Consider the following 892,346-nt stretch of genomic DNA (forward strand, 5'->3'; position numbering starts at 1 on the left):
GGCCACCACCCCTCCGACGACCCGAGGCCCTCCTCGACGCGCGGCCCCTCTCGACGCGCGGCCCCTCTCGACGCGCGGCCCTTCTCAACGGGCGGCCCTTCTCAACGGGCGGCCCTTCTCAACGGGCGGCCCTTCTCAACGGGCGGCCCTTCTCAACGCAGGCCGCCACCGACGCAGGGCCGCCACCGACGCACGGCCGCCTCCTGACCGATGGCCGCCCCCGGCTGACGGCTGTTCCAAGCTGTGCTGTCGTCGGCCCGCCGGGAGGATGACCGATCAGCGGTCGGCCATCGCCGGGATGGTGGTGCCCGAGGTTCAGCGGGACGGTGCTGCCCGCAGGGCCGCGATGTGCTCGTGTACCGCGGCGGTCACCCGGCCCTCGTCACCGGTGGCGAGCAGATCGAGGAGGGCGCCACGCAGCACCGCCAGCGACAAGGTGGGCAGCTCCCGCAACCAATCCTCGACGGTCGACCGGGCGAACCCGCCCCACGGCCCGTCCGGTTCCACGAGCGACCGGGCGTAGGCTTCCGTCCACAACCGGAGCAACGGCCGATGTTCCGGGGCAGCGAGCCATACCCAGATCCGCTCCACCGAGTCAGCGATCTCCCCGTCCGCGCCCGCGTTCCCAGGTATGGCCGTGTTCCCGGGTACGGCGTTCCCGGGCATGGCCGCGTTCCTAGGTATGGCCGTGTTCCCGGGCACGGCGTTCCCGGGCACGGCGTTCCCGGGCACGGCCGTGTTCCCAGGCACCGTGTTCCCGGGTACGGCGGTGTTCCCGGGTACAGGGGTATTCCCGGGCAAGGCCCCGTTCCCAGGAACGGCCGTGTTCCCAGGCACGGCGTTCCCGGGTATGGCGGTGTTCCCGGGATCGAGAGAGGTGCTGGCCAGCAGGGTCATCTCTTCTGCTCGTGCTCTGGCCAGCAACGCCCTGATCAGCCCGTCCTTGCTGCCGAACAGGAAGAGCAGCACCCTCGGACTGGAACCGATCGCGGCGGCCAGGGGTCGCAGCGAGAGGTCGGCCAGGCCGTTGGCCAGCACATAGCGATAGGCGGCCTCAAGGAGCTCGTCCTGCCGGGATGACATGCGCGTAGTCTATCCTCCACTGAAACGACTGTTTCAGTTAGTGCGGGGAGTAGCTATGCGCAGGGCGGATCAAGCGGGGGACCTCGGCTGGATCGTGATGGCTCACGGGGAGGAATACCGGCGCGAGTTCGGGTGGGACTCGTCGTTCGAGGCGCTGGTGGCGCAGATCGTCGGGGACTTCGGAACGTCGCATGATCCGGGCCGGGAGGCGGCCTGGATCGCCGAGGCGGACGGGGGGCGGGCCGGCAGTGTCATGCTCGTCGCCACCGAGGACCCGGCCGTGGCGAAGCTGCGCGTCCTGCTCGTCACCGAGGCGGCCCGGGGCTGGGGACTGGGCAGCCGGCTGGTCCGGGAGTGCCTGGAGTTCGCGCGGTCGGCCGGCTACCGGAAGGTGACGCTGTGGACGGTCGACGAATGCGTCTCGGCACGGCGGATCTACGAGGCGGCCGGCTTCACTCTGGAGTCCGAGGAACCGCACAAGGGATTCGGCCATCCGGTGACCGGTCAGACCTGGAGCCTCGCTCTATAAACATCGGGTCACTGTCAGGCGACCTTTCCGATACACGGTGTTGACATTGAAAGGGGGTTCACGTCTACTTCTGACACGTCTCAATGCGGAAAAGAGAGCGAGTTGATGACGTCATCTCTGCAGCCGGTGGGAACGGCGGGGGAGACCGCCGGGCCGCTCAACCCGCACGACGTCGACCGGGCCTCGTTCCGGGAGCCCGCGCCGGGCTCACGCGGCTATCACGACGGTGAGGTCGACGCGTTCCTTAAGGACGTGGCCGACGAGATGCGGCGCCTCATGGCCGAGAACCAGGCGCTGAGCGAGCAGCTCGAGCAGGACGACCTGCGCGGGCATCTGCGCAGACTGGAGGCGCGGCGGGATCGTGCCGAGGCCCGGGCGCGGCAGTTGCAGGCCGAGCTGGAGGAGGCGCGTGCCCTCGCGGCGCCGTCCCGCCCGGTCAGCCCGCAGGTGATCGAGCTGGCCGAGCGTACCGCCGACGAGTTCCTGACCGAGGCCCGCCAGCGGTCCGGCGAGATGCTCCGCAAGGCGACCACCGAGGCGGCCCTGCTGGTCAGTGATGCCGAGCTGCGCGCCTCGACGATCGTGGCCGACGCCCGGCACCGGCACGCCGAGCTGATCGCGGGCCTGCCGGCCAAGCGGGCCGCGGCGCTGGAGCGGATCGACGCGCTGCGCGACGAGGCGATGCGCCGCCGCGACGAGGTGGCCGGCGAGATGACGCAGCGGCTGCAGGATCTGATCGGCAGTTGAGAAGGCCGGCGGTCGCCGGTGTCGCCTTCACGATCTTCGTGCTGATCATCGTGACCACACCGGACAAGTGGTGCTCGGAGGAAACGTGTGACGCCGAGCCGCTCACCTCGATCGGGGTGAGCCTGCTCTTCGCGGTGCCGGTGATGACGTACCTCCATCGCTGGTCGGCGGTGGTAGCGGCGGCGCTGGCCGCGGTGGTGTGGCCGATCGCCGACCGCGTCGACCACGTGGGAATGGGCTGGCGGATGGCGCTGCCGCTCGCGCTGGTCGCGGCGACCGTGTGGGCAGCCCGCCGCAAAAGCTCGGCCCACCTGAAAGACCCGGCCGGCCAGGAAAACTCGGCCCACCTGACAAAATCGGCCAGACTCAAAAGGCCGGCCGGGGCGCTGCTGCTGATCGCGGGACTCGCCGGCACGGCGTGGACGCTCCACCGGCAGGCCGAGGTCACCGCCCAGGAGGCCGCCGCCCGATCGGTCCCGGCCGTGGTGCGCGTGCATCAGGAGGACACGGTGATCGGGGTGGACCTGGCCGATGGCGACTCGTACTACATGGAGGTCCTGGCGGCGGGCGACTACCCGGTCGGCAGCCGCGTCGAGGTCCTGGTCGACGACGACGGGCTGCGGCAGCTGGCGAGCGAGCCCTACGACATCACGATCCTGCTGGTCCCCACGGTGACGGCGGGCGGCGTGGGCGCCGCCCTGCTGGCGAGGGCGGCAGGCCGGCGAGGACACCGGCAGGGTGTCAGGGGCGACAACGGCAACTGCCCCTGACACCCGCGCTTCGGCGCGGGCATGTGTTGCGCGGTCGCCGTCCCGGGCGTGGCCGTCACCCAGCGAACATCGCGTCGACGAGCGCCGGTGACACCTCGGCGAGCGAGGCGGGCTGCCAGCGCGGCCGGCGGTCCTTGTCGATGATCTGCGCGCGGACGCCCTCGACCAGGTCGGGCAGCCGCAGCATGGCGGCGCTGAGCCGGAGTTCCTGGTCGAGCGCCGCGCGGAGATCGGGCAGGCGGGCGGCGGTCCGCAGTGAGCGCAGCGTGACGACCAGCGAGGTCGGCGACTTGGTGCCGATCTCCTTGGCGGCGGCCTGCGCGGCGGGCGAGGGGTGGTGCGCGAGCCGTTCGACGATCGCCGCCACGTCGTCGCCGGCGTAGCACTCGTCGATCCACGCGCGGTCGAGCTCGGCGGCGGGCGGTTCGGCCCAGGTGAGCGACCCACCCTCGGCGAGCGCCTCGATCAGCTCCGGCAGCCGGTCCGAGGGGAGGTAGTGGTCGGCCAGCCCCGCCGCGATCCCGTCCGCCGCGCCGATCGCCGTACCGGTCAGCGCCAGATGTGTGCCCAGCTCGCCCGGCGCCCGGCTGAGCAGCCACGATCCGCCCACGTCCGGATGGAACCCGATGCCCACCTCCGGCATGGCGAGCCGCGACCGCTCGGTCACCACCCGGATCGAGGCGTGCGCGGAGAGCCCGATGCCGCCGCCCATCACGAGGCCGTCCATCCAGGTCAAGAGCGGTTTTGGGTACGAGGAGATGGTGGCGTTGAGGCGATACTCCTCCTCCCAGAACCGCACCGAGTCGGAGCGGCCGGCCACCGCGTCGGCGTGGATGGCCCGGATGTCGCCGCCGGCGCAGAACCCGCGCGGCCCTGCGCCGGTGAGCAGCACCGTGCCGACGCCGTCGTCCGACCGCCACTGCTCGAGAGCGGCCGCGATGATCGTGACCATCTCGGCGGTGAGGGCGTTCAGGGCGGCCGGCCGGTTCAGCGTGAGGTGACCGAGCCGGCCCCGCCGCTCGACGAGCACCGTGGGTTCATTCATCCTGCGATCTTGCCTTTCCCGGTCCGATCTTGTGAAGCGAGGACCCGGGCGGGTACATAAGATGTGTACGACCGTACACATGGGGGAGAGCGTGAAAGACGTCGCTACACCGACCTCGCCGGCGGCGGTGCGTGCCGCCACGACCGCGACCTACGCCGCCTTCATCGGCTCGGGCCTCGCGTTCGCCAGCTGGGCCTCACGGATTCCGCAGGTCAGGGACCAGCTCGGCCTCGATCCGGCCGCGCTCGGGCTGGTGCTGCTCGCCATCGCCGCGGGCTCGTTGCTGGCCCTGCCGCTGTCCGGCCCGGTGGTCACCAGGATCGGCTCCTCGCGGACCGTCATGGCGATGGCCGGCCTGCTCGGCGTGGGTCTCACCGTAGCCGCGCTCGGCTCCCTGGCCGGCGTCGTACCGGTGGTGATCGGCCTGTTCCTGCTCGGCTTCGCGAACGGCGCCTGGGATGTCGCCATGAACGTCCAGGGCACCGTCGTCGAGCAGCACCTCGGCAAGTCGATCATGTCCCGGTTCCACGCCGGCTTCAGCCTCGGCACGGTGGGGGGCGCCCTCATCGGCGCCGGCATGGTCGCCCTGCACGTCTCCGTCGCTGTCCACCTCGTCGTGGTGGCCGTGATCGTGGTGGCCCTGGTGGTGTGGCAGGCGGCCCGCTTCGTCGCCGACGACGACTCGTCGTCCTCGGACGCGGACGCCCCCAAGGTCAGCGCCTTGACCGCCTGGAAGGAGCCGCGCACCCTGCTGATCGGCCTCTTCGTGCTGGCCTTCGCGTTCGCCGAGGGCGTCGGAAACGACTGGATCAGCGTGGCCGCGATCGACGGCCACCACGTGTCGGCGGCGCTCGGAACCCTGGCGTTCGCGGCGTTCCTGACCGCCATGACGATCGGCCGCTGGTTCGGTCCCGGCCTGCTCGACCGCTACGGCCGTACGCCGGTCATCCGGGTGCTCACCGTGATCGGCATCGCGGGCGTGGTGCTGTTCGTCTTCGGCCCGTCGCCGGCCTGGGCCTTCGTGGGAACGCTGCTCTGGGGCCTGGGCTCCTCGCTCGGCTTCCCGGTCGGCATGAGCGCCGGCGGCGACGATCCCCGCCGGGCCGCCGCGCGGGTCAGCGTGATCGCCTCGATCGGTTACTGCGCGTTCCTGGCGGGGCCGCCCACCATCGGCTTCCTCGGCGACGAGGCCGGCGTGCTGAAGGCGCTCGTCGTGATCGCCGTGCTCTTCGGCATGGCCGCGCTGATCGCCGGAAGCGTGCGGCCGCTCCGGGAGGTCTCCTAGAACATGATCTCGACGCCGGCCGTCTTGCAGGCCGCCGTCAGGTCGTTCCCGAGCTTCGCGAAGTCCGAGTCCGCGGCGGTGCCGATCGGGTCCGCCGCCGCGGCCGCCGCGCCCAGCTCGTCGGCGATCGCCGCGGCCGCCGCGACCACCGCACTGTCCGGCGCGGACGCCACCGCCTCGGTCACCGTCCTGGTGAACGCGGTGAACGTCCGCTTCGCGTCGGCGGCCTTCACCCCGCCGCCGTCCTGCTGAGCCTCGGTGATGCCGGTCCGCAGATCCTTGGCCGCCGTGTTCAATTCCCTGCACAGCGCCTTGTCCTCGGCGATGGTCCCGGCTGCCCCTCCGGCGGCGTCCGGTCCGGCGTCCGACGCGGCGCTGGAGGCGGGCGCGGCGCCGGCGGCGGGCGCGGCGGTGGAGGCGGGCGCGGCGCTGGAGGCGGGCGCGGGGGACGACGGCTCCTCACCGCAGGCGGCGAGGGCGGCGGCACAGACGCAGAGCACGACGGCGGGCACGAACCGGAAACGCATCACGGCCACGGAGGGTAGCCGACGTTCCTGAGCGCCCGGTGGGCAGCCGTTCGCCCGCACCCGGCGGGTTCGTCGGCGCCAGCAGTCGTTCGCCCGCGGCCGTCGCCACTGCCACCGCCAGCAGTCGTTCGCTGGCAGCCAGCGCGGCGCCGCCCGCCAGCAGTCGTTCGCCCGCAGGCTGTCGCCGCCGCCACCGCCAGCAGTCGTTCGCTGGCAGCCCGCGCCGCGCCGCCCGACGGCGGCCGTTCGCCGGTGCGGCGGCGCCCGGTGGGCAGCCGTTCGCCGGCGCCGCCCGGCTCAGCCACCGGCCTAGCTTCCTAGGACGCCATAGAGGCTGTGGCGGGCGGGGGCGACACCTCGTCATCGCCTGATGCGGGCATGGCGCAAGTTGTCGCGAGCCTACTAGGTTGACGACATGTATCGACCAATTCTCATCGACAGTGTCGGCGTGCGGCGGCGGCTGGGTGTCTCGCGGCAGCGGGCCTACCAGATCGTGGCGCACCGGTCGTTTCCCGCTCCCTACCAGGTCCTGGTGCTGGGCAGGGTCTGGGACGCGGCCGAGGTGGAGGCGTGGATCAGAGTCCATCGCCCGCATCTGGTGGAGGGTCAGTCCACGCAGATGCAGAACGGGTGACCGGCCGGGTCGAGGAAGACCCGGAACGTCGTGCCCGGCTGGTGCGGGTGCTTCGTCGCGCCCAGGGTGAGCACCGCCGCCTCGCCCTCGTCGAGGTCGTCGACCATGACGTCGAGGTGCATCTGCTGCGGGACGGCCTGGTCCGGCCACTCCGGAGGGCGGTATCCGTCCACTTTCTGGAACGAGAGGCACTGGCCGTGATTCGCCCGGACGTCGGCCCAGTGGTCGGAGGCGTCGACCTTCCAGTCGAGCATCGCGCCGTAGAAGCGGGCGACGGCGCCCGGGTCGGCGCAGTCGATCACGATGCTGGGGAAGCGGGCGACGGCCATGGGCCACATGCTACGAGTGGGGCGGTCCGGCGTACAGAATGGTGGGTGATGCTTTGGTGACATTAGGTGCTTCGGGCTCTGTGCTTTTCGTGCCCGAGGCCCTAACCTGCTCCCTACTGGCGAGTAACAAAAGCGGGAGTCAATGATGATCATCGGTGTACCGCGTGACCCGCATCCGGGAGAGCGGAGGGTTGCGGCCACCCCCGCGACGGTGGCCCAGCTGGTGAAACTCGGATACGGCGTGGTGGTGCAGTCCGGGGCCGGGGAGGGGTCGTCGTTCTCCGACGACGCCTACGCCGGGGCCGGGGCGACCATCGGGGACCCGCTCGCCGCGGACGTCGTGTTCGCGATCAATCCGCCGCCCGCCGAGCAGCTCGACCGGCTCGCGCCCGGCACCACGGTGATCGGGATGCTGAACCCGCGCCTCGATCCCGCGCTGGTCGAGGACCTCGCGCGGCGGCCGATCACGGCGCTTTCGATGGACGCGGTGCCCCGGATCTCGCGCGCCCAGTCGCTCGACGTGCTGTCGTCGATGGCGAACATCGCCGGCTATCGCGCGGTCGTCGAGGCGGCGCACGCCTTCGGGCGCTTCTTCACCGGGCAGGTCACCGCGGCCGGCAAGGTCGCGCCCGCGAAGGTGCTGGTAGCGGGTGCGGGGGTGGCCGGGCTTGCTGCCATCGGCGCGGCCGGGAGTCTGGGAGCGATCGTACGGGCGACCGATCCGAGGCCCGAGGTCGCCGATCAGGTCCGGTCGCTCGGTGGTGAGTACCTCGCGGTGGAGGCCCCCGACGTCGAGGTGTCGTCGACCGGCTACGCCAAGGAGATGTCCGACGACTACAACGAGCGCGCCGCGCGCCTCTACGCGGCCCAGGCCGGCGACGTCGACATCGTCATCACGACGGCGCTGATCCCCGGGAAGCCGGCGCCGCGACTGATCACCGCGCCGATGGTGGCGACCATGAAGCCGGGCAGCGTCATCGTGGACATGGCCGCGGCGAACGGCGGCAACGTGGAGGGCACGGTCCCCGGCGAGGTGGTGGTGACCGCGAACGGCGTGACCATCATCGGGTACACCGATCTGCCGGGCCGGCTGCCGGCGCAGGCCTCCCAGCTGTACGGCACCAACCTGGTGAACCTCATGAAGCTGATGACGCCGGAGAAGGACGGGCAGCTCGTGCTCGACTTCGACGACGTGGTGCAGCGATCGATGACGGTGGTGCGGGACGGTGAGCTGACCTGGCCGCCACCGCCGGTGTCGGTGTCGGCGGTGACCCCGTCCAGCACGGCGGCTCCGGTCGTACCCGAGAAAGCCGTACCCGAGAAGGCAGTGACCAGAAAACGCAGCCCGCTCCCTCTGATCGGCGCCGGCGCAGCCGCGCTCTTCCTCCTCACCGCCCTCGCTCCGGCGGCGCTGCGCGGGCATCTCACGGTGTTCGCCCTGGCCATCGTGATCGGCTACTACGTGATCGGGCACGTGCACCACGCGCTGCACACGCCGCTCATGTCGGTCACCAACGCGATCTCCGGGATCATCGTGGTCGGCGCGCTGCTTCAGATCGGTCACGGGGACGCCGTCATCACGGCGCTCGCCTTCGTCGCGACGCTGCTGGCAAGCATCAACATCTTCGGTGGCTTCGCGGTGACCCGCCGGATGCTCGCCATGTTCTCGAGGAGCTGACCGATGACAGTGGAAACCGCAGCCCAGGCCGCCTACATCGTCGCGGCCCTGCTCTTCATCCTGGCCCTGGCCGGGCTCTCCAAGCACGAGACGGCGAAGTCCGGGAACACGTTCGGCATCGCCGGCATGGCGGTGGCGCTGATCGCGACCGTGGCGCTGGCGATCACGAGCGACATCAGCGGCATCGGTCTGGTCCTGCTGCTCGTGGCGACGGTGATCGGAGCGGCGCTGGGGCTCTATCGCGCGCGAAGAGTGGAGATGACCGGCATGCCGGAGCTGATCGCCTTGCTGCACAGCTTCGTCGGTCTCGCCGCGGTCCTGGTCGGCTGGAACGGCTATCTGCACGTGGAGGCGCACGCCGGCGGCGTGGAGGCGCATGTCCTGAAAAATCAGGACATGCTCGGCATCCACTCCGCCGAGGTCGTCATCGGCGTCTTCATCGGCGCGGTCACCTTCACCGGCTCGGTCGTGGCGTTCCTCAAGCTCTCCGCCCGGATCAGATCGAGTCCGCTGATGCTGCCCGGCAAGAACGTCCTCAACGTCGGCGCGCTGGTGGCGTTCGCCGTGCTCACCGCCTGGTTCGTGATCACCCCGTCGCTGCCGCTGCTGATCGTCGTGACGGTCCTGGCGCTGCTGCTCGGCTGGCACCTGGTCGCGTCGATCGGCGGCGGTGACATGCCGGTCGTCGTGTCGATGCTGAACAGCTACTCCGGATGGGCGGCCGCAGCGGCCGGCTTCCTGCTGGAGAACGACCTGCTCATCGTCACCGGCGCGCTCGTCGGATCGTCCGGCGCCTACCTGTCGTACATCATGTGCAGGGCGATGAACCGCTCGTTCCTCTCGGTGATCGCCGGCGGGTTCGGCATCGAGGCGGGCCCGGCCGCCGACAAGGACTACGGCGAGCACCGCGAGATCAACGCGGAGGGCGTGGCCGAGCTGCTGACCGGCGCCGACTCGGTGATCATCACGCCCGGCTACGGGATGGCGGTGGCCCAGGCCCAGCACGGGGTGGCGGAGCTGACCCGGGTGCTGCGGGAGCGGGGCGTCACTGTGCGCTTCGGCATCCACCCGGTCGCGGGCCGGCTGCCCGGGCACATGAACGTGCTGCTCGCCGAGGCGCGGGTGCCGTACGACATCGTGCTGGAGATGGACGAGATCAACGACGACTTCGCGGGCACGTCGGTCGTGCTCGTGATCGGCGCGAACGACACGGTCAACCCGGCCGCGACCGACGACCCGGCCAGCCCGATCGCCGGTATGCCGGTGCTCACCGTCTGGGAGGCCGACCAGGTCGTCGTGTTCAAGCGGTCGATGGCGTCGGGCTACGCGGGCGTGCAGAACCCGCTGTTCTTCCGGGAGAACTGCGCCATGCTCTTCGGCGACGCGAAGGAGCGGGTGGACGACATCCTGCGCGCGGTCACGGCGGCGGTGCCGGCGCGCTGAGAGGCGCTCGCAGCAGTTCGCGGAGGCGGGGGAGCAGGGTGTCGCCGACCCGCTCGGTCTCCCGCCGGTACGGGGTGTCGGACAGGACGAAGTGGCTGATGCCCAGGTCGGCGTATCTGCGCAGGGCCGCGGCCACGTCGGCGGCCGAGCCGACCAGCCAGGTCGTGCCGGCGCCGCCGCCGCCGTACCGGCCGGGGGCCGTGTAGAGGCAGCTGTCCAGGACGTCGCCGCGGCCGGCCAGGTCGAGCAGGCGCTGCTGACCGGCCGCCGGGCCGCGGGGCTGGTCGAGGGCGCGGTCGCGCCGGTCCCCGGAGGCGGCCATGACCGCGATCCGGGCCTCGGCGTCGCGCCAGGCCTCCTCGGTGGTCTTCCGGACCACCGTGGTGATCCGCAGGCCGAACTCGAGCTCGGGCAGGTCCCGGTCCAGGTCCTTGGTGAGCCGGCGGAGCCGGTCGACGCGCTCGGCGATGCCGTCGAGCGGCTCACCCCAGAAGAGCTGGACGTCGGCCTCGGCGGCGGCGACCCGTTCGGCGGCGGGGGAGGCGCCGCCGAAGTAGAGCCGGGGGCCGGTCCCGGTGACCCGGGGCACGACCGTCGAGTCCGCGACCCGGTAGTGGTCGCCCTCGACGGTGACGTTCTCCTCGGTCCAGAGCCGGCGCACCAGTCTCATGAACTCGGCCGTCCGGCCGTACCTCTGGGCTTGATCCTGTTCGATGTCGCCGTAGGCGGCGAGACGGTCCTGCCCGCTGACGATGTTGACGAGCAGGCGCCCGCCGCTGAGGTGGTCGAGGGTGGCGGCGGCGCTCGCGAAGTGGGCGGGCTGCCAGTAGCCGGGCCGGATCGCGGCGAGTGGCTTGAAGGTGGTGGTGCGCGCCGCGATCGCGGTGGCGACCGTGAAGGTGTCCGGGCGGCCCCAGCCGGTGCCGATCAGCGCGCCCTCCCAGCCGTGCCGCTCGGCGGTGAGCGCCAGGCCGGTCGCGTGGTCGAGGGTGCCGTAGCCCTCGACGGCGTCGTCACCGCGGTGACCGGGGTCGACGGTGTTCGGGATGTACCAGAGGAACGTGGTCATGCCGCCCCCGGGTGTCCGGGGCGGGGGAGGCCGTAGTGCTCGCGCAGCGTCGTCCCCTCGTAGGAGGTGCGGAACAGCCCGCGCTCCTGGAGGATCGGCACGACCTTCGCGGCGAACGCCTCGACGCCGGACGGCAGCACCGCCGGCATGATGTTGAAGCCGTCCGCGGCGCCGTTCTCGAAATACTCCTGGATGGTGTCGGCGATCTGCACCGGCGTGCCGGCGAAGGTGCGGTGCCCGCGGCCGCCGCCCAGCTTGCCGATCAGCTGCCGGACCGTGAGGTTCTCCCGGCGGGCCCAGTCCACGATCAGCGTGCGGCGGCTCTTCGCGCCCTCGATCGCCTCCTCCGGCGGCAGGTCCTCGGGCAGCGGCTTGTCGAGGTCGAGCGACTCGGCCGGGACCCGCAGCAGGTGGGCGAGGGTGACGACCGCGTACTCCGGGGCGATCAGCCGCTCCAGCTCGGCGTCGAGCTCCCGCGCTTCGGCCTCGGTGTCGCCGATGACCGGCACGATGCCGGGCAGCACGACGACGTGGTCCGGGTCGCGGCCGGCCGCGGCGGCCCGGCGTTTGATGTCGGCGTAGAAGGCCTGGCTCTCGGCCAGGGTGGGCTGCGCCGTGAAGATCGCCTCGGCGTGCCGTGCGGCGAACTCCTTGCCGTCCTCGGAGGAGCCGGCCTGCACGAGCAGGGGCCAGGCCTGCGGGGAGCGGGGGACGTTGAGCGGGCCGTCGACGCGGAAGAACCGGCCTCTGTGGTTGATCTTCCGCACCCGGTCGCTGCGCGCGTGAACCCCCGCCTCCTTGTCGGCGATCACCGCGTCGTCGGCCCAGCTGTCCCAGAGCTTCTTGGACACGTCCAGGAACTCGCCGGCCCGCTCGTAGCGGTCCACGTGCAGCGGCTGGTCGTCCAGGCCGAAGTTGCGGGCCGCGTCGGCGCCGGCCGTCGTGACGATGTTCCAGCCGGCCCGGCCGCCGGACAGGTGGTCGAGGGAGGCGAACCGGCGGGCCAGGTTGTACGGCTCGTTGTAGGACGTCGACGCCGTGGCGATCAGGCCGATCCGGCTGGTGCTGCCGATCAGCGCGGCCAGCAGCAGCGTCGGCTCCAGCTTGCCGGACGGCCGGCGTCCCGGGTCGGACCAGAGCACCGGGCTGTCGGCCAGGAAGACCGAGTCGAACTTGGCGTCCTCGGCGACCCGGGCCAGGTGCTGGTGCGCCGCGAGGGAGAGGTTCGCGTACGGGTCGGACCCGGGCAGCCGCCAGGACGCCTCGTGGTGGCCCGTGTCGTGCAGGAACAGGTTCAGATGCAGCTGCCGGCTCATGCGGCGACCTCCTTCTCCACACCCAGCTCGTCCAGCAGGAGCGTGCGCAGCTCCCCGAAGGCCGGATTCGACCGGGTCCGATCCGTCAATTCCACGCGTACGTCGGTGCGCACCACCCCGGCGTCGAGCAGGATGACCCGGTCGGCCAGCACGATCGCCTCGTCGACGTCGTGGGTGACCAGCAGCACGGCGGGCCGGTGCGCCTCGCAGAGCCGGCGCAGCAGGACGTGCATCCGGATCCGGGTGAGCGCGTCGAGGGCGCCGAACGGCTCGTCGGCCAGCAGCAGCTGCGGCTCGCGGACCAGCGACCGGGCCAGCGCGGCCCGCTGCTGCTCGCCGCCGGAGAGCTGGTACGGCCAGGCCGTCTCCCTGCCGGCCAGGCCCACCTCGGCGAGCGCCTGCCGGCCGCGGTCGCCGGCGTCGCCGCCGCGCAGCCCGAACGTCACGTTGTCGAGGACCCGCTTCCAGGGCAGCAGCCGGGAGTCCTGGAAGACCACCGAGACGCTCTCCGGCACCACGATCCGCCCGCTGCCGGCGACGTCGCGGTCCAGGCCGGCGAGGGCCCGCAGCAGGGTGCTCTTGCCGGTGCCGGAGCGGCCGATCAGGGCCACGAACTCGCCGGCCGCGATGTCCAGGTCGAGGCCGTTGAGCACCCCGCCGTTGGAGCTGAAACTCCGGTGCAGGTCCCGGACCTGGACCGCGGTCCGGGTCAGTCCTCCAGCGTGCGGCGCCATGCCAGCACCTTCCTTCCGGTGAGCCGGACCGCGCTGTCCGCGCAGTATCCGAAGACGCCGTAGATGACCAGGCCGACCACGATGACGTCGGTCTGCCCGTACTGCTCGGCGAGCGTGATCATGTGGCCGACGCCGGCGGTCGCGTTGTACTGCTCCACGACCACGAGGCCGAGCAGCGAGGACGTGACCGCGAACCGCATGCCGAGCAGGAAGCCGGGCAGCGCGCCGGGCAGGACGACGTGCCGGACGAACTCGCCGCGGCCGATCCCGATCGTCTCGGCCAGCTCGGCGTACTTGCCGTCGATGCTGCGCAGGCCGTTGTGCGTGTGCACGTAGATCGGCACGAGGCTGATCAGCGCGATGGTCAGCACCTTCATCTCCTCGCCGATGCCGAACCAGGCGATGAAGAGCGGGATCAGCGCGAGCGTCGGGATCGAGCGCTTGATCTGGATCGGGCCGTCGATCAGCGACTCGCCGATCCGGGACAGGCCGGAGACCACCGCGAGCGCCGCGCCGGTGACGACGCCGAGGGTGAGGCCGGCTACCGACCGCTGCAGCGAGGCGAGGATGTTGCCGGGCAGGTCGTTGTCGGTCCACTGCTCGCGGGCCGCCGCCGCGACGTCCCACGGCGCGGAGAGGATCGCCGGCTTGAGCAGGCCGGTGGCCGAGCCGAGCGACCAGAGGGCCAGGACCAGCACCGGGCCGATCCAGAACGCGCCGGGGATGCGCTTCCCCGGTCCGAGGCGGCGCCGGACGACGCGGGAGTCCGCGGTGGCCCGCCGGCGCGGCGGCGCCGCGACGACCGCGGTCATGCGGCATCACCGGTGACCACCTGGGCGCCGGCCGCCTCGGCCTGCACCTTCTCGAAGCGCCGGTCGACGAGCGTTGTCGCGTCCAGCCTGTCGTGGCCCTGCTCGGTGGCGAGCAGGTCGGCGGTCTCCTGGAGCCGCTTGATCGCGTTGTCCCAGGTCGCCGGGATGCCCCGGCGGCCGCTGATGCGGACGACCTCGCGGGCGTCGGCCTCGTTGAGGCCCTGCACGTCCTGGTAGTACGCCTTCGCGTACTCGTCGGGGTGCTCGTTCTGCCAGAGCACCGCCTTCGTGCGGGCCGCGACGTAGACCTTGAGCGCGGCGGCCTTCTCCGCGTCCTCGACCGACGTGGTGAGGCAGTAGACCGTGGAGGCGTCGTCGCGGATCCCGGTCCCGAAGGCGGTGCCGCCCGGGTACTTGGCCTGGTAGAGCTTCACCTGGTACGCCGAGATCGGCGCCACGTCGACGGCCCCGCTGCCGAGCGCGGTGATGTACGAGTCGCCGGTGCTGGTCAGCTCGACCAGCGTGACGTCCTTCTGGGTGAGGCCGGCCTCCTTGAGCACCCGCAGCACGAGCGCGCCCTGCGCCTGCCCGGCGCTGTAGGCGATCTTCTTGCCGCGCAGGTCGGCCAGGCCGGCGGCGCTCGTGCCGGGGGCGACGCCGAGCTGGTAGATCGGGAACTCCAGCGGGTCGACGGTGACGCTCTGGAAGATGATCTTCGTGGCGGTGCCGGTCCACGCCGCGAACAGCGACGGGATGTCGGCGACCGCGCTGCAGTCCAGCTTGTCGGCTCGGAAGGCCTGGATGCTCTGCGGGCCGCCGCTGATGTTGGCCCACTCGACCTCGACGCCGGCGTCGGCGAGCTCGGCGTCGAGTCCGGACTTCTGCAGCGCGGCCTGGCCGGCCGGGTCGCCGAGGCGGAGCACGGTCCCGCCCGGAACGCTGTCCGGGAGCGCGGCGGTGAGCTCCAGGTTCGCGCCGGCCTCGTCCTCGGCGCAGGCGCTCGTGGTGAGCAGGGCGGCGGCGACCAGCACGGCGGTCGCGGTCCTTCGAACGGAGTTCTTCATGGCGTCCTTCTCAGAGAGCGTGGTAGCTGCCGTCGTGGTAGAGCAGGGGAGCGTGACCCTCGGCGATCCCGGCGTCCTCGACCCGCCCGATGATCAGGTGGGATCCGCCGGCCGGGTGCCGGTGCTCGATCGAGATCCGCAGCCAGGCCGCGGCGTCCTCCAGCACGGGCTCGCCGGTGGGCAGCCGGCGCCAGCGCGTCGGTGCGCCGAACCGGTCGATGCCGCTGGTGGCGAACGTGCGCGCCAGCTCGGTGTGCCCGGCGCCGAGCAGGTGCACGACGGCCGTGCCGGCGTCCCGCACGTGCGGCCAGGCCGACGAGGTGCCGGTCAGGCTGAACGCCACCAGCGGCGGCTCGGCGGAGAGCGAGGTGAGCGACGTGACGGTGACGCCGGCGGCGCCGCGGCCCGCGTCGGCGGTCACGACGGCCACCCCGGCGGGGTGGCGCCGGAACACCTGGCGGAACAGCGTGGCGTCGACCGGGATGGAGCGAGCGGTAGTGGTGGTCATCGATGGTCCTCCTCACGCGGCAGGAGCGTGCGGCAGGAGGGCATGGGGTATCAGCAGGTCAGCGTCCCTGCCGCCGTCCTGAATTCATACTATCCCGCTAGGATTAGAAGGCAAGCATGCACCGGGGTGAATTAAGTCGCGGCTGCTCGGAGCGGTGCGGTGTAGACGGCGTCGAGCGCGACGGCGCCACCCGCCGTGGCGAGCACGTGATGCGGGAAACTGGCGGCGCGGACCGTCACGGCCGCGTCCGGGCCCATCTCGGCGCGCATCGTCGCGAGGCAGTGCGGCAGCCGGTTCGCGCCGCCCTCCGAGACGATCAGGACCTCCGGGTCGAACAGGTCGTGCAGCAGCGCGGCGGCCCGCCCGACGAGCCGGGCCCGTTCCTCCAGCAGCGCCAGCGCGCCGGCACTGCCGGCCCGCACCGCCTCGACGACGCCGTGGATGTCCGGCCGCTCGATCAGCCCGTCCCGCAGTGCGCGGCGCACCAGCACCCGCTCCGAGACGGCGGCCTGCAGGCACCCGGTCCGCCCGCACGAGCACCGCTCGTCGCAGCCCTCGACCGGCAGGTGCGCGACCGCCCCGGCCGCCGACCGCGGTCCCTGGTGGACGACCCCGCCCGTGGAGAACGCCACGTCCACGACGTTGCCGACGAACAGCAGCACCGCGCTGCGCCGGGCCCGCTCGGCGGCGCCGCCGAACAGCTGCTCGGCGCGCAGCAGCCCGCGCGCGTTGCTGTCCACGAGGACCGGAAGCCCGGTCGCCTCGGCCAGCACGTCGCCGACCGGCACGTCCGCCCAGTGCAGGGCCGGGTGCCGGACCACCGTACGGTGAACGGAATCCACCCACCCGCCGGTCGCGAGACCCAGCCCGAGAATCCGCCGCCTCGCGCCGTGCTCCCGCCGCATCGCGGCGATCCGGCCGGCCAGCGCCGGCAGCACGCTCTCCGGGTCGGTGCCGTCGTGCGGGTCCTGGCGCTGCGCGATGATCCGGCCGCGCAGGTCGAGCAGCGCCACGGTGGTGCGCGGCACCGCGATGTGCACGCCGAGCACGGCCACCCGCTCCGGCTCGATCGCGAGCGGCACGTGCGGCCGGCCGATCCCCGGCGGACCGGCCGCCTCCGGCGCCTCCCTGATCAGCCCGCGTTCCAGCAGCGACGCGGTCAGCCCGGTCACCGACGCCGCGGACAGCCGGGTCGCCCGGGCCACCGAGCTGCGCGCGATCGGCCCGTGGTCGAGGATCGCCCGCAGCACCGCCCCGGCCGACCCGGCGGACCGCTGCTGCTGCTGCGGAGGCGGCGGCAGGTCCCCGCGCCGGGTGGTGCGCCGCTCCCCGGCCCGCGCGTCGATCACTGCTCTTCGGCCACGCGTCGATCACTGCTCTTCGGCCACGCGTCGATCACTGCTCTTCGGCCACGCGTCGATCATCGGCCGAGGCTAACCCGGCAGCGGCGCCTCAGCCGCCCTCTGTGACCAGTCGTTTGACGGTCGGTAACACCGCCGGCATCCGCCAGCCGGCGGCCAGCCGGGAGGGCTGCAGATTCGTGCCGCCGCCGAAGAACTCGCAGAACTTCATGATGAGCGGATCCCAGCGCCGCGGATCGACGTGGTGCCCGGCACCAGCAGATCCTCCTCGACGTGCGCGCGCAGCACCTGCACGTGGAACGAGGTGCACGAGCCGATCGGGTGCGCGGCCGTGACCCGGCACTCGAGCTGGATCGGGCACTGCGCCACCCGGTCCGGCGCGACCAGGTCGGACGGCTGCGCGGTGAGCCCGGCCGCGGCGAACTTGCCGGCCACGTGCACGTAGCCCTGCGCCGCCTTCCGCTCCGGCACCGGCGACCGCGCCGTGGTCATCCGGGTACGACGTGCATGCCGTCCACCCTGCCGACCCGCCGCGCGCAAAAGCTGGCGGGATTCGGACCTGACGTCCAGCGCCGGATAAGGACGTTCACAGCTCTCCTTCATCGGTGCTTGAGGATCGCGGCCGGAAATCGCTCGCCGGAGTGAATGCGTCCGGAGGGGGTGTCCGGCATCGGTGCTCCATCGGCGAGCCGTCGGCGGCGGCCGCGGAGACCGCCGCGGCCGCGGTCGGCGGCGCGGTTCTTCAGGCGCCTCGGCGATTCCAAGATCGCTAACTTGATCGGTGTCGTCGGGGTCGGCGTCGCGGTCCTCGCCTGGTGCGGGGACGTCCAGGAACGGGAGTCGTCGGCGGCCGGGAAGCCGGTCCCGGCCGGTCCCATGCCGGCCGGGCCGTCGTCCGCCGGCTCGCCTTTTGCCGGCTCGCCTTCCGCCGGCTCGCCTTTTGCCGGCTCGCCTTCCGCCGGGCCGGCCTCCGCCGGGCGCTCGTCCGCCGGACCGTCGCCTGTCGTCTCGGCGCACGTCAAGGAGAGCGAGGGTGCCGGCAACGAGACCGAAGAGAAGGAGGAGGGCGGCGAAGGGAATGCGGCCGGAAGACCGGCGCCGCGCCCCTCGGTGGAATCGGAGAATGGATCGGGCGGAGAATGCAAGTGGGTGGCGGAATGGCAGACGGTGGGCGTCTACGAGAGTCCGGCCACGACCTCCGAGAAACTGTTCACCCTGCACGCCGATGACGATTTCCCCGGTGATTGTTCCGTCGTCGCGGGAGCCGGGGGCGAGGAGTTCGTCGAGATGCGAACGCCGGAGGCCGCGGACGGTTCGGCGTGGGTTCGGCGGCAGGCGGTGCTGCTCCGGTGAGCGCGACGACCGGCCGCGTGCGCTTGACCGGCGCGCGTCAGGGGTAGTGAAAGCGTCATGGGCGCGGCGGACGACGGGGCATACATCGGCTGGCTGCGTGAGCGATCGATGCTCGCCCATGCGGAGCGGATCGCCGGGCGGTTCTCCGGCGTCGGGGGAGTGTGGCAGACGCCGTACGCGAATCCGGATCCCGCGTCGGCGGCGGCCGCGTCGCCGGTGTGGTTCACCGCGTATCCGGTTTCGATGATCACCAAGCCGGGCGCGTCGTTCCTGGGAACGCTGGGCGACGAGGAGCTGTGGCGGGCGTTCCGGGACGTCGGGATCACGGCGGTGCACACCGGGCCGCTCAAGCGCGCCGGCGGGATCTTCGGGCGGGAGGCGACGCCCAGTGTGGACGGGTACTTCGACCGGATCAGCACCGAGATCGACGAGGTGTTCGGCAGCGACGCCGAGTTCCGGCGGATGTGCGAGGTGGCGGCCGCGCACGGCGGGATCGTGATCGACGACATCGTGCCGGGGCACACCGGCAAGGGGCCGGACTTCCGGCTCGCCGAGATGAAGGTCGGCGACTACCCGGGGATCTACCACATGGTGGAGATCGCGCCGGAGGACTGGCGTCTGCTGCCGGAGGTGCCGGAGGGCCGGGACTCGGTGAACCTCGGGCCGGAGGCGGAGTCGCTGCTCGAGCAGGCCGGCTACATCGTCGGGCGGCTTCAGCGGGTGATCTTCCAGGAGCCGGGCGTCAAGGACACGAACTGGAGCGCGACCGCCCCGGTGACCGGTGCCGATCAGGTGGTCCGGCGCTGGGTCTACCTGCACTACTTCAAGGACGGCCAGCCCTCGATCAACTGGCTGGATCCGACCTTCGCGGGCATGCGACTGGTCATCGGCGACGCACTGCATTCCTTGGGTACGTTGGGAGCGGGCGCCCTCCGGCTGGACGCCAACGGGTTTCTCGGGGTGGAGAAGAGCGCGACGCCCGGCGCACCCGCCTGGTCCGAGGGGCATCCGCTGTCGAACGCGGTGAACCAGCTGGTCGCCGGCATGGTGCGCAAGGTCGGCGGGTTCACTTTCCAGGAGCTGAACCTGTCCATCGACGACATGCGGGCGACGTCGGACCAGGGGGCGGATCTGTCGTACGACTTCGTCGGCCGGCCCGGCTACGCCCATGCGCTCGCCACCGGCGACACGTCGTTCCTGCGGCTGATGCTGCGGGCGGCGCTGGACCGGGGCCTGCAGCCGATGCGCCTCGTCCACGCGCTGCAGAACCACGACGAGATGACGTACGAACTGGTGCACCTGGCCCGGCACGGGACCGACCTCTTCGAGTTCCGCGGCGAGCAGGTGACCGGTTCTGATCTGGCCGCCACGGTCCGCGGGGAGCTGATCGAGCGGCTGACCGGGCCGGCCGCGCCCTACAACGCGACGTTCACGACGAACGGGATCGCGTCGACGCTGGCCACGATCGCGGCGGCCGCGTTAGGCATATCCGACATTTCCGAAATATCGGATAAGTCGATTGCGGAGATCAAACGCGCGCATCTCCTGCTCGCCATGTTCAACGCCTGGCAGCCCGGCGTCTTCGCGCTCTCCGGCTGGGACCTGTGCGGCATGCTGACCCTGCCCCGCTCGCAGACCCCGCCCGGCGCCGACACCCGGTGGCTGCACCGGGCCGCCTACGACCTGATGGACTACCGCCCGGACGCCACCGGGTCGCCGTCGCGGATCCCGCGGGGCCGCAGCCTGTACGGCTCGGTGCCGCGGCAGCTCGCCGACCCGGGCTCGTTCGTCGCCGGCCTGCGCGACATCCTGCGGGTCCGCGCCGAGTCCGGGATCGCCACGGCCCTGCAGCTGGACGTCCCGGACGTCACCGATCCGGCCCTGTTCGCCATGGTGCACCGGCTCGGCGACGGGCGGCGGCAGATGACGGTGCTCAACTTCGCCGGCCGCCCGGTCACCGGTCGTCCCGTCTCGTCAGAGGTGCTTCTCGACGACGACCTCAGCCTCGGCCCCCACGAGGGCCGATTCCTGATCATCGGCGGGTGACGCGGGGGGAGCCGCCGGCTCGCCGGCGGGCACGGCGCACGCACCCCCGGAACAGGCGGGGGCGTCGTCCGTGATCAGCTGGATGAACTTCATGCCCGCTCACCCGCCACCTTGGTCAGCACTCCCGCGAACGTGGCCGGGTCCTGAGCGCCGGAGACCGCGTACTTGTTCTCGAAGACGAAGAACGGGACGCCGTTGATTCCGTACTCGGCAGCGGTCTTGATGTCGAACTCGACCTCGTCGGCGAACTCGCCGCTCTCCAGCGAGCGGACCACGTCGGCGCGGTCGAAGCCCAGCTCCGCCGCGAGGTCGGCCAGCTCCTCGACCCGGCCCACGTTGACGCCGTCGGTGAAGTACGCCGCGAGCAGCCGGTCCTTCACCTCGGTCTGCCGGCCCTTCGCCTTGGCGTAGTGCAGCAGCTCGTGCGCCTTGCGGGTCCGCGTCGGCTTCACCTTGTCGTACGCGAAGTCGAGGCCGACCGTCGCCGCGAGCGAGGTGGTCTGGTGCTCCATCTGCCGGATCTGCGCGGGGCCGGCGCCGAGCTTCGCGCCCAGGTAGTCGGCGTGGTTGCCCTGGTAGTCCTCCGGGGTGTCGGGGGAGAGCTCGAAGGAGTGGTACTCCACCTCCACCGGCACGCCGGACGCGAGGACCGCGGCCTCGAACTTGCGCTTGCCGATGTAGCAGAACGGGCAGGCGATGTCGGACCAGACATCAACCTTGATCGGGGTGCTCATGGTTCCCAGTTATACCCGCTTGAACCTTCAACTTGCCAGGTAGCTGCTCACGCAGGTGCCACGGCGAGCCGTACGCGGTCAGCAGGTCCAGGAACGGCTTCGGCGGGAACGCCTCCGGTCCCAGGACCCCGGCGCCCCGCCATACCCCGGTAGCCAGCAGCTCGAGGGCCACCACCGGGTTGATCGCGGTCTGCCAGACGACGGCCTGGCAGCCGTACTCGGCCATGGTCTGCTGGTTGTCGGCGACGTGGTAGAGGTAAACCTCCCGGTCCCGGCCGTCCTTGCGGCCGCGTACCCAGGTACCGGCGCACGTCTTGCCCGTCATCCGGGCGCCCAGCGTGGCCGGGTCGGGCAGGCTCGCGGCGACCACGTCACGCGGGCTCACCGAGACCGGTCCCTGCGGGCCCGGGACGATCACCCCGTCGGTCCGGTCCAGGCCGATCTGGTGCAGCACCTGGAGGGTACGGATGAAGTCCTCGCCGAGCCCGTACTTGAAGGTGACCCGGCGCGCGCCGACCCAGCGCGGGATCAGCAGCACCTCCTCGTGCTCCACGTTCACGCACTGCACCGGCCCGATGCCGGCCGGGAAGTCGAAGACCTCCGGCTCGCTGAACGGCGCCGTGGTGAACCAGCCCCGCTCGGACTCCCAGATCAGCGGCGGGTTCAGGCACTCCTCGATGGTGGTCCAGATGTTGAAGCTCGGCGCGAACCCGAGGCCGTCGACGGTGAGGTTCGAGCCGTCCCGGATGCCGATCTCGTCGATCTCGTCGAAGAGCTCGTCGGCGGCGTAGCGGGCGAAGACGTCGGAGAGGCCGGGCTCGACGCCCATCCCGACCAGGGCGAGATTCCCCTTCTTCTCCCACGTCCCGGCCTCGGCGAACTGCTCGTCGCCGAGCATGACGCCGACCTGCTCGTAGGGGTGTTCGGGGTGCGGCTTCGACAGCGACATCGCCATGTCGAGATAGCCGATCCCGGTGTTCTGGGCGGCCCGGAAGATCGGCATGACGAAGCGGGGGTCGGTGGCGTTGACCACGAAGTCCGACTTTTCCGCTCTTATCAGGTTTTCGAGGGACTCGGTGTCTGATGCGTCGATCTGGGCCGCGCGGAACCGGGGATCGCCGGCGGCGGCCGTCTGCGCGCGCGCCAGGTCGTAGTCGGCGATCACCATCTCGTCGAAGAACGAGCGCCGGGCGGCGATCCGGGTGATGGCCGTGCCGACGCCGCCGGCGCCCACCAGCAGGACTCGCATCTCACTTCCTTCCGTTGCGGGGTGACCTCATCAAACGTTGTTGTCATCACTATGGTCAACGGTGTTGGCATAAGCTGGTGGCATGCCGAAGCCCGTCGTTCCCGAGCAGAGCCGCCGCCGTCGCCGCCCCACCCGCAGCGGCACGGTCCTCTCCGAGCAGCTGATCGTCGAGACCGCCCTGCGGATGCTGCGTGAGCACGGCAGCACCGGTCTCACGGCCCGCCGTCTCGGCCTGGCGCTGGACTGCGATCCGAGCACCCTCTACCGCTACTTCCGGGGCATGGACGAGCTCACCCTCGCCATCGGCGACACCCTCATGGGTCAGGCTCTGCGCGGATGGTCACCCTCCGGCGATTGGAGGGCAGACCTTCGTACGATCGGAGTCCGCATCCACCGGGCCTACGTCGCCCACCCGCAGGCGGCGGTCCTGACCACGAGCCGGGTGACCGGCCGCGCCAACGAGCTGGCCGCCGACGAGGCGGTCCTCGGAGTCCTCCGCACCGCGGGTTTCGGGGTCCGCGAGGCGGTGACCGTCTACCACGCCTTCATCGACCAGACCTTGGCCTTCGCAGCCCTCGACGCGGCGTCCCTGGCGTTGCCGAACGCCGCCCTCCATTCGGACGAGGAGATGTGGCACTCGACCTATCGCCGCCTGCCCGCCGCAACGCACCCCCATCTGGCCGAGGCCGCCCCCCTGCTGGCGACGGAGATGGTGACAAGCGCTTATCCGGCGGCATTGGAGCTGTTGCTGGAGGGAGTCGCGGCCCGCCTCTAGAGGACGTGTCGTCCCGGTCGGCGCCATTCCGGGGCACGGCCCCGCAGCGGTGTTCCTGGGCGCGTCTGGTCCTGGGCACGCCCGGTCCTGGGCACGCCCGGTCCTGGGCGCGCCCGGTCCTGGGCACCCCCGTTCCTGGGCGCGGCTGTTCCTGGGTCCGGCGTTCGCGGTGGTGTTCCCAGGCACGGCCGTTCCTGGGCGCGGTTGTTCCTGGGTGCGGTTGTTCCTGGGTGCGGTTGTTCCTAGGCACGGTTCTTCCTGGGTGCGGCATTCGGTCCGGCTGTCCTAGGAACGGTTCCGGCGCGTTCCTAGGACCGGTCGGTGGCCTTGAACAGGCGGTCTAGCTGGGTGTCGAGCGCCGCCAGGGCCTGCTCATCCGTGTACTGGCCGCCCAGCAGATACATTCCCAGCCCCTCCATGAGCGCGAGCAGGCCGGCCGCCGCGGTCTCGTCGTTCCCGGGGAGCAGGCTTCCCAGGAACGAGACCATCTGTGCGGTCTCCTCGCGCAGCTGCGGTGCCGTGGTGGGACGTACCGCCTTGTAGGCCAGGAACGCGAGCGCGACCCGGCCGTCGGCACGGGAGTCGTCGCCGAGGGGCAGGAGCGTACCCAGGAACGTCCGGAGCAGCTGCCGGGGATCGGGATCCGGGCCCAGGGCGGCGATCGCGGCCGTCACCCGGGCCTCGTTGCGGTCCTTCACCACGTCCATCGCGAACGTCATCATCTCGTCCTTGGTGCGGAAGTAGTGCTGCACCATGCCCGCCGACACCCCGGCCTCGGCAGCCACATGCCGCAGGCTCACCGCTTCGAGCCCCTGCTCCGCGGCGACCCGCATCAACGCGTCGGCGATCTGGGTACGACGCTCCCGGTGGTCGACCTTCTTCGGCATGTCAGCGATCGTGTCACGAGGCCGGCCGGACCGTTCCCCGGGAGCCGTCGACGGTGATCATCTGACCGTTGTGGAACAGGGTCGTCGCACCTCGCACGCTGATCACGGCGGGCAGGCCGTACTCCCGCGCCACGGTGGGCCCGTGCGCCATCACCGCCCCGGTCTCGGACACCAGCCCGCCGGCCGTGAGGAACAGCGGCGTCCATGCCGGATCCGTCGTGGCGACGACCAGGATGTCCCCGGGCTCCACCCGCGCGGTGGCCGGATCATGCACGATCCGCGCCGGCCCGGTCACCCGCCCGGGCGACGCCCCGATCCCGTCACCCGCCCCGTCCGCCCCGGCCCCGGCCTTGTCACCCACGCCGTCTGCACCGGCCTTGCGACCCGCGCCGTCTGCACCGGCCTTGCGACCCGCGCCGTCTGCACCGGCCCTGCGACCCGCGCCATCCGCCATCAGCAGCGTCTCCACATCGGTGCCGTCCGACAGCACCGCCACCGGGACATGCCGCCGCCGCGATTCACTCTCGTGAATGCCTCGGCGTGCACGGACCGATTCCCGCAGATCACCGCCGTTCCGCAGCGCCGATTCCACCTCTTCGAGGGTCAGGAACATGACGTCATCCCGAGCCGCCAGCGCACCCCTTTCCACGAGATCAGAGCCGATCAAAAGCAATTGATTCCGTACGGCGGAAAGCTTGTGCAGACCGGCGAACTTGCCGAATTCCCGGAGCCCGCCCAACACCCGGGCCCGCCGCAGCAGGAAGATCGCGAGAGCGCCCCGGACCGGCCGCCGCCACCGCACCCGCCGCGCGAGACCCTCGAGAGCCGCCTCCCCGGCCGCCGCGGCCCGCGCGAACCGCACGTCGGGCGCCTGATCGTCATCGGTCACCAGCAGGTAGCCGGCGAGTGCCGCGAAGACCCCGGCCGGATCCTCGGACCAGCGCGGCAACCCGAGATCCGCCTCGGCGTGTCCGCGATGACCATATATGGCGAGAAATCCGTCCAATCCGATGTCCGGCAGCTCGCCGTTCCGATAGCGCTCCGCCAGAATCGCCGGCGCCGTGGACGACAGCAACGCCCGGTGCTCCTCCGGCACGGCCCGGGCGATCCGCCACAACTCCAGGTCCATCTCGATCGTGACGTTGTCCGGCAGCCCGCCGAGCACGGTCTGGATCTCGGCCGTCGTGGCGATCCCGCGCAGCAGCTCACCCGGCACCGCGGAGGCGAGCAGGCCGGCCACAATCGGCCACGTCAGATCGTCGGCGCTGTCCGTGGAGTCGTTCCCCCGTACGAAATCAAGCCTCTCCAAGCCGGACCCCAACCCCGCCGGCGCCGCCGCACCCAGCCGCAACCGCTCGGCGGCGTCGAGCACACGCTGCCGCGCAGCGGCAGGCCGGGCGAGCGCACGAAGGATTCCGCCCACCGCCCGCAAGGTCGACTGTGATCGGTCAACGCGAAGTGCCGGAGTGCCCGGATCCGGCGCGAACCGCGGGTCGGCGAGCACGTGTTCCATGACGGCCTGCGCGCGCGGCCCGAAGTCGACGGCCATGAGCTTGACCAGCCGCTTGCGCGTGGACGGATGCCGGGCCAGGTCGGAGAGGTCGCCGTAGAGCCGCCCACCGATGTCCACGATGTCCGCCTGCACTCCCAGCGACGCCATCATGGCCGAGATCAGGCGCTTCAGGCTGGACATCCCCATCGGCGTGACGGGCCGCAGCATCCCCTGCACGTGACCGAATTCGACATAGATCCGCGGCAGCGGCCCATCACCGCTCGGCGGGGCCGGGAAGAGCGTGGTGATCGGCCGTGACTGCAGAACCCAGAGCTGCTGATCCGCGTCGACCACCCATTCGACGTCCTGCGGCGCCCCGAACAGATCCTGGACCCGCGAGCCGAGATCGTGCAGAGCCGTCCCCACCTCTGGGCTGTATCGGTCAACCTCCACGGTGCCGTCGACCACCCCAGAACCCGGCCCGGCGGCGGCTTCGACAAGCATCCGCGTGCGGCACCCACTGATCGGATCGGCGGTGAACAGCACCCCGGCGTTCTCGGCCACCACCATCCGCTGAACGATGACCGCCATCTCGGGCTCGCCCAGCCCGTGCTGCTCGCGGTAGGCGACCGCGCGCCCACCCCGCACCGACGCCCAGCACTGCTCGACGGCGGCCACCACACCGTCGATATCGGTCACACCCAGAACGGTGTCGTGCTGTCCCGCAAAGCTGGCGCCGCTCGAATCCTCCAACGTGGCACTGGACCGCACGGCGACGGTCCCCATTCCCGCCAGAAGCGCCGAGATCTCCACGCGGGGGACGACCTTTTCGCGATAGGCGGCAGTGGTGACCACGAACCCGTCCGGAACCCGCTCCCCATGCCGGACCAGTTCCCCCAGGGCGGCAGCCTTTCCACCGACGACGTCAACGGACGAGGCCCGAGAAAGAGGAACGACCAGCATGAGTGCCTCCCGCATCCCAATACAACTGCATTGCAACCAAGATAGCGCGCTTCTCAATACAACTGCAACGCAAAACCGGCTCGGGTGGCCGGCTGTCGCTTACGGCTCCGAGAGAGCGCTCCCAGCAGCCATAACGTGCAGCCGGCTCGACCTGGCTGTACGCCGTTGCTCTGTGGAAGCGCTCTCCGCAGCCATAGCGTGCAGCCGGCTCGGCGGCCCCGCAAAAAGGCGCACACGGACGCCGAGCCGGCGAAACGCCCACGGACGCCGACCCGGCGAAACGCACCCCGGAAGCCGACCCCGCGAGCGCACCCAGGAAAGACTCACCCAGCGAACGTGGCCCCTCGAACCCGGCCCGGCACATGCCCGCGCCCGGCCCGGTGCAGGCAACAGGCGAAAGCGGCGCTACGGCCTGGGGCCGCAGCTCCTCGCCTGGTGCCCGTGCCCTCAGAGATGAGCCCCGCACCGGCGCGCCGCCAGAAGGGCCAGCGTCCGGGTGACCCGGATCAGCTCCGGGATGTCGACCTGTTCCCGCGGCGCGTGCGCGAAACTCACGTCTCCCGGGCCGTAGTGCAGCGTCGGAATCCCGCCGACACCGGCATAAAGGCGCAGGTCACTGCCGTAGGGAGCCGCACCCAGAGCCGCCACCCGCCCCTCCGTCTCGCCGATCGCCGTCACCACCTCCGAGATCAGCGGATGGGTGGGATCGATGCGGCCGCTGGCGAACTGACCGCCCGGCCAGGAGACCGCGACGGGATTGTCGCGCAACCACGGATCACGGCGGCACGCTGCGGCGATCGCGAGCTCCAGGGCGGCCCGGGCCTCGGCCGGCGACTCGCCCAGCCGCACGCCGAGGCGGCCCTCGGCCACCAGCAGGTCGGGGACGCTGCTCGACCAGTCGCCGGCCCGGACGGTGCCGATCGAGATCGCGTAGGGGAGGGGGTTGCCGCCGAAGACCGGGTCGGGGCCGGAGTTGCGTTCGCGCTCCAGCTCGGACAGTGCAGCGTGCAGGGGGAGGAACGCCTCGATGGCGCTGTGGCCGGCCAGCCGGGTGCTGCCGTGCGCGGCGCGGCCCGGGACGCGGAGTTCGAAGGTGAGCGCGCCGGCGTTGGCGACTACGACGTTTCCGCTGGTCGGCTCCGTGATGACGGCCGCGTCGGCGCGGTGGCCGCGAAGCATCGTGGCGAAGGCGCCGAGCCCGCCGTCCTCCTCGCTGACGACCGTGTGCAGGGCGAACGCGCGTTCCAGCCGCACGCCGGAGGCGACCAGCGCGCGGGCCACCGCCAGGTTCGCGGCGACGCCGGCCTTCATGTCGCAGGCGCCCCGGCCGTGCACCGTGTCCGCCGTGATAGCGCCGCTCCACGGGTTCCGGTCGTGCCACTTGTCGAGGTCGCCGGTCGGCACCACGTCGACGTGACCTTGGAGGGCGAGCGCCGGGACGCCCTCGGGTCCGATGACGCCCACCACGCCGTACCCTTCGGCCCGGGCCGCCTCGGTGCCGGGGTGATCCGGGTGCGCGGCGAGCCCGGCGAGATCCAGCTTCCAGGTGTCGACGTCGAAGCCGAGCCGCGTGAGGCGTTCGCCGTGCCAGTGCTGGAGATCGGATTCGGCGTCGGTCCCGGTCACGCTCGGCACGCGGATCAGCGCCACGAGGTCGTCGACCAGGACCTGCTCGTCGAGGGCCGCGAGCACGCGGGATTCGGCGGTGTTCACAAGTGGTCAACGTAGTCGGGGGAGCGGGCCGGCGGAATCCGTACAGAATCGGTTCTCTGCGGTCGGGCGGCGGGGCGGCGGCCGCGGCCAGGCTGGAACGCGAAGGGAGGCCCGCTGTGATCGCTGCGCTGAATCGGATCACCGACCTGGTCGAGGAGGGCGAGTTCGATCTCGCTCGAGTCGCCCGGGAGGCGGGGACGACGGAGTACCACCTGCGGCGGATGTTCTCGTCGCTGGCCGGGATGCCGTTGTCCGAATATGTTCGGCGGCGCCGGATGACCGTGGCCGCCGGTGACGTGATCCGCGGTTCGGATGATCTCCTCACGATTGCGGTGCGTCATGGGTACGGGTCGAGCGAGGCGTTCGGACGAGCATTCCGCGCGGTGCACGGCGCCGGGCCGGCTGACGTGCGACGTGACGGCGGGCCCCTTCGTTCACAACCGCAGCTCAGGTTCCGCCTGACCGTCGAAGGGAGCACACCTATGGAGTCCCGCGTCGTTTCCCGCCCCTCGTTCCGGCTCGCCGGGCACGCCGTCCGGGTTCCGCTCATCTACGAAGGGGTGAATCCTCATATCCAGCGTCATATCCAGTCACTACCGGTGTCGGAGCACCAGCGGCTCAAGGAGTTGAGCGACACCGAGCCGGCCGGGATCCTCGCCGTCAGTGACGGGCTCGAGCAGGAGTCGCCGGAGGGGAGCGAGCTGACCTACCTCCACGGCGTGGCCGTTTCCGACAACGCCTCCGTCCCGGACGACCTCGACGTCATCGCGGTGCCGGCCGGGCAGTGGGCGATCTTCCGCAGCAGCGGGGACTATCCGGCGGCGCTGCAGTCGATGTGGGCGGCGACCGCTACCGACTGGTTCCCCTCCAACCCGTGGCGGATGCGACCCGGGCCGTCGATCGTGTCCGTTCTCGATCGGTCCGACGACTTCCGCACGGCGACCTGCGAGCTGTGGTTGCCGGTCGAGCCCGCCTGATCATGACCGGCTGCAGCCCATCGCGCGTGAAAACGCAGCAATGGGCTGCGGCCGGGACGGGCCGGGGCGGGGTCAGACCGAAGCCGTCAGGTGCAGAGCGGAGATCGTCACGAGGCCCGCTCCGAAGAGGGTCACCCCGGCGGCGGCCAGCACCGGTGTGATGCGGGTGGCCCGATGGAGCAGTGCATGGGAACGGGCGCTGCCGGTGACCAGGGAACTGCCGGCCACCGCGAGGACCCCCACGCCGAAGAGCACGCCCGCCATGCCGATGCCGAAGGTCAGTACCAGGAACACGGCGAACGCCGCCCGTCCCAGGAACAGCCCGGTCGCCAGGACCAGGAACGCCGCCGGGGACGGGGTCAGCCCGCCGGATATCCCCAGGAGCAGCAGACCCGGCCGGCTGGTGCGCGAGTGGGAATGCGAGTGTGAGTGGGAATGCGAGTGCAGGTGGCGGCGCAGCATCCAGACCCCCGTACCCAGGATCAGAACACCGGCGGCGACCTGCAGCCACGTCGTCAGCGTCTCCATGCGGACGACCGAGGACAGCGAGAGGAACGTCCACGCCACCCCGATGACCAGCACCGAGAAGGTGTGCATGACCGCCACCGAACCGCCCAGCCAGGCCGCGTCCCGGATGCGGCCCCGGGATCCGGCGAGATAGGCGGCCGCCAGCGTCTTCCCGTGTCCGGGAGTGACCGCGTGCCAGGCGCCGGCCAGGAACGCGAAGACGAAGGCCAGGGGAGTGACGCCGGGAGCCTGGACCAGGTCCTGCATGCGTTCGGCGAAGGAGTTCATGCCCGCACCCGCCGCACGACGAGGAAGCCGGCACCGACGGCGGCCAGAAGAAGGGCGAGCAGCGCGACCGTCCCACCCCGGCCGGGGGGATCACCGTCCAGCGTCCAGGAGTGGGCGACATGCTCCTCGTCGTAGACGTTCCGCTGCCCGCCGGGCCCGGTGGCCAGCGTGCGGTAAGCCGGATTCAGATCGGTGAGCATCCGTACCGACACCGTGGCCGTGGTGATCGGTCCCGGGCAGGTGAAGGAGACGGTCGCACCCTTGAGGGCCAGCGCCGCCACCGGTTTCACGGCGCCGGCGCAGGGCGTCGACGACCCGGACACGGTGATCCGCTCGAGCAGGTAGGAGCTGAACCGGGCTGACCCGCCGACCACCCCGGCATCGGTGTACCGGGCGGCGCTGCCCTCCGGGAGCAGCCCGAGCGCGATCCCGAGAACGGTCAGATCGTCCGGCCCGCCGACCCGCCACCGGACGTCGACGACGTCGGGCCGCCCGGGATCACGGGAGATCGCCACGGTCTGCGGATCACCGAACGGGTGCGCGGCGGCGGGAGCGGGCGCCAGCAGCACGACAAGAGGAACGAGGGCAGCCAGAACACGGCTGTGGAGCGTGAACACGGCCGACAGTCAAAACCCCGAAGATGATCAACAAGCGGCGATCCGCTTAACGGTTACCAACTGTGACGAACCTCCTTTGCCCTGCATGGTGGCGATCTTGCTGGTTAGCCTGGTGCGGGTGAGTGACCGCCGACCATTCCGCAGTGCAGGTGTCCTGCTCGTGTGCGGCCTGCTGGCCGCCCTGGTCGTCGCCGCCGCGTCGCTTCCGGCCGCGGCGATCGCCGGCCTGGCCGCGAAGGCCGGGGCCGAGGAGTGGGAGCAGATGCCCGCCGAGCTGACCGCGCAGACCTCACCGCAGGTCTCCCGGGTCTACGCCTCGGACGGCAAGACGCAGATCGCCGTGATGTACGACGAGTTCCGTAGCGACGTACCCTTGTCGAAGGTCTCGCAGAACATGCAGGACGCCATCGTCGCTGCCGAGGACCACAAGTTCTATGAGCACAACGGCGTCGACCTCAAGGGTGTCGCCCGCGCGTTCGTCAACAACAACCAGGGCGGCGGCCGGCAGGGCGCCTCGACCCTGACCATGCAATACGTGCGCATGGCCCTCGCCTATTCGGCGACCGACCCGCAGGAGGTCGTGGCCGCCACCCGGGACACGGCCGAGCGCAAGCTGACCGAGATGAAGTACGCGATCCAGGTCGAGAAGGAGCTGACGAAGCAGCAGATCCTGGAGCGTTACCTGAACATGGCGCCGTTCGGCAACGGCGCCTACGGCATCAACGCCGCGGCCCAGGTCTACTTCGGCAAGAAGCCGGCCGATCTCACGGTGGCCGAGGCGGCGCTGCTGGCCGGCATGGTGAAGGCGCCGACCGCGTTCGACCCGACGACCGAGACCGGCTATCCGCAGGCCCTGGCCCGCCGCGACTACATCATCGGCAACATGCAGCAGCTCGGGCAGATCACCGCCGACGAGGCCGCGACGGCGAAGAAGGTGAAGCTGGGCCGCACCACGAAGCGCCCGAGCAGCGGTTGCGTCAACGTGGCGAAGAACCAGTGGGGGTTCTTCTGCGACTACTTCTACCGGTGGTGGCTGGCCCAGGCCGATTTCGGGCAGACATCGTACGATCGGGAGCGCCTGCTCAAGAGCGGTGGCTACCGGATCGTCACCACCCTCGACGTGGACGCCCAGGCCGACGCCCGCAAGGAGATCACCGCCCGGACGTCGGACTCGAACCGGAACGCGCTGATGCTGGCGGCCGTCGAGCCGGGCACCGGAGCGGTCCGCGCCCTGGCCGCCAACCGCAAGTACCGGATCGACAACGGCACCAACCCGCTGTCCTCGAACCCGGCGCTGGCGAAGCAGGGGGTCCGGGCCACCTACCCGAACACCACCAACCCGATCATCACGGGCAGCGCTGACCTGGCCGGCTACCAGGCCGGCTCGGTGTTCAAGATGTTCACGATGGTGGCCGCCCTCGAGGCGGGCATGGGCCTGGACACCAGCATCAACTCCCCGGCCAAGTACAAGTCGCAGTACCGGGACAACTCCTCGTCGTCGTGCGGCGGGTACTGGTGCCCGAGCAACGCCTCGGCGAGCGAGGCCGGCACCTTCAACATGTGGACCGCGTTCGGCAAGTCGGTGAACACCTACTTCGTGCCGCTGCAGGAGCGGGCCGGCGCCGCGAACGTGGTCGACGTGGCGGAGCGGTTCGGCATCACGTTCCGCGACCCGGACGACGCATACCTGGCGAAGAACTCGGCGAACGACTGGGGCGCCTTCACCCTCGGCACCTCGGCCTCGACACCGCTGGACATCGCGAACGCGTACGCCACCCTCGCGGCCGACGGCAGGTACTGCGCGCCGACCCCGATCGCCTCGATCACCACCGGGGACGGGACCGCCGTCGACACCGGACAGCCGGACTGCAAGCAGGCCACCACCGCGGCGGTCGCCCGCAAGGCCCTCGACGCGGCCCGCTGCCCGGTCGGCGACCGGGCCCAGCTCGGCACCTGCGCCGGTTCGACGGCGCCGCAGGTCCGCAGCGTGGTCGGCCACCCGGTGTTCGGCAAGACCGGCACCACCGACCGGGACAAGACCGCCGCGCTCGTGGCCGGAACCCGCTCGCTGGTGGTCGCCGGCTACCTGGCGAATCCGGACTGGGCCAACCACACCGACCGCATGTCGCACGACATCGTCAACCCGGCCGTCTACCAGACGCTCGCCGACTACATGGAGGGCAAACCGGTCGAGGAGTTTCCCACGCCGTAAGGGAGTACGTTTGGCCCTCGTGGGCCAATCCCCGATCTCGGTGCGGACCGGCGACCTCGACGAGGCGCGGGAGATCTGTGGCGAGCACATGTACCCCCGCTCGATGCGCCTGCTCGAGCGGGGAGCTCGGCTCGACGCCCGGTACGCGTTCCTCAAGCTGCCCACCATGACCGTCGGCGACGTGCGCTACGGCACCCCGGTCGCCATCTCCGTCGGCGAGCTGGACAGCTACCACGTCAACGTCGCGGCGTCCGGCCGCTTCTTCGCCGGTCAGGACGGCCGCCCGCTGGAGGGCGGCCCCCGCTGGGCCGCCGTCTACCGCCCGGTCGGCCTCACCGAGCTGCACTACACCAGCGCCGACTCCCGCCTCTTCGCCCTGAAGATCGATCGCGGGGCGCTGGAGACGCACCTGCGCGAGACCCACGACGTCGAGGTCCGCGGCCCGATCCGCTTCGCCGGCCGGCTCGACGTGAGCCGCCCGCCCGGCCGCAGCTGCGCCGCCCTGATCCGCCTGCTCGGCGAGGAGGCCGGCAATCCGGACAGCATCTTCCACCGCCCGATGGTCGCGGCGCCGCTCGAGGAGGCGCTGATGACCGCCCTCCTGCTCGCGGTCGACCACCAATACCAGGATCAACTTCAAGAGCCTTCTTCGGTACGGGACCCGTCGCGTGGCTTCCGGGCGGCCATCGATGCCGTCCACGACGGTCCACGACGCCCGCACACCGTCGCCACGCTGGCCGAGCTCGCCGGTGTCAGCCCGAGCCGGCTGCGCGCCACCTTCCTGAACCGGCTCGGGATGACCCCGATGGCGTACGTCCGCCAGACCCGCCTGATCGGCGCCCACTCCGAACTCCGCGACGCCGACCCGGCCTGCTCCTCGGTGAACGCCATCGCCCGCCGCTGGGGCTTCCCGCGACGCGACCTGTTCGACGCGCACTACCGGGCCCGCTTCCACGTCGACCCGGCGGCCACCCTGAACGGCGGAACCGGGAAGGCGAACGACCTCCCCGGTCCCGCTGCGTGACGGCCTCTCGCCAGTCAGCGGCGACGAAACGTCCAAGATCGCGCAGCCGAGAGGGTGAGCCGTCCAAGATCGCGCAGCCGAGAGGGTGAGCCGTCCAAGATCCGCGCGAGGGGGCAGCGAGCCGTCCAAGATCCGCGCATATGGGCAGCGAGCCGTCCAAGATCGCGGCGCAGCGGTGGCAGCTGAATGAGCCCGCGCGGCGCCCAACTGCGGATCTTGGACGCCGGCCCACCGATTGCGGTGGTGGGGCGTCCAAGATCCGCAAATGGGTGGTGGGGCGTCCAAGATCTCTGGCGCACGTCCTACCCGGCCGCAGTCATACCGCTCACCTGTCCCGCAATCCCTCACCATGAGATTCATGGGCGACGACGTGGCGCGCGCCCTCGGCGACGCCGGATCACCGGGTTCACCCTCACGCCCGACATCCGCCGTCCCGCCATGTGGCGGGCAGATTCCGCCGCGTGGCGCTCGATCCTCCGGCGCCGGGAGATCATCCTGGTGACACCGATCACACCGCTGTGATCTCCCGGAAACGAGGAGGCCGCCCATGACCGTCGTGCCGTTCGACCCCGAGCTCGGCGCCGCCCTGAGCACCATCGGCGAGCAGCTGCCGCCGGCGCTCACCCCCGAGATGATCCCGATCATGCGGGAGGGTGTGGCGCTCGCCCCGGTCACCGACGACGACCTGCGGCGCGGCGGCCGGTTCACGGTCGAGGAGCGTACGGTTCCGGGGCTCGACGGCGACCCGGACATCACGCTCCTGATCTGCCGGCCGGTGGACGGCCGGGCGACGGGCTGCGTCTACCACACCCACGGCGGCGGGATGGTCCTCGGCGACCGCCGGACCGGCGTACCCGAAATGCTCGACTGGGCCGAACGGTTCAGCCTGGTCGTGGTGTCGGTGGAGTACCGCCTCGCCCCGGAGACGCCGCACCCCGGACCGGTGAACGACTGCTATGCCGGCCTGCTCTGGACCGCCGGGCACGCCGAGGAGCTGGGCTTCGACCCGGACCGGCTGATCGTCGCGGGTGGCAGCGCCGGGGGCGGGCTCGCGGCCGCGCTGGCGTTGATGGCGCGGGACCGGAAGGGGCCGGCCCTGCTCGGCCAGATGCTGATCTACCCGATGCTCGACGACCGCAACGACACCCCGTCCGCCGTGCAGATGGCCGGGCTCGGCGTCTGGGACCGGACCGCGAACAGCACCGGCTGGGGCGCGCTCCTCGGCGACGCGGCCGGTGGGCCGGACGTCTCGCCGTACGCCGCGCCGGCCCGCGCCGAGGACCTGTCGAACCTGCCGCCCGCCTTCATCGACGTGGGCAGCGCCGAGACCTTCCGGGACGAGGACGTCGCCTACGCCTCCCGCATCTGGCAGGCGGGCGGCCGCGCCGAGCTCCACGTCTGGCCGGGCGCGTTCCACGGTTTCGACTCGATGGTGCCGAGCGCCGCGCTCTCCCAGGACGCGCGCGAGGCGCGGGTGCGCTGGCTGAACCGCCTGTTCAACCAATAGCGTGGACACATGAAGGACCTGGCCGTCCGGCTCGCCGCCCTCGACGCGGACGCCAGCGCCGCGGTGCGGGTGATCGCCTATTTCGACGGTCTCGTCGAAGCGGGCGCCGGCTTGCAGAGCATCGTCCGGGGCGCGGCCGTCCTGGCGGGCTGCCCGGCCCGCCTCGACGACCCGGCGAGGCGAGTGCACATCCGTGTACTCCCCGACGGCGTGGCGTCGCCGTCGCTGTCGCCGCCCTCGACCCTGGCCGGGCCGTCGCTGTCGGCCTCAGGCCTGGCCGAGCCGTCGCCGGCGCTTTCCGGCGTGGCCGAGCCGTCGCCGGCGCTTTCCGGCGACGAGCGCTGGCCGTCGGTGCGGGCCGGGTCGGCGACGCTGAGCCTGGAGCGTCCCGGCCCGCCCGGCCCGGTCGACCAGATGGTGCTGGAACGTGCCGCCGGCGCCGCCCGGACCGTTCTCGATCGCACCCGGGGCCGCGCTTCCGCCACCGACGAGATCGCCCTGATCGAGCTCCTCATCGACGCCGACGCCCCACCCGACGCACGACAGCGAGCCGCGCGCCACCTCGCCCTCCCGGCTGACGCGCCGGCTCACGTCGTGGTCCTTCTCTCCGGCCGCGTACGGGTGACAGCCGCCGTGGCTGCCCCCCACCCACCGCACCAAGGCCCCACCCGCCCCGAAGCCGGCTCCTCCCGCTCCCAGTCCTCCCGCCTCCAGTCCTCCCGCCTCCAGTCCTCCCGCGCCGAGTCGTCCCGCGCCGAGCCGCCCGGGAATGATCGGGCCGGGATCGGGCCGGCCGTGCCCATCCTCGACCTGCCGGCCTCCTATCGCGCCGCCCGCACCGCCCTCCGGTTCACCGCGGCCGGAACCGACGACGACCCCGGCGACCCGGTGATCCGCTACGAGGACCTCGGCGCCCTCGCGGCCCTGGCCACGATCCCCGACCCCGGCGCGGTACCGGACGTCCGAGTCCTCGAGCACGCCGCCGCTACCGCTCCCTGGCTGCTGTCCACCCTGCACGCGGTCTCCACCACGATCAGCCTGCGCGCCGCGGCCGCCCGCCTCCGGTTGCACCACTCCACCCTCCAGGACCGGGTAGCCCACGCCGAACACCTGCTGGGCTGGAGCGTCCGCGAACCACACGGCCTGCTCCGGACACAGCTCGCACTCGCCCTCAGCCGCCTGCACCGCACGCCGCTCGACGGAGCCACGCATCCCGCCTGACCGTTACCGATCACTCAATCTCGTCGCACGAGGTCGTCCGCAGCCGGCTCGTCGCACGCACTCGGTTGTGGCCGGCCCACCGCACGGAGTGGGTCGTGGCTGGCTTCGCCGCAAGCGCTCGGTTGTGGCCGGCCCATCGCATGCGGTCGGTCGTGGCCGGCTTATCGCGCGCACTCGGCCGCAGGCGGATCATCGCAGGCAGTCGGTCGCGGCGGGGATCGTCGACTCGCGGATCACCAGGCGGCAGGGGTGGCGCTGCACGCCGCGGGAGGGATGGCCGGCGATCGCCGCGAAGAGGTGGCGTACCGCGGTGGCGCCCAGCCCTTCCAGGTCGAGGTCGACAGTGGTGAGCGGCGGGCGGCAGTCGGCGGCGAACTCGGTCCAGTTGTCGAAACCGACGAGCGCCACGTCGTCGGGTACCCGGCGGCCCAGTTCGTGCAGCGTCTGGGCGACGCCCGCGGCGATCTGGTCGTTGCCGCAGAACACCGCGTCCGTACCGGGGCGGGCGGCCAGCAGTTCGTGGGCGGCCTGCCGGCCCCAGCGCTGCGACCATTCGCCGAACCGGGGAGTGCCGCCGGCCGGCCGCAGACCGTAGTCGGCCAGGACCGCGACCATCCCAGCGGCGCGCGAGCGGGCGGCGCGGTAGGACGCCGGACCGGTGATGTGCGCGATCCGTCGGCGTCCGAGAGTGATCAGGTGTTCGGCGGCCAGGCGGGCGCCGCCCTCGTCGTCGGCGAGTACCGAGACGTCGTCCGGGTGGTCGGACTCGCCGTAGGCGTACACGACCGGCACCGGCAAATCGCGGGGAAGGGCCGGCCGCACGTCGTTGTCGTCGCCGAGCACGATGAAGCCTTCGACGTGCCGGGCCAGTGCCGCGAGATAGTGCCGCTGCCGCCGGGCGTCGCCACGGGCATCGCAGAGCAGCACCGAGATCCGCTCATCGGCGCCGAGGTAGAAGTCCGCAGCCGTTCCCAGGTCCGGGCCGGGAGCGGTGCCGGGGTGGGACCTAGGAACGGCGCCTAGGTGGGGGCCGGGAGCGGTGCCTGGGTTGGACCTAGGAACGGGGCCTGGGTGGGAGCTGGGAACGGGGTCTGGGTGGGAGCCGGGAATGGCGGCTGAGTCGATGGCTGTCTCGGCTCCCAGGAGGAGTGGCATGGCGAAGCGGGCGCCGCGTTCGTCGGTCAGGAGGCCGATGGACTTCACCCGGCCTTGTGGGAGGAAGGACAGCTCGCCCGCGGCGCGCAGTACCCGTTCGCGGGTGGCGGCCGCTACCTGATCTCGGGCGTTGAGGGCCTTGGATGCCGTGGCTACCGAAACGCCTGCGAGGCGTGCCACATCGGTGAGGGTGACCGCCTGCGAACGCCTGCGTCCCATAGCCGCTCCCAGCAGCTCGACCGTTTACGGGAATCTATTCGTAACATGATGAACACCTTGCCGAAAACCTTTTCGTAGGGCAGCCTCACCGGCAGGCGAAAGCACCACCGGGGCAAAGGTACGGAGCCCGCCTGACGATCTCGCACGCTCGGAAACGGGTGGCGAAATCCCGCCCAAGACATCGACAAATGTCGATCTAGGAGGTTTCGTGAGACTCAGGATCCTGATCGCCGCGCTGCTGGCGATCATCATGACCCCGACCGCCGCGGCGCAGGCGAGCCAGGCGGCCCCGGCCGCTGTGGCCGCCGCCGTCACGGCCGCCAACGCTGCCGAGGCCGACGCAAGCGCTGCCGAGGTCGATGCGAAGGGTGCCGCGGGCGCCGGAGCCGACGCCGCGGGTGTCAGGGCCGCCGCCCCGGCCACCTGGAGTCCGCCGTCGCATCTGGTGACTCCGCTCAATCAGGTCTGGCAGCACCAGGAGCAGACGTACGGCAACCTCTACGGATTCCGCAACTACGGCTGGGACCAGGTCATGGCCAACCGCGGCTACATCAACTACTGCGTCCGCTGGGACTCCTCGTCGACGGTGACGGCGGCCCAGCGGGACCAGATCCACGCGGCCCTGGCCCGGCAGCACAAGAAGTGGATGGACGAGCTCGTCGGGCACAACGCCTGGCCCTACGGCGACGTGCCGGTCCGGGTCGTCGGCTGGGCCGTGCGCAACCGCTCGCAGTTGCAGTGGAGCGACACCTCGGTGGCGATCTACGTGAACGACATCCGGGAGAACGCGCCGCAGTGCTCGGTGCCGTGCGGCCGCTTCTTCAACCAGAACGGCCAGTACCCGAACTGCCCCGGCGGCTACGCCCGGCACTACGACCAGTCGCTGTGGCTCACCGACGGCTTCGGCGGCGGGGCCGGCGGCGACTGGGGGCAGCGGGTCGGCAAGGAGTACTTCATGAACAACATCAATGCCGCGAACATGCACATCCTGCTGCACGAGATCGGTCACACCTGGGGTCTCGACGACTTCTACGACTGGACCCCGAGCGGGGTGGGCGGCTTCCTCATGAAGGCCGGCAGCGCCACCTCGATCACCGAGTTCGACGCCTGGATGTTCCGCGACTGGTGGCGCCACCTGAAGAGCCGTTACGGCTATTAGTGCTGCTCCGGGCGCCGGCCCAGGTCGGCGCCCGGTCCGAAAGGTGCGAATGATGCTCTCTCGTCGGACCCTTTTGAAGACCAGTGCCTCACTTCCCGCGGCGGGCCTGCCGATCGCGGCGCGTCCCGACAACGGCGTTTCCGCGTACGGATTCCCGTTGTCAGCGGTGCGCCTCGGTAGCGGCCCGTTCGCCGACAACGCCGGGCGCACCCAGTCCTACCTGCGCTTCCTCGACCCGGACCGGCTGCTGCACATGTTCCGGGTGACGGCCGGGCTGCCGTCGCCGGCGACGCCGTGCGGCGGCTGGGAGTCGCCGTCGACGGAGCTGCGCGGGCATTCGATCGGTCACGTGCTGACGGCGCTTTCCCAGGCGTACGCGAGCACGGGCGATCCCTCGTACAAATCAAAATCGGACCATCTCGTGGCGCAACTCGCTCTCTGCCAGCGCCCGAACGGGTTTCTCAGCGCCTATCCGGAGAGCTTCATCGACCGGGTCGAGACCGGTCAGCAGGTGTGGGCGCCCTACTACACCCTCCACAAGATCGTGGCGGGGCTGCTCGACGCCCACGTGCTGACCGGTAATGCCCAGGCGCTCACGGTGCTGGCCCGCAAGGCCGCCTGGGTGCGGGCCCGCAACGGCCGGCTCACCTACGCGCAGCGGCAGGCGATGCTGCGGGTCGAGTTCGGCGGGATCGGGGAGACGCTGTTCAACCTGTACCAGCTGACCGAGGACCCGGCGCACCTGACCACGGCGCAGTATTTCGATCACGCGCAGGTCCTCGATCCGCTGGCGAACGGCGTCGACGCCCTCGCCGGATTCCACGCGAACACGCAGATCCCGAAGGCGCTCGCCGCGATCCGCGGCTTCCACGCGACCGGCACGACGCGGTACCGGGACATCGCCCGGAACTTCTGGGACTTCGTCGTCGGGCGGCACACGTACGCCATCGGCGGCAACTCCAACGGCGAGTATTTCCAGCAGCCGAACCGGATCGCGAGCGAGCTCTCCGACACCACCTGCGAGTGCTGCAACACCTACAACATGCTCAAACTGACCCGGCAGCTGTTCTTCACCGAGCCGGCCCGCGCCGCCGAACTCATGGACTTCTACGAGAAGGGGCTCTACAACCACCTGCTCGGCGCGCAGAACCCGGCGTCGGCGCACGGCCACCACTGCTACTACGTGCCGCTGCGGGCCGGCGGGATCAAGACCTACAGCAACGACTACGACAACTTCACCTGCTGCCACGGCACCGGGATGGAGACGAACACCAAGTTCGGCGACAGCATCTTCTTCCACGACGGCGCGACCACGCTCTGGCTGAATCTGTTCATCGCGTCGACGCTGACGTGGCGGGGATTCACGATCCGGCAGGATACGACATTTCCGGAAATGTCGACTTCGCGCCTCACGATCACCGCCGGCTCGGGCGCGATCGATCTTCGCATCCGTATTCCATCATGGACCAGCGGCGCGCAGGTGCGGGTCAACGGCGTGCTCACCGGCTCGCCCGCAACGGGATCTTATTTCGCAATAAATCGGACTTGGGTCCCCGGCGACACGATCGACATCAGCCTGCCCATGGCCCTGACCGTCGAACCCACGCCCGACAGCCCGGCAACCGGAGCGGTCAGACACGGCCCGATCGTCCTCGCCGGCCAGTTCGGCACCACCAACCTGACCACGCTGCCGACGCTGAACCCGGCGACCCTCACCGCAGCGGCAGCCCCACTGGAGTACACGGCCGGATCCGTGCTGCTCAGACCCTTCTTCAAGACCCACGGCCAGCGCTACTCCGTCTACTGGAACGTCGTGAGCACCGCCCCGCGCGAGGCCCACTACCCGTTCGAGGAGACCTCCGGCAGCGCGGTCGTCGACGCCACCGGCAACGGCTGGAACGGGGTTCTGGCGGGCGCGGCCTCCCGGGTGGCCGGGCGGACCGGGCGCGGCGTCCAGCTGGGCGGTGGCAACGGGCACATCTCGCTGCCTTCCGGCATTCTGAGCGGCGCTTCCGCTTTCACCATCACCGCATGGGTACGGGTGGACGCGCCCGCCACCTGGGCGAGGGTCTTCGACTTCGGCACGGGGACCGGCGCGTACCTCTTCCTCACCCCGCGGAGCAGCGCCGGCGCCGCCCGATTCGCGATCACCACCGGCGGATCCGGCGCCGAGCAGCGGATCGACGCGCCGGCCGCGCTCGCCACCGGGGTGTGGACCCACGTGGCCGTCACCTGCGCCGGCAACCTCGGGGTGCTGTACGTGAACGGCGTCGAGGCGGGCCGCAACGGCGCGATGACGGCGCGGCCGGCCACCACCCAGAACTGGATCGGCCGGTCGCAGTACGCCGGAGATCCCTACCTGTCCGCGGCCGTGGACGGTTTCCGGATCTACAGCCGGGCGCTGTCCGCGGCCGAGGTGTCCCAGTTGAATTCCACCGGTTCATAGGGAGCACGATGTCAGTCGAGAAGTGGCTGGCCGCCGGAATCGGGGTGATCACGGCGATCGCCGTGTCAGCCGTGCCGGTCGCCGCCGCCAACCCCATCATCACCAGCATCTACACCGCCGACCCGGCGCCGCTCGTGGTCGGGAACACCATGTACGTCTACGCGGGACGCGACGAGGCGCCCGCCGGCAGCAGCAACTTCCAGATGCGCGAGTGGCACGTGCTCTCCTCCACCGACGCGAACACCTGGACCCATCACGGCGCGCGGGCGAACATCGGCACGTTCCCCTGGGCCGGCGCCGACGCCTGGGCCAGCGAGGTCGAGCCGCGCAACGGCCGCTATTACTGGTACACCTCGGTCAACGGCAACGGTCCCGGCTGGATGAACATCGGCGTGGCGGTCGGCGACTCGCCGCTCGGCCCGTTCACCGACGCCAAGGGCGGGCCGCTGATCAGCGACAGCACGCCGAACTCGTCGGCCCTCAACATCGACCCGACCGTGTTCGTGGACGACGACGGCCAGGCCTACATGTACTGGGGCGGGTACTGGGCGCCGCGCGCGGTCAAGCTCGCCGCCAACATGGTCGACACGGTCGGCCCGGTCGTGACGCCGCAGGGACTCACCGACTTCTGGGAGGCCCCGTGGATGTTCAAGCGCAACGGCCTCTACTACCTCATGTACGCCGCGAACGACACGAACGGCTGCGTCACCTCCTCGAGCTACGCCTGCCAGCGGTACGCCACGGCGACGAACCCGCTCGGGCCGTGGACGCAGCGCGGCATCGTGCTCGGCCAGGTGTCGTCGACGACGAACCACGCCGGCATCGTCGAGCTGAACGGTCAGTCGTACCTCGTCTACCACACGGCCGACGCGCCCGGAGGCGGCAACTTCCGCAGGTCGGTCGCGGTCGACAAGCTGTACTTCAACGCCGATGGGACGATCCAGCGGGTCATCCCGACGACCGGCGGCGGTTCCGGTGGCAGCGGCACCAACGTCGCGCCGAACGCGACGGCGTCGACCTCCCACGTCTCGTCGTGGGAGAGCCTCGCCGCGATCAACAACGGCGGCACGCCGGCGAACTCGCAGGACCGCTCGAACCTCGCGTACGGCAACTGGCCGCAGCAGGGGACACAGTGGATCGAGTACCGGTGGCCGGCAGCGCAGAGCCTCAACAGGTCGTCGGTGTACTGGTTCGACGACGACCAGGGCATCGACCTGCCGGCGTCCTGCCAGCTGCAGTACTGGAACGGCAGCGCCTACGTGAACATCGGGAGCTGCGGCGTCGCCGGCAACACCGAGAACGTCATGACGTTCAATGCCGTGTCCACCACCCGGCTGCGTCTGTCGATCACGTCCCGGACCGGCTACTCCACCGGTGTCCTCGAGTGGAAGGCGTTCCGGTCATGAGGCGTCATGTCGCGCTCGCCGCCGTCCTCGTGGCCGCGGGCCTCACCGTTCCGGCGTCGCCCGCCCTCGCGGCGCAGACGATCGGCTATCCCACCTTCACGAACGCCGGCTCGATCCCGGCGCCACCGGTCGGCTACTCGACCGGTGACACGATGAAGGCGATCTACGACGCCGAGTCGTCCGGCACCGACTTCTGGATGGACCGGCTGCTGGCCCGCACCGGCAACGACCCGGCCGGGACCTGGCTGATGACCCGCGGGCGGGCCGCGTTCATGTACACGCACAACCCCGCGGTGATCGGTTTCGGCGGCAACGCCGCCTACTGGGACAACATCAGCAGCCAGAACGCGTACGCCGTGACGGCCTCGACCGGCGCCTTCACCGAGCAGGTGGCGCAGCGCCGGCAGACGCCGAGCCACTGGAGGAGCGTGCACACGAGCGGCTCGATCCGGCTCGACGTCACGAAGTTCATCACGAACAACAACGTGCTGGTCACCAACATCGCGGTGGTCAACACGGGCGGCTCGGCGGCGACCCTCACGCTGAACGCCACCTCGCCGTACGCCACCACCGTGAGCGGCAGCGAGCTGACCGGCACCCGGGCCGTGAAGAACAACGTGACCACCCTCTACCCGCGGTTCTCCGGCGACGGGTTCACCGCCGCGAACGGCGCGCTCAGCCGATCGGTGTCGGTCGCGGCCGGGGCGACGGTCAGCGTGAAGGTGCAGCTCGGCATGGTCGCCACCGAGATTCCGCAGTCGCGGACCGAGTACGACGCCTACCGCACCCGGACGCCGGCCGACGCGTTCGCGACGCACGTGCGGGAGTACAACAGGTGGTGGGCCGAGAACGTGCCCTACATCGACGTGCCGGACGCCGCCATCAAGAAGAACATCTACTACCGCTGGTGGCTCATGCGGTTCAACCACCTCGACGCCGACATCCCGGGGCAGGACTTCCAGTTCCCGCAGTCGATCGAGGGTGTGACCGGCTACAACAACGCCATCGCGCTCACCCAGCCGATGCACATCGACGACCTGAAGTACCTGCGCAACGCGGAATACTCCTACGGGCCCTACTTCGCGGTCGGCCAGTATTCGGCGAACGGCCGGTTCATGGACAACCCGGGCGATCCGGAGAACTGGTCGAACTCGTACACGCAGTACATCGCCGAGGCGGCCTGGCGGGCCTACCAGATCCACGGTGGACAGCCGGCCATGCTCACCAACTTCGCCCGGTACGCCGAGGGCGACGCGAAGGGGCAGCTCGCCACGTACGACACCAACAACAACGGCGTGATCGAGTACGACTGGGGCGCGATGACCGGCAACGACGCCGACGCCGTCTCCTTCCACTGGCGCACCGGCAATCTGGATCGTGCCGAGACCGCGTACGTGTGGACCGCCGCCAACGCCGCGCGGGACGCCTACTCGCTGGCCGGCAACACCGCGAAGGCGGCCGAGATGCAGACGCTCGCCGACCGGATCCGCACCGGCGTGATCAATACACTGTGGAACCCGTCGCGGCAGCTCCTCGAGCACAAGCACGTGTCGACGAACACGCACGTGCCGTGGAAGGAGATCAACAACTACTACCCGTACGCGGTCGGGCTGATGCCGAACACGGCGCAGTACCGCGAGGCGCTCCGGCTGTTCGCCGAGCCGGCCCAGTACCCGATCTTCCCGTTCTACACGGCCAATCAGGTCGACAAGGCGGCGGCCGCGGCGGCCGGGAACCCGGGCAGCAACAACTTCTCGACGATCAACTCGACCGTGCAGTTCCGGCTCTACTCGTCGGCGCTGCGCAACTACCCGAACTCGTGGATGACGAACGAGGACTACAAGAAGCTGCTCTACTGGAACGCCTGGGCGCAGTACGTCGGCGGCAACACGAACTGGCCGGACGCCAACGAGTTCTGGGCCGACTGGAACGGCAGCGCCATCAACTACCGGTCGTGGATCCACCACAACATCCTCGGCAGCAGCAACTGGACGATCATCGAGGACGTCGCCGGGTTCCGGCCGCGCAACGACACCCAGATCGAGCTGTCCCCGATCGCCATCGGGTGGTCCCACTTCGCGGTCAACAACCTGCGGTTCCGCAACGCGAACCTGTCGATCGTCTGGGACGACCCGGCCGACGGCGTGACCCGGTACGCCGGGGTGCCGCAGGGCTACTCCATCTATCTGAACGGCACCCGGGTGGTGACGCTGAACCAGCTCGTGCCGTTCACCTACAACCCGGCGACCGGGGCGGTCACGACGACCGGGACCGTCGGCTTCAGCAGCGCCTTCGCCGGCCTGCAGGCGCCGCAGAACGTGGTGCAGAACAGCGCCCGGATGACCGACATCCTGGCCAAGGCCGGCGTCTCCTCGTCGGCGAACCTGGCGGCGGGCGCCACCGCGTCGGCGTCGTACACCACCTCGGGCACCACCGTGGCCGGGGCGATCGACGGGCTGCCGACCAACGCGCCGCTCTGGGGCTCGTACGGCAGCACCAACGCCACCGACTGGTACGAGGTGAACTTCGGGACGGCGCGGACCGTGGACGAGGCGGCGATCTACTTCCGCAACGACCGGGCCGGCAACCGGTACCGGCCGCCGTCCGCCTACACGGTCCAGTATTGGAACGGCTCGGCCTGGGTGGCGGCGGCCTCGCAGGTGAGGTCGCCGGCCGCGCCGCAGGCCAACTACAACAGGGTGACCTTCACCGCGGTCAGCACGACCCGCCTGCGGGTCGTCTTCGCCCAGCCCACCGGTACGGCGAAGACGGGGCTGACCGAACTGAAGCTCTACGGCAGCGGGGTGGTCGTCCCGCCCTCGGCGAACCGGGCGCTGTCGGCCACCCCGAGCGCCTCGTACACCTCGGCGTGGGAGAGCGTCGCCGCGATCAACGACGGCATCGACCCGCCGTCCTCGAACGACACGGTCAACCCGCGCTGGGGGACCTGGCCCAACACCGGTCAGCAGTGGGCCGAGCTGACCTGGTCCTCGGCGGTGCCGCTCACGTCGGCGCAGGTCTACTTCTTCGACGACGGCCAGGGCATCGATCTGCCGGCGTCGTGGAAACTCCAATACTGGACCGGCAGCGCCTACGCCGACGTGCCGTCACCCTCGGCCTATCCGGTGGCGGCGAACCAGTACAACGCCGTCACCTTCGGCGAGATCAGCACGACGCGCCTGCGGGTCGCGCTGACCAGCGGAACCGCCTCGGTCGGACTGCTGGAGGTGAAGGCCTTCAGCTGACGACGAGGGCGGCGATGCGGGCGGCGTCGCCCCAGGAGAGGGTCACCCCGGCGCCGCCGTGGCCGTAACAGGCGAAGACCGGACCGGGGTGGCCCGGCACCCGCTCCACCCGGACGGTGGAGCGGGCCGGGCGCAGGCCCGCCGCCCGGGAGAGGACGGGCTGGCCCTCGAGAGCGGGGACCAGGGCGCGGACCCGGCGGAGGATGGCCGCCTCGATCCGCGGGTCGGGGACCTCGTTCCAGTCGCCGACCTCGCCGGTGCCGCCGCAGACCACGTCGTCGCGGCGGGGGACCACGTAGGTGAGGCCGTCCGGGTTGTCCTCGTCGGTGAGCCAGTCGGTGAGGCCCGGATTGGCGAGCCGGACCACCTGGCCGCGGATCGGGTAGACCTCGTCGTCGCCGAGCAGCGCGGCCGAGCCGATCCCGGCCGCCACGACCACGGCGTCGGTGTCCGGGAGCACGTCGCCGAGGGACGTGACGCGGTGGGTCCGGATCGGCGTGCCCTGCGCCAGCACCGCGTCCCGCAGCCACGACAGATACACGCCCGTCTCGATCAGCGGGACCGTGCAGCGCACCCCCTCCGGCGTGATCTCGTGATCGGGGACGGCGCGGGTCCAGGACAGGTCGGCGTCCGGGCGGCGGACGTGCACCATCCCGGTCCGCATGTGGACGCCGGTGGCCGGGTCCGCGGCCAGCTCCCGGAAGCGCCGGTACGCCACGGCGGACGAGTCGACCACCGCGGCGGACCGCTGCACGTCGTGCGGGAACCAGATGGCCGCGGCCACGGCCGACACGCTCGCGGTGGCCGGCCGGTCCGCGAGCACCCGCACCCGATGGCCGGAACCGGCCAGCTCGTGGGCGACACTCAACCCGACCACGCCGGCTCCGATGACAGTCACGCTGCTCACGCGGCAAGACTAGCCAGCGGCGCGGCGCCGGCCCTCGTACGCCTCGGCCAGGATCAGGTAGCAGGCGGCCGTCCAGGTGTACGCCCGGTCGCGGAGCCCCCGGCCGGTGACCGCGTCGAAGTTCTCGGCGAAGCCGGAGCGTTCGCAGAGGGCGCGGAACCGCTCGCTGACCTCGTCGGCGAGGGCGGTCTCGCCGGCCCGCCGCAGGCCGTCCTCGACGAGGACCGTGGACGGCGCCCAGATCGGCCCCCGCCAGTACCCGTCGGCGGCGTAGTCCGGCGAGTCGACCGGCTCGGTGGCGAGACCGTTCCCGGTGAGATGCCGGCGCAGCCCGGCGACGAGGCGGTCGCGCACCTCCGCGGGCAGGGCCTCGCCGAGCGCGATCGGCATGAGCGCCAGCAGGCTCCCGCTCGGGAAGGTCGCGCCGTCGCCGGGCCGGCGGGCGACGAACCGCTCGCCGTCCCAGAGCCGGTCGAGCAGGTCCTTCTCCACCTCGGCGGCGACCTCGTCCCAGGAGTGGTCGAGCCCGAGCTCGGTCTCCAGGGCGGACAGCTCGCGCAGGTGCAGGGTGAGCAGCGCGGCCAGGTCGGCGGTCTGCAGCACCCGGCCCGGGTCGAAGGTGGTGGCGTTGTCCCAGCCGCTGTCGTTGCCGTGCTGGTAGTACGGCAGCGGGTCGCCCGGCGGCCGGCGGTGGTCCAGCCAGAACCGGGCCCACCGGCTCATCAGGTCGTACGCCTCGATCAGGCGGGCCGGGTCGAGCGGCTCCCCGAGCCGGCGGCGCAGCAGGCCGAACGCCCAGCCGTGGATCGGCGGCTTCACGAAGTTGTAGAGCACCTCGGAGTGGGTGATCGAGTCGGGGAGGGCGCCGGCCGGGTCCTGGTGGTCGAACGGCAGCAGGAACTGGTCGAGCGCGAGCCCCGGCTCGCCGGCGGCCAGCGCGATCGCGTTGAAGCAGTGGTCCCAGCTCCACACCTTGTCCATCCAGTGCTTCGACATGAGCACGGCGGGCCGGGTCACGAAGCCGCCGGCCGCGACGGTCGCCGACCAGAGGACGTACGCGGCGAGCCCGGCGGCCGGGGTGGCCGCGGTGCGCCACGGGGCGATCGCGTCGGCGAAGGCGTCGAAGGCGGCCTGCGCCGCGGTGACCACGTCGTTGAAGGCGTGCTCCGGGCGGCCGAACGGCGGGCGGGCGGTCTCGTACTCCTCGATCGCGATCTCCCAGGGGACGCCGGCCGGGAACTCGGCGAATCGGTCGCCGGCGCCGAGCATCTCGACGCCCTCGACGGCGAGGGGCGACCCGTGCAGCACGGTGAGGCGGTAGCGGCGGCCGGTCTCGTAGGAGGTGAAGACGAGGGCGCCGGAGGCCGGATCGCGGTAGAGGTAGGTGCCGCTGAACGGGGTGAGGGTGGTGGCCGCCGCGGCGATGCGCATGCCGAGGCCGCCGTCGCTGCGCAGCCGGATCGTGTCGGGGGTCTGGTAGACGAGCTCGATGGCCCCGGCCGGCGACCGCCAGGCCAGCTTCGCCGGGGTCGCGACGACGGTCAGGTCCGGGGCGGCGGAGGCGGCGAAGCGCAGGATCGGGTGCATGCCGGTCTGGTGGGAGACCAGGTGCAGGTCGTCGGCGTAGGTGTTCTCGGCGATCACCGGCGAGATGCCGAACCAGGAGCCGCGGTGGCTGAACGGGATGTCGCGGATGTCGAAAACGGTCACGATGCGGCTCCTGAACTTGAGGTCCGGCCGGCGCCCTCTGCGGAGAGGACGCCGGCCTTCAGTAGAACTCAGCGAGCGGGCCCGCTGAACGGAACGACCGAGATCCTGTCGATCAGCGGGGCGTACCGCGAGCGCAGCAGCACGTCCGGCCAGTCGTCGGAGGCGTACGACGTGCCGTCGAAGTTCGGCAGCTCGGCCGAGCTGAAGGTGAGCGTGTTGGCGCCCCGCTTCAGCTGAACAGGAACGGTCAGTTCCCAGAAGTTGTTGTCGTGGAAGCTGTGCGGTAAGAGCACCCGCTTCGCCGTGCCGCCGTTCACGCTGAGGTCGGCGTGCCGGGCGAGCGGGTCCGGGTTGTAGTGGGTGGCGACCGCCTGCTCCGGGTTGGCGTAGCGGATCCGGAGCGCGTAGGTGCCCGGTCTGTCCGCGCGGACCGTGGCCGTCATGGTGCTGGCGTTGCCGGGCGCGCCGCCCACCCCGGTGACCGCCGCACCGCCGCTCGCCAGGGACTTCGCGACGACCGACGCGGTGCCGGCGAGGGTGGCCGTCTCCGCCTCGACCGTGGTGACCGGCAGGTTCCCGCTGTTCGTGCGGACGTCCAGCCGGTCGATCGCCGTACCCTTGGTCAGGCCCTTGATCTTGATCTTGTTGACGCCGCCGGAGAGCGAGACCGCGACGGTGCGGCGGGATCCGGCGTCGATGCCGTTGACCTCGATGGCGGCGGCGCCGCGGAGCACCGCGAGATCGAGCACGGCGGACGCGTCGGCGGGGGAGTAGACCCAGAACGTCGCGGTGCCGCCCCGCCCGAGCTCGGCCGCGCCGACCTTGTCGTATACGGCGCGAGCCTGATCAAGGTCGGACAGCTCCGCCTCGTAGATCGAGGCTTTGGCGGACGGGTTCGCCAGCGCCAGCGTGATCCGGTCGACGATCGCGTCGCCCCTGGTGGCGCGGACGCCGTCGAGGCTGCGGGCCGCGAGCGAGATCGTGTGCCGGCCCTTCGTGAGCTTCACCGTGGTGCCGGTGTGGTCCCAGACCACCCACTTGTAGCCGAGCGGCAGGTGGATCTCCTGCTCGGCGGCGCCGTCGACGCGCAGGAACACGTTCGTCGGCCCCTGCTCCTTCACCAGGTCGTAGGTGTTCAGCGAGTTCGCGAAGACGCTGAGGTCGTAGGTCCCGTCGGCCGGCACGTCGACGGTGAAGTCGAGCACGCCGTCACTGCCGGTGCGCAGGCCACCGACGTTGTAGCCGCCCGAGGTGTAGAACTTCGAGACGTCGGACGGCGATCCCTCGGGCCCGTTCCTGCTGTACCCGCTGCCGGTATAGGTCGCGTCCTCGGCCTCGAAACTGCCCTGCCAGGTGGTGGGCGAGGCCGCGGTCCGGTCACTCTTCGCTGTCGGGGCCAGGATGATTTCGTACGCCGAAGCCTCCGTGAGCCGGTCGAAGGGGATGGCCACCTCGTTCCCGGCCACGGCGATCTCGCGCTCGCCGATCAGGCGCGGCTGCGCGGAGTCGCCGACCTGCCCGGTCCACGGGATCTCCCGGATCCAGGCGCGCACGGTCTTCCCGAAGGAGCGCGGGACGCCGGTGAAGCGGACGTACCCGGCGCCGCCCGACCCGCCGATGATCGCGCGGGCCTGCTTCTTGCCCCTGTCGAGCGTGGCGACGCCCTGCAGCGTGTAGTTCTGCCCGGGGAACGGCGGGGTGACCTTCACGGTGTCGCCGGTCATCCGGCCGTAGGCGTTGTAGAGCCACCACTGCCCGTTGCCCCGGTTCGCCTGCACCGCCGAGTCGGAGAGGTTGCCGTCGATGTTCCAGTACGCGATGTCGGCGTCGACCTTCGACTCCTCGATCGCCGAGATCCACTGGATCATCTGGCCGGGCACGCTCGTGTGGTAGTTGAAGGCGTACTCGTTGATGTTGATGGGCAACTGCCTCCCGGGCAGCACCTCCTTCTCCCACGCGCGGTACTTCGCGACGCTCTCGCGGACCGCCTCGGGGTGGCTCAGCTCGTGCCAGGTGATCACGTCGGGCACCGTTCCGGCGTCGCGGGCGTGCTCCAGGAATCCCTTGACCTGGTCGAACAGGATGCTGGTGTTCGGGCCGGCGATCCGCGCGTCCGGCATCCGGCCCTTGATCAGCGCGTGGACGTCGTCCCAGGCCCGGAAGTAGTCGTCCGGGTCACTGAGCCAGCTCACCCGGTTGTAGCTCCACTCGCCGGTGCCGAACATGTTGCCCTCGGGCTCGTTGAACGGCACGAAGACGATGTTGTCGCGGTACCGCGCCTCCAGGCGGAGCACCTGATCGACCTGCTTGGCGATCTTCTCCTTGAAGAGGCTCAGCTTCTCCTCGGGCGTGCTGCCCGGCCACTGGTACGGGAACCCGCGGTGGATGTCGGTCATGTAGATGTAGACGTCGCCGCCGGTGCTGTCGGCCAGCGGCTTGACCACCTCGAGGGCGTCGGCGCCGGGATGCTGCGGCCCGTCCTGCGCCTTCGTCGAGACGGTCCGCAGGTTCATCCCCTCGATCAGGTTGTCGGTGGGGACGCCGTCGCCGTACAGGCCGTAGAGCGTGCCGGCCGCGCCGCCGTGGAACGCGCCGGTCGTGGTGCCCAGGTCGATCGTGATCTCGCCTTCGCGGATCACCGTGACCGTCGCGGTGACCGCGGTGCCGGCCGCCGTGCCGCTCACCGTGAAGGTGCCGCGCTGGGCGTACCGGGCCGGGTCGATCGCCGCCCAGGTGATCGGGACGTCCCGGTCGTAGCCGTCGGTGAACGTGCCGCGGACGGACGCCGGCAGGCCGGGCGCCTTCCCGATGACGGTGCGCGCCGCGAAGGTGGTCCGGGCGATGCCGGTCACCGACGGCGGGGCCGCGCCGTACTCCTCGGCCACCTGGGAGGCGGTCAGCGCCGTGCCGTAGACCCGGAACGCGTCGATCGCGCCGTCGAAGAGCGGGTCCTGATAGAACGAGCGCCCGAGGTACCCGGCCGTCGTGGTGCTCGCGTCGAGCAGCTGCGCCGGGGTGATCGTGGACGGGGTGGAGGCGACGGCCGTTCCATCCAGATAAGTAGTGATATATCCGTTTCCGAGGGTGACTGTCAGCGTCTTCCAGGCGTTCGCGGGCAGCGCCGCCGAGCCGATGACCTGTGCTTCCGCGCCACCGCCGTTCGTGGTCACCGCCGTGCGCAGCCGGCCGTCGCCGTTGGAGGGCGTGCTGAACAGATAGCGGCTCGTGTCCTTGCCGAGCGCATAGATCCACTGCCAGGGCGCCGTGGTGCCGTCCCACTTGACGCGGGTCGCGACGGTCAGCGCGGTCCGGCCGTCGAGCACGGCCTTCGGGATGGTGACGTACGCGCCGTTCGAGGTGGGCGCGCCACCCGGCAGCTGGAGGGCGTGGCCGCCGTCCGCGCCGGCGACGAGCGCCGCGGTGGCGCCGTTCACGAGCGTGCCGTCGAGGCCGTTGCCCGAGCTGTCGGTGACCGTCCCGGTGCTGACGTCATCGGCGTCGAACTCGTAGGCCACGACGGGCGCGGGGAGATCGGCTGCGGCCGCGGGGAGGCCGGCCGCGGGGAGGCCGGCCGCGGGGAGGCCGGCCGCGGGGAGGCCGGTCACGGGAAGGCCAGCCGCGGGGAGGCCGGTCGCGGGAAGGCCAGCCGCGGGGAGGCCGGTCGCGGGGAGGCCGGCCGCGGCCGCGGGGGAGGGCGCGATGAGGGCGGGAATGGTGGCGACGAGCAGGCCGGCGAGGGCGGCGGGCAGGGGTTTCCAGGGAGTCATGGACGCCTCTCCAACGCATGTGAGCGTTAACAAAAGATGGCGGGATCCAGGCGCGACGAAGGTCTGCCTGGAGGACGTGCGCGAGAAGGTCCGCACGGTTTCCGGTAGGTTACGAACTCCACCTACGCCCGTCAATGACTGGCAAGGAAAACGTTTGCCTGGCGTCAGACCGCCGTGGAGGCGCGCGGCACGAGGCGGCAGGGCCGGGCGCGCTGGCCGTGCACCGGCTCGCCGTTGATCGCCGACAGCAGCAGCTCGGCGGCCGACCTGCCGATGCCCTCGAGGTCCATGTCCACGCTGGTCAGGGCCGGGCGGCAGCCGTCGACCATGACGTCCCAGTTGTCGAAGCCGACCACGGCCACGTCCTGCGGAACCGTCCTCCCGGCCGCCTGCAACGCCTCCACGAGACCGCGCGCGATCTGGTCGCTGCCGCAGAAGACGGCGTCCACCTCGGCGCCGGTGGAGAGCAGGATCCCGGCCGCCTGGCGTCCCCAGGCCTCGTTCCACTCGCCGTAGAGCGTCGGCGCGGCCGGCCGCAACCCCTCGGCCGCCAGCGACTCGGCGGCGGCCCGGGCCCGGACGGTCGCCGAGTGGTGGTGCTCCGGGCCGGTCACGTGGGCGATGCGCCGCCGGCCGACGGCGAGCAGGTGCTGGATCGCGCGGCGGGCGCCGTCGGCCTCGTCCGGGACGACCGAGCAGTCCCGCGGGTCGGCCGAGCTGATGAACGCGTAGACGACCGGGACCGGCAGGCCGACGCCGATCGGCGCGCGGGCCTGGGTGCGCCGGCCGGTCACTATGATCCCGTCCACCTTGCGGCTGAGCAGCGTACGAAGGTAGTACTGCTCGCGGATCGGGTCGTCCCGGGCGTCGCACAGGAAGACCGACATCTGCCCGGCGCCGAGGGCGTCCTCGGCGCCGATGAGCAGCGGGATGCTGAACCGCCCGATGCTGTCGGTGGTGATCATCCCGACCGTGTAGGTGCGGCCGGTCTGCAGGCTCCGCGCGGCCGCGTTGGCGACGAATCCGAGCTGCTCGGCGGCCTGCTGTACGCGCAGGCGGGTCTCCGGTCGCAGTGCGCCCCGGCCGTTCAGCGCCTTCGACGCCGTCCCGGTCGAGACCCCCGCGAGCGCTGCCACCTGGCTGATGGTGACCGCGCGTTCGATGTTGCTCAGTGTCCCTCCCCAGTTTCCTGAACGGACCTGGAAGTTTCCTTCCGGACCGCTTAACGCGACCGTAACCCGCTCTTGACATGCGAGCAAGGCCCTCCCTAGCGTCTAGGCAATCGATTTCCTTTCGACTCTCTCCCGGCCGACGTCCCCGAAACCGACGCCGGGAACCACGGAAAACCTCCTCCACCGTTCAAGGGGCTTTTCATATGCGCAAACAACTCTCCGCCGTCCTCATCGCCACCTGCCTGCTCGCCGGCTGCTCCTCCGGGACGGACGGCGCCGACGCCGGCGACGGCGCCGCCCCCACCGGCGACTACACCGTCTGGGACCCGTACCCCCAGTTCGACGACGCATCGGACTGGGTGAAGCTGCTGACCAAGTGCGGCACCGACGCCGGCGTGACGGTGAAGCGCACCGGATACGACACCACCGACCTGACGAACAAGGCGCTGCTCGCCGCCCAGCAGGGCAACTCGCCGGACGTGCTGATCGTCGACAACCCGGTCGTCTCCACACTCGCCGACGCCGGCGTGCTGACCACCGCCGACGAGCTGAAGGTCGACACGAGCGCCGTCGAGCCGAACCTCCTGGCGGCCGGCCAGATCGGCGGCAAGACGTTCGGCATCCCGATCGGCGCGAACACGCTGGCGCTCTACTACAACTCCGAGATCCTGGAGAAGGCCGGTGTCGACCCGGCGTCGATCAAGGACTGGGCCGGCCTCACCGCCGCGCTCGAGAAGGTCAAGGCGAGCGGCAAGAAGGGCATCACCTTCTCGGCGATCGGGACCGAGGAGGGCAGCTTCCAGTTCCTGCCCTGGTTCTGGGGCTCCGGGGCGAACCTGACCCAGCTCGACTCGCCGCAGGGCGTCGCCGCGCTGACGCTGTGGACCGACTGGCTCAAGAACGGCCTCGCGCCGAACTCGGTGCTCAACAACACCCAGACCACCAGCTGGCAGGAGTTCGCGGCCGGCGACTTCGCGTTCAGCGAGAACGGCACGTGGCAGCTCGCCAACGCGAAGAAGACCGGCTTCGAGTACGGGATCATCCCGATCCCGTCGCAGGCCGGCGGCACCGCCCCGGCGCCGACCGGCGGCGAGTTCGTCACCGCGCCGGTGCAGGACGACACCGCCCGCTACCAGGTCACTGAGAAGCTGATCGGCTGCCTGACCAGCGCCGACAACGCGTACACGACGGACACCACGCTGTCGTACATCGCGGCCACCGAGGCGGTCCAGCAGAAGCAGGTCGCCGAGAACCCGGAGCTGACCGTCTGGGTCGAGGCGGTGGAGGCCGCGAAGGGCCGGACCAGCGACGACCTCGGCACCAAGTACCCGAAGATCTCGCAGCCGATGTGGACCGCGTTCCAGGCGGCGCTCAGCGGCTCGGCCACCCCGCAGGACGCGCTGACCACCGCGCAGCAGACCGCGGCGGCCGCGACCAAGTGAGCGACCTGATGACCCGGGCTCCCGCGGCCGCTCCCCGGGCGGCCGCGGGGACTCCCCGGAGGAGAAGGCCGGGGAACTGGGCGGCCTGGGCGTTCCTCGCCCCGGTCGTGATCTACCTGGTCGCGTTCTACGCCTACCCGCTCTACCGCAACCTGGACCTGAGCCTGCGCGACTACACGGTGCGCAGCTTCGTCCGCGGCGACGCCCCGTTCAGCGGCCTGGACAACTACCGGGAGGTCTTCGCCGACCCGGCGTTCGGGCCGGCGTTCCTGCACACGCTGGTGTTCACGTTCGTGTCGATCGCCTTCCAGTTCGCCATCGGGCTGGCGCTGGCGGTGTTCTTCGCCCAGAACTTCCGGTTGAGTGCGACGTTGCGAGCGCTCTTCCTCGTACCCTGGCTGCTGCCTTTGATCGTCAGTGCCTCGACGTGGTCCTGGATGCTGAACAGTGACTCCGGCATCGTGAACCACGCCCTCCGTCTCGCCGGCATCGACGCGGTGAACTGGCTGACCTCGCCGGACTGGGCGTTGACCAGCGTGATCATCGCGAACATCTGGATCGGCATCCCGTTCAACCTGGTGGTGCTCTACAGCGGGCTGCAGGCCATCCCGCAGGACGTCTACGAGGCCGCCGCCATCGACGGGGCGACGAGCCGGCAGCGGTTCTGGCGGGTCACGTTCCCGCTGCTCCGGCCGGTCTCGGCGATCACCCTGCTGCTCGGGCTGGTCTACACGCTGAAGGTCTTCGACATCATCTGGATCATGACGAAGGGCGGGCCGGCCGACGCGTCGACCACGTTCGCGACCTGGTCTTACCGGCTCAGCTTCGGCAACCTGCTGCCCGAGTTCGGCCCGGGCGCCGCGGTCGGCAACCTGCTGATCGTGATGGCGCTGATCTTCGGCCTGCTCTACATCCGGATCCAGCAGAAGCAGGCCCGGTCATGAGGAACCGCATCAAGACGGGCGTCGCGCTCGTCCTCACCGCGATCATGCTCTTCCCGATCTACTGGATGATCAATGTGTCCTTCACGAGGGACACCGACATGCGCGCCGACCCGCCGCACCTGTTCCCCTGGAACGGGACCCTGGAGGGCTACCGCGCCGTGCTGGACCAGCAGATGCCGTACCTCGGCACCAGCCTGGTCGTCGGCCTCGGCACGGTCGTGCTCACCCTGCTCATCGCGGCGCCGGCCGGATTCGCCCTGGCCAAGCTGCGGCCCCGGGGCGGCGGCGCGCTCAACTTCGTGCTGCTGATCGCCCAGATGATCCCCGGCATCATCATGGCGATGGGCTTCTACGCCATCTACCTGCGGGCCGGCGTGCTCAACACGGTCCCGGGCCTGATCCTCGCCGACTCGACCATCGCGGTCCCGTTCGGCGTCCTGATCTTCACGGCGTTCATGTCCGGCATCCCGGACGAGCTGATCAACGCGGCGCTCATCGACGGCGCGTCGAAGTGGCGCACGTTCGTCTCGGTGATCCTGCCGGTCAGCCGCAACGCCGTGGTGACGGTCAGCCTCTTCGCCTTCCTCTGGGCGTGGTCCGACTTCGTCTTCGCGACGACGCTCGACGGCGGCGGCGACCACCAGCCCATCACTCTCGGCATCTACCACTACATCGGCAACAACAACCAGCAGTGGAACGCGATCATGGCAACCGCCGTGGTGGCCTCCATCCCCGCGACGCTGCTGCTGATCCTGGCCCAGCGTTACGTGGCCGCCGGCGTCACCGCCGGCGCGGTGAAGGACTGAGGAAACACATGAGCTTCGAGGTGAAGAGTCCGGTCGTGCCCACCGCGGGGGCGATCGGGAGACTGCGGCCGCTGCCGGTGACGATCACACCCGGCGGCCTGTTCGGCGAGTGGCAGCGCCGCAACGCCGAGGCCACCCTGCCGCACTGCGTCGAGCAGCTGGACGCGTACGGCAACCTCGCGAACCTGCGCCGCGTCACCGGCGACGCCGGCGGGGAGTTCCGGGGGTTCTGGTTCGCCGACACCGACGTGCACAAGACCCTCGAGGCGGCGTTCTGGTCGGGCACCGCGCAGCCGTTCGCCGAGGAGACGGCGGCGCTGCTGGAGAAGGCCCAGGACCCGGACGGCTACCTGGACTCCTACTACCAGGATCCGGCGAACCGCCCGCAACAGTGGAACGAGCTGCACTTCAGCCACGAGATGTACACGGCCGGCCACCTCATCCAGGCGGCGGTCGCCGCGGCGCGGTCCGCGCCGGAGTCCGTCGCGGCCCAGCAGGTCGTGTCGGTCGCGCGCCGGTTCGCCGACCTCCTGGTGCAACGGTACGGCGCATCGACCGAGGTGGACGGCCATCCCGAGGTGGAGACCGCGCTCGCCGAGCTCTACCGGGTCACCGGCCACCGCCCGTACCTGGACCTGGCGAAGCGGTTCGTCGAGAACCGCGGCCACGGCGTGCTGGGGGAGGGGCGGTTCGGTCCGCGCTACTACCAGGACCACGAGCCGCTGCGGGAGCGCACCGAGGTGGCCGGCCACGTGGTCCGGGAGGTGTACCTGCTGGCCGGCGCCGTGGACGTGGCCGTCGAGACCGGTGACCGGGAGCTGCTCGACACCGTGCTCCGGCTGTGGGACTCGGCGCTGTCGTCCCGCACCTACATCACCGGGGGCCAGGGCTCGCGGCACCGCGACGAGGCCTACGGCGATCCGTACGAGCTGCCGCCGGACCGCGCCTACGCCGAGTCGTGCGCCGCGATCGGCAACTTCCAGCTCGCGTGGCGGCTGCTGCTCGCCACCGGCGAGGCCCGGTTCGCCGACGAGATGGAGCGGGTGCTGCACAACGGCATCGCCGGGAGCACCGCCGCGGACGGCACGTCGTTCTTCTACTCCAACCCGCTCCAGCTGCGCACCGGCCACGACGGCTCGCACGAGGACGCGCCCTCCCAGCGGCTCACCTGGTATTCCTGCGCCTGCTGCCCGCCCAACCTGGCCCGTCTCATGGCTTCGCTGCACGCCTACGTCGCCACCAGCGATTCTTCGGGCATCCAGATCCATCTGTACGGGTCGAGCACCGTGGCGGCCGGGTCCCGGTCGATGACCGTCGACACCCGGTATCCGTGGGACGAGCAGGTCACCGTCACTGTCGAGTCCTCGGACGACGCGCCGTGGACGCTCGCGCTGCGGGTGCCGGCCTGGTGCTCCGACGTGCGGCTCACGATCAACGGCGCCCCGGCGCCGGCCCGGCAGCAGGTCCGCGACGGCTATCTGCGGCTGCACCGGGTCTGGCAGCCCGGCGACCGGGTTCAGCTCACCCTCGGGATGCCGGCCCGGCTGGTGACCGCCCACCCGCGGGTCGACGCGGTCCGCGGCGCCGCCGCCCTGGTCCGCGGCCCGGTCGTCTACTGCCTGGAGCAGGCCGACATGCCACAGGGGACCGTGCTCGAGGACGTCGAGCTGGACGCCTCCTCGCCGCTCGCGGTCGCGTTCCACCACACCGGCATCGCCCCGGTGACCCTGCGGGTGCCCGTACGCATCCGGTCCGCAGAGCAACCACCCCTCTACCGCGACCTGACCACCGCGCCGCACGGGCCGGCAGGCCCCGCGGCGACCGTCACCGCCATCCCCTACTTCCTGTGGGCCAACCGGCAGCCCGGCGCCATGCGCGTCTGGATCCCGCTGGCCCGGCAGGAGGACTGACCGTCCCCACTCACCCCCACCGAGGTGAACCGTGCTCCGCAGAAAAGCCGCTTCACTGTCCCTGCTGCTGGTCGCCGCCGGGCTGGTCGTCCCCAGCCCGGCCCTCGCGGCCGGCAACACCCTCACCGTCAACGCCGGCACCGTGGTCCGCCCCGTCACCCACGTCGCCGCCGGAGGCCTCTACGCCGCCGACACCGGCAGCAAGCCGCCGCTCGAGCGGATGTACCCGCTGCGGCTCAACCACCTCACCCAGCCGCCGCCCGGCGTCCAGCAGCTCGGCAACGGCGCGACCACGCCGTGCTGCGACGGGCTCCAGGTGGCCGGCAAGGTCACCAGTGCCGGCGCCCAGCAGTTCCTGCGCCTGCCGGACATCTATCCGAACTTCCCCTACCGGTGGGTCAGCTGGGCGGACTGGGAGTCGAAGGTCCGCACGATGATCAACGCCCGGGTCGCCGCGACCGGGACCACCAACATCGACGGGTACGAGCTGTGGAACGAGCCGGACTGGACCTGGGACACCGCCCGGGCCGGCTCGTTCCTGGACGGCTGGACCCGCACCCACCGGCTGATCCGCTCGCTCGACGCGGTGACCCCGATCGTCGGGCCGTCGCACGCCGTCTACAACCACCAGTGGATGGTCGACTTCCTCACCAACGCGCGGAACACCGGCACGCTGCCGGATGTGATCGTCTGGCACGAGCTGGACAACGACAGCTATCTCAACGTCCAGGCGCACGTGGCCGACTACCGGGCCGTCGAGCAGTCCCTCGGGATCTCGCCGCGTCCGATCTCGATCAACGAGTACGCGTCGCCGTCGCAGGTCGACATCCCGAGCGTGGCGGTGCACTACATGGCCGTCTTCGAGCGGCACGGCATCCGGTCGGCGGAGCGGGCCTACTGGTACGAGGCGGGCACGCTCAACGGTCTGCTGCACGACAACCAGCCGACGTCGTCATACTGGACGTACAAGTGGTATGGCGACATGTCCGGAAACATCGTGCAAACGGTGCCGGGGTCCTGGCTGGAAGGCGTGGCCTCCTACGACCGGACGCGAAACTTCGTGAATGTCGTCTTCGGTGGTGACAGCGGGAACAACACCGTCCGGGTCACCGGGCTCGGGGCGCTGGGGTCGCAGGTGCGGGCCACCGTGGTGCGCAGCGGGACCACCGGGCGCTTCACCAACCAGGCCGCCCCGATCGCGGTGTCCTCGTCGGTCCTGTCCGTTTCCGGCGGCAGCGTCAGCGTGCCGGTGACGAACATGCACGCCTGGGACTCCTACCAGCTGCTCATCACGCCGGCCTCCGGGGCGGCGACCTGGCAGCAGCGCTACGAGGCGGAGAACGCCACGGTGGTGAACGCCAACCGGTTCAGCGCGTCGTCCGCGTCCAACTCCGGCTATGTCGGGCAGATCGACGGATCGGCCAACTCCCGGAACCAGTCCTTCGTGGACTTCCTGGTGAACGTGCCGAGCGCCCGCGCCTACACCATGACGATCGGCTACGCGAACGGCACCGGCGCCACGGCCACCCAGGGTCTCGCCTACAACGGCGGCGCCTGGCAGACGATCTCCTATCCGGCGACCGCCGCGTGGGGCGTCTTCGGCTCGACGGTGTCCACGTCCGTCACCCTGCGAGCCGGCTGGAACACCATCCGCCTCGCGAAGGGGTCACCGAATTTCGCTGGTGGAGCCGGGTACGCCGAACTCGACTACATCAACCTCTCCTGACCCCCTCCTCCTCGCGATCTTGTTGAGTTGCGCGGGACCGTTGCTGCGCAACTCAACAAGATCGGGGAGGGGTTACGCCTTGCAGCCGTGCTTCTTCTTGTACGCCTTCACCGCGGCGGCCGGGCTCTTGTTACCGCCCTTCCGCCAGGACGTCAGGTACTTCGCGGGCCAGACCACGCCCCGGCGCACCTTCCAGTCCCCGGCCTTCTTGCACGGCGGCGAGATGCCGTAGTGCACGTGGCAGACGCCGCTCGCGTTGCCGGTCTTGCCGACCTTGCCGAGCGACTGGCCGGCCTTGACCTTGACGCCCTTCTTGATGCCCTTGGTGACGCTGCTCAGGTGCGAGCCGTAGTAGCGGACGCCGTCGTCACCCTGGATGGACACGAACTTGCCGCCGTTGTAGGGGCCGTCCTTCATGCCCTTCCTATACTTGTCGACCCGGCTCACCTCGAGCACGACGCCGCTGGTGGTGGCCACGAACGGCTTGCCGCAGGCGGCGAAGATGTCGGTGGCCGGGTACCCGGAGTGGGTCTTGTGGAACGACACGTTCTTCGCCTTGACCGGGAAGACGTGCTTGACGGTCTTGGCAGCCGAGACAGTGGCCTTGGCGGGAGCCGCCATCGCTTCACCGGCGCCGCCGGTGAGCACGACGGCGACGACCGCCACCCCGATGAGGCACTTCTTCAATCGCATCGCGTCACCCTAGTGCCAAACCTTCAGCCTTCCCACAGGGGACAGGCGTTGACATTGGTGTAGCGGCCCTCTAGGCGGGTACCAACCTCACCACGATCGACTACTGGAGGGAGCAGGGTGATGACGACATCCCCACCCACACGGACTCCAACCAGCACGCGGCAACCGCTGGCCGAAGCGGTCGTCGCGCTCGCCGAGACGCCGGACGACATGCCGGACCTCGATGTCCGGCTGCAGGGGATAGCCGAACTGGCGGCCGCCCGGATCGGCGGGGTCGACTACGCCGCGATCTGCGCGCGGCCCGACGACGGCTCGTGCACCGTGGCCGTCGGCGGGGAACTGGTCAGCGACCTCGGCGAGGAGGACGGCTCGGCGAAGACGATCTCCTGGCCGCACTTCCGGGAGGAGGCCGCCGGGATGGGCCTGCGGGTGGTGTCGGCGCCGCTCACGACCGGCAGCGGCGCCGCCGTGGCGACGCTGGACCTGTACGGCAGCGACCCCGCCGCCATGGAGTCGCTGGCCGGCGGGATCGCCGCCGCGTACGACCCGGAGCTGCCCCTCGCCGAGGACCTGGACGCCGGCGGCGAGGAGCTGGTGAACGGCCTCGCCGAGGCGCAGTGCGTGCGGGAGACGATCCAGCTCGCCCTCACCCTGATGGAGGAGGACGGCGACGCCTACGCGCGGCTCCGGCTGGCCGCCGCCGAGCAGGGCGTTTCCCTGCTGACGGCGGCGACCCGGCTCATCGCGCGCTGAGGCGTCAGACGGCGGCGGCCTCGGGGATCAGCTCGGTCTCGTCCGGTTCGCCCGGGGCCGCCGGAAGCGTGAACCACACCGACGCGCCCGGCGTGGCGTCGAGGTCGAGCCAGATCCGGCCGCCGTGGTACTCGATGATCTTCTTGACGATGGCGAGCCCGATGCCGGTTCCCTCGTAGGCATCGCGCGGGTGCAGCCGCTGGAAGATGACGAACACCTTGTCGGCGTACTCGGCCTCGATCCCGATGCCGTTGTCCCGCACGTTGATCTTCCACTGGTCGTCGTCCCGGACCGCGGAGACGTGCACCTCGGGCGGCACGTCCGGGCGGCGGAACTTGAGCGAGTTGCCGATCAGGTTGACGAAGACGGCGGTGAGGATCGGCTCCTCGCCGTTGACCGCCGGCAGCTCGTCCCAGGTGATCCGGGCGTCGTCGCCGGTGCGCGCGGCCAGCTGCGAGGTCGCCTCGGTCATCACCCGGTTCAGGTCGACGCCGCGGAAACCAGTGGTGAGCCGGCCGATCCGGGAGAACGCGAGCAGGTCGTTGATGAGCCGCTGCATGCGCTGCGCGCCGTCGGTGGCGAAGGCGATGTACTGGTCGGCGCGGGCGTCCAGCTGACCGGCGTACCGGCGTTGCAGCAGCTGGCAGAAGCTGGCGACCTTGCGCAGCGGCTCCTGCAGGTCGTGCGAGGCGACGTAGGCGAACTGCTCGAGATCCCGGTTCGAGCGGGTGAGCTCGGCGGCCTTGAGCTCGAGCTCCTCCTTGGCGGCCTCGACCTGCCGGCGGGCCTCGCGCACCTGGCTCAGCTCGGCCGCGATCTGCCGCCGCATGCCGTCCACGTCGGTGGCGAGCCCGCGCAGCTCCGGGGAACCGCCGCTCTCGATCCGCCGGTCGTAGTCGCCCGCCGCGACCTGGCGCACCTGGCCGGCGAGGGTGGTCACCGGCCGGCTGACGAGCCGGTCGAGGAGCAGCAGCATCGCCGCGCCCACCACGATCACCATGCCCGCGGCAGTGATCTCCAGGACGATCAAGATCTTCCCGGTACGACGGGCAGCGGCCGCGGCCTCGTTGCGCAGGGCGAGGATGTCCGCCCGCAGCTCGTCGACCCCGGCCCGCAGGTCGTCGAAGCGTGCCGTGCTCGCCGCCTCGTCGAGCTGCTGCGACGTGTCCCCGGACCGCACGCCGGCGATGACCCGCTCGGCGACGTCGGCCTGCCAGCGTGCGGCCAGCTCGCGGACCAGGCCCAGGTCCTCGGCGATCGCCGCGTGGCCGTCCTCGGCGTTCAGCGACTCGATCTGCGCGAGCAGCTCCCGCTCGGCCTGGCGGCCCCGCTCGTACGGCTGGAGGCTCTGCGCCGAGCCGCTCAGCGCGAAGCCGCGGATCGACGTCTCCTGGTCCAGGTAGGCGGCGTTCAGCTCCTCACCGGCGACCCGCATCGGGCCGGTCTTCTCCAGGATGACGTCGAGGTTCCGGTTGCTGTCCGCGGTGATGACCACGGCGACGAGACCGAGGCCGGCCATCAGGATCCCGGCTATGACGAACAGCGCCACGACCCGGCGCCGCAGTGTCCAGGAGCGCAGGGAGAACCAGCTCATCGACCCTTCCTTGTCATGAGGAGCATCGCCACGTCGTCGGCGAGCGGACCGCCGTTGGCCCGCTCGGCCCGGTTCACCAGCCACTCCGGCACGGCCTCCACCGGCACGTCCGCGGACGCGCGCAGCAGGTCGGCGAGCCCGGCCTGGCCGAGCCTGCCGCCGTCCGGGGTGTGGCCCTCGATCAGCCCGTCGGTGTAGATCAGCAGCGACCAGTCGCCGTCCGGCAGCGCGGTCTCGTACACCGGCGCCGGGCGCGGGCGCACCCCGAGCACGATCCCGGCCGGCGCCGCGATCGGCGCGGCGTCGCCGCCGGTCAGCAGCATCGGCGCGGGATGCCCGGCGAGCCGGACGGTGGCCCGGTTCGCGGCGAGGTCGACGGTCGTCATCGCGATCGTGGTGAACACCTCGCGGGCCCGGCGCTCACTGACCAGCACCTGCTCGACGGCGGGCAGCACGTTGCCGGCCGGCACCCCGGCCAGGATCAGCGCCCGCCAGGCGACCCGGAGCTCGGCGCCGAGCGCGGCCTCGTCCGGGCCGTGCCCGCAGACGTCGCCGACGATCGCCTGGAGCGTGTGCGGGCCGGTCTGCACCACGTCGAAGAAGTCCCCGCCGAGCAGGCCGGAGCCGCGGCCCGAGCGGTAGAAGGTGTGCACCGCGGCCGCGTCGGTGCTCATCAGCGGCTGGGGGAGCAGGCCGCGTTCGAGCCGGGCCGACTCGGCCTGCTGGAGCTCGGCGTCGTGCAGCCGGCGGGCGTTCTCGTCGGCCCGGCGGCGCTCGACCGCGTAGCGCAGCGACCGGGCCAGCAGTACCCCGTCGACCTGGCCCTTGATCAGGTAGTCCTGGGCGCCCTCGGCCACCGCGACGACGCCGAGGTGCTCGTCGGAGCGGCCGGTCAGCACGCAGACGGCGGCGTCGCCCGCGACGGCGAGCAGCTTGCGCAGGCCCTCGATGCCCTCGGCGTCGGGCAGGCCGAGGTCGAGCAGGACGCAGTCGATGCCGGCGAGCAGGGTCTGCGCCTCGGCGAAGGTGCCGGCCACGGTGAGGTCAAACGTGCCGGGGCTGTCCGCGAGCAGCTCGCCGACCAGGAAGGCGTCACCGGTGTCGTCCTCCACGAGCAGGACGCGGAGACGTTCCGGCCCGGCCACGGACAGCGTCGTCACGTCTGTCCCTCGTGGACGCGCGCACTGTCGATGTGGTGGATGGCCGGGCCCTTTCCTCGTGGAGCAGCGCATGAAGTATGACCGTTCGGCAGCGCGAAACAATTGGCGGGTGGCAAATGTTTTCGCGCGCCCTTACCCGTTTCGGCGAATATCGAATCAGCCGAGCGCCATGTGGACGCGGATGCTGGTCCCGGCCGGGTGGGCGTGCATCCGGACGAGATCGCAGAGCTGGTTCGCGAGCAGCAGGCCGCGGCCGCCCTCGGTGGTCACCGGCGGCGGGATCCGGCCGGCGAGCGGGTCGGTCAGCTGCCCGGTGTCGTCGATCTGGCACACCACCACGCCGTCTTCACACCAGAGGGCGACCGTGCCGCCGGCCGGGGTGTGCAGGATGGTGTTCTCGGCCAGCTCGTTCACGGCGACGACCAGGTCGTCGAGCGCGTCCGGGTGCAGGCCCGCCGCGCGGCCGTGGCCGGTGACGAAGCGCCGGATCAGGCCGAGCTCGCCTACCACGCTGAACGGGAGCGTCACCGCGGCGGGCGGGACCGGCGGCAGCGGGCGGTTGAAGAAGGCGGCCGCCGTGAACGGGTCGGCGTACCACGGGCTCGGCCGGCGGCCGCCCGAGGTGATCATCACGGGGTGGGTCAGCCAGGCGTCGCGCAGCCGGTCCTGGTCGAGGCCGGTCGCGTCGTACGGGCAGAGCACCGTGGCGTCCCGGCCCGCGAAGATCGCGTTCATGAGGGCTTCGTGCAGCCCGCACGCCGGGTACTCGACGGCGGTCCGCCCGGGCCAGATCGGCTCGCCGACGACGGCGATCCGGTGGCCGCGGTGCGCGTCGGCGAACCTGAGCAGCAGCTCCGGGATGATCCGCCCCGGATTGCGGCCGGCCACCGCCAGGTCGGCGAAGGTGACCGCGTCGCCGCAGTCGCGCAGGGCCTCGCGCAGCAGCACCAGGTTGGCGCCGGGGACGGCCACCAGCGCCGGGTTCCCCGCCTCGACCTCCTCCTCGACGAACGCGGCCGTGACCTTCACGTACTCGTCGGGGTCGTGGTAGAGCAGGCCCGGATGCTCGAACTCGGCGTCGGCCGCCTCGGCATGCTCGGTGGTGGGCGCCTCGGCCGTCATGGGCGCGCCTCCTCGAACGCCGCCGCCGCGTCCTGGCTCGCCGCTTCGATGGTGAAGGCCGGAACCGAGCCGGCGCCCTGGAAGGCCAGCACCCGGCGCAGCACCCGGGAGCAGCCGGTCAGCCGCACCCGGCGGCCGGACACGAGCGCGGGGTGCAGCAGCGTCCGGGCCGCGGAGGCGTCGGCGTAGCGCAGGCCGGACACGTCGACGGTCAGCGGCCGCCCGTCGTCCGGGGTGTCCTCGGCGAGCGAGCGCATCACCGCGCGCAGCGCCGCACGGTTGACGAGGTCGGCCTCGCCCTCGAGCCGGAGACCGGGCGGATCCACCGTACGGATCATCCGCAGTTGCGGCGCGAGGTCCTCCCCGGACCCGGCGCCCGTCGAACCGGGGTGGGCGCCCGCCACCTCGCGCAGGAACGCCGGGGTGAACAGCCCCCGGTCGTAGAAGCAGGCCGCCGTGATGAAACCGTCCGCGAACACCCGGTTGACCTGGCCCTCGTACCAGCTCAGGCGGTCGGCGCCGGGCAGCGGCCGGGACGCCCACGACATGTCCCCGCCGACCCGCAGGCCGTGGTAGCCGTCGGCCTCGGCGGCGGCCGACTCCACCCGCCACGCCTCGATCGTCGCCTCCGGCTCGAAGCGGCCGGACGCCAGGTACGACCGGTGCGGCGCCACGATCTTCAACCGGCCGGCGGCGCTCGCCGCCGCGGAGTCGACGCCGTGCGCCACGAGCTCCCGCTCGAGCAGGTCGGAATGGTCACCGTAGAAGACGACGCGCTGCCGCTGCCGCAGACCGGCCCGGATGTAGCCGGCGACGCCGCGGGCCTGCTGGGCGTCGTCGTCGACGACCACACAGACGTGGTCGCCCGGCTGCAGTCGTTCGAAGATCCTGGTGCTCGTCATACCTACTCCGCCGCCATCGGATCAGTACGAGAGATTCGTCCGAAACTGGTGCCAGCATAGCCTCACCCGTCCCGGCGACACCGATGGCGACTCCGGCGATCCGGATGGGAGATCGGCACGAGCCCGACCGGTTCAACCGGGCATTACGGGGAACGCGGCTGCCATGCCGGATAGACCGCACAGCCCCGCGGGGACGGACTGGCCGCCCGACCCGATGCTGGCCGTGACCGTCCAGCGCGGGCGGGTGCAGCAGGGACTCATCGACGCGGAGATGAGGGCCAGCCGCCGCGCGATCCTGAGCGCGTTCCGGCTCCGGCTGCGCAGCGACGCCGACACGCTCGGCGCCGACGACTTCCTCGCGCTCGCCGACGAGACGATCGTGCACGCCGCGGTCATGGTGGCGGCGCAGAGCGTCGCCGGCGCCGACGCCTGCCAGCTGCGGGTCCGCGACCCGGTGAGCGACGCGATGCGGCTGGTCCGGCACCGGGGCCTGCCGCCGTCGCTGCTCGACCACCCGCCCGGCGAGCCCGCCGTGATCGACGACATCGGCGACGCCGCGTTCGCCGGCCTGGCGATCCGCGGGCCGATGCTGGACGCCGGTTTCCGCGCGATGCACTGCCACCCGCTGCACGACGGGGAGGGCCGGGTCCTCGGCCTGCTGACGCTCTACTACCGCGGACCCGGCCGCCGCCACAGCGAGGCGCGGCTGGTCGCCGGCGTGGGCAAGGCGCTGGCCCACGTCGCGGACATGCGGGCGCACGCGCCGATGAGCGTCGAGTCGGTCGCGGACCGGACCACGGTGACCGTCCGGGACGCGCTGGACGCCGGGACGGCCGCCCTCTTCACCGGTCTGGTCCGGCGGACGCTGGCCGGGCTCGGCCCGCCGCACACCGTCGTGGTCGACCTGCGCGGGCTGGAGGTGCTGGCCGCGGCGGGCGTCCGCGCCGTCTTCGCGGTGCACGAGCAGTGCCAGGTGCGGGGCATCGAGTGCTATCTGATCGCGGGACCGTGCGTGCGGGCGGTGCTGGCACGGCTCGCCGTCCCCTCCACGCTCAGGGTCGTCGAAGAAGGATCACACCCTGCGCAGGCGACTCCGGCGTACCGAAGATGGTCTAATGCCGGCGCCATTGCAGCATGGCCGCGGTAGCGTCGTCGCGCAGCTCGCCCTCCTCATAGGAGACGATGGCCTGGACCAGCCGCCGCATGATCTCCGGGGCCGGGATGCCGCGGCCGAGGTCGCGCAGCAGGAAGTCGCCGAGGCGCTCCACGCCGAAGAGGGTTCCGGCGGCGTCGCGGGCCTCGGTGATGCCGTCGGTGTAGAGGACCAGCGCGTCACCCGGCCGGAGCTGCTCCTCGATCACCCGGGGCGGGCGGGGGAGCATGTGGCCGAGGCCGAGGGGGAGCCCGTTCGGGGTCGGTAGCGGCGGCAGGGCGCGCCCGTCGCGGAGGAAGAGCTCGGCGGGATGGCCGGCGCTGATCCGGCGGTACGTCCCGGTCGCCATGTCGAGCTCGGCCAGCAGCGCCGTGACGAACGCGCCCGGATACTGCGAGCGGATCCACTTGTCGATCGAGCGGCAGGTGTCGAGCAGTGAGAGGCCGGAGCGGCGCGCGTTGCGGTAGGTGTTCAGCGTCAGCGTGGTCAGCGCGCTGGCGCTCATCCCGTGGCCGACCGTGTCGAAGAGCGCGACGTGCAGGGTGTCGCCGTTCGCGGCGTAGTCGAAGGCGTCGCCGCCCACCTCGTAGCAGGGTTCGAGGACCGCCGTGACCATGGTGCCGTCGACCGCGAAGGTGAGCGGCGGCAGCTGGTTCCAGACGATCTCGGCGGCCAGCTGCATCGGCATGCGGCGGCGGGTGTGCTCGACGGCGTCGCCGTAGAAGCGGCGGCTCGCGATGAGCTCGGCCACGAGGGCCGCGATGATCTCCAAATCGTGCAGATCCGGATTTTTCGTCTGAAATTGGAGAACACCGAGGCGCTCGGCGCCGTGCAGCAGCGGCAGCCACACGCACCCGTCGGCCCACCGCGGCTGCGCCGTCGTGAACGCGAGGCCCGCCTCGGTGCCCTCCAGGTCGATCGACGCGCCGGTCGACCCGCGCAGCGGATGCAGGGCCAGCTGACCGTAGTCGACCAGCAGCACGGTCACCGACGCCGCGTCGAGCAGGGGCGCGGCAGTGGCCAGCACCTGCGGCAGGTCCTCGGCCCGGCCGCGGTGCCGCAGATCCATGAGCCGGCGAACGGCTTCCATCGACGCGGACATCACCCGTCACTTCCCCAATCCGCCGGTTCCTCATGCCTCCTGCGTAACCTGGCACGGTGCAATCGACCGACGCCCGTGCGCTCGCGACCGGACTGATGGCCCGGCACGGGCTGACAGGCTGGACGTTCGCCTTCGACGACGCCAAGACCCGGGCCGGGGTGTGCCATCACGGCCGCCGGGTGATCGGGCTGTCCCGCCCGCTCACCGCCTTGTACAGCGTCGAGCAGGTCACCGACACCGTGCTGCACGAGATCGCGCACGCGCTGGCCGGTCCGGCGCACGGCCACGACCGGGTGTGGCGCCGGATCGCCGTGCGGATCGGCTGCTCGGGGATGCGGTGCGTGCCGGCGGAGGCACCACGGATCGACGGCCGGTGGGTGGGGGTGTGCCCGGCCGGGCACCGGACCACGGCGCATCGCCGGCCCACCCGGGTGCGGTCCTGCCTCGACTGCTCGCCCCGGTTCGACGCGGCCGCCGTGTTCGACTGGACGCACGACGGGGCGCCCGCGCCGATGCATCCGTCGTACCTGGCCGAGCTGGGCCGGCTCTCCTCGTCCGCGGTCACGCTCCCGGTCGGCGCGCGGGTCCGGCTCACCGGCGGCGGGCGCTACCACGGCCTGGTCGGGACCATCGTGAAGCGGGGGCGCACGCGCTACGAGGTGAGGACCGCAGCGGGCCTGCTGCGGGCGCCGTTCAGCATGGTGGAGGACGTCCCGGCGTGATCCCGGTCCTCCCGCGCTACCTGGCCGCCGCGATCGGCGCCCGCCTCGCCGACGAGGGCGCCCGCGTCTCGATCGTGCTGCTCGCCCTGGACCAGACCGGCAGCGCCACGGTGGGCGGCCTGCTCGTCGCGGCGCTGATGGTCCCGCACGTGGCCGCCGCCCCGCTGGCCGGCGCCGCCGCCGACCGGGCCCGCCGCCGCAAGCCGCTCTACCTGGCCGCCTTCGTCGCCTACGCGCTGGCCCTGACCGGCGCCGCGGTGCTGGTCGGCCCGGCCACCTGGGCGGCCGCGGCGCTGCTGCTGGTCGGCGGCTGCCTCGCGCCGCTGCTCTTCGGCGGCCTGAGCAGCCTCATCCGCGAGCTCGTCCCGGAGAACACCGGCCGCGCGTTCGGCTTCGACGCCACCACCTACTCGGTCGCGGGCATCGCCGGTCCGGCGCTCGCCGCGCTGGTCGCGGGCTTCGCCGGCGCGGCCTGGTCGATGGTCACCCTGGGCGGTTTCGCCCTGCTGGGTGCCGCGGCCTTCCTCACCCTTCCGCTGGGGTCCAGCCCTTCATCGGTACGAGGGACACGTGCCGTGCGGCCGCTGTCCGCGTTCGTGGTGATGGCCCGCCGGCCACGGCTAGGGGCCGTCACCGCCGCCACCGGCATCAGCCAGTTCGGGTTCGGGGCGCTGCCGCTCGCCGCCGCCGCGATCGCGACGGCCCGGCACGACCCGCCGCTGACCGGCCTCATCATGGCGGTCACGGCGGTCGGCGGGCTGATCGGCTCGCTGCTCACCACCCGCATCCCGGTGGTGCACCGGCACCCCGAGCGCACCCTGCTCCTGTGTACGGCGGCGATGGCCGTCCCGTTCCTGCCGCCGGCGTTCCTGCCCGGCACGTGGCCGGTGATCGCGCTGGCCGGCCTGCTGATGGGCCCGGTCACGGTGGCGCTCTTCTCGGTCCGCGACCGCGAGTCCCCGTCCTCGATGCGCACGCAGGTGTTCACGCTCGGCGCCGGCATCAAGGTGACCTCGGCGGCGGCCGGCGCGGCGGCCGGCGGCCTGCTCTCGCACGCGGGCTCGGGGCTGCTGCTCGCCGTGATCGCCGCCGTCCAGGTGGTGGCGGCCACGGCCGGGTTGCTGATCCTCCGCCGTGGGTACGCTGACCGGCGTGGATCAAGAAGAGCGGATCGCCCTGTTCCTGGACTACGAGAACCTGGCCATCGGGGCACGTGAGCACCTCGGTGGCATGGTCTTCGACCTGCGCCCGGTCGCGGACGCGCTCGCCGAGCGCGGCCGTGTCGTGGTGCGGCGGGCGTACGCCGACTGGTCCTACTTCGACGAGGACCGCCGGATGCTCACCCGCTCGCACGTCGAGCTGATCGACATCCCGCAGCGGATGGGCGCCTCCCGGAAGAACGCGGCCGACATCAAGATGACCGTCGACGCGCTGGAGCTGGCGTTCGAGCGGGAGTACATCTCCACGTTCGTGCTCTGCACCGGGGACAGCGACTTCACCCCGCTCGTCGACAAGCTGCGCGCCCTCAACAAGCGGGTGATCGGGGTGGGCGTGGAGCGCAGCACCTCGGCGCTGCTGCCGCCGGCCTGCGACGAATTCCTCTTCTACGACCACCTCGACGGGGTGGAGATCCCGCCGTCCCGTCCCCGCCGGGCCAAGGCGGCGGCGCCCGTCTCGCCCGCGCCGGCCACCTCTTCTCCTTCTTCCGAGGAAGCGCCCTCCGACTCCGAGAGTTTGGCCGCTCTCGTCGCGCAGACCGTCTCCGGCCTGCAGCGCAGCGGCAGCGGCGCGGTGACCGCCTCCACCCTGAAGCGGACGCTGCTGCGCAAGGACCCGACGTTCAACGAGGCCGACCACGGCTTCCGCGCCTTCGGCGAGCTGCTGCGCCACCTGGCCGGCGCCGGCGTCATCGAGCTGGCCGGCAAGGGCGACCCGGAGGTCTCGCTGCCCGAGCACGGCGACCGGGAGGCGGCGTTCGGCCTGCTCCGCGCCGTCGTGACCGAGCTGGCCGGGTCCGGCCCGGTGGCCCTGTCCGGCCTGAAGAACAAGGTCCGCAAGATGGCGCCCGACTTCAGCGAGAAGAAGCTGGGATACCGGAGCTTCCTCCAGTTCGCCAGGGCGGCGGCCACGGCCGGCATGATCGGGCTGGAGTGGAACCCGGACGCCGACGACTATCTGCTGACCCCACCTGCGGAGGGTTAGTACCCTCCAGGCGGTGGAGATTCTGGACATGATCGCCGATGAACGCCGCCGCCTCGCCGACCTGGTCGACTCCCTGACCGAGCAGCAGCTCGCCACCCGCAGCCTGTGCGACGCGTGGACCGCCAAGGAGGTGGTCGGTCACCTGGTCGCGGTCGTCGCGGCCTCCAACCTGACGGCGTTCCGCCTGCTGGTGACCAGCGGCTTCAGCATCCACCGGGCCAACGCCCGGCTGGCCGCGCTGACCGCCCGGCGCCCGGCCGCCGACCTCGCCGACCTGCTGCGCCGGCACGCCACCGACCCGTTCCGGCCGCCGGTCGTCGGATATCCCGGCGCCCTGACCGACCTGCAGGTCCACAGCCAGGACATCCGCCGGCCGCTCGGACTCCCGCACGCCCTCGACCCGGACCGCCTGCGAATCTCCCTCGACTTCCTGACCGGCGGCCGGGCGGTCGGCTTCACGCCGAAGGCGCGCCCGGCCGGCCTGCGCTTCGAGGCGTCCGACCTGGACTGGGCCTGGGGCGAGGGTCCGGTCGTCCGCGGCACGGGGGAGGCGGTGATGCTCGCCCTGGCCGGCCGGCCCGCGGTCCTGCCGGATCTCGTGGGCGACGGTGTGCCTCTTCTCGCCAAGAGGCCTTGATCCGCGGCCTCCCGGCTTCCTGCCTTGCCCGGCCCCTTCGGCCTCCTGTCTTACCCGGCCCTCGGCCTCAGCGGCGACCCGCGGACAGCGCCACCAGGAACTGGCCGCCGCCCGCGTCGACGCTCGTGGTCACCGGCAGGCCGGGCACCAGGCGGGAGAACCGGTCGGCCAGCCAGTCGGCCGCCTCCTGCGCGTCCCGCCTGCTCGGGCATCGGGCGACCAGCTCCCGGCCACCCTTGCGCTCGAGCCGCTCCGCCACGGTGATCAGCGGGGCCGGCTCGATCACGTTCAGCCGGTCCGGCCAGGCGATGACGACCTTGACGGCCCCCTTGCGGCTGTTGCAGGCCCGGTGCGCGAGCCGCTCGGCGACCTTGGCCTTCCGGTCCGCCGTCCGGCTGTCGACGCTGGGCCCGCGCGGGTCGTTCACCGACATGTCGGCGTCCACCGGCTCGTCGCACACCCAGCAGCGCCATCCGTCCCGCTCGGCCACGTCCTCAAGAGTCACTCCCACCCGAGAAACCTATCGCGTGACCGTTTACGACCCCTTCCGGGTGACCCGCTGAACCGGCTGCGGCCCCGGCAGGTGTACGGAGGCAGAGGAACCAGCCGAGAGGAACCCGCCATGGACGTCCGTTTTCGCCCAGCCCTCGCCTTCCGCACCTCTGTCGCCGCGATGGTCGCCGGCGGCATCGTCGGAGCATCCGTTGCGGCGCCGGCCCAGGCCGCCCCGAACCCGCACTGCGACGACACCCGCGCGGTGTCCCGGGACGTCGCGGCCGAGCCCGACATGGTCGAGTCCACCCGGACGGGGGTGTCCCGGTGGGATCGGGCCGACGCCGAGTTCGAGGGGGAGTTCGCCGACTTCGGCGTCGACGACTACGAGGCCGACGTGGTGCTGCGCTACTCGCCGTCCCGGCAGTGCGCCTATGCCCTGATCACGCTCGACGACGACTGGCGCAGCGGCTACATCACCAAGATCTACGGCCCGTCGGCGTGGATGGACACCTCGCAGGACGGCGGGGCGACCATCAGCCTCGGCACCGTGAACGAGCGGGTCGTGCCGGTCGGCTACTCCAGTACGTACACAAGCGCTTTCTCCATGACCGACATCGCGATCCGCGCCTGCGGGCGGGGCGTGCACACGCACACCTCGTTCGGCGCGAAGTCCAGCCTGAAGGGCCGCGTCGGCCCCTCCATCGGCACCGAGATCCACAACAACGACGTCGTCTGCACGGAGTGGGTGACGCTGTAGAGATCGCGTGAAGGTCCTGTGCAGGCCGTCGCGCCCTCCTGGGGCCCTGGCGCGACCCGGCCCGCAACATCTGGGTGATCGAGTGGGGCATGATCTGCTGCGTCGCGATCATCCCGCTACTGATCGTCCACCGCCTGATCCGCCGGTTGCCGGCGCCGCGGGTCTGATGGTCTTCTCCCGCGGCCGCCTCATCAGGGCGTCCCCTGCCGCACGGCTTGATCAATCCATCCGGTGATGTTGTCGGTCCGCGCGGCCCGCTCGACCCCGGTGTGCGGGCACGACGGCCCGTTGCTGACCACGGCCACCAGCGCCGGACCCCGATGTCCTTGCAGGAAGAAAGGACCACCCGAATCGTACGGGCAGGGCGTCGTATTCTCCTGCGGCGCGTGACCGCTCATCCCGGTGACCGATTCCGTCACCGAGACGACGACCATCTGGCCGGTCCGCAGCCTCTGCTCCGGGACGGGGTTGACGCTGGTCACCGACCCGTACCCGGTGAACCTCACGATGGCGCCCTCCTGCGGGGCGGTCCGGCTCAGCCTGATCGGGCGGACGTCGGTGACCGGTTCCGCCAGCTTCGCGAGCGCCACGTCGGCGGTGGGGGACTGGCGCACCGCGACGACCTCGGTCTCCATGCCACGATCACTTCCGAGATCCGTACGCCCTGCCGTGGCCGTGGTGACGTCCGCGACCGGCCGCTCCACCCGTTGCCCGCCGGCGTCCCGGAAGCAGTGCCCGGCCGTGATCACCCACTGGCGCGCGATCAACGCCCCGGAGCAGGCGCTGTCCCGCTTGCCGCCGTCCGCCCTGGGAATGCCCGTCATGGTCAGCTTCACCGAGAAGCCGAACTTCCCGTTCCGGACCGGGTCACCGTTGGCGATCGCGTGAGCGGGCACCGCGCCACTCACCGTGAGAGCGACGACCGCCATGGGTACGAGGGTTGCGCGTCTCATGGTGAAGGACTTGCACGTTATCCGTCCACATTAAACATCCGGCAGCCGGACCGTGGTGGTGACCCGGACCAGCGCGGGAAACGGCGGCGTGGACCCGAACCCGAATTTCACCGGCGGATCGATGTCGGTCAGCCCGCCGAGATCCTCTCCGCCCAGACTCGCACTCGCCGCCACGATCCGATGAAGGTCCTGGGCCGCATACCACTCCCGCCGGCCGTTCCCGGCGCTGCCATAGGTACGAACCCCGCGCAGCAGCCGTGCCGGGGTATCAATCAACCGCACCCAGGCAAGCCGCCGAGCCACAACCGTAGGCACCGCCCGCAGCAGAATCCCGAGCCCGCCCCGCCCGCCGATCCCGAACCGCAACTCCAGAGGCCCGGCATCCACACTCCACCGAGCCCCATCCCGCCGAACCTCCACGGGAACCGTCTCCACCCGGTCGAACGAATACGTGTCAGCGACGAACCACCCCAGTTCTTCACTGGGCGCAAGCAGCACCCGCCGCCCATCCGCATGCTCGACCATGACGTCACTGACCGCCCCGAACGGCGAGACGGGCCAGTGCCCCACGACGATCCGGGTCCCGCTGCCGGTCCCCAGCCCAGCAATCCACCCGTCGAAGCGCATATCCACGCCCCACCAATACCCGCCCAACGATCACCCCCACCCACCCACCCGCCCGAAGTCCCGTGCCGAGGAACGAGCGACGCGTGCCCGGGAACGGTGCGTGCCCAGGAAGCTCAGTGCCCAGGAAGCTCGGTGCCCAGGAATGACGTGTGCCCAGGAAGGAGGCGCGGCGGTGCCTCGGAGGAGAGCCCTGCGGTACCCAGGAACGGAGACCGGCGGTGCCCAGGAACGGGAGGCGCCGTGCCTAGGAACGGAGACCGGCGGTGCCCAGGAACGGGAGGTGCCGTGCCTAGGAACGGGGCTTGCCTAGGGACGGTGGGTGCCTGGGTGTGGGCGTTCCTGGGCAGGAGTGAGTTGCGGGTTCGTGGGGTGTTCATGGGACGGGCGCGCGCCTTGGTTCGGCGCGCGCCCGGGGAACTGGCTACTGGGCTCGGCGGGGGAGTTTCCAGTTGGGGCGGGGGAAGTGGCAGGTGTAGCCGTTCGGGATTCGCTCCAGGTAGTCCTGGTGCTCGGGCTCGGCCTCCCAGAAGGGGCCTGCGGCCGTCACCTCGGTGACCACCTTGCCCGGCCAGAGTCCGGAGGCCTCGACGTCGGCGATGGTGTCCTCGGCCACGCGCTTCTGCTCGTCGGACTCGAAGAAGATCGCCGAACGGTAGCTGTCGCCGATGTCGTTGCCCTGGCGGTTCAGCGTCGTCGGGTCGTGGATCTGGAAGAAGAACTCCAGCAGGTCACGGTACGAGGTGACCGCCGGGTCGAAGATGATCTCGATGGCCTCGGCGTGGCCGGCGTGGTTGCGGTACGTCGCGTTCTCCACGTGACCGCCGGTGTAGCCGACCCGCGTGGTGACCACCCCGGGACGCTTGCGGATCAGGTCCTGCATGCCCCAGAAGCAGCCGCCGGCGAGGATCGCCTTCTCCGTGCTCATGTGCGCACCTCATTCGTTCGTCGTGGGCTCCATCGTCCCGCACCGACGGAACGCTTTCACCCGCCTGAGAATGCCCGCCACCCCCACCCGTCCCACTGTCACCTCGATCACCACCGCACGACGCGGCAACAAGCAGGCGACAGCGGCCGGACCGAGTCACCGTTGATCAGGAAGGTCAGGGTTGCGGCGACCCGGATCTCCACGTGTGTCCAGGCGCCGATCGGGAGGGCCACCGCCGCGTCGACGAAGTCCTCGGCCTCCATGTCGCCGGCAGGGGGAGGGCCGACACGGCGCCGGCGGCCAGGACGGGACGACGTCTCATCGGTAGCTCCGAAGGGTGACCGGGCCGAGCAGGCCGTACTGCTGGCGGGCGGCGATGCCGAAGACGGCGGGGCTGGTCGTGCGCAGGCGGTTGAGCAGGGTGGTGGCGACCTCGACCTCGATCGTGTTGGCGCCGCGCTTCAACGTGATGTCGGCGACCGGCCGGAGAACGTCGATCGGCGGCGCGAGGCGGCCGTTCACCCGGACCCGGCAGGTATCGACCACCTTGCCGAGGTCGAGCAGGGCCTTCGTGGCGGCCGGCACGGTGACCGTGGTTCGGTAGCGGCCGATGCCGGAGACGTCGGCGAGTGACGGGATCGACGACCAGGGGGCCAGTGCGGTGAGCGTGACGTTCTGCTTCGTGACGCCGGTGGGCTGCCAGTCCTCGACCTCGAGTTCCCAGTTGTCGAGTTGAGTGGAAATTTCGGTAAATGTCCGGAAAGTTGTCGGGATCCGCCGCCGGGAGAACGTCAGCAACATCGACTGACCCGGCTGCAAGGAGACCCGCACACGCACCCGAACACCGTCGCGCACGAAAGGAATGCCCTCGACGACGCCCGTCCATGCATTGACCACCACGGGCACCGACGACCGCGACGAGGTCGTGAGCCACACGTCGTGGTCGATGGCCGTGATGGTCCGGTTCTCCGCGTGCCGCGCGTTCGCCAGGTAGTAGTGGTCGGTGTCGCCGTCCACCCGCCGCACGGTCATGAGCGTCGACCGCTGGTATTCGACGTCCCGCTGCACGCCCAGCTCCTCGAGGGCGGCCGGGATGCCGGTCTGGTCGGCGACGTTCCGTACCATCGGCAGCGCGAGCAGCGCCGTCAGGATCGGCTGGAGCGCCGGAGGGTGCACGTCCGCCCAGTTGCCGATCACGACGGTCGGCAGCCCCTTACGTGCCAGCCCGAGAATCTGCTGCCCCGCCCGTACCGAAAGGGTGTGGTCCTTGCCCCTGAAGGCGTCGCCGTCGAGGATGAGCGCCTTGTAGCGCGGCGGACCGAGGCGCCCGTCGCGGAGCTTCGCGGCCGGGAGAGCCAGCGACGCCTCGTCGACGAAACCGTGCGTCCAGCCGATCGGGATGCCGTCGTTCGTGGCCCACGGCGCGCCGATGCCGGTGGCCGTCCAGCCCTTCTGCCGGAAGAACGCGAGGTCCGCCCGGGCAGTGCCTTTTTGAAGAGCCTCTTGGGTACGGGCGAACCAGCCGGCGATGTCCCGGGCGTGCCGCCAGGTCGGCTGGCGCGGACCCCAGGCCTCGGCATACCCGATCCCGTTGCCGTTGTAGGGCGAGAACGCGGCGAACCCGGGCCACGCGGCGCCCGGCGCGTCCTTGTACGCGAACCCGTGCAGCACCGCCTGGTTGACGCCGCCCGCGAACACGCTGCCCATGGTCTGCAGCACCTTGTTCCAGGTGGTCGAGTAGGCGCCGTTCGCGTAGGCCGCCGCCTCGCAGGACAGCACCTTCTTCCCGGCCATGTCCCGGGCCGACGCGAGCACCCGGTAGTCGTCCAGGTTCTTGAAGCCGAGCGACTCGCTCTCCGCCACGTCGAGCAGGGTGGCGCTGCGGATCGCGTCGGTGGCGAGGCCGTACGGCTGGGCGCGCAGCTTCAGGCCCAGCGAGTGGGCGAAGTCGCGCAGCGGGATCAGGTGGTTCTCGTGGTAGAGGTCGGACAGCACCTGGTTGAGAGCATCCCGGGCGTGGTTCGTGTCGTCACCGGCGTACGAATAAAGGTATTTGCCCTTGGGGTTGAGCAGGATCGGCAGCAGCGGGAGCAGATCGGTCCCGGTGCGCTTCGCGAACTCGGCATCAAGGCCCGGTGTCCAGATCGTCCAGTCGCTCTCCAGCTCGAGCGAGTCCTCGAAGAGGTCGCCGCCGGCGTCGCGCAGCAGCCTGCGGATCGGCTTCGTGAGGATCAGCTCGTTCCACGCGTCGACGACGGCCCGGGTGCCGGCCTTGCTGAAGTGGTCGACGACGTAGGAGTCCGGCTCGGTGTGCGGGCCGCCCTCCGGTTCCTGTCCGGAACCCCGGATCGTGTACGTGAAGAGCAGCCAGTTCCCGTCGCCCGGCGTGACGGTCTCCCCGGGGCTCACCGTGCGCACCGAGGCCGGGTCGAGGGTGGTGCCGTTCGTGATCCGGGCGATCTGCGCTTTCCACTGGCCCGGCTCGCTGGGCACGGTGACGCTGCCGGTGAACGGCGTGACCGTGTGCGCCAGCTCCTTCGCCGCGGCCGGGTCGTCCGGGGTGATGCCGGGGACCGCGGCGGGCCAGCTCGGGCCCACCGCCAGGTCGATGGTGATGCCCCTTTTACGGGCCTGGCGCAGGGCCGTCTCGACGGCGTCCCGCCAGGGCTTCGTGCCCCAGCCGTGGCCGGCCGCGTCGAGGTCGGCGCGGACGCTGTGGTGCACGTCCTGGATCTCCAGGCCGGCGAACCCGGCGTCGGCGACCTGATCCACCTCCCGCGCGATCTCCGCCGGGTCGACCAGGCCGTGCGGCCACCACCAGCGGAACTTAGCGCCGGTCTCCGGCAGCGGCTCGACGCCGTGCGCGAAAGCGGGTGCGGACGGCCAGGGCAGCGCGGCTGCCGCGCCGGCGGCCAGGACGGTACGACGCTTCATCGGGTTCTCTCCATCGGGTTCTCTCCAGGGTGGCGGTGATGGCGGCTCGGGTGCGAAGGGTTACCGGTTTGGTGAGCGTGTTGGCGCCGGGCTTGAGCGCGTGGGTCACGTCGACGGGGCGCGGGTGCCGCAGGGCGGCCGGGAGTTCGACGCTGTTGACGGTGATCGTGGCGAGGTTGTGCACCTCGCCGAGGTCGAGGACGCGCTCGTGCCCGCTCGCTCGCCTTCGCCCGCGCCCTTCCCCGCGATCTTGTTGATTGGTGCAGCGCCGGTGCTGTGGGATTTCACAAGATCGGCGGGAGTGAGGGCGGGGGCGGGGGCGGGGGGCGCTCGCCTTCGCCCGCGCCTTTCCCCGCGATCTTGTTGATTGGTGCGGCACCGGTGCTGCGGGATTTCACAAGATCGGCGGGAGTGAGGGCGGGATCGGCTGCAGCGAGGACGGTGCGGGGCACGGCGGCTCCTGTCGCAAATCGTTTCAATGCGCGTTGCTGTCATCGAGCCCCTTGACGAATCGAAGCGCTTCGTCTAGGGCCGATAAACTGCGGTAATCGGACACGTTGCGATTGTGAAACGTTATAACACGGCCGTGACGCCACGGTAATATCTGCCATTGACGCCGTCAATACTTTCGATGCCCGCCGCTGGCGGCCCCGCCTCGCGCGCCGACCTCGACGCCTGTCCCGGCAGCTAGGGTGGGGTCGTGCGTGAAACTGCCGGGGAACTCGCCGAACTCCAGAAACTGCTCGACGCCTCGCTGGCCGGATCCACCGCCCACCTGCGGTCGATCGTCACCGAGCACACCACGGTCAAAGCCGCCGACCTGACCCGCATCCTGACCGGGATGTGCACCCTGGCCCTCTCCACGGTGACCGCCAAGGGCGAACCCCGGATCAGCGCCGTCGACGGTCATTTCCTGCACGGGAAGTGGTATTTCGGCACGGCCCGGAACGCGGCCAAGGCCCGGCACCTCGCCGCCCGCCCGGCAGCGAGCGTCGCCCATCTACGCGGCGAGGATCTCGGCGTGTTCACCCACGGAACCGCCGAGATCGTCACCGACCCGCCCGCCGGCGACTGGCCGGAACTGCTCGAATACCTGAAGGGGTTCTACGGCGGCGACGCGTTCGACTGGGAGAACGAGGTCGTCTACTACCGCCTGCGGCCGCACTGGATGACGGTCTACGCCCCCGACCTGGCCAAGCTGATCTGACCCAGCTCCTGCGTGCACCGGGTGAGCGCGACATAGAGCCCGTTCCACCCGCGCGGCTCGGCGGCGATGCCCTCGGGGTCGATCACCACTGTCGCATCCCACTCCAGGCCCTTGGCCTGGGTGGCGGTCAGCACCGGCACGCCCGGCAGCGCACCCACCAACCCGGTGACGAGGGCAGCCGGCGCCACCACGCCGACGGTCCCGCCGGCCCAGCGCTGCCGCAGCGCGGCGACGGCCCCGGTAGCGCTCTCGATCAGCTCATCGGGACGAACCGTGACCCGCCACGGCTCGATCCCGGACGAACGCACCGCGCGCGGCGGAGCATTGACACTCCCCGCCTTCTCCAGAATCGGCCCGGTCAGCTCCATGACCTCCCGCGGCGTGCGATAGCAGATGGTCAACTCGGCGGCGGTCCACCGCTCGCCGAGCGCCGCCCCGACCGCTTCGGCCCACGTGGTGTGCCGGTGCGAAGCCTCAGCCTGGTCGATGTCCCCGACCGCCGTGATCGAGCGCGTAGGGCACCGCCGCAGGACCATCTGCCACTGCATCTCCGAGAGCTCCTGCGCCTCGTCGACGACGACATGCCCATACACCCATCCGCGCTGCCGCCGAGCCCGCTCAGCGAGTGCCCCGGACGCCGCGTCGGCGCTGCCACCGGTCCCCGCCTCGCCCTCCGGCGGCCCGAGCAGGTCGGTGATCGCGTCGAGAAGAGGAATGTCGCCCGGCGCCCAATCTCCACCTGCGATGTCGTTCGCAGAGCTTGACGCGTCGGCGACCACGAGAGCGATCTCCTCGGCGGACAGTTCCGGGGCATGGCGGCGTAGCAGATCCGGGTCGGTCAGGAAGGTTCGCAGCATCGAGGCGGGGTCGCGGTCCGGCCACCACGACGCGACGAACCGGGCGATGGCCGCGTCCCCGGCGATCCGCTCGCGCAGCTCGTCGATCTCCTCCTCGGACAGCAGCCCATCCACCTCCGAGCCGCTCTCCGAGGCGCCCCCTGCTGGTCCGGCGGCGCGGTCGAAGCGGGCGAGGATGTCCTCGTACCCGTGCTCCATCTCCTCCAACAGCGCTTCGCGCTGTTCCGCCACCGCGTCGGCGAGGTTGTGGTGCAGGTGGTCGGCGAAGGTTGCGCGGGCTTGATGGTACGAACGACCCGATACGGCCGACGCCAGTGCCGAGGAAACGGTGTTCCCAGGAATGACGTAGAAGTCGCCGTCCCACCGCAGCCGTAGGTCGCGTGGTCCTGGGTACAGCTCCCGCACGTACCCATGAATGGCTTTCTGCCAGAGCGCCCTTCCCTTGATCTCGGAGAGTTCCCGGGACTCGTCGCGGCCGGCGCTGATCCCAGGAAGCAGGGTGTCGCAGGTGGCCGCGACGACGGCGGTCTCGCCGAGTGCGGGCAGCACCTGACCGATGTAGTCGAGGAATCGCGGGGAGGGGCCGAGCACGAGTACGGCCTGTTCCGCCATGTGGCGATGGGTGAAGAGCAGATATGCGACGCGGTGCAGCGCCACGACCGTTTTGCCGGTGCCAGGGCCGCCTTGGACGATCAGCGGACCGGTCGCCTCGGCGCGGATGATGTCGTCCTGTTCGCGCTGAAGTGTGGCGACGGCCGTGGTCATGCGGCCGGTGCGCCGTTCGTCGAGGGCGGCGAGAAGCGCGCCTTCGCCGACGAGGTCGCTGTCATGATCCCCGTGAAATGGTTCGTCATCGACGCCGGTGACTGCCGTACCCGCGGTGCGAATGTGCCGCCGCCGTTTCTGGCCCTGCGGATCCACCGGTGTGGCGGTGTAGAACGGCCGGGCCGCGGGCGCACGCCAATCCACGAGTAGCGGGTCGGCGTCCGGGTCCTCGTCGCGCAGCCCGACCCGTCCGACGTGCAATGTCGTGCCGTCGTCCCCGTCGAGGCGGCCGAAGACCAGGCCGTCCCGGGCGCGCAGCAGTTCCTCGTGCTGACGGCGCAGCATCCGCAGGCGGGAATGGTCGACCGCGTCCTCGGCAGGCTCGGCGAGTTCGGCCCGGAGTTGCGCGGCGATGCGGTCGCGGCGGGCTACGGCCAGATCGAGGAACGCCTGTTCCTCGTCGACGGCGGATCGTTTCCTCGACATGGCGGAAACTGTAGGGCCGTCATTTCGAAAGCGCCCGTATTTGTAGCTTTCCTCTCGTTGGCTTGTCATCAAGACGCGCTTCGTATCTGCGAATTCCGGCTCGGAACTTGACAATTAAGAAAATGTACGTCCTCATGCCAGTACGCGGGCGGCGAGTCGATTTGCCCGTTCCGAGGTTCAGCGCGTGCCTGGGTACGGCTGTGTTCCTGGGTATGGCCGCGTTCCTAGGTCTGGCTGCATGCCTGGGTATGGCTGTGTGCCTGGGTATGGCTGTGTGCCTGGGTATGGCTGTGTGCCTGGGTACGGCTTTGTTCCTAGGTGTCTGTCTCTGTTCCTAGGTTCGAGCTGTTCCTAGGTTCGGGCGCGTTCCTGGGTTCAGGCGCCCTCCTGGGTTGGAGTGGATTCCTTGGTTGGCTGGTCCTAGGTTCGGCGGGGATGGTGTTCCTGGGTTGGGCGGGCTTCAGGAACGGTGGGTGGAGCTGGCAGGATGCATCCGTGCGCGCCGTGATCGTCGACTCTGCCCGGACTCAACCGCGGATCGGGGAGGTGCCGGAACCTACGGCGCCGCCGGGCGGTGTCGTCGTGGAGGTCAAGGCGACCGGGTTGTGCCGCAGCGACTGGCACGGGTGGGCGGGGCACGACGACGACATCGTGTTTCCGCACGTACCGGGGCATGAACTCGCCGGCGTCGTCTCCGAAGTGGGCGCGGGCGTCGAGCGGTGGATGGCCGGCGACCGGGTGACGGTTCCGTTCGTGTGCGGGTGCGGCCGCTGCGAGTGGTGCCGGACCGGGCAGGCGCAGGTGTGTCCTGCCCAGGAACAGCCGGGGTTCACGCATTGGGGATCGTTCGCCGGGTACGTCGGCCTGCACGCCGCGGACACCAACCTCATCGCCATTCCGCCCCGGGTCGGGTTCGAGGCGGCGGCCGCGCTCGGATGCCGGTTCGCCACTGCCTATCGGGCTCTCGCCGGCCGGGCCCGCCTCACCGCCGGTGAATGGGTGACAGTGGTCGGCGCCGGCGGCGTGGGACTGAGCGCCGTGATGATCGCCCGTGCCCTGGGTGCCCGCGTGATCGCCGTGGACCGCAACCCGGAAGCGCTCGCCGTGGCCGCCGCCCTCGGCGCCGAGCACACGCTCCTCGCGGCGACGCCCACGCCGGGGAAGAGCACAGACCCGATTCCTGGGAACGGCGCAGACTCCGTGCCTGGGAAGAGCAGGGGCGCGATTCCTGGGAACGGCGCAGACTCCGTGCCTGGGAAGAGGGAGGGCGCGGTTCCTAGGAATGGTGCAGGCTCAGCCTTGGAAACAATCGAGGACATTTCGGGGGCGGTTCGTGAGCTGACCGGTGGGGGTTCGCACGTCTCCGTCGACGCCGTGGGGAGTGAGCTGACCTGCTCCGATGCGATCCTCAGTCTTCGTCGGCGGGGGAGGCATGTGCAGGTCGGCCTGCTGCCTCCGATCGGCGGGCATCCGCGCGTACCCATGGCCCGGGTCATCGGGTGGGAACTCGACGTGCTCGGTAGTCACGGCATGGCGGCCGCCGACTATCCGGCCATGCTGGCGCTCATCGAGGACGGTTCCCTGCAACCGCAGAAACTGATCGAGCGGACCGTCGGGCTCGCCGAGGCGGCCACACTGCTGGCCGATTTCGATCAGGCCATGGTGGCGGGCATGACGATGATCGACCCGTCGCGCTGATGGATATGCGGCGCGATCCGTGGGCGTTCTTCGATCATGACCTCGAGTCGGATCCGACGGTCTATGTGCCCTACCGGGTACGGCTGGAGATGCGGGCGGGCGGCGTCATCCAGGGGCCGGCCGTGACGGTGCGGATCTCCGAGCACAACGCGCGCATCGACTTCGGTCCGGAGCCGTACCGCAGCGTCTCCCTCACCGACGTGGCCGCCGGGCGGGTCGATCTTCGGCCGGTCCCGGCGGCCCTCGATGAGCTGCGGGTACGGCATCCGTGGGCCTACCGGATCTGGCGCCCCGACGAGGCGATCGCGGTCTACCAGTGGACCCGGGACGGGATGCCGGCCGAGGAGATCGCCGAACGGCTGCAGCGGCCCGCCGAGCACGTCGTCGTCAAGTTCGAACGGGTCGAGGCGCTGCTCCGGGCCGCCCGCACGATCGCGCCCCGCCTCGACGCGCCGGCGTTCGGGCCGCCGGTCGTCCACGAGTTCGCGAGCTACCGGCACGAGGACGAACCCCCGCCCTGGTACGCCGCGTCCACACGTGACGACCCGACCGTCTACCTGCCGTGCACGCTTCACATTGTCCGATACGGATCACAGATCGACGTGACTCCGCCGCGCGGCTGCGAGCTGTCCGAAAGTGGCTGGACGTTCGCCACCGACCGTCTCCGCGAGCACGTCCGGCTCACCGATCTCGTCGCCGGCCATGTCGACGTCCATCCCACCCCGGATGACCTGGCCGAGCTGCGCGAGATCCACCACGAGGCCTACCGCCCCTGGCGCCCCGCCGACGCCAAAGAGGTCCTGCGCTGGGGCCGCGACGAGGAGATCGGCGGCAGAAAGAGCGGCAGAAAAAGCGGCAAAGAAGGCGGCAAGAAAGACGAGGGCAAGAAAAGCGAGGGCAAGAGAAGCGAGGGCAAGAAAGGCCGCGCCAGGAAGGACCGCCTGGCCGCCCACCTCTCCCGCCCAGCCGCCCACCTCACGATCAAACAGCGCCTCCTCGAAGCCACCGCCGCCGAGATCACCCCACCTCCGCGCACCGAGCCCGCCCCCTACCTCCGCGCCCGGCACCGAGCCGAGGGCCCGCACCTCGTCCAGGTCACCGAGCTCTCCCCGCCCCGCACCGTGGCCGAGCGTCACGGCATCACCCCCGAGAAGGCCACGAGCTGGTATTTCGCGGCGCACCTGACCGAGGAGCAGATCACCGCCCTCCGCGACGACCCCGAGGTCGACCACATCGAGGAGCCGCAGATCTTCCACGGGGCAGGATGACCGCTCAGCGGGGGTCTTTCCAGGTGGTCACGTCGCGCTTCGAGCGCTTCATTCGTACGAGGAAAAAAGCGTGACCGGCGCGGGAAGCGCGCCCACCGGCGGGGTCGGAAGGCGGTGCGGCCGCACGCGGCATAGGTTGAAGCGGTGACTCTCGTGCGCCTGCGGACCCTGCTCGTCTCGCTGCTCGTGCCGATCGCGGTGCTGGCCGGACCCGGTGTGGCCCGGGCCGACGCGCCGATGCGGCTCGAGGTGCAGGTCCAGGACATGGCCGGGGTGATCGACAATCGGGCGCCGATCGACGACGCGCTCGCCGAGATGCAGCGGGAGACCGGGATCCAGCTGTTCGTGGTGTTCGTCGAGTCGTTCGACGGGGTGCCGGCGCAGCAGTGGACCGACGAGACGGCGCGGCTCAGCGACCTGGGGGATCGGGACGCGCTGCTGGCGGTGGCGACCGTGGACCGGGCGTACGCGTACTCGTTCCCCGACGACGCCCGGCTCACCGACGCCGAACTCGCCGAGGTGGCCCGCGACGACATCGAACCGGCGCTGGCGAAGTCGGACTGGTCCGGGGCGGTGATCGCGGCGGCCGCCGGATATCAGGACGCCGTCGCCGGTGGAGGAGGACTCGGGTGGGCGCTCCTCGTCATCGCGGTGATCGTGGTGGGCGCCCTGATCTGGGTGGTGCTGCGCCGCCGTCGCCGCCGTGCTCCGGCTCCCGCTCCCGCGGCCGGCCCCTCGCTGGAGGAGCTGTCCGCCCAGGCCAACGCCCTCCTCATCGAACTCGACGACGACCTGCGGGCCAGTGAGCGCGAAGGCGAACTTGCCACCGCTCAGTACGGCGCCGCCGTCACCGCCCGGTTCCAGGAGGCGCTCGCGTCGGCGCGCCGGGACGTGGCCGAGGCGTTCCGGCTGCGGATGACGCTCGAGGAGGTTCCGGCGCCCGACGACGCGGCCCGCCGGCGGACCCTCGCCCGGATCGTGGAGTTGTGCCGCGGGGCCGACGCGCGCCTCGACGCCGAGTCGGAGGCGTTCGACGAGCTGCGGGATCTGGAGGGCCGGGCCGCGGAGGTGGCGTCCGCTCTCGACGGTCAGCGCGCGGCGGTGGAGGCCGGGCTGGATGCCGCGTCGGCGACGCTCGCCGAGGTGGTGGGGCGGTACAGCGGGGAGCCGGTGAGCGCGGTCGCCGGGAATGTGGCGCAGGCGCGGGAGAGGCTGGTGTTCGCGGGGGAGGCGCTGGGGCGGGCGAGGGAGGCCCTGGATGGTCCGGTGGCCGGCTCTCCCGAGGCCGGTTCTCCCGGCGCTGCCGGCGTTGTGAGCGGGCGGGCTGCCGCGGCTCTCGCCGTACGGGCGGCTGAGCAGGCCATCGATCAGGCTTCGCAGCTCGTCGCGGCCATCGCGAAGGTCGCCTCGGATCTGCCGGCCGCGGTCACGGCCGCCGAGGCGCTGATCGCGGAGATCGAGGCGGAGATCGTGGCCGGCCGGGATGCACTGGCGGGCGCGGCGGCGGGGCGGGCCGCGCTGGGCGACGGGGCCGGGACAAAAGCGACCGGCACGAACGGGGCCGGGACGAACGGGGCCGGGCCGAATGGGGCCGCTGGCGGGGGCTCCCTGGAAGCGGCGGTGGCCGGCGGTGAACAGGCCGTCGCCCGGGCGCACGCCGATCTGGCGGCGGCCAAGCCGGATCCGGTCGCTGTGGTGGCTCGTCTCCAGGCCGCCGACGCGGCGCTCGACGCGGCCCTCGCGGTCGCCCGCGACCAGGCCGAACGGGACGCGCGCGCCCGGGCCGTCCTGGCTCAGACACTTCCGCTGGCGCGGGCCGAGATCGGTGCGGCGAACGACTTCGTGACCACCCGGCGCGGCGCGGTCGGGCCGGACGCACGGGTACGCCTCTCCGAAGCCCTGCGCCACCTCGCCCTCGCCGAACAGCTGTCGGTCACCGACCCGAATACAGCGGTGCGGGAGGTGGCCGAGGCCCGCCGGCTCGCCGCGGCGGCCGGGCACGCGGCCCAGGCCGACGTGAACCGCTGGAGCTCGGGCGGCGTCGACACCGGCTCGTTCGCGGGCGCGGTGCTCGGCGGCATCCTGTCCGAGGCGATGCGCTCCGGCGGCCGTGCCGGTGGCGGCTGGGGACACGGCGGCTTCGGGGGAGGCGGTTTCGGAGGCGGCGGCTTCGGCGGAAGCGGATCACGAGCCCGTCGCACCGGCGGCGGTGGCGGCGGTGGCGGCCGGCGAGGTGGCGGCGGCCGCTTCTAAGCCGTGCTTCGTAGTGTCGTCCCGGGAATGGGTCGTGATCGGCCGCGCGGATGGACCATGCGGATCATCATCGACGGGATCCGGTGGTTACGAAGCCACCCTCACCGTCGCAGCCGTCAACCAGTGGCTCCGCGTCCTACGAAACGCGGCCTGAACCCGCCGCATCACGGCCGCGGTCCGCCGCCCCTCAACCCCGCGCCCCGAGGTGACGGCGGTGCTCCCCGCCCTGCGTGTTGAGTTCAGGCCTGATTCGCACCGCAACTCACCACGCGATGGCCGGGCTGCGGTTGTGTGTTGAGTTGGGGTCCGGTTCGCACCGCAACTCAACACGCGATGGCTGGGCTGCGGTTGTGTGTTGAGTTGGGGTCCGGTTCGCACCACAACTCAACACGCGCGTGAGGGGCAAGAGCGCCCGGGTCCAATCCGCGGAAACGGCCTCCACGGCAACAGCACGTCCGTAATGTGCCGCTTCAGCCACGCGTTCCGACGCCTTCAGACTGGAGCCCGCCATGCCCCGCATCGGCATCATCCTCGGCAGCACCCGCCCCAACCGCAACGGCGAACAGGTCGCGAAGTGGGTTCTCGACCACGCCGAGCAGCGCAGTGACGCCGAGTTCGAGCTGGTCGACCTGCGCGACTTCCCGCTGCCGCACCTCGACGAGCCGATCCCGCCGTCGATGGGGCAGTACCAGCACGAGCACACCAAGAGGTGGGCCGCCAAGGTGGCCTCGTTCGACGGCTACGTCATGGTCACCCCGGAGTACAACCACAGCACCTCGGGCGTGCTGAAGAACGCCATCGACTACCTCTTCGCCGAGTGGAACAACAAGGCGGTCGGGTTCGTCTCCTACGGCTCGGTCGGCGGCGCCCGCGCGGTCGAGCATCTGCGGCTCATCGCCGGGGAGCTGAAGATGGCCGACGTACGCCAGCAGGTGACGCTCGCGCTCAGCACCGAGTTCGAGAACTACAGCGTCTTCAAGCCGGGCGACTACCAGCTGCCGCAGCTCACCACGCTGCTCGACGAGGTGGTGTCCTGGAGCAGGGCGCTGGCGACCGTGCGCTAGAAGCGGCCCTGACCGGCGGACAGGGCCGGGCGTCCGGTCATCTGCAGCACCGCGGCCAGACCGTGAACCGGCCCTTCGGTCCGGGGCAGGATCAGCGTACGAACACCGAGCGGCACCCCACCCACGTCGTCCCGCGGGCTGTCGCCGACCATCAGCGTCTCCACGGCCGGCACGCCGAGCAGCTCCAGCGCCCGCGCGTAGATCGCCGGGTCCGGCTTCACCAGGCCCGCCTCGTACGACAGCACCACCCCGTCGATCAGCTCACCGACGCCGATCCGGTCGAGGTGCGGGCGGATGTCGAGCCCGATGTTCGACAGCACCACGGTCCGCACACCCCGGGCCCTCAACTCGCGCAGCACCGGAACCGTGTCCGCGAACGGCGCCCACTGATCGGGCATCACGGCGTACAGCGCGGCGATCAGTTCCGGTCCGGCGCCCGGGTGCAGCGCGACGGTCCGCGCGAAGACGTCCCGATGCCGGTCGTGGCTCAGATCGCGCTCGCTGCGCGGGTCGATCGTGTGGGCGTGGTGCCAGATGTGGTCCAGATGTTCCCGGAGTCCGGCCCGGTGAGCGCTGTCGAGCTGCGTGGTCCCGCCGAGGCTGCGCAGAGCCGCGTCGATCCATCCCTCCGCGTCACCCCCTGCCACGAGCGTGCCGTGGAAGTCGAAGATGACCCCGTTGATCGGTGCGGGCGCCGTATCGATGAGCATGTCCGGACCCTAACCGCCGTACTCAAGTCCGTTTCACATCACGCGGCGGAAGAACGCCTTCAGATCTCCGACCAGCAGCTCCGGCACCTCCAGTGCGGGGAAGTGGCCGCCGCGCCCGTGCTCGGCCCAATACCTGATGTCCGGGAATCGTCGCGCCGCCTGCCGCCGCGACGTCCTCGGGACCTCGTTGGAGAAGATCGAGGCCCCCATGGGTACGGGGACCGGTCCCGTGGCAGCGCCATCCGCCATCCACGTGGCGACCTGGGCGATGCTCTCCGCGTAGAGCCGGGCCGACGACGCGGCCGTGCCGGTCAGCCAGTAGAGGGTCACCTGATCCAGCACCTGATCCCGGGTCAGGTCGCCCCAGGTGAGCAGCTTCTCGGCCATCCACGCGCACAGCCCGGCGGGGGAGTCGAGCAGCGCGTACCCGATCGTCTGCGGCGCGGTGCGGTGCACTTCGGAGTAGGCCGACGAGTCCCGCCCGCGCCGCCGCATCTGGTCGAGGGCCGCCTGCTCGTCAGCGGTCAGCACGTCGTCCGCGGCGGGGCCGGCCAGCGGTGGCACGAGGTGGATGCCGGCGACCCGGTCCGGGTGGCGCTGGGCGAGCACGGTGGAGATGCTCGTGCCCCAGTCGCTCCCGGCCGCGCCGTATCGTCCGTACCCGAGCCGGCTCATGAGATCGGCCCAGGCATCCGCGATCCGCTCGACGCCCCACCCGGTCTCGGCCGGTTTCGCGCTGAAGCCATAGCCGGGCAGCGAGGGGATCACCACGTCGAACTCGTCGAGCAGCGGCTCCACCAGCCCGATCAGCTCCAGCACCGACCCGGGCCAGCCGTGCGTGAGCACCAGGGGCAGGGCTCCCTCCTTCGCCGACCTCGCGTGCACGACGTGCAGCTCGGTGCCGCCGGCCGTCACCAGGAACTGCGGCCACGCGTTGAGCCGCTCCTCGGCGGCGCGCCAGTCGTAGCCGGAGGCCCACCAGCGGCACAGGTCTCGTACCGAAGAAAGGGGTATGCCCTGATCCCAATCCGCCGCGGGGGAGGGCTCGGGCCATCGGGTGCGCGCCAGCCGCTCCCGCAGGTCGGCCAGATCGGACTCGGGAACCCGGACCCGGAACGGCCGCGGATCGCGGTGATGGGAACCGGTCACCGGGGCAGGATAGTGCAGGAAGCTCCGGCGCAAGGGCGCAGAACACACCCGGCTCCCGGCGCGGACGGACTAGCGTCCTCCGTGTGGATCAACATGACGTCCCGCCCGGTGGATACGTGCAACTGCTGACCCCGGACGGCGAGCGGGTGGACAGCGTGACCACGGCCGAGGGCGTCACCTACACCGCCGACTTCACCGACGAGGAGTACCGCGGCCTCTACCGCGACCTCGTGACGGTCCGGAGGCTCGACACCGAGGGGCTGGCGCTGCAACGGCAGGGCGAGCTCGGCCTGTGGGCGAGCCTGCTCGGGCAGGAGGCCGCGCAGGTCGGCTCGGGGCGGGCGCTGCGGCCGCAGGACATGGCGTTCCCGACCTACCGGGAGCACGGCGTCCTCTACTGCCGGGGTATCGACCCGATCATGCCGTTCGGCCTGTTCCGCGGCGTCGACCAGGGCGGCTGGGACCCGGACGCGCACAAGTTCCACCTCTACACCCTGGTCATCGGCTCGCAGACGCTGCACGCCACCGGCTACTCGATGGGCGTGACCATGGACGGCCGCACCGGCAGCGCCGACGGCGAGGCCGTGATCGCCTATCTCGGCGACGGCGCCACCAGCCAGGGCGAGGTCAACGAGTCCTTCGTGTGGTCCGGCGTCTTCAACGCGCCGATCGTGTTCTTCTGCCAGAACAACCAGTACGCCATCTCGCTCCCGCTGGAACGCCAGGCCCGGGCGCCGCTCTACCAGCGCGCCGGCGGCTACGGCTTCCCCGGCATCCGGGTGGACGGCAACGACGTGCTCGCCAGCTACGCCGTCACCCGCGCGGCCCTCGACAACGCCCGCACCGGCCAGGGCCCCACGCTGATCGAGGCCTACACCTATCGGATGGGCGCGCACACGAGCTCCGACGACCCGACGCGGTACCGGATCGCCAGCGAGGTCGAGTCGTGGAAGGCGAAGGACCCGATCAGCCGGGTCAAGCAGTTCCTGCTGAAGCAGCAGATCGCCGACGACGGCTTCTTCGGCGAGGTGGACGAGGACGCGCGCAGGCTGGCGCTGGATCTGCGCGAGCGGGTCCTCGCCATGCCCGACCCGAAACCCGTCGAGATGTTCGACCACATCTACCCGGAGGGCTCGCACCTGGTGGACGCCCAGCGAGCGCGGTTCGCGGAGTACCACGCCTCATTCGAGTGATCCGAGGAAGCGCTCCATCGCGGCGCCGACCTCGGCCAGGACGTCGGTGTAGGCGCTCACCGGCCCCGGCACGCGCAGCGAATGGTCGGCCCCGGGGATCTCCAGCAGCCGCTTGCCGGTGGCGTTCGCCTGCTCCGGCTTCCACGCGAAGTCCTCGGTCCCGCCGACGAGCAGTTGCGGCGCGGGGTTGGCGGTGATCGCCGCGACCACCGCGGGCTCGTACAGCAGTGGCGTCAGCCAGATCGCCGGCAACCGCTGCTCGGCGGCGAGGGCGGCGGCGTAGCTGCCCAGCGACTTGGCGATCAGGACCGGCCGGGCGGAGGGGGCATCGGCCCGGGCGGTGTGCAGGGCCGCGGTCACGTGGGCGCGCACGAACGGCTCGGGGCCGATCTCGAGCAGGGCCGGGGGAACGGTCCAGCCGATGCGCTCGATGCGATGACCGCGGGCGGTCAGGACGAAGTCGGCGATGTCGAAGAGCGGCGCCTCGGTGTCGTAGGCGCGGCCGGGCACCAGGATTCCGGTCAGCATCGACATACGGTAATCTCGACGCCGCCATGCAGCCCTGCGGCCCGAGGAGGTGAGACCGATCAACACGATGACAGGTCGGGCCTCCCTCCCTCGCATGGTCTAGGGAGCGCTCGCGGGAAGCATCCGCGAAAGGCGTGTGAGCGCATGCGTTTCATCTCCGAGACGTCGTCCCACGGCGTCCGTGAACAGGAATTCCGGCACGACGAGATCCCCGGCGTGCTCTGGACGCCGCTCGAGGCGGCGGAGAGCCGGCCGTTGATCCTTCTCGGGCACGGCGGCGGTCAGCACAAGAGGGCGCCCGGCATGTCGGCCCGGGCCCACCGGTTCGTCACGGAGCTGGGCTGCGCCGTGGTGGCGGTCGACGTGCCCGGTCACGGCGACCGGCCGGTCGATCCGGAGCTCGACCGGATCGCCACGGAGAATCAGGCTCGGGTCGAGGCGGGCGAGGACATGGCCCCGCTCATCGCGGGCTTTCAGGCCCTGGTGGCGCGCCGGACCGTGCCGGAATGGCGGGCGGTCGTCGATCAAGTGCAATCGATTCCGTACGTCGGAACCGGCCCGGTCGGCTACTGGGGCGTATCGCTCGGCTGTGGACTGGGTGTGCCTTTCGTGGCCGCCGAGCCGCGGGTCCGCGCCGCGGTGCTCGGCCTCGGCGGCGCGCTCGCGTCGGCCGGGGTCGCGGCCCGGATCACGGTGCCGGTGCGGTTCCTGCTCCAGTGGGACGACGAGCGGGTGCCCCGCGAGCAGGGCCTGGCGCTGTTCGACGCGTTCGGGTCGGCGGAGAAGACGATGGCCGCGAACCCGGGCCGGCACGGCGAGCTGCCGCGGCACGAGCTGGACGGCGACGTTCAGTTCTTCAGGCGCCACGCGATCGCGGCTGCGACGGCGGCCATGCCCGCGGCGTTCGGGTGAAGGGAGCTGTAGGCGCCGGCCGCCGTGGGGGTGAACGGGTGGATCCACGGCTCGGCTGACCCGAGCGCGTGCCCGCGGCTGATCGCCGAGACGGCGACGAGCTCGGCGCCGGAGCGGGCCGCGGCCGTGACGTAGGCGCTCTCCAGCGCGGACTGGATGTCCCGGAAGAGGGGGTCGCCGAACGGCTCCGGCGCCGGGTCGTCGCCGAGCACCGTGAGGTAGTCGACGAGCAGGATCCGCGCCCGCGGCGCCCGGGCGCGGACCCTGGTCACGATCGCGGCGAGGCCGGCCGCGGTCCGCTCCACGTCGGCGGCGGACGGCACGGGCGGGCCGTCCGGGAGGTCGGCGGCGAGCATCGTGGCGGCCGGGCCGCCGGGCCGGACCCGGTTCCACCCGGCGAACATCATCGCGGTCATGTAGCGCAGGTCGTTGCCGCCCGCCGTCACGGTGACCAGCCCGGCGTCCGGCGGCACGCCGTCCAGCTGCGGCGCGAACCGGGCCCCCGCCATCGTGACCTGCGGCTGGTCGAGGATGGTCGCGGTGGTGGCGCCCGAGACGCTCAGGTCGGTGAGGTCGGCGCCGAGCGCGCGGGCCAGCACGTGCGGGTAGTTGTTCGCCGACCGCATGGCGGCCGCGTCCACGATCGGGTCGATCCCGGGACCGGACGCGAACGAGCTGCCCAGCGCGGCGTACGAAAGCGGTGTTCCCACCCGGCGATCATGCCATCCGAAACGTTGAACTATTCGGTTCAGTGTCATATGGTGAACCACATGGTTCAGCAAGCGGTCCTGGATCGGGTCTTCGCGGCCCTGTCCGATCCCACCCGGCGCGGCATCCTGGTCCGCCTCGGCCAGAGCCCGGCCACGGTCGGGGAGCTCGCCGAACCCACCGGGATGACGCTGACCGGCATGAAGAAACACGTCCAGGTCCTCGAGGACGCCGGCCTCGTGGTCACCGAGAAGGTCGGCCGCTCCCGGCAGTGCCGGCTCAGCGCCGCGCCGCTCGACGAGGCGATGGCCTGGATCGGCTTCTACCAGCGGCTCTGGGCCCGTCGCCTGGACGGCCTCGACGCCTACTTCACCCTGAACCCCGACCCGAAGGGACCAGCGACATGAGCCTCGAGATGCGGATGGAGCGGCGGCTGCCGGCCACCCCCGAGCAGGTCTTCGACGCCTACACCGACGCCGAGAAGCAGAAGGTCTGGTTCAGCATCCTCGACGAGGAGCCGGGCATCGTCGAGATCGAGGTCGACCTGCGGGTCGGCGGCAAGCAGACCGCGGTGTGGGGGCCGAGCCCCGACGCGCTGTTCCGGGAGACGCAGACGTTCCTCGAGATCGACCGCCCGCACCGGCTGGTCACCGAGTCGACGGGCGTCTCCCCGGACGGCATGACCATGACGACCCGGATCGAGATCTCGTTCGAGGCGGCCGGCGACGGCACGCTCATGACCGTGGTGCAGAGCGGTTTCCCGGCGCCGGAGATCCGCGACTTCTTCGTGGCCGAGGTGTGGGCCGGCGCGCTCGCCCGGATCGAGGCCTTCGTGCTGCGCGAGCACGCCGATGCCTGACCTGCTCAGGGCCGCGAGCCCGGCGTTGCGTTCGCTTTCCCGTACGAAAGTGGTGGTCTTCGCCGTCGTCCTCGCCGTGGTGGTCAACGTGATCGTCCATGCCTGCGGCAGGCTGGCCGGCGGCAGCTTCGCCTTCACCACGCCGGACGGCCCGGCCGAGGTCGGCGCCGTGACGGTCGCCGGATTCAGCGCGGTGCCGCTCGCCGCCGGGCTCGTCCTCGTCGCACTGCTGGCCCGGCGGTTCCCCTGGGCGGCCCGGGCCGGCGCGATCGTCGGCTCGGTGCTGGCGATCGGGACCATCGCGACGATGACGCTGCCGGCCGACCTCGACACGGTCAGCACGATCACCCTGGCGCTGTGCCACCTCACGCTGGTCCCGATCGTCGTCGGCGCCTGCGCGCTGCTGCGGTCACACCAGCCCGGCCGCTGACGTCGCCGCCCAGGCCAGGTGCGGCTGGTCGATGTCGGAGTGGGCGCCCGCGAAGAACGACCAGCCGTGCGAGATCACGTCGTCGCCGTCGAGCCGGTAGAACGTACCCGGCTGGAATTTGTACTGGCTGCCCTCCGGGCCCAGCGGCACCGTCTGGGCGGCGGCCTGCTGGAAGCCGTCGGTGCCCATGCCGCCCCAGCGGAAGTTCGGGTTCACCAGCGACTGGGCGTCCAGCCAGGCCAGCCGGCTGGCGTTCGGGTACCACCAGCCGATCGCCCGGTCGTTGCGGGAGAACGTCGCCAGCAGCGGGCCGTCCACCCGGTCGGCCTCGCCGGCCAGCGCGCCCCGGCCGGCGCTGACCGGCGCGTTCGCCGCGAACGCGAAGTGGCTGAACGCGCCCTGGATGAGCAGCAGCGACTTCACCGGGCTGGCGTGCCCGCGCAGCGCCGGCGGCAGGCCGGCCAGCGTGTACGCCACCAGCCGGGCGCCGAAACTGTGCCCGATCAGATGCACGCGCGGCGCACCCGGCCGTCCGGCGAGGCGGCCCAGCAGCGGTCCGAGCCCGCGCCGGCCGACCACGGCGGCCCGGTTCTTCATCTCGTAGTAGGCGGCGACCCGCAGCAGCTCCTTCGCCCCCTTCCAGAGCACGCCGAACGGGGTGAGGCCGGCCCGCGCGTCCGGCGACGGCAGCGGGGCCAGCATCGACATGGTGTCCAGCACGGTCCGCGGCGACGAGGTGAGCACCATCCCCTCGCCGCGGTCCTCCTCGATGTCGTTGTCCGTGCCGATCAGGCCGCGGGTCAGCTCGATGAAGGTGAGCAGCTGCTGCGGGTCCGGCGGGCGCTGGTCCAGCAGGCCGCCGAGCATGGCGAGCTCGGCCTGATGGTTCGGGAAGGCCGGCGCGAGCGCCGCCGCGATCTCCGCGCCGCTGGACCGCGGGGCCTGCGCGGGCGGCGGGCCGGGCGGGGCCAGGGGAGTGCTCCGCGCGGCGCCGGGCACGGTCGGCAGGGGCCCGCTCGCGGCCGGGCCGGTCGGCAGTGGCCCGCCCGCGGCCGGGCCGGTCGGCAGTGGCCCGCTCGCGGCCGGGTCGTCCTCCGGGAACAGCAGCGACGGCCAGATCACCCCGGCGAAGCCGATGGCGTGGCCCGCCGTCATCCGGGCGAGCTGATCGAACATGAAGTCGTAGTGCCGCCGGGCGCCGGCCGGCGACGAGTTCCAGCCGTGGCTGAAGACGAAGAGCTCATCGGCCGCGAGCTCGCTCTCCAGCCCGCCGTCGTCGACGAGGTTGCCGTCCTTGTCGAAGGTGATCTCCCAGTACGGCAGTCCGCGAATGTTCTCTCTCATGACGAGTCCTTAGAAGCGGTCGCGTCCCAGCGGCACCGCCGACCCTCCCACCGCCCGGTCCGCGCCGCAGTCGTGTCACGGACAGGTCCGGCGGTACGCGGACCCCGGAAGGTACTTCGCCCATTCGGCCACGGTGAGCGGGTCGCCGCCGCCGGAGCACAGGGCGTCGGCCATCCGCGTCTCGTCGGTGTCCCAGAACGTGACCCGGCCGGAGGTGCCGGTGGCGGCGAGGGTCGCGCCGTCCGGGAGGTACGCGATCGCGTACGTCTTGCCGCCCGGATTCGCCGCGTGCAGCGTTCCGGTGACCAGCGGCGCGGCAGGCGTGCCGACGTTCCAGGTCCAGACCGAGCCGTCGCCGCCGGAGGCGGCCAGCTCGCGGCCGTCCGGCCGGAAGGCCAGGCTGTAGACGTAGTGGGTGGGACCGGTGATCGGCCTGCCGAGCTGCCGGGCCGCCCGGGGGTCGGTGAGGTCCCAGAGCCGGATGGTGTCGTCGGCGCCACCCGCGGCCACCGTCCGGGAGTCCGGCGAGAACGCCACCGACCAGGCGTAGTTGTCGAACCCGCCCAGCGACGGCAGCGCGACCGGCGCTCGCGGATCGCTGATGTCCCACAGGTGCACGAACCGGTCGACGCTGGCGGCGGCCAGCAGGCGCCCGTCCGGGCTGAACGCCACGTTCGCCGTCAGGCCGCCGGTGTCCAGGTCGGGCAGGGTACGCGGCGACGACGGATCGGAGACGTCCCAGAGGTGCACCCGTTCGTCGTCGGCCGCCGCGGCGACCAGCCGGCCGTCCGGGCTGAACTGCAGCGCCTCGACCAGCTTCGCCGAGCCGGACAGGGTGGTCCGGCCGTTGAGCAGGACCACGCCCTCGCGGTTGCCGGTGACCACGAGCCCGCCGTCCGGAGAGATCGCCGCGCTGCCGGCGGACGGGCCGAAGGCGACCGGGTTGGCTGCGGACGGCAGGCGGCGCGGCGTGCCCGCGTGCATGCCCCAGAGCTGCACGTGACCGTCCGCGCCGGAGGAGGAGACGGCGATCCGGGTGCCGGACCGGTCGACTCCCAGGGCGAAGAGCGGCCCGGCGCCGGTATCGATCAGCCGGCGCCGGGCCGGCGAGCTGCGGACTACCCCGTCGGCGGCTGCCATGTGCAGCACACCGCCGTCGGGCGAGTAGCCGACCGAGGTGATCTGGGCGGCGCTGGCGACGCTGTCCAGCCGTGCGCCGGTGTGCACGTCGAAGACCGCCATCGTGTTGTTCGAGCCGCCGACTGCCACCAGGTCGCCGCCGGGCGCGTACGCCGCCGCGTGCACCCAGGAGGTGAATCCGGTCTCCAGCCTGCGGCGGATCTCGTGTCGCGTGGTGTCGAGTATCGCGGCGGTGCCGTCCTTGGCGCCTGCCAGCAGCGCGTCGCCCGACGGCGGCCAGGCGAGCGCGGTGACCGTGGTGGTGCCCAGCGGGATCTCGGCCGGAGCGTCGCCGAGTCGTGCGGCGGGCCAGAGCTGGACCGTCCCGGCGGTGCCCGCCGCCGCCAGGCCGCCACCGTCCGGCCGATAGGCGACGGCCTGGACGGCACCCTGCCCTCCGGAGATCGTCACCTCGGCGGGAGCCCGCCAGCCGGTGCCGGGCGTGATCTGCCAGGCACGCAGCGACGGCTCACCGCCGCCGGCTACCAGGCGGGTGCCGCCCGGGTCGAACGCCAGCGATAGAACCGCCTCGCCGAAGGTGCCCGGAGCCGCACCGAGACCGAGGGGACGGGCCGGGTCGCGTACATCGTGGAGGTGCACCCGGCCGCCCTCCCCACCGACCGCCAGGGTGTCCCCGTCCGGGGTGAAGGCCAGCGCGAACACGACCTTGCCGGGTTCGGCGGCCGGTATGACGCCGAGGCGCTCGCCGGGCCGGCCGCCCGCGTACCGGAAGAGGTTCACGCTGCCGTCCCCGGCGCTGCTGACCGCCATCACCGTGCCACCCGGATCGATGCGCAGCACGGTCGGCCCGGATGTCCCGATCAGCCGGTGCACCACGCCGGCGGCGGTCGCGTCGAGCAGCGCCGAGCGGGCGTCGAGGGTCGGTGATATCCGGTACGCCGCGAGCGCCAGCTGCCCGGCCAGCGCCGGGTCGACGGCACGCGTGCGGTCGGACTCGATCGCCACCTGGCGGGACAGCGCTTCGTCGCGGGCACGGTCGGCGGCCTTGCGCTGGTCGGCGGCGATGCTGCCGGCCCGGAACGCATAGCCGGCGAGACCGACCGCGACGACCACGACCGCCATCAGCGCGGCGACCAGCCGCCGGAGGACACGTACCCGCCGCCGCGCGGCCAGCCGCCCGGCCTCCTCGGCGTCCACGCTGCGGTCGAGGAAGTCCCGTTCGGCGGCGTTCATCGCGGCCCGATGATCGGGGTCCCGGGCCCATTCGCCGACCTGGATCAACAGGTTGCCCCGGAGCAGGCCCTGCGGGTCGGAACCACCGGCCCGCCAGTCCTCGGCGGCCCTGGTCAAGCGTCGGTGCACCAGCAGGCCGGCGTGGTCCGCGACGATCCATTCGGCGAGGCGGGGCCACGCGGTGAGCAGCGCGTCGTGGCTGATCTCCACGTGCTGCTCGTGCGCGGTGATCAGCCGCTGGGCGACGAACCGCTCGAGCACCGGCCGCATCTGTTCCCGTCCGGCCGGGAGCTCGTCCAGGGTGATCCGGCGCTTCGTGGTGATCACATCGTCGTCGACGGTGACCAGGCGCAGGAAGAGGCGGCGTGCCAGTTCCTTCCCGGCGGGATCCAGATCGGCGTACGCCTGTTCGGCGCTCTGCTGGACAGCGCCGCGGAGGCCGCCCGCCTCGCGGTAGTGCGGGAGGGTGAGCCGGCCCCGCACCCGCCGTCTCCACGCGGCGAGCAGGGCGTGCGACAGCAGCGGAAGCACATGCTGCTGGCCGGTCCGGGCGACGGGCAGATGGCCCGGCAGAACGTCGGCGAGCACCACCTCGACCAGTGCCTCGTCCACGCGGACGTCGCAGGCCTCGGCGGGCCCGACGATGGCGGCACGCACCTGTTCCCCGGCGAGCGGCGGCACCACCATCTGCCGCTCCTGCAGTGCCGGGAGGAGACGAGGATCAGCCGCGGCCGCGGCGAAGAAGTCGGCACGCAGACCCGCCACGATCAGCGTGCGGGGGCCGAGCCCGGTCAGCGCGGCGACGAAGCCGGAGGCCTGCCCGGCGGCGAGGGTGTAGAGCTCTTCGAACTGGTCCACGATGAGCAGGCGCGGCTCGGTGGCGCCCTCCAGAGTCCGGTTCAGGGCGGTGAGCGGGTCCGGACCCGGCACCATGATCGCCACGGACCACGGCTCACCGTCCCACGCGCAGTCCAGGACGGCCGGCTGCACCCCGGCTCGCAGCAACGACGACTTGCCCGATCCCGAGGCGCCGATCAGGAACAGCAGACGCTCGTCCGGGCCGTTTCCGCGCAGGTCCGCGAGCCGGTCCAGGATCTCGTCGACGAAGTCCTCGCGCCCGAAGAACAGCCCCGCGTCCTCGGCCTCGAACGGCTCCAGTCCGCGATACGGGGAGGTGGCCGGGCCGCGCCGCCCCTGCCGCCCGTCGGTCCGTTCCCGTACCCGGTCGAGCGCCTCCTCCCAGGCCGGGACGTTCTCACCGGGTACGCCGCAGGCGGCGAGCAGCGTGCGGAACTGGTCGCGCTGGGCCGGGCCCGGGAGATGGGTTCCCTTGACCCAGCCGCCGGCCGTCGCGGACGACAGCCCGCACCGGCGGGCGAGTTCCCGGACGGTGAGACCGGCCCGGAGCCGCAGGCCAGTCAGCGCGTGGCCCCACTCCTCGCGGGTCTCGACCCGTCGCAGGTCGTCGTCGGCGCGCTCGAGAATCCCTCTGCCCCCCTGCGTCGCTCACCAGGTGTTCCGACTCTAGGGACGACGGAGTCACGGGGGCATCGTGCCAACGGGTGACCGTCCATCCCGGACGACCGGCCGGATGGCGCCGTCATCATGACGCCGGTGCGGCCGCCGGGGAACCGGTCGCGGCCATGTCCGGACAACCTCGGACACGCGCCGCCGGCGACGGCCGTCCGGAGTTCGTCCGGGAGTGGCGCCGGAAGCGGCGGAACCCCGATGCCGGCACCTACCGTCGAGCGCCGGACATTCCCGCGTCTCCCGGAAGGTCGCCGATGCATGAACTGGCGGTCGCTGCCCTCGCGGCCATCACGCCCTATCTGCCGATGCTCTATCTCCCGCTTCCCGGTGAGGCGGGCGGGCTGCCGGCCACCTCACCGGAGGAGGAGGCGGCCGGCGCGCTCGCTCAGCTGATCGAGTCGGCGTTCGCCCGGATCGGTGAGCAGGCGCTCTGGAACTCGTTCGTCAACGACCCCTCAGACGCTTCCGCGGCGGAGCCGGTGCTCGCCGCGGCCCTACGTGGTGACGAGGCCCTCGCGGCCCGGATGGAAGGAGCGGTACGCCAAGTGGAGGACAACTCGCGCAGCCGGCAGGACTGGCGCAACATTCGCGCGGGTGGCGACGTCACCGGCCGGGACAAGATCACGAGGAACCACGCCGACCACCGGAAGAGCTACGGCGGCCTGATCGCGGTGATCGCGGTGGTGGTCGTGGCGGTCGTCGCGTTGCTGGCGGGTGGCCGGGCGATCCTCGACGCGGTGACCGACCGCCTCACCCTCGGCAAGGACTCCACCTGCGCCGAGTTCCTCCGGGCTCCGCAGGAGCAGCAGCTCACCGCCATGCGCGAGGTCGGCCTCGAGATCGGTGCGCGGGGGATCGGCAGCCCGCTCGCCCTTCCCGCGATCAGCTACGAGTGCAGCGGTCATCCGGACGAGACCCTGGGCGAGGCCGTCGGCAAGTACAAGAACTCGTTCTGACGCCTGAGTCGTTCAACACAAAGTTACAGAAGGAGCTTATGTAGATTGCGTGGGCGGGCGGATAGTGAAGGTGTTCGAGATCCACCCCGGGAGGTCATCCATGCCTACCAGAACCCCCACCGACACCACCGCCCACCGGCTCAAGGGCCTGCTCGAGACGCTGCTCCAAACGCCCCTGCCGGTCCGCCTCCGGGCCTGGGACGACTCCGAGGCGGGCCCGGCCGGCGCGCCGGTCGTGGTGGTCCGGCACCGCCGGGCGCTGCGCCGGCTCGTCTGGCAGCCCAACCAGCTCGGCCTGGCCCGCGCGTATGTCGCCGGCGAGATGGACGTCGAAGGCGATCTCTACGACGTCCTCGCCCGGCTCGCCCCGCTGCTCTGGCGCGCGCCCGGCGTGAAGGACGTTCCGTTACGCTCCGTGATGGGCGAGGCGGTACGGCTCGGCATCGTCGGCAGCAATCCGAAGCCGCCCGCCGAGGAGATGACGGTCTCCGGCGCCCGGCACAGCAGGAGCCGGGACCGGCAGGCGATCAGCCACCACTACGACGTCGGCAACGACTTCTACCGGCTCGTCCTCGGCGAGAGCATGGTCTACTCGTGCGCCTACTGGACGTCCGACGACCCCGGCTACGGCCTCGCCGACGCGCAGCGCGACAAGCTCGACCTGATCTGCCGCAAGCTCGGCCTCCGGCCCGGTGAGCACCTGCTCGACGTCGGGTGCGGCTGGGGCGGCCTGGCGATCCACGCGGCCCGCGAGTACGGCGTCCACGTCGTCGGCATCACGCTCTCCACCGAGCAGGCCGAGTTCGCCCGCAAGCGGGTGGCCGCCGCCGGGTTGAGCCACCAGGTGGAGATCCGGGTCCAGGACTACCGCGACCTCGACGACGGCCCGTTCGACGCGATCGCCAGCGTCGGGATGGCCGAGCACGTCGGCGCCGGGCCGTACCGGGACTACGCGAGCATCCTGTACGGCCGGCTCAAGCCGGGCGGCCGCCTGCTCAACCACCAGATCTCCGCCCTGCACCCGGCGACCGGCCCGGGCGACCACAAGCAGCGCAGCTTCATCGACGCCTACGTCTTCCCGGACGGCGAGCTCGCCCCGGCCGGCACCACGGTGACGCTGCTCGAGGAGGCCGGCTTCGAGGTCCGCGACGTGCACGCGCTGCGCGAGCACTACGCCCGCACCCTGCGCGCCTGGGTCGCGAACCTGGAGTCCGAGTGGTCCGCTGCCGTGAACGTGACGACCCCGGGCCGGGCCCGCGTCTGGCGGCTCTACATGGCCGCGTCGGCGCTCGCCTTCGAACGGTCGCACATCGGCGTCAACCAGATCCTCGCCGTCCGGACCCACCGCGACGGCGCGAGCGGCATGCCCGCGACCAGGTCCGGTTACCTCGCCTGACGCCGGAGAAGCCCGCCCGTTCCTGGTACGAGGGGCGAGCGGGCTTCCCCTCGTACCCATGAAATGAAGAGGTGTGGGCCGGGCCACCCCGCGGAAAGCGCAGGTCGGCTTCGGGGATGCCGACGGTCGGACCATGGCAACCCGCACGATATGGCTGTTCCTCGGCATCGCCGCGGCGGCGGTGGCGGGGTCGGTGGTCACCTACGACACCACCCTGGGCAATGTGCTCTACGTCGTCACCTACCTGGCGCTGTGCGTGCTCGCGTGGGTGGCCGTCGCCCGCACGCCGCGCGGCGAACGGTGGCCGTGGATCCTGGTGGCGACGGCGCAGATGCTGTGGCTGACCGGGGACGGCATCGAGCTCGGGTACTACTACTGGAGCGCCGACGGGGTGCCGCCGGTCGGCCTGGCCGACGGGTTCTGGCTGGCCGGCTACCCGCTGCTCGCGGTGGCGCTGACGATGATGGCCCGCCGCCGCGCGCCCGGCCGGATGCGCAGCGCCGTGCTCGACGGGCTCACGCTCGCGGTCGCCGCCGGCCTGGCGAGCTGGCAGTTCCTGATCCTTCCGAACCTCGGGTACGGGCTGAGCCTCGCCGAGACGATCGTGCCGCCGCTCTACCCGATCGCCGACGTGGTGCTGCTCGCCGCGGTGCTGTTCATCGCGCTCTCGCCCGGCGACCGCGGCGCGCCGACCCGGCTGCTGCTCGGCGCCGTCGTGCTCTACCTCGCGATCGACGTGAGCTACAACGTGCTGCCGTACCTGCTCGACTACACCGTGGTCGCGAAGATCGGCCCGCTGATCATGTTCGGCAACGCGCTGATGATCGCGGCCTGCCTGCACCCGCAGCGCGCCGAGCTGACCCGGGCCGGAGAGCAGGTGAACGTGCTGCACCCGGCGCGGGTGCTCTTCCTCGGCCTGGCGTTCCTGTCCGCCCCGACGCTGACCCTGCTGGAGGACGGCGTCCAGCGCAACGCCGTGGTGGCGCTCGCCGCCGTCGCGCTGAGCACCGGTTTCGTGCTGACCCGGTTCACGTTCGCGGTGCGCGAGCAGGAGAAGGCCCAGGCGCAGCTCGCCTTCCAGGCCCGGCACGACCCGCTCACCGGCCTCGCCAACCGGGCCGTGCTCACCGGCGAGCTGGAGAAGCGCGACGGGCCGGTCGCCGTGCTCTACCTCGACCTCGACGGGTTCAAACAGGTCAACGACACGTTCGGGCACCAGGCCGGCGACCTCGTGCTGTCGGTCGTGGCGCAGCGGCTGGGCGGCGCGGTCCGCGCCACCGACCTGGTGGTGCGCCTCGGCGGCGACGAGTTCGTGCTGTTCTGCCCGGATCTGCCGGAGGCGGAGGCGGTCCGGCTCGCCGAGCGGGTGCTCGCCGACGTGGCCCAGCCGATCCGGTACCAGGGCTCGCTGCTCGACATCGGCGCGAGCATCGGCATCGCGGCCTACGGCCCCGACCTGCCGGTCGGCGACGGCGACCTGCTGCGCAGCGCCGACATGGCGATGTACGAGGCGAAGAAGCAGGGCCGTGGCCGCTGGGTGATGGCCGGCCGTCTACCGTGACCACGGTGGAACGAGACCTGATCGCCGCCCGTGACCTCGCCGCCTCCCTGGCGGTCCGCGCCGGCCGGCTCCAGATCGAGCGGCGCGACACCCTGACGGTGGGCGCCCCGAAGGCGCACGCCAACGACGTCGTCTCGGACGTCGACATCGACAGCGAGCGGCTGATCGTGGACGGCGTCCTCGAGGCCTGGCCCGACGACGCGATCCAGGCCGAGGAGGGTCACGGCCGGGACGGCTCGAGCGGCTGGTCCTGGGTGATCGACCCGCTCGACGGCACCCGGAACTACATCAGCCGGACCGGGCCGTGGTCGGTGTGCATCGCCCTCTACCGCGGCGACGAACCGGTGGTCGCGGTCGTGCACGATCCGGCCGCCGGGGAGACGTTCAGCGCCGCGGCCGGCGGGGGAGCGTTCCTGAACGGCACGCGGATCACCGTCTCCGGCGGCACCGAGCTGGGCCGGGCGCTCGTCGGGGTCAGCTTCCAGCCGAACCCGCGGACCAAGGAGCGGACCGCCCGGATCGTGCGGGAGCTGCTGCCGGTCGTCGGCGACATCCGGCGGGTGCCGGCCGCGCTCAACCTGGTCTACCAGGCCGCCGGCCGGCTGGACGGCGGCGTCGCGGTCGACACGAAGCTGTGGGACATCGCGGCCGGCGCGCTGATCGCGCGGGAGGCCGGGGTGGTGCTCGGCGGCCGCGGCGAGGAGTTCTCGACGGAACTCACGATCGGGGCGGCCGCCGACCTGCTGCCCGAGCTCGCCGGGGTCGTGCGCGGGGCGCTCACGGCTTGACGGCGATCCTCCCGGGGCCGTGCGCTCACGGCTTGACGGCGATCCTCCCGGGGCCCAGCGGCGACAGCAGCAGGCGGGCCCCGGTCTCCTTCAGGAACTCGTCGACGGCCTGCCGGGCGCCCTGGAAGGTCCCGTAGTCGTCGATGATGAGGACGCCGCCAGGGGACAGCCGATCGTACAGATGAAGCAGCTCATGACGGGTGGACTCGTACCAGTCGGTGTCCAGCCGCAGGATCGCGATCCGCTCGGGCGCCTCGGCCGGCAGCGTCTCCTCGACCGGCCCCCGCACGAAGTGGATCCTCTCCGGCGGGTACGGGATGTCCGCGAACCCCTGCTTCACGTCGTCGAGGCTCGCGATCGCCCAGATCCGGGCCGTCTTCGGCTGGGCGCTCATCAGCTCGGCGACCGGCTTGCCGCCGTAGGTGAGGTCCTTCTCGGTCGGCTCGGTCATCCCCTCGAACGTGTCGAAGAGGTAGAGGTCCCGGTCGGTCACGCCGATCGTGAGCAGCGTGCGGGTGACGACGTGCATGCTGCCGCCGCGCCAGACGCCGCACTCGACGACGGCGCCCGGGATCTCGTGGTCGACGATGTAGCGGGTGGCGAGGTAGAGGGCGTAGCGCTTCTCCTTGCGCGTCATCGAGTAGGGGTGGGCGGCGCGCAGGATCGGGACCGCCAGCTCGTCGTAGTCGGCGGGGTAGGTTTCGATTTTTGCGACAGGCTTTATAGAAGGCTTCTTCTTCTTGGCCTTGACGATCTTGTAGCCCGTCGTCGCCGCCAGCATCCTGTTGATCTGCGTCTTCATCATCTCACCGTGGCTGCCTCGGGTTGGTCGGCCGTGCTGGTGACGAAGGGGGCGAAGACCTTCCGGACCACGCGCTCGGCGGCCCCGCCGTCGTCGAGGTGGCAGAACCGCTGCCGGAAGGCGGCCCGCGCCTTGGCCGCCGGCGGATCGCCGTAGGACCCGGTCCGGAACACGTCGAGCAGGTCCGGGTAGCTCGCCGCGACCGCCCCGGGTGGCTCCTCGAACAGGTCGAAGTACGTCCCGCGGACCGTCTTGTAGGCCTCCCAGTCCGGCGCGAAGATCACGATCGGCCGGTCCAGCACGGCGTAGTCGAACATCAGCGACGAGTAGTCCGTGATCAGCACGTCGGCGGCCAGGTAGAGGTCCTCGACGACCGGGTAGGCGGACACGTCCCGTACCTGTCCCGCGCCCTCCTCGCCGTGCGCGGCCTTCACGTAGAAGTAGTGCGCCCGCACCAGGACGACGTGGTTCGGCCCGAGGTGGCGGGCGAAGTCCTCGACGTCGAGCAGCATCCTGCTCTCGGTGTTCCACTCCCGGTGCGTCGGCGCGTAGAGCACCACCGTCGCGCCGGCCGAGATGCCGAGCCGTTCCCGCACCGCCGCCGCGTCCTCGGCGGTGGCGAGCGCCAGCCGGTCGTTGCGCGGATATCCGGTCTCGATGGTCTCGTGCTTGCAGGGGTAGGCGCTGGCCCAGCGCTCGGTCGTGAACGCGTTCGCCGCGACGCTGAAGTCCCACCGGTCGGCCCTGCGCATCTGCGCCGGGAAGTCCGGGTCCTTCACCCCGCCCGGGAACCGCACCTGGTCGAGGCCCATCACCTTGAGCGGCGTGCCGTGGTGCGTCATCAGGTGCACCGAGCCGGGCCGCTTCGTCGCCCAGTCCGGCCAGTTCACGTTGTTGACCAGGTACTTCGCGCGGGCCATCGCCCGGTGGTAGGCACGGGTACCGCTCACGACGTAGTCGACGCCCGGCGGCAGGCTCGCCACCCGGTCCGGCTTCACCGCCCAGACGCCGCGCAGCCGCGGGGCGAGCTCGCCGGCCTTCTCGTAGACCGCGGCCGGGTTACAGGCGTACCCGCGGTGCCAGTACGCCGAGTAGAGGACCAGGGTCTCGTCCACCGGGAGGCGCAGCTGCAGCCGGTAGTACGCCCGGAGGAGCAGGGCGCGACCCTCCCGCAGCTGCTGGCGGGCGCGGCGCACCTTCCGCCGGGCCAGCGTCCGCCAGCGGTTCACCGAGCGCAGCATCTCGAAGGTGCGGTAGCGGCCGCTGCCGGCGAGCCGGTGCTTGAGCCCCTCGATCTTCGGCGGCGCCGGATAGCCGCCCTCCGGAAGGAACCGCTGGTAGATCTCGCTGGTCTGGTCGAAGAAGCGGCGTCGGGCGCTGCCGTCGACGCGATTGCGGTTGCCGAGCACCTTGAGAAGATGCCAGACCATCTGCTGGAACAGCACCGGGCGGACCACGGAGGCCTCCGGGCTCAGGATTTCGACCATTTCATGGGTACGGGTCCAAGCCGGGAAGATGGCGAAGTGGCCGTCACCGAGTGTCCGGGTGGCGGCGCCCACCCGGCGCTGGCGGTAGTGCACGCAGACCCGGTCCAGCACGCTGATCCGCTCCGCCGCCGCGAGGGCGCCGTAGGTGTAGGGCAGGTCCTCGTACCACCCCGGGTCGAACCGGAACTCCAGCTTGTCCAGCAGCTCCCGCCGCACGATCTTGTTCCACGCCACGTGCAGCACCCCGATGATCGGGGTCCAGCCGTGCAGGGTGAACACCTCGGGCGCGGCCCGGTAGACCTTCCCTGCCGTGCTGGTCCGCATCCGGCCGGTCCACGTCTCGCGCACCCAGTCGACGAGCAGCACGTCCGGCTCGGTGCGGCGCAGCCGGTCGGCGACCGCCGCGAGGGCCCCGTCGGCGATCCAGTCGTCGCCGTCGAGGAACCAGACGTACTCCCCGGTGGCGTGCTCGAGACCGATGTTGCGCGCCGGCCCCTGCCCGACGTTGGTCTCCAGCGTGACGACGTGCAGGCGCGGGTCGCGGGCGGCGTACTCCGCGAGGATGGCCGCGCTGGCGTCGGGCGAACAGTCGTCGACGGCGACCACCTGCACATCGGTGAACGACTGATCGAGCAGGGAGTCGAGACAACGGCGCAGATAACCCTGAACCCCGTGAACCGGGACCACGACGCTGACGAAGGCCATGTGTTTCCACTCTCGAACTCGGCGGACGGAGGCGAGCCGGGAAGCTATCAAGAAAACTGTGAATATTCATCACTTACTTGTCGCGTGTTCGCCTGAGCGCAAGATCAGGCGGTCGGCCGTTGACGGCGAGTCCGCCGTGCCGACCTGGCGTGGGCGGTAGCGGTTCGTCTCCGGGCGACGGACGATGGACGCATGACCGATGCCCCGAAGCCCGAGCACGGGTATGCGAACGCCGGCGATTTCCCGCCGGAAGTCGTTGACCCTCCACGCGGATCGACGCCGAGAACATCACTCGTGCCCGGCGCCTCGAAGAGTCCGGTGTCGGCAACGCTTTCGCGCGAGCCCGAGTCGAGCGATGACCGACATGGGGGTGAACCGCCGCGTCCGTTGGTTACCTCAGTGGGCTAGGGGAGGCTGCGTCGGCGGCCACAGCCCGTCCAGCGCGGCCCGCTGATCGACCGTGAGGCGGATCTCCGCGGCGGCGGCGTTCTCCTCGAGATGCTCGACGCTGCCCGTCCCCGGAATCGGGATCATCACGGGGGAGCGGGCCAGCAGCCAGGCCAGCGCCACCTGCGTAGGCGTGGCGCCCACCTCCGACGCCACCTTCCCGATCACCGCCGCCTCGCCGGACGCGCCCGCCGCGATCGGCCGCCACGGCAGGAACGCGATGCCGTCCCGCTCGCACACCTCCAGGACCGCCTCATGGGTACGGTCGAGGATGTTGTAGCGGTTCTGCACGCTAGCCACCTCGACCATGGTCCGCGCCTCCGCCAGCTCCGCCACGGACACCTCGGACAGCCCGATTCGGCCGATCTTGCCCTCGAGCTGGAGATCGCGCAGCGTTCCGAGCTGGTCGGCCGGCGGCGTGTCCGGGTCGATGCGGTGCAGTTGCAGCAGTTCGAGACGCGGCAGTCGTAGGCGTAGCAGTGCCTGGTCCACCTGCGAGCGTAGGACCGATGGACGCCCGTCGAGTCTCCACTCGCCCCCGGGCCCGGTGCGCGCGACGCCGACCTTCGTAGTGACGACCAGATCCGCGGGATAGGGGTGCAGCGTCTCGGCGATGAGCTGCTCGTTGTCGCCCCCGCCGTACAGAAAAGCGGTGTCGATCAGGGTGATGCCCAGCTCGGCCGCCCGCCGCAGCACCCGAGCCGACGAGGGCGAAGCGGCGGTCAGATGCATGGCGCCGAACCCGAGACGCCGAACCGAAAGATCCCCGCCGATCAAAAACCTCACCGGCCGACCTTAAGCCGGCCGAGAAGGCAGGATCTACCCCGGAAGCGCCGACCCCGGGAATCGGGCGAGCGTGTACCCAGGCACAGCGGTACCCGGGCACCGAGCGAGCGTGTACCCAGGCACAGCGGTGCCCGGGCACCGAGCGAGCGTGTACCCAGGCACAGCGGTACCCGGGCACCGAGCGAGCGTGTACCCAGGCACAGCGGTACCCGGGCACCGAGCGAGCGTGTACCCCGGCACGGAGGAGGGCTGTACCCCGGCACGGAGGAGGGCTGTACCCCGGCACGGAGGAGGGCTGTACCCCGGCACGGGCGAGGCGTTTACCCAGGCAGCGACAGAGTATCTACCCCGGCAGCGACGAAGTGTCTACCCCGGCAGCGACTACTGAAAGGTGGCAACAGTGATCGAGATCGGCGGCCATACCCCGGAAGCCGACGCCAGCGCTTGGATCGCGCCCGGAGCCGTGGTGGCGGGCCGGGTCAGGATCGGGCGCGACGTCGGTGTCTGGTACCACGCGGTGCTTCGCGCGGACATGGACACCATCACGGTCGGGGACGGCACGAACCTGCAGGACGGCGTGGTCGTGCACGCCGATCCCGGGTTCCCGGCCGCGATCGGTAGCGGCGTCAGCGTCGGTCACCGCGCGGTGCTGCACGGCTGCACGATCGAGGACGACGTGCTGATCGGCATGGGCGCCATCGTCATGAACGGCGCGCACATCGGCGCCGGCTCGATCGTCGCGGCCGGTGCGCTGGTCCCGGAAGGTACACAGGTCCCGCCGGGTTCGCTGGTCCTCGGTATGCCGGCCAAGGTCCGCCGTCCGGTCACCGACCCCGAACGTGACTCGATCACCGTGAACGCCCAGGCCTACGTGGAACTGCTCAAGCTCCACCGTGAAGCGTGCCCGCCCCGTTAGAGGTGTTGCGCGCCGCCGTCAATTGCGCCACTCGATCTCCGGCGAGGGCGAGGGCGAGGGCGAGGGCGAGGGCGAAGGCGAAGGCGAAGGCGAAGGCCAAGGGGAGGGCGCGGGCGCGGGCGAGCGGGAGGGCGCGAGCGCGGGGGAGGGCGAGTGGGAGGGCGAGGGCGGTCGCTCCCTCCACACGTCGAACGTGACCACCGCATCGATGCCTGACGGGTCGGCGGCGTCCAGGCGGACGTGGGCGCCGTCGGCCTCGGCCAGCTTGCGGACGAGCGCTAGGCCCAGGCCGCTGCCGCCCTTCGGCGCGCCCGGTGCTCGCCAGAACGGCTCGAGGGCTCGCTCGCGCTGATCGGCGGGCAGGCCCTGACCGGAATCGATCACGTGGAGTTCTGCACGGCCATCGACCGTCGACGTTTCGAGGCGGATCACGGTCCCGGGTGGTGCGGCCCGGAGGGCGTTGGAGATCAGGTTGTCGAGGATCTGCTCGATGGAGCCGGCGGCGGCCGGTACCGGGACCGGGCCGGTGGCGGTGGCCTCGACGCGGACGTTCTTCTCCCTGGCCAGGGGCTCCCAGACGGCGGCGCGCTCGGCGGCCTCGGCGGCCAGGTCGACCGCCGAGGGCTCCTCCTCGCGGCGCTCGATCAGCGTGAGGTCGAGGAGCGTGTTGACGAGTTTGTCCAGCCGTTCCGTCTCGGCGAGCGCCGCGTCGAGGTTGGCGGCGCCGGCCGGGGCGACGTCCGGTTCCAGGTTCTCGAGGCGCAGGCGGAGCGCGGCCAGCGGGGATTTGAGCTGGTGTGAGGCGTGTTCGACGAACGTGCCGCGGGCCTCGAGCACGCTGTGCAGCCGGGCCGCCGTGCGGTTGAACGTGTCGGCGAGCCGGCGCAGCTCGGGCGGTCCGGCCGGCTGGGCCACGGCCGGGCCCGAGTCGTCGGCGAGGCGGCGGGTGGCGTGCTCCAGGACTCTGACCGGTTTTGATATCCAGCGGGCGAGGGCGTAGGCGACCGCCACGCTGAGCGCGAGGACGGCGACGGAGGCGGCGGCGAGCAGGGCCCAGAACTGGTGGACCTGGTCGATGACCGGGTCCGCCGGGACGCTGACGCGGATGGAGCCGTCGTCGGGCCGGCCCGGATTGATCGGCACGTACGCGGTCATGACGTCGCCGTCGATCGCCAGCGATCGCGCCGGCCCGGCCGCGAAGGACACCGTCCCCCGCCACCGCCGCGCCGCCGACGCCGCGATCTCGTCGGCGCCCTCCTGGTCGTCCTCGTCCAGCTCCGCGTCGATATAGGCGGCGACCACCTCCGCCTCCCGTTCCAATTGCCGCAGCGCCTGTTGTTGCTCGCTGCGTTGATACAGATATCCGAGCGGAATGGCGAGCGCCGCCAGCACCATCAGCACGAGCGCCGAATGGGTGAGCACCAATCGGCGTGTCATGGCAGCGGCACGAGCCGGAATCCGACGCCGCGGCGCGTTTCGATCCAGGCCGGATCGCCCAGTTTCCGGCGCAGCGCCGCGATGTGGAAGTCGAGCGTCCGGCCACGGCCCTCGGCGGTCGCCCACACCTGTTCGAGCAGTCTCTGGCGCAGCACCACCGCGCCGGGCCGGGCCGCCAGCATGTCGAGCAGGTCGTACTCCTTCGGCGCGAGCGGCACCGGCACGCCGCCGACGCTGACCTCGCGGGTGGTCCGGTCGATCGCGAGACGGCCGGCGGTGCGGATGTCGGGCTGGGCGGATTCGGGCTGGGCGGATCCGGGCTGGGCGGATCCGGTCAGGCGGGCCACCGCGTCGGCACGGGAGCGGCGGTCCACGGCGCGGATGCGGGCCACCAGTTCGCGCAGGCTGAACGGCTTCGCGAGGTAGTCGTCGGCCCCGCCCTCCAGGCCTCGGACCAGGTCGGCCTCGCCGCGGCGCGCGGTGAGCATGATGATCGGCACGTTGCGGGTGCGATTGAGCTCCCAGCACACGTCGACCCCGTCGATGTCGGGCAGCCCGAGATCGAGCAGGACCAGGTCGACCGGGGGCGCGGCGAGCGCGCCGGCGCCGGTGGTCACGTGCCGCGCGACGATGCCGAAGCGCGCGAGCCCCTCGACCAGCGGCACCGCGATCGAGTCGTCGTCCTCGACCAGGAGCACCTGCATGCCGTGATCATACCTTCTGGGAATTGCCTGGAGGAATTGCCAGGGCCAGGAAAGGAACAGGCGAGCGGAACGCCAGGGAATTCATTTATCCGGCGACGTGGTCTACAGTCCCGGAATTGTGGGTGGATATGGTTGGCAGATCGTTCTCGTCGTTGTTCTCGTCCTGCTGAACGCGGCTTTCTCGGGAAGCGAGATGGCGCTCATCTCGTTGCGGGAGAGCCAGTTGCAGCGCCTGGAGAAGCAGTCCCGGACCGGGCGGACGCTCGCCAGGCTGGCGCGGGATCCGAACCGGTTCCTGGCCACCATCCAGATCGGCATCACCCTGGCCGGGTTCCTGGCCTCGGCCGCCGCGGCCGTGTCCCTGGCCCAGCCGCTGATCGAGCCGCTGAGTTTCCTCGGCTCGGCTGCCGACACCGTGGCGATCGTGCTCGTCACCATCGTCCTGACCTTCTTCACCCTGGTGGTCGGCGAGCTGGCGCCGAAGCGGATCGCCATGCAGCGCGCCGAGGGCTGGGCCATGCTCGTGGCCCGGCCGCTGGACGTGCTCGCCACGCTGTCCCGGCCGGTGATCTGGCTGCTCGGCAAGACCACCGACATGGTCGTCCGGCTCACCGGCGGCGACCCGGACGCGGGCCGGGAGGAGGTCAGCGCCGAGGAGATCAAGGACATGGTCGCCCAGCAGCAGGACTTCACGGCCGAGCAGCGCACCATCATCTCCGGCGCCTTCGAGATCGCCGACCGGATCCTGCGGGAGATCCTGGTCCCGCGCCGTGACGTCCTCGTGCTGCCGGCCGGCATGCCGGTGGCCGACGCCCTCTCCCTGCTGATCGCATCCGGTCACTCGCGGGCGCCGGTGACCGGCCCGCAGGGACTCGACGACGTGCAGGGCGTCGTGCACCTGCGCGACCTCGTGGACGGCGGCGGAACGGTCGCCGACCACATGTTCAAGGCCCTGTTCCTGCCGGAGACGGCGAAGGTCTCCGACGCGATGCGCCAGATGCGGGCCCAGCGCCAGCAGTTCGCGCTGATCGTCGACGAGCGCGGGTCGATCGACGGCATCGTCACGATGGAGGACCTGGTCGAGGAGGTCGTCGGCGAGATCTACGACGAGACCGACCGGGACGTGCAGTCGGTGGTCCGCGAGGACGACGGCGCGATGCTGGTGCCCGGCACCTTCCCGATCCACGACCTGCCGGACATCGGCGTGGAGCTGTCCGAGGAGGACGAGGGCGACTACACGACGGTGGCCGGCCTGGTCCTCGCCCGGCTCGGGCACATCCCGACCACGACGGGCGAGACCGTGACGATCGACGGGCACAGCGCGGAGATCGTCGAGATCGCCGGCCGGGCCATCACGCGGTTGCGGCTCCGGGCCGGGTGACATCCGTTTCGGTACGGCGGGCCGCGGGCACCTCCTGATGTGAAGGAGGTGAGCGCAGTGACAACTCACCCGCATCAAGCGGATTCCACTGCCGACCTGGTCAACCAGGCCGCCGGGCAGATCTCGAAACTGGTCCGCGACGAACTGACGCTGGCCAAGCTGGAACTGGCGGAGAAGGGCAAGCGCGCCGGGATCGGTGGCGGGCTGTTCGGCGGAGCCGCTGCGCTGGGGCTGTACGGGCTCGGGCTGCTGCTGACCCTCGCCGTGGTGGCGCTCGACCTGGTCTGGCCGCTGTGGCTGGCGGTCCTCGTCGTCATGGTGGTGGTGTTCGCCGCCGCCGGTGTGACCGCGCTGCTCGGCAGGAAGCAGCTCAGGACGGCCGCGCCGCCGGTGCCACGCACCGCGATGGAGAACGTCGAGGCCGACGTGCAGACCGTGAAGACCGCAGCGCATCGAGGACGGCAGGCATGAGCACTCCAGTTGACCAGCAGCAGCTTCGTACCGAGATCGCGCAGACCCGCGCCGACCTGGGCGGCACGGTCGAGGCCCTCGCCGCCAAGACCGACGTGAAGGCGCGCGCCCGCCAGGCGATCGACGAGACCAAGACCGACGTGAAGGCGCGCGCCCGCCGGACGATCGACGACACCAGGACCCGGGCGCGGCTCACGGCGGCCGCGACCAAGGACCGGCTCGCCTACGCCGCTTCGGTGGCGAAGGACAAGAGCAAAGAGCCTCGGGTACGTCGTACTGCCGTGCCTGTCGCGATCGCGGCAGCGTCGGCCGTCGCCGCCGCGATCGTGGTGGCCCGGCGGCGCTGAGTCCGCCGCAGGCGTCACCCCCGATCCGGGGACGCGGAAACCCGAACGATCCTCACAGTGGCGCTCCGGTGATCAAGGTCACCGGGGCGCCACGGTGCTTTCCCCGTACGGAATCAATCAGGTGGTTTGAAAGGTCCGGAATGGTGGGCAAGAGGGAGCCACGGTTGGCCGGACCCCGGAGGAGAACACCCATGACCGTCGTCGTCGAGAACGCCACGTCCACCGACTCGCTGGCGAGCACCGACACGGCCAGCGAACTGATCAACGCGATGGCCGCCCTTCCCGCCGGCCACCCGTCCCGTGCGGAACTGCGTGATCGGGCCATCGAGGCCTGGCTGCCGCTGGCGCGGCACCTCGCCAACCGGTACGCGAACCGCGGCGAGCCCCGCGACGACCTCTACCAGGTCGCCGTCGTCGGACTGATCAAGGCGACCGACCGGTTCGAGGCCGACCGCGGCGTCGACTTCGCCGGATTCGCGATCCCCACGATCGTCGGCGAGCTGAAGCGCCACTTCCGTGACCGCACCTGGTCGGTCCGGGTGCCCCGCCGGCTCCAGGAGCTGCGCCTCGCGATCACCTCGGCGAACAACGCGCTCAGCCACACGCTGGGCCGCTCCCCGACGGTGGCCGACATCGCCGCGCACCTGAACATCACCGAGGACGAGGTGCTCGAAGGCCTCGAGGGCGCCCGCGCCTACACCTCGACCAGCCTGTCGACGCCGGTCGCGGACAGCGGCACCGAACTCGGTGACACGCTGGGCGGACTCGACTCCGAGTTCGAGATCGCCGAACTGCGCGTGGCCCTCGGGCCGGCGCTGGCCCGCCTCGACGAGCGCGAGCAGAAGATCGTGAGCCTGCGGTTCTACGGCAACCTGACCCAGACGCAGATCGCCGAGCAGGTCGGGATCTCGCAGATGCACGTGTCGCGGCTGCTCACGCGGGCGCTGGCGAAGCTGCGGCGGGAGCTGGACTCGGTCGCCTGACCTCTTCCCCGGATTCTTCCGTTTTTCCCCGGCCACGACCGTCATCGGTCGTGGCCGGAATTGTTTATCTCTCGCCCATGATCGGGTAGATCGAACCCCCGTGCCCTCTTTAGCTTCGGTTTCGTCCTCGGCCCGCCGCCGTCTCCGGGAAGGTGTGCCGCCCGCTCTCGTCGCCGCGAGCGCCGCCACCGTCGCCTGGCTGATCGCCGCCGACGTGATCGGCCACCCCGACCCGGTGTTCGCGCCGTCGGTGGCGCTGATCGTGCTCGGCGAGTCCCGCGGCCGGCAGCTGCGGCAGACCACCGAACTCGTCCTCGGCGTGGCGGCCGGGGTGCTGATCGCCGAGCTGACCGTGTTCGCGCTCGGGCCCGGGGTGATCGCGCTGTTCACCGTCCTGCTGTTCACGATCGGCCCGATGATCGCGGCCGGGGCCAGCAACACCCTCGTGGTGCAGGCCGGGCTCTCCGCGCTCTACCTGGTCGTCGTGGCGGCGCCGCAGGGCCAGCTCGTGCCGTTCCGCTTCGCCGACGCGCTGATCGGCGGGGCCGTCGCGATCGCGGCGAGCCAGCTCACCGCGGCCCGGCGGCCCCTCGCGCCGCTCGTCGCCACGGCACGGCGGACGTACGCCGAGCTCGCCGGCCTGCTCACCGATCTGAACGAGGCGCTGTCGGCGTGTGACGAGGACGCCGCCCACGCGGTGCTCGACCGGGCGCACCAGCTCAGCGACGGCGTGGACCGGCTGCGCTCCCCGCTGCTCGCGGCCGCGGAGACCTATCGGCTGCGGGTCCGCAAGGGACGGCGCCTCCGGCAGCTGCGCAATGTGGAGCAGACCACGCACCAGCTCGACCACGTGGCCGGCAACGTCTGGATGCTCGCCCGCAACGTGGTGACGGTGACCCGGCTGCACACCGAGACCCCGCCCGACCTGGGGCGCGCCATCGAGGCCCTGTCCCGCGCCGTCCGCGAGGCGGGCGAATCCCTGGCCGTCGACCTGACCGGCGGCGGCGACCCGGACCACCACGCCGGCCGCGCCGACGCGGACGCCCTCGAAGCGGTGCGGATCGCCGGCAAGCTCCTGGAGGACGACCCCTCACCCACGCTCACCATCGTGATCGGCCAGATCCGGACCACGGCGGTGGACCTGCTCCGCGGCGTGGGCCCCGACGACGACGCCGTCCTGAGCCGCGTCGACGAGGCGTTCGGATGGAGCCCCGACCGGGTGTCCTGAGACGTCGGTGGCCTCTCAGGGCGCCGGGGCCAGCACCCAGACGACTCCTCGTCGCCGGTGAGCCCGCGGGCCTGCCGGGCGGCGCGGAGCCGCCCGCCAATCGCGCTGCCCGCGGCCGGTGGCTGGGCTACGCGTCGTACCTGGCCCGCCATCAGTCCTCCAGCTGCATCGCGACCGCCCGCACCGGCGCCCCGTCCGCATTCTCCAAGGCGATCGGCAGCAGGGACACCAGGGGGTCCGGGAAGTCGATCCGTTCGAGGTCGCGGAAGTTCTCGCCGATGACGCCGCCGGCCGCCGCGATGAGGTGGTGCACCGGATAGCCGATCGGGGACGGCGTCTCGTCGATGTTGATGGCGTCGATGCAGAACGTGCGGACGCCGAGGCCGAGCATGCGGCGGCAGGCGTCGGCGTCGAGGTACGGGTGGTCGAAATACTCATCGGTCCCGTAGAAGGCGGACCAGCCGGTGCAGATCAACACGATGGGATGCCAGGCGGCGGGAGCGAGCAGGTCCCACGTGATCGGGGTCCGGGGCGCGAGTCCGCGGAAGTCGAGGACCGCCGCCGGCCCGGTGAACAGCCCGAGGTCGAGCTCGTGGAGCATCGGGCCGGACGGGTCGAAGTGGTAGGGCGCGTCCACGTGGGTCCCGGTCTGCGAGCCCATGTCCACGTGCAACAGGTTGAACCCGTCCGCCTCGACGGTCGCGTGCACCGAGAGCCGCGGGACCGGATCCCCCGGGTAGACCTGCGTGGTCGTGCCGACGGGCACGGACAGGTCGACGATCCGGCGTACGCGCATGGATTTTTCCTCTCGAACGACGACCGTTGCTGCGGGCGATGCCGACTACATCGTCGCCCTGATCGACATCTCGCCGGCCTACGATCACGCCGAGATCGCCGGAGAGAAGACCGATGACCCTTCTCGGGTACGAGGGGAAGGGTGGGCGCTCGGTCCACGGAGGGGATGCGAGGTGTACGAACGGAGGATCGCCGACCGGTTGACGCTGGTCACGACCGTCGACCGGTGGTTCCATCTGGACGAGCCGACGTTCGTCGACGCGGGGCAGACGTACTGGGTCGACCGGGCGACCAGCGAGCTGTGCGTCGATGGCGACGGCCGGGTCTCCCGCCACGCCGGCGCGGTCTGCCGTTGACGGTCGGCGCGGGCGGCCGAGTGGGGGTCAGCGCAGGCGGTCGAGGCCGGGGCCGTTCAGGTCGGCGAGGGCGGCTGTGCGGCCGGTGACCGCCATGGCGAGGGCCTCGGCCGGGCCGGAGATCCGCGCGTCATCGCCGGAGATTCGCGCCTCCTCGCCGGCCCCCCGGGCTCGGCCGGTCGACCGGCCGGCCGCGAGGGTTCCCGGGGCGGAGGTCCAGGTCAGGTCCGTTGCGGTCAGGGTCAGGCCGGTGAGGCGTCCCGGTGGCACCAGGGCCGGGGCGACCCGCGGCGACACCAGGTAGTCGAGCAGGACCCGCCAGTGGTCGAGCGGGACGTCGGCGTCCAGGCCCAGCGGGCGGGCCATGTCGCGCAGGTGCAGGCAGGTCTCGGCGAACGGGCCCATCGGCCCGACGCGGGGCGGGTCGACCCGGTCGGCGGCGTGCCGGCGCAGCAGGCCGATCAGCTCGGCGCGCGGCGTGCGGGCGAGGCGGCGGGTGAAGTGGTCGACAGTGCGGCCGGTGTCGCCCCGGAACCGGAGGGATGCGAGGAAGAAGCGTCCGAAACCGATCAGCATCGGCTGGACCATGTGGGCCGCCATGTGCCGGACCGTCCATCCGTGGCAGAGCGTCGCCGCGGCCCACTGGTCGTCGTCGAGGCCGTCCAGGAAGTCCGCGATCATCAGCCGGTTCGCGGTCGTCATCTCATAGATCATCCGCCCATCGCCTGCTCTCGCACATCGCGGTTCAGGGCTTCCAGGACCCGGCGGGCCGCCGCGATCTCCCCGGCCGTGCAGCCGGCGGCCAGGATGCCGAGCCGGGTGAGTTCGTCGGCCCGGATGCGGTCGAAGAGCGCGCTGCCGGCAGCGGTCAGCGCGATCAGGGCCGAGCGGCGGTGGGCCGGGTTATCCCGGGATTCGACGAGACCGAGAGCGATCAGGTCGTTGACGTGCCGCTGAACCCCCTGGCGCGGTAGGTCGAGTCGCTCGCCGATCGCCGGCACGGCCGCCGGCCCGCCCTCGGCCAGGACTTCGAGAACGGCGCGCATCCCGACCGTGAGGCCGGCCGGCCGCAGCGTCGACTCCACGACACGGGCGGAGTTCAGGACCAGCGGTCTCGCCAGTCGGAGTACCTCGTACAGATGGCGCCCTCGATCCGAAGACATGACAACAATGTTGTCATATCGGTGAGGGTGGGCGCCAGGCTGATAGCGTCGGTGACCATGAAGATCGCGGTGGTCGGGGGAGGGGTCGTCGGCCTGTCGACGACCGTGGAGCTGATCCGTCTCGGACACGACGTGACGTGTTTAGAAGCCGGCGAGCCGATGGGGGAACGCTCGGCCGGCGACACCCGGATCTTCCGGCTGGCGCACGCGTACCCCGACATGGTCGAGCTGGCCGGACGCGCGCGGAGGCTGTTCCCCGAGGGCTGCGTCGACGGTGCCGGAACGGTCGTGAGCGGCGACGGCGTGGAATCGTGGGCCTCCGCGATGGCCGCCGCCGGCGCCACTCACGAGATCGTCGCGGCGGGCTCGCGGTCGCTGCGACTGCCCGCCACCGACATCGCCGGACCGATTCTGGTCGACCCGGCGGGTGGCGTGATCCGGGTGGACAGGCTCCGTACACATCTGATCGGAATCGCCCATCGCCATCTTCGCCGCGCCCGCGTCGATCTGCTCGAGAGGGCCGGGGATCGGGTACGGATCTGGAGCCCCGACGGTCCCGAGGAGTTCGACACGGCGCTGATCTGCGCGGGCGCCGAGACCTCGGGCCTGGCCGCCGGTGTGGGGATCATGACGCCGCCGGCGCTGGAACACCACGTGCGGTTCAGCTTCCCGATCCGGCCGGAGGCGCCGCGGCCGCTGCGGTGCTGGATCACGCTGGGCGGGTTCGGCACCTATCAGCACTCGTCGGCGGCCGGCACCTGGGCGGTCGGCGCCGACGTCGACCCGGTGCTGGTGAGCTGGGCCGGCGGCCGGGAGGCGGCCGAGCAGGCGTCGCGGGACGCGGTCACCGCGTACGTCGCCCGTGAGCTCCCGTTCGTCGAGCCGCGGGTGGTCGGCCAGCTGTACTGCACGCACAACCCGGACCTGAGCGACGGCCTGCAGTTCGTCCGGAGCGGTCCGATCCTGACCATCTACGGCGAGAACTTCATGAAGTTCGCCCCGCTCCTCGGCGCGATGCTCGCCGAGGCGCTGATCGACGGCTCGACCCCGCCCGACGCGGGCCCCGGCGCGCGCTGAGATGCCGGTGGTCGTACCCATCGCCCTGGTGGTCGGCGTCTTCATCGGCGCCGTCGGCGTGGGCGGGGTGGGGCTGCCGCCGGCCCTGACCTGGTTCGCCGGGCTCGATCCGCACACGGCGTCCGGGACCGCCAGCCTGAGCTTCCTGTTCACCGGCCTGGCCGGGACACTCATGTACGCCCGCCACCGCGCCATGCCGTGGCGCCTCGCCGGCCGGCTCACGCTCGGGGCGTCGGCGGCGGCGCTGCCCGGGGCGCTCGTCAACGGCCTGCTGCCGGACCGGGTCGTGCTGCTGCCGCTCGGGGTGTTCGTGACGGCGGCCGGCGCCTACAACCTGCTCTCCCGGCCCCGTCCGGAACGGCGCCCGGGCCGATCAGTAGCGGTCGTCACGGGAGCGGGGGTCGGCTTCAGCTCGGCGCTCACCGGCACCGGCGGACCCGTCTTCCTCATCCCGGTCCTGCTCGCGCTCGGCGTCCCGGCCGTCGAAGCCGTGGCGGCCGGCCAGCTGATCCAGCTGCCCCTCGTCGCGTTCGCGACGGCCGGCTACGCGATCCAGGGTTCCGTCGACACCGGACTCGGCTGTCTCATCGGCGTCATCGCCGCGGGCGGGGTGGTGATCGGCGCCCGGATCGCGTTGCGGCTGAAGCAGCGCCACCTCCAGCGGTTCGCCGCGGTCACCCTGGTCGGATTCGGCGTGCTGGTGCTGACGTCGACGCTGCTCACGCTCTGACGTCCGCTCACCACGGGTGAGGTCGTCGTACGGTCCGGGGATCATCAGGGTGACGTAGCCGCCCGCCACCCAGCGGACGCGGTACGGCGGCCGGCCGCCGCCCGTCGCGACGACGACGCCGACGCGGTCCCCGCTGACGATGCGGTCACCGATCCGCGCCCTCATCCCGTCACCCGCGTCCTTCTGGCCGACGCGGCCAGCTCGGCGCCCCACCGGCGGGCGTGGTCCAGTTCGCCGTCGGTGAGCGGGCCGGTCATGCCGGCGACGTGGAAGTTCTCCGCCGCGGCGATCATCCGGGCGCCGTGGCCGCGCAGCATCCGGTGAGCCTTGCGGGCCGCGGAACCCGGCAGCCCTGTCATGTCGACCTTCGTGCCGAACGTGGCCGCCGCGATCCCGTCCAGCCTCGGCGCGTCGTCGAGCAGCTCCCGCACGCCGGTCGCGGTGGCGCCGGGCCGTACCGTGCCCTTCGTCGCGGCGTCGGCGCGGGTGCCGGGCCGGCTCAGGCTGAACGCGTGAGTGGGCGCACCGACGACCAGTATCTCGGTCGCGGTGATGTTCGGCCCGGTCCGCACATCGGCGACGGTGACCTCCAGTCCGGTCCCGAGGCCCTCGGCCACGGCCCGGGCGACGGCTTCGGTGTTGCCGAACATCGACTCGTAGACGACGAGCGCTCTCATGACGGACCTCCTCCGGCGGGTGTCTCGGCTCCAGCGTGGACCGGGGGAGCGGCGCCGGGTCAGGGCCGAAGGTCCTCCCGGGCCGGGCCGGGCGAGGACCGGGAGGTCGCGATGGCCGAGAAAAGATCAAGATATCGGTGAAGGTCGAACGTTCGGGGGAGATCCGCTTCACAGATGGGCCGCTAGTCTCTGGCGCGTGACGCTGGGATGCCTTCCGTTGACGGCCCGGTGGGCGGGCGATCCGGCCACCGCGGAGGCCCGGCGGTATGTGCAGGCCACCGCCGCCGTCGTGCTGCTCGGGACCGTCTGGTGTGTCGCCTATCTGGGGTTCGGCGTCGGTGTCGAAGCGGTTGCGTACGTGTTCGTGCCGATCGGGGGCGGGCTCGCGGCTGTGGCCGTGAAGAGCGCCGGACGGTTCTGGCGCGGGGTACGGCTCGCGCTCGTGCTGATCACCGTCGGCTACGCGTGGCTGGCGGCGGACATGCTCACGCACGCGGCCGAGGTCCGTACCCGTCAGATGCCGGCACCGGCCGCGGCGTGCGTGATCGTCGGGTTCCTGGTCGCGATCGCGGCGCTGGCCCGGGTGCCGGTCGTGGCGGCCGGCGGCAGCGAGCGGTGGCGGATGGCGCTGGACCGGATGATCGCGTTCGTCGGGTGCGCGGCGGTGCTCTGGTACGCCGGGGTCGAGCCGATGCTGTCCGCCCGCGAGCCGTGGAGCGGGCCCGGCATCCTGATCGTCGGCCTCGGATTCCTGGTCGCGGTCGGCGCCGCCACGAAGGTGGCGCACATCGCCGGCGGGCCGGTCGACCGGGTGGCGATGCGGTTCATCGCGGCCGGCGGCGGGGTGCCGTCCGCGGTCGTGTCGGTGCTGGCGGTCCGGTACGGCTACGTCGCCAGCGTCCCGGCCCAGGCGATCGTGATGCCGCTGGCCCCGCTGATGATCACCCTGGGTGTGCTGGCGCAGCGGCGGGCCGACAGCGGACTGCGGCGCGAGCCGGGCGGGGTCGGGGTGCTGCTGCCCTACCTGGCCGTGGCGCCGCTGCTCACGGTCGTGGTCAGTGAGCCGATGCGGTGGCCGGTCCGGGTCGTGCTGATCGCCGCGGTGGTGGCGACGACGCTGGTCATGGCCCGGCAGTACCTGGCGTACCGGGAGAACGCCCGGCTCCTGCGGAAAGCCCGGATCCAGGAGGAGAGGCTCCAGCACGAGGTCAGCCACGACGGCCTCACCGGGCTGGCGAATCGCGCCCTATTCACCCATAAATCCCGAAAAATCCGGGCAAACGACTCGATTCTGCTTCTCGATCTCGACGACTTCCAAACGGTCAACGATCTCCTCGGACACGAAGTCGGAGATCGACTGCTGGTCGCCGTCGCTGAGAAGATCAAGTTTGAGACCGGGAACGACGGCCTCCCGGTCCGCCTCGGCGGCGACGAGTTCGCGGTCCTGCTGACCCACGGCGACCCCGAGGACCTGGCCGACCGCCTGCTCACCGCATTCCAGCACCCGATCAGCGAGCACCGCCTGCTCGTGCAGGCCAGCATCGGCATCGCGACGGCCGGCCCCGGGGACACCGCCGACGCCGTGCTCCGGAATGCCGACGTCGCGACGTACACGGCCAAGCAGCGCGGAAAGGCGGGCTTCGTCCGATACGTGGAGGGGATGGGTGAGCCGGTCCTCGCGCACATGCGGCTCGGCGGCGAGCTGCGCCGGGCCCTCGACGACGGCGAGCTGCGGGTGGTCTACCAGCCGATCGTGCGGCTCGACTGCCTTCGCGTGATCGGCGTGGAGGCGCTGGTCCGCTGGCATCACCCGACGCGCGGGGTGGTGAGCCCGGCCGAGTTCATCCCGGCGGCCGAGCGGACCGGGCTGATCGTCCCGCTGGGCCGGTTCGTGCTGCGCGAGACGTGCCGGCAGGCGGCGGCGTGGCTGGCCGAGTTCGGTCCGGACGCGCTGGAGGAGGCGGGCCTCAACGTGTCGGCGCGCCAGCTGCACGACCCCGACTTCGTGGCCGACGTGGCGGGCGCGCTCGCCGAGAGCGGGCTGCCCTGCGAGCGGCTGGTCCTCGAGATGACCGAGTCGGCGGCGCTGCGCGGGCAGCAGGTGTCCCGCGCGCTCTACGAGCTCGACCGGATGGGCATCCGGCTGGCCCTCGACGACTTCGGGACCGGCGAGTCGTCGCTGAGCCTGCTGCGCGCCTTCCCGGCCGCGATCGTGAAGCTGGACAAGTCCTTCGTCGACGGCATCGAGATCGACGACGGGCAGCCGGCCGCTGTCGACGCCCGGCAGGCGGTGGCCCGAGCGGTCGTCCAGATGGCCGCCGCCCTCGGTCTGTCGACGGTGGCCGAAGGTATCGAAAGCCCCGAGCAGGTCGCCACGCTGCGGGAACTCGGGTACACCCTGGGCCAGGGCTTCCACCTCGCCGAGCCGATGACCGCCGACGAGGTCTCCCGGCTGCTTTCCCACCAGCGAGCGGGGATCGAGCTTCAGAGGATCAAGAGCCTGCTTCATCCGTACGGATGAAAGCACTTGATCTTCAAAGATCGGCCTTCGCGAGTGCCGGGGCGGGTGCGGGCGCGACCTCCTCGCCGGGCTCCAGGGTGAAGCGGCGTGACGCGATCGCGAGACACGCGGCCAGGCTGAACGCGACCACCATGCAACTCGCCATCACCAGCACGGTCTGGCTGCCGAACGCCCCGGTCAGCGGCGTGGTCAGCGCGCCGGCCAGGAAGGGCAGGCCGCCGCCGAGAGCGGACGCGGTGCCGGGGAGGCGGCGCCCGGCGTTCTGGGCGATGGCCGAGTTGGACGGCAGGTACATGCCGAGGCCCGCGGTCATGGCGGCCAGCGCGCCCCAGATCACGGCCAGCGGCGGACGGTGATCGGACGCGAGCACGGTGCTGAGGAACAGAGTGAGCACCGCGGTGGTCTGCAGGCAGACGGCGACCCGGCGGAGTACCACGGCGCCGACCCGCTTCACCAGCAGCCGGAAGGTGATGCTCGTGGTCACCATGGCGACGGCGTTGACGGTGAACAGGAGGGTGTACTCCCGCTGGCCCAGCCCGAGGTCCTCCTGGAGCACGAACGACGAACCGCCGATGTAGACGAAGAAGCCCGCGGTGGTCAGGCACTGGACGAGGACCGGGCGGGCGAAGCGCGGATCGGTGAGCAGCTCGCGGGAGCGGTTCGCGAGCTGGCTCAGCCCGCCGGGATGGCGGCGGCCGGCCGGCAGCGTCTCCGGGAGCGCCACCGTGGAGCCGGCGACCATGGCGAGGCCGACTATCGCGAGGAACCAGAAGACGATCCGCCAGTCGCCGGCGGTGAGCAGCACGCCGCCGATCGCCGGGGCGAGGACCGGCCCGAGCAGGCTGACCGCGGAGAGCGTGCCGAACAGCGCGGCGGCCTCCCGCCCGCGGTACCGGTCGGTCACCACGGCCCGGCCGCACGCCACCGCCGTCCCGGCCGCGACGCCCTGCACGGCCCGCGCCGCGACCAGCAGCCAGCCGGTCGGGGCGATCGCGCACAGCGCCGACATCACGGCGAACACGAGGCAGGCGCCGACGACGATGCGCCGCCGGCCGCGCGCGTCGCTGACCGGGCCGGAGACGAGCTGCCCGGCGGCCATGCCGGCGATGAACGCCGTCATCGTCAGCTGCGCCACCGACGCGGTGGTGTGCAGCGAGGTTTGCACCTCCGGGAGGGCGGCGATGTAGGTGTCGGTCGCGAGGGTGCTGGTGCCCGTCACGAGGATGAGCGCGACGAGCTTCGGTTCGCGCGTTCGTGCGTGGAATAGCGATGATCTCATTGAGGGCCAGGCTAGTTGAGCGGGGTTTGACGCCGCAATTTAGAATGATTTCATGGAAACCGACGAGCGGGTGCTCGCGTACGCGACGTACTCGTCCGGCCTCGATCGTCCGTCACTCGCCGGCGCGCTGGGCCTGCCGGCGCCGACAGTCGTGAGCGCCGTCCGCCGCCTGATCGCCGCCGGCGAGCTGATCGAGGTGGAGGCCGCGGCTCCCCGGGCGGGCGCGGGCCGGCGTCCCCGGGTGCTGCGGGCCGCCGGCCCGGCCACCCTGGTCGGGCTGGTCAGCTGGGACGGCAGCTCGACCCGCGCCGCCTGCCTCGACGTCACCGGCACGATCGTGGCCGCCACCGAGCGCGCCGCCCCCGACCCGCGCGCCGGCATCGCCGGCCTGCACCCGGCCGTCCGCGAGGTGATCGCGCTGGCCGCCGCGCACCCCGGCCACCGGCTGCGGTCGGTGGTGCTGAGCGTGCCCGCCCCCTACCTGACCGGCCGAGGCGCGCCACCCGTCCCCGAGGGCCCGGCCCCGATGTTCTCGGTGATCGGCCCGGGTGATCTGGAGGCGGAGCTCACCGCCGAGCACGGCGTCCCGGTGACGCTGGAGAACGACGCCAACCTGGCCGCGCTCGGCGAGCTCTACGCCGGCCGGGTCCGCGGCCGGGCCCACGCGATCTGCGTGCTCGTGAACCAGTGCGGCGTCGGCGGCGCGGTGATCGTCAACGGGGCCCTGGCGCGGGGTGCGCGAGGGTATGCGGGGGAGCTGTCCCACCTGCAGATCGACCGGGACGGCCCGCTCTGTGCGTGCGGCGGGCGCGGCTGCCTGTCCCACCACATCAAGGACCGCGTCGTGGCGTCGGCGCAGGCCGCCTACGACTCGCCGATCACCTTCGGCGACCTGCCACGCCTCGCCGGCGCCGGCGACGCCGGGGCGGCCCGCATGCTCCGCGACGTGGGCCGCGGGCTGGGCGGTCCGCTCGCCCACCTCTGCACCTTCCTCGACCCGGAGCTCCTCCTGGTCGGCGGCACCCTGGGCCCCTCCGCCGCCCACGTCGTCGCCGGCCTGCGCGACGTTCTCGCCGTGCAGGCGCCCCCGGCCATCGCCGGCACCATGGAGGTGGCCGCCAGCGAGCTCGGCCCGGCCGCCGAACTCCTCGGCGCGATCGAGCTGGGCCGGCTGGCCGCGCGGGCCGGCTAGGACCTGGGTCGTGCCGGTGTCACTCGCCCGTTCGGGCGGGTGAATCCGGGGGCCTCGGGGCGATAGCGTTCCACTGTGCCGGCTCACATCAGCCGCCTCGACGGTGGCCTGGTCGTTTCGATCGCGATCGTGAGCCTCGCGGTGGGCGCGGCCCTGCAACCGAAGGTCGACCTCCCCTGGGACCGTGACGGGCCACCGGCGGCGACCCGCCATCGCACGACGCAGTGGGTCCGGGCGCAGCAGTCGGCTCAGGAGAAGCAGGACTACCGGAAGGCGCTCACCTCCCGCATCGTCAAGGAGCGGGTCGAGCAGGAAGCCGACGGCGTCGCCGATCAGACCGAGAAGATCAAGAAGCGGATCGCCGACCGGGACGCGTTGCTGATCGTGCTGGAGGCACGCCGGGACGCCGCGGTGGCGGAGCAGATCACGGCCGACAGCGCGGTCCGGGTCGCCGCCGAGAAGGTGCGGAAGAGCGAGCGGGCCGCCGCCGACCGCCTCGCGTGGCTGGCCCGGGGGAGCCGCGCCGTGCTCGCCCTGCTCGCCTGGGCGGTCCTCGTCCTCGCTCTCACGCTCGGCCGGTTCCGCGACGTCCGTACGCGGTTCGTCGCCGCGGGAAGCCTGATCGCCCTCGCGATCATGCTGGTGGCGGTGAGTCTCGGCTGGGTGGCGGCCGCGGTGATCCTGCTGGGGCTGCCGGTGGGCTGGATCCTCTGGCCGGAAGGAAAACATGGCTGACCACGCCGACTCACCGATCCTGAAGCCCGGCGACGACCTGCTGGCGATGACGCGGCACGCGGTCGCCCTGGCGGACCGGCTCGCCAGGGATCGGCTGCCGTTCACCCTGGGCGTCTACGGCGCATGGGGCGAGGGGAAGACGACGTTCGCGCACCTGGTCACCCACCACCTGCGCGACCACGCGGAGTGGAACGACCTGCGATTCGTCGACTTCTCCGCGTGGCCGTACGTCACCGCCGACGCCATCTGGAGGGCTCTGCTGGAGACCGTCGCCCGCGAGGTCTACCAGCCGGCCGACCCCGGCGAGGGCGACCTCGCGTCCCCGTCGCTGCGGGTCCGGCTGAGGAGGGCGCTGCTCCGGCCGTTGCTGCCGCAGGCGGAGCAGTCCGACGGCGAGCGTTCCTATCAGGAGCTGATGGCGCGCCTGGGCCGGGCCACCGCGCTGACGACCCGGACGAGCCGGGACGCCGAGGCCGCACGGCAGTTCAGCGTGCTGTCCGGCTTCGCGCTGGACGTCGCCGCGACCGCCGCCCCGCCACTCGCGTCGCTGCGGGGCCTGTTCGGCAAGGGGGAGGAGGCCGGTCGGGCCGCGGCGGCCCGGAACCGCGAGGTCCAGGGCATCGAGGAGATGCGCCGGGCGGTCCGGGACCTGTTCCGGGACGCGGGCAAGCCGCGCACGGTGGTCCTCGTCGACGACCTCGACCGCTGCCTTCCCGAGGTGGCCTTCGACGTCCTGGAGACCCTCAAGGTCTTCCTCGCCGAGTCCACGTCCACGGGCGCCGAGTGCCTGTTCATCATCGCGGTCGACCGCAAGGTCCTCGAACGGGGCCTGACCGCCCGCCTCGGCTCCGACGACGGCCCGCAGGGCGCGTACGCCCGGCGCTACCTCGAGAAGATCATCCAGCGGGGGGTCTCGGTCGCGGACGTCCGGGACTCGTCGCCCGGCCGGCTGATCGGCGGCCACTTCCCCGAGTGGGTCGGCGCCGCGGACCTGCTCCACCTGGCCACCCAGGGCAATCCGCGGCGGCTCAAACAGCAGTGCGACCTGCTGTCGCTGCACTACGACCACGAGGGAGCCGGGCATGAGCACTTCAGCTGATCATCTGCGGTGGTGGCGTCGGATGGTCCGGGCCACGGTCACCGGGCAGGCGGTGGACGAGCCGGACCCCGGGACGCCGGCTCTCGCCATCCTCCGGCAGTTCACCGACGCCGAGGCCGTCGACGGCACCCTCGTGAGCGCGGACGGCGCGTTCGTCTTCATCGCGGCCACCGTCGCGCAGCAGGCCGGCACGACCTCGGTCGACTGGCTCCACCAGCGGTTCTTCATCCGGGTGCTACAGCTCTGGCACCGCGACCAGGACCGCGCGGCGCTGCTGCGGAGCGCCGGCCTCGAGCCGGAGTTCCCGGCCCGGATGGCGGACCTCGACGCGTGGCTCCGGAGCCGCGACGACGAGGACGGCGGCGAGCCGGGCAGCCGGCCACATCTCGCCCGGCTGCTGGATCCGGCCGACGAGCTGGATCAGGGTGAGTGGCGCGCCCTGGTCGGCGGCTCACCCCGGCTGTCGCAGACCCCCGTCCCGCACCTGCTGATCGACGTCGGCTCGCTGAGCACCCACCCGTCGGCGCTGCCGGAATACCTCGACGATGTCACCCGCTACCAGAACCTCGCGCAGGAGCTCGTGCGCGCGGCGCGGGCCGCGGATCCGCACTTCGACCTCTGCGTGCGGGCGCGTCTCGACGTCGCCCTCGACCTGATGCAGCGGCGCAGGTTCGCCAAACTCCGCATGCTCGAGCTGGGCTGGCCGGATCTCATGGAACGTGTCCTGATGCCCGGCGGCGTCCGGCTGCTGCGTCAGTTCGAGGCGCACGTCCTGGGCGACAAGGACGCCGAGGAGGTGACCGAGGCCTGGCGGACGTTCCTCGGTGACGAGCACCTCAAGGAGTTCATCCGCACGGCGCCGCACTTCCGCGCGATCAACGACGGTTTCATGGCGCACACGGCGGGCGCGGACCGGCCCGCCGCGCCGCAGGCCGAGTCGGAGGAGGAGGTCCGGTACCGGGATGCCGAGCTGATCCTCAAGGACGGGCCGAAGGACCATCCGCAGACGTGGACCGGGACCGCGGTCCTCCGTACCCCGCAGGGCGAGCCGCTCTCCTGGCCGGTCACCATCAACGTCAAGGAGCTCACCGACGCCGCCGCCTACTTCTCCCAGCTCTACCAGGGACTTCCGCCGACCCGGGGCGTGCGGGACATCGGGTACGCGATCATTCCGACCGTCACCACCGACGAGCTCGGCGAGAAGCTGTGGGATCAGACCTTCGGGGCCGACGCCGGGGCCGCGGCCGCGGCGGCGCTGCTGAGGCTCCTCGCCGAGGACGGCCGGGTCCGCCTCACCGTCGCGTCCGAGGCCCACGCCGTCGCCGACCTGCAGTGGGAGTGCCTGCGCATCCCGAAACTGCGGGTCACCGCCGGCCTGACCCTCAAACTGTCGGTGGTCCGGAAGGTGTCCGACCAGGTCAGCCTCTCCTCGCACCAGATCGGAGCGCCGCTGCGGGTGCTGCAGGTCCTGGCCGAGCCGGACGGGGTGCCCCCGCTGCCCGGCGCCCGGCAGGAGCTCCAGCTGCTCCGGAAGAGCTTCGCCGACGCCGCCCAGCAGCAGACCGCCACGCTGCAGTCGATTCCCCGGGCCACCGAACGCGGCCTGCGGGAGAACCTGCGCCGCTTCCGTCCGCACGTGCTGCACTACATGGGACACGCCATGGTGGATCGGCGGACCGGCAAGGCGGCGCTCGTGCTGTCCGACGCCGACGGGCGCCGGTTCGACCTGACCGCCGAGAAGCTGGCCGTGCAGTTGCAGGATTCCGGCGTGGTGCTGGCCGTGCTCAACGGCTGCATGACGGGCGTCAACCCGGGTGCGGACGAGTTCGCGTTCGGGCTCTGCCAGTCGATCGTCCGGCAGGGGGTCCCGGCGGTGGTGGCGACGGTCCGCAACGTCGAGGACACCGCCGCCCTGCGGTTCGCGCAGGAGTTCTACCAGGCCTTCATCGACGGGCATTCGCTCGAGGAATGCGTCACCGAGGCCCGCAAGGGCGTCTACATGCAGGGCGGCGACTGGTCGGCCTGGGCGACCTTCGCCGCGGAGACGGCCGACCTGCCCTCCATCCGCCTCCGCTTGCCGGTCCGCGCCTGATCAGCTCTCCGGCAGGGCCTCGCCGGTCTCCAGGAGCGACTTGAGGCTGGAGATCAGGGCCGGCCACCCCTCGCTGATCATCGTGCGCAGGGTGCTGTCCGGCTCGAAGCGGTCGTGGGTGACGGTCAGCTTCACCGTCTCGCCGGCCGGTTCGAGGTCGAAGGTGACCCGGGACCGCCGCTCGTCGGCCAGCCTGGCGCGCACCTCCTCGGCGACGCCGGCGGCGTCCGCCCAGTCCCGGGTGAAGGTGTGCCAGGTGTACGACAACCGGCGGCCCGGCTCGGACTCGAGCACCACCTGCTCGGCGTCGGCGACGGTCCGGCCGCGCTCGGTCCAGCTCATGGTCGAGCCCGGCTGCCAGTCGGTGCCGAAGCGGACACCCCAGTAGCGGGCGGTGAACGCCGGGTCGGTGAGGGCCTTCCACAGCCGGTCGGGTGTGGTCCTGATGTAGGTCGTGTAGACGAAGGCGTCGGACATCGTCGTCTCCTCCAGCGCGGTCTTGAGGTCGGCGAGGGCGAGGGCGCGCTCCCGGTCGTACCGGTGGATCCACCGCTGCGCGACCGCGTTGATCGGCTCGGCGTTCAGGTGGTGCAGCTTCTCCCGGCCACGCCGGGTGGTCGTCACGAGACCGGCGGCCTCGAGCACGGCGAGGTGTTTGCTCACCGACTGCCGGGCCATGTCGAGCCCGGCGCACAACTCGCGCAGCGTCTGCCCGTTCCGCTCGTTCAAGCGGTCGAGCAGCCGCCGCCGGCTGGCGTCGGCGAGCGCCCGGAACACGTCCTCCACGGCACCGCCTCCCGATAGGCAGCCGTATGGCTGCCTGTCAAGTTAGGCAGCCGCTCGGCTGCATGTCAAGGAGTCTCAGTGCTGGATCGCCTTGGCCACCCAGAAGAGCACGACGCTGCCCACCACGATGGCGCCCATGGTGATCACGACCATGGCGACGAACGCGCCGCTCAGCGACGCCCAGAACCACCGGGATCGTCGCTGCTCACCCTCAGGCTCAGCCTCGAACTCGAACATCCGCGCAGCCTATGCCGAAGCGCGGGCCCGCCGCGGTCACGAGGCGTCCCGACCCCCGGATAGGGTGGCGGGAACCATGAACCATCGGCACGACGCTCTACGGCGACGGCGACGGCGACGGCGACTGGAGGCAGACGCAGGAGCTCTACCTGGCCCTGCTCGACCACGACGATCACCAGGTTCAGGCCCTCGCCGCGACGTGCCTCGGCCATCTGGCCGGGTCTACGGCCGCCTCGACGAGGACCGCGTCGTCGCGGCGCTCCGGCGGGCGGCGGTCCGGCCCCATGTGCGGGCGACGGCCGCCAACGCGCTCGACGACATCGAGGTGTTCCTGGCGAGTTCGGGATCGGCCGCGCGGTCGCGGAGAGCGCTGCGTTCGTCGTGCGCTGGGCCACGCTCGGCGCCGCCGGCCCGTCCGGCACCCTCCAGGACGAGAACGGGGTGCTGCCCTTCCGACCGGATCCCTATAGCGTCAGGGTGGTGGAGACCGCGACGCTGCTCTCCGGGCTGCTGGGCGTGACCGGCGCCGCGATTCCGGCCGCGCTCAGCAGCATCGCGGGCACCTCCGTCGATCCTTCCACGATCAAGATCGATGCCTTTCCGTACGGGTATGGCTCACCGGCGACGGCCGGCCTCTGGCATGTCCGTGGCGACGGCTGGTCCCGGTTCGTGAAGCAGCTGCGGCACGTCCGGCACTGGCCCGGGCTGTCCCAGCTGCCGCCGGACTTCGCCGCGACGTTCGCCGCCGAGTTCCCGTGGCGCAGCGAGCTGGAGCTGTGGGACCCGCGCGTCCAGGGGTCGCTGCCGCCCGGACTGCGCAGCCCGGTGCTGCACCGCCTCGTCGAACTCCCCGGCGACCGCCTGGTCCTCTGGCAGGAGTACGTCGAGCAGCGGGCCGGCCCCTGGACTCCGGGGCGCTTCCGCCGCGCGGCGTACCTCCTGGGGCGCTGGAACGCACGCGCGATGGCGCCCGAAGTCCTGAGGGTGACCCACCGCCCGGCCGGTTTCGCCCTGCGGATGTACGCCGAGCGCGCGGTGCCGTTCCGCGGCCTGGAGCCGCTGCGCAGCGACGAGCTGTGGCATCACCCGTGGCTGAAGGACCACGGCGACCTGCGGGCCGGGCTGCTCGAGGCGGCCGCCCGGATCCCGGAACTGCTGGACCGCCTCGACGGCTTCCCGCAGGCGCTGCCGCACGGCGACGCCGGGCCGCAGAACCTGCTGGTGCCGGCCGATGGCAGCGCCGAGTTCGCCGCCATCGACCTGTCGTTCCGGTCGCCGCACGCGCTCGGCTTCGACCTGGGCCAGCTGCTGGTCGGCCTGGTGCACGCCGGCGAGCTGGCGGCGGCCCGGATGCCCGAGATCAGTGCGGTGATCGTCCCCGCCTACCTCGGCGGTCTCGCCGCCGAGGGCGCCCCCACCGGCGACGCGCCGGCCGGATTCGCCGTCGCGGCACTGCTGCGCAGCGGCTTCGACGGTTTCCGCTACGACCTGCTCGGCCGGGAGGACGAGGAGTCCCGCCGGTTGTTCGCCGAGCGGGTGACGATGGCGCGTTTCCTGCTGGAGCAGTTCCGTCAGGTGGCTCGCAGGTAGTCGAGGTAGTCGTGCCCGGCCACCCCGGCGTTGACCCACCGGACGGCACGCTCGCCGCCGACGTCCGCGCCGCCGAGGAACTGCTCGATGCCGCGCCCGCGACGCAGGGCCCCGATGGCGAACTGCCGGGTGAGATGACGCATCCCCGCACCGTATCCGGCGGGCATCGCCGGTGATAAATCGGTGTCGGCGGGGGCGGGGTGGCGGGTAGGACGGTCGGGTGGGATTTGTCGCTCTGTTCGCCGCCGTTCTGCTGTTCGGCATCGGCGATTCGATGATCAATTCGTACATCGTGCTGTACGGCGCCGATGTGGCCGGGCTCTCGCCGATCCAGATCGGGGTGTGGTCGTCGGTCTTCGCGATCAGCGGGATCACGATCGGCTGGTGGCTGGGGCGGCAGTTCGACCGGCGGCCGTCGCGGCTGTACGCGATCGCCGTGATGGTGATGGGCGCCGCGGGCTACTTCCTGCTGCCGCGGGTGACGAGCTTCTTCGTCCTCCTCCTGATGGCGGCCACCGTGCTCGGCGCGATGGGCACGGCGTTCCCGCAGCTGTTCGCGCTGGCCCGGTCGGTGCTCGGCGAGGGGGCGGCCGGCCGCCGGTCGGCGCCGGTGCTGCGGGCGGCGTGGTCGCTGGCGTGGGCGGTCGGCCCGCTGCTCGGGTCGCTCGTGCTCTATCGGCTCGGCTACACCTCGCTGATCCGGGCGGCCGCCGCCGTGTTCCTGGTGGCCGCGCTGATCGTCCTGCTCGTACCGCGCCCGCCGGCGTCGCGGGCCGAGGCCGGATCGTCGGCGGGCGGCACCCCGGTGCTGCTGACCGCCGGCGTCACCCTGTTCTTCGCGGCGATGTTCGCGGGCGGCCTGGCGCTGCCGCTGTTCGTCACCCGTGAGCTGCATCAGCAGGCCGCCACGATGGGCGTGCTCTTCAGCGTCTGCGCCGCCGTCGAGGTGGTGGCGACGCTCGGCATCGCCGCCCTGCCGGCCCGGTTCGGCCAGCGGGGACTGATCCTCGGCGGGTACGCGTCGCTCGTGGTCTACCACCTTCTGACGGTGGTGTCGCCGGGCATGGCGATGCTCCTGGTGGCGCAGGCGTTCCGCGGGATCGGGATCGCGATCGTGGCGGCGGCCGGCATCCGGTACTTCCAGGATCTGCTCGCGCCGGCCACCGGGCGGGCCACCACGCTGTTCGCCAACGCGTCGACGGCCGGCCTGCTGGTGTCCGGGATCCTGTCCGGGGTGGCGATCGAGCACCTCGGCTACCGGGCCACGCTGCTGCTCTGCGGGGTGCTGGCCGGCCTCGGCGGCGTCGCGTTCGCGCTCGGTTCGCGCGGCCGGGTGGGGAGCCGTCCGGAAGAGACGATCAGGAGCGGGGTCTGACCGGAAAACGAGTGGAGCCGATCGATGGCCCGGTACTACGGTCGCGGTATGTACACCCGCTGAGACATCCACGCCCTGCGAAGCGAGCGGCCGGTCCGCCCGCTTCCCGCATCATGCCTTCGTCTCAGCAGATCGGTGTCCCCATTGAGAACCACTTCATTCGTACGCCGGACCGCACTACTGCGCATGGAGTACCCGCCGGTCCCGCCGCCTCTCGAAGTCCGCTTCGTCCGTCACGTCCCGGCCCGGCTCGTCGTGCCGGAACCGGAGAACCCGCCGTGGTACGCCCGGGCCCGGGATCGGCGTCGTCGTGACGCCCACCCGTGGCGGGGGCCGGCCGCCGGCCGGAGGAGAACGCGCGAGAGATGGCCCGTCCGCGCGGTCGGCGCGCATCGACGAGGCCGGTGAGAGCGAGGATGCCCGGGGCGGTGCGGCCCCGGGCATCCGTACGCTCTAGAAGTTGGTCTCCACCCCGGCGGCCTTGCACGCCGCGTTGAGCTCCTGGCCGGCCTTCACGTTCTCCGGGGAGTCCATGGCGCTCCCCGGGTCCTTCGCGGCGGCAGCCTTCGTCGCGGCGTCGGCGTTGGCCTTGACCGCCGCCGCCAGCTCGGGGCTCGCGCCCTCGGTCGCCTTGGTCAGCTGGGTCGCGAAGTCCTCGAGCATGGCCTTCGCATCGGCAGGCGAGATCTCGGCGGCGCCGGACTGCGCCAGGGTCAGGACCGCCTTCTTGAAGGACTCGGCCGCCTTGTTCGCCTGCTCACAGGTGACGGTGTCGGCGTTCCCGCCGGACGCCGCGGTGGTCGCGGGGTCGGCCGCGGCGGAGGTGGCCTCGGCGGCGGCGGTCGTGGCCTCGGCGGCGGTGGTCGCGGCCGGCGCGGCGGTCTCGGTCTCGGAGTCGGAGCCGCACGCGGTGAGGCCCAGAAGGAAGACGCCGGCGAGGACGGCGGAGGCGATTCGGGTGTTGATCACGGGCCGAGACGTTAGATGATCATCGTATTGAAGATCAACTACTGAGAGATGTCATTTCACCGGCCAGTCGGGGCCGGTCAGCGACAGGGTCAGGCGGTCGTCGGCGATGGATGCGGCGATGTCCTCGTCGTCGGCCGCGGCCGCCTCGGCGAACGCGGTGAGGTCGTCGGTCCCGCTCACCAGCAGGACGAAGTGCAGTGGGAACGGCGGCCAGTTCTCGTACGGGACGCCGTCGGCGTCGAGGCGGAGGTTGGCGTGCCAGGCGGCCTGGCACAGCACCGAGAGGAAGACGCCGAGATGGCCGGTCCGGATCAGGGCGCCGGCGTCGTCGACGAGGACCGTGAGAGCCTGCCCGCCGGTGTCGTGGCCGTGCCAGTCCCGCAGGCAGTCGATGAGGGGTCGTCCGCGCGGGTCACCACCACCCAGGGTGAGGTCATCCGACGATGATCTCCCAGCGGCCGGCAAGGCGGCCAGGAGGGCGGCCAGGGAATGGGAAATGCGGTCGAGCCGGTTGCGCCCGCCCGGCAGCATCGGGGCCATGAAGGTGCATGAACGAATCGACGGGCGGCTGCGGAGCTTCATCGAGGCGCAGCCGATGTTCTTCGTCGCGACCGCGCCGAGCGGTCCGGGCGGCCACGTCAACGTCTCGCCGAAGGGCATGGGCGGCACGTTCGCGGTGCTCGGCGAGCATCGGGTGGCCTACCTGGACTATCACGGCAGCGGCGCGGAGACGATCGCCCACCTCACCGAGAACGGCCGGATCACCCTGATGTTCTGCGCCTTCCAGGGCCCGCCCAACATCGTGAGGCTGCACGGTCAAGGCCGTTCGATTCCGAAGACCTCTTCCGCGTACGCCGGCCTGCTCGCGTCGTTCCCGTCCCCGCCGGACACCCACGGCGTCCGGTCGATCATCGAGGTGGCCGTCGACCGGGTCAGCGACTCCTGTGGCTACGCCGTCCCTCTCATGTCCTACGAGGGCGACCGGGACCTGCTGATCCGCTCGCACGCCCGGCGCTCCGACGAGGACCTGGCCGAGTACCGCCGGGTCAAGAACGGCCACAGCATCGACGGCCGCCCGATCTTCGCCGGCGAGGCGGCCGCACTCGACGGCTGACCGGGCCGTCAGCCGTTCTCGACCCGGGCGATGAGCTGCTTGAGGCGGGCGATCTCGTCGGCGAGCGCGGTGACGCCGCGCGGGGTGAGGGTGATCCAGGTGCGGCCGCGGCGTCCCTCGTAACCCTTCTCCACCTCGATGAGGCCGGCCTCCTCCAGCACGCTCAGGTGTTTGGAGAGGTTTCCGGCGGTCAGTTCGAGATGCGTACGAAGGTAGCCGAACTCGACGCGGCGTGCCTCGTGGGTGATCGTCAGGATGCCGAGCCGGACGCGCTGGTGCACGACCTCGTCGAGCCCGGTGACCGGATGGCCGGCCTCCGGATCCTGCTCGCCCGTCACGGCCGTCATGGGCGCCGCCGGTTCGCCGCGCGGAAGCCGAGCCCGGCCAGCAGCAGCACGGCGCCGGCCACGAGCTGCGGCGCCGCCATGCTCGCCCGGATGTCGGGGAACGCGAGGCCCTCGTTCATCGGCAGGACCAGGAGGACCAGCGCGAGGTACGCGAGGGTGAACAGCAGCAGCGGGACATTGCGCTCCAGCCAGGTCAGGATCAGCAGGGTGACCCCGATCATGCCCCACGGCATGACCAGCCGGTCGAGCACCAGGTACCAGTACGGCAGCGGCCCGGCGGGAACCGGATTGTCGGCGAGGTAGAGCTGGACGGCGATCCAGGCGGCCGGGAAGACCACGGCCGTGGCGGCGCCGGTGATCGCGTACGGGAGGATCCGCGCGCCCACGCCCCGCCGCCGGGCGGCCCGGACGTGGATGACGGCGATCGCGGCGTACGCCAGCGGCATCGCGGCCGGCCAGTAGTAGAGCATCCCGTTCCGGGCGAACTGGCAGCCGCCGTCGGGCAGGCAGTTCACCTGCATGCCGAACCAGTCGAACGGGATCGCGGCGAAGGTGGCCGCGGCCAGCACGAGCAGTGCGGCCCCGGTCATCCGCTGGTCGAGGCGCACCCGGTGGGCGAGCGTCCTCATGTCGGCCAGCAGGCGGCGGGGGTCACCGGCGGCGGGGAGCGCGTTGGCGGTCATGCCAACAGGTTTCCACAGCAAACCTTTCGGCGCCAGTACCCGGACTCAGGAAGCCTTGCGGACCGCCTTCTCGAGTTCCGGGCGGGACATCGTGGAACGGCCCCGGATCTTCAGCTCGGCGGCGCGGGCGAGCAGGTCGGCCTTGCTCATGCCGTCCGTGCGCGCCTTTCCCCTCGTACCCGTGCTCTTCTTCGCCTTGGTGCTCTTGCCCTTGGTCTTGGTGCTCCCGATCTTGGTGCTCTTGGCCGATCCGCTGCCGGCGGCCTTGCGGCGCTGGGAGGCCGCCTCGACGCTGCGGCGCAACGCCTCGAAGAGGTCGGTGACCTGGGTCGGCTCCGGCGCTTCCTCGGCCGTGGTGATCTCCTTGCCGGCCTTCTTCTCCTCGATGAGCGCGGTCACCCGGTCGGTGTAGGTGTCCCGGAAGTCGGCCGGCCGCCACCGCCCGGCCATCGAGTCGATCAGCTGCTGGGCCATGTGCAGCTCGGCCGGCTTCGCCGCGTTGCGCTTCGGCAGCTCGTCGAACTGCTCCTTCGGGTCGCGCACCTCGTCGGCGAAGTACATCGTCTGGAGGACCAGCAGGTCACCGTCGGCGCGGATCGCGGTCAGGTACTCCTTGCCGCGCATCACCAGAGTCCCGATCGCGGCCCGCCCGGCGTCGGCCATGGCGTCCCGCAGCAGGCCGTAGACCTTCGTCGTCTCGTCGTTGCCCGGACCGAGGTAGTAGGTCTTCTGGTAGTAGATCGGGTCGATGTCGTCGAGGTCGACGAACCGGTCGATCTCCAGGCTGCGCGACCGGCCGGGCGCCACCGCGTCGAGCTCCTCCTGGTCGAGCATCACGTAGTCGCCGCCGCCGACGTCGGCGCCCTTGACGATGTCGTCGAAGTCGACCTCCTTGCCGGTCCGCTCGTTGACCCGCCGGTACCGGATGCGGTCGGCCGTGCCCTTCTCGAACTGGTGGAAGGACACCTCGTGCTCGTGGGTGGCCGAGTACATCCTCACCGGCACCGACACCAGGCCGAACGTGATCGAGCCGGTCCAGATCGGCCGTGCCATGGCTGCCTCCTCATCCCGCGGGCGTACTCGGCTCTCTCTTCCCCTCCGACCGGCCTCCCATGCCGGCGCCGCCGAACCTGAGCGCCTCGCCGGTGTCGGCGCCGGCGTTCTCCACCCACAGGACGCGGCCCCGCGCCGCCGCGGCGTCCCGCCCGCGCAGCAGAGCCCGGACCCCGGCGGCGGCCACCAGGCCGACCCGCCCCAGGTCCACCACGATCTCGGACACGTCGTCCTGGTCCGCCGCGTTCGCGATCAGTGCGGCCAGGCCCTCGCCCGCGCTCTCGTCGAGGTCCCCCACGATCAGCAGCCGCGACACGCCCGCGCCCTCATCGAGCTTGGTCACGGCCAATGGCGTCGTCATCGCGTCCTCCCGAAGCATTTCCCTTGCTGGACTGCAACGGCCTCGTGGATGTCCACGGCGAGCATGATCAAACCGGGTGCGCCCGGCGTGGCGATCGAGGGTCCCCGCGGGGCCAGGGATGACCCGCCCGGGCCGGTCCGCCGCCGCGCCGAGGCCGGGAAGCCGGTGAAATATACTCGACGCTCCGTTCGGGAAGGCGATGAGACCATGGCCGCTGGTGAGCGCGCCGACGCCCGGCGCAACAAGGAGACGCTGCTGCGGGCCGCGGCCACGGCGTTCGTGACCTCGGGCGTGGACGCCCCGGTCCGGGAGATCGCGGCGCTCGCGGGCGTCGGGGTGGGCACCATCTACCGTCATTTCCCGACCCGCGCCGACCTCGTCGTCGCCGTCTACCGGCTCCAGGTGGAGGGCTGCGTCGCGACCGGGCGGGAACTGCTGGCGAGCGGCGAGGCGCCGTTCGCGGCCCTGGTGCGGTGGGTGGACGTCTTCGTCGACTTCCTGGTGACCAAGCACGGGCTGGCCGAGGCCCTGCGGTCCGAGGAGGCGCAGTTCCAGCAGCTGCACGCGTACTTCCTGGACAGTCTCGTGCCGATCTGCGAGGAGCTGCTCGGCAACGCCCGGGCCGCGGGGGAGGCGCGCGACGACGTCGGCGCCCTCGCGCTGATGCTCGCCGTCGGCAACCTCTGCATCGGCGCCGGCAAGGACACCCGCTACGACGCCCGGCACATGGTCGGCGTCCTGCTGAACGGAATGCGTGCCCGATGAAGCTTCTGCTCACCTCCGGCGGCGTCACGAACCCGAGCATCCGCGCGGCGCTCGTCGAGCTCCTCGGCAAGCCGATCGAGGAGTCCCACGCGCTCTGCATCCCCACGGCGCAGTGGGGACACCCCCAGTGCGGACCCCGATCCGTACGCGGGCTCGTCGCCGCCGAACCCGGATTCCAGCACTTCACCGGGCTGGGCTGGCGGTCCCTGGGCGTCCTCGAGCTCACGGCGCTGCCGAGCGTCGGCGCCGAGCGGTGGACGCCGTGGGTCCGGGAGGCCGACGTGCTGCTCGCCGACGGTGGCGACGCGACCTACCTGGCCCACTGGATGCGGGAGTCGGGGCTGGCCGATCTGCTGCCGGCGCTGACCGGCACGGTGTGGGTCGGGGTCAGCGCCGGGAGCATGGTGATGACGCCCCGGATCGGGTCGTACTTCGTCGAATGGCAGTCGGCGGCCGACGACCGTACCCTCGGGGTCGTCGATTTCTCGATCTTTCCGCACTTGAACGCGTGGCCGGGGAACGAGCTCGCCGACGCGGAACGGTGGGCCGCCGGGATCGGCGGCCCGTCCTACGCCATCGACGAGCAGACGGCCATCGCGGTGGCCGGCGAGTCGGTGGAGGTCATCTCCGAGGGGCAGTGGAAGAGGTTCTGAAGAACTCCGCCAGCGCGTCCACGAGATGCTGCGGCGCCCGGTTGAGCGCGTCGTGGCCCGCCTTCGGCACGATCAGCGTCCGGGCGTGCGGCATCACCCCGGCGAGGGCCTCGATCGTCGGCGGGTAGTAGGGCGGCCCGGCCGCGCCGCAGGCGAGCAGCACCTCGCACTCGACGCCGGCCCACTGCGACGGCGGGCCGTCGTTGGAGTAGATGAGCGCCGTCTCGTCCAGCGTGGTCGGCACCAGCTCACCCATGGTGCGGCCGATCGGCGTACGCAGGAAGATCCTGGTGACCGCCAGCTGGAGACCCATCGGCATCCGGGAGGCCGCCGAGTGGGTGTTGATCCCGGCGCTGGTCAGCGTGAGCGCCCGGGCGATGTCGCCGGCCCGCGCCGCCTCCCGCGCGGCGGGCAGCCATGCGGACGGGGTGAGCCCGTCGACCTGGACCGCCGGGTCGTAGAGCGCGAGCCTTTCGATCGGGAACTGCCGGGCCGCGGCGCGCAGGGCGAGGAACCCGCCGGCACTGTGGCCGATCACGTTGCGCGCGCCGGTGGCGGCCAGCAGCGCGGCGAGGTCGTCGAGGTCCTGCTCGCCGTCGTAGGGCTCGGCGCGGGCGGCCGCGTCGTCCCGGCCCCGGCGGTTGTAGAGGTGCACGGTGAACCGGTCGGCCAGCCGGACGGCGAGACGCCGGTACATCGCCTGGGTCACGCCGCCGCCGTGCACGACGACGATGCCCGGCCCGGCGCCGATCGAGTGCAGCACGATCTCGGCGCCGTCGGGCGCGGGCACCCTCCGGATCGTCCAGTTCTGTTCCATGTGACCTCCCCGGTAAAACTGCGAACGGCGTTTGCAGTTAGAGTATAGCGGTGAGTTCATCGATCTGGTCCCGCCCGGCGAAGGGTTCGCGCGGTCCCGCGCCGGCGCACTCCCGCGAGGAGATCGTGGCCGCCGCGACCGCGATGGCCGACGCCGACGGCCTCGGGGCGGTCTCGATGCGGGCGGTCGCCACGGCCCTCGGCACCGGCGCCGGCTCGCTCTACCGCTACCTCTCCTCCCGCGACGACCTGCTCGACCTGATGGCCGACCGGGCCGCGGGGGAGCTGCGGCCCTACCCGGAGGCCGGCGACGACTGGCTCGGCGCGATGCTGCGGATCGCCCGCCGCCAGCTCGACCTCTACCGCCGGCACCCGTGGCTCGTGGACCTGCTGGCCCGGCAGTCCGCGCCCGGCCCGCAGAGCCTGGCCTGGTTCGACCACTGCCTCGGCGTGCTGCGCCCGGTGCCGGCCCCGGCCGCCGCCAAATTCGAGGCGATCGCCATGATGACCGGCGTGGTGTCGCTCTTCGCCCGCAGCGAGCAGTCCGGGCCGCCCGCCGGTTTCGACGGCATCGACATGACGGCGTTCCCGCATCTGGTCGAGGCCGCCACCGCGGCGCCGGCGCCCGCGCCGCGGCGCGATCTCTTCGAGGCCACCGTACGCAGCGTGCTGCGAGGCCTCCTCACCGACGCCGCCTGAACCGCAAGCCGATCGTCGGCCCGGACAAGGTGGCGCGCCGGGCGGCGCTGTCACGCCATCGGGCGCCCGCAGCGTCCGCAGACCGGCCGCGATCTGCAGCGGTGGGCGCTGGGTGGCCGCCCGGCCCGGCGGCGGCGTCGCGGCCGGGCCGGCGGTGGCTGTCCGTCCCGGCCGGGATCGCGGGGTTCCGCTGTGGAGCGGCGGCGATCGCGGGGTTCCGCTGTGGAGCGGCGGCGCGTCCACAGTCCCGCGATCGTGGCGAGGGACAGGGCCGCTGCCTCGATCAGACGGGCCAGGGCGATCAGGCTGGGCGGGTCGGGTAGTTCGAACATCTCGGCTCCTCGGACTGTACGACTGACTACAGGACCAAGGCTGAAATGCGGGAAAGTCAAGCGAAAGGGTTCCGGCTCGATACTCACTTCTCTTGACGTGTCCGATAGAGTCCGCTCGGTGTCCAAAAGGGTGATCTTCAGTTGTCAATTGTTGGCTTCACCCGTCTGTGCGTGCGCCGCGAAAAAACCCGGACCGGATGTCCGGGCCGGGTCGGTGCCGCCATTGTGGACGTCGGTGGCGGCATGGAATCCTCAAACTTGACATAAATTGACGCGCCATTGAGCCGGAGCGTAACCACGTGGCCATCTCCATGCCGGGTCGCGACAAAGTGCCCGACGGGCCCGTGCGTGACTTCGTCTCGGCTGTGCACGAGATCTACGACGCCGCCGGGCAACCCGCCGCACGGCCGATCGCCATGAGCACTCTCAGGCTTCCACCGCGGGACTACCAGTCGGTGTCGCACGAGACGGTGAGCGCGACGCTGCGGGGCAGCGGGGTGCCGGCCTGGGAGAAGGTCCGCTCCCTCCTCAAGGTGCTGACCGACCTGGCGCCGGTCGACTACGACCTGCCCGGGCTCGAGCAGCGGATCAACGTCCTGTGGATGGCCGCCCGGCACGCGCTCCAGGACGATCCCGAGCCGCCTCCGGTGCCACCGCCGCCGAACCCGTCCCCGCCGCTGCCGGTGCCGCTGCCCGCGGAGACCGCCCCGCTGAGCGGGCGTCGCCCGTCCGCGGTGCCCGGGTTCGTCGGCAGGGCGGCGCTGATCGCGGAGATCCGTGCGGTGCTGGCGAGCCGCCACGACGTCCGCCTGGTGCTCACCGGCGGGGTGGGCGCCGGGAAGACCCAGGCGGTCCTGCACTACCTGGACCGGCATCACGACCCGGACCGGCCGCTGTGGTGGGTGCCGTGCGCGACCGCGGACACCGCCCGCGCCGCGTTCGTCGAGCTGGCGGCCGTCCTCGGGGTCGACCGGCATCACCGCCTCGACCACACCGTCCGGACGGTGCTCGAGACGCTGGAGGCGCGCCGCTTCCCGTACCTGATGATCTTCGACGGCCTCGACGACCCCGACCTGATGCGCCTGGTGCCGAACGGCGGCCACGTCATCGTCACGACCCGCGATCCGGCGCTCGGCGACGACGGGTCGAGCGTCGGACTCGAGGTTCCCGACCTGGAGCCGGCCGAGGTGGAGCGGTTGCTGCGCCGGCACGATCCGGATCTCTCGTCCGCACTGGTCGCGGCCGTGATCGGCACGTACGGGCGGTCCCCGCTCGCGGTGTGCCAGCTGGTGGCCTGGTCCCGGTTCACCGAGACGCCGGTGGGTGGCGCCGGCGACGCGGATCCGGCCGCCCGCCTCACCACGGTGCCGCCCGCCGGCTACCCCGGCAGCGCCTCACTGATGATCCTCCTGGCCCTGGAACGGCTGGAGAGGACGAGCGAGCAGGCCTGGCGTCTGCTGGAGACGTTGTCGTGTTTCGCGCCGATGCCGATCTCGAAGCAGCTGCTCGGCCGGGGTGCGGCCCGGCCCGCGGATCCGGACGCGGACCTGGCCGGGATGCCCCGCGGCGAGGTGGCGCTGAACCTCGCCATCATCGAGCTGCGCCGCCACGGTCTGGCGCGCCTCGCCGGCGGTGGCGAGCAGATCGAGATCCTGCCGCTGGTCGGCGTGGTGGTCCGGGGAGCACTCGCCGGTGAGGACGCCGGCCGGGCCTGCCGCCGCGCGCACGCGCTGCTGGCCGCCTCCGACCCCGGGCCGCCCGACGACAAGCGCTCCGCGACCGACCCCGGCTGGGAGGACCGGTACTGGGAGATCGCCGCGCACGTCGACGCGACCGGTCTGGTGCGCTCGGCCGAGCTGACGGCGCGCCAGACGGTGTACCACCAGCTCCGCTTCCGCTATCTGGCCGGCGACCACCACGTGGCGTGCGTGCTGGGGGAGCAGGCCTATGCCGCGTGGCGGCCCGGCAACGACCCGTCGACGGACGACCACCTGGTGCTGCGGATGTCCCACGAGTGGGCGAACGCGCTGCGGGCCGCCGGGCAGTACGAGCGCGCCGGGGAGCTGATCCGGGAGGCGATGGGGCAGCTCGAGGTCGATCCGGCGTACGGCGAGGACCACCCGTACACCCTGGCCATGGCCGGGAGCCGGGCTGCCGATCTCCGGATCGCCGGTGACTACCGGCGGGCGCTGGAACAGGACCAGGAGACCTACGGCCTCTGCCGGGCGAGGTTCGGCGACGATCATCTGCGGACCATCATGAGCCTGCACAACAAGGCCATCAGCCTGCGGCTCACCGGTGCGTTCGAGGAGGCCGAGGAGGCCGACCGGCAGGCGCTGGCGCGCCATCGCGACGAGTTCGGCGACGACCATTGGCGCACCCGGCTGTCGATGAACGCGCTCGCCGAGGATCTCAACGGTCAGGCCCGCTACCAGGAGGTTCTCGACGAGGTCGAGCCGATGCTCGCGCATGTCACCTCGCGGGAGCGCAACCGGATGGACCGCGGCCTGCTGCTCGCCCCCCGCGCGCTGGCGCTGGCGCGGCGCGGCATCGGCCGGCGGCAGGAGGCGCTCGAGATCCTGGAGGAGTCGTACGCGGAGTGCGCCCGGCTGTTCGGCGAGAGCCACGAGTACCCGTTGGCGTTGCGGATGAGCCGGGCCAACACGCTGCACCTGCTGGGCCGCACCGACCAGGCGATCGACGAGATCTCGCAGGTCATCGAGCACTTCCGCCGGCTGTTCAACCCGCGCAACCCGCTGACCGTGGTCGCCGAGATCAATCTGGCGAGCGCGCTGCGGGCCCGGGGCGACTTCGCGCAGGCTCGCAACATCGACAGCTCCGGTCGCGAGACCTTGATCGACCGGGTCGGTCGCGATCACCCTTTCTCGGTGGCCGCGTCGATCAATCTCGCGTCCGACTACGCCCAGAGCGAGCACCCCAACCGGCTGGAAGCCGCCCGGAGGGCGTTCGACCTTGCGCAGCGTGTGCACACTCGGTCTGACCACCCGCACGTGATCGCGGCTGAAGCGAATCTGGCGGCCGAGCTGGCGGCGGCGAACTCCTCGCATGCCGTCGGGAAGCGCCAGGAGGTGTTGCATCGGCTGCAGGGGCGGTTCGGGACGGACCATCCGGTGACGCGCCTTGTCGAACGGGGCGGGCGCGTCGACTGCGTCCTGGAACCACCGCTGGTTTAAGTGTCCTTGACAAAAATTGTCAAATTCCCCGAACCCGCGCTTTCAAGATCATTTCCTGGCCACAAAATGATCAGGGCCTCGGAACGAGGCCGTCCGGCTGTACAGCGCTGTTCAACGGGGGTAAACAGAGATGCCGGAACAGTCTCACATCTGGCATGGAGGACCACTGGTGAGTGCCGTTTCTGAGCCGAATGCGGATGGCAACGGGCAGCGCGAGGCCGCGCTCGTCGACGTTGCCGGCGTTACGCTGACCGATTTGGTGAATGTGCACGGTGACTCGCCGGTCCTCCGCTCGATCCAGCGATTGCATTCGAATCTGAAAGACCCCAACGGGGTCCTGTCGGCATTCAGCTCATTTCTTGACAAGCCCTGACCATGGACGGATGGCCTTACCGGGATTTTGACGTCGCGGCCCTGATCGCCGGAGGCTGGCGGCCGACACCGATCCACGAGGTCATCGTCAAGGTCCACCAGCGGTGCAACCTGGCGTGCTCGTACTGCTACGTCTACGAGCACGCCGACCAGTCCTGGCGCGACCGGCCCGCCGTGATGCCGGCCGAGGTGTTCGACGCGGTCGCGCACCGGATCGGCGTCCACGCGCGCGACCACGACCTCCGGCAGGTCCGGGTGGTGCTGCACGGCGGCGAGCCGATGCTGCTCGGCGCGGCCGCCCTCGGGCGGCTCGCCGACCGGGTGCGGGCCGCGGCGCCGGCGGGCTGCGAGGTCCGGGTCGGCATGCAGACCAACGGCGTGCTCCTGACCGAGCCGGCCCTGCGGGAGCTGCGCCGGCACGACATCACCGTCGCGGTCAGCGTCGACGGCGTGGCCGCCGACCACGACCGGTTCCGCGTCACCCGCCGCGGCCGCGGCACGTTCGGCGCGGTCAGCCGGTCCCTCGAACTGCTCACCCGCGCCGAGTTCCGGGCCGGATTCGGCGGCCTGCTCTGCACCGTGGCGCCGGACACCGACCCGGTCGCGTGCTACCGGGCGCTCCGCGCCTTCGGCCCGCCGGCGATCGACTTCCTGCTGCCGCACGCCAACTGGGGGGTGCCGCCGGAGCAGGGCGGTCACGGCCGCTGGCTGACGGCCGCGTTCGACGCCTGGTACGCCGACCCCGACCCGGTTCCGGTCCGGTTGTTCGAGAGCGTCGTCGATCTGCTGCTCGGCGGCGCCTCCCGATCGGAGCAGATCGGCCTCAGCCCCGCGGCGCTGCTCGTCGTGGAGTCGGACGGCGCGATCGAGCAGATCGACGCGCTGAAGTCGGCCTACCCGGGCGCGTGCGCGACCGGCCTGCACGTGAGCCGCGACGAGTTCGACGCCGCACTGGCGCATCCGGGTGTCGTCGCCCGGCAGATCGGGGCGGCCGCTCTCGGACCGGAGTGCTCGGCCTGCCCGGTGCGGCAGGTCTGCGGCGGCGGCCATTACGCGCACCGGTACCGCCCGGGCGCCGGCTTCCGCAACCCGTCGGTGTACTGCGCCGACCTTCGCATGTTCATTGACCACGCACGGGATCGGGTCGTCGCCGACACCCGTGCCCTGATCGGGGCGGTGCCCGCATGACGATCACCTACCATCGGCTGCCCGAGCCACTGCTGACCGGGCTGGCCGCGAGCAACGGCGGCCCGGAGGCGTGCCGGGTGCTGGCCGAGGCGCAGCTGAGCAAGCATCTGTTGCTCATCGCCGACCTGCTGCGGCGGTGGACCGGCCCGGTGGCCGCCCGCGACGGCATCGTCGCGGCGCTGGAGGCGGCGCGCTCGGCCGATCCGGCCGCGGCGGGCCGGGTGCTCGGATCCCCCCAGGTCGGCGCCTGGATCACCATCGTCAGCCGGGCCGTGGAACAGGGCCGGGCGGCGCCCGCCGACATGGCGCACGCCGGCGCCGTCGCGGCGGTCGCGTGCGCGGCCGCCGGCGTCGACACCGAGATGATCGTTCCGGTCCGCGACGGCGCGGTGTGCCTTCCCGGACGGGGGCGGCTGACCGTCGGGGACGTCGCCGCAGCCCGGCTGACCAGCGCCGAGGGGGTGCTGTCCGCCGGGACGCACGTGGCGCGGGCGGGCGACGCGGCATGGCAGCCGGTCCGGATGCTGCACGCCGACGCCGGCGGGATCGGCGTCGCGGTGGCGCTGGACGATCTGGACCCCTACCGGCACGGCTACCACGCCCCACCCGCTCCCCGGCTGCCGGACGACGAGTTCGCCCGCTGGCAGGAGCTGTTCGCCGGCGCGTGGCGGCTGCTCGCCGAGCGGCTCCCGGAGCGCGCCGCCGAGATCGCGGCGGGGCTGCGCGTCCTGGTGCCGCTGCAGGACGACGGCCGATCGAGTCGCAGCGCCACCATCCGGCACCTCTTCGGGATCTTCGGGCTGACCCTCCCGGCGACCGCCGCCGACTTCGCGGTCACGCTGGTGCACGAGTTCCAGCACGCCAAGCTCAGCGCGCTGCTCGACCTGGAGGAGCTCACCGACCCGGCCGACACGGGGACGTACTTCGCGCCCTGGCGTACCGATCCCCGCCCGCTCGCCGGACTGCTGCAGGGCGTCTATGCGTTCGCCGGGGTGGCCGACACCTGGCGGGCCCTGCGCGGCGCGGACGGGGTGACCGGCACGGCCGAGCAGGAGTTCGCCGACGCGCGGCTGCACGTGCACCGGAGCCTGGCCGAGGTGGAGTCCTCCGGGTCGCTGACCCCGGCCGGCGAGCGGTTCGCCGGCGAGCTGCGCCACTTCACCGACGCGCTGCTCGCGGTGCCGCTGCCGGCGACGGTCGCGGAGGAGGCACGGCGGAACCACGAGGCGATCCACCGGCGCTGGCTGGCGGCGAACACCCCCGCCTAGGGATCAGGTCGGCGGCGACTCGATGTCGCATTCGAGTCGATCGCCGGCCTGGGCGGCGGCGAGCTCCGGATGGACGGCGAACTCCGGGTGGGGCGGCACGAGAGCCCCGCTCAGACCGTCGATCGCCCGGGCGAACAGCTCGTCGGCCTCGGCGGTCGCCCCGGTCGCGCGCAGGTCGTGGGAGAGGTTGATCGCCCGCGCGAGCAGATAGGGATGCTCCGCGCCACTCCGCGCCTCGTGCGGTCCACCCGAGACCTCCCGGCTGCGCTCCAGGATCTCCTCGGACAGCCTGCGGGCCTCGGCCGCGTCGCCGCGCAACGCGTGATCGGTCGCCAGCGACGTGCCCGCGCAGAGGGTGTAGGGATGATTCTCGTCCAACGCTGCGGTGAGCCGCGCGTAGGCGTCGGCATCGATCTTCGCGGCGGCCGCGTGCTTGCCGGCGGCCCGCAGTGCGATCGCCTGATTCACCAGTGCGCTCAAGGTGAGCGGGTGGTCGCTGGGGAAGTACTCCCGATAGCGGCGGACCGCCTCCTCCAGGGTCTGCAGGGCCCCGGGAAGATCGCCGCGCTGGCGCAGCAGATTGCCGTAACTGGTGAGCACCGCGATGGTGTACTCGTGGCTGGGCCCGAACCGCTTGTCGGTCTGTTTCAGGTTCTCGCTCAGGACCGCGGCCGCGGCCTGCAGGCGGCCGGCCTTGCGCAGCAGGATCCCGTACGTCCGGCCGGACAGCAGCACGATGCGGTGACCGGCGCTGCGTTCACTGATCAGCGATTCCCGCCAGCCCTCGACCACCGCGACTCCGGCCTGGTACGCGCCGAGCCCGTAGTAGTCGCGGGCGATGTTCATGTACGCCTCGAGGGCGCTGAAGGCACTCGTTCCCTCTTGGCGTGAGCCCTCCCAGTAGTCGAGCGATGCCTGGTCGAGCTCCGCGGCCGCGGCGAAGTCGCCGACCATGCGGTACGCGACGGCGAGGTTCGACTGGGCGCGGAGGATGTAGGGTGCCGGACGCTTGAAGACCGCCCGGTGGCGTTGCAGCGAGTTCTTCGAGAACTCCAGCGACTCCTGGTAGTCGCCGCGGATGCGGAGGACCTGGCCGATCTGATTACCCACCACCAGGGTCGGCCGGGCGTTCTCGCCGAGGTGCTCGCGCATCAACTCGTACGTCTCGGTGATGATCTCGTCGGCCTGCTCACTCTTGCCGAGCGCGCGCCGGGCGTTCGCGATGTGTGCCCGGCCGTTGAGGGTCAGCTCGCCGTGCGGCCCGAGGTTGGGATCGTGGGTCTCCGTCTCCCAGTGGGCGATGGCGTCGGTCGCGAGCAGGGCGCTGTTCTCGTAGTCGCCCATGTTGTAGAGGTAGCGGACATGGTCGAGGACCGTCGTGCGCGCCGCGATGCTCTCCGCGCCGATCATGTCGGCCGGCCGGAGGTGCGGGCCGATCTCGCGCTGCAGGTCGAGGTCGGCGCGGGTGCCCTTCTCGTCCGGGTCGCCGGGGTTCGCCCGGGCGAGCAGGTGCTGCACGCTCTGCAGGATCCCGGCGGCGCCCGCGTCGTCCATGACGTCGCGCAGCACGCCCTGCACGAGGCGGTGGACCTGGAGGCGCTGGGCGTTGTCGACCTTGACGAGGCCGTACTGGGTGAGGTCGCGGATCGCGATGTTGATTTTGATGGAGTTGCCCAGCAGCGTGCGCAGCGGCTCCACCACGTCGGCGGAATGGCCGTAGCGCAGCAGTGAGACCGGCACCGGCTCGCCGCCGAGGAAGGCGAACAGCTCCAGCAGCTGCGCGGTGGCGGGCGTCTCCTTGCGCAGGCGGTCGATCGCCAGGGTGACGAACGCGACGACGGATTCCGGATAACCGGCCGGCTTCCCTTCGGAGAGCAGCTCCTTCTGATGCTGTTTGAGCAGCTCGATGTATTGACTGACGGGCATCCGGGTGAGCAGGTGCCAGGACGCGGCCTGCTCCAGCGCGAGCGGGAGGTCGCCCAGCCGCTCGGCGAGCCGGTCGGCGTCGACGGTGCTGATGCTGTTGCCCGTCCGCCGGCGGAGCAGGTCGATGCTCTCGTGCCGCTCGAAGACGTCGACCTCGATGTCCGCGCCGAACGCCGCCCACTCCTTGTTGCGGGTGGTGACGACGACGTCCCCGCCGGTGGACGGCAGGTATTCGTCGATCGAATCGGGGTCGTTGGCGTTGTCGTAGACGAGCAGCCATTTCATCGCCCCGGCGGCCAGCGCGTCGAGCACCAGGCGGGCGGTCTGCTGCGCGTTCTCGCCGGGACGGACGCCGAGCTGGCCGGCCAGCTGCTCGAGGGACGCGAGCACGCCGGACGCCGAGTCGGCGGGAATCCACCACACGAGGTCGTAGTCCTCGAGGTGGCGGTAGACGTATTCGAGGACCAGCTGGGTCTTGCCGACACCACCCATGCCGTGCACGGCCTGGGGCAGCACCGCGGCCTTGACGCCGGTTGCCAGGGTGGCGGCCAGCCGGTCGAGCAGATCCGAACGCCCGGTGAAGTTGTGGTTCTGCAGCGGCACGCCACCGCGGATGGCCCTCGTGCCGGAGATCCGTCGTCGCTGCCCGGCCCCGTCGCTGTCGTCGCGCTCAGGGAGCCGTAACGCGTCGAATCTCGCCTCGGAGACGCCGAGACCACCGGCCACGCTGGCGGCCCATTGCCGGAGAACCCGGCCGCTGCTGGCACCCACCAGCTCGGCGAGACGGATCACGAACTGGAGCAGGGGCGGTACCTCACCGGGCGCGACCGGCTGCCTCTCCATCACCTGCACGACCGCGTCCCAGTCCTGCCAGATGCTGAAGTTCTGCAGCTCCGGCACATCCGCGAGGGTGTCGAGAGCCGCCTTGATGACGAAGGTGGTGCCGACCTCACCGAGGATCCGGCACAGATCCAGGCGATCGGGTGGCGACAGCAGCAGGGAGCCGCGCAGCTCACGCGCGATCTCGGCGGCACGCAGCGCGGCCGGCTCCGGATGCTGCTCGGCGACGACCTCGGTGAAGATCACCGTGGCGCCGCTGAGCAGATCGTAGGAACGGATCAGCGAGGAGAGATCACGGTGTGCGTCGGGGAATCGGCGAGTCGCCGATCTCCGCCGGAGAAGGGCGCCGCACCGATCCACCGCACGGTCCCGGGCGTCTCCATCGGACAGGGCTTCCACCTGCAACAACACGTCGGTCAACGCGTCCAGCGGCTTGACTTCCGGCACGGCTCATCAGTCCCTGCGCGCGAATCGGATGTATGCGCGGATGGTAGCGGAATTCCTACCCGGACAGACGCCCCGAACCCGTTTACAACCCGCTAGGCGTAAACGGATTTACCGCCTCGGGCGAGAAAAGCGAGCTCCCTCCACTGCGCCAGCGGAAGGCCGCCGGCACCGAGCACATGCAGCGCGACATGATCCGCCCCGGCGTCGAGATGCTCCCGCACCCGCCGTTCCACGTCCTCGGCCGTACCGTGCGCCACCAGCGCGTCGATGAGCCGGTCGCTGCCGCCCGGGACCAGGTCGTCGTCGCCGAAGCCGAGCCGCCGCAGGTTGTCGCGGTAGGTGGGGAATCCGAGGAACATCCCGATCCCGGCCCGCGCTGCCGCACGGGCGCGGTCCGGGTCGGTGTCCAGCACGACGGCCTGGTGCGGCGCGATCAGTGGTCCGGCTCCGACCCTTTCCCGGTACGTCGCGACGTACCCTGGCGTGACCAGGAACGGATGCCAGCCCGCGGCCCGGTCCACGGCCAGTTCGACCATGCGCGGTCCGAGCGCGCCCAGCAGCCGCCGCTCGGGGCCGACGCCCGGGCCGAGCTCGTCGAGGTACCGCGCCATCGACTCCACCGGCCTGCCGTAGTCCCGGCCGTGCGCGGTGGCCCCGGCCGGGCTGCCGATGCCGAGCCCGACCACGGTGCGCGGGCCGTGCTCGGCGTCCAGGGCCGCGACCCTCCCGGACAGCTCGGCGGCGGTCTGCCCCCAGATGTTGAGCACCCCGGTGACGACCGTGCTGCGCGGCGCGGCGGTCAGCAGCGCGCCGACGTCGTCGAGAACCCCGCTGCCGTCGAGGCCCGGCAGCCAGATCGTCCGCCACCCGAGCGCGTCGAGCTCGGCGGCGGCGTCGCGGATCTGCGGCCGGTCCGCGGAACGCAACTCCATGCTCCACACGCCGACCCGCTGTCCGAAGTCCATGACGTTTCCCTCTTTTCTGTACCGCTCGGTACTGATATCGGGAACGCCGACATGCGGCCGCCTATTCTGTACCGACCGGTAAAAGTGGGGCCCGTCACCGTCCAGAGCGGCCGCCCCTGCGAATCGTTGGTGCGGACGTGGCCGGCTCCTGCTGCGATGCGGAGCCGGTCATGTCACCTATTTCGCCTTTTTCCCGGCACCCGTGCCCTTGCTCTTGCTCTTCTTGTCGCCCTTGCTCGACTTGTCGGCTTTCTCTGCCTTGGCTTTGGGTGCCGCAACCTTGGATCCGAGCCTCTCCGGGGTCGGAGGCGCAGCGACCGCCGCGACTTTCCGCGCCGCGACCGGAGCCGCCGAGGCCGGCGCCCCGGATCCTTCCGCCGCCGAGCTCTGCGCTGCCGATGCTCCCGGTTCGGTGGCCGGAGTCGTCGAGGTCGGAGGCGTCGAGGCCTGAGGTGCCGCCGCCTCGACCGCGGGGCCGCTCGGCCCACCCGGCATCGCCACGGCCGTGATCCCGCCGGACAGCAGCACCGCCGCACCGGCCACCGCAGCGAGCCGGCGCCCCCGCGGCTGCGCCCGCCAGATCGCGACCCCTGCGGAGAGCCGCCCAGCCCGAGCGCGTCGTCCATCCGGCGGGCCCTGCTCGACGGCTTCCTCATGCCGAACCGGCCCCGCGTGCGGTGTGGCGGTGTCCGATGTGACGGTGACGGGTGTGACGGCGTGCGATATGTCGGATTGCGGGGTGACGGCATGCGGCATGACGTCGTCCGGCACGGTGATCGCGGCCGCTCGCCCCGGCAGGTCCAGCACCTTCGGATCGATGCCGGCCGCTTCGGCGAGTTTCACCGCCACGTCGCCGGCCGCGGGGCGCCGGTCCGGGTCCTTGTCGAGGCATCGCAGGCACCATGAGGCGACCTCGGCGGGCAGTCCGGCGATCGGCGGGAGCGGGCCCGGCTCGCGGTAGCGGTGGGCGAGCACCATCTGCGTCACCGTCGAGGCGTCCCACGGCATGCGGCCGGCCAGCATGCGGAAGAGCAGCAGGCCGAGCGCGTACACGTCGGTGGCGGGACGCACGACGCCGTCCTCGAGGCGCTCCGGGGCCAGATAGGCGGGCGTGCCCAGCAGCTGGCCGCCGGCCAGGTCGTCGTCGCCGGTCGAGGCGGAGATGCCGAAGTCGACGAGTTTCACCCGGCCGGCGCCGACCATGACGTTGCCGGGCTTCACGTCGCGGTGCACCACGCCCCGGTCGTGCGCGGCGGCGAGTGCGGCCGCCACCTGCGCGCCCACCAGGGTCGCCACCCGCCACGGCAGCGGGCCTCCGCTGAGCAGCCGGGAGAGGGATCTGCCCTCGGCCACCTCCATGACCACGTAGGGGAGGGGACCGGGGGCCTCGCCGTAGTCGTACACATCGACGATGTTGGGATGACGCAGGCGGGCGACCGCCCGGGCCTCGTCGCGCACCCGCGCCAGCAGCACCGCGTCGTGGGCGAGGTCCGGATCGAGCACCTTGAGCGCGACGTCGCGGCCGAGCACCTCGTCGCCGGCACGCCACACCACGGCCATGCCACCCGCCCCGAGCCGATCGCGCAGCCGGAACCGTCCGTCCACCAGGTCCCCGGTATCCATGACCGTCACCGATGCCCCGATTACGGCGTCGGAAACCCGAGGTGGGGCGGTCTGTCCGGATCGTATTCATCGCCCGGCGATCCGGCCGGGCAGGTGGGAGATCGGTCACGCCGTGGCGCCCGGACCAAATAGACAAGGGTGGACTAATCTGACGTTGCCTCGCGGTGAGCGAGGGCATGGACCGGGGAGAGATCACATGAGCAAGTTCATATTCGTACGGAAGACAGCGGTGCTCGCGGCCACCGCGGCACTGGCCATCGGCGGCGTCGCCGGCTGCGCCAAGGAGGACACCGGCGGCACCACCGAGAGCGGCGTCCCGCTGGTCAAGGCCGGTGCGCTGACCACCTGCACGCACCTGCCGTACGCGCCGTTCCAGTCGAAGGACCAGAGCGGCAAGGTCGTCGGCTTCGACGTGGCCCTCATCGACCTGGTGGCCGCGAAGCTCAACGTGCCGCAGGAGATCGTCGACACGCCGTTCGAGGGCATCAAGTCCGGCGCCGACCTGAACTCCGGCAAGTGCGACGTGGCCGCGGCCGGCATGACCATCACCGACGAGCGGAAGAAGGTCCTCGACTTCTCCGAGCCGTACTTCGACGCCACCCAGGCGCTCGCCGTGGTCGCCGGCAGCCCGGTGAAGACGCTCGAGGACCTGGCCGGCAAGCGGCTCGGCGTGCAGGGCGGCACCACCGGCGAGGAGTACATCAACGCCCAGGTCAAGGAGAAGGGCCTGAAGATCGAGGTCGTCTCGTACAAGGACCTCGCGGCCGAGCAGCAGGCGCTCTCCACCAACCAGGTGGCGGCGGCCGTCAACGACCTGCCGGTCTGGAACGAGTACATCAAGGCGAACCCCGGCAAGGTCGAGGTCGCGGCCGGTTTCGACACCGGCGAGCAGTACGGCTTCGCCGTGAAGAAGGGCAACGCCGAGCTGCTCAAGACCGTCAACGAGGCCATCGCGGCGGCGCGCGCCGACGGCACGTACGACAAGATCTACGCGACCTGGATCGGCGAGAAGCCGGCCTCCTGACCCATGAAGCTCAGCCCTCGCCGGCGGCGTCGGATCATCCACGTCGCCGGCTACATCGTCTTCGTCCTGGTGATCCTGGCCGTGGTGAGCGCCGCGGACTGGGGCCGGCTGTCCGACGCGTTCTTCCGGCTGGACGTCGCGGAGAGCATGTTCCCCGACGCGATCACCGTCGCGCTGCGCAACACCATCGTCTACACCCTGCTGGCGTTCGTGTTCGGCCTGACGCTCGGCCTCGTGCTGGCGTTGATGCGGCTGTCGTCGGTCTGGCCGTACCGGTGGTTCGCGACCGCCTACATCGAATTGTTCCGCGGCCTGCCCGCACTCCTCGTCCTGTTCATGGTCGGTTACGGCGTACCCCTGGCCTTTCCCGATCGTGAAATCCCCGGCGGGGTGTACGGATCGGTCGCCGTCGGCCTCGGCCTGACCGCCGCCGCCTACATGGCCGAGACCATCCGGGCCGGCATCCAGGCGGTGCCGAAGGGTCAGCTCGAGGCGGCCCGGACGCTGGGCATGTCGCACACCCGCGCGATGATCTCGATCATCCTGCCGCAGGCGTTCCGGATCGTCATCCCGCCGCTGACCAACGAGATCATCCTGCTGACGAAGGACACCTCGCTGGTCTACGTCCTCGGGGTCACGGCCGGGACGATCGAGCTGACCAAGTTCGCCGGCGACACGCTGAACACCAAGGTGAACCCGACCCCGCTGGTGGTGGCCGGGCTGCTCTACCTGGTGATCACTCTGCCGTTGTCACAGCTGGTCCGGGGCCTGGAGCGCCGGGCCGCGAGGGAGAGGTGACCGCGATGTCGACCATCGAGATCAGCGGACTGCACAAGTCGTTCGGCAAGCTGGAGGTGCTGCGCGGCATCGACCTGTCGGTCGAACCGGGCGAGGTCGTCTGCGTGATCGGCCCGTCCGGCTCCGGCAAGTCCACCCTGCTGCGCTGCGTCAACCTGCTGGAGGAGCCGACGTCCGGCTCCATCCGGGTGGCCGGTGTCGAGGTGACCGACCCGGACTGCGACATCGACGAGGTCCGGCGCGGCATCGGGATGGTGTTCCAGCAGTTCAACCTGTTCGGGCACCTCACCGTCCAGGAGAACGTCACGATCGCCCAGCGCCGGGTCCTCAAGCGCAGCAAGGCCGAGGCCGGCCGGATCGCCGCGGCGAACCTGGAGCGGGTCGGTCTCGCCGAGAAGGCCGGCTCCTATCCGGCGCAGCTGTCCGGCGGCCAGCAGCAGCGGGTCGCCATCGCCCGGGCGCTGGCGATGGAACCGCAGCTGATGCTCTTCGACGAGCCCACCAGCGCCCTCGACCCGGAACTGGTCGGCGAGGTCCTCGCCGTCATGCGCGGCCTGGCCGCCGAGGGCATGACCATGCTGGTGGTCACCCACGAGATGGCGTTCGCCCGCGAGGTCGCCTCGCGGGTGGTCTTCATGGACGGCGGGGTGATCGTCGAGCAGGGCCCGCCCGCCGAGGTGTTCGGCAACCCGCGGGAGGAGCGGACCCGTTCGTTCCTGCACCGGGTGCTGGAGCCGACCCGGGTCAGCGAGTCGGAGATCGGCGCCCATCCGGCGGAGTGATCGGCGTTACGGCGAGGTTTGGCGCACCTCGGTCCTCGGGCAGTCATCGATCTTGTAACGCCTGAGTCTTCTGAGGAGCTGAACGTGGAAGTTACCGGTTTTCTGACCGCCATCGTCATCGGCCTGATCATCGGCGCGCTCGGCCGCCTCGTCGTGCCCGGCAAGCAGAACATCCCGATCTGGCTCACCCTGGTGATCGGCGTCGTGGCCGCCATCATCGGCACGTTCCTGGCCGCCGCGCTCGGTGTCGACGACACCCGGGGCGTCGACTGGATCGAGCTGGCCCTGCAGGTGGGCCTGGCCGCCGTGGGTGTCGCCCTGGTGGCCGGCACGCGGGGCCGTCGCTGAGCCTGATCTGTTCTCGACGAGCCGTCATCCCCGTGCCGGGGGTGGCGGCTCGCTCCAGTATTGGCGGGCCGCGTATCCCTCCCGCCGCAGCCAGTGCTCGGTGTAGACGATCCGGGTCGGCTCGATCACGACGAGCGTGTCGCGGGGTGGCTCGCCGAGCGGCCGGCCCTGCTCGGCGTGCTCGCTCTCCCAGCGGAACGCCTCCCAATAGCCCTCCCGTCCGGGATCGTCCGGCGCCATCACCCGCGCCTCGCCGAACAGCTGCGCGCCACGGCTGGCAGCCAGGTTCGTCAGCGGCGCGAAGACGCCGACCGAGCACCGCGGATCGGCGGCGAGGTTCCGGATCTTCGGTGAGCGCGGCGACGCCGTGAACATGACGGCCCGCCCCAGCGAGTAGTAGCGCACCGGCGTGGCGAGCGGCCCGCCCGGCCCGGTCGTCGCGAGCACGCACATGTTCTGCGACGACAGCAGGTTGAGGATGCGCTCCTCGAGCCGTTCGCGCGGCAGTCGCCGATCCGGCATGGGCTCGGCGAGCCACGGGTTGGTCAGCGGCATGCCGGCACGGTATCAGCGCTCAGCCGAGCCTCCCCGCATGATCGGGTACGAAGGTCTGCATGTCGCGCGGCGTCCGCTGGTACCCGCTCGACGGCGGCCGGGGCGGCAGCGACAACGGCACCCGCTGCACCTCGTGATAGTGGATCGTGGAGAGCAGATGAGCGATCATGTTGATCCGCGCCCGGCGTTTGTCCTCGCTCTCCACGACGTTCCAGGGCGCCTCGGGGATGTCGGTGTGCAGGAACATCTCGTCCTTGGCCCGGGAGTACTCCTCCCAGCGGCTGATCGACTCGAGGTCCATGGGGGAGAGCTTCCACCGGCGCATCGGGTCCTGCAGCCGTGACCGGAACCGCTGCTCCTGCTCGTGGTCGCTGACCGAGAACCAGTACTTGCGCAGCAGGATGCCGTCCTCGACGAGCAGCCGTTCGAAGATCGGGCACTGGTGGAGGAATCGCATGTACTCCTCCTTGGTGCAGAAGCCCATCACCCGTTCGACGCCGGCCCGGTTGTACCAGCTCCGGTCGAACAGCACGATCTCGCCGGGGGCCGGGAAGTGCTCGACGTAGCGCTGGAAATACCACTGGCCGCGCTCGCGCTCGGTCGGCGCGGGCAGGGCGGCGATGCGGGCCAGGCGCGGGTTGAGGTACTCGGCGACCCGCTTGATGGTGCTGCCCTTGCCGGCCGCGTCGCGTCCCTCGAAGACGACGACGACCCGGGCGCCCTCGGTCCTCACCCACTCCTGCAGCTTGACGAGCTCACCCTGGAGCCGGAACAGCTCGGTCTCGTAGAGCTTCTTCGGCAGTCGCTCGATCTTCCCCTTTTTGGTCATGACAGCCCACCTCCGGACCGGACTGTAGCGGCGGGCCGGACGCGGCGGATCGTCCTCAGCGGGGGAGACGCAGGATGGTCTCCTCGATCTCCGCGCCGCGGCCGTTCGCGAACCCGGTGCCGGTGCCGGCGACCACGAACCCGGCCCGCTGCAGCACCCGGAGCGACGCGGCGTTGTCACTGGCGACGCGGGCGAAGATCGGCCGCACCGTGACCTCGTCGAGGAGCAGCGCGAGCGCCCGCCCGGCGATGCCCCGGCCCCACCACGACCTGTCGATCCAGTACGTCACCTCGGTGTCGCCCTCGATCACGAAGCTCGCGATGCTGCCCACGAGCCGCCCGCCGGCGGTGACGGCCCGCTGGGTGACGCCCGGCGTCGACCTGATCCTCGCCATGTGCGCGTCGAACGCGGCCCGGTCGCCGGGGTCCTTCGCCGTGAACGCGGCCATCCGTACCGACTCCGGATCCCGCATCTGTTCGAACAACGCGTCGAGATCGGTGTCCTCGACCGGCCGCAGTGCCACGTCAGTCACGGAGCGGAAGGTATCAACAGAAGGCAACTTCGAACATGTGTACGATGCGCTCGTGATCAACTTCCGGCCGGAGCGTGAGCTTCCTCTGGCCCGCACCACCTACGTGGCCGCCGCCCGCCGCTTCCTGCAGGCGATGTCCGGCGTGCTGGCCCGCGGCGTCCCGATCGATCCCGGTCATCCCGACCGGATCCGCGACTGGGGCGCACAGGACGTGGCCGCCCTGCGCGAACTGCACACCGCCCTCGGTGAGATGCTCGAAGCCCGCCGCGCCTGGGACGGTCTGCGCCGGCACCGCTGACCCTCTCCAGGGTGATGGCGTCCCCGGCCCCCATTCCTCAGACTTTTTGGATGACCGTCCTCGTCGCCGCCCGGCCCGCCTCGCGCGGCGACATCCTCAAGCTGGCCACCGGGTTCGCGGTCTCGCAGATGGGCGATGCCGCCTACGGTATCGGCCTGACCGCGGTCGTCTACGCCCGATCGCAATCGGCGGCCCTGGCCGGCGCCGTCACCGCCGCCCGGGTGCTGCCGGCCGTGGTCGCCGGTCCGGTCGCCGGGATGCTGGCCGACCGTACCCATCGCCTCAATCTCCTGATCCTCGCCGATCTCTCCCGGGTGGCGCTCATGGCGGCGTCGGCGGCCGCGGTGATCGCCGGCTGGCCGGTCTGGACGCTGCTCGTCCTCGCTGCCTGGGCACAGGCCGCCGCCGTGGTGAGCGGTCCTTGCCTGGCAGCAACCCTGCCTACGCTCGTCGGAGTAGCCGGCCTGGCGAAGGCGAACGCCACCCGCGCCGTGCTCACCGAGCTCAGCTTCATCGCCGGCCCGCTGATCGTCGCGGGCCTGCTGTCGTTCCACGCCCACGCCGCCCTCTTCGCCGTGATCGGCGCCGCCTTCGCCGCGTCCGCCGCCCTGCTTCTCACGATCACCGATCACAGCGCCTTCCGGGTCGTCGGCTTCGCCAGATCAAGAGCTTCATTGCGTACGGTCGGAGCCGCGTTGCGGGGGCGTCCCGCCCTGTTGACGATGGCCCTCACCGACGTGGTGGGGAGTTTCGTCTACGGCCTGCTCACGGTCCTGCTGGTGATGGTGGTGGCCGACGACCGTTACGGCCTGGCCTTCGTGGCTCTCGGCGCGGGCGGCATCCTGGGCGCGCTGACCGCTCCACGATGCGGCGACTCCCCGCGGGCCGCGGCCGTGATCCTGGCGGCCCTCGCCGTGATGCTGGACCTGTGCGGCCTGGACCTGGGTTTCGCAACTCTGACACTGGTCCTGGGAATGGCCGGAGCCGCCATCACGACGATCGAGGTCCGCACCGACATAGCGGTCCAGCGAGACACTCCTCCGCCGGTCGTAGGAACGATGGCCGGCTGGATACTCCACGCCGACTACGTGGCGATGGCGGCGGGCGCAGCCCTGGCGGCGCCGCTCACCACGGTGGTGGGCCTGCAGGCGGCGTTCCCCGTGGCGGCGGTGGTGGTGGCGACAAGCGCAGCCCTGCTGATCCTCCGCCGAACCTAGCCACCAGCAGGCCCCACCCGCGCTCCCACCCTCCCGCATTCCCAGGCATCCGAGTGACAGGCTCACGCGTTCCCAGGCTCACGCGTTCACAGGTCTGTGCGTGCCTGGATTCGTGCGTTCCCAGGCCTCCGCGTTCCTGGATTCATCGTGTTCCTGGGTTCGTCGTGTTCCTAGGAACGCTGGTTTTCGGGGGCGGCGTTCCTAGGTTCACGCCTTCCTAGGTTCGGCCGCTGTTCCTAGGTTCGGCCGCTGTTCCTAGGTTCGGGCGCCGTTCCCAGGCATGCGAGTCGTTCCTAGGTCTGCGAGTCGTTCCTAGGCATGCGAGTTGTTCCTAGGTCTGCGAGTTGTTCCTAGGTCTGCGCGTCGTTCCCGGGTCGGCTCGTTCCTGGGTGCTGCGGGGTCTTGCTGTCCGGGGAGGTTCGGGTCAGGGTTTCGTGGCCGGTTGGGGTACCAGGCCCACCCCCGAGGCGGGCGCCGACCAGCGAGAGGACCCATCGGGTAGCGGCCCTGAGCCGCCGCATCGATACGGTCACCGGAGGAATCCTCATCGCGCTGGGCCTCCGCCTGGCCGCCGACCACCGAGAGGGCGGCCAGGATGGAGAGAGGGGAGGCGACTCAGTCGCCGTAGTCGCCGCCGGAGTCCCCGGAATCGCCGTGATCGCCGCTGAAATGACTGCCCGAAGAGCCGCCGGAATGGCCGCCGGAATGGCCGCCCGAAGAGCCGCCGGAATGGCTGCCCGAAGAGCCGCCGGAATGGCCGCCGGAATGGCCGCCCGAAGAGCTGCCCGGAGAGCCGCCTGAAGAACCGCCATGGCCCGCCGGCTCCGGGACGGCGTCCAGGTCCGGCAGCTCGATCTCCGGCAACTCGTCCCGCTCCCGCTCCCGCTCCCGCTCCCGCTCCCGCTCCCGCTCCCGCTCCCGCTCCCGCTCGCGCTCCCTCTTCCGGGCGCGTTCCTCGGCGGCCCGCTCGTCGGCGACCGTCTCGGGCGGCAGGCGTGACCCGGTCAAGCGGAACCGGCGCACGTCACGGCCGATTCGCAGCACCGTGAGCAGGAAGAAGCCGCCGAAGCCGATGGTGGTCAGGGCGAGGCCGAGATTGCGTACGGGCCCCTCGAAGCCCTGGCCTGCGTCCGGGGCGAACCAGCCTCGCGGATCGACCCGGGCCTCGAGGCGCTCGCCCTCCTGCAGGTCGTGATCGGTCTGGTAGGACAGCTCGCCGAGGTCGTCGAGGTTGGATAGCTGGGTGACCCGGACCTTCTGGATCTCCGAATCGGACTCGCCGTACAGGTCGCCGGTGACCACGACCGCCTCCCGATTGCCGAGGACGTCGAGGTAGGCGTTCCCGACCAGGACCGGGAGGACGGCGACGAGGCAGAGCGACGCGATCGCGGCCGGCACGATCCACGGCGGTTCGACGTCGAGGGAGTCCTCGCCGAGAAACCAGACGGCCGCGGGAGCGTAGATGCCGATCATGATGAACAGGACGGCCACGACGACGGAGACCCAGCCGCCCGTGGCGGAGCAGATGGACACCGCCGCGCCGACCGCGACGAGGATGAGGAGGGTGGCGACGGTGAGGAGGATCTGGCGCGCAACTACCCGGGTCACGGTCACCCCGTCATCGTGCCGGGCGCATGCAAGCCGGTGGATCAGCCCGGGAGAGATCAGCCGGGGAAGCGGCGCTCCAGGATGCGGAGGGCCAGCTCGCCCCAGCCGATGTTCTCGCGCTCGAAGCTGATGCCGCGCTGCAGGGTCAGGTACGGCCCGATCCGGTTGCCGGTGGCGATGAACTCCTCGTCGGTGCGGCTGCCGAGGATCTCGGCGAGCGAGCGCTCGTACGTCTCGAGGCGCTGCCGGCTGTGCTTCACCTGCGCCTCGATGGCGGCGCGGACACTGGGCACGTCGGCGTACGCGAGGGCCTCGACCTGCACGAGCAGCTCGTCGCGGACCGTGGTCGGCTTCGGCGGGAGCCGGGTGAACGCGTGCAGGGCCGCCCGGCCGGCGTCGGTCACCGAGAAGAGCCGCTTGTCGGGACGTTTGTCCTGCTTGACGACGCGGGCCGAGAGCAGTCCCTCGGCCTCCATCTTCTCCAGTTCGCGGTAGAGCTGCTGCGGCGTGGCCGTCCAGAAGTTGGCGACCGAGACCCGGAACTTCTTGGCCAGGTCGTAGCCGGAGGACTCCCGGTCGATCAGCGCCGCCAGCAGGGCGTTCCTCAGTGCCACGGACGCATCCTACGGGCCCGGGGCCGGAACTCGGGATCGCTGGACTTCATGACGGCGCGGCGCAGGATGCCGGTGTTCGGCAGGGTGAGCAGCCGGATCTGCTCCCGGCGCTCCCGGCCGAACGTGCGCCGGGCGCTGCCGGTGAGCGCGCCGTCGACGAGGCGCTTCGCCGCGGCGAGGGCGTCGGGGGAGCGGGTGGCGAGGCTCTCGGCGAACGCGGTGGCGGCCTTGATCGGTTCGTCGGCGAGCTCGGTGACCAGGCCGAGCCGGTGCGCCTCGGCGCCGTCGAAGCGCTCGGCGGTCATGATGAGCCGTTTCGCGACGTCGGGTCCGACCACCTCGGTGAGGGTCCGGACGCCGGACATGTCGGGGATGATGCCCCACTTGGCTTCGAGGACCGACCACCGCGAGGACGGCGTGGCGTACCGGAAGTCGGCGGCCAGCGCGATCTGGATGCCGCCGCCGTAGCAGTGGCCGTGGACCGCCGCGACGACCGGGACCGGGATGCGCCGCCACGCCCAGCAGGCCTCCTGGAACCGGTTGGTGCCGAGGAACGGGTTGGGCAGGAAGGCGCGTACCACGCCGGCGGGCTTGCGCAGCGTGGCGGCGATGTCGAGGCCGGAGCTGAACGACTCGCCCTCGCCGGCGACGACGACGGCCCGCAGCGTGCGGTCCCGGCGGAGCCGGCGGGCGGTGAGAACGAGCTCGTCGAGCGTGTCGAGGGTGAGGGCGTTGAGCTTGTCGGGCCGGTTCAGCCGGACCTGCGCGATGCCGTCGAGAACAGAAACAGACACATATTTCATGGAAAATCCCGTCATATCCGCGCGGCGAGCTCCGTCGCCTGCCTGATCGCTCGCTTGGCGTCGAGTTCGGCCGCTACGTCGGCCCCGCCGATCACATGAAAGCTGCGGGAGGACAACGGCCCCACCAGATCGCGCACCGACTCCTGGCCCGCGCAGACCACGATGGTGTCCACGGCGAGGACCCGATCGGCCAGGTGCAGGCCGTCGTCGTCGATGTGCGAGTAGGACACACCTCGCAGCATCGTGACCCCGGAGTCCTTGAGCGAGGCCCGATGCACCCAGCCGGTCGTCTTCCCGAGCCCCTTGCCGAGCGCCTCGTCCTTGCGTTGCAGCAGGAAGACCTCGCGGGCCGGGGCGGTATGGACCTTGACGGCCAGCCCGCCCGGCGCGGTCTCCGGATCGGTGACACCCCAGCGGCGCATCCACGCGTCGAGCGGCTCGGCCGGCGTGTGCACCAGCGCCGAGGCGACGTCGAACCCGATGCCGCCGGCCCCGATGATCGCCACCCGCCCACCCACGGGAGCGCCGTCGATGACCTGCTGATAGGTGAGCACGCTCGGGTGGTCGATGCCCGGGATGTCGGGCATGCGCGGTGTGACGCCGGTGGCGAGGACGACCTCGTCGAAGGCCGCCAGGTCGGCAGCGGTGGCCCGGACGCCGAGGTGCAGCGTCACACCCCGGACCTCGATCATGTGACGGTAGTAGTCGAGGGTCCGCGCGAACTCCTCCTTACCAGGGATCCGCGCGGCGAGCCGGAACTGCCCGCCGATCGCGTCGCCCGCCTCGAAGAGCTCCACCCGGTGCCCGCGCCCGGCCAGCTCGATCGCGGCGGCGAGGCCGGCCGGCCCGGCCCCGGCCACGGCGACGCTCTTGGCGCGGCGGGTGGGTGAAAGCACAAGCTCCGTCTCGTACCCGGCCCGGGGGTTCAAAAGACAGGACGCCCGCCGGTTGCGGAATGTGTGGTCGAGGCAGGCCTGATTGCAGGCGATGCACGTGATGATCTCGCGCTCCCGGCCGCTGCTCGCCTTCGCGACCCACTCGGCGTCGGCGAGGAGCGGGCGGGCCAGCGACACGAGATCGGCTTCCCCCGACGCGAGGATCTGCTCGGCGGCCTCCGGGCGGTTGATCCGGTTCGAGGCGATCACCGGCGTCTTCACGAAGCCCCGCAGCTTGCCGGTCACCCAGGTGAAGGCGCCGGGCGGCACCGACGTGACGATGGTCGGGACGCGCGCCTCGTGCCAGCCGATGCCGGTGTTGAAGAGCGTGACGCCGGCGGCCTCCAGTCCGAGGGCCAGCTCGACCGTCTCCTCCCAGGTCTGCGCGTTGTCGACGAGGTCGAGCAGGCTGATCCGGTACTGCACGATGAAGTCGTCGCCGACGAGATCGCGGGTGCGCTTCACGATCTCGATGGGGAAGCGCATCCGCTTCGCGGCCGAACCACCCCAGGCGTCGGTGCGGTCGTTGGTGCGGGCCGCGAGGAACTGGTTGATCAGGTAGCCCTCGGAGCCCATGATCTCGACGCCGTCGTATCCGGCGTGCCGGGCCAGTGCCGCGGCGCGGGCAAATGCCGTGACAGTTCGATCAACCTGCCGAGATGTCATCTTAAAAGGCGAAAAAGGCGAAATGGGTGATTTGGAAGCTGAGGCGCCTTGCGTGAACGGGTGATACCCGTAACGGCCCGCGTGCAGCACCTGCAACAGGATCTTGCCGTCGTGGGCGTGCACGGCATCCGTCACCACCCGATGCGCCGTGGCGTGCCGGCGGCTCGTCATCTGACTGCCGAACGGCGACAGCCATCCCCGCCACGTCGGCGCGTAGCCGCCGGTCACCATCAGGCCGACGCCGCCGTGCGCCCGCTCGGCGAAGTAGGCGGCGAGTTTCGGCAGGTCGCGGGCCCGGTCCTCGAGCTTCGTGTGCATCGATCCCATGACCACGCGGTTGCGCAGCACGGTGTGCCCGAGGTCGAGGGGGCTCAGCAGCGTCGGATACTCCACGCATCGCACTCTACAAAAAGTTGCATAGTAAAAAAAGTGACTACCGCCGACGTGACGGTAGTCGCGGCGGAACGGTTCGCCGGGGCACAACTTGTAGGCTCGGCCCGTGACGATCACCGACGCCGAAGCCGTGGAACTGCTCGGTGCCGACGGCGCCGATCTGGAGGATCTCTGCGCCCGCGCCGACGCCCTCCGCCGGGACCTGGTGGGCGACGAGATCACCTTCGTGGTGAACCGCAACCTCGACACCGCCCGCGTCGGTGCCTCGCCCGGCCTGGTCCGTGACCTGGCCGCCGAGGCCGCGGCGCTGGGCGCCACCGAGATCTGCATGCAGGGCCCGCTGCCGGCCGGCCTTCCCGGCGAGGGCTACCTCGATCTCATCCGGACGATCGCGACCGCCGCGCCCGGCATCCACCTGCACGCCTTCCGCCCGCCCGAGGTGGCCGACGCGGCCGAGCGGATGGGCGTCACACCGAAGGAGTTCCTGGAGCGGGCGCGGGAGGCGGGCCTCGGCTCGGTGCCCGGAACCGCCGCGAAGATCCTCGACGACGACGTGCGGACCCGGCTCAACGGCGGTCCGGACATGCCCGTCGAGCGCTGGGTCGAGCTGATCACGACGGCGCACGAGGCCGGTCTCACCTCGACCGCCACGATGCTCTACGGCCACGTCGAGACTCCCGCCCAGCAGGTCGCCCACCTCCGGCTTCTCGCCTCGATCGCCGAGCGCACCCGCGGTTTCACCGAGTTCATCGCGATGCCTTTTCAACCCCTTTCTTCGGTACGGGGAACCCGCGCGCTGACCGCCGTGGCCAGGCTGATCCTCGCCGGCCGCATCGACCACATCCAGGCACCGTGGCCCAAGGTCGGCAGGGAGCTCACGATCCAGCTCCTGCGCGGCGGCGCCGACGACCTCGGCGGCCTGCTCCTCGACGGCGTCCTCGACCCGTCCGCCGGCCAGGAGCAGGGCCTCTCGCTGACCCGCGAGGACGTCGCCGCGATCGGCGCCGAGCTGGGCCGCCCGGTCCGGCAGCGCACCACCCGATACGGCGCTGCATGACCGAGGTGGACGTCGACGTCGTCGTGGTCGGCGCGGGCCTGGCCGGTATCGGCGCGGCCATCGAGCTGGCGCGGCGCGGCGAGTCGTTCGTGGTGCTGGAACGCGCCGCCGACGTGGGCGGCACCTGGCGGGACAACACCTATCCGGGCGTGGCCTGTGACGTGCCGTCGCACCTGTACGCCTTCGCACACTCGCCGAACCCGTCGTGGTCGCGGGCGTACGCGCCGGGCCACGAGATCCAGTCCTACTTGCGCGGGCTGGCCGCCCGGCCGTCGGTGGCGCCGCACATCAAACTCGGTCACGAGGTCACGTCGGCCGCCTATCTGCCGACCGGCCGGTGGGAGGTGACGACGCCGCGGGGCACGTTCCGGAGCCGTGTCCTGGTGCTGGCGGCGGGCCGGTTGACCGAGCCCCGCACCCCGGACATTCCGGGAATTTCTGGATTTAGTGGGTCGGTTTTCCACACCGCTCGCTGGGATCACGGCGTGAAGATCGACGGCGCCCGGATCGGCGTGGTCGGCACCGGCGCCTCGGCGATCCAGGTCGTCCCCGAACTCGCCGGGCGCGCCGAGCATCTGACCGTTTTCGCGCGCTCCGCCCCGTACGTGATCCCGCGCAATGACCACGCACATGCCGCCGCCGATGCGGCGGAGATGCTGAGGGTACGGGAAGACGCCTTCACCGGCCTGGAACAGGGCATCGCGGCCCGCCGGAGGGAGCCCGCCGCGCTCGCCGAGCTGCGCGCGCGGGCCCTCGGCCACCTCGCCGCCCAGGTCCCGGACCCGGCGCTGCGGGCCCGGCTCACCCCGGACTACGAGGTCGGCTGCAAGCGGATCCTGCTCTCCGACACGTTCTACCCGGCGCTCGGCCGCGCCGACGTCTCCCTCGCCGGCGCGCTGGACCGGCTCGAGGGCCGGACCGCGATCGCTGCCGACGGGCACCGCGCCGACCTGGACGTCCTCGTCTTCGCGACCGGTTTCCACTCCACCCAGCAGCCGTACGCCTCCCGGATCACCGGTCGCGACGGCCTGCTGCTGTCCGAGGCGTGGTCCCGGGGGATGGTCTCGCACGCCTCGACCGTGGTGCACGGCTTCCCCAACATGTTCGTGCTGGACGGCCCGAACGCCGCGCTCGGCCACAACTCCGCGGTGCACGTGATCGAGAGCCAGCTGTCCTACCTGGTCGGCGCCCTCGACCACCTCGCCCGGCACGACGGCCCGCTGGAGGTGACGTCGCGGGCGCAGGACGCCTACACCCGCGACATCGACGCGATGGCGCAGCGCACCGTGTGGCTGCGCGGCGGCTGCACGAGCTGGTACGTCGATCCGCGCAGCGGCCGCCTCACCCTGCTGTGGCCGAGCACGGCGACCGAGTTCAGGCAGCGGAACGGCCGCTTCGACCCGGCCCCGTTCCGGCGCTGATCTCCTCAGGCCGCTTTTCGCAGGCCGCTCTTCAGGCGGCTCTCCTCAGGCCGCCTTTCCGGGGCGCCTGAACACCTCCCGATTCCGCCGCGCCCACTCCCGGAACGTCGCCGGGGGACGGCCGAGCACCTCCGCCACGTCCGCGGTGAGGACCGCGTTGTGCCCGGCCCGCGCCCACGCGGCCCCGGTGACGACGGCCTCCACCGCGGCCCGCGGCATCCCGGACGCGGCGAGCCGCCGGCGCGCGTCGTCCGGCGCGACGTCCACGGTGGCGACCGGCATACCGATGACCTCCCGGAGCACCCTCGCCTGATCGGTTACGGTCAGCAGCTCCGGGCCGGTGAGCGTCCAGGTCCGGCCGGCATGACGATCCGGATCGGTCAGCGCGGCCACCGCGACGGCGGCCACATCCCGCGGGTCGATCACCCCCTGCTCGCCGTTGCCGGTCAGATCGGCGACCGGTTGACCGGTGCGCACAGCCTCCGCCCACGGCAGGCAGTTCGACGCGAAGCTCGACGGCCGCAGCACCGTCCATCCCATCCCGCCGGCCCGGACCGCCTCCTCGGCCTCGGCGTGCCACCCGCCGACGGTCACCGTCCCGAACCGCTCACCGGTACCGATCGCCGACACCTTCACGACCGACCGCACCCCGGCCTCGCGGGCGGCCGCCAGCAGGGCGTGGTCGTGCGCCGCCGCCGGCGTGGGCGGCGCGGTCAGCAGGAACACCCGCTCCGCGCCGGCCACCGCCCGCCGCAGCGAGCCGGGATCGTCGAAGTCCGCTTGAACCGTGTCCGCGCCGGTGGGCCGCGCCCGGGTCATCGCGCGGGCCCGGTGCCCGCCCTGCTGGAGGAGTCGCATGACGTGCCGGCCGATCGTGCCGGTGGCACCCGTGACGAGAATCATGCCGGTCACCGTCGCAGCACGCGCCGCGCCGCGGATAGGAGATTCCGGCACAGTACGGTGCCCGCATGTCCTCCGGCATCACGACCGGCTTCTCCGGCATCACGACCGGCGAGCCGCCGGCCTTCCGCGACGCCCCCGCCGTCCTGGAACCGCCCGACCCCGCCATCACCCTCACCTGGCGGCTCACCTCCGCCGACCCGCGCGACATCGTGATCACCGGACCGCGGACGAGGGCCGGATACCGCCCCCGCCGCCCCGGCCGCGACTGCCTCCAGATGCGCCTCCCCGCCGGCATCCCGATGAACGACATCGCCGGCCTTTCCGCGCTCGACCTGGCCGGCCTCTTTCCGCGCGATCCCGCCGGCCGCGTCCCGATAGAGGCCGGCATCGAGGCACAACTCACGGCGCCGGCCCAAGCCCTGCCACCGCTGACCGACCGCGGCCGCCTGGTGGCCGCAGCGACCGGCCTCCTCTCCCGGCCCCGAGCCTCCGTCAGCGCCGTGGCCCGCCACCTGTCCATCAGCGAACGCCACCTGCGAACCCTGATGACCGCGTCGACCGGCCTGACCCCGAGCCACTTCATCCGCCTTGCCCGGGTCCGCGCGGTCCTGGCCCGCATCGACGACAACCTGACCGAGCTGGCCGTGGAGGCGGGCTACTACGACCAGTCCCACATGATCGCCGAGTTCCGGCGGGTCATGGGCACGACCCCGTACGCATTCGCAAGGCGCCGCTGGCCGGCCGCCCGTGATTGCCCCTCACCAGGGCAGATCGCCACCGTCGAAGGAGAGGAAGCGCGGTGACGCCGGGGCCGGGCTGTCCAGCAGCTTCCCGAGCCACGCCGCGCCCTCCCCGGCCGGCCAGTTCCTGGGCGAGCGCGACGACACGTTGACGCTCAGGGGCGCGGGCGCGGCGAGCAGCGTCGGCAGCAGCGCCTGCGCGACCCGGATGGGCCCGGCCACGTTGACGTCGACGGCGTCCAGCACGGTCTGCGGGTCGCACTCGGCGAGCGCCGGCCGGGCCCACCTCGTCCCGGCGCCCGCTCATCGCAGCACGACCAGATCGAGCGAGTCCACGACCGGCCCGCTCTCCACCGCGGCGGCGGCAACCATCCGCTCGATCCCGGCCGCATACTCCGAGTCACCGATGAGCAGCAACGGCGTATGCGCCTCCCGCCGCAGCCCTTCCACGGCCGCGGCCAGCGAGGGCGCGGTCACCTGCGGGACGCCCTCACAACTCACCACGCCGAGCCCGGCCGCCCCGAACGCCGCCGCCACGTCCTCGACGCTCGGATAGCGGGAGACCACCGCGACCGCCTCGGGGAACCACCGGAACAGGCTGATCCCCTCGTGCCGCCCCGCGAACACCGACCGGATCAGCACCGATCCGCCCGGCTTCAGCACCCGCCGGATCTCCCGGGCCGCCACCGCGAGATCGGGCAGGTGATGGATCACCGTGGAGAGCCAGACGGCGTCCACACTCGCGTCCGGCAGGGGGATCGCCTCGGCGGATCCGGCGACCGCCGCCGGGAAGAGCGCCCGCATCTCCGCCGAGGGCTCCACCGCCACGACGTCGATCGCGGGCCACCAGGACCGGAACGCCCGGGTCCAGCTCCCGGTCCCGCATCCGAGATCCAAAATGCGTCCGCTTTGAGCGACATATCCAGACAAAGCGATTCGCCATGCTTTCAGCGACTCGTCCGACAGATGCCGCGAAGCCGCGAACGCCGCCGCCTCCACCCCGCCATAAGAGATCAAAGCCATGCCCCGACCCAACCCCGGCGACCACGGAGCGGGCAAGGGGAAACACCTAGAGTGGCGCGCATGGCGATCGACCTCACAGCGTTCAGGGCACTCAGCTTCGACTGCTACGGCACGCTCATCGATTGGGAGACCGGCATCGCCGCGGTCCTGACGCCCTGGGCTCGCGAGCAGGGACTGCACCACGATCAAGATCAATTGCTTGCCGCGTACGGGGAACACGAGGCCGTGGCGGAGACTCACACACCGGCTCCGGTCTACCCCGATGTGCTGGCCGAGGCGTTCCGCCGCACCGGCGCGTCGCTGGGCCGCCCGGTCAGCGACGCCTGGGCCCGCCGTCTCGCCGATTCGGTCCCGCAATGGCCGGCCTTCCCGGACTCCGCGGACGCGCTGGCCCGGTTGGCCGCCCACTACCGGCTCATCGTCGTCTCCAACGTGCACCGGGACGGCTTCGCCGGCAGCAACGAGCAGCTCCGCGGCGACTTCGCGGCGATCATCACGGCCGAGGACGTCGGCGGTTACAAGCCCGGCGACGCCCACTTCCGGGCCCTCGACGCCGCCCTCTCCGGCCTCGGCGTCGCCCGCGGCGAACTGCTGCACGTGGCCCAGAGCCTGTTCCACGACCACGTGCCGGCGAAGCGCCACGGCCTGCCCTCGGTCTGGATCAACCGCCGCCACGACCGGCCCGGCTGGGGCGCCACCCCGGAACCGGGCGAGCAGTTCACATACGACCTCGAGTTCCCCTCGATGGCCGCCTTCGCCGACGCCGCCGGCCGCGCCTTCGATCGCTAGCGTGTCCGTCATGGTGACCGTCGAGCAGGCGGCCGGCCTCGCGCTGGCCTGCGCCATCCTGATCGCCGTACCCGGTCCGAGCGTGCTCTTCATCGTCGGCCGGGCGTTGAGCTACGGCCGTCCCGCCGCGCTGGCCGGGGTCGCCGGCAACGCGGCCGGCGTCTACCTCGCCGCCGTCTGCGTCGCGGCCGGTCTCGGGCCGCTGCTGGAGCGCTCCGAAGTCCTGTTCCAGGCCATCGAATGGGCCGGTGCGACGTACCTCGTCTGGCTCGGCATCCAAGCGATGCGCGACGCGCGGCACCCGGCCGGCGGCACGACGGCGGCCGCGGAACCGGTGGGCCTGTGGCGTGGCGTGCGCACGGGAATGCTCGTCGGCGTCAGCCGTTCCCCGCGCCGCCTCCAGCGGTCGGCCGCACCGGAGCCCTGTGCACGATAGGCCTCGGCGTCTCGGTGGCCTTCACCGGCCGGCAGTGATAGACATTGACGATGACGAATGCCGTACCGCTCGGCCGGGGCCTCGGAGTGAAACGATCCATCGCCGTCGGCGCGATTCTGGCGCTAGCCTGGTCCGGCCCGCCCGCCGAGGCGGCCGCTCCCACGGTCACCCTGGCCCGGTCCACCGTGCTGACCACGGACGGCCGGACGGCGCTGACCTACACCGGCTACATGAACGGTGAATCCTTCCAGCAGGACGGCATCGTCACGGTCGGCAACCGGCAGTACGCGGCATTCTGGGACCAGGCCGGATACGTCAACCTCTCGCGCCGGCAACTGCCCGGCGGCGACTGGCAGAATCTGCGGTTCACCGATTACCGGACCACCTCGACCGATTCGCACAACACCATCAGCATCGGGATCGCGCCCGCCGACGGCACCATTCATCTGGCGTTCGACACGCATTCGTCGCAGTTCCGCTACCGCCGTTCCGCAGCGGGCCTGGCGACGTCGGCGACCTGGTCGACCGGCTCTTTCGGGGCCGTGCAGACGAGGTTGACGGCCACGAGCATGGACGTCGTGACGTACCCTCAATTCTTCGCCCATCCGGACGGGACCCTGCAATTGGCGATCCGCACCGGTTACAGCGGGACGGGCGACGAGGTCCTTTACGAATACCGGTCCGGCGCGTGGACCTACATCGGCGAATTCATCGACGGCACCACGGCCGGGAACAACGCCTATCTGTTCGGCATCGAATACGACGACTACGACCCGGCGGCACCGTTGTTGCACGTCACCTGGACGGTGCGCGAGACGTCGGACGCGAGCACCAATCACGACCTCTACTACGCCTACAGCAAAGACAGGGGCCGTACCTGGCGCAACAACGCCGGAACGGTGATAGCGACGAGCGGGTCGAATCCGTTGCGCTCGGACGCCGCCGATCTGAAGGTCTGGGGGATCGCCCAGAACCGCGGCCTGATCAACCAGGAGTCGCAGGTCGTCGACGCGGGCGGCATCGTGCACGTGCTCGCCTCGCATCTGCCGGCGAGCGCGGCGAGCACCACCGATTTCACCGCGGCGCGCGAGAAGGCGGTCCTCGTGCACTATTGGCGCGACAAGGCGAGCAAGGGGTGGCACCAGACCTGGACACCCTTTCTCGAGCGCTCGGCCCGCGGCGACATCGCGATCGACGACAAAGATGATGTGTACGTCGTGAGCGGCGATTCCAGCACCCGCAGACTCCACATCCAGACCGCGTCGAAAGCGTCCGGCTGGACCGACTGGACGCTGCGCTGGACATCGTCGCCGATCTACTTCTCCGACCCGCTGATCGACCACCCGCGGCTCCGGACGCAGAACGTGCTGAGTTTCTTCGCGCCCCGCTACGGCGGCAGCCGGATCGACGTCCAGGATTGGAACACCGGCGGCTGAGGATGTCACAGCCGGGCGGCCCGCCGTGACTCGTGTGCGACGACCACATGAGGAAGGGTGGGAGAAGTGACGCGTGCGGAGGACTTCCAGGAGTTGCAGCCGCTGCTGTTCGCGATCGCGTACCGGCTGCTCGGCAGCGTGACCGAGGCCGAGGACGCGGTCCAGGAGACCTGGATCCAGTACGAGGCGTACCGGGGTGAGCCCGGGTCGGCGAAGGCCCTGCTGTCGACGATGGTCACCCGTATCTCGATCAACGTGTTGCGCTCGGCGCGGGTGCGCCGGGAGGCGTACGTCGGCCCGTGGTTCCCGGAGCCGCTGGTCACCGACCCGTACGCGGACCCGGAACGCGCGGCCGAGCTCGCCGACTCGGTGTCGATGGCCGCCCTGCTGCTGCTCGAACGGCTGACCCCGCTGGAACGGGCCGTCTTCGTGCTGCGCGAGGTCTTCGGGTTCGGGTTCGCCGAGATCGCCGGCGCGGTGGGGCGTAGCGAGGCCGCCTGCCGCCAGCTCGCCGTGCGCTCCCGGCAGCACATGGACGCCGGCCGTCCCCGGTTCGCGGCCGGTCGCCGGGAACGCGACGAGCTGGCCGGCCGGTTCTTCGACGCCTTCCGGGACGGCGACCTGGACGGCCTGCGGGGGCTGCTCGCCGCCGACGTACAGATGGTCAGCGACGGCGGCGGCAAGGCGCCGAACCTGCCCAAGCCGATCGTCGGCCCGGACCGGGTGGCGCGGGTGCTCGCCACGGTCGCCGGCCCGATGCTGCGCGCCGGCGTGCGGTTCGATTTCCGCGAGGTCAACGGCGAGCCCGGCGCGGTCTTCTACGACCGGGACCGCCGGACCCTCAACGCCCTCGCGCTGGACATCCTGGACGGGCAGATCCAGGCCATCCGGCTGGTGAGCAACCCGGACAAGCTGCGCCACCTCGGCCCGGTCGCGGACGCCTGGCAGGTCTCCCGCGACGTCAAGAGGGCCCGGTGACCGCCATGACCCTGGACACCTGGCTCTGGATCGTCACGGTCCTGCTCGCGACCGTGCTGCTGATCAGCACGTCGAAGATGGTGGTGCCGCGGGAGCGGATCGCCGCGGCCGGCCACGCGGGGGAGTGGGTGATGGACTTCAGTCCGGCCTCGCTGCGCGCCATCGGCGGCCTCGAGATCCTCGCCGCGGCCGGGCTGATCCTCCCGGCGGTGCTGCACATCGCGCCGGTGCTGGTACCGATCACCGCGACGTGCGTGGCGCTGCTGTTCGCCTGCGCCGCGGTCATGCGGCTGCGCCGGGGCGAGCGGGCGACGATCGCGGCCGACCTGGTCTACCTGGCGCTCGCGCTCTTCGTGGCCTGGGGCCGCTCCGGCCCGGCGCCGCTCGCCTGATCTCCGCGGCGCGGTCCGGCCCTTCGGGGCCATGCCGCTCGCCGCGGCGGCATAGGGTCGGGGCCATGACGCAGACGCACACCCTGGAGACACCCGGCGCCGATCTCGTCTACGACGTCCGCGGCGACGGCCCGATCCTGCTGCTGATCGGCCAGCCGATGGCGGCCGAGGGTTTCAGCTCGCTCGCCCCGCTCCTGCCGGACCGGACCGTGGTCACCTACGACCCGCGCGGCCTGGGCCGCAGCAAGCGCAAGGACGGCCGCGACGACCTCACGCCGCAGGACCAGGCGGAGGACCTGCACCTGCTGATCGAGAAGCTCGGCGGCGGCCCGGTCGACGTGTTCGGCAGCAGCGGTGGCGCGGTGACCGGTCTCGAACTCGTCACCCGGTTCCCCGGCGACGTCCGTACCCTGGTCGCCCACGAGCCGCCGCTCAGCACGATCCTGCCGGACGCCGAGGGCGCCGACCGGGCCCGGGCCGGCTTCTTCGAGGCGTACCAGAAGGGCGGCTGGGGCGCCGGCATGGCCGCGTTCATCGTGATGACGTCCTGGCAGGGCGAGTTCACCGAGGCGTACTTCGCCCAGCCCGCCCCCGACCCGGCCGCCTTCGGCATGCCCGCGACCGACGACGGCACCCGCGACGACCCGCTGCTGTCCCAGCGGTCCTGGGCGGTGAGCGACTACCGCCCCGACATCGCGGCGCTGACCCACTCGGACACCCGCATCGTGGTGGCGGTGGGCGAGGAGTCGGCGGGCACCTACACGGCGAGGACGGCGCAGGCCCTGGCCACGAAGCTGGGCCAGGAGGCGACCGTCTTCCCGAGCCATCACGGCGGTTTCATGGGCGGCGAGCACGGCTACGCCGGAAAGCCCGAGGAGTTCGCGCTCACGCTGCGCGAGGTGCTCGGGTGACGTCGTCGTGAGCCTGGCGGTGGACGTGTGGACGGTCGGCGACGACGGCGAGTCCCACGTCCTCGACGTGCCACCGGGCGTCTCCGACCTGGCCGGCTTCGAAAGCTGCCGCACCGGCTTGTGGGGTTCGCCCGCGGTCCGGTCGCTCGGCGCCGTCTTCCTGCCGCGCCTGGCCCACGGCGACCTGTGGGTCGCGAACGAGGACGTGGCGGCGTTCGCGGCGGAGTGCGACCTCGTGCGTGCCCACAGCGCCGCCCTGGCCGAAGCGACGCCCTACGACGACGACTACATCCGGGCCCGCCTCACGAACATCCTCGCCGCCGCGTCCCGCGCCACCCGCCTCGGCGGCGGGGTGGTGGTCTGGTGACCCCGCGGGGTGCGACGCCCGGGTGACGGCGCAGGTCACCCGGGCGTTCGCGGATCCTCAGCCGAGGGCGTTGAGGAACGGCTCGTGGCTGTTCCGGAACTCCCAGCCGTAGAACTTGTCCCAGTTGATGGACCAGGTCATCAGGCCGCGGAAGTTCGGGTTGGTGCCGCTGCGGACCGTGTAGCCGCCGCAGTTGGTGCCCTTCACCAGGCAGGTGACCGCCTGCTGCACCCCGGGCGGGGCGACGTAGCCGTTGCCGGCGCTGACCGAGCTCGGCGCGCCGAACGCGATCTGGTCCTCGCGCAGGCCGGGGAAGACGTTCGCCGTGTTGCCGGCGACCGGGAAGCCGGCCAGGAGCATGTCGGTCATGGCGATGTGGAAGTCGGCGCCGCCCATCGAGTGGTACTGGTTGTCCAGGCCCATGATGGAACCGGAGTTGTAGTCCTGGACGTGCAGCACGGTGATGTCGTTGCGCAGCGCGTGGATGACCGGCAGGTAGGAGCCGGCGCGGGGGTCCTGTCCACCCCACGGGCCGGAGCCGTAGTACTGGTATCCCAGCTGCACGAAGAACGTCTCGGGGGCCATCGTCAGCACGAAGCCGGCGCCGTAACGCGCCTTCAGCGAACGCACGGCGCTGATCAGGTTGACGATGACCGGCGTCGTCGGGTTCTTGAAGTCGGTGTCGCCGGTGTTGAGGGACAGCGAGTGCCCTTCGAAGTCGATGTCGACGCCGTCCAGGCCGTACTTGTCGATGATGGCGCTGACCGAGCTGACGAACCGGTCCCGGGCGGCCGTGGTGGTGAGCTGCACCTGGCCGTTGGCGCCGCCGATGGAGAGCAGCACCTTCTTGCCGGCCGCGCGCTTCGCCCTGATCGCGGCGAGGAACTCGGCCTCCGACTCGACGCCGGGGCATTCGGTCGCCGGGCAGAGGCTGAAGCGGATGTCGCCGGAGGTCGCGGTGGTCGGCTCGCCGAACGCCAGGTTGATGATGTCCCAGTCGGCGGGGACGTCGGCCATCCGCAGATAGCCGGATCCGTTGGCGAAGCTGGCGTGCAGATAGCCGATCAGGGCGTGCTTGGGCAGGTTACCGCCCGTGATCGGGGGGACCGACGTAGAAGGCGTGGGGGAGACCGAGGGAGAAGTGGGGACCGAGGTGGAGACCGACGGACTCGGTGTCACGACACCGCCGCACGCGCCGTTGTTGACCCAGACGTCCCACTGGCCCGACTTCAGGGCCGGGTCCTCGCCCTGGGTCCACCACTTGGCGGTGTAGTTGTTGCCGCCCTTGGAGACGACGTTGTCCTTCACGTATGTGGCGGTGGCTGACCACGCCGTGGCACAGGCCGCGGCGGCGCTCGCCGTCGTGGCGACGTAGACGGTGGAGCATGCCACGGCCAGCGCTGCCGCCGCGGCAAGGATCGGGGATCGACGCATGGCTAATTATTAGGACTGTTAACTGAAGTTGTAAATAGGAAGCTTTATTGACAGCCGTCGAGACGCATGGGAAGAATCGGGCATGAGAGCGCTCTCTTTCCCCGCTTCCCCCGCGTGAAAGGACGAGCCGTTGTTCCGTCGTCCCCTCGTCGTGCTGGCCGCGGCGCTGACCGCCGTCACCGTGAGCCCGCTTCCCGCCCAAGCCACCGCGCAAGAGCCAAAGCCAGTTGACATGTACGAGGCCATGCGCCGCGACCTGGGCCTGACCGACGCCGAGATAGCCGACCGCCTCACCACCGAGGCCGCCGCCCCGGTCATCGAGAACCGCCTGCGGAAGCGGCTCGGGGACGGCCGGTTCGCCGGCGCCTGGATCCCGGAGGGCGCCACCCGCCTCACCGTCGCCGTCACGAACGCGGCCGACGCCGCCACGGTCCGCGCCGAGGGCGCCGTCCCGAAGATCGTGGCGAGGGCCGGCCGTGACCTGGACGCCGCGAAGGCCAAACTCGACCGGCGTAAGGCGCCGGACGTCGTACACGGCTGGTTCGTCGATCCGGCGAGCAACAGCGTCGTCGTCAGCGCGGCGCCCGGCGCGGAGGCGGCGGCCCGGGCCTTCGCGAAGGCGAGCGGCGCCGGCGCGGTGACGATCAAAACCTCGGATCAGAGACCGCAGCCCATGTACGACATCCGCGGCGGCGACCAGTACGTCATCAACGGCAACACGCTCTGCTCCGTCGGATTCGCCGTGGCCGGTGGCTTCGTGACGGCCGGGCACTGCGGCGGGACGGGCAGTCCCACGCTGGGCTTCAACAACGTGGCCCAGGGGACGTTCGCCGGTTCCTCGTTCCCCGGCAACGACTACGCCTGGGTCCGTACGAATGGCAATTGGGTCTCGCAACCCTGGGTGAACAACTATTCCGGCGGGAACGTGGTCGTCGCCGGCTCGCAGGAGGCGGCCATCGGCAGCTCGATCTGCCGCTCCGGACGCACGACCGGCTGGCGCTGCGGCACGCTGCTCGGCAAGAACGAGACCATCAACTACGCCCAGGGCGCCGTCTCCGGTCTGAGCCGCAGCAACGCCTGCGCGCAGCCGGGTGACTCGGGCGGCTCGTGGATCTCCGGCAATCAGGCGCAGGGCGTCACCTCCGGCGGCTCCGGCAACTGCACCACCGGCGGCACCATGTGGTTCCAGCCGGTCAACGAGATCCTCCAGGTGTACGGCCTGTCGCTGACCACGTCCGGCGGTGGCGCCGGCGGCCAGGCGATCGTCAGCAACTGGAACAACAAGTGCCTCGACGTGCCGAACAGCAACTTCTCCGACGGCGTCCTCGTGCAGATGTGGAACTGCAACGGCAGCGGCGCGCAGAAGTGGGAGGCGACCGGCGGCGCGCTGCGCACCGGCAACAACAAGTGCCTCGACGTGCCGTGGGGTTCCACCGCGAGCGGCGTGGAGATCCAGATCGCGACCTGCAGCGGGAACCCGGCCCAGCAGTGGGTGCTCAGCGCCGCCGGTGATCTCGTGAACCCGCAGGCCAACAAGTGCCTCGACATCAAGGAGTGGAACGGCAACGACGGCGCGCGGGTGCAGCTGTGGGATTGCGCCGGCACGCTGAACCAGAAGTGGCGCCGGGGATGAGACGCGCGTTCGCCCTGGCCGTCCTCCTCCTGGCGCTGATCCCGGCGATGCCGGCGAGCGCCGCCCGCACGAGCCTGCGCGCCGCGGACCCGAGCGTGATCCGGGTCGGCAGCACGTACATCTCGGTGCAGTCGCTCAACAACGGCATCGCGGTCCGGCAGGCCTCCTCGCCGGATGCGCTGGCGGGTGCGACCGCCCGGCAGGTCTGGTCGGACACCGGGAACCTCGGCGAGGTGTGGGCTCCGGAGATCCACTTCGACAGCGGCCGTTACTGGATCTATTTCAGTGCCGGGCGCGGGCCCTCTCATCGGATGTACGTCGTGAGTTCCGTGGCTCCGGCTTCCGGCTATTCAGCGGCGGTCCGGATGGCGCTGCCCGACGACAAGTGGGCGATCGACGGCACGATGTTCGTGTTCGGCGGCCAGCGGTGGTTCGTCTGGTCGGGCTGGGCCGGCGACACCAACGTCGAGCAGAACCTCTACATCGCCCGGATGAGCAGCCCCACCACGACGACCGGTCCGCGGCACGTCATCTCGCAGCCGCGGGAGGGCTGGGAGCGGGTGGTCGGCAACCCGTTCATCAACGAGGCCCCGGAGGCGATCCGCGACCCGAACGGTCAGCTGCACATCGTCTACTCCGCGAACGGCAGCTGGAGCGACCAGTACTGCCTCGCCGACCTGCGCCTGCGCGCCGGCGGCGACCCCACCTACGTCTGGGACTGGTACAAGTCGAACGGCTGCCTGTTCGGCTCGCACCGCGCCACGATGATGCCCGGCTGGGACCCGACGCTCTACGCCGACGGTCCCGGCCACCACAGCTTCGTGCTGCTGAACGGCGACATCGCGACGAGCCCGCCGGCCGGCCCGCGCTTCCCGCTGATGTACCACGCGGTCGCGAAGGGCACCCCGTACGCGTGGGCGAACCGCCACTGGTACACCGGCACCTTCGCGTGGTGGGGCAACACCACCTACACCAGGGCGAACGTGCCGGGCGCGACATCCAACACCGGTTTCGGCCTCAAGTTCTTCGAGTAGCCGCGGCTGTCACACGATCGACATGATTCCGAGGGCGGACCGTCAACCCGGTCCGCCAGAGTGATCACCGGTTGAATCACCTTGTGTTCGTGCGGGGATGTTCTCTGCCAGGCATCCCCGCACGGCGGGTTCCCGCCCTTCCTGCCCGGCGCTCCGCCCTTCTCGTGCCGGTGTTCCGCCCCTTTCCGGCCGGCGCTCTGCCAGGCTCGGGCGGCGACATCTCCCTTCCCGGACGCCCGGCTCGTCGTCCGCACCGACGCCGGTCTGACCGGCATCTGGCAGCCCGAGGGCTTCGACGACGTGCACGGCCTCGGCGACCGGGAAGCCCTCGCCCTCACCGGCCGCATCGAGGCCGGACTCTTCGTGCCCCTGAACGTCGGCGGCGACGGTGCCTGGCAGGTCGAGGTGTGGTCCGGCGCCCTGACGCCGAGCCCTATCGCACCAGCGTCGAAACGTTCGAGCGCCCTCGGTCAGCCGACGAGGGGTAGCGCTGTCACGAGCGGCCACGCCACCACGACCGCGCCGATCACGGCGATCATCCAGGGCGCCGTGCCGAACCGGTTCAGGAATGCGCTCCACAACGCCTGCCAGAGCATCAAACCGATCAGCGGGAACAGTGCGAGCAGCACGAAACCGTGGGTCAATCCGCTGACGGCCGCGCCGGCCAGAACGACCACGAACGCCGCCGTGATGATGAGGAGAGGCAGCGGCCGGCCGCCGGCGACGCGTTCCGAGGCGTAGGCGAGCAGCGCGAAAGCGGCCCACACGACCGGGAGCAGCCACCATCGCACACCGACCGGCACGGCGTGGGTCACTCCCCCATGCAACGGCAGAGCGATCGCGACGATGGCATAGGGAACGGCGAGGAGGGCGCGGCGAGGGCTGCTGCGCCTTTCGTACGGGGAGAAACGGCGCGCATAGAGCAGGAGCAGCACCCCGGTGACGGCCGCATAGGCGGCGACATAACCGGCCACCGCCAGCGGGAAATGTGCCGTGGGCAGGAGCCGGGCCACCACCGCGCCGACGCCCGCCGCCACGGCCGCGACAACGGCGATCCGTACCGGTGGAATGGTTTTCGCCGGGGAAGCCTGCGGACGGAGCCCGATCAGCAGAGCCAGCGGATAGAGCCCGATCAGGAATGCCAGCACCAGCAGCCCGGCCCCGAAGAGCCGCCGGCCGGGGAAGGGAATCGCCTGGTCGTTCCGCGGCCCGCCGAACGCCTGGTCGAGCCACGCCACCGTTTCCCGATGAGTCTCCGGGGCGTACAGAACAGAAATGTGCTCCACCCAGGGCACGATGCGCACGGCGCGATCGTCCCGTTCGGCGGCGACTCTGGTGGCGACCTCGCGGAAATCCGGGAATTCCAGCGCACCCGCGATGGTGAGCAGCCGGGCGGGCCGTTCGGCGGAGGCCACGAACGCATCCGGCAGCGAAATGGCGACCGTGGCGGTCACATCGGGGTGGGCCGCCGCATAGCGCGTGACGGCTCCCGCGCCCATCGAATGCCCGACCAGAGCGACCCGGGAGGCATCGACATCGGGAAGTGACCGCAGATGCGCGAGCGCCACCCCCAGATCGTCCTGCAGCATCCGTACGGATTCGTCGGTCCCCGCCACCTGATCGGCCATCGGTTCGCGATTCGCGCCGTGACCGGTGAAGTCGAGCAGAACGACCACATAGCCCCGGGCCGCCAGCGTGTCCCCGAACGGTTCCATCAGTTTCGCCGATCCGGAGAATCCGTGCGCGACCACGACACCGGGCCGTTTGCCGTCGCCCGGCGGATGCACCTCGGCGAGCGGAACCCCGGACGCGGTGACACTTTCCCGGCGCGGTTCGTCACCGGCACCGGCGATGAGCCATCCGCCGCCGGCCGCGAGGACGAGGAGCAGAACCAGCGTACGGATCAAAATGCTCCTCCTGCGGCCATCCAGCGGAAGCCGGATCCTATCGGGCGGGAGGCGAGTGGCAGAGTCTCGATCATGCTGTGGCCGATTCTGACCAGCGAGGTGCCCTGGTCGCCGGGCGACCACGTCACCATCCGCCTACGCTGGCGCGACGATCCCAGCGCCCCTGGCGGCACCGACGGTCGCGTTCACGCAGGCCTTCCCGGCAGGCTCGAGGTCACGATGCGGGCGACCATCCTGCACGACCCCGACGGCGTGCCGTGGGCCCAACTGCTCCGGAAGGACGGCGTCTCCGCCGCGCGAACCGGCCACACCCGCTCCGGCGAGGTCCAGCTCAGCGGCTGCCTGACCTACGAGTCCTACGAACAGTGGGACCAGGTGCCGCCCACGACCGGTGTAGTGCGCCGCATCCGGGCCTTCCAACTCCTGCACGACCGAGGCGCCGACTTCTGGGTGCCCCGCCCCGGCATACACCGCCTGATCGACATACTCCCCGGAGCCGACTCCCCGGCGGACGAGGACGACGTCGACCCGGCCACCCTGCGACTGCTGAGCCCGGAGGAGTACTTCGCCCTGGCCCGAGACCACTTGCCCCAGACCGAGTGGCAGACCCAGGCCTACCTGACCGACCTGGACGTCCCCGGTTCCTAGGAACACTCCGCGCCCGGTTCCCGGGAACGGGTCGGCCACCACCATGCCCGGACGATCACGTCGTGCCCGAGAGCGTCGTCGATGATCCGGTGCAGTTGAAGGTCCACGATGCGATCGTCGTCAGGCCTGAAAGGCTGGGCGGGCTGGGGCATGCCGAGCACCGGCCCGAGCGCGTCGATCGCCGGCTTCCACAGCGCAGCCCAGTTCCGCGCCGCGGAGACACCGAACTGCAGCCGCACTCCGACCGGCCCGGGCGGCAGCGGCCCGGTCACCGCACGCGCGCAAGCCGCGTGGATGACCCCTTTCCACGCTGCCGAAGTGGCCGACATCGACGTGCGAACCGTGAGCTGCGGCTCCTCGGCCGGCCCCGCAACGTTCTCCGCCGGGACCACCGCGATGGTCGACTCCTCCTGATGCGCCTTGCGTGCGAACGCGGCGCCGATGCGCTCACCCCCGAAGTGCCGGACCAGCGGGTACAGATAATTGTCGAGGTCGCGGCCACCGCGATCGAGAGGAGTGTCGTCGGGCAGCCCGACGACGAGTTCGATGGCACGAGGGCCGTTGTTCGCCCATTCCGCAACGAGCAATTGCTTGGTGACGCCGGCAAGGTAGCTCCGCAGCCTCAACTGATCCGGGTGATCGGCAGCGTTCCAGCTCTCCAGGACGGGCTCGTGGTCAAGCCGGATGTGCCCGGCCGCATCGGGTCTCGCAAACAGTCCAGTCACCGGCGTCATTGTCCTCGCGCGCCACGCAAAGCGCACCGGCCTGATCGGCCCGGTCGTCTGACCCTCACATCCTGAGAAGGCGGAAGCCGACAGTCATCGATCTCCGATACCGTCCCCGGATGCGGATCCTCCGCCTCTCCGACACCCACCTCACCCGCGAACCCGGTCGCGACGGCGAGGGCGTCGACACCCGTGGCTCGCTGCGCCGCATCCTGCACGACTGCCGCGAGCTCCCCGGCCTGGACGCCCTGGTCATCACCGGTGACATCGCCGACGACGGTTCCCGCGAGGCCTACGCCGACGCCCGCGCGCAGATCTCCGCCTTCGCCGCCGAGCGACGGATTCCCGCCCTCTTCACGACGGGAAACCACGACGACCGTACGGCGTTCGCAGCGGTCCTCGGCAGCGGCCACCTGACCGCCGACGGCCGGGACGCCCCCGACTCCCAGCTGCACTCCCCGGACGGCGAGCGGGCCGCCGTCACCACGGTGGCCGGGTACCGCATCGTCACCCTCGACTCCCTGATCCCCGGCAAGGGCCACGGCCGGATCAGTGCCGCCCAGCTGACCTGGCTGCGCACCGTCCTCGCCGACCCCGCCCCGAACGGCTCCGTCCTGGCCTTCCACCACCCGCCCGTCACGGTCCCCGGCGTGGCGGTCCAGGCCGCCCTGGGCCTGCACGACGTCCCCACCCTGGCCGAGGCGATCGCCGGCACCGACGTGCGGCTCCTCCTCTGCGGCCACTTCCACCTGCAGCTCTTCGGCATGCTCACGGGAGTGCCGGTCTGGGTGACTCCGGGCGTCGTCACCCGCATCGACCTGACCGCCACCCCCGGCACCGAACGCGCGGTCAAGGGCGCCTCGGCCACCCTGGTCGACCTGGGCGGCCCCCATTCCCCGACCTTCCACACCCTCCACGCCCGTGACCCGCACACCGGCGAGACCGCCTACGAACTCGACGCCACCGAGCTGACCAGCGTCATCGCGAAACTGGGCCCGCCCGCATAGAGGCCGGGCCGCACCGGCTGAAAGGATCAGCGATCGAGCAGCTGTGCCAGGTGCACCGCCGGCCTCTCCCGCAGGTCGGCCACCTGGGTACGGCAGGAGAAGCCGTCCGCCAGGACGACGGCGTCCGGGGCGGCGTCCAGCGCCGGCAGCAGGTTCTGCTCGGCGACCGCCACCGACACCTCGTAGTGCCCCCGCTCCACGCCGAAGTTGCCGGCCAGGCCGCAGCAGCCGGCCAGCCGCTTCACCGTCGCGCCGCTGCCGGCCAGCAGGTCGGCGTCGGTCTTCCAGCCGAGCACGGCGTGGTGGTGGCAGTGCGGCTGGGCGACCACCTCGACGCCGGACAGGTCCGGCGGCGTCCAGGACGGGGTCTTCGCGAGCAGCTCGGCGAGGGTGTGCACCTGCTTCGCGACGGCGGCCGCGTCGGCGTTGCCGGGCAGCAGCTCGTGCACGTCGGAACGGAGGACGGCCGTGCACGAAGGCTCGATGCCGACGATCGGGATTCCGGCGTGGGCGTCCGCGCTCAGAGCTTCGACCGTACGCGAAAGGATCTTCTTGGCGGAATCGAGCTGTCCCGTCGTGATCCAGGTGAGGCCGCAGCAGACGGAGCCGCTGGGCAGCCGTGGCTCGTAGCCGGCCGCGCGCAGGACCCGCACCGTCGCCTCGGCCACCTCCGGCGAGAAGGCGTCCGAGAACGAGTCCGCGAAGAGCACCACCGGCTTGCGCTCGGAGTCGACCGCCTTGAAGGTACGCCGGAACGGCCTGCGCGCGAACGCCGGCACCGAGCGGCGGCCGTCCACACCGGCGAGCCAGAGGGCCAGTCCGCGGATGCCGGGGAGTCGCGTGCCCAGGTTCGCGAGCCGCGGCACCCAGCCGGCGATCCGCGCCCACATCGGCAGCTTCCCGAGGGTGTAGTGCGACCGCGGGCGCAGGCGTCCGGAGTACGTCTGGTGGAGCACCTCGGACTTGTACGTCGCCATGTCGATGCCGGTCGGGCAGTCCGAGGCGCACCCCTTGCACGCGAGGCAGAGGTCCATCGCGTCGTGCACCGACGCGTGCGACCAGGGCAGTTCGCCGCGGACCACCTCCTGCAGCACGCGGGCGCGACCCCGGGTGGAGTCCTTCTCCTCGCGGGTGGCGAGATAGGACGGGCACATCACGCCGCCGGCCGCCGCGTTGTCGGCCCGGCACTTGCCGACGCCGGTGCACCGATGCACGGCCTGGGCCAGGTCGCCGTCGTCGTGCGGATAGGCCATCGCGAGCAGGTTCGAGGGCTTGTCAAAGGCCATCCGTACGTCGGAGTCGACGGGATCCGGGTCGACCAGAACACCGGGGTTGAGCAGGTTGTCCGGGTCGAACGCGCCCTTTATCTGCGCGAACATGCTGATGGCGTCGGCCGAGTACATGTACGGCAGCAGCTCGGAGCGGGCCCGGCCGTCGCCGTGCTCGCCGGAGAGCGACCCGCCGAACTCGCCGACCAGCTTCGCCGCGTCCACGAGGAACTCGCGCATCACGCCGGTGCCGCCCGGCCGGTCGAGCGGAAGGTCGAGGCGCACGTGCATGCAGCCGTCGCCGAAGTGGCCGAACGGCGCGCTCGTCATGTCGTACGACGCGACCAGCTCGTCGAAGCGCGCGAGATAGGCGCCGAGCTTCTCCGGCGGCACCGCGGCGTCCTCCCAGCCGGGCCAGGCCGGTCGGTCCGACGGGGCGCGTCCGGCCAGGCCGGCGCCGTCCTCGCGGATCCGCCAGAGCCGGGCCTGGGTGGCCGGGTCCTCGACCACCAGGGCCTCGTCGCCGATGCCGTCGGCCGCGAGCTTCTGCGCGCGGGCCACGACCTCGCCGCGGTCGTGGCCGGCGAGCTCGACGAAGAGCCAGGCGCCGCCCTTCGGCAGCGGCGGGACGGCGTCCGGGCCGCGGCGGGCGCGGAGCACGTCGAGCAGGCGGGAGTCGAGGCCCTCGCAGGAGGTGGGACCGTGGGCCACCACGGCCGGGGAGGCCTCGCCGGCCGCGACGATGTCGCGGAAGCCGAGCACGACGACGACCCGGATCGGAGCGTCCACGACGAGCTTGACGGTCGCCCTGGTGATGACGGCGAGGGTGCCCTCGGAGCCGACCAGGGCCTGGGTGAGGTCGAACCGCTCGGGGAGCAGGTGGTGGGCGGCGTAGCCGGAGACCTGCCGGCCGAAGCGATCGAATTCGGTCCGTGTGGTGGCGAGGTGCTGGGAGAGAACGTTCCTGATACTTCCCAGGATGCCGTCTGCCCCTCGTACGAATGGGGCTTTGTCTTGATATCCCGTGACGAAGCTGTCGCCCGCCGCGGTCATCAGCTCCAGACCGGCGACGTTGTCCGAGGTCCGGCCGTAGGCGAGGGAGCGCGAGCCGCAGGCATTGTTGCCGATCATGCCGCCGATGGTGCAGCGCGGCCAGGTCGACGGGTCGGGGCCGAATCGGACACCGTGTGGCTGGGCCGCCTTCTGCAGGACGGCGTGCACCGTGCCCGGCTCGACGATCGCGGTGCGCGCCTCGGGGTCGATGTCGAGGACCCGGTTCATGTGCCGGGAGAAGTCGAGCACGATGCCCCGGCCGACCGCGTTGCCGGCCACCGACGTGCCGGCGCCGCGCGAGGTGATCGGTACGCCGGTCGCGCGCGCCACGGCGAGGGACGCGGCCACCTCGTCGACGTCGCGCGGGCGGACCACGGCGATCGGCGGGATGCGGTAGAGGGAGGCGTCCGACGCGTACATCCCCCGGGTGCCCGGATCGGACCGCACCTCGAGACCCGCCTTGGTCAGGGCCGCCACCACGCCGTTCGCCTGCTCGCTCATGGGTAACATGTTACTCATGCCGAACCTCGTGCTGCCGCCGGACGCCCCCTCCCTCGCCGACGCCGTCGCCCAGGCCGTGCGCGACGGGGTCGCCGCCGGTGAGCTGGTGCCGGAGGTGACGTACTCCGTCTACCAGCTGGCCGAGCTGCTGGACGTCTCCCGGAGCCCGGCCCGCGAAGGCCTGCTGCGGCTGGCCGAGGCGGGCCTCATCGAGATCCGGCGCAACCGCGGCTTCCGCGTCCTGCCGCCGCAGGCCCACGACATCGAGGAGATCATCGGCATCCGGCTGGCGCTGGAGCCGCCCGCCGCCCGCGCCGCCGCCGTGACCGGAACCGACGACCAGCACACGGCGATCCGCGCGGCCCTCGCGGCGATGGCCACGGCAGCCGCCGCCGGCGACGAGGCCGCCTTCTGGCCGGCCGACCGCACCCTGCACGACCTGCTCCTGCACGCCGCCGGCAAACCCCGCACGGCGGCCATCGTCGAGCGCCTCCGCACCACCACGGCCCTGCTCGGCCCCCCGACGACGGCGAGCGGCCGCTCCCTGCCCGAAATCCACGCCGAACACGAACCGGTCGTCGCCGCCGTCCTGGCCCGCGACGGCGCAGCCGCCGAGTCGGCGATGCGCACCCACCTCGAAGCAACCCGCGACCTCCTCGTACGCCGCGCCGGGGAACTGTCGGAGGGTCCTGCCACCATCGGGCCATGACGATCGAGCGCTGGGAGCGCGAGCTCGACCTGCTGACCGCCGAGACGGCGAGGCTCAAGGCCGAGGGCCGATGGCAGACCGGGCCGCATACGATTCTGCAATTCCTCAAGATGAGCGAGAACGAGGTCAAGGTCGTCGCCTGCCTGGCCTGGCTTCTCGCGCCGGAGAACCGGCACGGCCTGGGCGATCTGATGGCGCGGCGCCTCTTCGACGAGCTCGGCGTCCCCTTCGACACCGGCGCACCGGTCCGCGTCTCCACCGAGGAGCCGCGATTCACCGCCGAGGGCAGGCTGACCCGCGCCGACCTGATCATTCGGGTCGGGAACCAGTGCGTGCTCGTGGAGGCGAAGATCAACGCTGGTCAGCACGGTGATCAGTGCGCCCGGCTGTCCGAGCTCTGGGCGGACGAGAAGCCACGGCTCGTGTTCCTGACGCGTCACCCGGCCGAAACCGCCCCGGCGGGCTGGGAGACCCTCACCTGGCGTCGGGTCGCCGACCTGATGCTGCCCCTGCCGGAGCGCGCTTCGGCAGCTGCCCGAGACCTGATGACGACCATGAGTGCACTGTCCGGCGCCACGATGGGAGACCCGGCCATGGCGGACGAGAAAATCGCCTTCTACCTCCGCCATCAAACCTCGATGGCCGAATGGGCGGCCGTGCGCGACGACGCCGTGAGGAGTGTGGTGGCCGCGATCGAGGATGCCGTGCGAACCCTCGATCCGATCGTGCTGAGCGAGGCCGACCACGGATGGTACGACTCACTACACGGATCCTTTCCGACGTTCGAGCTGAGCCGGCCCGGATGGGGGCGCGACGGCGTGCAGGCCTCGATCGCGGTCCAGTGGAGCAGGGACGAGTTGCTCACCGGGGCGAACTGCTGGCCTTATGTGGGCTTGCGGGTCTCCGCGTCCGGCCGGATGGAGCGGAATCCCCTGGTCCGGCGCATCACCGAGAAGGTGGAACCGCATGCCATGAGGCTCGGGTGGCCGGAGTCGGAGAAGGCGGGGCTCTGGCGCTGGTGGCGGTGGCTGAAGCCGGAACCGGCCGATGACCTGAGCAGCCTCACCGTGGCGTGCCGGAGTGCCCTGGAAGAGGCGTGGCGTGAGCTCTCCGCGCCCCTCGACGTGCTGTTCGCCGAGTGATCTGATTCGGTGACCGGCCGTGCGCCGCTTTCACAGGCCCTGATCGTCGAGGGGTGAGGGCGGGGCAGCCGAGGAGGCGGGCCACGACCCGGCCGCCGCGGCTCTCCACCAGCGCGGTCACCTCGTCGCGCCGGGACGGCCCAGGTTGGCGCCGGATCTTCGTGGTACTGCCTCAATCCCGGAGGCCCGCGATCAGCGCGAACTGGCCGTCGGGGCTGCGGTGATCGAGCAGCGGGGCGTAGCCGGCCTCGGACATCATCGCGGTGAGTTCCTCCGGGGACCGGTGACGGTAGCGCCACAGCTGGACCGATCGGCCGGCCGGCAGGGTGACCCGGCCGGCGACCGTCACCGGGGCCGTCAGGTGGATGCGCAGGTAGCGTTCGCGAGTCGTGTCGTCGAAGCCGATCTCCGGTTCGTAGTCGGCACGGTGGACGCCGAGGTGCTCCAGCATGGTGAGGTATTCCGACGGGAAGTCGGTCTCGTCCTCGGCGAAGCGGAAGAAGGCGCGGTTCGCCGGGCTGTCCGGGCGGGCGACGTGGGCCACGACGTCGGCCGCCTGACGGATGTGGCGCAGCACGGCGGCCGGGTCGGCGAAGTTCATCAGCGTCCCGCCCGCCAGGATCGCCAGGGTGGCCGGGCCGCGCAGGTCGGCGAGCGGGTCCCTGGTGAAGTCCCGGCGGTGGAACTCCAGGGGAGCGGCGGGCCCGTGCCACTCCCGACCGGTGACCTAGGCGGCGCCCTGCTGGAGGATCCGGATCGGGTTGCCGGAGGGGTCTCGGAGGCCCATGTCGGTGCCGTAGAAGTGGTCGGCGGGCTCCTGGGTGAAGTCGGTGACGCCGCGCGCCTTCAGCGTCTCGTGGAGTTTGCGCACGTCGTCGGTGAGGAGGACGAGGCCGGTGAGGGCGCCCTTCGCGATCAGCGCGCGCAGCTGGTCGGCGGTGGCGTCGTCGTGCAGGGGCGCGCCGGGCGTCTCCAGGGAGATCTCGGTCTCGCCGCCGGGCACGCGGACGGTCAGCCAGCGGTAGTCGCCCTGCTGGACGTCGTTGCCCTTCTCCAGGCCGAGCTTGCCGACGTAGAAGCCGAGGGCCTCCTCCTTGTCCAGTACGTAGATCGTGGTGACGTTCAGCTTCGTGATCATGGCCGTCTCCTGAGAAGTGGGAATGAGATGAAGGCTAGGCAGCGACCCCGCGCGGGTGCTTCTCGAAAACTGACCGACACGAAGGCGGTGCAGATTCACCGTCATGGGTGGCGGGACTGACCCGGAGTCGAGTGTGGACGCTACGGTTCCGGCATGGGTGTGGATGGTGGGCGGCCCCGCGTCGTCGTGTCCGTGACGGCTACCGCGGACGGGCGGGTCGCGCCGGGCCCCGATCAGCGGCTGCTCGAACCGGAGAACAGCGAGCGCTGGCGGTCGCTGTGGCCCGGGGACGTCGAGGAGATCCTGCGGCGCCGGGACGGGTGGATCGCCGAGCAGCACCGGCCGCGGGCCATCCTCGAGGGCAGCGGCACGTTCGTGGCCGAGGGCGCCGGCCCCCGGGAGCTGCCGGGGGACGAGTCGGACGAGGACCTCGGGACGGACTACCTGCCGAAGGAGAGCATCAACTGGTTCGTCGTCGTGGACGGGCGCGGCCGCATCGAGTGGACCTACAAGCAGGACGGCAACACCACGCTGCTCGTGCTGGTCAGCAAGAGCACGCCCCGGGAGTACCTGGCGTACCTGCGCCGCGAGGAGATCCCCTATCTGGTGGCCGGCACCGAGCGCGTCGACCTGGCGCAGGCGCTCACCGCGATGCGCGAGAAGCTGGGCGTCGAGTGCGTGCTGTCGCAGGCCGGCGGCGGCCTCACCAGCGCGCTGATCAGGAACGGCCTGGTCGACGAGTTGCACGTCGTCACGATCCCGGCGGTGGTGGGCGGTTTGACGACGCCGTCGATCGTCGACGGCCCGGCCGGGGAGCCGGCGGTCCGGCTTCGTACCGTTGAAGTGGTCGTAGGGGAGCAGGGAACCCTGTGGACCCACTACGAGGTGGCGGGACCTTAGTCCCGGTCAGCCGGCCGCTGCCAGGAAACTCTCCACCAGTGACCGGAAACGATCCGGCTGCTCGGCCCACGGCCGGTGGCCGGATTCGGTCATCACCTCGAGGCGGCTTCCCGGATGGGCGGCCGCGACGAGCCTCGCCGGCGCCGTCCCGATCAGGCCGTCGCTCGCCCCGGCCACGACCAGCACGCCCGGCCCGGCCGCGGCAAGGAGCTGCGGCCCAGCCGCGGCCAGCACGCCCGGCCCGGCCGCGGCAAGGAGCTCCGGCCCGGCTGCGGACCGCTCGACCCGATCCCGGGAATTCCGGTAGAACGCGTCCCGCAGCCAGGGCAGCGCGGTGGCGTGCCCGGGGACGTACTCGGCGCGGCGCCGCTCCGGCGTCCACCGGTGCCAGGAGAACGGGATCATCCGGGCCCGCGCCATGATCTCCTCGGCGTGGCTCAGCCCGCCCCGGCGGAGGGCGGCGTCACCGGCGGCGGCCTGCTCGTACCAGGGCTCGCCGCGCCGCGACTCCCGCAGCGCCGCCAGCTCGGCGTGGTCCGGCTCCCGGGCGGCCCGACCCACCGGGGTGACCAGGATCAGCCGCCGCACCCGCCCGGGCCGGGCCGCCGCGTACTCCTGGGCGGTCAGGCACCCGGCCGAGTGGGCCAGGATGTCGAGCCGGTCCGCGCCGAGGTGCAGGCGCAGCTGTTCCACGTCGCGCGCCTGCTCCACGAACGACACGGTGTCCCGGTCCTCCGGAACGCCGGACCGCCCCGAGGCCCGGGCGTCCAGCCGGATCAGCGTCCGGGTCGAGGACAGCCCGCCCAGGTCGCCGACGTAGCGCACGTCGGTGCCCGGCCCGCCCGGCAGCACGACGAGTGGAGGCCCTTCACCCACCTCGTCGAAGAACAGCCGCAGTCCGTCGTACGAATCGAAGAAGGGCACGACCGGGATCCTAGATCGTTCGGAGAAAACCGTTTGACGGCACCGATATTCTGATCCTCCGTGCCTGCGGCCCGGGAGGGGCTCGACCCTTCCGACCCTCAGGAGCCGCAATGCGCCGGGCGCCCGCCCTCTCCTTCCTGCTCGTCACCGTCTTCCTCGACCTGCTCGGCCTGGGCCTGGTCATCCCGATCCTGCCGTCGCTCATGACGGCCGTGGCCGGCGATCCGGCCCGGGCCGTCTTCTGGTCGGGCGTGCTCGGCTCGGCCTACGGGCTGCTCCAGTTCGCGATCGCGCCGCTGCTGGGACGGGCCGCCGACCGCTACGGCAGGCGGCCCGTGCTGCTGCTGTCGCTGACCGCGCTCGGCGTCGACTGGCTCGCCCACGCCGCCGTGCCCGGGCCGGCCGCGCTGCTGTTCTTCCACGCCCTGGCCGGGGCCTGCGCGGGCACGACGATCGTGGTGAACGCCTACGTCGCCGACGTGACGCCGGAGCGGGACCGGGCCCGCGCCTACGGCCGGATCGGCGCCGCCGCCGGGCTCGGCTTCGTGGCCGGGCCGATCGTGGGCGGGCTGCTCGGCGGGGTCGACGTGCGGTTGCCGTTCCTCGCGGCGGCCGGGCTGTCGTTCGCGGGCGTGGCGTGGGGGTGGTTCGTGCTGCCGGAGTCGCGTCCCGGTTCGGTGGGGCCGGTCGAGCCGGCCGAGCCGGTCGAGCCGGCCGAGTCCGGAGCCGCGGGGTGCCGGCGGATGGTCGATCCGGTCGGCGCCATCGCCGGGGTCCTGCGCAGGAATGGGTTGGGGCGGCTTGCGTACGCGCGGCTGTGTGCCGACGTCGCGCGGATGATCCAGCAGTCGGTGTGGGCGTTCTTCCTCGCCTATCAGTTCGGGTTCGGCACGGCGCAGGCCGGTGTGGTGATGGCGGTGAGCGCCACGGCGGGGGCGTTGTTCCAGGCGCGGGCTGCCGGGCCGGTCGTGCGGATGCTCGGGGACGAGACGGCTACGGTGGCCGGGACCTGGATCGGGGTGGCCGCGTTCGCCGTGGCCGGGGTGGCCGATGAGCCGTGGATGCTCTACCTGTCGATGGCCGCCGGGATCCTCGGCTCGTTCGCCGGGCCGGCCTCGCAGTCCTGGATCGCACGCAGCACGAGGGCCGGGGAGCACGGTGCGGTGCAGGGCGCGCTGACCGGCATGGCCGCGATCGCCGAGACGCTGGTGCCGATTGCCGCGAGCGCGGCTTTCGCGGCCCTTCATTCGTACGGGAAAGCGGGGTTGATCTTCTTCGGAGCCGCCGTCTTCGCGAGCGCGTCGGCGCTGGTGCTCACTCTCCGGCGCTAGCGGCGGTGGCGGGCCATCCACTGCCAGACGCGCGTGCCGCCGGGGAGGGCCGGGTCGTTGCGGGCCACATAGATCCACGACCAGTGCCCCTGGAATTGGTGACCGTTCCAGATCACGTGCTCGTAGAGCGTCATCTCGGCGCCGGGGATCAGTGAGTGCGCGTGGATCGTGTTCGGCCCGGGCGGCACCGTGGTGTCGTCGAGGGAGGTGACGAGCCAGGTCGGCGTGGTGATGGCGGCCAGTTCCGGGTCGGGGATGAGCGGCGGATTCCCGGCCTGGAGCGACGCCACGACGCCGCAGATCGGCACCGAGGAGGCGAACAGCGACGGGTAGACGGTGGTCATCTTCATGCTCATGTAGCCGCCGTTGCTGCATCCGACCACATGGATCCGATCGGTGTCGATCGGCAGCCTGCGGGCCAGGTCGCGCACGATCTCGCGGATCAGCGGCGCGAACCGGTCGCCGTCCAGCATCCAGGCCGAGAAGCTCTGCGGCGCGACCACGTAGGCGCCCCCGAAGATCCGCTGCGCCTCCCGGGTGGCGAAGCCGAGCGCGCCCCGGTTGGCCCGCAGCGTCGTCTCGTTGTCGTAGTAGCCGTCCGGCAGCGAGGCGCCCTCCCCGCCGCCGTGCAGCCAGACGATCAGCGGCCGCCGGCCGCGCCCGGACTCAGGGGTATAAAGGCGGTATTTCATCCCGGAGCGTGACTTGTGGTAGCTGAACGCGTCCACTTCCGGGTTCGCCAGCGGCCCCTGCACGAACCGGCCGATCACCAGCGACCCGAGAGGCGCATTCTGCGTGATCGTGTACTCCAGGTCGAGCCGGACATTCCGCCCCCGGCTCACGATGTAGCCGAGCGTCCCGCCGCCGACCTGCCCCTCCGCGGACGCCAGGTCGAGGACCACGTTCCCGCGCCGATCGAGCCGGGCGGCCGTGACGACGCGATCCACGTCGTACTCACTGAAGATCAGTTCGCCGGGCGCGAGCGGGATCGGGCTGGTCGCCTTCGCGTGCACCGAGAACGTGCCGGTCGTGAGGTCGCGCGGATCGATGCGGAGGTGGGCGGTCCGCAGCGTCACCGACGTGACCTGCTCGCCGCCGTCGAGCGTCTCGGCGCCGAGGACGAACGTCACCCGGGAGGCCGCGGCCACGCCCGGGACGGCGAGACGGGACGCGCCGGCCGCGGCGACGCCCGGGACGGCGAGACCCGCGGCGACTCCGGCGCCCGCGGCCAGGGCGCTGCGACGGCTGATCGGCACGGCCATGACGGACCTCCAAGGCAGTGAGGTTTGTCGATGTCCGCAACATAATGCCCGGGCAACCCCTTAGCAACAGCGCCGAAACCTGCTTACGATCCCGGCCGGGGGTGAAAGCATGTCGATACGTCGCACCGCTGCCGTGATCCTGTCCACCGTGCTCGCCGCGACCATGACGGCCACGCCGGCCGAGGCCGGAGGCGGGGACCTGCCGGGGAGGCACTCGCTGCGCGGGCCGGTCACCGACGAGAACTTCTACTTCGTGATGGCCGACCGCTTCGAGAACGGTACCGCCGCCAACGATCGCGGCGGCCTGCCCGACGATCCGCTCGTGTCCGGTTTCGATCCGACGCGCAAGGGCTTCTACAACGGCGGCGACCTCAACGGCCTGTTGCAACGCATCGACTACATCCAGGGCCTCGGCACCACGTCGATCTGGCTGACGCCCAGCTTCAAGAACAAGGCGGTGCAGCTCGAGGACGGGCCGTCGGCCGGATATCACGGATATTGGATCACCGACTTCACCCGCATCGACCCGCACCTGGGCACCAACGACGAACTGCGGGCCGTCGTCGACGCGGCGCACCGGCGTGGCATGAAGGTCTACTTCGACATCATCACGAACCACACGGCCGACGTGATCGGATATTCCGGAGGGGCGCGACTGCCCTACGTCAGCAAGGATCAGGAGCCTTATCGTACGCCGGCCGGCACGCCCGTCGACGATCGCGACTACGCCGGCAGCAACCGCTTCCCGGCCGTGGTCCCGCCGTACACGCCGGTGCTGGACGACGCCGAGCGGAACCTCAAGGTGCCGGCCTGGCTCAACGACACCTCGCTCTACCACAACCGCGGCGACACCACGTTCACCGGCGAGAACTCCTATTACGGCGACTTCTTCGGCCTCGACGACCTGTTCACCGAGAACCCGCGCGTCGTCAACGGGATGATCGACGTCTACAAGACGTGGATCGCCGACTTCGGCATCGACGGCTTCCGGATCGACACGATGAAGCACGTGAACGACGAGTTCTGGCAGCGGTTCGGCCCCGAGGTGCTGTCCTTCGCCCGCAAGCAGGGCAAGCGCGAGTTCTTCATGTTCGGCGAGGTGTTCGACACCAGCCGCAGCTTCACCTCGCACTTCACCACGGCGAACCGGATGCAGGCCGTCCTCGACTTCCCGTTCCAGGACGCGGCCCGCAACTTCGCCTCGCGGAGCCGGCCGGCGGGCGAGCTGGGCCGGTTCTTCGCCGGCGACGACTGGTACACCGACGCCGACTCCAACGTCTACGAGCTGCCCACCTTCCTCGGCAACCACGACATGGGCCGGATCGGCAGCTTCGTGGTGACCGACAACCCGGGCGCCGGCGACGCCGAGTGGATGGCCCGCGACCGGCTCGCCCACGAGCTCATGTACTTCTCCCGCGGCAACCCGGTCGTCTACTACGGTGACGAACAGGGCTTCACCGGCCCGGGCGGCGACCAGGACGCCCGGCAGACCATGTTCGCGAGCCGGGTCCCGGAATACCTCGACGACGACCTGCTCGGCACCGACGCCACCCACGCGACCGGCAACTTCGTGCCGTCGCACCCGCTCTACACGACGATCAGCGGGCTCGCGGCGCTCACCCGCAAGCATCCGGCGCTGCGGGACGGCGCGCACCAGCACCGGTACGCGTCGGACGGCGCCGGCGTCTACGCGTTCTCCCGGATCGACCGCGGGCAGCAGCGCGAATACGTGGTCGCGCTGAACAACAGCGAGCAGCCGGCCACCGCGGCGATCCCGACCTACGCCCGGAACGGCTCCTACGAGAGGATCTACGGCACCGGACCGGCCTGGCTGAAGTCGGGTGCGGACCGGGCGCTCGGCGTCACGGTGCCGCCGCTGTCCGCCGTGGTCTACGCCTCCGCGGGGCGGATCCCGTACTCGACGAAGGCTCCCGCCGTCACGCTCGGCGCGCCCGCCGCCTCGGCCGAGACACCCAGCCGGATCCAGGTGGAGGCGGCCGTCGGCGGCAGCTCCTTCTACGAGGTCACGTTCTACGCCCGGACCGGCAAGGGCGGCTGGACGCCGATCGGGACCGACGACACCGCGCCCTACCGGGTGTTCCACGACGTGAGCGGGCTGCGGACCGGCACGCCGGTGCAGTACAGGGCGGTCGTGCTGGACAACGGCGGGCACACCGCCACCAGCGCGGCGAAGGGCACGAGGGTCCCGCCGCCGCGGGTGACGATCGAGGCGCCGGCCGAGGGCGCGAACGTGCGCGGCCGGGTCGAGGTGCGCGCCGTCGCCGATCCGGAACGGCCCACCCACGTGGTCCGCTTCGAGCGCAGCGTCGCCGGTGGACCGTGGACGGCGATCGGGACCGACAGCTCGTCGCCGGCGTACACGGCCTTCGACGACCTCGACCCGCTTCGCCTGGCCGCCGGCACCGCGGTCCGCTATCGGACAGTGCTGAACGGCCGGGTCGGCGAGGTGCGCACGGTCCACTACGCCGGGCCGCCACTCGAGACGGCGACCCTGCGATACCACCGGCCGGCCGGCGACTACGACGGCTGGGGACTGCACCTCTGGGGTGACGGGATCGACCCGGCGCTGCTCGCGACGATCGCCTGGGACCGCCCGATGCCGCCGACCCGCATCGCCGGAGGCTGGGCCGAGTTCGACATCCCGCTGGTGGACGACACCAAGCCGGTCAACTTCATCGTCCACCTGCCGAACGGCGACACCGTGCCGGCCAGCCGCGAACCGGGCGGCGACCGGTCGTTCCTGCCCATCGACCACCCGCAGGTCTGGATCGAACAGGGGGATCCGGCGGTACACACCAGCCCACCGACCGGAGGATGAAACTGCTGGCGGACAGGCCCTAAGGTCGAGGCGTGACTGCGGACTACGGGCTGGGCATCGACCTCGGCACCACCCACACGGCGGCCGCCGTGCTGGCCGACGGGCGCGTCGAGTCGGCCCGGCTCGGCGCGCGCCGGTGGGAGATCCCGTCCGCGATCTTCGTGAAGGAGGACGGCGGCCTGCTCGTCGGGGAGGCCGCCGAACGCCGCGGCCAGGACGAGCCGGCCCGGCTGGCCCGCGAGTTCAAGCGCCGCCTCGGCGACCCGGTCCCGGTGATCGTGGGCGGCGTCCCGCTGTCCACCCTCACCCTCACGGCGAAGCTGCTGCGCTACGTCCTCGACACGGTGACGGCGCAGCGGTCGGCGCCGCCCGCGCAGGTGGCGATCACCCACCCGGCGCACTGGGGACCGTACAAACGCGACCAGCTCGACCAGGCGATCCGCCTCGCCGACGCCGGACCGGTCCGGCTGCTCAGCGAGCCGGAGGCGGTGGCCCGCCGGCACGCGGCCGCCGGCCGGGTCGGGCCGGGCGAGACCGTGGCCGTCTACGACCTGGGCGGCAGCAGCTTCGACGTCGCCGTGATCCGCCGCGACGGCGACGAGTTCACCCTGCTCGGCACCCCCGAGGGCGTCGACCAGCTGGGCGGCGGCGACTTCGACGAGGCGGTCTACGCGCACGTGCTCGACGCCCTCGGCGGCGTCGACCTGCGCGCCGCCGAAGACCCGGAGACGGCCGCGGCGCTCGCCCGCCTGCGCCGCGACTGCGTCGAGGCCAAGGAATCCCTCTCGTTCGACACCGAGGTGACCGTCCCGGTCGCGCTGCCCGGCCGGCACACCCGCGTCCGGATCAACCGCTCGGCCTTCGAGGCCCTGATCGCCCTCCCGGTTCGCGACACCCTCGACGCCACCCGGCGCGCGTTGCGCTCGGCCGGCATCCCGCCCGAAGACCTCGCCGGCATCCTGCTGGCCGGCGGCTCCTCCCGCATCCCGCTGATCACCTCGGTCCTGGAGCGGGAGCTGGGCCGCCCCGTCCTGACCGATTCCCACCCGGAGCTGAGCGTCGCCTTGGGCGCGGCTTCGACGTCGGCCAGACCTTTCCGGGGTACGCCGGAAGCCGCCGTCCCCGCCGGGCCTCTTCCCGCGGATCCCCATGCCGCCGGATCCCCTCCCGTCGGTGCCGAGTCCATTCCCGACGTTTCCGTCTCGGCTGGTCCTGTCCCCACCGGCGGCGACGCTTCCGAGATCTCCCGGCGCGAGTCGGCGATCGTGGCTCCCAACGGCGGCCCGCCCACCCGGACCTCACCGACCGAACCGGCCCGGACCGGCGCGGTGAGTCCGGCCGGCGGTGGGTCGCCGGCGGCGCGGCTCGGGCTTTCGGTGCGGCCCGCGCCCAAGCAGGACTTCACCGAGCTGCGCACCCCGGCCGACCCCTGGGCCGCCGTGGAGGCCGCCGAGGCGGAGGCAGCCCGGACCGCCGCCGCGGAGGCCGCGGACGCCGCCGCCCTGCGCGCTGCTGCCGCTGATTCCGAAGTGGCCGGTGCGACGGTTCCGGTCTCTCCGGCTTCCGGTGGGGTGGGTGAGGAGCATGAGCCGAGCACCGCGGTCATTCGGGCCGGCCACGCGACGGGTACCCCGTACGGAAGAAAGGCTCTGACCGCACGCCGCCGACGGACCGTGACCATCGCCGGGGTCGCGGTGGTCGCCGTCGCGGCCGCCGCCACCGGGATCGTGCTGTCCAACCTGCACGACGACAACCGGGCCTCCGGCGCCGGACCGACCGCGGCGCCCTCGTCCGCGGTCGCCGGACCGGCCGCGCTGCCCGCGCAGAAGCTGGTGATCCGGACCGATACGGGCGGGAGCATGGGGTCGGCCACCTGGGTGACGCGGATCCGGACGCTCGACCCGGTCAGCGGCGCGCGGCAGGACCTGGCCGGGACCGAGCCCGGCGACACGCTGCCGCGCTGGTCGAACGACCGTTCGCGGATCGCGCTGACCCATCGCGACCCGGACCGGACGAACGCGATCTACGTGATGGACCGGACCGGGGCGGACCGGCGGCTGCTCGTCGACGACGTGAGCGGCGGCCGGGTGGTGTGGTCGCCGGATGATCAGCGCCTGGCGTACGTGAAGAAGTCGCAACTGTTCACGATCCCGGCGGGCGGCGGCGAGCCCACCCAGCTGACCACGTCGAACGCCCCGAAGGACGATCCGATCTGGTCGGCCGACGGCAGGTCGATCATCTATTGGGCGGAGGAGGACGGGGTGCGGTCGCTGTTCGCCCTGAACGTGGCCGACCCGCAGGAGCCCGGCGAGCGGATCACCAAGGCCGACCTGGGCGACGCCATGGACCCGGCGATCTCCCCGGACGGCTCGCAGATCCTGTTCACCCGCAAGATCGACTCGTCCAACTACGACATCTGGCAGATCGGCGCCGACGGCTCCCGTCCGAAAGCGGTCACCAACGACGAGGCCCGGGAGATGGACCCGACGTGGTCGCCGGACGGGGAGTGGTTCGCCTACGTACGCGGGGACCTCGACCATCCGAAGGTCTACGTCGAACGCCGGGACGGTTCGGGCGAGCAGCCGCTGACGCGCGGCAGCGATCGGGAGGGCCACCCGTGCTGGTTCTGATCTCATGAGCCGGTCGATCGGCGTGCTGCTGCTGGTGCGGTACTGCAGCTGGCACGCCGATGCCGCCCGGGACCTGCTGTCCCGGGCCGCCACCATGGACCGCCCCGAGACGCTGCGCCGGGACGCCGCCCGGTGGCTGGAGACGCACGGCCCGTCGGTGGTGTCCGAGCACGTCAGCCTGGTCCACGAGGTCGCGGTCCTGCTGGACGACCCCGGCGACCCGGAAGCCCTCGGCGACTGCCTGCGCCGCGCGAACCAGCTGGCGCAGGCCGCGGTCCACCGTCACCGCGGCGCCGTCGACGCGGTCGACTTCCCGGCGATCGAGGAACAGGCGAGGCGGCTGTCGATGACCGATCCTGCCCAGGCGTTGGAGTTGAGCCGGGAGTTCGCCCGCCTCTATGCGGAGGTGCTCGAGAGCGCGTGAGGCGGCCTGCTAGAACTACCGGATGCCCGATACCGCTGAGGTCGTCGCCACTGTTCGCGAGAATTTCGGCCCGGAGTTCGTCACGGCCCGGCTCGCCGCCGAGGAGCGGACGCGGGCGTTCCTCGACGAGCACGCCGGGACCATGGACGCCGAGCGGATCATCGCCCTCGGCCGGCTGATCAACGAGCACGGCAAGCTCGGCCGGGTGCGCTACGACCGTTTCACGCCGGGCTTCACCGGCGCGATCATGAGCAAGCTCGGCAGCGATCCGGGCACGTTCAACACGATGACGACCCGGCTGTGGCGGGAGCCCGTCGAGGACGCCGTGGCGACGCTCGGGGGGATCTACGCCGATCGGTCGACGTTCCCGCACGCCGGTTCCTCGTTGCCGAGCTTCCTGCTCTACCTGCGCGATCCCGAGCGGTTCGGCATCTGCGTCAACGCCACGATGCTCGGACTGGCTCACGAGACCGGCGCCCACTACCAGGCCAAGAGCCTTTCCGGGTACGAGAGTTTCAGCGCCGACCTCCGCGCATGGCGTCACCGGCACGGCGTGGCGCCGCAGGAGGCCGACGCGATCCTCACCGCGATCATGCGGGCCGCCAAGCCGGCGGCGGTGGCGGTGGAGAAGCTGCCGCTCACGGTCGGGATCGAAGGGGTGGCCGAGGGCTGCTTCCTCGGCGTCGAGCAGGTGGACCAGTGGGTTCAGGCGCTCACGACCGGCATGCGGCAGGGCGTCTTCCACGGCCCGCCCGGCACCGGCAAGACGCACGTGGCCCGGCTGCTCGCCCGGCACCTGGCCACCTCGCCGGACCACATCGAGCTCACCCAGTTCCACCCGGCGTACTCGTACGAGGACTTCATCGAGGGGCTGCGGCCGGAGACGTCGGGCGGCGGGCTGCGCTACGAGGTGCGGCCCGGTGTGTTCGCGCGGCTCTGCGACCGGGCCGCGAAGGCGCCGGACGAGACGTTCGTGATGATCATCGACGAGATGAACCGGGCCGACCTCGCCGCGGTCTTCGGGGAACTGCTCTACCTGCTCGAGTACCGCGGGGCCGAGGTGACCCTGCCGTATTCGCAACGCCGGCTCGCCGTACCCTCCAATGTCTTTCTGCTCGGGACCATGAACACCGCCGACCGCAGCCTCGCGATGCTCGACTTCGCCCTGCGCCGCCGATTCAACGCCTTCCCGCTGCCACCGGACGAGACCGTACTCGCCCGCTGGACCACGGGCCGGCCGGACGGCAACGCCGAACTCGCCCTCGGTGTCTTCCGGCTCATCCGGGACCGGGTCGGCCCGGACGCGCCGGTCAGCCCCGGGCACTCCTACTGGATGACCGAGGCACTGGACGCCGCGGCCGCCGAACGGATCTGGGAGTACCAGCTGCGGCCGTACCTCGCCGAGTACTGGTTCGAGCAGCCGGCCGAGCTGAGCAGGCTGGACACCGACGTCAGGTCGCTGATCGCGGAACTCGCCTGAATGCTGCGCCTCGTCGAGTATCAGACGACGACGGTGCGGCTCACCGCGCCGGAGGCCGCCGAGCTGGCCCGGATGACCGTCGGAACCCGCGGCGGCGACGGCCGGGCCCGGATCGTCCAGCGGCTCACATCGACGGCCGAGCCGGGGTGGTACGACCTCCAGCCGGGCCCCTACGTCGGCAGGTTCCAGCTGCTCAGCGGGCAGGTGGTCGAGGTGGCCGGCCGGTTCCCGTTCCAGGACCTGGCGACGCTGCTCGGGCTCGGCCGCGGCACCGCCCACCTCGAGGAGTCCGCCACCCCGGGCAGCGGCGGGCCCGGCCTCGTGGATCTGATCGCGCTCGCCTTCGTCCGGGAGGCGGAGCGGGTCGCGAGCCAGGGACTGGCCAAGGCGTACCAGCGGCGCGCGTTCACCCGGCCGCCGTATCCGGGAGCGCCGTCGGCGACCCTGCACCTCCGGGCGCACGCGGGCCGCCCCGACCGGCTGGCGACCTCGGCGAACCGGCTCACCCCGGACGTGCCGCTCAACCGGCTGGTTGCGGCCGCGCATCGCCGGCTCTCCGGTCTTCCCTATCCGGACGCCCGTCTCGGCACGCGGGTCCGCGCCCTCGATCCGGTCTTCCGCGGCATCACCGTCGCACCGGGCCGCCCGGCCGCGATCGGCCCGGTGCCGGCCCGCTACCGCGAGCTCGAACGGCTGGCCCGCCTGCTCCTGGACGACAGCGGCATCCTGCCCACCGGCGCGGGGCTGTCCGGGGTGAGCGTCATGTTCGACATGACCCGGATCTGGGAGACGTACGTGGGTGCCTGGCTGCGCCGCCGCTCACCGGGCCTCACCGTGGCCGGTCAGCAGCCCATCCCGCTGACCGGCTCCGGGCCGCGGCGCACCGGAGTCGCCGACTTCGTCGTCTACGAGGCCGGTAGACCGGTCGCGGTCTACGACGCCAAGTACCGTCCCTGGCGGCCGGCGCCGAGCACCGACGAGATCTACCAGCTGTTCACGTACGCCCAGCGGCTCGGCGTCACCGAGGCGGCGCTGGTCTATCCGGCGGCCGAGAGCCGCCGGTCCGCCACCACGGTCGGCCCGGTCACCATCACGTCCCACGCCGTCCCGATCTCGCCGTCCTGATTCTCGGTGACTTCGCCGTCCAACAGTGCCGGTGCGGCGAACACCTTCCGTACGAAGTCAAAACCGTGCTCGGGAAGGTGGACCCCAATGCTCCGACGACGCTTGCTGACGACGACCCTCTTCACGGCTCTCGCGTCCACGGCCGCCGTGTCGGTCCCGGCCGCCGCGCAGGCTGCCGATCCGCTGCAGATCAGGGCCATGCAGTGTGTCGCCAGCCAGGCCGGCTCGAACTTCGGGCAGATCAGCTGCTTCGTGGCGTGGGTGGGCGGCGAGGACCCGACGGTGGGCCGGTTCGCGGCGGCCGGTGGCAACCTGCGTGACCGGCGCGAGGAGAGCGACGCGGCGACCCGGCGGGTGACCTTCTACGCCACCTGCTGGACCCCCACCGAGATCATCGTGACGGCGACGGTCACCGACGCGCTCGGCGTGCAGGCCACCTGGCAGGTCAACACCCGATGCATCACCGGCCGGGCCGGGCAGTAGCGAGTGGAGGGCGGCGCGGCTCGCCGCCCTCCACCGGCGCGCGGTCGTGGCGGGCATCGTCCGTCATGCGGGATCGGGGCGGCCGCCGGCGGTGGGGTCAGGACGCCGCGCGGATCACGGCGTCGAGGCTGGCGGCCAGCACCGATCGGTCGCGGCCGGCGGTCCAGCGCGTCGCCCCGTCGACGCGGTGTTCGAGGAGGGTCAGCGCCTCCGAGGAGGAACCCGTCCCGATGCTCGTCTGGTGCAGGCTCACCACGTCGACCGGGCGGCCGCGCGCCGCCAGCTCGGAGACCAGCGCCTCCACCGGGCCGACGCCGGAGTGCACGCCGGTCTGCGACACCCCGTCTATGCGTACGGTGATGGTGGTCTTGGAAGAGGACGTCTCGTAACCGGTCAATGTCACGTGCGAGTGGTCACCGAGGTAGGCGGTCTCGAAGAGGGACCACAGCTCGGCCGCGGACACCTCGTCGCCGGTCGCGTCGGTGTGGCGCTGCACGTGCCGGGCGAAGTCGATCTGGAGGCGGCGGGGGAGCTCGATGCCGAACCCCGTCTCCAGCAGGTACGCGATGCCGCCCTTGCCGGACTGCGAGTTCACCCTGATGATCGCGTCGTAACCGCGGCCCAGGTCGGCCGGGTCGATCGGCAGGTAGGGGACCTCCCAGGTGCCGGGCCGATGCACGGCGAGTCCCTTTTTGATCGCGTCCTGGTGGGTGCCGCTGAAGGCCGTGTGGACGAGGTCCCCGGCGTACGGATGGCGCGGGTGCACCTCCAGGCGGGTGGCGTGCTCGACGACGCGGCGAACCTCGTCGATGTCCGAGAAGTCGATCATCGGGTCGATGCCCTGGGCGTGCAGGTTGAGCGCGAGGGTGGCGATGTCGACGTTGCCGGTGCGCTCGCCGTTGCCGAAGATGCACCCCTCGACCCGCTGCGCGCCGGCGAGGACGGCCAGCTCGGCGCAGGCCACCCCGGTGCCGCGGTCGTTGTGCGGGTGCACCGAGAGGATCACGCCGTCGCGCCGGGACAGGTTCTTGTGCATGTACTCGATCTGGTCGGCGTACACGTTCGGCGTGGCGACCTCGACGGTGGCCGGCAGGTTCAGGATGACCGGGCGGTCCGGGCTCGCCTCCCACAAATCGGTCATCGCGTCACAGATCTCGAGCGCGTAGTCCGGTTCGGTCAGGTTGAACACCTCGGGGGAGTACTGGAAGCGCACGTGCGGCAGGTGGCCGGCGAGCTTCCGGACGAGCCGCCCGCAGTCCGTGACCAGCTCGCGGAGGGCCGCACGGTCGTGACCGAGAACGACCTCCCGCCACAGGGGCGCGGTGGCGGCGTACATGTGGATGACCACGTCGTTCGTGATGCCCTCGATCGCGGCGACCGTCCGCTCGATGAGCTCGGGACGGGCGGGGGTGAAGACGACGACTGTCACGTCCGGCGGGACGATGCCGCCAGTGGCGATCAGGCGTACGAAATCGAAGTCGGTCTGGGAAGCGGAGGGGTATCCGACCTCGATCTCCTTGTAACCCATCGTCACCATGAGTTCGAAGAACCGGCGCTTGCGGGCGGGGTCCATCGGCTCGGCGAGCGCCTGGTTGCCGTCGCGCAGGTCGACCGGCACCCAGAGCGGCGCCGCAGTCAGCCGGCGGGACGGCCAGTCGCGATCGGTGAGCGGGACGTCGACGCGCGCATGGACGTCGCGGTACTTGTGCGACGGCATCGGTGAGGGCTGCTGGCGGTTCCAGGTCATGGGCTGACCGTACAACTCCTCAGACAAGTAGACAAGCTAGATTGGTCGGATGGGACAGGTGCGCAGGGAGCCACTCGGTGATCAGGCGGCCCGGCTGCTGCTCGATCGCATCCGGTCGGGCGAATGGAAGCTCGGCGATAAACTCCCTGGTGAGACCACACTCGCGCCGCAGCTCGGGGTCGGCCGGTCGACCGTCCGCGAGGCGATCCGCCAACTCGCCGGGCGCGGGGTGCTGGCGACCCGGCAGGGTTCCGGGGTGTTCGTGACGGCGCTCGACGCCCCCGAGGACTGGGATGCCGTGCTCCGCCGGTCCGACATCGTCACGGTGATCGAGGCGCGGATCGCGATCGAGGTGGAGGCGGCGTTCCTGGCGGCCGAGCGGCGTACCCCCGCCGATCTCGCGGCGATCCGCGCGGCCCTCGCCGACCGGGGGCGGCGAACCGGATCCATCGAGGATCATGTCGACGCCGACACGGCCTTCCACCGCGCGATCGTTGCGGCGTCCGGTAACTCTCTGCTCACCGACCTCTTCGACGGCTTCACCCCGCGCAGCCGCGCCTCGATGATCGACATGCTCCGGCTGCGCGGCACGTTCGGTGACGACATCGATCAGGACACGCACGCTGCGTTGCTGGCCGCCGTCGCCGACGGTGACGGGGAGGAGGCGGCGAGGCGGAGCCGGGCGCATCTGCTCGCGATCAAGAAGTGGGTGTCACCTTCTCCGGCTTCTCCGGCTTCTCCGGCGAAGCTCGCGTCCATCGACGTCCCAGAGCGATGATCAACCCCATTTTCCGTACGTCGGAAGCCCCCGATTCTGATCCCTCTCAGACATCCGCGCCCACGGCCGGCGCCTCGGAGGCCGGCCGCCGGTCAGGGGTCCGCCACCACCGCCGCGACGCCATGCCGGCCAGCATCGCCCCGGCGGCGTTGACCAGCACGTCGTCCACCGACGACACCCGGTCGAGCCGGAGGACGTACTGCGCCACCTCGACCACCACCGAGCAGCCCGCCCCGAGCGCCAGGATCCGCGGCACCGACGCCAGGGCCGCGAACCGCAGCGGCGCGAAGAACCCGGCCGCCGCGAAGATCAGCAGGTTCCCGCCGATCCCGAGCGGCCCCATCGTCACCAGATCCCGCAGCGGCACCAGGCTCCACCGTCCCGGGACGGCACCGGCGCCCGGCCCGGGCATGAGGGTCAGCCACACCATCGGCACGGTCCCGTAGACGATCCCCACCTCGGCCACCGACCTCCGCCACACGTCGGCGCCCCCGGCAGCGCGCCGCACCCAGGCGATGACGCCCACCAGCGCCACGGCCAGCGGCAGGCCCGCGATCGTCATGAGCACCACACCGTTCTCGGTGTCATAGCACCCGTGCCAATACCCGCCGAAGCACCGGGGCGCCGACATCATCAGCGGCCGCCGGACGGCATAGAGCCCGCCCACCAGCACGAGAACGGTGAGCCCGGCGTAGACCATGCGTTTCATGCGCCCATTGAAGCGATCGTTTCGTCACCCTGACATAAGCGTTCCACCGGCGTCAGCGCCCGCCCACCAAGAGCCGCCTCAAGGAGCCGCAGCCTAGCCTCCTAGGACACCTGAAGGCCGCCGTAGTCCCGCCGCATCACCGTCGATCCTTCAGTGAGGAGATCACGCCTACACTCCGTCCGGTGATCGTGCGCAGAGCCGGCGCCGCGGACGCGGCGGCGCTGGCGGAGCTCCAGGACGTCCGACCGGCAGACCTCACCGCGTTCGCCGACTGGATGAGAGTCCGCGCCGGCACCGCCCTGCTGACCGCGATCCCCGCCGAGGCCCGCGCTCGCGACCTGTCCCACGTGACGGTCCACTCCGGCCGTCGCGCGGTCGGCTTCTACCTCCGCAACGGCTTCATCCAGCACCGTCAGCTGCTGCTCTGGGAGCCGCCGCCGGCCACCTAGGACCAGCCGCTCAAAGCGAGCCCCCGCCCCTCCCGCCACGCGGCCACCCCCGCGGCCGACGACGGGAAGGTGTTGGCGGGCAGCTTCGCGGCCGGGAACCAGGCGAGCTCCGCGCACTTGTGCGGCTCGTTGTTGAACGGCTCGCCGTGCCGCTCCGGGTGGTAGCCGGCGGCGAACACGAGCCCGAGCCGGCCCCGCCCGCCGTCGTTGCGGCGGTGCACGGTCACGGCGAGGCGTACGTCGTCCGGGCCGAGGCGGACCCCGACCTCCTCGGCGCCTTCCCGGCAGACCGCGGTCACCACGTCCTCGCCGTGTTCGAGTTTGCCGCTCGGCAGGTTCCACTGCCCGTCCGCGAAGCCGGTGCCCTCGCGCAGCGCCAGCAGCACCCGGTCGCCGTCGAAGAGGAGGAGGAGAACGTCGATCGGATGCAGGGGAGTGGCGGGCATCAGTCGCGCTCGTCGAGCAGGTCGCGGAGCAGCCGCTCGTCCTGTTCGCTCAGCGTGCTCACGAACCGGCGCAGCACCGACGCCCGATCGGGTTCGACCGCCATGAGCCGGCTCATCCGGTCGGCGACGAGGCCGGCGGGATCGGCCAGGGCCCCGTACCGGAAAGCTCTTCCGTCCCGATGCCGCGCGACCGCCCCCTTCTCGTGCAACCGGGTCAGCGTCGTCACGACGGTGCTGTACGACAACCGCCCGCTGGGATCGAGCAGATCACGGACCTCGCCGGGGGTCAGCGGCTCGGTCGTGCCGCCCAGCACCGTCACGATCTCGGTCTCCAGCTGGCCGGGCCGGCGGCGTGTGCTCACCGGAGCAGGGTATCGATCAAGCCTGTGTGTCAGGTGAACAGGCTCCTGCCCCAGAAGTCGTCGGCGGCCCGGAGCCCCGGCGGACAGGCGAAGATCCCGCTGGAGATGTGCCGGATGTACTCGTTCATGACGTCCTTCCGGGCCAGCGCCGTCTGCACCGGGATGAACCCGGTTCGCGGGTCGCGCTGGTAGGCGATGAAGAACAGTCCCGCGTCGAGCCGTCCGAGCCCGTCCGACCCGTCGACGAAGTTGTAGCCGCGCCGCAGCAGGCGCGCGCCCCGGTTCTGGGTGGGGTGGGCGAGCCGGACGTGTGCTTCGAGCGGGATGACCGGTTTGCCGTCGGACTGGGCCGTGAAGTCCGGTTCGTCGAACTCCGACGTTCCGCCGAGCGGCGCCCCGGAGCCCTTCGTCCGGCCGACGATCGCCTCCTGCTCGCCCAGCGGCGTCCGGTCCCACGTCTCCACGATCATCCGGATCTTGCGGGTCACCAGGTAGGAGCCGCCGGTCATCCACGACGGCCCGTCGCCGTCCCGGACCCACAGGTGCTCGTCGAGCAGCGCGGTCTCCTCGGCCTTCAGGTTCGCCGTGCCGTCCTTGAAGCCGAACAGGTTCCGCGGCGTGGCCTGCGACGTCGAGGTCGAGGACGTCCGGCCGAAGCCGAGCTGCGACCACCGCACGCTCACCACGCCCATGCCGATCCGGGCGAGGTTGCGGATCGCGTGCACCGCCACCTGCGGGTCGTGCGCGCACGCCTGGATACCGATGTCGCCGCCGGAGATCTTCGGATCGATGGCGTCGCCGGGGAAGTGCGGAAGATCTTCGAGTACGACCGGACGCTGCTTGGCGAGCCCGAACTTCGTGAACAGGCTGGGACCGAAACCGATCGTCAGCGTCAGCCCGGAGGCGGGCAGCCCGATCGCCTCGCCGGTGTCGTCCGGCGGCGCTTCCGGGATGCCGCCGACCGCGCCCATGGTGCCGGCGTCGAGTCCGGCGGTCATGCGTGCGGCGGCGGCGGTCCAGTTCTCCAGCATGGCGACGAGTTCCTCGCGGTTGCGAGTGATCACGTCGAACGCCACGAAGTGCAGACGGTCCTGCGCCGGCGTGACGATGCCGGCCTGCCGTACCCCGTAGAAATCAATCGCGTCGCCGGCGCCGGCTCCCTCAGCGGAAGCCACCGGGACCGTTTCTGATCCTCCGGCGAGGGCGATGGCGCCGCCGGCGGCGGCGAGACCCACGCCGGCTCCTGCCATCCCGATCATGCTGCGGCGCTTCACTCTGCGATGGCCTTTCCTAGGGTACGGGCGGAGGCTGCGGCTACTTGCTCGCGACGAGGCCGGCCACCTTGCTGATCGGCTCGGCCAGCGCGTTGATCTGGTCACTGAGGGTCTTCAGGTCGGCCTCGGAGAGCTCGTTGTGCAGCTTCCAGCCGTCGCCGGAGCGGTGCGTCGCGAGGCCGGCCTCGACCGCGGCGAACTTCTCGTCGAGCGTCTTCACGAGCGCCGGGTCCTTCTCCTCGAGCGCCGGCCGCAGCGCCGCGATGGCCGCCCGGGAACCCTCGACGTTCGCCGCGAAGTCCCACAGGTCGGTGTGCGAGTAGCGGTCCTCCTCGCCGGTGATCTTGCCGCTGGCGACCTCGTCGAGCAGCTCCTTCGCGCCGTTGGCGAGCTGGAGCGGCGACAGCGGCTCGCTGTTCGCCTTGTCGACGATCTTCTGGACGTCGGCCAGGAGCTTGTCGGCGATCGGGCCGGACTCGCTGATGTCGCCGGTCTCCCAGAGGTCCTTCTCGATCCGGTGGTAGCCGGTGAAGTCCTGGCCCGGCTCGAGACCGTCCTCGCGGCCGTCGATGGCCGGGTCGAGGTCGCCGAAGATCTCCGCGACCGGCTCGATCCGCTCCCAGTAGGTGCGCGACACCGGGAACAGCGCCTTCGCCTTCGCCACGTCGCCGGCCTTCACGGCCGCCACGAACTCGGTGGTCTTCTCGATCAGGGCGCCGGTCTGGCTCTTCACGTACCGCTGGTAGTCGGCGGTGGCCCCGGCCAGCTTCGCGTCCTCGGTGAGCGCCGCGGCGGACCCGGTAACGGTGAAGCCGTTGCGGATGCCCTTGCCGATCATGCCGGGTTTGCAGGCGGTCTCGTACGTGCCGGCGGCGAGCTCGACGTGCAGCTCGCGGGACAGTCCGGGCGCGATGTTCTCGACCTCGCCCATGACCCGGTCGCCGGCGGCGTAGACGTAGAACTCGGTGACCTTGCTGCCCTTGTTGGCGATCGCGAAGGTGACGGTCCCGGCGCCGGACTCGGACTTCGCGACGTCGCAGGTGGTGTCGCTCGCTGCCACGGCGATGGTCCCGTCGCTCGTCCCGGCTTCGTCGTCAGTGCTTCCGCATCCGGCGAGCATCAGGAGGGAGGCGGCGGAGGCGGCGGTGATGCGGCGCATGGTTCTCCTAGGAAACTTTCTGGGGAGCGGGAGCGATCTCTGCCGCCGGCTTCCGGGCGGGCCAGAGGAAGAGCATGAGTACGGGGATCCCGTAGGCGAGCCAGGCGACGGTCTCCAGGACGGTCGGCGCCGGCGTGAAGTTGATCATTCCGCGGAGCAGTTCGGCGTACCAGGACTCGGGCGGGAACGCGCCGCTCACGTCGAAGGCCTGGTCGTTCAGGCCGGGGAGCACGCCGGACTCCTGCAGGTCGTGCACGCCGTACTTGGCGATGCCCGCCGCGACCAGCACGAGCAGGGCGCCGGTCCAGGCGAAGAAGCGGGACAGGTTGATCCGGACCGCGCTCAGGTAGAGCAGCCAGCCCAGCGCCACCGCGGTGAGCAGCCCCAGCGTGATCCCGATCAGCGGGCGGGCGCTGTCGGTGGCGCCCTGCGCGGCCGCGTAGAACAGCACCGACGTCTCCAGGCCCTCCCGGATCACCGCGAGGAACGCGACCGAGGCGATCGCGAACGGGCCGACCGCGATCGCGTCCTCGAGTCGTCCGCGCAGCTCGCTGCCGATGCTGCGGGCCATCCGGCGCATCCAGAAGATCATCCAGGTGACGAACGCGACGGCCACGAAGGACGCGATCGCCTCGAAGAGCTCCTGAGCAGTGAACGAGAGCCGGGCGATGCCGATCTGGAGCAGGACCGCCACGGCGATCGCGATGACGGCGGCCGCGGCGACGCCGGACCAGACGTACCGCAGCAGCGGCTTGCGATCGGTCTTCACCAGGAAGGCGACCAGGATGGACACCACCAGAGTGATCTCCAGGCCTTCACGGAGACCGATCAGGTAGATGGCGCTCACCAGCACTCCTGAGGTTAGGCATACCTAAGGTTTGGTGAGGCAACCTTCTTCTATTCCGTTGTAGAAGTCAAATGCCGACGGCCCGGCGCCATGGCCGGACCGCCCCGTATTGCTCGATGAACGGCTCAGATGGCCTGGTACTCCTCCACCTTCTCGACCGGCCACCCGATGAACGCCGCGATCTCCTCGGGCTCCTCGGACAGCGCCCAGTCCTCGATCACGTTCGCCAGGCTCTCCGGCAGGCCGTCGGCAGTGACGTAGTCGATGCCGAGGTCCTCGAGGATCCGGTCGTAGTGGATCCACTTGTCCTCGGGGTCGAGGTCCTTACCGGCCGCCTCGTACCCCTCGGTCCCGTCGTTGCCCGCGGCGAGGATCTCGTTGGTCCGGTAGTCGATGATGTCCCAGACGTCGTCCTCCATCTGGCCGCCGGTGACGATCCGGTGCCCCTGGCTCTCCAGCTCCTCGATCCGCGCCTGGATCTTGGCGGCGTCGGCGTGGTTGGACTCCAGCACGTTCTGGATATGCGTCTTCAGCAGGTCACTCACGCCCTGATCCTCTCAGAGCGGCCGGCGGCTACCTTTACCGCAGGGCCCCCGCGCTTTACCGCAGGGCCCCGCGAGAGAAGGAGTCACGATGTTCGACCACTTCCTGGTTTCCGTCGTCGTGATCCCTCCCGTACTGGTGATCGCCGTCCGCCTGCTGGCCGAGCACCTGCCGCCCCGGATCGCCGCGAGCGCGGTGGCCTGGTCGGCCGCGGGCGCCGCGCTGGCCAGCCTGACCAACCTGGCCGTCTTCGCGCTGAAGGCGTTCGCCGAGATCCCGGTGATCGGCCGCGACTTCGGCTGGTCGTCCCGGGTGGTCGCGGCCGACACGGCGCGCGAGCCGTGGGTGTCGTGGCTCAGCGTCGCCCTGCTCGCCGCCGCCCTGATCGCGGTCCGCGTCGTCCACCGCCGGCAGCGCACCATGATCGAGCTGTCCCGGATACCGGCCGGGGGCCACCTGATCATGCTTCCGGACCCCGCCCCGCACGCGTACGCTGTACCCGGCAAACCCGGTCATATCGTGGTCACCACCGGCATGCGGGACGCGCTCACCGACGATCAGTTCCGGGCACTCCTCGCCCATGAACAGGACCATCTCGACGCCCGCCACCACCGTCTCGTCCGGATCAGCGAGCTCGCCGCGGCCGCCCATCCGGCGCTCTGGTGGGTCACCCGCCATGTCGACTACCTCGTCGAGCGCGCCGCCGACGAACGCGCCGCCGCGGTCGTGGGCTGCCGCCGCACGGTCGCCCAGGCGATCGGCAAGGCCGCCCTGGCCACCACGAGACCGCAGGTGGTCGGCCTGCACGCGGCGGGCGGCGCCGTCCCGCGCCGGGTCCGCCACCTCCTCGGGCCCCCGGTCCGGCGCGCCGGCGCGATCCTCTGCGTCCTGCCCGTGGCGCTGGCCGTCTTCTCGCTGCTCTGGACCGGGGAGGCGGCGTACGACCTGGGGGAACTGCTGCACGCGGCGATCCTGCGGCGGTGAGCGGTGTTAGGCTCGCGGTCACTGTACTGAGCTGACGTCCCAGTCCGACCTGTCTGGCAGCTCCCGTTCACGCGGGTGGAGCTTCCCTTGCCGACAGGTCGGATTTTTCGTATTTTCGCTGTTCTGCGATCGCCGGTTCTCGCTGTTCTGACGTTGCCGGGCGCCGTTCGTTTCTTCGTGCCGGCCGTGACGGCCCGGCTGGGCGTGGCCATGAGCGGGCTGGCGGTGTTCTGGGCCGTCCAGGCGTCGTCGGGTTCGTTCGCCCGGGCGGGCGCGGCCACCGGAGCCTTCGCCGTGGCCGACGCCCTGGCCGGACCACAGATAGGCCGCTTGATCGACCGTCATGGCCAGCGCCGGGTGGTCCCGTTCTCAACGGCCGCCTTCGTAGTAGCCGCGGTCGTGCTGATCGCCGCCTGCACGCGCTCGCCGTCCCCATGGCTGCAGATCGCCGTGGCCGCAGGAGCAGGCGCGACCTTACCTCCGGTCGGTGCCCTGTCCGCGGCCCGCTGGCGCACCGTCACTGCTCGCCGTCCGGCCGGCATTTCCGCTTGCCGGGCTGGCACGTCCGCTTGCCGGTCTGGCACCTCCGCTTGCCCGGCTGGCACCTCCGCGCGACCGGCCGGCACCTCCGCTTGCCCGGCCGGTTACTCCGCTTGCCGGGCTGGCACCTCCGCTTGCCCGGCCGGCGGGTCTCCTTCCGGGGCGGCTCTTCTTCCGGCTGCGCTCTCCGTCGACGGCGCGGCGAACGACCTGGCCTTCCTGGCCGGGCCCGTACTCGTCACCACCCTCAGCGCCGGCGTCACCCCGTGGGCCGGGTTAGCGCTAGCTACCATTCTGGTAGCCGCCGGTATCACCGGATTACTGACCGCACGTTCCACCGAGCCACCGCCGGCCGGCCGATCGCGGGGCCTGCTGATCGACCGCAGGCTGCTCAACCACCGCTTCGTAGTCCTCTTCGCCGCCAACACCGCGATGGGCCTCTTCTTCGGCGGCATCGGCGTAGTGATCACCGCATTCGCGTTCGCGCACCACGCCGGCGCACTGGCCGGCCCGATCACCGCGGTCAGTGGGGTAGTCAGCCTCGCGGCGGGCCTGACCTACGGATCCCTCGCCGCAGCCCCTTCCCGGACCATCCGGGCGGTCGCCTCATCTCCTTCGCGGGCCGTGGGGACGGCGGCCTCATCTCCTCCGCGGACCATGCGAGCGGTCCCTTCGTCTCCTCTGCGGACGGTGCGGGCGGTCGCCTCATCTCCTTTGCGGATCATGCGAGTGGCCGCCCTGACGATCACCGCGGGTTGCGCCGTGCTCGCGCTCACCCCGAACGTGCCGGCCATGTTCGCCGGTTACGCCCTCGTCGGCGGCTGCGTCGCCCTGGTACTGATCCCCGGGGCGGTCCTGCTGCAAGAGGCCACTGTCCCGGAGGTGTATACGCAGGCCATGACCTGGATCAACTCGGCGAGCGCGGCCGGTATCGCCATCGCGGCCCCTTCGGTGGGGCAGGTCGTCCAGTCGGCCGGTTGGCCGGTCGGGTTCCTGCTCCTGGCCGGGCTCACCGCCACGCTGCCATTGACCTTGATGACGTATGAATGGGGGACTGCCCGGCGTACGAAATAGGGGTGTGAAATATGCAGGAAGAAGTGCTGGATCGAATCCGGCGGGGGAGGCTCTACACCGAGTCGGAGGCGGCCTTCCAGAACCCGCGGCGGCGTGCGGACCTGATCTTCGAGTACAACAACACCCGCCCGGGCGACGCGGATCAACGCCGTGACCTGCTGGAACGCATCCTCGGATCGGTCGGCGCCCGTACCGTGCTGCTCTCGCCGTTCCACGCCGGGTTCGGTAGCAACGTCCACATCGGCGACGACTTCTTCGGCAACGTGAATCTCACGTTCGTCGATGACTTGAGATCAGGATCGGTCACGGCGTGATGATCGCGCCGAGCGTCACTCTGACCACTACCGGACATCCGGTGCACCCCGATCTGCGCGAAGATTTCCGGCGCTTCTCCGAGCCGATCGTCATCGAGGACAGGGTCTGGATCGGTTCGAACGTCGTCGTCCTGCCCGGCGTCCGCATCGGCTACGGCGCGGTGATCGGCGCCGGAAGCGTGGTCTCCCGCGACATACCGCCCATGACGGTGGCGATGGGTGTGCCGTGCAGGGTGGTCCGGCCCATTACCGACGAGGACCTCAAAACGCGTAATCCGTAACGGATCTCCCGGCCGGTGTTCGACGCCGAGCCCGACGAGTGGAACCGCGCGCGGCCGGCGTGGAGCGGTCACCCGCCGGCTGCAGCCTGTGGCTCTGAAACGGCCCGAAACAGCAATGGGCTGCAGCCGACGAAAAACGACGATGGCCGGTGCGGTGCGGTGCGGTGCGGTGCGGTGCGGTGCGGTGCGGTGCGGTGCGGTGCGGTGCGGTGCGGTGCGGTGCGGTGCGGTGCGGTGCGGCGCGGCGCCTTAGCCGACGGTAGGCGCGAGTGGCTGGGCGGCGCTGTAACCCGTCGGTCGGAGCCCGGAGCCCGGAGCCCGGAGCCCGGAGCCGGGAGCCGGGAGCCGGGAGCCTGGAGCCGGGAGCCCGGAGCGCGAAGGCTCGGAGCGCGAAGGCTCGGAGCGCGAAGGCTCGGAGCGCGAAGGCCTGGAGCGCGAAGGCCCGGAGCGCGAAGCCTGAAGCCCGGAGCCTGGCCTGCCGCCGCAACCGACGGTCAGTCGCCAGGAGCCTGCTTCGCCCGGCGCGCGCGGGCCTCAGACGCGTCGAGGATCGAAAGTCACTCCGTACCCGTGAGGGCCGGCCTGTCCTCCGGAACAGCGGCTTCGCGCCGGGAGATGCGGCCGGCCGGGACGATCACGTGCGCCAGGCGCGCGTCGGGCTCGGCGTCGGGAAAGGTCAGATGTTCGAACTTCGCCATGCCGCGACGATCGGACGCGGACGGCCCGACTTTACGGCCGGCGGCCGAAGCGTGATCCCCATCGCAGACACGACACAAGAGGCCGGTGGCCTCTTACGATAAATCCATAAGATTCCACTGGCCCTTAAAACTCGAGGAGACCCCCATGAGCAAGGTCTGGCTGATCACCGGCACGTCGCGCGGACTGGGCCGCCGACTCGCCGAAGGCGCACTGGCCGCCGGCCACCGCGTGGTCGCCACCGCCCGCGACCCCCGGCGACTCGCGGATCTGACCGCGACCTACGGCGACGACGTCCGCACGATCGCCCTCGACGTCACCGACGAAGCCGCCGCCCACGCCGCGATCGACACCGCCGTGACCGCATTCGGCCGGCTCGACGTGCTGGTCAACAACGCCGGCTACGCGGACGTCACGTCGATCGAGGACATGCCGCCCGCCGAGTTCCGGGCGCAGATCGACGCGAACTTCTTCGGCGTCGTCAACGTCACCCGCGCGGCACTTCCGGTCATGCGCCGGCAGGGCAGCGGGCACATCATCCAGATCTCGTCGGTGGGTGGCCGGGTCGGCGGTCCCGGGCTGGGCGCCTACCAGTCGGCGAAGTGGGCGGTCGGCGGCTTCTCCGAGGTCCTGTCGAGGGAGGTGGCCGGCCTCGGCATCAAGGTCACGATCGCCGAGCCGGGCGGGATGCGCACCGACTGGGCCGGCACGTCGATGGCCGAGCACCCGGTCAGCGACGCGTACCGCGCGGTCATCGAGCCGGTCGTGGCCCGCCTGAGGAGTGCCGACGGCCGCCAGCCGGGAGATCCGGCCCGCGTCGCAGGGGTGCTCATCGACCTGGTCGAGCACCCGGAGCCGCCGCTGCACCTGCTGCTCGGCGCCGACGCGGTCGCGGTTGCCGCGCAGCAGGCGGCGACGTTGAGGGCCTCCGATGAGCGGTGGCGTGCCGTGAGTGAGTCGGTAGCCTCAGCCCGATGACCACCCCGGAGTTCCAGCGCGCCCGCAGCCCCGAACAGCGCGAACTCCGCCGCCGTGCCATTCTCGGCGCGGCGGCGGAACTGCTGACCGAAATACCGCTGAGCGACATCAGCCTCCGCGAGCTCTCCCGCCGGGTGGGCCTTTCCAAAACCAACGTGGTCCGCTATTTCGAAACCCGCGAGGCGGTCTTCTTCGCCCTGCTGAATCAGGAGTTCGACGAGTGGCTGGCGAGCCTGCCCGCCCAGCTCCCGGAGGGTGAGCCACTCGATGTCGTCGATGCGCTGGCCCGTTCGGCCGCCGGCCGCCCGCTGTTGTGCGAGCTCTGGAGCGCGCTCGGCACCGCATTGGAGCGCAACCTTTCCGCCGAAACGGCGCGCGCCTTCAAACTCGCTCATGCGGAACTGCAGGTGCGTCTGGCGAAACTTCTCATCGTACGAATGAAGCTCTTGCCCTGGACGGCCGCGCGAGAGCTCGTCGCGACCCTGATCCTGCTGGTGGCGGGGTTGTGGCCGTTCGCCAATCCGTCACCGGCGGTGGCCGAAGCGGTTCAGGACCCGCGCCTGGCCCATTCGCGCGTCGATTTCGCGGCCCGGCTGTCCCGGGCGATGCAGGTGACAGTGACCGGGCTCCTCGCAATGGAAAGTGACTCTCAGTAACGCCGTCGCCCCCGATAGCGCCGCTTCCCGCGCACGGCCAGCGCGATCCCGATCGTCGCCACGACCACGACCGGAATCGATAACAGCGCGACGGGCCGCAGGGTGAGCGCTGCCGGCGGTCCGGCCTGCGGAGCGGCGACCGGCTTCGATCGCGAGCGGCCCGGGGCGGGAGACGAGGCGGGCGACTTCGAGGGCGCCGCCAGATCCGACTTGATGACCTTCAGGATCCAGGGCGCCACCGCATCGACCCTGGTGGCGATGTCCGGCCCGGTGTGCGGGCACGAGGGTCCGCGACTGACCACGCCGATGACGGTGGCGGCCCCGCCCGACTCGGTGAAGTACGGCCCGCCCGAGTCCCGCTCGCACGGGCTCGTGCTCGCCTTCGGCGCCAGCCCGGAAAGGCCCATCTCGACCTTCTCGACGCCGCTGACCTTGAACTGCCCTGTCCGCAGGCGATCAGGCGTCTTCCTGTTCGTGGCCTTCGTGAACCCGTACCCGACAAGCCGTGCCTTCTGCCCGGCGGCCGGACGTTTCCGGCTGAGCCGCAGGGGAGTGATGTCCGTTATCGCCCTGTCGAGCCGGGCGAGCGCGACGTCGGCCGACCCGTGCTGGCGCACCTCGACGACCTCGGCCATGTGCCCGTCCTCGCCGGTCAGATCGGTGCGCCCGACCGCCGCGAGGGACTCCTCGGCGACCGGCCGATCGACCCGGTCGCCGTTCTCGTCCTGGAAGCAGTGTCCGGCGGTGAGCACCCAGTGCGGCGAGATGAGGCCGCCGGAGCAGGAGCTGTCGCGGGTGCCGCCGTCGGTGGTCGGAATACCGTTGTCGATCAGCTTGACCGCGAACGGATAGCGCCCGTCGGGCACGCTCTCCCCGTTCGCGATGGCCTCGGCCGGGGCAGCCGCGACGACCGCCCCCACCGGGATCGCGAGGAGCGCCGCGAGCATCTTCCACATCTTCGTCGTCACCGTCCGTGAAGCTTAGGCGGCCCCGGCAACTCCCCGGCGGGGCCGCGCGCCTACTTCACTGACGATCCGGACGCGAATGGCGTTCAATTCCGCTCCGAATCAGCCGGCTGCATGAACGGCTCGGCATTAGCCGGCTGCATGAACGGCTCGGCGGGCGGGTACCCGCTGCCCATGGCAGACGAGACCTTGATCCGGATCCGGGCGGCCGCCGAGGGCTACGCCGAGGCGGTCCGGCAGACGCAGCGCTACTTCGACCGGATCGACGACACCACCGACCCGAGCGTGCTGATCGAGTATGCCGAGCTGGTCCGCAACGAGGAGGCCGCCCAGGCGGATCGTCTCGACGCGCTCACCGCCGCCGGATTGCGTGCCGAGAGTTTCGACGCTGATTAGAAAAGCCTTTCGAGCGTACGGGGGTCCGTGCGCTCGGTGTTGCTCACCACGACGATGCGGCGGTCAACGGTCGGCACACTGCCGGCCAGCGCCTTGAATCCTCGGTTGTGCCCGGTGTGATACCACGCGGGCCGGCCGTTGACCTCCCTAACGAACGTGCCGTAGCCGTAGCCGTGCCCATGGTCGCTGAGCATCAGTGACCGGGAGTGTTCACTCAGCAGCGCGTCGGTGCGGAGCGCGTCGAGCCAGGTCATGAGGTCGTGCGCGGTCGACCAGAGATCCCCGGCGCCCATCCCGGTGATGTCGAGCTCCCAGCTGTCCACGGCATTGCCGTCCGCGTCGTGCCCGGTCGCCAGGTCCGGCTCGCCCGCGGGCGCGTTCCCGGCGAACGTCCTGCTCAGACCGAGCGGCGTGAAGATCCGTTCGGCGAGGTAGGCGCGGTAGGGGGTGTCGCTCGCCCGCTGGACGACGTGCGCGAGCAGGACGTAGCCGGGGCTGCTGTAGTACCACCGGGTGCCGGGCGCGAACTTCAGAGGCGCGTCCCGGAAGGTTGCCAGCAGTGCGCCGTCCCCCTGGGACAGATCGGTCTCCGGGAAGTCCTCCCAGTGACCGACCCCGGCCGTGTGCGTGAGCAGCTGGTGCAGCGTGATCGCCGGCCACCCGCCGATCCACCGCCCCAGGTCGTCGTCGAGCGCGAGCGCGCCCTTCTCCGCGAGCATCAGCACGGCCGCCGCGGTGAACTGCTTGCTCACCGACGCGATCTGATACCGCACGTCGCTCGTGTCGTCGGCGACGACCTCGTCACCCTGCTTGACCAGGATCTCGGTGCGCATCACGGCTGAAAGTACTCCGTCATCATCTCGCTGACCCACGCCGGTTGCGTCAGGTCCTCAGGGCTGAACTCCCGCATGGCCGGCTTGAGGTCGACGACCGGTGTCCCGTCCACGGCGTCCAGCCCGCGCACGGTCAGCACCCGCCCCTCCACCGCCACGATGGAGCAGGTCGTCACCCCGATCCGATTCGGTCGCCGCGGCCCCCGCCCCGCGAAGATCCCGACAGCCGGCAGATCCGCCCGCCCGCGATAGGGCCGAGGCTCCCGATAGTCGTCGAGCTCCGCGAGCCGGTCGAAGACGAACAGCACCTCGACGTGCGAGAAGTCCTCGAGCCCTTGCAGGCACGCGTCGCCGAACACCGCATCGACGACGATCGTGCTGACGACCGCGCCCCAGTTGTCGGTGTGCTGAACGTCGGTCCGCCCGTTCTCCACGTACCCGATGGGTTTGATCTCGAAGGCCGGCATGCCCCGACGGTATCGCTCGATGTCCATGAGTGACCCGCGGCTGGCGCATCGAGGATCTTCGCTAGAGTTCCCGGTGTTTGGATCTCGTGCGGGCGGGGTAGGCGCGACCCGCATTCACAACCGTCCCGCCCAGGAGGATCAGTGGAACCGGCTCAGCCGCCGCACGGCACCCGCATCCGCAAGCCGGGCCGCCGATCGTCGTGCGGCGTGCGGCGCAGGACCGTCTGGGCGCCGCCGGACCGCCGCCCGCGCCGCCGCCCCCGCTAGCGGGTAGGGTTTCCGGCGGCACGAACTTGTCGCGAGGTGCCCCGCCCGGTCAGGGCGGGGAGAATCTGGGAAGCCGGTGTGATTCCGGCACGGGCCCGCCGCGGTGACCGGGGAGCTGCCGCCCACGCGCCTCGTGCGCAGCCACTGGCTTCCGGGCCGGTCATCTCGATGGCCGGCCTGGCTGGGAAGGCGGGCGGTGAGGCGTCGATCCGGGAGTCCGAAGACCGGCCTCGCTCACGGTCGCCCCGGTCCGCCGGGGCAGGACGCAGCGGGAGCCTGCCCATGAACCACGTTTACGACGTCATCCACCGCCGCCGCGACGTGCGCGGCCAGTTCACCGGCGCGCCGATCCCGGACGAGGTGCTCGCCCGCGTGCTGTCCGCCGCCCACGCCGCGCCCAGCGTAGGTCTCTCCCAGCCCTGGGACTTCATCGTGATCCGCGACGCCGCGACCCGGGCCGCCTTCCACGAACACGTGATGCACGAGCGCGACGTCTTCGCGGCCACCCTCCCCGACGCCGCGCCCTTTCACAAGATCAAAATCGAGGGGGTACGGGAGAGCACGCTCTCCATCGTGGTGACCTACGACCCCGATCGCGGCAGCCCCGCGGTCCTGGGCCGGCACGCCATCGCCGACGCCGGCCTCTATTCGGTATGCCTGGCCATCCAGAACCTCTGGCTGGCCGCCACCGCCGAAGACCTGGGAGTCGGCTGGGTCTCCTTCTACCGCGAACCGTTCGTCCAGCAGTTGCTGGACATCCCCGCGACCATCCGCCCGGTCGCCTGGCTCTGCGTCGGCCCGGTCACCCACCTCGAGCAGACCCCCGACCTGGAGCGCCACGGCTGGCGCCACCGAACCCCCTGGCAGCAGGCCGTCCACACCGACCGATGGACCGCCCCTACTCCCACCTGACCGGCCCGGGCATGTAGTTCGACGTCACGATCCGCACGGCCATAGGGACGAGATCGTCATGGAGCCACGTCCCCGTGGCGACGATCTCGGCCCGCGGCTCCTCCAGCCACCGGCGTAGAGAGCCCGGCCGGCTGCAGCCCGTTGTCGTCGCGAAGGCCCGGGCGCAGCAACGCGCTGCAGCCGGGTTCCCGGGCGGGGGCCGAGAGCCGGTCAGGCGGGGGAGCTCAGGGCAGGCAGACGTCCGGGAGGAGGAACCAGCGCAGCTTCTCGAAGGCCGGCGGCAGGTCGAGGCGGGTGCCGTCGGCGGGCAGAGGGCGGCTGGTGAGAAGGGAGCGCGCCTCGGTGAGGTAGCCGGCCAGGGCGTCCTCACCGACGGTCTCCGACGGGGGCGGCGGTGTGGTGACGGTGCCGTCGGGGTTGAGGCGCAGGTCGGCGAGGCGCAGATCCGGGTGCCGGTGGCGGAGGTGGGTCCAGCGGCCGGTACGGGGGTCGAAGCGGTACTCCGGGAGCAGCCGGGCGCCGTGCGCGGCGATCAGCAGGACCGCGTCGATGAGGTAGTCGGCGACGGTCTCGGAGATGAAGTAGTTGAGGTTGAGCCGGCTCCAGCCCGGCTTGATGCCCTCCCAGCCGTCCACGATCTCGCCGCGGAACTCGCGGGAGTGGGACTCGTCGATGCCGAGGAGGCGGTGGCCGTAGGGGCCGGCGCAGGAGCAGCCGCTGCGGGCCTGGATGCCGAAGAGGTCGTTGAGCAGCGCCGCCACGTAGTTGTGGTGCAGGTAGCGGTCGCCGGCGCGGATCTGGAACGAGACGATGGAGAGGCGGTCGGCGTCCAGGTCGCCGAGGATCTCGATGGCCGGCTCGGCCCGCCAGCGGTCGCGGGCGCGGCGCCACAGGGCGTGCTCGCGCTCCTGGATCACGTCGGTGCCGACGGCGTCCTTCACGGCGAAGACCAGGCCGGCCCGGATCGACTCGACGATGGCCGGGGTGCCGCCCTCCTCGCGGGCGACCGGGTCGGTGAGGTAGCGGTGGCCGGTCGGGTCGACGTACGCGACGGTGCCGCCGCCGGGGATGACCGGCACCCGGTTCGTCAGCAGCCGGCGGTCCACCACGAGCACGCCGGGAGTCTGCGGGCCGCCCGCGAACTTGTGCGGGGAGAGGAAGACGGCGTCCTTGCCGTCCATGGTGATCGGCACGTACGGGCCGGCGGCGGCGTAGTCCCAGACCGAGAGGGCGCCGTGCTCGCGCAGCACCGCCGAGACCGCGGCCGTGTCGGTGAGGATGCCGGTGACGTTGGAGGCCGCGGAGAAGCTGCCGATCCGCAGCGGGCGGTCCCGGTACGCGATCAGCGCCTCCCGCAGCACACCGAGGTCGACGTGCCCGGTGTGGTCCGAATCGATCTCGACGACGTCGGCGATCGACTCCCGCCAGGGGAGTTCGTTGGAGTGGTGCTCGTAGGGCCCGACGAACACGACCGGCCGCTCGCCGGCCGGGATCCGGGCGCTCAGGTCGTACGCATCATCGAGGTTTTCCGGAATCCTCAACCCCAGGATCCCGGCGAGCTTCGCGACCGCCGCGGTCGCCCCCGAACCGCAGAAGATCACCACGTGGTGGGGGCCGCCGCCGACGCTGCGGTGGATGATCGAGCGGGCCTCCTCGCGCAGCGCCCCGGTCTGCGCGCCGGTGGCCGACGCCTCGGTGTGCGTGTTGGCGTAACGGGTCAGCACCTGGTCGCGGATGAAGTCCTCGACGAAGTCGAGCGCCTGCCCGGACGCGGTGTAGTCGGCGTAGGTGATCCGGCGGGGGCCGAACGGGCCGTCCAGGACCCGGCCGGCGCCGGACAGCCCCTCGCGGATTCGCTGCAGCTGCATATCCATGATGTTCACCTTTCCGATCAGAGAACACCATGTCGGATCGCTGCCATCAACCGAAGATCGAGTTGACCCACTCCGGGTGGTCGATGAACGGGTTCCGGTTGTGCTGGTAGGAGCTGTAGATCACCTGGTTGCGGTTCCTTTCGGCCGCGTCCGGCGGATCCTGCGAGTTCCAGGTCAGCAACGTGGAGAGCTTTCCGAGGTACGGGTGGGAGCCGTTGCTCACCGAGTTGTTGACCTCGAGGTCGGCGAAGCCGTCGCCGCCCTCGTAACGGACCGCCATATAGAAGATCATCCGTGCCACGTCGCCCTTGACCGCGTTGCGCGGCTCCCACGAGTCGGCGTCGGTGTAGTTGCCGGAGGCGCCGGAGACGGCGCTGCCGCCGGTGTCGAAGTCCTTGTTGCCGCGGGTCGCGTTGATCGTGACGTCCTCGGGGCGCAGGTGGTGCAGGTCGGTGCCGGGGCCGTTGCCGGTGCCGAAGTCGCCGTGCGACTGGGCCCAGACGTGCTCGCGGTTCCAGTTGCCGCTGTTGCCGCCGTTCAGGGTCTTGGACCGGCTGATCCCGGAGTAGAGCAGGACGACGTTCGCCGCGTTGGACGGGTCCTGGTCGGTGACCTTGAGGGCGTTCCAGACGGCGTCGTAGCTGATGGTCGTCACATTGGTGGAGATGATGGTGTGCAGGGCATTTTTCAGCGCATCGCCTGATTTGCCCGACGCGGCGGCATAATAGGCATCCGAGGAGGCGGTGGGGGAGGGTGTCGCCCCGGAGCCGGACATCGCGGTCGGCGACTTCAGGCCGGCATGGGAGAAATAGGCGGTCAGGGAGCCGGTGACGGTGATCTGCTCACCGATCAGCGACGGGTTCGAGAGCAACCCGAACGACGTCCGATAGGCGCTGGTCACCTGCACGTAGACCATCCGGCTCGTACCGGTCTCGGTCCTGCTGTCGGCGATCGCGATCGCCGTGTCACCGGTGAAGCCGCTGAACCTCACGGTGTTCGTCGCGGTCGGCTCGCCGACGACGTATCCCACGACCGAGCCGGTGCCGCCCTGGCTGCTGATCGCCTGGGCGACGGTGAGGGCGGCGGCCGCCGAGGCCGGCACCGTGATCGTCGAGAGGAGCAGGGCCACGAACCCCGCGAAGGCGGGCGCCGTGACCATCAGGATGCGTCGGGCCATGCGGAACTCCGTTCGCCGGTCTGTATAGACAACTGCCAGTATCGGCGACCGGGGTGGCCGTCAGGTGCATATCGAATGGCTCATCAGATCAGGCCCGCATCATGGGCGAGAAGAGCGATCTGCGTGCGATTGTCCAGGTCGAGCTTCGTGAGAATCCGGGAGACATGGGTCTTCACGGTCGCCAGGGTCATGCCGAGGTCCTTCGCGATCTCGGCGTTGTTGAAACCCCGGCCGACCGCCAGCACCACGTCCCGCTCGCGCGGGCTGAGCCCGTCGAGGACCCGGGTGGCCTGCGTGTACGCCCCGGCCTGGACGGCGACCCGGTCCATCAGCCGGCGGGTGATCCGCGGCGACAGGATCGGCTCGCCGGCCGCGACCTGGCGGACCGCCTCGGCGATCCGGGCCGGCGGGGTGTCCTTGAGCAGGAATCCGCTGGCGCCGGCGCGCAGCGCGTGCAGGATGTTCTCGTCGGTGTCGAAGGTGGTCAGCACGATCACCTCGGGCGGCCGGGGCCGGGCCCGCAGCCGCCGGGTCGCGGTGATGCCGTCGACGCGGGGCATCCGCAGGTCCATCAGCACGACGTCGGGGGCGTGCGCGTCGGTGGCGGCCGGCACCTGGTCGCCGTCGTCCGCCTCGCCGACCACCGCGATGCCGGGCGCGCCGTCGAGCATCATGGTCAGACCCGCGCGGACCAGGGCGTCGTCGTCGACGACGAGAACACGTACCGGCTGCGTCACGCCGGCCATGGTAGCGACGCCCGCAGCCGGAATTCGCCCCCGGCGACCTCGTGGTCGAGCCGGCCGCCGGCGAGCCGGACCCGTTCGGTGAGGCCGACCAGGCCGGCGCCGCCGGAGAAACCGGCCGGGCCGTCACCCAGCGAGTTGATCACCGACAGGGACAGACCGGTGCCGGGCCCGCCTTCGAGAACGACGTGGACGGCCCGCCCCGCGGCGTGCTTGCGGGCGTTGGTGAGTCCCTCCTGGATCACCCGATAGGCGGTGCGGGCCACGACCGGAGGGGCGGCATCCGATTTTTCCACAACGACCGACAAATCGACATCCGTCCCCGCGGCCCGCGACTCGGCCACCAGGCGCGGCAGATCGGCGAGCACCGGCTGCGGCCGATCATCTTCGGACAACTCGTCCTCCCGCAGCAGGTTGATCACTTCGCGGAGCTCCTCCAGCGCCTGGTGCACGCCGGTGCGCACCACGCCGGCCGCCCTCGACATCTGCTCGGGCGAGGAGTCCGGCCGGTACTCCATCGCGCCGGCGAACGTGGCGAGCAGCGACAGCCGGTGCGCGAGCACGTCGTGCATCTCGTGGGCGATCTTGCGGCGTTCCAGCATGCGGGCCTCGGCGACCCGGCGGCCCTGCTCGGCCTCGGCCCGCCGGGCGCGCTCCCGCAGCTGCCGGATCAGCGCCTCCCGGGCCTGGGCCCACGCGCCCCAGCCGAGCAGAGCGCCATAGCCCGCGGTGATCAGAATCAACCACCATCCGTACGAGATACCGCCGTTCGACCGCCACAGCCCCTGCACGGCGTGGGCCGCCACGCCGGCCGCGGCCACCACGACCGCCTGCCGGGTGGGGCACCGCCGCGCCACCTGCAGCGCGCCGATCGTGGCCGGCGGGGTGGCGGCCGGGGAGACCGCCGCGAGGACGGTGAGCACGCCGGTCGCGGCGACCGGGCGCCACAGCACGAGCGGGGTGAGCAGCCAGCTCAGCACGCCGGCGACGAGGTCGAGGGCGAGCAGCGGGCCGGGGGAGCGGTCGCTCCACAGGCCGAGGACCGTCATGGCGATCAGCACGCCCGAGATCGCGAGCATGACGGCGACGGCGGGAAGCGCCCGCGGGCCGTGCTCGCCGTCGCCGGCCCGGGGGCCGGCCGGCAGATACCTGATCACGTGGCGAGGCTAACCGGCGGGGCGTCCGCCGCGACACCATCCAAAGTTGTACGGCGGCCACTCCAAGGAGGGCGCCGGCGGCGTCGCCGGTCCGATGTGCACACCCGGGACCGGGCCGGAGAGTGAGCGGCATGACGAACGACATGCGGATCGCGGAGAACACGACGAACGACTACACGGCGCACCGGCGTCTCGGCCGGGCGATCACGGTGGCGGCCGGCGCGGCCGGGGCGCTGCTGCTGTGGGCCGTCAACGTCCCGTGGGCCGGCCACGAGCTGACGGTCCGGCAGGGCGGGACGGTCCAGGCCGTCGGGCCGGTCGCGGTGGTGGTGACGGCGCTGCTGGCCGGGGCCGCCGCCTGGGGACTGCTCGCGGTGCTGGAGCGGACCACGAAGCGGCCGGTCCGGACGTACCGGATCGCGGGTTTGATCCTGCTCCTGATCTCCCTGGCCGGACCGCTCGGCAGTGCGATCGGCCCGACCACCACGATGGTCCTCATCGGGATGCACACGACGGTGGGCGCCGCGCTGATCATCGGCCTGCCGGGCGTGCGCCGCTGCCGCTGATCGAGGTCGCTGTGGGTTTCCCGGCCCGGCGTCCGGAGCACTCCTGGCGAGGTTCGGTTACCGTCCAGTACGTGACTACGGCTCTGGTTCTCGGCGGTGGCGGCGTGACCGGCATCGCGTGGCATCTCGGTGTCCTTCTCGGCCTGCAACGGGCCGGTGTCCCGCTCGGCGGCGCGGAGACCATCGTCGGCACGTCGGCCGGCTCGGTGGTCGGCACGCTGCTCGCGGCCGGCGTCGACCTGGAAGCGGCGGTGGCGCTGCAGCAGATCGAAGCGCCGCCACGAGCCGGCGGCCCGAGCGGTGGCAGCGCGCGCACCGGCGCTGCGGGCGGCGGCGCGGTCGGCGGGAGCATGGGGCGGGTGATGGCGGCCTTCGCGGTGCTGGCCGATCCCTCGGTGCCGCCGCAGCAGGCCCGGGCCCAGGTCGGGGCCCTCGCTCTGGCCGCGCCCAACCAGGACGAGGCCACCTATCTGGCCCGGATGGAGCCGCTGGTGCCGGTCCGGGACTGGCCCGCCGACCGCGATCTGCGGCTGGTCGTCGTGGACGCGGTGACCGGCGAGGACGTCGTGCTGGACCGCGCCTCCGGGGCGCCGCTGCTGCGGGCCGTGTCGGCGAGCTGCGCGGTACCGGGGCTGATGCCGCCGGTGACGATCGGGGATCGGCGGTACATCGACGGCGGTGTCCGGGTGGGCGCCGGCGCGGATCTGGCGGCCGGGGCCGATCATCTGGTGGTGCTGGCGCCGATGGCCGCGCTCAGCAGGGATCGGATCCTCGCCGAGATGGCGGCCACCGGGGCCGGGAAGACGTTGCTGATCGAACCGGACCAGGCCGCGCTCGAGGACTTCGGGCCGAACTTCATGGACGCGTCGCGGCGGGTCGTGGCCGTCCGTGCCGGGCTGCGGCAGGGCGAGGAGCTCGCCGATCAGGCACGGGCGGTGTGGCCGGCCTGATCAGCGAGCCGGGTCAGCGGGACGCCGCGTACCTGACCGCCAGCGCCGCCCCTGCCACCCCGGCGCCGACCGCCGCGGCCGTGGCCCCGCGAGCCCATCGGCGCCGCCGGGACGCCGCCTCCGGATCCGACGGGGGCGGCGCCGGCGCGAAGACGTTCCCCTCGTGCGGCGTCACCTCCTCGCGGGACAGGCCGCCCACCCGCATCAGCGGGCCGACCAGCGCGTCGTAGACCGGCGGCATCGCCACGAAGCCGAACTGGATGATCCGGTTCGCGAGGCCGACGGTGACGACGGCGCGCGGCTTGCGGGCGCACCGGACGATCGCCCGCGCCACCTTCTCCGGCGAGTCGACAGGGGGCGGCGGCTGACCGTAGCGGCCCGCGAAGTTGGCGGCGGTCCGGTAGATCGGGGTGTCCACCGAGCCGGGCGAGACGAGACAGACGTGGATGTCCGGCGCGTCCCGGGTCTCCAGGCGCAGCGAGCGCACGAGGGCGCGAAGTCCCCACTTGCTCGTGACATAGGAGCTTGTGTACGGCGTGACGACCGTCCCCAGCAGCGAACCGCCGTAGATCAGGACTCCGCGCCCCTGCCGGCGGAACACGGCCAGCGCGGTGCGTGCCACGTTGGCGGCGCCGATCAGATCCGTCTCGACGACCTTGTTGAACACATCGGCGGGCACGTCCTCGAACCGGCCGTACGCCATCACCGCCGCGGTGTGCACCCAGACGTCGACCTCGCCGTCCGGGATCGCGTCGACGGCGGCCGGGTCGTTCACGTCGGCCGCTGCCACCCGTACGAATGAAGCCCCTGCCTCTCGGCAGGCCTGTGCGACAGCCTCCAGCGGAGGCCGGGAGCGGGCGGCCAGCACCAGCCGCGCGCCCTGCTCTGCGTATGCGAGCGCCACGGCCCGCCCGACCCCGCTCGAGGCCCCGGTGATCACAACAGTCACGACAGCGGCTGTACCCCGCCGCTCCGCGGTCAATCGGAAGTGTCCGAGGCCTCGCGCTGGATCCGGTCGAATTGGGCGGCCATCGCCTCGGCGAGGGCCTGTGCGCCGGTGAGCGGGCGGACCATCACCATGATGTCGTCGATGAGGCCGTTCTCGTCGAGGTGCAGGAAGTCGCAGCCGGTCACCGCCTTGCCGTTCACGGTGGCCTCGAAGACCAGGGCGTGGTCGCGGCCGTCCGGCTCGCCGATCTCGCGCAGGTAGCGGAAGTCCTCGAAGACGCGCATGGCGCCGCGCAGGATGGCCGCGGTGATCGGCTTGCCGGGGTAGGGCTTGAACGCGACCGGGCTGGTGAACACCACGTCGTCGGCGAGGAGGGCCTCGATCGCGGCGGTGTCGCGGGCCTCGACGGCTTGACGGAACGACTTCATCCCGGGTCCTCCCGATAGTAAATTTGTTGACTATCCTCGGCGAGAATATAGCCTCGGCACGCGTCATGGAATGCCGAGAGGAACGGTCTTGGGGACTGCGGACGACCTGCGGCTGCTGCGCGCGCACGAGCCGGTGGCCAAGTACACCGAGGGCGAATACTTCTTCCCGGTTTCGGTCGAGCGGTACGTGAGCCGGGCCGGCCTCTGGCGCGCCGACCCCGGCAACAGCCCGGTGCAGCTCACCGAGCCCGGCAGCCTGACGCTGGACAGCCTCGCCACGGCGGGCGGCCCGCAGCACGGCGTCGGCTATTCGATATCGGGCATCGGCAGCGGGGAGAAGCACGCGCACATCCCGCTGCGGGAGCGGCCGCCGCACCTGGCCCGGGCCAGCCGGCTCGCCTCGGTGGGGCTGACCGCGCGCCTGGTCGACACGCTCAACCGGTTCTCGCTGCTGTTCCGGGGCAGCGTCCCGGGCGGCAGCGCCGCGCACTCCTGGCTGCTCCAGCGCGACCACCTGGAGCCGGGCCGGCCGATGTACTACGGCCGCGTCGTGCGCGACGACCCGTGGATCGTGCTGCAGTACTGGTTCTTCTACTCGTTCAACAACTGGCGCAGCGCGTTCGGCGGCGTCAACGAGCACGAGGGCGACTGGGAGCAGGTCACCGTCTTCCTGGACGCGGCCGGCGCCGAGCCCCGGCCCGCCTGGGTGGTCTTCTCGGCGCACGACGAGGTCGGCGACGACCTGCGGCGGCGCTGGGACGACCCGGACCTGAGCGTGGTGGACGGCGACCACCCGGTCGTCTTCGTCGGGGCCGGCTCGCACTCCGGCGCCTACCTCGCCGGCGACTACCTGATCACGGTGCGGCCGCCGCGGCTGCGTGGCCTGGTCGACGTGCTGCGCTGGTCCGCCCGGTTGATGGCGCCCTGGTCCGGGGAGCATCGGAAGACCGTGGGGATTCCGTACGTCGACTACGCCCGTGGCGACGGCCGTTCCGTCGGACCGGGCCAGCCCGAGGCCTGGCACCCGGTGGTGATCGGCGACGACACCCCGTGGGTGCGCGATTTCCGGGGCCTGTGGGGGCGCGACACCCGCGACCGGCTCGGCGGCGAACGCGGACCGGCCGGTCCCCGGTACGGCCGCGACGGCTCGGTGCGCCCGTCCTGGGCCGACCCGGTGGGCTGGGCCGGGCTCGCCAAGGTGGTGCCGAACCCGGCCGAGGAGAAACGGTACGCGGAGATCCGTACCCAGCGGGACCGTGACCGGATCGCGGAGCTGGACCAGGAGATCAGTGCGATGCGGCACGCCCTCGCGGTGGAGGCGGCGGGCCTGTCCGCCGCCGATCCGGAGGTGCGCGCGCTCGTCGGGCAGGAGCAGAAGCTGCTGAGCCTGCGGATGGAGCGCACCCGTCTCGCCGATGAGCTGTATCGGACATCCACGGCCGGGCCGGTCGCCCAGAACCCGCACGATCACCTGCTGCACCGGCGGCTGCCGATGGAGCCGGCCGAGGGCTTCCTGGGCCGGGCGCAGTCGTGGTGGGCGGTGCTGAGCACCCCGCTGATCCTGTGGGCGATCGGCGCGCTCGCCTCGCCGATCACGCAGATCGCCGGGCAGGAGACCGCGCTGATCCTGCTGCTGCTCCTGCTCTGCGTCGAGGGCTTCGTGCGCGGCAAGCTGCTCGCCGTGCTGCTGCGCATCCTGCTGGCCTGCGCGAGCCTGGCCCTGCTGGCGGTGCTCTGGTTCGACGGGCGCTACGTGGTGACGTTCGGCTTCTTCGCGGCGGCCGTGCTGGTGCTGCTGGTCAACATCAGAGAATCCTGGCGCCGGTAGGACTCTGTATCAACCACCGGATCACCTCGAGGGCGTGCGACGCCGGGTCCGGGATCGGATGGAAGACATGCTCCACCAGGTCGTCCGCGACGATCAGGGTGACGCGCTCATAAACGGTCACGTCGTCGGCCGTCAGGGCCGGTAGCCCGGCCTTCGCCGCCAGGGTCAGCTTCGGGTCGGGGATCAGCGGGTACGGCAGCCGCAGCCGGTGCACGAGCTCCCGCTGGTATCCGGTCGACTGCGCGGACAGGCCGTAGACCCGGGCCGCCCCGGCCGCGAGGATCTCCGCGTGGTGGTCGCGCAGCCAGTGCCCGTCGCTGCGCGCGCCGTGCACCTCGAGCAGGCCCCGCGGCAGGTCCACCCCGGGCCGGCCGGTGAGCGGATAGACGAAGACGACGCTACGACCCGGACCCAGGGCACCCAGGTTCACCGGGCGGCCGTCGGTGCCGTAGAAGTCCAGGTCCGGAAGCGGCTGCCCGACCAGCCAGGACGGGTCGGCGTCGCTGGGCGGCGGGCTCGTCACGAGCCGGCGGGCGGCGTCGTCGATCCGGGCGTCGAGCGCGTCGCGCTGGGCGGTCAGCTCGCCGATGCGCGCCTGCAGGGTGCTCACCGTGCTGCGGAAGGTGGCCACCGCCGCGGCGCACACGTCGTCGTCGTTCGCGATCGACTCGACGAACGGGCGGGTCTCCTCGACGGTGAGGCCGAGCGCCATCAGCTCCCGGATCTGCGCGACCTGCCGCTCGGCGATCGGCGCGTAGTCGCGGTAGCCGTTGCCGAGCCGCCGCGGCACCACCAGCCCGGCCGCCTCGTAGTAGCGCAGCGCCCGCACCGTCGTCCCGGTCCGGCGTGCCAGTTCACCCACCCGCATGCCGCGACCCTAAACCCGTACCCCGGGGTACAGGTCAACGTGGTTCTCCTCGCGATGACAGCACCGGTCGTCACGGTCCACGCTGGCTCCCGTCATCGACGAGCGGACCAGGGAGAACACGCATGACGGCGATCAGCAGGGTGACCGGGCGGCAGATCCTCGACAGCCGGGGCAACCCGACCGTCGAGGTCGACGTGCTCCTCGAGGACGGCTCGGCCGGGCGGGCCGCCGTGCCGTCCGGGGCGTCGACCGGGGCGAACGAGGCGGTCGAGCTGCGCGACGGCGACCCGCGGCGCTATCACGGCAAGGGGGTGACCAAGGCCGTCGCCGCGGTGAACGGGGAGATCGCCGAGGCCGTGATCGGCCTGGACGCCGAGGACCAGGCGCTGGTCGACACCGTGATGATCGAGCTGGACGGGACGAAGGACAAGGCCCGGCTCGGCGCGAACGCGATCCTCGGGGTGTCGCTCGCGACGGTGAAGGCGGCGGCCCGGGCACACCGGCTGCCGCTCTACCGGTACGTCGGCGGCGTCGGCGCGCGGCTGCTGCCGGTCCCGATGATGAACGTCATCAACGGCGGGGCGCACGCGGACAACCCGCTCGACTTCCAGGAGTTCATGATCTCGCCGGTGGGCGCGGCCACGTTCGCTGACGCCGTACGCATGGGCTCGGAGATCTTTCATGTCCTGCGCGGGCAGCTCGCGGCGGCCGGGCACAGCGTCAACGTGGGCGACGAGGGCGGGTTCGCGCCGGATCTCGCGGACGCCGACGAGGCGCTGCGGTTCGTGGTGCGCGCGATCGAGGAGTCCGGCTACCGGCCCGGCGCCGACGTCGCGATCTGCCTTGATCCGGCCAGTTCCGAGTTCTTCGAGGACGGCATCTATGCGTACGAGGGGGAGGGCCGCCGCCGGACCCCGGACGAGCACATCGCCTACCTGCTGGACCTCGCCGGGCGCTACCCGATCAGCTCGATCGAGGACCCGATGGCCGAGGACGACTTCGCCGGCTGGCGCAGGCTCACCGAGCAGGCCGGGGACCGGCTGCAGCTCGTCGGCGACGACGTGTTCTGCACCGACGCCGACCGGCTGACCAGCGGCATCGAGGGCGGCTACGCCAACGCGATCCTCGTGAAGGTCAACCAGATCGGCACGCTCACCGAGACCTTGCGTACGGTCGAGACGGCCCGGCGCGCCGGCTACCGGGTGGTGATCTCGCACCGCTCCGGCGAGACCGAGGACACCACGATCGCCGACCTGGCCGTCGCCACCGGATGCGGCCAGATCAAGACCGGGTCGCTGTCCCGCAGTGACCGCACGGCGAAGTACAACCGGCTGATCCGGATCGAGGAGGAGCTGGGCCGGTCGGCCCGCTACGGTGGGCATTCTGTCTAGTACTCCCCGGTAGTGGGGGCGCGATCTGTGCAATCTGCGCGACGAAAAATGTGCTTGTTGCGCAGACCACACCCGCGTTCCAACCTGTGTGTCATCAGCCGGCCACGGGAGGGTGCACGATGTCCGTCAATGACACGCTGACCAACGAAGAGCGACTCGCGGAGCTCGACCTGGACACGCTCAAGCAGCTGGTCGGTCTGGTCGAGTACGACTCGGCGGGCGACCCGTTCCCGGTCACCGGATGGGACGCGATCGTCTGGGCGGTCGGCAACGCCACGCAGTCGGCGCACTTCTTCCAGTCCGCGTTCGGGATGGAGCTGATCGCCTACTCCGGCCCGGAGACCGGCAACCGCGACCACATGTCGTACGTGCTGAAGAGCGGCGCGATCCGGTTCGTCGTCCAGGGCGGCGTCGACCCGGACAGCCCGGTCATCGCCCACCACGCCCGGCACGGCGACGGCATCACCGACATCGCCCTCGCCGTCCCGGACGTGGACAAGTGCGTCGAGCACGCCCGCGCGCAGGGCGCCACCGTGCTCGAGGAGCCGCACGACATCAGCGACGAGTTCGGCACCGTGCGGATCGCGGCGATCGCGGCGTACGGCGAGACCCGGCACACCCTGGTCAACCGGGAGCACTACACCGGTCCGTACCTGCCCGGCTACGTGGCCCGGACGTCGAGCCACCGCAAGCGCCCGGGCGCCCCGAAGCGGATCTTCCAGGCACTCGACCACGTGGTCGGCAACGTCGAGCTCGGCGCCATGGACGAGTGGGTCGCCTTCTACAACCGGGTCCTCGGCTTCACCAACATGGCCGAGTTCATCGGCGACGACATCGCCACCGACTACTCCGCCCTGATGTCGAAGGTGGTCGCGTCCGGCAACCACCGGGTCAAGTTCCCGCTCAACGAGCCGGCGCTCGGCAAGAAGAAGTCGCAGATCGACGAGTACCTGGAGTTCTACCGCGGGCCGGGCGCGCAGCACCTCGCGCTCGCCACGAACGACATCCTGCGTGCCGTCGACGCGCTGGTCGAGGAGGGTGTCGAGTTCCTCGCGACGCCGGACTCGTACTACGAGGACCCGGAGCTGCGGGCCCGGATCGGCAACGTCCGGGTGCCCATCGAGGAGCTGCAGAAGCGCGGCATCCTGGTGGACCGGGACGAGGACGGCTACCTGCTGCAGATCTTCACGAAGCCGATCGGCGACCGGCCCACGGTGTTCTTCGAGCTGATCGAGCGGCACGGCTCGCTCGGCTTCGGCAAGGGCAACTTCAAGGCGCTCTTCGAGGCGATCGAGCGCGAACAGGCCAAGCGTGGGAACTTCTAGTCATGGCCTTCTATCAACGGGCCGGCCACGTCCCGCCCAAACGGCACACCCAGCACCGTGACCCCGAGGGTCGCCTCTACTACGAGGAGCTGATGGGGGAGGAGGGCTTCTCGTCCGACTCCTCCCTGCTCTACCACCGGCACGTCCCGTCGGCGGTGGTCGGCGCCCGGATCTGGCAGCTGCCGGACCAGGCGACCACCGCCAACCAGCCGCTGCTCCCGCGCCACCTGAAGCTGCACACGCTCTTCGAGGGCCAGGAGTGGAAGTCGTGCGACGCGGTCCGGGACCGGCGGCTCGTGCTCGGCAACGCCGACGTCCGGATCAACTACGTGGTCTGCGGTACGGCGTCGCCGCTGTACCGCAACGCCACCGGCGACGAGTGCGTCTACGTCGAGGCCGGAACCGGCGTCGTCGAGACCGTCTTCGGCTCTTTGGAAATCGGCGCCGGCGACTACGTGATCATTCCGCGGGCCACCACGCACCGGTGGCTGCCGTCCGGTGACGAGCCGCTGCGGCTCTACGCCATCGAGGCGAACAGCCACATCGCGCCGCCGAAGCGGTACCTCTCCCGGTACGGGCAGTTCCTCGAGCACGCCCCGTACTGCGAGCGCGACCTGCGGCTGCCCGAGTTCACTTCCTCTGTGCAGGAGGAGGAGCACGTCGAGGTCTACATCAAGCACCGCGGCGACGGGCCGGCCGGGCTCGCCGGCAGCGTGCACGTGCTGCCCCATCACCCGTTCGACGTGGTCGGCTGGGACGGCTGCCTCTATCCGTACGCGTTCAACATCGCCGACTACGAGCCGATCACCGGGCGGATCCACCAGCCGCCGCCGGTGCACCAGGTCTTCGAGGGCGCCAACTTCGTGATCTGCAACTTCGTGCCGCGCAAGGTGGACTACCACCCGCTCGCCGTGCCGGTGCCGTACTACCACTCGAACGTCGACTCCGACGAGGTGATGTTCTACGTGGGCGGCGACTACGAGGCGCGGAAGGGATCGGGCATCGACGTCGGGTCGATCAGCCTGCACCCGGGCGGCTATCCGCACGGGCCGCAGCCGTCCGCCATCGAGGCCAGCCTCGGCGCGGAACGCTTCGACGAGACAGCCGTCATGGTCGACACGTTCCGCCCGCTCGGGTTCGGCGAGGCCGGCCGCCTCAGCGACGACGGCGTCTACGCCTGGACCTGGGCCCGGAAGCCGTGAGCCTCAACCCGCTCTTCCTGCGGCTCTTCGACGACGCGGCGATCTTCCCGCCCGGCGATCTGCCGATGCCGGACGCGGTGAAGGCCCACCGGGAGCGCCTGGCGTCACCCCTCGCCCCGCTCCTCGGCCCGTTCGTCTGCTCCCACGCGCGTCTCGGCGAGCTTCTTGAGTGCGGGCCCTCCTTCCCCGTCGCGCTCACCGTCCCCGGCCCGTCGTCCCTTTCCGACGCGCTGACCAGAATCGATCTGGTCGCGGTGGAGGGTCCGGGGCTGGCGGAGCCGGCGGGGACGCTGACGACGTACACGGAAATGCCCGTGCCGGAGATCAGCGTGACGCGCCTCGCCGCCCTGCATGACGCAGGCTTGCGCCTGAAGATCAGGACCGGAGGGGTACGGGCGGAAGCGTTCCCGACCGAGAAGGATCTCGCGCGGGCGCTCCGGTCGGCGGTGCGGGCGGGCTGTCCCTTCAAACTGACGGCAGGGCTGCACGACCCGGTCCGTCATCGCGACCCCCTGACCGGTTTTGAGCATCACGGATTTCTCAACGTGCTGGTCGCGACCGCGCACGCCGTGCAGGGCGGCGACGTCGCCGAGGTGGCCGCGGCGCTCGCCGACCAGGACGCCCACCGGGTCGCCGCGGCGATCACGACCATCGACGCCGCGCTCGCCCGGCAGGTCCGGGAGCACTTCGTGAGCTTCGGGACGTGCAGCGTCAGCGAGCCGGTCGGCGGCCTTCTCGATCTCGGACTACTCCCGGAGGACCTGCGGTGACCGCACTTCCCGGCATCGGCGCGCTGCCCTACGGGGTGTTCAGCACGGCGGACGACCCGCACCGGCGGACCGGCGTGGCGCTCGGTGACCAGATCATCGACCTGCCGGCCGCGGTGCGCCGCCTCGACCCGTCGCTGGCCGCCGCGGTGGCCGGCCCGACCCTGGACGCGCTGCTCGCCGCCGGGCCCGCGACCTGGTCGGCGCTGCGTGCGTCACTGATCACCTGGGTGACCGATGAGGCCCACCGGGAGCTGCTGCCGCTCGTGCCGGCCGCCGACGCGGTGATGCACCTGCCGTTCACCGTCGCCGACTACGTCGACTTCTACGCCTCCGAGCAGCACGCCACGAACCTGGGCCGGATCCTGCGCCCCGGCCAGGAGCCGCTCACGCCGAACTGGAAACACCTGCCGATCGGCTACCACGGCCGCGCCGGAACCGTCGTCGTGTCCGGAACCGACATCGTCCGCCCGAGCGGCCAGCGTCCCGGCGGCGTCTTCGGCGCGACGCAGCGGCTCGACATCGAGGCCGAGCTCGGTTTCGTCGTCGGCACGCCGTCGACGCTCGGCCAGCCGGTTCCGCTGACCGCTTTCGACCAGCACGTCTTCGGAGTGTGCCTGGTCAACGACTGGTCGGCGCGCGACATCCAGGCCTTCGAGTACGTCCCGCTCGGCCCGTTCCTCGGCAAGAGCTTCGCCACCTCGGTCTCGCCGTGGATCGTGCCGCTGGCCGCGCTGGACCACGCCCGGGTGGCGCCGCCGGTGCGGGAGGTGCCGCTCGCGCCCTACCTGGACGACGAGAAGGCCGAGCCGTGGGGCCTCGACGTGCGCCTCGAGGTGCGGCTCAACGGTCACGTGGTCTCCAGCCCGCTGTTCGCCGGCATGTACTGGACGGGCGCCCAGATGCTCGCCCACCTGACCGTCAACGGCGCCTCCCTGCGAACCGGCGACCTCTTCGCGTCGGGCACCATCAGCGGCGGCTCGCCCGGTTCCCTGATCGAGCTCTCCTGGAACGGCCGGGAACCGCTGCGCCTCCCGGACGGCTCGACGAGGTCCTTCCTCGAGGACGGCGACGAGGTGGTCATCAGCGCCACCGCTCCCGGCCCGGACGGCACGCCGATCCTTCTCGGCGAGGTGAGAGGAAGAGTGACGCCGGCAGCCCTCTGATCGCGGCCGGAGGTGGCCTGGTCTTGCATGGCGCGTCGCCTGGGCCCCTTCCGGCCGCCGGCGGCGCCGGACCACCTCAGGTCGCGGGTCGGGGCGGGGTCAGTTCTTCAGCTTCCCTGCTCCGGGGCCGGTCAACTCGGCGGGGTGGGTGGGGCGTCCCGAGGTGGCGAGGAGCAGGGCGAGGGCGGTACCCCGTACCTCCGGGCCGTGCCCCTGATCGAAATCCACGTCGGTGGCGATCAGACGCAGACCGGCGGCGCGCTCCCTGCCGCCGCCCATGGCGACCCTGGTGCGCAGCTGGAGGCGCAGCGCCACGGCCACCTCGGCCGGCGGATAGTCGCCGGTCAGACCGGTGGCGCGACGGATGTCCTCGCCGTGCACGTAGGCCTCGACCAAGCGCGTCGCGAGCGGCGCCGGTGGTGTGCTGGTGCGATCAGAAACGGACCGCAACGCGGCGATGGTGTCGGCGGGGTCGGGGTGGCGCTCGCGGGCGACGCCCCGCGCGTTCTGCCTGTCGAAGTCGAACCGGGCGGCGATCATGTCGCGGACGAAGCCGAGCCGGGTCGCCTTGGCGCTGTCGATCAGGTGGGCCACGACGTCGTGCACGTCCCAGCCGGCGCACGCGGTGGGCGCGCTCCACTGTTCCGGCGTGAGCTTCTCCAGGTCACGAGCGAGAGCTGCGCGTTCCCGATGAACCGCTGTCCAGACCGTCATGCCAGCTACTAAAACAGTAGTGTCGACTATCGCACAAGTAGTTAGAATGGCGGCGTGGCGAACCGGCGTACCTATGGCTCCTATGACGACGGCTGCGCGTCGGCGCATGCGCTCGATCTGATCGGCGAGCGGTGGGCGCTCATCGTGGTGCGCGAGCTGATCCTGCGGCCGAAGCGGTTCGCCGACCTCCAGCACGACATTCCGGGGATCGGCCCGGGCGTGCTCTCCCGCCGCCTGCACGACCTCGAGGAGAACGGGATCGTGCTGCGGCGGACCCTGCCCCGGCCCGCCGCCGTGACCGTTTATGACCTCACCGAGTGGGGCCGTGCGCTGGAGGAGGTCAACGCGGCGCTGTCCCGGTGGGCGGTCCGTTCGCCGTCGCTGCCCCTCGACGCCGACATGAGCCCCGACACCCTGGTCCTGGCGATGCGCGCCCACGCCCGCCCGGCCCCACCCAACGCGCCCGAGTCGACGGTCGGCCTGACCCTGACCCGCGACGGCGAGCCGGCCCACTACCTGGCGACGGTGACCCCCACCGGCACAACCATCGAAGCAACGACGATCCAGCCCACCGCGACGCCGGATGCGGCAACGACGATCCAGCCCGGCGCGACGCCAGATGCGGCGGCGACAATCCCGGCCGGCGTGAGGGTCGGGGGCGCGTGGGTCCCGGCCGGCATGACGATGGAAGCGGCGGCGGTCCCGGCCGGTGTGAGGGGCGATGCGGCGGCGATTCCCGCCGGCGTCGATGCCTGGGTGGAGGCGTCGACGAAATCATGGAAGTCGTTGGTTGTTGCGGGTGCCGACCTCTCTGCGGCCGACGTCGTCATCGCCGGGGACAAGGGAGCGGTCCGCTCCCTGCTGGCCGCGACCCGGCTCTGAGCGCTCTTCCAAGGCCGGGCGCAGATTGAGACTGATCAAAACCGGACTGGGTGAGCCGGTGCACCAACTGGCCGCCGCTGTCTTGGAAAGGCGCGCGGACGTGGGCCTCCGCGGTTCCGGAAGTTTCGGTGGTCGGCCGCGTGTGACCACGCCTTGACGCTATCGACGCGTGACTATATGTTCCGGACGTCCTCCTGAAACATCCCCGAAACTTTCGGAGGCGTTCGTGCGTATCCTCACTCTGTTGACCGTTGCTGTCCTGACCGCCACCTCCGTCCCCGCGGCCGCCGCCCCGCACGCCGCCGCGAGCCCGCGAGCCGGCGCGAGCCCGTCCGCCGGCGACCGCAAAGCCGCCGATCACAAAGCCGGCTACCGCAAAGCCGCCGATCGTAAAGCCGGCTACCACGAAGCCGCCGGTCACAGAGCCGGCGACTACATCTCCACCCGCCCCGGCCCGGGGCGCTTCCCACTCGTGGCCGGCGGCCGGGCGGCGCCCATCGTCGTCGATGAGGACGACTTCGCCGGCGTCGTCCGTGTCGCCGGTGATCTGCAGTCCGATCTGGCCCGGGCCACCGATGTGCGACCGTCGATCGGCGCTACCGTGCCGCGCGGCCGTGACCCGATCATCGTCGGAACTCTCGGGCGCAGCGAGCTGATCGACTCGCTCGCCGCGAAGCGGAAGATCGACACCCGGGGTGTCGCCGGGAAGTGGGAGACCTCGCTGCAGCAGGTGGTCGAGAATCCGCTGCCCGGCGTGAAGCGGGCATTCGTCATCGCCGGCAGCGATCAGCGCGGCACGATCTTCGGCGTCTACGACGTGTCGAAACGGATCGGCGTCTCGCCCTGGCATTTCTGGGACGACGTGCCGGTGCCGCACGCCGACGCGCTCTACGCGCTTCCGGGCCGGCACACCCAGGGCACCCCGAAGGTGAAGTACCGCGGGTTCTTCATCAACGACGAGAATCCGGCGACCGGCACCTGGGCGCCGAACTATTTCGGGCCGGGGAAGGCGCCGGGCTATGAGGGCGGGCTGAACGCCGGCTACTACGCGAAGGTCTTCGAGACGATGCTCCGGCTCAAGGCCAACTATCTGTGGCCGGCCGTATGGGGCCGCGCGTTCGCCGAGGACGACCCGGCCAACCACGAGACGGCCACGGCGTACGGCGTCGTCATGGGCACCTCGCACGAGGCGCCGATGATGCGCGGCATCGAGGAATGGAACCGGCACGCGAAGGCGGCGGTCCGGGACGCGAACGGCACCATCGTCACGCCCGGCAGCGACCCGTACGGCGGAACCGGCGAGTGGAGTTTCCGGCGCAACCGGGACGCGATCGTCGCGTATTGGCGGGACGGCGCCCGCCGGATGAAGGAGCAGGGATTCGAGGGCGTCATCACGCTCGGCATGCGCGGGAACGGCGACGTGAGCCTGCCGGACGGCGACGGCATCGATCTGATGAGCTCGATCATCGACACCCAGCGCGCCATTCTCGCCGAATTCGGGCTGCAGGAGGCGCCCCAGGTGCAGACCCTCTACAAGGAGGTGCAGCGCTACTGGGACTCCGGATATCAGCCGCCCGAGGACGTCACCGTGGTGTTCTGCGACGACAACTGGGGCAACATGCGCAAGCTCCCGCACGCCGGTCTGCCGGAGCGCAGCGGAGGGTACGGGCTCTACTACCACTTCGACTACGTCGGTGACGGCCGCAACTACAAATGGGTGGACACCACCAATCTGGTGAACACGTGGGAGCAGCTGAACCTCTCGTACCGGAAAGGGGTTGATCGTCTCTGGGTCGTCAATGTCGGCGATCTGAAGAACGAGGAGCTGCCCACCCAGTTCTTCCTGGACTACGCGTGGAATCCGGACGCCATTCCGCTGTCCCGGCTGGGGGAGTGGGAGAAGGGCTATGCCGCGCAGAACTTCGGCGCCGCGAAGGCCGCGCCGATCGCCGAGGTCCTCTCCGAATACGGCCGGCTGCAGTCGCGCCGCAAGCCGGAACTGCTGAACCGCCGCATCACCGGCGAGGGCGCGAACATCGTCTACAACGACCAGGAGAACCCCTACAGTCTCACCGCCTATCGCGAGATGGACCGGGTCGTCGCCGAATGGCAGCGGCTGGCCGCCGAATCGGCGCGCATCAAGCGCGGGATTCCGGCAGCCGCGCAGGACGCCTATTTCCAGCTCGTCGATTATCAGGTGCAGGCCACCGCCAATCTGTACGAGCTCCGGCGCGCCCAATTCACGAACATCCTGTATGCGGCGCAGGGCCGGTCGGCGACCAATGACCTGGCCGACGAGGCGGAGGCGCGGTTCGCCGAGGATCAGGCGCTCAGCGACCACTACAACACGCGTCTCGCCGGCGGGAAATGGGCGGGCTGGCAGACCCAGCCGAAGATCGGGTACGGCAATGCGGAGCGCTACAACAACGCGGGCTGGCAGCAGCCGCAGACCGACAACCACGTCGCGCTGCCGGACGAGATCTACCCGCATCTGAAGCGCATCGAGGTGCCGCTGGCCGCCACCATGGGAATCGACGACCGGCTCGCCGAGCTCAACCCATGGCAGGCGCAACCGGAGCAGTTCTTCGAGATCTACAACAAGGGCGCGACCGCTTTTGATTACCGCATCACGACCGGGGAGCCGTGGCTGACCGTCAGTCCCGCCGCCGGCCGGGTCGACGATCAGGTCCGCGTCCGGGTCGCTGTCGACTGGCGTCGTGCGCCGCGCGGGCTGACCACCGTACCCATCTCGGTCGAAGGCCCGGGTGGCACTCAGATCGTGCAAGCCGCGGTGCGCAACCCCGCGCAGAGGCCGGTCGGCTTCGCCGAGGCGGACGGGTACGTCGCGATCAACGCCGACCACTACGACCGTCGTGCGGGCGACTGGCGGCTGCTCCCGAAGATCGGCAAGGTCGGCAACGGGATGGCCGCCGTGACCGGGAACGGCCGTCTCGAGTACACGATGACGCTGACCACTTCCGGACCGGTGAAGATCTCCGCCTACCTGTCGCCGCGCAACGACGTGCTCCCGACGGCGGGCCTGAAGTACGCGATCTCGCTGGACGGCCAACCGGCGCAGACCGTCGACGTGATCGCCGCGACCGGCGCCGACGACACCGCGATGAATCGGCAGTGGGCCCGCAACACCTCGGAGAACGCCAACGTGACCACCACTACGCACGTAGTCGACAAGCCGGGCGTGCACACGCTGACGTTCGCGGCCGTCGATCCGACGATCATCCTGCAGCGGCTCGTCGTGGACACCGGCGGCGTCGAGTACAGCTACCTGGGCCCGCCCGAGAGCCGGAGGTTCGGACGATGAAAAGGCGCACGCTGCTCACCTCCTCGGGCGTCGTGGCGACCGGTGCGGTGATCGGCCGGGACGTTTCTGATCAGTCCGATCGCCGCGGCCCGGACCGGTGGGTGCACACCTGGACCGCCATGCCGCAGCTGACCGAGCCGCACAACATGCCGCCGGCGCCGTTCACCAGCCTCGCCGACACGACGCTGCGGCAGACCGTGCGGATCACGGCGGGCGGCCGGCGGCTGCGGGTGCGCTACTCGAACGCGTTCGGCGGGGCCGACCTGCCGATCACCGCGGCCGCGGTCGCGCTGCCCGTCGGCAACCAGGCCGGATCCTCGGCGATCAGGGCCGGCACCTCCCGGCCGCTCACCTTCGGCGGCCGGCCGTCGGTGGTCGTCCCGATGGGCGCGCAGATCGTCTCGGATCCGATCGACCTGCCGGTGCTGGCCGCCGCGAACCTGACCGTCACCACCTATCTCGCCGAGGGGCAGAACACCACGGCGATCACCTCACACCCGGGTTCGCGCACCACGTCCTGGCTGGTCAACGGCGATCAGCACACCGCGCTCGACCTCACCGGCGCCACCCCGGTCGATCATTGGTACCTGCTCAGCGGCGTCGAGGTGCTCGGCGAGGCGTCCGGTCTCGTGGTGCTCGGCGATTCGCTGACCGACGGTCGCGGATCGACGACGAACGGCAACGACCGCTGGCCGGATCAGCTCTTCGACCGGCTCCGCGATCCCCGTCTGGCGGTGCTGAACCAGGCCGCCGGCGGCAACCGGGTGCTGCGCGACGGCTTGGGCCCCAACGCGCTGGCCCGTCTCGACCGCGACGTGCTGGCGGTGAGCGGCGCCCGGCAGCTGATCGTCTTCGAGGGGGTCAACGACATCGGCGTCGCCCCGGCGACCGATTCCGATCAGCAGCAGATCGTGGCCGAGCTGATCGGCGCCTACCGGCAGATCGTGCTCCGCGCCCACGCCGGCGACCTGCGAGTATATGGAGCGACCTTGACCCCGTTCGGCGGCAACATCTACGACGACGTCACCGGCCTGCGCGAACGTTCCCGCCAGGCGGTCAACGCGGCCATCCGGTCCGGCCTCTTCGACGCGGTGATCGACTTCGACGCCGCGGTCCGCGATCCGGCGGCGCCCCGGCAGCTGGCGCCCGCCTACGACACCGGCGACCACCTGCACCTCAACCCCGCCGGCTATGCGGCCTTGGCCGCGGCGGTGCCGCGCCGCCTGCTGTGAGCACTTCATCGGGTACGTCCGACCGCCCCGCCCGGCGGCCACGGGGGTAGACGTCCGCCGCCTCGACCCGGGCCGACCTGTCCTCGGGTCGGCTCGGGTCGACCTGCGCTCAGACCGGCTCAGGCAGGCTCGGGCCGACCTGCCTGAAGGCCGGCTCGGGTCGACCTGCGCTCAGACCGGCTCAGGCAGGCTCGGGCCGACCTGCCTGAAGGCCGGCCCGGGTCGCCCCGCCGTCAGGCAGGCCCGGGTCGAGGCCCGAATGCCGAAGGGAAGACCTCAGCCGACCGGCGCGGCGAGTTCGCGCAGCCGGGCGATCGCCGCCGAGCGCCGGTCGAACATCTCGAAGAGGGCGTCGGCCCGCAGATCCGTCAGGGCGTCGACGAGAGCCGCCGAGGGCGACGCGAAACAGATCCGGCTGCCGCGCAGGTGCGCCCGGTCCTGGACCTGCAGCAGCATCCCGAGGCCGGGCCGATCGATGGACGTCACGCCGGAGAGGTCGACGACGACCCCGTCGTAGCGGTCCACCGCCCACGCCAGCACGTCGCGCAGATCACCGGTCACCTCGCCGTCGATGCCGTCGCGCACCTCGACGAGCAGCAGTTCGCCGAGTTCGCTGGTCCCGATGACAGGGGAGTGCGTCGTCAACATGCGTCGACGATCATCGCCCTACCCGGCGACGACTGCACGAACGCATGACGATCTCGTGACGGCTTACGAGTTCTGCCGCGCCGGGGTGGCCGGGGACACCTTGCCGGTCCGGGGGTACGCCGGGTTCAGCACGGCCCGCTCGACCTGCTCCGGAGTCGGCGCCCAATCCCGCGGCTGAGTGGTGTTGATCTGCGCGACGTCATGCATGGCCGCTTCCATACCCGGATCTCGATATCCGAAGCCTCCCCTGCAAAGACCGAAATTCGCGACAGAACGGCGGTAGCGTGACCGGCATGCCAGGCCGGATCGTGGCCGGGGTGCTGGGCGGTGCGCCGGCCGACGACGCTCTGCGGCGCACGTTCGCCGAGGCGCTGCGCCGTGGCGCGTCCGTCGCGGTGATCGCCGCCGGACCCGCCACGACGCGTCAGGACCGTAGGGTGCGCGATCTCGTGCACCGGTGGGACGAGCAGTATCCCGCCATCGAGGTCACGCTCACGGTCAGCCGTGAGATCGATCCGGTCTTCACGCTGGCGGCCGCGAGCCGCGACAGTGATCTCCTGGTGATCCAGCAGAGCACCGACGCGCTCACGGCGGCCATCGTCGAGGACCTCGCGCACCTATCGCACAGCGCCCTCCTCATCGTCGATTGAGAAGCTCACACGATCGTGCAGGCGGCTCCGTTCAGCGTGAACGAGGCCGGTTTCGGGTTGGACCCGGTGTGCGTCCCATTGAATCCGAAGCTGACGGTGCCCCCGGCCGGAAGCCCCCCGTTGTAGGACGCGTTGGCGGCGGTCACCTGTGTACCGCTCTGCGAGACCGTCGCCGACCACCCCTGCGTCACCTTCTGCCCGGCCGTCAGCGGGAACCCGAGACTCCACGAGCCGAGAGCCGCCGGCCCGTTCGTGATCGTGACCGTCGCGGTGAACCCGGTGCTCCAGTCGTTGGTGGTGTAAGAGACCCGGCAGCCCGACGGTGAGACGGACGGTGAGACGGACGGCGACACGGACGGTGAAACGGAAGGAGACACGGACGGCGACACGGAAGGGGACACGGACGGCGACACCGACGCCGACGAGGAGACCGACGGCGACGGCGACACCCCGCCCGGCACCGCCCCCCACACCAGCGCGGGCCCATCCCACAGCGGCACCCCGGCGTTCGGCCCGGCCGCCGCCTGGTACGACGGGTCGTTCGCGGGATTCCACACCCCGCCCTCCGCCACACCGATCTTGAGCTGGACCTCCATCCGGTGGGCCGACTGCCCGGCCGGCGCGATCGTGTACCCGGTGCAGTCCACCTCGACGTACCAGACGTTCCCGGAGTGCTGCTTCGCCGACGTCGGGCCGGGGCAGCCCTGCGTGTAGGGCGAGCTGACCTGCAGCGCCGAGTCGTCGTCCCGGGTGAAGTAGTACCGGAACTTCCCGCTGGTCAGCTTCCGCGCCGGGAACGCCGACTTGTTGTAGACGATCACCTTGACGCCGGTCGACCGAGTCTCGTTCTGCATCACGGTGGTTTCCACGGACATTTCAGAAATGTCCGGACCGGTCGCCTCCGGGAACCCGGCCAGCGGCGCTCCACCGAACTCCCCGTAGAGCCGCGCGACAGCCGACGTGAACCCCGCGTTGTAGTCCGTCGCCACCTCGTTCATGACGTAGTCGCCCCGGTTGTCCACATAGGCGTCATCGGGTGACGACGGCCCGCCGACGAGCGCGCCGTAGAGCACGTGCCGGGTCTCCACCGGAACCTGCTGACTGTCCCACCATGAGCCGTGCGCCGTACGGTGGTGGGGGTTGCGGGGTGAATTCGCGCCGAACCCGATCACATAGCTGGAGTTACGCGGGTTGTCGCCGAGGGCGTAGTTCACCTGCCGGACGGCGAAGTCGTGATAGCGCTGCTTACGGGTCGCGTCGGTGAGGAAGTCGCTGTAGACGAGCGCCACGAACGCGGTGTTCGCCGCATAGCGCAGCGCGCCCCACGAGTCGACCACCACCATCCCACCGGGTGACGTGCGGACCTTCTCGCCGTTCACGCCGACCGTGAACCAGTCGAGCCAGCGGTTGGCGTCGTCGAGGTACTTCTGTTTCCCGGTCAGCTGGGCCAGCAGCACGTAGTTGCCGTACTGCTTGTTGTCCCAGGAGATCGTCCACTTGTACATCTTGGTGCTGGTCTGGTTCTCGTTGCCCTGCGCGTCGTACCCGGCCTCGGCCTTCGCCAGATAGGAGGCGTCCCCGGTGGCCTTGTGCAGCCAGATCGCGCCCCACACGAGTTCGTCGGCGTAACCGCTCCAGGACCGGTAGAAGCTGGTCGCGTCGGTGATGCACTCGTGGTAGTTCTTCCGCACCCGGTCGGCGAACGAGTACAGCTGCTTCGCGTGCGTGAGCAGGGTGTCCGCGTAGGCCGCGTCGGTCGGCCGGAAGACCATCGAGCTGGCCGCCATGGCGGCCGCCGTCTCCGCCGCCAGCTCGCTGCCGCCACAGGTCGCATCGATCTTGTACGCGGGCCGGGCCATCGGCATGACCTCGGCCGGCCCCCACCACTTGTGGTCGTCGTCGCCCTTGCCGACCTGGCCGTAGAGCACGTCGGCGCTCGGGTGCGCCTTGATGAAGTAGTCGTTCGGCACCCGCAGGTTGTTCAGCAGGTGGGTGAGCTGGCCGGAGTTCGCGTACGCGGTCCGGTTCTCCACGGCGCCCCAGGCCAGCATCGTGGTCGTGAACGCCATCGGCAGGCCGAACTTGACGTGGTCGCCGGCGTCGTACCAGCCGCCGGTCAGGTCGAGGCCCGCGTCGGCGCCGTCGGTCATCGCGGAGTCGCCGCGCCAGGACACCCGGTTCCAGGCGGGCTTCTCGCCGGACACCTGCGCCTCGTAGAAGAGCAGGGATTTCTGCAGGGCTTCGCCGTAGCTGTACGGGGGAGCGGCGGCGGCGTCGGACGGGGAGGCCACCCAGAGCAGGCCGGCGCCGAGGGCGGCGGCCGCGAGGATGGCGGGGATTCTGAGTTTCATCGGCGGTCCCACCTCGGAAGACAGTGACAGTCATCGTTACATGGGAGCGCTCCCAAGACAAGAATGTCCACAGGGACTAACCGGATCGGGCGGTAGTCGCACAGACAGCATTGTGGCGGGGACTCGGCAGGTGTGAACTTCACAGGTGCCTACCGACATCGTCACGGAACGTGATCTCGACGCCGGCATCGCCCTCCTCCGGCTCGCCGGCCGGCTCGACCCTCCGCTGCTGAACGCGGCGGTCGGTAAAGCCGCGGCCGAGTGTCCGGCCGCCGTCGTGGTCGACCTGTCGGCACTGCGGGCGGTCGCCGTACCCGTTGTCGGTTTTCTCCCGGTCCTGAGCGGCCAGGTCCAGCAGACCTGGGGCGTGCCGGTGCTGTTCTGCGGTGCCACCGCCGAGCTCGCGCGGGACCTCGGCGAGATGCGCGGCGAGGTGGCCCTCTACGACTGCCGCGACGACGCCGTGATCGCCATCCGGGCCGGCATGCCCCGCTGGGCCTGCGAGCATCTGCCCCCGGACCCGCTCAGCGTGAGCGCGGCCCGCCGTCTCGTCGCCGACTCCTGCGCCGCCTGGGGCCTCGGCCGCCTGGCCGAGCGCGCCTGCGTGGTCGCCTCCGAGCTCTGCACCAATGCCATCCAGCACACCGGCGGCGCCTTCGACATCATGGTGTCGGGCACGCCGATCTTTCTGCGGGTCGGCGTCCGCGACGGGAGCGCGGCGCCGCCGCGGATCATCAACATGCCGGGTACGTCGGGAGCGATCGTCCCGGTCGGCAGCGGCCGCGGCCTGCGCATCGTGGCGGGCTCGTCGACGCACTGGGGTTGCACGGCCCTGCCCAGCGGCAAGATCGTGTGGGCCCTGCTGCGCACCTGATCCTTCTCCGCCCTGGACTGCCGCCCGCACCCGTGAAAGATTGACTGAAACCGATTCTTCGCGGGGAGGTCGGATGGCAGTCGGACTATGGCTGGTCGGCGCACGCGGCTCTGTCGCGGTGACCAGCGTCATCGGGGCACTGGCCGTGCGGGCGGGGCTCACCGAACCCACCGGGATGGTCACCGAGTCGCCGCCGCTGCGGGACGCGGATCTTCCGCCTCTGACCGATTTCGTGTTCGGCGGGCACGACGTCACGGACGTGCCGCTCGCCAAGAAGGCGGAGTCGCTGGCCGCGGCCGGCGTGCTGCCGGCATCGCTCATCCCCGACCTGACGGCGGTGGAGGACGAGGTCAAGGCGCTTCCGGTGGCACACAGCCAGCGGGAGACGGCGGCCCTCATCGCCGCCGACATCACCGGCTTCCGGGAGCGGCACGGCCTCGACCGGGTCGTGGTGATCAACGTGGCGTCGACCGAGCCGGTCGTTTCCGCCCATCCGGCGTTCGCGTCGCTGGCCGCTCTCGAGGACGCCCTCGGCGCGGAACCGGTACTGCCGGCCAGCGCCCTCGCGGCGTACGCGGCCCTCCGCGCCGGCTGCCCGTTCGTCGACTTCACGCCGTCGACCGGGGCACGGCTGCCGGCCCTCGACGAGCTCGCCCGCCGGGAGGGGCTGCCCTACGCCGGGCGGGACGGCAAGACCGGGGAGACGCTGGTGAAGTCGGTGCTCGCGCCGATGTTCGCGATGCGCCATCTGAAGGTGCGCTCGTGGTCGGGCACGAACCTGCTGGGCGGCGGCGACGGCGCCAACCTGGCCGACCCGGCGGCCAACGCCGCGAAGGCCGGCAGCAAGCAGCGCGTCCTCCAGGAGACCCTCGGCTACCAGCCGCAGGGCAACAGCCGCATCGAGTACGTCGACGACATCGGCGACTTCAAGACCGCCTGGGACCTGATCACCTTCACCGGTTTCCTCGGCGTCGGCATGCGCATGGAGTTCAGCTGGCACGGCTGCGACTCGGCCCTGGCCGCCCCGCTCGTCCTCGACCTGGCCCGCCTGGTCGCGGCCGCGCACGCCTCCGGACGCTCCGGCCCGCTCACCGAGCTGGCCTTCTTCTTCAAGGACCCGCTCGGCGACGTGCCGCACGGCCTGGCCGACCAGTGGGCGCTGCTGGCCCGGTTCGCCCGGGAGCTGCCCCATGCCTGACGGGTTCCCACGCCGGCGCGACCTCGCCGAACTCGTCAGAGCCCCGGCCGCCCTCTCGGTGCCGGGCGACGCCATCGCCGGCGCGGCCGCGACCGGAACGCTGAGCGCCCGGACGGCGGGGCTGGCCGCCGCCTCGGTGTGCCTCTACTGGGCCGGGATGGCCGCCAACGACTGGGCCGACCGCGACCTCGACGCCGTGGAGCGCCCGGAACGACCGATCCCCTCGGGACGCGTCACTCCGGGTCAGGCGCTCACGGTCGCCACCGGCCTGACCGCCGCGGGGGTGGGCATCGCGGCGCTGGCGGGTGGTCGCCGCGCCGCAGCCGTGGCGGTGCCGCTCGCCGGCGCCGTCTGGACCTACGACCTCTGGGCCAAGAACACCGCGGCCGGCCCGGCCGTGATGGCCGCCTGCCGAGCCCTCGACGTGCTGCTCGGCGCGAGCGCGGGCCACCTCCGCGCGGCACTCCCGGCGGCGGCGACGATGGCCGCCCACACCGCGACGGTCACCGCCCTGTCCCGTCACGAGGTGAGCGGAGGCAGCCCCCGCCTTCCCACAGCGACCCTCGCCGCCACCACGGCCCTGGCCGCCACCGTCCCCCGCCGGCCCGTCTCGACCGCTGCGACCTCCGGGGCGCTGGCTGCCTGGTATGCCGCCTGGTTCGGCGCCGCGCAGGCCCGTGCGGCCGCCGACCCCTCCGCGAACCGGATCCGGGCCGCGGTGGGCGCCGGCATCACCGGCATGGCGCCGCTGCAGGGCGCCCTCACGGCCCGGGCCGGCCACCCCCTCGCCGGGATCGCGGTGGCCGCCGCGGCGCCGATCGCCAGGCTCCTCACCAGGAAGGTCCCGGCGACATGAGGTTCGGTTACGGCACCAACGGCTTCGGCAACCACCGCCTGCCCGAGGCGCTGCGGGTGATCGCCGGCCTCGGGTACGACGGCGTGGCACTCACCCTCGACACCCACCACCTCGACCCGTTCGCATCCGGCCTGGCCCGCCGCACCGCCGAGACCGCCGACACCCTGCGCGGCCTCGGCCTGGCCGTGGTGATCGAGACGGGCGCCCGCTACCTGCTCGACCCCTGGCACAAGCACGCGCCGACGTTCATGCACGACGACAACGCCCGGAGGATCGACTATCTGCGCCGGGCCGTCGACATCGGCGCCGACCTGGGCGCCGAGGCCGTCTCCTTCTGGGCCGGCATCGCGCCGCCGGACGTCGGGGACCCCTGGGACCGGCTGGTCCGCGGCTGCGCCGAGATCGTCGGCCACGCGGAGAAGCGGGGCGTCACGCTCGGCTTCGAACCCGAGCCGGGCATGCTCGTCGAGGACCTGGCCGGCTGGCGGCGGCTGCACGCCGGCCTCGGCGGCCCGGAGCCCTTCGGCCTCACCCTGGACATCGGGCACTGCCGCTGCCTGGAGCCGCTACCCGTGCCGGAGAGCGTCCTCGAGGCCGGCCCGCACCTGGTCAACGTGCAGATCGACGACATGCGCCGGGGCGTGCACGAGCACCTCGAGTTCGGCGAGGGCGAGATCGACTTCCCGCCGGTGCTGGCCGCCCTCGACGCGACCGGCTACCGCGGCCTGGTCGCCGTCGAGCTGCCCCGGCACTCCCACGCGGCCCCGGCCGTAGCGGCCCGCTCGATCGACTTCCTGCGAAAGGCGGCGCCATGACCGCGAACGAGGACGCCGGGACGACGCGAAAGGCGGCGCCATGACCGCGAACGACGACGCCGGGACGACGCGGAGAGGCGGCGCCATGACCGACCTGAAAACCCTCCGTGCCGCCCTTAGCGACTCGCCCTGGCTCACCGAGGCGGTCACCGCGATCGAGGCCGACCCGAAGGCGATCGGCGCGCTCTTCCCGGCGGCCGGTCGCCGCTGCGGCCGCGGGGCGATCGCGCCGGGCTGGACGGCCGACGAGGCGGCCCGCGCGATCATGCTGGCCGCCGCGCCCGCCGAGGCGGACGACCTCTATCGGTACGGCGACGCCGACGAGAAGCGGGCCGTCCTCAAGAGCCTCCCGCTGCTCCCGATCGGCGACGCGGCCGTCCCGCTGCTGCACGACGCGCTGCGGACCAACGACACCCGGCTCGTCGCGGCGGCGCTCGGACCGTACGCGGCCCATCTCGACCCTGCCGCATGGCGGCAGGCCGTCCTGAAATGCGTCTTCATGGGCATTCCGCTGGACGCCGTCGACAGCCTGCACAAGCGCGCCGACGCCGCATTGGCCGCCATGCTGCGCGCCTTCGCCGACGAGAGGGCCGCGGCCGGCCGGGAGGTGCCGGCCGACGCCCAGCAACTGCTGGATGAACTGATGGGGGCCTGATGCGCATCTTCGATCCGCACATCCACATGACGTCCCGCACGACCGACGACTACGAACGCATGGCCGCCGCCGGGGTGCGCGCGGTCGTGGAACCCGCGTTCTGGCTGGGCCAGCCACGCACCGGACCGCAATCGTTCACCGACTACTTCGACGCGCTGGTCGGCTGGGAGCCGTTCCGGGCCGCCCAGTTCGGGATCCGGCACCACGCCACGATCGCGCTCAACCCGAAGGAGGCGAACGACCCCCGCTGCCGGCCGGTGCTCGACCTGCTGCCGCGCTACCTGGCGAAGGACGGCGTCGTCGCGGTCGGGGAGATCGGCTACGACTCGATGACCGCGGCCGAGGACGAGGTCTTCGCGAGACAGCTCGCCCTCGCGATCGAGCACGACCTGCCCGCCCTGGTGCACACGCCGCACCGCGACAAGGCCCGCGGCACCGAGCGCAGCATCGCCGTGGTGTCCGAATCCGGCATCGATCCGGGCCGCGTGGTCCTCGACCATCTCAACGAGCTGACCGTCGCGGCCGCGCTCGACGCCGGCATGTGGGCCGGATTCTCGATCTACCCGGACACCAAGATGTCGCCCACCCGGATGGTCAAGATCCTTCATGAGTACGGAATGGAGCGCGTGCTGGTGAACTCGGCCGCCGACTGGGGCCGGTCCGATCCGCTGCTCACCGTCCGGACCGCCGAGGAGATGCTGGCCGGCGGATTCACGAAGGACGATGTCGATCGGGTCCTGTGGCGCAATCCGGTGGAGTTCTTCGCCCAGTCGGGACGTCTCGACCTCGCCGGGAAGGGGGAGGCCGAGGCCACGTTCGCCGGCAATTCCATTCTGCGGGGAGGCAGTTGATGCACCTGAGCTACTGCACCAACGTCCACCCGGCCGAGGACCTCGACGGGATCATCGGCCAGTTCGACACGTACGCGGTCCGGATCCGCGCGTCGCTGAACGAGGACGTGCTCGGTCTCGGCCTGTGGCTGGCCGCACCGGTCGCGGCGGCCCTCGCCGAGGACGCGGATCTGTGCCGGCGGCTGCGGCGGGAGCTGGACGCGCGGGGCCTCGAGGTGGTGACGCTCAACGGCTTCCCGTACGCGGCGTTCCAGGCGCCGATCGTGAAGAACGCCGTCTACCACCCGGACTGGACCACGCCGGACCGGCTCGCCTACACCCTCGACCTGGCCCGGATCCTGGCCGGACTGCTCCCGGACCGGGCCGCGTACGGGTCGATCTCCACGTTGCCGCTGGCCTGGCGCACGCCGTGGGACGCCACCTACGCCGACACCGCGGCCCGCCGCCTCGACGACCTCGCGAAGGGCCTCGCCGAGATCTCGCACGCCGCGGGCCGGCCGATCCGGGCCGGTCTCGAGCCGGAGCCGGGCTGTGTCGTCGAGACCACGGAGCAGGCCGTCGAGCAGGTGTCCCGGCTGGACAACGAGTGGATCGGCGTCTGCGTCGACCTCGCCCACCTGGCCTGCGCCTGGGAGGACCCGGCCGAGGCGGCCGGCCGGTTGACGGCGGCCGGCATCCCGATCGTGAAGGTGCAGGTGTCCGCCGCGCTCGAGGCCGCCGACCCGGCCGTGGACGTGCTGCGCGACTACGTCGAGCCCCGATTCCTGCACCAGACCCGGAATGCGGCCGGGGAGGCCGCCGACGACCTGGACAAGGCCATCGAGCGGGGTCTTTCCGGGCCGTGGCGCATCCATTACCACGTACCCTTGCATGCGGCTCCCGCCGGACCACTCACCTCGACCCTCGCTGTCACTCGCGCGGCGATGCGGCACCTTCTGCCGGTGTGCGGGCATTTCGACGTGGAGACCTACACGTGGAATGTGCTGCCGCCGGCGCAGCGGCCGCGCGACGACGAGGAATTGGCCGCCGGAATCGCCGCCGAGCTCGCCGTCGCCCGGAATCTGATCGCGGAGGCGTCGCGATGAGCCGGCTCGTGGTTCTCGACGTCGTCGGCCTGACCCCGCGCCTGCTGGAGCACATGCCCCGGCTGCGTGCCGTCGCCGATCGGGGATTTCAGGCCCCGTTGAGTACGATCCTGCCGGCCGTCACCTGCTCGGTGCAGTCCACATTCCTGACCGGCGCGACGCCGTCCGGTCACGGGATCGTCGGCAACGGCTGGTATTTCCGCGACCTCGGGGAAGTGTTCCTGTGGCGCCAGCACAACGCGCTCGTCGGCGGCGAGAAACTCTGGGACGCGCTGCGGAAACGGCGCCCGGGCAGCACGGTCGCCAATGTCTGCTGGTGGTACGCCATGGGCGCGGACGTGGATTGGACCGTCACTCCCCGGCCCATCTATCACGCCGACGGCCGCAAGGAACCGGACTGCTACACCGATCCGCCGGAACTGCACGACGCGCTGACCGGAAAGCTCGGCACCTTCCCGCTCTTCACCTATTGGGGGCCGGGCGCCGGGCTGCCCTCGTCGCAGTGGATCTGCCGGGCCGCCGAGCAGATCATGGCGGAGCACGACCCCGACCTCACCCTCGTCTACGTCCCGCATCTCGACTACGACCTGCAGCGCCACGGCCCGTCCGCGCCGCAGGCCGCGCGGGCCGCCCGGGAACTCGACGCGATCCTCGGCCCGCTGATCGAGGCGGCTTGGGCCCGGGACGCGACGGTCGTGGTGCTGTCCGAATACGGCATCACCGACGTGAGCCGGCCGGTGCACGTGAACCGGGCGCTGCGGGCCGAGGGCCTGCTCCGCGTGCACACCCAGGACGGCATGGAGTACCTGGACCCGTGGACCTCCCGGGCGTTCGCGGTCGCCGACCACCAGATCGCGCACGTCTACGTCCGATCACCGCGCGACGTCGCGGCGGTCGCGAAGATCTGTGCCGCGCTGCCCGGTGTCGATCAGGTTCTCGATTCGGCCGACCAGGCCGCGTACCGGATCGGCCACGCCCGCTCCGGGGAGCTGGTCCTGGTCGCCGAGCCGGACGCGTGGTTCACCTACTACTACTGGCTGCGGGACCGGGACGCCCCGGACTTCGCCCGGCTCGTCGAGATCCACCGCAAGCCCGGGTACGACCCGGCCGAGCTGTTCTTCGACCCGGCCGGCCCGGCCGCCGCGAAACGCCGGGCCGCCACGGCGCTGGCCCGCAAGAAGCTCGGCATGCGCTACCTCATGAACGTGGTCGGCCTGGACGCCGGCGCCGAGGCGGTCCGCGGCTCGCACGGCCGGCTGCCCGCGGCCGCCGACGACGCGCCGGTGCTGCTCTGCTCCGATCCGTCGGCGGCCCGGATCACGGTCTCCGCCACCGAGGTGAGGGACTTCCTGCTGGACCTCGCGTCATGAACGGTGAATTCCGGGAACGGGTGGACGCCGCTCTCGGGGACTTCCTCGCCCGCCAGGAGCCCCGGTGGCCGCGCGGGGCCCCGTACGATGTCCTCGGTCTTCTGAAAAGGTTCGTGATGGGCGGCGGAAAGCGGCTCCGCCCGGCATTCTGCTACCAGGGCTGGCGGGGAGCGGGCGGGTCCGACGCGGACGAGGTCATCGTGGCGGCCGGCGCGCTGGAACTGTTCCACGCCTTCGCGCTGATCCACGACGACATCATCGACGGGAGCGCGCTGCGGCGCGGGCTGCCGTCGGTGCACGAGCAGTTCCCCGCCCGGAGCCCGCATTTCGGCCGGAACGCGGCACTGCTCTGCGGCGATCTGTGCGCCGCCTGGGCCGAGCAGATGTTCGGCGAATGCGGGCTGCCGCCGGAACGCGTCCTGCGCGCGCACGCCGAGTTCTCCCGGATGCGCACCGAGGTCATCGCCGGGCAGTACCTCGACCTGGCCGCCGCCGGCGATTCGGTGGACGCCGCACTGACAGTGGTCCGGATGAAGGGCGCCCGCTACACGGTGACCCGGCCGCTGCGGATCGGCGCGCGGCTGGCCGGCGGCGACGACGTGCTCTGCGCCGCGCTGGCGGCCTTCGGCGACCCGCTCGGCGACGCGTTCCAGCTGCGCGACGACGTGCTCGGCGTCTTCGGCGACCCGGGGATCACCGGCAAGCCGGTCCTCGACGACCTGCGCGAGGGCAAGCCCACGGTGCTGATGGCGCTGACCCGGGCGGCCGCCGGACCGGCCCAGCGCGGCCGCCTCGCCGCCCTCTTCGGCGACCCGGCCCTGGACGAGTCCGGCGCCGCCGAGCTGCGCGGCATCATCGTCGACACCGGCGCCCTGGCCGGCGTGGAACAGCTCATCCGCGCCGGCCGCGACGAGGCCCTGGCCGCCCTCGACGCCATCCCGATCCCCGGCGAGGTCCGCAAGGAGCTGGCCGAGCTCGCGTCCGCGACGGTGGACCGGGCCCGATGACCGTCACACGCCGTGCGGCAGCAGCACCTCCGGGGCGTCCGGCATCGGCTCCAGGTCCTCGATCGGCGTGAGGAACACGTCGCTCACCTGCTTCGGCCACAGGCTGCGGTACTTCTCCCAGAAGACGCGAAAGAACGGCGAGTGCACGTAGACGTAGCGGAAGTAGCGCTCCCAGTCGCCGGAGTACTGGCCGAGCACGTCCTCGGAGACCACGCTGATCTCGGCCAGGTTGCTCAGCGTCGCCGACATGCACATCAGCTCGACCTTGACGAGCTCCTCCTCGGGCGGCGGCTTGTCGCCGTGGAAGTACGCCCAGAGCTGCGGGCGGTCCAGCCACACCTTGTCGAACTCGAGCCACTGGACGGTGATGTTCTGATAGAACTGCGCGCTGCTCACCTGCGCGGCGTGCTGTAGTTGCCGCCGCAGCAGAATGACCTGCCAGAGCGTCGTCCCGAGCGCGCCGAGCGCCACGAGCACCCCGGCCACACTGATGATGATGCTGGTCATTCTCGTACCTCCCCGTTCACCGGCACGGGGACGATCACGCCGCGGTTCACGGCCGGTGTGCCAGATTGACGGCGGGCTCTAGGTTGACGAGCGTGAACATTCGGTATCTTCTGCACAACGCGTACGGGATCGGCGGGACGATCCGGACCGTCTTCAACCAGGCGAGCGCGCTGTGCGAGCACCACGACGTCGAGATCGCCAGCGTCTACCGCAGCGGGGACGCGCCGCAGCTGCCGCTCGACCCGCGGGTGCGGCTGGTGTCGCTGACCGATCTGCACGACAACGGAACCCGGCGCGGGCCCGGCCCCCGGCGGGTGTGGCGCAAGGCCCGGATGTTCCGCAACCCGCTGCCGCACGGGCGGGACTTCCGCTATCGGCGCTGGGACCCGATGGTCGACCTCACGGTGATCCGCTACATGTGGGCGCAGCGGGACGGCGTCCTGATCACCACGCGGCCGGCGCTCAACCTGCTCGCCGCCTGGGCCGGTCCGCGCCGCCTGATCCGGATCGGACAGGACCACATGAACTTCGGCAGCTACCGGCCGCGGCTGCAGGACGCGATCAAGCGGGCCTATCCGCGGCTCGACGCCGTCACCGTGCTGACCCGCGCCGACCTGGCGTCCTATCGGGAGGCACTCGGCGAACGGGTGCGGCTGGTCCGCATCCCGAACGGTATTCCGGTGCGTCCCCTCGTACCCGGGAAGGAGCGTGCCCCCGTCGTGGCCGCAGCCGGAAGGCTGACCCGGCAGAAGGGCTTCGATCTGCTGGTGGAGGCGTTCGCGCCGGTGCACGCCGCGCATCCGGGCTGGGAGCTGCACATCTTCGGCGAGGGCAGGTGGCGCCCGAAGCTGACGGCGCGCATCGCCGAGCTCGGGCTCGAGGGATCGGTACGGCTGCGGGGGCTGAGCCGCGACCTCGACGGCGAGTTCGCGAAGGCGTCGGTCTTCGCGCTCAGCTCGCGCCGGGAGGGGCTGCCGATGGTGCTGCTGGAGGCGATGAGCGCGGGCCTGCCGGTGGCCGCGTTCGACTGCCCCACCGGCCCGGCCGACGTGGTGGAGGACGGCGTGAACGGCGTCCTGGTCCCGGCCGAGGACGTCGCCGGGATGGCGGCGGGTCTGAAGCGCCTGATCGAAAACGGTAGTGAGCGGGAGAAGATGGCGCGGGCGGCGCGGGAGACGGGCGAGCGCTACGCCATGCCGGTCGTGGCCGAGCAGTGGGAGCGCCTCCTCCGCGACCTGTCCTGATCCGCCTCGCCTTCGCCTTCGTCTTTGGTCTCTCGCATCATCGACTTCGGTCAGGCGGTCGTAGCCCTGGGACGGCAGCGGGCCGGCGGCCCGGCGGGCCATCGTCGGTGGTGCCGGCCCGGGTGGGCCGGCGCTGACCGGGGGAGGCGATCGATGGACGGCACGACGGAGACGCTCGTGCGACGGCGGCGGGGCTGGATGCCGGTGGTGGCGCTGCTGGTGCTCGCCCCGTGGACCGCCGAGTGCTCGTGGGGCGGGTTCACGGTCGCCGACTATCCGCTGGTGATCGTGTTCCTGGGCCCGCTCTACGGCGGCGCCGCGGTGCTGATCCGCGAGTTCGCCCGCCGCGGCGGGGGCGGCTGGCCGGTCATCGTGCTGCTCGCCGCCGCGTTCGGGGTCGTGCAGGCCGGGCTGGTCGACCAGTCGTTGTTCAACGCCGGCTTCCTGGACGACACCGCGTACGCCTCCCTGACGCCCGCGCCCGGCACGACGGTGCTCGGGGTCGCCGCCGAGCAGGCGTTCACCTACGTCGGCAACCACGTCCTGCTGAGCATCTGCGCGCCGATCATGCTGGTCGAGGCGTTCGCCGAGCCGGACGGGGAGCACCGGCCGTGGCTGGGCCGGCGCGGGGTGGCCGGCGTCGCGGTGCTCTATCTGCTCGGCAGTCTGATGATCTTCATGGACGCCGAGGACGGGCGGAAGGGTTTCCTGCTCTCCCCGGTCCAGGCCGTGCTCGCCGTGACGGTGACGCTGGCTCTCGTCGGTGCGGCCCTCCTGCTCCGGAGTCTCGCTTCCCCTCCGCGGGACGCCGGCGTGGGTTTCGTCCCGTCGCCGGTGCTGTTCGGGCTGATGGTGCTCGGCGCCCATCTTGGTCTGTGGTTCGTCACCGGCCGGATTCTCGTCGCGGCGCAGGTGGCGGCGCTTGCGGTACTCGGGACGCCGGCCGTGATCTGGTCCCGCCGGGCGGGCTGGACGCGGCGGCATGTGGTGACCGGCTGGTCCGCCGGGCTGATCGCCGCGGCGGCCGGCGCGTTCTTCGCCCCCGCCTACAAGGCGGCGCCGGCGTCGCTGGCGCTGGTCAGCGACGTGACCGTGGTGGTGCTGGCGGTCGTGCTGGTGGGCGGGGCATACCGGAGTGTCCGCGCGGGTGCGCCGGCCTCATGACGGGATCAAGCCTTCGGCTCGCAGCCAGCGGCCGGTCCGGGCCATCCCTTCGGTCAGGTCGACCGCGGGGTCGTACCCGAGCACGCGCCTCGCCTTGCCGATCGCATAGGTGCCGGTCCGCGCGAAGTACCGCATGGAGACGGCGTTGAACTCCGCGGCGCTCGAACCCGCCGCGCTGACCAGCGACAGCGCGCGGCCGGCGGCCACCGCGACGGCGACCGCGGCCGGGGTCGGCACGCAGACCGGGCCGCGCTTGCCGAGCATGCGGTAGTAGTGGGCGAAGAAGTCCCTGCAGGTCACGCCGGTTCCGCCGGTCAGCGTGAAGATCTGGCCGGCGGCGTCGGGGGAGAGGGCGGCCCGTACGACGCCGTCGACGAGGTCGTCGATGTAGACCGGGCTGAAGATGCCGCGCCCCCACGCCGGGAGCAGGAACTGGTTACGGCGGATCAGCTCCAGCGGCATCAGGGTCCACGGGCGGGAGCCCGGGCCGTAGACGTCACCCGGCCGCACGATCGTCACCGCGATCCGGCCGGCGGCGTGGGCCTGCAGCGCCACCTGCTCCGAGGCGATCTTGGTGTCCACGTACGGGTTGCCGTCCGGGCGGACCGGGTGATCCTCGGTCACGCCGTCCGGGAAGCCCAGATCGGAGAAGGCGCGGATCGACGAGAAGTGCACGAACCGGGTCGCGCCGCTGCGGACGGCGGCGTCGAGCGCGTTGCGGGTGCCGCCGACGTTGACGCGCCACTGACCGGCCAGGCCCACCCCGTTGGAGACCACCGCCGCCGTGTGGAAGACCAGGTCGGCGGTGATGTCCTGCCATGGTCCAGGGGTGCTGACGTCACCCGCCACGATCCCCGAGCCGGGGTCGGCGCGCAGGTCGACGCCGCTGACGGTGTGGCCGTCGGCGCGCAGGCGGGCGGAGAGCGCCCGTGCGATGAAGCCGTTGGCGCCGGTGAGGAAGACCCGCATCCGGCGAGTGTGCCACGCATCGACGGCCGCCCATAGCCTCATCGGGTTTCGGCACGAAGCCTCAGAAACTTACGTCCTGTCAAGGAAAAGGTCGCTGTGTCGCGTTTGGATAGGCTCGGCTTTCTTACTCGGGGGGACTTACACGTGGCGAACCTGCGGGCGGCGCAGAAGGAGATGACCCGGAAACTACTGCTCAGCACGGCGCTGGAGTTGTTCCGGACCAAGGGATACGCGGCCACCACCGTCGACGACATCGCGTCGACGGCCGGCACGACGCGGGTGACGTTCTATGCGTACTTCAGGTCGCGCAGCGATCTGGCGCGGGCGCTGCTCGACGAACTCAACGTACTGCTCGAGCGCACGTCGGCGCCGCCGCGCGGCTCGACCGGGGTGGCGCTCGTCGATGCGGTGCGCGGCGGTACCCACGCCGGCATGTCGGCGTGGCTGCGGGAACGGTCCGCCATCTGGGAGCGGATCCGGCCACACCTGAACGCGGTCACCGAGGCGGCCGCCGTCGACCCCGACCTGCGCGGCGCCGTCGACGGCTGGTTCGAGGAGGTGATCGCCGACATCAAGGACGGGCTCGACCAGGCCGGGCGCTTCGATCCGGCGGTCCGGCACGCGCGGGCCGTACTGGCGTTCGCGCAGCTCGACTATCTCGGCCAGCGCTGGGTCGAAGGCCGCTGGGGCGTCGATCGTCAGACAGTGGTGGCGGTCCTCGCGGACAGCTGGTTCACGCTGCTGGGGAATCGGCCGCCCGATCCGGAGTCGCCCGGCGTTTGAGCAGATCTCCGACGCAGTGCTCGACAGGGCCGGATCAAAGGCGCTATCACGGTACGGCGGAAGCGCCGGGAGACCGCCCGCCGGAACCGATCGGTCCCCGCCCGGCGGCCCGCGAGGAGGTGACCGGATGAGCTTCGAGGTCCGGGCCGGCGACTACGGCCGTTTCATGGGCCGCTATTCCGCCCTGCTGGCCGGCCCGTTCGCCGGATTCGCCGGTGTGGGGGTGGGGCGGGCCGCGCTCGCCGCGGGCTTCGGGGTCGGGCGGGCCGCGGATTCCGGGGCGGGTCAGCGTGTGCTCGATGTCGGCTGTGGCACGGGGGAGTTGACCGCGGTGCTCGTCGCCCGGCTGGGGCCCGCCTCCGTGGCGGCCGTGGAACCGTCCTCGGCATTCGTCGAGTCCGCGCGGTCGCGGCTGCCCGGTGTCGAGATCCGGCAGGCGCCGGCCGAGGACCTGCCGTTCCCCGGCGATGCGTTCGACGTGACGCTGGCGCAGCTGGTCGTGCACTTCATGACCGACCCGGTGGCCGGTCTGCGTTCGATGGCCCGGGTCACCCGGCCCGGCGGCGTCGTCGCGGCGTGCGTGTGGGACCACGCCGGTGAGCGGGGGCCGCTGACCGTGTTCTGGCGGGCCGCCCGCTCGCTCGACCCGTCGGTACGCGGCGAGGCCGGGCTGGCCGGCGCGCGCGAAGGCCACCTTGCCGAACTGTTCGGCGCGGCCGGTCTGCGCGACGTCACGTCCACCATCCTGACCGTCACGTCCCGGTACGGGAACTTCGAGGAATGGTGGGAGCCGTACACCCTCGGCGTCGGCCCGGCCGGCGACCACGTCCGCGGCCTGCCGCCGGCGCGGCGGGACGAACTGCGGGACCGGTGCGCCGCCCTGCTCCCACGCCACGGTCCCATCGCGATCACGGCGACGGCCTGGGCCGCCAAAGGCCGGCGCTGATCATTCCATTTCATTCACGCCGGTCGAATGCAACTTGCAGAAACCCGGCCGCCATGGCGCGACAGGTTCAAGCGTCCATGGTCTCCGCCTGGTGGGATGACGGATACGACGCGGACACGCCGGGGAGCGGGGTCCGGATATTGAACGCGTCGGACACGCCGATCTACCAGGTGACGCTGAACGCCGTGAACCTCGACGTCCCGGACGAGGGGGAACAGTGGACCCTGCCCATCGTCCCGCCGCGGCGGTCACCCCAGGCGTGCAAGCCGCAGACGATCGGCCTGCACTACGAGGCGGGTGGGGTGACGGGCGGGCGGAGGGTGGAGGTGACCTTCACCGACACAGCGGGCGTTCGGTGGGTGCGGGATCGCAACGGCCGGCTGACCGCAGACCGTCGAACGGCTGGCGCGGGTCAGCCCTCATCGGATGCCGCACGTGCTGCTCGGCCCTCAGGACTGGATCGGCTGTCTCGTGGAACACGACTTGATCGTTCCTCCGGATCTGTCGGCCGACGTGATCGCCTCTTTCCTGCCCCGCTCGATCAGCGCCGTGACGTTCGACGGAAAGGTGTACGGCGTTCCGTACGCCGTCGACACGCCACTGCTCTTCCGTAACACTCGGCTCGTGCCGGACGAGCCCACCACGATCGAGGAACTGACCTCCCAGGTCGCCCAGTTGCGAAGATCCGGCGCCACCCGCTGCGGCGTCGCGCTCCCGGTCGGGCCGGAGGGCGAGCCGTTCCTCATGTACCCGTTCCTCACCGGCGCCGGCGGCGACACCTTCCTGCGGGACGGGTCCGGGCGGGTCCGGCCCGAGTTCTCCGATGTCGAATCGCGGGCCATGGTTGCCGCACTCGAGTGCTTCCGATCGTTGACCAGCGCGCAGCACGGGATCCTCACGCCGGCGCGCGACGTCTTCGAGGCGATCAAGATGTTCGTCAGTGGGCGCGCGCCCTACCTGGTGACGTGCGCCTTCGCGCTCGCCGACCTCCGGCGATCCGGCATCGAGTACGCCGTCGGGCCGATCCCCCCGGCCTCGGGACCGGCCCGCGGCCCGGCCTTCGTCTCCGTGGAGAGCTTCTTCCTGACCCGGCGCGGCGCGGAGAACCCGATCGCCCGCGACTGGATCGAGTGCTACCTGACCAGGAAGGACGTCGCGGATGCCCACTACCGGTCGCAGCCGCGGCCGCTCGCGCTCAAGAGCCAGCTGGCGGCGGCCCTCGCGCACGACGACGACGTCCGCCTCGCGTACGAACTCTGGAAGACCGGCGATCTGATGCCGTCGGGCGTGCAGATGGTCGACTACTGGCGGCATCTCCGGGTGGCCGAGAACGAGCTGATCGCCGGCGGCTCCGCGCCGGCGGTGGCCCGGCGTCTGGCCCGCGGCCTGGCGGGAGCGCCGGCAACCGGCGCCGCACCACGACTCTTCTGCTGACCGGCCGGTGCGCCCGTCCGTCGGCGGAGGCCGGGCATGTGGACAGCCGGACGGCGGGATGGCCGGGATGGCCGGGTGGGGGATGAGGGGCGGGGCCGGCGGGGAAGGGGTGCGGGCGGGACTGAGAGGAAGAGGGCGCAACCACTCACTCAGGTGGCGCGGTGGTGGCTCGCGTTCCGGACGCGCCAGCGGCCGGCGAGCAGTGCCGCGCACCTCGGCGGGAGCGGCGGTCCAGACCCACCGCCCCGCTGCGAGATGATCTTGATCTTAATGGGTCAGCGGTTGATCCATTTCTCCATGGACTCGGTGTAGCGGTGGCCCTCGATCGGAATCTTGTGGGCCGCCTCGGTGAGTTCGAGGAGATCGCCGGGGGAGAGTTCGATCGACGCGGCGACCACGTTCTGGCGGACTCGGGTGACCTTGGTGGTGCCGGGGATCGGGACGATCGAGGGGCTCTGGCTGAGGAGCCAGGCCAGGGCGATCTGCGCGGGCGTGGCACCGATGCGATGGGCGATCGCGGTCACGAGGTCGACGAGGGCCTGGTTCGCGGCGCGCGCCTCGGGGGTGAATCGGGGCAGGCCGGCGCGCATGTCGGTGCTGTGGAACGCCGTGTCGGTGGTGATCGCGCCGGTCAGGAAGCCGCGGCCGAGCGGGCTGAACGGGACGAAGCCGATGCCCAATTCGGACAGCAGCGGGAGGATCTCCTGTTCGGGCTCGCGCCACCACAGGGAGTACTCGCTCTGCAGCGCCGTCACCGGCTGCACCGCGTGGGCGCGGCGGATGACATCGACGCCGGCCTCGGAGAGACCGAAATGGTTCACCTTGCCGGCCTCGATCAGCTCCTTGACCGTGCCGGCGACGTCCTCGATCGGGACCGCCGGGTCGACGCGGTGCTGGTAGAGCAGGTCGATGTGGTCGACGCCGAGGCGCTTCAGGGAGCCCTCGACGGCCTCGCGGATGTGCTCGGGCCGGCTGTCGACGCCGCGGCCGCTGTCGCCGATCGCGAAACCGAACTTGGTGGCCAGCACGACCTTGTCGCGGTGCCCCTTGAGGGCCTTGCCGACCAGTTCCTCGTTGGTGAACGGGCCGTAGACCTCGGCGGTGTCGAAGAACGTGACGCCGCTGTCGATCGCGGCGTGGATCAGGTCGATGCCGTCCGGCTCGTCGACGGGCGGGCCGTAACCGTGGCTCAGCCCCATGCAACCGAGACCGACCGCGGATACTTCGAGCGTGCCGAGCTTGCGCTTTTTCAACGTCACGGGTTCACGCTACCTACCGGAGGGAGCCGTTCGAACTGCGCGGCGTGCTGCCCGGCGTCCGTCCAGGTGCCGGACCGGACCTCGAAAGCCCGGCGGTTGATAGCGTTCGGGTGTGACGGGGCGGGCGGAAACGGCGTTGGCGGCCGCCGCGCGGATCGGGCCGTACTTCGTGTGGGAGCCGGGTCGGCGATATCGCGATATATCCGATCTGTCCGACCCGGTCGTCCTGGCCGAGCGCGTCGGCGACGCCCGCCGCCTCCTGAACCGGATGGGCGCCGGCAACCCCGAGGATCGCGTCGTCGCCTCCACCGTCTTCCTCGGCCTGACCGCCCGGCTCGTCTCGGCCCCGCTCGCCGCCGCGGTGATCGGCGGCGCGGTCCCGGTGGCCGACCCGGACCGGATGGGCTGGCGCCCGGTGCCGAGCGGCCCGATCCCGATCGTCTACGAGCACCTCGAGACCAGCGCCGCCGACCACGCCACGGCGCTCGTCGCGGTGATCGGCACGCTGGTCACGCCGATGCTGGAGGCGTTCCGGACCCGGTTCGTGCTCTCCCCTCAGGTGCTGTGGGGCAACGTGGCGTCCGCGCTCGGCGGCGCCCACACGATGATCGCGCAGGCGGCCCCGGAGCACGCGGCCGGCAGCGCCGCCCTGGTCGGGGAGCTGCTCGCCCGGGCGCCCCTCGCCGGTACCGCGACCCTGCATCGGCCCGATCCCGGCCGGGACCGCTGGTTCCTGGTGCGGAACAACTGCTGCCTCTACTACCGCATCCCCGGCGGCGGCACCTGCGGCGACTGCGTGCTGGTGCCGCCGGCGGACCGGGCGCGGCAGTGGCGGGCGATGCTCAGCCGATGACGGCGGACGTCCTGCGCGAGGCGCGGGACGTCACCAGCGCGGCGAACGCGAGACCGAGCGCCGTCCAGAGCACCGCCTGCACGCCGAGCGAGACGATCCGGAAGTCCCAGAGCAGCGCGGCCGGGAAGGTGTCCGGCACCTCCTGGATCGACGGCAACAGCAGGTAGGCCACCGCGACCACGACGAGGAACGCGCCGACGCCGGCGGCCGCGCGGCGCCAGTCGGCGGTCTGCGTGCGGGCGGCGACCACCGCGGCCCAGACCGCGACCAGGCCGAGGACGAGGAGCGCGAGGTAGCTCCAGGTCCGCTGGTCGATCGTGGACGGGTCCCCGACCGCCGGCGGGTTCGGCGGGTACTTGATCCACGGAACCAGGACGCCGCCGAGCAGCGCCGAACCGGCCAGCGCGAGGGCGACCCGGCCGTCGTCGGCGAGCCGGAAGCGGCGGCGCAGCAGCGTGTACGCCGTGGCGATGAGGCCGCCCATGGCGATGCCGTACAGGGTGGTGGCGAGGACCAGGCCCACCTTCTGCCCCTGCCGGCTGACCAGCGGCTCCTCCTCGACCGTGCCGGGCGCGACCGGGGGAGCGGCGGCCTCCTCGATGGCGATGGCCGCGTCGATGTGGGTCTCCCCGAACGTGTAGGCGAAGGCACCAGCGACGAGGCCGGCGATCAAGCCGGCGAGCAGGCCGCGCAACAGCAGCGAGAGGAAGTTCGAGGGCACGGTGGGGTAGACCTCCAACGGGATGACGCGTCCCGATCGTGGGGTTGCGGCGGGCGAGTTCCCTGACTTCCGGCCCCTGATCGGGACCGGTCACAGTGGCGCGACCGCACCGGACTCTCACCGGCTTCCCTCGCGTCGCCGCAGTAGACCCCCTCAACCTAGTGGTCGCCGGGACGGCCGCACAACGGGCCTTGACCCTGCCCCAGGGGCAGGGCCGACGATCGACGTATGGCAGACGTCGAGCACATCGCCGATCGGGCCGCCGTCGCGCACGGCACCTCCCTTCCTTCGCGCTCGCCGGCGAGATCCGGATCAGGCATCCGCTCAACCACACGAGCGGCGTCGACGCCGACCCGTCCGTCCCGGAGGCGGCCGGGCCGGACCCGCTGGAGACCTACGTGGAGCGGCTCAACCGGGAGTGCGGCACGCTCTTCGCGCCCGGCTGCCGGCGCTACGACGCCGGCCACGCAGATCCGTACGCTGGTCCAGGCCGGCGTCCCCCGCTCCCGGATCGCCGAGCTGCTGGCCGCCGGCCCGGAGGAGATGGCCACGCCGAGGAGTTGGAGCGCACCCGCCGCCGGATCACCGCGCGGCGACCAGCTGTTCGTAGCCCCCGACGTGGCCCGCTACCTCGACGAGCTGCGCGTGGCCGGGATCAGCGAGCGCACCGCCCGCCTCGAGCGCGACCTCTGGATCCTGCTCCAGTCCGCCGCGCCGGCCCAGGCCCAGCAGTGAGCCACCGACAAACTCGCCGCCATGGCCGACCCCGAGTTCCGCGCCCTCTTCCGCGATTACGACGCCGCCCACGGCTGGCCCCTCGACGATCCGGGCCTGCCTGCCCTCGCCGCCCGCACCCGGCACTGGTCCACCCGCCAGCCGGCCACCACCGAAGCCCCAGCCGCCGATCCGGCAGCGGGCCGCCTGGCCGCGGCGACAGCCTCTGCCGCCTCTCCCGCATGGCGCGGAATCGCGCCGAAATAGCGAAAACCCTTTGAGTACGAGGGCGCAGACCGCCCCCAACCGCACATCCCCCGTCCCGCCCGCACGACGCGGGCCCCTGCCCACTCCAGGCCGTCCGGCGCCCACCGGCGATGGTGCATGGTCACCCCTGACCCGTCCCCTCCTCCCGAGCCAAACTGGGCCAACGACGACGCACGGCCGCTGTGCCGCGGCCGAATCCGCTCGGCTGTAGTCCGTGGTCGTGACACGCCGGTTGGAACAGCCGTGTGCTGCAGCCAGGCTCGCTCGGCTGCAGTCGACGGTCGTGACACGCCGGTTGGTACAGCCGTGTGCTGCAGCCAGGCTCGCTCGACTGCAGTCCTGCGCTGCGCCACGGTTGCCGGGCAGCAATACACAACAGCCGCCCACAACCCGCCGCCACGTCATCCCCAGTCGCAGCCGACTCCGCTTCCCCGGCGGGGAACACCGTCAGGACGCCTGCGATCTCGGCAGCGCTGCTCTGCTTCCCTGGCCGGCCACGACCACCGCCGCCCACGGCCGGTGGCGAACGGGACCGAAGTGATTCTGCGACTGCCGGGTCGTGAGGACGGCGATGCTGATCGTGGGGGCCAGGGAGCGATCCGCCGGCTCGCGGGCTACGGCAACGCGGGACTGCGCGGCGGGTTCGCCATTCGACTGGTTGGGCGCGTCGTTCTGGTGGTCTCGGGTCTCCTCCTGGCCGGATGGGGGAGCCGGCGGCCCGCCCGATGAAGCCGCCGGAGGTTACTTGCTGGTAGCGCTTCCGACGGGAAGTGCGTAGGTTGCCGCTGTGAGCAAGGGTGTTGTTCTGATCACCGGCGCTAGTGCCGGGCTCGGTGAGGAGATGGCGCGGCAGTTCGCGGCGCTCGGTTACGACCTGGCGCTGTGTGCCCGGCGGATCGGGCCGCTGGAGAGGCTGCGGGCGGAGCTTCCGGAGCGGCGGGTCGAGGTGCGGGAACTCGACGTCACCGACGACGCGGCGGTGTTCCGGGTGTTCCGGGAGTTCGCGGCGGTGTTCGGGCGCATCGATCGGGTCGTGGTGAACGCCGGGCTGGGCAAGGGGGCGCCGCTCGGCACGGGACGGTGGGACGCCAACCGGGAGACCGCCATGGTGAACTTCGTCGGGGCGCTCGCGCAGACCGAAGCCGCGCTGGAGATCTTCCGGACGCAGGAGAGGGCCCACCTCGTCCTCATCTCGTCGATGTCGGCGCTGCGCGGGATGCGGCGGTCGATGACCACCTACGCCGCCACGAAGGCCGGGGTCGCCGCCATCGCGGAAGGGGTTCGGTCCGAGCGGATCCCCGGCGTGGACGTCTCGGTGATCTATCCGGGCTACATCCGGTCCGAGATGAACGCGCGGGTGCGGCAGGGGACGCCGTTCATGGTGGACACCCCCGTCGGTGTACGCGCGATGGTCGCGGCCATCGAGAAGCGGAAGGTCAAGGCTTATGTGCCGGCCTGGCCGTGGGTGCCGATCGGGGTGGCCCTGCGGGTGCTGCCGCTGTCCTTCGTACGAAAGATGGTTTGATCTTGGCGAAGTTGTTGCTGGTCAGGCATGGTCAGGCGTCGTTCGGGGCGGACGATTACGACGCGCTCTCCGATCGGGGGCATGAGCAGGCGCGGGTGCTCGGGCGGTCGTTCGCGGCGCGCGGGATCCGGCCCGGGCTGGTGCTGCGCGGAACCATGCGCCGGCACGAGGAGACCGCGGCGGGAACCGGGATCGCGGTGGAGACGCGCGTCGATCCGGGGTGGGACGAGTTCGACTTCCAGCACGTCGTCGAGGTGCATCGGCCGGCGTTCCGGGACCGCGCCGCGATGATGGCCGAGCTCAACGGGCACGACCGGCCGGACCGCGCCTTCCAGGAGATCTTCGAGGAGGCGACCGGCCGCTGGTGCTCGGGGACGAGCGATCTCGAGTACGCCGAGTCGTTCCCCGCGTTCCGCGACCGCGTGGCCGGCGCCCTGGAGCGGGCCGGGAAACTGCTCCGCGAACACCGGGAGATCGTCGTGTTCAGCTCGGGCGGCCCGATCGCGATGGCCGCGGCGCTGCTGACCTGCGGCGACGATCGGGACGTCACCGCCGTGTGGACGGCGCTGAACCGGGTCGCCGTGAACACCGGCGTCACCAAGCTGATCGGCGGGCGGCGCGGGCTGTCGATGTCGGTCTACAACGAGCACCCGCACCTGGAAGCCGAGCCCGGACTGCTGACCTACCGCTGAGCTATCGCCGTTTCCGTCGGCCTGGAGGATTCGTCATGGTGATCAAGCCCCGGCGGTGGACGCCGCCCCCGTTCGCCGACGCCGGTCCGACCGGGCCGTTCCGGGTGCGCAAGCGGCTGCCGACCGGCGGGCACGGTCCGGAGGACGTCCGATTCGCTCCGGACGGGGCGGTGGTCACCGGTCTGGAGGACGGTTCGATCGTACGGGTCGACTCGTCGACCGGGGACCGGACCGTCCTCGGAACGACCGGGGGCCGGCCGCTCGGCGTGTGGCCGGCCGGCGACGCCGTGATCGTCTGCGACCACGACCGGGGGCTGCTGGAAATCACGAACGGCGAGGTCACGGTGCTGGCCGACGGGTTCACGTTCGCCAGCAACGTGGTCCGCGGCCGGGACGGGACGATCTGGTTCACCACCTCGACCAGCCGGTGGACGGTCCAGGAACACCTCGGCGACATCATCGAGCACTCCTGCACCGGCCGGCTGATGCGCCGCGACCCGGACGGGACCATCACGACACTCATCCCCGACCTGAAGTTCGGCAACGGGATCGTGCTCGCGCCCGACGAGTCGTACCTGCTCATCGCCGAGACGTCCGGCTACCGCATCCGGCGCTACCGGCTGACCGGTCCGTCGGCGGGCCGCAGCGAGATGTTCGCCGAGAACCTGGCCGGCTTCCCCGACAACATGTCGCTCGGCAGCGACGGCCTTCTCTGGGTGGCGATCGCCGCGCCCCGCAACCACCTCGTCGACCGCCTTCTCCCGCTGCCCGGTTTCCTTCGCGTCCTCGTCTGGAGCCTGCCCGATTCCGTACGACCGAAAGCCGTCCCCATCGCGTGGGTGATGGCGTTCTCCCTGGACGGCCGGCTGGTCCACGACCTGCGCAGCACCGACGGCTCCTACGGCTTCGTGACCTCGGTCGCCGAGCGGGACGGCGTGCTGATCGCCGGCAGCCTGACCGAGAGTGATCTGGCCGTCGTGGCCCTGGAGTGAGTCCGGGCGGCCGACCCGCAGCGGCTGTCCGCCGCGCTGACCGGAGGGCTCGCCCTGGTGTAGACAGGGGCATGGCCTCCTTCGTGCTGATCCACGGCGCCGGTGACGTCGGGTGGTACTGGCATCGCGTCGAAGCCGAGCTGCGCGCCCTCGGCCACGACACCGTCGCGCCGGATCTGCCGTGTGACGACGACACGGCGGGACTGGCCGAATACGCGGATGCGGTCGTCGCGGCGGTCGGCGACCGGCGCGATCTCGTGGTGGTGGCGCAGTCGCTCGGCGGGTTCGTGGCGCCGCTCGTCGGCGACCGGGTCGCGGTCGGCCTGATCGTGCTGGTCGCTCCCATGATCCCGGTGCCGGGGGAGGCGCCCGCCACCTACTGGACCGATACCGGATACCGGTCGGAGGGCGACCACGACGACCTGTTCTATCAGGACGTCGAGCCGGCGCTGGCCGACGAGGCGCGCCGGCGGGGACGCCGCCAGTCCGAGGCGCGGCTGGGCGAGCCGTCGCCGATGGTGACCTGGCCCCCCGTACCCGTGAAGGTGTTGATCTGTCGCGACGACCGGCTCATGCCCGTGGCGTTCCAGCGCCGCGTCGCGCGGGAGCGGCTCGGCGTGGAGCCCGACGAGATCGACGGCGGGCACACGCCGGCGCTGAGCCGCCCGGGGGAGCTGGCCCGGCGCCTGCACGGGTACGTGACCGGGAAACCGTCGTGACCTATCCGCGGACCAGGGGCACGTCGAGCCGTTCGCGCAGTTCCTCGAAGGTGATGCCGAAGGTGTCGCGGACCACCACGCCGTCGCTCGTGATGATGAACGTGGCTGAATCCGTGTAGATCCGGTCGACGCATCCGAGGCCCGTGAGCGGGTAGGAGCACTCGGGGACGAGCTTGGGTGAACCGTCCTTCGCGAACAACGTCATCATCACGTAGACGCTCTTCGCGCCGACCGCGAGATCCATGGCGCCGCCGACGGCCGGGATGGCGTCGGGCGCGCCGGTGTGCCAGTTCGCGAGGTCCCCCGCGGCGGACACCTGGAAGGCGCCCATGACGCAGACGTCGAGGTGGCCGCCGCGCATCATCGCGAACGAGTCGGCATGGTGGAAGTAGGACGAGCCCGGCAGCTCGGTCACCGGGATCTTGCCGGCGTTGGTGAGGTCCGGGTCGACGGCGTCACCGGTCGCGGCCGGGCCCATGTTGAGCATGCCGTTCTCGGTGTGCAGCACGATCCCGGCGTCGGCCGGCAGGTGGTCGGCGACCAGGGTGGGCTGGCCGATGCCGAGGTTCACGTAGGAGCCGGGTGCGATGTCGCGGGCCACGATCGCGGCCATGGCGTGCTTGTCGAGGCTCATACCTTTACCACCCGGTCCACGTAGATGCTCGGTGTCACGATCACTTCCGGGTCGAGGTCGCCGGTGTCCACGATCTCGCTGACCTGGGCGATGACGAGCGACGCGGCGGTCGCCATGACCGGGCCGAAGTTGCGGGCGGTCTTGCGGTAGACCAGGTTGCCCATCCGGTCCGACCGGTGGGCCCCGATCAGCGCCACGTCCCCTTTGATGGGAAATTCCAGGACGTACGTCCGCCCGCCGATCTCGCGGGTCTCCTTGCCCTCGGCCAGGGGCGTGCCCACTCCGGTGCGCCCGTAGAACGCGCCGATGCCGGCCCCCGCCGCGCGCATCCGCTCGGCGAGGTTGCCCTGCGGCACCACCTCCAGCTCGATCTTGCCGGCCCGGTAGAGGCCGTCGAAGACCCACGAGTCGCTCTGCCGGGGGAAGGAGCAGATCATTTTCCGTACGCGGCCCTTCGCGAGCAGCGCGGCCAGGCCGGTGTCGCCGTTGCCGGCGTTGTTGGACACCACGGTCAGGTCCGTGGCGCCCTGGTCGATGAGCGCGTCGATCAGCTGCACCGGCATGCCGGCCATGCCGAACCCGCCGATCAGGACCGTGGAGCCGTCCTCGATCCCGGCCACGGCCGCGGCGGCGGTGTCACAGATCTTCATGAGTTCTCGTTCTCGAGTACCACGGCGAGGGCCTGGCCCACCCCGATGCAGATGGCTGCCACGCCCCACCGGCCGCCGGACTCGCGCAGCCGGGCCGCGAGGGTGCCGAGGATCCGGCCGCCGGACGCGCCGAGCGGGTGTCCGATGGCGATCGCGCCGCCGCGGGCGTTGACGATCGCGGGGTCGACGCCCCACGCGTCGACGCAGGCGAGCGACTGGACGGCGAAGGCCTCGTTGAGCTCGACGGCGCTGACGTCGGACCAGGTGATGCCGGCGCGCTTCAGGGCCTTCTCGGCGGCCTCGACGGGGGCGAAGCCGAAGTCCTGGGGCGCGTTCGCGTGGACGCCGCGGCCGGCGATGCGGGCGAGGGGTTCAAGTCCGATATTTCGGGCGCCCGCCTCGGATCCGATGATCAGGGCGGAGGCGCCGTCGTTGAGGGGAGAGGCGTTCCCCGCGGTGATCGTTCCGTCGGGGCGGAAGGACGGTTTGAGGCCGGCGAGCTTGGCCGATGTCGATCCGGGGCGGATGCCCTCGTCACGGTCGAGATCGACGCCGGGCACCTCGACCACCAGATCCCGATAAAAGCCGTCATTCCACGCTTTATCGGCATTGTTGTGTGAGGTGGCCGCGAATTCGTCCTGCCGCTCCCGGCTGATGCCGAACCGATCGCCGAGCGCTTCGTTCGCCTCACCCAGCGAGACCGTCCACTCGGCCGGCATCGCGGCGTTGACCAGCCGCCAGCCGAGCGTCGTCGACACCGCCGTGACGTTCCCGGCCGGGTAGGCGCGCGACGGCTTCGGCAGCACCCACGGCGCCCGCGTCATCGACTCGACGCCGCCGGCCACGACGACGTCCGCGTCCCCCGACTCGACCGTGCGCGAGGCGGTGATCGCGGCGTCGAGCGACGAGCCGCAGAGCCGGTTCACCGTGGTGGCGGGCACCGAGACGGGCAGGCCGGCGAGCAGCACCGCCATCCGGCCGACGTTGCGGTTGTCCTCGCCGGCCTGGTTGGCGCAGCCCCACACGACGTCGCCGATCACCGCCGGGTCGAGGCCGGGGGCCTTGGCGAGCACGCCTTTCAGGGCGGCCGCCGCGAGGTCGTCCGGCCGGACCTCGGCGAGGGCGCCCCCGAACCGGCCGAACGGCGTTCGGGCCGCTGCATAGAGGTACGCGGAGTTCATGTCTCCAACCTATGACGTGCCACCGATTGACTCCAATACTGAATCGCCGCCGATTGATAGCCTGTACTTATGGAACTGCGCCATCTCCGCTCGTTCCTGGCGCTCGCCGAGGAGCGTCACTTCGGCCGCGCCGCCGAACGGCTGCACATCGCCCAGCCTGCCCTCTCCCAGCAGATCAAGCAGCTCGAGCGGGAGTTCGGGGTGGAGCTGGTCACCCGTACCACCCGCCGCGTCGAGCTGACCGAAGCCGGACACCGGTTCGCCGACCACGCCCGGGCCGTGCTGGGTTCCGCGGAGCGGGCAGCGGGCGACATGGCCCTGGTCGCTTCCGGTCAAGCGGGCCGCGTCTCGGTCGGTTTCATCGGCACCGCCACCTACGATCTGCTTCCCGCCGCGGCGCGTGAGGTCAGAAGACAATTGCCTTCCGTACGTCTGGAGCTCCATGGCGAGATGTTGAGTCCAGCTCTGGTCGCCGGGCTGATCGACGGCACTTTCGACCTGGTCGTCCTGCGTCCGGACGGGGCCGCCCACCCGGAGATCTCGGCACGCGTCCTCCGCAGCGAACGTCTCGTGGCCGTCCTCCCGGACCGCCATCCCCTCGCCGGACGGGGTCCCGCAGCCGGCAGGCGCCCCCCGGCCGGCCAGCCGTCTCCGCCCGGCCCGCAGCCTTCCGCGGCGCTCGATCTGGCCGAGTTGCGCGACGAGCCCTTCGTCATGCACTTCTCCGGCCACCGCTCGTCGATGCACGAGCACGTCCTGGCCGCCTGCGCCGCCGCGGGCTTCCACCCCGACCCGATCACCGAGGTGGGCGAGACGGCCACCCTGGTCGTCTTCGTGGCGGCGGGCATGGGGGTGGCGCTGGTACCCGAGCCGGTGCGAAGCCTGGCCCTGGAGGGAGTCGCCTACCTGGAGTTGACCGATCCGCCCACGGTCGACCTCGCGATGGCGACCCGGACCGGCGAAACCTCCCCGGCCGTCGCCCGGGTGGCCGAGATCATCAGTTCACTGCGCTGAGCGGTCTACAGCCACAAGATTTCCATCAGCGCAAGTGCGATATCCCGAAACGTTCCCGGATATGAAACTCGGGCGAATGCCGTGGCCGTCCCCGATGCCCCCGCGGACAATGAAGGAATGGCGCAGCAATCACTATTCCCGACGAGGCATCTCCGGGATTGCACGCTGCGCCGCAACCATTCTCCGGAGGCCGAGGAATTCCGGCGTGAGCACAAAAGGCACCGAGCATGGGGGTTGAAGCAGAGGCATGAGCGGCGGTTGCGGCAGTTGAGGGCGGCCGAGGAGCCGGTGGCACCGCAACCGAGGTCTGAGCCGGAGCCGCAGCCAGACCCGGAAACTCCCTTGCCTTCGCCCCCGTCTCCTTCTCCGGCTGTTCCTGTCGCCGTGGCTCAGGGATGTCGGCCGCCATTCGCCGCTCGCCTTGGCTTTCGCGGTGATGGGGAGGCGCGCCAACTTTGTTTTTCGCTTACGTCGTATCGGTGCGGGCGGAGCCCTCCGGTGGCGACATTCGATGCGTTGAGGAAGCGGGCGCCGTGGCTAGGATGAGTGACGGCGGACACACGACTGGTGGACACACGGGCTGGTGGGCAAGCGGCTGGCGGACAAGCGGCTGGCGGACAAGCGGCTGGCGGCGGCCATGGACGGCGGACATCCGGGGCGGAGGTGGTCGGTGGCTCGAGGGCTGAGCACTTTCAGTACGGCTGATCTACCCGCTGAGCAGCGGATCGGGTTGTGGGAGGACCACAACCGGGCCGCTCTGATCGGGCTGCGGTGCCGGATGCTCGGGGAGGATCCGTTCGACGGGGCTGAGCAGAACCTGCAGCTCGACCGGGTTCATCTGGCGCGGGTCCGGGGGAACGCCCATGTGGTGGAGCGTCCGGCCGAGGTGATCCGGCGCAGTCCGGCCGATGCGATCGCCGTCTATGTCGCGGTGGCGGGGGAGGCGTTCTTCTACCACGGTGACGGGGTGCTGGTGCTGAAGCCCGGGCAGGTGTTGATCTGCGACGCCGACCGGCCGTTCATGCGAGGGTTCTCGCGCGGGCTGGAGGAGTTGGCGATCAAGGTGCCGCGGGGTGTGTTCGAGGCGTCGACCGGGCTTGCCGAGCTCCGTGGGCCGGTGGTCCGGGAGGAGCGCTCCGCTCGTACGCTCGGAAGGCTCGCCCATCGCACCCTGCGCGACCAGGTCGCGAATGAGCGGGACCGGGCGGTGGATGAGCGGGACCGGGCGGTGGGTGAGCGGGACCGGGCGGCGGATGAGGAGAGTTTGCTCGCACTGGTGGCGAGCATGGTCGGAAGCGGTCGTGATCCGGGGGCGGTGCATCTCGCGAACGCCCGCGCGTTCATCGAGGAGCACCTGACCGAGATCGGTCTCACGGCGGCTCGGGTGGCGGCCGGCGCGGGGATCAGTGAGCGGCATCTGTCGCGGGCTTTCGCGAGTTCGGGCACGAGTCTGCCGCAGTTCGTCCTCGGGCGGCGTCTGGAGCGGGCGAAGGCTCTGCTCGCCGCGTCGCCGTCGATGACCGTGGCGGAGGTCGCGGTGGCGTGCGGGTTCGGGTCGGCCGCGCACTTCTCGCACGTGTTCCGGGAACGGTTCGGGGTGCGCGCCTCGGAGATCCGCCGGGCGGCGGGCGACCCCGGGCATGCGGCGGGCGGCGCCTGACCTGCGGTTCCCGGGCATGCGGCGGGCGGCGCTTGATCCGCGGTCTCCGGGCATGCGGCGGGCGGTGGCCGATCTGCCGTCTTCCGGGCGCGATCGGTCGAAAACGCTGTCCGCGGGTCGCGGCGGGGCGGGTTCGGGGTTTCGCCATAGGTTCGCGTTTCCGCCTACTCCCGGGCGAGGCCTTGCCGTGCGGGGTGGGTGCGCGTCCAGACTGGGCCGGCAGTGATCCGGCGCACGGGTGGAGGCGGCGTGGCAGTCATGGAGACCGATGTCCTGATCGTCGGGTCGGGGCCGGCGGGTGCGGCGGCGGCGATGCTGCTGTCGACGCTCGGTGTTCCGAATGTGATGATCACTAAGTACCGATGGACCGCCAACACGCCGCGGGCGCACATCACGAATCAGCGGGCCATGGAGGTGTTCCGCGACGCCGGGATCGAGGAGCGGGTGCTCGCCGACGCGACGCCGCACGAGTTGATGGGTGACACCGTCTTCTGCACGGCGATCGCGGGCGAGGAGATCGGGCGCATCCTGACCTGGGGGACGCACCCGGGACGCCACGGCGACTACCGGCTCGCCTCGCCGTGCCTGCCGGTGGACATCCCGCAGACCTATCTCGAGCCGATCCTGGTCCGCACCGCGACCGAGCGCGGCACCCAGACCCGGTTCTCCACCGAGTACCTGTCGCACGTGCAGGACGCCGACGGTGTGGACGTGCGGGTGCGGGATCGGCTGACCGGCCAGGACTACACGATCCGCGCGAAATACCTGATCGGCGCGGACGGCGCCCGGTCCGCGGTGGCCGCCGACATCGGACTGCCGATGGAGGGCGCCATGGACATCGCCGGGTCCATGAACATCACTTTCAAGGCAGACCTTTCCGCGTACGTGGGTAACCGGCCGTCGGTCCTGTACTGGGTCATCCAGCCCGGCTCCAACGTCGGCGGCATCGGCGCCGGCCTGGTCCGGATGGTGCGCCCGTGGAACGAGTGGCTGATCGTCTGGGGCTACGACATCGGCGGGCCGCCGCCGGTCGTCGACGACGCCGCGGCCGTGGCGATCGTGCGGAGCCTGCTCGGCCTCCCGGACATCGAGGTGGAGATCACCGGGGCGTCGCTGTGGGGCAACAACGAGATGTACGCGACCCGCCTGCACGAGGGCCGGGTGTTCTGTGCCGGCGACGCGGTGCACCGGCACCCGCCGTCGAACGGTCTCGGCTCGAACACGTCGGTGCAGGACGCCTACAACCTGGCGTGGAAGCTGGCGGCCGTCCTTCGTGGGTACGGTGCAGCCAGTCTGCTCGACACGTACACCGAGGAGAGGGCCCCGGTCGCGAAGCAGATCGTCACGAGGGCGAACCGGTCGAGCCGGGAGTTCGTGCAGTTCTTCGAGGCCCTCGGGCTGCTGGACGCGCGGGACGAGGCGGAGATGGCGGCGCGGATCGAGGAGCGCAAGGAGAACACGCCGGCCGGGGCGGCGAAGCGGGCCGCGCTCGTGTCGGCGATGGAGCTGAAACACTACGAGTTCAACGCGCACGGAGTGGAGCTCGGGCAGTTCTACGAGTCCGCCGCCATCGCCGGCACGCACCGGAGGCCGGAGCCGAGCCGCGATCCGGAGCTCTACTACGAGCCGTCGACGGTGCCCGGCTCGCGCCTGCCGCACGTCTGGGTCGGCGACGCCCGCACCCGGATCTCCACGCTCGACCTGGCGCCGTTCACCCGGTTCACGCTGATCACCGGCATCGCCGGGTCGGCCTGGCAGCCCGCCGCCGAGAAGGTGGCCGCCGAGCTCGGGGTGCCGCTCGCCACCGTGGTGATCGGTCCCGGTCAGGCGGTGACCGATCTGTACTACGACTGGGCGCGCGTCCGCGAGGTGGACGAGGCGGGGGCCGTGCTGGTCCGGCCGGACAAGCACATCGGCTGGCGATCGCCGGGGATGCCGGCCGATCCGTACCTCGCGCTGCGCGACGCGCTCGCGGCCGTCCTCGGCCGTAAGTTGTCGGTATGAGCCTCAGCTTCACCCACGAGACGCTGCCGCAGCGGGTCGTCTTCGGGTCCGTCGCGTCGCTGGCCGACGAGGTCGCGCGTCTCGGGTCACGTCCGTTCCTGATCGCGTCGGAGCGCACCCGGGTCGCGCTGCCGCACGCCGTCCGGCACACCGAGGTGGTCATGCACGTGCCGGTCGAGGTGGCCGCGCGGGCCCGCGCCGCGGCGGCCGAGAACGACGTGGACGTCCTGGTCAGCGTGGGTGGCGGCTCGGCCGTGGGGCTGGCCAAGGCGGTGGCGCTCACCAGCGGCCTGCCGATCGTGGCGGTGCCCACCACCTATGCCGGCTCGGAGGTCACCCCGATCTGGGGCATGACCGAGAACGGTCGCAAGACCACCGGCGCTGATCCGCGCGTGCTGCCGCGCACGGTCCTCTACGACGCCACCCTGACGGCGTCCCTGCCGGTCGATCTCGCGGTGGCGTCCGGCCTCAACGCGCTCGCGCACGCGGTGGAGGCGATGTGGGCGCCGCGCACCGACCCGGTGAATCGTGCGTTCGCGCTCGAGGGAATCCATTATCTGCGCGCCGGACTGCCGATTCTCGACTCGTTCAAGGGCCGTCAGGAAACGCTTCTCGGCGCCCATTTCGCGGCGGTCGCGTTCGCCTCGGCCGGTTCCGGTCTGCACCACAAGATATGTCACGCGCTGGGCGGCATGGCCAATCTTCCGCACGCGCAGACCCACGCCGTGGTGCTCCCGCACGTATTGGCTCTCAACGCGCCGGCGGTCTCCGACCGCCTGGCTCAGGCCTTCGGCGCGGCCTCGGCGGTCGAGGGCCTTCATGATGTGTACGAGGAGATCGGCGCACCCCGTTCCCTGCGCGAACTGGGGCTTTCCGAGGAGGACATTCCGCCGGTGGTCGACGCCGTTCTGGAGGCCGTTCCGCCCGGCAATCCGGTCCCGGTCACCGCCGCGAATCTGACCGCGCTGCTGCGCCGCGCCTGGGCAGGGGAGGACCCGCAATGACGACCGAACAGCAGAATCGCGAGGCCCGGCTGACCGACCGGGTCGTCGCCTCGTTCGACGGCACCCCGGATCCGCGGCTGCGGGAACTGATGCGTTCCCTGACTCGGCATCTGCACTCCTTCGTCCGGGAGGTGCGGCTCACCGAGGAGGAGTGGCAGCGGGCCATCGCGTTCCTGACCGCCACCGGGCACATCACCGACGACCGCCGGCAGGAGTTCATCCTGCTCTCCGACGTGCTCGGCGTCTCGATGCAGACCGTGACGGTCAACAACGAGGCGTACGGGGACGCCACCGAGGCGACGGTCTTCGGCCCGTTCTTCGCCGCCGGCTCGCCCGCGGTCGAGCAGGGCGGCGACATCTCCGGGGGCGCGGCCGGCGAGCCGTGCTGGGTGTCCGGAACCGTGACGGACACGTCCGGCGAGCCCGTTCCCGGGGCGCGCATCGAGGTGTGGGAGGCTGACGACGACGGCTTCTACGACGTCCAGTACGACGACGACCGGGTGGCGGCCCGCGGTCACCTCTTCTCCGACGACGCGGGCGCCTTCCGGTTCTGGGCGATCACCCCGACGCCGTATCCGATTCCGCACGACGGCCCGGTGGGGCGCCTGCTCGCGGCGACGGCCCGCTCGCCGATGAGGGCGTCGCACCTGCACTTCATGGTGACCGCTCCCGGGATGCGCACCCTGGTGACGCACATCTTCGTCCGCGGCGACGCCCTGCTGGACAGCGACAGCGTCTTCGGGGTCCGCGACTCCCTGGTCAAGGACTTCACGTCGTGCCCGCCGGGCACGCCCACCCCGGACGGCCGCGATCTGGGCGGCCGGGGATGGTCCCGGGTCCACTTCGACATCGTCCTGGCGCCGCGGAGCCCGTGACGGAATATGGTGATTCGACCCGTATTTGTTTGCTGATCAAGGGAACGGGTAGGTAGTTGATCTCGCGAGAGGAGATCACGATGCCAGACCCGGACAAGTACCCGCCGCTCGACCCGGGCGCGCCGATTCCGGACGATCCGGGCGAACTCTCGCCGGACAACCCGGATCCGCTTCCTCCGGCGCCGTCCGAGCCCGCACCCGAGCCGGCCACCGAGCCCGGCGCGGTGCCCGAGCCCGCGTAAGAACGGGCTCGCATAAGAGCGGGCCCGCGTAAGAACGAGCCCGCATCCACCGGGCCCGCAGAAACCGGGCCCGCGGAAATCGAGCCCGCTCAAGCATCAGACCCGTGATCGGGCCGGGGAGGGATCCCCGGCCCGATTCTCACTGCTGCCGGCCGACCATCTCGGTGATCCAGATCGGGGCGTAGGGCGAGGTGCAGTTCGGCGGCGTCGGGTAGTCCTTGAGCACCTCGAGCCGCTCCCCGATCGCGATGGCGCGGGCCCGCAGCCCGGCGTGCGAGATGCCGATCTGCGCGAGCGCGTGGTTCATGGCCCACTGCAGCCGGTCGGGCGCGGCCTTCATCTCGGTCTCGATGACGTCGAGCAGCCCGTTCAGATCGAGCCCCTCGGGTTTCTTGGCGATCCGCTCGGTGGTGAGCGCCCACCCGGCACTCGCGACGACCGGATCAGGATCGGACAGCCACGCCAGCCGTAGCTCCTCGGCGTACGGGCTTTTCTTGACCACGTAGTTGACCAGCCAGTCCTGCACCTTCGGCGTCCGCGCCTCGCGCAGCATGGCGTCCAGCTCGTCCTTCGCGAACTGCCGCGGCCGGCACACCAGCAGTGCCAGCAGCCGCGCCGAGGAATCGCCCGACGCCCACAGCTCGCGCGCGAGATCGGGCTGCGTCTTGAGCCGCTTCGCCACGGCGCGCAGGGCGCCCAGGTTCACCCCGTGGTCGTCACCGTGCCGGCGGTTCACGTCGAGGATCTTCGGATCCTCCAGCGCCGCGAGCTCCTCGCGCAGCTCTTCGAGCGTCGTCACATGACCTCCCCGTAGTCCGGAGACGACCGTACCCGCGCGCGGCGCCGCGCGGGACCCTAGCTCGAGCCCATCCGGAGCAGGGCGTTGCCGCCGAGGAGCAACAGATCGGCGCCGGCCACCAGCATCATGCTGAGGTAGAGGCGGCGCGCGGACTCCTCGTTCTCGCCGCCGGTCATGCCGCGGATCGCGATCACCAGGGCGGCCAGGACCAGCGGGATGCCGCCGATCAGCAGGTAGCCGACCGATGACGGGGTCTTGCCCTGGGCGACCAGCAGGGTCACCATCGTGGCCGGGACGATGCCGAAGAAGACCACGGCCAGGCCGGCGTACAGCCGGAGAGGGCCCAACGCGTTCGTCATCTGCGGAATCCTAGCGGCGACCGTTTCCGGTCCCGGCGGGCGGGACTTATGTTCGAGCCTGTGACCGGGTTCCGGCTTGCCGACGCGGTGGCCGACGTCTACGACGACCGGCGGCTCGAGGTCGTGCTGCGCCGGCTGCTGCGGCACACGGCGCGGCTCACCGGGTCGGCCGCCGGCAGCGTGTCGCTCGTCGACGCGCACGCCGGGAAGTACACGAAGGCCGCCGAGTACGGGGCCTCCTGCCGGCTCGGCGCCTCCTTCCCGCTCGACGAGGGCGCCACCGGCCGGGCGTTCGGGTGCCGGCGTCCGGTGGTGATCCCGGAATACGGCCGGCTGCGGTCCGGCCATCTGGCCGGCGACGATCCGGCGCGGCGGGGAGCGGCGGCGGCCGTGCCGATCTGGTGGCGTGGCGACGTCATCGCGGTCAGCGTGATCTTCGCGCCGGACGCGAGGACCGTCCGGGACCTCGACGACCTCGAGGCGCTCACCCAGGCGGCGGCCGCGGCGATCATGCGCTCCGGTCGTACAGAGAAGCCCTTGAATGCTCCTGAATCGCCCGGAATGACGCTCACGCCGCGCGAATGCGATGTCCTCCTCCTGCTCAGGCACGGGCTGACCTATCGGGAGATCGCCAGCCGCCTATGCATTTCGCCGAAAACCGTCGACAAACACATCGGCGCGATCCTCCGCAAGACCGGCACCACGAATCGCACGGCCGCCGTCGTCACCGCCCTCGACAACGGCTGGATCCGATAGGGAGTTCTCCCCATACCGCGACCACGACGCCCGCGGATTCACTGGGCGCATGCCCGTCGTACCCATGAAGGAGATCCTCGACCGCGCCCTGGCCGATCGATACGGGGTGGCCGCTTTCAACGTCGTCAATGACCTGAGCACCGAGGCGGTCCTGGCCGCGGCCACCGAGGAACAGGCGCCGGTGATTCTGCAGACTTCGGTCAAAACCGTTCAGATGTACGGGCGGAGCCGGCTGTTCGCGATCGTCGACGCGATGATGCGGACCGCCGGCATTCCGGTCACTCTCCATCTCGACCATTGCCCGGATCGCGCGGTGATCACCGATTGCCTCGCGGGCGGGTGGAATTCGGTGCTGTTCGACGCGCACGAGCTCGACGTCGCCGAGAATCTGCGGCAGACGACCGAGGTGGTCGCCGAGGCCCGCCGCGCCGGCGCGCACGTCGAGGGCGAGATCGAGGGGATCCAGGGCGTCGAGGACGATCTGGGGTCGGACGAGGCGCCGGCGATCCAGGACCTCGAAGTGGCGATCGACTTCATCAAGAACAGCGGCGTGGACTGCTTCGCGCCGGCCATCGGCAACTCGCACGGGCAGTACCGCCGCACGCCGTCGCTGGACGCGCGGCGGGTCAGCGACCTGGTCGCGGCGACCGGCGTGCCGATGGCCCTGCACGGCGGCACCGGCCTCTCCGACGAGCAGTTCACCGACCTGATCGCCCGCGGCTGCGCCAAGGTCAACATCTCGACGGCGCTCAAGGAGAGTTTCATGATGTCCGGGCTGGAGCATCTGCGGACCGCCGCGGAACGCGGGAAATGGGATCCGCCGGCGCTGTTCCGGCATCAGCGGGCGGCGGTCCTGGAAATGGCCCGCCGGCACATCCGGCTCTTCGGCGGATCGGGGCGAGCCTGGTGACCGCGCTCGTCTTCGACTGCGACGGCGTGCTCGCCGACACCGAACGCCACGGCCATCTGCCGGCCTTCAACGCCACCTTCGCGCGGTTCGGCCTCCCGGTCCGGTGGAGCGAGCGCGAGTACGGCGAGAAACTGCGGATCGGCGGCGGCAAGGAACGGATGGCGACCCTTTTCGAGGAGGGGATCGCACGGAGCGACGACCGTACCGAAACGCTCGCGACCTGGCACCGCGCCAAGACGGCGGCATTCCGCGCGCTGGTGGCCGAAGGCCGCCTCCCGGCCCGTCCCGGAATAGCCCGGCTCATCCCCGAGGCGCTGCGGAAGGGCTGGACCGTCGCGGTGGCGTCGACGTCGGCCGAGGAATCGGTGCGCGCCGTTCTGGAGAACGCGGTCGGCGCCGAGACGGCGCGGCGGATCCCGGTATTCGCGGGCGACGCGGTCCCGGCCAAGAAACCGGACCCGGCCATCTACGAACTGACCGTCGAGAGCCTCGGCCTCGACAAGTCCGCGACGCTCATCGTCGAGGACTCGCGGAACGGCCTGCTCGCCGCCACCGACGCGGGCCTGCGCTGCCTCGTCACGGTGAACGGCTACACCGAGGACGAGGACTTCTCGGAGGCCGTTCTGGTGGTGAGCGAGCTCGGCGATCCGGGCCGGCCCGCCATCGAGATCCTGGCGAATCGCGGCGCCGCGCAACCCGGCGACTATCTGACCCTCGACGATCTGCGCGCCTGTCTGGAGGAACCGCGATGAGCATTCCGGAGACCGAGCGGGTGGTCCGGACGATCGCCGAGACCGCCATCGCGAACGAGAGGTTCTTCGGCGACCTGGATTCGGTGGTCGGCGACGGCGATTTCGGCTATTCCCTGGCCCGCGGATTCGAGAAACTCCTCGAAGGCTGGGACGAGCTGGATCGCAGCAGCGACGGCGCATTCCTGAAACGCACCGGCATGGTCATCGCCTCGCGGATCGGCGGCACCTCCGGCCCGCTCTGGGGGACCGCTTTCCTGCGGGCCGGAATGGCAGCGGACGGCACCGACGTGGACGGCACCGATGTGGTCGGCATGCTGCGGGCCGCCATCGAGGGCATCAAGCAGCGCGGCCGATCCGACGTCGGGGACAAGACGCTGCTGGACGCGCTGGTGCCCTACACCGACCGGCTGGAGCGGGAGCTGGGCCGGGGCGCCGGCGTGCGGGAGGCGCTGCGGGCGGCCGCGGCGACGGCCCGGGAGGCGGCCGACGCCACCGGCGGCATGGTCGCGAAACGGGGGCGCGCGTCCTACACGGGCGAGCGCAGCAGAGGTTCGGTGGACGCCGGCGCCGTCGCGGTGGCCGTGCTCGCCGAGCGCGTCAGCGAGACCTGGTCGAGTCAAGGAGCGGCGTCGTGAAGAAGTTCGTGAACGATCCGAAGAGTTTCGTCCCGGAGATGCTGGAGGGCATCGCCCTCGCCAATCCGGAGACCCTGCGTTACGTCCCCGCCTACAACCTCATCATGCGGGCCGGCGCGCCGTCGGAGAACAAGGTGTCCATCGTGCAGGGATCCGGTTCCGGGCACGAGCCGGCCCACGTCATGGCGGTCGGCCGGGGAATGCTCGACGCGGCCTGCCCGGGGGACGTCTTCGCGGCGCCGCCGATGGACTACGTCTACGAGACCGCGAAGCTGCTCTCCTCACCTCAGGGCGTGCTGCTGCTGGTGAACAACTACACCGGCGACCGGATGGCGTTCGACATGGGCAAGGAGATGGCCGAGGCGGACGGCGTACGCTGCGAGATCCTCACGATCAACGACGACGTCGCGGTGCAGGACTCGCTCTACACGGTCGGCCGGCGCGGCGTGGCCGGCAACTTCTTCGTCATCAAGGCGGTCGGCGCCGCGTCCGAGCAGGGCGCCGGCATGGACGAGCTGCTCCGGATCGGCCGGAAGGTCAACGACGTGACCCGGACCATGGGCGTGGCGCTGACCGCCTGCACACCGCCGGCGAAGGGGTCGCCGCTGTTCGAGCTGGGGCCGGGCGAGATGGAGTTCGGGGTGGGGATCCACGGGGAACCGGGGCGCGAGCGCAGGCCCCTGAAAGCAGCGGACGAGATCGTCGACGACCTGCTCGACGCCGTCGTACCCGACCTGCCCTATGAATCCGGAGATCGGGTCGCACTGATGATCAACGGGCTCGGCGGCACCCCGATCAGCGAGCTCTACATCCTCTACCGGCACGCCCATCGCCGGCTGGCCGGCCGCGGCGTCACGATCGGGCGCAGCTACGTGAACGAGTACTGCACCTCGCTCGACATGGCCGGCGCCTCACTCACCCTGGTCCGCCTCGACGACGAGATCGAGTCCCTGCTGGCGGCGCCGGCCGAGGCGGCCGTCCGGATGTTCTAGTAGAGCCAGCGGTCCAGGACGGCCGGCCAGAAATGGTCGTCGTGGGAGCCGTCGCCGACCGCGGGCGGGTCCAGTTCGCGGATCCGCTCGAGCAGCGCGGCGATTTCGGCGAAGGTCTGCTCCTCGGCCTCCGGCGATTCGTCCCAGCGGGCCAGGGCCACCGAACCGGTCACCCAGCTGCCCACCAAGTGCAGCGACCACAGCCAATGCACAATCGACGAGTTGACGAAGCGCATCCCCGCTTCGGTGGAATGCTCGACGACGGCGCCGGTCACCGCGGCGGCGCCGAAGACGCGGTCCTGGCCGCCCGCCTGCGCGAGCTGGTACATCGTGGGCTTCACCTGGAACGACACCACGTCGACGAGACCGTCGATGATCGGCACCCCGCTCGTGACGAGCGCCGATTTCTGCTGTTCGGGCAGTTCCCAGGAGGCGAGTTCCGGTTCGCCGGCGCGTATCACCCGCCCGGCGCCCGCCCATGTCTCGACCGCGTCGAATTCCGGAGGCTGGGGAAGAGCATCGGTAGGCACGATCGCGAGAATAGTAGGACCGTTCGGTCGATGCTCGCCGATATCAGTACGCAGGATCTCATTGTTACCGACATGTGGTTTCCCACCCCAAAACCGTTCAGATTTCGAGAACGAGGGCGCGGTGGTCGGAGACCTCGGGCGTCTTCAGGACCTCGAACCGCCGCACCGCCGCCACGTCGGAGACGAGCAGGTAGCTCGCGTGCCGTACCGGCTTGGGATAGCTCGACGTCCGGGTGTCGGCGTCGCCGACCAGGTCGGTGAGGCCGGCCGCGGCCAGGATCGCGAACGTCTCGCTGCCCGGCAGCAGGTTGAGGTCGCCGCCGAGGACGACGAGGTCGTGCGGGCCGCGGATCCGGGTCACCAGGTCGGCGAGCACGGTGGCCTGGCGGCGGCGGGCCGGCGTGTCGCCCTTGCCGGCCGGGTCGCGCAGACCGTGGACCTGCACCACCCAGACGGCCCGCCCGCCGGCCTCCGGATCGATCACGCGGACGGCGAGGGCGACGCGGGGGCGGTCGGCGATCGTCCACTCCGCGTGGTCGGTGAAGGCGCCGTGCACGAACGCCGAGTCGACCCCGGCGACCGGCAGCCGCTCGCTCACGAACGTGGCGATCCCGAAGTCCTGCCGGTGCCGGACGCCCGCGTCGTCGTGCACCGGCCCGGAGTCGCTCGCCAGGAAGAGTCCCTGGTGGCGGGGGAGCGCCGCGCGCACGTCGTCGAAGAGGTCGGCCCGCTGCGGCAGCGACCGCTCGCCGTCGGCGAACCGGGTCCAGCCGGTCAGCCCCGGCGTCCGGGTCACCTCCTGCAGGCAGACGACGTCCGCCCCGCTCGCCGGCAGCCACCGGAGCAGCTCGTCCGCGAGCGCCCCACCCCACGCGTTGACAGTCACGATCCGCACGTCCGCACCCTAGCTTGAGTTCTGACGCTGTACGCCGCGCTCAACCGGGGCCGTATCGAGGTCGAGCTATTTGGTGGTCGCCGCGCTCGAGGCGGGACGGCATTCGTGGACCGCGCCGCTGGACGCGCGCCGGCTGCAACCGGGCGACGACGCCGCCGCGACTGGGGCGGCCGCATCACCGCCGAGACCGGCGTCTGACACCCGTCACCGCGCCACCCCACCGCAGATCCCGTTGATCGGTCGTCGCCACGGATCGGGACGTGGCCCGGAGGGCTCTGCTGCCGGCCCTCCGAGCCATAGGAAGTTCGTCTAAACGGCGCGGATCCGCCAGGCGACGATGTTCGGGACATCCCTGAGGTCATCTTGGTTGATCTTGGGGTACGTCCGGCTGCAAGCGTTCGCGACGAGGGGGTACGCCTCCAGTCCTGGCCGCCACGTTTCGAAAGGCTGCAGGCACGCGCTGAGAGGAGAAGCGGCGGTGGTGAAGAATCGCACCCAGCCGTTCATGCCGGCCGCGTACCAGTCAGTTCCCGCCCCTGCGCAGGGACCCAGGTCGACGGCGAGGTTCGATGACGAAACTCTGAGGCATTTGCCAGACTTCCGGTGCTTCACTTTCATCCAGCCCCAGTCCTCGACGGTCCACACCTGGAAATCGTTGCCGGCGTTGCACCGGTGGAGGTACGCGGGACTTCCGTCCCGGTCAGCGTCGACGTCGTCACCGTTACCGTCCAGGCACCAGCCCGGGTTTCCCACATTCTCGTAGCGGACGTCTCCGGCAGCAGACGCCGGCGCGGCGCGCAGCAGGAGACCGGCGACCGCGACGATCATCGCGACGCCGAGGGTGCCGATGATTCTGAGTGTCTTCATGAAACTCCTGTCCTCTCGCGACCCGGGCCATGTCGGTTGTCGGACGAACTCGGACACCGAGTGGAGCGATGGCGCCGGCGCAGGCTCCACGGGGTCTACGCATGACCATGCTCACGGCTCACCGACCCGTGGAGCCAGAGGATTCGGCCGTACCCGAATAGTCCAGGCCGACGTGCCGCGCAGCGACGACGACGCCGACACCGAGCTGTCCTCAGCCACTACAAACGCCGCGGCTACGCACTCTGCTGACTGCCGTTGCAGGACTAGACGGCGCACGTCCAGGCGGCCAGCGTGGCGAGGACGGCGCGGATGTCGCCGGTGGTCTCCAGGAGCCGGCGCTGCCGGGTGGCGCCGTCGCCGTCCCGCCTGACCCGGCCGAGGCCCGCCGCCACCCGGTCCAGGTCGCCGCTCTCGCGCAGCGCCGGCTCCAGGACGGTGAGCAGGTCGGCGATGAGCTGCCAGGCCGGGCGCAGCCGGCCGGTCCGCAGATCGACGAGGTCACCGCCGCAGCCGAACCGCGCGGCCCGCCAGTGCGCGGCCGCGACGACACTGTCCCGAAGCACCCCGGGCCCTCGATCATGACCATCCGAGGAGCCGGCCTGGGCCGGGACGACCGAGACGCCGGATTCGATCTCCGCGATCGCCGTGCCGACGGCGGCCCGGATCAACGCCGTGACCAGGACGGCGTCGTCCACGTCGGTGCACGAGTCGCCGACCCGTACCTCGATGGTCGGATAGGTGGGCGACAACCGGGCGTACCAGAAGATCATGCCTTGGTCGAGCGCCGCGCCCGTCGCGATCAGGTCGGCCACGGTCCGGTCGTACTCGGCGGCGCTGCCGAAATGCGGGGTCGGTCCCATCCCCGGCCAGCGCGTCAGCTGCGCCGACCGCCAGCTCGCGTAGCCGGTGTCGGCGCCCTCGAACAGCGGCGAGTTCCCGGTGAGCGACTGGATGACCGGCAGCCACGGCCGCAGCCAGTCGCAGACCCGCACGGCGAGGTCCCGGTCGTCGACGCCGACGTGCACGTGCTGCCCGCACACGGCCGGATCCCGCGCGATCGGCCCGAACCGTTCGGTGATGGCCTGGAACCGGGGGAGCGGCGCCGCGCTCCGGTCGACCTCCTCGACCGGGGTGGCGCCGATCGCGACGAGGTGCGCGCCCTGCGACCGGGCCGCCTCGGCGGCGGCACATCGCGAGGTCAGGAGCTGCTTGCGTACGTCGTCCAGTTCCGTGCAGACGCCGGTGACCATTTCGATCATGCTCGGGCGGAATTCGGTGCGGCTGCTGGCCCGCACCTCCGCCGGCAGGGCGTCCCGGACCTGATCGGCCACCGCGAGGTTGCGCCCGGTGGCCGGGTCGACGAGCAGGAACTCCTCCTCCACCCCGACCGTGAGGGCCGACGGCCGGACCCGGCGGGACGTCGTGGAACCGGTGGTGATCGTGGAAGGCATGAGCCCGGTCTTACCCGTGTGAGCCGTCGTTATGTGGGTAGTCGGGGCCATGTGATCAGCTCCGCGCGGGACTTCCTCTCCAGCCATCGGGACGAGCTGATCGGAGACCTGACGGACTGGGTGTCGGTGCCCTCGGTCGCCGGCGTCCCGGAGCACGAGGCCGACCTGCTGCGGTCGGCGAACCGGCTGGCCGGCCTGCTGCGCGCCACCGGATTCCCGACGGTGGAGGTGTGGAAGGCGCCGGCCGCGCCGGCCGTCTACGCCGAATGGATCATCGACCCGGCCGCCGAGACGGTCCTGGTCTATGGCCACCACGACGTGCGGGCCGCCAAGGCGGAGGAGTGGGAGGAGACCACCCCGTTCCGGGCGGTGGTGCGCGACGGCTACGTCTACGGCCGGGGCAGCTCCGACGCGAAGGGCCAGGTCCTCGCGCACGTCTGGGGTCTGCGCGCGCACCTGGCTGAGTGCGGCGCGCCGCGGGTCAACCTGAAGATGCTGATCGAGGGCGAGGAGGAGACCGGCTCGATCCACCTCCGGGACCTGATGGAGGAGCACCGGGTGACCGCCGACCTGGTGATCTTCTCGGACACGCTGCTCTGGCACCCGGACCATCCGGCCGTCTGCACCAGCATGCGCGGCATGCTCCTGGCCCAGCTGCGGGTGTTCGGCCCGCTGCGGGACATGCACAGCGGGGCGGTCTCCGGCCCGGCCCCCAACCCGATCCACGAGCTGTCCCGGGTGATCGCGGCGCTGCACGACGACAAGGGCCGGATCACGCTCCCCGGCTTCTACGACGACGTGGCCGAGCCGTCCGCCCGGCGCCGCGCCGAGCTGGCCGCCCTGCCGTACGCCGACGACGACTGGCTGCGCCGCTCCGACACCCGCAGCATCGGCGGCGAGGAGGGCTGGACCGTCCTGGAACGACTCTGGCTGCGTCCGGCCGCCGAGGTGATCACCATCCTCGGCGGCGATCCGGCCGGCCCGTCGAGGGGCGCGGTCCCGGCCGCCGCCGAGGCCACCCTGAGCATCCGGATCGTGCCGGACCAGACGCCCGCGGCGGTCGCCGATCAACTGCGCCGCTGGGTGGCGTCGACGATCAGCGACCGCGTCGGCCACGAGCTCACCATCGGGTTGGAGACCGGGCAGGACCCGTACGCCACCCCGCCCGACCACCCGGCGGTGGAGGCACTCGCCTCAGCCATGCAGGAGGCCTGGGGTGTGCCCGCGGGGCGGATGGGCAATGCGGGCGGCGGACCGGCCGAGCTGCTGGCGCGGATGACGGGAGCGCCGGTGCTGTTCTTCGGGACCGGGCTGCCGGACGACCGCTGGCACGACAGCGACGAGCGGACGTCGATCGACGTGCTGCTCAAGGGCGCCGAGGCCCTCGCCGCGTTCTGGCGGGGACGGTGAGCGGTCCGCGGGGGCTCAGCCCTTGGCGAGGGACGGCTCGACCGCGGCCACCGGTTCGGCGGCAGCCCGGGGCGCCGCCGGCTCGGCCGGGATCGACGCGATGCCGGCCAGGATCAGCGCGCCACCGACCATCTGCAGCGGCGTGAGCGCCTCACCGACGACCAGCCAGGCGAAGATCGACGCGAACACCACCTCGAGCAGCCCGACGAAGGACGCGAGGCGGGAGCCGAGCCGGCTCGACCCGAAGATCCCGGTGGCGTACGCGATGGCGGTCGCGAACAGGGCCACCACGCCGAGCGGGACGTACCAGGGGGCGACCGTCCCGAGCATCGTCACGTCGGTGAACGTGACCGCCATCGGCACGGCCCCGGCCAGGCCGGCCAGCCCGAGCGTCAGGCCGCCGAGCAGCAGGCCGGCCCCGGCGAGCGCGACCGGCGGCAGGCCGTCGGCGGGCCGTGCCGCCACCACGAAGTAGACCGCGCAGCCGATCGCGGCCGCGAACGCGAGCATGATGCCGGCCGGGTCGACGGCCTGCAGCGCGCCCGGGCCGATCACCAGGACCAGGCCGCCGATGGCGAGCGCCGAGCCGAGCAGCACGGCCGGCCGCGGCATCCGCCGGGTGGTCGCCCAGACCCAGAGGACCAGCAGCAGCGGGGCGAGGTATTCCACCAGCAGCGCGGTCGAGACCGGGATCCGGCTGATCGCCGCGAAGTAGGAGAGCTGGGTGAACGCGACCGCGATGACGCCCATGCCGAGGATCCGCCAGCGGCCCCGCCACAGCGCGTCCCAGCGGCCGCGCAGCGAGACCAGCACGAACGGCAGCAGCAGCACGCCGGCGATCAGCGCGCGGGCGGTGACGGCGGCGGCCGGTGACCAGCCGGCCTCGAGGAGGGGCTTGATGAACGCTCCGGACGTGCCGAAGGTGGCGGCCGAGGTCACGGCGGCGACGAGTCCCACGGTCTGCGGCTTCATGCTTCCCTCCCCTGTCATGGGTTAAATTTGATTCGCCCCTGACGCTAGGCCGGTCCGAGTGAGGAGTCAAATTGCTTTTTGCCCCTGACACCGAGGAGGCGCTGGAGTTCGTCGTGGCGCTGGCGAACACGGTCCCCGGCGCGTCCCGCTCGGGCGCGGACGAGCTGTCCACGGTGGGCGACCTCGACCGGCTGCTGAGCGCCTACACCTACTCCGGGCGCATCGACCACGACCAGGCCGAGGTGGACGGCGTCCGCGGCGCGCGCGACCTGCTCCGTCAGGTGTGGACGCTGGACCGGGACGCGGCCGTCGAGGCGGTCAACCGGATGCTCCGGGAGGCGAACGCGCTGCCGTACCTGACCCGGCACGACGGCTCGGACTGGCACATCCACGCCACCGAGCCGGACGCGCCGCTCGCCGAGCGGATCCGGGTGGAGGCGGCTCTCGCGCTGATCGACGTCATTCGTACGAACGAGACGAACCGCCTCCGGGTCTGCGGCGCCGGCGACTGCACCGGGATCTTCATCGACCTGTCGAAGAACGGCTCGAAGCGGTTCTGCAGCGTCCGGTGCGGCAACCGGGTCAACATGGTCGCCTTCCGCGCCCGCAAGGCTCACTGACGCAGGGTCTTGTCCAGCAGCCGGATCAGCTCGCCGACCCGGCCACCGCCGGACGGCGCCGCGGGGAAACGCCGGAGCACCGCGATGACCACCGGGGTGGCCCGGCCGGCCGCCTCCCCGATGCGGGCGTCGCCGGCCGCCCGGTCCCCGCCGGCCGCCAGCTCGGCCGCCCGCGCGGCGTGGGCGGCCGACCCGAGGATGTGCTTGACCTGCGTGGACTTCGCGAGCGGGTGCAGATAGGCGGACCCGGCCGCCGCCATGGCCGCGAGCGCCGCGTCGCCGGCCGCCCCGCCCGTCTCCTTCGCGGCCCGCAGGGCGCCCCACGCGGTGTCCCGCAGCGTCTGCCCGCGCCGCCCGCCGCGGGCGAACTCCCAGGCGGCCACCACGGCGTCGCGCGGCCGGCCGTCGTCCGGGCGCTCCGCCGCGAACAACCCGAGCACGTCCTCGGCGGAGCGCGCGGCGAACGCGGCGATCTCCCGCAGCTCCGCCATGCTGAGATCGATCTCGTCGGCCATGGCCCCCATCCTGGGGGATCGGGTGGCTACTTCACCATCCGGAACCCGGGGTGGCGCAGCCAGGCGCGGAGGAACTCGGGGTCGCCGACGTGCCAGCCGGGCCCGTCGGGATCCTCGGTGGCGGTCACCAGGAAGCACCGGCCGGGCAGCGTGCGGGCCGCCGGCGGCAGCAGCCCGTCGAAGTCGACGAAGCCGTCGAAGAACACGGCCAGTTCCAGCGCGGTCTCGCCGAGCAGCCGGTGGCTCTCCGGGCGGTTCACCGACGCCGCCAGGACGATCTCGGTGGCCGGCAGGTACCCGATCGCGCCGATCAGGCTCTCCGCCTCGGCGAAGTCGTCGCTCTCGTAGCCCTCCGGCTCGACCAGCAGCATCCCGGCGCCGGCGGCCGCGATCGGCGTCCACCAGTCGCCGCCCTCGGAGCGGAACGACCCCTCGAGCCATCGGCGCAGCCGCGCCGTCCCGTCGGCGGTCAGAACATCCGGCAACAGTACGGAAGCAGCGGGTCCAGCCATGATCCCTATCCTAGGGAGACCGTCTCCCCGGCCAGCGCGGCCTCCGCCTCGTCGTGGCTCGCGAGCACGACCGCCGCCCCCGCCGCGACCCGCTCGGCCAGCAGGTCGTGCACGCGGGCGCGGCTCGCGGTGTCCAGCGCCACGGTCGGCTCGTCGAGGATGTAGACGCCGGCCGGCTGGACCAGCGCCTGCGCGAGCAGCACGCGTTGCCGCTGACCGCCGGAGAGCTCGCGCAGCCGCCGCCGCTCCAGCGACGTGATCCCCAGCCGTTCCATGATCTCGGCGACGGCGAGCCGATCGGCGCGGCCCGGCCACCGCCACCCGCGGAACCGTCCGATCCCGACGCACTCCCGGACGGTCAGCGGCAGGGCGTCGATCTCGCCGGTGCGCTGCGGGAGGAACGCCACCCGGCAGTCCCGGACCACCCGGCCGGACTGCGGGGTCACCTCGCCGGCCAGGACGTGCAGCAGCGTGCTCTTGCCCGATCCGTTGGGCCCGGTCACCGCCGTGACCGACCCCGGCGCCACCGTGAGGCTCACCTCCCGCAGCACCGTGACCCCGGCATATCCGTGTCCGACCCGCACCGCCGACAGCACCACACGACCCCCTAATGGAAACGATTTTCACTATCACTATAGTCCCTCTCGTGCTTCTCGAACCCTTCACCGTGTCCTTCGTGGGCCGGGCCCTGATCGGCGGCGTGCTGCTGGCCGCCGTCTGCGCCCTCGCCGGCGTCTGGGTGATCGCCCGCGGGATGACGTTCCTCGGCGAGGCGATGAGCCACGGGATGCTGCCCGGCGTCGCGGTCGCGAGCATCCTCGGCGGCAACCTCGTCCTCGGCGCGGCGGCCAGCGCGTTCGCCATGGCGCTCGGGGCCGGGGCGCTGCGGAACAGCCGCGAGTTCGGCCGGGACACCGGCATCGGGCTGCTCTTCGTCGGCATGCTCGCGGGCGGCGTCATCCTGGTCTCGCACTCGCGGTCGTTCGCGACCGACCTGACGGCGTTCCTCTTCGGCGACGTCCTCGCGATCCGCCGGTCCGACCTGCTGCTGCTCGCCGGGGCGCTGGCCGTCACCGGCGTGATCGCGGCGGTCTTCCACCGGCCGTTCCTGGCGCTGACGTTCGACGCCCGCAAGGCGCGCACGCTCGGCCTGCGCCCGGGTCTCGCGAACGCGATGATGCTGATCCTGCTCACCGTCACGATGGCCGTCGCGTTCAGCGTCGTCGGCACGCTCCTGGCGTTCGGCATGCTGATCGCGCCGTCGGCCGCGGCGATGCTCGTGGCCCGGCGCCTGCCCGCCGTCATGCTGACCAGTTTCGGTCTGGGTGTCTCCGCCACGGTGCTGGGGCTCTGGATCTCCTGGTATGCCGCGACCGCCGCCGGCGCCACCGTCGCGGCGGTCGCCGTCCTGCAGTTCTTCCTGATCCTCGCGGTGCGCGGGATCGTCCCCTCGAAAGGAACATCGTGACCGTCACCCGATTACTCGGCGTGACCGCTCTGGCGCTCGTCCTGGCGGCCTGCTCCGAGCCCGCGGAACCGGCGCCCGAGCACGGCTACGTCGCCGGCGCCGAGGAGCTCTCCGAACCCCGATCGGCCATCGCCTATGCCGCGGACGGCGGGCGGACGCTGCGCCTGCTCGATCTCGCGACCACCGAGGACGTCGGGATCGGCCTGCGGATCGCCGCCCGGGAACTGTCCGAGGACGGCCGGTTCCTCTATCTCACCGACGGCGACCGGACTCTGGAGATCGTCGACGCCGGAGTCTGGACCGTCGACCACACCGACCACGTCCACTATTACCGGGCGCCCGCGAAGAGCATCGGCACCCTGACCCTCGAAACCCCGATCACGTCGGTCGCCGGCGACGGTGGGCACACGGCGATCGGCACGGCCGGCGGCACCGTCGTCGTGCTCGACCGCCGCGCGCTGGAATCCGGCGAGATCCGCGAGGTGTCCCGGTTCGGCGACACCGCATCGGCCGTGCCCTATGAGGACCTGCTGCTGGCGGCGCGGGACGGGCAGATCGTCACGGTCGACGCCGCCGGCCGGCGCGTCGGCGCGATGCAGGCGCCCTGCGCGACGCCGGCCGGGTGGGTGGTCCTTCGCGGTGGGGCGCTTCTCGCCTGCGACACCCATTTCGTACGAGTGAAGCGCGCCGCCCCCGGCTTCGAGGCGGAGGTCGTTCCCGCGCCCGGTCTCCGTCCCCTGTCTCCCGCCGGCTTCGGCTTCCGGCCGCGCAGCAACGAGGCGGCCGTGGCCGACGACGGCGGCATCTGGTCGCTGAACGCCCCGAAGGCCACCGCCCGGCACCTGCCGATGGCCGGCGTGCGGGCGGCCGCGTCCCCGGCCGACGGCAACACGGTCCTGTCCCTCGGCGAAAACGGCACGCTGCGCAGCCACGACCTGGCGAGCGGGAAGGAGCTGGCGGCGGCGAAGACGGCCGCGACCCGGCTGACCCTCGACGTGAACCGCGCCTACCTCACCGAGCCCGCCACCGGCGTGATCCGCGAGATCGACTACCGGGACGGGCTGCGGACCGCGCGCACCTTCCCCGCCGCGGTCCGGCCCGATCTCGCCGTGGAGGTGGGGCGATGAGAGCGCTGCTCGTCCTGGCGCTGCTGCTGACCGGCGCGGCCGCCTGCTCGTCCGGCGAGCGGGTCCAGATCGTCGTCACCACGAACATCCTCGGCGACGTGGTCCGCGAGATCACCGGGGACGAGGCGAACGTCGCGGTGCTGATGAGACCGGAGGCCGACCCGCATTCGTTCGGCATCTCGGCGCGCGAGGCGCACACCATGCAGACCGCCGACCTGGTCGTATACAACGGCCTCGGCCTCGAGGAGGGGGTGCTGCGGCACGTCGAGTCCGCGGCCGCCGAGGGGGTCGCCACCCTCGAGGTCGGCGCGCGGGTCGAGCCCCTCGAATACACCGACGGCGACGCCGCCGGGTCGCCCGACCCGCATTTCTGGACCGATCCGCGGCGGATGGCCGTGGCGGTCGACGTGCTGAGCGCCGCCATCCTGGAGAACGTGCCGGGAATCGGCGGGGACGCGATTCGCACGCGCGCCGCGGCGTACAAGGAGAAGGTGAGTGACCTGGACGCCCGGCTTGCCCACCGCTTCGGGCAGATCCCGGCGGAACGCCGGGTCCTGGTGACGAACCACCACGTCTTCGGCTATCTCGCGGCGCGCTACGACCTGAGGGTGATCGGCGCGATCATCCCGAGCGGCACGACGCTGGCGTCACCGAGCGCATCCGATCTCGCCTCGCTGGTGACCGCGGTGCGTGACCACGACGTGCGGGCGATCTTCGCGGACACCGCGCAGCCGGCGCGCCTCGCCGCGGTGCTCGCCGAGGAGGCGGGACTGACCGTGAGCGTGGTCGGGCTCTATTCCGAATCGGTCAGCGCCGCCGGGGGAGAGGCCCCGACCTACCTGGACATGATGCGCTTCAACGCCGAAGCGATCATCGACGGCCTGACCGTGTAGGCCTTTTTTATTTGTCCTCCTTATTGAAAACGACAACCGACATCAAGTTGGGAAGGAACCCATGAAGAAGCAACTGGCCGCCCTCGCGGCCGCCGGCCTCACGCTCGGCGCCTGCGCGTCGGAGGCGGCCGAACCCGCCGCGGCGACCCCGGTGACGAACCCGCTGACCGTCACCTACGACGGCGGCATCCACGTCCTCGACGGCGAGACCCTGAAGGTCGCGCACACCGTCGCGCTCGACGGTTTCAACCGGGTGAACCCGGCCGGCAACGACACGAACGTCTTCGTCTCGACCGCGGACGGCTTCCGGGTGCTCGACGCCGCGGCCGGGAGGATGACCGATATCGCCTACCCGGGCGCGAAGCCGGGCCACGTCGTGCGGCACGGCGACCGCACGATCCTGTTCACCGACGGGACCGGCGAGGTGAACAGTTTCGACCCCGCGGAGCTCGCGAAGGGCAAGCCGCAGGGCCGGCAGTACACCACCGTCACCCCGCACCACGGCGTCGCGGTCGAGCTCCCCGACGGCACCCTGGTCGTCACGCTCGGCACCGAGGAGTCCCGCTCCGGCGCGATCGCGCTCGACGCGAGCGGCAAGGAGATCGCCCGCAACGAGCAGTGCCCGGGCGTGCACGGCGAGGCCGTGGCGCGGGGCGAGGTCGTCGCGCTCGGCTGCGAGGACGGGGTTCTGCTGTTCAGTGACGGTCAGTTCGCCAAGGTCGACAGCGGTGCCGAGTACAGCCGGATCGGCAACCAGGCCGGCTCGGACGCCTCACCGATCCTGCTCGGCGACTACAAGGTCGAGCCGGAGGCGGAGCTGGAGCGCCCGGAGCAGTTCTCGCTCATCGACACCGCCGCCAAGTCGATCAAGGTGGTGCCGATGCCGTCCGGGGTCAGCTACAGCTTCCGGTCGCTCGGCCGCGGCCCGAAGGGTGAGGCGCTGATCCTCGGCACCGACGGCAAACTGCACGTCACCGACCCGGCCACCGGCACGCTGACCGCCTCCTGGCCGGTCGTCGGCGCGTGGACCGAGCCGCTGGACTGGCAGCAGCCGCGCCCGGCGCTGTTCGTCCGCGGCGGCGACGCCTACGTGACCGAACCCGCCACGAAGGAGGTGCACCGGGTCGACCTGGCAACCGGGACGGTGACCGGCTCGGTGACGCTCGACGCGATCCCGAACGAGATCAGCGGCGTGGTCTCCTAGGACCGGCCGCCGCCTGCCGGAGGGACGCCACCCTCCGGCAGGCTCCCCGGCGGCAGCTTCGCGATCAGCTCGGCGCGGCAGCGCTCCGGCCACGCCGGATCCAGCTCGGCCAGCAGCGCGAACTGCCGGCGCCACCGGGTGACGCGCTGCTCCTCGCCGGCGACCGGGTGCCGCAGCGCCCAGTCGCCGCCCATCATCCAGGTCGTGTACGCCATCGCCCAGTACAGGATCTCGCCGAGGTCCCGGGTCTCCCGGCTCTCCAGCTCCCGGCCACGCTCGGTCACCCACCAGCGGTAGGTGCCGTCGGGATCCGCCGCGACGCACGGATAGCCGCCGTCGCGGTGCTCGAACGACACGAGATCGGTCTCGCGGGCACCGATCAGCGCGCCGAGCCGCCGGATCTCGCGTTCGAGGGCGGACGGCCCGGCGTCCCGCTTGAACATCTTCACCCTTGCACGGTAAGCGGCGTCTCGCCGGTGCGGCCAGGGCGGAACCCGCGTCACCTCACTGTCTGATCTCCATGGCCGCGACGAGCCCGCCGTCCAGGCGATAGACGTGCTCCACCACCCGCTCGTCGATCAGCTCCCCTTCGAGATCCAGAACCCTCTGACGTACGACCGCCGTCACGCGGCCGTCGTCCTCCCGCCGGAACGCGGTGGGCTGCACCGCCGGGTCGATCTCCGCCCACTGCCGCGTCCAGTAGTCCCGCACGGCGGCGTGGCCACGAACCGTCCCACCCTCCCAGCGCCTGGGCCACTCGACGTCGGCCGTCATCGAGGCGAGCACGGCGTCCACATCACGGCGGTTGAAGGCCGCGTAGAGCCCTTCGAGCAGTTCCATCCCCGGAGTCTCACCGCCGCACGACCACCACACCAACCCGATCTGCGCCCAGCAGAACGCCGGGCCGGGCTCTGGCAGGGCGGCGATGACTTTCGGACGCGGGCAGAATCGACGCCGTGCTCACGACCACCCGCAGTCTGCTGGCCTCGCTCGAACCGCTGCCCTACCGCCTCCGCCTCCGCCGGGTGCGGGAATGGGCGCGCACCGCTCCGGACCGTGCCGCGGTCTGCGCCGACCTGCGGGAGCGGGGGCCTTATGAGCGGCATCTCGCGCTGATCGCCGCGCTCGCCGCCCGGGACGCCGCGGCGGTCGCCCTCGCCACCGACGATCCGCAGCCGTCGATTCGAGGGCTCGCTCTCGTCGCGGCGCTCGAGGCCGGCGCGCCGATCGCCGGCGTGTTGATCGCTGGCACGTCGGTCGCCGGCATGTCGGTCGCCGGCGCGTCGGTCGCCGGCACGTCGGTCGCCGGCACGTCGGTCAACGCGTCGGCGATCGCTGGGGCGTCCGTTGCGGATCTGGTGGAGCGGCCGGTGGCCGAGCGGCGGCGGATCTACCGGGCCCTGCGGCGCCGTCCGCGGCCGGAGATCGCCGACGCGTTGATCGCCCGGGTGCGTGCGTGGTTCGGCGACGTCGAGGGCGCGGCCTTGCTGCCGGCTTGCGGCGAGGCCACCGTACGTCGGCTGCTGCCCGAAATGGAACACCTTCTCAACCTCGAGCGGCTGGTCCGGCGGCACGAGCGGGTGGTGCTCGACCGGGTTCGGGAACGGCTCGACGCGGCGAGCGCCGAGCGGCGTCCACGGATCTGGAGCGATGTGGCGCCGGCCGTGCTGCGGTCCGATCCGGATCAGGCCCTCGATCTGCTGGAACGGTATGCGCCCGAGGATTCGCTGCCAGGCGCGCTTCCGGCGTACGGAAAATTGGCGGAACGCGGCGCAAGCCGCCTCACCCAGCTGCTCACCAGCCCGGATCGCGCCTCCTGGCTGCGACGCACCGCGCTGCCGAAGGCGGTCCTGCGCCGCCTCGCGACCCTGCCCGACGACGAGCTCGCGCCGCTCGCCGCCCGGATCCCGAACCTGGCCGTGCTGCTCGGGCAGCTCCCGCCGGGTCGTCGCGGCACCCTCTATGACCGCGCCATGACCGAAATCGACACCACGGCGCACATCCCCGCGCCGGCCGTCATGGCGGTGCTGCCGGCGGCCGTCCGGATCCGCGAGGCGACCCGGGTGCTCGGGCTGCCGTCGATCCGCGAGCACGAGGCGCAGGTGCGGCAGTGGAACTCCCATCTGGCCTGGCCGGACGCGTCGCGGGCCCTCGAGGAGGCGCTGCGCTCGGGTGACGCGGACGAGCGGGCGCACGGATATCGCCTGCTCGTGGCGGCGGCGCGGCGATCACGTGATCCACAGGCGATGGCCGGGGTGATCACGAAGCTGGGCCGGCTGCGCAACGAGCAGGACCCGGTGCGCGCCGCCGCCCTCACCGCCCTCGCCAAGGCCGCGCCCCTGCTCACCGCCGCGACCGCGCCCGCGCTCACTCGGCTGACCACCGACGCGGTCGAGGCCCGCGACGCCTCGGCCGCCACCACGATCGCGCTGGCGAACCTCTCCGCCGACGTGCTCCAGCATCACGTGTCCGATCCTGATCTGAGCGAATGGGCGCTGCTCACGATCGACCTGGTCAGTGGGAGCGCGCACACGCCGGTGCTGCGCCGGTTCGACACGGTGCTGCGGCGCGGCCAGGAGGCGATGGTCTTCGCCCGGCTCCGCGGCTGGGTGGAGGCCGCCATGGACCGCGGCCGGTACGGGCCGCTCTTCGCGCTCACCGCCGCCCTCGGCAATCGCGCCCGCCTGCTCCCGGAGCTGCAGGAACTGCTGCGCCGCGCGATCGGACCGGGCACGCTGCCGTCGGTGGCCGCCACCGCGATCGGCCTATGGCTGGAGGAGCCGCGCACCCGCTCGGCCCGGGTCGCCGAGGTCGTCGCGATCGATCCGAGCGCGGTGGCGCTCACCCCGGTGTGGTCGGTGATCAGCCGGAACCGGACCGACCTGCTGGACCCGGTTCTGGACGGGAGCCCGCGCGGGCGGTTCGTCGAGGCCGGTACGCGCTGGGTGCCGCACTTCGTCCGGCACGCCCAGCGGTGGCTGCCGCGGCAGCAGGAACGGTTCGTGGCGCTCCAGTCGTCGATCGTCGAGGACCGGGAGCGGGAGGTCTGGCGGCGGGCCGCGGCGCTGCGGGCGGCCGCCAGGGTTCCGGTTTACGGGCGTGAGCTGGTGCTCCGGTACGTCGGCGATCCGGAAGTGGTGATCGCCGAGGCCGCCCTGGGCGCGCTGGCGTGGAGTGATCGGCCGGATCGGGCCCTGCCGGTGCTGCTGCGGTATGCCGGTGATGATCGGGCGCGGGTGGCGCTCTACGCGGCCGGCCGGGCGGCGCGGTTCGTCCCGCCGCCGGTGCTCGGCGCGGAGCTCGGCGCGCTCCTCGCGGGCGGCTCGGGTGGCGCGGGCGGTGCCGACGGTGCCGGCGGCGCGGGCAGCGTGGGTGGCTCAGGCGGCTCCGGTGGTGCGGGTGGCTCCGGTGGCGCGGGCGGCGCGGGTGGCGGGGGTGCCAAGGTCACGAGCCGGAAGGAGGCGGCGCGGCTGCTGGGACGGTATGGGCCGCCGTCGAGCATGGCGGTTCTGCTGGGGGTCTACGGCGCGGCGCACCGGGATGTGCGGGCGGCGATCGTCGCGGCCGCCCGGGAGCGGCTGGAGGTCGAGGAGAGCTGGAAGATCCTGGCAGCCGCTGTCGGCGCCAGTCGTGAGGAGCGGCGTGCCGTGCTCGGCGCCTGGCCCTCCACGATCGCGGGCCGGCATCGGCGGCGCTATGCGGCGCTGATCGTGGACGCCTGCCGCGCGCCGGACCGGGAGGTGCGGCGGAGCGCGTTCGCGCGGCTGGGGGAGTGGGCGCCCTGGCTCGACGGGGTGACGGATCTGGTCGTCGACCGCCTGACCGACCTGGGCGAGTCCGCGGAACCGCTCGCGGTGTCCCATCTGCTGAAGGCCGCCGGCGCCGAGGTGTTCGGCCGCGCGCTGGACCGTCTCCTCGATCGGGAGGACTCCAGCGCGCCGGGCGCGGACTGCCCGGTGCGGCGCCGGATCGAGGCCCTCGCGCGGGGCGTGTCGATCAGGTCGGGCTCGCTGCCGGCGTCGGCCGACCGCACCGCGTCGATCGAGCCGGCGCTGCGGCTCGCGCGGCATCCCGGCTTCGCGGGAATGGCGACCGGTCTGCTGATCGATCTCGGACGCCTCACCAATCTCGCCGAAATTGCCGCGCTCGCTGCCGATCGGCCGGTTCTCGCGACGCAGGCGGCTTCGAGGGTACGGGGATACCTGGCCGCCGGCCGCTCCCTGCCCCCGCCGGCGAGCCTGGCCGCCGCCGTCCGGGACCTGACCCGCCAGGGTTCGCTCGCCGCCGGGCTGCTCGCCGTCGAGCTCGCGCGGCACGGCGCCGGCTTCGGCTGGCACGAGCCCTGGCGTGACCTGGTCCTCGAGCTGCGCCGGCACGCCGACCCGGACGTGCGTGAGGCGGCGTTCGGCGTGGACATGACCTGAAAACCGTACGTACGTATTGCTAAACGACCGCCGGCTTCCTAGCGTGGACGGCATGATTCATCACGTGCAGCTGGCCTGTCCGCGCGGTTCGGAGGAGGCGTCGCGCGCCTTCTACGGGGGAGTGCTCGGGCTCGCCGAGAAACCGAAACCGCCGGTGCTGGCGGCCCGGGGCGGTTGCTGGTTCGCGGGCGGAGGCATCGAACTGCACCTCGGGGTGGAGGACGACTTCCGCCCGGCCCGCAAGGCGCACCCCGGCCTGCTCTGGCCCGACCTGGACGGGCTGGCCGAGCGGCTGACGGCGGCCGGCTACCCGGTGACCTGGGGGAACGACGAGCTGCCCGGCCTGCGGCGGTTCCACACGGAGGACTGCCACGGCAATCGCCTCGAGTTCCTGTCATGAGTCCCCGCGCGAGGGCTGCGGTTGCCGCCGGCTCTCATGCTCCCGACCGCAGCAGCGCGCAGCCGTCGCCCGTGGCGACGCGGCCCGGCTGTTCGACGGCGGCCACCACGCCGAACGTCAGGTCGTGGTGCCAGCCGAGGAGTTTGAGCAGGTCGTGGCGTTCGGGCAGGGATTCCTGAGCCATGTCGACCATGACGCACCGGGTGAGCGGGCGGACCACGCGGAGGACCAGGTCGGGGCCGACGCCGAGCAGCCGGCCGGGCCAGGCGTCCTCGGCGAAGCCGCTGCCCGGCACGTCGATCAGGAGGTTGGCGCGGAACCGCAGGGGCTGGACGTGTTCGCCGGTGAGGGCGGCCAGCGCGCGCAGCGACGAGGTGGTGATCAGGCTGACCGGGCCCTCGTCGTGGTGCGGGATGTTCTGCTCGGGCGTCAGGGTGACCTCGCGCCCGAGCACCGCGCCGATGGCCCGATGGCCGGCCGGGTCGCCGGCCGGGAAGGTACGGCCGTCCGGAAGCTCGACGATCGGTGCGCCGTCCGGGTCCGGGGAAGTGCCGAGGGTGGCCCGGAACCCGAAGAGGCCGTCCATCCGGCGGAATCGGCGCGTGTTCTTGCCGCTGCCGAACTTGCCGTCGGCGTCGCGCACGGCCCACAGCCGGTCGCCGTCGAGGCCGCGCTCGCCGACGGCGGACTCCTCGACCACCTCGCCGAGCATCGACTTGACCGGGAAGCGGCGAACCTCGATGACGTGCACGCCCCGACCCTATCGGCGCCGGCCGCGACGACGCCCACCCCGAAGCGCGGCGCCGGCCGGATCAACACCTAACTGTGCTGGTCGAGATGCTCCCGCATCTGCTGGGCGAACCCCTCCGCCATCGCGAGCTGCCGGCGCAGCGTGCCGACCCGCTCCTCCGCCGCCTCGTGATAACCGGCGAGCCGTTTCAGCAGCGACTCCCGGTCGCCGGCGCCGGAGGTGAGGTCGTCCAGGACGGCGAGCAGGTCGCGCATCTCGTCCAGGGTGAAGCCGAGCGGCTTCATCCGCTTCACCACGCGCAGCCGATCGAGGTCGGGTTCGGTGTAGAGCCGGAAACCGCCGTCGCTGCGGGCGGACGGCACGATCAGGCCGGCTTCCTCGTAGTGGCGGATGGTGCGGATGCTCAGCCCGACCCGCTCCGCCGCCTCACCGATCTGCATGTGCCGTCCGGTCATCCGACTAGTAAATCAGTTGAGCTTGCCGGCGAGATTGGCATGGAAGTCAGCGCTCGCGTCGTTGAGACCGACGATCTCGGCGTGCTTGCCGCGGGCCGCGTACTTCGTGGCGATGGCGTCGAGGGCGGCCACCGACGACGCGTCCCACACGTGCGCCTCGCTCATGTCGATGACGACACGATCCGGATCCCCGGCATAGTCGAACTGGTACACCAGGTCGTTGCTCGACGCGAAGAAGAGCTCCCCGCGTACGAAATAGGTGTTGTCCTTCTTCTCGACGGACGTGAAATGGGCGACCCGGCGCGCGAAGACGACCATGGCGGTCAGGACGCCGAGCACCACACCGATCGCGAGGTTGTGGGTCGCGAGCGTGCCCGCGACGGTCACCAGCATCACGATGATCTCGCCGGCCGGCATCCGCTTGAGGGTCGCGGGCGCGATGCTGTGCCAATCAAAAGTGGACACCGAGACGATCACCATGACGGCGACGAGGGCCGCCATCGGGATCTGCGCGACCACGTCGCCGAGCGCCACCACGAGGATCAGCAGGAACGTGCCGGCCAGGAACGTGGAGAGCCGGGTACGGGCGCCGGACGCCTTCACGTTGATCATCGTCTGACCGATCATGGCGCAGCCGCCCATGCCGCCGAAGAAGCCGGTCACGATGTTGGCGACACCCTGGCCCCACGACTCGCGGGTCTTGTCGGAGTGCGTGTCGGTCACGTCGTCGACCAGCTTCGCCGTCATGAGCGACTCCATGAGGCCGACCAGCGCGATGCCGAGCGCGTAGGGCGCGATCAGCTTCAGCGTGTCCAGGTCGAGCGGCACGTCCGGCAGGCCGAAAACGGGCAGGCTGTCCGGAAGCGTTCCCTCGTCCCCGACGTTCGGCACGGCCAGGTGCGTGATCATCGTGAACGCGGTGAGCAGCACGATCGCGACGAGCGGCGCCGGGATCGCGGTGGTGAGGCGCGGCAGGAACACCATGATCGCCAGCGCCACGGCGACCAGCGGATACACCAGCCACGGCACGCCGACGAGATGCGGCACCTGGGCCGTGAAGATCAGGATCGCGAGCGCGTTGACGAAGCCGACCATGACGCTGCGCGGGATGAACCGCATCAGCTTCGCGACGCCGGCGGCCGCCAGGGTGATCTGCAGCAGGCCGCCGAGGATCACCGCGGCGGTCAGGTAGCCGAGGCCGTGCTCCTTCGCGAGCGGCGCCACGACCAGCGCGATCGCACCGGTCGCCGCCGAGATCATGGCGGGCCGGCCGCCGCAGATCGCGATCGTGACGGCCATCGTGAACGACGCGAAGAGGCCGACTTTCGGATCGACGTTCGCCAGGATCGAGAACGAGATCGCTTCCGGGATCAGCGCGAGCGCGACGACGAGGCCGGCGAGGACCTCCGTGCGCAGCACTGTCGGCGAGGCGAGCCAGGCGGGCCGCTGCATAAGATCAAGAGCCTTTCACGGGTACGGAGGAAAGCTACTCTTCCGTAAGAGGAGAGTTCGTGTCGTGGCGAGGTGGCGATCGTCACCCGTGCCGGGGACGGCTGGTAGACAGTGGCGATGGATGTCGCGCAGGCCTACACGAACCTCTCCGATCTCTACATCGAGCTGTTCGGCACGCCGGACAAGGTGCACGCCGACGATCTCGCCTTCATCGGCCGTCATCTCTCCGGCCGGGTGCTCGATCTGGGCTGCGGGCCCGGTCACCTGAGCGTCTACCTGCGATCACTCGGCGCCGACGTGACCGGGATCGACCTCGTGCCGCCGTTCCTGGACTACGCCCGGAAGTCCCATCCGGAGATCGACTTCCGGCTCGGTTCGATGGATCATCTCGAATTCGAGGACGTCGACGGGATCCTGAGCTGGTACTCGCTGATCCACCGCGAGCCGGCGGAGATCGACGCCGTGCTCGCCGGGTTCCGCCGCGTCATGAGGCCGGGCGGCGTGGTCGTGGTCGGCTTCTTCGGCGGCGACGAGGTGTCGTCCTTCGACCACAAGGTGACGACCGCCTGGTCCTGGCCGGCCGATCAGATGGCGGCCCGGCTGGAGCGGGCCGGCTTCACCGAGATCGACCGCGACCGGCGTGAGGGCACCAGGCCGGGCCGTCCGCACTCGGCACTGGCCGCCAGGGCCGTCTGATCAGAGCTGGAGCTGCTTCTTGATCAGAGCGATCAGCTGGGGGCGGATGGTGTCGTAGCCGAGGTCGCGCTCGAAGCGTTTCTCCTCGTCGCGGGCGGCGGTGAGGGCTTCCCGGCCCTTGCCGGTGATCACGACGAGGGTGCGGCGGCGGTCGGAGGCGTCGGGGGTGCGGGCTACGTGACCGGTTCGGTTCAGTCTCTCGATCGTCCGGCTCATGGTCTGGTCGGTGACCCGGCAGAGGTGGGCCAGCTCCCGCTGCGAGAGCGGCCCACCCTCCAGGTGGTGCAGCGCGATCATCCCGGCGTGGGTGAGATCGAGATCGGTCAGGAAGCGGTCGAATCGGCTCTCCACCATGCGCGCGGCGGCGGAGAGCAGCCGGCCGGTCGGCCACGAATCGACGTCTTCCACGGCGATCAACCTACCGGCACGCCGTAGGGCATCCCCTCCACCGGGTCGCCGCCCGCCGCGAGAGCCGAGGCGATCGCCGCGGCCGCGGGCGGGTAGGCCAGCTCGCCGAGCCCGCCGATCGGCGCCTCCGACGGCACCAGGACCACCTCGATCTCGGGGCAGTCGCCGATCCGCGCCCACGCGTAGTCCCGGAACGAGCTCTGCACGACCGCTCCGTCGCGGACGGTGATCTGCGCGCCGAGGACCGTCGACACGGCGTCGACGATCGCCCCCTCGACCTGGGCCCGGACGCCCGACGGATGCACCGGGACGCCGACGTCGACGGCGGCGGTGACCCGGCGCGGCCTCCCGGCGACGGCCGACACGAGCACCGCGATCGCCGACCCGTAGTCCAGATGGCAGGCGGCGCCGTCGGCGTACCCATGATGATCTGCCGCCGCGTCGAGCACCGCACGCAACCGGGAGCCCGCCGGAAGCAGCCGCCGGCGGAACGCGACCTGATCGTGGCCGCCGGCGCGGGCGAGCTCGCTGAGGAAGCACTCCTCGGCATAGCCGAACTGACCCGCGTAGACGGACCGCCAGAAACCGGTGCGCAGCGGCGCCGGGCGCAGCGTGACCGTCACGTCGCCGGGCACGGCATAGGGGAAGTGGTCGCCGCTCGCCTTCACGATCGCCGGGTTGGCGAAGACCGGCACGACGGTGAGCGGCCACGTCACCACCTGGTGGAACCTGCCGGTGGGCAGGCCGTCCGCGCCGAGCGTGGCGCCGAGGCGGTGCACCGACATCGGCCGGTAGGAGTCGTGCCGGGTGTCGTCGTCCCGGGTCCACTTCACGGTCACCGGGCGGTTCACGGCCTTCGAGCACGCGATCGCCTCGAGGACGGCGTCCGGCTCGACCCGGCGGCCGAACCCGCCGCCGGCCAATGTCGGATTCACCGTGATCTGAGACTCCGGCAGGGCGAGCAGGCGGGACAGCAGGGTGCGCAGGCCGCCGGGGTCCTGGGTGGGCGCCCAGACCGTGACGTCGTTTTCGGTCACATGGGCGGTGGCGTTCAGGGGTTCCATGGGGGCGTGCGCGAGCAGCGGAAGGCGGTACACGCGCTGGACATCGGGCGCGGTCGTCACCGGCGGTAGTGCCGCTTCGAGCTCGGCGAGCCAGTTCCGGCTGTCGGCCTCCGGAGTGCCGCCCGTCCAGGTGACCTCGAGGGCATCCCGCGCCGCGATCGCCGCGGCGGTCCGCTCCGCGATCACGGCGAACCCACCTTGACCGTCGCCAGGCGCCACAAGCCGCGCCGTCGCAACCACCGACTCGCCGATCGTGTCCGGCTGGGCGCCTATCCACGGTGGCCGTTTCACGACGGCTATGAGGGTGCCGGACGGGGCCGACTCGGCGCCGTACTTCGCCCGGCCGGTGACGATGTCCTTCGCATCGGACCTGCCCGCGGCGGTGCGGCCGATGAGGCGCCACTTCTCCGGCGGGGTCAGGGTGACCGGAACGGTCGACGGGTCGAGCTTCGCGGCGTCGGTGACCAGGGCGCGGTAGGGGAGCGGGCGGTGTGCCGGGTGCTCGACGCGGCCGCGGCGGGCCGTGCATGCGGCGGCCGGGACCTGCCATCGTCGCGCGGCCGCCTCGACGAGCAGGCAGCGGGCGGTGGCAGCGGCGCGGCGCAGGGGCTCGGCGAGCTGGCGGCTCGACGTCGAGTTCTGGATCGTCTGCGGGCCGAACCGGGCGGTGTCGCCGGGCGCCTGTTCCAGCAGCACGGCGTCCACCTCGACCGCCAGTTCCTCGGCGACCAGGACGGCGGCCATGGTGCGGACGCCCTGGCCGGTGTCGGGCTTCGGCACGGTCGCGACGACCCGTCCCCTGTCGTCGACGCGGACGAACACGGTCGGTGCGAGCGCCGCGTCGTCCGGGGCGTGCTCCGCCCCGTACCCATCGCGGGTCTCGGCAATCGCGGAGAGTGACCCCGCCGCACTCAGCTGGACCCCGACGACGAGCGCGCCCGTGCTCTGCAAGAGCGTCCGACGCGTGATCACTTCCGGCCTCGCGCGATCTCGGCGGCGCGGTGGACGGCGGCCCGGATGCGGGGGTAGGTGCCGCAGCGGCAGACGTTGTCCTTGAGCGCCTCGTCGATGTCGGCGTCGTCGGGTCGCGCGCGCCTCCGGAGCAGCGCCACCGTCGTCATGATCTGTCCGGGCTGGCAGTAGCCGCACTGCGCCACGTCGAGCTCCAGCCAGGCCTGCTGCACCGGATGATCGTCGAGGCCCTCGATCGTGGTTATTCGCGCATCGTGTACGTCATCGACGGCCTCGACGCAGGGCCGGCGCGCCTCGCCGTCGATCAGCGAGACGCAGGCCCCGCACGCGCCGACGCCGCAGCCGTATCGCGGTCCGGTCAGGCCGAGTTCCTCGCGGAGTGCCCAGAGCAGCGGCGTGCCGCCGGGGACGTCGACCACCCGGCGCTTGCCGTTGACGTGCAACCGATATCGGGTCATGCGCCGACCTCCATTGATGTACGCCCATTGTTCAGCCTGCTGAGCATCCGCCATACTGCTGTTCGTGGTCAATTCTCCGGCTCGTGCCCCGGCCGATCGTGGCTCTTTCCGCAGCGAGCGCGCGCTGATCTACGGCGTTCCCGCGGTCGCGCTGCTCACCGGTCTCGTGTGGCTCGTCGGGCAAACGCTGCACGGCGTCACGCTCCTGCCCGACCAGGGCGCGAGCTGGTATTACTGGAAACTCCCCGAGCCGACGGCCTGGACCCGGCTCTCGGCGTGGCTCGGATACGCGGCCCACCAGATCGTCTCGTGGGGCCTCATCTGGTATGCCCAGACGCGCGTGCGACGCTATTCCACCGGCTTGAAGCCCGTCAATGTCCTCGCCATCGGACTGACTCTCGCGTTCATCGGATTGCACGCCGTTCAGACCCGATTCTTCTATGACGGTCTCGCCCAGGACGTGTCGATCTTCAGCTCGCAGGGCTCGGTCGTGCTGCTGCTCGTCGTGGTCCTGCTCATGGAGAACCGGCGGCGCGGCCTGGTCGCCGGCAAGCGCGCGCCGATCCCGGCCACGGTCGTCGACTTCGCCCGCCGGTATCACGGCTATCTCTTCAGCTGGGCTGCGATCTACACGTTCTGGTACCACCCGATGGAGGCCACGAGCGGGCACCTGATCGGCTTCTTCTACATGTTCCTCCTGCTGTTGCAGAGCTGCCTGTTCTTCACGACCGCACACACGAACCGCTGGTGGACCGCGTCGCTGGAACTCATGGTCGCGGTGCACGGCACACTCGTGGCCGTCATGAACTCCGGCCCGGACGGCGCCTGGCCGATGTTCCTCTTCGGCTTCCTCGCCATCTTCGTCATCACCCAGATGCACGGGCTGGGCTTCGGCGCCGGCACCCGATGGGCGATCCTCGCCGGCTATCTGGTGGCCGTCACGGCGGTCTATTCGTGGCGGGGCATGGACCGCCTCTCCGAGATCCTCCGCATCCCGATGGCCGAATATCTGGTCCTCGTCGTCCTGGTCCTCCTCATCTGGCCGTTCGCGTTGCTGGCTCGTTCCCGTTCCCGTCCTCTGACGAAGGAGCCTTCAGACGTACGAACTCCGTGACCGCGACGCCGAGCCACTCGGTGAAACGGGCGTATCGGACTTTCGGGAGGTCGTCGCCCTCGCAGTAGGACCAGACCTCCGGATCGGGGCCGGGGCCGCGCAGGAAGTCGAAGATGTAGCCCTGATGCATGAGGATGACGCGGTCGTCGCCGGTCAGCGTGAAGGGGACGGCGTTCTCCGCGAGGAGCTCGCGGGCGGCCTGCCCCACACCGAGGATCGAGGCCGGCCGGCCCCGGTGCACCGGCTGAAGTCGAGGCGGGCGTCGAGGCGAGCGGCGTTGAGGCCGGGGCCGAGGCAGGCGGTGCGGTCGGCGTCGGGGCGGGTGGTGTGGCCGGGTAGAAGACGTCGCTGCCTGCCAGGAGGCCGGCGGCGCCTCGGCCGGCGAGCTCGAGGAAACGACGGTAGGCCGCCGGGAGCGGGGCGGGCTGGTCGCGCTTCCTCTCGTCGATCTCGGGCGGGGACAGGCCGTGTGTCCGGAGAGGGCTGAGCAGGTCGTCGACGGTGGTCATGACGACCTCTCCAGGTAGTCGGCCAGGTTGGCCAGGGAGGAGGCGATGCCGGCTTCGTGGTCGGTGCGGCTGATGCCGGTGGGCACGTCGGTGGCGGTGACCGTCACCGTCGTACCCATGCTGGTCTTCGCCAGATGCCAGGTCATCGTCATGGTCCCGGCGAACGCGGGATCGTCGGCCTCGAAGACCGCGCGCTGCACCACGCGCTCGGCGGGCTCGAGGTCGGCGAAACCCACCTCGACCACGTCGGTGGCGTCGGAGGACTTGCCGGGGGCCTCGGAGGCGTCGAGATAGGTCAGGATCATCCGGAAGCCGCCGCCCGGACGCGGATCCCAACGCTCGATGTGGCCGCTCATGCCCTCGGGCGGCAGCCAGGTCTCGAGCGCGGCGGGGTCGAGGAGAGCGTCGTAGACCGCCGCGGGGGAGGCCGCGATCAGCCGGCTCGCCTGGTCGGTTCGTCTCATGCCCCGGGAGTCTAGGGGCGGGCTACGACAATTCCGCCCGCTCTTCACGGTCGTGGGGCGGTGCGGGTCCAGGAACGCTCGCCGCGGCGGCCGGTCGCGGCGACGCAGCGGGGGCAGATGTACTTCACCTCGTCCTCGGTGGTGATCACGTCGGTGCCGCGGAAGTCGAACTTCACGTGGGGAAACCGCCGCAGACGGGTACGGCTCAGCGCGAGCCCGCACAGCGTCTGGTTCAAGCCGGGCGTCCACGCGTGCACCTCGCCGGCCGGCTGCCGGACGCCGTCGTCGTCGACGAACTCGCTGGAGGCCGCCACCGAGGCGGCTCGTGCTCGGGCCATGGGCGTCGATTTCCCCGCACGGGGCGGAATACGCCGGTTCCGATGGGACATATCCGGCGCAGCGGCGAGTCGCCGACCGCGAAGCAGCGCACCCAGGACGCGGATCCGACCGCGGCGCCGCACGGCAGCCACGACAAGACGGCGGACCGGGCGACCCCGGCGGGCCAGACGTCGCCCTACGGCCCGTCCGGCAGCACCGCCGACGACGGGCCGGAGTGAGGTAGCGCCGGCGGACGGAAGCTGCGACGCTGGCGCGGGTGAGCTTCTTCGACGGCTTCGCCCGTGCCGAGCCCGCGCCCGAGCCCGCTCAGCCTCCGCCACCCCGCTGGTTGAAGCCGGAGGAGGTGCTCGGCGGGTCGGTGGCCGCGGAGTTCCTGCTGGCGCGCGGGGAGGGCGCCGCGGTCGGTCTGGGTGGGATCGTCGGCTATCCGGAGGGGTTCACGTTCGCGGTCACGGCGGTGCTGCGGGAAGAGGATCGCCACGGGCGGCTCTACCACGAGGCGTTCCATCACGACCTCGGTGGGGCGGGGCCGGTGCCGCCCGGCTTCCTGCGAGTCGGCGTGCTGTTCGCCGACGGCAAGGCGGTGAGCAACGTCGGCGGGCATCCGGACCTCCCGTGGGACGCCGAGCCGCCGGGGCCGCTGCTGATGAGCGACCGCGGCGGTGGCGGCGGGCGGCGGTACGGGATGAGCTACTGGGTGTGGCCGCTGCCGCCGGAGGGACCGGTCACGTTCGTGTGTGAGTGGCCGGCGCGGGGGATCGGGGAGTCGCGCGTGGAAATCGACGCCGCGCTCATCCGCGAGGCGGCGGGGCGGGCGATCGAGCTCGGTCAGTGAAGGCGGAACTCGTTGCCGTCCGGGTCGGCCAGCAGCACCCCGTCGTCGTCCAGGTCGAGGAACGTCGCGCCCAGGGTGAGCAGCCGGTCCACCTCGGCGTGCCGGTCGCCGGTGGCCGTCAGCTCGAGGTGCAGGCGGGTGCGGCCCTCGCGCGCCGCCAGCGGCGGCCCGCCCCAGCTGATCTTCGAGCCGCCGGCGGGTGACTGGATGGCGGTCTCCTCGTCGCGATCCCAGACCAGGGGCCAGCCCAGGGCCGCGGACCAGAAGCAGCCGGTGGCCCGGGTGCCGTCCGAGGAGAGGGCGCCGAGGTATCCGCAGCCGGCCAGGAAGCGGTTGCCCTTCTCGACCACGCAGAATTCGTTGCCCTCCGGGTCGGCGAGCACGACGTGACCCTCCTCCGGGCGCTGGCCGACGTCGAGGTGGCGCGCGCCGAGCTGGAGGGCCCGGCTGACCGTCTCCTGCTGGTCGCGCAGGTTGCTGGTCAGGTCGAAGTGCATCTGGTTGCGGCCGGCCCTCGGCTCCGGGGCGGGGACGAACCGGATGGCGAAGCCGAGCCCGGCGCGGTTCTCCGTACCCAAGAGGTCCGTCCAGAATCGGTCGAGCAATCGTGGATCGTCGGCTTCGAAACGAAGTGCGGACAGGCGGCTGGGCATGCCGGGGAGCCTAGGGGCGGTCCGCAGCGGACGCATCCGAGTTAACGGTGGCGGTGAGGTAGCGCTGGATCGTCGGCGCGAGCCAGGCCGCCGCCTCCGCCTTGTCCAGGGCCACGACCGGCTGCAGGCGCAGAACGTAGCGGCAGAGCGCGAACCCCAGCATCTGGGTCGCCACCAGCCCGGCGCGGGCCGGGGCCTCGGCCGGATCGGGCGCGTGCCGGGCCGCGACCGGGCCGACCTGCTCGGCGAAGATCGCCCGGATGCGGTCGACCGCCGACTCCTGCGTGACGGCGGCCCGCAGCAGCGCGACGAGCGTGTCGTCCTGCTCCCAGCGGTGCAGGAAGTGGCCGACCAGGCGCTCGCCGACCTCGGCCGGGGGCGCCTCACCGAGGTCCGGCAGGTGCAGGTGGAACTCGGCCGCGGCGGCGAACAGGCCCTCCTTGTTGCCGTAGTAGCGCATCACCATCGACGGATCGATGCGCGCCTCGGCGGCGATGGCCCGGATCGTGGCGCGCTCGAAGCCGTCGGCGGCGAAGCGTTCACGGGCGGCCGCGAGGATGGCGGCCCTGGTGGCGTCGGAGCGGCGTGGCATGGCTTCCAATATATGCCAACATCCGTTTGCCAACGCCCGTTGACTTGATCTCGCACTCACGCCTATCTTTGCCAACATGCGTTGGCAAACAGGAAACGTCGCGATCGTCGGAGCGGGCCCGACCGGTCTGCTCCTCGCCGGGGACCTCGCCCAGGCCGGCGTCCCCGTCACCGTCTACGAGCGCCGCGCCGACACCTCCAACCTCACCCGCGCGTTCGGGGTGCACGCCCGCACGCTGGAGCTGCTCGACGCCCGCGGCCTGGCCGACGAGATAGTCGAGGGCGGCGCCCGGGTCGGCAGCCTGCGGCTGTTCGACCGGGTGCGGCTCGATCTGTCCGAGCTGCCGTCGCGCTTCCCCTTCCTTCTCATCACCCCGCAATACCGGGTGGAGCAGGCCCTCGAGGAGCGCGCCCGCAAGCACGGCGCCGTCATCGAGCGGGGTGCGACCCCGGTCGGCCTGCGTCAGGATGCCGATCGGGTGACGCTCGAGTTCCGGGACCGATCGGAGACGGCCGCCTTCGTGGTGGGGGCCGACGGCGTGCACTCCGGCGTACGCAGAGCTCTTGATCTGCCCTTCCCGGGCAGGTCCGTGCTCACGTCGATCATGCTGGCCGACGTGCGGCTGGCGACCCCGCCCGAGGATGTGCTGGCCGTGAACGCCGTGGGCGACGCCTTCGCGATGGTGGCGCCGTTCGGCGACGGGTGGCACCGGGTGTTCGCGTGGGATCGGCGCCACCAGGTCAGCGACGACACTCCGATCACGATCGACGAGATCCGGGACGTGACCCGGCGCGTGCACGGCACCGACTTCGGGCTCACCGAGGCGCGCTGGCTGTCCCGGTTCCACAGCGACGAACGGCAGGCGCCGCGCTACCGCGTCGGCCGCGTCTTCCTCGCCGGTGATGCGGCGCACGTGCATTCGCCGGCCGGTGGGCAGGGCATGAACACCGGTCTCCAGGACGCGGCGAACCTCTCCTGGAAACTGGCGGCCGCTGTTCAGGGGTGGGGTCCGGCGGGTCTGCTCGACACGTACGAGAGGGAACGTCATCCGGTCGGCAAACTGGTGCTCCGCAGCAGCGGCGCCCTGATCCGCATGGCCATGCTGCGCTCCCGGCCCGCGCGCGTCGTCCGCAACTCGCTCGGATCCGCCCTGCTCAGCCTGCCTCCGGTGGCCCGTCGCGCCACCGGCGTCATCTCCGGCGTCGGCATCGCCTATCCGCACGCCCCGCGCGTCGCCGACATCCCGCTCCGGGGTGGGCAGCGCCTCTACGAGGCACTGCGCGAGGGCAAGCACGTGCTGATCGCCGCCGGCTCCTTCGATGCGTACGAGGACAGGCTGCGCGTGGTGGCGCCCGAAGCCGGCGGTGCGGAGGCGATGCTCGTCCGCCCGGACGGCTATCTGGCCTGGAAGGGGCCGTTGAGCGCGTTCCCGGCGGATGACCTGTTGTGTTGAGAGGAGCGCCGCTGTGTAATCATGCCCGCATGATTCATCGATCAACATCTCCGCGCAGGTGGCTCGCCTGGGCGGCGGCGGCAACGGTCGGGCTCGTCGGCGTGCTGGCCGGCCCGGCCGCTCCCGCGCTCGCGTACGCCGATTACGAGGCCGAGTCCACGCTCAGCATCGACTCCGCCTACGGCTCGCCGTACGCCGACCCGGACGCCTCCGGCGGGCAGGCCCTGGCGATCTGGAACAACGCCACCGCGACCGGCAGCCTCACCGCGCCGCACGCGTTCCACACGATCGAGGTGCGGATGATGGGCGGCGCGTGCGGCTCGACCGACGCGAGCCCGCGGGCACGGATCACCGTCGACGGCGTGACCGCGGGGGAGACGTCGGTCGGCACCGCCTGGTACCCCTACCGGTTCACCGGCTCCTGGCAGGGTGGGGCGCACACGATCGGCGTGACGTTCCTGAACGAGTACGGCGACGGCACCTGCGACCGCTTCCTCGAGGTGGACAGGTTCCGGATCACCTCGATGCCGCAGTCGAAGCACGCCGCCCTCACCGGCACGGTGGCGAGCCCGGCCACCGTCGTCGACCTCACCGCGGCGGTCCAGTCGAAGGCGGTGCGGCTGGTCGGCACCGGCTCGGTCACCGTGCCGTTCACGACGGCCGAGCGGTTCGACGAGGTGAAGGTGCGGTTCCGCGGCTTCCGGTGCGACGGCGCCCCGACCGTCAACTTCGTCCTCGACGGCGCCGTGGTCGGCAGCGGCACCTACGACTACAACTCCACCGCGTGGTACCCCGGCAGCGCGCTGCACCCGGCGCACGGGCAGGGCGGCAAGTGGGCGGCCGGCGACCACACGCTGAAACTGCAGCTGGCGAACCCCTACAGCAGCGCGTCCTGCACCCGGCTCATGTACGTCGACGTCGTCGGGCTGCACCAGTCGGCCGCCTACACCGAGACGCCGTACACGCCCCCGGCCTCCGGTTTCATCACCCGCGACGGCACCCGGCTGATGCTCGACGGCAAGCCGTTCCAGTACGCCGGCCTCAACGCCTTCGGCATGAGCGGCTGCGACCAGGCCGACGGCCAGCCGTGGACCGACGCCGAGCTGGACTCGTACTTCGGCAAGCTGGCGCCGAACACCGTCACCCGGACCTGGGCGTTCCGCAACGGGGGCCTCCCGGTGCTCGACCGGATCGTCGCCTCGGCGGCGAAACACCGGCAGAAGGTGCTGTTCACCCTCGCCGACGGCCGCAACTACTGCGGCGAGTACGACGGCAGCAGCAACCCGGGCACCGAGGGCGTCGACAAGACGCTTGCCTGGTACCAGGGCGGCTTCCGGACCGACTACCTGCCGTGGGTGCGCGAGGTGACCGACCGGTTCAAGGCGGATGCCACCGTCGCGTTCTGGGAGATCATCAACGAGCCGGGCTCGCAGGAGAACACCGCCTACACCGACGCGATCGTCAAGGCGTTCCTGGACGAGACCGCCGCCGTGATCAAGGGCATCGACCCGAACCACCTGATCTCCAGCGGCACGGTGAGCCAGGACTACCGGGGCAGCCGCGACTTCAGCTACGTGCACAGCGGGCCGGACATCGACCTCGGATCACTCCACGAATACGAGTACGACTGGTTCAACCCGGACAAGAACGCTTACGAGAACTCGATCACGTACAACAATCTGGGCACGCTGCTGGCCGAGATGCAGCAGGTGAACAAGCCGCTGATCATCGGCGAGACCGGTGTGTACGCGGCCGACGCTCCGGGCTGCCGCACGTCGCTGGCGAGCCGCGCCGGCGTCATCCGGCAGAAGCTGGACGCCTACCTCGGCCAGCCGGGCGTCGCCGGCGTCAACGTGTGGAGCGTCGTCAACGGCGACCCGATCCGGGAGGGGGAGCCGTGCCCGCTCGAGGGCACGCTGAACGACCCGATGATCGCCCAGGTGGCGGCGAAGCAGGCGGCCCTCAACAACGGCTGACCGCCCTGGACGGCCGGCTCGCGGCTGACCGCCCTGGGCGGCCGGCTGGTTGCGGGCCGGCTGTCCGGCTCGCGGCTGCGACCGCCCCGGGCGCCCGGCTCGCGGCTGACCGCCCCGGGCGAACGGCTCGCGGCTGACCGCCCTGGACGGGGCCGCCCACGGCGGGCCGGCCGTCCGGCTGGGACTGAAGGCCCGCAGTTCGCCGCGGTCCTGGCCGGCAGCCGGGCGCCGCGGTCCTTGGGCGGCATCCGGGCGCTGTGGGGCGGGGCGGGCCGGGAGCCGCCCGGCTCATGCTGCAACCGTGCTGAGCTGCGCCGGCGCGGTATCCGGCGGCCATCGGTGAGCCCGCGGAGCAGGCTGGGCATCGGCGACGACGCGGCCGCATCGACGTCGACCGCTGCGTACCTCCCTGACTGCGGTGCCGGGGGTGCCGCGAGCCGCCGACGGCGGGATGATGCTCGCGGTGGACGTGACGTGCCGGCTGCGCCCGGACGCACTCCCCAGCGGGTGCTGAGTCATCACCTACGGCCGGACTGGACTCAGGACGCCCGCCGGCGGCAACCGGGTGACGACGCCGCCACGGGACCGGCACCCCCAGCGCGCCGGAACCCACCCGGCCAGGCCCCGGACGACCGCCTGGTCAGGCCCCGGACGAGCACCCGGCCATCCAGTCAAGCGACCCGCCACGACGTCCACATCGCCAGGACGAACCCGCCGGACAGCGCAACCAGGAAGAACAGCTAGGCGGCGCCGGTGAGGACCTTGATCGCCTGGACGGTGGCGTAGCCGCGCCACTCCAGCGCCGCCGCCGGGCTGAAGGTCTGGAAGGAGACGTCCCAGCCGCCGTCGGGTTTCTGCTGGGCGGCGAGGCGTTCGCGGTCGGCGGTGATCGCCTCGGGGCTGAAGTAGGCGCGGGACGGCGCATCCGCGTGCGGGGTGAAGTCGAGCGGGAACAGGGCTTCGCCGTCGGCGCCCCCGGCGACCGGGGTGGGGCCGTCCAGGCGTACGAAATCGGTGTATCGCTCCAGGAGAGCCTTCGCCCGCGGCTGCTCGTCCGCCACCGCGTCGAGGAAGAGCATCGAGAACATCAGCTCGATGGCGTGCGGGGGCGCGGTGATCCGCTCCATGGTGTCGAGGCACCAGGCCGTCGCGGCGCGCAGCCACGGGTGATCCCGCACGCCGGCGCGGTGGGCGTGCGCGGCCAGCTGCGTGGTCATGGTGACCGAGGAGGCCGGGTCCGCGGCGGTCCAGTGCGGGGCGCAGCCCTCGTGATCGGGGAACGGGAGGCTGAACGCCATGCCGCCGTCGGCGTTGGCGTGCCCGGTCAGCCAGTCCAGCAGCGACGGCAGGCGGGACGTGTCACCGGCCTCGGCGATCACCTCGAGGGCGTGCATCGCGCCGACCGGCTGGCTCGTCGCCGAGCGGAGATCGGGTTCGAGGGCCCAGCCGTATCCGCCGTCCGGGTTGCGATAGCCGTCGAGGGCGGCGAGGACAGGTTCGGCCGGACCGCCGTTGAGCAGGAAGTCGAGGCGGCGGCGCTCCAGAATCCGGGCGTGGGTGGCGACGAACGAGATCGCGGCGTCGAGATCCGGTGTCATGTCGCCATCCTGACACGCTGCCGCTTCGTTTGAAGTTTCACGCAGGTGGGGCACTGTGGTCCCATGCGGATCTTGATGACTGGCGCGTCCGGCTTCCTCGGTACCCGGCTCGCGGCCCGGCTGACCGAATCCGGCCACGAGGTGACCCGGCTCAAGCGGGGAACGGGTGGGTGGAACCCGGCGAAGGGCGAGCTCGATCCGTCCCTGGTGGCCGGCGCCGACATCGTGATCAACCTGGCCGGCGCGGGGATCGGGGACCGGCGCTGGAACGCCGCCTACAAGGATCTGCTGCGGTCCAGCCGGCTCGACACCGCCGGCACTATGGCCCGGACCATCGCCGGACTGCCCGAGAACGATCGGCCGCGCGCGCTGCTCCAGGCGTCCGCCGTGGGGTGGTACGGCGACACCGGCGATCGCGAGGTGACCGAGGAGTCGCCGGCCGGGGACACGTTCCTCGCCGATCTCTGCCGGGACTGGGAGGCGGCGGCGTCCGGCGCCGGAACGCGGGTGGTCCTGCTGCGTACCGGCCTGCCGCTCGACCGCCGGGGAGGGCTGCTGCAGCGCCTCGTCCTGCTGTTCAAGCTCGGCGGCGGCGCCAGGCTCGGCAACGGCCGCCAGTGGATGCCGTGGATCTCGCTGGCCGACTGGCTCAACGCCGTCGAGTTCCTGATCGAGCGCGAGGACCTGGCCGGACCGGTCAATCTGGTCGCCCCGCAGCCGGTCACCAACGCGATCTTCACGAAGGCGCTGGCCCGCGCGGTGCACCGGCCGGCGCTGCTCGCGGTCCCCGGGTTCGTGCTCGACATCGTGCTGGGCGAGTTCGGCGGCGAGGCCCGGCGCAGCCAGCGCGTGATCCCGGCGGTGCTGCGGGAGGCCGGATTCCGGTGGGAGCACCCGGACGTGGACGGGGCGCTGGCAGTCGCCGTCGGATGAACGCGGATTCCACGATGGCGGGATCACCGGTCGAATCCGCTTAATCTGGTCACGTGACCTTCGCGGCGAATCCTCTGGACCGGCTCTCTTCCGATCAACTGCGCATGCGTACGAGTGAGAAGTGGCGCACCTATCCCGAGGATGTCCTGCCCGTCTTCGTGGCCGAGATGGACGTGCCGCTGGCCGGGCCCGTCGTCGAGGCGGTCACCGAGGCGCTGCGGCGCGGCGACACCGGCTATCCGTCCGGCACCGGCTATGCGGAGGCGTTCGCCGACTTCGCCCGCAAGCGGTGGGACTGGGACGGGCTCGTGCCGGAGCGGACCACCATGGTCGCCGACGTGATGGAAGGGCTGCTCGAAGTCCTCGACGCCGTCAGCGGGCGCACCGACGCCGTCGTGGTGAACTGCCCGGTCTACCCGCCGTTCTACTGGTTCGTGAAGCGGACCGGCCGGACCGTCGAGGAGGCGCCGTTCGGGGCGGACGGGCGGATCGACCTCGCCGCGCTGGAGGACGCGTTCCGCCGCGCCGCCGCCCGTGGATCCCGGCCCGCCTTCCTGCTCTGCAACCCGCACAACCCGACCGGCGTCGTGCACACGGCCGACGAGCTGTCCGCGGTCGCGCGCCTCGCCTCCCGGCACGCGGTCCGCGTCGTGGCCGACGAGATCTTCGCGCCGGTGGTGCTGCCGGGCGCGACCTTCACGCCGTACCTGAGCGTCCCCGGCGCCGAGAGCGGCTTCGCGGTGATGTCCGCGTCGAAGGGCTGGAACCTGGCCGGCTTCAAGGCCGCCCTCGCGGTCGCCGGGCCGGCCGCCACGCACGACCTGGCCCGCATCCCCGACTGGGTCAAGGAGAACCCCGGCCACGTCGGCGTGATCGCGCACACGGCCGCGCTCCGCGACGCCACCGACTGGCTCGACGCGGTCCTGGCCGGCCTGGACGAGAACCGCAGGCTGCTGGCGGCCCTTCTGCGAGAGCACCTTCCGCAGGTCCGGTACCGGCCGGGCGAGGGCACCTATCTGGCCTGGCTCGACTGCCGCGACCTCGGGCTCGGCGACGATCCGGCCGCGGCCTTCCTCGAGCGGGGGCGGGTGGCGCTCAGCTCCGGACCGGCGTTCGGGACGGGCGGCGCCGGCCACGCGCGGTTCAACCTCGCCACCTCACCAGCCCTGATCACCGAGGCGGTGCGGCGGATGGCGGCCGCGCTGCCCTGATCACCGAGGCGGTGGGCCGCAGGGCGGCAGCCCTGGTCCGATCGCTGGAAAGGCGCGGCGCATGATCGTGGCCGGCTGATCCGATGCGGTCGGTGGTTCAGGGACGTTCGGCGAGTGCGGGTGCCAGCGCGGTGAGGGCGCGGCGGACGCGTTCCTCGGCGTGTCCGTCATCGGTCAGGGCGACGTGTTGCAGGACGCCCGCCACGGCGAGTGCCAGGGACGACGTGTCGGCCTCCGCGGCCACGCGGCCCAGCTCCTGCTCGGCGCGCAGGTGACGGTCGACGGCGTGGACGATCGCGTTCAGGCCGGCGCTCTCCCCGCCCAGCACCCGGGCCACCTCGGCGGTCAGCGACGGGCGGAACGCGGTCAGCCTCGTCACGGTCAGCACCGACGCCCGCGGCAGCGCCAGGATCGCCTCGGTCAGGTTCTCGGCGACGACGCCGTGTCCGAAAGTGGTCGCCAGCGGGGCCAGCGCGGCCGCGATCTGGAAGCTGCGGTCGACCGCGTAGGCCGTGAGGAACCCGTCGAAGCTGCGGAAGTGCGTGAACAGCAGCCCGGTCGCGAGACCCGCCTCCTGCGTGACGTTCCGGCTGGTCAGCGCGCCGTCAGCGGCCATCACGCGCTCGAGCGCGGCGAACAGGTGCTGGCGGGCTTCCGGGACGGCGACTCCACGAGGCATCCCGTGATTCTAGGGCTTGCCGAAGAATGAGCAAATGCTCATACTCGGTTGCCATGACATCCGAGACGACCACACAGAAGCGAGCGATCATCGTCGGCGCCGGCATCGCGGGCCTGGCCACGGCGCTGCGGCTGGAGCAGGACGGCTGGCGGACGCTGATCGTCGAGCGAGCCCCGGCGCGGCGCAGCAGCGGCTACATGGTCAATCTGATCGGGCCCGGCTACGACGCCGCCGAGCGGCTCGGCATCCTCCCGGCGCTCGCCCCCAAGGCCCTCGGGATCTTCACGACGGTGCTGGTCCACGCCGACGGGAGTCCGAAGATGACCGTCCCGTCCGCGCTCGCCGAAGCCGCCCTCGGGCCGCGCGTCCTGACCGTCTTCCGGGGCGACCTCGAGGCGGCGCTGCACGACCGGACCGGCGCGGAGATCCGGTTCGGGACGACGGTCTCGGCCATGGATCAGGATCCTTCATCGGTACGGGTACAGCTCAGTGACGGGACCGTGGAGCATGCGGACCTGGTGGTCGGCGCCGACGGGGTGCACTCGCGTACCCGGTCGATGCTGTTCGGCGACGATTTCCGGGTGGATTTCCCGTACGTGGTAGGCGCCTTTGCCTTGTCCGAAAGCGACCATAACGGCGCCACGACGTTCATCGGCACCGGCCGGACCGCAGCCGTGGTCGAACTCGGTCCTGCACGATCGTCGGCGTTCTTCACCTACCGGTGTGCCGATCCCGCCGCCGAACTCGCCCTCGGCCCGGCCGCCGCGCTCCGGGAGGCCTTCGCGGACGTGCCGTTCGCCGCGTCGCTCCCGGTGCCGGACGACGTCTACTTTGACCGGGTCAGCCAGGTCGTCGCACCCCGCTGGAGCAGCGGCCGCGTCGTCCTCGCCGGCGACGCCGCCTGGTGCGTCACCCTCTTCGCCGGCCACGGCGCGACCCTGGCCCTCACCGGCGCCGACACGCTCGGCGCGGCGCTGGCGTCCGGCGGCGACATCCCGGCGGCGCTCGCATCCTGGGAGGACACGCTGCGCCCGCAGGTCACCCGGCGGCAGCGGGCGGCCCGGCGCGGCATGGCGCAGTACGCCCCGCCGACCCGCCTCCACCTGTGGCTCAGTGAGATGACCATGCGCGCGGTGACGCTGCCGCTGGTCCGCGATCTGGTGCGGCGCGCCATCGCCAGGCAGTGATACGTTCTCCCCATTGGTCATGAGTGCCAGCGCCAAGCCCCGGCTCGCTGGCCGGCAACCCTCCGTTCGCGGGCGGGGTGCTCCGGGTGATGACCGGGTCCGGCGCGACCGTGCCGGGCAAGCCGCGAGTCCGGGAGTTTCTCGTTGTCCATCCGCTTCGCCGTGCCCGCCGACGCCCCGGCTATCGCCGCCCTGCACGCCGACAGCTGGCGCCGCCACTATCGGGGCGCCTACGCCGACTCCTTCCTGGACGGCGACGTGCTCGCCGACCGCCTCGCGGTGTGGTCGGCGAGGCTTGCCACGGGAAGCGTCGAGACGAGGACCGTGGTCGCCGAGCGGGATGGGCGACTGCTCGGGTTCGTGCACCTGGTAGTCGCCGACGATCCGGTCTGGGGCAGCCTCGTCGACAACCTGCACGTCGTGCACGACCAGCACCGCAGCGGTATCGGCACCACCCTGCTGTCGCGCGTCGCCCGGGAGGTGCGCGGCCCGATCCACCTGTGGGTGCTGCGGCAGAACACGGCGGCGCAGGCGTTCTATCGCGCCGTGGGCGGCCGGGTCGCCGAGGTCCGGACCGTCGCGCCACCCGGCGGCGACCCGGCACGGCTCCGCGGCACCCCGGAGAAGCTGCGCATGACCTGGCCCGACGCCGCGATCCTGGCGGGCCGCGACCCGGGCGTCTGACGGCCATCGACCGGCCGGACCGGGAGGCGCGGGGGACCGGACGGAGTCCGACCGGCCGGACCGGGAGGCGCGGGGGACCGGACGGAGTCCGACGCCGGCGACATCGGCGGGGATGGGCGGGCTGCTCGCCGTCCTCGAGGGCACGACCTGGTGGCGCCGGGACGGTGAGCAGGTGAGTCTCCCGGAGCGGGCGCCTACTCGCCGGTGAGCAGCAGGACGGCCGAGACGGCGGCGAGCAGCAGGCCGATCAGGCCGAACCAGACGGCCAGGGTGCCGCCCACGCCGATCGACTCGCGGCGGGCCGCGATCACCTCGCCGCGGGTCTGCGTGGTGAGCAGGGTCAGGCCGGTACGGTTCGGGAGCAGGCCGGACGGGGAGAGGCGGCCCACCGCGAACACCTTCGCGCCGCGCGGGACGCGGACCTCGGTGAGGTGCAGGCGCTCGCTCGTGCGCAGACCGTCCACCAGGTCCGGCGGCACGATGCGCGGCATCCGGACCGGCGTCGCCGTGCGGTACTCGAGGGTCGTGGTGACGGCGGCGCGCGGCTCGGTCTGGATCGGGTCGAAGAGGGCGCGCGGGTGATCCAGCAGGCGCGGGTCGATCGGCGCCCGCCCGGCGTGGTCGGCCAGCTCCGGCCAGTTCGGCGAGGTGATCTCGAGGAGCACGTCGTGGTCGGGGCCGTCGCCGGTCGCGATGTCGCGGCTCGGCTCGCGGATCAGGGTGACCCGGTACCACGTGCAGTCCTCACCGGTCATCGGCGCGATCTGCGGGCCGGCCGGGCCGTACTCGGTGGTGCCCTCCAGCGCGACCCGGCCGCGGCCGGTGACCGCGGCGACCGGGGTGCGGTTCAGCGTCCACAGCGCCCGGATGTCGCCGAGCAGGAGCAGCAGGAAGATGGCGGCGCCACCCACGAGGAGCCCGCCGACACAGAACCCCACCGTCGCGACGACCATCACGAATGTCACGGTAAGGCAACGAAGCCGTTCCCGATGTCCCGCTCGCAGCCGGAACGCCTCATCCGATCAGGTCAGGCCACCGGCAGGGTGATGCGGGCCGTGACGCCGTGGCCGGGGACGCTGTCGAGGTCGAGCATGCCGCCCTGCGCCTCGACGATCCGGTTGCTGATCGCCAGCCCCAGGCCGAGGCCGGGCATCTGGTCGCGGATCGCCAGGTCGCCGCGGGCGAAGGGGGTGCCGGCCATCAGCAGCTCGTGCTCCGGCATGCCGGGGCCGTGGTCGCGGACGGTGAGGGTGGGCTGCGGGGTGGCGGCGACGGTGACCTCGACCGGGGCGTCCGGGCCGCCGAAGCAGAGCGCGTTCGTCAGCAGGTGATCGACGGCCACCCCGAGCAGGCTCGGGTCGGCGCTTATCCAGACCGGGTCGGACGGCATCGTGATGCGCAGCCGCTCGACGGGCGCCGGCGTGATCAGGGTACGCAGGTCGATGAGCCGTGGCCGGCCCACGGGTTCCTGCATCTGGTGGTTGACCGCCCGCAGGAGACTGTCCACCGTACGGATGAGGCGGTTGGCATTGCGGTTGATCGCATCGATGCGGCGCGCGAAACCGGGGGCCACCGCACCGGGCGTCGCGGTGAGCATCTCGAGGTTGCCCTGGATGTTCGCGAGGGGCGTGCGGATCTCGTGGGAGATCGCCGAGACGATGTCGTCGTTGTCGACGGCGACCGGGAACGGCTGGTGGGTGAGCATGTGGCGCAGCCCGGTCTCGGCGTCCACCCGGCGGGCGATCCGGGCCAGCATCCGGCTGGTCGCCTCCGGGCTGTGCCGGTGCGGCTCGTCGTCGAAGACGCAGAGGGCGCCGACGATCTGACCGTTGTGGTGCAGCGGGGCCGCGCCGACGAACCGGACGTGCTCGGAACCGGCCACCAGGGGGTGGGTGGAGAGGCCCGGGTGCTGGGAGGCGTCGTCCACGATCATCGGACGGTCCTCGGAGGAGACGATCCGGCAGAGCGACACCGAGTGCGGGATGTCGACGCGGGTGCGGATGCCGAGGGTGGCCGCGAAGTGCGCGCTGCCCCCGCCGACGACCTTGAGCGCGGCCATCGGCGCCTGGCACGCCTCGGCGGCGAGCTCGAGCACCTCGGGAACCTCGGCCAGCGCGGTGCGGTAGCGCTCGGCGGCGAGGAGAGCGGGCTGGACGGTCATGGCAGTGGTCCCTCGTCACTTCTCGGCGGTGCGCTGCGTCGGACACCGCCTTCATCGGCGTCCGGTGGCGGGGGCCGCGGATTCCGGGGGTTGCGGTCGGGGAGCGGGGTAACCGCCCCAGAAGGGTTGAAACGTCCTAAAGTGGTGCCTGTGGGACGGGTGTCGACGCGGCTGCGGACCGTCGGGCTGCTCGCCGGCCTCCTCGTGGTGCTCATGGTGCCGACGTGGGTGATCACGCTGAGCGGGTTCGACCGGGTCGAGCAGCAACTGCTGGTCAAGGAGGCCGAGGAGCTGCGGGTCGCGCTCAGCGAGGGCGCCGAGAGCATGGCCGACTTCGGCATCACCAAGTCGCGGGAGAACCTGGACCTGGCGCGGCAGAGCGGCTTCGAGGCGGAGTTCCCGGCGACCCAGATGGCCCGCGTCTACGAGATGTCCGGTATCGCGGGCGTGGGCGCCGACGGCACCCTGCGGGTCGGTGGCCTGATCGAGGGCGGCGCCTACGGGCGGCTGCCGGACGCCTTCCGCAGCCGCGCCGTGCTGGCGACGCTCGTGACGCCCGGGGCCGCGGCCGGCGAGGCGACCTGCGGCGTCACGTCGGCGAGCGGGGAGCCGACCGTCTTCTGCAGCGTCCCCGCGGGATCCGGGTCGCTGATCTTCCTCCGCATCCTGGACGCGGACGGCCTGAAGGCGATGACCGACAACACCGACGACGAGATCGGCCTGCTCGGCGGCGTCCGGGACGGCAGCACGCGGCACGACGACCTGCCGAGCCGGATCGGGACGCTGCGGGTCTACACGGCAGCGGTCGGCGTCGACATCGCCGTGCAGGCCATGGTCACCGGCGTCGACCGGACACCCGTCGTCTTCGAGAGCCTGCACGAGCGCCCGGTCCGGTCCGAGGCGGTCGGCACCCTCGTCTCGATCGCGTTCGTGGTCCTGGCCGCCATGGTGCTGTTCAAGATCCTGCTCGACCGGGTCGTCCACGGCAGCGTGCACGACCAGGTCACCCCGCTGCGCGAGGCGGCCGCGCAGATCATGGAGACCTGCGACCTCTCCGGCCGGCTGCCCGGCTCCGCCCACCCCGACCTGCGGGCACTCGGCGAGTCGATCAACGGGATGCTGGCGGCGTTCGAGGTCCAGGCCGAGGAGTTGGTCCGGGAGCGGCTGCGCAGCGAGGACGAGCGCAGCCGCCAGCGGGAGGCCGAGGACGAGGCGCGGGCCGCGACGGTGCGCCGGGTCGAGGCGGAGTCCGAGCAGGTCATCGGCGGGATCGCCTACGAGCTGGGCGACGCCGTGCGCGAGGTGGACGTGGTCCGGGCCTCGGTGCAGAACATCAACGCCGGGGCGGCGGCCGCGCACGACGCCACCGAGCGGATGGCAGAGCACGCGTCCCAGGCCGACCAGGCGGCCGAGGCGCTCAGCGTCAGCCTGCCCGCGGCCACCGAGATGGTGGCGGCGATCGCGCAGATCGCCGGGCAGACCCGGATGCTGGCCCTCAACGCGACCATCGAGGCGGCGCGGGCGGGCGAGGCGGGCACCGGTTTCGCGGTGGTGGCCGACGAGGTACGCAAACTCGCCGACGACACGTCCTCCTCGGCCGAGCGGATCAACACCACCTTGGGTACGCTGACCGCCACCGCGACGGACGTGTCGAGCGCCGTGGCGACGATGACCGACGCGATCGCGAGTGTCCGCGCGGCCATCGACCAGGTGCGGTCGGTCGCCGACGATCAGCAGCGCAGCTTCGGTGGCCTGATCACCCAGGTGCAGAACGCGATCCGGCAGATCGACCAGCTGGCGCCGCAGAAACAGGCCGATCCGCAGCCGGGCGGCGGCCTCGAGTTGTTCTAGTCTCGCGGGGTGACCGCCGCCTCCCCCTCCCTCGTCGTGATCCGCGGCAACTCCGGGTCGGGCAAGACCACCACGGCCCGCGAGGTGCGCCGGCGGTACGGGCGCGGCGCCGCCCTGATCGAGCAGGACCACCTGCGCCGGGTCGTGCTGCGCGAGCACGGCGGCAACCCGGTCGCGCCGGCGTTCATCGTGGGGACGGCGCGGGCCGCGCTGGACGCCGGCTACCACGTCGTGCTGGAGGGCATCCTGCACAGCGGCCAGCACGCCGGGCCGCTGACCGACCTGATCGCCGGCCATCCCGGGCCGTCGCACGTCTACTGGTTCGAGGTCTCGTTCGAGGAGACCGTGCGCCGCCACCTCGGCCGCGCCGAGCCGATCCCGGTCAGCGCCGGCCGGATGCGGGAGTGGTACGCGCCGCACGATCTGCTCGGCGTCCCCGGCGAACGGGTGATCCCGGAGACGACCGGCTTCGAGGACGCGGTCACGACCATCCTGCACACCAGCGGCCTGGGCCGGGCGGCCGCGCTCAGCCCGTGCCCGGTCCGGTGCGCGCGCTGCGCGGAGAAGTCCGCCGAGCCGGCTTGACCCCAGCGCGCCGTCCGGCGGCGTTCACCACAGGTTGACGAGCAGTCCGGCCGCCGCCGCGGTGAGCAGGGTGAGGAGCGGCCCGCGGCGGAACCCGAGGGTGAGCACGGCCGCGCCGGCCAGGACCGCGTACTGCCAGGGCTCGTCGAGGGTGAGCGCGAGCGGGACGGCGGAACCGAGGATCGCGCCGATCGCGGCCGGGCCGGCGCCGTCCAGGAAGCCGCGCACCCGCACGTTGCCGCGCAGCCTGTCGAAGCGGCTCGCGCCGAGCAGGATGAAGGCGAACGACGGTCCGAAAGCGATCAGCGCGGCGAGCAGGCCGCCGCCCAGTCCGGCGGCCGCGTAGCCGACCACCGCGACGGTGTGCACGACCGGGCCGGGGGTGATCTGGCCGAGCGCGACGGCGTTGAGGAACTCCGCGCCGGTCATCCAGTGGTACCGGTCCACCGCGTCGGCCTGCATGATCGGGATGATCACGAAGCCGCCGCCGTAGGAGAGCGCACCCACCTTCAGCGCCGTCCAGGCGAGGGGTGCGAGGCCACCCGCCGCGAGCAGGGCCACGGCGGCCCGGCCGGTCCGATTCGGATCGGCGGCCGGCAGACGTTGGGCGATCATCTCGGCGAGACCGCAGACGACCAGCAGCAGCACCAGCCACGGGCCGGCCGTCGCCGCCGCCACCGCGCCGGCCAGCAGATACACCGACCAGCGCCGGCGGCTCGGCGCGCGCTTCCACGCCGGCCTCATCAGGCTCGTGCCCGCCTGCAGCGCGACGGCCGCCACCGCCGCTCCCGCACCGGCCCCCGCCGCGGTCACCCAGAGTGGTGGGTCACCGAGGAAGAGCGCGGCGAGAGCCAGGATCAGAATCAGCCCGGGTACGATGAAAGCGGCCCCACCCGCGATCGCGCCGAGCCGGCCGCGGACCCGCCAGGCGCAGAAGATCGCGAGTTGCGTGGAGGCCGGGCCGGGCAGCAGGTTGCACGCCGCGATCGCGTCCTCGAACTCCTGGTCGCCGAGCCACTTCCGGTCCTCGACGCAGAGCTTGCGCAGCAGGGCGATGTGCGCGGGCGGCCCGCCGAACCCGACGCAGCCGATCCGTCCCCACTCCTTCAGGACGGTCCCGAGAGATGTCTCGTACACCTATGTCCCTGCTGGTTGGAAGAGCTCGACGGGGTTGCCCGCCGGGTCGTCGAGGACGATCTGCCGGCCGCCCGGGCCGCTGATCACCTCGCTGCGGAACGCCACGCCCGCCGCACGCAGGCGCTTCACCTCGCCGTCGATGTCGTCGACGAGCAGGTGGATGCGGTTCCAGCCGCCGGGGCCGGGCCGGGTGCCGTCCGGCATGGGGCGGCCGGCCGAGCTCTGCGGCCCGGACAGCAGCAGCCGCAGATTGCCGCGCACCACGTCGGCGAAGGCCGGTGGGAACGCGGTGTTCCGGGTGAACCCGAGGTGGGCGGTGTAGAAGTCGGCCGCTGCCTGGACGTCGTCCACCAGGTAGCGGACGTGCACGGTGCTGTCGTTCACGACCCCTCCTCTCCGAGGGTGTGCATCAGGAAGGCGATCCGCCGGTCGAGCAGGCCGGCGGTGTCATGGAATTCGGACAGTTCGCGGGGTTCGGGCATGCTCCAGTGCGCGGTGCCGGCCGTGCAGTTCTCCTTCGCGCGGTCGCAGAGCGTGATGACATGGTCGAAGGGCCGGCCGGCCACGTCGTCGAGGTGCCTCGGCCGGGCGTGGCTGATGTCGATGCCCCGCGCGGCCATGACGGCGACGGCGTGGGGGTTGACGGGCTTCGGTCGTACCCCCGCACTGAGCACCTCGACGGGGGACCCCGCGCCATCCGGGGCGGCGCGGTGGCGGAGCAGGGCCTCGGCCATCGGGGAGCGGGCGCTGTTGCCGGTGCAGACGAAGAGCACGCGGGTCCGGGCTGCTCGGCGGACGGGCGGGGTGGTGAGCCGCAGCGCCGGATGCAGTGCGCCGCCCATCCCGGTGATCAGCTCCGAGCAGCGTGCCAGGTCGAGCGCGTAGTAGGTGTCCCGGCCGTCCGCGCTGCTCCGCCGGGCCGTCACGAGGCCGGCCTTGCGCAGCTTGCCCAGGTGGTAGGAGACCAGGTTCTGCGACTGGGCGACCCGGCCGGTCAGCTCGTGGACGGCCAGGTCGGACCGGGACAGCTCGGTCAGCATCTGCCAGCGCAGAGGGTGGGCGGCCGCGGTGAGGAACGCCGGAGAGTTCACGCCCGCAGATTACATCAAACCGGTTTGATGCAATAGGGGCCCTGCTGAGGCGCGCACCGGCCTGATCAGGGCCTCGGAGCCGATCGGGGTGAAACCGGAGGCCAGGAACGCCCGCAGCGACCGTGCGTTGCCGGGCGACACCGCCGCGAAGACCGGCTCGCCCTCCGGGACCAGGGTCAGCGCGTCGGCGATGAGGCTCCGGCCGTGCCCGCGGCCGCCGTGGGCCGGATCGGTGAGCTCGATACTCAGCTCGGTGCGCCCGGCCAGGCCCGCGGCGACCACGATGATGCCGCGCTCGTCGCCGTGGATGCGCAGGCCGGTGCGCATCTCGCGGGCGTACCGGACCCGCGGGTGCTCGTCGACGCCGTCCAGCAGCGGAAGCCGCGGGGTGCCGCCGGTGCCCCGGTTCACCAGCGTCGCGTCGATGACGCCGATCCAGCCGGCCGGCCCGGCCAGGAAGCGCAGGAAGTCCGGCGCCATCGAGCCGCCGAACCCGTCCGGCTTCCGGGCGTGCACCTCGGCGGCGGGCAGGGCGGTGGCGACCACGGCGTGACCGGTGAACGCGACCGAGCATTCCAGCCCACCGGCGAGCGGCGGCACCACGGTGACCGCGCCGTCGACGGGCGGGAAGCGGCCGTCGGCGGCGTCGAGAAAGAAGTTGAGCACGGCGAAAAGCTAACCCGTACCGGTTCTTCCGGGACGTCGAGGTGGTGCGGCGGTGGCTCAGCGCAGGTGGTCCTCGATCCGCCGGGCCAGGGCGGTGACGCCGTCGCGGACCTTCGTGCGGTATCCGATGAAGAGCCGGTTCGCGAGCGGCACGGCCCACGCGCCCCGCTCCGCGATGTTGAAGACGCGATAGGTCAGCGTCGTCCCGGCCGGGGCCGGGCTGGCGCTGATCTCGCCGCGGTACCACCAGTGGCCCTGGAAGCCGGCCACGCCCGGCCGGTGGTCCACGTCGACGGAGGACGCGGCCTCGTCCTCGCCGAGGAAGGCCCGCACGGCCCACCCGTCGTCGATCAGCGCCCGCACCCGCTCGACCGGCGCCCGCACCGTCGCCGATTCCTCGAAGAGCTTTCTCATCGTCGACCGGTTCCCTTCCTGGTCAGCCGTCGTCGCGCAGCAGCGGGTTGAGGTCGGCGATTGCGTCCTGCCAGTGCAGCCGGCCCGCGTCGAGGTCGTCGAGGATCGCGGTGACCCAGGCCTGTTCCGCGGTCAGCCGGGCCACCTCGAACTCCACCTCGAGGAGCAGGATCCGCGGCAGATCCAGGCCGAGCGCCTCCTTGGCCGTCCGCAGGGACCGGGTCAGCTCGGCGCGGCGGTCGTGGAGCGCGTCGGCGACCTCGTCCGGCGGCAGGCAGCCGGTGAAGTTGAGCGCGGCCGTGAGCAGCGTCGCGTCCGGGTCGGGGGTGGCGAGCAGCAGGCGGACCCGATCGCGCAGCCGGGATCGGCCCTCGTCGGTGAGGGCGTAGACGGTCCGCTCCGGCCGGCCCGGATCGCGCAGCGTGCCGGTCACCACGATGTCGCCGGCGGCGAGCAGCCGGTTGACCGCGTGGTAGAGGCTGCGCGGCAGCCCGGTCACGAACGTCTTGTGGGTGCGCTCGATGAGCAGGTGCATGTCGTACGTGTGCCGCGGCCCGGCCGTGAGCAGCCCCAGGACGGTGAGCGCGGTCAGGTCGCGATCGGATTTGCGGATCATCCCTGCTCACCTCCTATGGCACTGTGCACTATGGCACCCCGCACCAACCTAGTGCAAGGTGCCATAGGGCACCGTGGATCAGAGAAGGTACTGGATGCGGGCCGCCAGTCCCTCGGTGTCGGACAGCGGCGTGAAGCGCGGCCGGCTCAGGTCACCGGACGGGCCGCCGGTGTGCGGAACCGGACGTCGCGACGTCGGGCGGTCCAACCAGGAGCGGTAGGCGGCGACCAGGTTCGGGTCGCGGCGCGGCTCGGCGAACGACCGGAACTGTTCAGGCACGAGGTCGAGTCCGGAGGCGGCCACCACGGCGTCGGGGCCGTGCTCGACCACGCCGGCCGGCTCGTCGGCGACGAGCATGCCGTGCACCGCGAACCGGTCGGCGAACGCCACGGCGAGCGGCGCCGAGGTGGCGTGCCCGACCACGACCGGCGCCCGGCGCAGGCCGAGGCCGTCGACGAGCCGGGCCAGGTCACCGGCCACCTGCGACGGGCTGAGCCCGGCCGGCATCGGGGTCTCGCCGTGTCCGGGCAGGTCGGGCGCGACGACCGTGCAGGTGGCGGCCAGGTCGGCGGCGAGCGGCCACCACTGGGTGCGGTCGAAGAGCAGGGCGTGCACCAGGAGGACGGGACGGCCGGGACCGGTCCAGAGGTCGTAGACGAGACGGCTTCCGGCGGTGGGGAAACTGTGCGTGCTGCGGCACGGCGGGCGGGGGTGCATGACGGACTTCTTTCCTGAGGAGAGCCGGTGAGGCGGAGGGCCGTCGAGGCGGAGGGCCTCTGTAGGCGGAGCCTCTGAGGGCGGAGGAAAGAGGTCGGCCTATACCCGCAGGACGACCGAAGCGGTGCAGGGCGCCGGGCCGAAGCAGGTCGCGCCGCGGGGCGCCGGGAAGGCCGGGGCGGGCGCGGTCACCACCACGATGACCTGCGGTGACGTGTGCGGCCGGAGACGCTTGCCGGGCAGCGGCGCCTGCTCGCCGCCGTCCCGCCGGACCTCGTGATGATCCGAGGCCGCCGCCCCGCCGGAGGAGTGAGGCGCGCCCGTGGAGTGAGGGGCGCCCGCGGAGTGAGGGGCGCCGGCGTAGTGGGCACAGCCGGCCGAAGCGAGCAGCGCCAGGCCGAGCAGGAGCAGCAGCATGACCACGGCGGCACGGGGCGGGCGGCGCGGGGTCATGGACGGAAATCTAATCAGGCCCGGATCACATTTCCAGCCGGAACTTTCCGCGCGGCGGGGGCGACCAACTGCCTGGTGTCACAGGCGAGAGGGAACACGTGAGAGCGAGTGTGTGGGCCGTGCCGGCGACGGTGCTGGTCCTGATGGGAGCGTTGGTCTTCGGCGGCGGGGTGGATCCGGCGGTGCTGCCCGGGATACCGAGTCCGGGACCGCTGACCTGGTGGGGCCTGCCGGCCGCCAAGCTTCTCACCGACGTGCTCGGCGTGCTGGTGACCGGTGGCGCCGTGACGGCCGCCTTCCTGCTCCCCGGGGATGGGAAGAGCGTTTCCGCGTACGGATGGACGATGCTGCGCCGGACCACCTGGCTTGCGCTCGGCTGGTCCTGCAGCGCGATAGCGCTGATCGTGCTGACCGTTTCTGACATCCTCGGGCGGCCGGTGGCGGAGCTGAGCGGGACGGCGGTCGCCGGGTTCGCGTTCTCGATCAACCAGGGGCAGGCGCTGGTCGTCCAGGCCGGGCTCGCGCTGCTCGTCGCGGTGCTGACCCGGGCCGGCGTCTCGCGCGGGCTGGCCGCCGTGACAACGATCGTCGCGGTCGTGGCGCTCGTGCCGCCGGCGTTCACCGGGCACGCGGCCGGCTCGGGGAACCACCAGATCGCCGTGACCAGCCTCGCGATGCACGTGGCCGCCGCGGCGCTCTGGCTCGGCGGGCTGGCCGGATTGACGGCGGTGCATCGGACGAGGGCCTTCGCCGGCACGGCGGCCCGGTACAGCCGGCTCGCGCTCGGATGCTTCGTCGCGACGGCGGTGAGCGGCCTCGCGAACGCGGCGGTCCGGCTCGGCACTCCGGAGATGCTGTGGGGGTCGCGCTACGGCGTACTCGTCCTGCTCAAGATCGTCGCCCTGGCGATCGCCGGAGTGGCCGGATATGTTCACCGCCGGCACACCCTGCGCGCACCCGGGAAGAGCGCCTTCCTCCGGCTCGCCGCCGGGGAGATCGTGGTGCTCGCCGCGGCCGTGGGGCTGGCCGTCGGGCTGTCCCGGACCCCGACACCGGTGACCGATGCCGCCGAGACCGATCCGGTGACCGAGCTGCTCGGCTTCCCGATGCCCGGGCCGATCACTGCCGGACGTCTGCTCGGCGATCCGCTGCCGGACATGTTCTTCCTGACGGTCGCCGTCGTCGGCGTCGGCGCGTACCTGATCGGGGTCTTCCGCCTCCGCCGCGCCGGCCACGACTGGCCGATCGCCCGGACGGCGGCCTGGATCGGCGGCATGGTCATCCTCGCGGCGGTGACCGGCACCGGGCTCGCCCGCTACGCGTACGTGCTGTTCAGCGTCCACATGGTGCAGCACATGGCGCTCTCGATGGTGGTGCCGATCCTGCTCGTGGCGGGCGCTCCGGTGACGCTCGCGCTGCGCACGCTGCGCCGGCCGGCCGACCCCGAGGTGCGCGGCGCGCGGGAATGGCTGCTGATCGTCGTGCACAGCCGGGTCGCGCGCTTCTTCACGCATCCGCTGGTGGCGCTCGCGATCTACGTGGGCAGCCTCTACGGGCTCTACTTCGGCGGGCTGCTCGGCACGCTGATGCGGTACCACATCGGGCACCTCGCCATGGTCGTCCACTTCGTCGCGGCCGGATACCTGCTGTTCTGGGTGCTCATCGGCGTCGACCCGGGGCGGCGGCGGGTCCATCCGGCGCTGCTCACGCTGATCCACTTCCTGGCGATGGTGGCGCACGCGTTCTTCGGGTTCGTGCTGCTGCAGTCGACCACGATCATCGGCCTGGACTGGTATGCCGCAGTGCATCCGCCGTGGGCCGGCACGCTCCTCGCCGACCAGCGCCTCGGCGCCGGGCTGGCGTGGGCGTTCGGCGAGCTGCCCGCCGCCGTCGTGGTGCTGATCCTGATCAGGCAGTGGATCCGCAGCGACGAGCGCGAGCAGGTCCGCTTCGATCGCGCCGCCGACCGCGCGGTGGCGGCGGGGGAGGAGGACGACCTGGCCCGCTACAACGCCTTCCTGGCCTCGGCGCGCGAGCGTTCGTCATAGGTGCGGCGGCTTCCCGAGGCCGTCGCTCTCTCAGGGCGTGCGGGAGAGTGACCGATCGCCGACTCCCTCGAGCAGCCTCGTGGCCGAGGCCGTGAACTCGCGCGCCACCTCGATCGCCTCCACGACGGCGCTCTGGCGTTCGCCGGGTTCGACGCGGCGGGCCGCGGCCAGCTCGCCGCGCACCGTCAGCAGGCGGGACAGGGTGTCGTCGAGCAGGTCCAGGATGTCGATGTGCATGCGCTCACCCCTCCGGCGCCGGAAAGCTCCCCGTTGCCGAGGAGCTTAACCGGTCAATGTCACATCTGATCGATCAATGTTTGCGCGATGTTGCCTCTTCGGACAGCCCCCGGTCACTTGCCCTCCCCCGGATCGTCATCCCACAAGCAGTCCCACCTGCGCGAGCAGCTTCCCGATCCGCCACCTGCGCGATCCTGACCTCCCGGCTCATCCGGTCGCTTTTGTTCGCGAGGTGCGCGCGCCATGCGGGGATCCGACCGCGCGGCGGTTCTGACGAAGGCTCCGGATTCTATTCGCGCCACAAAATATGGTCCGCCGAAGTATCTTTTTCGGCGGTGGCTGGGCAATTCGGCAGCAATTCGAGGCCGTCAGGTATCGAGCAATCATCGACCCGATATCGGGCCTTAGGCTGCTGGCAGGCGGGGCCCTCGTCACGTTGAAAAGGCTCATTCGCGCGGACGGATGTTCCGGAAGTGCGCCCACGGGGCGTGCCGGATCGTCCCGAGTGCGGTCCTGGGCCGCGTCGTCCTCATCGGTGGGAACGCGGCCGGGAGGGCTCTGGGGCGGAGCACTCCTGGGCCGGGGAATCCGAGCTGCGTTGCCGGGAGCCTGGTCGCCGGACACCGTGTTGTCGCGTGCCGGGGCCACCCGATAGTGCCCGTGGCCTCGGTCGATCCGCGCAGGGAGGGGGCACTCGCCGGTCACACCGAGCCACCGTGCCGGGCGATCCTGGGGGAGAGGAAGAGCCGGGTGACCCCACCGGTGAGGAGGCGCGCGGCGACTCCGCCGGATGGGATCCGGCGGGCTCGGCGGCCGGGCGGGAGGCGCCGGGGCCCGGCCGGACCTCCGCGGGCCGTGCCTCGCCCTCCCGCACCTGCCGTGCCTCGCCCTCCCGCACCTGCCGCGCCTCACCTTCCCGCAGCCGCCGCAGCCGCCGGGCGTGACGCTGCGTCAAGCCCCACGCGCGATGCCGTTCGTGCTCGCGACGGAACTCCTCCGCCTCCGCGGAATAGTTGCGACGCAGCGTCCTATTCCGTGAATGCAGGGCCGGGAACAATGCGAGCTGCGCCATGCCCCCTATTGTCCGCGGCCCACCCTGAATCGACGATGGCACCCGCCGGAATTTCATATCAGGAAATCATTAGCGGCCGGCTTGATGATCGGAGAATCGGCTCTTTCGGAACACGGCGACCGGGGGCGGGGCTGCCTTGGCCGCCGGTGACGTGCCGCGGCCTGGTCAGGTGGCTCGGAATGTGCGTCGGTAGGTGTCCGGCGCGACACCTACCGTGCGGTGGAAGTGGCGGCGCAGCGTCGTCGCGGTGCCCATGCCGGCGGCCGCGGCGATCCGGTCGATGCTGTCGCCGGTGTTCTCGAGGAGCTCCTGGGCTCGGCGGATGCGCTGCGCGGACAGCCACTGGAGCGGTGTCGTGCCGGTGACGGCGTGGAAGTGCCGGGCCAGGTTGCGGGAGCTCATCCTCGCCTGCCGGGCCAGGTCCTCGACGGTGAGCGGCTGGTCGAGGCGCTCCATCGCCCACGGGAGGAGCGCGACCAGCGGATGGTCCTCGCGGTCGGGCACCGGGGTGGCGACGAACTGGGCCTGCCCGCCGGCCCGGTGCGGCGGGACGACCAGGCGGCGGGCCACCGCGTTCGCGACCGTGGAGCCGTGGTCGCGGCGGATCAGGTGCAGGCAGAGGTCGATCGCGGCGGCCTTGCCGGCCGAGGCGAGGACCGTGCCGTTGTCGACGTAGAGCACGTCCGGGTCGACGTGGACGGCCGGGTAGCGCGCGGCCAGCGCGGCGGTGTGCGCCCAGTGCGTGGTCGCGGTCAGGCCGTCGAGCAGGCCCGCCTCGGCGAGGACGAAGGCGCCGGTGCAGAGCGAGACCAGCCGGGCGCCGGCGCGGTGCGCCCGCCGGACGGCGTCGACGAGGCGCGGGTCGATCGGCGCGTCCACGTCCTCGATCGCCGGGACGATCACGGTGCCGGCGTCGGCGAGGTGGTCCAGGCCCGCGTCCGGCTCGATCAGGAAACGGCCGGCCCGCACCGGGCCCGGGCCGCAGACGCGCAGGTCGTACCAGGGATCGGCGAGACCCGAAGGGTCGCGGGCGAAGATCTCGAAGGTCATCGCCAGCTCGAAGTGGAGCATGCCCTCGGTGGCGGCCAGCCCGATCACGGTCATGTCCGGAACTGTACGGGTGTTGTCGTTCCCGACACTGTCCCGTCGCGACCGGCGCGGGCAGGCTCGACGGCATGCGGACAGTGGCGGTTTTCGGGGCGTACGGGCACACCGGCCGATTCGTGGTGGAGGAGCTGGTGGCGCGCGGGTTCGCGCCGCTCCTGCTGGGCCGGGACGAGGAGCGGCTGCGCGCCGTGGGCCATCCCTACCGGGTCGCGTCGGTGACCGATATCGATCTGACCGGCGCGGAAGCTGTGATCAACACGGCGGGGCCGTTCGCGTCCACGGCCACGCCGGTGATCTCGGCGGCGTCGAAGACCGGGATTCCGTACGTGGACGTGGCCGCCGAGATCGAGGCCACCGCCGACACGCTGCGGCAGGGGTCCGGCGGCATCCCGGTCGTGCCGGCGATGGCCTTCTTCGGCGGCCTCGGCGACCTGCTCGCCACGACCGCCATGGGCGACTGGGACACGGCGGACGAGGCCCACATCGCGTACGGATTGAGCAGCTGGCACCCGACGGCCGGGACCGTCGCGGCGGGCGTGGTGTCGCGGGACCGCCGCGGAGGCCGGCGCGTCCGGTACACCGGCGGGCGGCTCGACTACTACGACGCCGCGGGTGACCTGCCGGTCCTCGACTGGGACTTCCCGGACGGCCCGCGGCCCGTGCTCGCCGGCTTCAGCATGGCCGACATCGTCACGGTGCCGAGCCACCTGCGGATCCCCGAGGTCACCACCTACATGACGGTGGCCGCGGCGAGGGACCTGGCGGCCGCGGGGGAGCGGTCCCCGGAACGGTTCACCGTCGACGCCGTGGTCCGCCGCGGCGGTGAGCAGCGCCGCGCCACCGTCACCGGCGAGGACATCTACGCGGTCAGTGCGCCCCTCGCGGCCGAGGCGGTCGCCCGCATCCTGGACGGCCGGACGCTGACGACAGGTGTCGCGTCGGCGGGGCGGATGTTCGACGCGCCGGACTTCCTGCGGTCGCTGTCCCGGCACCTGTCCCTGACCGCCGGACCCCGGAACGCCGCGAGCCGGGCGGGGGCAGAAGCGGGATAGCCGTGGTCCGGGCGGAACCGCCGGGCCAGACTGGGAAGGTGCTGGTCGAAGTTCTGCTGGACACGCCGATCCGGGTCCACTACGGCTACCTCCGCCTCGGGGACGCGCACGCCGACCTGGGCGACCCGCGGGAGGCGATGCGCGGCCAGGTGAACGGGCTCTGCGGGGCCGCCATCCCGGGCGTGCTGCACCTGAAGACCGGGCCGATGAGCGGGGAGGTGCGGGTCCGCGTCGAGCTGCACACCGCCGAGCCGTTCCTCGCGGACGTCTGGCACGACGTCGTGGAGGCGCCGTTCAGCACCCGCTCCGAGGATCTGATGCTCGCCGCGTTCGACTGCCAGGAGGGGCCGGTCGACCTGCCGCCGGGCAACTACCGGGTCCGGTACTGCGCCGGGAAGGACGGCGCCCTGCTGCAGTTCTGGCCGGCGACCGGCGCGGACCGGATCGTGAGGCAGAGCCGGGAGATCGGCGGCTACTGGCACGGCGTGGAGCGCCAGCCCGCCCTGACCCGGGCCGAGCTGGCGGCGCGGGTCGCCGCGGTGCGCACCCATCGGGAGGAGCGGCGGCGGGACTACGCCGAGGACCACCTCTACGACATCTGGCAGGGGCGGATCCCGGACGATCCCCGTCTGCGCGAGGCCGGCTGGTCGGCGGCCCGGCTCTCCCAGCTCGACCCCGATCTGGTCGCGGCGCTGGCCGAGGCCGCCGACCCGGTGCGCCGGGCCGTGGCGGCCTGGGCCGTCGAGCGGATCCTCGCGCAGGCCGGGCTGCTGCGGCACGTCTGGGCGGAGGAGGCGCTCACCGCGCTGCGGGACGGCACGCCGCTGCCGGACGAGGGGACGATCCGCCGGTCGCTCGCCGCCCGCGACCAGCACGGCGCGATCGAGGAGCTGTTCAACGCGGCGATCGGGATCAACACCCTGACCGACGTCTGCGAGGCGGTCGCCATCGCGGCCGACCGGGCGCCCGCCCCGGAACTGGTGCTGACCGGGCTGCGGCAGGCGTTCCCCGACCTCGTCCAGGGTCGAAACGATCTCGTCCAGGGTCGAAACGATCTCGTCCAGGGTCGAAACGATCTCGTCCAGGGTTGAAATGACTTCGTCCGGGTTGATAGGCAAGTGGTTACTTGCCTATCATCGTCGGTGTGAGCGAGGACGACGTCTTCAAGGCGCTCGCCGACCCGACCCGCCGCAGGATCCTCGACGAGCTGGCCGACCGGGACGGGCAGACGCTGTTCGAGATCTGCACGCGGCTGGCGATGAAACACCAGCTCGCCTCGTCCCGGCAGGCGATCTCGCAGCACCTCGAGGTCCTGATCGGCGCCGGTCTCGTCACCGGCCGCCGCGAGGGGCGCTACAAGTTCCACCACCTCGACACCGCGCCGCTGGAACACCTCACCGACCGATGGAAGAAACCGGAGACCTGACATGCGGATCCACGTCACGAGTGTTCTCGTCAGCAACCAGGAAGAGGCGCTGCGCTTCTACACCGACAAGCTCGGCTTCGTGAAGAAGAACGACATCCCGCTCGGCGACGACGGCTCCCGCTGGCTCACCGTGACCTCGCCGGAGGACCCCGACGGTGTCGAGCTGCTGCTCGAGCCGGACGGCCACCCGGCCGCCAAGCCGTGGAAGGAGGCCCTGGTCAACGACGGCATTCCGGCCACCGCGTTCCTCGTCACCGACGTGCGGGCGGAGTTCGAGCGGCTGCGCGGCCTCGGCGTCCGCTTCGTCCAGGAGCCGGTCGAGATGGGACCGGTCACCACGGCCGTCCTCGACGACACCTGCGGGAATCTGATCCAGATCGCGCAGATGAACCAGTAACGGGACTGAGAGGAGAAGGCCGCAACCACTCACGCAGGCCGCGCGGCACGGCGAGCGCAGCGAGGCCGTGCCGCGCCCTCGGCGGGAGCGACGGTCCGCACCACCCACCCCGCTGCGACCTCAAGGTTTTCGATCTTCTAGATAGCGGCGTTCGGCCGGGTCGTGGGTCAGCGCGATGGCGGCGTCGTATTCGGCGGCGGCCTCTTGTGCGCGGCCCAGAAGTCCCAGGATGTGGGCGCGGGCGGCTCGGGCCGGTTGGAAACGGCGGCCCGCGTCGCCGGCGGCGGCGATCACGTCGTCGAGCAGGGTGAGTGCCGGCAGCGGGCCCTCCACCTCGGCGGTCGCGGCGGCCAGGGCCACGTCGCCACCCAGGGACGGCGCGAGTTCGTGCAGCGTGCGGTGCAGTTGGAGGAGGGTGGCGCGGTCCGGGTCGCGGTTGTTCGCGCAGTGCAGGGCCTGGATCGCGGCCTCCAGCTGGAAGCGGCCCAGCCGGCCCTCGGCGTGCGCGGCGCGCAGATGATCGTGGGCGCGCGTGATCAGTGCGGTGTCCCAGAAAGCGGGATCCTGCTCCGGCAGCGGAACGAAACGGCCCGACGCGCCGGTGCGGGCCGGCGCCCTCGCGGCCGAGAGCTGCACCAGCGCGGCCAGGCCGTGCGCCTCCGGGTCGTGCGGCGCGAGAGCGGCCAGGACCTCGGCGAGATGAAGAGCCTCCGAGGGTACGGGACGGGACTGCGGCCCGGTCGTCGCCCAGTCGATCACGTAGGCGCCGTAGACCGCCTCGAGCACCGCCCCCATCCGGCCGGGCAGGTCGTCGCGATCGGGGATGCGGAACGGGATGCCGGCCGTCTTGATCCGCTTCTTGGCCCGCACCAGGCGCGTCGCCATCGTGGCGGCCGGCATCGAGAAGGCGCGGCCGATCTGCCCGGCCGTGAAGCCGAGGACGGTGTTGAGCATGAGCGGGGTGTGCACGGTGCGGTCGATCGCCGGGTGCGCGCAGACCAGCATCAGTTCGAGGCGGCGGTCCGGGATGCGGTCGACGTCCACCTCCACGACGAAGCCCGGGTCGACGTCGAGCGGCGCGGACCGGGTGTAGGCGGCCGACTTCCACCAGTCGCGCAGCCGGTTGCGGGCCACCGAGAGCAACCAGGCGTCCGGGTTGGCCGGCACACCCCGTGACGGCCAGGTCGTCACGGCCCGTTCGAACGCATCGGCCAGGGCGTCCTCCGCGGCGACGACGTCGCTCGTCGCCGCGGAGAGCAGGGCGAGAAGCCGGCCGTAGCTGTCGCGCGCGGCGACCTCAGCGGCATCGGTCATCGTCCGGCCCCTTGAAGATCATCTTCCGGTCAGCCCCGCACGCATCCGTCGGTCCAGCTCCCCCCGACGAACGTGGTCCCGACCGGGCGGATCTCGAGCATCCCCCACTGCGCGCCGGGACACTTCTCCGCCCAGCCGATCGCCGCGTCCAGGTCGGGCACGTCGAGCATGAACACCCCGGCGAGCGCCTCCTTCGTCTCGGCGAACGGGCCGTCCTGCACCCGCAGCGAGCCGTCGCGCAGGGTCACGCTGGTCGTCGCCACTGTCGGTTGCAGCACGTCCGCCGAGATCAGCACGCCGGCCCGGTGCAGCGCCTTGCCGTAGGCGTCGAAGGCCTGCTGCGCCCCGGCGATCGCCTCCTCGCTGAGCTCGCCCTCGGCCGGCTCCTGGTAGTGCATGAGCACCGCGAATCGCATCGTTCTCTCCTCCGGTCCGGAAACGGTTCCACAGCGATGACGACCGGGCCGGCCCGGAATCGTCACCCGGATTTCCGATCCTGCCGCGTGACAGCTCCTGCCACGATGACCTCGTGACACGTGAACGGACGGTTCTCCTCTGGTTCGGCCAGGCCTCGCAGGACGCGGCCACTCACACCAATCTCTCGGCGGTGCGCACCGATGGCAAGGTGGTCTGGCTGGCCGGCGACGAGACGGCCACCATCGAGCGGCTCACCGCCGACGACGAGGACAAACCCTCCGAGTACGCCGACGAGCGCAGTTTCCGCCTCGCCGACCTGGTCGACCTGCCCGGCGCCGACCCGGACGAGGAAGCCGACATCGAGGGGATCGCGCGGACCGGCCGGTTCCTGTGGGCGGTCGGCTCGCACAGCCTGCGCCGGCGGCAGATCAAGGATCGGCACTCGGGGCCGAAGGCCCTGAAGCGGCTCTCCCGGATCACCGGCCAGGACAACCGGCAGATCCTGGTCCGCATCCCGGTCGAGGACGTCGACGGCCTGCCCACGCTGGTCCCGTCGGCGGTCGTCGACGGCGAGGTCCACCACGCGGCCGGCCTCGCCCCGCGCGACAACATCCGCGAACTGCTGCGCGACGACGAGCACCTCGCGCCGTTCCTCGCCATCCCGAGCAAGGACAACGGCCTCGACATCGAGGGCATCGCGGTCCAGGGCGACCGGGTCTACCTCGGCCTGCGCGGCCCGGTGCTGCGCGGCTGGGCGTTCGTCCTGGAGCTGCGCCCCTACGTGCTCGCCACCGACCCGACCCGCCTGCGGCTGCGCCCGTTCGAGGACGGCCTGCCCTACCGCAAGCACGTGCTCGACCTCGACGGCCTGGGCGTCCGCGACCTCTGCCCGTCCGGTGACGACCTCCTGGTGCTGGCCGGCCCCACCATGGATCTGGACGGCCCGGTCCGCATCTACCGGTGGCTGGGCGCCTGCCGCGCCGCCATGCCCGAGATCGTACGAGGGGCGTCCCTGCGCCGCGAGCTGGAACTCACCTACGGCGAGGGCGACGACCACGCCGAGGGGATCGGTCTCCTCGGCCCGGCCGAGGAGGGCCGGCTCCTGGTCGTCTACGACAGCCCCGCCGCCGAACGGATGACCGCCGGCGGCGCCGTCGTCGCCGACGTGATCCGCCTGCCGGGGTCGTGAGCCTGGTCCGGCGTGATCCGCCTGCCGGGGTCGTGAGCCCGGTCTGGTCACGCCCGCTGCATCTGCGGTCGGAGGTCCTGGCGGCCGCCGGTGGGATGGTCGTGGTCGCCGAGCGGCATACGCGGCTGGCCGGGCTGGACGCGGAGACCGGGGAGCAGCGGTGGGAGCAGCGGGTCGAGGACTGCTGGGGCAGCGTCGCGCTCGCCGCCGACCGGTGCCTGTACCTGAGCCAGGCCGGGGTGCTGCACTGCTTCACCCTCGGCGGACGGCGGCTGTGGGCCGTGCCCGGACTGGAACGGTGTCATCACCTCGTGGTCAGCGGGGATGTGGTGTTCGCCGGCGGGTGGCGGGGCTATCGGCCGCTGACGCGGATCGCGCTGGACGACGGCTCGGTGCTGCCGGCGCTGCCGGATGTGGGGGCGATCGTGCGGCCGGTGGAGGTGCGGCCGGGCGCGATCGTCCTCGGCAGCGCCGTCCGGCCGGTGCTGCTGGTCGTCGACGGTTCCGGGGCGGTGGCCGGGGAGTGGGGACTGCCGGAGCCGGTGCGGTCGGCGTTCGGGGCCGGGGCCGTCTTCGTCTGCGGCGATCGGACCGTGCTGGCGTTCGACCCGGACGACGGGGTGCGGGAGGTGTGGCGGCACGACCGTGACCTGCGGCCGCTGCCCCCGGTGCTCGACGGCGGCACGCTCTGGCTCGCCGATGAGGCGGGGGTCGCGGTGGCCGGCTCGGGGAGGGCCGACCGGCGGGCCGGCGTTCGCGACTGCGCCCTGGTGGCGGGGGAGGCGCTGGTCGCGTTCACCGACGGTGAGCTGGGTGCCGTGGACCGGTGGGGCGGGGTCGCCGTCCTCTCCCGGGGCCGGCGGATCGATCGGCTGGTTCCTGGGACGGACGGGGTCGTTCACGCCGTCGGCAAGGGGCGGCTGCTCACCTTTCGCCGGCGGCCATCGACCTCAGGGTCGCGTCCAGGGTGGTGAAGACGACGTCGGAGGTGGGGTCGGGGGTGCCGGGCGCCGGCGCCCACAGCCACCAGAGGTTGGACCAGCGGTCGAGGAAGCGGCCCAGCATCGTCTCGCCGTAGAAGGGCGTCGCCCCGGTGACGACGGTGGCGCCCGCCGCCTCGGCGCGCTTCATGACCGTGGCGACGTCGCGCACCCAGACCTGGAGCAGGCCGGGCCGGGCGGGCCAGCCGTCCAGCCGGTCGACGATCATGAGGTACGGGTTGAGGGCGGCGCCGGCCTCCGGGATGAGGGCGTCGTCGAGCAGAACAGTCATGCGGCCGAGCGTCGCAGCCATAGCGGTCATCCGGTGACCGTTGAGGACACCATCCGCAGGGTCCGCCAGCCGACCGTGATCCAGGCGGCGACGAGCGCCAGATAGAGGAGGACGGCGACGGCCTCGAACATGATCGAGCCGGTCCGCAGGGCCAGTGCCGACGTACCCGTGACGCACGTCCCGACCGGGAAGGTGAACGACCACCAGGTCAGCGCGAACGGCATGCCGCGCCGCACGGTCCGCAGCGTCACCGCGAGCGCCAGGCCGCCCCACAGCATCGCGAAGCCCCACAGTGGCACGCCGAGCACGATTCCCAGAGCTTCGAAGGCTTGAGCGTACGGGTGGGGAAGCGCCGCCGAAGCCACCCCTCCGAGCAGGTTCGCGGCGGTGACGGCCTGCCCGATCGGGCCGAGGACGATCCAGAGGGTCGGTACCGCCCGGGACGGGCCGGCCGACCGGAGAGCGTGATGCTGCCAGATGATCGTGATCATGATGAGGGCGGCGACCAGGCTGAGACCGAACATGGCGTAGCACGCCAGCAGCAGCGTGAGCCGGATCTGGCCGGCCGGGGCGTGCGGCACCAGCAGGGCGCCGGTGGCGGCCGAGACCATCGGGGTGACGACCGGCATGAGCCAGCCGCCGAACGGCTCGCCGCCGGTGTGCCGGGTGATCCGCAGGTACGGCACCGCGACCGCCACGACCAGGCCGCTCACCGTGCCGGCCGTCCAGAGCAGCGCGGCGATCACGACGGCGGCCCGGGTGCCGATCAGGCCGGCGCCGAGCAGCAGGGTGCCGGCGCCGACGGTGAGCAGCGCCATCGGCGGGGCGCCGTAGAAGTGCGCCATCACCGGGTCGGCGGCGTGCGCCGTGATCGTCCGCCAGCGCCGGGCGGCGCGGGCGAGCAGGATCGCGAGCAGTCCCGCCGCGAGCAGCCAGACGGCGGTGGCGAACGGCCGGAGCACCGCGCCGCCGACCGGGAGCGAGACGGCGGCGGTGGCGACGATCCCGGTGGCCATCACGGACGCGAACCAGTTCGGCGCCGGCGCGGCCGGGCGGGGGACGGGGGGCGGTGACGGGCGGGGCGGCGACTGTCTCGGCGTACGGGCTCACGACTCCACCCTGGCGCGGCGGCCACCCGCCGGGTAGCCGCCGCGTCGTTGTGGAGTCACAAGCCGGGTTTGTACCCTGCGGGTCAGCGCCACCAGTCGTCGTGCGGGGTGACCGGGACGGTGCGCTTGTGGCGGGTGCCCAGGAAGATGCCCTCGAGGCGGTCGGCCACCTCCGGCGGCACCTCGCCACCCTCCAGGTACTCGTCGATCTGCGCGTAGGTCATCCCGAGCGCCACCTCGTCCGGCAGCGCGGGCCGGTCGTCCTCGAGGTCGGCGGTCGGCACCTTCTTCCAGGAGCTCTCCGGCGCGCCCAGCTCCCGCAGCAGCGCGGCGCCCTGGCGCTTGGTCAGGCCGGTCAGCGGGGTCACGTCCACGCCGCCGTCGCCGTACTTCGTGAAGAACCCGGTCACCGCCTCGGCCGCGTGGTCGGTGCCGACGACGAGCAGGTTGAGCTGGCCGGCGATCGCGTACTGCAGGACCATGCGCTCGCGGGCCTTGATGTTGCCGCGGACGAAGTCCCGCAGCTCCCCGCCCAGCCCCTTCGCCGCCTCCGCGGACGTCGCGTCGGCACCCGGCTTCACGTTGACGGTGATCGACCGGTCCGGCACGATGAACTGCAGCGCCACCTGCGCGTCGTCCTCGTCGGCCTGCACCCCGTACGGCAGGCGCACCGCCACGAACGTCGCCTCCCGGCCCTCGGCGCGCAGCTCGTCCACCGCCAGCTGGCAGAGCTTGCCGGCCAGGGTGCTGTCCTGCCCGCCGCTGATGCCCAGCACGTAGCCGGTCGAGGGCGTCGAACGCAGGTAGTCCTTGAGGAAGCCGACCCGCGCCCGGATCTCCGCCGCGGGGTCGATGGTCGCCTTCACGCCGAGCTCGGCGATGATCTGATCACGGAGTTTCGCCACGTGGGAAACCCTAACCAACTCCGGTGCCCGGCGCGCGGCGGTGACACCCGTACCCTCGGATCTCGTGACCCTGAGCCCCCGGATGCCGGACCTCGCCGCACTGGAGATCCTGCTGGCGGTGGCCCGGACCGGGAGCCTCAGCGGCGCCGCCCGGGAGGCCGGGCTCACCCAGCAGGCGGTGTCGGCGCGGCTCGCCGCCCTCGAGTCGCGCACCGGCGTACGCCTCGCGACCCGCACCCCGCGCGGCGCCGAGCTCACCCCGCAGGGCGCCGTCGTCGTCGAATGGGCCGACCGGCTCCTGCACCTGGCCGCCCAGGTCGACGCCGGCCTGGCCGCCCTCCGCGAGGACAGCCGGAGCACGCTGCGGGTGAGCGCCAGCCTCACCGTCGCCGAACATCTCCTGCCCGGCTGGCTCGTGGGCCTGCACGCCGACGCGGCCCGGCGCGGGCAGACCCCCATCCGGGTGGTGCTGACCGCCACGAACAGCGACCACGTCGTCGAACAGGTCCAGGAGAACGCCGCCGACCTCGGCTTCATCGAGGGCCCGCACGTGCCGCGCGGCCTGCGCAGCCGGGTGGTCGGGCACGACGAGCTCGTCCTCGTCGCCCCGCCCGGCCACCCCTGGGCGGGCCGGAAGTCACCCGTCACCGCCGCCGAGCTGGCCGCGGCCGCCATGGTCACCCGGGAGCCCGGCTCCGGCACCCGCGACTTTCTGACCGCCGCCCTGCGCGCGGCCCTCGGCGACGACGTCCGTCAGGCGCCGCCGGTCCTCGAGCTCTCCACGGCGGCGGCGGTGCGGGCGGCGGTCCTCGCCGGGGCGGCGCCGGCCGTGGTCAGCCGGCTGGCCGTCGGCGACGATCTCCGGTCGGGGCGGCTCCGGCACGTACCCATCGAAGGTCTTCGCCTGGAACGCGACCTTCGCGCGGTGTGGACCGGTCCGCGCGTCCCGCCTGCCGGTGCGCTGCGGGCACTGCTGACCCACATCGTGGCGGCGAGCGCGTAGTCTGGTGTTCGCTGTGCCGTTTCGCTGTTTCGCTTGTTTCGCCTGAGGAGCAGGATGCCACTCACCCCTGCCGACATCCAGAACATGGCCTTCAAGGCGCCGCCGGCCGGGCGACGCGGGTATGGCGAGGAGGAGGTCGACGCCTTCCTCGACGAGGTCGAGCAGGAGCTGTCCCGCCTCATCGAGGAGAACAGCACCTTGCGTACGCGGGCCGTGGTCCGCCCGGACGAGGACCCCTCCGCCCTGCGGGGCCTGCTCGCCCAGCTCACGGCCGAGCGCGACCGGGCCGAGCAGCACGCCCGTGACCTCCAGGCCGAACTCGAGCGCAGCCGCGCCGCCGCCGGTCCGTCCGGCGCCGACGACCGCAACCTGCGGGTCCTCATGATGGCCCAGCGCACCGCCGACGACCACCTGCGCGAAGCCCGCGGCGAGGCCGAGGGTCTGGTCTCCGAGGCCCAGTCCCGCGCCGACCAGGTGGTGGCCGACGCCCGCGTCTCCGCCGAGAACACCGAGGCCGCGGCCCAGCACGAGCACGCGGCCGCCCTCGACCGCATCGTCGTGGAGCGCGCCGCCCTGGAACAGGAGATCCAGCAGCTGGCCCAGCTGGCGTCGACCTACCTGGCGGCCCTGCGCGACCACGTGAGCCGCCAGCTCCACGACGCGGACGAGCCGAGCGCCTACCAGTGAGCCGCCCCCGGCATAGCCGTCCCTCGATCGGCTGATTCTCGCTCGACCCGCCGGTACCGCCCCGGCGCCACCCCGAACCGCCGCTTGAAGGCGGCCGCGAAGGCGAACTCCGACCCGTACCCCACCCGCTCCGCGACCCCGCGCAACGTCAGATCCCCGGTCCGCAGCATCCGGGCCGCGAGGGACAGCCGCCACCAGGTGAGATACGCCATCGGCGGCCACCCGGCCACCGCCGCGAACCGCCGCGCGAACGGCGCCCGCGACAACCCCGCCTCCGCCGCGAGCCCGGCCACCGTCCAATCACGCCCCGGCTCACGATGCATGGCCCGCAGCGCCGCACCGATCACCGGATCCCGCAGCGCCACCGCCCACCCGGCGGACCCTTCGCCTCCAGGCTCGCGCCCGGCCTCGCGGCGATCGCCGGGATCGCCGCGCAGCCAGGCCCGCAGCACATGCACCAGCATCATGTCGAGCAGTGCCGGAATCAGCGCATCACTTCCCGGTCCGGGTTCGGTGAGTTCGGTGGCGAGCTGCCCCACCACCGGTCCCAGCCCGGCCGTGATGCCGTCTCCCGGACGCGCCCGCAGATGGATCAGCTCGGGCAGGTCGCTGATCATCGGGTGGACCAGCTCGGGCTCGACCTCGTAGGCCCCGCACAGCGTGATCGTCTCCTCTCCCGCAGGGGGCGGCTCGAGGATCGGGTCGCCGGGTGCGCACGCCGGGGTGACCGGCCGGGTGGCGGGGGAGTCGGCGAGGACGTGTCCCCGGCCGTGCGGGCGGAACACCACGTCGCCGGTCCGCAGATGCAGCGGCGCGAACCCGTCACGCAGCAGCCAGCAGTCGCCGTGCAGCACCACGTGGAAGCCCGCCGCTCCCGGCACCGGCGCGAACGCCTGCGCCCACGGCCCGTCCCATCCCATCCGTGCGCTCCGCACCCGTCCGGTGCGCATCAAAGCCACCGCGTCGCTCAGCACGTCCACGATGAGACTTTAGAATATGAATCCGATACCGAAGAACATTCCGCGTCCTCCGTGGCCTTCCTACGCTGGGTGCCATGCGGGCTTGGCGATTGCATGCGTACGGGGAACCCGAGCTGATCACCACCGATGAGGTGGACCGGCCGTCGCCGGGTCCCGGCGAGGTGCTGCTGCGGGTGGCGGCCACCTCCTTCAACCCGTCCGAGGTGGGGTTGCGCCGGGGGCTCCTCCGGGGAGTCGTCGAGGTGGATCTGCCCTACGTGCTGGGATGGGACGTCGCCGGCACCGTCGTCGCGTCCGGGCCCGGTCCCCACGCCGGCCCCTTCGCCGCCGGTGATCCGGTGATCGGGCGTCTCGACGGCGGCGCCGCGGCGGACTATGCGGTGGCGCCGGCCTCCGCCCTGGTCGCGGCTCCGGCGTCGATCCCGCTCGCCCATGCCGCGGCCCTGCCGATCGCCGGGCTGACCGCGTGGCAGGCGGTGTTCGAGCACGGGAGGGTGACGGCCGGGCAGCGCGTACTGGTCAACGGCGCCGGAGCGGTCGGCCGCCTGGCGATCCAGCTGGCCCGGCATGCGGGGGCGCGGGTCTACGCGGCCGCCTCGGCGAGGAGTGCCGAGGCGGCGGTCCGGGCGGGCGCCGGCGTGGAGAGACCGCCGCCCGGTTCGATCGACGTGGCGCTGCACTTCGTGCCCGGCCCCGTCGGCGATCTGACGACCCTGCTCCGCCCGGGCGGCGTGCTCGTCTCCGCGACCGTGCCGGTGGACGTCTCGGATGAGTCCCCGGCGGGGCTGGTCAAGGGCGTCCACTTCGTGGCGCGCGACGATCCGGCGCAACTGTCCGAACTGGTGAAGCTCGTCGACGCGGGGGAGGTGAGAGTGGAGGTCGCCGCGGTCCGGCCGCTGACCGAGCTGGCCCGGGTGCACGCCGAGGCCGAGTCCGGAGCCCTGCCGGCAGGGAAGACCATCGTCGTCCCGTGACGGCCCGGCGGCCCGGCGGTTCGTGGGGGTGGTGGTCAGAGAGGGCCCGTCGGGAGGTTGCGGCGGATCAGTTTGCCGGTGGGGTTGCGGGGGAGCTCGTCGAGGAAGACGACGTCTCGGGGGACCTTGTAGCGGGCCAGCGACGCCCGGACGTAGTCCCTGATGTCGTCGGCCGAGAGGGTGGCGCCGTCGGCCGGGACCACGAAGGCGCGGAGGCGCTTGCCGAACTCCGGGTCGTCCACGCCGATGACGGCGGCCTCGATGACGTCCTCGCGGGCGGCCAGGAGGTTCTCGACCTCCTGCGGATAGACGTTCTCGGCGCCGGAAATGATCATGTCGTCGTCACGGCCGTCGATGAAGAGCAGGCCCTCGGCGTCGAAGTGGCCCTGGTCGCCGGTGGACATGTAGCCGTCGATGATCTGCTTGTGCTGGCCGTCGGTGTAGCCCTCGAACGGGATGCCGGTACGCACGAAGACGCGGCCGATCGTGCCGGGCGTGGTGATCCGCCTGCCGTCCGGGTCGAAGAGGGCCACGTGGACGGTGACCGGAGGTCTGCCGACGGTTCCGGGGGCGCGGCGTGCTTCGGCGGGCTGGGCCACGGCGGCGACGGCGACCTCGGTGGAGCCGTACACGTTGTAGACGACGTCGCCGAACTGCTCCTGGAAGCGGGCGGTCAGTTCGGCCGGGAGCGCCGACCCGGCCACGAAGACCGACCGCAGCGACGACGTGTCGTACTTGCCGAGGATCTCCGGGCCGAGGGCGAGGATCCGGGTCAGGATCGTCGGCACGGCGACCAGCATCTGCGCGCGATGGGTGGCGATCGCCTCCACGACGCGCTCCGCCTCGGCGCGGCGGAGCAGGATCGCGTGGTTGGCGAGGGAGAGGCCCACGGTCCAGGCGCCGAAGCCGGTGCTGTGGAAGAGCGGCGAGGCGATCACGGCGGCGCCCTGCCGGGGGAACGGGATCCGGTCGGCGATCAGGGCGCTCGCGAGAGGGGACACCTTGGTGCGGGGGGCGCCCTTGGGGAGGCCGGTGGTACCGCTGGTCAGGATGATGAAGCCGCCGGGGCGCTCCGGCAGGGGCAGCGGCGTCACGGGACGCCCGGCCGCCAGCTCCTCGATGGTGCTGATGCCGGGGGAGGAACCCCAGGTCGCATAGCGGGGAACGGAGACCCCGGAGACCAGGTCGGTGAACTCCTCGTCGTGGAGGAGGACTCGTACCTTTTCGCGGTCGACGACCTGGGCCAGCTGACCCGGCGCCAGGCCGGTGTTCATGAGGGCCAGGCGCAGGGTGGCGCGGGCCGTGGCGCTGATCGCCAGCAGCAGGCCCCGATGGTCGCGGGCCAGCACGCCCACCACCGAGCGGTCCGGCAGGCCGAAGCTCTTCAGCGCGTGGGCGAGCGCGTTGGACTGCTCGTCGAGCTCGCGGTAGGTCATCGTGCCGCGCTCGTCGGTGAGGGCCGGCGCGTCCGGGTGTTCCGCGGCGGCCTTCATGATCAGGGCGGCCTGCGGGCCGAGCCGGCCGTTGGTCTTCGCCATCTTGAGGAGCCGGTCGGGGCGGGTCAGGTTGACGATGCCTATCTGGTGCATCCGCAGGACGGCGTGCAGGTGCTCGATCGTACTCATCAATGGCCCTTCCATTGGGGGGCTCGGCCCTCGGCGAAAGCGCGGATCCCCTCACGGGCGTCCGCCGAGCCGATCACCTCGCCGGCGAAGTCGGAGAGACGGTCGAAGGACTCCGCGGTGGTCCAGTCGCGGTGCTCGTCGACGATGCGCTTGGACAGCTGGACGGCGAGAGGCGCGTTGGCGGCGATCTCCTGCGCGATCTCGAGGGCGGTGGCGAGGGCCTTGCCGGGCGGGGTGATCCGGTTGATCAGGCCGAGGTCGTGCAGGCGCCGGGCCGGCAGGGGTGCGCCGGTCAGCGCCATCTCGAGGGCGGTGCTGCGGGGCAGCGACCGGGCGAGCCGCAGCACGCCGCCGGCCGCCGCGATCAGGCCCCGCTTGACCTCGGGGATGCCGAACCGGGCGTCCTCGGCCGCGACGATCAGGTCGGCCGCGAGGGCGAGCTCGCAGCCGCCGGCGAGGGCGGCGCCCTCCACCGCGGCGATCAGCGGCTTCGCGGGCGGGCGGGACGTGATGCCGAGCAGACCGCGGCCCTCGGTGACCGGGTATTCGCCGCGCGCCGCCGCCTTGAGGTCCATCCCGGAGCAGAAGGTGGTGTCACTTCCGGTCAGCACGGCGACCCGGGCGCCGGGGTCGGCCTCGAAGGCGTCGACGGCGCGTTCCAGGGCGCGGGCGGTGGCCAGGTCGACGGCGTTGCGGACGGACGGCCGGTTCAGCCGGAACACGGTGACCGGTCCGTGCCACTCGACGACGAGGGGTGGTTCGCCGGCCGGCGGGAGCGGGGAGCGGGACGTGTCGGCAACGGTCACGGCGTCGGGGGAGAGGTCGAGGGTCCAGCCCAGGGGGTCCCCGGTGAGGAATGGCGCCGGGTCGGGGATCCGGCGTACGACCCGGTCCCCGTCCGGGGTCAGCGCCGTGATCACCGCGGCGGACGGACGGCCGTCGCGCTCGTAGGGGATCGTGTAGGCCTCCAGCACGGCCGGGCCGGTGTAGGAGGAGAGCGCCCGGCGTGCCGGCGGCCGGTCCCTCCGCAGGTCGGCGTCGACGTCGGCGAACGGGCGGGCCGGCGGCGTCGCCGAGAGGACGGCTGCGGCGTGCTTCGTCGCGTACCACCCGAGGGCGGTGGCCAGGCCGGACGCCGCCGGGTCGGCGCGCAGCAGGGGTACGAGGTTGGCGACCGAGTGCCCCGAGTAGTTGTTGCCCGGCCCGCCCGCGAAGGTGAGCCCGCCGGTGACGGTCAGCGGCCGATCCGGATCGTCGAGCGGCAGCCCCAGCTCCTCGGCGGCGATCTCGACGGCGGAGGGGAAGCAGGCGTACAGGTCGACATGCGTGATGTCGGAGATGTCGATGCCGGCGTGACCCAGCACCGCCCGGCCCGCCGCCCGGATCGCCGGCGAGGACGCCAGCGACGACCGTTCCGTCACGAACCACTCGTCGGTCGCGTGCGCCCCGGCGTGCGGGAACACCCACCGGTCCTGCGGGATGCCGAGCGAGGCGGCCGCCGCGGCACTGCAGAGGATGGTCCCGGTGGCCTGGTTGACCTGGAGGTGCGCGGTGAGCAGCTTGGAGTACGGCGCCGAGATGAGCCGGTTCTCGCCGTCCGGCGTCGCCAGCTCCTGGGCGGTCCTCCGGTGCGGCAGCCAGGCGTGCTCGTTGCCGGCCGCCACCTCGGAGAACCGCGACCACAGCGCCGTGATCCGGGCGAGGTGGTCGGCCGGCGAGAGCCCGGAGCGGGCGCGGATCGCGGATTCGATCAGCGCGTACATCCAGATCGGGGCGACCAGCCCGGCCGCGGTCTCCGGCTCGTTGTTCGGCTCCAGGTCGCGGCCGACCACCCGGCTCGGGGCCGTGCCCGCCGGCTGTCCGGGCCAGCCCAGCGCGCGGCCGGCCTTCTCGGCGGCGGCAGCGGTGGCGGCCGCTTCGGCGCCGGCCACCAGCACTACGCCGGCGTGACCGGAAGCGATCACCGCGGCCGCGTCGTTGATCAGCCGCAGGCCGCCGTCGCCGCCGAAGGTGCTGCTGCGGACCGTCTCGGCGGGGGTCGCGCCGACGGCCGCCGCGATCAGGGCGGCGCCGTCCGCGTACTGCCACGACACGCTCGGCACCCAGGCCACCGAGTCGGCCGCGGCGAGGACCCCGGAGGCGCCGCAGTCCTGCTCGGCGGCGTGCAGCGCGCGGACGGCGAGGGAGACCGGGTCGGCGCCGCGCGGATCGGTGGATCGCTCGGAGACCTGGCCGACGCCGACGATCACCGGCGTCCACGCGTCGATCTCCCTGCCGGACCGCTCGTGGTGGATCGGCGCGGGCTTGGCGGGGCGCGGCCCGGGTGCCGCGGGCGCCTGCCGGGTGGCGTTTTCCCCGGGTACGGGGGGACGCGTGCCCGACCGGGAAGGATCAGTCGTGACCGCTCCGGCCAGGCGCGTCAGCGAGGTGACCATGGCGTCGGCCAGGTTGCGGGCCACCATCGGACCGAGCGGTCCGTCGGCGGAGCCGCCCTCCACCCCGCCGTCGACGCGCACGAGGGTGCCGGACCGGGTGGTCCCGAGCGACAGGTAGAGGCCCACGACGATGCCCATCGGGCCGGTGCCGTCGAGGTGCAGGAAGCTGTCCGCGCGTACCCCCGAGACCGTCCACCGCACCTCGGTGGGCATGCCCATGAGCGTGACGCGCTGCGCGAAGCGCACGCCGTCGGCGAACGCGGCCGGCGGCGGGCCGGCCCAGCCGGTGTGCAGCACCAGCCACTCCGGCATCCGCGCCGGATCACTGAGCACCGCGAAGACGGCCGCCTTCGTGGCCGGGATCTCGGCGGACGCCGCGAACGGGTGGGCCGGCTCGCGCGGCGGCGGGACGGTGTCCTCGGCGGCCGCGGCGGCCCGCGCGCGCCGGGGCAGCGCCGAGGCGGCGGCCGCACGGAGCATGGCGAGGCGCTGACGAGCGGGCATAGACGTCTCCCTAACAGTCTGGCGTGACGGTAAGCGAGTGACGGGGGTCACCACAAGGCCTGTCATTACGCTGTCATCTTGCACTCTGGACCGAACTAACCGTCAAGTCGTACGGTTATTGCCGTGACAGCGGAACACCGGCGCCGCACCCAGGCGCAGCGCAGCGAGACGACCCGGTCGAAGATCCTGGACGCGACCGTGCAGTGCCTGGTCGAGCGCGGCTACGCCGAGACCACCACCGCCGAGGTCCTGGCCAGGGCGGACGTGCCGCGCGGCACGCTGCTGCACCACTTCCCGACCAAGGTGGACCTGCTGGTCGCGGCGGTGCAGCACGTGGCACGGCGGCGCCTCGACGGGATGGCGGCCGAGATGGCCGCGGCGCCGCCGGGCGCGGAGCCGCTGGACGCGTTCATCGACGCGGTCTGGCGGCACTTCTCCTCGCCGATCTTCTGGGCCGCTCTCGAGCTGTGGAACGCGGCCCGCACCGACACCGCCCTGCGCGACGCCCTGGTCGCCGTCGAGAAGGAGATCTTCGGGACGCTCCGGGACCACGCCCGCGAGCTGCTCGACGACGATCCGCGCGTCGACACCGTCGTGCACTTCACGTTCGAGGTCCTCACCGGCCTCGCCATGACCGGCATCGTCAGCGGTGACCTGGCGAGCCGGGAACTCCTGATCCGCCGCTGGAAACGGGCCGCCGCGATCCTGCTGGGCCGGCGCGACCCGCGGACCCTGGTCGAGAACCCCCGAAGGAGCTAGGCATGATCGAGACCCCCGAGCGCCGGGCGCTGGCCGCGGCGATGAAGCAGTTCGTCGGCCGCGAGATCCTCCCGAACCTGCCCGCCTGGGAGGAGGCCGGCGAGATCCCGCGCGCGGTGCACCGGGAGCTCGCGAAGGCCGGCCTGTTCGCGGTCGGCTTCCCCGAGGAGATCGGCGGCGACGGCGGCGACACCGTCGACATGGTGATCGCCACCGAGGCGTTCCTCGAGGCGGGCGGCTCCTCCGGCGCGCACGCGGCGCTGTTCACCCACGGCATCGCGCTCCCGCACATCATCGCGTCCGGCAACCGAGACCTCATTGATCGGTACGTGCGCCCGGCGCTCGCCGGTGAGCGGGTCTGCGCGCTCGGCATCACCGAGCCGGACGCCGGCTCCGACGTGGCCCACCTGCGCACCACGGCGGTCCGGGACGGCGACGCGTACGTCGTGAACGGCGCGAAGATGTTCATCACCTCGGGGGTGCGGGCCGACTTCGTGACCACGGCGGTGCGCACCGGCGGACCGGGCGCCTCCGGTATCAGCCTGCTCGTCGTGGACCGGGACACGCCCGGGTTCACCGTCTCCCGCCGGCTCGACAAGATGGGCTGGCTCGCCTCCGACACGGCCGAGCTGTCCTTCGCCGGCGCCCGGGTGCCGGCCCGCAACCTGATCGGCGCGGAGAACGGCGGGTTCGCACTGATCGGCCAGGTGTTCGTGCCCGAGCGGATCATCGCGGCCGTGCACGCGTACTCGGTGGCCCAGCGCTGTCTCGACCTGTCGCTGGACTACTGCCGGCAGCGCGCGACGTTCGGGAAGCCGCTGGTCGCCCGGCAGGTGGTGCAGCACAAGCTGGTCCAGATGCGGCAGCGCATCGAACTGGCCCGGACCTACACCCGGGAGGTCGCCCGGCGGCACGCGGCCGGCGACTTCGTGGCCGGCGAGGCGTGCCTCGCCAAGAACGCGGCGGTCGACGCCTGCAAGTACGTCGTCGACGAGGCGGTGCAGCTGCACGGCGGGATGGGCTACATGCGGGAGAGCGAAGTGGAGCGGCACTACCGCGACACCCGGATCCTCGGCATCGGCGCGGGCGCCACGGAGGTGATGACCGACCTCGCCGCGAAGATTTTCGGGTACGGTCGTTGATCGACGATCGCCGTTAGCAGGAAGGGCCGGGTCCGTGACCGAAACGACCGACTGGGTACCCGCCGGGATCGACGTGAATCGGCCCAGCGCCGCCCGCGTCTACGACTACTTCCTCGGCGGGGCGCACAACTTCGCCGTGGACCGGCAGCTCGCCGACCAGATCGCCGGGATGACGCCGAACATCGGCGAGACCATGCGGTCGAACCGGGTCTTCCTGCGCCGGGCCGTGCGCTACCTGGCCGACCAGGGCATCCGGCAGTTCCTCGACATCGGCTCGGGCATCCCGACGGCCGGCAACGTGCACGAGATCGCGCTGGAGGCGGCCCCCGGGTCGAAGGTCGTCTACGTCGACATCGACCCGGTCGCCGTCGAGCACAGCCGGGCCATCCTGGCCGGGGTGGCCGGGACCGGGGTGATCTGCGCCGACGTCCGGGACGCCGACCGGATCCTCGCCGAGTCGGCGAAGCTCGGCCTGATCGACTTCCGGGAGCCGGTCGCGGTGCTGCTGGCCGGGGTGCTGCACTTCGTGCCGGACGCCGACGACCCCGGGTCGGCCGTGGCGGCCCTGCGCGACGCGCTCGCGCCGGGCAGCTTCCTGCTCGTCTCGCACGCGACCGGCGACGGCCAGCCGCCCGAGGTGATCGAGGCGCAGCGGTTGTCCTCGCGCACCGGGACGGAGATCGCGCTGCGCTCCGGTGCGGAGATCACCGCGTACTTCGCCGGTTTCGATCTGGTGGACCCCGGTCTGGTCTTCATCCCGGAATGGCGCCCGGACCCGCAGGACCCGGTCGACGAGCACCCCGAGCGGGTCGGCGCCTACGCCGGTGTGGCCCGCAAGGGTTGACGCCGATGTTCGCCCGGCGGTGGCGGCGATCCCTGACCCGCTCGATGTTCGTGCCGCTCGACTCGGCGGAGCTGGACGCGCTGCTGGAACGGCTCGCCGCGCGGCTGGCCGACGACCCGGAGGCGGCCGGGGCGGGGCTGGTCGAGGCGCACCTGACCGATCCGGAGGTGCTGGCCGCGACGATCCGGATCCTGGACGACCAGGCCGTCGCCGCCCGGGTCGCCGCCGGGTACACCCGCGCGCTGCGGGCCGCCACCATGGCCGAGCAGGAGCGGCTCAACGCCGCGGTCCTGGCCGCGCACGCCGCCGCCGAGCGCGCCCTGCGCACCAGCGAGTCGCGGATGCGGGCGGTCTTCCAGAACGCGGCCGTCGGCATCGGCATCTCGGCCATGGACGGCCGGATCGTCCGGGTCAACCAGGCCTTCGCCGACCTGCTCGGCTACACCGTCGAGGAGATGTCCGGGCTGCGGGTGCCCGACCTCGGGCACCCGAGCGACCCGCCGCAGATGTGGCGGATGTACGAGGAACTGATCGCCGGCGAGCGCGACCACGTGCGGCTGGAGAAGGCGTACTACCGGGCCGACGGCGGCGTGGTCTGGACCGACATGACCTCGTCGCTGATCCGCGACGACGACGGCGCCCCCGAGTTCACCATCGCGATGGTCCAGGACATCACCGACCGGCTCAGCCTGCAGGACCGGCTCGAGCACCAGGCCACCCACGACCCGCTGACCGGCCTGCCGAACCGCACGATGATCGCCGACCGGCTCGGCCGGATCTTCGCGGAGGCCGGGCCGGACACCCGGGTCGGCGCCTGCTTCCTCGACCTGGACGGCTTCAAACGGGTCAACGACACCCTCGGCCACCAGGTCGGCGACGAGCTGCTCGCCGCGGTCGCGGACCGGCTGCGGGAGTGCGCCGGGGGCCCGCGGCGGGTCGCCGGCCGGATGAGCGGCGACGAGTTCGTGCTGCTCGTGGCGGACCCGTCCGGGCCGGACGAGCTGACCACCCTCGCCGCGTCGGTGCTGCGGGCGCTGTCCCGGCCGTTCCAGCTGGGCCGGCACCGGACCCGGATCTCGGCGAGCGTCGGCGTGGTCGACAGCCTGGCCCGCGACACCAGCCCGGCCGACCTCATGAAGGCCGCCGACCTGGCCCTCTACGTCGCCAAGTCGGAGGGCCGCGGCCGGTACGTCACCTACGACCCGGGCCGCGACGCGAAACAGGCGGCCCGCTACGAGCTCGCCGCCGAGATGCCCGACGCCCTCGACCGGCGCGAGTTCACCCTGGTCTACCAGCCGCTCGTCGGGCTCGCCGACGGGCGGCTGCGCGGCGTCGAGGCCCTGATCCGCTGGCAGCACCCGGTGCACGGCGAGCTGAGCCCGGACCGGTTCATCCCGCTCGCCGAGGAGACCGGGCTGATCGTGCCGCTGGGCCGCTGGGTGCTCGAGGAGGCGTGCGCGCAGGCCGCGTGGTGGGCCCGCGAGTTCCCGGACCGGGAGCTCGCGGTCAGCGTCAACATGACCGTCTCCCAGGTGCACGAGCCGACGCTGCCCGCCGACGTCGAGAAGATCCTGGCCCGGACCGGCCTCGACCCGGCGCTGCTGGTGCTGGAGCTGACCGAGAGCGCCGTGATGGACAACGACTCGGCGCCGCTGCGGGCCCTCGCCGACCGGGGCATCCGGATCGCCATCGACGACTTCGGCACCGGGTATTCCAACCTCGCCTACCTGCGCCGCCTGCCGGTGCACATCCTCAAGCTGGCCGGCCCGTTCGTCGACGGGCTCCGGACGGCGTCGACGGTGGACGTGGAGATCGTCGCGACGATCGTCCGGCTGGCGCACGCGATCGGCCTGTCGGTCACCGCCGAGGCGGTCGAGACCCGGCCCCAGGCCGACCGGCTGCGCGACCTGGGCTGCGACACCGGCCAGGGGTGGCTGTTCGCCCGTCCGCAGCGGCCCGCCGGGGTGACCGAGCTGCTGCGCCGGTCAGGAGACGTTACGGATCATCCGCTGGAGCACCGCCAGCGCCGCGTCGTAGTCGGCGTCCGGGATGCCGGCGTGGATCGTCGCGGTGATCTCGGGGAGGTGGCTGCGGACGTCGTCGCAGAGCCGGCGGCCGGCCGCGGTGATCCGGAGGCGGCCGTGCCGGTCGACGGTGATGTGCCGGTGGTCGAGCAGGGCCTCGGCCTCGGCGGCGAGGTCGTCGGCCGGTGAGAGGTGCGGGCGCAGGGCGCGGCGGAGCTCGGCCACGGTGCGGCCGTCCTGCCGTTCGAGGGCGTCGAGCAGGCAGAACTGGGGGTGCGTCAGGCCCAGGTCGGCCTGGCGGGCCCGGGTGAACGCGATCAGCGCCCGGTGCGCCAGCCCGGTCCAGTGGAGGGCCGGCTCCACCACGGGTTCGGTCATGGGCGAACGCTAGGACCTGAAGCCCGGTTGAGGTCAATCCGCCGGCGGTCCGGCGCGGCGGGGACTCCCTGCGCACGGGGCTTCCGGCGTACGGATCAGGCTCTCGGCCAATCGGCCAAGCGCGCGCGAAGGTCCCGGATGGCACCGCGATCAAGCCCGTAGAGGGCGAACCGGGCGTCGTCCAGGCGATCGAGGTAACGGCCCGCGTCGGCGATGTCCCCCGGGTCGAGCGCCGGATCGGCGGCGTGCGCCAGCTGCAGGATGCGGTCGAGCGGATAGCGCTCCAGCGCCGCGGCGACGTCGATGTAGTCGCGGACCTCACGGCGGTTCACCAGCGCGGCCACCTTCGTCGCCACCAGATCGTCGAGGTGCATGACCGGGCCGACGTCCATGACCACCGGGGTGCGGTGCCGGTCCAGGCGGCACAGCGTCAGGCGCAGCGCCCGGCTGTCCGACGCGACCAGGAACTCCTGGATGTCGGCGTCCATCCCCTCGAACAGCTCGTCGCCCTCCTCGCGGACCACCCGGTAACCGGCCCGGCGCAGCGCGGCCGTCACCTCGCCGGCCGCCACCTGGACCGCACCGGCCGTGTCGGTGAACAGGTCGATGTCCTCGGTGGGACGCGCCACCAGGCCGTTCACCAGCCAGGCGACGCCGCCGCCCAGCACGAAGCCGTGCTTGTCGGCGACGTTGAGGGCGATCCGGGCGACGTCCTGGAAGAAGTCGTCGATGCTCACGCGGCGACGCGGGCCCGCAGCCGGGGATGGCGCGTTTCCCAGGCGGCCCGGACGGCGCGCGGGATATTCAACTCGGCCCAGACGTTTTCCAGGGTCGCGCCGTCGAGATAGCGGCGCAGTTCGTCGACGCGAATTGCTTCGCGGAGGACGTTCTCGTACATCCACAACAGCATCGTGTGATGGCCGAGATCGAACGCCCGCTGCGGGTGCCACCAGAGGCGGAGCGGCAGTTCGACGAGGCCGGTAGTGGGGCCGCTCAGCTCGCTCAGGGTCCCCGCCACCACGACCGGCCGGTGCGGGCGGGCCAGATGGATCACCGGGGTTGCGCTCGCGGACATGTCATCAGACTAAACATGATCGGCCCACTGGAGGCAAACGCCTAGGTTCCTAGGATGCTTTAGGGGATGTGTTTCGCGAATTGTTCACCGGCCTTTCTCCGGTGGCCGTGTCGAAGCACGATTGACCGCACTCGTCCAGCAGCAGCGGCCCCGCCCCTCTTCAAACCAGGTGCGGCTCGCGCCTGGTGATCCGTAGCGTGGCGACGTGCTGCCTCCATTTCTGCCCGGCCTGCACCTGTGCAGGCTCTTCTACTTCGAAGCTGTCCGCCCGCTCTTGGATGAGGTGTATCCGGGACTGCCGCACGCCGCCGCGCGGGTGGGCCCGGGCTCGGAGGTCCTCGGCTTCGATACCGAACGTTCCGTCGATCATGACTGGGGACCCCGGCTGCAGCTGTTCTTGTCCGCTCAGGACGCCGTTCGGCACGGCGAGAACCTTTCGGCACTGCTGACGGCACGGCTTCCCAAGCAGGTCGACGGCTGGCCGACCAACTTCGAGCCGCCGGGGGCGCGGGTGCAGGTCATGGCCGCCACGACCGGCCCGGTGGCCCACCGCGTGGACATCACCGACGTGGCGAGTTGGTCTGTCGGCCAGGTCGGCTTCGACGCACGCTGCGGACCCACCGTTGCGGATTGGCTGGCTACGCCCGCGCAGCGGTTGGCCGAAGCCGTCGGTGGGGCGATCTTCCATGACGACCTCGGCGAACTGACCGCCATGCGTCAACGGTTGCGGTGGTATCCCGACGATGTGTGGCGATACCTATTGGCGGCCCAATGGGCCCGCATCGGGCAGGAGGAAGCGTTCGTCGGACGTGCCGCCGAGGCCGGCGACGAGCTCGGTGGCCGGCTGATCACCGCTCGACTGGCCCGGGAGGTCATGCGGTTGTGTCTGCTGTTGGCGCGCCGGTATCCGCCGTACAGCAAATGGTTGGGTACGGCGTTCGCCGCCCTGCCGGACATCGACGAGATCGCCGCCGCACTGCACGACGCCGTAGACACTCGCGACCCGAGACGCCGGCAGGCGGCGCTGTGCACTGCCTACGAGGCGGCCGGCCGCTGGCAGAACCGGCTCGGCCTCGCCGACCCGGTCGATCCCACCCGGCGGCCGTTCTTCGACCGGCCTTACCCGGTCATCGACGCCGCCCGTTTCACCGCGGCGTTGATCAACCGCGTCGGCGATGTCGCCTTGACCGATTTGCCGCTGGTCGGCGGAATCGACCAGTACGTCGACAGCACCGACGTCTTGGTCCGTCCGGAGCTGACCCGAAAGATCATGGCAGCGGTGGACAGTCCCATGCCGACTCACGGTGATGCGTCGAGTTGGAGTACGACAAGGCATCCGGCAAGGACACCACCCGACCGAAGCTCGACGATCTCCGCCGCCTGGTCCGGACGCTGACCGGCAAGGGCGTGCGGGTGGAGCGGAAAGTTCACCCTCCCGTGCACGGCTCCTGGTCACGACCACCAGCTCGTGCAGAGAACTTCGGACTTTGACAGCGTGGCAGTGCGGCTAGGCCGTGGCCAGGCGGCTGCGGATCACCAGGGCGTCGAGGGCATCGACCGCCGCCGGATCCGGGTGGTCGGGGAGGGATGACGTGTCCCGGGCCTGTTCCAGCTCGGCCCTCAGCCGCGGGATGTCGGCGGCGAGGTGGGCGGCGGCCTCGGGCGGGAAGGGGGCGTGCTCGGCCTCGCGCTTGCGGCCGATCAGGTCCGGGACGTAGGGGAGGGACCGGCCCAGCACGGCCAGGTCGGTCTCCAGCCGGCCGGTGCGCATCAGGTGGATGCCGGTGAGCAGGACCCGCAGGGTGTACAGGGCCGGCTTCAGCTCGCCGGTGCGCTGGTGGAGGCGCTCCTGGGTGGCGGCGAAACCGAGGTAGTGGTGGGCGTGGTGGCGGGTCAGCAGGCCGGGCGCCAGGGCGATCAACGATGCGTGCACCTCGCTGGTGACCACCACGAGCGGGGAGAGCAGCTGCTCCAGGACGTAGCCGTTGCGGCTGTTCAGCAGGCGGGCGAACTTGAGCAGGTCGTGGCTGACGACGTCGAGCTCGACGCCGTCGCGGACGCCCTCGTGCTGCAGGGTCTCCGGGCCGGTACGCAGGCCGACCACCTCGGCGGCCGGCAGCAGGTGGGCGGCGCGCAGGTCGAGGTCGGAGTCGACGGAGGCGAAGCCGTACAGGTGGGCGCCGCTGACCGTCGCGAAGATCAGCGGGTAGGGGAGGGCGCGGGCGGTCTCGGCGGCCCAGGCCGGCACGTCGATGGTCACAGGTTGTGCTCCCGGATCTCGTGCAGCAGGGTGTCGATGCGAATCCGGTCCGGGTGCTCCGGCAGGGCCGTCGACGCGGCCGCCGCGGCCAGGTCGGCCTGCAGGTCCGCGGACCAGGCGGTGACCTCGGGCCAGGGAACGTCGCCGCGCTTGACCGCGAGCAGCCGGTCGCGCAGCGGGGTGACGTCGACCAGGACCTCGCCGGTGCGCAGCACGTGGGCGCCCGCCATCAGCAGGCGGATCATGTGCATGGCCTGCTTGTGGTTGGTCTCGCCGGTGCGGGCCCGGCGGGCGTCGACCTTCTTGAGCTGGTCGCGGGCGTAGCTGCCGTACGTCTCGGCAACGCGCCGGGAGAGGAACGCCTGCCGTGCCCCGCGCAGGGCCGCGCCGTCCGGCGTGATCGTCTCGACGAGCGGCGACCAGAGGACTTCGAGGACCGTCGGGTTCGCCTGCGCCGCGAGCGCGCAGAAGCGCTCGACCTCCCAGTTGAACTCCTCGTCGCGGGGGCCGTCGAAGTGCGTCGGGGGCTTGTCGAGGCTCCAGAAGGACCGGGTGGGCGCCACGAAGACGCCCCGCCGGTCGTGGTCGGACCCGGGACCGGACAGTCCGTAGGCCCGCGAGCCGACCACGACCGACAGTGCGAGGCCGATCATCAGAGGTCGATGACCGTTCCGTCGATCTCGTCGAGCTCGGCGGCGGTCAGCGCGGGACCGGCGAGGGCGGCGATGTTGTTCTCCAGCTGGCCGACGCTGGAGGCGCCGATGATGAGGCTGGTCATCCGCTGGTCGCGCAGCGCCCAGGAGAGGGCCAGCTGGGCGAGGGACTGGCCGCGGCGCTTCGCGATGTCGTTGAGCGCGTGCAGCCGGCCCATGGTCTTGCTGTCCAGGGCGCTCTCGTTGAGGAAGACGCTGGTGCGGATCCGCGAGTCGTCCGGGATGCCGCCGAGGTAGCGGTCGGTGAGCAGGCCCTGCTGCAGCGGGCTGAACGCGATGCAGCCGGCGCCGGCGTCCTCGAGGGTGTCGAGCAGCCGGTCGTGCTCGATCCAGCGGTTGAGGATCGAGTAGGAGGGCTGGTGGATCAGCAGCGGGGTGCCGAGGTCCCGCAGGATGCCGGCGATCTCCGCGGCCTGCGCCGACTTGTAGTTGGAGATGCCGACGTAGAGCGCCCTGCCCGACCGGACGATCGCGTCGAGAGCCGCAGCGGTCTCGTAGAGCGGCGTCTCCGGGTCGGGCCGGTGGTGGTAGAAGATGTCGACGTAGTCGAGGCCCATCCGCCGCAGCGACTGGTCCAGCGACGACACCAGGTACTTGCGCGATCCCCAGTCGCCGTAGGGCCCGTCCCACATGGTGTAGCCGGCCTTCGTCGAGACGATCAGCTCGTCCCGGAACGGCTTGAGGTCGCCGGCGAGGAGCCGGCCGAAGTTCGCCTCGGCGCTGCCGGGCGGGGGGCCGTAGTTGTTCGCCAGGTCGAAGTGGGTCACGCCGAGGTCGAACGCGCGGCGCACGATGGCGCGCTGCGTCTCGAAGGCGCGGGTGTCGCCGAAGTTGTGCCAGAGGCCGAGGGAGATGGCGGGGAGCTTCAGGCCGCTGCGACCGGAGCGCCGGTAGGTCATGGCGTCGTAGCGGGTGGAATCAGGGGTGTACGTCACACACCACACCCTAGGACGGTGATCCCACCGGGTGCGCGCTGGTAGGTTGGTCGTGCCGGCAACACCTGTGCGGAAGAGACCGTCCTCGCGACGGCGCCGAAGGGGCAAACCCTCCCCGGAAAACTCTCAGGCAGAAGGACCGCGTGGGCAGGCGCTCTGAAGTACCCGTCTGGGTATGACAGAGGGGGAGGTTGCGTGCCGACCTTCTCAGAGAGCCTGGAGTCGCCCATGACGTCACCCTTCGTACCCCGTCACATCGGTCCGGGTTCGGACGAGCAGACCCACATGCTCAAGGCCGTCGGCTACAACTCGCTCGACGAGCTGATGGACGCCGCCATCCCGGAGTCGATCCGGTTCCACGGTGAGCTGGACCTGCCGGCCGGCCTCTCCGAGGAGGAGACGATCGCCGAGCTGCGCGCGATCGCGAGCCGCAACACGGTCGCCACCCCGATGATCGGCCTCGGCTACTACGGCACGCACACCCCCGCGGTGATCAAGCGGAACGTGCTGGAGAACCCGGCCTGGTACACGGCGTACACCCCGTACCAGCCGGAGATCAGCCAGGGCCGGCTCGAGGCGCTGCTCAACTTCCAGACCATGGTCACCGACCTGACCGGGCTGACCACCGCCAACGCGTCGATGCTCGACGAGGCCACCGCGGTCGCCGAGGCGATGACGCTCGCGCGGCGCGCCTCCAAGGTCAAGAGCCAGGTGTACGCCGTGGACGCGGACACGCTGCCGCAGACGCTCAGCGTGCTGCGCACCCGGGCGGAGCCGCTCGGCATCGAGGTCGTCCTGGTCGACCTGGACGCGGCGGAGCTCCCGGAGGAGTTCTTCGGCCTGCACCTGCAGTACCCGGGCGCGTCCGGCGCGGTCCGCGACCACGCGGCGCTCGTCGAGGCCGCGCACGCCCAGGGTGCCCTCGTCACGGTCGCGGCCGACCTGCTGGCGCTGACCCTGCTGCGCGCCCCGGGCGAGATCGGCACGGACATCGCGGCCGGCACCACCCAGCGCTTCGGCGTGCCGCTCGGCTTCGGCGGCCCGCACGCCGGCTACCTCGCGGTGCGCGCCGGGCTCGAACGCTCGCTGCCGGGCCGGCTCGTCGGGGTGTCCAAGGACGCCGACGGCGCGCCCGCGTACCGGCTGGCGCTGCAGACCCGCGAGCAGCACATCCGGCGGGAGAAGGCGACCAGCAACATCTGTACGGCGCAGGTCCTGCTCGCCGTCATGGCCAGCATGTACGCCGTCTACCACGGCCCGCAGGGTCTGCGGGCGATCGCCGAGCGCGCCCACGACCACGCCCGCGCCCTCGCCGGCGGCCTGACCGCCGCCGGGATCGAGATCACCCGGCCGGTCTTCTTCGACACCGTGACCGCGCGGGTCCCGGGCCGCGCCGCGGCGATCGTCGCGGCGGCCGCCGCCGAGGGTGTCGACCTGCGCCTGGTCGACGCCGACCACGTTTCGGTCTCCACTGACGAGACGACCACGGCCGCGCACGTCGCGACCGTCCTCGCGGCGTTCGGCGCGACCGTCGCCGGCCCGGCCGACGTGTCGCTGGTGCGCCGGACCACCGAGTACCTGACCCACCCGGTCTTCAACACCCACCACTCCGAGACCGCGATGCTGCGCTACCTGCGGAAGCTGTCGGACTCCGACTACGCGCTGGACCGGGGCATGATCCCGCTCGGCTCCTGCACGATGAAGCTGAACGCCACCACCGAGATGGAGGCGGTCACCTGGCCGGAGTTCGCGAACATCCACCCGTTCGCGCCGGCCAACCAGACCCAGGGGTACGAGGACCTGGTCGCCCAGCTGGAGTCCTGGCTCGCCGAGATCACCGGCTACGACGCCGTCAGCGTGCAGCCGAACGCCGGCTCGCAGGGTGAGCTGGCCGGCCTGCTGGCGATCCGCGGCTACCACCGCTCGCGCGGCGAGACCCACCGCGACGTCTGCCTCATCCCGTCCAGCGCGCACGGCACGAACGCGGCCAGCGCCGTGATGGCCGGCATGCGGGTCGTCGTGGTGGCCTGCGACGCGGACGGCAACGTCGACATGGACGACCTGGCCGCCAAGATCGAGAAGCACCGGGACAACCTCTCGGCGATCATGGTGACCTACCCGTCCACGCACGGCGTCTACGAGACCCGGATCGCCGAGCTCTGCGCCCAGGTGCACGAGGCCGGCGGCCAGGTCTACGTCGACGGCGCGAACCTCAACGCGCTGGTCGGCTTCGCCAAGCCCGGCAAGTTCGGCGCCGACGTCAGCCACCTCAACCTGCACAAGACGTTCTGCATCCCGCACGGCGGCGGCGGTCCCGGCGTCGGCCCGGTCGCGGTCCGGCAGCACCTCGCCGGCTTCCTGCCCGGCAACCCGCTCGAGCAGGGCGACCACCACGCCGTCTCGGCGGCCGCGCACGGCAGCGCCGGCATCCTGCCGATCTCGTGGGCGTACGTGCGGATGATGGGCCCGGACGGGCTGGCCGCGGCCACCGCGGCGGCGGTCCTCGCCGCGAACTACACGGCGGTGCGGCTGCGCGAGCACTTCCCGGTGCTCTACGCCGGCGACAACGGCCTGGTCGCGCACGAGTGCATCCTCGACCTGCGGCCGATCACGAAGGCCACCGGGGTCAGTGTCGACGACGTCGCGAAGCGGCTGATCGACTACGGCTTCCACGCGCCGACCATGTCGTTCCCGGTCGCCGGCACCCTCATGGTGGAGCCGACCGAGAGCGAGGACCTCGCCGAGCTCGACCGGTTCATCGCCGCGATGATCTCGATCAAGGGTGAGATCGACCAGGTCGCGGCGGGCGTCTGGCCGAAGGACGACAACCCCCTGGCGAACGCGCCGCACACCGCGGCCGCGGTCTCCGCGGACGCGTGGGAGCACGCTTACCCGCGGTCGGTCGCCGCGTTCCCGGCCGGGGTGGACCGGGCTGCGAAGTACTGGCCGCCGGTGCGCCGCATCGACGGGGCGTTCGGCGACCGGAACCTGGTCTGCTCGTGCCCGTCGCCCGAGGCGTTCGAGGACTGAGCCGGACCACGTCCATCGCTTGCGCAGGTCGCGGTCCTCAACGGGGGATCGCGGCCTGCGCCGTCTTCAATTCGTTACTCTGCGTACTCGTGGGGCCCGTGTTGAACCGGGCGCGAGCGCGTGGTCGATCTAGGCGGCGAGCGCGTGCACAGCCGGGCCCCGGTGCGGCTCGATCATGGTGCCGTCCGGGAGGATCTCGCCGGTGTCCTCGAAGATGATGACCCCGTTGCAGAGCAGGCTCCAGCCCTGCTCGCAGAAGGTCACGATGACCTTGGCGGCCTCACGGTCCGTCGCGTCGGCTGATGGGCAGGGGTTCGTGTGCTGGCACATCTCGGTCGTTCTCCGTTTGGGGGCTGTGTGAAGGTTCACAAAGTCGGTGTCGGACGTTACCTCACATGGAACGACGGCGGTTCAACCCGGTGACGCCGATTCCTTCGCGGTCCGCGTCTTCGATGGTCCACGGGACGGGTGCTGTCGACCACTGTTCGCCGGCTCCTTCCGGGGCTCCTCCGGCGGCGCCGGCCGCCTGCCAAGCCCGTCACCATGCGTTACGTGTCTTCCGGTGGCACCGGGGTGATCCCGGTGACCCTGCCGAGCTTCTGTCCGCATTCCTCGCGGACAACGGACTGCCGGTGCGAAACCTTGGCCGAACGGATGACAAAAACAAGACGTTCGGCGATGGCACCATTTGCGGGGCGGCACTCTACGTGTCGGCGGATGCCGGATGCGTGATGGCGGGCGCTGCTCTCGGGGCACCCTCTCCGGTGCCCGGTGTGCCGGACGTTTATGCCGTCGTCTACCAACATTTCTCGAAAAATCCGGACAAATCGGTTGGGTCGGGCCGCCGTGGCGGCTGGCGGCTCGGGGAATGGCGGGACAGCTGGACCCGATCGGAGCACGCCGACGCGGTCTCCCGGGTGCGCGCCGCGATCGGCCGGGGCGACGTCTACCAGGTCAACGTCGTCGGGCACGCGTCGGCGGCGTACCAGGGCGACCCGCTGCCCGCGCTGCGCCGGGTGGCCGGCCTGCCCGGGGCCCGCTACGGCGGGGTGCTGGCCGATCCGGCCGGCGGCTGGGCGCTGGCGACGGCCTCGCCCGAGACGCTCGTCGAGGTCCGGGACGGCCGGGTCGTCACCCGCCCGATCAAGGGGACCCGCCCGGCCACCGCGGCGGGGCTGCGCGAGCTCCTGGCGTCGGAGAAGGAACGGGCCGAACACGTCATGATCGTCGACCTGGAGCGCAACGACCTCGCCCGGCTGCCGGGGACGGGCCCGGTCGTGGTGGACGAGCTTTTCGCCGTACGCAAATGGTGTGATCTCTGGCAGGCGGAGTCGGTCGTCAGCGCACCCCTCGATCGCCGGGTCGGCCTCGCGGATCTTCTGCGGGCCGTGCTGCCGGGCGGCAGCGTCACCGGGGCGCCCAAGATCGCCGCCCTCGCGCAGATCGCCGCGCTGGAGCCGGTGGGCCGGGGCGTGAGCATGGGCGCGGTGGGCTGGATCGGACACGACCACCTCGACCTGGGGCTGAGCATCCGCACCGTGGCGGCGGACGGCACCCGGGTGCACGCCTGGGCCGGCGGCGGGATCACCGCGGACAGCGACCCGGTCGCGGAGGTCGACGAGGCCGCCGCGAAGGCCCGGCCGATCCGGTCCGCGCTCGCCTCATAGCCCCCTCATAGCCTGCTCCGAGCCGTCTCTACCGGTTACGTGCCACTGTCGGCGTCCACCCCCGATCCGGGGGTTCCAGCGCGTAGTTTCACCCTCGCGCGGCACCGACAAGATCCACAGTGGCACCCCGTGCCCGGGAGGCGAAACCATGCTTGAGCTGCTCGACAAGCCGGCCCCGCGCCGGACTGTCCGGTCCGGGATCCGGATCCGCGTGATTCCGCCGGCGGCCACCCGGCGGGCCGGCTTCGAGCAGTTCGCGCGGGCGTTCGTGGCCCGCCTGCACGGCAGCGCCTACCAGCTCTGCCACGACTGGCACCTCGCGCAGGACCTCACCCAGACCACGCTCACGAAGCTCTTCCAGGGCTGGGAGCGGGCCCGGGAGAGCGACAACCTTCCCGCGTACGCCCAGAAGATCCTGCTCCGGGTGTACCTCGACCACCGCCGTCGCCGCAGCTCCACCGAGACCCGGCTGCCGGCGCTGCGCGAACCCGCCTACGAGATCAGCCCCGACCTGCGCCTCGACCTGCTCGGCGCGCTGTCCCGGCTGCCCGCCCGGGACCGGGCCATCGTGGTGCTGCGGTACTTCGCCGACCACAGCGTCGAACAGGTCGCCGCCGAGCTCGGAGTGCCCGTCCAGGTGGTGAAGAGCCAGACCCGGCGCTCCCTGATCAAGCTGCGGCACATGCTCGGCGCGGACCGGCCCGCGCTGTTCGCGTAACTTCTCCCTCATGACAGTTCGGCCTATCCGCATCTTCGGCGACCCGGTCCTGCGCACCGAAGCCGACCCGGTCACCGACTTCGACGCCGCCCTGCGGGAACTGGTGAAGGACCTGGAGGACACGGTTCGCGAGCCGGGCCGCGCCGGGGTCGCCGGCCCGCAGATCGGGGTGAGCCTGCGCGTCTTCTCGTACAACGTGGGCGGCGTCGTCGGCCACCTGGTCAACCCGGTGCTCAGCGACTTCGAGGGCACCCAGGCCGACGAGGAGGGGTGCCTCTCACTGCCCGGGCTCGGCTACGAGACCGTACGGGCGCAATCGGTCACCGCGACCGGCTTCGACCAGTACGGCGAACCTCTCGTGATCAAGGGGGAGGGCTTTCTGGCCCGCGCCCTGCAGCACGAGGTCGATCATCTCGACGGCCGGCTCTACATCGACACCCTGGTCGGTGACGTGCGCCGGCAGGCGTTGCGCGAACTGCGCCGGATCGTGCCGCGGTGAACTCGCCTTCGTCGCCTTCGTCGCCGTCCTCGCCTGATCGTGCCGTGGTGGCGTCGCCGCCGGAGCGACCCGCCGCCTCCCACCCGGAACGACCCGCCGCCTCCGATCTGGAGCGGCTCGCCTCCGCCCACCTGCGGGCCGGCGATCCGACCGGGTGGTTCGAGCCGCTCTACGCCTCGTCCCCGGCGGTGCCCTGGGACGTCCCGGAGGCGAGCGCCCACCTGCGGGCCCACCCGCTGCCCCCGGGCGAGGGGCGGCGCGCGCTGGTGGTGGGTTGCGGTCCGGGCCGCGACGCCGAGCACATCGCGGCCCTGGGGTACGCCACGACGGCCTTCGACATCTCACCCACGGCGATCGACCTGGCCCGCAGCCGGCATCCGTCGAGCGCCGTCACGTATGTGGTCGCCGACCTCCTGAATCCACCGGCCGGCTGGCGGCACGCCTTCGACCTGGTGCTGGAGAGCAACAACGTGCAGGCCCTGCCCTCCGCGCCGTTGTCACCCTCCTCCCCACCCTCGCCGACTTCTCCCTACGCGCCGTCCACGCCATCTCCGCGCTCCTCGCTGTCCTCGCCGTCATCTCCGTCCTCGATCCGCGCCGCGGCGATCACGGCCGTCGGCGAGTTCGTGGCACCCGGCGGCACCCTGCTCGTTTTGGCCGCGGCCGCAGTGGCCGGCGGCGACGGCCCGCCGTGGCCGCTGACCAGGGACGAGATGACGGCGTTCGCGGTAGGCGGTCTGCGGATGGTGTCCCTCGAGCAGACGGCCGCGCCGGGGTCGAGACTGCATTCCCGCTGGAAGGCCGTCCTGACCCGCTGATCCACCCGCCTTTCGCCGTCAGAAGGCGGCCGCTCCGGCCCCGGCCACCTTCTGACGGCCTTCCGGCTGCCCCCTTATGGCGGCAGATTCGGCTGTCACCTTCTGGCGGCCTTCCGGCTGCCTCGCCTGACGGCCTTTCGACTGCCCCCGTCCGACGGTCTTTCGGCTGCCCCCTTATGGCGGCCTTCTCGGGCTGCCCCTTCATTGCCGCCTTCGGGCTGCCGCCTTCGGGCTGCCGCCCTCTGCTCGGCCGCCGGCCGCCCGGGCGGCCGGCGGCCTCTGCCGGGCGCGTTCCACCTCGCCGCGCAGGTCGGTTCCACCCAGGCCCATCCAACCTAGCTTCCTAGGGCGCCTTAGAGGGTGTGCGCTGGGTGGGGACGGCGGGGCAGTTCACTGCGAGAGGCCCGGGCTCTTCAGCCGGCGAGGGCTCCCGTTGGTGATCGCGGACGGAACTTCGTCATGCGCGAAAGCGGCCGGCCGGGGCGGGGCGCGGGAGCGGGCACGATGCTCGGCCGCGGGGAACGCTGGCGCCGGGTTCGCGCAGGTCGATGTGAGGGTGGCGATATCGGGGCGCGCCCGATTGATCGGTGCCACTACAGTGTGCCCGCATACATCGAACGGGGAGTTGTTTTGCGCGTCACGCGTCTCATCGCCGGTGCTCTCGCCGGTGTCACCACCCTTACCGTCATCGCCGGCTGCGCCGGGGACAAGCTCGAGGCCCTCGAGCCCAAGCTGGAACTGCGCAACGCCGCCGAGCAGCTCGGCGAGGCGAAGCAGGCCGGCTTCACCATCAAGATCAACGGCAGCGCTGACGACCTGGTCGCCGCCGCGAAGCTGGACGCCGCCAAGTCCGGCGATCCGGAGGACGAGCTCACCGACGAGGACGCGAAGGTTCTGCGTCAGCTGTTCAACTCGTCGTTCACCATCGCCTACGACAAGGCGGGGGAGGGCGTCGAGGACGACCGTGGCTCGATCGCCGCGACGGTCGACGGCGTCTCCGGCACCGAGATCCGCTACGTGGACAAGACCATGTTCATCAAGGCGCCGATCACCGAGCTGGCCACCAAGTTCGGTGCCAGTGCCGACGACATCAAGACCCTCAGCGACCAGGCGGTCGGCTCGCTCGGCGGCCTCGACGCGTTCTTCGCCGGCAAGTGGGTGTCGATCGACAGTACGAAGCTCGGCGACCTGGCCGAGACCGGCGCCGGCGTGCCCGCCAAGGACGTCGAGGAGCAGAAGGTCCTCGCCGAGCTCTCCACCAGCGCGGAGAACCTGCTCGAGGGCGCGGACATCGTCCGGGACGAGAACGACGACACGCACCTGGTCGTCACCTCCTCGACGGCGAAGGCATACACCGAGATCGAGCGCCTGGTGAAGGCCCTCGACTCGTCGCTCGCCGAGACGGTCAAGCCGTCGGCGGCGCCGCTGGACAAGCCGGTCGTGCTCGACCTGTGGATCAAGGACGGCAAGCTGACCGCCGCCGAGATCAACATGCTGCAGTTCATCGACGGCGCCACCGGCCGGGTCGCGCTGCGGCTCGAGGTGACCACCGGCGCGGCGATCGACGCCCCGCAGGACGTCACCAAGATCGACGTGGACGGGCTGCTGAAGTCGATGAAGACCCCGCCGTCCCTCGGCGCCGACACCGGCGCCGGCGCGGACCTCACCGAGGCGGAGCTGAAGGAGCTCGAGGAGCTGCTCGGCGGCGCCACCCCGGCGGCCACCAACTGATGAGTTCCACGGACACGCGGACCGGGTCGGCCGACCCGGTCCGCGTTCTTCTGCTCTGCCTCGCCGCCGTGGTCGCGACCATCGGCGTGCTGCGGTACTCGGCGGCGCTCGCCCTGCTCGGCGGGCTCGCCGTGCTCCTGCTGCTCGCCCTCACCCCGGCGCTGGCGGGCCGCCCGCTGCCACGGGCCGGCCTGGCGCTGCTCGCCGTCGTGCTGCTGACCTGGTATGTCCCCACGCTCGGCGACGACTGGCCGCGCGAGCAGCTGGTCCGGGCCGTGATCGTGGCGGTCTGCATCACCGCAGCCTGCGCGGCGCTCTTCACCGGCACCGCGCCGGGCGGCGGCACCGCGCTCGGCGGGCTGTTCTTCGCGCTGCTCGTCTACGCGTCGATCAGCAACGCGGTGCATCTCTGGAACCTCACTCAGGACCTCGGCGAATACATGGGGGTCTCCGTCGAGGTCGAAGGCCACGACTACGGGGTGCTGACCCTGCTGGCGGCGGCCACGCTGCTGGTCGTCGGCGGCCGCCGCGGACCGGTCAGGCGATCGAGTCCAGCTGCTTGACGGTCGCCTCGTCGAGCACCAGCGAGGCGCCTGCCACGTTGGCGCGCAGGTGCGCCGCTTTCGACGTACCCGGAATGAGCAGGATGTTCGGTGAGCGCTGCAGCAACCAGGCCAGCGCCACCGCCATCGGCGTCGCACCGAGCCGCTGCGCCACCGCGGTGAGCGTGCCGGACTGCAGCGGCGAGAAGCCGCCGAGCGGGAAGTAGGGAACGTAGGCGATGCCCTGCGCCGCCAGGTCGTCGATCAGCCGGTCGTCGCCGCGGTTGGCCAGGTTGTAGAAGTTCTGCACGCACACCACCGGCGCGATCGACTGCGCCTCGGCGATCTGCTCGGCGTTGACAGTGGACAGCCCGAGGTGCCGGATCAGGCCCTGCTCGCGCAGCTCGGCGAGGGCGCCGAACGGCTCGGCGATCGAGCCCGGCTCCGGGTCCTGCAGGCCGCCCATCCGCAGGTTCACCACGTCGAGCGCGTCGAGGCCGAGCCGTCCGAGGTTGTCGTGCACCTGCCGGCGCAGTTCCTCCGGCGATCGCGCGACCGGCCAGGCGCCCCGTTCGTCGCGGCGGGCGCCCACCTTCGTGACCAGGTGAAGATCTCGAGGGTACGGGTGGAGAGCGTCACGAATGATCTCGTTCGTGACGAACGGCCCGTAGTAGTCGGAGGTGTCGATGTGGTTGATGCCGAGCTCGACGGCGGTGCGCAGCACCTCGACCGCGCCGGGCCGGTCCGCCGGCGGGCCGAAGACGTGCGGCCCGGCCAGCTGCATCGCGCCGTAACCGAATCGGGTCACCGCGAAGTCGCCGAGCCGGTAGGTGCCGCCGGGAAGTGTCGTCGTCTGTGTCATGCCTCCACGGTGCCGCGCTCCGGCGGCTTCGTTCAGGGTCTGCTCTTCCTAGGAGTGACAGGGCCAGGATGCGGTGTTTCTAGGCTGATGGCATGAACGCGTTGGGGGAGTACCTTCGAGCGCGCCGGGCCCAGGTCGGCCCGGCCGAGGTGGGGATTCGCGCGGTCGGGGTGCGGCGCACGCCCGGGCTGCGCAGGGAGGAGGTGGCCACGCTCGCCGGCATCAGCGCCGACTACTACCTGCGCCTGGAACAGGGCCGCGACCGCAACCCGTCGCCGCAGGTGCTCGAAGCCATCGCCCGGGTCCTGCTGCTCGACGCGGCGGCGACGCGGTACCTGCTGGGGCTGACCGTGGCCCGGCCGCGGCGGCGGGTCGCCCGGGACGCGGTCCCGGCCGGGATCCGGCAGCTGCTCGACGTGGTGGGGCTGCCCGCGTTCGTGGAGAACCGGCACTACGACGTGCTGGCCGCGAACCGGCTCGCCACCGCGCTGTCGCCGGAGATCCGGCCCGGCGAGAACCGGCTGCGGTCGATCTTCCTGGATCCGGCGGAGCGGCTGCTCCACCCGGACTGGGAGCACGCGATCGGCGGGATGGTGGCGTCGTTCCGGGCCTCGGTGGCCGAGGAGGTGGACGATCCGGCGGTGGTGCGGCTGGTCGGGGAGCTGTCGAGGGGCAGCGAGGAGTTCCGGGCGCTGTGGGCGCGGCACGACGTGAAGGCGCCGTCGGGCGGGTCGGTGCGGATGGCGCATCCCGAGGTCGGTGAGCTGACCCTGCGGCGGGAGAAGCTTACGGCCGGGGAGGCCGGCGGGTTGCTGCTGGTCGTGTACCACGCCGAGCCGGGCTCGGAGAGCGCCCGCTCGCTGGGGTTGCTCGGCTCACTGGCGGCCGCCGAGGCCGCGATCGCGGAGTGACCGGGTGCTCCCGGCGTACGGAATAGGGGTTGATCTATTGATCTTGTCGGCTATCCTCGCGCGGTGCTCTTCTCCCTGATCGGCAACGCGGTGGCCGGATACGGCCTGGCCTGGACCGCGCGGCGGCAGCTGGCCGCGGTGCTGCTGCCGGTGCTCGCCGTGGCGGTGCTGCTGCTGGCGGCGCTCGACCTGGCGCTCGGCTCGGACCGGACCGTGATCGTCAACGGGGTGCTGCTGCTCGGCGGGGACGACGGTTGGTGGCGGCTCGTGGTGGTGCCGGCGTGCTGGCTGTTCGGGCTCTCGGCGGCGGCGCTGGTGGCGGCCGGGGCGGCGCGCGGCAGGCAGGTCCGGGCGGGCCGGGCGCTGGTCGCGGCGGGGCGCAGCTTCCCGGTGTACGCGGCCGGGCTCGTCGCGATCGCCGGGATCACCGGGCTGGCGCTGCTGCCGGTCACCTCGGCGGGCGGCGGGTGGTTCGCGGTGGCGCTCGCCGTCGCCGTGCTGGGGTGCGCCGCCGTGGTGGCCGCGCGGATGCTGGTCGGGCTGGTGGCGCACCGGCTCGGCGGGTCCGACTGGGCGCTGACGCGGGGGCGGGTGGCCGGTACCGCCGGGGCGTTCCTGCTCGGCGGGATACTGGTGCCGGCGGTGGCCGCCGGTCTGCTGCCGCCGCTGTCGCCGGTGTTCCCGGCCCTGGGGTGGATCGCCGAGGTGGCCGGCGCGCTGGCCGCGGCCGTCGTCGTGGCGGTGCAGGCGGGCATCCTCGCGCACGTCTACCTGGAACAGCGCGGGCACGACCGCATCGGCGAAAAGGGCGAAGCGGCGGCCGATCTCGCGGCCGTCGACGCGCGCCTGGACGACTGGACCGGGCCGCGCACCCGCCTGCTGCCGATCGCGGTCCTCGCCGCCGCGGCCCTGCTCGTCCCGGCCGGTCTCGCCGCCGCCAACCCCACCCACCTGCCGTCGGTGCGCTCGCACGCGGACAGCACCACCAGCGTCGCGGCGGTGGCCTGGCCGGCCGGCGGGCATCCGACGATCGCGACCATGACCGGCGCGCGGTTCTGCGACAACGACCTCTGCGACCGGTATGCGAGCGTGAACGGCGGGCCGGCGGTCTACGACGGCCGGGGCGCGGCCGGGATCAGCGCCGACGGGCGGACCGTCGTGAAGGCGATGGTCAGCGGCGGGCCCGGCGACGGCGGTCCGTTCGTGCACTATGCGCGCTGCACCCGCGGCGGCTGCCCGGAGGCGTGGGTGCCGGTGCGGGCGTCGGCGCGGGAGCAGGCCGACCGGCCGGAGATCGGCGCGGCGGTGGCACCCGACCAGGCGCTGTGGTTCGTGCTCGCGCACCCGGCCGGGCCGCGCTGGCGGATGACCTTCCTCCGGTGCGGCGAGGTGGGGTGCGAGCGGCCCCAACGGTACGAGGGGAGCAGCCTCGAACGGCTGACCTGGGACGACGGCCCGACCACCACCCCGCGGGTGCTGCTCACGATCGACGGCGACGGCCGGCCGGTCGCCACGGTCCGCACCGGCACCGCCGCGGCGTCGCTGACCTGCTGCGACCGGCCGACCACCGGGTCGAGTTTCGTCGGGCACCCGGTGTCGGCCTGGACCATGGCCGGCGCCGAGGCGGTGTCGCTGGAACCGCACCTGCTGCGGGTCGGCGACCGGATGCTCGACCTGCCCGGCGGCGCGGTCGCGGACCGGTCCGGCGCGATCGCGGTGAGCGGCACGTCCTACCTGGTCACGGCGGCCGAGGAGACCACCCGTCCCGGGCTGCGGGTGAGCGTCGGCGCGACCGGCGGCACCGCGGGCCACTGGCAGCAGGTGCTGTGGCGCTGCGACGCCGGCCGGTGCGCGCGGGAGGTGCTGGACCGGTTCGGCGCCGCCCCGCAGTCGCCGGAGGCGCTCGCCGTGGCCGCGGACGGGCGGGTGCTGATCGTCCGGCAGGACGCGATCCTGCTGGTGTCGGCGTAACCGTTCGGGGCCGCGCACAGCGGAGGCGAATCGTTCGGGGCCGCGCACAGCGGAGGCGAATCGTTCGGGGCCGCGCACAGCGGAGGCGCGTACCGTGCCGATGTCATGGGCACCGTGGACGAGACACATGACGGGGACTCCTGAGCGTCCGCGCGCGGCCGCCGGCGTTCCGCCGGAAGCCCACCGCCGGGAGGTGCTCCGCCGGTGGCGGCTCGTGCCCGGCCCGGTGCTGGGGGCGCGGGCCACCACCACCTGGCAGGTGCGCCGGGGCCGGACCCCGCTCGTCCTCAAGCAGCTGCCAGCCTCGGTGTCCCCGGACTGGGCCTATCCGATCCGCGTCGCCCGGGCCCTGCGCGAGCGGGGCTGGCCCGCCCCGGTGCCGGTCGAGGAGCCGGTGACGGCGGGCGGCAGCACCTGGCTGCTGCTGCCGATGCTGCCCGGGCGCCCGCGCGCGGCCGGGCCGGTCGAGCAGCGTGACCGCGGGCGGCTGCTGGCCCGGTTGCACGCGTCGCTGGCGGACACCGGGATCACCGGGCGGCGCGGCGGCTTCCCGGACCTGGCGGCCGGGCTCGTGGATCCGGCGCTGGAGGAGACGCTGTGCCGGTACGAGACCCGGTTCCCGGAGCCGGGACGGCTGCTACGGGTGTGCCGGGACGCGACCGCCGCCTGGTTCGCCGCGCACGACACCTCGGCGGCGCCGCGCGGCGTCATCCACGGCGACTTCACCCCGTGGAATCTGCTGTTCGACGGGGACCGGCTGACCGGCCTGCTCGACTTCGAGACCTGTCACCACACCTTCCAGGTGGCCGACTTCGCGCTGTCCTGGCGCGGCCGGTACGCCGAGGTGATCCGCGGCTACCGCGAGGTGCGGCCGCTCTCCGCCCTCGAGGACGCGCTGATCCGGCCGGCGTTCCGGGCCTGGCTGTTCCTCGGCGCGGCCGACGCCACCGACTTCTCCTGGCAGCTCGGCAAACTGGCGCACGATCCGGAGATGATCCGATTAGCATCCTATCGTCCTAGGATGCTCTAGGGGCAGTGCGGCGAGCCGCACCCCACGACAAAGGGACGGCTGCGCCGACGACCCTCCGCGAGGCTCTGGGCAGAATCGGGCGCATGCATATCGAGATCGTCGACTACGACCCGTCCTGGCCGGCCCGGTTCGCCACGGTGGGGGCGGCGCTGCGGGCGGCGCTGGGCCCGGTGGCGGTACGGATCGACCACATCGGCTCGACGTCGGTGCCGGGGCTGGCCGCGAAACCGGTCGTGGACATCCAGGTGTCGGTGGACCGGCTCGAGCCGGACGCGTCGTTCCGCGAGCCCCTGCAGGAGCTGGGCCTGGTGTTCCGGGCGGAGAACCCGGACCGGACCAAGCGGTACTTCCGGGAGCGGCCGGGGGATCGCCGCACCCACATCCACGTGCGGCGGGCGGGCAGCTTCGCCGAGCAGTTCGCGCTGCTGTTCCGCGACTTCCTACGCGCGGACGCGGCGACGGCGGCCGAGTACGCGGCGCTGAAGCGGGCGCTGGCCGTGGACTTCCGGGAGGACCGGCACGGCTACACCGACGCGAAGTCGCCGTTCTTCTGGGAGACGATCCGCCGGGCCGCCGACTGGACGCAGGAGACCGGCTGGGAGCCCGGCCCCAGCGACTGCTGATGCCCTGCTTCCTATCTTCCTAGGACGCTTTAGAGGCAGTGCGGCGAGCCGCACCTCGAAGAACCAGAAGGACGGCTTCGCCGACCACCCTCAGAGGATCACGAAGTCCGGGGGGTCGTGGCGCAGGAAGTCGTGGTGGGAGATGTCCCAGCCGTACGCGCCGGTGCGCGCGAAGACCAGACGGTCGCCGACCCGCAGCCGCGCGACGTGCCGGCCGCGGGTCAGCACGTCGCGCGGGGTGCACAGCTCGCCGACGGCGTCGACGGCGACGTCGCTGACGGACGGGCGCGGGTAGGGGCGGTCCCAGTCGTCGACCGGCAGGACGGTGAACGGGTGGCTGTAGCCCCAGGCGGCGGGCAGCCGGAAGTGGTGGGTGCCGCCGCGCAGCACGGCGAAGGTGCGGCCGTGGGTGGTCTTCAGGTCGAGGACCTCGGCGGCGTACCAGCCGGCGTCGGCGGCGAGCCAGCGGCCGGGTTCGAGGACGAGGTCGACGCCCGGCGGCACGGTGACCCGCGACAGCGGGGTGACGTCCATCGCGGCGGCGCTCTCGTAGTCGACCCCGAAGCCGCCGCCGGCGTTCACGACGCGGAGCGGTATCCCGTACGCCTGGGCGGTCCTGAGAGACCAGCCCACCGCTTCGGTGAGGAAGGCGGCGTGCGCGCCCCCGTCCAGGTTGTTGGAGACGGCGTGCAGGTGGAAGCCGATCACGCGCAGGCCGGGCGGCACGGCTTGCAGGGCGTCGGCCAGCTGGGACTCGTCGACGCCGAACGGGGTCGGCACGCCGGTCATGGCGTGGCTGCCGTGCAGGGCCGCGCCGGCCCGGTTGACCCGGACGCAGATGTCGGCGGAGAGGCCGAGGCCGGCCAGCCGCCGCATCTCGAAGACGCTCTCCACGTTGATGAGCGCGCCGGCCCGGACGGCGGCGGCGAGCTCGGCGTCGGTCTTGCCGGGGCCGCCGAAGACGATCCGGCGGGCGCCGGCCGCGACGGCGAGGGCCAGCTCCCCGCCGGAGGCGACCTCCAGGCCGTCGGCGGCGGCCGCGAGCGCGGCGACCACCTCGGGGTGGCCGTTGGCCTTCACCGCGTACAGGAAGGAGGCGCCCGGCGGCAGCGCGGCCCGCAGCGTGGCGGCCCGCGCGGCCAGCGCGGGCCGGGAGTAGACGTAGGCGCAGGCCGGGGCCGGCAGGCGCCGCAGCGCCCGCGCGACCGGGGCGGGAAGATCAGCCATGCAGGGGGTTTCCTACAGGCCGGTAGAGGTCGCCGCCGCCGTCCAGGCGCATCCGGACGAGGGCCTTGTGCGGGATGGTGGGGGCGATGAAGAAGGCGTGGTCGGGGTGGCCGCCGAGGGCGTCGTAGGTCTCGTCGACGACGCCGCGGACGAGGCGCCAGGCGTGGTCCTCGGGCAGGGCGTGGGATTCCTGCAGGCGGATGACGAGCTCGCCGAGGTGGGCCTGCAGGGCGGTGTAGCCGAGTTTGGCGCGCAGCACGTCCTCGTCGCCGGTGCCGACGACGGAGCCGGGCCACAGGTCGAGGTGGTGGCCGGCGGCGGCGAGCCGGCCGGGGTGCAGGCGCAGGCCGGCGAAGTCGCGCAGGGCGAGCCGGTGCGGGCGGCCGGCGACGAAGGTGGGCAGGCAGTTCTGCAGGTGGGCTTCGAGGGCGACGCCGCGGGTGGCGAGGCGCAGCAGGGGTGGCAGCAGCAGCCGCGTGTACGCGGTGAGCCAGCCGGCCGGGGTGAGCCCGGACGCGTCGACGAGCCCGGCGAGGACGGTGGCGCCGGTGGCCGGGTCGTGGGCGGGCAGGGCGCCGCCGGGGACGGCGGTCTCGCCGGGCTGGAGCCGGTCGTGCAGGCCGTCGCGGACGATGGCGGACAGGTCGCGGCCGCTGCCGGCGGGTACGGCGGCGCCGGCGGTCTCGGCGAGCAGGAACAGGCGGTGGCCGTCGGGGTCGCCGGCGACGAGGCGGTGCAGCAGGGCGGAGAGGGCGGGGCCGTTGCGGGTGCTGGCCACGCTGATGCTGCGGCGGGTGGAGGTGACCTGGATGTCCAGGGAGAGTTTGAGGTATCGGCCCAGGGCGGGCAGGAACAGGGTGCGCAGGGCGGCGGTGGGGACGGCGTCGAGGTGGCCGTCCATGGCGAGCAGGACGCGCTCGGTGAAGAGGTCGCGGTAGCGGTCGGCGACCAGGTCGAACTGCCAGGCGTGCACGGGCTGGGCGCGGTATCCGGCGGGGGCGGCGGGCAGGCCCAGCCGGGCGCCGAGGTCGTCGCCGAGGTGGTGGTCGTCGCGGACGGCGAGGAACCGGACGGCGGTGTGGACGGCTTCGAGGTCGTGGGCGAGGACGTCGCCGGTGTCCCAGCCGAGCCGGGTGCGGCCGCAGGGGTGCAGGTTGTGGCCGGCCACGGCGAGCCGTTCGAGCCGGACGGCGTCCAGGTCGGCGTTCTCGAGCGGCTTCATCCCATTGAATCTGGACAGAGCCACCGCCAAGTTGATCACCGCGTTGCGGATCTCGGCGGCGAACGCCCCGGCGTCGATCCCGGTCAGCAGATCCACCGGGTCGGCGACCCCGGCCTCGTCGTACTCGACCCGGTCGAAGGCGTGGACCCGCCCGCCCGGCGCCACCGGCACGATCCCCTCGCGCACCAGGGCGGCCCGCAGCCGCCGGCCGACGGTGTCCGCGGCCTGCGGCAGGGCGGCGAGGAAGCCGTCGACGAGTTCGGGGGCGTGCACGGCGAGGGCGGCCTCGGTGTGCGCGGCCGCGGCGGCGAGCCGCCCGGTGCTGACACTGCGGATGGTCATGAGACTCCTTCACGCCGCCATCGGGTTGGGCAGGTGGGTCCAGATGTCGTCGAGCGGGTTCTCCGCCAGCCGCATCGCGGTGGTGGCCTTCACCGGGAGCGGCTCGCTGAGCAGCGCCGCGGTGTCGGCGGAAGGGTCGGCGCGCATGCCGGCGGCCAGGATCTTCCAGAGGTGGGCGGGGTCGGCGTCGAGGGCGCCGATCAGCTGGGTGGCGACCGTGCCGAGGGCGGCGGCGGCCAGCTTGGTGCGCAGCTCGGTCTCGTCGTCGGTGGGGATGTCACCCTTCAGGCCGAGGTCCTGCCGCAGGCGGCCGGCGTGCACCCGGACGCCGCCCAGATCGCGGTAGAGCACCCGCGTCACCCGGCCGTCCCGCATCACCAGCAGCGTGTTCTGCCCGTGCGCCTCCAGCGCGACGCCGCGTTCCAGCACGCGCGCCAGGGGCGCGAACAGCACTCTGCCGAGTTGCTCCATCAGCGCGTACGGGTCACCGGCCGCGCGCAGGAGCATCGGGGACGCGGCCAGGACCCCGAGCGGCACGGCCGTCTCCCCGGCGGCGAGCCGCGGCGCCTGCCGGATCAGGTGGGCGAGCCGCCGGTCCGGCCCGTCGTCGGTGATCACGGCGCCGGCCGCGGTCTCGGCGAGGACGTCGATCGGCAGGTCGGCGGTGATCCTCTCGAGCAGGGCGGAGAGGATCGGGCCGTTGTGGACGGCGGCGGGGGAGACGGTGCGGACCGCGGAGGTCATCTGGACGTCGACGGCGGTCTTGACGTGCGGGCCGCCGCCGACCGGGGCGACGGTGCGCAGCGACATCAGCGGCCGCACCGGGCGGGTGACGCCGGCGCTGGTCAGCCACGGGTACTGCGCCATCAGCCGGGGGGCCTGCCACGGGTGGGCGTAGAGGATCGGCATGCCGCCGCCGTGCCACCGCCCGGCCGGCACGCGCAGCCGGCGCAGCCGGATCACCGGGCGGTGCTCGGGGGCGTAGGCGAGCACGTCGGCGACGGTCATCCCGGCCCGGGTGCGGCAGCAGGGGTGCAGCGGGTGGCCGTCGACGAGCGACTGCTCCAGTCGCGCGAGGCTCTCCGGTCCGGTGGGGATCGTCTCGGGTACGGCGTTCGCCCGCGCCAGGGCCAGGTTGGCGACGCTGTTGTCGACCTCGGCCACCAGCCGGCTCCCGGGCCACCGGGTCGCCACCAGCGCGACCGGGTCGTCGGTGTCCACGACGGCCGCCGGCGGGGGCAGCGGCTCGCGGGCGACGGCGAGGCGCAGCCGGTGCAGGATCGCGGCGCGGGCGCCGGGCAGGGCGGCGTCGTAGGCGGCCACCAGGCCGGGGCGCAGCGCGGTGAGCTCGGCGCGGGTCTGCGCGGTTCCGGCGGTGGGTGGGGGCACTCCCTCATTGTCCGGGTGCGGGCGGGTCCTGTCGTCGCGGGGCGGCGCGACGCGAGCGACGACACATCGCGATCATGGGCGTGTCGCCGCCATTTCGCCGCGGCGTCGAATCCGATAAATTCTCGTATCCGGTCGGGTTCGTCGAAGGGGAACGATCGTGGACGCTGACGTCATCGTCGTGGGCGCGGGCCTGGCCGGGCTGGCCGCCGCGCACGAGCTCACCGCCGCCGGCAAGAAGGTGGCGCTGCTCGACCAGGAGAACGCGGCGAACCTCGGCGGGCAGGCCTGGTGGTCGTTCGGCGGGCTGTTCTTCGTCGGCAGCCCCGAGCAGCGCCGCGCCCGGATCGCCGACAGCGTCGAGCTGGCCTGGCAGGACTGGCGCCACAGCGCCGGCTTCGACCGGCTCGACGACGAGGACTCCCAGGCGGTGCAGTGGGCGCGGGCGTACGTCGAGTTCGCGGCCGGCGAGAAACGCGCCTGGCTGGCCTCGCTCGGGCTGAGCTGGCTGCCGTTCGCGGGCTGGGCCGAGCGCGGCGACCTGCGCGCCGACGGGCACGGCAACTCGGTGCCGCGCTTCCACATCACCTGGGGCACCGGCACCGGCGTGGTCGCCCCGTTCGCCGCCTCGGCCGTGCGGGCCGCGGAGAGCGGGCTGCTCAAGCTGCACTCGCGGCACCGCGTCGACGAGCTGATCGTCGAGAACGGCGCCGTCACCGGCGTCCGCGGCACGGTCCTCGCCCCGGACGACGCGCCCCGCGGCGTCACCTCCAACCGGGACGTGGCCGGCGACTTCGAGCTGCGCGCCCAGGCCGTCGTCGTCACCACCGGCGGCATCGGCGCCAACCACGACCTGGTCCGGCAGTACTGGCCGGCCCGGCTCGGCACCGCCCCCACCAAGATGATCACCGGGGTGCCGGCGTACGTGGACGGCCGGATGCTCGGCATCGCCGAGCGGGCCGGGGTGCGGCTGGTCAACCGGGACCGGATGTGGCACTACACCGAGGGCGTGCAGAACTGGGACCCAATCTGGCCCGGGCACGGCATCCGGATCCTGTCCGCGCCGTCGCCGATGTGGTTCGACGCGCTCGGCCGCCGGCTGCCCGCCCCGTACTTCCCCAGCTACGACACCCTCGGCACGCTGAAGTACCTGCGCACCACCCCGGACATCGCCGCGCACGACCACTCCTGGTTCATCCTCTCCCAGCGGATCATCGAGAAGGAGTTCGCGCTCTCCGGCTCCGAGCAGAACCCGGACCTGACCGCGAAGGACCGGCGCGCCTTCCTGAAGGACCGGCTGTTCGGCAAGGGCGCGCCCGGCCCGGTCGAGGCGTTCAAGCAGCACGGCGCCGACTTCGTGGTGGCCGGCACCCTGGAGGACCTGGTCGCCGGCATGAACAAGCTGACCGACCAGCCGCTGCTCGACGCGGCCCGGATCCGCGCCCAGATCGAGGCCCGGGACGGCCAGGTCGGCAACACGGTCAGCAAGGACGCCCAGGTGCAGGGCATCCACAACTCGCGCCGCTACCTCGGCGACCGGATCGGCCGCACGTCGGTGCCGCACCGCATCCTGGACCCGGCCGCCGGCCCGCTGATCGGGGTGAAGCTGCACATCCTCACCCGCAAGACCCTCGGCGGCATCCAGACCGACCTCGACTCGCGCGCCCTGGACCCGGCCGGCCGGCCGATCCCGGGCCTGTACGCGGCCGGCGAGGTGGCCGGCTTCGGCGGCGGCGGGGTGCACGGCTACAACGCCCTGGAGGGCACGTTCCTCGGCGGGTGCCTGTTCTCCGGCCGTACCGCGGGCCGGCACGCGGCGCGCACCCTGTGACCGCGATGCCGGGCCGCCGCGGTCCAGGCCGCCGCGGTCCGGGCCGGGCGTAGCGCATGGACGCCGCCGCCCTGCTGCGCCGGCCCGCGTTCTGGGCGGCCCACCTCGGGGTCGCCTGCGGCGCCGCCCTGGACGAGGACCTGGCCGCCCTGTTCGGCGCCGGCCTGGGCCTGATCCGCGGCACCTACCTGCGGCTGACCGACGACGCCGCCGAGCCGGTCCTCCCCGCCGGGGCGGGCCTGGCCGTGGTGTACCGCAACGACGACCAGATCGTCGACTACCTGCTGCACCCACCCGGCGCCGCGCCGATCACCCTGGCCGAGGCCGACGGCGTCCCGGACGGCCCGGCCCTGTCCTGGCCGGAGCTGTCCGGGCTGGCCGCCCGCGCCCCCGACCCCGTCGGCCGGGCCCACACGCTGTTGCTGCTGGCCCCCGTGCTCGGCGACACGGCCGCCGCCTCCGCGCCGTCCGGTGATCCGGCGGCCGCGCTGTCGGCGGCGCTGCGCACGGCCGGCGTCACCGGCGACACCCCGGCCATCGCCGCCCTGCTGGTCGCCGCCCGGCCCGCCACCTGGCGCACCGAGGACGGCGTCCGGATCTGTGACCATCCCGGCAGCACCCGCAACCCGGACGGGCCGCGCGCCCTGTCACCCGAGCAGCGGGCGACCGTCTCCGCGCTGCTGACCCCGCCGCGGTAGCCGGGCCGGTCAGGTTCGGGCGGAACGCCGCCGGGCGGCCTGCCGCTGGATCTTGGCCGCGGTGCCGCAGCTCTCCATGGTGCACCAGCGCCGGCTGTTGTTCTTGCTGGTGTCCAGGAACAGCCCCCGGCAGCCCCGCCCGGACGCGCACACCTTGACCCGGTCGAGGGAGCCGCCGGTGAGGAGTTTGCTGGCGGCCACGGCGACCGGCCACCAGGCGCGGTGCAGGTTCTCGGCGGGCAGGTTCCAGACGAACCGGTCGCCGCGCTGTTCGAGGCGGGCGGTGGCGAGCGCCGCGGCGTACCCCTGCTGCAGCAGCGCCAGGTCGGCCGCCGCGGGCGGGGCGCCGGCGGCCAGGCCCGCGAAGATCCGGAAGATCGCCTCGCGCAGGGTGAGCGCGGCGGCGTGGCTCGCCTGCGCCGCCTGCGGCCGCGCGGCGGCGAGGGTGAGCAGGTGCCGGGTGGCGGGTTCGTCGAGCAGCCCCGCGTACGCCGACCAGCGCACCAGCCCCGGATAGCCGGCCAGGTGCTCCTCCGGGGCGTCCGTGGCCCGGGCGTCGACGGTGTTGGCGAAGTCCAGGCACGTGGCGCCGCCGTAGAGCGCGGGAAACCCCGTCATGTTTCTCCCTAAACTCGTTATGCCGGTAGCAGCACCGCCCTGCTCCCGGCATAACGAGTTTAGCCCGCATCAGCAGGCGGGAGGCGTGCCCGGCGGGAATCGGGCCGGGGCAGTCGGCGCGATCCCGCCGGGCACGCGGCCTCAGGACACCGGCGCGGCCAGCAGCCGCGCCTCCTTGTCCGCGGGCAGGCCGGCCCGGGCGCGGTCGGCGCGCTGGGGGATCGGGCCGCCGAGGGAGGTCATCCACGCCCAGGTGTCGGCGACGGTGGCGGCGAGCGGGCGGCAGCGCAGACCGGCCGCGAGCGCCCGGGTGACGTCGCCCCGGTGCATGAAGGCGTGCAGCGGGCCCGGCGGCAGCCAGATCGGCAACTCGGTCCACGGCTCGGCGCCGGCCCGCTCGAGCACGTCCGGGGCGATCCAGCGCAGCTGCGCCCGGTCGCCGGTGACCGCGCACGCCGTGGCGAGCAGCGAGCCCATGGTGGCGTCGCCGGAGCGGCCGACCACGTTGCAGGGGCCGCCGAGGCCGGCCGCCGCGGCGTCGAGGACGAAGGCGGCCAGGTCGCGGGCGTCGATGTACTGCAGCGGCAGGTCCGGTGGCCCGGGCGCGACGACCGGGCCGCCGCGGGCGAGCCGGGAGAGCCACCAGGGCAGCCGGCCGACGTCCTCGCGGGGGCCGAGGATGAGCCCGGCGCGGGCCAGCAGCACCGGGCCGGCGAACCGGGCCGCGCCGTGCTCGCCGCGCAGCTTGTCCCCGGCGTACCCGGGATCGTCCGCCGCCACCAGGGGCGCGTCCTCGGTCAGCGGCGGCGCCGCGCCGGTCTCGTCGTAGTGGTAGACCGAGCGGCTCGAGACGTAGGTGTAGTGCCCGGCCCGCCCGGACAGCGCCGCCGCGGCCGCGCCGACCACGGCGCCGTCCGCCGACCAGGTGTCCACCACGGCGTCCCAGGTGCCGGAGCCGAGCGCGGCCAGCCCGCCGGGCGCCGTGCGGTCGCCGACGAGCAGGGTGGCGCCGGGCACCGGGTCGCGGGTGCCCCGGTTGAGGACCGTCACGTCGTGGCCGCGGGCGATCGCGTCGTCCGCGACCGCCCGTCCGACGAAGCCGCTGCCGCCGAGTACCAGAATCCGCATGCGCCGAGCCTGCCCGACCGGCACCCGGTCACGGAACGGCCGTCTGCCCACGGCAGATTAAGCCCGGGGCGCAATCGTACGAGGGGAGTCAGCCCGCCGCCGTGATCCGCTGCTCCAGCGCCTCCACGACCAGCGCGTGGTCCTCGGCCTGGGGCAGGCCGGACACGGTGACCACGGCGACGACGCCGGCGCCGGTCACCCGTACCGGAAAGGCCCCGCCGTGCGCCGCGAAGAGCGCGGGATCGACGCCCAGCTCGGCCCCCAGGCTCTGGCCCTTGGCCGCCAGGCGGCGGCCGACGAGATAACTGGACGCGCCGAACCGGTGGACCACCCGCACCTTGCGCTGGATCCAGGCGTCGTTGTCGGCGGTGGCGCCGGGCAGGGCGGCGTGGAACAGCTGCTGCTCGCCGCGGCGGATGTCGATCGCCACCGGCAGTGTGCGCTCGCGGGCCAGCCGGACCAGGAGGCTGCCCAGCTCCCAGGCGTCGGTCTCGTCGAACTCCCGGAACACCAGGCGCTGCTCATCCCACTCGATCTTCTTGATCAGCTCTGTCAGGTCGTCGCTCATCAGGACAGTCTGTACTGGTCCCAGCCGAGCTTGACGATCAGGGCGAGCACCACGGTGAGCAGGATGACCCGGACGAAGCCGGAGCCGCGGCGCAGCGCCATCCGGGCGCCGAGGACCGCGCCGGCGATGTTGCAGACCGCCATCCCGGCGCCGATCAGCCAGGCGACCTGCCCGTGGTACGCGAACACGACGAGCGCGCCCAGGTTCGTGGCCGTGTTGACGATCTTCGCCATGGCCGAGCCGTGCACGAAGTCGGCGCCGATCAGGGTGGTGAACGCGAGCACCAGGAAGGTGCCGGTGCCGGGACCGATCAGTCCGTCGTAGAGGGCGACGACGCCGCCGGCCACCGCGACGGTGAGGCCGCGCCGCAGCAGGGTGCGCTTGGTGGCGTCCTCGTGCAGGCCCATCTGCGGGCGGATCGTCACGAAGACCGCGACGGCGACCAGCACGAGCAGCACCACCGGCCGGTACGCGGACGCCGGGACGGCGCCGGCCAGGGCCGCCCCGCAGCCGGCGCAGAGCAGGGCCAGGGCGGCGGCCGGGCCGGCCACCCCCCAGTCGATCTTCGTACGGCGGGCGTAGGTGACCGCCGCCGTGCCGGTGCCGCAGATCGCGGCGAGCTTGTTGGTGCCCAGCGCGGTGGCGAGGGGCAGCTGCGGGGCGGCGACCAGCAGGGCGGGCAGCAGCAGCAGGCCACCGCCGCCGACCACGGCGTCGACCCAGCCGGCCGCGGCGGCCGCGATCAGGAGCGTGACGATCACCGGCGGCGCGCCCGCTGCAGCCAGATGCCGAGCGACGCGCCCACGACGAAGATCGTCGCGGCGCAACAGAGCGCCTTGAAGAACATGTGCCTTACTCCGTTGGCTAGGGTCGGCGGTGTGCGCCTGGCCACCTTCAATCTGCTGCACGGCAGATCCTTGTCCGACGGCACCGTACACGCCGGCCGGATCTCCGCCGCGATCGCCGACCTCGACGCCGACGTGCTGGGACTGCAGGAGGTGGACCGCGCCCAGCCGCGCAGCGGCAACATCGACCTGACCGCGCTGGCCGCGACCGCGCTGGGCGCGCGCACGCACCGGTTCGCCGCGGCCGTGGTCGGCACCCCCGGCGAGCGCTGGGAGCCGTGGCACTCCGGCGCCGACATCGCCCACCCGCAGTACGGGATCGCGCTGGTCAGCCGCTATCCGGTGCGGCGCTGGCAGATCACCCAGCTGCCGGCCGCGCCGATGCGCTCGCCGGTCTACGTGCCGGACGGCGGGCTGCTGCTGCTCCGCGACGAGCCGCGGGTGCTGCTCGCCGCCGTGCTGGAGACCCCGGACGGGGAGGTGTCGGTGGGCACCACGCACCTGTCCTTCGTACCCGGATGGAACGTGCGGCAGCTGCGCGCGGCAGTCCGGGCGATGCGCGCCCTGCCCGCGCCGCGGGTCCTGCTCGGCGACCTCAACATGCCGGCCGGGCCGGTGCGCGCCTTCACCGGCTGGAAACCCCTCGCGCGGGCGGCGACGTTCCCGGCCCCGTCACCGAAGACCCAGCTCGACCACGTGCTCGTGGACCCGCGCGGGGCGGCGGCGCTGGGCCGGGTGGTGCAGGTGCGCACCCCGCACGCGCCGGTCAGCGACCACCGGCCGCTGGTGGTGCGGTTCGACCGGGCCGCGTCGTCCTGAGGTAGACGTCCTCCAGGCCGTCCTCCGGATCCCACTGCTCGCCGATCTTGAAGAAGCCGAAGCCGGCGATGGTGGCCCGGGAGGCGACGTTGTCCGGCCGGATGCTGGCCCGGACCGCGGTCACCCGCGGGTCGGCGTCGGCGCGGGCCAGCAGCGCCGCGAGCATCGCCTTGGCGTGGCCCTTGCGCCGGTGCGCCGGGTCGACCGAGTAGGCGACCTCGACGACGCCCTCGGCGTCCGGCGGGCCGTGGAAGCCGCCGTGCCCGACCACCTCACCGGTCTCCTCGCTGACCGCGGCCCGGGCGATCCACTCGGCCGCGTCGGGGTTTCCCTCCAGGTCGGCGAGACGGATCTCCCAGAGCCAGCGTTCCTCGGCCAGGTAGGGGCTGAGCGGGTGCCCGGCGGCGGCGCTCGCGGCGTCGAGGTCGCCGGCGATCAGGGCGGTCAACGTGGCGGGGGAGAGCTTCACGAAGCGCATGCCGGCATGTTAGCGACCCCACGTTTAGTTGTGCACAACTGAATTGGGCACTACTGTTCCGGTCATGAAGGCGAGCACGGCACTGGACGACATGATCTGTTTCCAGCTCTACGCGGCCAGCCGCGGCATGACCGCGCTGTACCGGCCACTGCTCGACCCGCACCACCTGACCTACCCGCAATACCTGGTGCTGCGCGTGCTCTGGCACGACGGCCCCACCAGCGTCCGCGACCTCGGCCAGGCGCTGTCCCTCGACAGCGGGACACTGTCCCCGCTGATCAAGCGGCTCGAGTCGCTCGACTACGTGGCGCGCTCCCGCTCCACCGCCGACGAGCGCGTCGTGATCGTCGGCTGCACGCCCGCCGGGCTCGCCCTGCGCGACCGGATCGGCGACCTCACCCGGCAGCTCGCCTGCGCCACCGGGCTCACCCTCGACGAGCTCACCACCCTGCACCACCTGTTGCACAAGGCCCGCCAGCCCCGAAAGGACCCTTCATGAGCGCCCTCTACACCGCCTCGGCCACCGCGACCGGCGACGGCCGCAGCGGCCACGTCCGCTCCAGCGACGGCGTCCTCGACCTCGACCTCGCCATCCCCAAGGAGATGGGCGGCCCCGGCGGCGCCCTCACCAACCCCGAGCAGCTGTTCGCCGCCGGCTACGCCGCCTGCTTCCACAGCGCCCTCAAGCGCGTCGCCGGCATGCAGAAGGTCCAGCTCGTCGACACCGCCATCACCGTCGACGTCGGCATCGGCCAGCTGCCCACCGGCGGCTTCGGCCTCAACGTCACCATCGAGGCGGAACTGCCCGGCCTGCCCGAGGAGACCGCGCACGCCCTGCTCGAAGCCGCCCACCAGGTGTGCCCGTACTCCAACGCCACCCGCGGCAACGTCGAGGTCGTCCTCAACCTCGCCTGATCGCCGCACATCTGCCGGGCCGGCCCTTCGCGGGGCCGGTCCGGCAGAATGCTGTTCCGTGCTGGACTACTACCTCGTCGACGGCGGCTCCCTGCTCGTCGAGGAGTTCGTCATCGGCGCCGACCACGCCGCGGTGGGACTGCACAGCCTGCTGTGGTCCGCCGGCCCGACGGCGGGCGCTTCCGGCGGTCCTTCCGGCGGTCCTTCCGCCGGTCCTTCGGCGGGGCTTTCCGAGAGCGTCCCGGGGTGGCGGGACGGCACCGCGTTCAGCCGGGCGCTGCGCACCTCGCCGGACCTGCCGCCCCGGGTCACGCCGACCGACCGGGACGGTGCCGCGGCCGCCGTCGCTCTGCCCGCCGAGCCCTCGCTCCGGGCGATGTTCGGCCCCGCGCTGCCCCTGCCGGTCGCCGCGCCGCTGCGCTTCGGGCCGCCCGACCCGCGCCGGCACCGCTACCGGATTCTGTTCGCCCCGCACCACCCCGCGGTGGGCGCGCTCTCCGGTCACCACCGGGCCGCCGGCGATGCGTACGCCTGGCAGCTCCGTGCGGTCGGCCCCGGCCTGGCATGGGCCCTCGACGTCACGGTGGACCTGGCCGGCCCCTCCGAGGCGACGATCGACGCGACTCTCGCCCACCTCACCGCCGCGGCCCGCCGGACCGGCCTGATCCCGATCACCACCGAGCGGTTCGCCTGAGGTCCCCCCACCGCCGGGCGCCGGCGGTGGGGGAGCCGCGGACCGTGGCGTCTCCTGACTGTTCAGATCTCCGGCCGGCCTCAGTCGTCGTCGTCCCCGCCGTCGTCGTCCTCGTCATCGTCGCCGCCGTCCCCGCCCGGGCATCCGCTCAACGTCAGCAGACCCGCGACCGCACCCAGCGTGAACAGCGACCGACGACCCAGCAGCATGCGCTCCTCAGGATCATCCATGCCCCCATTCTGGCCAGCTCCCGGCACGGGCGGAAGTCAGGCCAGCTCCCGCAACACGCGATTCGTCCGATTGGCACGCACCGCCGCCCGCTGCTGCTCCGCCGTCACCTCGATGTAGCTCTGCGACGTGGCGAGGGACGCGTGCCCCATCAGGCGCATGATCTCCGACGCGTTCGCGCCGTCCTCCGCCAGCCGGGTCGCGAACGTGTGCCGCAACGCGTGCAACTGCGCCCCCCGCGGCACCCGGTCACCGATCCCCGCCCGCCGGTAACACGACCGCACCAGATATTGCAGCCCACCTCGCTGCAACGCCTCACCGTGCCGGTCCACCAGCAGCGGCGCCGCCGGCTGCGCCCGCCCGAACCGCGCCCGCCGCGAATCCAGATAGCGCCCCACCGCCGCGTCCAGACCGGAATCGATCGGCACGGTCCGCGGCCGGCCACCCTTGCCCGCCACGTCCACCCGCCGCTCACCGTCGCGCCCCGACACCGACCCCACCCGCAGCGCCAGCATCTCCGACAGCCGCAACCCCGCACACAACGCCAGCGCCAGCACCAGCACGTCCCGCTCCGGCCACGGATCCCGCTGCCGCTCATCCACCGCGTTCACGCTGCGTAACAACAGCTCCGGCGTGTCCTCACCCCTGAGCGGCTTGGGGGAGAGGGGCACCGGCCGCGGCTTGTCCACCGCCTGCATCGGGTTCCCCGCCACCACCCCCTCGGTGACCAGGAACGTGAAGAACGCATTCCACGACGACCAGGCGCGGGAGACCGAGGCGGGGGCGCGGTCGGCGGCGAACCGGGCGAAGGCGGCCCGCAACACGCGAGGGGAGAGGTCACTCACGGTAGCGGGGGCGGGTTGCGCCAGCTGCAACACCAGCTGCAGATCACGACGGTACGCCGCGAGCGTGTGGACGGACGGCTTGCGGGTGGCGCGGGCCGCCAGGAACTCGTCGACGTACGTGGCGATTCCAGTGTCATGCATAAGGACCATTATGCATGATTTATCAGTGTTTGCGCTGGTCGGGGTGTTTTTGATCGCGGGTCGAGATGAATATTCGGCTGATTCGCGGCTTTTACGGGGTGTGCTCGGTGCTCTGCCGTGCGTGCCGTGCGAGCGGGGAAGGGTGGTCCTTCCGGGCACGAGCCGGCTCGGGGCGGGGGCTTCCTGAGGCCGAGCTTCCTGGGGTGGGGCCGCGTCTGTCCGGGGTTGCGGCCAGGTCTCGCCGGTTGCGCCTTCTGCGCCGTCTGCGTCGTTCTCGCGTGGGCGCCTCCTGATCGGCTCGGCGTTGATGTGCTGAGCCCGATCTCTGGCTTGTCCGGCTGTGCTGCCTCGCCGTCCCGCGGGGAAGGCTCGTCGGACGAAAAGCGGCTCAACACGGTGGAACGGGCCTTCAAGACCCCTCTCCAGAGGCCCCTCCTGGAGCCAAGTTGACATAATGTGCATTATCGACCCGGGAATTATGGGTCCGGAGAGGGGCTCGGGCGCGTTCTGGCGGCATCACGCGGAATCGCCACTTCGGCGCGGGCTTCCGGTGGTCGCGTCGGCGGCGCGGCTGTGCGGCTCCGCTGGGATCGGCGTCCCTGCCTGCGGCCGGTGTCGAGGTCGGGTCTTCGGCCTGCGACCTCTCGCGGTCGGTCTTCGGCCTGCGACCCGGAGGCATGCCGTGGGCACCCATCCCCGACCGCCGCCGTCGGCGAGCCGGCCGGTCGGGTGACGCGTGCCGGTGCGACCGGATTCTCCGGCCACCTCTCCCCTGGCTCGGCGCACCGCCGGCAGCGCCGCCGTCACTCTGCGTAGTGATATTCATGCTGTGGCGGGGTGACAGGTGTCCGTGCCTCGTTCGAGGGGTGCCGGGGGTGCCGGGCGCTGGTTACGGTGAGTAGGTGACAGACGACGGCATCGCCCGCAGGCAAGAGGCGCTCAACCGGATCGCCGCCGAGCTCGGCGTGCCGGCTCCGGTGTGGACCGCCGAGGACGAGGCGCGGTACCAGGTGTGGGTGCGCGACGGGCACGACGCGGCCACCGGGATCCGGCGGCGTCAGCGGCCCGCCCCGCGGCGCCGTTACCTGAGCCCGCCGGGTGGCAGCTCGAGCATCATGTCGACGCCGTCGCCGGCCTCGTCGGTGAACGTGCCGACCGCGGCGAAACCGGCCCGCAGATAGAACCGGACGGCCCGCTGGTTGGCCGTCCGCACGCCGCCGAACAGCACGACCGTGTCGCGGCCGAGCAGGCGTACGGCGTCCCAGGCGGGCGGGAGCAGCGCCGGGGCGAGTCCGAGGCCCCGCCAGTCGTCGGCGACGCAGGGTCCGAACCGGGCCGTGCGGGCGGGGTCGAGGGTGATGCCGTAGCGGGCGTACCGGGTGATCTCGTAGCCGTCCGGGAGGGCGAAGCTGAGGTCGACGACGCCGGCCAGGTCGGCGGGGTCGTTCGCCGGGTGCGCGACGAGCCGGAGCTTGTCGGTGCGGCCGATCGCGTCGACCCAGTCGGCGGCGGCGTCGGCCGGGTCGGTGTCGCGGTGCCAGAACCGCCGGCTGGTGGCGGACAGCCCGGCCAGGAACGCGATCAGCGCGGCCCGGTCGCCGGGGACGAGGCCGCGGACGGTGAACGGTATCCCGGCCACCGCCATGCTCCGGTCCAGCGGGGACGGGTCGGCGGCGAGAGCGGCGAGCAGAGGCTCCACGCCCCCTACCGTGCCATGTCCGGCGGCCGCGGTGGGGCCGGCGTCCGGGTGGTGAGCCGGCCGCCGGTGGCGCTGTGGGCGGGCGGGTGGTCAGGTGGTGAGCCGGCCGCCGGTGGCGCTGTGTGCCGGTTCGCGGCCGGTGAAGTCGACGGTGATGCCGGGACGGTGGTGGTCGCCGAGCACGCCGGCGGTGGCGTCGGTGACCGCGGCGGCGAGACGGGCGAGGATGTCCGGGGTGTCGGGCCGGGTCAGCGCGTCGGCGCGGATGCCGAAGGTGACGGCCGGCGCGGGTCCGGGCGCCGGGACGCCGCCGATCCCCCAGCGGCCGGCCGGGACGCCGACGAGCAGGACATGGGCGTGCGGCCGGGCCCACTCGCCGTAGACGCCGGCGACCGCGTCGGTGAGCGCGGCGATGAGGGCGGGTTCGCGGCCGGTCAGGTCGGTGTCGAGTGCGTGCACGGTGAGGTGCGGCATACGATCTCTCTCTGCTGCGAGGACTGCTTTGACGACAAAGTGGCTTTGAGTGCAAAGGTAATCCGGGGGTGGGTGCATGTCAACGGCGGCCGATGCGACCGTCCGGGAGCTGATGCTGGTCATGCCGCGGCTGGTGGGCCGGGCCAAGCGGACGCCGCCGCCGGAGCAGCTGCGCGACCTGGACCTGGCGCCGCGGCATCTGTCGCTGCTGTCGCTGCTGGTCCTCGACGGGGCGATGACGGTCTCCGAGCTGGCCGGCAAGCTCGGCGTGGCCCCGACGACGGTGAGCCTGCTGGTCGGCGACCTCAGCCGCAAGGGCGTGCTGGAACGCCGCGAGGACGACACCGACCGCCGCCGCCGCATCGTCGACATCAGCGCGGCCGGCCGCCCGGCCATCGTGGAGTGGCTCTCCCCCGGCGCCCGGGCGTGGCGGCACGCCCTGGCGCCGCTGACCGATGAGCAGCGGCGGATGTTCGTGGACACGCTGCTGCGCTACGAGCAGGCGGTGCAGCCCTCCGGCGACGACCGGTGACGGGCGGCGAGAGGGCGCCGGTCACCGGGGACTGAGAGGAGAGGGGCGCAACCCCTCCCGCAGGCCGCGCGGTGGACAGGCTCGCGGTCCGGACGCGCCAGCGGCCGGCGGGCCCACGCCGCGCCCTCGGCGGGAGCGACGGCCGGTGCCCCGTCCGACCGCCCCACCCGCCACCCTAAAACAGACTGAAGGCTGCCTTCTGCGCTGCGACATTGATCGTGAAAACGCCCGCGGCGACGTGGATCTCACAGAGGGCGGACGGCGACGACCTGGCCCTCGCTGAGCTCGCCGGTCGGGGCGAAGCCGAGCTTGCGGTAGAACGGCTCGGGGCCGCCGGCGCGGGGTTCGTAGGTGACGTAGGCGGAGGCGCATCCCCGGGCGCGCAGCATGGCGCAGACCTGGTCGACGGCGAAGGTGCCGTAGCCGCGGCCCTGGGCGTCGGCGGCGACGGCGAGGCGCCACAGGCCGGAGCGCAGGTCTTCCGGGCGCGGGTCGGTGGCGCCCCAGGCGAAGTCGAGGAACGCCATGACGAAGCCGACCAGCTCGTCACCGTCGTAGATCAGGCGCGGCCAGGCGCGGTCCCGGTAGACGTAGGCCTCGGCGAGCGAGTGGGTCACCGGTTCGACGAGGTCCTGCTGGTCGGGGCGGACGGCCAGGGCGAGCGCCGCCTCGTAGTTCGCTGTGGTGATCTCTGCGAGCCGCATGTGAGCGGAGGGTAGACGGCGGGTAGTCGGATCGGCGATCCATTTACCAGAATGATCGGATGCGAATCGCGGTGCTGTCCGATGTTCATGGCAATCTTCCGGCGCTCGACGCGGTGCTGGCGGCGATCGAGGAGGACGGCGTCGACCTGACGGTGAACCTCGGTGATCTGCTGTCCGGGTATGTGCGGCCGGCGGCGACCGCCGACCGGCTGATCGCGGCGGGTCTGGCGACCGTGGCGGGCAACCACGAGCGGCAGCTGCTGACCCTCCCGCCGGAGCGGCAGGGCATGGCGGACCGGGTCACCGGCGAACTGATCACGGACCGGCACCGGCGGTGGCTGGCGTCGTTGCCGGCGACGCTGTCACCGCGCGCCGACATCCTCGCGTTCCACGGGACTCCCCAGGACGACCTCCAGTACCTGCTGCACACCGTCGACCCGCGGGGCGGGGCGCGGGACGCCACCGAGGACGAGGTGCGCGAGCGGCTCGGGGACATCCGAAGGTACGCGCTGCTGCTGTGCGGGCACACCCATCTGCCCGGTTCGCGGCGATTGCCGGATGGCCCGCTGATCGTCAATCCGGGGAGTGCGGGATGGCCGGCCTATGCCGACGACGCGCCGTTCCCGCACGTCATGGAGGCCGGGACGCCGCACGCCCGGTACGCGGTCGTCGACGACGCGTCCGGGACCTGGGAGGTGGACTTCCGGCAGGTGGCGTACGACTGGGAGCAGGCGGCCGCGCTGGCGGAGGGGTTCGGCCGCCCCGACGTCGCCGGGGCGCTGCGGACCGGGCGGGTGGCGTCGTGATCGTGCGCTGGGTGACCGGGTTCCTCGACACGCCGCCGGAGACCGCGGACGCGGCGGAACGGTTCTGGACGGCGGTGACCGGCACGCACCTGTCGCCGCGGCGCGGGAACGGGCACTTCGTGACGCTGCTGCCCGACAAGGGCGACGCCTACCTGCGGATGCAGGTGGTCGGCGAGGAACCCGCCCGGGCGCACCTCGACCTGCACGTGGACGACCCGTTCCGGGCGGCCGACGAGGTGGTGGAGCTGGGCGCCACCCGGGTCCGCGAGGAGCGCGACCTGGTGGTGCTGCGCTCCCCCTCCGGGATCGTGTTCTGCCTGGTGGCGTGGGAGTACGAACGGGAGCTGACCCGGCCGATCCGCTGGGACGGGCCGCAGAGCAGCCTGGTCGACCAGCTGTGCCTGGACGTGCCGGCCGCCTGGTACGCGCGGGAGATGGTGTTCTGGGCCGAGGTGACCCGCTGGGAGCGGCGCGTGTCGAGCCTGCCCGAGTTCACGTTCCTGCAGCCGCCGGCGCGGATGCCGCTGCAGCTGCTGCTGCAGCGTACCGGCGGCGCGCAGCCGGGCGTGCACGTCGACCTGGCCTGCGACGACGTGGACGCCGAGGTGGCCCGGCACGTGGCGCTGGGGGCGTCGGTGGTGCGCCGGATCCCGGAGGACTGGACGACGCTGCGCGATCCGGCCGGCCGGGAGTACTGCGTGACGGCCCGGTCGCCGTTCCGGTGACCCGCCGGCGGGCCGGTCGCCATTCCGATGATCTTCCGCCGGTGTGGTTGCCGGAAAGTGTCGGGGGCGGCTGGTAGAAAGGGGGCGCTCTCATACAGGCGTACGAAGGTGGTTGGGGATGGCGGCGCTGAGCGCGGAGGATCTGACGGGCATCGAGACTGCCCTGGCGGCCGGCCGCAAGCCGAAAGTGCAGTTCACCGAGGCGGCGGGGCAGATCGCCGGGCAGATCGGCCAGGTGGTGGCGCTGACCGACCGGTCCGCGTCGGACGAGTTCGTCGTGGTGCGGTTCGGCCGCGACGAGCTGCCGTTCTCCCCCGGCGATCTGCGGATCGCGCCGCGGGGTGCCACGGCACCGGTGAAGAAGGCGGCGCCGCCGCCCGCCGAGCCGGCGCTCCCGCCCGGCCCGGCACTCATGATCGACAAACCGGTGCCCCCGCCGCGCGCCGCTGCCACCGCCCCGCCTCCCGCGCAGGACAAGGAAGGTGACAAGGACGTGACGGCAGCTCCCGCACCGCGCAAGGCGGCGGCGAAACCGGCGAAGGCCAAACCGGGTCCCACCCTGACGGTCACGCTGGCCTACGGCGACGGCGAGTGGACCGTTGCCGCCAATCAGGGTGCCAAGGCCCTGGCCCGGCCCTACGTGATCCGGCCCGCCGAGGCGCTGAAGATCGTCGCCCTGGTCGACGTGCCGGGCGTGCAGGAGGCCGTCGACCTGATCATGACGGCGGAGCGGGCCGAGGCGCAGGCCCAGGCCGAGCGGCTGCGCGCCGAGCTCGCCGAAGTGGAGGCCCGGCTGGCCGAATTGTCCTGAGTCTCAGTGGAAATACTTGAGCCCGGCCACGCCCGCGATCACCAGCATCAGGCAGAGCATCCGCGGGAGGTTGGCCGGCTCGCCCAGCGCCACCATGCCGACCAGGGCGGTGCCGACCGCGCCGATGCCCACCCACACGGCGTACCCGGTTCCGACCGGGATGGTGCGCAGGGCGTATCCGAGGCCGACCATGCTGAGCACGACGGCGACGCCGAAGACGACGCTGGGCACCAGCCTGGTGAAACCGGCGGACCGCTCCAGGGCGATCGCCCACACGGTCTCGAGCACACCGGAGATGATCAGGACGATCCAGGCCATGACGACTCACCTCGACGGCGGTCGTCTTGTCAGGCCGGGTACGACACGCAACTCGTCCGGGACGCCGCGTGCTCGCGCCGTCGTCGTCGAGCCTATCCCGGCCGGGCCGCGGCGGCTCGCGCCGGTGCCTTTTCTCACCGCCTTTAAAGATCAACTTCCGGTCGTGGCGGGGTGGGTGGCACCGGCCGTCGCTCCCGCCGAGGGCGCGGCGTGGGCCCGCCGGCCGCTGGCGCGTCCGGACCGCGAGCCTGACCGCCGCGCGGCCTGCGGGAGTGGTTGCGCCCCTCTGCTGTCAGTCCCCGGTCCCGGCTTTCGCTTCTTCTGTGCCTTCTGCGCCGGTGCCCGTCTCCGACCGTGCCCGCCGATCGGTTGAGACTCGGGGGCTCGCACGCCGCCCGGTCCGGGTCGTCTCTCACGGGCTGTGCGGCACGGCCCCGGGCGGCGGGGTTTCAGTGGGGGGATGCGGTGCGGTCCACGGCGGGGAGGGTGATGAGCGTGCGGCGGTCACGGGGACCGGGGGTGCTGCGGTGATCCGGCGGCGGTCGTGGCCCCGGGATCCTCAGCTGGCGGTCGAGGCGTTGCGGGCGGAGCTGCCGGGGTGGCACGTCAGTCACAACCGGGGACGGTTCCGGGCGACGCTGGACCGCGGGGTGGGGCGGTCGACGATCGAGGCGCCGGACGCGTCGGCGGTGGCGGTGACGATCGACGCGCTGTTCGAGGAGGCCGACCTGCCGGGGCACCGCCCGGACCGGAACGGGTTGCGGTAGGCGGTGCGGGCGGGGTCGGTGGGGGCGGGTGGAATCGGGGCGGTACGGCGTACCCGGCCTCGGGGTGACCCGGCGCCCGGCTTGCGCGATCATGATGCGGCGGCGCGGCAGCGACCGCCGTGATCGAGTGACGCGGAGCGTGCGTGAAGGAACAGAGCGTGACCGGGCGGCCGGTCATGACGCCGGGACTGATCTTCCTGTTCGCGGTGGCGGCCGGCGCGGCGGTCGGGAACCTGTACTGGGCGCAGCCCCTGCTCGAGTTCATCGCCGCCGACCTGGGCACCGCGACGGCGGGCTGGCTCGTCACGGCCACCCAGCTCGGGTACGCCGCCGGGATCATGCTGATCGTGCCGCTCGGGGACGTGCTGGACCGGCGGCGGCTGATCCCGGTCGTGATGCTGTGCGCCGCCGTGACGCTCGCCGCGTGCGCGGTCGCCCCCGGGTTCGGGCTGCTGCTCGCCGCGATCACGGTCCTCGGGATCACCACCGTGTCCGGGCAGATCCTGGTGCCGCTGGCCGGTGATCTCGCCGAGCCGGACCGCCGCGGCCGGGTCGTCGGCGCGGTCGGCTCGGGCATCCTCACCGGCATCCTGGCGTCCCGGACGATCAGCGGCCTGGTGGCCGGCGCGGCCGGGTGGCGGACCGTGTACGCGGCCGCCGCGGTGCTGACCGTGCTGGTGACGGCGCTGCTGTACGCCAGGATCCCGGTGCTGCCGGCCAAGGCGCGCCTGCCCTACCCGCGGCTGATCGCCTCGGTGGTGGTGGTCGCCGCCCGCAACGCGACCGTGCGGTGGACGCTGCTGATCTCCGGGATCCAGTTCGCGATCTTCACGATGTTCTGGACGGCGCTGACGTTCCTGCTCAGCGGACCGCCGTTCGGCTACAGCGTCACGGTGATCGGGTTGTTCGGCCTGGCCGGGCTGACCGGGGCCGGTCGCGGCGCAGCGGGCCGGCCGGCTGCACGACCGGGGCTGGTCGGTGCGCGCCGTCGGGGTCGCCTGGCTGGCGATGCTGGCGTCGTTCGTGCTGGCGTACGCGGCCGGCCGCAGCGCCGTGCTGCTGCTGGTCGTCATCGTGCTGCTCGACGTCGCCGCGCAGACCGCCGGCATCCTCAACCAGGCGCGGATCTTCGAGGTGTCGCACGAGGCCCGCAGCCGGCTGAACACCGCGTACGTGACCGGCAACTTCCTCGGCGGCGCGGCCGGGTCGGCGGCCGCGACGGTGCTGTGGCAGGCGGGTGGCTGGCACGCGGTGAGCCTGGCCGGGATCGGGATGAGCCTGGTCGCGCTGCTGATCTGGGTGACGCGGATCCGGCATTTCGCGGGGTGAGGGTTCGGTTTTTCGCTGGCTGGAGGCTTCCGGACCGGGCATGCGATCATGGCGGCCCTATGGAAGCGACGACTACCTGGCGGGCGCCGCGGATCTGGCGTCTCCTGCTCGCCATCTCCCCGTACGTGGTGGCCCCGCTCTGCCGGCTGCGGGTCTCCGGCGACGTGCCCGCCGCGCTGCGCGAGGGCCCGGTCGTGCTGGCGGCCAACCACGTCAGCCCGTTCGACCCGGCCGTGCTCGTCGCCGCCTGCCACCGGATCGGGCTCACCCCGCGGATCATGGCGACCGGCGGGGTGTTCCGGGCGCCGGTGGTGGGGTCGATCATGCGGCGGAGCGGGCACATCCGGGTCGACCGCAACACCGCCACCGCGGCGGACGCGCTGACCGACGCGGCGAAGGCGCTCGGCGAGGGGTCGATGGTGCTGGTCTACCCGGAGGGCCGGATCGGGCTCGACCCGTGGATGTGGCCCGAGCGCGGCAAGACCGGCGTGGCGCGGATGGCGGAGATGTCCGGCGCCCCGGTGCTGCCGGTCGCGCAGTGGGGCACGCACGCGGTCATCCCGTACGAGGCCCCGAAGCGGCTCGGCCGCGCCCTGATCACGGCGATGCTGCGCCGGCCCGTCGTGCACGTCCGCTTCGGATCACCGGTGGACCTGTCCGGGGTCAGCGGCGCGCCCGGCGCCCGGGCCATGCAGGCCACCCGGCTGATCATGACCGGGATCGATCAGACGCTGGCGCCGCTGCGGGCCGGCGAGATGCGGGAGCCGAGGGTGGCCGACACGAGCCGGCCGCACGACATGTCGCGGGTTCGCCGCCCTCTCTAGGAGGCGCTTCCGTAGTCGTTGCTCTTGTCCCGGTAGAGCGTCACCGGGCCGAGCACCTCGATCCACACCCGCGGGCCGTCGACGCGCAGATAGGAATCGGTCCAGGCGACGCGGGTCTGGTCGTACTCGGCCTGATAGCCGCCGAGCAGCCGGCCGGCCGCCGTCGCGTCGAGGTCCCCGGTCTGCGCCGCGATCAGGGCGGTCACCTTCGCCCGGGCGGCGTCGCCGAGCTCCGAGACGAGCAGCCCCTCCGGCGGCGGATAGGCGGTGGCGTCCTGGCCGGGGCCCTTCACCAGGTCGTCGGAGACGCCGGTGCTCAGCTGCGCGGCCACCCTCTCCTGCTCGCTGAGCGCGGCGAGCACGTCCGTGGCGAGCCGAGCCTCGGACTGATCGTTCCCGGTCAGGCTGGGCGTCATGCTGACCTGGTCGCCGCGGTAGGTGAGGTTGCGGGCCAGATGGGTGCCGCCGAACTGGACGGCGAACGGCCCGGCCGCCGACGGGGTGCCGTAGACGGCCAGGTGCGCGTCGGCCGGGAGGGCCGCGGTGACCTGCGCGTACCCGGGGTCGCTGAGCGCCGCGGCGAGCACCACCAGGGCGGCGGCGCGCTGCACCCCGCTCAGGTCGGCGAACGCGATGCCCGGGCGCGGCACCTGTGTCGCCGGATGATCGGACCAGGTCCGGCGTGCCCGGTCGTCGCCGAGGTCCCGGACGACCTGGGCGCGCTGGTTGGCGCCGAGCACGCCGAGGAAGCCGGTGACCGCCTGCGCCACGGCGGCGCTGTTCGCCCCGCCCGGTCCGCTGCCCGCGTCGTCGAGGGCGGCGACGGCCGGGGGCGCGGAGCTGCGGGTCACCACGGGTGCGGGCGGCGTCGTGGTCTGGTCGGCGGAGCTGCAGCCCGCCGCGGCGGCCGCGGCCAGCAGGGCGAGGGTCAGGCCTGTGCGCATCCGGACCTCCGGGACGATTGAGGATCAAAACCCCATTACGGTACGGGGAAATGTCGTACCGCCGTGTCAGCATCCAGGCATGTTGCACGGACGAATCGTGGCGGAGAGCCTGACCGCCGAGACGGTGCTGGTCTTTCCCGACCTGCGGCTGACCCGGTTGCAGCGGGTCCGCGTGACCCCGGGGCCGGGGCAGCCGGGCGCGTGGACGCTGATCGACGTGGCCGCGCCGGAGGAGACCGCCGACTCCCTGGCCGAGGCCCTCAGCGGCGCGCTCGCCACCGAGGGCGGGTGGTATGCCGACTTCCGCGTCGGCGGTGATCACGTGGTGGTCTTCGCCGGCCGGATCTTCCGCTACCGGGTGGGCGACGAGGCCGGCCGGCAGCGGGCCGTCGACCACGGGCTCAGCGTCGGCGTCCCGGCCGATCAGCTGGATTGGAGCGACTTCTCGAACGCGAGCTGATTGTAGGGCGAGTCGCTGTAATCGGCGGCCTCGCGATAACCGCTGCGCCGATAGAGGGCGATCGCCTCGGTCAGGGCCGTGTGGGTGCCGAGCCGGACCGTGGTGACGCCGTCCGCGGCCGCACCCCGCTCCAGGCGCTCGAGCAGCAGCCGGCCCAGGCCGAGCCCGCGCGCCTCCGGGGCGACCCACAGGTGGCGGATCTCGGCGACGTCCGGCGCCAGGTGGGTCCACAGCCCGCAGCCGACCGGGATGCCGTCCTCGCAGGCCAGCAACTGCTCGCCGGTCACCTCGGCGGGCGGGGTCAGGGCGGCCGCGTCGTACCCCTCCGGGAACCGCTCGCCGAGCTCGGCGGCATAGCGGCGCAGGCACGCCCGGGCCTGCTCGGCCGCGCCCGGCACGCGCTCGACGGTGACCGTGGCGAGCCGCAGCAGCCGGTGGATCTGCCGCTGCGCGGCCAGCAGCTGATCCCGCTGCGCGTCGTCGAGGCCGTCCAGCAGCCCGGCGATCCGCTCCCGGGACCGGTCGTCGAGGTCGGCACGCTCGGCCCGGCCCGCCGCCGTGAGCGTGGCGACCCGGACCCGGCCGTCGCCGGGGTGCACGCCGACGGTCACCAGGCCCTGATCCTCCAGGGCGCGCAGCAGCCGGCTCAGATATCCGGAGTCGAGGCCGAGCCGGGCGCGCAGGTCCCGCAGGTCGCCGCCGTCGCCGATCTCGAACAGCAGCCGGGCCTGGCCGAGCGGGCGGTCCTGGCCGAGGTACTGATCGGTGAGCAGGCCGAGGCGACGGGTGTAGTAGCGGTTGAAGTCGCGGACCTGCTCGATCTGCTCGGCCTCCATGCACTCCGATGGTAGTGAGGTTCTCTGACCGGGGTCAGAGGTTTTCTCCGCGGTGGCTCATCCGATGCGCAGGAGGCCGGGTGGTGCGGGACGCGGTAGGTTGACGGTGTCGGCCCACAGCGCGGTGAGGTGTCAGCCATGGCGAACAAGCGGTGGAACGATCTGAGCCCGGCCCAGCGGCGTACCGCCGTGGCGGTGGGCGTGGTGGAGACGGTCCTGAAGGTGGCGATGGCCGTCGACCTGAAGCGCCGCCCGCCGGAGAAGGTGCGCGGCCCGAAGTGGCTGTGGGGAACGGCCACGCTGGTCAACTCGGCCGGTGTCATCCCGGTCGCGTACTTCCTGTTCGGCCGGGTGAAATGATCCGCCCGGTCCGGAACCGTGCTCGGCGCTGAGCCGGGCGGTCACTCCGGCTGGCGCTGGCGCTGCCGCAGGTAGGCGAGGACGGCCTCGCGGGTGGTCCGCACCCCGAAGAGCTGGCGGGCCTCGGCGATCCGGCGGTTCGCGGTGCGCAGTGACAGGAACTCGGCGGCCGCGGCGGCCGCTATCGTGTCGCCGGAGGCGAGCCGGTCGAGCAGGGCGCGCTGTTCGGGGATGAGGCTGGCGATCACGTCGCCGCCCCCGCTGCTGCCGTTGCCGTCGCTGTCCTGGTTGACCGGGCCGAGCCGGGTCAGGTCGTCGACCAGGGCCCGGCCGGCGACCGACTCGGCGTCGACGACGGCGACCACGCCGGCGCCGCGGGCCGCCGCGAGGACGGCGAGCTGGGCGGTCTCCAGATCGTCGTCGGCGATCCGGCCGTGCAGGATCAGGCGGGAGCCACCGACGTCCCACGACGGGTCGGGCAGTGCGAAACCGGACCGCACCGTCCAGCCCTCGCGGGCCAGGCGGCGCAGAACCGTGTCGGCCTCGGCCGAGGAGGCGACTACGTGGCGTGGAGCGTCGGGCTGTTTGGTCACCGGCCATCCTCGCTGGTTTCGAAGGGTTCGGTCCGCGCCCCCGGCGCGGCGAAGGCCAGGGCGGCAGCCTCGGTACGGGTGCGGGCGCCGAGTTTGCGCATGCTCGCGCGGATGTGGGTGTCGACGGTCTCGGCGGAGATGCCCAGCTGCCCGGCGATACGGCGGGTCGGCTCGCCGTCGGCGACCAGCCGCAGCACGTCGAGCTCGCGCTGGGTGAGCCGGCCGTGCGAGCGCGGGCTGCGGGTGTCCCGGTGGATCTGGTGCCGGCGCAGCCCGCGGCGGGCCCGGCCGGCGAGCACGGTCAGCCCGGCCCGGTCGGCGAGCTGCTCGGCCTGCAGCAGCGCGGCGACGGCCCGGTCCCGGTCGTTCTCGGTCAGCCCGGCCGCGAGCAGGCACCGGATCTGCTCGCGCAACGCCACCGGCCGCCACCCGTCGGCCGCCGCGGCGAAACCGTTGCCGAGAACCCAGGCGGTCAGCGTCCGGCGGGCCGGACCCGGCAGCCCGACCGGGATCTCGGTCGAGCCGGGCACCCCCAGATCGTGCGCCGCCCACTGCCCGGTGATCGCGTGCAGCCCGGCCAGCAGCCCGGCCGGCGCGTGCGCGGTCGGCGCGTGCGCGGGAGCCTGGACCGCGCGGTCCGGCTGCCCGTCGAGCCAGGCGACCTCCCGCGCCACCCACGCGGCGGCCGGATGAAGCGCCACCCCGGACGGCGCTGATCCGGGCCGGCCGGAAGCGGCGTCACCGATGGCCGGGCGATCCGAGCCCAGGCCAGCGCCGGCGGGCGGACGATCCGGTTCCAGGCCGGCGACGGCGCCGGTGGCCGGGCGATGCGCGTCCAGGCCGGCGAAGGTGCCGGTGGCGGCGGTCCGCCGGCCCTCGTGGGAGGCGCCCGCTCCTAAGGCGTCCGCCGGTGGGGTGTCCGGGCGGGCCGCCCGGTTGGGGTGGGCGGGCTCGAGACCGGCCCGGGCCAGGCGGGCGCGGGCGGCGGCGAGCAGGCCGGTGTCCGCTTCGATCAGGGCGGTGGCGGCGGTCGCGTACGCGAGGGCCTCGGTCGGCACCGCCCGGTCGGTGAGGTTGGCGGCGCGGCGGAGTACGCCCTCGGCGCCGTCCCAGGCCGGCTCGTCCATGACCGGTGAAGCCGCGTCCCCGGCCGGTTCGTCGCTGGCCGGTTCGTTCCCGGCCCGACCGCGGGAGGCCGAGTCCAGAAAGGACAGAACCTCGGCGGAACCGGGGTCGGCGATCGGGGTGGGAGTGACCGCTGCCGCCGGGCCGGTGGCGACCAGGGCGCCGAAGTCGGCGCCGCCGGGGTCCGGGCGCTCCGAGGCCGGCGCCGGGGTGGTCGGGGCGAGGCCCAGTTCGTGGCCGTGCAGGGCGAGGGCCCAGTCGGCGGCGGCGAGGAAGCGGGTCTGCCAGCCGTAGGCGAGTGCCTCCCCCGCCGGCGCCGCCGCCCGGGTGGCGGCCTGCGCTGACTCCAGGAGGCGGCCGTCGGCGGCCAGGTGTTCGACGAGCAGCCAGGCGCTCCAGCGCGTGATCAGCGGATCCGCGGCCGGGCCGAAGGCGGCCTCGGACAGCGACTCCTCCCAGCCGGGCAGGCGGTGGGTGGCCTGGACGGCGGCGAGGGCGGCGGCTATGCCGGGCAGCGGGTGCGGGTGGCGTACGGCGATCTTGTCGGCCAGGTCGAGGGCGGCCATCGGTTCGAGGGTGAGGGTGGCGAGGAGCAGGACGCGGTCGCGGGCGGCGACGACCGGAGGGCCGGCGGTGTCCGGGACGGGGCGGACCGCTTCGCGGGCGGCGGCCGGGTCGCCGGCCTGGAGCAGGGCCTCGCCGCGCAGGACGGCGGCCTCCAGGGCCAGGGTGGTGGCGGTCGGCGGGACCGGGGCGAGCGGGCGGAGCACCGCGGCGGCGTCGAGCGGGCGGCCGGCGGCGAGGGCGGCGTCGGCGGCGGCGAGGCGCACGCGCGGGTCGGCGGGGACGTCGAGGGCGCAGGCGAAGAGCAGCAGCGCGGCGCGTTCGCCGCCGGTGGCGCGGTCGGCGGCGGCGAGGGCGCGGCGGTACGCCCCGGCGGTGTCCCCGGCGGCCGCCAGGTGCCGGGCCGACTCGGCCGGCGGGGTGAGCTCGGCGAGCCGGGCGTGCAGGTCGGCGCGGGCGGCCGCGTCGAGCAGGCCGGCCGCGGTCTCCGCGACGTAGCCGGAGACGGGCAGCAGCGAGCCGCCCGGCTCGGCCGTGACCAGGCCGGCGGCGAGCAGGTCGGCGGCGCCGGTGCCGAGCAGCTCGGCCCGGGCCGGCCGGCCGAGCAGGCCGAGCGCGGCCAGCGCCGTGCGGGCGGGACGCGGGAGGTCGGCGAGGGCGGCCGCCACGGCGTACGCAATCTGGTCGATGTCCTCCCCGACGGGCGCGCGACCGGCGGCAGCCTGCCGGGCCAGCGCGATGATCGCCAGGGGGTTGCCGCCGGCGCGGGCGAGCACGGCCGCCACCGCAGCGTCGTCCAGGCCACCGGCGGTCGAGCGGGCCAGCCCGGCCGCGGCGGACGCGGCGAGCGGCGGGATCGGCAGCCAGGCGGTGGCGGCGGCGCGCAGCTCATCGAGGGCGAGCCGGTTCGGCGTACGCAGGGCCACCAGGACCCGGCAGGATCGCGCGAGATGCGGCAGCGCCGCGAGCGTCGCGGCATCGGCATGCTGCAGGTCGTCGATGACCAGCAGGCCACCGCGGACCCGGGAGCGCACCGCCTCGGCGAGCAGATGGACGTCGTCGCCGGGCAGCCGGGCCCGCACGGCGCGGGAGAGGGCGAGCGCCGGCACGGCGGAGAGCATCGCGAGGCCGCCGCCGAGATGGGCGGGACCGGGCACCGCGGCGGCGATCCGGCGCAGGAGGGTGGTGCGGCCGCAGCCGGGCGGACCGGTGAGCACGACGAGCGCCGGCCCCTGGCGCAGAACGGTACGGGCGGCCAGCTCGGGCTCGTCCGCCACCTGCGCCCCACCTCCAGATCGAACCACCGGCAAACCGAACACCCGCCTACTGAATCACTGGCACGAACACGGGATCCCGACCCGACCATCGGGTCCGTAGGCTGCTGAGGACAAGCGAGCTAGGTGAGAGGCCCCTTCGTGACTGCGACATCCCCGGTACGCCCATTGTCGCCGACGGTGCGGCCGGCTGACGAGTCGTGGTGACCGGACCCCTCACCAGCGGGATCGCGACTCTCTGTCACGAGCTGGTCACAAAAATGTCCTCCGAGGCGGGTGGCCAGGTACAACAGATCGGCAACCGTCTTGACGATCCGTTACGGGTGGCGATCGCGGGTCGCCTGAAAGCCGGAAAGTCGACACTAGTCAACGCCCTGATCGGCCGCCGCGTCGCCCCCACCGCGGCCGGCGAGTGCACCCGGGTGGTCACCCGGTTCCGGTACGGCCCGGCCGACCGGATCGACGTGGTCACCCGCGACGGCGAGCGGCGCAGCCTGCCCCTCGACGAGGACGGCATGGTCCCGTCCCGGCTCGGCGTGCCGGCCGCGCGGGTCGCCTGCGTCGACGTCACGCTCACCACCGACCGGCTGCGCGACCTCACCGTGGTCGACACCCCCGGGCTCGCCTCCACCGACGTGGCCAGCAGCGAGCGCGCCGAGCAGGTCGTCGGCATCGACCCGGACTCGGCCGGCGAGGTCGCCGCCGCCGAGGCCGTCATCTACGTGTTCACCCAGGCGGTGCGCGCCGACGACCGGGCCGCGCTGGAGGCGTTCCACACCGCGTCGGCGAACCTCGCGACCAGCCCGATCAACGCGATCGGGGTGCTCGGAAAGGTCGACACGCTGACCGGCGGCGCCGGCGATCCGTGGCCGGTGGCCGGTCCGCTCGCCGCCCAGCAGGCCGGGCTGCTGGCCCGCACGGTCGGTGACGTGGTGCCGGTCGGCGCGCTGCTCGCCGAGACCGCCGAGGCGGGCCGGCTGACCGCCGCCGACCGGGACGCCCTGGCCGCGCTCGCCGCCCTGCCGGCCGCCACCCTGACCCTGCTGCTCACCTCGGCCGACCTCTTCCGCAGCCGGCCCGCGCCGATCGGCACGGCGCAGCGGGAGCGTCTGCTGAACCGCCTCGATCTGTACGGGGTCGGCTTCGCCTGTGCCCAGCTGGCCGCCGAGCCCCGGCTCGGCACCGGCGAGCTCACCCGGCGGCTGCTCGCGGCGTCCGGGTTCCCCCGGCTGCGCGACACCGTGGACCGCACGTTCCGCTGGCGCTCGGACGCGATCAAGGCGGGCTGGGCGCTGACCCGGCTGCAGCGGCTCGCCGGGTTCACCGCCGGCCCGCGGGACCGGGCCACGCTGCGCGACGCGCTCGAAGCGGCGCTGCGCGACCCCGCCTACCACCGGCTGCGGCTGCTCGACGCGGCGCAGCGGGCCGCGACCGGGGTGGTGCCGCTGCCGCCGGCCTGGGAGCAGGAGCTGGTCCGGCTCGCCACCTCCGACGACCCGCGCTGGATCCTCGGGCTGCCCGAGGCCGACGCCGGCGCGCTGCGAGCCGCGGCGATCGCGGCGGCCGGCCGGTGGCGGACCTACGCGGTCGACGGCGCCGGACCGGCGCAGGCCCGGCTCGCCCAGGTCGCCGCCCGCGGCTTCCACCTGATGGCGCAGGAGGTGACGTCGTGCAGGACCTGACCGTCGTGCTCGACACCGCCGTCCGGGACACCCTGGCCTACCTGCGCACTGCCGACCCGGACGCCGCCGCCGACCTGGCCGACCTGCGCCGGGCGCACCTGACCCGGCCCGGGGTGGTCGTCGTCGGCGAGACCAAGCGCGGCAAGAGCAGCCTGGTCAACGCGCTGCTCGGGGTGCCCGGCCTGTCCCCGGTCGACGCCGCGGTGACCACCGCGGCGTACCTCGACTTCGTGCCCGGCGACGCGGTCGCGATGCGGGCCTGGCTGCCCGGCGGCGACGAGATCGTCATCGACGACCTGAGCGAGTGGGCCACCGGCCGGCAGCGGGCCCGGCGCATCGAGGTCACCCACCCGGCGCCGCTGCTGCGCTACCTGAGCCTGCTCGACACCCCGGGCGCCGGCGGACTCGACCCGGCGCACGCCACGATCGCCCTGGCCGCGGTCCGGCGGGCCACCGCGCTGCTGTTCGTGGCCGACGCGTCCGCCCCGCTGTCCCGCCCGGAGCTGGACTTCCTGGCCGCCGCGACCGAGCGCGTCGACGCCGTCGTCTTCGCCCTCACCAAGATCGACGCGTATCCGCAGTGGCGGGCCATCGCCGACGACAACCGGGAACTGCTGCGCGCGCACGCCCCGCGGTTCGCCGCGGCACCCTGGTTCCCGGTCTCCGCCCGGCTCGCCGAGCTGGCGCTGACCGGCGGCCCCGCCGAACTGGCCGAGGAGTCGCGGATCCCGGCGCTGCAGCACGCCCTCGTCGAGCTCGCCGGCCGCGGCCACCAGCTGCGGCTGGCCAACGTGCTGCGGGCCGCCCGCGGCGACCTGGCCCGGCTGCGCGACAACGCCGAGGAGCGGGTCCGGGCCGCCGCCACCGACCCGGCCGGGCAGGCCGCGGCCCGGGAGGAGCGCAACGCCCTCGCGGCCCGCAAGCGCACCGAGTCCCGGCAGGCCACCCTGCGGCTCGGCACCGAGATCCAGCGGGCCCGGATCGCCACCGTCGGGCACCTGCGCACCCGGATCGGCGAGGCCCAGCACGAGCTCGCCGAACGCATCGACACGACCGGCACCGACGGCCTGCCCGACGACGTCGACACCCGGCTGCAGGCGATCGCCGCCGACGTCTCCGAACTCCTGGAGGACACCTCCCGGCAGATCGCCGAGCAGATCCTGGTCGACACCGGCCGGGTCACCGTGGCGCTGCGGCACACCGTCACCACCACCCCGCCGCGCGGCGGCGCCGGCGACAACGTGCTCATCGCGCTCTCGGCCGGCGGCATCGCGCTGGTCGCCGGCCGGGCCGGGGCGCTCGGCATCGCGGCCCTCGGCGGCGCCGGCGGGCTGCTGCTGCCGTTCGCCGGGATCGGTTTGGGGCTGGCCGCCGGCGGATACGTGCTCTACCGCCGCAAGGTGCACCAGGACCGCAGGCAGGCGCAGACCTGGCTGCGCGACGTGCTCGGCGAGGCCCGCGCCGCGCTCACCGACGAGATCAGCCAGCGGTTCACCGACCTGCAGTACACCCTGTCGGTGGCCCTCGACGACACCATCGAACGCCGGCTCAAGGAGATCGACGCGCAGATCGCGGAGATCGACGCGGCCGCGGCCGAGGACGCCGCCGGCCGGGCCAGGCGCCGGGCCGCCGCCCAGCAGGACCGCGACGCCGCCGCCACCCGGCTGCGGCAGGCGGACGAGGCGCTCGCCCGCGCCCGGGCACTGACACCCACGCCGATCGACGACGACCGGGAGACGACGCGATGACCGACCACTGGGACGACTTCGACTTCGACGACGACCACCACGACGTCCCGGATGTCCCCGATGTGCCGGACGATCATCATGCCGATCTGGACTTCGACGACTACGGGCAGCAGGATTTCCACAGCGTTGTCGACGATCAGCCGGAGTTGCCGGATGAGAACGACATTTCCGACATGTCGGAAATGTCGGCTGATGACCTCTTCCCGCCCGCCCTCGACCTCGGTGACCTGCCCGAACCCGTCGACGGCTTCCCCTGGATCGACACCGCCACCCTCGGCACCCCGGACCCCGTCGGCTTCACCGCCCCGCTCGACCCGGTCACCCCCGACGAGCTCGCCGCCTACGCCCACACCGGCCAGCCCGCCGACTGGTCCGCCCTCGCCGCGTCCGACGACCCGGCCACCAGCGCCCTGGCCCGCTGGTGGACTCCGGATGAACAGTGATCCAGCTCTCCCCATGACGCCCGCCGGGTGACATCATGTGCGCGCACAAAATCAACACCTGGGAGCGCACGTGACCGTCACAACGACAGCGGGCAGGCGGGAACGCACCGGCTGGTACTTCTACGACTGGGCCAACTCGGCGTTCTCCACCACGGTCATCACCGTCTTCCTCGGACCGTTCCTGACCACGGTCACCGAGATGGCGGCCGGCTGCGCGATCGACGCCGACGAGTGCGAGGGCACCGTCCACCCGCTGGGCATCCCGGTCGCGGCCGGCTCCTACTACGCGTACCTGGTGTCGCTGTCGGTGCTGCTCACCGTGTTCGTGCTGCCGGTCATGGGCGCGATCGCCGACCGGGCGCCGCGCAAGAAGCCGCTGCTGGCCGGTGCCGCCTTCCTCGGCGCGGCCGCCACCATCGGCATCGGGTTCGTCACCGGCGACCAGTACCTGCTCGGCGGCCTGCTGTTCCTGATCGCCAACATCGCGTTCGGCGCCGCGATCGTGGTCTACAACTCGTTCCTGCCGCAGCTGGCCGGCCCCGACGACCGGGACCGGATCTCCAGCCGCGGCTGGGCGATCGGCTACCTCGGCGGCGGCCTGCTGCTGCTGCTCAACCTGGTCGCGGTGACCATGCTCAGCGAGGAGGGCAACCCGCAGCGCACCCTCGACATCGCCCGCTGGTCGATCGTGTCGGCCGGCGTCTGGTGGGCGGCGTTCACCGTCGTACCCCTGCTCTGGCTCAAAGAACACCCCGGCCGGGAGAGCACGACCGAAAAGGGCAACGTGCTCACCGACGGTTTCAAGCAGCTCGGGCACACCATCAAGGCGATGCGGGCCTACCCGCTCACGCTGTTCTTCCTCGGCGCCTACCTGATCTACAACGACGGCATCCAGACCGTCATCGCGCTGGCCAGCCAGTTCGGCACCGAGGAACTCAAGCTCGAGCAGTCGGATCTGATCATCACGATCCTGATCGTGCAGTTCCTGGCGTTCGGCGGCGCGCTGCTGCTCGGCGCCCTCGCGAACCGGATCGGCGCCCGCAAGACGATTCTGATCAGCCTGGCACTGTGGCTCGGCGTGGTCACCGCCGCCTACTGGCTGCCGGAGGGCGAACCGCTGCCGTTCATGCTGCTCGGCGCCGGCATCGGCCTGGTCATGGGCGGCAGCCAGGCGCTGTCCCGCAGCCTGTTCTCGCAACTGATCCCTTCCGGTCGCGAGGGCGAGTACTACGGCTTCTACGAGATCAGCGACAAGGGCACCAGCTGGCTCGGCCCGCTCTTCTTCGGCCTGATCTTCCAGCTCACCAACAGCTACCGCACCGGCATCATCTCGCTGATGGTGTTCTTCCTGGTCGGCGGCGTCCTGCTGGCGTTCGTGCCGCTGCGGCGGGCCATCACCGCGGTCGGCAACACACCCCCCAGACTGCTCTGATGAACATCGTCATCGACCCGGCCTCCCCGGTGCCGCCCTACGAGCAGGTCCGGCTGCGGATCGCCGCGCTGGCGGCCGCCGGGGACCTTCCGGCGGGCACGAAGCTTCCCCCGGTGCGCCAGCTCGCGACCGATTTGAATCTCGCCGCGAACACCGTGGCCCGCGCCTACCGCGAACTCGAGCAGGCCGGTCTCGTCGAGACCCGGGGCCGCGCCGGCACGGTGATCACGTCGCGAGCTGCCGGGACGTCGGTGCTCGCCCAGCAGGCTGCCGCGGCTTACGCCGCACAGACCCGGGCGTTGGGCATTCCGTCCGACCAGGCCATAGCGCTGGTCAAGGCCGCTTTGGACCATTGAGTACGAGCGGAGCACCGTGCCGACGGTTTGACCGGCGGCGGGCTCGTCGCGTTCTCCGCTTCCTGCTTCCGTCACCTGCCGGATGCTTCCCTTACCTGCGGATGCTTCCCTCACCTCTCGGATGCTTCCGTCACCTGCCGGTGCTTCCGTCACCCGCCGAAGAGGAGGCTCAGCACCAGGAAGATGAGGGCCGCGGCCGAACCCGCCGCCAGCGTCCCGGCCAGGAGAGCCGAGCGGACCGAGCGCGCGACGGCGATCGCGATCAGCCAGGAGACCAGCATGTACCCGAGCCAGAGCGGCGCGCCGGCGACCAGGCCGATCGTCAGCATCGCCTCCGAGCCGAGGCACCAGGACCGCTCACCGCAGTCCCGCCCGCCGGTGAGGATCTCCGACTCGACGACCAGCGTCACCGCCGTGACGACGATGCACCAGGCCAGCGCCACGAGCACCGCCGCATCGGTCCGCGCTCGCTGATCGGTATCGGTCTCCTCCGCCATGCCGGCCCCTCTCCCCCGCGAGTCCTCAGTGTGCCATCGACGGGGCTCGCTGCCGAGCGGCCGGAAAATGTCGGTGGGCCGGTCTAGGTTGTCGGCATGTTCACCGACGATTGGAGGGACTGGTGAGCGTGCGTCGTCTGCTGGTGCCGGGCCGGGGTGTCGCCCATCCGGAGCACTGGTCGTGGGAGTGGGTGCGGCGACGATCCGGCTACGCGTGGGCACCCGAGCCGCCGGGCCCGCCCTACGAGCCGGAGCCGCGGGTGGCCGCCCTGCAGGCGGTGCTCGCGGCGAGCCCCGATCCGGCCGTGCTGATCGCGCACAGCGCCGGGTGCCTCACCGTGGCGTACTGGGCGGAGCGGCACACCGGCCCGGTCCAGGCCGCGCTGCTGGTCACCCCGCCGTTCGTCGGTGACATGGCGGTGCCCCGCCGGCCGCTGCCGTTCCGCACCGTGGTGGTGGCGAGCCGGACCGACCCGCACGCGACGTTCGAGCAGGCCGAGGAGTGGGCCCGGGCCTGGGGCGCCGAGGTGGTCGACGCCGGCCCGGTGGGCCACCTCGACTCGAAGACCGGCTTCGGGCCGTGGCCGCGGGGCGAGCGCCTGGTGGAGGCGCTGTGCGGGGGTGAGCCTCTCTAAGGGCCGGAGAAGGGGCGGCCGCGCAGCACCAGGATGTGCCAGAGGTACTTGATCTGCTGGAGCCGTCCGGGGTCGCCGGCCGCGGCACGGGCCGCCCGGCCGATGACCTCGGCGTCGAGGACCGGGCGGCGGTACCGCTCGGCGATCTCCCGGGCCAGCGGCGGAACGTCCGGTCCGCGCAGGTCGGCCGGGAACTCGGCGGCCGGCAGCGCGAACCCGGCGTGCCACCGGACCGGGAGGCCGAGCGAGGCCAGGTGCGCCGCGGTGTCCGTACCCATGAAGGAGGGGTCGGCCACGACGGCCGTGACGTGCGCACGCAGCGCGAGCCCGCCGTGCAGCTGGGCCTCGACGTAGTCGTCGAGCGTCCGCCCGCAGGCGAGCGCCCCGATCGGGTCGGTCGTGCCCGGCCGCGCGCCGTCGCCGAGTGCCGGATCGATGGGGCCCGGCCGCGCGCGGTTGCCGAGCGCCGGATCGGTCGTGCCCGGCCGCGCGCCGTCGGCGGCCGTCGGGACGCGGCCTGAGCCACCACTTGAGCCACTACCCGGAGCGCCGGCCGAGGCCCGGCGCGCGGCCACGGCGGCCTCCCACTCCGCGGGCGACGAGGCGCGGACGCCGAGCGCCTCGCCACCGCCGATGACCTGGTCGTGCAGGGCGCGCCGGATCGCGCCGAAGGCGTCGGCGGTGCCGACCACGGACGGCTGCGGGTGGCTGTCGCCGTGGCAGAACGTCGCGCGCCGCAGGGTGCCGGGCTCGAGCACGAGATGGCAGCTGCCGAACCGGGGCGCGGCGCCGTCCGGGTGCCCGGCCAGGTTCAGCGCGCCGTAGATCGGCCGGCCCTCGACGCCGGAGTACGCGCCGCCGAACATCCGGTGCTCCCAGCGGTCCCGGTCCCCGCCCGGGTAGGCGAGCAGCCCGCCGTTGGAGATCCGCGTCTCGAACTGGCTGCGGTAGACGCCCTCGCCGGCCAGGCACGCGGCGACCGTGCGGCCGTCGGCGAGCAGCCGGTCGGGGTGGAAGTTCACGGTGATCGGGGCGTCCGGGACGGTCCCGGGCATGCCGAGCGCGCGGACGTGCCGCAGCGCGGCGGTGGCAGCCGGGGAGATCATCCGCCCAGTCGATCACGCAGGACGGCCGGGCCGCCAGGGCCCGGCCGTTCATCGCACGCTGTCACTTCGCGGAGATCGTGCCCGTCGCCAGCAGCACCAGCAGCAGCGAGCCGAGCGCCACCCGGTAGAAGATGAAGATGCTGTAGGAGTGCTTCGAGACGAACTTGAGCAGCCAGGTCACCGACGCGTAGGCGACCACGAACGACACCACCGTCGCGACGATCGTGTTCGTCCAGCCGACGCCGTTGGCGATCCGGTCCGCCTCGCCGACGCCCTGCAGGATGGACGCGCCGGTCAGCGCCGGGATCGACAGGAAGAACGACAGCTTCGTGACGGTCACCCGGTCGAGGTCGCGCAGCAGGCCCGCCGACATCGTCGCGCCGGAGCGGGAGATGCCGGGGATCAGCGCCATGCACTGCACGGTGCCGATGATCAGCGTGTCCTTCCAGGTGACGTCCTTCTCGTTGCGCACCTGGGTGGCGGCGTGGTCGGCGAACGCCATCACACCACTCCACAGGATGAGCGCGCCGGCCACGAACCAGAGGCTGCGCAGCGTCGTCTCGATGGCGTCCTTGAACAGCAGCGCCGCGATCACGATAGGGATCGAGCCGAGCAGCACGGCCCAGCCGAACCGGAAGTCGGCGTGCTCCCGGTGCTCCTTGTTGAACAGCCCCCGGAAGAACGCCGGCACCACCCGGGCGATGTCCTTGCGCAGGAACAGGATGGTGGCGAGCACCGCGCCCGACTGGATGATCACCGTGAAGGCGGTGATGTCCGGGTCGTCGATGGTGTGCCCGAACAGTTTCTCCAGGATCGTCAGGTGACCCGTGCTGGACACCGGAAGGAATTCGGTGACACCCTCGACCGCGCCGAGGATCACCGCTTCCACGATGCTCATATCCGAACTCAAAATATCCCGCTTTCCCCTAGCCAGCTTGAGAGCATAGGGGGGTCGATCACGCCGTCTCGCGCCGGGACTCGGCGATCCGGCCGCCGGCGACGTGCCAATGCCGGGTGTGTCCGACCGCCTCCGCGAAGTAGCGGTCGTGGCTCGCGAACAGCAGCGTCCCGCGGTATCGCCGCAGCGCCTCCTCCACCACGTCGAGGGCCTCGAAGTCGAGGAAGTTGGTCGGCTCGTCGAGCAGCAGGATCCGGGCCGGGCTGTTCACCACCACGGCCAGCAGCAGCCGGCGCAGCTCGCCGCCGGACAGGTCGCGCACCGGCGCGGCCCACTGCTCGGCCTCGAACTGGTGGCCGGCCAGCAGCCGCTCGGCGTCGTCGACGTAGACCGGGACGCGCTCCCGGAAAAAGTCGATCATGCTGGTCCCGGTGCGCAGTCCCTCGTCGGTCTGCGGCAGCACCGCGACGTCCGGGCTGCGCTCGGCGAGCGCCCGCAGCAGCGTGGTCTTGCCGGCGCCGTTGCGGCCGGTGATGAAGATCCGGTCGCCGCGGACGACGTCGAGGTCGACCGCGTCGAGCAGCACCCGTTCGCCGTGCGCCACGGTCAGGTCGCGCGCCGTCAGCACGATCTCGCCGTCGGCGGTGTCGTCGCCGGGGAAGGCGAGCGTCAGCGGCGGCCGGGTCCGCGGCTGGGCGATCCACTTGACCGACGCCATCTGCCGGCGCAGCCGCCGCTCGCGCACCTTGGCCTTGCGGGCGACCAGCCGCGCCACCCGCCGCAGGTGCGGCGCCTCGACGCCGGAGCGAACCGTGTTCTCGACGCCGCGCGCGTACCCCTTGGTCTTCGCGATGTCGGCCTCCCAGCGCAGCCGGTCCTTCTCCTGCGCCTCGAAGTCGAGCAGCAGGCGCTCCCAGCGGCGCTGTTTCTCGGCGCGGTAGGCCGTGTATCCGCCGCCCGGATAGTCCTGCGGCTGCTCCTCGATGCCGTCGAGCTCGATGATCCGGGTCGCGAACTCGTCGAGGAACGCCCGGTCGTGGCTCACCGCGATCACTCCGCCGGGGAAGTCGCGCAGCCAGGTCCGCAGCCACGCGGCGCCCTCGGCGTCCAGGTGGTTCGTCGGCTCGTCGAGCAGCAGCAGGTCGGGCGCGTCGAGCAGCGCCCGCGCCAGCAGCAGCCGTGCCTGCTCGCCACCGCTGACCTTCCCGGCGTCGAGGTCGTCGGGCAGGTGGGCGATGTCGAGCCGTTGCCGGATCTCGGTCAGCCGCGCCTCGGCCTTCCACCCCTCCAGCGCCGTCCAGCGCTCCTGCACGGTCCCGTACTCGTCGAGCACCTCCTCTCCCGCCGCCAGGCGCGCCTCCAGCGCGCGCAGCCGCGCGGTCACTGCCGCGAGCTCACCGAGACCTGCGCTGAGGAACGCGGCGACGCTCTCGTCGTTCAAGGGCATGGCCTGGCGTACGAAGGACAGCCGCGCCCCCGGCGCGAGCGAGACCGTCCCCGCCGTCGGGGCGATCTCGCCCGCGAGCGCCCGCAGCAGCGTGGTCTTGCCGGCGCCGTTCGGGCCGACCACCCCGATCCGGTCGCCCTCGCGGAGAACGAGGTCGAGACCGGCGAAGAGCGGCTCGCCGTCGTGGGCCATGCCGAGGCCGACGGTCTTCAGATGGACGGTGGTGCTCTTCGTGTTGTTGCTGGACAAGGACGCCTCCGGAGTGTGCGGCACCGACAGAAGAGGGCTGGTCGTGTCGGGTCGCTCTCACATGATCGGCGTGTGCTCCTGAAGGCCGGCGGCAGGTCCGGCGCCAAGACTGCCCCGCCGCCGGCCGGGCCGCAAGCGAATTTCATAGTTCGGTTGCCGATATATGCCGGGCGACGTACTGTGGCCGTCATGCAGGAGCCGACATTCCTGATCCTGACCGCGCTGGCCGCCCGGCCGCTGCACGGTTACGGGATCGTCCAAGCAGTGCTCGACCTGTCGGGTGGCGACGTGAAGCTGCGACCCGGCACCCTTTACGGCGCCCTGGACCGGCTGGCCGACCAGGGCCTCATCGAGGTGGAGCGGGAGGAAGCCGTCGAGGGCCGGCTGCGCCGCTACTACCGTCTCAGCGACTCCGGCGCCGCCACCCTGGTCGCCGAGGTCGGCCGGCTGCGCCAGCGGGCCTCGGCCGCCGAGACCCAGCTGCGGCAGCGCCCCGGCGCCGTCCCGGGGCTCAGCCGTTTCGCCGTCTTCTCCGCCGCGCCCGCGCGTGGCGCCGCGGCGCCGGGGGCACCGGCATGACCGCGACCGGCTGGCACGGCGACCCGTCGCCGCAGGACGAGCTCTGGCGACTGGGCGACCCGGTGCCCGGCCTGCGGCCCGATCCGCAGCAACCCGGCCCGGAGCAGGCCGATCCCTGGTCCCGGCCGGACCGGTGGCCGGCCGGCACCTCCTGGCCCGAGGCGGATCCCCGGTTCGAGCGGGCGTGCAAGCGCCTGCTGCGGGCCTACCCGCGGGACTACCGCCGTCGTCACGGTGCGGAGGTCGTGACGACGCTGCTCGAGATGGCCGAGCCCGGCCGGCGCCGACCGGCCGGCGCCGACGCCTGGCACCTGATCGGCAGCGGCATCCGCCAGCGGTTCCGGCTGCCCGCCCGGCGGCCGCTCGCCTGGGTCGCCGCGGTGCTGGTCATGCTGATCGGCGGCGCGTTCGGCGCGGCCGCCGGCTCGTGGGCGGTCGAGCAGGCGTTCCTGCGGGTGCCCGATCCGCAGGCCGCCGCCGCGCTGCACCGCGCGGTCAGCGGCAGCCCCGGCGCCGAGCTGTCCCGCACCATCGTCGACCCGTCGCCGTCGCCGTGGAGCACCGACGCGGTCGGCTGGTCCAGCGCGGCCGACCCGTCGTGGGACGCCGAGGCGGCCCGCGCCCGGCTCGCCGCCGACGGCTGGCGGCTGAGCGCGAGCACCCCGTGGCCGCCGATCGAGGCCCGCCGCGCCGACGAGCAGGCCGGCCAGCGCCCGCTCACCGGCTGGGAGTTCGACGCCGACCGGGACGGCGTGCTGCTCTCGGTCAGCGGCTTCACCATCGCCGGCGACGCCGACAACCCGGCCGAGGCCTCGGTGAGCACCATGGTCTCCCCGGCCGGCAGCGCCGCCCTGATCCCGGCGATCGTCCTCGGCGGCGCGGCGGGCCTGCTCACCGGCTGGCTACTGGCGGCGGCCGCGGCCCGCCGCATCCGGCACCGGCCCGCGGCCCGGGCCCGCACCGCGGCCGCCCTCGCCACGACGACGATCCTGACGCTGGCGGTGCCGGCGGTCGCCCTCTACGGCAACGTGCTGCGCGTCTTCACCTACGACAGCACCCTCAAGGACGTCTACACCGTGCACAGCGCCCTGAAGCTGGGCGGCCCGTACTGGCCGTCCACCGCGGTCTGGCTGAACCTGGCCCTGACCGTCCTCGGTGCCGCCCTGGCCCTGGCCACCCTGGCCGCGTCCCGGACCCGCCCGGAGCCACAACTCCGCTGGACCGAGGAGGCCGCCTGAACCTAGGAGCACCCCCGACCGTTCCCGGCCGAGTGACGCCGGCCTGCCGAGGAGCACGCATGAACCGCACCGCGCACTCGAACCGCACAGGGCACTTGAACCGCACAGCACGCATGAACCGCATAGGGCACTCGAACCGCAGAGCACGCGCGAACCGCGACAGACGGACAACCCGAGGCCAACGCATGACCCGAGGAGGCGCCATGACCGCCTGAGACGACCCGGCGACCTGGCCACCCAGCGCACCTGGCGACCTGGCGGCTGACCACTGGACGACCTGACGACCCGGCGGCTGACCACATGACCAGCCGGCGACGTCGGCACTTGGCGTCCTGGCAGCGTCCACGTGACCAGCCGGCGGCCTGGGCAACCGCTCGTCCTGGGGCGACCGCCTCCTTCCGACACCGACGTGGGCGGCACGGATCGGTGAGGGCTACCGGCCTCTGCGGATCAGAGGAAGCGACCGTTGATATCGGGGGCGGTCGGGTTCCTCGTACCCAAGTGGGGTGGGCGGAGGGGCCGCCTAGCGGAACGCGCGGCGGCCCCTCCGGGGATGACCCTGGTCGCGGCGCCGGGCCACGGACAACTCGGGCGTCGGGCCACGGACTAGGCGGCCTGCGGCATGCGGGCCGGGATGTCGGAGAGGCGCAGGCCCTGGGCGTCGGTGACGCCGAGGCGGCTGGTCATGGTGCTGCGGGCGGCGATCTGGGCGGCGTAGGCGGCGCGGCGACGGGCGACGCAGCCGTCCTTGGCGTCCGGGACGCGCTTCTGCTCCATGTGGGTGATCAGGCCGTCGCGGAGCAGGGCCAGGGCCTCGGTGCGCAGCTGTGACACCCGGGACTCGGTGACGCCGAGTTCGGCGGCGACCTCGGAGAGCGGGCGTTCCTGCAGGAAGGAGGCTTCGACGACGTAGCGGAGACGTTCCGGCAGCACGGTGACCGCGTCGTGCAGGTAGCCGAGGCGCTCGCGGTGCAGCAGCAGCTCCTCGGGGTTCATCGCGGTCTCGGTGACCAGGTCCTCGGCGGTGCCGGTGGCGAAACCCTGCAGTGAGAGCACGGCGGCGCGCTGGACGTCGTCGTCGACGCTGCTGAGCTCGCCGACCGCGACGCCGAGCAGTTCGGCCAGTTCCTCGGCGGTCGGGGTGCGGCCCAGGTGGCGGGTCAGTTCCTCGCGGGCCACGTCGGCGCGGCGGGCGCGGGCCCGGACCGAGCGGCTCGCCCAGTCCATGCTGCGCAGCTCGTCGAGCAGGGCGCCGCGGACGCGGACCGCGGCGAACCGGCCGAACGGGATGCCGCGCTCGGCGTCGAACGACTGCGCGGCCGTGACCAGGGCGGCGTACCCGGCCGAGGCGAGATCGTCACGGTGCACGTGCGGCGGCACCTTGAAGAGCATCTCGCGGACCATGTGGCCGACCAGCGCCATGTTGTCCCGGATCAGCGCCTCCTGCTCCGGCGTGACGGACGCGACGGTCGGCGCCGGCGCCGGCGCTGGCACGGAGGCGGCCGGCGAAGGTGCCGGCACGGCCGCACCCGCCGGCACGGCCGCACCCGCTGGCACGGCCGCACCCGCTGGCACGGCCGCACCCGCCGGCACGGCCGCACCCGTGGCGGCCGGCATGGCCGCGCCCGACTGCGCCGTCGCGGAGACGGCCGGGGCCTGGGCGGCGGGAGCGGGCGTGACGGAAGTCTGAACGGTCGCGGTCATTTCGGTTCCCCCCTGTGTACTGCTGACAGGGGGAACTTTTCGCCGCTACGGGTGCAGAGAAGTGGCACTCTCGGTTGCTGCTCGGTTGCACTCCGAATTTCTCCTCAAGTCGAGGTTTGGAGTCATAGCAGCTTCCCGGGCCGCGTGCCTACGGAATCAGCCACCCCGCGTCGACAGCGAGCCGGACCGCCTCGGCGCGGGTGCGCGCGCCCGTCTTGCCGATCGCCGAGGAGAGGTGGTTGCGCACGGTTCCCTCCGAAAGCCGCAGCTCACGGGCTATGTCGGCGACGGTTCCGCCGTCCCGGGCGGCGCGCAGGACGTCGGTCTCCCGTTCGGTCAGCGGGGAGTCGCCGTGCGCCAGCGACTGGGCGGCGAGGGCCGGGTCGACCACCCGCAGGCCCTGGTGCACCCGGCGGACCGCGTCCGCGAGCCGGCGGGCCGGGGTGTCCTTCACGATGAACCCGTCGGCGCCGGCCGCCATCGCCTGCTTCAGGTAGCCGGCCCGGCCGAACGTGGTCACCATCAGCACCCGGCAGGACGGCACCTGCTCGTGCAGCATCCGCGCCGCGCTGATCCCGTCGAGGCCGGGCATCTGCACGTCGAGCAGCGCGACGTCGGCGCCGTGCTCCTTCGCGGCGGCCACCACCTCGTCACCGCGGCCGACCTCGGCGACGACTTCGAGGTCCGGTTCGAGGTCGAGCAGGGCCGCCATCGCGCCGCGCACGAGCGCCTGGTCGTCGGCGAGCAGCAGCCGGATCATGAGAGGGCCTCCGCAGGGGGAAAGAGGGTGAAGGAGTACGAGCAGAGGAGCGGGCCGGTCACGAAGAGGCCTCCATCAGCACCCGGAAGCCGGGCTCGCCGTCGGCGCGGTTGCCCACCGTGAGATGGGCGCCCAGCTCGTCGGCGCGGCGGCGCAGCCCGGCCAGCCCTTGACCGCCGCCCGGACCCAACCCGCCGCCCGCACCCAGGCCGCCGGCCGGGAAACCGCCCGCACGGAGATCGCCGGCCGGGAAATCGCCCGCGCCGAGGCTGCCGGCTGGGGACCCGCCAGCCGGGAAACCGCCGGCCGCACCCAGGCCGCCGGTTCGGGACCCGCCGGCTGCACCGAGGTCGCCGGGCGGGAAACCGGGGCCGCCGGCCTGGGACCCGCCGGCCGCGAAGTCGCCCGCGCCGGAGCCGCCCGCACCGGAGCCGGGTGAGCCCGCCTGGACGCCCACCCCGTCGTCGAGGATTTCGACGCTGCGGGGAGTGAGGCGGACCATCGCGTGCCGGGCGCCGCTGTGCCGGACGATGTTGGTGACGGCTTCGCGGATGGTCCAGGCGAAGAGTTCGCGGTTGCGGGTGGGCACGTCGTCGGCGGCGCCGGGCAGGTCGGCTTCGATGTTGGCGGCGGCGAGGGCCTGCCGGGCCGCCGCGATCTCGCCGGGCAGGGAGATGCCGCGCATGCCGAGGGCGGTGGCGCGGACGTCGGCGAGCGCGTCCCGGGCCAGCGACTCCAGGTCGCGCAGTTCGGCGCGGGCGCGGTCCAGGTCGACGTCGAGCAGGCGCTGCGCGAGTTCGGCCTTCACGGTCACCACGGTCAGCGAGTGGCCGAGGATGTCGTGCAGGTCGGCGGCGATCCGGGCCCGTTCGTCGGCGACGGCGAGGGCGGCGATCTCGCCCTGGGCGACGCGCAGCCGGCGCTGGCGGTCGAGGGCGAGGCGGATCCCGCCGGTCGCGACTGCGGCGAGGACGATGGCGAGACTGTAGCCGTGCCCGGCCGTGCGCCAGCCGGGCAGGGTGCGCAGCAGCACCTCGGCGAGCACCACCATGGTCACCGCCACGGTGATGCCCTGCCGCCGGGGCAGGCCCATCATCGCCGTCGCCGCGATGTAGACGAGGCACGTCAGCGCGTGCGGCCCGGCGCCGGGGATCTGCAGCGCGCCCAGCCCGGTCATCACGACCAGCGCCAGCCAGACGAAGAGCGCACCGAACGGCCCCGACGAGGGCAAGGCCGCCGAAAAAGAGGCCGCCGAGAAAGAGGACGGCGAAAAAGAGGCAGGAGAGGCCGGCGAAGACGACGAGGAGAAGGACCAGCGCAGGTGCCGCAACTGCGCCAGCACCAGCACGTACACCACGGCGAACCCGGCCAGCGCCGCCAGCCCCACGCTGCGCTGCCAGCCGGGCCCCGCCGTGAGCAGGGCGTTGAGGTTCTCGCCCAGATAGAACAGCCAGATGGCGGCGAACGCCCAGCCGTAGCGCGGGGCGGGGCGTTCGGCGACCATGTCGGTCACGGTACCGAGGCCCTCAGACCCGGGCCGTGTCGCGGCGGAAGCGCCACATCGCGCCGGCCGCGAACAGCGCGGTCCACACGAGCACGTTGAGGGTGGCGACCCACAGGTCGCCGTCCTGCACGAGCGGGTACCGGGCGATCGCGCCGACACCGTAGACCGGGGTGAGTTTCGCGAGGGTGGCGAACGTGGATCCGAGCTCGTCGACCGGCACGAACAGGCCGCCCGCGAAGGACAGCACGGCCAGGACCGGGCCGAGGATCTGCATGACGTTCTCGCTGGGCAGCAGGTAACCCATGAACAGCCCGAACGCGGCGAACACCAGCGAGCACACCCAGGCCAGCAGCGCGCAGCCGATCCACGCATGCGGTGGCAGTTCGGCGCCCCCGAACGCGCCGACGACACAGGCCACCGCCACCGACACCGCGCCGATGATCATCGCCAGGGAGAGCTTGACGGCCACGTACGCGAGCGGTTTGAGCGGCGTGAGCCGCAGCTGCCGGGACCAGCCCGCGGCCCGCTCGATGGAGACCATCGCCCCGCCGCTCGTGGTCGCCAGCATCGCGCCGTACACGGCCATGCTGATCAGGATGTAGCCGGTGACGTTGCCGTCGCCGACCCGCTCGGTGCGGTACTCGGCGCTGCTGCCGAACAGCAGGAAGAACGCCGCCGGCATGATCAGGGTGAAGATCACCGTGCGCTTGTTCCGCATCATCCGGCGCAGCTCGAGCCCGATCATCCCGAGGTTGAAGCCGCCGAGGCGCGGCAGGGTACGAGCAGCGACAGTCATGACTCATCCGCCGTCAGGGTCAGGAACGCCTCTTCCAGATTCCGCGACGTGATCTCCAGGTCGCGGGCGGGCGTCGTGGTCAGCAGGTGCCGGGCGATCGCGTCGGTGTCCCGCCCGTGCAGATAGACGGTGTCGCCGCGAACCTCTGCGGAATCAACACCCGATATTCCCGACATGTCCGAAATAGAAGCGAACGGCAGCGTCGCCCGCACGGTCCGCCCGGAAGCCAGCGCCTTCACCGACGCCGCCGTCCCGTCCGCGACGATCGCGCCCCGGCGCACGAGGACCACCCGGTCCGCGTACGCATCGGCCTCCTCCAGATAGTGCGTCGCGAAGATGACCGTGCGCCCGCCGGCCGCGTCCTGCCGGATCGCGGTCCAGAAGTCGTGCCTGCCGCCGACGTCCATCCCGGTGGTCGGCTCGTCGAGGATCAGCAGCTCCGGGTCGGGCAGCAGCGCCATCGCGAACCGCAGCCGCTGCTGCTGCCCGCCGGAGCACTTGCCGACGAGGCGATCCCCGATGTCCGTGATCCCGGCACGCTCCAGCGCCGAGGCGACCGCCGCGCGCGGCCGGCCGAACAGCACCGCCGTGAGCCGCACGGTCTCCTCGACCGTGTAGTCCTTGAGCAGCCCGCCGGTCTGCATCACGGCCGAGACCAGGCCGAGCGCGACCGCGTCCTGCGGCGGATGCCCGTACACCCGGACCGTCCCCGCGTCGGGCCGGGTGAGACCGAGCAGCATGTCGATCGTGGTGGTCTTGCCGGCCCCGTTCGGGCCGAGCAGGGCGACCACCTCGCCGGGGCGGATCCGCAGGTCGAGCCCGGCCACCGCGGTGACCGGCCCGAACCGTTTGACGACCCCGTCCAGGGCCACCGCGTCTACTTCCGTCATGCGACCAGCGTGCCGCCGCGGGCGGATCGGCACCTGCGCCGTGCGTCACGGGCGGACCATGACATCCGTCAGTGTTTGAATACAGCGGTGGAACCGACGCAGAGCGCCCTGATCGTGCCGATTCCGGAGGCCGAGCCGGCGGTGGCCGGCCTGCGCGACCGGCTGGACGCCGCGGCGGCGTGGGGCATTCCCGCGCACATCACGGTGCTCTACCCGTTCCTGCCCCCGGCGCAGCTGACCCCGTCGGTGCTCGCCGCGTTGCGGCTGGTGGCGGCGGGGGTGCCGCGGTTCTTCCTGACCCTGGACCGGGTCGCCTGGTTCACCGACCGGGTGCTGTGGCTGGCGCCCGATCCGGCCGAGCCGTTCCGCGAGCTGACCCACCGGATCGCCACCCGGTTTCCGCAGGCGCCGCCCTACGAGGGCGTGTTCGACGAGGTGGTGCCGCATCTGACGGTGGGCCACGACCACCCGAAGCCGGAGCTGGACGCCGCCGCCGAGCAGGTCCGGGCGCATCTGCCGATCCGGGCCCGGGTCACCGCGTTGCGCCTGGTCGCCGGCGTTCCGCAGCCGGGCGACTCGTGGCACACGCTCACCGACTTCCCGCTCGGCTGAGCCCACTATCAAGATCAAGAGCCTGCGGGGTACGGGCGGAGCCTACGCTCGCCGGGTCTCGGCCGGCCCGGCCAGCACGGTCCGCTCGGCCGCGTCCTTGCGCACCCCGAGCCGGCCGAGGATTCCGGCGCCCGGCTCCTCCTCCTCGATCAGCGCGAGCAGCAGGTGCCCGGTGCCGACCTCCTCGTGCTCGAGCCGCAGCGCCTCCCGGAAGGTCAGCTCCAGGGCCTTGCGGGCGCGGCCGTCGAACGGCACGACGTCCGGCACGGCCCCGGCCGCCGCCGGCAGCGCCGCGACGACGGCGTCCCGCACGGCGCCGGCGGTGAGGCCCTGCGCCGTGAGCGCCCGCACGGCGAGGCCGGCGGGGCGGTCGAGCAGGGCGAGGACGAGGTGGCCGGGGGCGATCTCGGCGTGGCCGTGCCGCCGGGCGTGGCCGGTCGAGCCGGCGACGGCAGCCCGCGCGTCGTCGGAGAACCGCTGGAAGCCCTGGGCCATGTCGAACCGGCCGACGAACCGCTTCTGCGCGGCCTGCTTGGAGACGCCGAGGCCGGCGCCGATCTCGGTCCACGAGCTGCCCGCCCGGCGGGCCTGGTCGACGAAGTGGCCGATGAGGTGGTCGGAGAGCTCGCCGAGCCGGTCGGCGAGCAGGACGGCTTCGCTGAGGCGCTCGATCGGCGAGTCGGGGCGGCTGGAGTGGATCGCCGCGATCAGGTCGTCGAGACGGACGGGAGAGGTCATGCCGTCAACCATAGGTTGACGGCACGTCGTCGTCAACCGTTGGTTGACGCACCGTCTATAGTGGCGTTCATGGCCATCCGTCACATCACCATCGACGCCCGCGACCCGCTGCGGATCGCCCGGTTCTGGTCGGAGCTGACCGGCGCCCCGATCGACGCCGAGTCCGACGACGAGGAGGCCCTAGTGGAGTCCACCCCGGGCCTGCTGTTCATCGCGGTGCCCGAGGCGAAGACGGTGAAGAACCGCCTGCACCTCGACATCCAGCCGCCGACCGGCACCCGCGACGCGTTCGTCGACAAGGTCGTCGCCCTCGGCGCCACGATCTTCCAGGACCACCGCAAGCCGGACGGCACCGGCTGGGTCACCCTGCGCGACCCCGAGGGCAACGAGTTCTGCGTCGAGCGCAGCGCCGCCGAGCGGGCCGGCTGAGCGTTCCCGCCCCGCCGGCGACGCAGCCGGCGAACGGGGAGATCAGCCCTGCAGGCGGCGGCCGCGCGGGCCCAGCGGCACCTCGGACATGTCGACGGTCTGCGAGGTGATCCGCTTGAACCCGTACCCCCGCGCGGTCATCCACGCCGCGGCCTTGGCCTCGGCCCGGGCCGTCACCTGCGGGATGTCCTTCTCCTCGTCGACCTCCTCGGCGAACCGGAAGGTGAAGAACGGCCGGGCCGCGAGGTCGTAGTGCAGGTGACCCTCGGCCGTGTACTGCACGTCGAGCATGTCGGCGTGCTCGGCGCCGGCGGCGAGGAGCTCGGCCTTCTGGTCGGCGGTGAGGTTGTCGAAGGATCCGCGCACGGTGACGCGGATGGTGCGTTTGTCGGTCACGCGGCCCAGTATCGGCAATCCGCCCGCCGGCTTCATCCGAATAAAACCGTCACGCCAGGAACTCGGCGGCGCCGCGCAGCCGAGTCGTCAGCACCGCGGCGGCCCGGTCGATCACCAGCCGCACGTCGGTGGGCCGCTGCAGGCCCAGCTCGGCGGTCGTCGACGCCGGGATCGCGGCCGGGTCGAGGCCGTCCCGGCGGGCCACCAGGACGCCGAGGTGGTAGCGGCTGACCGGGTCGGCGCCGGCCACGTTCAGCACCCCGGCGTAGTCGCCGGCGGCCAGCTCGAGCAGCGCGTCGGCCAGGTCGTCGACGTGCACCGGGCACCGGATCTCGTCGGTGAACAGGGCACCCTCCACCCGGCCCGCCACGAGATCGTGGGTGAGGATCTCGGCGTAGCCGTTGCCGTCGCCGAGGATCAGCGACGTGCGCACCACCGCCGCGGACGGGTCGGCGGCGCGGACCGCGGTCTCGGCGGCCGCCTTCGCGGCGCCGTAGGCGTAGACCGGGTCCGGCAGGGCGTTCTCGTCGTAGTGCACGGCCCGGCCCGAGAAGATCGCGTCGCTGGAGACGTGCACCAGCCGTACGCCCGCCTCCGCCGCCGCAACCCCGACGATGGCCGCACCGTCCGCATTGGCCCGCCAATCGTGGCGATCGCGGCCGGCGGCCGCGTGCACGACCGCGTCCGGACGGACCTCGCGCAGCACCCGCCGCACGCCGGCCGGATCCCGGATGTCGAGCCGCACCGCCGCCCCCGGACCGGGACTGTTCAGATAGGTGCCGACCGGCTCGGCGCCGGCGGCCGCCGCGCGGGCCACCACGCGACGGCCGAGCGAACCGGTTCCCCCAGTGATCAGAACGCGCATCGGGGAACCCTATGCCACCCTGGTCTTGAGCGGGACGTCCCGGCCGGTGTACCAGAGCAGGCCGTAGGCGAGCGCCACGGCGACCGCGGTGACCGGCAGCAGCGGCAGGTCGGAGCGGGCGAACGGCAGGCTGAAGAAGCCGTTCACTCCCCCGCTGAACAGCACGATCAGGGCGGCCGGCACGAACGACAGCGCGCCCGCCGCCTCCCAGCGGTACAGCGCGTTGCCGACGAACACGCCGAGCATCAGCCAGATCAGCAGCATGCTCCAGTACACCCCGAAGATCGTCGCGTACTCCGTGGTGCTGGCGTAGGCGCGCTGCTCCTGCACCTTCTGATCCCAGTCCAGGGCCCGGTAGGCGAGCGTCTCCACGACGTAGACACCGGTGATCATCGCGGCGATCAGGCCGGTCGTGATCACCTGGAAGACCGGGTGCTGGATCAGGAACTCGCGGCGGGTCCGGCCGTGCACCAGCACCGTGGCGATCAGCCCGGACGTGCTGGCGCCGTAGCCGAGCGCCGCCCACGGCAGCACCTGGCCGACCACGTCGACGCCGCTGAGCCGGATCTCGGTGAACAGCGACACGACGCCGACCAGCACGCCGACGAACAGGTAGACGCCGAACAGCAGCAGGAGCAGGAAGATCGTGTGGCTGCCCAGCAGGTAGCGGGCGATCGGCCAGCGGCTCATCTCGGCACCCCCGTGCTCGCGCTCGTCAGATGGATGAACAGGTCCTGCACGCCGACCGGCCCCAGCTCCAGGCCGCGGGCCTTGGCCTGCCGCCGCTGGTCGTCGCCGAGCGCGCCGTAGACCATGGCCTGCTCGGTCGGGCCGAGCCGCTGCCGGCTCAGCACGGTCAGCCCGGCCACGAACGCGTCGACCTCCTCGGCCGGGCCGGTCACCGACACGCCCCGGCTGCGCAGCTCGTCGAGCTCCTCGTGCACCAGCATCCGGCCCCGGTCGATGATCAGCACCTCCTCGAAGAGCGGGCTCTGCTCCTCGATCAGGTGGGTGGAGATCACGAAGGTGCGCGGCCGCTCCAGGTAGTCGCGCAGCAGCTCGTCGAGGAACAGCTGCCGGGTCGGCGCGTCCATGCCCAGGTGCGCCTCGTCGAACAGGGTCAGCGGGGCCCGCGAGGCCAGCCCGACGACCACCCCGAACGCCGAGCGCTGCCCCCGCGACAGCGCCGAGATGGTCTTCTTCCGGGGCAGCGCGAAGCGGTCCATCAGCTGCTCCGCGTACCGCTTGTCCCAGCTCGGCCGCAGGTGGCGGGCCATGTCGAGAACGTCGCCCAGGTTGTCGGACGGGTCGCCGACCGCGCCGTCCTCGCGGATCAGGCAGATCCTCGTGGTGACCGCGAGGTTCTCGAAGACCGGCTCGCCGCCGATCCGCACCGTGCCGGCCGACGGCTTGCGGAAGCCGGCCAGCGCGGCGAGCAGCGTGCTCTTGCCGGCGCCGTTGCGCCCGAGCAGGCCGTAGATCTTGCCGCCGGGCAGGTCGAGGTCGAGACCGTGCAGTGCTTCGGTGTCGCCGTAGCGGACCCGCAGGTCGGTGGTCCGGATCGCGAGCGTCATCGGCCTTCCCCCCGGTCGTCGTCGGTGAACAGCTGCTGGATGCGGGCCACCACGTCGGCGGCCGGGATGCCCAGGGTGCGGGCCTCGGCGACCATCGGCTCGAGCACGTCGGTGAAGAACCGCTCGCGCTTCTCGTCGCGGAGCCGCCGCGGCGCGTCGGCGCTCACGAACATCCCGACGCCGCGGCGCTTGTAGATCACGCCTTCGTCGACGAGCTGCTGGAACGCCTTCTGCGCGGTGGCGGGGTTGATCCGGTAGTCCGCCGCGTACTGGTTCGTGGACATCACCTTCTCCTCGGCCTTGAGCACACCCCGGAGCACCTGTGCCTTGATCTGCTCGGCGATCTGCCGGTAGATCGGGCTGTGGTCGTCGAACACGGGACCCCCGCCCTTCGTCGGTTAGTTACTCCACTAATGAACCATAGAAGCTCGGTGGCGCGGCGGGCAAGAGCGGCAGTCGTACGCCGGGGGTGGGAATGCGGCCCGCCGCATGCAACGCGGCCTTGACCACCGTGGGGTTGGGCTGCGCGAACAGGGCCTGAGACAGCCGCGCGAGCCGGTGCCCCTCGGCCGGATCGCGCTCACCGTGAAACCGGACGAAACGCTCGGTCGCGAGGTGTGCCGAGGCGAGGATGCCGCCCGGCGCGCCCATCGCCAGCATCGGCGCGAGCAGCACGTCGTCGCCGCAGAGGATCGCGAAGCCGTCCGGCGGATCGGCGAGCAGCCCCACCAGGCCGGCGTCGATCACCCCCGTCGCGTACTTGATCCCGATGACGCCGTCGATGGCGGCCAGCCGGCGGATCGTGTCCGGGCCCAGCTGCTGGCCGGTGCGCGCCGGCACGTGATAGACGATCAGCGGGATCGGGCTGCCCGCCGCGAGGGCCGCGAAGTGCCGGACCACGCCCTCCTCGCCGGGCCGGACGAACGGCGGCACCAGGGTCAGCGCGGCCCGGGCGTGCCGCGCCTGCCGCAGCTGCTCCGCGGTGTTCGCGCCGACGATCTCCGCCTGGGCGAGGACCGCCAGCACGTCGCGCCGCTCGGCGTCGGTGAGGGAGCCCGCCTCGGCCGTGGTGCCGAGCGCGAGCGGGCGGGCGCCGGCCCGGTGGATGTCCTGCGCGAGCCTTTCGAGTACGGGGTAGGCGACCGCGCCGTCGGCGTCGAAGGGAGTGATCAGCGGGACGTGAATACCGGAGAGATCCATGCGGTCGAGCTTGGTCCGGCCCGTCGTTAAGGTCCAGTTCATTGTTCTGCTGACGACCGTAAGCTGAGCTGATGCTCGACGTGCGCCGGCTGCGGCTGCTCCACGACCTCGACCGGCTCGGCACCATCGCGGCGGTGGCCGGCCTGCACCGCTACACGCCGTCCGCGGTCTCCCAGCAGCTCTCCGCGCTCGAGCGCGAGGCCGGGGTCCCGCTGCTGGAACGCACCGGCCGCCGGGTCACCCTCACCGCCGCCGGCCGGGTCCTGGTCCGGCACGCCGGTGCCGTGCTCGCCGCCCTGGAGTCGGCCGGCGCCGCCCTCGCCGCGGCCCGCACCGGACCGTCCGGTCCGCTGCGCATCGGCGCCTTCCCGACCGCGGTCCGCACCATCCTGCCGCCCGCCCTGGTGGCGCTCGGCCGCGAGCACCCGGCCCTCGACCTCATGGTCACCGAACTGGACCCGGCCGCCGTGCCGGCCGCGCTGCGCGACCGCACCCTGGACGCCGGCCTGATCCACGCCTACGACCCCGCCCCGATCCCCCGATCCGGTCCCGCCCTCACCGTCCCGGCTCCCCTCGGCCCGGCTTCTCCCTCGCCGCCTTCTCCGGACCTGGCTTCTCCGGACCTGGCTTCTCCCGCGCAGGCTTCTCCGGACCTGGCTTCTCCCGCGCCGGCGGATCGGGAGCCGGTCGATCGGCAGTCGGTGGGCCCGGCCTCGGACGACCTGGAGTCGGTGGCCCTGTTCGACGAAGCCGTCCACCTCGCCGTGCCCGCCGCCGCCGGCCCGGCCGCGACCGTCGCGGACCTGCGCGACCGGGACTGGATCACGGCCACGCCGGGCACGCTCTGCCACGGCGTGACGATGCGGGTGTGCGGCGACGCCGGCTTCACCCCGCGCGTACGCCACCAGGCCGACGACTTCACCGCCGTGCTCGCCCTGGTCGCCGCCGGCCAGGGCGTCTCCCTGGTACCCGCCCTGGCCACCACCGCCCCGCCGCCCGGCGTGCGCCTGCTGCCGGTCCCGACCCGCCGCCGCACCCGCCTCGCCTACCGCCGCGGCGCCGCCGGCCACCCGGCCGTGGCCGCCCTGACGGCGGCCCTGCACGCGGCGATCCGCACCGTCGTCGCGGCGCCGTGAGGCTCAGAACCGCAGCTCGGCGAGCTCGTCGGCGGCGCGGTCCAGCCGGCGGTCGACGCCGGCCGCGAGCATGCCTCGATAGGTGGGGTCTCCGGCGGCCGCGGTGGCCCGCAGCGTGTCCGCCCATTCCCGCACCCGGTGCTGCACGGTCGTGCTGAAATCCGCTGCGGTGGCGCTCCACCCGTACGCATGAAGGAACGCACGCAGCCGCCGCGGCCTCGCGGCGAAGGCGGTGAAACCCTCGGCCGCGACCACCGCGCGCGCGTGCAGCGGCACCCAGCTGAACGCGACGCCCGCGAGATCCTGCTCGGCGGTGAGCGGCGCGGCGAGGTCCCAGTCGAAGAAGCCGGTGAGGCGGCCGGCCCGCCAGGCCGCGTTGTACGGCGCCGCGTCGTTGTGCGCGATGATCAGTCCCGGTCGCCAGACGCCGCCCTCGCGCCAGACCGCGCCGGCCGGCGGGCGGAAGCCGGCGACCGCCGCATGGTAGTCCCGCAGCCAGCGCGCCACCTGCACGAGCGCGTCGTCGGAGTACACCCAGGCGGGCCATGGGCGGGCGCTGCCGACCGTCTCGCCGGGCAGGTAGGTCAGCGTCTCCCGGCCGTCGGCGTCCAGGCCGAGCGGCCGCGGCGCCCGATCGAAACCGGACTGCTCGAGATGGCGCAGCAGGGCGTGGACGGCCGGGGTCCAGCGGCCCGGGGTGCGGCGGACCGTCCCGCCGACCCGGACCGCGCCGCGATCCTTGCCGCCGTCCACTACAGCGCCCTCATCGCTGTCATGACTCCTGCAGCGGCCACACCTCGACGACGCCCTGGGCCACCGCGCACGGCGTGCCCGCCACCATGGCGATCGCCTCGTCCAGGCCGGCCGCCTCGATGATCCCGAAGCCGGCGAGGGGCAGCGGCGCCGATCCGAACGCGCCCTTCGTGACCCGCACCCCGGCGCCGTCGTGGTTGCGGACCTGCACCGGCTCGCCCGCGACGCCGGCCTGCGCGCCGCCGGCGATCAGCTCCCGGTCGTGCGCGTGGGCCCGGTCCCGGACGGCCGGGTCGGTGCGGTCGTAGCCGGCCCGGTCGCCGTATCCGATGGTGATGAACTTCGGCATGACGCTCCCTCACCTTCCGGTTGCATTTTGCAACCAGTCTACCCCGCGAGGAGCTGCCGGAGCATCCGCTGCGGGTCGGCCAGGAAGGTGCGGGTCAGCGCCACCGCCTCGGCCTGGTCGTAGCCGACCTCGCCGAGCGTCCCGTCCGCGCCGATCTCCACGATGGTGGCGTCCGGGCAGGCCAGCAGGATCGGCGAGTGCGTCGCGACGACGAACTGGCTGCCCGCCGCGACCAGCTCGGCGATGTGCACCAGCAGCGCGAGGCAGCCGTTCACCGACAGCGCCGCCTCCGGCTCGTCGAGCACGTACAGCCCGGCCGGCCCGAACCGGTGCGCCACCAGATCCAGGAAGGACTCGCCGTGGGAGCGCTCGTGCAGCGACCGCCCGCCGTAGGAGCCGACCACCCCGAGCTGATCGATCGCGGTCGCCACGTTGTAGAACGACTCGGCGCGCAGGAAGAACCCGGTGCGCGGTCTGCGGCCCGGCGGGCGGGACAGCGTCAGATGAGCGCCCAGCGCCGACTCGCCCGGCCGGGTGGGCAGGTTGAACGCCGTCGTGCCGCCCTCGGGGTTGAACCCGGCCGCCACCGCGATCGCCTCGACCAGGGTGGATTTGCCGCTGCCGTTGTCACCGGCCAGCAGCGTCACCGGCGCCGTCAGCCGCAGCCCGCCGCGCTCGCGCAACCCGCGCACCACCGGCAGGTCGAAGGGATGGCCCTCCCGCGGCGCGTCGTCCAGCCGGATCGCCTTGATGAACATAAAAGGCCTTCTTCGGTACGACGGCCCGGCGGGTCACCTTCCCGCCGGGCCGTTCGTGATCGCTGCCGCTGTTCCTAGGGGCGGGGGTCGGCCTCGCCGTCGGCCGCGGACTTCTCCGTCGCCGGCGCGCTCTCGCTCCCGGCGTGCACCTCACCGGTCCCGGCGTGCGCCTCCCCGTGCGCCTTCTCCCCGTGCGCCTTCTCCCCGTGCGCCTTGCGGTGCAGCGTCACGCTCAGGATCGCCACGATCACCGCGCCGACGATCAGGCCGATGATGGCGCTGGCGATCGTGTTCACCAGCCAGCCGACCACCCCGCCGAGCGCGCCGGTCGCGTCGTGCGCGCCCTCCTCCAGGTGGTGCACGAACTCATAGAGGAAGTGCATGCCGAGCTCGTCCGAGCCGACCAGCAGGATGTGCCCGCCGACCCAGAGCATCGCCGCCGTGCCGACCACGGTCAGCACGGTCAGCACCTTCGGCATCGCCTTGACCAGGCCACGGCCGAAGCTCGCCGCGCCCTTGCTGTCGACCTGCGACAGCCGCAGGCCGACGTCGTCCATCTTCACGATCAGGCCGACGACGCCGTACACCAGCACCGTCATCACCACCGCGACCACGCAGAGGATCAGCAGCCGGTTGATGAAGCTCTCCTCGGCCACCTCGTTCAGCGAGATCACCATGATCTCGGCGGAGAGGATCAGATCCGTACGGATGGCGCCGGAGATCAGGGTCTTCTCGTCCTGCGCCTTCTGCTCGTCACCGTGCGCCTCGTGGTGGGCGACCTTCGCCCACACCTTCTCCGCGCCCTCGTAGCAGAGGTACGCGCCACCGATCATCAGCAGCGGCGTCAGCAGCCAGTCCACGAACTGGCTGAGCAGCAGGATCACCGGCAGGATGATCAGAAACTTGTTGCGCAGCGACCCGAGCGCGATGCGCCGCACGATCGGCAGCTCCCGCTCCGCGGCGAGGCCGCGCACATACTGAGGGGTCACGGCCGCGTCGTCGATGACCACACCGGCCGCCTTCGCACCGGCCTTCGCGGCCGCGGCCCCGACATCATCGATCGACGCGGCGGCGGCACGCGCCAGTACCGCCACGTCGTCCAGCAGAGCTGCGAGTCCTGCGCTCAACGAAAGTCCCTTCCACGTTCGGGTAGCGCTCATTGTCGTGCATCCCGACTACCCGCCGCAGCGCCCCCTCACTCGAAACGGATCTCATTACCGCCACACCTCCTGCCGCCGCTTCCCGGCGCGCCGGTCGGATCGGCGTTCAGGGGGTGACGAGGCCGGTCCGGTACGCGACGATCACCAGCTGGACACGATCGCGGGCGGCGAGCTTGGTCATCAGCCGGCCGACGTAGCTCTTCACGGTGGGCGTCGTGATGTGCATCCGTTCGGCGATCTCGGCGTTGGTGGCACCCTGCCCGATCAGGGTCAGCACCTGACGCTCGCGCCCGGTGAGGCCGTTCAGCGAGACCGGGCCGGCCACCCCTGGCGAGGGATGCTCGACGACCATCGCGATGAGGCGCCGGGTCACGCTCGGGGCGATCAGCGCATCCCCGGTCGCCACCACCCGAATCGCGGTGACGATCTCATCGAGCGCCATGTCCTTGACCAGGAAACCGGATGCTCCGGCGCGCAGCGCCCCGTACACGTATTCATCGTCGTCGAATGTCGTCAGCACCACGACGTGGGGAGCGCCGGGTTCGGCGGTGATGCGGCGGGTGGCCTCGATGCCGTCGAGGCCGGGCATGCGGATGTCCATCAGCACCACGTCGGGCCTCAGCTCACGGCTCAGCCGTACCGCGTCGGCGCCGGTCTGCGCCTGACCGGCCACCTCGATGTCGTCGGCGTCGGCGAGGACCATCTGCAGGGCGCTGCGGATCAATGCGTGGTCGTCGGCGAGCAGCACCCGTACGGTCGTCATGTCCCGACCGGCAGCCGCGCCGCGACCTGGAAGCCGCCGCCGCGCCGTGCGCCCGCGGAGATCGTGCCGTCGACCAGGGCGACCCGCTCGCGGAGGCCGGTCAGGCCGAAGCCGCCGGTGGCCGGGTCGCCGCCGCGACCGTCGTCGGTCACCTCGATGGCCAGTTCGCCGGGGCCGTAGTCGACCGAGATCCGGCAGGTCTCGGCGTCCGCGTGGCGCAGCACGTTGGTGAGCGACTCCTGGATGATCCGGTACGCGGAGAGCTCGACGTCAGCGGCGAGGGCCCGCCGCTCGCCGCTGACGGTCAGGTCGACCGCCACGCCTGCGGCCGTCGTGGCCGCGACGAGCTGGTCCAGGTCGGCCAGCCCGGGCGCGGGCCGCAGCGGTGCTCGCTCGGCGTGCCGGAGCCCGCCGAGCATGCGGCGCAGCCCGGCGAGGGTGTCGCGGCTGGTGGCCTCGATGGCCCGCATCGCTTCGCGGGCCCGTTCCGGCTGGGTGTCCATGACCCGGGCCGCAGCCCCGGCCTGCAGCGCGATGACGCCGACGCTGTGCGCGACGTGGTCGTGCAACTCCCGGGAGATCCGCAACCGTTCGGCCATCACGGCCTGTGCGGCGGCCTGCTCGCGCAGCCGCCGGGCGTATTCCCGGCCTTGCCGGATCGAGTAGCTGAGCAGGCCGGCGACCAGGGCGGGCAACACCACGTACGCCAGCCAGACGGTCTCGTCGACGGCGACACCGATGTCGTCGCCCGGGAAGGGCTGCCGGAAGACCACCCGCAACAGGGCGGCGACCGGCAGGGCGGTGAGCACCGGGAGAAGGGCGGCGCTCCACGCCCGGGGCTGCCGGGTGAGGACGACACGGGCGAGCACCAGATCGGCGGCGAGGAGGAGCAGGCCCAGCATCTGATCCGGGTGGGCGGCGAGACCCGGCGGACCCACGGCGAGGACGAAGGCGATGGCGGAGACGACCAGCAGGTACAACGCTGTCAGGGGACGGCGGCGCACCTGGGTGCTCGCGCCGAGCCCGGTCACGGCCGCGGCGGCGGCGACGGCCCAGCACCAGGCCGGCCGCGGGGCCAGCACGGACGGCAGGCCGGGCAGGCCGGAGTAGCCGCGCAACGCCCAGAACACGGCGATCGACCAGAGCAGCGCCACCCCGCCGCCCGGCGGCAGACGGCGCGGCGGGACAGGCATGCGGCGAGCCTAGCGGCGCGGCCACGGCGAGGACATCCGACCACGGGCGTACGACCACGGTCGGCATCCGCCGACAGCCTGTGGTCCGATGACGGGCCTGGCCGCAACCGGAACAGTGACCGGAATGATTCACGTCGACCAGCTGACCAAACGGTATGGGCCCACCACCGCGGTGGCCGGGCTGTCGTTCACCGCCCGGCCCGGCCGGGTCACCGGGTTCCTCGGCCCGAACGGCGCCGGCAAGACGACCACGCTGCGGGTGCTCCTCGGTCTCGACGCCGCGTCCAGCGGCACCGCCACGATCGGTGGAGTGCCGTTCCGCTCGCACCGGCGCGGTCTGCGGCACGCCGGGGCGCTGCTCGACCCCCAGCAGGCGCATCCCGGCCTGACCGCCGCGGTGCATCTGGCGGCGCTGGCCCGCAGCAACGACCTGCCGAGCAGGCGGGTCGACGACGTGCTCGCCGAGGTCGGCCTCACCCCGGTGGCGCACCGGCGCGTCGGCACCTACTCCCTGGGCATGCGGCAGCGGCTCGGCGTGGCCACCGCCCTGCTCGGTGACCCACCGGTGCTCGTCTTCGACGAGCCGGTGAACGGGATGGACCCCGAGGGAGTCCGGTGGGCGCGCGGGCTGTTCCGCCGGCTCGCCGGCGAGGGCCGCACCGTGTTCCTCTCCAGCCACCTGATCGGTGAGATGGCGGCGACCGCCGACGACGTCGTCGTGGTCGGCCGGGGCCGGCTGCTCGCCGCGGGGCCGGTCGCCGAGCTGACCGGTTCCGGCCGCTCGCTGGAGGACGTGTTCCTGCGATTGACCTCCGCCAGCGTCGACTACCGGGCCGGGGGTGCGTGATGCGCGACGTGATCGCGGCCGAATGGCTCAAGGTGCGCTCGTTGCGCTCCACCCGGTGGACCGTGGGCGGAACCGCGCTGATGGTGGCGGGCTCGTCGGCGGTGGACGCGTCCACGAACCCGCCGGGGAGCCGGTTCGAGCTCGGCGACGCCTTCCCGCTGGCCGGCTTCCTGGTGTTGATCGTGGTGACGACGGGCTCCGGCTCCTCGACGATGCTCGGCGAGTACAGCAGCGGCCTGATCCGGGCCACGTCGGTCGCCGTGCCGGCCCGCACGGACGTGCTTCTGGCCAAGGCGACCGTGATCGCCGCCCTCTGGACGATCGCCGGGACGGTCGTCGCCGGAAGCTCGTTCACCATCGCCGGTCTCATCCTCGGCGATCTGACGCTCAGCCGGCCCGGAACGGGTGCCGCCCTGCTCGCGGCGATCCTGATCGGACCGGTGTGCGCGCTGATCGGCCTCGGTCTCGCGGTGCTCGTGCGCCATGCCGGCGCCGTGTACGTCACCGGGATCATGCTGCTGATCCTGGCCCCGCAGCTGTTCAGCACCCGCCAGGAACTACCGCGGGCGATCAACCACGCGATGCCGCTCCCGGCGTGGCAGCGGCTGACGCAGGCGTTCGGGACACCGGAAGCGGTCGGCGACCTCTATCCCGCTGCCCCGCACGCCTGGCTCACGTACGTGCTGTGGCCGCTGACCCTCCTCGTCGCCGCCGTGCTGGTGCACCGGCGTCGCGACGTGTGACGAAAGGCGTCCGATTATCGGATTACCGGTAATGGCAATCCTATAATTGGCCCGCCGGAGGTGTTAAATAATGACCGTTATCCTTCAGGTAGGATCGCGGGCGTGACAGCAGAAGGACACGGCACCGAGCTCGTCGCCGCCGAGCCGGACGCACTGCCGGCGATCGTCGCCCCGGCGCCGACCCGGCTCGCGGAGCTGACCACCATGTGGCTCAGCCGGCAACGCTCGGCGCACACCCGGACCGCGTACCGGCGGGACCTGTGGCAGTGGGGTGACTGGTGCGCGGCCACCGGCCGCAACCCGCTGACCGCCCGGGCCGCCGACCTCGACGCGTGGATCGTGGAGCAGCGGGCCACCGGCGCGCGCGGCAGACCCGCCGCCGAGTCCACGATCGCCCGCCGGCTGTCCGCCGTGGCGTCCTGGTACGACTACCTGGTCGTCAACACCGCCGCCGACCCGGAACCGCTGATCCGGCACAACCCGGCGCAGGCCGCGGCCCGGCCCCGCATCGACCCGGACGACAGCAGCACCGTCGGCCTGGCCCGGACCGAGGCCGACCGGCTGCTCGCCGAGGCCCGCGCCGACTCGCTGACCAGCCACGCCCTGATCCTGCTGCTGCTCGTCGCCGGCCTGCGCGTCGGCTCGGCGATCGGCGCCCGGATCGAGGACCTCGGCAACGACCGCGGCCACCGGGTGCTCAACCTGACCGTGAAGGGCGGACGCCGCCGCCGGGTCCCGCTGCCACCGGTGCTGGCACACGCCCTCGACGAGATGCTGGCCGAGCGCGGCCACCCGGCCCAGGGGCCGCTCTTCCTCACCCCGTCCGGCCTGCCGGTCTACGAGCTGTCGGTGCACCGGCTGATCCGCCGGCTGGCCCGGCGCGCCGGTCTGGCGTCGGCGAGCGTGCTGAGCCCGCACTCGCTGCGGCACACCGCGATCACCGAGATGCTCGACGCCACCGGCGGCGACCTGCGCCGGGCCCAGGACTTCGCCGGGCACGCCGACCCGCGCACCACCCGCCGCTACGACCGGCGCCGCGACCAGCTCGACAACCACGGCGCCTACCTGCTCGCCGGCCGCTTCGGCGACACCGCGGCCGACGACTGACCGGTTCTGTCAGAACGATTCTCCGGGGGTTTTCCATGACGGGTTCCCGCGACTCGATCGCCGCGGCCTTCGACCGGCGGGCCACCACCTACGACCGCAACGACTGGCACGTGCGGTACGCCGAACGGCTCGTCGCGCTCGCCGCCCCGGACCCCGGCATGCGCATCCTGGACGCGGCGACCGGAACCGGCCTCGCCGCGATCGCCGCCGCCCGCGCCACCGGCCCCACCGGTCACGTGCTCGGCGTCGACATCTCCGTGGGCATGCTCACTCGGGCCCGCCACGCGGTCACGGCGTCGGGTCTGACCACCGTCGACCTCCTGGAGGCCGACGCCACGGCCCTGCCGCACCTCCCCGGCGGCTCGTTCGACCTGATCCTCTGCTCCGCGGGTCTGCTCTACCTGCGCGTCCAGGCCGCCCTGCGCGAGTGGCACCGGCTGCTGAAGCCCGGCGGCCTGGTCGGCTTCTCCACCATGAGGGAGGGATTCCCGGCCGCGGCCGGGCTCTTCCGCGACCTGGCCGGCCGCTACGGCCTGGCCCTCACCGATCCCGCCGCCCCGCTCGGCACGCCGGCCCGGTGCGACCGGGAGCTCCGCGACGCCGGGTTCGTCCCCGCCGGCACCGTCACCGAGACCATCCGGTTCTCCCGCACCGACCTCACGGACGCCTGGCGGGCACACACCCAGGGTCCGCACCACGACGCCGTCGCCGCGCTCGGACCCGAGCGCACGGAGAAGTTCCGCGCCGAATACACGGGCGCCCTGGCCCGGTTGCTCAACTCCGACGAGGACCGCGTCCTCGACTCAGAGGTGATCTACGCCTTCGGGCGCGCCGCCCGGCCCGAGGCACACGCTCCGTTGCCAGCCCAGCTCGCGGAAACTGAGCGTCCGGGCCACCCGGCGTGACGCCTCCTGGCGCGCCTGCCACTGCGGCAGCAGGCCGGCCCGCAACGCGTGGGCGGCGACGCGCGGCGGGCGGCGCCACGGAGGAATCGGTTCTGTCAGAACGATTCTCCTGGGATTTCGCCGGCGCCGGCAGACCCGAGATCCCGGGAACGCCGGCCCGTGGCCGGGTCAGTCGCGGGCCGGGAGAGCGCCGGTCGGCAGCTCGTCCGCGTACGCGCTGACGGCCCGGCCGTAGAGCGGCAGCGTCGCCGCCAGCGCCCGCAACGCCACCCGCAGCGCCTCCTCGGTGCGGCCGCTGTCGTGCAGGGCGAGCGCGAGGAACGCCCGGGCGGCGTCGCCGACGACGTCGTCCGGCTGCTGGGCGGACAGCAGCGCGACCGCCTCGTCCGGTCTGCCGATGTTGCGCAGTGAGCTGCCGAGCTGCACGATCGCCTGCTGGCGGCGGGGCGGGCGCAGACCCGCGTCCAGCGCCCGCCGGTACAGCGGGACCGCGTCGGCCTCCCGGCCCAGGAAGTCGTGCACGGACGCCCACTCGTACACCGCGTCCGGGTCGTCGCGGCCGGCGACGAGGTCCTGCATCGCTTGCAGTGTCGCCGCCGAGTCGCTGTCGTCCGCGGTCCGCCAGAACTCCGCGATCCGCTGCTCCCATGACGCATCCACGCCGGCAAGCCTGCCACAGCCGGCGCCGCCGACAACGAGCGCCGGGAGCCGCCCCGGGAAAAGCTCTGCCACCGAGAGCCGCCAGGCGCCTGACGAAGATCAGGCCACCAGCAGCCGCAGCCCCAGCTCGGCCGCGTCCAGTCCGGCCAGCTCCCGGTTCCGCTTCGCCCACCGGCCGGAGGCGAGATCCTCCCGCAGCCGCGCCACCGCCCGCCGCTCCGGCTCCGGCCCGACCCGGGTCCACACCGACACGGCCCGGCGCACGTGCTCGTCCAGATAGGCCTCGGGCCGCCGCCAGTACGCCTCGAAGAACCCGTCGGCGCAGTCCCACGGGATCAGCACCGGCTCGAGCCGCGCGCCGATCGCCGCGGCCAGCCGGTCCACCGAGGGGCGGCCGGCGACCAGGGCGGCGGTCTCCGGCAGATAGTCGCGGCTCAGCCAGAACCGGTGCCGCCAGCCGGCGTCGCTGGCGTCGTGGGTGAACACCACCACCCGGCGGGCCACCCGGCGCATCTCGCGCAACCCGGCGACCGGGTCCCGCCAGTGGTGCAGGGTGCTGAACGCCATCGCCGCGTCGAACGACCCGTCCTCGAACGGCAGGCTCTCCGCCCCGGCCGCCACGCACGGCGCCGCGCCGGGCCGGCGCAGGGCCCGCATCACCGCCGACGGCTCGACCGCGGTGACCTCCCTGTCGGCGGGCTCGTAGGAGCCGGTCCCGGCGCCGACGTTGAGCACCGTGCGGGCGTCGCCGAGCGCCTCCCGCACCCGGGCGGCGATCCGGGGCTCGGTCCGGCGGGTCGCGGGATACGCACAGCCGATCTCGTCGTACAGATGGGGTCCAAAAATGGTCAACTGCTCCTCCGGTGTCGTCATGATCCCCCGGGCGCGGGCGTGCAGCTCGGCGTCGATCGCGGTGACCATGGCGGCGGCGCGATCCCGCTGGTCGAGCAGCAGGCCGCGCAGCCGGTGCAGGTGGGCGAGCGCGTCGGTGGCGGGGTCGTCGACCAGGTCCGCGATCTCCCGCAGCCCGAAGCCGAGCCGCCGGTAGGCGAGCACCTCCCGCAGCCGTTCCACGTCGGCCGCCGCGTAGGCCCGGTGCCCGGCGGCGGTCCGTGTGGACGGCCGCACCAGTCCGATCTGGTCGTAGTGGTGCAGGGTGCGCACGCTCACCCCGGTCAGCCCGGCGACACGCCCCACGGTCAGGTGTTCTGCCACGCCGCCGATGATGGTCCCTGACGTCGCGTGAGGAGCAAGCCGTCGGCCGAGCCGTCCTTCGCTTCAGCCGAGCCGTCCTTCGCTTCAGCCGAGCCGTCCTTCGCTTCAGCCGAGCCGTCCGAGAACGATCGAGGCCACCACGAACAGCCCGGCCGCGATCAGGGTCCGCCACGACGGACGCCGGGCGTCACGGAGAAGGACCAGGCCCAGGGGTACGAGGGAAACGACCAGCCCGGTCACCTGAACGGCGGACGCCCAGGTGCTCCCCTTCAGGACGCCGATCATCAGCCCGGACATCAGGGCGAGGGCCACGGCCGGCAGCAACCGCAGCACCCCGGACAGGTAGCAGCCGGCCGCCAGCACCACCCAGCCCAGCATGATCGCCGCGGTGAGGCTGGACGTCACCCACTCCGCCCGGGTGTAGAAGGCGCCGACCGCCCGGGTCGCCTCGTCCACCCCGGCGCTGCCGGCCAGCGACACCGCGAACGTGCCGGCGCCGTGTTGCACGGCCCGCGCGAACAACCCGGTCAGCACGAGGGCACCACCCCACCGGCCCCAGCCCGGCCGGGTCTCCGCCACCCGGCCGGCGACCGCTATGACGCCGGGCCAGAGGGCGACGAGACCGGCGAGCCACAGCGCTGAGGCCGTACCCATGAGGGTGGGTTGTCGCTGGAAGGCGGCGAGCTGGTGCGGGAAGAAGAACGGGACGCCGAGCCGCAGAAGGGTGCCGGCCAGCAGCAACAGCGGGCCGGTGATCAGCGACAGGCCGGCCAGCCACGGGCCGGGAAAAGGGGAGGTCATGCCGGACGACTCTGCCGGTGTGCCGGGGTGGAGCGCATCCGGCCACGGGATGGTTCGCCTGCGCCCGCAGGATGTCCGACCTGGGTCGCAGTCTGTGCCCGCCGGTTGTCGGGCCGGGGTCGCATGCCGTGCCTGCCGGACGTCGGGCCGGGGTCGCTTCTCCGCCCGCGGGATGTCCGACCTGGGTCCGATGGCAACGGCCGCGCGGCTGGGTAGCCTGGCCGCGTGATGACGACGCGGGGGCGGTTCATCGATGCGGCTGCGGCCGTGGCGGTGCTGATGACTTGCGGCTTCGCCGTCCAGGAGGCGGGGCGCTCGTCCTGGTGGCAGTGGGTGGCGGTGGGCGCCGCCGCCGCCCCGGTCGCGGTGCGCCGCCGATGGCCGCTGCCCGCCGCGCTGATCACCCTGGTCGCGTCCGGGCTGGTGCTGGCGGCCGGGGTGATCCCACCGCATGCGGCTCCGGGGCTGGTCGCCGCCGTGGCGCTGACGCAGTACCCGGTGGCCGTGATGCTGCCGGCGTCCCGCTCGGTGCCGGAGTTCGCCGCCGCGCTGGCCGGGGCCGCCCTGCTCGGCCTGCGATGGCCGCCCGCGCCGCTGCTGGCCGGCTCGGTGATCGCGGCCGCGTGGCTGGCCGGCCGGCGGGCCCGCCAGCGACGGCGGCACGCCGAACGGGTCGCCACGGAGCGCACCACCCGCGCCGTCACCGAGGAACGGCTGCGCATCGCCCGCGACGTGCACGACACCGTCGCTCACAGCCTCAGCATGATCGCGATGAAGGCGAGCGTGGCCCGGCATGTCGCCGCGGTCCGTCCCGAGGAGAGCATGGCGGCCCTGGAGGTGATCGAGACATCCAGCCGCGAGGCGCTGCTCGAGATGCGCCGGACGGTGGGCCTGCTGCGCGCCGGCCCCGACCCCGCCGTGCCCGCCGCATCCGCCGTGCCTGCCGCCGCGGCGGCGGATCGCGCAGGGCCGGCCGGTCTTGCCGTGGCCGTCAGTCCATCCACGTCGCCCGGCCTTCCCCCGGCGCCCGACGCGCCCGCGCCGCCCGACCCGACCGCGCCACCCGACCCTCCCGCGCGGCTCGACCCTCCCGCAGCGGCCGACCCGGCTGCGCCACCCGACCCTCCCGCGGCGGCCGGCCCCGCCGTGCCGGGCGATCCGGCTGTCGCGGCCGGTCAGGATCCGGCGGCAGCGGTCGGTGACCGGGAGCTGCGGGCGTTGATCCGCCGTACCGCGCAGGCCGCCGGTCTCCGCATGCACACGGATTTCGCCGGGGACCGGTCGCCGCCACCCGACGTGGGGCGCGTGGTCTACCGCGTGGTCCAGGAGGCGCTGACCAACGTGGTCCGGCACGCGCACGCCCGCGACTGCACGGTCACCGTCCACGCGGGCCCCGACGCGGTCACGGTCAGCGTGATCGACTCGGGACCGGGCGGCGCACCCTCGGATGAGCTCGCGGATTCCGGAGGCGAAGCGCCCTCCGACGGGACCGCGGCGCCCGGCGTGATCGCGCGTGCTGGAAGCGGCCCGCCCTCCGGCGTGACGGCGCGCACCGGCGTGACCGCGGACGGGATGGCGCGCGCCGGCGGGATGGCGGATGACGACGGGATGGCGCGCGCCGGCGGGATGGCGGATGACGGGAACGGCGGGCACGGGCTGCGGGGCATGCGGGAACGGGTCGTCGCGCGCGGCGGCACTCTGCGGACCGGCCCGCAGCCGGGCGGCGGCTTCGCGGTGACCGCCCGGATCCCCTACCGCATGCCGGCCTCCGGCCGCGACGCTCGCGGCCCGGCCGGCCGCGGGGACGACCCGGATGCCGGAGCGTGACGCCGTGACCGAGCCGATCCGAAGCGAACCTCCCCGGGCCGAACCTCCCCGGGCCGAGCCGATTCGGGCCGAGCCGATCCGGGCCGAGCCGATCCGGGTGCTCATCGCCGACGATCAGGCGCTGCTGCGGGACAGCTTCCGGGTGCTGCTCGACAGCACGCCCGGCTTCGCCGTGGTCGGGGAGGCCGGCACCGGCCGTGACACGGTACGCCTGGCCCTGGCCGAGCGCCCCGACGTGGTGCTGATGGACGTCAGCATGCCCGACCTGACCGGCATCGACGCCACCGAGCTGATCTGCCGCGAGACCGGTGACGTGCGGGTGCTCATCCTGACCACGTTCGACCTGGACGAATACGTGTACGGCGCCCTCCGCGCCGGCGCCAGCGGCTTCCTGCTCAAGGACGCCACGGCCGCCGACCTGGTCGCCGCCATCCGCGTGGTCGCCGCCGGCGAGGCGTTGCTGGCGCCCAGCGTCACCCGCCGGTTGATCGCCGCGTTCGGCGCCCAGCCCCGGCCGTCGCGCGCCTTCCACCGCCGGCTGGCCGGCCTCACCGGCCGGGAACGCGAGATCCTTACCCTGATCGCCCGCGGCCTGTCCAACGCCGACATCGCCGCGCACCTGACCCTGAGCCAGGCCACCGTCAAATCCCACGTCGGACGGCTGCTCACCAAACTGAACGCCCGCGACCGCGCCCAGTTGGTCGTCGTCGCCTACGAGACCGGCCTGGTCACGGCGGCCCCGGAATGAGCGGAGCTCGCCGCCGAACGCCCGACCGGAGCGTGGGTCACGATCAAGCGGGGGAGGTTCCCGTCGGAGCCGGGGAGTGGGCCTCACTCGGCCTTCCGCGAAACCTGGAGCCGGAGCGTGGGCCGCACAGGGCCGGGGACCCTCCCGCCGGACCTCGGGCCGGACCTGGAGCCGGAGCTCGGGCCGGAGAGTGGGCCGCGCACGACCGGGACCTTCCCGCCGGAGCCCGAAAAAGTCTCAGCCGGGGACGGTCTCAACCGGGGGTCTCCCGCAAGTCCGGCTCCCGGGCCGGTGGCTGACCGGCCGGCCGGGCCTCGCGGCGCATGGTGACCCGCGGCCACCGGTCCAGGCCGTGCGCCGCCTCCCGGGCCCGGATCTCGCGCAGGGCCGGCGTCAGTTCCGCGTCGGGGAGCACCAGGAAGCCGAGCCGCGCGTAGTAGGGCGCGTTCCACGGCACCGCGGCGAACGTCGTCAGGGTGAGCACCCCGGGCAGCGCGTCGATCAGCAGCCGGCCCACGCCGCGGCGCCCGAACCGCGGGTCGACGGACACCTGCTCGATGTGCAGGTGGTCGTCCACGACGTCGGCGATCAGGTAGCCGGCGGCGATGTCGGTGGCGTCGGCGGCGACCCAGGCCCGGCCGGCGTCCACGTACCCGCCCAGCACGGCGGCCGGGGGCGGCGGGTCGTCGGCGATCGCCGTCATCCCGGCGTCGCGGAACAGTGTGCCGGCCGCCCGCTCGATCGCCTGCAGGGCGGGCAGCTCAGACCATCGTGCCTCCCGGATGCGCATCCGGCCATTCTCGCGGGTGCGCCCACGCGCACGCCTCCGACCGGCTGGACACCTCCAATTTCTCCAGGATGTTGTGGACGTGGTTCTTCGCGGTCGCCACCGTGATCGACAGCAGGTGGGCGATCTCCCGGTTCGACAGGCCCTCGGTGAGCAGGCCGAGGACCTCCTGCTCGCGGGGGGTGAGCCGGCCGCCGATCCGGTCCTCGCGGGCCGCGGCGGCGAGGACGCCGACCCGGCGGATCAGGGCGCCGGCGACGCGGGGCGGGCAGAGCAGCTCGTCGCGGGCCACGCTGACGATGGTGGCCGCCAGGTCGGCGAGGGAGGCGGTCGTGGTGACGTACCCCATCGCCCCGGACTCGGCGCAGGCGACGATGTCGGCCTCGCTCTCGCCCACGCCGACCACCACGACCCGGGGCCCGCCGCGGATGGCGGCGCAGGCCTGCGCCAGGTTGGCGGTGTCGACGAGCAGGGTGGCGGTGTGGCAGTGCAGGGCGTCGGGGTCGAGGTGGCGGCAACTCGCGGCGGTGGCGACCACCCGGATGCCGTGGTGCTCGTGCAGGGCCTGGGCGAGCGCCTCCCGGTAGACCGCGATCTCGGCGACGATGAAGGTATCGATCATGGCAGGCCGTCCATGTGAAGAAACCTGCCGTGCCGTACCGGTTCCCGGCCAGCGCGCGAGCGGCGGAAACACGCCTCGGCCGATCGGCGGACCGAGGTGACCGCAGGCCCGGTCCACCGCCAATTGCACCCAGCGTATCCATTCACATTCGGAGGGTAGTCGCCAGAGACTCGGTCAGGGAAAGTCCGACAAGGGGAGACCTCTCATGACCAGTACCCAGTCGCCGCGCCGCGCCCCGCAACGCACCGGCGCGAGCACCCGCACCACCCCCCAGCAGCAGCAGCAGCAGCAGTCGGCCCCGCCGCTGCTGCCGGTGACCGAGGTGGACGCCGAGCTCGTACCCCGGTTCCTCAACCTGCTCATCCCCGCCGTCACCTCGATCGCCTCCACGGTGCTGCCCAAGGTCGCACCCCAGATCGGCGGCGCCATCGGCGGGCTGTTCGGCCAGGGCGGCGCCCAGGTCGGCACCGGCATCGGCAACGCCATCAGCGGCATCTTCGGCGGCCGCGACGCCGCCCTCGACGCCGCCCTGGTCCAGGAGCAGATGAACCGGGCCGTCGACGAGCAGCAGCTCATGCAGGTCGTCACCCGGCTCACCCAGCAGTGCACCCCGGCGCTGATCAGCGCCCTGCAGCAGACCGTGCAGGACCGGTCCAGCCGCGGCGAGACCGGCGACGTCGACGACGAGACGATGGAACGCAGCTGGGGTTTCCTCAGCTCGGTCATCGCCGACGCCGTCACCACCTTCGCCCCCGAGGCGATCAAACTGGCCACCAAGGCGCTCGGCAGCGTCGTCGGCAGCCGCGACGTCGACGAGTACGCCCCGCTGCTGATCGACACCGAGGTCACCCAGCGGTTCGTGCTACCGTCGCTGTCGGCCGTCCTCGGCGGCGTCCAGCAGGTGCTGCCGCAGCTGTTCACCCTGGTCACCAGCAAGCGCGACGTGCCCCGCGACACCGGCATCTCCTGGCAGGACCTGGAGGCCACCCGCCGGCTCTGGGACGGCGACAACATCACCGTGCTCGGCATGTCCCCGCTGGACACCCCGGACGAGACCGAGCTGGTGCTCGAGCTCGCCCCGCACAAGACCTGGTGGAAGGGCCTGCAGGTGCAGGACGACAACGGCTCCTTCATCACCGAGATCGGCGTGCAGGACCGCACCAAGGTCGCCACCACCCGGATCCGCTCCCAGCAGCTGCTGCAGCCCGGCGGCTACCTGGTCTTCATGAAGGCCAAGGCGTTCGGCATCCACACCGGCATGTACCGCCTCGCCACCGGCGGCCTGACCGGCCAGCTCAAGGGCCAGCGCGTCCACTTCTACTGGTACGCGGACTGATGTCCACGCTGCGCTGGGGGTCCTCCGGCGACGAGGTGGCGAAGCTGCAGGAGACCCTCCAACATCTCGGCTACTACACCGGCCGGGTCGACGGCCAGTTCGGGGCGCTCACCCGCGGCGCCGTGATGGCGTTCCAGCGGGCCATGGGCCTGGTCGCCGACGGCATCGTCGGCCCCCGCACCTGGGAGGCCCTCGCCGGCGAACCGGCCACCGGCGACCCGGGCGGGCAGCCCGGCACCACCGGCGGCACCCCGCCCAACGGCAACCCGGCCGGCTCGCCGGCCGCGCTCTCGCTGCACATCGGCCTCAACGCCGTCGACCCGGCACGCTACGGCGGCTGGAACGGCGCGCTGTCCGGCTGCGAGAACGACGCGAGGACGATGGAGGCGATCGCCGCCGCCGAGGGGTTCACCACCCGGCGGCTGTTCACCCGCGACGCCACCACCGCCGGCGTGCAGGCCGCCATCGCCGACGCGGCCCGCCAGCTGCGCGCCGGCGGCTTCTTCCTGATCACCTACGCCGGGCACGGCGGCCAGGTGCCCAACACCGGCGCCGACCCCGAGGACGACCAGCAGGACGAGACCTGGGTGCTGTTCGACAGGCAGTTCCTCGACGACGAGATCGAACAGGCCCTCGCCGGCTTCGCCCCCGGCGTCAGCATCGTGATGCTCTCCGACTCCTGCCACAGCGGCACCGTCAACCGGGACATGCAGGACCCGGTGCAGCGCGACGTCGCCGAGCTCAAACGCTCCTTCTACACCGACCTGGCGGTGCCCCGGCCCGGCCCCGGCGACGACGTCACCCTCTCCTTCCCCCGCCCCGCCGTCGCCGTCATGGAGCTGCGGGAACGCTCCGCCCGCCGGCAGCGCGGCGGATCCCGGCCGGTGCCCCGGTTCCCCGGCCAGCAGCCGCAGGGCACCGTCGCGGTGCTGGACCGGCCCGACGACACCACCTTCGGCGTCACCACCAGGGAGATGCCGTTCGACATCAACCTGATGGCCAACGACCTGCAGTCCGAGGAACTCGCCGACGCCAAGGCCGAGACCCGCGCGGCCGGCACCGCGGTGCGCGGCAACGGGCTGCTCATCTCCGGCTGCCAGGACTCGCAGCTGTCCCAGGAGACCGGCGGGCACGGCGTGTTCACCACCGCGCTCGACCGGGTCTGGGACCGGGGCGCCTTCACCGGCACCTACACCACGTTCCACAAGGCGATCCTGGCCCGGATGGGTCCGACCCAGACACCGAACCTGCAGTTCTTCGGCGCCGACCCGCAGCGGCTCGCCGACCGCACCCCCTTCGACATCTGATCAGTCGCGGGCGTGGCGCACCGGTCACGGGGCGTCGCGCCCGTGCCCCGCTGTGCCAGGATCGGGCGGGTGACGATCGCATCGACCTACGCCGAGTTCTCCGCCCGGGAGGCCCGGGGCGTCTCGCCCACCTACGAGCGTCTCGCCCTGGCGATCTCCGACGACCCGCAGATCATGGAGTTGCTGGCCACCGTCCCGGCGCCGAAACGCCAGCCGAACCTGCTGCTCGGCGTGGTCCGGCTGCTCGGCGGCCCGGTACACGACCCGGGCGCGTTCCACGAGTTCACCGTCACGAACTGGGCGGCCATCGAGCAGAACCTGCTCACCCGGATCACCCAGACCAACGAGGCCGGCCGCTGCGCCGTGCTGCTGCCGCTGCTCAGCAGCCTGCCGCAGCCCCTCGCGCTGCTGGAGGTGGGCGCCTCCGCCGGCCTCGGGCTGTACCCGGACCGCTACACCTACCAGTACGGCGACCACCGCCTCGGCGGCACCGGACCCGTCCTGACCTGCGACCTCACCGGCATCGACCCGCCCGCCACCACCCCCGGCATCGTCTGGCGGGCCGGCCTCGACCTGAACCCGCTCGACGTCGCCGACGACGCCGACGTGGCCTGGCTCGAGGCGCTGATCTGGCCCGAGCACCACCACCGCCGCGACCGCCTGCAGAAGGCCGCCGCCGTCGCCGCCGCCGACCCGCCCACGGTCATCCAGGGTGATCTCGTCGACGACCTGCTCGGCCTCGCCCGGCAGGCCCCGGCCGGCGCCACCCTGGTCGTCTTCCACACCTCGGTGCTCTACCAGGTCCCGCCCGCACGCCGGGCCGCCTTCACCGCCCTGGTCGCCACCCTGCCCGGCCACTGGATCTCGGTGGAGGCCCCGGACGTCCTCGACCTCGGCCCGCTGCCACCCGCGCCCGACGACACCCTGCACAACGTCGTCGCCCTCGACGGCGTCCCGAAGGCGTGGGCCCGCGGCCACGGCCAGGCGATGTCCTGGTTCGCATGAATCAACACCATCTTCTGTACGCCGAAGCGCACGTGGCGGCGACCGTCCTCAGCGAACTGCGGCCACCCCACTGGCGACGCCCCACCGGCCGCACCCGCCTGACCGAACTCGGCCTGCGCCCCCTCACCCTCGGCTGACCCACGTGGCGTGGACCGCGCTGCCCCGGTCGCCGGGTCCAGGCGCGCGCGACCGCCTGGACCCGGGCGAGGCGTGCTCAGCGGCCGAGCCAGTCCAGACCGTCGGGGCGGATCTGCAGCTGCTCGGCGATCCGGGTGGCGTCGTCGAGGGTCAGGCCGGTGCCGGTCAGCGTCAGGAGCCGGCCCCCGCCGAGGTCGACGACCAGGTAGAGCAGACCCTTCCCGGCCTCGTCGGTGCGCTGGGGCTGCCGCGCCGGGCGCCCGGCCACGGTGAGCTGCCGGCCGCCGTCCGGGGCGTCGGTGGACTCGCCGACCGTGACCGTCACCTCGCCGGCGCCCACGCGGGCCTTCTCCTTGCCGGCAGCGGGATCGGTGGCGGCGGGATCGGTGACGCCGGGATCGGTGACGGTGACGGCGGGCGTCTTGACCGCGGTGACCGCCGTCCGCCAGCGCTGCGCCGACGGGCCGCTCACCTCCAGGCTCGTCGGCGTCCAGCCGTCGGGCAGCCAGTTCAGGGTCAGCGGGGACGAGGACACCCCGGACTCCGGGCGCACCGAACGGGCCATCCGCAGCAGGTCGGCCTTCGCGATGTCCAGGTGCGAGGCGGCGAGCGTCAGGACGGTGTGCTCGCCGATCACCCAGTTCACCGACGACTTGCTGTCGCCCTGCGCCGGCGTGTACCACCCGTCGTGGCCGCCGACGTCGACCCGCTGCCCGCTGCGGTCCATGCTCGCGGCCGGGTCGTCGACGGCGGTCCGCACATAGAGCGAGAGTGCGGTCCCGCCCCACGGATCCCCGCTGCCGACGCCGGTCTTCCACACCCGCATCAGCGTCGGCCCGAACGCGTCCTGCTCGATCCAGGCCTGCCGCAGGTGCTCGGCGAACCCGTCCGGCACCCAGCCCGGCCGGTAGCCCAGCGGCAGCCCGCGGAACGGAGCGACGGTGGTGGGAGCCACGGACGGCAGAGCGGACGGCGACGGGGGCGCCGCGGCCGGCGGCAGCGGCGCCGGCGGGACCACGGCCGGGCCGGGCAGCACGAACACCGGCACCGCCACGATCGCGGCGGCGGCCAGCGCGGCGCCCGCGGCCGACGCCAGCGCCAGCCGGCGGGTGCGGCGGCGGCGCGCCGGGCGCAGGCCCGCCAGCACCCGGGACTCCGGTACGGCGCGGCCGGCCTGCTCCTGCTGCGCGGCCCGAATCAGATCCTCGATCATCACGGCTGGTCTCCCGTGGTCACTAGCGTCGCCGGCAGCGCGGTCTGCAACCGGGCTAGGGCACGCATCAGGTGGGTGCGGACGGTGACGGTGCGGCAGCCGAGGATCTCGGCGATCTCCTCGACGGCCAGGTCCTCGTAGAAGCGCAGCGCGATCACGGCCCGCTGCTTCGGCGGCAGCGTGGCGATCAGCCGCAGCATGGCGTCCCGCTCGTCGCGCTCGGCGATCACGTCCGGCCCGGCCGGCATCACCGCGGCCAGCACGTCACCGGAGAGCGGCACCGACTGCGCGGCCCGGCGCCGGCGCCAGGACAGGAACTCGTTGACCACCATGCGTTTCACGTAGTGCTCGGGGGCGTCGGCCCGGCTGATCCGCCCCCACCGGGACTGCGCCCGGACCAGGACGTTCTGCACGATGTCCTCGGCCAGATGCGGATCCCAGGTGACCACCGTGGCGTAGCGCACCAGGGCGCCGAGCCGGGCCGCTATGAACTCTTCGAACGTCACACTGATAGGACGCCTCCCGCGCCGCCGGACAATGACAACCGGGGCCGACAATTCTCATCGATGACCGTACGCTCGGTCGCCGTGAGATTCTTCGGCCGCCGCGCCCCCGACATCGCCGTCGACCGTGACCCGGCCCAGGACGACGCGGAGCTGCGGCAGGCCGTCGGCAAGGCCCGCGGCGGCGACTGGGGACCGGCCCGGGACCTGCTCGCCGCGTTCCGGCACGACTACGACCGCCGGGCCCGCGTCGTCGCCGTCCTCGCCGGCTCCACCGCCGCCGACGGCGACGCCGCCTGGCCCGACGTGTGGGCCGAAGTGGAGCCGGGCAACGCCGACGCGCTGCTGCTGCGTACCCGATCGTTGATCGCCCGGGACCGGTCGCTGCAGGTGGCGGTGCGGGTCAACGACGAGGCCGCGGTGCTCGCCCCGGACGACCCCACCCCGTGGGCGCAGCGCCTCATCCTGATGACCCTGCTCGGCGCCGACCGGGCCACCGCCGGCCGCGGCTGGGCCGAGCTGCTGGCCCGCGACCCCTGGCACCGGGAGGGGCACGGCTGCCGGCTCACGTACCTGGCCCGGACCGGCGCGCACGCCGAGATGCTCGCGTTCGCCGCCGAGACCGCGGCCACCGCCCCGGCCGGCTCGCCGCTGCGGGTGCTGCCGCTGGCCGCCGCGAGCGAGTGGGCGCTGTGGCAGACCCGGCACGGCGACGGCGCCGGGACGATGGCCCGGGCACTGCGGGTGATCCGGGAACAGCGCGACGACCCCCGGTTCCAGGGTGACGTGCGGGCCGCGTACACGGAATGGTTCGAAAAATCGGATCGGCGGCACGCGCTGTGGTTCGGTGACCTGAACCTGCTGGCCCAGGCGATGCACCGGGCCGGGCAGCATCAGCGGGCCGGGGCGGTGTTCGCGGCGATCGGGCCCTACTTCGACGAGGAGCCGTGGCGGTATGTCGGCGGGGAGGCGACCTTCCAGGACGCGCGGCGCAAGGCGTTGCGGTCCTGAGGGCGAGCAATGATCTTGGGCACTCCGGTCGTGGACTGTTGTGCCGGTGACCGCCGGGCCCGTAGGTTGTGGAGACCAAGCTGCGGTCACGTGAGAGAAACCGGTGAGAGTCCGGTGCGGTCGCGCCACTGTGAACGGCATCCCCGGGTGCCGTGAGTCAGGACGCTCACGTGTGCCGCAGACCCCACGAACGGGACGCGTCATCCCGCAGGAGGTTGATTCCACGGTGCCCGAGGCCCCGAACCCCACGATCGCCGCTCCGGCCGTCTCCCCGCGCCTGGTCGCCGCCGCGGCGACCGTCACCGGCGTGATGCTGCTGCTCGCCTACCTGGTCGCGTTCGACCAGGGCGCGCTCTCGCAGTCCGGCATGTACCTGCACGAACTCATGCACGACGGCCGGCACCTGCTCGGCGTCCCCTGCCACTGACGGCTCCCGACCGGGGAGCAGTCAGTCGAACGTCACGGCGGTCGGGTGGTCCACCAGGTACGGCGCCACCCGATCGGCCGCGACCGCCCGGAAGAACCCGGCCGCGTCCAGCCGCTCCCCCAGGTACTTCCCCGCCCCGTCGAACACCGGCGCGCCCGGCAGCCCGACCGTCGTCACGTCGTCGGCGTCCAGTGAGCGCAGCGCCGCCGCCCAGTCCAGCAGGCTGTGCGGGCCACCCACGAACGTCACCGCCGCCGCGACCCGGCGCAGCTCCCCCGGCCGGGCGTCGCCGAGCCGCCGCGCCACCGCGGTGAGCAACTGCCGCTGGTGCCGCTGCCGGTCGTAGTCCGAGCCGGGCAGCCCGTACCGCTGCCGCACCAGATCGAGGGCCTCCCACGGCTTCAGCCGCACCGGCGCGGCGCTCTGCGGATACCTCTTCTGCGGACCCGTGTACGGCCGCAGGCACCCGCTGCCCGGCGCCCGGCACTCCGGCAGCCGGTCCCGCGCCGAGCCGTCCGGCTTGCGGTGCTCGGACACCACGTCCTGGTCGATCGGCATGCTCACCCCGCCGAGCGCCGCCACCACCTTGGTGAACCCGCGGAAGTCGACGACCGCGCCGGCGTCGAAGTCCTCGATGCCGGTGACGTCGCCGGCCACCCGGGCCAGCAGCTCGAGACCCTGCGCCGGGTCGTAGCCGCCGTCCGCCCGCCGCGCGCCCAGCGCCATCGCCGCGTTGATCTTCGTGCGCTGCGGGGCGCTGCCCGACTTCGGGAACGCCGGAATCGGCACGACCAGGTCCCGCGGCAGCGAGAACAGGTACACGCCGTGCCGGTCCGCCGGCACGTGCGCCACGATGATCGTGTCGGCGAGCGGCGCCACGTGCGCTCCCCGCGGATCGATCCCGGCCAGCAGCAGGTTCACCGGCCCGTCGATCCGCACCCGGTCGGCGGCCGCCGGGGCCGCGGCCAGCGCCGGCACCAGCAGCGCCGTGCCGAGCGCGACCCCGAGCCGGCTGCGCAGCGGCGCCCGCCGCCCTCGCGTACGCTTCCCCACCCGAACCTCCCGAACGCCGACGACCTGCGCACCGTCGCACACCGGGGATCGCGGGGCGGGAGTTGCCGGGAACTGTCCCCGGCCCGGGTGACGGTCCGCCGTCGTCAGGGCCGGGCCGCGCGCCGCTGCGCCGCGACCACCGCCACCACGTTGACCGCCACCACCATCCCGATGCCGGCCCACTCGTGCACCGCCAGCACCTGCCCGAGCAGGACCAGACCGGCCAGCGCCGCGAACACCGGGTGGATGCTCATCACCACCCCGAAGAAGCGCGCCGGCACCGTCCGCAACGCCACCAGATCGCACGCGTACGGGATCACCGAGCTCAGCACCCCGGCGCCGACCGCGTACAGCACGGCCGTCCCGGTCCACGACCCCCGCGCCACCAGCACGACCACGACCGGCAGATACATCAGCGCGGACACCGTGGTCGCCGCGGCCGGCGCCTGCAGACCCGGCAGCCGGGCGCCGAGCGTCCGGTTCAGCAGGATGTAGGCCGCCCAGCACACCGCCGCGAGCAGCCCCGACCCGATGCCGAACCAGTCGCTGCTGCCACCGGGCAGCACCAGCACGTACACGCCGATGCCGGCCCCGAGAGCACAGAGAAGATCCAGACGGGTACGGGACCCCGCCAGCGCGACGGCCAGCGGGCCGAGGAACTCCAGCGTCACCGCCAGGCCCAGCCCGATCCGGTCGACCGCCGTGTACAGGCTCAGGTTCATCGTCGCGAACACCAGCCCGAGCAGCAGCGTCGGCCACCACTGCCGCCAGGTGAACCGCCGCAGGTTCGGCCGCGCCACCGGCAGCAGCACCGCCGCCGCCACGAACTGCCGCACCGCCACCACACCGGCCGGCCCGATCACGCCGAACGCGTGCGCGCCCACCGCCGCGCCCACCTGATTGGACGCCGCGCTGCCCGTCATCGTCGCCAGCCCGGCCGCCAGCCGCCGGCCACCCGGCGCCGCGACCGGCCGCTGCAGAACATCCGCACTCATACGTCAAGTCTTCCGATCACCGGCCCCGATGAGAAATACGGCCGCCGCGCCACTTATACGCTCAGCGCATGGATGTACAGCTGCGGCACCTCCGCGCCCTCGTCGCCGTCGCCGACACCGGCACGTTCACCGACGCGGCCGCCGAGCTCGGCGTCTCCCAGGCCGCCGTGTCGCGCGGCGTCGCCGCCCTGGAGAGCGCCCTCGGCGTACGCATCCTGCAGCGCACCACCCGGCACATCGCACCCACCGCGACCGGCGCCCAGATCCTCGCCGGCGCCCGGCGCATCCTCGCCGAGACCGCCCACCTGCACCGCATCGCCGAACAGTCCCGCACCGAACTGCGCGTCGGTTACGCCTGGGCCGCCCTCGGCAAGCACACCCGCCGGCTGCAGCGCGCCTGGGCCGCCGTCCAGCCCGGCACCCCCCTCGTCTTCGTCCAGTCCAACACCGTCACCGCGGGCCTCAGCGACGGCGCCGCCGACGTGGCCGTCGTCCGCCGCGGCCTGCCCGCCCCCACCGGCGTGGCCGGAGTCAGCAGCGACCGTCGGGAAGCCGGCCGGCCCGCGCCCGTCGATCCGACGCTGAGCGATCCCCGGTTCGCGACCGCGCTCATCGGGCTCGAGAACCGCTGCGCCGCCATCGCCACCGACAACCCCCTGGCCCGCCGCCGCACCCTGCGCGTCGAGGACCTCACCCGGTACACCGTCGCCATCGACGCCCGCACCGGCACCACCACGCCCGACCTGTGGCCCGCCGGACAGGGCCCGGCCGTCCGCGCCACCCACGGCGTCGACGAATGGCTCACCCTGATCGCCGCGGGCCAGGCCGTCGGCATCACGTCCGAGGCCACCGCCAACCAGAACCCCCGGCCCGGCGTCGCCTACCGGATGCTGCGTGCCGTGCCGCAGATCGAGGTATGGCTCGCCTGGTGGCGCGACGACCCGCCGGCCCAGCTGGACGACCTGATCCGGCTGAGCCGGGACGCTTACCTCCGTACCCGGGAAAGCTCTTGATCTTCTGAGGGATGTCGTTGATTCCTTTTTGTTCTTGAGGAGCTGTCACCTGTCCCCCGTGCCGGGGCGCACATCCTCTATAGCATCCTAGGAAGATAGGATGGTGGCGTGGCGGGTATCTTGAACTGCGCGGATCCTGGCTGAGGAAGGGACGGCATGCGGACGGTCAACCGCCGGCACGCGCTCACGCGCACCGACATCGACGACGGCGTCTGCCCGGTGCCCGAGGACCTCGCCACCCGGCTGCCGCACGACGCGACCATCACCGTCGTGATCGAGCACCGGATGCACGGGCTCGACCCGGCCGGGGAGACCTTCGCGAGCACCCTCGAGCAGGAGATCGGGTGGCGGCTCGGCGGGATCGTGTGGCCGCCCGACGTCCGGCCCGGAACCCTCGTGACGATCTCCTGGCAGCCCGCGAAGGGCGAGCTCCACCTGCGCACCATGGTCCTCGACGACCCGATGCGGGTGGACGGCGTCGACTACTTCCACGAGTACGACCCCCGCATCGTCACCCGCGAGTTCGACCCCGGCCGCTCCAACCGCGGCCAGGTGCTCAACGTGGTCCGCCGGCAGGGCCGGGTGTTCGAGGACGGCAGCGCCCTCTATCCCGAGGACGGGCTCGCCGCCGCCTGCGGCCTCGGCCGGGGCGCGAAGGGCACGTTCCTGCTGAAGAACGCCGTCGACCAGCTGCTGCGCGAAGGCTACGTCACCCGGGTCACCGGCAGCCTCAACGCCGACGGCTACCCCTCCTATCCCCCGCTCGGCGACGAGGCGCAGGCCGAGATGCTGTTCTACGCCCCCCTCGTCGAACCGGCCCCCTACCCCGGCGAGTTCGGCGGCGACGGCGGCGGCGAACGCCGCGACCACTGGGTGAAAGGCTTCGTGCGCAAGCTGCCGCCCGGCGCGCAGGCCACCGAGCGGCAGCAGTCGCTGCACGCCCGGGCCATGGAGTCCGCGCAGATCGACGAGCCGCTGGCGCCCGGCTACACCTTCGTGAAGAAGCACCACCGGCACGGGTGACCCACCACGCCTAGGGCGTCCTAGGACGGTGGGTCGGTAATTGCGTTGCCTCCCGGATCCGCGGGTGCTGCGGTGGGCGGGTGGATCAACAAGCTGTGCTGGCCCTGTACGACCGGCAGATGCGTCTCGACGCCCGCCCCGACACCCCGACGACCCGGATCGAGCGGGTCGGGGACGTGGTCCGGCACGTCGGCGGTGACCGGGACTGGAACGCCGTCATCTGGTCGGACCTCGACGAGACGACGGCGGGCGCCGCGATCGCCGGGGAGGCCGCGTACTTCCGGGAGCACGGGTGGGAGCTGGAGTGGAAGCTCTACGCCCACGACCGGCCCGCCGACCTGGGCGAGCGCCTCGCCGCGGTCGGCTTCCGCCCGGACGAGCGGGAGACGCTGATGGTCGCCGCCGCCGGGGGGTTGCGGCTCGGCGTGGAGCCGCCTCCCGGCGTACGCATCATGGAGGTCACCGACGCCGCCGGCGTCGAACTGATGGTGGCGGTCAGCGAGGAGGCCTTCGGGCACGCGATCCCGTGGCTGCGCCCGCGCCTGCTCGCGCAGCTCGCGAACGCGCCGCAGAACACCCAGCTGCTGGTCGCGATGGCCGGCGACACCCCGGTCAGCGCCGCCCGGATGGATCTGAATCCGGGCACCGCGTTCGCCGGCCTGTGGGGCGGCGGCACCCATCCGGACTGGCGCGGCAAGGGCATCTACCGGGCGCTGGTCGCGCACCGGGCGCGACGGGCGGCCCAGCTCGGCTACGCGTATCTGCAGGTGGACGCGTCCGATCAGAGCCGACCCATCCTGGAGCGGCTCGGCTTCACGGCGCTGACCACCACCACGCCGTATCTCCTCGGAAGGGATTAGGCGCGCCGGATCGCCGTGCGCAGCACCGACCCCAGGTTCGCGGCGTGCTTGCGGTAGTAGCCGAGCAGCACGACCGCGACGGTGTGCTCCCGGTGCGCCGCCACGGCGACCTCGGCCTCCATGACGTCGACGTAGGTGGTCTGCGACCCGGCCGCCTTCACCCAGAACGAGAACCGCAGCGCGGTCGCGTCCCGGACGGTGAGGGGTTCCGGCGTGACGTGCACCGTGTAGCGCGGGGTCTCGAAGGTGGCGCACCGCGCGGGCAGCGTGGCCACCGTGGCGACGAGGTCCCGCGCGGCCCGGGCGCCCGGTGCGGCCAGCTCCTCGGTCAGGGTTTCGACGTCGAGGGCGTACCGGTCGCGGGTCACGAACGTCGCCGTCCGGGCCGGCTCGGGCAGGTTCAGGCCGCAGACCGGGTGGTCGAGCACCTCGAGGACGCCGGCGTAGGGATTCGTGCCGGCGGCCGCATACCGCCGCGGCAGATCCTTCGCGGTCAGCAGGTCGCCGTCCGGGGGCGCGCCCGCGGTCGCCGGCATGCTCGGGGCCAGGATCGCAAGGACGAGAACCAGGGCGATCGGGTACGAAGTACGCATAGTCGATCATGCTAGAAGGCGGATCGGCGGTCCCCGGCGCGAAACTCCGGCTCGTAAGGGGGAGCCGGCAACCGTTCCGCCACGCACGCGCACCGGGTCGGTGATCGAGTCGGCCGGATGCGGGCCGAACAGAACAGCGCAACCGCGAAACACCGACGAAAGGGACCGCTCTTGCGCAACGTTCTTCGCCGCTTCGCCCTGGCCGCCGCCCTCATCGCCCCGGCCACCCTCGGCCTCGCCACGATGACCGCCGGCACCGCCCAGGCCGCCGCCCCGAAGGCCAGCGAGACCGTCCTGCAGAACGAGATCAACCGCCTCATCAACATCCAGCGCACCACCCACGGCTGCGCGGCCCTCACCGTCGACGCCAAGCTGACGACCGCGGCCCGGGGTCACAGCGCGTGGATGGCGCAGACCGGCAAGTTCTCGCACACCGGCCGCTCCAACTCCAACTTCGTCGCCCGGTCCAAGGCCGCCGGCTACGCCAAGCCGTCCGCCGAGAACATCGCGTGGGGCTACCGCACCGCCGCGCAGGTCGTCAACGGCTGGATGAAGAGCCCGGGCCACCGCACCAACATCCTCAACTGCAAGTCCAAGACCGTCGGCGTCGGCGCGGTGTTCTCCGCGAGCGGCACCCCGTACTACACCCAGGACTTCGGCTACTGAGCCGACCGAGCCAGCGATGCCCCAGCCGATCCCCCTGCGGCTGGGGCATCGCCCTGTTCTACGGCCCGCTGATCCGCAGCGCGTCGTCGACGGCCCGCACGAGCGCGGGCGCCCCGGACCACCCCGCGAGCACCTCCAGGAACGCCGCCAGGTCCCGCTGTACCCCGTCCAGCAGCACCGGCAGATCGGCGCGCGGGATGTCGACCCGTGCGCTGCGCCGACGGCCCGCCCCGCCGTCCTGCCACACCCGGATCACGTCGCCGGCCACCTCGACCGCCGGATCCGGGGAGTGCCCGAGCCACGGTGAGCCGCCGTCGAGCACGGTGGCCCAGTCCCGCCAGTCCTCCAGGCCCGCGCAGCACCCGGGCGTCACCACAGCGCCGGTACGCGAGTCGGCGACCCGCAGGCCGCCCGCCACGATCAGTGCCTCCTCGGCGACCAGGCCGGCGATCACCTCCTCCGGCGTCCCGTCCCCGCAGGCTCCGGCGAGCGCCCACACGAACGTCCCGGCCTGCGCGCCGGAGCACCCGCCGCCGAGGACGAGCCACGATCCGGGGGCGAGGTCCGCCACTGGCCAGGGCGGCCGGTCCGCGCCGGGCCAGGGCACCTCGACGACCGCGTGCATGGAGATCACCATCGTGGTGCAGTTCCCTTCCGATCGATGGATTGGACCACGATGTTCCTCGCCGGCTGCCGGAGGAGCACTTCCATCCGTACGGAATGAGCGTCTACTCCCCGTCGCGCCCGACGCTCTACTGTGGTCCGGTCAGTCGATCGATGCCGCGGGGGTGGGTCAGTGACGGACGACAGCGGACCGGCGTCCGTCGCGCGCATCCGCGACCACGAGGGACGGTTCGCCGGCAGCGGTTTCCTGGTGGCCCCCGGCTACGTGCTGACCTGCGCCCACGTCGTGCTGGCGGCGCTCGGGACCGGGTTCACCGGCACGCCGCCGGCGACCGGGGTGGAGGTGGCGTTCGCCGGCGGCCACGTGACCGCCGCGACCGTGGTGGCGTGGACGGCGCCGGACCGCGGCGACACCGCCCTGCTGCGGCTCGCCCGGCCGCCCGCCCTGCCCGCGGCCCGGCTGCACCCGGCCGGCACGGCGTTCGAGGAGCAGGTGCGGATCTCCGGGTACGCGGTGCGGCGTGCCGGCGGCGGCGTCGACAGCATCGTCGGCGTGGTGGTCGACCCCGGTCGCGACGGCCTGATGCAGCTGCGGACCGCGGACGGCGACCCACCGGTGGAGAGCGGCTTCAGCGGCTCCCCGGTGTGGAGCGCCCGGACCGGCGCGGTGGTCGCCATGGTCGTCTCCGTGATCCGCGGCACCCGGACGGTCAAGGCCGTCCCGGTGGCCGAGCTGCTCCGGCACTTCCCCGAGCAGCTCGGGCCGCCCGATCCCGGCGAGCCGTCGCCGTACCGGGGCCTGCGCGCCTTCACCGAGGCCCACGCCGCCGTCTTCAAGGGACGCGAGGCGCTCACCGCCCGGCTCGCCACCCTGCTGCGCGACCGGGCGCTGCTGATCCTGATGGGACCGTCCGGCAGCGGCAAGTCCTCGGCGATCCGGGCCGGCGTCGTCCCGGCCCTGCGCCCGGACGGCACCGCCGTGGTCACCGCCCGGCTCGGCCCCGGCGAGACCCCGGAGTCCCTGCTGCACCGCCTGACCTCCCCCCTGCTCGAACCCGGCCCCACCACCCCGGAACCCGCCGCCCTCACCGACCGTGCCGCCACTCGCGAAGGCCGCGCCGCCGCCCGCCAAGGCCGCGCCGCCGACCTCGCCGACACCAGGGCCGCCGACCTGGCCGAGCGGGCCGCCGTCCTCGCCGACCGGGCCGGGGACGGCCGCATCCTGCTCGTCGTCGACCAGCTCGAGGAGGCGACGCTCCCGCAGGTCCGGGCGACCCTGCTGCTGCTCGGCACACTGGTCCGGAACGCCCGCCGCCACCAGGACGGCACCGCCAGGGTGATGGCCGCCGTGACGCTGCGCGCCGCCATCCTGGAACAGGTCATGGACGCCGAGATCGCCGCCGTCCTCACCGACGCGGCGACGGAGCTCATCCCGCCGATGAGCCCGGACGAGCTGCGGGCCGCCGTCACGGCGGGCGGCGTGGCGTTCGAGGACGGCCTGGTCGACACGATCCTGCGGGACGCCGGCGCCGAGCCGGGCCGGCTGCCGCTCATCGCGTTCACCCTGGAGGAGCTCTGGCAGCGGCGGCGGTTCCACACCCTGACCGTGGAGGCCTACCGCGAGGTCGGCGGCGTGTCCGGCGCACTGGCGAACCACGCCCGCCGGGTGATGGACCGGATGTCCGAGGCCGACCACGGCCGGGTCCGCGCCGTCCTCACCGCCATGGCCCGTCCCGCCGAGGAGGGCGACGGTTTCCGGCGCCGGCCCCTGGAGCTGGCCGGCCTGGACGCCGCGACCCGCACCGTCGTGGAGACCCTGGCCGCCCGGCGCCTAGTGGTCATCACCGAGTCCGCGGCAGACAATGGCGCCGCGGCGAACAGCGGTGGCCCGCGGGCGGGCCGTGGCCGCGAATACGCCGAGCCCGCCCACCAGGCCCTGCTCGAATCCTGGCCGGAGCTGACCGGCTGGCTCACCGAGGACCGTGAGTTCCTGGCCTGGCACGACCAGCTGCGCACCGACCGGCAGCGCTGGGAGGCCGCCGGCCGCGACCCCGGCCTGCTGCTGCGCGGAGCGGCGCTCGCCACCGCCCGGGACCATGCGGGCCGCGACCAGCCGGGCCGGGACCAAGCAGGCCGCGACCAGCCGGACCGGAATCAGGCGGGCCGGAGCGCCGGCCGGATCGGCGCGGCGGACCGGGACTACATCGCCATCAGCCACCGCCGGGATCGGCGCCGGATCAACCTGCTGCGCGGCCTGCTGGCCGTCGTCTCGGCGCTGGCCCTGGTCGCCGGCACCCTGGCCGTGGTGGCGGGCCGGAGCCGGGACCGGATCGCCGACGATCTGCGGACGGCGGCGTCCCGGCAGCTCGCCGCGTACTCGCAGCGGTTCCGCGCCACCGACCCGGCGGCCGCCCTCCAGTTCGCGCAGGCGGCCTGGCACACCGGGCACACCCCGGAGGCGTACGGGGCGCTGTTCACCCAGTTCGGCGCGCTGGACGGCGTCGACCGGCTCTGGCAGGGGCTGTGGGACGGCGCCGCCGACCGGATCCGCACCAGCGGGGACGGCGACGCCGCGGTGGTCACCGGGACGATGACCCCGGTGGCGCTGACCGGGCTGACCGGCGACCGGGTGGTTCCGGTCGCGCTGGCCGGGGCCGGCCGCGCGGACCACGTCGACATCGACCCGACCGGCCGGTACGTCGTGGCCGCGGCGGCCGACGGCGAGGTGACGGCCTGGGACCTGCGCGGGCCGGCGCAGCCGAGGACCATCGCGCCGGCCGGGGAGGCGGACCGGTACGGGGTCAACAGCATCCGGTTCGCCCCGGACGGCGCCCGGGTCCTCGTGCTGCGGTTCGGCGGTCTCCACGAGGAGGCCGACGTACGCATCTGGGATCTTGATTCGGGGAAGCAGGTGCGGACCGGGTTCCGGCCCGAATATCGAGGCACCCTGCAGGTCTTCCCCGGAGGCGGCGCGGACACCCTGGTCGAGGATCACGCGGACGCCACGGGCCGGCGCGAGGTGCGGCTGCGCGACCTCGGCACCGGCCGGATCCTGCGCCGCTACCCGGTGCGGAACCCGTTCGTGGCGGAGCACGGCACGCTGCTGGCGAGCTGCGACGACGACACGACCACCCTGCGGATCCGGGAGATCGCGACCGGCCGCACCCGGCGCACCGTCCCGTCCGGCTCCTGCGTCACCACGAGGGAGCTCGCCGGCGGCGCGCACGTCCTGCAGAGCCCGCCGCCGGGCGGCGCCACCGAGATGATCGACGTGCGGACCGGCCGGACCCATCGGGGCGGGCTGCCGCCGGTGCCCGGCAACGACAGCCCGGCCGGCGAACCGGCCCGGGCCGCCGTCTCCGGCCCGGACGGGGATCTGCTGGTGCTCAGCGTGAACAACGGCGTGCTCTACCGCAGCCGCCTCCACCCGGCCGCCGACACGGTGCCGGTGCCGAACGACGCCGGCTGGCTGACCACCCCGGACGGCCGGCACGGCCTGCTCGTCGGCGACGACGGCCGACTGGAGGTCGTCGGCGCGGCGACCGGCGAACCGGTCGCCCGGGGCCGGGTCGACGCGCAGGAGAGACCGGCTGCCGTGATCACTCCGGACGGCCGTCACCTGGTCGTGAGCCGGTCCGGCGGCGTGGTCGTCTACGGCCTGCCCGGGCTCACCGAGCGGCACCGCATCACCCTGCCCCGCTCGCCGCTGACCCTGCCGGACCGCTTCGGCCACCGCAGGATCACCCTTGCCGTGACCGGCCCGGACCGGGTGGCCGTGCTCTTCGAGGGCATCCTCACCTGGTGGGACGTCGCCACCGGCACGGCCGCGGCGCCCCCGCTGCCACTCGACCCGGACGAGACCCTGACCGAGGCCGACGACGGCGAGACCCGGCTCGGGCCGGCCCGCCCCGGCCACCCCGACCAGGTCGTCGTGGCCGAGCAGAACGGTCTGCTGCAGATCTGGAGCCTGACCGCGCGGACGGCCGTGGCGGCCTCCGACCCGGACACCCCGCGGATCGTCGGCCACACGGCCTTCGACCAGGCCGGCGACCGGCTGGCGGTCGCGGTCCAGGACGAGCTCCGGGTCTGGGACATCGCCAGCGGCGAGTGGCGGCCCCTCCCCGACCAGGAGCAGTCGCTGCCGCTCGGGTTCACCCCCGGCCCGGACGGCCTGCTGGTGACGCAGACCGCCGGTGGCGCCCAGCTCTGGAACACCGGCACCGGGCAGCGCGTCGGCGAGATGGTCGCCCCGTCCCAGCACACGACGTGGACGCTGACCGCCGGCACCCTGACCGCGCCGGACCGCGACGCCCCTCGCACCGTCCCGCTCGACCCGCAGGCCTGGTTCGACCGGCTGTGCGCGCTCAGCGCCCGCCCCTACACCGCCGCCGAGGCCGTCCGCGTCCGCGGCGAGGGCGGCGACCCGGAGCCGCCGTGCGGTTGAAGATCCTCGATAGAGTGATCTCATGACACAGGTCGTGGTGATGCCCCTGGACGACGGCGGCGCGGTGTACGTCGAGGTGGCCGGCGAGGACGGCGGCCTCGAGCACGTCGGCCGGGGCACCGAGGTGGTCGGCAAGGCCTCGGAGACGCTGCAGGAGGCCATCGGCCGGATCCGCCCGGCCGCCGAGGCGATCCGCGACGGCATCCGCTCGATGGCGCAGCCGCCGGACCGGGTCGTCGTCGAGTTCGGCGTGAAGGTGACCGGCGAGGCCGGCGTGATCGTGGCGAAGGCGACGAGCGAGGCCAACTTCACCGTGAAACTGGAGTGGGGTTCGGCCATCTGAGGGCATAGAGGGGCGCTATGAAGAAGATCCTGCAGGCCGCCCTCGGCGCGACCCTCGCCTTCGCCGGCACCACCCACCTGACCGTCGCCCGCGAGGAGTTCCAGGCGCAGGTGCCGTCCTGGTTCCCGATCGACGCCGACGTCGTGGTGCTCGTCTCCGGGGTGGCCGAGATCGGCCTCGGCGCGGCGCTGCTGTCCACCTGGAAACAGCCCTACCGCGGCCTGGTCGGCGCGGCCGCCGGCGCGTTCTTCGTGGTGATCTTCCCGGGCAACGTGGCGCAGTGGCTCGAGCACAGGGACGGCTTCGGCCTCGACACCGACACGAAGCGCTTCGCCCGCCTGTTCTTCCAGCCGCTGCTGGTGGCGTGGGCGCTCGGCGCCACCGACGCGGTCAAGGCCGTCCGGGCCACCCTCCAGAGAGATGCCCCTTGAGGAGGCTCCGCCACCGCGCCGCCGGTCCGCCCTCCCCCGCTGCAGGCCCGCCGCCGCCAGGCGAAGGGCCGCCTCGTCCAGGCCGGTGAACCGCAGCGCGGGCGAGATCAAGGCGGCGGCCGGCCGTACCGGTTCCGTCACACCGATGCAGTGTGCCCGGAGCAGGCAAGCCCGTCGATCAGCTCGCGGCCCGGCTCGCCCGCGCCCGCCGCACCGGCGCCGCCGTCAGTGCCCAGCGCGCCATCAGCAGCACCGTGACGACCTCGGCCAGACCCAGCAGCCGCTCCACCCCGCCGAGCGGAATGGCCTGCCACCAGCGCACGCCCGTCCACGGCTCGGACACGAACGCCCACAGGATGGGCAGGAAGCACAGCAGCGCCGCCACCGCGCCGGCCACCACCGGCCGTGCTCCCGGCTCGCGGATCCGGGGCACGGCGGCGAGCAGCGCGCCGATCGGCAGGCTCAGGAACGCCACGACGCTCGCGACGCGGTGGATGTCGCCGCTCATCGACGGCCCGACCGACCAGTCGTGCTTCTCGAACCAGACGACCCCGGCCAGCCCGGCGATCCACAGCACCAGGGCGGTCACCGCGCCCGGACCGGCCAGCCCGGCCCGCACGAGCAGCGCCAGCACCGCCGCCGAACCGGCCGCCAGCAGCAGCGTCGCCGCGTCGAAGGCCCAGCCGTTGCCGGTCAGCGCGTACTGGCTGATGGTCCGCCGGCTCCAGTCCAGCTCGGCGGTGGGCGGCAGCACGTGCAACGCCCCGAACAGCGTCAGCGACGCGAGCACACAGAGCGCCCCGAACGCGGCATACCAGCGATCACTCATCGCCCCCAGGGTGCCTGACCGCACCGGCGGAAGACCAGTTCATTCAAGATCAAATTCCCGTCGCGTACGTGGAACACCAGCCGCTCCGTGGCGACGGCCTGCACACCGAGCCGGGTGAACTCGATCGTCACCTCGGCCGTCGCCTCGTCCGGCCCGAGCCCGACCTCCCACAGCCCGCTGCCACTGACCGGCACGTTCCCGGCGGCCCGGCCGACGACCTCCCCCGCGAAGTCCGCCGACAGCGGCTCGACCGTGAACCTGCTGAGCCCGAGGATCAACCGGTCCCCCTGCCCGGAACACCACTCGCCCACCATCGACGCCGCCTCCGGCTCGGGCACCGACTCCGGCTCCAGCGCCTCCACGGTCACCACGAACAGCCGCCCCAGCACCGCGGCCCCGCCGAGCGCGAGCGCGGCCAGCAGCCCGAACAGCGCGACGAGCCCCCGCCACCGCCGCCCGCCGCCGTCCGGTGCCGCGTCGTCGTCCCCGGAGTCGGAGTCCCAGAACACCACGAGTTGATCGTCGCGCCCGAAGCCCCCGCTCGGAAGGTCACCCACGGAATCTTCACGGGTCCCCTACATTCGGCAGGCGCCCGCCGCACACCCCGTATGCCGTCCTAGGAAACTAGGACGGAAGACTCCGGCGGCGATGACGGCGCGAATTGCGGCATGCGATCGGGCGACGGGCGTGGAAAGCCTGATGGCGCGGCCGAGAGCGGCCGCGCCATCGAAAAGGGAAGGCGGGAGATCAGGGCTTGAGGACCACCTTGATGCAGCCGTCCTCCTTCTTCTTGAAGATGTCGTAGGCGTGCGGCGCCTCCTCGAGCGGCACCCGGTGCGTGACCAGATCGTCCACGCCGAGCGGGTCGTCGTCGCCGGAGAGGAGGGGGACGATGTCGTCGACCCAGCGCTTCACGTGGGCCTGGCCCATCCGCAGGGTGACGCCCTTGTCGAAGAGGTCCATCATCGGCATCGGGTCGGCGTTGCCGCCGTAGACGCCGATGATCGAGACGGTGCCGGCCCGGCGGACCGCGGCGAACGCCGTGGTGAGGGCGGCCATCCGGTCGATGCCGACGGTCTCGACGGCCTTGCGGGCCACCGGGTCGGGCAGCATGCCGGCCGCCTTCACGGCCGCGGCCTGCACCGGCGAGCCGTGCGCCTCCATGCCGACGGACTCGATGACCCGGTCGGCGCCCCGGCCTTTGGTCATCTCGTAGACCGCGGCCGGCACGTCGACCTCGCTGTCGTTGAGCACCTCGATGCCGTTGCGGCGGGCCATCTCGAGGCGCTCCGGCACGCTGTCCGAGGCGATCACCCGGGAGGCGCCGAGGTGCCGGGCGATGCGGGCGCTCATCTGCCCGATCGGACCGAGACCGGCCACGAAGACGGTGTCGCCGGGTTCGACGTCGGCGTACTTCGCGGCCTGCCACGAGGTGGTCAGCACGTCGGACAGGAACAGCCAGCGCTCGTCCGGGTGGTGGTCGGGCACCTTGATCGGGCCGAACTGCGCCTGCGGGACCCGGAGGTACTGGGCCTGGCCGCCGGGCACCTGCCCGTACAGTTTGGTGTAGCCGAACAGCGAGGCGCCCTTGCCCTGATCGGTGTTCTGGGTGGTCTCGCACTGGGCGAAGAACCCGCGGCTGCACATCCAGCAGTGCCCGCAGGAGATGTTGAAGGGGATCACCACGCGGTCACCGGGCTTGATGTGGGTGACCTCGGGCCCGACCTCCTCGACGATGCCCATCGGCTCGTGCCCCAGGATGTCGCCCTTGTCGAGGTACATGCCGAGGACGTCGTAAAGGTGCAGGTCCGAACCGCAGATGGCGGTCGAGGTGATCCGGACGATCGCGTCGGTGGGTTCCTGAATCTTCGGGTCCGGAACGGTCTCCACGGAGACCTTGCCCGTCCCCTGCCACGTCAAAGCTCGCATGCTCTGTGCTTGCCCCGAGGAAAGCTGATCATTCTAAAATCCGGGAATGAACCGTCGGGTACGGGTTGAGGGCGATCTCTACCACGGGCAGATCCCGGACGGCGCCGTCTATGTGGGCCGCCCCGCGCCGGGCCTGAGGGCCGGGCCGTTCGCGAACCGCCATCGGTTCGGCAAGGTGTGCCGCTGCGGCGCGACCCACCGGGATCGTGCCGAGGCCGTCGCCGCCTACGCGGCGGAGCTGACGCCCGAGCTGGTCGCGCGGGCACGGGAGGAACTGGCCGGATTCGATCTGGCATGCTGGTGCCCGCTGGACGGCCCGTGCCACGGCGACCTGCTGGTGCTGCTCGCGGCCGGCGACGATCTCGACACCGCATTCACGAGACTGGGATGGTCATGACGGACGGGCACGACGTACTGCGGGTGATCACCGAGCGGGTGGCGGCCGGCAGCGTCCCGGGCCGCCGCGCCGACGGCCACCGGGTGGCTCTCGCGATCGAGGGCGGCGGCATGCGCGGCACCGTCTCCGCCGGGATGGCCCTGGCGCTGCACGAGGCCGGGGTGGTGGACGCGTTCGACGCCGTCTACGGCGCCTCGGCCGGGGCGATCACCGGCGCCTGGCTGCTCAGCGGCACCCCGGAGAAGCTGACCGGCTGGGCCGAGCCGGCCTACGCCCGCGCGATGATCCGGCTGTCGAACCTGTGGCGCGGCAAGCCGATGGTCGACGTGCACCACCTGGTCGAGCACATCTACGCCCGGGTCGCGAACATGGACTTCCCGGCGATCCTCGCCAACCCGATCGAGTACCACCCGCTCGCCACGGACTGCGCCACCGGCGCGTCGACGGACCTGCGCCCGCTGCTGACCGGCCCGGCCGAGCTGCGGCTGGCGATCCGGGCGAGCGCGGCGCTGCCGTTCCTGGCCGGGCCGCCGGTCGAGCTGGGCGGCCGGCGGTTCTACGACGCCGGGCTGGCCGAGTCGGTGCCGTACCGGACGGCGCTCGCCCAGGACGCCACCCACGTGCTGGTCCTGCGTTCCCGCCCGCCGCTGGAGCGGGCGGAGCCGGCGGGGAATCCCCCGAGAGCCGCCCGGCTGATCGCCCGTACCGCCCTCCGCGGTCACACCCCCGACCTGCATCGCAGCTACCTCGCCCGGTCGGCCCGGCTGCACGAGGACGAGGTCACCCTGGCCGAGTACGACCGTTCCGGAGCGGCGGTCCTCTCGATCCGGCCGCCCGCGACCGCCCCGGTCGTCGGCCGCCTCACCAAGGACGGCGCGGTGCTGGCGGCGGCGCTGGAGGCGGGCCGCGCGGCCGGCCGGGCCGTCTTCCCGGAGAGTCGCGCGAACCTTTCCGCGCGCTGACCGGACTGTCAGGGTGTGAATCGAGTCGAACGTGACGCCCGGCTCGTCGTCCGGGCGCAGCTCGGCGACCGCCGCGCCCTGGCCGAACTGGTGCAGCACTGGCATCTGCCGCTCTGGCGCTACGTCCGCCGGATGACCACGAACGCCGACGACGTGACGCAGCAGGCCTGGGCCGCCGCTCTCGGCTCGCTGCCCGGCCTGCGCGAGCCCGGCCGGTTCGCGCCCTGGCTGTTCACCATCGCCCGCCGCCAATTGATGGATCAACTGCGTCATGGGTACGAGGGACCGGAGCGCCTCGAGGCCGACATCCCGGACGGCCGCGACGACATCGTCGAAGTCCTGGACCGGGCGCAGATCGCCGAGGGCCTGGACGGCCTGGCCCCGCCCGAGCGCGAAGTGATCGAACTGTTCCACCTGCAGGAGCTGAGCCTCCAGGAGTGCGCGCAGATCCTGGCCGTGCCGGTGGGCACCGTCAAGTCCCGCCTGCACCGTGCCCGGCGCCGGCTGCGCGACCTGCTCATCGCGAAGGGGTACGAATCATGACGGGCTCCCCCGGCTTCACCCCGGACACCGTGCTGCGCGGCATGTCGCTGCGCCGCCGCGTCGGCCTCGTCCTGCTCGGGCTGGCCGGCGGCTGCGGGGCGGGCCTGCTGCTCCTGCTCTGGCTGACCGAGCCCGACCCCCTCCCCCTGCGCACCCGGGCGGCGTTCGCCGTGCTGACGGCCATGAGCACGTGCTGGGCGGCGTACGCTCTCTGGGCCTTGATCCGGATGCCGCTCTTCGCGGCGGATCGGGTGATCGCCGGCGGGCTGGCGCTGGTCTTCACCTCGCTGACCGCGGTGGTGACGCTGATCGTCGCGGTGAGCCGGCCGGGTGCCGTGGCGCTGGCCGCGCTGACCACCGCCCTGCTCACCGTCGTGGCGGCGGCATCGGTGTTGCGGCGGGCCCTCGTACGCCGAAAAGCCCTGCTCGAACGGCTCTCAGATCCGGCCGGGTGACGCCGATGGGGAGGGGAACGGCGAACCGGCGGGCCGGTGGAAGCAATGGTTCCCTGAAGGTCACAGCCACCCACCGGCCCGCGGTACTACGGTTGCCGTCATGGCCTTCCGCCGATGCCGCTCGGCTGCCCTGCTGGCCGCGCTGATCGCGGTGGAGCTCGCCTCGGTCGACGGCGACTGGTACGTCTCGCTGGGCGCGCACACCCCGTCCTGAGCGCCGTCACGGCAGCAGCGGGCTCACCTCAGCGCGGGAGTTCCACGTGGACGGTGGTGCCGGGGCGGCGGTGGTTGGGGGTCACCGCGATCGTGCCGTGGTGGCGTTCGGTGATGAGTTTCGCGAGCGCCAGGCCCAGCCCGGCGCCCGGGATGGCCAGCTCCGTCGTGATGGCGCCGCGGAAGAAGCGGTCGAAGACCATCGGGCGCTCGTGGGCCGGGATGCCGAGGCCGGTGTCGGTCACGTCGATCGCCGCGGTGGTGTCGCCGGCCGTGACGGTGACCGTGACGGCGCCGCCGTCCGGGGTGTACGTGATCGCGTTGTCGACCAGGACCGTGACCAGCTGGTTCAGGCGCCGGGCGTCGCCGTGCAGGGGCAGCCGGGCCGGTTCGGTGAAGGTGAGGGCGAGGTGCTTCGCGGTGGCCTGCGGCTCGCAGTCGGCGACCGCGCTGCTCACCACCGCGGCCAGGTCGAGGTCGGCCATCTGCAGCGGGCTCTTGCCGGCGTCGAACGCGGAGAGGTCGAGCAGCGCCTCGACCAGCCGGCGCAGGCGTTCGCTGCCGCGCCGGGCCGCCGCGATCATCGGGAGCAGGTCGGCGGCCGCGGTGGCCGGGTCGCTCTCGTTGAGCAGCTCCAGGTACGACCCGATGATCGTGACCGGGGTACGCAGCTCGTGGCCGACCAGGTTGAGGTACTCGTCCTTGCTCCGGGCCAGTTCCCCGGTCAGCTGCGCGGCGCGGCGCGCCTCGGTGACGTCGTGGAAGACGCCGACCGCGCCCATCCGCCGGATCGGGTGCGCGTTGACGACGAGCTGGCGCCGGCCGTCCCGGCCGTGCAGCACGTATTCGGCGCCGCGGACGTCGGTGCCGCCGAGCGCCTGCAGCAGCGGCAGCGTGGCCGGGTCGATCGGGGCGCCGTCCGCGGTGGTGAGCGGGAGCTGCCGGGCCCAGTCCTCCACGGCCAGCCCCGAGGTGACGGACACCCCGAGGCGTTCCCGCAGCGACCGGTTAACCAGCACGAGCCGGCCGGCGGTGTCGCAGGCGGCCACCCCGGTGTCGAGGCTGTCCAGCAGCGTGTCCAGGAACATCCGCTGCCGGTACTCCACCTCGTGGGCGCGCAGCTCCGCCACGAACGCGGTGCACGCCTGCGCGCCGTCGTCGACAGCGGTCAGCTCCTCGGGCTGCCAGTTCCGGGGCTGGTAGTCCATCACCGAGCAGGTGCCCATGATGGTGCCGTCCGGGTCGCGGACCGGGAACCCGGCGAACGAGCGGATCCCGACCGCGCGGACCGGGGCGTCGGCGGGCACCCGCTCGTCGACGTTCACGTCGCTGATCACCACGGGGAAGCCGGTGCGCAGGACCAGGCCGCCGAGCGTGGCCGAGACCGGCACGCTCTGCATCGGCTGGAACCCCTCCGGCAGGTTGTAGCCGCCGACCAGCCGCAGATGGCCGCCCTCGGCCAAATGGATGATCCCGCAGGCGGCGCGGGCGCCGTGCACCGTGAGCGCGGCCAGCCGGTCCGCGGCCGAGTGCGTCATCCCGCCGGCGGTCATCTCCATCGCCGCCGGCCCGGTCATCACGGCGCCGAGGGATGCCTCCTCCATGGCTCCCATTCTCGCCGGGGCGCCGCGGCGGAGGGGCAGGATCGACGAATCCGCTTAGGGTGGGGGGCCTGGTCCGGACCACCGAGGAGCCCGCGTTGACCGATCCCCTCAGCACGAGCCGGGCCTACCTGGCACTCGCCGACGAGCACGCCCCCGGCCTGGTCGAGGCCTTCTACCTGCAGGGCTCGGTCGCCCTGGACGACTACCGCCCCGGCGTCAGCGACATCGACTTCGTCGCGGTGACCGCACGTGAGCCGGCCGCCGGCGAGCTGCGGACCGTTCACGAGGCGCTGCGCCGGTCGCACGGCGAGACCTTCTTCGACGGCCTCTACGTCACCGCCGCCGACCTGCGGCGCGATCCCGAGCAGTGCCCGCCCGGGCTCGCCGTGCACGAGTGGCGGGTCCTGGAAGGGTCCCGCTTCGAGCGCAACCTGGTCACCTGGCACGTCCTGGCGCAGGGTGGCGTCCCGGTCCGGGGGCCGCGGCCCGAGGTCCACACCGACTGGCCGGCGCTGGCCGAGCGCACCCGGCAGAACCTGGCCGGCTACTGGACCGGCTGGCGCGTCCGGGCCGCCTTCACCCCGGGCGCGTGGACCACGTCCTGGGGTGTGCTCGGCATGGCCCGCCTCCGCCACACCCTCGCCGAGCGGCGCGTCACCTCGAAGACCGAGGCGGCCGCGTTCGCCCTGGACGCGTACGACCAGCGCTTCCACCGCATCGTCCGGGAGGCGCTCCGCCTCCGCGTCGGCGGCGAGCCCCAGTACCGCAGCCCGGTCCACCGCCACCTCGACCTCCTCAAGTTCACCGCGATGGTCCTGGCCGAGCCCTGACCCGGCTGTCGTATTGCGGCTGTCACATTGACGCTCGGAAAGATCGATAGTGACGATGGGCGCTCCACAGAACATTGGGGAGCGTTGCCGTGACGAGGAGAATCGCTCGCCTGATGGCCGCCGCCATCGCCGGGCTCCTGCTGGTGGCCGCCGCGCCGCAGCCGGGCCGGGCCGCGGAGGCCGGGGCGCAGGCACGGAGCAGGACCGTGGCGCTGACGTTCGACGACGGGCCGTCGAAGTACACGCCGCAGATCCTCGACATCCTGAGGAGGAACGACGTGAAGGCGACGTTCTGCATGCTCGGCGGCAACGTCGGGGCGTACCAGAGGACGGCGAAGCGGGTCGTGAAGGAGGGGCACCGGCTCTGCAACCACAGCCGCAACCACCCCGACTTCACGACCCTGTCGAACAGCCGGGCCCGGTCGCAGATCGTCTACACCCAGAACAAGATCCGCGAGGTCACCGGCCGGAGCCCGAAGGTGTTCCGGTTCCCGTACGGATCGAGCAACTCCCGGGTCCGTCAGGTCGTCCGGAACCGGGATCTGCGCATTCTGGGGTGGACGGTGGACACCCGGGACTGGGCCCGGCCGGGAGCGAAGGTGATCGCCGACCGGGCCGTGCGGGGCACCCGGCCGGGCGGGGTGATCCTGATGCACGACGGCGGCGGCAACCGCACGCAGACGGTGGCCGCCCTCGACCGGACCATCAAGCGGCTGAAGGCGAAGGGCTACACCTTCGTGCTGGCCTGAGCCCGCAGCCGGGTGATCTCGCGGCGGGCGTGCTCGACGCCCTCGCTGTCCCGGCCGCGCGCCGCCGCGATCTCCTGGGCCAGGTCGTTCGCGGCGGCGAGGACGTGCCGGGCCCGCTGCCGCTCGCGGTGGCCGTGCTGGGCGTGGCGGTACCGCCGGCGGGTGCGCCAGCCCCCGGCCGCCGCGGTCACCTCGGCGTCGGTGAGCAGACCCGACTCGGCCTCCGGGGCGAGGATCTCGCGCAGCCACGCCTGCTCCTGCGGCACCGCGAGCCGGAACGCCAGCCAGAGCAGCAGCAGGTCGGCGATCGGCAGGATGAGGACCATCATGACGAGCACGCCGGCGTCGCCGAGCAGCAGGTAGCCGAGCGCGCCGAGGTCGTCCCAGAAGCCGTGCGCCACCATCGCGGCCAGCATGAGCAGCAGGCCGCGCAGCCGGTGCGGGCGGGGTCCGCGGCCGAGCAGCCACATGATGCCGGAGCAGAAGACGGCGCTGAACAGCACGTGCCCGACCAGGCCGGTGAGGCTGCGGACCAGGAAGATGTTCCAGGCCGAGCCGGCCTGGTCGGCGCCGAAGTTGCCGATCGTGCTGTTGAAGGCGTAGAGGACGTCCTCGACGATCTGGAAGCCGAGCCCGGCGTAGGCGCCGATGATCAGACCGTCGAACGGGCTGCGGACCAGCTTCGGCGCGAGGCCGATCAGCAGGATCAGCGCGAGCCCCTTGCCGATCTCCTCGTTGATCGGCGCGGTCAGGCCGGCGCCCCAGTCGCCGACCCAGGCCTGGCCGAACGCCTTGCCGTACAGGGAGAGGAGGGCGCCGTTGGCGGGCAGCGCGATCCAGAACGTCGCCGCGGTGCCGCCCCAGACGAACGCGGTCAGCAGCAGGTTGCCGGGCAGCCGGGTGTAGCGGTTGTGGTACGCCAGCAGGATGAGCCACGGGACCGTGTACGCCGCGAACGCGAGCACGCCGACGCCGAGGCCGGTCCCGTACGCGGCGGCGCCCGCCCCGAAGTAGCGGATCAGCTCGTAGACGCCGCCCGCGACGCCGAGGGCGTACACCCAGAAGCAGAGGTTGCGGGGCTGGACGAGCCGGAACGGCGTGCCCCAGCCGGACTGCTCCAGCGCGGTGGCCCTCATCGCCGCGCCTCCAGGGTGACGCTGCGCAGCGTCGCGTCGATCTCGCCGGCGTGCGCGGCCAGCTGGTTCGCCGTGCCGGCCACCTCGATCGACATGCCGCGGCCGTCCGGGAACGCGTACGCCGCGAGGACGCCGTCGCCGGACGTGCTGGCGAACCGCTCGGCCACCCCGGTGACACCGCCGGCCGCGGTGATCGTGGTGCGCTCGCTCGCGACCGAGGAGCGCTGCCGGTGACCGGACTTGCCGGCGTTGCGGTTCAGCTGGTCGAGCAGCGCGTTCGCGTCGCCCGCGAACGTCGCCACCTGGACCTGCGCGCTCACGCCACCGGTGCTGAAGGACGCGGTCGGCGAGCCGGCGCCGGGCTGCACCGTGTTCGCCCCGACCAGGATGCCGTCGGTGAGCTGCCAGCCGGCCGGCGGCGCGACCGTGAGCCCGTCGCCGAGGTTCAGCCGCTGACCGGCCTGGATCACGGTGTCGCCCGGCACGGCCTGGTCGATCAGCGGGACGACCGAGCGGAGCAGGAGGGCCACGGCGAGGACGACGAGCCCGGGGAGCAGGGTGCGGCGGTCCAGGCCGAGCCGGCGGCGCTCGACCGGTATCCAGGTGTCGTGCAGGGCGTGCCGCCCCCCGTATGAGTTGACCATGGGAACACCCTGGCACGCCGGGGCCACCGGCGGGTTACGACCAGGTCACCGGGAGAGAATGGACACCGAAGATCAGCATCTCGTCGCGTACCGGGATCGCGGCGGCCGGGACGGCCAGCCGCAGCCGGGGCAGCCGGGTGATCAGCTCGCCGAGCGCGACGGTCATCTCGGCGCGGGCGAGCTGCTGGCCGAGGCACTGGTGCACGCCGTGGCCGAACGCCAGGTGCGGGCCGCGGCCGCGGTGGACGTCGAGCCGGTCCGGGTCGCCCCAGTGCGCCGGGTCGCGGTTCACCTCCGGCACCGCGATGACGACCGTGGCGCCGGCCGGGATCACCACCCCGCCGATCTCGATCGCCGTGGTGGCGACCCGGCTCACCCCGAGCTGGATCGACAGGTAGCGCAACAGCTCCTCGACGGCGGTGTCGAGCAGGGCCGGGTCGGCGCGCAGGGCGGCGAGCTGCCCGGGGTTCTCCAGCAGCGCGAACGTGCCGAGCCCCAGCATGTTCGCGGTCGTCTCGTGGCCGGCCCCGAGCAGCACCACGGCGATGTCGACGAACTGGGCGTCGGTGAGCGGCGGCTCGGCGTCTCTGATCAGGCCGGACAGCAGGTCGTCGCCGGGTCGCTCGCGCTTCGCGGCGATGAGGCCGCCCATGAACGCGTAGAGCTCCCGGGCGGCCCGCTGCCGCTCGGCGGCCGGGGCGTCCCCGTTGAGCGCCAGCGCGGTCCGCTCCTGGAACGACCGCCGGTCGGCGTAGTCGACGCCGAGCAGCTCGCAGATGACCAGCGACGGGATCGGCAGGGCGTACGCCGGCACCAGGTCGGCCTCGGTGCCGGCCGCCGTCATGGCAGCGATGTGCGACACCGCGATCTCCCGGATGTGCTCCTCGAGGGCCTTCATCCGGCGCACCGTGAACTGCCCGGTCAGCAGCCGCCGCAGCCGGGTGTGCTCGGGCGGGTCCATGAAGACGAACTGCCCGTCGGTGCGCGCCGGGACCGCGCGCGGGGTGCGGTCCGCCGCGGCGGCGTCCGGGTGACGCACCCGGTCCGCGCTGAACCGCACGTCGCCGAGCACGGCGCGGGCCTCCTCGAACCCGGTGACCAGGAACGCGGGCGCCCCGTTCGCGAGGGCGAGCGGCTGGACCGCGCCCTGCCCGCGCCGCCGGCGCAGACCGGCCGGCGGATCGAACGGGCAGCCGCCGCGCCGCAGCAGGTCGGGCGGCAGCAGCCCGCGCAGCGCGGTCGGCGACTCGTTGACCCGGCTCGGCTGCATCACGCCTCCATCGATCGACGTCACTCGATGAGCTCAGCCTACGCGGATTCGCCCGATGGGGTGGATCGCGTCGCCGGGAGGCCGGAGCGTCGTTATGCACTGCCGTTTTCCGGCGAATTGATTTCGCGTTCCGGAAAGGTCGAGAGGAATGGCGAGAAGGACCGGGAAAATGCTCATGTTCGGGAACCCGGCAGGGATCACGAAACTGCCGTGCCGCTATGGTCCGCCCCATGCGTAAAGCGCTTTTCCTCCCCGTCCTGTTGCTGATCCTCCCGGCTTGTGGCGCCGAGCCCGCGGAGGCCCCCGCGCCGGTCGCCCAGGCCGACGCCGACAAGACCGCCTGTGCCGCGGTGACCGAGGTCAACACCGCGAAGGCGCACCTCGACCCGGCGCGCACCGGCCAGGCGGCGCAGGTCGCGGCGCAGGCCACCCAGGAGTCGATCCGCACGGCGGCCGCCCAGGTGCGGGAGACCAGCGCCGCGGTGGCGGCGGCCGCGCCGAAGCCCGAGCAGAAATTGAATCTCGCCATGGCGCAGGCCTGGCTCGATCTGTCGAGCGCGTGCGGATCCCTCTACGGCAAATGATCGATTTCCGCCCCGGTCCGGCGTCTACGCGACATTCGCGTCGCGGGCCGGGGCGTCGACCGGCAGCCGGACGATGAGCACGACGCCCACCAGGATGAGGGCGAAGCCGAGCAGCTGACCGGCCGGGGGCCGCTCGGCCAGCGCGGCGTAGACGTACGCGAAGCCGGCGACCGTCTCGATGTTGATCAGCATGCCGGCGGCGGTGGGGGTCAGCCTCGCGGAGGCGACGTTCCAGAGCACCGTGGCGCCCCACGAGACGACGACACCGAGCAGCAACGACGCCAGGACGAGGGCGGCCACATCGCCGTCGCCGTCCGGGCTGCCGAGCCGGCCGGTCGCCGCGGCGACCGGCAGTGCGGCGAGCGTGATCGCACCGGTGGCCAGCCCGATCACCGTCGACCATCCCCCGGCCGGAACCTCGGGGTGGCGTTCCAGGAAGCGGGCGTTGCCGATGCCGTACCAGGTCCAGAGCACCAGGGCGCCGGCCGCGGCGAGCAGACCGAGGACCCTCGTGGCCGGCGATCCGCCCGGGGCCGGGCCGGAGCCGGTCAGCTCGAGCACGTTGACGATCAGCATGCCGGCGGCGACCAGGCCGACCGGGAGCATCAGGCGGCGCCACGCGTAGCTGCGGCGGAGCAGGTTCCCCACCAGGGCCATGCTGACCGGGATGCACCCGATGACGATGGTGGTGACCGGTGCGCCGGCGCCCTCGATGGCGAGCACCAGCAGCAGGTAGTAGCCGACGTTGCCGGTCACCGCGAACAGCGCGGCGGCACGCCAGTGCTCCCGGGCGACGCGGCGCAGCTGCCGGCCGCCGAGGATCAGCAGCACCACGGAGGTCGCGCCGTAGGCGAGGTAGCGGCCGGCGGTCACGGTGACCGCGCCCCCACCCCTGCAACAGCACCGGGATGAGGAAGGCCAGGCCCCAGATGAGCCCCGCCGCCGTGCCCGCCGCATAGCCGAGCAGTGGAGCCCGTCGCGTGCCGGTCATCTCATCCCTCCTCCCGGCCAGGATAAGATATGTGTGTGACTCATGCACCCCAGCGGCTCGGGAATCTGCTCGGCGCTCTCGCGAGCTCGGTGAGCACGCAGATCGACCACGCCACCACGGTCGCGGCGGGGCAGGGTGGCGGCGCCCCGGCCGCGCTGGTCCAGCTGGCCCAGCACCGCGACCTCAGCGTGGACGACCTGCGCCGCCGGCTGAACCTGACGCACTCGGCGGTGGTCCGCCTGCTCGACCGGCTGGCCGACCGGGGGCTGATCAGCCGGGACCGGTCCGACGAGGACGGCCGCCGGCGCAGGCTCTCGCTCACGCCCGCGGGCGAGGCGCTCGCCGGGGTGGTCCTCGATGCCCGCGCGCGGGTCCTGGCCGCGGCCCTCGGCCCGCTGGACGCCCGCGAGCGCGGCCTGCTCGAGGGGATTCTGGACCGGCTGCTGCTGGCCCTGCCCACCTCGGCCGACCACAGCAGCCAGGTCTGCCGGCTCTGCTGCCTGCGGGACTGCCCCGCCGACCGGTGCCCGGTCGAGGACCGCTACCAGGAGTACGTCAGGCTGGAGTCCTAGGCGGCGAGGGCCGGCGCGAGCAGGCCGGGGATCGCCTCCGGATCGGCCGGCCGGCACAGGTGGTAGCCCTGGCCCAGGTCGCACCCGAGCCGCCGCATGGCCCGCCGCTGCGCCTCCGTCTCCACCCCTTCGATCACGGTACGCAGGCGCAGCGTGCGGGCGAGCTCGACCACCGCGCGAACCACCGCCAGATCCTCGCGTCCGGGCACGTCCGCCCCGATGAACGAGCGGTCGATCTTGAGTTCGTCGACCGGCAGGCGGCGCAGGTACGCCAGCGACGAGTACCCGGTCCCGAAGTCGTCGATGGACACGTCCACGCCGAGCGTCTTCAGGTCGCCAAGGCAGGCGATCGCGGTGGCCGGGTCGTTCATGAGGACCGACTCGGTGAGCTCGCACGTGACCGCGCCGGCGGGCAGGCCGGTGCGCGCCAGCATCCGCTCCACGTCGGCGGTGAACCGCGGATCGGTGAGCTGCCGGCCGGAGACGTTCACGTTGAGGCGCAGGTCCGGCATGCTCCGCCGCCAGAGCGCCGCCTGCTCCCCGGCGGTGTCGAGGACCCAGCGGCCGATGTCCGCGATGAGTCCCGTCTCCTCGGCCAAGGGCAAGAAGTCGGACGGTGCGACGTACCCATGACGGGGTTTGTGCCATCGGATCAGGGCCTCGACGCCGTAGGCCTTTCCGGAGTCCAGCCGGATGAGCGGCTGGTACTGCAGGCGGAACTGGCCGAGCTCGAGGGCCCGCTGCAGGTCGCCGTTGAGGGTGAGCCGTGCGAGGGCCTCGGCGTGCATGTGCGGCTCGTAGACGACGACCCGGCCGGGACCGTCCTTCTTGGCGCGGTACATGGCGACGTCGGCGTTGCCGAGCAGTTCGTCGGCGCGGCAGCCGGGACCGGTCGCGATGCCGACCGAGGCGCCGATGAAGACGTCCCGGCCGGCCACGTGGAACGGCATCCGGGCCGCGGCGACCAGCTTGCGCGCCACCGTCACCGCCTCGGCGGTGCGCGCGCCGCCGAGCAGCACCGCGAACTCGTCGCCACCGATCCGCGCCGGCAGGTCCGCGGCGTCCAGGCACTCCCGGATGCGCGCGGCCACCAGCGCCAGCAGCTCGTCGCCGGCGCGGTGCCCGAGGCTGTCGTTGACGGCCTTGAACCGGTCGAGGTCGATGAAGAGCACGCTCGCCTCGCCCGCCTCGCGCAGCTTCTCCAGGAAGAGCACGCGGGTGGCGAGCCCGGTCAGCGAGTCGTGCCGGGCCTCGCGCAGCGACTCGAGCAGGGCGAGCCGCTCGTCGGCCTGCCGGCGCTCGGCGGTGAGCAGGCCGATGTTGTCCAGGGCGAGGCCGAGCACCTGCGCCATCGCCTGCAGGAGCTGGCGTTCCTCGGTGTCGAGCGCCTCGCCGGCCCGCGCCACGAGAAGAACGCCGTCGCCGAACCGGGCCTTCGCGGGGAACAGCTCGCCCAGTCCCAGTCTCGACAGATCCGACAGGTCGGATGCGGAGCAACCGTACGCGGTGGCCACCTCGTCCCCGCGCAGCACCGCGCCCACCTCGGCCTCCAGGACCTCGGTGGCGCGCTCGACCGCCACCGACATCGCCGAGGAGGCGTCCGGGCGGGCGCACACCGCCGCGAAGAACTCGGTGAGCTGATGCGTCGACCAGTGGTTCACGACAGTGCCAGGGTGACCATGGTGAAGTGGTGCATGCCGAGCGCGCCGCGCGTCCGCGCGATCTCCCCGTTCGTGTAGAAGCCCCCGTACGGCACCCCGCCGAGCACCTTGCCGATCACCTCGACCTCCCGGTCCAGCGCGTCGCCGATGGTGATCCGCCGGGCCGCGCAGTCGAACACCAGCACCCCGAGCGGATCGCGGCCGCCGAGCGCCTCGACCGCCTGCCCGCAGGCCTCGCCGGCGCCCTCGATGAGCGCGTCCTGGTCGCTCTCCATGTGCCAGACGAGTGCGCCCTGCGGCACGTCGGCGAGGCAGATCAGCGACCGGTCGGCGGGAACGGCCGCGTGGATGAGCCGGATGTCCTCCCCGGAACGCCGGCTCAGCCCGAGCGGATGCAGGAAGAGCGCGTCGCGGAACGCCTCCTCGTCGCCGACGATCGACTCGTCGAGCCCGAAGCGGCGCAGCATCACGTCGAGCGCCGGCTCGCCGTCGAGCTCGTAGATCCGGCCGCCCTGGCTGCGCGTCACGATCATGCCGGCGCCCCTCCGGCGCCAGCCGTGCGCGATACCCACGCCGATCGGGTGGTCCGAGCCGATCGCGATCCCGATCGCCGCGTCGGTGAGCACCTCGGCGCCGGAGCCGGTGCCGTGGAACTGGTACGTCCGGACGTAGGTGAGGTGATCGCCCGCGCAGCCGCCGACGAGCGGGACCGCGGCCCCGGCCACCGAGTACGCCCCGCGGACGAGCTCGTGCTGGGTGCCGGTCAGCCCGTCGGCGATCATCAGCAGGGCGCGGTGCTCCCGGTCCACCGTGCCGAGGCAGGCGGCGGCCTCGGCGCCCGCCTCGCGGAGACGGCCGGTGACCCGGTGCGACACGCTGGTCCGTACCGTGAGGCCGGCGCCACCGAAGGCACTCACCGCGACCCCGTCGCGGCTCTCCCGGCCGGCGCCGATCTGCCCCGACGTGGTGCAGCCGACGATCACGGTGTCCGGCCGGGCGTGCGCCCGAACCGCGTCGAGCATGGCCTGCTCGTGATGCCCGACCGAGCAGAAGACGAAGATCACCGCGGGCTCCCGGCCGGCCACGGCCGCGGCGGCCGCCTCCGCGCCCGCCGCGGCGGGGTCTGCCAGCGTGCTGTGCCCGGTGCCGAACCACCGCTCGAGTCCCATGTTCCGCTGTATCGTCCCGCGCGGGCCGAAGCTGAGGCGTCTCAGCCGACGGTCGCGAGCCGGGCCGCCACGAACGTGCCGAACAGGTCGTTCAGCGCGTCCTCGGCGGCCCGGTCGAGCATCCCGCCGCCCGGGGCCGACCGGGCCAGATAGACGCCGGCCGGGTTGGCCGAGCCGGCGCGGTCCCCGGCCAGCTCGCGCGCCTCCCGGGCGATCGTCGCGGCGCGCTCCGGGTGCGCCGGGAACCCGCGCCCGGCGATCCCCCAGGCCGCCGCCGGACGGTGCGCGAGCACGCACTCCCGCCAGCCCTGGAAGCCCTCGTGCCCGCCCAGCGTCGCGGCCGGGTCCTCGGCGCGGACGTCGACCAGGTACTCGTCGGCCTCGACCTCGCCCCACGCCCCGTCCCGGCGGGCGGAGCCGACCCCGGCGAACGGCGCGGTCCCGGCGCAGTACGCGAGCGGCGCCTCCGGCCAGCCCTCCCGGATCTGCGCGCGGGCCGTGGCGAACACCCGGGCGTACACGGCGCCGGCCCGCTCCCGGTGCACGGCGAGGTAGTCCCGTTCCGGCTCGGGGTGCAGGATCACCCGGACCCGCGGATTGCGGGCGAGCCACCGGCCGAGGTCGCGGTGCGACGCGGCCCAGCCGCCGGCGAGCACCGCGTCCGGATCCGGGCGGTAGGCGATGTAGAGCGAGCACCGCCGCGGCAGCCGCGGGTCGAGCCACGGCTCGGCCAGCGTCGCGAACCGGCCGCTCAGCTCCGTCGGCGCGGAGAAGAGCCGGCCGGCGCGCGGCGGGACGGACTCCCGGCCGACCGTGGCGGCCGGGAAGCGGCGGAGGGTCACCGAGGGCTCGACGGGGTCGTCCCCGGCGGTGCGCCGGTGCACGCCGGCGCGGTACTGGCGGGTCATGCGATCCACTGTGGGCCGCCGGCGGGCCGGTCCGGGGGCGAACACGCCCGAGGTCCGCCGACCCGGTGATCAGGGCAGACATCGAGAACCTTGACAGCGTGGGTGTGAGCGTTAACACTTCGGCAACGCCACCGTCACGGGAGAACCGATGCACCGTGTGTTAGCGCTCCTCATGTTCGCTACCGTTTTGATCGCCGGCTCCCCTGCCCACGCGGCACCGGAGGACGGCCTGCTGCTCTGGTACCCGCTCACCGGCACCTCCGCGGCCGACGCCTCCGGCAACGGCCGGGACGGCACGGTCTCCGGCACTCCCGCCTGGGAGGGCGCGCAGGGCCTCAAGTTCAACGGCACCGACACCTACGTGAAGCTTCCCGACGACCTGCTGCGCGACCGGGACGAGGTCAGCGTCTCCTTCGACGTGAAGATCGACCCCGCACAGGCGACCCCGTACTTCCTCTACGGCTTCGGCAACACCGACGCGGCCACCGGCTACGGCAACGGGTACCTGTTCGCCACCGGCAACGCGCTGCGCACCTCGGTCTCGCTCGGCAACTGGACCGGCGAGCAGAACACCCGGCCCGCCGACGGCCACAACCTGGGCCGCGGCATGTGGAAGACCGTCACGTACACGCAGTCCGGGACGACCGGCACGCTCTACGAGGACGGCGCCGCGGTCGCGACCAACTCGGCGGTCGGCATCCTGCCCGGCGCGATCGGCGGCGGCCGGACCACGGCGAACTACATCGGCCGGTCGCTCTACACCGGGGACCGGTACTTCAACGGGCGGATCCGCGACTTCCGGGTCCACGACCGGGCGATCAGCGCCGCCGAGGCCGCCGCTCTTGCCGCGCCGGCGAACGCCGAGGCGGTCACCGCCGACGTGGCGTCGCTCGACCTGGGCGACACCGGCGCGGTCGCCGCGGATCTGACCCTGCCCGCGACGGCCGCGAACGGCAGCGCGGTGACCTGGTCCTCCAGCGACCCGTCGGTGGTCACGGCGGCCGGGAAGGTCACCCGTCCGGCCGCCGGCGCGCCCGATGGGCACGCCACCCTGACGGCCTCCCTGCGGCGCGGTGCGGCTTCCGGGGCCAAGACCTTCGCGATCACCGTACGGGCGGAGTACGACGACGAGGAGACGGCGGCGCTGGCGGCGGCCGCTCTCGTGGTGCACGACGTCGACGACGTCCGCGGCAATCTGACCCTGCCGGTCACCGGCCCGCTCGGCACGACCGTGACCTGGTCCTCGAGCGACCCGGCGGTGATCACGCCGACCGGGGAGGTGAAGCGGTCCCCCGATGCCGGCCGGACGGTCACGCTGACCGCTCACGTCACCGCGGGCGGCGCCACGGTGGATCGGGCGTTCACCGCGACCGTGCCGAAGCTGCCCGCCGCGGCGCCCTACGAGGGCTACCTGTTCAGCTACTTCACCAGCGAGGGCTACGCCGACGGCGAGCAGGTCTACCACGCGCTCTCGAACGGCAACGACCCGCTGCACTGGCGCGAGGTCGGCAACGGCCGCCCGGTGCTCACCTCGACGCTCGGCACGCAGGGCCTGCGCGACCCGTTCATCATCCGCTCCCCCGAGGGCGACAAGTTCTACCAGATCGCGACCGACCTCAAGATCTACGGCAACGGGGACTGGGACGCCGCGCAGCGCTCCGGCAGCAAGTCGATCATGGTGTGGGAGTCGACCGACCTGGTCAACTGGACCGACCAGCGGCTCGTCAGGGTCTCCCCCGACACGGCCGGCAACACCTGGGCGCCGGAGGCGTTCTGGTCCACCGCGCTCGGCGCGTACGTCGTGTTCTGGGCCTCGAAGCTCTACGCCGGCGACGACCCGCAGCACACCGGGAGCACCTACAACCGGATGATGTACGCGACCACCCGCGACTTCCACACGTTCAGCGAGCCGAAGGTCTGGAAGGACCCCGGCTACTCGGTGATCGACTCCACGGTGATCGAGCACGACGGCGTCCACCACCGGATCACCAAGGACGAGCGGAACAACTCCTCGTCGTCGCCGTGCAGCAAGTTCCTCATCCAGGAGAAGTCCGCCGACCTGCTGTCGCTCGACTACGACCTGGTGGCCGAGTGCATCGGCAACGGGGCGCTGAGCCGGGGCGAGGGCCCGCTGATCTTCAAGTCCAACACCGAGGACCGCTGGTATCTCTTCATCGACGAGTACGGCGGCCGCGGCTACGTGCCGTTCTCGACCACCGACCTCGACTCCGGGGTGTGGACGCCGGAGACCGGCTACAGCCTGCCCTCGCGCCCCCGGCACGGGACGGTCCTGCCGGTCACCAAGGCGGAGTACGACCGGATCGCGGCCCGCTACGAGGAGCCCGCACCCGCCGAGGGGCTGCGGCTGCGGTACGCGTTCGACGAGACCTCCGGGACCGTCGCGAAGGACTCGTCCGGCAACGGTTTCGACGGTGCTTACGTCCGTACCCCCGCCTGGGGTTCCGGAATCGACGGCGGCTCCTTCCAGATGTCCGGTGGATCGGGCTCGCCCTACGTCACGATCCCGAACGGCGTGCTCCGGCAGGCGCGTGCGGCGACGGTCGCGACCTGGGTGAAGTGGAACGCGTCCACGACGGTCAACCAGTGGATCTACGGCCTCGGCCCGGACAGCACGAAGTACCTGTTCAGCGGCCCGCGCAACGGCGGCAACGTCCTCTACTCGGCGATCACCACGGGATCGTGGTCGGCCGAGTCGAAGCTGCCGCACACCGCTCCCCTGCCCGGCGGCAGCTGGCAGCACCTCGCCGTCACCGTCGACGGGAGCACCGCCGCGATGTACCTCAACGGCGTCAAGGTCGCTTCCGCGACCGGGGTCACGGTCAAACCCGCCGATCTGTACGACCCGGCGAAGGCGTACTCGGGCTACGTGGGCCGGTCGCTGTACGCGGCCGACCCGTCCTTCTCCGGCGAGGTCGACGACTTCCGGATCTACAACACGGCGCTGTCACCGGCCGAGATCCTGACGCTGGCCGGCCGGGGCACGTCCGTCGGCGGCGTCACGCTGCCGCAGCTCAAGGTCGACGCCGTCATCGACGACGCCAACGCCGTCATCAAGCTGCCGGTGGCCGAGGGCACCTCGCTGACCGCTCTCGCGCCCTCCTTCGCCCTGGCGTCGGGCTCCACGATCTCGCCCGCGTCGGGGACGGCCCGGGACTTCACGAAGCCCCTCTCCTATGTCGTCAAGGCCGCCGACGGCACGGAACGGGAGTGGACGGTCCGGGCGCTGGTGATGAAGAGCCCGGTGCTGCCGGGTCTGCACGCCGACCCGAACATCAGCGTCGTCGGCGACACGTTCTGGATCCACCCGACGACCGACGGGTTCGACGGCTGGTCCGGCACCCGGATCCACGCCTTCTCCTCGAAGGACCTGGTGCACTGGACCGACCACGGGGTGGCGCTCGACCTCGGCCCGGACGTGACCTGGGCCGACAACAGCGCCTGGGCGCCCGGGTTCGCCGAGCGCGACGGGAAGTTCTACCTGTACTTCAGCGGCGGGCTCGCCACCGGCGACACGGCCAAACAGCTCGGTGTCGCGGTCGCCGACTCGCCGGCCGGCCCGTTCACCGACGCCCTCGGCAGACCGCTGGTCGCGTCCGGCACGTACGGCGGGCAGATGATCGACCCCGCCGTGTTCACCGACGACGACGGGTCGTCGTACCTGTACTGGGGCAACGGCAACGCGTACCAGGTCAAGCTGAGCGACGACATGACCTCGTTCGACGCGGCGCAGGTGCGCACGTACAAACCGGCGAACTACAACGAGGGCGGCTTCGTCGTGAAGCGCGGCGGCGTGTACTACTTCATGTGGTCGGAGAACGACACGCGCAGCGCCGACTACCGGGTGGCGTACGCGACCGGCAGCTCACCGCTCGGCCCGTGGAGCGACCGCATCGGCGTCATCCTGCAGAAGGACCCGGCGCTCGGCATCCTCGGCACCGGCCACCACTCGGTCGTCCGGGTCCCGGGCAGCGACGACTGGTACATCGCCTACCACCGGTTCGCGATCCCGGGCGGCGACGGCACCCACCGCGAGACGACGATCGACAGGCTCACCTTCGCGGCAGACGGCTCCATCACGCCCGTCGTCCCGACGCTGGAGAGCATCGACCCGGTCACCGTCGCGGCGGCGGGCCCGGACGTGTCCGGCGTCGAGGGGGCACCGATCCGGCTCAGCGGCCGGGTCTCCAACGACGCCAACCGGCCCACCTGGAGCGGCGGCTGTGCCTTCGCCGACCCGCACGCGCCGGCGACCACGGTGACCTGCCCGGACGACGGCGAGTACGTGCTCACCCTGACGGCCGGCACCGGCAGCGACACGGTGACCGTGACGGTCGCCAACGCGGCGCCGGTCGCGACGGCCCCCGGCGGCCGGCCCGCGCCGTCCGCCCCGGTGGCGACCGGCACCGAGGTCACCCTGACGGTCCCGGTCCGCGACCCGGGCGCCGACGTCCTCACCTGCGCCGCGGACTGGGCCGACGGCGGGTCCTCGGCGGGCACCGTGGCGGCCGGTGTCTGCACGGTCCGGCACACCTACACGGCGGCGGGCGTCCACCGCCCCCGGGTGACGGTCACCGACGACGACGGGGCCACCGCGTCGATCTCTCATGCGTACGTGGTGACGTACGTCCCCGGCGCCGGCCAGGTGGCCGGCGGCGGCTGGCTCACGAACGGTCCCGACCTGGCGTTCGTCGCGAAGGGCGGCGCCTACGGCGGCGACACCCGGCTGCGGCTGCCGGACGGCCGGCTCTTCGCGGCGACCAGCCAGGGACCGGCGGTCGTGCTGTCCAGGTCGGCGCTCTACACCGGCGTCGGCACGATCGACGGCAGGGGCAGGCACCCCTTCGCCGTCGCGGTGACCGGCAAGACCGTGACCATCACGGTCGCCGGCAAGATCTGGTCCGGTCCCCTCGCGGGAGGCGGCCTCGTGGTGGCGCCACGGATCAGGCCCGGCCGCTGATCCGTCCCCCATCGGCCGGGGCATCCCCACGGCCGGGGCGCTCGCTCCCGAGCGTCCCGGCCACCGGGCGCGACACGCGACACCGGATAACCTCAACGGCGGTGTCGCCTTGCTGTATGGTGTGGACCGTGATCGACCTCCGCGTCGTCGAGGAGTTCCTCAACACCCTCGACGAACGAACTTTCAGCCGTCACGGCGTACCCCATGAAGGCGCCGACACCCTCTCCGCCTGGATCTCCACCCACCAGGTGGCGGATCGCGAAGCGGCCGCCACCCTGCGCGCCTCGCTGCGCGCCGCCCTCTCCGGCGACGGCACCGCCGCCGACGCGATCAGCGTGTTCCCGCTGCGCCTCGAAGCCTTCCCGGACGGACGCCTCCGGCTCGCCTCCCCGATCGGCAACCCGGCACTCGCGGTGATCGTCTCCGCGGTCGGCAACGCGGTCGCCGACGGCACCTGGCACCGGCTGCGGCTGTGCGCGGCACCCGACTGCCGATGGGCGTTCGTGGACACGTCGCGGGGCGGGAACGGCCGCTGGTGCTCCATGGAGATCTGCGGCAACCGCCACAAGACCCGCACCTACCGCACCCGCCAGACGGTCTGACACGTTCGTGGAACCGCACCCCGCCGAGCCGGCCGCACCCGGATGATCGGATCGTGAAGCTGCTGACCGCCACGATCCTCACCGCCATCGTCGCCCCGATGACTCCCGCGCACGCCGCGACCACGCCGGTCCCGCGGCTCGACGTGGCCCAGTACGACGCGCCCGGCACCGACACCCGCGCCGCGGACAGCCTCAACGCCGAGTGGATCTCGCTGGTCAACGACGGCGGCAAGCCGGTCTCGGTCACCGGCTGGTCGATCCGGGAGCAGGGCGGCCGGGTCTACACCTTCGGCGCCGTGACGATCGCGGCGAAGGGGCGGCTGTGGCTGCACACCGGGCGGGGCGCCGACACGGGCGAGCACCGGTACTGGAACAGCGGCAACCACCTGTGGAACAACACCGGCGACGAGGCCACCCTGCGCGACCCGGCCGGCCGGGTCACCGACACCTGCGCCTGGACCCGGCAGGCGAACCGCACCCGGGTCGCCTGCTGACGGCGGCCGTCACCGGACCGGGGAGGACGGGCGCAGACCCGCGGCCGCCTCCGGTTCGGACAGTTCCGGGGCCGTCCTCGCCGTCGTGACCGCCCTCCGGCGCCGCTCCCCCAGCACCGCGGCCAGGTAGATGTGCGGCGGGACGCCGGCCGGCGGGGCGGGGCGGACCGCGGCGGCCACCTCGGACGCGAGCTCGTGGGCGAGGCGGGACCGTTCCGGCTCGCGCAGCACGACGGCGCGGGAGAGGTACTGCCGGACCGCGAGGGCGAGGCCGTCGTCGAGGGCGGACAGGTCGGCGCTGGCCGCCCACGGGACCAGGGCCGGCGGCATCGGGGGCACCGGCATCCACGGGTAGGGCCGGCGCACGTGCACGACCATGGTGCCGGCCGCGAGATCGCCGAGCCGGCGCCCCCGCGACGAGCCGATCATCGTGCCGAAGCTGATCATCCAGCCGACCAGCGGGAGCAGCAGGCCGGGCCATTCGATCGCGAAGCCGACGAGCGCCCGGGTGAACGCGTGCCGCGCCCGGATCGGCCCGCCGTCCTCGCGGATCACCCGCAGGCCGACGACGAGCTTGCCGACGCTGCGCCCGTTCGTCAGCGTCTCGATCGTCGTCGGATAGAGCAGCAGCACGATCACCACGACGACGCGGAGTGCCGTGTCGAACAGCGCGTCGTCGACCATGCTCGGCGGCAGCACACGCAGCGTTATCGACGTCAGTAACAGAAGGAACAGCACGAGGATCACCTGCGCGCCGATGTCGAAGGCGAGCGCGAGCGCCCGGGATCCGAGCCGGGCCGGGCGCACGTCGAGCGCCACCGCCTCCGCGTTGACAACCCGCCCGTCACCCAGCACAGTCACCCGGACAGTAAACACGAAAGGCTGCACGGGTGGATCTGGACGCGTACGTGCTGGACCGCGCCGGCGAATGGGACCGGATGGAGCAGCTCGCGCGGCGTCGCCGGCTCACCGCGGCGGAGGCCGACGAGCTGGTCGTGCTCTACCAGCGGGCCGCCACGCACCTGTCCGTGCTGCGCCGCCGCTCCCCCGACCCGGTCGTGCTCGCCGACCTCTCCCGCCAGCTCATGGCCGGCCGCGCGGCGATCAATCGCGGTCAGGGCTTCGCGTGGCGTGCGATCCCGCGGTTCCTCCTGCGGACGTTCCCGGCGCAGCTCTACGAGACCCGCCGCTGGTGGATCACGCTAGGCGTCCTGCTGATGGCCGCCGGAACCGCGCTGACCTGGTACATCAACGCCTACCCGCAGGTCGCCGCGCACTTCCTCAACGAGGACCAGATCGCCGATCTGGTCGGCGGCGACTTCGTCGGCTACTACAGCGAGTACCGGCCGCAGAACTTCGCGGGCCAGGTCTGGACGAACAACGCCGTGCTCACCGCCCAGTGCATCGCCGCCGGGGTGCTGATCCTGCCGGTGTTCTACCTCCTCGGCGTGAACCTGCTCAACATCGCCATCACCGGCGGCGTCCTCTTCGGCAACGGCGCCGGCGACACGTTCCTGACCTACCTCGCCCCGCACGGCCTGCTCGAGCTGACCTGCGTCTTCATCGGCGCCGCGGTCGGCCTCCGGATCGGCTGGGCGTGGATAGCCCCCGGCCCGGCCCGCACCCGACGCCAGGCGCTGACCGATCGAGCACGCTCCGGAATGCTGATCGCTATCGGTCTGGTTCCGGTGTTGGCCGTAGCCGGCCTGCTGGAGGCGTACGTCACCCCCTCCACGCTGCCGCCGGCAGCGCGCATAGGTCTCGGTGCCCTGGCTTGGCTCGCCTTTGTCGCTTACGCACTGCTACTGGGCCGGGCGGCCCAGTCACGCGGCGCTCCGGACGAAGGCGCGGGCTACGAGCTTCCCCAGGCCTGACCCCATCGGTACGAGGTGAACACCCGGCTTCGTGCCGGCCGCCGATCTGATCTGGCCGCTGCGCGACGCCGGCCTGGACGCCGGGTTCTGCCCGGCGACAGGTCAACCAAAGCTCCGCTCGCGGGACCGCCCCACTCTCAAGATCGGCGCGACGACCAGGTGATGCACCCTTGAGTTCGGCGCGCACGGTGGCGTGGCCGTTCCCGCACGACATTCGCTAGCCGGAGATCACCGCGACTTTAGGCTTCCTAGGAGGCTAGGTCGCATCCTCCTGCGCGCACCTCGCCGGCCGGCAGCGCCACCCCCCGGGCACCACCGCGTAGAGCTCCAGCCGCGGGAGGTCGAGCCGCACACCGTCTTCTAGGGAATCGACTGCCCGATCAGGACGGCCAGGTCGTCCTCGGTGACCTCCTGCTGCAGGAACACCACCCGGTAGACGAGATAACCCATCCACGCGTGCGCCGTCACCACGACCGGGAAACCCTCCGGCACCTGACCGTTCCGGACACCTCGCTCGAGGATCGCCACGATGCCCTCGAACCACGGGTGCAGGATGTCCCGGAGATCCGCCACGCCCGCCTCGCCGCGCGAGCTCATCGCGCCGGCGACGACGCTGGCGTCGCCGTATTTCGTGAGGGTGCCGAGCATCGACGCGAGCTGGGCGGCGGCATCCCGGGAGAGTGACCCGGTGTCGGGGATCCCGGCGGGCGCCAGGCGGGACCGGACCGCGTCGGTGATGACCGCGACCGCGCTCGTCACCGGCGGAGCGAGTGGCATCGGCCGGCAGACCGCGCTGCGTCTCGCGGCCGAGGGTGCGGCGGTGGTGGTCGCCGACGTGCAGGACGGCCCGGGCGCCGCGGTGGTGGCCGAGATCGAGGCGAACGGCGGCACGGCGCTCTTCCTGCACCTCGACGTCACCTCCGAGGAGGCGTGGGCGTCGGCGGTGGAGACGGTGGAGCAGCGGTGGGGACGACTCGACATCCTCGTGAACAACGCCGGCCTCGGCCACGCCGACACCCTCGAGGACACCTCGCTCGCCCTCTACGAGAAGGTCGTCGCGGTCACCCAGACCAGCGTCTTCCTCGGCACGAAGGCGTTCGCGCCGCTGCTCAAGGCCGCCCCGGCCGCCTCGGTCGTCAACATCAGCTCGATCTTCGGGGCGTCCGGCGGCTTCGGCACCTCGCCGGCCTACCACGCCGCGAAGGGCGCGGTCCGCACGCTCACGAAGAACGTCGCGGTGGAGTGGGCGCCGCTCGGCATCCGGGTGAACAGCATCCACCCCGGCTTCATCGAGACGCCGATGATGGGCGACACCGACCAGGAGCCCTACGTCGCGACCACGCCCCTCGGCCGCGTCGGCAAGCCGGAGGAGGTCGCCGCGGCGATCGTCTTCCTGGCGAGCGACGACGCCAGTTTCATCACCGGCGCCGAGCTCTTCGTCGACGGCGGCTACATCGCCCGCTGAGTCCCGCCGTGGCCGCCCTTCTCCGGGAGAGCGCGGCCACGGCCGGCCCGAGCGGCTTGCTCCGTGACCTCATCCGGGTCTCACCCGGATCGAGCAGTGATGTGTCACTCCGTCCGGGAAGGGTTGCGGCCCGCCGGATCGGGGCGTTGGCTGGGACGAAAGTGCTCCGGGAATTCCTCCACCCGGCGAGGCCAGCATGATCAAGACGGCGACGAACCGATGCCCCGACACCGGGATCACCACGATCTCACTGGCGGGCGAATTGTCCCAGTCCGGCGCGGAGACGGCTCGGTCGGTGATCGCCACGGCGGTGACCGAGTGCCCCACGGCCGTCCTCGTCGACCTGTCGCGGGTGTCCGACGACGACGCGAGCGTGCTCAAGGTGTTCCCGGCGATCACCTACGAGGCGCAGAGCACCTGGGGCGTGCCGGTGCTGCTCTGCGAGGCCGGCCCGCGGCTCAGCAGCGACTTCGACGCGGTCCGCGGCGGCGTGGCCCTCTACGAGCATCGGGCGAACGCGGTCCGGGCGGTCCGCGCGTACGTCCCCCGCTGGGTCACCGGCTGGTTCCCGCCGGTCGTGGAGAGCGCGGCCGGCGCCCGCGCCCTGACCGCCGACGCCTGTGCGCGGTGGGGGCTGATGCATCTGCGGGACACCGCGCAGCTGGTCGCCTCCGAGCTGGCGGCGAACGCGGTGGTGCACGCCCGTACCGAGTTCGAGACGATCACCGCGTACACCGGGCGCTATCTGCGGATCGCCGTCCGCGACGGCAGCCCGGACACGGTCGTGGCGGCCGGCGACGGGCGCGGCCTGCGCTTCGTCGAGGCGGTCGGCACGCGCTGGGGCGTCACCGGAGTGCCCGACGGCAAGATCGTCTGGACCCTGCTGCGGGCACACCGGTGGTGAAACGACGCCTCAGAACGACAACATCCCGCTGACCAGCGCCTGCCAGGTCATCGGCCCGACGATCCCGTCCACCGCCATGCTCGGCACGTCGGCGCGGACGGCCTCCTGGAATCCGCGGACCGCCGCCTCGGTCTCCGGCCCGAAGATGCCGTCCACCTGCGGCGCCTGCGACGGATCGCCGGACAGGTTGCGGAACTGGAACTCCTCCTGCACGCCCCGCACCGCGTCGCCCTCCGACCCGCGCCGCACCTCCACGATGAGCGCCGACCAGGTCTGCGGTCCGACGATGCCGTCGACGGCGAGTTTCCGCGCCTTCTGGAACGCCCGCACCGCCGCGTCGGTCTTCGGCCCGAAGTCGCCGTCGGCGGCGATCGACTGCCCGCGCGCCCGCAGCAGGTACTGCAGCGTGACGACGGGATGTCCCTTGTCGCCCTGCCGGGTGAGCGGCCAGGGGCTCAGAGTGCCGGCCATGGTGATTCCCCCTTCCAACGAGTCCCCGACGACACTCCGGCACGTCGCGGACAGCACTCAAGCCTTGATCTGACAGAAGGCCGAGCAGCAGGGCCGGCGGCGGCCAGGCCGGCCGCCCGCGGAGAAGATCCCGCTATAGCCTCGGACCCATGGCACAACGACTCGTCAGCGTCTGGCAGCCCTACTTCCTCGGCGGCGACGACGACGGCGCGGTGATCGCCGCCGCCGCCGAACTCGAGGACCTCGGATTCCACCGGCTGTGGTTCTCCGCCGGTTTCGGACACCACGTCCCCGCGCGCTTCCGTCAGGTCCTCGACGGCACGACCCGGCTCGGCGTCGCCACCGGCATCCTCAGCATCTGGCACTCGGAGCCGGCCGAGGTGGCGGCCTACACCGCCGAGACCGATGACGCCCATCCAGGACGGTTCCTGCTCGGCCTCGGCACCAGTCACGCGGTCCTGGTCGACAAGACCACCGCGAGCGCATACCGCCGCCCGTACTCGAAGATGGTCTCCTATCTCGACGGCCTGGACGCGGCCGGGCAGCGGCCGGAGAGCCGCATCCTGGCGGCGCTCGGCCCGCGGATGATGGAGCTGGCCCGGGACCGCGCGGCCGGCGCCCACCCGTATTTCACCACCGCCGAGCACACCGCCGAGGCGCGTGGCATCCTCGGCGCCGGCCGGTTGCTGGCGCCCGAGGTGGCGGTGGTCCTGGAGCCGGACGAGCAGCGGGCACGCGCCGTCGCCCGGCAGTACACGGCCGGCTACCTGACGCTGCCGAACTACGTGAACAACCTGCGCCGCTTCGGCTGGACCGACGAGGACCTGGCCGGCGGCGGCAGCGACCGGCTCGTCGACGCGCTGATCCCGTGGGGCTCGCCCGAGAGGGTCGCGGCCGGCGTGGATGCGCACTTCGCGGCGGGCGCCGACGAGGTCGCGGTGCAGGTGCTCACCGGCGGTGAGCCGATCTTCCCGGCCGAGGCGTTCCGCAAGCTGGCGGCGGCCCTGATCTGACCTTCACGGGGTGTCTCGCAGGCCACAGCGGGACCCGAAATATCGACCCGGGCGGATCGGTTGTGCGGGATGTTCCTTTGGGAGGCAGTCATGAAGAACGGCATCCACCCCGTCTACCGGCCCGTCGTCTACCGGGACCGCAACGCCGACTACGCGTTCCTGACCCGCTCGACGGCCTCGAGCGACAAGACGATCGCCTGGGAGGACGGGAACACGTACCCGGTCGTCGACGTCCAGATCTCGGCGGCCAGCCACCCGTTCTGGACCGGGCGCACCCGGGTGCTCGACACCGCGGGGCGCATCGAGAAGTTCCGGGCACGGTACGCCAAGTTCGGCAAGTAGCGCATCCGCTGCCCACGGCCGCTTCCCCTCGCGGGGAGGCGGCCGTGTCGTTTTCCGGCACACCTTGCCACCGCATAGACGGGTCTCTATTCTCGCCAGGAAAGCGCTTTCCCCCCGCTTGAAGGCGCTACCGCCATCCCCACACGAAGGTGAGAGATCGATGAGAAGACCCGTCGCCCTCCGCTGGACGGCCGCGGCAGCGACCGCGATCGCGAGCGCCGCGATCGCGGTGGCCCTGCCGTCGGCGCAGGCACTGGCCGCGGACAACCTGAGTCTCGGCGCCGGCGCCGACGGCTCCAGCAAGGCCAGCGGCACCAGCTACGGCAACGTCCGGGACGGCAACACCGGCACCTACTGGTCACCGGCCAGTGCGACCGGCTACGTCTCGGTGAAGTGGAGCAGCGCCACGACGGTCTCCTCGGCCGTCATCAAGCAGGCGTCGGGCGGTGGCTCGATCAGCGCCTGGCGGGTGCTCAACGCCGACAGCGGCAGCGTCCTGGCCACCGGCAGCGGCAGCCCGAGCACCATCGCGTTCTCGGCGACCTCGCTCAAGAAGCTGACGTTCGAGATCACCGGCGCGTCCGCGGCGCCGCGGATCGCCGAGTTCGAGACGTACAACGGCGGCTCGACCCCGACGAGCAGCCCGACGTCGAGCCCGACCAGCAGCCCCACGGCCGGCCCGACCCCGACCGGCGGCACCGGCACCCCGACCGGCGCCTGGCCGTCGTCGGCCGGCTCGGTGAAGATCACCGGCACGGTCAGCGTCTCCGGCACGTTCGACGGCGGCATGAAGACCTACTGCTGCATCGGCGACGGCTCGCAGAGCGAGTCCCAGGACCCGATGTTCAAGATCGCGAATGGCGGCACCCTGCAGAACGTCATCATCGGCTCGCCGGCCGGCGACGGCGTGCACTGCGAGGGCACCTGCACCATCCGCAACGTGTGGTGGAACGACATCGGTGAGGACGCCGCCACCTTCAAGGGCACCGGCGGCGGCACCAGCTACGTCATCGGCGGCGGCGCGCGGTCCGGCAGCGACAAGACGTTCCAGCACAACGGCAACGGCACCGTCAACATCTCCGGCTTCTACCTCAGCGGTTCCGGCAAGCTCTACCGCGGCTGCGGCAACTGCACGAACTCGTACCAGCGCCACGTGCGGATCGACAACGTGCTGCTCAACGACATCGACATGGTCGCCGGCATCAACAGCAACTGGGGCGACACGGCCACCATCACCCGGGTCACCCTGACCAACAGCTCGAGCGCCACGGTCTGCGGCAAGTACCAGGGCGTCGCCAAGGGCAGCGAGCCCAAGTACCTCGGCGAGGGCTGGAACGACGCCAACTGCAAGGTCAACAAGAGCGACATCACGTACCGGTAGGCCGCAGGGGCGCCCGCCTCACGCGGTGGGCGCCCCGTGGCAGACCGCCTCGAGGTTGATGCCGTGCGGGTCCAGCACGAACGCGCCGAAGTAGTCGTCGTGGTACTCGGGATGGACCGCCGGCTCCAGCAGCGAGGTGGCGCCGGCCGCGAGCGCGGCCCGGTGGAAGACGGCGACGGCGTCGCGGCTGTCCACCGTGAACGCCAGGTGCATGTTCGAGCCGACGACGCCGCCGTCGATGAGCCAGAAGTACGGCTTCACGCCGGCCAGCCCGAACCCGGTCATCGCGGTCGGCTGGTTCGGCGTGGCGCCCGGCGGGATCTCGAGCATCTTCGTGATCCCGATGGCGGACAGCACCGGCTCGTAGAAGGACACCGCGGCGGCGAGGTCGGGCACCGCGATGTTGAGGTGGTCGATGCGCGAACCCGAGCGATCAAGAGTCATGCCACCACGATGCCCGGCATGGCGGACGGATAGCGGCCGCGATGCTCATCAAGGAGCCGTCATCGGTAGCCGACGTGGACGACGAGGTTGCCGCCGCGCACGGTGCCGCCGATCGACACGTACGCCGGGTCGGTCAGCGTGGGCGACTCGGTCCGCTCCTCCTCGATCCCCATGGCGGCCGCGAGTTCCTCCGGCGACCGGCCGGGCTCCGGCGCCACGGTGATCTGCCACCAGCACCCGCCAGAACCGCACTGCCTGCTCTGCTCCACGACGGTCGCCCCGGCCGGGATCTCCGGGATCCGGGATTCGGGCGGCATCGCCCCCTCGCCGCCGGTCACCAGCAACGTCAGGAACCAGCCTCCCCAGCAGCAGGCCAGCACCCCTGCCGTCAGCGACGCGCCCACCAGCAGGCGGCGCCACCCGATCCGCGATCTCACGCCGCCACGCTAACCGCCTCGATCAAGACGGTGCGTGCGAGCGCCGTCCCGATCACGAGGGCACGAGCGACCGCCGCCGCCGCCGCCGCCGCCGCCGAGGATGGTGGCACGCGCGACCGCCGGCCGCGACCCCGGCTCAGCCCCGCCGCCAGCGGAACTGCTCGGCGGGATGGCCGCGCCACTCCAGCACGCCGGTCCGCACCAGGGCGAGCAGCATCCCGCGCAGTTCGTGGCCGAGCGGGTCCCCGGCCCAGAAGACGTGCCGCACCTCGGCGAACGGCCGGCCGCCGAAGACGCCGATCGCCTGCCCGAGCAGGAACTGCGCCCCGTCGGAGTCGGTCCACTCGGTCAGGGTGGTGGCGAGCGTCGTGCCGGGTTGCGGCGCCTGATAGGCCTGCGGCACGGCATATCCGGGCGGGGCGTAGCCGGGCGGGGCATAGGCGGACGGCGGCGCGGAATGGGCGGGCGGGGCATAGGCGGGCGGCGGGTAGTGGCCCGGAACCGGATAGGGCCCCGGCGGCGCGGGAACCGACGGCCCCACCTCCCGCTCGACCACGGCATAGACCTCCGCCACCGTGATCCCGTAGCGGGCGGCGATCCCGTCCACGTCGTGCCCGTCCCCGAACTCCGCGACGATGCGATCGTCCCTGCTCTCCTCGACACCCACCCCGCCACGCTAACCGGCGAGATCCACGCGCGCCGGGATCGAGGCATGCTGTTCCCATGAGCGAGGAGATCCGGCGGTTCTGGTCGGGGCTCGGGCTGCCCGGGCTGATCGACGTGCACACCCACTTCATGCCGGAGAACGTGCTGCGCAAGGTGTGGGACTACTTCGACGCGACCGGCGTCTGGCCGATCACCTATCGCGACGGCGAGGCGGAGCGGACCGCCACGCTGCGGGGATTCGGGGTGCTGGCGTTCACGGCGATGCTGTATCCGCACAAGCCGGGCATGGCGCGCTGGCTCAACGACTGGGCCGTGGATTTCGCCGCCCGCACGCCGGATTGCCTGCACACCGCGACGCTCTTTCCCGAGGACCAGGTTCAAGGGTACGTGGGGAAAGCCGTCGACGCCGGCGCCCGCGTCTTCAAGGCGCACGTGCAGGTGGGCGGCTACGACCCGGCCGACGACCTGCTCGACCCGGCGTGGGGCCTGCTCGCCGAGGCCCGGATCCCGGTGGTGATCCACTGCGGGTCCGGGCCGGCGCCGGGCGCGCACACCGGCCCCGGGCCGATCGCCGAGGTGTTGCGGCGGCATCCCCGGCTGCGGCTCATCGTCGCGCACATGGGCATGCCGGAGTTCTCCGACTTCCTCGGCCTGGCCGAACGGTACGCGGAGGTGCGGCTCGACACGACCATGGCGTTCACCGACTTCACCGAGGCGTTCATGCCGTTCCCCCGGCACGAGCTGCCCCGGCTGGCCGCGCTCGGCGACCGTGTCCTGCTCGGATCCGACTTCCCCAACATCCCGTACCCGTACCTCCACCAGCTCGAAGCCCTGGAACGGCTCGGCCTCGGCGACGACTGGCTGCGCGCGGTCTGTCACGACAACGCGGCCACGCTGTTCGGCCTCCGCCCCGGCTCCGGCACGAAAAGAGGATGAACCCGCGGCACCCACCTGGTGTACTCATAGTCAGCGGACCGGTGCTGAGAGTCATCCGAGGCCTTGGCGCCGGACGCTTCGAATCCCTCCCGGGCGACTGTGACTTTTCCCCACTATCCACTTTCGGAGCTATTCACGTTTCGGCGGCGTTTCTAAACTCTGATTCCCGCTGCCGGAATACGTTGGAGTACTCCGTTGGACATCGCCCTCATCCTCACCGGCGCGCCCGGTTCCGGCAAAGGCACCCAGGCCACGCACCTGGCCCGCCGCCACGACCTGCCCCACCTGTCCACCGGGGACCTGTTCCGCGACCACATCACGCGCGGCACCGAGCTCGGGCGAACGGCGCGGAAACTCATCGACGCGGGCCATTACGTGCCGGATGAGCTGACCAACGCGATGGTCCGCGACCACATCGAGCGGCACGCCCCGGACGGCCGGATCATCCTGGACGGCTATCCCCGTACGCTCGCCCAGGTCGAATTCCTGGACACCCTGCTGACCGGGCTCGTCGTCGTCAACCTCGTGGTGGCGCAGGCCGAGTTGCAGGACCGGCTGGAGCGCCGCGGCCGCAGCGACGACCTGGCCGACGTGGTCCGCCAGCGGCTGGCGATCTACGCGAAGGAGAGCGAGCCGGTCCTCGCGGCCTACCGGGAGCGCGGCCTGCTACACGACGTGGACGGTTCCGGCGACCTCGACGACATCGGCCGCCGCATCGACGACGCGCTGTCGGTCGTGCGGGGTTAGCCGGTTTCAGCCTCGGTTCTCAGCCCCGCAATGATCGGTATCGGTGGACCGCTTCCGATCGGGAGCGGGCTCCCAGCCGTACCATCAAAGCTCTCATATAGGTCTTCACGGTCTGCTCGCTGAGCCCCAGCCGGGCGCCGATCTCGGCATTCCGCAGCCCGATCTCCGCCAGCCCGATCACCTCGCGCTGGCGGGGCGTCAGAGGATCCGCGACGGTGGCCCGCGGACGATCGATGAGCTGCAGCAACTCCTGCCGGGTGACCGGGTCCGCGGTGCTGCCGGCGATCTCCCGCAGCCGCTCGCTGAAGTCCCGCACCGAGATCGCCAGCGACGCGGCCTGCCCCTCCGCGGCCAGCGCCGACACGATCTCCGGTGTCAGCGCCTCGCCGTCGCGGGTGCCGGCGTAGAGCAGCCCGCGCACATGACTGCCACTCATCAGCGGCACCACCGCCAGGCCGACGATCCCCTCGCCGAGCACCGGCTCGTCGTAGTCGTGCGTGATCCCCGGCGCCCGGTCGTAGCGCGGCAGCGCCAGCAGCCGCTTCTCGACGAGCGCCTTGCCGCCCAGCCCTCGCTCCCGCCGGATCACCAGCGAGCTCAGCGCCGACGTCTGCGCGCCGATGCTCACCGTGACCGGCACGTCGTCAGTCCCCACGCCGCCGAAGATGAGCGGAATCCCCGGTTGCCGGGCGAGGTTCCGGGCCGCCCGGGCCAGCAACTCCCCGTCGTTCTGCCGCAGCACGAACAACCCCCTCCGATCGACGACGCTGCGATCAGGATGGGCCATCGCCCGGCCGGAAGTACAGGACGCCCCTCGCCATAGGCCGTCAAGCGTCCTAGGAATCTAGGACGAAACCCTGATCCCCGGCCGATCCGGCCTCACGCCCCAGCCGTCCTAGGGGCGGTGAAGAGGGCGTCAGAACGTCACCTTCAGGGTGAGCCATGCGGACGGGGTGAGCGGGTCGTCGGCGTCCACGACCGCCGGCAGCCGGACGCCGCCGGGGAACTCCTCCGCCACGGCCAGGCCCTCGACCTTCCACGGACCGGCCGGGCCGGGTGGGATCTCGGCGACCGCCAGCACCCGGGCGTCGTCCAGCAGGGCCAGTGCCGAGGCGATCACCGGGCCGTCGTCGATCGCGTTGGGGGTGTCCTCGGCGGCGGCCGAGACCAGGATTCGGCCGTCGGGCAGGGTAACGGCGTCGGTGATCGCCGGTGGCACACCGTTGACGGTGCTCAGGTCGTACACCTGGGGGTTGTCGCTCTTGATCTGGTTCTCATCGGTCGTGAGCAGGGCGCTCAGCGGAACGTCGGCGCTGGCGGACGGGATGCCCGCGGCGGTGTTGCCGCGCTGGAACCAGCGCACGGTGCCGTCGCGGAGGCAGGCGCCCTCCAGGTTCAGCTGCGACTCGGGGATGCCGAGCGTGGCGGCCACCGATCGGTAGACCGGCCGGCGATCCGCGACCGTGAAACCACCGGTCGTCACCACCGACGCCCGCATGCGCGCCGCCGTCGAACCCGAGCCGAGCAGCAGCACACCGCCGTCCGGAAGAGCGCAGGCCGACTCGAAGTCCGGCTTGAGATGTTTCGTGCCGGCCGCCTCGGTGAACTCGTCGAGCCCTTCCACCGGATCGATTACCCGGATCGGGGTGGCCGTGCCGCCGCGCAGCCAGGCCGCGTGGGTGGTGTCGTCCTGGACGACGAGCCAGCCGTCGCCGAAGGGCGCGATCGCCGACGCGGCCCGGACCGGAGAACCGTCGCTGAACCGCAGTGATGCGGTGGCTTCGACGACTACGCGCATGGGTTCATCCGATCACACGGTCGTCGGGGTGGGTAGCTCGTTCAGCCAGGCGGCCGGCGCGGCGCGGAACTGATCGTCCACCGGGACGGCCGCGTGCCGCAGGGCTCTCCGCCAGGCGGCGGCCCGGGAGACGCGGGCCACCCGGCAGGCCAGGGTGACCGAGCGGCGGAGCGTGGCGGGAGAGGCGAGGCCGGTCCACGGCTCCAGGTAGGCGTCGCGGAGGTAGGGCAGATCCTGAGCACCGCCGAAGGTGTCGTGCATGACGTTGAGCGCCACCAGGAGGGAGCCGAACGGATGGGCGACGCCGGCGTCGCCCCAGTCGAAGAAGCGCAGGCCTCCTCCTTGATCGGCTCGGCTCGGGGCGTCGAACACGTTGTCGTCGTGCAGGTCGTCGTGCTGGATCGTGGCGGGGATGCCGTCGGCGGCCAGCTCCGCGCACCACTCGCCGAACTCCGGGATCAGGTCGCGGACGGCCGGGTCGACGTCCTTCCGGATCCTCGGGTCGTCGAGCAGGGCTTCCAGGGTCGCGGGGAGGGTGTGCGGCCGCTGGTCGGGGACGCCGAGGGCGAGGAGATCGGCCCCGTGGGGCGCCGTCGATCGCTGCAACTCGGCGTAGGCGGTGAGCATCCGCGTCCAGGTGGCGATCCGGTTCGCGGCGGTCGTCGTCGCGCGCAGGGTCGGGCCCGCGTCGGCGGTCAGCAGCCAGCCCCGGGCCGTGTCGGTGGCCAGCGGCGCCAAGGTCATGCCGGGGGCGATGCCGGTGAGGGCCACGGCGAGCGCGGCCTCGTAGCGGCAGCCGGTGACGTTCGCCTTGAACCACCGTGGCCCGGCCGTCGTCGGCGCGCGGTGGGTGACGGACCAGGGGCGTACGCGGAACCGCTCGATCGGGCCGATGACCGGGGTGCCCAGGGCGGCGAGCCGGTCGGTCGTCCAGGCGTCCGCGGCGGCACGCCAGCCGGGGTCGTTCCAGTCGTCGTCGCGCACGGCCTCATCCATGGTGGACCACTGTTGAAGTGCCGGTCAGCTCCACCACGGTTCCCCCGTCACCTCGTTCGATCAGGTCCAGCACGACCGCGACCACCTCGGCCGGCGGGATCAGCGGGACGGTGCCGCCCTGCCGCCGCCGGTGACGATCGCGATGCGTGTCATGGCGGGACCACTACCCGGCCGGGCCGTCCGGCGAATCGGCGAACTGTCATGTGATCGTCATCGCTTCGAGGATTGCCGGACCCATCGGTTGGGGATGCTGGATCAACTGACATCGACATCGACGGGGGTGATGGGCATGGCAGCGCCGATCGGGGCACCGGATGTGCCGGCCGACGTACGGCTCACGGTGGCCGACGTGGCGACGGTGGTCCGGGTGGACGGAAGCGTCGACCTCGCGGTCGTCGACGAGCTGCGGGCGGTCCTCGACGAGGCGGTCGTGCTCCGGCCGTATGTGATCGTCGACCTGACCACCGCCATGGCGATCGACTCGCTGGGTCTCGGAACCCTCATCCGCACACGCAACGTGGCCCGCCGTGGCGGCGGGGACGTGCTGCTCGTCGGTCCGTCGCCGTTCCTCCGCACGATGCTCGGGGCGTTGCGGGCGCACACGGCGTTCGCCGTCTACGAGACGGTTCCGCAGGCCATGAGCGCCGCTCACCGTCGCCCGTCCCACGCCGGTTGAGCTTTCGTCGGCCTGAGCCGGACTGATGACCGCGAAACGCGGTCGGCCCGGACTGATGACCGCGAAACGCGGGCGGGCCGGACATTCCGGACCGCCCGCTCTCTAGTCCTGCTGCGTGTCGCCGGCGCCGGTGCGCTGCTGCGCCGTGTCCACACCCTTGTCGATCTGGTCCGAGTACTTCTGACCGGTCCGCTGATCAGCCTGGTCACCGGCCTTCTCGAGACCTTCGTCGACCTGCTTGTCGTGGTCGTCCGCGAAATCCTTCGCCTTGTCCAGGAAACTCATGGTCTCGGTGTGCCCCGCACGGTCCACCCCAAACGGCGTCGTCACGGAAGCGTCATGGAGTTGCGGAGCGATCTTCGCGAAAACCGGTGATGCTGGCGCGGTGCTGCACGTACCATCCGACGACGACGGTCCCGACGCCCGGCTGACCCGGCGGGTGGCCACCAGGCTCTACGCGGAGCCACGGCTGCTGGGCGAGACGATCACGGTGAACGTGCAGAACCGCGTTGTGGACCTGGCCGGCACGGTCGGCTCGATGTACGCCCGGATCACCGCGGCCGATCTGGCGCGCTCCACCCCCGGCGTGGTGGACGTGTGCAACCGGCTGGAGCTCGCCCGGGTGGCCGACGTGAGCCTGCTGCCCGACGAGTTCGACGCGATCGTCGCCCGCTGGGATGAGCAGCCCGATCCCCCGGGCGGCACCGAAGCGCCCGGGAACGCGGCCGAAGCGACCGGGAACGCGGCCGGGGCGACCGGGAACGCGGCCGAAGCGACGGGAAAGGCGGCCGGGGCGGAGAGTGCCGATCCGGCTCAGACGTTCCGGGTGGGGGCGGCGATCACCGCTTGCATCGCGGTCGTGTTGTGGGTCGTCGCCCTGCCCGAGCTCGGCGCGGCGGCGTTGCTGATCGTGGTGCCGTTCGTGGCTACCGCACTGGCCCTGCGGTATCTGGCCCGCCGCCTGTCATCCAGAAGCGACTGACCCACCGGCGGGGACTTCGTGGTGTGGGGACTGAGAGGAGGAGGGCGCGACCACTCACTCAGGTCGCCCGGCGCGGGAGCGCAGCGACTCCGCGCCGGGCCCTCGGCGTGAGCGACGGTCCGCACCACCCACCCCGCTGCGACATCAGGCTCTTGAACTCGACGGTTGCAGGGCTTCGGCGATGGCCAGCCTCGCCGCTTCGCGCAGGGCGTCGCGGTCGGGGAAGGCGGACGGGTGGAGGGGTGGGAGGACGTCGACGCGGACGTCGATGCGGTCGCGAAGGATGACGCCGTTGCGGGGCAGGGCCCGGCGGGTGCCGTGGACGGCGATCGGGATGAGCGGGACGCCGTGGCGGACGGCCAGGTCGAAGGCGCCGTCCTTGAAGGCGCGCAGTTCGCCGTCGGTGGTGCGGGTGCCCTCCGGGAAGATCATGACCGGGGAGCCGGCCGCGAGGAGGCGGTCGCAGTGGGCCATCATCTCGCGGACCGAGGCGCCGCTGCCGCGCACGAGCGGGACGTAGTCGTTGAGGCGCATGTTCCAGCCGATCACCGGCACCCGGAAGATCTCCTGTTTGGAGACCCATTTGAACGGGCGGAAGAGCGCGAACAGGACGAGGATGTCGATGAGCGAGGCGTGGTTGGCGACCAGGACGGCGGCGCCGCGCCACGGCAGCGTGTCCCGGCCGTGGACGCGGAGACGCCAGAGCGGGTTGACGTAGACGTAGAAGGACGCCCACGCCGACGAATACAGATGCAGCGCCACCCGCCGGCGGTCGAAGGGCAGCGTCACCACGAAGACGAGCAGCGCCCCCAGGAAGAACACCGGGCAGGTGAGGACGATGAACGCCCAGTAGAGGACCGAGAAGATCCGGAGCACCCCGTCATTGTGTCAGCTGGGGCGCAGCAGCGTGATGCGGCGTGCGCCCAGCTCGGTGACGTAGAGGTCGCCGGTGGTGCGGCTCTGCGTCACGTCGAGCGGCTGGTTGAAGCCCGCCACGACCGTCCGGCGGTTGGTGAGCGCCCCGCCCGGCGCCACGTCGAACATCTGGATGTCCTGGCCGTCGGAGTAGCGGACCACGAGCAGTTTGCCGTCGAGGGCGCCGCCCCGGTACTCGACCGCTCCGTTCGCCGAGGCGTGCAGCCCGGCGTCGTGGATGCCCGCGAGGTCCAGGTTGGGGTCCGGGGCGGTTCCCGCCGGATAGCCGTTCACCTGGAACGGGTCGGCGCCGCCGGTCGGGTTGCCGCCGGCCAGGATCCACTCGCAGCGGGACGGGTTGGGGTGGCCGTAGTAGCGGCCCGGCTTCACGTCGAACACGTAGTCGGTCTCCGCCTGCGGGTTCGGGCGCAACCCGGCCACGACCGGCCCGGTGTAACCGCCGTCCACGCGACGGGAGCAGGACGCCGGCAGCGGCGAAGGCACGTCCGGGGTGTTGCCGCCGGCGGCCGAGCCGTTGGTCGGCACGTAGAGGTGACCGTTGCGGTGCCAGACCAGGTCGTAGGCGTTGCGGACCCCGGTGCCGTAGAGGGTCAGCGGCGCCCCGGGCGCATAGGGGTCGTAGGTGCCGCCGTCCTCGGTCTTGACGTCCAGCGGCAGCGACGCCGGCAGCTTCGCGGGGTCGAGGCGGAGGATCGCGGCGGTGAGCAGGCGCTCCGGCCGGTCGCGCCAGGCGGCGTCCGGCGCGCCCATCGCGTTGTTGGCGCCCTGGCTGATGTAGAGCGCGCCGTCCGGCCCGAACGCGACCGAGTTCGTCTCGTGGTCCTTCACCGAGCGCGGCAGGCCGGTCAGCACCGGGGTGTACGTGCCCAGGTCGGGGCCGGTCAGCCGGGCCAGCACGCTGGAGAAGTCGGGCACGTCGTAGGTGCCGGTGAACGGGTGGTTCGAGGTGATCCAGAGGATCGGGTTCGCCGCCGTCGAGGCCGGGTCGAAGGCGAGGCCGATGATCGTGCGGTTCTGCACCGTGTCGATCGTGGCAGGGGTACCGAGGGTGCCGTCGGCGGCCACCGGGTAGCGGTAGATCCGGCCGTTCAGCGTGGCCGCGTAGAGCCGGCCGTCCGGGCCCATCGTCACGCTCGTGTAGTCGGCCGCGACCCCGCCCGAGGTCACCTTCGTGAACGCCGGGCCTCCGCCGCTCGCCGCCCCGGTCGTGAAGACCATCGAGTACGGCGCGAACGCGTGGCCCTCGACGTCGGTGACCGCCGCGGTGATGTCGAGGCGGTACAGCGTCCCGGCGGCGAGCGGCGTCAGCGGGGACGCGTTGACGACGTCTCCCCCGCCGCTGGTGATCGCGTTGGTCGGGACGGTGGCGCCGTCGGCGACCCGGGTCAGCCGGACCGCCGCGCCGCCCAGCGACTCCGGGTCGACAGCGCCGGACGGCAGCACCAGGTCGGCGACGATGCTGGTGGTCGTCGCGAGGCCGGTGGACAGGTTGGCCGGGCTGATCGCGCGGACCGCCGGGATCGCGCCCGCCGCCGGGACGCTCGCCACGTCGACGTAGTGGAACTTCGTGTTCGTGCCGGCCTTCGGGCTGAGCGTGAGCCGGCCGTCGGTGACCGATACGGTCCGGGTCGCGGTCACGTGCTTCGCCGAGGCGGCGGGCCGGAACGCCGCCACCGCGTTCTGGTCCTCGACGTTGAGGTAGTGGACGCTGTCGGTCGCCGTGCCGCTGTCCCCCACGGCCGCCGTCACCGTGTAGAGCCCGTTCGGGACGGCGATCTCCCAGGCGCCCGCCGGCTTGCCGCCGGCCTGTGCATGCATGAGGCGCGTCAGGCGTACGTCGGAAGCCGTCGTGGCGCCGCGGTCCCGCCCATTGCCGACCAGATTCAGCGGACCCCCGTCCTCCAGGTCGATCCAGCCGTAGCCGAGGGTGCCGAAGGCCTGGCCGTAGTCCTTGAGATACCCGGCCGGCGGCGTGCTCGCCTGGTCGGAGAAGGCGACCTTCGCGGTGAACGCGACAGGCGTGGCGGTCCGCGGCTGGGAGCGCGCCGACTCGTTGCCGGAGGCGTCGACCGCGCTGACCGTGTAGGTCCGCGCGGTCCCGTTGGCGGCCGTCGTGTCGGTGTAGGCGGGCGCCGTGACCAGCCCGGCGCCGGAGATCAGGGTGCCGTCCCGGTAGACGCGGTAGCCGAGCAGGTCGGCGGCGGTCCCGGCGGTCCAGGTCAGGGCCACCTGGCGGTCACCGGGGGCGGCGGCGAGGCCGGTCGGCGCGGGCGGGGCCGTGGTGTCGTCGACGACCCGGCCGATCGTGAGCCGGGTCAGCTTCGTGTTCCGGCCGCCCACGGCGTCGACGGTCAGCATCCCGTCGGTGACCGGGACCGTGACCGAGCCGGTGAGGAACTCCCGGGAGGCCGCCGGCGTGAAGTGGTCGATCGCGGTCCGGCCCTCGGCGCGGATCACGTGGACGCTGTCGTACGACGGCTGGTCGCCGGCCGTGGCCGTGACCGTGTACGTCCCGGGCGGCACCGCGTACTGCCAGGCCCCGGCCGTGAGGACGCCGTTCGTGCCGCCGACGTCGCCGTACTGCAGGTGGATCAGCGTGTTGTCGAGCGGGTCGACGCCGGCCCGGGCGCGGTTACGGGTGTTCGCCGCGAGGTCGAGCGGCGTGGGCGTGGACTCGGTGGCGGTGTCCTGGCGGATCCAGCCGAAACCGCGGGCGGCGGTCCACGCGGCGCCGGTGTCGGCGGTCCAGCCCGTGGGCGCGGCGGTGCCGGCCGGCCGGAAGTCGATGCTCGCGACCGGGGTGGTGGCGGCCGCCGCGGCCGCCGCCGTCGCTGTGGCCGCTGCTCCGGCCGGCGCCACGGCCAGCGTCGTCAGAAGGATGCCGGCGGCCAGGGCCCGGGTTCTCATGCCGCTCAGCATCACATCGATCGGCGTCGACTCTCCTCCACTATGGATGATCGGCGGGCGCAAATGTCCGGGCCGCCGCCTGTCAAGGGTCCCTCCGGTTGGCGCAGGTCACCTACGCTGCCCCCATGAAATTGATCAACGGGGTCGGGGCGGGTCGCCGGATCAGTTCGCGCCGGGTGGCGCTGACCGCCACGTTCCTGTCCCTGGCGGCCGGCGGGACGGCGGCCTGCGACGCGGCGTCGGGACCCGAGTCCTCGTCCCCGCCGGCGGCCCCTTCCCGGCCGGCGATCTCCATCGAGCCCTCTGCCAAGCCTTCCGCCAAGCCTTCTGCCAAGCCGGCGGCCTCTTCCAAGCCGGCCCCGACGCGGGCCGCCACCTCCAGTCCCACGCCCGCCGCTCCGGTGGACGGCGAGGTCTTCTACTGCGCCGACTACGACGGCGAGATCGTCGAACCGGACTACTGCGTCGACGACGAGACCGGCACCTACTTCCTGTGGCACTCCCCCGGCTACCCCCGCGGCCTCCCGACCGGCGCCCGCCTCGACGGCGGCGACTACTTCTCCGCCTCGGACGAGGAGAGCCGCCGCGCCTTCAAGCTGCCCGCCGCCGGCCCGGTCACGAACGGAACCGTCAAGACCAACGTCGTGGGCCGCAGCAGCACCGGAGGCACCTCACTGAGCGGGATAGGCAGCATCGGCGGCGACAGCTCGGCCGGCGGCTGACCCCACCGGCGGCCTCTCCGCGGGCGCCCGATGGCGCCCGGCCGGCCGGGCCGCCCGTCCGACCCCGGCAGCGCTTGCGGCGGATTTGCCCCAACCCCGGGCCGGTCGGCGATTACCATCGGCCACGTGTCGGAAATTTCGGGATTCGCGCCTTATCCCGCGTCTCACCACGCACCCCACCCCGCCTTCGGCGCGACCCCGCCCCGGCCCCGGCCGCACCGCCGCCCGCTCATCATCGCCGCCGCCGCGATCGCCGGCGTCCTGCTCGCCGGCCTGGCCGTCATCGGCGTGACCCGGCTGATGACCGACACCCCGCGGACGGCGGTCGAGGACTACTTCGCGGCCCTCGCCGACGGGGACGCCGAAGCCGCCCTCGACCTGGTCTTCCTCGGTGACGAGATCGACGCCGCGCAGCAGCCGCTGCTCACCGCTGAGGCGCTGGACAAGCGGTACCGCCCGCGGCACGTCGAGATCGGCGAGGTCACCGACGCCGATCCGGCGATCGGGCGGCGCGCCCGGTTCGTCGACGTCCGGTACACGGCGAGCGGCTCCACGGTGAGCCATCGGCTGCTCGTGGTCCAGGACGACGACGACCACTACCGGCTGCGGGCTCCGTTCGTGACGATCGTGCTGGCGAACGCGAAGGGCCGGGCCGTGACGGTCAACGGCGTCGACATGCCGGCCCGCACCGACGTGGTGGGATTCCCCGGCCTGTTCCGGGCCGAGGCCGCCGGGAACGCGCTGCTCACCGCCGCGTCCGCGACCGCCCTGCCGACCGTCGCCGACCAGGCCGCCTACGTCGCTCCGCTCGACCTCGGCACCCCGGCCCTGGCCGGCGGCGCCCACGACCGGATCGCGACCGAGGTGCGCGGCACGATCGACAGGTGCGCAGCCACCACCACGGCGCAGACGCCGGGCTGCCCGTTCGCGCTCACGGTGTGGGGGCAGATCACCGCAGTGACGTGGAGGGTCCGGAAATATCCGGAAATATTGGCGCAGCCGGCTGCCGCGACCCTGTTCGGCGCCGCCGACGGCGTGACGATCACCGACGACGGCGCCGGCACGGTCCACTGGTCGGCCACCTACACCGACCCGCAGGGCGCGAAGCGCACCGAGAACGGCGACGCCCCGTTCCGCGTCAACGGCGTCGCGCGAGCGTCGGCCACGGGCATCCAGATCACCCTCGGTTGACGATCGTCAACCCGCCCGGAGCACCAGCACCACGATGAGGACCGGTGCCAGGTTGACGACCCGTGGCCGCACCCGCCGCCGGCCGTAGTCGGGAAGCGAGCCGACGTCGGCAGCCACCGAGCAGCACCCCGGTCGGGATCGCTGCCGAACGACGTCTCGAGCGCCCCGGCATCGACGCGAACCAGCCGCTCCGGCGTCACGACGAGGCTCGCGGCCGGCTCGGCCGGGCGTCGCGCGGGCTCGGTAGGACGGCCAGCCAGGCCTGCTCGCTGTAGGTCGCCCGGATCTCGGCCTCCCCCAGCAGCGCCGCGAGCTGGTCGCGCGTGAAGAAGTGGTGCGCCGCCGAGCCGAGCAGCCAGACGTTGATCGCCCCGACGGCCAGCAGCGGCAGGATGATCCGCCCCAGCGAGAGGACACCGCGGTCGCGGACGTGTTCGCGCAGGATCGCTGTCACGCCGGCCCCGGCCCGCGGCGTCGTCACGATCAGCCGGCCGCCCGGTGCGAGGCGGCTCTTCAGCACGGCCAGCGTCCGTTCCGGATCAGTGACGGCGTACAGCACGTTGCCGCAGAGGATCACGTCGAACGCGCCCGGCACCTCGCGCAGATCGCCGTCGAGGTCGGCGCGCACGTGCGTCACCCCCGGATTCTTGCGCCGGGAGCGCTCCAGCATCACCGGCGACAGGTCCACCGCGACGATCTCGCCGGGTCGTCGCGCCCGCACCGCCCGCGTGAGGTTGCCGGTTCCGCAGCCGGCGTCGAGCACCCGCCCCGGCTGGAGGGGCACCTCGCCGACGATTTCACAAACCATTCTTTCGTACGGGCTGAGCCGCGCGACGACGTCGTAACAGCGGGCGTAGACGTCCCACAGGAGACGCCTCATCGCCCCGGCCGATCGTCGAAGAAGGCTGCCACCCCGTACAGAAGATCTCGCCTGGAAAGATCCTGAGCCGCATCCCCGGCCGCCCGGATGCGCGTGGTGAAGCCGTCGACCAGCCCCGACGCCGGATGGACGACCACGCCGGGCAGCACCGACGGGTGCAGATCCCGCGCGCGGACGACCGCGGGGCTCACCACGATGCCGCCCTCCAGGAAGCGTTCCAGCGTGGCCCGGACCGGCGGGACGACGTTCATGACCCACAGCCGCTCGCCGCGGTCGACGCTGTCGTGGTACATCGCGCGGTAGAGGCCGAGGGTGACCTCGGGGGGCGTGCCCGCGGCCTTGGCGGCGCCGGACGCCTCGACCACGCCGTCGCCGCCCCGCGCGATCTTCGTGGCGACCGCGACGAGCCGGCCGCCGGCGGAGCGGGCCCCGAACCACCGCGCCGGCGCGCCTCCGGCCCGGTCGTGCCAGGGCAACCAGCCTTCGGCGGTGAGCGCTTCGCGCGGCAGGTGGCCGTACCGGAGATGGGCTCGACCCTGCAGCCGCTTGGCAGCGGCGATCGCGGCCGGGTCGGTGAGCACGCCACATCGATAACGGGCACGGGGCATCGGCCGATGGCATCACACGTCGTCAAATTCTTTGATCATGGGGAAGACTGGGGGCAACCACCGTCCGACCTCAGGAGTGACGTGCCCCGCATCGCAGTGACCGGCGGCAGCGGCAAACTCGGCCGTGCCGTCGTGACGGACCTGATCCAGCACGGGTACGAGGTGCACAACCTCGACCTCGCCCCGCCCGCCGAGCCGCTCTGCCCGCACACCCGTGTCGACCTGACCGATTTCGGCCAGGTCGTCGGTGCGCTGACCGGGGTCGACGACCGGTACAGCGGCGTCGACGCCGTGGTGCACCTGGCCGCGATCCCGGCGCCCGGGCTGAGGCCGAACGCCGCCATCTTCGCCAACAACATCACCTCCGGCTACAACGTGTTCGCGGCGGCCCGGACGGCCGGGATCAAGCGGGTGGTGTGGGCGTCCAGCGAGACCCTGCTGGGCCTGCCGTTCGACACCCCGCCGCCCTATCTGCCGGTGGACGAGGAGTACGCGGCGCGGCCGGAGACCTCGTACTCGCTCGCGAAGCACCTCGAGGAGCAGATGGCCGCCCAGTTCTGCCGCTGGGATCCCGAGCTCACGGCGGTCGGCCTGCGGTTCTCCAACGTGATGGAGCCGCACGACTACGCGGCCTTCCCGGGCTTCGACGCCGACCCGCGGCAGCGGATCTGGAACCTCTGGGGCTACATCGACGCCCGGGACGGCGCCCAGGCGGTCCGGCTCGCGCTCGGCTACGACCGGCCCGGCGTGGAGGTCTTCGTGATCGCCAATGCCGACACGGTGATGAGCCGCCGCACCGCCGACCTGGCCGCCGAGTTCTTCCCGGACGTCCCGGTCACCCGGGAGCTGGGCGAACACGAGACGCTGCTCTCCATCGGGAAGGCCCGCCGGCTGCTCGGCTACGAGCCGCGGCACAGCTGGCGGGACGCCTGACCTTCAGTCGGGTCACCGGCCGCCGATAGGACCTGCCCCGGCCCACGAGGAGGAACTATGGCGGCCACAGCTGCGGACATCCTGGTGATCCACCACCACGACGACCACATCAGCCGGTACGAGGAGGTCACCTACTGCGCCTGGCGCGGCGGCATCACCGTCTACCGCGACGGCGCGGAGGTGGCCCGGCACGACGACGTGCTGAACACCCAGGCCTTGAAGCGCGCGGGCTGACAAGCCTTCAGGCGCTCCCGGCGCGCAGGCGCAGCACGTACGCGGCGGTGACCGCGACGGCCCGGTCACCGTCCGCCGCCAGCTCGACCAGGGCCTTCGCGGCAGCCTCCCCCGGAATCTCGGCCAGCGCCTCCGCCACCCGCCGCCGCACTCCCGCATCCCCGCCGCCCTGCGAGCCGCCGGCCGAGGACGGCGCCGCGCCGAGGCCGGCCGCCGACGCCAGGCCGGCCGCGATCCTCGCCGCCGTCTCCGGGTCGCGGGCGAGCACCCCCAGCGCGTCGGCGGCCTCGGTGTCGTTCACGCCCTCGGCCACCATCGCGACGAGCACCCCCGCCGTCTCCGGTACGCCGCGCGCCCCCAGCACGAGAGCCGCACAGCGCCGGACCACCACATCGGAGGAGCCGAGCGCCTCGCGCAGCACCGCGCCGGCCGCCTCGCCCGGTATCCGCGCGATCGCCTCGGCGGCCCGCCGCCGCACCCCGGCGTCCGGCGAGGCGAGTCCCTCGGTGAGCAGGGGCAGCGCATCGGCACCGGACTGCGCCAGCGCCCACCGCAGAGCGCCGCCCACGTTGATCTCGTCTTCGGTGAGCACCGCCCCGACGAGTGCTTCCGTCGGCGGCGTAGCCGAACCCGGACCCTGCGACGACAGCGCCGCCCGCTGCCGCCTCCCGGCGCTCTCCGACCCGAGCGCCTGCAGCAGCGCCACGATCCGCAGCACGTCGTCCCACCCGGCCGGCTCCGAGGCGTCGATCCGCCGCAGCCGGGTGAGGAGTTCGGTCTCGGCGGCGATCCGTTCCCGGGCACGCCCGATCAGATCCTCGACGAGCCCCGCCGGCGCGAACCCCGGATCGTCGAGCGCCCGCCCGACATCCCGCAGCGACAGCCCCAGCGACCGGAGGCTCTCGATGTGGAAGATCCGCCGGATGTCCGATTCCGAATACTCCCGGTACCCGGAACCGGACCTTCCGGTCGGCCGCACCAGCCCCAGCGACTCGTAGTGCCGCAACATCCGCGCGCTCACCCCGGACCGCCGCGCCACCTCACCGATCAGCAACCGTCACCTCACCGTCCTCGCCGGCGACCGATCAAACGTCCCCGGCAGCCGCCCCCGTCCGCTCAAGCCTGCCCGACGCCCGCCCCCTGCGACGACGGCTCCCCGGCCGGCGCCCCATCAAGGGCGACGATCCTTTTCGCCTCCTCGATCGCGAGCGCGAACCCCGCGTCCGGATCCCGCGCCAGCCTCTCGGTGGCGATCGCATGCTGCCGCACCGCCGGGTCCGGGTCGTTGCGCGCGGCCTGCAGGACCGGCAGGGCCGCGTCGGCGAGCGCCAGCAGGGCGCGGCTCAGGCTCAACTGCGTTTCCGGTACGCCGCGCCCGAGCTGTGGCCGCAGCCGGCCCGCCAGTGCCGGCCGCTCCGTGGCCGGCGCCAGGACGACGGCCGCCCGCCAGGCCGCGCGGGCCACCTCGTCGTCCGGGTCGGCGATCAGTTCCGGGGTGATGGCGGGCCAGGCCGCGGAGTCCCCGATCTTCGACAGGGTGTGCAGCGCCTGGCTCCGGGCCCGCGGGTTCGCCGACCGCAGCTCCTCGACGAGCCGGGGAACCGTCAGCTCCGGCGGATGCCGGGTGAGCGCCCAGGTCAGATTCTCCCGCACGAAGAAGTCCGGTTCGATCGCGCACCTGTCGACGAGGCTTCCGACGTACCCATGATCGGGGTTTGTCCCCAGGGCCAGGGCGGCTTGCAGGCGGGTGGACGGGTTCGCGCTCGCCAGGGCCTGGATCGCCCGCGTGTTCGTGGTCATGGGAACGAGTGAAGAGGTTGTCACAGTGTCAATGTCAAGCGTCCTTGCATACGCGTAACAGGGTGGTTACGCTTCACCTCATGGAGGAGCGGGCGGACCTCGACGCGGCGGCCGGGGCGATCGCCGATCCGGTGCGGCGGGAGATCCTGCTGATGCTGCACGCCGAGCCCCGCACGGCCGGGCAGATCGCCGGCGCCTTCGCGATCAGCAGGCCCGCCGTGAGCCGTCACCTCCGCGTGCTGCGCGAGGCGGGCCTGGTCCGCGACGTGGCCGACGGCCGCCGCCGCGTCTACACCCTCGTCGCCGGGCCGCTCGGCGACCTGTCCGGCTGGCTCGACCGGTTCCGCCGGCCGACCGCCTGGGACCGCCACTTCGACGCGCTGGAGACCGAGGTCCACCGCACCCGCCGCGCCCGCCGCGAAGCCACGTCCGATGATCAGAAAAGGGAGATCGCATGAGCCCCACACCGACCGGCCGGCTGTTCGGCACCGACCTCGTGCTGACCCGCACGTTCCGTGCGCCCATCACCGACGTCTGGGCCAGCCTGACCGAATCCGACCGCACCGCCCGCTGGTTCGGCCCGTGGGAGGGCGACGCCGCGCCCGGCCGGACGATCAAGGTCCAGATGATCCAGGAGGAGGGCAGGCCCTGGATGGACATGACCGTCGACGCCTGCGAGGCCCCACGCCGGCTGGCCCTCTCCGCGGTGGACGAGTACGGCGCCTGGCATCTCGACATGATCCTCACCGAGACGGCCGGCGTGACCGAGATGCGCTTCACCCAGCACCTGACCGGCGACGAGAACGTGGGCGAGGTCGGGCCCGGCTGGGAGTTCTACCTGGACGCGCTGGTGGCCGCGCACGACGGCGCCCCGCTGCCCGACTTCAACGACTACTTCCCGGCCATGAAGCCGTACTTCGAGGCCCAGAAGCCCTGAGCCGGGTCGACGGGGGAACCGCGTCGATGGCAGGCTCGGCGGATGGCTGCTGACCGTTTCCTCCGGGCCTTCGACGACGCCGCACGGGACTTCGAACGCCTGGGCGACCACCTCTGGAAGCCCATCGGGCGGGCGACCGCCGACCGCACCGCCCCGGCACCCGGCGAGCGGGTCCTGGACGCCTGCTGCGGCACCGGCGCCTCGGCGATCCCGGCCGCCGAGCGGGTCGGCGGCGGCGGCCACGTCGACGCGATCGACCTCTCCGAACCGCTGATCCGCGAGCTGACCCGCCTCGCCGCCGGCCTGCCGCAGCTGCACCCGCGGGCCGCCGACGCCACCACCTGGCCCGGGACCGGGTACGACGTGCTCCAGGTGGTGCTCGGCATCTTCTTCCTGCCCGACATGGCCGCCGGAACCGCATACCTGATCGGCCGGCTGCGCCCCGGCGGCCGGGCCGGGCTGACGATCTGGCGCCGCGGCGCGGTCGAGGTGGCCGGCCGTCACCTGAGCGCCGCCGTGACCCGGGTGACCGGCACCGAGATCCCGCGACGCCCCACCGGCCCGCTCGAGCACATCAACGAGGCGGCCACCTACCGCCCGTGGCTGGAGCAGCGCGGCCTGACCGGCGTCGAGGTGGTCACCCACGAGCTGACCCTGCACCTGACCCCGGAGCTGGCGTGGCTGCTGGTGACCGGTTCCGGCTATGTGGCGGCGCTGACCGGGCTGACCCCGGAGCAGGTGGACGCGGTCCGCGAGACCTATCTGGACTCGCTGTCCCGGGACGGCGTCGACGAACTGGACGCCACGACGCTGATCGGGCTCGGCTCCCGGCCCTGACGCGCCCTCAGGTACAGCAGCGCGCCGCCGGTGATGACCACCGCCCAGAGCAGGTAGATCCCGGTCATCGCCAGCAGGAGCAGCACCGCGCCCATGGCCAGCACCGCCGCGGCCCGGCCGGCGCTGCCCCGCGGCAGCAGGCGCAGCGCGGCCGCGACCCCCACGGCGTAGACGGTCACGAACGACCCCGTGGTCAGCAGCACCAGCGGTTTCGCGCCGACCCCGGCGGCCACCACGACGCCGAGCGACAGGAACGACAGGCCGGCGTTCACGGCCAGGCTCCGCCGGGGCACCTCGCCGGCCCTGCTGCCCCGCGCGAGCCACCCCGGCAGGGCGCCGTCCCGGCCGAGGGCGGCGCCGAGCTTGGCCGCGCCGGCGTAGTACGCGTTCATCGTCCCGAACGTGAGCAGCAGGGCGGCGCCGGCCGCGAGGTAGCGGGCGTCGCCGCCGAGCCCGGCCGCCATCAGCTCGCCGAGCGGCGCCTCCGCGTCGGCGGCGCGCGGCCCGAGCACCGCGATCACGGCGAACGCCACGGCCAGGTACAGCACCCCGATGATCAGCACGGCCGCGGTGGTGGCCCGCGGGACGTCCCGGGCGGGCCGGCGGAACTCCCCGGTCAGGTGCGTGATCGCCTCCCAGCCGACGAAGCTCCACACCAGCAGCGCCGCGGCGGCCGGCACGGCGTCCCAGCCGTGCGGCGCGAACGGCCGGAAGTGGGCGGTGTCCGCCGACGGCAGCGCCACCAGCACCGCCACCACCAGGAACGTCACGAGCAGCGCCGCGGCGGCCAGCTGCACCTTCCCGGCGAGCCGCACCCCGGCGGCGTTCGTGACGGTCACGGCGACCATGAGCAGCGCCGCCGTCGCCGCCGTGACGACCGCGCCGCCACCGGCCGCCGCGGCCACATAGGCGCCGCCGAAGAGCGCGGCCGCCGCCGCGCCGGGCGGCACCGCGAGGTAGAAGCACCAGCCCACCACCGCGGCGGCGCGCTCCCCGAAGGCGAGCCTTGCGTAGGTCGACACGCCACCGGAGTCGGGATGCCGGGCGCCGAGCGCCGCGAACGTGGCGGCCAGCGGCGCCGAGAGCACCACGAGCAGGAGCCAGGCCAGCAGCGACGCCGGTCCGGCGGTCTCGGCGGCCAGGGCCGGCAGGGCGATCACGCCGGTGCCGAGCACGGCGCCGACGTACAGGGCGGTTCCTTGCGGGGCGGTGAGCCCGTCGTTCCTCATGCCGCCAGCCTCGTCGCGGAGGACCACACCGGACAGTGGCAGAAATGCCGTCGTGCGATAGATTCCTGCCATGGCCGCCCACGTCGTCGCCGTCGCGCTCACCGACGGGCTTCCGGTGTTCGAGCTGTCGGTGCCGTTCGAGGTGTTCGGCACCGACCGCAGCGACATCGTCTCCCCCTGGTACGACCTGCGCCTCTGCTCCCAGGACCGGAGACCGATCCGCACCACGGGCGGCCTCACCGTCACCCCGGAGCACGACCTCGGCATGCTGGCCCGCGCCGACACCGTCGTCGTCCCGGCGCTGGGCCGCGCCGACCAGATCGAGCCGCCGCCCGCGCTGGTCGAGGCCGTGCGCACGGCGTACGCGGCGGGCCGGCGCGTCGTCTCGATCTGCACGGGGGTCTACGTGCTGGCCGCGGCCGGCCTGCTCGACGGCCGGACCGCGACGACGCACTGGATGAACGCGCACGACCTGGCCTGCCGGTACCCGGCCGTGCACGTCGACTCCCGGGTGCTCTACGTGGACGCCGGCCGGGTGCTCACCTCGGCCGGCACGGCGGCGGCCATCGACCTCTGCCTGCACCTGGTCCGGCGCGACCACGGCACGGCGGTCGCCAACGAGGTGGCCCGCCGGATGGTCACCCCTCCGCACCGGGAGGGCGGCCAGGCGCAGTTCGTGCAGCCGGTCCGGCCGGGCGGTTCCGAGGGCGGGCTCGGCCCGGTGCTGGACTGGGCGCGGCGGCACCTCGACCGGCCGCTCACCGTCGCCGACCTGGCCGGGCGGGCCCATCAGAGCCCGCGCACGTTCGCCCGCCGGTTCCGCGAGGAGATCGGCGTGACCCCCCTGCAGTGGATCCTCGAACAGCGGGTGCGGCTCGCCCAGGAACTGCTGGAGACCACCGACGTGCCGGTCGAGCAGATCGCCCGGCGCGCCGGGTTCGGCACGAGCGCGAGCCTGCGCCAGCACTTCGGCCGGGTCATCAGCATCTCCCCGCAGTCCTACCGGCACGTCTTCCGGCACCGGGTCAGTTCCCGGACAGGAACCACCGCAGTGCCGCGCTGACCTCCTCGGGCGCCTCCTCGGCCTGGTGGTGACCGCTGTTGATCAGCCGATGCTCGACGCCGCGCGCCGCCCACGGCCGCCAGATCTCCACCGGATCGCCGTGGATGTCGATGTCGTCGTGCGCGGACTGCAGCAGCATCATCGGGCACGCGACCCGCCGGCCGGCCGCGCGGTCGGCCTCGTCGTGCCGCCGGTCGATCCCGAGCCCGGCCCGGTAGTCCTCGCACATCCCGTGCACGACCGCCGGGTCCCGCAGCGCCCGCCACAGATCGGCGTGGCTCTCCTCGCCCAGTTCGGCGGGCCCGGGCGTGCGGTACCACGCGTCCGGATCGGCGCAGATCACCCGCTCCGCGGGCTTCTCGGTCTGCCCGAGGAACCACCAGTGCCACCACGCCGAGGCGAACGTCGCATCCGTACGCTCGAGGTGCTCGACCATCGGCAGCCCGTCCATGACCACGAGCCGCGTGACCGCGTCCGGATGGTCCATCGCGGTCCGGAAGGCCACCAGCGCACCGCGGTCATGACCGACCACGGCGAACCGGTCATGGCCGAGAACGTTCATGAGCCGCACGACGTCGCCCGCCATCGCCCGCTTGCTCGACTGGCCGTGGTCGGGTCGATCCGGCGGGAGCGTGCTCCGCCCGTACCCTCGCAGATCAGGCGTCACCACGAAGAACTCTCCGCCGAGGCGGTTCGCGACGGCATGCCACGTCGTGTGGGTGCGCGGATGGCCGTGCAGCAGGACGACCGGGGTGCCGGTCCCCCCGTGGCGGACACGCAGCGTGACGTCACCGAGATCGATGTGTTCGAGCTGGAACATGGATGCCCCATTACCCGATCGAGGTCCGCCTACCCTGGATGCTCATGGGGACGAGCAGTGTGGAGTGGACCGTCGCGGGCCGGCGCCTGGCCGCGGCCGCCGGAACCGTCGTGGGCGAGCGCTACGACGCGAACTACGACGTGCTCCACCTCGACCCGGACCGCCCGCTCGCCGTGGTGGCGGACGGCATGGGCGACGGGCCGGGCAGCCGGGCGGCGGGCCGGACCGCGGTGGACGTGTTCGTTTCCCGAGCGCAGTTCGACCCCGGCTCGCTGCGGGCCGCGGTCGCCGAGGTGCAGACGGCGGTCCGGGAGGCCGGTCGCCCCCTCCCCGGCCTGACCGGCTGCACGCTCACGGCGTTCGCCGCCGGCCCGGACGGCGCCTGGCTGGTCCAGCTCGGCGACTCCCGCGCCTACCGTCTCCGCGACGGCCTGCTCGAACTCCTCACCGTCGACCACACGGTGGCCTGGCTCGGCCTGCTGCACGGCTGGTTCGCCGCCGGCTCGGCCGAGGCGTCCGTCGCGAGCCGGCGCCTGACCCGCTACGCGGGCCATCCGGACGAGCCGGAACCCGACCTCCTGAACGTCGCCCTGCGCTCCGGGGACGCCCTCCTGATCTGTACGGACGGAGTCTCCGACCAGGTCGGCTATGACAGGCTGGCGAGCCTCCTCGCCACGGCCGCCGGCCCGGCCGCCGCCGTCGAGGCGATCCTCGAGGAGTCCCTCACCCCCGGCGACGACAACGCCACAGCGATCGTCATCCGGGTCTCCTGAGCCGATGAACTCCTCCGGCGTGCGGCTCGGGGCGGGAGATCTGGCGGGCTTCGGCGTGGTGGCGGCGCGCGACTTCGCGGCCGGCGAGGTGGTGCTCTCCTACGACCTGCGCCCGCTCACGCTCGCCGACTACCGGGCGCTGCCGGCCGGCGAGGACCTGTTCGTGCACAGTTTCGGCGGCCGGCGCTTCCTCTATCCACCGCCGGCCCGCTTCGTGAACCACGCCGACGACCCGTCCTGCCGCCAGGACTTCGACCGCCGCTGCCACGTCGCCCTGCGCCCGCTGCGCGCCGGCGACCCGATCACCATCGACTGTCACGAGGAGACGGCCCGGGAGCTGACGACGTTCCTGGAGGCCTACCAGCGGGCCGGCCCGGCCGAGCTCGCCGCGCTCACGGCCGCCGGCGCCAAGCTCTGGCCGCCGGGCCGGCACGCCCGCCCGCTGAGCGGCGTCGAATGGCTGGTCGGCACCGGGCGGTGGGAGGCACTCTGCTCCGCCACCCTCCCCGGCGGCCGGCACGCGACCCTGCTCCTCAAGGTGATCGAGGGCAATTGGCAGCTCGTCTACCAGCACGTCGGCTAGCCGGATTCAGAGCCGGCCGGTCGCCTTGAGCAGCAGATACACGTCGGCGACCCGGCCCGCGAAGGCGCCCGCGTCCTCGTCCACCACGATCGCGCCGAAGCGGGTCAGCACCTCGCGGACCCGGTCGCGCTCGGTGAGCACCCGCTGCGCGGCCGCCGCGAGATGGACGTCAGCGGCGGTGATCGCGGCCGGGGGAACCGACGATGAGTCCGGCGGGGGTGCGGAGGGCAACACCGCCGCCCGGGACACCGCCGGATCCCGGACACCCGCCACCACCACCTGATGGCGCGCCGTCAACCGCCGCAGCAGCGGCAGCAGACCCTCCACGATGGGCGCCGGTTCGAGGGCCGTGAAGATGACCACCAACGACCGCTTCTGATCACGCCGCAGGAGGGCCGAGGCGAGCGCCGTCCAGTCGGTCTCGTCCGGGGCCGGGGTGAGGGCCGCCATCGCGTCGATCAGCCGGTCCATCTTCCCGGACGACGACACCCGGGCCCGGACCACCGCGTCCAGGGCGAAGAGGTCGACCCGGTCGTCGGCCCGGGTGGCGAGCACGGCCAGCAGCAACGCCGCGTCGATGGCCGCGTCGAGCCGGGGCGCGTCGCCGACCCGGGCCGCCGATGTCCGGCCGGTGTCGATCACGCAGATCACCCGGCGGTCGCGTTCCGGCCGCCAGGTCCGCACCATCACGTCGTTGTGCCGGGCGCTGGCCCGCCAGTCGATCGACCGCACGTCGTCGCCGATCACGTACTCGCGCAGCGCGTCGAACTCGGTGCCCGCGCCCCGGCCCCGGGTGACCGCCGAGCCCTCGATCACCCGCATCCGCGCGAGTTTCTCGGGGAGGATCCGGCGCGACGGGAAGTGCGGCAGCACCCGCAGCACCCAGGGCGGCGAGACCGAGGCGTTCCACTTGCGGCCGCGTTGCCGGTACGCCACCCCGAACGGTCCCAGCGATCGGAGCGTCACGAGGACGGCGGGGCGGTCGCCGTGCCGTACCGGGTTGAGCTTCACCTCGAGCGCCCTGTGCGCGCCGCGGGGCAGGAAGACGTCGTGCTGCGCCGGCCACGCCCCGGCGGACGGCACCCAGCTGTCGCGCACGTGCAGGCGCAGCGGCCGGCGGCCGGTGTTCGTGGCGGTCAGTGTGACGGTCGCGGTGCCGCCGAGCCAGACCGTGCGGTCGCCGGAGCGGGTGAGGCGGACGGCGGTGAGCGGGCCGGCCACGAACACGTCGAGCACGGCCACGAACACCGCGAAGCCCGCCACCAGGAGCAGGCCGATCCACGGCGCGGGCAGCAGCGCCGGCAGCGGCAGCCCGGCCAGCAGGATCAGGGCGAAGCGGCGGGTGACCATCAGCGCGGCGCGGGCACGGCGGCCAGCACCCCGGCCAGGACGGCCGGCACGGTGGCGCCGTCGAGCTCGGCGTCGGCGCGCAGCCGGACCCGGTGGCGCAGGGCCGGCACGGCGTACGCCTTCACGTCGTCGGGCACCACGTAGTCCCGGCCGCTGAGCCAGGCGTACGCCTTCGCGACGGCGAGCAGCGCGGTCGCGCCGCGCGGGGACGCGCCGAGTTCGAGGGCGGGGGTCTGCCGGGTGGCCCGGCAGAGGTCGACGATGTACGACAGGACCGGCTCGGCCACCGCCACCCGCTGCACGGCGGCCCGCCCGGCGGCCAGGTCGGCGGGCCCGGCCACGGCGGTGACGCCGGCCGCCTTGAGGTCGCGCGGGTCGAACCCCTGGTGGTGGGCACGCAGCACGTTGAGCTCGTCCTCGCGCTCGGGCAGCGGCACGGACAGCTTCAGCAGGAACCGGTCGAGCTGGGCTTCCGGGAGCGGATACGTCCCCTCGTACTCGATGGGGTTCTGAGTGGCGGCGACCAGGAACGGCTGCGGCAGCGGGCGCGCCGTGCCGTCCACGCTGACCTGGCGCTCCTCCATGGCCTCGAGCAGCGCGGCCTGCGTCTTCGGCGGCGTGCGGTTGATCTCGTCGGCGAGCAGCAGGTTGGTGAAGACCGGGCCGGGCCGGAAGTTGAAGGCCGAGCTGCGCGCGTCGTAGACGAGCGAGCCGGTCAAGTCGCCGGGCATCAGGTCGGGGGTGAACTGGACGCGCTTGGTGTCCAGCGCGAGCGCCGCCGCGACGGCCCGGACCAGCAGGGTCTTCGCCACGCCGGGGACGCCTTCGAGCAGCACGTGCCCGCCGCAGAGCAGCGCCACCACGACGCCACCGACCACCGCCTCCTGCCCGACGACGGCCTTGCCGACCTCGGCGCGCAGCCGGCTCAGCGCGAGGCGGGCCTGTTCGGATTCGGCGGTCACGGGTTCCCCTTTTTCTCATCGGGCCTCTGCAGAATTTCAAGAACCAGCTTCTGTACGTCCTCAGCGGCCGTCACCAGCTCCGCGTCGGTCGCCGGCGGCTTCCCGGCGAGCACCTCGCGTACCCGGTCCGGCGGCAGCCCGGCCCGGCCGGCGATCTCCTCGGGCGTGGCGTCGCGCGGCAGACCCAGATGCTCGGTGAGCCGGCGCCGCGCCGCCGTCCGCAGGATGTCGAGGGACGGGCCGCGGGCCCGGGCCCGCCGGTAGAGGCCGGCGTGCCCGAGCATCGTCTCGTGGGCCGGCACCCGGGACGGCAGCGGCTCGGCGACCGGGCTGCCGAGCCGGCGGGCGGCCGCCGCGGCGAGCGCGATCAGGACCAGCGCGGCGAGCGCGAGGGTGGCCCAGAACGCGGCCGGGAACGCCTCGGTGAGCGGCGGCTTCGCGGTCCGCCCGCCGGCGGCCGGCGGCTGCCCGGTGGCCGGGCCGGCCGGCGACGCCGTCGGGCCGGTGCCGCCGTCGCTCTCGGCCGGCCGCTCGAACGGGGTCGCCGACGCCTCCGCCGACGGCTCCTCCTCGGGTGTCCCGTTCTCCCGCTCGTGCACGCTGAGCCAGATCACCCGCTCGCCGCCGAGGACGGTGGTCGCGAACGCCTCGTTCGCGTGCTCGCCGATCCGGTCGTTGCGGAACGGGTCGGCCGCCCCGACCAGGACCACGGTGACCGGCCCGTCGGTGAAGGCGGCCAGCCCGCCGCCGAAGCAGACGCTGCCCTCCGGCGCCGCGTACCGCTGGCGCAGCACCGCCGCCGGTCCGGGCAGCGGGACGGCACAGCCCGCGCCGACCGCGTCGGCGGCCCACCGGGTGCCCTCGTGCGAGACCTCCCACGAGGTCCTGCCGAGGTCGTGCTGCCCGGCGCCGGCCACCACGATCCGGGTGCCGGTCGGCAGCCCGGTGGCGCTGGTCAGGTCCTCCAGGTCGATGAAGGACGGCGCCGGGACGAAGAGCGTCGCGCCCGGCCGCTGCCGTACCGCGTCGAGGGCGCTCTCCACCGTCCCGGCCTCGGTCACCGCGGTGCCGCGCGCCCGGAGCGCGGCGGCGAGCCGGCCACTGCCGACGCCGCCGGTCGCGGCCGGGTTCAGGTACGCGGGGTCGCCCGGGTCGGGCTGCTGCGCCGCGTGGACGAGCAGCGTCCCGGTCACGAGCAGGAGGAGGACCGTGAACGGCAGCACGATCCGCATCCGCCGGTGGGTCCGCGGGTTCAGCGCGGTGAGGAACCGGTTCACGGCCGGCCTCCGCCCGCGTCGCCGCCCACGTCGGTGCGCCCGGCTCCGCCCGGGTCGCCACCCACGTCGGTGCGCCCGGCTCCGCGCGGGTCGCTGCCCACGTCGGTGCGGACCTCGTCGGTGAGGCGGCGCATGTGCGCGTCGTGCTCGGCGCCGGCCGGGCGGTGGCCGTACCAGACCTCGGAGAACAGCTCGGTGGCCGCGTCCATGGCCGGGGCGATCGCCGGTCGTCCGCTCGCGGTGGCGCCGGCGAGCTCGGCCACGGTCGAGCCGGGCTGCGGGGACACCACGCCGGCCCGGGTCAGGTCGCGGACGGTGTCCCGCAGCCGCTGCCGGATCGCCTCGTCGTAACGGCCCTGGGCGGCCAGGGCGTCGGCGGTCTGGCCGGCGGGCGCGGCTTCCACCCGTACCGAAGAAGGGGTCGGAATCTCCTGGGTCTCCCCCGCCTTCCCGGTGTCCCGGCGGGACCGCGGACGCCGGAAGCGGAGGCGGAGCCGGGGCAGGCGCGGCAGGTGGAAGCGCGGCCGGCGGCGGGGGATCCAGACCGGGAACGAATACCAGAGGACCGACCCGATCAAGGTGCCGAGGAAGAGGCCGAGCAGCAGCATCCGGCCCGGGATCACGTCCAGCAGGTCGGCGATCCACTCGTCGTATGCCCTGGTCACGACGCGTCCACCAGCGCGCGCGAGCCGTCGCCGCCGCGTGCCCGTTCCCGCTCGATCGCGATGTCCAGCCCCTCCGTGCGGATGCGCGCCTCCACCAGCAGCGCCGCGTCCAGGCAGGCTAGCGCCGCATAGGCGACCGTGTTCGCGATGCCCCAGGCGATCGGCACGACGACGGCCACGACGCCGGCGCCGATCCCCCATCCGGCCTGGCCGGCGACCGCGACCCAGATCGTGCCGAGGGCCAGGCGGATCAGGAACCAGGTGCCGTAGGCGAGCAGGCGCAGCAGTGCGGCCCGGGCGCCGTCGCGGGTGGCGAGGCGTGCGGAGCGGCCGATCGGGTGCCGCGAGCGGCCGAGGGTGAGGGCCGGGATCGCCATGCCGACGAGTCCGTAGAAGATCAGCCACGGGACGAAGCCGAAATATAGGGCTATAGCCGCAAATATGCCTATCAAAGCCGCCAGGGGCAGCGTGATCAGCGGACGGGTGCGGGACCAGAGGGCACGGTGCCGGACCGGCGGGCCGCCGAGCAGCGCCGGGCCCGCGGCGGCGCCCGCGTAGGCGCCCAGCACCGCGATGATCGCCGCCTCGAAGCCGAAGCCGGCCGCGGTGATCATCCACCAGGTGCCGAAGTCGCCGAAGTCGGGCAGGAACGCCGGCGCGCCGAGGCCGGCCCGTTCCCGCCATCGGCCGAGGATCACCTGCTCGGCGGCGGCGAGCGGGGCGGCGAGCGCCAGCAGCGGCAGGGCCCGCCGGCGCAGCAGCTCACCACCCGCGTCGAGGAGTTCCCCGGCGGTCATCGGCCGCATCGGCAGAACTACGGGCGCCATGGCGGGCAATCCTAGGTGATCACCTTCCAGTAGTGTGTGCGGCTATGTCGGGGGTTTCACGGTTGCAGCACGTCCTGGTGGTCGACGACGACCCCGCGGACACCATGATGATCGAGGAAGCGCTGCTCGCCGCTCCCGTGCCGCCGATCGTGCACTCCGTCGAGGACGGCCGGGAGGCGCTCGACTTCCTGCGCCGGCTGGGCCGTTACACCGACGCGCCGCGCCCCGACCTCGTGCTGCTCGACCTCAACATGCCGCGGATGGGCGGCCACGAGGTGCTCCGCGAGATCAAGGACGACGACGACCTGAAGAGCATCCCGATCGTGGTGCTGACGACGTCGTCGGCCGCGCCGGACATCACCGCCTCGTACGCCCGGCACGCCAACGCCTACGTCTCCAAGCCGATGGACCTCGACTCCTTCGAGGCGGCGGTGCGGCAGATCAACCACTTCTACAGCGAGATCGCCGTTCTGCCCGAATAGGGTGTCCGGGTGATCCTCATGACCGGCGCGGCGGGACGCATCGGCCGCATGCTCCGCCCGTACCTGCCGGAGATCTCCCCCGGCTGGCGCCTCACCGACCGGGAGCGGGCGCCCGGCGTCGAACCCCTCGACCTCACCGACGCCGCTGCGGTGGCCCGGGCCTGCCGGGGCGTCGCGGCGATCGTCCACCTGGGCGGCATCTCGGCCGAGGCGTCCTTCGAGGAGGTCCTCGACGCGAACGTACGCGGAACCGAGCACGTCCTGCGCGGCGCGGCCGAGGCCGGCGTCCCCCGGGTGGTGATCGCGTCCAGCAACCACGCGACGGGCCGCCACGACCAGCGGAGCCTGCCCGACGACGCCCCGCCCCGGCCGGACTCCTTCTACGGCTGGAGCAAGGCCGCGGTCGAGTCGCTGGCCCGGCTCTACCACGACGAACACGGCCTCGACGTCGTCTGCCTCCGGATCGGCCACTGCCTGGAGAAACCGGCCGACGTCCGCGACCTCTCCGTCTGGCTCTCCCCCGCCGACGCCGCCCGCCTCATCGCCGCGTCCCTGACCGCGACCGGTTACCACCTGGTCTGGGGAGTCTCCGCCAACACCCGCCGCTGGTGGCCCACCACCGGAGGGGAGGCCATCGGCTACCACCCCCGCGACGACGCCGAGGTCTTCGCCCCGCACCTGACCTGACCGCTCCCAGCCTCCTCCTCCCGACCCTGCCGCCTTCGACCCGGCCGCCTTCGACCCGGCCGCCTTCGACCCAGCCACCTTGGACCCGGCCGCCTTCGACCCGGCCGCCTTCGACCCAGCCGCCTTCGACCCGGCCGCCTTGGACCCGGCCGCCTTCGACCCGGCATTGCCCGGGAGGGTGCCGTGCCGATCTTCGACGGCGTGCTTCCGCGGCCCCGAACCGGTCAACCTGATCGCGGCGAAAATCCGCACCACTCGCGGATCCGATCCCGCTCCCACCGAACTGCCACGGTGACATGGCTATTGCGCGGCGGGACGCATGCAATTCCACGCTCCCGACGATGCCGCTTTTGAAGCCGATCAGCCGGCGGACAAGAAAAGATGCGCCCAAGGAATTCGAAACCCAGGAACGCAATCCGACAAAGACATGCAGGCCACCGGCCCGACCAGCCGGCGCCCGCACCGCCCGCACCGCCCGCACTGCCGGCACCGCCCGCACTGCCGGCACCGCCCGCAACCCCGCGCTGCCCGCAGACGCAGGCCACGGGCCACCCACCGCCACCCGCTCCGCAGCCACCGCCAGCGGAGGACACGGGCCACCTGCCGCCACCCGCTCCGCAGCCACCGCCAGCGGAGGACACGGGCCACCTGCCGATCCAGTCTCCGCAGGTCCGGCCACCGCCGGGCACGAGGCACTCGCCGGCTCAGGCCCATCCCGCACCGGCTCGGGGCCGGATGCGTGCGCCTCGCAGAGCCCTACCGCGGAGCCGGCCACCGCCTCGCCGGCACCGGAACCTGGACCGGAACCGGCCGCCGCCCCGGCCTCGGGCGCACGACCGACCTCGCCGCTCCGCAACTGGCGCAACCGCACAGCATGACGCTGATCCAACCCCCAAGAACGGTGCCTCTTGTGCTCCCGCCGGAACGCCTCTGCCTCCGGCGAATAATTGCGGCGCAGCGCCGGATCCCGGAGATGCCTCGCGGGAAACAATGCAAGCTGCGTCATTCCTCAATTGAACCCGGCACACCCGGAAACGACGATGAAGAACGCCCATACTTCATATCGAGAAAAATTCCCCGGTTGGCTGGATGATCCGCCTATGCAACGTTAAGAAGGGCCGGCAGTTGCGCGAGGTGACTGCGAATCAATTGACCTGGCCCGAGATGCGGGCCATCCGATTCTGATCATCGAACTCGACGCGCATCTCGCTGCCGCCGGGGTGCGTGCCGACGACGAGGGCCGGCGTGTTGTCGGAAACGGACCAGCCCTGCTGATCGAGGAATGACAGCAGCGTGATCCGGTGGTCGAGGGGGAAGGCGCCGATCACCTGGCCGACGACGAGGAACGCCCGTTCGGGTGAGACCGGGGCCACGATCTCGGCGGGCAGGTTCTCGAGGTGGAAGAAGACCGCGCCGCCGTCGTAGGGGCCCCGGTAGTAGCAGCGCCCCGTCAGTCCGGAAGCGATCAGCGCGAGGTGGGCGCCGTCGGCGCGGTCGAGGGGGAACGACGGCTCGGTGAGCTCGGGGATCGACGAGGACGAGCCGTAGGAGCGCATCCACTCGCTGAGGTGAAGCAGCTGGGGCGGGAGGTTGCTGACCGCGTTCGCCCAGGCCCACAGCCAGCTGCCGTCGACGTGGCTCTCGGTGCCGAGCAGCTGGATCGGGAAGCGCAGGTCGCCGCCGAACGTGGCCACGCCCTCGGTCAGGTCCAGCTGCCAGTCGCGCTCGCCGATCAGGTCGGCGAGGGCGAGCTGCCGGGCGTAGGCGGTGGCGGCGTGCTGGGCGAAGAGTTCGTCAAAAGCGGACACCGCGCCACCCTAGCCGCGCGCTTCGCCGGCCCGGTCCTGGAGGGTCTGCCGGAGCGCCGCCACCTCGTCGGCCAGCGCGAGGACGGCGTGCGCGTGCGCGGCCGCGATCACCGCGGGCGTGCCGGGCAGCTTGCCGGAGACGCTCGCCAGCAGTTCGGTGGCCAGGTGACGGTGACTCGCCGGCGACATTCGTGCTCCTCAGGGGTGATGTCCGCGGATCTCCAGCATCCGGTCAGGCCCGCGCGAGGAAGGCCGTGATCCGCTCCGCCACCAGATCGGGTGAGTGCACCGGCAGATCGTGCGACGCCCCGGGGACGATCTCCACGCGCGCGGCCGGCATGACCCGGCCGAGTCGCTCCGCGACGTCGGCCGCCGGATAGAGGGCACTCTTCTGCCCGATAAGGATCAGCGAGGGTACGGTGACCGCGCCGAGCTCCTGATCCGAGAAGGGCCCGGGCAGCGGCAGCCGCCGGCGGAACGCCATCGTGAGCGGGAACAGCGGCATCAGCTCGTCGTCCCGCAGCGTGGCGTTGCGGACCAGCCCGGACAGCCGGCGACGGACCGGCCGCGGGCTGATCCCGGCCAGCCCACCCGCCGCGAGCCAGAGCCAGAACCGCGCCCCGACCGCGCCGAACCCGCCCGGGTCGATCAGCGTGAGGCTCGCGGCGCGGCCCGGATGGTCGAGCTCGTACCGCAGCGCCTGCCAGCCGCCGTAGGACATCCCGACCAGGTGCGCGCCGTTCAGCCCGAGCCCGTCGAGCGTCTCGTCGAGGCAGTCGACGACGTCCCGCGCGCTGCCGATCGGCCGCGTCTGCCGCGCCGCCCCCGGTTCCCCGATCGGGTCGAGCGCGACCACCGGGTGGTCACGGCCGAGACGGCCGGCGTAGTGGTACCACGTCACGGCGTTCCCCCCGGCCCCCGGCAGCAGCACGATCGGGGTGCCGCTCGCGGCGCCGCTGCGGTAGGCGACGGCCTCGCCGTAGCTCGTGGTCACCGGGATCGGCTCGTCCCCACCGGGCAGCAGCCGCGCGAGGGCGGCCCGGTAGGCGAGCGCGAAGCGATCCCGGGCCCGGTCGCCGGTGAAGGCGCCGACACGGTCCTCCATGCCGCGAACGTATCAGTTGTCGACGTCGATACGACGGGCCAGGTGGTCCTGGAGTTCGCGGTGCCGGAACTGATAGGCGTTCCCGGCGATCCGCAGGATTCCGGCCCGGTAGCAGGTGTCGAGGAAGTGGGCGAGACGCCAGGGCAACCGGTGGGGGCCGCGCCGTGTGCAGAGGAGCAGGGCGAGATAGCGCAGCCCGGAGAGTCCGGCGCCGGAGTGCGCCGTCAGGGCGAAGACGTTCCCGACGAACAGTCCCACGAGGAAGCTGAACACCGTCTCCGACGGGGGGTTCGCGTTCGGTCCCGGGAACAGCGCGACGAGCCCGCCGATGAAGCCGGCGGCCAGCACGCCGAAGCCCACCATCACGACACCCGCGGTGATGAGGTCGTCGCGGGGGACGGCTCGTGGCTCGGACTCCTCAGCGTCGACCGGCACGACCACGCCGAAGACCAGCGATGCGACGAGGGCACCGGCGGCGAGGCCGGCCAGGCCGAAAAGCACGATCAAGGACCAGCCCTCGAATCCCGGTGGCATGCTGCCGAAGTAGACCAGGAAGAGCCCGAACGCGAGACCGGCCAGCGAACCGCCACCGCACCAGGCGAGCAGCTGGCCCCGGGCGTCCGGCGAGCGCAGCGCGGCCGGCTGCAGCCGCCAGGGCACCGGCCAGAGGAGAGACCAGGCCTGATACACCCCGACGACGACACCGGCGGTGACCGTGGCGGCGCCCGCCAGCGCGATGGGATGGAGATTCTGGGCGACCGCGAAGATCGTGGCCAGGGCGAGTCCGAGCCAGAGCGGGATGAGCAATGGCAGCGTCGCCAGCCGGGCGGTCCGGTCGCCCGCGAGCGGCCACAACTCGTGCAGGACCAGGTCGGTGCCGGAGAGGGCTCGCCCGCCCAGGCTCCTGCCCTCCTCGGTGTTGCCGTGCAGATATCGGGCCAGCACCGACAGCCAGTCGCGGGCGTGCGCCGGATCGTAGGGCCGCTCCGGTGTGCTGCCCAGCGCCGCCGGGATGAAGAGGTTCACCAGCCGGCGGCCCACGGCGTCCGCGGTGTCCAGTGACGGGCTGGTCAGCTCGTGCGGATCGCTGACGAACTCGCCGGTGGGTTGCCGCTGCTCGTAGACGACAGTGGCCAGGGTGAGGCGCCACGGCGTGGACAGTCCTGCCGCGAGCGGACCGCGCCGGCTGCGTTCGATCTCGTCGAGCACCGTCCGCCACCGGCGGGGATCGACGACCCGGGACGTGATGAAGTCACGGGCCTTCGCGGCGCTCACCGAGCGGATCTCCACCCGGGCGGAGTCCTCGAGCCGGCTGTTCTCCGCGACGAGGGCCTCGTAGTGCCCGCTGCGACAGGTGACGATCACCGCGGCGCGTTCCCGGAAGTGCTGATAGGCGTTCAGGACGCGGAGCGCCTGCCCGGCCCGCGAGGCGAATCCCGGCTCGTCGGTGGCGTCCAGCTCGTCGAGTCCGTCGACGACCGGGAGGATCCATCCCTCGGTCACGAGCGCCCGCGCCGACCGGGGCGCCAGCCGGTAGACCTCGACCAGGTGGGCGACGAGCCAGCGCCGGATGAGCCCTTCCGGCTCGTCGCCGGCGTCCCAGGACGCGGCGGAGAGCCGGACCGGCACCGGATCGCCGGGCGCCCGGTCCTGGAGCAGCATCATCATCAGCTCGACGGCCAGGACCGTCTTGCCGGCCCCGGCCGCCCCGGTGATCACCATCCGGGAGGGCCGCAGCTTCCGGTAGTAGGTGGCGACGTCGCCGAGCCGCCCCTGCCTGTTCGCCTGGGCGGCGTCGTGGCCCGGCGCCGGCCGGAAGTCGAACTGGACGTCGATGGCACGTCCGGTCTCACCGAGCAGCTGACGACGGGCGGTCTGTTCCCGGTCACGGACGGCCGCCGCCAGGCGCGCCGCCAGCCGTGTGGTGTCGGTCTGCTGGGCACGGTCACCGCGGACCGCGATCAGCAGCGCGGTCGCGCCGGCCACGAACGAGGCGAAGCCGATCGCCGCGCTCAGCGGGTCGACGTCACCGACGTCCATCCGGCGCAGTGCCCACACCAGCGGTCCCGCCGCCGCCACACCCAGCGCCGTCCACACCACCCGCCGCCTGTTCACGATCGACCATGATGGCCGGTCCGGGCTCCGGACGGCATCACCGGATCGGCGTCACTTCCAGAACTTGGCGTACTTCTTGCGGTACTTCTCGTCCGGCTCCGAGGCGATCAGCTGCTGTGCCAGCTCGCGCACCGCGTCGTCGCCGGTGGCGTCGTGCAGCAGGCGCAGCGTTTCGGCGAGGTCGCCGCGGACCAGGGTGGGGTGCTTCTCGGCGGCGTCGAAGGTGTCGCGGTAGCGCTGGGCGAGCACGTCGAGCAGCCGGCGCCGCGAGGGCTCGCCGGCCAGCCCGATGCGCCAGAGGGACTTGAGGCTGTGCCGGGCGGTGACCGTGCGCGGGTCCCGAGTGACCTGCAGCAGGGCGTCGAGGTCGGCGCCGAAGATCCGGCCACCGGGGTCGGTCGCGGCCAGGTTGCAGAGCAGCTGGGCGGCGATCGCCCGGTTGTGGTTGTCGCCGTCCTCCAGATGGAGGACGACGTCGTCCCAGACGTCCGCTGCCCAGGGGACCGGGTTCCGCGTCTCGGCCATCAGCGATTCGTAGGCGGCGTTCTGCCTGTCCCGGTCGGTCCCCCACAGGGCCGGGTAGTCCACGGGGATGATCACAGCGTCACCCGATGGCCTGGCGTCATGCCCCGGCATCCCGGCGCGACGAGGTTCCGCCACGCGCGGGCGGTCAAGAACGCCACTCGCGGATGACGTCGTTGCCGTCGCGGCCGGTCTCGGCGAATCCGGCCTTCGCCGCCACCGCGGCCGACGCGCCGTTGGCGGCGTCGTGGCGGATCACCACGCGCTCGATGCCGTCGAGCGTCAGCGCGACGCGGGTGAGCACCTTCACGGCGGCCGTCATGTGGCCGCGGCCGGCCCACGGCGTCCGCAGCCAGTAGCCGATCTCCAGCGCGCCCGGCCCCACCCGCGTCATCAGCCCGATCGAGCCGATCAGCTCACCGACCGCCGTGAAGATCGCGTAGTTGAACTCGGTGCCCTCGGCCCAGCTCTTCACCGACCGGGTGATGTAGTCGAGCGAGTCGGCGTCGCCGTAGGTGTCGGTCGCCCACGGCAGCCACGGCTTCAGCTCGGGCAGCGACTCCCGCACCGCGGCGGTGGCCTCGGCGGCCCACTCCGGCTCCCACCGCTTCAGGACCAGATCGCCGGCATTGATCATCTCGGGTGGTTCCATGCCGGACAGCCTGCTAGTTGATCATGCCGATCGCAAGCGGTTTCAGCGGTAGCCGATCACCTCGAACGGCCAGGACTCGGCCAGCCAGCGCGTCACCACGACGGTGAGCGGCTCGTCCAGGTGGCTGCGGTCGGCGCGTACCCAGGACAGCACCCGCACGTCACCGGGCGGGCCCGGCTTCAGATAGACGCAGCCGATCACCTCGCGGGTCGCCGGATCGAGCACCGCGTAGGCGAAGTCCTCCCGGCGGGCCGAGCGTGCGGCGTGGCCGCGCAGGTCGGCGAGGTTCTCCTCGAGCGTCATCCCGCCGACCGGCGGCCAGTCATCGCCGAACCCCGGCGTCGCGCGGATGTGCTCGATGCTCGTGGTCCAGGCCCGATGGTCGGACTCGTTGTGCTCCGGCCCCAGCAGCTCCAGCCGGAAGCCCTTGGCCATGTGCACTTCCGGCACGTCGAACGCCTCGTCAACCAACCCCATTCGCCCATTATTCATGTCACATGATCGATAGATAGTGGAGCGCGCCTCATCCGCGGATGCACCATGTGTCGTCATCCGTCGATGGATAGGAGTTCCCATGTCCCCGAACCCGCTCCGCCGCCGCGCGCTTCTCGCCGCCGGTGGGGCCGTCGCCGGCTCGTTCGCTCTCGCCGGCAGCGCCTCGGCCTCGCCCACCCGGCTTCCGGGCACGCCCCGGGAGGCGCTCGAGGCGATCCTGGTGGGCAACCGGCGCTTTGCCGCCGGTCACGCACGTCACCCCCATCAAACCCCGGCGAGGGTACGGGAGACCGCCGCCGGTCAGCACCCGTTCGCCATCGTTCTCGGCTGCGCCGATTCCCGGGTCCCGCCGGAGGTCGTCTTCGATCAGGGCATCGGCGACGTGTTTGACAACCGGGTGGCCGGCAACATCGTCGACGACCTGCTGCTGGGCAGCATCGAGTACGCCGTCGAGGAGTTCGCCCCGCCGCTGATCGTGGTCCTCGGCCACGAGCGCTGCGGCGCCGTCTCGGCGACCCTCGCCTCGCTGGAGACCGGCACCCCGGCGCCGGGTCACATCGCCGCGATCGTGACGGCGCTGACCCCGATCGTGGCGCCCTACGCCGGCGTCCCGGACGGCGTGGAGCTCGCCGTACGGGCCAACGTCCGCGCTCAGGCCGAGGCTCTCGTGTCGACCAGCGAGATCGTCCGGGAGAGCGTCGAGCGCGGGCGGACGCTGGTCGCCGGCGCCCGCTACGACCTGGAGTCCGGCCTGGTCACCCTGGTCCACTGAGGGTCGTCGCCCGGTGCCGGATCCGGATCTCCGGGCCCGGGAAGTCGCGGGGCGGTTCGCCGGACAGCACCGACAGCATCGCCTCGCCGAGGATCAGGCCGTGCTCGTGGACGTTCTTCGCGAGCGCCGACAGGGGCGGCGTCGCCAGCTCGCAGAGCGCGGAGTCGTCGCAGGCCAGCAGGCTGATGCCGGACACGCCGGCCCGGGTCAGCTCCTGCTGGGCGGCCACCGCCATGACGTCGTTGTCGAACACCACGGCGGTCGGCGCGGGGTCGGCCGCCAGCAGGGCGCGGATCCCCGCCACCCCCGACTCCGCTCCGTAGTCGCCTTCGACCTCGGTGATCCGTACGCCATGGGTCTGTGCCGCCGCGGAGATGGCGGCGGACCGCTCAGCGGTATGCACGAGGGTCGCCGGCCCGCTGACCCGGCCGATCGTGCGGTGACCGCGTTCGATCAGGGACTCGACGGCCGCCGCCATCGCTGCCGCGTCGTCGGTGAGCACCCGCGGGAAGCCGGCGTGGGCGCTCCGGCCGGCCAGCACGGCGGGCAGGCCGATCTTCTCCAGGAACGCCGGGCGGCCGTCGTCGTGGACCAGGTTCACGACGACGACCGCGGCGACGGTGTGGTCGGCCCGCCATCGCCGGTAGGCCTCCAGCTCGGCCGCCAGGTCCGGCACCACCAGCAGCAACACGGTCGAGCCTCGGGGCGCGAGCGCCTCCTCGACGCCGGCGATCAGCTCCATGAAGAACGGCTCGACGCCCACCCGCGCGGCGCCCCCGGTCAGCACGAGGCCGATCAGCCGGCCCACCTCAGCGGGCCGTGCCGGACAGCGAGTTGGCCGACCGCAGCACCAGCGGATCGGCGAACGCCGACGGCTCGACGGTCGCCGACGTGGTGACCGAGAACGTATGGCTCTCCCCCGGCAGCAGATCGACGAGCATGTCGCTCACGGTCGCGTCGGGCGCCACCCGATCCACCAGAAGAGCACAATCCCTGATGTACGAGGAAGCACTCACGGTGACCTCGTAACCCCCGTCGACGGCCTCCACGGCCACCTTGGCGGGCGCCGGGTCGTAGGCCAGGTCGAAGTCCTCGGCGAACAGGTGGGTGGCCCGCACCCCGCCGGTGTCGGTCTCGGTCTCGGCGACCAGCACCGAGCGGCTCGGGTCGGCCGGGGCGAGGAGCGACGGCGGCACCGGGATGAGCCGCACCGACCGCGCCGGAACCTCGAACGGAACCGGGACCACGTCGTCCGACCGGAGCGCGAAGCCGGAGACGTGGAAGCCGGCACTCCCCCGCCACACGTCGGCGCTGTCGTTCAGCACCGCCAGCACCGGCACCCCGTCCCGCACCACGAACCCGAGGGCGCGCGGCGCGTAGGCGGCCCGCAGCGCGTACCAGGCGGGCTTCAGCCGCTCGTGCCCGTCGACGACGGCCCACGAGGTGACCGGCCAGCAGTCGTTGAGCTGCCAGAGGATGCTGCCCATCGTGCGCGGGGCGTGCGAGCGCAGGTGCAGCACGGCGTGCCGGGTGGCCCGGGCCTGATTGAGCTGGGTGGCCCAGTGCCAGCCGGCGAAGTCCTCCGGCACCGGCATGTGGTGGGCGAGGCCGCGGTCGAGCTTGCCGTTGCCGTCCTCGGCCTTCTGGTGCAGCAGGAACGCGGCCGAGTCCTTGCACAGGTCGGCGGCGTCCAGGGTGGCGGTGAGGGTGGCCCACGCGGGCGGCGCCTGCCAGCCGAACTCCGAGCAGAACCGCGGCACGAACCTGTCGTGGAACGTGTAGTCCTCGCGGTTCCAGGCCTCCCACTCGTGCCGGGTGCCGTACCGGTCGTCGTTGGGATGCGCACCGGTAGAAGAAGGGCTCGACGGGCTGCCCGGGTGGTAGGGCCGGGTCGGGTCGAGCTCGGCGAGCAGCGCCGGGAAGTCCTCGTAGTAGTAGCGGGCACCCCAGGTGAGGTCGCCGAGCGCTTCCTTCCAGCCCCAGTCCTCGTGGCCCCAGATGTTCTCGTTGCCGCCGTTCCAGAGGATCAGCGACGGGTGCGGGGCCAGCCGCGTCACGTTCTCCCGGGCCTCGGCCAGGATCTCGGTGCGCAGCGGCTCCTCCTCCGAGTACGCGGCGCAGGCCAGCGGGAAGTCCTGCCACACCAGGATGCCGCGCTCGTCGCACACGTCGTAGAAGTCGTCGCTCTCCCAGATGCCGCCGCCCCACACCCGCAGCAGGTTGGCGTTGGCCGCGGCGGCACGGTCCACGGCGCGCTCCAGCCTGTCCCGGGTGAGCCGGGTGAGCAGGTGGTCCTCGGGGATCCAGTTGAGCCCGAGCACGAAGATCGGCTGGTCGTTGACGACGAGGGTGAAGGCGGAGCCGTGCTCGTCCGGGGTCTCGTCGAGCCGCACGTCGCGGAAACCGACCCGGGTGTCGTACCGATCGAGGTTGTCGCCCTGGTGGAGCAGCTTCACGGTGATCGGGACGAGGGTCTGCTCGCCGTAGCCGGCGGGCCACCAGGCCGGGGCGTCCGGCAGGTCGATCTCCGCGGTCCCGGAGCCGGACGCGGCGGGCAGCGGCAGCCGGCGCCGGCCGTGCTCGCCCACGTAGATCTCGGCGACCAGGTTCACGTCGGCGGAGCGCTCGACGTCGACCGCCACGGTCAGGTGGGTGCGGGTCGCCAGCGGACGGACGGCGGCGAGCCGCGCGGTCTGCCAGCGTTCCAGGCGGACCGGCTTCCAGATGCCGGCGGTCTGCAGGTCGGGACCCCAGTCCCAGCCGAACGAGCAGGCCATCTTGCGGACCGCGTTGAACGGGTGCGGGTACGGCCGGGGGCGCTCGCCGACCTGCTCCTGGAGCCGTTCGGCGTAGTCGAGCGCCGCGTCGAACCGTACCGTGAGGGTCTGATCCTCGCCGGTCAGCAGGTGACCCACGTCGAACCGGTAGCCGCGGTGCATGTTCGCGGTGCGCCCGATCTCCACCCCGTCCAGCTCGATCGTGGCCACCGTGTCGAGGCCGTCGAAGACCAGGTCGACCCGCTCCCCGGGCGCGGCCGGCTCGGCGCGCAGCACGGTGTCGTACCGCCACGAGGTGCGGTGGAACCAGGCGAGCGCCGCCTCGTTCTCGGCGAGGTACGGGTCGGGGATGAGGCCGGCGTCGAGGAGGTCGGTGTGCACGGTGCCCGGGACGGTGGCGGGCACCGTGCGCTCCGCCAACTCCTGCGGGACCGGGCCACCGGTCGCTCGAACGGTCCAGCCGGTGTGCAGCTCGGTCTTGCGCATACCCATATTCTTAAGCTGCTGAACTTAGCCCGTCAAACACTTGCGGAGGGTCACATGGCACGCGGCCGGGCCCGGGAAGCGATCCTCGACGCCATCCGCGCGGCCGAGCCGCTCAGCCGTGTCGAGATCGCGGGCGTGACCGGGCTGACCGAGGCGGCCGTGTCGATGACCGTACGCCGCCTCCTCGACGAGGGCCTGGTGGTCGAGACCGGCCGCGCGCCCACCGCCGGCAAGCCGCGCACGCTGCTGCGCCTCGACCCGTCGGCGCGCATCGCCGTCGGCGTGCACCTCGACGCGGGCACCGCCACGTTCGTGCTGACCGGCCAGACCGGCGGCATCATCTCCCGGCTCGCGCGCCCGGTGAGCACGCCCGCGACCGCCGACGAGCTGGCCGCAGGCGTCACCGTGCTCCTCGCGGGTTCCGGAGTGGACGCCGCGCGCTGCCTCGGCATCGGCCTGACCGGCGCGATGGACGGCGCCGGCACGGGCGGCGGCGCCGGCACGACCCACGGCGGCGGCGATCTCGGTGATCGGCTGCGGGCGGCGACCGGCTTCACCGTCCTGGTCGAGAACGACGCGACCGCGGCCGCGGCCGGCGAGTACTGGGTGGCGCGCCTCGGCCCCGAGCGGGCCTTCGCCGCGCTGCACCTCGGCAGCCGCCTCGGCGCCGGCATCGTGGTGGGCGGCCGGGTGCTGCGCGGCGGCGGGTTCGGTCATGTCTGTGTACGGGCGGACGGGCCCCCGTGCGGCTGTGGTTCGCGGGGCTGCCTCGAAGCGGTGGCGGGTCCCCGTACCCTCGTCGCTCTTGCCCGCTCGGACGCCGCAGCCGCGGCAGAAGCCGGACTCGAACCCGGCTCGCGCAGCGTGGCCGCCGGCTTCGCGGCCGTGGCCCGCGCCGCCCGGGCCGGAGCCCCCGCCTGCCTCGCGCTGCTGGAGGAGTCGGCCGCCCACGTCGCCGCGGCCGCCGAATCCGTGGTGAACCTGCTCGACCTCGACCTCGTCGTGCTGACCGGTCCCGGCTTCGCAGCGGCGTCGTTCGTCTACGGCCCGGCCATCCAGCGCCGCATAGCCCCGGCCGACGCGAAGACCTGGCACCGATCGGTCACCGTCACCGTCTCCTCGGCCGCCGCCACCGCCTCCGCGACCGGGGCGGCCGCGATGGTCCTGCGCTCCTAGACTCGCGCCATGACGTCGACAGACACCGATACCCGGCCGACCGGGCTGGTGACGGGCTCGCTGATCGCCATCTCGTTCGGCACCGTCTTCATCATGGTCAACAGTGGCGGGCTGCCATCGCCCTGGCCGATAGTGATCAGAACCGCCGGTGCGCTCACCGCCGCCGCCCTGGTGATCGCGCTGTTCCGCACGGCCCGCACCGTCACGGTGACGAACGACGGCGGCCGCGTCCGCGGCTTCGGCGACCGCCGCTTCCGGCTGATCCTGCTGGCCGAGGTGGTGGCGCTCTTCGCCGGCCTCTACCTGATCATCGGGGTGTGGGAGAAGCCGGAGCTCGGCGTCGCCTGGACCGCCACCGTGGTCGGCGTGCACTTCTTCGGGTTGGCCTGGGCCTGGCGGATGCCGCTCTACCACGGGCTCGGCGCCGTCATGACACTCCTCGGGCTGGCCGGCTTCGCGATCTCCGCGCTGGGCGGCTCGGACGCGACGATCGGGCTGGTCGCGGGGGTCGGCTCGGGCTTCGCCCTCTTCGCCACGGTGGCGGCGGCGCTGCGCCGGCCGCGCGGATAAACGAGCGCTGCGCCGGCCGCGCGGATAAACGAGCGCTGCGCCGGCCGCGCGGCCAGGCGGGCGCCCCACGCTCGTGACCTCAACCGCGGTTGAGGTCACGAGCGTGGGGCGCCGTGTCCGGCAGCGATCAGGGCGTGGTGCAGGTGACCGCGGACGGTGCGGTGTTGGTGCTGCCGGCCGAGGCGGTGAAGCCCCAGCTCGTCGAGGCGCCGGCGCCGAGCGCGCCGTTGTAGGCCGCGTTCTTCGCCGTGACGACCTCACCGGAGGTGGTCACCGTGGCGTTCCACGAGTTGGTGAAGCGCTGACCGTTGGTCCAGGTCCACGACACGGTCCAGCCGTTGACCGCCGCGGCGCCGGCCTTGACCGTGACCGTGCCCTGGAAGCCGCCGGGCCACGAGTTGTCGATCTTGTAGGTGGCCGAGCAGGCGCCGGTCGGCGTGCTGGGCGAGACCGACGGCGACGCGGACGGGGAGGACGACGGCGAGCTGGAGGGCGACGTCGACGGGGACGTCGAGGGCGACGACGGCGGAACGGAGCCGAACACCGACGCCTCCTTCGCGGTCGCCTTGATGCCGTTCGCGCCGTTGAAGATCCGCTGGCCCCAGGTGGTCAGCGCCGAGGCGTTGAAGTTGGTGACCATGTCGAGGTACTCGACGCCGCCGCCGTTGCCGCTCCACGACCAGCCGAGGTAGCCGATCCCGCGGGCCTGGGCGGTGGCCAGGATGGTGTCCTCGTCGGGGTTGCCGTCCGAGTGGTCGAAGCCGAACTCGCCGACCACGATGGGCAGCCCGGCGGTCTGGAACCGGCCGAGGTAGTCGTTGATCTCCGCGGCGGTGTCGAACACGCCGTACATGTGGATCGAGAACACCGTGTTGCGGTTCGGGTCGGCGGCGAACACCGAGGCGGCGTTGTCGCGCATGATGAACTGCCAGTCCTGGCCCCAGTTCGGCGCGTCCACCATGATCTGGTGCTGGAAGCCGGCGGCGCGCAGCCGGGTGATCGCCGACTTGGTGTCGGCGGTCCAGGACGACGCGGCGCTGCCGTTGCCGTACGGCTCGTTGCCGATGTTCAGGATGACGTACGACTCCTGGCCGGCCAGCGCCGACTTCACCGAGATCCAGTAGTCGACGGCCTGGGCGAGGGTCGCGGCGCCGGACTGCTCGCCGTACCCGGTGGTGTCGTGCACCTCGAGCACGCAGATCAGCCGGTTCGCCTTGCACTGGCTGATCACGTTGGTGACGTCGGACGCCTCGTTCTTGGTCCAGCGCTGCCCGCTCGCGAGCACGACCCGGACGGTGTTGGCGCCGAGCGCCTTGATGCCGGACAGCGACGAGCCGAGCTGCGACGGGTACCAGGTGTGCGCGTGGTTGACGCCACGCATCACGAAGGTGTTGCCGTTCGCGTCAAGGATCCTGGTGCCGGACACGGTGAAGCCGGTGGCGGCCTGCGCGGGCTGGGCTGCGACCAGGACGGCGGCCGCGCCACAGAGCAGGGCGAGTACGCCACCCCACCACTTCGATCTCATGGGGGAACCTCCTGCGGGGATTCGGGAGCGCTCCCACGATGCGCCGGTACATCCACCTCTGTCAACGTCCGGGCGCCACAAACTTAAGCTGTTTAAAAAACCAGGGACGCCAGCAGCCGCCGACGGGCCTCCTGCTCCTGCGGGTTCGCGGCCGGATGCCACGGCGCCGCCACGTCGAGCGCCACCACCCGTCCGGTAGCGATCAGGCGGGCGCACGCCTCCCGCACCTCCTCGGCCGGCGGGCCGCCCGGCGCCGGGAACCGGAGACCCGGCAGGCCGGCCGGGTCGATCACGTCGAGGTCGATGTGGATCACCAGCGGGCCGGGCGGGACCGACTCCGGCGACACCTCGGCCACGGCGATCCGGCGGGTCTCGCCGGTGCGCAGATACTCGGCCTCGGCCGGATCGAGGTCGCGCGCGTCGACGAGGACGGCCCGCCCCGGTGGGAGCGGGGTCAGACCGAAGCTTCCGGCGTACAGATCGGCATGGGCCCCGGTCAGAAGCCGGACCGAAAGTCCACCCGGATAGCCGGAGGTGCTGGTCTCGAGGGTGTGCACGTCACCGTGCGCGTCGAACCAGACGACCGCCGGATCGACGCCCGCCCGCTGGACGCCGGCGACGGTGCCGTCCGCTATGAGACAGTCGCCGGAGAACACCACCGGCATGCCGCCGTCGCGCACGACGGGTTCGACGGCGGCCGCAGTGCTGGCGCAGACGGAGGTGACGCGCTGCCAGATGTCGCCGGTCCGCGTGGCCACGTCAACCGTCAGGTCCGGAAATATCGGTATATTGTCGTCGGAGAGGCGCTCGTCCTGGTGGTAGGGCACGAGGATCGTCGTCATACCGCCGACGATAGATCAGTGCACACCGTGGAACTCCTGCTCGACTCCGCCCTCGACGACGCCGTGCGCGCGCTGTGGCACCGCCTCCACGAGGCCGGCCTGCGCAGCCTCGCCACCCACACGCACGCCACCAACCGCCCGCACATCACCCTGGCGACGACCGCGGAACTGCCCCCGTCGCTCCCCCTGACCCTGCCGGTCCCTGTCCGATTGGGTCCACCCCGCATCCTCGGCCGCGCCCTGGCCCTGACCGCCGATTCGCCCGAACTGCGCGCCCTGCAGGCCGACGTCTGGCAGTCGATCGCCGGCCTCAACCCGCTGCACGCCCCGGACCGCTGGATCCCGCACGTCAGCCTGGCCCTCACCATGCCCGCCGGCCAGCACGAACAGGCCCTTCAACTGCTGAGAGACAACCCCATTCTGTACGGCGAGAGCGTCGCGGCCCGCACCTACGACACCACCACCAGGCTCGCCACCGACCTGACCCCGCGCCCGTGACCGCCGCGGGATCGGTCCGCGTCGCCGTCCATCGCTGCGGGTCCTCCTCGCCGTCGCGCACCGCGACCGGCGCCTCTCGAGCAGGCGCCACGTTCGGCCAGGTGGGCATGACCGGCCCCGCGCCATGGCGTCCGAGTCGGCCATGGTTGCAAGCCGCCGCTTCGCATACCGCCGGGCGGATGCCGCGACGGCGAGGACCAGGTCGGGCAGCGAGTAGGGTTGACGGGTGGAGATGCCCTCTTTTGACAGCAGGTTCGCGCGCGAACTGCCGGAAATGGCGATCCCGTGGAAGGGCGCCGACTTCCCCGACCCCGCGGTCCTGGTTCTCGACGACGCGCTGGCGGCGGAGCTCGGTTTCGACGCCGAATGGTTGCGGAGCGCCGACGGCGTACGAATGCTGACCGGAAGTGAGCCGCCCAGCGGGACCACCGCGGTGGCACAGGCCTATGCGGGCCATCAATTCGGCGGATATTCGCCCCGGCTCGGCGACGGGCGGGCGCTGCTGGTCGGCGAGTTCACCGACACTTCCGGGAATCTGCGGGATCTGCACCTGAAAGGGTCCGGCAAGACGCCGTTCGCGCGGGCCGGGGACGGGCTCGCGGCGGTCGGGCCGATGCTGCGGGAATACGTCGTGAGCCGGGCCATGCACGCGCTCGGCATCCCGACGACGCGGTCGCTCGCCGTGGTCACGACCGGGCGGATGGTGCGCCGGGAGGAGAATCTGCCGGGCGCCGTTCTGGCCCGGGTCGCGGCCAGTCATCTGCGGGTCGGCAGTTTCCAATACGCTCGCGCGACCGGCGACAGGGACCTCCTGAAACGGCTCGCCGACCACGCGATCGCGCGGCATCACCCGGCGGCGGCCGAGAGCGATCGGCCATACCGGAGACTCTTCGAAATGGTGGTCGCGGCGCAGGCGGAGCTCGTCGCGAAATGGATGCTCGTGGGATTCATCCACGGCGTGATGAACACCGACAACATGACGATCTCCGGCGAGACGATCGACTATGGGCCCTGCGCTTTCCTGGACGTCTTCGAGCCCTCGACCGTCTACAGTTCCATCGATTCGGGCGGGCGTTATGCGTACGGAAATCAGCCGCCCGTCGCGCACTGGAATCTGGCCCGGCTGGCCGAGGCGATGCTGCCGCTCTTCGACGACGACGAGGAGAAGGCCGTCGAGCAGGCCACCGAGTCGCTGAACCTCTTCGGTCCGGCCTACGACGAGGCGTGGACGGAGGGCATGCGGCTCAAGCTGGGACTGCCTGCCGGAACCGATAACGGAAACATCCGGAAGATCGCCGAGCGCCTCCTGATCCACATGCGCGACCGGCGACTCGACTACACCTCGACGTTCCGCGATCTCCCCCACCGGATCGACGACGAGGACTGGCTCGACGACTGGCGAGCCCTCGACCCCGACATCGAGTCGCTCAAGCGGATCAATCCGATGTACATCCCCCGCAACCACCTCGTCGAGGAAGCCCTCGAAACCGGCGACATCGATCAACTCATCACGGCGATCGACGACCCCTTCACCGAGCGCCCCGGCCTGGAACGCTTCGCCGAGCCCGCCCCGGAGGGTTTCGGCGCCTGCTACCAGACGTTCTGCGGCACCTGATCGGGCGACCCGGCCGCGAGCCAGACCTCCAGGTTCACCGGCGCGAACACCTCGTCCAGCGCGAGGGCGATCGCGCCGGTGACCCCGGCGATCTCCTCGGGCACGCTGGACAGCTCGATGCGCAGGTCGCGGGTGGCGAGCGGCAGCGCCCGCTTGTGGATGACCTCGCGGACGGCGCCGAGCACCGGCGCGCCGCCCCGCGCCAGGCTGCCGCCGAGGACCAGCAGGTTCGGGTTGTAGAAGCTGACCAGGGTGGCGAGGGTGCCGCCGATCAGGGTGGCGCGCGCCGGGTCGGAGGTCGTGACGCCGCCGGCCACCGCCTCGAGGCAGCCGATGTTGCCGCAGCGGCAGATCACGTTGTCGCCCTCGGGGATCGCGACGTGCCCGATGTCGCCGGCCGACCCGTTGGCGCCCCGGTAGAGCCGCCCGTCCATGACGATGGCCGCGCCGATACCGACCCCGGCCCGCACGTAGAGCATGTGCCCGGCCGTGCCCGATCCGGCGTGCAGTTCGCCGAGCGCCATCAGGTTCACGTCGTTGTCCACCCACACCGGCGCGCCGAACCGTGAACGCAATCGGTCACGGATCGGGTAGCGGTCCCAGCCCGGCATGATCGGCGGAACGACCGGCAGCCCGGTGCGGAATTCCACCGGCCCGGGTACGCCCACCCCGACCGCCCACACCGGCCTCCGCCGCGCCCGGCACAGCTCCGCGGCCAGGGTCTCGGCGAGCGTCAGCACCGCTTCGGGGCCGCCGGCCACGTCGACGCGCTGCTGCCGGGTGGCGAGCACGGCACCGGTCAGGTCGGCGATCCCGACGACGAGCTCGGCGGGCCCGATGTCGATCCCGACGACGACGCCGCGTTCCGCCCGCAGCCGCAGCCGCCGCGGCGCACGCCCACCCGACGACGGACCGAGCCCGGCGCCCTCGATCAGCCCGGCCCGTTCCAGCTCCGCGACGCGCTGCGCCACGACACTGCGCCCGAGCCCCACGCGCTCGACGAGTTTCGGCTGCGTCACGCCGGTCTCCGCCCGCACGGCACTGAGCACGGCCGCCAGACCCTCGATGCGCTCGCTCGCCACGCATTCACCATAGTCAACTTCTTCCGGGCAACGGAAGAAGACATTTCATGGGTACGACGGACCGCCTCGCCCGCCGCCCGTTCACTGGATTCCGGTCGAACGGCGCCGGGCGAGCCCGCTCAGATGCCTGGCGAGCCCGCCCGGACGCCCGTCGAACCCGCTCGGATCAGGAGGCGGTGCAGCTCAGGGCCGGCGTGGAGGCCGCGCCGTTCGCCAGGAAGCCGAACTGCGCGGTGCCCCCGGAGTTCAGGGCGCCGTTCCAGGAGACGTTGCGGACGGTGACCGCGGAGCCGGACGTCGACACCGTGCCGTTCCAGGCCTGGGTGACCGACTGCCCGGACGCGAGGGTCCACGAGACGGCCCAGCCGGCGATCGCCGACGATCCCGCGGTGACGGTGACCTCGCCCTGGAACCCGCCCTGCCAGGAACCCGCGACCCGGAACGCGGCCGAGCACGTCTTCCCACCCGCGGGCGGGCTGCTCGGCGACGACGGCGTCGGTGAGGACGGCGACGAGGACGGGGATGACGACGGCGACGAGGAGGGTGAGGACGACGGTGACGAGGAGGGCGACGACGACGGTGAGGACGGCGGCGCGGACGGCGACGGCGGGTTGGTCGCGCTGCTGGCCAGGCTGTACGCCAGGTCCGGCTGGAACGACCCGGCCGCGTACCGGCAGCCGTCCGCCTCGCCCGGCGGCTTCACCCACAGGTAGCCGTCGATGTTCGCGTCCCCGGTGTCGACGGTCGGGTAGCGCCCGATCCGCCGGTCGGTGTTGTCGTCGCCGCACCAGTCACCGCTGGCGCCGCCGTTGCGGCTGGTGTCGATGACCTGCCGCTTGCCCGGGTGGCCCTGCCCGGACAGCGCGCTGATGATCGACCGCCCGTACGCCGCCTCCGCGCTGGTGGCGTTGAAGTTGGAGACGTTGGTGTAGAAGCCGTCCGCGTCCCCGACACCCGCCGCGATCAGCCGGTTCGCCTGCTCCCCCGCGCTGTTCCACGCCGAGTGCCCGGCGTCCAGGTAGACCTTGGCGTTGGCGTTGCCCGATTTGAGCGTCTGTACCGCCGTACGCAAAGCCTGGTTCCTGGCCGCGAGGTCGGCGCTGGAAAGGCACGTCTGCAGGGCGATCGAGTCCGGTTCGAGGATGATCACGACGGTGCGGCTGCCGAGCGACGACGCCACACCGGAGATCCATGTCTGATACTGACCGAGGTCGGGCGCGCCCCCGGAGCTGGCGCCGCCGCAGTCCCGGTTGGTGATGCCGTAGACGGTGAGGACCGGGATCTGCCCGGCGGCGTTCGCGGCGTTGACATATCCGGACACTTCGGATCGGATCGTCGACTGGTTGAAGTTGGACAGCCAATGTGAGGCCGGTTGGCTGGCGACGCGGTCGCGGATGACCGGCATTCTGGAGTCGGACGGGTTGGCCGCCACCCAGCGGGCGACGGAGGTGTCCGGTTCACGATAGAGCGTGCCGCTGATCGTGCCGGCCGCCGCACTTCCGGCGAATCCGACAGCACCGGCGGCCACCAGCAGACCGGCGGCCGCAGCCAGGGGCAAACGGGGGAAACGGGTCATGGACGAAGCCTCTCCTGGGGATTGGGAGCGCTCCCAAACGTATCCCGACCTGGCACGATAGGCAACGGTCGATTACGATTTTGAAGATCTACATTGCGGGAATGTCACTGCAAGCGCATCGAAGCCACGCTGGGCCCGTTGCGATCAGGCCAGTGTTGGCGCCGCATCTGCAAGAGATCATCGAGTCCCTGGCAACAGGCGAGACCGCCAGGGAGGCGGCGGCGCGATTGTTCATCTCGCCGAACACCGTCAAGTCCCGGCTCAAGACGCTCTACCAGCAGCTGGGCGCACGGGACCAGGCGCACGCGGTCGCCATCGCGTTCCGCCTGGGCATCCTGCGCACCACCGAGGAGCCCCACCTGCAACCGGTCGTGATCGGAGGTCTCAATCCCGACCGGCTGCGGACCACGATCGCCGACCTCACCGCCCTGCTGCGAATAGCCGAGAAAGTCCCGAACAGTCCCGACTACCAGGATCTGCTGCGCGAGGTGGCCGAACTCGCCGCGGACCCGAGCGCCGACCCCGCGGTCACACTCCAGAAGATCGCACGAATAGCCGAATCCGCCGGCGACGAGCCCACAGCGGCCGCCGCCTGACCGAAACCCACCAGTCATCAGGACCAAGGGCTTCATCCCGCCGGGGAGGCGTCGGGGTGAAGCCCACCAAACAGGGTGTCGCACGCGGCGCCCAGCACCGCCTCCCGCGGAGCACCTAGCCGCCGGCATCTCGCCCCGGCACGTGGAGATCATGCGCGGCACCCTGGCCGGCCTGCTCCACGAGGCAGCGCTCCACCAGCGTGTGGAGTTCGGGTGCAATGCGCACCTCAACCCACCACGCTGTGACAGGCCCGCCGGCACACCGCGGCAGGGGCGCAAGGACCGCAGAACCGGCGATCGATAGGTTGTCGGGCATGACGGACGTGCGGCTGGTGCCGATGACCGAGGACGAGTACAAGCCGTGGCGGGCCGGGGCCGAGGTCCACTTCGCCGAGAGCGCCACCGCGTCGGGCCGGAATCCACAGGAGGCGGCCCGGGACGCTGCCGAGACCTATGCGCGGCTGCTGCCTGACGAGTTCGCCACCGAGGATCACCATTTCTGGTACGCCTACGACGGCGACCGCCGCGTCGGCTTCCTCTGGATCAAGGTCACCCGCGACACGGCGTTCATCTACAACGTCGCCGTCGAGGAGGGCCTGCGCCGCCTGGGGTACGGCCGCGCCATCATGCTGGCCGGCGAACGCTGGTGCCGCGAGAACGCGCTGACCCGCATCGGTCTGCACGTCTTCGCGCACAACACCGGGGCCCGGGCGCTCTACGAGCAGTTGGGCTTCGCCGAGACCGGCCGGAACATGGCCAAGGACCTATAGCAGCTCGAGCCGCACCACGGCCCCGCCGCCGTCCGCCGAGCCCACCTCGAAGGAGCGCGCCACCCGCCGCGCGATGTCCAGTCCCAGCCCGGTCGAACCGCCCGCCGACACCCCGCGCCGGGCCGCCGACTCCGGAAAGCCGGGCCCCTCATCGGCGACGACGAGAATCGCACCCCCGGAAGCAGCGCCGGGAGCACGACCGGAAGCACCGCCGGAAGCAGCGCCGGAAGAACGACCGGAAGCGCCGGGAGCACGACCGGAAACGCCGGGAGCAGCACTGCCGCCGACCGGCGCCGGCGGCGACAGCGAGACCGAGAATGCCGTCCCGTCCGGCGTGTGCGCGAAGACGTTCCCGAGCAGCGCGTCCAGCGCCGCCCCCAGATCGTCCGCCGCCACGCCGGCCGGCACCGGCCCGTCCGGCAGCGACCGCCGCAGGTCACGACCGGTGTCCTCGGCCAGCACCTGCCAGAACGCGACCCGGTCCCGGACCACCGCGGCGGCGTCGCAGGAGGCGGCCGCGGGCACGGCGTCCCGGCGGCGGGCCTGCTTGATCACCGCGGTGACCGCTCGCGCCACGTCGTCGGCCGCGGCGGCGACCCGGGCCGACTCGTCCGGGTCGCGCAGGGACTCCGCTTCGAGGCGCAGCGCCGTCAACGGCGTACGCAATCGGTGCGAAAGATCGGCGATCTGCTCGCGCTCCGCGGCGAGCAGCTCCTGGATGCGCCCGGCCAGATGGTTGAGCGCCCCGGCGACCTCGCGCAGTTCGCGCGGCCCGGACGGATCGGCGCGGGCGGTCAGCTCGGCGTTCGCCAGCCGATGGGATGTTTCGGACAGGTCGCTGATCGGCTTGGTGATCGCGCGAGCCAGCCGGTCGGCCATCAGCAGCCCGAGCAGCACCAGCGCGAGCCCGAGCGCCGCCAGGGTCAGCCACGCGCGCGTCACCCCATGGGTGAGTTCGGACTCGGTGACCAGGGTGCGGACCACCGTGGTGCCGCCCGAGCCGACCACCGGCACGACCAGTTCGCGGCCCTCGTCGGTGGTCACGCTCAGCGCACGGCCGCGCGCTTCGGCGAGCCGGACCGCCGGGGTGGGCGCGGCGGCCGCGCCGATCACGCTCCCATCGGGATAAAAAACGGTCACGGGTACGGGTTGAGCAGTCACCGACAACCGCAGCCCGTCGACGTCGCCGACGAGCGGGACGATCGTCTGCACCACGTCGGCGGCCCGGCTCAGGGCCCGGTCCTCGGCGAAGTCGCGGACCAGCACGGCGAGCGGCACCAGGAACGCCAGCAGGACCAGCACCGTGGTGCCGGCCACGAGCAGGGCGAGCCGCGCCCTCACGACGGGCTGCTCAGTTTGACGCCGACCCCGCGGACGGTGTGCAGGTAGCGCGGCTCCTGCGCGGTCTCGCCGAGCTTGCGGCGCAGCCACGACAGGTGCACGTCGACCGTCTTGTCGGCGCCGCCGTACGGAACCTGCCACACCTCGCTGAGCAGGTCACGCTTGGTCACCACCTGGCCGGGGCGCTGCGCGAGGTGGTGCAGCAGGTCGAACTCGCGCGGGCTGAGCTCCACGTTCGCGCCGTCCAGGGTGACCGTCCGCGCCGCGACGTCGATCGCCAGCCCGCCGACGGTCAGCACCGGGCTCTCGGCGGGCCCGGCGCCGCGGCGCAGCACCGCCCGGATCCGCGCGTCGAGCTGCGCCGCCGTGAACGGCTTCACCACATAATCATCAGCGCCGGCGTCGAGAAGCCGTACCATCTCGGTCTCCTCGTCCCGGGCGGTCGCGATGATCACCGGGATGGCGCTGACGGCCCGCAGCATGCGCAGCAGCTCCCGGCCGTCGAGATCGGGCAGCCCGAGGTCGAGCACGATCAGATCCGGTCGTTCCGCGAGGGCGGTCTGCAGGCCGTCCATCGCGGCCGGGGAGGCGGCCACCGCGTGTCCCCGCTCGCGCAGCGCGCGCAGCAGGGTGCCCCGGATCGCGGGGTCGTCCTCGATGAGCAGGAGTCTGGCCACGGCTGCACCGTATCCGGCATTCCGGGGCGGACCGCGACTCCTTAACCTTCTCTTATCGTGTCCCGGTGCTCGGCTTAGCCGTGGCCGTCGCATAGTTCAGTGGTGCGAAGGTCTCTCATCGCGGCGGGCTGGCTGGTCGCCGTAGTCCTGGCGGTCCTGGTCGGCGTCGTCGGCATCAACCTGGTCGGCAGCGGTCTCACCGAGCGCCAGGCGACCCCGATGACCGAGGATCAGGTACGCCGTGAGCTGCGTGCCCTCACCTCCCCGTCACCAGGGGTCTCGTCGCCGTCCACACCCGCCGCCCCGACATCGCCGGCGTCGTCCTCACCACCACCGGCCGGCCGTTCCTTCACCACCGAGGGCGGCCTCGTCGTGGCCGACTGCACCCGCATCATCTCGATGGCCCCGGCCCAGGGCTGGTCGATCGGCGAACAGGACGACGACGAGGGCGAATTCCGCTCGGTCGACAACCCGGCCGTGATCCTCGACGTCGACCTCGAATGCGTGAACGGCCAGCCCGAGATCCTGGTCTCCCCCGGCGACTGACCGCCGCTCGACCACCTCGATCTCGATCGGCTCGGCCGAGAGCAGCAGGACGTCGCCGACCCCGGTACCCCAGCGCCTCGGTCACCCTGGTCCCCCACCTCGCGCACACGGTACGCGAGCGGTCCTCGTACCCAAAAAAGCGGCCGTTGGTCGGGAACCCACGGCCGATCGTCAAGCGTCAGTCGTCGTCGTTGTCGTCGTCCTTGTCATCGGCGTCGTCGTCCTGGTCGTCCGCGTCGTCGTCGTTGTCGTCGTCCTGCTCGGCGTCGTTGCGGAGGATCTCGCCGGTCGTGGCGTCGATGTCGAGGTCGTGCTCGGTGGCGCCGGCCTGCACCTCCACGTCCCAGATCTGCCGGCCGTTCTCGGTCTCGCGCTCGACGTCGTCCTCGACCACGCCACCCGGCACGGCGCCGAGGGCGATCTCCCGCGCCCGGGCCTCGGTGATCTCGGTGGTGCTGCCGGTCGACGCGGAGCCGGCGCTGGACGGCGCGGCGCTGGATGGGCCCACCGTCACCGAGGTGGACGGGCCCGGCGCTGAAGGACTGGGCGTGTCCATCGCCAGCGCCGTGCCGGTGATGCCGAGAGCGGCGAGCGTGCCGGCGGCCAGGACCACCGCGGACTTCTTGAGCATTTCGAAAACCTCCCGGTTCGTGATGACGTGACCACGATCGCCGGGAGACGGCTATGGGCGCGCTGCGTGATCGCTAAGACCGGGATAAGGAATGGCCTTATGGGCGCGCTCCCAAACCCGTAGACTCCGCCGTGCCATAGATCTACATCACTGTAATGCGGACCCACGGGGGATCCATGCATCGACAGTCCAGGAGCAGAATCGCCACAATCGCCGCCGCGTTCCTGCTGGTCGTGGCGTCGCCGACGCCGGCGCTCGCCGATCCGCCGCCGGCGCCCTCCACCGGCGAACCGGCATCCGAGAGCACCGGCGAACCGGCAGCCGAGAGCATCAAGGTCGGCTCCGGCCACGGCGCGAAGGTCAGCAAGCAGGAGCCGGCCGCGGGCAAGCCCTTCACCCAGGAGGAGATGGAGCGGAACGCGCTCGAGCGCGCCGTCGAGGAGGACCAGCTGTCCTACCGGGGGTCGGAGACGGTCGACCCGGAGCTGCAGCCGCGTACCGGCGCCCGCGCCGCCGCGGTGGACCTGCCGACCACGCCGCTCCCGAATGACGTGAGCGACTGCCTCGGCGCGAGCGGCGCGAACACGGTCGCCGGCCGGGTGCACAACCGATTCCTCTACTGCGTCAAACGTACGGTGGAGGTCGAGTACTGGGAGATCGACAACAAGGGTGTCCCGATCGAGGAGGAGGGCACCAGCACGATCGACGTCGAGGTGGTGGCGTACGGCAGCCACACCGGCCGGACGATCCGGGTGTTCTTCCGAACCGTCGCGGACAGCGCCTCGTACGATTGGGGCTTCATCGACAACCGGCTGAAGGCGCCGGACCAGAACCTCATGGTCGACGTCGAATGCCGCAACAACGGCCTCGAGGACCTGCGCTGCGGGCTCAGCCCCGGCCCGGAGATGCACACCTTCGAGGAGTGGGACGAGGGCCCGGACTGGAACCACTGGGACATCACCTCGGCGAAGCCGTCGGCGAGCGAGAACCCCGGTGACTTCGCGTGGATGCACGAGTGGCGGCTGTCGTTCGAGAGCGGCCCGGCCGACGAGTTCCGGACGGTCGATCCCGGCTACTCCGCGTTGCGGACGATCCGCTGCGACTCGGCCACCTACTTCAGCGGTCAGCCCGAGGCGTGCGTGTTCTACAACGTGGTGCCGCATCTGACGTACTCGACCAGCGACCCCGGCGTCGACGTGGTGGCCGAGCACATCAAGGAGGCGCAGGACAACCCGAACAACACCTTCCCGCTCGTGTCGCCGGTCCGGGACAAGGTGATCCCCGGCAAGTTCGTCGGTGATCCGGACGAGCAGCCGCTGCACCGGATCTCCAAGCACAGCACGCAGTACAACGACAACCGCGATCACAAGAACGGCGCCTGCTACGGCCGGGGCCCGCACGCAGCCCTCTACGCGGGGCTCGGGCTGCCGACGCGGCCGGTCAGCGGGCAGGACTGCGACGAGTACCCGTTCCGGTCCACCAAGGAGGGCGCGGCCAGCCCGGACTGGGACTTCTCGGTGCGCGCGCTGGACCGCGGCAAGAACCGGCGGGCCGGCAGCCGGCTCGGCGGCTACTACCAGGCCGACCGGATCCTGCACGACCGGGACAGGTTCTGGGTGGAGATCATCAGCGGTGGCGGGCCGTTCCCGACGCCCGGTGGCGCGGTCGTCGACGCCGGCCCGGACGTGTCCGGGGTCGAGGGCTCGCAGATCTACCTGGACGGCTCCGGCGACGCCGCCGAGGAGGACTCGCTGACCTGGACGATCGACGGACCCTGCTCGTTCGCCGACGCGCACGCGGCCACCACGTACGTGACCTGCGCCGACGACGGCGTCTTCACCGCGACGCTGACCTCGGACGACGGCTCGGACGAGGCGGTCAGCGACGACACGACCGTCACGGTCGGCAACGCGCCGCCGGTGCTGACGCTGAACGGCCCGGACCCGTGGCAGCTGTTCAAGGTCGGTGACACGGTGACCGTCGACGCCACGTTCACCGACGCCGGCGCGAACGACACGCACACCTGCGCGATCGGCTGGGACGACGGCACCGACGACTCCTACGGCGCGAGCGCCGGGTCCTGCGGGCGGACCCATCGCTTCACCCGGGCCGGCATGTTCACGCTGAACGTCGCGGTGACCGACGACGACGGCGCGAGCGACAGCGCCTCGGTGATGATCGTGGTCTACGACCCGGCGGCCGGGTTCGTCAACGCGAACGGCTCGGTGCCGTCGCCGGCCGGCTCCTACGGCGCCGCGTCCGGGGACGGGTACTTCCACCTCGCGGCCCGGTACTACAACGACCGGGTGCCGACCGGCGAGGCCCGGGCCTGGCTCAACGACGCCGGGTTCCGCTTCGGCACGGTCGGCGACGCCAGCCTGGAGTGGCTGGTCGTCACCCCGGACCGCAGGATCGCCGCGAAGGGGACCGGGCTCGTCGACGGGCGCCGGCACGGCTTCGTCTTCTACGGGTACGACGAACCCGACCGCTTCCGTATGGTGGTCTGGGATCTGACGACCGGCAGCTACCCCGGCTCGGTGACGGTCTATGACAACCAGCGCGGCGCCGGCTACGACGTCGACGTGGCCGATCCGCGGGCGCTGACCTCGGGCATCGTCACCATCCAGCGTTGACGACCGATCGTGTGCCGGGTGGGCCGCCCCCGCCCGGCACACCGGTTTGGAGGAGTTCCGTGGACCCCATAGCCGTACGGACGCTGAGCGTCCCCGTCGAGAACGGCCAGTTCCACCTCGGCGGCGACGGCGACCCGGACGCGCTGGAACGCGCCTTCGACGAGGCCGTCGCGTCCGGCCGCTTCGTCGGCACGGCCGGCGGCGTCGTCGCGGTCGCCACCCCGGCCGAGGACTCGGCCGGCACCCCGATCACCGTCGAGCTGTGGGCCGCCGAGATGGTCGACGACACGTGGGACCACGAGGTCGACATCGATCTCGACGTCCCCGGCGACGGCCTCGCGGTCCGCACCACGGCCGGCGACGACGACGTGGTGCCCGAGGTGCCGGCCGGTCCCTACCGCGCCCGCATCTCGGGCCGCGGCTTCGCCCCGCTCGGCGAGGGGGACGGCGACGACGAGGAATACCGCATCCGTCTCTGGCCCCGCAGCGCGCGGCAGGCCCCGCAGGTCCGCCGCAGCTGGCCGGGCTGGGCCGACTACTGAGGCATCGGCCGGCCAACCGGCAACCCGACTGCACCACCGTTGCGGTGCGGCAAACGCTTTGAATCGGAAAGGCCGGACCGATGTGACATCACGTGCGCCCCTTCGCCAGCCTGAGACGTGATCCCGTCCTGCTGACCCTGCTCGGGATCACCCTGATCGGTTCCGGACTGTTCTTCGTCTTCGCCGGGAACGCCGACGCGCAGACACGGATCTACTGGGGCGTCCAGGTCCCGCTCGACGCCGCTCTCGCGCTCGGCGGCTGGCGTCTGCGCGGTCTCGCGCACGTCCGCTACCGCCGCTTCTGGTCGATGATCGCCTTCGCCGGCGCATCCTTCACAGTGGGCGACACCTACCACTTCCTGACCACCCTGCTCGCGCCCGGCACCCCGTCGCTGACCGGCGGCAGCGTGCAGACGGTGTTCTTCGCGATCGGGATGAGCAGCAACGTCATCGCCTGCCTGATCTTCCCGCAGGGGCTGCGCAGCCGCCGCGAGCGGTTCGTCTTCTGGCTCGACGCCACCACCGTGCTGGTCGGCGGCGGCGTGGTGGCCTGGTGCTTCGCGTTCAATCCGATCGCCAGCGTGCACGTCGACCGGGTCAACGCCAGCGTGACCGCCGCGCTCGTGCTCGTCGCCACCTTCTCCGCCACCAAGGTCGCGCTGATCAAGTCGCCCCCGATGGCGCGGATCGCCGCCTGGCCGATGGTCAGTGCCGCGATGGTCCAGGGCGTCAGCACGTTCCTGCCGGGCGATTTTCAGGGCACCGAGCATGCGTACGTCTTCGTCATCAGGCTGCTCCCTTCCGTCCTCATCGCGATCGGACCCTGGATCCAGGTCGTGCTGATCCGTATCGGGGCGATCCAGGACGCGCCGAAGCGCCGGCCGTACAGCCTGCTCCCGTACGGCATGATCGCCGTGACGTTCGTGGTGTTCTTCCTGATGCTCCCGGACACCGCGACCTCCCAGCTCGTCGGCGCCACCGTCGGCGTCGTCGTGATCACCTGCCTGGTCGCCGGGCGCCAGCTCGTCGCGTTCCACGACAACATGCAGCTGATCGGCCGGCTCGACGCCGCGAACGCGACCGACGCGCTCACCCTGCTCGCCAACCGCACCCACTTCAGCGAGGAGATCCCCCGCCTGCTGACCCCCGGGTCGTCGATGCTGCACATCGACCTCGACGACTTCAAGGAGATCAACGACACGATGGGGCACGCGGCCGGCGACACCCTGCTGGTCGCGGTCGCCGAGCGGCTGCGCGCCGCCGTCCGCCCCGGTGACCTGGTGTCCCGGCAGGGCGGCGACGAGTTCGCCATCCTGCTGCCCGGCGCCGGCCCGGACGACGCCGCCCTGATCGCCGAGGAGATCCAGCGCCGGCTCGCCGTGCCGCTGGAGATCCAGCAGCACACCGTGGTGACCCGGGCCAGCATCGGCATCGCCCCGGCGCAGCCCGGCGACGAGCCGTCCGCGCTGCTCAGCACCGCCGACATCGCCATGTACGAGGCGAAGCGCCGGGGCAAGGGCATCTGGGTGCACTACACCGACGAGATGGGCGCCCGGATCAACGCCGAGGCGGTCCTGATCCGGGAGATGGCCCAGGCCATCGAGAACGAGGAGTTCTCCCTCGTCTACCAGCCCATCGTGCGCCTGGCCGACGGCCGGATCACCGGTGTCGAGTCGCTGATCCGCTGGAACCACCCGACCCGCGGCACGGTGCCGCCGGTCGAGTTCATCCCGCTCGCCGAGCGGACCGGCCAGATCGTGCCGATCGGCCTGTGGGCGCTGCGTACGGCGTGCCGGCAGGGCGCCGCGTGGCAGCTCACCGAGCCGGAGGCCGCCCACATGTCGGTCGGCGTCAACGTGGCCGGCCGCCAGCTGCGCACCCCCGGGTTCGTGGCGGACGTGGCCGCCGTGCTCGCCGAGACCGGCCTGCCCGCCGGCAACCTCACCATCGAGGTGACCGAGACGGCCGTCCTCGACGACGAGGAGTCGAACCAGGCCCTGATCGGGCTCCGCGCGCTCGGCGTGAAGCTGGCCCTCGACGACTTCGGCACCGCCGCGTCGTCGCTCGGCCTGCTGCTCACCACCCCGGTCACCTCACTGAAGCTGGACCGCTCCTTCGTCGAGTCGATCACCACGGTGGGCCGGCAGTCGGCCGTCGCCACGGCGGTCAGCCAGATGGCGCAGGCCCTCGAGTTCTCCTCGGTGGCCGAGGGCATCGAGACCGAGGAGCAGCAGGACCTGATCAAGAAGCTGGGCTACGAGTACGGGCAGGGCTACCTCTACTCCCGTCCGGTCCCGGCCGGCCGGATCGCCGAACTGTGGGCGGCGGCGCGGGTGCCGCTGTAGAAAGCGCGGGACTTCCCGCTTGTTCTGAACCGTGGTTCAATCCTTGGGTTGGGTTGAATCCGGATTCATAGCTTGGGGGTCGGCAGGATGCCGTATCGGCAGACCGCACTGACCAGGAAGAACGCATCGGAGAAGCGGGAGTCGCTGCTGCGCGCCGCGCGAGGGCTGGTCGCCGCCGACGGGTTCAAGGCGGCCACCGTCGCCGCCATCGCGGCGCGGTGCTCGGCCAGCGTCGGGTCGGTGTACTCGTATTTCGACAGCCGCGACCGGCTGCTCGCCGAGGTGTTCCGCAGCGCCGCGAACCACGAGATCGACATCGTGCGGGAGGCGGTGGCGGACAGCGGGCAGCAGGCGAGCGACCGCATCGGCGAGCTGGTGCGGATCTTCAGCGGGCGGGCGCTGCAGGGCCGGCGAATGGCGTGGGCGCTGCTGTTCGAGCCGGTCAGCCCGGTCGTCGAGGAGGAGCGGCTGGTCTACCGGCGGTCCTACACCGAGATCGGCGAGCAGATCATCCGGGACGGGCTGGGGCGCGGGGAGTTCGTGCCGCAGGACGCGCGGCTCGCCGCCTCCGCCGTGATGGGTGCCGTGTCGGAGGCCCTGGTCGGGTGGATCCGGCCGGAGAGCCCGCAGCCGTCGCCGGCCGAGCAGTCCGACGTGATCGACGGGATCCGGTTGTTCTGCTTCCGGGCGCTGGGGGTGGCCCGATGACGCCGTCCCTCGCCGTCTTGTTCTGCTTCCGGACGCCGGGGGTGGGCCGATGACGCCGTCCCTCGCCGTCGCCCGGCGCGTCCTCGCCGACCAGTCGGTCACGCGGATGCTCGGCACCCGGCTCGTGTCGTTCGGCGAGGGCAGCGCCGTGGTCGAACTTGACGTCCGTCCGGAGATCACCAACCATCACGGGGCCGTGCACGGCGGCATCATCGCCTACGCCGCGGACACCGCTCTCGCGTTCGCGGGCGGGGCCGCCCTCGGCCCCGATGTCGTGACGTCGGGGCTGTCCATCGACTATCTGGCGCCGGCGCGGGGTGTCACCCTGCGGGCGCACGGCATGGTGCTCAGCTCGTCGGGGCGGCGGGCGGCATGCCGCTGCGAGCTCCACACGATCGACGAGGAGGGGGTCGCCACGCTCGTGGCCGTAGCGCAGGGGACCATCGCGGCGCCTTCTCCTCCTTCCCCATCTTCCTCCTCCCCCGCGCGTACTACCTTCTCGCCCGATTTTTCGGATAAGTCACCCGCAGCCGCACGCCGCCTCCCTCGGCAGCCGACCGTCCATGAGGTGCTGCTCGAGAGGCGCCGCACCGGGAACCTCGACGACGGCGCCACGGTGGCCCTCGTCGTCGAGGGTGGTGGCATGCGCGGCATCGTCTCCGCCGCGATGGCCGCCGTCCTCGAGCAGGAGGGCGTCCTCCCCACGATCGACCTGATCGTCGGCACGTCCGCAGGCGCCGTGAACGCGGCCGCCCTCGCCGTAGGCAACGCGAGCGCGATGGCCGACTCGTACGCCGAGGTCTTCTCCTCCCCCGAGTTCATCGACGTGCGGCGGATCGCGCGCGGCCGCCCGGTCATCGACGGCGCCCGGATCGTCGGCCGGGTCGACGAGCTCTTCGGCGTGAGCGCCGCCGCCGCATCGCCGTGGCGGAACCGGCTCGCCATGGTCGCCACCGACGTGGACACCGGCCGGGCCGCGGCGCTGACCGATTTCGCCGATCGCGCCGACCTGATCGGCAGCATCCACGCGTCCGGCCTGCTGCCGATGCTGGCCGGCGAACCGGTGACGCTGCGTGGCCGGCGCTGGCTCGACGGCGGGATCGTCGAGGCCGTGCCGGTGCTGACCGCGGCGTCGCTCGGCGCGACCCACGCGATCGTGCTCGCGACCCGGCCGCCCGGCACGCAGCCCGCCTACGGCGCCACCGACGTGGTGGCCGAGCGCTACCTGCGGCGCCTCAATCCGGAGCTCGCGGCCGCCTATCGCGGGCGTCCGCACCGCTATCGGGAAACCCTTCAACAGGTACGGGACGGCCGCTGCCACGGGGTGTCGACCGTCGCGCTGACCCCCCGTACGAATGATCCTTTGCCGTCACGCCTGGAGCGTGACCAGACCGCCCTGCGTGCCGCGCGCGCTGCCGCCGCGGAAGCGGCACGGCAGCAGCTCGCCTTCCTGCTCTCCTAAGGAGCGATCGTGACACACGAGGTCCTCAACCAGGCGCCGCCGCGGGCCGATCTCAACGAATACCTGGTCAACCCGGCTTTGACCGAGGCCGTGAAGCGCTACGACGCGCAGTGGGCGACCGCGCGCCTGACCGAGGTCGGCGCGCTGGTGGGGCAAGCCGACTTCCAGCGCGACGCCGAGCTCGCCAACGTCAACCCGCCGATCTTTTCCAGTCACGACCGGTGGGGCAACCGGGTCGACGAGGTGGCGTTCCACCCGGGCTATCACCGCATCATCGGCGCCGCCGTCGAGCACGGCGCGCACACGAGCTGCTGGTCCGAGCCGAGGGCGGGCGCGCACGTGGCCCGGGCCGCGACCTTCATGCTGTTCGCGCAGGTCGAACCGGGTCACGCCTGCCCGGTGAGCATGACGCACGCGGTCGTCCCGTCGCTGCGATTCACGCCCTCGCTGGCGTCGGAATGGCTTCCCCGGGTGTATTCGCGGGTCTACGACCCGCAATTGCGGGAGGCCAAGGCCTCCGCATTGTTCGGCATGGCGATGACCGAGAAACAGGGCGGTTCAGATGTACGGGCGAACAGCACTCGCGCCTCTTCGTCGGGTGACGGGACCTGGCGGCTGACCGGTCACAAGTGGTTCTGTTCGGCCCCCCAGTCGGACGCGTTCCTGGTGCTGGCGCAGGCGCCCGGCGGGCTCAGTTGTTTCCTCGTTCCGCGGGTGCTCCCGGACGGTTCCCGCAACGTGTTCCGCATCCAGCGCCTCAAGGACAAACTCGGCAACAAGTCGAACGCGTCCTCCGAGATCGAACTGGACGGCACCGTCGGCTGGCTCCTCGGTGAGCAGGGCCGCGGCGTCCGGACGATCATCGAAATGGTGGCGCAGACGCGTCTCGACTGCGTTCTCGGCAGCGCCGCCGGAATGCGCCAGTCGGTCGCCGAGGCGGCCTGGCACGTGCGGCACCGCAGCGCATTCGGCGCGCTGCTGATCGACCAGCCGGCAATGACGGCGGTCATCGCCGATCTGCAACTGGAGGCGGAGGCGGCGACCTGGACGGCGCTGCGGTTGGCGGCCGCCTACGACGGTTCGTCGGACGAGGATGTCGCCTTCCGCCGGCTGGCGACGGCGGTGGCGAAGTACTGGGTGTGCAAACGCGGCCCGAACCACGCCTACGAGGCTCTGGAATGCCTCGGCGGAAACGGTTACACGGAGGGTTTCCCGCTGGCGCGCCGCTATCGGGAACAGCCGGTCATGGCGGTCTGGGAGGGTTCGGGGAACGTGATCGCCCTGGACGTGCTCCGGGCCATGGCGCGCGAACCGGCGTCGGTCGAGGCCGTCGATCGGGAGCTGGCGTCGGCGCGGGGCGTGCACCCGGCCTACGACGCGCACGTGACCGCCACCCGCAAGCTGGTCGCCGGGGTGGCCCGCGATCCGGGCTCGGCCGCAGGTCACGCCCGCCGGGTCGTGGAGGCGCTGGCGCTCGGCCTGCAGGCGGCGGTGCTGATCAGGGAGGCGCCGGCGGCGGTGGCGGACGGGTTCGTGGCGGCGCGGCTGGGGGCGGATCGGAGTCTGGAGTACGGCGCCCTCGACACCGGACTGGATCTGGCGCGGATCGCCGCGCGGGCGTGATCTCTCAGTCCCGGTTCCTCATTCCGCCGGCGTCAGGATGTAGGAACAGCAGAGATCGGTCAGCAGGGCGATCCGGAGCTGGAGGGCGTCGTCCAGACCCTCCAGCTCCACGTCGACGAGCACCGCCTCCTCCTCCGCCGCGGCGAGGTGCAGCTCGACCCGCTGCTCCCCCGCCATGACTACCGTCAGCCAGCGGTTCTCATCCGCGTCGGAGTCGTTCAAGCCGGCCGTCGCCGCGTCGAGATCGAGACCGAATCGGATCAGCTCGGCGATCGACTCGAGGAACGGCCCCACGTTCGCGCGCCGGATCCAGCCGTGCATGGTCCCGCCCGTCTGCGCGTCATCCTCGGAATCGGCGGGCTCGGAGCCGTCCCGGCGACCCGCGCCATTCGCGTGAAGAGGCATCGGCGCAGACTACCGGCGTACCGAAACAATGATCTTTCCGGTGGCGTGCCCCTCCTCCAGATAGCGCATCGCGTCGGCCGCCTCCGCCAGCTCATACGTGCGCCCGACCACCGGCGTGATCTCCCCCGCCTCCAGCAGCCGGGTCAGTTCGTCGAGATCGGCGTGGTGCTCCCGCGCGGTGACGCCGGCGAGCCGCGCCCGCCCGAACGGCGAGATCAGCGGCGCCGCCATCTGCCGGCCGAAGCCGCCGAGCACGGCGCCCTTCGCGTGGCCGCCGCCGACCAGCGCGATCACCCCGTCCGGCGTGATCACCCGGCGCAGCAGCGACAGCGGGCGATTCCCGGCGGTGTCGATGATCGCGTGGTGGTGAACACCCGACGAGTCGATCTCGCGCTGACTGTAATCGATCACCTCGACGGCCCCGAGCGACCGCACCAGGCTGACCTTGGAGGGACCGCAGACGCCGGTCGGCAGGGCGCCGCGCTGCTTGACCAGCTGGACGGCGTAGCTGCCGACGCCGCCGCCCGCGCCGATCACGAGAACGCGCTGGCCGGCCCGCACCCGCGCATCCTTGACAGCCTTCAAGGCGGTGACCGCGGAGATCGGCACGGCGGCCGCCTGATCGAACGTCAGATTCGCCGGCATCCGCGCCAGCCGCCGCTCGCGGGCCCGCGTGAACTGGGCGAACGTCCCGCTCTCGGCCGTGCCGTACACCTCGTCGCCGGGCCGGAACCGGGTGACGCCGTCGCCGACCGCACTCACCACGCCGGCGACCGCCCTGCCGAGCACCGGGTTGCGCGGGCGCCTGATCCCGGAGGCGAGCCGCACCGCGAGCGGACGCCCCGTCATCATGATCCACACGCCCGGGTCGACGCCCGCCGCGTGCACCTCCACGAGCACCTCGCCGGCGCCGATCCGCGGCACGTCGACGTCCCGGAGCGCCAGGTTCTCGGCTGATCCGTATCGGTCTGATGCGATGGCCTTCACTGTGACTCCCCGGGGTATTGGAAGACGTCGTCGAGCGGAACGCCGAACACTCTCGCGATCTTGAACGCGACCTCGAGGGACGGCGAATATCTACTCTGTTCGATGGCGATCAGCGTCTGCCGCGTCACACCGACGCGCTCGGCGAGCTCGGCCTGGGTCATCTCGCCCTGCGCCGATCGCAGCGCCCGGATCCGATTGGTGACGAGCGTCGGCTTCACCATTGCGACGCCTCATCAGGCGTCATCACCGCAGCGCGCGCACGCGGTCTCACCATCGCGGCATGCCCGGGTGGCCTCCCACGCGGCCTCATCACTGCGGCACGCCCACGCGGCCTCACCATCGCGGCATGCCCACGCGGTAGACGACGACCTTGGCCACTCCGCCGACGATCGCCGACAGGGCAAAGCCGAGATAGATGACGTTGGCGGTCCAGAACCGATCCGTTTCGGTCATGGCCAGGACCATCCCGGCGAGCCCACCGATCACCACGAACGCCTGCCCGACCCGGTCGCCGAGCCGTCCGATCTCGCGGTCCCGCTCGTCACCGCCGCGTCCATCCCGGGGCGTCCGCGCAGCCAGGGCGATCTCCAGCCCGGCCGAGGCGACGATCGCCGCCACCGCCGAGAGGATCAAGACCCATGCGTACGCCATCCCGCCCGCTGGCTGCCCGATCCCCCGACCGACAACGATCACCAGATAGACCCCATAGGCGACGACAGCGGCGCCCAGGCGGATCCACGACCGTTTCTCCTCGTACGACACGGCTCCAGCCCTCTGTCATGTAAAGAATCTTTGACAGGCACGAGCGTAGCACCGATGTACAAAATTTTTGACATGCCGTGGTGCGCTGTAACGCTGCGTCAGCGTTGCAGATGGCGAAGGAACGGGCGCGATTTCGCACTTAGCGGGTCAGTGGCGGCGCGGGGAGGATGGCTGTGCTGGCGTTTCACCGGCACTGTCCTATTCGCCGAGAGGGAAGGAGACGCTTATCGGCATGCACAACGCGTCCGGAGTCCTCTCCGCACCCATGACCGAGCGTGGCCGCTAGCGCCGGGTGTATCGATGCTTCACGCCCGGCGGAAAGTGTTCCGGGTCGCCGGCGGGGCGCAGTTCGATCTCGGGCAGTTGATAGGCCTCGGGGACGTAGTGGGCGAACTCGCTGTTGAGCCGGAGCAACTCGGCCCGGATCGAGGTGGCCACTGTCTCCGCCAGCGCGGTGGAGGCAGCGACGCCCGGGGCCAGCTCGACGACGACGCGCAGACGCCTGTCCCGGTCCTCGGTCTCCACGCTGCTCAGGACGAACTTGCCGGTCACCCGATCGGCCACCGAGGGACGTTCCAGCCCGACGGTCACGTTCTCCGGATACACGTTCGCGCCGAAGAATGAGACGGTGAAGAGCGACCGGCCGAACACCCAGACGAAGGGCAGCTCAGGCCCTTCCCCGGGCTCGAAGCCGTGCGCCCGGCACAGGGCGACGAGGTCGGCATGCGAGACAAGCCCACCTTCGTCGGCGATGTGGTACCGCATGAGCGGCACCGCACCATCCGCCGTGAAGGCGAGCGTCGGCGTGCCGGCCGGCGAGGAAAAATCGGGCGACACGGCACCGCCCGCAGCGGAACCGTCCGCGGCCGACGCCACCATCGGCGTGTCAGGCGACGAGGGCGACTCGGTCTCCGTCGCCGCGGAGTCCACCGTCGAGGTGCCGGCAGCCGCGGGCTGCCCGGACGACGCAGGCTGCCCGGACGACGCAGGCTGCCCGGACGGCGCAGGCGGCGCGGGCGACGGGGACGGATCGGGAAGGGAGGGGATCGATTCGAAGAAGCGCGTGCGGGGGTCGTACTGGACCAGCGTCGGCAGGCGGGACTCGCCGAAAAGGGTCTGCGCCACGGCCGGATTGGCGGCCAGGAAGCGTCGGATCCGGACGCTGAGCGGGGTCTCGTTGCCCAGGACGCCGGCGTCGGCGGTGCCGTAGAGCGAGGCCACGTCCGTGGTCACGTCGCGGATGGCGGCCCGGGCGCCGACGAGGTCACGCCACTGTTCGCTGAAGACCTCGCCGGCCAGGACGAGCTTGAGGTGATAGGGCGCCCAGTCGGTGCCCGCGTCGATGACGTTCTTGAGGAAGGGGGGATAGCCGAGGAGGACCACCTGGTCGAAGTACGGGCCGAGCTCGGCCACCACACGCAGGATCTCGGGCACGTCGTTGCCGGGCGTCGCCACCGTGAGGGGGTACCCCTTCGCGGCCAGGTGACGGCAGGCGGCGGTCGTGTACATCCCGCCCACCCAGTTGCCGAGGGCGAAACAGACGACCGCCAGCGTGCTCCGCGAGCCCGCCTGGAAGCCGTCGGCGAAGACCTGTTCGAAGCGGGCGGTGACGGCCTGCTCGTCGGCGATCGACCGGGGCCACACCGTCGGCCTGCCGGACGATCCCGACGAGACCGCCACCACGTCACCACTGGTCAGCGTGCCGCCGTGACAGCGCGACGGTAGATCGTACGAAAGGTGGTAATTGTCTTTGCTCATGAGTGGCACTCGGGTGAGCGAAGTGATCAGCCCGGGATCGATGCCGCGCGCCTCGAGGAAGTCGCGGTAGGCGGGCACGCCGGACGCCATGCGGCGGAAGAGCGCGAGCGGATCGAGGGCGGGAGCACCGCCGGAGAGGTCGTCCCGCGATCCCGGAGGGTGAGGCATGCCGTCATTCTGCGCGCAACGCGGCCGACGCACGGGCGCGTGCTGCCCAGCTCCCCGGAACGAGCGCGCCCAGAGCCGCCAGGACGATGCCGCACGCCCCGAGAGCCACCAGCGTCCACGGTTCGTACACGTCCAGGATCGACTGCGGGAGCACCAGGCCCGCCGACCCTGCCATGACCGGAAGAGCCCACCCATGAAGAGCAAAGCCCAAGGGTACGGCGAGAGCGCCGCCCACCAAGCCGATGACCGTGACCGAGCTCAGCACCAGCACGCGCACCTGGCCCGGGGTCATCCCGACCGATTTCAACACCCCGATCTCGTGTACCCGCTCGCGCGTGGTGAGCATGACCGTGTTGAGGACGCCGAGTCCCGCGACGGTGGTGAGCAGCACGGTCAGCGTGGCGATCAGGCCGATCATCACGGCGACCACCTCGTTCTCCTGCGTCTCGGCGCTGAGCTGGGCGTCCGCCTCGAGGCCGGTGAGCGCCGAGCGCAGCTGCTCGATGTACGCCCGATGGTCCGTGCCCGGGGCCAGCCCGACGTCGAAGATCTGCGGCGTGACGCCGGGCAGGCCGGCCATGTCCATGAGGATGGTGGCGTCGGAGCCGTTGCTGAAAACCTGACCGACAATGGTCACCTTCTGCCCGGTGCCCAGGGTGATCGTGTCGCCGACTTCGGTGCCGGTCAGCGCCAACATCCGCGAGCCCGCGACCGCCTCGGTCGCGCCGGTGTACCAGCGTCCCCGCAGCAGCGGATACCCGGCCCACGAGGCGTCCCCCTGGTACGCGCGGACGGCCAGCGGCTCGGTGTAGCCGATCATCGTGGTGTCCTGCTCGGTCTCGCCGGCGACATGCGTCGTGCCCGGTTGCGCCTCGATGATCTTCCGGACCGCGGCGGTGTCGGCGGTGCCCGGGGCCCACCCCTGCGGCCTCGGACCGGCGGGGTGCATGCCGACCCGCACTGGGACGGCGTCGAGCCGGCTGCCCATCGAGGCGACCCGGGTCAGCGACGCGGCGAGGCCGGTCGCGAAGACCACGGTGGTCACGCCGAGCAGCACCGCCACGACGGTGACGGCGCTGCGGGCGGGCCGGGCGAACGGTGTGCCGAGTCCGAAACCGATCGCGCGAGGCAGGGGCAGGGCGGCGAGTGCCCGGCGGATCCGGACGCCGCGGTCGCCGGTCGGCGCGCGTCCCACAGTGATCGCCCGGACCGCGGAGAGCCGGCCGGCCCGCAGCGCCGGACCGGCAGCGGCGAGCGTGACCAGCAGGACCACGCCCGCCAGGACGAGCGCGTCCACCGTGAGCGGCACCGACGGCGCGCCGGTCACCTGATAGGCGTCGCTGGTCTGCCGCAGCAGCGGGACGGCAGCGAGGTGACCGATAGCCACGCCGAGCAGGCCGGCCGGGACGCAGACGATCAGCACCTGACCGCAATAGATCGCGGTGATCTGGGCCGGGGTGAAGCCGAGCGACTTCTGGACGCCGATCGTGCGGAACCCGGCCACGACCGCGCCCGCCACCACGTTGACGACGATCAGCACGGAGAGGAGGAGACCCAGGACGGCGAACGCGACGACGAACGGCACGAAGGTGCGGATCACGCCTTCCACCTCGGTCCTCACGGCCAGCCAGGTGGTCGAGCCCACGCCCGGCAGCCCGGCCGTGACCCGGTCGACGGCCGCGTCCGGGTCGGCCGGGTCGGCGAAGCGGTAGAGCATCTGCCGGTGGTCGCCGGTCAGCACGTCGTCCTGGCCGGGCCAGACCCAGGCCGCGGCGGTGGAGGTCGCCGACGAGGCGATGCCCACGACGGTGAGCCGCGCCCGGTCGCCGACCGTCACGGTGTCGCCGACCTTCCACTCCATCCGGCCCCGGCCGGCCGTGTCCCGGCTCAGGACGATCTGTCCGGGACCGGTCAGCCAGGCGCCGCCGGTGACCTCGAGCCGGTCCACCGTGGTGTCCGCGTCCGCCCGGCCGACGACGGGTCCGGGCGGCCGGTCGCCGTGCTCGCCGCCGAGCGCGGCGTCCACGGTCCGGAACGGGCCGGCCGCCCCCGTGACGCCGGTCCGTTCCGCGCTCGCTGCCAGTTCCTCTCCCCCGCCCTCGAACGTCACCGCGGCGTGCGCGCCGTTCTGCCGGGCGAACGCCGCGTCGAACGGCGCACTCGACGCGATCATGAGGCCGAGCGCGAGCACGCCGGTGGCCGCCGACAGCAGCACGACGGCGCCCACGACCAGGCTCTGCATCCTCCGGCGCCGGACGGCGGCCGCCGCGGCGCGCAGCACGGCCCTCATGCCGTCACCCGCTCGCGGAGATGCCCGTCGCGGACGTCGACGATCCGGGTGGCGCAGCCGCGCGCCAGCTCGGCGTCGTGGGTGACCAGCAGGACCGTCTGCCCGCCCCTATTGAGGTCCCGCAGCAGCTCCATGACCTGCCGACCGGCGGCCGCGTCGACCGCGCCGGTGGGCTCGTCGGCGAGCAGCAGCCGCGGCCGGTTGACCAGGGCCCGCGCCACGGCGACGCGCTGCCGTTCCCCGCCGGACAGCTTCGCCGGGTAGGCGCCGGCCCGGCTCGCCAGCCCGAGACTGCCGAGCAGGTCGTCGGCGCGGGCCAGCGCGGCCCGCCGGCTCATCCCGGCCAGCTGGGCGGGCAGCACCACGTTCTCCCGGGCGGTCAGCTCGTCGAGCAGGTGGAAGAACTGGAAGACGATCCCGATGCCGGTGCGGCGGTGCCGGGCCAGGGCTGTCTCGGACAGCCGGTTGAGCACGGTACCGTTCACGACCACCTCCCCGGACGACGGCCGGTCGAGGCCGGCGACCAGGTTGAGCAGGGTGGACTTGCCGCTGCCGGACGGGCCCATGACGGCCACCGCCTCACCCTCGGCAACGGTCAGGTCGACGTGGTCGAGGGCGGGCGGGCCGGCGCTCTCATAGTGTTTGGTGACGGCCTGGAGGCGTACGAAATCAGTCATGGACCGGGACGCTAGGCCCGGCCATGGGAGACGCGGATCGGGCGCGAGACGGTCTTTCGGCGGCCCCGTCATCCACGGGATCTACGACCCTGGTCCGATGCCACGGTGGGATTTGCGACCCTCGTCCGATGCCTCGGCCACCCGCCCGGCCGCACAATGTGGAGCGTGTCCCGAATCCTCGCCGCGTGGCGATCCGGTGAGCACGTGGTCTGGTTCGACCTCGTGCTCGTCGCGGTGCTGTCCGTCGCCGCGATGTGGATGACCAGCGAGGGCCGCGGCGACGTGCCCGCGCTGCCGCCCGAGTTCCTGGGGCCCGGCCAGGTGTTCCGTCCCGACCAGACGACCGGCCGGGAGATCGCGGCGAACCTCCTGCTCACGCTGCCGCTGCTGGTCCGGCGACGATGGCCGGTCGCCGCCTTCCTGTTCCAGCTCACCGCGCTGCTCACGGCCGACCTCGACGGCAACGTCGCCATCCTGGTCGCCCTGCTGATCGGCGTCTACGCGGTGGCGATCCACGGCCGGTCGGCGGCGCTGTCGATGGGCGTGCTGCTCACCATGTGCGTCGTCACCGCGGCGGCGCAGGGCGACACCTGGCCGAGCCTGCCCGACTGGGCCGGCGTCTTCGTGCTGGTCATGCCGATCGGCCTGCTCGGCGTGGCGGTGCGGACCGCGCGCAGCCGCGCCGAGGTCTCCGAGCAGCGTGCCGTCGCGGTGGAGCGCGAGCAGCAGGCCGCCACCCGTCTCGCGGTCGCCCGGGAGCAGGCGCGGATCGCCCGCGAGCTGCACGACATCGTCAGCCACCACGTCAGCGTCATGACCATCCAGGCGGGCGCGGCCGGCAAGGTACTCGCGCAGGATCCGCAGCTCGCGCGCGGCGCCCTCGCGGCCGTCGAGGCGAGCGGCCGGGAGACGATGGCCGAGCTGCGCCACCTGCTCGGGGTGCTCGCGCCCGGCCCCGACGACGACCTGCTCCACCCGCAGCCCGGCCTCGATCAGCTCGCGTCGCTGGTGGAGAGCGTGCGCCGGGCCGGCCAGCCGATCGAGCTGGAGCTGTCGCCGATCGACCTGCCCCGCGGGCTCGACCTGACCGTCTACCGCGTCGTGCAGGAGGCGCTGACCAACGCGTTGCGCTACGCGCCGGGCGCCCCGACCACGGTCTCCGTCCGCCCGATCGGCGGCGACCTGGCGATCGAGGTGATCAACGACGAGCCGGCGCCGGGCGCCGCCGTCGCTCCGGCTTCTGCCGGCGGCGGCAGCGGGCTGCTGGGTCTTTCCGAGCGACTGCGACTGTACGGGGGAAGCCTCGCCGGCGGCCGTCGCGTGGGCGGCGGCTTCCGCGTGCACGCGACGCTGCCCCTGTCCGCGGCCGCCGCCGACCTCGTCGCCCCTCCCGACGACGTCGTCCCGGCCGGCCGCGCCGCCCCTCCCGGCCTCGGCACCCCTCCCAACGACGACACTGTCCCCGCCGGCCGCGCCTCTCCTCCTGACCACGCTGTCCCTGCCGGCCGCACCGCCCCTCCCGACCACGGCATTCCTCCCGACCACGACGCTGTCCCTGCCGACCGCGCCTCTCCTCCTGACCACGCTGTCCCTGCGGGCCGCACCGCCCCTCCCGACCACGGCATTCCTCCCGACGGCGCTGTCCCTGCCGGCCTCGGCGCCCGCGCCGACCTCGATGCTCCTGCCGACCCCGATGCTCCTGCCGACCCCGATGCTCCTGCCGACCCCGATGCTCCTGCTGGCCTCGGTGCTGCTGCCGGCCCCGGTGCCGCCGCCGGCCTCGGCGCGCCGGTGCGTGATGAGAGGCGTGGCGTATGACGCGGGTGGTGATCGCCGACGATCAGGCGCTGGTGCGGACCGGGTTCGCCATGATCCTGGCGTCCGAGGGCATCGAGGTGGCCGGCCACGCGGCCAACGGTCACGAGGCCATCGCCGCGACCCGCCGCCTGCGGCCCGACGTGGTGCTCATGGACGTACGCATGCCGGAGCTCGACGGCCTCGAGGCGACCCGCCGCATCCTCGCCGAATCCCCGGTCACCGCCGCGGGCGACCCGGTGCGGGTGGTCATCCTGACGACGTTCGACCTCGACCACTACGTCTACGCCGCCCTCACCGCCGGCGCCAGCGGGTTCCTGCTCAAGGACGTGACACCCGACCACCTGATCCACGCGGTCCGGCTGGTCCGCGACGGCGACGCGCTCTTAGCGCCGACGATCACCCGGCGCCTGATCGAGCGGTTCGCGCAGGCCGACCCGGCGCGTTCCGCCCTCCACCGCGACCTGGCGTCGCTCACACCCCGGGAGCTGGAGGTGCTGACCCTGCTCGCGGGCGGGCTGAGTAACCCGGAACTGGCCTCCGCGCTCAACCTCAGCGAGGCGACCGTGAAGACCCACATCACCCGGATCCTCACGAAGCTCCAGCTGCGCGACCGGGTGCAGGCGGTCGTGGTCGCCTACGAGACGGGGCTTGTCACACCGAGCGCGCGCAGGCCGGCCGTCTAGCCGCGCGGATGTCGCCTTCTCCGAGTCAGCCCTAGGGTTCCTCGCGCGTCTGGGTCAAACCTTGGGTTTCTCGGAGCGGCTTGTCCGGGTCAGCCCCGTGGGTTCGGAGCGAGGTGCGAGCCGCGGCCGCTGTGGATTCGGAGCGAAGTGCGCGCCGCCGCCGCTGTGGGTTCGGAGCGAAGTGCGGGCCTCGGTCAGCGCGGTAGCCGGCGTCGGGGGGTGTCTCCTCTCGCGCGGGCTGCCGAAAGGCCGGGGCGTTGCGATGGCTCGGCAGGCCTCGCTCCACCCCGGATACAGGCTCACGGCATGCCCGGGGACGGGTCCACGGCGCCGCCGGACACCCAGCCACGACGTGCCCGGCCACTGGTGGTTGCTCGCGGGCGGGAAACATGGTGGCAACATCTTGACTACGGGGATGTTATCGCTAACCTTCGATGGCAAGCGGGCCGGCCGTGAGCACCTCTGAGAACGCGCACATCGCTGTCGAGAGGACCGCCATGTCCCCATCCCCCCGTCGTCTGCGGGCGGCCCTGGCCGCCGTGCTGCTCGGCCTGCTGGCCGCCGTCTTCTCCCCCGGCACGCCCGCGCAGGCGGCGCCCGCCGTGTACTACACGAATCCGATCGCGAACCAGCGGGCCGACACCCACATCTACAAGCACACCGACGGCTACTACTACATGACGGCGACGGTCCCGGAGTACGACCGGATCGTGCTGCGGCGGGCCACCACGTTGCAGGGGCTGTCGACCGCGTCGGAGACCGTCGTCTGGCGGAAGCACTCGAGCGGTGTCATGGGCGCGCACATCTGGGCTCCGGAGATCCACTACATCGGCGGCAAGTGGTACGTCTACTTCGCGGCCGGCGCGACGAACGACGTGTGGGCGATCCGGATGTACGTCCTGGAGGGCACCGGCGCGAACCCGCTCACCGCGACCTGGACCGAAAAGGGTCAGATCACGACGCCGTGGAACACGTTCGCCCTGGACGCGTCGACGTTCGTGAACAACGGCGTGCGGTACCTCATCTGGGCGCAGCAGGAGCCGGGCATCGCCACGAACTCCAACATCTACATCGCCCGCCTGTCGAACCCGTGGACGATCACCGGCACGGTCGCGCGGCTCGCCGTGCCGACGCTCGCCTGGGAGACCCGCGGATACAAGGTCAACGAGGGTCCGACCGTGGTGCAGCGCAACGGGAAGGTCTTCATGACGTTCTCGGCGAGCGCCACGGACGCCAACTACTGCCTCGGCCTGCTGACCGCCCCGGCCGGCGCCGACCTGCTCAACCCGGCGTCGTGGACGAAGTCGGCGAACCCGGTCTTCGCCAGCAACGCCGCGACCGGGCAGTACGGCCCCGGCCACAACTCGTTCACGGTGTCCGAGGACGGTCAGAGCGACATCCTCGTCTACCACGACCGCAACTACCGGGACATCACCGGCGACCCGCTGAACGACCCGAACCGGCGCACCCGGATCCAGAAGTTCTACTGGAACGCCGACGGCACCCCGAACTTCGGCATCCCGGTCGCCGACGGCGTCACCCCGGTCCGGCTGCGCTCCGCCAACGTCGCCGACCGCTACGTGCGGCACTGGGAGTACCGGGCGCGCCTCGACACCAACGTCACGGTCCTCGCTGACTCACAGTTCCGGATCGTTTCCGGACTCGCCGGCTCCGGGTCGGTCTCACTCGAATCGACCAACTTCCCCGGCTACTACCTGCGGCACCGCAATTTCGAGGTGTATGTCGAGCGTAATGACGGGACTGCCGCATTCCGGGGCGACGCCAGTTTCTTCCAGCGCACCGGCCTGAGCGGCACCGGCGTCTCGTTCGAGTCGCAGAACTACCCCGGGCGCTATGTGCGACACAGCAACTATCTTCTGTACGTCCAGGCCGTGTCCGACGCCACCGGCCGGGCGGACGCCACGTTCATTCTGGAATGACCGTCGAGGGCGCGGGGTCCCGTACCCCGCGCCCTGATCCTTCTTCCGAGGGGTAGGCGCGCCTCCCGCCCGTCCGTAACCTGCGGTGATGGAGGAAGAGGCAGGGATCGTGCCCGCCGCGATTCGCCGGGCCGTCTCCTACATCGACGCCCGCGCCGCCGACCCGATCACGCTCGATGCCATCGCCGGCGCCGCGAGACTGGGAGTCCGCGCCCTGCAGTCCGGTTTCCGCCGGCATCTCGGCACGACACCGCTCGCCTATCTGCGGCGCGTCCGCCTCGAGAACGCGCACCGCGATCTGCAGGCCGCGATCCCGGCGATGGGCGTGACCGTCACCGAGATAGCCGGCCGATGGGGATTCTCGGACTCGAGCCGGTTCGCCGCGTCCTATCGGGCCGCCTACGGGCGGTCGCCGAGTCGAACCCTGCGCGAAGAGCCACACCTCGTCAGCATCCTAGGAGGCTAGGTTGTTTGGTGGTAAAGAAAGGACAGGCAAAAAGGGAAAGGAGACCAGCAGGTCAGACGGGGAAGGAGAGAACGATGTCAGGCGGGGAAAGAGAGGAGGAAGCGCGCCAGGCGGGTAGGGTTTCGACACCACTGTGACGGTCGAGCGGACAGGGCGGGCCACCAAGCGGATCGGCGACCTGGCGCGAACTGCCGGGGATGACCGGCGGCGCTGCGGAATCACTAGGGAGAATCGGTTGAGGCGGGCTCTTTTCGTGCGCGGCGGGTGGGCGGGGCATTCGCCGTACGAATGTTGTGGGATCTTCGAGAAGTTCTTGACCCTCCACGATTTCGACGTCGAGGTCGCGGACTCACTGGAGGTCTATGCCGACCTTCCGGACGTCGACCTCATCGTGCAGTCCTGGACCACCGGGAATCTCACCGAAGAACAGGAGGAGGGACTGGTCACGGCGGTCCGGAACGGCGCCGGATTCGCGGGCTGGCACGGCGGTATCCTCGCTTTCGGGTACGAGAATCCGCGCTATCAATACCTGGTCGGCGGACGGTTCGTATTCCATCCGGGCGGGTTCGTCCCGCACCGGATCGACATCGCCGCGGAGCACCCGATCGTGGCCGGGATCGGCGGATACGACGTGCACACCGAGCAGTACTACTGCCACGTCGATCCGACGCTCGAGGTGCTGGCCACCACGACCTTCGCCGGTGTCGGGGAAGCGCCGGAGACGAAAGGCACCGTCATGCCCGTGGTCTGGACCCGCCGGTTCGGAGCGGGCCGCGTCTTCGTGAACACTCTCGGACACTCACCCGATGATCTGCTGCTGCCGCCGACGCGGACCATCACCGAGCGTGGCCTCCTGTGGGCAGCCGGCGGATGAAGCGGCGGGACTGGTCGCGGCTGTCGACGAACCCGAGGCGCTCGTAGAAGAGGTGCGCCGGCGCGCGGTGGTTGCTGCTGGTCACCTCGACGAACAGGCAGCCCTCGGCGCGCGCCCGCTCCTCGACCGCGGTGATCAGCAGGCGGCCGACGCCCTTGCCGCGGTAGGCCTCGTCGACGACGAGCGCGGCGAGCCGGCCGAACTTGCCGGTGATCTCGAGGATCGGCGTGACGTGCAGGGCGGCCACACCCACCAGCGAACCGTCGTCGTCCGCGCCGAGCAGCGCGCTCGCGCGGTCGCCGAGCCAGTAGTCCATGCGCAGGCGGACGTCGCGCTCGGCCGAGGGGAAGCCGAGCTGCTCGAGGAGGATCGCCAGGCGGGCCGCGTCGCCCTGGTGGATGGGCCGGATATGCATGCCCCAGACCATAGGCGGTCATGTTACCGGTGAGTCAACCTCCGATAGGCGATCGAGCACGGCGGGGACCGCGTGCAGGATGGCGCGTTCCTCGGCGGTCAGCTTCTCCTCGATCGCGGCGGCCACCCAGCGCCGCCGGGAGTCGCGATCGGCCGCCAGGGCCTCGGTGCCCGCCGGAGTCGGGACGATGAGCACGGCGCGCCGGTCCGCCGGGTTGGGCCGGCGCGCCACGAACCCGCGTTTCTCCAGCTCCGCAACGGTCCGGCTCATGCTCTGGTGGGTGATCCGGCGGTCCGCGGCGAGCCGGGCGATGGTCTGCGGGCCGTCGCGGTCGAGCACACCGAGAGCTGCTGCCTGCGGCGGTGGGAGGGTGTCGGCACGGGCGCGGACCGTCCGGACGAACCGCCCGATCGACTGCCGGAGCAGCTCGGCGATGTCGTCGTCGGGCGTGTCGTGGATCATGCCGCCAAATATACAGCCTGGCTGTATTTTCTGAGGCATGCAGCTCACCAAGCACGCCCACGCCTGCGTCACCTTCACCGACGGCGCCCGCACCCTCCTGGTCGACCCCGGCACCTTCACCCCGGACGCCGCCGAGCTGATCTCCGCGGCCGACGCCGTCCTGATCACCCACGAGCACTTCGACCACTTCGACGAATCGGCGCTCGTCGCCGAGCTGGACCGGCGGCCCGGACTGCGGGTCTTCGGCCCGGCGGCCGTCCGCGCGAAGCTGCGAGGGCGGGCCGAGGTCGTCGCGGCCGGGGACCGGTTCGAGGCGGCCGGCTTCGCGATCGCCGTGCACGGGGAGACGCACGCCCTCATCCACGCGGACATCCCGGTCATCGACAACGTCGGCTACCTGGTCGAGGGCCGCGTCTTCCACCCGGGCGACTCCTATGCGGTGCCGGCCGCCGAGATCGAGACGCTGCTGCTGCCCATCAGTGGCCCGTGGACCAAATTCGGAGAAGCAGCAGATTTCGTACGGGCGGTGCGCCCCGCCCGGGTCGTACCGATTCATGAGTTGATGTTGAGTGAGCTGGGGCAGAACTCGGCCCGCATGCTGCTCGGCGAGAACGGCCTGACCGGCCTGCCGCTGGAGACCATCCCCTGGGGGAATTCGACAGCGGTCTGACTCCGGTGGTTCGGGGTACCCTCTGCCCATGGAGCAGAACACCAGTTCCAAGCTCAGCCTGGACGAGATCCACGCGCGGATGGGCATGACCGTCACCGAGGACGGCAAGGCCCGGGCCCGGCGGCGCCGGCTCGCCTCCGCCGCGGCGCACCACGACCCCGAGGGCAACGCCGCGTTCCTGGCGAGCCTGCGCGCCCGCACCGCATGACCCAGCCCCGCGACGTCTGCCTGGTCTTCGACACCACCGCCATCACCTCCTGGGTGCGCGGATCCGTCGCGGTCGGGGAAACCCTCGCCGAGATCGCCGACGACAACGGCGCCGTGCTGATCCCGCTCTGGTGCCTGGTCGAGGCCGGCCACGACATCGGCATGATCGACCGGGAGCGCCTGGACCTGCTCCTCGCCCACGCCGCGACCTACCTGATCGCCGACGACACCGACGACTGGGAGATGCTCGCCGGCCTGCGCGCCCTGACCGGCCGGCACGACTGCGCCTCGGCGGCCCTGCTCGCGATCGAGATGAACGTCGACGTGATGACCCGTCACCCGGAGTGGTACAAGGCGGTGCGCAACGGGCAGCTGACGTTGCTCATCGAAGACTGAAGGTCGGCTCCAGGGCCTCGTCGATCGCGGCGGCCGGGGTCGGGCGGGCGAAGTGGAAGCCCTGGGCGTACCGGTATCCGAGGGCGTGCAGCCGGTCGGCCTGGTCCTGGGTCTCCACGCCCTCGGCCACGGCGCGCAGGCCCAGCGTGTGGGCGATCCCGCTGAGCGAGGCGGCGATCGCCTCCTGCTGCGGGCTGCCGTCGATCTCGTCGATGAAGGACTTGTCGACCTTCAGGGTGGTGACCGGGCAGGTACGCAGCAGCGTCAGCGACGAGTGGCCGGTGCCGAAGTCGTCGAGGGCGATGCCGGCGCCGAGGGCGCGCAGCTCGTGGACCGTCGCGAGGGCCGGGCCACCCGCGAAGACCGCCGTCTCGGTGATCTCCAGGGTGAGGCGTGCCGGGTTCAGGCCGTGCCGCTTCACCGACGCCGCCACGAGGGACGGCAGCTCCGGGTCGAGCAGCTGCCGGGCGGAGACGTTGACGCTCACCCGCGGCGCCGCCTCGCCGTGCCGCTCCTGCCAGGCCGCCGCGTCGGCGCAGGCGGTGTCGAGGATCCAGGCGCCCAGGTCGATGATCATGCCGGTCTGCTCGGCGACCGGGATGAACTCGGCCGGGGAGATCGGCACGCCGCCGTCCGGGTGCCAGCGGACCAGGGCCTCGACGGCGCTGATGGTGCCGTGCGGCAGCTCGACGATGGGCTGGTAGACGAGGCGGAACTCGCCCCGGTCCAGGCCCCGGCGCAGGGCCGCGGCCAGGTGGGCGGTGTGCTGGGCGTTCTCGTCGAGGGCGGCGGTGTGCTGCTGGTAGCGGTTCGTGCCGACGCGCTTGGCGGCCTGCTGGGCGAGCTCGGCGCGGCGCAGCAGGTCGGGTACCTCGTCGCGGCTGCCGGAGGCGACCCCGACCGTCACCGTGACGAGCAGGTCGTGGCCGTCGGCGGGCAGCGGCGCCTGGAACGCCCGAAGCAGCTCCTCCGCAAGCGATGAGGAATCCGCGGACGCGGGGAGCATGATGCCGAACTCGTCGCCGTTCAACCGGGCCACGAACGCCTCCGGGCCCATCGTCCGGGCGATCCGCTCCCCCGCCTGCCGCAGCACCTCGTCGCCGGCCGCGTCGCCGAGGCGGTCGTTCAGGGCGGCGAAGTCGTCGAGGTCGCAGACGGCCACGGTCACGGCGCCGGACGGGGACCGCTGGAGGGCGCCGGTGAAGGCGCGCCGGTTCGGCAGCCCGGTCAGGTCGTCCCGGCGGGCCTGGCCGTCGAGCCGGTCCAGCAGCAGGGCGTTGTCGGAGAGGGCGACGTGCTGGCGGACCAGGACCAGCAGGATCAGCACCACGGCGCCGGCGGCGAGGCCCGCGGGGAGCCGGCCGCTCGACGCGATCACGGCGATCAACATGATCGCGGTGGAGAGGACGGCGACGTACGGGATCGCGCTGATTCCCCGGCGGCCCGCGTCCCGGGACGCCCGGGCCGGCGCGGCCGCGTTGCGGATCTGCGCATACGCCGCGAGGGCGAGCAGCACCGCGAACGGCGGCAGGATGATGACGGTCGCGTTCAGGTGCGCCCACTGCCGTACCAGCGGGGCCACGACGAGCGAGGCCGGGGCGAGCACCCCGACCGGGCTGAGCAGCCAGAGGGCCGGGCCGTGCACCGAGCCGGTGGCGCTCATGCTGACCTTGACGACGGCGACCACGGCGGCGCACGAGGCGGCCAGCACGATCGCCTGCAGCGCGGTGGCGAGGGCGCCGCTCGGCAGCGGCATCGGCAGGGCGGCGAGGAGCCGGGTCATCACCAGGCCGGAGGCGACGGCCACGATGGCGATGTCGAGGAAGAGGGCGACGGTTCCGCGCCAGGTGCGGCGGGCACCCGGCAGCCGGACCAGCGCGTGCACGCCGACGGCCACGGCCGTGAGGTAGAGCAGGCCGGTGATCGGCGAGAACGCCAGCACCTCCGACGGCCGGCGCAGGGTATCGACCATCTGGCTGGCGGCGCCCGCCGCCAGGAGCGCGGCGGCGTACCCGAATCGGCGCCAGAAGATCGAGCCGGCGCCGCCGCAGGAAGCGGAAGCGACCGCGCACGCCGCGGCCGCGGTGAGAACGGCGAGGATCGCGAAAGGCCAGAGCGACCACGAGGGTACGGCCGTGCGGGTGCCCAGGACGCCGGCCGCCACCGCGGCGAGCGCCGAGAGAGCCGTGCCGGCGGGGAACAGCCCCGGCCGGGACAGTGGTCGCATCAAGCCCGCGTTTCCTCTCCGATGTGGCTGCCTGCCCTATCGGCCGGGCAGGCGCCACACCTGAGAGGTCTTACTTTTCGGCGGAAGCAGGCTCCGGGTTCTCCGCGGGCGCCGGCGCGGGCGGCAGCGAATCCATGAACGAGCTCACCGAGAAGACCGCGTTGCCGGCGCCGGACGGGCCGTAGCCGGGCGGGCTCGACAGGCCGTAGTGCTCCATGGTCGCGCGGTACGTCTCGAGCAGCCGGATGTGGTACTCCAGCGGCGCGCCGTTCGGGTTCGTCTTGCCGAGCGGGGTGGTCGGCTCCGGGCACCACGTGGTGAACCGCGGGGTGATCCCCTTCGACATGAAGTAGTGCAGGCCCTCGGCGGTCGAGTCGATCGCCTCGTTCACCGTGGTGAAGCCGAACGGCTCGGCCATCTCGATGCCGGCCACGAAGTTCGGGATGACGTTGCGCGGGCCGAAGATCTCCGCGGAGTCGAGGATGCGGCGGTGCCACTCCTCGCGGCCCACGTAGCGCTCCTTGCCGGGGCAGTAGAGCTCGAACAGCCGCTTGTCCCACACCTCGTAGTTGGGGTGGTAGATCTGGATGCCGTAGTCCTTGAACCGCTGCACGTCCTCCTTCGGCAGCGCCTGGGCGACGACCTTGCCGATCCAGCGGCCCGGGAAGCGCTCCTCGATCGCCTGGGCGTACTGCCCGTAGAAGTCGGCCTCGGTCTTGCCGCCCACCTGCGAGGTGACGCTGCCGCCGGTCAAGGTGTACGCGGTGGAGGTCTTGAGCGTGTCGTGCTTGTCGATGATCGCGAGCGCCTCGAGAACCTCGTCGATCGGCTTCACGCCGGTGTAGGGGCGGCCGGCCGCCTTGTGCTGACGCCAGTTGTGGTTGATGTCGCAGTACTGGCACTCCTCCTTGGCGCCGAAGTACTGGCACACGCGGAAGACCGTCAGGTAGACGAGATAGCCCCACTGGATGGTCGGCGCGACCTCCATGACCTGCTTGCCGTTGGCGAGGGTGTGCCGGTAGTAGTCCGGCATCGGCGGCAGGCCGACGTCGGCGATCGGCTTGCCGTCGAGGAACAGCTGCAGGCGGCCGTCGGCGTCCGGTTTGACCCGATAAGGCGATGAAGGGTTGGTGCGCACGCTCACCACGGTGCGCCGCAGGTCGTACGGGCCACCGGTCAGCACGATCTCCTCCGGCGGGCGGCGCAGCGCGGCCTCGCCCAGCTCCGGAAGGGTGCGGTGGTCGAACGAGAAGATGAAGTACGACTTCGGCTTGACGTCACCGTTCTCGTTGTCGGTGAGCGCCGACTCGTCGAACGCGAGACCGCCCCGCAGCAGATCTTCCTTGATCACCGCTTCGCGCGGCACGTGAGGAAAACGCGCCATCAAGTCTTCGACGAGATCGGTACGCGACTGCATGCGTCCTCCTGTAGCTGCTCGGACCGTTCCAGCCCATCCCATGTCATCACACCGTGGCGACGAAACGGGGTCGGCAAATGGAGACGTTCGCGACAGCGTACGCGCGCCGGGAATGCGTCGATCACCAGGTTGCGAGGACGCGCGCCTGTCCCCCCGAGCCGTTCTCGTAAGGGATGAGCCCCACGAAGATCCTTGCGCCGGTGGGCGGGAGCCGATCGAGGTTCGCCAGGTTCTCGATGCCGTAGCGGTCGGCGCCGGTCAGCGCGAGATGCGTGTCGAAGGTCGTGGAACTGCCCGGGTCGATGCTGAGCGTGTCGACGCCGAGGCTGCGGATCCGCCGTCTCGCGAGGAGCCACTCACAGGCGTCGACCCCGAAACCCGGGAAGATCAAACCATTTCGGTACGCGTCACCGTCCCCGATTCTCGCGCCCCACCCGGAGTACATGAGCACGGCGGCGCCGTCCGGGATCCGGCCGTGCCGGCGCTCGAACCGCTTCACGTCGTCGACCGTTACGACGCCCTCGGGGCCCTTCCACGCTATGTCGATCACCACGGCCGGGGTGATCAGCTCGGCGGGCCGCAGGTCGGTCGCGACCCGGCCGCCCGTGGTGAAGTGGGCCGGCGCGTCGACGTGGGTGCCGATGTGCTCGAGGACCGTCCACTCCTGCATGTAGTAGCCGTCGTCCTCGATCGTCTTCACGGTGCGGACCGCCGCCTCCTCCCCGGGTTCGAAGCCGGGGAAGGAGGGGCCGAGCGGGTAGGTCAGGTCGAGGACGCCGTGGCGTGGCGCCGCGTGGACGGGAGCGGCGACGGCGGCGGAGGTCAACAGGGCGGCGCCGCCCAGCAGGGCGGTGCGGCGGGATACGTGGCTCACGCACATGGGTGTCATCGTGCGACGAACTCAGTGATCAAGTCGACGATCCGGTCGAGGTCGGTGGCGTCGGGTAGGTGATAGCGGCCCTCCAGCGCGACCATCCGGGCGCCGGGCAGGCCCTCGGCGAGCTGCCGGCCACCCTCGAACGGGATCACCCGGTCGCCGCGGTAGTGCAGCACCAGCGCCGGCGCGGTGACGTGCGGCAGCAGGTGGGCGGCGTCGGCCTCGTACGCGGCCTCCAGGTAGGCGGCGGCGGTCTCGCGGTCGGCGGAGTCGCGCAGGACCTCGGCCAGGTGCCGGGCGGCCGCGTCGTCGGCGCCGGGGCGGAAGAGGTCGGCGAAGAGCTGCGAGCCGAGGCCCCAGTGGGTGCGGACCATCGTGATGAGGGCGGCGTTGAGGTCGGGGCGGCGGAAGGTGTTCGGGCCGTCGGCGTAGGTGCCAAAGTAAATCACCTTATTTACCGATTTTTGCGTTTGTTCCGCCGCAGCGACGGTTGCGACCGGGCCGGCTTCCGACATCGCCAGCAGGTTGACCGGTTCACCGACGTGGGCGATCACCTGCCTCAGCTCTGCCACCGCCGCCTCCAGACCGAAATCGGTCACCGGGCCGTGGGACAGGCCGGTGCCCCGGCGGTCGTAGAGGGTGACCGTGCAGTGCGCGAGGAGCCGCTGCACCAGGCTGGACCGGGGATCGCGGCCGGAGGCCATCACGTCGAGCGACGACACCCAGCCAGGCAGGACGATCAGCGGCGGCCCGGCGCCTAGGGTGGCACAGGCGATCCCGTCCGGCAGCCGATGAGGGCGGAGACCGGCCAGCGCCGGCACCTCCTCGACCTCGTGCCGCAGGATGCGCAGCTGCGTCGCCCGGATCACCGCGGACGGCTCCAGGCCGAGTTCGTCGCGCAGCCGGATCGCGTAGCGCTGGTAGCCGTCCAGGGCCTCGGCGTGCCGGCCCAGCGCGTAGAGGGTGCGCATCAGCAGGTCGCGGGCGGTCTCCCGGAACGGGTGCCCGGCCACGAACGCCTCGAGTTCCGGCAGCGAGCGGGCGGCCCGGCCGGTGCCGAGCAGGGTCTCGTGCAGGCGTTCGGTCGCGGTGAGCCGGGCTTCCTCGAGGCGGATGGCGTCGAGGCGGGCGATCTCGGTGTCGGCGAATCCGGCGTAGGCCGGCCCGCGCCACAGGGCGAGGGCCTCCTCGGAGCGGCCCTCGCGCACGAGCCGGTCGAAGCGGCCGGCGTCCCAGTCGTCCGGGTCGAGGCGCAGCACGTATCCGGGTGGTTCGGTCTCCAGCCGCAGTCGCGGGATGGTTCGGCGCAGCCGCGAGATCTGGCTGTGCAGCGCCGCCGGTCGTGCGTGCCCCCACAGCAGATCGATCAGGAGGTCGGCCGGGACGATCCGGCCGGCGCGGGCCAGCAGCGCCGCCAGCAGGGCGCGCTGCCGCTCCCCGAGCGGGACGGGATCGCCGCCGTCGTCGTAGGCGCGCACCGGGCCGAGCACCCCGAACCGCATCCGCCCATTCTGACAGTCGTCACTTCGTCGCGACGCCCGCGATCTGCGTGTTGATCGGCAGGAACACCGACCGCAGCCGGTAGCGCTCCACCCCGACCTCGGTGAATCCGCCGGCCCGCAGCGCCGCCTCGGTGTCCCGCCGCACGTCACAACCCTCGAAGAGCCATCGCCAGGGTCGAGCCGCGATCCGTTGCGTCACGACGTACCCGGCATGCTCTTGATCTTGAACGTGCTCGATGAACACCAGCCGGCCGCCCGGACGCAGGATGCGGCCGACCTCGCGGATCGCCGCGGCCGGATCCGGGACCGTGCAGAGCACCAGCGTGCACACCACCGCGTCGGCGAACCCGTCCGGCAGGCTCATCCGCTCCGCGCCTTCGGCACGGATCTCCACCGCGACGTTCCGCCGCCGGGCCTCGGCGAGAAGAGCCTTGTGCATGTACGGGCTGGGCTCCACCGCGATCACCTTCGTGCCGGGCCGGTAGTAGCGCATATTCGCGCCGGTCCCCGCCCCGATCTCGACCACCGTCCCCGGCAGATCGGCGAAGAGCCGGCGTTTGCGCTCGCCCCACAGACGATGCGCGTAGCCGTCGAGGGTCCTGAAGATCGCGGCATTGACCGGCCCGCGAACCGGATGCTTCACCGTCGTCATGGGCTGAGCGTGCGCGCCGCCGCTGTCATCCCACTGTCACGCCCACGCGGCACCCCACTGCCCGCGTGTTGAGTTCGGGCGCGATCCTCACCCCAACTCAACACGCACCGCCACCCTCGTCCCCGCGTGTTGAGTTCGGGCGCAATCCGAACCCCAACTCAACACACACCGCCACCCTCGTCCCCGCGTGTTGAGTTCGGGCGCGATCCCAACCCCAACTCAACACACATCCCCGCTCCACCCCGCGCCCGGCCGCTACGAACGGAAATGTTCGCGCTAACACTCCCAGCTCAGCGAGCAATCGTCCCGGTGAAGCAGCGCACGTTAACAAAGTGGGTCGGGCCCCTCCCGCTCCCCCGGGTCGCTGCGGTAGAACATGACGATGACCGCCGACATTCGTAACATCATCGAAACGGGCCGCACGGCGATCGGGATCGAGCTGGGCTCGACCCGGATCAAGGCCGTGCTGACCGGCCCGGACCACGCGGCCATCGCCGTGGGCAGCCACGACTGGGAGAACCAGTTCGTCGACCGCGTCTGGACGTACTCTCTCGAAGCGGTCTGGGAGGGCCTCCAGCAGTGCTTCGCCGCGCTCGCCGCCGACGTCCGGTCCCGTCACGGCGTCGAGTTGACCACCACGGGCGCGCTCGGCGTCTCCGCGATGATGCACGGCTACCTGGCGTTCGACGCCGACGGTGAGCTGCTCACCCCGTTCCGCACCTGGCGCAACACGAACACCGGCGACGCGTCCGAGGCGCTCAGCGAGCTGTTCGGCTACAACATCCCGCACCGCTGGAGCATCGCCCACCTCTACCAGGCCGTGCTCAACGGCGAGGAGCACCTGGGCCGGATCGCGCACCTCACGACGCTGGCCGGGTACGTGCACTGGAAGCTGACCGGCCGCCGGGTGCTCGGGGTCGGCGACGCCAGCGGCATGTTCCCGATCGACATCGCGACCGGCGGGTACGACGCCCGCCGCCTCGCGCAGTTCGACGAGCTGGCCGCCGGCCGGGTGCCGGTGAAGCTGGCCGAGCTGCTGCCGGCCGTGCTGCCCGCCGGTGAGCCGGCCGGCACGCTCACCGCCGACGGCGCCCGCCTGCTCGACCCGAGCGGCACGCTGCAGCCGGGCGCGGTCCTCTGCCCGCCCGAGGGTGACGCCGGCACCGGCATGGTCGCCACCAACTCGGTGGCCCGGCGTACCGGCAACATCAGCGCCGGCACCAGCATCTTCGCCATGATCGTCCTGGACGGCGAGCTGAGCCGGGTGCACCCCGAGGTCGACCTGGTCACCACCCCGGCCGGCGACCTCGTCGCGATGGTGCACTGCAACAACGGCGCCAGCGAGCTGAACTCGTGGGCCGGCCTGTTCGCCGAGTTCACCGCGGCGCTCGGCGTCGAGGTCGGCACCGACAAGATCTTCGAGACGCTGTTCCGCTCCGCCCTGCGCGGCGCCCCGGACGGTGGCGGCCTGCTCGCCTTCAACAACCTCTCCGGCGAGCCGATCACGAAGCTGCACGAGGGCCGCCCCCTGTTCCTGCGCGTGCCGGGCAGCTCGCTCGACCTCGCCACGTTCATGCGCACCCAGCTCTACGCCGCCCTCGCGACGCTGCGCATCGGCATGGACGTCCTCCAGAAGGCCGAGAACGTCCAGCTGGACCGGATGTTCGCGCACGGCGGCCTCTTCAAGACCGAGGGCGTCGCGCAGAACCTGCTGGCCGCCGCCATCAACACCCCGGTCTCGGTCGGCAACCTCGCCTCCGAGGGCGGCGCCTGGGGCATCGCCGTGCTGGCCGGCTTCCTCCGCGACCGCGGCGAGGGCCAGAGCCTCGACGACTTCCTGAACACGGTCGTCTTCGCGGACGCCGAGCTCGACACCGCCGCCCCCGACCCGGCCGACGTCGAAGGCTTCAACGCCTTCATGCGCCGCTACATCGCCGCGCTCCCGATCCAGCAGGCCGCCGTCGACAACAGCTGACACCCGCGGGTGGGCGCGGCGGTCCCTTCCGTCGCGCTTTCCCCCTTTTCGGTACGCCGGAAGTCCCGTGGCCGGTGGCCTCCGAGAGGTACGTAGTCTCCGGCATCGACGTAAGGAGACTCCTCGATGCGCCATCGCCACGCTCCCGCGGCCCTTTTCGCGACGGTCCTTGCCGTGACCGCCTGCGGCGCGCCGCCGAAACCCGCCCCGGCCTCCGCGCCCTTCCTCTCCCCCGCGCCCTCCCCCTCGGCGACGCCGGTCAAGCCCGCCTTCACGCAGCTCGACTACGACGACTACTGCCGCAACCACGGCGTCACGGCGACCGTCACGCTCCAGGGCATCCGGGACGATCCGGCGGTCCGGCGCGGCCTGGTCACGCTGACCAACGCGACCGATCGCGACTGCACCATCGTGGAACGCGCCTCCATCGTGCTGACCGACGCCGACGGCGAGGTCGTCCGGGTGCCGCGGGACTACGTCGACCAGCCGCGCCCGGCCGCCCCGGTCACGCTCGAACCCGGGACCAGCGCTTTCCAGGGCATCAAGTGGACGACCTGCGACAGATCCGAAGAATCCTGCCGGGTCGGCAGCGGCCTGCGCTTCAACCTGGAGTCCGTGGTCCCACCTTCACCCGCCGAGTTGGAGGGCTTCCCACCCGGCGGCGGCGACGCCATCACCATGGCGTCGCTGCAGCTCGGCACCACCCAGCCGACTCCCCGCGGCGTCGTCGCCTGGTAGACGAGTCAGTCGAACCAGGCGACCAGCCGCACACCGTCCTCGCCGAAGCGGTGCGCGAGGGCTCGCATGACGGCGACGACGTGCTCCCATCCTGTTCCGGGGCCGAGCACATCCTGCCGGGACAGCTGCCGGTACTCGAAGCTGGTCGCCTCCTGCTGCCAGGTGCCGTACGGCGCGTCGATCGGTGACGACCCCAGCGGCGGCCGGCCGTATGCGGTGACGACGTCGTCGGGCCACTGGTCGTCGACGCGGTACTGCCATCGGGGTCCGTGCGGCCGCGGACTCACCTCCAGCACACCGCGGGCCCGCGGCGTGACCGTCATGTCGAGGTCGCGCAACTCGGGCCACGACACCCAGGTGCTGCCGTGGATCGCCTCGCCGAGCCGGGCGGTTTTCTCATACTCCGTGCGCACGGCGTCCGACACATCCTCCGGAAGGCCGCGACCGGCGGCGATCGGCTCCCATCCGGGCCAGTTCCGCACCCCGAACAGACACCCGAGGGCCGCGTAGTCGTTGCCGGGGTAGAGGGGCCAGAGATCCATGCACCGCAGCCACGGCCTCGCGGGTTCGCCTGTTCCGGCGCGAACCAGATCACGTACTTCGATCATCCCGTAGATGTCGGTCGACACGGCCCGGACGATACAGCGCTCTCGATCTCGCCGAGCCTCCAGGATCCCGGGGTGCCTCGCCGTCGCGCTTCGCGGCATCCGACGGCGGCGGACCGCCCCGGCTCCCCCGAGGGGCCGGGACGGTCCAGGTGCCGCCGTGGAGGGTCAGCCGGCTATGCCGTGGACCTTCGGGACGGTCAGGGTGCGCTTCTTCGCGGTGCCGCCGATGACGATCTGGCGGAGCGCGGAGTTGTTGGTGGTGCTGAGCTCGGAGAGCTTCTTCGACGGGTTGGCGAGGACCTGGATGTAGTAGGTGCCGTTCTTCAGGTTCGTGATGTCGAACGACTGGCCCGGCCGGTCCTGGCTGTACGTGTCGCCGTTGCCGATGTCGAGCACCTCACGCACCGCGACCACCGTGTTGGCGCCGCACGAGGTGGACAGGTCGGTGTTGTCCGGCCGCCACTTGGCGCCCTTCATCGTGTAGTCGACGGCGTCGGTGTTGGCCAGGCAGAACGCCTCCTTGCCGCTGCGCACGGCGAGTTTCCTATCCGCCTTCAGCAGGTTGTACTGCGCGAAGTCGGTGAAGTGCCAGTGCAGGTGCCCCTCGCGGTCGTCCCACTCCATGGTGCCGGCCGGGCGGGAGCCGACCTGCTTGCCGTTCGCGTCGAAGAAGTACTGGTACGCGTCCATGAGCTCGGTGCCGGTGCGCCGGAAGCCGTCGACGAGCAGCGGCGACGTGCCGGCGTTCCAGACGGTCGCGCCGAAGTTGACGTACCACTTGCCGTCCGGCTTGCCGGTCTTCTCGTTGACGCCCTCGGAGATCGAGATGCCCCAGGCCGGCAGCGACCGCAGGTCCGGCTTGGGTCCGGCCGGCACGGTCTTCCACTGTGCCCACGGCCGGGCCGCCGCGGCCCGGAACTCGGGCAGGTACGACGACACCTGCCGGTCGGCGTCCCCCTCGCCGTGGTGCAGGCCGTGCCCGGTCACCGTGTGGCTCTCCCGGGCGGCCGCCGTGCGGGAGCGCGCCACCGCCTTCGCGTCGTACTTCACGTCGACGACGTTCATGGTCACCTTCGCGGTGGCCCTGTTCGCCGGGATGCCGAACATCTTCTGGTACTTGGCGTCCACCGTGGCGGTGACCGTGTACTTACCGGCCTTCAGCTTCGCGAGGGTGGCCTGGTTCGCGGGCTGGTCCTGCACCGCCGAGTCCCAGCCGGCCTGGATGCCCCAGACCGCGCCGAGGGTGAACGGGTTCTCGCCGCCGCACCGGGTCGGGTACGGGTTGGTGGCGGGCGCGTCCCGGCGGGTGCGGCCGGAGCTGTACGAGTTCGCGCAGAACGGCGTCTTGTACTGGGCGACGACCTTACCCTTGGCGTCCTTCACGACGAACGCGGTGAAGTCCTTGAGCCCGGTGAAGTCCTTCACCGTGCCGGCCGGCAGCGCCACCGTCGTCTTCTTGCCGTTCTTCACGACCTGCCGGGTCGCGGTGATCGGCTTGTCGTACCCGGTGCGCTTCGCCCGGACCTCGAACGCGTCCTTGCCGGCGATCAGGTGCAGGCCGAGGTCGAGGTAGAGGTACACGTCGTCGCCGTCGGCGTAGCGCTCGGCGGTCACCGTATTGGTGGCGGCCACGAACGTGAGTGCGGGCGGCGCGGCGGCCGCCTCGGCCACTCCCACCCCGGCGACCGTGAGCACCACGGCGCCGGCCGCGGCGCCGAGCGCCGGCCACCGCCGCCGCTTCTGCGAGTCGATCATGTGTTCCTCCCCGTCGGGCGGCGCGTGGGGAACACGGCCGCTGCGGAAGTCATCGAACGCCATAAGCTGTGAAGACCCTGTGAAGCACGGGAGGGTTGGCACATTCCCGGGAGGTGCCGTTAACCGGTTGCCCGGTCGTGCGGGCGACGCCAGGATGGCGGCATGCCGACCAACGCCGCGTCGCTGCGGGCCACCGCGGAGGCGATGGCCCGGGCCGGGGCGGCGGCGGCCGTGGTGCTCGTCGAGGGGATCACCGACCGGATCGCGCTGGAGACGGCGGCGCGGGTGCGCGGGCGGGATCTCGGCGGCGAGGGCGTCGTCGTCGTACCGATCGGCGGGGCTCATGCGATCGGCCGCACCCTCGCGGAGCTGGGGCGGACGCCGGTGGCGGGGCTCTGCGACAGGCGCGAGGCCGGGATGTTCCGGGACCAGGTCACGACCGTGGTCTGCGACCGCGACCTCGAGGAGGAGCTGATCCGCGCGGCCGGGCTGGACGCGGTGGCCGCGATCTTCGCCGCCGAGGGGGACCTGCGGTCGTTCCGGTCGTTCCAGAAGCAGCCGGCCTGGCGCGGGCAGGAGCTGCCGGCGCAGATGTACCGGTTCATCCGCAGCAGCTCCCGGCGCAACCTCCGCTATGCCCGGCTGCTCACCGAGCGGGCCGTGCCCCCGCCGCTGGACGAGATCTTGAAACGACTCATGGACTGATCGCGGCGACCGTCCGGCGGAACCACACATGTGCCGGCTCGCGTTCGCGCGACGCGTGCCACCAGAACGCCATCCGGATCTCGTGCGCTCCGGCCGGCGGCGGCAGCAGGCGCACCCCGCCGAGCGCCGCCAGCCGTTCGGCGAGCCGGCGCTGGAGCAGCCCGACGTGTCCCGGCGACGCGGCCAGGACCAGCGGCATCGCGAGATAGCTCGGCACCACCACCTGCACCTGCGCCCGGATCCCCCAGGACTCGAGCGTGGTCGCCACCGACGGGCCGTGGAACGAGCTGACCCACCGCATGGCGCCGAGCCGCTCCGGCGTCGCGGTCTCCGCGCTCAACGGTGAGCCGTCGGCCACCACCAGCACGAACTCGTCGGCCCAGAGGTCCTCGGCGGGGTGGCCGGTGAAGATGCCGCGCGGCATGACGACCCCGTCGACGGCGCGCAGGGTGGTCTCGACGTCGTGCACGGCCGGGTCGGTCATCGGCACGAATTCCAGCCGCAGGTTCGGCGTCGCGGCGAAGCGGGGCAGCAGGTGCTCGCCGAGCAGGGCGAGCGAGCCGTCCGAGGCCATCACCGTGAACGTGCGGCGGGAGACGGCCGGCCGGAATCCGTGCGCGCCGAGGAACACCGACTCGGCGGCGGCGAGGACCTCCTCCACGGCTCCGAGCAGGCCGGCCGCGAGCGGCGACAGCTCGTACGAGGTCACGGTCCGCACCAGCAGCGGGTCGTCGAAGTGGCCGCGCAGCCGGCGCAGCGCCGCGCTGGTGGCCGGCTGCCCGAGGCCGAGCCGGGCGCCCGCGCGGGTGACGCTGCGCTCCTGAAGCAGCGCGCGCAGGGCGGGCAGCATGTTGAGGTCGAGGGCCGCCAGATCGTCCGGTCCGGTATCGGCGGCGGTGATGACGGCATCGATTGACTTCATGGCGGCTCCGTCCTTGCCCGGCCGGTCCGGGGTGGCCTAGCGTCCCGTCAACGGATGATTTCCGTCACGTTAACAGCGCCTCATCTTGAAACGATTCACGGAGCGATGTCAATGAGAAGACTCCTTTCCGTAGCGCTGGCTCTCGCGCTGACCGTCCCGCTCGGAACCACCGCACAGGCAGCCGACATCCACGAAAGAGCCGACACGCACGAAAAGAGCGGCATATCCGAAAAAGCGGAGTACGGCGCGATGTTCCGCTGGTGGTGGCCGTCGTCGGTGGACGCCACGACCGCCGTGAAGCAGCTGCGCCAGGTCGCCGCCGCCGGCTACCGGGGCGTCGAGATCGCGATGGTCATGGACGGCACCGATTACGTCGTCGACCCGGCCGAGCACTCCTACGGCGATCCGAACTGGCGTCGAGCGGTCAAAGCCGTCCTGGCCGAAGGCCTGAAGCTCGGCGTACAGATCGATCTGACCCTGGGAAGCCGCTGGCCGGCGGCGATCCCGGGCCTGGACGTGTCGAGCGATGCGGCAAGCCAGGAGCTCGTGACCGGCAGCGCCGTCGTCGCGGCGCGGGCCACCTATGCCGGACCGGTTCCCGCGCCCACCCCGCGCATTTATCAGGAACGGACAGTCGAGGACGGCGTCGTCGTCAGCACGACGAAGACCTCGGCGCCCTCCTACCAGGCGATCACGGCGACCCGCTGCGTCGCCGCCTGCACCGAGACGCAGCCGGCGCTCGACCTCACCACGGTGACCGACATCAGCGGCAGCGTCCGCGGCGGCCGGGTCGCCTGGACCGCGCCGGCCGGCACCTGGATGATCACCGGGTACTGGAAGCGGGGCACCGCGCAGCGCAACGACGCACCCTTCGGCACCACCGTCTCGCCGCTCTCCACCCCCGAGTCCCGCGTCGTCAACCACTTCGACAGGGCCGGGACCACGGCGTTCATCAGGTACTTCGACGGCCTGCTCGACACCGGGACCCGCCGTCTCCTGCGCGCGAACGGCGGATCGATCTTCGAGGACTCGCTCGAGCTCAACGGCGCCCAGCTCTGGTCACCGGCGTTCCTCGCCACGTTCAAGAGCGTTCACGGGTACGACCTGAAGCCCTACCTGCCGGTGATCGCCCGTGCCGCCGCGACGAGCCCGTTCGGCTCCCCGACGCCGATCTACACGTTCGCGGCCGGCCAGGCCGAGGCGGTCGAGCGGATCCGGCACGACATCGAGGCCACGATCAACGAGCTGTACCTGACGAACCACCTCGAACCGATCAAGGCCTGGGCGAACAGAATCGGACTCACCTACCGCGCCCAGCCCTACGGCGAGCCGATCGACCTCGGTGACGCGGCCCGGCGCCTCGACATCACCGAGTGCGAGTCGCTCGGCTGCTCCGAGGCCCGGATGCGCACCGCGGCGACGAGCGCCGCGGTCGCCGGCAAGCGGGTCGTCACCAGCGAGATGCTGCCCGGCGGGTTCGGCAACCTCTACGGGCTCACCCCGGCGCAGATCGTCGCGCTGGCGAACCGGGAGTACGCGCGCGGCATCAACCGGATGGTCTTCCACGGCCTGCCGTACCCGGCCATCCCGCCGAGCGCGGACGGGACGATCACCGACGACGCCGCGTACTGGCCCGGCTTCCACGGCTTCGGCAGCGACATCGGCGAGGCGTTCGGGCCGCGCCAGCCCACCTGGACCATGGAGCCGGAGCTCGCCGCCTACTACTCCCGGATGCAGCAGACCCTGCAGACCGGCAAGGCCCGCTACGACGTGGCCGTGCTGAACCAGACGTTCGGCGGCGACGAGCCCACCCACGACGGCGCGTTCCTCGCGGCGGCCGGATACACCTACGGCTACGTGACGCCCGGCGGCCTCGCCGGCGAGACCCCCTACCGGGCGCTCGTCCTGGACAGCGCGCCGATGTCCCTCGCGACGGCGCGGGCGATCGCCCGCAAGGCCCGGGCGGGGCTTCCGGTGGTGATCATCGGCGCCGGGCCGCGGCACACCATCGGGTACGCCGGATCGGCCGCCGGCGCCGCGGCGGAGGACGCCACCCTGCGCGGGATCTTCACCGCCCTGCGCGGGCTCCCGAACGTCCGCACCGCCGCCGACGACGCCGGCGCGCTCACGAAGCTCGGATTCGGCCCGGAGGCGCGGATCGGGGACCGGGCCGTCACGTCGACCGTGCGGGCCGACGGCCGGAACCGCTACTACGTGCTGGTCAACGGCAGCGACGAGGCGGTCACCACCTCGGCGGCGCTGACCGGCTCCCGGGGCACGGCCGCCTACCGGCTCGACCCGTGGACCGGCGAGATCACGCCCGCGGGCGACCCGGCCTCGCTGACCGTGTCGCTGCCGGCCGGTGCCGCCACGATCGTCGCGGTGGCCGGGCCGGGCTTCGCGCGGGACTTCGCCCGGGCCGGCGCCGGGTGGACCGTCACGACCGGCGCGGGACGGGCCGTCGCGGCCGGCGCGCCGATCGCTCTCGGTCACTGGTCGCTGAGCCTCGACGAGTGGCTGCCGGGCGCGGCCGGCGACTCGTCGTCGACGGCGGTGCACCGTACGCAATCGGTCCCTGACCTTGATCTTCGCCCCTGGAGCGAGATCACCGGGATGGAGGACGCCGTCGGGATCGGCACCTATCGCACCACGGTGACCGTGCGGGGCGGCGATCGGCACCGGCTCGACCTGGGCGGGGTCGGCGGCTCCTACCAGGTGTTCGTGAACGGTCACCAGACCGAGCCGGCCAACCAGCTCGGCACCGTTGTCGACCTCGGCGGCGCGCTGCGGCCCGGCGTCAACACGGTGACCGTGAAGGTGGCGAGCACCCTGCTGAACCGGCTGCGCGTGCACCGGCCGGCCGAGTTCGGCGACCGCACCCCGACCAGGAACGGCCTGTTCGGCCCGGTGACCTTGATCCCCTACCGGACGGTGAAGTAGCCGCCGCCCGGGTGGCCGGGACCCTCGTCGGGGTCCCGGCCGTCCCGGCCGCTCATCGCCGCCGCGACCGCGGCCTCCGGGGTGTCGACGTGATCGATCCCGGGCACCGGATTGCCGTTCTCGTCGAGCACCCGCCAGCCGCCGAGCGCGATCACCGGGATGCCGCCGCGGCGCCGGGCCAGGGCGATCTCGCTGAGCGTGCCCCAGGAGCCGCCGACGCTGATCACGGCGTCGGCGCTCTGCACGATGATCGCGTTGCGGGCCTCGCCCATGTCCGTGACGATCACGGCGGACAGGTCCGAGCCTCCGCGGCCGGCATCGGGCCGGATGCCGACGACGAGGCCGCCGCGACCGCGGGCGCCGGCCGCCACCGCGGCCATCACCCCGGCGCCGCCGCCGCAGAGCACCACGGCGCCCCGCTCGGCGAGCAGCTCACCCACCCGGCGCGCCCGGGCGGCCTCGTCGGCACGGCACTCAGCGGGTCCGCAGACCGCCACCTGGTAGATCATCCAGTGATTGTGGCCGGTGCGCGTGCCGGCCGCCCGCCTCGCCACGGCCGTCGACGGTGACCGGATGCTTGCGGGGCAGGCCGTCGATCAGATCGTCGAGGCGCTGGAGCTGATCGTCGCCGGCGTCGGCCCGGTAGTCGTCCGGGCTGGTGGCGTCGGCGCCGCCGGGGTTGCCGGCCGCCCGCAGCAGCAGGGTCAGCGCCACCACGACGGCGAGGTTGACCAGCAGGGCGACGACGCCGACGTAGACGCTGGAGCCGTTGCCGAGCTGCCAGGAGGAGCCGCCGAAGTGGCCGGTGCCGCCGGTTCCCGGGATGGCGTAGAGCATCCCGAGCCCCACCGCGAGGCCGGCGATCAGGCCGGTGATCAGGGCCGCCCGGTGGAACCAGCCGGTGAGCAGGCCGAGCAGGACGGCCGGGATGGTCTGTAGGATGACGACGCCGCCGATCAGCTGGAGGTCGACCGAGAACGCCGGGTCGACCGCGAGGATCAGGGCCGCCGCCCCGAACTTGACCAGCAGCGACACCCAGCGGCTCACCCGCGCCTCGGTGACCGGCGCGGCGTCAGGACGCAGATAGGGTCGGAAGAGGCTGCGGGTGAACGCGTTGGCCGCTGCGATGGACATGACAGCCGCCGGGATCAGCGCGGCCACGCTCAGTCCGGCGTACGCAATGCCCGCGGACCAACTCGGGAAGTATTCGTGGATCAAGCGCGGGATGACGGTGTTGAGGTCGCCGTCCACCGGCGTGATCCCGCGGGAGAGCGCGAAGAAGCCGAGCAGCGCCATCAGCGCCAGGGCGAGGCAGTAGATCGGCAGGGCCGCGGCGTTGCGGCGCACGGTGGCCCGGTCCTTCGCGGCGAGCATGCCGACCAGGGCGTGCGGGTACGCGAAGATCGCCAGTGCCGACCCGATGACCAGGGTGAGGAAGCCGAGGTGACCGCCCGGCGGCAGCAGCAGGCCGTCGGCCGGGTTCGGGGTCGCCGCGAAATGCTCGGCCGACTGCTGGAACGCGTGGTCCCAGCCGCCGTACATGGCCACCATGATCACGGCGGTGAGCAGCATCCACGCCATCAGCACGTCCTTGACCACGGAAAGCAGGGCCGGCGCCCGCAGCCCGGACCGGAACGTGCAGACCGACACGACGGTGACCGCGGCGAGCAGCGGCCACTCGCCGCCGAACCCGACCGTGCGCAGCACCGCCTGCAACGCGAGGAGCTGCACGGCGACGTACGGCATGGTGGCCAGGATCCCGGTGAGCGCGACCGCGGCACCCAGCCCGGGCGACCCGAACCTCGCGCTCGCGAACTCGCTCAGGGTGACGAAGCCGTGCCGGCGCGACACCGACCACGCCCGGGTCGTGAAGACGAAGGTCAGCGGCGTCGTGATGATCGCGAACGGGATGGCGAAGTACCCGATCGCGCCGACCCCGTAGGTGAGCGCCGGGACCGCGATGAACGTGTACGCGCTGTACATGCTCCCGCCGATCAGGAACCAGGTGACCCAGTTGCCGAACGAGCGGCCGCCGACACCCCACTCCTCGAGGCTGTGCGGATCCTCCGGCGCCCGCCAGCGCGCCGCGCCGAACCCGAGCACCAGTACGAGTCCCATGAGGACGAGGAAGACGCCGACCTCCATCACTCCCCGCCCTCACGCGTCGCCACGTGCACCCCGGTGATCACCAGGATCGCGAAGATCGCGCAGGCGAACTGGTACCAGAAGAAGAACGGCACGCCCAGCAGGGCCGGCTCGATACGGTTGGCGAGAGGGGTCAGCAGGGGCGCCGCCACGGGCAGAACCAGCAGCCATTGCCAGTGACGCGAACGTGGAGCAGGTGTCGGCATCGCCGCACCATATTCAGGTGTCGATGCGTTGCACCATGATTAACAGGAAAGCTGCGACAGCTGTCTCAACAGGGTCCGCACCGCGCGTTCGGCGAGCGCCAGATCGGCCGGCCGGCCCGCCACGAGCTCGGCGTAGAGCGCCGACTCGATGATCCGCACGTAGAGGTAGGCGACGTCCGGGCCGGCCCGGTCCAGCCCGGCCTCCCGGAAGATCTCCTGCTGGGTGACGACGACCCGCTCGGTGAGGCCGCCCGCGTGGGTGAGCAGGATCCGGGCGGCCGCGTCCGGCTCGGCCGTGAGGAACCGCCGGAACGGCTCGGACGCCAGCAGCTCCTCGGCGAACCGGTGCGTCACCTCGACGACGCCGTCCACCCCGGCCCGGGTCCGCCGGCGCCGGGCCTCGGCCAGCATCCGGTCGGCGAGCCGCCACAGCACGTCGCCGAGCAGCCGGTCCCGGCCGTGCGTGACCCGGTAGAGCGTGGCGCGGCTGATGCACATCGCGGCGGCCAGCCCGTCCATGTCGACGGTGCCGTGCCGCAGGAAGAAGTGACAGCCCGCGCGCGTCACCTCGTCGTCGCTCACCACCCGGCGCCCGGTCACGCCCGCCACCGTACCGTCAGTCCCATGTACAACGACCTAGCCCCGGAACTGGTGGAGGCGCGGCAGCGGACCGTGCTGCTGACGAACGAGTACAACGCCACCTTCGGCCGGCCCCAGGAAGAGCGTGAGGCAGTCCTGCGGCGGCTGCTCAAGAGCGTCGGCAGCCAGTGCCACTTCGAGCCGACATTCCGGTGCGAGTTCGGGTCGGGGATCAGCATCGGCGACCACTTCTACGCGAACTTCGACTGCGTGATGCTCGACTACGGTGGCATCACCATCGGCGACCACGTGCTGTTCGGGCCGCGGGTCGGCATCTACACCTCGAACCACGCCATCGACGCGGCGGAGCGGGTGGCCGGCGGCTGCTACGCGAAGCCGGTCGTGATCGGCGACCGGGTGTGGGTGGGCGGCGGTGTCACGATCAACCAGGGGGTGACGATCGGCGAGAACGCGATCATCGGCTCGGGCTCGGTCGTGACCAGGGACGTCCCGGCGAACGTGATCGCGGTCGGCAACCCGGCGCGGGTCCTGCGCGCCGTCACCGACGCGGACCGGACCGGATTCACGCCGATGTGAACAGCAGCGACACGTTCTGCCCGCCGAAACCGAACGAGTTGCAGATCGCGGCCCGCACCGGCCCGCGCCGCGGCTTGCCGGCCACCACGTCGAGTTCCACCTCGGGCGCCTTCGCCTCCAGGTTCAGCGTCGGCGGGATCACCCCGTCCCGGATCGTCAGCACGGTGAGGATGCTCTCGACCGCCCCGGCCGCGCCGACCAGGTGACCGAGGCTCGACTTCGGCGCGGTCAGCACCACGTGGTCGCCGAGCGCGGCCCGCACCGCCGCGGCCTCGCCGAGGTCACCGACCACCGTGGACGTCGCGTGGCAGTTCACGTGGTCGACGTCGGCAGCGGTCAGCCCGGCCGACGACACCGCGGCCCGGACGGCCCGGATCTGCCCGGTACCGGCCGGGTCGGGCCCGGTGATGTGGTGGGCGTCGGCGGTCACCCCGAACCCGGCGAGCCGCCCGTGCACCCGCGCGCCCCGGGCCGCCGCGAACTCGGCGCGCTCCAGGATCAGCACCCCGGCGCCCTCCCCCAGCACGAACCCGTCCCGATCCACGTCGAACGGCCGGGACGCCCGCTCCGGGGCGTCGTTGCGCCGGGACAGCGTGCGCGCCTGCGCGAACCCCGCCACGATCAGCGGCTCGATGCACGACTCCACGCCGCCCGCGATGACGACGTCCGCCTCCCCCGAGCGGATCAGCCGCATCCCGAGGCTGAGCGCCTCCGCTCCCGAGGCGCAGGCCGACGCCGTCGTGTACGTCCCGGCCCGCGCCCCCAGCTCGATGCTCACCCAGGCGGCCGGCCCGTTCGGCATCATCATCGGGATCGTGAGCGGCGAGATCCGCCCCGGTCCCTTCTCCTCGATGAGGTCGTCCTGGGCCAGCGCGGTGGACACGCCGCCGATCCCGGTCCCGATGACCACGGCCACCCGCTCGGGTTCCGCCCGCGGGCTGCCGGCGTCCGCCCACGCCTGCCGAGCGGCCACCAGGGCAGCCTGCTCAGCACGATCCAACCGCCTTGCCTGTACGCGGGGCAGCACCGTGGCCGGCGAGACGGACATGGGAGCCGCGATCACCGTCGGCAGCTCGCATCCGCGCAGCAGATCGTCGACGCGGCGCACCCCCGACCGGCCGTCGAGGATGCCCTGCCACAGTGAGTCCACGTCGCCGCCCAGCGGTGTGGTGGCGCCCATCCCGGTGATCACGACGTCCCGCATCGGGTTCCCCCTAGGTGGTCACGACTGACTTGCCGTCCACCGTAGAGGGCTTCGCCGCGACCGGCCCGTCCAGTCGTGCCACGACGACCGCCGCCAGCGGCGTGACCAGCAGCGCCGCGCCCGGAACCACCGAGATGCCGTCGGCCGGGTAGCCGAGCCCTTCGATCGCGAAGAGCAGGTTCGGCGCCATCGACAGGAAGAACGCCGACCCGAGCCAGAGCGCGACGGTGACCGGCGCCGCGGCGACCACGAGCAGCGTCCACAGTGCCGCGGTCCGGCCCCGCGGGCGCGGCCGGTGCCGGCGCAGCAGCGCGATAGTGAGGACGGCGAGCGGCAGGCCCGCGGCCGCACCCCACAGCGCCGGGCCGTTGTCCTCGGAGTCCGTCGCCACCGGCGCCAGGCCGGCCACCAGCACGGCGGCGAGCGGCACCACGACGATCAGCGCCGCCACGGCGATCGGCAGCCGGCGCCGGCCGAGGGTCACGGCCGCGAGCGCGGCGAGCAGCACCCCGAGCACGGCCAGCCCGGTCGTGGTGAGCCGCAGACCGGCCGGCAGGAACGGGTGGTTCACCCCGGGCGTGCCCTGGAACAGCAGCTGCGGCGCGCAGGCCGCGCCGATCACCGCGGCGGCCGCGACCCGGCGGCGTACGGTGGCGTCACGCCAGGCCGCGTCCAGCACTCCCCCGGCCGCGAACCAGGACGCGACCGTCACGGCGGCGCCGATCAGCAGCGCCAGCCGCAGGCCGCCGCCACCGGCCACCGCGGCGCGGACCAGCACGCCGTCGGCCACCACCAGCAGCACGGTGAGCACGATCGCGGACGCGCCGGCCCGCCGCCGGTCGGCCACCGCCGCCAGCATGCCCACGGCGGCCAGCAGGATCGCGCCCCAGCGCAGCTCGGCCACCCACAGGTAGATTTCGCCGTCGCCGCCCGGCATCGGCGCGGCCGCCGAGACGCCGGGCATGGCCGGGCTGAGGATGGCGAGCGTGTACGCCCAGCCGGTCACGCCGAGCGCCACGGTCAGCGCCCCGGCGGCGGCGAGGAGTCCCGACGGCGTCCTGGCCGGCTCGTTCTCCGGTCTCGTCGCGGCCGGCTCGGTCTCCGCTCCCGTCACGGCGGCGGCCGGCTTCCGGGCGGCCCGGCCGTAGGCGAGGGCCAGGACGCCGAACACCGCCAGCGTGATCGCCCACGGCCCCATCCAGTAGAAGGCTCGGCTGCTCAGCGCGCCCTCGGGGATGACGGTGAACTCGGACGGCGGCTCGCCGGTGAACATCGACGCGGTGAACGCGGCCCCGGGGCTCGCACTGGTCAGCATCAGCGGCACGGTGGCGGCGGCCGCCGCGGCGACACTGACGAGGGGGACGCCGGCCACGAGCATCCACGTCCTCCCCCGCACGCCCAGGACGGCCATGCCGGGAACCCAGATCGCCAGGCCGGCCAGCACCGCGACGATCCAGAGCGGGTCCTGGCCGGTCACCGGATGGGTGAGCAGCGCCGGGGTGAGCAGCAGCGGGGCGAACACGGCCGACGTCGCCGGCCCGAACCGGCGGGTCCGTTCGAGCGGCATCCGGCGGCCGAGCCAGCGGCCGGCGAGCAGGCACCAGGTCGCCGCCACGAGGACGCCCTCGATCGCCGTGCTGAACCAGTCGCCGCCGTAGGTCTCGTACCCGAGAAGGGGTGTCATGAACTGGACCAGCGAACCGGCCAGCATGGTCACACCCAGCGTGAGCATCCCGGCGAACACCACCGCGAACGCCGGCGTCATCGGCGGCGTGGTCTCACCCCAGCCGCGCGGCGCACCACTGCCGTCCCGGAACGGCGGCGACGCGAGCAGGCTGAACGCGTAGCCGAGCCCCTGCCGGGTGCCGCCCGGTTCCGCCTGGATCGCGGTGAGCTCGGCGTGCCACTCCCGCGCCATCTCGTCGCGGATGCCGGCGGGCCAGCGCCGGGCGGCCAGGCCGAGGATCCGGTGAGCGAGCGTGTCCAGGCCCTTCATGCCATCCCCGGCTTCGTCACGAACGCCCTGTCCAGCTGCTGCCGCAGCGCCGCCAGCTCGGCCCGAGCCGCGACGAGGCCGTCCGGCGTGAGCCGGTAGTACCGCCGCGCCGGCCGCCCCGCCTCCGCCGGATCGATCTCCTCCCACCGCGTCTCGACCCAGCCCGCCCTCTGCAGCCGCAGCAGGATCGGATAGAGGGTGCCGCTCGGATGCCCGCTGGCACGCATCAGGTCGAGGCCGTAGCGAGAGGCCTCCGGATCTTCGAGAAGGGCCGCGAGCACCTTCGACACGGCCGTTGTCACACGTACGGGGTCGGTCATGCGGGAGACCGTAGCGCACCCTCGCTAGTTTCTCTACATAGGGTCCGGGCTGGCCCGTTGTGTGATGGCGACGATGAGGTTGGACAACGCGAGGGTGCACGCCGCGATGCTGATCGTGAATGCCGCGAACTCGTGCAGGGGCGCGAGCAGATCGCCGCATCGGGCGTTCGACCACGGAAGCGTCGACAGCGTCAGGATCTCGCCGGCGCACAGCATGAAGATCGTGGCGTTCGAGACGGCTCGATGCAACGAATCGTCGAGCCTGCGGTGGAAGAACCGGGCCTCGATGCCGAGGGCCACCAGCAGCAGCGGGATGATCTGGCTGGTCTGGGCGAAATACTCCTGGCTTATCGCGCCGTAGCAGTCACCGTCCTGCGCCAGGCCCGGCGCATTTCTCCGGACCGCGACATTGACGATGTCCAGGGTGACCACCATCGCGCCCCCGACGATCCACCAGCGCGCCGAACCCTCGGCCCAGGCCGCTCGCGGCCGGCGAAGATCGGGCTTGGTGGTGAACAGGAATGCCAGGAACAGCCAGAACGCGTCCGCCGCAGGTAGAGCCCACCATGGTGGATCGTCGTCGAACAAGCCGAACGACCCGGCACCACCCTCCACGACGGGTTCGGTGAGACCGAGCGGAATCACCAGGAGAAGCAGAACCAGGAACGGACTCCGGCTCGCGAGGTCGCCATCATCCGACTCGCGGATCGCCGGTTCTTCCACGGTGCGTCCCATCGTCGGTCCTGCTCTTCGGCGCGGGCACCCGAAGCGTCTCCCGGCCCGGGCCGCATCGGCATCAGCCGATCGTCGGCATCTGCGGCGTCGGTTCGGAGAGGTGGCGGCGATGGCCGCCGATTCCTGTCGTACCCGGGCTCTAGCCTGCCGGGCATGGGATGTCGTGGGGTGTTCTTCGCGCTCGACGGGGCGCAGGATTCGGCTCTCACTGCGACCGCCGACGACGACGACGAGGTGATGGCGTTCGTCGAGGGGGTCGAGGAGGCGTGGGATCGCGCGTGGGTGTGCGAGGTGGACAAGTCGTGGGATGCGATGCACCGCAGTCTCGGGGACGGGACGCTGCGGTGCGGCTACGGGCGGCACGGTGGCGGGCCCCTGGAGACGGCGGTGCTGGGCGGCGGGCATCACTACGAGGGTGAGGACTACGTCGTGGCGCACGTGCTCGCCGGTGAGGTGCCGGTTGTCGCCGCGGCGTTGCTCGGGGTGGAGGAGGCGTGGCTGCGGGAGCGCTACCGGCGGATCGACGCGGCCGACTACCAGGGGATGATCGAGGAGGAGGACTTCGCGTACACGTGGCACTACTTCCAGGAGGTGCGGGACTTCTATCAGCGCGCGGCGGCGGCGGGACGCTCGGTCATCTTCACGGTCGACCAATAAGCGTGCCGCCCCGGAGAGGATCTCCGAGGCGGCAACGGAAGGGCGGCGGCGAGAGGGCGGTCAGCCGTTGAAGCGGGCCGGGTGCGGGCCGGTGCGGCCGTCCGACTCGAGGCCGTCGATGGCGGCCAGCTCGGCGGCGGTGAGGTCGAAGCCGAAGACGTCGAAGTTCTCGGCGATGCGGCTCGGGGTCACCGACTTCGGGATGACGATGCGGCCCTGCTGGAGGTGCCAGCGGAGGACGACCTGGGCGGGCGTCACGCCGTGGGCCTTCGCGGCGTCCACGACCGGCGCGGCGTCGAGGACGCCGCCCTGCGCGAGCGGGCTCCACGCCTCGGTGGCGATGCCGTACCCGGCGCCGGCCTCGGCGGCCGCGCGGTTCTGCAGCAGCGGGTGCACCTCGATCTGGTTGACCGAGGGCATGCTGCCGCCGAGGGCGGCCACCCGGGCGAGGTGGTCGGGTTCGAAGTTGGACACGCCGATGCTGCGGGTCAGGCCCTCGGCCTTGAGCTGCTCCAGGGTCTGCCAGGCCTCGAGGTAGGCGTCCGTCTTCGGGGCCGGCCAGTGGATCAGGTAGAGGTCGACCTGGTCGAGGCCGAGCTTGTCGAGGCTGCCGCGCAGCGCGTCGCGGGCGTTGCCGAGGTCGCTGATCCACAGCTTCGTGGTGATGAACAGCTCGTCGCGCTTGATACCCGACTCGGCGAGGGCCCGGCCGACACCGGCCTCGTTGCGGTAGACCGCGGCCGTGTCGATGCTGCGGTACCCGGTCTCCAGGGCGGTGCTCACCGCGGCGGTCGTGTCGTCGTCGGGGATCTGGAAGACGCCGAAGCCGAGCTGCGGCATCACGACGCCGTCGTTGAGGGTGATGGTGTTCATGCTTCTCTCCTAGAGTCGACCTGGACGATCTTGCCCACTGATGGCGGGCGAAAACCGGTGGAACTCGCCGTGCGGCAGAACCGCCGCGACGAGGAAGACGAGCAGACCGGCGAGGGTCACGGCGGCGCCGGCCCAGAGCGGGGCGGTGTATCCGAGGCCGGCCGCCAGGGTGAGCCCGCCGATCCAGGCGCCGAACGCGTTGCCGACGTTGAACGCGGCGATGTTCGCGCCCGAGGCGAGCGTCGGCGCTCCGGCGGCGTGCGACAGGATGCGCATCTGCAATCCTGGCACGGTCGCGAAGCCGAAGCCGCCCATCAGGAGCAGGCCCGCGATCGTGGCGACCCGGCTCCCCGCCACCGTGGCGAAGACGGCCAGCACGATGGTGAGTCCCAGCAGAAGAGCTCCGAGCGTACGCCCGAGGTCTTTATCGGCGGCCTTGCCGCCGGCGATGTTGCCGGCGAAGAGTCCGAGGCCGAAAAGCACGAGCAGCCACGGCACCGCGGCGCTGGAGAATCCGCTGACCTCGGTGAGGGTGTAGGCGATGTAGCTGAACGCGCCGAACATGCCGCCGAAGCCGAGCACCGTGACCAGCATCGAGAGCCAGACCTGGCGGTTCCCGAAGATGGCGAACTCGCTCGCGAGGGATGAAGAAGCGGCCGGAGTGGGCTTGACCAGCGACGCTATGCCGATCATGGCGGCCACCCCGACGGCGGCGATGGCCCAGAAGGTGGCGCGCCAGCCCGCGGCCTGGCCGAGGAACGTGCCGAGCGGCACGCCGAGCACGTTGGCGATGGTGAGGCCGGCGAACATGATGGAGATCGCGCCGGCCCGGCGGTCGGCGGGTACGAGATCGGCGGCGACGACCGCGCCGATGCCGAAGAAGGCGCCGTGGCAGAGGGCCGCGAGGATGCGGCCGAGCAGCATGAGCTCGTAGGAGGGGGCGACGGCCGAGAGCAGGTTGCCGGCGATGAACAGGATCATCAGGCCGAGCAGCGCCTTCTTGCGGTCGACGCGGCCGAGGGCGGCGGTGAGCGCGATGGCGCCGACCGCGACCGACAGCGCGTACCCGGAGATCAGATAGCCGGCGACGGCCTCGGTCACGCCGAAGTCCGCGGCGACCTCCGGCAGCAGGCCGGCGATGACGAATTCGGTCAGCCCGATCCCGAACCCGCCGATGGCGAGCGCGTAGAGCGCGATGGGCATGGTTACCTTCTCACGACGATAGAGCGCGTGTGCAACGACTTGGCGATAGTTGCACGCGCGGTATATCGGCGCAAGGCGGTGTATCCTCGGCCACGTGGGGATCACCGACGACGCGATCGAAGTACGCGCACAGGGCTGGCGCCGGCTCGCCGCGCTGCACGGGCTCATCGAGGCCGAGCTGGAGCGCCGCCTCCAGGCGTCCCACCGGCTGTCCGTGGTCGAGTACACCGTGCTCGACGCGCTGAGCCGGCAGGACGGCTGGCACATGCGGATGCGCCAGCTCGCCCGCGCGGCGGCGCTGTCCAGCAGCGCGACGACCCGGCTGGTCACCCGTCTGGAGGACCGCGGCCTGCTGACCCGGATCCTCTGCGCCGACGATCGCCGGGGGATCTACACCGAGCTGACGCCGGCCGGGCAGGAGCTGCTGCACCGGGCCCGGCCCACGCACGATCAGGCGCTGGCGGAATCGCTGGAGGAGGCGACCCGGACCCCGGAGCTGGCGGACCTGGTCGCCTTCATCCAGACCTGACGATCAGGCCAGCATCCGCGCGAACTCCTCCGGATCGATCACCGGAATCCCCAGCTGCGCAGCCTTCTTGGCCTTGCTCGTCCCGGTCTCGGCGGTCACCAGCGCCGTCGTCTTCGCCGACACGCTGCCGCTGGCCGTCCCGCCGAGCGCCTCGATCCGCTCGCTGACCGTCGTCCGGGTGTAGCCGGGCACGCTCCCGCTCACCACGTAGACCTGACCGGCCAGCGGCTTGACCGACCCGTCGTCGACGACGCCCATGGACAGGCCGTGGGCGGCCAGCCGATCGATCACACCGCCCATCCGGGCCAGGCCGTCGACCACGTGCTGCGCCTTGATCAGGCCCATCTTGTCGATCTCGGCGATCTCCTCGGCCGAGGCGGCCCGCAGCGCGTCCATCGTCTTGAAGCGCGAGGCCAGCCAGCGGCCCACCGAGCGGCCGGTCATCCGGATGCCGAGGGAGGTGATCACCCGGTTGAAGGGCTGCTGCCGCGCGTGCTCCAGACCCGCCATGATCCGGGCCGCGACGGCCGCGCCGACCTGCCGCGAGCCCTCACCGGTGCGCAGGGTGGCGAATTGCTCCGCCGTCACGTCGAAGAGGTCGGCCAGATCCGTGACCAGGCCCGCCTCCACCAGAGCGACGACGATCTCCTCGCCGAGACCGTCGATGTCGAGGCAGTTGCGGCCCGCCGCATAGACGACACGGTTGACCACAGCACAGGACGGCGTGTGGCACCGCCACAACAGGCTCGACTTGTCCCAGGCCTCGCCGCACTGCGGGCACCCCTCCGGCGGCGTCCACGGCGTCAGCCCGTGCGGCTGCTCCCCGATCGGCGTCGTCACCCGCGGGATCACGTCGCCGGCCCGCCACACCGCGACCGTCTGGCCGACCGCGAGCCCCTGGTCGAGGACCCACTGAGGATTGTGCAGGGTCGCCCGGGCCACGGTGGTGCCGGCGACGTGGACCGGGTCGATGATGGCGCGCAGCGTGATCCGCCCGGTGCGGCCGACGCGCACCTCGATGTCGCGCAGCACGGTGGACGCGGTGTCGGGCGGGTATTTGAACGCGGTCGCCCAATAGGGGGTGCGGCTCGCGAGGCCGAGGCGGCGGCGGGTGGACTCCCGGTTCGCCTTGATCACCGCGCCGTCGATGGGGAAGACCAGGCCGGCGCGCTCGGCGCCGATCGCCTCGATCGCGGCGACGACCTGCTCGGCGGTCACCCGCTCACCGGCCACCGCCGGGATCAGGTCGCAGGCGGCCGGGAAGCCGAGCCCCGCGGCGAACGCCATCCGGGACAGGTGGTCGTCGAAGTCGCCGGTCAACTCGTAGGCCGCGAAGGTCATCGGTGTCTCGTAGGTCCGGTCGACGCTGCGGATCGACCCGGCGACGGCGCCGCGCGAGTTGACGAACGCCTTCGCCCCGGCGGCGACCCGGTTGGCGCTGGCCGTCTCGAAGTCGGCGACGGTCATGTAGACCTCGCCGCGCACCTCACCGGTCCACGGGCTCGCCAGCGAGGCCGGCAGCCCGGCGATCCCGCGCCGGACCTGGGCGGTCACGTCCTCCCCGGTGCTGCCGTCGCCGCGCAGCGCGGCCAGCACGAGCCGGCCCTCGGCGTATTCGGCGCGGATGGCGAGACCGTCCAGTTTCACCTCGACGAGGCAGCCGTCGCCGCCGAGGGTGTCCACGAACGCGGCGACCTCCTCGGTCGTGGTGATCTTGTCGAGGGAGAGCATCGGCGCCGGGTGCCGCACGTCGCCGCCGGCCGACGCGCCGGCCGCGACCTGCGTGGTGATCCCCTGGTCGTCCCAGCCCGGGTGGGCCTGCACCGCGGCGGCGATGCGGGCGGCGAGAGCGTCGTAGTCGGCGTCGGTCATCAGCGCGTCGCCGGTGTCGTAATAGGCCGTCGCGGCCCGGCGCGCCTCGGCGACCGCTTGCTCGAACTCGCCCCGTGTCTCGATCATGACCAGGAGCCTAAAGCCCGGGTACGACAGTTCCGACGGTCACGGCACATGGCGAGGAACGGCGAGCGCCGGACGGCGCGCTGAGCGAGCCCGCCGCCCGGCACGCCGGCTAGTGGATCTGGCCGTTCTCCTCGACGACCACGGCCGGCTTCGCGGCCCGGGCCTCGCCGAGCTTCGCGAGCAGGCCGGTCAGGTCGACGCCGGTCAGGTCGGAGCCCAGCTGCAGCCCCTGCGCCACGTTGTTCGCCACCGACTTGGTCAGCGACGACGCGCCGTCGGTCGAGATGACCGTCATCTTGTCGATGGCGCCCATCGGGGCGGCGGCCGCCTCGACGACCTGCGGCAGCACCTTCACCAGCAGGTCGAGCACGGCGGCGTCGCCGTACGAAGCGAACGCCTCGGCCTTGCGCGCCATCGCCTCGGCCTCCGCCTGCCCGCGGGCCAGGATGGCCGCGGCCTCGGCCGCGCCCTCCCGCTCGACCGCCTCGGCGATCGCGGTCCGGCGGCGCTGCTCCGCCTCACCCTCCTTGGCGCCCTCGATCGCGTGCGCCTCGGCGAGCGCGGCGCGGCGGGCACGCTCACCCTCACCGGTCAGGCGGGCCTGCTCGGCCGACGCCTGCGCCGCCGCGATGGTGGCCTGCCGCTGCGCGTCGGCGCCGATGACCGACGCGTTGCGGGCCGCCTCGGCCTCCTGCTCCACCTTGTAGCGCGCCGCGTCGGCGGGCTTGCGGACCTCGGTGTCGAGCTGGCGCTGCTTGAGCTCGGCGTTGCGCTCGGCCACCTTCTGCTGCTCGGCGAGGATCGCCTGGTCGCGCTCGGCCTGGGCGAGCGGGCCGGCCGCGTCGGACTTCGCCTTCGCGGCGTCGATCTCGGCCTGGATGCCGGCCTTCTTCAGCGCGAGGTTCCGCTCGGCCTCGGCGATCGCCTCCTCGGCGAGCAGGCGCTCCTGCTCGGCGGCCTGCCGGGCGCGGGCCTCGGCGATGGCCGCGTCCTTGAGCACCCGGGCCGCCTCGGGACGGCCGAGGTCCTGCAGGTAGGAGCCCTCGGCGAGGATGTCCTGCAGCTGGAACGTGTCGAGCACGAGACCCTGGTTGGTCATCGAGTGCTCGGCCTCCTCGGCGACCGCGCTGGCGAACGCCGCCCGGTCCCGGATGATCTCCTCGACGGTGAGCCGGCCGACGATCGAGCGCAGCGCGCCGGCCAGCACCTCACGGGTGAAGTCCTCGATCTCGTCCTGCTGGTGCAGGAACCGCTGGGCGGCCGCGCGGATCGCGTCCTCGGTGCCGCCGACCTTCACGATCGCGACGCCGTGCAGCTCGGCGCGGATGCCCTGCTTCGACACGGCGCCCTTGATGCTGACGTCGATGCGGCGGCTGGACAGGTCGAGCGACTGGAGACGCTGCACGACCGGCATGACGAACACCGAGGCGCCCATCACGACCTTCTGACCGGACAGGTCGGTGCTGCTGGTGCCGTCGGCCGACTGGGTCACGCGACCCTTGCGGCCGGTGATGATGAACGCCTCGTTCGGCCCGGCCACCTTGATCCGGGAGAGCACGAACAGGACGAGCAGGATGACGAGCAGGACGGCGCCTGCGATGGCGTACAGCACGGGTGACATCTATGCCTTTCCGGTGGGCGGTGTCGCTTCGACGACGACGCTGGTGTCGGTGGGTGCTTCCACCACGAAGATCGGGGTGCCGGCCGGCAGGGCCTGGTCGGCGCGGGCGTAGAGCTTGACCGGCTGCCCGCCGAGCCGCACGCGCACCTCGCCGAAGCCGCCGCCGGCCGGGACCCGGGTCACCACCACGCCGAGGGTGCCGACCAGATGCTGCCGGGTGGGGGTCGCGTCGGTGGGCATGTCGCGGGCCGCGCGGGAGAACCGCAGCGCGAGCCAGGCGGTGGCGAACGCGGCGACGAGCGCCACCGCTGCGGCGATGGAGACCAGAGCGGGGGTACGGGCGTCCAGCAGCTCGGCGGTGATCGCGCCGGCGAACCCGAGCGCGCCGAGGAAGCCGGCGATCGCCTCGAGACTCACGAGCCCGTCCCCGCCGAGCCCGCCGATGTGCGCGATCTCGCCGCCGAGCAGCGCGAACGCCAGGATGGCCAGCCCGACACCGCCGATCACCAGGAACACCACGGTCGCCGTCGCCACTTGCCAGCCCCTGCCTCGTCCACGCCGGTCATCGACCGGGGACCACAGCGTAGGCCAAGCGTGCTAACAGCGAAATTACAGCTTCTTGACATTTCTTCACGATCGCGTTGCGGCGGACGATGGGTGCCCCCGTGAGACTCCAGGGGCAGTGGACCCGCATCGGCGTGCCCGCCGGGTTCGTCGCCGTGGCCGCCGGGTTCACGACCGGATACCTGGTGGGTTCCGAGACCGTGCGCCTGCTGCTCATGATGCTGTCCGGCGCGCTGGCGACCCTGGGCATCGCAGCGGGGGTGCGCGTGCACCGACTGCCCGACCGCCGGCCCTGGCTGCTCACCGTGCTGGCGCTGGTGTGCCTCACCGCCGCCAACGCGGCCTGGTACGTCCCGGCCGCCGTCGCCGGCGGCGCCACGGTGCCGGAGCCGCTGCTGGCCGTCGTCCCGCCGCTGATCGGCTACGTGTTCTTCCTGGCCGCCAGCCTCCTGATCGTGCTGCGGCACACGCCGCGGGACGCGAGCGGCACGATCGACGCCGCGGTCTGGGGCATCGCGGCGGCCGCCCCGGTCTGGGAGTTCCTGTTCCGGCCGCAGATGCTGGCGAAGGGCGACACCACCGCCACCCAGCTGTTCGCCCTCACCCAGCTGCTGGTCCTGTTCGGCATCTGCGGCGCGCTGCTGCGGGTGGCCCGGACCAGCGGGCGCGGCCAGGTCACCCTCTGGTTCCTGTTCGGCGCGCTGGGCCTGACCGTGCTCGGCACCGCCGTGGTCAACATGGCGCCGACCGAGTCCGGCCAGGCCTCGGTGCCGGCGCTGCTGTTCGCGCTCGGCTACCTCTGCCTCGGCGCGGCCTGCCTGCACCCGAGCGCGGCCCGGCTGATGGACCCGCCGGCACACGCCGTGGACCGGGCGCCCCGGCTGCAGCTCGGCGCGCTCGGCGGCGCCATGCTGCTGATCCCGCTGGTGGGCGCGATCGGCCAGCTCACCGGGTCGCCGGCGGACGGCCTGCTGCTCACCATCGCGCCGATGCTGACCATCCCGCTCGTGCTGATCCGGATCGGACGGCTGAACGCGCTGCGCTCCCGCGACCGGGAGGCCCTCGCCCACCAGGCCGCCCACGACGAGCTGACCGGCCTGGTCAACCGGCGGCAGCTGTTCGCGCTGATGGAGAAGGCGATCGCCCGGCACGCCGCGGGCCACGGCGGCGACCTGGCGCTCCTCTACTGCGACCTCAACGACTTCAAGCCGATCAACGACCGGTACGGCCACGAGGCCGGCGACGCCGTGCTCCGCGTCACCGCGAAGCGGATCGCCGCGGCGGTGCGGGCGGACGACGTGGTGGCCCGCGTCGGCGGGGACGAGTTCCTCGTCTTCTGTCCGGATGCCGACTCCGGCACGGCGTACAGTCTCGGCGTCCGCATCGTGCGCACCCTGGCCGAACCCGTCAGCTGGCGTGGCGAGACGCTGCGCGTCTCGACCGCCCTGGGCACCACCGTCTGGTCCGAGCGCCGCGTCATCGCCCCCGACGATCTGCTCGCCGAAGCGGACGCCCGGATGTACGAGAACAAGCGCGCCGAACCGCCGGCCGGCAGGTCCGCTCTACCTCTTTCGTCCTGACATCCACCGATCCGTCTATTGCCCGGATGCTCCACACTCACCCAGACTGCGGACAGGTCGCAGGGCGAAGCATCGGGGGGCGACGTTGACGAATCGCCGCAATTTCATCCGCGCGAGCGCCGTCGCCGGCGGGGCGGTGGCCGCCGGGATGGCCGCCGGCGCGGCCACGGCGCCCGCCGCGCGCGCCGCGGGTGACGGGGCGGCGGATCGGCTGGCGCTGCTGTCCTGGCACGCCGCGCTGGCGAACCGCCGGTACGCCCCGGCCGTGGTCGCGGTGATCGGCTCGTCCAGCACCGAGGGGGTCGGCTCGGCCTACGGGCGCGGCTTCGTGGCGGTCCTCGCCGAGAACCTGCGGCACACCTTCCCGGTCGCCGGCGCCCCCGGCGGCGCGAACTTCGTGGCGGCGTGGGGCCGCCCGGACCACTGGCCGGTGCGCGCGACCGGCGCCGGGCGGGCCGCGCCCCCGGACGACGGCTGGGCGCTGAAGGGCTGGGACCTCGGCGGCGGCTCGCTCACCCACACGTTCACCGGCACCAGCGTGCAGGTGTGGCACTCCCCCGGCGCCCGGCTCGCGGTGACCGTCGACGGCCGCCCGATCCCCGCCACCGGCTCGGGGTTCCCGGCCGCCGGCACCGGCTTTCCGGCGGCCGGCTCCGGCGGCGGCTCTTTGGCGGCCGGCTCCGGCGGCGGCTCTTTGGCGGCCGGTCCGGGGTCGTCCGCCGCCGGGTTCATGGCCGCGGGATCCGGGCCGCTGGCCGCCGGCAGCCACACCGTCACGGTGACCGGCACCGGCCGGGTCGGCGGCTTCGCGGTCTTCGACGGCGACGAGCACCGCGGCATCCAGGTGTGGAACGGCGGGCACGGCGGCCGGACCACCGGCAGCTTCGCCTCCCGGATCCCGGCCTGGGCCCCCAGCCTCGGCACGATCCGCCCCGACCTGGTGATCCTCCAGCTCGGCGTGAACGACTGGCGTACCGGCGTCCCCGCCGCCACGGTGAAACGCAACCTGGAGATCATCATCACGGCGATCCGCGCGGCGTCCGGGACGAATCCGTCCTTCGTCATCTACGGCTCACCCCGCGTCGGCCCGGGGCGGGCCGAGGGCTTCGGCCGCTTGGCGCAGGCTTGGCGGGAGGTCGCGGCCGAGGACACCGGAGGGTACGGCGGAACGACCGCGGTCAGCTATTTCGACCTCGCCGAGCGCCAGCCCCCGCCGTCCGGCGACAACCGGCTCGGCCTCTACTGCGACGACCTCATCCACATGACCGACAAGGGCGCCGCCCACACGGCCGACGCCCTGACCGGTTTCCTCTCCCCGAGCTGACCCCGCCGCGGCCACGCCCTCCGACCGAACCGGCTGCAGCCCAGTGCTCCCCGGCCCGGACGGTCATGCGGGGACGGGTGCGCCGATCGCGAGGAAGGCGGCCACCTCGGCGTGGAAACGGTCGGGTGCGAGGCTGTGCACGCGGTGGCCGACCGGGATGGTGGCGAGGCGGGCGTCTGGCATCCGGGCGGTCACGGCGGCCAGGCGGCGGGGCGGGATGCAGCTGGTGCGGCCTCCGGAGAGGACGAGGGCCGGCTGCCGCACCTCGGCGAGCCGCTCCCACCAGGCCGGGTCGGGGCGGGCGAGCTGTTGGAAGATGGCGGCCTTCACGCCCAGGTCACGGCCGGCGAAGAGGCGCGCCGCGACGGCGAGCGGGCCGGCCAGGCCGCCGAGGACGGGCGGGGCGCCGAGGACTGCCAGGCCGCCGAGGACGGGCGGGGCCGCCAGGTCCTCCAGCACGAGCCGGGAGATGAGGGAGGGTGCTTCGAGGGCGGCGGCGAGGGCCGCGTGGGCGCCCACCGAGTGCCCGACCACGACGGTGTCGCGCAGGGCGAACTCCTCCAGCAGGCCGAGGACGTCGTCGCGCAGCGCTGCCAGGGCGTAGTCGCCGGGCCGGGCGCTGGAGGCGTGACCGCGCAGGTCGGCCGCGATCACCCGGAAGCCGGCGGGGAGGAGCCGGGCCGCGAACCGGTCCCACGTACCGGCGTGGCTTCCCGTGCCGTGCAGCAGGAGCACGGCGGGGGCGCCGGCCGGGCCCGCTTCCCGGTAGCCGAGGCGCACGCCGTTCACTGCGACGGCGCCGACCGTCGACCATGGAGAGGACATTCCCGTTGTCTATCAGATGACGGTTACCGGAACGGCCGCTTTCCACAGTGCCACGCGCCACCACCTACCGATGAGTAGCGATCATTCGCATAGGGTCATGGCGTGATCGCCGCGCCGCTACGCATCGCCCTGCTGTCCTATCGGAGCAAGCCGCACAGTGGCGGCCAGGGGATCTACGTCCGGCATCTGTCGCGCGAGCTGGTGCGGCTCGGTCACGACGTCGAGGTGTTCTCCGGGCCCCCGCTGCCCGAGCTCGACGAGGGGGTCCGGCTGACCGTCCTGCCGAGCCTGGATCTCTACCGGGAGCCCGATCCGTTCCGGACACCAAAGATCAAAGAGTTTCGTACGTCGATCGACGTGCTCGAATGGGCGGCGATGTGTACGGGCGCGTTCCCGGAGCCGCTGACGTTCTCGCTGCGGGCGTGGCGGCACCTGCGCGGCAGGCTGGCCGGCTTCGACGTGGTGCACGACAACCAGTGCCTCGGCTACGGGCTTCTGCCGCTGTCCCGCACCGACACGCCGGTGGTGGCGACGATCCACCATCCGATCACCGTCGACCGCGACCTGGAGCTGGCGGCCGCGCCGGACTGGAAGCGGCGGCTGTCGCTGCGGCGGTGGTACGCGTTCACCCGCATGCAGGGCCGGGTGGCGCGACGTCTGCGCTGGCTGACCACGGTGTCGCAGGCCGCCCGGGACGAGATCGCGGACGCGTTCGCGGTGCCCGCCGACCGGCTCCGGGTGATCGGCGTGGGCGTGGACGTGGATCTCTTCAGCCCCGCTGAACGAAGCACTGCCGGCGAAGGCACTGCCGACGAAGGCGCTGCCGGCGAGAGCACTGCGGCGGGCACCCCGCCGCGCGACGGGCGCATCGTCACCGTGGCCAGTGCCGACGTACCCCTGAAGGGGTTGAAGGAACTGATCGAGGCGATGGCCAAACTCCGCGCGGGACGCGACGTCGAACTCGTGGTGGTCGGCTCGGCGCGCCCGGACGGCCCCGCGGCGCAGGCGATCACCCGGCTCGGGCTGGACGGCACGGTGCGGTTCGTCTCCGGCATCCCGGACACCGAACTGGCTGATCTGTTCCGGTCAGCGACTGTCGCCGTGGTCCCCTCCCGGTACGAGGGTTTCTCGCTGCCCGCGGTCGAGGCCATGGCCTGCGGCGTGCCGCTCGTGGTGACCACCGCGGGCGCGCTGCCGGAGGTGACCGGACCGGACGGGCTGGCGTCGCTGCACGTCACCCCGGGCGACCCGGAGGCCCTCGCCGCCGCGATCGGCAGGCTGCTCGACGACGAGCCGCTGCGCCGCCGGCTCGCGGACCAGGGCCGCCGGCGCGCGGTCGAGAACTTCACCTGGCGGCGGACCGCGATCCGCACCGCCGAGTGGTACGCCGAAGCGATCGCTGCGAAGGGCAGGTAGAACACCGTTGCTGACCGTCGACTACGACCGGCTGGACGTGCGGCCGGGGATGCGCGTCCTCGACCTCGGGTGCGGGGAGGGCCGGCACACCTTCGAGGCCTACCGGCGCGGCGCCGACGTCGTCGCCCTGGACCTGAACGAGAAGGACCTGGCGACGACCGCGTCCTGGTGCGGGGCGATGGAGCTGGCCGGCGAGGCGCCGGCCACGGCGAGCGCCACGACGGTGCGCGGCGACCTGCTCGACCTGCCGTTCCCGGACGCCAGCTTCGACCGGGTGATCGCGTCGGAGGTGCTCGAGCACATCCCGGACGACGTCACCGCGATCCGGGAGCTGGCCCGGGTGCTGCGGCCGGGCGGGCTCGCCGCGGTGACCGTGCCGCGCTGGCTGCCGGAGCGGGTGTGCTGGGCGCTCTCCGACGAATACCACGCCAACGAGGGCGGCCACGTCCGCATCTACAAGGAGGACGAGCTGGCCGACCGGCTGCGGCAGGCCGGGCTCACGGTGACCGGTAACGGGTTCGCGCACGCGCTGCACAGCCCGTACTGGTGGCTCAAGTGCGCGATCGGCGACGCCGGGCTGACCAAGGCCTACCACCGGCTGCTGGTCTGGGACATCGTCGACAAGCCGGCCGTGACCCGGGTGGTGGAGCAGGCGCTGAACCCGCTGATCGGCAAGAGCGTCGTGATCTACCTGGAGAAGCATGTCGGTCCCTGACCCCGCCGCGGTCGCGCAGACCGTCGCGAGCATCGCGGCCGAGCAGCAGGACGACGGGCTCATCCCCTGGTACGCCGGCGGGCAGGCCGATCCGTGGGACCACGTCGAGGCGGCGATGGCCCTCGACGCGGGCGGGGAGCACGAGCGGGCCGCGGCCGCCTACGACTGGCTGCGCCGCCACCAGCGCCCGGACGGATCCTGGGCGTCCCGGTACGACCCGGGCGGCGTGGTCGCGGACGAGACCGCCGAGACGAACCACGCCGCGTACCTGGCGGTCGGCTGCTGGCACCACTGGCTGTCCACCGGCGACGACGGCTTCCTGGCCCGGATGTGGCCGGCGATCCGCCGGGCGCTCGACTTCGTCACCGGCTGCCAGGCGCCGGGCGGCGAGATCGGCTGGGCGGCCGGCGACGCGACCGCGCTGGTCACCGGATGTTCGAGCATCCACCAGGCGCTGCGCTGCGGCACCGCGATCGCCGAGCGGGCCGGTGAGCCGCAACCGGACTGGGAGCTCGCCGCGGATCTGCTGGCCGGCGCCCTCCGGGAGCGGCCGGGCGCCTTCGCCGACAAGAGCCGCTTCTCGATGGACTGGTACTACCCGATCCTCGGCGGCGCCGTCCGGGGCACGGCCGCGCATCGGCGGATCGCCGGCCGGTGGGACGACTTCGTCGTACCCGGCAAGGGGATCTTCTGTGTCGCGGACCAGCCGTGGGTGACCGGCGCCGAGACGTGCGAGCTCGCTCTCGCCCTCGACGCCGTGGGCGAGCGCGAGGCGGCCCGGGACCTCGTCGCGGCGATGCAGCACCTGCGGGAGGAGGACGGCTCCTACTGGACCGGGCTGGTCCTGACCGACGGCGTGCGCTGGCCGGTCGAGCGGACCACCTGGACCGCCGCGGCCGTGGTCCTCGCCGTCGACGCGCTGCACGGCGACCACCCCCGCTCGGCGATCTTCCGGGAGGTCACCGGTCCCGGCGCAGAAGCCGCAGCGAACCCGTCCCACTGAGCTCGGTCCAGTCGCCCGACCCGAGCGCCTTCCGGTAGATCCGGTAGGGCGCCTGCCCGCCGTCGGCCGGGTCGGGGAACACGTCGTGGATGGCCAGAATCCCGCCGGCGGCGAGGTGCGGCGCCCAGCTCGCGAGGTCCCGCTGCGCCGACTCGTCGGTGTGGCTGCCGTCCAGGAACAGGAACGCGAGCGGCGTCCCCCAGATGCGCGCGAGATCCTCGGCCCGGGCCACCACGGCCACGACGACGTCCTCGGCCTTCGCGGCGGCGATGGTACGGCGGAACCCCGGCAGCGTGTCGATCAGCCCGGCGGCGGGGTCGACCAGGCTCGGATCGTGGTACTCCCAGCCCGGCTGATGCTCCTCCGACCCGCGGTGATGGTCGACGGTGACGACCTTCCCGCCCCGGGCGCGCGCGGCGGCCGCCAGGTAGAGCGTCGACTTGCCGAGGTAGCTGCCGACCTCCAGGATCGGCCCGGCCGGCGCCGCGAGCGCCGCCTCGGCGAGCGCCGAACCCTCGTCGTCGGGCATGAATCCTTCGGCGGCGGCCGCGGCAGCCATGAGATCGGCATCGAGCATCTCCCCACCCTAGGGTGCCCGGCGCCGCGGCACGCGGGCGAGCCCCCAGGCGATCACGCCGCAGAGGGCGCCGACCGCCACCCCGGTGAAGAGGCTGCTCACCGTCATCGCCACGCGCAGGAGCAGCTCCCCGGCGCCGGGCGCGGGACTCCAGAAGACGTTGTGCACGACCGCGAGGCAGACGCCGTACACCCCGCCCGCGGCGAGCAGGGTGAGGAACGGGTTCCCGGCGCGCAGCACCGCCACCAGGATCCAGATCAGCAAGGGTACGAAGACCAGCGCCGCGTTCACCGCCGTACCCTCGTGCACCAGATCGAGGTCGTGCAGGACGGCCCGGGGAACGGCCAGCAGGCCGAGCGGGACGGCGAGTCGTGGGATCGTCATGCCGGTGGACGGTAGGCGGGCCGCCGGACGCCGCGAATCCGTCCACCGGCGACCGGTGGTGTCGCTTCTCGGCGTACGCCGGCCCGGCCACCGCGCTCTAGCATCGAGCCATGCAGAGAGGGGTCGACACGGCCGTCGCCGCCGGTGTCGCCGCGGTCCTGGCGATCATCGTCTCGGCCGGTCAGGGCGGGCACGCCGGCGCGGTCGCCTACGTGTGGGCGGCCGGGCTCGGCGCGCTGATGTTCGGGCGCCGCCGCTATGCGCGGACCGTCCTGGTCCTCACCGTGCTGGGCCTGTTCGCCTACTACGCCGCCGGGCTGCCCGCCATCGGCGTGGCCGTCCCGGTCGCCGCCGCCCTGTACGCGGCCGCCGAGGCCGGCCACCGCCGCACCGCCGTCGCCGTGGCGGCCGCGGTCCTCGCCGTCTCGATGGCGTTCCGGCTCCTCGAGGGCCAGGACTTCCGGTACGTCGTGCTCTACGAGGGCATCGGTCACGTCGCGCTGATGGCCGCCGCGATCACCCTGGGCGAGCTGGTCCGCGCCCGGCGCCGGATCGCCCGGCTGACCGCCCTGGAGGCCGACCGCCGGGTGGACCAGCACCGGCTGGGCCTCTCCCGCGAACTGCACGACTCGATCGGCCACACCCTCACCGTCGCCGCGGTCCACACCAACGTGGCCCGGCAGGAGGCCGTCCGCCGTCCCGAGGCGGCCGCCGCGGCGCTGGACCACGTGGCCGGCGCGCTGTCCGAGGCGCTGACCCAGTTGCGCGGAACCGTGCGGGACCTGCGGTCGGCGTCGCCGGTGGGCCCCGGCCCGGGCGATGTCGCCGCGCTGCTGGACACGGCCCGCGCGGCCGGGTTCCGGGTGCGGGCGGCGGTGCGGGCCGGTGCGGTGACCGCCGTGGCGTTCCAGGTGCTCCGGGAGTCGGTCACCAACGCGCTGCGGCACTCGTCCGGGCGGGCCCTGGACGTGGAGGTGAGCCACCGCCCGGACGGGACAGTGCTGGTGCGGGTGACCGACGACGGCTCCCCTGCCTCCTCGTCCGGTATCGGCATCGGGCTGGCCGGCCTGCGGGAACGGGTCACCGCCGCGGGCGGCCACTTCGACGCCGGACCGTCCTCGGCCGGCTGGACGGTCACCGCCTCCCTGCCACAGGCCTCCTTGTCGCGGGAGACGAGCGTCCTTGTCTGAGATCAGCGTGGTCCTGGCCGACGACCAGTCCCTGATCCGGGCCGGGATAGCCGCCCTGCTGGCCGGCGACGACGACCCGGCCCTCCCCCGGATCACCGTGGCCGGCGAGGCCTCCGACGGCGCGGCCGCGATCGCCCTGGCCCGGCGCCTGCGGCCGGCCGTAGTCCTGATGGACATCCGGATGCCCGGCGTGGACGGCATCGAGGCCACCCGCCGGATCCGCGCCGAGGCCCCGGGCGTGGCCGTCCTCATGCTGACCACCTTCGACACCGACGACGAGGTGCTCGGCGCGCTCCGCGCCGGCGCCGACGGCTACCTCCTCAAGGACGCCGCACCCGGCACCCTCCGGGCGGCCGTCCGCGCGGCGGCCGCGGGCCGGGCCGTCCTCGCCCCCGAGGTGACCCGCCGGGTGATGGACCACGCCGCCGCCCGTACCCCGGCCGTCCCCGATCCCCGCCTGGACACCCTCACCGCCCGCGAGCTCGAGGTCCTCCGCGAACTGTCCAGCGGCGACGACAACGCCACCGTCGCGGCCGCGCTGTCGCTGAGCCCGGAGACCGTCCGCACCTACGTGAGCCGCATCCTCACCAAACTGGGCGCCACCAGCCGGGCCCAGCTCGTGGCGATCGCCCATCGCAGCGGCCTCGGGTGAGGGTCAGAGGCGCGGCAGCGCGGGCCGCTCCAGCCAGGCCGTGAACAGGTCGTCGAGGCGGGCGTCGGTGAAGGTCGCCGCGTGCTCCCGGAACTGCGCGGTCGTCACGGTCCCGTGCCGGTTCACGCCGGCCCACGACCGCAGGAAGGCGAAGAACGCCTCGTCACCCAGGCGCCGCCGCAGGGCGTGGACCGTCAGCGCCCCGCGCTTGTAGACGACCGGGTCGAACATCCGGTCCACGCCCGGGTCGGCGACGGTGATGCCGCGCGGCTGCGACGCGACCCAGGCGTGCCACCGGGCCGCGTGGGCGGCCGCGGGCGCGTCGCCGGAGATCTCCGACCACAACCATTCCGCGTACGTGGCGAAGCCCTCGTTGAGCCAGATGTGGCGCCAGTCGGCGACCGTGAGGCTGTTGCCGAACCACTGGTGCGCCAGCTCGTGGACGACGAGACGCTCGTGGGTGCGGCGGCCGTCGAGGTGGTTGCGGCCGAAGACGGCCATGCCCTGGGCCTCGATCGGGTCGTCGAGGTCGTCGTCGGCCACCACCACGACGTACTCGCGGAACGGGTAGGGGCCGAACAGGTGCGACAGCGCGCTCATGATGGCGCCGTGCCGGGCGAAGTCGTGGCCGAAGAGGCGGCGCAGCCGGGGCGGGATCGCGGCGCGCTGGATCACCGGGCCGGCGGTGGCGAGCGGCACCACGTCGTACCGGCCCACCTGGACGCTCATGAGGTAGGGCGCGGTCGGCTCGTTGCGCTCGTAGACCCAGGTGCTCGCGCCCGCGCCGCGGCGGCGGGTCACCAGGTCACCGGTGGCGACGACGGTGTACGGCGCCGGGGCCGTGACGGTGAGCAGGAACGTCGCCTTGTCGCCGGGCCGGTCGTTGCACGGGAACCACGAGGGCGCCCCGTTCGGCTGGCTCGCCACGAGCGCGCCGTCGGTCAGCTCGTCCCACCCGATGTCGCCCCACCGGCCGGAGACGGGCACCGGCTTGCCCGCGTAGCGGACCTCCACCGTGAACGCTTCGCCGTACCCGATGGGCTTCTCGGGCTTGATCCTGAGCTTGTGCGGGCGATGCTCGAAGCGCGCGGCCCGGCCGTCGACACGCACGTCCTGCACCCGGAAGCGGCCCAGGTCGAGGCTGAACCGGGACAGCGCCTGCGAGGCCCGCGCCGTGATGACCGCGCGCCCGGCGAGCCGGTTCGACACCACCCGGTAGTCGAGGTCGAGCTGGTAGTGCAGAACCCGGTAGCCGCCGTTGCCGTGCGTCGGCAGGTAGGGGTCGCCGGACAGCTCCGACCCCGGTGACGCTCCTGCCGCAGAGGTCACGTCCAGTTCGCGATCGGGTTGCCGATCCACTTGCTGTCGGCCGGCACCGCGTCGCCGCGGGTCACCAGCGAGCCGGGTCCGACGGTGGTGCGCGCGCCGATGCCGGCGCCGGGCAGCACGATGCCGTGCGGGCCGAGGGTGGCGCCCGCGTCCAGAGTGACCTCGTCCATGGCCATGATTCGATCATGGAACAGGTGGGTCTGCACCACGCACCCCCGGTTCACGGTGGCGCCGTCGCCGAGGCGCACGAGGTCGAACTCGGGCAGCCAGAGCGTCTCCAGCCAGACACCGCGGCCGATCTTCGCGCCGAGCGTGCGCATCCAGAGGGTGAGCAGCGGCGTGCCGGTGGCGAAGCGGAACAGCCACGGCGCGGCCAGGACCTCGACGAACGTGTCGGCGAGCTCGTTGCGCCACACGAACGACGTCCACAGCGCCCGCTCGGTGACCCGGAACCGGCCGACCAGCAGCCACTTCGCGGCGGTGGCGGTGAGTGCCGCCAGCATGCCGGCGGCGAACAGCACCGGGCCGGCCGCGAGGGCCGCGGCGACCGCGCCGAACGTGCTCCAGATCTGCGCGAGCGCGGCGAGGACCAGGACGATGAGCGCGCCGGCCAGCATCACCGGGATGACCCGGCACAGCTCGATCAGGGCGCGGGCCACCTTGAGCCGGGCGGGCGGGGCGAAGGTGCGGCTCGCGTCGGCGGTCTCGACGACCCGGCGCAGCGGCATCGGCGGGGCGCCGAGCCAGGACGAGCCCTTCTTCGCCTTGTGCGGGGCGGACGAGAGCACGCCGACGAGGCCGCGCTTCGGAACGGACCGGCCGGGCGCGGCCATCCCGGAGTTGCCGAGGAACGCCTGCTTGCCGATCCGGGCCGGGGCGACGCGCAGCCAGCCGTGGCCGAGCTCGTACGTGGCGACCATGGTGTCGTCGGCCAGGAACGCGCCGTCGTCGACGGTCGTCATCTTCGGCAGGGCCAGGACCGTGGACATCTCCACGTTGCGGCCGACCTTGGCGCCGAGCAGCCGCAGCCACACCGGCGTGAACAGGCTCGAGTAGATCGGGAAGAGCGCGACCCGGGCCATGCCCATGAGCCGTTCGGTGGTCCAGACCTGCCAGGCGACACGGCCGTGCACCGGGTGGAAGCCCTCGCGCAGGCCGATGCCGAGCAGCCGGACGCCGGCCAGGACGACGAGGGCGTAGGTGAGGAAGTAGGCGACCGCGGCCGCCGGCACCAGGGCGAGGGCCGCGGCGAGGTCAGGACCGCCGGCGACGGCCCAGCCGATCAGCGCGAGGGCCGGCAGGAAGGCCACGATCGGGACGAGGCCGAGCAGCTGGGCGGTGGCGCTGTACGCGGCCACCCAGATCTTGGAGCCGGCCGGGCGCTTCTCCGGCCACGCGGCGCCGCCCTTGACGGCCGGGGCGGGCACCGCCGGGGAGCCCGCCCAGTGCCGGCCGGCCGGCACCGCGCCGCGGACCGTGGACCCGGCCGCGACCTCGGCGTTCTTGCCGATCCGGGCGCCCGGCATCAGGGTGCTGCGGGAGCCGACCCGGGCGCCCGCGCCGACCCGGACCATGCCGATCCGCACGACGTCACCGTCCACCCAGTACCCGGAGAGGTCGACCTCGGGCTCGATCGCGGCGCCGCGGCCGAGCTTGAGCAGGCCGGTGACCGGCGGGGCGGAGTGCAGGTCGACGTCGCGGCCGATCCGGGCGCCGAGCGCCTTCGCGTACGTGATCATCCAGCCGGCGCCGGCGACGCTGTTCGCGCCGGTCAGCTCGGCGAGCCGCTCGGCGGCCCAGACCCGCAGGTGGACGCTGCCGCCGCGGGGGTACTTGCCGGGGCGCACGCCGCGGGTGAGCAGCCGGGCGCCGGCGGCGGCCACGGCGATCCGGCCGGGCGGGCTGAACAGCAGCAGCCAGCCGGCCGCGATCGCCCACCAGGACACGTGCGGCGTCCAGGCGACGAGGTTGCTCACGGCAGCGAGCACGACGAACCAGCGCAGCCCGACGAGGACCAGCATCGGGAGCATGAGCAGCGCCTGCACGAGGCCGGCCCGGCGGGGTGTCGGGCGGACCTCGCGGCGGACGGTCTCCTCGGCGACGAGCGCGTCGAGGATCGCCGCCATGCCGGACAGCCGCGGGTTCTGGTAGACGTCGGCGACGGCGACCTGCGGGTGCCTCAGCCGGATCCAGGCGACCAGCTGAGCCGCGCCCAGGCTGCTGCCGCCGCTGTTGAAGAAGTCGGCGCCGGGTTCGGCCGGGCGTACCCCGAGAATCTCCTCCCACCCACCGGCGAGCCACTTCTCGGTGGCGGTGAGGTCTGCGTCGGTGCCGACGCCGGCGAGAGGCCAGGGCAGCGCGGCCCGGTCGACTTTGCCGGACGTACGGGTGGGCAGGTCGGCGACGACGGCGAGCAGCGGGACCAGGGCGGCCGGCAGCTGCTCGCGGATCCGCAGCGACGCGGCCTCCAGGTCGATGTCGCCGCCGTCGCGGGGCACCAGGTAGCCGACCAGCAGCTGGTTGCCGGCGGCGGTCCTCTTCACCGCGGCGGCGGCGCCGGCCACCCCGGGCAGCGCCTGCAGGGCGGCGTCCACCTCGCCCAGCTCGATCCGGCGCCCGCCGAGCTTGATCTGCTCGTCGCCGCGGCCGAGGAAGAGCAGGCCCTCCGGCTCGGCGCGGACGATGTCGCCGCTGCGGTAGGCGCGGTCCCAGCTCAGCGACGGCAGCGGCGCGAACTTCTCGGCGTCCTTCGCGGCGTCCAGGTAGCGGGCCAGGCCGACGCCGCCGATGACCAGCTCGCCGGTCTCCCCCATCGCCACCGGCTCGCCCTGCGCGTCGACGACGGCGAGTTCCCAGCCGGCCAGCGGCAGGCCGATCCGGACCGGCCCCTCGCCGGTGAGCCGGGCCGCGCACGCCACCACCGTCGCCTCGGTGGGCCCGTACGTGTTCCAGACCTCGCGTCCCTCGACGGCGAGCCGCTCGGCCAGCTCCGGCGGGCACGCCTCCCCACCGAAGATCAGCAGCCGGACGTCCTCGAGCGCCTCGACCGGCCAGAGCGCGGCGAGCGTCGGCACGGTCGACACCACGGTGATCCGCTGCTCGGCGAGCCACGGGCCGAGGTCGACGCCGCTGCGCACGAGCGACCGCGCGGCCGGGACCAGGCAGGCGCCGTGCCGCCAGGCCAGCCACATCTCCTCGCAGGAGGCGTCGAACGCGACCGACAGCCCGGCGAGCACCCGGTCGTCCGGCCCGAGGGGTTCCTCGGCCAGGAAGAGCTGGGCCTCGGCGTCGACGAAGGCGGCGGCGGACCCGTGCGAGACGGCCACGCCCTTCGGCGTGCCGGTGGATCCGGAGGTGAAGATGATCCAGGCGTCGTCTTCCGGTCCGGGCCGTCCGGGGCGGCCTCCGGGAGGGGTACGCCGGAGTGACACGGCCAGGCCGTCACCCAGGACGGCGCAGACACCCGCCTCCGCGAAGACCAGTTCCGCGCGCTCGTCCGGATCGTCGGCGTCCACCGGCACGTAGGCCGCGCCGGCCGCGAGCACGCCGAGGATCGCCAGGTAGAGCTCGGCCGTGCCGGACGAGATCCGCACCCCGACCCGGTCACCCACCCCGATCCCGTGCCCGGCCAGGGTGGCCCGCAGCGCCTCGACCTCGCCGGCCAGCTCCCGGTAGGTCAGCGCGGTGCCGCCGGCGTCGAGCGCGCGGGCCGTGCCGTGCTCCCGCACGGTGGCGTCGAGGACGTCGACGAGGGTCCGCCGCAGCGGCGCCGAGTACGAGTGGAAGACCGCCTCCGGCGCGAGCTCGATCGCGGGCAGCTCGATCAGGCGCAGGTCAGTAGTCACGGTCACCAGGCGAACTCCGCATCCTCGGGGTCACTGTCGGCCAGAGGCGCACGACAGCGAGTCACCCAGGCGGCGGTAAACGCTACGGCGGGAAGATGAACAATGACGCCTGAATGTCGGCAACGTGTCCACTGACACACCCTCCCGGGTGGTGCCGCTGCGCCGCGCGGGCCGGCTATGACGCCGGCAGCTCCGGGCGGGCCGACTTCACCTCGACGTTGCTGAACCAGGTGGTCACGCGGACGCGGACCTCGGGCGTTCCCGGCACGCGGGGCACCGGCGCCAGGCGGAACTCCTGGTTGCTGAAGACATTCGGGCCGGTCATGTCGACCTCGACGCCCTCCGGGACGATCACCTTGAACTCGCCGAAGACGCAGGCGCCGCTGATCTCGATGACGTCCTCGCCGCTGAGGACGTGGCGCAGGTCGAACTCGGTCGAGCCGAAGACGGTGAAGGTGCGCAGGCCACGGCCGCGCAGCCGCCAGCGGCCGCGGCGCCGGGACTGGCTGAAGACGGTCACCACCTGGTCGACCGTGTGCGACGAGCCGACGACCGGGGTCGGTGCCAGGCCGTCGGTGGCGCGGAGCAGGGCGCCCTCGTCCTCGGCCGCCCACACCGCTCCGACCCGTACGCTGAACTCTTCGAGCGTGAGGCGCCCCTCGCCGCACGCCCTCTGCAGAAGCTCAGCCACCCGCTCGCGGTCGCCGTCGGAGATCGGTGCCGGTACTGGAACTGTCACGCGCAGAACCCTAGCCGACATGGAAGCGCTTGCCTCTGACAGACTTGACGGATCATGACGCTGACCGATCGCCTGCCCGGCACCTCCGAGCCCGACGCCGTCTTCGATGCCTTCCAGGCCTGGGTGTCGGAGCAGGGCCTGACGCTGTACCCGCATCAGGAGGAGGCGCTCATCGAGATCGCCACCGGCGCGAACGTCATCCTGAACACCCCCACCGGCTCGGGCAAGAGCCTGGTCGCCACGGGCGCGCACTTCGCCGCCCTGGCGTCCGACCGCACCACCTTCTACACCGCGCCGATCAAGGCGCTGGTGAGCGAGAAGTTCTTCGCCCTCTGCGCGGTCTTCGGGGCGCACAACGTCGGCATGCTGACCGGTGACGCCAGCGTGAACGCGGACGCGCCGATCATCTGCTGCACCGCGGAGATCCTGGCGAACCTGGCGCTGCGCGAGGGCAAGGACGCCGACGTCGGCCAGGTCGTCATGGACGAGTTCCACTTCTACGCCGAACCGGACCGGGGCTGGGCCTGGCAGGTGCCGCTCATCGAGCTGCCGCAGGCACAGTTCATCCTGATGTCGGCGACGCTCGGCGACACCTCCCGCTTCGTCGACGACCTCACGCAGCGGACCGGGCGTGCCACCGCGGTGGTCAGCAACGCGGAGCGGCCGGTGCCGCTCATGTTCGAGTACGCGATGACGCCGCTGCACGAGACGATCGAGGAGCTGCTCTCGACGAAGCAGGCGCCGGTCTACATCGTGCACTTCACCCAGGCGGCGGCCCTCGAACGGGCGCAGTCGCTGATGAGCATCAACATGTGCACGCGCGAGGAGAAGGACAGGATCGCCGCGGCGATCGGCAACTTCCGGTTCACCGCGGGCTTCGGGCGTACGCTGTCGCGGCTGGTCCGGCACGGCATCGGCGTGCACCACGCGGGCATGCTGCCGAAGTACCGTCGGCTCGTCGAGACGCTCGCCCAGGCCGGCCTCCTGAAGGTCATCTGCGGCACGGACACGCTCGGCGTCGGCATCAACGTGCCGATCCGCACCGTGCTCTTCACCGGCCTGTCGAAGTACGACGGCGTGAAGACCCGGCTGCTCAAGGCCCGCGAGTTCCACCAGATCGCGGGCCGGGCCGGCCGGGCCGGGTACGACACCATCGGCACCGTCATCGTCCAGGCCCCCGAGCACGTGATCGACAACGAGCGGGCGCTCGCGAAGGCGGGCGACGACCCGAAGAAGCGCCGCAAGGTGGTCCGCAAGAAGCCGCCGGAGGGGCAGATCGGCTGGGGCCGGCCCACGTTCGACCGGCTCGTCGAGGCCGACCCGGAACCGCTCACGTCGTCGTTCCAGGTGTCGCACGCCATGCTGCTGAACGTGATGAACCGGGGCGGCGACCCGTACCCGGCCCTGCGTCATCTCCTGACCGAGAACCACGAGGAGCGGCCCTCGCAGCGGAAGCTGATCCGCCGGACCGTGGCGATCGCGCGGGCGCTGATCGCGGGCGGCGTCATCGAGCGCACCGAGTCGGGGACCTACCGGCTGGTCGAGGACCTGCAGCTCGACTTCGCGCTGAACCAGGCGCTGTCGCCGTTCGCCCTGGCCTGCCTGGAGCTGCTCGACTCCGAGTCGCCGGAATACCCGCTCGACGTCGTCAGCGTCATCGAGTCGACCCTCGAGGATCCCCGCCAGGTCGTGTCGGCGCAGCGTCAGAAGGCGCGCGGCGAGGCCGTCAACAGCATGAAGGCCGAGGGCATCGAGTACGAGGAGAGGATGCAGCTCCTCGAGGACGTGACCTGGCCGCAGCCGTTGAAGGAGCTGCTCGAGGCGGCCTACGAGACGTATCGTCGCGGCCACCCGTGGGTCGCCGACTACGAGCTGAAGCCGAAATCGGTCGTCCGGGACATGTACGAGCGGGCGATGACGTTCACCGAGTACATCTCCTTCTACGGCCTCTCCCGCTCCGAGGGCCTGGTCCTGCGGTACCTCGCAGACGCGTACCGTGCCCTGCGCCAGACGGTCCCCGAGGACGCCCGCACCGAGGAGCTCACCGACCTCATCGAATGGCTCGGCGAGCTCGTCCGCCAGGTCGACTCCAGCCTGCTCGACGAATGGGCCCGCCTGCAGAATCCTTCGGAAGAGCCCGAGGCGGAGGTACGGATCGACGACAAGCCGCCCGCGGTCACCCGCAACGTCCGGGCGTTCCGCGTGCTGGTCCGCAACGCCATGTTCCGCCGTGTCGAGCTGGCCGCGCTGCGCCGCTGGGACCTGCTCGGCGAGATGGACACCGAGCACGGCTGGCCGGCCGAGCGCTGGCAGAAGGCGATCCAGGAGTACTACGAGGAGTACGACTCGCTGGGCACCGGCCCGGCGGCGCGCGGCCCGGCGTTCCTGCACATCGAGCAGGGCGCCACGGCGTGGACCGTCCGCCAGGTCTTCGAGGACCCGGAGGGCGACCACGACTGGGGCATCGACGCGACGGTCGACCTGGCCGAGTCCGACGAGGCCGGCACGGCCGCCATCACGGTGACGGCGGTGGGCCCGCACTGACCCGCACGTTGCGGCCGGTTGCCATGCTGGCGGCATGGCCGTCGACGAGCTGCTGGTGGGCGCCCTCACCGCGGCCACCGCGCTTGGGGCGAGCTTCCTCACCGGGCGGGGCGCGTGGCGGGCGGCGCTCGCCCAGGCACGGACCACGGCCCTTCTGCAGGCGGCCGCGCAGGAGCGGGAGCGCCGCCGGGCGACCTATCGGGACATGCTGACGGCCGTGCACGCCTTCATGGAGGTCTGCTGGTCGGCGCGCCCCGACCGGTCCGACCGGCAGCCGCGGGAACAGATCCGGGAGCGGATGGGCCGGGCGGCCGCCGAGGTCACCCGGGCGACCCGGGAGGTCCTGCTCGACGGGCCCGCCGCGGTGTCCGCGGCCGCCGAGCAGGTGCGGCTCTCGATGTTGCGGACCGAGGCGCGGTTCGCGGACGGCTCGTGGGACGACTACGAACGCGCCTACGACGAGTTCCGGAACGACCATGCGGCCTTCATCGAGCTGGCCCGCGCGGCGCTGGAGGTCGGTCCTCCGCCGCGTTGATCCAGGTCGTGAGCCTCTCCGCGGTGTCGGGGTCGAGGGCCGGGCTGAGCATGGCCGTCACCGCGCGCTCCCGTACCCGGCCGTCGCCGTGGGTGCTCGCCAGCGCTACCGCGAGCGGTGTCTCCGCCATCCGGGCGACGACGCGGTGTCCCCGCGGGGCGGGCGTAGTTTCGTACCAATAAGCACGCCGCGCGTGCTCATCCAGCCGGACCACGACGCGCGGCCGATCCGCGAGGACGGCCAGCGCGGCGCGGCCGGCCGCCTCATCACCGGTGGCCGCCACCTCCGCGAGCAGCGCGAGCAGCCGGTCGACGGACTCCCCGCCTCCCCGGGAAGCCGCGTCGGCGGCCTCCACGAGCGCCGGCTGCCGGTCCCTGCGCCACCACTTGATCATGCGGTCATCGTGCCCCAGCCTCGCCCGGAGCTTCGAACGATTTCCGGCCGCCGACTACCATCGCGGCATGACCCGGGACCGGGAATTGCTGGCCACCGCCAAACAGTTCAGGGACGCCGCGTCCGCCGCCGGCCGCCCCGACGTGGTCGCCAAGATCGACGAGGCGATCCTGCTCCTCGCCGATCCGCGGGAGACCCCGGCCAGCGGCGACGAGAAGTCCAACATCGTCCTGCGCATCCTCGACGGCCTAGGCTTCTGAGTCCCTCTCCGCGACCCGTTCCGCCACCCGCCGCGTCGCCTCGTCGAACAGCACGAGCCGGATCACCTCCACGCTGGACGTGGCTTCGCCGCGCAGCGCCGCCAGCGCCTGGGCGGCGCCGTCCACCCCGCCACCACCCAGCAGCGACGAGTTGGCCGCGTTGACGATCGCGTCGACCCGCTCGGCGGTGATGTCCCCGGCGACGATCTCGATGCGCCTCACGAGCCGGCCCACTCGTCGGCCGTGATCTCGTATTCCACTTCGCCCAGCTCCGACCCCGGCAGCGGATCGTCGAAGGCGGGATGGAACGTCCGCACGTATCTCATCCCGACCGCCCTCATCACCGCCTGCGACCCCTCGTTGACCGCCATGGTCTGCGCGAATATCCGGCGCAGCCCGACCTTCTCGAAACCGTGCCGGATCAGCGCCCGCGACGCCTCACTGGCGATGCCCTGCCGCCACAGCGCCCGCGGAATCCGATATCCCAGTTCCGCCGACCCCGGATCGGGCCCGGGCGGCAGCATCATCAGACCGGCGAACGCGTCGCCGAGAAAGGCCGCCCAATACCCGAGGCCCTCCGCCCGGCGGCCCTCTTCCATCCGGGCCGCGTGCGACGCCAGGACCTCGTCCCGGGAGCGCGCCCGCCCGTACAGGAATCGCAGCACCTCGGGATCCGCGTCGAGCTCCACTTCGCATTCGATGTGCGCGTCGGTGAGCGGGTGAAGGACCAGCCGGGGGGTGTACAGAACAGACACGCGCCAATCGTGGCACGACGACGATCCGCCGTTCATCCCGTTTTACCCGCCCGTTGACCACCGCCCGGCACGGTGACGGGCGTGATGAGGAAATGTGTCGCCCTGGCCGTCCTGCTGTCACTCGCGGCGGCGGCGCCGGCATCAGCGTCCCCCGCCACCCGGACCGGCTGTGACCTGCTCGGATTCGACGATTCCCTGGACAAGACGACGTTCGCCGGCACGCCGGTGGCCGGCCTCTCGGCGCTGGCCCTGCAGGACGGCGGCCGGGCCCTCGCGCTGGTGGACAACATCGGCACCACCCCGGCCCGCGTCTATCAGCTGAAACTGCGCGGCGCCGAGGCCGAGGTCCAGAAGGTCATCAAGCTCGGCCGATACACCGGCGCCGATTTCGACGGTGAGGGCCTGGTGGCCGAGAACGGTGGCCGGACCATTCTCGCCGGCTCCGAGAAGGAGCCGTCGATCCGCCGTTTCCGCCTCTCCGACGGCAAGGAACTCGCGTCCCTTCCGGTTCCGGCGCGCTTCCGCGTCACGCCGGCCGGCGAGGCGGCCGTGAATCAGACGTTCGAGGCGCTCACGGCCACGCCGGACGGCCGCCGGCTGTACGCCGGCATGGAGGGGTCACTCGCCGCGGACGGCGCCGGCTTCAACCGCATTCTCGCGTACGCCGGAAGCCCCCGTGGCGCCTACTCCCCCATCGCGCAATACGCTTACCGTCCCGACCCGAACCTGGGACTCGTCGAGCTGATCGCCATCGCCGACCGCCAATTCCTGTCGGTGGAGCGCGGCTTCACGGCCGGCGTCGGGAACACGGTCCGCGTCTTCCGCGTCTCGGCCACCGGCGCCCCGGACGTGTCGGACATCGCCTCCCTCTCGACCCTCACCGATCCGCGCGCCTGGCTCGGCAAGGAACTGCTCTTCGACGTCGCCGACTGCCCGCCGTCCGGCGCCACCGCGAAGCAGCCGCAGCCGAACCCGCTGCTCGACAACATCGAGGGCGCCGCGCTCGGGAAGTCCCTGCCCGGCGGCCGCCGCGTGCTGCACCTGATCTCCGACGACAACGGCAGCGCCACCCAGATCACCCGCAGCTACGCCTTCGCCGTGAAGATCACCGCGGAGCCGACGCTGGACCGGCGCGCGATCATCCCGGCGACCTCGTACCAGCCCGGCCCGGTCTCCGGCACCCAGCTCGCGCCGGACACCGTCAACGGCATCACCCCGCCGTTCCCGGGACAGCCGATCCCCGGTTTCTCCGCCGTCATCGCGGGCGACCGGCCCGGCCGCTTCCTCGCCATGCCGGACAACGGGTTCGGCGCCAAGAACAACTCCGCCGACTTCCTGCTGCGCGCCTATCAGATCAACCCCCTTCACCGTACGCATGAGGTCCGCCTCGAAGGTCACATCAGCTTCCGCGACCCCGACCACAAGGTGCCGTTCCCGATCGTCAACGAGAACACCCGGGATCGTCTGCTGACGGGCGCCGACTTCGACGTCGAGTCGCTGGCCCGGGACTCCCGCGGCGATCTGTGGATCGGTGACGAGTTCGGCCCGTACCTGTTGAAGGTCGACCGCACCGGGAAGGTTCTGCAGGCCCCGATCCCGCTCCCGGACGGCGGCAGATCACCGCAGTCGCCCGACCTCGCGGCCGGCGAGACCCCGACGGTCCCGGCGAGCCGCGGCTTCGAGGCGCTCGCGGTCAGCACCGACGGCACGACCCTGTACCCGATCCTCGAGGGCGCCCGCACCGACCACGCCGACCAGCGCCGCCGCATCGTCTACGAGTTCTCGGTCCGGGCGAACCGCTACACCGGCCGCACCTGGTCCTTCCGCGTCGACGACCCGTCCCTGCTCGTCGGCGACGCCGCGGTCCTCTCCGGCCGCAAGCTGCTGCTGATCGAACGCGACAACGCGATGGGCCCGCAGTCCCGCATCAAGCGCCTCGTCACGACCGACCTGGACGAGGCAGCCCCGGACGGCGTCCTGCCCCGCCGCACCGCCGCCGACCTGATGCGCATCGCCGACCCGAAGCACGTCTCCACCCCGGCCCGCCCCGGCGAGTACGGCGTCGGCGACCTCTTCTCCTTCCCCCTCCAGTCCGTCGAGTCGGTGCTCCCGCTGGGCGGCGACCGCGTCCTGGTCGCCAACGACAACAACTTCCCCGGCAACGACGGCCGCATCCCCGGCCGCGCCGACGACACCGAGCTGATCGAACTGACCGTCCCGGGCCTGCGCTCCTGATCCCGGCCGCACCGGCGCGCTGTCCACGTGGCAGCGCGCCGGTCCGGTTCACGAGAGGTCGTCGTCGCTCTCCGGCCGCAGCGCCCGCACGAACCCGGCGAAGTCGGGCGCCAGAACGGTGATCCGTCAACAAGCTAGGCGATCGCCTTCGTCAGGAAGCGGCAGGGGTCGGCCACTATGTGGCGCACTCCCACCTCGTCGGTCCACGGGTAGTGGTCGTCGTAGTCGAGGCCGGTTTCCTGGTAGCCGAGCCTCGCGTAGAGCGCCGCCGCCCGGTCGTTGTCGTGGCCGACGCCCAGGCCGATCGTCTTGAGGCCGCGGCCGGCGGCGCGTTCCTCGGCCAGCCGGATCAGGTGGGAGCCGATGCCGCGGCACTGCCAGCGGGCCAGTACCAGCAGGCCGTTGATCTCCGGGCAGCCGGGGAACGCCGCGGCGACGAGCGGTTCGCGCGGCCCCTCCCAGAGCACCTCGCCCGAGCCCACGGGAATGCCGCCCGACCAGGCGATCAGGAACGTGCTGACCCCGTCGGCGTGCCGCCGGTAGCGGACCTCGTGGTAGCGGTTCCCGCCGGTCGGCGCCACCTCTTCGAGCAGCGGCACGTCGGCCTCGGCACACTCCCGGAAGTCCACCTCCACGGGACCGACCCTAGACGCTGAGCTCGTCGATCAGGGCCCGATAGGTGTCGAACGCGGGCTTCCGCACGTACGCCGACGTGGTCAGCCCCAGCTGGAACAGCGGATTCGCGGCGGAGCTGTCGGCGTCCCGGAGCGCGAAGTGCTCGTACGCGGCGATGTTGAGGTCTTGGGACGCCTGCGCGACCCGCCGCACCACCGTCTCCACCACCTCGGCCTGGCGGCCGTGAGGCCGATCGTCCCCGGTGCCCCAGCCGTGCTCGGTGATGTGGATCGGCACGCTCTCGGCGAGACCGGCCGCCGCGAGACTCCGCTGCCGGAACATCGTCAGCACCCCGGTCACCGCCGACGCGAGGTCCCCGGGCGGGATGGGCGCGAACACGTCGGGGAAGAAGTCGAGGCCGGCGTAGTCGAGTGATTCCCGGAAGCCGTCGCGCTGCCCGAGATCGGTCCAGAACTCCTGGGCAGGGTCGAAGATGACGGTGGAGTTGCAGCCGACCTTCGCGTCGATCCCGAGCCGGAGGATCTCCCGTTTCGCCTCGACGACGCCGGCCACGAGGGCGGCGCGCACCGCCGGGAATCCGCCGTCGCCGCCCGGCCCGGCGTGGTCGGCCTCCTCCGCGATCTGCACGGTGGCGAGGCAGCCCGCGTGCGCCCGCACCTGGTCCCGCACGAACGCTAGCCAGCCGTCGAGGTTCTCGCCCGGCTCCCGGAAGCAGAGCACCAGGTCGAGGCGGCGCGAGCCGGTCGCGTACTGCGCCGGCGACGGCGGCGCCTGCGGGTGACCCGGGGACGCGTCGCTGTAGTGCAGGTAACCGCGCACCAGGAACGGATGCGTGCCGTGCAGATCGTCGAGTGCCTCGGTGATGCGGGCCGGGTCCTCGGCCGGGCCGGGGGTGGTCGAGCCGTCCTCGGCGGCGCCGAGGCCGCCCGGGTAGATACCGAAGAGTAGGGGCATGCGCCCACCATAGACACAAACTTGGTGTCACTCCAAGTTTGGGGTGACGCTAGAATTTCGGTCGTGGGTCTCCGAGACGAGAAGAAGCAGGCGACGAGGACAGCGATCGCCGACACCGCACTCCTGCTGTTCCTGGACCGCGGGTTCGAGAGGGTGACGGTGGCCGAGGTGGCGCGCGCCGCCGGCGTCTCGGTCAACACGGTCTTCAACTACTTCCCGGCGAAGGAGGACCTGCTGTTCGACCGGCAGGCGGAGGTCGTGCATCGTCTCGCCCGGGCGGTGACGCGGCGCGCCGACGGTGAGACGGTGGCCGCCGCCGTGCTCCGGGCGTTCCTGGCCGAGCTCGACGCCGGGGAGCCGACGCTCGGCCTGGATCCCGGCGCGGTCCGATTCTGGTCACTGGTGCAGCAGAGTCCGGCGCTGCAGGCGCGGGTCCGGCTCATGCACGAGCAGACCGAGGAAGCCCTGGCGAGCGCGCTGTCGGAAACGGTCACCGCCGATCCGGCGATCCTTCGGATCACCGCGGCGATCATCGCGGCGGCGGACCGGGCGCTGCATGGCGAGATCCAGCGTCTGGTCACTCTGGGTGAAGACCCATCCCGTGTACGAGGGAAAATCCGCGCGCTCGCGAAGCACACGTACGAGGCGCTCGACGATCACCTGCGCCCGTCCGGGTGATCTTCGCGGGAAAGGGTCCGCTCGGGCGTTGATCAACGTATGAGGAGATTCGGCGCCGCGGTGGCGGCCTGCGCGCTCGTCCTGACCTCCGCGCCCGCGCCGGCGCAGGCGCAGGCGGCCGGGGAAGACGTGACCATCGGGTACCCGGCCGAGGGGCAGACCGTCGGCACCGGGCCGCTCACCGTGACCGGTTCGGTCCTGAAGGGCGGTATCCGTGAGGTGACGGTCGAGCGGGACGGCCGGCCGCCGTTCCCGGCCACCGTGGACAGCGCCGGCGGCTACGCGGCGCCGGTCGGCACGATCGGCACGGGCGTGCACCGGATCGTCGTGCGGGTGGTGTTCACCGACGGACACACGGCCGAGTCGCGGCGCTGGTTCACCGGCCGGGCCGGTACCCGCTACGTCGCGCTCGGTGACTCCTACGCGGCGGGGGACGGCGTCGAGCCGTACCGCGATCTCCCCTGCCACCGGTCCACCAGGGCGTGGCCGATGAAGATCACGCTGCCCGGCGGCCGGGGACCGGTGGCCGAGGACGGCGGCGCGTTCGCCTTCGAGGCCTGTGCCGGGGCGCGGCTCGCCGATGCCGGCGCGCAGACCGGGAGACTCGGCACCGACGCGGATCTGGTCACCCTGACGTTCGGTGGCAGCGACGCCGCGTTCGCCGAGGTGCTCGCGCACTGCGCCACGCGAGTCCACTGCATGAGGGGCACGTTCATCACGGCCGGTGGACGGTCCGTCTCGCTCGACGACTGGATGCGCATCCGCATCGCGCTCGTGCGGGACGAACTGGACGGTCTCTTCCAGCGGATCCGGTCCCGGGTACGGCCGGACACCACCGTCGTGGCGGCCACCTATCCGCGCCCCCTGCGCACCGGTTCACGGGCGTGCAGGGAAGGCACGGGCATCGCCGGGGACGAACGGAAGTGGATGGCAGGCCGCGTCGACGACTTCGCCGACGCCGTGCTGGAACGCGCGTCCCGCAGCGGTGTGCTGGTCGCCGACGTGCGCGAGGAGTTCGCCGGACACGCCGTCTGTGACCGGGACGCCTGGATCGGCGGTCTCCGGACGGCCCGGGCCACCGACCTGAGCGGCGACGTCACGGCCTCGTTCCACCCGGACGAGCGGGGCGCCACGGCATACGCGAAGGTCGTGTCCCGGCGGATCGCCGCGAAATCCAGGGCGTACCGAAAGGGTGCAGAAGACGGGCCGCCCCCTTCCGGAACGGTGGTGAAAGCCGTCGCCGCGACCCGGATCGTGCCTCTCGTGGTGGCCGACGCGGCGGCCATGCGCGGCATGCCGTCGTGCGGCGCCGAGGTGGTGCGCGACGAGCAGGTGCCGTTCGCGGCGGAGGGCTTCACGGCCCGGTCCGAGGTGACGATCCGGCTCACCGGGGAGAGCACTCGCGACCGCATTCTCACCACCGTGACCGCGAATGATCAGGGCCGGGTCACCGGCTGGGCCCGGATGCCGGCCGACCTCCCGGCCGGAAAGATCTCCGGGCTCGAGGCGCGCGGTCACCATCCGTCGCACGGCACGACGCTGGGGTTCGCGGTGCTGCGTGGTAGTAATCGGTCAAAGTGCGTCGACCATGCGCGCAAGGCGGGTCTGCTGTCCCCGAAACCGCCGCCACTGCCCTCGCCCGGCAGCGCGCCCGCCCTGAGCCGCCGGGCCGGCAACGCTCCCGAACTGGGCCGCAGTGCCGGCCGCCTGCCCCGGACCGGCGATCCCGGATGGCTGTTGCCGGCGGCCCTCACCGGTATCGCGATGATCGTGCTGGGCGCCCTTCTCGTGACCGCGACCGCCCGGAGGCGAGTACCGTGACCGATCCGTCCCCGCAGTTGCCCTCGGTGTCACCCTGGTTCCGGCCGGCCGTCCTGCTGCTCGTCCTGCTCCTGCTCACGGCCGGTGGCTGACGTGACGTGCTCCGCCCGTACACGGAGGCTCTTGGCAGGCGCCTCGCCTGCGCCGACGCACCCAGCGTGACCAGGCACTATGGCCCTTGAAGGACGCAGAATTCGTTGCCGTCCGGGTCGGCGAGGACGTGCCAGCGCCAGCCGTCCTCCTCGATCGGCGCCGTCGTGATCCGGCGCGCGCCGAGCTCCTCGGCCCGGGCCACCTCGGCGGACAGGTCACGAACGCGGAGATCGAGGTGGAGCCGGTTCTTGCCGATCTTCCCCTCGGGCACGCGCTGTAGCAGGATCTCGACGCCGTTCTGACCGATCGGGATCAGTGATCGATAGCGGTCGCCGGTGTTCGGCTCCTCCCGGTAGCCGAGCACCGCGCACCAGAACGCCGCCGAACGGTCCAGGTTCGAGCAGTCCACCACCACAGCCAGTTCCACGTGACCCACGGTAATCGATCGTGGCCGATAGGGTGTCGTTATGGAGTTCATGAAGCCGCTGGTCCTGCCCGTCCGCATCCGTGAGGCCGAACGCCACGGCAACACCGACCTCTATCTCCCGGAGTCGGCGTCGCCGCGCCCGGCGATCCTCTTCGTGCACGGGGGTCCGCTGCCACCGGGCATGGAGCCGCTGCCGCGCGAGTGGCCGATGTTCCAGGGCTACGGCTCGCTCGCCGCCGATCACGACGTGGTGGGCGCCGTGGTCGAGCACCGCCTGCAGGGACCCGACTCCTACCCGGCCGCGTTCGACGACGTGGCCGCGGCGGTGGAGACCCTGCGCGGCGATCCGCGCGTGGACGGCGACCGGATCGCCCTCTGGTACTTCTCCGGTGGCGGCCGGCTCGCCGCCGACTACCTGCGCGCCGCGCCGTCCTGGCTCAAGGTGATCGCCTTCACGTACCCGATGGTCACCCCGTTCCCGGGCTGGCCCGACGACCCGCGCTTCCGCCCGGCCGAGGCCGTCACCGACGCGGGCGACCTGCCGATCGTCCTCACCCGGGTCGGCCAGGAGAACCCGATGATCGCCGAGGGGGTGGCCGGTTTCGTGGCCGCCGCCGAGAAGGCGAACCTGACCGTCGTCGACGTGCCGAACGGCCGTCACGGCTTCGACAACCAGAACGACTCGGACGAGTCGCGGGAGGCCATCACCAAGGCCGTCGACCTGGTCATAGCCGCCTTGGCATGACAGTCGTCGAGAGCTACCGCGACGGCGAGGCCGTACTGGAGCTGAGCCGATTCCTGGCTCGGTCCGGTGACGTCGCCGGCGCGGTGGCTCCAGGACATTCTCGCCGCGAAGGATCGCCAGGATGCCCGCCAAGCGCTCGGACATGGCGGCCTGGGCCTTCCTCGCCATCGCCGGCGGGGTGCTGGGCAATGCCGCCTACCAGGCACTCGTCGAGTCGGCGTCCGTGACCGCGCTGTCGGTTCTGTACAAGACCGCCACCGCCTCCCGCCTCTAGCCTCATCCCATGCGTGAATTGGTCTACACAGGCTTCATGTCCCTCGACGGCGTCGTCGACTCACCCGGCGGCGTCGAGGAGGGTCACCGCAGCGGCGGCTGGGTGGTGAACGACATCGCGTTCGTCCCGGAGGCGTTCGCCCTGAAGGGCGAGGAACTGGCCGACACCACGGCGCTGCTGTTCGGCCGCCGCAGCTACGAGGCGTTCGCCCCGTTCTGGCACGACTCGGAGGACCACGCCGCCTACCGGGACCTGCCGAAGTACGTCCTCTCCACGACGCTCAAGGAGGACGACCTGGTGGACGGCTGGGGTCCGACGACGATCCTGCGCGACGCCGGCGAGGTCCGGGAGCTGAAGCAGGGCGACGGCGGCGGGATCTTCATCCACGGCAGCGCCGAGCTGGCCCGGCGGCTCTCCGGCGAGGACCTGATCGACCGGTACAACCTGCTGGTCTTCCCGGTCCTGCTGGGCGCCGGCAAGCGGCTGTTCACCGACGCCGACCGGGACAAGCGGACGCTGCGGCTGCGCGAGTCGCAGGCCTACGCCAACGGGATCATGAAGATGATCTACGAGGTCACCAGCTGATCGAGGTCGAGGGCGATCGCACCGCCGGCGCCCTCTCTCAGCTGCCCGGCGGTCCGGCCGACGTACCGTTGCAGCGCCCGCGCCAGGTGCGGCTCGTCGAAGTAGCCGGTCCGCATCACCACGTCCCCGGCCGGCACGCCACCGGCCAGCAGCGTGGCCGCCTCCCGGGCGCGCAGGATCTGCCGGACCGCCCCCTGGGTGAGCCCGGTCGCCGCCCGGAACCGTCTCTCCACCGTGCGTTGCGAGACCGGACCGACCACCGGATCCCGTACGATCACGCCCTCCCGGACGAGCCGCGCCACCAGCGCCTCCACGTCGTCGGCGCCGGGCACCTCGAACCGGCACCCGGCCAGCTCGAAGCCGGGAAGCTCGAGCCCGGAGTCCACCAGCCGGGCCATCGGCACCGTCCGCAGTGACGTCCCGACCGCGAATTCGACGCCGACGAACGACGCCCCTTCCGGCACCGGCGCCACGCCGCTCCTGGTCTCCGGCCCGGTCACGCCCGCGAACGACCGCCCGTCCTGCTCCCAGAACACCAGTCCCCAGCACGCCGTGGCCACCGACGTCATCTCGGTGACCCGCTCGGCCGCGCACGTCCACACCGTGTCGATCCACGCCGAATCGGACGCCCGCGTCGTGAATCGCAAACCCACGATCAAGACCTTATGGGTACGGCGGAAGACGATCACTCCGCCGAGGGCGACGCCCATCACAATCGCCCTTTTTGCCCTCTATGACACTTCACGCGGCGTTAGCTTTGCCTCGGAAGCTCCACGGGGAGAAATACGAAACACGGGAAAGCCGCGCCTTGCAACACTCGATCACCATCGTCGCCGTCAGTCTCGCGTTCTGCGCGGGGATCGCCACGCTCCTGCGCCGCAAGGTGCGCCCGGCCGCCGAGTCGGCCGCCCGGCACCTGGTCGCGCGCCTGCGCCCGCATCTGCCGTACCGGCTGCGCCGGGTCGCCCGCCGATGCCGCGACCGGCTCGACGCGACGACGGCCCGCGCGGTCGTGGTGACCAGCGCGGCGGCCGGGATCGCGTGGACCGCCGCGGAGACGATGCACCTGGTCGGCTCGGTCACCGCCGCGATCTCGGCGACGCTCTCGGTGCAGATGAGTTCCTTCGCTTCGGTACGGGAGGGGACGCAGCGGCTGATCGGCACGCTCGCCGGCATCGCGCTCACGGTCGGCGTCTGGGGCGCGTTCGGCCTCACCCCGTGGTCGATCGCCGCGATCGCCGGTCTCGGCCTGGCCGCGGGCCGGCTGCTCCGGCTCGGCGACGGCGCCGTCACGGTGCCGCTCACCTCGCTCGGCATCCTGGTGGCCGGCAGCGCCGTGATCACCGAGGCGTTCGTCTGGGAGCGGGTGGCCGCCACCGCCCTCGGCATCCTGGTCGGCGTCATCCTGTCGCCGCTGGTCGGCGGGGTGTCCCCGATGGAGCGGGCCCGCCAGAGGCTCGCCCACCTCTCCGACGAGATCGCCCGCCTGCTCGCGCACCTCGGCGACGGCCTGACCGGCGGCTACACCCGCGACCAGGCCGCGCAGTGGCTGGCCCGCTCCCGCGAGCTGGGCGACGACCTCGAGGACGCCGTCACCGCTGTCGACGACGTGGTCCGCCAGGCCCGCTGGTCGCTGACCACCTCGGTGGCCCGGGTGACTCCGCTGCACGAGACGCTGCGCGCCCTGGAACACGGCGTCCACCAGGTGAACTCGGTGGCCCGCTCGATGTTCGACGCGGCCGCCACCCCGCACTCCTCGGCCGTCCCCGAGCAGATCGGCCAGGTCCTGACCGTGGCCGCCGACGCCTTCGCCGCGCACGCCGGGCTGGTGGCCGACCCGCAGGCCGACGCCACCCGTGACGCCGGTGACCTGCACGAGCTGCTGAACGGCCTGCGCGAGGCCCGCCGTCGTACCCTCCGGAAGGTCCGCACCGAGGTCGACGACACCGGCGTCCTGGTCCTGACCGGCTCCATCATCACCGACATCGACCGGATGACCGGCTCGCTGGAGCGCTCGGCGCCGGCCCTCACGGTCGGCCTGCGCGAACTCGGCCCCGGCATCCCGGCCGTCTCCGAGGTCCTGCCCGCCGTGAGGCTCGCCTGGCAGAAGGCGAAGGCCGGCAGTGTTGGATGAGCGGCATGAGACTCTCCGGTATCGCCCGCATCGGGCTGGGCCTGGCCGCGGTGGGCCGCCCCGGCTACATCACCCTCGGCCGCGCCGGTGACCTGCCGCGGGACCGCACCGTCGAGGCGATGCGCACCCGGGCCCACGACCTGCTCGACGCGGCCTGGGCGGCGGGCGTCCGCTACTTCGACGTGGCACGCTCGTACGGCCGCGCCGAGGAGTTCCTGGCGTCCTGGCTGCCCGGCCACGAGGGCGCGCTCGCCGGGAGCAAGTGGGGCTACACGTACACCGCGAACTGGCGGATCACCGCCGAGGTGCACGAGGTCAAGGACCACGGCGTGGCCACCTTCGACCGCCAGCTGGCCGAGACCCGCGCCCTGCTCGGCGACGCGCTGACCCTCTACCAGATCCACTCGGTCACCCCGGACAGCCCGGCCCTCACCGACCGGGCCCTGCACCGCCGGCTTGCCGGCCAGGGCGCCACCGTGGGGCTGTCCACGAGCGGCCCGGCGCAGGCCGACACGATCCGCGCGGCCTGCGCGATCGAGGTGGACGGCGAGCCCCTCTTCCGGAGCGTCCAGTCCACCTGGAACCTGCTCGAACCCAGCGCCGGCCCGGCCCTGGCCGAGGCCTGCGCCACCGGCCGGACCGTCATCGTGAAGGAGGCCCTCGCCAACGGCCGCCTGCTCGCGCACCGGTCCGACGCGGTCGCGCTGGCGGCGGCCCTGCACCAGCCGTGGGCCACCGTCGTCCTCTCCGGCGCCGCCACGACGGCCCAGCTCGCGTCGAACCTCCGCGCCGCCGGCCTCACCCTGACACCCGCCGAGCTGGACGAGCTCTCCGCGCTCGCCGAGCCGCCGGACCGCTACTGGCGGACCCGATCCGCACTCCCCTGGACCTGACGTTCCGTCAGTTGACGCTAACGTTAGCGCCTACTAACGTACGCATCATGGATCCGCTCGACGGCGCCCTGCGCGCCCTGGCCGAACCGCGGCGCCGCGCCATCCTGCGCCTGGTCGCCCACGACGAGCTGGCGGCCGGGGAGATCGCGGCGGCGTTCGACGTGACGCGCACGGCGGTCAGCCAGCACCTCACCGTGCTCAAGGAGGCCGGCCTGCTCAGCGAGCGGCGGGCCGGGACGCGCCGGCTCTACCGGGCCCGCCCGGACGGCCTCGACGCGCTGCGCGCCTTCCTCGACGAGATGTGGAGTGATGCCCTGGACCGGGGGCGACGCCTCGTCGAGGGGGAAGCCACCGCGAGGGACGTGGCATGACGATCAAGCAGGCCACGATCGTCCGCAGCGGACGCGCCCACACCTTCGACGTGTTCGTCCGCGACATCGGCGCCTGGTGGCCGACCCGCCCGTTCTCGCTCGGCCACGAGAAGGTCGTGGCGGTCACGTTCGAGCAGAGGCTCGGCGGCCGGGTGTACGAGACCTGGGCCGACGGCACCGAGGTCCCGTGGGGCGAGGTGATCGCGTGGCAGCCGCCGTCCCGCTTCACCCTGACCTGGACGGTGCTGACCGCCCTCACCGTGGTCGAGGTCGTCTTCACCGAGCTCGGACCGGCGCTCACCAGGGTCGCGCTGGAGCACCGCGGCTGGGAGAAGCTGAGCACCGACGTGCCGGGCGGCTACCGCGCCGGCTGGAAACAGATCCTGGACACCTTCACCACGACCGTCGAGGAAGGACGCTGAGATGCGCATTCTCGCGCAGGCCATCCACTACCCGAAGCCGGAGCACCGCGACGATCTGATCGCCGCGATGGCCCGGATGCGCGAGGCCTCGGCCGGCGTCGACGGCCTCGAGGAGATCGGCGGCTTCGAGGACACCGGCGGGGACCGCATCATCGCGATCTCCGTGTGGTCGTCACCGGAGGCCATGCGGGCGGGCATGGCGAAACTCGGCGCGGCCATCGCCGACGTCCCCTTCGCCGACTGGGAGCACCGGGAGCACTCCTTCGAGGCGTTCCCCCAGGTGGCCTAGGGTTTGCGCCCGACCGCGGTCCAGATGTTGATGTCCGAGCGCAGCGGGATCTCCGCACCCTCCTCCGGCCGCCACTCGCTGGCCGGCACCACACCAGGCTCGACGACCTCCAGCCCCGCGAACAGCTCGGCGAACTCGTCGCGCGGGCGCGTCCACACGTCCGACCGGCCCTGCGCGATCAGCTGCTGGTAGAGCGCCTGCTGCTCCGGCGTGCCGAAGTCGGAGGTGGCGTGGGTGGCGACCAGGTAGCTGCCGGACGGCAGCGCGTCGAGCAATTTCGTGACGATCGGCTTGGCCGCGCCGTGGCCGTGGATGAAGTGCAGCACGGCGATCAGCATGAGCCCGACCGGCTGTTTCAGGTCGAGGGTCTCGGCGAGCACCGGGTCGGCCAGGATCGCGGCCGGGTCGTTGAGGTCGGCCTCGATGTACGCGGTCCGCCCCTCCGGGCTGCTGTTGAGCAGCGCGCGGGCGTGCACCATGACGAGCGGGTCGTTGTCGACGTACACGACCCGGCTCTCGGGGGCGTGCCGCTGCGCGACCTCGTGCGTGTTGTCGGCGGTGGGCAGGCCGGTGCCGATGTCGAGGAACTGCCGGATCCCGGCCTCGGCGGTCAGGAACCGGGTGGCCCGCTGCAGCAGGGCGCGGTTGGCGAGCGCGCCGAGCCGGACCTTGGGGAAGTGTCTTTCCAGCTCGTCCCCGGAGGCCCGGTCGGCGGCGAAGTTGTCCTTGCCACCGAGCCAGTAATTGTAGCGGCGGGCCGGGTGGGCCACGTTCGGGTCGATGCCCTGCGCGGCTGCGCGCGTCTGATCCACAGCGGAACAATAGCGTCCTCGATCAACGGCTTGCACCGCTGGACGACACTGATGTCCATGGGCACGATCCAGGAGCCGAATCCCGACCGCGAGTGGCTGAAGCGCAGCTACACCGACACGTCGCCGGGCAACTTCGCGACGCCCTCGCGCACCGAGATGATGGGTCGCCTCGTCGAGGGCTCCGGCTACACCCGCGGCAAGCGCCTCTTCCTCAAGACCATCGTCTGGATCATCATCGGTTCGTGGGTCGCCGCCGGCATAGCGGGCCTCATCCAGGGCGAATGACCATTTCTGTACGCCGCCGCGCCCGTGGCCGGACCTCCCCCGCACGAGCCCGGCCGCCCGCGACTCACGACGAGAGGCAGTGTGCCGCCCGGTCCCGCGCCGGCACCGCCACGTGGGGCAGGCCGTCCTCCTCGAGCAGCGGCCACCGGCCGGTCACCAGCAGCGCCGAACTCGCCGACGCCGGGATCAGCGGCCGCACCTGCCCGGCGTCGGCGGCGCCGTCCACGACCACCAGCACCCGCCGGGCGGCCAGCAGCGACCGGTAGCGCCCGATCCGCTCGTCCGCCCGCTCCGGCACCTCCCCGGCCGGCACCCCGAGCGCCCGCAACACCCGCGCGACGAGTTCCGCCGCGGTGGCGTCCGGCCCGGCCACCGCAAAAATTTGCCCGTCCGGGAACCGCCCCGCGAGCCGATGCCCTGCCCGCGTGACGAGCGCGGTCTTCCCACTCCCGGCCGGCCCGTGCACCACCACGGCAGCCACCGCCCGCTCGCCCTCGGCCCGCGCGCGCTCACCACCGGCCCGCTCCCCCTCGGCCCGCGCGCGCTCACCACCGGCCCGCTCCCCCTCGGCCCGCGCGCGCTCACCACCGGCCCGCTCCCCGCGCGAGCCCCGGGCGATCGCCTCCACGACGGCCTCGATCTCCGCGTCCCGGCCCTCCAGAACCGCCGGATCCGGCGGCAGCTCCCGCGGCACCTCCACGGCGGACACCAGCCCCCGCCGCACCGACTGCCGCACCCACGGATCGAGCCGGGGCGCCCGTTCCAGCATCGCCACGTGCAGTTCGGCCAGCTCCCGGCCCGGGTCGACGCCGAGCTGCGCCCGCAGCCCGGCCTGCGCCTGCCGGTACGCCGACAGCGCCGCGGCCAGATCCCCGGCCCGGTAGAGCGCCAGCATCAGCTGCGCCCAGGCCCGCTCCCGCAGCGGATGGGCGGCGAGGTGGTCGCGGAGCGGCGGGACGAGTTCACCGGCGTACCCGAGATCCAGCCGCGCGTCGGTGAGGTCCTCGAACACCCGCAACCGGTCCGCTTCCAGGCCGGCCAGGAGCACGTCCAGCCCGGTGCCGCGGGGCAGCCCGTGCCCGGCCGGCCCGCGCCACAGCCGCAGCGACGCCGCGAGTTCCGGCTCGGCCCGGGTCGCCTCCCCGGCGGCGAGGGCGGCCCGGCCGCTCTCCGCGAGCTGCTGGAACTCCGCCACGTCCAGCTCGTGCCGGGCCAGGACCAGCTGGTACGAGCCCTGCCGCGAGACGAGCCGGTCGCCGAGGGCACGGCGCAGCGCCGCCACGTGGTTGCGGATGTTCGCGACCGCCGAGGCCGGTGGCTCCCCGGCCCAGAGCAGATCGGTGAGCCGGTTCAGTGTCACCGGCCGGCCGGCCTCCAGAGCGAGCGCGGCGAGGGTGGCCCGCCGCTTCGCCGGTCCCGGGTCGGCCGGTCCGTCTTCTCCCCGTAACTCCACCGGCCCGAGCAGACGGACCATGATGGACATTGCATCCCCCTTGGATCGGCCCCCAGGTTAGGAAGCCGGGCGGGAGAGATCAACGCGAAACCGGTGAATCGCACAGTGAGCATCATCAACCGCGAAACGGCGGTTCCGGAGTAACAGCGGACGCTATCGGAACGCTGCGGGAAGGCGGCGCGGGTCGCGCGCCGCCTTCCCGGCCCCCTGGGATTCAGCTTTCGAGCTCGGCCGGCCCGGCGCCGTCGCCGGCGAGTTCCCGCGCGAGGCGCAGCGGTTCGGTCGTGGGCACGCCGGGCAGAGTACGACGGCCACATATACGCCGGCGCATACGTTTCATACATCGCGGCCCGGTTCCCCGGCCCGTCCCGGTCGCCGGTAGCGTGCTGCCGGTTCATCGAGGGGGACCCAGGTGCCGAAGGACGACGAGCTCGCCGCCGCGCTGATCGCCGCGCGGGCCGGCGACGAGCGGGGATTCGCCGTGCTCTGGCGCGCGCTCCATCCGGCGATGCTGCGGTACCTCCAGGTGATCGCCGGGGACGCCGCCGAGGACGTGGCGTCCGAGACCTGGCTGCAGGCGGCCCGCGACCTCGACCGCTTCACCGGCGACCCGGCCGCGTTCCGCGCCTGGCTGTTCCACATCGCCCGGCACCGCGGCATCGACGAACAGCGCCGTGCGGGTCGCCGCCGCGAGGAGCCGGCCGCCACCGTCGACGACGGCGCGGCCGGCAGGGACGCGGCCGCCGAGGTCCTCGAGGGCGCCGAGACAGCCTGGGCGCTGAACCGGGTGGCCGAGCTCCCCGCCGACCAGGCCGAGGCGGTGATGCTGCGGATCGTGGCGGGCCTCGACGTCGCCGCGACCGCCGCGATCCTCGGCAAACGCCGCGGCGCCGTCCGCATCGCCACCATGCGGGGCCTGCGCCGCCTCGCCGCCGACCCGCAGGTCCGGGTACGCGCGCAGCGAAAGGGTGTGACCGCATGAGACTCCCCGCCTGGTGGACCGCCGTCACCTCCCGGACCTCGACGCGCGCCGGCCGGGCCCGCGGGCGAGCCCTCGACGACGCCGACCGCCTGGCCGCGGGTGCTTCGTCCGGCGACCCCGCCCTGAACAGCCTCCTCGACGCCCTCCGCGCCCCCGCCACCCCCGCCGAGTCGTCCCGCGACCAGGCGATGATCGCCGCCCTGGCCGCCGAACGCCGCCGGACCCTGTCCACCCGAAGCCCTCACCCGGCCCCGGAGAAGAACCCCGGTGCGGCCGATCCGCCGGCGAGGAAGCGCGTCCGCTCGCGGACGGTCATCGCGTCGGTGGCAGCGGCGGCGGCTCTGCTGGCCGGCAGTGGCACGGCCGTGGCCGCGCGCGGCGGCAACCTTCCGGCCGGTGTGCAGCAGCAGGCGCACCGGCTGTTCTCCGGCCTCGGCGTCCCGGCGCCGGCCACCGGCGAATCGCCGCCCGCGTCATCACCGCGGTCCAGCGCAGGGAGCTCCCCGGCACCGACGCCCGCTGTCACGCCCTCCCCCGTCACCGAGCCGGCCGCGCCCGGCGGCTCGTCGCCTGCCGGCTCGTCGCCTGCCGGCACCTCCACCACCGGCTCCGGCGCCACGACGGTCGCCTGGTGCGCCGCCTGGCAGACCGCCGAGGACGGTGGCCACCCGATGAACGGCCGCGACCGCCGCGACCTCACCGCGGCGGCCGGCGGCGCGGAGAACGTCGCGGCCTACTGCGAGGCGGCCACGACCACCGCGACGACGACCGGCACCGCGAGCGCCCCGACCAGCGCGGGCCCTTCATCCGGCACGACCGCCACCACCGAACCCGGCAAGGCCACCAAGTCGAAGAAGCCGAAGAAGTCGAAGGAAGCCAAGGACTGACGGCGGGCGCTCAGCCTCGGCGACGGTGGCGGATCCGGCGCAGCACCTCGAACTGGACCGCCAGGTCGTGCCGCGCCGGGCGGAAGCCGCCCTGGCCCATCCGGTCGCGGCGGGCCGGGTCGGGGTCGCGGCCCAGCTGGGCGGCTATCGCGCCGATGGCGTACATGGTCTTCATGGCGTCGGCGCGGTCCGGGCCGTGGGCGGTCACGTCGGTCGCCACGGCGGCGCGGTCCTGGTAGCGGGCGTCCAGGCCGGCCCGGACGTCGTCGGGCACCGGGCCGGCGTTCGCGAGGCAGGTCAGCGCCGCCCGGACGGCCGGATCCGCGTCGAGGCCGGTGTCCTCGGCGACGATCCTGGCGGTGTGGAAGGCGATCGTGCCGAGCTCGGAGCCGGCGATCGTGCCTTGCTCGGGGCCGGCGATCGTGCCGGGCTGCGGGCCGGCGATCGCGCCGGGCTGCGGGCCGGCGATCGTGCCGGGCTCGGTGGCGGCGAGCAGGCCGGTGAGGAAGGGAGCCTGCAGGGCGGGGTCACCGGTCAGGGACTCCGGAACCAGATCCTCGGGTACGGGGGTGAGCACCGCCCCGGGCAGCGGCGCCAGGATCGTCTCCCGGGTGAGCCGGTGGCCGGTCACCCGCTCGGCCAGGGCGAGACCCGCGGCACGGAAGTCGCCGTCCCCGCCGAACGGCAGCCCGGCCATCCGCTCGTCGAGGAAGCCGGGTTCGCTGCCGTGCCGGTACTGCGGGTCACTCATCTCGAAGGACACCACCGTGCGACCCCCGGCCGCGTACGCGAACTCGTTCACGGCGTTGACGTTCCAGAACACCGTCAGCGCGGCGCCGTTGCGGGACAGCGGGCGCAGCACCTCCGGCCGGGTGCCCTGGAAGCCGTTCACCTCGACGGCGACCAGCCAGTCGCCGCCGAGCGGTCCGATCTTGACGACGTCGGGCCAGTCGCTGTAGTGCACGTGATCGGTCAGATCCGCAGCCCGCTCGGGGGTCAGCGGCTCCGCCGTGGCCGGGTCGGCGCCGAACGCCCGGAACGCCTCGTCGGCGCCGATCCCCCGGAACCAGGTCACGCAGAGCGCCTCGGCCAGCCACGGTTCCGCGTTCAGGATCTCGCGGTAGTAGGAAACCACCAGCACAAACTAGTCGATGTGGCGGTGCAGGAAGCCGGCTGCCGCGTCGGCGGCCTGCGTGACGTACGGCTCGACGTCGTAGAGGTCGATGTGCTGGGCGGCGTCGAGCCAGACCAGCTCCTTCGGGCCGGGCGCCTGCTCATAGGCGGCTTCGGCCAGCTCCGGCGAGCAGTAGTCGTCGGTGCGGCCGTGGACGATCATCAGCGGGGTGCCGGTCAGCAGCGGTGCGGCGCCCAGGGCGTCCAGCGTCATGAGGGAGTGCAGCGAGCCGCGGGTGACCCGGTTCTCCCAGGTCGGGGCGGCTCCGCGCTTCGTGCCGTAGTACGCGAACGGCTCGTCGCCGCCCATCGCGCCACCCGGGCCGACGGCCGGCAACTCCTCGTCGTAGCGGTCGATGAAGGACGCGAGGGCCTGCCGGTAGCCGTTCCCCGCGCTGAACCGGATCGGGCTGTTGTAGGCGCCGGCGATCCCCACGACCGCCCGCAGCCGCGGATCGGTGGCGGCCGCCCGCACGGCATAGCCGCCGCCGAGGCAGACGCCGACGACGGCGATCCGCTCGGTGATCTCGCGCAGGAACGTGACAGCGGCCCGCAGATCGGACAGCTTGCCCTGGCTGTCCTCGTGCGCGCGCCGCCCGCCGCTCTCGCCGAACCCGCGGTGGTCGAACGCGAGCGTGGTGAACCCCCGCTCGTGCAGCCTCGCCGCGTAGGTCCCGGCGACCTGCTCCTTCACCCCGGTGAAGGGACCGGTCAGGACGACGGCCGGGGCGTCCGGTCCCGCCACGGCGAGATCGCCGACCAGCGTGATGCCATCTGCCGTGTACGTGACGCGTTCGGGCATTCTCGGCTCCCCATGAATTCTCGCCGATGGATATCGTGGGGACGACGGTAGGCGCGGTCACCGCGTACGGATAGAAGGCACTTCCGGGTGCCCTTCGGAGGCAGGCATGGCGCTGGTGATCCCGGACGTCCTCGAGGAGAGCTGCACGACCCGGCAGGCCCTCGAACGGCTGGCGTCGAAGTGGCGGGTGCTGCTGATCTACGCGCTGCTGGCCGGCCCGCAACGGCACGCCGACCTGCGCCGCCGGGTCGCCGGGATCTCGCAGAAGATGCTGACCGAGACGCTGCGCGACATGGAGGCGGACGGCCTCGTCGAGCGGCGGGTGCTGAGGGAGCGGCCGCCGCAGCACGTCGAGTACGCGCTGACCGAGCTGGGCAAGACCCTCCAGGAGCCGCTGGCCGCCATCTGCGACTGGGCGGCCACACACAGCGAGAGATGAGACCGGCGCCGAGCGGTCAGGCCGGCGAGCGAGCGGTCAGGCCGGCGCGCCGAGCGGTCAGGGCGGCGAGCGGTTAAGCCGGGGCGGCTGCCGGGGACAGGACCGTGCGGCGCAGGGCGGCCACCGCCTCGCGGCCGGCGCGGTTGGCACCCACGGTGGACTGAGAGGGACCGAAACCGATCAGGTGGATCCTCGGGTCGGCGGCCACCTGGGTGCCGCGCATCGGGATGCCGCCGAGCGGGCCGCGCAGGTGCAGCGGTTCGAGGTGGGCCAGTTCCGCGCGGAAGCCGGTCGCCCAGAGGATGACGTCGACCGGGGTGACCGTGCCGTCCGCCTCGACCACGCCGTCCGGGGCGAGGGCCGTGAACATCGGGCGCCGGACCAGCGCGCCGCGATCCCGGGCCGCCTTCGCGTAGTTCGTCCAGCCCAGGCCGGTGTAGGAGACGACGCTGCGGGACGGCAGGCCGGCCTCGACATCCGCGATCACCTTCGCGATGGTGGCGCGGCCCTCCTGCTCGGGGCGGAACTCGTCGATGAAGACGGGTTCGCGGCGGGTGTACCAGAGGGTCGTGGCCACCCGCGAGATCTCCTCGAGGAACTGCACCGCGGAGATGCCGCCGCCCACGACGGCGACGCGCCGACCGGCGAACTCGTCGGCGGAGACGTAATCGCGGGTGTGCAGCTGCCGACCGCCGAACTCTCCTGACAAAACTGGAAATAACGGATTTGTCCACGTGCCGGTTGCGTTGATCACGGCTCGGGTGAGCCATTCCCCGCGATCGGTGGTCACGAGAAGGTCCCCGCCGCGCGAGCCGCCGAGACCGTGCAAGCCGCCGACCTCGGTGAAGTCGCCGGCCCCAGAGAAGGCGCCGGTCTCGGCGACGCCGCCGGCCCCGGAGGGATCGCCGGCGTCGCGCACGCTCTCGACCCGCACCGGGCGCAGGATCGGCAGCGCCATCTCCCGCTCATATCTCGCGAAGTAGCGCGGCACCGCCACCCGGCTCGGCTCCGCCGGGTCGACCGCCGGCAGCGCCATCCCGGGCAGGCCGAAGATGCCGTTGACGGTCTCCATCCGCAGCGACTCCCACCGGTGCTGCCAGGCGCCGCCGGCCCGCTCGTTGGCGTCCAGGATCACGAACGGGATCTCCCGGCGCTGCAGGTGGTATCCCGCCGACAGCCCAGCCTGACCGGAACCGATCACTACGACGTCAGTCCGCCGACGCTGAACCATGACCATCCCCCACCCGGAATCCCATTGCTTGACACGTCAAACAACCATACGTGGCGCGGGATTCCGGGTGCGGCTTGGAAGATCAGGTACGGAACGGGCCGGTCACGCAGTAGGTGATGCCGCCGGACGACGACCCCGAGGTCCCCCGCTGCGACGAGAAGTAGAGCCGGTTCCCGGCCGGGGTGAACGCCGGCCCGGTCAGCTCCGACGACCCCTGCCCGGTCACCCGCAGGAACACCGAGATCTTGTCGTCCGGCGTGATCAGGCAGATCTCCATGTTCCCGCCGTCCTCGGCGACGTAGAGGTCGCCGAAGGTCGAGCCGGTCACGTTGTCGACCCCGGTCAGCGGCGCCGAGCCGGGGCTCACCAGGTTGTCGTCGTACGCAAGCTCGTAGGTGTTGGTCAGGAGGTTGACCTGCCACACCCGGTTGTCGCCCTTGGTGGTGAACCACACGGTGTCGCCCGCGTAGTGGCAACCCTCGCCGCCGTTGAACGACTTCGACCCGGACACCTGGTAGCGCGTCTGGGTCGGCGAGCCGTCCACGTCGGGGACGTTCTGCCAGGTGAACGAGCCGGACGTCCCGCTGCCGGCCACGAACACCTGCAGCGTCCCCGCCGACAGGTTGCCCCACACCGACGGGATGAACCGGTAGAACCGGCCGTCGGTCTCGTCCTCGGTCAGGTAGATGACCTTACGGACCGGGTCGGCGGCCGCCGCCTCGTGCTTGAACCGCCCCATCGCCGGCCGCACCACGGCGGTCCCGCCCAGCGGATACGTCTCCCACACCCGCCCGAGCGTCACCTCCTCGCAGGACAGCCAGGTGTTCCACGGCGTCTTCCCGCCGGCGCAGTTCTGGTTGGTGCCGGAGAGGATCCGCGAGGCGCCGGTGACGTTGCCGTTCGCGTCGAAGAGGATGCGCGAGGCGCCGCCGCCGGCCGACGAGGACACCTCCGAGTTCGACACGTAGATCCAGCCCGAGCCGTTCGGGATGACGGCGCCACCGTCGGGGGCGTCATGCCAGACGTACGAGGTTCCCGGCACCACCTGCCGGGACCGGGCGATCACCTTACTGGTGAATCCGGCCGGCAGTTGGATGCCGTTCGCGTCGGCCGCCCGCAGTGCCCCGTAGGGCCCGGTGGCGTTCTGCGCGGGCGCGGCATAGGCGGCCGACCACGCGGTGAAGGGCAGGGCCAGACCTCCCGCGCCCGCCATCGTGGCACGCAGCAGCGATCGCCGGTCCATTCATCCTCCTGGATTGTCTCCTGTGGGCCTCCAGGAAGCCCGCTGATCCTTTCCGCCGGGTGTCCCGACCCGGAACAATCGACGAACACGGATGACCGAATTCAGGGGCGCAGGTCGAGGCGGCGCAGCAACTGGGCGTTGAGCGCGACCACGATGGTCGAGGCGCTCATCAGGATCGCGCCGACGGCCGGGCTCAGCGTCACCCCGGCCCAGGCCAGGACGCCGGCCGCGAGCGGGATGGCGACGACGTTGTAGGCGGCCGCCCACGTCAGGTTCTGGATCATCTTGCGGTAGGACGCCCGGGACAGCGCGATCACCCCGGTCACGCCGCGCGGGTCGGAGGAGGCCAGCACCACGCCCGCCGACTCGATCGCCACGTCGGTGCCGGCGCCGATCGCGATGCCGACGTCGGCCCGGGCCAGGGCCGGGGCGTCGTTCACCCCGTCGCCGACCATCGCCACGGTGAGCCCGCGCTTCTGCAGATCGGCCACGGCCCGGTCCTTGTCGGCCGGCAGCACCTCGGCGAACACCTCGTCGAGCTCCAGCGAGGCGGCGACGGCCTCGGCCACCGGACGGGCGTCCCCGGTGATCATCACGATCCTCCGGATCCCGGCGGCGCGCAGGTCCGCGATCGCCCGGCGCGCCTCCGGCCGCACCTCGTCCTCGAGGGCGAACGCGCCGATCGCCGTCCCGTCCTCGATCAGGTAGAGCACCGCGGCGCCCCGGCCGGACCACGCCGATGCCGGCGCCGCGAGCGGGGCGGGCACGACGGCGTCGAGCTCGCGCAGCAGGGCCGGGCCGCCCACGGCGTAGGTCCGCCCATCCACCACGGCCTGCACGCCGCGGCCGGTCAGCGACCGGAAGCCGGTGGCCCGCGGGTGCCCGCCCGCGGCCGCGACCAGCGCCTTCGCCAGCGGGTGCTCGCTGTCCGCCTCCACCGCGGCGGCGATCCTCAGCGCGCGGCCGCCGCTGCTCCAGGTCACCGTGTGCGCGCCCTTCGTCAGCGTCCCGGTCTTGTCGAACAGCACGGCGTCGACAGTGCGCATCCGTTCGAGGGCGAGACGGTCCTTCACCAGGATCCCGGCACGCGCCGCGAGGGCCGTGGACAGCGCGATCACCAGCGGGATGGCCAGGCCGAGGGCGTGCGGGCAGGCGATGACCAGGACCGTCACGGTACGGACCACGGCCTGGTCCGGGTCGCCGAGCGCCCACCAGGCGAGGAACGTGAGCAGGCCGGCCGCCGTGGCGACGTAGAACAGCCCGGCCGCGAACCGGTCGGCGAGCACCTGGGCGCGTCCCCGCGACTGCTGGGCCTGCGCCACGAGACGGCCGATGCCGGCCAGCGCGGTGTCGTCGCCGACCGCGTCCACCTCGACGCGCAGGGCCGAGTCGGTGGCGACGGTCCCGGCCACGACCCGGTCACCGGCCCGGCGCGGGACCGGCCGGGACTCCCCCGTGATCATCGACTCGTCCACCTCGGCGGCGCCCTCGACGATCCGGCCGTCGGCGGGCACCCGGGCGCCGGACCGGACCAGGACGCGGTCGCCGACCGCCAGCGACGCGAGCGGGACCTCGGTGACCGTGCCGTCCGCGCCGATCCGCGCGGCCGCGTCCGGGAGCAGCGCGGCCAGCGCGGACAGCGCCCCCTGCGCCTGGCCGATCGCCTTCATCTCCTGCCAGTGGCCGAGCAGCATGATCGTGACGAGGGCCGCGAGCTCCCACCAGAAGTCCAGGTCCCACAGGCCGAGGCTGGTGACGAGCGACGCCGCGTAGGCCACCGTGATCGCCATCGAGATGAGCAGCATCATGCCGGGCGCCCGGTGGCGGGCCTCCCCGGCCGCGCCGGTGAGGAACGGCCACCCTCCGTAGAGGAACACCGCCGTGCCGAGCACCGGCCCGACCAGGGCGATGCCCGGGAAGTCGAGCGTGTAGCCGAACCAGTCCATGACCATCTCGCTGGTCACGACGATCGGGATCGTCAGGGCGAGGCTCAGCCAGAACCTGCGCCGGAAGACGTCGAAGTGATGCGCATCGTGCTCCATGAGGCCGAACCTATACCCCCAGGGGGTATATCCGCCAGCATCCTGTGAGCGAGCTGTCACTCGTCCTTCGGCCGGTTTTCGGTCGCGCCTGGTCTCCTGGGTCTCCCAGGGCGGGTGTCTGGGAGGTTCCCCCGACGTGACCGGGCGCCCGCCCTGCACGACTTGCACGACAGAGCACGACAGCCGGCAAAGGAGATCCATGAGCGACGCGGATGTGCGCCTGCTGGAACAGACCCTGTTCGAAGTCAAGAAGGTCATCGTCGGCCAGGACCGGCTGATCGAGCGCCTGCTCACCGCGCTGCTCGCCGGCGGGCACTGCCTGCTCGAAGGCGTCCCGGGCGTGGCCAAGACGCTCGCCGCCGAGACCCTCGCCACCGCGGTGGGCGGCAGCTTCCACCGCATCCAGTTCACCCCCGACCTGGTGCCGTCGGACATCGTCGGCACCCGGATCTACCGGGCCGGCACCGAGAGCTTCGACGTCGAGCTCGGCCCGATCATGGCCAATCTCGTGCTCGCCGACGAGATCAACCGGGCGCCCGCGAAGGTGCAGTCCGCGCTGTTGGAGGTGATGGCCGAGGGCCATGTGTCGATCGGTGGCCGCACTCACCCCGTACCCGAGCCTTTTCTGGTCCTTGCCACTCAAAACCCGATCGAGAGCGAAGGCGTCTATCAGTTGCCGGAGGCGCAGCGCGACCGTTTCCTCATGCGCGTCGTCGTCGGCTACCCGAGCGACCAGGACGAGCTGGCGATCCTCTACCGGATGGGCGGCGTCCGGCCGCACGCCGAACCGGTGCTCGACCCGGCGCGGCTGATGGCGCTGCAGGAGCGGGCGCGCGACGTGTTCGTGCACCATGCGCTGGCCGAATATGTGGTCCGGCTGGTTGCCGCGACGCGCGCTCCGGAACGGTTCGGCCTCTCCGAGATCAAGAGCCTTCTTGCGTACGGGGCCAGCCCACGGGCGACGCTCGGTCTCGTGGCCGCGGCCAGGGCGCTCGCGCTGCTCCGCGGACGCGAGTACGTGCTCCCGGCCGACGTCACCGACCTCGCCGAGGACGTCCTCGCGCACCGGCTGGTGCTGGCGTTCGACGCGGTCGCGGACGGGGTGACGCCGGAGTCGATCGTGCGGCGCATCCTGGCGGCGGTCGCGCCACCGGTCATCGCGCCGGCGCAGGCCCCCGAGGACCTGGGGGTGGCGGCATGAAGGAGCAGGCCACGATCAACGAGCTTGCGCCGGAGCGCCGCCTCCGCCGGCTGGAACTGATCATCACCCGGCGGCTGGACGGCCTCCTGCACGGCCAGTACCTCGGCCTGCTGCCCGGCGCCGGCAGCGAACCGGCCGGCAGCCGCGAGTACCGCGCCGGCGAGGACGAGGTGCGCCGGATGGACTGGGCGGTCACGGCGCGCACCACGGTGCCGCACGTCCGGACCGTCGACGCCGACCGGGAACTGTCCACCTGGGTCCTCGTCGACGCGTCGGCGAGCATGGACTTCGGCACCGCCGACTACGAGAAACGGGAGCTCGCGATCGCGGCGGTGGCCGCCGTCGGCTTCCTGACCGCGGGCTCGGGCAACCGCGTCGGCGCGCACCTGCTGACTCCGCACGGGATCCGGAGATATCGGGCGCGCGGTGATCGTACGCATCTGCTCGGCATGCTCCGCACCCTGATGGCCGCGCCCCGCGCCGCCGCGACCACCGATTCGATCGCGCTGGCCGACGGCATCGCCGGCCTGCAGCGTGCGGTGCACCGGCGCGGTCTCATGGTGGTGATCTCCGACTTCCTGGACGGGCTCGACGAGGACGGCCTCGGACCGGGCGCCCCGGCGTGGGAGCAGCCGCTGCGCCGCCTCGCGCACCGGCACCAGGTGCTGGCCGTGCAGGTCGGCGACCCCCGTGAGCAGCAGCTGCCGGACGTGGGCATCCTGACCCTCGTCGACCCGGAGACCGGCCGCCGCCGGGAGGTGCCGACGTCGAGCCGCCGGCTGCGGGAACGGTTCGCGCACGCGGCGGCCCGGCAGCAGGCGACGGTCGCCGCGGCGATCCGGCGGGCCGGGGCGTCCCATCTGATGCTGCGCACCGACCGCGACTGGGTGGCCGACATCGTCCGGCACGTGCACGCCCAGCGCGCCCTCCGGGGGGTGCCCCGATGAGCTGGCTCTCCCCGGAACGCCTGTGGCTGCTGCTCGGCCTCGCCGCGCTGATCGCCGGGTACGTGGTGGTCCAGCGCCGGCGCAGCCGGTTCGCGGTCCGGTTCACCAACCTGCGCCTGCTGGACCGGGTCGCGCCGAAGCGGGCCGGCTGGCGCCGCCACGTCCCGGCCACGCTGTTCCTGGCCATGCTCGGGCTGCTCATCGTCGGCTTCGCCCGCCCGCAGGCCGAGGTGGAGGTGCCGCGGGAGCGGGCGACGGTGCTGGTGGCCGTGGACGTGTCCCGCTCGATGCTCGCCGACGACGTGGCGCCGGACCGGCTCAGCGCGGCCAAGGACGCGGCGCTGGAGTTCGTCGGCGAGCTCCCCGCGCAGTTCAACGTCGGCCTCGTCGGGTTCGCCGGGTCGGCCTCGGTGGTCGTCCCGCCGGTCACCGACCGCGACGCCGTGAACGCGGGCATCGGGCGGCTCGCCGAAGGAAGCAGCGGGCCGGCCGGAACCGCGATCGGCGACGCCATCGCGACGTCGCTCGACTCGATTCGCACGCTCGCGGGGGATCAATCTCCGCCGGCCCGCGTGGTCGTGCTCTCCGACGGCGCCAACACGGCCGGCCGCGATCCGTCGGCGGCGGCGCGGCTCGCCGGCGAACTCGGCGTCCCGGTCGACGCGATCTCGTTCGGGACGGCGGCCGGGGTCATCGAGGGCGGGCAGTCGGTGCCGGTGGACGGGCAGACGCTGCAGGCCGTCGCGGAGGCCACCGGGGGGAACTACTTCGAGGCCGGCAGCGTGGACGAGTTGCGGGCGGCCTATGCGGACATCGGCAGCCTGATCGGGTTCGAGAAGGAGGTTCAGGACGTGTCGGCGCGGTTCATCGGGGCGGGGCTGGTGTTCGCGTTGCTGGCGGCCCTGGCGTCGATGTTCTGGTTCGCGAGGTTGCCGTGATCACCGGACTGGGCGGACCTCCCCGAGGCCCGGAATTCGTGTCGGCGGGCCTCAGCCACGACACTCCGCCCGTACACGGCGAAAGCGCGACCGTCCCACCCACCCGGACCTCCCGGCGCTGGCCGCTGCTGGCGGCCGCCGGCCTGGCGATCGCCGGCATCTCGGCCGGAACCGGCGGAGCGGCCGGCTACCTGGCGGGCCGCCCCACCACCGCGACCGCACCGCCGCCCGGCACGGACGGCGACCTGATGGCGGCGGCCGCCCGGACCATCCCCGGCGTGGTCTCCGTGCGGGCGCGAACCGGCGGAGGCTCGGGCTTCGTGTTCGACGACCGCGGACACGTCATCACGAACAACCACGTGGTGAGCGGCGCCGGCGGCACGGTCGGCGTCGTCGGCTCGGACGGCCGCCGGCTGACCGCCGAGGTCGTCGGCACCGACCCCGCCACCGACATCGCCGTGCTGCGGATCTCACCCGGCGCCACACTGCCGCCGCTGCGTCTCGCCGAGCCCGGAACCACCCGGGTCGGCGAGCCCGTCCTGGCCGTCGGATCGCCGCTCGGCCTGTCCGGGACGGTGACCGCCGGGATCGTCAGCGCGCTCGATCGGCAGGTCCGGCTCGGGGCCACGACCAGGCAACGAGCGGTGCAGACCGACGCGTCGATCAACCCCGGGAACTCCGGCGGGCCGCTGGTGAACGCGCGCGGCGAGGTGGTGGGCGTCAACACCGCGATCGCGACCCTGGAGGGTGGTGGCAGCATCGGGATCGGGTTCGCCGTGCCCATCGACGAGGCCCGGCGGGTGGCCGCCGGCATCATCGGACGGGGATAGTCGACAGATGCGTCTGCTGGTGGTGGAGGACGAAGAGGACCTGGCCGAGGGGCTCCGGGTCGGTCTGTCGCGTTCCGGTTATGCGGTCGACGTGGCCGGGAGCGCGGCCGAGGCTCACGAACTGCTGACCGTCAACGAATACGATCTCATGCTGCTCGACGTCAACCTGCCGGACGGTGACGGGTTCACGCTGTGCCGGGCGCTGCGCAACGGCGAGGTGGACACCCCCGGTGAGGGCGAGTTGCGGGTGCTCATGCTGACGGCGCGGGGCAATCTCGACGACCGGGTGCGCGGGCTCGACGGCGGGGCCGACGACTACCTGGTCAAACCGTTCCATCTGAAGGAGCTCGAGGCCCGGATCCGCGCGCTGCTGCGGCGCGACGTGAGCGGCACGACGGCCTCGCTGACGCTCGGTGATCTGCAGTTGAACACCGCCCGGCGTACGGTGACCCTCCGCGGCCGGCACCTCAATCTCACGCCCAAGGAGTTCGGGGTTCTGGAATACCTGATGACCCGCCCCGGTCACGTGGTGTCCAGCGAGGAGTTGCTCGAACACGTCTGGGACGCCAACGCCGACCCGTTCACGCAGACCGTGCGGGTGACGGTCGGCACGCTGCGGCGCAAGCTGGGCGAGGGCTCGATCGCGACCCTGGTGGGTCGTGGCTACCGGCTGGCCGGGATCGCGGCATGAGATTCCGGTCGATCCGCTTCCGGCTCACGGTCGTCTACTCGACCCTGCTCTTCGCGATCGCCGGGCTGACCCTGGCCATCACGTACTTCGCGGTGGAGCAGGCCACCTCCCCGCAGCCGATCACCGAGCGGACCGCGAAGGTCTACAACGACAACCGGCAGTACGTCGGCACGATGACGGTCGCCGACGTGAGCCAGATCGAGTCGGCGGTCAACTACAACACGTTGCAGAACCTGCGGAAATACACGCTCATCGCGCTGCCGGCCCTGTTCGCGGCGAGCCTCGGCATCGGCTGGGTGCTGTCCGGCCGGGTGCTGCGGCCGGTCGGCGCGATCGCCCGGACCGCCCGCGACATCCAGGCCACCGACCTGACCCGGCGGATCCGGCTGCGGGGGCCGCGGGACGAGCTGCGCGACCTCGCCGACACGATCGACTCGATGCTGGACCGGCTCGACGACGCCTTCCGTCAGCAGCGGCAGCTCATCGACGACGCCTCGCATGAGCTGCGCAGCCCGCTCGCGATCATTCGTACGCATCTCGACGCCACGCTGACCGCGCCGGACGCCACCGCCGAGGAACGCGGCCGGGCCGTCGCCATCGTCGACCGGGCCACCACGCGGATGTCCCGGCTGGTCGAGGATCTGCTGGCCACGGCGCGGCGCGACTCCTCGTCGGTGCCGGACGCCGACGTCGATCTCGGTGCGGTCGCGCGGGAGGCCGGGGAGGAGTCCGTCCCGGCACGGTCGATCACGCTGCGCTACGACCTGGCCGCCGACCTGCGCCTGATCGGGGACGCCGACGCGCTGCGCCGGGCCGCCGGCAACCTGCTCTCCAACGCGATGCGGCTCGCGCCCGCGTCGTCGACCGTCACGATCGCCACCGGCCGCGCGGGATCCTGGCTGTGGCTGTCCGTGACCGATCAGGGCCCGGGGATCGCGCCCGACGATCTGCCGAAGGTCTTCGACCGATTCTGGCGAGGCGGCAACGGTACGGGCAGCGAGCGCCGCACCGGTCTCGGCCTCGCCATCGTGCGGCAGATCGCGGAGTCGCACGGCGGCCAGGTGGCGGCGTTCTCCGAGGTCGGCGCCGGCAGCACGTTCGTCCTCTGGTTGCCGGCGGCCGACCGTACCGACGAGAGCCCGCCTCCGCTAAGCTTGCCGTGACCGCGACCCGGCCCGAGGAGGTGAGACCCATGACCGCTGTACCGCCGTGGGTGCTCCCCGTTCCGTCACGGCCGGGCGACTGACGCAGGTGTCGCCGGGAGTGCCCTGACACTCCCGAAAGGCACACCATGTTCGACGTGATCATCGCCGGCTGCGGACCGGCCGGCGCCATGCTCGCCGCCGAGTTGCGACTGCACGACGTACGGGTCCTGATCGTCGAGAAGGAGACCGAACCCGTCTCCTTCGCCCGCATCGTCGGCCTGCACATCCGCAGCATCGAGCTGATGGCGATGCGTGGCCTGCTCGGCCGCATCCTCCCCCGAGCGCGGCAGCGCCCGGCCGCCGGCTTCTTCGCCGCCATCCCCGCACCCGTGCCGGAGGGCCTCGACTCGGCGCACGCCTACCTGCTCGGCATCCCGCAACCGGTGATCGTCCAGATCCTCGAGGAGCACGCGGCCACCCTCGGCGCGCAGATCGTCAAGGGCGAGGCGCTGACCGATCTCGACCAGGACGACGACGGCGTGACAGTGACCCTCGCCGGCGGAGGACGACTGCGTTCCCGCTACCTGGTCGGCTGCGACGGCGCGCACAGCACGGTGCGCCGGCTGGTCGGCGTCGGCTTCCCCGGCGAGCCGTCGCGCGATGACACGCTGATGGGCGAGATGGCGCTGACCATGCCACCCGACGAGATCGCCGCGCACCTCACCGACCGCCGCGTCGACATCCGCCCGTCCGGCCCCGGCGTCTACCGCGTGATCGTCCCCACCGGCGGCGTCGGCTCCGGGACACCGACGCTCGAGGACTTCCAACACCATCTGCGTACGTCGGCAGGCACCGATTTCGGCGTCCACTCACCGCGATGGCTGTCCCGCTTCGGCGACGCCACGAGGCTCGCCGACCGCTATCGAGCAGGCCGGGTGTTCCTGGCCGGCGACGCCGCCCACATCCATCCGCCGATCGGCGGCCAGGGCCTCAACCTGGGCGTCCAGGACGCCGTCAACCTGGGCTGGAAACTCGCCGCCGAGATCGGCGGCTGGGCGCCGCCGGATCTCCTCGACACCTACCACGCCGAACGCCACCCGGTCGCCGCCGCCGTCCTCGACAACACCCGGGCCCAGCGCGAGCTGCTCTCCCCCACACCGGGCGCGCGGGCCCTCCGCCGCCTCTTCACCGAGCTGCTGGACATCGACGAGGTCAACCGCCGCCTCACCGAGAAGATCGCCGCGACCGACATCCGCTACGACTTCGGTTCCGACCAGGGCCGCTGCCTGCTGGGCCGCCGCCTGCCCGACATCACGCTGAAGCAGGGCACTCTCTACGACCACCTCCACCGGGGTCGCCCCCTCCTCCTCGACCGCACCGAGACCCTGACCGCCGCCCGCTGGTCCGACCGGGTCGACCACCTCCCGGATGCCACCGCGGCCCTCGAAGCCCCGGCGGCCCTGCTCCGCCCCGACGGTCACGTGGCCTGGCTGGGCGACGACCAGCACGACCTCGACAAGCACCTGAACCGCTGGTTCGGCGCCCCCACCGGCTAGTTTCGTCCTCATGGGACGTGCGCTGGGGTATGACGACGCGGTCCGCCTCCTGGGCGGGGACCTCGCCGAGGTCCATCGCGTCGTCGACCTCCTCGTCGGCACCGGGATGCTGGCCGTCGCCGGCCCCTTCGGCGACGTCCTGGGCTGGTTCGACGCCAAGACCGAACTGAGCAGGATCACCGAGCGGCTGATCGGCGAACTGGTCGAGCGGCGTGGGTCGTTGTCGCGCTTCGAGCGGACCGAACGGTTGCGTGCCGCCCACGCCGTCCTCGCCTCGGCGGCCTTCTTCGAGGTCATGGCGGAGGCGGAGCTCCCCCTGCGCAGCGAGCGGCTCCGGCTCACGGCGGCCGAGCAGCGGGCCCTCGCCGGCGCCGTCGTCCGGCAGCGGTGGGAGGCGCCCGTCCCCGGGCCCGCCGAGTCCCACGAGGAGTTCCACGTCCGGCTGGTCGGCTTCTACCGGGCACTGGCCTCGGTCGTCGTGGACTTCGGCGCCGGTCTCGCGGTCTGGGAGCGGGTCCCGGTGACCGTGCTCGACGAGACCAGGGTGGCGATCGCCGCGCTGGCCGAGCCGGCCGCGGTACGGTTCGACGGCATGCTCGGCCGGCTCGCCGGCGAGTTCCCGGAGGTGGCGTTCTGGGCCGGGGTCCGGCGGGAGGCGGCGATCCACGCGCGGCTGCGTGACGTCACCACGGGTCTGACCGCTCTGGGCGAGGCGATGGACGCTCTCGCCACCGGCCGGGCCCCGGACGAGCGCCGCGCGAGCCTGGCCCGCGCCTACGCCGCCGTCCTCGATCGAGCGGTCGCCGAGTCCGGGGAGGTGCCGGCCGGGCTGTCCCTGCCGACGCTGCGCGAGGCCTTTCTCCCGCAGGCGTACCGCAGCGCCGAGATCACCGAACCGACCAGGCTGAACAGCGCGACCTGGTGGGAGGACCGGCCGGTCAGGGAGGACCTGCTCGCGTTCCTCACCCGGCACCTGACCGCTCCCGACATGACGGCGGCGCCGATGCTCGTCCTGGGACAGCCCGGCTCCGGCAAGTCGGTGCTGGCGCGGGTCCTCGCCGCCCGGTTGCCGGCCGCCGGCTTCCTGCCGGTGCTCGTCTCCCTGCGGACCGTCTACGCCGCCTCCGACGTGCAGGAACAGATCGAGCAGTCGCTGCGCGTGGACACCGGTGAGCGGATCGACTGGCCCACCCTGGCCCGATCCGCCGGGGATGCGCTGCCCGTCGTGATCCTGGACGGCTTCGACGAGCTGCTCCAGGCCACCGGCGTCAGCCAGACCGACTACATGATGCGCGTGGCGGCGTTCCAGCAGCGCGAGGCCGACCAGGGCCGGCCCGTCGCGGTGATCGTGACGAGCCGGATCAGCGTGGCCGACCGGGCCCAGACCCCGGCCGGCTCGATAGCGGTCCACCTCGAGCCCTTCGACCGCCGGCGGATCGGGCTCTGGCTGGACACGTGGAACCGTGCCAACGGCGCGCACTTCCGCGGCGACGGGCCGTCCCCGCTGAGCCTCGACACGGTGATGCGCTATCCGCAACTGGCGGGTCAGCCGCTGCTCCTGCTCATGCTCGCCGTCTACGACGCCGAGGGGAACGGCCTGCGCTCCGCCGGAGATCTGCGCCCCGACGAACTCTACGAGCGACTCCTGGAGCGGTTCGCCCGGCGTGAGGTCGAGAAGCGCGGCGCCGGGCTCCCGGTCCGGGACCGCGACCGGCTGACCGAGGCGGAGCTGCGCAAGCTGAGCCTCGTGGCGTTCGCCATGTTCAACCGGGGCGCGCAGTGGGTCACCGAGAGCGAGCTGGACGACGATCTGCGGGCGCTTCCCGGCCTGACCCGGTCCGCGTCGGCGACAGCGCCCGCGGCGGGCCTCCGCGCCCCGATCCAGGCCGCCGAACTGGCCCTCGGATCCTTCTTCTTCGTGTACCGCGCCCGCGCGACGGGTGCGGGCGGCGGACTCTCGGCCTACGAGTTCCTGCACGCCACCTTCGGCGAGTTCCTGGTCGCCCGGCTGATCCATCGCGTGATCCGGGAGATGGTCGCCCGGGAGCGGGCGACCACGTTCGTCGCGGACGCCGCCCCCGAGGACGGGCTGCTGCACGCGCTGCTGTCGTTCGCGCCGCTGGCCGGCCGCCGCCAGGTCGTCGCCTTCGCCCGGGGCATGGCCGAGGACCTGCCCCCGGCCGACCGTGCCGCCTGGACCGATCTGCTCGTCCCGCTCTTCGGCGCGGCCCAGCGAGCGCGGCAGGCGGAGAGCTTCGGCGCCTACCAGCCCCGCCCCCTCACCATGCCGTCCCGGATCGCCGCGTACACCTCGAATCTCCTGCTCCTCATGCTGTGCACGTCGGACGTGACCGCGAGCCGCCTGCTCGGCGTCGAGGCCACCGACGATCCGCAGGGGACCAACGCCGTGATCGGCTGGCACGAGCTGGCGTTGCTGTGGCACTCCCAGGGCTCGGCGAGCGGCTGGCCCGGCCTGATCGAACTGGTCCAGGTCGATCGCCTCCGCGACGGCGCACGCCGGGATGTCGGTCTCCGCCTGTCGCTCGGCACGGTCGCCCCGGCGCCGCCGGTCGACATGAACTGGCTGCTGGGCGACCGCCCCGAGGAACGCGCCGACGACGGGTTGTCGTGGATCTTCTGGGACAGCTGGGACTTCGCCCGCCGGGAGGTCCATTTCACCTGCGACCGGACCAACGACTTCCACCAGCACGCCATCGAGCCCCTCTACCAGCCCGGGGTGGCGGAGGCGGGCAGCCGCACCTTCGTCCCGGTCGGCGAGAAGCCGGTGAACATGCTCGGCGCCTTCCTCAGCCTGACGCACGACCGCACCCTGTCCCGGACCGAACGCGACAAGCTGTACCGCCGGGCCATCGAGTGGAGCGGACTGTTCCCCGGCGCCGCCGAACTCCTCCTGAGCGCTCTCGAAGCCGATGAGGAGGTGGACCCGGGGATCGTGGCGTCGGCGGTGGAGCACCTCGCCGAGCGCGGCACCGATCCCCGCGTCCGGGCGGCGCTGCACCGCTGTGTCACCGCCCACCTCGATCCCGCTCGGGACCGGGCGGCCTGCGAGCGCATGATCAGATCCCTGCTCGTCGAGATGGTGGACCGGGACGAGTGGACCGAGCTCGACCTGGACCTGGCGATCCGGGTGGTGGAGTTGAATCTGGCCACGGTCTCGATCACCGCGGACCGGGCCCGCCACCTGCTCGACAGGTATGCCGGCAGGCGCCCGGACTTCGTCGCTCGCATCCGTACGCTCATCATCTCGTAGAGGCCCCAGGCGCCCTAGGAGGCTGGTTGTCAGGCCGCTGCCTTCGTACCGGAAAAGGGGTTGAAACGGCCCGTCAGCGCTCGCGAAGAGCAGCGATCTGCGGAATGGCCTGGAATCGATCGAGTTCGGCCCGCGTCCCCAGGGCCGGCCGCAGATCGGGCCGATTCGCGTATTCGTGCACGGCACGCGCCAGCAGTTCCGCGCTGACGCCCGTGGCGGGCAGCACCACCGGAACACCGCTGCTCCGGACCAGGTTGAGACTCACCCACTGCGGATGGTGAGCGGTGGCCGGATGGGGAAGTTCGAGCGCGTCCCACGGAATGAAACGGGACCCGACCACCCGCCGGCTGAGGATGCCGTCCGGCCGCAGCCTGACCCCGAAACGGCCCAGCGCGGCGATCCAGAACAGCACCGTCACGACGACGGCGATGAATGCCACGAGCGCCGGAAAGAACCATTCCTCCGGGTACGCCGCGACGTCCTCGATCGCGTCGGCACCCCATTTGACCGGCCAGACCGTGAAGGCGGCGCTGCCGAGGACCACGACCGGATCGGCGGGCGTCTCGAACGCGGGCACGTCGGGCCGCGCCACCAGCGTCGCGGGATGATGGGTACGAACCGCCACCATCGCCCCCACCAGGAGCAGAACGGGCAGTCCCAGATCGACCGCGAGGATCACCATCCAGGCCGCCGTCTCGTCGCCGACGACGTGCAGCAGCACCTCGAGACCGACGGCGACCAGCAACGTCGTGACCAGCACGACCAGCCGTCGCCGCGCCACCCAGCCGAAGACCCCGTTCACCGTACGAAGCCCTGCTCACCCTACGACAGAGGCGGCGGTCACCGGGGAGCGCCACCGGCCGGTGCGGGCGGGACCGATATCGGCCGGTCCGGTCCCGGCGGCGGGAAGGGCCCCCACCCGGTCCCGGGCCGCGGAGGATCGACCGGCGGCGTCGTCGTGCCCCGCGCGAGAACGAACGCGCCCAGCAGGACCATCACCCCCGACACCCCGGCGAACCAGCTGGCCAGCTCCACGCCCTGCGAGCCGAACAGCCACGCCGCGGCCGCCAGCGCGGTAGCGGCGAACGCGCCCGCTTCGAGGATCACCCAGCCACCCGTGCCCATTCCTCCATCATCGACCCCGGAGTCAAGGCCCTCGACTCGATCTCTTCACGTTTGACGCCGGCGTCACCATGGGCAACGTCTTTGACCCCGGCATCGCCGGTCCGGGCTGTTGGCAGGAGGACCATTGTGGACGTGCAGGACTATGTCGCGGCGATCGTCTTCGGCGCGGTGATCGGCGTCGTGGCACGGGCCGTGCTGCCCGGCAGGCAGGCGATCGGCGTCATCCCGACCGTGCTGATCGGCATGGGCGCCGCCGTGGCCGGCACCTGGGCGTCGGACCGCTGGGACGTCCACAGCGACCTGCACTTCACCGTGACCGGCCGGACGTTCGACTGGGCGGTGATCGGCGTGCAGGTGGGCATCGCCGTGGTCGGCGTCGCGATCGCGGCTCTCCTGGTGAGGGCCTTCTCCACCGACCGGGTCCGCGACTGACGACCTTGTCGGGCCCCTGTCATGCCCCTGTTATGCCGTCTCCGCCACGATGGAACCACCACCCGAGGCGGAGGACCAGATGAACGGGACCAACGGCACTGCGCAGCCCGGCACCGCCGCGCCATTCTTGAGTCAGACGCCCACCAGCCGCGGGCGGGGAAGACGAAACGGATGGCCGGCGAGCCACCAGACCCACCGTCGTCAAGACGGACCCGCCGCGGCCGGTGGGCGCCTCGATCACGGCCCGGCGAGGAGCTGCCTCGCGCGGGACGGCCCTGATCAGAGAGGCAGCCATGACGACGATCCTCGACCAGCCACGCGACCTGGTCACCGCGCACGCCGGGCGGCGCGACATCGGGGCTTTCCGATCAGATTCCGACCGTACGATCTACGTCCCGGCCATCGACGCGACAGCGGTGGCGATCGCGACGCTGGCCGCGGTGGCCGCGATAGCCGTCGCGACCGCGGTGGCGGTGCGCCCGCGCCGGGCCATCGGCACCGTGACCATGGGTCCCGGCGGCTGGATCAGCATCAAGCAGGCGCGCACCCCACGACTGCGAGCCGCGCGACGGTCACCACGGCCGTGGTGGGCCCATCTCCTCCGCGCCCGCCGCCTCGTCGTGGAGAGCTGACCTGCGGGTGGCGCGCTCCCCTGTTACCTTGATCGAGATATGGACGTCGCCGAGGAACTGACCACCCGGCCGGCCGGGGTGCGGGCGCTTCTCGAACGTGCCCGGGCAGGCATGCAGCGGCTGCAACCGCGTGAGGCGTTCGAGGCCACGGCGCGGGGCGCTCTGCTGATCGACACGCGTACCGACGTCCAGCGCGGTGAGCAGGGTGACCTGCCCGGGGCGCTGATCATCGATCGCACGGTTCTCGAGTGGCGGCTCGATCCCGCGTCACCGCATCGCATCCCCGAAGCGACCGGGTACGACCAATTGGTGATCGTCGTGTGCCGTCAGGGATACAGCTCCAGTCTCGCCGCGGCCAGCCTGCGCTCGCTCGGGCTGCACCGCGCCACCGACATGATCGGCGGCATGGAGGCCTGGCTGGACGCCGGCCTGCCCACCCACTCCGGACCGGTCGACATCCGCCGCTGACCGACCGGTCGACATCCGCCGCTGACCGCCCTGTCGCCGACACCGCGCCCGGCCGGCATCCGCGGCTGACGCGTCACTTGACTCGGTAGACCACGCCCTGCAGGCTCGGGTCGCCGTAGGCACCGGCGTTGGTGACGTGTCCGTCGTAGGGGCCCACCTTGGTCACCTCGGCGCCGTCGCGAAAGACCAGCTGCAAGCCGTGTTCCTCCTCCCAGTCGCATGCGCACTCGACGGAGACGTAGACATGACGATCCGCGTGATGGTCCCGGGTGACCACGGGCACGTCGCCCAGCCGGATGTGGTCGAGGACGCGCTCGGGGCCGGCGATCTCGACGTACCAGTCGTCGTCGCCCGCGGCGAGGACATCGTCGGTGATGTCGCGGTAGTAGGCCCAGAGGTGCGGGATCGCGGCCTCCAGCACCGCATGGTCCAGCGCGAGGAACGTCCGCACGGCCGCGTGGAAGTCCTCGGGCGCGCGGTCGCCGTCGTAGCCCTCGACGATGAAACGGCAGGGCCTGCCGCCGAGCACCGGCACGGGGACCGGATCGCTGCGAAGCCACAGCTCCGGGAAGACGGCGTCGGGGGCGACTTCACCCAGCCCGGGGATGTGCACGGGGGTCACCGTACCCGCCTCGGGGGGGATTCGAGCACGAGGACGACATCCCGGCCGCGGTGATCCCCGGCCTGGCCGGCGAACGCCTGAGCTTCCTGCTGAACAACCAGCACCGGCCCGGCAACCCACCGATCGGCTGGTTCCGGCGACCCGCCGATCGGTGCGCCCGGCCCGTCCACCGGTGACTGCCCGCGGGAGGGCGCTCACGGGAGGCTCGATGCATGCCAGCAGTCATCGAAGTCCGGAACATCCGCAAGCGGTACGGCGACACGCTCGCCGTCGACGACGTCTCCCTGACGGTCGAGCAGGGGGAGATCTTCGGGATCCTCGGGCGCAACGGGGCCGGGAAGACCACGACCGTCGAGTGCGTCGCGGGGCTGCGAGCCCCCGACCACGGTGCGGTCGCCGTACACGGACTGGATCCTTGGAAAGAGCGTGCCGCGCTGACCAGGACGCTCGGGGTGCAGTTGCAGGAGAGCCGGCTGCCGGGGCAGCTCCGGGTGGCCGAGGCGCTGGAGCTCTACAGCTCGTTCTACGACGCGCCGGCCGACTGGCGCGAGCTGATGGACGCCCTCGATCTCACGGCGAAGGCGCGGACCAAGTACGCGAAGCTGTCCGGCGGCCAGAAGCAGCGCCTGTCGATCGCCCTGGCGCTGGTCGGCAGTCCCCGGGTCGCGATCCTCGACGAGCTCACGACCGGCCTCGACCCGCAGGCCCGCCGGGACACCTGGGAGGTCATCCGGCGGTTCCGTGAGCGCGGCACCACGATCGTGCTGGTCACCCACTTCATGGAGGAGGCCGAGCGGCTCTGCGACCGGCTCGCGCTGATCGATCGCGGTCGGGTGGTCACCGTCGACACCCCGAAGAACCTCGCCGGCGACGGCTCCCTGGAGGACGCATTCCTGAGAATGACCACCCGGAAGGCAGGCAACCGATGAACTTGATCAAGATGGAGGCCATCCTCTCCCTCCGGGACAAGGTCGGCCCGCTCTGGGGCGTCGGCTTCCCCCTGCTGCTCCTCATCGTCCTCGGCAACGTGCCGTCCCTGCGCGAGGAGATCGAACCGGGCGTGACCATCTTCGATCTCTACGTCCCGGTGCTCGTCCTCTTCAACCTGGCCATGCTCGCCCTCATCGCCGTCCCGACCGTGCTGGCCGGATACCGCGAGAACGGCGTGCTGCGCCGGCTGCACACCACACCGGTCGGCCCGGCCCGGGTGCTGGCCGCCCAGCTCGTGGCGAACCTCGGGATCGCTGTCGTCGCGGCGGTGCTCTTCCTGGCCGTGGCCCGGCTCGCCTTCGGCGTCGGGCTGCCCGGCTCCGGCCTGAGCTTCCTGCTGTCCTGGCTGCTCGTGGCGGCCGCCATGCTCGCGATCGGCCTGCTCATCACCGCCCTCGCGCCGGGACGCGCCGCGGCCACCGCGGTCGGCACGATCCTCTACTTCCCGATGATGTTCTTCGCCGGCCTGTGGGTGCCGATCAGCGCGATGCCGCCGCTGCTGCGCGACATCAGCCACGCCACGCCGCTGGGCGCCGGCATGGAGGCCTTCCAGCACGCCTACGCCGGCGACTTCCCGCCGGCTCAGCCCCTGCTCATCCTTCTCGGGTACGCCGTGGTCGGCGCGGCCGTGGCGATCCGCTGGTTCCGATGGGCCTAGGGTGACCGACGTGGATCCTTCGCGGTGGCTCGTGACGGCCCTTCCCTACGGGCTGCTGGCTCTGCTGGCCGTCTACTCGGTCGCCGAGGGGCAGTCGTCGCTCCTCCCGCTCTGCGCCGTGACCGCGGTGTGGATGATCCCGATGTTCACCCCGTTCCGGCACCGCCGCTCGCTGGTCCTCTTCGCCGGCCTGGTCGTCCTCACCCTGATCCTGGTCCTGCGGTCGCCGGCGTTCGGGTTCTTCACGACGGCCGCCTACATCTACGCCTTCACCTACCTGCCGTGGCCGAGGCGGATCCCGGCGATCGCGAGCGTCGCGGTGGTGGCCGGGATCGCGCAGTCGTCGTCGTTCGACAAGGACGACGTCTCCGGCTACGTCGTGACCGCGATCATCATCGTGCTCAACATCCTCATCATGGCGCTGATGGCCTGGGTGCTCCGGCGCGAGGAGGTGATCCAGGACGAGCTGGCCCGGCTGCAGGCCCAGCTCGTCGCCCAGGCCCGCGAGGCCGGGATCCTCGAGGAGCGCCAGCGGATGGCCCGGGAGATCCACGACACGGTGGCGCAGGGCCTGACCGGCATCATCGCCCAGATGCAGGCCGCCGAGCAGCGCCTCGAGGTGCCGCCGCCGTGGGAGCGGCCGTTCGCCGCGGTGAAGCAGCTCGCCCGGGACAGCCTCACCGAGGCCCGCCGCTCGGTGGACGCGCTGCGGCCGGCCCACCTCGACTCGGCGCACCTCGCCGGCGCGGTCCGGGAGGTGGCCGAGCACTGGTCGTCGGTGCACGGCCTGCCGGTCCGCGTCGAGACCACCGGAACATCGCGGCCGCTCGACCCGGACGCCGAGTCTGCCCTGCTCCGCACCGCGCAGGAGGCCCTCGCCAACGTCGCCAAGCACGCGAACGCCACCCGCGTCGGCGTGACGCTCTCCTATCTGGACGACGAGGTGGCGCTGGACGTCATCGACGACGGCGCCGGCTTCGACCCGGGCACCGGGAGGGAGGGCGGGTACGGCCTTACCATCATGCGGCAGCGGGTCGAGGCCTTCCACGGCACGCTGCAGATCGAGACCGAGCCCGGCGCCGGCACCGGGATCTCGGCGCGGATACCGCTGCCGGCCGGGGGAACTCCGTGAGCATCCGGCTTCTCATCGCCGACGACCATCCGATCGTGCGGGACGGGCTCAGCGCCATGTTCGCGGCGGCGGACGGTTTCGAGGTGCTCGGCGAGGCGTCCGACGGCGCCGAGGCGGTCCGGATGGCGGAGGCGCTGCGCCCCGACGTGATCCTGATGGACCTGCGGATGCCCGGCATGGACGGTCTTGCCGCGATCACCCGGCTGGCCGCGACCGGCAACCCGGCCCGGGTGCTGGTCCTGACCACCTACGACAACGACGCCCACGTGGTCCCCGCGATCGAGGCGGGCGCGACCGGCTACCTGCTCAAGGACGCGCCCCGCGAGGATCTGCTGCGCGGCGCGCGGGCGGCGGCCCGGGGCGAGACGGTCCTCTCCCCCTCGGTCGCGATGCGCCTGGTCAACCGGGTGCGGACCCCGGCGCCGCAGCTGCTCAGCCGGCGCGAGCTGGAGGTGCTGCGGCTGGTGGCGGCCGGCAACACCAACCGGGAGGCGGCGTCCCGGCTCTTCATCACCGAGGCGACAGTGAAGAGCCACCTGCTGAGCATCTACGCGAAGCTCGGCGTGAGCGACCGCGCCGCGGCGGTGGCGGAGGGCTTCAACCGGCGGCTGCTGATTCCCGAGGCGCCCTGACGTCGTCGCGCGGCAGCCAGCGGGGCTGCAGGATCGCGGCCAGGACGACCACGACGAGGACGGCGCTGGCGAGCGGCAGGCTGCCCGGCTCGATGAACCTCAGCATCTGACCGCCGACGACCGCGCCCAGCGTGATGCCGATGTTGAAGGCCGTGTTGACCACGGGCGGGGCCGCGTCCGGGGCTTCGGCGGAGGCGCGGAAGGAGAGCACCTGGACCAGGACCGGCACCGCGCCGAACGAGAGGCCCCAGAGGATCACGGCAGCGACGATCAAGCCCGCATGGGTACGCCCGAGCCAGAGTGCGAGGAACGCCAGCAGGACGAGGGCCGTCACGATCTTCACGGCCAGGGCGGGCCGCCGGTCCGAGAACGGTGAGATCACCAGAAGCCCCACCACGCAGGCCGCACCGTAGCCGAGCAGGACCGCGCTCACGCCCTGGTCGGAGACGCCGGCGGCGCGCAGCAGCGGTTCCACGTAGCTGTAGGTGACGAAGTGCCCGAGCACGAGCACGGTGATCGTGGCGGCGACCCGGATGAGCGGTGGCCGCCAGGCGGCGCGGAGGGTGGCCTGGGCGGTCGTGGTGGGCGACGGCTCGCGGACCAGCACGACGGTCAGCACGGCCAGGGTCGTGAAGATCGCGGCGATCAGGGCGAACGGCACGCTCCAGACGGTCGCCACGCCCAGCGCCGTCGCGGCCGGCTGCCCCAGCGACAGGGCCGTCGCGTTGCCGGCGCTGACCACGCCCGCGGCGATGCCGGTGCGGTCCGGCGGCAGCACCGACAGGGCGACCCGATAGACGCAGGTGAACAGCACGGCGTGACCGAGGCCGCCGAGCAGCCGGGCCACCAGGGCGACCGGCAGCGCCGGGGCCAGCGCCATGAGCAGGGTGCTGACCGCGAAGATCCCGAGTACGACGAGCAGCGTCCGCCGGGCGTCGAAGCGGGCCACCAGCGCGCTGAGCGGGATCGCGCCGACCACCACGACCACGGCGTACACGCTGATCAGCAGGCCGGCGCCCTGATCGGTGGTGCCGAGGTCGCCCGCGATCGACCCGAGCAGCCCGATCGGCAGCGTCTCGAACGTGATGGCCACGAAGACGGTCACGCCCAGCAGCACCAGGACGGCCCACCGGTTCCGGGTGGCCCGCCCTTCGATCACCGTGCTCATGGTTACGACCGTAGACGGTAGCGGTGCTTACCGCCCGGCGGCCCCGATGCGATCAGGATTCGAGAAGCCGCGACGCCGGCCGGCGGCTAGCGTGGTGCTCACCCGACCGGAAGGCACGCCCATGAGCACCAGCGACGACGGCCTGTCCGCCGAGGAACGCGCCGCCATCAAGGAACGAGCGGCCGAGCTCAAGACGCAGGCGCGCCGCGGCAGAGGCGCCGCCAAGGCCGCGGCCGACGAGCAGAGCGTCCTCGCGAAGATCGCCGAGATGGCCGAGCCCGACCGGACCACGGCGCGGCGGCTGCACGCCCTCATCACCGCGACGGCCCCGGAACTGGCGCCGAAGCTGTGGTACGGCGCGCCCGCCTACGCCCGGAACGGCAAGGTGATCTGCTTCTTCCGCAGCGGCCTGGGCGACAAGGAGCGGTACTCGACGTTCGGCTTCTCGGCCGAGGCGAGACTCGACGAGGAGGACGGCCTGTGGGCGACCTCGTTCGCGCTCACCGCCCTCACCGCGACGACGGAGAAGACCATCGCGGGCCTCGTACGCAAGGCTCTGGATGGAGCGGTGCCGGACTCCGACGAGGACTAGAACATTCGTACGATGCTAGCGTGATCGCATGAACGAACAGGATCACGAACCTCCGGCACGCACGGTGCGGCCCGGCATTCCGCCGGTGGTGTTCTCCAGCCCGGGCGCCGTCGACGACCCGGAGCCGATGCCGTCCCCTCCCCCGCGCCGGCGTCAGGCGACGACCCGCCGGCGGGACCGCTGAGCGAAGGCCGCGATCTCCTCGGCCGGCATCGGGCGCCCGTAGTGGTAGCCCTGCGCGTACCGGTATCCGAGCCGGTGCAGCTCGGCCGCCTGCTCGCTGGTCTCCACCCCCTCGGCGACGGCACGCAGGTGCATGCCGTCGCAGATCCCGATGAGCGCGGCGGCGATCACCGCCTGCTGGCCGCCCTCGGTGATGTCGTCGACGAAGGACTTGTCCACCTTGAGGATGTCGGCCGGGCAGGTCCGCAGCAGGCCGAGTGACGAGTGCCCGGTGCCGAAGTCGTCGAGGGCGATGTTGACGCCGATCCCGGCGATGGCGCGCAGCTCGGCCAGGGCGGTGCCGCCGTCGAAGACCGCGGTCTCGGTGACCTCGACGGTCAGCACGTGCGCGGGCAGCCCGCTCCGCGACAGCAGCGCGTCGACCTCGGCGGCGAAGCCGGCTTCGCGCAGCTGCCGGGCCGAGACGTTGACGGAGACGGTCGCCGGGGCCGCGTCGCCGAGCTCGGCACGCCAGCGCATCGCCTGCCGCACGGCCTGTTCCAGGATCCAGGCGCCGAGCGGGACGATCAGCCCGGTGCGCTCGGCGGCCGGGATGAACGTGGCCGGGCCGATCGGGCCGCGTTCCGGGTGGGTCCAGCGGATCAGCGCCTCGACGCCGGCCAGCTCGCCGCCGGGGAGCTGCACGATCGGCTGGTAGAGCAGGTGCAGCTGATCGGTGTCGAGCGCGGTCCGCAGGTCGGCGGCGAGCCGGGACTGCTCGGCGGTGCGCTGGTCCATGGCCGGGTCGTAGACGGCCTGCCGGCCCTTGCCGAGCTCCTTCGCGGCGTACATGGCGACGTCGGCGCGGCGCAGCAGCTCGTCGGCGTCGTCGCCGGCCCGGGCCGGGGCCAGGCCGACGCTGGCCTCGACGACGAGTTCGTGGCCGGCCGCGTGGACCGGCCGGCGCAGGCTCGCGGTGATCGCGTCCAGCGCCCGGGTGTGGCCGCCGCGGAGCAGGATCGCGTACTCGTCGCCGCCGAGCCGGGCCACCGTGCTGCCGGCCGGGAGCTCGGCGGCGACGCGGCCGGCCACCTCGCGCAGCAGGGCGTCGCCGACGGCGTGCCCGAGGTCGTCGTTTATCACTTTGAAGTCGTCGAGGTCGATCAGGGCGACGTACACGTCGGCGGTCCGGTCCCGGAGCGCCGCGGTGATCTCCCGGGTCAGGACGGTGCGGTTCGGCAGCCCGGTCAGGGCGTCGTGGGTGGCCCGGTAGTCGAGGTCGGCGACGAGCCGGGCGTTGTCGCGCAGGGCGAGGAACTGGCGGGCCGCCACGATCACCGTGACGATCACCGAGCCGGCGGCCACGGCCGCGATGTCGGGGGTGTGGTCGATCGCGCTGACCAGCAGCAGGCCCCCGGTGGCCAGGACCGCCGTGTACGGCATGACGCTCAGCCGGCGCGACGCCGGGCGGGGCGCCGGCGGCCCGGCCACGGTGGCGCGGATCTGGCGGTCGGCGGCGATGCCGAGGAAGAAGCACGTGGTCGGGAGCAGCACGTGCCCGGTGTTCAGATAGGGCCGGGATTCGAGCAGCGGAGCCAGCGACCCGCCGCCGGCCCCGATCGCGCCGGTCAGCGCGAGCAGGTGCAGGGCGCGCCGGTCGATCGGCCCGGTGCCGGTGAAGGCCACCTTCACGAACGCGAAGGCGCAGATCACCCCGGCGCCGACCACGATGAGGATGGAGATCGCGCCGCCGGCCGTGCCCTGCAGCCATTGATCCCAGCGCGGGTAGATGAGATGCCACGCGAAGGTCAGCACGGTGACCAGGACGGTCGCCATGTCCAGGCCGAACCGCATCCACTCGATCCGGGATCGGCGGGCGCCGCGGATCCGGAGGATGCCGAGCAGCATCACCACGAGGCCGGAGAGGTAGACCCCCGAGGTGAACACGCTGATGTGCTGGCCCTGCTCGTCGCCGCTGAAGTAGTCGCGGGCGTTCCCGGCGGCGCCGAGGCCGAGCAGCACGATGCCGACCGCCATGTACCGCCAGAACGTCCGGCCCCGCGCGGCGGCCCGCCAGCTGATGTACCCGGCAACCGGCACCGCGACCAGCAGCGAGAGCCAGCCGATCGCCGGTGGCGTGGGGCGGGCCAGGCCGATCGCGAACCAGATCGCCGAGATCACGACGACGCCGGCGGACACGGCGAGGGTGCGCGTCAGCCGGAACGGCGGCACGGACCCCGATCCTCCCACGGAGATCCCATCGACCCGGCCGCCGAAACTTGAGCGCTCCGGCGGCGGTGAGGCACCGGCGGGCCATCCGCGGTGATCCGGCGGCTCCCTAGGCTCGATGCATGGCGATCGATACCGAGCCGGTCATCCCCGGTTTCCACCCCGACCCGTCCGTGTGCCGGGCCGGCGAGGACTACTACCTCGTCTGCTCCAGCTTCGAGTACTTCCCGGGCGTGCCGATCTTCCACAGCCGCGATCTGGTGAGCTGGGAGCAGATCGGGAACGTGTTCACCCGGACCACGCAGTTCGACCCCGCCGGAGTGGCGCCCTCGACCGGGATCTACGCGCCGACGCTGCGCCACCACGACGGCCGGTTCTGGCTCACCACGACGATCGTGAACCGGATCGAGGACGGGCAGCTGATCGTGCACGCCGACGACCCGGCCGGGCCGTGGAGCGACCCGGTCTTCGTGCCCGGGACGATCGGCATCGACCCCGACCTGGCCTGGGACGCCGGCGGGAACTGCTACCTCACGTACAAGGGTTTCCACGACCCGGGCGGCATCATGCAGGTCCGGATCGACCCGTTCACCGGCACGAAGCTCGGCGACATCCGGGGCGTCTGGCCCGGCACCGGTATGGCCCACCCGGAGGCGCCGCACCTCTACGAGATCGACGGCGTCTGGTACCTCATGATCGCCGAGGGTGGCACCGAGCGCGGCCACACCGTGACGATCGCGCGCGGACCGGCGCCGTCGGGCCCGTTCGAGCCCTGTCCGGACAACCCGATCCTCACCCACCGCAGCACCACGCACCCGGTCCAGAACACCGGGCACGGCGATCTCGTGCGGGCCGCCGACGGCTCCTGGTGGATGGTGTACCTCGGCGTGCGCCCGCGCGGGTTCACGCCCGGCTTCCACGTGATCGGCCGGGAGACGTTCCTCGCGCCGGTCACCTGGCGCGACGGCTGGCACGTGGTCGGCGTCGCGGACCGGCCGGTCCCCCATCGGGATCGTTCGTTCGCCGAGGACTTCACCCGAGCGGTCACGCATCCGCGCTGGATCACTCCGGCCGCGTCGGCCGGTTCCGGCTTCTCCTGTGTACGGGTGACCGACCTGCTCTGGGCCGCCGAGGCGAGCGTCTCCCCCGGCCCGGAACCGTCGCGCCTCGTGCTCCGCCTCGACGACCGGCACTGGTACGCGCTGGTGGCGGACGGCTCGTCGATCGCCGCGGTGGCCCGCATCGGCGACCTGGAGCAGACGGTCGGCACCGTGCCGGCGTCCCCGGGCACCGTCACGTTGCGGATCGAGGCGGCCGAGGCGCCGCACGAGTACGCCGGCCCCGACGAGATCGTGCTGAGCGCGGACGGCGCCGAGCTGACCCGGCTCGACGGCCGCTACCTGTCGACCGAGGTGACCGGCGGGTTCACCGGCCGGGTGCTCTGCGTCGAGAGGGTGCTCCTCTTCTCGTACACATCAAAGGCCTGACCAATCGCCCAGAGTGACGGAAAATGACGGTTTCGCGACGCCGCTCAGGCGTCGCGGGATCTAGCCGACAGGAAGGGAGGAACAGTCCGGGAAGACGCGGGGTAGCGATGAGCGGGCGAAGCGGGATCGAGGTCACCACCGGCCGGAACAGGCTGGCCGGCGCGCTGGCCGACTTCAAGGTGAGCACCAAGGTCTACGCGGCGGCGCTGTGCGGCGCGCTGGTCGCCGCGCTCGTCGGCGCGTTGGCGATCGTGCGGCTCAGCGACCTCAACGAGGACATCAAGACGATGAAGGCCGACCACGTCGACAGCAGCCTCGAGCTCGCCACGATCCGCGGCGCGATCGGGCACGGTTTCCAGGTGCTGTTCGCCTACTCGGTGGTGGCGGCGGACGCCAAGCAGGCCCAGCGCGACCTGCTGCCGGCGATCGACGACACCACCGTCGCCGCGATCGACAGGTACCGTGCGCTCTCCACCGAGTCGCCGGTCCGGCAGAGGGCGGCCGGCGAGGTGGCCGACACCTTCGCCTTCTATCGGCAGCTGCGCGACTACGCGCTGTTCCAGGAGGCGCCGGACGCCGGATTCGAGATGCCGGCGCCGGCTCAGCTCGGCACGGTCTGGACGCGGACGCAGGACGATCTGCGCGCGGCCGTGGTGGAACTCCAGGAGGCCGAGGACACCGAGTCGGCCGCGATGGCCGCCCACGCCGGGGACGCCTATGCGAGCGCCCGCAACCAGATGATCATCTGGTTGATCGTCGGTCTGGTCCTGGCGATCGCCATGGCGACCTTCGTCTCCCGGGTGATCGCCCGCCAGCTCCGCAGCGTCTCGGCGGCGCTCGGCGCGGTGGCCGAGGGTGACCTGACCGTGGGCGCCGAGGTGCACGCGCGGGACGAGCTCGGCGCCATGGCGGTCGCCGTGAACGCCGCCCGCGAGGGCCTGCGCAGCATGGTCGGCCGGCTCACGGTCAGCTCGCAGACCCTGGACACCAGCACCGAACGCCTCACCCGGGCCGCCGACCGGATCGGCCAGTCCGCCCAGGACGCCGCCACCCAGGCCGGCGTGGCCGCGCAGGCGGCCGGCGACGTCTCCACGAACGTGCAGAGCGTCGCTGCGGGCAGCGAGGAGATGGGCGTCTCGATCCGGGAGATCGCGTCGAACGCGTCCGAGGCGGCCCGGGTCGCCAGCGACGCGGTCGGCGTGGCGGACAGCGCCAACGCGACGGTGTCGAAGCTGGGGGCGTCGAGCTCGGAGATCGGCAACGTGATCAAGACGATCACGGCGATCGCCGAGCAGACGAACCTGCTCGCCCTGAACGCCACCATCGAGGCCGCTCGCGCCGGCGAGATGGGCAAGGGGTTCGCGGTCGTCGCCTCCGAGGTGAAGGATCTGGCCCAGGAGACGGCGCGGGCCACCGAGGACATCGCCCAGCGGGTCGAGGCGATCCAGGCGGACAGCTCGCAGGCGGTCGCCGCGATCGGCGAGATCTCCTCGATCATCGCGCGGATCAGCGACTACCAGACCACCATCGCGTCGGCCGTGGAGGAGCAGACCGCCACGACCGGGGAGATGGCCCGCAGCGTCGGCGACGCGGCCGGCGGCACCGTGGCGATCGCCGGGAACATCGACGGCGTCGCGACGGCCGCGCAGACCACGACGGCGGCGCTGGGTGAGGCGACGTCGACAGCGCACGAGCTGGCCGGGATAGCCACGGAACTGCGGACCGTCGTCGCGCAGTTCCGTGTCTGATCCTTACTTGCCTATTTCCGCAGGCTGTCGATGTCGATCACGAACCGGTAGCGGACGTCGGACTTCAGCACCCGCTCGTAGGCCTCGTTCACCGCCTCGGCGTCGATGATCTCCACCTCGGGGGCGATGCCGCGCTCGGCGCAGAAGTCCAGCATCTCCTGGGTCTCGGCGATGCCGCCGATGCTGGAGCCGGCGAACGAGCGGCGGTTGTTGAACAGCGTGAAGACCTGCACGGGCAGCGGCTCCGGCGGGGCGCCGACGCTGACCAGCGTGCCGTCGAGGCGCAGCAGGCCCAGGTAGGCGCGCATGTCGATCGGGGCGCTGACCGTGTTGATGATCAGGTCGAAGCTGTTCTTCAGCTTCTCGAACGTGGCCGGGTCGCTCGTGGCGTGGTAGTCGCCCGCGCCGAAGGCGAGGCCGTCCTCCTTCTTGCCGAGCGTCTGCGACAGCACCGTCACATCGGCGCCCATCGCGGCGGCGATCTTGACGGCCATGTGGCCGAGCCCGCCCATGCCGACGACGGCGACCCTCTTGCCGGGGCCGGCGTTCCAGTGCGCCAGCGGCGAGTAGGTGGTGATGCCGGCGCAGAGCAGCGGCGCCGCCTTCTCGACCGGGATCGACTCCGGCACCCGCAGCACGAAGTCCTGGTCGACGACGATGTGGGTGGAGTAGCCGCCCTGGGTGATCGTGCCGTCCCGGTCGACGGCGGCGTACGTGCCGGTGTTGCCGGCGAGGCAGTACTGCTCCTGGCCGGCCTTGCAGTTCTCACACTCCCGGCACGAGTTGACCATGCAGCCGACGCCGACCCGGTCGCCGACGGCGTAGCGGGTCACCTCGCTGCCGATCTCGGTCACGTGCCCGACGATCTCGTGGCCGACGGTGAGCGGGTAGGGCACCTGGCCCCACTCGGCGCGCACCGTGTGGATGTCGGAGTGGCAGATGCCGGCGTAGGCGATCTCGATGAGGACATCGGCCGGGCCCACGTCACGGCGCTCGACGGTGGTGCGGACGAGCGGCTCGGTGGCCGAGGGGGCGGCGATGGCGTTGACGGTGAGAATGACTTCCTCCTTCTGGTGGCTCTAGTTGATCACACCCGCTTCACGGTCGGGTTTCTTCCACGCCGTAGGCGTAGCCCGAAGCAGGTGATGCACTGGCGTCATCCCTGCTAGGAGGATCGTGATGATCGAGCCTGTGCAAGTCTTCTGGGCGCCGACCGGCGCCAGCATGCCGACCCTGGGTACCCGACCACTATTGGATGTAACGGACGGGGACACGCCGAACCTGCGGATGCCGGTCCGGATGCTCTCGGTCGACACCCCCGAGGTGACGGCGCGCAGCGCGGACCGGGCCGCGCAGATCGACGAGGAGTTCTCGCAGCTCGCCGAGTGGATCCACAAGGGGCTCGCGCCGATCTCCTCGGAGCTCGGCGAGTTCCTGAAGCCCCGGCTGGACAGCGGGCAGGCCGGCTCGCTGCAGTTCTCCCAGGGGCAGGCCGCCTCGGCGTTCTCGAAGGAGAACATCGCCAAGCGCCTGGCCCGGCCGGGCGGACAGCCCCGGTCGATGTTCATCCGGGTGGCGGACAGCCCGTTCGACAGCAACCACCGGCTGCTCGCCTACCTCGCGCCGGACTACACCGAGAAGGAACGCCGGGAGCTTCCGAAGCGGCTGCGGCCCACCTTCAACCTCGACCTGGTGACCGCGGGCTGGGCGGCGCCGTTCGTCATCTACCCGGACATCCCGGCCGCCGACGACCTCGCCCTGCTGATCGAGGCGGCGTCCGGCGCCCGCGCCGACGGCCTCGGCATCTGGGCCAACCCGCAGACCCTGCTCGCGTACGAGTATCGCGCCATGGAGAAGCTCTTCGACATCACCAAGAAGAAGGTGAACGGGCAGCCGCTGAAGGTCGACGAGCGCTCCTGGCGCGAACGCTACTGCGCCGACCTGCGCAACCGGGTGCTGCACGGCCCGGAGGACTGGTTCGCCGTCGACCCGGAGTACCGCCTGTTCCTCTGGCCGGCCGACCTGCGCGACGCGGTCGCCCGCCTCAACCTCACCCCCTCCGCGCGGCTCGCCTCGGGTCGCTAGAAAAAAGTTCGCCGAAAACGTCGGCGGGATGTCGAGACGCGGCGGCGGGCTCCGTCCCCGGGGTAGATGTGGCCACAATGGGTCACGCCAGACCGAGGAGAGACACCATGCCGAAGTACCTGCTGCTGAAGCACTACCGTGGCGCGCCGGCTCCGGTCAACGACGTGCCGATGGAGAAGTGGACGCCGGAGGAGATCACGGCGCACATCCAGTACATGAACGACTTCGCGGCCAAGCTGGAGTCCAGCGGCGAGTTCGTGGACGGGCAGGCGCTGGCGCCCGAGGGCGCCTGGGTGCAGTACGGGGGCGAGGGCCGGCCGCCGGTCACCGACGGCCCGTTCGCCGAGACGAAGGACCTCATCGCCGGGTGGATGATCATCGACGTGGAGACGTACGAGCGGGCCGTCGAGCTGGCCGGGGAGCTGTCCGCGGCGCCCGGCAAGGACGGCAAGCCGATCCACGAGTGGCTGGAGGTCCGGCCGTTCCTGACCGCGCACCCGACCGCCACGGAATGAACTTCCGCGAGCTCACCCCGAGCGTGATCGGTGTCCTCGTCCGCCGCGGAGCCGGCTTCGCGGCGGCCGAGGACGCCGTGCAGGACGCGCTGATCGACGCGGTCCGGGTGTGGCCGGACGAGCCGCCCCGCGACCCGTTGGGGTGGCTCGTCACGGTGGCCTGGCGCCGCTACCTCGACGCGACCCGTGCCGACGCGGCCCGCCGCCGGCGCGAGGACGTGGTCTCCGAGGAGCCGGCGCCGGGCCCCGCCGCCTCGGTCGACGACACGCTGCAGCTGTACTTCCTGTGCGCGCATCCGTCGCTGACCCCGGCGTCGGCGGTGGCGCTGACGCTCCGGGCGGTCGGCGGGCTGACCACCCGGCAGATCGCCGACGCCTACCTGGTGCCCGAGGCGACCATGGCGCAGCGGATCAGCCGGGCGAAGCGGACCGTGTCCGGGGTGCGCTTCGACCAGCCGGGGGACGTCGCGACCGTGCTGCGGGTGCTCTACCTGGTCTTCAACGAGGGCTACTCCGGCGACGTCGACCTGGCGGCCGAGGCGATCCGGCTCACCCGCCAGCTGGCCGCCTCGGTCGATCATCCGGAGGTGGCCGGGTTGCTGGCGCTCATGCTGCTGCACCACGCCCGGCGGCGGGCACGCACCGACGAGAGCGGCAGCCTGGTCCGGCTCGCGGCGCAGGACCGCGGGCGGTGGGACACCGCGCTGATCGCCGAGGGCGTGGAGATCCTGCAGGCGGCGCTGGCCCGGGACCGGCTCGGCGAGTTCCAGGCGCAGGCCGCGATCGCGGCGCTGCACGCGGACGCGCCGGCGGCCGAGGAGACCGACTGGGTGCAGATCGTCGAGTGGTACGACGAGCTCGTGGCACTCACCGGCAGCCCGGTCGTGCGCCTCAACCGGGCCGTCGCCGTGGGCGAGGCGGACGGCGCCCGGGCCGGCCTCAAGGCGCTCGCCGACCTCGACGCCGGCCTGCCCCGCCATGCCGCCGCCGCGGCCTACCTGCACGAACGCGACGGCGACCCGGCGACGGCGGCCCGGCTCTACGCCGAGGCGGCGCGGCGGGCCACCACCACCCCCGAGCGTGATCACCTGACCCGCCAGGCCGCGCGTCTCAACGCGCTCCTCGATTCCTAGAGAGATGCCTTGCGCACGCCGGGCAGTTCGCCGCGCAGCGCCAACTCACGGAAGCGCACCCGGGACAGTCCGAACCGTGCCAGGACACCCCTCGGCCGCCCGTCGATCTGATCCCGGTTGCGGCGGCGGCTCGGGCTGGAGTCGCGCGGCAGGGTGGACAGGCGGCGGACGGCCGCCTCCCGCTCGGCCGGGCCGGTGGCCGGAGCCGCGATCGTCTTCTTGAGGCCGGCCCGCCGCTCGGCGTAGCGGTCCACGAGGGCGGCCCGGCGCTGCTCGCGCTCGATCAGACCACGGCGGGCCATCAGCGGTCCTCCCGGAACTCGACGTGCCGGCGCACCGCCGGGTCGTATTTGCGCAGCACCAGCCGGTCCGGGTGGGTGCGCCGGTTCTTCCGGGTCACGTACGTGTACCCGCTCCCCGCCGTACTCCGCAGCTTGATCACCCGGTCGCGCATCAGACCGCCACTCCCCTGGCGCGCAGGCGGGCCACGACCGAGTCGATGCCGTCCCTGTCGATGATCTTCAGCCCGGTGGTGCTGACGGTGAGCCGGATCGTGCGGCCGTCGGCGAGGCGGAAGCGGCGGCGCTGCACGTTCGGGTTCCAGCGGCGGCGGGTGCGGCGGTGCGAGTGGGACACGGCGTTGCCGAAGCTCGGCTTCGCGCCTGTCACGTCACAGATATTGGACATGGCGTCAGACTAGACAATGAAAATCGTTTCCAACAAGATGGGGGTCGTGAAGATTGCTGTTGACCACCGACCGGCCGTCACCGTGCTCTCCGGGCTGTCCCCCGGCACCACGCAGGCGGCGGCCCGCGCCCTGCTGATCGAGGACCCCGCCCTGCTCGCCGTCCGCCACGACATCTCCGCGATCCGCGAGGGCCGGATACGCCGGGTCGTCGAGTCGGCCGACCGGATCCTCGAGGAGGCGGAGATCCCGCTCGAGCACGGCTGCGTCTCGTGCACCCTGCGCGAGGACGCGCTGCCGACCCTCGTACGCATGGCTCGTGAATGTCCCGGCAGCGACATCCTGCTGGTGCTGCCGCCGGCCGTGGAGCCGGAAGCGGTCGCCACGGCCTGTGCGCACACCCTCGTCGACGGCGCGCCGGTGACCGCGGCCCTGCGCTTCGACTCCTATGTCACGGTCGTCGACGCCGACCGCTTCCTCGACGACCTGGCGAGCACCGACGACCTGCGCGACCGGGACATGCACGCGGCCGACGACGATCACCGCGCGGTCGCCGAGGTCTGCGCCCACCAGGTCGAGTTCAGCGACACCGTTCTTTTGTGGAGCCGCCCGGACAGCGATCCGCTCGACCTGGAGCGCCTGGATCTTCTGGTACGTCGTTTAGCACCGTGGTCGGCGCACGTCACGACCGGGACCGCGCCGCCCCTGGACTGCGCGAGCCTGGCGGCCGACCTCCGGCGCACCGGCCGCCACGATCCGAACCGTCCCGGCCTGCTCGGCCTGGCGCTGGAGGGCCGGCAGATCGCGGTGCACGACGGCGAGACGTCGGTGGTGTTCCGCTCCCGGCGCCCGTTCCACCCGCTGCGCCTGCACGAGGCCCTGGAGAGCATCACCGAGCACGCCCTGCGCGGCCGCGGCCAGCTCTGGATCGCCAGCCAGCCGGACGCGGTGATCGCGTTCGAGGCCGCCGGCGGCGGGGTGAGCCTCGGCAGCCTCGGCTACTGGCTGGCGGCGCTGCCGGTCGAGCGCTGGACCGAGACGAGCGACGAGCGCCGGATAGCCGCCGACCTGAACTGGGACCCGTACTACGGCGACCGCCAGACGGTCCTCGCCCTGATCGGTTTCGGCCTGGACGCCACCTATCTGACCGGCCTGCTCGACGCCTGCCTGCTCACCGACGACGAGCTCGCCGACGGCGTCGACGCGTGGCGCCACCTGACCGACCCGTTCGCGGGCTGCTTCCCACTCAAGGAGATCCAACGATGAAACCCGGCATCCACCCCGACTACCACCCGGTCGTCTACCGCGACCGCAGCGCCGGCTTCGCCTTCCTCACCCGCTCGACGGCGACCAGCGACAAGACCGTCGACTGGGAGGACGGCAACACCTACCCGGTCATCGACGTCGAGATCTCCTCGGCCAGCCACCCCTTCTGGACCGGCCGCTCCCGCCTCCTCGACACAGCGGGCCGAGTCGAGAAATTCCGCGCGAAGTACGCCCGCAAGCGCGGCTGACATCCCCGGGGCCCGGCGGCTCCCACGAGCCGCTGGGCGCGCGACAACGCTGCACACCAAGCAAGTCAACCGCTCCTCATTCGGCACCATAGAGGGAAACACGGAACGGCACGTAGTCGCGACGTGCCGTCACGGGTTAAATCATCGATACGTAGGGGGTGGTCTCGTGGCGGACGACAATTCAGCACCTCTCCGGGTTGAGCTGCAGAAATCGACCGCGCAACGGCCCAGCGGGACCGCCCGGGCCGGCGTGCCGCGAACGCCCAGCCCTCATGAAAGATCGATGTTTCCCGATCTGCGCCTAACCGTTCTCCTTGCAGGCCTGATGGCTTCCTCGATCTACGCCGCCGTGTCCCTGATCGTGTTCGCGCTTCTAGCACGCGCATTCTTCGCCAACGAAGCCCGCGTCTTCTCGATGGGACTCATCGCCGCAGGTTCTCTGGTGACCACGTGCGTGGGCAGCTGGTTGAGCCAGCCCGCGGTGACGCGGCTCGTCACCCGGCATCTCGGCTCTCACTGAGCGCCGTCTTCCTGCGCATCGGAAGGCTCGGGCTCGCCCGGGGCGGTCTCCCCTGCCGAGCCCGGGGCGGTCTCGCCTGCCGAGCCCGGGGCAGTCTCGCCTGCCGAGCCCGGGGCGGGGGGCGTGCCTGTCGCACGCCGGGCGAACACAGCGCCACCGGATGCCGCGATCGCTACGGTGATCGCAGCCGTCCCCGGCCACGACCCTATAGACATCATCTTCACGAGAACCACTACGGTGCCGGCCACGACGATCCCCGCGATCAATGCGTACAACGCGGCGTGCACGAGAAAGATCGTCACAAATTCGCGGAGCGACCTCGCACGCCCCGTTGCCCGCTCGAGGGAATCCAGGATGGCGACGAGCCAGCCCGGGTTCCGGGTTGGCGACGGGGAGGGGCAGGCCGCGGGTGGCGGCACCAGCAACGGCACCCAGGAGTGTGACGTAGCTCCCGGCTCGCCGCCTTTTTGAGGATCCCGGACCTCGTCCCCGGCTTCCGCGTCACTCCCGACCGGCCCGTGGACTGCCGACATCGCGCCCGATTCCCCCGTCGTGGACGCCGGAGTGTCTCGTCTCCGCCACGGCGCGTACCAACGACGCCGATACGAAACGGCAGGCGCAGATCGCGGAACGGGCGATGGCTCGCCCGCTCGGCCCGTGGCCTCGTGATTCGTCGGTGGCGTCCTGGGCACGCTGACTCCGGTCTTCGAAGCCGGGACACCTCGGGTCTCGCTCCACGAGAGAGTGGGACTGGAACACGACGATCCGAGTTGCCAGTCCCAACGGGAGATGACGGGTACTCTCCGTTAGGTGGTCACACTCAGGATGCGCCCACTTGCTAGCAGCAGGTAGCTAGTAGCAATATTGCTCCCTGTCGTCGGAGCGTGACCCTTCCCGCCGCCTGCCACTCGCGCCTTGATACCCACTATCTGCTACTACCCACTTGCGGGTCACCATACGTCCCTCGCCGCCTCCGAGCACTCAGCGGACCTGCTTTCCATCCAGCCAGGAGATCGCCGATCATGGAGCAACATCTCGATCCCACCGTGCAGCGACGTCGCTTGAGGATCGAACTTCGCCGGGCACGATCAGAACGAGGCCTGACCCAGAGACAGGTCGCCGAAGAACTCGGCTGGTCGCCATCGAAGCTGCTGAGAATCGAAAACGGACAGGTCGGCGTCCAGCAAACAGATCTTCGAGCCCTGCTCGATTGCTATCAAGTGAACGACCCCGACCTGATGAAGTCCCTGACCGAAATGGCCCGGGCCAGCCGGCAACAGGGCTGGAGTCATTACCGCGACGTGCTGGGCCGTGAGTTCAGGGCCTATCTGAGCTACGAGGAATCTGCGTCACTGCTGCGCCAGAGCGAACCCCTCATCGTGCCCGGCCTGCTCCAGACGGAGGAGTACGCCCGCGCGGTCAACCAGGCCTACGCCAGTACCGAAACCACCGAGCGCGACATCGAACGCCAGACCGAGGCCCGGATGTTGCGACAGTCGATCCTGGATCGTGAGGCCGCCCCACAGATGTTCTTCATCCTTGACGAAGCCGTCGTCAGGAGATGGGCGGGCGCGAAGCCCCGAGACGGCAAGGTGATGGTTCGGCAGCTCAGGCGCTTACAGGAACTGAACGAGCGTCCCCAGATCAGCATCCAGATCATGCCCTTCACACAGGGGTTCCACTTCGGCATGAGGCGAGGCTTCACGATGCTCGAGTTCGCCGACCCCGAGGACGACGAACTGCTCTTCCTCGACAACCGAGCCGCCAGCGTCTCCCCCCCGCGAGGACGAGGACATCATCGCGGAGTACAAGGACAAGTTCTATCGCCTCGAGGAGACCGCCCTGGAACAGAGCGCCACCGCGAACTTCCTCGAGTCGGTCATCGCCGAGATGAACTGACAGCGTTCAGGCGACCTCGCCTCCGCTCTCCACCACCCACCGGAGGAAGGATTGCCACTCGGCCACCGAGAAGATCAGCACCGGCCCTTCCGGCATCTTCGAATCACGGATCGCGACCTCGCCGCCCAGAAAAGCCACCTCGACGCACGCGTTGTTGCCGGTACTACGCGTGCTCTTGCGCCAGACAGCGTTGCTCCAGACCGACTCCGTCACTGCCTCTCCCACCCACGGAGGTTGCCGTGCGATCCCGCCACGGCCCTCTTCCACGGCATCAAGTTCGGCGGCGTCATAGTCGACTTCCCAGGTCAGGTCGCCGGCCCACCCGTCGGCATGCGGCAAGACATTGGATCTACATTGACAGGCTTGATTCTGCCATGCCGCGGCTCCGCTACGCCACCATGCCCGCACAGGGCGTCACCGCCAAGAGCGGCGCCCCTGCCCACACCGGTCAACCCCTCCAGCGCAGCAGCTCGATGGCGGCCGCGACGCTCACCAGGTTCTCGGCCAGCGGGCGCGGCAGCAGCCGGTCGGCGCGGGCGAGGCGGCGCACCACGGTGTTGCGGTGGGTGAAGAGGCGTTCGGCGGTGCGGGTCGTGCTGCACTGCTCGCTCACGTAGACGGCGACCGTCTCGCGCGTCTCGGCGTCGGCGTGGAGGAGGTCGCCGAGGGTGTCGGTGAGGAACTCGCCGGCCTGGACCGGGTCGGCGGTGAGCAGGGCGGCGAGCTGGACATCGGTGTAGCGGGCCACCTGCTGCGGGGAGGTGAGCCTGGTCAGCATCCGCTGGGTGGTGACGGCGTCGAGGTGGCTGCGCCGGAAGCCGTCGAGGTCGGTGGCCGGCCGGCCGATCGCGATCCGGACGCCCGGCGGGAGGACGAGCCGGGCCGGGTCCGGTGCGACGGCCACCGGCAGCCACAGCCAGAGGGCGGCCGCCCCCGCCACGACGGTGAGGCGGGAGGCGGCGCCGCCGGCCCGGACCAGGGCTTCGGCCGCGGCTTCGAGCTGGTCGGAGGCGACCGGCGCCCACACGATCGCCGCCGTGTGCGGGCCGGTCAGCCGGTAGCCGAGCTGCGCCTCGGCCCGCGTCCGGCTGATCGGCGCCCCCTCCAGGATCAGCGTGACGGTGGCCCGGCGCTCGGCGTGCTCGCCACGGGTCAGCGAGGCCCGCTCCACCTCCATCCGCTCGGACACCGCCGCGATCGTGTCCTCCACGAACGTGGAGATCGACAGCGACGAGATGTCGAGCAGGTCGCGCAGCTCGGACGGGGACGCGTCGAGGTCGAAGCAGATGTCCATCCACCGCCGCCAGGCCACCGACTGCCCGGTCCGGTAGGAGTCCAGCGCCCGCTGATCCAGCCCGCGCCGCACCAGGTCACGGGCCGTGTCGAGGAGTTCCGGGGCGGGCTCGACCGGCACCCGTACCCCCGGGGTCTGGATGTTGGCGGACGTCCATCGGCGCAGATTGGCGATGTTGCTGCGCCGCACCCCCGCCACGAGCACCGGGTCCTCGGCGACCGGCCGCATCCGATCACCGCTGAGCGACGCCGCGTGCAGGCCCTCGATCCAGTCGGCGGGCGGGTCGATCGCGGCCTCGGCGCCCTGCCGGAACAGGTCGGCGACCCGCGGCGAGATCGACGGCCATGCAGCTTTCTGCACCATGCTGTGATGATGACGGTGCGTTTCGCACTGGCGCAACGGCACCGGGAAAACGCATCCTGGGAGGATGGAACATCTGGACGTGCTGATCGTCGGGGCCGGCATCTCCGGCATCGGCGCGGGGCGCTACCTGAAGACCGAGCTGCCCGCCAAGAGTTTCGCGATCCTGGAGGCCCGCGGCGCGTCCGGCGGCACCTGGGATCTCTTCCGCTATCCGGGGATCCGGTCCGATTCCGATCTGCACACCTTCGGGTACGAGTTCAAGCCGTGGCGCGACGAGGAGTCGATCGCCGACGCCCCGCGGATCCTCGCCTACCTGCGCGAGACGATCGCCGAGAACGGCCTCGAGGAGCACATCCGCTACCACCACAAGGTGACCGGTGCGTCCTGGTCGTCCGAACAGGCCCGCTGGACCGTCACCCTCGCGGACGGCAAACGGCTCACCTGTGACTGGATCTTCAGCGCCGGCGGCTACTACCGCTACGACGAGGGCTACACACCCGACTTTCCCGGCATGTCCGACTTCGGTGGGGAACTGGTTCATCCTCAGCACTGGCCCGACGATCTCGACCACGCCGGCAAGCGGATCCTCGTGATCGGCAGCGGCGCGACGGCGGTGACGCTGGTTCCGGCCATGGCGACGACCGCCGCGCACGTGACGATGCTGCAGCGCACGCCGACCTACATCCTCCCGGTGCCGAAGAAGGACCGGATCGCCAACGCGCTCAAGAAGCACCTCGGCCCGGAGCGCGGCTACGCGTGGACCCGCCGCAAGAACATCGCCCAGCAGAAGCTGATCTGGTCGTTCGCGCAGCGCTTCCCCCGGTCGGCGCGGCGGGTGATCCGCTGGGTCAACACCAAGCAGCTGCCGGCCGGCTATCCGGTCGACGAGCACTTCAACCCGCCCTACGACCCGTGGGACCAGCGGCTCTGCGCGGTGCCCGACGGCGACCTGTTCCGGGCCATCCGGCACGGCAGCGCCTCGATCGTCACCGACCGGATCGCCCGGTTCACCGCGACCGGCGTGCTGCTGGAGTCCGGCCGTACCCTCGAAGCGGACATCATCGTGACCGCCACCGGCCTGAACGTGCAGGCGTTCGGCGGCGTCCCGGTCACCGTCGACGGCCGTCCCGTGCACCTGCCGGACACCGTCGCCTACAAGGGCATGATGCTCTCCGGCGTGCCGAACCTCGCCTTCGCGATCGGCTACACCAACTCCTCCTGGACGCTCAAGATCGGCCTGCTCTGCGAGCATTTCTGCCGGCTCCTGAAACACATGGACCTTCATGGGTACGACGAATGCCGTCCCGAGGTGAGCGACCCGTCCATGCCGACCCGGCCCTTCCTCGACTTCGGGGCGGGCTACATCAAGCGCGCGGTCGGCGACCTGCCACGCCAGGGCGACCGGATGCCCTGGCTCACCTCGATGAACTACCAGTCCGACGTGAAGCTCCTCCGGGCCGACGACGTCACCGACCCGGAGCTGCACTTCTCCCGGGTGCCGGCGAAGGAGCCCGCGTGAGGGGCGTCCCCGCCGTGCGGAGGCTGTTCAGCACGCCGTCGACGAGGTCGGCCACCGCGTCGCCGGACAGGGCGTAGAAGACGTGCCGGCCCTGGCGGCGACGGCGGATCAGGCCGGCGTTCGCGAGGTGCCGCAGGTGGTGGGCGATCGCCGTGGGATGGGCCGGGACGACCTCGCCGATCCGGGCCGGGGTGGCCTCGCCCGCCTTCAGCACGACCAGGATGTGCAGCCGGTGCTCGTAGGCCATCCCCCGCAGCACCTCGACGGCCCGGCGCAGCTCCCCCGGCTCGATCATGCGGGCACGACCCTGCCCAGGAGAGGAATCGACCGCCGCAGAAGCCAGGAGAGCAGCAGGACCACCGTCGCGGTCAGGGAGATGCTCGCTCCGGCGGCCACGTTCCAGCGGGCCGAGACGGCCAGGCCGATCACGCCGCTCGCCATCGCGAGGCCGACGGCCAGGGCGGTGAGCACCGGGAGGCGGTCGGACCACAGCCGGGCCGCCGCGGCCGGGGCGACGATCAGGGACAGGGCGAGGATGGTGCCGATGGCCGGTACCAGCGTCACCACGACGACCTGGATGGTGAGCAGCAGCACCACGTCCCAGGCGCCGACCGACAGGCCGGCCGCGCGGGCGCCGGTCGGGTCGAAGCCGGTGTAGAGCAGCGGGCGGGCGCAGACCAGCAGCGTGAGCGCCACGACGACCAGGACGACCGCCGTGATCAGCAGGTCCCCGGCGCTGACCGTGAGGATCGAGCCGACCAGGAACGAGGACAGGTCCCGGCTGAAGCCGCTCTGCGTCGCGACGAGGGCGGCGCCGAGCGCGAACCCGCCGGAGAGCAGCACGCCGGTCGCCGCCGCGGCGTCCTGGCCGCGGCGCCGGGACAGCGCGGCCACCCCGAGGGCGATCACGGCGCCGGTCACCACGCCGCCGAGCAGCAGGTTCACCCCGACGATCGAGGCGGCCACCACGCCCGGGAACGTCGCGTGGGTCAGCGCCATCGTGAAGAACGAGAGGCGGCGCATCACCACGTGCACGCCGATGAGGCCGGCCAGGGCGCCGACGAGCAGCACCTCGATCACCGCGCGCTCGATCACGTCGTACTCCTCAGCATCTTCACCGGGATGAGCAGCAGGTAGAACAGCACGAGCAGCAGCACCACCGCGGACGCCGAGGTCAGCGCCACCCCGTACCGGAGCGAGGCGGTCCAGGACAGGAGCAGGCCCAGATATCCGGCGGCGAGCACGAGCACCCCGCCGACGCCGGCCATCACGGCGAGCCGGTCCGACACCATCCGCGCGGCCGCCGCCGGGACGATCAGCAGCGCCACCACGAGGATCGTCCCGACCGCGCGCACGGCGGCCACCACGACGAGGGCGAGCAGCACGTTCAGCCACAGGTCGAGCCGGCCGACCCGGAAACCGGCGGCGGCCGCACCCACCGGATCGAAGGCGCGGAACACCAGGGCCCGGGCGGTGACCAGCAGCCCGGCCAGGATCACCACCGCGAGCACGGCGGTCTCGGCGATCTGCTGCGGCGTCACGGTCAGCAGCCGTCCGAAGAGAAAGGACGTCAGATCCGATGTGTACGAGGCCCGGCGCGACACCAGCACCACACCTATCGAGAACATGGCGGTGAGCAGGACCGCCGTCGCGGCGTCGCCGGTGAGCCGGGCCCCGCGCGTCAGCACGGTGAGCACCACGGCGGTGAGCACGCCCGCGACCAGGGCGCCGGGGAACACTCCCTCGATGCCGGCCGCCGCGAACCCGATCACGACACCGGGGAAGACGGTGTGTGTCAGCGCGTCCGAGACGAACGACAGGCGGCGCACGAACACGAGGACGCTGATCGGGCCGCAGATCAGTGCGAGCAGGGCGATCTCGGCGAGGGCGCGGCCCATGAACGGTACGGTGAACGGCTCGATCACGGCTCCACCAGCACGGTCCGGCCGTCGTCCAGGGCCACGGCGCTCCCGCCGTACGTCTGGCGCAGCGCACTGACCGTGAGTGTCTCTCCTGGCTTGCCCACCGCCCACTGCCGCCCGTTGAGGAGGCAGACGAGGTCGGCGAGGTCGCGGGCGAGACCGAGGTCGTGGGTGCTGACGACCATGGCGGTGCCGGCGGCCGACAGCTCCCGCAGGACCGTCACGATGGCCTCCTGGCTGACCGCGTCGACGCCGTTGAACGGCTCGTCGAGCAGCAGCAGCTTCGGCGCGGCGACGATGGCGCGGGCCAGCAGCACGCGCTGGCGCTGGCCGCCGGAGAGGGTGCCGAAGCGGTGGCCGGCCCGGTCCTCCATCCCGACTCTGCGGAGGGCGTCGGTGACGGCGGCGCGGTCGGCCCTCCCGGCGGGCCGCCACCAGCCGAGGCGGCGGTAGCGGCCCATCATGACGACCTGTCGCGCGCTGACCGGGAAGTCGGCGTCGAGGCTGCCGGACTGCGGAACGTATCCGGTCTCGTGGCGGGGCGGCGTCGTCGCGGTCCCGCCGACGATCTCGGCGAGGCCCACCATCGACTTGATCAGGGTGGATTTGCCGGCGCCGTTCGGGCCTACGAGCAGCAGTCGCTGGCCCTCGCGGATTTCCAGGTCTATGTCGGACAGAACCGGCTTGCCCTGATAGCCGACGCCGGCGCCGGAGTACCGCAGTTCCATCGTCAGCCGGCCAGCGCCTCGGTCATGACCTCGGTGTTGTGGCGCTCGGCCTCGAGGTACGAGCCGTCCGGGCCGAGGCTGTCGCCGAACAGCGCGTCCTCACCGGCGACGACCTTCACGCCGGCCTGCTGCGCGATCGCCTCGGCGGTCTTCGGCGGCAGCGAGCTTTCCGCGAAGATCGCCTTGGTGCCGGTGCTCTCGATCTTCGCGATCAGGTCGCTGAGCTGCTTCGCGGAGAGCTCGGCGCTGGTGTCGAGGCTGGGGATGACCGAGCCGACGAACTCGAGGTCGTAGCGTTCGATGTAGTAGCCGAACGCATCATGGTTGGTGACGAGCTTGCGGTCCTCGATCTTCGCCCAGGCAGCGGCGTTGTCGGCGTCGAGCTTGTCGATTTCCGCCGCATATTTCACGAAATTTGCGTTGAAGGTGGCCTTATTGGATGGGTCGGCGGCGGCCAGGCCCTTCTCGATGTTCGCCACCATGATCTTGGCGTTGCGGGGGTCGTGCCAGATGTGGGGATCGTGCTCCTCCCCTTCCTCCTCGGCGTGCTCCCCCTCCTCTTCCTCCTCGTGGTGGTGGCCGCCCTCGCGCAGCGTCACACCCTCGCTGGAGTCGACGACCGCGCCCGTGAAGCCGGCCGACTCGATCGTGCGGTCCAGCCACTCCTCGAGGCCCACGCCGTTCTTGACGACGATCTTCGCCTTGCTGATCGCCTGGAGGTCGGCGGGCGTCGGCTCGTAGTCGTGCGGGTCGACGTTCGGCTTGATGATCTGCGTGACGTCGACGCCGGCGCCGCCGATGTTGCGCACGAAGTCCGCCACCTCCGGCGTGGTGGCGACGACGGCGAGCTTCGGCTCCTCGGCGGGGGCCGCCGCCTCACTCCCGTCGCTCGACGAGCCGCACCCGGCTATCACGGTGGTGGCCGCGGCAAGACCCGCGATCCAGAGCATGCGCTTCATGGTTCTCACTCCTGTCACTGAGGAGCGGAACGATAATCATTCTCAAAATTTATCGTCTAATCGCAAATTGACGATGTGTCGACGGTGCTCGGCGGAAATCGATGGCCGGGGCCGGTGCGGCCGGCGCAGGCTTCACCGCCGCGGAGATCGCGGACTGCATCGGGCCGGCCTTGATCGGGCTGCTCGGCAGCGCGTGTCGACTTCAGGTCCGGATCGCACCCCCACCCAACACACACCCGCGAACACCAGCACCCGTGTCGACTTCAGGTCCGGATCGCACCCCCACCCAACACACACCCGCGAACACCAGCACCCGGACAGCACCTCGCCGCGGCCGGGGAGCCGCCGCCGGACCGGCCGGGGGTCGCCCTGCGGGCACCCGAGGCGGCGCTTCCCGAGTGGTCGCGGCGATCGTCGTGCAGGTGGCGGGCTGCCGCGCGGCCTGCGCGGCCCTGACCGCCGCCGGCGTCACGCTGCTCACCGCACCGGCCGAGCCGGAGTGGGGTGGCGAGGTGCGGGCGTTCCTGCGCGACCCGGACGGCCATCTCATCGAGATCAACGAGACGCTCCAACCGTGACGCCTGCGGGGCTCGCGGACGAGCTCGGGCGGCTGGACGACGCATCCGCCGACGTCGCCGAGGACGCCAAGGTGCGGCTCATGTAGCTCGGCCCGGGGGTGATCGTTCTCAGATCGACGCCGGGGAGTGAGCGGACAGCAGCCGGTGCCCGGTGCGGACGTCGGGGCCCAGCCCGCCGAGCCGGGTGATCAGTTCGCCGGCGGTGGCGTTCAGGTCCTCGTCGGACATCGGCTTCAGGGCGTCCAGGATGAACAGCGCCGACGTGGTCTCGTCGCGCAGGCGGGTGCGCCGGCCCTGCCGCCAGTTCCACCGCCGGCAGGTGACCCCCTCGTCGTCGCACCACACCACCTCGCCGGTCTCCGGGTGCTCGATCACCTCGGCGCCCGCGGCGGTGGTGTCGAACGGCTCGGCGCCGGTCGCGCGGATCAGGCGGGGCGGGCCGGCGTACCGGGCCAGGTCCTCGCCGCCGAGCGGGATGCGGTGCAGCACCGAGATCGCGTTGTAGATGTCGGTCAGCCGGTTCACCCGCGGCAGCCCGTCCGCCGCGCGCCGCAGCAGCGCCTCCAGGCTGTTGCGGGTGCGCTGCGGCTTCGCCCCGAACGCACGGTAGGCCTCCCGCCACGCCGCCACGTGCGGAACCTGCTCGACGACCAGGTCGCGGGCCGACTCCTCGGCCTCCTTGAGCAGCGCGTCACTGTCGGCGTCGCTCGGTCCCGGCACCAGCCCCTCCACGGTGATCAGCATGGCGCGGTAGCCGGGCCGCAGCGCGAACACGGCGGCATCGACGGAGGCTTCCTCGAGGATCGACATGGACGCAGCATATGCGGTGGTCAGACCCGGTCCGGGTGGCCGGACCGGGCCACCCGCCAGGCGGCCGCCGCCAGGACGATCGTGGAGACGGTCCAGAGCGGATAGGCGACCGGTCTCGTGGTGAGGAAGCCCTCGATCACCGGGTCGGGCGGGGCGGCGAGGGCGTGGTGCACGGCGGCCACCGTCTTCAGCAGGACGGCCGTGACCAGCAGCGCCCGGAGCCGGGGCAGGATCGGGCGCAGCCGATAGAGGCCGGCGAGGGCGAGCAGCAGGGTCAGCCACCACACGACCGCCAGGAGGCCGGGCAGGCCGAGCAGCTCGTCCTCGGCGAACTCGAGCAGGGCGTAGGCGAACCACGCCGGCGGCAGGTCGGGCCGGCCATGGGTGAAGATGATGATGCTGTCCTCGTAGTGCCCGATCGCGGCGAGGGTGGCCAGCACGTCGACGACGGCGAAGAGCAGCAGCGCCGCGACGGCCAGGCGGGACGGTCGCACGACGACTGTCGAATCCAACGGAACGCCCCGTTCATCTGCGGACAATCGGGCCATTATGGCGCAGCCACGCCAGCGCTCCCGGCTCGCGGCCCGCTTCAAAGGATCAAGAGCATTTCTTCTGTACGAGGGGAAGAGCGTGCCGATGAAGCACAGGTGTCCAAGCGAACACACAGCCCTGAAAACTTGATCCGTTCCAGAAAAGCTGGTTAAGTTCATCGGCATGACCGACCTCGAAGCCCAGCTTCGGGCGGTCTCGCTGCGCGTCACACGGCCCCGGCTGGCGGTGCTCGCCGCGCTGCGGGACCACCCCCACGTCGACACCGACACCGTGATCGCACTCGTCCGGGCGGATGTTCCCACCGTCTCCCACCAGGCGGTTTACGATGTGCTACGTGCGCTCACCGACTCGGGTCTGGTGCGCCGTATCCAGCCTGCCGGTGCGACGGCCCGCTACGAAACGCGGGTGGGTGACAACCACCACCACGTCGTCTGCCGCTCCTGCGGCACGATCGCCGACGTCGACTGCGCGGTCGGTCCCGCCCCCTGTCTCACCGCCTCCGATGATCACGGGTTCGTGGTCGACGAGGCGGAGGTCGTCTATTGGGGCGTCTGTCCCGACTGTCTGACCAGCACTCCCGAGTGATCCGCCGAATTCGGAAGAAGGAAACACCATGAGCGACCCCCAGGGCACCGAAGGCAAGTGCCCGGTAGCGCACGACTCCGTCACCGCGCACGGTAGCGAGAGCGAGAACCCGGCGATCGACTCGCCGACCCCGAAGACCGGCGGCCGTCCCCGTACCAACCGGGACTGGTGGCCGAACCAGCTCGATCTCTCGGTGCTGCACGCGCACTCCTCGAAGGGCAACCCGCTCGGCCCGGACTTCGAGTACGCGAAGGAGTTCGCGAAGCTCGACGTCGAGGCCCTCAAGCGTGACCTCGTCGAGCTGATGACCACCTCGCAGGACTGGTGGCCGGCCGACTTCGGCCACTACGGCGGCCTCATGATCCGCATGAGCTGGCACGCCGCGGGCACCTACCGCATCCAGGACGGCCGTGGTGGCGCCGGCGACGGCGGTCAGCGCTTCGCCCCGCTGAACAGCTGGCCGGACAACGCGAACCTGGACAAGGCCCGCCGCCTGCTCTGGCCGATCAAGGCCAAGTACGGCCAGAAGATCTCCTGGGCCGACCTGCTGGTCCTGGCCGGCAACGTCGCCATGGAGTCGATGGGCTTCGAGACCTTCGGCTTCGGTTTCGGCCGCGTCGACGTCTGGGAGCCGGAGGAGATCTTCTGGGGTCCCGAGGACACCTGGCTCGGCGACGAGCGCTACGTCTCCGAGAAGACGATGTCCGAGGGTGTCGGCGCCACCGAGATGGGCCTCATCTACGTCAACCCGGAGGGTCCGCGCGGCAACGCCGACCCGCTCGCGGCGGCGCACTTCATCCGGGAGACCTTCGCCCGGATGGCGATGAACGACGAGGAGACCGTCGCGCTGATCGCCGGTGGTCACACCTTCGGCAAGACCCACGGCGCGGCCCCGGCCGACGGCCATGTCGGCGCCGAGCCCGAGGGCGCCCCGCTGGAGGCCCAGGGCCTCGGCTGGCTGAGCACCCACGCGAGCGGCAAGGGCAAGGACACCATCACGTCCGGCCTCGAGGTCACCTGGACCGACAAGCCGACCCAGTGGAGCAACCGGTTCTTCGAGATCCTCTTCGGCTACGAGTGGGAGCTGACCACCAGCCCGGCCGGCGCGAAGCAGTGGGTCGCCAAGACCACCGACGAGATCATCCCGGACGCCTTCGACCCGTCGAAGAAGCACCGCCCGACGATGCTGACCACCGACCTGTCGCTGCGCGTCGACCCGGCCTACGAGAAGATCTCGCGCCGCTTCCTGGAGAACCCCGAGGAGTTCCGCCTCGCGTACGCCAAGGCGTGGTACAAGCTCCTGCACCGTGACATGGGCCCGGTCTCGCGCTTCCTCGGCCCGTGGGTGCCGGAGGCGCAGCTCTGGCAGGACCCGGTTCCGGCCGTCGAGGGTCCGCTGGTCGGCGACGCCGACGTCGCCGCGCTCAAGGCGAAGGTCCTCGACTCGGGCCTGAGCGTCGCGCAGCTGGTCCAGGCCGCGTGGGCCTCGGCCGCCACGTTCCGCTCCACCGACAAGCGCGGTGGCGCGAACGGCGCCCGGATCCGCCTCGAGCCGCAGCGCAGCTGGGAGGTCAACCAGCCGGCGATCGCCGTGGTCGACGCCCTCGAGAAGATCCAGCAGGAGTTCAACGCCGCCGGTGGCGCGCAGATCTCCCTGGCCGACCTGATCATCCTGGCCGGCAACGCCGCCGTGGAGAAGGCCGCGAAGGACGCCGGCGTCCCGGTGACCGTGCCGTTCCGCGCCGGCCGCACCGACGCCACCCAGGAGCAGACCGACGTCGAGTCGTTCAAGGTCCTGGAGCCGCGCGCCGACGCGTTCCGCAACTACCTGCGCCCGGGCGAGAAGACCCAGCCGGAGATCCTGCTGGTCGACCGCGCGTACATGCTGAACCTGACCGCGCCGGAGATGACCGTCCTGGTCGGCGGCCTGCGCGCGCTCGGCAACAACGTCGGTGGCAGCGCGCACGGCGTGCTCACCGACAAGCCGGGGCAGCTGACCAACGACTTCTTCGCCAACCTGCTCTCGCCGGGCACGAAGTGGAAGGCGTCGGACACCGAGCACGTGTACGAGATCGAGGACCTCGCCACCGGCGAGGTGAAGTGGACCGCCACCGCGGTCGACCTCATCTTCGGCTCGAACTCGCAGCTGCGGGCCCTCGCCGAGGTCTACGCGAGCGCCGACGCCAAGGAGAAGTTCGTCACCGACTTCGTCAAGGCGTGGACGAAGGTCACCGAGCTGGACCGCTACGACCTGGTCTGAGTTCGTACGGCAGGCCCCGGCTGATGAGTTGCGGATCAGCCGGGGCCTCGCCCTTTCCCGGGCCGGTCACGCAACCGCCGCGATCGGCCTGCTGCGCATCTCCCAGCGGTGCCCGGCGTCGGCGCCCTCCTCGAAGCGGCTCATCGACACCGCCCCGGGCCGGGCCGCCGGCAGGTCATTTGACGGCGCCTCCGGTGATGCCGGAGATGATGCGGCGCTGGGCGACCGCGAAGACGGCGACGAGGGGCAGGCTCATCAGGATGACGTAGGCGAAGATGAGGTGCCAGTTGTTGAGGTAGAGGCCGGCGCTCGCCACGCGGAACAGGTTGAGCGGCAGGGTGTCGAGGCGGCCGCCGACGACGAAGAAGGCGTAGAAGACGTCGTTCCAGACGTAGAGGCAGATCAGGATCGTGGCGGTCGCGAGGACCGGGCGCAGCAGCGGCAGCACGACGCGGAGGAAGACCGCCACCGGGCCGGCGCCGTCGATGCGGGCCGCCTCCTCCAGTGCGTCCGGGATGGTACGGACGAAGCCGGTCACGAAGAAGATCACCGTGGACAGGTAGATGCCGACGTAGACGCCGATCATGCCGACCGTGGTGCCGGCCAGGCCGAGCTGGCGCAGCAGCAGGACCACGGTGACGACAGCGGGCGGCAGGATGATCCCGCTGATGCCGAGCGCGTAGAGCAGCGCCGTGAGCCGGGAGGTACGGCGGGCCAGCACCCACGCCGCCATCGAGCCGAGGATGAGCACGGCCACCACGGTCGGCACCACGACGAGCAGGCTGCCGACCAGGGCGGCCGGGACGTCGGCCTCGGTCCACACCCGGCGGAAGTTCTCGATCAGCTGCCAGTCGGCGGGCGGGCTCAGGTCCGGATCGATCGCCTCGGCCTGGGACTTGCCGGCGGTGGCGACGACCAGCCACAGCGGAATCCCGATCACCACGGCCGCGAGCACTACCGCCGCGACGGGCTGAAATATCCGAGATTTCATGACATCATCTCCTCACGCCTGCGCAGCACTCGAATGACCGGGAACGCGAGCACCGCGACCAGCAGGAACAGCACCAGGCTCATGGTCGTGGCCTGGGCGAACAGCCCCTGCCCGAACGTCCGGTAGATGAAGATGTTGAGCAGCTCGGTGGTGCGGGCCGGGCCACCGCCCGTGGTGGCCTGCACGACGTCGAAGCCGTTCATGGAACCCAGCAGGGCGGTGGCGACGTTGAACGTGACGGCCGGCGCCAGGAGCGGCGCCCGTACCCTCCAGAAGGTCTTCCACCGGGAAGCGCCGTCGATCTTCGCGGCCTCGAGGATGTCGAGCGGGATGGTCTTGAGGCCGGCCAGGTAGATCAGCATGGCCAGGCCCATCCACTTCCACGCGTGGATCAGCGCGACCACCACGATGGTCCAGGTGGTGTCGGCCAGCACCGGCGTGCCCTTGAAGAGCGCCTGGAAGATGTAGCCGACCGCGAGGGCCGACATGAGCACCGGGACGAGGAAGAGCGTCCGGACGATCCGGTTGATCACGGTGTCGCGTTCGAGCAGCACGGCGAGACCGAAACCGAACAGGTTCTGGAAGATCGCGACCAGGACCGCGTAGACGACGGTGATGCGCAACGACCGGAACAGCGTCCCGTCCGCGGCGAGCTGACCGAAGTTGTCCAGCCCGACCGGCGCGATCGAGGCCTTGAACCCGGACCAGTCGGTGAACGCGTAGACGAATTGGTAGACGGTCGGCAGCACGAAGAAGACGAGCAGCAGACCGTACGCGGGGAAGAGGAACCACAGCGGATGCGTGCGTCGCGTGATGGCGCCCGGGCGCGCCGAGGATCGCGCCCGGGCCCCTGCGAGAACCAAGGTCGTCACTTCAGGTGACCAGCGGCCTTGGCGAGCTGCTCGAACTGCTTCTGCGTCGCCTCGGCGACCTGTGCCGGAGTCATGGTGCCGGCGATCATGTCGGCCAGGTTGAGGTAGAGGTCGGGGTTCGCGACCGCGAGGGCCTGCATCGAACCGGCCGAGGCGCCGACCGCGGCGTGGACGTCGAGCAGGGCCTGCGGCACGCCGGGCGGGTTCGCGACGGCGGTCTGCAGCGACACGGTGTTACGGTCGGTGATGAAGTCCTGGTAGCCGGGGCCCATCCAGTAGGTCAGCAGCTGCCGGGCCGCCGCCTCTCGCGTGGCGTCGCCGGTCTTGAAGGCGACCAGGGCGTTCGACTGGTCCGGGATGAACGTGCCGACATTGCCGGACGGCGCGATCGGGAAGAACCCGATCTTCTTGTCCAGGGTGGCCGTGTCCGCTTTCGCCTGGAGCTGGCCGAAGAACGAGTTGACCTGCACGGCCATGGCGGCCTTGCCGTCGAGCAGCGCGGTGCCCTGGTCCTCGAACTTCGCGGTCTTGATGTCGCTGTTGAACAGTCCCTCCTCGATCAGCGCGTCGTAGCGCTTGATCGCGTCCAGGACGGTCGCGTCGGTGAACTTCTCCTGACCGCTGTTGATCCGGTCCCAGAGGCCGGCCTTGGCGGCGTCGGCGAGCTGCACCTGCACCCACCACTGGGTGGCCCAGCGGTCGGCGCCCATCTCGTGGAACGGCGTGACGCCCTTGGCCTTCAGGCCGCGTGCCAGTTCGACGAGGTTGTCGAAATCGGTCGCCGGCTTGACGCCGTGGGCCGCGAAGACCTCCTTGTTGTAGTAGACGCCCTCGACCGCCGGGCTGGTGACCAGGGCCGCGTAGCGGGTGCCGTCCAGGATGCCTGTGATGTCCCTCAGATCGGGATTCAAAGAGCTGAGCCACGGCGCCCCCTCCAGCGGCTGCAGGTTCGTCCGCGCGTTGATCGCCGTGAGCATCGACGCGGTCGGCTGCCAGAACGCCAGATCCGGCTTGTCCCCGGTCGCGACCTTGGTCTGGATGCCCTGCTCGTAGGGGTCGGGGATGGTGACGACCTCGACGCTCGCGCCGGTCGCCGCCTGGAATCCCTCGATCACCTTCTTCGGCACGGTGTTGCTGTTCTGCGCGGCCCAGATGGTCAGCTTCACGCCGTCGAGCTTCGCCGTCGCTTCCGGCCAGGTGATCGCGGAGGGGTCGGTGGCGCTCTCCCCCGCACCGGGGTCGGAGCAGGCGGCGAGTCCGAAGATGAGCAACAAGGCGGCGAGGGTGCGTTTCATTCGCGAATTCCAATCTTGAAGATCCGCGCGGAGTGCGCGTCAGAACCCGGGGTGGTCAAGCTGAGCGAGCCGGTCGCGCGGTCCCATCGGTACGACCATCGCGGCAACCGTGTCGGATAGAGCACATCGATGTCGATCTCCCGGCCGGCGAGGTGCGGCAACGGCAGGCCGACGACGTCGTCGCCCGCGCGCCGCCAGACGCCGAGGTAGGTGGTGCCACCGGCCCGCAACCCGAGGCTGAGCCAAGGGTCGTCCCAGCGAGGCAGACCGAGAGGCCAGAAAGGAACCGAGTCCGGCAGATCCGTTCTTATCGTTTGATAAGCGGTGACGCCTTCGCCGACCAGAGCCCTCTGCGCCGGCGACATCGCGTCGAGCCGCCCCGACAGATAGAGCCTGCCCAGGAGACCGGTGCACATCGTGAACGCGATCCCCTCGTCGGTCATGTCCGGCTGCGGGTAGGCCCAGTTCGCGGCCTGCTCGGGCAGGATCGTGAACGGCGCGGCCACCGCGATCGGCGGGTAGAGCCGGAAGTCCTGCTGGTCGCTGGTGGACTGCAGGTGGGTGCGGCCGAGCGTCGCCTGGTCGGCGCGCATCGCCCCGGACGCGCAGTTCTCCAGGACGAGCCCGGGGTGCCGGTCGGTCAGCGCGGAGAGCCAGGCCAGGTGCGCCCGGTTGTGGCCGAGCAGCCCGGCGCCGGGGCTGTCACCGGCCAGGTCGGTGCCGGCGCCCGGGTCGATGTTGTAGTCGAGTTTGAAGTAGCCGACGCCGAGTTGCTCGATGAGCCGGTCGACCACCTCGTCGAGGTGCGCGACCGCGGCCGGGTGGCGCAGGTCCAGGTGGTAGCGGCCGTGCTCGACCACCCGGACGCCGCCGCGCTGCAGGAACGCGGCGTCCGGCAGCTTGCCGGCCATCGGGCTGCGGACGCCGATCACCTCGGGTTCCAGCCAGAGGCCGGGGACCATGCCGTGCCCGCGGATCCGGCCGATCACCTCCTCGATGCCGCGCGGGAAGCGGGTCTGCGAGGGCTGCCACTCGCCGACGCTGTCCCACCAGTCGGCGTCGTCGTCGTACCAGCCGGCGTCGACGCAGAAGACCTCGGCGCCGGCCGCGGCCGCCGCGTCGATCAGGGGCAGCAGCTTCGCCGTGGTGGGATCGCCCATGAGCGTGTTCATGTAGTCGTTGAAGACGACCTTGCCGTCGGACCGGGGAGCGAGTGAGCGCCGGTGCGCGGTCAGGCCCTCGAGCGACGCGGCCACCGACACCGGGACCGTCGCGAACGACTCCCCCGGCGCGAGCCACTGCCGCCACTGGTGATCGATGTCGGTCGGGCCGAGCAGCGCGACGTAGACGCCGTCGCGCCGCTCCCCCACCTCGAACCGCCACGGTCCGTTGTGCTCGATCTGCCAGTGGAGATTCCCGACGGCGCCGGCCGGCAGGTGCGTCCCGGTCGACCACGTGCCGGAGCTGATCATCGTGTGACAGCCCCGGCCGTCCTGCCCGTGCGAGCGCAGGTGCAGGTCGGGCACGACGTCCCGCAGCGGGCGCCGGGTCCACCGCCCCTCGCCGAGCCATTCGCTGTCACCGGTGAGCAGATCGAGGTCGTCCGGGGTGTCCGGCAGGCCGACGACCAGCGAGGTGACGCCGAGCAGCAGGACCGGCGCCGGTCCGTCGTTGGTGACCGTGGTGTGCGCCCGCACCCCGCCGGCGGTCCGGTGGAGATGGAGTCGCACGGTGAGCCCGGTGCGGTCGTCGCGCTGCTCGATCAGCTCCGGCGTGGCCGCCGTGACGCGCAGCCGGCGACCCACCGAGGTCTCCGAGAAGCGCCGTGACACGTGGTCACGGCCCTCCCCCGCGACCAGGACCTCGACCAGCGGCTGCCCGGAGCCCGCCACGGTGGCCGGGCCGTCCGCCGGGGTGTTGATGACCAGCACGAATGTTGCTCCTTAACCGAGGATCGCGGCGATCTGGATGCGGTCGACGTTCGGCGCGTAGCCACTGGTGCTGTTGCCGACCGTGATGGTGTTCGCCCCGGCCACGAGATCCACGTCGATCACCGCGGTCCGGTAGGTGTTCCAGGCGAGGGTGTTGCGGAAGACCGCCTTCTTCGCCGCACCGCCGTTCACGCTGATCTCCGCGTGCCTGTCGACGATGTTGTTGTTGTACTGGTGCTCGCCGACGACCTCGGCGTTCGCGTACGTCACGACCAGGCGATATCGGCCGGCCGCGGGTGCGGTCACGCCGTTGAAGCGCAGCGTGTTGCCGGCGCCCGCGCCGATCCAGCCGACATACCTGCCGCCCGAGGCGGCGGCGTCGGTCACCACGGCGCTGGTTCCGCTGAGCGTGTTGGTTGCGCTTTCGCCTTCGTACGCCGAGACGATGCCGTTGCCGGGGGTCACGTCCAGGTGGTCGAGGTTCACGGCGTCGCGGTCGTCGGCGGCGAAGGCCCGGTAGTCGAGGCGGTTGATCCCGGCCGGCAGGTAGACCTTCGTCGTGACGGTGTTCCAGGTGTTCCAGTTCGCGGTACCGGGCAGCGCCACGTCGGTGAGGTCGGTGCCGTTGACCCGCAGCCGGATGGCCCGGTTCGCGGGGGCGCCGGTGTAGGGGCCGGCCGCGTACCGCAGGGCGAGGTCGTAGTAGCCGTCGGCCGGCGCGGTCACCACGAAGGTGGTGCTCGCCGTGCTGCTCGCGCCGTACCCCTCGGTGAAGTACGTCCCGGAGTACCCGGTGTTGCTCCCGTAGGTGACCTTCGCCGAGCCGATGAGGGCGGCGTACTCCGCCTCGTAGCGGCCGGCCCGCGCGGCGGACAGGTCCCGGTCCGGCGTGACGACGACGTGGTACGCCGACGTGCCCTTGAGCCCGGTCAGCGGGATCGTCGCCTGCCCGCCGCTGACCGCGACGTCGGCCTCCTTGACGACGTACGGGCCGCTCGACGGGTTCGTGCCGGACGTGTCGACGCCCCACACGGTCGCGTGCACGGTGCTGCCGAGGTAGGACGGAACCCCGCGCAGCAGCACGTTGGTGTCGTACACAGCGGAAGCCGGATTGTTGCCGCCCAGAATGACCCTCGCCTGCTTCTTGGTTGCGTCCAGGGCCGCCAGGCCCTGCAGCGACCCGCCCGCGGACGGCGGCGTCACGGCGACCGTGTTGCCGGTCAGGACGCCGTACCACTGGTAGAGCCACCACGCGCCGGTCGCCTGGTTGTTGCGGGTGACCAGGTCGTTGAGGCCGCCCGCGGTGGTCCAGTAGGCGAGGCAGCCGTCGACCTTGCTGGCCTCGAACTTCGCGACGAACTGCACGAGGTTGCCGGGCACGCCCAGGTCGCCGGACGAGCGGCCGTACTCGTTGATGCTGATCTGGCGCGGGCTGACGCCGAGGCTCGTCTCGATGGCCCGGTAGTCGTCGAAGTGCTGCTGCCAGCTCGTGAAGAACGAGTCGCCGAGCTCGTGCCAGGTCATCACGTCCGGCAGCACGTCGTTGCTCTTCGCGAACGAGAGGAACGCCCGCAGGTCGGCGGAGCGGTAGGACGCGAAGTTCGGCCCGGCGATCCGCGCCGTCGCGTCGATCGAGCGGATCTTCCGGTAGACCGTCCTCCAGTCGTTGAGCAGCCCGGTCAGGTTCCCGGCGTACCAGATCATGTCCGGCTCGTTGAACGGCACGTAGACGTAGGAGCCGCGGTACGGGTCGGCCACGATCTTGCGGGTCATCGTGTCGACCTTGGACAGGTAGTCGGCGATGCCCAGGTTCTCGTAGGGCCACTGCTGGTAGACGTCCTGCATGTAGACCTGGATCTCGCGGCCGCCGGCGCGCTTGAACATCGGCGCGATCGTGAGGGCGTCGCCGTTCGGGTGTTGCAGGCCGTCCGGCGCCTTCTGCGCGGTGACCTGCGGCTTGAGGGCGGCGAGCATGGTCTCGGTGGGGATGCCCTCGTCGCCGAGGCCGTAGAGGAACCCGGTCGCGCCGTAGCGGAGCGGGCCGGTGCTCGCGCCGAGGTCGACGACGAGCTGGGAGGGGGCGGCGCTCGCCGGGGCGGCGGGCACGGTGGCTGCCAGGACGGTGGCGGCCAGCGCTGCGGCAGTGATGTGTCTCGATCGCACGGGGGTCTCCTCGGGGAGATGTGACCGGTCACACGAGCGGTGGATGGGGTCGAGTGTGACCGGTCACACGCGCGGGAGGGAAGGTCGCGTTACGGACTTGTTACGTGGGTCGGCGTCGCCGGGCGCCTTCCGGCGACGCATTAGGGTGGACTCGTTCTCATCGACGGGGCGGGGGCACTATGAAGCGGGCGGCGCCGCAGATCCGGGACGTGGCTGCTGCCGCCGGCGTCTCCTACCAGACCGTGTCGCGGGTGCTGAACAACTCGCCGAACGTCCGCCCCGACACCCGGCAGATCGTGCTCGACGCCATGGAGCGCCTGCAGTACCGGCCGAACCGGGCGGCGCGCGCCCTCGGCAGCGGCCGCGCCGGCGCGGTCACGGTGGTCACCGCCAACACCACCCTGTACGGCTATGCCGGCGTGCTCCAGGGCGTCGAGGAGGCCGGGCGCCTGCTGGGGCTCACGGTCGGCGTCCGGGTCGTCGAGTCCGAGGCGGACGGCGACGTGCGCAACGCCGTCGAGTACGTGACCGACCCGAGCTGCGGCAACGTCGTCGTGGTGGCGTTCGACCGGGCCGGCTCCGGAGTGCTGCGCGCCATGCCCGACGGCGTACCGACGGTGGCCGCGACCGAGGCCGGCGGCCTTCCTGGCGTCGCCCGCCCGATGATCTTCCTGGACGAGCGGGAGGCCGCCGCCGACGCGACCCGGCACCTGCTCGGCCTCGGCCACCGCACCGTCCACCACGTGGCGATCCCGTCCGAGGTGCGGGACAGCGCCCGCCAGTCGGGCTGGCGGCAGGCACTCGAGCGGGCCGGTGCCGAGGTGCCCGAGGTGGTGCCGGCCGGCTGGGATCTGGCGAGCGCCCACCGCGCCGGCCGGGCATTGGCCCGCGACCCCGCGGTGACCGCGATCCTCTGCGGCAACGACGACACGGCCCTCGCCGTCCGCCGGGCCCTGCACGAGGCCGGCCGTGACGTGCCCGGCGACGTCAGCATCGTGGGCTTCGACGACGTGCCGGGGGCGGCCTACTGGACGCCGGCCCTCACCACGGTACGGATGGACTTCGTGGCCCTGGGCCGGGCGTGCGTCACCGCCCTGGTCGACGGCGCCGCCCCGGTCCGCCTCGATCCGCCGAGCCTGGTGGTCCGCGAGTCCACGGCCCCGCCCCGGCCCTTTCCTTGATCCTTTACCGTGGGGCGATGCCCGGGATCCACACGATCGAGATATCGGCCGAGCCCGCCGTGGCCGGCGACCGCGACACCATCGGCGGATGGCCGCTGCTCGCGGCCGGCGAGCCGTGGCCGGCCTGCTTCTGCGGCAAGCCGATGGCCTTCTTCTTCCAGGTCGGCGTTCCGGCGTTCGGCGGCGACCAGCTGCTGGTGTTCCAGTGCCCGGTCCACGACGACGTGACGTTCGGCCCGCCGCAGCTGCCGGACCGCTACTGGGACGAGGTCACCGAGCCGTACGAGGGCCCGTTCTGGCGCCTCCTCTTCCGCTCCGGCGGCACCCCTTCTCCCGGCCCGGAGCCGCTGCTGGAAGCGCGCCGCCTCGTCCTGCACCCCGCCGAGGAGACGGTCGACGACACGGGCCGCGGCCTGCCCGGCTTCAAGCTGGGCGGAGTGCCGTCCTGGGCCCAGTCCCCCGAGCACTACCGCTGCGCCTGCGGCACCGACATGGTCTTCCTCTGCCAGGTCCCGGAGAACTACGGCTTCGACCTGTGGCCGATGCGCGACCGGAACGACCAGGTCCAGCTCTTCCTGGGCAACGAGCTCTACGTCATGGCCTGCCCGGCCCGCTGTCATCCGGAAGCGGCATGGCCCGCCCTCCAGAACTGACCCTCCGCGAGGAATCGCGGCGGCGCAGCGGCGACGGCGGGGGCGGACGGCTAGCCTGTCCGATATGCGGCTTGCGCGGCTTCTGGGCTGGCGCGGCCGGCGGCTGGTCGCCCTGCCGCTGGCCGTGTGGCTCGGGCTGAGCGCGGCCGCGGTGGGCGGGGTGGCCGTGCTGGAGCACGCGAACCACGAGGGGCTGGTCCAGCGGTTCGAGCGGCGGCAGGCGCTGGTCGGCGGGTTCGTGTCGGCGTACGTCGGCAATCTCGTGGAACGGCAGCGGCGGCAGGCGGACGCGCTGCTGAGCGGGGCTGACATCGACCAGGAGGACTTCGACCGGGTGGTGGCCGGGCTCGGGTTCCCGGCCGCGGCGCTGCTGGACGGCCGGGGCGACGTGATGCGCGTCTTCCCCGGCGGATCGGTGCCGGCCGGCCGGGATCTGACCGGGCGCTATCCGCACCTGGAGAGCGCGGTGCGCACCGGACGGCCGACGATCTCCACGGTGCTGCCGTCGGTGGCCGGCGGGATCTCGGTCATCAACTTCGCGGTGCCGTACACCGCGGCGACCGGGCTGCGCGTCTTCGCGGTGTCGATCGAGGTCAGCAACAGCCCGCTGTCGGCGTACCTCTCCGCCTCGGTCTCCCCCGGCGACGCCCTGCTGACCCTGTTCGACCGGGCGGGAGCGGTCGTCGCGATGAACCACCGGGGCGAGCCGGCGCGGGCCGGGGATGACGGGCCCGGCCGATTCCGGCGCGACGGCGCGTGGTGGCGGCACTCCACGACCCCGGTCTCCGGCACGCCGTGGATGCTCTCCAGCAGCATTTCCGAGCAACATCTGTACGCGCCGGTGGCCGCCACCGAGCTGGGCATCCGGCTCGCGGTCGGCGCGGCGGCGGTGATCGGCCTGCTCGTCGTCGGCGCGGTCGGCCGGGTTCGCCGGACGAGCCGTGAGCTGCAGCGCGCGAACAGCCAGATGACCGATTTCGTGGCGATGCTGGGGCACGACGTGCGCCAGCCGCTCAGCACGGTCGTGCTGCACGCCGAGTCGCTGCTCGAGGAATGGGCCGAGCTGGACGAGAACGAGAAGCAGCTGTCGGTACGAAGGATCAGCGCCGGCGGGCAGCGCGCCGACGTGCTGCTCGGCGAGGTGCTCACGCTGGCCCAGCTCGACGCCGGCGCGGTGGTGGCCCGCCCGGAGCGCGTCGACGTGGCCCGGGTCGTCCGGGAGGTGGTCGACGCGTTCGGGTTCGACACCGGATACCCGGTGACCGTCACCGCCGAGCCGGACGCGATCGCGCTGGCCGACCCGGCGTTCCTGCGGCTCATCCTCGGCAACCTGATCGGCAACGCGGTGAAGTACGGCAACCCGCCCCTGCTGATCACCGTGACCGGCAGCCCGGCCGAGGTGATCGTGCAGGTCACCGACCACGGCGAGGGGGTGCCGGCCGCGTTCGTCCCGCACCTGTTCGACAGGTTCGCCCGCGCCGACTCCGGGGTGGCGCTGACGAAGACCGGCACCGGGCTCGGCCTCTACCTGGTGCGGCAGCTGGCCGTCGCGAGCGGGCTGGCGGTCGGCTACGTGCCGCATCAGCCGCGCGGGGCCACGTTCGTGCTGACCCTGCCGTCGGTCGCCGTGCCGAAGACCCATCACCCGGCGTGGCGCCGTCCCCTGCGGTCCGGGAAATGATCGGGTAGCGATCGCGCTTCCGCCGTACCCATGCTCGTGCTCTTGATCCTGGGCTTCTCCCGCCGCCGGCGCGTTGACGGCTGCGCTATGCTCGACGCGAAGCATGCGCTGATGCGCATATGAGCATGGGAGAAACGGCGCATGGGACACGGACACGACCACGGCGGCCACGCCACCGCCACCGGCCGGCACCGCGGCGTGCTCATCGGCGCCCTCGGGATCTCCCTGGCCGTGTTCGCGATCGAGGTGGCCGGCGCCCTGATCACCGGCAGCCTCGCCCTGCTCGCCGACGCCGGCCACGTCCTCGCCGACGCCGGTGGGGTCGCCCTCGCCCTCGGCGCCACCCTGCTGGCGGCCCGCCCCGCCTCCGGCAAGCACACGTTCGGCTGGGCCCGCGCCGAGATCCTGGCCGCCGCGATCAACGGCCTGGTGCTGGCCGGGATGGGCGTCTACGTCTTCGTCGAGGGCGTCCGCCGCCTGATCGAGCCGGCCGAGGTGGCGCCCGGCGGCATGGCCCTCTTCGGTCTGATCGGCCTGCTCGGCAACCTGGCCGGGGTGGCGCTGCTCTACCGCGCCCGGAAGGCCAGCCTCAACATGCGCGGCGCGTTCCTCGAGGTCGCCACGGACACGGTCACCTCACTCGGCGTCCTCGCCGCCGCGGCGGTCATCGCGCTGACCGGGTACACCCGCGCCGACGCCGTGGTGTCCGTCCTGATCGGCCTGATCATCGCGCCGCGGGCGGTCCGGCTGCTGCGCGACGCCGCGAACATCCTGCTCGAAGCGGCCCCCCACGACGTCGACCTGGACGCCATCCGGAACCACATCACCGGACTCGACCACGTCGTGGGCGTGCACGACCTGCACGTCCTCACCGTGACGTCGGGGCTGCCGGTGCTGACCGCGCACGTGGTCGTCGACGACTCCTGCTTCCACGACGGCCACGCACCGCAGCTCCTCGACGCGATGCAGGCCTGCCTGGCCGGGCACTTCGACGTCGAGCACTCCACGTTCCAGCTGGAGCCGGTGGGTCACGCCGGCCATGAGCACCCGACGCACACCTGATCAGCCCTTCCGGGCCGCCTTCTTCGCCTGGCGCTTCGCAGCCTCAGCTTTTCCGGGCCGCCTTCTTCGCCTGGCGCTTCTCCACCGACGTCACCACCTGCTCGCCGACCTGCTCGCGCGTCCGCTTCAGCAGGAACACCGACAGGATCATGCTGACGAAGAACGCGATGACGAACCGCAGCAGCGGATCGAGGTCGAACGGCAGCAGGGTCAGGATGCCGAGGGCGGCCATGAAGATCGCCAGACGGCCGATGAGCAGCCGGAGAACGGGGTTCGCGAACACCTCGCTATGGTGCCACGCCCTATTTCACCTCCACCGTCGTGGTCACTGTCGCCTGGTCGATGTCGGAGATGCGCAGGGTCAAATTCAAATGCCAGGTGCCCGGGTACGGGAAGACGACGTTGCCGAGGCCCTGATTGCCGAGCAGGGATCCGACCTCGTTCTCGATCGGCTCGATGCCCCGTTCCGGCAGGGCCGCCGTGACCCTCCACTCGACGACGTTCAGCGGCTTGCCCTCCGGTGTGTAGGCGAACGCGTGCAGCGTGTTGTACTCGCCCACCTCGGCCGGGAAGATCTCGAACTGGACCGCGTAGATCGGGCTGTTCAGCGTCGTGACGAACCCCTTGGCCTTCGCGGCCGCCGCGGCCTCCACGTCGACGGTCCGGGCCGGGTTGGTCTGCACCAGCACGGCGCTGACGGCCAGCACCACGACGGCGATGACCACCTCGGCGACCACGGCGGTGCGCAACCTCGTCGTGGTGGCCCGCCTGACCAGCAGCCGGGACACCGCCGCGACGGCCAGCACCGCGATCACCAGACCGGTTTTGATCAGCAGCAGCCTGCCGTAGTCCGTCGTGAACAGGGCGTCGACCGTACCCGTCTGCACCACGGCCTGGAGCAGGCCCGCCGCGACCAGCCAGTAGACGCTGATCGCCGCCCACCGCGACCAGGACGGCAGGATGACGCGCAGCTCCCGGGCCTCGGCGCGGCGCAGCAGGAACACGGCGAGCACGGTGAGACCGCCCAGCCAGAACGCCATGGCGGCGATGTGCACGAGGTCGGCGGTCACCAGGATCGCGGACTGCGGTGACGCGGCCGGGTGCCCGGTCAGCGGCCAGGTCAGCATGCCGGCGAGGGCGAGCAGGCCGAGGGTCCAGGACCGCACCCGGCCGGCCCGTCTCTTCGTTGTTCGGCCGGCCCGTCGCCGCACCCCGCTCACCAGCGCCGCGAGGACCGCCACGATCGCCAGCCGGGCGATCAGCGCGAGACCGAATCCGCTGGTCAGCACGTCGGCGAGTTCACCGCCGGACACCTCGAGGACCCCGGCCCCGGACGACTGCGGCGCCTGCAGCCACAGCGCCGCCAGGGTGCTCGCGCCGATCAGCCCGAACCCGGTCCAGGCCATCGTGAGCAGCCCGCTTCGACCGAGCCGGCCCGGATACCAGAGAGCCAGCATGAGTACGGGGCCGGCGGCCAGCACGAGTCCGAGATAGCCCACGTACTTGGCGGCCGGCACCGCCGCCGTCACCACCGGGTCGACGCCGTCGTTGAGGTCGGGCGGCGGCCCGTTCGACGGCGCGCCGACACTGAACGTGTACGCCCCGGACACCGGGTGACTGTCCGCCGAGATGATCCGGTAGCTGACCAGGTAGGTGCCGAGCGGCCGGTCCGGCGTACGGATGGCGATGCTCAGCCCCCGCTCACCCTGCACCGCGTCGCCGTCGTTGATCCTCTTGCCGTCCGGCCCGAACACCTTGGTCCGGCCGGGGATCACCTGCACCCGCTCGCTGAACACCAGCGTGATCGTGGCGGGCGCCTCCCGCAGCACCGCGCCCTGCTGGGGGCTGGCCTGCGACAGCACCGCGTGCGCACTGGCCGGCGCGGCCGGCAGCAGGGTGATCAGCACGCCGGCGACGACCGCGAGCAGGAGATGGACGCCGCGACGGGCCGCAACCAGGTGTTTCACGCCCCGGGATACGGATTCGGAGCCGCGATCGTTCATCGCCGGCGGCAGGTCGTCAGTCATCACCGAGCGTCACGATCTCGTTCACGCTGCTGAACCGCCGCGACGAGGGCAGCGTCCCGGGGCAGGTGAGGTCGCCGGCGCGTGCCTCCGCCCCGGGACCGGCCGTCCCGGAGATCGTCGCGCACAGTGCCACGATGTAGTCCTTGTAGGTGCCTCCACCGCCCGCCTCCCCCCGGCCGTAGAAGACCATCCGAGCCTCCACCTGCCGGGCCGCCGTGGTGACGCCGATCAGCGCGTACCAGTCGCCGGAACCGGTCAGGGCCTCCTCGGCGGCGGCACGCAACCGCTGGTCGTCCCGCCCCTCCTGGCGCAGGACCGCGGTGAGGCTGTCCCGGTTCTCCTCCAGCACGTGCCGAGCCGCCTCGACGGCGATCTCCCGGGCCTCCTCTCCGGAGTCCTTCAGGATCCCGCACCCGGCCACCGCGATGAGGCTCCCGAGCACCACGAGAGCCGGGACGGTCCGTGCCGGCGCCGTCACGCGGGCTTCGGGTGGGTGCGGGCCGGCCGGCGCCGCGCGGGGCGGTGCCGGTCGAGGAAGGCTTCGGCAGTCAGGGACACCCGGACAGGCTAGTGGTGGTCCCCCAGCCGGTGTGATCGGCGACCCCACCGCGTCCGTGCCGCGCCGAGCGCTGACGGGCGCATCAGCCCGGCAGCGTCGGTTCGCGGTGTGGAGCCGACGGGCTGCCGCCACCCGATCCGGTGGGAGATCGTGCCTGCGCCAGCCCCCGGCCCACCAGGTCGGCGGCGGCGGGGAAGCCACCGTCCTCCGCGGCGAGATCGGCCAGATCCAGGTAGAGCGACCAGTTGGCGGGGTCGAGTCGCAACGCCCGGCGGAACGCGGCGGCGGTCTCCTGCCTGTCGCCGAGCCGGCGCCACGTCCCGGCACGGACGACCTCGGTGAGCATGACGCGCTCGATCGAATCGGCACGCTCACAGAGGGCCAGCGATTCATCCGTACGCCCGCAGAAGCGCAACAGGATCGCCATGCGCGCCATGTCGGCGGCCGCAGGCTCGCGGTCGCACACCACCGCGATGGCCCGGAACCACGGCCGCAGATGCTCCCGCACCTCGTCGCTGTCCAGGTCGGAACCGTAGTCGGTGATGTTCAGCGAGGCGTCGGCGAGCCCGGCAGCTGTCAGAGCGCCGACGAACCGCGCGTCGCTGAACCACGGCGCGGACGCCCAGGCGACGCGCGGCGAGCCCGCTCCTGCACCGGGCCCTCCGCCGGGTGACCGGCTGTCCCGTGCGCCGGCACCGGGGAGGCGCCGCCGCACACCGACGGCTCCCTCCTGGACCTGGCCCGATCAGCGCCGGACTCGTGGGCAAGCGGTCGAAGGTGCGGGACACGTTCGACGGGCCGCCACGACTGGACGTCACGGTGTCGGCGACCGAGTTCTTCGCCGCGGTCGAGGACTTCGACCGTCGATTCCTGGCGGCGATGGACGACCGCTGGAGCCCACGCGAGACGCGCGGCTCTTCCCCGTGGTGGAACGAGGGCTATGGTCGACGCCGTGCATCCCGCTTCGTCTTTCGAGGTCCTGCCCGAGCTGACCGGAGTCCGGAAGATCTGGTTCAGCGAGCTGGCGCAGGCGTTCGCCGGCGCGGGTTTTCCGGGATGTCTTCACGCGCCGCCCTGCCCCGGCGCCGGTCCCGCATCCGGGGAGACGGTGGAGGCGCTCCGCGATCGGTGGCCTCCCGAGCAGGAGGAGGACTACCTGCACGCCGAAGCCGTGGGGTGGTTCCGGGACGAGCGATGATGGCGGCGTGAAGTATGAGTCCCGGGCGCCCGGTCCTCCGCTGGACGGGCTGATCGACGACCTCTACTACCTGGAGGGCGTCCCGCCGTACTCCCGGCTGCTGCTGCCGGCGGCGCCCGCGCCCCTGCTCATCGTCAACCTCGGGGCGCCGTTCCGCATCCGGGCGGGCGCCGAGGCGGAGGCCGTGGAGTTCGCCGACGGCTGCGTGGTCGCCACTCCCACGCGCGCGTGGGAGTTCGGCTACCCGGTTCCGACCCGGTCGGTGGGCGTCCACTTCAAGCCGTGGGGTCTCGCGCCGTTCCTGCCGATGCCCGCGGCCGAGTTGAGCGACCGCCCCGCGACGGTGGAGCGGATCTGGGGACGGCCCGCCGTCGCCACGCTGCGACGCCGGCTGGTCGCGGCGGACACACCGTACGAAATGATGGGTCTGCTCGAAGAGGAGCTGGCACGACGGCTGCGGGTGATCGACGGCCTCGACCTGGTCCGGCGGATGAGCACGGCCGTCGCGGCGACCGGCGGGACCGTGCCGATCAGCGACATCGGGATGGCGGCCCGGGCCAGCAGCACGTATCTGGCGAAGCGGTTCAAGGCGGTCGTCGGGGTCACGCCGAAGCGGCTGGCGCGCGGCTACCGTTTCAGCTCCACCGTGCTGGCGCTCGACGTCGTCGCGCCGATCGACTGGGGTGAGGTCGCCGCTCGCGCGGGCTACTTCGACCAGGCCCATTTCGTGCGCGAGTTCCGGGAGTTCACCGGGCTCACGCCGACCCGGTACGCCGAGGTCCGGCGGCGATTCCTGCGCGACCATCCCGGTCACGTCCTGGACGGCTGGCCGCTGCCGGCCGATTGATTTCGTACAAGAGCGACAGGGCCACGCCGCACCAGACTGGGGGCCGCGAAAGAGGAGGATGCCGTGGGGAAAGTGGTCATGAACGCGTCGGTGTCGGTGGACGGTTTCATCGCGGCCGGGAACGACGATCCCGGTCCCCTCTTCGAATGGCTGGTCAGCGGTGACGTGCCGCTGGACGGCAGCGGTGTCCTGAAGGTGTCGCGGGCGTCGTTCGACTACGTCCGGCCGTATTGGGACGAAATCGGGGTGACGATCGCCGGCCGCCGTTCCTTCGACATCACCGACGGCTGGGACGGGACGCCGCCGAGCGGGATCGACCACGTGGTCGTGGTGAGTCACCGGGGCGCGCCCGAGGGCTGGGACCCCCGGGCGCCGTTCCATTTCGTCGACGGCGTCGAGGCGGCCGTGGTGAAGGCGCGGGAGCTCGCGGGTGACCGCACCGTCGAGTTCGCCGCCGGTGACGTCGGCGGCCAGGCGCTCGCCGCGGGCCTCATCGACGAGGTGCGGATGGACGTCGCGCCGGTCGTGCTCGGGTCCGGCAAGCGCTACTTCGGCTCGGTCGACGCGCAGCACCTGCTGGACGGCCCCGACGAGGTGGTTCAGGGCGACCGGGTGCTGCACCTGCGCTATCGGGTGCGCCGCTGATCGGTCAGAGCCGCGCCGACATCCGCCCGAGGATCTCGGTCAGCATCTCCGGGCTCGTGGCGAAGTTGATCCGCACGAACGACGCCGAGCCACCCCCGAAATCGGCGCCGCGGCTGAGCCGTACCCTTGCCTTCTTCTCCAGAAAACCGGCAGGATCGGGACCCAGCGGAGCGCAGTTCACCCAGGCCAGATAGGTGGCATCCGGCGGTCGGTAGCCCGCATCCCACGGCAGTGTCGCGGCCCACCGCGTGATCTGCTCGCGATTGGACGCCAGCAGATCCAGCAATGCGGAGAGCCACGGGTCGCACTCCGTCCAGGCCGCCACCGTCGCGACCCGGCCCAGCGTGCTCGGCTGTCCGAAATAGTCCAGCGGGAAACGGTCCAGGACGGCCCGCAGGCGGGACGGCCCGATGTGCGCGACGGCGCAGCGCAGGCCGGCGATGTTGAAGGCCTTCGTGGCCGAGGTCGCGGTCACCGTACGCCCGGCGGCGTCGTCGCCGATCGATGCGAAGGGGATGTGACGACGGCCGGCGTAGATCAGGTCGGCGTGGATCTCGTCGGACAATACGGTCAGATCGAACTCCTCGGCCGCGCCGGCCAGCTCCTCCAGCTCGGCCCGCGAGAACACCCGGCCGGTCGGGTTGTGCGGGTTGACCAGCAGCAACAGCCGGCAGTCCGCCAGCAGAGCACGATCGAGCGGCCCGTCCGGATCGAGCGCCACGACGCGGCGGCCGGCGCGTTCGATGCTCGCCAGGAACGGCGGGTAGTTCGGCACGTGCACCGCGATCCCGTCGCCCGGCCGCGTCGTCGTCTCGATCACGACCTGCAGGATCTGGATGAGATCGGTGAAGATCCGGGTCCGGCCGGGCGACGGGCGCCAGCCGTGCCGGGTCGCCATCCGCTCCTCGAACGCGGCGACGACCGGATCGCCGCCGGGCCAGTGCGGATAGCCGAAATCGGTCGCCTCGTGCAACCGCCGCCGGATCGCGGGCGCCACCGGGAAGTCCATGTCGGCCACCCACGCGCCGAGCACGCCCTCGTCGAGATCGCCCCACTTCACGCCGTACCCGCTGCGCAGCCGGGTCACGTCCACCTCGAAATCGGTCATGCCCGCGCCCGCAGAACATCGCGCATGATCTCCATCTGGCCATGGTGCTGCGCCAGCTCCTCGAAGACGTGCAGCAGCGCCGCCCCGCGATCGAGCTCCCGGTCCGGCCCGAGGAACGACCCCGGTGGTTGCGCTTGCAGCGCCGCTTCCGGCTCCGCGTCGCGCACATCGAGAGCAAGGCGATTCCGTACGGCGGAAGCCCGCGCGACGAGCGGCCCGACCGGCCCGGACGCCCGGAACTCGGCGTCCCGGTCGCGCTCCACGGCCCGGCCGGCCACGAGCGCGCCGGACCAGTACTCGATCACGCCGAGACAGTGCGTGAGCAGCGCGTACGGCGTGTTGGCCCCGGGCAGCGGCGGCCGCGTGTTGGCCAGCTCGTCACCGAGGCCGGCGACGATGCCGGTCATGCCGTCGAGCGCCCGGCCGGCGAAGTACAGATAGTCGTCCTTGGATATCACGCTGCCTCCTCAAGCCGTCACCCCCTCAGCAGGTGACGGTGTGGCGAGCTTGCCGCAGGAGCCCGTCACCTGTCAAGGTGGTGACGTGGAGTTCGTCTTCGTCAGCGGCAACCCCGCCCTCGACCTGCTCGGCACGCTGAAGTGGCGGCGCACCGCACCCGAGGAGGGCCTGCTCACCCCGGCCGACGCCGCGCGCTGGGCGGTCGAGGCAGGCCTGCTCAGCACCCCGCCCGAGGCCGGCGACGAGGAGCTGCGACGGCTCACCGACCTGCGCGAATCCACATATCGCCTGGTCCACGCGACGATCGAGGGCGCCCCCGGCCACGACGCTGACCTCCGTACCCTCAATGAAGCCGCCGCCGGACCGCCCGCCGCCATCACCCTCACCGCCGGCGGCGCGCGGCGCGCCGGCGGCCTCGACGCCGCAGCGACCGAGATTGCGCGGGCCGCAATCACGTTATTGGGTGACATGTACGGCGAGAACCCGCCCGCGGTCCGCGAATGCTCCCGCGAAGCCTGCACCCGCCTGTTCATCGACCGCTCCCGGGGCGCCACGCGTTCCTGGTGCGGCATGTCCGAATGTGGTAATCGCGTGAAGGCCCGCGAGTATCGGGCGCGAAAGGCAGCGCAGCGCTAGCCCCCCTGGAATCCGCCGACGCGGTAGCCGTCCCGGCCGGCCAGGGCGAGGAATGGCGGATAACGCACGCCGTCCACCGATGGGAAACCGATCCCGCGCTGCGGCACCCGCTGGTCGCCAACGGCAATCCCGCCGAGCGCGCCTACGTCCCCATCACCGCCGAATATCTGGGAACGTTGGGTTCGCGCCGTTACGAACAATGGCTGTGGCAGCACCGCCATTCCGGCGATGAATGGAACGGAGGGTACGGTGCGTGAGCATCTGCGGCCGTGGTTCCGGGCCGTCACGGTGTGCGACCCGCGAGCCGGCGGCCGCCGAAATGGCGCGCATGGCGATCCGTCGTTCTGCGGCTCCCGCCGACCAGGTCCAGGAGGAACCCGGCCAGATCACCCGCGACGTGGTCCTCGGCCATCCGCAGGCTGCCGGTCACCCGCAGCGGAGGGCCGAGAAAATGGTGCGCGCCCCCGATGAACCTCACGGGACGGGGCGGCGGGCCGGCAACCGGACCGTGAAGGTCGTGGTGCCGTCGGCGGACGAGCCCGGCTCACCGGCGGTGAGTGTCCCGCCGTGTTGTTCGACGATGGCCCGGGCCGCGGTCAGGCCGAGCCCGTTGCCCGGGATGCCGGTGTGCCGGGCCGCCTCGCCGCGGAAGAAGAGGTCGAAGAGGTGGCCGTGCTCGTGCGGCTTGATGGCGGCACCGGTGTCGGTGACCGCGAGGACCGCGGCCGAGCCTTCGGCGTGCACGTCGAGGGTGACCGTCGTGGCGTCGGCGGCCCAGGTCAGGGCGCTGGTGAGGAGATGCGGCGCGGCTGCCCGGGCATCCGGGTGACCACCTCGGCGTCCCGGACCGGCTCGCCGCGCAGGGCGCGGACGAGGGGCTGGTACGCCGGGTCGAGGGGCGGACCGTCCGGATGGTGCAGGTGCAGCCGCTCCGGCCGGTGTTCGGCGGCGCAGCCCTCCAGCCGGTCACCTACCAGGTCGCGGGCGGCCTGGTGGTAGAGGATCGGCCGGCCGGTCCCGTCGCAGCCGAGCACCGCGACGTCGAGGATGTTCGCGATGGCCCGCAGCGTCTGGTTCTGTTCGCGGAGCAGCTCGCGGGCGAAAGCCTCGGTGCCGGTCCGCTGGGCGCGGACGTACGCGGTCACGTCCTCGACCCGGTGCGCGACGAGGTCGAGGCTGCCGTCCGGGCCGAAGATCGGCGCGTTGACCGGCGCCCAGTATCGGTCTCGAAGCCGCCGCCGGGCTGCGGGATGTCGTACTTCTGGATATCCAGCACGTCGTCGCGGGTCCGCATGGTGGCGGCGAGATAGGCGTCGCTGACCTCGACGATCCGCAACGAGGTGTCGAGAACGAGCAGCGCGGCCGGCGCACCGGAACAGAAGCCGGTAGTCGATCGGGCCACCCGTTCTCGGCGAACTCACATTTCCGACATCACTGAATCTTCCGCGCGGCCGCCCGGATCGCGTCCCTGATGCGCGGGTAGGTGCCGCAGCGGCAGACGTTGCGGATGGCGTCCAGGTCGGCGTCGGTGAGGTCGCGGCGCTCGGCGGTGAGGCGGCGGATCAGGGCGACGGCCGCCATGATCTGCCCGGGCTGGCAGTAGCCGCACTGCGCCACGTCGTGGTCGAGCCAGGCCTGCTGCATCGGGTGCAGATCGGCGCCGGCGGTCGGGGCCAGTCCCTCGATCGTCACCACCTCGTCGTCCGGTTTCAGCGAGCCGACCGGGATGGCGCACGGCGTCACCGCCTCGCCGTTGAGGTGACTGGTGCAGGCCCGGCAGACGGCGATCCCGCAGCCGTACTTCGGCCCGGTCACGCCGAGAAGATCTCTCAAAACCCAGAGCAGGCGTACGTCGGAAGCCACGTCGACGGTGACCGCGGCGCCGTTGAGCCGGAAGGTGTGTTCAGGCACCGGGGCCTCCGTGTGCGGGTGATGCCGGGATCGGCGGAACGGTGGGTTTCGGCGTGAACGACAGCGTGCCGTGGTTGATCGGGAAGACCGCCGGCATGGTGCCGGTCGCCCGGGCGTAGGCGCACGCGACCGCCGCCATCGACGCGGCCACGCCGAGCTCACCGGCCCCGCCGGGCTCCTCGGAGCTGCTCGGCACGACGATGACCCGCAGCTCGGCCGGGGTGTTCCACTGCCGGGTGTAGGCGTAGTCGTCCCAACTCGCCTCGAGGAAGTGCCCGTCCTTCAGATGCAGGCTGGAGGTGAGGGCGAGCGCGATCCCGTCCATGATCCCGCCCATCATCTGTGCTTCGAGGCCGCGCGGGTTGACGGCGAGGCCGACGTCGACCGCGAAGACGACCCGGGTGACCCGGGGCCCGCCGACGCCGTCGCGGATCGGCCGGTTCACCGTCTCCGGCCGGCAGTCGATCTCGACGAGGGCGGCGCTGACCGCCTTGTACTCGGCGTGGAACGCGATGCCCTGCGCCATCCCGGCCGGCAGCTCGCGGCCCCACCCGCCCGCCTCGGCGGCCGCCGCGAGCACCGCCCGTGCCCGGCCGTCGCGCAGCAGGTCACGACGTACCATGAAAGGGTCTTTGCCGATCCGGACGCCCAGCCGGTCGATCATCAGCTCGCGCGCGCAGGTCGTGTCGGGCGAATAGACGTTGCGCATGCTGCCGGTGTTGAAGCCCGACCCGGTCTCGGCGAGCAGCCGGCTGTGCAGCCCGAACCGGTACGGCGAGGCGTGGCTGAACTGGAAGAACGTCTGCGCGAAGGCGCGGTCGCCGATCGGCAGCCGGGCGGCCATCGCGGTCAACAGCTCCCCCAGCCCGTGCCCCAGGTCGGTGGTGATGCTGGTGTGCCGCTGCTCGAAGCCGAGCACCGCCGCGCCGGCGTAGGCGATCCGCACCCGGGAGGTCGCCGCCGGGTGGGTGCGCCCCTGCCGGGAGTCGTCGGCACGGTGCCACATCAGCTTCACCGGCTTGCCGATCCTCTGGGACAGCTCGGCGGCCTCCAGGGCGGCGTCGAAGAACAGCTTGCGGCCGAACGAGCCGCCGCCCTCGGTCACGTGCACGGTGACCCGGTCCGGTGGCAGGCCGAGCCGGGCCGCGATGGCCTGTTTCGCCACGATCGGCGACTTGAGGCCGGACCAGATCTCGGCGCGGCCGGCCCGGACGTCGGCGATCGCGCAGTTCGTCTCCAGGGCGCTGTTGCTCCGGAAGTGGAAGGTGAAGAACCCTTCGACGTACGGGGTGAGCGGCCGCGGCCCGAGCGGCAGTTCGGCGGCGGCCAGTTCCCGGAGCACGCCGGCCTGGGACCGGCCGTCGACCGGACCCGGCAGCCAGGCGACCCGCAGGGCGCGGACCGCGTCGATGCACTGGCCGAACGTCGCGGCCCGGACCGCCACGCCGGTGGAGATCGGGACGACGTCGGTGACGCCGGGCATGGCCCGTACCTCGGCGAGGTTGGCGACCGGGCCGGGGCGGCCGTTGATGGTGGGTGGGCGGCAGACCATCGCGGGTGCCGCGCCGGGCACGTCGAGGTCCATCGCGAACTTCTTGCGCCCGGTCACGGCGTCGAGCGCGTCCACCCGGCTCTGCGGCGTCCCGATGACGGTGAAGCTCTCCCTCGGGGTGAGCTCCACCGGCACCGCCAGGGTCCGCGCGCTCGCGGCCGGGCCGGCCAGGGCGCCGATGTCGGCGCGCCGCCCGGCCCGGTCGCTGATCACCCCGTCGGTCAGCGTCAGGCTGCCGGCCGGCACCCGCCAGGACGAGGCCGCCGCCTGCAGCAGCCGCTGCCGGGCGACCGCCGCCGCCACCCGGATCGGCGTGTACGTCGCGATCGTCGTGTTCGACGCCCCGGTGAGCTGGTTGAACAGCAGCTCCGGCCGGGCGTCGGCGAGCGTGACCCGGACCCGGCGCAGCGGCACCGACAACTCCTCGGCGATCAGCATGGCCGTCGACGTGGTGATCCCCTGCCCCACCTCGGCCCGCGGCAACGCGAACGACACGGTCCCGTCCGCGCCGACCTCCACCGCGATGAGCCCGGACGTCGGCAACGCCGCCGCGGTCATTATGTCGTTGAGATCGATGATCTCGGTGATGTCGGCGTCCGCCCTGGTGGAGGCCGCGGTCACCAGGACCGGGCCGGCCAGCACGTAGCCGAGGAAGCGCCGCCGCTTCATGCGGGCCGGTCGAGGGTCGGCCGGTTGACGGCGGGGATGTCGATCCTGGTCTCCCGGCCCTTGGTCAGGAAGAAGAGGATGTACTGCCGGGCGGCCTCGTCGATCGCCCAGGCGGCCTCCGGGACCAGCGGGAGCGGGATCAGGCCCTCGCGGAACCGGACGAGCAGCGGCCAGGCGGTGGCGATGAGCGGCCCCCAGACCGGTTCGCGCTCGATGCCGTCCCAGTCCGCCACCTGGTCGCCGACGAGGTAGCGGGCCAGGGCGTTGACCATCGGCCGGCTGACGCTGCCCGGGCTGGTCTGCTCGGCGAGCTGGCCCAGCAGGATGTCGGTGAGCTCGACGCCCTCCCGGGTGGGGCCCATGTTGGGCGGCAGCACCCGGTCGGACTGGGCGTAGGCGGCGGCCCAGGTGGCCGGAATGTACTCGTCGCGGACGCCGAGCAGGTGCGCGGTCACCTGCCAGACGTGCAGGTAGGCCTGCGAGTCGGCGGCGGTGATCGGCACGTTCCACTCGCGCAGTTTGCGCATCGCGTACGTCGGCAGGGTGTGCCAGGTGACCAGGATGTCCTCCTGGCTGATGATCGGGCCCCAATTCCAGTGCGGGGACTGCGGGAGCAGGTGGCGCACGGCGGCGTGCACGAGCCGGGTCTTGACCGCGTTGACGATGCAGTCGCCGTCCGGCCGGTAGGCGTTGAGCGCGCCGACCGCGAAGCCGAGCAGGCTGGTCTTGGCGACCCGGTCCTCCATGTCGGCGCCGCCCTTGGAGTAGTAGACCGACCAGGCCTCCTTCGGGATGGCGGTGCTCAGCATGCCGCCGCCGACGCCGTTGAGCAGGTTGAGGTAGAGGCCGCGGGACTTGTTGAACCGCCCGGCCCGCTCGAGTCTCGCGGTGTCCGCCCAGGACGGCAGCCGGCGGGCCCGCTCGATGAAGTCGGTCAGGTATCCGGGCAGGCCGGCGGGGAGCGGCTGGTCGTTGCGGGTCCAGTTCCACAGCAGCCGGTTGACTTCCGGCACCGCGCCGGAGTCGAGCAGTTCGGCGCTCACCGGGTCGGCTTCCGGGTCGAAGATCGTATGGGGGCCGGTCGTCTCCCGCGCCGCGGCCGGGGCGGCGACGCCGAGGGCGCCGGCCGCTCCGAGGGCGCTGCCGGACAGCAGGGCTCTGCGTTTCACGTCGGGCTCTTCAGGTGGGGCGGTTGGTCAGCGGGATCTCGATGCTGATCGGCTTCGCCTCGGACAGGAACAGCAGCGCCGCCTTGCGCAGGAACTCGTCGAACAGCCAATAGGCCTTCGGGGCGAGGGGCAAAGGCAACAGCCCTTCGCGTACGGCGATGAAGGGTCCCCACGCGGTCTTGAGCAGGGGGTCCCACACCAGTTCACGCGGGATCCTCAGCCAGCCGGCGATCTCGTCGCCGAGCATGAACCGGGTGAACGCGCCGAGGATGCCCTTGGTCAGCAGCCCGCCGTCGATGTCCTTGCCGAGGTTGAGCAGGATGTCGGCGAGCTTGATGCCCTCCGGGGTGGGCCGCAGGATCGGGTCGAGGACCTCGGTGGCCTGCGCGTCCGCCTCGGCCCAGGAGTTCGGGATGTACTCGTCGCGGACGCCGAGCAGGTGGGCGCCGACCTGCCAGGAGTGCAGGAACGCCGCGGACTCGGCGGCCGGGATGGGCACCTTCCAGTCGGTCAGCTTGCGCATCACGGTGGTGGGCAGGCTGTGCCAGGTGACCATGATGTCGCGCTGGCTGATCGGGATGTCCTCGTCGGCGACCTTGGTCCAGTAGGGCGATTGCGGCAGCAGGTGCCGTACCGCGGCGTGCACGAGGCGGGTCTTGACCGCCGTGACGATCATTTCGCCCTCGGGCTCGTAGGCGTCGACGGCGCCGATGTCGTACCCGAGCTTGGCGGTCTTGGAAATGCGGTCCTTCATGTCCGCGCCGCCCTGCGAGTAGTAGACGGCCAGGGCCTCCTTGGGGATGACGGTGCTCATCATGCCGCTGGCCAGCCCGTAGAGGACGCCCAGATACAGGCCGCGTTTCTCGTTGAAGTCGACGGCCAGGCGCAGCTTGGCCCGGTCGACCCAGGGCGGGAGCCGGCGCGCGCGTTCCATGAAGTCGCGCAGGTCGGCGGGGAGGCCGTCGGGCAGCGGCTGGCCGTTCTTCTTCCAGGTCCGCAGCAGGGTGTTGACCATCGGCACGTCACCGCGCTCGATCAGGGAGGCCACGAGCGGGTCGGCCTCGTCGTCCCAGACCCAGCGCGGGTCGGTGCCGACGCCGGTGCCGGCCACCGACGCGGAGGCCGGCCAGGTCCAGGTGGTTGCCGCGGCGACGCCGATGACGCCGCTCGCCTTGAGAATGTTTCGCCTGTTCAGAGGGGTCATGGCCGCACTGCTCCATCCATCTGAGACGATGAGACAAGATGTGCCTTGGTGTTTCAGCATGAGAGCACGGCGGTGACGGCTATCACAAGCTTCGATGTGAAGTTTGTCGATTGCTGATACGCTGATACACCTTCGCTTCCGATGTATCCCGGGAGGCCTCCGGTGGAATCGCTCGGCGCCGTCCCCGGTTCCGGCTCGCTGCTGGGGCGCGCTATCGCCGAGGCGTTCGCGGACACCGGCGCCGGCCCGCCCGATCTCCCCGACGACGAGGTCACCACCCGGCTGCTCGACACGGCGTACCAGCACTTCTGCCGGATGGGCATCCGGCGCTCCACGATGGAGGAGGTGGCCCGCCGCGCCGGCGTCTCCCGGGTCACCGCCTACCGCCGGTTCGCCACCAAGGACGCCCTGGTCAAGCACGTGATCCGGCGCGAGTTCCGGCACTACTTCGACCAGTTCCTGATCGAGGTGCAGCAGGGCGCCACCGCGGCCGACCGGGTGTCCATCGGCTTCGCCGGGTCCCTCCAGGCGATCCGGAACAACCCGTTGATCGGCGGCCTCATGGCCACCGAGCCGGACGTGCTGATCCCGTCGATCGTCGGCGACGGCGGGCTGCTGCTCGGCACGGTGCAGCGGTTCGTGGCCGGCCAGCTCCGGCGGGAGCAGCTCGCCGGCACCATCGCCGCGGGCGTCGACGTGGAGCTGGTCGCCGAGCTGATGACCCGGCTCTGCTCGTCGTTCCTGGTGACGCCGAGCTTCGTGGTCGACCTGGACGACGTGGACGCGCTGCGTACGGTGGCCCGGAGATTCCTGGCCCCGATGCTGAACGCCGGATAGGAACCGGTCACCGATTCATTCACCGGGGATGATGCGCTATGTGATCGATCGGCTGCACGCTGTGTGCCCCTGCGGCTTTTCAGGAGGCACCCGTGTCTCGTCGAACAGCGTCGGCTGCCGCGCTCCTCCTCCTCGCCGCCGGCATGCTCAGCGCATGCGGCGACGACAGTGGTGTCCCGACCGTCACCTGGTACATCAACCCGGACAACGGCGGCCAGGCCCGCCTCGCCGAGCGCTGCGCGGCCGACGCCGGCGGCAGCTACCGGGTCGACGTGCAGGTGCTGCCGAACGACGCCTCCCAGCAGCGCGAGCAGCTGGTCCGCAGGCTCGCGGCGAAGGACTCCTCGATCGACCTGATGAGCCTCGACCCGCCGTTCGTCGCCGAGTTCGCCAACGCCGGATTCCTGCGCCCGTTCGACCAGGCCGACGCGACAGCGCTCACCGACGGGGTGCTCAAGGGGCCGCTGCAGACCGCGTACTGGAAGGACCAGCTGGTCGCCGCGCCGTTCTGGGCCAACACCCAGCTGCTCTGGTACCGCAAGTCGGTGGCCCGGGCGGCCGGCGTCGACCCGGCCTCCGCCTCGTTCACCTGGGACGAGATGATCCGGACCGCGGCCGGCCAGAACAAGGTGATCGGCGTGCAGGCCAACCGGTACGAGGGCTACATGGTCTGGATCAACGCCCTGATCACTTCGGCGGGCGGCGAGATCATCGGCGACGTCGAGGCCGGCAAGGACGCCAAACCGATGATCGACTCGGAGGCCGGCGACAGGGCCGCCGCGATCGTCGGCGGGCTGGCCCGCTCCCCCGCCGCCCCGCCCGCCATGTCGACGATGGGCGAGGAGGAGGCCCGCTCGGCGTTCCAGAGCGCCGCCGGCGGCTTCATGGTCAACTGGCCGTACGTCTACAACGCCGCCAAGGAGGCGGTCGCCGCGGGCGGCATCACCCAGGAGACCTTCGACGACATCGCCTGGGCCCGGTTCCCGCGCGTCGACGCCGGGACGCCGAGCAAGCCGCCGCTGGGCGGCATCAACCTGGCGGTCAGCGCGTTCACCACGCACCCCGAGCAGACGCTCGACCTGGTGCGCTGCGCCACCTCGCTGCCGAACAACGTCGAGTACATGCTCGACGCCGGCAACCCGGCCGCGCGCGGCGCCGCCTACGACGACCCGAAGGTGCGCGAGGCGTACCCGATGGCCGACGTGATCCGGCAGTCGATCAACGACGCCGGGCCGCGGCCGATCACGCCGTACTACAACGACGTCTCCACGTCGGTGCAGATCACCTGGCATCCCGCCACGGACGTCACCGCACCCGCGACTCCGGACGAGTCGGCGGCCTTCATGTCCGACGTCCTGCAGGGCAAACGGCTCCTGTGACCCTTTGGAAGGGGTGAACCATGGCTCTGACCGACGTCCGGGTCGCGCCGCCGGCGCCCGAACCCGCCACCGAGGTCACCGACCGCGCCCGGCACGAGCGACGCCTCGGGCTGATCCTGTCGGCGCCCGCGTTCGTGGTGATGGTGTTCGTGACCGCCTATCCGCTGGTCTACGCGGTCGTGCTGTCGCTCTACAACTACCGGCTCACCGACCCGGCCGGCCGCGAGTTCGTCGGGCTCGGCAACTACGCCACGGTGCTGACCGACCCGGTCTGGTGGTCCGACTTCGGCACCACCCTGATCATCACGGTGGTCAGCGTCGCGGTGGAGCTGGTGCTCGGCTTCGCGTTCGCGTTCGTGATGTACCGGGTGATCCGGGGGCGGTCGTGGGTGCGCACCGGCATCCTGATCCCGTACGGCATCGTCACGGTCGTCTCGGCGTACATCTGGCAGTTCGCCTTCCAGCTGGACTCCGGATTCGTGAACCAGTGGTTCAACCTGGGGACCTTCAACTTCTTCGGCGAGCGCTGGTCGGCGCTGTTCGTGATCATCCTGTCCGAGATCTGGAAGACCACGCCGTTCATCTCGCTGCTGCTGCTCGCCGGCCTCGTCCAGGTGCCCGAGGAGATGCAGGAGGCGGCCCGGGTCGACGGCGCGACCGCCTGGCAGCGGCTGTGGCGCGTCACGCTGCCGAACATGAAGGCCGCGATCATGGTGGCGCTGCTGTTCCGCACCCTCGACGCGTGGCGGATCTTCGACAACCCGTTCATCATGACGCGCGGCGCGAACGACACCGAGACGCTGTCGTTCCTCGCCTACCGGCAGAACGTCACCCTGGTCAACCTCGGTGCGGGCTCGGCCGTCTCGGTCCTGCTCTTCCTGACCGTCGTGGTGATCGCGTTCATCTTCGTGAAGGGCTTCCGGACGGACCTCTCCCAAGTACGGGGTGATCGGTGATGGGCGACCGCAAGGGCAGCATCTGGTGGACCGTCTCCGGTCTGGCCATCCTGATCTGGGCGCTGTTCCCGCTGCTCTGGATGGTGTCGCTGTCGTTCAAGGATCCGGACACGTTCCGCAGCCAGGAGCCGACGTTCTTCCCGCAGACCTGGGTCTGGGACAACTACCGGACCGTCTTCACCGACTCGCTGTTCACCAGCGCGCTGCGCAACTCCATCGGCATCGCCCTGATCGCCACGACGCTGTCGGTCGTCATCGCGATGTTCGCGGCCTACGCGATCGCCCGGATGGAGTACCCCGGCAAGAAGTTCCTGCTCTCGATGGCCCTCGCGATCGCCATGTTCCCGCAGGCCGCGCTCGTCGGCCCGCTGTTCAACATGTGGCGCAACCTGGGCATCTACGACACCTGGCTCGGGCTGATCATCCCGTACCTGACCTTCGCCCTGCCGCTGTCGATCTGGACCATGTCGGCGTTCTTCCGGCAGATCCCGTGGGAGATGGAACAGGCCGCGCAGGTCGACGGCGCCACCGCCTGGCAGGCGTTCCGCCGGGTCATCGTGCCGCTGGCCGCGCCGGGCGTGTTCACCACGGCGATCCTGACGTTCTTCTTCTGCTGGAACGAGTTCCTGCTCGCCATCTCGCTGACCTCGACCGACCGGGCCCGCACCGTGCCGGCCGCCCTGTCGTTCTTCACCGGCGCCTCCCAGTTCGAGTCGCCGATCACGTACATCATGGCCGCCTCGGTGGTCGTGACGATTCCCGTCGTCATCCTCGTGCTGATCTTCCAGCGCAGGATCATGGCCGGCCTCACCGCCGGTGCCGTCAAAGGCTGAGTTGGGGAGGTCCTTCACCATGGCCGCGATCACCATGCGCAACATCGTCAAGCGCTACAGCGACGGTTTCCAGGCCGTGAACGACGTCAGCCTGGACATCGCCGACGGCGAGTTCGTCATCCTCGTCGGACCCTCCGGATGCGGCAAGTCCACGCTGCTGCGCATGATCGTCGGACTGGAGGACATCACCTCCGGCGACATGATCATCGGCGGGAACCGGGTCAACCAGAAGGCGCCCCGGGACCGGAACCTGGCCATGGTCTTCCAGAACTACGCCCTCTACCCGCACCTGTCGGTCTTCGAGAACATCGCCTTCCCGCTGCGCCTCAAGAACGTGCCCGACGCCGAGGTCCGCGAGCAGGTCGCGCACGCCGCCGAACTGCTGCAGCTCACCGAGCACCTGGACCGCAAGCCAGCCAACCTCTCCGGCGGGCAGCGCCAGCGCGTCGCCATGGGCCGGGCCATCGTCCGCAAGGCCGACGCGTTCCTCTTCGACGAGCCGCTCTCCAACCTCGACGCCAAACTCCGCGGCCAGATGCGCACCGAGATCGCCCGCATGCAGAAGCGCCTCGGCACCACCACGGTCTACGTCACCCACGACCAGACCGAGGCGATGACGTTGGGCGACCGCATCGCGGTCCTGCGCAAGGGAGTGCTCCAGCAGGTCGGAACGGCACGGCAACTGTACGAGGAACCGGCGAACCTCTTCGTCGCCGGCTTCATCGGCTCACCCCCGATGAACTTCGTGCCCGGCCGGGTCAAGGACGGCCAGATCGACACGCCGTTCGGCACGGTCGCCGCCGAGGGGCCGCGCCTGTCCAAGGTCACCGACCGGGAACTGTGCATCATCGGCCTGCGTCCCGAGCACTTCGAGGACGAGAGGCTGGTCGCCGCCGACGTCCGCGGGCGCGGCAAGTCGTTCTCGGCCGAGGTGGACGTGACCGAGTGGCTCGGCAACGGCCTCTTCGCGTACGTCCCCTACGAGGCCCCGAGCGAGGTGACCGCGCAACTCGAGGAGCTGGAGCGCGAGCTGGACAGCGAGCAGATGCGTACCCAACTGGTGGTCGCCCTGGACGCGAGCAGCCGGATCCGGGCGGGGGCCACGGCGCGGCTGTGGTTCGACCCGCACAAGATGCACGTCTTCGACGCGTCCAGCGGCGAGAATTTGACCCGCGATCCGGATCGGGTCTTCGAGGAGGACGACGCTTTCGAGGTCGTCTCCTCTTCTCCGGGTTCCGCTTCGGCTTCCGTCCCGGAGGATGGCAAGCACGCCGCGCCGGAGTGATCAGCCGTTGCCGCCCCAGACGGCCAGCTCGCCGCGCGCCATGCAGACGACCAGGAAGCCGCCCGGCCCGGTGACCGCCCACGACTCCACCTCGGGGTCGACGTCGACGAGCAGCCGCCGTCCACTCGCGAACGTCAGCTCCAGCTCGCCGGAGCCGGTCGCCCGCGCCTCCCGGACCGTGTCGTTGAGCAGGACGCCCAGCGTGTCGGACTGATCGCCGGGCTCCACGTCGACCCGCCCGTCCGGGCCGTCCAGATGCGCCACGCCCTCGATGACGACCTTCCGGTCGCCGGAGAAGCCGAGGACGATGGCGTGATCGAGCTGCGCGTACTCCAGTTCGCAGCCGACCAGCAGGGTGAGCGGCATGATTTCTCCGATCGGCTCGCCGGACCACTGACGTCGGGGACGCTAGTCCGGCGATCCATAAGAGAACCTTAAGCCAGGTCACGATCGGTGAACGACGCCCGGCCCGGTTTCCGCAGTGCCCTGCGCACCCGCGGCGGCGGTGCGACGATCGGGTGGTGAAAGCAGCTGTGTATTACCAGAACGGTGGTCCCGAAGTCCTCCGATACGAGGACGTCCCCGATCCGGCAGTGCGCGACGGCGAAGTTCTGCTGCGCGTCGAAGCCGTCGGCGTCCAAGGCGGTGACCTGCTGCATCGCATGATCAGCCCGTTCCCGTCGGCGCCGCACATCGTCGGCTATCAGGCCGCCGGCACGGTCGCTGCCGTGGGTGCGGGCGTCTCATCGGTACGCGAGGGGCAGCGTGCCGTGGCGTTCATGCAGTCGGGGTCGCACGCCGAGCTCGTGGCGGTGCGCGAGCGCGACGTCTACGCCGTACCCGACAGCATCGACGCCCGGGTCGCCGCCGGCATCCCCGTGGAGTTCGGCACGGCCGACGACTGCTTGTTCGAATTCGGCCGCCTCAAGGCCGGCGAGACGGTCCTCATCCAGGCCGCCGCGGGCGGTGTCGGCCTGGCCGCGGTCCAGCTCGCCAAGGCGGCCGGCGCGCGGGTGCTCGGCACCGCCTCCAACGACGAGAAACTCGCCCGGCTGGCGTCCTTCGGCCTCGACCACGCGATCAACTACAGGACCGCCGACGTGGTCGCCAGCGTGCAGGAACTCACCGGCGGCCGCGGCGTGAACCTCGTCGTCGACCCGGTGGGCGGCAGCACCCTCGAAGGCAGCATCGCGTCGCTCGCCTACCGCGGCCGGATCAGCTGGGTCGGCCAGGCCGGCCGCGAACCGCAGCCGCCACAGCTCGGATCGCTCATGTTCAAGAGCGCCTCCCTCAACGGCGTCTATTTCGGCGGCGAGATGGAACATGACCCGTCGCGGACACGTGCCCTCATCGAGAAGCTCATCGGGCGGGTCGCCAGTGGCGAGCTGACCGTGGTGATCGACAAGGAGTTCGCGCTGGCGGAGGCGGCGGAGGCACATCGGTACATCGAGTCGCGCGCGGCGTTCGGCCGGGTCCTGCTGATTCCCTGAGGTGGTGGGTGGGCCGCCGATCGCGGTTGGTCGGCGGCCCGCGCCATGGTCGTCCTTCTCGGCGTCCTAGGAACCTAGGCTGAGTGACTGCGCTTGGCTTTGTGCTCATCGTTGACCGGGGCCCGCTGTGACTCGGTCAACGTGCTGCCGGGCTTCCTAGGAACCTAGGCTGAGCTCCCGGGCCTGGCTTGCGCACATCGCTGAACGGGCGCGCGGTGACCCGGTCAACGCGGCCATGGGCGTCCTAGGAACCTAGGTTGAGTTCGCGGATTTCGGGCTGTGGGCGGGACAGGCTTCGCCGCCCGCCTCCGGGCCTCGAGCGACCACGAGAGTCCGCCCAAGGCCCGGCGCGAGACAGACCCGGCGCGACGGCCCGGACCGAGACGGGCCCGGACCGAGACGGGCCCGGAGCCGCGACAGGCCCGCAGCCGCCACAGGTCCGGAACCACGACAGGCCCGGAGGCGCGACAGGCCCGGAGGCGCGACGGGCCCGGAGGCCCGACGGGCCCGGAGCCGTGACTGGTCAGGCCTGGCGGGAGGCCAGCTCGACCACCGTGATGTCGGACGGCGCCCCCACCCGGACCGGCGGGCCCCAGGCGCCGGCGCCGCGGCTCACGTAGAGCTGGGTGTCGCCGTACTGTTCGAGGCCCGCGTTGGTCGGGTTGGCCAGCTCGGCGATGTAGTTGCCCGGCCACATCTGGCCGCCGTGGGTGTGGCCGGAGAGCTGCAGATCGACTCCGTTCTTCACGGCGTCGTGGATGGTCACCGGCTGGTGGGACAGCATCACCACGGCGCGCGACGGGTCGCGGTCACGCAGCGTTGCCGCGAAGTCCGGGCCGAGACCCTCGTCCTCGCCGGCGATGTCGTCGACTCCGGCGAGATCGAAACCGGCCATCTCTACGCGGGCGTTGCGCAGCGGGCGCATCCCGAGCTCCTGCACCTTGGCGACCCACGGTTCGACGCCGGAGATGTACTCGTGGTTACCGGTCACGAAGAACGTACCCAGCTTGGATTGCAGCCCGCGCAGCGGCTCGACCGAGTCGGCCAGGTCCTCGACGTCACCGTCGATCAGATCGCCCACGACGGCGATGAGGTCGGGCTGCGTCGAGTTGATCGTGTCGACGACCCGGCGGCAGAAGCGGGGGCCCAGCACCGGCCCGAGGTGCACGTCGCTGACCACGGCGATCCGCAGGCCGTGGGCGCTGCGCGGCAGCTTCGCGAGCGGCACGGTGATCCGCTTGATGCTCGGGCCGTTGAGCACGCCATAGGTGCCGGCGCCGACGGTTCCGAGCGCCACCGCGGCGGCTGCGCCGCCTGCGACCCGGGAGACGAACACTCTGCGTGAGATTCTTGCGCTTTCCCCGGGTACGGCGGGAGCCGCCGGAACGGAAGCGTCAGAATCGGTCACGTCCACGGGGTTCGCGCCGACGCTCACGGCGGCGGGCACGGCCGCCGCGCGGTCACCCTGTGAAGCCGCGACCGATGCGGTGGTGGCACGGCGACCCAGCCACCAGCTCAGCAGCGGCCGCACCACCTCGCCGGCGACCACGCCGAGGAAGAGGTAGAGGAACACGGCCAGCCAGATGTATCCGGGCCACGCCACGATGCCGGCCAGCGAGTGCGGCATCCCGGCCTGCTCCCCCGCGAGCGCGCCGACGGCGAGCAGCGGGCCGGCGATGAAGAGGACGGTGCCGGCCCGGCGCCACCGGGTCCGGGCCGCGGTGGTGTCACGGATGAGGCGGCGCCACACGTACCAGTGCGCGGTTCCGAGAATGGCCAGGATCGTGGCCAGCACGAGCACGAAGACAAGGATCACCCGCCGAGGTTAATGGCCCTGCCGCCCGGCGACCCAGGCGGTCTCAGGACCTCCTCAGCAATCGAAACCGACGAGATCTACGCGAGGGAGACGAGGACGACGCGATCGAGGATCAGTGTGCCGCGTCGAGGCGGCCCGGCGTCCATCCGGTCACGTCCCGCAGCCGTCCCCGCCACAGCTTGCCCGGCGCGTCCATGACCTGGCCGGGCCGGGAGATCCGGGCGTTGCGCAGGTGGATGTAGCGGGTCGGCTCGGCGAGCGCCTGGTACTGCCGGTACGTGATCTCGGTGCCGACGTCGCGGCTCTTCACCGCCGCGTGCGCGAGGTCGGACTGCTCCTTCACGAATTCGGCCATACCCACGTAGTAGGCGTCCTCGTGGTCGTTGAGCTCGCTCAACTCGGCGAACCACCGCCACTGCGGGATGAGGTCGCCGTCGACGACGAGGCCGCCCACGGTGAGCGTGAACGGCGTCCCCTCGTCGATGTGCTCCACGAGCTGATCCGTGAGCGAGACGTAGTTGGCGAGGACACTGTCCGGCTCGGCCCAGTCGGAGCGCGCATGGCGAATATCCAGGAACGGATCAGACATAACCCCAATTTAGGACACCATGATCCCGTCCGGGCCGGGTTCGGCGTCCCGGCCTGGCCGGAACGAAATGACGGACATCGCGACGCGCGCTGAATCCCGCGCACCGATCTGGCCGTGCGATGGGTCAGCCGATGGTGGCCGCCCGCTCCTCGGCCTTCGTGATGAGGGAACGGACCAGGTCCTCGGAACCGCCCATGTTCTCCCAGCCCATGTCGGCCACCACCACGACGGCGTCGCCGACGACGGAGAGGGCGGCGTAGTTGCTGACGGTCTCGGGGGTCTGGTCGGCGTAGGCGTACCGCTGGTCGATGCGAACCACCAGGGAGTCGTCCGCGGAGTCGAGGACGGTCCACTTGTGCTCGTCCTCGCCGAGGCCGCCGGGGCACTTCTCGAGCGCCGCCTCGATCTCGGTGAACTGCTCGGCGGCGCCGCCGGCCGAGTGCAGGCCGACGAACTCGGTCACGATGCTGGGGGTGCTGTTCGCCTCGGCGCCGGGGACGATGTAGCGCATCGCCACGGCGTCGGTGCGGGAGGCGTCGCTGTCGTAACGGTCGTCGCCGCAGGGCCGCAGCGGGCGGACGTGGGAGTAGAGGCCCTGGTCGAGCGGGGCGGCTTCGGCGTCCCGTACATCTGCGGGCTGCAACAACGCACCCGCCGGAATGCCGGACGCGGCCGAGGCCGAAGGCGCAGCCGAGGCCGAAGACGCCGGAGACGCCGAGGCCGGTGGCGCGGCAGACGAGGGCGTGGAGGCGTCGGAACTGCAGGCTGCCAGCGAGAACGAGAGCAGGCCCGCCGTGGCGGCGAAGCGGAGTCCATTGGTCTGCATGATCCTAGGACTGCCCGCTCCGGACCGGGATGACACCCATCGTCAGGCGGTGGTCGAGGGGATCGTGGCGGTCAGGGCCCAGTCGTGGCCGATGTCGGCGGCGGTGCGCAGCAGTTTCGGCAGGTGGTCGTCGAGCAGGGTCTCCACCGACGTCTCGGCCGCGTGCACCGTCACGTTCACGGCGGCGACCACCCGGCCCTCGCCGTCGCGGACGCCCGTCGCGACCGAGCGGACGCCGGGCGCGAGGTCCTGGTCGGCGAGGGCCCAGCCCTTCGCGCGGACCTCGCGCAGCGACGACTCCAGCTCGGCGGCGGTCGGCTGCCGGCGCGCGGTGATGCCGGACCGGGAGGCCTCGGCGAGGACCGCGGGCACGGCGGCCGGCGGCAGGGCCGCCAGCAGCACCTTGCCCATCGAGGTGGCGGCGGCGGGAAAGCGGGTGCCGATGGTCACCGCGAGAGTGACGATCTTGGGTACGGCGACCCGGGCCACGTAGACGATGTCGCTCCCGTCGAGCTGGGCCATGGACGTCGACTCGTTCGTCCGGGCGACCAGCTTCTCCATGTGCGGGCGGGCCACCTCCCACATCGAGAGCGAGTCGATGTAGGCCATGCCGAGATCCAGCACGCGCGGTGTGAGCGCGTAGCCACGGCCCGCGCCGCGTACGTAACCCAGGGTCTCCAATGTGATCAGGATGCGCCTCACCGTGGGCCGGGCGAGGCCGGTCAGACCGGCGATCTCACTGAGCGTCATCGACGGCGTGCCGGGCCGGAAGGTGCGCAGGACGTCGAGGCCGCGGGCCAGCGCCTCGATGAAGTCGGGGCCCGAGCCCCTTCCGGTGTCGCTCATCCGGTCAATGCTTCCATTGGGCTTCGCCCGCGCTGTAGTCGGTGTACTGGTAGGGGTTGTCGAAGAGCTCGGACTGCGGCAGATCGGGGTTCTGACCCTTGAGCCAGGCCTCCTCGCCGAGGGTTTCGCGGAGGTGATCGACGGTGCTGCTGACTTTCGAGCGCGCCGCGTCGAGATCGACGCCGACCAGTTTGCCGTCTCTCTTCACGACTCTGCCGTCGATGACGACCGTGTGCACGTCGCCCCGCTGCGCCTGGAAAACGACGTGGCCGTAGGCGTTCAGGATCGGGAACATCGCGGGCGAGTCGTCGTTCTTGATCAGCACGACGTCCGCCTTGCGACCCGGGGCCAGCGCGCCCAGCTCGGCGTCGAGGCCGAGGGCCTTCGCGCCGCCGCGGGTGGCCCAGTCGACGACCTGCTCGGCCCGCAGCGCGTGGTGGGTGACGGTCTCCTGCCGGCCGTGCGCCTCGAGGTGCTCGCGGGAGCGGTCGGCGCTGAGCGTCGTGCGCATGGCCGAGAACAGGTCGCCGCTCCACCAGACGCTGGTGTCCATCGACAGCGAGACCGGGACGCCGTGCCGGCGCAGCTGCCAGGTGGGCGGATAGCCCTGGCCGGCGCTCTGCTCGCTCTCGGTGGAGACCGAGACCGAGCCGCCGGTCGCGGCGATCCGGTGGTACGAGTCGCTGCTGAGCGTGGCGGCGTGCACGTAGACGGTGCCCGGGGTCATGAAGCCGTTCTCGTACATGAGCCGGATGCCCTCGTCGTTCGTCGCGCCCCACACGCCGGCGTGCGTGGTGACGTTCACGCCGAGCTCGCGGGCCACCTCGAACGCGGCCTTCTCCGGGAACGCCGGGTCGCCGGTGACGTCGAAGGCGAGCTGGAAGCCGGCCAGCCTGCCGTTCTCGACGCGGCGCCGGTGGAAGTCGCGGAAGCCGTCCGAGGTGGTCCACTCCCACGGTCCCTGCTGGATGTTGCCATAGGCCAGAACAAACCTTCCAGGTACGGCTTCCAGAGCGTCGACCGCGGCGTCGGCGTGTTGCGGGGTCTGCAGGCCGTGCGACCAGTCGACGGTGGTGGTGACGCCGGCGTCGATCGCCTCGATGGCGCCGAGCAGGTTGCCGGCGTGGATGTCCTCGGGGCGGAAGTGCCGGCCGGACTCCAGGTAGTACCAGACGAAATACTGCGTGAGGGTCCAGTCGGTGCCGTACCCGCGCATCGCGGTCTGCCACAGGTGCCGGTGCGTGTCGATCATGCCGGGCATCACGATGCCGCCGGACGCGTCGATCTCCTCGGCGTCGTCCGGGGCGCTCAGGTGGTGGCCGACCTCGGCGATCCGTCCGCCGATCACGAGCACGTCGGCGCCGGGGAGGACCGTGTGCGCGTCGTCCATGGTCAATACGAGTCCGTTGCGGAATACGACGGGTCTTTCGACGCTCATGGGCAGCTCCTTCGGACTGCTGTCCGCTGAGCGGGCAGCGATATGACGGACAGCGTGTTCCAGGTCACTTCCGATGTCAAGGAGCCGTTGACATCGCGATCCCGAACCGCGAGGCTGCTTTCGCGGACAGGTGTCCGCAGAACGGGCGGTTACTCATGGTTGACCAACCCAAAGGGCCCCTGGACGGCCTGCTCGTCGCCGACTTCTCGCGGATCCTCGCCGGGCCGTACGCGACGATGCTGCTCGCCGACCTCGGCGCCCAGGTGATCAAAGTGGAGGGACCGGGCGGGGACGACACCCGGACCTGGATGCCGCCGGTGCGGGACGGGGTCTCGACGTACTACCTGGGGATCAACCGGAACAAGCGGTCGATCGCGCTGAATCTGAAGGATGCGGACGATCGCTCGGCCGCCCAGGAGCTGGCGCGACGGGCCGATGTCCTGATCGAGAACATGCGGCCGGGCGGGCTGGGGCGGTTCGGGCTCGACTACGCGTCGGTCGCGGCCGGCAACCCGGGGATCATCTATGCGAGCATCAGCGGGTTCGGGTCGGGCGACGGGGCTTCCCTGCCCGGATACGACCTGATGGTTCAGGCTATTTCCGGACTTATGAGCTTAACCGGCTCGCCTGACGGATCTCCCTACCGCGCGGGGATCTCGGTCTTCGACGTCATGGCCGGCCTGCACTGCTCGATGGGGATCCTCGCCGCGCTCCACGCCCGCGCCGGCACCGGGCGGGGACAGCATGTCGAGGTCAATCTGCTCAGCTCGGCGCTGTCCGGACTGGTCAACCACTCCAGCGGATACGTGGCGAGCGGGACGGTCCCCTATCGGATGGGCAACGCTCACCCGAGCCTGTTCCCCTACGAGCCGCTCCCGACGTCCGACGGCGAGCTGATCATCATTGCCGGCAACGACGGGCAGTTCCGGAAATTGTGCGAAATATTGGGACTCGGCGATCTTGTGGACGATCCGCGCTTCGGACGTAATCAGGATCGGACCGCGAACCGCGAGGAACTCCGGCCCCTGCTCGTCGAACGTCTCGTCACCCGGACCAAGGACGAGTGGTTCCGCGACCTGCTCGCCGCCGGGGTGCCGTGCGCGCCGATCAACACGATCGACGACGGGGTGCGGTTCGCCGAGGAGCTGGGCCTCGAACCCGTCGTCACGGTCGGCGGCGTGCCGGGCGTCCGCAACCCGATCACCTTCTCCGCGACGCCGGCCGGCTATCGGCTGCCGCCTCCCGGACTCGACGAACACGGCGAGGAGATCCGCGCATGGCTGAAGAACTGAGCTTGCCGACCGGGCTGAGCTTCCCGACCGGTCTGGGCACCTCGACCCCGGAGACCATCTCGCTGCTCGGCCAGGATCTCGCCGCCGACCTGATGGGGAGGGTCGGCTTCGGCGAGCTGGCGTTCTGGCTGGTGGCGGGCCGCCGTCCGAGCGCCGGTGAGGTGCGGCTGTTCGAGGCCGTCCTGGTGGCGCTCGCCGATCACGGGTTCACGCCGACCGCCATCGCGGCCCGGCTCACCTACCTCTCCGCGCCGGACTCGCTGCAGGGCGCGCTCGCGGCCGGTCTGCTCGGCGGCGGTTCGCGCTTCCTCGGGGTGACCGAGGACTGCGGGAGGTTCCTCGCCGAAACCCTCGCGGCCCATCCGCCCGGGGATTTCGAGGAGATCGCCGTCAATGCGGTCCGTGACGCCAAAGCGGCCGGCCGATTCGTTCCCGGTCTGGGGCACCCGGTTCACAAGGACCAGGATCCGCGTACGCCGGTGCTGATCCGGATTGCCCGTGAAGAGGGACTGTACGGCCCCCATTTGCGTCTTTTCGAGGCGATTGGCGTCGTACACGAAAAGGTTTTGAATCGGCGTCTCCCCCTGAACGGCGCCGGAGTCTGCGGAGCGGCCCTCGCCGATCTGGGTCTCCCGGTCGACCTGTTGCGCGGATTCGCGCTGCTGGCCCGCGCCGCCGGGCTGCTCGGGCAGATCGCCGAGGAGAAACGCCGCCCGATAGCGAATCAGATCTATCTCACCGTCGACCGCAACGCTGTTTACGAGCCTTAGTTTGGGAGGACAGCAATGGCCAGCATCGTCGCGGTCATCGCCTCGACGCACCACCCCTTCTACTACCGCGCCAGCACGGCCACCGGCGAGGACCGCCCGCCGTTCGCCGACGAGTGGACCCGCAAGATCCTCGCCTTCCGGGAGACGCTGACCCGCGCGAACCCGGACGTCCTGGTCATGGTCGGCTCTGATCACTTTCACCAGCTGTGGCTCGACAACATGCCGCAGTTCCTGGTCGGCAAGGCGCCGTTCTACGACGCGAACTGGTACAACGAGGAGCGCGAGTTCGGCCTGCCGCGGATGACGCTGAAAGGCCACGAGGAGCTGTCCTCGCACATCCTGCGCTCCGGCCTCGACGCCGGCTTCGACCTGGCGTTCAGCAACGAACTGCGGATCGACCACAGCATCACCTGCCCGATCATCACGCTGCGGCCGGAAGCGGACCTGCCGATCGTGCCGATCTACACGAACATCTTCGCGCCGCCGCTGCCGCAGCCGTCCCGCTTCGTGCAATTGGGTTCGTCGATCCGCGAGATCATCGACCAGTGGCCGTCGCACCTGCGGGTCGCGGTGATCGGGACCGGACATCTCTCGCTGGAACTGGGCGGTCCGCGACAGTTCGGACCGCACGGTCCGGATCCCGCCTTCGACGAGAAGGCCGTGGGATGGATCGCGAACGGTGACCTCGACGGCTGCCTGCGCGAGGTCACCCTGGACAGCCTGCACACGCCCGGGAACGCCACCCACGGATTCATGGACTTCATGCTGATGATGGGGGTCGCCGGCGCCGGCGTGAAAGCCGACTACGTCGACACGCTCGACCTGTTCCACACGATGGAGGCGTACTTCACCTGGTATCCGAACGGAGCGCCGGCATGAGCAGATATCTGCTGAACAAGTTCCTGTTCACCGTCGACCGGGACCCGGATCTCGTCGAGCGGTATCGCGAGGATCCGCGCAATCTGGTGGAATGGTGGGAGTCGTCGATGGCGAGCTCCCTGCTGAACTGTCACAGCGGGGAGGCGACCACCTGGCTTTCGTTCACCGCCGAGGAGCGGGAGGCGCTGATTTCCCACGACCACGTGAAACTGTTCGAGCTGGGCTCGCATCCGTTTCTCACGCTGACGCTGTTCATCGCGATGTTCGAACGCGACAACACGTCGCCGCTGGAGTACCAGAAGGCGTACGGGGCCGCGCTCGCCGCATTCAGCCTCCCCTATCCGGACATCACCACGTGATCGACGCCGCGGTCCTGCGCATCTGCGGGCAGCCACCGGCGCTCGAACGCCGCCCGCTGCCCGTCGCGGCCGCCGGCGAGGTGATCGTGCGGGTGGCCGCCGCCCCGATCACCCCGCTCGACGTGCTGTGCGCCTCCGGAACCAGCTATTTCGGTGAGCCGGCGACGCCCTACGTGCCCGGCGTCCAGGGGGTCGGCTGCCTGCCGGACGGCACCCCGGTCTGGTTCGCGACCTCGGCCGGCATGCGCCCCGGCGACGGCAGCATGGCCGCGGTCGTGGCCGTCCCCGCTCGCGACGTGGTCCCGCTGCCGCCCGGCGCGCCGCTGCCGCTGATCGCCGCCCTCGGCCTCTCCGCGGTCGCCGCCCAGGCGGCCTTGACCGTGGCCGGCCCGCTCTCCCCGTCCACCGACCGCGACATGCCCGCACCCGGCCCCGGAACGGGCGGTCCCGGAGACGGCGACGACGGAACGGGCGGTCCGGGATCTCGGGCCGCCGGGAAGCAGGTGGTCGTCCTGGGCGCCGGCGGCGTCGTCGGGCAGACGGCCATTCAGCTCGCCCTCCTCGGTGGGGCGCGCCGGGTCATCGCCGTGGCGCGCTCCCCCGAGGCGCTGGCCCGGGCCGCCCAGCTCGGGGCCGCCGCCACGGTGCCGCTGCTGCCGGACGACTCCGAGACCGGGCTGGCCGACTGCCTGCGCGACGCCGCCGACGGACCGGTCGACCTGGTGATCGACCCGGTCTTCGGGATGCCGGCGGCCGCGGCCCTGCGCGTCCTGCGCCCCGGCGGAACCCTGGTCAACCTCGGCTCCTCGGCCGCCGCGACCGCCCCGATCGACTCGGCCACCCTGCGCGGCGGCTCGCTGCGGATCACCGGCTACACGAACAACGCGCTCACCACCGAGGAGCGTGCCCGCCTCATCACCGAAATCGCCGGGCACGCCACGGCCGGCCGCCTCACCACCACCTACGAGACGGCGCCGCTCGCCTCCGTGGCCGAGGCGTGGACACGCCAGGTCGTCGGCCGGACGCGCGGAAGGGTGGTCTTGTCTATCGTCGACTGATGACGAAGATCGTGACCTATCTCGAGATGACCGACCGTGACCAGCTGAGGCCCGCTACCCCGGTGGCGGGCCTCGGTCTGGAGCGCCTCGACCGCGCATCACCTCTCGTGATCGACCTTCAGGTCAAAATCGGCGCTCCGTACGGATGGAAGAGCGCCACCCGCACCCCGGAGCAGTGGGCCGAACGCCTTGCCGGGAACCTGGACCGTCAGCACTGGGCGCTCACGTTCGAGGGCACCCCGGCCGGCATGGTCGCCTATCAGCCGCACCCCGGCGACGAGGTGGAGATCGAGACGTTCGGCCTGATCCCGGAGTTCACCGGCCGTCGCCTTGGTGGCTATGCGCTCACCCTCGGCCTCGAGCGGGCCTGGACGCTGTTCCCCGTCGTGAAGCGGGTCTGGCTGCACACCTCCACCCAGGATCACCCGAACGCCCTGCCGAACTACCGGGCCCGGGGCCTGGTCCCGTTCCGCACCGAGGAGCAGGACTGACACCCGCGCCCGCCCCTCATCGCGTGTCGAGTTCAGGCGCGCACCGCACCCCAACTCAACACACAAACAGGCCCCACCACAACGTGTCGACCTGGGGCGCAACCCGCACCCCAACTCAACACACAAACCGGTCTCCACCACAACGTGTCGACCTCGGACGCGAACCGGCCCCACCGCCGCGTGGCGACTTCGGGCGCCACCCGCACCCCAACTCAACACGCGAACCGGTTTCCACCACAACGTGTCGAGTTCAGGCGCGATCCGCACCCCAACTCAACACGTGAGGGGCGCCTCGGCGGAGGAGTGGGACGCGCGATTAAGTCCGGAACCGTTCGGTTTCGTTGACATCAGGCATGTAAATGCTTAAGTGTGTTTGCAACGCGTCGTTGATCGAAAGGAAACACTCGATGCCACGAACGCCTCTGCGACCACTTCTGCTAGCCGTCCTGCTCGTCCTGTCCGGCCTGATGGCGCCCACCGCGGCGAATGCCCAGCCGGCGAAGACCCCGGCGGCGAGGGCCGAGGTCGCGCCCGTACACGGGCTCAAGGGCGAGTACTTCCGGATGTCGGCGCCCGGCGCCCGCGACTTCGCCGAGCTCGGCGGCATCGTGCTCGACCCGAACATCGACCTGGCCGGACTGGCCGGCACGTTCGAGTCGCTGACCGGGCGCACCGAGCACACCACGGCCCGGTGGACCGGCACCCTCACGGCGCCGGCCACCGGGGACTACACGTTCTCGATGATCGGCGACAACGGCTTCCGGTTCCTCCTCGACGACCGGCCGGTGATCGATCACTGGGTCGGTGACTGGGACGTCGAGCAGAACAGTGCCCCCGTGCACCTCGTCGCCGGTGAGGCTCACACCGTACGCATCGAGATGTTTCAGGATGTCGGGGGTGCGAACCTCTTCCTGCGCTGGGCCGGTGCCGGAATCGAGAAGCAGATCGTGCCGGAGTCGGCGTTCACCCCGCCCGCAGGCTTCCAGGTTTTCCCGGTAGATTTCACGATAAATCCGGACGGAAAGACCCTGGTAGCCGACTTCGAGGCGAACGTCGACGCGATCGCGCAGACCCAGCAGCACCTCAAGGTCGAGGTCGACACGACCGCCTTTCCGATCAAGAGCATCCAGCGCAAGAGAGACAAACTCACCATCACCCTCGGTGAGAAGGTCCAGAAGAACCAGAAGGTCCGCGTCAACTACGACGGCACCGGCGGCCTGATCGTCGGCGGCGAGACCGTCCCGCAGGTCATCCGCTCGGCAACGAACACGTCCGAACACCGTCTCACGACCCCGTGGGGCGACCGGGTGGACACGAACCACCCGCTGCCGGAATACCCGCGCCCGCAGCTGATCCGCAAGGACTGGCTGAATTTGAACGGCCCGTGGGAGTTCGCCGGCGCGGCGGCCGGCGAGCAGCCGACCTTCGGCAAGAAGCTCGCCGAGAAGATCATCGTGCCCTACCCGGTCGAGTCGCAGCTGTCCGGCATCGAGCGGCGCGAGGACCACATGTTCTACCGCAAGCTCGTCACCGTCCCCGGCGGCTGGCGCGGCAAGCGGGTCAAGCTCAACTTCGGCGCCGTCGACTACCAGGCGAAGGTCTGGGTCAACGGCGTGCTCGTGACGACCCACACGGGCGGCTACACCGCGTTCACCGCCGACATCACCGATGCGCTCACGAGGTCCGGCAAGCAGGAGATCATCGTCGGCGTCACCGACGTGACCGGGCCGAACCAGCCCAAGGGCAAGCAGTCGCTCAACCCGGGCGGCATCGTCTACGAGCCCTCCTCGGGCATCTGGCAGACGGTCTGGCTCGAGCCCACCAGTCCGATTTCGATCAACGACGTCATCAGTACGCCGGACGTCGCGAGCGGTGCGGTGACCGTCAAGGTCGCGGCGTCCGCAGCCGGAACCGTCAAGGTCGTCGCGCGCGACAGGAAGGGGAAGAAGGTGGGCTCGGCGACGGGCCCGGCCGGCACCTACCTGCGCGTGAAGATCGAGCGGCCCCGGTTGTGGAGCCCTGACGACCCGTACCTCTATGACCTTGACGTGGAATTGGGCAATGACAAGGTCCGGAGCTATTTCGGTCTGCGGGAGGTCAAGGTCGCGAACGTCGGCGGGTTCCCGAAGCTGGTCCTCAACGGCAAGCCGATCTTCTCGCTCGCCACGCTCGACCAGGGCTTCTGGCCCGACGGGCTGTACACCCAGCCGAGCGACGCGGCGCTGAGGTTCGACCTGGTGGAGACGAAGAAGCTCGGCTTCAACGCGGTCCGCAAGCACATCAAGGTCGAGTCCGCCCGCTGGTACCGGCACGCCGACGAGCTGGGCCTGCTGGTCTGGCAGGACTTCGTCTCGGCCGACATCACCAGCACGGCCGGCCAGGAGGCGTTCCTCAGCCAGGGGAAGGAGATGATGCGGCAGCTGCACAGCTTCCCGTCGATCATCGGCTGGATCGTCTTCAACGAGGGCTGGGGCGAGTGGGACCGGACCGCAACCGGCCGGATCGCCGACGAGATCAAGGCGCTCGACCCGTCCCGGATCCTGAACGCGCACAGCGGCGTCAACTGCTGCGCCTCGAAGGGTGACTCCGGCAGGGGCGAGGTCATCGACCACCACGACTACAACAACACCGATCCCGCCTACCCGGACGCCACCCGCATCGCCATGGACGGCGAGCACGGCGGCTTCACCCTGCGCACGCCCGGTCACATGTGGCCCGGCCCGCCCGCCGTGATCTACAGCGGTGTCGCCGACAAGGAGGCGCTGACGGCCCGCTATGTCGACAACACCACCCGGTACTACCTGGAAGCCGCGGGCGCCGAGCTGTCCGGCTCGGTCTACACGCAGATCACCGACCTGGAGACCGAGCTCAACGGGCTCTGGACCTACGACCGGCGAGAGATCAAGGTCAACCCCTCATCGGTACGGGAGATCAACCTCGCGGTCATCGAGGCCGGCGCGACGGCGGCCTCCGACGCCACCTTCCCGGGACGCGGGGACTGGGCTCTCGACGAGGGCACCGGTCGTGTCGCGCAGTCGCCCGCGCTGCAGCTGAACGGGGACACCGCGTGGGTCGGCGGCGTACGCGGCTCGGCCCTCGGCTTCGACGGTGACGGCGACTCGGCCGACACGGCGGCGCCGGTCCTCGACACCACGAAGGACTACACGGTGTCGGCGTGGGTGTCGCTCTCCTCGCTGCCCGGCAATTACGCGACGGCGGTCAGCCAGGACGGGCGAGCCCGGGAGAATCCGTTCTACCTGCAGTACGGCCAGGGCGCCTTCGCGTTCAGCACCCCGGGCGGCAACCGGGCCCGCCTCGAGGTGACACCGGCCCTGAACCGCTGGTACCACCTGGTCGGCGTCCGCGACCACGCCTCCGGAGAGGCGCGCCTCTATGTCGACGGCCGGCGGGTAGCGGCCGTACCGGCCGGCCCGGATGTGGTCAGCACGGGCGCGTTCTCGGTGGGCCGGGCCAAGTATGCGGGTGCGAAGACCGACTACTGGTCAGGATCGGTCGACGGGGTGCATGCGGTGGATCGCGCTCTGAGTGACGCGGAGGTGGCGGCGCTCTACACGGCCGAGGCCCCCTGACGTTCCGCTTTCGCCACGGCCCACCCCGTCATCGCGCGGGGTGGGCCTCGCCATGAGTCGCTCACCAGGCGTGCACCATGGCGAACGCGAGCGATGCGATCGCTCCGATCGCGGCGAGCGCCACCGTGCCCTGCACCTGATCGGCGCGGACGATCGCCAGCACGAAAGGCGTGAGCAGCGCGGCCACCGCGGCCGTGCCGGTCCCCAAGTAGAGGCCGGTGATGAAGCCGGCGCCGCCGAGGCCGCCGACCACCCGGACGATGTAGGCGCCGCTGAGCGGCACGAACCAGAACAGCACCCCGCCGAGCAGGACCGTGACCCCGGCCCAGATCGGCCGCGCCCGCCCTTCCCTCCACAGGCAGAGCCCGAACGCCACGAACGGCGCCAGCGCTATCACCCAGCCGGCCACCGCCATGAGCGGCGCGATCCCGCCGGTGAGCGCCCGGGCCACCACGACGAGCGGATCACGGACGAGCCACCCGACGCCGATCGCCGCGACGATCGCCGCCAGCCAGATCAGCGCCTCCCGCCAGCGGTACCTGGATTCCAGCTCGTCGTATTCCGCCGATTCGCCATGCTGTTCCCAAGCACGATCGAGCACGTGATCGAAGAGCATGACTGGATGATAAGGGCGGTCACGTCCTCACCTCGCCCCCGTGCGTCCTGAACAGGATCAGGTGACCGCCGAACTCGAGCCGCACGCCGTCGGAGGTCGCGGTCCACGCCGTCAGGGGCAGGCCTGCGGCGGCGGCGAACGGGGGCTCGGCGGTGGCGTCGCGGGCGATCCAGCGGCCACCGTCGAAGTCGTAGTCGTAGGCGTCGAGCCCGCCGGAATCGGTCACGGTGACCTCACCAAGGCTTCCTCACCGGGCGCCGAAGGCTTCGAGCAGGGTGCTGACGCGCAGGCGCAGGTCGGCCGTGTGCGCGTTGGTCACCCGTACACAAAAAAGGTCTTGCTCCCGGATCAGGCGCAGATCGAGCGACTCGAAGATGCCGTCCATGGTGTAGGCGTGCCACTCCCCCGGCTCGTCAAGCCTCCGCGCGAGATCCTCCCAGGCGCCGTCGGCCGGGAAGTGACGCACGTAGTACGCGAGCAGGTCGAGGAAGGTGGCCAGCCACGACCTGTCGATCCGCCCCTCCACCTGCGGATCCCCGCCGTCGACGCGCTTGTCGCCGACGCCGAGACGCACGTCGGCCCACAGGTCGAGATCACGCTCCACCCGCCCGGACGCGTCCTCTGACCACTCGGCGGCGGCAGCGCCGAACCGCCGCTCGGCCTCCTCCGCGCCGACGCCGAGATACCGGCCGATCTCCGCCCACGAGCTGCCGCGCTCCCGCTCGTGGACCACGGCGCTGGTGAGGAGCCGCTCCGCGTACGCACCCAGCGTCGCCACCTCGCCGGCCCGCCCGCCGGCGCCGCCGTGCCGGGCCAGCGCGAGATTCCCGGCGGCTCCGGACAGGCCACGCGCCCGGTCGGCGAGCACGAGGCGAGCGAGCGCCGACCGGGAGTCGTGGGAGTTCGGCGTGGTCACGGCGGGAAGCATCGCATGCGCGTGTTCAGGGCTCGTTAACCGGTTGCCCGTTCTCCTGCCGCGCGCCCAACATCGATTGATGGACACGACGATCAGGGACTACTACTCCCGCGGCGGCGAGCTCGATCGGCTGAGTGCCGGGCGGGGGCGTCTGGAGCTTCTGCGTACGAGGGATGTGCTGCGCCGGCGGCTGCCGCCGCCGCCCGGTCGGGTCCTCGACGTCGGGGGCGGGGCCGGTGTGCACGCCCGGTGGCTCGCCGCCGACGGCTACCGGGTGCGGCTCGTCGACCCGATGCCGCTGCACGTCGAGCATGCCGGCGCCATCGACGGCGTGCAGGCGGTGCTCGGCGACGCCCGCGAGCTCGGTGAGCCGTCCGCGGCCTACCAGGCGACCCTGCTGCTCGGCCCGCTCTACCACCTGACCGGCCGCGACGACCGGATCGCGGCGCTGCGCGAGGCGGCCCGGGTGACGGCACCCGGCGGCATCGTGGCGGCGGCGACGATCAGCCGGTACGCCGGGCTCTACGACACCCTGGTGCGCGGCCGCTACCTCGAACCGGAGGTCCGCCGCATCACCCACGCCGAGATCGTCACCGGCGTCCACGAGCCGTTCGACCAGGACCTGTTCACGCTCGCCTACTTCCACCACCCGGACGAGATCGTCGCCGAGTTCGCCGAGGCGGGTCTGACCGGCGCGACCCGGTACGCCCTCGAGGGCGCCGCCTGGCTCTTCGCGGACCGTGACAGCTGGCTCGACGGCGACGAGCGCACGGCCGGGTTGATGGAGGCGCTGCGCGCGGTCGAGCAGGAGCCCACCCTCTTCGGCATTAGCTCCCACCTCCTCACCGTCGCCGGCGTCGAATAACGATCAATTGTCATTCAAAATCATCGATATCAGTCGTTGATTCGACATTTCCCGTCGTTATCCGAAACGGCATACTGTGGCGATGGTGGCCATGCCAGAGCCCCCGAAGTGGCTCTATCGGGTGACGTTCGCGCTAGTCGGTGTCTGGATCGGGGCGTTCGCGGTCGCGATATTCGAGGGCGGTGAGGCGATCGGTCTTCTCGATCAGCTCACCTCACCGTTCAGCTTCATTCTCGGCGCGGTGGCGCTCTACCTGGTTCTCTACGACCTCGCGGGCCGGCACACCCACGCCGCGCCCGCGACCCGGCCGGGATGGGCGCGCACCCTGGTCATCATGGCCGCGTGCGCCGTCCTGGGCGGCATCGCGCTCTCCCTGATCACCGCCGCGAACAGGACGGAGCGCGATGTCTTCGCCCTGCACCACCGCGTGTGGGCGGAGCCGTGCCATCCGGGGGAAGGCCCATTTCTGCTCGACGACCGGGGCACCGAAAGGCAGCGCTTCCTCTGCCGATTCACTGTCGATCCGAAAAACGCGGCCGAGGTGTACGTCACCGACTACGTCGACGAGAAGCCGCTCGAAGTGAGCGCGCCGAAAGACGACCCTCAGGTCGACGTTCTGGAAACGGGAACGTGGACGGGACCCGAGCAGAGCAGCGGAACGTATATCAAGTTCACGCTCCAGGACGGCGCCAAGAACTACGCCCGCTATTGGCTGCGGGACGACGAGAAGCCGGTCGTCGTCATGTCGTCGATGGACACGACGACGGCAGCGGACGACTTCGAGTTCAAGATCGCGCGCCAGGCGCTGCTGGCCAAGCGTTACCAGCTGCACAGAACGTCGAGTTGATCCGCTACCTCCGGCGGACGGTGTAGGTCAGGTGGGTCACTCTCGGTGAGGACTCGGAACCGGCAGCGGAAAGCGCGATCCGGGAGGCGTCGATGCCGTCGAAGAGCCGCACTCCGGCGCCGAACAGGACCGGGGAGAGGGCTATCGAGAACTCGTCGACCAGGCCGGCGTCGAGGAATCGCAGGATCGTCTCGCCGCCGCCGGCGATGCGGACGTCGCGGGGGCCGGCCGCGGCGCGGGCCTGCTCGAGCGCGGACTCGATGCCGTCGTTCACGAAGTGGAAGGTGGTGCCGCCGGCCCGCTCCCACGGGTCGCGTTTCTCGTGGGTGACGACGAAGACCGGGGTGTGGAAGGGCGCGTCCTCGGGCCACGCGTGCTCGCCGGCGTCGAACATCCGCCTGCCCATCACGCTGGCGCCGGTGCGCTCGAACGTCGCGCGGGCGATGTCGTTGTCGCGGCCCTCCTCGCCGCCCTCGCCGAACTTCAGGTTCTCCCGGAAGAAGCGCAGCGGGAACACCCAGGCCTGCAGCTCCCTCCACTGCCTGCCCATGAGCTCGTCGGGGGACGAGGGCGCGATGAACCCGTCCAGGGACATCGAGACGCTGAAGAAGACGGTCATGAGAGGACCTCCGAGACGTACGCGGCCAGGTTCGCCAGGGTCTGCTCGCCGCCCTCGACGGCGTGGTACTTCTCCACCGCCTCGTCGCGCAGCTCCCTGGTCGGGAACACCGTGAGCATCTCGATCCGGGTCGCCGCGCCGGCGGGCGCGAAGGTCAGGACGGACTCGAAGGCGTTCGGGTCGCCGGCGGACTCGCCGTGCAGCAGCGCGATCCGGGACGGCGGGTCGATCTCGGTGAAGGTGATCCACTCGGGGTAGTCGGTGCCGTCCGGCCCGTGCATCACGAAGTCCCAGACGCCGCCCTCGCGGAACGTGAAGGACTTCGTCGTGGTGCTGAACCCCTCCGGGCCCCACCACTGCGACAGGTGCCGGACCTCGGTGAACGCCGAGAAAACCAGCTCCGGCGGTGCGTCGATGAGCCGCGAGATGACGATCTCCCGGTCGTGCTGTGTCATGCGGTCACTCTCCCTGTCGCAGGTTCTGCACGTACGCGTCCAGCCGGTCGAAGCTCTCGTTCCAGAACTGTTCGAAGCCGCCGACCCATTCGTGGATCGGGCGCAGCCCGCGGGCGTCGAGGCCGTAGAGGCGCTGCTTGCCCGACTCGCGGACCCGCACCAGCCCCACCTCGCGGAGCACCCGCAGGTGCTTCGAGGCGCGCGGCTGGCTGATCCCCAGCTCGGAGGCCAGGTCGGTGACCGGCCACTCGCGCCCCCGCAGCAGGGCCAGGATGTCCCGGCGCTGCGGCTCGGCGATCGCGTTGAAGGTGTCCGACGTCGTCGCTGCTCGTGCCATGGCCGCAATCATATTCCGATAACGGAATGCGTCAAGCGGTCTAGCGCCAATCGGTTTGCTATGGAAACCTATTGGCATGACAACCGAAAGCCGACGGCTGCTCTCCGACGTGCGCGCGCTGACCGGCCGGGTACGGCGCGACCAGCGGCTGACCTGGGCGGCCCTGCTGATCCTGACCGCGGTGACGTTCGCCGCGATCCCGGTCGACTACGTCGGGATGACCGTCGACTGCACCGGCGAGGTGTGCGCGTTCGATCGGATCGGGGTGCTCTACTACTGGCCGGTCGCGCTGCTGCTGGCCTATGCAGCGATCGCGCTGAGCTACCACCGGGCCGCCCGGCGGCGAGGGCTGGGTACCCGCGTGATGCCCTACGCGATCACCGGCGCGGTGCTGACAGTGCTCTTCGTGGCGGCCTGGGCGACGGTCCGGATCTACTTCGACAGCCATCCGCCGGTCAGTTTCCCCTGGTGGGTGATGGTCGCCGATCGGCTCGTCGCGCCGGCCGGGACGATCGGGGTCGCGCTGCTCGTGCTGGCCCGGCTGGAACGCAACGTGGCGCTGCTCGTCTTCACGCTCGGTTATCTCGCCGTGGTGCTCGTGCCGATCGACTTCGGCTGGCAGGAGCACGGCAGCGTCCGGGCCGAGTTCGTGCCGCAGCAGGTGATCAATGGCGTGGTGCTGGCCTTGGGAGCAGCGGGGTTCGCCCTTTCCGACCGGAAAAGATCATGACGAACCCGATCACCGGGCTCGACGACGTGGTGCATCAGCGGGTGCGGCTCGGCATCCTGACGATCACCCATGAGGCCCGCCGCGCCGAGTTCGGCTACCTGCGCACCCGGCTCGAACTCACCGCGGGCAACCTCTCCCAGCACGTCGACGTGCTGGAACGCGCCGGCCTCGTCGCGATCGAGAAGGGCTACGAGGGCCGCCGGGGCCGCACCTGGATCACCCTGACGGCGGCCGGCAGCCGTGCCCTGGCAGCCGAGATCAAGCAGTTGCAGTCGCTCATCGCCCACCTCGCACCGGAGGAATCATGACCATTTCCCGCCGTACCCTGCTCGCCGGCGCTCTCGCCGTGCCGATCGCCGCACGCCCCGGCGTCGCCGCGGCCTCCCTGCCGCGACTCACCCTTCCCGCGCCCACGGGCCCACACCGCATCGGTACGAGGAACCTGCATCTGGTCAACGGCGACCGCGAGATGATGGCGAGCCTCTGGTATCCGGCGGCGGCCCGCGGTCCCCGGGCGCCGTTCATGCCGGTGGCGCCCTGGCTCGCGATGATCCACAACGCGGGCTTCGGCACCGATGCCCCGCCGCCGCTCACCGCGGCCCGGCTCGACGCCCCGCCGCTGCCCGGCCGCCATCCGGTCGTCGTCTACTCGCACGGCTCCGGGGCGACCCGCGCCGAGACCACGATCGTCGTGCAGGAGCTCGCCAGCCACGGATACGCCGTGGTCACGATCGACCACACCGGCGACGGGTTCAGCGAGTTCCCGGACGGCCGGCTCAGCGTGCCGGACGACGAGGGGACCACCCCGTGGGACTCGGCCGCCGACGTGCTCTTCGTACTCGATCAGCTCCCCCGCTGGGGCGGCCCGCTCGACCTCACCCGGATCGGGATGTTCGGCTGGTCGAAGGGCGCGACGGCGACGGCCCTCGTGATGAACACCGACCGCCGGGTGCGGGCCGGGCTGGCCCTCGACGGGCCGATGCAGTCGCAGCCGCGGCCGGCCGCGATCTCCCGGCCGTTCATGCTGATGACGTCCACGCATTCCCGCACGTCCCCGGAGGGCGAGCCGGTCGAGGAGCTCTGGCAACAGTTGCGCGGATGGCGGCTCAACGTGCGCACGTGCGGCGCCGAGCACTCGTCCTACTGCGACCACCAGTGGCTGATCCCGCAGCTGGCGAGGCTGTCCGGCACGAGCGACGAGGAACTGGCGAGCTGGATCGGCACCCTCGATCCGGGCCGGGCCGTACGGATCCAGCAGGCCTATCCGCTGGCCTTCTTCGACCAGCACCTGCGCGGCCGGCCGTCGCGCCTGCTCTCCGGGCCGAGCCGCGCGTTCCCGGAAATCCAGTTCGCCCCCTGAGCCGTGCAACCTCGTGGACAGTGAGGACCGATACGTGCGCGCGCGGGCGCAACCGCTGCGCCGTCTCGCCTATTCGCTCTGCGGCGACTGGCACACCGCCGAGGATCTGGTGCAGCTCACTTTCGTACGGCTGTACCGGCCTGATGGCGGACCCTCCCGAGCGGGCGGCCGGCGGCGCCGACCCGTCCGACCGGCCGGCCGTGCACCGCGCGCTGGCCGGCCCGGGGCCCCGGCAGCGCGCCGCCGTGGTGCTGCGGTGCCCGGTCGGGCCCGGCGTCCGGCCGCCCGGCGCGATCGCGGCCGGCGAGCCGCTGCCGCCGGACCTGGTGGAGTGGGCCTCGGCCAGCGTCACCTGTTTCCTGCACGCGGAGATCCCCCGGTTGCTGCCGGAGGCGCGGTTCGCCGCGGTGCCGGGGGCGCAGGCCGGGCCGCTGACCGCGGTCAGCCCGGGCGGGGAACCGCCCTGGGGCAACCGGGTGGATGCGATGACCCTGATCCGCGACGACGCCGGGACCGGTGATCTGACCGTCATGGTCGGCGTGGTGGATCCGTCGGTCGCGGAGCGGGAGGAGCAGAGCTGCCGGCGGGACACGGCCGCGCGGTGCACGGTCCGCCGCGGGCCGGACGGGGAGATCGTGCTGCTGTCCACCGAACGCGATCCGCTGCCCGCCGGGAATCCACGGAACTGGGTGGTCCGGGTCTACCGCGGGCACAGCGAGATCAACGTGCAGGTCTCGAACACCGATCGCCAGGGTCCGTCTGCGACCCGGCCCGAGCCGGTGCTCACCGCGGAACAGGCCGTGGAGCTGGCGCTCTCACCGTCACTCCAGCTGTTCCCCTAGCCGCCTCTTCCCCTAGTCGGTCCAGATGACGCCGAACGCTCCGAGCAACCCCATCACGATGAACGCGCCGCCGGCCAGGAAGGCGAGCACCTGGGTGAAGACGGATTGGAAGGCCGCCTCCCGCGGGCCGACGTTCCGCCGGAAGATGTCCCGGCTCACCCGCGCCGAGGACTGCACGAACCGCATGCGACCGACGATGACGGCGACGCCGCCGACCGCCAGCAGTCCATAGAGGATGCGCTCCATGGGTGCCCCATGCCCGCCGAGGCGCGCGACCATGCCACACCGGTTGCGTTTTGCAATCGGTCTGCCTAGGGTGGGAACTGATTGCAGGGTGCAACCGGATGTGGAGGCGGAGAGATGGCGAAGCTGATCAACACCGACATCGTGTCCCTCGACGGGTTCGTCAACGACGAGAACGGCAAGTTCGGGTGGGCCGAGCCGGTCGAGGAGGTGCACCGGTTCATGAACGATCTCGATCGGGAGATCGGGACCCATTTGTACGGGCGGAAGCTCTACGACGTGATGACGTATTGGGAGACGGTGCACGAGGAACCCGGTCACCCCGACTTCATCCTCGACTACAGCGCGATCTGGCGCGGCGCCGACAAGGTCGTGTATTCGTCCACGCTGGAGGAACCGCGCAGCGCCCGTACCCGTATCGAGCGCACCTTCGACCCGGAAGCGGTCCGCGCGCTGAAGGAGTCGGCCACCCGTGACCTGGCGATCGGCGGCCCGACCCTGGCTCTCCAGGCCCACCGTGCCGGCCTGATCGACGAGATCTGCCTGGTCGTCTGCCCGGTCATCGTCGGCGGTGGCACACGTGCCCTGCCGGCCGGCGTACGCCGTGATCTGACCCTGATCGAGCAGCACACCTTCTCCCAGGGCACGATGTTCGTCCGCTACCGCGTCGACGGCTGAACGAGTGGCACACTCGTCTCCCCGGGCGCGCATCGTCACAGGACTCCTCCGGGACGGCGGCCGGGTTCTGCTCGTCCACCGATCCCCCGGGCGCCGCTGGTATCCCGACGTCTGGGACCTGCCCGGTGGACACGTGGAGCCCGGTGAGCCGCCCGGCGTGGCCCTGGCCCGCGAGCTTCGCGAAGAGGTGGGCGTCATGATCACGGCGCCGGCGGGCCCGCCCTGGCAGGAGGTCCGCGGTCCCACCTTCGACATGCGGATCTGGCTGATCGACACGTGGGCCGGGACTCCGGTCAACGCCGCACCGGAGGAGCACGACGCCATCGGGTGGTTCACCGCCGGCGCGCTCGGAACGCTGGCGCTGGCGCACGACGGCTACCCGGCCCTGTTAGCCGAGGCCCTGTTCACCGAGGCCCTGACCCGGCCGCGGCCGTCAGGCGGTGGGTGAGCAGGGCGGACATGGCGCGCACGCCGTGGCCGACGGCCCGCTCGTCGGCGGCGAAGTCGAGGGTGTGGGGTGCGCCGTTCAGGCCGGACTCGGCGTCGGCGACGCCCAGGTAGAGCATCGCGCCGGGCGCCTCGCGGAGGAACAGGGCGAAGTCCTCGCAGTTGTAGGGCCAGGACGCGCGGGCCTAGAGGACCGACTCCTCCCCCAGCACCGCGCTCAGACAGCGGCCCGCAGCCGTGCTGAGCTCCGCCGAGTTGACCATGGCGGGGAACGGCTCGCCGGGGTACTCGACGCGGCCACCCGCCTGGGCCGCCATCCGCTCGACCCTGGTGCGCAGCTCCGGGAACCGCTCCTGCGGCCAGACCCGCAGCACGACACCGACGGCGGGACGCCCGCCGGGCGCGTGTTCGGTCCACTGGGCGACCGACACGGAGCCGGCGGCCTGCCGCTCCAGCACCTCGTGGAACCGGGCCCGGTATTCGGCGACGCTCCGCGGGAACTCGACGGTGCCGAGTCCTTTCAGGCCGGCCGCGAGGGCGGTCACGGCGTCGTCGTCGTCCACCACGATCCGCATGTGGTCGAGCCCGGGCAGGCCGTGCCCCGGCGACACCGCGAGGGTCCCGGCCGGGAACGGCGCGCAGTGCAGGGCGTAGCTCTCGCGCGGCTTCAGCCTCTGCACGAGTCCGGTGTCGAGCATCGCCCGCGCGCCCCGCAGCGGTTCCTCGGCCGGCTGGAAGACGAACGCGATCCGGCCGCGCACCCGCTCCGAGTTCCGCGCCAGGGTGCGGGCCACGCCCACGCCGATCGCGGTGTGCAGGTCGTGGCCGCAGAGGTGCGCGACGCCGGGTACGCGTGAGGTGAAGCCCTCGTCGAAGACCCGGTCCGACTTCGGGAAGGGGTGGACGGCCCGCTCGGTGTCGACGGCGTCCATGTCGGCGCGGTACACCACCGCCGGGCCGTCCGCCGCACCGTCGAGCACCGCGAGGACGCCGTGCCCGCCGACGCCGGTCGTCACCTCGAGCCCGGCCGCGCGCATCTGCTCCGCGACCAGGCCGGCGGTCTGCCGTTCCTCGCCCGCCAGTTCGGGGTGGCGGTGGATCTCCCGGCGGAGCGCGATCAGTTCATCCTCGGAAATCGACACTCGTGCATATTGCTCTCGGTCGCCGGCCGTCCGCACCACCATTTCGGCATGCTGTCCGACCCGCATGTACTCTAGGCTTGTATAACAACTGGAGGCGGGACGTGACGGCAGTACAGGAGCGGGCGGCGATGAGCCCGCGGCAGGTCAGGCTCTCGGCGACGCTGCTGGCGTCGTCGCTGGTCGGGCGGCTGCCCCAGGCGATGTGCTCGCTGGTGCTGCTGCGCATCGTGCTCGACGCGGGCGGTGACTACGCGTTCGCCGGGGCGCTGACCGCCGTCTACATTCTGGCCGGCACGGCCGGGGCGCCGCTGCTGAGCCGGATCATCGACCGCACCGGCAGCCCGCGCCCGGTGCTGCTCGCCGCGGCGGGGATCTCGGCCCTCGCCTTCGCCGGGATCGCCCTGATCGGGCCCGCGCCCGCGGCGATCGCCTGCGCCCTGCTGGCCGGGGCCGCGGCGCCGCCGATCGAACCCGTCCTGCGCAGCCTCTGGCCGCGGATCATGCAGCCGGGCCGCCAGCTCACCCAGGCGTTCAGCGCCGACGCCGCCGCCCAGGAGCTGATCTTCGTGCTCGGCCCGCTGGCCGCCGCGATCAGCATCGCCGTGCTCGGCGCGCCCGGCGCCGTCGCCGTGATGGGCCTGCTCGGCGCGGCCGGCACCGCGATGTTCTGCGCGCACCGGGTCCTGCACCGCCGCGAGCCCGTCAGGGCCGGCCACCACGGCTCGCCACTGCGGTTCCCGGCGGTCCGCCGGCTGGTCCTCGCGCAGATCGCCGCGGGCATGCCGGTCGGCATCCTGGCGATCACCGCGACCGCGCACGCCGGGATCGCCGGCACCGCGGCGCTGTCCGGCTGGGGCCTCGCCCTGAACGCCGCCGGCGCCTTCGCCGGAGCCGTGTACGTGGCCCGGCGGCCGTTCGCCGGCCCGGCACACCGCCTGCTGCGCCCGGCGTTGCTGCTGCTCGCCGCGTTCTACGCGCCGACCGCCTTCGTCACGATGCCGCCCGCATTCTGGCTGGCCGCGGCGTTCGTCAGCGGGCTCTTCCTGTCCCCGTTCCTCACACTGATCTTCACGGTGATCGAGCGGGCCGCCCCGCCGGAACTGGCGACCGAGGCCAACGCCTGGGTGGTCAGCGCCTTCAGCGTCGGCATCGGGGCCGGCACCTACCTGGCCGGCCTGGCCACCGACGCCTGGTCCACCGGCGGCACCACCGGCGCGGTGCTCGGGGCCTCGGTCCTGGCCGCCGCCGGCGCGCTGGCGTGCCGCCCCGAGATCCTGGGCCGGGCCGGTGCCTAACATGATCCGGGTGGCCGACCGACTGTCCTTCCTGTCCGAGCCCCTCCCCCGCGACTCCGGTGTCCCGCTGCGCGTCCAGGTGCACAGCCGCATCCTCGACGGCATCCGTGAGGGGGTGCTGACCCCCGGCTCGATGATCCCGACCGAGGCCGAGCTGGGCCGGATGCTGGGCGTCAGCCGCACGGTCGTCCGCGAGGCCCTCATGCTGCTCGACGAGGACGGCTTCATCGTGTCCCGGCGCGGCATCGGCCGGTTCGTCGCCGACGCGCTGCCCCAGGCCGGCCTCGAGCGCATCCGCCCCCTGGAGGAACTGCTCACCGTCCCCGGCAGCCGCGTCGAACTGCACCGCACCGAGGTCACCCGGCAGCCGACCAGCTCCACCTTCGTGACCGAGGGCCTCGGCGTCGCCCTCGACACCCCGACCTGGTTCGTCGAGACCGTCCTGCGCCGCGACGGCGCCGCGATCGCGCTCAGCCAGGAGCACGTCACGGCCGGCCCGGACGTCGACCCGCTCATCGCCGCCGCCCGCGACGAGCACGCCGGCCTGCTCGCGCTACTGCTGTCCCGCTACGGGTCGGCGGCCGGCCCGGGCGTCATCCGGTTCGCCGCGGGCCCGCTCGGCGAGGCCCGGGCGTCGGCGCTCGGAGCCGACCCGGCCGAGCCCGTCCTCATCGTCACCCAGTCGGTGAGCCGTCAGGGCGTCCCGCTCTACCTCGCCAAGCACATGCTCCGCGCCGGCGCCGGCCACCTCTCCGTGCTCCAGCAGGGCCAGTGACCGCAGAGGCCGCGCAGCGGCCGACCCATGCACCGATCGCGAAACGCGCCGGACGGCCCGGTGTGCCGCGGAGCCCGCGTCGCCGGGCGGGAGCGGTCGTCGATGCGGTTGTGGACGGCCGCCGACCTTCGTACACAAAAGGGTTTTGCCGTGGCGCGGCATAGAGTGGATCGCATGTTCCGCGACAAGGATCTCGACCTGCTCGCCCGTCCGCTGCACGCCTTCCTCACCGTCGCGCCGAAAGCCGGCCGCTGGCCCTCGCCCCGCCCGGTCTGGTACGAACTGGCCGGCGACGGCACCCTGCAACTCTTCTCCTTCGCGGAGGCGCCCAAGGTGGCCCGCCTGCGGGAGGAGCCGCGCGCGTCGCTCGTCGTGGCCGCGCCGATCGGCGAACCCGAGCACTGGGTGGCGGCCGAGGGCGCCGTCACCATCCACGAGGACGGCGCCGCCGACCTGGCCGCGCGGCTGGCCGCCCGCTACTACGACATGTCCGACCCGGCCAAGCAGAAGCTGGTGGCCGAGTGGAAGGACGCGCCGCTCGTGCGGATCGTCCTCCGGCCGGAGACCGTGAACCGCTACGCAGGTTGACACGTCTGCGGTCGGAAACTGACCGCAATGGGCGCGAGGATGGGCTCATGACATCAACGTGGAAGATCGAGCTCATCCCCGTGCCGGTCACCGACGTGGACCGGGCCAAGGCGTTCTACGAGCGGATCGGCTTCACCGCCGACCACGACTACAAGGTCAAGGAAGGCCTGCGGTTCGTGCAGCTCACGCCGCCCGGTTCGGCCTGCTCCATCGTGATCGGCGACGGCATCACCGAGAAGACGCCGGGCAGCCAGGAGATCCAGGTGGTGGTGCCGGACGCCGAGGTCGCCCGCAAGGAGGTGCTGGCCGCCGGGGTGGAGGCCAGCGAGGTGGACGTGCAGCCGTGGGGCAGGTTCGTCTACTTCCGCGACCCGGACGGCAACAGCTGGTCCCTGCAGGCGATCGACACCCGCCCTAACGGCTAGCCGCGAGGAACGCGTCGATCGCGCGCTGCTCCTCAGGGCCGAACGCGGCACGGGGCACCGGAAGCTGCGCCGCCCCGTGCTTGAACAGCCACGCGTGCCTGCCGATCCGGATCTGCGAGATGCCCGGCCAGCCCACCTCCGTGCGGCTGGTCGGCGTCTGCACGAGCAGGCCCGCGGCGCTGAGCTCGTAGTGGACCGGCGCGGTCAGCGTGGTGCGCTGCGGCAGCCAGCTCAGCAACGCGACGAGGTCCGCGAAGACGACGAGCACGACACTGACCCCGATCAGCATCAGGATGCGGCCGTCGAAGCCCCCGGCGAAACCGAGCAGGATCACGAGAGGCAGCAGGATCAGGCCGGCGATCCGCATCCGCCGGCCGGGCTTGCCGACACTGTCGACGACCATGTTCCGGAAGAGGCGGTAGGTCACCTGGTGATCCGCTGTCGCATGCACGCGCGGCAGTATGTCATGAGCCGCTGGCCGGTCCTCCCGCCGCTTCGCCTTCTCCGACGCTGACCGATTCCCCTTCTTCGGCGCTGACCAATGCGGAAATGGCGGCGAAGAAGGCGGCGATCCCCGGGCGATTGGCGCCCTTCGCCCGGGACGCCGCGAAATCCTCGGGCGTCTTCCAGTGCACGATGTCGAGCCATTCGTCGTTGGGCAGTCGCACCAGCTCGGCCGAGAGGAATCCGGTGCGGTCGGCCCGGAAGTCGGCGAGCATGGCGGGCCGGGCGGCGAGCAGTGCCGCGGTGCCGGCCGGGTCCACGCGGAAGCGGGTCAGTTCGATCGTCGTCACGCCGACTACGATAGTCCAAAAGTTGGACTATCAACAGGAGGCGACCTGTGGGCCGGATCGCACGCAAGACGTCGACGCCGGATCTGGGCATTCTGGGCGCCCGGTTGCTCTTCGGCCTCCAGGGCGAGCTGTTCCGCCGCGGCGCTGAGCTGGGCTTCGGTGACCTCAAGCCGAAGCACGGGGCGGTCCTCGCCTACCTCGACGAGAACGGAATCGGTCAGAACGAGCTCACCCGGCTGGCCGGCCGCAACAAACAGACCATCGGCGCGATCCTGGACGAACTAGAGCGACTCGGCTACCTCACCCGCGTCCCCGATCCGGCCGACCGGCGCGCCCGCCTGATCATGCCGACCGGGCGCGGCCTCGAGTGGATGCGCGTCTCCGACGGCATCGTCGAGGACATCGAGAGGCGTCACGCCGAAATGGTCGGCACGGAGGAGTACGCCGCTTTCCTCCGAACCCTGAAAACCATCACCGGGTCGAGCCAGGAGATTCACTGACGCCATTTCATTCGTACGAATATAAGCGGTTCTCCACAACCGCAACGGGCGCGCTCACGCCCGGCGACGCGGGCCATTGCCGGGTCCGGGCCGTCCGGCGGGTTTCGCTATCGGTGCGGGGTCACGCGAAACTTCTCGACGGCATCGGACATCATCGAGGCGTGGGCGACCTACTGATCAATCTCCTGGCGAGCATCATCGCCGGCACGTCCGTGTGGCTCGCGGGCTTCCTCGTACGCCGGCGCAGGCTGAACCGGGAACGTGCCTTCTTCGGCCTCACCGCCGGCGCGAGCTGCCTGCTGGTGGTGTCCCGGCACGCGTCGTCGCCGCGCGAGTTCAGCGTCCACCGGCGGGACGTCGCCGCACTGGTGGAGCTGGCGACCATCGCCCGCGAGTGCGGCGCGCACGCCGACCGGGTCGGCGAGAACCAGCCGACCGGCGAGATCGGACGGCTCACCGAGTTCTGCGTCGGCGGCCCCGGCGAGGCCAGCCCGCGCAGCGCCACCCACGTGCGCACCATCCTGCGCGGCGTCCGGTACGCGGTCTTCGACGAGGAGGCCCGCCGGATGTCGTTCACCGTCGGCGGGGTGGAGTACGCCCTCACCCCGGAGACCAGCCACGTCCTGCTCGCCCGGTTCTGGGGCCCGGCCGGCGGCCACCCCGTCTTCTTCCTCGGCGGCCTGACCGCGGGCAGCAACCTGGCCGCCGCCCGCTACCTGGCCGCGAACCACCCGGAGCTGGGCCGCCGATACGGCGCCGACCGCCCGTTCGCGCTGGTCCTGCGCATCGTCGAGCCGGCCGCCTACGGCACCGACTTCACCGAGCTGGTGGCCGACGTGTCCGACGAGGCCTTCACGACGGTCACGCAGACGGCCGAGTCGTCGGGTTCTGCTGCGGCAGGCTGATCAGGTCGGCACTGGGCCGGCTCCATTGAAGACGCTGTCCGCCGGGACGGCCGCCGGCAGATGCGACACCCGGAGCCGGTACCGCCCGGCCGGAACCTCGGCACGGTGCTCGGGTCCGGGAGTCTCCCGACAACCGAAGACGTGCAGCACCCCGGTCGGCACGCTCAGCTCCGCCTCCACGACGTGCACGGCCCCGGCCCGCACCGCCGGGGCGCCGGCGTGCACCCGCAGCGCCGTCGCGACGAGGTCGCTGCGAGCGAAGATGACCCGGTCCATGCCGGAGCGTAGGCGGCATGATGCACGTCGTGCGCCCCTCCTCATCGGCCCCTGGCCGGTGGCCGTCGACGCCGGTCCCGCCCGAGCATGGCTGCGCGACCTGACGACGCTCGAAGGCCTCGGTGGCCGCTCCTGAAGCTACCGGCACATCCGCGCGCCCCGCACGGCTCCCCGAACAGAACCACCCGTGACGACGAGCGGCTGACCACGCCGTCACCGACAGGACACACCTGCCGGACGAACACCCGACCTCACGCGCGTCGCGCGACCTCCATCCGCGGCGGAGACCGGAGACTACTGCGCCTGACCTCAACACGGCCGACCCCTTCGCCCCTCAGCAGCCCGCACCACGGCGCAGCGAACTGGCCTGGGCCATCCCCGCGGCCGCTGTAGTGATGCTGATCGTGTTCACAGCCGGCTGGCTCGCCGGATCCGCCTGCACCACCGGCAAACGGGCCGACGACGAACAGCAGGCCGCGGCCGTCCTTGCGAGCACGTTCACCGCCGCGCGGACCCGTTGTGACCCGCAGAAGACGGGCACCAGCATCGCCGACGCCGGGCGCACTCTCACCGTCGACGGGAAAGGGACCGACCTGTTGAACGGCGTCGGCCTGGAGTTCGACGGGCTGACCTGTCTCCTGGACGCGCTGCAGCCCCGGGCCTGCACCAACGCGATCTGCGACTGCCACATCGGCTACGTGCACCTCACCTCGCTGAGGCTGCGCGACGTCTACGCCGGCGGCGTGCTCGAACGCATCCCGGCGGTGTGGCCGCCGACCGGCAGCAGCGGCTCGCCGTCGAGCCCGATCTGATCGGCGGGGCCCACCACACCGAGCCGTCGCCACGCGGGTGGCGACGGCCAGGCGTCGTCGAACTCGGCCGGGGTGTCGTGCGGGGCCGACCGGCATGTGGCGTGCCGGGCCAGCCACGCGTCGATGCGCTTCCCGGCCGCCGTCACACCAACGGCGACGAGGCCTGCACCATCCACCGGCACGGCGGGCGACCCGCCGACGGCGGGGACACGGTCACGAGCTGCTGATCAGATCTCCCACATCAGTTTTTCCACATGAGGCAGAACGGCTTGCCCGCGGGATCGGCGAAGACCCGCCAGTTCTCGCCCTCCCCGGGCAGCCGCGTAGCGCCGATCTCCAGCGCCCGCCGCGACGCCGTCTCCACGTCGGTGACCATGACGTCCAGGTGGATCTGCTGCGGATAGGCCGGGTCCGGCCAGCGCGGGGCGGTGTACTGCTCCACCTGCTGGAAGAGCACCGGCCGGCTCCCGTCCTCGCCGATCATCGCCATGCCGTCGCCCTCGTAGGTGACCGGCTTGCCGAGCAGCACCGCGTAGAAGTGGCTCAGCGCCTTCGCGTCCGGGCAGTCGATCATGACACCCATCAGCGTGACGCGCGGATCGTCGTGGAGGCACACGTCGAACGGGTGGCCGGCCGGGTCGGCGAGGGTGTGCCAGCGTTCGTTGCGGCGCAGCAGCGTCGCGCCGAGCTGCTGCGCGCGGTCGGCGGCGGCGTCGATGTCCGGGACGCGGAAGTCCAGGTGCGCCTGCTGCGGACGCTCCTGCCCGGGCCAGGACGGCGGCACGTGATCGGGCGACTCCTGCAGGCCGATCCGCCAGCCGTCGTCGGTGACCATCGTGATCCAGTCGTCGTCCTGTCGAGGCAGGCGCCGCCAGCCCGCGAACTGCTCGTAGAAGCCGGCCAGGCGATGGATGTCCGGCGCGTCCAGGGCGACGGCTCGCAGCGAGCCGATTGGTTCGGTCGTCATGGACCGATCCTGCACCCTATTGTGGACGGATGCTCGGGGATCGGTGGGGCGTTCACGACGACGAGACGCGCCTCGTTTTCCCCTGCGACGCGTTCGTCGCCGAGCCCACCCTGCGCGCCTGGCGTGGCGTCGATGTCGCGGCGCCCGCCGCCGAGCTGTGGCCCTGGGTCGCTCAAGTGCGGAAAGGCCCCTATTCGTACGATGTGATCGACAACTGGGGGCGGCGCTCCCCACGACATCTGCTCGGCCTGCCGGAACCGCGGGTGGGTGAGCCGTTCACGTCGTCCGGCGGCCGCCCGCTGGGCCGGATCGTGTCGGTCGAGCCCGCTCATCAACTGACCGGCGCGATCATGGGCGGCTTCATGTCCTATGTGCTGGTCCCCGTCACCACGGCCCGGACCCGGCTGCTGCTCAAGGTGGTGGCCCGCACGCCTCCGCTGATCGCCGTCGCGCTCTCGGTCGGCGATCTGGTGATGGCCCGGCGGCAGCTGCTCACCTTCAAGGCCCTCGCCGAGCGGAACTGTCAGACCCGCGCGTCATGATGGCGGGGTGCCCTCTTCTTCCCTAGGCGAGCTGCTCGCCGCCGTCGTGGCCCGGGCCGTTGTCGACTTCGAGGACCGCAACGCCTACGTGCGCGGCGGCAGCGCGGTCCACGCCGTGGCGACCGTTCGCTGGCTCGGTGACCTCGAGGTCCCGGCCCCGCTCTGCCACGTCGGCGTCAGCGGCGGCGAGCTGGCCGCGCTGCGCCCCACGACCGCGCCCGTGACGTGCCGCCGCTGCCTGCGCAAACAGGGCGCCGACGAGTTGGCGGCCCTGCCGTCCACCGAGCAGCTGCCGCTCTTCCCCTTCCGGCGCTGATCCCGCCCTCCCTCAGCCGACGCCGAACTCGTCCTTCATGACGGTGGCGACGGCGGAGTCGGGGCGTTCGCGGGGCACGCCGTCGACGGTCACGTCGACGACCTCGTCGAAGAAGGCGACCAGGCCGGCGAGCGGTGACGCGTCGGGCAGCGGGTCCGGATATGTCCAGGCCAGGTTCTCCCCGGCGGCGAAGGAGAGGTAGGTGGCGCGGCCCTTGTACGGGCAGGCCGTCACCATGTCACCGGGGGTCGCCTCCGCCCTGAGGTCCTCGCGCGGCAGGTAGAAGCGCGGGTAGAGCTTCGTCTCGAACACCAGGGTCGGTGCGTGCGACTCGGCGAGCAGCACGCCGTCCCGCTCGATGCGCACGTGCCGGCTGCTGCGCCGCGCGTCGACGCGGGAGAACGGGTCGCGGGGGTGCGAGAACACCGGCTCGTCCTCCTCCGTCCAGTCGAACGCGCCGAAGTCGAACACGATGTGACCGGCCAGATCGGCGTCGTCGGGGCGGAACGCGGCACGCTCGCGGACGTCGCCGCCCACCCGCACGTCATACGTCGTCCCGGGCGTGGAGTGCGCCGCGAACGGGATGCCGGGGTGCAGCACCGGCACGTCGCTCGCCGGCGCGGGCTCGGCGGCCACCAGGTCCGCGCGGACGTCCTCCTCGGGCACGGCGTAGGTGGGCACGATCCGGCGCGGCTCCCACACCAGCAGCGCCCCACGGCTGTCGGCGACGAGCCGGCCGCCGAGCCGGGCCCGCACCCACTTGCCCGTCGGCTCGTGCCGCAGCACGCCCATGAGCCGCATCATCTCGTCACCGACGTTCACACTCATGCCGCCAGTCTCACCGCCCCACCCGGGCCCGGCCCTCTTTCATCGGATTCGCGACTCGTCCACCGCGCTCGAGTCGTCTCCGTGGGGTCCGCCGTTCGGACGCTTGCCGGGTCGCCTCCGCGACACGCCGCTCGCGGCGGGCCGGGAACCGGAGTGAGACTGGCGGTTTCGGGAGGTCGCCATGACTGTGCGACACGTATGCACCACCGCCCTCACCCTCGCGGCCGTCACCGTCACCGCCGGCGGGTGTCCGGAGCCGGAGAAGAAGAGCAACGCGTCGGACTCGTACGTCTGCACCGTGGGAACGGATTCGGTGGCGCAGACCGTGAGCGGGCACGGCGTGTTCATCAAGGTGGGCGAGACGTCCACCCGTACCCTCGCTGTCACCGTCGATCCGAGGACGCGCGCACGAACGTACACAGCGACTTTGATCTATGAACTTGGAGCCGGTGCCGGCGTCAACTCGATGTTCAGCGCCCAGGTCGGGAAGTGGGTCGGCGGCCTCGCGCCCTCCGCCAAAGCAGCGATCGAGGGCACCGCGGGCGTCGGCTTCACCTATGAGCGAGGCGACAGCGACGACGCCGAGGACGTGCTCGGCGAGAAGTGGCCGCCCGACCGCTGGAACCGCATGATCGTCACCCTCGGTGCGCGCGCGACGGGGCAGGCGCAGGCGCTCGGCGCCGACCTGGCGAGCAAGGTCTCGGTGGGTGAGGACGCCAAGGCCTTCCTCACCGTCTTCCCGGACGGCGGTTTCAGCATCACCCGGTCTGGCACCGCCACCCTCGAGGGGAAGGCGCCGAGCTGGCTGCTGCGCCGCTTCGGGGTGAAGAGCGACAAGGTGTCGGCGGACTGGCGTGGCCGGCTCGCCGTCGCCTACGAGCTCCTCTTCGACGCGGCCCGCCGCCCGATCCGGCTCAGCACCGTCGTCGACACCGAACGGGACAAGAAGATCACGCAGTCCACCCGCGTGGTCAACCTGCGGAAAAAGCGCAGCGAGAGGGCGGTCCGCAAGGCCATCGGCAACGTGCTGAAGGACCCGCTGCTCTCCGCCGTCACCGCCGACCGGATCTTCTTCCGCGATTCGGCGAAGGCGAAGGGGCTGTGGAAGGAACTGGACCGGGCCGAGACGACGGTCAGCGCCACCTACGAGGTCGACACGAAGGTCGCCGACTACCCGCTGGACATGGGCCAGTTCGGCATCGCCTACCGGGACGTGAAGATCAGCCGCAAGCTCGTCTCCTCGCACATCCGCAGCGGCGGCGGTGAGCAGCGGATGTCCTGCACCGGCCGGCCGGAAGCGCCGGAGCCGCCCGCCAAGACCAAAAAGTATCGCGAACTGCCCGCCGCCCGGATCCCGGCACCGGAGCCCTCGCCCGAGCCGAGCATCACGGCGGATCCCTCGCCGTCCGGCTCCCTGACGCCGTCACCGCCCGACCCGAGCGTCGAGATCACCCCTTCGGAGCCGCTCACCACCACGGAAGAGACCACCGAGGCTCCTCTGCCCACCCCGGGAGAGATCTGAGATGCGTACGAATGTTCAGGACGCGTCCCGGAACTTGCGGGGTGAGGAGCCGACCACGCGACGGAAGGCGGTGCAGACCGCGGTCAACCCTCCGATCTGCGGCCCCAGCGGACGCCCCGGGATGACCAAGGTCGTCAGGCTGAAGCCTCGCGCAGCCGCCGGCCATAGAACTCCCTGATAGCGGCGCGCTGATTCGGGACGTCCAGCTTCGTATAGATCTTGTTTATCTTGTTGTGCACGGTCTTGGCGGAGATTCGCAGCTCGCTGCCGATGGAGTCGGCGCTTCGCCCGCTGGCCCACAGGCTCATCAACCGCACTTCATCGGGCTGCAGCCGGCACCATCGGTCGTCGTAGGCGTGTGCAAGATCGATACGCAGGACGCCTTCCCGGTCTCCATGACGACCGAACCACAGAACGACGAAGGAGGCGTCCCCGGCGAAAGACGGGACTACGTATGGGCGGCGGCTTGACGGCGGCACTCCGGCCAGATGCCGTGCCACGTCCGCCAGCGCCGCCGGCAGTGGCGCACCTCGTGCGAACGGGCCGAGACATTCATCGACGATTCCCCACAGCGCGCCACTGCACATCCGCACCAGGCCCAGCCGATCCACGGCTATGACGGCGACCTGTTCCGAAGTCTGGAGCTGGGCCTCGAAGTCCTGGGACAACCGCAGGTACATCTGATGTTCCGCCCGCTCGACCGCCACCCTGAATTCGTCTCGTACAACCCGCATCAAAGCCTGATCCCGGTCGGAGAAGCATCCCCGCTCAGGGCCCGACACGCTCACGCCGCTGTGATGAAGCCCGCCGAAGTTCGTCACGATGGCCAGTTGATCCTTGACCCCGAGCGGACGGAAATACTCCCGATAGAGAGCGGTCTCCTCCCAACGCCTCCGGTCAGGGGCACATTGCGACAGGGTCACAGGCGTTTCATCGGGATGCGTCAGACAATAGCGGAGCAACGGCTGTTGCATGTTGTGCCGCTGATAAATGGCGAAATCACGTTGCATCGCCCGGTGAAAGTCGGACGGCTCGGCGACGGCAACCTCCAACATGGTCGACGGGTGGACCGAGTGCAGCACAGCACCCTGCGCACGCGCCCCCATGGCACCAACCAGATGCAGCAGCGCTGCCTGCGCCAGATCGGTCAGATCCAGGTACGGCTTGGAGCGCAGCACGTCGATCAATTCGGTGGCTTTGCGGTCGACCATAACCGTGTCCGAATACGAAGAATTGTTTGTCCCAGCCTGACACAGCCTCATCAATTGGGACAGGCATCCCGGCAGTGACGGCATGCCACCCTTCCGGAAATCAGCAGGGCAGACTTATGGAAAGAAGGCGTACGTCGCAGATCTGACAGCGGTTACGGCCGGAACCCGTATCGTCTCGCGAATCGAGCGACGGTCACGGAGGCCTGCACGGTGGGCGCGGCCGGTGGCGGAGAACCAGCCACATCGGTCACATCCGACGTGGCGACACGCCTGATCGGCCGGACGGCCGTACAGAACGCTCTGCTCGCGGCGTCGGATGATGCCGTCAGCGGGCGGACCGCGGCAATCGCCGTCGAAGCCGGGGCCGGCAAAACGGTCCTGATGGAGTGGTTGATCGACGCGGCGGTCGGCCGGCGGATGAAAATAGTGGCTGCCCGACCGGTGGAGGGCGAGCCAGCCTGGCCCTGGCCGTCGTCCTCGACGTGATCCGTCCGCTCGCCTGAAACCTTGACCGACCGCCTCATCCTGTCTGTCGCGACACTCGCTCGGCTCGCCGCTGCAGCCGAGGACCGTCCCCTGCTGCTCGTGGTGGAGGATGCGCACCGGGTTGACCCCGTGTCCGGTCGTGCGCTGAATCTCGCGGTATGGCGCCTGCTCGCCGACCATGTCGCTGTCGTCCTGGCATGGCATCCCACCGCTGCCGACCGCATTGTCGGCCCGTGGCCCCGTCCAAGTCTGCCGGGCCTGAACGCCGATGATGTCGCCGATCTGATCACCGCGGAGTCCGGCGTTCAGCCGTCAGCAGCGGTGATCTCCCGGATCCTCGACGAGACGCACGGTAAAGCGCTGGCCGTCAGCACCCTGGCGCGGCGTCCTTTCGACCCGGTTCTCGCTGGCGCGGCGCCCATGCTGATCACCCTGCCGCTGCGCGACGTCGCGCAGCGTACGTTCGCTGATCTCATGAGGTGCTCGCCGCACGCGGATCGGCGGTAGCAGATCTGGGGGGCCCCAAGGCGCTGTCTCGGCTCGGCCTCGCCGCCGAGGACGTCACTCCGGCCGAGTCGATCGGGCTGCTGGAAACGTCGGCCGAACGGATGGCGTTCCGGCATCCGTTCTATCGGGCGGCCGTGCTCGAGGTAGTCGGCTCCGCCGAGGTCCGCCGTGTGCCCGCCGCGCTCGCCGCCGCGGCCGAAGGACTGGATCTACAGCGGCGCGCCTGGCATCGAGGCCTTGCCGTCCTGGGTACCGACGAGGCGGCAGCGCAGGCGTTGGACGACGCCGCCGCGTTGCCGGAGAACTGCGCGGGTGCGGCCGCCGCCGTCGGGCTGCGAACGCTCGCGGTCGCGGTCAGCCCTCCAGGCGGTGCCCGCGATCGCCGTGAGCTCGACGTCGTCCGGTCCCTCGCCGCGGTCGGGCACCACGCCGAGGCCCGGCATCGGCTGCGGCTGCTGCTCGACCGCGACGAGGCGGCGTCCGCGATACGCGCCGACGCGATCCACCATGAAGCGCGCCTGATGCCGTGGGACACCCCGCTCGACAGTCAGCCGTCGGCGATGTCCGCCCCTGGATGGGCTGCCTCCGTGTCAGATGTCGGCCTTGCTCGCAGTGGCAGTTCTGCGCGCGCAACCGCGCCGAACTTGAACGCTACGGTGACCTGGCCCGCGCCGCGCACGCGTACCTCGACTCGGTCGCCGCATGCTCGAACGCCGGAGTGACACTACGCCGCCGGCGGCGCACCGCGGCCTTCCGAGCATTGCTGCAACGGGCCATCGACACCTTCGCCGCCCATGGCGCCGCCGGGTGGGGCGCACGGGCGCAAGACGAACTGATCGGACGCGGTCGTGCCTCGGCAACGTCCCGTCACACTCTCGGCTCCTACCTTCTGTCGAAGGGCCCATCGCGGGAAGTTTTCCCTATCCCGGGTCTGCCTTGCCGAGGTGAGCTGGGACGGATACCGGCTCGAGAGAGGAAGTCATGGTGGAACCGACGACGATCCGAGTGATGGTGTTCGGTGAGGCCGGGGCGGGAAAGACGGTCTATCTGGCGGGCATGTTCCGGCAACTGTCCGTAGCCCGGCCGGATTCGATCATCACACTGCACACACGCGAGGTCGACCGCCTGAAACTCAACAGAATCTACACGGACGTCGTCAACCCGCGTCTGCACGATTTCCCGGCCACCACAACGTGGGTGGCCGATCCTTGGCACTTCACCTGCCAGTTCACCAACCAGCACGGAACCTTCTACCCCATGGCCGTGGAGTACCTGGACTACGACGGCCGGATGCTCGACCCGATCCACGGCGAATTGGAGATGTCGGACGACGATGTCGACGCCGACCCCGGATTGCAGCAGCTGTACGCATACCGTGACCGGGCAGACGCCTACCTCATATTGATCGACGGCCTCAAGCTGCTGCGCATGCTGTGCGGGGCACCGGAGCTGGAGCACTGGCTGGAAAACTACCTGGGTCAGCAACTCCAGGTGATAGAGCGGCGCCAGGACCACACCGGCCGCCGGCCGCCGCTCCATCTCGTCATCACCAAGTGGGATCTCCTCGACGGACGAGTAATCGATGGCGAACCGGTTACTCTGGATACGATCGCGCAGCTCCTCACCCGGCAAGGGATCTTCGCCGACCACCTCGAGCGGCGCTTCCACGACAAAGATCGCCCGGTGCGGCTGATCCCGGTCAGCGTGACGGGGCCGTTCGCTGCGTTCGACGAGCAGACCGGCCGAGTAGTCAAGGTGCCGGGCCAGCCGGTCATCCCCTGCAACGTGGACATTCCCTTCGCCGCGCTGCTGCCGGACATCCTGCGATGGCGACTCGATCAGATGGTGACCGACCTGCGATCCCCTGCCGACGAGCGGACCGTCGAGCGTTTGCGACGCAGTGCCCTTCTACTCAGGAGCGCTCGCGGACTGACCGATTCCGTCAGGTCCCCGCTGGGCGGCTGGATCACGCGCAAGCTGCTGGCCCGGGGCGTCGGGACATCGGCGTCGGCGCGGACGGCCACCGCCGAGATCACCAAAGGCCTGCTCGATCAGTTGGGTGTTTACTTCGACAACCGTGAGCGCCTGGCGAGGGAACGCCTCGCCACGGTGGAGGAGGAGCACCGGCGACGCCTACAAGCGATCACCACCGAGCGTGAAGCCTTCGCTCTCATGGTGGAGAGCTACATCGCCCACCTCGATGATTTCGAGGACAGGCACCCCGGTTCTGTTCTCACGGCGGGGGTGCCGGCATGACCGCCGTGTCCAGTCCGGCCGTGTGGCCTTTCGCTATCGTGCAGAGCAAGCTCATCGTCTCGCCGGACTTCCTCGTCGAGAGCGCCCGATCCGACCCCCGGATCCGCCGGCTTCTGATTAACGAAGCCCGGATCGATCAGTCAAGGGGTCGCGCGCTGCACCACAGAGTGATGACGGTTCCGGGCCGCGGCAGCTTCGAGCTCGCCTACCGGTACGTCCCTATGCCAGGAGGCGCCCGCGACGACGCCACCCGGCCGCTGCACGTGCTAGAGGGTCTCCTCTGCAATCAGCCGGGCACGCCCATCGACGACGAGGTGATTGATCGCTACCGTCACCAGCTCGACGCGCGGCTGGAGCGCTACCTGGTGGAGGGATGGTCGGGACCGCCCGCTCCGTCGCACAGTGAGCCGATGGGTGAGTTCGATGACAGTCCAGACGAGACAAGTCCGCCTCCGGCGGGGGTGCTCGTCATGCTCGCGGCGATTGGAGCGGCCGCCGTCATCGTGTTGATCATCAGGAGGCTCCTGAGCTGGTGATCTGACGGGCGCTTCGAGGAGGGCGTGAGAATGCAGGCATCTGACATCGTTGCTCTTGGATCGACTGCTGTCGCCGTCGCCGCTCTGATCCTGACGGCCTACCTGGCTCGTCTGAACCTCCGACATCAACAACTGGAAGCACATCGAGGACGACTGTGGGAGCGGAAGGTCAACACCCTTTTGGAGTTCCTTGAGTGGCTCGAGACCGATGCCGCCGATGGCAGGCGGGCGAGCAGCGGCGATGCGGTTGACCAGGCCCCTCGGCCATCGAAGTCGCTGTACGTTCGCCTTCACGCGTTCATGCCGCAGGGCTTCATGGAGGAATTGGCGGCCGGGTCCCTGGCGATCGGGAAGTGGCGCCTCGCTCTCGCACGGTTCGACGAGGGCGAAGCGGCACGAGCTGATGTGGACAATGCTGCGGATGAGGCCCACCGTCACCTGCAATACATGCGGGCTCTGGCTCGTAACGAGGTGCGGTTGATGCCGCATAGGTCTGAAAAGATCACCCCGGCCTTCCTCTCATTGCTACAAGATCGCCGCTTGACTAGAGGCTAGGTATCCGGCTCGGCGAGCGGTGCACCGTCCCACACGATACGCACGTGCCGCATGCTTCGCCGCGCGTCGACGCGGCGGAACGGGTGGTCGGGAAATCCTCGCCCGTGCCCGCGCAAGATCCGAGTCAAGAAGGTTTGCGGGCCAGCAGCAGCTCGCAGCGTGCGGTGCCGTCCCTGCGGCGGCCGAGGGCGGTCAGGGGTGTGCGGTCCACCGTGAAGCCGGCCGCCCGCAGGTCGTTCGTGACGGCGTCGAGTGGGGTGGTGCGGTAGTACATGACGAACGGCGGGCGGATCACGGCGTTGCGCAGGCGCATCGCGGTGTCGAAGCCGAGCAGGACCCAGTGGGCCGGCGAGGTGATCGGGGGCGGGGTGCCGATCGGGAAGGCGAAGAGGCCACCCGGGCGCAGCGCCCGGTGGACGCCCGCGAACAGCGCCGGCCGCTCGGACGGCAGGAAGTGCCCCATCGCGCCGAACGTGACCGCCAGGTCGAACTCGCCGGCGAACGGCAGCTTCCGCGCGTCGGCGCGCACCAGCGTGGCGGCCGGGTGGGCGGCCTTCGCCTGCGCGAGCATGCCGGCGCTGAAGTCGACGCCGGTCACGCCACCGGGACTGAGCCGTTCCAGGACGGCGAGGCCCGCCCCGGTGCCGCAGCAGACGTCCACTCCCCTGCCGAACGGCCCGCGCCCCGCCAGCTCGGCGACGGTCACGTCCAGGATGTCCGCGGGCGTGCGGAACGGCGTGTGGTCGAACTTCGGGGCGAGCAGGTCGTAGCCGCGCTCGACCGAGGTGAGGGCCTGGACGCAGAGCTCGCGCAGGGAGGGTCCTTCGGGCGAGAACACGACCCGAGATTACCGCCGGCCCACCGCGAGATCGTCGAGCAGCGCTTCGACGCGGGCCCTGATCTCGTCGCGGATCGGGCGGACCGCGTCGACGCCCATGCCGGCGGGGTCGTCGAGCTTCCAGTCCTCGTAGCGTTTGCCGGGGAAGACGGGGCAGGCGTCGCCGCAGCCCATCGTGACGATGACGTCGGACTGCCGGGCGGTGTCCCAGGTCAGCTTGGCGGGGGTCTGGCCGGTGATGTCGATGCCGACCTCTCTCATGGCCTCGACCGCGGCCGGGTTGACGGTCTCGGCCGGCGCCGATCCTGCGGAGCGGACCTCGACGCCGTCACCGGCGAGGTGGCGCAGCCAGCCGGCGGCCATCTGGGAGCGGCCGGCGTTGTGGACGCAGACGAACAGGACGGCGGGCTTCGGGTTGCTCATGGGGTTCCTCGGGTCGGCAGGGGTGCGGGGTGTTCGACGACGACGTCGTCAGTGGTTCTTCCGGCATCGGGATACAGCGCCAGGAGCAGGCCGACGCCGACGATCAAGCCGACGATCTGGAAGGCGATGAACCCGGGCACCGAGGACGGGGCGATGCCGGCGAAGGTGTCGGTGAAGGCGCGGCCGACGGTGACGGCGGGGTTGGCGAAGCTGGTGCTGCTGGTGAACCAGTAGGCCGCGCCGATGTAGGCGCCGACCGCGGCCGGCGCCACGGCGGCTCTGCCGGACCGGGCGAGGGCGAAGATGAGCAGGATCAGTCCGGCGGTGGCGACGACCTCGCCGAGCCACAGGTGGCCGGCGGCGCGCTCCTTCGTCGAGAAGGTGACCGGGGCCAGATCGAACATCAGATTGGCGAGGACGGATCCGGCGATGGCTCCGGCGAGCTGCGCTCCGGCGTACCCGATGAAGTCCTTGATCGTGAATCGCCGGTTGAGGAACCAGTCCGCGGCGGTGACCACCGGATTGAAGTGGGCGCCGGAGACCGGTCCGAAGATGAGGATCAGCACGGCGAGGGCGAAGGCGGTGGCGACCGCGTTCTCCAGCAACTGCAGGCCGGCGTCGCCCGGGGAGAGCGTGGCGGCCATGATGCCGGAACCGACGACGGCGGTGACCAGCAGTGCGGTGCCGAGGAACTCGGCAAGTAGCCGCCGGGCGGTTCCCGTCGCGGTCACGCCGGGGACTCGTCGACGGCCAGCAGGGTCGACAACTGGCGCATCAGGCCGGGGCGGGGGCGGTAGTAGACCCAGCTCGCGCGCCGTTCGCCGTCGATGAGGCCGGCCTCGCGCAGGACCTTCAGGTGGTGCGAGATGGTCGTACCGGAGACGGTGAACGCCGGGGTGAGGTCGCAGACGCAGATCTCGCCGCCCGGTGCGGACGCGATCATCGACATCAGCTGCAGCCGGATCGGGTCGCCGAGGGCCTTGAACGCCTGGGCGAGGGTGCCGGACACCTCCGGCGCGATGCGCTCGACCGCCATCGGCGAGCAGCAGGGCGCTTCGGCGGACGTCTGTGGCTTTGACATGCGTCGAGGTTGACAGATATCGAAACCGCATGCAAGCGTGGCTTCGACAAGCATCGGATTCGAGAACTGTCGAAATCATTCGCCTCGCGAGGAGAGCCGACGATGAGTAGTGACGCTTCGACCCCCGGTCAGGACCCCTGCTGCGGCACCGCCGAGCAGGCGACGCAAGCCGACGCCTGCTGCGCTCCCGCGGCCAAGGAGGAGGCGATCGCCGCGGGCGCCGGCTGCTGCGGGCCCGCCGCCACGGCCGCCGTGCTTCCCGCGCCGGCCGCCCGATCCGCCACGGCCGCCGTGCTTCCCGCGCCCGGCGGACGGCCCGTCACGGCCGGCGGCGGGCGGGACGGTGGGCTGCCGGTGGTGGTCGTCGGCGCCGGGCCGGTCGGGCTGGCCGCCGCCGCGCACCTGCACGAGCGGGGAATCCCGTTCCTGGTTCTGGAGGCCGGTGACCGGGTCGGCGCGTCGGTGCGGCAGTGGGCGCACGTCGGACTGTTCAGCCCGTGGCGCTACGACATCGACGCCGCCGCCCGGCGGCTGCTCGACGCCGCCGGATGGGCCGCGCCCGACGACGAGGACCTGCCCACCGGCGGGCAGCTCGCCGAGGCCTACCTCGAGCCGCTCGCGAAACTACCCGCCATCGCCCCGCACCTGCGCCTCGGAGCCCGGGTGACCGCGATGAGCCGGCTCGGCGCCGACCGGGTCCGCACCGCCGGGCGCGCCGGCCTGCCCTTCGTGGTCCGGCTCGCCGACGGCACCGAGATCACCGCGAGCGCGGTCATCGACGCCTCCGGCACCTGGCGCACCCCGAACCCGCTCGGCGCCGACGGCCTGCCCGCCCACGGCGAACCCGAGGCCGCCGCGCTGATCGGCCACGCCCTGCCCGACGTGCTCGGCGCCGACCGCGACGCCCACGCCGGCAGGCACACCATCGTGGTCGGCGCCGGCCACTCGGCCGCGAACACCCTGCTCGACCTGGCCCGCCTCGCCGAGACCGAACCCGGCACCCGGATCACCTGGGCCGTCCGGGGCGGCTCCGCGCAGCGCGCGTTCGGCGGCGAGGACGCCGACGAGCTGCCGGCCCGCGGCGCTCTCGGCTCCGGCCTGCACGCTCTCGTCGACACCGGCAAGCTGACCCTGGTCACCGGGTTCGGCGTGCACACCGTACGCCGCGACGACGACGGCATCACCCTGGTCGCCGCCGACGGACGCACCCTGACCGCCGACCGGGTGGTGGCCGCGACCGGGTTCCGGCCCGACCACGGCATCGCCGGCGAGCTGCGCCTCGACCTCGACCCGGTGCTCGGCTGCACCCGTACCCTTGCGCCCCTGATCGATCCGAACGAGCACTCCTGCGGAACCGTGCGCCCGCACGGCCACCGCGAACTCGGCCAGCCGGAGCCGGACTACTACGCGGCCGGCATGAAGTCCTACGGCCGCGCGCCGACGTTCCTGATGGCCACCGGGTACGAGCAGGTCCGCTCGATCGTCGCCGCCCTGGCCGGGGACCTCGCCGCCGCCGACGACGTCCGGCTCGACCTGCCCGAGACCGGGGTGTGCAGCTCCGGCGTCACCACTGCCTCGTCCGGTGGTGGATGCTGCGCTTGAGTGCGTCTCTGGTAGCCGCCCTGGCGATCACCCAGACCATCGGGTACGGCGCCCTCCACTACGCCTTCGCGGTCTTCCTCACCCCGATCGCCGCCGATCTGCACACCTCGGCCACCGCCGTCACCGGCGCGTACACCGCCTCGGTCCTCACCTCCGCGGCGCTGGCCATCCCGGTCGGGCGCCGGCTGGACCGGCACGGCGGCCGTGCGCTGATGACCGGCGGCTCCCTGCTCGGCACCGGGCTGCTGATCGCGTGGTCGCAGATCGACCGGGTGTGGCAGCTCTACGCCGTACAGATCGGCATCGGCATCGCCTCGGCGGCCAGCCTCTACGAAGCCGCGTTCGCCGTGATCATCGCCTGGCATCGGCCGGAACGCCGGTCGGCGGCGCTGCTCGCGGTGACCGTGGTCGCCGGATTCGCCAGCAGCATCTTCCTGCCCCTCACCGGATGGCTCGTCGACCAGCACGGTTGGCGCACCGCCCTGCTCGTCCTCGCCGCCGCGCACGCCGTCACCGCGCCCGTGCACGCCGCCGTCGTCCGCCGGCCGGCCGGGGCCCGCCCCTCGGCCAGCGGACGCCCATCGGCTGGGGCCCGCCCCTCAGCTGGGGCCCGCCCCTCAGCCGGCGCTCGCCTTCCGGCCCTTCCGGATCGGCGCGATGACCGCCGTGCCGCCAGCGACACCAGCGAACACAGCGACGTCAAGGAACACGACGACGCCAGCGAACACGACGACGCCCGGGGACGCGGCGGCGCCCGGTCCGTGCGCACCGCCCTGTCCGACCGCGGATTCTGGCTGCTCGCCGCGGGATTCACCGCCCACGCCGCCGCGAGCAGCACCTACAGCGTCCTGCTGATCGCCGCCCTGATCGCCCTGGGGCACCCGCCCGCGTTCGCCGCCACCGTGGCCGGACTGCTCGGCGTGCTCTCCGTCGCCGGTCGGCTGATCACCACCGGCCTGCACCGCCGCTATCGCGCCACCACGATCACCGCCGCGGTCTTCGCCGTCCAGGCCGCCGCCGCGCTGCTGCTGCCCGCCGTCGGCTCGGGAACCGGCGGGGCGATCGCCGCGGTGGTCGGATTCGGGCTCGGCTTCGGCGTCGCGACCATCGCTAAACCCGTCATCCTCGCCGAACGCTACGACACCCGCCGATACGCCACCCTCGCCGGCGTCCTCGTCGTCCCGACCACGCTTGCCAAGGCCGGCGCGCCGCTGGCCGCCGCCGTCCTGCACGCCACCACCGGCTCGTACACGCCGGTGCTCGTGGCCGTCGCCGTCTGCTGCGGCATCGCCGCCAGCACGATCGCGGCCATAGCCGCCGGTCAGGCCTGCATCAAAGGCTGACATCGCCGGGGAGATCGAGGTACCACAGCGTCCCGGTCTCGTCGGTGCTCAGGCTGCGCGCGCCGGACTCGTGCAGGTAGCGCTCGTCGCCGAAGTGTTCGAGCATGACGCGGCGGATCTCGGCGTTCTGCTCCTGCTGGATCCCGGGCCGCGGTGAGGGTGGGCAGCTCGGCGGCGAGATCGGCGGGGATGGGTCGAGCGCGAGGGCGGGCGCGGCCGGGGCGAGCGCGAGGACGGGCGCGGCTGGGGGGCGTGGCCTCAGCGGGCAGGGACGCGGCGCCGGTCAGGAAGGCGGCCGCTGCCGCACCGGCTCGTGGGGAGCCGAGCCAATAGACGCGCTCCGGCTCCGGGAGGCCCGCGAGACGGTAGGCCGCGCGCACCCCCGCCTCGGCCTCGGCGCGGCCGGCCGGGCCGGTCTGGACGGCGGCGGACAGCCACTGGTCCTCGATCGCGGCGGCCATCGCCTCCTGGGCGTGGGTCAGCTGCACGCTTCCCCCTCAGTCCGCGACCGGGCGGAAGGCCCCGGGGATGTATTCGCGCTGGCGGACCACGCGATAGCGGCCGGGCGGGAGCGCGATCGGGCCGTGTTCCTCGTGGGTGACCCGGCCGTGGGCCGGCACCTCGAGGAACAGGCTCTCCGGATCGTCGAGGTCGGCTAGCAGCTCCAGGCCGGGGCCGCCGACGACGTGGGCGTGGCCGGTCGCCTCGCCGCGGGCCAGGACCATCCGGCCGCGGCGGTCGCGGGGAACGGGCGCGCAGGCCGGCACCTCGCTCTGCTCCACCGGGATGATCAGCACGTCACCCTGCCGGTACATCGGGACCTCCTGCACGCTCGGCGACCACGACAGGGACGCTATCGCCGGGGTACGACGATTTCCGGCGGGCAGAGGGCTTCCGACGTACGGAATCTCAGGGTGTCAGAATCGGAATCCGGACCGGGGCGAGGTGGCGCAGCAGGGAGCGGGCGGCCCGCACGACGAGATCGCGCTCGTGGGTCAGGGCGAAGTCGAAGCGGCGGTCGGGCTCGGCGCAGTCGTCGCCGAGATCGCGGGCGACCAGGGCGGCGGCACGGTGGGGACCGAGAACGATCACGTTCCACTCGCCGCGCAGACGGTCGTCGCCGAAGCAGGCGCCGCGGACTCCGGGTGCCGGTTCCCTGTCCAGGCCGGCGCCGAGGGCCGCGACCATGGGGCTGCGCCGCGCGATCCGGCCGAAGCGGACCCTCGTCGCGGGAGTGAAGTGCCGTGCCTCCTGGAAGCACGCGAGCAGGACCGGAGGCTCGGGACCGTCGCCGGCGAGCGCTTCCAGGTGCCGGCTCATCGGCATCAACTGCTTTTTATTCGTACGGGTGACAGCCCTGTGGCGGCTGACGATCTCAAAAGGGGTCCGGTCGTCCTCGATCGGACGGGCCAGCATCGGCAGTCGCGCGGTCTGTCCGATTCTGGTCGTGAGCGGGCCGGGGCGTCCGTAGTACCAGCCCTGACCGACCGTGGCACCCATCGTGCGCGCCGTCGCCAGCTGCTCGGCCGTCTCGATGCCCTCGGCGAGCACCGTGGCGCCGCTGGCCTCGGCGTACGCGGAGACCGCCGCCACCACGCGCGCGGTGTGCGGATCGTCCGGCGCGTGCAGCAGGCCCATGTCGAGTTTCACGACGTCCGGGTGCACGAACGGCATCAGCGCCAGCGACATCGGGTCGGCCCCGACGTCGTCGAGCGCCACACCCCAGCCGGCGTCGCGGCAGCTCGCGGCCGCCGACAGCAGCGCGGCCGGGTCGTCGGCGATGACCCGCTCGGTCATCTCGGTGACGACGCGCAGCCTCCGGCGGGCCTGCTCGACGACGGGCGCGAGGTCCGGCGGGCATGCGATGCGCCAGGCGGTCGGCTCCATGTTGACGAACAGCGTGACCCGGTCGTCGAGGCCCGCCTCGAGCGCGGCGCGGTACGCGACGGCCCGGCAGATCCAGTCGAGCTCCGCCTCCCGGCCGGCGACGCGGGCCGCGGCGAACAGCGCGGCCGGCGACTCCCAGGGGGTGCCGGCCGGGCCGCGGCTGAGCGCTTCGTAGCCGATGAGGGCGCCGGTCGCGATGTCGAGGAGCGGCTGGAAGACGGGGGTGACCGCCCGCCGATCCAGGACGTCATGGATGTCTGCCACGGGGTTCGTATCGGCAGGCCGGGAGGCGAGGTTAGGCATGTGGGGGCGTCCCGGACGTGCCGCGGACGGCGGGTCACCCTCCGGTGGGGCACCGGCGCCGACACGTGGGGATGATCTGCGTTCTGCTGATGGTGCCTCGCTGGACGGGCCGCTAGTGTGCACGCCGATCCTGTCGCCGCGAGGTCGTGCGGGCCGGATCGCGGGGAGAAAGTCCACCCTTTACGACTTGTCCGCATGTGGTAAGAGTCAGGGCTACTGCGAGCTTCACCCAATTTACGTGATTAAAGTTCATTGTTCTTTTTCGTACGTCCGTACCGAAGCATCCGAGCACAGACCAGGAGGACGAGTTGTCCGACGACGACGGTGGTGACAGGGAGCAGGCCAAGACCGCGGACGGCCGCGTTCTCGCCTTCGACGTGACCGGCAGACGGGACGGTGTGCCGGTCTTCCTGCTGCACGGCACGCCCGGCAGCAGGCTGGGACCCAAGCCGCGCCACCTGACCCTCCATCACGCCGGCATCCGGCTGATCAGCTACGACCGGCCGGGCTACGGCGGTTCGGCGCCGCATCCGGGACGCTCGGTCGCCGACGCCGCGGCGGACATCAGGGTCATCGCCGACGATCTCGGTATCGAACGGTTCGCCGTGGTCGGCCGGTCCGGCGGCGGACCGCACGCGCTGGCCGCGGCCGCCCTGCTCCCGGACCGGGTGATCAGCACGGCGGTCCTGGTCGGGCTGGCGCCGGCGGACGCGGTGCATCTCGACTGGCACGGCGGGATGGCCGAGGGCAACGTGAAGGCGTACGAAGCGGTCGACAACGACTGGGCGCGGCATGTGGAACGCATCCGGCTCCGGGCCGACGAGGTCCGGCGCAACCCGGAGGCGTTGATCGAGGACGTGCGCCGCCAGATGAGCGAGGCGGACCGCCCGGTCCTGGACGACGTCGGCATCCGCCGGCTGCTCATCGAGACCTACCAGGAGGCGGTGCAGCAGGGCCCGTACGGATGGATCGACGACCTGGGTGCGTTCCGCAAGCCCTGGGGTTTCGCGTTCGGCGACATCCGCTGCCCGGTGCTGCTCTGGCACGGCGAGGACGACACGTTCTCGCCGGTGGCCCACAGCCGCTGGCTCGCCGAGCGGATTCCTGGCGTGCAGATCCGGGTGCAGAGCAGGACCGCCCACTTCGGCGCGGTCGAGGTTCTTCCCGAGGTCCTCGACTGGCTTCGCCGATGACGGTGGACCGGCCGGGCGTCGTGGTGACGTTCTACTCGTACAACGGTGGCACCGGGCGCACGATGGCGCTCGCCAACGTGGCCTGGATCCTCGCCGCGGCGGGCCTGCGGGTGCTGGTGGTCGACTGGGATCTCGAGTCGCCGGGCCTGCACCGCTACTTCCATCCCTTCGTCGACGCGCCGGCCGTGGAGAGCAGCGGCGGCGTGATCGACATGATCCGCGCGTACGAATGGGAAGCGGGACGGAAGAGCATCGCCAGCATCCCCGGACGGCATCAGGAGTTCGCCCGGGTCGGGCAGCACGCCCTCGCCCTGACCTGGCCGCACTTCCCCGGGGACGGGCGGCTGGACCTGCTGCCCGCCGGGTTGCAGAACACCGACTACACCGCCCACCTGACCGGCACCGACTGGGACGAGTTCTACGGGCGCAAGGGCGGCGACCTGTTCTTCGACGCGATGCGCGACGACATGCGCCGCCACTACGACTTCACGCTGATCGACAGCCGGACCGGGCTCAGCGACGTGGCCGACATCTGCACCCTGCACCTGCCGGACCTGCTGGTCGGCTGCTTCACGCTCAGCGAGAAGAGCATCGCCGGCGCGGCGCGCGTGGCCGACCGCGTCCGGCTGCGCGGCATCGAGGTGCTGCCGGTGCCGATGCGGGTGGATCCGGCGGCGAAGGAGCGGGCCGACGCCGGCCGGCAGTTCGCCATGCAGCGGTTCCCGGACCTGCCGGCCGGGATGAGCCCGGCCGAGCGCAGCCACTACTGGAACGCCGTGGAGATCCCCTACCGGCCGTACTACGCCTGTGAGGAGATCCTCGCGCCGTTCGGCGACGCGCCCGGTCAGACCACGTCACTGCTGGCCGCGTACGAAAGACTCACCTCGCGGATCACCCAGGGTGAGGTGACCGCGCTGCCCCCGATGGACGAGGCGCTGCGCGCCCGGATCGCCACCCGGTTCGTGCGCGGCTCCTCGCCGGCGGAGCAGGACGTGGCGCTGCGGCATGCGCCGGCCGACGTGGTGTGGGCCGAATGGATCGGGGCGCTGCTGACCACCGCCGGCCTGCGGGTGCACTACGCCGACAGCCCGCAGGCGACGGCGAACAGCGCGCGGCAGCTCACCCTGGTCTCGGCCTCCTACACCGGCGCGCCGGCCGACGTGGTGCCGCGCGAACGGGCCGGCGCCCGGCCGGACCTGGTCGTCTGCGTCGACGACAGCGCGCCGCCGGCCGGCCACGCCGCCGGTACCGCCGCGTTCGTGAGCGGCCGGCCCGCCGAGGTCGCGATGCAGCGGGTGCTGCACCTGGTCGGGCGCGGGATCGACGACGTCGACCCGGATCGGATCGGCGCCCGCTTCCCGGGTGACGTGCCGCTGGTCTTCCACGCCCCGGCGCGCAACGCCAACTTCACCGGCCGCGAGGACGACCTGCGGGAGATGCGGGCGCGGATGCGCGGCGGCCGGCCGGCGGCGCAGTCCGGTCCGGCCTTGGTGGCGCTGCACGGCATGGGCGGGGTCGGTAAGACCCAGCTCGCGCTGGAGTACGCGCACCGGTACCGCAACGCCTACGACGTGATCTGGTGGATCGACGCCGCGCGGGTCACCGGCATCGACGCCACACTGGCCGAACTCGGCGCGCGCCTCGGGGCCGCGGGCGGGACGCGAGGCGTGGTCGGGGCCCTCGAACGGGGTGAGCCGTCCGCGCGCTGGCTGCTGATCCTGGACGACGCGGACGCGGTGGACGAGGTCCTGGCGCGGGTGCCGCGCGGGCCCGGCCATGTGCTGATCACCTCCCGCGGCCGGGAGTGGGACGACTACGCCGAGGCGGTGCGGGTCGACGTCTTCGAGCGTCCGGAGAGCATCGCGCATCTGCGGCGGCGGGTGCCCGCGATCGGCCCGGAGGAGGCCGGCCGGGTCGCCGCGGTCCTCGGTGACCTGCCGATCGCGGTGGCCGCCGGCGGAGCCTGGCTGGCCGAGACCGGTCAGCCGGTCGGCGACTACCTGCACGGGATCGAGCGGCACGGCCCGGACCGGGTCGTCGGCGACGTGTGGTCGGCGTCCCTCGACCTGCTGCGGGAGAGGTCGGCGGACGCGTACCGGCTGCTGGAGCTCTTCGCGGTGCTCGCCCCGGAGATCGCCCTCGACCTGGTCTACAGCGAGGCGACGGCCGGGTACGGTCCCCGGATCACCGCGCTCGTGCAACACCTGCACCGGCTCTCGCTGGTGAGACTCGAACGGGCCGGCAACCGGATCCGGGTCCACCGTCTGCTGCAGCACGTGGTGCGCAACCGGATGACCGCGGCGGAGCTGAGACTGACCCGGCACGAGGCACACCTGCTGCTGGGCCGGTTGCGGCCGGCCGGTGACGTCGACGACACCGTGACCTGGCCGCGCCTGGCGAACCTGTGGCCGCACCTGGAGGTCTCCGGCGCGGACGGCTGCCACGACGCGGCGGTGCGGGAGCTGCTGGTGGATCGGGTGCGCCACGCGCGGCACACCGGCGGGCCGGTCCTCGAGGAGCGGCTCGATCAGCGCTGGACCGCGATGCTCGCGGACGCGTCCGACGCTCCCGATCTGCGTCGGCAGATCCTCCGGGTACGAGGTGAGGCCGCGAACCGCCTGCGCGACCGTGGCCGGTTCGGCGAGGCGCTGGCCCTCGGCGAGCGGGTGCTGGCCGACCAGGCCGGCCTGCTCGGGCCCGCCCACCCGGACACCCTGACGACGGCCGGCGGCGTCGCCGCGAGCCTGCGGGCGCTCGGCCGGTACCGGCAGGCCCGTGACCTCGGCGAGCGAACCTACGCGAGCTGGCGGGAGCGGTGCGGCGACGACCATCCCGGAACCCTCACGGCGCGCGGCGGCCACGCCGTCGACCTGCGGCTCGCCGGGGAGTTCGCCGCGGCGCTGGCGATCGGCCGGGAGGTGTGGGAGCGCCGCCTGGCGGTCTGCGGCGAGCGGCACGCCGGCACCTGCGAGGCCGGCGGCGACCTGGGCCGGGACCTGCGGGCGACCGGTGAGCACGACGAATCGGTGAAGCTGCTCGCCCAGGTGGCCCGGTTGCACGAGGAGGCGTTCGGCGGCGCTTCGCTGCGGACCCTCGCGGCACGGGCCAACCTCGCCGTGTCGCTGCGCGTCGCGGGCCGGCCGGGTGAGGCCGACGACCTGCTCGCGACGACGTACGAGCAGCTCAACGAGGCGCTCGGCCCGGCACATCCGGACTCCCTCGCCTGCCGGCACAGCCGCGCGCTGTGCCTGCTGGAGATCGGCGAGATCACCCGCGCGATCCGGGAGCTGGAGGAGGTCCGTCAGGGGTTCGCCACGGTCCTCGGCGAGCGCCATCCGTCGACGCTGCTCTGCCGGAACAACCTGGCGGTCGCCCACCGCGCCGACGGCGAGTCCGGCCGGGCCGCGGCGCTGGCGCGGGAGGTGGCGGTCGAGGTGGGTGCCGTGCTCGGGGAGCTCCACCCGTACACCAAGGCGGTGGGTTCGGAAGAGGGCGTCCTGCTGGATCCGGGTTAGGACTGTTCCCGGTGACGGCGATGCCGGGCCGCGGACGGATCCACGGCCCGGCATCGGCGGGGACTTCTATTCCCGTTCGATCCTGATTGCTGAGCTCACACGAGGCTGCCGCGTGCGGGGTTCAGGTAGTCGAGGCTACGGTCCTCGAACAGTGTCTCGAGGGCTTCGACGCCGTTCTGCTTCTTGTAGTCACGCTCGGCCGCGGTGATCGGAATCAGCCAGGCCACATCGGTTCGTGCGCCGTCACAGTCGAACGTCTCGAATCCGGGTTCCTCGACGTAGGGGAACGAGAGGAATCCGTGGTCCAGGCCGGAGCCGTCCCAGAGATCCTCGCCGAAGTTGACGGTGTGCCCCAGATCCAGAGGCGCACCGGTCAGGTTGTAGTGGGTCAGCGAGTACAGGAACTCCACCGCCCGCGGGTTCTGCTCCGGCGTGACCAGGAAGGCCTCGATGCCGTCCGGCTCCCCGGCGCTCATGCCGACGGTGGCATAGCACCAGGTCCGCTCGCGCTGGAATTCCAGCACGCTGAACCAGGACGGCAGGTCGTGGTGCCGTCCGGCGGTCAGCCGGCGCGTCTGGGGCGCGACCTTCCAGCGCTCGCTGTAGTGCGCTGTCGCGCATTGCTCAAAACTCACAGACATCGCCTCCGAAGAACTCTTCGCGCATCTGCATCGAGTACTGCTGCATCTGGCGTCCCTGCTTGTTCGAGTCCGTCCGGTCCTGCAGCGACATCCGGGATCGGTCGTTCGCGCTCGCTCGCAGCTCGGCCTCCGTCATCTCGATGCCCGGCTTCTCGCCGATGCTGGGGTCGCCCTCGTAGTACCGCTTGACGAGCGGAGGGTCGTGGTCGACGACCTGGTCGGCCCGGGCTCCGAAGTGCGTGCGGTCCGCCCGGCTCGGGGTCCTGCCGTAGTGTCCGCGCCGATTGTACGGATCACCGCCGTCCACGTTGTGGACCAGCACCGGATCGTCACCGGCGATCACGTGGAATGTGTGGATGTCGGCGATGGTGAGGTCGTACATCGTGCGAAGACCGGTGAAGTTCTCGACGGACCGGACCCGGACCGTCTCCCCTGCCGGGCTGGACAGCTGGTCGCCCGGATCGAGGCGGCCGGCGTCCACCCAGGCCTTGTCGGTGACGCTCCAGAACGGGTGGTTCTGGGTCGTCTCCAGCAGCGAGACATTGCCCTTCGCGTCGACGACGCGAAGGTCGGTGAACGCACGGTCGTCGTGGATGTGCGTGGCCGCGACGGGTTTCGCCCCCGCCTTGCCGCTCTCCGGGTCGTAGGCGACGACCTCGTCGCCCAGTTCGATCTCTTCGATCGGCTTCACGACGCCACCGGACAGGAGCACGAGTGTGCCCGGTGCGAAGCTGTTGCAACCCTTCTTCAGAACCGTCTTGACGCCGTCGACCAGGTCGCCGAGCAGGCCCTTCACCCGGGATGCGAGCCTCGCGAACTTCGGCCATTTCCATGGTGCGCCGTATCGGGCCGCGAGTTTGCCGAGGGCGCCGCCGATCGCCGCGGACGCCACGTTGACGGCGGTGTTGATGCAGCCGCCCATGTCGCCCTTGAGGAAGCAGTCCAGGGCGTCGGTGATGCCCAGCTCGTCGGCGAGGATCTTGCCGAGCGCCTTGGCAGCGTTCAGGATCTTCTGCTTCGCGCGGGCGATCCGGGCCTGACGTTCCTTCTCCGCCGCGGCACGCGCGGCCGCCGCGCGGGCCTCGTTCGACGCCTTCGGGTTGTTGTGCTCGTTGACGCCGGGGACCGTCGGGTCGTAGGCGCCCGAGCAGCCACCGCAACCGTCGTTGTGACCCGGGACGTCGTGGTACTTGCCGGTGCTGTCGACGAAGTCGGCGCCGGGGCCGCAGGCGTCGTCCGAGCAGAACTTCAGGCCGTCCGGGTCGGAGAACGAGATCGGGTTGTTGTTGGCGTACGCGTACCCGTTCATCTGCTGCGGGTCGTTGACGTCGACGATCGGATCGGCCGAGATGAATCGGCCCGCCACCGGGTCGTACTCGCGGGCGCCGATGTTCACCAGGCCCGTGGTGGAGTCCTGGTTGCCGCCGACGAAACCCTTCTCGGTCGGCCACATGCCCACCGTCGGCTGGGAACCGCGTGCCTCACCGTACGGCGTCGTGCGCCGGTGGACGATGGCGCCGCTGCCGTCGACCGTGGCGTTCCCGGTGCCGTGGTGGTCGTTGGACACGTAGTGCAGGCCGGTCTTGTTGCGGACCAGGCTCGAACCGCCGGGCAGGCCGTAGAAGCGGGTCGCCTCGGTGATGCGGGTCTGGTGGTCGAGCCGGATCTCCATGCCCGGCAGGTAGAGCGTCGTCTGGGCCGGCTCCTTGCGGAGGATGCGGGAGCCGTCGACGTCGTACAGATAGCTGGTCTTCTTCCCGGCCGCGTCGGTGACGGTGGCGAGGTTGCCCTCCGCGTCCCATTCCAGCGACTGGCCGTCGCCGGCCTTGGCACGCCGGGTGGTGTTTCCGGCGTCGTCGTAGTCGTACTCGTAGAGCTTGTCCCCCGACGGCGTCTTCTCCGTCATCGCGGTCAGGGTGTGCGGCTGAGCGGCGCCCGCGGCCGGGTACGAGTACGCGCGGTCGACGAGGACACTGCCGTCGAGGGCGTACTGCTTCTCCGTCCTGCGGTTGCCGGTCAGGTCGAACGTGTACTCGTGGTGGTACGGAGCGATGCCGCCGACCCCGGTCGCCGACGGGCCCCCGGCGCACGGGTCCTCCGCGGTGCTCGCCGACGTCCACGCCTTGTCCATCCGGCGCAGGTAGTCGTAGGTGAAGCACTGCACGTCGATGGTGCCGGACGGGTTGTTGACGATCCGCTGGACGTTGCCGGAGGCGTCGTAGGTGTAGCGGGCGTCGACGTCGACGACCGGTGCCATCTCGCGGTCCAGGCGCTGACGGGTGAGGCGCTTGGAACCCTGCTCGTACTCGAAGGTGGACCACACCTTCTTGCCGCCGACCAGGGTCTCGGTCTGCATGACCTCGCCGGTGCTGGCGTAGTCGACGTCGGTCAGGTACTGCTGGTCGCCCTCGGCGCCGGTCAGTCGCTCGAAGTCGTCGTAGGCGTAGACGACGGTCTCGTAGTCGAGCTGGCCGCCCGCGGACATGTCGACCGACTGGACGGTGCCGTCCCGGTTGTACTCGGTGCCGAAGGTGTAGGTGCCGGCCAGTTCCGCGCCGGCGTGGTCGGGCACCTGGTAGGTGGTCAGGTGCGGACGGTAGAACTCGTCGTAGGTGGTGTAGTAGGTGGCGTACTCGGCGCCGTCGATCCACCGGCTGGAGCCGGTGAGGTAGCCGAGCATCTCCTGGTCGTACGTCCAGCTGCTGAGCAGCTCACCCGTCTCGGCCGTGCCCCGGTAGACGCCGGTCCGGCGGCCGACCGCGTCGTAGGTGGTGCTGATCGTGACGTCCAGGCTGTTGGTGGTGCTGGTCGCCCGGTCCAGGTTGTCGTAGGTGACCGTGGAGGTGCCGGTGTCCGGGTCGCTCGACTTCACGCGGCGGCCGAGCTGGTCGTACTCGTGCTTCCAGACGTTGCCGGCCGGATCCTCCACGCCGGCGAGCCGGCCGTTCGGGGTGTACTTGTACTCGGTCTCGTCGTACGCGCCGGTCGGGCTGGAACCCTTGTACTGCCAGCGCTTGACGGTCTGGCCGAGCGCGTTGGTGATCGTCGTGGTGGGTGTGCCGCCGGCCGGCGGGTCGACCGAGATGCGGTCGCCGCCGTACGTGGTGGTGGTCCGCCACTTCTCGTTGCCGGCCACCGCGAAGATCTCGGCCTTCACGCGGTCGGCGCCGTCGTAGACGTAGAGGGTCTGACCGTCCACGTCACCGTTCACGGCCGGATAGATCAGGTCGCTGGGGGCGCCCTCGGCCGTGTAGGTGGCGTAGGTCTTGGCGAGCTGGCCGGTGCCGGTGTAGAAGGTGTCGGCGACGTTGCGGTTGCCGCCGGGCGCCTCGGACTGCTTCTGCCGCGGGCGCAGGTGGCCGTCGTAGAGGGTGTACTCGACGGCGTAGGTGCCGTCGCTCTGGCGCCGCTCGGTCTTGGTGGCGACCGGCTTGTCGGTGCGCATCAGGTACGTGTACTTGATGCTCGGCTCGAGGTTGCCGGCGCCGGAACGGTCCGGCAGCCAGACGTTGCGGAGCCGGCCGATCGCGTCGTACTCCAGGGTGCTGAGCAGGCCGTTCGGGTCGGTCTGGCTGACCGGGCTGCCCCACGCCGGGTGGTACCTGGTGACGGTCTCGAACTCGAGCGGGTTGGTCTCCTTCACCTGCGTCGTCAGGCCGTAGGTGTCGGTGTAGTCCATCCGGGTGACGTTGCCGAGCGCGTCCATCGCCGTCTTCGGGCGGCCGTACGCGTCGAAGGTGCCCTCGGAGGTGCGGATGTAGGTGCCGGTCGTCCCGTTGTGGCTGGACAGCCGCTCCGACCTGGTCGGGTTGCCGACGGTCGGCGCGACGCCGAAGGCCTTGCCGTCGAACGAGGTGCGGGTGTCGGAGATGACCTGGGTCTTCCGGTCCGGGGTGGCCGAGCACTTCACCGACACCGACTCGACCCGGGAGACCAGGCCGTGGAGGTTGACCGCGGCGTTGTCGGCGTAGGTGGTGCGGGTGCAGGACTCGTCGCCGGTCGCGGCGACGTCGCCCTCGCTGTCGCTCTGGGTGACCCGGCCCCACGTGGTGTCGTACGTGTTGGTCTGCGCGGTCTCCCGCCAGCCGCCGGAGGCGAGCGCGACCAGGCTGCGCGAGCGGGTGGTGCCGCTCAGCCAGGCCTTCCTGCTGCCCCACTTGTGGGTCTCGGTGGCGGTGTTGTGCCGCCACGGCGTGGCGATCTTCTTGCTCACCACGTCGGAGCCGTCGTAGACGATGCTCTCCAGCTCGTGGCCGGAGTACTCGTCGCGGTCGGTGTGCACGGTGCCGGTGGAGTCCTCGACGGTGGCCGGGCGGGTGCCGCCGTCCGGGTTCTTGTCGCCGTCCATGCCGCGCAGGTAGCGGTACTCGGTCTTGGTCGTCTGGTTCTGCCCGTCGCCGGCGGTGACCACGACCTTCCGGTAGCCGCGCCAGTCGCTCCAGGTCAGGTCCTTCTCGTCGCCGATGCCGTCGGGCTCGGCGTGCCGCCAGGCGGCGCCGTCCTGGTAGTCGTACCTGGTGACCATGTCGGGCGCGCCGCCGGTGCGGTCGGTCTCGATGACCTGCTCGACGACGTACTTGTGGAACCAGTCGGTGATCGGGTCGCCGGAGCCGAGCGGCGCCCACTTGACCGGGTAGCAGCGCTTGGTGCTCTTGCCGGGCGTGGGCAGGGTGGTCGGCGTGCAGTCCGGCTTGGCGTAGTTGACGTCGATCTGGGCGCCGGTGTCGGTCCAGACCGTGGCGAGGCGGAACCGGACCAGCGGGGCGATGTTGTCGCCGTCGCGGTCGATGCGGTTCGGCAGCTGCAGGCCGCCAAGGGTGACGGCCGGCTGGGTGATGCCGCTGCCGCCGCCGACCAGGCCCTTATGGGTGATCTTGTGCAGCCACAGCGTCTTCGAGCCGTCGCCGTTGTCGGTGAACAGGTGCTCGAGCGACCACTGGTCGACCGGCGTCCACGCGGTGGCGCCGCGGATCTCGGTGGTGATGGCGTTGAGCCGGGCCCGGGTCCAGAACGTCGGCATGATCTGGTCGGTCTTGCACTTGGTGCTCGCGTTGCAGTTGCGGTCGAACGGCACGTCCGGCCAGCGCGAGGCGGTGCCGGTGGTGAGATCCTCCGGGTCGCAGTCCGGGCTGCCGGCGGGCAGGCACCGCTCCTTCACGTCGAAGACGATCCGGGCCGGGGCGTTGCTGGTGTAGACGGCGTTGTGCCGCTGGCCGTAGTCGATGCGCTTGAGCCAGCCACCGCGGGTGTACGCGACGCCGTTGGCGTCGGTCTTCTTGGCGACCGCGTAGTGGTTGGTCTCCTGCTGGTAGTAGTAGGACTGGACGTTGCCGAGGCGGTCCTTGACGTAGTCGAGGTTCCATCGCCAGGCCTGCTGGCACCACGCGCTCGTGAAGGTGGCGTTGTAGCAGGGCTCCTGGGTGTTGCCGTCCTCGGCGTTGGTCTTGTCGTCGCCGAAGATCGGGACGGTCCAGGCCGACTTGGTCTCCTCCTTGCCGGCGGCCCAGCCGGGCAGCCGGTTGAGGCCGAACCAGTACTCGGTGCCGTTGGGGGTGGTCACCACCCAGTGCTCGCCGTTGTCGTCGCCGTTGGTGGCGCCGACCTCCCGGCGGATCTTGGAGCCGTCGTCGTCGGCGAGCTTCCACGTGCTGCCGGTCCTGACCAGGTCGGTGGACTTGCCGTTCAGCATGATCGTGGCGTTGTCGTACGCCCAGCACTGGTCGGCGTACTGGTCGTGGCCGTCGTCGGAGCAGGCGCCGTAGCGGCGCTCGATGTAGCCGGGCTCGTAGCTGAAGCCCTCACCGACCCAGGAGCCCTGGTTGTTGGTGGTGGCGGTGCGGCCGTCGACGGACTGCGAGGAGTAGCCGAGGGTGACGCCGGGCGCGTTGCCGCCGGGCACCGGCGGGGTGCGCAGCGGGTACGACCAGGAGAACCCGCCGGTGGACGGGGCGACCGACCACTTCGACGACGGTGCCATCGAGGTGGCGGCGTAGGTGCCCTGCGACGACGACTCGGCCGCCATCAGGGCGAACACCGCGCCGGTCTCGGCCGTGGCGGTGACGGTCTTCGCGGTGGTGTCGTTGGTGCTCGCGACCGGGACGGCGGCGCACCGCGGGGCCGACGGCGTGGTGAGCGCGCACGCGGGCAGCTTCACGAGCCGCAGCCGGGAGCCGTAGTCGCCGCCGAACGCTCCGGCGATGCCGGCGTAGTTCACGGCCAGGCCGACGGTTCCGCGGCCGGTGCGTCCGTCGGCGCGGTCGACGCGCAGCACCGGCCCGTCCACCCGGGCGCGGTCGCCGGCCTTGCGGTCGAGGACTTCCACCCGTACCCGTGCGGGGGAAGCGGAAGTCTCGGAGACCGCGACCGGAAGTCCTCCGATGGAGGCCGACGCCTTGGGCGGCTTGGCCGCCGCCCGCGCGTTGCCGGTCGCCGCGGCAGGCACGGTGATCTCGGCGGAGGCCGCGGAAGGCCAGGTCACCGGCGATGCGGAGGTGACCGCTGCCGCGGTGGCCGGGTCCTTCTCGATCGGCTTGACCGGCAGCGGGTCGCGCTTGGGCAGCGCCTTCTTCGAGGACGCGGCCTTCGGCCGGTCCTTGGCGGCCGCCTGGGCCGGGGTGGGGGTCGCCACCTGCAGGAACCCGGCGCCGAGCACGGCCGCCATGGTCCACGCCAGGGGGCGCGTGAGAATGCGGGAAGTCATTGCCCCTCCGGGGGAAGGGGCCGCCGCGCGCCGGCGGCGGCCCCGGGACGAGGTCAGAGCGGGAGCTGCTCGCGGGTCTGGATGCTGATCTTCTGGATCAGCACCGGGTCGGCGACGCCGTTGTAGACGCGGACGTCGTCCACGGCGCCGGACAGGAACTCCTTGAAGCCGTCGCCGAGGAAGGACCGGCCGATCTGTACGCCGCCGGTCGCCACGAACGGCGACACCAGCTCGATGGAGTCGACCGACTCGCCGTTGACGTAGAGCGTCAGCTCCCGGATGTAGCCGTTGTAGACCAGCGCCAGGTGGTCGCCCTTGCCGATGAGCCGGGGCCGTTCCTGCCCGCCGCGGCTCTCGAACTCGGGCGCCGCCGTGTCCGCGCCGGTGGTGGCCAGTTCCCAGCTGCCCTCGGCGTTGCAGCGCACGACGACCGGGCTGCTGTGCGCGCCCTTGAGCGAGAACACGGTCATCGGCTTGCCGGTGCAGCTGCTGCTGAGCTTCACGCGGGCGGAGACCGAGAAGCTGTTCGCCATGTCCGGGTTGACCGGCGCGGTGGCATAGCTGTTCGCCGTGCCGGTGAGCGCCAGGTGGCCGCCGCCGAGCAGGGACAGCGCCGCGTGCTTGTAGATGGTGGCGTCGGCGCCGAGGGTCAGGCCGGAGCCGCCCCGGTCCTCCGGCGAGACCTTCGCGGTCTCGGCGTTGAGCCGCCAGTACGCGAGCCGGGTCGGCGCGGTCTTCTTCAGGCCGGTGACCTCGGAGTCCAGGATCAGCCGGTCGAAGACCGAGACGTCGGCCATCGCGCCCTTCCAGTACGCGGTGTAGTCGCCCTTGTCCATCCGGCGGCCCAGCTGCAGCGCGCCGCGGGACCGGGTCAGCGACCGGCGCTGCGCCACCAGCGGGGCGGCGTCGCCGACGCGCAGCGACATGGTCCGGGTGACCTGGTCGTAGGAGGCCGCCACGTAGGTCCAGCCGGTGGTGGCCGCCGCGCCCCGGACCTGCCACATGCCCAGCGAGTTGACGTCGGTCATCGGCAGCTCGAAGATCCACGATCCGCCGGTGACGCCGAGGGTGAAGCCGGGCTCGCCGGAGCCGTCCTGGCTGACCGCGGTCTGGTGCCGGGACGGGTCGTCGACCCGGAACCAGCCGCTCACCGTGAAGCTGGCCGAGGTGTCCGGCAGCACCCGCGCCGCGGTGGACAGGTAGCCCTGCGCCGTGCCGTCGAAGACCGCCGCGGTGTCCGAGGTGCCGCCCGGGCCCTGGGCGCCGAAGGTCACGCCGTCGCCGGCGGTGGTGTCGTTGTCGCCGATCTGGTCCTCGGCGCCGAGCTCACCGGCCACCTCGGCGAGCGACCACTGCGCGGCCGGCGGGCGCTTGCCGACCCGGAACGTGCAGGACGCGATGCTGCTGGAGCGTCCGGCCTTGTCGACGGCCTGCACGTTGACGGTGCGCGGGCCCTCCTTGTCCGGGTACCAGTTCTTGAACGTGACCGGTCCCCCGGCGGTGGCCGGCTTCAGCACGTTCGTGGGCTGCGGGTTGGTGTTGAAGCCGTACCGGTACTCCACGACGTCGGTGGCCGCCGAGTCGAAGACGAAGTCGCCGGGCACGCCGATCGAGCCGAGCCACTCGTCGCTCTCGACGCAGGCCGGGGCCGCCGTGGTGCCGTTGTCGGCGGCGTCCTGCGGCAGGTAGACCGCCGAGTCGACGTCCGGTGCGGCCGGGCTGGTCTTGTCGTACAGGAACTGGCAGGGGTTGCGGGTGCCGTCGGTGCTCCACGGTCCCCAGCTGGTGTTGTCGCTGGCCCGGACCTCCCAGGAGATCAGCACGTTCTGCGGGATGTCGCCGGGCACCTGGTACGTGAACTGCGAGCCGCTGGCCTTGAGACCGGTGGTGTAGCTGCGGGTCTGCAGGGTGCCGCCGGGCGGCGTCCAGGTCACCTTGAACTCGGCCTTGACCTGCTCGGTGTGCGCCGAGGAGTGGTCCGGGTCGCGCAGGATCGCCTTGACCACCGGCGGGACGTCGACGTACGGGGCGGCGGTGCTGCCGTACACGCACTGGCCGCCGGGCGACATCGTGAGCTCGTTCAGGTTCGGGATCAGCGGCGCCCGGTTGTAGCGCACCGAGAGCAGGCCGTTGTCACAGAACCGCTTGCTGTGGGTGTACTCGCTCTCGTTTGTCGCCTTGAGGCCGAGGATGACCGAGCCGAGCTTCTCCGACACGGCCCGGTCGAGGGCCTTCTTCGCGTTGAAGCCGACGTTCTGGTTCGTCGAGGTGCAGCTGCCCTGGGTGCTGGTCGGCGACTTGGTCTCCAGGAACGTGTTGTTGCTCCAGTCCGCGCCACCGGGCTGGTTGTTCCAGTTCGTCGCCGAGTTGATCTTCGAGGTGGGCGGCATCATGTAGAGCGACGCGGCCCGCGCCGTGGAGTTCCAGGCGTGCTGCATGGTGACCCGGAACTCGGCGGACAGGATCGTCTTGCCGGTGTACGGCGTGGACATCTGGTAGAACAGCCGCTTCACCTTGGAGCTGTTGCACGACTCCGGGCACAGGCCGATGCGCTCGTGCCGCTTGCCGTCGAACTTCCAGTACTCCTCGTTCGGGTAGCCGCTGTCGACCATGGCCCAGCCGCTGTTGGTGTTGGTCTGCCACACCGGGTCGATGTAGAGGGGGAACCGGTCCTCCTCGGCGTCGAGCATGGCGGCGTCCGGGACCAGCGACAGGGTCTCCCCGCTGATCTTCAGGTCGACGTCGGCCACCTCGGAGGCGTCACCGGGACCCTCGGCGTCGGCTTTCACCCCAGCGCCCGTTTCATCCGAGGAGGAACCGCTGTCCCACATGGTCGGCGCGTCGGCCTCCATGACCGGGTTGCCGGTGGCGGGGTCGAGCGCGACCACCCCGCCGGTCTCCGTCTCCTGGATGTCCAGGCCCTCACCGGTCACCCCGAGCTTGAGGTTCTGCAGCTCGGGCAGCTCCGCGGCCTCCGGCGTCTTCACCACGAGCACGTGCGAGAAGCCCTCGGTGGTCACGTTGGCGACCAGGTCGACGTCCGGGAAGACGTTCGGGTACGTGAGGTGGTCGCCCTCGGCCGTGGCCGGCGGCAGGTTCCCGTACGGCCAGGTCAGCGTCATGCTGGTCTGGTCGCGGGTGACGACCATGAGCGGTTTGTCGCCGCCCGGCGACAGCCGCATGCCGAGCAGCGCCGCGGCCGGGCTGAACGTGCCGTCGTCGCCCGGCTTCAGGGTGGCGTCGGCCGGCACCCAGGTGTCGCCCTGGGTGACCCGGACCGGCTGGGCGTGGTCGTTCGCGATCAGCGTGCCGTCCGGCTGGGCGAACACGTCGCGGTACTCGGTGCGGTGCGCGAGCACCTCCACCGGCTGCTGCAGGGTGCGGGCCGCGACCAGGGCCTCGGCCTCGGTGTCCCGGACCGGGTCGGTCTCGGCCGCGAGCGCGGCGGGCACCGGCAGCGCCGCCGGGGCGGGCTGCGCCACGTACGCGAGCGTGGACACCAGGCCGGCCAGGCCCAGGACCAGGCCGAGTGCTGTGCTGTTCTTCCTCATCTGCTTCCGCCTCAGCCGTTCGTGGTGCTGTGGGTGATCGCGGGCGTGGTGGTGCCGGCCGCCAGGTCGGACCAGGCGAAGCCGTACACCGCGGGGTTCTCGCTCCACGGGGTGCCGACCCACAGGTGGGTGGCGCCGGCCGTGAGCGACGTGCCGAGCAGCCGGCCGGCTTCCGGGGTGCCCTCGATGATCACGGGAGCCGGGACCGGGTCGGTCAGCGCCGGATAGATCCGGACCTGCCCGGAGTCCGGGCTGTCGGCGACGTCGCGCCCCGGCGCTCCCGCCGCGATGAACGAGGTGTTCACCACCGCCACCGACTCACCGAAGTAGTCGCCCTCCACCGGCGTCCCGCTGAACGGCGTCATCTCGGTGAACGTCGCCGCCGCGGTGACCCGGAACCGCTGCACCATGCCGCCGTCGGCCACCGACGTGTCCTCACCCGGCACACCGACCACGACCAGCGAGTCCGTGGTGCCGGCGAACGGCGCGACCGCCACCGACTTGCCCATGGTGTCGTTCGCCTCGGCGACGTCGGCGATGCCCGCGGTGTCCTGCTGCAGGTTCGCGGCCAGCTTCGGCAGGCCGTTGACCAGCTCCCAGCTGCTGAACACGTTCGCCACCCCGGCGAACTCGGCGGCGCCGATCGCCTCGCCGGGCGAGCCGATCACGAAGTGGTTCGCCGAGGCCGCCACCGCGTAGCCGTTCTGGTCGTCGACCTCCGACGAGCCGGGGATCGGCGTGCCGGACTGCAGCAGCAGGTTCAGCGTGCCGCGGTAGTAGTGCGCCACCCCGGCGTCGACCACCGTGCCGACGTCCTCACCGGGCACGCCGACCACCAGGTACGACTGGCCCTGCGGGGTGCGCGCGCCGGCCACCGCGTAGCCGAAGTAGTCGTAGCCCTCCGCGGTCTCCGGGGTCGACCCGGCGTCCTGGTGGTAGGTGAACGCCGCCGGCCCCCTGTTCAGGCCGGCCGGGGCGCCGAACAGCAGGTACGCCGCGCCGGCGTTCACGACGGTGCCGAGGTCCTGGTAGGGCACGCCGACGGCGAGGTCGGTGCAGCCGTCGTTGTTGGCGTCGTACGCCGAGACGGCGAACCCGAACTGGTCACCGGACTCCACAGTGGTGTCGGTGAGGACCTGCCGCTCCCCCGTGCCGCCGTAGACGACGGTGACCCGGCCGGCCGAGGCCTTGCCGTCGACAGTGGCGCGCGGCTCGGTCAGCGCCACGTCGGCCACCCCGTCACCGTTGAAGTCGGAGGCGGTGCCCGGCGTGCAGCCGGCCACCGGCGGCGCCGTGTCGTACACGGTCATCTCGCAGAAACCGGTGAACACGTCGCTGCCCGAGGTGCCGTCGGAGGCTTTGACCCGCCACTTGTAGGAGCCGCCCTCAGCGAACGCGCCGGCCGGGACCGTCACGGTCGCGGTGCCGCCGGTCGCCACCGACGCGACCGAGGCCGAGCCGATCGCCGCGGTGCCGTTGACCGCCCACCACTCGAACGTGGTGGTCATGGCGGTGCCGTCGGCGTCCGTGACGGTCGCCTTGAGCTGCGGGGTCAGCGAGTTGACGAGCGGCCGGGAGGCGCCGGTGACGCAGCTGGTCGCCGGGACCGTGGCCCGCGCCGAGACGACCGGGCGGGAGTTGTAGGTGATCGACGCCTTCGGGTCCTCGGAGGCGGCCGCGCCCTCGCGGGAGCGGAACTGCTTGAACCCGGCGGTCGCGGTCTCGTTCACGGCGCGCACGCCCATGCCGGCCCGCGTCTTGTTCGCGTTCGCGGCCTTCTGGAAGAACGTGGTGCCGCTGATCGTGGCCCACGCGTCGGCGCAGTCGGTCGAGCCGTGTGTCGCCGTCGACGTGGCGTCGGCGGTCGCGTCCCAGGCCGGCTGGCTGGTGAACCGGGTGGTGTAGGTCGAGGTGCCGGTCGTGTAGATGGCCCACGGCGTGGCCGTGCAGGTGTGCGACCAGTAGTTCCAGAACGACACCGTCGCCGCGGTGATCTGCTTGCCCGCCAGGACCGTGGTGTCCCAGGTCAGGAACGATCGGGTCAGCGTCGCCGGGGTGGTGGCGAGCAGGCCGATCTGCAGATCGCCCTCGGCGTTCTGGTCGGTGGTGACGGTCTCCCGCACGTACGTGTCGAAGGTCGTGACCGCCGGGTTCAGCGTCGGGTCGACGGTGACCGGGTACTGCGTCTCCGGATCGTCGAGCCAGGCCCGGTCCGGGGTGAGGGTGAGCTCGCGGCCGGTCAGCGTGGTCGTCACCGGCTTGCGCAGCGCCGGGTCGCCGGCCGGGGTCCGCCGCGCGTCCCACATGAGCGGGGCCGGGATCCGGAACGACTCCTTGCCGTCCTGGCCGAGCAGCCCGATCGAGCCGTCGGCGTTCTGCTTCGCGGTCGCCGCGCCGGGCCCGTCGAAGCCGAGCGTGACGCTCTCGAACGCGCCGCGCGACTTGACGATCAGGTACTGCTCGAAGCCCTGCCGGGTCGACTCGACCACGAGGTCCACGCCCGGCTTGGCGTCCACATAGGTGGCCCGGTTGCCCTCGACGACCGGCGCCGGCAGCGCGCCGGTCCAGCGCATCGCCACCCGCTTCGCGCCGACGCCCACCGCGGCGAGGTCGTGCACGCCCTCGCCCTGCTTCCCGGAGATGGTCAGGTCGCCGGGGTGCGCGATCGCCTCGACCGTGCCGTCCGCGGTGGTCCGCAGGTTCTGGTCGACGGCCACCCAGGCGCCGTCGCGGCGGAAACGCTGCATGCCGGTGGAGATGTCGGCCCGGAACCGGCCGTCCGGCAGCGCGTACACCTCGGTCGTCTCGGAGGTGAGCCCGGTGACCCGCACCTCCGCGCCGCTCTCCCGGGCCGCGCGCGAGGCGTCGGCCTCACCGGCGATCCCGTTGATGCCGGCCGCCACGTTCCGCCCGTCGTCCTGCCCGCGCACGACGGCGGTCGTACCGGCGGCGGCGAGCAGCAGGACCAGGGAAGTGGTGAGAATCGTCCGCCTGTGCCGTTTCCGGGCAGGCGTCATCGACAAGCGGCGTGGAGCCACCTGGATACCCCCGTGTTGATCGATGGATTGCGGGGGAACCATAAGGGTTCTGATCTATTCGGCCAAGGTCACGCAGGGTGCCACCGAACGGTCCTCACCGGACACTGGGGACGATCAAGCTCATTGATGAACGTGCAGGCCGCACTCCACAATCCAGGATCCGTTCCGACCCTGCCGCCCGGCACGCACGGTGATCTCGCCTCACCGAGGACCTCGGATTTCCCCCTGTGATTTAGACCACAGATCATGGGTACGAGGGAAGCGCCGCCCCGCGCCGTCCTACTTCCGGCGGTAGGAAGCGATCCACTCCTCCACGTCCTCGGTGAGCCACACCTTGCCCTGCGCCAGCCACGCGATCGGTTCCGGGAAGCTCGCGTGGTTGGTCAGCTGGTAGACGCGCTGCCGGGTGAGACCGCCCAGCCGCGCCCGGACCTCGTGCGCCCCCATCAGCACCGGCGCCTTCCGCTCCACGCGCGCACCCCTCAATCCCGCCGGTGCTCGGCCATCCACTCCTCCACCTGCGACGCCAGCCACACCTTGCCCTGGGCCAGTTCCACGATCGGCTTCGGGAAGTCCGGCCGGGTGGTGATCTGGTAGGCCCGCTGCCGGCTCACCCCACCCAGCCGGTCACGGATCTCCTGCGTACCCATGAGCAGAGGGCCGTCGCTGTCCATGCCCACGACTATAGGTTCGAAGCAACTTGTCCCGCGATCAGCCGAGCGAGGGATGCGTCGTGGCAAGGCCCCGGAAACGCCGATGGCTCAGGCGACCATGCCGGCGATCCGGTCGGCGACCACAGTCGCTCCCTCGGTGAGGATCGTGTAGTGGTTGACGTCCGGGACCAGTTCGGCGTCGTGGCCGGTCAGCTGGTGGGCGCGATACAGACCACCCTCCTCGTCGGCCAGGCCTCGGGGTGCCCAGAGCAGCGGGTGGCCGGCCGGGATGGGGTGGCGCAGCATGTCGGTGGCGTCGGCGCGGATGGCGGTGATGTTGCAGGTGGAGCCGGAACCGGTGAAGTCGCGGAGGATGTAGGCCTCCAGGTCGGCGTCCCAGTGGTCGCCGATCGCCGGGTTCGCCCGGAAATAGTCGACATAGGAGGCGAAGTCCGGGAAGCGAAGGGACAATCGCCGGATCGCCGGGCCGATCACCGCCTCCAGGGCCGCGTCCACGTCGACGGACGCGGGCACGCCGAGGTTCACCCCGCCGTCGACCATCAGCACCGGGCCGACCCGGGACGGATGGCGGTCCGCGGTGGCGGCGACCACGAACGCGCCCATCGAATGGCCTACCAGCAGCGGGCGGGAGGCCCCGAAGTGGTCGGCCACGGCGATCAGGTCGTCGGCGTGGGCGGCCATGCCGAACGGCGGGGGCAGTGACGCGCTGAGCGCCCGCCCGCGCAGGTCGGGCGCCACCAGGTGGACGCGACCGTCCAGGGCTCGGGCCACGGCGGCCCAGGACATCGCGTTGGCGGTGATGCCGTGGGCCGCGATCACGAGCGGGCCGTCGGAGGGCCAGCTCAGGACGGCCAGGTCGCCGCCATCAACCCGTACACATGAATTGATCATGGAATCAGTGTGCCGTCCATCCACCGTCGATCACGATCGACGAGCCGGTGATGAGGGAGGCCGGCGGGCTGCACAGGTACGCGACCGCCTCGGCCACGTCGGACGGCTCGATGAGCTGTTTGATCGCGGCCCGGTTCAGCATGATCTTCTCGATCACCTCGGTGGGCGGGATGCCGTGCAGGTCGGCCTGGTCGGCGATCTGCCGGTCGACCAGCGGGGTACGGACGAACGCCGGGTTCACGCAGTTCGAGGTGACCCCGTGCCCGGCCCCCTCCAGCGCGGTCACCTTGGAGAGCCCTTCGAGACCGTGCTTGGCGGCCACGTAGGCGGCCTTGTACGGCGACGCGATCAGCCCGTGCACCGAGGAGATGTTCACGATCCGGCCCCAGCCGCGGGCGTACATGTGCGGCAGCACCGCCCGGACCAGCCGGAACGGCGCCTCCACCATGACCCGCTGGATCAGCGAGAACCGGTCCGGCGGGAAGTCCGGCAGCGGCGACACCACCTGGAGCCCGGCGTTGTTGATCAGCACGTCGACCTCCGACGGCAGATCGTCCAGCTCGTCCAGTTCGGATAGGTCGGCTACCAGCGCCCGGCCGCCGATCCCGGCGGCCACCTCCTTGGCGGACCGCTCGTCGACATCCACCACCAGCACCTCGGCGCCGGCCGCGGCCAACCGGGTGGCGCACGCCCGCCCGATGCCGCTGCCCGCGCCGGTGACCAGCGCCGTCCGACCCGTAAGGTCCACAGAGACCGTCGTCATGACCGCCGACCGTACGGACCGGCGACTGCCGGGGACATGTGCGCCGGCCACACAGGACCGGCCTCGGACATGTGATCGGCGCGGGTGGCCCGGCTCACATCGACGCTCCTAGCGTGTCCCGACATGAAGCCGAAACATCTCGGGGCGCTGCTCGCAGCCGTCACGATCACCCTTACCGCCTGCGGCAGCCCGCAGGCCGCGACCGACGGCGCGCTGAACGTGGGCGTCGTCTACTCCCAGTCCGGGCCGCTCGCCGGCTACGGCGCCCAGTACGCCGAGGGGTTCAAGGCCGGCCTCGCCTACGCCACCGGCAACACCGGCAGGATCGGCGACAAGACGATCAACGTGACGTACGCGGACGACGCCGGTGACCCGGTCAAGGCGGTCTCGGCCGCGAAGGACCTGATCGGCAAGGGCTACAAGGTCCTCGCCGGGTCGACCAGTTCCGGGGTGGCGCTGCAGGTGGCGCCGCTCGCCGCCGAGAACAGGGTGCTGTTCGTGTCCGGCCCGGCCGCTACCGACGCGATCACCGGCGCCAACAGATACACGTTCCGGTCGGGGCGGCAGTCGTACCAGGACGTGCAGACCGCGAAGGCGTACCTGGGCGACGGCCGGAAGGTGCTGGTCTTCGCCCCGGACTCGGCGTTCGGCAAGTCCAACGTCGAAGCGGTGAAGAACGTCCTGGGACAGCAGGCCACCGTCACCGACATCGCCGTGCCGGCCACCGCCACCGACTTCACCCCGTTCGCCAACCAGGTCAGGGACGCGAAGCCCGACCTGGTCTTCGTGGCCTGGGCCGGCACCACCGCGGGCGCCATGTGGCAGGCCCTCGACCAGCAGGGTGTCCTCGCCTCCACGAAGGTCGTGACCGGCCTCGACATCCGGGCCTCGTGGGCCGGCTTCGGCGCGGGCGGCACCAAGCTGAACCTGCTCGCGCACTACTTCGACGGCGCCGCCGACAACCCCGCCTACCAGGCCCTCAAGCAGGCCGTGCCGGGCGGGAGGACCGACCTGTTCCACCCGGACGGCTTCGCCGCGGCGCAGATGATCGTGCACGCGCTGGAGGCCGGGCCGGACGACGCCGACACAATGGTGGCCGCGCTGGAGGGCTACAGCTTCGACTCGGTGAAGGGCACGCTCACCGTCCGGGCCGGGGATCACGCGCTGCTGCAGCCGATGTTCCAGGCCAAGCTGACCGGTTCGGGGGACGCCCTCACCGCCACGCCGACCGGCACGATCGCCGCGGACGACGCCGCGCCGCCCGCGCGATGACCGCTCTCGCCGTGCAGGGGGTGTCGTGGCGGATCGGCGCCGTGCCGATCGTCGACGACGTCACCCTGCACCTCGCGCCGGACGAGTTCATCGCCGTGATCGGGCCCAACGGCGCCGGCAAGACCTCCCTGTTCAACCTGATCAGCGGCCTGCGCAGGCCCAGCGCCGGGACCGTCACGCTGGCCGGCGAGGACGTGACCGGGCTGCCGGTGCACCGCCGGGCCCGGCGCGGGCTCGGCCGCACGTTCCAGTCCTCGGCGGTCTTCGGCTCGCTCACCGTGACCGAGAACGTCGCCCTCGCGGTGCAGGCGCGCCGCGGTGGCGCCATGCGCTGCCTGCGCCGGCGGTCCGACCGGAGCGTCACCGAACGGGCCGCCGGGATCCTGGCGGAGGTGCGCCTCGAGGACCGCGCGGACCGGAGCGCGGGCGACCTCGCGCACGGCGAGAAACGCAAGCTGGAGATCGCCCTGCTGCTCGCCGCGGAACCGTCGGTGCTGCTGCTGGACGAGCCGATGGCCGGGGTCAGCCTCGAGGAGGTGCCGGCGCTGACCGAGGTGATCCGCGGGCTGACCGCCGGCACCGGCCGCAGCGTGCTGATGGTCGAGCACCACATGGACGCGGTGCTCGACCTCGCCGACCGGGTCGCGGTGCTGCACCACGGCGCGCTGCTGGCCTGCGACTCCCCGGACGCCGTGATGGCCGATCCCTTCGTACAGAAGGCTTATCTGGGAGAAAACCTGTGAGCGGGCCCGTGCTCGAGGTCAGCGACCTCTCGGTCCGCCTCGGCGGTTCGCACATCCTGCAGGGCGTCACCTTCGACGTCGCCCCCACCGGCGTGACCGCGCTTCTCGGCCGCAACGGCGTCGGCAAGACCACCACGCTGCGGGCGTTGATGGGCGAAATTCCAGGTCAAGGGCGCATTGTGTACGAGGGGAAGCCCGCGCTCGGCCGCCCGACGCACCGCCTCGTGCGCGACGGGCTGGCCTACGTCCCGGAGGACCGGTGCGTCTTCGCCGGGCTGACCGTCGCCGAGAACCTGCGCCTCGCCGAACGCGTGCCGGACCCCGACTACGCCCTGGTCCACGAGCTGTTCCCGGAGTTGAAGCAGCGGGCCGGCCAGCGCGCCGGCACCCTGTCCGGCGGCCAGCAGCAGATGGTCGCGATCGCCCGGGTGCTGCTCAACCCGAACCGGCTGCTGCTCGTCGACGAGCCGACGAAGGGCCTCGCCCCGGCCGTGGTGAGCGCGGTCGCCACGGTGCTCGGGCGCGTCGCGGAACGCGTACCGATCCTGCTCGTCGAACAGAACCTGGCGGTGGTCCGCGCGCTCGCCACCGACGCGGTCGTCATCGAATCCGGCCGGGTGGCCTGGCGGGGCGGCGCCGGCGACCTGCTCGGCGACGGCGACGCCACCCGTTCCCTGCTCGGTGTCGGGAGGCACTGACGTGACCACCGTGATCCTGCTGACGCTGACCGGGCTGGGCCTGGCCGCGCTCTACTTCCTGATCGCCTCCGGGCTGTCGCTGGTCTTCGGGCTGGCCGGGGTGCTGAACTTCGCGCACGGGCTGTTCCTGTCGATCGGCGCGTACGCGACCTGGTGGGCGGCGCCGCACTTCGGCCTGCCGCTCGCCGTCGTGTTCGGTGTCGCGGTGGCCGCCGCGACCGGCGCGCTCACCGAGCTCGTGCTGATCCGGCCGCTCTACACCCGGCACACCGAACAGGTCCTGGTCACCGTCGGGCTCTCGCTCGCCGGGGTCGCGCTGCTGCAGTCGATCTGGGGCGCCGACGCCCGCGTCTACCCGCGCCCGGCCTGGGCGTCCGAGGTGACCGCGGTGCTCGGCGCGCAGGTGCCGGACGACCGGTTCCTGCTGATCGGCGCGGCCGTGCTGGTGCTGGCCGGCCTGCTCGCGTTCCTCCGCTTCACCCGGTACGGCCTGGTGATCCGGGCCGGCGTGGAGAACCGGGCCATGGTCAGCGCGCTCGGCATCGACGTGCGCCGGGCGTTCACGCTGGTGTTCGCGATCGGCGGGGCCCTCGCCGGGCTCGCCGGCATCCTCGGCGGCATGTACTTCAGCGCCGTCTCCCCCGGCCAGGGCGCCTCGATGCTGATCTTCGCGTTCATCGTGGTGGTCATCGGCGGCCTCGGCTCGGTCACCGGCTCGGCGGTCGCCGCCGTCGCGGTCGGCCTGCTCCAGCAGTTCGTCAACTACTACGGCGCGGCCGGCGCCGGCGACGTCAGCGTGGTCGTGCTGCTCGCCGTCGTCCTGCTGCTGCGCCCGGCCGGCATCGCCGGGAAGGTGGCCACCGCGTGAAGGCGTTCCTCGTGCTCCTGGTCGCGGCGGTCCTGCCGTACGGGGCCTTCTCGATCCCGGGTGTCTTCGACGGCCCGGTCAACTCCCCCGGCACCCTGCAACTGCTCGCGGTCTGCCTGGTCTTCGGCGGCCTGGCGCTGAGCTACGACCTGCTGTTCGGCCGGGCCGGGCTGCTCAGTTTCGGTCACGCGCTCTACATCGCGGCCGGCGCGTACGGCGTCGACATCCTGGTGAGCCACTACGGCTGGCCGCTGTGGGGCGCCACGCTCGCCGCGGTGCTCGCCGCCGGCCTGCTCGCCGCGCTGCTCGGCTCGGTCGCGCTGCGCACCTCCGGGATCGCCTTCTCCATGGTGACGCTCGCCTTCGCGCAGGTCGGGCACATCGTGGTGAACCGGGACCCGGGCGGGCTGACCGGCGGCGAGGAGGGTCTGCCCCTCGTCACCGCCGGTCTCCCGGGCGCGCTCGTCGGCGTCGTCAACACGGTCAACCTGTACTGGCTGGCGCTGGCGTTCCTCACCGTCGTGGTGCTGGTCGTGCACACGATCGACAGGGCGCCGCTGGGCCGGACGCTGACCGGCCTGCGCGACGACGAGCGCCGGATCGCGGTGCTCGGGATCAACCCGTACGTTCTGAAGCTCCTCGCCTTCGTCGTGGCCGGCACCCTCGCGGCGCTCGGCGGCGTCGTCTACGCCCTGGTGGTCGGCGGCGTCTCCCCGCACATCGCGTCGTCCGAGCTGACCCTCTCACTGATCGTCATGGCGGTCCTCGGCGGCGCCGGCACGAAGTGGGGCGCGGTCATCGGCGGCATCCTGTACGCCTACCTCGACCAGCGGCTCGCCCGCCTCGGCGGGTCGCTGCCGGGGCCGCTCGGGGAACCGCTGTTCGTGCTCGGCACCCTGTTCGTCCTGGCCGTCTACTTCGCGCCGGGCGGGGTGACCGCGCTGGGCGGCCGGCTCGCGCCCGCTCACCGCACCTTCCTGAAGAACGTCCGGACGTCGTCGACGAGCGGGGCGGGTGCTTCCATGGCGAGGAAGTGACCGCCCCGGCCCAGCTCGGTCCAGTGCACGACGTGGTGGTCCCGCTCGGCCCACCGCCGGATCGCGTTGTCCTGGCCGGACACCAGGACGCCGGTCGGCACCGTCCCCCGCCGTCCGCCCGTTTGCGGGCTCCCGGAGAACTCCTCGTAGTAGATCTGGGCGGCGGAGGCGGCGGTGCCGGTCAGCCAGTAGATCGACACGCCGGTGAGGATGCGGTCTGCGGCCGCTTGGCGTTACACCGCAGGTAGCCGTCGTTCGGGTCCTGCATCTGCTGCCAGCGCTGCCGGTCGGTCATACTGAGGCCGTCGAACTCCCCGTTCTGCCCGTCCTTTTCGGACGGCAGGGTGACCATCGCGGTGACGTGGACGCCGGCGACGCGCTCCGGACAGCGCGCGCCGATCCTCGGGGCGATCCACGCGCCCCAGTCGTAGCCGTGGACGCCGTATCGCTCGTACCCGAGAAGCTCCTGCAGTGTCGCGAGGATCCCGGCCACCCTGGTCGCGTCCATCCCCGTCCCGGCCAGCGGGGTGGAGAAACCGAAGCCCGGCAGCGACGGGATCACCAGATGGAAGGCGTCGGCCGGATCGCCACCGTGGCCGCGCGGATCGGACAGCGGGCCGATGACGTCGAGGTAGTCGGCCACCGTCCCGGGCCAGCCGTGCAGCAGGAGCAGTGGCGTGGCGTCCGGCTCGGGCGAGCGCACGTGCAGGAAGTGCACGTTCTGCCCGTCGATGGTGGTCTGGTACTGCTCGTATCGGTTGAGGGCCGCCTCGTGCGTCCGCCAGTCGTAGCCGGTGCGCCAGTGGTCGGCCAGCTCCCGCAGGTAGCCGCCCGGGACGCCGCGGCTCCAGCCGACGCCGGGCAGTTCGGCCGGCCATCGGGTGTTCGCGAGGCGGGCGTGCAGGTCGTCGAGGTGCTGCTGCGGGATGTCGATGCGGAACGGGCGGAGGTTCGTCATGCGGGCGACGCTAGGTCTTGATCAGGTCACTTCCTGACCGCAGACGATGGAGCATCCATTGAAACGTGTCTTATGCTGGGAGCGCTCCCATCCATCGTCGTCTATCAGAGAGATCGACAATGGCACTCCCCCGAAAGATCGCCGCCACCGTCCTCGCCGTCGTCACCACCGGCGCCGGCATCGTCATCGCCTCGCGCGCGGACGCCGCCGCGGGCTGCGCCGTCAAGTACACCGTCAGCAACACCTGGCCGGGCGGCTTCGGCGCCGCCGTCGACGTCACCAACCTGGGCGACGCCGTCAACGGCTGGACCCTCACGTTCGCTCTCCCCGGCGGACAGGTCATCTCGCAGCTGTGGAACGGCGTCGTCACCCAGTCCGGCGCGAACGTCAGCGTCAAGGACGCCGGTTACAACGCCTCGCTGGCCACGAACGCCACCACGAGCTTCGGATTCAACAGCTCGGGTACGGCGGTGACGCCGTCCTCGTTCAGCCTCAACGGCACCGTCTGCACGGGTGGCGTGGCACCGACCGGCTCGCCGTCCACCTCGCCGCCCACCTCGCCGCCCACCTCGCCGCCCACCTCGCCGTCCGCCTCGCCCTCGACCCCGCCGCCCGCCACCGGGCCGGTGGCCGTCGGCGGCAAGCAGCTCGAGCGCCTCGACCGGGGCGTGGTCAGCGTCCGCTCCGGCAGCGGCAACCTGGTCAGCTGGCGGCTGCTCGGGAACGATCCGAGCGGCGTGGCGTTCAACGTCTACCGCGGCGGCACCAGGATCTCACCGTCTCCGATCACCAGCTCGACGAACTACCTCGACTCGGGCGCGGCGGCGAACGCGGTCTACACCGTCCGCGCGGTCGTCGGCGGTGTCGAACAATCCGACTCCCCCGCGTCGCTCACCTTCGCGAACGGCTACCTCGACGTTCCGCTGAGCATTCCGGCCGGCGGGACCACCCCGTCCGGCGAGGCCTACACGTACGTCGCCAACGACGCGTCCGTCGGTGACCTCGACGGGGACGGGCAGTACGAGGTCGTCCTCAAGTGGGATCCGACGAACGCCAAGGACAACTCGCAGTCCGGGTACACCGGCAACGTCTTCGTCGACGCGTACCGGCTGAACGGCACCCGGCTGTGGCGCATCGACCTGGGCCGCAACATCCGGGCCGGCGCCCACTACACCCAGTTCCAGGTGTTCGACTACGACGGCGACGGCCGGGCCGAGGTCGCCATGAAGACCGCCGACGGCACCCGGGACGGCGCCGGCACGGTGATCGGCAGCTCGTCCGCCGACCACCGCAACTCCTCCGGCTACGTGCTGGCCGGCCCCGAGTTCCTGACCATGTTCAACGGCCAGACCGGGCGGGCGCTCTCGACCGTGAACTACGTGCCGGCACGCGGGACCGTGTCGAGCTGGGGCGACTCGTACGGGAACCGGGTCGACCGCTTCCTGGCCGGCACCGCCTATCTCGACGGCGCCCGGCCGTCGCTGATCATGGCGCGCGGCTACTACACCCGCGCCGTGGTCGCCGCGTGGGACTTCCGCAACGGCGCGCTGACCCAGCGCTGGGTGTTCGACAGCAACGCCTCGGGCAACAGCGGATGGGCCGGACAGGGCAACCACCAGCTCTCGGTCGCCGACGTGGACGGCGACGGCAAGCACGAGATCATCTACGGCGCCGCGGCGATCGACGACAACGGCGCCCGGCTGTGGAACACCGGCAACGGCCACGGCGACGCCATGCACGTCGGTGACCTCGACCCGTCCCGTACCGGTCTGGAGGAATTCAAGGTCGACGAGGACGGCAGCAAGCCCTCGTCGTGGATGGCGGACGCCCGGACCGGCCAGATCATCTGGTCCACGCCCGCCAGCGGCGACAACGGCCGTGGCGTCTCCGCCGACATCTGGTCCGGCAGCGCCGGCGCCGAGTCGTGGTCGTCCGCCGTGGACGGCGTCCGCAACCCGAAGGGCGCCGTGGTCGCCGGTCGCAAGCCGAGCTCGGCCAACTTCGTGATCTGGTGGGACGGCGACGCGACCCGCGAACTGCTCGATCAGACCCGGATCGACAAGTACGGCACCAGCGCCGACACCCGCCTGCTGACCGGCAGCGACGTGCACTCCAACAACGGCACGAAGGCCACCCCGTCGCTCTCCGCCGACCTGTTCGGCGACTGGCGCGAGGAGGTCATCTGGCCGACGTCGAACAACACCGCGCTGCGGATCTACAGCACGCCGATCACGACCGACCGCCGGGTGGTGTCGCTGATGCACGACCCGCAGTACCGCGAGGCGATCGCCTGGCAGAACACCGCCTACAACCAGCCGCCGCACCCCAGCTTCGCCATCCAGTGACCGCCTGAGATTCCGGCGAGCCGGGCCCCGTCACCGGGGTCCGGCTCGCACCGGGGTTGCATGATCGAGGACATGAAGCGTGCCATTCCGCTCCTGCTCGCCGGGACGCTGCTGGCGGGCTGCGGCGCCACCCCTTCGAATCCGCCGCCCGTGCCGTCTCCGTCTTCACCGTCCACGCAACCCTCCGTCGACACGCGCCCGTTCGCCGAGCTTGAACGCCGCTTCGGCGCCCGGCTGGGGGTGTACGCCGTCGACACCGGGACCGGCCGGACCGTCACGCACCGCGCCGACGAGCGCTTCGCGCACGCGTCCACCTTCAAGGCGCTGCTGGCCGGGGTGCTGCTCGGCCGCCTGTCCGACGACGACCTGCGGCGCGTCGTCGACTACACCGAGGAGGACCTGCTGGACTGGGCGCCGGTGACCGCGGAACACGTCGGCGCCGGGATGTCCGTCGACGCCCTCATCGCGGCCGCGGTGCAGTACAGCGACAACACGGCGGCGAATCTGCTGCTCGACGAGGTCGGCGGTCCGCGCGGGCTCCAGCGGGCCCTGCGCGACATCGGCGACGGCACCACCCGCGTCGACCGCCGCGAACCCGCCCTGAACGAGGCGGCTCCGGGCGACGAGCGGGACACCAGCACACCCCGCGCGCTCGGCACCGACCTGCGCCGATTCGTACTCGGCGATCTTCTGCCCTCATCGCGCCGGCAGAGGTTGACCAGCCTGCTCGTCGGGAACACGACCGGTGACCCCTACATCCGGGCCGGTGTGCCCGACGGGTGGCGGGTCGGCGACAAGACCGGCAGTGGAGGGTACGGCACCCGCAACGACATCGCCGTCGTCTGGCCGCCGGCCGCGAGCCCACTGATCATCGCGGTCCAGTCCGACCGCGGGAAGCCCGGCGCCGCGTCCGACGACGCCCTGATCGCCGAGGCGACCGCGGCGGTGCTCGCCGGGCTCACGTGACACGCCGTTGTACGCCGACCGGATGGTTACATTGAAGATTGTCTTAAACAGGCTCACGATCAAGGCGCCGAAGCCTTAACGTCCGAGACATTGGCGGGATCTTCGCCGCGTCCGCACCACAGCCGTTGGAGAGCTGGTTTGATGCGTAGATTGCTGATCGTCACGCGGGGCATCCCGGCAGCGGGCAAGACCACCCGCGCCCTGCAGTGGGTTGCCGAGGATCCCGAGCACCGTGCGCGGGTGGGAACCGACGAGATCGCCGCCATGCTCCATCCGCAGATCGTGGCGGGCGACGACGACGGGTACACGATGCACTACGCCCGGCGTGAGCAACTGGTCGTCCAGTCGGCGATCGAGGCGCTGCTGCGCAACGGGATAGACGTCGTGTGCGACGACACCTTCCTGCTGCCGGACTACCTCGACGCCGCTCGCGAGCTCGCCCACCGCTGCGGCGCCGACCTGATCGTCTGGGACATGACCGACATCGACGTCGACGAGTGCATCGCCCGCGACCGGCAGCGCCGCAAGATCGGGCACCGCGCCGTCGGCGAGGCGACGATCCGGATGAAGCATCAGCTGCTGTCCCAGCACCAGCCGCTCGCCGCGGCCGGAGCGCGCGGTCAGGATTGAGGTTTGTGTAGAACGCGGAGGGCATCGAGGGCGACCGCGGTGAGAACGCCGCGGCCGACGCCGGCGCGGCCGAGCAGCTCCATTCCGCGGGTGACGGCGACGAAGTAGACCGCCAGCGATTGCACGTTCGCGTCCTCCGGCAGATCGCCGTCCGCCCGGGCGTGTTCCAGGCATTGCGCATAGACCCCGGCGAGCTGTTCGATGCCGGCTTTCGTGGCCGCCGAAAGAGGGTCGTCCTCGCCGGTCGATTCGACGAGCGCGCGTGTGGTGAGCGAGACGCGCCGATCGCTGCTGCTGAACTCGATAGCCATCCGGAGCATGTGGCCCCGGATCTGCTCCAGCGCCGAGGCGTCGTCGTGGCCGAGCGCTTCCGAGACGGCGCGCGCCGCCTCCTCCCGATCCTCGGAGAGCGCCCGGAGGAACAATTCCCGCTTGCCGCCGAACGCGTTGTAGAGGCTCTGCTTCCCCAGGCCGGTCGCCCGCACCAGGTCATCCAGCGTGGCGGCGGCGAGGCCGTGCACGGCGAACACCTCGCTGGCGCTGCTGACGACATCACTCTCGACGAACTTGCGGGGACGAGCCATGTGAGCCACCTTACGTTATTGACCATCTAGTCAAAAACTTGCTAGCGTGCATTCGTCGTCATCGACTCGAGGAGAGTGGAATGAGAAGCAACGAAGACGTCGTTCGCGAGGCATACCGGCTGGCGGAAGGAGACGTCCTCGACGGAACCGGTTTCCGCGCCCTGTTCACCGAGGACGGGACGTTCAACGACGTACCGAATGCGATGACATTCCGCGGGGATGAGATTCCGCACGCACTGGCCGGTTTGGCCGGTGTCTTTCCGGACATCCACCGGGAACTGCTCGAAGTGCATGCGATAGGTGATGTCGTCGCCGTCGAACTGCGCATTCAGGGAACGCATCTCGGCGCCTTCCCGACCCCGATCGGCGAGATCCGCCCGACCGGCAACCGCATCGACGTGCCGACGGCGGACCTCTGGTATCTCCGCGACGGGAAGATCGAGAGGTTCAACTGCTACAACGCGGCCAATGTGCTGCTCGGCCAGATCGGGGCCGTCCCCGACTTCGCGGCGGCGATCGAGGCCGCCGCCGGCGCGTAGCTCTTCCTGCAACGTGGTGCTGGCCGGCACGGTCCGGTTGCCGCGCGACGCGACCAGCATGCGGATCATCCGCGCCGGCCGCACACTGCTCGAACGTGCCGCATCCGCCCATCCTCCGCGAGCCCGGCTGACCTGCCGACGCCGCCGGATCAGCGCAGGACCGCGAGACGGTGACATGGGACGCCGATCACCTTGATGGCGCCGGTCTGCAGTTCATCGTGGCGTTCGACCCACACGGTGACGAGAGCGGGCGACCGGTCTCCTTGGTCACGCCCGGCAGCAGCCAGGCGGTCGGCTTCGGGCATCTCCCGGGCGGAAACGCCCTGCCGTATCGCCGCGCTGTACAGCGACGGCTTCCACACCGTGCAGGCGTCCAACCCTTCGTGCCCGTTGCCGGCGCCCGTGTAAGGCTCTCATCCTCATCCCTCGTCTACACGCAGACCGTGCTCGCCGATCAGCTGACCACACTGCAGGGTCAAGGTCTCTGGCTGGATGACGACAGCCTGGAGATCGGAGACTTGGCGTGGCACTCGTCGATCGATGGCGACCTCGGCCGCGGCGCGGCGGTGCCGATGACGGTGCGCCGGCCGCCAAGGACGTCCGGTGCAGGAAGGGTCTGCTGCTGCGCCGAAACAGTGCGCGCGAATAGGCAGGCGAGGCGCCATTCCGTAGACCTGTTTGGTGTATCGTGATGATTGCACCGAAGTGCAAGTTGCATGTTCGCGAGTCGCTAGCTGGCAGGGTGCCATACGGCAGATAGCTCTATGGCTGACATGATGCGCATGAATGAATAATTGCTGTTCGCCACTCACGCGCCGATAATCGTCGGAAGACGGCGGCGTTGGGAGTTCACCATGGCGACTGGCAGACGAAATGGATCTGGCGCTCCGATTCAGCGAAGACCGAGTCTTTGGGCGCTGCTCTGCATCCTTGCCGTCCTTGCCGTGATCGGCGTCGCGCTATCGCCGGTCATACTGCAACTGGCGTTCAGCGGGACTCGCCTCGACCACACCGCTGTCGGCGACGTCGGTCAGGCCTATGGCGCCGCATCGGCGATGGTTGCAGTGGCAGCACTGGCCGCCGTGACCGCTTCCATGATCCTACAGTGGCAGCAAGTCCGAGCGATGCGCCTGCAACTACTGGACGAGACGACAGACGAGCTGGTCAAACTCGCTATGGTCAATGCTAATTATCGACAATGTTGGGGCGCACGGGTCTCACCGGATCATGTCAGCGAAGACCTCTTCTACTACTGCCAGAGGCTGGTGAAACTGTGGACCGACTCGTGGGAGCAACAAAAGATCGACGAGCCGCTGGCCCGCGCATATCTGCGTAGTTTCTTCGACAGCGAAGTTCCGCGCATGTTCTGGGAGAGGACCGGTGATTGGCATCGCCCCGGGCCGGCGCGCGACCATAGGGATCAGTTTCGGGTCATCGTGAACGAGGAATACTTGCGAGCCCTTCACGCGGGACCGCCGAGCCGCCCATTCGAGCAGTTTTCATCGCTCAACGCCGAGACGGATAGAACGACCGGAGCCTGACTCAGCGTTGCAGTGCACCAGACTTGAGGCTCACCAATAGATCGCGCCATTGACCCGGCGACAGGGCGAGGATCACGCTCGGCTCTGTCGAGTTGCGGAGCAGGATCTGCTGGTCGCGAAGACTCACCTCAACGCAGTGAGACTCTCCAACGCATCGGGAGCTGCGCCGCCAATCGTCGCGTCGGCTGTCAAGCATGGTTCTGTGGCTCCTTGATGCGGCGAAGGATAATTCCGACAAATCTGAAAGTAGGCCAGAAGTCCTTATTACGCAATCCACTCGTCCGCGAGTCGTTTGCGCAGAGTACCGACGCCCAAGCCTAGAGTCCCGGCTCGCGTCCAGAGCGACACGGACCGCCCGTCCGTCGTTCACCCATAGGGGAAGGGGTGGATCGAGTGGCGTGGCGCGGGTCACGCCCGAGGACGTCACAACGCGCGGCGGTCGCCGGTCCATGCCTGAGGATGAGACAGCCGGAAGGGGGCGACCATGGACCTGAATGACCTGGACGAGGCCGCGACCGTGTTCACGCGGGTGCGCCCGCGCCTGTTCGGGATCGCCTATCGGATGCTCGGCAGCGCCGCCGAGGCCGAGGATCTGGTGCAGGACGTGTGGTTGCGCTGGCAGGACTACGATCGCGCCACGGTGCGGGAGCCGGCCGCGTTCCTGGCCACGACGACGACCCGATTGGCGATCAACACCCTTCAATCGGCAAGGGTACGAAGGGAGACGTACGTCGGCCCGTGGCTGCCCGAGCCGGTCGACACGTCCGCCGATCCGTACCTGGGTGCGGAGACCGGCGAGGCCCTCGAGTACGCCGTGCTGATCCTGCTCGAGCGGCTGACACCCACCGAGCGGGCGGCCTATGTGCTGCGGGAGGCGTTCGATTATCCGTACCCTCAGATGGCCTTGATCCTGCAGACCAGCGAGGCGAACGTGCGTCAGCTGGTGAGCCGGGCCCGCAGGCATGTGACCGGCGAACGCAAGGCGCCCGTCGACGTCGCGGCCCAGCGCGAGCTGCTGAGCACCTTCATCACGGCGGCCCGCGCCGGCGATCTCGCGGGCCTGGAGAGACTCTTCGCGGCCGGCGTCGCCAGCATCACCGACGGCAACGGCGCCAAGCACGCGGCCCGCCGGGTGGTCGTGGGCGCGACCCCGGTGGCGAGGTTCATCGCGGCGTTCTCCTCGTTCTGGTGGGACGGTGTCGAGGCCCGGTTCGTCACCGTCAACGGCCGGCCCGCCGCGGTGCTGGAGCACGCCGGCGGCGTCAAGGCGATGCTGACCCTCACCGCGTCGGCGGACGGCATCGATCACCTGCTGTGGCTGATGAACCCGGACAAGATCGCGGCGTTCCGCCCTGCGTCCTGAGGCGGATCCTCCATGGAGACCATGCTCCGCCTGGCCGCCGCATGCGCCGCCGGTGACCTGGGCGCGGCCGAGGCGCTGCTGGCCGCCGACGTGGTGGCGGTCTGCGACGGCGGCGGGCCGGCGCCGGGCGCCGCGGATCCGGTGCGCGGCAGCGGTGCGGTGGCGCTGCTGCTCATCGGGGTGCTGGGCCGGCCCGGCGCCGATCTGAGCGTGGCGAGCGTGAACGGGCGGCCGGGGCTCGTGTCGCGCCGCCCGGACGGCACGGCCGTGGCCGTGGTCGCCGCCCGGTGCGGCACGACACGCGTGTCAGCGCTGTGGATCGTGCTGAATCCGGCGAAGCTGCGGGGCTGGCACCGCCGGTGACCGGCTACCCCTGGGACGCCAGCCACTCCCGGAACGTGGTCGAGGCGAGGTGGGCGCCGTTCCCGGCGATCAGCGCGTCGCCCGGCACCGCCGCGAACATGCCCGCCGCCGGGTCCAGCACGACCGGCCGCCCGTCGCCCTTCGCCGCGAGCGCGATCCGGCCGAGCTCGTCGAGGGTGAACACCTCCGGACCGGCGACGTCGCGGTAGCCGTTGAGCGGCGCGCCGGCGCTGACCTTCGCCACCTCGGCGGCGATGTCGGCGGAGGCGAGCGGCTGAACCGGGGTGGCCGGCAGGCGCACGGTGTTCTCGTCGGAGGTCCACGACAGCACCGCCGGCACGAACTCGAAGAACTGCGTGGCCCGGACGATCGACCACGGCACCGGCCCGGCCTTGAGGATGTCCTCCTGCAGCACCTTGGCCCGGTAGTAGTCCAGGCCCGGCACCCGGTCGACCCCGACGATCGACAGGATCACCGCGTGCCCGACGCCCTGCCGCTGCGCCGCGGCGACCATGGTGCCCATCGTCGTCCGGAAGAACTCCGGCGACTTGTCGTCGAAGGTCGGCGAGTTGGTCAGGTTCACCACCACGCCGGCGCCCCGCAGACCGTCGTCGAGCCCGGCGCCGGTGAGCAGGTCGACACCGTTCGACGGCGAGAGCGGCACCGCCTCGTGCCCGTGCGCCGTGAGCAGCCGGACGACCTGGGAGCCGATGAGGCCGGTACCGCCCAGCACTGCGATCTTCATGTTCTTCCCCTTCGTTGTCACTGACTCGTCACCCGCTCAGACCGGGCAGCTCCGCGAGTTGTGACAGACCGTCGGGGTGAGGGGCTACCGGGTGCGCACCCGGGCGACCGCCCCGTAGCCGGTGGCCTCGGCCGGGGTGGGCCGGGGGCCGGGACCGGGCCGCCAGTCGGAGACCGAGACGATCCCCGGCTCGAGCACGTCGAGACCGTCGAAGAAGCGGGTCACGGCGGCCAGCGGGCGCGGCGAGAAGAGCGGCTTGATGTTCTTGTTCACCGCGTCCATGGCGGCGATCGTCTCGTCGTCGAGCGGGTCGAAGGTCGCGTGCGACAGCACCAGGTAGCTGCCGGCGGGCAGGGCGTCGACCAGGTGCGCGACCACCTCGTACGGATTCTCGTGGTCCTCGACGAAGTGCAGCAGCGCCACCAGCAGCAACGCGACCGGCTGGGAGAAGTCCAGGGTCTCGCGCAGGACCGGGTCGGCGAGGATCTTCTCCGGGGTGCGGACGTCGGCGTCGATGTACGCGGTCGCGCCCTCCGGCGAGCTGGACAGCAGAGCCCGCGCGTGCACGAGGACCAGCGGATCGTTGTCCACGTAGACGATCCGCGACTCCGGGGCGATGCCCTGCGCGACGTCGTGCACGTTCTCGTTGGTGGGCAGGCCGGTGCCGATGTCGAGGAACTGCCGGACACCCGCCTCGGCGGCCAGGAACCGCACCGCCCGCTGCATGAACGCGCGGTTCTCCCGGGCGGCCGTGCGGATGTGCGGGAAGACGGCGGCGATCGCCTCGGCCGCGTCCCGGTCGGCCTGGAAGTTGTCCTTGCCGCCGAGCCAGTAGTCGTATCTGCGCGCCGGGTGCGGCTTGGTCATATCGAGGCGCTCAGAAATGTCCGGGCTGTCGGCGCTCACCACGATCCCCTGTCCTCCGTGACGTCAGGCGCTGAATCCTACGAGACGGGCGCACCGCCCCGCACGGCACGGTGAGATCCGTCGATGCGAATCCGGTCCGGCGCCGGCGCGGGCGCTGCGGCTGTGGCGCTTCCACGCCTACCGCTGGTTCACCGACCCGGCCGCCCGGGCCGTGCACCCGGCGGAGGACGAGGACCGGCACTCGCGGGTGATCGTGGCCGGCCTGCAGGAGTTCACCGCGCCAGTTCCATGATGGCCGCCGCGACCCGGCCGCTGTCGACCACCATGTGCAGATGGTCGCCGGCCATCGTCGCCACCGGCCAGCCCCGCCGCCGGGCGTCCTCCCGTTCCTCGGCATAGGTGTCGCCGAACGCCAGATACGCGGCCGGGATCCGGTCCCAGCCGTCCGTCACCGTCACCCGGGCGGTGAGGTAGTCGAACGGCACCCGCTGCTGCTGCGCCTCCACCGCCCGGCGGGTCGCGGCGTCGGGGAAGAGCGCCGCCACGTCCTCCTCCGGCCACCAGCGCGTCCACACCGGCAGCAACCCGCCGTCCACCCGCTCGCGCAGCAGCTCCCGCAACCCGTCCGGCGCCACCGGCACCTCACCCTCCGGCGGCGGGAGGACCGCGTCGACGAACACCACACCGCGCACCGCCCGGGCGCCGGCAAGCGCGGGCACGTAGAGCCCGGCGTTGCTGTGCGGAACCAGCAGCAGATCGTCCCCGGCCGGCAACTGCTCCGCCAGCGCCTCCGCCACGACGGCCGGGTCCGCGGACGCCGGCACGGGCGGATCGGCGACCACGGCGGACACGCCGAGATCGGCGCGCAACGCCGCGGCGACGGGCTCCCAGACGGCCGAGCCGAGGAACGGGCTGGGCAGAAGGACCGCGGTGAGACTCATACCCGCCTTTCTAGCACCGGATCGGGTCGGGTAACCGACTGTGATCGAGGGTTCCGCTGCGCCATCCTGGCCAGGGTCTCCCTCCGATGCGGGAGGTGGCTCATGGCCACTGCGAACAGCTGGCAGGACCGCACGCTCGTCGCGCTCGGCGGTCTGCCCCGCGACACCCGGCATCCGGCCCGGCGCATCGCCGTCGAGGTGGCCCTGCGGTTCGCCGACCGGTTCGGCGAGCAGGACCGCGGTTACAGCGGCCTCGCCGAATCGCCGTTGTGGCAGCGCGAGATGCTCGCCGCGATCGATGACCTGCTCGCGGCCGGGTTGATCGAGGCGCAGCGGGACGACCCGGTCACGTACGGCCTCACCGCGGCCGGGGCCGGCGCAGCCGCCGAGGCAGAACAGCGGCTCGGCGGCGTCCCCGAGCCCGCCGAGTCCGATCGGCAACCCGCCGAGACCGGGCGGCAACCTGACGAGGCCGGGCGGCAAACCGCCGCCGCGCCCCGCATGCCGGCCGCGATGGCCGGGGTGATCGCCATGCCACTTCGGGATTCGAAAGCCCGGGCCCGCCTCGGCTTCGCCTCCGATGATCAGTCGATCCCGGTGATGGTGGAGGTCAACCTGCGATACCGGGGCGGGCCGCCGGACGTGTTCGCCCGGCTGCTGGCCCTGTGGCAGAACGTCGCCGCACCCGGCGACCCGGAACCGGTCGTCGTGGCCGACCGCTACCTGGCCGGCCGGCTCACCATGGGCCAGGCGAAACGGCTCGTCGCCGCGGACGCCGTGCCGATCGTCTGGAGCGAGCGCACCATCCACCACGTGTGGCCGGACTTCCCGGTCCACAAGCACATCGACACGTCCTGCATGACGATCAAGGCGGACGCGGCGCGGAAGTCGTTCGAGGCCGACGGCCGCGGCATCGTCTGGGCGGTCATCGACACCGGCATCTCCGGCACCCACCCGCACTTCAAGCACCTGCACACCCTCGACGACCCGGCGGTGGCCGACCTGCACCGCTACTTTCCGCCGGAGGGGCCGGACACCGCCGACGGCGCGCTCGCCGACGAGGACGGGCACGGCACGCACGTCGCCGGGATCATCGCCGGCGCGATCGAGGGATGGATCGCCGAGGACCCCGGCAACCGCGAGGTGTACGCCACCGAGAGCCGTTACAACGTGGAGAGCGAGACCGTCCCGCTGCGGGTGCCGCGCAGGATCGACCCGGCGCTGCTGACCGGGATGGCGCCCCTGGCGAAGCTGGTCAGCCTCAAGGCGGTCGGCGGGCTCAGCGGCAATCAGCGCGACCAGGTGTCGCGGGTCATCCAGGCGCTCGCCTACGTCCGGGAGATCAACAGGGGCAGCGTCGACGCGATGCGCATCCACGGCGTCAACCTCAGCCTCGGGTACGCGTTCGAGCCGGAGTGGTTCGCCTGCGGGCGCAGCCCTCTGTGCCAGGAGGTCGACCGGCTCGTCCGCTCCGGCGTCGTGGTCGTCGTGGCGGCCGGCAACTCCGGCTACGGCACGCTCAACGTCAAGAGCGAGGCGCCCGTCACCTTCGGGTTCGCGATGACGGTGAACGACCCCGGCAACGCCGAGCTCGCCATCACCGTCGGCTCCACCCACCGCAGCTCACCTCATCTGTACGGGGTGTCGTACTTCTCCTCGAAGGGCCCGACCGGCGACGGCCGGGACAAGCCCGACCTGCTCGCCCCCGGGGAACGCATCACCTCGTGCGCGGCCGGCCGGGCCCTCGACGCCGTGGTCGGCGCGGGCAAGCAGCCGCCGGACGACCGCGCCGTCTATGTCGAGGACAGCGGCACCAGCATGGCCGCACCGCACGTCTCCGGCGCGGCCGCCGCCCTGCTGTCGGTCCGGCGCGAGTTCATCGGCGAGCCGGACCGCGTCAAGCGGATCTTCGTGGACTCCGCGATCGACCTCGGCCGCCGCCGGGACTTCCAGGGCGCCGGCCTGCTCGACCTCATGAAAGCCCTCCAAATCGTCTGAGGAGCACGTCATGACCGACTCCATCGCCGGTTCACCGTTCTGGGACGTCACCTTCGACAAGGACGGCGACCCGGACACCCGGACCACCGACGCCCTGCTCGCCGAGACCGGGAACCTCACCGACCTGTACGTGTTCAGCCACGGCTGGAACAACGAGCACCGCACCGCCCGCCGGCTCTACGACGCGTTCTTCGGTGAGCTCGGGCGGCAACTGACCGCCGACCCGCGCGGCACCGCCGGCCTCGCGGGCGTCTACTGGCCGTCCAAGCTGTGGTCGGACGAGCCGATCCCGGACTTCACCGCGGCCGCCGCGCCGGGTGGCGGTGGCGGGGTGGCGGCGGCCGGCGCCGGTTCCGGGGACACGTTCGTCTCCGAACCCGCGCTCGACGAGAAGACCCTGGCCGACCTGCTCGACACGTTCCCCGACGCCAAGGTGCCGATCGAGAGGATGGCCGCGCTGCTGAAGGAGCGCGAGCCCACCCAGCAGACCCTCGACGACTTCTTCGCCGGCCTCGCCGAGTTCTCCGCCCGGTCCGGGGCGGGCGAGGACGACGGCGAGGGTGCGCCGGCCAGGCCGGGGATGCTCGCGGATCCCCCCAACCCGGTGTACGAGCGCTACCTCGCCGCGCTGACCGGCTCCGGGGCCGTGATCCCGGGCGGCGACGGCGCGGCCGGCATCGGCGACCGGCTGAAGAAGCTGCTGCACGGCGCGAAGGAGGCGCTGCGCGGGGCGACGTACTGGGAGATGAAGGGCCGCGCCGGGGTGGTCGGCCGCAAAGGGCTCGGTCCGCTGCTCGGCCGGATCGCCACGCAACGGCCGGGCCTGCGCGTGCACCTGATCGGCCACAGCTTCGGCGCGCGCCTGGTGTCGTACGCTCTCGATGGTCTTCCCTCCGGGGTCTCGCCGGTGAAATCGGTGACCCTGCTGCAGGGGGCCTTCTCGCACTTCGCCTTCTGCAGCCCGCTGCCGTTCGACGCCGGGCGGGACGGCGCGCTGGGCAAACGCCGGCAGCGCGTCGACGGACCGCTGACGGTCTGTTTCTCCAGCCACGACAGTGCGGTGGGCCGCTTCTATCCGCTGGCCTCGCTGGCCGCCGGCGATGCGACGTCCGCGGCGCGCGACGCGCTCTACCGCTGGGGCGGCATGGGCGCGGACGGCGCGCAGAACCCGGACGCCGCCCTCGACGGCATCAAGGCGGCCGGCGCCACCTACCGCTTCTCGAAGACCCGCATCCTCAACGTCGACTGCAGCGCGGTCGTCCGCAACGGCACCGCCCCGAGCGGCGCGCACAGCGACATCGTGCATCCGGAGGTGACCTGGATCGTGCTGGCCGGGAGCCGCTCGTGACGGCCGGGCCTTCGCACGACGAGCGGGACATGCGGTTCGGGCTGACCGTGGTCGTCGCCGGCCTCGTGATCGGGTTCGCCGGGATCCTCTACGCCCACCTCACCCAGCTCGCCGACGACGTCACCGAGCTGGACACCGGGGCCGGCGAGGCGTTCGCGGCGCTGGCCGGTGCCATCGTCGGCAGCGGCGGCACGGAGATCGGTCGGGCCACCGGCGTACGGCGCCGGGGTGGCACGAGGATGCACCGCGACCACGTCCGCGTCGATGCCGTCCTGGTCGTGGTCGCCGTCGCCGCCGTCGGCGCGGCGCTCGGGCTCATCGCCATGGACCGGGACTGGGCGGCGGCGGCCGTCACCCTAGCGGTGGCGGCCGCCGGGATCCCCGCGGTCCACCTGTCCCACGAGCGGACCCGCCTGGATCGGCGCATCGACCTCGTCACCGGCCAGGTCCTCGTCGTCGGCGTCCCGGTCGCGGCGATCGTCGCCTTCCTGTCGTTCGGCTACGCCGAGGCGGTGGCGGCCGTCGCGGTCGCCCTGCTCGGCGTGGGCGCCACGCTGATGAGCCACGGCCGGGGTGCGCGAACCGGCCCCGGCACCGGAGCGGCTGTTCGTGTGCGACACGGTGACTCCGGCGACGGCGGGTGACGATCACCGGCCGGTAGGTTCTCCGGCATGACCGTCGCCCGCTCGCTGCTGCTGTTCGCCCTCGCCGCGCTCGCCGAGATCGGCGGGGCCTGGCTGATCTGGCAGGGCTGGCGGGAGAACCGCGGCCTGTGGTGGATCGCCGCCGGCGTCGTCGCCCTCGGCGCCTACGGGTTCGTCGCGACCCTGCAACCGGACGCCCACTTCGGCCGCATCCTGGCCGCCTACGGCGGCGTCTTCGTCGCCGGCTCCCTCGTCTGGGGCATGGTCGTCGACGGGTTCCGGCCCGACCGGTGGGACATCGTCGGCGCCGCGATCTGCCTCATCGGCGTCGCCGTCATCATGTACGCGCCACGCGCCTCCTCCTGACCCGCCCGACCCTCCCCGCTGCGACGCCGGCCGCCGCCACCGGATCCGGGACTGCACCCTCCACTGCGGATGAGGTGCGGACCCGGCGGACGGGCGAGACTGGCGGCAGGTCGAGAGGAGGACCGATGTTGCTGGTGCCGAAGCAGTTGCGGCGGTCGGGCATGACCGGCGACGTGCCCTACTACGGTGGCCGCCTGACGCCGGCGCAGGCCCACGCGGCCTCCCACCCGTCCCGCCCGCGGCCCCGCCCGGCCGCGACACCGCAGGTGGACCCGCTGCCGGCGTTGCGGCAACTGCTCGACGCCGGGGTGATCACCGCGGAGGAGTACCGGGACCTGCGGGCGCGGGTGAACCGCTGATGGGACCGGTGCAGGTGCTCGTCGTGGGATTCGAGCAGCCGGCGTTCTCCGGCGAGATCCTGGCCGAGCTCACCCGGCTCGGCCGGGCCGGCGTCGTCCGCCTGGTCGACCTGCTGCTCGTCGCCCGCGCCGGCGACGGCACGGTGGCGACGCTGGACGTGCCCGCCGGCTCCGACTGGGAACCCCGCGGGCTGGTGGCCGCGCTCCTGCATCAGCCGGAAGGCGAGGACGAGACCGGCGTCGACGCCGCCGGTGCTTCGACGTGGTCGCTGGCCGACGCCGTGCCGCCCGGCTCCACAGCGGCGGTCGCCCTGATCGAGCATCTGTGGGCCGGGCCGCTGACCGCGGCGATCCGGACGGCGGGCGGTACCCCGCTGGAGGAGACCTGGCTGGCACCCGACGACCTGGCGGCGCTCGAGGCCCTCGTGCGCCGGCGGATCGAGGACGAGCCGGTGACTACTCCGGGAGCTTGACGCCGGTGAGGTCGGCGCAGAGGGCGAGAAGCCGGTCCTGCAGGCCCTCGTCGTACGCCTGCGGGTTGGCTCGCAGGGCCGTGCGGCGCTTGAAGTAGCGGCCGGTCACCGTCGCCGCCGGCTCGTCCGAGGTGGCGAGCCAGACCTGGGTGCCGGCGCCCTCCGGCAGGTCGTCGGTGGCGCCCGGGCCGCCCAGCCGGGTGCGGATCCAGCCCGGGTCGACCGCGTTGCTCAGGGTGCCGGGCCGGAGCCGGGCCACCGCGAAGGCGAGCATCACGTCGTACAGCTTGGAGTCGCTGTAGGCCTGCATGCCGTCCCACTGCCGGCTCTGCCACTGCGGATCGTCGAGGCGTGCCCGTCCGTCCGCCTCCAACCCCGAGGTGAGATAGATCAAGCGGCTTGGCGCCGGCATGAGCGCGGTCAACACGTACGGGGCAAGGGTGTTGATCTGAAAGATCCGCTCCAGGCCGTCCTCGGTGAGCTGCGGGGCGGACTGCCCTCCCCCGACGCCGGCGTTGTGGATGACCACATCGAACGGACCGGCCTCGACCGCCTGAGCCGCCAGCTCCCGGGTCTGGCTCAGCGAGGCCAGGTCACCGACGATCACACCGTGTGCCCCCGGCACGGCCTCCCGGGCGTCCTCGGCACGGCGATCGTTGCGGGCGTGCAGCGTCACCCGGTGCCCGTCCGCCGCCAGGACCTCCGCCGTGTGCCGCCCGATGCCGTCACTGGAGCCGGTGATCAAGATCGTCGCCATGGCGGCCATCATGCCAGTCCTTCCGTGGCGTTGCCGTGCTTTGCATAGTGCTCATAGGAGAGACCGAGTGGGAGGGCTGCGATGCCGGACAGCGCCATGGCACCGCTTCTGATCGACACGGCGACGTTGCTACGACTGGAGCTCGACCGGTGGGAGCCGCGCGAGGCCGATCCGTGCCGGGACTCCGTCGTCATCGAGAGCCTGGTCCTCTACGACCGGGTGATCCTCGACGGTCCGTCGATCGCGTACAACCGGCACCTGCTCGACTGGACCGCGGACCTCGACGACGGCGTCGAGATCTTCACCCCGGACCAGGCCGAGCGCGCCCGACTGCGGCACAGTGCGGCGGCGATGTTCGAGAGCGTGGCGGGCCGCACGATCCTGCCCGGCGCGGAAATGCTGCCGATCACCGAGATCGGCGGGGCGATGTCCTCGTACTCATGGGATCTGGTCATCGAGGAGCTGGTCCGCTATCCCGAGAGCGGGCCGGTGCTGTCGGAGATCAAGAACCGGTTGACCGAGCACACCTACCACCGCGGGCAGCTGACCACCTTGGCGACGCTGATGCGTCTGTTCCACTACCTCGCACTGCAGCAGGCGGTGGGTGCCCATCTGCTCCTCGACCGTCAGAAGGCACCCGATCAGGACGTTCCCCGGTACGGGTTCACCGGGCCCATCATGGAGAACTTCACCGGCGAGGTTCGCGCCCGGTACGCGCAGCGCCGGCGCCGGTGGCTGGGCGACGCGATTCCGGAGCTGCCCGTTCCGGCACTCAGCCGGTACGTGTCGTCGGTGGCACAGGACCGGGGCTGGAGCCTCGGCCGGGCCGTCACCTGGTTGCGGGAGCAGCCCGAGGTCGTGTCCTACCGCTCCGGCATGACGGAACTGGTGCGGCGTTTCCAGGCGGGCGACGCGGCCGGGGCCGACGAGGTCTTCGTGGAGCTGGACGGCGCCGCCGAGCGGTGGAGCGCGCGGCTGGGGGCGCCGGCGGCACGGCGCCGGGTGCCGGTCACCCTTGCCCTGCCCCTGGTCGAGGCCATGGTGCCGGTCCCGGTGCCACGGTTGAGGCGCACCCCGGGAGCGAAACTGCTGCTGCTGATCGACGTGTTGCTGAGCGCCGAGTGAGCCCGCGGGCCGGCCTTGCCGGCGGCCGGCCGTAAGGTTCGACCGCCGGGTCGTCAGACGAGCGACCCGGCCATCGACAGCAGGGCCAGGGCGTCGGCGTCGGGTGAGCCCGGCTCGGCGCTGTAGAGGACGAGGTTCTGGTCGCGGTCGGCCAGGGCCATCGTGTCGCAGTCCACCGTCACCCGGCCCACGACCGGGTGGTGGAACGTCTTGGTCAGCATCGGCGCGGGCTGCACGTCGTGGCGCTGCCAGAGCCGTTCGAAGTCGGCGCTGCCGGCCCGCAGGTCGGCGACCAGGCCGGTGACGGCCGGATCGGAGGGGTAGCGGGCCAGTGTGGCGCGCAACTGCATGACGACGTGGTGCCGGAACTCGGTGGCGTCGGTGACCCCGTACAGCGGTGGGCCGGGCGGCGGCAGGAACGCCCGCCGGGCCAGGTTGCGGTCCTCCGGGGCGAGCGCGCCGAAGTCCTCCATCAGCGCGGCGGCCAGGTCGTTCCAGACGAGCACCTCGAACGCCGCGGACGTCACGAACCCGGCGGTCTGCGGCAGCCGCGACAGCAGCGCCACGATGCTCGGCCGCACGTCGCGGCGGAGGAGCCCGCTCCGGGCCGGCGCGGTGCCGGCCAGCAGGTGCAGGTGGTCGGACTCGGCGGCGGTGAGGCGCAACGCGCCGGCGATCCCGGCCAGCACCTCGCCGGACGGCCGGGGCGCGCGGCCCTGCTCGAGGCGCACGTAGTACTCGGTCGAGATGTGCGCCAGCACCGCGACCTCCTCGCGGCGCAGCCCGGGCGTGCGGCGCCGCGGACCGGCGGGCAGGCCCGCGTCGGCCGGGCTCAGCCGTTCGCGCCGGCTGCGGAGGAAGGCGCCGAGCTCCTGCTTGTCCATGCCCCCAGTGTGCCCGCCACGGCCGGGCGGATTCTGGTACAGCTGATGCCTGCCTCCGGGCCGCGGCCGCCACCAGGCTTGCTCCCATGACGAACATGCTGACCGGCAAGGTCATCTTCATCACCGGTGCCAGCCGCGGCATCGGCGCCGCCGCGGCCCGCCTCTTCGCCCGGAGGGCGCCTCCGTCGTGCTCGCGGCCCGCAGCGCCGAGGACCTCGACAAGATCGTCGCCGAGATCCGGGCGGAGGGCGGCGTGGCCGACGCGGTCACCGTCGACCTGGCCGACCGGGCCAGCGTCCGGTCCGCCGTGGCGCGGGCCGGTGACCTGCACGGGCGGCTCGACGGCGCGTTCAACAACGGCGCGGCCATCCAGCGGCCGGGCCCGCTCGACACCACCGGCGACGAGGAGATCGACGAGCAGTTCGCGGTGAACTTCCGCGGGCACTGGGTCGCCATGAACGCCGAGGCCGCCCTGATGCGGGCCGGCGGTGGCGGGGCCATCGTCAACACGTCGAGCATCGGCAGCCGGCGGGCCAACCCCGCACTTCCCGCGTACGGGGCGATGAAGCGCGCCCTGAACAGCATCACCGAGACCGCGGCCGTGACGTGGGCGGCTCAGGGCATCCGGGTCAACGGCATCACCCCGGGCGGCACCGCCACCGAGATGATCGAGGCGTGGGAGGCCGCCACCCCGGGCGTCAAGGCCCGGATCACCACCTCGGTGCCGCTGGGCCGGATGGCCGATCCGGCCGAGGTGGCCGAGGTCGCGGCCTGGCTGCTGAGCGACCGGTCGTCGATGGTCACCGGCGCGGTCATCCCGGTGGACGGCGGAGCCGGCGCCTGAATCGTTCCGCCGAGCGCCGGTCTGGCACTGTGCACCCGTGACATTCAACTTCGCCGTTGCGTTGCGCGGGTACGACAGGGATCGGGTGGAGCAGCTGCTGTCCCGGGCCGACGCGGCTCTGGCCTCGTCCGATCCGGCGCTGCGCGAGTCGGCCCGGCAGACGCTGCTCGCCCCGGATCTGCCGGTCGTGCTGCGCGGGTACGCCTGCGACCAGGTGGACGAGGCCATCCGGGATCGGCTGCGCGCGGCGGGGCCGGCCGCGGAGCAGAGCGATCCGGCGCCGCCGTCGTTCACCGTGGTGCTGCGCGGCTACGACATCGGGCAGGTGGACGAGGTCTTCGGGCGCGTGCGGGCCGCGCTGCGCTCCGACGACCCCGTCACCCGTGCCGCGGTGCGTGCCGCGCTCGCCACGGCCACCTTCCGGGTGCGGCTCCGCGGCTACGACCGGATCCAGGTCGACGGCACCGTGCGGGAGGCGGTGCAGCGGCTCACGTGATGCTCACCGGTCGGCGCACAGGGCGTGGTCGATCAGTCTCGCGGACGCCTTCGCCTGCGTGGTCGGGTCCTGGCCCGGGTCGAGCGAGCCGGCCAGGAACACGGTGACCGCACGGCTCCCGTCCGCGGTGACCGCGTTGTCGGTGATGGCGTTCCACCAGCCGCCGCCGTGGAACCACGCCCATCCCCCGCACGGCAGGCGGCGCTTCATCAGCCCCAGCCCGTAGCCCGGCTCGTCCCAGACGGCCGCGAACGGCTCGGCCGGGCGCGTCGCCTGCATCTCCCGCAGCTGCGCCGGCTTCAGCAGCCGGCCGCTCAGCAGCGCGCGGAGGAACCGGTTGACGTCCTCCGGGGTGCTGATGATCGACGCGTCGGCGTGCCCGGCGACGCGGGTGGACACGTCGACCGGTTCGCTGCCCGGCCGCAGCCGCTGGTACGCCGCGAGGCGCGGCGACGGCAGGTGGGCGGAGGTGCCCGGCAGCACGGTGCCGGTCAGGCCGAGCGGCTCGACGATCCGATCGTGCACCGCCTGCTCCCAGGGCGCGCCGGTCACCCTCTCGATGATCATCCCGGCCAGGACGTAGTTGGTGTTCGAGTACGCCCACCCCTGCCCCGGGGCGAACACCGGCGGGTGGCGCATCGCCATCGCGATCAGCTGCTCGGCGGGGATCGGGCGGAAACGTTCGCTGTCGAACTGCTGCTTCGAGGTGGCCCGGCTCAGCGGCAGGTCGTCGGCGTAGTCGGGCAGCCCGCTGGTGTGACCGAGCAGCTGCCGCACGGTGACCGCCTCGCCACCGGTCACCAGGCCCGGCAGCCATCGCCGCACCGGGTCGTCCAGGCCGAGCCGGCCCTCACCGGCCAGTTGCAGCACCACGGTGGCGACGAACGTCTTGGTGGTGCTCTCGATCCGGTGCCGGGCGTTCGCGGCGACCGGCCGGCCGGTGGCGGGGTCGGCGACACCGGCGCGTGCGGTGAGCGGCCGCCCGGATCCGCTGACCTCGGCGAGCACTCCGGTCGCGCCGGTGGCGTAGAGCGCGTCCACGTCCCGCCGCAGCTGGACGAGGCCCTCGCGGCCGGGCGCACGCTCGGCGGCTGCCGGCGCCGCGGCTCCGGCGAGCAGCAGGACACCGGCCAGTGGCAGCGTATATCGGGCACGTCTTCTCATGTGTCCACTGTGGGGCGACGTTCGTGATCGGGCATCGGGTGATCCCCGGACTTCTCCCCCGACAAAGGCTTGACCCTGACGCTGCGTCAACCCTCCATCCTGGCGGGCATGAGCATCACATCGACGGCCGACGCGATACGGGTCGCGGGCCTGGAGAAGTCGTTCAAGGACGTACGGGTGCTGCGGGGAGTGGACATCGCCGTGGCGCGGGGCAGCGTCTTCGCGCTGCTGGGCTCGAACGGGGCCGGCAAGACGACCCTCGTGCGAATCCTGTCCACCCTGCTGAAGGCGGACGCCGGAACCGCCACCGTCAACGGGTTCGACGTGGCCGGCCGGGCCGCCGACGTCCGGGCGTCGATCAGCCTGACCGGGCAGTTCACGGCGGTCGACGAGATCCTGACCGGCCGGGAGAACCTGATCATGGTGGCCCGGCTGCGCCGCGCCGGCGACCCGGGCGCGGTCGCCGACGACCTGCTGCGGCGGTTCTCGCTGGCCGAGGCGGGCGGCCGGCGCGCCGCCACCTACTCCGGCGGGATGCGCCGCCGGCTGGACATCGCGATGAGCCTGATCGGGAACCCGCCGGTGATCTTCCTGGACGAGCCGACGACCGGGCTCGACCCGGAGGCGCGCCTCGAGGTGTGGCAGACCGTCCGGGAACTGGCGTCGGGCGGCACGACCGTGCTGCTCACCACCCAGCACCTGGAGGAGGCCGAGCACCTGGCCGACCGGATCGCGATCCTGCACGAGGGCCGGATCCTCGTGGAGGGCACCCTCGCCGAGCTCCAGCGGCTGCTCCCGGCGGCCACCGTCGAGTACGTCGAGAAGCAGCCCACCCTCGAGGACGTCTTCCTCACGCTGGTGGGAGGGAACCGATGATCAGGGACACGTCGGTGCTGCTCGGCCGCTCGCTGCGGCACATCGCGCGCAGCCCGGACACCATCATCACCACGGCGGTCATGCCGATCGCGTTCATGCTGCTGTTCGTCTACGTGTTCGGCGGCGCCATCGAGACCGGGTCCGACTCGTACGTGAACTATCTCCTCCCGGGCATCCTGATCATCACGATCGCGTCCGGTATCTCGTACACGGCCTATCGTCTTTTTCTTGATCTTCAGAGTGGGATGTTCGAGCGCCTCCAGTCGATGCCGATCGCCCGGCCGGCGGTGCTGTGGGCGCATGTGCTGACGTCGCTGGTGGGCACCATGATCTCGCTGGTCGTGGTGGTGCTCGTGGCGGTGCTGATGGGCTTCCGGACCGGGGCGGACGTGCTGGGCTGGCTCGCGGTGATCGGCATCCTGGGACTGTTCACCCTGGCGCTGACCTGGCTCGCGGTGATCCCCGGCCTGACCGCGAAGTCGGTGGACGGGGCCGGCGCGTTCGCCTATCCCCTGATCTTCCTGCCGTTCGTCAGCTCCGCGTTCGTGCCGACCGAGTCGATGCCTGCCCCGGTGCGCGCGTTCGCCGAGAACCAGCCGGTCACCTCGATCGTCGACACGCTGCGCGACCTGTTCACCGGGCAGCCGGTCGGCACCGGTGTCTGGACCGCGCTGGCCTGGTGCGCCGGGATCCTGGTGGTCGCCTACGTCGTCGCCGTGATGGCCTACCGCCACAAGATCTCGTGAGCAGGGCATGCTGGACGGGATGCTGACGATCGGCCAACTCGCGGCCTACACCGGCGTGACCGTGCGCGCGGTCCGGCACTACCACCGGATCGGCCTGCTGCCGGAGCCGGAACGCGACGCGTCCGGCTACCGGCGGTACGGGGCGCACGCCGTCGTGGCCCTGCTCAAGATCCGTACGCTGGCCGGGGCCGGGGTGCCGCTGTCCGAGATCACCCCGCTGCTGCACGCCGACGAGCACGACTTCGCGGCGGCCATCCACCGCATCGACGAGCGCCTGGCCGGCGAGATCGACCGGCTGCGGACCAGCCGCCGGCAGATCGCGCGGCTCGCCGCCGGCAACAGCGGAGCGCTCGCGCCGGAGGTGCTCGCCTACCTCGACCGGCTCCGCGAGATCGGCGCCTCCGAGCGCATGATCGAGGCCGAGCGCGACGGCTGGATCATGATCACGGCGCGCTGGCCGGACCAGGTCCGCGAGTGGATCCCGGCGAAGTTCGCCCAGCTCGAGGACCCGCGCATGGTCCGGCTCTACCGGGTGCTGTCGCGGCTGCTGGACAGCGACCGGAACACCGACGCGGAGAACGAGCGGCTCATGGAGGAGGCCGCCGACATCATGGCCGAGCTCGCCGAGGAGGCCTACGCCGCCGGCGCGGTCGTGGAAGCCGTCGAGACGGCCGACCAGCTGCCGTTCGACCTGCTCGACGCGCTCGCCGACGAGGCGCACCCGCAGGCGTACCGGATGCGGGAGCTGATGCGCGAGCGGGGCTGGACGAGCTGGACCCGGCAGGAGCGGATCAAGTGATCATCCGCTGCACTGGGGTGCGGCGTACCGGCCCTGCTCCGTCGTATTGGCGATCACCTTGCCGTCCACGGTGATCGAGCAGGACACCGGTCCCGCGTCACCGCCGGCCTTGCGCTGGGCGTGCAGCACCAGCGGCGACCGCCGGTCCGCGGTGAAGGTGGTCCGCCACGGCAGCGGGATCCCGCCGCGGCGGATGATGTCGCCGTCCTGGTCGGTGAAGCTGACACTGCCGACGTTGCCCGATCCACTGGCCGTGACCTCGTAGATCACCTGGATCGGGGCGGCCGGCTCATCGGGCGCGACCGGCGCGATCGGCACCTCGCGCTGCGGCGGCGGCAGGGGGTCGGCGGGCGTGCTGCGGCCGACGACCACCAGGCCGGCGCAGAGCAGGGCTGCGACCAGGAGGGCCGTCAGGAGGGCGGCCACGACCGTCGGGCGCTTCGCCGGGGGTGTCCAGGGCCGGGCGGCGAGGTCGGAGGGGGTGGCGTTCTGGTAGGCGCTGTCGCCATCGGGAGTGGCCACGATGCCGAGGGTAGAACCGGTGCGCAATGCCCACGGCCGCCCCCTCCCCGGTCGTGCGTCCGGTCAGTCCTGCGCCGCCGGCCGGGGCGAGAACCCCAGCTGCCGCATCATCTCGAGGTGGTCCTCCACGCCCCAGCGGGCGACGATCTTCCCGTTGGCGATCTGGAAGAACGCCATGCCGTGGAAGCGCACCGACCTGTTCGTCGGCTTCAGGCCGCGGAACTCACCGGTGTGGGTGCCGGTGAAGGTGAACCGCTCCGCCACGGTGTCCCCGTCCTCGACGAGCGCTTCGATCGCACAGGCGACCTGGCTGAAGCCCTTGTGCAGGCCCCCGAAGACTTGCCGGACACCTTCCCGGCCGGTGCCGATGCCGGCCACCGCGGTTTCGAATCTGACCTTCTCGTCCACGATCTCGTCGAGCGAGTCGAAGTTTCCTTTGTTGACGATCTCGTCGCTGAATCGCTTGATGATCGCCTTGTTCGGGCTCAGAGACTTGCCCGGGTCAGTCATGTCGCCTCCGTCCGAATCCGTTGCGCCGTCCTTCGGTGAACGTGCTCAGCGTCACCCCGGCCTTCGGCTCTACAAAGGATTCGGTCGGATAGGCGACCGCCGCCCCTATCCCTGGTGGAGGAGGCTCGCGGCGGCGCCCGCCACACCGAGCAGTTCGTCGCGGGTGGCGCCGAGCTCGGCGCGGGCCGACAGCCCTTCCCACAGGGTCTGCACGAGGCCGGCGAGGACGGCGGCCGGCACCGCCGGCTCCCCCTCGCCGTCCGCGCACGCGCGCTCGAGGCGCGCCCGCAGCCGCGCTTCGTCGGCCTGCCGCAGCTGCGCGACGTAGGCCCGGACGTCGAGGGTCGCCGAGGCGTCGGCCATCACCGCGCTGCTGGTCAGGCAGCCCGGATGCCCCTCGCCGGCGCGGGTGAACTCGTGCACCGACTCGGTCAGCAACACGTCGATGACGCGGGCCGGCGTGGTCTCGGCCAGCGCCCGGTCGTAGATGGCGCTGTAGCGCAGCGCGTAGGTGCGCACCGCCTCGTCGAACAGCGCCGCTTTGGTGCCGAACGCCGCGTACAGGCTGGAACTGGAGATCTCCAGTGCGCTGGTCAGCATGCGCGTCGACGTACCGGAGTAGCCGTGCCGCCAGAACAGGTGCGCCGCCCGGCGCAGAGCGTCGTCGCGGTCGAACGAGCGTGGTCGCCCGGCGGGTCGTGAGGCCATGTTGACAATTCTAGAGCATTCGCTCCACAATCCGATTATGGAGCAATTGATTCAGAATAGGGTCGACGTCGACGGCAGCTGGGTGACCGTGGACGTGTACGGGGACCCGGACGCGCCGGCGATCGTCGTCATCCCCGGCGCGATGGCCGACGCCGCCGCGTGGAGTGCGGTAGCCCGGCATCTCGACGGGCCGGCGGTCGCGGTGGTGAACCGGCGTGGCCGGCATCCCTCCGGGCCGCTGACCGGCACCTACGGGCTCACCACCGAGGTGGCCGACGCCGCCGCCGTCCTGCGGCGGTTCGCCGACGTCCGCGCGCTGTTCGGCTGGAGCTACGGCGGGCTGATCGCCCTGCGCCTGGCGGACACGGTCGCCGTGCCGCAGGTGATCGCGTACGAGCCGGTGATGGCCCCGTTCGGCGCGGAGGCGCTCCCCGACCTCCGGCGCGCCGACGAGGCCGCCGACCGCGACGCGGTCGTCGAGGTCGCGCTGCGACAGGTGACCGGCATGCCGGACGAGGCGGTACGCGCCCTGCGCGCCGACGCCGCGACCTGGGCCGAGCTGCGGCGGCTCGGCGCGCCGGCCTATGCGGAGACCCGGGCCGTCAACGAGGCGCCGCAGCCGGCCGCTCTCGCCACGAGGGCGGCCCGGGTCGACCTGATCGTCGGCGAGCGCAACCGGGGCCGGGCGCCCTACGGGACGTCGTTCGAGGACGTGGCCCGCCACGTGCCCGCAGCGAACGTGCACGAGCTCAGCGATCAGGGACACCTGGCCCACCTGGAGGCGCCGGCACACCTCGCCGCACTGGTGAACCGGCTCCTACTAGATCAGGCGGCCCGAATCTGAACCCATGGCGGATCGACCGAGCCGCCACCGGCCCGCTTCACCGATGCCCGCCGCCACTCTCCCGGTGCGATAGTGCGGCGGGAGGTGTGTGATGACCGCGTCTCAGATCCTCGTCCTGCCGCTTCGCCACCCGCCGGCCGCGGCCTCCGTGGACCTCGTGTTCACCAGGGAGGGCGCCGCCGCCGACCGGATCAGCATCCCTGCCGGGACCTGTGTGGCGGCCGGCCCGGTCGTGTTCAGCACCGCCTGGTCGGTGGCTTTCGAGCCAGGGCAGACCGAGGCGAGCGTACGGGCGTACCACGGCGAAACGGTCGACGGCGAGCTGATCGGCGTGGCCACCGGCGAGCCCGGGCAGCTCCTGCGGGTGGCCCGGGCGCCGATCGCGGCCACCGGCGACGCCCACGATGTGCTGCTCGGGGTCGCCCGGCCGGACGGTTCGCCGGCCGGCGGCGCGCCGGCGCGGGTCTGGTATGGCGTCACCTACGAGCTGTGGGAGCCGGTGTCCACGTTCGCCGGGGTCGCCGGCGCCGACCGCGTGTACTTCCTGGACCGCGCCTCCGGGACGATCCTGTTCGCGCCCGAGCTGGACCTGCGCGACACCGCCGTCGCCGGACCGCGCGCCCTCGCCGCGCTGCCGCCGGCCGGCGCCGCGATCCGGGTCTGGTACCGGACCGGCGGTGGCCCGGACGGCAACGTGGCGGCGAACACGGTGACGGCGTTGCGCGAGCCGGTCCCCGGGCTGCGGGTCACCAACCCGTCGCCGGCCCGCGGCGGACGGCCGCTCGAGGACCGGGCCGGCTGGACGGCCCGCCGGCAGTACGCTTTGTCCACGCAGCGCCGGGCCGTCACCGCCGCCGACATCGAGTCCCTCGCGACCGGCCGATCCGAGGCGATCGCCCGGGCCGGCGCATTCGCCCCCGGCAGCGCGGGGCCCTACGGCCGCCCCGGTCAGATCCTGGTGTCGCTGGTTCCGCGGGTGACGGCGCAGGCCCGGCCCGGCTGGCGGCTGCCGGCCGAGGCGCTCACCGCGCACCAGGACGCCGAGGCGCTCCGGGCGGTCCAGCGGCTCCTGGACGGCTGCTGCCCGCTCGGCAGCAGCATCGTCGTCGGCTGGGCGCGGTACAAGCCGGTGTCGGTCCGCGGCCGCGTCACCGTCCCGGCGCAGGAGGATCCGGACGCCGTCCGCGCCCGCCTGCACGAGCGCCTCCACCAGATGATCAGCCCGCTGCCGGCCGCGGGCCGCGCCGACGGCCGGCGGTTCGGCGAGCCGTTGCGGGCCGCGGACGTGCGCGCCGTCGTCGAGCAGTCGCTACCCGAGAAGTCCCGGGTGGACGAGCTGCGGTTCGTGGTGCGCGAGGCCCCGGACGCCAGGGTCCGTGACGTCGCCGTCGACCCGGCCCGGCCGGACGTCTGGTACGCCACCGGCACGGACGTGCTGTTCCGCTCCACCGACGGCGGCGCGGGCTGGGAGCCGGCCGGCCGGTTCCCGGACGAGGAGATCCGCCGGGTGGCCCCGGCGCCACCGCACCGGCCCGGCGCCCTCGCCGTGGTCACCGCGACCGCCGACGCCGTCTCGCGGGTGTACCTGTCCGACGACTTCGGGGAGCACTGGACGCGGCTCGCCGAGCTGCCGGCCACGGTGACCGGTGTGGCCTGGGTGGACCGTGCCGGCGCCGGCGCCCTGCTGCTGTCCGCCGACGACGGACTCCACGAATTGCCGCTCGCTCCGGGCGCGGTCCCGCTGCGGGTGATGGTCGACCCGGCCGATCCCGACCGTGGCCTCGCCGCGGTGGTGACGTTCGCCGCCGGCACCGGTGTGGCGGTCGCGGCGCAGGGCCGTCTCGGCGTCCACCTGTCGACGGCCGGCGGCCGCCAGGGTACGTTCCAGCACATCGGTCTCGCCGACGCGGACGTGCGCACCCTGGCGGTGCAGGACGACGGCACGGCGACGTACCTGTGGGCCGGCCTCGGCGAGGCCGACCCGAGCAAGCCGGGCAAGGGCTGCCACCGGGCGCGGCTGTTCGAGAACGCGCTGCACTGGGAGCCGCTCGCGGCGGGCTGGACCGGCGGCACCTGCTGGGATCTCGCGGTCGACGGCCGTACCGTGCTGGCCGCCTCGCAGAGCGCGGGCACGCTGCGCTACGACACCGGTGCGGCCAATCCCTCGTGGGCGGGCGCGTCGGTCAACTCCGGCCTGCCGCTGCGCGACCGGACCCGGTTCGAACCGGTCACCGCTGTCGCCGCCGGTGCGGGCGGCCGGGCGCTGGCCGGCACCGCCCGCGGCGTCTACCGGGAGGCGGTCGCCGGCCAGTGGTCCCCGATCGCGAACCGCGAGGCCGCCGAGACCGTGACGATCCCGCCGACCTGGCTGTTCTGCTCCGACGAGCACGACGTGCAGGTGGTGCCGGAAATCGCGTGAGCCGATGGCCGCCTCTCACTACAGTGGCGCCCCATGGGGGACACCACACTTCGTACCGATCGGCTGGAGCTCCGGCCGGTGCGTGAGCAGGACGCCGACCGGATCCTCGAGTACCGCAATCTGCCGGAGGTCACCCGCTGGCTGCTGACCACCGAGGTGGACGCGGCCTCGCTGCGCGCGGAGCTGCGTCGCATCGCCGGGGATCCCGACGACCACAGCGTGGCGGTCACCCTCGGCGGCCTGGTGATCGGGACGGTGTCGCTCCGGGTGTCCGACGGCATGGGGCAGCCGGGCGTGCCACCGCGCACCGAAGGCGACCTCGGGTACGTCTTCGACCCGGCCCACGGCGGCCGCGGCTATGCGACCGAGGCGGTCACCGCCATGGTGGCGTACGCCTTCGACCGGCTCGGCGTCCGGCGGATCACGGCCGGCTGCTACGCGGACAACCTCGCCTCGGTGCGCATCCTCGAGAAGATCGGGATGCGGCGGGAGCAGCACGGCGTCGAGGACTCCTGGCACGCCGAGCTGGGCTGGGTGGACGGCTACACCTACGGGCTGCTCGCCGGGGAGTGGCGCCGCCCGGAGTAGACGATCGCCGCCACTATTCAGCGTTGCTAGCTACCGGTACCTAGTGTTACTTTCTACTGGTACTCAATGACGCTGAATAGTGAGGGCACGCATGGGCAATCAGATGACCGAGATGCTCAAGGGCACCCTGGAAGGGATCGTGCTGGCGATCCTGGCCCGCAAATCCGCCTACGGGTACGAGATCACCGCCTGGTTGCGCGACCAGGGGTTCGCGGACATCGCCGAGGGCACCGTCTACGCGCTGCTCGTGCGCGTCGAGCAGCGCGGGTTCGTGGACGTGGAGAAGGTCCCCTCCGAGAAGGGGCCGCCGCGCAAGGTCTACACGCTCAACGCCAAGGGACGCGACCAGCTCGCCGAGTTCTGGGCGACCTGGAACGTCCTGGCGCACCGCATCGAGCAGCTCCGGCCCACCGACACCCCGCCCGCCGAAGGAGCATGAGCATGGCCGCCAAATGGATCGAGATGCTGGTCGGATCGCTCGATCAGAAGAAGCAGTACAAGCAGGACATGGCCCGCATCGAGGCGCTGCCGCCGGCCCACCGCGACGCGGCGAAGGCGCTGCACCGGTACTTCAACTACTACGGCGGCATCGCGGACGGCGACACGCTCGTCACGATGCTCCGCGACTTCGCCGACCTCTGGGAGCGCGCCGCGGCCGACGGCACCCCGGTCCGCGCCGTCGTCGGCGACGACCCGGTCGAGTTCGCCGAGACGTTCGTGCAGGCGTACTCGAGCAAGCAGTGGATCGACAAGGAGCGCACGCGCCTGCGCGGCGCGATCGACGCCGCCGCGGCCGGGGAGGAGAGCTCATGACCACCGCGATCGAGGTACGCGGCGTCACCAAGTCCTACCAGGATCTGCACGTGCTGCGGGGCGTCGACTTCGACGTGGCGGCCGGCACCATCTTCGCCCTGCTCGGCTCGAACGGCGCCGGCAAGACCACCCTCGTGCGGATCCTGTCGACGCTGCTGAAGGCGGACGCCGGCACCGCCCGCGTGCACGGCTTCGACGTCGCGTCGGCCCCCGGCGACGTCCGCCGGTCGATCAGCCTGACCGGCCAGTTCGCCGCGGTCGACGAGATCCTGACCGGCCGGGAGAACCTGATCCTGGTCGCGAAGCTGCGCCACCTCAAGGACCCGGGAGCGATCGCCGACGCCATGCTGGCCCGGTTCTCGCTCACCGACGCGGGCGGCCGCCGGGCCGGCACGTACTCGGGTGGCATGCGCCGCCGGCTCGACATCGCGATGAGCCTCGTCGGCGACCCGCCGGTGGTCTTCCTCGACGAGCCGACCACCGGCCTCGACCCGCAGGCCCGCATCGAGGTGTGGCAGACGGTGAAGCAGCTCGCCGCGGACGGCACGACCATCCTGCTGACCACGCAATATCTGGACGAGGCCGAACAGCTCGCCGACCGGATCGCGATCCTGCACCAGGGCACGATCATCCAGAACGGCACCCTCGCCGAGCTCAAGCGGCTGCTGCCGTCCGCCACCGTCGAGTACGTCGAGAAGCAGCCGACCCTCGAGGACGTGTTCCTCGCCCTGACAGGAGGCGGTTCGCGATGACCGCGCACACGCTCACCGACACCGGAACCCTCACCGGCCGCTCGCTGCGGCACATCCTGCGCAGCCCGGACACCATCGTCACCACGGCGGTCACCCCGGTCGCGATGATGCTGCTGTTCGTGTACGTGTTCGGCGGCGCCATCGACACCGGATCCGGCGACTCCTACATCAACTACATGCTGCCGGGCATCCTGCTCATCACGATCGCGTCCGGTATCGCGTACACGGCCTATCGTCTTTTCCTCGACATGCAGGGCGGGATCTTCGAACGCTTCCAGTCGATGCCGATCCCCCGGCCCTCCGTGCTGTGGGCGCACGTGCTGACCTCACTGGTCGCCAACCTGGCGTCGCTCGCCGTCGTCACCGGCGTCGCGCTGCTCATGGGATTCCGCACCGGCGCCTCAGTCTTCGCCTGGCTCGCCGTCGCCGGCATCCTGATCCTGTTCACGCTCGCCCTGACCTGGATCGCCGTCATCGCCGGGCTGTCCGCCAAGACCGTCGACGGCGCGAGCGCCTTCAGCTACCCGCTGATCTTCCTGCCGTTCGTCAGCTCGGCGTTCGTCCCGACCGACTCGATGCCCGCCCCGGTCGCGTGGTTCGCCGAGAACCAGCCGGTCACCTCCATCGTCAACACGGTCCGCGCGCTCTTCGCCGAGCAGCCCGCCGGCGACGACATCGGGATCGCGCTGGCCTGGTGCGCCGGCATCCTGGTGGCCGCGTACGCCGCCGCCACCGCGATCTACCGCCGGAAGATCAGCTGACCGCCGAGGTCAGCGCGGTGCGGAAGTGCGCCGCCAGGGTGCGGGTGTCGCCGTCCGGGGCGATGCTGGCGCTGAAGAAGCAGAGCGCCGCCTTGCCGAGGATCGACCGCTGCCGGATGGCGTTGTAGATCGACTCGTTGCTGAACTGCACGAGCCGCCGCAGTCCCGTTCCCTCCGCGGTCGCCGTCAGCATGCTGGTGATGTCGGCGACCGTGACGTCCGGCCGCAGCTGGAGCTTGTAGTGGTCCAGCATGCCCTGGTAGACGGTGGTCCAGGTGCGGTCGATGTTCTTGTACATCCGGTCCAGGGCCTGACCGATGATGACGTCCCCGGTGGGCGACATCGCCTGCATGACGAGTTGCACCCGGAAGAGCGAGTTCTCGAAGAGGTGCAGATCCTGGCAGGCGATGCGCTCCAGGACGACGTCCACCGTCTCCGGGCTGGCGATCATCTGCTGCAGCGCGGTGTGCGCGATCTCGTCCCCGGCGAACCACGCCGGCATGGTCAGCGTGTACATGGCGAGGTCGGCCCGGTAGTGCTCGGTCCTCGTCCACGACTTCTTGAACGCGTTCTGCGCCGAGTTGAGGCGCTTGCGGTCCGGGATCGGCTGCAGGCCCTCGCTCGCGGCCGGCACCGTGACCTCGGCGAACGGGGGCAGCCGGGACGCCTCGATGCAGACGGCGTCGGTCGACGGGAAGCTGAAGGGATTCTCCACCCCGGCGCCGACCCGCGACTTGAGCAGGCTCATCCCCGCGTCGAGCAGAGCCTGGAATCGCGGGTTGTAGATCCGGCGCCCGAGCGTCCGGCGAGTGCGATCGGTGATGAAGTCGGCAATGTCGTAGCTATCGTCCATCTTCCCTGTCCGTCGTATCGAACCCTCGCACCAGCGCCTCGAACGCGCCGATGGTCTCCCGGTCCAGGTCGTCGTCGTCGGGCCGGGGCCAGGCGCTCAATTTGACGATCACGACGTCGGCTGCCGGATCGACGTACAGATACTGACCGTAGATGCCGATCCCTGTAAATGCCTCGTGCTCACCGCCGAGGGTCCACCACAGGTTCGCGTAGCCGTAGTGCGGCCGGCCGCTGGGGCCCAGCGCGCCGACCGCCAGGTGCGGCGCGGCGGCCCCGCGGCACCGCGGAATCCAGTCCGCCGGCAGGACCCGCGCGTCGCCCACCCGCCCGTGGCGGGACATCAGCAGACCCAGCCGCGCGACGTCGCGGGCCGTCGCGTTGAGGGACGCCGCTCCCACGGCGGTATGCGGACGGCTGCGGGTGAGCCAGTAGTAGGCGTCGCGGTCGGCGCCGATCCTGCTCCACAGCGCACGGGAGGCGTACTCCGCGAGGGTGCAGCCGGTCGCCGCCTCCACGACCCAGCCGAGCACCTGGGCGTCGAGAGTGGAGTAGTTGAACGTGGTCCCGGGAGCGGCCGCCCGGGTCGCCGACCGTGCCATGTCGTGCAGCGAACCGCCCGCGAAGATCGTTCCCGAGAACTGGTTGATGCTGCTGGCCGGGTCACTCCAGTCCTCCGCCCCGCCGACGCCGCTGGACATGGTCAGCAGGTCGTCGACGGTCGGTCCCTCGTACGCCGAGCCCTTCAATCCCGGAAGGTAACGGATCACGGGATCCGCGAGGTCGTGCAGCAGCCCGCTCTGCACGGCGGCGCCGACGAGAAGGGAGAGCACGGACTTGCTCAGCGAGAACAGCTGGAAGCGCCTCTCCCGGCCGGCGAAGAGGCCGGGGTAGCTCTCGTGCACCAGCGCTCCCCGGTGCAGGACCAGGAAGGCGGTCGTGAACGTCCGCTCGTGGAAGTCGGCGAGGCCGCGCCAGTCCATCGCCGCCGCGCGCTCCGGCAGCGGCTCGGTGTGCGCGCCCCGGCGCACCGTCGCGGAGGGGAAGTAGGTGTTCATGTTGACGAAGGACCACTCGTTCGTGGGCCTCGTCAGCATGTAGTTCGCCTGCGTGTCCCAGTTGCGCATCAGGCCCGCGGCGTGGGACATCGCCGCCCCGGCGAGGGCGGCGCTGCGCGCTTTCCACACGTTCGTTGTGCTTGCCACGATTCCTCCGTCGACCGGCCGGTGGTTTCCCATGGTCGTGACGGCGGAGCGCTTCCGGGAGCCCCGTTCCGGGGCCCCCTGTTCGGGCCCCCTCAGGTGGCGTACAGCTCGGCCATCGCGTGGAAGGCGCGCTTCGGTTCGAGACGGCCGTCGGGCATCACCTTGCACACCCCGTACCCGGCCATGTCGAGATCCCGGTGCGGATCGGGATGGTGCGGGCTGTCGAAGCCGGCGAAGGTGAACCAGAACGCGGCGTCCACACCCTCCCGGTCGAAGGCGTCGATCAGGCGGCGCAGGTAGCGGGCCGGCTCCTCCTCGTCGCGGACGTGGTCGCCGGGAATGCGGGGCGGATCGGCGTCGTGGTCGACGATGTCCCAGCCGAGGCCGCCGCGCGCCGCCGCGCCCCGGTACGCGCAGCAGCCGAACTCGGTCACCGCGAGCGGTTTGCCGTGCGCGCGGTACTGCTGCACGGCCGGACGGAAGCCGGGGTCGCCGGGATCGACGTAGGCGTCGACGCCCACGATGTCGAAGGGTGACCAGTCGATGTCCTCCCAGGTGCCGGACGCATAGGTGATCGGGCCGCGGAACCGCCGGCGTACGGTCGCCGCGGCACTGGCGAGCAGCGTGTTCACGGCGGTGGAGGCGTCCGCGAGCCGGCCCGCCACCGCCGGGTCGCCGCCGGTGAGCGACGCGATCCGGGCGAAGGTGTCGGCGCCGGGCAGGAATCCCGCGTCGAACAGGCTCAGTTCGCATCCCGTGACGAAGACCGCGGCGCCGGCGGCTTCGGCCCGCTCGGCGCAGTCCGCGAAGTACGGCAGCAGCTCCCCGGCGGTCTGCTCGCAGGGGAACGGGGAGAACCAGACCTCGAGGCCGGCGTCGATGGCGTGCCGGGCCGCGATCGTGAGCCGCTCGGGGTCGCCGCCGGTGATCCGGACGGCATCGCAGTGCAGGTCGCCCGCGATGATCCGCATCTCCCGCTCGACGGCGGCGGGGTCGAAGCGGGGGCGGCTGCTCCGCCCGCCGGGGGTGAATCCGGTGTCGTAGGTGATGCCCCGGGCACGCACGAACGTTCCTCCTCGGGTCTTCTTCCAGGAAGTCGAACGTTAGGCAACGGTCGAATCCCGATCCACCCGGATTGTGGCCTCTCCCAGCTCAGAGGCTTGGCGAGGATTGCAATGACCGATGTACCTGTTGCAACGGAAGTTGCTCGGCGGCAATACTGCCGGCATGCCCGGACGCAGGCTCACCGGCGCCGACCGGCAGCGGATCGCCGCCGGGCTGGCGCGGGGCCGCGACTTCGCCGCGATCGCCGCCGATCTCGGGCGCCCGACCTCCACGGTCAGCCGCGAGGTGGCCCGCAACGGCGGGCCGGGCCGCTACCGCGCGGAGCTGGCACAGCTGGCCACCGTCCGCCGCGCCCGGCGCCGCCCGCAGGCCCCGGTCCCCGCGCCCACCGGCCTCGACGAGGGTTCGCGGATCGCGCTGATCGCCGAGCTCACCACGGCTCTGGTCGGCACCGGCATGCCGCGTACCGCCGCCGGGGTGCTGGCCTGCCTGCTCACCGCGGAGACCGGCAGCGCCACCACCGCCGAGCTGACCGGGCGGCTGCGGGTCAGCCCGGCGACGGTCTCGCTCGCGGTCGGGCTGCTGGAGCAGCACGGGCTGATCCGCCGCGGCCGCGACGGCCGTAGCCGGCGCCATCGGTACTTCCTCGACGAGGACGCGGGCCTGCGATCCGCCGTCGTCAGCGCCCGCGCCAACCAGCGGCTCGCCGCGACCGTGCTGCGCGGCGCCGGCGTGCTGGGCGGCGACACCGCGGCGGGCGCCCGGCTGGCCGCGGCGGGCCGCTTCCTCGAAGAGCTGGGCGACACCATCATCCGATTCGCCGAACAGCATCGCGCGCGGTGACGATGGGGTGACCCCTGCCGTGGCGTGGTAGTCGGGTGGCACCACTGAGCCCCTGCCCTCCGCGGCAACCGCGCCTCCGTGCTTCCGCGGCCTCCGCGCCTCCGCTGCCGCCGCTATGAGTGACGTCGCGTCGCGGCCGCTGCCACCCGCGCCGGCCCCGCCTGCCATCGCCGAACCCACGACCCGGCCGCAACCGGCGTCCACGTCCCCGGAATCCGCGAGGACCGGCTCGGCGCCGGCCGCCGCAGGTGGCACCGCTCCCCTGGGCAACGCCGCCACCCTCCGCAGCCTGCCGCCACCCGCGCCCGGCTCGATCTCCCTGGCCACCGAGACCTTGCAGGTGCCGGATCAGCCCGCGACCGAGGAGGACAGCCCCCGGACCATCCCGGTCCACCTCGGCGGCTACGCCCGGGGCGAGCTCATCGTCGTCCGGAAGGGCGGCCTGCTGCACACCAGGCCCGCTCCCCAGTACGTCCCGCTGATCCACCCCGCCCTGGAACGGCTGCGGGCCGCCGGCGTGGAACCGCTCATCGAGGTCACCGTCCGCGACTCGAAGGTGAGCGGCCGGGCCACGCTCGGCCGCGGCTCCGAGCGGGACGGCCTCGCCGCCATCCGCCGGCACGCCGACAAGCTGGGCTGGCTCGGCGTCGACCTGAAGAGTTTCGACACCGTCGAGAACACGCTGACCCCCGCCGGGCTGCGCTTCGTGGTGCGCGACGCCGGCTTCGACATCGGCAGCCTGCTCGACGGCGCGCTCACCTTCGGGCTCGACGGCGAAGCGGTGATCTTCGACGGCCGGGCCACGCTGCGGATCTCCGGCCAGCAGGCGGACGTCCGGGTCGGCCGGGACGCCGCCGGAGGCCTGGCGATCAGCGGGGACATGCAGCTGACGCTCGGCAAGGCCAGCGCGAACGTGCACGCGGAGCTCGATTCGACCGGCCGCTTCGACGTCCGCGGCACCGGCGCCTACCGTGCCGACAAGTTCAGCGGCGAGATCACCGTCGTGGTGGCGGACAAATCGGTCGCGGAGTCGCTGGCCCGCGCCCAGCTCGGCGTCGAGGAAGCCGACAAGCAGGCCGTCGACGGCGGTCCGGCGGCACCGGCCGAAGCGGTCAAAACCAAGCCCACAGCCACCCAGCCCGTCGTGGCCGGCTGGGGAACACTGCAGTTCGCGATCAGCGAATGGCTCGCCGGCTCAGCCAAGGTCGTCATCGACCACCAGGGCGAGCTCACGGTGATCGGGGACATCACCCCACCGGCCGAGGTGACCCTTTTCGATCAGCGCGACCACATCCGGCCCCTTTTCAAAATCGAGGGGCGAGCCGTGTACGGGGTACCGGTGATCGGCAACGTGTTCGTGTTCGCCAACATCGGCATGGAGGCGCTCGCCAAGCTGGGACCGGGCAAGCTGCACGGCATCCGGCTGTCCGGCACCTACTCCACCCGCCCCGACGTGGCGCGCGGCTTCAGCGTCTCCGGAACACTCACCATCTCGGCCTTCGCCGGGCTTCGTCTGCGCGCCGAGGGCGGCGCCGGGCTGACCGTGCTCGATCACGACATCAAGGTCGGCGTCGGCGTGAACGGCCTCGCCGGCGTACGCGGCTATGTCGAGGCCGTGCCCACGATCGGCATGCGTGAAGCAGGCGAGCCGGCCACCCGCAAGACCGAATTCTTCCTCAAGGGCCACCTCGAGATAGCCGCCCAGCCATTCCTCGCCCTCAGCGGCGACCTCTTCGTCGAGCTGGACAGCCCCTGGTGGTCCCCGGCCCCCGACAAGAAGTGGACCTGGCCGATCGGCGCTCTGGAATACCCGCTGCCGGGCCAGTTCGGCATCGGCGCCGACCTCGACTACGTGTTGGGTTCCGGCAAACTCCCCGACATCACGTTCGGCGAGGTCGGCTTTGATTCCTCCAAATTCATTACCGACCTGGTGAACGACCATGTCCCGCCGAAGAAAACGCCCGAGCAGGAGAAAGCTGGGACGTGGAAGGAGGGCGAAGCCGGCGGCGAGGCACCCGGCAAGGGCGCGGCGGTCACCGAAGGCGGAGCGGCAGAAGCGCCGGCGGTGGGCAGCGGCGGAGCGGGCGGCAAGGACGAATCAGGCACGCCCGCTCCGAAAACGGCCGTGCCAGGCACCCAACCCACGGGGCATCCGGCGCAGGACGGTCATGAGGCCGTTCCCGCACCGGAAGTGCAGAAGCGTTGGGCCGAGGGCATGAAGGAACTCGGCGAGCTGACGGCGAGAGCCGAGAAGGATCCGCTCGACCAAGGCGAAGTGACCGCGGCCCTCAACGCGCTACGGAAACGTCACGGATTCACCGACCTCCATGCTGAGCGAAGAGGTGCATCCTGGCACGTCAACGCGTCGATGAATCCGTCCACCACACGCGAGATCCGCGCGGTCATCGCGGAAGCCCAATCGACCGAAGGGACCGGGATCGTCAGAGACGAAACACAGGACACCGGTGTGCGGGTCGCGGAGGGTTTTGAAGCGCACATCGTCGCCGGGATGGAAAGGCATCACGCTTTCTTCCGGATGCTTCAGGGGGCGATCGCCGAGGCGTCCGGCCGCGGCAGAACGCCCAGTGGGCGGTTGGTCTCCCAACGTGAACTCATCGAACTGTCCACCGATACGCACCGCGCATTGCACGAATTGTGGGACACGTTGAGTGACCCGAAGCATCCCTCCGCCGCGTGGATGGCGGGGCTTGCTCGCGGCCGAGGAGCGTCTCGCCGAGTGGCGCAGCTCATCAAGGACAACAAAGTCTCCCCGCAACAGATCATCGAAGGGCTGCTGAACTTCTACGACGTGGTGCTGCGGGATTACCCCGACGAAAAGGAAGCGGCGAAGCGTCAGGTGAGACGGATCGCCGACTCCTTCGCGCCCTAGCTGGTATGCGTCCCCTGACGGGGCGGTGACGGTGGGGTGATTGGGTGGGTGGGTAATGGGGGTGTGACCAGGCGCAGCGAGCGAGCACCCACCCGGGCCGGTGGTCGGTGATGGGTGGGTTCGACTCGATCGAGCGGGTGTCGCGGGCTCTGGAGAACCTGCTCACCGATGCGCTGCGGGAGCTTGGCGGGTCGCGGCCGCCGGTGGCTCAGTTGCACAGCCTGAAACCGCCGCCCAGCCGGCAGCCGCCGGTGCTGAGCCTGTTCCTGTACGAGATCAGTGAGGATCCGACCGTCCGGAACCGGCCGGAGCAGCGGACCGTCGAGGTCGATGCACAGGGGCAGACGCTGTATCGGACGGTCAAGCCGCCGATGGCGTTGCTGCTGCGGTATCTGATCACGCCGTGGGCGACGACGCCGGAGACCGAGCTGCTCATGATCGGGCGGACCATGCAGGTGTTGTATGAGCGGCAGGTGCGGCGGGGTGCCGAGCTGACGCCGGAGCCTGATCTGGACGCCGTGTCGATCACGCTGGCGCCGTTGTCGCTGGATGAGCGGTCGCGGGTGTGGTGGGCGATCCAGGAGCCGTACAAGCTGTCGCTCAACTATGAGGCCCGGGTGGTCGACATCGACGTCCGCCCGGAGAGCGGTGCGCTCCATCCGCCGGTGCGGCGGCGGGAGTTCGGGCAGACGGTGCCGGAGGGTACGTCGTGAGCCGGCTGCTGACCACGCTGTTCGTCGACACGCTGGTGATCGTCGAGTTGGTCGACGAGTTCACCGGACGGCCGCCGCAGATCGCGCCGGCGATGCGGTTGCGCAGAGCCGGGGCGGAGGAACCGGAGGAGCCGGCGTCCTACCGGCGGACCGCCGGGGGCGGGGTGGTGTTCGCCGCGTTCGACCTGGTGCGGCGGGCAGCGCCGGCGGCGGCCGTGAGCCACGAGCTTCACGTGGAGGGGGATGCGGCGCTGCGGCCGGACCGGCCCGGCGGCTACCCGTTCACGGTGCCGGCGGACCCGGCCCGCTGGCCGGTGCGGGTGGGGGTGCGGTTGCTGCCGGGACCGGCGTACCCGTATCCGCGGCACGTGCCGGTGGTGCACGGCCGGGTTCTCCGAGCCGGCGCCCCGGTGGCCGAGGCGGTGGTCGAGGTCCGGCCGGCCGGAGGCGGGACGGTGACCGCGCGGTGCGCTGCCGACGAGGCCGGCCGGTTCAGCGCCGGAATCGCTGACTACCGGGCGCCGGACGCCCGTACCCCGAGGCCTTTGGCACTTGCGGCTCGTGCGCCGGATGGTGCTGCGTCCGCCGTGCACCTCCTGGCCCCGGAGGACTTCACCCGATCCATCGACCTGACCGTCCCATGAGGCGAGGAAGAGCATGCCTGAGTACCTCAGCCCCGGCGTCTACATCGAAGAGCTGCCCGGGCCCCAGCCGATCCAGGGTGTCAGCACCAGCACGACGGGCATGGTGGGCGTCACCAAGAAGGGCCCGTCGCGGGGCCGGCCCCGGTTCGTGACCAGCTTCGCCGAGTTCCGGCAGCAGTTCGGGGGCTTCCTGACGCCGCCGGCCGACCTCGGGGAGCGGGCGCGGTGGGAGCTCGACGACAACGAGGGCGGGGAATGGTGGCTGTTCCCGCTGGCCGTGAAGGGCTTCTTCGACAACGGGGGGCGCCGGCTGTTCGTCAAGCGGGTGGTCTCCGCCGACGCCGCCGAGTCGGGCGTGGACCTCCCGTCCGGCGCCGTCACGGTGACCCGGCCCGACACCGGCCCGCCCGAGCTCGCGCTGACGGCCGCGGACGGCCTGACCTCGCTGCTGCGCGCGTCCGCGACGGCGCCCGGCGAGTGGGGCGACGACCTCGACGTACGGATCGTCCCGGACGTCGCCCGCCGGATCCCGGCCGTGGCCGCCCGCGGCGGGCCGATCGCCACCGCGCTGACCGCGAACGTGGCACCGGGCGAGACCGCCGCGCCGGCCCGCTGGCGGGAACAGATGGCGGACCTGGGCCCGGTCCGGGTCACGGTGGCCGGCCGGCAGTTCGAACTGGACGCGCTGCCCGATCGGGACGGCGATGTCCTCCCGCTCACGCTTCCCGGCGCGGCCACCGAGCGGTTGCGCGCCGGCACCACGGTGAAGATCGTGCGCAGGGTCGACGAGGTGGTTCCCGGCGACGACGGCGGGGTGCGGGTGCCGCTGGCCCGGGTCGGCCTGCCCGCCGTGTATCCGGAGGCGCTGGTCCTCGTCGGCCCCCGGGCCGTGCAGGCGACCGTGCGCAGCGTCGAACCACCGAACCCGGACACCGGGCTGCCCGGCTCCGTGCTGCTCGCCGGCGAGGACATCGGGCCGGTCTTCGAGACCGATCAGATCCTCGTGGTGGAGGCCCGGGTCGACGTGCGGTACGAGCCGTCGGACGAGCCGGGCGGCGCACCCGGCCGGCCCGCCGAGGTGATCGAGGAGACGTTCCCGGCGCTGCGGCTGCATCCGCTGCAGGGTCAGGAGGGCTCCATCGTCGACGTGATCCGCGAGGAGTCCCGGCTGATCACCCTCGAGGTGCTGCCTCCGCCCGGTCAGATACCGGTGGTGACCTGGGGCAACTTCCCGGGCAGCACGCAGGCGGGCGACCGGTTCGTGGAGCTGGGCGGCGGCGGGAACGCGTTCGAGTCGCTGAGGCCGGAGGACTTCGTCGGTGCGGACGGCGGCAGCGGGGCGCGTACCGGGATCCAGGCGCTGGAGGACATCGACGAGATCAGCATCTGTGCGGTGCCCGGCATGTGGTCGCGGACCGTGCAGAGCGCCCTGGTCGGCCACTGCCTGCTGCTGCGCGACCGGTTCGCGATCGTCGACCCGCAGCGCGGCCTGAGCGTCCAGGACGTGCAGGCGTTCCGGCAGCGGCTCGACACCGAGTTCGCGGCGCTCTACCACCCGTGGCTCAAGCTGCGGGATCCGCTCAGCGGCAAGGAGGTCGCGGTGCCGCCGTCCGGTCATCTGGCCGGCATCTACGCCCGCACCGACGTGGACCGCGGCGTGCACAAGGCACCCGCCAACGTGACCATCGAGCAGATCACCGGGCTCGCCGACGACATCACTCAGCGCGAGCAGGACCTGCTCAACCCGATCGGGATCAACGCGCTGCGCGAGTTCCCGCAGCGCGGCCTGCGGGTGTGGGGCGCCCGCACGCTCAGCTCCACCCCGGAGTGGCGCTACATCAACGTACGGCGGCTCTTCATCTACATCGAGGAGTCGATCAAGCTGTCCACCCAGTGGGTCGTGTTCGAGCCCAACGGCGAGCCGCTCTGGGCGCTGGTCCGCCAGGCGCTCGTGAACTTCCTGGACACGGTGTGGCGGACCGGGGCGCTGGAGGGCATCACCCAGGCCGAGGCGTTCTACGTCCGGTGCGACCGGTCCACCATGAGCGAGGACGACGTGCAGAACGGCCGGCTCATCGTGGAGATCGGGCTCGCGGTGACCAAACCCGCGGAGTTCGTCATCTTCCGCTTCCGTCAGAAGACCCGTGACCAGGTCGCCGCGGCCTGACGCCCGGAGAGGAGCCCGCCAGCATGCCACCCAGGGAAAGAAGCGTTCCGGGTACGGAGAGATACCCGTATCCCGCCTACAACTTCGTCGTGAGCGTCACCAACATCGACACCGGCGCCACGGTCAGCGGCTCGTTCAGCGAGATGTCCGGCGCGACCGCCGAGGTGCAGGTCATCGAGTACCGGGCCGGCACCGACGCGCCGCATCCGCTGAAGGTCCGCGGCCTCACCAAGCACGCCAACATCACCCTCAAGCGGGGTGTGACCGGGCACTTCGGCTTCTGGAGCTGGATCCAGAGGGGCATGGACGGCGACGTGCAGCGCCAGCAGGGCTACATCGCCCTGCAGGACGAGGACAAGCAGGAGGTGATGCGCTGGCTGTTCAAGCAGGCGTGGCCGGCCAAGTACACGCTGCCGACGCTGAACGCCAAGAACAACGAGATCGCCATCGAGACGCTGGAGCTGGTCGTCGAGGACCTGCGGATGGACGTCTGAGATGACGGCGACGACCTTCCCCGGCTGGGACGTCGCGCTGCGGCCGGCGCCCGGCGCGCCGGGCCCGCTGCGCACCGACATCGCCGGGTTCGCCGGCCGGGCGCCGCGCGGGCCGGCCGGGCGGGCGCTGCTGGTACGCGACCTCGCCGAGTTCACCCGGGTGTACGGCGCCGCCGACGGCAGGGCGAACCTGTGCCCCGCGGTCGCCGGGTACTTCCGCAACGGCGGCGACCTCGCGTACGTCGTGCGCGTGCTCGGCCCCGGGGCCCGGCCGTCCCGGGCGGTCCTGCCGTGGGAGGGCGGCCCCGCGGTGACCGCCACCTCGCCCGGCACCTGGGCGGACGACCTGCGGCTGACGGTGACCCGCCGGGTCGTGAGCGGCGGCCGGATCAGCTGGAGCGTCGAGGCCCGGCCGGTGCGCGGCCCCGCCGAACTTTCCCGCGGCACCGGGCTCGGCGAGGCGCTCGCGGCCCTGACCCACGTGCGGGTCGACCCGGCCGGCCCGGCCGGCACACCGGTCACCGCGGTACTGACCGGCGGCGCCGACGGCGACCCGCCGGGCATCGAGGACTACCGGGCCGCGCTGCGCCCGCTGCTGGAACAGCCCGAGGTGGCGTTCCTGTCCCTGCCCGACCTGTGGGGCGACCTCGGCGACGCCGCCGTGGCCTTCGTGGCCGAGCTGGCGCCGCAGGTGCACGCGACCGTCGACCGCCTGGTGCTGCTGGACCTGCCGGCGGCGGCCAACGCCTCGACCACGGCGGCGCTCACGGCGATCCGCGCGCTCGACCGGGCCGTGCCGGCGCCCGGGTCCCGGGCCGTGGCGATCTACCACCCGTGGATCGTGGCGGGAGGCCCGGACGAGCAGCCGGGCACCGCACCGGCCGCGATCCCGGCCAGCGGGCACGTCGCCGGGCTGGCCAGCCGGCTGGACCGGGAGGCCGGTCCGCTGCGCACCCCGGCGAACGCGCCCCTGGTCGACGTCGTCGACGCGGCCGGTGACACGGTGAGCCGGTCGGCGCTCGTGGACAACCGGGTGAACCCGATCCGGGCGCTGCCCGGGCGCGGGCTGCAGGTGTGGGGCGGGCGCACCTTCGACCCGGCGCCGCAGGCCCGGTTCGTGGCGCACCGCCGGCTCGTGCACCGGCTGGTACGGGCGGCGCGCCGGGCCGCCGAGCCGCTGGTGTTCGAGCCGGACGGCCCGGAGCTGCGGCTCGCGCTGACCCGGGCGGTCACGACGGTGCTGCTCGCGGCGTTCCGCTCCGGCGCCCTGCTCGGCCGCTCCCCCGCCGAGGCGTTCGAGGTGCGCACCGAGTCCGGCGACGGCCGGGCGGTCTGCGACGTCCAGTTCGCGCCGGCCGACCCGATGGAGTTCATCCGGATCCGGCTCACCCTGGGCGCGGAGGGGCGGCTGGAGGTGGTCGAGCGGTGAGCTACCCGCTGCCGAACTTCCGCTTCGCGGTGACCCTCGACCCGGTCGACGCGTACGTCCCGCCGGAGTCGCCGACCTCGCCCCGGCTCGTCGCGGCCGGCTCGTTCACCGAGGTGACCGGGCTGACCGGCGACCTCGAGGTGCTGGCCCAGCCGGAGGGCGGGCGCAACGACTACGTGCACCAGCTGCCGGTCCGCTACAGCTGGGGCCGGATCACCCTGAAGAAGGGCCTGATCCGCAACCGCACGCTCTGGGACTGGTTCCGGTCCGGGCTCACCGGCTCGCTCGGCGCCCGCCGCGACGGCGCGATCCTGCTGCTCGATCCGGACGGCCGGTTCGCCGTCACCTGGGAGTTCCGGGCCGCGCTCGCCGCCAAGTGGATCGGGCCCGCACTCAACGGCCAGCAGGGCGCCATCGCCGTCGAGGCGCTGGAGATCGTGCACGAGGGCCTCAACCAGATCATCGACACCGGGAGCAGCTGATGCCAGAACATCGACACCGCGAGCAGCCGATGCCGGACATCGACACCGGGAGCAGCTGATGGCGGACGTCACGATCGAGCGGCTGGCGATCACGGTCGAGCTGGACGGCGACGGCGCGGACGCGCACTTTGCCCGGCTGTTCGAGCGGCACGTCGAGCGCTGGTGGCGGGCCGAGTGCGCCCGCACGGCGGACCGCCGGTTCGCCGAGCACGAGCGGCTGCTGCCGGACAGCCTGCCGGGCCCGGGTGGCCGGCCGTGAGCACCGCGACGCCGGTCACCGCGGCCGACACCGGGCTCCGCGACGCGCACCTGGAGATCGTCGACCCGGCCACCGACCCGAAGGTGATCCCGCTGCGCTTCAACCCGGCCGAGTACCGGCTCAAGAAGTCGCAGACGTTCGCCGAGATCGCCATACCGGGCCTGGCCGCGCCGCCGGTGCAGTGGGTGCGCGGCGGCCTCGCGACGCTGAGCTTCGACGCGCTGCTGGACACCTCACACACCCTGGAGGACGTCGACGCCGCGTACGTGAACCGGCTGCGCGCCCTGCTCGACCCGGACGCCAAGCTGCACGCCCCGCCGATCGTCGCGTTCGTCTGGGGCCGGCGCCGGTTCACCGGGGTGCTGGACGGCATCGACATCGCGTACCAGCTGTTCGACGCGGCCGGGGTGCCGCTGCGCGCCAAGGCCGGCATCACGCTCAAGGAGTATCGGCCGGTGGCCGTGCAGTTGCGCGAGACCCGGCGCAGCTCTCCCGACGTGGAGAAGACCTATTTGGTACGGCGGGGCGACACGCTCCCCGGCATCGCGGCGGCCGTCTACGCCGACCCGGCCCGCTGGCGGGAACTGGCGGTGGCCAATGGGATCAGCGACCCGCGTACGCTGCGCCCCGGTCTTTCCCTGCTCGTGCCGAGGCTGCGATGACCGCGCCGGGCCGGTCGACGCTGCGCCCCGGCCTGTGGGACTCCTACTACGCGCCGGAGTTCCTGGTCCGCGTCGACGGGCAGCCGCTGGACCCGGCGACCAAGGGCGACGTGCTGCAGATCGGCGTGATCCTGGACGAGAAGCAGCCCACCGCGTTCACGCTGAGCGTCAGCGACTGGGACGACGCGCGGCTGGCGTTCAAGTACAGCAGCAGCACCACGTTCGACCCGGGCCGCAAGGTGAGCATCGACCTCGGCTACGCCGGCAAGCTGGTCCGGGTCGTCAACGGCGTCGTCACGTCGCTGAGCCCGCGCTTCCCCGAGTCCGGCGCGCCGACGCTGGCGGTGGGCGGGCAGGACCGGATGCGGCAGATGGCCAACCACCAGCCCGGCCCCGGCGACCCGAAGATCCATTGGGACACGACGGACGGGGAGATCGCCCGGACCATCGCGGGCCGGTGGGACATGCGCACCGACATCGACACCAGCGGGCCGCGGCACCGCCGGGTGGTGCAGAAGAACCAGGACGACGCGACGTTCCTGATGGAGCGCGCCAAGCGCATCGACTTCGAGTTCTTCGTCGAGGTCCGCGACGGCACCGGCGAGGAGGTGCTGCACTTCCATCCCCGCCGGGACGGGCGCGACGCCGCCGCGCTGCGCGTCTACCAATTCGAGTGGGGCCGGAACCTGATGAGCTTCAGCCCGCGGCTCACCACCGTCGACCAGGTGACCGAGGTGACGGTGCGCGGCTGGGACCCGCGCACCAAGAAGCCGATCGTCTACACGGCGCGCAGCAGCGACCTGCCGTCCAGCGCGGCCGGTCCGCGCAGCGGCCCGGCCAACGCCGGCAAACGGTCCGCCGAGGTCATCGTCGACAAGGTGGTGCTCTCCGAGGAGGAGGCCCGCCGGCTGGCGACGAGCCGGTTGATGGAACGCGCGAACCAGTACACCGCCGGCACCGCGCAGATCATCGGCATGCCGGACATCCGCCCGGACGACAACGTCGACATCGGCGGCGTCGGCAGCCGGTTCTCCGGGCGCTACCACGTCACGAAGGTGACGCACAGCCTCGGCTCGGCCGGGTTCACCACGTCGCTGGAGCTGGACCGGCCGGTCGCCGGCGCCACCGAGGGCAGGGGGTAGCCATGCCGCCGTCACGGTCCCGGGCCACCACGGCCGACCGCCCGTTCTACGGCGTGGCCGAGGCCATCGTCGCCGAGGTCGAGGACCCGGAGAAGGAGTGCCGGGTACGGGTGCGGCTGCCCTGGTTCGACGACGGCGAGCTCAGCGACTGGTGCCGGTGCGTGCACGTGCTGGCCGGCAACGGGTACGGGGCGACGTGGACGCCCGAGGTCGGCGACGAGGTGCTGGTCGGCTTCGTGCACGGCGACATGCGCGTGCCGGTGGTGTTCGGCGGGCTCTACAACGGTGCCGACAAGCCGCGCTCGCCGCGGACCGCCGGCCGGAACCGCAAGACCCTGCGGACCAAGGCCGGCCACGAGGTGGCCCTCGACGACTCCCCCGGCTCGGAAGCGGTGGAGGTACGCACCGCCGCCGGTCACCGGCTGCTCCTCGACGACACCGCGAACCGGATCACCCTGGAGATCGCGAACGGGCCGAGCGTCGTGCTCGACCAGGCCGGCGGATCCATCGTGCTCAAGGGCACGTCGATCACGCTGGAGGCGACCACCATCACGATCTCCGCCGGCGGCACCCTGGACGCCAAGGGCCGCCCGATCCAGCTGAACTCGTGATGCCCGGCGCCGCGCGAGCCCAGGACAGCGTGACCGGCACGGACACGCACATCGTGCTGGTGCCGAACCCGGCCGGCGCGGTGCCGACGCCGCTGCCGCACCCGTTCAGCGGCACCATCGTCCAGGAGGCCTCCCCCGACGTGCTCATCAACGGGCGGCCCGCCGCCACGGTCGGCAGCGTGGCGCTCAACCAGCCACCGCACGTGCCGACCCCGCCCGGCACGTCGTTCGCCCGGCCGCCCGCCAACCGGGGCACGGTGGCGCTCGGCTCGGCGACCGTGCGGATCAACGGGCGGGCCGCGGCCCGGACGGGCGACCCGGTCCGGACCTGCAACGACCCCGCCGACCTGCCGGTCGGCGCCATCACGTCGGCCTCCGCCGACGTGCTCATCGGGTAGGGAGCGAGATGACGTCCGACGACTTCCGCGGGACCGGCTGGCGTTTCCCGATCGTGCCGCTCGCCGGCGGCGGCCTCGGCTACTCCCGCGGCGACGACAACATCACCGACTCGTTGCTCCTGCTGCTGCGTACGGCGGCCGGCGAGCGCGTCATGCGCCCGGAGCTCGGCACGACCGTACCCGATCTGATCTTCGAACCGGGGAGTGAGCAGAACCGGTTCCGCCTCGAACAGGTCCTGCTCGACACGATCCGCCGGTGGGAGCCCCGCGTCGAGGTCGAGTCCGTGGTGGCCGGCCCGGTGTCGGTCGGCGACGGCGTGGCCGAGGTCGCGGTCACCTACCGGATCCTGCGCACCAACACCCGGCGCAACCTGGTCTTCCCCTTCTATCTGGCCGACGGCGGGGCGGTGGAGCTGTGAGGATCCCCGAGCTGACCCTGGACACCCTGACCTGGCAGGAACTCGTCGACATAGCCCGGCGGGCCGTGCCGGCCGCGTCCGGCGGCACCTGGACCCTGCACGCCCCGGTCGACCCGGGCATGACCCTGGTCGAGCTCTACGCCGCGCAGCTCGAACAGCGGCTGTTCATGCTCGATCAAATCCCGGACACCCTGGTCCGGGCCGTGATGCGGCTGCTGCTCGGCGACGACGCCGGACCCCGCCCGGCGGTGCCGGCCACCGCAGTGGCGGCCCTGGACGCCGCCGAGCCGGTGGCCGTGCCGGCCGGGACGGTGCTGCGGACCCGCGTCGACGGCCGCCGGCTGACGCTCACCACCGCGCACCCGGCGGTCGCGGTACCCGGCGCCTCGCTGACCGGCCTGGTCGTGTCCGGGGTGGAGCGGCTGCCCGAGCTGCGGGCCGGGCGGCCGGTCGCGCTGCTGGGCCCGGACGGCCGGGCCACCGCGCGGCTGCGGATCACCGCCGGGGCGCCGGCGGCGGAGCATCTTCTGTACGTGCGGGTGGTGGCGCCCGGCGCGATGCCGCAGGGACCGGACGAACTCGGCTGGATCACCGGCGACGTCGAGCGGGTCCTGCTCGGCGCCGACGGACATCCGGTGCCGGCGGACCGGCTGGGAGCGCTGGCCGGGGCGGTTCGCTGGCGGGTGCGGGACGACGCGGCGACCTGGCCGCTCGATGTCCTCGACGGCACCGGCGGCCTGCGGGTCTCCGGTGTGGTGCGGTTGCGCCCGGCCAGCGGACGGACGTTCCCGGCCGCGTTCACCCTGCTCGTCGACGATCCGGGCGCGTCCGCGGCGCCGCGCATCGCCGCGGTGACGCCGAACGCGGTCGTGGTGCGGCACCGCCATCCGGCGCCGGTGCACCGGCACAAGGTCACCGACGCGCTGCCGCTGCCGGGCCGGGAGATCACCCTGATGGCCTATCCGAACGGCGACGAGCCGCTCGACCGGGTGATCGACGACCCGGCGCTGGTCACCGTCACCGTGCACGGCCCGGACAGCTCGGACGGCTCGGACAGCCCGGACGAGACCTGGCAGCCCGTCGCCGACCTGGCGTTCGCCGGACCCGGCGACCGGGCCGTCGCGGTGGACCGGGCCACCGGCCGGCTGCGGTTCGGCGATGGCACGGCGGGGCGCATCCCGCGCTGGATAGCGGGCAGCAAGGTCGTGCTGGGCTACCACCTCGGCGGCGGCGTGGTCCCCGAGGCCGGGCCCGGCACCGAACTGGAGATCGTGCGCGGCAGCGTGGCCCCCGAAGCCGGCAGCGGGCCGGCGGACGGCACCGGGCCGGCGGACGGCACCGGGCCGGCGGACGGCACCGGGCCGGCGGACGGGCTCGGGCCGGCGGACGGGCTCGAAGGTGTCACCGCGCGGACCGTGACCCGGCTCGGCGGTGGCCGGGACGGCGAGACCGCGGCCGAGGCCCGGGATCGGACCGCCGCCGAGCTGGCCCGGGCGACCCGGGCGGTCACCGCGGCCGACATCCGGGAGCTGCTCACCGGCGTGCCGGGGGTGCCGATCGCCCGCGTGCACGTGCGGGCCGGCCACGACCCGGCGCACCGTGACGCCGTCGTGCCGGACGCCGTGACCGCGTTCTGCGTGCCCGCCGCGCACCGCGACTCCCCCGAGGACCTCACCGCGCGGCCCGCCCCGGACCTGGACCCGGTGTCGCTGCGGGCGTTGCGGACCGCACTGCACCCGGCCCGGCTGATCGGGTCCTGCCTGATCGTGCGCGGGCCCGCGTACCGGCCGGTCGACGTGCGGGCCGAGCTGGCCGTGCCGGGCGGCGACCCGGATCGGGTCCGCCGGCGCGCCGCCGAGACGATCCGGCGGCTGCTCGACCCGGTCGGCGGCGGGCCGGGCGGGGACGGCTGGCCGTTCGGGGCGGCGCTGGCCCCGCCGGATCTCGTGGCGGTGCTGCAGCGCGTCCTGGGCCGGCAGGCCGAGGTGATGCGGGTGGCGGTCCGCGACACCGGAGCCGAGGACTGGACCGACTGCGATCCGCTGCCGCTGCGTCCGTACGAGCTGCCCTCGGTGACCGTCGTGGAGGTGAACCGTGCTGTGGTGGCGTGACACCGACCGGCCGCCGGACCCGGATCTCGAGCCCGTCGACGAGTTCCCGGCGCTGCTGCCGGCCGGCAGCCGGGCGATCCGGGCCGCGATCGTGGCGCGGATCAGCGGCTACACGCCGGACTGGTCGGCCGGGGCGGGCGGCGGCGCGGCCGCGGACGCCGGCGTCGCCCTCGTGAAGGTGTTCGGCGAACAGGCCGCCCCGGTGTACGAGCAGGCGAACCGGCTGCGGGAGAAGTTCCGCCGCGAGCATCTGCGCATCGCCGGGGTGCAGGGCCGGGACCCGGGCGTGGGCCGGGTGACGCTGGTCCTCACCCTGCTGGAGGCGGCGCCGGAGTCGGTGCCGATCGCGGCGGGCGCCCAGTTCACCGCGGCACCGGCGGGCGGTGCCGGCGAGCCGGTGGTCTTCGAGACCGAGCGGGAGCTGTTCGCCACCCCGGCCCGGCCGGCCGCGCTGGTCGTCGAGGCCGGCACGGCCGCCACCGCGTACGCCGCCGCCGAGGTCGGCCCGGCCACGCCGCTGCTGATGCTCGGCGCCCCACCCCGCCCCGGCAACGCCCTGTGGCTGGGACTGTCCGGGCCGCTGCCGTACCCGAGGCTGGCCTTCGAGATCGACCTGGGTGAGATCGTGATCGCCGCCCCGGAGGAGCCGTCGCTGCGCTGGGACCTGCTCACCGGCGCCGGCCCGGTCACCACCGACGTGCACCTGGACCGGACCGCCGGGCTGCGGCGGACCGGCGTCGTCGAGGTCGCGACCCGCCGGGACTGGACGCCGCTGCCGCACCCGCTGCTGCCGACCTCGACGCTGCCACCGCTGCGCTGGCTGCGGGTCAGCATCCGCAGCGGCCGCTACGACGAGCCGCCGCGGCTGGCCGCGATCCGGCTCAACGCGGTCGCGGCGTCCGGCGCCGAGACGATCCGCGACGAGGTGCTGGAGCCGGTCGACGACCCGGGCGAGGCCGGCACCCGCCGCTACCGGCTGGCCCGCACCCCGGTGCTGCCCGGCACGGTGAGGGTGCTCGTCGACGCCCCGGACCCGGCCGACCTGTTCGACCTGGGACCGGCGCAGGCCGGAGGATCGGCGCCGGCCGGAGGATTGGCGCAGGCCGGGACATCGACCCCGGCCGAGGGATCGGTGCCGGCCGGAGGATCGGCGCCGGCCGGCGGACCGCCGGTGTGGACCGAGGTCGCTTCGCTGGCCACCAGCCGCCCGTACGATCATCACTTCGTCCTCGACCCGGCCGCCGGCGTGCTCACGTTCGGCGACGGCGTGCGCGGCGCCGCCGTGCCGCCGGGGTTCCGGCACGTCCGGGCGGTGCGCTACCGCGTCGGCGGCGGCCTCGCGACGGCGTTGCCGGCGCACGCCGGGCCGGTGCCGCGGACTACGGTGCCGAACCTGTCGGCCGTCGACAACCCGCGCCCGGCCACCGGCGCCGCCGACGCCGAGGGGATTCCGTCGATCCTCGCCCGCGGCCCCGCCCTGCTGCGGTCGAGGAACCGGGCGGTGACCGCCGGCGACGCCGAGGTGCTGGCCCGCAGCGCCCCGGCGCACGTGGCCCGGGTGATCGCCCTGCCCGGCGCCGGAGAGCTCACCCTGCTCGTGGTCGGCTCGGACGGCTCACCGCCGGTGCCGGACGCGCGCGTCCTCGACGCGGTCACCGCGCAGCTGGCCGGCGGCCGGCCGCTGGTGGCGCTCGGCGCCCGGGTGGCGGTCCGGCCGGCCCGGTTCACCGAGGTGGAGGTGGAGGTGGCGGCCCGGCTCGACCCGGACCGGGACCAGTCCGAGCTGGTGATCGCGATCGGCCGGGCCGTCGACGCCCACCTCGATCCCGCGCACGGCGGTGAGGACGGGCACGGCTGGCCGCTCGGCGTCCCGATCGGCTACCGGCGTCTCGTCGCGGCGATCGCGGCGGTGCCGGGCGTGCTCTCGGTGTCCCGGCTCGTCATCGCGGTGGCCGGCCGGTTCTCGGCGCCGTGCCGGGACGCGCCGCTGCCGGCCGGCACGCTGCCGTGGCCGGGACGGCACCTGGTGATCCCGCTGACCGGGGAGGAGAACCCATGACCGGCACGTCGTTCCGGCTGCTCGACGCGCGTACCGGATGGCAGGCCGCCGCGGCCGCCGGGCTGGACGGCCTCACCGACCCGGCCGGGATCCGGCTGGCCGGCGTGGTGTCGCTGCCCGGCGCGGTGCACCTCGGCGACCTGGCCCGGCATCTGCCGCCGGCCCGGGCCGCCTGGGACCGCGCGGGCCGGGTGGTCGTGGCCGGCCGCGACCGGCTGCGGACGCTCGACCCGTGCACCGGCGTGCTGCACGAGGCCGAGCCGGCGGGCCGGCCCGCCGCGGTCGCCGCCGACCGGGACACCCTGCTGGTGGCCGACCGCGCCTCCCGGACGGTGTGGCTGCTGCGCTCCGCCGGCCGCACTCCCCTGCTGCGCTCCGCCGGCCGCACTCCCCTGCTGCGCATCCCGGTGCCGGGCCGGCCCCGCCTGGTGTCGTTCGTCCCGGGCGGGTTGATCGCGGTGGTCACCGAACGGCCGGACCGCCTGCTGCTGGCCGGCCTGGACGGCATCGTGCGGCGCGTCCGCGACCTGCCGGGCGCCGGCCAGGCCGCCGAGCTGGGCCCGGTCCGCACGGCCCGCGGGGAGGAGCTGCTGCTGTCGTTCCGGGTGCAACCGGGGTGGCGGCGGCTGCTGCGCGTCGACCGGGCCACCCTGGCGCTCGGCCCGGTCGACCTGGGCGGGCTGCGGGCCGCGCCGCGCCCGGTCCGGCTCACCGTCACCGACGACGAGCGGTGGACGATCAGCACGCCGCGCGGCGCCGCGATCACCGTCGACGGCTACGGCGAACCGGCCGGGCCCGCGGCCGGGACGGGCGCCGGCAGCCGGTACGCGACCGAGGGCCGGCTGCGCACCACCGCGCTGGACAGCGGCGTCGACGACAGCACGTGGCACCGCGTCGTCATCGACGCCGACCAGCCGCCCGGCACCTGGGTCGAGGCGCGCGCCGCCACTGTCGCCGGCGCCGAACCGGACCCGGAAACCGGCTGGCAGCGGATCACCACGACCGAGGCGCTGATCCGGCAGCCGCCCGGCCGGTTCCTGATCCTCGAGCTGAGCCTGCACGGCACCGGCGCGGCCACCCCGCTGGTGCGCCGGGTCACCGCCGAGTTCGGCCGCTCGACCAGCCTCGACAGGCTGCCGGCGGTGTACCGGGACGACCCCGAGGCGGCCGACTTCACCCGCCGGTTCCTGTCGCTGTTCGACGCCTCCCTCGACCAGCTCGACGACGTGATCGAGCACGCGCCGCTGATCCTGCACCGGCCGGGTCTGCCGCCGCACGCGATCGGGGCGCTCGCCGGGCTGCTCGGCATCCGGCCCGACCCGGCATGGCCGGCCGGTGCCACCGCCCGGCTGCTGGCGGCGTGGCCGCGGATCTGGCCGCGGCTCGGCACCCCGGCCGCGCTGCGCGCCGCCGTGCAGGCCGTGTACGACGTGGACGTGCTGGTCGACGAGCCCGGCCGGGACCGCCCCTGGGGTGCGGTCGGCGCCGCCGCGCTCGGCGGGGTACGGCTGTTCGGCGCCGGCCGCTCCGGGATGCGGCTGGGCAGCGGCCGGCTGGGAACCGGGCGCCTCGACGAGCGGGCGGGCGTGATCGCGGCGGCGTACGGCAGCGGCGCCTTCCGCTGTGTCGTGCACGTCCCGGCGTCGCTGCCCGACGCCTCCCGTCCCGGCCTGGCCGCGCTCGTGCGATCGCTGTTGCCCGGCCACGTCGCCGTCCGGATCCGGTACGCCTCCCCGGCCATGGTCGTGGGCCGGCCGTGGCGGGTCGGCGTCGACACCCGGCTCGGCCGACCGGCACCCGGGGTGCTGGGCGGTCCGGAGCGGCACGCGGTGATCCTGCGCCGGCGGGGACCGTTGTCGGCCGGCGCGTCCGGTGGCGCTGGCGTGACGGTCGGACGACGCCTGTTCGCTGGAATCACCTCGATGGTGAGGTGATCAGCGACGATGCGAACGGACTGCGGACACGGGCACGGCGGCGCGGACATTCCGCTGCTGGAGCGCCTGTGCTACTTCTTCGGCCAGCTGCTGGGCCCGGAGGATCTGCGCGCCGAGCAGGCGTACTTCGTGAACCGGCTGGGTCTGCTGACCCGGGCGGCGATCGGGTGGGGCGTGGCGTGCGGCCTCGACGTGCGGGTGCCGGCCACCGCCCCCGCCCCCGCGACGGCCGGCGACGGCGAGCAGCGCCCGCCGGCCGAGCAGCTCGTGCTCGAGACCGAGGCGGGCGTGGCGGTGGACTGCCGCGGTGAGCTGCTGGTGCTGCGCCGGCGCCACTGCCGCCGGCTCGGGGAGCTGCTCGGCGACGCCGAGCGCGAGGCGCTGCTGGCCGGCCGGCCGCTCTACGTCTCGATCGAGCACGTCGCCCGGCCGGTGCATCCGAGCACCCCGGCCGAGTACGGCTGCGACCCGCTCACCGAGCCGCAGTACGGCCGGATCCGCGACGAGGTGCGCCTGCGCGTCGACGCCACCGCGCCGCAGGAGGCCGCGTGCGACACCTGTGAGATGTGCCTGGCCGGCTGCCCGGACCGCCGGATCCTGCTGGCCGTGCTGACCTGGGACCCGGGAACCGCCACGGCGAGCGTGCGGGTGGACGGGCGCCGCCCGCTCGCCCGGCACCGCCTGGCCACGGTCACCGGGCTCGGCTGGGTGCACGGCGGCACGTACGGCCGGCGGGCCGCCGAGCGGATGCTGGAACGCGGCGTCGGGGTCCGGTTCTCCCGGCCGGTGCACGCCGGCTCGCTGCGGCCCGGCGTGGTCGACCTGGTCGTGTACGAGGGCGGCCGCGGGCGCCGGGACAACTGGTACGTCAAGGACGTCACACTGGAGACCCGGCCGGCCGGGGAGCAGCTCTGCGACGAGGTGTGGATCCGGCTCCAGGAGGCCGAGGGGTTCAACACGGGCGACCGGATCCTGCTGGTGATCCGCTCGGCGTTCGTGCTGGACGAGTGCTGCCGCGCCCTGTCCGGCATGCACCTCGGCGGCGGGGTCCCGCTCCGCGCCGCCCTGACGGCGGTGGACGGCCATCCGGACCCGCAGCCGCTGATCTGCGCGAACCCGCCGGACCGGGCCGGGGACTGGCAGTCGGGCAACGGCGCCGAGGGCGGCACCTTCGAGTCGTGGATCTGGGTCGGCCAGGACCCGAGCGGCGGTTCCGAGGAGGGATCCGCATGAAGCGGCGCGACGGCGGATGCGGCTGCGGTTGCGGGGGTGGCTGCGGCGAGCGGCAGCCCGGCGCCACGGCCGCGGGCACGTTCACCCGCCCCCGGTTCTTCGCCGGCCAGCTGCTGACCGAGGAGGACCTGGAGGCGCTCGGCGACTACCTGACCGCCAAGAACCGGTTGCACAACCGCTACCTCGTCGGCGCCGGCGTGGTCTGCGGCCTCGAGGTGCTCTGCGCCGACGCGGGCGGCAGCCGGATCCGGGTACGGCCCGGGTACGCCCTCGACTGCTGCGGCAACGACATCGTCGTCGGCTGCGACGAGACGCTCGACGTCACCGCGCTGCTCGCCGACCTGCCGCACGTCGGCGGCTGCGTCGAGCCGTGCCCGGCCGAGCCGGAGCCGGGCAAGGGGGACGCCGGCAAGGAGCCGCTGGCCCGCCGGTACGAGCTGGTCGTCGAGTACACCGAGACGCCGGGACGGCTCGTCGCGCCGTACGCCGGTTCCGAGGAGCAGGGCTCCAGCGCCGACTGCGAGCCCAGCCGGGTCTCCGAGGGGTACCGGTTCGCGCTGCGCTGCCGCTGCCGTGGCGAGAAAGAAAGGCCGTCGCTGTGGACCGCGCTCGCCGCCTGCGAGACCGCCGGACTGGACGCGGCCGGCCTCGAAGCGCGGCTACGCGCCGCCGGCGACGCCGCCCAGCAGCTCACCAGCGGGGCCGCCCGCTCGCCGGACGGCGCCCCCGCCGAGAAGGAGATCGAGGAGGCCCGACGCGAGTTCGACGCCGAGAAGAAGCTGCCGCAGGCGGTGAGGCTGGCGTCGATCGGCGCCCGGCTCGCGCTGGCCGGCGACCGCACCGCCGCCCGCGACGTGCTCACCCAGGTGGAGGACACCTTCACCGGCCAGGAGCAGCAGGACCCGATCGCCGCGATCCTCAAGGCCGCCCTGCTGGAGCAGGTGTCGAGCCTGCGGCGGCGGATCCCGCCGCCGAAGCCCACGACGGACGAGGCCGGCATCGCGCCCACCACCGCCGACCGGTTGCTGGCCAACGGCGTGCCGGCCAGCGAGGAGATGCGCGAGAAGCTCCGCGAAATCGTGGCCGAGGGCCGCGACGTGCTGCTCACCCGGCGGGCGGGACAACCGGGTACGCGCTGCCAGGACGACACCCGGCTGGCCCGGCTGACCGTCGACCGCCGCGACGACCGGGCGCTGCAGGCCGCCGCCGAGCTGGTGCTCGCCGCGTTCGGGCGGTCCGCCCGCGAATGCGCCTGCGCCGCGGCCAACCCGCCGTGCCCGTCCTGCACCGACACGGCGGTGCCGCTGGCCGAGATCGTGGTCGAGGGCTGCGAGGTCGTGCGGGTGTGCGACAGCATCCGCCGGCACGCGGTGACCGGATCCACGCTCGGCTACTGGCTGCCGATGGACCTGCTGCACGACGAGATCGTCCAGGCCTGCTGCGACGACGCGCCCGGCCGGAAGCTTCCGCTGTTGAGCGTGCTGAACAACGTACGCAAAAGCCTGACACCATCCGGGAGGACTCAGGAGAAGAGCGTCGAGCCGCAGAAGCAGCTGGCCAGGACCCGGCTCAATCCCCGGCAGGCGCAGCAGATCAAGAAGATCGCCGGGGAGGCGGAGAACCTGAAGGGCGAACTGGCCCAGCTGCAGACCGAACTGTCCCGGCTGGTGGAGTCGCTGAACGCCGGTGACCGGTCATGACCGTCTCGCCGCAGCGCCCCCGGTTCACCGACGGGCAGCAGCTCAACGCCTCCGACCTGGAACTCACCGTCGACTCGGCCCGGGACCGCGCCGCCCGCCACGACCGGGTCGCGCACACCCCCGGCATCGCCGCCGGGCTGCGCCTGGCCGCCGGGGACCGGCAGATGATGACGCACGGCGGGCAGTCCGTCGGCACCGTGCCGGTCACCGTGACCGCCGGCGTGGCCATCGACGGCGACGGGCGCCTCGTCGTCGTGCCCGACGACGAGCCGCTGACCCCGGAACAGTTCCGCGCCGACGTGCTCAGCCCGGCCGTGGATCCCGATTACCCGGGCACGGTGACCACGTTCCCGTACCCGGTCATCCTCAGCGCGGACGACCGGGACGCGGCGGCGCCGCCGTTCGACCCCGGCGGCTGCGGCACCTCGGGCCCGACCCGGACGGCCGAGGGCTACCAGATCCGCATCGGCCGCCGCGACGAGCACCTCGCGCTGGCCGCGCAACCGCGGATCGGATTCGGCGAACCGCTGACCGCGGTGGCGCGGCCGTACCGGGTGCTGCTCGGCTTCGTCCGCTTCCACACGGGACTGAACCGCTACGTCGAGGTGTACGACGAGGTGGGCCAGGTCCGGGTGCGCCCGGCCGGCGTCCGGGCGGGCGAGGTGATCGCCGACCGGGACCGGCTGCTGCTGCGCCTCGGCGACCCGGCCGCGGCCGGCCAGCCGGCGATGGTCCTCGACGCCCGCGGCCTGCGCTTCGGCGCCCTCGACGCGGCCGGCGGCGTGGCCGATGTCTTCTCGGTCTCGCCGGCCGGTGACGTCACGCTCGGCGGGCAGCTCGATCCGGCGGTGTCCATCGCCGGGGCGGTGGGCCTGATCTCCGGCGTCGCGACCGACGGCATGCCGCTGCCGCTGCCGCCCGGCGTCACCGAGGAGGAGGTGGCCGCCGGCAAGGTGATCCTGCACATCTGGGTGACGCCCGGCTACCCGCCGCCGCAGCCCGGCACGGCGTTCCTGGTGTCCCGCTGCGAGGTGGACCGGCAGCGGGTGGCCCACTGCCGGCTGCAGAGGGTCACCATGAACCCGCCCGCTCTGGACGACGGGCCGGCGGCGGTGTGCCGGTTCGTGGTGGCCGCCGCACGGCAGACGGGCACCGGGCCATGACGTCGATGACCGTGGTCTACGTCAAGGAGACCGGCCACGCGATCGGTGCGCTCGTCACCGTGCCGGTCGCGGTGCCGGCGCTGCCGCCGCAGCTCGTGCTGGACGTCGCGATCACATCGGGCGGTCCGGCACTGGCCTTCCCGGCGGCCCAGCTGCTCACCGCCGTTGTCGACGCCGAGTTCGACGATCCGCTCGCGGTGTTCGGCTGGCGCGTCACATCCCTGACCGGGCCGGACGGCACCAGCAGACCGGTACTGAGCCGGCTGGTCAGCGATGTCACCGTGGCCGAGGTGGGCAGCAAGATCGAAATCACGGTGCCCCGGATGGGGTCGGCCGGCGTCGTCGAGCAGCCACGCTACGAGGTCCGCGCGCGGAGCGGCCTCATCACCGACGGTGTGGTCCGGATTCCCGCCGACAAGCCGAGCGGGAAGGCAACGGCCACCGGGACCTTCCCGGCCGAGACCCTCATCGTGCTGGTCGCGGGGTACCTGCCACAGGCCGTCCAAGGGCCGAACCCGTGATGCGGATCGGCCGGTGCGACGTGCGGGCGATCGTCCGCCAGCCCTGGTTCGCCGACGACCGTGACGCCCTGGCGCGTGCTCTCGAGGCGCTGGTCACCCTGCTCGTCGTGCCCCGGCTGGCGGCGGAGACCGGCGCGGACGGTCCCGGTGCCGTCGTGCTGCCCGAGGTGCGGGTGCGGCTGCGCGTTCCGGTCACGGCGCTCGCCGCTCTCGCCTCGCCCGGCGTGGCCGCCGATCTCGGCGCCGATCCGGAGGGTCCGGGTCCGTCGGAGACTTCCGAGAGGGTACGTGGTGAGCACCCGTCCCCCGACCCACCGGCGATGTCGGCGGCCCGGTTCACGCTGCACCATGCGGTCGGCCGGGCGGTGCACGACGCGGTGCTCGCGGCCGGCGCCACCTGGGCCCCCGGTGCGCCGCGCCCGGATCCCGTACCCGATCCGGGTCTCCACCCTCCCGGGCAGGATGGCGTACGGGCCGCGTGCGTGTCCCGGACGCTGCTGCACGCTCACCGATCCGGCCGGCTGGACCGGCTGCTGGCCGCGGCCGCCCCTCAACTGCTGACCGCCTGGTCACGACTGCTCGGCGGCCCGGACCCGGCCGGCACACCCTCATCGGAAGACCCGCAGGATGTGGTCACGGCACGGCTCGTAGCGGCGGTCGCGACGGCCGCCCGGCTCGACCTCCCCGTCTCCGATCCGTCGGTGTGGGATTTCCCCTCGCCGGCCACCCCAGCCGAACCGCACCCCTTCGCGCTTCCACCCGACAACGCCGGCACCGTCTCGGCAGCGATCGGCACCGCCGCCGCCGGGACGGCAACCACCTCCGCCGACCCGGCAGCGGCCATCACCCTCGTCGACCAAGCAGGCGAAACAGCGGGGATCAGCACGACATCCTTCCCCGCGGCTTCCGGCACCGTGCCCACGACCACCGATGGGGTGGAGGACGCTTCCGGGGAATCACCGACCGGTCCCCCGGCCGAGGGAAGCACCCATTCCACCGTCCTCCCGTCTTCCCGACATTTCGGAATTGTCGGAGACGAGCCGGCCGGCGACTCATCCGTGCTGGGCGGATCGCCGGCCGGGGCGCCGGGTGGGTGGGCGGCCGGGGCGCCGACCGGGCCGCTAGGTGGGTGGCCGGGCGGGCGGTCCGTCGTACCCGACATCGCGCGAAGCGCCCCACCCAGCTCGCGCCATGGCACCCGGCCGGCACCGCAGCGGGAGGTGGAGGTGCCGACCGTGCTGCCGTTTCTGCTGCTGGGACCGCTGCAGCGGATGGGTGTGCTGGACGCCGTGGCGGCCCATCTGGCCGGACCGGGCGGCGAGCAGGACCTGGCGGCGTTCGCCGCGGCGCTGGCGCGCAAGACGCTGCCGCCGCCGGCGCGCGGCTGGCTGCACGAGCCGGCCGCGCTCGACACGATCGCGGTGTTCGCCGGCGACCCTCACGGTTTCGCGGGCGACCCGGCCGGTGAGGCGTCACCCGAGCGGCTGGCCGATGCGGAGGCCGTCTGGTGGCCGCCCGCCCAGCGCCTGATCGTGGACGAGCTGGTGGCGGAGCGCCCGGCGGCCTGGCCGTTGCTGGTGGTGCCGGGCGATACCGGGTACGCCGTGGCGGACTCGACAGGGGTCTTCCCGATGACTCTGGACGCGGCGCCGGACGAGGTGGATCGGCTGTGGCGGTCGTTCGGGCGCCCGCCGATGCCGGACGAGATCCCTGCTTGTGCGCCGCTGGCCGAGCTGGTGGCCGCGTCCGCGGAGCGGCCCGCGTCCGGCAGGCAGGGGTACGCCGCCGCCCTCGACGGCCCGATCGCCACGCTGGCCGGCGCCGCGCTCGCCGCCCTGGCCTGGCAGCTCTGGCACGGCCGGGAGAGCACCCATCCGATGCTGGCGCTGGACCGCTTCGCCGACCTCGACGGACTGGTGCGGTCCGGTCCGTACGGGCTGACCGTGCGCGTGCCGCTCGGCCGCCGCCACGCCGACCTGCGGGATCGGGGCGCCCTGCGCACGGTCGACGACGTGCCGTGGCTGGGCGGGCGCCCGGTGGACTTCACGGGAGGCTGAGCGTGACCGGCACCAAATATGCGGCCGCCCACCTGGACCTGCGCCTGACCGTCCTGAACCGGGCGTGCCGCGCCGCCGTACGCCGCCAGCAGGCCGAAGCGGCCCTGCTGGACCGGCCCGACCTCGCCGACCGGTGCATCACCGACCGGCAGGTGGCGGTGCTGCTGGACCGCGCCGACCGCTTCGTGACCGACGCCGGCTGCCCCGCCGCTCACGAGAGTGACGGTGACATGGCCGTCGAGGACGAGCTGCGCGACCTGGCCCGGGAGGCCGGCGCCGCGTTGCCCCTCGACGTGCTGACCTCGCGTTTCGGACTGGACGAGCTGGATCGGCAGGCCCTCGTCGCGGTGGCCGCCCCCGAGCTCGACCGGGCCTACGAGCGGATCTACGCCTACGTCTGCGACGAGTTCGACCGCCGCTACCCGTCGGTGGAGCTGCTGCTGACGCTGACCGGCGGGCTGTGCGACCGGTACCCGCAGCGGGCCGCGCTCGGACCGTTCGGCACGTTGCGGCGGTGCCGGCTGCTGCTGCCGTACGCCGACGCGGCCACCGACCTGCGCCAGCAGTTGCGGCTCGCCCCCGGCCTGCTCGACCTGCTGCTCGGCGCCCCGCTCGACCCGGGCGCGGTGGCCGGTGACCCGGACTCGGTGGCCGGTGACCCGGACGCGGCCGGCACCATGGCGGACGCCTTCCCGGTGCGCTGCCGGCCGGCGCTGCCCCGGGTCGCCGCCGCCCTGCGCGAGGGAACCCTCGACACCGTGCTGATCCACGCCGAGCCGGTAGCGTTCGCCGAGGCGGCCGCCACCGAGCTGGCCCGCGCCGCCGGGATGCCGCTGCGGCGGGTCTCCGCCCTGTCCGGCGCCGGCCCGGACCAGGCGGACGCCGGCCAGGCCGGCGCGGGCCGGGCAGACGCGATCCAGGCCGGCGCGATCCAAGGCGGCGCGGTTCAGGCCGGCGCGATCCTGCGGCGGGCCCTCGCCGCCGCCGGCGCCTGCCGGGCCCTGCTCTGGATCTCCCTCCCCCACCTCGCCGACGACCTGCAGGACGTGCTCGCCGCGGTGCTGGCCGGCACCCACCAGCCGATCGTGCTGACCGCCGCGCAGCCGTGGCGGCCGGCCGCCGCGATGGCCGGGCGGCGCTGGCTGGAGGTGCACGCCGACGACGACGCCGCGGCGCGCGCCGCCTATTGGCAGCAACGATTTCCCGGGCTGGCCGACGGGCACGTGCGGGAACTCGCCGGCCGGTCCCGGCTGGCACCGCTCGCCGCGACGGCGGCGGCCGGCCTGGCCGCGACCGCGGCGACGGTCCTCGGCGAGGACGACGACCGGGCCCTGGAGGCGGCGTGCACGGCGATGTCGGCGCCGCGCCCGGACCGGCTCGTCCGGGTGGTCACGCCGCAGCGCGGGCCGGATCACCTGGTGCTCACCGCGCCGCTGCACCGGCAGATCCTGGAGATCGCGTCGTTCGCGCGGGCGCTGCCGGACCAGCACGAGCGCTGGCGGGGGAACCGGCTGATGGCCGGGCACCGCGGCTACAAGGCGCTGTTCACCGGCGACCCGGGCACCGGCAAGACCCTCGCCGCCGAGGTGATCGCCGTGCAACTCGGCACGCCGCTGGTCAAGGTGGACCTGTCCCGGGTGGTGTCGAAGTGGGTGGGTGAGACCGCGAAGCACCTCGACGACGTGTTCACCACCATCGGCGGTTCCGGGGCGGTGCTGTTCTTCGACGAGGCCGACTCGCTCTTCGGCCGGCGCGGCGAGGTGCGGCACGGCACCGATCGGTACGCCAACACCGAGGTCAGCCACCTGCTGCAGCGGTTCGAGGAGTACGCCGGGGTGGTGATCCTGGCGAGCAACCTGAGCGACAACATCGATCCGGCGTTCGTCCGCCGCTTCCACACGGTCGTGCACTTCCCCCGGCCCGACGAACCCGAGCGGCGCCGGCTGTGGGAGCTGGCGCTGCACCCGTGCGACGCCGGCGTCGACCTGGACCGGCTCGCCGCCCTGGAGCTGACCGGCGCCGGGATCGTCGGCGCGGTGCGCACCGCGAGCCTGCTGGCCGCCGCGTCCGGCGCGGACCGGCCGTCGATGCGGGATGTGGCGCAGGGCGTGAGCCGCCAGTTCCGCAGCGAGGGGCGGCTGCTCGGAGCGGGCGACCTCGGCCCGTACGCCGATCGGCCGGACCCGCGGCGATAGCGCGGCGACGCTGCGGCGACGCACGCCTCGCACGATGGCCCGGTAGAGCTTGGAGGAGGCCGTCGTGGCGCAAGCAGATCCGCACGATCAGCAGCAACAGAGCCCGTACCAGCAACAGGGCCCGCACCAGCAACAGGGCCCGCAGCAACAGGGCCCGCAGCAAGAGACCCCGCAGACGAAACCGCCTGCCGACCGGAACGACCCGAACGACAAGAACGCCCAGTACCAGCTGGACACCGCTGTCGCGAAGAAGCAGTCCGACCTTTACGAGCAGGACAAGGGCGTGGTCGAGCAGCGGTACAAAGCCCTGAAGGCCGCCCAGGACGGGTACGCCGCGGCGCGGAAGGAGCAGGCCGCCGCGTGGGAGGAGCTGGTGCGAAAGCGTGACCGCATCAAGGCGGCGCTCGACTGCAAGCTCGGCGAGAGCCGCCGGACCGAGCTGGAGCACTGCTGGTCGAAAAACACGAGCGACACCCTTCCTCCCGAACAGCAGGAGAAGTGCGACACGCCCGACACGGCCTACTGCGCGGGCCTGCCTCGCGACGTGGAGCAGCTGGGGCAGAGGATCGGCGAGATCACGGACCGGGCCGCCGCGGCCAAGCGATGCGTCACGTTCGCCGACGCGACCTACGACCGCCTGGTGAAGCTGCCCGCCGAGCTGGCCGGAGCGATCAAGAAGCTGACCGGCCGGGCCGTCGAGCTCGAGCAGGCGGTGTGCGCCCAGAGCGGCAGCGACGACGAGCGCAACTACGTCCTCTATCTGCAATTGAGCGACGACATCGACCAGCTCGACGCCGATCGTGCCGAGCCGACCGCGTACGGGCTCAAGCTGCGCTACTGGTTCGCGAAACTCATCGACTGGCGGGAGGTCAGCTTCTGCCTCCAGACCACGATCTTCCGTTACGAGACCTGGCAGAGGCTGCGGACGGAAGCTCTCAAGGCCCGTCGTGACAATCTGGTCGCTGTCGTCCTGGAGGAGTGCCGGCACGAACCCGACGACACGGGCGGCGACCCGGGACAGAGCCCGCCCGAACCCACCCCGCAGCAGCCGTGCGGATCGTCGACCGGCGGTGGTTACCGCGCATCGAACCAGGCATGAGTGTCCATCCGCTGCCATGACAGGTCCTGTGCTCGGCGTCCTGCTCGTCACGGTGTGGACGAACGACGGCGTACCGGTGGCTCGCCTGCGCGGCTCCGAGGGAGTCGACGGCAGGCCACGTGAGCTGGGAGTTTTCGCGGGCAGCGAGGCGATCCGCGACGGTGTCATCCGGTGGCTTGACGACCTGGAGCGCCACGGTGATGTGACGGAGTAGTGACGCTTTGTATGCCATGCTCGGGCGAAATCACACGATCATGCCGAGGACCGACGATGGCGCTCACCGCTGCCCCGCTCGCCACCCGCATCGACCGCCATGCTGCCGTACGTCTGCGCCTGATAGACGGCTTCCAGCTGGTGGTCGACGATCTGGCCGTGGATGCGCCGCTCGCCGCCCAGCGGCTGGTCGCCTTCCTGGCCCTGCACCCGCGGCCGCTGCACCGCAACTACGTGGCGGGCGCACTGTGGCTGGACAAGACCGACACCCGGGCCACCTCGAACCTGCGGTCCGCGCTCTGGCGCACCCGGGGTTACGGCGAACGCCTGATCCGCTCCAGCCGGACCCATCTGGGGCTCGCCGACGACGTCTATGTGGACGTCGCGGAGGTCGACGCGGTCGCGCGCAAGCTGCTGGCCGGGCACGCCGGCGACGTCGCCGCGGACACCAAGCTGCTCGGCGGCGAGCTGCTGCCGGACTGGTACGACGACTGGGTCCTGATCGAACGTGAACGCCTGCGCCAGTTGTGCCTGCACGGGCTGGAGCAGCTCAGCGCGAGCTGGCTGGCGCGGGGAAGCGTCGCGCTGGCCGCCGACGCGGCGTTCGCGGCCGTCGCCGCCGAGCCGTTGCGGGAGTCGGCGCACCGGGCCCTCGTCGACGCCCATCTCGCGGCCGGCAACTGCGGCGAGGCGGCCCGGCAGTTCAAGCAGTACCGTGCGCTGCTGCGCAACGCGCTCGGGCTGGAGCCGTCGCCGGCGTTCCGCCAGCAGATCGCGGAGGTGCTCGGACGGCAGAAGGTCGCCCGTGGCTGACATCCTCGCCACCGACCGGGACCTCGACGCGCTCCGCTCCTATCTCGCCGTCGCACCCGAGCGGTTCGCCGCCCATCAGGACCGCTACTTCGACCGGCTCGGCGAGTTGCTCGTCTTCCACCGGGTCGTCGGCGATCGCCGTGACGTGCACGCCGGTACCTTCCGGCAGGCGGTGCGCCACTTCCAGTCGGCTGCCGGGCTCGCCGCCGACGGCATTCCCGGCGAGGACACCGCCTGGGAGCTGAACCGCGGATGGGCGGAGAGCCGGCGGCTCCCGACCGTGGTCGTGGAGATGGACCAGTGGACGCCGCCCGGTGTCCCCCACCACGATCCGGACGATCACGGCTATTCCTCGATGCGTGTGCGCTCCGACGTCGCCGGCGCGGCCCGGGGGATGCGCGCGGAGCTGAACGAGGCCGGCGTGCTGATGACCACGGCGGGCGCCCTGCGTCCCCTCGACGCCGTCGTGTCGTCCGGCCGCAAACCCACCTCGATCCACTACTGCGGCGCCGCGTTCGACCTGTCCACCACCTCGGGCATGGTGCGGTCGGCGCGTGCCGACGCCCGCAATCAGCTCTACGTGATCACCGCATCCGGCGACCGGTGGAACGTGTGGGCCCGCTCGGACCGGGGCGTGCAGCGTGACCTCGACGCGGTCGAGTGGCACAACGGATCGACGAGCGTGCGCCCGGTGAGCGGCCGTTTCCTCGACGTGACCGCGGTGGCCGCCCGGCACGGCTTCCACCCGATCGGCCCCCGCTCTGAATTCCCGGCGAAGTACGGCAACGCCGAGTGGTGGCATTTCCAGAACCACCCGGTGCTGGTGCCGTGGATCAGCCAGTTCGGCCCGGAGATCCTCGCCCTCACCACCATCGACGAGGCCGACCTGCAAGAACGGCCGCGGCTCTGGGCCGAATGCCGCAGGCTCTTCCAGCGCGGCCGCAACGGCTGGTGGTGACCGCCGGTCAGGGCCGGCTCCGGAACGGCGCGAGGGTGGCGCGGATCGTCTCGGCGGCGCCCCAGTCGTCGTCGAACTGCGCCAGGACCGCGAGGTGCTGCCGCAACTGGATGATCGGCATGCGGGCCGGCCAGCCGTCGTCGAGGCCGGTCAGCTCGGCGTAGACCGGGAAGAACCGGCGTGCCTCCGGCGGCGGCGCGGTGGTCCAGAGGTGGGCCAGGTCCACCTCGGCCCAGGTGTACGACACCGCCGGGTCGATCAGCGCGGCCCGCCCGTCCGCGGTGGACAGCACGTTCTGCGCCCACAGGTCGCCGTGCGTGAGACAGGCCGGCCGGTCCGGCAGCAGCTCCGGCAGCCGGGCGCACAGCCGTTCCAGCGCGGCCCGGTCGGCGGGCCCGAGCGCGGCCTCGACCCGGGGTTCGGGAAGCCAGCGCAGCAACCGGTGCTCGGCGAAGAACGCGAAGCCGTCGCCGGTCCAGGCATTGGACTGCCGGCGCCGGCCCAGCCAGTTGTCGCGGTGCCACCCGAACCGGTCGTGACGGGTGCTGGTGTGCAGGTGCGCGAGGGCGTGGGCGAACCGCTCCCAGAACGCCTCGCCGGCCGGTCGCGGCGCCAGCAGCGACAGCACGAGCACCTCCGGGCCGGCGACGATCACGTCGGGGGTCGGCACCCCGCCGAGTTCCCGCAGGGCGGTGAGCCCCTCCGCCTCCGCGGCGAAGAGGCCGTCGCTCCCCTCGTACACATCAAGGGTCTTGACGAAGAGCGGCGGGGCGTCCTCCCGATGGACGATCCCGGCGATCGCGGCCAATCCCCCGCTCACCGGCTCGACGGCCACGACGTCCCGGATCCCGGCCCGCAGAAGGCGGGACGCCAGCGGGCTCTCACTGTCGACGGACACGAGGCCACACTAACGTCGATCGGCGCACGGCTCGTTCGTCGTCACCATGGACGGGCCGGACGGGCCCCCGACGGATCGGACAGGACAGATGGCCAAGTACATGCTCCTCATCTACGGCGACGAGCAGCAGTGGGAGGCGATGACCCCGGAGGAGAGCGCGCGACTCGACGCCGGGCACGCCGCCTTCACGGCCGCGGCAGGCAGCGCCGTGCTGGCCGGCGATCCGCTCGAGGCGACCGGCACGGCGACGACCCTGCGGGGCGGCCTCATCACCGACGGACCGTTCCTGGAGACCAAGGAGGTGCTCGGCGGCTACTACCTGGTCGAGGCCGGCGACCTGGACGAGGCGATCGCGCTGGCCCGGAAGCTGCCGGAGCTGACCTGGGCGCACTGCGCCGTGGAAGTGCGGCCCGTCCGGGACGTGAGCTGACCGCCGCGGACGCCGTCGCGCGGGCCCACCGCGAGGAGTGGGCGGCCGTGCTCGCCGCGACGGTGCACCTCACCCGTGACATCGACCTGGCCGAGGAGTGCGCCCAGGACGCGTACGCGCAGGCCCTCGAGACCTGGGAGCGCACCGGCGTCCCGGACCGGCCCGGGGCGTGGCTCACCACGGTGGCGCGCAACCGGGCCCGGGACCTGATCCGCCGCGCCGCGGTGTTCCGGCGCACCCTGCCGCTGCTGGTGGTCGACGAAGCGGTTCCCGGTCCGGAGGACCGCGACGACCGGCTGCCGCTCGTCTTCACCTGCTGCCACCCGGCGCTCGCCCGGGAGGCGCAGGTGGCGCTCACCCTGCGGCTGCTGTGCGGGCTGTCCACGGCCGAGGTCGCCCGCGCGTTCCTGGTGCGGGAGCCGGCGATGGCGGCCCGGATCACCCGCGCCAAGAAGAAGATCCGGGCGGCGCGGATCCCGTTCCGGGTGCCCGGTCCCGAGGAGTTGCCGGAGCGGATCGGCGCCGTGCTCGACGTGGTGCACCTGGTGTTCACCACCGGACACGCGGCGCCCGCGGGCGAGTCGCTGACCCGCCCCGACCTGACCGGCCGCGCCCTCGATCTGGGTCGGCTGCTGCACCGGCTGCTGCCCGGCGACGCGCGGGTCACCGGCCTGCTGGCGTTGATGCTGCTGATCGACGCGCGCAGCGGGGCGCGGGTGTCCGCCGACGGGCGCCTGGTCCTGCTCGCCGATCAGGATCGGTCACGCTGGGATGCCGGGCGCATCGAGGAGGGTGTCGCGCTGCTGGTGCGGTCGCTGCGGGCCGGGCCACCGTGCCACTGGACCGTGCAGGCCGCGATCGCCGCGGTGCACGCCGAGGCGCCGAGCGGGGAGCAGACCGACTGGGGTGAGATCACCGGGCTCTACGACGTGCTGCGTACCCTCTGGCCCTCCCCCGTCGTGGAGCTCAACCGGGCGGTGGCGCTCGGCATGCGCGACGGTCCGCAGGCGGGGCTGGACGCTCTTGATCCGCTGCTCGACGAGCCGGCGCTGGCAGCCTACGGCTACCTGAGCGCCGCACGCGCCGACTTCCTGCGGCGGCTGGGGCGTTGGGCCGAGGCCGCCGATGCGTACGAGGAGACGCTGGCGCTGACGGACAACCACGCCGAGCGCTCGTTCCTCACCGGACGGCTCGCCGAGGTCCGGGCCCGATCGCGCTGATCGCTGTCGAAAACCGCCATCCCCGTGCGTCGTGTCGGTACGGGCGCCACACCGGGCGCCCGCAGAAGGGGGTACCGGCATGCGGGCACGATGGGCGATCACCACGGTCTTCGGGGCAAACGGCCTGGTGATCGCCTCGATGGCGGTACGGACGCCGTCGCTGAAGATCGATCTGGACCTGACGACCGCGCAGATCGGCACGCTGTCGGCGGCGTTCGGGATCGCCGCCGTGATCGCCATGCAGACCGCCGGCACCCTGGTGGCGCGGACCGGCAGCCGGGTGATCGTGCAGGCCGCCACGGTGATCCTGCCGGTGCTGCTGATCGGTATCGGCGTGGCGCCGGACTTCCGGACCCAGATCCTGGTCCAGCTCACGTTCGGCGCGGTGCACGGCATGCTCGACGTGACCATGAACGCGCACGCCGTGGCGGTCGAGCGACGGCGGGGCCGCCCGATCATGAACACCTGTCATGCGGCGTGGAGCATCGGCTCGGTCGCGGGCGCGCTGCTCGGCGCCGGTGCGGCGCAGATCGGCATGAGCCGGGACGTGCACTACCTGCTGCTGGCCGGCCTGCTGATCCCGGTGGCGGTGGTCTGCGGGCGGCTGCTGCTGCCGGCGTCCGCCGACCGGGCGCCGGGTGCCGCCGCCGCTTCACGAACCGGGTGGCGCGCCGGGTGGACCGTACGGGTGATGATGTTCGGCCTGATGGGCGCCGTGGTGCTCACCGTGGAGGCGGCGGTGGCCGACTGGAGCGGCGTCCACCTGCACGAGGGACTGGGCGCGTCGCTGGGCGCGGCCGGGCTGGGCTACGTCCTGTTCGCCACGTTGCAGACCGCGGGCCGGCTGTTCGGGGACCGGCTGCAGCAGCGTACGTCGGCGGTCTTCCTGCTCCGGACCGGGACCCTCATCGCGGCGGCGGGCATGGCGATCGCCGTGCTGAGTCCGTGGATCGCGCTGAGCACCGCGGGTTTCGCGCTCGCCGGCATCGGCCTCGCCACGCCGCTGCCGGTGCTCTTCGGGGTGGTCGGCCGGCTGGGTTCGGGGCCGGGCTCGGCCGCCATGGTGGCCCGGTTCACCACCCTGACCTACACCGGCATCCTGGTCGCGCCCGCGGTGATCGGCTGGCTCGCCGGCCACGCCGGCCTGCAGCGGGTCCTGATCGGCCTGGTTCCGCTGCTCGCGATCGTCGCGGCGGCGGCGGGCCCGGTCACCCGGGATCGCAGGCCGGCTCTGGACGTGGCGCCGTTAAGGTGACCCTCGATAGGTGCCGGCCCACCACGAAGGAGACCGCCGATGTCCGAGCCCGGCGTCATCCACGACATCGGCTACCAGCGGTACTCCGGCCCGCGGCAGGGTCGCGCCGCGATCCAGCGGGCCCTGTTCGTGCACGGGCTGCGCGCCGCCTTCGGGTTCGGCCGCTCCGCGCGGGCGAAGGTCTTCCCCTGGCTGGTGGCCGGCATCATGCTGCTGGTCGCCGTCATCGTGGCGGCCGCCCGCTCGATCACCGGCGAGGTGTTCCTCACCTACCTGCAGTACGCCGACCAGATGAGTCTCCTGATCATCTTCTTCGCGGCGATCGTGGCGCCCCAGCTGGTCTCCCGCGATCTGCGGGCCGGGGTGCTGGCGCTCTACTTCAGCCGCCCGCTGCGGGCCGCCGACTACGTGGTCGCCAAGGTCGCCGCCATGACGGCCGCGGTCTGGCTGCTGCTCGGCGTGCCGCAGTTCGTCATGTTCCTGGGCGCCGCGTTCACCAGCGGGACCGGCGTCGGCGGGGTGTTCCGCGAGGTCGGTGACCTGCTGCCCGGCTGGGCCTACAGCCTGCTCTGGGCGGTGACGTTCGCCGGTATCAGCCTGCTGATCGCCTCGCTCACCGGAAAGCAGGCGTTCGCCGCCGCCGGCATCGTGGCGGTCTTCATCGCGACCGTCCCGGTCGTCGGCGTGCTCGCCTCGCTGCCCAGCACCACCGCCAACGGCCTGTCCGGCCTCGCCAGCCCGACCTTCCTGATCGGCGGCGTGGGCGAATGGATCGCCGGAAGCGAGAGCGCGCTCGACGTCGGCGTGGGCCGGTTCGGCCCGATCTACGGCATCGAGGCGGCGTGCCTCATCGCCGCATGCCTGCTGCTCCTGCTCGCCCGCTACCGCAAGGAAGCGGCGCTGTGACCACCCGGGCGCTCCTCGCCGCGCTGGCCGTGCTCATGGTCGCCCTGACCGGCTGCGGGTCCGGCACCCCGGACACCGCGCCGCCGGCCCGGGGCGCGGCCTGCGTCGCCGACCCGGGCATGGACGACGAGTACTGCGACCGCTTCATGACCGACCTGGGCCGCCGCACGCCGCCGGCCTCCGAGCAGGCGGAGGCGGCGCGGGCCGCGGAGACCGCCGTCGCGACGGCCCTCTCCGGCCGGGTCCTGGATCGCTGCAACGCCGGCGAGGGCTCCTGCACCGACCTGATCGCCTGGGGAGATCAGCCGGCCACGCCGGAGGAGATCCGGGACCGCCTTACGTCCATCGATCCCGGAGCACTGGTGCGCGTGCCGCGCCCCGGCGATCCCGCGGTCACCGGCAGTGTGGTCTTCGGAGTCCTCGTCGGCACGATCTGCGTCTACGGCCACCAGCGTTTCAAGAAAGGCCCCGAGCGGGTGTACGCCGGTGGCCCGCTCCCCGGCGGGACCTGCCTGGCTCCTTAGCCTCCGAGTCTCTTTTGGGGGCGCAGTGCTGCCAGCAGATCGTCGAGTTGCCCCCGTGCCCGCGCGCCGGCGATGTGATCGATGTAGTCCCTCGACTCGACGATGAGACCGTCACGGATGCGCATCACGAACACGCACGGCATCGTGAACGCCTCGCCGGTCTCCTCGACCCGTCCCTGGTAGGCGAACTCGGCGACGATCACCTCCGGGTCGGCGGTCTCATGGACGGTGATGCCGACCGGCCTGCGGTTCAGCGTCCGGGCGCCGGCGGGTGGCGGTGCGGTGAAGTGCTCGTGGAGTTCGGCGCGGCTGCGCAACGGCGGCGGATCGAGCGGGTGGAACGGGTGTGTGACATGGGTCTGTTCGGCGTACAGGCCGGCCAGTTCCTCGTACGGACCGTCACAGACGCCGTTCACCAGCCGGAGGAATGTCTCGCGGGGACTGGTCATACCGGGCTCCCTTCACATCGGTGGATGCCGTCCGGGCCTGCTCGCCGTCGAGGAGCATGGCACCGAGGTTCGTGACCGCGTGCACCACGCGGGCGCCGTCGCGACGCGTGCTGATCAGGCCGCTGTTGCGCAGGACGGCGGTGTGCTCGCTCACGCTCGCCGGCGAGAGGCCGACCCGGCGGGCCAGCTCCACCGTGCCGCAGCCGTCGGCGATGGTCTCCAGCAGGGCGCTGCGGCTGCGGCCGAGCAGGGTGGCGAGATGCCCGGGCGGCCGGTCGGCCGTCCAGAGCCGCCGTGCCGCCGCCAGGTCGTTGACCACTGGGTAGATCAACGTGGCCGGGGCGCCGGGGTCGGCCAGGTCGAATGCGAGGCACGGCAGGTCACCGATGAAGACCGACGGGGTCAGGACCAGTCCACGCCCGTCGAGGTGAACGTCGGCGTCGCAGCCCGGCGGGGTGTCGACCGAGAGCACCGGGTGCCGCCAGCGGACGTGCGCCGGGCACAGCGTCGCCAGGAGCTGTTCCAGCCCGCCCGCGGCCACGGCGCGAGCCCGGGCCGCGCGGTCGGCGCCGATCAGCTCGTCGATCCGGGCCCAGTACGGCCGGATCGCGGCGTCGTGCAGCGCGGCGACGGCGGCCACCAGCTCGAGGCGCGGGCCCGGGTCGCGGTCGGCCAGCGATCGCGCCCACGCGGTCAGCCGGTGGCGCCGGCCGTACCACTCCAGCTCGCGACGCAGCCCCTCGGCGGGGGCGCCGGCCAGGCGGTCGAGCCCCTCCCGCAGGTCGTCGACCGGCCCGACCAGCGTCGCGAGGTCCACGCCGCTCCCGACTGCCGGAAAGACCTCGGCCAGCACCCGTGTCGCCCTGCCCAGGCGGCCGTTGAGCTGCGTACGCCAGGCCCGGAACAGCAGGCCGGGAGTGCGCTGACGCAGTCGCTCGACGGCGTGGATCGATTCGTCGAACGGGCTCGGCCGGGCAGCGATGCGCGTGCGGGCCAGATCCTCGGCGGTCAGATGCAGCCGATACATGCCCCCTCCCCCATGCAGTGAGGCACGTCGATTCTAGGAGGCCGATGCTCGCGGTCCTCGGCCCGGGCTTTTCGGGTACGACCGAAAGCCCTGGCTCCGCGGTTCGGTGGGCCGCGAGCATCGTCGTGAGGCCAACGCACAGGACCTCAGCGACGTCCCGAACGTCGTCGCCTGGCGGTTCCGAGTCGGCTGAAGAATCGCTGGGAACTTTCCGGCAACCGATGGCGACTACTGCGATGACCTCCCCGGCGCGGTGGAGGCCATCGACGCCTTACCAGGGGCCCTGGCGTCGACTGCAACCCCAGATGCCGGCGCACCACCGACACCCTGATGAGGACAGCCGATGGCCATCACCCCCGAGATCACCGAATCCGTCCCGGACATCGAACCGGCGCAACGGCGGCCCGCGAGCAAACGCAGCTTCGGGCCGCTGCTGCTGCGGCTGCACTTCTACGCCGGCGTCATCGTCGCGCCGTTCATCCTGATCGCGGCCACGACCGGACTGCTCTTCTCCACGGCCCCCACCCTCGACAAGATCCTCTACGGGAACGAGCTGTTCGTGGACCAGGCCGGGGACACGGCCCGGCCGGTGGCCGAGCAGATCGCGGCCGCCCGGGCGACGCATCCCGACGGGGATCTCGTGGCGGTACGCGTCGGTGAGGGCGACGCCACCACGCAGGTCGACTTCAGCTCGCCCGAGCTGTCGGCGGAGTCGGAGCTGGTGCACACCGTCTATGTGAACCCGTACACCACCGAGGTCAACGGACAGCTCACCACCTGGTGGATGGCCACGCCGCTGAACACCTGGCTCGACACCTTCCACCGCGACCTGCACCTGGGCAAGTCCGGCGAGCTGTACTCCGAGTTCGCCGCCAGCTGGCTGTGGGTCCTCGCCCTCGGCGGCGTGGCCCTGTGGTGGCGGCGGCAGCGTGGCAAGCGCATGCTCGCCCCGGACCTCAAGGCCAGGAAGGGCGTCCGCCGCACCCGCAGCTGGCACGCCGCGACCGGGCTCTGGCTCGCCCTCGGCCTGCTGATCCTGTCGGCCACCGGCCTGACCTGGTCGGGGTACGCCGGCGCCAACTTCAGCGCGGCCCTCGACGCCCTGCAGGGCAGCCGCCCCTACGTCGCCACCTCGCTCGACGCCGCACCGGCCGCCTCGGGCGGCGGGCACCACAGCTCCGCCGGCGGTGGTGAGGCCGCCGCCGCCGCCGACCCGGCCGCCATCGACACCGTGCTGACCGGCGCCCGCAACGCCGGCATCGGCGGCCCGGTAGCGATCACCCCGCCCGCCGACGCCGCCAGCGCCTGGACGGTCACCCAGACCGACAGCCTCTGGCCGGTCCGCCTCGACAGCGTCGCGGTCGACTCCGGCGGCACGGTCACCGACCGGGTCGGCTTCGCCGACTGGCCGCTGCTCGCCAAGCTCACCTCGTGGGGCATCAACGCGCACATGGGCCTGCTGTTCGGCCCGGCCAACCAGATCATCCTCGCGCTGCTGGCGATCGGCATCATCACCGTGATCGTCTGGGGTTACCGGATGTGGTGGCAGCGCCGCCCCATCCGCGCCGACCGCACCGCACTCGTCGGCGCCCCGCCGGCCCGCGGCGCCTGGCAGCAGCTGCCGACCTGGGGCATCGTCGTCGGCGTCCCGGTCGTCTTCGGCCTCGCCTGGGCGCTGCCGCTGTTCGGCATACCCCTGGCCGCGTTCATCGTCTTCGACGCGGTGCTCGGCGCGATCCGGGGCCGCCGGAACGACCGGCCGCAGATCCCGGTGTCGCCCGCGCCCGCCGGCAGCTGACCTCCACGGAACCCCGGCCCGTCCACCGGGCCGGGCGTGTCCGTACCCGGAACTTTCCGACCCTGGACAGCGACTCACGGGTGTGAGACAGCGATGATCGGCGGGGTGACTCCGGGTCCCCGGTGCAGGCCGCGGGTCCGAGGGGCCGGCCGCCCACACCTGCGTGTCCGCCACCTACACGGTCACGTGGCTCTGGTGGCGCGTCGCCGCGCCGGCCCCGACCTCGGCGCGGTCCGCACCTGGACGGCGACCCTGCTGCTCGGCGGCACGACGCGCAGCATCCCGGTCCAGGCCGTCGGGAGACGGCTCGCCCTGGCCGCCGTCACCGAGACCGCGACCGCCCTCACCCTCCGGTTGCGGCTGCGATCCGGTGCGCCGGCGACGTTCGTCGTCGACCTCTCCGCGGCGTGAGACTCCTGCTCAGATCTTTCGGGGGACATCGGGAACCGGATCATGCGGTCCTGCGACTAGAGAGATCGGCGCCGACATCCGGCGCCGATCATCAGCGACCACGAGGAACGACGGTGCCCCTTCCCGACCTGGCGGCGTACGCGCCGCACCGCACCCTCCCCGACGCCGACTTCGAGGGCACGGCCGTGCCCGGGCTGCGCGCCGACTTCTACCGCCGCGCGGACGGCGACCGGATCGCATCCGTCGGCCGGTACAGCTGTCAGGGCCGCGAGGTGCTGATGGCGTGGGGTTTCGTCGACGAGAAGCACTGCCGCAGACACGCCGTCCACGACCCGCTGTCGGGCTGGCAGGCCGTGGTCGACGGCTGCCCCGACGTCCGGTTCGTGCACGCCGGGGCTCGGGTCGTCGGCCTGGAGGTGCGGACCCCGGCCGGGAAGTGGATGCGGATCGGGAACTAGCGGGCCCGGGCGGGTGCGGGCGCCGGCTGCGGGGCGGAACTTTCCCGTCGCGCACAGCGACACACCTGCTCGGCAGCGGTCTCGTGACCCTGACCCAGCACGGCCGCCTGCGCCGATGCGAGCTGCGGCCGGCCGAGGTCGAGCAACGGTTTCCCGGCCTGCTGCCGGCCGTTCTGAGCAATCTTCCGGACCGCCGGGAACTTTCCGGGCCGGCCGCCGGACCAATCATGCGAACACCTCCTTCCATCAGAACGGACACCATGCGAATCACCCTCTCCGCCGCGGCCGTGCTGGCCGGCGTGCTCGCCCTCGGGACAGCCGGCTGTGGCAGCAGCTCCACGAGCGAGGCGGCACCCGAGTCCACCGCCTCGGCGACCGCCGCGGCCACGACGCTGACGGTCAAGGACCCGTGGGTGAAGGCGGCCGAGGCCGGCGAGATGACCGCGGCGTTCGGTGTGCTGGTCAACAACACCGGCGCCGACGTGACGATCAGCGGGGCCGAGTCGCCGGCGTCGCCGCTCGAGCTGCACGAGATGGCCATGAAGGACGGCAAGATGGTCATGCAGCCGAAGGACGGCGGCTTCGTCGTCGAGGCCGGCGCCAGCCACGAGCTCGCCCCGGGCGGCGACCACCTCATGCTGATGAACCCCGCCGCCGAGATCAAGGCCGGCGACGAACTGACGTTCACCTTGAAGCTCGCCGACGGCAGCACCGTGCCGTTCACCGCCATCGCCAAGCCGTTCGTCGGCGCCGAGGAGAGCTACGATCCCGGCATGGAGATGCCCGCCTCGGGCATGCCGATGGCGAGCAGCAACCCGTGACCTCCCCACTGTCCCCGGTGAGCAGGCGCCGCCTGCTCACCGGTGGCGCGATCGCCGGTCTCGGCGCGGCAGCCGGGGCCGGCCTGGTCGCCGCCGGCGGCGGGCCGGGGTCCGTTCCGGCGGCCTCCGCCGCCACCCCGGAGATCGGTACGGCGACCGTCGCGTTCCACGGCCCCCGCCAGGCCGGCATCGCCGAGGACCCGCCCGCGCACGCGTCCTTCATCGCGTTCACCCTGGCCGAGGGCACCGACCGGGCCGCTCTCGGACGACTGCTGCGGCTACTCACCGACGACGCGTCCCGGCTCACCCGCGGTGAGCCGGCGCTGGGCGACACCGACGCCACCCTGGCCGTGCTGCCGGCCCGGCTGACCGTGACGTTCGGATTCGGGCCCGGGCTCTTCCGGGCCGCCGGACTCGAGTCTCCGGTCGCCGACCTCCCGGCATTCACCATCGACCGGTTGCAGGACCGCTGGTCCGGTGGCGATCTGCTGCTGCAGATCTGCGCCGACGATCCGCTCACGGTCGCGCACACCCAGCGGATGATGATCAAGGATGCCCGGCCGTTCGGCACGGTCCGGTGGGTGCAGCAGGGATTTCGGCGCAGCCCCGGCGTGCAGGCGCCGGAGCACACCCAGCGCAACGTGATGGGCCAGCTCGACGGGACGGCGAACCCCCGTGGTGCGGAGATCGACCCCGCGGTGTGGAGTGCCGACGGCTCGACCACACTCGTCGTGCGGCGTATCCGGGCCGAGATGGAGACGTGGGACAAGCTGTCGGTGTCGGACAAGGAGAACGCGGTGGGCCGCCGGATGGCATCCGGGGCGCCGCTGAGCGGGGTGAACGAGCACGACAAGCCGGACTTCGCCGCCGTGGACGAGAACGGCCTGCCGGCGATGCCGGATTTCTCGCACGTGACCCGTGCCCGCATCGAGGACCCGCGACTGAAGATCCTGAGGCGGCCGTACAACTACGACGGCGTTCCGGATGCCTCCGGCGTACCCGACACGGGGTTGATCTTCGCTTCTTATCAGCGGGACATCGTCGAGCAGTACGTGCCGATCCAGCGGCGACTCGCGGACAAGGACCTGCTCAACGAGTGGATCACCCCGATCGGGTCGGCGGTCTTCGCGGTGCCGCCTGGCTGCGCCGACGGCGGCTGGATCGGCGAGCGGATCCTGTCGTGAAACGCCTGCTCCTCGCTCTCGCCGTCCTCGCCGCGGTGCTCGCGCCGGGCACCCCCGCCTGGGCGCACGCCACGCTCGTCGCGGCCGACCCGGCCAGGGACGCCGCCCTCGCGCAGGCGCCCGCCACGGTGAGCCTGCGGTTCAACGAGCGGCTCAACCCGGATTTCACCACGATCGTGCTCAGCGACGCGGCACGGCAGCGGATCCCCGCCTCGGACGTGGCCGTCCACGACATGACCGGCACGGTCACGGTGACCGGGCCGCTGAGCGACGGCGTCTACACGGTCGCCTACCGGGTGGTGTCGGTGGACGGGCACACCGTGCAGGGTTCCTACCCGGTCACCGTCGGGGCGGTGTCCTCCCCGGAGGCGTCCGCCGTGGCGGTGGCCGCCGGCTCCGGCGGACTCCCGGCGGGGACGCCGATCGCGGTGGCGGCCGCCGGCCTGCTGCTCATCGCGGCAGCCGCTCTGCTGGTCCGGTCCCGGCGCCGCTGACCACCCGGCCAGGTGCCCGCCGTGCGGTATCGGTGCCTGGACGGCGTGGCTAGCCGGGCGGCAAGCCGGGAAGGGTGACTTCCAGCGGCGTGCCGCATCCCGGAGGCAGTCGACGAAGAGCGCCTCGATGTGCGCTCGCAGAGCGGCGACCCCGGACGCCGAGCTTTCCCTCACCTACGAAACCGCTCGAAGTCCCGCCATCCACCGGCAACCGTCAGCGCGACGACGGTTGCCCGGGAGAGCCGGCCGGCCCGGTCCCGGTCCGCAGATAGCCGCCGGCGGCGAGGGCGCTCGCGTGCCTGTCGTAGTCGGCGGGGTCGGCGGGCAGGGCCGTGGCCAGGCCGTCGACGTAGCGGTTGAACATCGAGAAGGCGGCGGCGATCAGGACGGTGTCGTGGATCGCCCGGTCGTCGGCCCCGGCCTCGCGAGCCGCGGCCACATCCTGTTCGGTGACCGAGCGGCCGTCCACCCGTACCCGATCGGCAATGACCAGAAGCGACCGCAAGGTCGCGTCGCCGGCGTCGGCACCGCCCAGCTCGCGTGCCACCGCACCATGGGTACGGGCGCAGAACTCGCACCCGTTGCCGCGCGAGACGTGCGCGGCGATCGTCTCCCGCTGGGCCGGGGTCAGCGGCGAAGGTCCGCGCAGCAGGGTCTCGGCGAGGTCGTTGAGGGGGCCGGCGGTGTGCGGGTGGGCGGCGAGCAGGCCGGCGATGCCCGGCAGCGGGGGCAGATCGATGTGCGCCATCCTGAAAGGAAACCACGTGGCTGGTTGTGATGGTCATCGGTGGTGCCGCCCGGGCGGCTTCGGTTCTGCCGGTCGTCGCGACACCTGGCCCGTTCAGGTGTCGCCGCGCACGAGCCCCGCCGTCCGCGCAAGCCATCAGATGCCGATCCCGGAGCAGTCATAACCTTGCGACCGCAGCGCACACAACGCCGAGGACCTGGCCGCAGTAGCCGCCGAACCCGACGACCATCCGCGTAAGGTCCTCGGCTGGGACAGCCCGTCCGACCGTTTACCGGATTGCTCAATGGAGCCTCATGATCAGATCTACTGATCTGCCGAGTTGAGGGCGTTCATGTTTCCTTCCGCACTGGCTTGGCCAAGCGTTGGCCGCTACGGAGCATCACCTGAGATTTCGAGGCTGGTGACGTACCCGGCGATCGCCATAAGGTAGCCGGCACCGATCCATGCCCAGCGTGCTCGGCGTGGCCATATCCAGGCGCCAAGGACGGCGGTTCCAAGGCCGCCGAATGCCAAGTAAAGAAGTCCGGTAGTAGCCCACCAGAAGCCGTCTTGAGTGCAGACGGCGTGGTGTCGCTCTGTGTCGTCACAGTACGACGTTGCCATGGATGTAAGCCCGGCAAGCACGGGTGAGAACAGCGATATGGCCGTGAGTAGTACGGTCGCGACAGCTGCCCATACCGTGTTGGCCTTCGACGGTTCGTCATGCTCCATGGAGCTTCGGTGCGAAGCCGGGGTCACCTCCGCAAAGGGTAGACCGATTGACCATGGACGGGTCCAGGATCGCGGCGCACAGCCGCCCGATTCTGCCGCAGGGGGAGAGCACTCGTCCGGGGCAACGCGGCCGTACAGATCGGGACTGGCGCTGATGGCGGAGTCGATGACGTGCCAGGATCTCGAAAGTGACGATCGAGGAGCCCTGGTACATCGGCAGTTGGATGGAAGTGGTCGAGCGCCCAGACACCGTTGACGAAGCCTTCGAGCAGAACGACGAATACGCTGGCGTTGCGTTGCTTGCTCTCGTGCTCAACCATCCTGAGGCAGAAGTTGTGCTTCCCCGGATCAAGCAGGCGCTAGTTTCACCTCGCGCCCAGACCCGGGCTAACGCTCTGCAATGTGTGGGCCACTACTCGCGGCTGCATGCGTCGATCGATCGCGAGCTGGTTGGGCTACTGCGTCGTGCCTTGAGTGACCAGTCTCGGGTGGGTGGCTATCGAATCAGCGGCTATGCCGGTCACGCCGCCGACGACGTCGGTATGTTCGCACCACGGCGGAAGCTTCCTCGGTGGTTCCGGCGCAGATTCGCAGGGCCAAGGCGTTCCAACCGTTGGTGATGCGGTGCGACGTACTCTTCTGCCGCGACCAAATGCACGCTCCGACCAACACTCGTCACATCGTTTAGCAGGCGACTCAGCCGCCCAGCGGACCTGGGCCCGCACCGGCCGGGGACGCCACAGCACTGCGACTGCGGGACCTGCCTGCGGCCAACACGGCGGCGACTATGGCCGCGATCCAGACGCTCCACCGCACCGGCTCCGCCATCACGCTCGCCGCCGGTGGCGGCAGAACCGCCGTCTGCAAGGCCGCGCCCGCGGGGACGACAAGCGCAGCCACCACCCCGGCCAGACCGGGTAGCCCGATCGCAGCGCCGACGACACCGAGCGGCGGACCGAGCAGCACGCTGGCGATCAACCAGAACCGAGGCGCCACGCCCCACCAGGCGCTCCCGTCTAACAACAGGTTCGCGCCGTAGTAAGAAGCGGTGGCGAACCCCAGCGCGAGACCGCCCGCTAGAGCGCCGCGCAACATCCCTATCGCCGGCCGTGCGTGTCGGCTCACCCACCAGCCCGCCAGCACGGCCGTCGCCGCCCACGCCCATCCGGCATCCAGGATCAGACCGGCGAACTCCGCGGCATGCGACCAACCACCACGCTCAGCACTCGCGATACCGCCCTCGCCCAGCATCACCGGCACATGATTGACAACCGCGTCGAGGACGCCCAACAACATCCCCACGACGGGGCCCACCATCCACCACAACCGCTCGCTGCGCAGCATCACGCGATCATGGTGCCGGACCCGCCCGGATGGCGTCGCCCCGCACGCAGGCGGGCGGGCCTGATCAAGATCAGACGAAATAGACTAGCCGCTCCGTGACCGGTGACCGCGGTCGCGGTCGTCACTAACCGTAGCTAGGCCTCTGGGTGCAGGCGTCCGCTCTTGCCGCGATCCGCTCGTCGCTACCACCGTCACGCCTGCCAGGCACAGACAGTGCACGCTCGTAGCCGGTGAGCGGATCAAAATGGTTCGCTGCCTGTCACCAGGGTCAGCCTGTCGGCGGCAGAAGGCGGAGCGCATATGAACTTCAAGATCCGTCAGGCTCGAACGGATCCCAGTGGGTGGCGCAGCGGAGCAGAGACAGCGCCAGATCAGGGTGCGTGGATGCCCAGCGCGTGTCGAAGAGGAACAGCTGCTCGTGGCCGAAGAAGTCGTCGATGTAGCGCGCGACCTGGGCGACGTGCTCATCCACCGCTATACGGGCCTCCGGTGGTGGCTCCGGCAGCTTCAACCGCAGAATCTGTTCATGGCTTGGTGCAGTCCAAGTTCCGAAGACTGACAAGTCGTACGTTTCGAGACAGGCATAACGGTCCATGGCAGGACGGATGCTGCCGTCGCCGGACGCGACGAGAGAGCGCAGCAGATCAACCTCGAAGTTCTCTCGTGACGCAGGACCGCTGATTCCCTGGAGATGAGTGGCGAGGTCGGGCAGTGTGACGCCGCGAAAAACCGTCGCTGGCCGCGGGTCCAGGTTGCTGCCGTCGTGGTGAGGGTGCACCCAGGCGATGCGGACCACGTAGACAGAATCCGGACCGTTTTCGGGCGAGCCCACAACGCGCAGCGGCACGTCTGGAGTGAAGGTCCCGCCTTGCACAGTGGCACTGGACGGTAGCGGCCAAGTGTCGTTAACCAAGAAAGACAGCCGGGATGAATGGGCGGCAACCGCCCCGTCCTCGAGGAAGTAGTAAGCCAGATCTACCTCATCGTCGTCGGTGCGCACCCGCAGTCCTCGTTCGTCGAGCCGAAGCGGGTCGTCAGACTCAACCCAGAGGTGCTCGTCCAGCAGTTCGCGCAGTTCGTCGAGAGTCTGCGGACACGGCAGGTGGTGTTCCTCGATCGCCTCGAAGATCGAGTCGAATCCGTAGGCGCCACCACCGATTTCGGCGTCGAGCAGCGCTTCTGGGTCCTCGTGATGCCAGGCACGCTGGAACCAGCCGAGTACCGTGATTTCCGGTACGTGGAAGACCAGCTTGCTGAAGGGCGAATCCACGCGTGAGCGCTCTACGAAATACACCGCAGGAGCGTAGACCTGAGGCCGGGAGCGTGTACGCCTGATGGCACCGAATTTTGGCAGGGCCCAGACGTCCTCGACGGACGTGAATCAGCCGACTGCAGCCACGGTGATCTGATCAGAGTCCCTTTGGGGACGGAACTATGCGAATTGTAAGCCTCCGATGAACGTCCGGATTTGCCGCCGATCGCGCTCGGACCGGTCGCTGCGTGCGCGGCCAGTTGGCGCGCTGTGACGGCTTGACGTTGTGTTCTGCCAATGAGGCTCGACCTGGGTGCCGACCAAGATGCGCCGGTAACCGGCATTGGCCTGCGACCACGGCTCGGGTTGTGATCATTCGGCTGATCCGAAAACGAGCCGGGCTGCGGATACTTTCCTGATGGCCACCGTTGATCTCATCCCCGCCCCAGCCGGCGACGCGGTGACATTCCGTCTGCGCCGGTCGCGGTTGTGGCTGCGTATGGCACTGATCCTGATTCCCGTGTTTCTGATGGTCCGGGGTATCGCGATCGGCCTCTTGCTAGAGGAGTGGAACTTCACTGAAACGGTGACCTGGGTGCTGCTGACGGCGATCGCCGGAGCAACCGGGGCCGTCCTCGGTGCCAGTCGCAATCTCGGCTGGATACGCACCTCGGCCGCCGGCTTGGAGTTCGCGGCCACCCGCCGCCAACCGGTGTTCTTGCCGTGGTCGGCGGTTCAGTCGGTCGGGCTGCGCTTCACCGGCCCGTTGACAGAGCTGCTCGTAATTCCCACGAGCCTGAACGCCGCTACCGTCGCCGCCGTGTCGGCGTGGGCACCACGGGTACGTCGACGCTCGGGCGCCCCCGCGTTCATCGTCGACGTCGGCCTGATGACGCCCGGACCGTCGGCGCTGCTCGCCGAGCTGAATCGACGGCTTGTCGCCCATCGTTGAGGGGGCCCTCCCTGTGTGAGATCTTCCGTGCTTCCCGCTAGGCGACCGTCCTCTTCTGCCGCATATAACGCTCACGCCGAGAGGGCACGCCGAGTGTTTCGGTTCGGCCGGCCCGCCTCTGCTTCCGCCCGTCAGTTCGGCTGCTGCTCCGTGCGCGGTCGTGGCGCCAATGAGGACTCGGGCGCTGCGGGAAGGGACGTGTGCGCCGGTCCGGCGTACGGATGCAGTTTGAGCTTCTCGTGGATGGCGGCCGGCGGCTTCCGGGTGGTGCGGTACGCCAGATCCTCCAAGTAGATCCACAGGTTGCTGTTGCGCTTGGCGCGTTCGGCGCGCACGAAGGGCTCGATCGCCTCCCAGATGCGCCGGGCCTGGGAGCCGTTCGAGCCGATGATCAGCTCCTCCTTGACGATGCCGTGCGCGACGAGTTTTCCGAGGTCGTCGTAGAGGCCACCCACCATGCGCAGATGAGCCCGGACCTCCAGCGACAGATCCGTGTACGGCTGGACAGGTTGCCGGGGAAGCTCGTCGAAGATGAACTGCTGGGCGTCGAAGAACTCCTGTGTCCGGAACCGGCTGAAGACCTGGAGCACGACCGGCAGGGCGTAGCCGTCCATCGTGGTCCGCGTCTGCCGGAGCGCGAGCGTCCCGGAGACGATCAGCGAGACGACGGAGATCGCGATGGAGACGAGGGAGACCGCTGTCGTGACGTCCATTCATCTACGGTAATCGATCGTTTCATCTCCCCAGGGTGAGCGCGAGAGCCGGACCGGGGCGGACCGCGGCGGCCGTCCACACCGACCCTTGACCACCATCCGCTACGCCCGGCTCGCCCGAACCGGGCCCGACGGTTGCGCCCCGCTCAGCGGAAGGGACTACGAACTCCCGCCCCTCGTCCGAGGTCGATCGCAGGGCACTCTCATGGCACCCCTCTGCACCGGGTCGACCCCCTCGTCGGTCTCACCGACGCCGACTTCGCCGCGATCCGCCGGTGGCTCCTAGCTCGACAGCAGGGCGCAGAAGTGGACTCTCATGCCGCCGGACCCGCGGCGCGCTGACGGAGTGGCCGGGTCCGAGGACGGCGTAGCCCAGGGTTCGTCTCCGGAAAAACCCGGAGGACACCACGGTTCCGAGGGGTCAAGCTTGGTTTCCTCATCCGGGGTACGAGGACAGGACCACCTATGACCGAGCCGGGCTTCAGTCACTTCGCCAACACCCGACCGAGCCACCGCCGCTGGAGGATCATCGGCGTCGCGGATTCGGCCGGCGATCCCGGTGTGCAATCGGTCGAGATCTTCCAGGGCCCGGATCTCAGCGAGCCCTGTCTGACGCTGCTGCCGGAGGATGTGCCGCAGTTCGTGGCTGGTCTCATCGCGACGATCATGCCGGGCGATGTGACCGCCGAGGACGATTGACAAGCTGCTCCCCCGGGAAGTTGCGGCGACCGTCTGCATCCACGCCCTCCGGGATCAGGCGGACTGGGTCGCGCGCAGCGACGCGAGGAGTTGCAGCCGGTCGGCGTCGACGCTGCCCGGTTCGGCGGTGAAGACGAGCATGACCGGGCCGGGGTTGCCGGGCAGCGGATAGGTGTCCCAGTCCAGGACGATGTCGCCGACCTCCGGGATCCGGAACGTCTTGGTGCCGCGCACCGTCTCGCGGACGTCGTGGCGCGCCCAGAGTCGCCGGAACTCGGGGCTGCGGATGCTCAGCTCGCCGACGATGGCGGTGGCTCGCGGATGGGTGGGGTCGGCGGCGACGGCGGCCCGCATCATGCCGATGTAGTCCAGCGCCTGCCGCTCCCAGTCCGAGCAGGTCCGCTCGCCGGTCAGGGTGTCGTCGAACATCAGCAGGAGCATGTTGAGCCGGTCGGGTGGATGGCCGGCCGGGTCGCCGAGCAGCGCCTCCGCCATCGGGTTCCAGTCGAGCAGGTCGAGGTGCCGGCCCAGGACGACCGCGGGGGTCGCCATCACCCGGAGCAGCCGGCGGGTGCTGTCCGGCACCCGTTCCGGCCGCCTGTCCGGCCTGGTGGCGACCGGCCGGCGGGCGGCGTGGGCCAGGGCCATCAGGTGCCGGCGTTCGCCGTCGTCGAGCCCGAGCGCGCCGGCGATCGCCTCGAGGACGTCGTCGGAGGGGCGTACTTCCCGGCCCTGTTCCATCCGCTGGTAGTAGTCGGTGCTGAGTCCGGCCAGCAGGGCGATCTCCTCGCGCCGCAGCCCGGTGACCTTGCGCCGGCCGCCGGGTTCGAGGCCGACGTCGCGCGGGCGCAGCCTGCTGCGGCGGGCGCGGAGAAAATCAGCGAGCTCACGAGCGTACGGATGTGGGCTGCTCATGCCGCAAGTGTGCCGCGGCCCGGACCACCGAAGGTAGGTCCGGCGGACCTAGGCAACGGAGAACGATCGAACGGGTTCACGCCGCATCTAGCGTCGTCGGCCTAGCCACCGCGACCAACAGGAGCAGCGAATGACCGGATGGACGACCGACCACATTCCCGACCAGCGCGGCCGGATCGCCGTCGTGACCGGCGCGAACTCGGGCCTCGGCCTGGCGACCGCCACCGCGCTCGCCCGCCGCGGCGCCCACGTCGTGCTCGCCGTCCGCAACACCGACGCCGGCCGGGAGGCGGCCCGCCGGATCGGCGGAGCTGTCGAGGTGCGCGAGCTGGATCTGGCTTCGCTCGATTCCGTACGCATCTTCGCCGCGAAGCTGACCGCCGACCATCCGGTGCTCGACCTGCTGGTCAACAACGCCGGTGTGGTTCTGCTCGGCCCGCGCCGCACCACCGCCGACGGCTTCGAGCTGCACCTGGGCACCAACATGCTGGGCCACTTCGCGCTGACCGGCCTGCTGCTCGGCAACCTGGCCGCGGCCCGGCAGCCCCGGGTGGTCAGCCTCAGCTCGATCACCCACAAGAGCGCGCACCTCGACTTCGACGACCTGATGGTGGAGCGGGACTATCGGGCGGCTTCGGCGTACGGCCGTTCCAAGCTCGCCACCACGGTCTTCGGCGTCGAGCTGGACCGCCGGCTGCGGGCGGCCGGGTCGCCGATCGTCAGCGCTCTGGCGCATCCGGGTCTCACCCGGACCAACCTGACGCCGCGGGCGTGGGAGCACCGCGGCCAGCTCGGGCGGCTGATCGCGTCGCTCGGGCTGCTGGTCACCCAGCCGGTGGAGCGGGGCGCGCTGCCGCAGTTGCGCGCCGCGACCGAACCGGGAGTGCGGGGCGGGCGGTTCTTCGGGCCGGGCGGCATGTGGGAGACGCGGGGCCGGGTCACCGAGGCGAAGCTGAGCCGGGAGGCCGCCGATCCGGCCGTCGGTGAGCGGCTCTGGGCGAGGGCCGAGGAGCTGACCGGCGTCAGCTATCCGTGAGGCCGGTGAGGGAAGCCCCGGCGAGCACGGTCAGGCCGGCGGGCCGCCGTCCACCTCTCCGACCTCGGCCGTGACCCGGTGGCCCGCCGGGCCACCGGCCATCACGCCGACCTGCTCTCCGCGTTTCAGTTCTCGGCACGCCGGGCGCCGGCCAGCCACACCGACAGCCAGCCCACCCCGAGCGCCAGCACCACCAGGGACGTGTCGAGAACCCATTCGGGTACGAAGGCGCGCAGCGCCACCGGCACCGATCCGAGGGCGTAGAGCGCCAGGGCACCGCGGGGCGGGATGCCGGTGGCCGCCAGGGTGATGGCGAAACCCACCGATCCCAGCAGGAACAGCACGGACGCGACGGTCAGCGCCACGCCGAGCGGGCCGGCGCGCAGGTCGGCTATCTGGTCGGCGCTCAGCCGCGCGAACACCAGGTTGATGACGAACTCGACGCCGACGAGCGCGGCGAGCGCGACGTAGTTGACCGCGAAGGCGATCCGGCCGAGCCGGCCGATCCGCGCCTCGCACACCAGGTAGAGCGCGGTGATCAGGGCGAGGGCGAAGACCTCGGCCAGCGGCGCGAGCAGCTGCGTCACCGCCGACGTCGGGATGAGCTGCGCGCGTTTGGCCGCGTTGACGACGAGCACGGCGGCGCTGAGCAGACCGGCGACGCCGGCGAGCCGCTGCAGCGGATATGACAGCCGCATGGGTGCGGTGGTGACCACGGTGGAACCTCCGGGGCATTGGTGAATCATTTAGTGCAGTCTCGCACTGAATACTGCGAAAACGCAATGATCGATTGGTATGCTGCTTCCCATGCCGGGCCCCAAGAACCTTCTCGTCGACATCTGGCTGCTCTCCTCGGTGGCCACCGCGCTCGTCGCCGAGGGACTCGCCGACAGCCCGCTCTCCGTCGACGAGTTCGCGCTCTACGGCCTGGTCAGCGACCTCGGCCCGGTGACCGCCACCCAGCTGTCCCAGTGGACCGGCCTGTCCCCCACCACGCTGTCGGCGATGCTGCGCCGCTGCCAGGCCCGCGGTGAACTGGCGCGCACCACCAACGCCGCCGACCGGCGCAGCACACTCGTGGAACTGACCGAGCAGGGACGCGCGGTGTACGAGGCGGCGCTGCCGGCGCTGTTCAACGCGCAGCATCGGCTCGCCGAGCACCTCGGCCTGCCCGACGACGACGCCCGCGTCGCGCTCCAGGAGGTCGACGCGGCCACCCGTGCGGCGTTGAAGCTGCCGGCCCGGCCGTACCGGGTCACCGGCAACCCGCCGGCCGACACCTCCGGATTGACGGACGACCAGCAGGCCGAGGTACGGGAGTTCGTGACCTGGCTGCGCTACCGCGACGGGGCGCGGTGACGCGAATTAGCTGCGGGATACCCATGCGATGTCGGGCAGCCGATTGCGCAGACATCGACGGTGATGAAACCTCGGTGCGATGAGCGAGCGGGAGACCCTGGTACGCGTCGCGGTCTATCACCACAGCGGCGATGCCCTCGAGGACGTCGCGGTGACCCTGACCGACCTGGCCTCCGGCACGACGGCCGACCGCGCCCTGGTGTTCGACCCGGGCCGCGGCGGCTATGTGGCCCGGGGCGTGCCGGCCGGGGGATACGTGCTGGCGGTGCGATCACCCCGCTACGACCCGGACCGGCGTGCCGTCACCGTCGACGAGGCGGGCCTGGACACGATCGTGGTGCTGGGCGAGCCGAAGCTGCCGTTCCTGTTCCGCGGCCAGGTCAGGGTGCCGTTCGAGCCGCATCCCGGCATGGTCGGGGTCGCCCTGGCACCGGGGCCCGGCAAGCCGGTTCTGCAGGGCCTGCTGGACGAGGCCGGCCGGCTCGGCCTGACCTCGGTCGCGGTC

General features: G+C 72.1%; 891 protein-coding genes, 11 pseudogenes and 6 riboswitches (1 of these 908 cut by a window edge). Of the genes and pseudogenes, 488 read left to right on the forward strand and 414 right to left on the reverse strand.

Annotation, left to right across the window (positions count from 1 at the left end):
- Nucleotides 1-315 precede the first annotated feature (315 nt).
- The gene (locus AB0G10_RS08955; RefSeq protein ID WP_360918214.1) at nt 316-1,083 is read right to left on the reverse strand and encodes a hypothetical protein; all 768 of its coding nucleotides are present in this window, start codon (nt 1,081-1,083) and stop codon (nt 316-318) included.
- Nucleotides 1,084-1,138: 55 nt separating this feature from the next.
- On the opposite strand from AB0G10_RS08955, the gene AB0G10_RS08960 reads away from it, so the two are divergent.
- The 3 genes from AB0G10_RS08960 to AB0G10_RS08970 all read left to right on the forward strand — a co-directional run bounded on the left by AB0G10_RS08960 (nt 1,139) and on the right by AB0G10_RS08970 (nt 3,129).
- Entirely contained in the window at nt 1,139-1,612 is a 474-nt protein-coding gene (locus tag AB0G10_RS08960) for a GNAT family N-acetyltransferase (protein ID WP_360918215.1), read from the forward strand.
- A 105-nt stretch (nt 1,613-1,717) separates the two neighbouring features.
- A complete protein-coding gene (locus AB0G10_RS08965) occupies nt 1,718-2,359 on the forward strand; it encodes a DivIVA domain-containing protein (RefSeq protein WP_360918216.1) in 642 nt (213 codons plus the stop codon).
- Nucleotides 2,356-3,129: a hypothetical protein gene (locus tag AB0G10_RS08970; protein ID WP_360918217.1), complete on the forward strand. Its 774-nt coding sequence runs from the start codon at nt 2,356-2,358 to the stop codon at nt 3,127-3,129. Before AB0G10_RS08965 ends, AB0G10_RS08970 begins: the two co-directional genes overlap by 4 nt.
- Nucleotides 3,130-3,184: 55 nt before the next feature.
- On the opposite strand, the gene AB0G10_RS08975 is transcribed toward AB0G10_RS08970, so the two are convergent.
- Nucleotides 3,185-4,174 carry an enoyl-CoA hydratase/isomerase family protein gene (locus tag AB0G10_RS08975; protein ID WP_360918218.1) on the reverse strand — a complete coding sequence of 330 codons (990 nt, stop codon included), beginning with the start codon at nt 4,172-4,174 and terminating at the stop codon, nt 3,185-3,187.
- Nucleotides 4,175-4,265: 91 nt separating this feature from the next.
- On the opposite strand from AB0G10_RS08975, the gene AB0G10_RS08980 reads away from it, so the two are divergent.
- A complete protein-coding gene (locus AB0G10_RS08980) occupies nt 4,266-5,459 on the forward strand; it encodes an MFS transporter (RefSeq protein ID WP_360918219.1) in 1,194 nt (397 codons plus the stop codon).
- Here the strand turns inward: AB0G10_RS08980 and AB0G10_RS08985 are convergent.
- Nucleotides 5,456-5,989, reverse strand: coding sequence for a hypothetical protein (locus AB0G10_RS08985; protein WP_360918220.1), 534 nt, complete (start codon nt 5,987-5,989; stop codon nt 5,456-5,458). The two genes, AB0G10_RS08980 and AB0G10_RS08985, sit on opposite strands and share 4 nt — an antisense overlap.
- Before the next feature lie 412 nt (nt 5,990-6,401).
- Between AB0G10_RS08985 and AB0G10_RS08990 the strand changes: the two genes are divergently transcribed.
- Nucleotides 6,402-6,620, forward strand: coding sequence for an AlpA family phage regulatory protein (locus AB0G10_RS08990; protein WP_360918221.1), 219 nt, complete (start codon nt 6,402-6,404; stop codon nt 6,618-6,620).
- Here AB0G10_RS08990 and AB0G10_RS08995 read toward each other — a convergent pair.
- The gene (locus AB0G10_RS08995; RefSeq protein ID WP_360918222.1) at nt 6,593-6,949 is read right to left on the reverse strand and encodes a VOC family protein; all 357 of its coding nucleotides are present in this window, start codon (nt 6,947-6,949) and stop codon (nt 6,593-6,595) included. The two genes, AB0G10_RS08990 and AB0G10_RS08995, sit on opposite strands and share 28 nt — an antisense overlap.
- Nucleotides 6,950-7,094: 145 nt before the next feature.
- Here AB0G10_RS08995 and AB0G10_RS09000 point away from each other — a divergent pair, with 145 nt between their 5' ends.
- Both AB0G10_RS09000 and pntB read left to right on the forward strand, forming a co-directional pair.
- Complete coding sequence (locus AB0G10_RS09000; RefSeq protein ID WP_360918223.1) at nt 7,095-8,627, forward strand: Re/Si-specific NAD(P)(+) transhydrogenase subunit alpha; 1,533 nt, start codon at nt 7,095-7,097, stop codon at nt 8,625-8,627.
- Nucleotides 8,628-8,630: 3 nt separating this feature from the next.
- Nucleotides 8,631-10,070 (forward strand): Re/Si-specific NAD(P)(+) transhydrogenase subunit beta, encoded by a 1,440-nt coding sequence (gene pntB / locus AB0G10_RS09005; RefSeq protein WP_360918224.1) that lies wholly within the window; start codon nt 8,631-8,633, stop codon nt 10,068-10,070.
- Here pntB and AB0G10_RS09010 read toward each other — a convergent pair.
- The 8 genes from AB0G10_RS09010 to AB0G10_RS09045 all read right to left on the reverse strand — a co-directional run bounded on the left by AB0G10_RS09010 (nt 10,045) and on the right by AB0G10_RS09045 (nt 17,426).
- Entirely contained in the window at nt 10,045-11,139 is a 1,095-nt protein-coding gene (locus AB0G10_RS09010) for an LLM class flavin-dependent oxidoreductase (RefSeq protein ID WP_360918225.1), read from the reverse strand. The genes pntB and AB0G10_RS09010 overlap by 26 nt on opposite strands.
- Nucleotides 11,136-12,455: an LLM class flavin-dependent oxidoreductase gene (locus AB0G10_RS09015; protein ID WP_360918226.1), complete on the reverse strand. Its 1,320-nt coding sequence runs from the start codon at nt 12,453-12,455 to the stop codon at nt 11,136-11,138. The genes AB0G10_RS09010 and AB0G10_RS09015 overlap by 4 nt, the downstream gene beginning before the upstream one ends.
- Nucleotides 12,452-13,189 (reverse strand): ABC transporter ATP-binding protein, encoded by a 738-nt coding sequence (locus AB0G10_RS09020; RefSeq protein ID WP_360918227.1) that lies wholly within the window; start codon nt 13,187-13,189, stop codon nt 12,452-12,454. Before AB0G10_RS09020 ends, AB0G10_RS09015 begins: the two co-directional genes overlap by 4 nt.
- Entirely contained in the window at nt 13,165-14,001 is an 837-nt protein-coding gene (locus AB0G10_RS09025; protein ID WP_360918228.1) for an ABC transporter permease, read from the reverse strand. The genes AB0G10_RS09020 and AB0G10_RS09025 overlap by 25 nt, the downstream gene beginning before the upstream one ends.
- Nucleotides 13,998-15,065 (reverse strand): ABC transporter substrate-binding protein, encoded by a 1,068-nt coding sequence (locus AB0G10_RS09030; protein WP_360918229.1) that lies wholly within the window; start codon nt 15,063-15,065, stop codon nt 13,998-14,000. Before AB0G10_RS09030 ends, AB0G10_RS09025 begins: the two co-directional genes overlap by 4 nt.
- A gap of 10 nt (nt 15,066-15,075) precedes the next feature.
- Nucleotides 15,076-15,573 carry a flavin reductase family protein gene (locus AB0G10_RS09035; RefSeq protein ID WP_360918230.1) on the reverse strand — a complete coding sequence of 166 codons (498 nt, stop codon included), beginning with the start codon at nt 15,571-15,573 and terminating at the stop codon, nt 15,076-15,078.
- Nucleotides 15,574-15,704: 131 nt separating this feature from the next.
- Nucleotides 15,705-16,922, reverse strand: coding sequence for an ROK family transcriptional regulator (locus AB0G10_RS09040; RefSeq protein WP_360918231.1), 1,218 nt, complete (start codon nt 16,920-16,922; stop codon nt 15,705-15,707).
- Nucleotides 16,923-17,141: 219 nt separating this feature from the next.
- A complete protein-coding gene (locus AB0G10_RS09045) occupies nt 17,142-17,426 on the reverse strand; it encodes a hypothetical protein (RefSeq protein WP_360918232.1) in 285 nt (94 codons plus the stop codon).
- A gap of 282 nt (nt 17,427-17,708) precedes the next feature.
- On the opposite strand from AB0G10_RS09045, the gene AB0G10_RS09050 reads away from it, so the two are divergent.
- On the forward strand, nt 17,709-18,287 hold the full coding sequence (locus AB0G10_RS09050) for a hypothetical protein (RefSeq protein ID WP_360918233.1): 579 nt from the start codon (nt 17,709-17,711) through the stop codon (nt 18,285-18,287).
- A gap of 57 nt (nt 18,288-18,344) precedes the next feature.
- Nucleotides 18,345-20,333: a maltose alpha-D-glucosyltransferase gene (treS, locus tag AB0G10_RS09055; RefSeq protein ID WP_360918234.1), complete on the forward strand. Its 1,989-nt coding sequence runs from the start codon at nt 18,345-18,347 to the stop codon at nt 20,331-20,333.
- An 89-nt stretch (nt 20,334-20,422) separates the two neighbouring features.
- Here treS and AB0G10_RS09060 read toward each other — a convergent pair whose 3' ends face one another.
- Both AB0G10_RS09060 and AB0G10_RS09065 read right to left on the reverse strand, forming a co-directional pair.
- A complete protein-coding gene (locus AB0G10_RS09060; RefSeq protein ID WP_360918235.1) occupies nt 20,423-21,067 on the reverse strand; it encodes a DsbA family oxidoreductase in 645 nt (214 codons plus the stop codon).
- The gene (locus AB0G10_RS09065; protein ID WP_360918236.1) at nt 21,045-22,316 is read right to left on the reverse strand and encodes a saccharopine dehydrogenase C-terminal domain-containing protein; all 1,272 of its coding nucleotides are present in this window, start codon (nt 22,314-22,316) and stop codon (nt 21,045-21,047) included. The genes AB0G10_RS09060 and AB0G10_RS09065 overlap by 23 nt, the downstream gene beginning before the upstream one ends.
- 82 nt (nt 22,317-22,398) lie before the next feature.
- Here AB0G10_RS09065 and AB0G10_RS09070 point away from each other — a divergent pair, with 82 nt between their 5' ends.
- Nucleotides 22,399-23,091, forward strand: coding sequence for a TetR/AcrR family transcriptional regulator (locus AB0G10_RS09070; RefSeq protein ID WP_360918237.1), 693 nt, complete (start codon nt 22,399-22,401; stop codon nt 23,089-23,091).
- Between the two features lie 308 nt (nt 23,092-23,399).
- Here AB0G10_RS09070 and AB0G10_RS09075 read toward each other — a convergent pair whose 3' ends face one another.
- The 3 genes from AB0G10_RS09075 to AB0G10_RS09085 all read right to left on the reverse strand — a co-directional run bounded on the left by AB0G10_RS09075 (nt 23,400) and on the right by AB0G10_RS09085 (nt 28,146).
- Nucleotides 23,400-23,978, reverse strand: a complete 579-nt coding sequence (locus tag AB0G10_RS09075; RefSeq protein ID WP_360918238.1) for a TetR family transcriptional regulator — start codon at nt 23,976-23,978, stop codon at nt 23,400-23,402.
- Between the two features lie 13 nt (nt 23,979-23,991).
- Nucleotides 23,992-26,433: a PEP/pyruvate-binding domain-containing protein gene (locus tag AB0G10_RS09080; RefSeq protein WP_360918239.1), complete on the reverse strand. Its 2,442-nt coding sequence runs from the start codon at nt 26,431-26,433 to the stop codon at nt 23,992-23,994.
- A 447-nt stretch (nt 26,434-26,880) separates the two neighbouring features.
- A complete protein-coding gene (locus tag AB0G10_RS09085; RefSeq protein ID WP_360918240.1) occupies nt 26,881-28,146 on the reverse strand; it encodes an ArgE/DapE family deacylase in 1,266 nt (421 codons plus the stop codon).
- 116 nt (nt 28,147-28,262) lie between these two features.
- Here AB0G10_RS09085 and AB0G10_RS09090 point away from each other — a divergent pair, with 116 nt between their 5' ends.
- Nucleotides 28,263-29,123, forward strand: coding sequence for a GyrI-like domain-containing protein (locus AB0G10_RS09090; RefSeq protein ID WP_360918241.1), 861 nt, complete (start codon nt 28,263-28,265; stop codon nt 29,121-29,123).
- 72 nt (nt 29,124-29,195) lie between these two features.
- Here the strand turns inward: AB0G10_RS09090 and AB0G10_RS09095 are convergent, their stop codons facing one another.
- Nucleotides 29,196-29,918, reverse strand: coding sequence for a cobalt transporter (locus AB0G10_RS09095; protein WP_360918242.1), 723 nt, complete (start codon nt 29,916-29,918; stop codon nt 29,196-29,198).
- Complete coding sequence (locus tag AB0G10_RS09100; RefSeq protein WP_360918243.1) at nt 29,915-30,535, reverse strand: hypothetical protein; 621 nt, start codon at nt 30,533-30,535, stop codon at nt 29,915-29,917. Before AB0G10_RS09100 ends, AB0G10_RS09095 begins: the two co-directional genes overlap by 4 nt.
- A gap of 118 nt (nt 30,536-30,653) precedes the next feature.
- Here AB0G10_RS09100 and AB0G10_RS09105 point away from each other — a divergent pair, with 118 nt between their 5' ends.
- The 4 genes from AB0G10_RS09105 (at nt 30,654) to AB0G10_RS09120 (ending at nt 36,499) form a co-directional block, all read left to right on the forward strand.
- Nucleotides 30,654-32,747: a transglycosylase domain-containing protein gene (locus AB0G10_RS09105; protein WP_360918244.1), complete on the forward strand. Its 2,094-nt coding sequence runs from the start codon at nt 30,654-30,656 to the stop codon at nt 32,745-32,747.
- A gap of 19 nt (nt 32,748-32,766) precedes the next feature.
- Nucleotides 32,767-33,771, forward strand: coding sequence for an AraC family transcriptional regulator (locus AB0G10_RS09110; protein ID WP_360918245.1), 1,005 nt, complete (start codon nt 32,767-32,769; stop codon nt 33,769-33,771).
- A gap of 547 nt (nt 33,772-34,318) precedes the next feature.
- The gene (locus tag AB0G10_RS09115; RefSeq protein WP_360918246.1) at nt 34,319-35,278 is read left to right on the forward strand and encodes an alpha/beta hydrolase; all 960 of its coding nucleotides are present in this window, start codon (nt 34,319-34,321) and stop codon (nt 35,276-35,278) included.
- A 9-nt stretch (nt 35,279-35,287) separates the two neighbouring features.
- On the forward strand, nt 35,288-36,499 hold the full coding sequence (locus tag AB0G10_RS09120; RefSeq protein ID WP_360918247.1) for a helix-turn-helix domain-containing protein: 1,212 nt from the start codon (nt 35,288-35,290) through the stop codon (nt 36,497-36,499).
- 189 nt (nt 36,500-36,688) lie between these two features.
- On the opposite strand, the gene AB0G10_RS09125 is transcribed toward AB0G10_RS09120, so the two are convergent.
- Both AB0G10_RS09125 and AB0G10_RS09130 read right to left on the reverse strand, forming a co-directional pair.
- A complete protein-coding gene (locus AB0G10_RS09125; protein WP_360920659.1) occupies nt 36,689-37,426 on the reverse strand; it encodes a substrate-binding domain-containing protein in 738 nt (245 codons plus the stop codon).
- A gap of 294 nt (nt 37,427-37,720) precedes the next feature.
- Nucleotides 37,721-37,873: pseudogene (locus AB0G10_RS09130) on the reverse strand (LacI family DNA-binding transcriptional regulator); the annotation flags it as partial.
- 208 nt (nt 37,874-38,081) lie between these two features.
- Here AB0G10_RS09130 and AB0G10_RS09135 point away from each other — a divergent pair.
- Genes AB0G10_RS09135 through AB0G10_RS09150 form a run of 4 tightly spaced genes read left to right on the forward strand, consistent with a single transcriptional unit; the run spans nt 38,082 to nt 46,129 of the window.
- On the forward strand, nt 38,082-39,032 hold the full coding sequence (locus AB0G10_RS09135) for a hypothetical protein (protein ID WP_360918248.1): 951 nt from the start codon (nt 38,082-38,084) through the stop codon (nt 39,030-39,032).
- Nucleotides 39,033-39,084: 52 nt separating this feature from the next.
- Nucleotides 39,085-41,478 carry a beta-L-arabinofuranosidase domain-containing protein gene (locus AB0G10_RS09140; RefSeq protein WP_360918249.1) on the forward strand — a complete coding sequence of 798 codons (2,394 nt, stop codon included), beginning with the start codon at nt 39,085-39,087 and terminating at the stop codon, nt 41,476-41,478.
- An 8-nt stretch (nt 41,479-41,486) separates the two neighbouring features.
- Entirely contained in the window at nt 41,487-42,884 is a 1,398-nt protein-coding gene (locus AB0G10_RS09145) for a glycoside hydrolase family 43 protein (RefSeq protein WP_360918250.1), read from the forward strand.
- Complete coding sequence (locus tag AB0G10_RS09150; protein WP_360918251.1) at nt 42,881-46,129, forward strand: discoidin domain-containing protein; 3,249 nt, start codon at nt 42,881-42,883, stop codon at nt 46,127-46,129. The genes AB0G10_RS09145 and AB0G10_RS09150 overlap by 4 nt, the downstream gene beginning before the upstream one ends.
- Here AB0G10_RS09150 and AB0G10_RS09155 read toward each other — a convergent pair.
- From AB0G10_RS09155 to AB0G10_RS09170, 4 genes are all read right to left on the reverse strand, one after another.
- Nucleotides 46,122-47,036, reverse strand: a complete 915-nt coding sequence (locus AB0G10_RS09155) for an FAD-dependent oxidoreductase (RefSeq protein WP_360918252.1) — start codon at nt 47,034-47,036, stop codon at nt 46,122-46,124. The genes AB0G10_RS09150 and AB0G10_RS09155 overlap by 8 nt on opposite strands.
- A 9-nt stretch (nt 47,037-47,045) precedes the next feature.
- On the reverse strand, nt 47,046-48,746 hold the full coding sequence (locus AB0G10_RS09160; RefSeq protein ID WP_360918253.1) for a glycogen debranching protein: 1,701 nt from the start codon (nt 48,744-48,746) through the stop codon (nt 47,046-47,048).
- Nucleotides 48,747-48,814: 68 nt separating this feature from the next.
- On the reverse strand, nt 48,815-52,513 hold the full coding sequence (locus tag AB0G10_RS09165; protein WP_360918254.1) for a LamG-like jellyroll fold domain-containing protein: 3,699 nt from the start codon (nt 52,511-52,513) through the stop codon (nt 48,815-48,817).
- A 164-nt stretch (nt 52,514-52,677) separates the two neighbouring features.
- Nucleotides 52,678-53,649 (reverse strand): LacI family DNA-binding transcriptional regulator, encoded by a 972-nt coding sequence (locus AB0G10_RS09170; protein WP_360918255.1) that lies wholly within the window; start codon nt 53,647-53,649, stop codon nt 52,678-52,680.
- A gap of 239 nt (nt 53,650-53,888) precedes the next feature.
- Here AB0G10_RS09170 and AB0G10_RS09175 point away from each other — a divergent pair, with 239 nt between their 5' ends.
- From AB0G10_RS09175 to AB0G10_RS09195, 5 genes are read left to right on the forward strand one after another with little or no spacing between them, the layout of a single operon-like run.
- A complete protein-coding gene (locus AB0G10_RS09175; protein ID WP_360918256.1) occupies nt 53,889-55,127 on the forward strand; it encodes an extracellular solute-binding protein in 1,239 nt (412 codons plus the stop codon).
- Between the two features lie 8 nt (nt 55,128-55,135).
- Nucleotides 55,136-56,071, forward strand: a complete 936-nt coding sequence (locus AB0G10_RS09180) for a sugar ABC transporter permease (protein WP_360918257.1) — start codon at nt 55,136-55,138, stop codon at nt 56,069-56,071.
- Nucleotides 56,068-56,877 carry a carbohydrate ABC transporter permease gene (locus tag AB0G10_RS09185; protein WP_360918258.1) on the forward strand — a complete coding sequence of 270 codons (810 nt, stop codon included), beginning with the start codon at nt 56,068-56,070 and terminating at the stop codon, nt 56,875-56,877. The genes AB0G10_RS09180 and AB0G10_RS09185 overlap by 4 nt, the downstream gene beginning before the upstream one ends.
- 8 nt (nt 56,878-56,885) lie before the next feature.
- Nucleotides 56,886-58,787, forward strand: coding sequence for a beta-L-arabinofuranosidase domain-containing protein (locus tag AB0G10_RS09190; RefSeq protein ID WP_360918259.1), 1,902 nt, complete (start codon nt 56,886-56,888; stop codon nt 58,785-58,787).
- A 31-nt stretch (nt 58,788-58,818) separates the two neighbouring features.
- Nucleotides 58,819-60,513, forward strand: a complete 1,695-nt coding sequence (locus AB0G10_RS09195) for a CBM35 domain-containing protein (RefSeq protein ID WP_360918260.1) — start codon at nt 58,819-58,821, stop codon at nt 60,511-60,513.
- Nucleotides 60,514-60,585: 72 nt separating this feature from the next.
- Here the strand turns inward: AB0G10_RS09195 and AB0G10_RS09200 are convergent, their stop codons facing one another.
- The gene (locus AB0G10_RS09200; protein WP_360918261.1) at nt 60,586-61,206 is read right to left on the reverse strand and encodes a M23 family metallopeptidase; all 621 of its coding nucleotides are present in this window, start codon (nt 61,204-61,206) and stop codon (nt 60,586-60,588) included.
- 120 nt (nt 61,207-61,326) lie between these two features.
- Here AB0G10_RS09200 and AB0G10_RS09205 point away from each other — a divergent pair, with 120 nt between their 5' ends.
- The gene (locus AB0G10_RS09205; protein ID WP_360918262.1) at nt 61,327-61,959 is read left to right on the forward strand and encodes a hypothetical protein; all 633 of its coding nucleotides are present in this window, start codon (nt 61,327-61,329) and stop codon (nt 61,957-61,959) included.
- Between the two features lie 4 nt (nt 61,960-61,963).
- Here the strand turns inward: AB0G10_RS09205 and AB0G10_RS09210 are convergent, their stop codons facing one another.
- From AB0G10_RS09210 to AB0G10_RS09225, 4 genes are all read right to left on the reverse strand, one after another.
- The gene (locus AB0G10_RS09210) at nt 61,964-63,553 is read right to left on the reverse strand and encodes an ATP-binding protein (RefSeq protein ID WP_360918263.1); all 1,590 of its coding nucleotides are present in this window, start codon (nt 63,551-63,553) and stop codon (nt 61,964-61,966) included.
- On the reverse strand, nt 63,550-64,713 hold the full coding sequence (locus AB0G10_RS09215; RefSeq protein ID WP_360918264.1) for a fused response regulator/phosphatase: 1,164 nt from the start codon (nt 64,711-64,713) through the stop codon (nt 63,550-63,552). The genes AB0G10_RS09210 and AB0G10_RS09215 overlap by 4 nt, the downstream gene beginning before the upstream one ends.
- A gap of 156 nt (nt 64,714-64,869) precedes the next feature.
- Nucleotides 64,870-65,835 (reverse strand): sensor histidine kinase, encoded by a 966-nt coding sequence (locus tag AB0G10_RS09220; protein WP_360918265.1) that lies wholly within the window; start codon nt 65,833-65,835, stop codon nt 64,870-64,872.
- Entirely contained in the window at nt 65,832-66,737 is a 906-nt protein-coding gene (locus AB0G10_RS09225; RefSeq protein ID WP_360918266.1) for an MEDS domain-containing protein, read from the reverse strand. Before AB0G10_RS09225 ends, AB0G10_RS09220 begins: the two co-directional genes overlap by 4 nt.
- A gap of 163 nt (nt 66,738-66,900) precedes the next feature.
- On the opposite strand from AB0G10_RS09225, the gene AB0G10_RS09230 reads away from it, so the two are divergent.
- Nucleotides 66,901-67,884: an STAS domain-containing protein gene (locus AB0G10_RS09230; protein ID WP_360918267.1), complete on the forward strand. Its 984-nt coding sequence runs from the start codon at nt 66,901-66,903 to the stop codon at nt 67,882-67,884.
- Here the strand turns inward: AB0G10_RS09230 and AB0G10_RS09235 are convergent.
- A complete protein-coding gene (locus tag AB0G10_RS09235) occupies nt 67,850-68,980 on the reverse strand; it encodes a PP2C family protein-serine/threonine phosphatase (RefSeq protein WP_360918268.1) in 1,131 nt (376 codons plus the stop codon). The two genes, AB0G10_RS09230 and AB0G10_RS09235, sit on opposite strands and share 35 nt — an antisense overlap.
- A gap of 68 nt (nt 68,981-69,048) precedes the next feature.
- Between AB0G10_RS09235 and AB0G10_RS09240 the strand changes: the two genes are divergently transcribed.
- Genes AB0G10_RS09240 through AB0G10_RS09255 form a run of 4 tightly spaced genes read left to right on the forward strand, consistent with a single transcriptional unit; the run spans nt 69,049 to nt 72,553 of the window.
- On the forward strand, nt 69,049-69,714 hold the full coding sequence (locus AB0G10_RS09240) for a SprT-like domain-containing protein (RefSeq protein ID WP_360918269.1): 666 nt from the start codon (nt 69,049-69,051) through the stop codon (nt 69,712-69,714).
- Nucleotides 69,711-70,931 carry an MFS transporter gene (locus AB0G10_RS09245; RefSeq protein ID WP_360918270.1) on the forward strand — a complete coding sequence of 407 codons (1,221 nt, stop codon included), beginning with the start codon at nt 69,711-69,713 and terminating at the stop codon, nt 70,929-70,931. The genes AB0G10_RS09240 and AB0G10_RS09245 overlap by 4 nt, the downstream gene beginning before the upstream one ends.
- The gene (locus AB0G10_RS09250) at nt 70,867-71,916 is read left to right on the forward strand and encodes a PIN domain-containing protein (RefSeq protein ID WP_360918271.1); all 1,050 of its coding nucleotides are present in this window, start codon (nt 70,867-70,869) and stop codon (nt 71,914-71,916) included. The genes AB0G10_RS09245 and AB0G10_RS09250 overlap by 65 nt, the downstream gene beginning before the upstream one ends.
- 13 nt (nt 71,917-71,929) lie before the next feature.
- A complete protein-coding gene (locus AB0G10_RS09255; protein ID WP_360918272.1) occupies nt 71,930-72,553 on the forward strand; it encodes a maleylpyruvate isomerase family mycothiol-dependent enzyme in 624 nt (207 codons plus the stop codon).
- Between the two features lie 67 nt (nt 72,554-72,620).
- On the opposite strand, the gene AB0G10_RS09260 is transcribed toward AB0G10_RS09255, so the two are convergent.
- Nucleotides 72,621-73,064, reverse strand: a complete 444-nt coding sequence (locus AB0G10_RS09260; protein ID WP_360918273.1) for a hypothetical protein — start codon at nt 73,062-73,064, stop codon at nt 72,621-72,623.
- A 111-nt stretch (nt 73,065-73,175) separates the two neighbouring features.
- Between AB0G10_RS09260 and AB0G10_RS09265 the strand changes: the two genes are divergently transcribed.
- Nucleotides 73,176-73,805 carry a hypothetical protein gene (locus tag AB0G10_RS09265; RefSeq protein WP_360918274.1) on the forward strand — a complete coding sequence of 210 codons (630 nt, stop codon included), beginning with the start codon at nt 73,176-73,178 and terminating at the stop codon, nt 73,803-73,805.
- A 191-nt stretch (nt 73,806-73,996) separates the two neighbouring features.
- On the opposite strand, the gene AB0G10_RS09270 is transcribed toward AB0G10_RS09265, so the two are convergent.
- The 5 genes from AB0G10_RS09270 to AB0G10_RS09290 form a co-directional block, all read right to left on the reverse strand.
- On the reverse strand, nt 73,997-74,734 hold the full coding sequence (locus AB0G10_RS09270) for a trypsin-like serine protease (protein ID WP_360918275.1): 738 nt from the start codon (nt 74,732-74,734) through the stop codon (nt 73,997-73,999).
- A gap of 54 nt (nt 74,735-74,788) precedes the next feature.
- The gene (locus tag AB0G10_RS09275) at nt 74,789-75,391 is read right to left on the reverse strand and encodes a hypothetical protein (RefSeq protein ID WP_360918276.1); all 603 of its coding nucleotides are present in this window, start codon (nt 75,389-75,391) and stop codon (nt 74,789-74,791) included.
- A 415-nt stretch (nt 75,392-75,806) separates the two neighbouring features.
- A complete protein-coding gene (gene msrA, locus AB0G10_RS09280; protein ID WP_360918277.1) occupies nt 75,807-76,310 on the reverse strand; it encodes a peptide-methionine (S)-S-oxide reductase MsrA in 504 nt (167 codons plus the stop codon).
- A 107-nt stretch (nt 76,311-76,417) separates the two neighbouring features.
- Nucleotides 76,418-76,573: a hypothetical protein gene (locus AB0G10_RS09285; protein WP_360918278.1), complete on the reverse strand. Its 156-nt coding sequence runs from the start codon at nt 76,571-76,573 to the stop codon at nt 76,418-76,420.
- Between the two features lie 55 nt (nt 76,574-76,628).
- On the reverse strand, nt 76,629-79,244 hold the full coding sequence (locus tag AB0G10_RS09290; protein WP_360918279.1) for a glycosyl hydrolase: 2,616 nt from the start codon (nt 79,242-79,244) through the stop codon (nt 76,629-76,631).
- Between the two features lie 700 nt (nt 79,245-79,944).
- Here AB0G10_RS09290 and AB0G10_RS09295 point away from each other — a divergent pair.
- A complete protein-coding gene (locus AB0G10_RS09295; RefSeq protein WP_360918280.1) occupies nt 79,945-80,451 on the forward strand; it encodes a pyridoxamine 5'-phosphate oxidase family protein in 507 nt (168 codons plus the stop codon).
- Here AB0G10_RS09295 and AB0G10_RS09300 read toward each other — a convergent pair.
- Complete coding sequence (locus tag AB0G10_RS09300) at nt 80,421-82,559, reverse strand: UvrD-helicase domain-containing protein (protein WP_360918281.1); 2,139 nt, start codon at nt 82,557-82,559, stop codon at nt 80,421-80,423. The two genes, AB0G10_RS09295 and AB0G10_RS09300, sit on opposite strands and share 31 nt — an antisense overlap.
- Before the next feature lie 318 nt (nt 82,560-82,877).
- On the opposite strand from AB0G10_RS09300, the gene AB0G10_RS09305 reads away from it, so the two are divergent.
- The 4 genes from AB0G10_RS09305 (at nt 82,878) to AB0G10_RS09320 (ending at nt 88,842) form a co-directional block, all read left to right on the forward strand.
- Nucleotides 82,878-84,257: an alcohol dehydrogenase catalytic domain-containing protein gene (locus AB0G10_RS09305; RefSeq protein ID WP_360918282.1), complete on the forward strand. Its 1,380-nt coding sequence runs from the start codon at nt 82,878-82,880 to the stop codon at nt 84,255-84,257.
- Nucleotides 84,257-85,525 (forward strand): hypothetical protein, encoded by a 1,269-nt coding sequence (locus AB0G10_RS09310; RefSeq protein ID WP_360918283.1) that lies wholly within the window; start codon nt 84,257-84,259, stop codon nt 85,523-85,525. The genes AB0G10_RS09305 and AB0G10_RS09310 overlap by 1 nt, the downstream gene beginning before the upstream one ends.
- Before the next feature lie 144 nt (nt 85,526-85,669).
- Nucleotides 85,670-87,778: a TPM domain-containing protein gene (locus AB0G10_RS09315; RefSeq protein WP_360918284.1), complete on the forward strand. Its 2,109-nt coding sequence runs from the start codon at nt 85,670-85,672 to the stop codon at nt 87,776-87,778.
- A gap of 509 nt (nt 87,779-88,287) precedes the next feature.
- Nucleotides 88,288-88,842, forward strand: a complete 555-nt coding sequence (locus AB0G10_RS09320) for an NAD(P)H-dependent oxidoreductase (protein ID WP_360918285.1) — start codon at nt 88,288-88,290, stop codon at nt 88,840-88,842.
- Here the strand turns inward: AB0G10_RS09320 and AB0G10_RS09325 are convergent.
- Nucleotides 88,839-89,552, reverse strand: coding sequence for an HAD family hydrolase (locus AB0G10_RS09325; RefSeq protein WP_360918286.1), 714 nt, complete (start codon nt 89,550-89,552; stop codon nt 88,839-88,841). The two genes, AB0G10_RS09320 and AB0G10_RS09325, sit on opposite strands and share 4 nt — an antisense overlap.
- A 33-nt stretch (nt 89,553-89,585) precedes the next feature.
- On the reverse strand, nt 89,586-90,701 hold the full coding sequence (locus AB0G10_RS09330) for an epoxide hydrolase family protein (protein WP_360918287.1): 1,116 nt from the start codon (nt 90,699-90,701) through the stop codon (nt 89,586-89,588).
- A gap of 83 nt (nt 90,702-90,784) precedes the next feature.
- Here AB0G10_RS09330 and AB0G10_RS09335 point away from each other — a divergent pair, with 83 nt between their 5' ends.
- On the forward strand, nt 90,785-91,894 hold the full coding sequence (locus AB0G10_RS09335) for a thiamine pyrophosphate-dependent dehydrogenase E1 component subunit alpha (RefSeq protein ID WP_360918288.1): 1,110 nt from the start codon (nt 90,785-90,787) through the stop codon (nt 91,892-91,894).
- Here AB0G10_RS09335 and AB0G10_RS09340 read toward each other — a convergent pair.
- Complete coding sequence (locus AB0G10_RS09340) at nt 91,883-92,422, reverse strand: alpha/beta hydrolase (protein WP_360918289.1); 540 nt, start codon at nt 92,420-92,422, stop codon at nt 91,883-91,885. The two genes, AB0G10_RS09335 and AB0G10_RS09340, sit on opposite strands and share 12 nt — an antisense overlap.
- Nucleotides 92,423-92,566: 144 nt before the next feature.
- Here AB0G10_RS09340 and AB0G10_RS09345 point away from each other — a divergent pair, with 144 nt between their 5' ends.
- A complete protein-coding gene (locus AB0G10_RS09345) occupies nt 92,567-93,334 on the forward strand; it encodes an alpha/beta hydrolase (RefSeq protein ID WP_360918290.1) in 768 nt (255 codons plus the stop codon).
- On the opposite strand, the gene AB0G10_RS09350 is transcribed toward AB0G10_RS09345, so the two are convergent.
- On the reverse strand, nt 93,271-94,044 hold the full coding sequence (locus AB0G10_RS09350) for a GDSL-type esterase/lipase family protein (RefSeq protein WP_360918291.1): 774 nt from the start codon (nt 94,042-94,044) through the stop codon (nt 93,271-93,273). The genes AB0G10_RS09345 and AB0G10_RS09350 overlap by 64 nt on opposite strands.
- Before the next feature lie 60 nt (nt 94,045-94,104).
- Here AB0G10_RS09350 and AB0G10_RS09355 point away from each other — a divergent pair, with 60 nt between their 5' ends.
- The 3 genes from AB0G10_RS09355 to AB0G10_RS09365 are packed head-to-tail and all read left to right on the forward strand — an operon-like array spanning nt 94,105 to nt 95,331.
- Nucleotides 94,105-94,449 carry a metalloregulator ArsR/SmtB family transcription factor gene (locus AB0G10_RS09355; protein ID WP_360918292.1) on the forward strand — a complete coding sequence of 115 codons (345 nt, stop codon included), beginning with the start codon at nt 94,105-94,107 and terminating at the stop codon, nt 94,447-94,449.
- A complete protein-coding gene (locus AB0G10_RS09360) occupies nt 94,446-94,901 on the forward strand; it encodes an SRPBCC domain-containing protein (protein ID WP_360918293.1) in 456 nt (151 codons plus the stop codon). Before AB0G10_RS09355 ends, AB0G10_RS09360 begins: the two co-directional genes overlap by 4 nt.
- Nucleotides 94,894-95,331 carry a DUF6069 family protein gene (locus tag AB0G10_RS09365; RefSeq protein WP_360918294.1) on the forward strand — a complete coding sequence of 146 codons (438 nt, stop codon included), beginning with the start codon at nt 94,894-94,896 and terminating at the stop codon, nt 95,329-95,331. The genes AB0G10_RS09360 and AB0G10_RS09365 overlap by 8 nt, the downstream gene beginning before the upstream one ends.
- Here AB0G10_RS09365 and AB0G10_RS09370 read toward each other — a convergent pair.
- Both AB0G10_RS09370 and AB0G10_RS09375 read right to left on the reverse strand, forming a co-directional pair.
- A complete protein-coding gene (locus AB0G10_RS09370; RefSeq protein ID WP_360918295.1) occupies nt 95,311-96,675 on the reverse strand; it encodes a hypothetical protein in 1,365 nt (454 codons plus the stop codon). The two genes, AB0G10_RS09365 and AB0G10_RS09370, sit on opposite strands and share 21 nt — an antisense overlap.
- A 75-nt stretch (nt 96,676-96,750) precedes the next feature.
- Nucleotides 96,751-100,533, reverse strand: a complete 3,783-nt coding sequence (locus AB0G10_RS09375; protein WP_360920662.1) for a helix-turn-helix domain-containing protein — start codon at nt 100,531-100,533, stop codon at nt 96,751-96,753.
- A gap of 299 nt (nt 100,534-100,832) precedes the next feature.
- Here AB0G10_RS09375 and AB0G10_RS09380 point away from each other — a divergent pair, with 299 nt between their 5' ends.
- The 4 genes from AB0G10_RS09380 to AB0G10_RS09395 all read left to right on the forward strand — a co-directional run bounded on the left by AB0G10_RS09380 (nt 100,833) and on the right by AB0G10_RS09395 (nt 105,279).
- Entirely contained in the window at nt 100,833-101,534 is a 702-nt protein-coding gene (locus AB0G10_RS09380; protein ID WP_360918296.1) for a hypothetical protein, read from the forward strand.
- Between the two features lie 100 nt (nt 101,535-101,634).
- The gene (locus AB0G10_RS09385) at nt 101,635-102,930 is read left to right on the forward strand and encodes a class I SAM-dependent methyltransferase (RefSeq protein ID WP_360918297.1); all 1,296 of its coding nucleotides are present in this window, start codon (nt 101,635-101,637) and stop codon (nt 102,928-102,930) included.
- Between the two features lie 133 nt (nt 102,931-103,063).
- Nucleotides 103,064-104,491, forward strand: a complete 1,428-nt coding sequence (locus AB0G10_RS09390; RefSeq protein ID WP_360918298.1) for a GGDEF domain-containing protein — start codon at nt 103,064-103,066, stop codon at nt 104,489-104,491.
- Between the two features lie 5 nt (nt 104,492-104,496).
- Entirely contained in the window at nt 104,497-105,279 is a 783-nt protein-coding gene (locus AB0G10_RS09395; RefSeq protein ID WP_360918299.1) for an inositol monophosphatase family protein, read from the forward strand.
- A gap of 25 nt (nt 105,280-105,304) precedes the next feature.
- Here the strand turns inward: AB0G10_RS09395 and AB0G10_RS09400 are convergent, their stop codons facing one another.
- The 3 genes from AB0G10_RS09400 to AB0G10_RS09410 form a co-directional block, all read right to left on the reverse strand.
- Nucleotides 105,305-106,081: a TylF/MycF/NovP-related O-methyltransferase gene (locus AB0G10_RS09400; RefSeq protein ID WP_360918300.1), complete on the reverse strand. Its 777-nt coding sequence runs from the start codon at nt 106,079-106,081 to the stop codon at nt 105,305-105,307.
- Nucleotides 106,081-108,273: a bifunctional glycosyltransferase family 2 protein/CDP-glycerol:glycerophosphate glycerophosphotransferase gene (locus tag AB0G10_RS09405; RefSeq protein ID WP_360918301.1), complete on the reverse strand. Its 2,193-nt coding sequence runs from the start codon at nt 108,271-108,273 to the stop codon at nt 106,081-106,083. Before AB0G10_RS09405 ends, AB0G10_RS09400 begins: the two co-directional genes overlap by 1 nt.
- A gap of 396 nt (nt 108,274-108,669) precedes the next feature.
- The gene (locus tag AB0G10_RS09410) at nt 108,670-109,452 is read right to left on the reverse strand and encodes an aldo/keto reductase (RefSeq protein WP_360920665.1); all 783 of its coding nucleotides are present in this window, start codon (nt 109,450-109,452) and stop codon (nt 108,670-108,672) included.
- Nucleotides 109,453-109,906: 454 nt separating this feature from the next.
- On the opposite strand from AB0G10_RS09410, the gene AB0G10_RS09415 reads away from it, so the two are divergent.
- On the forward strand, nt 109,907-110,422 hold the full coding sequence (locus tag AB0G10_RS09415; RefSeq protein ID WP_360918302.1) for a gamma carbonic anhydrase family protein: 516 nt from the start codon (nt 109,907-109,909) through the stop codon (nt 110,420-110,422).
- Nucleotides 110,423-110,440: 18 nt separating this feature from the next.
- Here AB0G10_RS09415 and AB0G10_RS09420 read toward each other — a convergent pair whose 3' ends face one another.
- Entirely contained in the window at nt 110,441-111,859 is a 1,419-nt protein-coding gene (locus AB0G10_RS09420) for a HAMP domain-containing sensor histidine kinase (RefSeq protein ID WP_360918303.1), read from the reverse strand.
- Complete coding sequence (locus AB0G10_RS09425; protein WP_360918304.1) at nt 111,856-112,563, reverse strand: response regulator transcription factor; 708 nt, start codon at nt 112,561-112,563, stop codon at nt 111,856-111,858. Before AB0G10_RS09425 ends, AB0G10_RS09420 begins: the two co-directional genes overlap by 4 nt.
- A 118-nt stretch (nt 112,564-112,681) precedes the next feature.
- Between AB0G10_RS09425 and AB0G10_RS09430 the strand changes: the two genes are divergently transcribed.
- The 5 genes from AB0G10_RS09430 (at nt 112,682) to AB0G10_RS09450 (ending at nt 116,973) form a co-directional block, all read left to right on the forward strand.
- Nucleotides 112,682-113,944 carry a hemolysin family protein gene (locus AB0G10_RS09430; RefSeq protein ID WP_360918305.1) on the forward strand — a complete coding sequence of 421 codons (1,263 nt, stop codon included), beginning with the start codon at nt 112,682-112,684 and terminating at the stop codon, nt 113,942-113,944.
- 57 nt (nt 113,945-114,001) lie between these two features.
- Nucleotides 114,002-114,415 carry a phage holin family protein gene (locus AB0G10_RS09435; protein WP_360918306.1) on the forward strand — a complete coding sequence of 138 codons (414 nt, stop codon included), beginning with the start codon at nt 114,002-114,004 and terminating at the stop codon, nt 114,413-114,415.
- On the forward strand, nt 114,412-114,762 hold the full coding sequence (locus AB0G10_RS09440; protein ID WP_360918307.1) for a DUF3618 domain-containing protein: 351 nt from the start codon (nt 114,412-114,414) through the stop codon (nt 114,760-114,762). Before AB0G10_RS09435 ends, AB0G10_RS09440 begins: the two co-directional genes overlap by 4 nt.
- 191 nt (nt 114,763-114,953) lie before the next feature.
- Nucleotides 114,954-115,745 carry an RNA polymerase sigma factor SigF gene (locus AB0G10_RS09445; RefSeq protein ID WP_360918308.1) on the forward strand — a complete coding sequence of 264 codons (792 nt, stop codon included), beginning with the start codon at nt 114,954-114,956 and terminating at the stop codon, nt 115,743-115,745.
- Nucleotides 115,746-115,899: 154 nt separating this feature from the next.
- Nucleotides 115,900-116,973, forward strand: coding sequence for an FUSC family protein (locus AB0G10_RS09450; RefSeq protein ID WP_360918309.1), 1,074 nt, complete (start codon nt 115,900-115,902; stop codon nt 116,971-116,973).
- A 151-nt stretch (nt 116,974-117,124) separates the two neighbouring features.
- On the opposite strand, the gene AB0G10_RS09455 is transcribed toward AB0G10_RS09450, so the two are convergent.
- Nucleotides 117,125-117,769 carry a cyclase family protein gene (locus AB0G10_RS09455; RefSeq protein WP_360918310.1) on the reverse strand — a complete coding sequence of 215 codons (645 nt, stop codon included), beginning with the start codon at nt 117,767-117,769 and terminating at the stop codon, nt 117,125-117,127.
- Between the two features lie 172 nt (nt 117,770-117,941).
- Between AB0G10_RS09455 and AB0G10_RS09460 the strand changes: the two genes are divergently transcribed.
- Nucleotides 117,942-118,124: a hypothetical protein gene (locus AB0G10_RS09460; protein ID WP_360918311.1), complete on the forward strand. Its 183-nt coding sequence runs from the start codon at nt 117,942-117,944 to the stop codon at nt 118,122-118,124.
- A gap of 27 nt (nt 118,125-118,151) precedes the next feature.
- Here AB0G10_RS09460 and AB0G10_RS09465 read toward each other — a convergent pair whose 3' ends face one another.
- The gene (locus AB0G10_RS09465; RefSeq protein WP_360918312.1) at nt 118,152-118,826 is read right to left on the reverse strand and encodes a maleylpyruvate isomerase family mycothiol-dependent enzyme; all 675 of its coding nucleotides are present in this window, start codon (nt 118,824-118,826) and stop codon (nt 118,152-118,154) included.
- 8 nt (nt 118,827-118,834) lie between these two features.
- On the reverse strand, nt 118,835-119,287 hold the full coding sequence (locus tag AB0G10_RS09470) for a MarR family winged helix-turn-helix transcriptional regulator (protein WP_360918313.1): 453 nt from the start codon (nt 119,285-119,287) through the stop codon (nt 118,835-118,837).
- Between the two features lie 57 nt (nt 119,288-119,344).
- Between AB0G10_RS09470 and AB0G10_RS09475 the strand changes: the two genes are divergently transcribed.
- Nucleotides 119,345-120,364 (forward strand): FAD-dependent oxidoreductase, encoded by a 1,020-nt coding sequence (locus AB0G10_RS09475; RefSeq protein WP_360918314.1) that lies wholly within the window; start codon nt 119,345-119,347, stop codon nt 120,362-120,364.
- Between the two features lie 7 nt (nt 120,365-120,371).
- Nucleotides 120,372-121,094 (forward strand): sulfite exporter TauE/SafE family protein, encoded by a 723-nt coding sequence (locus tag AB0G10_RS09480; RefSeq protein ID WP_360918315.1) that lies wholly within the window; start codon nt 120,372-120,374, stop codon nt 121,092-121,094.
- A gap of 90 nt (nt 121,095-121,184) precedes the next feature.
- Here the strand turns inward: AB0G10_RS09480 and AB0G10_RS09485 are convergent.
- Nucleotides 121,185-121,259: pseudogene (locus AB0G10_RS09485) on the reverse strand (hypothetical protein); the annotation flags it as partial.
- Nucleotides 121,256-121,771 (reverse strand): flavodoxin domain-containing protein, encoded by a 516-nt coding sequence (locus AB0G10_RS09490; RefSeq protein WP_360918316.1) that lies wholly within the window; start codon nt 121,769-121,771, stop codon nt 121,256-121,258. The gene AB0G10_RS09490 and the pseudogene AB0G10_RS09485, both read right to left, overlap by 4 nt.
- Before the next feature lie 196 nt (nt 121,772-121,967).
- Between AB0G10_RS09490 and AB0G10_RS09495 the strand changes: the two genes are divergently transcribed.
- Entirely contained in the window at nt 121,968-124,292 is a 2,325-nt protein-coding gene (locus AB0G10_RS09495; RefSeq protein WP_360918317.1) for an EAL domain-containing protein, read from the forward strand.
- Between the two features lie 13 nt (nt 124,293-124,305).
- On the opposite strand, the gene AB0G10_RS09500 is transcribed toward AB0G10_RS09495, so the two are convergent.
- A complete protein-coding gene (locus AB0G10_RS09500) occupies nt 124,306-125,571 on the reverse strand; it encodes a multidrug effflux MFS transporter (protein WP_360918318.1) in 1,266 nt (421 codons plus the stop codon).
- A 52-nt stretch (nt 125,572-125,623) separates the two neighbouring features.
- Between AB0G10_RS09500 and AB0G10_RS09505 the strand changes: the two genes are divergently transcribed.
- The 4 genes from AB0G10_RS09505 to AB0G10_RS09520 all read left to right on the forward strand — a co-directional run bounded on the left by AB0G10_RS09505 (nt 125,624) and on the right by AB0G10_RS09520 (nt 130,689).
- Nucleotides 125,624-126,763: an ROK family protein gene (locus AB0G10_RS09505; protein WP_360918319.1), complete on the forward strand. Its 1,140-nt coding sequence runs from the start codon at nt 125,624-125,626 to the stop codon at nt 126,761-126,763.
- A gap of 75 nt (nt 126,764-126,838) precedes the next feature.
- Nucleotides 126,839-127,498, forward strand: coding sequence for a hypothetical protein (locus tag AB0G10_RS09510; RefSeq protein WP_360918320.1), 660 nt, complete (start codon nt 126,839-126,841; stop codon nt 127,496-127,498).
- Nucleotides 127,491-128,597, forward strand: a complete 1,107-nt coding sequence (locus AB0G10_RS09515) for a P-loop NTPase fold protein (RefSeq protein WP_360918321.1) — start codon at nt 127,491-127,493, stop codon at nt 128,595-128,597. Before AB0G10_RS09510 ends, AB0G10_RS09515 begins: the two co-directional genes overlap by 8 nt.
- Nucleotides 128,581-130,689 (forward strand): CHAT domain-containing protein, encoded by a 2,109-nt coding sequence (locus AB0G10_RS09520; RefSeq protein ID WP_360918322.1) that lies wholly within the window; start codon nt 128,581-128,583, stop codon nt 130,687-130,689. The genes AB0G10_RS09515 and AB0G10_RS09520 overlap by 17 nt, the downstream gene beginning before the upstream one ends.
- On the opposite strand, the gene AB0G10_RS09525 is transcribed toward AB0G10_RS09520, so the two are convergent.
- Together AB0G10_RS09525 and AB0G10_RS09530 are read right to left on the reverse strand one after the other, a co-directional pair.
- Nucleotides 130,690-131,475 carry a metalloregulator ArsR/SmtB family transcription factor gene (locus AB0G10_RS09525; protein ID WP_360918323.1) on the reverse strand — a complete coding sequence of 262 codons (786 nt, stop codon included), beginning with the start codon at nt 131,473-131,475 and terminating at the stop codon, nt 130,690-130,692.
- A gap of 75 nt (nt 131,476-131,550) precedes the next feature.
- The gene (locus tag AB0G10_RS09530; protein ID WP_360918324.1) at nt 131,551-131,712 is read right to left on the reverse strand and encodes a hypothetical protein; all 162 of its coding nucleotides are present in this window, start codon (nt 131,710-131,712) and stop codon (nt 131,551-131,553) included.
- Between the two features lie 381 nt (nt 131,713-132,093).
- On the opposite strand from AB0G10_RS09530, the gene AB0G10_RS09535 reads away from it, so the two are divergent.
- A complete protein-coding gene (locus tag AB0G10_RS09535) occupies nt 132,094-133,302 on the forward strand; it encodes a hypothetical protein (RefSeq protein WP_360918325.1) in 1,209 nt (402 codons plus the stop codon).
- Here the strand turns inward: AB0G10_RS09535 and AB0G10_RS09540 are convergent.
- Complete coding sequence (locus tag AB0G10_RS09540) at nt 133,284-133,445, reverse strand: hypothetical protein (protein ID WP_360918326.1); 162 nt, start codon at nt 133,443-133,445, stop codon at nt 133,284-133,286. The genes AB0G10_RS09535 and AB0G10_RS09540 overlap by 19 nt on opposite strands.
- A gap of 77 nt (nt 133,446-133,522) precedes the next feature.
- Between AB0G10_RS09540 and AB0G10_RS09545 the strand changes: the two genes are divergently transcribed.
- Nucleotides 133,523-134,677, forward strand: a complete 1,155-nt coding sequence (locus AB0G10_RS09545) for an MFS transporter (protein WP_360918327.1) — start codon at nt 133,523-133,525, stop codon at nt 134,675-134,677.
- 453 nt (nt 134,678-135,130) lie between these two features.
- Here the strand turns inward: AB0G10_RS09545 and AB0G10_RS09550 are convergent, their stop codons facing one another.
- Together AB0G10_RS09550 and AB0G10_RS09555 are read right to left on the reverse strand one after the other, a co-directional pair.
- Nucleotides 135,131-135,646 carry a hypothetical protein gene (locus AB0G10_RS09550; RefSeq protein WP_360918328.1) on the reverse strand — a complete coding sequence of 172 codons (516 nt, stop codon included), beginning with the start codon at nt 135,644-135,646 and terminating at the stop codon, nt 135,131-135,133.
- A 51-nt stretch (nt 135,647-135,697) separates the two neighbouring features.
- A complete protein-coding gene (locus AB0G10_RS09555; RefSeq protein ID WP_360918329.1) occupies nt 135,698-136,186 on the reverse strand; it encodes a hypothetical protein in 489 nt (162 codons plus the stop codon).
- On the opposite strand from AB0G10_RS09555, the gene AB0G10_RS09560 reads away from it, so the two are divergent.
- Complete coding sequence (locus AB0G10_RS09560) at nt 136,185-136,760, forward strand: pyridoxamine 5'-phosphate oxidase family protein (RefSeq protein ID WP_360918330.1); 576 nt, start codon at nt 136,185-136,187, stop codon at nt 136,758-136,760. The two genes, AB0G10_RS09555 and AB0G10_RS09560, sit on opposite strands and share 2 nt — an antisense overlap.
- An 8-nt stretch (nt 136,761-136,768) precedes the next feature.
- Here the strand turns inward: AB0G10_RS09560 and AB0G10_RS09565 are convergent, their stop codons facing one another.
- The 4 genes from AB0G10_RS09565 to AB0G10_RS09580 are packed head-to-tail and all read right to left on the reverse strand — an operon-like array spanning nt 136,769 to nt 139,204.
- A complete protein-coding gene (locus tag AB0G10_RS09565; protein ID WP_360918331.1) occupies nt 136,769-137,107 on the reverse strand; it encodes a transcriptional regulator in 339 nt (112 codons plus the stop codon).
- Nucleotides 137,104-137,790, reverse strand: a complete 687-nt coding sequence (locus tag AB0G10_RS09570; RefSeq protein WP_360918332.1) for a hypothetical protein — start codon at nt 137,788-137,790, stop codon at nt 137,104-137,106. The genes AB0G10_RS09565 and AB0G10_RS09570 overlap by 4 nt, the downstream gene beginning before the upstream one ends.
- 45 nt (nt 137,791-137,835) lie before the next feature.
- Complete coding sequence (locus AB0G10_RS09575; RefSeq protein ID WP_360918333.1) at nt 137,836-138,843, reverse strand: Ku protein; 1,008 nt, start codon at nt 138,841-138,843, stop codon at nt 137,836-137,838.
- A gap of 10 nt (nt 138,844-138,853) precedes the next feature.
- Nucleotides 138,854-139,204: an STAS domain-containing protein gene (locus tag AB0G10_RS09580; RefSeq protein ID WP_360918334.1), complete on the reverse strand. Its 351-nt coding sequence runs from the start codon at nt 139,202-139,204 to the stop codon at nt 138,854-138,856.
- A 207-nt stretch (nt 139,205-139,411) separates the two neighbouring features.
- Between AB0G10_RS09580 and AB0G10_RS09585 the strand changes: the two genes are divergently transcribed.
- Nucleotides 139,412-139,969 carry a TetR/AcrR family transcriptional regulator gene (locus tag AB0G10_RS09585; protein ID WP_360918335.1) on the forward strand — a complete coding sequence of 186 codons (558 nt, stop codon included), beginning with the start codon at nt 139,412-139,414 and terminating at the stop codon, nt 139,967-139,969.
- Nucleotides 139,966-140,622, forward strand: a complete 657-nt coding sequence (locus AB0G10_RS09590; protein ID WP_360918336.1) for a Type 1 glutamine amidotransferase-like domain-containing protein — start codon at nt 139,966-139,968, stop codon at nt 140,620-140,622. The genes AB0G10_RS09585 and AB0G10_RS09590 overlap by 4 nt, the downstream gene beginning before the upstream one ends.
- Here the strand turns inward: AB0G10_RS09590 and AB0G10_RS09595 are convergent.
- Nucleotides 140,591-141,439, reverse strand: a complete 849-nt coding sequence (locus AB0G10_RS09595; RefSeq protein ID WP_360918337.1) for an alpha/beta hydrolase — start codon at nt 141,437-141,439, stop codon at nt 140,591-140,593. The genes AB0G10_RS09590 and AB0G10_RS09595 overlap by 32 nt on opposite strands.
- Nucleotides 141,440-141,489: 50 nt before the next feature.
- Between AB0G10_RS09595 and AB0G10_RS09600 the strand changes: the two genes are divergently transcribed.
- From AB0G10_RS09600 to AB0G10_RS09620, 5 genes are all read left to right on the forward strand, one after another.
- Nucleotides 141,490-142,137, forward strand: coding sequence for a TetR/AcrR family transcriptional regulator (locus AB0G10_RS09600; protein ID WP_360918338.1), 648 nt, complete (start codon nt 141,490-141,492; stop codon nt 142,135-142,137).
- A gap of 676 nt (nt 142,138-142,813) precedes the next feature.
- Complete coding sequence (gene fxsT / locus AB0G10_RS09605; RefSeq protein WP_360918339.1) at nt 142,814-145,663, forward strand: FxSxx-COOH system tetratricopeptide repeat protein; 2,850 nt, start codon at nt 142,814-142,816, stop codon at nt 145,661-145,663.
- Nucleotides 145,664-145,832: 169 nt separating this feature from the next.
- Entirely contained in the window at nt 145,833-146,036 is a 204-nt protein-coding gene (locus tag AB0G10_RS09610; RefSeq protein WP_360918340.1) for a hypothetical protein, read from the forward strand.
- A gap of 2 nt (nt 146,037-146,038) precedes the next feature.
- Nucleotides 146,039-147,223 (forward strand): FxsB family cyclophane-forming radical SAM/SPASM peptide maturase, encoded by a 1,185-nt coding sequence (locus tag AB0G10_RS09615; RefSeq protein ID WP_360918341.1) that lies wholly within the window; start codon nt 146,039-146,041, stop codon nt 147,221-147,223.
- Complete coding sequence (locus AB0G10_RS09620; RefSeq protein ID WP_360918342.1) at nt 147,220-148,491, forward strand: HEXXH motif domain-containing protein; 1,272 nt, start codon at nt 147,220-147,222, stop codon at nt 148,489-148,491. Before AB0G10_RS09615 ends, AB0G10_RS09620 begins: the two co-directional genes overlap by 4 nt.
- 3 nt (nt 148,492-148,494) lie before the next feature.
- On the opposite strand, the gene fxsT (AB0G10_RS09625) is transcribed toward AB0G10_RS09620, so the two are convergent.
- The 3 genes from fxsT (AB0G10_RS09625) to AB0G10_RS09635 form a co-directional block, all read right to left on the reverse strand.
- Entirely contained in the window at nt 148,495-151,704 is a 3,210-nt protein-coding gene (fxsT, locus tag AB0G10_RS09625; protein ID WP_360918343.1) for an FxSxx-COOH system tetratricopeptide repeat protein, read from the reverse strand.
- A 92-nt stretch (nt 151,705-151,796) separates the two neighbouring features.
- A complete protein-coding gene (locus AB0G10_RS09630; protein ID WP_360918344.1) occupies nt 151,797-152,669 on the reverse strand; it encodes a TIGR03620 family F420-dependent LLM class oxidoreductase in 873 nt (290 codons plus the stop codon).
- Nucleotides 152,670-152,846: 177 nt separating this feature from the next.
- Nucleotides 152,847-154,292: a serine/threonine-protein kinase gene (locus AB0G10_RS09635; RefSeq protein WP_360918345.1), complete on the reverse strand. Its 1,446-nt coding sequence runs from the start codon at nt 154,290-154,292 to the stop codon at nt 152,847-152,849.
- Nucleotides 154,293-154,488: 196 nt separating this feature from the next.
- Between AB0G10_RS09635 and AB0G10_RS09640 the strand changes: the two genes are divergently transcribed.
- The 4 genes from AB0G10_RS09640 (at nt 154,489) to AB0G10_RS09655 (ending at nt 157,244) form a co-directional block, all read left to right on the forward strand.
- Complete coding sequence (locus AB0G10_RS09640) at nt 154,489-155,316, forward strand: basic amino acid ABC transporter substrate-binding protein (protein ID WP_360918346.1); 828 nt, start codon at nt 154,489-154,491, stop codon at nt 155,314-155,316.
- Between the two features lie 3 nt (nt 155,317-155,319).
- Nucleotides 155,320-156,114 carry an amino acid ABC transporter permease gene (locus tag AB0G10_RS09645; RefSeq protein WP_360918347.1) on the forward strand — a complete coding sequence of 265 codons (795 nt, stop codon included), beginning with the start codon at nt 155,320-155,322 and terminating at the stop codon, nt 156,112-156,114.
- A gap of 5 nt (nt 156,115-156,119) precedes the next feature.
- On the forward strand, nt 156,120-156,896 hold the full coding sequence (locus AB0G10_RS09650) for an amino acid ABC transporter ATP-binding protein (RefSeq protein WP_360918348.1): 777 nt from the start codon (nt 156,120-156,122) through the stop codon (nt 156,894-156,896).
- 84 nt (nt 156,897-156,980) lie between these two features.
- Entirely contained in the window at nt 156,981-157,244 is a 264-nt protein-coding gene (locus tag AB0G10_RS09655; protein WP_360918349.1) for a GlsB/YeaQ/YmgE family stress response membrane protein, read from the forward strand.
- Between the two features lie 24 nt (nt 157,245-157,268).
- On the opposite strand, the gene AB0G10_RS09660 is transcribed toward AB0G10_RS09655, so the two are convergent.
- Genes AB0G10_RS09660 through AB0G10_RS09670 form a run of 3 tightly spaced genes read right to left on the reverse strand, consistent with a single transcriptional unit; the run spans nt 157,269 to nt 159,160 of the window.
- Nucleotides 157,269-157,799, reverse strand: coding sequence for a pyridoxamine 5'-phosphate oxidase family protein (locus AB0G10_RS09660; RefSeq protein WP_360918350.1), 531 nt, complete (start codon nt 157,797-157,799; stop codon nt 157,269-157,271).
- Nucleotides 157,800-157,818: 19 nt separating this feature from the next.
- Nucleotides 157,819-158,628 carry a polyphosphate kinase 2 gene (gene ppk2, locus AB0G10_RS09665; protein WP_360918351.1) on the reverse strand — a complete coding sequence of 270 codons (810 nt, stop codon included), beginning with the start codon at nt 158,626-158,628 and terminating at the stop codon, nt 157,819-157,821.
- 55 nt (nt 158,629-158,683) lie between these two features.
- Nucleotides 158,684-159,160 carry a GNAT family N-acetyltransferase gene (locus AB0G10_RS09670; protein WP_360918352.1) on the reverse strand — a complete coding sequence of 159 codons (477 nt, stop codon included), beginning with the start codon at nt 159,158-159,160 and terminating at the stop codon, nt 158,684-158,686.
- Between the two features lie 52 nt (nt 159,161-159,212).
- Here AB0G10_RS09670 and AB0G10_RS09675 point away from each other — a divergent pair, with 52 nt between their 5' ends.
- Nucleotides 159,213-159,458 carry a hypothetical protein gene (locus AB0G10_RS09675; protein ID WP_360918353.1) on the forward strand — a complete coding sequence of 82 codons (246 nt, stop codon included), beginning with the start codon at nt 159,213-159,215 and terminating at the stop codon, nt 159,456-159,458.
- 50 nt (nt 159,459-159,508) lie between these two features.
- On the forward strand, nt 159,509-160,675 hold the full coding sequence (locus tag AB0G10_RS09680; protein ID WP_360918354.1) for an MFS transporter: 1,167 nt from the start codon (nt 159,509-159,511) through the stop codon (nt 160,673-160,675).
- A 615-nt stretch (nt 160,676-161,290) separates the two neighbouring features.
- Here the strand turns inward: AB0G10_RS09680 and AB0G10_RS09685 are convergent.
- The 4 genes from AB0G10_RS09685 to AB0G10_RS09700 are packed head-to-tail and all read right to left on the reverse strand — an operon-like array spanning nt 161,291 to nt 165,694.
- Nucleotides 161,291-162,283 carry a hypothetical protein gene (locus AB0G10_RS09685; protein ID WP_360918355.1) on the reverse strand — a complete coding sequence of 331 codons (993 nt, stop codon included), beginning with the start codon at nt 162,281-162,283 and terminating at the stop codon, nt 161,291-161,293.
- A gap of 56 nt (nt 162,284-162,339) precedes the next feature.
- Entirely contained in the window at nt 162,340-162,897 is a 558-nt protein-coding gene (locus tag AB0G10_RS09690; protein WP_360918356.1) for a PadR family transcriptional regulator, read from the reverse strand.
- On the reverse strand, nt 162,888-163,700 hold the full coding sequence (locus AB0G10_RS09695; RefSeq protein ID WP_360918357.1) for a crotonase/enoyl-CoA hydratase family protein: 813 nt from the start codon (nt 163,698-163,700) through the stop codon (nt 162,888-162,890). Before AB0G10_RS09695 ends, AB0G10_RS09690 begins: the two co-directional genes overlap by 10 nt.
- A gap of 11 nt (nt 163,701-163,711) precedes the next feature.
- A complete protein-coding gene (locus AB0G10_RS09700; protein WP_360918358.1) occupies nt 163,712-165,694 on the reverse strand; it encodes an NADPH-dependent 2,4-dienoyl-CoA reductase in 1,983 nt (660 codons plus the stop codon).
- A 106-nt stretch (nt 165,695-165,800) separates the two neighbouring features.
- Between AB0G10_RS09700 and AB0G10_RS09705 the strand changes: the two genes are divergently transcribed.
- Nucleotides 165,801-166,751 (forward strand): FO synthase, encoded by a 951-nt coding sequence (locus tag AB0G10_RS09705; RefSeq protein ID WP_360918359.1) that lies wholly within the window; start codon nt 165,801-165,803, stop codon nt 166,749-166,751.
- Nucleotides 166,748-168,172: an NAD(P)/FAD-dependent oxidoreductase gene (locus AB0G10_RS09710; RefSeq protein WP_360918360.1), complete on the forward strand. Its 1,425-nt coding sequence runs from the start codon at nt 166,748-166,750 to the stop codon at nt 168,170-168,172. Before AB0G10_RS09705 ends, AB0G10_RS09710 begins: the two co-directional genes overlap by 4 nt.
- Nucleotides 168,173-168,217: 45 nt before the next feature.
- Here AB0G10_RS09710 and AB0G10_RS09715 read toward each other — a convergent pair whose 3' ends face one another.
- On the reverse strand, nt 168,218-169,075 hold the full coding sequence (locus AB0G10_RS09715; RefSeq protein WP_360918361.1) for an NAD(P)H-binding protein: 858 nt from the start codon (nt 169,073-169,075) through the stop codon (nt 168,218-168,220).
- A 65-nt stretch (nt 169,076-169,140) separates the two neighbouring features.
- On the opposite strand from AB0G10_RS09715, the gene AB0G10_RS09720 reads away from it, so the two are divergent.
- Nucleotides 169,141-169,878 carry a helix-turn-helix transcriptional regulator gene (locus AB0G10_RS09720; protein WP_360918362.1) on the forward strand — a complete coding sequence of 246 codons (738 nt, stop codon included), beginning with the start codon at nt 169,141-169,143 and terminating at the stop codon, nt 169,876-169,878.
- On the opposite strand, the gene AB0G10_RS09725 is transcribed toward AB0G10_RS09720, so the two are convergent.
- A complete protein-coding gene (locus AB0G10_RS09725; RefSeq protein WP_360918363.1) occupies nt 169,834-170,061 on the reverse strand; it encodes a hypothetical protein in 228 nt (75 codons plus the stop codon). The two genes, AB0G10_RS09720 and AB0G10_RS09725, sit on opposite strands and share 45 nt — an antisense overlap.
- A gap of 57 nt (nt 170,062-170,118) precedes the next feature.
- On the reverse strand, nt 170,119-170,838 hold the full coding sequence (locus AB0G10_RS09730; protein WP_360918364.1) for a class I SAM-dependent methyltransferase: 720 nt from the start codon (nt 170,836-170,838) through the stop codon (nt 170,119-170,121).
- Between the two features lie 60 nt (nt 170,839-170,898).
- On the opposite strand from AB0G10_RS09730, the gene AB0G10_RS09735 reads away from it, so the two are divergent.
- From AB0G10_RS09735 to AB0G10_RS09765, 7 genes are all read left to right on the forward strand, one after another.
- Nucleotides 170,899-171,627 (forward strand): HAD-IA family hydrolase, encoded by a 729-nt coding sequence (locus tag AB0G10_RS09735; protein ID WP_360918365.1) that lies wholly within the window; start codon nt 170,899-170,901, stop codon nt 171,625-171,627.
- Nucleotides 171,628-171,637: 10 nt separating this feature from the next.
- Nucleotides 171,638-172,063, forward strand: a complete 426-nt coding sequence (locus tag AB0G10_RS09740) for a LysE family translocator (RefSeq protein WP_360918366.1) — start codon at nt 171,638-171,640, stop codon at nt 172,061-172,063.
- A gap of 50 nt (nt 172,064-172,113) precedes the next feature.
- A complete protein-coding gene (locus AB0G10_RS09745) occupies nt 172,114-173,499 on the forward strand; it encodes a BNR repeat-containing protein (RefSeq protein WP_360918367.1) in 1,386 nt (461 codons plus the stop codon).
- A gap of 66 nt (nt 173,500-173,565) precedes the next feature.
- A complete protein-coding gene (locus tag AB0G10_RS09750) occupies nt 173,566-174,477 on the forward strand; it encodes an RNA polymerase sigma-70 factor (protein WP_360918368.1) in 912 nt (303 codons plus the stop codon).
- A 5-nt stretch (nt 174,478-174,482) separates the two neighbouring features.
- Nucleotides 174,483-174,869 carry a DoxX family protein gene (locus tag AB0G10_RS09755; protein ID WP_360920668.1) on the forward strand — a complete coding sequence of 129 codons (387 nt, stop codon included), beginning with the start codon at nt 174,483-174,485 and terminating at the stop codon, nt 174,867-174,869.
- A gap of 65 nt (nt 174,870-174,934) precedes the next feature.
- Nucleotides 174,935-175,780 carry an alpha/beta hydrolase gene (locus AB0G10_RS09760; protein ID WP_360918369.1) on the forward strand — a complete coding sequence of 282 codons (846 nt, stop codon included), beginning with the start codon at nt 174,935-174,937 and terminating at the stop codon, nt 175,778-175,780.
- Between the two features lie 7 nt (nt 175,781-175,787).
- Nucleotides 175,788-176,147, forward strand: coding sequence for a hypothetical protein (locus AB0G10_RS09765; protein WP_360918370.1), 360 nt, complete (start codon nt 175,788-175,790; stop codon nt 176,145-176,147).
- Nucleotides 176,148-176,204: 57 nt separating this feature from the next.
- On the opposite strand, the gene AB0G10_RS09770 is transcribed toward AB0G10_RS09765, so the two are convergent.
- On the reverse strand, nt 176,205-177,581 hold the full coding sequence (locus AB0G10_RS09770) for a glycosyl hydrolase family 18 protein (protein ID WP_360918371.1): 1,377 nt from the start codon (nt 177,579-177,581) through the stop codon (nt 176,205-176,207).
- 130 nt (nt 177,582-177,711) lie between these two features.
- On the opposite strand from AB0G10_RS09770, the gene AB0G10_RS09775 reads away from it, so the two are divergent.
- Entirely contained in the window at nt 177,712-179,214 is a 1,503-nt protein-coding gene (locus AB0G10_RS09775) for a ricin-type beta-trefoil lectin domain protein (RefSeq protein ID WP_360918372.1), read from the forward strand.
- Nucleotides 179,211-180,248, forward strand: a complete 1,038-nt coding sequence (locus AB0G10_RS09780; RefSeq protein ID WP_360918373.1) for a glycoside hydrolase family 43 protein — start codon at nt 179,211-179,213, stop codon at nt 180,246-180,248. The genes AB0G10_RS09775 and AB0G10_RS09780 overlap by 4 nt, the downstream gene beginning before the upstream one ends.
- A gap of 470 nt (nt 180,249-180,718) precedes the next feature.
- Here AB0G10_RS09780 and AB0G10_RS09785 read toward each other — a convergent pair whose 3' ends face one another.
- On the reverse strand, nt 180,719-182,155 hold the full coding sequence (locus AB0G10_RS09785) for an alpha/beta fold hydrolase (RefSeq protein ID WP_360918374.1): 1,437 nt from the start codon (nt 182,153-182,155) through the stop codon (nt 180,719-180,721).
- Nucleotides 182,156-182,227: 72 nt separating this feature from the next.
- Here AB0G10_RS09785 and AB0G10_RS09790 point away from each other — a divergent pair, with 72 nt between their 5' ends.
- Nucleotides 182,228-182,803, forward strand: coding sequence for a hypothetical protein (locus AB0G10_RS09790; RefSeq protein ID WP_360918375.1), 576 nt, complete (start codon nt 182,228-182,230; stop codon nt 182,801-182,803).
- Here the strand turns inward: AB0G10_RS09790 and AB0G10_RS09795 are convergent.
- The gene (locus AB0G10_RS09795; protein WP_360918376.1) at nt 182,800-183,537 is read right to left on the reverse strand and encodes a hypothetical protein; all 738 of its coding nucleotides are present in this window, start codon (nt 183,535-183,537) and stop codon (nt 182,800-182,802) included. The genes AB0G10_RS09790 and AB0G10_RS09795 overlap by 4 nt on opposite strands.
- A gap of 110 nt (nt 183,538-183,647) precedes the next feature.
- Here AB0G10_RS09795 and AB0G10_RS09800 point away from each other — a divergent pair, with 110 nt between their 5' ends.
- Nucleotides 183,648-184,535, forward strand: a complete 888-nt coding sequence (locus AB0G10_RS09800; RefSeq protein ID WP_360918377.1) for a metallophosphoesterase — start codon at nt 183,648-183,650, stop codon at nt 184,533-184,535.
- Between the two features lie 26 nt (nt 184,536-184,561).
- Here the strand turns inward: AB0G10_RS09800 and AB0G10_RS09805 are convergent, their stop codons facing one another.
- The gene (locus AB0G10_RS09805; protein WP_360918378.1) at nt 184,562-187,357 is read right to left on the reverse strand and encodes an FAD-binding and (Fe-S)-binding domain-containing protein; all 2,796 of its coding nucleotides are present in this window, start codon (nt 187,355-187,357) and stop codon (nt 184,562-184,564) included.
- A 16-nt stretch (nt 187,358-187,373) separates the two neighbouring features.
- Between AB0G10_RS09805 and AB0G10_RS09810 the strand changes: the two genes are divergently transcribed.
- A complete protein-coding gene (locus AB0G10_RS09810) occupies nt 187,374-188,066 on the forward strand; it encodes a GntR family transcriptional regulator (RefSeq protein WP_360918379.1) in 693 nt (230 codons plus the stop codon).
- Nucleotides 188,063-189,208, forward strand: a complete 1,146-nt coding sequence (locus AB0G10_RS09815) for a PD-(D/E)XK nuclease family protein (protein ID WP_360918380.1) — start codon at nt 188,063-188,065, stop codon at nt 189,206-189,208. Before AB0G10_RS09810 ends, AB0G10_RS09815 begins: the two co-directional genes overlap by 4 nt.
- 172 nt (nt 189,209-189,380) lie before the next feature.
- Here AB0G10_RS09815 and AB0G10_RS09820 read toward each other — a convergent pair whose 3' ends face one another.
- Together AB0G10_RS09820 and AB0G10_RS09825 are read right to left on the reverse strand one after the other, a co-directional pair.
- Nucleotides 189,381-189,809: a hypothetical protein gene (locus tag AB0G10_RS09820; protein ID WP_360918381.1), complete on the reverse strand. Its 429-nt coding sequence runs from the start codon at nt 189,807-189,809 to the stop codon at nt 189,381-189,383.
- 126 nt (nt 189,810-189,935) lie between these two features.
- Nucleotides 189,936-190,346, reverse strand: coding sequence for a VOC family protein (locus AB0G10_RS09825; protein WP_360918382.1), 411 nt, complete (start codon nt 190,344-190,346; stop codon nt 189,936-189,938).
- Nucleotides 190,347-190,499: 153 nt separating this feature from the next.
- Between AB0G10_RS09825 and AB0G10_RS09830 the strand changes: the two genes are divergently transcribed.
- Nucleotides 190,500-191,246, forward strand: a complete 747-nt coding sequence (locus AB0G10_RS09830; RefSeq protein WP_360918383.1) for a dihydrofolate reductase family protein — start codon at nt 190,500-190,502, stop codon at nt 191,244-191,246.
- Between the two features lie 6 nt (nt 191,247-191,252).
- Here the strand turns inward: AB0G10_RS09830 and AB0G10_RS09835 are convergent, their stop codons facing one another.
- A complete protein-coding gene (locus AB0G10_RS09835; RefSeq protein ID WP_360918384.1) occupies nt 191,253-192,170 on the reverse strand; it encodes an alpha/beta hydrolase in 918 nt (305 codons plus the stop codon).
- A gap of 110 nt (nt 192,171-192,280) precedes the next feature.
- Between AB0G10_RS09835 and AB0G10_RS09840 the strand changes: the two genes are divergently transcribed.
- Nucleotides 192,281-193,501, forward strand: coding sequence for an MFS transporter (locus tag AB0G10_RS09840; protein WP_360918385.1), 1,221 nt, complete (start codon nt 192,281-192,283; stop codon nt 193,499-193,501).
- Here AB0G10_RS09840 and AB0G10_RS09845 read toward each other — a convergent pair.
- Nucleotides 193,498-194,763 (reverse strand): prolyl oligopeptidase family serine peptidase, encoded by a 1,266-nt coding sequence (locus tag AB0G10_RS09845; RefSeq protein ID WP_360918386.1) that lies wholly within the window; start codon nt 194,761-194,763, stop codon nt 193,498-193,500. The genes AB0G10_RS09840 and AB0G10_RS09845 overlap by 4 nt on opposite strands.
- A 109-nt stretch (nt 194,764-194,872) precedes the next feature.
- Here AB0G10_RS09845 and AB0G10_RS09850 point away from each other — a divergent pair, with 109 nt between their 5' ends.
- The 6 genes from AB0G10_RS09850 (at nt 194,873) to AB0G10_RS09875 (ending at nt 203,744) form a co-directional block, all read left to right on the forward strand.
- Entirely contained in the window at nt 194,873-197,602 is a 2,730-nt protein-coding gene (locus AB0G10_RS09850) for an alpha-amylase family glycosyl hydrolase (protein WP_360918387.1), read from the forward strand.
- A 32-nt stretch (nt 197,603-197,634) separates the two neighbouring features.
- Nucleotides 197,635-200,232, forward strand: coding sequence for an Hsp70 family protein (locus tag AB0G10_RS09855; RefSeq protein WP_360918388.1), 2,598 nt, complete (start codon nt 197,635-197,637; stop codon nt 200,230-200,232).
- 4 nt (nt 200,233-200,236) lie between these two features.
- Complete coding sequence (locus AB0G10_RS09860) at nt 200,237-200,656, forward strand: hypothetical protein (protein ID WP_360918389.1); 420 nt, start codon at nt 200,237-200,239, stop codon at nt 200,654-200,656.
- A gap of 22 nt (nt 200,657-200,678) precedes the next feature.
- Nucleotides 200,679-202,136, forward strand: coding sequence for an AAA family ATPase (locus AB0G10_RS09865; RefSeq protein ID WP_360918390.1), 1,458 nt, complete (start codon nt 200,679-200,681; stop codon nt 202,134-202,136).
- Nucleotides 202,137-203,261 carry a hypothetical protein gene (locus AB0G10_RS09870; RefSeq protein WP_360918391.1) on the forward strand — a complete coding sequence of 375 codons (1,125 nt, stop codon included), beginning with the start codon at nt 202,137-202,139 and terminating at the stop codon, nt 203,259-203,261.
- A gap of 87 nt (nt 203,262-203,348) precedes the next feature.
- Nucleotides 203,349-203,744, forward strand: coding sequence for a hypothetical protein (locus AB0G10_RS09875; RefSeq protein ID WP_360918392.1), 396 nt, complete (start codon nt 203,349-203,351; stop codon nt 203,742-203,744).
- A gap of 97 nt (nt 203,745-203,841) precedes the next feature.
- On the opposite strand, the gene AB0G10_RS09880 is transcribed toward AB0G10_RS09875, so the two are convergent.
- Nucleotides 203,842-205,491 (reverse strand): 2-isopropylmalate synthase, encoded by a 1,650-nt coding sequence (locus tag AB0G10_RS09880; RefSeq protein WP_360918393.1) that lies wholly within the window; start codon nt 205,489-205,491, stop codon nt 203,842-203,844.
- A gap of 49 nt (nt 205,492-205,540) precedes the next feature.
- Here AB0G10_RS09880 and AB0G10_RS09885 point away from each other — a divergent pair, with 49 nt between their 5' ends.
- Nucleotides 205,541-206,269: a FadR/GntR family transcriptional regulator gene (locus AB0G10_RS09885; protein ID WP_360918394.1), complete on the forward strand. Its 729-nt coding sequence runs from the start codon at nt 205,541-205,543 to the stop codon at nt 206,267-206,269.
- A gap of 46 nt (nt 206,270-206,315) precedes the next feature.
- Here AB0G10_RS09885 and AB0G10_RS09890 read toward each other — a convergent pair whose 3' ends face one another.
- Complete coding sequence (locus AB0G10_RS09890; protein ID WP_360918395.1) at nt 206,316-206,978, reverse strand: VanZ family protein; 663 nt, start codon at nt 206,976-206,978, stop codon at nt 206,316-206,318.
- Between the two features lie 182 nt (nt 206,979-207,160).
- On the opposite strand from AB0G10_RS09890, the gene AB0G10_RS09895 reads away from it, so the two are divergent.
- On the forward strand, nt 207,161-207,427 hold the full coding sequence (locus AB0G10_RS09895) for a GNAT family N-acetyltransferase (RefSeq protein WP_360918396.1): 267 nt from the start codon (nt 207,161-207,163) through the stop codon (nt 207,425-207,427).
- Here AB0G10_RS09895 and AB0G10_RS09900 read toward each other — a convergent pair.
- From AB0G10_RS09900 to AB0G10_RS09925, 6 genes are all read right to left on the reverse strand, one after another.
- Nucleotides 207,424-207,873: an NUDIX domain-containing protein gene (locus AB0G10_RS09900; protein WP_360918397.1), complete on the reverse strand. Its 450-nt coding sequence runs from the start codon at nt 207,871-207,873 to the stop codon at nt 207,424-207,426. The two genes, AB0G10_RS09895 and AB0G10_RS09900, sit on opposite strands and share 4 nt — an antisense overlap.
- Nucleotides 207,873-208,235 carry a BlaI/MecI/CopY family transcriptional regulator gene (locus tag AB0G10_RS09905; RefSeq protein WP_360918398.1) on the reverse strand — a complete coding sequence of 121 codons (363 nt, stop codon included), beginning with the start codon at nt 208,233-208,235 and terminating at the stop codon, nt 207,873-207,875. The genes AB0G10_RS09900 and AB0G10_RS09905 overlap by 1 nt, the downstream gene beginning before the upstream one ends.
- Nucleotides 208,236-208,264: 29 nt before the next feature.
- On the reverse strand, nt 208,265-209,509 hold the full coding sequence (gene efeB, locus AB0G10_RS09910) for an iron uptake transporter deferrochelatase/peroxidase subunit (RefSeq protein WP_360918399.1): 1,245 nt from the start codon (nt 209,507-209,509) through the stop codon (nt 208,265-208,267).
- 40 nt (nt 209,510-209,549) lie between these two features.
- Nucleotides 209,550-210,668: an iron uptake system protein EfeO gene (gene efeO, locus AB0G10_RS09915; RefSeq protein WP_360918400.1), complete on the reverse strand. Its 1,119-nt coding sequence runs from the start codon at nt 210,666-210,668 to the stop codon at nt 209,550-209,552.
- Nucleotides 210,669-210,675: 7 nt separating this feature from the next.
- Entirely contained in the window at nt 210,676-211,515 is an 840-nt protein-coding gene (gene efeU, locus AB0G10_RS09920; RefSeq protein ID WP_360918401.1) for an iron uptake transporter permease EfeU, read from the reverse strand.
- 125 nt (nt 211,516-211,640) lie between these two features.
- Nucleotides 211,641-212,060, reverse strand: a complete 420-nt coding sequence (locus AB0G10_RS09925) for a hypothetical protein (protein ID WP_360918402.1) — start codon at nt 212,058-212,060, stop codon at nt 211,641-211,643.
- Nucleotides 212,061-212,148: 88 nt separating this feature from the next.
- Between AB0G10_RS09925 and AB0G10_RS09930 the strand changes: the two genes are divergently transcribed.
- The 4 genes from AB0G10_RS09930 to AB0G10_RS09945 all read left to right on the forward strand — a co-directional run bounded on the left by AB0G10_RS09930 (nt 212,149) and on the right by AB0G10_RS09945 (nt 215,251).
- Nucleotides 212,149-213,042, forward strand: a complete 894-nt coding sequence (locus AB0G10_RS09930; RefSeq protein ID WP_360918403.1) for a M56 family metallopeptidase — start codon at nt 212,149-212,151, stop codon at nt 213,040-213,042.
- A gap of 177 nt (nt 213,043-213,219) precedes the next feature.
- A complete protein-coding gene (locus AB0G10_RS09935) occupies nt 213,220-214,656 on the forward strand; it encodes an MFS transporter (protein ID WP_360918404.1) in 1,437 nt (478 codons plus the stop codon).
- Nucleotides 214,657-214,679: 23 nt separating this feature from the next.
- Nucleotides 214,680-214,970: a maltose acetyltransferase domain-containing protein gene (locus tag AB0G10_RS09940; protein WP_360918405.1), complete on the forward strand. Its 291-nt coding sequence runs from the start codon at nt 214,680-214,682 to the stop codon at nt 214,968-214,970.
- Nucleotides 214,970-215,251 (forward strand): DapH/DapD/GlmU-related protein, encoded by a 282-nt coding sequence (locus tag AB0G10_RS09945; RefSeq protein ID WP_360920670.1) that lies wholly within the window; start codon nt 214,970-214,972, stop codon nt 215,249-215,251. The genes AB0G10_RS09940 and AB0G10_RS09945 overlap by 1 nt, the downstream gene beginning before the upstream one ends.
- Nucleotides 215,252-215,808: 557 nt before the next feature.
- On the opposite strand, the gene AB0G10_RS09950 is transcribed toward AB0G10_RS09945, so the two are convergent.
- Nucleotides 215,809-215,949, reverse strand: coding sequence for a hypothetical protein (locus AB0G10_RS09950; protein ID WP_360918406.1), 141 nt, complete (start codon nt 215,947-215,949; stop codon nt 215,809-215,811).
- 145 nt (nt 215,950-216,094) lie between these two features.
- Between AB0G10_RS09950 and AB0G10_RS09955 the strand changes: the two genes are divergently transcribed.
- Both AB0G10_RS09955 and AB0G10_RS09960 read left to right on the forward strand, forming a co-directional pair.
- Nucleotides 216,095-216,925: an oxidoreductase gene (locus AB0G10_RS09955; RefSeq protein ID WP_360918407.1), complete on the forward strand. Its 831-nt coding sequence runs from the start codon at nt 216,095-216,097 to the stop codon at nt 216,923-216,925.
- On the forward strand, nt 216,922-217,581 hold the full coding sequence (locus AB0G10_RS09960) for a TetR family transcriptional regulator (RefSeq protein WP_360918408.1): 660 nt from the start codon (nt 216,922-216,924) through the stop codon (nt 217,579-217,581). The genes AB0G10_RS09955 and AB0G10_RS09960 overlap by 4 nt, the downstream gene beginning before the upstream one ends.
- On the opposite strand, the gene AB0G10_RS09965 is transcribed toward AB0G10_RS09960, so the two are convergent.
- Nucleotides 217,575-218,549, reverse strand: coding sequence for a trypsin-like serine protease (locus tag AB0G10_RS09965; RefSeq protein ID WP_360918409.1), 975 nt, complete (start codon nt 218,547-218,549; stop codon nt 217,575-217,577). The genes AB0G10_RS09960 and AB0G10_RS09965 overlap by 7 nt on opposite strands.
- 171 nt (nt 218,550-218,720) lie before the next feature.
- Between AB0G10_RS09965 and AB0G10_RS09970 the strand changes: the two genes are divergently transcribed.
- Nucleotides 218,721-218,942, forward strand: coding sequence for a hypothetical protein (locus AB0G10_RS09970; RefSeq protein WP_360918410.1), 222 nt, complete (start codon nt 218,721-218,723; stop codon nt 218,940-218,942).
- Here the strand turns inward: AB0G10_RS09970 and AB0G10_RS09975 are convergent.
- A complete protein-coding gene (locus AB0G10_RS09975) occupies nt 218,939-219,775 on the reverse strand; it encodes a serine hydrolase domain-containing protein (RefSeq protein WP_360918411.1) in 837 nt (278 codons plus the stop codon). The two genes, AB0G10_RS09970 and AB0G10_RS09975, sit on opposite strands and share 4 nt — an antisense overlap.
- The gene (locus AB0G10_RS09980; protein WP_360918412.1) at nt 219,775-220,242 is read right to left on the reverse strand and encodes an SAM-dependent methyltransferase; all 468 of its coding nucleotides are present in this window, start codon (nt 220,240-220,242) and stop codon (nt 219,775-219,777) included. Before AB0G10_RS09980 ends, AB0G10_RS09975 begins: the two co-directional genes overlap by 1 nt.
- Nucleotides 220,243-220,526: 284 nt before the next feature.
- A riboswitch (cobalamin riboswitch) is annotated at nt 220,527-220,757 on the forward strand.
- A gap of 34 nt (nt 220,758-220,791) precedes the next feature.
- Between AB0G10_RS09980 and bluB the strand changes: the two genes are divergently transcribed.
- The gene (gene bluB, locus AB0G10_RS09985; RefSeq protein ID WP_360918413.1) at nt 220,792-221,421 is read left to right on the forward strand and encodes a 5,6-dimethylbenzimidazole synthase; all 630 of its coding nucleotides are present in this window, start codon (nt 220,792-220,794) and stop codon (nt 221,419-221,421) included.
- Nucleotides 221,422-221,645: 224 nt separating this feature from the next.
- Here the strand turns inward: bluB and AB0G10_RS09990 are convergent, their stop codons facing one another.
- The 4 genes from AB0G10_RS09990 to AB0G10_RS10005 all read right to left on the reverse strand — a co-directional run bounded on the left by AB0G10_RS09990 (nt 221,646) and on the right by AB0G10_RS10005 (nt 226,372).
- A complete protein-coding gene (locus AB0G10_RS09990; protein ID WP_360918414.1) occupies nt 221,646-223,295 on the reverse strand; it encodes an aminotransferase class V-fold PLP-dependent enzyme in 1,650 nt (549 codons plus the stop codon).
- A 46-nt stretch (nt 223,296-223,341) separates the two neighbouring features.
- Nucleotides 223,342-224,472 (reverse strand): endonuclease, encoded by a 1,131-nt coding sequence (locus tag AB0G10_RS09995; protein WP_360918415.1) that lies wholly within the window; start codon nt 224,470-224,472, stop codon nt 223,342-223,344.
- 83 nt (nt 224,473-224,555) lie between these two features.
- Complete coding sequence (locus AB0G10_RS10000) at nt 224,556-225,218, reverse strand: response regulator transcription factor (protein WP_360918416.1); 663 nt, start codon at nt 225,216-225,218, stop codon at nt 224,556-224,558.
- Nucleotides 225,206-226,372: a histidine kinase gene (locus AB0G10_RS10005; RefSeq protein ID WP_360918417.1), complete on the reverse strand. Its 1,167-nt coding sequence runs from the start codon at nt 226,370-226,372 to the stop codon at nt 225,206-225,208. Before AB0G10_RS10005 ends, AB0G10_RS10000 begins: the two co-directional genes overlap by 13 nt.
- A gap of 131 nt (nt 226,373-226,503) precedes the next feature.
- Between AB0G10_RS10005 and AB0G10_RS10010 the strand changes: the two genes are divergently transcribed.
- Together AB0G10_RS10010 and AB0G10_RS10015 are read left to right on the forward strand one after the other, a co-directional pair.
- Nucleotides 226,504-226,938: a DUF6069 family protein gene (locus tag AB0G10_RS10010; RefSeq protein ID WP_360918418.1), complete on the forward strand. Its 435-nt coding sequence runs from the start codon at nt 226,504-226,506 to the stop codon at nt 226,936-226,938.
- 71 nt (nt 226,939-227,009) lie between these two features.
- Nucleotides 227,010-227,888, forward strand: a complete 879-nt coding sequence (locus tag AB0G10_RS10015) for a patatin-like phospholipase family protein (RefSeq protein ID WP_360918419.1) — start codon at nt 227,010-227,012, stop codon at nt 227,886-227,888.
- A gap of 13 nt (nt 227,889-227,901) precedes the next feature.
- Here AB0G10_RS10015 and AB0G10_RS10020 read toward each other — a convergent pair whose 3' ends face one another.
- A complete protein-coding gene (locus AB0G10_RS10020) occupies nt 227,902-228,837 on the reverse strand; it encodes an SDR family NAD(P)-dependent oxidoreductase (protein ID WP_360918420.1) in 936 nt (311 codons plus the stop codon).
- Between the two features lie 29 nt (nt 228,838-228,866).
- Nucleotides 228,867-229,265 carry a nuclear transport factor 2 family protein gene (locus AB0G10_RS10025; RefSeq protein WP_360918421.1) on the reverse strand — a complete coding sequence of 133 codons (399 nt, stop codon included), beginning with the start codon at nt 229,263-229,265 and terminating at the stop codon, nt 228,867-228,869.
- Between the two features lie 88 nt (nt 229,266-229,353).
- Between AB0G10_RS10025 and AB0G10_RS10030 the strand changes: the two genes are divergently transcribed.
- Entirely contained in the window at nt 229,354-231,093 is a 1,740-nt protein-coding gene (locus tag AB0G10_RS10030) for a hypothetical protein (RefSeq protein WP_360918422.1), read from the forward strand.
- Here the strand turns inward: AB0G10_RS10030 and AB0G10_RS10035 are convergent.
- Nucleotides 231,071-231,961, reverse strand: coding sequence for a MerR family transcriptional regulator (locus tag AB0G10_RS10035; protein WP_360918423.1), 891 nt, complete (start codon nt 231,959-231,961; stop codon nt 231,071-231,073). The genes AB0G10_RS10030 and AB0G10_RS10035 overlap by 23 nt on opposite strands.
- 122 nt (nt 231,962-232,083) lie before the next feature.
- On the opposite strand from AB0G10_RS10035, the gene eno reads away from it, so the two are divergent.
- The 5 genes from eno to fahA all read left to right on the forward strand — a co-directional run bounded on the left by eno (nt 232,084) and on the right by fahA (nt 237,812).
- Nucleotides 232,084-233,352, forward strand: coding sequence for a phosphopyruvate hydratase (gene eno, locus AB0G10_RS10040; RefSeq protein WP_360918424.1), 1,269 nt, complete (start codon nt 232,084-232,086; stop codon nt 233,350-233,352).
- Between the two features lie 119 nt (nt 233,353-233,471).
- Nucleotides 233,472-234,677, forward strand: a complete 1,206-nt coding sequence (gene hppD / locus AB0G10_RS10045) for a 4-hydroxyphenylpyruvate dioxygenase (RefSeq protein WP_360918425.1) — start codon at nt 233,472-233,474, stop codon at nt 234,675-234,677.
- A 2-nt stretch (nt 234,678-234,679) separates the two neighbouring features.
- Nucleotides 234,680-235,879 (forward strand): cupin domain-containing protein, encoded by a 1,200-nt coding sequence (locus AB0G10_RS10050; protein ID WP_360918426.1) that lies wholly within the window; start codon nt 234,680-234,682, stop codon nt 235,877-235,879.
- A complete protein-coding gene (locus tag AB0G10_RS10055; protein WP_360918427.1) occupies nt 235,876-236,649 on the forward strand; it encodes a hypothetical protein in 774 nt (257 codons plus the stop codon). Before AB0G10_RS10050 ends, AB0G10_RS10055 begins: the two co-directional genes overlap by 4 nt.
- Nucleotides 236,646-237,812: a fumarylacetoacetase gene (gene fahA, locus AB0G10_RS10060; RefSeq protein ID WP_360918428.1), complete on the forward strand. Its 1,167-nt coding sequence runs from the start codon at nt 236,646-236,648 to the stop codon at nt 237,810-237,812. The genes AB0G10_RS10055 and fahA overlap by 4 nt, the downstream gene beginning before the upstream one ends.
- A 99-nt stretch (nt 237,813-237,911) precedes the next feature.
- Here the strand turns inward: fahA and AB0G10_RS10065 are convergent, their stop codons facing one another.
- Nucleotides 237,912-238,526, reverse strand: a complete 615-nt coding sequence (locus AB0G10_RS10065; RefSeq protein WP_360918429.1) for a maleylpyruvate isomerase family mycothiol-dependent enzyme — start codon at nt 238,524-238,526, stop codon at nt 237,912-237,914.
- A 54-nt stretch (nt 238,527-238,580) separates the two neighbouring features.
- Here AB0G10_RS10065 and AB0G10_RS10070 point away from each other — a divergent pair, with 54 nt between their 5' ends.
- The 3 genes from AB0G10_RS10070 to AB0G10_RS10080 all read left to right on the forward strand — a co-directional run bounded on the left by AB0G10_RS10070 (nt 238,581) and on the right by AB0G10_RS10080 (nt 243,962).
- On the forward strand, nt 238,581-239,408 hold the full coding sequence (locus AB0G10_RS10070) for a winged helix-turn-helix transcriptional regulator (protein ID WP_360918430.1): 828 nt from the start codon (nt 238,581-238,583) through the stop codon (nt 239,406-239,408).
- Between the two features lie 244 nt (nt 239,409-239,652).
- The gene (locus AB0G10_RS10075) at nt 239,653-242,730 is read left to right on the forward strand and encodes a glycosyl hydrolase 115 family protein (protein ID WP_360918431.1); all 3,078 of its coding nucleotides are present in this window, start codon (nt 239,653-239,655) and stop codon (nt 242,728-242,730) included.
- Nucleotides 242,727-243,962, forward strand: a complete 1,236-nt coding sequence (locus tag AB0G10_RS10080; RefSeq protein WP_360918432.1) for an SGNH/GDSL hydrolase family protein — start codon at nt 242,727-242,729, stop codon at nt 243,960-243,962. The genes AB0G10_RS10075 and AB0G10_RS10080 overlap by 4 nt, the downstream gene beginning before the upstream one ends.
- A 276-nt stretch (nt 243,963-244,238) precedes the next feature.
- Here AB0G10_RS10080 and AB0G10_RS10085 read toward each other — a convergent pair whose 3' ends face one another.
- Nucleotides 244,239-244,610: an STAS domain-containing protein gene (locus tag AB0G10_RS10085; protein WP_360918433.1), complete on the reverse strand. Its 372-nt coding sequence runs from the start codon at nt 244,608-244,610 to the stop codon at nt 244,239-244,241.
- A 63-nt stretch (nt 244,611-244,673) separates the two neighbouring features.
- Nucleotides 244,674-244,817, reverse strand: a complete 144-nt coding sequence (locus tag AB0G10_RS10090) for a hypothetical protein (RefSeq protein ID WP_360918434.1) — start codon at nt 244,815-244,817, stop codon at nt 244,674-244,676.
- 86 nt (nt 244,818-244,903) lie between these two features.
- Between AB0G10_RS10090 and AB0G10_RS10095 the strand changes: the two genes are divergently transcribed.
- Nucleotides 244,904-245,260: a hypothetical protein gene (locus tag AB0G10_RS10095; RefSeq protein WP_360918435.1), complete on the forward strand. Its 357-nt coding sequence runs from the start codon at nt 244,904-244,906 to the stop codon at nt 245,258-245,260.
- Between the two features lie 5 nt (nt 245,261-245,265).
- Here AB0G10_RS10095 and AB0G10_RS10100 read toward each other — a convergent pair whose 3' ends face one another.
- The gene (locus AB0G10_RS10100; protein ID WP_360918436.1) at nt 245,266-247,611 is read right to left on the reverse strand and encodes a glycoside hydrolase family 9 protein; all 2,346 of its coding nucleotides are present in this window, start codon (nt 247,609-247,611) and stop codon (nt 245,266-245,268) included.
- Between the two features lie 145 nt (nt 247,612-247,756).
- Between AB0G10_RS10100 and AB0G10_RS10105 the strand changes: the two genes are divergently transcribed.
- The 9 genes from AB0G10_RS10105 to AB0G10_RS10145 all read left to right on the forward strand — a co-directional run bounded on the left by AB0G10_RS10105 (nt 247,757) and on the right by AB0G10_RS10145 (nt 256,322).
- Nucleotides 247,757-248,485, forward strand: coding sequence for an ATP-binding protein (locus tag AB0G10_RS10105; protein ID WP_360918437.1), 729 nt, complete (start codon nt 247,757-247,759; stop codon nt 248,483-248,485).
- 73 nt (nt 248,486-248,558) lie between these two features.
- Nucleotides 248,559-249,683 carry an inositol-3-phosphate synthase gene (locus tag AB0G10_RS10110; RefSeq protein ID WP_360918438.1) on the forward strand — a complete coding sequence of 375 codons (1,125 nt, stop codon included), beginning with the start codon at nt 248,559-248,561 and terminating at the stop codon, nt 249,681-249,683.
- A complete protein-coding gene (locus tag AB0G10_RS10115) occupies nt 249,676-250,539 on the forward strand; it encodes an SCO3242 family prenyltransferase (RefSeq protein ID WP_360918439.1) in 864 nt (287 codons plus the stop codon). Before AB0G10_RS10110 ends, AB0G10_RS10115 begins: the two co-directional genes overlap by 8 nt.
- Complete coding sequence (locus AB0G10_RS10120; protein ID WP_360918440.1) at nt 250,536-251,354, forward strand: sugar phosphate isomerase/epimerase family protein; 819 nt, start codon at nt 250,536-250,538, stop codon at nt 251,352-251,354. The genes AB0G10_RS10115 and AB0G10_RS10120 overlap by 4 nt, the downstream gene beginning before the upstream one ends.
- Nucleotides 251,355-251,439: 85 nt before the next feature.
- Nucleotides 251,440-252,009 carry an EboA domain-containing protein gene (locus AB0G10_RS10125; RefSeq protein WP_360920673.1) on the forward strand — a complete coding sequence of 190 codons (570 nt, stop codon included), beginning with the start codon at nt 251,440-251,442 and terminating at the stop codon, nt 252,007-252,009.
- Nucleotides 252,009-252,860, forward strand: coding sequence for a TatD family hydrolase (locus AB0G10_RS10130; RefSeq protein ID WP_360918441.1), 852 nt, complete (start codon nt 252,009-252,011; stop codon nt 252,858-252,860). Before AB0G10_RS10125 ends, AB0G10_RS10130 begins: the two co-directional genes overlap by 1 nt.
- The gene (gene eboE, locus AB0G10_RS10135) at nt 252,860-253,945 is read left to right on the forward strand and encodes a metabolite traffic protein EboE (protein ID WP_360918442.1); all 1,086 of its coding nucleotides are present in this window, start codon (nt 252,860-252,862) and stop codon (nt 253,943-253,945) included. Before AB0G10_RS10130 ends, eboE begins: the two co-directional genes overlap by 1 nt.
- Complete coding sequence (locus tag AB0G10_RS10140) at nt 253,942-255,315, forward strand: nucleotide pyrophosphatase/phosphodiesterase family protein (RefSeq protein WP_360918443.1); 1,374 nt, start codon at nt 253,942-253,944, stop codon at nt 255,313-255,315. The genes eboE and AB0G10_RS10140 overlap by 4 nt, the downstream gene beginning before the upstream one ends.
- Nucleotides 255,312-256,322: a polyprenyl synthetase family protein gene (locus AB0G10_RS10145; RefSeq protein WP_360918444.1), complete on the forward strand. Its 1,011-nt coding sequence runs from the start codon at nt 255,312-255,314 to the stop codon at nt 256,320-256,322. The genes AB0G10_RS10140 and AB0G10_RS10145 overlap by 4 nt, the downstream gene beginning before the upstream one ends.
- A 3-nt stretch (nt 256,323-256,325) precedes the next feature.
- Here the strand turns inward: AB0G10_RS10145 and AB0G10_RS10150 are convergent, their stop codons facing one another.
- On the reverse strand, nt 256,326-256,829 hold the full coding sequence (locus tag AB0G10_RS10150) for a hypothetical protein (protein ID WP_360918445.1): 504 nt from the start codon (nt 256,827-256,829) through the stop codon (nt 256,326-256,328).
- Between the two features lie 92 nt (nt 256,830-256,921).
- Between AB0G10_RS10150 and AB0G10_RS10155 the strand changes: the two genes are divergently transcribed.
- Nucleotides 256,922-258,073, forward strand: a complete 1,152-nt coding sequence (locus AB0G10_RS10155) for a glycosyltransferase family 4 protein (RefSeq protein WP_360918446.1) — start codon at nt 256,922-256,924, stop codon at nt 258,071-258,073.
- A gap of 153 nt (nt 258,074-258,226) precedes the next feature.
- Nucleotides 258,227-259,237: a hypothetical protein gene (locus AB0G10_RS10160; protein WP_360918447.1), complete on the forward strand. Its 1,011-nt coding sequence runs from the start codon at nt 258,227-258,229 to the stop codon at nt 259,235-259,237.
- Here AB0G10_RS10160 and AB0G10_RS10165 read toward each other — a convergent pair.
- The gene (locus tag AB0G10_RS10165) at nt 259,232-260,206 is read right to left on the reverse strand and encodes an NAD(P)-dependent oxidoreductase (RefSeq protein WP_360918448.1); all 975 of its coding nucleotides are present in this window, start codon (nt 260,204-260,206) and stop codon (nt 259,232-259,234) included. The two genes, AB0G10_RS10160 and AB0G10_RS10165, sit on opposite strands and share 6 nt — an antisense overlap.
- A 144-nt stretch (nt 260,207-260,350) precedes the next feature.
- On the opposite strand from AB0G10_RS10165, the gene AB0G10_RS10170 reads away from it, so the two are divergent.
- The 3 genes from AB0G10_RS10170 to AB0G10_RS10180 all read left to right on the forward strand — a co-directional run bounded on the left by AB0G10_RS10170 (nt 260,351) and on the right by AB0G10_RS10180 (nt 263,369).
- On the forward strand, nt 260,351-260,989 hold the full coding sequence (locus tag AB0G10_RS10170) for a helix-turn-helix domain-containing protein (RefSeq protein ID WP_360918449.1): 639 nt from the start codon (nt 260,351-260,353) through the stop codon (nt 260,987-260,989).
- Nucleotides 260,990-261,116: 127 nt separating this feature from the next.
- A complete protein-coding gene (locus AB0G10_RS10175; protein WP_360918450.1) occupies nt 261,117-261,935 on the forward strand; it encodes a class I SAM-dependent methyltransferase in 819 nt (272 codons plus the stop codon).
- 426 nt (nt 261,936-262,361) lie between these two features.
- Complete coding sequence (locus AB0G10_RS10180) at nt 262,362-263,369, forward strand: extracellular solute-binding protein (RefSeq protein WP_360918451.1); 1,008 nt, start codon at nt 262,362-262,364, stop codon at nt 263,367-263,369.
- Nucleotides 263,370-263,644: 275 nt separating this feature from the next.
- Here the strand turns inward: AB0G10_RS10180 and AB0G10_RS10185 are convergent, their stop codons facing one another.
- Nucleotides 263,645-264,628: an aldo/keto reductase gene (locus AB0G10_RS10185; protein WP_360918452.1), complete on the reverse strand. Its 984-nt coding sequence runs from the start codon at nt 264,626-264,628 to the stop codon at nt 263,645-263,647.
- 112 nt (nt 264,629-264,740) lie between these two features.
- Here AB0G10_RS10185 and AB0G10_RS10190 point away from each other — a divergent pair, with 112 nt between their 5' ends.
- The gene (locus tag AB0G10_RS10190; RefSeq protein WP_360918453.1) at nt 264,741-265,481 is read left to right on the forward strand and encodes a (2Fe-2S)-binding protein; all 741 of its coding nucleotides are present in this window, start codon (nt 264,741-264,743) and stop codon (nt 265,479-265,481) included.
- On the opposite strand, the gene AB0G10_RS10195 is transcribed toward AB0G10_RS10190, so the two are convergent.
- Nucleotides 265,471-266,202, reverse strand: a complete 732-nt coding sequence (locus tag AB0G10_RS10195; protein ID WP_360918454.1) for a CbtA family protein — start codon at nt 266,200-266,202, stop codon at nt 265,471-265,473. The genes AB0G10_RS10190 and AB0G10_RS10195 overlap by 11 nt on opposite strands.
- A 34-nt stretch (nt 266,203-266,236) precedes the next feature.
- Nucleotides 266,237-266,370, reverse strand: a riboswitch (cobalamin riboswitch).
- A gap of 60 nt (nt 266,371-266,430) precedes the next feature.
- On the opposite strand from AB0G10_RS10195, the gene AB0G10_RS10200 reads away from it, so the two are divergent.
- From AB0G10_RS10200 to AB0G10_RS10225, 6 genes are all read left to right on the forward strand, one after another.
- The gene (locus AB0G10_RS10200; protein WP_360918455.1) at nt 266,431-266,937 is read left to right on the forward strand and encodes a hypothetical protein; all 507 of its coding nucleotides are present in this window, start codon (nt 266,431-266,433) and stop codon (nt 266,935-266,937) included.
- 21 nt (nt 266,938-266,958) lie between these two features.
- Complete coding sequence (locus AB0G10_RS10205) at nt 266,959-267,183, forward strand: hypothetical protein (RefSeq protein WP_360918456.1); 225 nt, start codon at nt 266,959-266,961, stop codon at nt 267,181-267,183.
- A gap of 787 nt (nt 267,184-267,970) precedes the next feature.
- A complete protein-coding gene (locus tag AB0G10_RS10210) occupies nt 267,971-268,708 on the forward strand; it encodes an SDR family oxidoreductase (protein WP_360918457.1) in 738 nt (245 codons plus the stop codon).
- Nucleotides 268,709-268,710: 2 nt separating this feature from the next.
- Entirely contained in the window at nt 268,711-269,400 is a 690-nt protein-coding gene (locus tag AB0G10_RS10215; RefSeq protein ID WP_360918458.1) for a histidine phosphatase family protein, read from the forward strand.
- Nucleotides 269,401-269,435: 35 nt separating this feature from the next.
- Nucleotides 269,436-270,392, forward strand: coding sequence for an SMP-30/gluconolactonase/LRE family protein (locus AB0G10_RS10220; RefSeq protein ID WP_360918459.1), 957 nt, complete (start codon nt 269,436-269,438; stop codon nt 270,390-270,392).
- A gap of 71 nt (nt 270,393-270,463) precedes the next feature.
- On the forward strand, nt 270,464-271,111 hold the full coding sequence (locus tag AB0G10_RS10225; RefSeq protein WP_360918460.1) for an alpha/beta hydrolase: 648 nt from the start codon (nt 270,464-270,466) through the stop codon (nt 271,109-271,111).
- A gap of 1 nt (nt 271,112) precedes the next feature.
- Here the strand turns inward: AB0G10_RS10225 and AB0G10_RS10230 are convergent, their stop codons facing one another.
- Genes AB0G10_RS10230 through AB0G10_RS10240 form a run of 3 tightly spaced genes read right to left on the reverse strand, consistent with a single transcriptional unit; the run spans nt 271,113 to nt 273,576 of the window.
- A complete protein-coding gene (locus tag AB0G10_RS10230) occupies nt 271,113-271,745 on the reverse strand; it encodes a 3-oxoacid CoA-transferase subunit B (protein ID WP_360918461.1) in 633 nt (210 codons plus the stop codon).
- Nucleotides 271,742-272,395, reverse strand: coding sequence for a 3-oxoacid CoA-transferase subunit A (locus AB0G10_RS10235; protein ID WP_360918462.1), 654 nt, complete (start codon nt 272,393-272,395; stop codon nt 271,742-271,744). Before AB0G10_RS10235 ends, AB0G10_RS10230 begins: the two co-directional genes overlap by 4 nt.
- Complete coding sequence (locus AB0G10_RS10240; protein WP_360918463.1) at nt 272,392-273,576, reverse strand: thiolase family protein; 1,185 nt, start codon at nt 273,574-273,576, stop codon at nt 272,392-272,394. Before AB0G10_RS10240 ends, AB0G10_RS10235 begins: the two co-directional genes overlap by 4 nt.
- Nucleotides 273,577-273,645: 69 nt before the next feature.
- Between AB0G10_RS10240 and AB0G10_RS10245 the strand changes: the two genes are divergently transcribed.
- The 6 genes from AB0G10_RS10245 (at nt 273,646) to AB0G10_RS10270 (ending at nt 280,375) form a co-directional block, all read left to right on the forward strand.
- Nucleotides 273,646-274,590: a LysR family transcriptional regulator gene (locus tag AB0G10_RS10245; RefSeq protein ID WP_360918464.1), complete on the forward strand. Its 945-nt coding sequence runs from the start codon at nt 273,646-273,648 to the stop codon at nt 274,588-274,590.
- Nucleotides 274,591-275,173: 583 nt separating this feature from the next.
- The gene (locus AB0G10_RS10250; protein ID WP_360918465.1) at nt 275,174-276,250 is read left to right on the forward strand and encodes a helix-turn-helix domain-containing protein; all 1,077 of its coding nucleotides are present in this window, start codon (nt 275,174-275,176) and stop codon (nt 276,248-276,250) included.
- 258 nt (nt 276,251-276,508) lie between these two features.
- A complete protein-coding gene (locus AB0G10_RS10255; protein ID WP_360918466.1) occupies nt 276,509-278,254 on the forward strand; it encodes an FAD-dependent monooxygenase in 1,746 nt (581 codons plus the stop codon).
- The gene (locus tag AB0G10_RS10260; protein WP_360918467.1) at nt 278,251-279,258 is read left to right on the forward strand and encodes a maleylacetate reductase; all 1,008 of its coding nucleotides are present in this window, start codon (nt 278,251-278,253) and stop codon (nt 279,256-279,258) included. Before AB0G10_RS10255 ends, AB0G10_RS10260 begins: the two co-directional genes overlap by 4 nt.
- Nucleotides 279,255-280,133: an intradiol ring-cleavage dioxygenase gene (locus tag AB0G10_RS10265; RefSeq protein ID WP_360918468.1), complete on the forward strand. Its 879-nt coding sequence runs from the start codon at nt 279,255-279,257 to the stop codon at nt 280,131-280,133. Before AB0G10_RS10260 ends, AB0G10_RS10265 begins: the two co-directional genes overlap by 4 nt.
- An 80-nt stretch (nt 280,134-280,213) precedes the next feature.
- Entirely contained in the window at nt 280,214-280,375 is a 162-nt protein-coding gene (locus tag AB0G10_RS10270; RefSeq protein WP_360918469.1) for a hypothetical protein, read from the forward strand.
- A gap of 139 nt (nt 280,376-280,514) precedes the next feature.
- Here the strand turns inward: AB0G10_RS10270 and AB0G10_RS10275 are convergent, their stop codons facing one another.
- Together AB0G10_RS10275 and AB0G10_RS10280 are read right to left on the reverse strand one after the other, a co-directional pair.
- On the reverse strand, nt 280,515-281,174 hold the full coding sequence (locus AB0G10_RS10275) for a DNA alkylation repair protein (RefSeq protein WP_360918470.1): 660 nt from the start codon (nt 281,172-281,174) through the stop codon (nt 280,515-280,517).
- 56 nt (nt 281,175-281,230) lie between these two features.
- Nucleotides 281,231-281,533, reverse strand: a complete 303-nt coding sequence (locus AB0G10_RS10280; RefSeq protein WP_360918471.1) for a hypothetical protein — start codon at nt 281,531-281,533, stop codon at nt 281,231-281,233.
- A 60-nt stretch (nt 281,534-281,593) separates the two neighbouring features.
- On the opposite strand from AB0G10_RS10280, the gene AB0G10_RS10285 reads away from it, so the two are divergent.
- From AB0G10_RS10285 to AB0G10_RS10305, 5 genes are read left to right on the forward strand one after another with little or no spacing between them, the layout of a single operon-like run.
- Entirely contained in the window at nt 281,594-282,289 is a 696-nt protein-coding gene (locus tag AB0G10_RS10285; protein WP_360918472.1) for a LuxR C-terminal-related transcriptional regulator, read from the forward strand.
- Between the two features lie 49 nt (nt 282,290-282,338).
- Nucleotides 282,339-283,199, forward strand: a complete 861-nt coding sequence (locus tag AB0G10_RS10290; RefSeq protein ID WP_360918473.1) for a class II fructose-bisphosphate aldolase — start codon at nt 282,339-282,341, stop codon at nt 283,197-283,199.
- Nucleotides 283,196-283,951 carry an HAD-IA family hydrolase gene (locus AB0G10_RS10295; RefSeq protein ID WP_360918474.1) on the forward strand — a complete coding sequence of 252 codons (756 nt, stop codon included), beginning with the start codon at nt 283,196-283,198 and terminating at the stop codon, nt 283,949-283,951. Before AB0G10_RS10290 ends, AB0G10_RS10295 begins: the two co-directional genes overlap by 4 nt.
- Nucleotides 283,948-284,586 carry a dihydroxyacetone kinase subunit DhaL gene (gene dhaL, locus AB0G10_RS10300; RefSeq protein WP_360918475.1) on the forward strand — a complete coding sequence of 213 codons (639 nt, stop codon included), beginning with the start codon at nt 283,948-283,950 and terminating at the stop codon, nt 284,584-284,586. Before AB0G10_RS10295 ends, dhaL begins: the two co-directional genes overlap by 4 nt.
- A complete protein-coding gene (locus AB0G10_RS10305; RefSeq protein ID WP_360918476.1) occupies nt 284,583-285,578 on the forward strand; it encodes a dihydroxyacetone kinase subunit DhaK in 996 nt (331 codons plus the stop codon). The genes dhaL and AB0G10_RS10305 overlap by 4 nt, the downstream gene beginning before the upstream one ends.
- Here the strand turns inward: AB0G10_RS10305 and AB0G10_RS10310 are convergent.
- The 4 genes from AB0G10_RS10310 to AB0G10_RS10325 form a co-directional block, all read right to left on the reverse strand.
- Entirely contained in the window at nt 285,575-286,108 is a 534-nt protein-coding gene (locus AB0G10_RS10310) for an SUKH-4 family immunity protein (protein WP_360918477.1), read from the reverse strand. The two genes, AB0G10_RS10305 and AB0G10_RS10310, sit on opposite strands and share 4 nt — an antisense overlap.
- Nucleotides 286,109-286,205: 97 nt before the next feature.
- Entirely contained in the window at nt 286,206-287,003 is a 798-nt protein-coding gene (locus tag AB0G10_RS10315) for an endonuclease/exonuclease/phosphatase family protein (RefSeq protein ID WP_360918478.1), read from the reverse strand.
- 309 nt (nt 287,004-287,312) lie between these two features.
- The gene (locus AB0G10_RS10320; RefSeq protein WP_360918479.1) at nt 287,313-287,870 is read right to left on the reverse strand and encodes a ricin-type beta-trefoil lectin domain protein; all 558 of its coding nucleotides are present in this window, start codon (nt 287,868-287,870) and stop codon (nt 287,313-287,315) included.
- Between the two features lie 263 nt (nt 287,871-288,133).
- On the reverse strand, nt 288,134-289,321 hold the full coding sequence (locus AB0G10_RS10325; RefSeq protein WP_360918480.1) for a glutamate--cysteine ligase: 1,188 nt from the start codon (nt 289,319-289,321) through the stop codon (nt 288,134-288,136).
- A 51-nt stretch (nt 289,322-289,372) separates the two neighbouring features.
- On the opposite strand from AB0G10_RS10325, the gene AB0G10_RS10330 reads away from it, so the two are divergent.
- Nucleotides 289,373-290,731 (forward strand): M20/M25/M40 family metallo-hydrolase, encoded by a 1,359-nt coding sequence (locus AB0G10_RS10330; RefSeq protein ID WP_360918481.1) that lies wholly within the window; start codon nt 289,373-289,375, stop codon nt 290,729-290,731.
- 15 nt (nt 290,732-290,746) lie between these two features.
- Here the strand turns inward: AB0G10_RS10330 and AB0G10_RS10335 are convergent, their stop codons facing one another.
- Complete coding sequence (locus AB0G10_RS10335; protein WP_360918482.1) at nt 290,747-291,703, reverse strand: DMT family transporter; 957 nt, start codon at nt 291,701-291,703, stop codon at nt 290,747-290,749.
- A 71-nt stretch (nt 291,704-291,774) separates the two neighbouring features.
- Here AB0G10_RS10335 and AB0G10_RS10340 point away from each other — a divergent pair, with 71 nt between their 5' ends.
- Complete coding sequence (locus tag AB0G10_RS10340; RefSeq protein ID WP_360918483.1) at nt 291,775-292,323, forward strand: CGNR zinc finger domain-containing protein; 549 nt, start codon at nt 291,775-291,777, stop codon at nt 292,321-292,323.
- On the opposite strand, the gene AB0G10_RS10345 is transcribed toward AB0G10_RS10340, so the two are convergent.
- The 3 genes from AB0G10_RS10345 to aztA are packed head-to-tail and all read right to left on the reverse strand — an operon-like array spanning nt 292,317 to nt 293,934.
- A complete protein-coding gene (locus AB0G10_RS10345) occupies nt 292,317-292,838 on the reverse strand; it encodes a putative immunity protein (RefSeq protein WP_360918484.1) in 522 nt (173 codons plus the stop codon). The two genes, AB0G10_RS10340 and AB0G10_RS10345, sit on opposite strands and share 7 nt — an antisense overlap.
- A 26-nt stretch (nt 292,839-292,864) precedes the next feature.
- Complete coding sequence (locus AB0G10_RS10350) at nt 292,865-293,350, reverse strand: DUF6368 family protein (RefSeq protein ID WP_360918485.1); 486 nt, start codon at nt 293,348-293,350, stop codon at nt 292,865-292,867.
- 5 nt (nt 293,351-293,355) lie between these two features.
- Nucleotides 293,356-293,934, reverse strand: a complete 579-nt coding sequence (gene aztA / locus AB0G10_RS10355) for a zinc ABC transporter ATP-binding protein AztA (protein WP_360918486.1) — start codon at nt 293,932-293,934, stop codon at nt 293,356-293,358.
- A 62-nt stretch (nt 293,935-293,996) separates the two neighbouring features.
- On the opposite strand from aztA, the gene aztB reads away from it, so the two are divergent.
- The 4 genes from aztB (at nt 293,997) to aztD (ending at nt 298,042) form a co-directional block, all read left to right on the forward strand.
- Entirely contained in the window at nt 293,997-294,818 is an 822-nt protein-coding gene (gene aztB / locus AB0G10_RS10360; RefSeq protein WP_360918487.1) for a zinc ABC transporter permease AztB, read from the forward strand.
- Entirely contained in the window at nt 294,815-295,945 is a 1,131-nt protein-coding gene (locus AB0G10_RS10365; RefSeq protein ID WP_360918488.1) for a hypothetical protein, read from the forward strand. Before aztB ends, AB0G10_RS10365 begins: the two co-directional genes overlap by 4 nt.
- On the forward strand, nt 295,942-296,838 hold the full coding sequence (gene aztC, locus AB0G10_RS10370; protein ID WP_360918489.1) for a zinc ABC transporter substrate-binding protein AztC: 897 nt from the start codon (nt 295,942-295,944) through the stop codon (nt 296,836-296,838). The genes AB0G10_RS10365 and aztC overlap by 4 nt, the downstream gene beginning before the upstream one ends.
- A gap of 61 nt (nt 296,839-296,899) precedes the next feature.
- Complete coding sequence (aztD, locus tag AB0G10_RS10375; RefSeq protein WP_360918490.1) at nt 296,900-298,042, forward strand: zinc metallochaperone AztD; 1,143 nt, start codon at nt 296,900-296,902, stop codon at nt 298,040-298,042.
- On the opposite strand, the gene AB0G10_RS10380 is transcribed toward aztD, so the two are convergent.
- Both AB0G10_RS10380 and AB0G10_RS10385 read right to left on the reverse strand, forming a co-directional pair.
- Nucleotides 298,039-298,485 carry an Imm63 family immunity protein gene (locus AB0G10_RS10380; RefSeq protein WP_360920676.1) on the reverse strand — a complete coding sequence of 149 codons (447 nt, stop codon included), beginning with the start codon at nt 298,483-298,485 and terminating at the stop codon, nt 298,039-298,041. The genes aztD and AB0G10_RS10380 overlap by 4 nt on opposite strands.
- 61 nt (nt 298,486-298,546) lie before the next feature.
- Complete coding sequence (locus AB0G10_RS10385; RefSeq protein ID WP_360918491.1) at nt 298,547-298,882, reverse strand: nuclear transport factor 2 family protein; 336 nt, start codon at nt 298,880-298,882, stop codon at nt 298,547-298,549.
- 116 nt (nt 298,883-298,998) lie between these two features.
- Between AB0G10_RS10385 and AB0G10_RS10390 the strand changes: the two genes are divergently transcribed.
- A complete protein-coding gene (locus AB0G10_RS10390; RefSeq protein WP_360918492.1) occupies nt 298,999-302,466 on the forward strand; it encodes a hypothetical protein in 3,468 nt (1,155 codons plus the stop codon).
- 52 nt (nt 302,467-302,518) lie between these two features.
- Nucleotides 302,519-302,866: a VOC family protein gene (locus tag AB0G10_RS10395; RefSeq protein ID WP_360918493.1), complete on the forward strand. Its 348-nt coding sequence runs from the start codon at nt 302,519-302,521 to the stop codon at nt 302,864-302,866.
- 34 nt (nt 302,867-302,900) lie between these two features.
- On the opposite strand, the gene AB0G10_RS10400 is transcribed toward AB0G10_RS10395, so the two are convergent.
- The 3 genes from AB0G10_RS10400 to AB0G10_RS10410 all read right to left on the reverse strand — a co-directional run bounded on the left by AB0G10_RS10400 (nt 302,901) and on the right by AB0G10_RS10410 (nt 305,524).
- The gene (locus tag AB0G10_RS10400) at nt 302,901-303,617 is read right to left on the reverse strand and encodes an MOSC domain-containing protein (protein ID WP_360918494.1); all 717 of its coding nucleotides are present in this window, start codon (nt 303,615-303,617) and stop codon (nt 302,901-302,903) included.
- Nucleotides 303,618-303,685: 68 nt separating this feature from the next.
- Nucleotides 303,686-304,072, reverse strand: coding sequence for a MerR family transcriptional regulator (locus AB0G10_RS10405; protein WP_360918495.1), 387 nt, complete (start codon nt 304,070-304,072; stop codon nt 303,686-303,688).
- A gap of 12 nt (nt 304,073-304,084) precedes the next feature.
- Nucleotides 304,085-305,524, reverse strand: a complete 1,440-nt coding sequence (locus AB0G10_RS10410) for a SulP family inorganic anion transporter (protein ID WP_360918496.1) — start codon at nt 305,522-305,524, stop codon at nt 304,085-304,087.
- Between the two features lie 117 nt (nt 305,525-305,641).
- Here AB0G10_RS10410 and AB0G10_RS10415 point away from each other — a divergent pair, with 117 nt between their 5' ends.
- Nucleotides 305,642-306,220, forward strand: a complete 579-nt coding sequence (locus AB0G10_RS10415) for a class I SAM-dependent methyltransferase (RefSeq protein ID WP_360918497.1) — start codon at nt 305,642-305,644, stop codon at nt 306,218-306,220.
- Here AB0G10_RS10415 and AB0G10_RS10420 read toward each other — a convergent pair whose 3' ends face one another.
- Genes AB0G10_RS10420 through AB0G10_RS10430 form a run of 3 tightly spaced genes read right to left on the reverse strand, consistent with a single transcriptional unit; the run spans nt 306,221 to nt 309,122 of the window.
- Nucleotides 306,221-306,628, reverse strand: coding sequence for a MarR family transcriptional regulator (locus AB0G10_RS10420; protein WP_360918498.1), 408 nt, complete (start codon nt 306,626-306,628; stop codon nt 306,221-306,223). It lies immediately after the preceding gene.
- A 5-nt stretch (nt 306,629-306,633) separates the two neighbouring features.
- Entirely contained in the window at nt 306,634-308,664 is a 2,031-nt protein-coding gene (locus AB0G10_RS10425; protein WP_360918499.1) for a molybdopterin cofactor-binding domain-containing protein, read from the reverse strand.
- Nucleotides 308,661-309,122, reverse strand: a complete 462-nt coding sequence (locus AB0G10_RS10430) for a (2Fe-2S)-binding protein (protein ID WP_360918500.1) — start codon at nt 309,120-309,122, stop codon at nt 308,661-308,663. Before AB0G10_RS10430 ends, AB0G10_RS10425 begins: the two co-directional genes overlap by 4 nt.
- A 64-nt stretch (nt 309,123-309,186) precedes the next feature.
- Between AB0G10_RS10430 and AB0G10_RS10435 the strand changes: the two genes are divergently transcribed.
- A complete protein-coding gene (locus AB0G10_RS10435) occupies nt 309,187-310,236 on the forward strand; it encodes a hypothetical protein (RefSeq protein ID WP_360918501.1) in 1,050 nt (349 codons plus the stop codon).
- 505 nt (nt 310,237-310,741) lie between these two features.
- Here AB0G10_RS10435 and AB0G10_RS10440 read toward each other — a convergent pair.
- A complete protein-coding gene (locus AB0G10_RS10440) occupies nt 310,742-311,209 on the reverse strand; it encodes an SRPBCC domain-containing protein (protein WP_360918502.1) in 468 nt (155 codons plus the stop codon).
- Between the two features lie 44 nt (nt 311,210-311,253).
- On the reverse strand, nt 311,254-311,547 hold the full coding sequence (locus AB0G10_RS10445) for a hypothetical protein (protein ID WP_360918503.1): 294 nt from the start codon (nt 311,545-311,547) through the stop codon (nt 311,254-311,256).
- 42 nt (nt 311,548-311,589) lie between these two features.
- Here AB0G10_RS10445 and AB0G10_RS10450 point away from each other — a divergent pair, with 42 nt between their 5' ends.
- Both AB0G10_RS10450 and AB0G10_RS10455 read left to right on the forward strand, forming a co-directional pair.
- Nucleotides 311,590-311,766: a hypothetical protein gene (locus AB0G10_RS10450; RefSeq protein WP_360918504.1), complete on the forward strand. Its 177-nt coding sequence runs from the start codon at nt 311,590-311,592 to the stop codon at nt 311,764-311,766.
- A 38-nt stretch (nt 311,767-311,804) separates the two neighbouring features.
- The gene (locus AB0G10_RS10455) at nt 311,805-312,383 is read left to right on the forward strand and encodes a hypothetical protein (protein ID WP_360918505.1); all 579 of its coding nucleotides are present in this window, start codon (nt 311,805-311,807) and stop codon (nt 312,381-312,383) included.
- Here the strand turns inward: AB0G10_RS10455 and AB0G10_RS10460 are convergent.
- Both AB0G10_RS10460 and AB0G10_RS10465 read right to left on the reverse strand, forming a co-directional pair.
- Nucleotides 312,377-313,036 carry a VOC family protein gene (locus AB0G10_RS10460; RefSeq protein ID WP_360918506.1) on the reverse strand — a complete coding sequence of 220 codons (660 nt, stop codon included), beginning with the start codon at nt 313,034-313,036 and terminating at the stop codon, nt 312,377-312,379. The genes AB0G10_RS10455 and AB0G10_RS10460 overlap by 7 nt on opposite strands.
- A 10-nt stretch (nt 313,037-313,046) precedes the next feature.
- The gene (locus AB0G10_RS10465; RefSeq protein ID WP_360918507.1) at nt 313,047-313,628 is read right to left on the reverse strand and encodes a TetR family transcriptional regulator; all 582 of its coding nucleotides are present in this window, start codon (nt 313,626-313,628) and stop codon (nt 313,047-313,049) included.
- A gap of 76 nt (nt 313,629-313,704) precedes the next feature.
- Between AB0G10_RS10465 and AB0G10_RS10470 the strand changes: the two genes are divergently transcribed.
- Both AB0G10_RS10470 and AB0G10_RS10475 read left to right on the forward strand, forming a co-directional pair.
- A complete protein-coding gene (locus tag AB0G10_RS10470; protein ID WP_360918508.1) occupies nt 313,705-315,081 on the forward strand; it encodes an FAD-dependent monooxygenase in 1,377 nt (458 codons plus the stop codon).
- 29 nt (nt 315,082-315,110) lie between these two features.
- Entirely contained in the window at nt 315,111-317,057 is a 1,947-nt protein-coding gene (locus tag AB0G10_RS10475; protein ID WP_360918509.1) for a carbohydrate-binding domain-containing protein, read from the forward strand.
- 740 nt (nt 317,058-317,797) lie between these two features.
- Here AB0G10_RS10475 and AB0G10_RS10480 read toward each other — a convergent pair.
- A complete protein-coding gene (locus tag AB0G10_RS10480; protein WP_360918510.1) occupies nt 317,798-318,655 on the reverse strand; it encodes a hypothetical protein in 858 nt (285 codons plus the stop codon).
- A 63-nt stretch (nt 318,656-318,718) separates the two neighbouring features.
- On the opposite strand from AB0G10_RS10480, the gene AB0G10_RS10485 reads away from it, so the two are divergent.
- Together AB0G10_RS10485 and AB0G10_RS10490 are read left to right on the forward strand one after the other, a co-directional pair.
- On the forward strand, nt 318,719-319,588 hold the full coding sequence (locus tag AB0G10_RS10485) for a TIGR01777 family oxidoreductase (protein WP_360918511.1): 870 nt from the start codon (nt 318,719-318,721) through the stop codon (nt 319,586-319,588).
- A gap of 104 nt (nt 319,589-319,692) precedes the next feature.
- Nucleotides 319,693-320,799, forward strand: coding sequence for an aminotransferase class I/II-fold pyridoxal phosphate-dependent enzyme (locus tag AB0G10_RS10490; RefSeq protein ID WP_360918512.1), 1,107 nt, complete (start codon nt 319,693-319,695; stop codon nt 320,797-320,799).
- A 97-nt stretch (nt 320,800-320,896) separates the two neighbouring features.
- Here the strand turns inward: AB0G10_RS10490 and AB0G10_RS10495 are convergent, their stop codons facing one another.
- Nucleotides 320,897-321,478 (reverse strand): TetR/AcrR family transcriptional regulator, encoded by a 582-nt coding sequence (locus AB0G10_RS10495; RefSeq protein ID WP_360918513.1) that lies wholly within the window; start codon nt 321,476-321,478, stop codon nt 320,897-320,899.
- Between the two features lie 53 nt (nt 321,479-321,531).
- Here AB0G10_RS10495 and AB0G10_RS10500 point away from each other — a divergent pair, with 53 nt between their 5' ends.
- Together AB0G10_RS10500 and AB0G10_RS10505 are read left to right on the forward strand one after the other, a co-directional pair.
- On the forward strand, nt 321,532-322,665 hold the full coding sequence (locus tag AB0G10_RS10500; RefSeq protein WP_360918514.1) for an FAD-dependent oxidoreductase: 1,134 nt from the start codon (nt 321,532-321,534) through the stop codon (nt 322,663-322,665).
- 15 nt (nt 322,666-322,680) lie between these two features.
- A riboswitch (SAM riboswitch) is annotated at nt 322,681-322,796 on the forward strand.
- Between the two features lie 13 nt (nt 322,797-322,809).
- Entirely contained in the window at nt 322,810-323,349 is a 540-nt protein-coding gene (locus AB0G10_RS10505) for a GNAT family N-acetyltransferase (RefSeq protein WP_360918515.1), read from the forward strand.
- Between the two features lie 194 nt (nt 323,350-323,543).
- On the opposite strand, the gene AB0G10_RS10510 is transcribed toward AB0G10_RS10505, so the two are convergent.
- Together AB0G10_RS10510 and AB0G10_RS10515 are read right to left on the reverse strand one after the other, a co-directional pair.
- Nucleotides 323,544-324,305 carry a hypothetical protein gene (locus tag AB0G10_RS10510; RefSeq protein WP_360918516.1) on the reverse strand — a complete coding sequence of 254 codons (762 nt, stop codon included), beginning with the start codon at nt 324,303-324,305 and terminating at the stop codon, nt 323,544-323,546.
- A 71-nt stretch (nt 324,306-324,376) separates the two neighbouring features.
- On the reverse strand, nt 324,377-325,510 hold the full coding sequence (locus AB0G10_RS10515; protein ID WP_360918517.1) for a GAF domain-containing sensor histidine kinase: 1,134 nt from the start codon (nt 325,508-325,510) through the stop codon (nt 324,377-324,379).
- A 150-nt stretch (nt 325,511-325,660) separates the two neighbouring features.
- On the opposite strand from AB0G10_RS10515, the gene AB0G10_RS10520 reads away from it, so the two are divergent.
- Together AB0G10_RS10520 and AB0G10_RS10525 are read left to right on the forward strand one after the other, a co-directional pair.
- Nucleotides 325,661-327,361 carry a methyl-accepting chemotaxis protein gene (locus AB0G10_RS10520; protein WP_360918518.1) on the forward strand — a complete coding sequence of 567 codons (1,701 nt, stop codon included), beginning with the start codon at nt 325,661-325,663 and terminating at the stop codon, nt 327,359-327,361.
- A gap of 9 nt (nt 327,362-327,370) precedes the next feature.
- Nucleotides 327,371-327,946, forward strand: coding sequence for an AAA family ATPase (locus tag AB0G10_RS10525; protein ID WP_360918519.1), 576 nt, complete (start codon nt 327,371-327,373; stop codon nt 327,944-327,946).
- Between the two features lie 24 nt (nt 327,947-327,970).
- On the opposite strand, the gene chrA is transcribed toward AB0G10_RS10525, so the two are convergent.
- From chrA to AB0G10_RS10565, 8 genes are all read right to left on the reverse strand, one after another.
- On the reverse strand, nt 327,971-329,083 hold the full coding sequence (gene chrA, locus AB0G10_RS10530) for a chromate efflux transporter (RefSeq protein ID WP_360918520.1): 1,113 nt from the start codon (nt 329,081-329,083) through the stop codon (nt 327,971-327,973).
- A complete protein-coding gene (locus AB0G10_RS10535; RefSeq protein WP_360918521.1) occupies nt 329,084-329,467 on the reverse strand; it encodes a VOC family protein in 384 nt (127 codons plus the stop codon).
- Nucleotides 329,464-330,174, reverse strand: coding sequence for an ArsR family transcriptional regulator (locus AB0G10_RS10540; RefSeq protein ID WP_360918522.1), 711 nt, complete (start codon nt 330,172-330,174; stop codon nt 329,464-329,466). Before AB0G10_RS10540 ends, AB0G10_RS10535 begins: the two co-directional genes overlap by 4 nt.
- Nucleotides 330,175-330,183: 9 nt before the next feature.
- Nucleotides 330,184-330,840: a hypothetical protein gene (locus AB0G10_RS10545; protein ID WP_360918523.1), complete on the reverse strand. Its 657-nt coding sequence runs from the start codon at nt 330,838-330,840 to the stop codon at nt 330,184-330,186.
- Between the two features lie 57 nt (nt 330,841-330,897).
- A complete protein-coding gene (locus tag AB0G10_RS10550; protein ID WP_360918524.1) occupies nt 330,898-331,254 on the reverse strand; it encodes a hypothetical protein in 357 nt (118 codons plus the stop codon).
- 22 nt (nt 331,255-331,276) lie between these two features.
- Complete coding sequence (locus tag AB0G10_RS10555; protein ID WP_360918525.1) at nt 331,277-331,870, reverse strand: PadR family transcriptional regulator; 594 nt, start codon at nt 331,868-331,870, stop codon at nt 331,277-331,279.
- A gap of 78 nt (nt 331,871-331,948) precedes the next feature.
- Nucleotides 331,949-332,587 carry an alpha/beta fold hydrolase gene (locus tag AB0G10_RS10560; protein WP_360918526.1) on the reverse strand — a complete coding sequence of 213 codons (639 nt, stop codon included), beginning with the start codon at nt 332,585-332,587 and terminating at the stop codon, nt 331,949-331,951.
- A gap of 99 nt (nt 332,588-332,686) precedes the next feature.
- The gene (locus AB0G10_RS10565; RefSeq protein WP_360918527.1) at nt 332,687-333,040 is read right to left on the reverse strand and encodes a hypothetical protein; all 354 of its coding nucleotides are present in this window, start codon (nt 333,038-333,040) and stop codon (nt 332,687-332,689) included.
- A 98-nt stretch (nt 333,041-333,138) separates the two neighbouring features.
- On the opposite strand from AB0G10_RS10565, the gene AB0G10_RS10570 reads away from it, so the two are divergent.
- Nucleotides 333,139-335,088, forward strand: a complete 1,950-nt coding sequence (locus tag AB0G10_RS10570; protein WP_360918528.1) for a cytochrome c oxidase assembly protein — start codon at nt 333,139-333,141, stop codon at nt 335,086-335,088.
- A 30-nt stretch (nt 335,089-335,118) separates the two neighbouring features.
- Here the strand turns inward: AB0G10_RS10570 and AB0G10_RS10575 are convergent, their stop codons facing one another.
- Both AB0G10_RS10575 and AB0G10_RS10580 read right to left on the reverse strand, forming a co-directional pair.
- A complete protein-coding gene (locus AB0G10_RS10575) occupies nt 335,119-335,325 on the reverse strand; it encodes a hypothetical protein (protein WP_360918529.1) in 207 nt (68 codons plus the stop codon).
- Between the two features lie 1,237 nt (nt 335,326-336,562).
- Nucleotides 336,563-337,501: a helix-turn-helix domain-containing protein gene (locus tag AB0G10_RS10580; RefSeq protein ID WP_360918530.1), complete on the reverse strand. Its 939-nt coding sequence runs from the start codon at nt 337,499-337,501 to the stop codon at nt 336,563-336,565.
- A gap of 71 nt (nt 337,502-337,572) precedes the next feature.
- Between AB0G10_RS10580 and AB0G10_RS10585 the strand changes: the two genes are divergently transcribed.
- From AB0G10_RS10585 to AB0G10_RS10600, 4 genes are read left to right on the forward strand one after another with little or no spacing between them, the layout of a single operon-like run.
- Entirely contained in the window at nt 337,573-338,556 is a 984-nt protein-coding gene (locus AB0G10_RS10585; protein WP_360918531.1) for a saccharopine dehydrogenase, read from the forward strand.
- 38 nt (nt 338,557-338,594) lie between these two features.
- The gene (locus AB0G10_RS10590; protein WP_360918533.1) at nt 338,595-339,647 is read left to right on the forward strand and encodes a hypothetical protein; all 1,053 of its coding nucleotides are present in this window, start codon (nt 338,595-338,597) and stop codon (nt 339,645-339,647) included.
- Nucleotides 339,648-339,700: 53 nt separating this feature from the next.
- Nucleotides 339,701-339,982, forward strand: coding sequence for a metalloregulator ArsR/SmtB family transcription factor (locus AB0G10_RS10595; RefSeq protein WP_360918534.1), 282 nt, complete (start codon nt 339,701-339,703; stop codon nt 339,980-339,982).
- A 1-nt stretch (nt 339,983) separates the two neighbouring features.
- Nucleotides 339,984-340,379, forward strand: coding sequence for a VOC family protein (locus tag AB0G10_RS10600; protein ID WP_360918536.1), 396 nt, complete (start codon nt 339,984-339,986; stop codon nt 340,377-340,379).
- A 120-nt stretch (nt 340,380-340,499) separates the two neighbouring features.
- On the opposite strand, the gene AB0G10_RS10605 is transcribed toward AB0G10_RS10600, so the two are convergent.
- On the reverse strand, nt 340,500-341,693 hold the full coding sequence (locus AB0G10_RS10605) for a DUF6596 domain-containing protein (RefSeq protein WP_360918538.1): 1,194 nt from the start codon (nt 341,691-341,693) through the stop codon (nt 340,500-340,502).
- A gap of 29 nt (nt 341,694-341,722) precedes the next feature.
- Nucleotides 341,723-342,109: a YciI family protein gene (locus AB0G10_RS10610; protein ID WP_360918540.1), complete on the reverse strand. Its 387-nt coding sequence runs from the start codon at nt 342,107-342,109 to the stop codon at nt 341,723-341,725.
- A 113-nt stretch (nt 342,110-342,222) separates the two neighbouring features.
- Between AB0G10_RS10610 and AB0G10_RS10615 the strand changes: the two genes are divergently transcribed.
- Both AB0G10_RS10615 and AB0G10_RS10620 read left to right on the forward strand, forming a co-directional pair.
- Nucleotides 342,223-343,299: a DUF3616 domain-containing protein gene (locus AB0G10_RS10615; protein ID WP_360918542.1), complete on the forward strand. Its 1,077-nt coding sequence runs from the start codon at nt 342,223-342,225 to the stop codon at nt 343,297-343,299.
- The gene (locus AB0G10_RS10620; protein WP_360918544.1) at nt 343,296-344,273 is read left to right on the forward strand and encodes a PQQ-binding-like beta-propeller repeat protein; all 978 of its coding nucleotides are present in this window, start codon (nt 343,296-343,298) and stop codon (nt 344,271-344,273) included. Before AB0G10_RS10615 ends, AB0G10_RS10620 begins: the two co-directional genes overlap by 4 nt.
- Here AB0G10_RS10620 and AB0G10_RS10625 read toward each other — a convergent pair.
- The 3 genes and pseudogenes from AB0G10_RS10625 to nadE form a co-directional block, all read right to left on the reverse strand.
- Entirely contained in the window at nt 344,224-344,571 is a 348-nt protein-coding gene (locus tag AB0G10_RS10625; protein WP_360918546.1) for a hypothetical protein, read from the reverse strand. The genes AB0G10_RS10620 and AB0G10_RS10625 overlap by 50 nt on opposite strands.
- Before the next feature lie 26 nt (nt 344,572-344,597).
- A pseudogene (locus AB0G10_RS10630) lies at nt 344,598-345,596 on the reverse strand (TDT family transporter); the annotation flags it as partial.
- Between the two features lie 167 nt (nt 345,597-345,763).
- Nucleotides 345,764-346,585, reverse strand: coding sequence for an ammonia-dependent NAD(+) synthetase (nadE, locus tag AB0G10_RS10635; RefSeq protein ID WP_360918548.1), 822 nt, complete (start codon nt 346,583-346,585; stop codon nt 345,764-345,766).
- A 64-nt stretch (nt 346,586-346,649) separates the two neighbouring features.
- Here nadE and AB0G10_RS10640 point away from each other — a divergent pair, with 64 nt between their 5' ends.
- A complete protein-coding gene (locus AB0G10_RS10640; protein ID WP_360918549.1) occupies nt 346,650-347,588 on the forward strand; it encodes a LysR family transcriptional regulator in 939 nt (312 codons plus the stop codon).
- A 54-nt stretch (nt 347,589-347,642) separates the two neighbouring features.
- Complete coding sequence (locus AB0G10_RS10645) at nt 347,643-348,275, forward strand: DivIVA domain-containing protein (RefSeq protein ID WP_360918551.1); 633 nt, start codon at nt 347,643-347,645, stop codon at nt 348,273-348,275.
- Here AB0G10_RS10645 and AB0G10_RS10650 read toward each other — a convergent pair.
- A complete protein-coding gene (locus AB0G10_RS10650; protein ID WP_360918553.1) occupies nt 348,266-349,255 on the reverse strand; it encodes an AraC family transcriptional regulator in 990 nt (329 codons plus the stop codon). The two genes, AB0G10_RS10645 and AB0G10_RS10650, sit on opposite strands and share 10 nt — an antisense overlap.
- Before the next feature lie 74 nt (nt 349,256-349,329).
- On the opposite strand from AB0G10_RS10650, the gene AB0G10_RS10655 reads away from it, so the two are divergent.
- The gene (locus tag AB0G10_RS10655) at nt 349,330-350,229 is read left to right on the forward strand and encodes an NADP-dependent oxidoreductase (RefSeq protein ID WP_360918555.1); all 900 of its coding nucleotides are present in this window, start codon (nt 349,330-349,332) and stop codon (nt 350,227-350,229) included.
- Nucleotides 350,230-350,264: 35 nt separating this feature from the next.
- Here the strand turns inward: AB0G10_RS10655 and AB0G10_RS10660 are convergent, their stop codons facing one another.
- Both AB0G10_RS10660 and AB0G10_RS10665 read right to left on the reverse strand, forming a co-directional pair.
- Nucleotides 350,265-351,854, reverse strand: a complete 1,590-nt coding sequence (locus AB0G10_RS10660) for an AMP-binding protein (RefSeq protein ID WP_360918557.1) — start codon at nt 351,852-351,854, stop codon at nt 350,265-350,267.
- Entirely contained in the window at nt 351,854-354,793 is a 2,940-nt protein-coding gene (locus tag AB0G10_RS10665) for a crotonase/enoyl-CoA hydratase family protein (protein ID WP_360918559.1), read from the reverse strand. Before AB0G10_RS10665 ends, AB0G10_RS10660 begins: the two co-directional genes overlap by 1 nt.
- A gap of 123 nt (nt 354,794-354,916) precedes the next feature.
- Between AB0G10_RS10665 and AB0G10_RS10670 the strand changes: the two genes are divergently transcribed.
- The 4 genes from AB0G10_RS10670 to AB0G10_RS10685 are packed head-to-tail and all read left to right on the forward strand — an operon-like array spanning nt 354,917 to nt 359,751.
- Nucleotides 354,917-355,552, forward strand: coding sequence for a TetR/AcrR family transcriptional regulator (locus AB0G10_RS10670; RefSeq protein ID WP_360918561.1), 636 nt, complete (start codon nt 354,917-354,919; stop codon nt 355,550-355,552).
- A 2-nt stretch (nt 355,553-355,554) separates the two neighbouring features.
- A complete protein-coding gene (locus AB0G10_RS10675) occupies nt 355,555-356,694 on the forward strand; it encodes an acyl-CoA dehydrogenase family protein (protein WP_360918562.1) in 1,140 nt (379 codons plus the stop codon).
- 34 nt (nt 356,695-356,728) lie between these two features.
- On the forward strand, nt 356,729-357,538 hold the full coding sequence (locus tag AB0G10_RS10680; protein ID WP_360918564.1) for an SAM-dependent methyltransferase: 810 nt from the start codon (nt 356,729-356,731) through the stop codon (nt 357,536-357,538).
- Between the two features lie 5 nt (nt 357,539-357,543).
- Complete coding sequence (locus AB0G10_RS10685) at nt 357,544-359,751, forward strand: EAL domain-containing protein (protein WP_360918566.1); 2,208 nt, start codon at nt 357,544-357,546, stop codon at nt 359,749-359,751.
- Between the two features lie 284 nt (nt 359,752-360,035).
- On the opposite strand, the gene AB0G10_RS10690 is transcribed toward AB0G10_RS10685, so the two are convergent.
- Complete coding sequence (locus AB0G10_RS10690) at nt 360,036-360,677, reverse strand: nucleotidyl transferase AbiEii/AbiGii toxin family protein (protein ID WP_360918568.1); 642 nt, start codon at nt 360,675-360,677, stop codon at nt 360,036-360,038.
- A complete protein-coding gene (locus AB0G10_RS10695) occupies nt 360,674-361,015 on the reverse strand; it encodes a hypothetical protein (protein ID WP_360918569.1) in 342 nt (113 codons plus the stop codon). Before AB0G10_RS10695 ends, AB0G10_RS10690 begins: the two co-directional genes overlap by 4 nt.
- Before the next feature lie 205 nt (nt 361,016-361,220).
- On the opposite strand from AB0G10_RS10695, the gene AB0G10_RS10700 reads away from it, so the two are divergent.
- Entirely contained in the window at nt 361,221-362,411 is a 1,191-nt protein-coding gene (locus tag AB0G10_RS10700) for a DUF4037 domain-containing protein (protein WP_360918571.1), read from the forward strand.
- Between the two features lie 111 nt (nt 362,412-362,522).
- On the opposite strand, the gene AB0G10_RS10705 is transcribed toward AB0G10_RS10700, so the two are convergent.
- Genes AB0G10_RS10705 through mgrA form a run of 3 tightly spaced genes read right to left on the reverse strand, consistent with a single transcriptional unit; the run spans nt 362,523 to nt 364,923 of the window.
- Nucleotides 362,523-363,275 carry a nucleotidyltransferase domain-containing protein gene (locus tag AB0G10_RS10705; RefSeq protein WP_360918572.1) on the reverse strand — a complete coding sequence of 251 codons (753 nt, stop codon included), beginning with the start codon at nt 363,273-363,275 and terminating at the stop codon, nt 362,523-362,525.
- The gene (locus AB0G10_RS10710; RefSeq protein ID WP_360918574.1) at nt 363,272-363,928 is read right to left on the reverse strand and encodes a nucleotidyltransferase domain-containing protein; all 657 of its coding nucleotides are present in this window, start codon (nt 363,926-363,928) and stop codon (nt 363,272-363,274) included. Before AB0G10_RS10710 ends, AB0G10_RS10705 begins: the two co-directional genes overlap by 4 nt.
- Nucleotides 363,928-364,923: an L-glyceraldehyde 3-phosphate reductase gene (mgrA, locus tag AB0G10_RS10715; RefSeq protein WP_360918575.1), complete on the reverse strand. Its 996-nt coding sequence runs from the start codon at nt 364,921-364,923 to the stop codon at nt 363,928-363,930. The genes AB0G10_RS10710 and mgrA overlap by 1 nt, the downstream gene beginning before the upstream one ends.
- A gap of 60 nt (nt 364,924-364,983) precedes the next feature.
- Nucleotides 364,984-365,075: riboswitch (glycine riboswitch) on the forward strand.
- A gap of 76 nt (nt 365,076-365,151) precedes the next feature.
- Between mgrA and gcvP the strand changes: the two genes are divergently transcribed.
- A complete protein-coding gene (gcvP, locus tag AB0G10_RS10720) occupies nt 365,152-367,953 on the forward strand; it encodes an aminomethyl-transferring glycine dehydrogenase (protein ID WP_360920679.1) in 2,802 nt (933 codons plus the stop codon).
- Nucleotides 367,954-368,082: 129 nt separating this feature from the next.
- Here the strand turns inward: gcvP and AB0G10_RS10725 are convergent, their stop codons facing one another.
- Nucleotides 368,083-368,283, reverse strand: coding sequence for a DUF5999 family protein (locus AB0G10_RS10725; RefSeq protein WP_127552083.1), 201 nt, complete (start codon nt 368,281-368,283; stop codon nt 368,083-368,085).
- A gap of 122 nt (nt 368,284-368,405) precedes the next feature.
- Between AB0G10_RS10725 and AB0G10_RS10730 the strand changes: the two genes are divergently transcribed.
- The 6 genes from AB0G10_RS10730 (at nt 368,406) to AB0G10_RS10755 (ending at nt 373,949) form a co-directional block, all read left to right on the forward strand.
- Nucleotides 368,406-369,620, forward strand: a complete 1,215-nt coding sequence (locus tag AB0G10_RS10730; protein ID WP_360920682.1) for a chorismate-binding protein — start codon at nt 368,406-368,408, stop codon at nt 369,618-369,620.
- 148 nt (nt 369,621-369,768) lie between these two features.
- On the forward strand, nt 369,769-370,338 hold the full coding sequence (locus AB0G10_RS10735) for a sigma-70 family RNA polymerase sigma factor (protein WP_360918577.1): 570 nt from the start codon (nt 369,769-369,771) through the stop codon (nt 370,336-370,338).
- Nucleotides 370,339-370,348: 10 nt separating this feature from the next.
- Nucleotides 370,349-370,837 (forward strand): peptide deformylase, encoded by a 489-nt coding sequence (locus AB0G10_RS10740; protein ID WP_360918579.1) that lies wholly within the window; start codon nt 370,349-370,351, stop codon nt 370,835-370,837.
- Nucleotides 370,834-371,655, forward strand: coding sequence for a class I SAM-dependent methyltransferase (locus tag AB0G10_RS10745; RefSeq protein ID WP_360918581.1), 822 nt, complete (start codon nt 370,834-370,836; stop codon nt 371,653-371,655). The genes AB0G10_RS10740 and AB0G10_RS10745 overlap by 4 nt, the downstream gene beginning before the upstream one ends.
- A gap of 630 nt (nt 371,656-372,285) precedes the next feature.
- Nucleotides 372,286-373,386 (forward strand): hypothetical protein, encoded by a 1,101-nt coding sequence (locus tag AB0G10_RS10750; protein ID WP_360918583.1) that lies wholly within the window; start codon nt 372,286-372,288, stop codon nt 373,384-373,386.
- Entirely contained in the window at nt 373,386-373,949 is a 564-nt protein-coding gene (locus tag AB0G10_RS10755) for a hypothetical protein (protein WP_360918585.1), read from the forward strand. Before AB0G10_RS10750 ends, AB0G10_RS10755 begins: the two co-directional genes overlap by 1 nt.
- On the opposite strand, the gene AB0G10_RS10760 is transcribed toward AB0G10_RS10755, so the two are convergent.
- Nucleotides 373,924-374,790 carry an aldo/keto reductase family oxidoreductase gene (locus tag AB0G10_RS10760; protein WP_360918587.1) on the reverse strand — a complete coding sequence of 289 codons (867 nt, stop codon included), beginning with the start codon at nt 374,788-374,790 and terminating at the stop codon, nt 373,924-373,926. The two genes, AB0G10_RS10755 and AB0G10_RS10760, sit on opposite strands and share 26 nt — an antisense overlap.
- 92 nt (nt 374,791-374,882) lie before the next feature.
- Between AB0G10_RS10760 and AB0G10_RS10765 the strand changes: the two genes are divergently transcribed.
- The 4 genes from AB0G10_RS10765 (at nt 374,883) to AB0G10_RS10780 (ending at nt 379,325) form a co-directional block, all read left to right on the forward strand.
- Complete coding sequence (locus tag AB0G10_RS10765; RefSeq protein ID WP_360918588.1) at nt 374,883-375,701, forward strand: helix-turn-helix transcriptional regulator; 819 nt, start codon at nt 374,883-374,885, stop codon at nt 375,699-375,701.
- Between the two features lie 63 nt (nt 375,702-375,764).
- Nucleotides 375,765-377,672 (forward strand): hypothetical protein, encoded by a 1,908-nt coding sequence (locus AB0G10_RS10770; RefSeq protein WP_360918590.1) that lies wholly within the window; start codon nt 375,765-375,767, stop codon nt 377,670-377,672.
- A gap of 127 nt (nt 377,673-377,799) precedes the next feature.
- Nucleotides 377,800-378,702, forward strand: a complete 903-nt coding sequence (locus AB0G10_RS10775) for a phosphotransferase (protein WP_360918592.1) — start codon at nt 377,800-377,802, stop codon at nt 378,700-378,702.
- A gap of 83 nt (nt 378,703-378,785) precedes the next feature.
- Nucleotides 378,786-379,325: a GrpB family protein gene (locus AB0G10_RS10780; protein WP_360918594.1), complete on the forward strand. Its 540-nt coding sequence runs from the start codon at nt 378,786-378,788 to the stop codon at nt 379,323-379,325.
- A 90-nt stretch (nt 379,326-379,415) separates the two neighbouring features.
- On the opposite strand, the gene AB0G10_RS10785 is transcribed toward AB0G10_RS10780, so the two are convergent.
- From AB0G10_RS10785 to AB0G10_RS10795, 3 genes are read right to left on the reverse strand one after another with little or no spacing between them, the layout of a single operon-like run.
- Nucleotides 379,416-380,552, reverse strand: a complete 1,137-nt coding sequence (locus tag AB0G10_RS10785; protein WP_360918596.1) for a type III PLP-dependent enzyme — start codon at nt 380,550-380,552, stop codon at nt 379,416-379,418.
- The gene (locus tag AB0G10_RS10790; protein ID WP_360918598.1) at nt 380,545-382,116 is read right to left on the reverse strand and encodes an IucA/IucC family protein; all 1,572 of its coding nucleotides are present in this window, start codon (nt 382,114-382,116) and stop codon (nt 380,545-380,547) included. Before AB0G10_RS10790 ends, AB0G10_RS10785 begins: the two co-directional genes overlap by 8 nt.
- A gap of 9 nt (nt 382,117-382,125) precedes the next feature.
- A complete protein-coding gene (locus AB0G10_RS10795; protein ID WP_360918599.1) occupies nt 382,126-383,505 on the reverse strand; it encodes an IucA/IucC family siderophore biosynthesis protein in 1,380 nt (459 codons plus the stop codon).
- 157 nt (nt 383,506-383,662) lie between these two features.
- On the opposite strand from AB0G10_RS10795, the gene AB0G10_RS10800 reads away from it, so the two are divergent.
- Entirely contained in the window at nt 383,663-385,333 is a 1,671-nt protein-coding gene (locus tag AB0G10_RS10800; protein ID WP_360918601.1) for an FAD-binding dehydrogenase, read from the forward strand.
- Nucleotides 385,334-385,389: 56 nt separating this feature from the next.
- A complete protein-coding gene (locus AB0G10_RS10805) occupies nt 385,390-386,031 on the forward strand; it encodes a hypothetical protein (RefSeq protein ID WP_360918603.1) in 642 nt (213 codons plus the stop codon).
- A gap of 9 nt (nt 386,032-386,040) precedes the next feature.
- Here AB0G10_RS10805 and AB0G10_RS10810 read toward each other — a convergent pair whose 3' ends face one another.
- The 4 genes from AB0G10_RS10810 to AB0G10_RS10825 form a co-directional block, all read right to left on the reverse strand.
- Nucleotides 386,041-386,649 (reverse strand): ABATE domain-containing protein, encoded by a 609-nt coding sequence (locus tag AB0G10_RS10810; RefSeq protein WP_360918604.1) that lies wholly within the window; start codon nt 386,647-386,649, stop codon nt 386,041-386,043.
- A gap of 141 nt (nt 386,650-386,790) precedes the next feature.
- A complete protein-coding gene (locus AB0G10_RS10815; RefSeq protein WP_360918606.1) occupies nt 386,791-387,777 on the reverse strand; it encodes an NAD-dependent epimerase/dehydratase family protein in 987 nt (328 codons plus the stop codon).
- Between the two features lie 88 nt (nt 387,778-387,865).
- Nucleotides 387,866-388,345 carry a heme-degrading domain-containing protein gene (locus tag AB0G10_RS10820; RefSeq protein WP_360918608.1) on the reverse strand — a complete coding sequence of 160 codons (480 nt, stop codon included), beginning with the start codon at nt 388,343-388,345 and terminating at the stop codon, nt 387,866-387,868.
- Nucleotides 388,345-389,106, reverse strand: coding sequence for a TSUP family transporter (locus AB0G10_RS10825; protein ID WP_360918610.1), 762 nt, complete (start codon nt 389,104-389,106; stop codon nt 388,345-388,347). The genes AB0G10_RS10820 and AB0G10_RS10825 overlap by 1 nt, the downstream gene beginning before the upstream one ends.
- Before the next feature lie 117 nt (nt 389,107-389,223).
- Here AB0G10_RS10825 and AB0G10_RS10830 point away from each other — a divergent pair, with 117 nt between their 5' ends.
- Entirely contained in the window at nt 389,224-390,009 is a 786-nt protein-coding gene (locus tag AB0G10_RS10830) for an endonuclease/exonuclease/phosphatase family protein (protein ID WP_360918612.1), read from the forward strand.
- Here the strand turns inward: AB0G10_RS10830 and AB0G10_RS10835 are convergent.
- Entirely contained in the window at nt 389,957-390,487 is a 531-nt protein-coding gene (locus tag AB0G10_RS10835; RefSeq protein WP_360918614.1) for a GNAT family protein, read from the reverse strand. The two genes, AB0G10_RS10830 and AB0G10_RS10835, sit on opposite strands and share 53 nt — an antisense overlap.
- Before the next feature lie 64 nt (nt 390,488-390,551).
- Here AB0G10_RS10835 and AB0G10_RS10840 point away from each other — a divergent pair, with 64 nt between their 5' ends.
- Genes AB0G10_RS10840 through AB0G10_RS10850 form a run of 3 tightly spaced genes read left to right on the forward strand, consistent with a single transcriptional unit; the run spans nt 390,552 to nt 392,096 of the window.
- Nucleotides 390,552-390,986, forward strand: a complete 435-nt coding sequence (locus AB0G10_RS10840; RefSeq protein WP_360918616.1) for a MarR family transcriptional regulator — start codon at nt 390,552-390,554, stop codon at nt 390,984-390,986.
- Nucleotides 390,983-391,402: an organic hydroperoxide resistance protein gene (locus AB0G10_RS10845; protein ID WP_360918618.1), complete on the forward strand. Its 420-nt coding sequence runs from the start codon at nt 390,983-390,985 to the stop codon at nt 391,400-391,402. The genes AB0G10_RS10840 and AB0G10_RS10845 overlap by 4 nt, the downstream gene beginning before the upstream one ends.
- Nucleotides 391,403-391,460: 58 nt before the next feature.
- On the forward strand, nt 391,461-392,096 hold the full coding sequence (locus AB0G10_RS10850; RefSeq protein WP_360918620.1) for a hypothetical protein: 636 nt from the start codon (nt 391,461-391,463) through the stop codon (nt 392,094-392,096).
- An 80-nt stretch (nt 392,097-392,176) separates the two neighbouring features.
- Here the strand turns inward: AB0G10_RS10850 and AB0G10_RS10855 are convergent, their stop codons facing one another.
- From AB0G10_RS10855 to AB0G10_RS10870, 4 genes are all read right to left on the reverse strand, one after another.
- Nucleotides 392,177-392,326, reverse strand: coding sequence for a hypothetical protein (locus AB0G10_RS10855; protein ID WP_360918622.1), 150 nt, complete (start codon nt 392,324-392,326; stop codon nt 392,177-392,179).
- Between the two features lie 36 nt (nt 392,327-392,362).
- Nucleotides 392,363-393,319: a tyrosine-type recombinase/integrase gene (locus tag AB0G10_RS10860; protein WP_360918624.1), complete on the reverse strand. Its 957-nt coding sequence runs from the start codon at nt 393,317-393,319 to the stop codon at nt 392,363-392,365.
- Nucleotides 393,320-394,391: 1,072 nt separating this feature from the next.
- Complete coding sequence (locus AB0G10_RS10865) at nt 394,392-395,009, reverse strand: GNAT family N-acetyltransferase (protein ID WP_360918626.1); 618 nt, start codon at nt 395,007-395,009, stop codon at nt 394,392-394,394.
- A gap of 90 nt (nt 395,010-395,099) precedes the next feature.
- Nucleotides 395,100-395,483 (reverse strand): tautomerase family protein, encoded by a 384-nt coding sequence (locus AB0G10_RS10870; RefSeq protein ID WP_360918627.1) that lies wholly within the window; start codon nt 395,481-395,483, stop codon nt 395,100-395,102.
- Nucleotides 395,484-395,559: 76 nt separating this feature from the next.
- On the opposite strand from AB0G10_RS10870, the gene AB0G10_RS10875 reads away from it, so the two are divergent.
- Nucleotides 395,560-396,015, forward strand: coding sequence for a MarR family winged helix-turn-helix transcriptional regulator (locus tag AB0G10_RS10875; RefSeq protein WP_360918629.1), 456 nt, complete (start codon nt 395,560-395,562; stop codon nt 396,013-396,015).
- Nucleotides 396,016-396,260: 245 nt separating this feature from the next.
- On the opposite strand, the gene AB0G10_RS10880 is transcribed toward AB0G10_RS10875, so the two are convergent.
- On the reverse strand, nt 396,261-396,719 hold the full coding sequence (locus tag AB0G10_RS10880; protein ID WP_360918631.1) for a GNAT family N-acetyltransferase: 459 nt from the start codon (nt 396,717-396,719) through the stop codon (nt 396,261-396,263).
- 59 nt (nt 396,720-396,778) lie between these two features.
- Between AB0G10_RS10880 and AB0G10_RS10885 the strand changes: the two genes are divergently transcribed.
- From AB0G10_RS10885 to AB0G10_RS10895, 3 genes are all read left to right on the forward strand, one after another.
- Entirely contained in the window at nt 396,779-397,525 is a 747-nt protein-coding gene (locus AB0G10_RS10885; protein WP_360918632.1) for a metallophosphoesterase family protein, read from the forward strand.
- Nucleotides 397,522-398,250: a VOC family protein gene (locus tag AB0G10_RS10890; RefSeq protein WP_360918634.1), complete on the forward strand. Its 729-nt coding sequence runs from the start codon at nt 397,522-397,524 to the stop codon at nt 398,248-398,250. The genes AB0G10_RS10885 and AB0G10_RS10890 overlap by 4 nt, the downstream gene beginning before the upstream one ends.
- Nucleotides 398,251-398,368: 118 nt before the next feature.
- On the forward strand, nt 398,369-399,061 hold the full coding sequence (locus AB0G10_RS10895) for a hypothetical protein (protein ID WP_360918635.1): 693 nt from the start codon (nt 398,369-398,371) through the stop codon (nt 399,059-399,061).
- Between the two features lie 3 nt (nt 399,062-399,064).
- Here AB0G10_RS10895 and AB0G10_RS10900 read toward each other — a convergent pair whose 3' ends face one another.
- Nucleotides 399,065-399,379: an SMR family transporter gene (locus tag AB0G10_RS10900; RefSeq protein WP_360918637.1), complete on the reverse strand. Its 315-nt coding sequence runs from the start codon at nt 399,377-399,379 to the stop codon at nt 399,065-399,067.
- Between the two features lie 14 nt (nt 399,380-399,393).
- Nucleotides 399,394-399,463, reverse strand: a riboswitch (guanidine-III (ykkC-III) riboswitch).
- Nucleotides 399,464-399,906: 443 nt separating this feature from the next.
- On the opposite strand from AB0G10_RS10900, the gene AB0G10_RS10905 reads away from it, so the two are divergent.
- From AB0G10_RS10905 to AB0G10_RS10915, 3 genes and pseudogenes are all read left to right on the forward strand, one after another.
- Entirely contained in the window at nt 399,907-400,146 is a 240-nt protein-coding gene (locus AB0G10_RS10905) for a hypothetical protein (RefSeq protein ID WP_360918639.1), read from the forward strand.
- A gap of 176 nt (nt 400,147-400,322) precedes the next feature.
- Nucleotides 400,323-401,087, forward strand: a pseudogene (locus AB0G10_RS10910) (MFS transporter); the annotation flags it as partial.
- A 447-nt stretch (nt 401,088-401,534) separates the two neighbouring features.
- Nucleotides 401,535-402,299, forward strand: a complete 765-nt coding sequence (locus AB0G10_RS10915) for a lysophospholipid acyltransferase family protein (protein ID WP_360920685.1) — start codon at nt 401,535-401,537, stop codon at nt 402,297-402,299.
- Here the strand turns inward: AB0G10_RS10915 and AB0G10_RS10920 are convergent.
- Complete coding sequence (locus AB0G10_RS10920) at nt 402,296-403,243, reverse strand: DUF3500 domain-containing protein (RefSeq protein ID WP_360918640.1); 948 nt, start codon at nt 403,241-403,243, stop codon at nt 402,296-402,298. The genes AB0G10_RS10915 and AB0G10_RS10920 overlap by 4 nt on opposite strands.
- Nucleotides 403,244-403,322: 79 nt before the next feature.
- Here AB0G10_RS10920 and AB0G10_RS10925 point away from each other — a divergent pair, with 79 nt between their 5' ends.
- Nucleotides 403,323-403,703 carry a hypothetical protein gene (locus tag AB0G10_RS10925; protein ID WP_360918642.1) on the forward strand — a complete coding sequence of 127 codons (381 nt, stop codon included), beginning with the start codon at nt 403,323-403,325 and terminating at the stop codon, nt 403,701-403,703.
- Here the strand turns inward: AB0G10_RS10925 and AB0G10_RS10930 are convergent.
- Nucleotides 403,667-404,539, reverse strand: coding sequence for a MarR family winged helix-turn-helix transcriptional regulator (locus AB0G10_RS10930; protein WP_360918644.1), 873 nt, complete (start codon nt 404,537-404,539; stop codon nt 403,667-403,669). The genes AB0G10_RS10925 and AB0G10_RS10930 overlap by 37 nt on opposite strands.
- Nucleotides 404,540-404,677: 138 nt before the next feature.
- Here AB0G10_RS10930 and AB0G10_RS10935 point away from each other — a divergent pair, with 138 nt between their 5' ends.
- The gene (locus AB0G10_RS10935) at nt 404,678-404,899 is read left to right on the forward strand and encodes a hypothetical protein (protein ID WP_360918646.1); all 222 of its coding nucleotides are present in this window, start codon (nt 404,678-404,680) and stop codon (nt 404,897-404,899) included.
- A 41-nt stretch (nt 404,900-404,940) separates the two neighbouring features.
- On the opposite strand, the gene AB0G10_RS10940 is transcribed toward AB0G10_RS10935, so the two are convergent.
- Together AB0G10_RS10940 and AB0G10_RS10945 are read right to left on the reverse strand one after the other, a co-directional pair.
- Nucleotides 404,941-405,492: a LuxR family transcriptional regulator gene (locus AB0G10_RS10940; RefSeq protein WP_360918648.1), complete on the reverse strand. Its 552-nt coding sequence runs from the start codon at nt 405,490-405,492 to the stop codon at nt 404,941-404,943.
- Nucleotides 405,489-408,458, reverse strand: coding sequence for a LuxR C-terminal-related transcriptional regulator (locus tag AB0G10_RS10945; RefSeq protein ID WP_360918649.1), 2,970 nt, complete (start codon nt 408,456-408,458; stop codon nt 405,489-405,491). The genes AB0G10_RS10940 and AB0G10_RS10945 overlap by 4 nt, the downstream gene beginning before the upstream one ends.
- A gap of 200 nt (nt 408,459-408,658) precedes the next feature.
- Here AB0G10_RS10945 and AB0G10_RS10950 point away from each other — a divergent pair, with 200 nt between their 5' ends.
- The 5 genes from AB0G10_RS10950 (at nt 408,659) to AB0G10_RS10970 (ending at nt 414,116) form a co-directional block, all read left to right on the forward strand.
- Nucleotides 408,659-410,137, forward strand: a complete 1,479-nt coding sequence (locus tag AB0G10_RS10950) for a dynamin family protein (RefSeq protein ID WP_360918651.1) — start codon at nt 408,659-408,661, stop codon at nt 410,135-410,137.
- Entirely contained in the window at nt 410,125-411,885 is a 1,761-nt protein-coding gene (locus tag AB0G10_RS10955) for a dynamin family protein (RefSeq protein WP_360918653.1), read from the forward strand. Before AB0G10_RS10950 ends, AB0G10_RS10955 begins: the two co-directional genes overlap by 13 nt.
- Nucleotides 411,882-412,328, forward strand: coding sequence for a hypothetical protein (locus AB0G10_RS10960; protein ID WP_360918654.1), 447 nt, complete (start codon nt 411,882-411,884; stop codon nt 412,326-412,328). The genes AB0G10_RS10955 and AB0G10_RS10960 overlap by 4 nt, the downstream gene beginning before the upstream one ends.
- A 70-nt stretch (nt 412,329-412,398) precedes the next feature.
- Nucleotides 412,399-413,760 (forward strand): MFS transporter, encoded by a 1,362-nt coding sequence (locus tag AB0G10_RS10965; protein WP_360918656.1) that lies wholly within the window; start codon nt 412,399-412,401, stop codon nt 413,758-413,760.
- Nucleotides 413,760-414,116 carry a GntR family transcriptional regulator gene (locus AB0G10_RS10970; protein WP_360918658.1) on the forward strand — a complete coding sequence of 119 codons (357 nt, stop codon included), beginning with the start codon at nt 413,760-413,762 and terminating at the stop codon, nt 414,114-414,116. Before AB0G10_RS10965 ends, AB0G10_RS10970 begins: the two co-directional genes overlap by 1 nt.
- A gap of 149 nt (nt 414,117-414,265) precedes the next feature.
- Here the strand turns inward: AB0G10_RS10970 and AB0G10_RS10975 are convergent, their stop codons facing one another.
- Nucleotides 414,266-414,613, reverse strand: coding sequence for a hypothetical protein (locus AB0G10_RS10975; protein WP_360918660.1), 348 nt, complete (start codon nt 414,611-414,613; stop codon nt 414,266-414,268).
- Between the two features lie 122 nt (nt 414,614-414,735).
- Here AB0G10_RS10975 and AB0G10_RS10980 point away from each other — a divergent pair, with 122 nt between their 5' ends.
- Nucleotides 414,736-415,248, forward strand: a complete 513-nt coding sequence (locus tag AB0G10_RS10980; RefSeq protein WP_360918661.1) for an alpha/beta hydrolase — start codon at nt 414,736-414,738, stop codon at nt 415,246-415,248.
- Here the strand turns inward: AB0G10_RS10980 and AB0G10_RS10985 are convergent.
- From AB0G10_RS10985 to AB0G10_RS10995, 3 genes are all read right to left on the reverse strand, one after another.
- Entirely contained in the window at nt 415,245-416,354 is a 1,110-nt protein-coding gene (locus tag AB0G10_RS10985) for a DUF3626 domain-containing protein (RefSeq protein ID WP_360918663.1), read from the reverse strand. The two genes, AB0G10_RS10980 and AB0G10_RS10985, sit on opposite strands and share 4 nt — an antisense overlap.
- Nucleotides 416,355-416,415: 61 nt before the next feature.
- On the reverse strand, nt 416,416-417,252 hold the full coding sequence (locus AB0G10_RS10990; RefSeq protein WP_360918665.1) for an undecaprenyl-diphosphate phosphatase: 837 nt from the start codon (nt 417,250-417,252) through the stop codon (nt 416,416-416,418).
- A 58-nt stretch (nt 417,253-417,310) separates the two neighbouring features.
- Nucleotides 417,311-418,948 (reverse strand): ABC-F family ATP-binding cassette domain-containing protein, encoded by a 1,638-nt coding sequence (locus AB0G10_RS10995; RefSeq protein WP_360918666.1) that lies wholly within the window; start codon nt 418,946-418,948, stop codon nt 417,311-417,313.
- 189 nt (nt 418,949-419,137) lie between these two features.
- Between AB0G10_RS10995 and AB0G10_RS11000 the strand changes: the two genes are divergently transcribed.
- Both AB0G10_RS11000 and AB0G10_RS11005 read left to right on the forward strand, forming a co-directional pair.
- The gene (locus AB0G10_RS11000) at nt 419,138-419,527 is read left to right on the forward strand and encodes a helix-turn-helix transcriptional regulator (RefSeq protein ID WP_360918668.1); all 390 of its coding nucleotides are present in this window, start codon (nt 419,138-419,140) and stop codon (nt 419,525-419,527) included.
- Entirely contained in the window at nt 419,524-420,765 is a 1,242-nt protein-coding gene (locus AB0G10_RS11005) for a hypothetical protein (protein ID WP_360918670.1), read from the forward strand. Before AB0G10_RS11000 ends, AB0G10_RS11005 begins: the two co-directional genes overlap by 4 nt.
- A 606-nt stretch (nt 420,766-421,371) precedes the next feature.
- Here the strand turns inward: AB0G10_RS11005 and AB0G10_RS11010 are convergent.
- The 5 genes from AB0G10_RS11010 to AB0G10_RS11030 form a co-directional block, all read right to left on the reverse strand.
- Complete coding sequence (locus AB0G10_RS11010) at nt 421,372-422,259, reverse strand: sigma-70 family RNA polymerase sigma factor (RefSeq protein ID WP_360920688.1); 888 nt, start codon at nt 422,257-422,259, stop codon at nt 421,372-421,374.
- A 358-nt stretch (nt 422,260-422,617) separates the two neighbouring features.
- Nucleotides 422,618-423,229 carry a response regulator transcription factor gene (locus tag AB0G10_RS11015; protein WP_360918672.1) on the reverse strand — a complete coding sequence of 204 codons (612 nt, stop codon included), beginning with the start codon at nt 423,227-423,229 and terminating at the stop codon, nt 422,618-422,620.
- 58 nt (nt 423,230-423,287) lie between these two features.
- Nucleotides 423,288-424,733, reverse strand: coding sequence for a histidine kinase (locus AB0G10_RS11020; protein WP_360918674.1), 1,446 nt, complete (start codon nt 424,731-424,733; stop codon nt 423,288-423,290).
- Between the two features lie 22 nt (nt 424,734-424,755).
- Nucleotides 424,756-425,529, reverse strand: a complete 774-nt coding sequence (locus AB0G10_RS11025; RefSeq protein ID WP_360918676.1) for an ABC transporter permease — start codon at nt 425,527-425,529, stop codon at nt 424,756-424,758.
- Nucleotides 425,526-426,419 (reverse strand): ABC transporter ATP-binding protein, encoded by an 894-nt coding sequence (locus tag AB0G10_RS11030; protein ID WP_360918677.1) that lies wholly within the window; start codon nt 426,417-426,419, stop codon nt 425,526-425,528. Before AB0G10_RS11030 ends, AB0G10_RS11025 begins: the two co-directional genes overlap by 4 nt.
- A gap of 87 nt (nt 426,420-426,506) precedes the next feature.
- Between AB0G10_RS11030 and AB0G10_RS11035 the strand changes: the two genes are divergently transcribed.
- Nucleotides 426,507-427,031 carry a 2'-5' RNA ligase family protein gene (locus AB0G10_RS11035; RefSeq protein WP_360918679.1) on the forward strand — a complete coding sequence of 175 codons (525 nt, stop codon included), beginning with the start codon at nt 426,507-426,509 and terminating at the stop codon, nt 427,029-427,031.
- Between the two features lie 42 nt (nt 427,032-427,073).
- Here the strand turns inward: AB0G10_RS11035 and AB0G10_RS11040 are convergent, their stop codons facing one another.
- Nucleotides 427,074-427,769: a Clp protease N-terminal domain-containing protein gene (locus AB0G10_RS11040; RefSeq protein ID WP_360918681.1), complete on the reverse strand. Its 696-nt coding sequence runs from the start codon at nt 427,767-427,769 to the stop codon at nt 427,074-427,076.
- A gap of 69 nt (nt 427,770-427,838) precedes the next feature.
- Here AB0G10_RS11040 and AB0G10_RS11045 point away from each other — a divergent pair, with 69 nt between their 5' ends.
- Nucleotides 427,839-428,198, forward strand: coding sequence for a VOC family protein (locus AB0G10_RS11045; RefSeq protein WP_360918683.1), 360 nt, complete (start codon nt 427,839-427,841; stop codon nt 428,196-428,198).
- A gap of 42 nt (nt 428,199-428,240) precedes the next feature.
- Here the strand turns inward: AB0G10_RS11045 and AB0G10_RS11050 are convergent, their stop codons facing one another.
- Genes AB0G10_RS11050 through AB0G10_RS11075 form a run of 6 tightly spaced genes read right to left on the reverse strand, consistent with a single transcriptional unit; the run spans nt 428,241 to nt 432,275 of the window.
- Nucleotides 428,241-428,594, reverse strand: coding sequence for a DUF6204 family protein (locus tag AB0G10_RS11050; protein ID WP_360918685.1), 354 nt, complete (start codon nt 428,592-428,594; stop codon nt 428,241-428,243).
- A 49-nt stretch (nt 428,595-428,643) separates the two neighbouring features.
- Complete coding sequence (locus tag AB0G10_RS11055; RefSeq protein ID WP_360918687.1) at nt 428,644-429,459, reverse strand: sugar nucleotide-binding protein; 816 nt, start codon at nt 429,457-429,459, stop codon at nt 428,644-428,646.
- A gap of 9 nt (nt 429,460-429,468) precedes the next feature.
- On the reverse strand, nt 429,469-430,149 hold the full coding sequence (locus AB0G10_RS11060; RefSeq protein WP_360918688.1) for a hypothetical protein: 681 nt from the start codon (nt 430,147-430,149) through the stop codon (nt 429,469-429,471).
- Entirely contained in the window at nt 430,146-431,033 is an 888-nt protein-coding gene (locus AB0G10_RS11065) for an ABC transporter ATP-binding protein (protein WP_360918690.1), read from the reverse strand. Before AB0G10_RS11065 ends, AB0G10_RS11060 begins: the two co-directional genes overlap by 4 nt.
- Nucleotides 431,030-431,410 carry a GntR family transcriptional regulator gene (locus tag AB0G10_RS11070; RefSeq protein WP_360918692.1) on the reverse strand — a complete coding sequence of 127 codons (381 nt, stop codon included), beginning with the start codon at nt 431,408-431,410 and terminating at the stop codon, nt 431,030-431,032. Before AB0G10_RS11070 ends, AB0G10_RS11065 begins: the two co-directional genes overlap by 4 nt.
- 25 nt (nt 431,411-431,435) lie before the next feature.
- Nucleotides 431,436-432,275: a dihydrodipicolinate synthase family protein gene (locus AB0G10_RS11075; protein WP_360918694.1), complete on the reverse strand. Its 840-nt coding sequence runs from the start codon at nt 432,273-432,275 to the stop codon at nt 431,436-431,438.
- A 29-nt stretch (nt 432,276-432,304) separates the two neighbouring features.
- Here AB0G10_RS11075 and AB0G10_RS11080 point away from each other — a divergent pair, with 29 nt between their 5' ends.
- Nucleotides 432,305-433,369, forward strand: a complete 1,065-nt coding sequence (locus tag AB0G10_RS11080) for a LysR family transcriptional regulator (protein ID WP_360918696.1) — start codon at nt 432,305-432,307, stop codon at nt 433,367-433,369.
- 3 nt (nt 433,370-433,372) lie between these two features.
- Here the strand turns inward: AB0G10_RS11080 and AB0G10_RS11085 are convergent, their stop codons facing one another.
- The 6 genes from AB0G10_RS11085 to AB0G10_RS11110 form a co-directional block, all read right to left on the reverse strand.
- Nucleotides 433,373-434,122 (reverse strand): phosphotransferase, encoded by a 750-nt coding sequence (locus AB0G10_RS11085; protein ID WP_360918697.1) that lies wholly within the window; start codon nt 434,120-434,122, stop codon nt 433,373-433,375.
- Between the two features lie 19 nt (nt 434,123-434,141).
- On the reverse strand, nt 434,142-434,471 hold the full coding sequence (locus AB0G10_RS11090) for a hypothetical protein (RefSeq protein ID WP_360918699.1): 330 nt from the start codon (nt 434,469-434,471) through the stop codon (nt 434,142-434,144).
- Between the two features lie 38 nt (nt 434,472-434,509).
- Nucleotides 434,510-435,229, reverse strand: a complete 720-nt coding sequence (locus tag AB0G10_RS11095) for an AAA family ATPase (protein ID WP_360918701.1) — start codon at nt 435,227-435,229, stop codon at nt 434,510-434,512.
- 74 nt (nt 435,230-435,303) lie between these two features.
- The gene (locus AB0G10_RS11100; RefSeq protein ID WP_360918702.1) at nt 435,304-436,356 is read right to left on the reverse strand and encodes a DUF808 domain-containing protein; all 1,053 of its coding nucleotides are present in this window, start codon (nt 436,354-436,356) and stop codon (nt 435,304-435,306) included.
- A 139-nt stretch (nt 436,357-436,495) separates the two neighbouring features.
- The gene (locus AB0G10_RS11105) at nt 436,496-437,152 is read right to left on the reverse strand and encodes a response regulator transcription factor (protein WP_360918704.1); all 657 of its coding nucleotides are present in this window, start codon (nt 437,150-437,152) and stop codon (nt 436,496-436,498) included.
- Entirely contained in the window at nt 437,149-438,345 is a 1,197-nt protein-coding gene (locus tag AB0G10_RS11110; RefSeq protein WP_360918706.1) for a sensor histidine kinase, read from the reverse strand. The genes AB0G10_RS11105 and AB0G10_RS11110 overlap by 4 nt, the downstream gene beginning before the upstream one ends.
- Before the next feature lie 124 nt (nt 438,346-438,469).
- Between AB0G10_RS11110 and AB0G10_RS11115 the strand changes: the two are divergent.
- The 4 genes and pseudogenes from AB0G10_RS11115 to AB0G10_RS11130 form a co-directional block, all read left to right on the forward strand.
- Nucleotides 438,470-439,090: pseudogene (locus tag AB0G10_RS11115) on the forward strand (ATP-binding cassette domain-containing protein); the annotation flags it as partial.
- Between the two features lie 101 nt (nt 439,091-439,191).
- A complete protein-coding gene (locus tag AB0G10_RS11120; protein WP_360918708.1) occupies nt 439,192-439,935 on the forward strand; it encodes a hypothetical protein in 744 nt (247 codons plus the stop codon).
- 102 nt (nt 439,936-440,037) lie between these two features.
- On the forward strand, nt 440,038-441,042 hold the full coding sequence (locus tag AB0G10_RS11125) for a tyrosine-type recombinase/integrase (protein WP_360918710.1): 1,005 nt from the start codon (nt 440,038-440,040) through the stop codon (nt 441,040-441,042).
- Between the two features lie 35 nt (nt 441,043-441,077).
- Nucleotides 441,078-441,947, forward strand: a complete 870-nt coding sequence (locus AB0G10_RS11130) for a methyltransferase domain-containing protein (protein ID WP_360918711.1) — start codon at nt 441,078-441,080, stop codon at nt 441,945-441,947.
- A gap of 168 nt (nt 441,948-442,115) precedes the next feature.
- Here AB0G10_RS11130 and AB0G10_RS11135 read toward each other — a convergent pair whose 3' ends face one another.
- The 3 genes from AB0G10_RS11135 to AB0G10_RS11145 form a co-directional block, all read right to left on the reverse strand.
- Complete coding sequence (locus AB0G10_RS11135) at nt 442,116-442,607, reverse strand: tetratricopeptide repeat protein (RefSeq protein WP_360918713.1); 492 nt, start codon at nt 442,605-442,607, stop codon at nt 442,116-442,118.
- 99 nt (nt 442,608-442,706) lie between these two features.
- A complete protein-coding gene (locus tag AB0G10_RS11140; RefSeq protein ID WP_360918715.1) occupies nt 442,707-443,822 on the reverse strand; it encodes a MerR family transcriptional regulator in 1,116 nt (371 codons plus the stop codon).
- 105 nt (nt 443,823-443,927) lie between these two features.
- Nucleotides 443,928-444,623: a hypothetical protein gene (locus AB0G10_RS11145; RefSeq protein WP_360918717.1), complete on the reverse strand. Its 696-nt coding sequence runs from the start codon at nt 444,621-444,623 to the stop codon at nt 443,928-443,930.
- Nucleotides 444,624-444,851: 228 nt separating this feature from the next.
- Between AB0G10_RS11145 and AB0G10_RS11150 the strand changes: the two genes are divergently transcribed.
- Both AB0G10_RS11150 and AB0G10_RS11155 read left to right on the forward strand, forming a co-directional pair.
- Nucleotides 444,852-446,450: a histidine kinase gene (locus tag AB0G10_RS11150; RefSeq protein WP_360920691.1), complete on the forward strand. Its 1,599-nt coding sequence runs from the start codon at nt 444,852-444,854 to the stop codon at nt 446,448-446,450.
- Nucleotides 446,451-446,526: 76 nt separating this feature from the next.
- Nucleotides 446,527-447,198, forward strand: a complete 672-nt coding sequence (locus AB0G10_RS11155) for a response regulator transcription factor (RefSeq protein WP_360920694.1) — start codon at nt 446,527-446,529, stop codon at nt 447,196-447,198.
- Between the two features lie 253 nt (nt 447,199-447,451).
- Here AB0G10_RS11155 and AB0G10_RS11160 read toward each other — a convergent pair whose 3' ends face one another.
- Both AB0G10_RS11160 and AB0G10_RS11165 read right to left on the reverse strand, forming a co-directional pair.
- Nucleotides 447,452-447,988 carry a GNAT family N-acetyltransferase gene (locus AB0G10_RS11160; protein WP_360918718.1) on the reverse strand — a complete coding sequence of 179 codons (537 nt, stop codon included), beginning with the start codon at nt 447,986-447,988 and terminating at the stop codon, nt 447,452-447,454.
- Nucleotides 447,960-448,607: a response regulator transcription factor gene (locus tag AB0G10_RS11165; RefSeq protein WP_360918720.1), complete on the reverse strand. Its 648-nt coding sequence runs from the start codon at nt 448,605-448,607 to the stop codon at nt 447,960-447,962. The genes AB0G10_RS11160 and AB0G10_RS11165 overlap by 29 nt, the downstream gene beginning before the upstream one ends.
- Nucleotides 448,608-448,812: 205 nt before the next feature.
- Here AB0G10_RS11165 and AB0G10_RS11170 point away from each other — a divergent pair, with 205 nt between their 5' ends.
- Genes AB0G10_RS11170 through AB0G10_RS11185 form a run of 4 tightly spaced genes read left to right on the forward strand, consistent with a single transcriptional unit; the run spans nt 448,813 to nt 452,392 of the window.
- Nucleotides 448,813-449,943: a hypothetical protein gene (locus AB0G10_RS11170; RefSeq protein ID WP_360918722.1), complete on the forward strand. Its 1,131-nt coding sequence runs from the start codon at nt 448,813-448,815 to the stop codon at nt 449,941-449,943.
- A complete protein-coding gene (locus AB0G10_RS11175) occupies nt 449,943-451,250 on the forward strand; it encodes a peptidoglycan-binding protein (RefSeq protein ID WP_360918724.1) in 1,308 nt (435 codons plus the stop codon). The genes AB0G10_RS11170 and AB0G10_RS11175 overlap by 1 nt, the downstream gene beginning before the upstream one ends.
- Nucleotides 451,251-451,310: 60 nt before the next feature.
- Nucleotides 451,311-452,255 carry a DUF2332 domain-containing protein gene (locus AB0G10_RS11180; protein ID WP_360920697.1) on the forward strand — a complete coding sequence of 315 codons (945 nt, stop codon included), beginning with the start codon at nt 451,311-451,313 and terminating at the stop codon, nt 452,253-452,255.
- A complete protein-coding gene (locus AB0G10_RS11185; RefSeq protein ID WP_360918725.1) occupies nt 452,252-452,392 on the forward strand; it encodes a hypothetical protein in 141 nt (46 codons plus the stop codon). The genes AB0G10_RS11180 and AB0G10_RS11185 overlap by 4 nt, the downstream gene beginning before the upstream one ends.
- A 77-nt stretch (nt 452,393-452,469) precedes the next feature.
- On the opposite strand, the gene AB0G10_RS11190 is transcribed toward AB0G10_RS11185, so the two are convergent.
- Nucleotides 452,470-453,609, reverse strand: coding sequence for a hypothetical protein (locus tag AB0G10_RS11190; RefSeq protein ID WP_360918727.1), 1,140 nt, complete (start codon nt 453,607-453,609; stop codon nt 452,470-452,472).
- On the reverse strand, nt 453,606-454,112 hold the full coding sequence (locus tag AB0G10_RS11195; protein WP_360918729.1) for a SigE family RNA polymerase sigma factor: 507 nt from the start codon (nt 454,110-454,112) through the stop codon (nt 453,606-453,608). The genes AB0G10_RS11190 and AB0G10_RS11195 overlap by 4 nt, the downstream gene beginning before the upstream one ends.
- Before the next feature lie 60 nt (nt 454,113-454,172).
- On the opposite strand from AB0G10_RS11195, the gene AB0G10_RS11200 reads away from it, so the two are divergent.
- Together AB0G10_RS11200 and AB0G10_RS11205 are read left to right on the forward strand one after the other, a co-directional pair.
- Nucleotides 454,173-455,120, forward strand: coding sequence for a DUF4034 domain-containing protein (locus AB0G10_RS11200; protein ID WP_360918730.1), 948 nt, complete (start codon nt 454,173-454,175; stop codon nt 455,118-455,120).
- 99 nt (nt 455,121-455,219) lie between these two features.
- Nucleotides 455,220-455,283: riboswitch (cobalamin riboswitch) on the forward strand.
- A gap of 63 nt (nt 455,284-455,346) precedes the next feature.
- On the forward strand, nt 455,347-455,547 hold the full coding sequence (locus AB0G10_RS11205; protein ID WP_360918732.1) for a CbtB domain-containing protein: 201 nt from the start codon (nt 455,347-455,349) through the stop codon (nt 455,545-455,547).
- Nucleotides 455,548-455,568: 21 nt separating this feature from the next.
- On the opposite strand, the gene AB0G10_RS11210 is transcribed toward AB0G10_RS11205, so the two are convergent.
- Together AB0G10_RS11210 and AB0G10_RS11215 are read right to left on the reverse strand one after the other, a co-directional pair.
- A complete protein-coding gene (locus AB0G10_RS11210) occupies nt 455,569-456,600 on the reverse strand; it encodes an LCP family protein (protein ID WP_360918734.1) in 1,032 nt (343 codons plus the stop codon).
- Nucleotides 456,601-456,704: 104 nt separating this feature from the next.
- Nucleotides 456,705-457,595 carry an EamA family transporter gene (locus AB0G10_RS11215; protein ID WP_360918736.1) on the reverse strand — a complete coding sequence of 297 codons (891 nt, stop codon included), beginning with the start codon at nt 457,593-457,595 and terminating at the stop codon, nt 456,705-456,707.
- A gap of 68 nt (nt 457,596-457,663) precedes the next feature.
- On the opposite strand from AB0G10_RS11215, the gene AB0G10_RS11220 reads away from it, so the two are divergent.
- The 3 genes from AB0G10_RS11220 to AB0G10_RS11230 all read left to right on the forward strand — a co-directional run bounded on the left by AB0G10_RS11220 (nt 457,664) and on the right by AB0G10_RS11230 (nt 460,491).
- On the forward strand, nt 457,664-458,608 hold the full coding sequence (locus AB0G10_RS11220) for a LysR family transcriptional regulator (protein ID WP_360918738.1): 945 nt from the start codon (nt 457,664-457,666) through the stop codon (nt 458,606-458,608).
- Nucleotides 458,609-458,764: 156 nt separating this feature from the next.
- Complete coding sequence (locus AB0G10_RS11225) at nt 458,765-459,631, forward strand: hypothetical protein (RefSeq protein WP_360918739.1); 867 nt, start codon at nt 458,765-458,767, stop codon at nt 459,629-459,631.
- Nucleotides 459,632-459,711: 80 nt separating this feature from the next.
- Entirely contained in the window at nt 459,712-460,491 is a 780-nt protein-coding gene (locus AB0G10_RS11230) for a GNAT family N-acetyltransferase (protein WP_360918741.1), read from the forward strand.
- Here the strand turns inward: AB0G10_RS11230 and AB0G10_RS11235 are convergent.
- A complete protein-coding gene (locus AB0G10_RS11235) occupies nt 460,488-461,084 on the reverse strand; it encodes a hypothetical protein (RefSeq protein ID WP_360918742.1) in 597 nt (198 codons plus the stop codon). The genes AB0G10_RS11230 and AB0G10_RS11235 overlap by 4 nt on opposite strands.
- A 243-nt stretch (nt 461,085-461,327) precedes the next feature.
- On the opposite strand from AB0G10_RS11235, the gene AB0G10_RS11240 reads away from it, so the two are divergent.
- A complete protein-coding gene (locus tag AB0G10_RS11240) occupies nt 461,328-461,750 on the forward strand; it encodes a CAP domain-containing protein (RefSeq protein WP_360920700.1) in 423 nt (140 codons plus the stop codon).
- 58 nt (nt 461,751-461,808) lie between these two features.
- Here AB0G10_RS11240 and AB0G10_RS11245 read toward each other — a convergent pair whose 3' ends face one another.
- Nucleotides 461,809-462,375, reverse strand: coding sequence for a hypothetical protein (locus tag AB0G10_RS11245; protein ID WP_360918744.1), 567 nt, complete (start codon nt 462,373-462,375; stop codon nt 461,809-461,811).
- Between the two features lie 171 nt (nt 462,376-462,546).
- On the opposite strand from AB0G10_RS11245, the gene AB0G10_RS11250 reads away from it, so the two are divergent.
- From AB0G10_RS11250 to AB0G10_RS11260, 3 genes are read left to right on the forward strand one after another with little or no spacing between them, the layout of a single operon-like run.
- The gene (locus AB0G10_RS11250; protein ID WP_360918745.1) at nt 462,547-466,818 is read left to right on the forward strand and encodes a trypsin-like peptidase domain-containing protein; all 4,272 of its coding nucleotides are present in this window, start codon (nt 462,547-462,549) and stop codon (nt 466,816-466,818) included.
- A 22-nt stretch (nt 466,819-466,840) separates the two neighbouring features.
- Entirely contained in the window at nt 466,841-467,161 is a 321-nt protein-coding gene (locus AB0G10_RS11255) for a CU044_2847 family protein (RefSeq protein WP_360918747.1), read from the forward strand.
- 17 nt (nt 467,162-467,178) lie between these two features.
- Nucleotides 467,179-467,592 carry a hypothetical protein gene (locus tag AB0G10_RS11260; protein WP_360918749.1) on the forward strand — a complete coding sequence of 138 codons (414 nt, stop codon included), beginning with the start codon at nt 467,179-467,181 and terminating at the stop codon, nt 467,590-467,592.
- 178 nt (nt 467,593-467,770) lie between these two features.
- On the opposite strand, the gene AB0G10_RS11265 is transcribed toward AB0G10_RS11260, so the two are convergent.
- From AB0G10_RS11265 to AB0G10_RS11275, 3 genes are all read right to left on the reverse strand, one after another.
- Nucleotides 467,771-468,421, reverse strand: coding sequence for a DUF998 domain-containing protein (locus tag AB0G10_RS11265; protein WP_360918751.1), 651 nt, complete (start codon nt 468,419-468,421; stop codon nt 467,771-467,773).
- A complete protein-coding gene (locus AB0G10_RS11270; protein ID WP_360918753.1) occupies nt 468,418-468,978 on the reverse strand; it encodes a hypothetical protein in 561 nt (186 codons plus the stop codon). Before AB0G10_RS11270 ends, AB0G10_RS11265 begins: the two co-directional genes overlap by 4 nt.
- A 190-nt stretch (nt 468,979-469,168) precedes the next feature.
- The gene (locus AB0G10_RS11275) at nt 469,169-470,350 is read right to left on the reverse strand and encodes a zinc-dependent alcohol dehydrogenase (protein ID WP_360918755.1); all 1,182 of its coding nucleotides are present in this window, start codon (nt 470,348-470,350) and stop codon (nt 469,169-469,171) included.
- A gap of 46 nt (nt 470,351-470,396) precedes the next feature.
- On the opposite strand from AB0G10_RS11275, the gene AB0G10_RS11280 reads away from it, so the two are divergent.
- Genes AB0G10_RS11280 through AB0G10_RS11295 form a run of 4 tightly spaced genes read left to right on the forward strand, consistent with a single transcriptional unit; the run spans nt 470,397 to nt 472,707 of the window.
- Nucleotides 470,397-470,747: a DUF4326 domain-containing protein gene (locus AB0G10_RS11280; RefSeq protein ID WP_360918757.1), complete on the forward strand. Its 351-nt coding sequence runs from the start codon at nt 470,397-470,399 to the stop codon at nt 470,745-470,747.
- On the forward strand, nt 470,744-471,709 hold the full coding sequence (locus AB0G10_RS11285) for a patatin-like phospholipase family protein (protein WP_360918759.1): 966 nt from the start codon (nt 470,744-470,746) through the stop codon (nt 471,707-471,709). Before AB0G10_RS11280 ends, AB0G10_RS11285 begins: the two co-directional genes overlap by 4 nt.
- A gap of 15 nt (nt 471,710-471,724) precedes the next feature.
- A complete protein-coding gene (locus tag AB0G10_RS11290) occupies nt 471,725-472,252 on the forward strand; it encodes a sigma-70 family RNA polymerase sigma factor (RefSeq protein ID WP_360918761.1) in 528 nt (175 codons plus the stop codon).
- Entirely contained in the window at nt 472,249-472,707 is a 459-nt protein-coding gene (locus tag AB0G10_RS11295) for a hypothetical protein (protein WP_360918763.1), read from the forward strand. Before AB0G10_RS11290 ends, AB0G10_RS11295 begins: the two co-directional genes overlap by 4 nt.
- A gap of 242 nt (nt 472,708-472,949) precedes the next feature.
- Here the strand turns inward: AB0G10_RS11295 and AB0G10_RS11300 are convergent, their stop codons facing one another.
- The gene (locus AB0G10_RS11300; RefSeq protein WP_360918765.1) at nt 472,950-474,524 is read right to left on the reverse strand and encodes an ATP-binding protein; all 1,575 of its coding nucleotides are present in this window, start codon (nt 474,522-474,524) and stop codon (nt 472,950-472,952) included.
- Between the two features lie 95 nt (nt 474,525-474,619).
- On the opposite strand from AB0G10_RS11300, the gene AB0G10_RS11305 reads away from it, so the two are divergent.
- Together AB0G10_RS11305 and AB0G10_RS11310 are read left to right on the forward strand one after the other, a co-directional pair.
- The gene (locus tag AB0G10_RS11305) at nt 474,620-475,354 is read left to right on the forward strand and encodes an aminoglycoside adenylyltransferase domain-containing protein (protein ID WP_360918767.1); all 735 of its coding nucleotides are present in this window, start codon (nt 474,620-474,622) and stop codon (nt 475,352-475,354) included.
- Between the two features lie 89 nt (nt 475,355-475,443).
- Nucleotides 475,444-476,103, forward strand: coding sequence for a polysaccharide deacetylase family protein (locus AB0G10_RS11310; protein ID WP_360918769.1), 660 nt, complete (start codon nt 475,444-475,446; stop codon nt 476,101-476,103).
- On the opposite strand, the gene AB0G10_RS11315 is transcribed toward AB0G10_RS11310, so the two are convergent.
- From AB0G10_RS11315 to AB0G10_RS11325, 3 genes are read right to left on the reverse strand one after another with little or no spacing between them, the layout of a single operon-like run.
- A complete protein-coding gene (locus AB0G10_RS11315; RefSeq protein ID WP_360918771.1) occupies nt 476,082-477,239 on the reverse strand; it encodes a PrsW family intramembrane metalloprotease in 1,158 nt (385 codons plus the stop codon). The genes AB0G10_RS11310 and AB0G10_RS11315 overlap by 22 nt on opposite strands.
- A complete protein-coding gene (locus AB0G10_RS11320) occupies nt 477,236-477,883 on the reverse strand; it encodes a hypothetical protein (RefSeq protein WP_360918773.1) in 648 nt (215 codons plus the stop codon). The genes AB0G10_RS11315 and AB0G10_RS11320 overlap by 4 nt, the downstream gene beginning before the upstream one ends.
- 34 nt (nt 477,884-477,917) lie before the next feature.
- Nucleotides 477,918-479,153: a cytochrome P450 gene (locus AB0G10_RS11325; RefSeq protein WP_360918775.1), complete on the reverse strand. Its 1,236-nt coding sequence runs from the start codon at nt 479,151-479,153 to the stop codon at nt 477,918-477,920.
- A gap of 230 nt (nt 479,154-479,383) precedes the next feature.
- Here AB0G10_RS11325 and AB0G10_RS11330 point away from each other — a divergent pair, with 230 nt between their 5' ends.
- Nucleotides 479,384-479,737 (forward strand): hypothetical protein, encoded by a 354-nt coding sequence (locus AB0G10_RS11330; RefSeq protein WP_360918777.1) that lies wholly within the window; start codon nt 479,384-479,386, stop codon nt 479,735-479,737.
- Nucleotides 479,738-479,761: 24 nt separating this feature from the next.
- Here the strand turns inward: AB0G10_RS11330 and AB0G10_RS11335 are convergent, their stop codons facing one another.
- A complete protein-coding gene (locus tag AB0G10_RS11335) occupies nt 479,762-480,694 on the reverse strand; it encodes a DMT family transporter (protein ID WP_360918779.1) in 933 nt (310 codons plus the stop codon).
- Nucleotides 480,695-480,763: 69 nt separating this feature from the next.
- Between AB0G10_RS11335 and AB0G10_RS11340 the strand changes: the two genes are divergently transcribed.
- Nucleotides 480,764-481,300 carry a MarR family transcriptional regulator gene (locus AB0G10_RS11340; protein ID WP_360918780.1) on the forward strand — a complete coding sequence of 179 codons (537 nt, stop codon included), beginning with the start codon at nt 480,764-480,766 and terminating at the stop codon, nt 481,298-481,300.
- Here AB0G10_RS11340 and AB0G10_RS11345 read toward each other — a convergent pair.
- From AB0G10_RS11345 to AB0G10_RS11355, 3 genes are read right to left on the reverse strand one after another with little or no spacing between them, the layout of a single operon-like run.
- A complete protein-coding gene (locus AB0G10_RS11345; RefSeq protein ID WP_360918782.1) occupies nt 481,297-482,961 on the reverse strand; it encodes an EAL domain-containing protein in 1,665 nt (554 codons plus the stop codon). The genes AB0G10_RS11340 and AB0G10_RS11345 overlap by 4 nt on opposite strands.
- The gene (locus AB0G10_RS11350; RefSeq protein WP_360918784.1) at nt 482,958-484,130 is read right to left on the reverse strand and encodes an FIST N-terminal domain-containing protein; all 1,173 of its coding nucleotides are present in this window, start codon (nt 484,128-484,130) and stop codon (nt 482,958-482,960) included. The genes AB0G10_RS11345 and AB0G10_RS11350 overlap by 4 nt, the downstream gene beginning before the upstream one ends.
- Before the next feature lie 41 nt (nt 484,131-484,171).
- Nucleotides 484,172-485,038 (reverse strand): hypothetical protein, encoded by an 867-nt coding sequence (locus tag AB0G10_RS11355; RefSeq protein ID WP_360918786.1) that lies wholly within the window; start codon nt 485,036-485,038, stop codon nt 484,172-484,174.
- 148 nt (nt 485,039-485,186) lie between these two features.
- Here AB0G10_RS11355 and AB0G10_RS11360 point away from each other — a divergent pair, with 148 nt between their 5' ends.
- The 3 genes from AB0G10_RS11360 (at nt 485,187) to AB0G10_RS11370 (ending at nt 491,112) form a co-directional block, all read left to right on the forward strand.
- Nucleotides 485,187-490,016, forward strand: a complete 4,830-nt coding sequence (locus AB0G10_RS11360) for a family 43 glycosylhydrolase (RefSeq protein WP_360918787.1) — start codon at nt 485,187-485,189, stop codon at nt 490,014-490,016.
- A 128-nt stretch (nt 490,017-490,144) separates the two neighbouring features.
- On the forward strand, nt 490,145-490,618 hold the full coding sequence (locus AB0G10_RS11365) for a CGNR zinc finger domain-containing protein (protein WP_360918789.1): 474 nt from the start codon (nt 490,145-490,147) through the stop codon (nt 490,616-490,618).
- A gap of 53 nt (nt 490,619-490,671) precedes the next feature.
- Nucleotides 490,672-491,112, forward strand: a complete 441-nt coding sequence (locus AB0G10_RS11370) for a lamin tail domain-containing protein (RefSeq protein ID WP_360918791.1) — start codon at nt 490,672-490,674, stop codon at nt 491,110-491,112.
- A gap of 9 nt (nt 491,113-491,121) precedes the next feature.
- Here the strand turns inward: AB0G10_RS11370 and AB0G10_RS11375 are convergent, their stop codons facing one another.
- Nucleotides 491,122-491,973, reverse strand: coding sequence for an RDD family protein (locus tag AB0G10_RS11375; RefSeq protein ID WP_360918793.1), 852 nt, complete (start codon nt 491,971-491,973; stop codon nt 491,122-491,124).
- Between the two features lie 29 nt (nt 491,974-492,002).
- Between AB0G10_RS11375 and AB0G10_RS11380 the strand changes: the two genes are divergently transcribed.
- Nucleotides 492,003-492,986, forward strand: coding sequence for a stage II sporulation protein M (locus AB0G10_RS11380; protein WP_360918795.1), 984 nt, complete (start codon nt 492,003-492,005; stop codon nt 492,984-492,986).
- A gap of 360 nt (nt 492,987-493,346) precedes the next feature.
- Here AB0G10_RS11380 and AB0G10_RS11385 read toward each other — a convergent pair whose 3' ends face one another.
- Nucleotides 493,347-493,745 carry a TetR-like C-terminal domain-containing protein gene (locus AB0G10_RS11385; RefSeq protein ID WP_360918797.1) on the reverse strand — a complete coding sequence of 133 codons (399 nt, stop codon included), beginning with the start codon at nt 493,743-493,745 and terminating at the stop codon, nt 493,347-493,349.
- Between AB0G10_RS11385 and AB0G10_RS11390 the strand changes: the two genes are divergently transcribed.
- Nucleotides 493,723-494,451, forward strand: coding sequence for a glucose 1-dehydrogenase (locus AB0G10_RS11390; RefSeq protein ID WP_360918799.1), 729 nt, complete (start codon nt 493,723-493,725; stop codon nt 494,449-494,451). The two genes, AB0G10_RS11385 and AB0G10_RS11390, sit on opposite strands and share 23 nt — an antisense overlap.
- Nucleotides 494,452-494,647: 196 nt before the next feature.
- Nucleotides 494,648-495,355 carry a hypothetical protein gene (locus AB0G10_RS11395; protein WP_360918800.1) on the forward strand — a complete coding sequence of 236 codons (708 nt, stop codon included), beginning with the start codon at nt 494,648-494,650 and terminating at the stop codon, nt 495,353-495,355.
- 9 nt (nt 495,356-495,364) lie between these two features.
- Here the strand turns inward: AB0G10_RS11395 and AB0G10_RS11400 are convergent, their stop codons facing one another.
- Nucleotides 495,365-495,826 carry a peptidoglycan-binding protein gene (locus AB0G10_RS11400; RefSeq protein ID WP_360918802.1) on the reverse strand — a complete coding sequence of 154 codons (462 nt, stop codon included), beginning with the start codon at nt 495,824-495,826 and terminating at the stop codon, nt 495,365-495,367.
- Nucleotides 495,827-495,975: 149 nt separating this feature from the next.
- On the opposite strand from AB0G10_RS11400, the gene AB0G10_RS11405 reads away from it, so the two are divergent.
- From AB0G10_RS11405 to AB0G10_RS11415, 3 genes are all read left to right on the forward strand, one after another.
- Complete coding sequence (locus AB0G10_RS11405; RefSeq protein ID WP_360918803.1) at nt 495,976-496,839, forward strand: TIGR03620 family F420-dependent LLM class oxidoreductase; 864 nt, start codon at nt 495,976-495,978, stop codon at nt 496,837-496,839.
- Nucleotides 496,840-496,929: 90 nt separating this feature from the next.
- Nucleotides 496,930-497,181: a type B 50S ribosomal protein L31 gene (locus AB0G10_RS11410; RefSeq protein WP_360918804.1), complete on the forward strand. Its 252-nt coding sequence runs from the start codon at nt 496,930-496,932 to the stop codon at nt 497,179-497,181.
- A 160-nt stretch (nt 497,182-497,341) separates the two neighbouring features.
- A complete protein-coding gene (locus AB0G10_RS11415; RefSeq protein ID WP_360918806.1) occupies nt 497,342-498,562 on the forward strand; it encodes a pectate lyase in 1,221 nt (406 codons plus the stop codon).
- An 18-nt stretch (nt 498,563-498,580) separates the two neighbouring features.
- Here the strand turns inward: AB0G10_RS11415 and AB0G10_RS11420 are convergent, their stop codons facing one another.
- The 3 genes from AB0G10_RS11420 to AB0G10_RS11430 all read right to left on the reverse strand — a co-directional run bounded on the left by AB0G10_RS11420 (nt 498,581) and on the right by AB0G10_RS11430 (nt 500,110).
- On the reverse strand, nt 498,581-499,006 hold the full coding sequence (locus tag AB0G10_RS11420) for a VOC family protein (protein WP_360918808.1): 426 nt from the start codon (nt 499,004-499,006) through the stop codon (nt 498,581-498,583).
- A 59-nt stretch (nt 499,007-499,065) separates the two neighbouring features.
- The gene (locus AB0G10_RS11425; protein WP_360918810.1) at nt 499,066-499,443 is read right to left on the reverse strand and encodes a hypothetical protein; all 378 of its coding nucleotides are present in this window, start codon (nt 499,441-499,443) and stop codon (nt 499,066-499,068) included.
- 136 nt (nt 499,444-499,579) lie between these two features.
- Entirely contained in the window at nt 499,580-500,110 is a 531-nt protein-coding gene (locus AB0G10_RS11430; protein ID WP_360918812.1) for a hypothetical protein, read from the reverse strand.
- A gap of 56 nt (nt 500,111-500,166) precedes the next feature.
- Between AB0G10_RS11430 and AB0G10_RS11435 the strand changes: the two genes are divergently transcribed.
- Nucleotides 500,167-501,045, forward strand: a complete 879-nt coding sequence (locus tag AB0G10_RS11435; RefSeq protein ID WP_360918814.1) for an amidohydrolase family protein — start codon at nt 500,167-500,169, stop codon at nt 501,043-501,045.
- A 195-nt stretch (nt 501,046-501,240) separates the two neighbouring features.
- Complete coding sequence (locus tag AB0G10_RS11440; protein ID WP_360918816.1) at nt 501,241-501,792, forward strand: adenylate kinase; 552 nt, start codon at nt 501,241-501,243, stop codon at nt 501,790-501,792.
- Between the two features lie 19 nt (nt 501,793-501,811).
- Here AB0G10_RS11440 and AB0G10_RS11445 read toward each other — a convergent pair whose 3' ends face one another.
- The 3 genes from AB0G10_RS11445 to AB0G10_RS11455 form a co-directional block, all read right to left on the reverse strand.
- On the reverse strand, nt 501,812-502,534 hold the full coding sequence (locus AB0G10_RS11445) for a LuxR C-terminal-related transcriptional regulator (protein ID WP_360918818.1): 723 nt from the start codon (nt 502,532-502,534) through the stop codon (nt 501,812-501,814).
- A 174-nt stretch (nt 502,535-502,708) separates the two neighbouring features.
- Nucleotides 502,709-503,590: a hypothetical protein gene (locus tag AB0G10_RS11450; RefSeq protein ID WP_360918820.1), complete on the reverse strand. Its 882-nt coding sequence runs from the start codon at nt 503,588-503,590 to the stop codon at nt 502,709-502,711.
- A 12-nt stretch (nt 503,591-503,602) separates the two neighbouring features.
- Nucleotides 503,603-504,586, reverse strand: a complete 984-nt coding sequence (locus AB0G10_RS11455; RefSeq protein ID WP_360918822.1) for a phosphotransferase — start codon at nt 504,584-504,586, stop codon at nt 503,603-503,605.
- Between the two features lie 289 nt (nt 504,587-504,875).
- Here AB0G10_RS11455 and AB0G10_RS11460 point away from each other — a divergent pair, with 289 nt between their 5' ends.
- Nucleotides 504,876-505,262 (forward strand): STAS domain-containing protein, encoded by a 387-nt coding sequence (locus AB0G10_RS11460; RefSeq protein WP_360918824.1) that lies wholly within the window; start codon nt 504,876-504,878, stop codon nt 505,260-505,262.
- A gap of 102 nt (nt 505,263-505,364) precedes the next feature.
- On the opposite strand, the gene AB0G10_RS11465 is transcribed toward AB0G10_RS11460, so the two are convergent.
- Nucleotides 505,365-505,547, reverse strand: coding sequence for an antitoxin (locus AB0G10_RS11465; protein ID WP_360920703.1), 183 nt, complete (start codon nt 505,545-505,547; stop codon nt 505,365-505,367).
- Nucleotides 505,548-505,647: 100 nt separating this feature from the next.
- Between AB0G10_RS11465 and AB0G10_RS11470 the strand changes: the two genes are divergently transcribed.
- Nucleotides 505,648-506,244 carry a BON domain-containing protein gene (locus AB0G10_RS11470; RefSeq protein ID WP_360918826.1) on the forward strand — a complete coding sequence of 199 codons (597 nt, stop codon included), beginning with the start codon at nt 505,648-505,650 and terminating at the stop codon, nt 506,242-506,244.
- A 144-nt stretch (nt 506,245-506,388) separates the two neighbouring features.
- Here the strand turns inward: AB0G10_RS11470 and AB0G10_RS11475 are convergent, their stop codons facing one another.
- Nucleotides 506,389-507,120: a lysophospholipid acyltransferase family protein gene (locus AB0G10_RS11475; RefSeq protein WP_360918828.1), complete on the reverse strand. Its 732-nt coding sequence runs from the start codon at nt 507,118-507,120 to the stop codon at nt 506,389-506,391.
- Nucleotides 507,121-507,132: 12 nt separating this feature from the next.
- Entirely contained in the window at nt 507,133-510,087 is a 2,955-nt protein-coding gene (locus tag AB0G10_RS11480) for an Ig-like domain-containing protein (protein ID WP_360918830.1), read from the reverse strand.
- A 125-nt stretch (nt 510,088-510,212) separates the two neighbouring features.
- Here AB0G10_RS11480 and AB0G10_RS11485 point away from each other — a divergent pair, with 125 nt between their 5' ends.
- Both AB0G10_RS11485 and AB0G10_RS11490 read left to right on the forward strand, forming a co-directional pair.
- The gene (locus tag AB0G10_RS11485; RefSeq protein ID WP_360918832.1) at nt 510,213-510,809 is read left to right on the forward strand and encodes a hypothetical protein; all 597 of its coding nucleotides are present in this window, start codon (nt 510,213-510,215) and stop codon (nt 510,807-510,809) included.
- Nucleotides 510,810-510,935: 126 nt separating this feature from the next.
- On the forward strand, nt 510,936-512,000 hold the full coding sequence (locus tag AB0G10_RS11490; RefSeq protein ID WP_360918834.1) for a hypothetical protein: 1,065 nt from the start codon (nt 510,936-510,938) through the stop codon (nt 511,998-512,000).
- 196 nt (nt 512,001-512,196) lie between these two features.
- Here AB0G10_RS11490 and AB0G10_RS11495 read toward each other — a convergent pair whose 3' ends face one another.
- Together AB0G10_RS11495 and AB0G10_RS11500 are read right to left on the reverse strand one after the other, a co-directional pair.
- Nucleotides 512,197-512,880: a class I SAM-dependent methyltransferase gene (locus AB0G10_RS11495; protein ID WP_360918836.1), complete on the reverse strand. Its 684-nt coding sequence runs from the start codon at nt 512,878-512,880 to the stop codon at nt 512,197-512,199.
- Nucleotides 512,877-513,488, reverse strand: coding sequence for a hypothetical protein (locus AB0G10_RS11500; protein ID WP_360918838.1), 612 nt, complete (start codon nt 513,486-513,488; stop codon nt 512,877-512,879). Before AB0G10_RS11500 ends, AB0G10_RS11495 begins: the two co-directional genes overlap by 4 nt.
- A gap of 81 nt (nt 513,489-513,569) precedes the next feature.
- On the opposite strand from AB0G10_RS11500, the gene AB0G10_RS11505 reads away from it, so the two are divergent.
- Both AB0G10_RS11505 and AB0G10_RS11510 read left to right on the forward strand, forming a co-directional pair.
- The gene (locus tag AB0G10_RS11505) at nt 513,570-514,421 is read left to right on the forward strand and encodes an NAD(P)-dependent oxidoreductase (RefSeq protein ID WP_360918840.1); all 852 of its coding nucleotides are present in this window, start codon (nt 513,570-513,572) and stop codon (nt 514,419-514,421) included.
- A gap of 57 nt (nt 514,422-514,478) precedes the next feature.
- Nucleotides 514,479-514,655 (forward strand): hypothetical protein, encoded by a 177-nt coding sequence (locus tag AB0G10_RS11510; protein WP_360918842.1) that lies wholly within the window; start codon nt 514,479-514,481, stop codon nt 514,653-514,655.
- 7 nt (nt 514,656-514,662) lie between these two features.
- Here AB0G10_RS11510 and AB0G10_RS11515 read toward each other — a convergent pair whose 3' ends face one another.
- Together AB0G10_RS11515 and AB0G10_RS11520 are read right to left on the reverse strand one after the other, a co-directional pair.
- Nucleotides 514,663-515,709, reverse strand: coding sequence for a HEAT repeat domain-containing protein (locus AB0G10_RS11515; protein ID WP_360918844.1), 1,047 nt, complete (start codon nt 515,707-515,709; stop codon nt 514,663-514,665).
- A gap of 62 nt (nt 515,710-515,771) precedes the next feature.
- Nucleotides 515,772-516,455 carry a HEAT repeat domain-containing protein gene (locus AB0G10_RS11520; protein ID WP_360918846.1) on the reverse strand — a complete coding sequence of 228 codons (684 nt, stop codon included), beginning with the start codon at nt 516,453-516,455 and terminating at the stop codon, nt 515,772-515,774.
- Nucleotides 516,456-516,535: 80 nt separating this feature from the next.
- Here AB0G10_RS11520 and AB0G10_RS11525 point away from each other — a divergent pair, with 80 nt between their 5' ends.
- From AB0G10_RS11525 to AB0G10_RS11535, 3 genes are read left to right on the forward strand one after another with little or no spacing between them, the layout of a single operon-like run.
- Complete coding sequence (locus AB0G10_RS11525; protein WP_360918847.1) at nt 516,536-516,913, forward strand: metalloregulator ArsR/SmtB family transcription factor; 378 nt, start codon at nt 516,536-516,538, stop codon at nt 516,911-516,913.
- Nucleotides 516,910-517,392, forward strand: a complete 483-nt coding sequence (locus AB0G10_RS11530; RefSeq protein ID WP_360918849.1) for an SRPBCC family protein — start codon at nt 516,910-516,912, stop codon at nt 517,390-517,392. Before AB0G10_RS11525 ends, AB0G10_RS11530 begins: the two co-directional genes overlap by 4 nt.
- A 42-nt stretch (nt 517,393-517,434) precedes the next feature.
- Entirely contained in the window at nt 517,435-518,229 is a 795-nt protein-coding gene (locus AB0G10_RS11535) for a methyltransferase domain-containing protein (RefSeq protein WP_360918851.1), read from the forward strand.
- On the opposite strand, the gene AB0G10_RS11540 is transcribed toward AB0G10_RS11535, so the two are convergent.
- On the reverse strand, nt 518,151-519,458 hold the full coding sequence (locus AB0G10_RS11540) for an amino acid permease (RefSeq protein WP_360918853.1): 1,308 nt from the start codon (nt 519,456-519,458) through the stop codon (nt 518,151-518,153). The two genes, AB0G10_RS11535 and AB0G10_RS11540, sit on opposite strands and share 79 nt — an antisense overlap.
- Before the next feature lie 70 nt (nt 519,459-519,528).
- On the opposite strand from AB0G10_RS11540, the gene AB0G10_RS11545 reads away from it, so the two are divergent.
- On the forward strand, nt 519,529-520,521 hold the full coding sequence (locus AB0G10_RS11545; RefSeq protein WP_360918855.1) for a helix-turn-helix domain-containing protein: 993 nt from the start codon (nt 519,529-519,531) through the stop codon (nt 520,519-520,521).
- On the opposite strand, the gene AB0G10_RS11550 is transcribed toward AB0G10_RS11545, so the two are convergent.
- Complete coding sequence (locus AB0G10_RS11550; RefSeq protein ID WP_360918857.1) at nt 520,484-521,341, reverse strand: alpha/beta hydrolase; 858 nt, start codon at nt 521,339-521,341, stop codon at nt 520,484-520,486. The genes AB0G10_RS11545 and AB0G10_RS11550 overlap by 38 nt on opposite strands.
- Before the next feature lie 44 nt (nt 521,342-521,385).
- On the opposite strand from AB0G10_RS11550, the gene AB0G10_RS11555 reads away from it, so the two are divergent.
- A complete protein-coding gene (locus AB0G10_RS11555; RefSeq protein ID WP_360918859.1) occupies nt 521,386-522,114 on the forward strand; it encodes a protein phosphatase 2C domain-containing protein in 729 nt (242 codons plus the stop codon).
- 4 nt (nt 522,115-522,118) lie between these two features.
- Complete coding sequence (locus AB0G10_RS11560; RefSeq protein ID WP_360918861.1) at nt 522,119-522,697, forward strand: SET domain-containing protein; 579 nt, start codon at nt 522,119-522,121, stop codon at nt 522,695-522,697.
- A gap of 6 nt (nt 522,698-522,703) precedes the next feature.
- Here AB0G10_RS11560 and AB0G10_RS11565 read toward each other — a convergent pair whose 3' ends face one another.
- Genes AB0G10_RS11565 through AB0G10_RS11585 form a run of 5 tightly spaced genes read right to left on the reverse strand, consistent with a single transcriptional unit; the run spans nt 522,704 to nt 527,778 of the window.
- Nucleotides 522,704-524,047: a DUF58 domain-containing protein gene (locus AB0G10_RS11565; protein WP_360918862.1), complete on the reverse strand. Its 1,344-nt coding sequence runs from the start codon at nt 524,045-524,047 to the stop codon at nt 522,704-522,706.
- The gene (locus AB0G10_RS11570) at nt 524,047-525,009 is read right to left on the reverse strand and encodes a MoxR family ATPase (protein ID WP_360918864.1); all 963 of its coding nucleotides are present in this window, start codon (nt 525,007-525,009) and stop codon (nt 524,047-524,049) included. Before AB0G10_RS11570 ends, AB0G10_RS11565 begins: the two co-directional genes overlap by 1 nt.
- Nucleotides 525,006-526,286, reverse strand: a complete 1,281-nt coding sequence (locus AB0G10_RS11575; RefSeq protein WP_360918866.1) for a DUF4350 domain-containing protein — start codon at nt 526,284-526,286, stop codon at nt 525,006-525,008. The genes AB0G10_RS11570 and AB0G10_RS11575 overlap by 4 nt, the downstream gene beginning before the upstream one ends.
- On the reverse strand, nt 526,283-526,951 hold the full coding sequence (locus AB0G10_RS11580; protein WP_360918867.1) for a DUF4129 domain-containing protein: 669 nt from the start codon (nt 526,949-526,951) through the stop codon (nt 526,283-526,285). Before AB0G10_RS11580 ends, AB0G10_RS11575 begins: the two co-directional genes overlap by 4 nt.
- Nucleotides 526,948-527,778 carry a hypothetical protein gene (locus AB0G10_RS11585; protein ID WP_360918869.1) on the reverse strand — a complete coding sequence of 277 codons (831 nt, stop codon included), beginning with the start codon at nt 527,776-527,778 and terminating at the stop codon, nt 526,948-526,950. The genes AB0G10_RS11580 and AB0G10_RS11585 overlap by 4 nt, the downstream gene beginning before the upstream one ends.
- A gap of 44 nt (nt 527,779-527,822) precedes the next feature.
- Between AB0G10_RS11585 and AB0G10_RS11590 the strand changes: the two genes are divergently transcribed.
- Together AB0G10_RS11590 and AB0G10_RS11595 are read left to right on the forward strand one after the other, a co-directional pair.
- The gene (locus tag AB0G10_RS11590; RefSeq protein ID WP_360918871.1) at nt 527,823-528,260 is read left to right on the forward strand and encodes a response regulator; all 438 of its coding nucleotides are present in this window, start codon (nt 527,823-527,825) and stop codon (nt 528,258-528,260) included.
- Between the two features lie 18 nt (nt 528,261-528,278).
- Complete coding sequence (locus tag AB0G10_RS11595) at nt 528,279-528,947, forward strand: NAD(P)-dependent oxidoreductase (protein WP_360920706.1); 669 nt, start codon at nt 528,279-528,281, stop codon at nt 528,945-528,947.
- A gap of 1,145 nt (nt 528,948-530,092) precedes the next feature.
- Here AB0G10_RS11595 and AB0G10_RS11600 read toward each other — a convergent pair.
- The 7 genes from AB0G10_RS11600 to AB0G10_RS11630 all read right to left on the reverse strand — a co-directional run bounded on the left by AB0G10_RS11600 (nt 530,093) and on the right by AB0G10_RS11630 (nt 535,626).
- The gene (locus AB0G10_RS11600) at nt 530,093-530,755 is read right to left on the reverse strand and encodes a DUF6882 domain-containing protein (RefSeq protein ID WP_360918872.1); all 663 of its coding nucleotides are present in this window, start codon (nt 530,753-530,755) and stop codon (nt 530,093-530,095) included.
- A 9-nt stretch (nt 530,756-530,764) separates the two neighbouring features.
- Nucleotides 530,765-530,944 carry a hypothetical protein gene (locus tag AB0G10_RS11605; RefSeq protein WP_360918874.1) on the reverse strand — a complete coding sequence of 60 codons (180 nt, stop codon included), beginning with the start codon at nt 530,942-530,944 and terminating at the stop codon, nt 530,765-530,767.
- Nucleotides 530,945-530,987: 43 nt separating this feature from the next.
- On the reverse strand, nt 530,988-531,860 hold the full coding sequence (locus tag AB0G10_RS11610) for an alpha/beta hydrolase (protein ID WP_360918876.1): 873 nt from the start codon (nt 531,858-531,860) through the stop codon (nt 530,988-530,990).
- A gap of 12 nt (nt 531,861-531,872) precedes the next feature.
- Complete coding sequence (locus tag AB0G10_RS11615; protein WP_360918877.1) at nt 531,873-533,975, reverse strand: NACHT domain-containing protein; 2,103 nt, start codon at nt 533,973-533,975, stop codon at nt 531,873-531,875.
- Between the two features lie 51 nt (nt 533,976-534,026).
- The gene (locus tag AB0G10_RS11620; RefSeq protein WP_360918878.1) at nt 534,027-534,575 is read right to left on the reverse strand and encodes a hypothetical protein; all 549 of its coding nucleotides are present in this window, start codon (nt 534,573-534,575) and stop codon (nt 534,027-534,029) included.
- 70 nt (nt 534,576-534,645) lie between these two features.
- Entirely contained in the window at nt 534,646-535,149 is a 504-nt protein-coding gene (locus tag AB0G10_RS11625) for a GNAT family N-acetyltransferase (protein WP_360918879.1), read from the reverse strand.
- A 42-nt stretch (nt 535,150-535,191) separates the two neighbouring features.
- A complete protein-coding gene (locus AB0G10_RS11630; protein WP_360918881.1) occupies nt 535,192-535,626 on the reverse strand; it encodes an N-acetyltransferase in 435 nt (144 codons plus the stop codon).
- Between the two features lie 97 nt (nt 535,627-535,723).
- Between AB0G10_RS11630 and AB0G10_RS11635 the strand changes: the two genes are divergently transcribed.
- Complete coding sequence (locus tag AB0G10_RS11635; protein WP_360918883.1) at nt 535,724-536,416, forward strand: carbonic anhydrase; 693 nt, start codon at nt 535,724-535,726, stop codon at nt 536,414-536,416.
- Here the strand turns inward: AB0G10_RS11635 and AB0G10_RS11640 are convergent.
- Both AB0G10_RS11640 and AB0G10_RS11645 read right to left on the reverse strand, forming a co-directional pair.
- Nucleotides 536,400-537,224: a substrate-binding domain-containing protein gene (locus AB0G10_RS11640; RefSeq protein WP_360918884.1), complete on the reverse strand. Its 825-nt coding sequence runs from the start codon at nt 537,222-537,224 to the stop codon at nt 536,400-536,402. The genes AB0G10_RS11635 and AB0G10_RS11640 overlap by 17 nt on opposite strands.
- A 1-nt stretch (nt 537,225) precedes the next feature.
- Entirely contained in the window at nt 537,226-539,679 is a 2,454-nt protein-coding gene (locus tag AB0G10_RS11645; RefSeq protein ID WP_360918885.1) for a glycoside hydrolase family 2 TIM barrel-domain containing protein, read from the reverse strand.
- Nucleotides 539,680-539,733: 54 nt separating this feature from the next.
- Here AB0G10_RS11645 and AB0G10_RS11650 point away from each other — a divergent pair, with 54 nt between their 5' ends.
- Nucleotides 539,734-540,855, forward strand: a complete 1,122-nt coding sequence (locus tag AB0G10_RS11650) for an ROK family transcriptional regulator (protein WP_360918887.1) — start codon at nt 539,734-539,736, stop codon at nt 540,853-540,855.
- 9 nt (nt 540,856-540,864) lie between these two features.
- Nucleotides 540,865-541,425 (forward strand): hypothetical protein, encoded by a 561-nt coding sequence (locus tag AB0G10_RS11655; protein ID WP_360918889.1) that lies wholly within the window; start codon nt 540,865-540,867, stop codon nt 541,423-541,425.
- Between the two features lie 127 nt (nt 541,426-541,552).
- Here AB0G10_RS11655 and AB0G10_RS11660 read toward each other — a convergent pair whose 3' ends face one another.
- The gene (locus AB0G10_RS11660) at nt 541,553-542,950 is read right to left on the reverse strand and encodes a cellulase family glycosylhydrolase (protein ID WP_360918890.1); all 1,398 of its coding nucleotides are present in this window, start codon (nt 542,948-542,950) and stop codon (nt 541,553-541,555) included.
- A 92-nt stretch (nt 542,951-543,042) separates the two neighbouring features.
- The gene (locus AB0G10_RS11665; RefSeq protein ID WP_360918892.1) at nt 543,043-543,792 is read right to left on the reverse strand and encodes an arginase family protein; all 750 of its coding nucleotides are present in this window, start codon (nt 543,790-543,792) and stop codon (nt 543,043-543,045) included.
- 18 nt (nt 543,793-543,810) lie between these two features.
- Here AB0G10_RS11665 and AB0G10_RS11670 point away from each other — a divergent pair, with 18 nt between their 5' ends.
- Both AB0G10_RS11670 and AB0G10_RS11675 read left to right on the forward strand, forming a co-directional pair.
- Nucleotides 543,811-544,290, forward strand: a complete 480-nt coding sequence (locus tag AB0G10_RS11670; protein ID WP_360918893.1) for a 2'-5' RNA ligase family protein — start codon at nt 543,811-543,813, stop codon at nt 544,288-544,290.
- A gap of 232 nt (nt 544,291-544,522) precedes the next feature.
- Nucleotides 544,523-545,905, forward strand: coding sequence for a protein adenylyltransferase SelO family protein (locus AB0G10_RS11675; RefSeq protein ID WP_360920709.1), 1,383 nt, complete (start codon nt 544,523-544,525; stop codon nt 545,903-545,905).
- Here the strand turns inward: AB0G10_RS11675 and AB0G10_RS11680 are convergent.
- Nucleotides 545,881-546,987, reverse strand: coding sequence for an ROK family transcriptional regulator (locus AB0G10_RS11680; RefSeq protein WP_360918894.1), 1,107 nt, complete (start codon nt 546,985-546,987; stop codon nt 545,881-545,883). The two genes, AB0G10_RS11675 and AB0G10_RS11680, sit on opposite strands and share 25 nt — an antisense overlap.
- A gap of 166 nt (nt 546,988-547,153) precedes the next feature.
- Nucleotides 547,154-548,563, reverse strand: a complete 1,410-nt coding sequence (locus tag AB0G10_RS11685; protein WP_360918896.1) for a glycoside hydrolase family 6 protein — start codon at nt 548,561-548,563, stop codon at nt 547,154-547,156.
- Nucleotides 548,564-548,715: 152 nt separating this feature from the next.
- Here AB0G10_RS11685 and AB0G10_RS11690 point away from each other — a divergent pair, with 152 nt between their 5' ends.
- Together AB0G10_RS11690 and AB0G10_RS11695 are read left to right on the forward strand one after the other, a co-directional pair.
- Nucleotides 548,716-549,159, forward strand: a complete 444-nt coding sequence (locus AB0G10_RS11690) for a helix-turn-helix transcriptional regulator (RefSeq protein WP_360918897.1) — start codon at nt 548,716-548,718, stop codon at nt 549,157-549,159.
- Between the two features lie 314 nt (nt 549,160-549,473).
- Nucleotides 549,474-549,929 (forward strand): GNAT family N-acetyltransferase, encoded by a 456-nt coding sequence (locus AB0G10_RS11695; RefSeq protein WP_360918899.1) that lies wholly within the window; start codon nt 549,474-549,476, stop codon nt 549,927-549,929.
- Here AB0G10_RS11695 and AB0G10_RS11700 read toward each other — a convergent pair.
- Together AB0G10_RS11700 and AB0G10_RS11705 are read right to left on the reverse strand one after the other, a co-directional pair.
- Nucleotides 549,924-551,270, reverse strand: coding sequence for a HAMP domain-containing sensor histidine kinase (locus AB0G10_RS11700; RefSeq protein WP_360918901.1), 1,347 nt, complete (start codon nt 551,268-551,270; stop codon nt 549,924-549,926). The genes AB0G10_RS11695 and AB0G10_RS11700 overlap by 6 nt on opposite strands.
- Nucleotides 551,267-551,947: a response regulator transcription factor gene (locus tag AB0G10_RS11705; protein ID WP_360918903.1), complete on the reverse strand. Its 681-nt coding sequence runs from the start codon at nt 551,945-551,947 to the stop codon at nt 551,267-551,269. Before AB0G10_RS11705 ends, AB0G10_RS11700 begins: the two co-directional genes overlap by 4 nt.
- A gap of 102 nt (nt 551,948-552,049) precedes the next feature.
- Here AB0G10_RS11705 and AB0G10_RS11710 point away from each other — a divergent pair, with 102 nt between their 5' ends.
- The gene (locus AB0G10_RS11710) at nt 552,050-552,493 is read left to right on the forward strand and encodes a hypothetical protein (protein ID WP_360918904.1); all 444 of its coding nucleotides are present in this window, start codon (nt 552,050-552,052) and stop codon (nt 552,491-552,493) included.
- Between the two features lie 178 nt (nt 552,494-552,671).
- Here the strand turns inward: AB0G10_RS11710 and AB0G10_RS11715 are convergent, their stop codons facing one another.
- The gene (locus AB0G10_RS11715; RefSeq protein WP_360918906.1) at nt 552,672-553,124 is read right to left on the reverse strand and encodes a PepSY domain-containing protein; all 453 of its coding nucleotides are present in this window, start codon (nt 553,122-553,124) and stop codon (nt 552,672-552,674) included.
- A 176-nt stretch (nt 553,125-553,300) separates the two neighbouring features.
- Here AB0G10_RS11715 and AB0G10_RS11720 point away from each other — a divergent pair, with 176 nt between their 5' ends.
- The 6 genes from AB0G10_RS11720 (at nt 553,301) to AB0G10_RS11745 (ending at nt 562,437) form a co-directional block, all read left to right on the forward strand.
- A complete protein-coding gene (locus tag AB0G10_RS11720) occupies nt 553,301-555,757 on the forward strand; it encodes a PKD domain-containing protein (RefSeq protein ID WP_360918908.1) in 2,457 nt (818 codons plus the stop codon).
- Nucleotides 555,758-555,816: 59 nt separating this feature from the next.
- Nucleotides 555,817-556,299: a hypothetical protein gene (locus AB0G10_RS11725; RefSeq protein ID WP_360918910.1), complete on the forward strand. Its 483-nt coding sequence runs from the start codon at nt 555,817-555,819 to the stop codon at nt 556,297-556,299.
- A gap of 92 nt (nt 556,300-556,391) precedes the next feature.
- Nucleotides 556,392-558,644 (forward strand): EAL domain-containing protein, encoded by a 2,253-nt coding sequence (locus AB0G10_RS11730; RefSeq protein WP_360918911.1) that lies wholly within the window; start codon nt 556,392-556,394, stop codon nt 558,642-558,644.
- Nucleotides 558,645-558,731: 87 nt separating this feature from the next.
- Nucleotides 558,732-559,352, forward strand: coding sequence for a TetR/AcrR family transcriptional regulator (locus AB0G10_RS11735; protein ID WP_360918913.1), 621 nt, complete (start codon nt 558,732-558,734; stop codon nt 559,350-559,352).
- A gap of 49 nt (nt 559,353-559,401) precedes the next feature.
- Nucleotides 559,402-560,814, forward strand: a complete 1,413-nt coding sequence (locus tag AB0G10_RS11740) for a patatin-like phospholipase family protein (protein WP_360918915.1) — start codon at nt 559,402-559,404, stop codon at nt 560,812-560,814.
- A gap of 6 nt (nt 560,815-560,820) precedes the next feature.
- Nucleotides 560,821-562,437 carry an acyl-CoA dehydrogenase family protein gene (locus AB0G10_RS11745; protein ID WP_360920712.1) on the forward strand — a complete coding sequence of 539 codons (1,617 nt, stop codon included), beginning with the start codon at nt 560,821-560,823 and terminating at the stop codon, nt 562,435-562,437.
- Between the two features lie 18 nt (nt 562,438-562,455).
- Here the strand turns inward: AB0G10_RS11745 and AB0G10_RS11750 are convergent, their stop codons facing one another.
- The 7 genes from AB0G10_RS11750 to AB0G10_RS11780 form a co-directional block, all read right to left on the reverse strand.
- Nucleotides 562,456-562,842, reverse strand: a complete 387-nt coding sequence (locus AB0G10_RS11750) for a hypothetical protein (protein ID WP_360918917.1) — start codon at nt 562,840-562,842, stop codon at nt 562,456-562,458.
- A gap of 9 nt (nt 562,843-562,851) precedes the next feature.
- The gene (locus AB0G10_RS11755) at nt 562,852-563,829 is read right to left on the reverse strand and encodes an NAD(P)-dependent alcohol dehydrogenase (RefSeq protein ID WP_360918919.1); all 978 of its coding nucleotides are present in this window, start codon (nt 563,827-563,829) and stop codon (nt 562,852-562,854) included.
- The gene (locus AB0G10_RS11760) at nt 563,826-564,050 is read right to left on the reverse strand and encodes a helix-turn-helix transcriptional regulator (protein ID WP_360918921.1); all 225 of its coding nucleotides are present in this window, start codon (nt 564,048-564,050) and stop codon (nt 563,826-563,828) included. The genes AB0G10_RS11755 and AB0G10_RS11760 overlap by 4 nt, the downstream gene beginning before the upstream one ends.
- A 112-nt stretch (nt 564,051-564,162) precedes the next feature.
- Nucleotides 564,163-564,591, reverse strand: a complete 429-nt coding sequence (locus AB0G10_RS11765; RefSeq protein ID WP_360918923.1) for a hypothetical protein — start codon at nt 564,589-564,591, stop codon at nt 564,163-564,165.
- 282 nt (nt 564,592-564,873) lie between these two features.
- Nucleotides 564,874-566,517: a phenylacetate--CoA ligase family protein gene (locus AB0G10_RS11770; RefSeq protein ID WP_360918925.1), complete on the reverse strand. Its 1,644-nt coding sequence runs from the start codon at nt 566,515-566,517 to the stop codon at nt 564,874-564,876.
- A 4-nt stretch (nt 566,518-566,521) separates the two neighbouring features.
- Nucleotides 566,522-568,807, reverse strand: a complete 2,286-nt coding sequence (locus tag AB0G10_RS11775; RefSeq protein WP_360918927.1) for an ABC transporter permease — start codon at nt 568,805-568,807, stop codon at nt 566,522-566,524.
- A complete protein-coding gene (locus AB0G10_RS11780) occupies nt 568,804-569,484 on the reverse strand; it encodes an ABC transporter ATP-binding protein (RefSeq protein ID WP_360918929.1) in 681 nt (226 codons plus the stop codon). The genes AB0G10_RS11775 and AB0G10_RS11780 overlap by 4 nt, the downstream gene beginning before the upstream one ends.
- A 165-nt stretch (nt 569,485-569,649) precedes the next feature.
- On the opposite strand from AB0G10_RS11780, the gene AB0G10_RS11785 reads away from it, so the two are divergent.
- The 5 genes from AB0G10_RS11785 (at nt 569,650) to AB0G10_RS11805 (ending at nt 575,265) form a co-directional block, all read left to right on the forward strand.
- Entirely contained in the window at nt 569,650-571,302 is a 1,653-nt protein-coding gene (locus AB0G10_RS11785; protein WP_360918931.1) for a histidine kinase, read from the forward strand.
- Nucleotides 571,299-571,985 carry a response regulator transcription factor gene (locus AB0G10_RS11790; RefSeq protein ID WP_360918933.1) on the forward strand — a complete coding sequence of 229 codons (687 nt, stop codon included), beginning with the start codon at nt 571,299-571,301 and terminating at the stop codon, nt 571,983-571,985. Before AB0G10_RS11785 ends, AB0G10_RS11790 begins: the two co-directional genes overlap by 4 nt.
- Before the next feature lie 497 nt (nt 571,986-572,482).
- Complete coding sequence (locus tag AB0G10_RS11795) at nt 572,483-573,925, forward strand: family 43 glycosylhydrolase (RefSeq protein ID WP_360918935.1); 1,443 nt, start codon at nt 572,483-572,485, stop codon at nt 573,923-573,925.
- A gap of 88 nt (nt 573,926-574,013) precedes the next feature.
- A complete protein-coding gene (locus tag AB0G10_RS11800) occupies nt 574,014-574,391 on the forward strand; it encodes a helix-turn-helix transcriptional regulator (protein WP_360918936.1) in 378 nt (125 codons plus the stop codon).
- Nucleotides 574,392-574,644: 253 nt separating this feature from the next.
- The gene (locus tag AB0G10_RS11805) at nt 574,645-575,265 is read left to right on the forward strand and encodes a ThuA domain-containing protein (RefSeq protein ID WP_360920715.1); all 621 of its coding nucleotides are present in this window, start codon (nt 574,645-574,647) and stop codon (nt 575,263-575,265) included.
- On the opposite strand, the gene AB0G10_RS11810 is transcribed toward AB0G10_RS11805, so the two are convergent.
- Both AB0G10_RS11810 and AB0G10_RS11815 read right to left on the reverse strand, forming a co-directional pair.
- Nucleotides 575,228-575,680, reverse strand: coding sequence for a GNAT family N-acetyltransferase (locus AB0G10_RS11810; RefSeq protein ID WP_360918938.1), 453 nt, complete (start codon nt 575,678-575,680; stop codon nt 575,228-575,230). The two genes, AB0G10_RS11805 and AB0G10_RS11810, sit on opposite strands and share 38 nt — an antisense overlap.
- A gap of 18 nt (nt 575,681-575,698) precedes the next feature.
- Complete coding sequence (locus AB0G10_RS11815; RefSeq protein WP_360918940.1) at nt 575,699-576,142, reverse strand: MarR family transcriptional regulator; 444 nt, start codon at nt 576,140-576,142, stop codon at nt 575,699-575,701.
- Between the two features lie 37 nt (nt 576,143-576,179).
- Between AB0G10_RS11815 and AB0G10_RS11820 the strand changes: the two genes are divergently transcribed.
- From AB0G10_RS11820 to AB0G10_RS11830, 3 genes are read left to right on the forward strand one after another with little or no spacing between them, the layout of a single operon-like run.
- On the forward strand, nt 576,180-576,812 hold the full coding sequence (locus AB0G10_RS11820; protein ID WP_360918942.1) for an MBL fold metallo-hydrolase: 633 nt from the start codon (nt 576,180-576,182) through the stop codon (nt 576,810-576,812).
- 28 nt (nt 576,813-576,840) lie between these two features.
- A complete protein-coding gene (locus AB0G10_RS11825; RefSeq protein WP_360918944.1) occupies nt 576,841-577,020 on the forward strand; it encodes a hypothetical protein in 180 nt (59 codons plus the stop codon).
- Nucleotides 577,017-577,415 (forward strand): hypothetical protein, encoded by a 399-nt coding sequence (locus AB0G10_RS11830; protein ID WP_360918946.1) that lies wholly within the window; start codon nt 577,017-577,019, stop codon nt 577,413-577,415. The genes AB0G10_RS11825 and AB0G10_RS11830 overlap by 4 nt, the downstream gene beginning before the upstream one ends.
- On the opposite strand, the gene AB0G10_RS11835 is transcribed toward AB0G10_RS11830, so the two are convergent.
- The 5 genes from AB0G10_RS11835 to AB0G10_RS11855 form a co-directional block, all read right to left on the reverse strand.
- Entirely contained in the window at nt 577,402-579,642 is a 2,241-nt protein-coding gene (locus AB0G10_RS11835) for a bifunctional diguanylate cyclase/phosphodiesterase (protein ID WP_360918947.1), read from the reverse strand. The genes AB0G10_RS11830 and AB0G10_RS11835 overlap by 14 nt on opposite strands.
- Nucleotides 579,643-579,712: 70 nt before the next feature.
- The gene (locus AB0G10_RS11840; protein ID WP_360918949.1) at nt 579,713-581,059 is read right to left on the reverse strand and encodes a radical SAM protein; all 1,347 of its coding nucleotides are present in this window, start codon (nt 581,057-581,059) and stop codon (nt 579,713-579,715) included.
- A 121-nt stretch (nt 581,060-581,180) separates the two neighbouring features.
- Nucleotides 581,181-581,939, reverse strand: a complete 759-nt coding sequence (locus AB0G10_RS11845) for a cyclase family protein (RefSeq protein WP_360918951.1) — start codon at nt 581,937-581,939, stop codon at nt 581,181-581,183.
- Between the two features lie 5 nt (nt 581,940-581,944).
- Nucleotides 581,945-583,438 (reverse strand): alpha/beta fold hydrolase, encoded by a 1,494-nt coding sequence (locus AB0G10_RS11850; protein WP_360918953.1) that lies wholly within the window; start codon nt 583,436-583,438, stop codon nt 581,945-581,947.
- Between the two features lie 19 nt (nt 583,439-583,457).
- Nucleotides 583,458-584,090, reverse strand: a complete 633-nt coding sequence (locus AB0G10_RS11855) for a class I SAM-dependent methyltransferase (RefSeq protein WP_360918955.1) — start codon at nt 584,088-584,090, stop codon at nt 583,458-583,460.
- Between the two features lie 382 nt (nt 584,091-584,472).
- Here AB0G10_RS11855 and AB0G10_RS11860 point away from each other — a divergent pair, with 382 nt between their 5' ends.
- A complete protein-coding gene (locus tag AB0G10_RS11860) occupies nt 584,473-586,065 on the forward strand; it encodes an FGGY-family carbohydrate kinase (RefSeq protein ID WP_360918957.1) in 1,593 nt (530 codons plus the stop codon).
- Nucleotides 586,066-586,191: 126 nt separating this feature from the next.
- Nucleotides 586,192-586,803, forward strand: coding sequence for a DUF4232 domain-containing protein (locus AB0G10_RS11865; RefSeq protein WP_360918959.1), 612 nt, complete (start codon nt 586,192-586,194; stop codon nt 586,801-586,803).
- A 5-nt stretch (nt 586,804-586,808) separates the two neighbouring features.
- Here AB0G10_RS11865 and AB0G10_RS11870 read toward each other — a convergent pair whose 3' ends face one another.
- Both AB0G10_RS11870 and AB0G10_RS11875 read right to left on the reverse strand, forming a co-directional pair.
- On the reverse strand, nt 586,809-587,345 hold the full coding sequence (locus tag AB0G10_RS11870; RefSeq protein WP_360918961.1) for a hypothetical protein: 537 nt from the start codon (nt 587,343-587,345) through the stop codon (nt 586,809-586,811).
- 231 nt (nt 587,346-587,576) lie between these two features.
- A complete protein-coding gene (locus AB0G10_RS11875; RefSeq protein ID WP_360918963.1) occupies nt 587,577-589,166 on the reverse strand; it encodes a lysyl oxidase family protein in 1,590 nt (529 codons plus the stop codon).
- Nucleotides 589,167-589,328: 162 nt separating this feature from the next.
- Between AB0G10_RS11875 and AB0G10_RS11880 the strand changes: the two genes are divergently transcribed.
- On the forward strand, nt 589,329-589,871 hold the full coding sequence (locus AB0G10_RS11880) for a TOPRIM nucleotidyl transferase/hydrolase domain-containing protein (RefSeq protein ID WP_360918964.1): 543 nt from the start codon (nt 589,329-589,331) through the stop codon (nt 589,869-589,871).
- On the opposite strand, the gene AB0G10_RS11885 is transcribed toward AB0G10_RS11880, so the two are convergent.
- A complete protein-coding gene (locus tag AB0G10_RS11885) occupies nt 589,861-590,793 on the reverse strand; it encodes a LysR family transcriptional regulator (RefSeq protein WP_360918966.1) in 933 nt (310 codons plus the stop codon). The genes AB0G10_RS11880 and AB0G10_RS11885 overlap by 11 nt on opposite strands.
- Nucleotides 590,794-590,904: 111 nt before the next feature.
- Here AB0G10_RS11885 and AB0G10_RS11890 point away from each other — a divergent pair, with 111 nt between their 5' ends.
- Complete coding sequence (locus tag AB0G10_RS11890) at nt 590,905-593,733, forward strand: glycosyl hydrolase (protein ID WP_360918968.1); 2,829 nt, start codon at nt 590,905-590,907, stop codon at nt 593,731-593,733.
- Here AB0G10_RS11890 and AB0G10_RS11895 read toward each other — a convergent pair.
- The 4 genes from AB0G10_RS11895 to AB0G10_RS11910 are packed head-to-tail and all read right to left on the reverse strand — an operon-like array spanning nt 593,715 to nt 596,684.
- A complete protein-coding gene (locus AB0G10_RS11895) occupies nt 593,715-594,242 on the reverse strand; it encodes a dethiobiotin synthetase (RefSeq protein ID WP_360918970.1) in 528 nt (175 codons plus the stop codon). The genes AB0G10_RS11890 and AB0G10_RS11895 overlap by 19 nt on opposite strands.
- A complete protein-coding gene (locus tag AB0G10_RS11900; RefSeq protein WP_360918972.1) occupies nt 594,208-595,851 on the reverse strand; it encodes a sodium:solute symporter in 1,644 nt (547 codons plus the stop codon). Before AB0G10_RS11900 ends, AB0G10_RS11895 begins: the two co-directional genes overlap by 35 nt.
- Before the next feature lie 26 nt (nt 595,852-595,877).
- Nucleotides 595,878-596,084: a DUF3311 domain-containing protein gene (locus tag AB0G10_RS11905; protein ID WP_360918974.1), complete on the reverse strand. Its 207-nt coding sequence runs from the start codon at nt 596,082-596,084 to the stop codon at nt 595,878-595,880.
- Between the two features lie 39 nt (nt 596,085-596,123).
- A complete protein-coding gene (locus AB0G10_RS11910; protein ID WP_360918976.1) occupies nt 596,124-596,684 on the reverse strand; it encodes a QsdR family transcriptional regulator in 561 nt (186 codons plus the stop codon).
- Nucleotides 596,685-596,708: 24 nt separating this feature from the next.
- Here AB0G10_RS11910 and AB0G10_RS11915 point away from each other — a divergent pair, with 24 nt between their 5' ends.
- Nucleotides 596,709-597,260 carry a sugar O-acetyltransferase gene (locus tag AB0G10_RS11915; RefSeq protein ID WP_360918978.1) on the forward strand — a complete coding sequence of 184 codons (552 nt, stop codon included), beginning with the start codon at nt 596,709-596,711 and terminating at the stop codon, nt 597,258-597,260.
- Here the strand turns inward: AB0G10_RS11915 and AB0G10_RS11920 are convergent.
- From AB0G10_RS11920 to AB0G10_RS11935, 4 genes are read right to left on the reverse strand one after another with little or no spacing between them, the layout of a single operon-like run.
- Nucleotides 597,247-598,464 carry a beta-ketoacyl-[acyl-carrier-protein] synthase family protein gene (locus tag AB0G10_RS11920; RefSeq protein ID WP_360918980.1) on the reverse strand — a complete coding sequence of 406 codons (1,218 nt, stop codon included), beginning with the start codon at nt 598,462-598,464 and terminating at the stop codon, nt 597,247-597,249. The two genes, AB0G10_RS11915 and AB0G10_RS11920, sit on opposite strands and share 14 nt — an antisense overlap.
- Before the next feature lie 10 nt (nt 598,465-598,474).
- Entirely contained in the window at nt 598,475-600,460 is a 1,986-nt protein-coding gene (locus AB0G10_RS11925) for a hypothetical protein (protein ID WP_360918981.1), read from the reverse strand.
- Nucleotides 600,457-600,780, reverse strand: coding sequence for a PadR family transcriptional regulator (locus AB0G10_RS11930; RefSeq protein WP_360918983.1), 324 nt, complete (start codon nt 600,778-600,780; stop codon nt 600,457-600,459). Before AB0G10_RS11930 ends, AB0G10_RS11925 begins: the two co-directional genes overlap by 4 nt.
- A gap of 33 nt (nt 600,781-600,813) precedes the next feature.
- On the reverse strand, nt 600,814-601,515 hold the full coding sequence (locus AB0G10_RS11935; RefSeq protein ID WP_360918985.1) for a hypothetical protein: 702 nt from the start codon (nt 601,513-601,515) through the stop codon (nt 600,814-600,816).
- A gap of 153 nt (nt 601,516-601,668) precedes the next feature.
- Here AB0G10_RS11935 and AB0G10_RS11940 point away from each other — a divergent pair, with 153 nt between their 5' ends.
- The gene (locus AB0G10_RS11940; protein WP_360918987.1) at nt 601,669-602,172 is read left to right on the forward strand and encodes a YfbM family protein; all 504 of its coding nucleotides are present in this window, start codon (nt 601,669-601,671) and stop codon (nt 602,170-602,172) included.
- A gap of 60 nt (nt 602,173-602,232) precedes the next feature.
- On the opposite strand, the gene AB0G10_RS11945 is transcribed toward AB0G10_RS11940, so the two are convergent.
- Nucleotides 602,233-603,045, reverse strand: coding sequence for an aldo/keto reductase (locus AB0G10_RS11945; RefSeq protein ID WP_360918989.1), 813 nt, complete (start codon nt 603,043-603,045; stop codon nt 602,233-602,235).
- Between the two features lie 9 nt (nt 603,046-603,054).
- The gene (locus AB0G10_RS11950) at nt 603,055-604,248 is read right to left on the reverse strand and encodes an MFS transporter (protein ID WP_360918991.1); all 1,194 of its coding nucleotides are present in this window, start codon (nt 604,246-604,248) and stop codon (nt 603,055-603,057) included.
- Nucleotides 604,249-604,342: 94 nt separating this feature from the next.
- Here AB0G10_RS11950 and AB0G10_RS11955 point away from each other — a divergent pair, with 94 nt between their 5' ends.
- Nucleotides 604,343-604,777 carry a MarR family transcriptional regulator gene (locus tag AB0G10_RS11955; protein ID WP_360918992.1) on the forward strand — a complete coding sequence of 145 codons (435 nt, stop codon included), beginning with the start codon at nt 604,343-604,345 and terminating at the stop codon, nt 604,775-604,777.
- 3 nt (nt 604,778-604,780) lie between these two features.
- Here AB0G10_RS11955 and ligA read toward each other — a convergent pair whose 3' ends face one another.
- From ligA to AB0G10_RS11970, 3 genes are all read right to left on the reverse strand, one after another.
- On the reverse strand, nt 604,781-606,736 hold the full coding sequence (ligA, locus tag AB0G10_RS11960) for an NAD-dependent DNA ligase LigA (RefSeq protein ID WP_360918994.1): 1,956 nt from the start codon (nt 606,734-606,736) through the stop codon (nt 604,781-604,783).
- A 109-nt stretch (nt 606,737-606,845) separates the two neighbouring features.
- Nucleotides 606,846-608,357, reverse strand: coding sequence for an SPFH domain-containing protein (locus tag AB0G10_RS11965; protein WP_360918996.1), 1,512 nt, complete (start codon nt 608,355-608,357; stop codon nt 606,846-606,848).
- A complete protein-coding gene (locus tag AB0G10_RS11970; RefSeq protein ID WP_360918998.1) occupies nt 608,358-608,891 on the reverse strand; it encodes an NfeD family protein in 534 nt (177 codons plus the stop codon).
- Nucleotides 608,892-609,022: 131 nt separating this feature from the next.
- Between AB0G10_RS11970 and AB0G10_RS11975 the strand changes: the two genes are divergently transcribed.
- Together AB0G10_RS11975 and AB0G10_RS11980 are read left to right on the forward strand one after the other, a co-directional pair.
- Nucleotides 609,023-610,501, forward strand: coding sequence for a GGDEF domain-containing protein (locus tag AB0G10_RS11975; RefSeq protein ID WP_360919000.1), 1,479 nt, complete (start codon nt 609,023-609,025; stop codon nt 610,499-610,501).
- Nucleotides 610,502-610,586: 85 nt separating this feature from the next.
- Nucleotides 610,587-611,825, forward strand: coding sequence for a GDSL-type esterase/lipase family protein (locus AB0G10_RS11980; protein WP_360919002.1), 1,239 nt, complete (start codon nt 610,587-610,589; stop codon nt 611,823-611,825).
- Between the two features lie 63 nt (nt 611,826-611,888).
- Here the strand turns inward: AB0G10_RS11980 and AB0G10_RS11985 are convergent, their stop codons facing one another.
- A complete protein-coding gene (locus AB0G10_RS11985; protein ID WP_360919004.1) occupies nt 611,889-612,650 on the reverse strand; it encodes an alpha/beta hydrolase in 762 nt (253 codons plus the stop codon).
- 102 nt (nt 612,651-612,752) lie between these two features.
- Here AB0G10_RS11985 and AB0G10_RS11990 point away from each other — a divergent pair, with 102 nt between their 5' ends.
- The 3 genes from AB0G10_RS11990 to AB0G10_RS12000 are packed head-to-tail and all read left to right on the forward strand — an operon-like array spanning nt 612,753 to nt 615,784.
- Nucleotides 612,753-614,066, forward strand: a complete 1,314-nt coding sequence (locus tag AB0G10_RS11990) for a glycosyltransferase family 4 protein (RefSeq protein WP_360919006.1) — start codon at nt 612,753-612,755, stop codon at nt 614,064-614,066.
- A 7-nt stretch (nt 614,067-614,073) separates the two neighbouring features.
- Nucleotides 614,074-614,781 (forward strand): methyltransferase domain-containing protein, encoded by a 708-nt coding sequence (locus AB0G10_RS11995; protein ID WP_360919008.1) that lies wholly within the window; start codon nt 614,074-614,076, stop codon nt 614,779-614,781.
- The gene (locus AB0G10_RS12000) at nt 614,768-615,784 is read left to right on the forward strand and encodes a prenyltransferase/squalene oxidase repeat-containing protein (protein WP_360919009.1); all 1,017 of its coding nucleotides are present in this window, start codon (nt 614,768-614,770) and stop codon (nt 615,782-615,784) included. Before AB0G10_RS11995 ends, AB0G10_RS12000 begins: the two co-directional genes overlap by 14 nt.
- Here AB0G10_RS12000 and AB0G10_RS12005 read toward each other — a convergent pair.
- Together AB0G10_RS12005 and AB0G10_RS12010 are read right to left on the reverse strand one after the other, a co-directional pair.
- Nucleotides 615,741-616,361 carry a class I SAM-dependent methyltransferase gene (locus AB0G10_RS12005; RefSeq protein ID WP_360919011.1) on the reverse strand — a complete coding sequence of 207 codons (621 nt, stop codon included), beginning with the start codon at nt 616,359-616,361 and terminating at the stop codon, nt 615,741-615,743. The genes AB0G10_RS12000 and AB0G10_RS12005 overlap by 44 nt on opposite strands.
- A 9-nt stretch (nt 616,362-616,370) precedes the next feature.
- A complete protein-coding gene (locus tag AB0G10_RS12010; RefSeq protein WP_360919013.1) occupies nt 616,371-616,745 on the reverse strand; it encodes a hypothetical protein in 375 nt (124 codons plus the stop codon).
- A 110-nt stretch (nt 616,746-616,855) separates the two neighbouring features.
- On the opposite strand from AB0G10_RS12010, the gene AB0G10_RS12015 reads away from it, so the two are divergent.
- Both AB0G10_RS12015 and AB0G10_RS12020 read left to right on the forward strand, forming a co-directional pair.
- Entirely contained in the window at nt 616,856-617,935 is a 1,080-nt protein-coding gene (locus AB0G10_RS12015) for a histidine kinase (protein ID WP_360919015.1), read from the forward strand.
- On the forward strand, nt 617,928-618,587 hold the full coding sequence (locus AB0G10_RS12020) for a response regulator transcription factor (protein ID WP_360919017.1): 660 nt from the start codon (nt 617,928-617,930) through the stop codon (nt 618,585-618,587). Before AB0G10_RS12015 ends, AB0G10_RS12020 begins: the two co-directional genes overlap by 8 nt.
- A gap of 3 nt (nt 618,588-618,590) precedes the next feature.
- On the opposite strand, the gene AB0G10_RS12025 is transcribed toward AB0G10_RS12020, so the two are convergent.
- The 3 genes from AB0G10_RS12025 to AB0G10_RS12035 form a co-directional block, all read right to left on the reverse strand.
- Nucleotides 618,591-619,916 carry a M1 family metallopeptidase gene (locus tag AB0G10_RS12025; protein ID WP_360919018.1) on the reverse strand — a complete coding sequence of 442 codons (1,326 nt, stop codon included), beginning with the start codon at nt 619,914-619,916 and terminating at the stop codon, nt 618,591-618,593.
- Nucleotides 619,913-623,767, reverse strand: a complete 3,855-nt coding sequence (locus AB0G10_RS12030) for a Pls/PosA family non-ribosomal peptide synthetase (RefSeq protein ID WP_360919020.1) — start codon at nt 623,765-623,767, stop codon at nt 619,913-619,915. The genes AB0G10_RS12025 and AB0G10_RS12030 overlap by 4 nt, the downstream gene beginning before the upstream one ends.
- A 169-nt stretch (nt 623,768-623,936) precedes the next feature.
- The gene (locus AB0G10_RS12035; RefSeq protein ID WP_360919021.1) at nt 623,937-624,500 is read right to left on the reverse strand and encodes a DUF1707 domain-containing protein; all 564 of its coding nucleotides are present in this window, start codon (nt 624,498-624,500) and stop codon (nt 623,937-623,939) included.
- 54 nt (nt 624,501-624,554) lie between these two features.
- Between AB0G10_RS12035 and AB0G10_RS12040 the strand changes: the two genes are divergently transcribed.
- Both AB0G10_RS12040 and AB0G10_RS12045 read left to right on the forward strand, forming a co-directional pair.
- Nucleotides 624,555-627,044, forward strand: coding sequence for a DUF3516 domain-containing protein (locus tag AB0G10_RS12040; RefSeq protein WP_360919023.1), 2,490 nt, complete (start codon nt 624,555-624,557; stop codon nt 627,042-627,044).
- 34 nt (nt 627,045-627,078) lie between these two features.
- Nucleotides 627,079-627,579, forward strand: coding sequence for a hypothetical protein (locus tag AB0G10_RS12045; protein WP_360919024.1), 501 nt, complete (start codon nt 627,079-627,081; stop codon nt 627,577-627,579).
- On the opposite strand, the gene AB0G10_RS12050 is transcribed toward AB0G10_RS12045, so the two are convergent.
- Nucleotides 627,530-627,973 carry a hypothetical protein gene (locus tag AB0G10_RS12050; protein ID WP_360919026.1) on the reverse strand — a complete coding sequence of 148 codons (444 nt, stop codon included), beginning with the start codon at nt 627,971-627,973 and terminating at the stop codon, nt 627,530-627,532. The genes AB0G10_RS12045 and AB0G10_RS12050 overlap by 50 nt on opposite strands.
- Before the next feature lie 67 nt (nt 627,974-628,040).
- Here AB0G10_RS12050 and AB0G10_RS12055 point away from each other — a divergent pair, with 67 nt between their 5' ends.
- A complete protein-coding gene (locus AB0G10_RS12055) occupies nt 628,041-628,232 on the forward strand; it encodes a hypothetical protein (protein ID WP_360919028.1) in 192 nt (63 codons plus the stop codon).
- Nucleotides 628,233-628,346: 114 nt separating this feature from the next.
- On the opposite strand, the pseudogene AB0G10_RS12060 reads toward AB0G10_RS12055, so the two are convergent.
- Together AB0G10_RS12060 and AB0G10_RS12065 are read right to left on the reverse strand one after the other, a co-directional pair.
- A pseudogene (locus AB0G10_RS12060) lies at nt 628,347-628,454 on the reverse strand (O-acetyl-ADP-ribose deacetylase); the annotation flags it as partial.
- A complete protein-coding gene (locus tag AB0G10_RS12065; RefSeq protein ID WP_360919029.1) occupies nt 628,451-628,987 on the reverse strand; it encodes a GNAT family N-acetyltransferase in 537 nt (178 codons plus the stop codon). The gene AB0G10_RS12065 and the pseudogene AB0G10_RS12060, both read right to left, overlap by 4 nt.
- Before the next feature lie 84 nt (nt 628,988-629,071).
- Here AB0G10_RS12065 and AB0G10_RS12070 point away from each other — a divergent pair, with 84 nt between their 5' ends.
- The gene (locus AB0G10_RS12070) at nt 629,072-631,222 is read left to right on the forward strand and encodes an esterase-like activity of phytase family protein (protein WP_360920718.1); all 2,151 of its coding nucleotides are present in this window, start codon (nt 629,072-629,074) and stop codon (nt 631,220-631,222) included.
- Between the two features lie 134 nt (nt 631,223-631,356).
- Here AB0G10_RS12070 and AB0G10_RS12075 read toward each other — a convergent pair whose 3' ends face one another.
- Nucleotides 631,357-631,857, reverse strand: coding sequence for a GNAT family N-acetyltransferase (locus AB0G10_RS12075; RefSeq protein WP_360919031.1), 501 nt, complete (start codon nt 631,855-631,857; stop codon nt 631,357-631,359).
- A gap of 10 nt (nt 631,858-631,867) precedes the next feature.
- Entirely contained in the window at nt 631,868-632,812 is a 945-nt protein-coding gene (locus AB0G10_RS12080) for a hypothetical protein (RefSeq protein WP_360919033.1), read from the reverse strand.
- A 63-nt stretch (nt 632,813-632,875) separates the two neighbouring features.
- Between AB0G10_RS12080 and AB0G10_RS12085 the strand changes: the two genes are divergently transcribed.
- Nucleotides 632,876-633,490 (forward strand): TetR family transcriptional regulator, encoded by a 615-nt coding sequence (locus tag AB0G10_RS12085; RefSeq protein WP_360919035.1) that lies wholly within the window; start codon nt 632,876-632,878, stop codon nt 633,488-633,490.
- A gap of 39 nt (nt 633,491-633,529) precedes the next feature.
- Nucleotides 633,530-635,311, forward strand: a complete 1,782-nt coding sequence (locus tag AB0G10_RS12090; protein ID WP_360919037.1) for a GDSL-type esterase/lipase family protein — start codon at nt 633,530-633,532, stop codon at nt 635,309-635,311.
- Between the two features lie 169 nt (nt 635,312-635,480).
- Here AB0G10_RS12090 and AB0G10_RS12095 read toward each other — a convergent pair whose 3' ends face one another.
- Complete coding sequence (locus AB0G10_RS12095; RefSeq protein WP_360919039.1) at nt 635,481-635,831, reverse strand: VOC family protein; 351 nt, start codon at nt 635,829-635,831, stop codon at nt 635,481-635,483.
- Nucleotides 635,832-635,871: 40 nt separating this feature from the next.
- Here AB0G10_RS12095 and AB0G10_RS12100 point away from each other — a divergent pair, with 40 nt between their 5' ends.
- From AB0G10_RS12100 to AB0G10_RS12110, 3 genes are all read left to right on the forward strand, one after another.
- Nucleotides 635,872-636,576 (forward strand): dienelactone hydrolase family protein, encoded by a 705-nt coding sequence (locus tag AB0G10_RS12100; RefSeq protein ID WP_360919040.1) that lies wholly within the window; start codon nt 635,872-635,874, stop codon nt 636,574-636,576.
- Nucleotides 636,577-636,697: 121 nt separating this feature from the next.
- Nucleotides 636,698-636,850: a hypothetical protein gene (locus AB0G10_RS12105; protein ID WP_360919041.1), complete on the forward strand. Its 153-nt coding sequence runs from the start codon at nt 636,698-636,700 to the stop codon at nt 636,848-636,850.
- A gap of 9 nt (nt 636,851-636,859) precedes the next feature.
- The gene (locus AB0G10_RS12110) at nt 636,860-637,435 is read left to right on the forward strand and encodes a dihydrofolate reductase family protein (protein ID WP_360919043.1); all 576 of its coding nucleotides are present in this window, start codon (nt 636,860-636,862) and stop codon (nt 637,433-637,435) included.
- Here AB0G10_RS12110 and AB0G10_RS12115 read toward each other — a convergent pair.
- Nucleotides 637,417-638,088 (reverse strand): helix-turn-helix domain-containing protein, encoded by a 672-nt coding sequence (locus tag AB0G10_RS12115; protein ID WP_360919045.1) that lies wholly within the window; start codon nt 638,086-638,088, stop codon nt 637,417-637,419. The two genes, AB0G10_RS12110 and AB0G10_RS12115, sit on opposite strands and share 19 nt — an antisense overlap.
- 155 nt (nt 638,089-638,243) lie before the next feature.
- On the opposite strand from AB0G10_RS12115, the gene AB0G10_RS12120 reads away from it, so the two are divergent.
- The 5 genes from AB0G10_RS12120 to AB0G10_RS12140 are packed head-to-tail and all read left to right on the forward strand — an operon-like array spanning nt 638,244 to nt 641,544.
- Nucleotides 638,244-639,569, forward strand: coding sequence for an aromatic acid exporter family protein (locus AB0G10_RS12120; RefSeq protein WP_360919047.1), 1,326 nt, complete (start codon nt 638,244-638,246; stop codon nt 639,567-639,569).
- A 5-nt stretch (nt 639,570-639,574) separates the two neighbouring features.
- Nucleotides 639,575-640,462, forward strand: coding sequence for an aldo/keto reductase (locus tag AB0G10_RS12125; protein WP_360919049.1), 888 nt, complete (start codon nt 639,575-639,577; stop codon nt 640,460-640,462).
- A 47-nt stretch (nt 640,463-640,509) separates the two neighbouring features.
- Nucleotides 640,510-640,833: a metalloregulator ArsR/SmtB family transcription factor gene (locus AB0G10_RS12130; protein ID WP_360919050.1), complete on the forward strand. Its 324-nt coding sequence runs from the start codon at nt 640,510-640,512 to the stop codon at nt 640,831-640,833.
- Complete coding sequence (locus AB0G10_RS12135) at nt 640,830-641,255, forward strand: SRPBCC domain-containing protein (RefSeq protein ID WP_360919053.1); 426 nt, start codon at nt 640,830-640,832, stop codon at nt 641,253-641,255. The genes AB0G10_RS12130 and AB0G10_RS12135 overlap by 4 nt, the downstream gene beginning before the upstream one ends.
- A gap of 1 nt (nt 641,256) precedes the next feature.
- Nucleotides 641,257-641,544 (forward strand): antibiotic biosynthesis monooxygenase, encoded by a 288-nt coding sequence (locus AB0G10_RS12140; protein ID WP_360919055.1) that lies wholly within the window; start codon nt 641,257-641,259, stop codon nt 641,542-641,544.
- Here AB0G10_RS12140 and AB0G10_RS12145 read toward each other — a convergent pair.
- On the reverse strand, nt 641,541-642,356 hold the full coding sequence (locus tag AB0G10_RS12145; protein ID WP_360919056.1) for an SAM-dependent methyltransferase: 816 nt from the start codon (nt 642,354-642,356) through the stop codon (nt 641,541-641,543). The genes AB0G10_RS12140 and AB0G10_RS12145 overlap by 4 nt on opposite strands.
- 57 nt (nt 642,357-642,413) lie before the next feature.
- Between AB0G10_RS12145 and AB0G10_RS12150 the strand changes: the two genes are divergently transcribed.
- Nucleotides 642,414-642,641 carry a hypothetical protein gene (locus AB0G10_RS12150; RefSeq protein WP_360919057.1) on the forward strand — a complete coding sequence of 76 codons (228 nt, stop codon included), beginning with the start codon at nt 642,414-642,416 and terminating at the stop codon, nt 642,639-642,641.
- Nucleotides 642,642-642,705: 64 nt separating this feature from the next.
- Here AB0G10_RS12150 and AB0G10_RS12155 read toward each other — a convergent pair whose 3' ends face one another.
- Nucleotides 642,706-644,124: a BTAD domain-containing putative transcriptional regulator gene (locus AB0G10_RS12155; RefSeq protein WP_360919059.1), complete on the reverse strand. Its 1,419-nt coding sequence runs from the start codon at nt 644,122-644,124 to the stop codon at nt 642,706-642,708.
- Between the two features lie 382 nt (nt 644,125-644,506).
- Between AB0G10_RS12155 and AB0G10_RS12160 the strand changes: the two genes are divergently transcribed.
- Both AB0G10_RS12160 and AB0G10_RS12165 read left to right on the forward strand, forming a co-directional pair.
- Nucleotides 644,507-645,076, forward strand: coding sequence for an RNA polymerase sigma factor (locus tag AB0G10_RS12160; RefSeq protein ID WP_360919061.1), 570 nt, complete (start codon nt 644,507-644,509; stop codon nt 645,074-645,076).
- Entirely contained in the window at nt 645,073-645,963 is an 891-nt protein-coding gene (locus tag AB0G10_RS12165) for a hypothetical protein (protein ID WP_360919063.1), read from the forward strand. The genes AB0G10_RS12160 and AB0G10_RS12165 overlap by 4 nt, the downstream gene beginning before the upstream one ends.
- A gap of 10 nt (nt 645,964-645,973) precedes the next feature.
- Here the strand turns inward: AB0G10_RS12165 and AB0G10_RS12170 are convergent, their stop codons facing one another.
- Together AB0G10_RS12170 and AB0G10_RS12175 are read right to left on the reverse strand one after the other, a co-directional pair.
- A complete protein-coding gene (locus AB0G10_RS12170; RefSeq protein WP_360919065.1) occupies nt 645,974-647,098 on the reverse strand; it encodes a DUF6461 domain-containing protein in 1,125 nt (374 codons plus the stop codon).
- A 9-nt stretch (nt 647,099-647,107) separates the two neighbouring features.
- Nucleotides 647,108-647,938, reverse strand: coding sequence for an alpha/beta hydrolase (locus AB0G10_RS12175; protein WP_360919067.1), 831 nt, complete (start codon nt 647,936-647,938; stop codon nt 647,108-647,110).
- A 106-nt stretch (nt 647,939-648,044) separates the two neighbouring features.
- Between AB0G10_RS12175 and AB0G10_RS12180 the strand changes: the two genes are divergently transcribed.
- Nucleotides 648,045-648,377 (forward strand): helix-turn-helix domain-containing protein, encoded by a 333-nt coding sequence (locus tag AB0G10_RS12180; protein WP_360919069.1) that lies wholly within the window; start codon nt 648,045-648,047, stop codon nt 648,375-648,377.
- A gap of 73 nt (nt 648,378-648,450) precedes the next feature.
- Here the strand turns inward: AB0G10_RS12180 and AB0G10_RS12185 are convergent, their stop codons facing one another.
- The 3 genes from AB0G10_RS12185 to AB0G10_RS12195 form a co-directional block, all read right to left on the reverse strand.
- On the reverse strand, nt 648,451-649,608 hold the full coding sequence (locus AB0G10_RS12185) for an NAD(P)/FAD-dependent oxidoreductase (protein ID WP_360919071.1): 1,158 nt from the start codon (nt 649,606-649,608) through the stop codon (nt 648,451-648,453).
- An 82-nt stretch (nt 649,609-649,690) separates the two neighbouring features.
- A complete protein-coding gene (locus AB0G10_RS12190; protein ID WP_360919073.1) occupies nt 649,691-650,851 on the reverse strand; it encodes an alkaline phosphatase PhoX in 1,161 nt (386 codons plus the stop codon).
- Nucleotides 650,852-650,952: 101 nt separating this feature from the next.
- A complete protein-coding gene (locus AB0G10_RS12195) occupies nt 650,953-652,893 on the reverse strand; it encodes a copper-translocating P-type ATPase (protein ID WP_360919075.1) in 1,941 nt (646 codons plus the stop codon).
- Nucleotides 652,894-653,092: 199 nt separating this feature from the next.
- Here AB0G10_RS12195 and AB0G10_RS12200 point away from each other — a divergent pair, with 199 nt between their 5' ends.
- From AB0G10_RS12200 to AB0G10_RS12235, 8 genes are all read left to right on the forward strand, one after another.
- Complete coding sequence (locus AB0G10_RS12200; protein ID WP_360919076.1) at nt 653,093-654,094, forward strand: AAA family ATPase; 1,002 nt, start codon at nt 653,093-653,095, stop codon at nt 654,092-654,094.
- The gene (locus AB0G10_RS12205; protein ID WP_360919077.1) at nt 654,091-655,041 is read left to right on the forward strand and encodes a DUF58 domain-containing protein; all 951 of its coding nucleotides are present in this window, start codon (nt 654,091-654,093) and stop codon (nt 655,039-655,041) included. Before AB0G10_RS12200 ends, AB0G10_RS12205 begins: the two co-directional genes overlap by 4 nt.
- Complete coding sequence (locus AB0G10_RS12210; protein WP_360919078.1) at nt 655,038-655,979, forward strand: VWA domain-containing protein; 942 nt, start codon at nt 655,038-655,040, stop codon at nt 655,977-655,979. Before AB0G10_RS12205 ends, AB0G10_RS12210 begins: the two co-directional genes overlap by 4 nt.
- Nucleotides 655,976-656,809, forward strand: coding sequence for a trypsin-like peptidase domain-containing protein (locus AB0G10_RS12215; RefSeq protein WP_360919080.1), 834 nt, complete (start codon nt 655,976-655,978; stop codon nt 656,807-656,809). The genes AB0G10_RS12210 and AB0G10_RS12215 overlap by 4 nt, the downstream gene beginning before the upstream one ends.
- A gap of 7 nt (nt 656,810-656,816) precedes the next feature.
- The gene (locus AB0G10_RS12220; RefSeq protein WP_360919082.1) at nt 656,817-657,500 is read left to right on the forward strand and encodes a response regulator transcription factor; all 684 of its coding nucleotides are present in this window, start codon (nt 656,817-656,819) and stop codon (nt 657,498-657,500) included.
- Nucleotides 657,497-658,663, forward strand: a complete 1,167-nt coding sequence (locus AB0G10_RS12225; protein ID WP_360919084.1) for a HAMP domain-containing sensor histidine kinase — start codon at nt 657,497-657,499, stop codon at nt 658,661-658,663. The genes AB0G10_RS12220 and AB0G10_RS12225 overlap by 4 nt, the downstream gene beginning before the upstream one ends.
- 128 nt (nt 658,664-658,791) lie before the next feature.
- Complete coding sequence (locus AB0G10_RS12230; protein WP_360919086.1) at nt 658,792-660,201, forward strand: FAD-dependent monooxygenase; 1,410 nt, start codon at nt 658,792-658,794, stop codon at nt 660,199-660,201.
- 10 nt (nt 660,202-660,211) lie between these two features.
- On the forward strand, nt 660,212-663,472 hold the full coding sequence (locus AB0G10_RS12235) for a hypothetical protein (RefSeq protein ID WP_360919088.1): 3,261 nt from the start codon (nt 660,212-660,214) through the stop codon (nt 663,470-663,472).
- Nucleotides 663,473-663,545: 73 nt separating this feature from the next.
- On the opposite strand, the gene AB0G10_RS12240 is transcribed toward AB0G10_RS12235, so the two are convergent.
- Nucleotides 663,546-664,274, reverse strand: coding sequence for a hypothetical protein (locus AB0G10_RS12240; RefSeq protein ID WP_360919090.1), 729 nt, complete (start codon nt 664,272-664,274; stop codon nt 663,546-663,548).
- A 38-nt stretch (nt 664,275-664,312) separates the two neighbouring features.
- A complete protein-coding gene (locus AB0G10_RS12245; RefSeq protein ID WP_360919092.1) occupies nt 664,313-664,597 on the reverse strand; it encodes a hypothetical protein in 285 nt (94 codons plus the stop codon).
- Nucleotides 664,598-664,729: 132 nt separating this feature from the next.
- Between AB0G10_RS12245 and AB0G10_RS12250 the strand changes: the two genes are divergently transcribed.
- The 3 genes from AB0G10_RS12250 (at nt 664,730) to AB0G10_RS12260 (ending at nt 666,129) form a co-directional block, all read left to right on the forward strand.
- Entirely contained in the window at nt 664,730-665,029 is a 300-nt protein-coding gene (locus AB0G10_RS12250; RefSeq protein ID WP_360919094.1) for a GlsB/YeaQ/YmgE family stress response membrane protein, read from the forward strand.
- A 293-nt stretch (nt 665,030-665,322) separates the two neighbouring features.
- Nucleotides 665,323-665,661, forward strand: coding sequence for a hypothetical protein (locus AB0G10_RS12255; RefSeq protein ID WP_360919096.1), 339 nt, complete (start codon nt 665,323-665,325; stop codon nt 665,659-665,661).
- A 39-nt stretch (nt 665,662-665,700) separates the two neighbouring features.
- The gene (locus AB0G10_RS12260) at nt 665,701-666,129 is read left to right on the forward strand and encodes a rhodanese-like domain-containing protein (RefSeq protein WP_360919098.1); all 429 of its coding nucleotides are present in this window, start codon (nt 665,701-665,703) and stop codon (nt 666,127-666,129) included.
- 73 nt (nt 666,130-666,202) lie between these two features.
- Here the strand turns inward: AB0G10_RS12260 and AB0G10_RS12265 are convergent, their stop codons facing one another.
- Nucleotides 666,203-666,742 carry a hypothetical protein gene (locus tag AB0G10_RS12265; RefSeq protein ID WP_360919099.1) on the reverse strand — a complete coding sequence of 180 codons (540 nt, stop codon included), beginning with the start codon at nt 666,740-666,742 and terminating at the stop codon, nt 666,203-666,205.
- Nucleotides 666,743-666,963: 221 nt separating this feature from the next.
- Here AB0G10_RS12265 and AB0G10_RS12270 point away from each other — a divergent pair.
- From AB0G10_RS12270 to AB0G10_RS12285, 4 genes and pseudogenes are all read left to right on the forward strand, one after another.
- Nucleotides 666,964-667,605, forward strand: a pseudogene (locus tag AB0G10_RS12270) (ABC transporter ATP-binding protein); the annotation flags it as partial.
- A gap of 71 nt (nt 667,606-667,676) precedes the next feature.
- Nucleotides 667,677-668,399: an ABC transporter permease gene (locus tag AB0G10_RS12275; RefSeq protein WP_360919101.1), complete on the forward strand. Its 723-nt coding sequence runs from the start codon at nt 667,677-667,679 to the stop codon at nt 668,397-668,399.
- Nucleotides 668,400-668,409: 10 nt separating this feature from the next.
- Nucleotides 668,410-669,531 (forward strand): sensor histidine kinase, encoded by a 1,122-nt coding sequence (locus tag AB0G10_RS12280; protein WP_360919103.1) that lies wholly within the window; start codon nt 668,410-668,412, stop codon nt 669,529-669,531.
- Complete coding sequence (locus tag AB0G10_RS12285; protein ID WP_360919105.1) at nt 669,528-670,163, forward strand: response regulator transcription factor; 636 nt, start codon at nt 669,528-669,530, stop codon at nt 670,161-670,163. Before AB0G10_RS12280 ends, AB0G10_RS12285 begins: the two co-directional genes overlap by 4 nt.
- Here the strand turns inward: AB0G10_RS12285 and AB0G10_RS12290 are convergent.
- Nucleotides 670,129-671,331 (reverse strand): MFS transporter, encoded by a 1,203-nt coding sequence (locus tag AB0G10_RS12290; RefSeq protein ID WP_360919107.1) that lies wholly within the window; start codon nt 671,329-671,331, stop codon nt 670,129-670,131. The genes AB0G10_RS12285 and AB0G10_RS12290 overlap by 35 nt on opposite strands.
- A gap of 121 nt (nt 671,332-671,452) precedes the next feature.
- Between AB0G10_RS12290 and AB0G10_RS12295 the strand changes: the two genes are divergently transcribed.
- A complete protein-coding gene (locus AB0G10_RS12295; RefSeq protein WP_360919109.1) occupies nt 671,453-671,923 on the forward strand; it encodes a DUF1801 domain-containing protein in 471 nt (156 codons plus the stop codon).
- A 28-nt stretch (nt 671,924-671,951) separates the two neighbouring features.
- Complete coding sequence (locus AB0G10_RS12300) at nt 671,952-672,107, forward strand: hypothetical protein (RefSeq protein ID WP_360919111.1); 156 nt, start codon at nt 671,952-671,954, stop codon at nt 672,105-672,107.
- On the opposite strand, the gene AB0G10_RS12305 is transcribed toward AB0G10_RS12300, so the two are convergent.
- Nucleotides 672,077-674,317, reverse strand: coding sequence for an EAL domain-containing protein (locus tag AB0G10_RS12305; RefSeq protein WP_360919113.1), 2,241 nt, complete (start codon nt 674,315-674,317; stop codon nt 672,077-672,079). The two genes, AB0G10_RS12300 and AB0G10_RS12305, sit on opposite strands and share 31 nt — an antisense overlap.
- Nucleotides 674,318-674,436: 119 nt before the next feature.
- Between AB0G10_RS12305 and AB0G10_RS12310 the strand changes: the two genes are divergently transcribed.
- On the forward strand, nt 674,437-675,801 hold the full coding sequence (locus tag AB0G10_RS12310; RefSeq protein ID WP_360919114.1) for a family 43 glycosylhydrolase: 1,365 nt from the start codon (nt 674,437-674,439) through the stop codon (nt 675,799-675,801).
- 107 nt (nt 675,802-675,908) lie between these two features.
- A complete protein-coding gene (locus AB0G10_RS12315; RefSeq protein WP_360919116.1) occupies nt 675,909-677,549 on the forward strand; it encodes a methyl-accepting chemotaxis protein in 1,641 nt (546 codons plus the stop codon).
- Between the two features lie 11 nt (nt 677,550-677,560).
- Here AB0G10_RS12315 and AB0G10_RS12320 read toward each other — a convergent pair whose 3' ends face one another.
- Nucleotides 677,561-678,607 carry an NAD(P)-dependent alcohol dehydrogenase gene (locus tag AB0G10_RS12320; RefSeq protein ID WP_360920721.1) on the reverse strand — a complete coding sequence of 349 codons (1,047 nt, stop codon included), beginning with the start codon at nt 678,605-678,607 and terminating at the stop codon, nt 677,561-677,563.
- Between the two features lie 121 nt (nt 678,608-678,728).
- Here AB0G10_RS12320 and AB0G10_RS12325 point away from each other — a divergent pair, with 121 nt between their 5' ends.
- From AB0G10_RS12325 to AB0G10_RS12335, 3 genes are all read left to right on the forward strand, one after another.
- On the forward strand, nt 678,729-679,634 hold the full coding sequence (locus AB0G10_RS12325; protein WP_360919118.1) for a nuclease: 906 nt from the start codon (nt 678,729-678,731) through the stop codon (nt 679,632-679,634).
- Nucleotides 679,635-679,741: 107 nt separating this feature from the next.
- Entirely contained in the window at nt 679,742-680,149 is a 408-nt protein-coding gene (locus AB0G10_RS12330; protein ID WP_360919120.1) for a YciI family protein, read from the forward strand.
- The gene (locus AB0G10_RS12335) at nt 680,146-681,282 is read left to right on the forward strand and encodes a DUF6596 domain-containing protein (RefSeq protein ID WP_360919122.1); all 1,137 of its coding nucleotides are present in this window, start codon (nt 680,146-680,148) and stop codon (nt 681,280-681,282) included. The genes AB0G10_RS12330 and AB0G10_RS12335 overlap by 4 nt, the downstream gene beginning before the upstream one ends.
- Here the strand turns inward: AB0G10_RS12335 and rpsN are convergent.
- The 3 genes from rpsN to rpmB are packed head-to-tail and all read right to left on the reverse strand — an operon-like array spanning nt 681,279 to nt 681,969.
- Nucleotides 681,279-681,584 (reverse strand): 30S ribosomal protein S14, encoded by a 306-nt coding sequence (rpsN, locus tag AB0G10_RS12340; protein ID WP_360919124.1) that lies wholly within the window; start codon nt 681,582-681,584, stop codon nt 681,279-681,281. The two genes, AB0G10_RS12335 and rpsN, sit on opposite strands and share 4 nt — an antisense overlap.
- Nucleotides 681,584-681,736 (reverse strand): 50S ribosomal protein L33, encoded by a 153-nt coding sequence (gene rpmG, locus AB0G10_RS12345; protein ID WP_360919126.1) that lies wholly within the window; start codon nt 681,734-681,736, stop codon nt 681,584-681,586. Before rpmG ends, rpsN begins: the two co-directional genes overlap by 1 nt.
- On the reverse strand, nt 681,736-681,969 hold the full coding sequence (gene rpmB / locus AB0G10_RS12350) for a 50S ribosomal protein L28 (protein WP_360919128.1): 234 nt from the start codon (nt 681,967-681,969) through the stop codon (nt 681,736-681,738). The genes rpmG and rpmB overlap by 1 nt, the downstream gene beginning before the upstream one ends.
- A gap of 37 nt (nt 681,970-682,006) precedes the next feature.
- Between rpmB and AB0G10_RS12355 the strand changes: the two genes are divergently transcribed.
- From AB0G10_RS12355 to AB0G10_RS12370, 4 genes and pseudogenes are all read left to right on the forward strand, one after another.
- Complete coding sequence (locus tag AB0G10_RS12355) at nt 682,007-683,233, forward strand: GTP-binding protein (protein WP_360920724.1); 1,227 nt, start codon at nt 682,007-682,009, stop codon at nt 683,231-683,233.
- Nucleotides 683,230-683,481: a type B 50S ribosomal protein L31 gene (locus AB0G10_RS12360; RefSeq protein ID WP_360919130.1), complete on the forward strand. Its 252-nt coding sequence runs from the start codon at nt 683,230-683,232 to the stop codon at nt 683,479-683,481. Before AB0G10_RS12355 ends, AB0G10_RS12360 begins: the two co-directional genes overlap by 4 nt.
- A 283-nt stretch (nt 683,482-683,764) precedes the next feature.
- Nucleotides 683,765-684,001, forward strand: a complete 237-nt coding sequence (locus tag AB0G10_RS12365; protein WP_360919132.1) for a hypothetical protein — start codon at nt 683,765-683,767, stop codon at nt 683,999-684,001.
- Between the two features lie 1,022 nt (nt 684,002-685,023).
- A pseudogene (locus AB0G10_RS12370) lies at nt 685,024-685,758 on the forward strand (helix-turn-helix transcriptional regulator); the annotation flags it as partial.
- A gap of 148 nt (nt 685,759-685,906) precedes the next feature.
- Here the strand turns inward: AB0G10_RS12370 and AB0G10_RS12375 are convergent.
- Entirely contained in the window at nt 685,907-686,113 is a 207-nt protein-coding gene (locus AB0G10_RS12375; protein ID WP_360920726.1) for a DUF397 domain-containing protein, read from the reverse strand.
- Nucleotides 686,114-686,348: 235 nt separating this feature from the next.
- A complete protein-coding gene (locus AB0G10_RS12380) occupies nt 686,349-687,557 on the reverse strand; it encodes a helix-turn-helix domain-containing protein (protein ID WP_360919134.1) in 1,209 nt (402 codons plus the stop codon).
- Nucleotides 687,558-687,621: 64 nt separating this feature from the next.
- On the opposite strand from AB0G10_RS12380, the gene AB0G10_RS12385 reads away from it, so the two are divergent.
- Nucleotides 687,622-689,076, forward strand: a complete 1,455-nt coding sequence (locus tag AB0G10_RS12385; RefSeq protein WP_360919136.1) for an NAD(P)/FAD-dependent oxidoreductase — start codon at nt 687,622-687,624, stop codon at nt 689,074-689,076.
- Here the strand turns inward: AB0G10_RS12385 and AB0G10_RS12390 are convergent.
- From AB0G10_RS12390 to AB0G10_RS12410, 5 genes are read right to left on the reverse strand one after another with little or no spacing between them, the layout of a single operon-like run.
- The gene (locus AB0G10_RS12390) at nt 689,024-689,371 is read right to left on the reverse strand and encodes a metalloregulator ArsR/SmtB family transcription factor (RefSeq protein ID WP_360919138.1); all 348 of its coding nucleotides are present in this window, start codon (nt 689,369-689,371) and stop codon (nt 689,024-689,026) included. The genes AB0G10_RS12385 and AB0G10_RS12390 overlap by 53 nt on opposite strands.
- Entirely contained in the window at nt 689,368-690,171 is an 804-nt protein-coding gene (locus AB0G10_RS12395; RefSeq protein ID WP_360919140.1) for a metal ABC transporter permease, read from the reverse strand. Before AB0G10_RS12395 ends, AB0G10_RS12390 begins: the two co-directional genes overlap by 4 nt.
- Entirely contained in the window at nt 690,168-691,001 is an 834-nt protein-coding gene (locus AB0G10_RS12400) for a metal ABC transporter permease (RefSeq protein WP_360919142.1), read from the reverse strand. Before AB0G10_RS12400 ends, AB0G10_RS12395 begins: the two co-directional genes overlap by 4 nt.
- Nucleotides 690,998-691,726, reverse strand: coding sequence for a metal ABC transporter ATP-binding protein (locus tag AB0G10_RS12405; protein ID WP_360919144.1), 729 nt, complete (start codon nt 691,724-691,726; stop codon nt 690,998-691,000). Before AB0G10_RS12405 ends, AB0G10_RS12400 begins: the two co-directional genes overlap by 4 nt.
- 2 nt (nt 691,727-691,728) lie before the next feature.
- A complete protein-coding gene (locus AB0G10_RS12410) occupies nt 691,729-692,685 on the reverse strand; it encodes a metal ABC transporter substrate-binding protein (RefSeq protein WP_360919146.1) in 957 nt (318 codons plus the stop codon).
- Nucleotides 692,686-692,786: 101 nt separating this feature from the next.
- Here AB0G10_RS12410 and AB0G10_RS12415 point away from each other — a divergent pair, with 101 nt between their 5' ends.
- Nucleotides 692,787-693,263, forward strand: a complete 477-nt coding sequence (locus tag AB0G10_RS12415; protein WP_360919148.1) for a VOC family protein — start codon at nt 692,787-692,789, stop codon at nt 693,261-693,263.
- Nucleotides 693,264-693,371: 108 nt separating this feature from the next.
- Here the strand turns inward: AB0G10_RS12415 and AB0G10_RS12420 are convergent, their stop codons facing one another.
- Nucleotides 693,372-694,073 carry a phenylalanine--tRNA ligase beta subunit-related protein gene (locus AB0G10_RS12420; RefSeq protein ID WP_360919150.1) on the reverse strand — a complete coding sequence of 234 codons (702 nt, stop codon included), beginning with the start codon at nt 694,071-694,073 and terminating at the stop codon, nt 693,372-693,374.
- 20 nt (nt 694,074-694,093) lie between these two features.
- Nucleotides 694,094-694,567, reverse strand: coding sequence for a hypothetical protein (locus AB0G10_RS12425; protein WP_360919152.1), 474 nt, complete (start codon nt 694,565-694,567; stop codon nt 694,094-694,096).
- 220 nt (nt 694,568-694,787) lie between these two features.
- Here AB0G10_RS12425 and AB0G10_RS12430 point away from each other — a divergent pair, with 220 nt between their 5' ends.
- Together AB0G10_RS12430 and katG are read left to right on the forward strand one after the other, a co-directional pair.
- Nucleotides 694,788-695,210 (forward strand): Fur family transcriptional regulator, encoded by a 423-nt coding sequence (locus AB0G10_RS12430; RefSeq protein WP_360919154.1) that lies wholly within the window; start codon nt 694,788-694,790, stop codon nt 695,208-695,210.
- A 28-nt stretch (nt 695,211-695,238) separates the two neighbouring features.
- Nucleotides 695,239-697,470: a catalase/peroxidase HPI gene (gene katG / locus AB0G10_RS12435; protein ID WP_360919156.1), complete on the forward strand. Its 2,232-nt coding sequence runs from the start codon at nt 695,239-695,241 to the stop codon at nt 697,468-697,470.
- Between the two features lie 175 nt (nt 697,471-697,645).
- Here katG and AB0G10_RS12440 read toward each other — a convergent pair whose 3' ends face one another.
- The 5 genes from AB0G10_RS12440 to AB0G10_RS12460 are packed head-to-tail and all read right to left on the reverse strand — an operon-like array spanning nt 697,646 to nt 704,722.
- Nucleotides 697,646-698,461, reverse strand: a complete 816-nt coding sequence (locus AB0G10_RS12440; RefSeq protein WP_360919158.1) for a carbohydrate ABC transporter permease — start codon at nt 698,459-698,461, stop codon at nt 697,646-697,648.
- Nucleotides 698,458-699,324, reverse strand: a complete 867-nt coding sequence (locus AB0G10_RS12445; RefSeq protein ID WP_360919160.1) for a sugar ABC transporter permease — start codon at nt 699,322-699,324, stop codon at nt 698,458-698,460. The genes AB0G10_RS12440 and AB0G10_RS12445 overlap by 4 nt, the downstream gene beginning before the upstream one ends.
- A gap of 5 nt (nt 699,325-699,329) precedes the next feature.
- Nucleotides 699,330-700,628: an ABC transporter substrate-binding protein gene (locus AB0G10_RS12450; RefSeq protein ID WP_360919162.1), complete on the reverse strand. Its 1,299-nt coding sequence runs from the start codon at nt 700,626-700,628 to the stop codon at nt 699,330-699,332.
- Entirely contained in the window at nt 700,625-702,559 is a 1,935-nt protein-coding gene (locus AB0G10_RS12455) for an alpha-galactosidase (protein WP_360919164.1), read from the reverse strand. Before AB0G10_RS12455 ends, AB0G10_RS12450 begins: the two co-directional genes overlap by 4 nt.
- Before the next feature lie 12 nt (nt 702,560-702,571).
- A complete protein-coding gene (locus AB0G10_RS12460) occupies nt 702,572-704,722 on the reverse strand; it encodes a CBM35 domain-containing protein (RefSeq protein ID WP_360919166.1) in 2,151 nt (716 codons plus the stop codon).
- 179 nt (nt 704,723-704,901) lie between these two features.
- Here AB0G10_RS12460 and AB0G10_RS12465 point away from each other — a divergent pair, with 179 nt between their 5' ends.
- The 4 genes from AB0G10_RS12465 to AB0G10_RS12480 all read left to right on the forward strand — a co-directional run bounded on the left by AB0G10_RS12465 (nt 704,902) and on the right by AB0G10_RS12480 (nt 709,299).
- The gene (locus AB0G10_RS12465; RefSeq protein WP_360919168.1) at nt 704,902-705,903 is read left to right on the forward strand and encodes a LacI family DNA-binding transcriptional regulator; all 1,002 of its coding nucleotides are present in this window, start codon (nt 704,902-704,904) and stop codon (nt 705,901-705,903) included.
- A 17-nt stretch (nt 705,904-705,920) separates the two neighbouring features.
- Nucleotides 705,921-706,556 carry a hypothetical protein gene (locus AB0G10_RS12470; RefSeq protein ID WP_360919169.1) on the forward strand — a complete coding sequence of 212 codons (636 nt, stop codon included), beginning with the start codon at nt 705,921-705,923 and terminating at the stop codon, nt 706,554-706,556.
- A gap of 64 nt (nt 706,557-706,620) precedes the next feature.
- Nucleotides 706,621-708,237 carry an ATP-binding protein gene (locus AB0G10_RS12475; protein WP_360919171.1) on the forward strand — a complete coding sequence of 539 codons (1,617 nt, stop codon included), beginning with the start codon at nt 706,621-706,623 and terminating at the stop codon, nt 708,235-708,237.
- A gap of 141 nt (nt 708,238-708,378) precedes the next feature.
- Complete coding sequence (locus AB0G10_RS12480; RefSeq protein ID WP_360919173.1) at nt 708,379-709,299, forward strand: cation diffusion facilitator family transporter; 921 nt, start codon at nt 708,379-708,381, stop codon at nt 709,297-709,299.
- 43 nt (nt 709,300-709,342) lie between these two features.
- Here the strand turns inward: AB0G10_RS12480 and AB0G10_RS12485 are convergent, their stop codons facing one another.
- From AB0G10_RS12485 to AB0G10_RS12500, 4 genes are all read right to left on the reverse strand, one after another.
- Complete coding sequence (locus AB0G10_RS12485; RefSeq protein WP_360919175.1) at nt 709,343-709,582, reverse strand: DUF4229 domain-containing protein; 240 nt, start codon at nt 709,580-709,582, stop codon at nt 709,343-709,345.
- Nucleotides 709,583-709,601: 19 nt separating this feature from the next.
- On the reverse strand, nt 709,602-711,326 hold the full coding sequence (locus tag AB0G10_RS12490; protein WP_360920729.1) for a copper resistance protein CopC: 1,725 nt from the start codon (nt 711,324-711,326) through the stop codon (nt 709,602-709,604).
- Entirely contained in the window at nt 711,319-711,804 is a 486-nt protein-coding gene (locus tag AB0G10_RS12495; RefSeq protein ID WP_360919177.1) for a hypothetical protein, read from the reverse strand. The genes AB0G10_RS12490 and AB0G10_RS12495 overlap by 8 nt, the downstream gene beginning before the upstream one ends.
- A 163-nt stretch (nt 711,805-711,967) precedes the next feature.
- Nucleotides 711,968-712,600, reverse strand: a complete 633-nt coding sequence (locus tag AB0G10_RS12500; RefSeq protein WP_360919179.1) for a tetratricopeptide repeat protein — start codon at nt 712,598-712,600, stop codon at nt 711,968-711,970.
- A gap of 62 nt (nt 712,601-712,662) precedes the next feature.
- On the opposite strand from AB0G10_RS12500, the pseudogene AB0G10_RS12505 reads away from it, so the two are divergent.
- From AB0G10_RS12505 to AB0G10_RS12520, 4 genes and pseudogenes are all read left to right on the forward strand, one after another.
- Nucleotides 712,663-712,788, forward strand: a pseudogene (locus AB0G10_RS12505) (DUF5984 family protein); the annotation flags it as partial.
- Between the two features lie 49 nt (nt 712,789-712,837).
- Nucleotides 712,838-713,083 carry a hypothetical protein gene (locus AB0G10_RS12510; protein ID WP_360920768.1) on the forward strand — a complete coding sequence of 82 codons (246 nt, stop codon included), beginning with the start codon at nt 712,838-712,840 and terminating at the stop codon, nt 713,081-713,083.
- A 7-nt stretch (nt 713,084-713,090) separates the two neighbouring features.
- Nucleotides 713,091-713,930 (forward strand): helix-turn-helix domain-containing protein, encoded by an 840-nt coding sequence (locus AB0G10_RS12515; RefSeq protein ID WP_360919181.1) that lies wholly within the window; start codon nt 713,091-713,093, stop codon nt 713,928-713,930.
- 63 nt (nt 713,931-713,993) lie between these two features.
- Complete coding sequence (locus tag AB0G10_RS12520; protein WP_360919183.1) at nt 713,994-714,575, forward strand: dihydrofolate reductase family protein; 582 nt, start codon at nt 713,994-713,996, stop codon at nt 714,573-714,575.
- A gap of 4 nt (nt 714,576-714,579) precedes the next feature.
- On the opposite strand, the gene AB0G10_RS12525 is transcribed toward AB0G10_RS12520, so the two are convergent.
- Nucleotides 714,580-715,683, reverse strand: a complete 1,104-nt coding sequence (locus tag AB0G10_RS12525) for an aminotransferase class I/II-fold pyridoxal phosphate-dependent enzyme (protein WP_360919185.1) — start codon at nt 715,681-715,683, stop codon at nt 714,580-714,582.
- A complete protein-coding gene (locus tag AB0G10_RS12530; RefSeq protein ID WP_360919187.1) occupies nt 715,680-716,141 on the reverse strand; it encodes a DinB family protein in 462 nt (153 codons plus the stop codon). Before AB0G10_RS12530 ends, AB0G10_RS12525 begins: the two co-directional genes overlap by 4 nt.
- Nucleotides 716,142-716,226: 85 nt before the next feature.
- On the opposite strand from AB0G10_RS12530, the gene AB0G10_RS12535 reads away from it, so the two are divergent.
- Nucleotides 716,227-716,778: an ABATE domain-containing protein gene (locus AB0G10_RS12535; RefSeq protein ID WP_360919189.1), complete on the forward strand. Its 552-nt coding sequence runs from the start codon at nt 716,227-716,229 to the stop codon at nt 716,776-716,778.
- 474 nt (nt 716,779-717,252) lie between these two features.
- Here the strand turns inward: AB0G10_RS12535 and AB0G10_RS12540 are convergent, their stop codons facing one another.
- From AB0G10_RS12540 to AB0G10_RS12570, 7 genes are read right to left on the reverse strand one after another with little or no spacing between them, the layout of a single operon-like run.
- The gene (locus tag AB0G10_RS12540; RefSeq protein ID WP_360919191.1) at nt 717,253-717,522 is read right to left on the reverse strand and encodes a sensor histidine kinase; all 270 of its coding nucleotides are present in this window, start codon (nt 717,520-717,522) and stop codon (nt 717,253-717,255) included.
- Between the two features lie 35 nt (nt 717,523-717,557).
- Nucleotides 717,558-717,923, reverse strand: coding sequence for a hypothetical protein (locus AB0G10_RS12545; RefSeq protein ID WP_360919193.1), 366 nt, complete (start codon nt 717,921-717,923; stop codon nt 717,558-717,560).
- Nucleotides 717,920-718,180, reverse strand: a complete 261-nt coding sequence (locus AB0G10_RS12550) for a hypothetical protein (RefSeq protein WP_360919195.1) — start codon at nt 718,178-718,180, stop codon at nt 717,920-717,922. Before AB0G10_RS12550 ends, AB0G10_RS12545 begins: the two co-directional genes overlap by 4 nt.
- Before the next feature lie 29 nt (nt 718,181-718,209).
- A complete protein-coding gene (locus AB0G10_RS12555; protein WP_360919197.1) occupies nt 718,210-718,689 on the reverse strand; it encodes a (2Fe-2S)-binding protein in 480 nt (159 codons plus the stop codon).
- The gene (locus tag AB0G10_RS12560) at nt 718,682-720,910 is read right to left on the reverse strand and encodes a molybdopterin cofactor-binding domain-containing protein (RefSeq protein ID WP_360919199.1); all 2,229 of its coding nucleotides are present in this window, start codon (nt 720,908-720,910) and stop codon (nt 718,682-718,684) included. Before AB0G10_RS12560 ends, AB0G10_RS12555 begins: the two co-directional genes overlap by 8 nt.
- Entirely contained in the window at nt 720,907-722,079 is a 1,173-nt protein-coding gene (locus tag AB0G10_RS12565) for an oxygenase MpaB family protein (protein WP_360919200.1), read from the reverse strand. Before AB0G10_RS12565 ends, AB0G10_RS12560 begins: the two co-directional genes overlap by 4 nt.
- Before the next feature lie 10 nt (nt 722,080-722,089).
- On the reverse strand, nt 722,090-723,283 hold the full coding sequence (locus AB0G10_RS12570; RefSeq protein ID WP_360919202.1) for an oxygenase MpaB family protein: 1,194 nt from the start codon (nt 723,281-723,283) through the stop codon (nt 722,090-722,092).
- 162 nt (nt 723,284-723,445) lie between these two features.
- On the opposite strand from AB0G10_RS12570, the gene AB0G10_RS12575 reads away from it, so the two are divergent.
- The 5 genes from AB0G10_RS12575 to ugpC all read left to right on the forward strand — a co-directional run bounded on the left by AB0G10_RS12575 (nt 723,446) and on the right by ugpC (nt 728,573).
- Nucleotides 723,446-724,120 carry a TetR/AcrR family transcriptional regulator gene (locus tag AB0G10_RS12575; RefSeq protein WP_360919203.1) on the forward strand — a complete coding sequence of 225 codons (675 nt, stop codon included), beginning with the start codon at nt 723,446-723,448 and terminating at the stop codon, nt 724,118-724,120.
- A 92-nt stretch (nt 724,121-724,212) separates the two neighbouring features.
- A complete protein-coding gene (locus tag AB0G10_RS12580; RefSeq protein ID WP_360919205.1) occupies nt 724,213-725,499 on the forward strand; it encodes an extracellular solute-binding protein in 1,287 nt (428 codons plus the stop codon).
- Between the two features lie 20 nt (nt 725,500-725,519).
- Entirely contained in the window at nt 725,520-726,455 is a 936-nt protein-coding gene (locus AB0G10_RS12585) for a sugar ABC transporter permease (protein WP_360919206.1), read from the forward strand.
- Nucleotides 726,455-727,288, forward strand: a complete 834-nt coding sequence (locus AB0G10_RS12590) for a carbohydrate ABC transporter permease (protein ID WP_360919208.1) — start codon at nt 726,455-726,457, stop codon at nt 727,286-727,288. The genes AB0G10_RS12585 and AB0G10_RS12590 overlap by 1 nt, the downstream gene beginning before the upstream one ends.
- Nucleotides 727,289-727,307: 19 nt before the next feature.
- Nucleotides 727,308-728,573 carry a sn-glycerol-3-phosphate ABC transporter ATP-binding protein UgpC gene (gene ugpC / locus AB0G10_RS12595; protein WP_360919210.1) on the forward strand — a complete coding sequence of 422 codons (1,266 nt, stop codon included), beginning with the start codon at nt 727,308-727,310 and terminating at the stop codon, nt 728,571-728,573.
- Here ugpC and AB0G10_RS12600 read toward each other — a convergent pair whose 3' ends face one another.
- Nucleotides 728,574-728,939: a DUF6188 family protein gene (locus AB0G10_RS12600; RefSeq protein WP_360919212.1), complete on the reverse strand. Its 366-nt coding sequence runs from the start codon at nt 728,937-728,939 to the stop codon at nt 728,574-728,576.
- 155 nt (nt 728,940-729,094) lie between these two features.
- On the opposite strand from AB0G10_RS12600, the gene AB0G10_RS12605 reads away from it, so the two are divergent.
- Nucleotides 729,095-730,063, forward strand: a complete 969-nt coding sequence (locus AB0G10_RS12605; protein WP_360919214.1) for a zinc-binding dehydrogenase — start codon at nt 729,095-729,097, stop codon at nt 730,061-730,063.
- A gap of 523 nt (nt 730,064-730,586) precedes the next feature.
- Here AB0G10_RS12605 and AB0G10_RS12610 read toward each other — a convergent pair.
- The 5 genes from AB0G10_RS12610 to AB0G10_RS12630 all read right to left on the reverse strand — a co-directional run bounded on the left by AB0G10_RS12610 (nt 730,587) and on the right by AB0G10_RS12630 (nt 735,578).
- Complete coding sequence (locus AB0G10_RS12610; RefSeq protein ID WP_360919216.1) at nt 730,587-731,879, reverse strand: metallophosphoesterase; 1,293 nt, start codon at nt 731,877-731,879, stop codon at nt 730,587-730,589.
- Between the two features lie 112 nt (nt 731,880-731,991).
- Nucleotides 731,992-732,468: a hypothetical protein gene (locus tag AB0G10_RS12615; protein ID WP_360919218.1), complete on the reverse strand. Its 477-nt coding sequence runs from the start codon at nt 732,466-732,468 to the stop codon at nt 731,992-731,994.
- A gap of 124 nt (nt 732,469-732,592) precedes the next feature.
- Complete coding sequence (locus AB0G10_RS12620; protein ID WP_360919220.1) at nt 732,593-733,111, reverse strand: hypothetical protein; 519 nt, start codon at nt 733,109-733,111, stop codon at nt 732,593-732,595.
- Nucleotides 733,112-733,336: 225 nt separating this feature from the next.
- A complete protein-coding gene (locus AB0G10_RS12625) occupies nt 733,337-734,140 on the reverse strand; it encodes an IclR family transcriptional regulator C-terminal domain-containing protein (protein WP_360919222.1) in 804 nt (267 codons plus the stop codon).
- Nucleotides 734,141-734,144: 4 nt separating this feature from the next.
- On the reverse strand, nt 734,145-735,578 hold the full coding sequence (locus tag AB0G10_RS12630) for an amidohydrolase family protein (RefSeq protein ID WP_360919224.1): 1,434 nt from the start codon (nt 735,576-735,578) through the stop codon (nt 734,145-734,147).
- Between the two features lie 155 nt (nt 735,579-735,733).
- On the opposite strand from AB0G10_RS12630, the gene AB0G10_RS12635 reads away from it, so the two are divergent.
- The 7 genes from AB0G10_RS12635 (at nt 735,734) to AB0G10_RS12665 (ending at nt 744,017) form a co-directional block, all read left to right on the forward strand.
- Nucleotides 735,734-736,870 (forward strand): CoA transferase, encoded by a 1,137-nt coding sequence (locus AB0G10_RS12635; RefSeq protein ID WP_360919226.1) that lies wholly within the window; start codon nt 735,734-735,736, stop codon nt 736,868-736,870.
- Nucleotides 736,855-737,640 (forward strand): citryl-CoA lyase, encoded by a 786-nt coding sequence (locus tag AB0G10_RS12640; protein WP_360919228.1) that lies wholly within the window; start codon nt 736,855-736,857, stop codon nt 737,638-737,640. The genes AB0G10_RS12635 and AB0G10_RS12640 overlap by 16 nt, the downstream gene beginning before the upstream one ends.
- A gap of 15 nt (nt 737,641-737,655) precedes the next feature.
- The gene (locus AB0G10_RS12645; RefSeq protein WP_360919230.1) at nt 737,656-738,519 is read left to right on the forward strand and encodes an extradiol ring-cleavage dioxygenase; all 864 of its coding nucleotides are present in this window, start codon (nt 737,656-737,658) and stop codon (nt 738,517-738,519) included.
- A complete protein-coding gene (locus AB0G10_RS12650) occupies nt 738,516-738,878 on the forward strand; it encodes a hypothetical protein (protein ID WP_360919231.1) in 363 nt (120 codons plus the stop codon). The genes AB0G10_RS12645 and AB0G10_RS12650 overlap by 4 nt, the downstream gene beginning before the upstream one ends.
- The gene (locus tag AB0G10_RS12655) at nt 738,875-739,936 is read left to right on the forward strand and encodes a zinc-binding alcohol dehydrogenase family protein (protein WP_360919232.1); all 1,062 of its coding nucleotides are present in this window, start codon (nt 738,875-738,877) and stop codon (nt 739,934-739,936) included. Before AB0G10_RS12650 ends, AB0G10_RS12655 begins: the two co-directional genes overlap by 4 nt.
- On the forward strand, nt 739,936-740,427 hold the full coding sequence (locus tag AB0G10_RS12660; RefSeq protein ID WP_360919234.1) for a GNAT family N-acetyltransferase: 492 nt from the start codon (nt 739,936-739,938) through the stop codon (nt 740,425-740,427). The genes AB0G10_RS12655 and AB0G10_RS12660 overlap by 1 nt, the downstream gene beginning before the upstream one ends.
- Before the next feature lie 407 nt (nt 740,428-740,834).
- The gene (locus AB0G10_RS12665; protein ID WP_360919236.1) at nt 740,835-744,017 is read left to right on the forward strand and encodes a LamG-like jellyroll fold domain-containing protein; all 3,183 of its coding nucleotides are present in this window, start codon (nt 740,835-740,837) and stop codon (nt 744,015-744,017) included.
- Nucleotides 744,018-744,078: 61 nt separating this feature from the next.
- Here AB0G10_RS12665 and AB0G10_RS12670 read toward each other — a convergent pair whose 3' ends face one another.
- From AB0G10_RS12670 to AB0G10_RS12680, 3 genes are read right to left on the reverse strand one after another with little or no spacing between them, the layout of a single operon-like run.
- Nucleotides 744,079-744,633 carry a hypothetical protein gene (locus AB0G10_RS12670; protein WP_360919238.1) on the reverse strand — a complete coding sequence of 185 codons (555 nt, stop codon included), beginning with the start codon at nt 744,631-744,633 and terminating at the stop codon, nt 744,079-744,081.
- Between the two features lie 19 nt (nt 744,634-744,652).
- On the reverse strand, nt 744,653-744,859 hold the full coding sequence (locus AB0G10_RS12675) for a hypothetical protein (protein ID WP_360919240.1): 207 nt from the start codon (nt 744,857-744,859) through the stop codon (nt 744,653-744,655).
- A 21-nt stretch (nt 744,860-744,880) separates the two neighbouring features.
- Entirely contained in the window at nt 744,881-745,549 is a 669-nt protein-coding gene (locus tag AB0G10_RS12680) for a hypothetical protein (protein WP_360919242.1), read from the reverse strand.
- A 79-nt stretch (nt 745,550-745,628) separates the two neighbouring features.
- On the opposite strand from AB0G10_RS12680, the gene AB0G10_RS12685 reads away from it, so the two are divergent.
- Together AB0G10_RS12685 and AB0G10_RS12690 are read left to right on the forward strand one after the other, a co-directional pair.
- Nucleotides 745,629-746,414: a class I SAM-dependent methyltransferase gene (locus AB0G10_RS12685; protein WP_360919245.1), complete on the forward strand. Its 786-nt coding sequence runs from the start codon at nt 745,629-745,631 to the stop codon at nt 746,412-746,414.
- Between the two features lie 76 nt (nt 746,415-746,490).
- On the forward strand, nt 746,491-747,261 hold the full coding sequence (locus AB0G10_RS12690; RefSeq protein WP_360919248.1) for a hypothetical protein: 771 nt from the start codon (nt 746,491-746,493) through the stop codon (nt 747,259-747,261).
- 4 nt (nt 747,262-747,265) lie between these two features.
- On the opposite strand, the gene AB0G10_RS12695 is transcribed toward AB0G10_RS12690, so the two are convergent.
- The 3 genes from AB0G10_RS12695 to AB0G10_RS12705 are packed head-to-tail and all read right to left on the reverse strand — an operon-like array spanning nt 747,266 to nt 748,672.
- The gene (locus tag AB0G10_RS12695; protein WP_360919251.1) at nt 747,266-747,880 is read right to left on the reverse strand and encodes a dihydrofolate reductase family protein; all 615 of its coding nucleotides are present in this window, start codon (nt 747,878-747,880) and stop codon (nt 747,266-747,268) included.
- Nucleotides 747,877-748,335, reverse strand: coding sequence for an SRPBCC family protein (locus AB0G10_RS12700; RefSeq protein ID WP_360919254.1), 459 nt, complete (start codon nt 748,333-748,335; stop codon nt 747,877-747,879). The genes AB0G10_RS12695 and AB0G10_RS12700 overlap by 4 nt, the downstream gene beginning before the upstream one ends.
- 4 nt (nt 748,336-748,339) lie before the next feature.
- Nucleotides 748,340-748,672 (reverse strand): metalloregulator ArsR/SmtB family transcription factor, encoded by a 333-nt coding sequence (locus tag AB0G10_RS12705; RefSeq protein ID WP_360919256.1) that lies wholly within the window; start codon nt 748,670-748,672, stop codon nt 748,340-748,342.
- Nucleotides 748,673-748,748: 76 nt separating this feature from the next.
- Between AB0G10_RS12705 and AB0G10_RS12710 the strand changes: the two genes are divergently transcribed.
- From AB0G10_RS12710 to AB0G10_RS12730, 5 genes and pseudogenes are all read left to right on the forward strand, one after another.
- Nucleotides 748,749-749,402: a hypothetical protein gene (locus AB0G10_RS12710; RefSeq protein WP_360919259.1), complete on the forward strand. Its 654-nt coding sequence runs from the start codon at nt 748,749-748,751 to the stop codon at nt 749,400-749,402.
- The gene (locus AB0G10_RS12715; protein WP_360919262.1) at nt 749,399-749,710 is read left to right on the forward strand and encodes a transcriptional regulator; all 312 of its coding nucleotides are present in this window, start codon (nt 749,399-749,401) and stop codon (nt 749,708-749,710) included. The genes AB0G10_RS12710 and AB0G10_RS12715 overlap by 4 nt, the downstream gene beginning before the upstream one ends.
- The gene (locus AB0G10_RS12720) at nt 749,707-750,762 is read left to right on the forward strand and encodes an alpha/beta hydrolase (protein WP_360919265.1); all 1,056 of its coding nucleotides are present in this window, start codon (nt 749,707-749,709) and stop codon (nt 750,760-750,762) included. Before AB0G10_RS12715 ends, AB0G10_RS12720 begins: the two co-directional genes overlap by 4 nt.
- Before the next feature lie 34 nt (nt 750,763-750,796).
- Nucleotides 750,797-750,853: pseudogene (locus AB0G10_RS12725) on the forward strand (SigE family RNA polymerase sigma factor); the annotation flags it as partial.
- Between the two features lie 52 nt (nt 750,854-750,905).
- Nucleotides 750,906-751,604, forward strand: a complete 699-nt coding sequence (locus AB0G10_RS12730) for a hypothetical protein (RefSeq protein ID WP_360920771.1) — start codon at nt 750,906-750,908, stop codon at nt 751,602-751,604.
- Between the two features lie 12 nt (nt 751,605-751,616).
- On the opposite strand, the gene AB0G10_RS12735 is transcribed toward AB0G10_RS12730, so the two are convergent.
- A complete protein-coding gene (locus tag AB0G10_RS12735; protein ID WP_360919268.1) occupies nt 751,617-751,850 on the reverse strand; it encodes a hypothetical protein in 234 nt (77 codons plus the stop codon).
- A 114-nt stretch (nt 751,851-751,964) separates the two neighbouring features.
- Between AB0G10_RS12735 and AB0G10_RS12740 the strand changes: the two genes are divergently transcribed.
- On the forward strand, nt 751,965-752,525 hold the full coding sequence (locus tag AB0G10_RS12740; protein WP_360919271.1) for a dihydrofolate reductase family protein: 561 nt from the start codon (nt 751,965-751,967) through the stop codon (nt 752,523-752,525).
- Nucleotides 752,526-752,529: 4 nt separating this feature from the next.
- Nucleotides 752,530-752,973, forward strand: coding sequence for an NUDIX hydrolase (locus AB0G10_RS12745; protein ID WP_360919274.1), 444 nt, complete (start codon nt 752,530-752,532; stop codon nt 752,971-752,973).
- On the opposite strand, the gene AB0G10_RS12750 is transcribed toward AB0G10_RS12745, so the two are convergent.
- Complete coding sequence (locus tag AB0G10_RS12750) at nt 752,930-753,091, reverse strand: hypothetical protein (protein WP_360919277.1); 162 nt, start codon at nt 753,089-753,091, stop codon at nt 752,930-752,932. The genes AB0G10_RS12745 and AB0G10_RS12750 overlap by 44 nt on opposite strands.
- A 66-nt stretch (nt 753,092-753,157) precedes the next feature.
- Nucleotides 753,158-754,114, reverse strand: coding sequence for a M20/M25/M40 family metallo-hydrolase (locus AB0G10_RS12755; RefSeq protein ID WP_360919280.1), 957 nt, complete (start codon nt 754,112-754,114; stop codon nt 753,158-753,160).
- A 101-nt stretch (nt 754,115-754,215) separates the two neighbouring features.
- On the opposite strand from AB0G10_RS12755, the gene AB0G10_RS12760 reads away from it, so the two are divergent.
- From AB0G10_RS12760 to AB0G10_RS12775, 4 genes are all read left to right on the forward strand, one after another.
- Nucleotides 754,216-755,409 carry an MFS transporter gene (locus AB0G10_RS12760; RefSeq protein ID WP_360919283.1) on the forward strand — a complete coding sequence of 398 codons (1,194 nt, stop codon included), beginning with the start codon at nt 754,216-754,218 and terminating at the stop codon, nt 755,407-755,409.
- 10 nt (nt 755,410-755,419) lie between these two features.
- Complete coding sequence (locus tag AB0G10_RS12765; RefSeq protein ID WP_360919286.1) at nt 755,420-756,184, forward strand: GntR family transcriptional regulator; 765 nt, start codon at nt 755,420-755,422, stop codon at nt 756,182-756,184.
- Between the two features lie 174 nt (nt 756,185-756,358).
- Nucleotides 756,359-756,772 (forward strand): pyridoxamine 5'-phosphate oxidase family protein, encoded by a 414-nt coding sequence (locus AB0G10_RS12770; protein WP_360919289.1) that lies wholly within the window; start codon nt 756,359-756,361, stop codon nt 756,770-756,772.
- A gap of 47 nt (nt 756,773-756,819) precedes the next feature.
- A complete protein-coding gene (locus tag AB0G10_RS12775) occupies nt 756,820-757,197 on the forward strand; it encodes a VOC family protein (protein WP_360919291.1) in 378 nt (125 codons plus the stop codon).
- On the opposite strand, the gene AB0G10_RS12780 is transcribed toward AB0G10_RS12775, so the two are convergent.
- Entirely contained in the window at nt 757,187-757,648 is a 462-nt protein-coding gene (locus AB0G10_RS12780) for a YcxB family protein (protein WP_360919294.1), read from the reverse strand. The genes AB0G10_RS12775 and AB0G10_RS12780 overlap by 11 nt on opposite strands.
- A 13-nt stretch (nt 757,649-757,661) precedes the next feature.
- Entirely contained in the window at nt 757,662-757,991 is a 330-nt protein-coding gene (locus tag AB0G10_RS12785; protein ID WP_360919297.1) for an antibiotic biosynthesis monooxygenase, read from the reverse strand.
- A gap of 47 nt (nt 757,992-758,038) precedes the next feature.
- Here AB0G10_RS12785 and AB0G10_RS12790 point away from each other — a divergent pair, with 47 nt between their 5' ends.
- Together AB0G10_RS12790 and AB0G10_RS12795 are read left to right on the forward strand one after the other, a co-directional pair.
- Nucleotides 758,039-758,491 (forward strand): MarR family transcriptional regulator, encoded by a 453-nt coding sequence (locus AB0G10_RS12790; protein ID WP_360919299.1) that lies wholly within the window; start codon nt 758,039-758,041, stop codon nt 758,489-758,491.
- Nucleotides 758,492-758,652: 161 nt separating this feature from the next.
- Nucleotides 758,653-759,396 carry a hypothetical protein gene (locus AB0G10_RS12795; protein WP_360919302.1) on the forward strand — a complete coding sequence of 248 codons (744 nt, stop codon included), beginning with the start codon at nt 758,653-758,655 and terminating at the stop codon, nt 759,394-759,396.
- Here AB0G10_RS12795 and AB0G10_RS12800 read toward each other — a convergent pair whose 3' ends face one another.
- Nucleotides 759,397-759,672, reverse strand: coding sequence for a hypothetical protein (locus tag AB0G10_RS12800; protein WP_360919305.1), 276 nt, complete (start codon nt 759,670-759,672; stop codon nt 759,397-759,399).
- Between the two features lie 395 nt (nt 759,673-760,067).
- Between AB0G10_RS12800 and AB0G10_RS12805 the strand changes: the two genes are divergently transcribed.
- A complete protein-coding gene (locus AB0G10_RS12805; RefSeq protein WP_360919308.1) occupies nt 760,068-760,484 on the forward strand; it encodes a hypothetical protein in 417 nt (138 codons plus the stop codon).
- A 241-nt stretch (nt 760,485-760,725) separates the two neighbouring features.
- Here AB0G10_RS12805 and AB0G10_RS12810 read toward each other — a convergent pair whose 3' ends face one another.
- The gene (locus AB0G10_RS12810) at nt 760,726-761,451 is read right to left on the reverse strand and encodes a VOC family protein (protein ID WP_360919311.1); all 726 of its coding nucleotides are present in this window, start codon (nt 761,449-761,451) and stop codon (nt 760,726-760,728) included.
- Between the two features lie 29 nt (nt 761,452-761,480).
- Between AB0G10_RS12810 and AB0G10_RS12815 the strand changes: the two genes are divergently transcribed.
- Together AB0G10_RS12815 and AB0G10_RS12820 are read left to right on the forward strand one after the other, a co-directional pair.
- Nucleotides 761,481-761,993 carry a polyketide cyclase gene (locus AB0G10_RS12815; RefSeq protein ID WP_360919314.1) on the forward strand — a complete coding sequence of 171 codons (513 nt, stop codon included), beginning with the start codon at nt 761,481-761,483 and terminating at the stop codon, nt 761,991-761,993.
- 7 nt (nt 761,994-762,000) lie between these two features.
- Nucleotides 762,001-762,309 carry a hypothetical protein gene (locus tag AB0G10_RS12820; RefSeq protein ID WP_360919316.1) on the forward strand — a complete coding sequence of 103 codons (309 nt, stop codon included), beginning with the start codon at nt 762,001-762,003 and terminating at the stop codon, nt 762,307-762,309.
- 12 nt (nt 762,310-762,321) lie between these two features.
- Here AB0G10_RS12820 and AB0G10_RS12825 read toward each other — a convergent pair whose 3' ends face one another.
- Nucleotides 762,322-763,137: a DUF427 domain-containing protein gene (locus tag AB0G10_RS12825; RefSeq protein WP_360919319.1), complete on the reverse strand. Its 816-nt coding sequence runs from the start codon at nt 763,135-763,137 to the stop codon at nt 762,322-762,324.
- 181 nt (nt 763,138-763,318) lie between these two features.
- Here AB0G10_RS12825 and AB0G10_RS12830 point away from each other — a divergent pair, with 181 nt between their 5' ends.
- Nucleotides 763,319-764,659 carry a hypothetical protein gene (locus AB0G10_RS12830; RefSeq protein ID WP_360919322.1) on the forward strand — a complete coding sequence of 447 codons (1,341 nt, stop codon included), beginning with the start codon at nt 763,319-763,321 and terminating at the stop codon, nt 764,657-764,659.
- A 134-nt stretch (nt 764,660-764,793) separates the two neighbouring features.
- Here AB0G10_RS12830 and AB0G10_RS12835 read toward each other — a convergent pair whose 3' ends face one another.
- The gene (locus AB0G10_RS12835; protein ID WP_360919325.1) at nt 764,794-765,870 is read right to left on the reverse strand and encodes a helix-turn-helix transcriptional regulator; all 1,077 of its coding nucleotides are present in this window, start codon (nt 765,868-765,870) and stop codon (nt 764,794-764,796) included.
- A 258-nt stretch (nt 765,871-766,128) separates the two neighbouring features.
- Here AB0G10_RS12835 and AB0G10_RS12840 point away from each other — a divergent pair, with 258 nt between their 5' ends.
- The 6 genes from AB0G10_RS12840 to AB0G10_RS12865 all read left to right on the forward strand — a co-directional run bounded on the left by AB0G10_RS12840 (nt 766,129) and on the right by AB0G10_RS12865 (nt 770,210).
- On the forward strand, nt 766,129-766,356 hold the full coding sequence (locus AB0G10_RS12840) for an ATP-binding protein (RefSeq protein ID WP_360919328.1): 228 nt from the start codon (nt 766,129-766,131) through the stop codon (nt 766,354-766,356).
- A 21-nt stretch (nt 766,357-766,377) separates the two neighbouring features.
- The gene (locus tag AB0G10_RS12845; protein WP_360919331.1) at nt 766,378-766,863 is read left to right on the forward strand and encodes a hypothetical protein; all 486 of its coding nucleotides are present in this window, start codon (nt 766,378-766,380) and stop codon (nt 766,861-766,863) included.
- Nucleotides 766,836-767,585: a hypothetical protein gene (locus tag AB0G10_RS12850; protein ID WP_360919334.1), complete on the forward strand. Its 750-nt coding sequence runs from the start codon at nt 766,836-766,838 to the stop codon at nt 767,583-767,585. The genes AB0G10_RS12845 and AB0G10_RS12850 overlap by 28 nt, the downstream gene beginning before the upstream one ends.
- Nucleotides 767,586-767,844: 259 nt before the next feature.
- Entirely contained in the window at nt 767,845-769,119 is a 1,275-nt protein-coding gene (locus tag AB0G10_RS12855) for a hypothetical protein (protein ID WP_360919336.1), read from the forward strand.
- Nucleotides 769,116-769,655, forward strand: a complete 540-nt coding sequence (locus AB0G10_RS12860) for a hypothetical protein (RefSeq protein WP_360919339.1) — start codon at nt 769,116-769,118, stop codon at nt 769,653-769,655. Before AB0G10_RS12855 ends, AB0G10_RS12860 begins: the two co-directional genes overlap by 4 nt.
- A 30-nt stretch (nt 769,656-769,685) precedes the next feature.
- Complete coding sequence (locus tag AB0G10_RS12865) at nt 769,686-770,210, forward strand: hypothetical protein (RefSeq protein WP_360919342.1); 525 nt, start codon at nt 769,686-769,688, stop codon at nt 770,208-770,210.
- A gap of 124 nt (nt 770,211-770,334) precedes the next feature.
- On the opposite strand, the gene AB0G10_RS12870 is transcribed toward AB0G10_RS12865, so the two are convergent.
- Genes AB0G10_RS12870 through AB0G10_RS12885 form a run of 4 tightly spaced genes read right to left on the reverse strand, consistent with a single transcriptional unit; the run spans nt 770,335 to nt 772,552 of the window.
- Nucleotides 770,335-771,048, reverse strand: coding sequence for a class I SAM-dependent methyltransferase (locus tag AB0G10_RS12870; protein WP_360919345.1), 714 nt, complete (start codon nt 771,046-771,048; stop codon nt 770,335-770,337).
- 9 nt (nt 771,049-771,057) lie between these two features.
- On the reverse strand, nt 771,058-771,471 hold the full coding sequence (locus tag AB0G10_RS12875) for an arsenate reductase ArsC (RefSeq protein ID WP_360919348.1): 414 nt from the start codon (nt 771,469-771,471) through the stop codon (nt 771,058-771,060).
- Entirely contained in the window at nt 771,468-772,202 is a 735-nt protein-coding gene (locus AB0G10_RS12880; protein ID WP_360919350.1) for an MIP/aquaporin family protein, read from the reverse strand. Before AB0G10_RS12880 ends, AB0G10_RS12875 begins: the two co-directional genes overlap by 4 nt.
- On the reverse strand, nt 772,199-772,552 hold the full coding sequence (locus AB0G10_RS12885) for a metalloregulator ArsR/SmtB family transcription factor (RefSeq protein ID WP_360919352.1): 354 nt from the start codon (nt 772,550-772,552) through the stop codon (nt 772,199-772,201). Before AB0G10_RS12885 ends, AB0G10_RS12880 begins: the two co-directional genes overlap by 4 nt.
- Before the next feature lie 102 nt (nt 772,553-772,654).
- Here AB0G10_RS12885 and AB0G10_RS12890 point away from each other — a divergent pair, with 102 nt between their 5' ends.
- Nucleotides 772,655-774,154: an FAD-dependent oxidoreductase gene (locus AB0G10_RS12890; protein WP_360919355.1), complete on the forward strand. Its 1,500-nt coding sequence runs from the start codon at nt 772,655-772,657 to the stop codon at nt 774,152-774,154.
- The gene (locus AB0G10_RS12895; protein WP_360919358.1) at nt 774,151-775,497 is read left to right on the forward strand and encodes an MFS transporter; all 1,347 of its coding nucleotides are present in this window, start codon (nt 774,151-774,153) and stop codon (nt 775,495-775,497) included. Before AB0G10_RS12890 ends, AB0G10_RS12895 begins: the two co-directional genes overlap by 4 nt.
- Here AB0G10_RS12895 and AB0G10_RS12900 read toward each other — a convergent pair.
- The 3 genes from AB0G10_RS12900 to AB0G10_RS12910 form a co-directional block, all read right to left on the reverse strand.
- Nucleotides 775,487-775,603, reverse strand: a complete 117-nt coding sequence (locus AB0G10_RS12900; protein ID WP_360919361.1) for a DUF6745 domain-containing protein — start codon at nt 775,601-775,603, stop codon at nt 775,487-775,489. The two genes, AB0G10_RS12895 and AB0G10_RS12900, sit on opposite strands and share 11 nt — an antisense overlap.
- A gap of 391 nt (nt 775,604-775,994) precedes the next feature.
- A complete protein-coding gene (locus AB0G10_RS12905) occupies nt 775,995-776,312 on the reverse strand; it encodes a hypothetical protein (protein WP_360919363.1) in 318 nt (105 codons plus the stop codon).
- A gap of 94 nt (nt 776,313-776,406) precedes the next feature.
- Nucleotides 776,407-777,648, reverse strand: coding sequence for an EAL domain-containing protein (locus tag AB0G10_RS12910; RefSeq protein WP_360919365.1), 1,242 nt, complete (start codon nt 777,646-777,648; stop codon nt 776,407-776,409).
- Nucleotides 777,649-777,995: 347 nt separating this feature from the next.
- Here AB0G10_RS12910 and AB0G10_RS12915 point away from each other — a divergent pair, with 347 nt between their 5' ends.
- Together AB0G10_RS12915 and fxsT (AB0G10_RS12920) are read left to right on the forward strand one after the other, a co-directional pair.
- A complete protein-coding gene (locus AB0G10_RS12915) occupies nt 777,996-778,880 on the forward strand; it encodes an alpha/beta hydrolase (RefSeq protein ID WP_360919368.1) in 885 nt (294 codons plus the stop codon).
- Complete coding sequence (gene fxsT / locus AB0G10_RS12920; RefSeq protein WP_360919371.1) at nt 778,877-782,395, forward strand: FxSxx-COOH system tetratricopeptide repeat protein; 3,519 nt, start codon at nt 778,877-778,879, stop codon at nt 782,393-782,395. The genes AB0G10_RS12915 and fxsT (AB0G10_RS12920) overlap by 4 nt, the downstream gene beginning before the upstream one ends.
- Nucleotides 782,396-782,490: 95 nt before the next feature.
- Here the strand turns inward: fxsT (AB0G10_RS12920) and AB0G10_RS12925 are convergent, their stop codons facing one another.
- From AB0G10_RS12925 to AB0G10_RS12960, 8 genes are all read right to left on the reverse strand, one after another.
- Nucleotides 782,491-783,030, reverse strand: a complete 540-nt coding sequence (locus AB0G10_RS12925; RefSeq protein WP_360919374.1) for a suppressor of fused domain protein — start codon at nt 783,028-783,030, stop codon at nt 782,491-782,493.
- Nucleotides 783,020-789,736 (reverse strand): polymorphic toxin-type HINT domain-containing protein, encoded by a 6,717-nt coding sequence (locus tag AB0G10_RS12930; RefSeq protein WP_360919377.1) that lies wholly within the window; start codon nt 789,734-789,736, stop codon nt 783,020-783,022. The genes AB0G10_RS12925 and AB0G10_RS12930 overlap by 11 nt, the downstream gene beginning before the upstream one ends.
- Nucleotides 789,737-789,789: 53 nt before the next feature.
- Nucleotides 789,790-793,287 (reverse strand): LamG-like jellyroll fold domain-containing protein, encoded by a 3,498-nt coding sequence (locus AB0G10_RS12935; RefSeq protein WP_360919380.1) that lies wholly within the window; start codon nt 793,285-793,287, stop codon nt 789,790-789,792.
- Between the two features lie 11 nt (nt 793,288-793,298).
- A complete protein-coding gene (locus AB0G10_RS12940) occupies nt 793,299-796,304 on the reverse strand; it encodes a DNRLRE domain-containing protein (RefSeq protein ID WP_360919383.1) in 3,006 nt (1,001 codons plus the stop codon).
- 300 nt (nt 796,305-796,604) lie between these two features.
- A complete protein-coding gene (locus AB0G10_RS12945) occupies nt 796,605-796,772 on the reverse strand; it encodes an AlpA family phage regulatory protein (protein ID WP_360920732.1) in 168 nt (55 codons plus the stop codon).
- 35 nt (nt 796,773-796,807) lie between these two features.
- Nucleotides 796,808-796,999: a DNA-binding protein gene (locus tag AB0G10_RS12950; RefSeq protein ID WP_360919386.1), complete on the reverse strand. Its 192-nt coding sequence runs from the start codon at nt 796,997-796,999 to the stop codon at nt 796,808-796,810.
- Nucleotides 797,000-797,086: 87 nt separating this feature from the next.
- Nucleotides 797,087-797,890: an alpha/beta hydrolase gene (locus AB0G10_RS12955; RefSeq protein WP_360919389.1), complete on the reverse strand. Its 804-nt coding sequence runs from the start codon at nt 797,888-797,890 to the stop codon at nt 797,087-797,089.
- 4 nt (nt 797,891-797,894) lie between these two features.
- The gene (locus AB0G10_RS12960) at nt 797,895-798,653 is read right to left on the reverse strand and encodes a 3-hydroxybutyrate dehydrogenase (protein ID WP_360919392.1); all 759 of its coding nucleotides are present in this window, start codon (nt 798,651-798,653) and stop codon (nt 797,895-797,897) included.
- A 123-nt stretch (nt 798,654-798,776) separates the two neighbouring features.
- On the opposite strand from AB0G10_RS12960, the gene AB0G10_RS12965 reads away from it, so the two are divergent.
- From AB0G10_RS12965 to AB0G10_RS12985, 5 genes are read left to right on the forward strand one after another with little or no spacing between them, the layout of a single operon-like run.
- A complete protein-coding gene (locus AB0G10_RS12965; RefSeq protein WP_360919395.1) occupies nt 798,777-799,925 on the forward strand; it encodes a substrate-binding domain-containing protein in 1,149 nt (382 codons plus the stop codon).
- Nucleotides 799,922-800,668 carry an ABC transporter ATP-binding protein gene (locus AB0G10_RS12970; protein WP_360919398.1) on the forward strand — a complete coding sequence of 249 codons (747 nt, stop codon included), beginning with the start codon at nt 799,922-799,924 and terminating at the stop codon, nt 800,666-800,668. The genes AB0G10_RS12965 and AB0G10_RS12970 overlap by 4 nt, the downstream gene beginning before the upstream one ends.
- A complete protein-coding gene (locus tag AB0G10_RS12975; RefSeq protein ID WP_360919401.1) occupies nt 800,665-801,366 on the forward strand; it encodes an ABC transporter ATP-binding protein in 702 nt (233 codons plus the stop codon). Before AB0G10_RS12970 ends, AB0G10_RS12975 begins: the two co-directional genes overlap by 4 nt.
- A 1-nt stretch (nt 801,367) precedes the next feature.
- Nucleotides 801,368-802,234 (forward strand): branched-chain amino acid ABC transporter permease, encoded by an 867-nt coding sequence (locus AB0G10_RS12980; RefSeq protein WP_360919404.1) that lies wholly within the window; start codon nt 801,368-801,370, stop codon nt 802,232-802,234.
- Nucleotides 802,231-803,271, forward strand: coding sequence for a branched-chain amino acid ABC transporter permease (locus AB0G10_RS12985; protein ID WP_360919407.1), 1,041 nt, complete (start codon nt 802,231-802,233; stop codon nt 803,269-803,271). Before AB0G10_RS12980 ends, AB0G10_RS12985 begins: the two co-directional genes overlap by 4 nt.
- Here AB0G10_RS12985 and AB0G10_RS12990 read toward each other — a convergent pair.
- Nucleotides 803,199-804,229 (reverse strand): annotated as a pseudogene (locus tag AB0G10_RS12990) (epoxide hydrolase family protein). The gene AB0G10_RS12985 and the pseudogene AB0G10_RS12990 sit on opposite strands and share 73 nt — an antisense overlap.
- Nucleotides 804,230-804,348: 119 nt before the next feature.
- On the opposite strand from AB0G10_RS12990, the gene AB0G10_RS12995 reads away from it, so the two are divergent.
- From AB0G10_RS12995 to AB0G10_RS13005, 3 genes are all read left to right on the forward strand, one after another.
- Complete coding sequence (locus AB0G10_RS12995; protein WP_360919410.1) at nt 804,349-806,574, forward strand: cellulose binding domain-containing protein; 2,226 nt, start codon at nt 804,349-804,351, stop codon at nt 806,572-806,574.
- 72 nt (nt 806,575-806,646) lie between these two features.
- Entirely contained in the window at nt 806,647-807,540 is an 894-nt protein-coding gene (bla, locus tag AB0G10_RS13000; protein ID WP_360919413.1) for a class A beta-lactamase, read from the forward strand.
- 141 nt (nt 807,541-807,681) lie between these two features.
- Nucleotides 807,682-808,170: an AAA family ATPase gene (locus tag AB0G10_RS13005; protein ID WP_360919415.1), complete on the forward strand. Its 489-nt coding sequence runs from the start codon at nt 807,682-807,684 to the stop codon at nt 808,168-808,170.
- On the opposite strand, the gene AB0G10_RS13010 is transcribed toward AB0G10_RS13005, so the two are convergent.
- On the reverse strand, nt 808,161-808,754 hold the full coding sequence (locus tag AB0G10_RS13010; RefSeq protein ID WP_360919418.1) for a TetR/AcrR family transcriptional regulator: 594 nt from the start codon (nt 808,752-808,754) through the stop codon (nt 808,161-808,163). The genes AB0G10_RS13005 and AB0G10_RS13010 overlap by 10 nt on opposite strands.
- Before the next feature lie 80 nt (nt 808,755-808,834).
- On the opposite strand from AB0G10_RS13010, the gene AB0G10_RS13015 reads away from it, so the two are divergent.
- The 3 genes from AB0G10_RS13015 to AB0G10_RS13025 all read left to right on the forward strand — a co-directional run bounded on the left by AB0G10_RS13015 (nt 808,835) and on the right by AB0G10_RS13025 (nt 810,834).
- Entirely contained in the window at nt 808,835-809,293 is a 459-nt protein-coding gene (locus AB0G10_RS13015; protein WP_360919421.1) for a nuclear transport factor 2 family protein, read from the forward strand.
- Nucleotides 809,294-809,463: 170 nt separating this feature from the next.
- Nucleotides 809,464-809,985, forward strand: coding sequence for a hypothetical protein (locus AB0G10_RS13020; protein ID WP_360919424.1), 522 nt, complete (start codon nt 809,464-809,466; stop codon nt 809,983-809,985).
- Nucleotides 809,986-810,237: 252 nt separating this feature from the next.
- Nucleotides 810,238-810,834 carry a DUF6082 family protein gene (locus AB0G10_RS13025; protein ID WP_360919427.1) on the forward strand — a complete coding sequence of 199 codons (597 nt, stop codon included), beginning with the start codon at nt 810,238-810,240 and terminating at the stop codon, nt 810,832-810,834.
- 1 nt (nt 810,835) lies between these two features.
- On the opposite strand, the gene AB0G10_RS13030 is transcribed toward AB0G10_RS13025, so the two are convergent.
- Entirely contained in the window at nt 810,836-811,285 is a 450-nt protein-coding gene (locus AB0G10_RS13030; RefSeq protein ID WP_360919430.1) for a DUF397 domain-containing protein, read from the reverse strand.
- Between the two features lie 33 nt (nt 811,286-811,318).
- Between AB0G10_RS13030 and AB0G10_RS13035 the strand changes: the two genes are divergently transcribed.
- Complete coding sequence (locus tag AB0G10_RS13035; RefSeq protein ID WP_360919433.1) at nt 811,319-812,197, forward strand: RNA polymerase sigma-70 factor; 879 nt, start codon at nt 811,319-811,321, stop codon at nt 812,195-812,197.
- Nucleotides 812,198-812,209: 12 nt separating this feature from the next.
- Nucleotides 812,210-812,560, forward strand: coding sequence for a siderophore-interacting protein (locus AB0G10_RS13040; protein ID WP_360919436.1), 351 nt, complete (start codon nt 812,210-812,212; stop codon nt 812,558-812,560).
- 4 nt (nt 812,561-812,564) lie between these two features.
- On the opposite strand, the gene AB0G10_RS13045 is transcribed toward AB0G10_RS13040, so the two are convergent.
- The 3 genes from AB0G10_RS13045 to AB0G10_RS13055 all read right to left on the reverse strand — a co-directional run bounded on the left by AB0G10_RS13045 (nt 812,565) and on the right by AB0G10_RS13055 (nt 815,113).
- Nucleotides 812,565-813,305: an SDR family oxidoreductase gene (locus AB0G10_RS13045; RefSeq protein WP_360919439.1), complete on the reverse strand. Its 741-nt coding sequence runs from the start codon at nt 813,303-813,305 to the stop codon at nt 812,565-812,567.
- An 84-nt stretch (nt 813,306-813,389) separates the two neighbouring features.
- The gene (locus AB0G10_RS13050; RefSeq protein WP_360919442.1) at nt 813,390-814,211 is read right to left on the reverse strand and encodes an SAM-dependent methyltransferase; all 822 of its coding nucleotides are present in this window, start codon (nt 814,209-814,211) and stop codon (nt 813,390-813,392) included.
- A 233-nt stretch (nt 814,212-814,444) separates the two neighbouring features.
- The gene (locus AB0G10_RS13055) at nt 814,445-815,113 is read right to left on the reverse strand and encodes a hypothetical protein (protein WP_360919444.1); all 669 of its coding nucleotides are present in this window, start codon (nt 815,111-815,113) and stop codon (nt 814,445-814,447) included.
- A 102-nt stretch (nt 815,114-815,215) separates the two neighbouring features.
- On the opposite strand from AB0G10_RS13055, the gene AB0G10_RS13060 reads away from it, so the two are divergent.
- The 6 genes from AB0G10_RS13060 to AB0G10_RS13085 all read left to right on the forward strand — a co-directional run bounded on the left by AB0G10_RS13060 (nt 815,216) and on the right by AB0G10_RS13085 (nt 820,301).
- On the forward strand, nt 815,216-817,111 hold the full coding sequence (locus tag AB0G10_RS13060) for a S8 family peptidase (protein WP_360919447.1): 1,896 nt from the start codon (nt 815,216-815,218) through the stop codon (nt 817,109-817,111).
- Nucleotides 817,112-817,121: 10 nt separating this feature from the next.
- The gene (locus tag AB0G10_RS13065; protein ID WP_360919450.1) at nt 817,122-818,459 is read left to right on the forward strand and encodes a hypothetical protein; all 1,338 of its coding nucleotides are present in this window, start codon (nt 817,122-817,124) and stop codon (nt 818,457-818,459) included.
- Nucleotides 818,456-819,103, forward strand: a complete 648-nt coding sequence (locus AB0G10_RS13070; protein ID WP_360919452.1) for a hypothetical protein — start codon at nt 818,456-818,458, stop codon at nt 819,101-819,103. Before AB0G10_RS13065 ends, AB0G10_RS13070 begins: the two co-directional genes overlap by 4 nt.
- Nucleotides 819,104-819,130: 27 nt before the next feature.
- Complete coding sequence (locus tag AB0G10_RS13075; RefSeq protein ID WP_360919455.1) at nt 819,131-819,469, forward strand: YnfA family protein; 339 nt, start codon at nt 819,131-819,133, stop codon at nt 819,467-819,469.
- Nucleotides 819,470-819,594: 125 nt separating this feature from the next.
- Complete coding sequence (locus AB0G10_RS13080; RefSeq protein WP_360919458.1) at nt 819,595-819,828, forward strand: SHOCT domain-containing protein; 234 nt, start codon at nt 819,595-819,597, stop codon at nt 819,826-819,828.
- A complete protein-coding gene (locus tag AB0G10_RS13085; RefSeq protein WP_360919460.1) occupies nt 819,828-820,301 on the forward strand; it encodes a DUF6325 family protein in 474 nt (157 codons plus the stop codon). The genes AB0G10_RS13080 and AB0G10_RS13085 overlap by 1 nt, the downstream gene beginning before the upstream one ends.
- Here AB0G10_RS13085 and AB0G10_RS13090 read toward each other — a convergent pair.
- The gene (locus AB0G10_RS13090; protein WP_360919463.1) at nt 820,285-821,058 is read right to left on the reverse strand and encodes an SDR family NAD(P)-dependent oxidoreductase; all 774 of its coding nucleotides are present in this window, start codon (nt 821,056-821,058) and stop codon (nt 820,285-820,287) included. The two genes, AB0G10_RS13085 and AB0G10_RS13090, sit on opposite strands and share 17 nt — an antisense overlap.
- A 96-nt stretch (nt 821,059-821,154) precedes the next feature.
- On the opposite strand from AB0G10_RS13090, the gene AB0G10_RS13095 reads away from it, so the two are divergent.
- Entirely contained in the window at nt 821,155-822,183 is a 1,029-nt protein-coding gene (locus AB0G10_RS13095) for a hypothetical protein (protein WP_360919467.1), read from the forward strand.
- Nucleotides 822,184-822,236: 53 nt separating this feature from the next.
- On the opposite strand, the gene AB0G10_RS13100 is transcribed toward AB0G10_RS13095, so the two are convergent.
- The gene (locus AB0G10_RS13100) at nt 822,237-823,067 is read right to left on the reverse strand and encodes a helix-turn-helix transcriptional regulator (RefSeq protein ID WP_360919470.1); all 831 of its coding nucleotides are present in this window, start codon (nt 823,065-823,067) and stop codon (nt 822,237-822,239) included.
- A gap of 187 nt (nt 823,068-823,254) precedes the next feature.
- Between AB0G10_RS13100 and AB0G10_RS13105 the strand changes: the two genes are divergently transcribed.
- Both AB0G10_RS13105 and AB0G10_RS13110 read left to right on the forward strand, forming a co-directional pair.
- Nucleotides 823,255-823,911 (forward strand): SDR family oxidoreductase, encoded by a 657-nt coding sequence (locus AB0G10_RS13105; RefSeq protein WP_360919472.1) that lies wholly within the window; start codon nt 823,255-823,257, stop codon nt 823,909-823,911.
- Nucleotides 823,912-823,948: 37 nt separating this feature from the next.
- Complete coding sequence (locus AB0G10_RS13110; protein WP_360919475.1) at nt 823,949-824,407, forward strand: hypothetical protein; 459 nt, start codon at nt 823,949-823,951, stop codon at nt 824,405-824,407.
- A 3-nt stretch (nt 824,408-824,410) separates the two neighbouring features.
- On the opposite strand, the gene AB0G10_RS13115 is transcribed toward AB0G10_RS13110, so the two are convergent.
- Nucleotides 824,411-825,571: a serine hydrolase domain-containing protein gene (locus AB0G10_RS13115; protein ID WP_360919478.1), complete on the reverse strand. Its 1,161-nt coding sequence runs from the start codon at nt 825,569-825,571 to the stop codon at nt 824,411-824,413.
- Between the two features lie 108 nt (nt 825,572-825,679).
- Between AB0G10_RS13115 and AB0G10_RS13120 the strand changes: the two genes are divergently transcribed.
- From AB0G10_RS13120 to AB0G10_RS13130, 3 genes are read left to right on the forward strand one after another with little or no spacing between them, the layout of a single operon-like run.
- Entirely contained in the window at nt 825,680-826,447 is a 768-nt protein-coding gene (locus tag AB0G10_RS13120) for an ATP-binding cassette domain-containing protein (protein ID WP_360919480.1), read from the forward strand.
- The gene (locus tag AB0G10_RS13125; RefSeq protein ID WP_360919481.1) at nt 826,444-827,193 is read left to right on the forward strand and encodes an ABC transporter permease; all 750 of its coding nucleotides are present in this window, start codon (nt 826,444-826,446) and stop codon (nt 827,191-827,193) included. Before AB0G10_RS13120 ends, AB0G10_RS13125 begins: the two co-directional genes overlap by 4 nt.
- A 19-nt stretch (nt 827,194-827,212) precedes the next feature.
- Entirely contained in the window at nt 827,213-827,992 is a 780-nt protein-coding gene (locus AB0G10_RS13130) for a MerR family transcriptional regulator (RefSeq protein WP_360919484.1), read from the forward strand.
- Here the strand turns inward: AB0G10_RS13130 and AB0G10_RS13135 are convergent, their stop codons facing one another.
- The 3 genes from AB0G10_RS13135 to AB0G10_RS13145 all read right to left on the reverse strand — a co-directional run bounded on the left by AB0G10_RS13135 (nt 827,993) and on the right by AB0G10_RS13145 (nt 829,732).
- Nucleotides 827,993-828,514, reverse strand: a complete 522-nt coding sequence (locus tag AB0G10_RS13135; RefSeq protein ID WP_360919486.1) for an MmpS family transport accessory protein — start codon at nt 828,512-828,514, stop codon at nt 827,993-827,995. It abuts the gene before it with no gap.
- Nucleotides 828,515-828,577: 63 nt separating this feature from the next.
- Entirely contained in the window at nt 828,578-829,024 is a 447-nt protein-coding gene (locus tag AB0G10_RS13140; RefSeq protein ID WP_360919489.1) for an ester cyclase, read from the reverse strand.
- Nucleotides 829,025-829,129: 105 nt separating this feature from the next.
- Complete coding sequence (locus AB0G10_RS13145) at nt 829,130-829,732, reverse strand: TetR/AcrR family transcriptional regulator (protein ID WP_360919492.1); 603 nt, start codon at nt 829,730-829,732, stop codon at nt 829,130-829,132.
- A 37-nt stretch (nt 829,733-829,769) separates the two neighbouring features.
- Between AB0G10_RS13145 and AB0G10_RS13150 the strand changes: the two genes are divergently transcribed.
- The 7 genes from AB0G10_RS13150 (at nt 829,770) to AB0G10_RS13180 (ending at nt 835,909) form a co-directional block, all read left to right on the forward strand.
- Nucleotides 829,770-830,576 carry an alpha/beta hydrolase gene (locus tag AB0G10_RS13150; RefSeq protein ID WP_360919495.1) on the forward strand — a complete coding sequence of 269 codons (807 nt, stop codon included), beginning with the start codon at nt 829,770-829,772 and terminating at the stop codon, nt 830,574-830,576.
- 91 nt (nt 830,577-830,667) lie between these two features.
- A complete protein-coding gene (locus AB0G10_RS13155; RefSeq protein ID WP_360919498.1) occupies nt 830,668-832,995 on the forward strand; it encodes a baseplate J/gp47 family protein in 2,328 nt (775 codons plus the stop codon).
- Nucleotides 832,996-833,028: 33 nt separating this feature from the next.
- A complete protein-coding gene (locus tag AB0G10_RS13160; protein ID WP_360919501.1) occupies nt 833,029-833,583 on the forward strand; it encodes a GNAT family N-acetyltransferase in 555 nt (184 codons plus the stop codon).
- Between the two features lie 91 nt (nt 833,584-833,674).
- Complete coding sequence (locus AB0G10_RS13165; protein ID WP_360919504.1) at nt 833,675-834,022, forward strand: PadR family transcriptional regulator; 348 nt, start codon at nt 833,675-833,677, stop codon at nt 834,020-834,022.
- Between the two features lie 2 nt (nt 834,023-834,024).
- Nucleotides 834,025-834,396, forward strand: coding sequence for a DUF1048 domain-containing protein (locus AB0G10_RS13170; RefSeq protein ID WP_360919507.1), 372 nt, complete (start codon nt 834,025-834,027; stop codon nt 834,394-834,396).
- Nucleotides 834,393-835,148, forward strand: a complete 756-nt coding sequence (locus tag AB0G10_RS13175) for an ATP-binding cassette domain-containing protein (RefSeq protein ID WP_360919510.1) — start codon at nt 834,393-834,395, stop codon at nt 835,146-835,148. Before AB0G10_RS13170 ends, AB0G10_RS13175 begins: the two co-directional genes overlap by 4 nt.
- On the forward strand, nt 835,145-835,909 hold the full coding sequence (locus tag AB0G10_RS13180) for an ABC transporter permease (protein ID WP_360919513.1): 765 nt from the start codon (nt 835,145-835,147) through the stop codon (nt 835,907-835,909). The genes AB0G10_RS13175 and AB0G10_RS13180 overlap by 4 nt, the downstream gene beginning before the upstream one ends.
- Here the strand turns inward: AB0G10_RS13180 and AB0G10_RS13185 are convergent.
- From AB0G10_RS13185 to AB0G10_RS13195, 3 genes are all read right to left on the reverse strand, one after another.
- On the reverse strand, nt 835,902-836,762 hold the full coding sequence (locus AB0G10_RS13185; RefSeq protein ID WP_360919515.1) for a hypothetical protein: 861 nt from the start codon (nt 836,760-836,762) through the stop codon (nt 835,902-835,904). The two genes, AB0G10_RS13180 and AB0G10_RS13185, sit on opposite strands and share 8 nt — an antisense overlap.
- Nucleotides 836,752-837,963: a serine hydrolase gene (locus tag AB0G10_RS13190; RefSeq protein WP_360919517.1), complete on the reverse strand. Its 1,212-nt coding sequence runs from the start codon at nt 837,961-837,963 to the stop codon at nt 836,752-836,754. Before AB0G10_RS13190 ends, AB0G10_RS13185 begins: the two co-directional genes overlap by 11 nt.
- A 92-nt stretch (nt 837,964-838,055) precedes the next feature.
- On the reverse strand, nt 838,056-839,027 hold the full coding sequence (locus AB0G10_RS13195; RefSeq protein ID WP_360919520.1) for a hypothetical protein: 972 nt from the start codon (nt 839,025-839,027) through the stop codon (nt 838,056-838,058).
- Nucleotides 839,028-839,190: 163 nt separating this feature from the next.
- Between AB0G10_RS13195 and AB0G10_RS13200 the strand changes: the two genes are divergently transcribed.
- The 27 genes from AB0G10_RS13200 (at nt 839,191) to AB0G10_RS13330 (ending at nt 870,237) form a co-directional block, all read left to right on the forward strand.
- A complete protein-coding gene (locus AB0G10_RS13200; protein ID WP_360919523.1) occupies nt 839,191-839,871 on the forward strand; it encodes a helix-turn-helix domain-containing protein in 681 nt (226 codons plus the stop codon).
- A 115-nt stretch (nt 839,872-839,986) separates the two neighbouring features.
- Nucleotides 839,987-842,761 (forward strand): hypothetical protein, encoded by a 2,775-nt coding sequence (locus AB0G10_RS13205; protein WP_360919526.1) that lies wholly within the window; start codon nt 839,987-839,989, stop codon nt 842,759-842,761.
- A 110-nt stretch (nt 842,762-842,871) separates the two neighbouring features.
- Nucleotides 842,872-843,474, forward strand: coding sequence for a DUF4255 domain-containing protein (locus AB0G10_RS13210; RefSeq protein WP_360919529.1), 603 nt, complete (start codon nt 842,872-842,874; stop codon nt 843,472-843,474).
- Nucleotides 843,471-844,118 (forward strand): hypothetical protein, encoded by a 648-nt coding sequence (locus tag AB0G10_RS13215; protein WP_360919532.1) that lies wholly within the window; start codon nt 843,471-843,473, stop codon nt 844,116-844,118. The genes AB0G10_RS13210 and AB0G10_RS13215 overlap by 4 nt, the downstream gene beginning before the upstream one ends.
- Nucleotides 844,119-844,131: 13 nt before the next feature.
- On the forward strand, nt 844,132-846,285 hold the full coding sequence (locus tag AB0G10_RS13220) for a phage tail sheath subtilisin-like domain-containing protein (protein WP_360919535.1): 2,154 nt from the start codon (nt 844,132-844,134) through the stop codon (nt 846,283-846,285).
- Nucleotides 846,286-846,308: 23 nt separating this feature from the next.
- Entirely contained in the window at nt 846,309-846,779 is a 471-nt protein-coding gene (locus AB0G10_RS13225; RefSeq protein WP_360919538.1) for a phage tail protein, read from the forward strand.
- A gap of 1 nt (nt 846,780) precedes the next feature.
- Nucleotides 846,781-848,208: a hypothetical protein gene (locus AB0G10_RS13230; RefSeq protein WP_360919540.1), complete on the forward strand. Its 1,428-nt coding sequence runs from the start codon at nt 846,781-846,783 to the stop codon at nt 848,206-848,208.
- Nucleotides 848,205-848,690, forward strand: a complete 486-nt coding sequence (locus AB0G10_RS13235; RefSeq protein WP_360919543.1) for a phage tail protein — start codon at nt 848,205-848,207, stop codon at nt 848,688-848,690. Before AB0G10_RS13230 ends, AB0G10_RS13235 begins: the two co-directional genes overlap by 4 nt.
- A 58-nt stretch (nt 848,691-848,748) precedes the next feature.
- Nucleotides 848,749-848,949 (forward strand): hypothetical protein, encoded by a 201-nt coding sequence (locus AB0G10_RS13240; RefSeq protein WP_360919545.1) that lies wholly within the window; start codon nt 848,749-848,751, stop codon nt 848,947-848,949.
- Complete coding sequence (locus AB0G10_RS13245; protein ID WP_360919548.1) at nt 848,946-849,611, forward strand: LysM peptidoglycan-binding domain-containing protein; 666 nt, start codon at nt 848,946-848,948, stop codon at nt 849,609-849,611. Before AB0G10_RS13240 ends, AB0G10_RS13245 begins: the two co-directional genes overlap by 4 nt.
- Nucleotides 849,608-850,753: a hypothetical protein gene (locus AB0G10_RS13250; RefSeq protein WP_360919551.1), complete on the forward strand. Its 1,146-nt coding sequence runs from the start codon at nt 849,608-849,610 to the stop codon at nt 850,751-850,753. Before AB0G10_RS13245 ends, AB0G10_RS13250 begins: the two co-directional genes overlap by 4 nt.
- A gap of 2 nt (nt 850,754-850,755) precedes the next feature.
- Entirely contained in the window at nt 850,756-851,364 is a 609-nt protein-coding gene (locus tag AB0G10_RS13255) for a phage baseplate assembly protein V (RefSeq protein ID WP_360919554.1), read from the forward strand.
- The gene (locus tag AB0G10_RS13260) at nt 851,364-851,762 is read left to right on the forward strand and encodes a PAAR domain-containing protein (RefSeq protein ID WP_360920735.1); all 399 of its coding nucleotides are present in this window, start codon (nt 851,364-851,366) and stop codon (nt 851,760-851,762) included. The genes AB0G10_RS13255 and AB0G10_RS13260 overlap by 1 nt, the downstream gene beginning before the upstream one ends.
- An 8-nt stretch (nt 851,763-851,770) precedes the next feature.
- Complete coding sequence (locus AB0G10_RS13265; protein ID WP_360919557.1) at nt 851,771-852,181, forward strand: GPW/gp25 family protein; 411 nt, start codon at nt 851,771-851,773, stop codon at nt 852,179-852,181.
- Complete coding sequence (locus AB0G10_RS13270; RefSeq protein WP_360919560.1) at nt 852,178-854,292, forward strand: hypothetical protein; 2,115 nt, start codon at nt 852,178-852,180, stop codon at nt 854,290-854,292. Before AB0G10_RS13265 ends, AB0G10_RS13270 begins: the two co-directional genes overlap by 4 nt.
- A complete protein-coding gene (locus AB0G10_RS13275) occupies nt 854,276-856,351 on the forward strand; it encodes a putative baseplate assembly protein (RefSeq protein ID WP_360919562.1) in 2,076 nt (691 codons plus the stop codon). Before AB0G10_RS13270 ends, AB0G10_RS13275 begins: the two co-directional genes overlap by 17 nt.
- Entirely contained in the window at nt 856,348-858,285 is a 1,938-nt protein-coding gene (locus AB0G10_RS13280) for a hypothetical protein (RefSeq protein ID WP_360919565.1), read from the forward strand. Before AB0G10_RS13275 ends, AB0G10_RS13280 begins: the two co-directional genes overlap by 4 nt.
- A 9-nt stretch (nt 858,286-858,294) precedes the next feature.
- Nucleotides 858,295-859,518, forward strand: a complete 1,224-nt coding sequence (locus AB0G10_RS13285) for a hypothetical protein (RefSeq protein WP_360919568.1) — start codon at nt 858,295-858,297, stop codon at nt 859,516-859,518.
- Nucleotides 859,515-861,218: a hypothetical protein gene (locus AB0G10_RS13290; RefSeq protein ID WP_360919571.1), complete on the forward strand. Its 1,704-nt coding sequence runs from the start codon at nt 859,515-859,517 to the stop codon at nt 861,216-861,218. Before AB0G10_RS13285 ends, AB0G10_RS13290 begins: the two co-directional genes overlap by 4 nt.
- Nucleotides 861,215-862,381, forward strand: coding sequence for a hypothetical protein (locus AB0G10_RS13295; RefSeq protein WP_360919574.1), 1,167 nt, complete (start codon nt 861,215-861,217; stop codon nt 862,379-862,381). Before AB0G10_RS13290 ends, AB0G10_RS13295 begins: the two co-directional genes overlap by 4 nt.
- Nucleotides 862,378-862,902, forward strand: a complete 525-nt coding sequence (locus AB0G10_RS13300) for a hypothetical protein (protein ID WP_360919576.1) — start codon at nt 862,378-862,380, stop codon at nt 862,900-862,902. The genes AB0G10_RS13295 and AB0G10_RS13300 overlap by 4 nt, the downstream gene beginning before the upstream one ends.
- The gene (locus AB0G10_RS13305) at nt 862,899-864,959 is read left to right on the forward strand and encodes a hypothetical protein (RefSeq protein ID WP_360919578.1); all 2,061 of its coding nucleotides are present in this window, start codon (nt 862,899-862,901) and stop codon (nt 864,957-864,959) included. Before AB0G10_RS13300 ends, AB0G10_RS13305 begins: the two co-directional genes overlap by 4 nt.
- A gap of 2 nt (nt 864,960-864,961) precedes the next feature.
- Nucleotides 864,962-867,154, forward strand: coding sequence for an ATP-binding protein (locus AB0G10_RS13310; RefSeq protein ID WP_360919581.1), 2,193 nt, complete (start codon nt 864,962-864,964; stop codon nt 867,152-867,154).
- 64 nt (nt 867,155-867,218) lie between these two features.
- Nucleotides 867,219-868,253 carry a hypothetical protein gene (locus AB0G10_RS13315; protein WP_360919584.1) on the forward strand — a complete coding sequence of 345 codons (1,035 nt, stop codon included), beginning with the start codon at nt 867,219-867,221 and terminating at the stop codon, nt 868,251-868,253.
- Nucleotides 868,254-868,269: 16 nt separating this feature from the next.
- On the forward strand, nt 868,270-868,467 hold the full coding sequence (locus tag AB0G10_RS13320) for a hypothetical protein (protein ID WP_360919586.1): 198 nt from the start codon (nt 868,270-868,272) through the stop codon (nt 868,465-868,467).
- Nucleotides 868,468-868,523: 56 nt separating this feature from the next.
- Nucleotides 868,524-869,279, forward strand: coding sequence for a BTAD domain-containing putative transcriptional regulator (locus AB0G10_RS13325; RefSeq protein ID WP_360919589.1), 756 nt, complete (start codon nt 868,524-868,526; stop codon nt 869,277-869,279).
- Nucleotides 869,272-870,237, forward strand: a complete 966-nt coding sequence (locus AB0G10_RS13330; protein ID WP_360919592.1) for a peptidoglycan-binding domain-containing protein — start codon at nt 869,272-869,274, stop codon at nt 870,235-870,237. The genes AB0G10_RS13325 and AB0G10_RS13330 overlap by 8 nt, the downstream gene beginning before the upstream one ends.
- A 7-nt stretch (nt 870,238-870,244) precedes the next feature.
- On the opposite strand, the gene AB0G10_RS13335 is transcribed toward AB0G10_RS13330, so the two are convergent.
- On the reverse strand, nt 870,245-871,135 hold the full coding sequence (locus tag AB0G10_RS13335) for a fructosamine kinase family protein (protein ID WP_360919595.1): 891 nt from the start codon (nt 871,133-871,135) through the stop codon (nt 870,245-870,247).
- A gap of 88 nt (nt 871,136-871,223) precedes the next feature.
- Here AB0G10_RS13335 and AB0G10_RS13340 point away from each other — a divergent pair, with 88 nt between their 5' ends.
- The 5 genes from AB0G10_RS13340 (at nt 871,224) to AB0G10_RS13360 (ending at nt 875,470) form a co-directional block, all read left to right on the forward strand.
- Entirely contained in the window at nt 871,224-871,565 is a 342-nt protein-coding gene (locus AB0G10_RS13340; protein ID WP_360919597.1) for a YciI family protein, read from the forward strand.
- Between the two features lie 47 nt (nt 871,566-871,612).
- Nucleotides 871,613-872,785: a DUF6596 domain-containing protein gene (locus AB0G10_RS13345; protein ID WP_360919599.1), complete on the forward strand. Its 1,173-nt coding sequence runs from the start codon at nt 871,613-871,615 to the stop codon at nt 872,783-872,785.
- Between the two features lie 79 nt (nt 872,786-872,864).
- Nucleotides 872,865-874,040 (forward strand): MFS transporter, encoded by a 1,176-nt coding sequence (locus AB0G10_RS13350; protein ID WP_360919602.1) that lies wholly within the window; start codon nt 872,865-872,867, stop codon nt 874,038-874,040.
- Nucleotides 874,041-874,079: 39 nt separating this feature from the next.
- Entirely contained in the window at nt 874,080-874,946 is an 867-nt protein-coding gene (locus tag AB0G10_RS13355) for an ABC transporter permease (protein ID WP_360919605.1), read from the forward strand.
- A complete protein-coding gene (locus AB0G10_RS13360) occupies nt 874,943-875,470 on the forward strand; it encodes a hypothetical protein (RefSeq protein WP_360919607.1) in 528 nt (175 codons plus the stop codon). The genes AB0G10_RS13355 and AB0G10_RS13360 overlap by 4 nt, the downstream gene beginning before the upstream one ends.
- Here the strand turns inward: AB0G10_RS13360 and AB0G10_RS13365 are convergent.
- Nucleotides 875,467-875,919: a nuclear transport factor 2 family protein gene (locus AB0G10_RS13365; RefSeq protein ID WP_360919610.1), complete on the reverse strand. Its 453-nt coding sequence runs from the start codon at nt 875,917-875,919 to the stop codon at nt 875,467-875,469. The two genes, AB0G10_RS13360 and AB0G10_RS13365, sit on opposite strands and share 4 nt — an antisense overlap.
- The gene (locus AB0G10_RS13370) at nt 875,870-876,946 is read right to left on the reverse strand and encodes a helix-turn-helix domain-containing protein (protein ID WP_360919612.1); all 1,077 of its coding nucleotides are present in this window, start codon (nt 876,944-876,946) and stop codon (nt 875,870-875,872) included. The genes AB0G10_RS13365 and AB0G10_RS13370 overlap by 50 nt, the downstream gene beginning before the upstream one ends.
- A gap of 343 nt (nt 876,947-877,289) precedes the next feature.
- On the opposite strand from AB0G10_RS13370, the gene AB0G10_RS13375 reads away from it, so the two are divergent.
- The 6 genes from AB0G10_RS13375 (at nt 877,290) to AB0G10_RS13400 (ending at nt 882,112) form a co-directional block, all read left to right on the forward strand.
- The gene (locus AB0G10_RS13375) at nt 877,290-878,744 is read left to right on the forward strand and encodes a PepSY domain-containing protein (RefSeq protein ID WP_360919615.1); all 1,455 of its coding nucleotides are present in this window, start codon (nt 877,290-877,292) and stop codon (nt 878,742-878,744) included.
- 195 nt (nt 878,745-878,939) lie between these two features.
- Nucleotides 878,940-879,155: a hypothetical protein gene (locus AB0G10_RS13380; RefSeq protein WP_360919618.1), complete on the forward strand. Its 216-nt coding sequence runs from the start codon at nt 878,940-878,942 to the stop codon at nt 879,153-879,155.
- A 113-nt stretch (nt 879,156-879,268) separates the two neighbouring features.
- Complete coding sequence (locus tag AB0G10_RS13385; protein ID WP_360919621.1) at nt 879,269-879,613, forward strand: hypothetical protein; 345 nt, start codon at nt 879,269-879,271, stop codon at nt 879,611-879,613.
- A gap of 260 nt (nt 879,614-879,873) precedes the next feature.
- The gene (locus AB0G10_RS13390; RefSeq protein WP_360919624.1) at nt 879,874-880,434 is read left to right on the forward strand and encodes a copper chaperone PCu(A)C; all 561 of its coding nucleotides are present in this window, start codon (nt 879,874-879,876) and stop codon (nt 880,432-880,434) included.
- Nucleotides 880,435-880,451: 17 nt separating this feature from the next.
- Nucleotides 880,452-881,618: a Dyp-type peroxidase gene (locus AB0G10_RS13395; protein ID WP_360920738.1), complete on the forward strand. Its 1,167-nt coding sequence runs from the start codon at nt 880,452-880,454 to the stop codon at nt 881,616-881,618.
- The gene (locus tag AB0G10_RS13400; RefSeq protein ID WP_360919627.1) at nt 881,615-882,112 is read left to right on the forward strand and encodes a copper resistance CopC family protein; all 498 of its coding nucleotides are present in this window, start codon (nt 881,615-881,617) and stop codon (nt 882,110-882,112) included. The genes AB0G10_RS13395 and AB0G10_RS13400 overlap by 4 nt, the downstream gene beginning before the upstream one ends.
- A 214-nt stretch (nt 882,113-882,326) precedes the next feature.
- Here the strand turns inward: AB0G10_RS13400 and AB0G10_RS13405 are convergent, their stop codons facing one another.
- Nucleotides 882,327-882,860, reverse strand: a complete 534-nt coding sequence (locus tag AB0G10_RS13405) for a carboxymuconolactone decarboxylase family protein (protein ID WP_360919630.1) — start codon at nt 882,858-882,860, stop codon at nt 882,327-882,329.
- An 899-nt stretch (nt 882,861-883,759) separates the two neighbouring features.
- On the opposite strand from AB0G10_RS13405, the gene AB0G10_RS13410 reads away from it, so the two are divergent.
- Nucleotides 883,760-884,191 carry a hypothetical protein gene (locus tag AB0G10_RS13410; RefSeq protein ID WP_360919633.1) on the forward strand — a complete coding sequence of 144 codons (432 nt, stop codon included), beginning with the start codon at nt 883,760-883,762 and terminating at the stop codon, nt 884,189-884,191.
- A gap of 76 nt (nt 884,192-884,267) precedes the next feature.
- Here the strand turns inward: AB0G10_RS13410 and AB0G10_RS13415 are convergent, their stop codons facing one another.
- Nucleotides 884,268-884,918 carry a hypothetical protein gene (locus AB0G10_RS13415; protein WP_360919636.1) on the reverse strand — a complete coding sequence of 217 codons (651 nt, stop codon included), beginning with the start codon at nt 884,916-884,918 and terminating at the stop codon, nt 884,268-884,270.
- A 304-nt stretch (nt 884,919-885,222) separates the two neighbouring features.
- Nucleotides 885,223-886,209, reverse strand: coding sequence for a hypothetical protein (locus AB0G10_RS13420; RefSeq protein WP_360919638.1), 987 nt, complete (start codon nt 886,207-886,209; stop codon nt 885,223-885,225).
- Nucleotides 886,210-886,585: 376 nt separating this feature from the next.
- Between AB0G10_RS13420 and AB0G10_RS13425 the strand changes: the two genes are divergently transcribed.
- On the forward strand, nt 886,586-887,119 hold the full coding sequence (locus AB0G10_RS13425) for a hypothetical protein (protein WP_360919641.1): 534 nt from the start codon (nt 886,586-886,588) through the stop codon (nt 887,117-887,119).
- Nucleotides 887,120-887,250: 131 nt separating this feature from the next.
- Here AB0G10_RS13425 and AB0G10_RS13430 read toward each other — a convergent pair whose 3' ends face one another.
- A complete protein-coding gene (locus AB0G10_RS13430) occupies nt 887,251-887,832 on the reverse strand; it encodes a hypothetical protein (RefSeq protein WP_360919643.1) in 582 nt (193 codons plus the stop codon).
- A gap of 465 nt (nt 887,833-888,297) precedes the next feature.
- Here AB0G10_RS13430 and AB0G10_RS13435 point away from each other — a divergent pair, with 465 nt between their 5' ends.
- Entirely contained in the window at nt 888,298-888,531 is a 234-nt protein-coding gene (locus AB0G10_RS13435) for a hypothetical protein (protein ID WP_360919646.1), read from the forward strand.
- A gap of 54 nt (nt 888,532-888,585) precedes the next feature.
- On the opposite strand, the gene AB0G10_RS13440 is transcribed toward AB0G10_RS13435, so the two are convergent.
- Entirely contained in the window at nt 888,586-889,446 is an 861-nt protein-coding gene (locus tag AB0G10_RS13440; protein ID WP_360919648.1) for a helix-turn-helix transcriptional regulator, read from the reverse strand.
- 130 nt (nt 889,447-889,576) lie between these two features.
- Between AB0G10_RS13440 and AB0G10_RS13445 the strand changes: the two genes are divergently transcribed.
- Nucleotides 889,577-890,482, forward strand: a complete 906-nt coding sequence (locus AB0G10_RS13445; RefSeq protein ID WP_360919651.1) for an oxidoreductase — start codon at nt 889,577-889,579, stop codon at nt 890,480-890,482.
- Between the two features lie 125 nt (nt 890,483-890,607).
- On the opposite strand, the gene AB0G10_RS13450 is transcribed toward AB0G10_RS13445, so the two are convergent.
- The gene (locus AB0G10_RS13450; RefSeq protein ID WP_360919654.1) at nt 890,608-891,180 is read right to left on the reverse strand and encodes a hypothetical protein; all 573 of its coding nucleotides are present in this window, start codon (nt 891,178-891,180) and stop codon (nt 890,608-890,610) included.
- A 109-nt stretch (nt 891,181-891,289) separates the two neighbouring features.
- Between AB0G10_RS13450 and AB0G10_RS13455 the strand changes: the two genes are divergently transcribed.
- Both AB0G10_RS13455 and AB0G10_RS13460 read left to right on the forward strand, forming a co-directional pair.
- The gene (locus AB0G10_RS13455) at nt 891,290-891,841 is read left to right on the forward strand and encodes a MarR family winged helix-turn-helix transcriptional regulator (protein ID WP_360919657.1); all 552 of its coding nucleotides are present in this window, start codon (nt 891,290-891,292) and stop codon (nt 891,839-891,841) included.
- Nucleotides 891,842-891,920: 79 nt separating this feature from the next.
- On the forward strand, nt 891,921-892,346 hold the 5' portion of the coding sequence (locus tag AB0G10_RS13460) for a S8 family serine peptidase (RefSeq protein ID WP_360919660.1). It continues 1,776 nt past the right edge of the window; only the first 426 of its 2,202 coding nucleotides appear in the window; the start codon lies at nt 891,921-891,923; its stop codon lies beyond the right edge, outside the window.

It is taken from the genome of Actinoplanes sp. NPDC023714 (genome assembly GCF_040639855.1).
In the GTDB taxonomy this organism is placed as follows: Bacteria; Actinomycetota; Actinomycetes; order Mycobacteriales; family Micromonosporaceae; genus Actinoplanes.

Excerpts from the sequence above, each read along its gene's own strand:
- AB0G10_RS12615 (WP_360919218.1), bottom strand. The coding sequence starts at position 732,468 with ATGTCTGATCCGTTCCTGGATATTCGCCATGCGCGCTCCGACTGGGCC.
- AB0G10_RS10125 (WP_360920673.1), top strand. The coding sequence starts at position 251,440 with ATGACCGACCTGAAAACCCTCCGTGCCGCCCTTAGCGACTCGCCCTGG.
- AB0G10_RS10710 (WP_360918574.1), bottom strand. The coding sequence starts at position 363,928 with ATGATCGGCCTCGCACTGTCGGTCGTGGTCGGCTCGCGGGCCTACGGA.
- AB0G10_RS11945 (WP_360918989.1), bottom strand. The coding sequence starts at position 603,045 with ATGAACACCATCACCCTCAACGACGGCGTCGTGATGCCGCAGCTCGGC.
- AB0G10_RS11935 (WP_360918985.1), bottom strand. The coding sequence starts at position 601,515 with ATGGGACGCACCGTGGAAGAACCGGCGATCCGCGAGTCGGATGATGGC.
- AB0G10_RS10130 (WP_360918441.1), top strand. The coding sequence starts at position 252,009 with ATGCGCATCTTCGATCCGCACATCCACATGACGTCCCGCACGACCGAC.
- AB0G10_RS13355 (WP_360919605.1), top strand. The coding sequence starts at position 874,080 with ATGTCCGAGCCCGGCGTCATCCACGACATCGGCTACCAGCGGTACTCC.
- AB0G10_RS09165 (WP_360918254.1), bottom strand. The coding sequence starts at position 52,513 with ATGACTCCCTGGAAACCCCTGCCCGCCGCCCTCGCCGGCCTGCTCGTC.
- AB0G10_RS11160 (WP_360918718.1), bottom strand. The coding sequence starts at position 447,988 with ATGCGCATCCGGGAGGCACGATGGTCTGAGCTGCCCGCCCTGCAGGCG.
- AB0G10_RS09235 (WP_360918268.1), bottom strand. The coding sequence starts at position 68,980 with ATGGAAGCCGTTCGCCGGCTCATGGATCTGCGGCACCGCGGCCGGGCC.
- AB0G10_RS10415 (WP_360918497.1), top strand. The coding sequence starts at position 305,642 with ATGGATGTCGCGCAGGCCTACACGAACCTCTCCGATCTCTACATCGAG.
- AB0G10_RS11950 (WP_360918991.1), bottom strand. The coding sequence starts at position 604,248 with ATGCCCATCGCGCTCTACGCGCTCGCCATCGGCGGGTTCGGGATCGGG.
- AB0G10_RS11625 (WP_360918879.1), bottom strand. The coding sequence starts at position 535,149 with ATGGAACCACCCGAGATGATCAATGCCGGCGATCTGGTCCTGAAGCGG.
- AB0G10_RS11780 (WP_360918929.1), bottom strand. The coding sequence starts at position 569,484 with ATGACTGATTTCGTACGCCTCCAGGCCGTCACCAAACACTATGAGAGC.
- AB0G10_RS11775 (WP_360918927.1), bottom strand. The coding sequence starts at position 568,807 with ATGAGGGCCGTGCTGCGCGCCGCGGCGGCCGCCGTCCGGCGCCGGAGG.
- AB0G10_RS09945 (WP_360920670.1), top strand. The coding sequence starts at position 214,970 with ATGATCGCGCCGAGCGTCACTCTGACCACTACCGGACATCCGGTGCAC.
- AB0G10_RS10085 (WP_360918433.1), bottom strand. The coding sequence starts at position 244,610 with ATGTTGACGACGCACTCCCCTGTCATCGGGACCAGCGAACTCGGCGAA.
- AB0G10_RS12155 (WP_360919059.1), bottom strand. The coding sequence starts at position 644,124 with ATGTCCATCATGGTCCGTCTGCTCGGGCCGGTGGAGTTACGGGGAGAA.
- AB0G10_RS11175 (WP_360918724.1), top strand. The coding sequence starts at position 449,943 with ATGTCCACGCTGCGCTGGGGGTCCTCCGGCGACGAGGTGGCGAAGCTG.
- AB0G10_RS09850 (WP_360918387.1), top strand. The coding sequence starts at position 194,873 with ATGTCGATACGTCGCACCGCTGCCGTGATCCTGTCCACCGTGCTCGCC.
- AB0G10_RS11460 (WP_360918824.1), top strand. The coding sequence starts at position 504,876 with ATGGCAGCGCCGATCGGGGCACCGGATGTGCCGGCCGACGTACGGCTC.
- AB0G10_RS10465 (WP_360918507.1), bottom strand. The coding sequence starts at position 313,628 with ATGCCACGCCGCTCCGACGCCACCAGGGCCGCCATCCTCGCGGCCGCC.
- AB0G10_RS12295 (WP_360919109.1), top strand. The coding sequence starts at position 671,453 with ATGAGCACCAGCGACGACGGCCTGTCCGCCGAGGAACGCGCCGCCATC.
- AB0G10_RS10440 (WP_360918502.1), bottom strand. The coding sequence starts at position 311,209 with ATGAGACGAACCGACCAGGCGAGCCGGCTGATCGCGGCCTCCCCCGCG.
- AB0G10_RS11285 (WP_360918759.1), top strand. The coding sequence starts at position 470,744 with ATGACGGACGGGCACGACGTACTGCGGGTGATCACCGAGCGGGTGGCG.
- AB0G10_RS10140 (WP_360918443.1), top strand. The coding sequence starts at position 253,942 with ATGAGCCGGCTCGTGGTTCTCGACGTCGTCGGCCTGACCCCGCGCCTG.
- AB0G10_RS10760 (WP_360918587.1), bottom strand. The coding sequence starts at position 374,790 with ATGACACAGACGACGACACTTCCCGGCGGCACCTACCGGCTCGGCGAC.
- AB0G10_RS12570 (WP_360919202.1), bottom strand. The coding sequence starts at position 723,283 with ATGACCCCTCTGAACAGGCGAAACATTCTCAAGGCGAGCGGCGTCATC.
- AB0G10_RS12930 (WP_360919377.1), bottom strand. The coding sequence starts at position 789,736 with ATGACTTCCCGCATTCTCACGCGCCCCCTGGCGTGGACCATGGCGGCC.
- AB0G10_RS09405 (WP_360918301.1), bottom strand. The coding sequence starts at position 108,273 with ATGGCCTTCGTCAGCGTCGTGGTCCCGGTTCACGGGGTTCAGGGTTAT.
- AB0G10_RS13365 (WP_360919610.1), bottom strand. The coding sequence starts at position 875,919 with ATGACCAGTCCCCGCGAGACATTCCTCCGGCTGGTGAACGGCGTCTGT.
- AB0G10_RS09095 (WP_360918242.1), bottom strand. The coding sequence starts at position 29,918 with ATGAACTCCTTCGCCGAACGCATGCAGGACCTGGTCCAGGCTCCCGGC.
- AB0G10_RS13170 (WP_360919507.1), top strand. The coding sequence starts at position 834,025 with ATGGCCGCCAAATGGATCGAGATGCTGGTCGGATCGCTCGATCAGAAG.
- AB0G10_RS11695 (WP_360918899.1), top strand. The coding sequence starts at position 549,474 with ATGACGGACGTGCGGCTGGTGCCGATGACCGAGGACGAGTACAAGCCG.
- AB0G10_RS10470 (WP_360918508.1), top strand. The coding sequence starts at position 313,705 with ATGCGTTGGCAAACAGGAAACGTCGCGATCGTCGGAGCGGGCCCGACC.
- AB0G10_RS11830 (WP_360918946.1), top strand. The coding sequence starts at position 577,017 with ATGACCCAGCCCCGCGACGTCTGCCTGGTCTTCGACACCACCGCCATC.
- AB0G10_RS09570 (WP_360918332.1), bottom strand. The coding sequence starts at position 137,790 with ATGACCGCCAACGCGCTCCCCGCCGCCGGTGACCCCCGCCGCCTGCTG.
- AB0G10_RS11065 (WP_360918690.1), bottom strand. The coding sequence starts at position 431,033 with ATGACGCTCGCGATCCGGACCACCGACCTGCGGGTCCGCTACGGCGAC.
- AB0G10_RS12560 (WP_360919199.1), bottom strand. The coding sequence starts at position 720,910 with ATGAAGCGGCGGCGCTTCCTCGGCTACGTGCTGGCCGGCCCGGTCCTG.
- AB0G10_RS09025 (WP_360918228.1), bottom strand. The coding sequence starts at position 14,001 with ATGACCGCGGTCGTCGCGGCGCCGCCGCGCCGGCGGGCCACCGCGGAC.
- AB0G10_RS10575 (WP_360918529.1), bottom strand. The coding sequence starts at position 335,325 with ATGCACATCGACATCCTGGACCTGCTCGACGACACCCTGTCCCGCCTG.
- AB0G10_RS11675 (WP_360920709.1), top strand. The coding sequence starts at position 544,523 with ATGCCCTCTTTTGACAGCAGGTTCGCGCGCGAACTGCCGGAAATGGCG.
- AB0G10_RS12685 (WP_360919245.1), top strand. The coding sequence starts at position 745,629 with ATGGACACGACGATCAGGGACTACTACTCCCGCGGCGGCGAGCTCGAT.
- AB0G10_RS12775 (WP_360919291.1), top strand. The coding sequence starts at position 756,820 with ATGACATCAACGTGGAAGATCGAGCTCATCCCCGTGCCGGTCACCGAC.
- AB0G10_RS12315 (WP_360919116.1), top strand. The coding sequence starts at position 675,909 with ATGAGCGGGCGAAGCGGGATCGAGGTCACCACCGGCCGGAACAGGCTG.
- AB0G10_RS10230 (WP_360918461.1), bottom strand. The coding sequence starts at position 271,745 with ATGAGCCTCGACAAGCACGCCATGGCCGCGATCGTGGCCCGCGACATC.
- AB0G10_RS09490 (WP_360918316.1), bottom strand. The coding sequence starts at position 121,771 with ATGAGAGCGCTCGTCGTCTACGAGTCGATGTTCGGCAACACCGAAGCC.
- AB0G10_RS10585 (WP_360918531.1), top strand. The coding sequence starts at position 337,573 with ATGCGGACAGTGGCGGTTTTCGGGGCGTACGGGCACACCGGCCGATTC.
- AB0G10_RS11145 (WP_360918717.1), bottom strand. The coding sequence starts at position 444,623 with ATGACCTCCCCTTTTCCCGGCCCGTGGCTGGCCGGCCTGTCGCTGATC.
- AB0G10_RS12465 (WP_360919168.1), top strand. The coding sequence starts at position 704,902 with ATGAAGCGGGCGGCGCCGCAGATCCGGGACGTGGCTGCTGCCGCCGGC.
- AB0G10_RS10325 (WP_360918480.1), bottom strand. The coding sequence starts at position 289,321 with ATGCCTTCCACGATCACCACCGGTTCCACGACGTCCCGCCGGGTCCGG.
- AB0G10_RS10345 (WP_360918484.1), bottom strand. The coding sequence starts at position 292,838 with ATGGCCGACGAGATCGATCTCAGCATGGCGGAGCTGCGGGAGATCGCC.
- AB0G10_RS09840 (WP_360918385.1), top strand. The coding sequence starts at position 192,281 with ATGCGCCGGGCGCCCGCCCTCTCCTTCCTGCTCGTCACCGTCTTCCTC.
- AB0G10_RS10380 (WP_360920676.1), bottom strand. The coding sequence starts at position 298,485 with ATGTTCAAGCGGGACGCCGGGCCGTCCGCCCTCGAACGCGAGATCCGG.
- efeO (WP_360918400.1), bottom strand. The coding sequence starts at position 210,668 with ATGCGCCGCATCACCGCCGCCTCCGCCGCCTCCCTCCTGATGCTCGCC.
- AB0G10_RS12830 (WP_360919322.1), top strand. The coding sequence starts at position 763,319 with ATGACTGTGCGACACGTATGCACCACCGCCCTCACCCTCGCGGCCGTC.
- AB0G10_RS12450 (WP_360919162.1), bottom strand. The coding sequence starts at position 700,628 with ATGAAACGCACCCTCGCCGCCTTGTTGCTCATCTTCGGACTCGCCGCC.
- AB0G10_RS11450 (WP_360918820.1), bottom strand. The coding sequence starts at position 503,590 with ATGCGCGTAGTCGTCGAAGCCACCGCATCACTGCGGTTCAGCGACGGT.
- AB0G10_RS11185 (WP_360918725.1), top strand. The coding sequence starts at position 452,252 with ATGAATCAACACCATCTTCTGTACGCCGAAGCGCACGTGGCGGCGACC.
- AB0G10_RS09060 (WP_360918235.1), bottom strand. The coding sequence starts at position 21,067 with ATGAGCACCCCGATCAAGGTTGATGTCTGGTCCGACATCGCCTGCCCG.
- AB0G10_RS13210 (WP_360919529.1), top strand. The coding sequence starts at position 842,872 with ATGGGTGGGTTCGACTCGATCGAGCGGGTGTCGCGGGCTCTGGAGAAC.
- AB0G10_RS10220 (WP_360918459.1), top strand. The coding sequence starts at position 269,436 with ATGGTGATCAAGCCCCGGCGGTGGACGCCGCCCCCGTTCGCCGACGCC.
- AB0G10_RS12650 (WP_360919231.1), top strand. The coding sequence starts at position 738,516 with ATGAGCAGATATCTGCTGAACAAGTTCCTGTTCACCGTCGACCGGGAC.
- AB0G10_RS11650 (WP_360918887.1), top strand. The coding sequence starts at position 539,734 with ATGGCACGCGGCCGGGCCCGGGAAGCGATCCTCGACGCCATCCGCGCG.
- AB0G10_RS10935 (WP_360918646.1), top strand. The coding sequence starts at position 404,678 with ATGGCGAACAAGCGGTGGAACGATCTGAGCCCGGCCCAGCGGCGTACC.
- AB0G10_RS09710 (WP_360918360.1), top strand. The coding sequence starts at position 166,748 with ATGACCGAGGTGGACGTCGACGTCGTCGTGGTCGGCGCGGGCCTGGCC.
- AB0G10_RS12230 (WP_360919086.1), top strand. The coding sequence starts at position 658,792 with ATGTTCGACGTGATCATCGCCGGCTGCGGACCGGCCGGCGCCATGCTC.
- aztC (WP_360918489.1), top strand. The coding sequence starts at position 295,942 with ATGAGAGCGCTGCTCGTCCTGGCGCTGCTGCTGACCGGCGCGGCCGCC.
- AB0G10_RS12490 (WP_360920729.1), bottom strand. The coding sequence starts at position 711,326 with ATGACTGACGACCTGCCGCCGGCGATGAACGATCGCGGCTCCGAATCC.
- AB0G10_RS09650 (WP_360918348.1), top strand. The coding sequence starts at position 156,120 with ATGTCGACCATCGAGATCAGCGGACTGCACAAGTCGTTCGGCAAGCTG.
- AB0G10_RS11045 (WP_360918683.1), top strand. The coding sequence starts at position 427,839 with ATGGCCATCCGTCACATCACCATCGACGCCCGCGACCCGCTGCGGATC.
- AB0G10_RS11540 (WP_360918853.1), bottom strand. The coding sequence starts at position 519,458 with ATGAGGAACGACGGGCTCACCGCCCCGCAAGGAACCGCCCTGTACGTC.
- AB0G10_RS09995 (WP_360918415.1), bottom strand. The coding sequence starts at position 224,472 with ATGGCCCGACGCATCCTGATGGTCACGGCGCCCGCCTTCGCGGGGTTC.
- AB0G10_RS11735 (WP_360918913.1), top strand. The coding sequence starts at position 558,732 with ATGCCGTATCGGCAGACCGCACTGACCAGGAAGAACGCATCGGAGAAG.
- AB0G10_RS12105 (WP_360919041.1), top strand. The coding sequence starts at position 636,698 with ATGCCCGCCAAGCGCTCGGACATGGCGGCCTGGGCCTTCCTCGCCATC.
- AB0G10_RS11835 (WP_360918947.1), bottom strand. The coding sequence starts at position 579,642 with ATGCGACCACTGTCCCGGCCGGGGCTGTTCCCCGCCGGCACGGCTCTC.
- AB0G10_RS09500 (WP_360918318.1), bottom strand. The coding sequence starts at position 125,571 with ATGAGATCATCGCTATTCCACGCACGAACGCGCGAACCGAAGCTCGTC.
- AB0G10_RS09455 (WP_360918310.1), bottom strand. The coding sequence starts at position 117,769 with ATGCGCGTACGCCGGATCGTCGACCTGTCCGTGCCCGTCGGCACGACC.
- AB0G10_RS09560 (WP_360918330.1), top strand. The coding sequence starts at position 136,185 with ATGAAGGTGCATGAACGAATCGACGGGCGGCTGCGGAGCTTCATCGAG.
- AB0G10_RS09185 (WP_360918258.1), top strand. The coding sequence starts at position 56,068 with ATGAGGAACCGCATCAAGACGGGCGTCGCGCTCGTCCTCACCGCGATC.
- AB0G10_RS10150 (WP_360918445.1), bottom strand. The coding sequence starts at position 256,829 with ATGACCAGCATCATCATCAGTGTGGCCGGGGTGCTCGTGGCGCTCGGC.
- AB0G10_RS08955 (WP_360918214.1), bottom strand. The coding sequence starts at position 1,083 with ATGTCATCCCGGCAGGACGAGCTCCTTGAGGCCGCCTATCGCTATGTG.
- AB0G10_RS09830 (WP_360918383.1), top strand. The coding sequence starts at position 190,500 with ATGGGTGTGGATGGTGGGCGGCCCCGCGTCGTCGTGTCCGTGACGGCT.
- AB0G10_RS11275 (WP_360918755.1), bottom strand. The coding sequence starts at position 470,350 with ATGCGAGCTTTGACGTGGCAGGGGACGGGCAAGGTCTCCGTGGAGACC.
- AB0G10_RS11795 (WP_360918935.1), top strand. The coding sequence starts at position 572,483 with ATGTCCCCATCCCCCCGTCGTCTGCGGGCGGCCCTGGCCGCCGTGCTG.
- AB0G10_RS09870 (WP_360918391.1), top strand. The coding sequence starts at position 202,137 with ATGCTGCGCCTCGTCGAGTATCAGACGACGACGGTGCGGCTCACCGCG.
- AB0G10_RS10280 (WP_360918471.1), bottom strand. The coding sequence starts at position 281,533 with ATGACGAACGCGTTGGGCCCTCTCCGGCTGTACGCCGGCCTGGCCGTG.
- AB0G10_RS09780 (WP_360918373.1), top strand. The coding sequence starts at position 179,211 with ATGAGACGCGCGTTCGCCCTGGCCGTCCTCCTCCTGGCGCTGATCCCG.
- AB0G10_RS09030 (WP_360918229.1), bottom strand. The coding sequence starts at position 15,065 with ATGAAGAACTCCGTTCGAAGGACCGCGACCGCCGTGCTGGTCGCCGCC.
- AB0G10_RS12055 (WP_360919028.1), top strand. The coding sequence starts at position 628,041 with ATGACCCGGGACCGGGAATTGCTGGCCACCGCCAAACAGTTCAGGGAC.
- AB0G10_RS11800 (WP_360918936.1), top strand. The coding sequence starts at position 574,014 with ATGGAGGAAGAGGCAGGGATCGTGCCCGCCGCGATTCGCCGGGCCGTC.
- AB0G10_RS08990 (WP_360918221.1), top strand. The coding sequence starts at position 6,402 with ATGTATCGACCAATTCTCATCGACAGTGTCGGCGTGCGGCGGCGGCTG.
- AB0G10_RS09200 (WP_360918261.1), bottom strand. The coding sequence starts at position 61,206 with ATGCGATTGAAGAAGTGCCTCATCGGGGTGGCGGTCGTCGCCGTCGTG.
- AB0G10_RS12700 (WP_360919254.1), bottom strand. The coding sequence starts at position 748,335 with ATGACACAGCACGACCGGGAGATCGTCATCTCGCGGCTCATCGACGCA.
- AB0G10_RS13150 (WP_360919495.1), top strand. The coding sequence starts at position 829,770 with ATGGAGCAATTGATTCAGAATAGGGTCGACGTCGACGGCAGCTGGGTG.
- AB0G10_RS12875 (WP_360919348.1), bottom strand. The coding sequence starts at position 771,471 with ATGAGCAACCCGAAGCCCGCCGTCCTGTTCGTCTGCGTCCACAACGCC.
- AB0G10_RS11300 (WP_360918765.1), bottom strand. The coding sequence starts at position 474,524 with ATGGAGGAGGCATCCCTCGGCGCCGTGATGACCGGGCCGGCGGCGATG.
- AB0G10_RS11555 (WP_360918859.1), top strand. The coding sequence starts at position 521,386 with ATGGGGACGAGCAGTGTGGAGTGGACCGTCGCGGGCCGGCGCCTGGCC.
- AB0G10_RS12275 (WP_360919101.1), top strand. The coding sequence starts at position 667,677 with ATGAACTTGATCAAGATGGAGGCCATCCTCTCCCTCCGGGACAAGGTC.
- AB0G10_RS12260 (WP_360919098.1), top strand. The coding sequence starts at position 665,701 with ATGGACGTCGCCGAGGAACTGACCACCCGGCCGGCCGGGGTGCGGGCG.
- AB0G10_RS10600 (WP_360918536.1), top strand. The coding sequence starts at position 339,984 with ATGCGGATCCACGTCACGAGTGTTCTCGTCAGCAACCAGGAAGAGGCG.
- AB0G10_RS09790 (WP_360918375.1), top strand. The coding sequence starts at position 182,228 with ATGCTGTGGCCGATTCTGACCAGCGAGGTGCCCTGGTCGCCGGGCGAC.
- AB0G10_RS12325 (WP_360919118.1), top strand. The coding sequence starts at position 678,729 with ATGATCGAGCCTGTGCAAGTCTTCTGGGCGCCGACCGGCGCCAGCATG.
- AB0G10_RS09875 (WP_360918392.1), top strand. The coding sequence starts at position 203,349 with ATGCTCCGACGACGCTTGCTGACGACGACCCTCTTCACGGCTCTCGCG.
- AB0G10_RS12525 (WP_360919185.1), bottom strand. The coding sequence starts at position 715,683 with ATGACCGATTTCGAGGTGGACGTGACCCGGCTGCGCAGCGGGTACGGC.
- AB0G10_RS10260 (WP_360918467.1), top strand. The coding sequence starts at position 278,251 with ATGAGCCTCAGCTTCACCCACGAGACGCTGCCGCAGCGGGTCGTCTTC.
- AB0G10_RS11350 (WP_360918784.1), bottom strand. The coding sequence starts at position 484,130 with ATGGGACTCGAGCGGTGGTTCGGCACCGGGCACAGCACGCTGGCAGAC.
- AB0G10_RS10395 (WP_360918493.1), top strand. The coding sequence starts at position 302,519 with ATGATTCATCACGTGCAGCTGGCCTGTCCGCGCGGTTCGGAGGAGGCG.
- AB0G10_RS11200 (WP_360918730.1), top strand. The coding sequence starts at position 454,173 with ATGACCGTACGCTCGGTCGCCGTGAGATTCTTCGGCCGCCGCGCCCCC.
- AB0G10_RS10780 (WP_360918594.1), top strand. The coding sequence starts at position 378,786 with ATGCATATCGAGATCGTCGACTACGACCCGTCCTGGCCGGCCCGGTTC.
- AB0G10_RS09860 (WP_360918389.1), top strand. The coding sequence starts at position 200,237 with ATGAGCCGGTCGATCGGCGTGCTGCTGCTGGTGCGGTACTGCAGCTGG.
- AB0G10_RS11610 (WP_360918876.1), bottom strand. The coding sequence starts at position 531,860 with ATGGAGGACCGTGTCGGCGCCTTCACCGGCGACCGGGCCCGGGATCGC.
- AB0G10_RS10685 (WP_360918566.1), top strand. The coding sequence starts at position 357,544 with ATGTTCGCCCGGCGGTGGCGGCGATCCCTGACCCGCTCGATGTTCGTG.
- AB0G10_RS12625 (WP_360919222.1), bottom strand. The coding sequence starts at position 734,140 with ATGAGCGACACCGGAAGGGGCTCGGGCCCCGACTTCATCGAGGCGCTG.
- AB0G10_RS09970 (WP_360918410.1), top strand. The coding sequence starts at position 218,721 with ATGGCAGACGAGACCTTGATCCGGATCCGGGCGGCCGCCGAGGGCTAC.
- AB0G10_RS11930 (WP_360918983.1), bottom strand. The coding sequence starts at position 600,780 with ATGACCGACCCCGTACGTGTGACAACGGCCGTGTCGAAGGTGCTCGCG.
- AB0G10_RS09880 (WP_360918393.1), bottom strand. The coding sequence starts at position 205,491 with ATGACCTGGAACCGCCAGCAGCCCTCACCGATGCCGTCGCACAAGTAC.
- AB0G10_RS13340 (WP_360919597.1), top strand. The coding sequence starts at position 871,224 with ATGGCCAAGTACATGCTCCTCATCTACGGCGACGAGCAGCAGTGGGAG.
- AB0G10_RS11530 (WP_360918849.1), top strand. The coding sequence starts at position 516,910 with ATGAGCCCCACACCGACCGGCCGGCTGTTCGGCACCGACCTCGTGCTG.
- AB0G10_RS13005 (WP_360919415.1), top strand. The coding sequence starts at position 807,682 with ATGCGTAGATTGCTGATCGTCACGCGGGGCATCCCGGCAGCGGGCAAG.
- AB0G10_RS13390 (WP_360919624.1), top strand. The coding sequence starts at position 879,874 with ATGCGAATCACCCTCTCCGCCGCGGCCGTGCTGGCCGGCGTGCTCGCC.
- AB0G10_RS10885 (WP_360918632.1), top strand. The coding sequence starts at position 396,779 with ATGCGAATCGCGGTGCTGTCCGATGTTCATGGCAATCTTCCGGCGCTC.
- AB0G10_RS09565 (WP_360918331.1), bottom strand. The coding sequence starts at position 137,107 with ATGACGGCCGTGACGGGCGAGCAGGATCCGGAGGCCGGCCATCCGGTC.
- AB0G10_RS12210 (WP_360919078.1), top strand. The coding sequence starts at position 655,038 with ATGAGCTGGCTCTCCCCGGAACGCCTGTGGCTGCTGCTCGGCCTCGCC.
- AB0G10_RS11825 (WP_360918944.1), top strand. The coding sequence starts at position 576,841 with ATGGAGCAGAACACCAGTTCCAAGCTCAGCCTGGACGAGATCCACGCG.
- AB0G10_RS13120 (WP_360919480.1), top strand. The coding sequence starts at position 825,680 with ATGAGCATCACATCGACGGCCGACGCGATACGGGTCGCGGGCCTGGAG.
- AB0G10_RS10665 (WP_360918559.1), bottom strand. The coding sequence starts at position 354,793 with ATGCCCGCTCGTCAGCGCCTCGCCATGCTCCGTGCGGCCGCCGCCTCG.
- AB0G10_RS11260 (WP_360918749.1), top strand. The coding sequence starts at position 467,179 with ATGAAGAAGATCCTGCAGGCCGCCCTCGGCGCGACCCTCGCCTTCGCC.
- AB0G10_RS09325 (WP_360918286.1), bottom strand. The coding sequence starts at position 89,552 with ATGCTCATCGATACGGCGCCCGCACCGATCAACGGGGTCATCTTCGAC.
- AB0G10_RS11890 (WP_360918968.1), top strand. The coding sequence starts at position 590,905 with ATGAGAAGACTCCTTTCCGTAGCGCTGGCTCTCGCGCTGACCGTCCCG.
- aztD (WP_360918490.1), top strand. The coding sequence starts at position 296,900 with ATGAAGAAGCAACTGGCCGCCCTCGCGGCCGCCGGCCTCACGCTCGGC.
- AB0G10_RS12000 (WP_360919009.1), top strand. The coding sequence starts at position 614,768 with ATGTCGGTCCCTGACCCCGCCGCGGTCGCGCAGACCGTCGCGAGCATC.
- AB0G10_RS11845 (WP_360918951.1), bottom strand. The coding sequence starts at position 581,939 with ATGTGCGTGAGCCACGTATCCCGCCGCACCGCCCTGCTGGGCGGCGCC.
- AB0G10_RS09520 (WP_360918322.1), top strand. The coding sequence starts at position 128,581 with ATGAGCACTTCAGCTGATCATCTGCGGTGGTGGCGTCGGATGGTCCGG.
- AB0G10_RS09035 (WP_360918230.1), bottom strand. The coding sequence starts at position 15,573 with ATGACCACCACTACCGCTCGCTCCATCCCGGTCGACGCCACGCTGTTC.
- AB0G10_RS13450 (WP_360919654.1), bottom strand. The coding sequence starts at position 891,180 with ATGCGGCTGTCATATCCGCTGCAGCGGCTCGCCGGCGTCGCCGGTCTG.
- AB0G10_RS09465 (WP_360918312.1), bottom strand. The coding sequence starts at position 118,826 with ATGACGACCGCGAACCGGCTGATGATCGCGGACTTCCTGGACGGCCTC.
- AB0G10_RS10500 (WP_360918514.1), top strand. The coding sequence starts at position 321,532 with ATGACATCCGAGACGACCACACAGAAGCGAGCGATCATCGTCGGCGCC.
- AB0G10_RS09660 (WP_360918350.1), bottom strand. The coding sequence starts at position 157,799 with ATGCCGCTGACCAACCCGTGGCTCGCCGAGCCCATGCCGGATCGGCGA.
- AB0G10_RS13145 (WP_360919492.1), bottom strand. The coding sequence starts at position 829,732 with ATGGCCTCACGACCCGCCGGGCGACCACGCTCGTTCGACCGCGACGAC.
- AB0G10_RS10835 (WP_360918614.1), bottom strand. The coding sequence starts at position 390,487 with ATGCGCTTCGTGAAGCTCTCCCCCGCCACGTTGACCGCCCTGATCGCC.
- katG (WP_360919156.1), top strand. The coding sequence starts at position 695,239 with ATGAGCGACCCCCAGGGCACCGAAGGCAAGTGCCCGGTAGCGCACGAC.
- bluB (WP_360918413.1), top strand. The coding sequence starts at position 220,792 with ATGAACCACGTTTACGACGTCATCCACCGCCGCCGCGACGTGCGCGGC.
- AB0G10_RS10875 (WP_360918629.1), top strand. The coding sequence starts at position 395,560 with ATGTCAACGGCGGCCGATGCGACCGTCCGGGAGCTGATGCTGGTCATG.
- AB0G10_RS09355 (WP_360918292.1), top strand. The coding sequence starts at position 94,105 with ATGGTTCAGCAAGCGGTCCTGGATCGGGTCTTCGCGGCCCTGTCCGAT.
- AB0G10_RS12945 (WP_360920732.1), bottom strand. The coding sequence starts at position 796,772 with ATGGGGGCGCACGAGGTCCGGGCGCGGCTGGGCGGTCTCACCCGGCAG.
- AB0G10_RS13045 (WP_360919439.1), bottom strand. The coding sequence starts at position 813,305 with ATGAAGATCGCAGTGCTGGGCGGTACCGGCCTCATCGGCTCCCAGGTC.
- AB0G10_RS12430 (WP_360919154.1), top strand. The coding sequence starts at position 694,788 with ATGACCGACCTCGAAGCCCAGCTTCGGGCGGTCTCGCTGCGCGTCACA.
- AB0G10_RS10555 (WP_360918525.1), bottom strand. The coding sequence starts at position 331,870 with ATGATCCGCAAATCCGATCGCGACCTGACCGCGCTCACCGTCCTGGGG.
- AB0G10_RS12390 (WP_360919138.1), bottom strand. The coding sequence starts at position 689,371 with ATGATCGAGCCGGGGGAGCTGCGCCGGGCCGTCGAGGTGCTGCGGGGG.
- AB0G10_RS09220 (WP_360918265.1), bottom strand. The coding sequence starts at position 65,835 with ATGACGGCCGAGGCGCCCACCACCGAGCATGCCGAGGCGGCCGACGCC.
- AB0G10_RS09730 (WP_360918364.1), bottom strand. The coding sequence starts at position 170,838 with ATGGCTTTGATCTCTTATGGCGGGGTGGAGGCGGCGGCGTTCGCGGCT.
- AB0G10_RS11590 (WP_360918871.1), top strand. The coding sequence starts at position 527,823 with ATGTCGGGGGTTTCACGGTTGCAGCACGTCCTGGTGGTCGACGACGAC.
- AB0G10_RS12715 (WP_360919262.1), top strand. The coding sequence starts at position 749,399 with ATGACGAACCCGATCACCGGGCTCGACGACGTGGTGCATCAGCGGGTG.
- AB0G10_RS11525 (WP_360918847.1), top strand. The coding sequence starts at position 516,536 with ATGGAGGAGCGGGCGGACCTCGACGCGGCGGCCGGGGCGATCGCCGAT.
- AB0G10_RS10495 (WP_360918513.1), bottom strand. The coding sequence starts at position 321,478 with ATGCCTCGTGGAGTCGCCGTCCCGGAAGCCCGCCAGCACCTGTTCGCC.
- AB0G10_RS09065 (WP_360918236.1), bottom strand. The coding sequence starts at position 22,316 with ATGCGAGTCCTGCTGGTGGGCGCCGGCGGCGTCGGCACGGCCATCACC.
- AB0G10_RS10580 (WP_360918530.1), bottom strand. The coding sequence starts at position 337,501 with ATGACCGTGATCGGGCTGGCCGCCACCGAGGGCATGCTCCACTTCGAG.
- AB0G10_RS10320 (WP_360918479.1), bottom strand. The coding sequence starts at position 287,870 with ATGAAGACACTCAGAATCATCGGCACCCTCGGCGTCGCGATGATCGTC.
- AB0G10_RS12630 (WP_360919224.1), bottom strand. The coding sequence starts at position 735,578 with ATGAGCGTCGAAAGACCCGTCGTATTCCGCAACGGACTCGTATTGACC.
- AB0G10_RS10605 (WP_360918538.1), bottom strand. The coding sequence starts at position 341,693 with ATGACCGATGCCGCTGAGGTCGCCGCGCGCGACAGCTACGGCCGGCTT.
- AB0G10_RS12190 (WP_360919073.1), bottom strand. The coding sequence starts at position 650,851 with ATGGACCGGCGATCGCTGCTGCGTGCCACGATGGCGGGCGCGGGAGGT.
- AB0G10_RS13035 (WP_360919433.1), top strand. The coding sequence starts at position 811,319 with ATGGACCTGAATGACCTGGACGAGGCCGCGACCGTGTTCACGCGGGTG.
- AB0G10_RS13220 (WP_360919535.1), top strand. The coding sequence starts at position 844,132 with ATGCCTGAGTACCTCAGCCCCGGCGTCTACATCGAAGAGCTGCCCGGG.
- AB0G10_RS09020 (WP_360918227.1), bottom strand. The coding sequence starts at position 13,189 with ATGGCGCCGCACGCTGGAGGACTGACCCGGACCGCGGTCCAGGTCCGG.
- AB0G10_RS11665 (WP_360918892.1), bottom strand. The coding sequence starts at position 543,792 with ATGACGACGATCCTCGTGCCCTACCACCAGGACGAGCGCCTCTCCGAC.
- AB0G10_RS11850 (WP_360918953.1), bottom strand. The coding sequence starts at position 583,438 with ATGCGGTTCGGGGTGCTCGGCCCGGTGCGCGCCTACGACGACGGCGGC.
- AB0G10_RS10090 (WP_360918434.1), bottom strand. The coding sequence starts at position 244,817 with ATGCATGACGTCGCGCAGATCAACACCACTCAGCCGCGGGATTGGGCG.
- AB0G10_RS12855 (WP_360919336.1), top strand. The coding sequence starts at position 767,845 with ATGGTGGAACCGACGACGATCCGAGTGATGGTGTTCGGTGAGGCCGGG.
- AB0G10_RS09890 (WP_360918395.1), bottom strand. The coding sequence starts at position 206,978 with ATGAAACGCATGGTCTACGCCGGGCTCACCGTTCTCGTGCTGGTGGGC.
- AB0G10_RS09695 (WP_360918357.1), bottom strand. The coding sequence starts at position 163,700 with ATGAAATATGTGTCTGTTTCTGTTCTCGACGGCATCGCGCAGGTCCGG.
- AB0G10_RS09680 (WP_360918354.1), top strand. The coding sequence starts at position 159,509 with ATGACCGTCCTCGTCGCCGCCCGGCCCGCCTCGCGCGGCGACATCCTC.
- AB0G10_RS10035 (WP_360918423.1), bottom strand. The coding sequence starts at position 231,961 with ATGCGGGTGGGTGAACTGGCACGCCGGACCGGGACGACGGTGCGGGCG.
- AB0G10_RS13320 (WP_360919586.1), top strand. The coding sequence starts at position 868,270 with ATGACAGGTCCTGTGCTCGGCGTCCTGCTCGTCACGGTGTGGACGAAC.
- AB0G10_RS12100 (WP_360919040.1), top strand. The coding sequence starts at position 635,872 with ATGGAGTTCATGAAGCCGCTGGTCCTGCCCGTCCGCATCCGTGAGGCC.
- AB0G10_RS10810 (WP_360918604.1), bottom strand. The coding sequence starts at position 386,649 with ATGACGGGGTTTCCCGCGCTCTACGGCGGCGCCACGTGCCTGGACTTC.
- AB0G10_RS09120 (WP_360918247.1), top strand. The coding sequence starts at position 35,288 with ATGAAGGACCTGGCCGTCCGGCTCGCCGCCCTCGACGCGGACGCCAGC.
- AB0G10_RS11150 (WP_360920691.1), top strand. The coding sequence starts at position 444,852 with ATGACGACGCGGGGGCGGTTCATCGATGCGGCTGCGGCCGTGGCGGTG.
- AB0G10_RS11550 (WP_360918857.1), bottom strand. The coding sequence starts at position 521,341 with ATGTTCCAGCTCGAACACATCGATCTCGGTGACGTCACGCTGCGTGTC.
- AB0G10_RS12385 (WP_360919136.1), top strand. The coding sequence starts at position 687,622 with ATGGAACATCTGGACGTGCTGATCGTCGGGGCCGGCATCTCCGGCATC.
- AB0G10_RS12365 (WP_360919132.1), top strand. The coding sequence starts at position 683,765 with ATGTTTCCCGATCTGCGCCTAACCGTTCTCCTTGCAGGCCTGATGGCT.
- AB0G10_RS12420 (WP_360919150.1), bottom strand. The coding sequence starts at position 694,073 with ATGTCGATCCTCGAGGAAGCCTCCGTCGATGCCGCCGTGTTCGCGCTG.
- AB0G10_RS10095 (WP_360918435.1), top strand. The coding sequence starts at position 244,904 with ATGCCAGGCCGGATCGTGGCCGGGGTGCTGGGCGGTGCGCCGGCCGAC.
- AB0G10_RS11395 (WP_360918800.1), top strand. The coding sequence starts at position 494,648 with ATGATCAAGACGGCGACGAACCGATGCCCCGACACCGGGATCACCACG.
- AB0G10_RS10860 (WP_360918624.1), bottom strand. The coding sequence starts at position 393,319 with ATGGTCCTTATGCATGACACTGGAATCGCCACGTACGTCGACGAGTTC.
- AB0G10_RS09585 (WP_360918335.1), top strand. The coding sequence starts at position 139,412 with ATGGCCGCTGGTGAGCGCGCCGACGCCCGGCGCAACAAGGAGACGCTG.
- AB0G10_RS12695 (WP_360919251.1), bottom strand. The coding sequence starts at position 747,880 with ATGACCGTCTTCTTCAGCGTCTCGATGTCCCTGGACGGGTTCATCGCG.
- AB0G10_RS11015 (WP_360918672.1), bottom strand. The coding sequence starts at position 423,229 with ATGATCCGGCTGCTGCTCGCCGACGACCAGGCGCTCGTGCGCGGCGCG.
- AB0G10_RS12865 (WP_360919342.1), top strand. The coding sequence starts at position 769,686 with ATGCAGGCATCTGACATCGTTGCTCTTGGATCGACTGCTGTCGCCGTC.
- AB0G10_RS12800 (WP_360919305.1), bottom strand. The coding sequence starts at position 759,672 with ATGGACCGGGTCATCTTCGCTCGCAGCGACCTCGTCGCGACGGCGCTG.
- AB0G10_RS10205 (WP_360918456.1), top strand. The coding sequence starts at position 266,959 with ATGGCCGACCCCGAGTTCCGCGCCCTCTTCCGCGATTACGACGCCGCC.
- AB0G10_RS11545 (WP_360918855.1), top strand. The coding sequence starts at position 519,529 with ATGGCCGCCCACGTCGTCGCCGTCGCGCTCACCGACGGGCTTCCGGTG.
- dhaL (WP_360918475.1), top strand. The coding sequence starts at position 283,948 with ATGAGCATTCCGGAGACCGAGCGGGTGGTCCGGACGATCGCCGAGACC.
- AB0G10_RS11510 (WP_360918842.1), top strand. The coding sequence starts at position 514,479 with ATGGCGGCCACAGCTGCGGACATCCTGGTGATCCACCACCACGACGAC.
- AB0G10_RS11240 (WP_360920700.1), top strand. The coding sequence starts at position 461,328 with ATGACCGCCGGCACCGCCCAGGCCGCCGCCCCGAAGGCCAGCGAGACC.
- AB0G10_RS13205 (WP_360919526.1), top strand. The coding sequence starts at position 839,987 with ATGAGTGACGTCGCGTCGCGGCCGCTGCCACCCGCGCCGGCCCCGCCT.
- AB0G10_RS09950 (WP_360918406.1), bottom strand. The coding sequence starts at position 215,949 with ATGGCGAAGTTCGAACATCTGACCTTTCCCGACGCCGAGCCCGACGCG.
- AB0G10_RS11120 (WP_360918708.1), top strand. The coding sequence starts at position 439,192 with ATGCGCGACGTGATCGCGGCCGAATGGCTCAAGGTGCGCTCGTTGCGC.
- AB0G10_RS13160 (WP_360919501.1), top strand. The coding sequence starts at position 833,029 with ATGGGGGACACCACACTTCGTACCGATCGGCTGGAGCTCCGGCCGGTG.
- AB0G10_RS11520 (WP_360918846.1), bottom strand. The coding sequence starts at position 516,455 with ATGACCACGAACACGCGGGCGATCCAGGCCCTGGCGAGCGCGAACCCG.
- AB0G10_RS10625 (WP_360918546.1), bottom strand. The coding sequence starts at position 344,571 with ATGACTGTTCTGCTCGACGACGCCCTCATCCCGGAGGCCGGCGCCGCC.
- treS (WP_360918234.1), top strand. The coding sequence starts at position 18,345 with ATGGGCGCGGCGGACGACGGGGCATACATCGGCTGGCTGCGTGAGCGA.
- AB0G10_RS09805 (WP_360918378.1), bottom strand. The coding sequence starts at position 187,357 with ATGAGCGAGCAGGCGAACGGCGTGGTGGCGGCCCTGACCAAGGCGGGT.
- AB0G10_RS10410 (WP_360918496.1), bottom strand. The coding sequence starts at position 305,524 with ATGCAGCGGCCCGCCTGGCTCGCCTCGCCGACAGTGCTGCGCACGGAG.
- AB0G10_RS12900 (WP_360919361.1), bottom strand. The coding sequence starts at position 775,603 with ATGCTCGAACACTTCGGCGACGAGCGCTACCTGCACGAGTCCGGCGCG.
- AB0G10_RS13065 (WP_360919450.1), top strand. The coding sequence starts at position 817,122 with ATGACCGACTCCATCGCCGGTTCACCGTTCTGGGACGTCACCTTCGAC.
- AB0G10_RS12090 (WP_360919037.1), top strand. The coding sequence starts at position 633,530 with ATGAGGAGATTCGGCGCCGCGGTGGCGGCCTGCGCGCTCGTCCTGACC.
- AB0G10_RS12040 (WP_360919023.1), top strand. The coding sequence starts at position 624,555 with ATGACGCTGACCGATCGCCTGCCCGGCACCTCCGAGCCCGACGCCGTC.
- AB0G10_RS13325 (WP_360919589.1), top strand. The coding sequence starts at position 868,524 with ATGGCGCTCACCGCTGCCCCGCTCGCCACCCGCATCGACCGCCATGCT.
- AB0G10_RS12255 (WP_360919096.1), top strand. The coding sequence starts at position 665,323 with ATGACGACGATCCTCGACCAGCCACGCGACCTGGTCACCGCGCACGCC.
- AB0G10_RS10790 (WP_360918598.1), bottom strand. The coding sequence starts at position 382,116 with ATGACCATCCGCAGTGTCAGCACCGGGCGGCTCGCCGCCGCGGCCGCG.
- AB0G10_RS10565 (WP_360918527.1), bottom strand. The coding sequence starts at position 333,040 with ATGACCCCGCGCCGCCCGCCCCGTGCCGCCGTGGTCATGCTGCTGCTC.
- AB0G10_RS13030 (WP_360919430.1), bottom strand. The coding sequence starts at position 811,285 with ATGGACCGGCGACCGCCGCGCGTTGTGACGTCCTCGGGCGTGACCCGC.
- AB0G10_RS13430 (WP_360919643.1), bottom strand. The coding sequence starts at position 887,832 with ATGGACGTCACGACAGCGGTCTCCCTCGTCTCCATCGCGATCTCCGTC.
- AB0G10_RS11865 (WP_360918959.1), top strand. The coding sequence starts at position 586,192 with ATGCGCCATCGCCACGCTCCCGCGGCCCTTTTCGCGACGGTCCTTGCC.
- AB0G10_RS12885 (WP_360919352.1), bottom strand. The coding sequence starts at position 772,552 with ATGTCAAAGCCACAGACGTCCGCCGAAGCGCCCTGCTGCTCGCCGATG.
- AB0G10_RS09140 (WP_360918249.1), top strand. The coding sequence starts at position 39,085 with ATGCTCTCTCGTCGGACCCTTTTGAAGACCAGTGCCTCACTTCCCGCG.
- AB0G10_RS09310 (WP_360918283.1), top strand. The coding sequence starts at position 84,257 with ATGGATATGCGGCGCGATCCGTGGGCGTTCTTCGATCATGACCTCGAG.
- AB0G10_RS11915 (WP_360918978.1), top strand. The coding sequence starts at position 596,709 with ATGTACAACGACCTAGCCCCGGAACTGGTGGAGGCGCGGCAGCGGACC.
- AB0G10_RS11030 (WP_360918677.1), bottom strand. The coding sequence starts at position 426,419 with ATGACGGAAGTAGACGCGGTGGCCCTGGACGGGGTCGTCAAACGGTTC.
- AB0G10_RS09505 (WP_360918319.1), top strand. The coding sequence starts at position 125,624 with ATGGAAACCGACGAGCGGGTGCTCGCGTACGCGACGTACTCGTCCGGC.
- AB0G10_RS11630 (WP_360918881.1), bottom strand. The coding sequence starts at position 535,626 with ATGGGGTTGGTTGACGAGGCGTTCGACGTGCCGGAAGTGCACATGGCC.
- ppk2 (WP_360918351.1), bottom strand. The coding sequence starts at position 158,628 with ATGACCAAAAAGGGGAAGATCGAGCGACTGCCGAAGAAGCTCTACGAG.
- AB0G10_RS10100 (WP_360918436.1), bottom strand. The coding sequence starts at position 247,611 with ATGAAACTCAGAATCCCCGCCATCCTCGCGGCCGCCGCCCTCGGCGCC.
- AB0G10_RS09390 (WP_360918298.1), top strand. The coding sequence starts at position 103,064 with ATGGCAACCCGCACGATATGGCTGTTCCTCGGCATCGCCGCGGCGGCG.
- hppD (WP_360918425.1), top strand. The coding sequence starts at position 233,472 with ATGTCCGTCAATGACACGCTGACCAACGAAGAGCGACTCGCGGAGCTC.
- AB0G10_RS09380 (WP_360918296.1), top strand. The coding sequence starts at position 100,833 with ATGCATGAACTGGCGGTCGCTGCCCTCGCGGCCATCACGCCCTATCTG.
- AB0G10_RS09630 (WP_360918344.1), bottom strand. The coding sequence starts at position 152,669 with ATGGACTTCGGACAGCGGGTCGGCGTGTGGAGCATGGAGTTGCGTTCC.
- AB0G10_RS09955 (WP_360918407.1), top strand. The coding sequence starts at position 216,095 with ATGAGCAAGGTCTGGCTGATCACCGGCACGTCGCGCGGACTGGGCCGC.
- AB0G10_RS12195 (WP_360919075.1), bottom strand. The coding sequence starts at position 652,893 with ATGGAGCACGATGCGCATCACTTCGACGTCTTCCGGCGCAGGTTCTGG.
- AB0G10_RS11360 (WP_360918787.1), top strand. The coding sequence starts at position 485,187 with ATGCACCGTGTGTTAGCGCTCCTCATGTTCGCTACCGTTTTGATCGCC.
- AB0G10_RS13095 (WP_360919467.1), top strand. The coding sequence starts at position 821,155 with ATGGCACCGCTTCTGATCGACACGGCGACGTTGCTACGACTGGAGCTC.
- AB0G10_RS10290 (WP_360918473.1), top strand. The coding sequence starts at position 282,339 with ATGCCCGTCGTACCCATGAAGGAGATCCTCGACCGCGCCCTGGCCGAT.
- AB0G10_RS10895 (WP_360918635.1), top strand. The coding sequence starts at position 398,369 with ATGGCGGCGCTGAGCGCGGAGGATCTGACGGGCATCGAGACTGCCCTG.
- AB0G10_RS11920 (WP_360918980.1), bottom strand. The coding sequence starts at position 598,464 with ATGCGGGACGTCGTGATCACCGGGATGGGCGCCACCACACCGCTGGGC.
- AB0G10_RS09715 (WP_360918361.1), bottom strand. The coding sequence starts at position 169,075 with ATGATTCTCGTCACGGGTGCCACCGGCACGATCGGCCGGCACGTCATG.
- AB0G10_RS11325 (WP_360918775.1), bottom strand. The coding sequence starts at position 479,153 with ATGCAGCCGAGCCGGGTCAACGAGTCGCCGACCGCGCTGCGCGGGCTG.
- AB0G10_RS09270 (WP_360918275.1), bottom strand. The coding sequence starts at position 74,734 with ATGGCGGTCGTCGCTCTCACGGTGAGTGGCGCGGTGCCCGCTCACGCG.
- AB0G10_RS13090 (WP_360919463.1), bottom strand. The coding sequence starts at position 821,058 with ATGGCGACGATCTTGATCACCGGCTCCAGTGACGGCATCGGGCGGCAC.
- AB0G10_RS12165 (WP_360919063.1), top strand. The coding sequence starts at position 645,073 with ATGAGACTCCCCGCCTGGTGGACCGCCGTCACCTCCCGGACCTCGACG.
- AB0G10_RS12835 (WP_360919325.1), bottom strand. The coding sequence starts at position 765,870 with ATGGTCGACCGCAAAGCCACCGAATTGATCGACGTGCTGCGCTCCAAG.
- AB0G10_RS10840 (WP_360918616.1), top strand. The coding sequence starts at position 390,552 with ATGAAGGCGAGCACGGCACTGGACGACATGATCTGTTTCCAGCTCTAC.
- AB0G10_RS13115 (WP_360919478.1), bottom strand. The coding sequence starts at position 825,571 with ATGAGAAGACGTGCCCGATATACGCTGCCACTGGCCGGTGTCCTGCTG.
- AB0G10_RS09115 (WP_360918246.1), top strand. The coding sequence starts at position 34,319 with ATGACCGTCGTGCCGTTCGACCCCGAGCTCGGCGCCGCCCTGAGCACC.
- AB0G10_RS12310 (WP_360919114.1), top strand. The coding sequence starts at position 674,437 with ATGGCGATCGATACCGAGCCGGTCATCCCCGGTTTCCACCCCGACCCG.
- AB0G10_RS10000 (WP_360918416.1), bottom strand. The coding sequence starts at position 225,218 with ATGGCCGGCGTGACGCAGCCGGTACGTGTTCTCGTCGTCGACGACGAC.
- fxsT (WP_360919371.1), top strand. The coding sequence starts at position 778,877 with ATGACGGTGGACCGGCCGGGCGTCGTGGTGACGTTCTACTCGTACAAC.
- AB0G10_RS10110 (WP_360918438.1), top strand. The coding sequence starts at position 248,559 with ATGGCAGTCGGACTATGGCTGGTCGGCGCACGCGGCTCTGTCGCGGTG.
- AB0G10_RS11390 (WP_360918799.1), top strand. The coding sequence starts at position 493,723 with ATGACCGCGACCGCGCTCGTCACCGGCGGAGCGAGTGGCATCGGCCGG.
- AB0G10_RS09440 (WP_360918307.1), top strand. The coding sequence starts at position 114,412 with ATGAGCACTCCAGTTGACCAGCAGCAGCTTCGTACCGAGATCGCGCAG.
- AB0G10_RS11265 (WP_360918751.1), bottom strand. The coding sequence starts at position 468,421 with ATGAGTGATCGCTGGTATGCCGCGTTCGGGGCGCTCTGTGTGCTCGCG.
- AB0G10_RS10080 (WP_360918432.1), top strand. The coding sequence starts at position 242,727 with ATGAAAAGGCGCACGCTGCTCACCTCCTCGGGCGTCGTGGCGACCGGT.
- AB0G10_RS12300 (WP_360919111.1), top strand. The coding sequence starts at position 671,952 with ATGAACGAACAGGATCACGAACCTCCGGCACGCACGGTGCGGCCCGGC.
- AB0G10_RS09845 (WP_360918386.1), bottom strand. The coding sequence starts at position 194,763 with ATGGCCGTGCCGATCAGCCGTCGCAGCGCCCTGGCCGCGGGCGCCGGA.
- gcvP (WP_360920679.1), top strand. The coding sequence starts at position 365,152 with ATGACGTCACCCTTCGTACCCCGTCACATCGGTCCGGGTTCGGACGAG.
- AB0G10_RS09290 (WP_360918279.1), bottom strand. The coding sequence starts at position 79,244 with ATGAAGCGTCGTACCGTCCTGGCCGCCGGCGCGGCAGCCGCGCTGCCC.
- AB0G10_RS11355 (WP_360918786.1), bottom strand. The coding sequence starts at position 485,038 with ATGACCCGCCAGTACCGCGCCGGCGTGCACCGGCGCACCGCCGGGGAC.
- AB0G10_RS12415 (WP_360919148.1), top strand. The coding sequence starts at position 692,787 with ATGGCCGGGGCCGGTGCGGCCGGCGCAGGCTTCACCGCCGCGGAGATC.
- AB0G10_RS10480 (WP_360918510.1), bottom strand. The coding sequence starts at position 318,655 with ATGACACCGGATCTCGACGCCGCGATCTCGTTCGTCGCCACCCACGCC.
- AB0G10_RS09530 (WP_360918324.1), bottom strand. The coding sequence starts at position 131,712 with ATGTTCGAGTTCGAGGCTGAGCCTGAGGGTGAGCAGCGACGATCCCGG.
- AB0G10_RS13130 (WP_360919484.1), top strand. The coding sequence starts at position 827,213 with ATGCTGACGATCGGCCAACTCGCGGCCTACACCGGCGTGACCGTGCGC.
- AB0G10_RS13075 (WP_360919455.1), top strand. The coding sequence starts at position 819,131 with ATGACCGTCGCCCGCTCGCTGCTGCTGTTCGCCCTCGCCGCGCTCGCC.
- AB0G10_RS09720 (WP_360918362.1), top strand. The coding sequence starts at position 169,141 with ATGTCCTCCGGCATCACGACCGGCTTCTCCGGCATCACGACCGGCGAG.
- eno (WP_360918424.1), top strand. The coding sequence starts at position 232,084 with ATGACGGCGATCAGCAGGGTGACCGGGCGGCAGATCCTCGACAGCCGG.
- AB0G10_RS12950 (WP_360919386.1), bottom strand. The coding sequence starts at position 796,999 with ATGGACAGCGACGGCCCTCTGCTCATGGGTACGCAGGAGATCCGTGAC.
- AB0G10_RS11020 (WP_360918674.1), bottom strand. The coding sequence starts at position 424,733 with ATGGTCGCCGAACGCCCCGCCCCGCGCTACGGCTGGGCGTTCGCCGCC.
- AB0G10_RS09180 (WP_360918257.1), top strand. The coding sequence starts at position 55,136 with ATGACCCGGGCTCCCGCGGCCGCTCCCCGGGCGGCCGCGGGGACTCCC.
- AB0G10_RS09210 (WP_360918263.1), bottom strand. The coding sequence starts at position 63,553 with ATGAGCTGGTTCTCCCTGCGCTCCTGGACACTGCGGCGCCGGGTCGTG.
- AB0G10_RS12640 (WP_360919228.1), top strand. The coding sequence starts at position 736,855 with ATGGCTGAAGAACTGAGCTTGCCGACCGGGCTGAGCTTCCCGACCGGT.
- AB0G10_RS13265 (WP_360919557.1), top strand. The coding sequence starts at position 851,771 with ATGACGTCCGACGACTTCCGCGGGACCGGCTGGCGTTTCCCGATCGTG.
- AB0G10_RS09000 (WP_360918223.1), top strand. The coding sequence starts at position 7,095 with ATGATCATCGGTGTACCGCGTGACCCGCATCCGGGAGAGCGGAGGGTT.
- AB0G10_RS13225 (WP_360919538.1), top strand. The coding sequence starts at position 846,309 with ATGCCACCCAGGGAAAGAAGCGTTCCGGGTACGGAGAGATACCCGTAT.
- AB0G10_RS13240 (WP_360919545.1), top strand. The coding sequence starts at position 848,749 with ATGGCGGACGTCACGATCGAGCGGCTGGCGATCACGGTCGAGCTGGAC.
- AB0G10_RS10740 (WP_360918579.1), top strand. The coding sequence starts at position 370,349 with ATGACAGTTCGGCCTATCCGCATCTTCGGCGACCCGGTCCTGCGCACC.
- AB0G10_RS10960 (WP_360918654.1), top strand. The coding sequence starts at position 411,882 with ATGACCGACCACTGGGACGACTTCGACTTCGACGACGACCACCACGAC.
- AB0G10_RS09370 (WP_360918295.1), bottom strand. The coding sequence starts at position 96,675 with ATGAGAGAGAACATTCGCGGACTGCCGTACTGGGAGATCACCTTCGAC.
- AB0G10_RS11760 (WP_360918921.1), bottom strand. The coding sequence starts at position 564,050 with ATGGTGAAGCCGACGCTCGTCACCAATCGGATCCGGGCGCTGCGATCG.
- AB0G10_RS09205 (WP_360918262.1), top strand. The coding sequence starts at position 61,327 with ATGACGACATCCCCACCCACACGGACTCCAACCAGCACGCGGCAACCG.
- AB0G10_RS12330 (WP_360919120.1), top strand. The coding sequence starts at position 679,742 with ATGCCGAAGTACCTGCTGCTGAAGCACTACCGTGGCGCGCCGGCTCCG.
- AB0G10_RS10675 (WP_360918562.1), top strand. The coding sequence starts at position 355,555 with ATGATCGAGACCCCCGAGCGCCGGGCGCTGGCCGCGGCGATGAAGCAG.
- AB0G10_RS10010 (WP_360918418.1), top strand. The coding sequence starts at position 226,504 with ATGACGAACGACATGCGGATCGCGGAGAACACGACGAACGACTACACG.
- AB0G10_RS13435 (WP_360919646.1), top strand. The coding sequence starts at position 888,298 with ATGACCGAGCCGGGCTTCAGTCACTTCGCCAACACCCGACCGAGCCAC.
- AB0G10_RS13300 (WP_360919576.1), top strand. The coding sequence starts at position 862,378 with ATGACGTCGATGACCGTGGTCTACGTCAAGGAGACCGGCCACGCGATC.
- AB0G10_RS10490 (WP_360918512.1), top strand. The coding sequence starts at position 319,693 with ATGCGTACGAGTGAGAAGTGGCGCACCTATCCCGAGGATGTCCTGCCC.
- AB0G10_RS10165 (WP_360918448.1), bottom strand. The coding sequence starts at position 260,206 with ATGCGGGTCTTCCTCACCGGCGCCAACGGCTTCATCGCACGGGCGCTC.
- AB0G10_RS09410 (WP_360920665.1), bottom strand. The coding sequence starts at position 109,452 with ATGCATCTGACCGCCGCTTCGCCCTCGTCGGCTCGGGTGCTGCGGCGG.
- pntB (WP_360918224.1), top strand. The coding sequence starts at position 8,631 with ATGACAGTGGAAACCGCAGCCCAGGCCGCCTACATCGTCGCGGCCCTG.
- AB0G10_RS09145 (WP_360918250.1), top strand. The coding sequence starts at position 41,487 with ATGTCAGTCGAGAAGTGGCTGGCCGCCGGAATCGGGGTGATCACGGCG.
- AB0G10_RS10430 (WP_360918500.1), bottom strand. The coding sequence starts at position 309,122 with ATGACCCGATATCGGTTGCACGTCAACGGCAAGCGCCGGGTGGTCGAC.
- AB0G10_RS09365 (WP_360918294.1), top strand. The coding sequence starts at position 94,894 with ATGCCTGACCTGCTCAGGGCCGCGAGCCCGGCGTTGCGTTCGCTTTCC.
- AB0G10_RS11110 (WP_360918706.1), bottom strand. The coding sequence starts at position 438,345 with ATGCCTGTCCCGCCGCGCCGTCTGCCGCCGGGCGGCGGGGTGGCGCTG.
- AB0G10_RS12470 (WP_360919169.1), top strand. The coding sequence starts at position 705,921 with ATGCCCGGGATCCACACGATCGAGATATCGGCCGAGCCCGCCGTGGCC.
- AB0G10_RS09580 (WP_360918334.1), bottom strand. The coding sequence starts at position 139,204 with ATGACGACGCCATTGGCCGTGACCAAGCTCGATGAGGGCGCGGGCGTG.
- AB0G10_RS09555 (WP_360918329.1), bottom strand. The coding sequence starts at position 136,186 with ATGGCCCCGATGCTGCCGGGCGGGCGCAACCGGCTCGACCGCATTTCC.
- AB0G10_RS11900 (WP_360918972.1), bottom strand. The coding sequence starts at position 595,851 with ATGGGACTCGTACTGGTGCTCGGGTTCGGCGCGGCGCGCTGGCGGGCG.
- AB0G10_RS11170 (WP_360918722.1), top strand. The coding sequence starts at position 448,813 with ATGACCAGTACCCAGTCGCCGCGCCGCGCCCCGCAACGCACCGGCGCG.
- AB0G10_RS12355 (WP_360920724.1), top strand. The coding sequence starts at position 682,007 with ATGGGGGTCGTGAAGATTGCTGTTGACCACCGACCGGCCGTCACCGTG.
- AB0G10_RS09345 (WP_360918290.1), top strand. The coding sequence starts at position 92,567 with ATGCGTTTCATCTCCGAGACGTCGTCCCACGGCGTCCGTGAACAGGAA.
- AB0G10_RS12180 (WP_360919069.1), top strand. The coding sequence starts at position 648,045 with ATGGCGCTGGTGATCCCGGACGTCCTCGAGGAGAGCTGCACGACCCGG.
- AB0G10_RS12940 (WP_360919383.1), bottom strand. The coding sequence starts at position 796,304 with ATGACGCCTGCCCGGAAACGGCACAGGCGGACGATTCTCACCACTTCC.
- AB0G10_RS10405 (WP_360918495.1), bottom strand. The coding sequence starts at position 304,072 with ATGACCGGACGGCACATGCAGATCGGTGAGGCGGCGGAGCGGGTCGGG.
- AB0G10_RS10970 (WP_360918658.1), top strand. The coding sequence starts at position 413,760 with ATGAACATCGTCATCGACCCGGCCTCCCCGGTGCCGCCCTACGAGCAG.
- AB0G10_RS11840 (WP_360918949.1), bottom strand. The coding sequence starts at position 581,059 with ATGCAGTCGCGTACCGATCTCGTCGAAGACTTGATGGCGCGTTTTCCT.
- AB0G10_RS11560 (WP_360918861.1), top strand. The coding sequence starts at position 522,119 with ATGAACTCCTCCGGCGTGCGGCTCGGGGCGGGAGATCTGGCGGGCTTC.
- AB0G10_RS10485 (WP_360918511.1), top strand. The coding sequence starts at position 318,719 with ATGCGGATCTTGATGACTGGCGCGTCCGGCTTCCTCGGTACCCGGCTC.
- AB0G10_RS10985 (WP_360918663.1), bottom strand. The coding sequence starts at position 416,354 with ATGATCTCCCCGGCTGCCACCGCCGCGCTGCGGCACGTCCGCGCGCTC.
- AB0G10_RS10460 (WP_360918506.1), bottom strand. The coding sequence starts at position 313,036 with ATGCCCAGCCGCCTGTCCGCACTTCGTTTCGAAGCCGACGATCCACGA.
- AB0G10_RS12225 (WP_360919084.1), top strand. The coding sequence starts at position 657,497 with ATGAGATTCCGGTCGATCCGCTTCCGGCTCACGGTCGTCTACTCGACC.
- AB0G10_RS11880 (WP_360918964.1), top strand. The coding sequence starts at position 589,329 with ATGCCGACCAACGCCGCGTCGCTGCGGGCCACCGCGGAGGCGATGGCC.
- AB0G10_RS09445 (WP_360918308.1), top strand. The coding sequence starts at position 114,954 with ATGACCGTCGTCGTCGAGAACGCCACGTCCACCGACTCGCTGGCGAGC.
- AB0G10_RS10335 (WP_360918482.1), bottom strand. The coding sequence starts at position 291,703 with ATGAAGCCGCAGACCGTGGGACTCGTCGCCGCCGTGACCTCGGCCGCC.
- AB0G10_RS10815 (WP_360918606.1), bottom strand. The coding sequence starts at position 387,777 with ATGCGGATTCTGGTACTCGGCGGCAGCGGCTTCGTCGGACGGGCGGTC.
- AB0G10_RS12635 (WP_360919226.1), top strand. The coding sequence starts at position 735,734 with ATGGTTGACCAACCCAAAGGGCCCCTGGACGGCCTGCTCGTCGCCGAC.
- AB0G10_RS09400 (WP_360918300.1), bottom strand. The coding sequence starts at position 106,081 with ATGAAGACGCAGATCAACAGGATGCTGGCGGCGACGACGGGCTACAAG.
- AB0G10_RS10785 (WP_360918596.1), bottom strand. The coding sequence starts at position 380,552 with ATGGCTGATCTTCCCGCCCCGGTCGCGCGGGCGCTGCGGCGCCTGCCG.
- AB0G10_RS09425 (WP_360918304.1), bottom strand. The coding sequence starts at position 112,563 with ATGCAGGTGCTCCTGGTCGAGGACGACGACTCGATCGCGGTGCCGCTG.
- AB0G10_RS10925 (WP_360918642.1), top strand. The coding sequence starts at position 403,323 with ATGTTGCACGGACGAATCGTGGCGGAGAGCCTGACCGCCGAGACGGTG.
- AB0G10_RS11740 (WP_360918915.1), top strand. The coding sequence starts at position 559,402 with ATGACGCCGTCCCTCGCCGTCGCCCGGCGCGTCCTCGCCGACCAGTCG.
- AB0G10_RS09825 (WP_360918382.1), bottom strand. The coding sequence starts at position 190,346 with ATGATCACGAAGCTGAACGTCACCACGATCTACGTACTGGACAAGGAG.
- AB0G10_RS10725 (WP_127552083.1), bottom strand. The coding sequence starts at position 368,283 with ATGTGCCAGCACACGAACCCCTGCCCATCAGCCGACGCGACGGACCGT.
- AB0G10_RS10645 (WP_360918551.1), top strand. The coding sequence starts at position 347,643 with ATGCCACTCACCCCTGCCGACATCCAGAACATGGCCTTCAAGGCGCCG.
- AB0G10_RS11820 (WP_360918942.1), top strand. The coding sequence starts at position 576,180 with ATGCAGCTCACCAAGCACGCCCACGCCTGCGTCACCTTCACCGACGGC.
- AB0G10_RS13060 (WP_360919447.1), top strand. The coding sequence starts at position 815,216 with ATGGCCACTGCGAACAGCTGGCAGGACCGCACGCTCGTCGCGCTCGGC.
- AB0G10_RS12660 (WP_360919234.1), top strand. The coding sequence starts at position 739,936 with ATGACGAAGATCGTGACCTATCTCGAGATGACCGACCGTGACCAGCTG.
- AB0G10_RS09865 (WP_360918390.1), top strand. The coding sequence starts at position 200,679 with ATGCCCGATACCGCTGAGGTCGTCGCCACTGTTCGCGAGAATTTCGGC.
- AB0G10_RS12955 (WP_360919389.1), bottom strand. The coding sequence starts at position 797,890 with ATGATCAATTCATGTGTACGGGTTGATGGCGGCGACCTGGCCGTCCTG.
- AB0G10_RS11400 (WP_360918802.1), bottom strand. The coding sequence starts at position 495,826 with ATGGCCGGCACTCTGAGCCCCTGGCCGCTCACCCGGCAGGGCGACAAG.
- AB0G10_RS10450 (WP_360918504.1), top strand. The coding sequence starts at position 311,590 with ATGGGACATATCCGGCGCAGCGGCGAGTCGCCGACCGCGAAGCAGCGC.
- AB0G10_RS13230 (WP_360919540.1), top strand. The coding sequence starts at position 846,781 with ATGACGGCGACGACCTTCCCCGGCTGGGACGTCGCGCTGCGGCCGGCG.
- AB0G10_RS11335 (WP_360918779.1), bottom strand. The coding sequence starts at position 480,694 with ATGCGGCGGGCACGGCGGCGGGGCTCATCTGGGGCCTGGCCTTCCTCA.
- AB0G10_RS11405 (WP_360918803.1), top strand. The coding sequence starts at position 495,976 with ATGGCACAACGACTCGTCAGCGTCTGGCAGCCCTACTTCCTCGGCGGC.
- AB0G10_RS10065 (WP_360918429.1), bottom strand. The coding sequence starts at position 238,526 with ATGACGGTCTGGACAGCGGTTCATCGGGAACGCGCAGCTCTCGCTCGT.
- AB0G10_RS11645 (WP_360918885.1), bottom strand. The coding sequence starts at position 539,679 with ATGCGCAAGACCGAGCTGCACACCGGCTGGACCGTTCGAGCGACCGGT.
- AB0G10_RS13140 (WP_360919489.1), bottom strand. The coding sequence starts at position 829,024 with ATGACTGACCCGGGCAAGTCTCTGAGCCCGAACAAGGCGATCATCAAG.
- AB0G10_RS10265 (WP_360918468.1), top strand. The coding sequence starts at position 279,255 with ATGACGACCGAACAGCAGAATCGCGAGGCCCGGCTGACCGACCGGGTC.
- AB0G10_RS11480 (WP_360918830.1), bottom strand. The coding sequence starts at position 510,087 with ATGAGAACCCGGGCCCTGGCCGCCGGCATCCTTCTGACGACGCTGGCC.
- AB0G10_RS11060 (WP_360918688.1), bottom strand. The coding sequence starts at position 430,149 with ATGAGCCGCTGGCCGATCGCCCGCTACCTGCTGGGCAGCCACACGATC.
- AB0G10_RS10990 (WP_360918665.1), bottom strand. The coding sequence starts at position 417,252 with ATGAGCATCGTGGAAGCGGTGATCCTCGGCGCGGTCGAGGGTGTCACC.
- AB0G10_RS11815 (WP_360918940.1), bottom strand. The coding sequence starts at position 576,142 with ATGATCCACGACACGCCCGACGACGACATCGCCGAGCTGCTCCGGCAG.
- bla (WP_360919413.1), top strand. The coding sequence starts at position 806,647 with ATGAAGCGTGCCATTCCGCTCCTGCTCGCCGGGACGCTGCTGGCGGGC.
- AB0G10_RS09515 (WP_360918321.1), top strand. The coding sequence starts at position 127,491 with ATGGCTGACCACGCCGACTCACCGATCCTGAAGCCCGGCGACGACCTG.
- AB0G10_RS12005 (WP_360919011.1), bottom strand. The coding sequence starts at position 616,361 with ATGCTCGATGCCGATCTCATGGCTGCCGCGGCCGCCGCCGAAGGATTC.
- AB0G10_RS09080 (WP_360918239.1), bottom strand. The coding sequence starts at position 26,433 with ATGCTGGTCGTTCCTCTTTCTCGGGCCTCGTCCGTTGACGTCGTCGGT.
- AB0G10_RS11855 (WP_360918955.1), bottom strand. The coding sequence starts at position 584,090 with ATGACGACGGTGAAGCATCCGGTTCGCGGGCCGGTCAATGCCGCGATC.
- AB0G10_RS11485 (WP_360918832.1), top strand. The coding sequence starts at position 510,213 with ATGAAATTGATCAACGGGGTCGGGGCGGGTCGCCGGATCAGTTCGCGC.
- AB0G10_RS10900 (WP_360918637.1), bottom strand. The coding sequence starts at position 399,379 with ATGGCCTGGATCGTCCTGATCATCTCCGGTGTGCTCGAGACCGTGTGG.
- AB0G10_RS11435 (WP_360918814.1), top strand. The coding sequence starts at position 500,167 with ATGAGCGAGGAGATCCGGCGGTTCTGGTCGGGGCTCGGGCTGCCCGGG.
- AB0G10_RS11055 (WP_360918687.1), bottom strand. The coding sequence starts at position 429,459 with ATGCGCGTTCTGATCACTGGGGGAACCGGTTCGCTCGGCCGTCGCGTG.
- AB0G10_RS11595 (WP_360920706.1), top strand. The coding sequence starts at position 528,279 with ATGACCGGCGCGGCGGGACGCATCGGCCGCATGCTCCGCCCGTACCTG.
- AB0G10_RS09885 (WP_360918394.1), top strand. The coding sequence starts at position 205,541 with ATGGGACAGGTGCGCAGGGAGCCACTCGGTGATCAGGCGGCCCGGCTG.
- AB0G10_RS10855 (WP_360918622.1), bottom strand. The coding sequence starts at position 392,326 with ATGGATGATCCTGAGGAGCGCATGCTGCTGGGTCGTCGGTCGCTGTTC.
- rpmB (WP_360919128.1), bottom strand. The coding sequence starts at position 681,969 with ATGTCCAATATCTGTGACGTGACAGGCGCGAAGCCGAGCTTCGGCAAC.
- AB0G10_RS09635 (WP_360918345.1), bottom strand. The coding sequence starts at position 154,292 with ATGGATACCGGGGACCTGGTGGACGGACGGTTCCGGCTGCGCGATCGG.
- AB0G10_RS11655 (WP_360918889.1), top strand. The coding sequence starts at position 540,865 with ATGACGTCGACAGACACCGATACCCGGCCGACCGGGCTGGTGACGGGC.
- AB0G10_RS11025 (WP_360918676.1), bottom strand. The coding sequence starts at position 425,529 with ATGACTGTCGCTGCTCGTACCCTGCCGCGCCTCGGCGGCTTCAACCTC.
- AB0G10_RS12290 (WP_360919107.1), bottom strand. The coding sequence starts at position 671,331 with ATGAGCACGGTGATCGAAGGGCGGGCCACCCGGAACCGGTGGGCCGTC.
- AB0G10_RS11715 (WP_360918906.1), bottom strand. The coding sequence starts at position 553,124 with ATGCTCAAGAAGTCCGCGGTGGTCCTGGCCGCCGGCACGCTCGCCGCT.
- AB0G10_RS13180 (WP_360919513.1), top strand. The coding sequence starts at position 835,145 with ATGACCGCGCACACGCTCACCGACACCGGAACCCTCACCGGCCGCTCG.
- AB0G10_RS13250 (WP_360919551.1), top strand. The coding sequence starts at position 849,608 with ATGACCGCGCCGGGCCGGTCGACGCTGCGCCCCGGCCTGTGGGACTCC.
- AB0G10_RS12710 (WP_360919259.1), top strand. The coding sequence starts at position 748,749 with ATGACAACCGAAAGCCGACGGCTGCTCTCCGACGTGCGCGCGCTGACC.
- AB0G10_RS11215 (WP_360918736.1), bottom strand. The coding sequence starts at position 457,595 with ATGAGTGCGGATGTTCTGCAGCGGCCGGTCGCGGCGCCGGGTGGCCGG.
- AB0G10_RS11790 (WP_360918933.1), top strand. The coding sequence starts at position 571,299 with ATGACGCGGGTGGTGATCGCCGACGATCAGGCGCTGGTGCGGACCGGG.
- AB0G10_RS10515 (WP_360918517.1), bottom strand. The coding sequence starts at position 325,510 with ATGACCGTCCAGCCCGCTCTCCTCGCCGCCGAGCGCTACCGCACCGCG.
- AB0G10_RS11495 (WP_360918836.1), bottom strand. The coding sequence starts at position 512,880 with ATGAGGCGTCTCCTGTGGGACGTCTACGCCCGCTGTTACGACGTCGTC.
- AB0G10_RS12670 (WP_360919238.1), bottom strand. The coding sequence starts at position 744,633 with ATGCTCTTCGATCACGTGCTCGATCGTGCTTGGGAACAGCATGGCGAA.
- AB0G10_RS10445 (WP_360918503.1), bottom strand. The coding sequence starts at position 311,547 with ATGGCCCGAGCACGAGCCGCCTCGGTGGCGGCCTCCAGCGAGTTCGTC.
- AB0G10_RS12480 (WP_360919173.1), top strand. The coding sequence starts at position 708,379 with ATGGGACACGGACACGACCACGGCGGCCACGCCACCGCCACCGGCCGG.
- AB0G10_RS09745 (WP_360918367.1), top strand. The coding sequence starts at position 172,114 with ATGACGAATGCCGTACCGCTCGGCCGGGGCCTCGGAGTGAAACGATCC.
- AB0G10_RS13280 (WP_360919565.1), top strand. The coding sequence starts at position 856,348 with ATGACCGGCACGTCGTTCCGGCTGCTCGACGCGCGTACCGGATGGCAG.
- AB0G10_RS13015 (WP_360919421.1), top strand. The coding sequence starts at position 808,835 with ATGAGAAGCAACGAAGACGTCGTTCGCGAGGCATACCGGCTGGCGGAA.
- AB0G10_RS10145 (WP_360918444.1), top strand. The coding sequence starts at position 255,312 with ATGAACGGTGAATTCCGGGAACGGGTGGACGCCGCTCTCGGGGACTTC.
- AB0G10_RS13175 (WP_360919510.1), top strand. The coding sequence starts at position 834,393 with ATGACCACCGCGATCGAGGTACGCGGCGTCACCAAGTCCTACCAGGAT.
- ugpC (WP_360919210.1), top strand. The coding sequence starts at position 727,308 with ATGGCCGCGATCACCATGCGCAACATCGTCAAGCGCTACAGCGACGGT.
- AB0G10_RS11410 (WP_360918804.1), top strand. The coding sequence starts at position 496,930 with ATGAAGAACGGCATCCACCCCGTCTACCGGCCCGTCGTCTACCGGGAC.
- AB0G10_RS12815 (WP_360919314.1), top strand. The coding sequence starts at position 761,481 with ATGCTCGGGGATCGGTGGGGCGTTCACGACGACGAGACGCGCCTCGTT.
- AB0G10_RS11810 (WP_360918938.1), bottom strand. The coding sequence starts at position 575,680 with ATGCATATCCGGCCCATCCACCAGGGCGACGCGGCCCGCCTGGCGATC.
- AB0G10_RS09755 (WP_360920668.1), top strand. The coding sequence starts at position 174,483 with ATGACCCTGGACACCTGGCTCTGGATCGTCACGGTCCTGCTCGCGACC.
- AB0G10_RS11000 (WP_360918668.1), top strand. The coding sequence starts at position 419,138 with ATGCAGGAGCCGACATTCCTGATCCTGACCGCGCTGGCCGCCCGGCCG.
- AB0G10_RS11895 (WP_360918970.1), bottom strand. The coding sequence starts at position 594,242 with ATGATCTACCAGGTGGCGGTCTGCGGACCCGCTGAGTGCCGTGCCGAC.
- rpsN (WP_360919124.1), bottom strand. The coding sequence starts at position 681,584 with ATGGCCCGCCGTGGTCTGATCGAGCGCGAGCAGCGCCGGGCCGCCCTC.
- AB0G10_RS10350 (WP_360918485.1), bottom strand. The coding sequence starts at position 293,350 with ATGGCTGGACCCGCTGCTTCCGTACTGTTGCCGGATGTTCTGACCGCC.
- AB0G10_RS12050 (WP_360919026.1), bottom strand. The coding sequence starts at position 627,973 with ATGATCAAGTGGTGGCGCAGGGACCGGCAGCCGGCGCTCGTGGAGGCC.
- AB0G10_RS12805 (WP_360919308.1), top strand. The coding sequence starts at position 760,068 with ATGCTGATCGTGTTCACAGCCGGCTGGCTCGCCGGATCCGCCTGCACC.
- AB0G10_RS12600 (WP_360919212.1), bottom strand. The coding sequence starts at position 728,939 with ATGCCGCTCACCCTGCTGGTCGGCTGCGAACTGGAGTACGCGCAGCTC.
- AB0G10_RS10050 (WP_360918426.1), top strand. The coding sequence starts at position 234,680 with ATGGCCTTCTATCAACGGGCCGGCCACGTCCCGCCCAAACGGCACACC.
- AB0G10_RS10730 (WP_360920682.1), top strand. The coding sequence starts at position 368,406 with ATGGTCCACGGGACGGGTGCTGTCGACCACTGTTCGCCGGCTCCTTCC.
- AB0G10_RS09320 (WP_360918285.1), top strand. The coding sequence starts at position 88,288 with ATGCCCCGCATCGGCATCATCCTCGGCAGCACCCGCCCCAACCGCAAC.
- AB0G10_RS11165 (WP_360918720.1), bottom strand. The coding sequence starts at position 448,607 with ATGATCGATACCTTCATCGTCGCCGAGATCGCGGTCTACCGGGAGGCG.
- AB0G10_RS12750 (WP_360919277.1), bottom strand. The coding sequence starts at position 753,091 with ATGCTCTACCTGGGCGTCGCCGACGCCGAGTCCGGCCTGAACGGCGCA.
- AB0G10_RS09475 (WP_360918314.1), top strand. The coding sequence starts at position 119,345 with ATGAAGATCGCGGTGGTCGGGGGAGGGGTCGTCGGCCTGTCGACGACC.
- AB0G10_RS11005 (WP_360918670.1), top strand. The coding sequence starts at position 419,524 with ATGACCGCGACCGGCTGGCACGGCGACCCGTCGCCGCAGGACGAGCTC.
- AB0G10_RS13290 (WP_360919571.1), top strand. The coding sequence starts at position 859,515 with ATGAAGCGGCGCGACGGCGGATGCGGCTGCGGTTGCGGGGGTGGCTGC.
- AB0G10_RS13055 (WP_360919444.1), bottom strand. The coding sequence starts at position 815,113 with ATGAGTCTCACCGCGGTCCTTCTGCCCAGCCCGTTCCTCGGCTCGGCC.
- AB0G10_RS10475 (WP_360918509.1), top strand. The coding sequence starts at position 315,111 with ATGATTCATCGATCAACATCTCCGCGCAGGTGGCTCGCCTGGGCGGCG.
- AB0G10_RS09300 (WP_360918281.1), bottom strand. The coding sequence starts at position 82,559 with ATGTCGAGGAAACGATCCGCCGTCGACGAGGAACAGGCGTTCCTCGAT.
- AB0G10_RS09225 (WP_360918266.1), bottom strand. The coding sequence starts at position 66,737 with ATGACGAGCACCAGGATCTTCGAACGACTGCAGCCGGGCGACCACGTC.
- AB0G10_RS11465 (WP_360920703.1), bottom strand. The coding sequence starts at position 505,547 with ATGAGTTTCCTGGACAAGGCGAAGGATTTCGCGGACGACCACGACAAG.
- AB0G10_RS13295 (WP_360919574.1), top strand. The coding sequence starts at position 861,215 with ATGACCGTCTCGCCGCAGCGCCCCCGGTTCACCGACGGGCAGCAGCTC.
- ligA (WP_360918994.1), bottom strand. The coding sequence starts at position 606,736 with ATGATCGAGACACGGGGCGAGTTCGAGCAAGCGGTCGCCGAGGCGCGC.
- AB0G10_RS11720 (WP_360918908.1), top strand. The coding sequence starts at position 553,301 with ATGCATCGACAGTCCAGGAGCAGAATCGCCACAATCGCCGCCGCGTTC.
- AB0G10_RS10115 (WP_360918439.1), top strand. The coding sequence starts at position 249,676 with ATGCCTGACGGGTTCCCACGCCGGCGCGACCTCGCCGAACTCGTCAGA.
- AB0G10_RS11585 (WP_360918869.1), bottom strand. The coding sequence starts at position 527,778 with ATGGCGCCCGTAGTTCTGCCGATGCGGCCGATGACCGCCGGGGAACTC.
- AB0G10_RS08975 (WP_360918218.1), bottom strand. The coding sequence starts at position 4,174 with ATGAATGAACCCACGGTGCTCGTCGAGCGGCGGGGCCGGCTCGGTCAC.
- AB0G10_RS11415 (WP_360918806.1), top strand. The coding sequence starts at position 497,342 with ATGAGAAGACCCGTCGCCCTCCGCTGGACGGCCGCGGCAGCGACCGCG.
- AB0G10_RS11090 (WP_360918699.1), bottom strand. The coding sequence starts at position 434,471 with ATGCCGAAGTTCATCACCATCGGATACGGCGACCGGGCCGGCTACGAC.
- AB0G10_RS09360 (WP_360918293.1), top strand. The coding sequence starts at position 94,446 with ATGAGCCTCGAGATGCGGATGGAGCGGCGGCTGCCGGCCACCCCCGAG.
- AB0G10_RS09810 (WP_360918379.1), top strand. The coding sequence starts at position 187,374 with ATGCCGAACCTCGTGCTGCCGCCGGACGCCCCCTCCCTCGCCGACGCC.
- AB0G10_RS12410 (WP_360919146.1), bottom strand. The coding sequence starts at position 692,685 with ATGAAGCGCATGCTCTGGATCGCGGGTCTTGCCGCGGCCACCACCGTG.
- AB0G10_RS11235 (WP_360918742.1), bottom strand. The coding sequence starts at position 461,084 with ATGCGTACTTCGTACCCGATCGCCCTGGTTCTCGTCCTTGCGATCCTG.
- AB0G10_RS13350 (WP_360919602.1), top strand. The coding sequence starts at position 872,865 with ATGCGGGCACGATGGGCGATCACCACGGTCTTCGGGGCAAACGGCCTG.
- AB0G10_RS09760 (WP_360918369.1), top strand. The coding sequence starts at position 174,935 with ATGACGCAGACGCACACCCTGGAGACACCCGGCGCCGATCTCGTCTAC.
- AB0G10_RS10695 (WP_360918569.1), bottom strand. The coding sequence starts at position 361,015 with ATGTCCGCGAGCGCAACCCCGGTGATCCATCTGGCCCGCCCGCACCGG.
- AB0G10_RS13165 (WP_360919504.1), top strand. The coding sequence starts at position 833,675 with ATGGGCAATCAGATGACCGAGATGCTCAAGGGCACCCTGGAAGGGATC.
- AB0G10_RS09540 (WP_360918326.1), bottom strand. The coding sequence starts at position 133,445 with ATGCGTCATCTCACCCGGCAGTTCGCCATCGGGGCCCTGCGTCGCGGG.
- AB0G10_RS10120 (WP_360918440.1), top strand. The coding sequence starts at position 250,536 with ATGAGGTTCGGTTACGGCACCAACGGCTTCGGCAACCACCGCCTGCCC.
- AB0G10_RS11770 (WP_360918925.1), bottom strand. The coding sequence starts at position 566,517 with ATGCCTCACCCTCCGGGATCGCGGGACGACCTCTCCGGCGGTGCTCCC.
- AB0G10_RS11565 (WP_360918862.1), bottom strand. The coding sequence starts at position 524,047 with ATGGTCACCCGCCGCTTCGCCCTGATCCTGCTGGCCGGGCTGCCGCTG.
- AB0G10_RS09900 (WP_360918397.1), bottom strand. The coding sequence starts at position 207,873 with ATGCCCGCCACTCCCCTGCATCCGATCGACGTTCTCCTCCTCCTCTTC.
- eboE (WP_360918442.1), top strand. The coding sequence starts at position 252,860 with ATGCACCTGAGCTACTGCACCAACGTCCACCCGGCCGAGGACCTCGAC.
- AB0G10_RS09595 (WP_360918337.1), bottom strand. The coding sequence starts at position 141,439 with ATGGAACAGAACTGGACGATCCGGAGGGTGCCCGCGCCCGACGGCGCC.
- AB0G10_RS13260 (WP_360920735.1), top strand. The coding sequence starts at position 851,364 with ATGCCCGGCGCCGCGCGAGCCCAGGACAGCGTGACCGGCACGGACACG.
- AB0G10_RS11635 (WP_360918883.1), top strand. The coding sequence starts at position 535,724 with ATGTCCCCGAACCCGCTCCGCCGCCGCGCGCTTCTCGCCGCCGGTGGG.
- AB0G10_RS13255 (WP_360919554.1), top strand. The coding sequence starts at position 850,756 with ATGCCGCCGTCACGGTCCCGGGCCACCACGGCCGACCGCCCGTTCTAC.
- AB0G10_RS10180 (WP_360918451.1), top strand. The coding sequence starts at position 262,362 with ATGCCGCACGTGCTGCTCGGCCCTCAGGACTGGATCGGCTGTCTCGTG.
- AB0G10_RS10655 (WP_360918555.1), top strand. The coding sequence starts at position 349,330 with ATGCGGGCTTGGCGATTGCATGCGTACGGGGAACCCGAGCTGATCACC.
- AB0G10_RS11940 (WP_360918987.1), top strand. The coding sequence starts at position 601,669 with ATGGGATGTCGTGGGGTGTTCTTCGCGCTCGACGGGGCGCAGGATTCG.
- AB0G10_RS11040 (WP_360918681.1), bottom strand. The coding sequence starts at position 427,769 with ATGACCTCTCCCGTCCGTCTCGACGACCTGATCGCGGCGATCCACTCC.
- AB0G10_RS12585 (WP_360919206.1), top strand. The coding sequence starts at position 725,520 with ATGGCTCTGACCGACGTCCGGGTCGCGCCGCCGGCGCCCGAACCCGCC.
- AB0G10_RS12150 (WP_360919057.1), top strand. The coding sequence starts at position 642,414 with ATGGGCACGATCCAGGAGCCGAATCCCGACCGCGAGTGGCTGAAGCGC.
- AB0G10_RS12860 (WP_360919339.1), top strand. The coding sequence starts at position 769,116 with ATGACCGCCGTGTCCAGTCCGGCCGTGTGGCCTTTCGCTATCGTGCAG.
- rpmG (WP_360919126.1), bottom strand. The coding sequence starts at position 681,736 with ATGCGCGACCGGGTGATCAAGCTGCGGAGTACGGCGGGGAGCGGGTAC.
- AB0G10_RS11905 (WP_360918974.1), bottom strand. The coding sequence starts at position 596,084 with ATGCCGACACCTGCTCCACGTTCGCGTCACTGGCAATGGCTGCTGGTT.
- AB0G10_RS12590 (WP_360919208.1), top strand. The coding sequence starts at position 726,455 with ATGGGCGACCGCAAGGGCAGCATCTGGTGGACCGTCTCCGGTCTGGCC.
- AB0G10_RS11315 (WP_360918771.1), bottom strand. The coding sequence starts at position 477,239 with ATGAGGGCCACCGCGCTGGAGCAGTCCGGCTGGGGCACGCCGTTCCGG.
- AB0G10_RS13080 (WP_360919458.1), top strand. The coding sequence starts at position 819,595 with ATGTTGCTGGTGCCGAAGCAGTTGCGGCGGTCGGGCATGACCGGCGAC.
- AB0G10_RS13085 (WP_360919460.1), top strand. The coding sequence starts at position 819,828 with ATGGGACCGGTGCAGGTGCTCGTCGTGGGATTCGAGCAGCCGGCGTTC.
- AB0G10_RS13125 (WP_360919481.1), top strand. The coding sequence starts at position 826,444 with ATGATCAGGGACACGTCGGTGCTGCTCGGCCGCTCGCTGCGGCACATC.
- AB0G10_RS10160 (WP_360918447.1), top strand. The coding sequence starts at position 258,227 with ATGGACGGCACGACGGAGACGCTCGTGCGACGGCGGCGGGGCTGGATG.
- AB0G10_RS11245 (WP_360918744.1), bottom strand. The coding sequence starts at position 462,375 with ATGCACGCGGTCGTCGAGGTGCCCTGGCCCGGCGCGGACCGGCCGCCC.
- AB0G10_RS11105 (WP_360918704.1), bottom strand. The coding sequence starts at position 437,152 with ATGACGACCGTACGGGTGCTGCTCGCCGACGACCACGCATTGATCCGC.
- AB0G10_RS12405 (WP_360919144.1), bottom strand. The coding sequence starts at position 691,726 with ATGGAACTGCGGTACTCCGGCGCCGGCGTCGGCTATCAGGGCAAGCCG.
- AB0G10_RS11885 (WP_360918966.1), bottom strand. The coding sequence starts at position 590,793 with ATGAAGTCAATCGATGCCGTCATCACCGCCGCCGATACCGGACCGGAC.
- AB0G10_RS12645 (WP_360919230.1), top strand. The coding sequence starts at position 737,656 with ATGGCCAGCATCGTCGCGGTCATCGCCTCGACGCACCACCCCTTCTAC.
- AB0G10_RS10930 (WP_360918644.1), bottom strand. The coding sequence starts at position 404,539 with ATGGAGGCCGAGCAGATCGAGCAGGTCCGCGACTTCAACCGCTACTAC.
- AB0G10_RS09980 (WP_360918412.1), bottom strand. The coding sequence starts at position 220,242 with ATGCCGGCCTTCGAGATCAAACCCATCGGGTACGTGGAGAACGGGCGG.
- AB0G10_RS11860 (WP_360918957.1), top strand. The coding sequence starts at position 584,473 with ATGACCGCCGACATTCGTAACATCATCGAAACGGGCCGCACGGCGATC.
- AB0G10_RS09340 (WP_360918289.1), bottom strand. The coding sequence starts at position 92,422 with ATGCTGACCGGAATCCTGGTGCCCGGCCGCGCCTACGACACCGAGGCG.
- AB0G10_RS10240 (WP_360918463.1), bottom strand. The coding sequence starts at position 273,576 with ATGAACTCCGCGTACCTCTATGCAGCGGCCCGAACGCCGTTCGGCCGG.
- AB0G10_RS12070 (WP_360920718.1), top strand. The coding sequence starts at position 629,072 with ATGAGGAAATGTGTCGCCCTGGCCGTCCTGCTGTCACTCGCGGCGGCG.
- AB0G10_RS12130 (WP_360919050.1), top strand. The coding sequence starts at position 640,510 with ATGGATCCGCTCGACGGCGCCCTGCGCGCCCTGGCCGAACCGCGGCGC.
- AB0G10_RS09740 (WP_360918366.1), top strand. The coding sequence starts at position 171,638 with ATGGTGACCGTCGAGCAGGCGGCCGGCCTCGCGCTGGCCTGCGCCATC.
- AB0G10_RS10025 (WP_360918421.1), bottom strand. The coding sequence starts at position 229,265 with ATGAAGTCGTTCCGTCAAGCCGTCGAGGCCCGCGACACCGCCGCGATC.
- AB0G10_RS12890 (WP_360919355.1), top strand. The coding sequence starts at position 772,655 with ATGAGTAGTGACGCTTCGACCCCCGGTCAGGACCCCTGCTGCGGCACC.
- AB0G10_RS09815 (WP_360918380.1), top strand. The coding sequence starts at position 188,063 with ATGACGATCGAGCGCTGGGAGCGCGAGCTCGACCTGCTGACCGCCGAG.
- AB0G10_RS11925 (WP_360918981.1), bottom strand. The coding sequence starts at position 600,460 with ATGAAGGGCCTGGACACGCTCGCTCACCGGATCCTCGGCCTGGCCGCC.
- AB0G10_RS12720 (WP_360919265.1), top strand. The coding sequence starts at position 749,707 with ATGACCATTTCCCGCCGTACCCTGCTCGCCGGCGCTCTCGCCGTGCCG.
- msrA (WP_360918277.1), bottom strand. The coding sequence starts at position 76,310 with ATGAGCACGGAGAAGGCGATCCTCGCCGGCGGCTGCTTCTGGGGCATG.
- AB0G10_RS13185 (WP_360919515.1), bottom strand. The coding sequence starts at position 836,762 with ATGGACGATAGCTACGACATTGCCGACTTCATCACCGATCGCACTCGC.
- AB0G10_RS11075 (WP_360918694.1), bottom strand. The coding sequence starts at position 432,275 with ATGAACTGGACCTTAACGACGGGCCGGACCAAGCTCGACCGCATGGAT.
- AB0G10_RS09575 (WP_360918333.1), bottom strand. The coding sequence starts at position 138,843 with ATGGCACGGCCGATCTGGACCGGCTCGATCACGTTCGGCCTGGTGTCG.
- AB0G10_RS12705 (WP_360919256.1), bottom strand. The coding sequence starts at position 748,672 with ATGGCACGAGCAGCGACGACGTCGGACACCTTCAACGCGATCGCCGAG.
- AB0G10_RS10225 (WP_360918460.1), top strand. The coding sequence starts at position 270,464 with ATGGCCTCCTTCGTGCTGATCCACGGCGCCGGTGACGTCGGGTGGTAC.
- AB0G10_RS12730 (WP_360920771.1), top strand. The coding sequence starts at position 750,906 with ATGGCGGACCCTCCCGAGCGGGCGGCCGGCGGCGCCGACCCGTCCGAC.
- AB0G10_RS10385 (WP_360918491.1), bottom strand. The coding sequence starts at position 298,882 with ATGGAACTGCTCGAAGGGCTCTACGCGGCCTTCAACCGCCGTGATGTG.
- AB0G10_RS13285 (WP_360919568.1), top strand. The coding sequence starts at position 858,295 with ATGCGAACGGACTGCGGACACGGGCACGGCGGCGCGGACATTCCGCTG.
- AB0G10_RS09010 (WP_360918225.1), bottom strand. The coding sequence starts at position 11,139 with ATGACCACGTTCCTCTGGTACATCCCGAACACCGTCGACCCCGGTCAC.
- AB0G10_RS12995 (WP_360919410.1), top strand. The coding sequence starts at position 804,349 with ATGGCACTCCCCCGAAAGATCGCCGCCACCGTCCTCGCCGTCGTCACC.
- AB0G10_RS12110 (WP_360919043.1), top strand. The coding sequence starts at position 636,860 with ATGCGTGAATTGGTCTACACAGGCTTCATGTCCCTCGACGGCGTCGTC.
- AB0G10_RS09960 (WP_360918408.1), top strand. The coding sequence starts at position 216,922 with ATGACCACCCCGGAGTTCCAGCGCGCCCGCAGCCCCGAACAGCGCGAA.
- AB0G10_RS12740 (WP_360919271.1), top strand. The coding sequence starts at position 751,965 with ATGGCGAAGCTGATCAACACCGACATCGTGTCCCTCGACGGGTTCGTC.
- AB0G10_RS12015 (WP_360919015.1), top strand. The coding sequence starts at position 616,856 with ATGCAGAGAGGGGTCGACACGGCCGTCGCCGCCGGTGTCGCCGCGGTC.
- AB0G10_RS09190 (WP_360918259.1), top strand. The coding sequence starts at position 56,886 with ATGAGCTTCGAGGTGAAGAGTCCGGTCGTGCCCACCGCGGGGGCGATC.
- AB0G10_RS12175 (WP_360919067.1), bottom strand. The coding sequence starts at position 647,938 with ATGCCCGAACGCGTCACGTACACGGCAGATGGCATCACGCTGGTCGGC.
- AB0G10_RS11500 (WP_360918838.1), bottom strand. The coding sequence starts at position 513,488 with ATGCCCCGTGCCCGTTATCGATGTGGCGTGCTCACCGACCCGGCCGCG.
- AB0G10_RS13425 (WP_360919641.1), top strand. The coding sequence starts at position 886,586 with ATGGCCACCGTTGATCTCATCCCCGCCCCAGCCGGCGACGCGGTGACA.
- AB0G10_RS09230 (WP_360918267.1), top strand. The coding sequence starts at position 66,901 with ATGCCGGATAGACCGCACAGCCCCGCGGGGACGGACTGGCCGCCCGAC.
- AB0G10_RS10820 (WP_360918608.1), bottom strand. The coding sequence starts at position 388,345 with ATGAGCGACGACCTGACAGAGCTGATCAAGAAGATCGAGTGGGATGAG.
- AB0G10_RS09015 (WP_360918226.1), bottom strand. The coding sequence starts at position 12,455 with ATGAGCCGGCAGCTGCATCTGAACCTGTTCCTGCACGACACGGGCCAC.
- AB0G10_RS13155 (WP_360919498.1), top strand. The coding sequence starts at position 830,668 with ATGACCGCGTCTCAGATCCTCGTCCTGCCGCTTCGCCACCCGCCGGCC.
- AB0G10_RS11255 (WP_360918747.1), top strand. The coding sequence starts at position 466,841 with ATGACACAGGTCGTGGTGATGCCCCTGGACGACGGCGGCGCGGTGTAC.
- AB0G10_RS11420 (WP_360918808.1), bottom strand. The coding sequence starts at position 499,006 with ATGACTCTTGATCGCTCGGGTTCGCGCATCGACCACCTCAACATCGCG.
- AB0G10_RS10765 (WP_360918588.1), top strand. The coding sequence starts at position 374,883 with ATGAACGCGTTGGGGGAGTACCTTCGAGCGCGCCGGGCCCAGGTCGGC.
- AB0G10_RS11095 (WP_360918701.1), bottom strand. The coding sequence starts at position 435,229 with ATGTTCATCAAGGCGATCCGGCTGGACGACGCGCCGCGGGAGGGCCAT.
- AB0G10_RS10845 (WP_360918618.1), top strand. The coding sequence starts at position 390,983 with ATGAGCGCCCTCTACACCGCCTCGGCCACCGCGACCGGCGACGGCCGC.
- AB0G10_RS12080 (WP_360919033.1), bottom strand. The coding sequence starts at position 632,812 with ATGCCCCTACTCTTCGGTATCTACCCGGGCGGCCTCGGCGCCGCCGAG.
- AB0G10_RS12665 (WP_360919236.1), top strand. The coding sequence starts at position 740,835 with ATGCCACGAACGCCTCTGCGACCACTTCTGCTAGCCGTCCTGCTCGTC.
- AB0G10_RS13040 (WP_360919436.1), top strand. The coding sequence starts at position 812,210 with ATGGAGACCATGCTCCGCCTGGCCGCCGCATGCGCCGCCGGTGACCTG.
- AB0G10_RS09045 (WP_360918232.1), bottom strand. The coding sequence starts at position 17,426 with ATGACCACGGCGCGGTCGCCGGTGCCGGAGCGGAAGGCGGCGCAGGGC.
- AB0G10_RS10255 (WP_360918466.1), top strand. The coding sequence starts at position 276,509 with ATGGAGACCGATGTCCTGATCGTCGGGTCGGGGCCGGCGGGTGCGGCG.
- AB0G10_RS11225 (WP_360918739.1), top strand. The coding sequence starts at position 458,765 with ATGCGGACGGTCAACCGCCGGCACGCGCTCACGCGCACCGACATCGAC.
- AB0G10_RS09470 (WP_360918313.1), bottom strand. The coding sequence starts at position 119,287 with ATGTCTTCGGATCGAGGGCGCCATCTGTACGAGGTACTCCGACTGGCG.
- AB0G10_RS12245 (WP_360919092.1), bottom strand. The coding sequence starts at position 664,597 with ATGGGCACGGGTGGCTGGGTGATCCTCGAAGCGGGCGCGTTCGCCGCT.
- AB0G10_RS09175 (WP_360918256.1), top strand. The coding sequence starts at position 53,889 with ATGCGCAAACAACTCTCCGCCGTCCTCATCGCCACCTGCCTGCTCGCC.
- AB0G10_RS13100 (WP_360919470.1), bottom strand. The coding sequence starts at position 823,067 with ATGGACAAGCAGGAGCTCGGCGCCTTCCTCCGCAGCCGGCGCGAACGG.
- AB0G10_RS11985 (WP_360919004.1), bottom strand. The coding sequence starts at position 612,650 with ATGTCCTCTCCATGGTCGACGGTCGGCGCCGTCGCAGTGAACGGCGTG.
- AB0G10_RS09930 (WP_360918403.1), top strand. The coding sequence starts at position 212,149 with ATGTTCGACCACTTCCTGGTTTCCGTCGTCGTGATCCCTCCCGTACTG.
- AB0G10_RS13405 (WP_360919630.1), bottom strand. The coding sequence starts at position 882,860 with ATGGCGCACATCGATCTGCCCCCGCTGCCGGGCATCGCCGGCCTGCTC.
- AB0G10_RS08995 (WP_360918222.1), bottom strand. The coding sequence starts at position 6,949 with ATGGCCGTCGCCCGCTTCCCCAGCATCGTGATCGACTGCGCCGACCCG.
- AB0G10_RS10200 (WP_360918455.1), top strand. The coding sequence starts at position 266,431 with ATGGCAGACGTCGAGCACATCGCCGATCGGGCCGCCGTCGCGCACGGC.
- AB0G10_RS10775 (WP_360918592.1), top strand. The coding sequence starts at position 377,800 with ATGACGGGGACTCCTGAGCGTCCGCGCGCGGCCGCCGGCGTTCCGCCG.
- AB0G10_RS12360 (WP_360919130.1), top strand. The coding sequence starts at position 683,230 with ATGAAACCCGGCATCCACCCCGACTACCACCCGGTCGTCTACCGCGAC.
- AB0G10_RS10755 (WP_360918585.1), top strand. The coding sequence starts at position 373,386 with ATGAGTTCCACGGACACGCGGACCGGGTCGGCCGACCCGGTCCGCGTT.
- AB0G10_RS13445 (WP_360919651.1), top strand. The coding sequence starts at position 889,577 with ATGACCGGATGGACGACCGACCACATTCCCGACCAGCGCGGCCGGATC.
- AB0G10_RS08960 (WP_360918215.1), top strand. The coding sequence starts at position 1,139 with ATGCGCAGGGCGGATCAAGCGGGGGACCTCGGCTGGATCGTGATGGCT.
- AB0G10_RS09820 (WP_360918381.1), bottom strand. The coding sequence starts at position 189,809 with ATGAACTTCGCCGACCCGGCCGCCGTGCTGCGCCACATCCGTCAGGCG.
- AB0G10_RS12235 (WP_360919088.1), top strand. The coding sequence starts at position 660,212 with ATGGGACGTGCGCTGGGGTATGACGACGCGGTCCGCCTCCTGGGCGGG.
- AB0G10_RS11455 (WP_360918822.1), bottom strand. The coding sequence starts at position 504,586 with ATGGATGAGGCCGTGCGCGACGACGACTGGAACGACCCCGGCTGGCGT.
- AB0G10_RS13370 (WP_360919612.1), bottom strand. The coding sequence starts at position 876,946 with ATGTATCGGCTGCATCTGACCGCCGAGGATCTGGCCCGCACGCGCATC.
- AB0G10_RS10270 (WP_360918469.1), top strand. The coding sequence starts at position 280,214 with ATGCCAGACCCGGACAAGTACCCGCCGCTCGACCCGGGCGCGCCGATT.
- AB0G10_RS11130 (WP_360918711.1), top strand. The coding sequence starts at position 441,078 with ATGACGGGTTCCCGCGACTCGATCGCCGCGGCCTTCGACCGGCGGGCC.
- AB0G10_RS10735 (WP_360918577.1), top strand. The coding sequence starts at position 369,769 with ATGCTTGAGCTGCTCGACAAGCCGGCCCCGCGCCGGACTGTCCGGTCC.
- AB0G10_RS12010 (WP_360919013.1), bottom strand. The coding sequence starts at position 616,745 with ATGACGATCCCACGACTCGCCGTCCCGCTCGGCCTGCTGGCCGTTCCC.
- AB0G10_RS12220 (WP_360919082.1), top strand. The coding sequence starts at position 656,817 with ATGCGTCTGCTGGTGGTGGAGGACGAAGAGGACCTGGCCGAGGGGCTC.
- AB0G10_RS13200 (WP_360919523.1), top strand. The coding sequence starts at position 839,191 with ATGCCCGGACGCAGGCTCACCGGCGCCGACCGGCAGCGGATCGCCGCC.
- AB0G10_RS09770 (WP_360918371.1), bottom strand. The coding sequence starts at position 177,581 with ATGCGTCGATCCCCGATCCTTGCCGCGGCGGCAGCGCTGGCCGTGGCA.
- AB0G10_RS12185 (WP_360919071.1), bottom strand. The coding sequence starts at position 649,608 with ATGGTTCAGCGTCGGCGGACTGACGTCGTAGTGATCGGTTCCGGTCAG.
- AB0G10_RS09420 (WP_360918303.1), bottom strand. The coding sequence starts at position 111,859 with ATGACACGCCGATTGGTGCTCACCCATTCGGCGCTCGTGCTGATGGTG.
- AB0G10_RS10660 (WP_360918557.1), bottom strand. The coding sequence starts at position 351,854 with ATGAGTACGATCGAGCACCTGCACGCCGTCCTGCGGATGCACCAGATA.
- AB0G10_RS12200 (WP_360919076.1), top strand. The coding sequence starts at position 653,093 with ATGAGCGACGCGGATGTGCGCCTGCTGGAACAGACCCTGTTCGAAGTC.
- AB0G10_RS11220 (WP_360918738.1), top strand. The coding sequence starts at position 457,664 with ATGGATGTACAGCTGCGGCACCTCCGCGCCCTCGTCGCCGTCGCCGAC.
- AB0G10_RS09800 (WP_360918377.1), top strand. The coding sequence starts at position 183,648 with ATGCGGATCCTCCGCCTCTCCGACACCCACCTCACCCGCGAACCCGGT.
- AB0G10_RS10235 (WP_360918462.1), bottom strand. The coding sequence starts at position 272,395 with ATGAAGATCTGTGACACCGCCGCCGCGGCCGTGGCCGGGATCGAGGAC.
- AB0G10_RS12335 (WP_360919122.1), top strand. The coding sequence starts at position 680,146 with ATGAACTTCCGCGAGCTCACCCCGAGCGTGATCGGTGTCCTCGTCCGC.
- AB0G10_RS10560 (WP_360918526.1), bottom strand. The coding sequence starts at position 332,587 with ATGCACCCCCGCCCGCCGTGCCGCAGCACGCACAGTTTCCCCACCGCC.
- AB0G10_RS13010 (WP_360919418.1), bottom strand. The coding sequence starts at position 808,754 with ATGGCTCGTCCCCGCAAGTTCGTCGAGAGTGATGTCGTCAGCAGCGCC.
- AB0G10_RS10920 (WP_360918640.1), bottom strand. The coding sequence starts at position 403,243 with ATGCGCACAGGCCTGACCCTCGCCCTGCTGGCCGCGGCCGCCGCGGCG.
- AB0G10_RS11605 (WP_360918874.1), bottom strand. The coding sequence starts at position 530,944 with ATGTCGCCGGCGAGTCACCGTCACCTGGCCACCGAACTGCTGGCGAGC.
- AB0G10_RS09285 (WP_360918278.1), bottom strand. The coding sequence starts at position 76,573 with ATGGAGGCCGAGGACTTCGTCGACGCGGCGGTGGCCCTCCCGATCGGC.
- AB0G10_RS13440 (WP_360919648.1), bottom strand. The coding sequence starts at position 889,446 with ATGAGCAGCCCACATCCGTACGCTCGTGAGCTCGCTGATTTTCTCCGC.
- AB0G10_RS10915 (WP_360920685.1), top strand. The coding sequence starts at position 401,535 with ATGGAAGCGACGACTACCTGGCGGGCGCCGCGGATCTGGCGTCTCCTG.
- AB0G10_RS12205 (WP_360919077.1), top strand. The coding sequence starts at position 654,091 with ATGAAGGAGCAGGCCACGATCAACGAGCTTGCGCCGGAGCGCCGCCTC.
- AB0G10_RS09075 (WP_360918238.1), bottom strand. The coding sequence starts at position 23,978 with ATGCCGAAGAAGGTCGACCACCGGGAGCGTCGTACCCAGATCGCCGAC.
- AB0G10_RS09150 (WP_360918251.1), top strand. The coding sequence starts at position 42,881 with ATGAGGCGTCATGTCGCGCTCGCCGCCGTCCTCGTGGCCGCGGGCCTC.
- AB0G10_RS09975 (WP_360918411.1), bottom strand. The coding sequence starts at position 219,775 with ATGCGCACCGAGATCCTGGTCAAGCAGGGTGACGAGGTCGTCGCCGAC.
- AB0G10_RS10610 (WP_360918540.1), bottom strand. The coding sequence starts at position 342,109 with ATGCGATTCGCGGTGCTCATGCACTACCAGGAGCCGGCCGAGGGCGAG.
- AB0G10_RS12970 (WP_360919398.1), top strand. The coding sequence starts at position 799,922 with ATGACCGCTCTCGCCGTGCAGGGGGTGTCGTGGCGGATCGGCGCCGTG.
- AB0G10_RS09615 (WP_360918341.1), top strand. The coding sequence starts at position 146,039 with ATGGACGGATGGCCTTACCGGGATTTTGACGTCGCGGCCCTGATCGCC.
- AB0G10_RS12735 (WP_360919268.1), bottom strand. The coding sequence starts at position 751,850 with ATGGAGCGCATCCTCTATGGACTGCTGGCGGTCGGCGGCGTCGCCGTC.
- AB0G10_RS11870 (WP_360918961.1), bottom strand. The coding sequence starts at position 587,345 with ATGGATCTCTGGCCCCTCTACCCCGGCAACGACTACGCGGCCCTCGGG.
- AB0G10_RS12440 (WP_360919158.1), bottom strand. The coding sequence starts at position 698,461 with ATGAAATCTCGGATATTTCAGCCCGTCGCGGCGGTAGTGCTCGCGGCC.
- AB0G10_RS12770 (WP_360919289.1), top strand. The coding sequence starts at position 756,359 with ATGTTCCGCGACAAGGATCTCGACCTGCTCGCCCGTCCGCTGCACGCC.
- AB0G10_RS09070 (WP_360918237.1), top strand. The coding sequence starts at position 22,399 with ATGCCGAAGCCCGTCGTTCCCGAGCAGAGCCGCCGCCGTCGCCGCCCC.
- AB0G10_RS11295 (WP_360918763.1), top strand. The coding sequence starts at position 472,249 with ATGACGGGCTCCCCCGGCTTCACCCCGGACACCGTGCTGCGCGGCATG.
- AB0G10_RS12380 (WP_360919134.1), bottom strand. The coding sequence starts at position 687,557 with ATGGTGCAGAAAGCTGCATGGCCGTCGATCTCGCCGCGGGTCGCCGAC.
- AB0G10_RS13375 (WP_360919615.1), top strand. The coding sequence starts at position 877,290 with ATGGCCATCACCCCCGAGATCACCGAATCCGTCCCGGACATCGAACCG.
- AB0G10_RS11280 (WP_360918757.1), top strand. The coding sequence starts at position 470,397 with ATGAACCGTCGGGTACGGGTTGAGGGCGATCTCTACCACGGGCAGATC.
- AB0G10_RS09990 (WP_360918414.1), bottom strand. The coding sequence starts at position 223,295 with ATGGATATGCAGCTGCAGCGAATCCGCGAGGGGCTGTCCGGCGCCGGC.
- AB0G10_RS11750 (WP_360918917.1), bottom strand. The coding sequence starts at position 562,842 with ATGCCTCTTCACGCGAATGGCGCGGGTCGCCGGGACGGCTCCGAGCCC.
- AB0G10_RS09645 (WP_360918347.1), top strand. The coding sequence starts at position 155,320 with ATGAAGCTCAGCCCTCGCCGGCGGCGTCGGATCATCCACGTCGCCGGC.
- AB0G10_RS08965 (WP_360918216.1), top strand. The coding sequence starts at position 1,718 with ATGACGTCATCTCTGCAGCCGGTGGGAACGGCGGGGGAGACCGCCGGG.
- AB0G10_RS12965 (WP_360919395.1), top strand. The coding sequence starts at position 798,777 with ATGAAGCCGAAACATCTCGGGGCGCTGCTCGCAGCCGTCACGATCACC.
- AB0G10_RS09265 (WP_360918274.1), top strand. The coding sequence starts at position 73,176 with ATGGACGTCCGTTTTCGCCCAGCCCTCGCCTTCCGCACCTCTGTCGCC.
- AB0G10_RS12960 (WP_360919392.1), bottom strand. The coding sequence starts at position 798,653 with ATGACGACGGTCTCTGTGGACCTTACGGGTCGGACGGCGCTGGTCACC.
- AB0G10_RS10175 (WP_360918450.1), top strand. The coding sequence starts at position 261,117 with ATGAGCTTCGAGGTCCGGGCCGGCGACTACGGCCGTTTCATGGGCCGC.
- AB0G10_RS11535 (WP_360918851.1), top strand. The coding sequence starts at position 517,435 with ATGGCTGCTGACCGTTTCCTCCGGGCCTTCGACGACGCCGCACGGGAC.
- AB0G10_RS11875 (WP_360918963.1), bottom strand. The coding sequence starts at position 589,166 with ATGATCGACTCGCAGAAGCGGCGGCGGTGGCCGGCGCTCGGCGCCGCG.
- AB0G10_RS09385 (WP_360918297.1), top strand. The coding sequence starts at position 101,635 with ATGCCTACCAGAACCCCCACCGACACCACCGCCCACCGGCTCAAGGGC.
- AB0G10_RS12125 (WP_360919049.1), top strand. The coding sequence starts at position 639,575 with ATGAGACTCTCCGGTATCGCCCGCATCGGGCTGGGCCTGGCCGCGGTG.
- AB0G10_RS12140 (WP_360919055.1), top strand. The coding sequence starts at position 641,257 with ATGCGCATTCTCGCGCAGGCCATCCACTACCCGAAGCCGGAGCACCGC.
- AB0G10_RS13455 (WP_360919657.1), top strand. The coding sequence starts at position 891,290 with ATGCCGGGCCCCAAGAACCTTCTCGTCGACATCTGGCTGCTCTCCTCG.
- AB0G10_RS10975 (WP_360918660.1), bottom strand. The coding sequence starts at position 414,613 with ATGGCGGAGGAGACCGATACCGATCAGCGAGCGCGGACCGATGCGGCG.
- AB0G10_RS12045 (WP_360919024.1), top strand. The coding sequence starts at position 627,079 with ATGGCCGTCGACGAGCTGCTGGTGGGCGCCCTCACCGCGGCCACCGCG.
- AB0G10_RS12810 (WP_360919311.1), bottom strand. The coding sequence starts at position 761,451 with ATGACGACCGAACCAATCGGCTCGCTGCGAGCCGTCGCCCTGGACGCG.
- AB0G10_RS09735 (WP_360918365.1), top strand. The coding sequence starts at position 170,899 with ATGGCGATCGACCTCACAGCGTTCAGGGCACTCAGCTTCGACTGCTAC.
- AB0G10_RS12905 (WP_360919363.1), bottom strand. The coding sequence starts at position 776,312 with ATGTACCGGCAGGGTGACGTGCTGATCATCCCGGTGGAGCAGAGCGAG.
- AB0G10_RS12825 (WP_360919319.1), bottom strand. The coding sequence starts at position 763,137 with ATGAGTGTGAACGTCGGTGACGAGATGATGCGGCTCATGGGCGTGCTG.
- AB0G10_RS11320 (WP_360918773.1), bottom strand. The coding sequence starts at position 477,883 with ATGGTCAACTCATACGGGGGGCGGCACGCCCTGCACGACACCTGGATA.
- AB0G10_RS12475 (WP_360919171.1), top strand. The coding sequence starts at position 706,621 with ATGCGGCTTGCGCGGCTTCTGGGCTGGCGCGGCCGGCGGCTGGTCGCC.
- AB0G10_RS12935 (WP_360919380.1), bottom strand. The coding sequence starts at position 793,287 with ATGAGGAAGAACAGCACAGCACTCGGCCTGGTCCTGGGCCTGGCCGGC.
- AB0G10_RS11660 (WP_360918890.1), bottom strand. The coding sequence starts at position 542,950 with ATGAGATCGAAGTGGTGGGGTGGCGTACTCGCCCTGCTCTGTGGCGCG.
- AB0G10_RS10245 (WP_360918464.1), top strand. The coding sequence starts at position 273,646 with ATGGAACTGCGCCATCTCCGCTCGTTCCTGGCGCTCGCCGAGGAGCGT.
- AB0G10_RS09795 (WP_360918376.1), bottom strand. The coding sequence starts at position 183,537 with ATGACGCCGGTGACTGGACTGTTTGCGAGACCCGATGCGGCCGGGCAC.
- AB0G10_RS10880 (WP_360918631.1), bottom strand. The coding sequence starts at position 396,719 with ATGCGGCTCGCAGAGATCACCACAGCGAACTACGAGGCGGCGCTCGCC.
- AB0G10_RS12135 (WP_360919053.1), top strand. The coding sequence starts at position 640,830 with ATGACGATCAAGCAGGCCACGATCGTCCGCAGCGGACGCGCCCACACC.
- AB0G10_RS11685 (WP_360918896.1), bottom strand. The coding sequence starts at position 548,563 with ATGACCCGTTTCCCCCGTTTGCCCCTGGCTGCGGCCGCCGGTCTGCTG.
- AB0G10_RS11965 (WP_360918996.1), bottom strand. The coding sequence starts at position 608,357 with ATGTCACCCGTGCTGTACGCCATCGCAGGCGCCGTCCTGCTCGTCATC.
- AB0G10_RS11330 (WP_360918777.1), top strand. The coding sequence starts at position 479,384 with ATGCGTAAAGCGCTTTTCCTCCCCGTCCTGTTGCTGATCCTCCCGGCT.
- AB0G10_RS09620 (WP_360918342.1), top strand. The coding sequence starts at position 147,220 with ATGACGATCACCTACCATCGGCTGCCCGAGCCACTGCTGACCGGGCTG.
- AB0G10_RS10870 (WP_360918627.1), bottom strand. The coding sequence starts at position 395,483 with ATGCCGCACCTCACCGTGCACGCACTCGACACCGACCTGACCGGCCGC.
- AB0G10_RS10550 (WP_360918524.1), bottom strand. The coding sequence starts at position 331,254 with ATGAGAAAGCTCTTCGAGGAATCGGCGACGGTGCGGGCGCCGGTCGAG.
- AB0G10_RS09640 (WP_360918346.1), top strand. The coding sequence starts at position 154,489 with ATGAGCAAGTTCATATTCGTACGGAAGACAGCGGTGCTCGCGGCCACC.
- AB0G10_RS10805 (WP_360918603.1), top strand. The coding sequence starts at position 385,390 with ATGGACGCCGCCGCCCTGCTGCGCCGGCCCGCGTTCTGGGCGGCCCAC.
- AB0G10_RS09590 (WP_360918336.1), top strand. The coding sequence starts at position 139,966 with ATGAAGCTTCTGCTCACCTCCGGCGGCGTCACGAACCCGAGCATCCGC.
- AB0G10_RS11080 (WP_360918696.1), top strand. The coding sequence starts at position 432,305 with ATGCTCGACGTGCGCCGGCTGCGGCTGCTCCACGACCTCGACCGGCTC.